The sequence below is a fragment of the Ruegeria sp. ABV4_181 genome, from assembly GCF_056158465.1.
Genome location: NZ_JBSWTI010000002.1, coordinates 1,927,322 through 2,836,632 on the forward strand (window position 1 = coordinate 1,927,322; position 909,311 = coordinate 2,836,632).

A 909,311-nucleotide genomic window follows, 5' to 3' on the forward strand; every position below is an offset into this window, starting at 1 on the left:
ATCGAAGGCGCGGCGGCTGCCGCGGCGGCAACACTTGTCAACTGATGGGATGGCCTTTCAGGCGCAGGGGGCTCGGTCGCCAGACCGGGCCTTCTTGGCATGACGGACTGGCCGCAGGGGTATGGCCTGCATGTCCTGCAGGAAGTTGACAGCACTCTGAACGAGGCTGCCCGGATTGCCCCGACAATCCAGGGACCGGTGTGGATCATGGCCCACAGCCAGACAGCGGCCCGGGGGCGACGGGGGCGGGCCTGGGCGAACCCCAGGGGCAATCTGGCGGCGACGCTTCTGATGCGTCCCGAAGGCAACCCGGAACAGGCTGCCTTACGCAGCTTTGTCGCGGCGCTGGCTCTGTTTGATGCCTGTGTCGCGGTTACCGGACGGGCAACCGGTCTTTCGCTCAAATGGCCCAATGACGTACTTTTGAATGGTGGAAAACTGGCCGGCATTCTGTTGGAAAGCACAGGTCAGGGGCGTGGCATTTCGCATTTGGCCATCGGGATTGGTGTAAACCTCTCGGAAGCGCCGCCGCCGCACGCGGTCGAAGCGGGCGCGGTCCGGCCTGTTTCGCTGTTGTCGGAAACAGGGGTCGATGTCACCCCCGAGGATTTTCTGACGGAACTCGCGGTATCCTATGCAGATTTCGAGCACCAGTTCGTCACGTACGGGTTTGAACCCATCCGAACCGCCTGGCTGACCCGCGCGGCCCGTTTGGGGCAGGTGATCACCGCCCGGACGGCCGCGTCCGAGACGGTTGGAACCTTTGAAACAGTGGACGCAAGCGGCAACCTTGTCTTAAACACGGCCAAAGGACGCGTCAGCATTCCTGCGGCGGATGTGTTTTTCTGAAAGGGGCTCAGATGCTTCTGGCAATCGACTGCGGCAACACCAATACGGTATTCTCGATCTGGGATGGCGAGAAGTTCCTGTGCACGCTGCGCACCTCGACCCACCATTCCCGCACGGCGGACGCATATTTCACTTGGTATTCCACGCTGGTGAAACACTACGGGATCGAGGCCGACATCACGGATGTGGTCATCGCTTCGACCGTTCCGCGTGTGGTGTTCAACCTGCGCATTTTTTCTGATCGCTTCTTCGGCTGCCGCCCGCTGGTAGTGGGCAAGCCCGAGTGCCTTCTGCCTGTGGCCCCGCGGATTGATGAGGGCACGATCCCCGGCCCGGACCGTCTGGCCAACGCGGTTGGCGCGTTTGACCGTCATGGCGGCGACGTGGTGGTGGTTGATTTCGGAACGGCGACCAATTTCGACGTTGTCGCCTCGGACGGGGCCTATGTCGGGGGCATCATCGCGCCCGGTGTGAACCTCAGCCTCGAAGCGCTTCATCAGGGGGCGGCGGCGCTGCCGCATATCGACATCACGCGCCCGGAAAAAGTGATTGGCACAAATACGGTTGGCTGCATCCAGTCTGGCGTGTATTGGGGCTATTCCGGGTTGATCGAAGGGTTGATTGCCCGCATCAGGGCGGAATATGGAATGCCGATGAAAATCGTCGGCACCGGGGGGCTTGCGCCTCTGTTCGATCAGGCCGATGTCGGGTTTGACGCGATCGAAGATGATCTGACGATGCACGGGCTGACCGTGATACATCGCTATAACAAGGATAATGGCTCGACATGAGCAGTGAACGACTGATCTATCTGCCGCTGGGCGGTGCAGGCGAAATTGGCATGAACGCGTATGTCTACGGCTATGGCAGGCCGGGGCAGGAGCGTCTGATCCTGGTGGATCTGGGGGTTACTTTTCCCGACATGGACACGACGCCGGGCGTCGATCTGATCCATGCCGATATTTCGTGGTTGCAGGAACGGGCCGACCGGCTGGAAGCAGTGTTCATCACCCACGCGCACGAAGATCACGTGGGCGCCGTTGCCCATTGTTACGATGCGTTGGGTGCGCCGGTCTATGCCCGCGCCTTTACCGCCAACATCGCCCGTCGCAAGATGGACGAACACGGCCATCCCGAGGACGCGGTGCGAACCGTTTCCGCCTGGCCCGAACAGGTTTCAGTTGGTCCCTTTTCCGTCGGATTCCTGCCCGTCTCGCATTCCATCCCGGAAAGCGCCGCGCTGGTGATTGATACCCCCGCGGGGCGCATTGTGCATTCCGGCGATTTCAAGCTGGACGCGAACCCCGTGGTCGGCGAGCCTTTTGACCCTGACTTGTGGGCCGAGGTTTCCAGAACCGGCGTCAAGGCGCTGGTCTGTGACAGCACCAACGTGTTTTCCACCCATGCCGGACGCTCGGAATCCGAAGTTGGGCCCGAGATCACAAGTCTGGTGGAAAATGCCGAAAGCATGGTGGTTGCGACCACTTTTGCTTCGAACGTGGCACGGGTGAAGACGCTGGCCGAAGCGGGCCAAAGGGCCGGGCGGTCGGTCGTGTTGCTGGGGCGCGCGATGCGGCGGATGATCGAAGCAGCGACGGAAACCGGAATTCTTACCGATTTTCCCAAGGTCATCAGTGCCGAAGAGGCGGTAGATCTGCCGCGCGAGAGCCTGATGCTGATTGTAACCGGCAGTCAGGGTGAACGACGCGCCGCCAGCGCGCAACTGGCGCGGGGCAAGTATCGCGGGCTGGAACTGAAGGAAGGCGATCTGTTCCTGTTCTCGTCCAAGACCATCCCCGGAAACGAGCGTGGCGTGATCTTCATCATCAACCAGCTCAGCGAAAAGGGCGTGGATGTGGTCGATGACAGCTCGGGCCTGTATCACGTTTCAGGTCATGCCAACCGCCCGGACCTAGAAAAGGTGCATGCGCTTGTCGATCCCCAGATGGTCATCCCGATGCACGGCGAACACCGCCATCTGCGGGAACACGCCAAACTGGCCGAAGCTGGCGGGCGCACTGGAATCCTGGCAGTCAACGGCACCATGCTGGATCTGACCGGCAACGCGCCAGAGGTTGTGGACTATGTCGAAACCGGGCGGACCTATCTGGACGGAACCGTCAAGATCGGTGCATTGGACGGTGTGGTGCGCGACCGTATCCGCATGGCGCTGAACGGTCATGTGACTGTCACTGTTATACTGGATGACGAGGATGAACCGCTGGGCGAACCCTGGTGCGACACGATGGGCCTGCCCGAGATCGGATCATCCCGCGCCGCGCTGGTCGAGGTTCTGGAAGAGGACCTGAATCAGTTCCTCATGCGCGCTGACGCCAAGACATTGCGCGACGACGACAAGCTGGAAGAAGCCATGCGCCGCATCGTTCGCCAGACCGCAAGGGACGAGATTGGCAAAAAGCCCGAGGTGACGACGGTAATCAGCCGGATGAAATAACCGGCGCGGATCAGTCGGTTTCGGGCATCGGGTACCCTTTGAGCTGCAGAAACAGGCTTGCTTCCTGATTGTGCTGATAAAACGGTACGGTTTCGGGCGGCTCGGTGCTGGTGATCCGCGCGGCGATTTCGGCCAGAACAACTTCGGTGATAAATGGCAGGTCCAGATCGCGCGCCCGGTCGAGCGGGACCCATTGCAGATGGGACAACTCGTCAGACGCGCGGCTGAAATCGTCCAGATCGCCCTGAATTGCCTGCGCATCCGCCAGAAAGAACCGTGCATCGAAGCGACGCGAACGGCCCGGCGGGGTCACGGCGCGGAACACAAATTGCAAGGCCCGCGCCGCGGGCTGAAACCCCATTGACGCAAAGCTCTGCCAGTTGTCGGGGAGGGGGCCTTGCCATTCGCCGGGGTCACCCAGGACCAGACCGGTTTCCTCCCACAACTCACGGATCGCCGCAGCAGCCAGCGCAGTCTGCAATGCAGGTTGTGAGTCCTCGGCCAACCGGGCGTTGCACAGGGCAGGAAGCCCGGTGGACAGGGTTACATCGGCATCTGTTGCATCTACGGCACCGCCCGGAAACACGAACTTATTCGGCATGAACGCAGCTTTGGCGCCTCTTTGCCCCATCAGGATCGATGGTTCGGTCAGGCGGTCACGCAGGACGATGATCGTCGCTGCATCCCGTATCGCTGATTTGTCTTCGGTCATGCGCAGCGCGACCCGTCCGCCCGGATCATTGCGCTTTTTCGAACCCGTGCATGCGGCGTGCCCATTGATAGGCGACGACAGCCCCCTTCATGCGCGGCAGCAGGAACAGCGACAAGGCGGTGCAGCCAATGGCAAAGATCAGGAACATGGTCATCGGCTCGGGACGCCATTCCACATATGTCACATGCAGGGCCGGGGCCAGCAGGTGACCGACCAACAAAATGGTCAGATAGGCCGGGCCGTCATCCGCCCGGTGATGAAACAGCTCCTGACCGCATTTGGCACAGCTGTCATTCACCTTCAGGTAGCCATGCAACAGCTTGCCTTCGCCGCATTTCGGGCAGCGACAACGGAACCCTTTGACCAGCGCTGGCCATGTCGGGCGGTCGTTCTCGGTCGTGGTGTCGATCGTTTGATCTGTCATTTTGATACTCGCGCGTTCGATTTCGGGGGATATTGCGCTTGTTTTGCCCCGCAGAAAAGGGGGGTGCGTCGCTTTGCGCCGCAGCAAATCACCGGACCCCCTGAAATTGAACGCAAAGCACCGGGAAATTTTTTGCCATTTTCGCGACGGAACCTGCCACCTTGACCGTTTTAACCTATGTGAGCAGCGGCAAAAGGGCCGCAAAACAAAGGGAATACGATATGAACAGCGCCAAATTCATTCCGGCCATCCTGATCTCGGCTTTGGCCATCACAGGCACCTCGGTTCTGGCTGCCGGGCCCAGGGATCGCGAACCGGTGACCTTTCAGGAACTGGACGCCAATGGCGATGGCCAGGTGACGCGTGAAGAACTGCAGGCCCACAGGAATCAGCGTTTCGCTGATGCCGATGCCAATGGCGACGGTCAGTTGAGCGTCGAGGAAATGCAGGCCGCCGGTCAGCAGAAGGTCAATGATCGCGTGACCAAGATGTTCGAACGGCACGACGCCAATGAGGACGGATTTCTGACCGAGGACGAGTTGCCCAAGCCGCGGCGTGCTGGCAAGATGTTTGACCGTATCGACGCAGATAACGACGGGTCGATCTCGGAACAGGAATTTGCCGATGCAAAAGACAGGATGGGCCGGCATCACAAAAAGCGCGACAAGGCGGGCTCTGACGACAGCTGATGAAGGATGGAGGATCTGACCTCCCCGATACAAGATGTTCGCGGCGCGCGCAGTGCCGCGGACGATTTCGGTGACGAAACGCTGCTGCGGAGGTTTGCCGAAGGCGATGCCGTTGCTGCGCGCATGCTGACGGACCGTCTGGGTCCGCGCAGTTTTTCTGTGGCTCTGCGCATATTGGGGAACCGGGCCGAGGCTGAAGACGTGACGCAGGAAGCGATGATGCGGTTGTGGAAAATGGCTCCGAACTGGGTTTCCGGACAGGCCAAGGTTTCGACATGGTTGTATCGCGTCACGCTGAACCTTTGCGTGGACGCAAGACGCAGGAAACGCCCCGACAGGCTGGCGGATGTGCCGGAACCGGAAGACGCTGAGCCTAGTGTGGCGGAACGGATGCAGGACATGGCGCGCAAGGATGCGCTTCAGGTTGCGTTGTCGCAACTGCCCGAGCGGCAGAGACAGGCCGTGGTCTTGCGGCATATCGAAGAATTGCCCAACCCCGAGATAGCAGGGATCATGGGCATTTCGACCGAAGCGGTGGAAAGTCTTACGGCACGTGGAAAGCGGGCATTGACGGCCATACTGGCCGGACGGCGACACGAACTGGGGTATGATGATGGCTGAAAACGATACGGAACTGGATCAGTTGTTTGCCCAGGCTCGGCAAAACCGGTCCGAGTTGCCGGACGATCTTGCGGTGCGCATTCTGACGGATGCCGAGGCCGTGCGCCTTGAACGGGTGTCGTCGAAAACGCGGCCGCGCCGTTCAGCATGGGCGCGTGTGCTCGACGGGATCGGCGGCTGGCAGAGCATGGGCGGACTGGTCGCAGCCAGTGCCGCAGGCGTCTGGATCGGGTTTTCGGCACCGGAGTTTCTGCCTGATCCGGCTGCGTATATCTACGCACAGGATGTCAGCTTTGTCGTCGCAGACCTGGGTCTGGACACTACTTTTCTGGAGGACGCGGAATGAGCGATAATCCCAAGCCAAAAAGAAGGTGGATATCGGTTCTGCTGACCATTTCGCTGGCCCTGAACCTTTTGATCGTCGGAGTTGCACTGGGCACTGTGTACCGGGTCAAAGGCGGCGATCACGGCAAGGCGCCGCCCGGATTCGGTTCGGCCCTGTACCGTGCATTGCCCAAGGATGACCGGACAGCCCTGCGTGGCGAACTGTCTGATCGGCATCTGAAGGGCGCCAAACTCAGATCGGCCGACTTCCAGGCCCTCAGCGCGGTCTTGCGCGCCGAACCCTTTGAACCGGCTGCCGTTCAGGTGCTGCTGCAGCAACAGGCGCAATCAATGGCCGACATGCAGGTGGCCCTGCAGGAGAAGTGGTTGGCCCGCGTTACCGAGATGAGCGACGACGAGCGGCAATTGTATGCCGACCGGCTGGAGGATGTGGTGCATCGCCGGTCGCATTGGCGAAAGAAAAGGGACTGAACCCCGTCTTATGCTGCGGCCTGCCTGACCCGCACCTGATTGCGCCCGGCCGATTTTGCCGCATAAAGGGCAGTGTCTGCTGATTTTATCAGGCGTTCCAATGGCGCGGGCTGATGCGAATGCGGGGCTTGCCCGGGGCGGGTTGCGATCACGCCGATACTGATGGTGACTGGTATCGGGACCGGAGCGTCGGGCAGGTCGAACGGTATCTGACGGATACACTTGCATAGCTTTTTGGCGAGTTTGACCGCCTTGTCCTGAGTGGTGTCTGAGAGCCCAATCATGAACTCCTCTCCTCCGATGCGGGCAACGAATCCAGCGGCCCCGACGGCTTGTTGCATCCGTGCGGCCGCTTCGGCCAGCACCCGGTCACCGCCGGTATGTCCGAACCGGTCGTTGATCGCCTTGAAGTGATCCAGATCGGCGAGCATCACCGCAAAACCCCGTCCGGTTTGCGCAGATTTATGGGCGATCTTGTCCAGGGCACGCATCGCGTACCGCCGATTGTGCAACCCGGTCAGAGGGTCCACCCAGGATTGGGCGATACCGCGACGCAACGAGGCCCGCATCTGGTCGACCCGCGCCTTTCGGGCAATCTGGTTTTCCAGCCGCAACATGGTCTCTTCGGCGCAGAAAGAGCCGACACACACTGAATCCGCCCCGCGATCCAGCGCCTCGGACGCCAGATCGGGGTTCTCGCTTTCCAGAATTCCGATCAGAACGGTGTGCCGCGTTGCCCCGCGCGATTTCAGGTCGGCCAGCAGGTTCAATTCCGACGGGCTTGCGCCCAGTTCGATCACGATGGCGTCCGGCACCGGCCCACTCAGCAGGCCGTGAAGGTTTGTCGGGGCATGTGTGCTGAACTGGTGCCGCGCGTTTTTGGACAGGGCCATTTGCCAAGCGGCACCTGTACGCGACGTCTGCGTCAGAATCGCAACCCGGGCCGCCTCTGGGCGCGTGACCAGGGGCGCGGCGGGTTCCGCAAAACCAACGGGTTGCGCTCCGTTGCTTGCCTGCAAATCCTGAGCTTCAGCACGCGCCCGCAGCAGGCTGCGCACCCGGGCAAGCAGAAACGTGTCTTTGTACGGATGAGCGAGAACGTCGTCCAGACCATCCGCCAAAGCCTTCAGTCTGGCCGCCTTGTCGTTCTGCGGAGCAATCGCAACCACGGGAACGTCAGTCAGATCGGGGTCGGCGGTGACCAGCCGCTTGACATCTGCGGCCGTGCCATCCGGCAGGCTGTGCGAAGTCAGCACCAGATCGGGTTTCACGCGCCGCAAAAGCCCATCGAGGCCCCTCAGCCTTTCACCCGGCACGACGTGATACCACGCCGCCGTCAGCTGAACCTTCAACATGATGCGATTGGTCGAAGTCCCGTCGAGGACAAGGATAGTACCCTGCACGGACATATCAGTCACCGTTGATTGCATGCGTTGCCAAAGTGTTTATGAGTTTGGTTAACAAACCCTTTCCAAGTACCGATCCGGGGTCTCATTTATGCCAATCTCTGCCCAATCCGCTGAAACGCTGGCCCTGAATGTTCTGGGTTGGCTGGTCGGGAACGATGAATTGCTGCCCGTATTTCTGGGGTCGACCGGCGCATCGGCCGGCGAATTGCGGGACAGGGCGGCCGAGCCTGAGTTCCTGGGGTCAGTGCTTGAGTTTCTGATGCTTGACGATTCGTGGGTAGTCGCCTTTTGTGACGCCAATTCCGTGCCTTACGAACTGCCCGGTCAGGCCCGCGCGGTTCTGTCCGGGGGTGCGGATGTTCACTGGACCTGACCCAACAACTTTGCAGGAGCATGCAATGCCCATCGACGCGATCCTGTTCGACAAGGACGGAACCCTGTTTGACTTTGCCAACACGTGGGGGGCGTTCGGACGCAACGTGCTGCTGCGGCTGTCTGGCGGAGATATTGCGCGTGCAACCGAGCTGGGCCGCGTCATCGGTTTCGATCTGGAACAGCTTGTCTATGCCCCGGACAGCATCGTCATAGCCGGAACCGTCGAAGAGATTGCCGAAGTGCTGGCACCCCACATGCCGGAATTGTCAGATGCGGATCTGATCGACCTTCTGAACACGGAATCAGCCTCTGCGCCTCAGGCCCCGGCGGTTCCGCTGGTGCCGTTTCTGGACGGGTTGCGTCAGGAGGGTTTCAAGCTGGGGGTTGCCACCAATGATGGCGAGATGCCCGCGCTGCGGCATCTGGCGTCGGTTGGTATTCGCGACCATTTCGATTTCGTCGCCGGCTATGACAGCGGTCACGGGTTCAAGCCGGGTCCGGGGCAACTGCTGGCATTTGCGGCCCATGTCGGCGTCGCGCCAAGCCAGGTTGCGATGGTCGGCGACAGTCTGCACGATTTGCAGGCAGGGCGCGCGGCCGGAATGACGACAATCGGGGTTCTGACCGGGCTGGCACCGGCTGACGCGCTGGCCCCGATGGCGGATGTCGTTCTGCCGGATATCGGGCACATCCCCGGCTGGCTGGCACAAAGCTGACTGCCCGCGCGTCAAATTCGGCGGTTCGGGATTTGAAACCGACATAGGTTGTCGCAGACAGAGCGGCCTGTTGCCCGGCTTCGGGGCTTGCTTGTACCAAAGCAAGCTCCGGAGGTTCCAATGGCTGATACAAAAACACGCAGACGTCGCAGTGGCGGGCGGGCCGGTGCCGCCGAACGCCGCGGCAGTGCGGTGATCGACCAGATGCCTTGGAACCCTCCGGTCAATACGGACAATCCGACCGAACCGCTGGATGCAGCGGGAATCGAGGCGATCCACGAGGGCGCGATGCGCATCCTCGAAGAGATCGGCGTTGAGTTCTACAATGAAGAAGCCATCGGTATTCTGCGAGAGGCCGGGTGCACTATCGACGGGGACAATGTCCGCATGGGGCGGGATTTTGTCATGGAGATGATTGCAAAGGCTCCGTCTCAGTTCTCGATCACCCCACGCAACCCGGACCGAAAGATCGTGATCGGTGGCAAGAATTTGTTGTTCGGCAATGTGTCGTCGCCGCCGAACTACTGGGATATGGAAATTGGCACGAAAGTATCCGGCACAAGGGAAATGTGCCGGAATTTGTTGAAGCTGACCCAGTATTTCAACTGTATCCACTTCGCGGGCGGCTACCCGGTCGAGCCGGTCGACATCCATGCCAGCGTCCGTCACCTGGACGTCCTCTATGACAAGCTGACGCTGACCGACAAGGCGATGCACGCCTATTCGCTGGGCAAGGAGCGTGTCGAGGACGTGATGGAGATGGTCCGGATCGCCGGCGGGCTGAGCCACGAGGAATTCGAGGCCGCCCCGCGGATGTACACCAATATCAACTCGACCTCGCCGCTGAAACACGACCATCCAATGATTGATGGCTGTCTGCGGCTGGCACGGCGCGGGCAGGCCATCGTGGTGACGCCGTTTACCCTGGCCGGAGCGATGGCGCCGGTCACAATGTCGGGGGCCGTGGCGCAATCGCTGGCCGAGGCACTGTGCGCGATTGCCCTGTTCCAATACGTGCGCCCGGGCATTCCCTGTGTCATCGGCACATTTACGTCCAACGTGGACATGAAATCCGGCGCTCCGGCCTTTGGTACGCCGGAATACATGCGGTCGACCCAGATGACGGGGCAGATGGCGCGGTACTATGGCTTGCCGATGCGGTCGTCTGGGGTGTGCGCCGCCAACGTGCCAGACGGGCAATCGGTGTGGGAGACCTCAAACTCGCTGTGGGCAGCTGTGCAGTCCGGTACGAATATGGTTTATCACGCCGCCGGCTGGCTGGAAGGCGGGCTGATCGCAAGCCCCGAAAAATTCATTATGGATTGCGAAATACTGCAGCAAATCCAACGCTATATGCAGCCTGAAATCACAGCGACCGGACCTGACGAAATTGCGTTGGACGCCATCCGGGCGGTGGGCAATGACGGGCATTTCTTTGGTATTCAGCACACTCAGGACCGGTACACCACAGCCTTTTATCAGCCGTTCCTGAGCGACTGGAAAAACTACGAAGGCTGGGACGTGGCAGGGGGTGTCTGGACCGCCGAACGGGCTCATCACATGTTCAAGGAAATCATCACCAGCTTTGAACCTCCGGCCTTGGACGAAGGCATTCGCGAAGAACTGGCTGAGTTTGTGACCCGCCGCAAAGCCGAAGGTGGGGCGCCGACGGATTTCTAGTTTGTTCTGAAGAAGTTCCAGTTTGACACCTGGCATCTTTGGCGCAACCTCCGCGGGGATTTTGGCGTTTTATTAAGAAATTTCAGACCAGATTGGGCGTGAAACCAATCCGGGGCTTTTCATGCACGGTCTGATCAATCGGGCGATACAATCCTTTGTGGGCGCGACCTATGGGCAGTCCTGCTGGTTGCGCGTGACCGAAGCAGCGGATCTGGGATTCGTCGAATTCGAGGCCATGCTTGTCTATGATGATGACGTGACGACCAGGGTGCTGGACACGCTCTGCGCCGATCTGAACAGGCCGCGCCCCGAAGTTCTGGAGGATCTGGGGACCTATCTGGTCTCACACCCCAAAATGGAGGGTTTGCGCAGGCTGTTGCGTTTCGGCGGCGTGAGCTACGTGGAATTTCTGCATTCACTGGACGATTTGTCCGATCGGGTCAGGCTGGCCGTCTCGGACCTCAGCCTACCTGAACTGGAACTCAGGGAAGTGACGCCGACAGAGTACCAACTGTGTTGCTGCCCGGGCTTGCCGGGATATTCCAGTGTAATGGTCGGGGTTTTGCGTGCCATGGCCGACGATTACGGCGCCTTGGCAATGTTGTCTCATGACGGACGGGACGGCGAGGCCGAGGTAATTTCGATTTTCCTTGTGGAAAGCGCCTTTGCAGAAGGGCGGCATTTTGATCTGGGGGCGCGCAAGTCATGATTGATACCGGTGATCTGGCGGCCTTGCTGGAGACGCTCTGCCCGATGTTTGTGCTTGTGGACAAAATCGGGCGGATTCAGCGCGTCGGGCCTACCTTGCAGAAGTTGCGCCCGGATCAGCCGATGGCGGGTCAGAGCTTTCCGGACGTCTTCGAACTGGTTCGTCCGCGGACGGTGACGACCATCCCTGAGTTGATTGCACTTGCCGGGGCCAAGGTTCGCCTCAAGTTGCGCGGTACGCCGCGCACGGCGCTCAAAGGGTTGGTTGCCCCGCTGCCAGAAGGGCAGGGGGCGGTAATCAACCTGTCCTTCGGGATTTCAGTGCTGGATGCTGTGCGGGACTATGACCTGACCAGCGCGGATTTCTCGGGAACGGATCTTGCGATCGAACTGCTTTACCTGGTCGAGGCCAAATCCGCCGCGATGGAGGCGTCGCGCTCGCTGAACATGCGCTTGCAGGGGGCAATGTTGGCAGCAGAGGAGCAGGCATATACAGACATGCTGACCGGGCTCAAAAACCGACGGGCGATGGATGTCTTTCTGGGGCACCTGATCTCAGGGAGCTCTCCGTTTGCCCTGATGCATCTGGATCTGGACTTCTTTAAGTCGGTCAACGACAGGTACGGGCACGCAGCCGGTGATTTCGTCCTGCAACAGGCCGCCCGCATCATGGTTGAAGAAACCCGAAGCGATGACACCGTTGCCCGCATCGGCGGGGATGAGTTTGTAATTATTTTTAAGGGGTTGGTCGACGAAGCTATTCTATCAGCGATAGCGGCGCGGTTGATTGACCGGCTGAAAGAACCCATGATCTTTGAAAACAACATCTGCCGGATTTCAGCCAGCGTCGGAACGGCTTTGTCCACGCAGTTCAATCCCCCCGAAGCCGCCGAAATCCTGCATGCCGCAGATCTGGCCCTGTATCAGGCAAAAAGGAAAGGCAGGTCTCGCCATTGCCTGTATTCCTCATATGCGGGCACCCGGTTGCAAAGCGGCGCATCAGGGGCACCGCGCGGGTAGTTGATGTCCGCCGGTAGATTGGAAGAGTGTTGTGCGTGCGGTTGTTGCACCCGTCCTACACTAAACCTCGTGGAAAACTCCGGTCAGCGTTTCGGCGATGTGGCGCTTTACATGGGGCAATTCGCCGACCACAGGTAAAACTCTACCCCGATAGGCCGCCTCGCTCAGCGCTTGGGGCACGTCCTCCAGAACATGCCCGCCGGTGCAGGCAAAGAAGGGCAGGCAAAGCGCCTGATCTGACAAACCCGCTGCGGCTTCTGCTATGGAAGGCGGCTCTTCGACAAAGCCAAGCTGGATGGAGCGGAATTTCAGGAGTTTCTCCAATTCTTCGGCAAACCCCGTGGCGACCGCAGAGGGGTTACGACTGCGACCAGAGCCATGAGCGGCCAGAACAAGATCGGTGGCAGGGGCCGACCACCCGAACTCCGCCAATGCGTCCCCCAGCGCTTCGGCGGTCAGGGCCGGCAGCGCGGCATCTACGCCCAACGGGTCCAGGATCGGAAGGGGTCGGTTCTTCAGTCGTTTAGGCAGGGCGCTAGTGACAAACCAACCCTTGGCCATGAACAGCGGATAAACAACGGTCTCTTCTGGCACCTCAGCCAGTTTCGTTTCGAGCGCATTCGGGGCCGCCAATGTGGCTGAGCTGACGTGGACGCCCGGGCACAAAGCGTTCACTTGCGCGGCATAATCCGCCAACGCCTTTTCGGCCGGATCCGGGTCCGACGGCTGCCCATGTGCAACGATTATGGCGTGCGGCATTTGAATCGTCCTGTCTGATTTCCCGATAGGTGTCTTCCGGCGGGTCAAAGTCAATGCATGGCGCGGTGATATCAGCCCAAAAGCGTCAGCCAAAGCCAGACCGTCAGTATTGATGCCGTTGTGCCAATCAATACCGAAGAGGCGGCGACCCGTTTGGCCCGGCCATACATATTGGCGAAAATATATGCGTTGAATCCGGGTGCCATCGCCGCATTCAAAACGCCGGAACGGAACAGATCCTGAGGCAGGCCGACGGATGTGCCGAACAGCCACACAAGGCTGGGGTGCAGTATCAGGGAAACGGCGCAGACGAATGTTATGGCGCGCAGGTCGCCTTCGGGTCTGTATTTTACCAATACACCGCCCAAGGCAAACAAGGCCCCTGGGAGTGCCGCGCGCGTCACCAGTCCCAGTGCCTCATCCACAACCGCAGGAACCGCGATCCCGGACAGGTTGACGACAAATCCCAGAGCGATGCCCAGGATCAGCGCGTTGCGGAACATCGCCGAAAGCACCGACCGGACCATACGGGTTCCGGCATGGCCGCGATTTCGGATCACCTCCATCACGGTTATTCCGACGCCGTAGCAAAATGGGGAATGGAAGGCGATGATCGCGTAGTTCCCGGTCAGGTTTTCCGGTCCATAGGCGCGCTCGGTTATGGGCAGGCCCAACAGGACCGAATTGGAAAACAGGCAGCAAAAACCGATGGCGACGCAATCTTCCCAGTCGCGATGAAAAATCAGGCGCGCGCCGAACAATCCGGCGGTAAAGCACAGGGCAGCGGCAGTGTAGAAGCTGGCCAGCAGGCGGGGGTCGAAACTGGCGCTCAGGTCCAGATGGGATATTGCCAGAAACAACAGGCAGGGGATGGCAAAGCCTTGGGTGAACTTCATCAACCCGTCGATATGGATTTCGCGGAAATACCCCAGCCGGGTCGATGCGTAACCGGCCCCGATTACAAGGAAAACCGGCAGGATGACATCGATCAGGTTTTGCAGCATGTCACGGCCCCCTCAGAGTTTCCCGAGACGGGGTGCGGTATTTGAGGTAGTGCGAACAGAGGCTTACAGTGCCTGATGGATCACCATGCCGTCATAGGCTGGCGTGATGTAATCGTCGGTTTCGGTGGCGACCGTGGCGTAATCCAGGTCTATATGCATGTTGGTCAGAACCGCCCGTTTAGGCCGCAACCGGTCGATCCACCCGAGCGTCTTTTCCAGATGAGTGTGGGTGGGATGCGGAGACCGTCGCAGCGCATCTATGACCAGACAATCCAGACCTTCCAGCATTGGCCAGGAATTGTCATAGATATCGGCGACATCCGGCAGGTAAACCAATCGACCCATCCTGAACCCCAGCGCGTCGATCGAACCGTGGTTGACGTTAAACGGATGAAAAGGGATCGGGCCACCGGGGCCGTCGACCTCGAACGGACCGTCGATTGTTTTCAGGTCCAGGATCGGAGGATAGGGCGAGTTGTCGGGCTGTACGAACGCATATCCGAACCGGCCCAGCAAATCGTTCTGGGTGGCGCCGTCGGCCCAGACGGGAACCCTTTCGCGCATGTTGAACACGATCATGCGAAGGTCGTCGATGCCGTGAACGTGGTCGGCGTGGGAATGGGTATAGACAACACCGTCCAGCCGCCCGGTTCCACTGTCCAACAATTGGCTGCGCATGTCCGGGCTGGTGTCGATCAGAACAGATGTGGTGCCTGCGCTCCCGACACGCTCGACCAGCATCGAGCAACGGCGGCGTATGTTCTTGGGATTATCCGGATCGCAGGCGCCCCAATGACCGCCCAGCCGGGGCACGCCACCGGATGAACCGCAGCCCAGGATGGTGCAGCGCAATTCGGTCATGCAGCCGCCTTATAGGTCGCGGCCTTGGTGAACAACCTGTCGAAATTGGCCTGCGTCTGTGCGGCGAATTCGGGGTAGCTCAACCCGAACACTTCGGCCCCCTTACGGGCCGTGTGGGCGGTATAGGCCGGTTCATTGCGCTTGCCGCGATAGGGCGGCGGGGCAAGGTAGGGCGCGTCTGTTTCAACAAGGACGCGGTCAACCGGGGCGCTGGCGAAGATATCGCGCAACTCTTGGCTTTTGGGGAAGGCCGCAATGCCCGACATGGACAGGTAGAAACCCAGATCCAGCGCAGCCCGGGCCAATTCCGCCGACGAGGAAAAGCAGTGCATCACGCAGGAATAGGGCGCGTTGCTATATTCCTCGGTCAGAATGCGCGCTATGTCGTCATCGGCTACGCGGGCGTGGATGATCAACGGCAGGCCGGTGCGCTGAGCGGCCTCGATATGAACCCGCAGCGACTGCTTCTGCACGGCCGCTGACTCGGCAGTGTAGTGATAATCCAGCCCGGATTCGCCTATCCCCACAAATTTGGGGTGCTGAGACAGCGCGACCAGGTCGTCCACTGTGGCCATTGGCTCATCTGCCGCGCTCATCGGGTGGGTCCCGGCGGCGTAAAACACGGGCGCGTGGGCCTCGGCGATGGCGCGGACGCCGGGTTCGTTGCGCAGGCGTGTGCAGATGGTGACCATCCGTGTCACACCGGCTTCGGCGGCGCGTGCAACGATGTCGTCCAACTGGCCATCGAAATCGGGAAAGTCCAGATGGCAATGGCTGTCGGTGATTTCGGGGGTATCGCTCATCTGCTCTGACCGGCGGTTTCCTGTATCTTGAACACCGTATCTAGGACCAGAGCGGCAGGGTCAAGGTTCACGGCCTGCCCATGACGCGCGCGGGCCGTGATCAGGGCGCCGGCCTCCGCCCAGTTGCGCGCCTGTTGCGGAGAGGCGGACAGTCGGGCCAGTGTTTCCGCCTCGCGTGGAGCGGCCTCGGGCAGGGGCGCCGCGCCGGTCGCGCCGGTCAGGGCAAGGCGGGACAGGGCGACATCAATCAGGGTCAGCAGCAGTTCGAACCGCTCGGCGGCACCGCGCTGGGCCGCGGCTTCAGCCAAGGCCAATGCACGCTGGCGGTCCATCCGGGGCAGGGTTCCCAGAATGGCGATCAGTTCGGCGTAAATCTCTAGCCCGCCCAGATTGATCAGCCGTACGGCATCGCCCACCGACCCGGCGGCCAGAGCCGCAAGGTGATCGGCCTGTTCCGGCAAATCCGCCCCAGTCTGTTTCAGGGCGGCTTGCATATCCTCGGAACCCAGCGGTGACAGGCGAAGCGTTCGGCACCGCGACCGGATCGTCGGCAAAAGGCGCGAGGGCTGGTGCGAAATCAGCAGCAGCGTAGTGCGGGCCGGGGGTTCTTCGAGCATCTTCAGAAGGGCATTGGCCGCGCTGACATTCATGTCGTCCGCGGTGTCGACGATCACAACGCGACGACCGCCATCGGCGGCGGACAGGCCAAAGAATTTCCCCAGCTTGCGGATATCGTCCACGACGATTTCATTGCGCAGCCGCCCCTGGTCGTTCAGTGACCGGGTGATCGCGGCCAACCCCGGTTCAGCGCCTGCCAGAATGCGGTGGGCGACAGGGTGATCCGGGTCAATCGCCAGCGTTTCGGGTGACGGCGGAGCACCGAACAGCCCCTCATCCCCGGTCGGTGGTGTCGCCAGCAGAAATCGCGCGATACGCCACGCCAGCGTGGCTTTGCCGACACCTCTGGGGCCGGTCAGCAACCAACCGTGGTGCAACCGGTCCGAGGTATAGGCGCTCAGAAACGCCTGTTCGGCCTCGTTCTGTCCGAACAGGTGCTGCGTTTCGCGCGGATGGGGGGCACCGGGTGCCTGATCCGGGGTCGGGGTATCGTCGCTCATCAATCGTCTATCGCAATGCTTGCAAGACGATATCTGTCACATCCTGCGCAACGCTGTCCATGTCCCGGTTGCCGTCGATCACCCGAAAGCGGCTGGAAAACTCATCGGCAAGGGCCAGAAATCCTGCTCGCATTTTCTGTTGCAGGTCCAGCCCGAAATCCTCGAACCGTTCTTCTGTGCCCTGACGGCCCTTGGCCCGGGTCAGGCCGGTATGCGGGTCCATGTCGATCAGAACCGTCAGGTCGGGTTCGCGCCCGATCATGAGAGAGTGCAACTGGTCGACCAGCCCGCGCAGGTCACCGCGCGACAGCCCTTGGTACATTCGCGTGCTGTCCGCAAAACGGTCGCAGATGACCACTTTACCCTCGGCAAGCGCCGGGTCTATCGTCCGCTCCAGATGATCTCGTCTGGCGGCGGTGAACAGCAGGATTTCCGTCTCGGCCGACCAGCGATCCGGGTCGCCTTCCAGGACCAGACGGCGAATTTCTTCAGCGCCCGGCGATCCGCCGGGTTCGCGCGTCAGAACGACATCATATCCCAACTGGCGCAAATGCCCGGCAAGCATTTTTGCCTGTGATGACTTGCCCGATCCGTCGATGCCTTCAAAGGTCAGAAACAACCCGGTGCTCGTCACATCAAATCCAACGGGTTGCCGATGACATCGGTCAGGACAATGCCGCCGACAGTCATCATCCGTACCACAAACCCGCCGGATGCGACGTCATTGGCGGCCAGCAGCGGACGGCGGATTTCCGGCAGACCTTCGGGTTTGATGACCAGTTCGGCCAGTTGCTGACCCTTGGCGATCGGCGCATTGACGGGGCCGTCATAAACCACTTCGGCCTGAATATTCTTGTCACCCAGCACCGGGAACAGCAGCGACAGGTCTTCTTCCGGAACCAGACCCACGGACTTGTCGGCGCCCATCCAGACCTGTGCTTCGGCTATCGGCGTGTCTGCGTTGGCAACTGTCCTCTCGACAAAATTTCGAAACGACCAGTTAACCACGGCCTCAGCCTCCTCTGCGCGGCGGGCGGTGCTGTCGAGGCCGGTGAGAACGAAGATCACCCGGCGGTCGCCTTGCTTGGCCGATCCAACAAGGCCGTAACCGGCCTCTTGCGTGTGGCCGGTTTTCAGCCCGTCCGCACCGATCCCCAACTTCAGCAGCGGATTGCGGTTGCGTTTGTTCGATGGTGCGCGTCCGTCGAACTCGAACTCCTCTTCGGCGAAGAGGGGGTAATATTCCGGAAAGTCCGTAATCAGCCGATCCGCCAGTACGGCCAGATCGTGAACCGACATCATATGTCCCGCTGCGGGCCAGCCGTTGGAGTTGGCGAAGTTGGAGTGATCCATGCCCATTTGCTTGCCGCGCTGTGTCATATAGCGGGCAAACCCGGCTTCGGTTCCGTCCGGGCTCAGCGCTTCGGCGATGACAACGCACGCATCATTGCCCGACAGGACGATAATGCCGCGCAGCAAATCCTCAACCCGCACACGATCCTGCGTGTTCAGGAACATGGTCGAGCCTCCATAGCTCATCGCGTGTTCCGAAACGGGCAGCGTTTCATCCAGCGTCAACCGACCGTCACGCAGGGCCTCGAACGCCACATAAAGCGTCATCAGCTTAGACATGGAGGCCGGAGGAAGAGGTTGGTCCGCCTCTTTGGACAAAAGAACCGTGCCGGTTGTCTGGTCCATCACATAAGCCGCGCGGGCCTGGGTATCGAAGGCATGAGCAGGCAGCGCAATAAGCGCCAGCCCAAGGGTCAAAACAGATGATCGCAGCGAGGATAGCACGGCGGCCTCCTTAGTTTCAGTTTTTGACAGTGAACGCGTCGGTAAAGCCAAGGTCCTTCACGTCGCTTTGCAGGGCGTTGCGTTCTGCACGGGTTGATGCAGGTCCAACCAGAACGCGCCAGACCGTCTTATCGTCGGTCTTCAGCTCGCGTACATTGGCAGTCATGCCATTGCGCCGGATTTTTGCGGCCGCACTGTTGGCGTTGGCTTCGACATTGAAGGTTCCAACCTGGACAAATGGCTTGTTGATCGAACCAGAGGTCGCAGCCGCGGTGGCGGCGCTGGCCTGTGCCGGCTCTGCCGCATCAATGGCTGCTGCCGCGCCCTCAATCGGGTCGAGGGTTGTTTCCGTGATCTCGTCGGAGCGTTTCTTTTGCCACCATTTCCGTTTTGCCGGTTTTTCCGCAGGTGGCGTAACCGTCGGATCGGAAAGTGTCGCGGTCGGCGCAGCCTGTGCAGCCGTTTCCACTACCTCTTCGACCGTTTCCGCCGTTACTTCAGTCGCCGGTTCGGCTGCCGCCGTAGCGACGCCCGCAGCACCAGCAGCGGCGACCGGCTCCTTCTTTTGCCACCACTTCCGCTTGGCCGGCTTCTCGGAATTCTTCGTATCGGCCGAGGCTGTTTCCGTCGCGGCTTCCTGCGGCTGGACATCTTCGACCGGAGCGGTCTCTTCACTACTTGCGGTTTCGGTCGGTTGGGCCTCTTCCGGCTCGACCTCTTCCGTTTCAACCGGCTTGCGCCTTAGCGCGATAACCTGCACTTTTGTCGGCGATCCGGCAAGAATACCCAGCTTTTCCGCAGCGGCCGATGACAGTTGCAGCGCCGGACCCGGCAGGTTTCTTTCCCGCCGGAATAGCGCGCCATTCACGGTCTTGTTGTTGGATGTGTTTTTGATTGCAACCCGTTCCGGCTGCGTCACGTCCGGGTGGGCCACCCAAATACCGCCAAGGGACGGGCGCCCGTCCCACAACCCCGCCTCGGTCACCTGAAAGACCTCTGGCGCTTCAACCGTTTCTTGCGGGCCACCGGTGGAAATCGGGAAAAGTTCGACACTGCCGTTCTGAGTGTCGGAGTTCTGTGCATCACCGCCTTCCGCCTCTGACAAGGCATCGCCCGAAGACAATGTTTCGTCGCATCCGGCTAAAACTGAAAGGGCCAAGGCCAAAGCCGCCAAAGATCGCGGATTGACGCGTGTCTCAGTCGCTCGTTTCATTTTGTCATCCCTTGCCTGAAGGGGTCTCGTTTCCTGAACCCCACCGCTGATCGCCGGTTCTGTCATGCCGGACTGATACGGTCTTTCCTGCAAAGCATAACGTGAGCGCGGTGTCATGGAAAGAGCGCTGCGTAGGCTTCGGCGAGATTTCCCTATTTGCTCTTGCCACCGTTTCCAGTTCGCCGTAGACCCGGCCCCACGCGGGGAGGTGGCAGAGTGGTCGAATGCGGCGGTCTTGAAAACCGTTGAACGTGAGAGCGTTCCCAGGGTTCGAATCCCTGTCTCCCCGCCACTCATACATGTCTCACTTCAGTTGTGTTTTCTGACCCGGAATTGTGCCGCAATTCCCGCGAGTTGGCGTGTGCGCTTTCAATCAGAGACAGAGCAGTTCGTACAATCAGAGCGCTATTCCGGCCTTAGTCTCAGTGGCGCATTTCGGCGGGGTCGCATTGGGCTGGATTTCCCTGATACCCGGCAATTTACAGGGAAGCTTCGTGAGATGGGTCCGATATCAGGCAATTTGCATGTCAGAACTGCATGTTTTTCAGAGGCTTATGTTGCAATTTCCCTAAATTGAGAAACAGGGAATTCTCTCCTGTGAAAAGGGCAGTCTTTAATCGGATCAGGGAGGGTAAGCGCGAAGGCAAGTATGCGCATATTGGCCTAACCGGATAGGGCAGCTGTTGAGTTGCCCAAGAAGCAAGTTGCTGTGACCCGCCATTGCTGTAGGACAAACGAACAGCAAAATTGCCCGCATTTGTTGAGGTCATAACTCTCTGCATATTGCACTTGCAGCGGACGGCAGCAACGCTGGCCGCAAACGCAGCATTCGAAGATAGCGCTCATGTTCGGCTAAGGACCGGGTCTGGCAGCTCAGTCAATATTGTTGTTTTCGCGACCGGCCTATTCGAACACAACGGTCTCGATCGATGGCGCACGAGATGCATCCAGCGGGATGCTTATCATCTCCATCCCTGCATCCGAAAAATCAATGCTTCCTACATCCACGACGCGCACATTTCGATTCCATTGCGTGTGATAATAGATGCGCTTGTTTGTCAGGTCGCTGGCCGCCGTCCACTGTGTGGCGCTGTATATCAAATCTTCCGTACCGTCTGCGGCTGCATCTCCTTCCGCGGCAGTGATCGGAACATTGAAGTTGTCCAGGATGCGAAACGCCTCTCGAACTGTGTCGAAGCCCCCCTCGGTTTCGCGCGCCGTTTGTGAGAAGGCGACCGCACGTACAAACCGCGAAGGCGGTGTGAAATCTCCGGGCAGCCCCAACATTCCGCTGCCTGCTCCAAGCGGAGCAAACCGCAACCCGTCTGCCTCCACTGGGGCCAGTGAAATCGCGGACAGATTGAGGAAATTGTTCAGATTTGTGATGTGCCAGTCATAGTTGGGCGCGTTCGTGATAACGCCAAGCGGGGCGTCAAAAACGGTAGGAACACCATCGATGTACTGGATAACGATCGCTTCGCCGCTGGGGTCTGACACCATAAAATGAAGCGGCGGCGGAATGCCAATTGCAGGTTCGATCACCGGGACAACACGAATGCTTTCCAAAGCCGAACGAACTTCAGCTACCGAGGAAAACTGGGTCGCAATATACCCAGCAAGATCGGAAGAGCTCATTGAGATCGCCGCGTATGCGGGGTCGTAGTTTTGATATTCGGTGAAGCCCGGCAGATAGAAGGTTCCGACGACCAGGCCATTTTCATTCATAACGTCGCCAAAAAGCGGTTTGCCCAACGCTGTGATTCCCGCCACGCCATAGGTTGTTGACCAGGTATGCCCAGGCGCGCCGTCCGGCATCCCAGAGGCCGACAATTCGGTGCCCGGAGGGATCACAAGGATTTCTGGTGCGAGATCAAACGTACCCCACTCCAATGTGCGCGCAAAAACGGTCGTTCCATCTGACCCAGTAAGGGTAATGCCGGTGCAGGCATAACCCGCTGTCGCGAAAATGCAGAGTACGGCAACCGATTTCAGTGCCAGCCGTCTAATGCGAAGAAAGTAGGTCACGATGGAAGTCCCCCTGAGGTCGCATCAACAGTTCAGTGCACAGACTAGAACACAAATCGGTAACCGACAAATGTCAGTATTTTTGCGAAATCTGTGGTTCGGCCCGACGCGTGTCCACTACAATCAGCTGCCGTATCTCAAATCGACCGGTTCCCAAGCTTCTCAATCCGGGATTCGTTTGATCTGCATGGCATAGCGTGCATGGACTAGTGCTCAAATTCCGTTTTCTAGGTGCATGCAGGCCTGGACCAAGTTCTCGCACTGGCCGAAAGGCGTCACGCGGGGCTCTCGTGATGAATACATGAGAAACTAACGGTTGCAGGAGCGCCTGGGTGCGGCTCCGCAAGGCTTAGACGGCGAGACTTTCTGCATTATTATCGGCGGACAGACCGACAAATTTAAGAAGAGGGGCAGCGAGAAGGCCGAGACCAGCTACCACAACGGCGAAGATGGCCATGTGGAACATAAAAACCAGTCCAAACCCTGCTACGGCACAGCCGATCAGGAAAAGGCTGATACTCGCTGCGCATGATACCATTTTATTCACATGTTTTTGCATTTTGAGAGTCTCCAGTTTCAGTCGTTGTTTCGATGAAACTGATGTAAGCGGGGGGCTTTACGCGCGCCTGATCCCAACTTTACAAATCTGCAAACTTCAGAGTGACGGAGAGGCCCTGCGGCTGGAGCGGAGCCAGGACAAGCTCTGCTTGGTGCCGATTGGCGACCGCCCGCACAAGCGCCAATCCGAGACCTGTGCCCTCTGTCTGGCGTGAGGCATCCAACCGCACCATGGGTTTGATGATCTCGGCAAAGTCAGAGGGATCAACACCGGGGCCATCATCGACCACGCCAACAGATTTCCCATGCACTTTGAGCGTGATCTCCGGCCCACCATGGCGGATTGCGTTCTGGATCAGGTTCGCCACGGCCTGAACCAACATTTGGCGGTCCGCAAACACGGTTCCGGTTTGAACCATGTCGAGCACGAGCGACTTCCCGGAATCCTCGACAACCGGAGCAAAGACCTCGAACAGCTCTTTTGCAAAGGCATCCAGAGCAATTTTTTCGAAGCCGTCCGTCCCTTGTGCCGCCTCGATGCGCGCGACGCGCATGATCGTATCAAAAATGGTGGATAGGCGTTCAGCCTCTTCAAGGGCCGCGTCACGTATTTCGCCGTCTGGCAAGACCTCAAGCCGGGACCGCAGCCGCGCAAGCGGAGTACGGAGATCATGGGCCAGGCTGGCGCTGAGATGCCGGGTCTGTGCAACAAGCTGCTCTAATTCTCCGGCCGTCACATCAACCTGATGGGCCATGTCCCCCAAATCATCGTTCGACTGTGCGATCCCCGTGCGTGCAGTAAGGTCACCGGAGGCCAGTGCCGATAACGTTTCGTTGATCCGCTTCAGTCGGCGTCGCCCCAGAAACCCTGCTGTCAAGCCAATGATCAAGCTCAATGCAACAACGACCGAAACCGTCGTCCATAGCACACCGCTAAGCAGTTCAAGCGCGTCTTCGCCATCGTCCAAAGCCACAGCAATGACAACTGGTGCGCCTTGACTATCCGCGTTGACGAGAACCCTCCAGGTCTCTGCATTGCGGAAATCATCTTCCAGATCGACCGTGCCGCCGCCTCGTCGCGCCGCGCGGGCAAAGGCTCCGGGCAGATCATCCAGATCATCGGCGGTACGCAGTATAAGCCCAAGACCATCACCCCGCGCGCCTTGCAGATCCGAAGCACTGGACATGGATTGGAGGGTCGCATCCGCCCTGCGCTCAAACGCACCAGCCCCTATTTTCAGGGCGGTGAAGACAGCGACCGCCATCCCAATAGCGAAGATCACCGACAGGATCAGTGCCAGCCGAACGGTCGAAGATCGGTGGAGCCAAGTGAAGTTAATGTCCAAAGACATAGCCCTCGCCACGACGTGTTCGGATGAGTTGGTCATCGAATGGCTTGTCAATCTTAGCGCGCAATCGGCTGATATGGGTTTCAACGACGCTTGTGGTCGGATCAAAACTCATGTCCCAGACCTGTTCCAGCAACATCGTACGCGTCACCAATCGGCCAGGGCGGCGCATTAAGTACTCAAGCAGCTTGAATTCCTTTGCCATAAGCTCGATCTCACGACCCTGCCGTTTGCAGGTTCGGGCCAGCAGGTCGAGGCTTAAGTCCCCTTGCCGCAAGACAGTCTGTTTTTCAATGTCCATCGACGCGTTGTCCCCGCGGCGGCCAAGAGCGCCAACCCGCGCGGAAAGCTCTGCGAAGGCAAAGGGCTTCGTCAGGTAATCGTCCCCGCCAGCATCAAACCCTTCGACTCGGGAATCCACTTCGCCAAGTGCGGTTAGGAACAGGGCGGGGGTTGAATTCTTTGAGGCGCGGAGGGATTTGAGGACAGCCAGCCCATCAAGACCGGGCACCATCCGATCAAGAACCAGCACATCGTAATCCTGTCCCATGGCGGCGATCAAAGCCTCTTTTCCGTCCTCAAAGTGGTCGACGACATGACCTTCCTCGCGCAGACCATTTTTGACCCACGACCCGAGGTGTGCATCATCCTCCAACAGCAAAATGCGCATATCGCACCCAATTGTTTTCAATCGGAGGCCACTGTAATCAAGGGCCTCCGATTTGGCCAATCAATCGCAAGGGCGCGCTGCCTTAGTCGTTGTCGCCTTCATCGTCGTCATCTTCGGCTTCCACTTCGATCACGGCACCGGTGTCTGCGGCGATCTCGATCTCGAATTCTTTGCCGTCCGCCCTGACGATTTCGATCTCATAGACCGACGCACCGTCTTCTTTCTCAAGTTCGACTTCCTGGATCTCACCCGGAACTTCCAGCAAGGCAATTTCAATCGCCTGCTCTTCGGTCAGCCCGGTGGCGGTCGCCGCCGTTTGAGCGGATACCGTACCAATCAGTGCACCCGACAATAGCAATCCAGCCAGTGCGCCGCCTGCGATGATTTTGTTGTCCATATCGTGTCTCCGTATCTGAGTTTCGAAGGCGTCGTTGCCTTCCTGTGACACCGATATGGGGCGGACACATTTGCTGAAGCTCTCCCACAATTTACATCTTTGTAAGGTTATGTTCGGCATGCGACGGCAAGGAAAGAAAGCTCAAGAAAGGCAGTCGGTGAGTGCTAGTGTAAAACTTGGAAATTAATTACGGAGCAAAACCAAACTTTGGAAAGTAAACTGAAGAGGTCGGCAGCGATCTTTTGAAGGGCTCGATAACTATTATTATTCCTACTGCAGCGAACGGCAGCAATGCGGGCGCGAATGCAGCATTAATAGACGGTGTTCAAGATCGGCTCTGGGCCGTCCGCCAAGACGGCCAAATGGCTGGCAGGTCAGGATGATTACGCATAGTGAACATTGAAAGGACTCGTCTTCGACCTGATAATGTAAGGAAGGGTATTGAGCTTGATCCTGCACGGTAAAGTAACTCATCCGATGCCAGACCAAGAGGTATTGCCATGAAATCAGTCGTTGTCACTGGCGCTGCGGGAGGATTGGGGCGCGCTATAAGCCGCTAATTGTGCACGGATGGGATGCACGTGATTGGCTTGGATGTTGACGCCAATGGCTTGGATGAATTGGCTATAGATCTCAAATTGAGTTTCACACCTATGTCCGTTGATCTGACGGGTTCAGAAGCGATTTCTCGTACGTTTACGAGCATTAAAGCAGCGCACGGTGGATTGGACGCTTTGGTCAATAATGCGGGCACTTGTTTCATGTCGGATTTTCCGAACATTCCTGCAGAAGAATTCGACAGGCAGATGGCAATAAATTTTTCCTCTGCCTTCCATTGCTGCCAGCAGGCGGTACCAATGATGTTGGAACGTGAAGGCATCAAAAAGATCGTCAATATTTCTCAAACGGAGCGTGTAACTTTGATGTCTTCGACCCACCGCACTATCGGGCGTCAAAGGCGGCGATGGACACGCTGACGAAAGACCTCGCCCGGCGTTATGCGCGCGACAAAATCTGTGTGAACTCGCTGGCCCCTGCGATGACAGAGACACCGCTTTTTGGCGTTCTCACTGAAGATGTCTTGTAACAAGCGGTCGATGCCATGCCGCACGGTCAAGCGATGCGACCTGAACAAATCGCCGCGTGGGTCAGTTTTCTGATCTCTCCGGCAGGTGACGTTTCCAGAGGCAACGTGTTCATCCTCAACCAGGGGCGCGACGTACGGTAGGCATGTGGAGTGCTCTTCGATAAAGAGGCAAAAGCCCTTTCGGGATCAGCGATAGAGTTCTGGCGCTTTTCTCAGTTTTGGCCATTGCTCTGGACAATGCCCATAGATCACAAAGGCTTTCTTCTGAGATGCCAAACTCATGAGGCGCTCAGCACTTGCGATCGCGGCATCCTCATCCCAGGACCCCGCAAATCTTTCGTCAATCTCCGCCGGCCGGGAGATCGCATCACTTGTCAGCAAAACTGCTCCGGAGGGAAGGTCAATCATCATGGCAATCTGACCGGGTGCGTGGCCGGGGGCTGCTAGGACCCTAAATCCCGGTCCAATTTCAGCATCGCCTTCTATCTCAAGATACTCCCTATCCGGCCATTCCAGCGGCTGCACATTTCCCCAATAAAGCGGACGCGGCAGGGCTCGTTCTGCGGCTGATATCAGGATAGGCGCGGTTGGAAAATCACCCAAGCCACCAATATGATCGATATGAGTGTGCGTACAAATCTGCAATGTGATGTCCGTGGGTTTGATCCCCAACTTGGCAAGCTGTGCTTGCGGCAGGTTGTCGGGCCCGCATATCAGAACCTCACCAAACTCAAATAGCCGGTCTTCTTTCACCGCGGCGTCAGTGTCAGTTGCGTATTTGGCTGGAAAGCCGGTATCGATCAGGATGACCTCGCCAGCGTCCGTGCGGATCACAAACCCGCAAATCCCTATGATCCTGCCGTTGGAGTGGACCTTGAAGAGGCCATAGTCCAGCACGGCCAGTTCACATGGACGCCCTTTGACAAAACCCTCTGCTTGCACGCGCTCTCCCCCTGTCTGCTCTCAAGGTTTTAGGGTGGGGGATGAAAGTCAATATACATACGCTCTTTCAGTACCTGCTCGACACGACAGAGTCAAATTCTTTAGCGTTTGTTGGGGTTTCCTGTCTGAATCGCCCGGCTGGGTGCATTCTTGGACGTGCTGGATCCCGATATTCCTTTGGATTGGAACCAGAAGAGCTTTCGCAGTTTGCCTGCATTGAGACACCGAGTTTTGGACTGGGCTGATCTCTCTCTCTGGCAATTGTCAGCCAGACCCTGTTCGGCGATGATCACGTAGCCTTCGTCACGCAATGCAGAGTGGTCGCGCAGGATCGTGCTGCGCGTTGCCCCGACCTCATCACACAAGGTTTCGACCGTTGTCGCTCCGCTGCGGCGCAGGTTTCGAATGATGGCGTCTTGTCGGGATCGGCCCTTCATAAATTAAGGCTGATACAGAAAGGTGTCATAGTTTGATACCTTTAAAATCTAGGCCAGTGTCGAGGAAACCAAACCGGAGACACCGATATGACCACGATCACCAATTTTCTCTCACCCAACCTCCTCGCTGAATAGCATTGAACATGAGGTCTTTGAGGCAGGGCAGGAAAACAAGGGCAATCCGATTGTGCTGTGCCTTGGATGGCCCGAGCATGCATATTCCTGGCACCACTAAATGTCCGCACCCGCGGCGGCAGGGTACCATGTCATCGTTCCAAGCCAGCGTGGCCATGCGCAGTTTACAGAAATTCGCGGCCGTTTATTCCTCCGAACACAACCATTTCAACCAGGAGCGATCTTTCAACAGCCGAGACATTTTCAAGCTGAAACAGTTCGTTGCTCTCGCCGAGTGTCTCGAACTTGGCGCAACACAAAGGACAGCTCTTTGGGCTTGCCTGAAACTAGTTCGCATCTTTCTGACAACACTGCTTGATTGTTGAGTGCAAAAGAGATCGTCAGCACTAGAATCTCCAGGTTTGCAGCGCCGACATAGCTCCCGGAAATGCGAAATAACTCTTTGATTGCCTGGCATTCGCTTAGCCTGCAATGATGCATGGCAACTCTCCAACCGGAAAAGGATCACCCATGTCTCGACTTTCAGAACGCAGAGATTTTGCTGTCGCAGTTTGCGAGGAGGCCGGGGAAATTGCCAAAAATTATTTCGCCGATCTGGGTAATCTTGTTGTTGATCAAAAAGGCGCTCAGGACTGGGTCAGCGAGGCGGACAGGAATGTCGAAACCTTCATTCGTGAAAGAATCGCGGAAGCGTGGCCCAAGGATGGGATTTTTGGTGAAGAGCACGGCGCGGCAGCGGGAGAGAGTGGCTTTGACTGGGTGATTGACCCAATTGACGGGACAACGAATTTCGTGAACGGCATTCCGGCATGGACCATTGTTCTGGCCGGTGTCACCAGGGGGCACACGGCGGTAGGCGTGATCCACGATCCAAACATGGACGAAACCTTTGTTGCAATGCGCGGAGAAGGAGCGACACTAAACGGATCACCGATGCGCGTCGCGTCGGGGGTGGCATTGCGGGACGGAACCGTCGCCGTAGGGTATTCGAACCGGGTCGAGACACGCCATGTTTTACCTGTTGTCGAGAACCTGATCGAGCACGGGGCTATGTTCCACAGAAACGCCAGCGGAGCGCTGTCATTGGCCTATGTCGCTGCCGGGCGCCTCTTGGGTTACGTGGAAGAACACATGAATGCCTGGGATTGTCTGGCTGGGCAATTGCTGGTCTCGGAAGCGGGCGGCATTGTTGAGGATCAGAACGCCGACGCGATGATCCGAGAAGGGGGGCGTGTGATCGTGGGCACTCCGGATGTGTTCGAGACGCTGCTTGAGGTCGCAGAGAACGCTTGGAGGGCTTAACGTCTACGCCAACGGTACCCAACTTGAATGAGGTTTTAGCGTCGATAAACCTGCCTGCCAGAAATGACCTTGTGAGGGCTGGTCAGACTTGCGGCCTATCGAAAAATCTGAGAAGGCGCACCAAAACAACGTGCTGACCGCTCCGTGGGTCACGATTGCGAGGTCCCCGGCGCCATGGATCTGGACTATCACTGTGACTGCCCGATAAATGTGCCTCTGTGCCTCTGTGCCTCTGTGCCTCTGTGCCTCTGTGCCTCGATAGCTGTTTCCCAGCTGCAATAACTGGTTTTCGACTGTGCAAAAAAAGCATCAGCCGCCGCCTCGAATTCGCTCGGTGGCAATTACCTCACCCGTTTCACGGGCTTTTCGCTCATCGCTGGTCCAAATCTTCGTGACATTCGACAAGACTTCACCAGAAGCAAATTCAGTAGCGCGTTTGCAGCCCCTCGCATTCAGGCCCCAGTCTTTGATCGGGACGCCCGGATCAACAAAGACCTAGGGATGTGTGAAGATCAAAAGGTTTGGCATCTAGTCGGGCAAAAGCACCGGCCCTTTGTCGGTAAAACCCATCCTGATCTCGGTGCCGGGTTCAAGCGGCGCATCGACATCATCGTGGACGGCGAAAACCTGACCAAACTCACCGGTTAGTGTGTATTCCATCCGAACGCCAACATAGGTCGCCTTGGCCACCGTGGCCGGTATGCCCTGATCGGAGCCGATCACCAGACGTGAGGGTCGCACGGCAATGGTCGCGGCCCCTTCGGACAAACCTCGGTGTGGCAGTGTGTGGCGGTAGCCTTCGATTTCGATGGTTGCCGCATCGCCATCGATACCAACGATTTGGCAACTCAGAAGGTTTGCCTCACCTATGAAATCGGCAACAAACCGGTCATTCGGGGCGTCGTAAAGCTGGCGTGGTGTGCCCATCTGAGCGATCGCGGCGTTGCGCATAACGACAATCTCATCCGAGACCGCCAGCGCCTCTTCCTGATCGTGGGTCACGTAGACAACGGTCAGGCCAAGGTCTTGCTGAATTGCCCGAATATCCTCGCGCACCTGACGGCGAAGTTTGGCGTCGAGGTTGGACAGCGGCTCGTCGAACAGCAGCACCTGCGGCTCAAGAACCAGCGCGCGGGCGACGGCAACACGCTGTTGCTGGCCGCCGGATAGTTCCGAGGGAAGGCGGTTGTCGAAGCCCTGAAGACCAACCAACTCCAATCCATACAAGGCACGGCTGCGGGCCTCATCCTTTGCAAAGCCCGAGAATGTGAGGCCATACATCACGTTCTCCAGCACGCTCATATGAGGGAAAAGCGCGTATGACTGGAACACCATGGATACGTCCCGGTCGGTGGCCGGCAATTTGGTCACGTCCCGATCACCAATCAGGATCTTGCCCGAGCTTGCCATCTCTAACCCGGCAATCATGCGCAATGTCGTTGTTTTTCCACAGCCCGACGGACCAAGCAATGTGACGAGCTTTCCCGCCTCTACGTGCAGATTGATGTTATCGACGGCGACGACATCCTTGCCGAACACTTTCGACACGTTTTCAAAGCGTACCGGGGCGGCCTTGGAACCGATTTTGGTGTCGGTCATGGCGATGTCTCCGTTCCGTGCTGCGTGCGCCGGCCAATCTGGACCCGGCCGACGAGAAGTTGCAATAAGCCGACCGCCGCGAGCATCACGAAGATCAGCGTCGTCGAATAGGCGATCGCAAGGCCATAATCGTTATTCTCGACCCGACCAATGATGTAGCTGGTCGCCATGTCATATTCCGCACTGACCAGAAAGATGACGGCCGAGATCGCCGTCATGGCGCGCACGAAACTGTAGACAAGCGCGGCCAGTATCGCGGGGCGCAACAGCGGCAGGATGATGCGCCGGAACGTCTGCCACGAGTTTGCGCCAAGGGTTAACGAGGATTTATCCAGGCTGCGGTCAAGCTGTGACATACTGGCAATGCCCGCGCGAACGCCGACCGGCATGTTGCGGAAGATGAAACTGACAACGAGGATGACGCCCGTGCCCGTGATCTCGATCGGCGGGACATTGAAGGCGAGAATATAGCTGACGCCGATCACTGTTCCGGGGATCGCAAAGGACAGCATCGTTCCGAACTCGAACGCGTTCTTGCCCGCAAAGCTCTGCCGTGTCAGCAGATAGGCCGTCACCAGCCCGACGGCGGCGGTCAGGGGCGCGGCAAGGGCAGCGATTGTGATAGTGGTCCAGAAACTGTCCCAGGCGGCGCCGGTCCAACGAATGCCTTCTTCTTCGAAGCGGACCGAGAACGCGGTGACGTAATGTTTGAGTGTCAGCGAATTGTTGACCCCCCAAAGCTCGACCACGCTGCCATAGACGATCATCGCATAGACGATGATGGTAAACAGCGCCCAGCCCAGGGCAATCACCAGCACGGGGACCGAAAGGCCGGTTGGCATCAGCGGATGCACCCCCGCGTCGCCTTTGCCCGTGACGGTGGTGTAGCTTTTCTTTCCCAGCCAGACGCGCTGCGCGTAAAACGCCGAGAGTGTGAAGAACAAAAGCACCATGGCCAGAACGGCGGCGCGGCCCTGATCGTATTGCGCGCCGACGATGGCGAAGAATATCTCGGTCGAGAGCACGTCGAAATTGCCGCCCAGCACAAGCGGGTTGCCGAAATCCGCCATGCTTTCGATGAAGCCAAGAAGAAACGCATTCGCAAGACCGGGCCGCATCAGAGGCAAGGAAACCGTCTTGAACGTCTGCCATCGGCTGGCCCGAAGGGTCTGGGCCGCTTCCTCCATCGACGGAGAGACGCCTTCAACCACGCCTATCAGTACGAGAAACGCAATTGGCGTAAACGCGAGTGTCTGCGCGATCAGGATGCCCGGCATTCCGTAAAGCCAGCGTGTCGGCTGCGTGCCGAACAACTCGGCAAAGAACCGGGTGACAGAACCGGACAGGCCAAAAAGCAGGATAAGCGCCAGGCCGATCACGAAGGGCGGGGTGATTATTGGCAGAACAGTCAAGGCCCGCAGCGCGCGCTTATAGCGAAAGCCCGAGCGCGTCACGACCAGTGCGAAGCACAGGCCCAAGACAGTGGTGATGACGCCGACAAGGATGGCGAGGAACAGTGAGTTCCAGGCGGCACCGCAGCGCGCACCCTGAAAACATCCTAACCCCCACAGTCGGTCATCGAAAAACTTCGAGAAGAATACCGCGATGGAATACGCCCCGTCTTCGGTGATGAAGGCAGCGAAAAGCATCTTGGCGATCGGGAAAAAGACAAATGCGGTGACGATTGTTATCACACCGCCAATAGCACTTACGACAAAAACGTCACCGTTAATGGCGCCCCTGGCAGCGATCCCTTGAGTAAGCAGGAACAGAAAGCTTGATGCGCAGATCATTGCGCCATAGCCCATTCCAAACTGACGGTCGCCAAGCTCACCAAACAATGCTTCCAGCCAGTCGAAGTTGAAACCTCGGATGCCAATGCTGAAGCCCTGAGCGATCAGCCAGCCAAAGCCGAGCGCACCGGAAAGGATCAGAATGCGGGCATAAAGCGGGTCGGACTTGGCGCGCTTTAACACCAGAAGCGGCAATACCAGCGCTATCAGAAGTGGAGCAAGCCAGAGTTTTTCGCCTTGCCCGATCAGAAACGCGGCGGGGGCATAATCCTCATCGAACGGGTAACCGTCCAAAAGCCATTCGAACGACCACAGGCCGCCGTCAACCATGTACCATGGCAGCAGGCAGAATCCGACCCACCCAGCAATGATCCAGAAGATCAGGACCGGATGGGTCGTTTTTGAGGTCTGGTCAGTCATTTACTGTGGCAGAGTCGAAACCTCTTCGTCCCATTTCTGCAAAAGCCGCTTCCGTTCGTCCGAGGAACCATATTTTTTGAAGTCATAGTCAATCAGCTTGATCTGACTCATGTCAGGCGCGCTTTCGGAAGTATCTGCGCCTTTATTCGAAGGCACCTGAAACGCGTTGACCTGAAGGGCAAGGTTCTGAGCTTCGGGCGACAGGGCCCAGTCATAGAACTTCTTCGCCTCTTCTTCGTTGCGGGCGCCGTCGATGATTGACATCGAGCCAATTTCGTACCCGGTGCCTTCACATGGTGCGACGACCTTGATCGGGAATCCTGAAACAGCCTGCTTTACAGCATCATGCATGAAGACGATGCCAATTGTGTTCTCGCCCCGCCCGGCGGCCTTGATCGGCGCAGAGCCTGACTTGGTGTACTGGTTGATGTTCGAATGCAGACCCTTCATGAACTCAAAGCCCTCATCCTCACCGAAAATCTGCACCATCGAGGCCAGCGTCGTATAGGCCGTACCTGATGAGTTCGGGTTCGCCATCTGGACGTGGCCCTTGTATTCGGGCTTCAACAGGTCTTTCCAGCACGCAGGTTCGGGCAGGTTGTTTGCCGCGACAAGGTCGGCATTGTAGCCATACCCGAGCGCGCCTGAATAGATGCCGATCGTTTTGTTGCCCGCGCTTTCAGCCTGGGATATCGCCCAATCGTGAAGTTGGTCACGCATTGGCGACATGTATTCCATTGTCAGGCCTTCTTCGGCGGCCTGCAAATGTGGATCACCCGTGCCACCCCACCAAACGTCTCCCTTCGGGTTCGAACTTTCTGCGCGGATCTGTGCAAAGGTCTCGCCTGACGATTTTCTGGTCATGTTGACGTCGATGCCGGTCGCATCTTCAAAGCTGCGTGCCATGAGTTGGCACCAATCTTCTTGCGCCGAACAATAGAGTGTCAGCTTGTCGGCCTGTGCTGCCGACAGTGATGCGGCCAGGGCGATCACCGACCCAAACGCCGTGGTTGTCAATTTTCTCATTTTTTCCTCCCATTGTGCTTTATGCGTCCGGGCTTCCCGGTTCTTTAATGCCCTTCCTCAAGCAGCCTTTCGAAGCTTCTTCACGACCGATTTGACTTCCTGATTGTCTGTCAGGTTTTTCAGCAATTGTGACAGGTCTTTTTCTTCGACCAGCTTTGCCGCCTTTGCCGGTGAAAACCAGTGCCGCGTCCGCTCCCCTTCTTCCTTCCAGCGGCGCTTCAGTTTTTCAACGACCAGAGGATAAAGGGTAACGCGGCAACGAACGCTGCTTTTGCCTTCATATCGCTTGTCGTAGAAAAATTGTCCGATTGCCCGATCCGAGATGGTGCCGACTGCGCCCGCTTCTTCCTGAGCTTCTATTTCAGCGGCACGCCATGGCTTTTTGCCGTCCATTAACCATCCCTTTGGAATAACCCACCGTCCAGTATCCCGCGAGGTGACCATCAGCACACGCAACTTGCCGGCCTTGTCCCAGCGCATCGGAAGCGCCGCAATCTGATCTGCCGTTTCGCTGTCGTTCATGCTGTCCCTCAATGCCACACGATCAAAAAGCAAATGGAACCTGTCTTGATGGCAAGTAGGCCGGTTAAGACGCTCTCTCAATTCCTGGTCTGAATTTGATCAGCCTGTGCATTTTTGCTCTGCGCCTTGAAATACTTACTAACTCTCGAATTTTCACAACGTTCCGAGGGTTTTGCAACAAAAATTATTGCAAAATGCCCGAAAGCCCACAAAGGTAGGTTTCGAAACCTAGTCGGGTCGCCGGATGTCCAAAACTAAAACGCGCGGCAAAATGTCTGAAAAGAACCAGAGCCGGGTCAAGAAGTCCGACCGGCGCCAACAGATACTGTTGGAGTTGAAGCTGCGCCCGCACGTTCGCATCAACGAACTGGCACAGCGGTTCAATGTCTCCAACGAAACGGTACGCAGGGATTTCGACGCTCTGTCGAGTGACGGCTTGATCGCGCGCGCCCACGGGGGGGCATCAGCCCCCGCGCAAGGGCACTATCCGGGTTTGGATGAACGGACAAACGCTCAGGTTGAGGAGCGCGAGCGGATAGGCGTCAGAGCGGCAGAACTGATTCAGGGCGGTGAAACGGTCATGATCAATTCCGGCTCGACCACAATCGAGATGGCACGCGCTTTGGCTTACCTCGGCACCCATTGCACGGTGATCACCAATTCAATTCCCGTCGCGATGACACTTGGCCATGGCAGTGCCCAGGTCCTGTTATGCCCGGGGGAATATTTGGCAACTGAATCTGCAACGATCGGAACCGAAACGCTGGAATTTCTGTCTCAATTCAACGTCGACAGATGCATGATCGGTTCCTCGGGTTTCTCTACAGAAGGGCCTTCAGAAACAGTGCGGGGATTTGCTGCGGTCAAGAGGATGATGCTGACGCGCGCCGAGAAACGGCATCTTCTTATTGATTCCGGGAAGTTCGGCCGCAAAGACTTGTCTCAAGTGGGCGGCCTTGACGGTCTGGATTCCATCGTTACCGACAAAAAACCAACAGAAGAACTGCGTAACGCGATTGAGGGGGCCGAGGTCGATGTTCTCGTCGCCGGGCAAGCATTGGAAGACTGATTAACTGCGGATCAAAATTGACCGCACATGACTGGGAGGAAAACATGAAGATCGATATCAAACTATTGGTTGGGGCATCCGCAATCGCGCTCATGTCGTTGAGTGGGACAGCGTCTGCACAGGATTGCCCGCGCGGTGACCTGGACGAGCGTTTTTGCGACGCCGACGGGGATTTGATCGCGGATATCCCCACAGATCCTTCCGAGCAAATTGACCCTGACACCCTGATCTTTGCATATACTCCGGTTGAAGACCCCGCCGTATATAAAACCGCGTGGTCTGATTTTCTGGACCATCTAAAAGCGGAAACCGGCAAGGACGTCGTCTTTTTCCCGGTCCAGAACAACGCCGCCCAGATCGAGGCAATGCGCTCGGGGCGTCTGCATATCGCGGGCTTCAATACCGGCTCCAATCCACTGGCGGTAAACTGCGCCGGATTCCGCCCGTTCACGATCATGGCTTCGAAAGACGGCAATTTCGGGTATGAGATGGAAATCATCACCTATCCGGGCTCGGGCATCGAAAAGGTTGAGGATATCAAGGGCAAGCAACTGGCCTTTACCTCACCCACATCCAACTCGGGGTTCAAAGCGCCCTCAGCCATCCTGAAAAGCGACTTTGATCTTCTGCCTGAACGCGATTTTGAACCGGTCTATTCGGGCAAACACGACAACTCGATCCTGGGTGTTGCAAACAAAGACTACTTGGCGGCTTCAATTGCGAACTCGGTAAAATCGCGGATGATCTCGCGCGATGTGATCAACGAAGATGATGTCATAACGATCTACAAGTCGCAGACTTTCCCGACGACGGGCTTTGGCACCGTTTACAACCTGACACCCGAGTTGCAGGAGAAGATCCGCAATGCCTTCTTCAATTTCGACTGGGAGGGCACGACACTGGAAGCTGAATTCTCGAAGTCGAACGAAGGTCAGTTCCTTGAGATGACCTATCAGGAATTTTGGGACGTCATTCGTAAAATTGACGCAGCAAATGGCGTCTCTTACGCCTGCCAGTGACCATTGACTCATCCAGCGGGCCTGACGGGGCCCGCTGTTCACCCTAATCTGGGGCATTTTATGCTGCGTCTTCAAAAGCTGACGAAAACATACAAGACCGGAGATCAGGCGCTGAAGGCCATTGATCTTGAGGTTCCAAAAGGACAGGTTCTTGCGTTGATCGGACCCTCGGGCGCGGGCAAGTCGACCATGATCCGCTGCATAAACCGCTTGGTCGAACCCACAAGCGGCGGTGTCCTTCTGGATGACGTGGACCTGACCAAACTCGGCTCGGGCGCGCTGCGGAAAGCGCGCCGCGAAATGGGTATGATCTTTCAGGAATATGCCTTGGTAGAACGCCTCACGGTGATGGAAAACGTTTTGTCCGGCCGGCTGGGATATGTGGGGTTCTGGCGCAGCTTCCTGCGGCGGTACCCGCAGTCGGATGTGGATGAGGCCTTCCGCCTGCTTGATCGGGTGGGACTGTTGCACATGGCGGACAAACGGGCGGATGAGCTGTCGGGTGGTCAACGCCAAAGGGTCGGCATCTGCCGCGCCTTGATTCAGAACCCGAAACTGTTGCTGGTCGACGAGCCGACTGCGTCGCTGGACCCAAAGACCAGTCGCCAGATTATGCGCCTGATCACCGAGCTGTGTCAGGAACGCGGATTGGCGGCCATTATCAATATCCATGATGTGGCACTCGCCCAGATGTTTGTTCCCCGTGTCGTTGGTCTCCGCTTTGGCGAAATCGTATATGACGGTCTTCCAACGGGCCTTGCGCCCGAAAAGCTGACCGAGATCTATGGCGAGGAAGACTGGGAAGCGACCATCGAAAAAGTTGACGAAGATGAAGATGTCGAGGCTGCGGAATGAGCCACCCGGAACTGGACGACATGCTTGGAAAAGGCTGGCGTAAGCCTGCCTTTGTTAAAAACCCACTGCTCCGCTGGGCATTGTTTCTTGGCTTTTTCGCCTACCTGATCGCGGCCTTTATGACCATCGAAGTTGATTGGGGCCGGGTCTATGAAGGGCTGGACCGGGGATGGGCGTTCGTCCTTGCGTTCGCCAGCCCGGACTTCGTTTCGCGGTGGTCAGATATTTGGAGCGGCCTTCTGGAGAGTATCGTAATGACCGTGGCCGCGTCGGTTGTGGGCATTCTGATTTCGATCCCGATTGGGTTGGGGGCCGCACGCAATATTGCCCCGTTGCCGATCTACATGATTTGCCGCGGCATTGTCGCAATAAGCCGGGCTTTGCAAGAGATCATCGTCGCCATTCTGCTGGTGGCTATCTTCGGCTTTGGTCCGCTGGCCGGATTTCTGACGCTGTCCTTCGCGACCATCGGTTTCCTGTCCAAACTTCTGGCCGAGGACATCGAAGCCATGGACAAGGTCCAGGCCGAAGCGATCAAAGCGTCCGGCGCGCGTTGGCCACAATGGATCAACTATGGGGTTCAGCCGCAGGTGATGCCGCGACTAGTCGGGCTTTCCATGTACCGGATCGACATCAATTTCCGCGAAAGCGCAATTCTCGGTCTCGTGGGGGCCGGCGGTATCGGTGCAACGTTGAACACGGCGTTTGATCGCTATGAATACGACACGGCAGCGGCCATTCTGATCCTCATCATCGGGATCGTCATGGCACTTGAATACCTTTCCGGAATTATCCGGGCGAGGGTTCAGTAATGCCAGTACTTGAACGCGACGATACGCAGATCTGGCGCCGGCGGACGACCGGTCAGAGCCTGGTTCGATGGTTCGGCTGGCTGTTGGGCGTGGCGGTCTTTGTTTACTGTTGGCAGCTTATCTCGGAATCCACGACCTGGTTTTTCGTCTGGGACGCGCCTCGCATCGCCAACGATATCTGGACCCGCGCAACGCCTCCCAAATGGGACTATATCACCCAACTGGGCCGCCCGATTTGGGACACTCTGAACATCGCCACCCTGGGTACAATCATCGCCCTGTGCATGGCGGTGCCGGTCGCCTTTCTGGCGGCCCGCAACACCACGCCATCGGCTTTGTTCATCCGGCCCATTGCCCTGCTGATCATTGTCTCGACCCGTTCGATCAACTCGTTGATCTGGGCACTTCTTTTGATCGCAATTATTGGTCCGGGTGTCTTTGCCGGTGTCATAGCAATCGCCATCCGTTCAATCGGGTTCTGTGCAAAGCTTCTTTATGAAGCGATTGAGGAAATTGATCACACGCAGGTCGAAGCGATCACGGCAACAGGGGCGTCGCGCTGGCAAGTCATGGCCTACGGGATCGTTCCGCAAATCCTGCCCGCTTTTGCTGGCATCGCGGTCTTTCGTTGGGATATCAACATTCGCGAGTCCACGGTTCTGGGGCTGGTCGGCGCCGGGGGCATCGGGTTGCAATTGTCGGCCTCGCTCAACGTTCTGGCCTGGCCGCAAGTCAGCCTGATCCTGATTGTTATTCTTGTCGCGGTCATGATCAGTGAATGGGTCTCGGCGAAAGTCCGAGGGGCCATCATTTGACCGGGTTCTCTGCGCAAGAGGCTTTTGATGCCTACGAGGCTGTGCGGCATCGCCTTCCGGAAACCGGACCTGCTGAAGTGAGTTATCGTCAGGCTGAGACGCTGGAGGATATAGCCGATGAATTCGACGTCTTCCTCCTCGACGCCTTCGGGGTCCTCAATATTGGAGATACGGCGATCCCGGACACTCCTGAGCGTGTCAGGTCACTGAAAGCGGCCGGAAAGCGCGTTCTGGTCGTGTCGAACGCTGCAGGGTTTCCGCACGCAACTCTGTTGGAAAAATACACCAGGCTTGGGTATGACTTCGCGCCGCAGGACGTGATCACCAGCCGGGCCACATTGTTGTCTGAACTAAATGGCCAAAATGGGCTGCATTGGGGATTGATGGCGACACCCAGCGCCGGCCTGCGCGATTTGGAGGGGCTGAAACTATCCTATCTGGAGGATGACCCGAAACCTTACGAATCCGTCGACGGATTTCTGATGATCGGGTCAGCAGCTTGGACCGAAACGCGTCAAGCCATGTTGGAGACCGCCTTGCTGGAGCGTCCCCGCCCGGTAATGGTCGGCAACCCTGACATTGTCGCCCCGCGCGAGTACGGATTTTCCAAAGAGCCCGGTCTTTTCGCGCATCGGCTGGCAGACCGGACAGGTGTCGCCCCTCAGTTCTTTGGAAAGCCCTTCGGCAACATCTACGATCTCGCGTTCCAACGCCTCGGGCGCATCGACAAGTCCCGGGTTCTGATGGTTGGCGACAGCCTGCACACCGACATTCTGGGCGCACGAAATGCCGGCGTAGTTTCGGCGCTCATCTCCGGATTTGGGTTCTTCGCTGAGCATGACGTCGAAGCCGCGATCAAGAAGGCAGGGATAGTACCAAACTTTGTCGTAACCCGGCCGTGAGTTAAGAAGTTTCCTTTTCGAAAGATATTCTGTCCAACTCGAACGTTGGATAAGTCTGCGTTGTGTGGGTTCATCAGCCTCCAAAATGTTGCACCTGCGTCGAATGTCCGAAATACGGCCAACATCCGCAGAAATAATAAGACGTTCTGATGGTCGTGTGTGGGCCGCGTTTTCCCGGGATCCCCGGCAGGGTGCTTGGCATGAGCTGCGCTGTTGCCAATTGCCACTGCGAGTCCATTTCGAGCAATCCTGCGCGACGCATGAAGATCAGCCTCTGTGCCAGACGGTGCACAACGACAGATCTGCATCGAAGTTACGAGATCGGTCATGTGTGCTGTGATTGAAATTACTGATTGAATTTCACGCGAGAGTGAACCTGAGCGCCAAGCCCAGTGTCAGTCTTTCATCCCGGCAATGCGCATGTGATCCAGGTAGCGCTCTAACGCGCCGGACGCGGTCCAGGTGTCGATACTTTCAGCGCGATACTCAGCAATCGTTGGCTCATGCGCGTCGGCGTAAAATACTTTGTATGCATCCTGCGCCTTTTCGACCTCACCGAGGCACGCATAGATAGCGGCCAGCATGCGGTGCGCGCCCTTCACGATCTTGTCCATTTGCAGAAAAGCATCAAGCGCGCCTTCACAGTCGCCCTTTTGCCAAAGCGCCCAGCCCATCCTCCAATGGACATTCCGAGAGTGGAAAGGGTCGATACCCTTGGCCCGTTCCAGCCGTTCAATGGCCTCGTCTGTACGGCCAACATTGAGCAACGGAGTTGCGCTGGCCGCCAGATACCGGGATGCGCTGGGGTTAAGTGCCACTGCCTTGTCGTAATGCGCCAGGGCTTCTTCATTTTCGCCGCGCGAGCCTCTGAGCAATGCCAACAAGTAGTGTGTGCTTGGATCGTCCGCGGCAATCTCCAGCGCCTTTAGGCCGTGCTTCAGCGCTGTATCGAAGGCTTCCTGCCGATCCCAGCCATGCCAGCCGAATTCGCCAGCATGACGGTACACGAACACCATACCGAGATGTGCATAGTGGCTGTCGGGGTCTACTTCGAAGATTTTTCGTACAGTTTCAAAAGCTTTCCAGTTGCTTGCTTCGGAAAAGTCATCGACGACGAACTGACGGGCCGTAAGAAACAGATGTTGGGCGGTGACCTTATCCGGGTCGCTCATCGGGCTTGGGCGCATGAGACGCTGGCCCACGCGGTCGGCAAGCGTACGGACGATTTGGTCCTGCACAACAAACAGATCCCCGATGTTCTGATCGTAGGTATGCGCCCATAGATGCTCTCCGGTAGTGGCGTCGATGAGTTGCGCTGTGACCTTCAGCTTGTCACCTGACTTTTGCTGGCTGCCCTCTAGGACGTATTGCACTCCAAGTTCTTCGCCGATCTGATGAATGTCGATGGGTTGGCCGCGATAACGGAAACTGGAATTGCGGGCGATCACGTCATAAAAGCGCGATCGGGCCAGTTCACTGATAATCCCTTCGGCGATCGCGTCGGACAGGTAGCCTTTGTCCTCACCTGCGCTGAAATCGTCGAACGCCAGCACGGCAATGCGGGGTGGATGGTTGCTTTCGCTGCGCCGCGGATCACCGAACGTCAGGTAGATTGCGCCGATCAGCGTCAGCGTGACCAGCGACACAAACGCTGCGATGCCACGCCGTCCAGCCAAAAGACCTGTCCGGGGCACGACGCCAGCGTAAGCGATCTCTTCAACGGTAGCGACCCGGGTCGCGTTGAGTTTGTATCCCTTTTTTGGAAAGGTCTGAACCAGCTTGTGATCCTTGTCGTCCAGCGCCCGCCTGATATCGGCGATGCACTGGACCAGGCTGTCATCGGTCACAAAAGTGTCGGCCCAAACTTTCTCAATCAGGATGTCTTTCGGGACGATTTCCCCGGCATGCCGTGCCAAAACTGCCAGTACGTCGGCGCTTTGGCTGCGCAAATCAACAGTTTCTCCGGCAGCGTCTTGAATCTCCAGAGTTTCAACAGAGAAGGTGAAATCGCCAAGGTGAACGATTTCAGAAGAATTCGTGCCGATTTCGCCGCCTTTTCGGGACAAATCACGCTCCTCCATGTGTCCTAGTTTAGCGAAACCGGCGCGCTGCTGGCAAGCTCACCAGCCTTCTGGCGGCGCGGGTCAGTCCGGGAAACGAGAGGAGAAACAGGATGAAACTGATTATTTCCGCCGCTTTGATGCTGACAGCTGCCGTCGCCCACTCTGAAAGCCGTATCGACGCGTTATGCGGGCAGGGCCATGTGAATGAGGCTGTTTCGCCGAAGGATATCCAAGCCAACCCCGACGGCTATTATATCCGCAGCCTGAAAACGCAAATTCGCCACGGCGATCCACGTATTGTGCAGGCCGTCGGCGATGTGTTTCATCTGTGCACCCGGTCCGCGGCAACGCCCGAGATGGAAAGCACGCTGGTACATCTTTTGATCAACGAACGTAAGGTTAAGTACCTGTTTGTGCCGCTCAATCCGGTCCCGGCCGAGCCACATAAGTGAGCACTGACGTGGTGCAAATCTTCGGTATGTTGGAAACCCGCGCATTTTTAAAGCGGACAATTCAGCTTTTTTGCGGAATTGTCCGCGTCCCGTTGTCGGTGTTTTTCCAGCTTTGCGTTCGCAGCGAGCGTCCAAAAATGCAGAAAAAACGACCGCATTATCTAAATACCTCATTGAGTACTCAATGAGGAAAGTGATGCCTTGATTACTGCCGAGCGGTCGCTTCTTCCCATCCTTTGAGAAGTGCCGCTCTGCGCCCCGGGTATTTCTGACCGAGCACGCGCAATTCCTTGATCCGCTCCGTTTTGAAATGCCTGTAGTCTTCTTTGGTTTCGCACCATCCGATGAGGTAACGCGTGCGATCAAGAAATGCGATCAATAGGGGCCAGACGATCCTGTCTGTCGTGCTGCCGTTGCGATCCGTGTAGATGAGTTGCAGGCGATACCGTTCACGAATGGCATGGCGCAGCAGCGCGCTGTCAAAACGCTCTGATACCCTGGCCCGGGTTTGAATTGGCTTGGAACTCCCATCCAGCACCACCGGGCGCAGCTCTTTCGGAATGGCCGAAGACAGTTTCGACACCAAGTCACGCGCGGCCCGAGCGAGGGACGGATCGGCCTCGGAGGCGACCCAGGCCGCGCCGAGGGCGGCGGCCTCCAACTCATCTGCGGTCAGCATCAGCGGCGGCATGTCATATCCGTCATCGAGGACATATCCAATCCCGGCCTCGCCGGTGATCGGGATGCGCTGTGCGTGAAGCTCGGCCATGTCGCGATACAGCGTGCTGAGTGAGATTTCCAGTTCATCCGCCAGTTCCCGTCCAGTGATCGGCGACCTTGTGGACCGCAATATCTGGATAATCTGGAACAGGCGTTCAGTGCGACGCATTAATTGCTTCTCCTCTCACACTACTGTCATAACGGTGAGAGCAGAGGAGTTCTAGGACAGGCTCAGAAACCAAGACAGCGCGACGATCGCGCAACTAAACGGAGCCAACAATGATCCACTACGAACGCAACCTGATTATCGACGCAGCGCCCGATGCCGTGTGGGCCGTTCTCAGCCACTATATGCGGATCGACGAGTTTGCCCCGCAGATCACATCCGTCGATGCATTGACAGACGGAGAAGCAGGTGTGGGCTCAAAGCGGCGCAACAACTTCGCCAATGGCACATCGGTGGTGGAGGAGGTGACGGCGTGGAAACCCGGTACCGGATACACCGTTCGGTTGTCGGATATGGCTGCGATGCCTCTGCATGAAGCAAGTTCGGAAATTCGCATCACCCCAACGGACGGGAAGTCCAGAGTAACCTGGACCTTCGACTATCGCGTCAAATACGGACCGCTTGGGTGGCTGATGGGGCAGACCGTGATGAAGATGATGATGAGCAAGATCATCGATGCAAACCTTCAGGGGCTGGCTGAGAAGGCGCGTGCCCCGTGACTCGGATAGTTCAAACATGTTTTTTTGGCTTCAGCGGCCGTTGCTGACCGACAACATGTACCATATTTCACGCCGGCCGAAGGGCTTGAATGGCAGGTGAGTTTGATTTTTCCAAGACTGATCCTCCGATCAGCCATGCGCACCTACTCTGACGATCCGGCGTTGATCGCCGATGGGTACTACAGCATGCCGCAGTGCCTCCGAGGGCGGCAAATAGACCGATTTTGATCCATGTCGCAATTTGCGCCCATGTCTGAACTTAGGTGAAAAAAATGTGGAGGAGCACATACCCCTCCATTTGAACTCTGGCACTATTCCTCTGGGTGGAAGTGCACGTCCATTGGACCCTCCCATTAAATCAACAGGATTGTTGGTTCACCAGTTGGAAAGGAGTCATTGTGATGCTCTCCGCCTGGTTGATACCAGTAGTCTCCGGGCGTTTGCAGCGGCACGTCAGCTTCACTTTCGCCTTTGACGTAGTGCTTGGATGCACCGGTTACGACAAGGCCGTGATATCCATGGGTGTGCGAGTGCATAGCTCCGGGGAAGTTTGGCGGGAATTTCATGAAAACCGCCGACGGGCCTTTCTGGGGATCGCCCCAAAGGACAGCAAGCTCAAACGGCGCGCCCTCGGGCTGGAAGAATTCTGCCTCTTCCAACGCAATTCTATATGAGCTTTTTACTGTCTCAGCGTTGGCAGACAGAGAGATTGCGCTGATGAGAATACCAGCCACAGCAGCGACTTTAGCGATTGAATTGAACATGCTTCTTTCTTCCATCAAGTTGCTTCTGCGACTTTCACGAGGCGACCTCACCGCGCCACCCGTGCGAGAACCCGATAGTGAAATTGGCCGGCAGTATCGCCGTCCGAAGATCAATGATGGATTGGTATTCGTCGCTCTTCCAGAAAGCTTCGAGGTTTTCGCGAGATGGAAACCGTATCAGGGTAAGACCCGCGCCCTCTGGCCAGTCTCCTTCAAACTTGGAAATGGAGGGTTCTCGTGCGCCTATGACGAGGAGTTCGCCTTCAAACTTCTCCAGAACGTCATTGGCAGCTTTTGCATATTCGCCAAAATTCTTCATATCTCCTTGTTCTGTGAAGCTGAACAACAGATAGGCTTCTTTTCCTAAGGACATGTTGGGTTTCCTATTATGTTTTTCAGATTGATTTCCGTTGCGGCCCTGAACAGAGCAATTCCGCTCAACCGCCGTGGAAAACGGACAGGGCCATTCGGCGGACGTAACCGGGGAACGCTGTGTCGTAGTTTTTCCAGTCTGAGTATTCGGGCATTTCGATTTCGTCGGGGATGGAAAAGAGCAACTCAACAGGGGCTGACGGGTTGCCGCTTGCGAAAGCTTCCTGAAAGCGGGCCTCTACCTTCGCTTGCAGCTCATTCAGAAACTCCGCATTTTCTTTGAGAGCTTCGACGCTGTTACCGTTTGAGTGCCCGTTGATTGCGTAAGTCGGATCCCAATCCACCAGTGTGTTCAAAACTACGCCTGAGCCCACGAAATTGGTGTCTTCCTTGAACTCATGCGGAGAAAATTCCTGCGGCATGTACATATCCACGGAAAACACGACATTGCTGTCGGCGACACGTGCAACCGTGGTCGCAACTCCATCTGCGACAGCGAGGTGATGCAACTCGATGGTTTGACCTCCAAGATCCACAGTGTGGATGTCGTCGAACGACGTCGTGATCGTTGGCATGGGCATCAACGGCGACAGTTTCAGGATGTCGAGGCCGTTCTCCTGCATGATGATCTCGGCCCCTTCGAACACTTCAGTTCCACCAATGTGGTCAAAATGCTCGTGGCTCAGGGCGATATGCGTAACAGGCCTGTCGGTGATCTTCGCAATCTCCGCCTTCAGCTCTTCAGCCCGCGGTGTGAAGGACGGATCGATCACGAGAATACCATTCTCTCCAATGACAACCATGCTGGAGTAACCCATGGAAAAGTAGTGATAAACGCCGTCCGCGATCTCAGTCATCGAACTGGTCTGCGCATTTGTGGTTGTTCCCAGTACGATCAGCGCAGCAGCGGTAAACGAGGTTGACAGTCTCATATCGGCCCCTCAAAGCTAACGTTGTTTGCCTTAGCTAACAGCGTTAGCAAAGAAGTCAATAGGAGTACTCGAAATTCAGGAGAAGACACCAAGCCATGGTGGGACGGCCAAAAGACATTGCCCAGGAATACGAGGGGTTCACGACGCGCAACGCCATCCTTGCCGCAGCCGAGAAACTGGCCGGGGAGAAGGGTGCATCCGGTTTGAAAATAAGAGAAATTGCCCGGCTTGTCGGGATCGAGCCTGCGTCCATCTACAAACACTTCAAGGGTCTGGGCGCCATATTAACGGCGCTTATTGGTGACTCTCTCGCTGAGGAACACCAGTTGTTAAAGCTGCCCGAGGAACTGGACGGAGAAGCCGCAATTCGGGAACTCAACAGGCGAACGACTCGCTTTTTGGCCGCCAGAAAGGGAATTGTAAGCCTTTCATTGGACGACTTCGCGAAGGCACATGATCCTACCCGTGATGCTTTTGATGAAAACGAAGCCATTATCGTCCAAGGTCTGGATATCGAAGCTGAGCTGATCAGCCGCCATCTCGGACTGGGTGAGCTTGGGCGAAAAAAGCTGGGTCAGATTGCAATCGCGCGCCGCTCGATGATCTTGGTTTTTTTGAGCGTCACATGGCTGAACGGAAAAGAAGTGGGCGAAGAACGGCAAGCCGAGATAGCCGACATGGTTTCTGCATTCCTGTTGGGGTTGCAGTCACAATACTGACAGGGTGCACCAATTCGCAGGTTGGGTAAACTACGCACCAGCGGCTGTCGAAAAGCCAGCTTGCATCAGACCATCGACAAACACATCCATATACAAGCATCTAATAAAGGGTGAGCGGTACAGGCCTGTATTAGCTCTGGCGCTATGTCGCCAGTGGTCGAGACGGCAGCCTTCATTGCTTGATGGTCCACAATCGCAGGGCGGATTGACGTCGCAATCATTTCGGGCAATTCGTCTTGCGACCGAAGCGGGCTTTCGGTGAGCCCCTCAAGGCGATTGCACATCGCACTGCACCTTCACCGGCGGTACGCTTCCTAGTTGGCGGCAAAGACAGGATATAGCGATTACTTGCTGAGGTGGTCGCTTCGGAAGCAGCTTTTCTCGCTAAAGCCTAACACTTGCGTGAGTTTTCAGCACAATCGCAAAGTAAGCTTTGCTCTTCCTGTCATCTCAATTCAATACTGAAGCACAAGTCGCTATTTGCGGAGCTAAAATGCGAATTAGCGTAGGCATCGCTGTGTCGATACTGGTTGCCATGTCCATCGGCGTGTCGACCCTTATAGTCCATTCCTTGTGGTGGACGACAGCGCGCGACAATAGCCGTATGCTCGCGGCTGAAATCAACAGTCAAATAGCAAATACCGTCCGCATCGAAGTGGGCCTTACGCTCAGGTCGGCCGAAGCCGCCTGGGCGGCCGTGCGTACGATCTTTGTCCAAAACGTCATCGCGACGCGACAAGCCGACAAACGAGAATTTGTGTTCTTGTCACAAATACAGGCGCAACCGAATATTTCGTGGATATTCTTCGGGTGGCCGGACGGGAACTTTTTCGCCTCGCGTCGATTAGGTGACGACGGGCTTGAGATGATTGAAATCGACAAAAACATCCAAGATCGGATGTTGCGGAAAGACCGCTATATCTTCATCCCAGGTGACATCCAGTTCGAAGCGCGCACTTTTTCAGACACCTCCTATGATCCGCGCGAACATGCCTGGTTTTCAAATTTCATGGGCCTCGAAACCGCTGGGTGGATTGAAACAGGCAGCCTCCCGGGCAGCGATAAAACCGTCTACACCTTTGCTGGCCCAATAGACGTCAATCGAAGACGGCAGGGTGTCCTGGCCGTGGCGATCGAAACGGACCGGCTTTCGCGCTTTCTGGCGACCCTTGCACCCGGCGAATTTGGCGCAGCGTTTGTTTTGGATGCCGATGGTAAAGTGATTGCGGTACCCGATGCCGAAGCGGATGAGGTTACACCGGCCCGCATGGGCGAGGGAGAGCTTTACGAGGTTGCCATGATCGCAGGGGAAAACCTGCTGGGTGGCCCCGCAGCGAATGCCCCCGGCACTTTGACAAAACGCGTTGTCATCGGAGGTGTGCCTTATGCGGTCGCTCTGACGCCTTTGGGGTTTTACGGCTGGCGCGTTGCCACGGTCATTCCTGAAGCTGCCTTTCTTTCGGAAATCGACAAAACGCTGATAAAGCTGGTCTATATACTTTTGGGCGTGGTTGCTGTTGCCACCGGGTTGGCGATTTGGCTGGTCCGCAAAGTCGTCGCGGATCCATTGGCATATATCGCCGAAGACCTGAGCAAAATCGAACGCTTTGACGTGGAACGCATCTCGCGCAGGCCCTCTAAACTGTCTGAGCTTGCTAATCTCTCTGCTGCGACAGCAAGCATGGCTGCGGGTCTGTCAGCATTCCGAAAGTATGTACCAACCGAATTAGTGCGCATGTTGGTTGCCGAGGGCATCAAGACACAGCCAGGCGGAGACATCAGGCAGATTTCCGTGTTGTTTTGCGATGTCACCGGCTTCACCGGGCTTTCGGAGAAGCTTGGGCCCAAAGTTGTCCAATTGATGGAACCCTTCTTCAGCGCGACCTCGGCAGCCATTACTCGTAACGGTGGGACTATCGACAAATTCATAGGCGACGCCGTGATGGCGTTCTGGGGCGCGCCACGCAAGGATGCCAACCACGCCGAAAACGCCTGTCGCGCGGCACTGGACCTTATTGCAGCTGTGGAAGAGGCCGGAATCAAAGACGAAGCCGGCAACCCTTTGCGGGTCAGGGTCGGCCTGAACAGTGGCGAGGCACTGGTCGGTAACATTGGGTCAGAGCAGCGTTTGAACTACACTGCAATTGGCGACGTGGTGAACGTTGCCAGCCGGTTGGAGGAGGCCAATAAGGATTACGGCACATTAATCCTGATTGGCCCGGAAACCCGACGCCAGGCAGCTGAGAAAATCGTGGTACGCGAACTGGACACGCTGACGGTATTCGGACGCGTCGAAGAGGTCGTGGTCTACGAACTGATCGCCATGAATGATGAAATTGACGGATCGTTTGAGTGGATTGAAGCCTACGAACAGGGCCTTTCACATTATCGTGCAGGGCAGTTTGACAAAGCTGTTGCTGCCTTTAAGACCGTTGATCTGGCACGAAACGGAGATCCTGCCTCAGCCACGATGATGTCCCGCGCCCAGGTTCTTTTGGAGAACCCGCCACCGGGTGATTGGAGCGCAGTTACTAGCACGAACAAGAAGCGATAGACTTACGTGCGATAGGTTTGATGCAAAGATCTGAACCCTGCGCGTTGCGTCGGTGATCCCTTAGTCTCGGTTAGGCAAGTTGTGTCGACAAAACGGGGATCAAATTGGGTCTCGTGCCAAGCTGATTTCCACAATGCAGGCCAGCTTGGCACGAGACCTGATAACAGTTGAGAAACGGGTGTTCACCTAGCGTGAATCTCTCGCCGCACGCGGCCCAAATTGGCGCCAACCCACCAATCACCGCCTTGTTCTCGGTGTCATTTTCTGGACCGGCTCAATCCTAAGCCACTTTGCGCTACCTGCCTGATGAATACGGCAAGTCACCTAGCGTCTACCGACAGGTCCGGTGATGAAGGCCGCACTCATCGCTCGGCAACCAAACACCCGTAGAAGCGCGCCGGACGCTTGAGCAGTTTGAGGGCTCCGCGCCCGGCGCGCTTGCCCAATTAGACGACGGAGAATATGAAAACCAAACCCGTAGACTCTCGTTATGAATGAGGGAGCCTCGGGGGGCAGGTCATCAGCCCAATAGCTCGCAGAAGAAAATGAAGACTCGTGCAATCTAGTAGATTTTCAGCAATTGTTTAAGTCAGATCAAAACGGACTACGCTGATGGTTGAGGAAAGAACTGAACGTCGCCTTGCCGCGATACTTGCCGCAGACGTGGTAGGCTACTCCGCATTGATCGAGCGTGATGAAATCGGCACCAGGAACCTGCTCAACGCGGCATTCGACCAGATAATCCTGCCGGCACTTGAACATCACCGCGGGCGTTTGTTTAAGACGATGGGTGACGGGTACTTGGCGGAATTCGCTTCTGTCGTCGAGGCTGTAGAATGCGCGGCAGCCATACAAAAGAGCTTTGCTGACGACAGCACACTTTCTCTGCGGATAGGAATAAATCTGGGTGACGTGATCGTCGAAGGTGATGATCTGCACGGAGAAGGCGTCAATGTCGCGGCTCGGATCGAAGCCTTGGCAGACGTCGGTGGTATTGCGATTTCACGTTCGGCGCGCGACCAGATCCGGGACAAGTTGGATGTTACACTTGAAGATCTTGGTGAGATCCAAGTCAAGAATATCGCCCGTCCAATTCGCGTTTTTAATGTGATCGACTCGAGTACTGTTTCCAAAGCTCAAGCCAAGTCGATCAACCGGTTGAGCGCGTTGAATTGGATTTCAGCCGGGGTTGCTCTGCTTGCATTGGTCATCGTCGGAACGGTCGCTTGGGAGCGGTTAAGACCGCAAAACGTTGAAGCTGCGTCGCTGGCTGAAATGCAGTTGGTTCTGCCTGACAAACCCTCGGTCGCTATCCTGCCGTTCAGGACGCTATCTGACAATGAGCAAGATTTGCTGCTCGCAAGGGCGGTGGGAGAGGATCTGACGCGAAGCCTCGCTCGGGTCAAGGGCCTGTTCGTGATAGCGAGTAGTTCGACCGAAAGATATCGTGATCAAAGCGTCAGCCCTGCAACGGTGGCAGAAGAGTTGGGAGTGGCACATGTAGTGCGCGGCACACTGCGCCGGTCCGGTGATCAGGTGCGAGTCGATGTCGAATTGATTGACGCCTTGTCAGGGCGAATAATCTGGAGCGACCGGATCGAACGCGCGTCGGAAGATGTTTTCGAACTACAGGACTCGCTTGTAGGACAGCTTGCGCAGCAGTTTTCAGAGGATCTGGAGCGAGTGCAGAACCAACACCGCTTTACAGAAAACCCTGAAGCTTTTTTGCTCTGGGCCCGCGCAGATGAGGCAAGCTGGGTGAATACGCCGGTATCCTACGAGAGTGCGCGCGCTCTGGCCCGAGAAGCACTGGCGCTGGACCCTGATTTCGTTCGGGCCAAAGCCTTACTGGGCTTTGTTGAAACACAGAAAGGTTATTTTCGGGTGGCGGACAATCCGGATGTCGCTCTTGAAAATGGCCTAGCAATAGCTCGCGAGGTCGTTCGCCTTGAACCGGACGATTGGTATTCACGACAAGTCTTGGCGCAGTCACTTCTGAATCTTCGCGATTACGAAGGCGCGCTTGAAGAATTCACACATGCGATGGAGCTCGAACCGGCTCACCCACATCTGTTGAGCCGATCGGCATTGGCCCTGATATTTCTGGGACGTGGTGCGGAAGCCGAGGAGCTGCTGCGTTTGTCGGTAAGGTTGAACCCTTTTCACAATTGGTTAGCCGACCAGTTGCTTGGTCAGGCGATTTATCTTCAGGGTCGTTATGCTGAAGCACTGGGCCATCTTGAAACTGCGCGCACAAAGAACCCACGATTTATTGGGAATTTGTGGTGGCGAGCCGCAGCCTATGGGCAGCTTGGAGAAACTGATAAAGCAGCTCAGACCATAGAAGCAATTCTGGAGCGCATGCCGGATGCGAGAATTTCTACAAGCTTCATCCAGATTACCGATCCAATTGGGCAAAGCCGCTTCCAGGATGGGCTGCGCGCAGCTGGCCTGCCTGAGTAGAAATAGGTGATTGCGGTATTACGCGTTGCCCTGCAATTTAGAATGAACAACTGCAAATTCTTCCGGGCGCGAGCTCTACAAGAACACAATCTCGCAGCTAGCAAGAAGGTCCATACCTGCAATCTATGTAACGCCGTTCAAAAAGGGGCGGAAAACAACTATTCCGCCAAGGCATCGTTCTGGCCGAATGTGAAAAGGGCGAAATATTTTTTTATGCAGCAACGCCTCTGATGTCCACAGAGAGCGCGAACTGAGTATCGCGCAAAAATCACCCCCTAAAGAATCCCTTCAAATTCGCGCTAGCCGTCCACAGGAACTTCCAGCTTTTGCATCAGCGGTCGGTTCGGGCGCAGCAGTTGTTCCATTACGGCTTTGGCGAGGAAGCTTCCGGCGGTTCCGACGTCTTCGAATTCCACAAGAACGTCTTCGCGGAACAGCTTTAGGATGGGGACAACTTCCTTTGAGAATACGTCTATGTCGAGCCCCAGGTGCCGCCCTTGTTGTTCGACTGCAACGACGGCCGCCATGGCAGCCTTTGACGACGAGCAGACGATGGCGTCGATTTCCGGCGATATTGACAACCTGCGCTTTATCCAGTGGCGGATGTCCTCTGATGGTTGATCGCTGTCGATGTTCTGCGCGACGCGATAGCTGAGCCCCAGCCCGGGCGCCGTCTGTTCCAATCCGCGCAACATATCTTGTGAGTAATTCTGGCTGGAGGGCGGCAGCATGGCGTAAATGTTCTTGCGTCCTCGTTCCGCCAGCCGCCTTAAGGCAACCCGCAAGAATGCCGTGTTGTCGTAGTCATAATAGGCGTGCCTGTCGCACCAGATTGTCCGCCCGTGCGTCGCGAAGGGAAAATTGCGCTTCAAAAGATAGTCCACACGTGGATCTTCCGGCTCTGTCATGTTGAAGATCACGGCGTCCGCCGAATGGGTTTCGACAATGTATTTGATAGGGCGAAGTGAGTCCTCGTCCGGAAACCACGGCAATACATTGAGATGAAACTGAGTACCGCGCAGTTCCAATGCGATGGAATTTGTCAATTTCGATGAATTGTTGATGACCTCGCCCTCAGCGGGAACAACCAGTGTTATTACGTTTGTTTTGCCTGTGCGCAGCCGGACGCCGGCGCGATTGGGGACGTAACCGATGGCCCGGGCTACAGTGCGCACGCGTTCTTTGGTGTCTTCACTGATGTCTGGTGCGTCTCCCAAAGCGCGTGACACAGTTGCGACCGCGAGGCCACAGATTCTCGATATCGTCTTCAGGGTCGGGCGCTCACCGGGCTGAACCAGAGCCTTGAGTTCTTCCGAGCTCAAATTGCTTAAGTTTTCCGTTGTTCTTCGCATCCCGGGTAACTCCTTGGCGGAATGAGGTAAGGACCGATAGTCGGGTTCCATCTCTCTTTCCAAATGGCGCGGTTCATATATCGCGGTTCAAAAAAGTCTTTGCAAGAGAAATCTAAATCGTTATAGATCGATCTATAACGTTATAGAACGGGAGGAAACTATGAACAGGGTCAAAGGACTGTTATCTGCCACAGCAATTGTCGCGGCTTCGGGTGTTTCAGCGTCCGAGCTGGAAGTTATGCACTGGTGGACATCCGGCGGCGAAGCCGCCGCGGTGAAGGAATTCGCCGACGCATTTAACGCGTCAGGCAACACCTGGGTTGATGCCGCCATTGCCGGTGGTGAGGCCGCGCGGGCCGTGATGGTCAGTCGTCTGACCGGTGGTGACCCGATGGGTGCCTTCCAATTCAATCACGGACGTCAGGCAGAAGAACTGATCGAGGCGGGACTTCTGCGCGACATTACAGATATTGCAGAGGCCGAAGGCTGGAAGGATATAGTGAACCCGCCGTCGTTGCTTGACGCATGCACGGTCGACGGGCGCGTCTATTGCGCGCCGGTCAATATTCACTCATGGCAGTGGATTTGGTTGTCGCACAAAGCCTACGAAGACGCCGGTTTGCCCGTCCCGACCAATTGGGAAGAATTCGTCGCATCCGCGCCGAAACTTCAGGAAGCCGGAAAGCTGCCGCTGGCATTGGGTCAACAAGGTTGGCAGCAACGCGGGCTGTTTAACGTACTCTTCGCGGCTTTGGTATCAAACGATGTCTTCCTGTCTGTCTACGGCGACAAAAATGTCGAGGTCGCGGCAGGAGATGAAGTGGCCGCAGTGTTCAAGGCGGCCGAAGAAGCGCGGGCAATGGCCGCAGAGTCGACGGTTCAAAACTGGAACGATGCCACCAACCTCGTCATCACAGGGCAAGCAGGTGGTCAGGTCATGGGGGACTGGGCGCAAGGTGAATTTGCCATGGCCGAACAAGTCGCCGGTGAAGATTATAGCTGTTTGCCCGGTCTGGGTATGACGGAACTGCTGAGTACGGGTGGAGACGCGTTTTATTTCCCGGTGTTGGAAGATGAAGCGCAAATCTCAGCGCAGACCGAATTGGCTAAGCTTATGCTAAAGCCCGAAACTCAGGTGGCGTTCAACTTGAAGAAAGGATCGCTGCCGGTTCGCGGCGATATCGATCTGTCGACGGCGAATGACTGCATGCAAAAGGGTCTGAAGCTTCTCAGCGAAGGTGCTCTGCTTCCGGACACGGCGATGCTGAACACGCCGGACACGGCTGACCAGATCAGCACGCTTTTCGTCGAATTCTTCGCCGACCCCTCGATAACGGCTGAGGATGCTCAGGCGCAGTTTGTTTCGATTATCGAAAGCGCTGAATGAGCCCATGCGCGGTCGACCGGCATAAAGCCTCAGGTCGACCGCAATCAATCAACTTTAGAATTGGGGAAAGCGCATGAGCAACGGGCGCCCGAGCCAATTGTTTCGCAACAAGTCCGCAAAAATCGCGGCGATCCCGATGATCGTGACTGCGCTTTTCGTCTTCGTTGGCGGCACAGCATGGACCGTTGTCTACAGCTTCACAAAGTCCGGCCTTTTGCCACGTCTGAATTGGGTTGGCCTGGACCAGTATGAAAGGCTGTGGTCAACCAACAGATGGCTTGTTTCGATCGAGAACCTGATCATCTACGGGCTTTGCATGTTGGTGCTGGTTTTTGTGATCGGCTTCATTCTGGCGGCGTTGATTGATCAAAAAATTCGCTTTGAGAACACCGTACGCACAGTCATTCTTTACCCCTACGCCCTCAGCTTTGTGGTTACCGGTCTGGTCTGGCAATGGATTCTGAACCCCGATTTCGGCATTCAGAGCATCGTTCAGAACCTGGGCTGGGAAAGCTTTGCGTTCGACCCGCTGTACAACGCCGATATCGCAATATTCGGAGTTCTGATCGCCGGGCTGTGGCAAGGCAGCGGCCTCGTCATGGTCCTTATGCTCGCCGGCTTACGCGGCATTGATCAAGAGGTTTGGAAGGCGGCGCGCATCGACGGAATCCCGGCGTGGAAAACCTATATCTTTGTAGTTATTCCGATGATGCGACCGGTCTTCGTCACGACCCTGGTTTTGGTCGTGACAGGTATTGTGAAGATCTACGACCTTATCGTTGCGCAGACAGGCGGCGGTCCGGGTGTCTCGACCGAGGTGCCCGCGAAATATGTCTACGACATGATGTTCCGCGCCAACAATCTTGGTCAGGGTTTTGCCGCTTCTACGATGATGCTTGTGACCGTTGCGCTGATCGTGATCCCGTGGGCAATTCTCGAATTCGGAGGCTCGAAGAACCGTGGTTGATGCGACGTCCCAGGAACTTTCAGGGCCACAGGGTCCCAAGCCGCAAAAGTTCATCTCGCGCCGAAATGTGTTTCTCTACGGCACGCTATTTGTCGTCGCGACATACTATGCGCTGCCGCTCTACGTGATGATCGTAACATCACTCAAAGGTATGCCCGAAATCCGGTTGGGTAACGTGTTTTCCCCGCCTGTTGAGGTGACCTTTGCGCCTTGGGTGAAAGCCTGGTCCGAAGCCTGTACGGGGTTGACCTGCGACGGGCTCAGCACCGGGTTCTGGAACTCCGTCAGGATCACGGTTCCATCGGTATTTGTATCCATCGCAATTGCCTCGGTAAATGGCTACGCCCTTGCCAACTGGAAGTTCAAAGGTGCGGATGTGTTCTTTACCATCCTCATATTCGGCGCGTTCATACCCTATCAGGTGATGCTTTATCCAATCGTCATTATGTTGCGCGAAATGGGTATCTACGGTTCGCTGAGTGGTCTTGTGATCGTTCACACCATTTTTGGCATGCCGATCCTGACGCTGCTGTTCCGAAACTATTTCACTTCGTTGCCGGAAGAACTGTTCAAGGCAGCACGCGTCGACGGTGCCGGTTTCTGGGGCATCTATTTTCGTATCATGCTGCCCATGTCGGTTCCGATTTTCACGGTTGCCGTGATCCTGCAAGTGACCGGAATTTGGAACGATTTTCTGTTCGGAGTTGTCTATGCGCGACCGGAAACCTACCCGATGACCGTGGCGCTCAATAACATCGTCAACTCAACTCAGGGGGTTAAGGAATACAACGTCAACATGGCGGCAACGATTCTTACCGGCCTTGTCCCACTGACTATCTATTTCGTCTCCGGGAAACTCTTCGTTCGCGGCATCGCCGCCGGCGCAGTCAAAGGGTAAATCCTCATGAATAATTCAGTTGAAATCAAAAACCTCGACCTGGAGTTCGGCTCGGTCAAAGTTCTTCAGAACCTGAACCTGGAGATCGGAAAAGGCGAGTTTCTGGTTTTGCTCGGTTCGTCCGGTTGCGGTAAGTCAACGCTGCTGAATTGTATCGCAGGGCTGCTTGATGTGACGGCCGGGCAGATACACATCAATGGCACCAACGTTACCTGGGCCGAGCCGTCGGAACGTGGAATCGGAATGGTTTTTCAGTCCTACGCGCTGTACCCGCAGATGACGGTCGAAGGTAACCTTTCCTTTGGTCTGAAAAACGCCAAACTTCCGAAGGCCGAGATCGCACAACGTATCAAGCGGGCGTCCGAAGTTCTGCAGATCGAGCCGCTGTTGAAACGTAAGCCTGCGGCGTTGTCCGGCGGACAGCGACAGCGCGTGGCGATTGGGCGTGCCTTGGTGCGCGACGTGGACGTGTTTCTGTTTGATGAGCCGCTTTCAAATCTTGACGCCAAATTGCGGGCCGATCTCAGGGTCGAGATCAAGCGCCTGCACCAGAATCTGGAAAACACGATGATCTACGTGACGCATGACCAGATCGAGGCTATGACACTTGCCGACCGGATCGCAATCATGCGCGGCGGTCAGATCATGCAACTTGGCACACCCGACGAAATCTATGGGCGACCGATCAACAAATACGTAGCCGGTTTTATCGGTTCGCCATCCATGAATTTTCTCGAAGGCCGCGTTGACGGGCAGGTGTTCGAGATTGGTGATCTGTCCATTCCTATGACCGGATATACATACGCCGGCGACAGCCCAACAAATGGCGCCGCCACACTGGGCATTCGGCCGGAACATGTGGTGACGGGCGAGCTGGTCGGCAACGCTCCGTTCCAAACGGATGTGACCGTCGGGCTTATCGAGCCCACCGGCTCTGACACGCTGGTCGACTGTGAGCTGGCCGGGACGCCGTTTCGGGTGCGCATGGATGGTCAGGCCAAGGTGACCATCGGCGAAACGCTTCGAATTGGCCTCAATCCGGAACGGGCGTCACTCTTTGACAAGCAAACAGAGCTGCGGCTCTGAGATCCCCACCTGCGAAAGCCCAACACCAATCTCTGAGGAAAACAGCATGCCATCCATTTCCTACCAACTTTATTCATCGCGTGACTGGGACTCTGCCGAGACTTTTTCAATGCTCGCCGACCTTGGTATCAGCGAAGTTGAGGGGTTCGGACCCTATTTCGAGAACCCGTCTGAAACTGCGGCGATGCTCGAAGCGAACCAACTCAAGATGCCAACAGCGCATTTTTCTTTGGATTCGGTTGAAACCGATCCTGAGCGCGTGGTCGAGATCGCCAGAGCTTTGGGTATTCAGGTTGTTGTGGTTCCATTCCTGGCCCCGTCAGACCGGCCTGCGACGGCGGCAGGGTGGAAAGACTTTGGTGAGCGACTGGCAATTGCCGGCAAGCCGATAATCGCGGCAGGGTTGCAGTTTGCCTGGCATAATCACGAATTCGAACTGATCCCGGTCGAAGGTGTGATGCCCCTCGACCTGATTGCTGACGCATCCGATGACATCAAAATCGAGCTTGATCTTGCCTGGGTCGAGGTCGCAGAGCAGAACCCTGTCGATTGGTTGGAAAAGCTGTCCGGCAAAGTTGTTGCGGTTCACGTGAAAGATGTCGCCCCCAAGGGAGAAAATCTGGACGAAGACGGCTGGTCTGACGTTGGATTTGGCACCATGGACTGGGTCGCCATCAAACGGGCCATGGATGCTGCCGGGGTCGAAAGATACATCATCGAACATGACAAGCCGAGCGATCACAAACGCATGGCGTCCCGGTCGCTTGCCAGCATTCAGGCATTCTGAGAGGAGTTGCCATGAAAACCTTCGGTGTGGGAATTATCGGGTGCGGCAACATTTCTGCGTCATACCTGAAATTGGCCCCATTATTCAAATTCTTGGACGTCCGGGCAGTGGCCGATCTGGATATGGACGCTGCCGAGGCCCGCGCTCAGGAGTTTGGCGTAAGAGCCGAAAATATCGATGATCTGCTGGGCGCACAGGATATCGACGTGGTGGTCAACCTGACCGTGCCGGCCGCGCACTTTGAAGTGACCAAGCGGATCTTGGAGAATGGTAAACACGCCTATTCTGAGAAACCCTTTGTTCTGACGCTCGAACAGGGTGAGGAACTCCGCCAACTTTCGCAAAAAAACGGGCTTAGGGTCGGGTCGGCACCAGATACTTTCCTGGGTGGCGCACATCAGCTTGCCCGCGCGGCCCTGGATGAAGGGCAGGCGGGTCAGATCATAGGCGGCACATGCCACGTCATGTCCCACGGCATGGAGGCCTGGCACCCCAATCCCGACTTTTTCTTCCAGCCCGGCGGGGGCCCTGTTCTTGATCTCGGGCCATATTACCTGACCAACCTCGTGCAGCTGATAGGGCCAGTGAAATCCGTTACGGCAATGGCAACGACCGGTTTCCCGACACGCACTATTGGTAGTGGTCCGCGAAAGGGCGAAGCGGTCCGGGTTGATACGCCAACCAATATTCACGCGATCCTCGAATTTGTTGGCGGTGCGCTGGTGACGTTCGGGGCCAGTTGGGACGTATGGGGGCATCGGCATGCCAACATGGAGCTCTATGGCACCGAAGGATCCCTCTTTGTCCCTGATCCCAATTTCTTTGGCGGTGATGTTTTCCTATTGAAGGAAGATGGTGAAGCTACGTTAATCGCCGACCGCGGCCATCCGTTTTCAGTCCTAAATACACAGGACGGAGGTGGCGTAGACCAAGCCAACTACCGCTGCGCCGGGCTCGCGGATATGGTCTCTGCGATTTATCAGGATGTACCACACCGATGCAGCCTCGAACTGGCAACACATGTGGTTGAGGTTATGACGGCCATGTTGGAAGCAGCTGAAAAGCGCTGTTGGATCGATCTCAAAACGACGTGTGACCGGCCTGAAATACTGTCGCCGGAAAAGGCTGAAATTCTGATCAAGTAGACGGGAGCGGACCACTACAGAATTTCGTTTGGCAGTGTTTGTTAAATTGGGCATCGCAAGCAGTTAGCGATGAGCCAGGGCGCCCGGTTTACGACAGCGAGTTTCTTGGGGTGACTTCAGGCTAATTCTCTGCGGTCATTTGGTTTTGCAGCGCGATGCTCCTCTCAAAGTCCACGATGTATGTGTCTGCGTTGAACAGTTGGCTTGAGGCCTGGCTCCGGGCCCAATGTTAGCCAGGGAACCTTTCGTCGCTGCTCCAGAGCATCAAGTTCCGCCGCGTCCCAATGGCGGTTTAGATGGGAACCGAACGCCTTAATGCAGTCGTTGTCGTGTTGTGGCGTCGCCCCAGTATATCTGAATGAGGAATTGGAAAGTCCGCAAATACTGCAGGGTTTAAACCGGATTTTCTCAGGTTGGTTCCCTCCGTATGACGAAGACATTAACCTGAGATTGTGACTTTTCTAACAAATCTGCAGATACTGCGTCGGCACGATCATTAGCTGGGATGAAGCGCTCCAATGTCCGAATGCTTGGCGCTTTGATTGCCGCCGAGTTTGAAGCGAAGTCCTATGTCTGGCTAATAGGACATCGCATGTGGAAATTCAGTGCGCACAAAAATTGCTCGCAAACTGACCTAAATTATTACCATGAGTGCCGCAGTAATGATCTCTAGGATCGCAAACAACTGCTTTGCTGAAATACCAAGGCGGTAATTTCGGTACTGAAGTCAGCGGCAGCTTCATCTCGTAAAACAGGCGGCGATCGCGATCATTGCATCTGCATTGGAAATCAAAGTTTTTTCAGTGCGTTCCGGATGCCACCTTTTGAGGCGAGCATTGTCAAACAAGCGTAGATTAGAAGCTTAGGGATTGTGACGACCGCGCCTCGCAACCAGTTTGGCAATCTTTGAGTGTTAAAATCTGGTCTTCAATGTGAGTTGTTACAGCGGGACGCAGTCGAAAACCTTACCGGTAGGCGCGCGTTTCCAATAACACTATTCAAACTTCACACTAAGGGCCGCGTGGGTTGCAACGCTCTGGCAGCTTAGAATAAGCCCGTTTGCAATGTCATCATCTTCCAGTGCCATGTGGTTTTGCATGTGGACACTGCCCTCCGTCATCCGAGCGATGCAGGCACCGCAGACGCCGGATTGACAACTAAAGGGAGGGGTGAGCCCGGCTGATCGGGCGGCCTCAAGCAGGGTTTGGCCAGCGGCAACCGGAACAACCGTTGTTTCGCCATTCAAGTTGATGCGCGCGGTTGCGGCCATGCCGGACACGCTCTTGTCGCTGTTAACAAAGCCACCAAAGCTTTCCATATGAATACGGTCTTTGGGAACGTCCAGATTTTGCAGCGCAGCGCGGATATCTGAGTTCATGCTGCCAGGGCCGCAGATCCAGTATTGGGCGTCCTGGGCAACCGGCGGCGTTTCGGCAATTGCGGCCTTAATGGCATCTGCATCAAGCCGCCCCGTGCGCCAGGGGCTGAACCAACTGAGCAAGGCGGGGTGGGACAGAACATGCCGTAAAGTGAACCTCTGTGGGTTTTGCGTCTGTATCTTCTCCAAATCGTCCCGGAAAATGATGCTGTCCGCATTTGTATTGCCATATACCAGATGCGCCGTGGAGTGAGACTCGCTTGCCAGAACCGAGTTGATCATCGCAAACAACGGCGTGATGCCACTGCCTGCGCCAAAGAAATAATGGGTGCGGCGCGTCAGGGGCCCCGGGCGCAGCACAAACTGTCCGAACGGGGGCAGGACCTCAACAGCATCTCCCGGTGATAGCTTGTCACCTATGTGGTTCGAGACGATCCCGCCTTTCACGCGTTTCACCGTGATGCGCAACGTTGATCCGGGAGGGTTCGAAACGGTGTAGCTTCGCCTTTGTTCCTGCCCGTCAATCCAAAATCTGACGGTCAGATGTTGTCCGGCCGTCCATTGAAACGGTTTTGTCAGTGCCGGAGGGACGTCAAAAAAAACACTGGTGGCCGCGCCGCCGATTTCCCTGCGAATGTCGGATACAGTCAGCGAATGAAAGTCACGTAGCATTTGGGTTTCCCGTCACCGGTAATCGTATGTCGTGGTCAAAGAACGGATCACCGCGCGGCCAAGATAAGGTTCAAAGACAAAATCATCGGTCTGACGCATTTTGCCGACATATCCCTGCCAGTCATAATCGACGCGGGTAACGGCTGTGACGTGCTGCACTCCGTCCTCGATGCGCGCGGTAATCCGACGCGCGGATCGTGCGGTTTCAGTGTAGCCCTCCAACGCCTGCGTGAGTTCGGGGTCTTCGGCATCAGATGCGTCGGCGACCCGGTATGAGAAGACGTCATCCTCTTGCCCCATACCGTATTTTAGGATGACCTGATGCGTGGCTTCGGGGTGCCAGTTGTCCCATGTGGCCAGCAGGCTTTGGTCGTCCTGGGCCTGAAGGACGCGAACGGCTATGTCCTCGGGCGCGTCTGCCTGCGCCGTCAGCACCAGACCCGACGCGAGCGCAACACCGATCAGGCTGGCTTGTACTGGTTTCATGATCTGTCTCCGCATTGTTCAGTCATCCTGCATGAAATCCAGCACCGTCTTCTGGTGCTGCGTAATCGGGCTTTCGCCAATCCCGGCCGGGCCAATTTCAAGATAGGGGCTTTTCAGAGACTTCTGCTGCTGCTCGCAGGCGTAAATATCTTCTGCCGTGAAATCGCCAGAAGCCATCGGGTCGTCGGCGCCGGCAGCATCGTCGCCTTGGTATTTTGCACCGCCGAAGTCCTTCCAGAAGCCCCGGCTTTTCCATTGTTGTTTCTGAAACGCCCAGTCCGACACGTTGGCCAGCTTCGTGCGGTTTTCGACCCGCGTCAGATCAGGGGCCAGCGGAGTGACAATGAACAGGTTCCAGCTTTCCTCGCTGGCCCCGATGCCAATGCCGGGAAACAGCATCGGAACCCAAGCGCCTACATGCGGTTCAGGGATCGTACGCGGCATCGGCAGGTTGGCTTCATGGTCCTTCGCATAAGCCGCCGACGGGGGTTCCCAAAAGTGATAGTGTGGCCCCTTCCACCCGTACTCGGCCTTGGCATGGTCATACATGTGCAGGGTATTCGAATGCAGGTGGCTCAGGTGGTAGACGTCGATATAATTCTCGACGACGATCTTCCAGTTGGCCCTGATCTCATAGCTGTTCCGGCCTTCGGTATATTCGACCAGTTCCTCTGGCTTGTGAGGCCCGAGATACCGGTCAACCTCCCCGAACCATTCCGCCAAAGTCGGCGCGTCCGGGTCGGGGTGCACGAAAAACATGCCGCGCCAGACATCCACGCTCGCGCGCTTTAGACCAAGACAGGATTTGTCGACACCTTTGGGGAACTCGGCCGCTTCATCGGGAACCGAGATCAGGTTGCCTTCCAGATCGTACGTCCAGTCGTGATAAGGGCAGGTGAGCGCCTTTTGCGTCTTGCCGACCGCCCGGATCAGCTGCGTACCCCGGTGGCGGCAGATATTGTGAAAGGCGCGCAGACGGTGGTCGCGCCCCATGACAATGAAAAGGTTGTTCAGGCCCGCCTGAACCGACAGGTAATGTCCCGGCCCTTCGATATCTTCGGCCAAACCGGCGAAACGCCAGGTGCGCGAGAAGATCCGGCGTTGTTCCTGATCGAACCAGTCCTGCGCTGTATAAGCGTCAACCGGCAGATGGTGATACATGTTGGTCATAAGGGCACCTCAAACCAGAAGATGAGCGTATTGGGGAAACAGGCTGGCCATGATCATCATCAGACCCAGCGCCGCCCAGAGACCAACGATGGCCCAATACAAAACCGGGTCCTCTGCGCGGTTGATCTCAAAGACCAGAAAAGCCTGCCCGTTCATGACTGTCGGAATGATCCACCAGACAAAAAGTAGCCCCCAGACCCAGTAAAGACCCAGCGCTGTGGCGGCCAGCAGGACAGGCAGAGCGATGTAGTTCGCTGTTCTGGCGTGGCTCATGGTGTTGTCTCCAGGGTGGAGGCGAGCAAAGTGGCCGCCAGTTTCAATTCTGCGCGCCAAATTGCGGGTGGCTCCAGCGGGGACAGGGCGTCCATGCTGACAAAGATTGCCGATATTCCCTGCGTCACTGCGCGAATGCTGGTATCCGCCGCGTCAGGAGCGGCTCGCCTCAGGATTTCCTCGACCACGTCGAAGAATTCCGTGAGGCTGTCCATCAGGTCTTGCCGCAGATCCGGTCGATCTGGAACGGCTGTCACGAGCGACTGGTACGCCAGCATCAACCGCGGATCAGTCCCGCTTGCTTCGGCAAACAATTCGTCCACAAGATCGGACGGCGTTGCGCCGTCCGGCAGAGCCTGACGTAGCCCGTCCAGCGAACCTGCGAACCCCGCAACGACATAGTCGGCCAGCGCCGTGATCATCTCGTCCCTATTGCCCAGATAATGGCGCAAAAGCGGTCGCTTGACACCCGCCTCGTCGGCAATACGCGCCTGGGTTGCGCCCTCAAGCCCGAACCGCGCCACGCAGGTCAGGTAGGCTTCAAGGATTTCGTGGGATCTTTGGTCTTTCAGCGAGGGTCTTGGCATCTGCGCCTCTTAAATTGTCACCATTGACAAATAACGACCGATTATAATTTGTCAATAGTGACAATTTACTTTCGGGCTGCCCCTAATACCAGACCGCCCGCGATCAGCGGAGTCTTGCAAAGCAAAGACCAAATTACGCGCGGGGGGGGGTCAAGTGAGCGCCGTCTGCCACCAGCCTCCGCATCGCAACCGGATTCACGACCAGTGACTTCAGCATTTGTTCTGACCACCACAACGCGCCCGAGGTCAGAAGAAACGTCTCAGGCACGACGATCCATTCGCCAATCCAGACGCCGCCGGACCGCTCATGTTCGTGCAGGGTCAGCTCCCCAATCTGTTCAGCGCGTTGTCGTCCCAGACGGGCCACCGCTTCGCCGAATTCCGAGGCCCGTTGGTTTCGCTTGTGTGTCATTGCAGAGGATGCACCTTTGCCCGGCTCATGAACCTCGGTGAATTCACCGATGTCAGATGACGAGAGCTGATTGACGTTGTGGGCGATTTTGCAAAGCGTCCCGCACAAAGCGCCCAGAGCGGTGACGATGTCGGCCAACCCGTCACGCGCGTTTTGCCAATGTGGCTCGACCACGTTCAACCCCAGAGAGGCCGCGACCCCCTGTTTGACTTGCTGGCCAGTGCCGTTTTCATACCCGCGCAAATCACCCACAGGACCACCGATCTGAACATTCAGACCACGTTCCGCCGCTGCTTCCAACGCCTGAGACCGGCGTGCCAGCTCGGATCGCCAGACCTTGAACTTCGTCGCCAAATAGATTGGAACAGCGTGCTGACCGTTGGTGCGCCCCATGATCATCGTGTCCTGACAGGCAGTGATGTGATCGTCGATCAAAGCCTCAACCGTCGAAAGACTGGCCCGGGCGTGCTCAAGCCCAAATTTCATCTGCAGGACCATCGCGGTGTCCATGATGTCCTGCGTTGTCGCGCGGAAATGCACTTGGGTCGCGTAATCCGGCAGCAACCTGCGCAACTGCTGGACCAGCCCTACGATCGGGCGGCCGACAAGTATCATCTCGGCCTGCAACTCGGCCCGGTTCAGATCGCCGATTGAAACCGCCTGGATCGCCGCAGCGGCCTCAGTCGAAATCAGACCGACGCTTGCCTGATGTTCGGCGAGTACCTGTTCGATCTTTAGCCAGGCTGAAATCGTGGCATGTTCCGACCAAATGGCGCGCATGTCGGGGCTGGAAAAACAGTCCCGATAGATCCCATAGTCAAGCATCTTCCAGCTCTCCCTGTGCGATCTTGCGCTCTTTGAGGATTCCACGGACACGGAACGCCATGGCGGCCAAACCAACGATCAGGAAAGCCAGCGCGATTGGGCGCTCGACAAAGATCATCGCACCGCCCTCGGACATCAGCAGCGACTGGCGAAAGGTCTCTTCGGCGCCCTTGGCCAGCACGAACGAGATCACAAAGGCCGCGACGTTGAAGTCGAATTTCCGCATCAGCCAGCCGGCAAAGCCCGCAATCGTCATGACCGTCACGTCGAACATAGACCCACGGGCGGAATAGGCCGCAACAAACGCCGTCATAAAGATGAGCGGATACAGAACGTTGGTGGGGATTTTCAGGATCAGGCGAGCCACCTGCGTGGCACCGAAATAGCCGATCAGACCATAGGCCAGAATACCCAGCATGCCGCAGGCAAACAGCTTGTAGACCAGTTCCTTGTCCGTCAGAAACAGGGTCGGGCCAACCTGAATGCCATGGATCAGAAAGACACCCAGCAGGATTGCCCCGATGGTCGAACCCGGAATGCCCAGTGTCAGCAACGGCGCCATCGATGGGCCGGATACGGCGTTATTGGCCGCCTCGGGGGCTGCCACGCCTTCCAGCGCACCTTTGCCCCACATCTCGGGGTTCTTGGCGCGGCGTTTACCCTCACCATATGAGATGAACGCCGCGATGGCAGATCCCAGGCCGGGCAGAACACCAATTCCTGCTCCGATAAAGCCACTACGAAAAGCATGCGGCAGGCAGGGTTTGTATTCTTCCCAGGTCAGCGTGTTGCCGTCTTTGGTGCTTTCATTCTCTTCGGTCTCGCCCAAGGATTGGCGGCGCGTTTCCAACTGGGCAAAGACTTCGCCCAGAACGAATACACCGATCATCAGCGGCACAAGGCCAATGCCGTTAGACAGCTCGAACGACCCAAACGTATAGCGCTCTTCGCTTGAGATCGGATCAAGCCCGACCATGGCAATCAGGATGCCCATCAACGCCGATGCCAGACCCTTGACGATGGAATTGCCGATGACAGAGCCGATGACGACGAAGGCGGCAAAGTAGATTGCAAAGGTTTCGGGTGGACCCAGTTTCAGGGCGATGGCCGCGATGAAGCCGACGCCGATGACAAGCAGGATTTCCCCCATCAGGTCACCGATAATCGATGAGATCGTGGCGACTTTCATTGCCTTGCCCGCCTTTCCCGCCCGCGCAAGCGGGTAGCCGTCAATCTGTGTCGCAGCACTGGCCGCCGTTCCGGGCGTGTTGAACAAGATGGCCGCAATCGAGCCGCCATACCGGCCTGATTTGCCGATCACGTAGAGAAATGCGAGGGCAAAAATCGGCGACATATAAAAGGTGATTGGCAGCAGCATCGCAATTGCCGCCGAGGCCGTCAGCCCGGGTGTGGCACCCACGACCATGCCCACCACTGCGGCAAGGACGATGGCAAAAAGCAGTGTGGGGTCGGTGATTACCGAAAGTAGTGCGGGAAAAATTTCCATGATGTTTTACCCCTGAATCCAGCTGAGCAGGTCGAAAACCTCGCCATAGGGCGGGAACACACCAAGCAGGACAAAAAAGATGAGATGGAAAGCCAGCGGGCAGAGAACCACAGACAAGCCCAGCCCGACCCAACTGCGTACGCCGAAGAAGTAGAGGACGATCGGTGCAACAATAGCCGTGGGCAGCAGGTAACCGAACCAGCGGAAGGATTGTTGATAGATCACGGCGATGATGAACAGACCGATGATCTGCAGGGTTGCACCGCCATCTTGTTCCCGGCTCGGGTGCCCCGCTGTCTGGCGCGCGGCGCCCAAAAGCATCAGGCCCGACAGGAACAGCAAGGCAACCGATGCTGAGAATGGTACTATCCCGGCCCAGGTATCCCCCGGGGATGCAGCCGGCACTTGCCAGGCGCCCCAAATGGCAAAGATCGAGATTAAGGCAAGCACCAAACCCTCGGCATAAGCACGCATGATTTTCCTCCCGAATTCCAATGGTAAAGAAGGGCCGGAGGGGCTACTGCCATCCGGCCCTGAGAACTTTAGTTGGTCAGACTTTGAACCAAGGGAGTGGCGTCCTCTTTCATGGCGGACAGTGTCGCTTTGGCGTCTTTACCGCTCTGGTAGACCGGACCCGTTCCGCGCGAGGCGAGCAGTTCGGCGAACTCGGGCTTGGCAGCGATCTGCTCAAGTGCGGTTTGCATCGCGGCGACCACGTCTTCCGGTGTGCCTTTTGGCGCAAACACGATCACCGGTGAGGAGACAGCGGCGAACGGAATGCCCAACTCACCCAACGACGGGACGTCCTTCATGATGCTGTCACGGTCCTGACTGTTTACGGCCAGCGCGCGCAATTGTTCTTCGAAACCTGCAAGCTGCTGAACGCCGAGAAACCCGAAATCCGCCTGCTCACCGATCAGAGCGGCACGGGTCGGACCGCCCCCTTTGAACGGCACATCCTGCGCCTCGATCCCATTGCTGGCGAGAAAGCCCAGGCCGCCGACGTGGTGGAACCCGCCGCGCCCCGAATGCGCCCAACGCAATTCACCCGGGTTTGCCTTGGCCGCATCGATCACGTCCTGAACGGTTTCGAACGGGCTGTTGACCGGCACCATCAGCGAGGTTTGCAACTGACCCACCTGGGCCACGAAATCAAAGCTTTCCAAAGCGTCGATCTTCGTGTCGCGGGTCATGGTAGACAACAGGAACGACCCGCCGGAAGTCATCATCATCGTGTAGCCATCGGGACGGGCGCCGACAACGGCATTGGCACCGTTCAGCCCACCAGATCCGGGCTTGTTCACAACGACCACAGGCACATCCAAAACACCTTCGGCAGCGGCCGAAATGGCCCGGGCATAGGCATCGGTGCCTCCGCCAGCCTTGTAGGGAACAACGAGGTTGATCGGTCGTTTCGGCCAATCCGCGGCATAGCCCGCGGTGACGGATGCGGTGGCGGCAATAGCCGCGATTGCAGCACCAAGAAAAGTTCTGCGTATCATGTGTTTCCTCCCAATTTCACTTGGGACAAACTTACGCCAAGTCCTTTATTGTAAAAAATGCAAAGATGTTATCTACTCTTGCAAATATCGAAAGCATCGAAAATGAATATCAAAGCCCTGCGCGCGTTTCGGGCAACGTTGTCCGAAGGCTCGCTTGTCGCCGCATCCGAGATCCTTCACCTTAGCCAGCCCGCGATCAGCCGTCTGATTTCGGGGCTGGAAGCCGAGCTCAAACTGACGCTTTTCGATCGCAGCGGCCGAAACCTGACCCCGACCCCGGAAGGGCTGGCCTTTTACAAAGAGGCCGGACGGATCCTTGACAACCTTGATGAGGTTCCGCGCATTGCCGCCGACATCAAGGCGGGGCGCACTGAAACATTGCGCATCGTGACCATGCCAAGGATCGCGCAATCCCTGTCGGCCCCGGCTGTCGCGCGGTACATGAAAAACAATCCCGACACCAATATCAGCCTGGATGTGCGGGCCCGAAGAGAAGCAGGAAAATGGCTGGCCGGACGGGAATACGATATCGGGATTGGCGCGCTGCCGGTCGATCATCCAGGTATCATCACCAAACCTTTGTTGAGAGTGAGGGCTCAGGTCGTTCTACCAACAGATCACCAGCTTTCAAATCGAACAGAGCTGACAGCGTCCGATCTTGCCCAAGAAACAGTAATACGCTTGATGCGCGGGCTGCTACTGCGCGATCAATTAGATGACATTTTCAATTCGGAAGGTGTCATACCTCGGCAGACTTGCGAGGTTGCCGCATCACAGCTCGCCTGTTCCTTGGTCGCTGAGGGGGTGGGAATAACAATTGCGGATGAATTGGTTGCTGAACAAGTCGGGCGGGACAAACTTGCACTCGTGCCAGTGACGCCTGAACGCTGGATGACTTTTGGTCTGCTCTACCCAGTTTCGCAGTCCAAGTCCGATGCTTTGATCTGGTTTGAAAGAGCGCTGAGCGACGTTGCAACTGAAATGGCGAAACAAAGCCCGACGCTTGAACTTGCGCATTAAAAACCTTTGCTCGCACTCGCTGCAGCAGATATCCAAGTGACCTATAGCTACTTCAGGCCAAAATTTCTTGGTGAATAGGTGTTTGGCCTGTCAGCCGAGGTAGCGATATGCACTGATCGCGTAGCAGTGGATTTTAGGCGTATTGTCGCCGTCAAGCAGTGAAAATGAGTGCGAATACCAGGAGTACTAGGAAGCAGAAAGAGACGGATAAAAGGGTAGGCAAAGAAAACTACAAGAAGTCAAGGCTCCAGATCTCGGTCGATTTCAGGATTTGAGACCTTCGCTTTGGCAACAGCAACGCTCGACAGGATCGAAGTTGCACGCAAGATCAGCAAAGGCGAACTCACACCCTCGCTGTAACTTACCTAGGCAATTCGCTGACCTAGCTGGTAAAACACGGACCCCAAGTGGACAAAGCCCTCCCAGGGCGTATTGCGACCCGCACCGACATGCTGCAGCCCCAATTCGAATATCACCCGGATTTTACTTTACGGTTGCGCGGGCTCTTACGTGACAATGGTTTGTGCGGATGCTTCTCACTGCGGACTCTGGATACATTGAAAACTTGCGTCACTGAAATTCGCTAATTTCGCGCTTGATTGGATGAACGTTTTCCCCACGCCAATGAATTTGAATGGTCTCTCCATTTTTCATATGGAAGCCGAGGGCACATCGCCTCATACCTGACGTTTGGTAAACCCTTGCTGAAAACTCCTGAGCTTGGGCATGATTGATAAATGAACGCTGACGCGGCGTCACGGAATAATGCATAAACGAGGCAGACGGAAAGAGGATGAACACTCCCAGAAAACCCATCATGTTCCCAACCGAATACGCACCAGTAGGTCCGCTTCATCAGGATCTGGCGAATTTTCTTGCAGCCGGCGATATTTCGGCGACGGCGTATCATGAGGCGCTTGCTGGTATTGGCACGCCTCTGGTGGAACCCGGAGCGCTGACATTTCTCTGGTTCGGCGAGGCTGAGAGGGTGGAGATGGTGCGCTGGATACACGCCGGGGTCGATCGTCTGGCACTGTCGCGGGTAGGGGGCAGCGACCTTTGGCAATTGCGTGTTCAGGTACAGGATGGCGGACGGTTTGAATACAAGTTGAACATCGTGCGTTCAGATGGTGAGGTTTGGATTCTCGATCCTGGCAACCCGAACCGCGCGAGTGATCCATTTGGAGAAAACTCCGTTGCCATGACGCATGGCTATGCCCGGCCCGGATGGAGCATTGATCGCGGCGCACCCCGTGGGCGAGTTGAGGATCTGACTGTCCAGAGTGCGGTTTTCGGCCATTCCAGAACCGATAAGGTCTATCTTCCTTCCGCCTATGATGCCGGCGGGTCCTATCCCTTGATCATCGTGCATGACGGCGGCGATTACGACAACTTTGCCAACCTGACCATCATTCTCGACAACCTGATCGACCAAGGTGCCATACCGCCCCTTGTTGCGGTCATGATCCAGACGAATAACCGGATCGGGGAATACGCGCGCGGGCGGCGGCACGCCCGCTATGTCGTCAAAGAACTCCTGCCCGTCATCGAAGCCAGCTATGCGATATCGGGGAATTTCAAAGACCGTGTTCTGCTGGGGGCCAGTCTGGGCGCGGTGGCCTCGCTCAGCACGGCCTATCGCTATCCGGGCGTCTTTGGTGGCCTGGTTCTGAAGTCTGGCTCTTTTGTATTCGACCATCAAAAACTGCGGTCCCGGCCGCATCCGGTTTTTCTTCGTACCGCGCGACTGGTTGATATGCTAAAAAGAGCGCCAGGGCTTGTCGACACCAAGGCATATGTCTCGACCGGCGAGCTTGAAGGACTGGCATCGGACAACCGTGCATTGGCCGAGCTGCTCATGGATCGGGGGACAGATGTCTTGTTCCAGAGTTCCTGGGATGGTCACCATTGGCACAACTGGCGGGACCAGATGCGCGATGCGTTGCTCTGGGTTCTGAGGAGAGACGACACAAACTGACATGATCCGCGCCGCTGCGGTGCGCCTTTGATCGGAGGAGGGACGACCTATGGCAACCGGCACGAAACACATTGGCCTGTCTCTTGGCGCGGACATCTGCTGGCCCATTGCCTATGAAGCGCTATTTGAGGCGTTGACCAAAGATGGGATCAAGGTTGGCAAGAACAGCTACAGTTTCGCTGTCGAACGGGTCAGCATAGAACCCTTCAGCCTACACCAGCCGGTGAAATACGATGTGGTGATCGACCGTCTGACACACTGGTATTCAGTCAGCCGCGAATGGATCAAGAAAGCGGTCGTGGTGGACGATCTCTACGTCTACAACAACCCGTGGTCCATCCAGTCGAACGAAAAACATACCTCTTACGCGGCCATGCTGCGGCTGGGGTTGGCGGTGCCCGAGACCTGGATGCTGCCGCCCAAGGCTTATGATCCGTCTGAGGATCTGGAGCCGACGCTGCGCAAATACGCGCGTATGTTCGACCTTGACCAGATCGGTGACCAGATCGGTTACCCGTTCTTCATGAAGCCCTATCACGGCGGCGGTTGGAAGGGTGTCAGCAAGATCGACAATGCCGCCGATCTGCACCGTGCTTACGACGCCAGCGGCACCGAACTCATGAACCTGCAAAAGGCAGTGCTGCCGCATGATTTCTTCGTGCGCAACATCGGTCTCGGCCCGCAGGTGCGCCACGTGAACTACGATCCCGGTGCCCCACTGCATGACCGCTACCGGATGGACATCGATTTCCTCAGCGCCGAGGACCAGCAGACGCTCAGGGACATCACACTGACGATCAACGCGTTCTTCGGCTGGGATTTCAACTCGTGCGAGGCGTTGCGCCAGGGTACTACATGGCATCCGATTGATTTTGCCAATGCCTGCCCGGACAGCCAGGTGACGGCCGTGCATTACCACTGGCCCTGGCTGATCAAGGCCAACCTGCGCTGGTCGCTTTATTGCGCCGCGACCGACCGGGCGATGCACAAGAACATGGATTGGGCGCCGTTCCTCAAGATCGCCGACAGCGACCGCAGCCCCGCGGAAAAGCTGACCGAATATGCCGCCATCGCCAACAAGCGCTTCACCACCGAGAAATTCCGCCGCTTCTGCAAGAACCAGCTCAAGCATCTGGACGAGCTGGCCTATGACTTCTTCGGCTCTGACACCCTGCGCGACGCGATCCGGCAAAAGGTGACGGCGCTGTTCCCGGACCACGAGATCGACGAATTCACCGAGGAATTCTGGAACCGCATTCAGCTGTGGCGCGAACAGGAAGGTCAGCACGGTGACAAAGACGGTTTCTAGGTGGCGCTCGGACCGCCTGCACTGCGACATCAGCCTGGTGCGCTGGGGACATTTCGGCCAGCCCGTTCTGCTATTTCCCACGGCGGGCGGCGATGCCGAGGAAATTGAGCGGATGCATGTAATCAAAGTGCTGGAACCGTTGATCGCGGCCGGCCGTATCAAGGTCTATTCCTGCGATAGCGTCGCCGGTGCTGCGCTGGCTTCGGGTGCGGGTTCGGTCGAACACCGCTGCTGGATGCTGAACCAGTTTCATGAATATGTAGCAGCCGAAGTTGTGCCGGCGATCCGTTCCGATTGCCAGGTACCCGATATCGAAGTGGTTGCCGCCGGAGCCTCAATCGGAGCGTTCAACGCCGTGGCCGTGACCTGCCGGTATCCGCATCTGTTCAGGGCGGCGCTGGGTATGAGCGGCACTTACGATCTTGAGGGGCTCATGAAGTTTCAGGGCAACGAGGATCACTATTTCGCCTCACCGCTCAGTTTCCTGCCGAACCTCGATGGCCCCGCGCTGGACATCTTGCGCCGCCGATTTGTGGTGCTGCCCTTTGGACAGGGAAGATGGGAAAGCCCGGGCGAAAGCTGGCGGATGGCGGATGTTCTGGGTGCCAAGGGCGTGCCGAACCGCGTCGATCCCTGGGGCGCGGAATATGACCATGACTGGCCGACATGGCGCCGGATGCTGCCGCAATATCTGGACGACATGGTTCCCTGAGAAAGAGGCGTGGCATGAATATCATCTTCGTTGAACCGTCCTTCCCTGCCAATCAGCGGGAATTCGTGCGGGCCCTGCATGCCATTGGTGCCAATGTCTACGGCGTCGGGGAACGTCCCTTGGACTGGCTGGATGACGAGGTGAAACACTGGCTCACCCACTACCAGCAGATCGAGTTGGTCACCAACGAAGGCGCGCTGGAATGGGCGGTGCGCGACGCGCAATCCCGGGTCTGGATCGACCGGTTGGAGGCAACGATCGAAGCGCATCAACTGCCCACGGCCCATGTGCGCGAGCGGTGCCATATCCCCGGAGTTTCAGCCCGTACCACGTATCTGTGCCGCGACAAGGTGGCGATGAAGGAAGTATTGCGAAAGGCAGGGGTGCCCACGGCAGCCTCGGGTGGGGTAACCAGCCTGGATGAGGCGCATGACTTCGCGCGGCAGCATGGGTTTCCAATCATCCTGAAGCCGCGCGACGCCGCCGGTGCCGCCGGAACCTATCGGGTCGGCAATCTGAAAGAACTGCACCAGGCCGCGCGCCAATGCGGTCTTCTTGATGGGGCGGACGTTGCCATCGAGGAATTTGTCGTCGGACATGAAGGGTTTTATGACACTCTGACCGTCAATGGCGACATTCATTTTGATTTCATCAGCCATTATTATCCCAACGTGCTGGACGCGATGCGCACGCGCTGGATCTCGCCGCAGATCGTGGCGACCAACCGGATGGACGAACCTGCCTATGCCGAACTGCGTGAGATGGGGCGCAAGGTAAACGCAGCGCTCGGCATCACAACCGCACCTACGCATATGGAATGGCTTTTTGGTCCCAAGGGCCTGAAATTTTCCGAGATCGGTTGCCGTCCGCCAGGCGTTGGGCAATGGGACAGCTATTGTCATGGCAATGAGTTCGACATCTATCGCGAATGGGCGCTGGCGGTCTGCCATCGCAAAACCGACCGCCCCCCATCCCGACGCTATTCCTGTGGCATCATCGCGCTGCGACCTGACCGGGACGGGCATATTTCGGGATATAGCGGGACAGAGGAGATATTCGGCAAATACGGGTCACTGGTCGTCGGTCAGCATTTCCCTGAACCGGGCACACCGACGCAAGGCGTCGAGGCGGGCTACATGGCGAATGCCTGGATGCGGGTCAGACACCCGGATTACGACATCTTGCGGGGCATTCTTGACGAAATCGGTGAAAAGATTGGCGTTCACGCGGACTGAGCACAAATGTCGGACTGCGGGAATACGGTATTCTCAAGTAAATGATGTCGGAGCGGATAGTTTTCGAAGATGATCGCTTCTTGCCGTATGGCCAGATTTCATGGCTGGCGCTTCCACCCGTACCGACCTTGCTATTCGTTTTGGCAGGTTTTCACCCGTTGTGGTATCCTTCCGTTGGTTCGTGCTGTCGGCGAGAGGTGATAGAGTTCTTTCGACGCCTCTGTGATGACGCAGACCAAAGTTAGAGTGTTGAGCGATGCCGACCGCGGATGAGGCGGCAGGCAATAAACTTGTTTGTTGGTCCCTTTGCCGATTGCCAGCTATCACAGACCTTTAGCACCGAATTGCACCGGGATCGCAGTGATCGCACAAAGACCAACTGCCCTTTCCTGGGCGAACTCAATGGGAGGAAAGCTATGTCAGTTGCACGCGTAACCGAGATCATATCGTCGTCTTCGAAGTCATTTGATGATGCTGTCGAAACAGGGGTCGAGCGGGCCGCAAAGACGTTAAAGAATGTTACCGGTGCCTGGGTTCAGGACCACAAGGTTACTGTTAGCGACGGAAAGATATCTGAATACCGCGTGATCCTAAAAGTAACCTTTGTTCTTGAGGACTGAACCACATCCGGCGTTGGAATATCTGACAGTGCAATGCCCAATTCCGGGCCATGGTTCTCAGTAACCCAACGGTATCGACCGGCCTTGTTGCTTTACCCGCAAATGAGATAGGCGTAAGTTCCGTTTGGGTCGCGGATCAGCGCCATTTCTTGGTCTTCAGGTTCGCGAGTGCCGGGAATAACAACGTCGCCCTCCAAATTTCGCACACAATCCAGCGCAGCGGGCAAGTTTCCAACGCGAATGGAGGGAACCCACAACGGCCTTTGAAGGTCCACTGTTTCTGAATGATGCCAACCGATTTTGCGATCCGCTCGCATGATGGTGTGGTTTCCATCATCACGATGGTCCTCAGTCTGACTATGCCAATCGAATAATTCAAAATAGAATGCGGCCGGAAACCCGTGGCTTCCCGTTAGATACACCTCCGGTCCGAATTGTTTTGTTGGTACCGGAAATGCGTGTCTGGAAAGGCATATGCCGAAAAGGGCCCCGTTGGGATCGCGCAATAGGCAGTTGCGGCCGACGCCGGGAACCTCAAACGGAGGCTTCACAACCGTCCCGTGAAGCTTCGCACACTTATCTGCGACCCTATCTACATCTGCGACTTCGACATACGGAACCCAGCCGCTTATTTGCGCTTCACTGAGTTCCACGAAACCGGCACCTGCCTCATCAGCTAAAATGCCAAGAATGTAATCTCTCTCGCCTCCGCCCCAAGCAAAGTCCGTCGCGTGCTCAACCACATAACTCCAGGCCGCGATCCGTTCGTAGAAGCGTCGGGACCAACTTGCATCGGCTGTGAACAAGTCATGCCACACGATCCTACCCGTCTTGCTTGAATTCATTGCATTGCCTCTCAGGATGAAGGCAAGGTATCGGTTAGCGGCCGTTTTCTTCGTTGATTTGAGTCAATGCGGCCAGAACATCTTGAAACAACGCTTTGGGGCCGAAACAGCCGTTGAACACGGATGGAAAGAGCCGCGAACAGTCCACTGATCAGCATACGGACGACGTGGTTGAAGAGGCGCCAAACAGCCCCTCTTTTGCAGAAAACTTATAAATCAGCGTGTTATGCTGGCTCCCAAAGTTCGATAGGATTGCCTTCAGGGTCATTCAGCCATGCGAACCTGCCATTGGGATAGGGAGAGTCCGGGTCAGGCCGTACTTCGATGTTCGCGGCCTCCAATTGCGCGACGATCTTGTCGAGGTCACGGACACGGAAATTCAACATGAACGTTTTCTCACTGTTCCCGAAATACTCGGTAATTTTCTCGAATGGTGCGAAGACTGTCTCGCCGGCTTCCTGCTTCCAACAAGGAGTTTCGTAGTCGCCGGGAACCGGGTTTATCCCGAGATGTTTGAAATACCAATCAGCCAGAGCAGACGGGTTCTCTGCCCTGAAAAAGAAACCGCCAAAGCCAAGCACTTTTTCCATTTTGAGTCCTCGCAGAATTTATCGCCAGATCACAAAACCCATTGGAACTGATGGGTCTGGATCTGTCCACTTTTAGGTCACTGAATCGGGTTGCCATCCGGGTCGAGAGAAGCTGGGTAGAAGTCATCCGGCACGAACGTTGCATCGAAATAGGCCACGAGACAGCGCCGTACCGGAGAACCCGTTTCGGTGCGATGTTCACACCAGAACATCGGAAGAAACGGGCCCAGTAGTTGCGGGCATTCTTGACAAGCCACCCATTGCAACCAAATCTGTTTCAGAGGCTGATCTAGGCAAGCAAATGCACTGCGTCGCCCTGTTCATGGTCGTGAACCTGATTGTCCCGCGTGATATCCTGATCGAAACGGATCCGGAATTCGTAGCGCTTGAAACCTATGATCTCTCAAGTTCACCGTGGCAGTTCAGGTCTTTTTCAACCGTCACCGTTCAGGAGGGTATTGATATGGAAGTCGTGTCCGCACTCGCCGTTTTGTCCGCTGAACAGGATGCGTCCACTTCCCGAGCCGGTGAAGAACTGCGGGCGCTGGGGTTCGAAGTCTACCCCGGCGGGCCGCTGGCGCTGACACTCAACGCAAATCAGGACAGGTTTGAAGAGGTGTTTGGCGTTCATCTGGAGGTCACCCAGGATGGGCAGGTTGTCAACGTCGGGCCCGCAGCCGTTGTCCCACCGGACCTCGCCCCCTACATAGATCGAATTGAGTTTCCGACGCGGCATGAAACCTTCCCCTGATGCCAGCCGCCTAGGGCGATAGCGTCGTTGAGGAAAGCCCCGAAGGGCTTTCCAGTGCACAGGTCGGGCTCAAAGTAGAACGACACAGTTGCTGTTTGCCGAATTGTTGGAACTGTCCAGTTCCACCACACCATCCGCAGGCACCGCGTTCACCGTGATCCGGAATTCGCAGCTTTCGGGATTGTAACAACGTCCCGGTATCGGAACCGAGATTTGCGTTTCCGACCCTGGCTGGCCAGCAGGTGCGAGCGGTGGGGTGGGCACGTCCACGGCCCCGCCAACGTTCGAGAATTCGACGCGCGTTGTCGTCGCCCCGGCTGCACCCGGCCCGAGGTTTCGGACAATGATGGCCAGTTGCTGCGGCGTTTCGCAGAAGTTGGACGGGAAGAAGGGTGGCCCGGGCGGAAACGGCGGCACCGGAACCAGATCGGGCAGCTTCTTGCCCGGATCTTCACCCGGAGGCGTCTCAGGCGGCCGCTCTGGCGGTTTCTTCTTCTTGCGCGTTATCCGGGACGGCTCGATCGTGTCGATATGCAGCGTTTCCACCTGCTCGTCCGCACCGGCAGCGGTGTAGACAGCAACCACGTCCAGCGGCGCGCGGGATTGCAGCGTCACGAAACCCTTCAGGAAGCAGCATTCGGGAAGGCCGACCGCCTCCATCACATCCGCGCAGTCGATTTCCAGCGCTTCGTTCGGCCCAAGGCGCAGAACGGATGTCTTACTGACATGGCCGGGTTTTTCGTTCGGCAAGGCAACTGAGACCCGTTTGCGGAACCGAATAGCCTCGTTGCCAGGGTTCATGATGTTAATTGCCGTGAAGTACCGCCCGGTGGCGACCACACCTTGCTTGGCGCAGCCGCAGACGAACTTGACCTTGTAGTCAAGGCGTTCCAGCACTTCCTCTTCTTTGTCTTCCTTGTCCTTGCAGCCGCACTTGTCATCGCAGCGCGCCATGGTTGCGACAATAGCTGCCGTCGCATCGATCAAGCCGCCGCCGGTGGCCAGGTCCGGGCCTACCGTTGCGTTATGCGGGCCAGGCGGTTGATTGGCAGCTGGGTTGGTCGCGCCCTGTGTTACGTCCCGCCCTGTACTTGCAAGGATGCTTTTAACCTCGCTTGGTTTCAGGTCAGGGCAGCATTCCAGCATCATTGCCGCGATACCCGCAGCCTGCGGACATGAGGCCGACGTGCCGCTGATGCAGGCCCAGCCATCGTTGTTGCCTGTTTCGTCGCCATTCGGGAACGCTCCGCCTGCAAGACCCTGGTCGATGGAACTTCCGGGTTGTAGCGGCAACATGATGTAAATTCCGCGGGGCTGCATTCCGACCAGTCCGCACACGTCCGGCACTTGCCGGCCCGGGAAAATCGGCGTCGTGAAGCTGCTGGCGTAATCCGACGCTTCAAGTGTGCCATCGGGATGCGCGAAAACGCCGCCGACGGCGATGACGTCCTCGTGCATCGCGGGCCAGCCGATATGCCCGTTGCCCGCCGAGAAGCAGACGATGATGCCGCGCGACACCGCCTCGGCGATTGCGGCCGCAAGCGGCAGTTCGTCGGCAGGCAGGCCGTTGAAGGGCGGCGTAGGCAGGCTGCGCCCCCAACTGTTCGTAATGATATTCGGATGCAAATCCACGGCGGTCGCAAAGGCGGCCGTCGCGTTTCCCAGATTGGTTTTCACCGGCATGAACCGCGCATTCGGAGCCCCAGCACAGGCGTTCGCAAGTTCTGATGTGCCGTGCCCGTTCAGATCATCCAACGGGTTCGTTCCCAGGCTGTCAGGCGACAGAACCGCCTGATCCACCTGATATCCGCGCGCTATGTAAAACGGGTGGCGGAAGAAACCGGTATCCACCATGGCCACACGGACACCTTTGCCGCTGAAGCCCAGATTGTGGGCCTTGTCCGTATTGAGGAACAGGTTCACATCCGCCGGGACATCCAGATGATGATAGCCGACGCTGGGGGGCAGGGGGGATTGCATGAACTCATGCGGTGTCGGCAGCACCGCCGCTTCGACGACGTCACTCAAATCTCCGCCGGCGCGCAGAATCTTCTCTTCTGCTTTGCCGGCGACGAAGAAAGACGGGGTTGTCACATCAAGCCCGTCAAACCTGTCAAAAACGTTGACGTCCCGGGCGGCCAGTTTGACATCGAACACACTTGCGACACGGTCCGGGCGAGCCTGAACCGTGATCGATGTATTGCCGACCCGCGTGACGTCGAGGTCGGCGTTTTGAAGGCGGCGACAGGCCTCGTCGATGGCGGCGCGGTCCGCGAAATACTGGCGGACGTTTGTCGCCGTAATCTTCTTCGCATCAAGAAGCGATGGTTTGTTGGCTGATTTTGGAATGACCTCAAAGCTTATTGTGTCATAGTCGCTTACAGGTCGGGATTTGGGTTTGGAACTTTTCGCCATAATATACTCCGAAGAATAAATGCTGGCGAGGGGCGGGACTGAAACAATTATTTGTTCCGAAGCAATTACAGCCCGTCAATGAACGCTACGCGTCTATAATCTCACCAGCGCAAGATAAATACTTGATAAAATTAAAAATTACCAAAAAAAGCGGGCGCAGACGCACCCGATTTCCGGTCCGTATTTCCGCACCTTAATAAAAATTACTTCGGGATTTTATGAGGCGAAATACTACCATGAGTTGCCCGAGTTTTCAAGGCAGCCGGGCGTCGCAATTTCTGGAAAACTGGTATGGCCCGATGTTGTTTCCGCCCAATGGTTTAACGTCTATAGTGGCGGTTTCCCAAAATTCAGGACGAGCTTTTGTCCCGGCTAGTAGCGCAATATACCATGGGGCCTGATCTGCACTCAAAGTCGCCAAGAAGTTACGTATTTCCATCGGGAGGCGAACTTTCAGAATTTGTTGACACGCAGCAGAGCCACTCGCAGACTGCCGGTATTTCAGGAACTTCGTGGAACTCTAAGTGTTTACACACTGGTTAACCGCGACACATTGAGCATTCTAGAGACGTTGAAATAGCCTTGCAGCGTTGAGATGTCGTTCTGGAGCGTGGCCGTTGGCTTCGGAATGACAAAGAGTATCTGCTATTGCTTAGTGAAACTGGCGATCCAAAGGATTCGCCGGAGAACGCCCGGATTAGGACCGGCGAAGGCTCGATTCCCTAAAAAATGGTTAACTTGAGATTGATGTTTATTGCCACGCACCACCTTCAAAGCTGACCATCCGGCACAGCGAACCTGACAGCTGTCTGACCTTTCCAGAGGCGCTTGGATGGCATGACCAGCATCGTGTTGTCGGCTGGCGTAAGGACCGGGCGATCGCCATCATGACCAACCAATGTTCCGGCCTTTTCCAAGACTTCGCCGCCAGTAAACGGCTTTTCGAAAGAGAACCCATCGCTCTCGATTGTCACGGCTTCGACAACGGTAAAGAGCTTCTGAGGAGCAGGCTCCTGAAAGCGCTCAAGGTGGTCCGGCGAAATTACTCCGGTCGCTGCAAGAAACCGAGCCGTCGCTTCGATCGCAAGTTCGCCCGAAGCGGCTTCCCAGTGTTGTCCGCACTCGATCAGTACCGCCGACTTATCAGACTGCACATCGTCAAAGGCGCCATAATCGCGCATTCGTCGGCCCGCCGCGTGTCCGGCGTCGCCGACGACAAATTCGGGTACCCCAACCCGCACGGCCAGGTCCTTTCCTTTGACGTGCCGGCCTGACATCATCAGGGGCGGGGCGAGGTGTTGCATGCTGTGGATATCCAGCAGGTAGTCTATGTCGGAGAGTGCAGGCCGAACCGCGCGGGCGCGCTCAAGCTCTGTACTCATCCTGTCCCCTTCGAGAACGTCTTTGTCCCACACACGATTGAGGTCCTCATCGATCCAGCGGCTTCTGTTCGGGTCCTCAGGGCGGAAGGCGCGGTAGGCTTCCACGTTCATGAACGCAAGCGTTATCGACCCGGCCATAGGTTTTATGTCGTTCTGAAAGAGCCAGTCCAGAGCTATCGCGCCGCAGGGTTCGTTGCCGTGCACCAGCGCGCTGACCATCACATTGGGTCCGGGGCGGCCACTCTCAAACCGCCAGACAAAGGGAATGCCTGTGTTGCCTTTGGCATAAGGCTCGATGTCGAGCGTCGAAAGCTCAACCGGGTAGTCATTCGGAATGTTGATCTGGCGCATGTCTTCGTGTTTCCTCAATCGAAGTCTGGACTGGTAAAGGCGATATCATGACAACGCCCAGGGTCGCCCTTCTTGGCGCAATTCTCGAATCCAATCGCTTCGCCCCACCTGCTGAGCTGGAGGATTTTACATCCCTGACCTGGCTGACGGGCGAAGCCCTGATGGCAGAGGCCAGATCGAAAACGCCAAAACTGGCGACCGAGTTCGCGGCTTTTGTTCGTGCGATGGACGCAACAGGCGACTGGACGCCTGTGCCCTGCATGCTGGCGGCCAGTCATCCGGCAGGTCCGGTTCGGGAAACGGTCATAGAAGAGGTTATCCGCACATCGGAAGAGATGTTGCGGGCAGCTGAGCCAGTGGACGCGGTCTTTGTTTGCAACCACGGCGCAATGGTTGCCGCGCACGACCCCGACCCGGACGGATTGCTGATGTCGCGAATCCGCGACGTCGTCGGGCCGGACGCACTGATCGTCTCGTCGCTTGATCTGCATGCAAACATCTCTCAGCGCATGGTCGACGCGTGTGACCTGATCGTGGGATACCGGACGAACCCGCATGTCGACCAGGTCGAACGCGGCGAGGAGGCCGCGTTTTCGATCCGGCGCGTCCTGGCTTCCGGTGTTCGTCCCAAGGTGGCGCATGTGAAACTTCCGCTTGTTCCGGCCTCTGTAACGCTGTTGAGCGCAGAGCATCCTTACGGAACGCTGATCGACCACGGCCAGCGCAGGCAGGCCGAGAATGGCGGACAGATCCTCAATGTGTCGATCTTCGGGAATTTTCTTTTCTCTGATACGCCTGACAATGGGCTGAGTGTCGTTGTGACCGCGCGGGAAGATGGCCGGATAGCCCGGGAACTGGCGGCAGAACTGGCCCAGATGGCCTGGTCGATGCGAAATGATTTCGTCCGGCAACTGACCTCCGTCGAAGAGGCCGTGACGATAGCGTCCGGGGATGACCGCGATGCGGTGATCTTTTCGGACGCCGGAGACAACCCGGGCGGCGGCGGAAGCGGCCGAACGACCGAACTCCTCGCGGCTTTGCACGAAGCCGGTGTTGAAGATTGCATTGTCGGTTCCTTCTGTGACCCTGAGCTTGCAAAGGACGCGCATTCCATCGGGGTCGGGGGTGTGTTCACAGCGCGCTTCAATCGGTCGCGCGATCCGGAAAGGCCCGGGGCGCAGTGGGATCGGCCGCTGGACGTCGAGGCAGAAGTCATAGCACTTCATGACGGTGATGTTGTCGGAGAGCGAGGGATGACCGCCGGGCGAAGACTGGCTCTGGGGCCATCTGCGGCTTTGCGGATCGGCGGTACTACGGTGGTCGTGATCACGGATCGGACGCAAACCGCTGATCCGGTCTTTTTTCATATGTTCGGATTGGACGTCGAAGCCGCCCGAACGGTGGTGGTCAAATCCCGGGGTCACTTTCGGGCGGGCTTCTCGCACTGGTTTTCTCCGGCCCAGGTCTTTGAGGTCGATACGGCTGGTCTGACGAGCCCTGTGCATGATCGATGGCCCTTCGCATATTTGCCGAGACCGAACTATCCGATGGATGAGGATACAGTCTGGCCCGGGAAGATTTAGCATCAGACAGGCTCGGAGTATTTGTCTTGAGGTGTCGTAAGTTTGACGAAGTTCATGAATTGCCGTGCCAACTGGGACGGTGGCAAGCCGGAAGGAAGAACAAAGCTCGTCGCATATGAGATCGCGGCGTCGAAGGGGCGCACCTCAATCCCTTCCAACCCTGTTGTCAGCAGAGGGAACGGGTTCACGATTGCAACGCCCAGCCCTTCGCGAACAAGCTCAAGCGCGGCCATGTTTGTCGCTGTTTCCGCAACTTTCCGGGGTTGAATGCCTGCCCGCGCAAAAATCTGCTCGGTAGTGGCCCGTGTGCCGAGCCGTCTCAGGAATTCGACGAGTTCCACGCCTTCAAGGTCTTCGGGCGTCACGACCTTCTTTTCGCACAAGGCATGGCCGACCGGCATCGCACACACCGCTTTGCTGCGTCGCCACGGGACAAGTTGCACACCGGATCGTTGGATCATGCCGCTTGTCAGGCCAAGGTCGTACCGCAAATCCAGAATGCCCGAGACCAGAACATCCGTCGACTGAATATCAAGCTGTAACCGCCGGCCCGGATTGGCCTTAAGAAAGCTCGCTACACGTTTGATAATGAAGTGATGCGCCAGAGTTGGTGGTACGATCAGGCGAAGCGGCTCGTCTTCCGGTGCCGCCCAATCCGCGCCTTCGATCTGCGCCAGCGTCTCGAAAATCGGATCAAGCTTTTCGTTGAGCCGGAGCGCCTCATGCGTGGGTTCGATACGCCCGGATTTCCGGATGAACAGCGAACGACCGACCCGCGCCTCAAGCTGTGACAGAGACCGGCTTACGGCCGATTGGGACACGCCCAGCCTGCGGGCCGCGCCGATGGTGGTGCCGGTGGTGACCAGCGCCCGCAGCGATTCAAACTCGCGCAATCGGTGTCGATGCTCTGTCATGTTGCGCCCATCCTCGTGTCGCCGGGAAACAAAAACCATCCGTCGGATCGGATTACTCTATGCAAAATCGCATAGAATTGAGTATTGGCAATGATTTTCAGGGTAGATAGCATTTCGGAAGGGCGCAGGGCCGGGCATGGATTCGGATCAAACAAGCGCCAAATGAACAGGGAGTCTTTTTGATGAAGAAATTCACAGCTGCGACAGCTGTCGCTGTCGGCATTCTGACTTTCGGGGTCGGTGTCGCCAGTGCGGAAAAGCTGACAATCGGTCTGGCCTCGGAACCAACTGCCATGGACCCGCACTTCCACAATCTTGGTCCCAATAACGCGATGACGCTGCACATCTTTGATCGCCTTGTCGATCAGGATGAGAATCAACGTCTTATTCCCGGGCTTGCTGTTTCCTGGCAGCCTATTGATGACCTGACATGGGAATTCAAACTGCGCGAAGGCGTGAAGTTTCACGACGGGTCCGACTTCAATGCGGATGACGTTGTCTGCACAATCGAACGTGCGCCCAACGTCCCCAATTCGCCGTCCAGCTTTGGTACGTACCTGAAAGGCAAGTCGGTCGAGAAAGTGGATGACTACACAGTCCACTTCAAGACGGCTGAGCCCTATCCTTTGATGGCGAACGATATTTCGACCATTCGGATTATTTCGAGTGACACAGGTTGCGGCGCAGCGACCGAAGACTTCAATTCAGGTGTCGCAGCGGTTGGAACCGGCCCCTTCAAGTTCGTAAGCTACACACCCGGCGAGTCGATTGTTGTAGCGCGGAACGACGAATACTGGGGTGACGCGCCGATCTGGTCAGAAGTCGAATTCCGCCCGATTTCGTCGGGTCCCAGCCGCGTTGCGGCCCTGCTTGCCGGTGATGTCGACATGATTGCCGCGGTGCCAACCACGGATATCGCAACTCTGGCCGAAAACGAAGAGTTGCAGCTGAGTCAGGGTGTCTCGAACCGGGTCATTTACCTGCACATGGACCAGTTCCGCGAAAACTCGCCCTTTGTGAAGGCGAATGGCGGCGGCGACATCAAGAACCCGCTGATGGATGTGAAGGTGCGCAAGGCAATCAGCATGGCCATCAACCGCGATGCCATCGTTGAACGCGTGATGGAAGGCGTTGCACTGCCAGCGGGCCAGTTGTTGCCAGAGGGCTTCTTTGGTGTGTCCGACAATCTGGAGGTCGTCGAATACGATCCTGAAGGTGCCAAGGCGCTTCTTGCCGAAGCCGGATATGGCGACGGGTTCGAGATGACGATCCACGGACCGAATGACCGGTACATCAATGACGCGAAGATCGCAGAAGCTGTCGCCCAGATGCTGACCCGGATCGGCATCAAGACGGCGGTCGAAACCATGCCGCGTTCGGTCTACTTCGGGCGGGCCTCCCGCGGGGCCGAGGGCGACCTGCCGGAGTTCAGCTTTATCCTCGTCGGTTGGGGCGCGGGCTCGGGCGAGGCGTCATCGCCTCTGAAATCGCTGATCCACACGTTCAATCCCGACAAGGGCTTTGGGTCATCCAACCGCGGACGGCATTCCGATCCTGAGACGGACGCCCTGATCGAAGAGGCGTTGCGGACTGTCGACGACGCCAAGCGGCAGGACCTGCTTGCAGCGGCGACTGAACGGGCGATTAACAACGTCGCGATCATTCCGACCCATTTCCAGGTCAATACCTGGGCAGCGAAGGCGGGGCTCAAGTACATCGCGCGTACCGATGAATACACCCTCGCGCTGGGCGTGGTGAAAGAGTAACGGCAACTCCACCGGGCCGCGCGCAGACGCGGCCCGGCGGCTTCCCCTTCGAGGGTTACATCCAATGACTGTATTTGTGATCCGCCGATTGCTTCAGGCACTTCTGGTCGTATTCCTGATGTCGGTGATCGTCTTTTTCGGCGTCAATATCGTTGGCGATCCGGTCTATATGCTGGTGAGCCCCGACGCGGATCAGGCCGATATCGCAGCGACTATCGAGCGGCTTGGACTGGATCGTCCGATCTGGCAGCAGTACTGGCTTTTCCTGAAGGGCGCAGCGCAAGGTGATCTTGGCAACAGCTTTATCTTTGGTGAACCGGCGCTGAAGCTGATCCTGCATCACATGCCGGCAACGATGGAATTGGCGTTCACCGCGCTGATGCTTGCAATCGTCATTGGTATCCCCCTTGGGCTTTATGCCGGGCTTTACCCGGACAACCCGATCTCAAAGGGGATCATGGCCGGATCGATCCTGGGCTTTTCACTTCCTACTTTTTGGGTCGGTTTGATGCTGATCATGCTGTTTGCCGTCGAACTCGGGTGGGTTCCGGCGACAGGGCGCGGCGATCTGGGCCGGTTTCTCGGGATCGAAAGCAGCCTGTTCACCTGCGACGGTCTGAGCCACATTTTCCTGCCGGCGCTCAATCTGGCGCTTTTGAAGATATCGCTGGCCATTCGGCTGACCCGCGCCGGTGTGCGCGAGGCGATGGGGCAGGACTATGTGAAATACGCCCGGGCCAAAGGGCTCTCGACCCGGCGCATCATCTTTGTACATGTCATGAAAAACATCATGATCCCAGTCGTTACCGTGATGGGTCTGGAATTCGGGAGCCTGATTGGATTCTCGGTCGTGACAGAGTCGATCTTTGCATGGCCGGGCATGGGCAAACTCCTGATTGATGCGATCCTTCAGCTCGATCGGCCCGTCGTCGTCGCCTATCTGATGATCATCGTTCTGTTCTTCGTACTGATCAATCTGATCGTCGACATTCTTTATTCCCTCCTCGATCCGAGGGTCCGGCTTCAGGATCAGGGCGCATGACCGAAGTTACCGCATCCGAAACCAACGCAGCAGCGCCTGCCAAGGTGGAAACCCCCTTTCAGCGCTTTCTGGCCGAGTTTTTCGAAAGTCGTATCGCCACGGCCGCGTTGTGCTTGTTCGGGGTCATCGTTTTGCTCGCAATACTCGCCCCGTGGATCACACCGCAGAACCCATACGATCTGGCCCAGGTCGATGTGCTTGATGGACGCCTGCCGCCGGGGTCCAAAGCCTTTGAGGGATACACGATGTGGCTCGGGTCGGACGGCGCAGGCCGCGACCTGTACTCGGCCATTCTGTACGGGCTGCGCATCTCGCTTTCCGTGGGCCTCGCCTCGGGTGTGATTGCTCTGCTGATTGGCATGGCGGTAGGTCTGATTGCCGCTTATGCGGGCGGGCGAACAGAGGCGATTGTAATGCGGGTCGTTGACCTGCAGTTGTCCTTTCCCGCGTCGCTGGTGGCGCTGATGCTGGTCGCGGCGATGGGCAAGGGCGTCGACAAGATCATTCTGGCGCTGGTGGTTGCGCAATGGGCATATTATGCGCGAACCGTACGGGCGACTGCGCTGGTTGAACGGAACAAGGAATATGTCGAGGCGGCCCAGTGCCTTGGCATTTCGCGCCTGCGGATCGTCTTTCGCCACATCCTGCCAAATTGCCTTGCCCCGCTGATCGTGGTGGGCACGGTGCAGACCGCCCACGCGATTTCCCTGGAAGCGACGCTTTCGTTTCTGGGTGTCGGGCTTCCGCAGACACAGCCGTCGCTGGGTGTGCTGATCGCCAATGGCTTCGAATACATGCTGTCCGGGCGATACTGGATATCAGTATTTCCCGGCCTTGCGCTGCTTTTCACCGTTGTGTCCATCAACCTCGTTGGGGACCACCTGCGCGACGTGTTGAACCCGAGGTTGAAGAAATGACGAAGGTTCTGGAAGTAAGCGGCCTGAAAACTCATTTCTTCACCCATGCGGGCGTGGTGAAGGCGGTGGACGGCGTCGATTTCTCGGTGTCCAGGGGCGAGGTCATGGGGCTTGTGGGTGAGTCCGGCTCTGGCAAGTCGATCACGGGGTTCTCGATCCTCGGTCTCATCGACCCGCCGGGCCGTATTGTGGACGGTTCGATCAGGTTCAATGGTGACGAGATCGCAAACGCACCCGAAAAGCGGCTTCAGGAACTTCGCGGCAACCGGATTTCGATGATCTTTCAGGACCCGATGATGACCCTGAACCCGGTGCTGCGTGTCGATACCCAGATGATCGAATCCATTCTCGCGCACGAAAAGGTCGACAGGCGAATCGCATGGGAGCGGAGCCGGGATGCGCTGGGGCTGGTCGGTATCCCTTCGCCGGAAGAGCGGCTGAGGGCCTATCCTCACCAATTGTCCGGCGGTATGCGTCAGCGGGTGGCAATTGCCACTGCCTTCCTCAACAAGCCCGACCTGATCATCGCGGACGAACCGACCACCGCGCTGGATGTTACGATCCAGGCGCAGATCATTCACGAGGCGCAAAAACTTACCCGGCAAACAGGGACAGCGATGATCTGGATCACACATGACCTTGCCGTTGTGGCCGGCCTTGCTGATCGAATTTCGGTTATGTACGCCGGGCGAATTGTCGAGCAGGGCAGTATCGACGACGTTGTCGACCGTCCGCTTCACCCCTACACCGTCGGTCTTCTCGGTTCGGTTCCAACGGCGAACCGCCGTGGCCAGCGTCTTTTTCAGATCGAAGGTATGACGCCCAATATGCTGGCCTTGCCTGAAGGCTGCGCCTTTGGCCCACGCTGTCGGAACAGAATGTCCGCTTGCTCGTTGCGGCCGGCAATCGAGGACGTGGACGGACGACAGCTTCGGTGCTTCAACCCTCAGAACAAGATCGGGGCGATGCAATGACGGAACCGCTGGTCGAAATCCGCGGCGTTTCGAAACGCTTTACCAAACGTCTGGATGTGGCCGGAAAAATCGCGCAGCGGCTGGGAGCAAACATTCGCGAAGAGACCGTTCATGCAGTCGACAACGTCAGCCTGTCGATCCGGCCGGGCGAAGTTCTGGGGCTTGTCGGTGAATCCGGCTGCGGCAAATCCACATTGGGGCGTGTTGTTGCCGGTATCCATGCGGCAAGCGACGGTCAGATGCTTTTTCAGGGGAAAGACGTGGCCTCTCTTTCAGGTGCGGACAAGCGGGCGGCAACCCTGGCAATTCAGATGATTTTTCAGGACCCCTTCGCCAGCCTCAATCCCCGCATGCGTGTCGAAGACATCATCGGCGAAGCGCCAAGGATGCATGGGATCGTAACCAAGGCCGAGCTTCCGAACTATGTGGACGACGTGATGCGAAAAGTCGGGCTGGACCCGTCGTTAAAGCGTCGTTACGCGCATCAGTTTTCCGGCGGCCAGCGCCAGAGGATCGGGATCGCCCGCGCGCTGGCCGTGAAACCGAAGTTCCTTGTCTGCGACGAAGCCATCGCTGCGCTTGATGTCTCGATCCAGGCGCAGGTAATCAACCTGTTCATGGATTTACGCGAGGAACTTGGGCTTACGTATTTGTTCATCAGCCACGATCTGAGCGTTGTCGAACATATCGCTGATCGGGTCGCGATTATGTATCTGGGCCGGATTGTCGAAAGCGCCTCGACCGAAGAGATTTTTTCTGCCCCGAGGCACCCATACACCAAAGCACTTTTGGCCGAAGCGCCGCGGCTCGACCAGCGACGTCGGGAGTTCGCGCCGATCGAGGGTGAAATCCCGTCCCCGCTCGACCCACCCTCCGGATGCACTTTCCATCCGCGTTGCCCTGTTGCGACGGCCGAATGCCGGCGTACGATTCCCGAATTGAAAGCTGGCCGTGGCGGGCGCGAAACGGCCTGTCTTCTGGAACACATGGAAACGGTTTGAGATATCTGTCAGGAGATCCCTTTGAAAAACGCTGATCCAATCTGGGACCACGTCGACCGACATCGCGAGGAATTTGTCGCCTTGTCAGACCGCGTTTTCGACACACCCGAAACACTATATTCAGAGTTCAGGTCGGTGGCGGAACACACACGCATGCTGAAATCTCAGGGGTTCAGAGTGACCGAGAACGCAGCCGGCATACCGACCGCCGTGGTCGGTGAAGCGGGTGACGAAGGCCCGGTCATTGCAATTCTGGGTGAGTTCGACGCGCTGCCTTACCTGAGCCAGATGCCGGGTATTGCCGAGCATCTGCCGCTGGAAGAGGGGGGCAACGGTCATGGCTGCGGTCACAACCTGCTCGGTGCTGCGGCGCTTTTGGCGGCGACCGCGCTCAAGGACTGGCTGGCTGAGAACGGTATCAAGGGGCGTGTCCGCTACTACGGATGTCCCGCCGAAGAGGGCGGGGCCGCCAAGACCTACATGGTACGCGAAGGGTTGTTTGACGATGTGGATGCAGCGATCTCCTGGCACCCGGCAACTTTTACCGGCGTGAACCAGGCCCGATCTTTGGCCAACACCCGGATCGATTTTACTTTCCACGGCAAGGCAGCCCATGCGGCCGGAGCCCCGGAATTGGGTCGGTCTGCACTTGATGCTGTCGAGTTGATGAATATCGGCGTCAACTATCTGCGCGAGCACATGCCCGACAGTGCCCGCGTGCATTACGCGTATCTCGACGCAGGCGGCGTCGCGCCGAATGTCGTGCAGGCGAAGGCCACGGTGCGCCAGCTTGTCCGCGCCAGTTCCTTGCCGGATTTGAACGATCTGATCACGCGCGTCCGCAAGATTGCCGACGGCGCGGCATTGATGACCGGGACTGAGGTCACCAGCCAGGTGTTCTCTGGCGTGTCCAACCTGCTTGGCAACCGCGCTCTGGAAGAGGCGATGCAGGGCGAGCTTGAAAAGCTGGGACCGGTCCCGTTCGACGATGCGGATGTCGCCTTTGCGCGCGAGATTCAGGGAACTTTGACGGCGGCAGATATCGACACGACGTTCAAGCGGATCGGAGCCAGACCAAAGAAAGGCCTCGCACTTTGTGATTTCGTCGCGCCGCTTGATCGGCAAAGCGAAGGTGGTGAAGGTTCGACGGATGTTGGCGACGTCAGTTGGGCAGTTCCCACGGTTCAGGCGCGGGTTGCGACCTGCGCCATCGGAACCCCCTTTCACACCTGGCAGACCGTGGCTCAGGGCAAGGCTCCGGCAGCCCATAAGGGCATGGTTTATGCGGCCAAAGCGATGGCCGCAACGGCGTGTCGTGTGGTTGAAGACCAATCCCTTATCAATGCCGCCAGCGAAATTCATCAGGATAACCTCGACCACACGCCCTATGTTTGCCCGATACCGGAAAACGTGCGCCCGCCGGTGTGACGGGGCGTGCGTTCCACGCAGGTTCGTATTCAGGAAGGCCTCACACAACACTGGTACAAGCCTGCTGAAAGCGAGGGTTTCTCGGCGATTCTGATGGGCAAAGTGAAAAAGTGATCCCGCAATTCGCCAGTCTCACGCATCGGCTTGCGGCTGGCTCAAAAGTGGCGAACAGCGCGCAGAAATGCTATTATTGCCCGGTTTGGCCATGTGGAATAAGGTGTTCGGGCTGATAAGGGTTTATCTGCCGCTAGGGAATTGAAGAGATTGTACTGATCCGACCTGAGACGCCCGTGTTGTTGGCAGACAGTTCGCGGTCATTAGGCAGAACGACCACTCGGCACCAAGGTCCAGAGACCGAAACAGGGGCGGACTACTGTGCGACAGGTAACTCGGTCAATTCGCCAACTAGCATAGGCAGGTACGCTTCTGATGCGGTCGACACATGGTACCAACCCGGCAGACACCCCGATGTCAGAGACGCAGGCGCGGCCTCTGGAACGGATTGAACATGCCGAGGATATTCACAAGAAAGTCGTTCTGGTGGATTGGACGCTTGGCAATCGCTGCAACTACGCATGTAGCTATTGCCCGCCCGAATTGCACGACGGATCAAAAGGTTGGCAAAGCCTTGGCGACGTCCTTGGAATGATCGAAGCTTTGCAGGCCCATTATCAGGCAGGCATGGGCAAGCAGGTTTGGCTGCAACTGACCGGCGGCGAGCCAACCATGCATCCGAAAATCAAGGATATTCTGGCCGCCGCCCACGCCCACGACATGAAAGTCAGTTTGATTTCAAATGGTTCCAGGACCGAGCGTTTCTGGCAGGCCGTTCGCGACAAGCTGGATTCCCTTATTCTGACGTTTCATCTGGAAGAGGCAGAATTTGCGCATGTCCACCGGGTGATCGAAATCCTGTCGGAAGAAATATTCATTCATGTCAACATCACAATGCTGCCTGATCGGTTTGACGAAAGCTATGAACTGGCTCGTAAGCTGGGGGCAGATTTTCCGAATATCGGGATTGCGATGAAACCTTTGCGGGTTGGGTTTGGGCACGAACTCTACCCCTATAGCGAAACCCAGATCGCAAAAATGCAAGAACAGGTCTCAAGCCCACGCGCGTCGAACGGGCGTCTACGGCATCCGCGTGGGATCATGGAGCGGCGCAACCCCGATGGGACACGCGAGAAAATCCGGCCCAATACTTTCATCCTCAGGGGCGAAAACCGTTGGCGCGGCTGGACTTGCGAGGCGGGGTTGGAGTCGTTGCGCATAACCGGTGATGGCTATGTGAACCGTGCAGTCTGTGGTGTAGGTGGCCGCATCGGTGAGCTTGGGCAAGAGCTGAAATTGCCGGAGACCTCGATTGTCTGTACGCGCGACACGTGCTCTTGCGTGGCCGACATCCTGATCTCGCGCGCACGGTGGGAATAGGCGCGTCGGACTGAGCCGATCCTGCCGTGCTTAATTCACCGCAATCGCAAGTCACTTCGTGAACAAACGGGTTTGAACTTTGGACTTTGTTTCGCATTGGGGCGCAGATGCCTGGGTCATTCCTGCGCATCTGCAGGAAATTTGGATCAATCAGACCATTAGAATTTGATGATCCGCGCCCCTGTTCGTTGGGTGGCGCGGAGGTCGTTCCACTAAAAGATATGCGTCAGAAATAAGCGCGATGATCGCCCATATTCGTCCGGCATCACCGGTTTACTTGTTTTCGAGTGGTCTATTTTTTATAATCTACTGCACATTTAATTTGAATTTTCGACGCTCAGGGCCGCATGCGGATTGCCCGGGCAGTGACAGTGATAAGAGTATTTGAGCGGCCAGTTTGGGGGATTTATGACCAAGGCCAGCGACCCAAAAGCGCGACCTAAGGTTGCTAAAAAAGAAGCCGACGTCGTCGTGGGGACTTACGATTTCGTACAGTCCCCTGAATGGCAGAAGGTGCTTGAAAAAGCTATTACTCAGCGGAAAGAATCTCTTTCGGAACGTGCCCAAAAGGGTGCGGCGGCGCCCAAACCCAAAGCGGGTCAGAACAGTGGTGATCAATCAACCACAGGTAAAAAGCCTGCAAGTGAACCAAAACCCGCCACGGACCAGCCAAATCGGGCGCCTCAGCAAAGTGCGGCGGTAAGTCCGCGTCGCGCAAGTGAGTCGGAAAATCCCTCTGCCGAGACGTCGGATGACAGCCAGATCAGTAAAATTGTCAGAAAAGCGAAGGCGAAATCGGCTGAACCGGGGAAACAGAAAAGCGCGCCGACCGAAGACAAACTTCCCGCTCCTGAAAACGCTGTGCCAGAGCCGTCTCAGGGCGAGGTCAACCCGGCTCAGGAAAGCGCAAGTGCCGAACCGCCACAGCCATCCAGCGACACGCAGGCCGAAAACGCCAGAGATGATCAGCCAAGTTTAAAGGCGGGTCTGAAGCTATCCACCGAAGAGGTCGCTGATCGTCTACGGAAAAAGCTTCTTCATAAAATGGGCGAACAGCGAAGAACGCGCCGCAAGATCAAGTTCGGCTCGATCGCGGTTGGGGCCGCCATTGGTGTAGTGGCGTCGTCCTCCGTGTTTTTTCTGTTGTCCGAATGGGGCGCGTCGGGGTCGCATGAGAGTGCCGGACCGGCAACAATAGAAACAGAAGTTGTCGATGTCGCGTCGCTTCAGGGCCGTGAGGCAGTTCAACTCCCGGCTCAGCAACCTGTTGTTGCCAGCGATGCGTTGGAGCAATCCGACCTGTTGCCGGATTTGTTGGACGCGCCAACGGGTTCCGTGCCGCCCGAAGAAAACCCGGTTGAGACCGAAGAACTGGCCAGTCTGGTCGGTGTGACGCCAGCTCTGCCGGAACTGTCCGAAAATGTGGAAATTCTTGAACCGAACTTGGTACGCCCGGCCCCTAATGTTCTGGCGTCTGCTTTGGCCCTGGATCCACCGACGATTCCGCTGAGCATAACCAGCAGCCAACCGCGGCCCGAGGCGAATCCAACATTTACACGGTATCAACACACTCCTTTGCTGTTTGGCACGGCGTTTTCCTTGTCGGATGAAGACGCGGCAGAGCTCTATTCGATAGATTCCCTGATCAACGCAGTCCTTACGTCCCCACGCCCGCCGGTGGTTTCAATTCAGCCGGTCGCCTTGATCTCGCCCGAGCCGGCGGGTTCAAACGGGGATCACGGGCCGCTTCCAGTGCGGATTGCGGCATATCAGCCTGAACCGCAAGGACCGGGCATTGCCCTGGCCAATCCGGGCCTTTCCCGTCCGGATCCGATGGGTGTTCTGGATTTCGTGGTCCCGTCGCCCGGACCTGCTTTGACGGAGCCCGCAGCGGACGAGGTGCAGACCGCCGCCCTTAACCCGGACGCGCAGGCCGACATTGCGCTGGTCCCGGAGCCCTCTCAACCAGTGAGTATCGAGCCGCGCGCTGAACCCACCGACCCGATTGAGCCGGTCTTGCCCCCTGTCGAGGAAACTGAAGCACCAGAAGCGATATCAGGTGGTGGTAACGGTGCGGAATTCAGGTTGTATGCGCCCAAAAGCGTTCCTGCTGATACGGTAAACACCGTTGTTACGGATTTGACGGCTTCGGGACATGCATTAAACGGGACGGCGCGGGTTGGCTTCGGGATCCGCCAATCCAATGTCCGGTTCTATCACAGACAGGACGCTGCCCGGGCCGCGGCGCTTGCAGAAGATGCCGGCGCTTTGGTGCGCGACTTCACAGGGTCAGGCACGAAAACCCCGCGCGGGATAATAGAGCTTTGGCTGGCCGGGAAAGGCAGCGGCGGTTCAGCGATCAAGCGGACAACCAGAAAAAGCAGGGTCACGGCCCCGGCAAACAATCAGGTCAATCAACTGAAAAATCAGGTCCTGAAAAAGCTTAGGACTGCAACAAACCAATAACCATTCATTGTTCTTGATCCCAAAGGACCGAAACATACTGAGTATAACGTTAACTATTATTTATCGGGTTTTTGAAGATGACTGACAGCAGACTAATGGGCATCGTAACCGCGCTTTTGCTTCTGGCAACAACGCAGGGTGCGCGTTCGGAAATGACGCTTGAGCATCTGTTGGCTATTGATGGGTTCCTGTCCACCAATGACACCCAGTCGCTCTATTCATATCTGCAAAGAAACCCGGATTTGCTTTTGGGAAATGATGAGTTGTCGGTGGAACTACAGAACTTCTACGAAGCGGCTTCTGCCGGAAATCTGGATTTCGACTATGCTGCCAGCGGGGCACGCAATCCGGATGACACCGCGAATGAAACCACGTTTCAGCACTGAACCCCATGTCCCTGATCAACGCCATCAATCCCGTGGTTCGTCCTAAGATTGCCTATGTCATCGAGCCCAGGTTCTCAGGAGGCACGTCTGCCGCTGTGGCGGCAGAACTGCAGGTGGCCGTGGACTTCGGGCAGTTGGAAGTGCACGCGATCACTTCAAGGATGTTCGGTGAAAGCCAACACATTTCACCGGTGCTGCGCCGGGTGCTTGACGCATTGCGGATACCGCTGATTTGGGATGCGCCGCAAATACGCGCGGATTTTGTGATTTTGCACAACCCGTCATTTTTGAAACATCAGGACAGGCTGGACACAAAGATCATTACGCGGGAACTGATCGTGGTCACGCACGAGAATTTTCTGCGCCCGGGGGGCGGGGAAGGATTCGACGTCGCCGCCTGCCTGAATCAGATCGAAGCGTCCACGCTGTCGCTGAGCAAAACTCTCGCGCCAATCTCTCCGTATAACCGCGATACTGTTTCCGGTTGGTTGGCCGGGTCCCGCGTCAGCCAACCGTGGAAGGTTCTCGACACCAATTGGTTCAATATCTGCCAGACCGAAGTAGGCGCCCCCCGGGCAGAGCCCGGGGACCGCCGTGGCAGGCACTCACGGCCGGGGTTTGAGAAATTTCCGGCCTTAACCGATTTGGAAAGATGTTTCTCCCGGCAATCCCAGAGCAATGTCATCCTCGGCGCAGACGCTTTGTTGGATGGCGGGGTTCTCCGCGCGCATTGGACGCTGCTTCCCTTCGACGCCATAAGTGTGGAAGAGTTTTTTGAAATGATTGATTTCTACGTGTATTTCACGGCTCCAACCTGGCAAGAGAGCTTCGGACGGGTCATCGCCGAGGCACTGGCTGCCGGCAAGGTGGTGCTGACCAATCCCGACATTGGCAAAACCTTTGGCGATGCCGTTCTTGGCTGCCGCCCCGGCGAAGTAGACGAGATCATTGCCGACCTTGTTGCCGACCCGCGCCGCTATCATCAGCAGGTATCCAAGTCGCAACAGGCGTTGGAGCGTTATTCGGCCCAGAACTTCGGCGCGATGCTGTCCAAAATTCTGACAACGGACGGCGGGGTGCCGGTATGATCTTTGTTGAGGCCGGCACACGTTCCTTACGGTCGTTCGACGCGCAGCTGATCTTTGCTGAACAACTCACCGCGCGCGGTTTCAATGCGTGTATCGGTGCCGAGTATCTGCCGGAAGATGCCGGGCGCGGCAGAATTTACGAAGCGGCCAAGATTCTTGTCGACCCTTCCGAGCATGTTGCCGAAACCGTTTTTGTGCTGGGCGCCGAGGACATTGATGACGTGCTGCTCGCGTCCCTCAGGCAAAGGCAGATTGGCGCGGACGTGCCGGTGATTGCGACAGGGCGATTTCCGACCCAACAAAGCTATGTCGGTGCCAAGTCCCGCCTGGCCTATGCACTTGGGCGTGAGGCTACGGTCATTGACCTGACCGAGTTCCAACCGCGACCGGTGCTGCTTTCTGCAGCCAGCCCATTGTTTGCGGAAGTTCGGAAGACTTCACGACCTGTGCGTGAAATGCCCTCCGTCACTGTTGTCCTTGGATCGACCGAACTGGACAACCCTGAAACGCTGTCCTGCCTGTCACGGATGAGCAATCAGGGCGCATATAACCTGAAACTCATTGTGAGTGGCGCACAGAACGAGGCGATCAAGGCGTCGTCCTTCCACGACTTGCCAGCCAACCTTTACACCGATTTGTCGCCGCACACGCTGGCCAATTCAACGGACGTTCTGGCGATGTTCGGGCACGGAATCGCCGGTGTTCGCATGGCGGCACTTGCGGTCGAACTGCTGGCCGCCGGAGGGGTCGTGATAGACTGCACCGAGGACGAAGTTCTGATGTCATCGGGCGCGCCGGCCTTGCTGGGGCCAAAGACCCTGTTTGCTTTGGACGGTTACCTGATCGGGAAGATACTTGGAAACATTCCGCAAATTGCGGAACAGGCATCAAAATCCCGGTGGCTCCACACGGTCGACATTTCCCGACTGGAGGCTGCGGCGGGACTGCACGCAAAACTGCAAGAGGCCGAGCGAGCGGACCAGAGAACCCTGTTCTTTCCGACCAATGGGGTAGGGTTAGGCCATGCTCAGCGATGCGCGATCGTCGCCAAGGCGTTGCCTGACGCAATGCCCAGGGTTTTCGCGGCCTTTCCCAGTTGCGTGCCGCTTTTGCGTCGCGAAGGTCAGGATTGTATCCCGCTGGTCTCGCGCACCGACGCGACGGACAATTACAATGGCAATGACATCGTGACGTACCGACGTCTTGGGGCCGCGTTACAGGAAAACGACAGGATCGTTTTCGACGGCGGCCATGTCTTCGATTCCGTCTACCGGGTGATCCTGGAACGCAGGCTGTCAGCGGTCTGGATCCGGCGCGGCCTTTGGCCCAAAGGCCGGTCCCGACAAACCATGCTTCGACGCGAGGCGGTATTCGACCGTGTCATCGTGCCATCCGAAGCCTTCGAAGAGCTTAACGATGCCTACAGCTATGGTGACCACGTGCACTATGTTGGCCCGATTTACCGGCAGGTGGCGCAATCCACGGACGACCGCGACCAACTCCGGGCGCGGCTGGCCGAACGGTTCGGGCGTGACTTCAGGCAGTTGGTCGTCAGCATGTTGGGCGGAGGTGTCGCCTCGGACAGATCCGCGCAGCTTCAGGCGATTTCAGGGATGCTGGAAACCCGACCGGATTGCCTGCATCTGATTGTCATCTGGCCCGGAAGTACGGTGCAGCCGGCGGCGTTTGGCTGGACGAATACCCGGGTGGTTCAGACGTTCGAAGCCACCAAGCTTTGCCTGGCTGCGGATCTTGTCATCTCTGCGGCAGGGTATAATTCGGTTCTTGAACTCCTTTACCACAAGATACCCGCGATCCTGATTCCGCAGTCGGCGCCCTATCTGGACGATCAGGAACGGCGCGCCAGGGCGTTGGCGGACCGCGATCTGTGCGCGTTGATCACCGAAAGGGAATTCATGAAGCTGGAAAGGACCGTGACCGATTGTCTGGACAGCGATGGGTTGAACGTCTTCCGGACCGCGCTGCATGACATTGAGCTGCCCCAAGCGGGCGCGGCGGAGGCTGCTGAATTGATAACCGAGACCGGAGTCAGAAAATGACGGACACGACCTGGTTCGAAATTCTCAGCAGAATGTCACCGAAACAGCCGGTGCGACTTGACGATTTGGTCACGGACACGCGCGGCGTGGGGCCACAAGGGAAAGTACTGCTTCCGCAGCAGGGTCTTGCGCCGTCCGTGGCGCTGTGGGATCGCGATCCGGGTGGACCTGCGCATATTGGCATTCGGGTTCTGGAACCGCTGGAAACGCCATACAATGTGGCACGGCTTCTCGCCTCCGCCGCGACAGAGCGCGGTGTCTTTCCGATCATTCTAAGCCGCGTGGACTACTGCGGATTTGAGCAGTTCGGTTTCCGGGTCGAGCGTGTTCCGGAAGACCCCGAAGCAGCCCAGGCCACCGAGGAAGAGATCAGAAAATTCTGGGATCTCGCCATCATCATTGACGGACACGAAATCGGGCTTCTGAGTTAAGGAAACCGGCTTCCCGGTCTGAGTTTCCCTGCCGGACAAGTGGCGCGAAGCGCTATAGTTGGCTCAGCTCTCTTGATCATCCGGCCCTTGTTCGCCGGCATTTCTGGGATCGGCATCCATTGCACCATCCCAGTCATAGACGACAACCCCGCCTGTCTCACGCGCGCCCAGCGACCGGTAGAGGGCTCGTGCGGGTGTGTTGTCATCCTCTGTGGCAAGCCAAATGCCCTGACACCCCCGGTTGCGCGCCACATCGAACAGCATGTTGCACAATGTCTGAGCTATGCCCTGACGCTGATGATCGGGGGCAACGCCAACCTCGTTGACAAAGAGCGCCGGTGCTTTGTCCGGGTGCAGTAAAATCGTGCCCGACGCAAAGCCGATTACTGTTTGTCCCAATACGGCAAAGATCAACTCGTGCCCATCATCGGCCAGAAACCCGTCGAGTTGCCCGGGGTCGACAGGGTTATCGAAAACTCCGGCACCAAGAAGTAGCTGAGCGTTGTCTTGATCAAGCCGATGATATGTCACCGCATCGTCCATTGAACTGACAGTACAACAAACCAGACCCCAGGCAATCGAAGGCATGCCAAACTGGCGCTTATTGGCCTGTGCCAGCCTTGGGAAATTTTGTGTCGTTTTCCTGCGTTGAAACGAAACTTCATGACAGCGCATGTGGGATGGGGTAATTGTTCAATGAAGGTAGAAAAGCAAAGCCTGGATAAAGATTTTGGAACACGTGGCCTTTACGTTCGAGATGGGCGTGGTTTGCGCCCTCTTGGCCTTCACTGTTTTTCTGTTCGTGTCGGAGGTGGTCAGAATTGACCTCTCGGCCATTCTTGTTCTCGTTCTCATCGGTCTTCTCAGCTATGCGCCCGGATTGGAGAATCTTGCTAACGTCCCGCACCTGTTCGACGGGTTTGCGTCAAACGCGGTCATTTCGATCATCGCGGTCATGATCGTCGGGGCCGGTCTGGACAAGACCGGCATCATGAACAAGGTGGCAGCCGTTATTCTGAAATATGGCGGCAAATCCGAAAACCGGGTTTTGCCGATTATTTCCGGCACTGTCGGCGTCATCTCATCCTTTATGCAGAATGTCGGCGCCGCCGCCCTGTTCCTGCCCGTCGTCAGCCGGATTTCGTCCAGATCGGGCATACCGCTGTCACGCCTGCTGATGCCAATGGGGTTCTGCGCCATTCTTGGCGGGACGATGACGATGGTCGGTTCCTCGCCGCTTATCCTTCTGAACGATCTGATCCTGACCGCCAACGAAGGGTTGCCCGAGACACAGAAGATGCAGCCCTTTGGCCTGTTTTCGGTGACCCCGATTGGCGCGGCCCTGATCATGACGGGCATCGCCTATTTCCTGCTGCTAGGCCGCTGGGTGCTGCCTGGCGCAGAAGGGTCCGAAAACACCGGAACGGGGCAGGGGACGCAGGAATATCTGCAACGAGTCTATGGGCTAAAGGCGGATGTTTTTGAGGTCGTTGTCCCCGCCGACAGCCCGCTGGTGGGGCAGGTGCTGGCCGATATCAATCACGAAAACCACCTGTACATAATCTCAACCTTTTACCGCGGCAAAACGTCGATGGTTCAGGTTCTGACCGCAGAAATTGCGGCACCCTGCCGGCTGGCGATTATCGGGCGGCGCTGGGTGGTGGAGGAGTTCGCGCAGAAGTTCGGCCTGACCGTTCTTCCCGATCTGGACATTTTTGTCGAAGAATTTGCCCCCACCAATGCCGGCATCGCCGAGGTCGTTGTCACCCCCGACAGCAAGTTGATCGGAAAATGCCCGCGCGAACTTTTGTTCCGCAAGACATATGGCATGTCGCTTTTGGCGATCCATCGGGGCGAGGAAACGCTGAGCCATGTGGAAACCGAAACGCACGAGTCCACCCAGATCGGGCTTGAGAAGTTTCAGGCCGGCGACATGCTTGTGGCCCACACAAGATGGGACAACCTGATGCGGATCAAGCGTGACCCGGATTTCGTGGTGGTGACAACGGACTTCCCGCAGGATGAACTGCGTCCGCAAAAGGTTGGCTGGGCGGTCGGGTTCTTCGCGATTTCGCTTTCGTTGATTTTGTTCACCGACGTGCGCCTCTCGCTATGCCTGCTGACAGGTGCTGCGGGTATGATGCTGACCCGCGTTCTCAGTGTGGATGAGGCATATCGCGCCGTTGGCTGGAACACCGTGTTCTTGCTGGCATGCCTGATACCGTTGGGACAGGCGGTGCAGAATACAGGCACGGCTGCCTGGATTGCCCAGCAAATCATGATCATTCTGGACGGCTGGCCAATCTGGTCGCTTCAGACCGGCGTTGCAGTGCTGGCCACGGCCTTTTCGCTGGTCATGTCCAATGTCGGCGCCACCGTGTTGCTTGTGCCGCTTGCGGTTTCGATTGCGGTTGCAGCAGGCGGTAACCCGTCCGTCTTTGCGCTGACGGTCGCGATTTCGACGTCGAACAGTTTCATCATTCCGACACATCAGGTGAATGCGCTGATCATGGGCCCGGCGGGATATAAGGTGATGGATTTTGTGCGCTCAGGCGGGGTCATGACCGCTTTGTTCCTGGTTGTTTCGCTGTTGATGATCAACGTGTTGTATTAATCTGTTCAGGTTGCGTGCGGCCTTTTGCTTCGCTGCGATACCTATTGGTCGGTCTCAACTTCAGTAAACTCGATCCGGAATACGGCGCCGTTGTCCGAGGGCAGCGCTTCGATCCTTGCCCCGACCTGCCTTAGAACGGCCACCACGATCGCCAGCCCCATGCCGGTGCCGCCCGAGCTCCGCCTTGTGGTAAAGAAGGGTTCGGTTATGCGCGCCCGGTTTCGTTCGGAAATTCCGTTTCCATTGTCCCCGATCAAAAGGCTGTCCGGTGCGGTGCGGAACGTTAAATCCACCCTGGTCGCACCATGCTGCTGCGCGTTCTGGAACAGATGGTGCAGGACGATCTGCCCCTGTTCCGCAGACAATGGCAGGGAAACGCCCGGGGCGGCGTGAAGGGCGACGTTCAAATCGCTGAACTCTGCCGCGGCTGCTGAAACGACATCTTCCAGCGCGGCGGGCGTCCGATCGGCCTGAACGCTCACCCGGGCCAATTCGCGCAACCGTCCCAGCAACGCGTTCAGGCGCAAACCTTCTTCCTGAATATTGCGCACCAGCTTTTGGTGGCGTTCGGAACCGGCGTCCGGTTGATCGCCATCCAACAGTTCCGCCGCGCCAAGGATTGCCGTGACCGGTGATTTCAGTTCATGGGTGACATGCGTCGTATAGGTTTCCAGCGCCGCAGAGCGCTCTGAAAGAGTTTCCGCCATCGACACGACATTGTTGCCCAGCTCCGCCAGTTCCCGCACGCCGTAATGGCGCACCGGATCCGGAACCGGCTTCTTACCGCTGGCTACATCCTTGCTTTGATTGCTGAGATCATGGATCGGTTGTGAAATCAGACGCCACAGCAGCGCGCCGACAAGACCGGCCGAAAGCACCATGAATATGGCCAATGAGCCCAGCGTGTAGCGTTCCTGAAACAGAAACTTGCGCAAATCCATCGGTGTGCGCGACAGGTAGACGGCACCGATTACACGGTTATCGACAACAACGGGATGGGCGACGAACACACGATAGGACGTGTCACGGCTGATTGAGTTCAGCAGATGCCGCCGGGTCTGATCATCCCGATAGCGCAGCAGAGTGACGGTTTCACCCGTTAACGCCTGCGCCACTTCGGGGATGTGGCCGAATGAACCGCTGACCTCTCCGGTGCTGGCAATGACCTGACCTGCGTGATCAAGAAAGATATATCCGGACAGCGTGGTTTTTTTCGCGCTTGCCGCCAGCGAGGACAGGATGTCGGAAACCGCACCGTAAGGTGGGCGGGTTTTGGCGTCAGTCGCAACAGGATCCGGTCTTGGAGGCGACACCCATCCGCGAAACAGATCCAGCCGGGGCGGAATGGGATGATAGTCCTGCGATCGGTGTTCGACCTGTTCGTCGGTCAGGCTGTGGCCGAAATCGGGCGATGGCTCATGTTCGGCAAAGGCTGTGGCGTAAACCTCGGCAAAGATGACGGCCTGTGCCAGCAGGCTTCTTTCGGTTTCGCGCGCAAACTGGTTGCTGGACAGGCGAGCACCCAGAACGCCCAAAACGGGCAGGGCGACCAGTGCGATGCAGACCAGCGAAATCACCAGAGCCAGGGATGGCCGCCATTTTCTTGTGACCTTCAGCACTGACACTTGCCCAACTTGACCCCGACGCCATGCACCGTCTGGATCAGGTCAGGGTAGCCGAGCGCGCGAACTTTCTGGCGGATGTTGCGGATGTGGCTGTCCACTGTGCGGCCGGAAAGGTAGGTGTTTTGCCCGTATACCAGCTCGATTAACTGCGCGCGGGAATAAACCCTGCCCGGCGTTTTTGCCAGGATCGAAAGCACCGAAAATTCGATGCCGGTCAGTTGGACTTCCGCTCCGCCCAGTGTGCAGCGATGGGCCGTCTCGTCCAGTTCCAGATCCTGATGGACGGTAGCGGCACCCTTTGCGGCAGAGGTTGCGGATCGGGCAAGAATGGCCTTGATCCGCAGCACCAGTTCCCGTGGACTGAAAGGCTTGGTGACATAGTCGTCGCCGCCCAGTTGAAACCCTAGGATACGGTCGATCTCTTCATCGCGGGCGGTCAGGAACAGGACCGGAGCGTTCGAGGTTCTGCGCAGCGCCTTGCAGGTTTCCAGCCCGTCCATATCGGGCATGCCGATATCCAGAACGACCAGATCGGTGGCGGTCTCGGAAAACCGGTCCAACGCTTCCAGGCCAGTCGCGGCCTCGGAAATCCGAAACCCGGAATCCTCCAAGGCAAATCGCACGACATCGCGAATACGGGCATCGTCATCTACGATCAGAATGTGGTTCGCCATAATCGTCTGCCATTAAATGCCCTGTATGATGACGATCACAGATCACAATGCGGTCTGCCCGGTCAAGTGGGCCCTTGGGGCCACCGCACCCCCGGGATTTGCGCCAGGTGATTTCGCCATCCAGCCACCAGGCATCGGTGCGCAGTTTGTAAGGAACCTTGTTCACGCCGGTTTCCTCCGCATCCGAGTTAAACGCAACGCCCCCAGCGCCAACAGGGTCAGGATGCCAAACAGGGTTTGCGGTTCGGGGGTCGAGGATCCGCTGAAGCCCTGATTGGGATAGGCGCCGGCCCCGACACCGGCCACCTGATGCAAGGGCACCGAGGTTGGTTTCGTCGGCACGTCGCCGTCATTCACAACCGCTTTGGAAACTGCGACGAACGAGGTGTACCGGGTTTGCAGGCTGAAGCGCAGCCCGAGATTGGTGATCTTTTCCCGAAGCTGGTCCTCCTCGCCGTCCTGAACGGCCATCGCGCGGTCCAGATCCGAAATTCTGGAACGCGCCCAGATCAGCGGGATCGACGCGCCTTTGTCCTGATCGGTTTCAGGCGCGGGCGTTGTCGGCAGGTTCACCGACAGGGGCATGTCGGCCGCGCGGCTCTGTACGCGGCCTTTGATCTGAATGTTCGCCGGTCCGCCTTGCGCGTAACGTGCCAGCACGCGAACTGACCCACCTTCGAAAAGATCAGGGATACGCCGGGGAACGACGTCGGTAACCTGCAGGCCGCCCCAGTCCACCGCTATATCCGTGAGAACCGGAGATTTCAGATCCCGCGCCAGCGTCTCTGCCACGTCCGAGGCTTCTTCGGTCGGATCGACATAGCGCGCATAGCCGCGCCCTTCTTCTGCCATGGCGTCCAGCAAATACCGGTTTACTGCGGTGCCAACGCCAAAGGCATAGATGCGGGCATCGCCAATCTGCCGCCGGATTGTGCGCAGAACGCCGGCTTCGTTGCCGATATACCCGTCGCTGAGGAAGACAACGATGCGCAGCGTGTCCTTTGGCTGGCCGGTGGCGAAGGCGGTGCGTATGGCGTTGTCGATCTCGGTCCCGCCCGACGCCTGCAAGTTACGCACAAAACGCAGCCCGTCCCTGACGTTCCCTCTGGTGGCGGGCATGGCAGTCGCCGAAAACTGGGTGGCGTCCGAAGAGAACCGGATCAGCCGAAAGTAATCCTGGTGCCCGAGCCCGTTCAGGGCCGCCGTCATTAAGTGTTTGACAGCATCCATGGGCGCGCCGCCCATAGAGCCCGACGTGTCGATTACGAAGACCAGCTCTCGGGCAGTGATCTGATCGGCATCGGGAACCTTTGGGGGCTCGATCATCAAAGACACAAAGCCGCCGCGGTCGTCGAAATGAGACAGCACACCTGCCGATGTGGTCGGGCCGCCCAGTTCGTACCGCAGGATAACATCACGATTGTCGATGACCCGCCCGGCCCTGAACGACGCCTGAACTTCGTCACCCCGGCGTTCAACCTTCAGATCGTGGGTTGCGCTGGTCAGGCCGGAAACCGGCACGGCCGCCTGAAGGTTCACATTCAGCGAGACGCGATCATATCCAATCTCATCGGGAAGGTTCAGACCGATCACCGGGGGGTATTCCGGCAAATCGGCCAGTCGCCAGCCGTCAACGACCAGGGGAGTTTCTGAAACCGGTTCTTCATCGGCGTGGGCCGCCAACGTCACGTCTCTGTCTGCGTCGGGGGCGGATTGCGCAGCCCCCTTATATCGCGGCCCGACCACCAGAGGCAGCACCAGTTCATAGGACCCGTCGATCTTTGGAACCGCCTGAACATAGCTGAGGGTAACGGTTACCGGCTGCCCCGGCATCAGGTTCGCAATATTCTGCGTGAACATGTTGGGTCGGTGCTGAGTCAGCAGGGCCGCGGCTTTGCCGTCTTGTTCCGCCTGCTTGAACGTCACTTCGGCCTCGGCCTTGCGCTGTATCTGCGCCTGGACCACTTCGTCACCAACCTGCATCTGCATCGCGAAAACGGCCGCATGTTGGTTGAGGGGGAACAGGTATTCCGCCGACATCGGCGCGCTGGACGGGTTTGCAAAAACCTGGCGAACCTGAACCGTCGCCACATCACCCTGAATATTAACGGTCAGATCGGATTTGAGAAGCGGCAGTTCAACCTGTCCGGCCTCACCAGTTCCGATCACACGACCGGCAACGTCATCCGCTGTCCTTGCCTGAACGCCCGAGGTCCAAAGCCCGGGCAAAGCGAATAAGAAAATGCAAACGATCCTGCGTATCATACGTCTGTTCCTTTGATGGCTTGAATGTCGAGTGCCGTCAGCGCCGCCGCATCAAGTTCGCCGCGAAGCCGGGTGTCCAATGTCCATGGGGTGATCCGCTGCACGCTGCTCCAGGTGCCATCGGATCCGTTCATCCAGCGCCAGATCGCCTCTCCCACGCTGGGGGTAACCTGCCCGGACTGCGCCACGTAGCTGACGGCAACCATCCACTGATCCCCGTCCGGTCCGGTCGCCCGGTAATAGGCGCTGGGGACACCGTCGTACCGGGTGCCCAGAAAGCGCACCTTATAGCCCAGTCCGCGCAAACAGATTTCGGGCCCGTGAAGGTGGCGCAATGGTGCGCGGGTGCTTACGACGTTCAGCCCCAATGGGCCGAACTGCGCTTTTTGCGCTTGTCCTCCAAACGCCCGAAAATAGGATGCCTCCATCGCGGTCAGAGGAACATGTGTTGCCAGGAACCCGTTGATTTGCGCGGGCAGGTCCGGGGACGCCACAGTGCCCGAAACATCCACCGGGTCTGCCTTCAGGCCGACGATGGCAAGACTGCCAGCAAGACAGGCCATGCTGGCGGGCACCCCGATCCTTTTGGGAATTCCCGTTGCCCTGTTCCCGGGGCCGTCGTTGCAAGACCGATCCGCACTGCGTGGCCGGTAAAACAGCGCAAAGGGCAGCACGGTCAGACCAAGGGTCAGCAACCCGATCAGGGAATGCCAGGGCTCTGCCATGACATCCAGATTTTGCGCCAGACCAATGGCCAACAGCGAAATCCGCAGGCTGTTTCCGATGGTGGCGCAGCCGATAACCGCAAGAAGCCCCAGACAGGCCACATACCAGCGGGGCCGCAAGACCGCGTTCTGCGTTACGACAAAGGCCAGCGACAACAACAGGCCTAATGCCCCGGAACAGGGCAGGTCCACCAGTATGTCGCGCGCCTGCAGAGTGATACGTACGCCATCGCAGGCCACGTCAGCAAACAGCGCTTTGAGCATTGCGCAGGAAAGGTCCGCCGACACCATCTGCAACGGAAACCCCATCGTGCGCTGCAAAACCATCTCTGTCGGCAGCGAAAACAGGAACAGCACAGCCACCCAGAATGGAGACAGCGCAAATGGTCGGGAATTGAGCCGAAAGAGCCGCACCAGCGCGAACACATCGACCGCAAGGGCCAAGGCGCTGAGAATGTTGATCGCCAGTACCTGCCCCAGCAGTCGGATCAGGGCGGCAAGAAACAGCAATGCCAGAACGCGGGGACGCGGTTCCGATGCGGCGGGGCGTCCGCTTAGCAGGCTGAGGCCGGCAAGGCCGAAGATCAGCGCCACATAGACATAGCCGTAAGATCCGTAGGACGGGCTGATCCAGCTTTGGACCAGCCAGCGCGCCGGCTGCGCGGCCAGAATGATCGAGGCCGTCGCCAACGCGAACCAGGCCAGTGACTGTGATGTCAGGTATCTCATGCCGCCCATTCTGGCGGGCAATTGCGCACTTACCCTGCGCGAGTTGTGCAGATTTTGATCAGAACATGCGGTCTAGAATGTGGTGGCGCAGTATCGGGATCGTTCCGATTGGAAGGCCGCGCTGATCAGGCGATGCACCTAAACCTATCCATAGACCGCAGCGCCGTTCACGGGGTCGGGAGTTCATGTTCCTTCACGATGAACGCGGATGAGCGTGTGTGATCGACGAAATTGGCCTCGTCCTGCAAAAGCGCGGCGCTTAGTTCTTGCACCTCCGTCGTGCCCATCGCCTCGATCAGGTCGGCTTCTGAAGAAAACCAGACCTCTGCCACGCCATCGAATTCGGGCAGCATATTTCTGGATTCCCGCATCGCGTCATTCAGCGGGCTGTCCAGTGTGTGACTTTGCACATACCGTTTGGACCGCATGATGGCCGCGTTTTTCTGGAAGAAAGGGCCGTGTTTGTTCAGCCAGTAATCCTGAAATTCAGCACGGCTGATGTCGGGGCGACGGCGCAGACACATGATCAGTTTAATCATCGGAGGTTTCACTTATCAGGGATCGGATGCGGATAGTATTATCTGAATTTCCGACCGGGCCAAATCGACGCCGGTCCGGTCTATTGTGAGTGTTCGGTCATGAAACCCACGACACGGTTCATGAGGTCCATGAATTCCATGTCTTTGCCCGGCGTCATCACCTCCAGTTGGCTTCGGTCACGCATAAATTCCGTCGGGGCGACTTCACCTTCGGAAACGGCAAGCAGGTCCGAATAGCCGGTGGAAAAAACGACATCCGGGTTGGGGCAGGGCGCGTAAATCATCCTGGCCTTTCCGTCGTGCACACAAAGATGCATGTGTTCGCCATCTACGATGAAATCCGCATCGAAACTCATCTCGGGTCCGGCAACGCGCCTAGCTGCCGCGCCGAGTGTGGTGGCAACCGTTCTCAGGTTGCCAGGAGTGACCAAGCCCTGTTCCGGGGTGAAGCGCGCGCCGAACATCGCCAGATCAAGCAGGATGTCGGACGTCCGCTCACCCAACTCGGACAATTCATAGACCGACGCGCCATGCGCGCTGGCTGATTTGACGACCAGACCATCGTCTACCAGTTTCACCAGTCTTTCGGTCAACAGGTTTGCGGCGATGCCGGTCAGCCCGCGTTGCAGATCCGAGAATCTGGCCGGACCGGCATGCAGGTCCCGAAGGATCAGCAACGTCCAGCGATCGCCGATCCGATCAAGCGCGCGGGCGATGGGGCACAGCAATTTGTAGGACCGGGATTTGGCCATTCGAACCTCACGATTTTGTTACTTTAAAAAATAAAGTGAACACTTTATTTAGTAAAGCGACACTGAATGAGGAGCATCCTGATGTCAACTTATCCAAAGATACTCGTGACCAGCGCGGCCGGGAAAACCGGTCTTCCGGTAACGCTCCAGTTGCTGAAAAAGGGGTTTCCGGTCCGTGCCTTTGTACGGCGTCGGGATGCGCGAGCAGATCGGCTGGAAGCGGCCGGTGCCGAGGTCTTTGCGGGCAATCAATATTCCCTGACCGACATGCGACGGGCCATGTCGGGTATCCAGCGCGCTTATCAATGCGCGCCGACCGCTCCGAACGGCCTGCATTTCAACGCGGTCTTCACCGCCGCAGCCCATGAAGCGCGAATTGAGCATGTGGTGACGCTGGGCCAGTGGTTGTCGGCGGTTGATCATCCTTCGCTGTTCACCCGCGAAGTCTATTTGTCCGATCTCTTGATCCGCATGCCCGCGCATATGACGGTGACCTCAGTAATCCCCGGTTGGTTCGCGGACAACTACCTGATGGTGCTGGACAACGCGGCCCATCTTGGCCTGTTCACGATGCCACTGGGACCCGGTGACCAAAAGAAAAACGCGCCACCCTCCAATGAAGATATTGCCAGAGTGGTTGTCGCCGCATTGGTCGATCCGGCGGCCCACGCGGGCAAGACCTATCGCCCGACCGGCCCGGAACTTCTGTCGCCCAACGACATTGCTGCCGCCATGGGCCGGGCGTTTGGGCGCAGGGTCAGATATATCGACATCTCCGAGAGGTTAATGACCAAAGCGCTGCGTGCGCACCCTCCATCTAACTATTCCGAAGCAGCCGTTTCTCAGTTGGCAATCTATGCGGAAGAGTACCGTAGGGGTGCCTTTGCCGTGAATGCGCCGACAGATCACGTCGAACGGGTGGGCGGGCGGCCCCCGGAGAGGTTCGAAAGCATCGTACGCCGCGCGGTTGCCGGGCGGCCGGACCTGCGCGCCGGATTGTCCGGGCGCATCAAGGCGCTGGCCGGGTTTGCGAAGGTCTTGCTGACGCCCGCGCTTGATCTGAACAAGGTCCAGTCGGTCAGAGATTATGTGCAGATCGAAAGCCCGATGTTTGCGCAGGAAACGCAAGAGTGGCTGAAAACGCATGACCCGCACCAAAACACACCCAACGAAACACGGGCAGCCTGACTGCCTGATATCCGTCACAACGCAAGGAGAAATATCATGTCAATTTCCGAAGTTCTGTTTGCCCGCAACCGCGCATTCGCGGATCGTTTTGCGGCCTCGGACCTGCCGATCGTGCCCAAACTGCGGACCGTGATCGTGACCTGCGTTGATGCGCGTGTCGATCCAGCCCATGTCCTTGGACTGGGCCTGGGCGATGCCGTTGTCATCCGAAACAACGGCGGCAGGGTTACCGAATCCGTAGTCCAAGAGATCGCCACGCTGGCCTTCATGGTTGGTAAAATGGACGGCGAAACACCCGGACCGTTCGAAGTGATCGTTGTCCATCACACGCAATGCGGCGCGGAACGGTTTGCCGATCCCGGATTTCAAAAGGCCGTCAGGGACGGGATCGGAGTCGATGTCTCGGGGTCGGCAATTTCGAGCCACGAAGAAAGCCTGCGAGACGACATCGCGCGGTTGCGCAGCGCAAAGAACTTGCCGGGTCACATTCTTGTATCGGGCGCTCTTTACGACGTTAAAACCGGAACACTCGAAGAGGTCGTTGCACCTCAAAAGCTGAGATAATCGTTATATGCGCCGTCTTTTGTCCCGATGAGGGATGAAGGTGGCGCATGTCGGTCCGGGTCTACCGTCGGCCAGTTCGCCCGCACCGTTCTCGGCAATGCCCTATGGTGCATGTCTGGGCCTCGGTATGAGCAAGTCGTCAGAAATCGACACGCCCGTGTCGCAAATTCCAAGAAGATGTGCGCACTGACCTACGGTCCTGCATCACAAATTTTGGTTTCTTCCGCAGATCATCACGGTTCTGGATCATTCCAACGGAGGAGACCTACATGTCCGCAAATGAAGACAACATACGACAGCCGGGCCTGTTTTTGGCGCTTGTGCCAATAGTGCTGACGCTGTTTGTTCTTGGCCTGCAGCTATTCTATTTCGGTGACTTCACCCCGCATATTCCGCTGGCATTCGGAATCGCGATAACCGGCATCGTTGGCTTAATGCTCGGCCACAAATGGCCCAGTATCGAAGAGGGGGTTTTCCACGTCATCAACATCTCGCTGCCGTCTGTTTCAATTCTGATCACGGTCGGCATGATCATCGGCGTTTGGATTGCCAGCGGCACGGTTCCCACGCTGATCTATTACGGGCTCAAGATCCTGTCGCCCGAGCTTTTCCTTGCCGCAGGAATGGTGCTGTGTTCGATCGTCTCGGTCTCACTGGGCACCTCTTGGGGTACTACTGGTACGGTGGGTCTGGCCCTGATGGGGATTGGTGCGGGATTTGGTATTCCGATGTACTGGACTGCAGGGGCCGTGGTGTCCGGCGCGTTTTTCGGCGACAAGATTTCGCCGTTGTCTGACACGACGAACCTGGCACCTGCGGTGACCGGGACCAACCTGTTCGATCACATTCGCAACATGCTGCCGACAACGGTTCCATCCATGCTGATCGCGCTGGTGATCTATTTTGTCGTCGGCTTTACCCTGATCGATACGTCGCAGGTATCCTTTGACCGTATCCACGCCATCACGACCGCGCTGGATGATGCCTTCTGGATCTCGCCGATCATGCTGTTGCCGGCTGTTCTGGTCATTGTGCTGGCGGTCATGAAACAACCGCCGATCCCGTCGCTGTTTGCGGGTGCCGTTCTGGGGGGGATCATGGCCATTCTGTGCCAGGGCGCGGGCCTTCACGAAACCTTCACCTTTGCCAACAGCGGGTATTCGATTGACACCGGTGTGCCCGAGATCGACCCGCTGCTGAACCGGGGCGGCATTCAGTCGATGATGTGGACGATCTCTCTGGTTCTGCTGGCGTTGGGGTTCGGTGGCGCGCTGGAGCGTGTGGGCTGTCTGCAGGCGATCATCAAGGTCGTCATTTCGAAGGTGAAAACATTTGCCGGCATCCAGACCTCGGCCATTTTGACCTCGGTTGCGACAAACACCGTTGCCGGCGACCCGTACCTGTCCATCGCTCTGCCGGGGCGTATGTACGCGCCGGTGTATCGTGCAATGGGATATTCGCCGCTGAACCTGTCGCGCGCGGTCGAGGAAGGCGGAACACTGGTGTCCCCCCTGATCCCCTGGAACGCAGGCGGTGCCTTTGTGATCACGGCTCTGGGGCTGGGCATTGCGGATGGCAACTTTGAAAACCTGCTGTACATCCCGCTGGCTTTCGCTTGCTGGCTGTCGCCGGTTATCGGTATCTTTTACGCCATGACAGGGCTCTTTTCGCCGAAGGCGAGCGAGGAGGAGGTCCGCCTGTGGGAGGCTAGCGGAGAGCCTGTTGCGCAATTGAACGCCTGACAAACCTGCACCAACACCTGCGGGTGTTGGTGCCTTTCATCCATCTTGGTGCGTACTGGGAGGCGACGGAAATGAACCCGAGGAACTTTATCCCCAAAGGGGCGGCCAGCTTTCGCATTGATTACGACGGGGCGGCAAAAGAGATCTTTTTCCTGCTTTTGCCGAAACTGACCATGCTTGCCTTCAGCGCCGCGGTCGAGCCGCTCAGGATCGCCAATCAGGTCACCAACAAGGAACTCTACAAGTGGTTCCTGATCACCGAGGACGGAAACTCCGTTCTGTGTTCCAACGGTATCCAGATCACGCCCGATTTTCCCCTGCAAAACCTGCCGCGAACGTCCCGGATGTTCGTCTGCTCGGGGATCGAGCCTGCGGAAAGCACCAATGCCAAGGTTCTGTCGTGGATCAGCCGCCAAAGGGCGTTTGGCTGCAAGCTGGGCGGGATTTGCACCGGCGCATTCGCACTTGCGAAGGCAGGGGCACTGTCCGGAAAGAAATTCACGCTGCATTGGGAAAACCACCCCGCCTTTGTCGAACATTTCGACGGGCTGGAGCCGTCAGCGAACCTGTACGAGATAGACAATGACCTGATGACCTGCGGCGGTGGCAATGCGGCCACCGACATGATGCTGGACATGATTGAATCCGACTTTGGAAAAGACCTTGCAATCATTGTCTCGGACATGTGCATCCATTTCCGGTCGAACAACAGAAAGACACTTCAGAAATCCGCCCTGTCTGTGGCCCTGGGCAGCCGGAATCAATACCTGATCAACGCGATCCAGATCATGCACGAACATCTGGAGGACCCGCTGGAAATCTCAGATATTGCTGACACCGTAAGCATTTCTCGCCGTCAGCTGGAACGGTTGTTTCAGAAATATGTCGAGGTTTCTCCGGTCCAGTTTTACATCGAACTGCGGGTTGAGAGGGCCTATGCGCTGCTCAGCGAAACAGAGCTGACCGTCGCTGAAATCGCGGCCGCCACCGGATTTGGCAGCGCGACGCAGCTTACGACGCGCTTCAAGAAACGATATGGCGAGTCGCCCACGTCCTTCAGGCGCGGGTGGTCCGAGAAAAACGGCTAGACCAGCCTTGGCGGCAGGTGCACTCCCGAACCCCGGTACATGCGCAAAATTCGCGCTGCTTCCGGCCGGTGAAGTCTGCCTACCGATACCCGTGCGCTAACAAAAACACCTCAAGAACCTCAGTTAAACGTCTGAGCAGGCGACCAAAAAGGTCGCCTGCGTTATGCTCTGTAGGGTGCCTTACAATCGTATACGGAATGCGGCAAACCCGTCTGCACCTTCCCCTGCGTCTTCAATAGAGACGCCATTGACGTCCTGCATATAGTCGCGGGCTTTGGGTCCGGTTTCGAACAGAACGGTTGTGTCACCCAGCGGCGCAAAGGACCAGTTCGCATCTGCCTTGGGATCAATCGTCCCCTGTTCGACAATATAGCGAACGATCACGTCGCGATTGGTATCAGGCGCTTCAAATACCACCGTGTCGCCCAATGCGCCGGGGAAAGACCCGCCGCCCGACGCGCGGTAGTTGTTGGTGGCGATGATGAACTCCATGTCGTCGGTGACCGGAACGCCATCGAACTCAAGATTGACGATCCTTGCCGCATCAGGGTTCGCTTCCTCGCCGTCCGGACCGAAGCGTGAAGGTTGGGACAGGTCGATCTGATAGGTCACCCCGTCCATGACGTCGAAATTGTAGGAGGGGAAGGACGGGTTCAGCAAAACGGCATCTTGAGACCCGGCTTCGATCTGATTGAACATGCCGGCGGACCGTTCAAGCCATCCCCGCACCTGAGCGCCGTTTACCCGCACCGCGCGGACCGTGTTCGGGTACAGGTACAGGTCGGCCACGTTCTTGATGGCAACGTCCCCCACCGGAACATCGGTGTAATAGTCCGGACCGCCGCGACCGCCCGCCTTGAACGGCGCTGCCGCCGACAAGATCGGAAGGCCCTCATGCTCGGTGCCTTTCATCATTTCCGCGACATACCATTTCTGCGCAATCGAAACGATCTGCACCGACGGGTCATCGGCGACAAGGGCGAAGTAACTGTGCAGCGGGGCCGACGTCTTTCCAACCGCGCGGCGCACATAGGCCAGGGTTTCGTCATGATCCGTGGCTACCGAATCCAGAACCTTCTGGTCGTCTGCGACCAGCGCCGTGATCGAACGGTCTTCGTTTCGCTTTGAAATTGGACGCGCTTCGGACGTGGTCGTGACGACACGCCATTCATTCCCGTCCCGTTCAAGCAACAGGTCCAGCAGGCCCAGATGCGACCCCCAGAACCCACCCATCACAGCGGGTTTGCCCAGCAAGGTGCCTTTTTCCACGTCAATACCCGGTTGATCGGCAAAGGTCGGGGACGGGAACACAAGGTGATTGTGACCGGTCACCAGCGCGTCAATCCCGTCAACGCCGGCCAAAACAACCGACGCGTTTTCCATCCCGTCTTCGTGATCTGCGGCACCAATCCCCGAATGCGACAGGGCAATGATCAGATCGCAGCCCTGTTCTTTCATTTCGGGGACGTAAGCCTGCGCCGTTTCAACGATGTCGCGGGCCTGAACATTGCCTTCCAGATGCTTGCGGTCCCAGTTCATGATCTGCGGCGGGGTGAAGCCGATGACGCCGATCTTGATCGGGTGTTTGGTGCCGTCACCCATTTCGATGTCGCGCTCAAGAATGGTGTAGGGCTGGACCAGCGTCTTGTCATCGCGCGGGCTGGCTCCGGTTTCTTTCGCGACATTGGCCAGCACCAGGGGGAAATCTGCCCCGGCCAGCGCTTTCTCAAGAAAACCCAGGCCATAGTTAAACTCATGGTTGCCAAGCGTGGCGGCGTCATAGCCGATGGTATTGAAGGCAGTGATGATCGGGTGGCTGTCGCCGTCCTTCATGCCACGCTCATACGCAATGTAGTCCCCCATCGGGTTGCCCTGCAAAAAGTCGCCATTGTCGACAAGCAGGGAATTGGTTGCCTCGGCGCGGATCTCGTTGATGATCGACGCTGTGCGCGACAGGCCGACGGTATCGCGCGGTTTGTCTGCGTAATAGTCGTAAGGGAACACGTGAACGTGGATGTCAGTGGTCTCCATGATCCTCAGATGCGCCTGATTGTCGGCTGCCGCAGCGGAAAACGGGTGCAGGACAACAGCAGCGGCGCCGGCCGTCGTGGTGGCAAGGAAATGGCGACGAGAAAGCTTTATTCGGTTGGAGGGCAGCATGGAACACCTTTCGATTTATTGATCAACGCGTCTTTTGAATGCTGGTCGCAACAAGAGTATGACTCCGCTTGCTGCCGCATCTCTCGCGTCGATCCGGGGTGGGCTTCTCAATCACTGTGCCCCGAATTGGCAGTGCCAGTAAAGCGCGATGCTAAGATCAGATAAATCTGTGAATTGGCAACGGATTGCGGACTTGGTCAGAGTTCAACTTCCGACCCCTGCGGCAACTCTTTGCCTATTGCAGAACAGAAGTGCCGCGTAACGGCATGCCGGGCCTGTCAGGTGCTGCCGGGGTCCGACATGAAAGGGCGCAGGCTTTCGCTGAACAACTCAATGAACTCCAGTGTCACCAGCGACGGTTGTTTCAGAACCGGCCTGACCAGCGACAGCGTATGCGGCAGCGCGGGCGTGAACGGCCGGTAGATCAGCCCCTGTTCGGTGAACTGGACGGCGTCCAACTCGCTCACGACCGAGACGCCGACCCCTTTCAGGGACAGTTCACATGCCGCAGTGAACTGGCGCACTTCAATATGAGAATTCAGTGCCACTTTTGCATTTTGAAACACCCGGGACAGCCGCCCGAAAAAATCGCTGTCGCGCCTGGTGTGAATGATCTTTTCGCCTGCAAGGTCCGCAGGGGTGATCTCGGCCTTGTCTTCCAGATGGTAGCCTGCGGGGAACACGCAAACCGTCCGGACGTCCACATTTCTGCTTTCCACAGCGGGGTGGCCGTTGAAGCCGTCGGTGATCCCGAAATCATACTGCTCGCCCATCATCCATTCCAGGATGCGTTCGGGCCGGTCCGGTTCGATCGTCATGGTGACGCCAGGACGTTCCTTTAGAAAATCGGCGATAACGCTGGGCAGATGGCTGGTCGCAAATCCCGGCAGGCAGGCAACGCGGATATGCCCCGCCTTTCGTTGAGTGATGTCCTGGCTGGTGTCGGAAATCTGCTTCATCAACTCCAATACACGTTCGACGCTGGGTTGCAGATACCGGACCTCCTGGGTCGGGACCAAGCGTCCCTCGCGACGATCGAAAAGCTGAAACCCAAGTGATTTCTCAAGATCGGAAAGAAGCCGGCTGACTGCGGGTTGGCTGACGCCAAGATCGGCCGCCGCAGCGGTGACCGAACCATTCGTGGTAACGGCCATCAGGGCTTCAAGCTGTCTGATCCTCAAGGTTTGACTCATTGCCGATCCAGTCCGCTTTCAGTCCGGTGAGTGATATAACACCATGTTATGTTTTTGATCAATAAACAGGTCTTGAATTATATTCTGTTGGCGGTAACGTCGTAACGTAATCAAGCGCACCGTATGCATCATGCGTGCGATGCTAACAAAGCATCAATTTTGATGCGTGGGAGGAACCATGAAAAAGCAATTACTCGGCGCGCTCGCCGTTTCGACCATCTTGTCCCCTGTGGCGGCAATGGCGCAAACCGAAGTTCAGTTCTGGCACGCTTTTACCGGCCGTCTGGGTGAGCTTGTGAAGGCCCAGGTCGAAGAGTTCAACGCAAGTCAGGATGAATTTGTCGTGGTTGAAAGCCACAAGGGTAACTATTCTGAAACGCTGAACGCCGGGATTGCGGCATTCCGGGCGGGCGAACAGCCTCATATCCTGATGGTGTTTGAGGTCGGTACCGCGACGATGATGTCGGCCAAGGGCGCGATCAAGCCGGTTTACGAAGTGATGGGCGAAAGCGGCGCTTCTTTCGATCCGGATGCCTATATCGGGTCGGTCAAAGGGTATTATACGACCCCCGAAGGGGAAATGCTCTCGCTTCCATTCAACTCCTCAACGCCGGTATTGTGGGTCAACCGCGACGCGATGACGGCGGCGGGTGTCGACCCCGACACGGATCTTTCGACATGGGAGAAAGTGGGTGACGTGCTGGAGCAGCTAAAGGCAGGCGGGGAAGACTGCCCGCTGGTCACCGCATGGCAGAGCTGGATTCACCTTGAGAACTTCTCGGCCTATCATGACGTTCCCTTTGCGTCGCAGGACAACGGGTTTGGTGGCCTGGATACCGAGCTGATGCTGAACGGTCCCGCGCAGGTCGCGCATCTGAGCGCCATGGGGGATTGGGCCAAGGATGGCAAGTTCATCTATACCGGCCGCAGGAACGAGGGCGGCGCGAACTTCAGGGCCGGGGAATGCGCTCTGTTCACCGAAAGTTCGGCGGGATACGCGGGCATCAGTTCCGAGGCCGAGTTCGAGTTTGACGTACGCCCGCTGCCTTATTGGGAAGCCGTCGTCAGCGAACCACAGAACACCATCATCGGCGGTGCCTCTCTCTGGGTCATGGAAGGGCACGATCCCGAGGCTTACAAGGGCGTCGGCGAATTCCTGAGCTTCCTGTCCTCGTCGGATGTTCAGGCGTCGTGGCACCAGAACACCGGATACCTTCCGATCACGTCCGAAGCCGGAGAAGCCACACGTGCCGCGGGCTTTTACGACGAAAACCCGGGCACCGACATTGCTGTCATTCAAATGACCGCAAAGGAGCCGACCGCAAACTCGAAAGGTCTGCGCCTGGGGTCGTTCGACCAGATCCGCGGCATCATCGACGAAGAGCTTGAGGCCGTCTGGGCGGGTGAAAAGACCGCTCAGGAAGCGATGGACAGCGCCAAGGAGCGCGGGGATGCGCTGTTGCGTCGGTTTGAATCCGCAAACCAGTAAATCTTGAAACCGGTGCGGGCCCCCACGGGTCCGCATTTACTTTTGCGACTGGAACACCGGGATGGAAAAACGCGTCACCTTTCGCGGCTGGCTGTTGCCGCTTGCGCTGATCGCTCCGCAGGTTATCATTTCGGCTGTCTTCTTTTTCTACCCGGCCGGGCAGGCGGTGTGGCAGTCGCTGTTCATTCCCGATCCCTTTGGCCTGTCCTCGCAATTCGTGGGTCTGGGTAACTTCGAGTTTTTGCTGAGCGACAAGTTCTACCGCGCGTCTTTCGTGACAACGGCGGTGTTCTCGACGCTGGTGACGCTCTGTTCGATGATACCGGCGTTGTTTCTGGCCGTTATCGCAGACCGGTTGATCAAAGGCTCTGGCGTTTACCGAACCCTGCTGATCTGGCCCTACGCCGTTGCCCCGGCCGTGGCTGGTGTCCTGTGGTTGTTCATGTTCAACACCCGGGTTGGTGTCGTATCCTGGTATCTCGGGCAACTGGGATATGACTGGAACCATGTCCTGAACGACGCCGAAGCCATGGGACTGGTGGTTGTTGCTTCGGCTTGGGGGCGGATCAGCTATAACTTCCTGTTCTTTTTCGCCGCCCTTCAATCTGTACCGAGATCCGTGATCGAGGCCGCCGCCATCGACGGGGCGCGATTCTGGCGCCGGTTCTTCACTATAGTGTTGCCGCTGCTGTCGCCGACCGCGTTCTTCCTGCTGGTCGTGAACGTGGTCTATGCCTTTTTCGAAACTTTTGGCGTGATCCACACGATCACCGGCGGCGGGCCGCAGCAAGCGACGACAATCCTTGTCTACAAGGTCTTCTCGGACGGGTTCGTTGGACAGGATCTGGGGTCGTCCTCGGCGCAGTCCGTGATCCTGCTGATCGTGGTTGGCCTGCTGACCGTCATTCAGTTCAAATACGTGGAAAAGAGGGTGCATTACTGATGGCTGCCCAACAACACGGAATGGTCGAAAAACGCGGCGCGGGCATCTGGCTGACCCACGCCTTCATGATCCTGGGCGTTCTGATCATCTTCTTTCCCATTTGGCTGGCCTTCGTCGCCTCGACCGTCACGCAAGCCGATATCGTCTCACCGCCCATGCCCGTCGTGCCGGGCGATCAGTTCTGGGTGAACTACAAGGCAGCGTTGTTTTCCGGCGTAAACGTGCCTGTGGCAACGATGCTGTTCAACAGCCTCGTGATGGCCATTGGCATTGCGGTCGGCAAAATCATCATTTCGCTTCTGTCGGCATTTGCGATTGTCTATTTCCGGTTCCCCGGACGCTCGACATTTTTCTGGCTGATCTTTCTGACCCTGATGCTGCCGGTCGAAGTCCGGATTGTCCCGACCTTCGAGGTTGTGGCCGGGTTTGGCATGCTCAACAGCTATTACGGGCTGATCTTCCCGCTGATCGCTTCGGCCACGGCAACTTTCCTGTTTCGCCAGTTTTTTCTGACGATCCCGGATGAACTGGCCGAGGCGGCTCGTGTAGACGGAGCCCGCCCGATGCGGTTCTTCATCGATATCGTGGTGCCGATGAGCCGGACCAACATCGCGGCGCTGTTCGTGATCCTGTTTATCTATGGATGGAACCAATACCTCTGGCCGCTTCTGATCACCACCGATCCTGAAATGAACACCATCGTGATGGGCATCAAACAGATGTTCCCGTCCGGTGATGACTTTGCGCATTGGCCAACGATCATGGCGACGTCCATTCTGGCGATGATCCCGCCTGTCATCGTGGTGGTTTCGATGCAAAAGCTCTTTGTCCGCGGCCTTGTCGATAGCGAGAAGTAAGAAATGGCAACTGTATCCCTTGAGAATGTCAAAAAAAGCTTTGGTCCGACGGACGTCATTCACGGGATCGATGTCGACATCGCCGATGGGGAATTTATCGTGATCGTCGGCCCGTCTGGCTGCGGAAAGTCCACCCTGCTGCGGATGGTGGCAGGGCTGGAAACGGTGACGGCTGGTGAAATCCGGATCGGCAATGACAGGGCAAACGAAAAGGAACCGATGGACCGCGATATCGCGATGGTGTTCCAGAACTATGCGCTCTATCCCCATATGTCTGTGCGTCAGAACATGGGGTATGGCCTGAAGATCGCGGGCCTGCCACGGGATCAGATCGACCAGAAGGTGACAGAGGCCGCAAGGCTCTTGCAACTTGAGCCGCTGCTGGATCGCAAGCCCAGACAATTGTCCGGCGGCCAACGTCAGAGGGTTGCGATGGGCCGCGCCATCGTCCGCGAACCTGCGGTATTTCTGTTTGATGAACCGCTTTCGAACCTAGATGCCAAGCTGCGCGTTCAAATGCGGCTGGAAATCCGCGAATTGCAGGAGAAACTGGGGATCACGTCGCTTTACGTGACGCACGATCAGGTCGAAGCGATGACAATGGCAGACCGGATGATCGTGATGAACGGCGGCGTCGCCGAACAGATCGGCACCCCGCTGGAAGTTTACGAAACGCCGAGAACCCTGTTTGCCGCCCAGTTCATCGGCAGCCCCGCGATGAATGTTTTTGAAGCACGGCGTGAGGGCGGGGTAATCCGGCTTGGGGACATCGAAGTTGGGCCATCGCAGGGTGCGGACATGCCGTTAATGCTGGGTGTTCGACCAGAGCATCTGGTGTCGGATGAAAACGGCCCGTTTGCGGTCGAGGTTCAGATGGCCGAGCCTTTGGGAGCAAACACGCTTTTGCACGGTCACCTTACCGGCGGTAGCCACGCAATCACCATCAGCCTGCCAGGTGTTCACCCCATCGAAGGCCGGCACCCGAACATGCGGTTCGCGATCTCTCCGGGGCACATGCACCTTTTCGACTCCGCGTCCGGAAACCGGCTGGAAGACCAATAGGGACAAGGTGGCCCGACGAGGTTCGGTTGTCCGGGTGGTTCGCTTGCAAGGCTGATGCCGAATTTCTGCGCTGAGGTGTTGTCCAAAAGGGAAAACTTCCAGCGAACCCGGAAAGTAAACAAAAACAATGAAGTAAGTGAAGAAGCTGTCAGCGTTAGGTTGGCTTGAGGTACGAACCTCAAAAATCACTGGACTTGAGGTACGCACCTCAAATAGCCTTGGGGGTATGCCGCGATTCGCACATCCTCGATTTCTCGGCGCAAAAAAGGGAGGAATGGATGACTTACCTAAAACTGGCTTCGGCCAGCGCATTAGTCTTTGCCGCTACTACTCTTTCTACAACGGCAAAAGCCGAAGACCTGACATTGTGTTGGGCGGCATGGGACCCGGCGAACGCGCTCGTCGAACTTTCAAAGGAATTCGAGGCCGAGTCGGGCCACACAATGAACTTTGAATTCGTGCCGTGGCCGAATTTTGCGGACCGGATGCTGAACGAGCTGAATTCCGGGGGAAAGCTCTGCGATCTTTTGATTGGAGACAGCCAGTGGATCGGCGGCGGGGCTGAAAACGGTCATTACGTCAAGCTGAATGATTTCTTCGATTCCGAAGGCATCAGTATGGATGATTTCGCCCCGGCCACGGTGTACGCCTATTCGACCTGGCCGAAGGGCACGCCGAACTATTACGCGCTTCCGGCGATGGGGGATGCGAACGGGTGGTTCTATCGCAAGGACTGGTTCGAAAACCCCGAGATTCAGGCAGCGTACAAGGACGCGACCGGGCAGGACCTGAGAGAGCCTGAATCCCAGAAGGAACTTTTGCAGATCGCGCAATTCTTCCAGGGCCGTGAGATTGACGGCAAGACCGTCTATGGCGCGGCGATTTTTACCGAGCGTGGCTCGGAAGGGATCACCATGGGGGTGACCGGGGCGCTGTATCCGTGGGGGTTCAAATATGAGAACACGCCGGGCTCTTATGACATGGAAGGTGCCGTGAATTCGCCCGAGGCGGTGGAGGCGCTGGAGTTCTACAAGGAGTTCTACAAAACCGCGACACCACCGGGTTACACCAACTCTTATATGGGTGAGAGTCTGGACGCCTTTAAATCGGGTCAGGTCGCCATGGCGATGAACTGGTTTGCGTTTTTCCCGGGCCTTTATGCCGATCCCAATACCGGTGGCGACAAGATCGACTTTTTCGTGAACCCGCCGCAGAACGTTGCAGGATCGACGCTGGGCGGTCAGGGTATTTCGGTGGTCAGCTATTCGGACAAGCAGGATGCGGCACTGGAATACATCAAGTGGTTCGCGCAGCCCCAAGTGCAGGCCAAGTGGTGGGAACTGGGCGGATACTCGGCGCATAACTCGGTGTTGCAGGACCCGGGCTTTGTCGAAAGCGCGCCGTTTGCCGGGGACTTCCTGCTGGCGATGAATGACGTCAAGGATTTCTGGCAGGAACCGGCTTATGCAGAACTGCTGCTGGCGATGCAAAAGCGTGTCCACGACTATGTTGTCGCCGATCAGGGCACAGCGCAGGAAGCGCTTGATCTTCTGATCGAGGACTGGACCGAAGTCTTCGAAGACGAAGGCAAGCTGTAACCCGGAAACAGGGCAAGAGCGGGCTCTGCCCGCTCTGGCTTCGACCGTGAGTTCGCAACCGACAAGAACTGGTAAAGATATGTCTGACCGGACGATAGATCGCGTTGCACAGGCAACGCCCGAGCGAGTTGCGCGAAAAATTCGGGGGCTGTCCGATCGCGCGATCGCCTGGATATTCATTTCGCCAACAATCTTCCTGTTGCTTGCAATCAATATCTTTCCGCTGATCTGGACCATCCAGCTGAGTTTCACCAACTACAAGGCCAACCGGATCGGGCGCGAGGTCAAGGATGTGGGGTTCCGGAATTACGAGCGCATCCTGACAAACTCCGATACCTGGCTGAACATGCAGGCCACGGCACATTTCCTGTTCTGGACGATCTTTTTCCAGGTCCTGATCGGATTCACGCTGGCGTGGCTGATCAACAGAAAATTCAAAGGCAACGATCTGTGGACCACGATCATCGTCCTACCGATGATGTTGTCCCCGGCGGTGGTCGGAAATTTCTGGAAGTTCCTGTATCAACCGCAGATCGGGCTGTTCAACTATATTGTCTCATGGTTCACGGGTAAGGACCCGTCGAGCTTTGAGATGCTGGGTTCGGTTCAGCTGGCGCCATGGTCGATCGTGATCGTGGACACCTGGATGTGGACGCCGTTCGTGATGCTGATCTGTCTGGCCGGACTGCGCAGCATCCCGGATTACATCTATGAGGCCGCCGAGATCGACCGGGCCAGCAAGATCCGGCAATTCTTCACCATTACGATTCCGATGGTGCTGCCGTTCCTGATGCTGGCGGTTCTTTTCCGGGGGATCGAAAACTTCAAGATGTTCGATCTGGTGGTGCAACTGACCGGCGGCGGACCCGGTTCAACAACTGAACTGACTTCGATCAATCTGAAACGCGAAGCCTTCGAGAAATGGCGAACCGGCTACGCGTCAGCCTATGCAATCATCCTTTTTGTCACCGTGTTCGGCCTTGCGTCGATCTACGTCAAAGCCCTGAACAAGGTGAAACAGAGATGAGCAGCTTTTCCGTCACCGAACCCACCAACCGGTCCAAGTGGATCGCCGGCATTCTGGTCATCTCTTACGCGCTGATCACCATGATCCCGTTGGTCTGGATTCTGCTGACAGGGTTCAAGTCGCCGGCGGACGCCATCAGCTATCCGCCCAAGGTCGTCTTTGATCCAACGCTGGAAGGTTACGTAAACCTGTTCACAACCAGAACCCGCCAGACGCAGGAGTTTCTGGAGGCCAACCCGCCGCAAAACTGGGCCGACGAAATCGTCCGGCAGTACGACATGGTGATTGTCGGCCCGTCCAAGTTTGGCGAACGATTCATGAATTCGGTGATCATCGGGTTCGGATCGACGTTCCTGAGTATTTTCCTGGGCACGCTGGCGGCTTATGCGTTCAGCCGGTTCAAAGTGCCCCTCAAGGATGATCTGCTGTTTTTCATCCTTAGCACGCGCATGATGCCGCCGGTGGCGGTGGCAATTCCGATCTTCCTGATGTTCAGGAACCTCGGCCTCAGCGACACGCATCTGGGAATGATCCTGCTTTATACCGGAGTGAATATCTCGCTGGCAGTGTGGCTTCTGAAGGGGTTCATCGACGAGATACCGCGCGAATACGAAGAGGCGGCGCTGATCGACGGCTACACCCGGTTTCAGGCATTCTACAAGGTGGTGTTGCCGCAGGCGGCCACGGGCATAGCGTCCACTGCGATCTTCTGCCTTATCTTCGCATGGAACGAATACGCCTTTGCCGTGCTGCTGACATCGGCGACTGCGCAAACGGCGCCGCCGTTCATCCCAACTATCATCGGGATCGGCGGGCTTGACTGGCCCGCAGTGGCCGCCGGTGCGACGCTGTTCCTGATCCCGGTCATGATTTTCACCATCCTGATGCGCAAACATCTGTTGCGCGGGATCACATTCGGAGCGGTGCGCAAATGAGCGACTTTCTGACTGGCCTGATCCGATTTCGCCGTGGCCCATGGGAGATGATCGCAACCATCCTGATCGCGGTCGGGGTCTTTATGCTGATGCAACCGTTTGTCCTGTGGGCCTTTACGTATTCCTTCATCGTCACGCTGATCGGAACGGTCATGTTCATTATCGTCAGCCATTTCCCGGAGTAGAAATGGCCCAGATCGTAGTCAAAAACGTCAAGAAGATGTTCGGCGATTTCACGGCCGTCCGCGAAAGCTCGTTCACGATCGAGGACGGTGAGTTCTTTATGCTGCTGGGGCCGTCCGGATGCGGCAAGACGACAACGTTGCGCATGATCGCGGGGCTGGAATTGCCGACGTCCGGCGAGATCTACCTGGACGGAGAGGAGATCAGCCAGAAACCCCCGTCCGAACGGGACATCGCTTTTGTTTTTCAAATGTTTGCGCTCTATCCGCATATGAATGTGCGCAAGAACATCAGCTACCCGCTGGTCTCGCAGGGGATGCCGCGCGCGGCTGTAAAGGCAAAGGTCGAAGAGGTCGCGGGAATACTGGGCATCCGGGATATCCTGGACAGCCCTGTCGGCGGTCTGTCCGGGGGGGACCGGCAACGTGTCGCGCTGGGGCGCGCGATTGTGCGCGAACCCAAAGCATTCATGATGGACGAGCCGCTGGGCGCGCTGGATGCCGAATTCCGCGAACACATGGCTGAAGAGTTGCGGGCGCTTCACGACCGGATGGGCGCGACGACCGTTTACGTCACACATGATCAGCTGGAAGCCATGCAAATGGGCGACAAGATCGTAGTGATGAACAACGCCGTGATCGAGCAGTTCGGAACCCCGCAGGAAATCTATGACAAGCCCGCGACGATGTTTGTCGCGGATTTCATTGGCTCCCCTTCGATGAACTTTCTGCCGTTCAGCGGCAAGGTGGCGCCCGGTTCGGAAAAGGTGCGCCTGAACGGCCATGACGAAACCGTGCCGAAACTCATGGAAGGGGCCGAAGGCGAATTGGTTTTCGGTGTGCGCCCCGAGCACGTCTTTTTGTCGAATGACAGCGATTACCGCGCAAAAGTTGTTGCGGCGGAATATCTAGGTACAACCCAGATCGTAACGCTGCAAAGCCCCAACGGCGAACTGAAGGCCCGGGTCGATGCGCGTGAAACCGTCAACCCCGGAGAGACCGTTGGACTTAAGTTCCGGTCCTCGGCGGTGACGTTGTTCGATCAGTCGTCGGGGCGCGCCTTGCGGTCATTGCTCAACAGCGAGGTGCTGGAAAATGGCTGAAGTCGTTTTGGACAACATTTCAAAGGCGTTCGGCAACGTACAAGCGGTTGACGGGATTTCGATGACGATCCCCGACGGGGCCTTTGTCGTGCTGCTGGGACCCACGGGTGCAGGGAAGACCACGACATTGCGTCTGATCTCCGGGCTTGAAAGGCTGGATTCGGGGGCGGTGCGAATTGACGGTCGCGATGTGGGGCGCGAAACTCCGGCGCAGCGCGATGTGGCAATGGTATTTCAGCAATACTCGCTTTATCCGCACATGACGGTGCGCGAAAACCTGTCCTTTCCGCTTCGCTCTCCGATCCTAAGAACGCCCGAGGATGAGATCGCGACAAAGGTGAAGGACGTCGCGGAAATCCTTCAAATCCCGCACAAACTGGACAACAAGGCGACAGAGCTTTCGGGCGGTGAAATGCAGCGTGTTTCCATTGGCCGGGCGCTGGTGCGCGATCCGCAGATTTTTCTGATGGATGAACCCCTCAGTTCTCTGGACGCCAAGCTCAGGGCAGATTTGAGGATTGAACTAAAGCGCATTCAGGCGGATTTGGGGTCCACGCTGCTTTACGTGACGCATGACCAGATCGAAGCCATGACTATGGCCACACATATCGGCGTTCTGGAAGAAGGCCGGCTGGTTCAGTACGGCACGCCGCGCGATATCTACGAAAACCCGGGCAGCGTGTATGTCGCCAGCCGGTTGGGTCTGCCACGGATTAACATCCTGCCGTCCGGGCTGTTCGGAGGCACTCATAAAGGTCCACAGATCGGTCTGCGCCCCGAGAATATCGTGCAGGGCGACGGGACTGATGCCCGCGTCGTGCGCGCGGAGCATCTGGGCGATCAGACAAGGCTGCATCTGGACCTGCAGGGGCATCCGGTCGTGACGCTGATTGATGTCCATCAGGATTATCCCGCGGGCAAGGTTATCAAAATCCGCCCTCATAACCCGTTGTATTTTGACGCGTCCGGCGCGCGTGTGAATTAAGGAGCAAAAGCATGGCCCAGTTCCTCAACACCAAAGAAACTTTGGTAACCGACGCGATAGACGGTCTTCTGGCGGCCTCGGGCGGCGCGCTTTCGCGGCTGGACGGGTACCCGCACATCAAGGTCGTTTACCGGACCGACTGGGACAAGTCGAAGGTTGCACTGGTCTCGGGCGGGGGATCGGGGCACGAACCTGCGCATGCCGGGTTCGTCGGAGCCGGCATGTTGACCGCCGCAGTCTGTGGCGAGGTTTTTGCCTCGCCATCTGTCGAAGCCGTCCTTGCGGGCATTCTGGCGGTAACGGGAGAGGCCGGGTGCCTGCTGATCGTGAAGAACTATACCGGCGACCGGCTGAATTTCGGTCTTGCAGCAGAACGCGCGCGCGCGCTGGGACGAAGGGTTGAGATGGTGGTGGTCGATGACGATATCGCCCTGCCGGACCTGCCGCAGCCGCGCGGTGTGGCGGGCACGTTATTCGTGCACAAGATTGCAGGCGCACTGGCCGAAAGCGGGGCGGATCTGGACGCTGTGACCGAAGCTGCAAAAGAGGTCATCGCCAAAGTTGTCAGCATCGGTATGAGCCTGGACACCTGCACGGTTCCGGGATCTCCGAAAGAAGACCGCATCGCGCCGGGTAAGGCCGAGCTTGGTTTGGGCATTCACGGTGAACCCGGCGTCGAACAGGTGGACTTTGCAACCGCCGTGACAGCTATGACCACCGTGGTCGAAAAGCTCAGGCAACGGACCAAGGCGGGCGATTGCGTGGCTTTGGTCAACAACCTTGGGTCCACGACACCCCTGGAAATGGCCGTTCTGACGCATGCTTTGTCCGAGACCGGGATCGCGCGTCACATAATTGGGCCTGCTCCGATGATGACATCATTGGACATGCATGGGTTTTCCGTGTCGATCCTGCCGGTCAGTACCGCCCATCTGTCCGCTCTTGAAACGGCGGTGGATCTTTCCGCATGGCCGGGGGTCAGTGCTATCGAACCTGTGAAGGTTGCCCCCTTGCCGGACGGTCTGACACCGATTGATCCGATCCCGTCGAACAACCCGGCGACGCGGGCAACGATCATCCGATTGTCGGAATTGCTGATCGGCGCGGAGAGAGCCCTGAACGAACTGGATGCCAAGTCCGGCGACGGAGATACGGGCAGCACGCTGGCGACCGCAGCCCGGGCGTTGCAGGGCAGTCTGGATCGCATGCCCCTTGCGGACCTGACACAGCTGTTCCCGGCACTGGGCAATGAGCTGAGCCAGACCATGGGCGGTTCTTCCGGTGTGATCCTGGCGATATTTTTCAACGCTGCCGGAGATGCCTGCGCAAGCGGTGCCTCGATACCAAAGTCCTTGGTGGAAGGTCTTAACCGGGTCAGTCAGGTGGGCGGCGCCAAAGTTGGCGACAGAACCATGATTGACGCTTTGGCACCGGCGTTGGAGGCGTTGCCGTCCGGCATGTCCGAGGCTGCCAGAGCCGCACGCGAAGGTGCTGACAACACAGCGAAAATTCACCGTGCGAAAGCAGGGCGTGCGGCCTATGTTCCCGAAGAAAACCTGATTGGCCACAACGACCCGGGCGCCGAAGCGGTGGCCTTGTTGTTTGAAGGGCTGGCGCGGGAGATTGAGGGCTGAGGAAACCGTGGAAGAACAAAAGCTAGAATTGGTGAAAAAACCAACGGTGAATGACATCGCACGGGTGGCGGGCGTCAGTCTGGCGACCGTCGACCGGGTGCTTAACAAGCGCCCCGGCGTAAGGGCCGTAACTGTGCAAAAAGTACAGAAGGCAATCGACGAACTGGGCTATGTGCGCGACACGGCGGCGGCCAATCTTGCCCGAAACCGGCTGTATCGTTTTCTGTTCGTCCTGCCCGACACCGACAATGAATTTGTCGAAGCCCTGAGCCGCCAGATCGTGGAACAGTCTCGGGATCAGTTGATCGAACGCACCCGCATGACAATCAGAAGGGGCGCCCCGTTTGAATCCCAGGACATCGTTGAAATTCTGGACTCGGTCGATCCGCGTGATGTTGACGGCGTGGCAGTTTTCGGCCCCGAAACCCCGTCCGTCCGGGACGCCATAAAACGGGTCAGGGATAAGGGGATTCCGGTGGTGGCAATGGTGTCCGACCTTCCAAGCTCGGACCGGGACCATTTCGTCGGTATCGACAATGTCTCGGCCGGGCGCACCGCCGCCCAGTTGATGGGCAGGTTGGTTCATCGGCCAGGAAAAGTTCTGGTTCTGACCGGCTCTCGTCTGGCGCGCGACCATCTCGAACGCCGGCAGGGCTTTGATCTGGTTGTTTCCGAGGAATTCCCGCATCTCGAAGTCGTAGCTTCGGTGGAAGGGCGCGACGATCCCGATCTGATCTACAAAATGATGCCCGAGATTTTCGAAACCTACCCCGATCTGGTCGGCATATATTCGTCCGCTGCGGGAAACGCGGGTTTGGTGCAGTTCTTGTCGGAAAGCAAATTCGGTAAGGATCTGGTGATCATCGCGCACGAATTGACCCCCTTAAGCCGCGACGCACTTAGCCGGGGGACCTTTGACGCTTTGATCTCGCAGGATTCGGGGCACATTGTCCGGTCTGCCGTGCGCCTGCTGCGGGCGACCTCTGACAAGGTTCCGTTCAACAGGGCGCAGGAACGCATTCGTATCGATATTTATCTAAAGGAAAATCTGCCGCCATAAAGGCCAACGTGTTGGGGAGGAAATACTATGAAGACCATCAAGGGCCCGGCTCTGTTTCTGGCGCAATTCGCCGGTGACGAAGCCCCGTTCAACTCATGGGACGCCATTACCCGGTGGGCCGCGGATTGCGGATACAAAGGGGTGCAGGTTCCCAGTTGGGATGGCCGGTTGTTCGACCTGGAAACCGCCGCCTCCAGCACAGGATATTGTGAGGACTTTAAAGGAAAAGCCGCCGAAAACGGTGTTGAGGTCACCGAACTGTCAACGCATTTGCAGGGACAGTTGGTTGCCGTTCATCCCGCTTATGACACGGCGTTTGACGGGTTCGCGGCCGAAAGCGTCAGAGGCAATCCCAAAGCCCGGCAGGAATGGGCCGTCGATCAGGTCAAAAAAGCTCTGTCGGCTTCCCGTAATCTGGGAATTTCTGCGCATGCGACGTTTTCGGGGGCCTTGGCCTGGCCCTATGTCTATCCGTGGCCGCAGCGACCCGCCGGGCTGATCGAGACGGCCTTTGACGAACTGGCGCGGCGCTGGGTGCCGATCCTCAATCATGCCGAAGACTGCGGTGTTGACGTCTGCTATGAAATTCATCCGGGCGAAGATCTGCACGATGGCGTCACCTATGAGATGTTCCTTGAACGCACCGGCAACCACGCGCGGGCCTGCATGTTGTACGACCCGTCGCACTATGTCCTTCAATGCCTTGATTATCTGGACAATATCGACATCTACAAGGATCGGATCAGGATGTTCCACGTCAAGGATGCCGAGTTCAACCCGACCGGCCGACAGGGCGTGTATTCCGGGTATCAGGGCTGGGTCGACCGGGCTGGGCGGTTCCGGTCCCTGGGGGACGGGCAGGTGGATTTCCGGGCCGTCTTTTCGAAAATGGCGGCCAATGGGTTCGATGGCTGGGCTGTGGTGGAGTGGGAATGTTGTTTGAAACACCCCGAAGACGGCGCGCGGGAAGGGGCTCAATTCGTATCGGACCACATCATTCGCGTGACAGAAAAGGCTTTCGACGATTTCGCAGACAGCGGAACGGACGAAGCCGCCAACCGTAAAATGCTGGGGATAGACTGATGGTGACCGGACGCAATGAAGACACGACAGGGCGCATTCGCCTTGGCATGGTCGGCGGTGGAAATGACGCGTTTATCGGCGGTGTGCACCGGATCGCGGCCAGATTGGACGACAAGTTCGAACTGGTGGCCGGGGCCTTGTCGTCAACGCCTGAAAAATCCCGCCAAAGCGGCGAGGCGCTGGGACTTGCCAGAATCTATGACGACTTCAAACACATGGCGATACGCGAAGCGCGCCTGAAATCCGGGATCGAGGCGGTTTCGATCGTCACGCCCAATCACGTTCACTATGCCGCTGCGCGCGAGTTTCTGAAACGCGGTATCCACGTCATCTGCGACAAGCCGCTGACATCGACGCTGAGCGATGCGAAAAAGCTGGTCAAGGCGGCGGAAAGCGCAGATGCGCTGTTCATTCTGACCCATAACTACACCGGTTACCCGATGGTCCGGCAGGCGCGGGACATGATCGCCAACGGCGATATCGGAAAGATACGCGTCGTTCAGGTTGAGTATCCGCAGGATTGGCTGACCGAACAGCAGGACTTCAAGCAGGCAGAGTGGCGGACAGACCCCGAACGCTCGGGCGCGGGGGGGTCGACCGGGGATATCGGAACGCACGCCTATAACCTTGCCTGTTTTGTGACCGGGCTGGAGGGTGAAAGCCTGGCCGCTGATCTGCAGGCCTTTGTGCCGGGGCGCCAGGTCGATGACAACGCCCATGTCATGCTGCGGTTCAAAGGTGGCGCGCGCGGGATGCTGTGGTCGTCGCAGGTTGCTCCGGGTAATGAAAACGCGCTTCGTCTGCGTGTATACGGGGAAAAGGGCGGGCTGGAATGGGCACAGGAGGATCCAAACTATCTTTGGAACACGCCCTACGGTGAACCAAAGCGCCTTTTGACACGCAATGGGGCCGGGGCGGGTGAACAAGCCAACCGCCTGAGCCGCGTGCCGCCGGGACATCCCGAAGGGTACCTGGAAGGGTTCGCGAATATCTACAGCGAGGCCGCGGATGCCATTCAGGCGTTCAGAAATGGGCAAACCCGCGACCCATCCGTGGTCTATCCGACGGTTCACGATGGCCTGAATGGCGTGAAATTCGTTGCGGCTTGCGTGCAAAGCTCGGCGCGAAACTCCGCATGGGTCAATCTGGGTTAAGGCGTTGGGCTATTGGAATGAAACGACCCGTCGTGGAACAGGCGACAGGGGCGCACGCGCCAGCGGTCCGGCGCAAAAGCCGCTGAACAAAGGCTGCGGTCCTGACAATGCGGGTAGGAGGGAATTCGGGTGTTTTTAGGTCTGGATTTGGGAACATCGGGTCTGCGGGGCATTCTGGTTAACGACGAATGGCAGATCGTTTGCGAGGCCGAAGCCGGCATTGAAACCTCGACGCCGAAATCCGGCTGGTCAGAACAATCGCCGGGCGACTGGGTTGTGGCGTGTCAGCGTGTTGTTGCGCAGCTTCGCGACGCGAACGCGCAGGCATTTGCGTCCCTACAGGGCATTGGGCTGAGCGGCCATATGCATGGCGCGACATTGCTGGACGCGCGCGGAGAAGTGCTGCGGCCATGTATTCTGTGGAATGATACCCGTTCTGCCGATCAGGCGGCCGCACTGGACCAAACACCCGGGATGCGGGAGATCACGGGGAACATCGTCTTTCCGGGGTTCACCGCGCCCAAACTGGAATGGGTGCGCGCGCACGAACCGGGCGTGTTTGAACAAACGGCCAGGGTCCTGCTGCCAAAAGACTATCTGCGTTTCTGGCTGACAGGTGACTATGTCAGCGACATGTCCGACAGCGCGGGCACGTCATGGATGGATGTCGGGAAGCGCGATTGGTCAGAGGTAGCGCTGGAGCATGGCCACATGACAATGGATCAGATGCCCCGTCTGGTCGAAGGCAGCGCGCCCGGGGGGCAGGTCAGGGCGGACCTGTTGCGGGAATGGGGGCTGACGGGCCCGGTCGTGGTTGCGGGCGGCGCGGGCGACAACGCGGCTGCGGCCTGCGGGATCGGCAGCATCAACGAAGGAACCGGCTTTTTGTCCCTTGGGACGTCCGGAGTGTTGTTGGTGGCAAAAAATTCCTACGCGCCGGCCCCCGAAACTGCGGTCCATTGCTTTTGCCATGCCGTGCCAGAGCGGTGGATACAAATGGGAGTGATCCTTTCGGCCGCAAACAGTCTGAACTGGCTTTCGCGCAATCTCGGCCAGCCGGTCGGGGCCTTGGCGGATGCTTTGCCCGACAACCTGACCGGCCCTTCAAGGACCAGCTTTCTGCCCTACCTTTCAGGCGAAAGAACACCCCACAATGACAGCAACATTCGCGGTGCATTTCTGGGCCTTGATGTTTCGTCCCAGCCCGCTGACCTGACCAGAGCCGTCATGGAAGGTGTCGCCTTTGCTTTGCGCGATTGCCTTGAGGCTTTGAACAGCACTGGGACTCAGGCCGGAAGCCTGCTTGCGGTGGGCGGCGGCACCCGGTCGCGGTTTTGGCTGGAAACGCTTGCGACCGTGTTGAAGGTTCCGCTTGCTCTGCCGGAGGGCAGCGATTTTGGCGCGGCCATCGGCGCAGCGCGGCTGGCGGCTTGCGCGGCGACCGGCGCGGACCCAGGCGATGTCATGACACCGCCGGACATAGCCCGGGTGATCGAACCGCGTGACGATCTGTCGGACGCCTACGAACAGGAATACCAGCGGTTTCGAGAATATTACGCTGCGCTGTCACCTCTGGCAGCGCGTTCATAGGCGGCCCGGCCTCGGGTCGCCCTGCTAATCGGGCACATACCGCACTTGGACCTCAATCGCCGAGGGTTTCTGAAAAGCTGTTTCGCGGCTAAGGTGTGAAAGGAGTATTCAGGCCCCAACAAACTATCGAGTGTGAAATGAAATCCACTTTTCCGTTTGTTTTTCTCGCAGTTGCCGTGGTTCTGGCGGGACCGGCCACGGCCCAGTCCGAAACGCCGCGACCAAGTGTGACGGTCGCCAGCGCAACGATGGATGATCTTCGCAAACGGGATCAGTTTGTGGGCCGCGTCGTGGCCGAACAAAGCGTCGATCTGCAGGCGCGCGTCGAAGGGATATTGGAGGAGGTCAACTTCACCGAAGGGGGCCGGGTCGCCAAAGGTGATGTTCTGTTCCTGATCGAAAAAACCAAATACGGCGCAAGTGTGGAAAGCGCGCAGGCCGCCCTGAAAAGCGCGCAGGCCAGTGCGCAAAGCGACAAGGCCGCGTTGGACCGGCAACAGGCGCTTTTTGACAAAGGCGACATTCCGCAGGCGGTACTGGACACGGCAATCGCAGATTACGCGGCAGGTCAGGCCGCGGTGGACGAGGCGCGGGCGGCCCTGAAAATCGCACGGATTGATCTGGACTATACTCAGATCGCAAGCCCGATTGATGGTCGTATCGGTTTGTCGGCGGTTGATGCCGGAAATCTGGTGAATTCCGACAGCGGCGTTCTGGCCACTGTGACCAGTGTCGATCCGATTTTGGTCAGCTTTTTCATCAGCGAACCGGTATTGCTGCAAGAGCGTCGAAACGGGCGCATTTCTGCGGACGGCATCAAGCTGACCACGCAGATCACGTTGGCGGACGGAGAGGCCTATTCATCATCGGGGCAGGTCATTTTCGTCGGCGACAGCGTCAGTCAGGACACCGACACGGTTGAGCTGCGGGCCAGTTTTGCCAATCCGGATGGCGTCTTGATCCCGGGACAATTTGTGACGGTCGACCTAACCGGCTCTGAGGAAACCAAGGTTCTGACCGTGCCGCGCAACGCGGTTCAATTCGACAAGCAAGGGTATTTTGTTTTTTCCGTCGATGATCAAAGCACTGTCCACCGGCGGAACATTCAGATCGGCGCTCAGACAGCGACCCGCACTCAGGTGACCTCGGGCTTGGCGGAAGGTAACCGGGTGGTGGTTCAGGGCCTTCAGAAGATACATGACGGATCGGTCGTGAACGCGGTCGATAGTCAGAGTTAGGGGCCGGATTGATTGCGCGCTATTTCATCGACAGACCGCATTTCGCTGCCGTTATTGCGATCCTGACGGTTCTGTTCGGCGCGGTCTGCGTCCGGCTGATTCCGATCACGGAATACCCGCATATCACACCCCCGCAGATTTATGTCGACGCGACATACCCCGGTGCTGATGCGCAGGTCATTCTGGAATCCGTCGCCACGCCCATAGAAGAGCGCGTGAACGGTATTCCTGGGATGCTGTACATGTCGTCCAAAAGCTCGAATGACGGCAGCTACTCGCTCAACGTGTCTTTCGAACTGGGCACTGACCCGGATGTTGCCGCGGTCGAGGTGCAGAACCGCATTGCTCTGGCCAGTGCCGAATTGCCGTCGGTCGTGTTGCAGCAGGGCGTCGAAGTGACCAAACGTTCGGGCAACATGATCGTCGTGCTGAACCTGATCTCGCCCGACGGATCGCGGGATGAACTGTACCTCAGCAATTACGCGGCCGACTTTCTGCATGACCCGCTACAGCGGTTGCCGGGTGTCGGGACGGTCTCGCAGTTCGGGCAGATGGAATACAGCATGCGGGTCTGGATCAATCCGGTACGCATGGCGGCGCTGAACATCACGGCCGCCGAAATTGCAGACGCCATCAGGAACCAGAATGTCATCGCCGCCGCCGGGCAGGTCGGTGCACCCCCGTTCGGGACGGCGCGGACTGACTTTCAGTTCAAGCTGCGGGCCCAGGGGCTGCTGCGCGACGCGGAGGAATTCGGGCGCATCATCGTGGCCTCAGACCCGGATGGGTCGGTCACACGTCTTGCGGATGTCGCACGGATCGAACTGGGCTCGGCCACCTATTCAGGATCGACTAAGTTCAACGGCCAGGATTCGGCGACAGTCGCGGTGTATCAGGAAAGCACGGCCAACGCGCTGGAGATTTCCGATAGCCTGCGGGCGCTGATGCAGGAATTGTCGAAGAAATTTCCGCAGGGTGTGTCCTACGAGGTTACCTATGACGTCACCGACGCCGTGCGAGTTTCAATCCGCGATATCCTGACGACGCTGGCCCTGACGGCGGGGTTGGTCGTGGCTGTCACGTTTCTGTTTCTGGCCAGCCTGCGGGCAACCATCGTGCCCGCCATTGCCATACCCGTATCGCTGCTTGGTGCGGTCGCGCTGATCTATGCGATCGGGTTCAGCGCCAACATGATCACACTGTTCGCGCTGGTGCTGGCGATCACGCTGGTGGTGGATGACGCGATCATCATCATCGAAAACGCGGAACGCATCCTTGCGGACGAAGGGTCGAACCCGCGCGACGCGACATTGAAGGCGATGTCCCAGGTGAACCGGCCGATCATCGCGACAACTTTCGTTCTGGCGGCTGTTTTTGTGCCGGTCTGCTTCTTTCCGGGCGTGACAGGTACGATCTATTTCCAGTTTGCCCTGACAATCATCTTCGCCTTTGTGCTGTCGGCCGTAAACGCGCTGACATTGGCACCTGTGCTGTGCGCCATGATGTTGAGGACCGGCAGCAGGCCAGCCGGGCCGCTGGCGCTTGTCCCGTCTTTGATCGCCTGGCTGCGTCGTCAGTACCTGCGCCTTGTGTCGCTGATGCTGCGCTATATGGCTGTGTCTTTGCTGGCATTTGCCTGTGTTGTGGTATTGACCGTGGAACTTTTCAGAACGGTTCCAACCGGTCTGATCCCGCTGGAAGACAACGGGGTTTTGCTGGCTTCGATGGAGCTGCCGGATGGCGCCTCATTGCAGAGAACACAGGCGTTCATGGACAAGGCGGGGGCGCTGATCGGCAAAGCGCCGGGCGTGGACAGCGTTACGATCGTATCGGGACACAGTATGCTGGCCGGAGGACGCTCGAACGCGGGGATGGCGATTGTCACGCTGAAACCCTGGGATCAACGCCAAGGCCCGGATCTGCAGTGGTACGCCATCATGCACGATCTTGACCGGCAATTGTCCGCTCTGCCCGAGGCGGTGTCTTATGTCTTTCCCTTCCCGACCATTCACGGGCTTGGCTCCGCCGGCGGCGTTTCTGTAGAAGTGCTCGACCTCGGCAATGGTGACGGGGCGCAGCTTGACGCTGTCATGAACGGCTTTGTCACCGCCCTGAACGCGGCGCCCGAATTTTCGCGGGCGCATGGGAATTTCTCGGCCCAAAGCCCGCAATACCAATTGGCGGTCGACCGGGATCGGGCCGAAACGCTGGGCGTCAGTGTGGCGGATATCTTTACGGCGCTGCAGGCCAGTCTCAGCTCGTATTTTGTGGACAATTTCATCCTGAACGAACGGGTGTACTGGGTGGTCATTTCGGCCGAAGCGGATTTCAGGCAGACGCTGGACGATGTGGACAACATCTACGTCAAGAACAGTGCGGGCGACACGCTGCCGCTGCGCAACTTTGTCAGCAACACACCCGTTCTCGCGCCAGACACGGTTCCACGGTACAACCTGTTCACCGCAGCCTCGGTCAGCGCGCAACTGGCCGATGGGGTCAGTTCCGGTGACGGCATCAGGGCGATGCAGGCCATTGCCGACCAAACTCTGCCTGACGGGTTCCGGATCGAGTGGTCGGGCGTCAGCCAGCAGGAAGTAAAGGCGCAGGGTCTGGTTCTGTACATCGTTTTGTCGGCCGTCGTGCTGTCCTATCTGTTTCTTGTCGTGCTTTATGAAAGCTGGATCCTGCCGCTGTCCATTGTCGCTTCGGCAGTGTTTGCCTTGCTTGGCGCGCTTATCCCTTTGGCGCTGGTGCCGTTCCTGACCAGCAACATCTTTGCACAGGTGGGGATGGTGCTGTTGATCGGTCTTGCCGCAAAAAAGGCAATCATGGTTGTGGAATTCGCCAACCAACAGCGCGAGAGCGGGGCCAGCATTCACGAGGCCGCGTTACGGGCGGCGGAAATCCGGTTCCGGCCGGTGACGATGACCGGGTTGTGTTTCATCGTTGGTGTCATGCCACTAGTCCTGTCAAGCGGGGCAGGGGCTGCTGCCCGCGTTTCGATCGGTTATCCGGTTTTGTGCGGAATGATCCTGGACAGCACCCTGGGCCTGTTGATGATCCCGGTGCTGTACGCCGCGTTCCAAAGCCTGAGAGAGTGGCTGGCGGGGCTCAGCCGCATATCGGCCTGACGGCGTTTTTACAGGTTCAGTCGGCGCGCCGCGCCAGACATTCCTCAAGCACCGCGCGCACATGGGTGCCCAAACCAGGAGCCTCGGACTCACGCGGGCCTGCCACATTCAGCACTTTGACCGGGTTCGACGACCGCCAATCCGACACCTGTTTCGCGCAGATGTCTGGGCCGTTCCTGAGATCGACGACCAGATAGGGTTTCCCTGCCTCGCGGGCAAAAGCAACGGTCTGGCTTGTGCCGGGACTGTCCGAACCGTCACCGAAGACTAACGTGGCATCACTGGATTCGACGTTGAGCCGGGTCCTTTCGTTCACGTTCGTCGATTGCGTTTCAGTCAGCCCGGTAAAGTGTTCCGGAATTTTCCCGGCTTCATTCGTACGCCCCTTCGGAACCCAGCCCCCAAAGGAAAACCCACATTCACGCGCAAATTCCAGCGCTGCCATATCCACACCGGTTTGCCCGCCCGAGACTATTTTCATGGCTCTGCCTCTCGCTCCCTGAAAAGTTTAGCCCCGCCCCGGGCGATCCGCAAACCGGGCGGCTCAGGGTGGGGGAATTCGCGACTTGCGTTGAACGGCTATTATGTACTTGATGGCGGTAGCTGCGCCGCATCCCCAAAGTGGCATTGCCTAAACCACAGTATTGTCAGAGAAAAAGCCGAAACTGGCGACGAGCATAACAAACAGGACCGGCCATTGTTAACCGCCCTTATCAACGCTGCAGGACAGCGGCACATGGATATCCGGCTTAATGCATCCGGCGGGTATGTCGTTCGTATCGTCGAGCGGCCCGGATTGTGGATGCAGGCGCAAGAGTTGGAAAAGCTGGTGGCAGATTTGCGTCTGGTGGCATCAAAAACGCTGCCCGCCGGTGAACTGACCTATGGCGTGTTCGCCGGTGACCGTGACCGGTTGAGCCACTCGGTCATTACCCTTGTTTCGCGCCGCGACGATCATTTGCCTGTGGCATTCAACGCCCTGGCCCTGATGAATGTCGATCTGGGGCACCGGTCCGAGGATGTGTTGCATCTGGGGCTGGTGATGGTCGATCCGGACCTGCGCAGTCAGGGTCTGAGCTGGGTTCTGTACGGGCTGACCTGTGTGCTCATGCTGTTTCGCAACGGTATGCGGCCGCTGTGGGTTTCGAATGTGACACAGGTTCCGGCAGTGGTGGGTCTTGTCGGGCAGGGATTTGCACGCGTGTACCCGACACCTGAAGGCAACTTGCGAAACCGGCGCAGCTTGCTGCACCTGTTGTTGGCGCGCGGCGTTATGCGGCAGCACCGGCATGTCTTTGGTGTCGGTCAGGAAGCTGGGTTTGACGAACAACGCTTTGTCATCACCAACGCCTATACCGGCGGGTCCGATCATCTGAAAAAGACATTCACCGAAGCGCCCAAATACAGGGATCAGGCCGTCAACGATTTTTGCCGGGATCAGTTGGATTACGACCGGGGCGACGATCTGTTGCAACTGGGGCAGATCGATATGCCGACAGCGCTGTCCTATGTCGGGCGCGAGGTTCCACCGCGCTCGTTTGCCGCTGTTGCACTGGCTGTCGGTGCGGCTGTGGTGCAGCGACTGGCGATGCCGATCTGGCAATGGGCGGATACCGGGCGTGACTTCGGCATTCTGCGGGCAAGGGAGCGGGGTAAATGAGCAGTTTTTCCTATGACGAATTTACGACGCGCAATCTGGGATTTGTAACCAGGGCCGAGCAGGCCGCCCTCCGCAATGCCTGCGTCTTCGTTTGCGGGACGGGCGGGATGGGTGGCAGTGCCATCATGACCCTGATCCGCGCCGGGGTTGGGCGATTGATCCTTGCCGATCTTGACAGCTTTGAGGTTTCGAACCTCAACCGTCAGCTTTTCGCGACGCTTGGCACTGTCGGGCACGACAAGGCCGAGGCCACGCGGGACCAATGTTTGCAGATCAATCCAGAAGCCCAGATCGAAGTGTTGGGCGGCGATTGGCCCGGACAGGTGGACCGGCTGGTGGAAAAGGCCGATGTGGTGGTCAATGGCACCGACGATCTGGGCGCCAGCCTGCTGTTGTATCGAACTGCGCGGGCCAAAGGCCGCACGGTGATCGACGCTTATGCCTCTCCTTTGCCGTCTGTCTATGTCACCACGCCGCGTGACCCGATGCCGGAACAGCGCCTTGGATACCCCACGCAAAACACCGATTGGGACGCGTTGACGCCCGAGATGCGCGATGCGGCGGCGGTGGCTGAGGCGGAATATGTTTTGACCCATTCTTCGTCCCGGCATCACGTTGATCTTGCGCTGGCGGGCGAGGTGATTGCCGGGACGCGCAGCCGTATGTCGTTTGCACCCATGGTGATCATGGCCGGGACCCTGATGGGCGGCGAAGCCCTGAATGCCGTGTTGGGTCGTCCACATGGCGCGGATTGTCGCGGGTGGTTCCTGAACCCTCACTCCGGCCGGATCGAGCGGCCCATGCCCGGTCTGCTCGCTGCCCTTATGCGCCCATTGGTGCGGCTGCAAATGAACAGGCTTCTGGCATCATGACGGATACGGCGACATTTCTGGCTGACGCCTGGGTGTCGGTCTGTGCTACGCTGAGCGCCATCGTCGTCTTGATCCACCTGAACGACCTTGTGCAGCGGCCTGAGATCGCTCGAAGATTTCGGTTTTGTCTGTGGCTTCTGGTGGCGTTGATGGTTGCCCGCGTCGGGCACTGGGGCAGCTGGGGCTGGCTGTTTTCAGCAGTAACAAACATCAGTGCGGCTTTGCTGCCTTTGGCGGCGCTTATGCTTGCCGAGGGGCTGTTGCGACGGCACGCGTCACCGATCCTCAAACAGATATGCGCCGGAGGGGCATTGGTGTTCGCGCTGATCGGGCTTTTGCAGATCAACAGTCTGGAGCCCTGGCGAATTGGCGGCTTGCTGGCGTTTCAGTTGCTGGGGCTGGGCGGTGTCGCCGGGTTCGTCCTGCGCCGGGACCGGGACAGCCTGTCGCCGACAGAAAACAGAACCGTCAACCGGATGAGCCTGTCCTTTTTGTTGATCCTGCCCTTTCTCGCCACCGATTTCATGCGGGTCCCGGAATTTGACGTGCCTGTCAGGCTGGGCGGCGTCGCGGTTCTGGTGTTGTGCTGGCTGTCGATTGGCATGACGCGAACTGGCTTGCGCACCCGCGACACCTTGCAGAGTTTTGTCGTCGTGTTTGTCATGACTGGGCTGCTGACCCTTGTGTTGGCGGGGCTTGCGCCGATTGACCTTCGGTCCGGGGTGCAAGTCATGGCGGTGATACTGTCCACGCTCATCCTGCTGGCGATCTGGCAAGCTGCCACGGCCCTGCGGATCGAGGATCGTCAGCTTGTCACCCTGCGTGAGATTGCCCTTGCCAAGGGGCAGGGGCCCGACGCTGCGCTGACCCTGATGCGGCGTGCCGCCGGTGCCCCGAATGCGGTCCTGGCCACCGAAGCAGACCTGGCCGATATGAATGTGAGTGAACTTCGCACGCAATTTGCAGCCATGCCCGTGCAACGGTTGGGCGGAACGGGCGACGAACAGATCAACTGGCTGTTCTCTCGTTTCGATGCGACGCATGCAGTGATGCTGTCCGAGGTCCCCCTGCGCATTGTCATGCTGAACAATCCCGATATTGCCGCCGCGGACAGCAGCGGCGCGGCCTTGCAGGCGGTACAGCGGATGGCGGGTTTCCTTACGGGCGGAGAACAAGGATGATCGAGGTTAATGAACGGGATTTCCCAAGCTTCTTCGCCGCGCCCTTCCATGCCTACGGGTCCGACACCCCTTATGTTTCACCGATGAAAGCGGATTTGAAACGGTTTCTGTCCACTGGCAATCCGCTGTTCTCGGACGATGCGGATTTCACTTTTTTCACCGCGTTCCGGGCGGGCAAGCCTGTTGGCCGGATTACGGCGCACGTGCATCGGGCGTCCAACGATCTGCATAATGAGGCGCGCGGCTGCTTCGGGTTCTTCGATTGCGTCGACGATGCCGGCGCTGCAACAGCGTTGCTACGGGCCGCCGAAGGCTGGGCCCGCGCGAAAGGCATGGCGCGACTGACCGGCAATTTCAATCTGACCGCGATGCAGCAGACCGGCATCATGACGGGCGGATACGATCAGGCCCCCTTTACCGATCAGATCTGGGGGCCGCCGCATTTGCCGGGCCTGCTCGAAGCAAACGGTTATTCTCGGCATTTCCCGATGACCACGTTCGAACGGCGCCTCGACGGTGAAGCGCCGCAGGTTCTGGCTGATGAACAGCGGGCGCAATTACTGGAGCAGGGGTATTCCTTCGCGCCGGTCAATCGCACAACAATTGCCCGACGGCTGGAGGATGCGCGCGCCATCCTGAATCGCAGCTTCAAGGACAACCCGATGTTCGTTCCGGTAACAGCCGAAGAGTTCGCGTTTCAGGCCAAAGACCTGAAATGGATCATGGACCCGCGAATATCCAAGGTGGTCCATTATCGTGGCAAACCTGCCGGGGCAGTAATTGCCATTCCCGATCTCAACCCGTTGCTGCGCCAGGTCGGGTCGCGGATGCGCCTGTCGTTGCCGTGGAAATACCTGCGTTATCGGGCGCGTCGGGACCGGGCCGTAGTCATATTTCAGGGGGTGATGCCGGAGTTTCAGGGGCGCTCGGTCAACCCATTGATGCTCAGCGAAATGACCAAAGACATGGTAAAGGCGGGGTACAGGACGGTTGGCGGCACCTGGATCGCGGATGAGAACACGGCCAGTCTGAGACAGACGGAAAAGGCGGGGGCTTTGCCCCTGCACCGCCTTCACCTCTTTACCAAGGAATTGCTGTGATGGACCGCGCAGAATTCGAAAACATCGTGGCTGACGCCATGCTCGCGCCCTCGGCCCACAACACGCAGCCCGCACGTTGGTCAATGCGCGACGAAGGGATCGAAGTTTCCGCGGATCTGTCCCGGCGACTGCCTGTAGGTGATCCGGATGACCGTGATCTTGACGTCTCTTGCGGGGCCGCCGTCGAGGGTACTGTTCTTGCGTTGGCCGCGCGCGGAAGCGGGGCGGATGTGACCCTACTGGATGCGCCGGAACAAGGTGAAATGCGCCCCATTGCCCGGATCGTGCCGGAGGGGCGTCACCGCCCCGACGATGTTGCATTGGCTGCACAGGTTGGTCAGCGTCTGACTCACCGTGCGGGCTTTGCGCCCACGGACAGGGTGCGCTTTGATGGCTGGCAGGCGGAGCACATGACCTTGGTAACCGACCGGGATCAGATCGACTGGCTTGCGTCGCAGATAGACATAGCGTCGGCGCGGGTCATGCGGTCGCGGCAGTTTCGCGCCGAGTTGTTACAGTGGATGCGTCTGCGCACAGATGATCCACGCTATCGCTTTGATGGTTTGAACCGGGATGTCCTTGCGATGGATGCCATGACCGCCCGGCTGATCCCGTCAATTCTTGGCACTGGGGTCTACGACCTGCTGTCTTCCGTCGGTCTTGGCCCGCGGCTATCCGGTGAGGCCGGCCGCACCCGCAAGGCCGGGGCAATAGCGCTGTTTCATTGGCCGAAAGGGGCCTCGAATATCGAGGCGGGCCGCGCCTTCTACCGAACGTGGTTGCAGGCCACCGCACGGGGGCTGGCCGGATGGCCGGCGGCGGCGCTGGCGGATGATCCGGCAACGCGCGTGGCTGTTTCCGAACGCTTTGCGGTGCCGAAGGGCAGGGTGTCGTTCAACGCGCTGCGACTGGGGGTTGCCAATGGAACCACCCCCAGCCGCGCACGCCTGTCATTGCATGATGTGATCGTTTAGGCGGCGATATTGTCGCCCACCTCTTTCAGCAGTTTTTCGGTCTTCGCATCTTCGATCCTGTTGTGCAGCCGCTGGGATTCTTCGCGGTCGCGCAGGGTCTTGGTGATCGAAACGGTGGTGTGGACCAGCATCAGGGCGGACATGGAATAAAAGCCCTTGGCGGCAAAGCTCGCTTCGAGGAAGTAGATGCCGCCGGCCATCATCGCTGCTGCGACAATGAAGGATGCGATGGTAAACATATTCCAGGCATTGGACTGGGGCAGGTTCAGCGTTTCTTCGGTGTTCATTTCGTATTCCTTCCAGTTTTCAATTGGTTAATTCAGTTTCGTTGTCAGTCCGATTTCGACTTTCCGGATTTCCGGGACTTTTTCTTCAGCCGTTCCAGAACCTCGTCCGCGTTGGATTTCACCGGCTTGCCGCATCCGGCTTCGGCCAGGCGATCGCGGATGTTCTCTGCCGATCCGGTCGTCTCCAACTCGGTCATGGCGCGGGCGGTGGCGTCCATCTCGTTTTGGCGTTCCTGCAAGCGATGCAGGGTGTCTTCGGCCTCGCGCAGAGTAGACAGACCGCTGTCAGGCGCCACCTGTTGCAGGCGTTGAGTTTTGTCCGTGGCGGTGGCCAGGCGCTGGCCGCGCTGCAATTGCCGCAACCGGGTTTCTGCCTCTCGCAGGACCGTACGCAGCCGTGCAATTTCAGTGTCGAACCGGGCCTGAGCCTGTGTTGAAACCTCGCGTTCCGCTTCCAGATGGGCGATGGTCTCGGCGGCGTCCCGGGCCAGATCCTCGCGGTTCTTTTGCAGGGCGTCCAGCGTCCGGGCCTCAAGATCGGCAATCTGCCTGGTCAGGCGTTCGTGCTGCTTTTTCTCCTGCTCGTTCTGCGCCATCGCGACGGCGACGGCCTTGCGCGACATCTGAACCGCATGGGCGCAATCCCGGATCTGCTGGCGCAGGATGGGCAGGGCGTGACGGTCCGTGACGGCAGTCGCCGCCTCAAAGGCCCGGCCGCGTAACAATGTGGCAAACTGTTTGAACATCTTGGGCTCCTCGTTTATGAACATTGTTCATGAAGTGACTATGCGATGATTCTGAACGTCGTTCAAGTAAAAAATGAACGATGTTCAAAAAACGAGGATGATGGAGTTCAAGTGGCTAAGAATAAAAGGGAAATCCTGAAAGAAAATCTTCTGAATGCGGCAGAGGAAAGGGTGAAGGCGCATGGGTTGGCAGCGTTGCGCGCCCGGGATGTAACAAAAGATGCCGGATGCGCGTTGGGCAGTCTCTACAATGCCTATGAAGATCTGGATCTTCTGATTCTGGCTGTAAACTCGCGGACACTGGCGCGCCTTCACGACGCATTGCAGAACGCCGCAGCAGGTCAGAATGCGCCCGAGGAAAAGCTGCTGGCACTGGCCATGGCCTATTTTGAGTTCGGAACCGAGAACCCAAACCTCTGGGCAGCGCTGTTCGATCACAGGATGCCACCAGGGGTCCCGGTGCCGCAATGGCATCTGGAAGAACATGCGCAGCTCATCTCAGAAATCATTGATCCGCTGGCACAGCTGAGCCCCGGCCTGGATCAGGCGACCCTGGCATTGCGCGCGCGCACAGTGTTTTCAGCGGTCCACGGGATCGTCAAACTTTCGCTTGAGGGCAGGTTCGTTGCGCTGGACGCCGACGCTGTTCGAACAGAATTGTCCGACTTTGTCCTGCAATTCCTGCGCGGGTATCAGGCCGCGCAGGCAGGTTAGGCAAACAGGGTCTTGAACCTGTCGATGCACAGGCGAAAGCCGTCTTCAAAATTCCCATTGCCCGGGTGATAGACGCTTTCGAACGAAATCACGCCGTCATAGGTGTCGGCCCTCAGAGCGTCGGCAATGGGTTGGAAAATGTCCGCCAGTTGACCTTCGCCCATGCGGCGCACTTCCAGAGTGGCCCGGGGCGTGTCGACCTTTACGTCCTTTATGTGAATGTGGCCAAGGTAGCCGTCCCGGACCTCTTCATATCCGTCCGGATAGGCAAGCTCGTGGCACCAGCAGTTGTTTCCCGGGTCCCAAAGCACCTTCAGCGTGTCCTTGGCATCCAGTTCGTCGATCAGCTTGCGGGCCGTATAGTTTGAATTGACCAGCGTTCCGTTGCCGGTTTCGACAACCAGACCGACACCTTCGGCCCTTGCCAGTTCGACAGCCGGCGCGATCATGGGGGGCATCGTGTCCCAGACACCATGTGCCACATTCCACTTTTCGGCACCGTTGCTGCCCCAAAGGATTTGCTCCTTTCTCTGGGTCATGATCCGCACAAGAGGAGAACCGACGATGTGGGCCATGTCGATCACCCGTTTCAGCGCATCCATATGTTGGGTGTGCAGCACGTCGCCGGGTCTGTTGGCCGCCGTCATACCCGCAAATACATGGCGCGACAGGCAAGAGACGGGCTTGCCCCGATCCCGCAGAAGGGCGTCTATTTCGGCGATTTCCTGTTTACTGTGGTCGCCAACTTCGGTGTCGCCGACAAACTGAAGCTCTGCATATTCCAGATCGAACTCGTCCATGACTTCGACCGCATGGGCCAGATTTCGGCTGATACCGTCGCAGATTACACCAAGTTTCATATGCGTGCCCCCCGGTCAGCGGTGCAATTCTGCGCCAATGATCTCTTCGATGACGCGGGTGCAGATCCAGTTGTCACCGTCGGGGTATTTTGTCTTTCCCGCATGAAAGACCTGCATCGCCGAGGATGCGGTCTGCATGGGAACTCCTAGCTGGGTGGCCAGTTCCAATGAAATGGTCAGATCCTTGTGCATCGTGGCGATGTGGCTTCCGGTGCCGACGAATTGCCGGTCGATGATGTTCTCAAGCGCGGTATTGACCACGCCGCACCCGGCGCTTGAGGAGGAGAATACGTTCAGAAGAACGTTGCCGCTGACGCCCGCCTTGGCCGCAAGGGCCGCGGCTTCGAAAGTTGCCGAGAAGATTGACCCGATCAGCGATTGCAGGCAGGCCTTCACAGTCTGTCCGTCGCCGGGGTTTGTCCCGACCCGGTGAATGGTTGCGGATACTGCCTGCATCACCTCGGCGTTGCTGTCCAGAACGTCCGGCTGACCGGCGGCCATCATTGTCAGCGTGCCGCCCTGCGCACCCGGAAACCCGCCGGAAACCGGGCTGTCGATCAGGTTGATCCCGGTGCCCTCCATATCCACGCCGATGGACTGTGCCTCATGCGGTTTGATCGTTGCCGACAGAATAACGGTTCCGCCCGGGGTCATGTTGGCCACCAGCCCGTTTTCCCCCAGAATAACCTCGCGTGCCTGATCGCCGTTCATCACCATGACAAAAACGCTGTCCGCGTGCGCACCGACCTCACCGACCGAAGCCTTGGCAAGACCGCCCATATCGGCAAAGGCGGTCATGCGGGTGGCGCTCAGATCGAACCCCGAAGTTTCAAAGCCGTTCTTCATAAGGTTCCTGGCCAGCCCGCTGCCCATATCGCCAAGACCAATTACACCTGCGGTTTTCATGAAAACCTCCCGTTTTATGCAGCCACGCTATACGCAGGCCGACGTTTCGAAAAATGGTGCGCCAAGGCACCGGATTTCACGGGGATTTCACACGTCGCTGGGCGACGTCGGGCGGGTCCGGAAGACACCCCGCTGCCCGGTTAGGTGACATAAGTAAACGGCGGCCGCGCCTGTTAAGCAAGAAAATACGTGATGGCGTCAGACGCAGGCCGCCATGATCCCGCGGAGTTCGGCCAGCCCGCGCATCCGCCCGATCAGGGGGTAGCCGGGCGTGCTATGTCCGCCGAGATCGCTCAGCAGCTCCTGACCGTGGTCGGGCCGCATGGGGATTTGCCAGTCCGCGCGCCCTGCGGCCTTGCGACGGTTTTCTTCTTGCATCAGCGCACGAACGGTGCCGACCATATCGGTGTCGCCGTCAAGATGCGGTGCCTCAAGAAAACTGGGCTTTTGCGGGGACGATCCCGCCATGCGTTTCGTATTCCGCAAATGGGCAAAATGTATCCTTGCACCGTGTCGCCTTACAAAACCGGGTCCGTCAAAATCGACCGCGACTCCAAGCGATCCGGTGCACAGGGTCGCGCCGTTGGCATCCAAATCGACAGCATCCAAAACGGCACCATAGTCGTCAGCGCTCGACATCACCCTTGGTAATCCCAAAAGCGAAAACGGTGGATCGTCCGGATGACAGCACAGGCGCAGCCCAAGATCCTGCGCGACCGGTGCCACTTCGGCCAGTAAGTCGATCAGGTTGGCGCGCAATTTTCCGGGCGTGATGCCGGTATAGGTGTCCAGAAGGGTGCGCACGTCGTCGACGCTCCACTGGTCGTTGGCACCCGGTAGCCCGGCAGTGATATTGTGTTGCAGCGCTGCCCTGTCCCGGTCCGACATGGCGTTGAACCGGGTCAACGCGTCATGACGGGTTTCTTCAGAATAGTCATCAGCCGCGCCATCGCGCTTGAGGATATGCAGATCGAACACCGCAAAATCCGTCAGGTCAAACAGCATCGCTGTCCCGCCATGCGGTTGCGGTGCCCGAAGGGACGTGCGCGTCCAGTCCAGAATGGGCATGAAATTGTAGCAAACCACCGCGATACCACATTTGGCCAGAGCGTGCAGGCTTTGCTTATAGGCGGCGATATGGGTCCGCATGTCCGGGGACTGGGTCTTGATGGCCTCGGAAACCGGCAGGCTTTCTACCACGTCCCAATCGTAACCGTCGGCGGCCAGCCGGGCCTGCCGCTCTGCGATGCTCTGCTCATCCCAGGGCTGGCCGGGCGGAATATGGTGCAGGGCGGTGACAATGCCTTCGACACCCACTTGGTGAAGGTCGGACAGGGCGATCGGATCGTCAGGGCCGAACCAGCGCCAGCATTGTTTCATGGCAACCATCCTTCGTAGAGGGGGTGTTCCGAAGTAATCGGCAAGGCAACCCGTTCTCCGGTGCGCGCGGCATGGTAGATTGCTGTAACAAGGGCCACGGATGCGGCACCTTCTTCCAGCGTGACAGCGGTATTGGGCTTGCCAGTCAACGCCTTGCCAACTTCGGTAAAGAACCCTTCAAATCCCGTGGGTTCCGGTGGCGTATTGGCAAGAGTGGCGTCAACCGCCGTCTGCTGCGAAGGGTCCCGTGCCACAAAAGACCAGGGCACCGCGCCCGGCGCATAAGGTTCGGTGCCTGACGTGGCGGTCAGATGTTCGAATACAAAGCGCAACCGCGTTTCATCCGTCGCCGCCCCCAGTGTGATGTTGCTGGTGCACAGCGCACCTGACGCCATGGCAAAGGCGAGGGCGGCGCAATCTTCGGTTTCGATCGGATTCACGCGAGTCGCGGTCATGGCCGAGACCGAGGCGACCGGACCCGCAACATGTGTCAGCAGATCGTGATTATGGATGGCGTGTCCCAGAACAGCGCCCCCACGTTCTCCGGCCCATGTGCCGCGCCACGGGACGGAGTAATACTCAGCACCACGGGACCAGTGCGTCTCAAGCGATGCGGTTTGGATTTTGCCGGTCAGACCGGCCGCCTGCAAATGGCGCAACCGGGCAAGCGACGGGCCCCACCGGTATTGAAAAACCGGAAAGACGCACCGGCCTGTCCGGTTCGCAGCCTGTGTGACGCGATCCACGTCCGCCATCGACGTTGCCAGAGGTTTTTCGCAAACGACGTGCTTTCCGGCCGTAAGCGCGTCAAGCGTGACCGGAACATGCAGGTGCGGTGGCAGGCATATGTCGATCAGGTCGATTTCCGGGTCTGCAAGTGCCTGCTCGATGCGTGTCAGCGCGGCAAATTCGCCGTCACCCCGCAAGTATTCGATGCGGGCGGGGTCCTGATCGACAACGGCCGTTACCCGAAAAGTGTCGCCTAGCCGTTTCAAGGCTTCCAGATGTTGCCGCCCGATACCAGCACCCAGAATCGCGATGTTGATCATCAGCTCTCTGCCATTTCCTGGGCGCGCAGGGCCAGTTCCATAACCGTAAAGCAATGCGCCTGCATCATCGCGGTTTCGGTGCGGTGCCGAATGTCCTGTGCGAAACGAGAAAAATAGGGCAGGCCAGCATCTGATGCCTGCCTTTTTTCGCAGGTATCGCCATTCACCAGGATTAGGTGATCGGTTCCGTCTGTGCCGCCTACATCAACGTATTTGCGCAATTCGATATAGCCTTCGGTGCCAAGGATCGTCAGCCGCCCGTCCCCCCAGTTCGGCAGGGCGTCCGGGGTGAACCAATCGACACGAATATACCCCGTTGCGTGCGCGCTGCGCAGGTTGATTTCGCCGAAATCCTGCAAGCCGGGATTAGCCGCGTTGGCGTAGTTGGCGGTGAAGGCATTGGTGATCTTGGCCGTCTTCGAATTGGTATAATGCAGGAACTGATCAATCTGATGTGATGCGATATCCGTCAGAATGCCGCCAAAGCGATCACGCTGAAAAAACCATTCCGGTCTGGTCGCGCGGTTCAGCCGATGTGGTCCAAGGCCGATTGTCTGAACCACTTTTCCGATTTTCCCTGCTGATACCAGTTCCGTAGCAAGGGTGCTGACAGGTGTTTCGAACCGTTCCGAGAAGTTGACCGACCAGATGCGCCCGGTGTCGGATACGGCTTTTCTGATCTGGTCCAGTTGATCGAAACTGGTGCAACCGGGCTTGTCGCTCATGACGTCCATGCCGTGTTGCATGGCTCGCACGGTCAGGGCCGCGCGGTCCGACGGGATTGCGGAAATCAGGGCCAGATCGGCGCCGCTGTTCAGCGCATCCTCAAGATGATCAAAGCGCGGAATATCGGGAAATCTTTTCACATATCCGGCCAGAGTGCCGGGGTTGCCTTGTGTCCAGTAGCCGAGACACCTGACCCCGGCCTTCTTCATATTCTCGGTCATGCCATAGATATGGCGGTGATCCAGCCCAAGGGCGACGCTTGTCAGGGTCATAGGCAAACCCTTGTCTTTTGGCCGGTTCGGCTGGCGGTTTGCATACTGTCGATCACGGCATGCGTCAGCAACGCGCTGTGGCCGGTTGCCATTGGCGCAGCACCTGATGTGACGGCCCGGGCAAAGTCCACGATCACGGATTGGTGCCAATCATGGGTAAAAGCCATCGGATCGGCGCCGCCACCGGTTGCCGATGTCTCGCCAGTGCTGGTGGTTCTGCCGTCCAGAAATGTCATCGTCAAAACTCCCGATCCCAAATGCGCCTTTGCTTTGGTGCCCTGAATCGTAATGGTTTCTGCCGCACCGGGATATTCCGCCGTTGTCGCCATCATCGTACCAACCGCTCCGCATTCCATTTCAAAGACCGCACCGGCCCAGTCTTCAGCTTCCAGTTGATGCAGCGGAGTTTGCCGCATCAGTGCCTGGACAGAAGAGATCGGACCCAACAGCCACATCGCCAGATCCAACGTATGAATTGCCTGCGAGATCATCACGCCGCCGCCGTCGCGGTAATAAGAGCCGCGACCCGGCGCATCATAATAGCTCTGATCGCGCCACCAGGGTACGCGGATATCGACCATTGCGATCTCGCCCAATTCCTGCGCCTGCAGCGCGGTTCGCAGGGCAACAGACGCGGCGCGTGCCCTGTGTTGAAACACGATGCCCAGCGGGACGGATGCACTATCGCACAAGTCGACGATTTCCTTGGCGGCTGCCAGCGTCCGTTCGATCGGTTTTTCCATGAGGATGGGCTTGCCGGCCTTTGCCAGCGTGCGGACCAGCGGAAGGCGCTGATCGGGCGGGGTTGCGATGATGACGAAACCGATGCCGGGATCCCGGGCAATTTCTTCGACGCTCCGAAACGCACGGGTTCCGTGTTCGGCTGCGAATTTCGCTGCGCGATCCGGGTTGCGCCCCAGCACTCCGGCCAGGTTCAACCCCTGATCCGAGGATTGAATTGCGGCGACATGCGTGCCGGCCACCATGCCCAGACCAATCAAAGCTATGTTCATTCTTACCCCGCAGGCACATTTGTTTGGGATTGTGCACCGGAAAGATGCAGGCGGCAAAAAGAATGTTAACATGTGCAGATACGGGCGGAGGAACCAAAATGTCAGGCAAAACCTCGGAGCTGGCCGATGGGTTGTATCAGGGTATCAAGACCCTGCCGATCGTGTCGCCGCACGGCCATTGCGAACCCGCGTGGTTTGCCACGAACGCCCCGTTTCCGAATGCAGCCGAGCTTTTGGTTGTTCCCGATCACTATGTATTCAGGATGCTCTATTCGCAGGGTGTGCCGCTGAACGAACTGGGTGTTGGCGCACAGGGGCGCGGGGTGGATCCCCGATCCGTGTTTCGAACCTTCGCCCGCCATTGGCATTTGTTTCTGGGAACCCCGTCCCGTATCTGGATCAACCATGTCCTGCGCGAAACGCTTGGGATTGCGGATGAATTGTCGCCGGCGACCGCGGACGCCATTTATGACCAGATTAACGACCGTCTCGCACAGGAAGGCTTTCGCCCGCGGGCTTTGTTTGACCGGTTCGGAATTGAAGTTCTGGCCACTACGGATTCTGCTCTGGATGAGCTTGATCATCATGCGGATATCAAAGCCAGCGACTGGTCGGGTCGGGTCATTCCGACCTTTCGCCCGGACGGTGTATTGGACGGGTCTGATCCGGACTTCGTACAGAACCTTGCCAGGCTTGAGGCCCTCACCGGTCACGACGTCGGCAGATACGCCGGGTATATTTCCGCATTGCGCGACCGCCGCGCGCATTTCATCCGGATGGGGGCCACCGCAACGGATCATGGGATCGAAGTGGTTCACACAGAATGGCTGAGCGATCCCGACTCCCTCTATCAACGTCTGCGGCAAGGCGAAGGAACGCCTCAGGATGCAAGGCGGTTTTACGGGCATATGCTGATCGAAATGGCCCAGATGTCGGTCGAAGACGGGCTGACCATGCAAATCCACGCGGGCAGCAGGCGCAACACCAATGCTACGCTGTTGCGGGAGTTTGGTCGTGACAAAGGCGCAGACATTCCGATTGCAATGGATTGGGTTCGCGGGCTGGACGCCCTGTTGAACCGGGTGGGTAACAACCCGGCACTGCGCCTTATCCTGTTCACGCTGGACGAGGCGACCTATGCGCGAGAGCTGGCGCCCATGGCCGGGCACTGGCCCTGCCTTCGCATCGGTCCGCCATGGTGGTTTCACGACAGCCCGGCAGGCATTGCACGCTATTTTGATCAGGTGGTCGAAACGGCCGGTTACTACAATCTGGCCGGGTTCAACGACGACACCCGCGCCTTTCTGTCGATACCCGCGCGTCATGATCTGTGGCGGCGCGGTGTTGCGATCCACCTGGCACAACAGGTCGACAGGGGGTATTTCGGACGTGACGATGCGGAACATCTGGCGCGTTTGCTTTCCGTTGATCTGGCGCGTCAGGTGTATGGGTTGGACGGATAGATGGGTCGCATCCTTCATTTTGGTCTGGGAAACTTTGCGCGGGCGCATCTGCTGGATTACACGGATCGGGCAGGAGGATGGGATGTGGTTGGCGTCAGCCTGCGGTCGCCGGAGATCCGGGACGGGCTGGCCAAGCAGGGGTTTTCCTATGATCTGTGTGTGCAGGGGCAGGGCGTCAGACATATCCGCGTGCTGCGCGATGTGCTGGTTGCCCCCGAAAGCGCAGATGCCGTTCTGGACGCCATGGCGGATGCTGACATAATTTCAGCGACTGTCACGGAAAAGGGGTATCACCTGGACCCGTCAGGCGAACTGAACCTGCGTGATCCTGCGATCATTGCCGATCTGAACGGGCAGGGCCCGTCCACTTTGATCGGCTTCCTCGCCCGCGGCCTTGCCGGGCGGGTCCGGCCGGTGACGGTTCTAAGTTGCGACAACCGGGTTGCAAACGGCTCGGCCCTGAGGGCTGCGGTCATGGCGTTCGCCAAGAAAGCCGGGTTAGTGATTAACCGGGACAAAGTGAGCTTTCCGAATTCCATGGTGGACCGCATCACCCCCGCCACAACCGATATCGTCCGCGCCATCAGCGGCGATCCCATGGCGGTTCCAACCGAGGCGTTCTCGGAATGGGTCATCGAGGATGATTTCGCAGGTCCACGCCCGGACTGGCCGGGTGTGCAGTTTGTCGACGATGTCGCGCCGCACGAATTGCGCAAGCTGCGCATGCTGAATGGCGCTCATTCACTTTTGGCTTATGCGGGGATGGCGCGGAACCACACTTATGTTCACGAGGCCATTCAGGATTCTGTTCTGCGCCCGCTGGTCGAACAACTGTTTCTGGATGCCGGGGCGACGCTGCCGCCACAGGTTCGCGCGCAGGCGCCCGCCTATGCCCTGGCTCTGCTGAAACGGTTCGAGAACCCGGAACTGGCGCACCGCCTGGATCAGATCGCCATGGATGGAAGCCAGAAGCTGCCTTACAGGCTGATTGAAACTGTGCGGGAAACCGGATCGCCAGCCGCCGTTGAAGGGGTTCGGGCGTGGATTGCGTTCTGTGTTTCGGAAACCGCGCGGGGTCGTCCGCTGAATGATCCGATGTCAGATGTAATCACTCGGGTTGCGCAATTCGCAGACCCCGCTCAGGGGCTGTTGGCCATGCTGAATGCTGGGGATCTGGCACCCCTTATTCGGGAATAATGGCACCACGATGCCCGACCACGGTGGCGGCCATCCTGTGACCCGCCATCAGCGCCTCGGCCTGAGATCTGCCGGTTAGCACAGCAGCCAGATAGCCGCCGTTAAAGCTGTCGCCAGCGGCGGTTGTGTCCACCACTTTCGGCGCAGGGTCATAGGTTTGCCGTACGTCTTGCCCGATGGAGAGCGGCCCCTTTTCCCCGCGCTTCAGGGCCCCAGTGCCCGAGTGATTGGCGAAACGGTTGACGACCTGACCGGCGGTTTCGCCAAACAATGCCATCTCGTCATCTATCGAGGGCAGCGCGATATCCGCGCGCCGCCAGTATCGTGCCGTGATCGTGCGGGCACGTTCGACACTTTCCCACAGTCCGGGTCTGTAGTTGCTGTCATAGATCACCGTGACCGGGTTGGCGTCCATCCATTCCAACAGCGCGATCCGGATCGCATGGGGCAGGATGGCCACAGAAATCCCGGACAAATACAGCGCGTCATAGCCGTTCAAGAGGTCAAAGTTCTGATCGGAAAAAAGCTGTCTGGCGGCAGAGTTGCTGCGCCAATAAGTGAAACTGCGTTCGCCCTGCGGTGACGTGTTGATCGCATAAAGTCCCGGTGACGCCCCGGCAATGGTCTGAATGGCAGCTGTTCCAATTCCCTGACCAGCGATAAAATCGAAAATTCGCCCGGACATTGGATCGTCGCCCAGACAGGTAACATAATCGATCCCCAGAGCAGGAGCCTGACGTCGGCTATATATCGCGGTGTTCAGGGTGTCACCCGCAACGCCAAGCTGCGCATTGGCATCTGTGATCGACAATTCGATCATGGCCTCGCCGATACAGGCAATCCGCGTCATCTCTGTTCCCGTTTCCATATGATCAGCCCGGCCCCCATAATCAGAAGGGCCCCGGTTATGGTGCCGCCGTCGGGGACGGTACCGAAGAACAGATAACCCCATATGGCGACATAAATCAGGAAGGAATAGGTAAAGGGCATCAGCTGGTTCGCAGTCCCGAACCTGTGCGCATTCGTCAGCAGTTGATGACCACCCCAGCCCATGATCCCCAATCCGACGAGCACAACCATTCCCCAGATATTTTCCGGCTGAACCCATGTCCAGATCGCAAATGGCAACAGGATCACGGTCCCCGTCAAACCCAGATAGAACTGCATCGTGTCGACCGCCACGACGCCTGACAGTTTTCGGGTCATGAGGGAATACAGCGCCAGAGCCGTGGCGTTGTAAATGATCAGCAACATGGTCGGGTGAAAAGCTGTTCCAAACGGGCGCACCACCACCAGAACGCCGACGAAGCCCAGCAGGATTGCCGCCCACCGCCAGGGTCCGACCCGTTCCCTCAGAACAAAGACGGACAGAAAGCACACGATAACGGGGCTTGAGAACATGATCGCCGAAACCACAGTCAGCGGCAGGAATTGCAGGGCGTAGAAATTCAGCACCGTGGCCGAGATCAACAGCATGGCGCGGCTGATCACGGACCAAAGATGGTCGGTCTTGAATTTGTCCGCCTGCAGTCCGCCTTTTGCGATGACCCCGGTTGAGATCACGAAATGCCCGGCATAGCGCATGAACGCCAGCTGGAACGCAGGAATGCCCGCAACGGCAAGCCATTTCGCGCCCAGATCCACAAAGGAAAATGCCAGCCAAGCCGCCAGCATCATCAGGATGCCCAGCCTTGGCAGGTCGGCGGTGGATTTGGCAGCGACGGCCACGGGCTAGCCTTTGAAACGCTTGACGTAGTAATCGACCATCTGACTGACCATGTCCTCTGCCTGCCCATTGTCGCGTGCATCGGTCAGAGCGGCCAGAGTGCCCTTGGACATAATGCTGTCGACGCCGGCGTCATCGGCCATGCGCGCATAATATCCCAGATCCTTGGCGGCGTTCTTGATGGCAAAGGCCAACTGGTTGGGGTCGTTGCCCACGCCGTAAGCCTTGACGAAATCCATCATCCCCGAATGCAGCGGCCCCGCGGCCATGACATCGTACAACTGTTCCCGGTCGACGCCCGCAACATCAGCCATGGCAAACGCTTCGGCCATGGCGTTTGCCACCGTCATTCCGAAAAAGTTGTTAATCAGCTTGATCGTGTGGCCGGAACCGGACTGGCCGAGGTAAAAGACGTTTTCGCCCAGATCCTTCAGCACAGGTTCAACGACCTCAAACGCTGCCTGGTCCCCCGCCGTCATGATGTTGAGTTGTCCGTCCAGCGCATGTGACGGCGTGCGGCCCAGCGGCGCATCCAGATATTGTCCGCCGACGGCCGACACTTCGGTCGCAAGCTGTTTCGTACTGCCGGGAAGGGAGGTGCCGAAATCAACGACAACAGCCCCGCCGCGCAGCCCTGCCAGAACGCCGTCTTGCCCACGCATCCGGCTTTCGACCTGATCTGAGGTTCCCATGCACAGCATCACGATATCGCTTGCCTGAGCCAGTTCACGGGCATTTGCAGCTTCGGTCGCGCCGCGGGATATCGCGGCGTCCAGATGGGTGCGGTCCCTGTTGCCCAGCACCTTCACAAGGTAACCCAGGTCCTGAAGGCGGCTGACCATGGCGCCGCCCATGATTCCTAGGCCAATGAATCCAATCGAAGGTTTGCTCATCGGGTTTTCCTTTCGTCCAATCAATGATCTGACGACACGTGGTGTCGCGCGAGTTTCGGTTTCTGTGGCCGGGCGGATGCCGGCATTTGGCTAGGCAATTTGATCCGCCTTGGCTGCCAATTCCTGTTCTATCCTTGTTGCAACGGCCAGCGTGCGCGCGGCGTCCGCGACATCAATCAGGGGCGGCGCGCCGTCCATCACCTCAAGAAAATGGTCCAACTGCGCTTCAAGCGGCGTGCGGTGATCGGGGCCCAGGTCAAGTTGCTTACTTTGGGCAGGTGTACCCCAGTCCTGACCCCGCCAGAGGGTCATGGACGGATAGCTGATTGCGCCTTTAGTGCCAGTGATCCAGAGCATGTCCTGACGGGTGGTTCCGATATTTGGGTTCTCGCCTATCCCGGCCTCAAATCCCCAGGGGCTGGGTGTTGTGTCGGCAAAGCTGATTGTGCCCGTCGCGCCGTTTTCGAAACTCAGCGCAACGGCGCCGCTTTCCACCCTGTCACTGCCACGCACCGACCGACCGCGCAGCGCGGCGGTATCGGCGATTTCACCGATGACAAAGCGCAGCAGATCAATGTCGTGGACGAGGTTGATCATCACCGGGCTGCCGCCGGATGTGCGCCAGTTCTGCTCAAAGTAACTGTCGGGCTTTTTCATCGCCCAGATGAGCGAAACCGTGACGACCTCACCAATTTGCTCGTCGGCAAGAACGGATTTCAAATGCTGAACCGAGCCGTGGTAGCGTCTGTGGTGACCGACCAGCGAAGACACACCCGCGGCGCCTACCGCTTGCCCAAGAGATCGTGCGTCCTGAACCGACCCCGCCACCGGTTTTTCGATCAGCATGTGCCAACCGCGCTCTGCCGCCATCTTTCCGTGTGACGCGTGCAGATGCGTTGGCGTGGCAATGATGACGCCGTCCACAGGGCAGGTGACGTCTTCGATCGTGGCAAATCGCAGGGTTTCGGCCTGAATGGACATATCCGGGTCGGCAAGCCCGGCCAGAACGCAACCGGGATGCGCCTGAACCGCGTGGACGTGGCGAATGCCGATCAATCCGCCGCCAACGACAAGAAGACGTTTCACATCATCTCTCCGGTTTGAAGGCTGTCAGGCGCAATAGGGTGAATCCGAGTTCCATCGGTGAATGTCGATATGGGGTTGTCGGGATAGCCGGTCCCGCGCAGCCAACCACTGGGCTTTGCAGGTTCGCCAATCCCTCAGTTCGGTTTCGGGTTTGGCCCGCGATCTCGCCACGAAATCCGGGAAATGGCCCCGCCCGGTGGGTTGACCCGTCACGCTGTACCGGATGTCAAAACTCCATCGGAACGCGTCGGTGGTGTTGGTTAGCGATGCGTGCGGGGTCAGCGGATGAAACATCACCACACCGCCGGCTTTGACAGGCAACGGCAGTACGTCGGTTTCGTCGATGAACCCTTCGGCGATGCCGGTCTGGGTGCGGGCGCAATGCGGCAGGATATCCTGGTCTGCGCTTTTGGGCCGGACCTGCAGACAGCCGTTTTCGACCGTCGCGTCATTTACAGCGATCCAGACGGTGACCATGTCGGTCTGATCGGCCTCTTCCAGCGCAACGGCCCGGTCCTGATGCCAGTCCGTTGCGGTGATATGCGCGCGGATTTCGTCCTTGGCCAGTTTTTGGGCCGGGGGTTTCAGGCGAACGTGCTGGATCGGGTTGCTGGTCAGTTCGGGCCCGATCAGTTGTTCGACCACGTCCAGAAGTGGTCCCGCAGTCAGCATGTCGAACACCGCTGGCCCAATGTGAAACGGGGTGTCGGCCATGATCCGGTCACCGGGCAGGGAAATATCCAGCGGCTGGAAATAATCGCACCCCGCCTGATATGCACACAACAGTTTGTCCCAGAAATCCAACCCGGTCGGTGGTGTTTCAACCCGGCCCTGAGCAAACCAGTCCTGATACAGCCGGTTCAGCAGTTCGGCGTATTCCGCCTTGACCGCATCCAGGATGTCAGCGGGGATGACGTTTGGCACGACCAGATAGCCCCGGTCCGTGAAATGGTCGATCTGGTTCTGGGTCAGCATTGGGCGTCTCCTACAGAAGCAAAGCGATTATGCCGGGCCAGATCAGCAGCACCGACAGGGCCAGCAACTGGATACCGATGAACGGCAGAAAACCCCTGAAGATATCCGTCAGGCTGATATGCGGCGGGGCCACGGATTTCAGATAGAACGCCGCCGGACCAAACGGTGGCGACAGAAAGCTGACCTGCATATTCATACAGAATACAACGCCGAACCAGATCGCCACGTGGCTGGGTTCAAGCTGTCCAATGACCCCGATTTCCTCGATGGGCAGGCGCAACACGATGGGCAGGAATACCGGGATGATCAGCAGCACGATCCCCACCCAGTCCATGAACGCCCCCATGAACAGCAGGATCAGCATCATCACCAGAATAACCAGCATCGACGGCAAGTCCTGCCCGACGATCAGGTCCGCCACGTATTGCGGGCCTCCGGCGATGGTATATGCACCGGCAAGAGCCGCTGCACCGATAGTCACCCAGATGATCGTGCCGGTGGATTTCAGCGTGCGCATAAGGCTGTCCCAGACCAGCTCGAACGACCCTTCGCCCCGCAGGAAGGCGATCACCAGCACCGCGAATGCCCCCATGCCGGCCGCTTCAGTAATCCCGGTAATGCCGCCATAGATCGACCCGAGCACGACGCCGATTACAACCAGCGGCGCAACAAGACCCTTGCCCATGTCCCACCCGATTTTCGCGCGCTCTTTGCCGAAGACGAAGAAGATCAGCAGCAGGGCAACGACGGTAATCCCCACAAACCACGGCAAGTACTCAGCGGTTCCGAACCGCGCCGGTTCCCCCTGGCTGGCTGCGTTTGATCCGGACAACTCGAAAAACGCCGCACGAATAAAAAGCGTGGTTGAAAATCCGGCGACGACAATGCTCATGAACGCGGCAAAGAGCTTGCGTTTTTCGGTCGGTTCGGGGTCGTTCGGGTCAGGTTCGGGCAGGGGGGCATCATCCGGGTTCAGCCGGGTGCGAATGACGATGTAAAGGATGATCATCGATGCCAGCATAAAGCCGGGAATGAAGGACGCGGTGAACAGTGACTTGATCGAGGTTTCGGTGATCAGACCGTAGATGATCAGAACAATCGACGGCGGGATCATGGTGCCCAAAGACCCGGACGCACAGATTACGCCGATTGCAAGGTTCTGGTTATAGCCAAGGCGCAGCATCTGCGGCAAAGCGATCAGACCCAATAGCACGACTTCGCCACCAATGATGCCGGACATCGCCGCCATGATGACGGCCATGATCGAGGTCACGATGGCAATCCCGCCCCGCGTCCGCGACAGCCAGACGTTCAGGGAAGAATACATATCCTTGGCGATGCCCGAACGTTCCAGAAGGGACGCCATGAAGATGAACAACGGAACGGATATGAGAACGTAGTCCGTCAAAAGCCCGTATATCTTCTGCGCCAGAATATAGAGCGGGCCGGTCCCCGGCCGCCCTGTCAGGATGCCGTCACCAAAGGAAAAAGGATTCAGCAGCAGGGTCGGTTCGAACTTCAGAACCAGCACCAGAACGGCCAGTGATGCCGACGCCAGCCCCAGCGGCATGCCAATCGCCAGAAGGACGATCAGGGCGACCATCAGGATCAGTGAGATCGTGCCAATATCCATCAGTCTTGCCCCATCGCTTTCTTCAGCATCTCGATCTCGTCCTCATCCGGTTCGTCCGTGTGAATTTCGGGTTCCTTGTTCCAGTCCGCGATCAGGTTCACGATCGCCTGCATCGCGACCAGAGTGATCACGATCAGCACCATAGGCTGCAACGTGGCGGGAATTGGCGGGTTGAAGGCCGAGCCGTAAAGCTCCCATTTATATAGCTTATTCACGAAGACCTGTTTGTAGCTGCCAAACACCAGAAAAAAGGCGAACATCACGATCAGAACGGTCGATACCGTGTCAAAGACGCGCTGCAGCCAGCGCGGCACCGCATCGTAAAGCAGGAAAATCCGGATATGGCTGCGCTGTTGCATGGCGTAGTACCCGGACATCAGGAACACAAAGCTGGCGAACCACAGGGTCATTTCGTTGGCCCATTCGGTCGGCTTTTCCAGGATGTAGCGCATGAAGACTTCGTACAGCATCACGATGGTCATGATCGCGATCATCATCATGGTGACGCGGCCAATGAACAGCGCAAAGCGATCTATGCCGCTGGAGCCGCCGTACTCCATGGCGGCAAGGCGCACGGAACGCGCACCGATTATGGCAAGGATGGGGGTCAGGATCAGGGCCAGAAGGTCGATGATGTCGATGTACCCGCCAAAGATGCCCGCCATTTCCGGCGTGACATCGCTGCGCAGGTAAATTTCTTCGACCTGACCTTTCAGGGACTCGGATGTATAGGGCAGCCAATCCAGCAAAAATGCGGGCAGGTGCCAGACCAGCCAACTGGCGGTCGCGACAAAGGCCAGGGGCACCAACCATTCAACTAATCCACCGGTCGACTTTCGCATCGCGCGTCCCTTCACCGCTAGGCAGCTATCTTGTAGTGATCAATGAAATCCCGGTCAGGCTCGACGCCGATACCGGGGGTCGTCGGGACGCTGACGCGGCCGGCATTGGCCTTGACCTGCGCCTGTATGTCCAGCGGTTCAGTCAGCAACTCGTCCCTGAATTTGTTGTCTGTCGTGTCGAACTCCAGCATCGGTTCCCACGGGTGCAGCCCGCCCGGCATTGCCGGCATGGCCGCCAGAAGCTGCAGGTTTGTGGCCACGGCGATGGCGCTGCCCCAGACGTGATTGACGACCGGCGTGAAATGCGCGTGGCACAGCGTCAGCACGCGCAAATACTCCGAGATTCCACCCAGCGCGCAAACTTCGGGCTGGGCAATGCCAAGGCCCCGACTTTCCAGCAAAGCACGCCAGTTCCAGCGGTTGAACACTGCCTCACCACCAGCGATGTTGACCTTCAGACCCGCGCGCAGTTCCCGGTATCCGTCAATATCCTCGGGGGCGACGGGTTCTTCGAACCAATAGGCATTCAATTCCTCCAGCGCGTGCCCGACAAAGAACGCGTCCGAAGTCGTATAGGCATGATTTGCATCAACCATGAACGGATAGTGGTTGCCGATGCTGCGCCGAACGGCCTCGCAAAGGGTCACATCCGACCGGGGGCCGGTGCCGGTTTTCATCTTGGTGGCGACGAACCCTATGTCCTTGATCTGCGCCGCCTCATCGGCGAACCGGGCGGCCAAATCTGCGACCGGTTCGTCGCGCAGCATCATACCGTAGCCGTAACAGGGCACGTGGGTTCGGTGGCTGCCCCCAATCAGCTTGTGCAGAGGCAGGCCCGCCACCTTCCCGGATATGTCCCACAGCGCAATATCGATCCCAGACAGGGCCTGAACCGGCATTCCGGCTTGCCCGTGATCTCGCAAAAGGTTGTATACCTTGTGCCAGATCACGTCCCGGTCCAGTGGGTCCATCCCCAGCACCATCGGCTGGATCACGTGTTCGACTATGGATTTGTTTGCGACCGCCACAGCGCCGGGCCCGAAACACTCGCCCCAGCCAGTCACGCCCTGATCCGTCTCAACTTCGACCAGATGCGCGGTGCGCTGGGTGTAAAACTGTTGCGAGTATCCCAGCGCCTCGGGCATGTCGTACTTGAGTACGTGACTGATAATCCTGGTGATTTTCATGAGACCCACGCGCCCGGGACAGGTGCGGAAAGGCCGCCCAAGCGGCCTTTCCGATTTCTTGGCAGGATGCCGTTTATTGCATCGCCCCCAGATTCCTCAGGAACTCGACATGGCTTTCCAAAAGCGCCTTGGCCTCGGGCGTTGTGGCGAAGTCCGTCCAGCCGACCTGAACGGCGGCCCGGTACGCGGCCAGGTCTTCGGGCGACCATTCATAAAGCTCGATGCCCTTGGCCCGCAGGTCCTTGGCGGTCTGGGCGTTCTGCACTTCGTTTATGGTTGCGTTGTGCAGGGCCAGGCTGTCCATCGCGACCTCGATAATCTTGCGATGATGCGCGGGCATGGCTTCCCAGACATCCTTGCGGCAGGCAAGATGGTCCGCCGGCATGGAATGGAAGCCCGGATAGTTGGTGTGTCCGGCGATTTCATACAGGCCCAGACCCACATTATTGGTCAGGTTCGCAGCATCCGCGCCATCAATGATGCCGGTCTCAAGCGCGGTGAAGATTTCGTTGAAGTCCATCACGATCGGCGAGGCACCCAGTTCGGCAAACACCTTGGTCGCAAGCCCCGGAGGAGAGCGGAATTTCCAGTCCTTGAAATCGGCCGCTGTCTTGATCGGCTTGGTCGATGCCAGCGATTCCGGTCCGGGAATCCACCAGCCGACGAATTCCATATCATACCCGTTATACAGCTCGTTCAAGGCGTCCCGGCCGCCGCCATGCAGCAGCCATGCCATCTGCTGATAAGGGTTCTGATACCCGCCCAGAAGATCGCCGGCGAACTGGAAGGCCGGGTTCTTGCCGGTCTGATAGCCGCCGCCGGTCATGTCGCAATCCAGAATGCCCGTCGCCGCGGCATCGAAGGTTTCAACCGACTTAACAACGGATGAGGAATAGAACATCTCAACTTCGATTTCGCCATTTGACATTTCCGTAATGTCGTCGACGAATTTGGCCGCCATCTTGCCTGACAGTTGCTCGGGTGAGAAATGAGTCTGAATGCGAAGCTTGGTTGTCTCGGCCGTGGCAAGTGTGGCCGCCATCGTGGTCGCTACGGCCACAGCGGCCGCTGTCGTCAATAATTTCATATTGTCCTCCCAGACGTTATGCGTGGCGCGCTGGAGATCTTGAGGCCCCCTTGTCAACGAACGCCATTCGACGTTAGGACGGCGAATCGATTGCAACAAGTAAAATGTGAAATTTGAAAAAATTTCGAGATTATTGCAAAAAAACGAAAATGCAGATACGACATGCAGGGACAGAAGACCGGGGCGCACAGCATAATGAACAGCGAAGTTGATATTTATCAGGATCTTAAGTCCCGGCTTATTTCCAACGGGTTCGAGCACGGAACAAAGCTGCGGGCTGAAGATCTGCGAAAGGAATACGGGTGTTCCGCCAGCACGGTTCGAGAGGTGCTGTTCCGCCTGTCCACTGTCGGTCTGGCCGATTTTCAGGAGCAAAGGGGGTTCCGGGTTCCCAACCGCTCACCCCAGAAACTGATCGAACTGACCCATTTGCGGATACTTCTTGAAGGCGAAGGAACCGTTTTGTCCATCCGTAATGGCGGTGTGGATTGGGAAGCCCGCCTGACCGCAGCGCATCACAAGCTGAGCCATATCGAAAAGCGCATCCACGCCAAGGGCGACCCCAGCGATCTGGTCAACATCTGGTTTGCCTCGGAAAAAGAGTTCCATCAGACGCTGATTTCAGCCTGCAAATCCGAGACGCTGCAACAGATGCACGGGCGTATTTACGCGCAGTTCCGCCAGCAGTTGATGGTTGCAGATCGGCGGTTCGAGTTCATTTCCGCAAATATTCAGCACCACGCCAATATTCTCGAAGCTGCGCTTTCGGGGGACGAAGACCTGACGCGGCAGAAAATCCACGACCATCTGGCCCGTCACCTGACCGGAAAGACCATGGGCGACTAACCGGGCAGATCGTCCTGAAGATAGATCCTGATAATCTCTTCGAAATTTCGTTCAGCTTTAAACCCAAGGGCACGGGCTCGGTCCGGCTTGAAGTCGCGCGGCCAGCCCGCAACGATCTGCGCGATCATCGGATCTGGGACCGGCCTGATCAGATCAACAGCCGCCTGACCCGCCACTTGTCTGAGTGCTTCGATCTGTTCGGCAACAGTGCAACTGATGCCCGGCATGTTGAGGGCGCGGCGGTCGTCCAACAGGGCTGTATCGAGTTGCGCGGCATGGGTCAGGAAAGTTGCCGCGGCGCGCGGACTTGCATGCCAGTGACGCACTGTGTCGGGTACCGGCAAAATGGCCTCTGACCCGTTCAGCGGTTCGCGGATGATGCCGGAAAAGAAAGACGAAGCCGCAGCGTTCGCCTTGCCGGGCCGGACGCACAGCGTCGGAAGGCGCAGCGAAATGCCGTCGATGTACCCTTTGCGGCTGAAGTCCGAGATCATCAGTTCCGACGCCGCTTTCTGAGCGCCGTAACTTGTCAGCGGCGCGGTCAGGAACTCGTCTCCGATCTGGTCCGGATAGGGTCCTCCGAAAACGGCAATGGATGATGTGAAAACCACGCGGGGACAATATGTTCCGCCGGATGTTTCATGTTCGGTTCTCAGCGCGGTCAGCAGGTTCCACATCGCCATCATGTTGACGTTCCAGCCAAGCGAAAAATCGGTCTCGGCCTGACCCGAAACGATTGCGGCAAGGTGAAAGATCACATCAGGTCGGGTGGCGGCAAGCGACCGGACGGTTTCGGGATGAGACAGATCGCCCGTCACGGTCGTGGTGCCAGTGCCCGCATCAGTGACCGCCCGGTCAAACAGCGTCAAGTTTGCCGACAGGCCGAAGGTGCGTTCCGAAAGGATGCGTTGGGTCAGTTTCCGCCCCAGCATGCCCGCGCCGCCGATGATCAGGACCCCGGTCACAGCAATCCGTTCCGCTTTTTGAGCTCAAGATAGAGCCCGGAATGATCAATTTCCGCGCCGTCCATGTGGTTTATCAGGTATTCGAACCTGTCCCGAACGGCCTGTGTTGACGGCAGTTCCAGTCCCAATGCTGTGGCCTCGGCCAGAGTGTTGTCCAGGTCTTTGAGTTGGAACTTCGACAGGCCGCCGGGTGTAAAATTGCCCTCGGACATCCGTTCGCCATGTTGTTGCAGAATGATCGAATCCGCAAATCCACCCTTCAGGGCCTGTCGCAGGGCGGCAGGATCAGCGCCGCCCTTTTCGGCCAGCAATGTCGCCTCGGCCACAGCCGAGATGGTGACAGCCACGATGGTCTGATTGGCCAGTTTGCACAATTGCCCCGTTCCGGAGGGGCCAACAAGAACCGGGCGGCCCATGGCGGACAGAATGGGTTTAACCAGTTCCAGCGTTCTGTCCTCTCCGCCCACCATGATCGCCAGAGAGCCCGCTTCGGCACCCTTCGTGCCCCCCGAAACCGGCGCATCCAGATGGGCGACGCCCATGTCCTTAAGCTGGGCGGATTGTTCGCGCGCGTGTTCCGGCTTGGCGCTGGACATGTCGATCCATATCATTCCAGGCCGAAGCGCGCTGCGGAAGGCTGCATCCGACAAAAGCTCTGCCGTGGCGAACCCATCTGACAACATGGTAATTATGACGTCGGCACCTGAAATTGCTTCCGCCGCCGTGGTGGCAGTATCGGCGCCTTTGTCAACTAGGGGTTTGGCCTTTTCGGCGCTTCGGTTCCATACGGTCAGGTTAAATCCGGCCTTCAGCAAATTCCAAGCCATAGGCGCGCCCATCAGGCCGGTGCCGATCAGGGTTATTCGGCTGTTTTGCGTCATGCCGACGGGTCCTTTCTGCGTAATAGCGTCCTGAGTTCGGTCGAGAGTTGATCCTGTAAGGGGTCAGCCAGCAGGCGCTATGGATTTCCAATCGCATTCATTTGCGCCGAACCTAACCGATTCGCGGCCAAAATCACGAAAATATAAAAATTTTCGAGATTGACGCCCGCGTCCTGGGCGGCGAGTTTATCAGCGGCACACCAAATCATCGAACCGGGGGTGGACAGGCCAATGACCCGAAGAATCTCGAAAGACCAACTGCGGTCACGCAAATGGTTCATGAATTCTGAAAACCTTGAGATGACGGCGCTGTATCTTGAGCGGTATCTGAACTACGGCCTGACGCGGGCCGAGCTGCAATCCGGCAAGCCGATCATTGGTATCGCCCAGACCGGCAGCGACCTGAGCCCCTGCAACCGTCACCATATCGAACTGTCAAAGCGGGTTCGCGATGGCATCATCGCGGCTGGGGGTACATGCATAGAAATCCCGGTGCATCCGATTCAGGAAACCGGCAAACGCCCGACCGCGTCGCTGGACCGAAATCTGGCCTACCTGTCGCTGGTGGAAAGCCTGTTTGGATACCCATTGGACGGGGTCGTTCTGAACATCGGCTGCGACAAGACCACGCCGGCGCTGTTGATGGCGGCGGCCACGGTGAATATTCCGGCCATTGCCCTGTCGGTCGGTCCGATGCTGAACGGGTGGTGGAAAGGCGAGCGGGCCGGGTCGGGCACCGTGATCTGGAAAGCGCGCGAAGACCTTGCCGCAGGCCGGATCGACACCGACGAGTTCATGGAGATCGCAGCCGCATCCGCGCCTTCCGTTGGGTATTGCAACACGATGGGAACGGCCACGACGATGAATTCACTGGCCGAGGCGCTGGGGATGCAGTTGCCGGGATCGGCCGCCATTCCCGCGCCGTATCGGGAACGCGGGCAGATCAGCTATGAAACCGGCAGGCGCATTGTCGAGATGGTGTGGGAGGACCTGCGCCCAAGCAATGTGATGACCCGTGCGGCGTTCGAAAACGCAATTGTTGTCAACTCGGCCATCGGTGGATCGACCAACGCGCCCATCCACCTGAACGCCATTGCCAGACATCTGGGCGTGCCATTGAACAACGACGATTGGCAGGCACTCGGGCACGACATACCGCTGTTGGTCAACATGCAGCCCGCGGGCAAGTATTTAGGTGAGGATTATCAACAGTCGGGCGGTGTCCCGGCCGTGGTGGGCGAACTTATCGCGGGCGGCTTGCTGCCCAATCCCGAAACCGTGACGGTCAACGGGCGCTCCATCGGTCAGAACTGTACCGATCGCCGGTCATTGAACACTGACGTGATAAGACCGGTAAGTGAGCCGGTCAAACAGCAGGCCGGGTTCATCAACCTCTCGGGCAACCTGTTCGAAAGCGCGATTATGAAAACCTCGGTGATCTCACCCGCGTTTCGCAAGGCTTACCTGTCGAACCCGGATGACCCCGACGCATTTGAAGGGCGCGCCGTGGTGTTCGATGGCCCCGAAGATTTCCATCACAGGATCGACGATCCGGCGGAAAACATCGACGAGACCTGTATCCTGATCATGCGCGGCGCCGGCCCTGTCGGCTATCCCGGCGCTGCCGAGGTGGTGAATATGCGGCCGCCGTCCTACCTGATCCAAAAGGGGGTCGAGGCCCTGCCATGTATCGGCGACGGGCGGCAATCGGGCACATCCGGCAGCCCTTCGATCCTGAACGCCTCGCCCGAGGCTGCCGAGGGGGGCGGGCTGGCACTGGTCCGGAACGGCGACCGTCTGCGCATTGATCTGGGCAAGGGATCGGCGGACATGCTGGTGCCGCTGGATGAGTTGAACGATCGGGCCCGCGCGCTTGAGGCTGCGGGTGGGTATGCGATGCCGCTCAGCCAGTCACCGTGGCAAGAAATTTTCCGCGAAAAGGTAGACCGGCTGGATCGCGGCATGACGTTGAAAGGGGCGGATGCGTTTCAGGATATCGCGCGCAAATCCCTGCCTCGGGATAATCACTGAAGGACGAGGGGATGAAATTGACATGCTTTGACGCTGCCCGAGCAGTTGGTCGGAAGGTTGTCCGTCATGCCTGATCTTTTGCAGATTGGCGGTATTACCGAGGCGATGCGCACCCGTCTGAACAGGGCGTTCGAAATCCGCCAGTTGGACGATTTCGACGCCGGCAAAATCACGTACATAATCACCAACGGCCATGACGGCGTGCCTACCGACCTGATGGCGGCGCTGCCGAACCTGAAAGCCATCAGCGTCTATGGCGTCGGCTATGACGCAGTTGATGCCAGCGCAGCCGCCCGGCGAGGGGTGGTCGTGACCCATACGCCCGACGTTTTGAATCAGGAAGTTGCCACAACGGCGGTTTTACTGATGTTATCCTGCTACCGGGAACTGGTGCGGGACGATGCTTATGTCCGGTCAGGGGATTGGGAAAACAAAGGCAATGCACCGCTGACCCGGTCGGCGGACAACCGGAAGATCGGCATACTGGGGCTGGGGCGGATCGGGCAGGCCATCGCGCGTAAACTGGAGCCGTGGAACCCCGAAATTGTTTACCACACGCGCGCACCAAAGGACGTTCCCTACAGGTATTTCGATAACATCGTGGACATGGCCGCATATGTTGATGTCCTGATCTGCATCACACCCGGAGGTCCAGCGACCGAAAAGATCGTAGATGCCGAGGTGATCGGGGCTCTGGGCCCCGGTGGAACGCTGATAAATGTCAGCAGGGGGTCGGTTGTGGATGAAACCGCGCTAATCGCGGCACTGCAGGAGGGTAGGCTGGGCTGGGCCGGCCTTGATGTTTTTCGCGACGAACCGCGGGTTCCCAAAGCTCTGCGGGAGTTGCCGAACGTCGTCCTCTTGCCCCACGCCGGCAGCGCTACGGTCGAAACTCGCGCGGCGATGGGCGACCTGACTGTCGACAACCTGTTGCGGCACCTGGAAGACGGCACCGTTTTGACACCCGTTCCCGAATGCAAGGATTTGTAAGCGCCTCTGGGCTCCGTTCCCGGGACCGGTCAAAGCGAGGCGGTTATGCCGCCATCGACGTACAGCGTATGACCGTTCACGAAACTGGACGCCGCCGACGACAGGAAAATCGCCGCACCCACAAGCTCGCCCACGTCGCCCCAGCGTCCGGCCGGAGTGCGCTTTGCCAGCCAGGCACTGAATTCGGGATCGGCCACAAGCGCGGCGTTCAAAGGGGTGTCGAAGTATCCCGGGGCGATGGCATTGCAGTTCAGCCCGTATTGCGCCCAGTCGGTAGCCATGCCTTTGGTCAGGTTTGCCACCGCGCCCTTGGTGGCCGTGTACGGGGCGATGCCGGGTCGGGCCAGAGCGGTCTGAACCGAGGCTATGTTGATGATCTTGCCCTTGCCACGTTCAATCATGTGCCGCGCGACGGCCTGACCCACATGAAACACCGAGGCGATATTGGTTTGCAGCAACCGCTCGAACGCGTCGGCGGGAAAATTCTGCAATTCGGTTCTGTGCTGCATCCCGGCGTTGTTGATCAGGACGTCAATCGGGCCTGTTGTAGCCTCGAACTGATCCACCGCAGACCTGACGCCTTCGTGGTCGGTGACGTCAAAGGCCAGTTCGTGGACAACCGCCCCTGCGCCGCGCAGGTCCGAGGCGGCGGTCGAAATCTTGGCCGTGTCCCGCCCGTTCAGAATGATTTCGGCGCCTGCACCGGCCAGCCCACTGGCAAGCGCCAGGCCGATGCCCTGACTGGACCCCGTGATCAAAACCCGCTGTCCGGTCAGGTCAAACAATTGAAGCGTCATATCGAAAAAACCCCTTGGTGTATGGCGCCAACTATCCGTATCTTTTTGCGGTCTGTATAGGGAAGATAGCGATATGCCGGCCTCAAACGCTTGTGTTGTTGTCCATGCTGCGCGCGACCTGCGGCTGGAAACGCGCGAAACCCCGGATCCCGACCCGGGTGAAGTTCTGGTTGAGATGAAGGCGGGCGGTATCTGCGGCTCGGACCTGCATTACTACACTCATGGCGGGTTCGGTGCGATCCGGCTGCGCGAGCCGATGGTGCTTGGGCATGAGGTTGCGGGAACTGTTTCCAGATTGGGAGAGGGCGTTCAGGGGTTGGACATCGGTCAGCTTGTGGCTGTGTCCCCGTCGCGGCCCTGTCAGGCATGTGAATATTGCCTGAGCGGGCAGCAAAACCACTGTCTGAACATGCGGTTTTATGGCAGCGCCATGCCGTTTCCACATGTTCAGGGCGCGTTCCGGCAGAAGTTGGTCGCGAATGCAGATCAATGCGTTCCGGCCGATGGGTTAACAGCCGCGCAGGCGGCGATGGCGGAACCTCTGGCCGTGTGTCTTCATGCGATACAGCAGGCCGGCAATCTTGTCGGAAAAACGGTTCTGGTCACAGGCTGCGGACCGATTGGTTGTCTTGTGATCCTAGCCGCCCGCCGCGCCGGGGCCGCTCGGATCGTTGCCACGGATCTTTCGGATTTTACCCTGAACATAGCAATGGGCTGCGGCGCGGATGAGGGGATCAACGTGCAATCCGCCCCGGATAAGCTGAAGCGGTTCAGCAGCGGTAAGGGGAAGATCGACGTGCATCTGGAATGTTCCGGTGCCGTTCAGGCACTGGCCACGGGCGTCGAATGTCTGCGGCCGGGCGGCATAGTGATCCAGTTGGGGCTGGGTGGGGATATGCGGGTTCCGATGCAGATGATCACAGCCAAAGAGATCACTCTGCGCGGCTCGTTCCGGTTCCACCCGGAATTTGCTACGGCGGTTCAGATGATGCAGGGCGGGTTGCTGAACGTGGAGCCGCTTATTTCCCACAGTTTCGATATGTCGGATGCCGTTCTGGCCTTTGATACCGCGTCCGACCGGTCCAGTGCGATGAAAGTTCAGTTGACGTTTCAGGGGGAATGAGTTCCGATGACACTTTCCAGACCCGCGGTTGGCGCGGCCATCGCCTCAACCAGCTTTCGGCAGACCAATGGCGAAATTTGCGAACTTGGCCAGCCCAAGACGCGTTGGACTGTCCTCTTTGTCTATCGCGGGCGGCATTGTCCGCGCTGCAAGCGCTACCTGAACAAGCTGAACGACCAGTTGGCCGACTGGGTTGCGAAAATGGATGTCATCGTAGTGTCGGCCGATCCATTGGAGAAAGCCCTGGCCGATAAGGCGGAGTTTGGCTGGAAGTTCGATCTTTGCTATGGCCTGACGGTTTCGCAGATGCGGGATCTTGGTCTCTACGTGTCTCAGCCTTTGTCCGATGCTGAAACGGACCGCCCATTTGCGGAACCGGGCATGTTTGCTTTGCGGCCCGACGGTACTTTGATGCTGGTCGATATTTCAAACGGCCCGGCGGCCCGACCGGATCTTGATGAGCTTCTGGACGGGATGAATTTCAATATCGACAATGATCGGCCCGTGCGGGGAACTTCCTGACGGGCGGCCGATGGAAACCGGATAATTGACAGCGACATGCCAACACAGCGCAACGCGTATCGGGCAATCCGCGAACACAGCAGGGACACCACGTCATGAACAGCATCCGATCCGTAGAGGCCAGATTGTTCAATGTGCCGCTTGCCGAAGTGCTGGTGGACGCAAAGCACGGGGATCACACCTTTTTTCAGCTTGTCACCGTTGCCGTTAGAACCGACGGGGGAGCCGAAGGGATCGGGTATACCTACACAGGCGGCAAGGGCGGGAACGCCATACTTGCGATGATCGAACACGATCTGGCACCGTTTCTGATCGGCAAGGACGCGGATCGTGTAGAGGCCCTGAATGACGCTATGCAATGGCATGTGCACTATGTCGCGCGCGGCGGTATCGCGTCCTTTGCCATATCGGCGGTTGATATCGCGCTGTGGGACCTTCGTGGAAAGCTGAGCGACCTGCCATTGTGGAAAATGGCGGGTGGGGCGTCAGACCGCTGCAAGGCCTATGCCGGGGGCATCGACCTGAATTTCTCGCTGGACCGGCTTCTGGCGCAAACCGAAGGGTATCTGGCGCGCGGATTCAACGGAGTGAAGATCAAAGTGGGTCAGCCCAGCCTGTCGGATGATCTGCAGCGGGCAAAAGCTGTGCGCGCGTTGCTGGGGCCGGACCGGTTCTTCATGGTCGACGCGAATTACTCGATGTCGGTGGAACAGGCGATCGACGCGGCACAAGGCTTTGCCGAGCACGACATTCTGTGGTTCGAGGAGCCCACAATTCCGGATGATTACAAAGGTTATGGGCGCATAGCCGCAGAGACCGGCGTGCCGCTGGCGATGGGGGAAAACCTGCATACGATCCATGAATTCGAATACGCGTTCGAGGATGCCGGGCTGAGTTTCGTGCAGCCGGACGCCTCGAATTGCGGCGGCATCACGGGCTGGTTGCAGGTGGCCGCGCTCAGCCGCAAATACGGCATTCCGGTGTGCAGTCATGGCATGCAGGAACTGCATGTCAGCCTGGTATCCGCGCAACCTCACTCGGGATGGCTGGAGGTTCATTCTTTTCCGATTGATCAATACACCAAGCGCCCGTTGGTGGTGCAGGATTGTCTGGCGGTGGCTCCGGATACCCCAGGAACTGGTGTGGAATTTGACTGGGACAGGCTGCGTTCCGAACACAAGGAAGAGCTGTGATCGCCGGTGGATCATCTTTGGGCTGACAAGGCGCGGGACTGATCGTTTAAGACTGGATAAAGAAAAAAGAACACGAAACGGGGGCTAAGAGGTTCATGGCAACACAATCAGCAAGCAAAGCCGTGTTCCTGTCGGGCAGCCTGATGCGGCACGTAACCCGCATGTCGTTGACCACCAGCATTGGCCTGATGGCGATCTTTGCGGTGGATTTCGTAGACATGGTGTTCATCTCAATGCTGGGCAACGACGCATTGGCGGCGGCGGTCGGCTATGCAGGTACGCTGCTGTTCTTCACCAATTCGATCAATGTCGGGCTTTCGATTGCGGCCGGGGCATTGGTCGCACGAGAGCTTGGAGCCGGCCGCCCCGAGCAGGCCCGTCAATTCGGGACCAGCGTTGCCATTCTGGGTATTCTGGTCAGTCTTCTGGTCTCGGTCGTGGTGTTGTTCAACCTGACGTTTTTCCTGTCTCTGCTGGGTGCCAAGGATGAGGTTCTGCGGCTGGCGGCGCGCTATGTCTCGATCATCCTGCCGACCATGTGGGTGATGGCGGTCGCAATGGCGGGGATGGCGGTCTTGCGTGCCCACGGGGATGCGCGGAGGTCGATGCAGGCGACGATTTACGGCGGGGTCGCAAACGCCGTGCTTGACCCGATCCTGATCTTCGCGGTCGGGCTGGGGCTGGACGGTGCGGCCATCGCATCGGTGATTGCAAGGGTGTGCATGCTGATCGCCGCCGTCAGGCCGGCTGTGCGTGTGCATCAGGGTTTTGCTCGACCGTCCGTGAAGCAGGCGATGTCGGATTTAAGGCCGGTTCGGGCCATCGCGGTTCCGGCCGTTCTGACCAATATCGCCACCCCGATCGGCAACGCCATCGTGATCCGCGAAGTTGCCCAGTTCGGAACGGATGCGGTGGCAGGCATGGCCGTCATCGCGCGCCTGATGCCGGTGGCGTTTTCGGTCGTCTTTGCCCTGTCGGGTGCGATTGGTCCAATCGTCGGGCAGAACTTTGGCGCCGCTCAGTACGACCGCGTGAAAGAGACCTTTCTGGCCGGGGTCAAGTTTACGGCCGTCTATGTTTGCCTGATGGCCGCGACCTTGTTTTTGCTGCGTGCGCCCATCGCCGATCTGTTTCAGGCGCAGGGTGAAACCCGGGCGTTGATCTATCTGTTCTGCGGGCCGCTGGCGCTGACTTCGTTTTTCAATGGAGTGATCTTTGTCGCCAACGCAAGTTTCAACAATCTGGGGCATCCGGTCTATTCGACCTGGGTCAACTGGGGGCGGCACACGCTGGGAACCTGGCCATTCGCCGTGGCCGGGGCCTATATCGCCGGCGCGCCCGGCGTGTTGCTGGGGCAGGCGCTTGGCGGTGTCATATTTGCAGCGATCTGCTGGATTCTTGTTCGCCGTGTCGTGGCGCAAATCGCTCAGCCGCAACCCGTCGATCCTTTTGCGGGACAGAACCGGTTGCAGGCCCTGTTCGGGCGGCGAGGCTGGTAATCGGATCAGTCGCCCTGATTGCGGGCTTCCAGGCGTTCAAGATTGACAACGGTCGACAGCATAATGCGGTCATGGCTCCAATCCTCGGTCTGCCGAACGGATGCAGCGCCCAGCCCAAGCACCAGTGCAAAGACCAGCGTCAGACCCAGGAACATGAACGGCATCGTTGTCTGAACCGAGGGCGCATCCGCCAGGGCGATCACCCTTTGACGCAGCACGCGTTTTGCCTTGCCGCCAGTGACCAAAGCCACGTTCAGCACGCGCGGGCTGCCCCGCACAACGGTTCTGGCGCAATAGTCCAGCAGACAAGAGGTATAATCGCACGCGTCAATGCCCTTGCGCGCAACAACGGATTGATCACAGGCCAGTTCGCGCAGGCGGTCGAACTGGTATTTCAGGGCCAGATAGGCCGGATTCCAGAACAGCAGCGGGCGCAGCAACTCGAACCCAAGTTCCCATTCCACGTCCCCGGCACGCACATGCTGTAATTCATGTGCCAGTGCAAAACGCAGCTCTCGCGGGGTGTCCAGCAGATGGCTGGGCAACACGACATGACGCCGGCGCAGCCCGCGGACCGCGAAGGGAACCGCGATGCGGTCCGACAGGCGGATATCGACCCGCGCGGACCGGCGCCACAAAAAGCTGTTGTTCACCGTTTCGCGGATTGCCAGCCCGTCCCGGAGCGCGCGCAGGGCATAGACCAGCGCGGCCAGCGCCATCAGCACGAGGACAGCCGAAACAATCTGGTGCTCACCGCTGACGATCATCTCAACCCAGCGCTGGCGCGTGTTCAGCAACGCCTCGAACTGGGTGGCCGGCATAGCGATGTCCCCCCGTAGATAAGCGGCAACGGCAAGGTCGCCAATGGCAACCGGCCCGCCCGCGGAGGTATGAGAGGCAAGCCCGGAAACCCCCAGCGCCAACAGGGGGCTGAGGACAATGCACAGGCAGAGCGCCTTGAGCGCGCGCAACTGTGCCACAAATCCATGGCTGAGGGATGTTCTGGACAATACGCCCCGTGCCACCAGCCAGACAAACGCGGCCAGACCAAGGACAAGGTTGAATTCCAGAAACATATCGAGAACCGGTTTAACCGCTGTCATTTTGCAGTCTCCTCTCTACCAGTGCCCGAATTTCCTCCAGATCGGCTTCACTCAACCCGGCATCATCGACCAGACGCGCCACCAGCGAGGCTGGGGTATCGTCGAACAACGTGCGGGAAAGGTTTTGCAGCGACCGTGCCTGATACCTGTCCTTTTCCAGAAGCGGCCTGTAGATCAGCGTTTTGCCGTCCTTGCGACTTTCGACAAATCCTTTTTCGTCAGAAAATCCGCAGGATGGTTGCGCCGGACGTATAGGCCAGGTTGCGCTCTGGCGGCAGGCGATCAAGGACGTCACGGACCGAGCCCTGACCCAGAGCCCAGAGTTCGTTCATGAACTCAAGTTCCACTTCGGTCAGCAGTTTCGTCGTTTTTTTCTTACGCATCGGTCTTTGTGACGTCATCTTTTGTTATGCCTGACAGACAAGCATCCTTTCAGCTGTTTTCAAAGCTCAAACTTTCCAGAACACGAAAACGCCCCATCCGATGGACAGAAACAGCGGCGTCCAGACCGGCTGACCCACCAGCCCAAGCCAGGCCAGAAAGATATAGGCCGAGCCCAGAAGCGTGATGAACAGCCGGTCGCCCAACGTGGTGGTCAAGCCCAGCACACCGCGCCGTTCGATCCCGTCGCGGAATTTTGTGACCTCTAGCACGCCAATCAGGGCAATGGCCGAAAAGATACCGACAAACACGGCCAGAGTTGCGGGGGTCCAGGCCATCCAGAAATCAGGCCACAGCGGGTCTGTCCAGGAGAAGCCTTTTTCCTCTTGCTGGCCGACATTGCCCCATCCGGCCTGCTGCGCGAAGGCCGCTGAGGGGAGGAAAGGAAGGGCGAGAAGGAGTTTACGCATATCGAACCTCACACACGTCCCATCGCGAAACCGCGCGCGATGTAGTTGCGGACAAACCAGATGACGATGGCGCCGGGGATGATGGTCAATGTCCCGGCAGCCGCCAGCAGGCCGAGTTCGTATCCGGCGCTGGAGGCGGTGCGGGTCATCACAGCAGCGATGGGCTTGGCCTCGACCGCGGTCAGGGTCTTGGCCAGCAGCATCTCGACCCATGAGAACATGAAGCAGAAGAAAGCCGCGACGCCCACGCCCGCTTTGATGTTGGGCAGGAAGATCGTCACAAAGAAGCGCGGGAAGGAATAGCCATCGACATAGGCCGTTTCATCCAGCTCTTTCGGGATACCCCGCATGAAACCTTCGAGAATCCACACAGCCAGCGGCACATTGAACAGCGTATGCGCCAGCGCCACCGCCAGATAGGTGTCGAACAGGTGGATCGACGAATAGAGTTGGAAGAACGGCAATGCGAAGACCGCCGCCGGGGCCATCCGGTTGGTCAGCAGCCAGAAGAACAACTGCTTGTCCCCCAGAAACCGATAGCGCGAGAACGCATAGGCAGCGGGCAGGGCGACACAGACCGAAAGCACCGTGTTCATCGTCACATAGATGATCGAGTTGATGTAACCCCAATACCACGTCGGATCAGTGAAGATGGTGATGTAGTTCTCCAGCGTAAAGGTCTGGGGGAACAGGGAAAAGCCCGACAGGATCTCATTCGTGGTCTTGAAGGACATCGCCACCAGCCAATAGATCGGCAGCATCAGGAACGCGATATAGAGGATCGGGATGATGGACCGCTTGTTCATTGCGCGTCATCCTTTGTCATCAGAGTGTAGAAGACCCAGCTGACCAGCAGCGTGATGGCGAAGTAGATCAGGCTCATCGCGGCTGCAGGGCCAAGGTCGAACTGTCCTAGCGCGATCTTCACAAGGTCGATCGACAGCAGGGTGGTTGAGTTGCCGGGGCCGCCGCCGGTCAGAACGAAGGGCTCGGTATAGATGTTGAAGCTGTCCATAAAGCGCAGCAGAACGGCGATCGTCAGGACGGTCTTCATCTTGGGCAGCTGGATATACCGGAACACCGACCAGGGGCTCGCGCCGTCGATCTTGGCCGCCTGGTAATAGGCGTCCGGGATCGACACGAGGCCCGCATAGCACAGCAGAACAACCAGCGAAGTCCAGTGCCAGACATCCATGATGATGACGGTAATCCAGGCCGACAGTGGCTGTTGCGTCATGTCATAGTTGATGCCCAGCACGTCATTCAGGAAATATCCCATCAACCCGATCTTGGGCAGGGTGAAGATGTTCCACATTGAGCCGACCACGTTCCAAGGGATCAGCATCGGCAGGGCCATCAGCACCAGACAGACCGGCACCCAGAACCCTTTGCGGGGCATGGACAGCGCCACGATAATGCCCAGAGGCACCTCGATCAGCAGGATCAGGAAGGTGAACAGGAACTGACGACCCAGAGCGGCCTGAAACCGGTCAGACCGCAGAATTTGTTCGAACCAGCCCAACCCTTCCCAGAAGAACTGGTTGTTGCCGAAGGTTTCCTGCACCGAATAGTTGACCACCGTCATCATCGGCACCAGCGCATTGAAGGCGACCAGTGCGAGAACCGGCAGGACAAAGAACCATGCTTTTTGGTTTTCCGTTCTCATTGTACCCGCTCCTGAGTTGCGATCCAGCCGTCGCGGTAGACGCGGGATTGTTCGGGTTTGAATTGCAGAAATACGTGTGAGCCGGGGTTGGGAGCGTTGTGTTCAACTACGGCTTTCACAGGGGTATCGCCGACCATGGCGCTGACCACGTAGTGACGGCCAATGTCCGACACCTTGGTGACATGCGCGGGGATGCCGGTTTCGCCAAAGCTTATGTATTCCGGGCGAATGCCCAGATCGGTGCGGCCACCGTCACCGTGGGTCGGGCCTTCCAGCATCACCTCGTGGCCTTCGAACACAGCGCGGTCGCCTTTGGCCTCACAGGGCAAGACATTCATGCCGGGCGATCCGATGAAGTGGCCGACAAACGTGTGCTGCGGGCGTTCGAACAGTTCAACCGGGGTTCCGATCTGAACCACTTCGCCTTCCTGCATCACCACGACCTCATCGGCGAAGGTCAGCGCCTCGGTCTGGTCGTGTGTGACGTAGATCATCGTCGCCTTCACACGCTGGTGTAGCTCTTTCAGCTTGGACCGCAGCTTCCATTTCAGATGCGGGTCGATCACGGTCAGCGGTTCATCGAACATCACCGCATTCACATCGTCACGCACCAATCCGCGCCCCATCGAGATTTTCTGTTTGTTATCCGGGCTCAGGCCCGAGGCACGGGTGTTCAGCATGTCCGTGACGTCCAGCATCTCGGCAATTTCCGAAACACGGCGTTCGATAGTTGCTGCATCGACGCCCCGGTTCTTCAGCGGAAAGGCCAGGTTCTCGCCCACGGTCATCGTGTCGTAGATCACCGGGAACTGGAACACCTGCGCGATGTTGCGCTGATCGGGGGGCAGGGCGGTGACGTCGCGGTCGCCGAACAGGATCTGCCCCTCGGACGGCGTCAGCAGGCCCGAGATGATATTCAGCAGCGTGGACTTGCCACAGCCCGACGGACCCAGCAGCGCATAAGCTCCGCCGTCGCGCCATGTCACGTCGATTTCCTTCAGCGCGTAATCTTCCGGGCCTTTCGGCGTGGGCATGTAACTGTGTCGAAGGTTTGAAAGCTTGATCTGTGCCATGTCAGGCCACCCTTTGGCCGTCTTGGCCGAAATACCGGCAATGAGCCGGGTTCATGTAGAAACTGTGATCTTCGCCAACCTGATAGGGGTGCACGCCAGCGGCCAGCGACACCCAGGCGTCATCCCCATGCTGGAAATGCGCGCTGGAATCCGAGCCGGACAATTCGGTCACGATCACACGGCCGGTCAGTTCGACATCCGCGTCCGATGTGCGGAACGGCGTGACCCGGTGCGGGCGCACGGCGACCATGTAATCTCCGTCGGCCATGTCCGCGACCGTCCAGCCGCCGCCACCGGCCAATTGGGCTTGGGCACCCGAAACGGTGATACGCGCCACATTGATTGGCGGATCCGAAAACACCCGCGCAGCGGCGATGTTTTCAGGGTTGCGGTAAATGTCTGCGGTCGGGCCGAACTGGGTCACGCGACCATCTTCCATCAGGGCGGTATGTCCACCCAGCAGCAGCGCCTCTTCAGGTTCCGAGGTGGCATAAACCACGACGGCCCCACGGCCCGCGAACAGGTCCGGCAATTGCTCGCGCAGTTCTTCGCGCAGCTTGTAATCCAGGTTCGCCAGCGGTTCATCCAGGAACACAGCGCGGCTTTCCTTCGCGATGGCGCGTGCCAGCGCCGTGCGTTGTTGCTGTCCACCCGACAGCTCGTGCGGTCGGCGGTTCAGCATCGGGCGCAGTTGCAGCAGGTCGGCGGCCTCTTCCACGCGGCCCTCGACCTCGGACTGCGCCATGCCGGCCACGCGCAGCGGCGAGGCGATGTTGTCGAAAACGGTCATATGAGGGTAGTTCACGAAGAACTGGTGCACGAGGCTGATCTGACGCTTCTGCGTGTTCAGCCGGGTCACGTCCTGCCCGTCCATCAGGACCCTGCCCGAGGCGATCGGGTCCAGCCCGGCCATCATCTTGATCAATGAGGTCTTGCCCGATCCCGTCGCGCCCAGCAGCACGTTGAAGTGACCTGTGTGCAGGGTCAGGGTCGTGGGCTTGATATGAATGACATTGCCGACCCTTTTGGTGGCGTCTTTAAGTTCGATCATGTCCGTGGGTTCCGATCCCGCAGCGCATCGCGCTGCTTTGGTCTTGAGATGGGGGCGCCTGATGCGGCACCCCCGGGGTTTATTGGCTTACTGGGACTGCCAGCGCTGAACCAGTTCGTCATAGTTGACGGTTTGGCCCTGCGGCTTTTCGTTCTCCAGCTTGGCCTTGGGCGAGCCCGCTTTTTCCAGCCAGAAGTCCGGATCCTGCGGTTCGTTCAGACGCGGGCCACAGCCACCGTAGACACCGGCGCTTTCATCCGCGGCCTGCATGCGGGCCATGGTGATGTCCATCTCTTCTGCCAGACGGTCCATCGCCTCTTGCGGGGTGAAGGCGCCCGAGTTCACGTCACCGATCTGCTGCCACCAGATCTGGGCCAGCTTCGGATAGTCCGGGACGTTGATGCCGGTCGGCGACCATGCCACACGGTCAGGCGAGCGATAGAACTCGACCAGACCACCCAGCTTGGGTGCGCGCTCGGTGAAGCTCTCGTGGTTGACCGAGCTGTCGCGGATGAAAGTCAGACCCACATGGGACTTCTTCACATCGACAGTCTTGGAGGTCACGAACTGAGCATAGAGCCACGCTGCCTGAGCACGATCCGCGGGGGTCGACTTGAGGAAGGTCCAGGAACCCACGTCCTGATAACCAACCTTCTGGCCTTCTTCCCAATAGGGGCCGTGCGGGCTGGGCGCCATCCGCCACAGCGGCGTGCCGTCGTCATCCACGGTGTTGTTGCCTTCGGACTTCGGCTTCACCATGTCGGCAGTGAAGGCGGTGTACCAGAAGATCTGCTGGGCCACGTTGCCCTGGCTGAGCGCCGGCAGCGACTGGTAGAAGTCGTAAGACGCCGCACCCGGAGGCGCATAGGCACGCAGCCACTCATCCCATTTGCGGATCGCGTAGACCGCAGCCGGACCGTTGGCAGCACCACCGCGGGACACGGATGCACCAACAGGGTTACAGGTGCCCGCTTCCATGCGGATGCCCCATTCATCAACCGGAATGCCGTTCGGCTCGCCGACGTCACCGGCACCGGCCATTGACAGCCAAGCATCGGTCATGCGCCAACCAAGGTCAGGTGCGCGCTTGCCGTAGTCCATGTGGCCGTAGATCGCAACGCCGTCGACCTCTTTCACGTCGTTGGTGAAGAACTCGGCGATGTCCTCATAGGCCGACCAGTTGACCGGAACGCCCAAATCATAGCCGTACTTCTCTTTGAACGCGGCCTTGTTGGCCTCGTCATCGAACCAGTCCTTGCGGAACCAGTAGAGGTTGGCGAATTGCTGATCCGGCAGCTGATACAGCTTGCCGTCCGGGCCGGTGGTGAACTGGATACCCATGAAGTCATCCAGATCCAGCGTCGGCGAAGTTGTCGCCGCCCAGTCACCCGCCATCATGTCGGTCAGCGGATAAGCCTGTTGCAGACGCGAGTGGGTGCCGATCAGGTCACTGTCGTTGACATAGCCGTCATACAGGTTCCGGCTCGTTTGCAGTTGGGTCTGAACAGCCTGAACCACTTCGCCCTCACCAAGGATCTGGTGATTGACCTTGATTCCGGTAATCTCTTCGAACGCCTTGGTCAGAACCTCTGACTCGTAGGAGTGGGTCGGAATGCCTTCGGACAGGACGTTAATTTCCATGCCCGCGTAAGGTTGTGCAGCTTCGATGAACCACTTCATCTCGGCCATCTGTTCGTCTTTCGACAAGGTTGATGGCTGGAATTCGTCGTCGATCCAACGTTGTGCTGCGGCTTCGTCGGCCCAAACGGGACCGTGCCCCGCAATGACGGCAGCCGCCGCCACTGCGGAAAGTAGATGTCTCCGCATCTGTTTCCTCCCAAAAATTATGGCTATCCGGCGCAGACCGGATGGCGCACAGCATCAGCGATTTTTTGCATATGTGTCAAACTAATTTTTTAGTAAATAGGAGGAAAAAGGAGTAACTATCCGTTTTTAAATGATTTTCATCAGCGCAAGTGATCCGGCGGCTCAAGGTGGAACTTCGCGCAGTGGCCAGATGCGTTCCGATAACCTCTTCTTGCCAAGTTATTGATTCTTGGAAAGCTGTCTGGAAAATCGCGCGTATTGGCCTTGATACGATTTAAGATATTTCACTGCGCGAATTGGTGGTGACAGCGAGTGGTTTTGAATCAGGGAAATGGCAGCCCGTAGGGGAATCGAACCCCTCTTTCCAGGTTGAAAACCTGGCGTCCTAACCGATAGACGAACGGGCCATTTGGTCCAGTCAAGCACAAGTGGTAGCCCGTAGGGGAATCGAACCCCTCTTTCCAGGTTGAAAACCTGGCGTCCTAACCGATAGACGAACGGGCCACGCTGGCTTGTGGAGGGCCTTTTACGGATTACCTTCCCCCCCGCAAGCCGAAAAACGCAGCGCTGCGAAACTTTTTTGGCGGCTTCCGGACCGGGTTCAATTTGCCTGCGCGGCGTCCTCCAGACGCAGTTGAACGCTCTGTCGTCCGCCCCAGGTGTTCACCTCAAGCCGCCCCGCGAAATGGAACCGCGCGCCGCCATGATTGGACAGCTTGTCACCCATCGGACCATCAAAGGCACCGAAGGCGATTGCGTCCAGACCGGCGCCCACACCGTCGGACAGAGACAGCTTCAGATGGGTCTCCCCGACACGCTTGGCAAACCGGACCTGGAGATCGGGCAGGGCATAGCGCGGGGCAGGGGCGCTGGCACCGAAGGGGCCCGCTTTTTCAATCTGTTCGATCAGGTCAACCGTTGCCGCGCCGGGCATCAGGGTGCCGTCAAGCTTCAGGTCCGCCGGGCCGCCTTCGCCCGCGCCCTGTTTGGCCAGCAATTCGCTGAGCCGTTGCATGGCGGGCTCTAACTGGTCGCGCATCACGGTCAGGCCAGCCGCCATCTTGTGACCACCCCCTTTGACCAACAACCCCTCGGACGCCAGGCGCTGAATCGACGCCCCCAGATCGACGCCGGAAACCGACCGGCCCGAGCCTTTGCCCTCGTCCCCGTCAAAGCCGATGACGATCGCAGGCCGGTTGGCGGTTTCCTTGAGACGCGAGGCGACGATGCCCACGACGCCGGGATGCCAACCGTCCCCGGCTGCCCAGACCAGCGGCGTATCCAGACCCCGTTCCTCGGCCTGTTCCATCGCTGCGGCACGCACGGCGTTTTCGATATCGCGCCGCTCGGTATTCAAGGCGTCCAACCGCTGAGACAGGGCCTCGGCCTCGGTCATCGAATCTGTGCTGAGCAGCCGCGCGCCCAGATCGGCCTGACCGATGCGCCCGCCCGCATTCACCCGGGGACCAAGCAGGAAACCCAGGTGATAGCTGTTTGGCGCGGAATCCATCCGGGCCACATCGGACAAGGCGACAAGTCCCGGGCGTTGCCGCTGGGCCATGACCTTCAACCCCTGTCGCACCAGCGCCCGGTTCGCCCCGATCAGCGGCGCCACATCCGCAACGGTCGCCAGCGCCACCAGGTCCAGCATGCCGATCAGGTCCGGGCCTTTTTCCCCTTTCTCGCGCAGCTGACGTCCGGCTTCGACCAGCATCAAAAACACCACTCCGGCAGCGCAGAGATAGCCCAGCTCACCGCTTTCGTCCTGCCGGTTCGGATTCACCACGGCGGCGCAGTCGGGCAGGGTTTCACCGCCCAGATGGTGATCAAGAACGATCACATCCGCGCCCTTGGCGGACGCGATGGGTTCGTGGCTGAGTGTGCCGCAATCCACGCATATGATCAGGTCATGTTTCGCAGCCAGCTCCTGCATGGCCGGAGCGTTGGGGCCGTAACCCTCGTCGATCCGGTCGGGAACATAAAGCGTCGCCTGCAGGCCCATCTGGCGCAGCCAGACCAGCAGCAGAGCGGCCGAACTGCCGCCGTCGACGTCATAATCCGCAAACACCGCGATCCGTTGCCTGGCCCGAACCGCAGTAAGGAACCGGGTTGCGGCGGTTTTCATGTCTTTCATGGATCGCGGGTCGGGCAAAAGTTCCTTTAGCTTGGGGTCCAGAAATCCCGCAGCCTCCATCACAGGAATCCCCCTCCGGGCCAGAACCTGACAGACCGCGCGCGGCAGGCCGGCCTGCTGCACCAGCATTTCTGTCGCACGCTCCACATCAGCGGTGGGGCCAACCCAGCGCCGACCGGACAAAGATTGTTCAACCCCAAGAAAGCTCATGACCTGCCCCTGATGTGCCAAGTCCGGACCCTCTCGGACCCGGCCTTCTTACCTGTATGGATACCCTTGCGCAGGGCAGGGGTGCAAGCGGTTAGGCGTTGTCGTGGGACCACATCGGCGTGCGGTAGGACATGCGACGGACCGAGCCGGTCTTCGACCGCATCAGAAGGGTTGTTGTTTCCACCCAACCCGGTTCGCGCTTGATGCGCGGCAGCAGCGAACCGCCGGTCACGCCGGTCGCGGCAAAGATCACGTCGGCTGTCACCATCTCATCCCGCGCATAGACGCGGTCCAGATCAGAGATGCCGGCCTTGGCCGCGCGGCCACGTTCGTCGTCGTTGCGGAACAGCAGGCGGCCAAAAATCTGCCCGCCCATGCATTTCAGCGCAGCAGCGGCCAGAACGCCTTCGGGGGCGCCGCCCTGGCCCATATACATGTCGATGCCGGTCACTTCGCTTTCGGCGCAGTGCATGACGCCTGCCACGTCGCCGTCGGTGATCAGGCGGATCGAGGCGCCGGTCTCCCGCACTTCGGCGATCATCGCCTCGTGCCGGGGGCGTTCCAGAATGCAGACGGTGATATCCGCGGGTCCACAGCCCTTGGCCTTTGCCAGCGCTTCGACACGCTCCCGCGGGCTCATCTCCAATGTGACGACACCTTCGGGGAAACCGGGGCCGATGGCCAGCTTGTCCATGTAAACGTCCGGCGCGTGCAGCATCGACCCGCGCGGGCCCATCGCGATCACCGTCAGGGCGTTGGGCATGTCCTTGGCGGTCAGCGTCGTGCCCTCCAGCGGGTCCAGCGCGATATCCACGCCGGGGCCGTTTCCGGTGCCGACCTCTTCACCGATATACAGCATTGGCGCTTCGTCCCGCTCGCCTTCGCCGATGACGACCACACCCGCGATATCCAGCAGGTTCAGCTGTTCGCGCATGGCATTTACCGCCGCCTGGTCGGCAGCTTTTTCGTCGCCCCGCCCAACCAGCGAGGCCGAGGCCAGCGCAGCCTGTTCGGCGACACGCGCCAGGCCCAGAGACAGCAGGCGGTCGTTGAAGTCAATTTTGGCAGCACTCATTTTCGGTATCCTCGGGTAAGTACAGGCGTTTTATCCGGCATATCCTGCGTTTTAGGCAGGCCGCAAGGGTCAAACCTCTTCAATGCGCAGCGCGACGGGGTCCCCGGAGACGACATCGGTCGCGCGGAAACCTTCCAACGCAACGTCCAGCGTGGCCCGCGTGGTTCTGTGTGTGACGATCAGAACCGGTGCGGTGCTTTCGGAGTGTCCGTACTGGCGCATCCGGTCAATCGACACTCCGGCATCGCCCAGAATGGCGGCCACTTTGGCCAGCGCACCGGGTTTGTCATACAGCGCAAGACGCAGATAATAGGGGGCGGGCAGGCCGGTAATTGCCGGGATCGCGTCCTGCAATGTTGCCGCCGGGCGGCCGAAGGTCGGGATTTGCAATCCGCGCGCCAGATCGCAGACATCGCCCATCACGGCGCTGGCCGTCGGGCCTTCGCCCGCGCCCGGTCCACGTAGCACAACCTGCTCAACCGCGTCGCCTTCGATCACCACCATATTGGTGCCGCCCTCCAGCTGTCCCAGGGGCGAGCCGCTGGGGACCAGGCAGGGCTGCATTCGCTGCTCCAACCCGCGGGCGGTGCGCTGCGCAACACCCAGCAGTTTGATGCGATAGCCCATATCGGCGGCCTGATGGATGTCATCCAGACTGATCTGCTGAATACCCTCGATCTGAATTCCGTCGAAATTCGGTTTTGTTCCAAACGCGATCGAGGCCAACAGCGCCAGTTTATGCGCTGCGTCAATGCCCCCGACGTCCAGGTTCGGGTCGGCTTCAAGATAGCCCAGTTGCGCGCATTCCTCGAACAGCGCGTTATAGCCCAGCTCCTGCGATTGCATGCGGGTCAGGATATAGTTGCAAGTGCCGTTCATCACGCCCATGACGCGGGTGATCTCGTTGCCCGCCAAACCTTCGGTCAGGGACTTGATGACCGGAATTCCGCCCGCAACAGCGGCCTCGAACCGGATGACGCGTCCCGCGGCCTCGGCTTTTTCGGCCAGCTCCTGACCATGTACCGCCAGCAGGGCCTTGTTCGCGGTCACTACGTCCTTGCCGCTGGTCAGCGCGGCCTCGACCGAGGCTTTGGCCGGGCCGTTTTCGCCGCCCATGAGTTCGACGAAAACATCAATGTCATCGCGCTTTGCCAGGGCCACAGGGTCCGTTTCCCACGCGTAATCCGACAGGTTCACGCCACGGTCCTTGTCGGAATCCCGCGCGGCGACGGCGACGATTTCCACCGGTCTGCCAGTACGCGCCTGCAACAGATCGGCATGCCGGCGCACAATCCTGACGACACCCACACCAACCGTTCCCAAGCCCGCAATTCCCAGCCGCAGCGCCTGTGTCATTCCGTGGGTTCCTTTCCGCTCGAATTTCCCTGGTTTCGGACCTTTGCCCGTTCAGCGCTGCCTTAGCGGGTTCGGCGCAAGGGTGCAATGCGTCGTGGCTGTAAGTGGGTTGTTGAAAACGGATGGCTTCAGTTGATTTCCGCACGTTGAAGCCGGCGCGCTTTTTTCCGCAGCTCTTTGCGCCGCGCGATCAGGTCTTCTTCGATTTCGGCGGCCTCGCTTGCCGGGTTCACCGGCGGTCCCAAAGTTTCCTGCAGCGGGATGAGTCGCGGGTAGCGCGCAGATTGCACCTCTGGCAGTTCGCTGCTCTCCAGCTCCGGGAAGTCGGCGCATCCGGTGCAGACAAGCGCCAGGATCAGCAAAGGCAAAGGCTTCATGCGGAACCCTTTCAAGGTCGGTTGCAACCGTGATGCACCTTTTAACAGGCTGGTTCAAGCGGGGTTCTATATGAACAAACGTTCAGATACGGTGAAGGCATGGCACGTACTCAGGGTTCTCATTCCGACATCACCGGACCGCGCATTCGCGAAGCGGCTTTGGGATTGTTCGCTCGTCACGGTTATGCGGCGGTATCAATGCGTCAGATAGCGGGCGAGGTCGGCGTGCAAGCGGGTGCCCTGTACAACTATACCCCGGATAAGCAGAGCCTTCTGTACCGCCTGATGCATGACCACATGCAGGATCTGTTGTCAGCCTATGCCGAGTTGGAAAAACCAGCGGACGCAGCAGATGCGCTGCGCCGCTTCGTCGGGTTTCACATCCGCTTTCACCTTCAACGGCCGGATGAGGTGTTCATCGCCTACATGGAACTGCGTAACCTGACGCCCGAGAACTTTCTGGAAATCGAGGCGCTGCGCCGTACCTACGAAAACTCGCTTGAGGCGATCCTGCGCGACGGGCAGGGGGCCGGGCTGTTTGACATCGCAGACACCAAGATCGCGACGCTTGCGGTGATTGCCATGCTGAACGGGGTCATGACCTGGTACCGCGCGGGCGGACGCCTGTCGCTGGACGAGGTTGAACAGGTCTACTGGGATATGGTGCGCCGCGCCGTGTCAGCCTGACCCGCCCGTTGGGCGGGTCAGAAGGTTCAGTGCGCCGGGCGGATGAACGTGCCGTTCCGCAATTCCTGAAATGCCTGTTCCAGCTCGGCTCGCGTATTCATTACGATCGGGCCGTGCCACGCGACGGGTTCGTCAATCGGGGCACCAGAGATCAGTAGGAAGCGCACGCCGTCCGGCCCGGCCTGAACCGTAACCTCGTCACCCGTGCCAAAACGAACCAATGTCCGGTCGCCGGACATGTCCCGGATATTAACCTCCTGACCGGCAACCTCTTTTTCCAGAAGGATGCCCGTGGGTTGCGACGCGTCGGCAAAGGCGGCCTGGCCCTGAAATACATAGGCGAAAGCCCGGCGGTATGTATCAATGCGAAAGGTCTTTTTGACACCGGCGGGAATCTGTACATCCAGATATTGCGGATCGGCCGCAATTCCGTCGACCGGCCCGGTTTTTCCCCAGAACTCACCCACGATCACCCGTACAATTGTGCCGTCGTCGTCGGTGATCTCGGGAATGTCCTTGCTTTGGACGTCCTGATAGCGTGGCGCTGTCATCTTCTGATCCGAAGGAAGGTTGCCCCACAGCTGGAACCCGTGCATCTGGCCGGTCGTGTTTCCCTTGGGCATTTCCTGATGCAGAATCCCTGATCCGGCGGTCATCCACTGAACATCGCCGGCCCCCAGAGTTCCGCTGTTGCCGAGCGAATCCGAATGCTCCACCGTACCGGCCAGAACATATGTGATCGTTTCGATTCCCCGATGCGGGTGCCACGGAAAGCCTGCCTGATAATCCTGCGGCCGTTCGTTCCGAAAATCGTCGAACAGCAGGAACGGGTCCAGTTCCGAAGGGTCCTGAAACCCGAACGCGCGATGCAGCTTTACGCCCGCACCCTCCATCGTCGGAACAGCTTTTCGGGTTTCCAATGTTGGTCTTAGGGACATTGTGTCCTCCTGATGCTTTTGACCACATCTAACCTGTGCGCCTGTGGCGTCAATTTGCGCGAAAAAACGGAACATGTGCAAAAATCCGCGATAGATAGCCCTCTGTCTTTCCGGATGCAAAGCAGCTAAACCCAGTTGAAAAGAGCAGGGGACGGAAATGAACAAAGACATATTGGCCACAGTGAAAGCATCCCCGCCACGGCGTTGGTTGGGCGTCGGGATGCTGAGCATTGTCGGTGGATTGGTCCTGTACGTGGCGCTTGCACGACCGCCAGAGCCGCAGTGGCTGGTCTTTCTTCTGGCGGTTGGCGCCGCGGCCTTCTGGCTGGCGTATCGCATGTGGACCGCGACCCATGATTGGATCGAGTTGACTCAGACGGAACTCAGAACCGGGGCAGGGCGCGTAATCGCGAGGGTAGAGGATATACAGTCCGTGGACCGGGGCGTCTTTGCGTTCAAACCCTCAAACGGGTTTCTGTTAAAGACGCGGGACGGCGCGGAAAACAGCTGGGCACCGGGGCTGTGGTGGAGGCTTGGCCGCAGGATTGGCATTGGCGGCATGACGGCGCCAGCGGAAACCAAGTTCATGTCCGAAATTCTGTCGGCAATGATTGCCGACAGAGCCTAAATTCACACGTCCGCCGCGATCTCGTTGGTAAAGCGCGGGCGGGTGAACACGAAGTTTTTGAAGGTATAGTTGTCATCCACCCAGCCGGACCCGAATACCGGTTCGTACGTGTTCGAGGTTTCGACAATAATCAGCGTGTCCTGGTTCGGCATCGGCGGCAGGCTGTCGCGCATGTTCGAAATGTTGTCATCCGTCCAGATGCCGTCATAACCGCGCGAAGTCGACCAGCGGACGTAATGGCGATCATCATCTCCGTCATAAACGATAAGCGAAACCCGCAGGTTCATTTCCGACCCGTTGTTCACCATCCTTTGCATCAATTCGTGCAGGGAATCGACATATGTGTTCGTGATCATCTGCGTCTCGCGTGAGATCAGATCCCCAAGCGTGTAGGCTGCCTTGAGGTTCGAGGCGCTTTGCCGGAAGCCTTCAAAAAAGGTGAACGCGCCGGTGATCGTCCACACCAGCATCGGGAAAACCAGCACGGCCTCGACGGTCAAAAGACCGGATTCATCGCGTGCGGTGCCCCCAAGGCGACGTCGGATTTTAGGGAAAAGGCGCATCATTAAGGCTCCTGAACGAAGGCGGTTGTCGCTGTCAGCGCGATCTGACCGGTATCATCAACCAACGCACGTCCCATGGCCGAAGTCGGGAACACGGGATCGACCTTTGCGCAGGCGCGCAGGATCATCAGTTCGTTGGAAAGACCGTTGTTGAACTCGCGTACCGGTTTGACTTCTTCCGAATTGTCGGTGCAGTCCGGCTCGACGGGCAGGTCCACACCCACAAAGGCGTCCTGGATAATCATTTCCAGCCGCAGGTTCGTGCTGCAGCCTCTGACCACGCCCGCCCTGGCGCAGATCGAGTCCTTGATCTGATCGTGGGTGGGGTTGGTGCCGGTACCAAGACGGATGTCGCGCACCGTCTGGTCCACGGCTCGTTCCAGCATCGCCTGCTGCATCGTCACCAGCGAATATTCCATTGCGCTGAGGATGAAGAACATGAACACCGGAAAGATCAGGACGAATTCGACCGTCACCGCGCCGTCCTCGGATTTCCTGATCTTACGCGCGCGCGCCAGAGATCTACGGATCATTGTGTCAACCTCAGCTTCTTGATCGAAGACGCGATGGATTCAAACGCCTTCTCCAGATTGATGCCGCTCACGTCGTAGACATGGCTGTCCGAGCTGGCGCAATCCTTGATCGTATTCAGACCGCTTGTCGGTGCCTCGAACGCAATGCCATAGATGATGACACCTTTGTTTCTGGCGGCTGCGCAGATGTTTTTGGTTCTGGTGTTCTTAGAGCTTGATCCGACGTAGCTGTAGAGGTCGCGATACCATGTCTGAACCGGATCCGACTCGAACTCGTAATTGACGACCGCGTTCCAGTAGACCGAGGCGAGGTTGAAAAGCTGCGGATATGTCAGCCGTGTCGCCTCACCCGGTTCGTTTTCACCATGGGGATAGGACGCGTACTGTTCCTGCTGAGACCAGTAGTACCGGTCCGGGTCGGTCGAGACACGGACGCTGTATTCACCCTTGTCACCGTTCCAGCGAACGTAGTCAGGGTTGTACCAGACATCTGAAAGACCATCGCGGTAATCGGAATGCAGTTTGTACTGGTTTGTGTTCTTACCGTCGGTCATCACAATGACGACCTTAAGAACGTCCTCTTCGTAAGCCATCGGACGGTTGCTGAACTTGGCCGGCACAATGCCCTCGGTGGCCAGATCGTTGATAACGCTCCGGAATTGCGGGTCCACCATCGCCGAACCCCATTTCATGCCGATATCAATCGAAGTGTTTCCGTTCGGCGTCAGGGCGTCGATCTGGTCATGCAGGAAATTGATGTCGTCGGTCATCGCGGTGATTTCACTGCCTGCACGAACAGGGCAGATCGGCGCCGCGATCGGCGTTTCCGAATTTGTGAAAACATCGAAATGCGCCGTCCGCTGCAACGTTGTTGTCGGGCTCAGCCCGGCGGTGTTGAACTGGCTGGATGTGAAGTTGACGCAGTGCGAATAGCTGTGCTCGGACGATACATTCGTGAATTTGTCCAGAATGTCGGCGCCGGCGTTGACCTGAGTTGCGTAGGGGACGATCGACATCGAGATTTTGCTCTCACCCGGTTTGTCGAGCATCAGCGTCACGAATTCCTTGGCCGCGCTTCTTAGCGCTGCGATTTTCGAAACGCCGGGCGAGGCTGAGGCTCTGCTCATCGAGCCGGACATATCGAGGACCAGCGAAATCTCGACCGCACCAATGGATTCTTCCGCCGTGCTGGCGGCGTTGGCGGTCAGAGAGTGGATGCCGGAAAAGCTCATGAAATGCGTATCGACGACGGCTTCGGCAGTGGCCGACACGATGCGCGTGCCAATACCTTCCTGCACGCTGACCGTCTTGAGCTTGTCGAGAAGCCCGGCCTTGTCCAGATAGGACTCCACCACATCCCGCGGCGGAAGGGTCTGGTCCAGGTCCGCGGCGGCAAGAACCGCGCGATCCAGAGTGGACTGCAGGTTCGCCCTGTCGCGCTCATAGTTCATGAGGTCGACGCCCATCCCCGTCGTCGCGAATATTACCAGGAACCCGAGCAAAACAAAAATCGTGAACGTCCCGTCTTCGTTTCTCGAAAAACCCCGGGCCGCCGAAACACTGTCTTTTATTCTTTTAGTGCCGCTTTGAAATACGCGCGTTACCATCTTGATGACCTCGCTGAGCAGACATCCAACACTGCTAAGGAAAAGTTAACATAAGGAAATTACCGTCGAATCGTGGCGGGAATTGGGCGAGAAAGCCCCGGATATCGCCTCTTTGCAGGTATTTGCAGGATAATTTGACGGCGTTGGTTGTCGTTGTTTTCGATTGGGCGACAATTCGGCCAACACGCGCTGGCAACGGCGACTCAGCGCATATGACCGCCATTTCCCCGTTTTTTTCGCTTTATTTCTGCTTAATTATTGATCGTTTACGCATAGGGTGCGACAAAACGTCAGGACGCAAGTCGTTCGCTGGCACGGAGGATTAAATGACGGCCACAAATGAACCCAGCTTTCGCGAAAGTGTAGATCTCATGTTCAACAGGGCGGCGTCTCTGATGGACCTGCCCCCGGGGCTGGAGGAAAAAATCCGGGTCTGCAATGCCACCTACACGGTGCGGTTCGGCGTGCGCCTGCGGGGCGAAATTCACACGTTCACAGGTTACCGCTCGGTCCATTCCGAACATATGGAGCCGGTGAAGGGCGGTATTCGATATGCGCTTGCCGTGAACCAGGACGAGGTCGAGGCGCTTGCCGCCCTGATGACCTATAAATGCGCTCTGGTTGAGACCCCGTTCGGTGGATCAAAAGGCGGCTTGTGCGTCGATCCGCGGAAATACGAAGAACATGAAATGGAACAGATCACGCGGCGGTTCGCTTATGAACTGGCCAAACGTGACCTGATCAACCCGTCTCAGAACGTTCCGGCCCCGGACATGGGGACGGGCGAGCGTGAGATGGCCTGGATCGCGGACCAATATGCGCGGATGAACACAACGGACATCAACTCGCGCGCCTGCGTTACCGGCAAACCCCTGAACGCCGGCGGGATCGCGGGGCGGGTCGAGGCGACCGGGCGCGGCATTCAATACGCGCTGCGCGAGTTCTTCCGCCACCCCGAGGATATTCAGAAGGCGGGCCTGTCGGGCACTCTCGATGGCAAACGCGTCGTTGTGCAGGGGCTGGGCAATGTGGGCTATCACGCTGCAAAATTCCTGAGCGAAGAGGACGGTTCCCGGATCGTCGGAATTATCGAATGGGACGGCGCGCTGTATAACCCTGACGGGATCGACGTTGAATTGGTGCGTCAGTGGATCGTGAAGCATGGCGGCGTCAAAGATTATCCCGATGCCACCCATTCCGCAGAAGGCGCCGAGGTGCTGGAGGCGGAGTGCGACATCCTGGTTCCGGCGGCGCTGGAGGGCGTCATCAATCTGGGCAATGCGGACCGCATCAAGGCCCCTCTGATCATCGAGGCCGCGAACGGTCCGGTAACAGCCGGCGCAGATGAAATTCTGCGCAAGAAGGGCACCGTGATCATCCCCGATATGTATGCAAATGCCGGTGGTGTGACGGTTTCCTATTTCGAGTGGGTCAAGAACCTGAGCCATATCCGCTTTGGCCGGATGCAGCGCCGTCAGGAAGAGGCGCGCCACGAACTGATCGTCAGCGAACTTGAACGGCTGGATCGCTATCTCGGAGATGCCTGGTCGATGTCTCCGGACTTCAAGGCCAAATATCTTCGCGGCGCGGGCGAGCTGGAGCTGGTGCGCTCGGGCCTGGATGACACGATGCGCATCGCCTATCAGTCCATGCGCGAGGTCTGGCACAACCGCGACGACGTGGAAGACCTGCGGACTGCGGCGTATATCGTTGCCATTGATCGGGTGGCCAAAAGCTATCGCGCCAAGGGGCTTTGATTTTTCAGGGGGCGATCCGGTCTGCACCGGGCCGCCCCATCGCAACGGGTCTGCGCGCAACACGCATGCCCGATGTCTAAAACGGCGATGGAAGGCCAGTTCGACCGGCGTTAAGCTGCTGCGACAGAAACGAATCCGGGAGACCCCCATGTTGCGCATTGCCATCGCGGCCGTATTGCTGGCCACACCTCTGGCTGCTCAGGAAAGCAAGGAACAAAGCTGCCAATATCAGGCGGATGTTGTTGCGGCGATTTAAAAGGCCCGGCTGGACAAGGTGAAAGAGCGCGACGTGCCGCAGGCTGTCGCGGACACAGCGCCCAACTGGCCCGATAACTACAATGCAGCGATCCCGTTGATCACCCCCTGGGTGTACGAGCAAAAGATGCGCGATGTTCGCAAAAAGGACCTGAGCGCGGCATGGTTGGAGCTGTGCCTGCAGCAATAATCCACAGAGCCCGAAATTCTTTGTGGACAAACGCGCGTCATACCCTTGGCGCGCGTTTCCGTTTCTGCCAAGTTTGACCCATGTCACTGCCCTCCGGATTTCTTGATGAACTGCGCACCCGGCTGAGCCTGTCTCAGGTTGTCGGCCGAAAGGTCATGTGGGATCAGCGCAAGTCCAATCAGGGCAAGGGCGATATGTGGGCACCATGTCCGTTCCACCATGAAAAGACGGCCTCGTTCCACGTTGATGACCAAAAAGGGTTCTACTACTGCTTTGGCTGCCACGCCAAAGGCGACGCGATCAGTTTTGTGAAAGAGACCGAAAATGTTTCCTTCATCGAAGCGGTTGAGATTCTGGCGCGTGAGGCCGGGATGCCCATGCCCGCACGTGACCCAAAGGCGCAGGAAAAGCAGGATCGCCGGTCGCAACTGGCCGAAGTGATGGAGCAGGCCGCGCAGTTCTTTCGCCTGCAACTCAAGACCGGGGCAGGGGCTGCAGCGCGCGACTACCTGACCCGCCGCGGGTTGCAGGATCAGGCGCTGGAGCGTTGGGAAATTGGCTTCGCGCCTGACGGCTGGCAGGCACTTTGGGATCATCTGCGCGGTAAGAACGTGGCCGAAGACCTGATCCTGGGGGCGGGTCTGGCCAAGCCCTCGAACAAGGGCAAGAAACCCTATGACACGTTCCGCAACCGGATCATGTACCCGATCCGCGATCCACGCGGGCGCTGCATCGCATTTGGTGGTCGGGCGATGGACCCGAATGATAACGCCAAGTATCTGAATTCCCCCGAGACGGACCTGTTCGACAAGGGGCGCAGCTTGTACAACCACGGTCCTGCGCGTCAGGCGGCGGGCAAGGGGCAACCGCTGATTGTGGCGGAAGGGTACATGGACGTGATCGCGCTGGCCGAGGCCGGGTTCGGTGCCTCTGTCGCGCCTTTGGGAACCGCGATCACCGAGAACCAGTTGCAGTTGCTGTGGCGGATTTCAGACGAGCCGATCATCGCGCTGGACGGCGATACGGCGGGGTTGCGGGCCGCCATGCGCGCGGTCGATCTGGCGCTGCCGCTGCTTGAGGCCGGAAAATCCCTGCGGTTTGCTCTGATGCCCGAGGGTAAGGACCCGGACGACCTGCTGCGTGCCGAAGGGCCGGGCGCGGTTCAGGCGGTTCTGGACGGGGCCATCCCCATGGTCAAGCTGCTGTGGCAACGCGAAACCGAAGGCCGCGTGTTCGACAGCCCCGAGCGTAAGGCGGCGCTGGACAAGACGCTGCGCGACAAGATCAAGCTGATCCGCGATCCGTCGATCCGGTCGCATTATGGTCAGGAAATAAAAGATCTGCGGTGGCAGCTGTTTCGCCCGCAACGCCCGTCACAAGGCCGCCCATGGCAGCCACGCGGAAAATGGCAACCGCAGCCACAACCGGCGACACCGGGTGCGCGGTCGTCGTTTCTGGCGTCTTCCGAAAACGCGGAAATTCAGCTGCGCGAAGCGGCAATTCTGGCCATTGCCGCGTTGAATCCGCAGGTTGTTGTGCAATTCGAACATCAGTTGGATGAGATGGAATGCCGCGATCCGGACCACGCGCTGCTGCGCGCGGCCATCCTGAGGCATGCAGTAGATGACCCGGACAATCTGAAAGACCATATTGCGGAAACTTTGGGGCCCGATGCCCTTGAAAACCTGCTGGCCCTTCGCCATGTCGCAGTGATCCCCTGTGTGTACAAGCCAGGCGACGTTGAAAAGGCCGAGATGACGCTGGCCGAGGAACTCGCAAAGATCAAAGCGCTCCGGGGGTTGGATGCTGAAATTGCCGAAGCCGAAGAGGAACTGTCTGATCTGGCCGATGAGGCGCTGACCTATCGGCTGGCGCAAGCCGCCGAGGAACGCAACCGCACAAGCCGCAGCCAGAATGAAGACAGGGCCGTTTTCGACATCGCCGACAACGGCGCGCGAATCAACCGCGACGAGAAAGACGCGTTCAAGGCAATCACATCCGGTATCAAATTCGAGCGAAAACGCAGATAAAGTGGTGTTTTCGTAAGGCACTGGAAAAGAAAAACGGGTAAACGGGTGGCCGAATCACTTTCACGCGCTAATGATTCGGTTCAAACGAATCACCCATCCCTGCAGGAGCATTGAATGGCCGCCAAGGATACGAACGAAGACCGCAAATCCGACGAGCAGGAACAGGAAATCTCGCTGGACATGAGCCAGGCCCAGGTCAAGAAGATGATCGCCGAGGCCCGCGAGAAAGGTTACATCACCTACGACCAGCTCAATCAGGTTCTGCCGCCTGATCAGGTCAGCTCGGAACAGATCGAAGACGTGATGTCGATGCTGTCCGAAATGGGCATCAACATCATCGAAGATGAAGAGGCCGAAGAGGAAGAGAACAAGGGCTCGACCGAACTGACCACTACAGAAAGCAACCGCGAGGTTGCGCTGGCTGGTGCCGCCACCGAAAAGCTTGACCGCACAGACGACCCCGTCCGCATGTACCTGCGCGAGATGGGCAGCGTCGAGTTGCTGAGCCGTGAGGGCGAGATTGCCATCGCCAAGCGGATCGAGGCCGGGCGCAACACCATGATTGCCGGTCTGTGCGAAAGCCCGCTGACCTTCCAGGCGATTACCATCTGGCATGACGAATTGCTTTCCGAAGACATTCTTCTGCGCGACGTCATCGATCTGGAAACCACATTTGGCAACCAGTTGGATGAAGACGGTGACGTGGAAGAACCGGTTGTCGATACCTCGACGGTGCAGGCTGCGAAGCCGGCCAAGGAAGCCGGGCCGGAACTGGACGCCGACGGCAACCCGATCGCCAGCGACGATGACGATGACGAGGACGATCAGGCCAACATGTCGCTGGCTGCGATGGAGGCAGCTCTGAAAGATCAGGTGCTGACCACGCTGGAACGGATCTCGACCGATTTCTCGATGCTGTCCGAAATGCAGGACAGCCGGATTTCGGCAACGCTGAACGAAGATGGATCGTTCAGTGAAAAGGATGAAGAGACCTATCAGAAACTGCGCGCGGAAATTGTTGAGCTGGTGAATGGTCTTCACCTGCACAACAACCGGATCGAGGCGCTGATCGACCAGCTCTATGGCATCAACCGCCGCGTCATGTCTCTGGACAGTGCGATGGTCAAGCTGGCCGACCAGGCGCGGATCAATCGTCGCGAGTTCATCGACGCCTATCGCGGTCGCGAACTGGACCCGAACTGGCTGGCCGAGATGGCCGAAAAGCCGGGCCGGGGCTGGCAGATGTTCATCGAACGCTCGACCGCCAAGGTCGAGGAACTGCGCAACGACATGGCTCAGGTCGGTCAGTACGTCGGTCTCGATATCCCCGAATTCCGCCGCATTGTGCAGCAGGTTCAGAAGGGCGAGAAAGAGGCGCGGCAGGCCAAGAAGGAAATGGTCGAAGCCAACCTGCGTCTGGTGATCTCGATCGCCAAAAAGTACACGAACCGCGGCCTGCAATTCCTTGATCTTATTCAGGAAGGCAACATTGGCTTGATGAAGGCGGTCGACAAGTTCGAATACCGCCGCGGGTATAAGTTCTCGACCTATGCGACCTGGTGGATCCGTCAGGCGATCACGCGGTCTATCGCTGATCAGGCACGCACGATCCGTATTCCGGTCCACATGATCGAAACGATCAACAAGCTGGTCCGCACCGGTCGTCAGATGCTGCATGAAATCGGCCGCGAACCGACGCCGGAAGAACTGGCCGAAAAGCTGCAAATGCCGCTTGAGAAGGTGCGCAAGGTGATGAAGATCGCCAAGGAGCCGATCAGCCTTGAGACGCCGATTGGCGACGAGGAAGACAGCCAGCTGGGCGATTTCATCGAGGACAAGAATGCCGTGCTGCCCTTGGACAGCGCCATTCAGGAGAACCTCAAGGAAACAACCACCCGGGTTTTGGCCTCACTCACCCCGCGCGAGGAACGGGTTCTGCGGATGCGCTTTGGTATCGGTATGAACACCGACCACACTCTGGAAGAGGTTGGCCAGCAGTTCAGCGTGACCCGCGAACGAATTCGTCAGATCGAAGCGAAGGCGCTGCGCAAGCTGAAACACCCCAGCCGGTCCCGAAAATTGCGATCCTTCCTGGATCAGTAAGAAGAAATGCGCCTCAACCGAGGCGCCTTTTTTCGATCACGCAATCCTCACGTTGTCCGCTGCGGCGATCAAATTGGCGGGAACTCACAAGTCTAAGGTTCCGCGCCTTTCTATATCCGGGGTGTCCACTCATGGGACAGGCCGGGGCGAGGCTGCAAGGCTGACGACCCCCGGCTGCCGCCCTCAGCGTTTCACCGGAAAATCCAGACGGCTCCGGAATGTGCTGGGCGCCTGACCGGTCCAACGCCTGAACGCGGTCGAAAAAGCGGGCTGATCGGCATATCCCAGCGAATAGGCGATCTCGGACAAGGGCATCCCGTTTGTAATGAAGGTCTGCGCCAGATCGCATCGGAGGTCATCGACGATATCGCGGTAACTTGAACCTTCGTCCTTTAGCCGCCGGGCAAAAGTGCGCGGGCTCATGCCCAGATTCGCGGCCGCTTCGTCGGCCTGAATGATCGAACCGGGCAGCGAGCGTGTGATCAACCCTTCGACCTGGGCGCGCAGCTTTTGCTTGGGCGAGCGTCGCTCGGCCAGGATGCGTTCACCATATTCCAGCAGGTGTTCGCGCAGGTTCGAGTCATAGGTCGGCACCGGCGTGTCCAGCGTTGACGGAGACAGCACAATCTCCAGGCGCTCAGCGCCGAACACGACCGGACATCCGGCCAGTTTCTGAAAGCTGCGCCTGTTGTCGCCGACTTCGTGCTGAAAGCGAACCTCGATGGGAAAGAAATTCGTCTGGGTCAGGCTTCTCATACGTGCCAGCCCGGCAAAGATAAGGAATTCCGTGCGCCGGTGGTATCGCGCGAAACTGGCGTCCTTCCATTCGGCTTCGACAGTGGCAAAGTTTCCTGCCAGTCGCAGGCTGAAAAAGATCGCCGGGTCGATGATCCCGTGAAAGCGCGATGTGTTTTCGATGACCTGTTTCAGGTCACGTGAGTACTTGCTGATATATGCGGTCAGGCTGGAGGATGACGAAAACGCAAGACCGGCCTGCGCGGCAAATGTGACATCGCCCAGCACATCGCAAGCGTATCGTACAAACAGCGCTTCCTGATGCGCGCTGTAGGTGGCTGCGGGGGGTGCGATGGCGCTACGGCTGAGGTCGCATTTTTCGAGGATACGATCAGCCACGACGGGATCGTTCGCCCGTTGATCAAGCGTTCTGGTCAACAACCGGATACGGGCGATATCGACGTCCATGGCTTTTTCTAATGTGGTTTCAGCGGATTTGCACGTATTTGCAGACGGTCTGACCATTTCACATCCGCGCAATGCGGACTTAGCGGCGCTTTTGGCCGATATCCAAAAACTATTGACCGATTGGCGCAAGAACAGCCGCAGGGGGATGCCTATTTTCGGCATGTTGTCGGGTCAGCGCCTTCAGGGGATAAGGTCAGAGCCACGCCAAACACCACTTTTACGCAGTTGGCTCCCCGACACGTTCCACCTTCGATCCAGACCGGCCCGGATGGCCTTCGTGTCACATTGTCCGGCTTGGGCGGTGGTGGAAGGGTACAGCAAGGGAAACAAGCGGACGGCGCCTGATGCGGAACAGTGAACGAACCGGCCTGTCCGACGGGCAGGACTTCATCGTCTTTGACGGGGAATGCGTTCTGTGCTCCGGGTTCTTTCGGTTCATGGTCGCGCGGGACAAGTCACGGCGGTTCAAGTTCGCAACTGCGCAGTCGCCCTTGGGTCAGCGTCTTTACAGTGACCTTGGTCTGTCTACGCAGGATTTCGAAACCAATCTGGTCGTCGTCGATGGCAAGGTCTATCAGCGTCTGGATGCGTTTGCCGCCGCGATAAGGCGTTTGCCCGGTGCCTGGCCGGTTCTTTCGCTGTGCAGGTTCTTGCCCGGATTTGTCAAAGACCCTCTGTATCATGCCGTTGCTCGCAACAGATACGCGATATTCGGACGCTCAGCGACCTGTCTGATCCCGGACCCGGCACTGCGCTCGCGTTTCCTGCCCGAGGGGTTTTGATTGGAACCCGATCCTTTTTTGCAGGCGCTGCCAACAACGGCCAGTTTGCCCCCTTCGGTGCAGAACTTGCACAGTCGTCCAGGACTGTACGCCGGGCGGTGCAGCGTCGCCGTGGGTAACGGGCGATTGAAAGCCTTGCTGCTGCGTCTAGGGGGCTTTCCACCGAGGGCCGAGGACATTCCGGTGCAGGTCAGAATTGTCCGGACCGGAAATGAATGGGTGTGGGACCGCGATTTTGACGGCCACATCACGCAATCGCGGCTGACCTTCGATCACACGCGCGGGTGTGTTCGTGAGCGGTTGGGCCAGGTGACCCTTTGGCTGGCGCCGGAATGTTCACACGGGCGCGTGCTGATCCACATCCGCACCCTCAGCGTTTTTGGACTTCGATGTCCTGCATTCCTGTTGCCGCGGTCATCAACCGCTGAATGGCAGGACGAAAACGGCCTGTTTCGCTTCGATGTCGCGGCGGCCATGCCAGGTATTGGAACCTTGATCCGGTATCAGGGATGGCTGGCGCCTGTTCACGCGCAGCCGCTATGTGACTGAATTCATCGTGATCCGGCTTTGTCCGGGTTCATTGTAAACTACGTCCATCCTTACCTCGAAACAGGAAAGAGTATCGTTATGAAAAAGGTTTTGAATTTCGCGGTTTTTGCAGCGCTTGTGCTGAGCACCCCGGCCTCAGCTTACAACGGGCGCATCGGGTACCAGACGGTGGCCCTGAACAACACGGTCTTTGAAGTGATCCCAAGAGGGCGGACAGACGCGGATGGCTACTGGTGCGCCGCCGCCGACTTTGCCCGCAGGTCGCTGGGCGCGGGATGGCAGCAGCCCATTTACGTCGTGCGAGGGTATGGTCCAAGCGAGGCGACCGGGCGCAGGACCGCCGTTCAGTTTTCGATCGCCCCGCCCAAAGGTGTTGCGAAGGACGTCAAGACGGTATCTGTTGGCTTCGTACCAGGGCAAAGCAGAACGGTCCAAAGCGCAAATGGCCTGTGCTACCGCCGCCCGCTTTTTGACGACTAAAGGAAAGTCGCCGCGTTTTGCTGACCGAGTTTATTATTTCGACGCATGGTCCCGGGTTGTACGAGTTTACCTCGGACGTGCGCAACTGGCTCAACTCGGTCGAACGCGACGGTTTGCTGACGTTGTTCGTGCGGCACACATCTTGTTCGCTGCTCATTCAGGAAAATGCCGACCCCGAGGTGCAGACGGATTTGCGCGCATTCTTTGATCGTTTGGTGCCGCCGTCCGATGACCCGTCCATGTCGTATCTGCGGCACATCTATGAAGGGCCGGATGACATGCCCGCCCATATCAAGGCCGCCATTTTGCCCGTATCCCTGTCGATCCCTGTCGCCCTTGGGCAGCCCGTGCTGGGCACGTGGCAAGGCATTTATCTGTTTGAACACCGCGCGGCGCCGCACAGGCGAAAGGTCGCGGCCCATTTCACATGACCCTTTATATTGCGGTGGAAAATTCCGACTACCCAAATCCTAGCGGCTGCCCTATAGTTGTGGATAAGTAAGCCGAAGTGCTTACAAAAAGAGGCCGAACAAGGGACGAGGAGACGGCGGATGCGCTGCCCGTTTTGCGGAAATATCGACACTCAGGTCAAAGATTCACGCCCGGCAGAGGATCACGTCGCGATCCGCAGGCGCCGGTTCTGCCCGGCCTGTGGCGGACGGTTTACCACCTATGAACGCGTCCAGTTGCGCGATCTGGTAGTGATCAAGACCAACGGCAAGCGCGAGGATTTCGACCGCGATAAGCTTGAACGTTCAATCCGCATTTCGATGCAGAAACGACCTATTGATCCGGATCGCATCGACCAGATGATTTCCGGCATCGTGCGACGTCTGGAAAGCATGGGCGAAACCGATATCCCATCCAGCAAGATCGGCGAGATCGTCATGGAAGCTCTGGCGCGGATCGATACCGTGGCCTATGTTCGCTTTGCGAGTGTGTACAAGAATTTCCAGGCGGCCGATGACTTCGAGGAGTTTGTCCACGAACTGCGCCCGCCGCAGCCTTCGACGGACGAGTGAGCGAAACTGATAAGCGATATATGGCGCTGGCCCTGTCACTGGGGCAGCGTGGTCAGGGGACGTGTTGGCCCAACCCGTCCGTTGGCTGCGTGATCGTGCGCGACGACCGTATCGTGGGGCGCGGCTGGACCCAGCCTGGCGGCCGACCGCATGGTGAGACGCAGGCACTGGCGCAAGCCCAAGGCGCGGCGCGCGGGGCGACGGCCTATGTCTCGCTTGAGCCGTGTTCGCATCATGGTCAGACGCCACCCTGCGCCGAGGCGCTGATCGAGGCGGGTGTGGCCCGTGTCGTCTCGGCGATCGAAGACAGCGATCCGCGTGTTGCGGGGCAGGGGTTTGCGATGTTGCGCGAGGCCGGGATCGAGGTCACAACCGGCGTTCTGGCCGAACAGGCCGCCCGCGACCATGCGGGCTTTTTCCTGAAAACCGAGCAGGGGCGTCCGTTTGTCACGCTGAAACTGGCCAGCAGTTTCGACGGGCGTATTGCCACAGCCAGCGGTCACAGCCAGTGGATCACCGGACCACAGGCGCGGCGCGCCGTGCACGGCATGCGGGCTCGCCACGACGCGGTCATGATAGGGGCGGGAACAGCACGCGCCGATGATCCGTCGCTGACGGTGCGCGATCTGGGCATCGACGCACAGCCCGTGCGGGTCGTGGTTTCGCGCCATCTGGACATTCCGCTTTTGGGCCAGTTGGCGCGCACCGCCGCCGATATTCCGGTCTGGCTGTGCCACGGCCCATCGCCTGACGCAGAACGCGCGCGGGCGTGGGAAGGGCTGGGCGCGCGGTTGATTCCGTGTGCCCTGGACGACCACCAGATCGACGCCGCCGATCTGTTGCAACAACTGGGACATGCAGGGCTGACCCGGGTGTTCTGCGAAGGCGGCTCGGCGCTTGCGGCGTCACTGTTGCGCGAGGACCTTGTGGACGAGTTGGTGGGATTCAGCGCTGGCCTGACGATTGGGGCCGAAGGGCTGCCTGCGGTCGGGACCCTGAAGCTGGACGACCTGAACGCCGCGCCCCGCTTCGAACTGATTGAAAACCGGACCGTTGGGCCGGATGTTCTGCATCGCTGGGCCAGAGCCTTGCGTTAACCGCGACGCCAAAGACCCGCCCGGGACGCAAAGATACCCTGCAACTTTGACAGCAACCGAATAGCGGGCCCGCCGCCGCCATCATACCCCTCGGCCAGCCGCTGCAACGCAACCTCGACCGGGCAGGGCTGGCCCGTAACCGGGTCCAGATATCTGGGATAATCGATCAGTGCCGCATGGACCAGCCCCAGCAATGACGGCCGCGCGCCACGCCGTGCCGGAACCGTTCCAAGATCCTTCGTCAATCCCCAGCCGGCATAGAAGGGCGCGCCGAGCGTCGTGACGGAAACACCTCGCAGCAGCGCTTCGAACCCTAGCAGCGATGTCATGGTCCAGACCTCCTGAACCTGCGACAGCAGCGCGGCCGGATCGGTGTCGGTGGCGATGACATCCGCAAGCCCGTCGCTTTGAACATCGCCCTCGCGCAGACCGGCCTCGACATCCGGATGAGGTTTGTAGATCAATACCGCGTTTGGATTGGCTTCGCGGGCTGCGCGCAGCAAATCGGTGTTGGTGCGCACCGTTGTGGTCCCCAGAAGGATCGACGCGTCATCTTCGACCTGTCCCGGAACCAGAATGCGATGCCCGGCAGGCAATTCAGGGGCCGCACCACCGGTATTGTACTTGCTGATATGGCCGGAAACGATCTGGTCCACCAGTCGCTCGGCCCGCAATTCCTGGTCCGGGCGCAGGGTTTCGCGGGCGGTGATCATCTCCTCCAACTGGCTTGGATGCGTCGGGTCGTAATAGATGCCCAACTCGTCCGTTGCCAGTGACAGCGGCGGAATCAGGCGGGCGCCAAGCCCACGGGACCGCAGGAAGCCATCCTCGACCCGGACGGCGTGTTCGGCATCGCGTGCGTGGCTGGCCCAGACCATGTGTGGCCGGTCTGAACCTTCCGGCGGACCCGCCGTAAACCTGACCTTTTTTTGTCGCCCGAACATCTGTTGCAGGTGCTTCCGCTTCCACAACCGCATGCCCGAGGCTGTCCATCCCTTGTAGTTCTGACGCCAGGCACGCGTCTGCGCCTCAAGCGTGTCCAGAATGGTTTCCAGCTCGCACAATTGATCTCGGTAAGGGTCGTACCACGTGGGGTAAAGGATCATGGCCGCGGCGAACAATTGCACCCGTGTCAGATTGCGTTGGCGGCGCGGGATCGGAGTTTCATCCTGCGTAAGCCCCCAGCTGGCATAGAAGGGCTGACCAAACACCCGCGGCTTGTGTCCGGCCAAGATGGCCTCGAACCCCAGTTGCGAGGACAGGGTGTAAACCGCCACCGCGCCCTCTAGCACGGACCAGGGGCTGATCGGGTCGCTCAGAAATGAAACCCGGTCCGACAAGTCCTGCGCCGAGAAATACCCCTGACGATGCCCTGCAATCGTTTCCGGATGGGTTTTGATGAGGATACGGGCACCGGGGTTTTCCTCCTGCGCGATGATCAGCATTTCATGGAACCGCGCCGGATCGCCCTTGCTGGCGGTCACGGACGCATCGTCAAGCGCCTGATCAATTACCAGAACATAGCCGGGGTCAGGTGGGGGAGCCGCCGGATCGAAGGCCGAGTACTTGGACAGATGCAGTTCGCGCATTCTGTCGATGGCGTACCGGGCCCGGTTCAAAAGCGCGGTGTCATCCAGCGGGTGAGAGGCGAGCAGGTTTTCAAGATCGGATGGCGTGTCAGGGTCGAAATGCACGCCGCTTCGATCCAGCAGAAGGCCCAAGGGGCCTTCTCCGCTTCGCCCCGGATGCAGCGATCGAAGAAATGCGTCCTCGACCCGCAGAACGGGTGCGTTGCGACTGGCCGCGATTTTTCGACCACGATGGGCAGTGGGGCTGTTCCCCCAAATCCCGACGACGTCGCCGTCTTGGGGCAGGCCAAGGCGAATGTCGTACCCGTTCAGCGAAAGGATACGGCGAACGCGACTTTGTGTGAGGAAACCGCCGTTGTAGACAAACAGCCGGGTGCGCTCGGCCCCGGCTGTTGTTTCGGGTTGCATCAGTTGCCCGTCAGCGTGGCGACATTGGCAAGTGGGGTCAGGCCGCCGGCGATCAGCGAGATGGACTTGCTCCACTGTGCATAAGGGGCTTCGGTCACATAGATCGTGTCGTCATCGCGGATGACAAAATCCCGCGCAATGAACAGCCCGTTGGGCGCGGTGAGGTTCAGCAAGTAGATCATGCGCTGATCCCCCTGCAGGTCCGCACGGCCCATGACGCTGCGCGCTATGTCCTGCGTTTCTTTCCGCAGGACGAAAATACCAGTCGGATCGGATGACAGCGACTGCAGCCCGCCAACTTGTGCCAGAGCTTCCAGCGCGGACAGGTCCTGAGTGTCAAACGCCACGCGGGATTGGCCCCCGGTTGCGCCAAGGGCCACGTAGGACCGGCTGTCCGCCTCAACCAATATGCGGTCACCGCCGCGCAGGGCGACGTCCAGCTTGGGATTGCGGAACAGGTCCTCGTACCAGACCGTACCTTTTTCGGTTCCCCTGATCAGGGTCACAAGTGCTATGTCCGAGCCGACAGAAACGCCGCCTGCCTGCGACAGCATACCCGTCAGGGTGCGTGTCGGCCGTTCGATCGGGTAGATGCCGGGCGCGCTGATCGTTCCGGTCAGAGAAACGGTTGATCCATCTCCGGCGACGCGGCGCACTTCGACCTGTGGGTCTGGGGTCTGATCCTGTAGCTCGCTGGTGATCAGCTGGCGCAGTTGTTCCGGCGTATTGCCCGCAGCACGGATGCGACCGGCATAGGGCACGAAGATGAACCCTTCGCTGTCCACCTGAACCTGTTCCAGCGCTGTGGCCGAGCTCAGCTCACCCGACAGCAGACCATCATCGACATTTTCCCAGATCGTCAGGCCCAGAACGTCACCGGCACGGACCGTGTCTGCGGTCAGGCTTTGCGCGCTGCTGAATACGGACGAAAAGCCGAATTGCGGAACCGCCGAAGTGGCCTGCGCCACCCGATCGTCGACTTCGACAACAAAGGCATTGCCACCGTTTTCAACGGACCCCGCCAAAATCTCGGTTTTGTTGGGACCTGATTTGGGAAGCTGGCATCCGGCCAACAGGCCGAATGTGACCACAAGGGAAATCCTCCGTATCCATCGGATTGGAAAGCGTTGCACTGCCGGTTGTCCTCAGTCGTATTTGTTGTGGTCTTTTGTTTGTCGCAGGCTAAACGGTTCGCGCGCCGACTTCTAGCGTCAACCCGCCCGGCCTACTCAACGATTTTCAACTGTGGCGTCTGCGCCTCTTTGACGGACAGGACGGATTGATAGGGGTCCTGGTGGTTCAGCATCATATCCGCCACGTTCCGAAACAATTGGCGGCGACCTTTGTGCGAATAGAACCCACCGGGCACCTGGCTGGTTTGCAGAAGAAACCGGCGATAGCACTGATAGGCTTCCAGATCGGGGGGCATTGGGTTCGCGAAAAATTCGGCCAGCGGCTGGCGGGACACAAACTCGGGTTTGTCATAAACGGACTTGCCAAAGATACGCAGCGGGATACCGCGCCACAGAACCTGCTGCCCGGCGGTCGAGTTGATTGTGACAGCCGAATTCGCGTCATCCAGCAGACCGGCAAGCTTGCCGCCCGGGACATAGTGAACCCGATCCGCAATGCCATGCGCGCGGGCCATCTGACGCACGCGGCCGCGCAGGGGTTCGCGATGGTTCTCAAGAGGGTGTTCTTTGATCACCAGCCGATGATGCGCCGGTGCGCCCCGGGCAAAACCCTGGATCACCTGTTCCAGAAAATCCGACATGCAGGAGTAATTCGAATGGTACTGAACCGAGCTGTCATGCCCCAGTTGCAGCAGCGCCAGATGATAAGGATGGCCGCTCCTCTGCGCCCGTGCGGTTGCCCAGCGGCGTTGCAACCGGTGAAATGGCATCAGGGCCAGGCGCTTGAAATACAGTTTGAATTCCTTGGAAACCGGAAGCTCTCGGTGCGGGCGGAAATTGCGGTATTGTCCGTTCAGGAACATCACGAACCAATGATACAATGCGCCGTAGAAAATATGCTGACGCATATCCCCCCAATGTGACGGCGGCGGTGGCATCTGAGACGCGGACTGATCCAGCGCTTGCCGCATCTCGTCAACGCCCAGAGACATAAGGTGCGAGTTTCCGTTGGACCCGGTGCGTTCATAGGTGACCCACCAGGGGCGCAGATACCCTTCCTCGAATACATGGACCGAGATGCCCATTGCCTGCGCGATATCCACCGCTTGCGCGTGGACCGGGCGCGTATCACCGTAAAGCACGATATCCGTGACGCGTCGGTCGGCGATGAGCTCGCGCAGCCTTACCGGCCATTGCGTCGGTTCGTCGCGAAAGGGGATATAGCTTGATTTGTCGAACCAGAACGCCTGATCCCCGGCGTTAAAGCCAACGCGCCATATTTCGGCACCGGACAACCGCAGCATCCGTCCCAGCCCGCTGAAGAACGGGCCATGCGGTCCCTGCAGAAACAGGAACACACGGCGTTGCGGGCCTTTGACAAAGGATGACATCACTGCTGCTCGGGTCGTTTGTTCAGGAAATTATGCCTGTTTGTTTCTTTCCCGGCAAGGTGGGGCTTGCCCGCAGGGCTGCTTGGGCTTACCTCGGCGTAGGGCACTGGGCCAGATTAAGAACTAAGGGTTAGCGAGATGTTTACAGGGATCGTCACCGATATCGGAACCATAGCTGAGCTGGATCAGCAGGGCGATCTGCGGGCTCGGATCAGGACGGGCTATGATACGGGCGGCATAGATATCGGCGCCTCGATCGCCAGTGACGGTGTGTGCCTGACCGTGATTGCGCTGGGCGATGACTGGTATGACGTTCAGATCAGCGCCGAGACCGTTTCCAAGACCAATCTGGACAGCTGGCGGCTTGGCAAACGCGTCAATCTGGAACGGGCGCTGAAGGTCGGTGACGAACTGGGCGGGCATATCGTATCAGGTCATGTCGATTGCGTCGCCGAAGTGGTTGCGGTGCAGGACGAAGGCGACAGTACCCGCGTGACCCTGCGCGCGCCCAGGGACCTGGCCCGGTTCATCGCGCCGAAGGGTTCGGTCGCGCTGAACGGCACCTCGCTGACTGTCAACGATGTCAGCGGATGCGACTTCGGGATCAATTTCATCCCGCATACCAAAGAGGTGACCACCTGGGGCGATGTGGCCGTTGGCGATCGGGTCAATCTTGAGATCGACACGCTTGCCCGTTACGTCGCGCGGCTGGCTGAGATGTCATGACCGGCCTAATCAACGTCGCGTCCTGACCTGCCACTGCCGCATGCGGTCTGGTCTTTGAACGTTTGGTAGTCTATCCACCCGTTCAAACATGCTCTGAGAAAGGCTGCCTTATGAGCTTTGAAACCCCCGGACCCGTCGAAGCCGAGCTGCGAGATGCGATCAGTCCGATCGAAGAGATCATCGAAGAGGCGCGCAAAGGCCGGATGTACATTCTTGTCGATCACGAGGATCGAGAGAATGAGGGCGATCTGGTCATCGCGGCCGAGTTTGCCGATGCGCAGGCAATCAACTTCATGGCCACCCATGGCCGCGGCCTGATCTGTCTGCCGATGACGGCCGAACGGGTCGACAATTTGGGCTTGCCAATGATGGCCGTCAATAACTCGTCGCGCCATGAAACCGCGTTCACGGTGTCCATCGAGGCACGCGAGGGCGTGTCTACGGGTATCTCAGCCGCTGACCGTGCGTTGACCGTAGCGACCGCGATTAACGAGCAGAACACGATGGCGCATATCGCCACCCCCGGCCATATCTTTCCCCTGCGTGCCAAGCGTGGTGGGGTGCTGGTGCGCGCGGGCCATACCGAGGCCGCCGTGGATATCTCGCGGCTGGCCGGGCTGAATCCATCCGGCGTGATCTGCGAAATTATGAAGGCTGACGGCACCATGGCGCGTCTGCCCGATCTGGTGGCATTTGCCCAAGAGCACGACATGAAGATCGGCACCATCAGCGACCTGATCGCCTATCGGTCGCGCAATGACAATCTGGTGGTCGAGACTTCGCGGGAAACCGTTACGTCGGAATATGGCGGTGAGTGGGAAATGCGGATTTTCACCGACCAGACTCATGGCATTGAACATGTGGTCATGATCAAGGGCGACATCACCACGCCCGAACCGGTTCTGACCCGCACCCACGCCCTGCACGAAGCGCCGGACATTCTGGGCCTTGGTCCCAAATCGTCGCGCGAGCTGCCCCGCGCGATGGAAAAAATCGCCGAAGAGGGGCGTGGCGTGGTCTGCCTGTTCCGCCAACCGCGAAACTCGCTCTACGCGGCTGAGGACGAAGGCCCGCGCACCATCAAGCAAACCGGTCTGGGCGCGCAGATCCTGTCAAAGATGGGCGTACAGGAACTGGTACTTCTGACCGACTCGCCGGAAACCGTTTACCTCGGGCTCGACGCCTTTGGCCTGTCCATCGTCGGGACCCGCTCGATTCTCAAGGAAGACTGATCGTGGCTGAACAAGACAAACATGGCGTGCTTCCAACGCCGACTTTCGACAAACCGGTCAAACTGCTGATCGTGGTGGCTCCGTTCTATCGCGCCATCGCCGACAATCTGGTTGCCGGCGCAAAAGCCGAGATCGAAGCAGCAGGCGGCACCTGCGAAGTGGCCGAGGTGCCCGGTGCGCTGGAAATCCCGACCGCCATCGCCATGGCCGACCGTCAGTGTAACTTCGACGGCTATGTCGCGCTGGGCTGCGTTATCCGGGGTGAGACCACGCATTACGAAACCGTCTGCAACAACTCCAGCCGCGCCATTCAGTTGATGGGCTTGCAGGGCCTGTGCATCGGCAACGGTATCCTGACCGTCGAGAATGACGATCAGGCCGAAGTCCGCGCAAATCCTGAAAAGATGAATAAAGGCGGTGGCGCGGCCGCTGCGGCCTTGCATCTGATCGCGCTCAGCCGTAAGTGGGGCGCTTCGAAAAAGGGCGTCGGCTTCAAGCCCCCGTCCGAGTCCATCCTTGTGGCGGGCGACAGCAACGGACCCACGACAGTATGACCCAGACAGACGCGCCGAAACCGGCCAACCAGAAACGCCTGATGAAATCCGCCGCCCGGCTCTATGCCGTGCAGGCGCTGTTCCAGATGGAGCAGTCGGGCCAGACGACCGAACAGGTTGTGAACGAGTTTCTGGACCACCGGTTTGGCGCTGTCTATGAAGGCGAAGAGATGCTGGACGGCGATATCCGCATGTTCCGCAAACTGGTCGAGGACGCGGTGAACTATCAGGCGCCGATTGATCAGATGACCGACCGTGCCCTGGTTGCCAAATGGCCGATTGCGCGCATCGATCCGACATTGCGCGCGGCCTTCCGCGCCGCCGGTGCGGAACTGACTCAATCCGACACGCCGCCCAAGGTGGTCATCACCGAGTTCGTCGATGTCGCGCGCGCATTCTTCCCGGAAGGCAAAGAGCCGAAATTCGTCAACGCCGTGCTGGACCACATGGCGCGCGAGGCCAACCCCGAGGCGTTCTGACGCCTTTACCGCGGACCGGTACGCGCTAGACTGATGGTCAGAGCGCAGGGAGGCCCGCCATGCCCAGACTGATCCGGCTGTATATCACTCAGGTTGCACTGGGATTTGTCATCTCGGCTGTTTTTGTCGGAGTGTTGCTGGCGCTGAACGTGGCCAACCTGCGGGGTCTGATCACCGGTTCTGATATGGGCCTGATTGCTCTGTTGATGATCTGGTTCATGAACGGAATCGTATTTGCCGGGGTGCAGTTCGCTTATGCCATCATGAGCATGGCAGAAAAGCCGGGCGGTCCGCGCCGTGGCTCGCCCGTCGTGCACAGCTTTGAACCTGCTGTTGCCCGTCAGGACGCGCCGAAGGCAAGGTAAAATCCATTCAGAAAATGTGGCGGGACCGCCAGTCAACCGTGCGGTGTGATTCCCGAGGACCTGTATGTACAGGTGGGCGCCAGGTAATCAGGCCAGGACCTGAACAGAGCCAGCCCCCTCGGAATTGCTTAAGGCCACCAGAATGCTACCTGTCACAAGAAGGGCAGAACCCGCCACGCGCCTAAGTAGGGGTTGCAGCGGGTTTGCACAAGGGGTCAGGCATCAACAGTTTCGTGCAAAGCCGCCCGCATCTTGCCGAAATGCTCGTCCCAGCCCTTGTCCAGCGCCAGGATCATCCCAAAGGCTTCGGCCCCCTGCGGCAGCCCTTCGTGCAGCAAACCCAGTCTGGTCCCGCCCGCAACGGGTTCCAGCGTCCATTTGACCACGCTGACAGCGTCGCCCATCGGCTTCACCGTAAACGTATATTCCAGATATTCCGGCGGCCGGGCAACGCGGACCTCGCCCCAGATCAGAAGGTCGCCGCTGGAGGTCCCGAACATTTCCAGTTTCTGACCGGTGGCCAAAGGGCGTTCAGGTTTGTGAAACCACTCTGCCAACCGGTCCGGTTGGGTCAGATAGTCCCAGACGGTTTCCGGCTCAGCCCGCAGAAAGATCGTTTTTTGCAGAACAGAATTCGTCATTTCTCATTCCTTTCAATGGCTTCTTTCAGTTTATTCAGGCGGTCATCCCAGAACTGGTCGAAGTATCTGAGCCAGTCCAGAACAGGTGCCATACCCTTGGGTTCCAGCCGGTTGATGCGTTCGCGCCCGCGTGGCTCGACCGTTATTAGGCCGCCATCCGACAATACCGTCAGGTGCTTTTTCACCGCCGCACGGGTCATGTCGAACTGATCCGTCAACTGGGCGATGGTCATGTCCCGGGACGCAAGCATCTGAACGATGTCCCGCCGGGTCGGGTCGGCCAGCGCTCGAAACGCGTTTTGGGTTTGGGTCTGCATAAGTCACCCCGTTTATGATACCGTTTGGTGTTATAACTAATGCAATACCAAACGGTATCATGTCAAGCGTGACGCGACACTTGATTTTTGTTCACGAATTGTTCACATTCCGGCAATGACATTGGATTTGCAGCCCGGTCAAAAGCTTGCGCGCGGCGTGTCGCGCCATTTGTTGACGCATGGCTTTGTATCTGTTGAAGAGTTCGTGCCGGCGCGCGGTCTGCGCGTCGATGTCATGGGGCTGGGCCCAAAGGGCGAGTTGTGGGTGATCGAATGCAAATCCAGCAGGGCGGATTATCAGTCCGATTCCAAATGGCACGGCTATCTGGAATGGTGCGACAGGTTCTTCTGGGCCGTCGATACGGATTTTCCAACGGACCTGCTGCCCGATGAAACCGGCCTGATCATTGCAGATGCCTATGATGCCGAGATTGTGCGCATGGCGCCCGAGGACAAGATCGCCCCGGCGCGGCGCAAGAAAATGATCCAGAAGTTTGCAACCGATGCAGCCCGCAGGCTTCAGGCCCTGCGTGATCCGAGGATCTGATATATCAGGGCGTGACCGCGCGTGCGGCCTGCGCCGCGGCGCGAATTTCGTCCGCGATCTCTTCGGCTTCTTCAGGGTCGAAATCCATCGGAACCTCGACGCCGTCTGCTTCGATGAACAGCCGTACCATGCCGTGATCGGTGGGGCCGATCTGCAGGTTGGCCTGAATGTCGCGTTCGGTATTGATGCCCATGTTCGCCTCCGGGACTGAGCGTTCGTGCTAACGCGCAAAGGGTTGAGAATCAAGCTGCCTTTGCGGTCAGATACGGTATGGATGACGTATTGATCAGGCCCTTTCACGCGACCGACGCGCCTTGGCTGGTTGAACAGCACGGCAGGCTTTATGAGCGCGACGAGGGGTTCGATGCCACCTTTGCGCCCCTTGTCGCACGTATTCTTGATGACTTTGTGGCATCGCATGATCCGGCACGCGAAAGGGGGTGGATCGCCGAACGGGCCGGCCAAAGGCTGGGCAGCATCTTCTGTGTTGCGCTGGACGATGAAACGGCAAAGCTGCGCCTGTTTCTGCTGATGCCCGAGGTCCGTGGACAGGGTCTGGGAAGACCTATGCTGGATACCTGCATGGGGTTCGCGCGCAGTGCCGGGTATCGGCAAATGAAGCTGTGGACCCACGAAAGCCACAGGGCGGCGTGCGCGCTGTACAAAGCCAATGGATGGCACCTGACGGGCAGCAAGGATGTCCATTCCTTTGGCGTTGATCTTGTCGAACAAAGCTGGGAAATTCGGCTTTAATCCTCTTGCATTCCCCGGGCGCGTTCGGTAAATCGCCCCTCACGAGTGCCGCCTTAGCTCAGTTGGTTAGAGCGCTGGATTGTGGATCCAGAGGTCCCCTGTTCAAGCCAGGGAGGCGGTACCATCTCTCCAAATTCAAGCCGATGTCAAAGCCGTCTTTTCGGACCAATATTCTTGTGCCCGAAACTGAAAACGGGCCTGCATTGGCAAGCCCGTTTGGTCACCGAATGAATTGCTCAGCGCGCCAGATTCAGGCGGAAACGCATCTTGGACCTTTGTGCGGTCGGCAGATGCCGGTTGAGTCGCTTGTTCACAGCGCCGAACCCCCAGACGATCAACAGTGTCAGCATGATGAAGTAGAAGGCCAGAATCGGATAGGGAACGAACGGGTTGAACGTTTTGTCCGCAAAGTAGCTGGCGTAATACAGCGCGTCGCCGCGTTGCTGCCAGGCCGGGAAAGCCGAGAAGAACACCAGCGTGGTGGCCTGGAACAGAAAGATCGCCTCATTCGTGTAGGCGGGCCAGGCCAGACGCAGCATGGTGGGCCAGATGACGCGGCGGAACCGGGACCAGCCGGACATGCCATAGGCGTCCGCGGCCTCGATATCGCCCTTGGGAATCGACCGTAGAGCGCCATAGAAGATTTCCCCGGAATAGGCGGCCGTGTTCAGAAACAGAACGATCAGGGCGCCCAGCCAGGCCGATGTGAAAGCATCGAACATCGGATAGGTCTTCTTGAGCGACAGGAAGAGGAAATAGGCAAAGAAGAACTGGATGAACAGCGGCGAGCCGCGGAAGATAAAGATGAACCACTCGGCCGGTTTGCGCAGCCATTTGTTGGGGGATGCCTTGCCGACGGCAAGCGCGGTGGCCAGAAAGAAGCCAACCGTCATTGCCATGATCCCGAAATAGACGTTCCAGATCATGCCCGACCCGATCAGGGTGAACTGTTCGCACAGGGTAAAATCGGTCTTCGGCAACAGCCGTTCCCCGAAACCGATCGAGCGGAGGCCATAGTCCTGAATGGTTTGCAAGCAGCTCATGCCGTGGTCTCCTTGCGCAATAGTTCTCCGCCTGCGGTGGCCTGGCCATGGGACAGGCGGCGCATCAGCCTCTCAAGCCCGATTTCCGACACGCGCGTCATGCCAAGGTAAAAGGCCAGCAGGAACAGGAAGTACCACATACGCCAGTCGCCATGCGGGTAGGCGGTGAACTTGGAGGTCTTGGTGCCGCCCAGTTCGCGCGCCCAATAGACGATATCCTCGACCCCCAGCAGGAACAGAAGCGGCGTGGCCTTGATAAGCACCATCCACAGGTTCGACAAGCCGGGCAGGGCATAGACCCACATCTGAGGCACCAGAACGCGCCAGAATGTCTGGCGGCCGGTCATGCCGTAAGCCTCGGCCGTTTCCAGTTGGGCGTGCGGGACAGCGCGCATTCCGCCGAACAGGACGTTTGCGGCAAAAGCACCGAAAACGATGGAAAAGGTGATGACGGCAAGAAAGAAACCATATGTCTCGTGCACCCATTCGGGCGCGGTGCCCAGCGGCAGCTTGGCGGCCTGACAGACCAGAAAATCGTTGCCCTGCCGGATCGGGTCGGTCCAGTCGGGGCACAGAACCTTATGGCGCGTCCATTCGAACGCCTGATCCAGCGCGATCACGAAGAACAGGAAGAATGCGATGTCCGGGACGCCGCGCACAATGGCGATATAGGCTTTGCCAAGCCAACTGAGCGGCGGGAAATGCGAGCGGGCCGCCATGGCCCCGGCAAACCCGAAACTCAGCGCGACCGGCGCGGTAATGGCCAGCAGCGCCAGAACCTTCACGAAGGACAGATAGAACGACCAATGCACACCGTTGGTCAGATAGCAGGAAAACCAGCGGAACGTACCGAGCGTGTCAGGGTCAGCGCAATAGGAAAACATCGGGCGTCTTTCGAACGTCAGGCCCGGCGCATGGCCGGGGTGGTCCGGCGCACAAAGCGCGCCGGACCTTTGGGTAGTATTAGTTGGTGATGACCGACCCGTCAGTGCCGTAGGTGGCGATGCCTTCACCGAACCACTTGACCAGCATCTCATTCAGGGTGCCATCGGCCTTCATCGAGGTGATCGCCTCGTCGAATTTGCCGCGCAGCTCACCGTCGCTTTCACGCAGGCCCATGCCAACGCCACCGCCCAGCGGAACCGGGTCGCCGATAAAGACCAGCTCGCCACCGGATTCCTCGACCAGCGGGACCAGATAGTCACGGTCGGCCAGAACCGCATCGGCTTCGCCGTTGCGGACGGCTGCGATGGTTTCTTCCGGGGTTGCGAACTCGACCAGAGTTGCGCCGGATTCGGCCACGTGGCCGGCCTGAATGGTTGCAGTCTGCGCCGCGACGACACCGCCGGTCACATCAGCCGCGTCCGAGGTCGCGACATAGGCCGAGGCCGTCGGCGGGTAATAGTCCTGGGTAAAGTCGATAACCTCGTCACGCTCGTCGGTGATCGACATGCCGGCGATGATGGTGTCGTAGTTGCCGGACACCAGGTTCGGGATGATCGAATCCCAGTCGTTCTTGACCCATTCGCATTCCAGACCGGCGCGTTTGCACAGCTCGTCTCCGACCTCACGCTCGAACCCGTCGATCTCGCCGGAATCGTTGATGAAGTTATACGGAGGGTAGGCGCCCTCGGTGCCCATGCGAACGGTGTCCGCCATGGCCATGCCGGCGGTCAGCGCCAGTGCTGCAGTGGTCAGAATCAGGTTTTTCATTGGTTACTCCCCAGTTTGGTTCTGTCCTGAATTTATGCCGCCTTGGTGGCGGAGAGAAAGCCCTGAAGTCGTGTTGATTCAGGGGTCGTGAAGATATCTTCGGGCAGGCCTTCTTCTTCGATGAGGCCCTGATGCAGAAAAACGACATGGCTGGATATATCGGCGGCCATTTTCATGTCATGGGTCACGATGATCATGGTGCGCCCCTCGGCGGCCAGATCCTTGATCACCCTGATCACTTCCTGTTCCAGTTCCGGGTCCAGTGCCGAGGTGGGTTCGTCGAACAGCAGCGCCTCGGGCTCCATGCACAGGCCGCGCGCGATGGCGGCGCGCTGCTGCTGGCCACCGGACAATTGCGCCGGGTAGACGTCGCATTTGTCGCCGATGCCGACCTTTTCCAGATACTTGCGGGCGCTGTCCTCAACCTCGTCCCTGTCGCGGCCCAGTACGGTCACCGGCGCCTCCATCACGTTTTGCAGGATGGTCATGTGGGCCCAAAGGTTGAATTGCTGAAACACCATCGACAGGTTCGTGCGGATGCGCAGCACCTGTTTGGGGTCTGCAGGGCGGCGATGATGGCCATTGCCGGACCAGCGTACCGGCTCGCCCTTGAACAGAATCTCACCTTCCTGGCTGTCTTCCAGCAGGTTGCAACACCGCAGCAGGGTGGACTTGCCCGAGCCGGAAGACCCGATCAATGACACCACGTCCCCGCGTTTGGCGGTAATATCCACCCCTTTCAGCACTTCCAGATTGCCGAAACTTTTATGGAGGTTCTTGATCTCGATAACGGGAGTGGAATCTGTCACGGGTGGTCCAGGTGTTATTGGTGTTGGTGCGGTACTAGGGCTTAAAAATCTGAGCAATGCAATGCGCAATTGACGCGTTCGGGCCCCGAAACCGTCAAATTGACCAGACGTTCTGGTCAATTTGATCAGGGATTGGGCAAATTTGCCTCAGTTTGGGGTGGGTTGGGGACTGCTAGATATTCGGTTGCCGGAATGTCGATCAGGCCGCTAATATGCAACAGGTCCCGATCCTTGCGCGACAGGTCCGCAATCGCCGCGCGAACGGCCCTGTCTATGGCCCGCGCATCCTGCCCGATTGCCGTAATGAAGGGCAGGGCAGGTGTGGGAACCGTGGCGTCAACTTCGCGCAATACGGTGCCCAGATCGGTATGCTCCTTCAGGAATTCCCAGCTCAACGCATCCAGCGAGGCAAAGTCGGCCCGCCGGTCGGCAACCGCTTGCGCCGACAGGGCATGACCGCCGGTTTGCAGCAATGCGCCGGGGCGCAGGCTGCGCTGGTTCAGGTGTACGATCGGAGCCGCCCAACCGGATTGCGACAGGGCCTCGTTATAGGCGAACGTTTCGGTCGCCAGTTGCGACAGGTCGCGCGCGTCGTCCCTATGGGCAACAATGACCGAGCGATAATGGCCCGGTGGGCATCCGGGTAGCCCGTGATCCGGCGTGCCAACCAGTTGTACTTTCCCATGCAGACGTGTCCGGTAGGGCATGCCACAGGTCTGGGCAAAGACAAGCTCTGGGCTCAACCAGACGTCCCAAACATCGGCGTCGCGGGTCAGCTGATCGGGACCATGGCCAAGATGTCCGCGAATCAAGTCCCAGAACCGATCATTGGCAGGCCGAAGCGCGGGCATGTCGTACATGCCCAGCATCGCGATCACGATTTGGCAGCCTTTTGGCGGGCCAGGGCGGAATCCACATCGCTGACGCCCAGAAGGCTGACCACAAGCCTGAGCAGCGAATCCTCTTCACCCGTGCGATGCCCGTCGGCAAGCGCCACCGACCACAGCGCCTGCACCACGGCAAGGCGGTCTTCATAGGCCACGGCCTCTTTGATGGCGCGGGTAAAACGAACGGTATCCGGCGCTTCGGCCTCCAGGTCTTCGGCCCGGGCGCGCAGGGCGGCGGCTTCGAAGGGCGACAGGCCGAACCGCTCGGCCGATATCCGGTCGATTTGGGCCATCTCGCTGTCGGCATAGTCGTTATCTGACCGCGCAATGCGCACCAGCAGGGCGGTCAAGGCCAGACGGGCATCTTCATCGACAAGCGGATCGGGTTTGGGCTGTGTAAGCCGGGACAGGAAATCGCTGAACATGGTGTCAGATATAGATGGCGTCTAACGCTCTTCCAAGCGCCTTTGCACGCGCGCACGCGCGGCCTGACTGTCATTGAAGCTTAGTCCCATGGCGGCGCGCGCCTCTTCCACGATCTTGATTTCACCTTCATCCGAGTTGCCGTCGGCCAGAACAACCTCCCAAAGGGCGTCCAGAGCGGCCAGTCGTTCGTGCAGGTCTGTGGTTTCGCGGATCAGCTTGCCGAACGTGTCGGTTTCGGGGGCGGCGGCGTGCAGCTTTTCGCAGGTGGCGCGAACCTTGGCGGCCTCGATCGCGTTATGCTGGTAGAGCCGCGCGAGGATGCGGTCGATCAGGCTGATTTCTTCGATCTTGTAGTCGCGATCCGCCTGAGCCACGCGCACCATCAGGGCACCCAGCGCAAGTTCGGCGTCCGGGTCGGGCAGATTGTCGTGTTGCGGCGGGCGGAAAGCCTGAAAAAACTTCTTCAACATGGGCTGAGGTTATTCCAAATTTTGTGGCCCGCCAAGCGTGGACTACCGGTTGCAAGCGCAATGATCACAAGCCCGCCGGTCAAGGCAAGAACCTGCTGAAATACAACCCTTTTTGGCGCGCGATCAACTGGATTGAAGCGCCTGTTTCGCCTGTTCCTGCAACCACCCCAGCATCTGCTGATAGGGGACGGGCCCATAGCTGATCCGCGCGACGCCAAGTGACGCCAGCGTTGCGGTGTCCGGCGTGCCGGGCAGGGCGATGATATTGACCGGCAAGTCGGTCGATTTGCACAGCCGGGCGATCATGCCCTCGTCCTTCAGGCCGGGAGCAAAGAACCCGCTGGCCCCGGCGTCGGCATAAGCCCTAGCGCGCGCGATGGCGTCATCCAGCATCGCCTCATCATGGGTTTCGGGCTGGGCTTTCAGGAAGATGTCGGTGCGGGCATTGATGAAGGCCGGAACCCCCGCGGCATCACATCCTTCCCGCATGGCGGCAACGCGTGCTGCCTGTGTTTCCGTGTCATAAAGATCAATTGTGCCAACGACTTGATCTTCGAAATTAAAGCCGACAACCCCGGTTTCAAGCGCAAGCTGCACGTTGGTGGCAATTCCCAGAACGTCCCCGGCATAGGCCCCTTCGAAGTCCAGCGAAACCGGAAGATCAACCGCCGAGACGATCCGCCGGGCATTGTCCAGGGCCGCGTCCAGGGGGATGTTCTGACCGTCCGAATATCCCTGCGCCATCGCAACTGGGGCGCTGCCGGTGGCAACGGCTTGCGCGCCAGCGTCGCGTACAGCGCCCGCGCTGCCCGGATCCCAGATATTGTACAGAATAACCGGTGCGCCCTTCTTATGCAGGGCCGCAAAGGTTTCCGCTTTGGTGATCTGATTGGCCATGGCCGGTCTCCTGTCGCTGGTTTGCCGACAGTTAACCGTGTAAACGACCGGCGCGTACAGGTTTTTTCGCACCGGCCGTCACAAAGCAGTGACCGTCGGGCGTCAAACCAGACGCGAGCTGTCTTTCGCGGCGCGCACAAAGTCGCGGAACAGGGGGTGCGGGTCAAATGGCTTGGACTTGAGTTCCGGGTGATATTGCACACCGATGAACCACGGATGATCTGACCATTCGACGATTTCCGGCAACCGGCCATCCGGGGACATGCCCGAGAAGTTCAGGCCCGCTTTTTCCAGCTTTTCCCGGTATTTGATGTCGACCTCGTACCGGTGACGGTGGCGTTCTTCGATATTTGTGCCGCCGTAAACTTCGGCAACCTTCGATCCTTCGGCCAGAACTGCGTTATAGGCTCCCAGACGCATGGTGCCGCCCTTGTCGTCGCCGACCTTGCGTTCAACCTTGTGGTTGCCCTGCACCCATTCCTTCAGGTGGTAGACAACCGGTTCGAAACGCCTTTTCCCGGCTTCGTGGTCGAATTCCTCGGACCCTGCTTCGGCGATGCCGGCGGCGTTTCGGGCCGCCTCGATCACCGCCATCTGCATGCCCAGACAGATACCCAGATAGGGAACCTTGTGTTCACGTGCGTATTGCGCCGCTTTGATCTTGCCCTCTGTGCCGCGCTCTCCGAACCCGCCGGGCACGAGGATGGCGTGGAAGCCCTCCAGATGTGGTGCGGCGTCTTCTGTGTCGAAAACCTCGGCGTCGACCCATTCGACCTTGACCTTTACGCGGTTGGCCATGCCGCCATGGGTCAGCGCCTCGGCGATGGATTTATATGCGTCTTCAAGTTGAGTGTACTTGCCGACGATTGCGACCTTCACTTCGCCCTCGGCGTTGTGGATGCGGTCGCTGACGTCTTCCCATTTTGTCAGATCTGGCTTGGGCGCCGGGCTGATCTGGAACGCGTCCAGAACCGCCTGATCCAGCCCTTCGCGGTGATAGGCCAGCGGGGCGTCGTAAATCGTCGAAAGATCCTGCGCCGCAATAACGCTGTCAGGGCGCACGTTACAGAACAGGGCCAGCTTCTCGCGTTCCTTGGTCGGGATTGGCCCTTCGGACCGACAGACCAGAATGTCGGGGGCAAGGCCGATCGAGCGCAGTTCTTTGACCGAGTGCTGGGTCGGCTTGGTTTTCAACTCGCCGGAGGCTTTGATGTAGGGCAGCAGCGTCAGGTGCATGAACATACACTGACCGCGTGGCTTGTCCTGGCTGAACTGACGGATGGCTTCAAAGAAGGGCAGGCCCTCGATATCGCCGACGGTGCCGCCGATCTCACAAAGCATGAAATCAACCTCATCCTCGCCAATGGCGATGAAATCCTTGATCTCGTTGGTGACGTGCGGGATCACCTGAATGGTCTTGCCGAGGTAATCGCCGCGGCGTTCCTTCTCCAGCACATTGGAATAAATTCGGCCCGAGCTGACCGAGTCTGTCTTACGCGCAGCTACGCCGGTGAAGCGTTCATAATGGCCAAGGTCCAGGTCGGTCTCGGCCCCGTCATCGGTGACGAAAACTTCGCCATGCTCAAACGGCGACATCGTACCCGGATCGACGTTCAGATAGGGGTCAAGCTTGCGCAGGCGGACCGAATATCCCCGGGCCTGCAACAGCGCGCCCAGAGCCGCCGAAGCCAGTCCTTTGCCCAAGGACGAAACCACACCACCAGTGATGAAAATAAAACGCGCCATGTTTTTCGGCTGCTCCCGTGAGACGTCATAATAGGCTGCCCGGCGGCTTCGAAAAACCGCTGCATCACGGGACTTCACGTATAAAGGATTCGCGCCAATAGCGCAAGAGAACCGCAAGATGCTGTTGCAGCTCTCTTTCAGATTTCTAGGTTTTGTGGATCAGTTGGCCTGCGGGATCAGCGGCGCGTTGTCGCCCTGTGCCGGAGGCAGCAGATCATCCGCCGATGGAACCGCCGGTGTGCTTTCCTCAACCGGTGCCGGGGCCGGAACGCCCAGACGGTCAATAACCGAACTGCCCGAAGATTTCTGCGCCGCCAAAATCGTCAGCGTGATCGAAGTCACGATAAAGCACGCAGCCAGAATCCAGGTGACTTTACCCAGCGCGGTCGCTGCCGCGCGGCCTGTCATGGCACCGCCGCCGCCGCCCATACCAAGGCCACCGCCTTCGGACCGCTGCATCAGAACAACGGCGATCAGGCCTAAAGCCAAAAGAAGGTGGATGATGAGAACGACGTTTTCCATGGTGGTCCTGTACAGCGTGGCGTGTATCGCGTGGTACTTATGCAAGTTTGTCGCCGGGGGCAAGGGAGGAGTTGGCATCACAGATGGTGATGTGACGGATCACGGCAAAGGGACTGGACAGGCGGGCAGATGGTAACGCAGGCTGCGGCGCATGCCCCATGACGATCACGACCACCCGCACGCCCATTTGCCGCCTGAACCCGCGCTCCGGGTCAAGGCGCTTGAAACGATTCTGACGCGCAAAGGGCTGATCGACCCGGCCGCGCTGGACGAGATTATCGACACGTACCAGAACAGGATCGGCCCCAAAAACGGCGCCAGAGTTGTAGCCAAAGCCTGGCGCGATCCCGTGTTCAAACAGGCTCTGCTGACGGATGCAACGGCGGTGGTTTCCGATCTCGGCTTCTACGGCCGGCAAGGGGAACACATCGTCGCTGTCGAGAATACGCCCCAACAGCACAATATGGTCGTGTGCACGCTGTGCAGTTGCTATCCGTGGCCACTGCTGGGGATTCCTCCGGGCTGGTACAAATCCGACGCCTATCGCGCCCGCGCGGTGCGCGAGCCGCGCAGGGTTCTGGCCGAGTTCGGAGTAGTACTGCCCGCCGACACCGCCGTGCGCGTGTGGGATTCGACAGCCGAAATTCGCTATCTGGTTGTGCCGATGCGCCCGGAGGGCAGTGAAGGTCTGGCCGAGGATGACCTTGCCGCACTGGTCACCCGCGACAGCATGATCGGAACCGGATTGCCCGGGATGCCCGCATGACCCGCGTGCACGATATGGGCGGGCGATTTGGTGACGGGCCGGTGATCCCGGACGCGGAAGACAGCCCGGTTTTTGCCGAAGATTGGCATGGGCGGGCATTGGCGGTGACGCTGGCGGCCGGGTTTCTGGGGCAATGGAACATAGACATGTCGCGCCACGCGCGCGAGGAATTGTCGCCGAAAGACTACGCGCGGTTCTCCTACTATGAAAAGTGGATTTCCGGTCTGGCCGATCTTCTGGTGAGCAAAGGTGTTCTGACAATTGAAGACCTGTCAGGACAGGGCACGGATGAAGCGCACCCGCTGGCATCACGAGCGTTGAAGGCGGAAAAAGTGTCCGCAGCGCTGGCCAGGGGCGGGCCTGCCGACCGGCCTTCGGAAATTTCGGCTGAATATGAGGTGGGCCAATCGGTTCGCACGGTGCGCCCGGTCGCCAACCGCCTTGTGACGGGCGGGCATACACGGCTTCCTGTCTACGCCGCCGGTGCAAAAGGGCGCATCCTGCGATTGCACGGTTCACATGTTCTGCCCGATTCCAGCGCGCACGGGCTGGGTGAGGCGCCCGAACCATTATACGCGGTTGCTTTTCCGGCCTCTGAACTTTGGGCCGATCCCGAGCATCCTGCTGATGAGGTGGTTCTGGATCTTTGGCAAAGTTATCTGGAGCCCGTATGACCGCCGGTTCCTCTCATACGCCCCCTAAACCGGTATTTGCCGAGCCCTGGCACGCGCAGGTCTTTGCCGTCACGGTTGCATTGAACGAAGCGGGTCGGTTCGGGTGGCCGGACTGGACCGAACGGTTTTCCCGAACCCTCAAACGTCGCGGGCTGAAGCGAGCATTGGACGGTGGTGACGACTATTTCCTGGCCTGGCTGGAAACACTCGAAGCGCTGCTGACCGAAAAGGGCGAAGCGACACAGGAAGACATAGTCAGTTTCAGAAACGCGTGGGAGCGGTCTTACCTGTCAACACCGCATGGCCAACCGGTTCGCCTGACGGCACTTTAATTACGGGGGCGCTGCCCCCGCCGCCCGTTCCGGGCGACTCCCCCGAGGTATTTTTGGCCAGATGAAACAGGGGATCCGTGCTTCATCTGGCTTCAAATACCTCCGCCGGAGGCATCGCGCGGCAGCGCGATTTCAGGATGCGGCGAAATATCGGTTTCCCTGTCGTCTGAGCCTCGTTATACGAGCCGGGTTTGATAACTCAGCGCAAAAGGACCGGATATGGCCAATGTGGTTGTTGTCGGCGCCCAATGGGGTGACGAAGGAAAAGGCAAGATCGTCGACTGGCTCAGCGAGCGGGCAGATGTGATCGCGCGTTTTCAGGGCGGGCACAACGCGGGCCACACTTTGGTTATCGACGGCGAAGTCTATAAACTGCACGCATTGCCCTCAGGTGTCGTGCGCGGCGGTAAGCTGAGCGTCATTGGCAACGGCGTTGTTCTGGATCCGTGGCACCTGATAAAGGAAATTGGCACCATTCAGGCGCAAGGCGTGGAAATTTCGCCCGAGACGCTGATGATTGCAGAAAATACACCCTTGATCCTGCCGATCCATGGCGAACTGGATCGTGCGCGCGAAGAGGCTGCAAGCAAGGGCACCAAGATCGGCACCACCGGGCGGGGCATTGGTCCGGCCTACGAGGACAAGGTCGGTCGCCGTTCCGTACGCGTGGCGGATCTGGCGGACGCAGCGACCCTTGAGGCCCGCGTGGATCGCGCGCTGCAACACCACGACCCTCTGCGCAAGGGACTGGGCATTGAACCCGTAGATCGGGACGCGCTGATTGCACAGTTGAAAGAGATCGCTCCGCAAGTCCTGCCGTTTGCGGCCCCAGTTTGGAAAGTTCTGAACGAAAAGCGCAAGGCCGGTAAGCGTATTTTGTTCGAAGGCGCGCAAGGCGCGCTGCTGGATATTGATTTCGGCACTTATCCGTTTGTAACTTCGTCCAATGTCATCGCCGGTCAGGCAGCCACGGGTGTTGGCATTGGTCCGGGGTCGATTGACTTCGTTCTGGGGATTGTCAAAGCCTACACGACCCGCGTGGGTGAGGGGCCGTTTCCAACCGAGCTCGACGACGCTGACGGCCAGCGTCTTGGCGAGCGTGGTCATGAGTTCGGAACCACCACCGGTCGCAAGCGCCGCTGTGGCTGGTTCGACGCCTGCCTTGTGCGCCAAACCTGCGCGACAAGTGGTGTGAATGGTATCTCGTTGACAAAGCTGGACGTTCTGGATGGGTTCGAGACGCTGAAAATCTGCGTCGGGTATGAACTGGACAGTGAACGCCTGGACTACCTGCCCACTGCTGCCGACCAACAGGCGCGCTGCAAGCCCATCTACGAAGAAATGCCCGGGTGGAGCGAATCCACCGAAGGTGCGCGCAGCTGGGCGGATTTGCCTGCAAATGCCATCAAATATGTACGCCGGGTCGAGGAACTGATCGAGTGTCCGGTTGCCCTTTTGTCCACCAGCCCGGAGCGGGACGACACCATTCTGGTGACCGACCCGTTTGCTGACTGATGGGTGACAACGGGAAATCCGGCCTCAGCTACAAAGCGCGTCGTCGTTGGTCGATGGTGCTGTTGCTGATTGGGCTGCCGGTTTACATTGTTGCGGTGGTGACGGTTGTCAATTGGCTCGACCGCCCACCCATCTGGCTGGAGCTGCTTGTCTATATCGGTCTGGGCGTTCTGTGGGCGTTGCCGTTCAAGTTCGTTTTCAAGGGCGTCGGCAAGGAAGATCCGGACCAACCGCCGGAATAGACGTGATTTGGCGGAACGCCTTACGCAAACTCCGTTCTTTTGCAGTTGTACCTACCCTTTGTGGCAGGCTTTCAGCCTGCCCGCCGGTCTGGCGCAGGCCAGCTCAGGATAGCCCGGGCGATGGCATGGTATTCACCTGAAATTTCTTCGGCCATGCTGAACGGCGTCGGCCAGGGCGTGGTCAGCGTCGCCTGAACCTGTCCGGTAATCAGGTTCAACTCGGCCTGATGTTTCGAGGCCAGGCGCCGCATCTTCTGATTGGTGGCCAGGCACAGCATATGCACCTCGCGTATCCCGCGGTTTCGCGCGGCGACGATGATCCGGGACAGCAGGGCATCGCCAATGCCCCGGTCCTGCCACGCCGTTTCAACGGTGAAGGCCGCCTCGGCCACGTGGTTGTGGGTGTCTGGATGGACGTGCAACTCACCAACTCCGCGCAGGTGCGAGTCGGGGAATGCCCCAAACACCAATGCGGCGCGATCGAACAGGCACGACAGGTACGTATTAACGAACGCGGCATTGACCGGAGCGCCAAAGCGCGATGTTAGCGCGTCGCGATCAAGATTTTTGAAATGGCTTGCGACCTTGGGTTTGTCGTAAATTCTGAGGCGTCGGATTGGAAGTTCATACATGGCATTGCCCCTGTTGAACGGAACCGGCAGTGAAGTGGAATTACCGCAAGACGATATCATTTTTCTGCGATGCAGCATAGAGCGGCCGCGACAATGTGGGTAATGTGTGTTTGCAGAAGCTGTTGAAAAAGAAATGGGCCGAAGGTGAACTTCGACCCAACTGGCTTGGTTTTATTCAGTTTTCAGCCTGCGGCGCGTTCGTCGTCGGGACGAAATCCGATCTGAGTCGAGGCCGCGAAACGCCCACCGCCGGCTTTTTCGATTTTGCCGTCACGCAGCAACTGACCGAATGAGCGCAGGCTTTCCTCGCGGTTGAATTCGTCCTGCTTGAGAGAGCGGATCTTGTTCATCAACTGCGGGCGCGAGAACTGCTCCTGTCCTTCGATGAAGGAAAGATAAGCCGCTGCCGCCTCCAGAAGGTCAGGCAACGATTGCGCCCCCTGTTCCTGAGCGAACAGGGCAAAGCCACCTTCTTCAGCTGCATCTTCTTCTGATTGCGTTTTCACACGGCGGGGCGTGACCGGTCCTGCGTCCTTGGCCTGGTTGTCGATACGCTGCTCGGCAACCAGTTTGAGCGGTGCCGACGCGTCAAATTCAGGGCGCATGCTGGTCACCTGAATTTCCGGGCGACGCGGGCTGACAACAGAGGACAGGTCGCTGCGATACCCCTGATCATCACTTGCCTGGTCTGCGGCATCGTCTTCGCCGCGCTCTGCTTCGGTCGCGGCAACAGCCGCACGCAGGTGCGAATAGGTTTCCCGCTTGTCGCTGGCAATCGGGTCATCCAACTGTTCGCCCGCCTTGTCCATCAGGCGCGAAAGATCCTGATCCATGTCCGACTCATTGAGGGCCGGTTTGGTCGAGCTGTCCGCCAGAATGAGCTCTACTTCTGAGATTCCCTTCAGCAGGTTGGCCTCGTCTTCCTCGGTCAGAACACCGGGCTGGGTGTCCTCGGCAGAACGTTCGCCATCATGGCCAGCGTCGTCCGCGCCGGAATCGCTGAGGATATTGACCACCTCATCGCCTTCCGGTTCGAATTCGGTGGTTTCATCAAGGTCGGAAAACAGGACATCGGAGGAAACCGCATCCTCTTCTTCGGCTTCGTCCAGTGCGGGCGCGCTCGGTTCGTCTTTAGCCTGCGCTTCGGTCTCTTCGGCCACGTCGTCCTGCATGGGCTCAGCTTCGGCGTCATTTGCGTCGTCCCGAGTTTCTGCAGACACGTCCGGCTGAGGTTCGGACGACAGATCGCCTTCGACAGGTTCATCCTGCGGGCCATCCAGATCCGACGGGTCAAGCGAACCCGCCGCGAAGGCGGCGGCCACCGCGTCGGAGGGGCCGGCCGTGCTTTTCATCAGGGCCGTCTCTTCATCCTCGGTGTAGATCACCGAGTTTTCTTCCGAGTGAGACACGACAGCCCGAATGCGCTGCAATTTGGCCGCAATACTGTCGGCTGGTTGGGAAGAGGAGTGATCCACCGGTTCAGCATCGGCAAAGGCGGAGCGAGGGGGGTGCGAGGGGGATGGTGTGGTGTTGGGTGTGTCGATGATATTCAGGTCGGGTGCCTTGGTCGCGGGCTGCGAAGGAGATGCGGCTTTCTCGGTCGCGCGGATCAGCAGCCCCGTGTCGCTTTGACTGGCTTCTACGTTTCTGGATGCGTCGCGCTGGGCAATCCGGGTCAGCATTTCGGTGTCAGGCTGAGGCGGTTCCGATCCAAAGTAACGATCATCTGCGGCAAGATCGCGAAAATACTCGGCAATTGCTTTCATTGTCTCGAAGGAATCGTCAAAACCTTCCAAAGTGCACGAGAAGGTTCCATAGGAAACGGTCAACACCTTGTTATTCTGTACCATCAGACGCACGTCCTCTACAAACTACGAGAGCCAACCGCCCGGGGCGGGCACACCCATTGGCTCGAAACTTTCTGCATGAACCTATCATTTTGTGGTCTGAATGTGTCCAAATCCGGGAAAAATGATCAATCTTAGAAAAAAAATGCGAATTGTAGTGTCGAAAGAGCCAATTGGGTTGATTGGCGGAGGTCAAATCGGTCCAGACGATCTGAATCTGGTGCTGATTCGCGTCAAAACCCTTGTTGCGGCGGATGGTGGCGCGGCGCCAGTGATGGAGGCCGGGCGGATTCCCGATGCCGTCATCGGCGATTTTGATTCGCTGGCGCGGGATGTCCGGGACCAGATTCCTTCCGATCGGTTGTTTCCGATCCGCGAACAGGACAGCACCGATTTCGACAAGGCGCTGCGCAGTGTAGATGCGCCTCTGGTGCTGTGCGCGGGTTTTCTGGGCGGGCGGCTGGATCACCAGCTTGCCGTGCTAAACGTGCTGGTAAGGCATCAGGAACAGCATTGTATTCTGTTGGGTGAGCACGAAGTTGTCTTCCACGCACCCCCCCGGATTTCGCTGAGCCTTACGCCGGGTGATGTCGTGTCATTGTTTCCGTTTCAGCGGGTAATCGGGTGCAGCCGGGGGCTGGAATGGCCCATCGACGATCTGGTTCTGGAGCCCGAGGGCCAGGTGGGAACATCAAACCGGGCGCTGTCCGGGATCGAGTTGCAGATGGACGGGCCCGGCTTGTTGGTGATGGTGCCGCGCAATGCGCTGGACCAGGTCATGCAGGCGTTTGGGTCGGGGCAGACCGGGCGCTGGCCCGCTCGCGCAGAATGACATACAGACCGGCGGCCACGGTGATGGCGATGCCAAGCGCCGCGATCCCGTCCGGCAGGTCGTAAAAGATCAGCCAACCGAACAGGGTGGCGACCGGGATCTCAAGATACTGCATTGGCGCCAGAGTTGCCGAAGGCGCGTAACGCAGCGACCAGGTCATCAGCAGATGCGCGACTGTTCCCAGAATGCCGATTGCGATCAGCAGAACATGGCTGTTCCCGGTTGGTACGGTCAACGACAGTTCCCAAACATCGCCAATGGTCCCGGCCAGCAGAACCGGCAGCAACAGGACGGTGGCCATAACACCGGATACGGCCTGCAACGCGATCGGGTCGGCTTCCTTGGCGATCTGCCGCGTCACCAACATGAACAATGCAAAGACAACCGCGACGACCAGAGGCAACAGTGCCGCGGCACCGACCTGAGCGAAACTGGGCTGAATCACCAGCAATGTGCCGACGAAACCGACTACACAGGCGCTCAGTCGACGCATGCCGACCTCTTCGCCCAGCACGTATCTTCCTAGAACCAGCATGATGAACGGCATCACGAAGGCAATCGCGATCGCATCAGCCAAAGGCAGGTACTGCAAGGCCGTGAACATCGCCGTGATGCCTATGATGTGCAGAACCGTTCGGATAACCGTTAGCCGAAGAACGCGTGCGCTCATCCGCCAGTTCCGGCCGCTCAGCACGACCAGCGGGACCAGGATCAGCGCCTGAACGGCAAACCGGACAAAGACCAACATGCCGACCGGCGTCGTCTCGCCCAACAGCTTGGCCATGGCATCACCCAGCGGGGCGAGCACGCAGAAACCAAGCATCAAGACGATGCCGAAGACGGGGCGATCCTGTGTCATGGCCGCGACGCTAAGGTTTTTGCCGCGCGGTGAAAAGCGATTACGGCAAAGGCTGGACCTTGGTGTAATCCGGCCCAACGCAACAGGGCAGGCCATCGTCGAGCCTGAGCCAGCTCAGCATTTCCTCATGCGCCACATGCAGAGTGGGCCTTAACGCCTCGGGGTTCTCCAGCGTCGCCACATACAAGTGCAGCACACCCGACATGGCTTGCGACCGGAACGAGATCGGCGTGCCGCAGTCCGGGCAAAAGCTGCGCTCAACGTCGGGTGAGGAGTTAAATGTCTTTGGCGGCTTGCCGGTCCAGCGCCAGTGCCCGTCGCGCACGGCGAAATAGGTCGTCATCGGTGCGGCGCATTGCCGTCTGCAACTGTCGCAGTGACAGGTCACACAGGACAGGACCGGAGGGTCGACCGCGTATCGAATTGCGCCGCACAGGCAATGTCCTTGCATATCGTCCTCATGGTCCTAGGCCCTGCGCAGCGGCATCAGCAGTTTGGTACGTTCACCGCCAGACCGCCCAGGGACGTTTCCTTGTATTTCTCGTGCATGTCGTGCCCGGTCTGCCGCATGGTTTCGATCACCGCGTCAAGCGGCACGAAATGTTTCCCATCGCCGCGCAGGGCCAATGAAGCCGCGGATACCGCCTTGATCGCACCCAGCCCGTTGCGTTCGATGCAAGGCACCTGAACCAGACCCGCCACCGGATCGCAGGTCATGCCCAGATGATGCTCCAGCGCGATCTCGGCCGCGTTTTCCACCTGCTCGGGCGTGCCGCCCATCACGGCGCACAGGCCAGCCGCGGCCATGGCGGACGCGCTGCCGACCTCGGCCTGGCAGCCTGCTTCCGCACCCGAGATCGACGCGTTGAACTTGACCAGACCGCCAATCGCGGCGGCCGTCAGCAGGAAATCTTCGATATGGGTTTCCGACGCGCCGGGCACGTGGTCCAGATAATAGCGCAACACCGCCGGCAGCACGCCGGCCGCGCCGTTGGTGGGGGCCGTCACGACCTGACCTCCGGCTGCGTTTTCCTCGTTCACCGCCATGGCGTAAACGCTCATCCAGTCGTTGATTGTGTGCGGCGCGTTCAGGTTCATGCCCCGTTCCGCCATCAGCGCGTCATGGATGCCCTTGGCGCGGCGCCGCACGTTCAGACCACCCGGCAGAATGCCTTCGGATGTCAGGCCGCGTTCGATACAGTCGTTCATCACCTGCCACAGACGCGCAGAGCCTTTTGCGAAACTGTCGGCACAGCCCCGCGCGATCTCGTTGGCGCGTTTCATTTCGGCGATGCTTCTGCCGCTGGTCCTGGCCATCTCAAGCATTTCAACCGCCGATTTGAAGGGGAAGGGCACCGGGGCACCTTCATCGGTGGCCTTGCCTTCTGCCAGTTCCTCTTCGGTCAGAACGAAACCGCCGCCGATCGAATAATAAACCTGCCGCAGGATTACGTCGCCCTGCGCGTCCGTTGCCATCAGGATCATACCGTTGGCGTGGCCGGGCAGATTGTGCTCGTAATCAAAAACCAGATCGGTCTTGGGATTGAACTGCAATTCCGGCAAACCGTTCGGGGTCACGGAATGCGTTTCGGCAATTGCCGCCAGGGCGGCCTCGGCCCTGTCATTGTCATAGGTATCCGGAACAAAGCCGGCCAGACCAAGAATGGTCGCACGGTCCGTCGCATGGCCAACGCCGGTAAACGCAAGCGATCCGTGCAATGATCCGCGCAGCCCCGCAAATTCGAACGGCGATGCGCGCATAAGGTCAAGAAACCGTGCCGCGGCCACCATCGGTCCCATTGTATGGGACGAGGACGGGCCAATGCCCACTTTGAACATATCGAAGACAGAAAGGAACATATCAGTTAGCAGAGCCTTCTGGGGGATTAGCATAAGTTGGCGACGTGAATGGTGTAACCCCCAATCCCTCGGCCGCGATGGCGGCGCGGGTTGCGGGGCGGTGTTCCAGCTGCATCAGGATGCCCTGCAGCCGGGGAGTATCGGCCAGTTGATACCAGCTGCGGTCAGCGCGGGCCGGGTACAGCGCCATCCAGCGCATCTGACAGGCAAGGTAGTAGGTCAGAACGGAAGGTCGTTCCGGATGCAGCCATTCAGGGGTTTTGTCGGCCTCGGCCTCCAGCAACGCAAGATGCCGGCGCAGGCGGGGGCGAATGCCGTTGCGCAGCGCCTCGGCCTGGGACGCGTCGATGTATTTCTCGGCATAGAACAGGATGCGCAGATCGGAATGCAGCGTGTTGGAGGCAAAGAACAGCCATTTTAGGAACGCCGCCCGATCCGGGCTGTCCGGTGCCGGGGCCAGTTGGGCATGCGTATCCGCCAGCCACAGCAGGATTGCCGCCGTTTCAAAGATCGGTCCCTGCAGTGTTTCCAGAACCGGGATCAGCCCGTTCGGGTTCAACAGCCGGTAGGCTGCACCGTCCTGCGCGTTCCGCTCGCGGTCGACCAGCGCCGTGTCATAGGGCAGTCCCATCTCCTCCAGCGCCAGTCTGATCACCAGAGAGGCGTTATCGGGGGCATAGTGCAGGCGGTAGCGCGTGTTCATGCGGTCTATGTATACCGCACCGGGAATGCCGAAAGCCTCGATTGCGACGTTTCCAATCGGAAACGCGTATTTTCGCGACATGTTTGCACGGGTGATCGGTGAATTGCCTCTCGCAGTCGCCGAAGGCATTCCGTATAACTCCGGCAGCAATATAGGGGAATGCTGCCATGACCGGAGATCTGTCACCCATCGACAAGGCCAAGTATTTTGCCGCGCGCCGTGCCGCCGACATGGTGCAGGATGGAATGCGCGTCGGGTTGGGAACCGGATCGACCGCGGCCTGGATGGTGCGCCGCCTGGGCGAACGGGTGCAGGAGGAGGGGTTGCAGATCAAGGGCGTTCCAACCTCGTCCCGCACCGCGCAACTGGCGCGTGAGGTCGGCATTCAGGTGGTTTCGCTGGATCAGGCAGGGTGGCTGGACATGACCATTGACGGCGCTGACGAGTTTGACGGCGAGCTGAACCTGATCAAGGGCGGCGGTGGCGCGCATCTGCAGGAAAAGATTGTCGCCACGGCCAGCGACCAGATGGTGGTTATCGCCGATGCCGGCAAAGAGGTCGAAACGCTGGGCGCGTTCCCGCTGCCGGTCGAAGTGATCCCCTTTGGATGGCAGACCACCCGCACCCTGATCGAAGAAACACTGGACACGATGGATGTTCTTGGCACCTCGGCCGCGTTGCGCATGAGTGGTGAGGCGCCGTTTGTCACCGATGAGGGTAATCATATTCTCGACCTGCATCTGCAACGGATTGGAAATGCCCGGCAACTGGCATTGGTGTTGAATCAGGTGCCGGGCGTTGTCGAGAACGGGTTGTTCATCGACATTTGCGACAAGGTCGTGATTGGCCATGGGGACGGCCGGGTCGAGCTGCGGGATATCAATGAGGGCACGGTTGAAACGGATCTTCCGGCAGAAAGTGGCGAGAACCTGTTTTCGGATCTGGCGGATTGATCGGGACGTTTGCTGGGGCAGTGTGTGCGGGGTGCGCTCACGCTGCCGTGATGCCGGGCGCATCGTTTCCGCAGCGGCAAGGGTTGGCAGCACGTCATTCGACCCCAGATTATCAACGAATTTTGGCCTGACTGAATAAAGGAACTCAGGATGAGCTTTGACTATGATCTGTTCGTCATCGGCGGAGGCTCGGGCGGGGTCCGCGCGGCGCGCGTGGCGGCTGGCGAAAACGGGGCCAAGGTGGCACTGGCAGAAGAAGATCGCTATGGCGGCACCTGCGTCATCCGGGGATGTGTGCCGAAGAAGCTGATGGTCTTTGCCAGTGAATTTTCCGGCATGGTCGGAGATGCGCAGGCCTATGGCTGGGATGTCAAACCCGGCGCGTTCGACTGGGACGCGTTCCGGGGCAAGCTTTATGCCGAACTCGACCGGCTGGAAGGCATCTATCGCAACATCCTGAAGAATAACGGCGTCGAAAGCTTTGATCAGCGCGCGCATGTGGTTGATGCGCATACGGTTGGGCTGGCCGATGGCACCCGCAAGACGGCCAGACATATTCTGATCGCGACCGGCGGCCGCCCGGTCGTGCCCGAGTTTCCGGGCTCGGAACTGGCGATAACCTCGAATGAGATTTTCCATCTGGAGAGACTGCCCGAATCCATCCTGATCGTCGGTGGCGGTTACATCGCCAGTGAATTTGCCGGGATCATGAACGGGATGGGCGTGAAGACCACACAGTTCTATCGCGGTGCGCAGATCCTGCGCGGGTTCGACGAAGAAGCACGCGGTCTGATCTGCGAAGAAATGCGCCAGAACGGAATCGACGTTCGCCTGGGCACCAATGTTCTTGAGATGACCAGGGATGGCGACAAGATTCGCGTCAAGGCCACAGACGGGACCGAGGATCAGTTTGACGTGGTCATGTATGCCACCGGCCGCGCGCCCAATGCCGACAATATGGGCCTTGAGGCCGTCGGCGTCGAACGCGGCCGCAAGGGCGAGATCGTCGTGGATGAATACAGCCAGACCGGCGTGCCCTCGATCTTCGCCATCGGCGATGTGACCGACCGCGTGAACCTGACCCCGGTAGCGATCCGCGAGGGCATGGCCTTTGTCGAGACCGTGTTCAAGGGCAACCCGACCCCGGTGGATCATGACCTGATCCCGACCGCGATCTTCACCCAGCCGGAATTCGGCACGGTTGGCCTGAGCGAGGAAGAGGCAGCCGCGCAGGAGCCGATCGAGGTTTACGCAACCTCGTTCAAACCGATGCAGAAGGCATTTGCCGGCGGCACGCAACGGGTTCTGATGAAACTGATCGTCAGCCAGGCGACCCGCAAGGTGCTGGGCTGCCACATCGTTGCGCCGGGCGCGGGCGAGTTGATTCAGCTGGCCGGAATCGCCGTCAAGATGGGCGCGACCAAGGAAGATTTCGACCGCACGGTTGCCGTTCATCCGGTCATGGCCGAAGAACTTGTGACAATGCGGCAACCTGTTCGCACTGCTTGATTTGCAAGCGCGCGCAACCAAGTTACAAGGTACACCGTGATCACACGGTCCAACACAAAGGAATTGATACATATGGCGGGCAACAGCGGTGGCCCCTGGGGGGGCGGAGGCTCCTCGGGCGGCGGAGGAAATCGGGGTAACAACGGGGATGGGCGCAAGCCCCCCGAAGGCGACGGCCCGCAGATCCCCGAGATCGACGAGCTGATGAAGAAAGGCCAGGAACAGCTGCGCGTCCTGATGGGCGGCCGTGGTGGTTCGGGCCGTGGCGGCAACGGGCAGGGGTCCGGTGGCGGTGGCCCAATCTTTACCCGCGGCACCATTGCAATTGGTTTGCTGGTGGGTGCCGTGCTTTGGGGCGCGGCCAGCTTTTACACCGTGAAGCCCGAAGAACAGTCGGTTGAGCTGTTTCTTGGCGAATTCTCGGCCGTTGGAAATCCGGGTCTGAACTTTGCGCCCTGGCCGTTTGTGACCGCCGAGGTCATCCCGGTTACCCGCGAACAGACCGAAGATATGGGCGGCACCCGTGGCAGCGATGATGGCCTGATGCTGACCGGTGACGAAAACGTTGTCGATATCGACTATCAGGTTGTCTGGAACATCAACGATCCGGCCAAATTCCTGTTCAATCTGCGCGATCCGCGCCCGACCATCCGGGCCGTTTCGGAATCGGCGATGCGCGAGATCATCGCTCAGTCGGAACTGGCTCCGATCCTGAACCGGGATCGCGGTATCATCGCCGACCGGCTTCAGGAACTGATCCAGTCGACGATGGACAGCTACGATTCGGGCGTGAACATCATCCGCGTCAACTTTGACAAGGCCGACCCGCCGCAGGACGTGATCGCGGCATTCCGCGACGTTCAGGCCGCCGCGCAGGAGCGTGACCGGCTGCAAAACGTTGCCGACGCTTACGCCAACCGCGTTCTGGCGGAAGCGCGTGGTGAGGCGGCGCAGGTTCTGGAAGAGGCCGAAGCCTATCGCGCCCAGCAGGTCAACAGCGCAATGGGTGAAGCCAGCCAATTCAGCGCGGTTCTGGAGGAATACTCCAAGGCACCGGACGTAACCCGCAAACGCCTCTATCTGGAACGGATGGAGCAGGTTCTGGGTGACGTGGACAAGATCATTCTGGACGAGAACTCGACCGGTCAGGGGCAGGGCGTTGTGCCCTATCTGCCGCTGAATGAATTGCGCCGCAATCAGGCCGAGGGGAGCAACTGATGCGTAGATCACCTATTATTCTGATTATCGTCGTTATCCTCGGAGTTGTCGGCCTGTCGTCGATTTTCATCGTGGACGAGCGCGAACGCGCGCTGGTTCTGCAATTCGGCCGTGTCGTCGCTGTTAAGGAAGAGCCGGGACTGGCGTTCAAGATTCCGGTGATTCAAGAGGTCGTGCGGTATGACGACCGCATCCTGTCCATCGACGTTCAGCCGCTGGAAGTAACGCCGCTGGATGACCGTCGTCTGGTTGTCGATGCCTTCGCGCGTTACCGGATTTCTGACCTGAACCGGTTCCGTCAGGCCGTTGGCGTCGGCGGCATTCCGGTTGCCGAGGATCGTCTGGACCGCATTCTGCGCGCCGAAACCCGCGAAGTGCTGGGCTCGGTCTCGTCCCGCGACATCCTCAGCTCGGATCGTGCGGCCCTGATGCTGCGTATCCGCAACAGCGCGATTGCCGAAGCGCAGGCGCTGGGCGTGAACGTGATCGACGTGCGCTTGAAGGCAACCGATCTGCCGCAGGCCAACCTCGAAGCGACCTTCGACCGGATGAAAGCCGAGCGGGAACGTGAGGCCACCGACGAACGCGCCCGTGGTAACGAGGCGGCGCAGCGCGTGCGCGCGCAGGCCGACCGGACCGTGGTCGAACTGGTGTCGGACGCCAACCGCGAGGCCGAGATCATTCGCGGTGAGGCGGACGCCGAACGCAACGCGATCTTTGCCGAAGCCTATGGCGCGAACCCGGAGTTCTTCGAGTTCTACCGCTCGCTGACCGCTTACGAGAATGCGCTGCAAGGTAGCAACAGCTCGTTGATCCTGAGCCCGGATTCCGAGTTTTTCAACTACCTCGCGTCGCCGACCGGGCGCCGCGCACCGGCGGCTGCGGTTTCTGAGTAATGGGTATGATCCTTCTGGCCTTCGGGCTGGTATTGATTGTCGAGGGGCTGGCCTATGCGCTGGCCCCTTCGCTTATTGAGCGGATGCTTGAGGCGCTGCGATCCCTGCCTGAACAGGCCCGGCGGCTGGCCGGGCTGCTCTGCGTGGTCAGCGGTCTGGTGCTGCTTTGGGGCGCGTATCAGGTTGGGTTTTGACACCGCAATCTCACTTGCCGGTGATTTCCCCGCGATCCTGAGTTGCGGGCCTGCACAAACTGACTACATTGGTTGCTAAGACGGGCTGCCTGCGGGCGGTTCAACACGGTTTGTCGACAAGGAGTTATCCAGTGCAGGCACAAGCACGCAGTCTTTCCGTCCAAAGGGACAATGTTGTTGGTATCATGCGGCTGATGTGGCTGGCCTTTGCCGGCATGCTTCTTGTTCTGGCTCAGACCGCTGCAGCACAGGCGCGCAGTGAAAGCCTGGCACCTCTGGCCGAACAGATCAGCCCGGCGGTGGTGAATATCACCACCTCGACCCTGATCGAAGGCCAGACAGGACCGCAGGGGATTGTGCCCGAAGGCTCTCCGTTCGAGGACTTCTTTCGCGAGTTTCAGGACCGCAACGGCGATGACGAAAACCGCCCGCGCCGTAGCAACGCACTGGGCTCGGGGTTTGTGATTTCCGAGGACGGTTACATCGTCACCAACAACCATGTCATCGCGGAAGCTGATGAAATCCTTGTGGAGTTCTTTCCCGGTGACGGTCAACCCAAGAAAGAGCTGCCCGCAAAGGTCATTGGGACCGACGAGAAAACGGATATCGCGCTGCTCAAGGTCGAAGCGACAGGGCCGCTGCAATATGTGAAATTCGGCGACAGCGACATTGCGCGTGTCGGAGACTGGGTCATCGCCATGGGTAATCCGCTGGGGCAGGGGTTTTCGGTATCGGCCGGGATCGTTTCGGCCCGGAACCGGGCGCTGAGCGGGTCGTATGACGACTACATTCAGACCGATGCGGCGATCAACCGGGGCAACTCGGGCGGTCCGCTGTTCAACATGGATGGTGAGGTGATCGGCGTGAACACGGCGATCCTGTCGCCCAATGGCGGGTCGATCGGGATCGGGTTCTCGATGGCGTCGAACGTTGTCGTCAAAGTTGTCGATCAATTGCGCGAGTTTGGCGAAACCCGCCGCGGCTGGCTGGGCGTGCGCATTCAGGACGTGACCGAGGACATGGCCGAAGCGATGGGGCTGGAGAAGCCCGGCGGCGCGCTGATCAGCGATGTTCCGGACGGACCGGCCAAGGATGCCGGACTGCTGGCCGGCGACGTGATCCTCAGCTTTGACGGCGTCGAAGTGGAAGATACCCGCGGTCTGGTGCGGCAGGTCGGCGAGACCACGGTGGGCAAATCCGTCCGCGTGGTCGTGCACCGCGAAGGCGGCACGCAGACGGTGCTGGTGACTCTGGGCCGCCGCGAGGATGCCGAACGCGCCGAAAACGGAGAAGAGGACGCGCCAGAAGCACCGACCGAAGAAAACGCGGATATTCTGGGCCTGACGATATCGCCCCTGACGGAAACGCTGCGGACCGATCTTGGTCTGGATGCCGATGCCGAAGGATTGGTGGTTACAGAGGTGGATGAGGCGTCCGAAGCTTATTCCAAAGGTCTGCGCGCCGGTGATCTGATCACAGAGGCCGGCCAGCAAAAGGTGACGTCGATTCAGGACCTTGAGGCCCGGATGCAAGAGGCGCGCGATGCAGGTCGAAAATCCCTGTTGCTGCTGGTGCGTCGCGCAGGCGAGCCGCGCTTTGTGGCATTGAGCCTGGGCGAGTAACCATGTCTTACCGATGCGGATCAGGACCGGGGCAAATGTCCCGGTCTTTTCGATTCAGAACCCGCCCAAAGAAAGAGCCATATGCCGGGGAGGCATATGGCTCTGATACAGGGAGAGGTCAGTGGACAGATATCGGGGATGATTCTCTGACCTCCTACGGTAACAAGAATGACGATATGCTTAACGCTGTCTGATGTATGTGAAGCAAGTCACAACGGGGTCAGATCAGGTCGGAATTGGCCAGCTCTCTGAGCGCGTCGAAATCCTGGATCATCAGCCCGCCGCGTGACGCCTCGACCACATTGTCCCGTTTCCATGTGGAAATCGTTTTGGACACCGCCTCGCGCGTGGCGCCGACAAATTCGGCCAGTTCGCTTTGCGACAGGGTAATGCGGGTCGCCGGGTCGTCCTGCAATTCCGACAGGTGCAACAGTTTGCGCGCCAGCCGTATCGGCATCGGCAGAAAGACCTGTTCGTTCAACTGCGACCCCATCCACCGCATCCGCAACCCGGCCAGCCGGATCATATCGACAGCGAGGTCGGGATGCTGTCGGATCTGGTTCATCACGTCGCCCTGGCGCACACGCAGAATGCGCGACGGTTCGGCCGCGGCGATGGTGGCGGTACGCGGGCCACTGTCGAACAGCGCGATCTCGCCAAAGACCTCGCCCGGTCGCATCAGGGTCAGCGACAGTTTGCGCCCGCTCATCGCCAGAAAGGACACCTCAAGCGTCCCTTCCAGAATGGCATAGAGCGCGTCGCCCTCGTCGCCCTGTTCGAACAGTACCTCGCCCCGTTGCAGGGATATCTCGGTGGCCTGGGCGGAAAGCATGGCTTTCAGTCTGTCTGATGCCTCGGACAGGAAGCCGCTGTTTGGGAAAGCCGTCATGAGTGTATGGTGCTCCGGCTGTGAGTGGTGAGTGGTGTCCCAACTTTCCACAGCTTCGGCGCTAAGCCAAGGATTTTGTCGGCTTTTCCCTGCGGGCGGCGCTTTCCACCGGACGCCGCGCGGCGAACGTTTGGCGCGAAACCGGCCGCGTTCCGTTCACCTACTGGTGGTCAGGATCATCCATATAGCTTTGCAGAAGGTTGAACTGCAGCATCAAAAACACCATCAGCGCAATGGGAAAGCCGAAAGTTTCGATCTTGACCCAAAGGTCTGTGGACAGCGTGCGCCAGACCAGTTCGTTGGCAACAGCCAGAACAGCGAAACAGGCGCATAACCGCCGGGTCAGGATCATCCAGCCTTCGTGGCGCATGGGCAGCATCTCGTCCAGAACATAAGCCAGATAGGACCGTCCCTGAAGAAGGCCGATGCCCAGGATGACTGAAAAGAAACCATAGACCAGTGTGGTTTTCATTTTGAAGAACCGCTCGTCATTGAACCAGGCGGTCAGACCGCCGAAGAAAATAACCATGATGGCGGTGAAAATCTGCATCCGGCTGAGTTTTCCGGTCAGCACCCAAAGCACGCCCATCGCCGCCAGCATCAGCGGAACGAAGATGATGGTGGCAACGATGAAGCCCGAATACTCGATCCCGCCGATCAGAAAACTGTCGTCGCGCAGGCGCAGATAGATGAAGAAAAAGGCCAGTGGCGGGCCAAGTTCCAGCGCCTGTTTGAGGAACGGGTTGATTTCTTTTTTGCCTGTCATATCGGTTTCCTGCTGATTACCCGCCCATTTCAACTATTACGGCGCCCAATGCAATCAATGCCATCAGCGCAATCCGCCTTGGCCCAACGGTTTCTTTCAACACCAGCCAGCCGATGAGCGCGGCAAAGACGGTTGAGGTTTCGCGCAGGACCGCAGCTTCGCCGACCTTGTCCAGTCGTGTGGCCAGCATGATGGAGCCAAACGACAGCGGTGCAATGACACCTCCGGCAAGGCCGCGCAGCATCAGCGGCCCGATGGCCGGTCGATTGATCATCGCGCGCCATCTGAGAAAGGCATAGAACGGCATCGCAGCCCCGTCGATCATGAAAAACCAGGCCAGAAAGGTGAACGGATCGGCGGTCGCGCGGATGCCATAGGCGTCATAGGTGGTGTAGAGCGCCACAAACAAACCGGTCGCCACCGCAAGAACAAGCGCGATGCCAAGCGTTTCGCGATTGGTTTCGAGGAAGCGCAAATTATAGGCCGCCAGCCCGAAAATGCCCGCCAGCAAAACCGCAACGCCGAACCATTGGGTCCCGGTGAAGGTCTCGCCGAACAGCAGATATGCGCCGATGACCGTAAACAGCGGGCCGGTGCCCCGGACAACGGGGTAGACGACGGTGTAGGAGCCTTTGGTATAGGCCATCGCCTGCAGCACCTTGTAAGCGATATGGATCAGCCAGACGATTGCGAAGATGGGCCACATATAGGGTTCGGGCCAGGGCACGACGAAGAATGCAAACGGCGCTGCCATAAGCCCATAGCTGGCATCGATGGCCCCGCGGGACAGCCACGGATCGTGGCGGCCTTTTTGCAGCGCGCCAAAGGCCGCGTGCAGAAAGGCGGCCATCAGAGCAAGACCAAGGGCAAGCTGGTGGCCTGCTTCCGTGCCTTCGAGTGAGATCAGCCAGTCGCTCAAATGTCAGGTCTTTTCGCTGTGTGGAGAGGCTGGGGGTTTTCCACCTCCAGACCCCCGGAAGATATTTTCGGCCAGATGAAGGGTCGGATCAGCCTTGGTCGAGGCCGGTGAGGGCGGCGGCAAATTCTTCGGGGTCGAACGGGGCAAGGTCGTCGATTTGCTCGCCGACGCCGATGGCGTGGATGGGCAGACCGAATTTATCGGCCAGCGCGACCAGCACGCCACCTTTGGCGGTGCCGTCCAGCTTGGTCATCACAAGACCGGACACGTCGGCCAGTTTCTGGAAGGTTTCGACCTGGTTCAGCGCGTTTTGGCCAGTGGTGGCGTCCAGCACCAGCAGGGTGTTGTGCGGCGCGGTGTCGTCTTTCTTGCGGATGACGCGAACGATCTTGGCCAGTTCCTCCATCAGGTCGGCGCGGTTTTGCAGGCGGCCTGCTGTGTCGATCATCAGCAGATCGGCGCCGCCTTCCTGCGCCTTGGTCAATGCGTCAAAGGCCAGCGACGCGGGATCCGACCCTTCAGGGGCGGTCAGAACGGGCACGCCTGCGCGTTCGCCCCAGACCTGAAGCTGTTCCACGGCAGCGGCCCGGAACGTGTCGCCCGCCGCGATGACAACCTTTTTGCCGGCTGCCTTGAACTGGCTGGCAAGCTTGCCGATTGTCGTGGTCTTGCCCGATCCGTTGACACCGACGACAAGCACAACCTGCGGTCGCCTGGGATACAGGGGCATCGGCTTGGCGACCGGATCCATCACCCGGGCGACTTCCTGCGCCAGCAGCTGTTTGATTTCCTGCGTCGAGAGTTTGCGGCCATAGCGACCCTCGGCCATGCTTGCGGTGACGCGCAGGGCGGTGTCGACGCCCATATCCGAGGCAATCAGCAGTTCTTCGAGCTGTTCCAGCATATCGTCGTCGAGCGTGCGGCGGATGGCGGTGGTGGCCTCGCTGCGACCGAACAGACGCCCCAGCATGCCCCTTGTCGGCGCGGCCTCGGGCGGTGGAGGGGCAGGCGTCGGGTCGGCGGGTGCCGGTTCGGGTGTTTCGACCGGCTGCGGTGCGGGGGCGGGGTCTGGGATCTCGGGCACCGGTTGGGGAACTTCCGGCACCGGTTCGGGCTGCGGCTCGGGCTCGGGGATGATCGGATCGGGTGCGGTCGTTTCCTCACCACCGTCTTCAACGATGGCTTCCAGCCCCTGTTCGAGGCGGGACGAGGATTTGAACAGCTTGTCCTTGAGTTTCGAGAAAAACGCCATCTTTGGTCTCCGCAGGTGTTCCCTTCACCTAATGCGGATTTACGGCAGTTGCAAAGGGTCAGAGAAATGCCGTCAGCAAACCGGCCTGTGCGCCCCAGTACAAGGTCCAGACCATATAAGGCGTGACCTTTTGGGCAGGGTGATCCGCAGGCAGCAGAAACTTTTCGGTCGCAAGGATCAGGTCCGACGCGATAAAGGCCAGCGCAGCGGGCAGGGCCCATCGCAAGGCGCCGGTTTCCGGAAGCGCAAGCACCGCGATGCCCATCACGAGAATTATCGGGATATAGCCAAGAACCGGACCTTTGAGGTCGCCCGCGCGCGGGGCCAGCAAGGTGGCGGCGACGATACCAAGAAGGATCAGCGTCCAGAATACCGCAGGCCGGTCCAAGATCAGCGCGGCATCGCTGGACGGGTGGGTTAGAAACAGGGCGATGTAGGCCAGATGACCCGCCGCGAATGCGCCAATGCCCGCCATAAAGGTACTGTCGGTCTCGCGCGACAGCAACGCATCGCCGAGTGCGCAAAGGGCCAGGGCAACGGTCAGCAGCAGTGGGGCCGCGCCGAGTGCAGCAATCAGGGCCAACAGGGCAACCGATGCGGTCTTTAGAACCGTGCGCAGGGTGCCGGCCGGTCGTATTGTCATTGGCAGGTAGGCCACGGCGCAGGCTCCGGCGATCCAGAAGAGGGCGGCTGTCATGGAATTGTCCCTTTCGAATTTTCTGCAGCATCCTACTGGTTACGACGGCAACTCAACCGGTGACGTCGAGGCAGGCAGTCGCGCGGAAATGGGGATTGGCCTCGGCCATTCGCATCTGACAAAATGCCGGCATGCTGAGGTGTTTTGCGATTCTTCTTCTGATGCCTGCCCAGATGGTGGCGGCCCAAACTGCACTGTCCGGTGCCGAGTTCGACGATTACACACGCGGCAAGACTTTGTTCTACGGATTTGAAGGCCAGGTTTACGGTGTCGAGCGTTACCTGCCCAACCGGCGCGTCATCTGGTCCTTTCTGGACGGTGATTGCAAGGAAGGCGTCTGGTATGAACAGGATGATCAGATCTGTTTCATCTATGAAGACCGTCTGGACCCGCAATGCTGGGTCTTCTCAAATTCGGCCGCCGGTCTGATCGCGCAATTCGAAGGCGACCCGGCCAGCACGGAGTTGTATGAGGCCGAAGATATCGGTGAGGAGATGGTCTGCTACGGCCCCGATGTCGGGGTCTAGTCCGCCGGGCGGCTCAGAATAACGAGCCCTGATCGGGCGCATCGTCTTTATGGGATTTCCTTTGGGACTGTTTCGCGGCCCCGGTCTGGCCGGTTGACAAAATGCCGTCGGCGAATTCGATCTGAAAGGCACTGTGTTTTGCGGCCTGCTCTTTGGTCGTCAGCACCTGATCGTCGGCGCGAACCACGGCATAGCCACGCAGCAGCGTCGCCTTATAGCTGAGGGTTTCACGCAACCGGTCCGTCGCGTCAAGCTGATGCCGCATCCGGTCAAGGCGTGTCGTCTGCGCTGTCTGCATCCGGTCGGCCAGCCGGTTCACGTTCTGGCGTTGCAGGTCGGTTTCCCGCTGGATCGGACGCAATGACAGGCGCGAGGACAGATTGCGCAGCGCTTCCTGCCGCCCCGCAACAAGATTGCGCAGCGTCGACGGGCGCAGATGAGCCGATAATTTGGCGACTTGCAGGTGGCGGTTCTGAACCCCGCGCTGCAAGGCGGGCGTCAATCGATCCGCAATCAAATCAAGCCGTTGTCGCGGGGTGTTCAGCAAGCTGTCCGGGCGCGGCAGGGCGCGGGACAGATCACGCAGGCGCTGGGTGCGCCGTTGTACCGCTTCGGTCGCCGCGCGGGACAGGCGCGCGCCCTGTTCTCCGGTCCAGGCCAGCAGTTCCATGCGCACAGGAACAGCCAGCTCGGCAGCAGCGGTTGGCGTCGGTGCGCGGCAGTCAGATACAAAGTCGATCAGCGTCGTGTCCGTCTCGTGCCCGACGGCCGAGATCAGTGGAATCTCTGACGCTGCGGCTGCGCGCGCGACATTTTCTTCATTGAACCCCCACAGGTCTTCGATCGACCCACCGCCGCGGGCGACAATGATCAGGTCAGGTCGGGGCAGGGCACCACCGGGCGTCAGCCGGTTGAATCCGTTGATCGCATTGGCGACCTCGGGCGCGCAGTTCGATCCCTGAACGGCGACAGGCCAGATCAGGACCTTGCGCGGAAAGCGGTCGCGCAAGCGGTGCAGAATATCGCGGATCACCGCGCCGGAAGGGGAAGTCACAACGCCGATGATCTGCGGCAGGTATGGCAGCGGCTTTTTCCGCTCGGGCGCGAACAGTCCTTCGGCCTCAAGCTGCTTTTTGCGCTTTTCCAGCAGCGCCATCAGCGCGCCCTGTCCGGCGACGGCGACCTCATCGACATTCAGGTTGTATTTCGATTGGGCGCCAAAGGCGGTCAGCCGGCCCGTTACGACGACCTCCAGCCCTTCCTCGGGAACGACGGACAGCCCCGAGATCTGACCCTTCCAGGTGGTACAGGCCAGCACGTTCCGGTCGTCCTTGATGTCATAATACAGATGCCCCGAGCGTGCCTTGAACACGCGCCCGACCTCACCGCGCACACGGATTTGCCCGAACGTGCCCTCAAGCGTGCGTTTCACTTCGCCCGAGATGTCCGAAACGGTGTATTCAGGGGTGTTTTGGCCCGGGATCGGGTCGTCTAGCAGGTCGGACATTTCAGCGCCTTGTGTCAAATGCCCGCCCAGCTTAGAACGCCCCGAAGGCGAGGCCAAGCAGATCGGAGAGCATTCATGAACATCCTCATTCTCGGCAGCGGAGGGCGCGAACACAGCCTGGCCTGGGCGGTGTTGCAGAACCCGAAATGTGACCGTCTGATCGTCGCGCCGGGTAATGCCGGGATCGCACAGATCGCCGATTGCGCCGCGCTGGATATCGAGAATGGCGGGGCCGTGGTCAGCTTTGCCGAAGAAAACGCAATTGATTTTGTGATCGTCGGCCCCGAGGCACCGTTGGCCGCAGGCGTGGCGGATCGTCTGCGCGAGGCGGGGGTACTGGTGTTTGGTCCGTCGGCGGCGGCGGCGCAATTGGAGGCGTCAAAGAGCTTTACTAAGGAAGTCTGTGACGCGTCGGGCGCGCCGACAGCCTCCTATGCGCGGTTTACCGAGGCCGCGCCGGCCAAGGATTATATCCGGGCGCAGGGCGCGCCGATCGTCGTCAAGGCAGACGGGCTGGCCGCCGGTAAGGGCGTGATCGTTGCACTGGACGAGCAGACCGCCTTGGATGCGATTGACGATATGTTCGGCGGCGCCTTTGGCGGGGCCGGGGCCGAAGTCGTCATCGAAGAGTTCATGGAAGGTGAAGAGGCGTCCCTGTTCGTGCTGTGCGACGGCGAGAACATCCTGTCGGTCGGCACTGCACAGGACCATAAACGCGTGGGTGAGGGCGACACCGGTCTTAATACGGGCGGCATGGGTGCCTATTCCCCGGCACCGGTGCTGAGCAGCGAGATCGAAGCGCGCGCGATGGATGAGATTATCCGCCCGACCGTGGCCGAGATGAAGCGTCGCGGCACACCGTTTCAGGGCGTTCTCTATGCCGGTCTGATGATCAAGGACGGCCAGCCGCGGCTGGTGGAATACAACGTGCGTTTCGGCGATCCCGAATGTCAGGTTCTGATGATGCGCCTTGGCGCGCAGGCGATGGACCTGATGCACGCGGCCGCCGAAGGGCGTCTGGGCGAAGCGCGTGTGAACTGGGCGGACGATTACGCTTTGACAGTGGTGATGGCCGCGGAGGGTTATCCCGGTTCGTACGAAAAGGGCAGCATGATCAAGGGGCTGGAGGGCCTGCCCGAAGACAGTGCAAACATGGTGTTCCATGCCGGGACAAAATCTTCGGACGGGCAGGTCGTTGCGGCGGGCGGGCGTGTTCTGAACGTGACCGCGCGCGGCGATACATTGCAGGAGGCCCGGGACCGCGCCTATGCTATGGTGGATGGCGTTGACTGGCCCGAAGGGTTTTTCCGCCGCGATATCGGCTGGCGGGCGCTCTGATCCGAGCGCTCCCGCGCCCTGTCGCTGCATCACAGATGCAACGCCAAAGGCCTTGGGCCGGGCAGCCCGCTGGCACGGGCTGCGTCAGTTCCCGGGATTGCAGGTCATCGCCTGATCCATCGCGATAGGTGAATAGGGGCGTTCAATCTCTTGCTGCCACCCGTCGTCGTGCCGGACGACGACGATGTTTCGCCAATCCGCGCTGGCGACGACAAGCTCTGGCCCTGTGCCGCATTCCCGCAGACCGCCGCTGATGAAATCCTCGCCGATCCGGTGGTTGGTCAGACCGGACAGCGAGGCGATTTCGGTCAGGTCGCCCGCAGCGAAACGCCAGATGCGCAAAGTCTTGGCCAGATGGGGGCGATCAATATAGGCAATTTCCACATGGCCGTCCCCGTCCAGATCCGCCGCGCCAATCGGAGCGAGCCAGCGAAACCGGGTGCCGATGGGCGGAGTGGCGGCGACCTTTGTACCGCTGGCGTCATAGATGGCCAGCTGGGCGCCGGTGCGGTCATGGGATTCGACGACCAGAGCTTCGAGAGTGCCGTCAAGGTCGACATCCACCAGCCGTGGGGCGAGGTCTTCGAAGACCCTGTCCGGGGGCAGGCGGACTTCGAGAACCGATTGCAGTCCGGCGGGTTGTGCCGGTTGGTCTTGCGCTGCCGAGGCGGCCGCGACCGTCAGCTCTAGCGCGCCGTATTCGATGTTGTCCCCCAGCACCCCGTGCGCATAGCGCGTGGTGGGCTGCGTGTAACGGGCGCTCGTGATGGTGTCGGCGGTAACCGCCGGGCCTGCGCCGACCAACCACAGGCACAACACCAACCGCGCGCCGCGTGCCCGATGGCGCCACAGGCGGGCGGGCAGGCGCGGCGCTTTAAAACGCATCAGATCTGCTTTTCGGGCATCTGCACGACCAGACCGTCCAGTTCTTCCGTGACCTTGATCTGGCAGGTCAGGCGCGAACGGGCAGGGTCGGGTTCATAAGCGAAGTCCAGCATGTCCTCTTCCATGTCGTCCTTGCCCGGGATCTTCTCGACCCAGTCCGGGTGGATGTAGACATGACAGGTCGAGCACGCACAGGCGCCGCCGCAATCGGCTTCGATGCCGGGGATGTTGTTGTCGCGGGCCCCTTCCATGACGGTCAGTCCGTTGGCGACCTCGACTGTATGTTCGGTACCGCCATGCTCGACATAGGTGATCTTTGCCATTGCGTGCGTCTTCCTTTTGCGATGTTCGAATTCTTCCTTAGTCAAGGCATTTGGGTCTTACCAGCCTCATTTGCGACTCTGAATGCCGTGACTGGACTTTCCCTCCATTTGTTCTATTTTTGTTCTCATGCTTATCGCCCCTGTCCGCCCTACACAATCAAGCCGGGACTGGCCGCGCCCGCCCGCCTGTCTGCCTGCCCGGCAACTGGAATCCCCGCCCGAGGGCGCGCGTGTTGCCGTGGCGGGGCTGGTGATCCTGCGGCAGCGGCCGGGAACGGCCAAGGGGGTGATCTTTGTCACCCTTGAGGATGAGACCGGCATCGTGAACGTGGTGGTCTGGCGCAAGATCTACGAACAGTTCCGCCGCGCGGTGATCTCGGGGCGTCTGCTGCGGGTGACGGGGCGGATGCAGCGGGCGCATTCGGTGACCCATGTGATCGCGGAAGAGATCGAGGATATCTCGGGGATGCTGGATGTGCTGGTGTGGGGGAACGGGTAGGCCACCGGCGATTTTCAAGGACAGAGCGGGACGGGCACAATTTGGTGCCGCACCACGAATTTCGTCAATGTTTCGACAAAGTTGCGTGCATTTTGGTGTCCGATAATGAGGTTACTGTTATGCAAAATAAGTATTTGTACCGTCTTTTCAGACTGCGCAGGCTAATAGTCATCAGCCTGGTCGTTTTCTTCGCACAGTGGGTCATTGGCTGGCAATTGTTCGGGCCATCCGAATTGCTGGCGCACCCGGTTGTGCGAGTTTCGGTTGCGCTGATTGGCACCTCAACAATCCTGGCCCTGGTGATCTGTTTCCCGCGCGTTTGGTGGGAAACCCTGTCAACAGCGCTTGTACTGGGGCTTCTGCTGATGCTGCTGCCACTCATCGAAATGATCCCCGAACTGGCACCTGCAAAGAACATTGCCAAGGCTGTTCCGTGGGTAATCTTCGGGACTGTGTTGGGTAGCATATTTCTTTGGCTCGGTCTGAACAGATTGCCCGAAATACTATTGAAAATTCCGTTTGGGCTGGCGCACTGGACGTCCCGGGTCAGCTACGACATGCCAGCCGACAAAGCGTTCCACATTCTCAAAACAACGCCCAACAGCGACGACGGGTATTATACAACCGGTCCGGTCGGTGAAGACGGGCTGTTTTCAGTATCCATGAAAACAAACACAGTAAACCCGGAAACTTACGAACCCGAAACCCAGGACCTGCGCTACAGGTGCAAAATTGAACAGGAGGGTGAAAGCCACCAAATTCTCTCGGTGTTTTTCATGATTGACGATGAGGCGAATGTAGATGTGGAACGTCTGAGCGTTCAGGCACAAGGAGAGAAAGCAATCTGCACGACGCGCTCGGTAAGAAGCAGGCGGAATATCTATGAAGACCTTGGGTTTTGGCTTCAGGATTTTGGAGGGGATCACCTGTACGGCAGGTTGGCGCGGTCAGACGGCAATAATTCAGTCGCGCTGGTTGATCTTCCTTATGTCTCACCGCTGGTTGGGCTGGCACGGTTTTTCGAACGTTTTAACGATCACCCTCAAAACCCAAACGGCGGTTCTATTTGACAGCGTTCCGCACTTGGCTAGGGATGCGCGCGCCAGTGCCTTAGCGCCGAAACAAAACCCCCTGCGCCTGCTTATCCCGGTGATCACCGCGCAGTTCAGCATGCAATGCGCGCCCGGCCTGAACGCCCGGGCGGGCGCTCACTGCCGCAAGCCAGCGGGTGAAGTTGGGTTTGTCTTCCAGCACCTGCTGCTGGCCTTCCCAAAGACTGGCCCAGCCCCAGATTGACATGTCTGCGATGGAGTAGAAATCGCCCGCAACGAATTCGTTGTCGGCCAGTCGCCGATCCAGAACGCCGTATAGCCGACCGACCTCGGTACGATAGCGGTCCTTGGGATAGGGCAGGTCCTGCGGCGGGTCCAGTTGTGGGGCGTATTTCAGGAAGTGATGGGCCTGACCCGCCATCGGACCGACACCGCCCATCTGCCACATCAGCCATTCTTCGACCGCAATCCTGTCACGCTCGGTCGAACCATAAAAGCGGCCGGTTTTGCGGGCCAGATACATCAGGATCGCACCGCTTTCGAACACGGATACCGGCGCGCCATCCGGGCCGTCCGGATCGACGATCGCAGGCATCCGGTTGTTGGGGGAAATCTTCAGGAATTCCGGATCGAACTGATCGCCCTTGCCGATATCGATCAAATGGGTGGTATATGGCAGCTCCATCTCTTCCAGGGCGATGGATGCCTTCCAGCCATTCGGCGTGGGCCAGAAATACAGGTCGATCATGGTGTCTCCTCAGGTTGAGACGATCATGAGGCTTTCTGTGCAAACGGCAAGAGGTGCTGCGACCGGGGCAGGGCAAAAAGCCGTGACCAGCGGCGCGCAGACTGGTCCGGCACGCCACTGCGCAGCACTCTGAGGCTCAGGTGATCGTGATGGCGCAGCAAGGCATTGTAGACCCGAAGCACGCCGGGGCGTGTGTAACTGGACCAGTGGCAGACCCTGCGCTGAGGGTCGCCGATCGGGAACACCAAACGTGACAGGTGATCCAGCGTGTTCGGGCAGTCAATTTGCAGGGTCACGGCGTTTGGTGCCTGCAGCCCGACACCGATGCTGCGGTCACCGCGCTGGGGCGGTTGGATCAGCCATTCATACATGAAGTCAAACAGATCATTTTCCCGGCTGGTCACGTTGATGAACTCGGCCTGACGGCCCGCCGGGGTGCCAAGCGAATCCAGCGTTCGGCTTTGATAGGCTGCGCCGGTCATCGAAATAATGCGGGTCAGCGAACCGGGCCGGATATGATGCAGCGCCTCAAGCGCAAGCTCTGTGCCCATGGAATGCCCGATGAAATGGATGGGGCGATTCGGGTTCAGTCGGCGCAGGTCGTGGATCAGGTCGGCAAGGGCACGCCCAGCTTCCACCGCTCGGCGGCGCGCGGCCCACAGCGGCCCCCGCGCATCCCAGCCAAATGCGATGCCCAGCCCTTCGTCGTCGAAACCGGACCCAAAGCCCAGTTGCTGCGGCCAACTGGGGCAGTGCCAGGGTACGGATGTCGGGTGCAGAGATAAAATATGCCGATGTGGACAGGCTTTGGCGTCATCGGGCCGGTATTTGTAACCGTGTGTCATGATGATCACCGGCCCCTGCGAATTTCGCGTCTGGCGCAGGGCGCTGCGCGGTGATCGGGGGCTGCGGTGCAGGGCGACGGTGTCGCCGATGGCATTGATCCTGACTACTGGCATGGTTCTGCCTCACACAAGATGTTGTGGCGCCGAATTGACATAACGCTATGACGCTTGGGTGAAAGGAAGGTTACAGATCCGTGACGTTGCACCTGTCAGGGTTGACGCGTTCGCAAGTGCGGCGTAAGGGCAACAGCATCACGTGGCGATTTGTTACCGGATTGCGGGCCACGCTAAACAACACCGCTAAAAGGTCAGGATGAAAGGCCCCTTTCGCTTGACCGCGTCTGGGGTTTTTTTGATGCCTTTGCCGGGCAAGGGCCGAGAGGAATGACATGAGCGAGAGCTGGAACAAACGCACCCAAGCCGTCCATGGCGGCATCCGTCGCAGCCAATACAACGAGGTCAGCGAGGCGATCTTTCTGACCCAGGGCTTTGTCTATGACACCGCCGAACAGGCCGAGGCGCGGTTCATCGAGTCCGGTCCGGATGAGTTTATCTACGCCCGTTACGGCAATCCGACCGTGTCCATGTTCGAACAGCGTATTGCCGCGCTGGAAGGGGGCGAGGACGCCTTTGCCACCGCTTCCGGCATGGCGGCGGTAAATGCCGCGCTGACGTCGATGCTGCAGGCGGGGGATCACGTCGTGTCTGCAAAGGCGTTGTTCGGGTCGTGCCTGTACATACTGGAAAACATCCTGACCAGGTTCGGCGTAGACGTCACTTTTGTCGACGGAACCGATCTGGACGCGTGGAAGGCGGCGATCCGGCCGGACACCAAGGCTGTTTTTTTCGAATCCATGTCGAACCCGACGCTGGAAGTCATCGACATATCAGCCGTTGCCGCGCTGGCCCACGCGGTCGGTGCGACGGTGATCGTCGACAACGTGTTTTCCACTCCGGTCTTTTCGCGTGCGATCGAGCAGGGCGCGGACGTGGTCGTGTATTCGGCCACCAAGCATATCGACGGGCAGGGGCGCGCCCTGGGCGGCGTTATCATCGGAACGCGCGAATTTATCCGCGGAACGGTTGAACCCTATCTCAAACACACCGGCGGCGCGCTGAGTCCGTTCAACGCGTGGATCATGCTGAAAGGTCTTGAGACGATGGCCCTACGGGTCAATGCACAGGCGCAGACGGCCCAGACTATCGCCGAAGCGTTGGAAGGTCACGCCGCACTGGAGCGGACGCTGTATCCGGGATTGAAAACCCACGCTCAGAACGCACTTGTGCAGTCTCAGTTGGGCGGCAAGGGCGGCACTGTTCTGTCGCTGGACATCAAGGGCGGCAAGGACGCGGCGTTTGCGTTCCTCAACGCGCTGACGATTCCGGTGATCTCGAACAATCTGGGGGATGCAAAGTCGATTGCAACACACCCGGCCACGACGACCCATCAACGGTTAAGCGATGATCAGAAACACGAACTGGGGATCACACCCGGTCTGATCCGGTTTTCTGTCGGGCTTGAGGACGCACACGATCTGCTTGCCGATATCAGGCAGGCATTGGACGTTTCTCAGCAATAACATATCTTATTAACCCGGTAACAGGGTCCAAAGCCAAAAGTGGATGGCGCCGGTCCGACGCCCTTCACCGAAATTCGATCCGGGCTGTGATTTGGCGCGTATACAGTTACACTGGAAAACGCGCCAAACGCGTATATAGTCCGGCGACCAACCCGAGGAGCCCCGATCGATGAACGTGCACCCCCGTGACATTGACGACGCACCTGACCGTGATGAAGCCGCATCCGCGCTGAATACCCTGCGCAAGTGGGCTGAAACCGCGACCGAAGCTGAAATCAGCCAGCTTGATCCCGCCATCGCACGGCTGGTACCGGGTCTGGTTCCGGTCAACTACCCGTCGTTGTCTCGGGACTATGCCCAGGATTTCAAGGTTGATGATGCGTACCGTGCGTCTCTGCCCGATCTTCAGAACGGGCCGTCCAGCCTGATCCGTGGCGCAAGGCAGCAGATTCAGCATGTCGGGATCTCGAATTTCCGCCTGCCGATCCGGTTCCACCGCAAGCATGGCGAAGACCTGACGCTGGAAACTTCTGTTACCGGCACGGTCAGCCTTGAGGCGGAAAAGAAGGGCATCAACATGTCCCGGATCATGCGTTCCTTCTACAAACACGCCGAGCGCACGTTCAGTTTCGAGGTTATGGAGGCCGCGCTGAACGACTACATGACCGACCTCGACAGTTTTGACGCGCGTATCCAGATGCGGTTTTCCTACCCGGATCGCGTTCAAAGCCTGCGGTCAGGGCTGGAAGGGTACCAATATTACGACATCGCGCTGGAACTGGTTGAACAAAACGGTGTCCGCCAGAAGATCATGCATCTGGATTACGTCTATTCCTCAACCTGCCCCTGTTCGCTGGAGCTCAGCGAGCATGCGCGCGCGACGCGTGGGCAATTGGCGACGCCGCATTCTCAGCGCTCGGTGGCGCGGATTTCCGTTGTTGTGGATTGCGACGCGGATTGTCTGTGGTTCGAAGATCTGATCGCCTTGTGCCGCCGCGCCGTGCCGACCGAGACACAGGTGATGGTCAAGCGCGAGGACGAGCAGGCCTTTGCCGAACTCAACGCAGCCAACCCGATCTTTGTCGAGGACGCCGCCCGCCTGTTCTGCGCCGAATTGCTGGCCGACCATCATGTCGGTGATTTCCGGGTTGTGGCCAGCCATCAGGAAAGCCTGCACAGTCACGATGCGGTATCGGTTCTGACCCAGGGACCGACCTTTGTTTCACCCAGTCTTGATCCGCGCCTGTTCACCACGCTTTTCCACGTCGGGTGATCGGACCGGGGCGTCGATAAGCCTCAAATCTGGTCAGACGGCGAATTTTTGCCGCACTGCAGCAGTATTTGCTGCGTGCGCACAGTTTTTCGCGCTAAAATGGCTTTGAATGCAGCCGTGGTGTGGCCGTTTCTTAGGTGTCCACACCACTCTGAGAGGAAGCCGAGACGTGCGACGCCCAGGACTGCAAGACATCGCATTCCGTCCGAAATCTCGGCACGGGCAGGGCCCCTCACTCATTTTTTGGTTGCATCGCTTTCACAGGAGAAATGACTAATAAATCCGATTACCCAGCCGCTGGAATTTCAGGCAGCCGCCATTCGCATGGCCGGTTACGCGGTTAGCAACCAAATGAAAATCATGCAGATTCTGGCGGTTTCTGCCATGGAGTTGCCGTTTGCACCCATGAACGCGCTGCATGCATCATCTTCGGTCCCTGCGACAGATACCCCCAAGCCCGAGTTCAAGACAAAGGCAAAACCGGGGGCACCTGTCTCCAAGCGCAAGTCAGCCCCGACTGCGAAAGCCAAGCCTGCGGTTCAGGCAAAAAGGACGGCAAAGCCAAAGGCCGAATCACCCGAGCCCACCGCAGTAAAAACAGCAACAGCCAAGACCAAAGCGCCTGCCGCATCGGCCCCGGCGAAAAGCGCCGCTAAACCCGCTGCTTCACGCCCTGCCACTGCAAAGACCAAATCGCCTGACCTGAAACCTGCTGCCGCGCGCACCCAGAGAGCACCCTCTGCCAAGCCGGCGCCCCGAACGCAGGCAGCCAAACCGGCAGCGGTAAAGACGGAAACCAAACCGGAGGTGACAAAAGCAACTACCAAGCCTGCGGCACGGACCGTCGCCGCGAAACCGGCCGCGCCCAAAGTTGAGGCCGCGAAGCCGGCGCCCAAGCCGGAACCTGCCAAGCCCCAGGTTGTGAATGCTGAGACCGCCCAGAATTCCGCGCCGGCGCGCCGTACACGCGCCCCGTCCAAACCGCCTGCGATGCCTGAGCCGTCAGACAACACCGGCAAGTAAAACGGGACATCCGCTTGACTCAGTCGTGCAGGCGCGCCAACGCTGCGCCTCATGACGGACATGCGCCCGGTTGGATATGTGATTGGCCTGTTGGTCGCCATTCTTGGGGCGACCATGATGCTGCCCATGCTTGCGGATCTCATCGAAGGCCGGGGCGAATGGCATGTGTTTTTTGAAAGCGGCGTTATCACGATCCTGACGGGCGTTGTTCTGTCCCTCAGTTGTTCGAACGGCGTCGGCGAAGGACTGACGATCCGTCAGACCTTTTTGTTGACCACCGGTGTCTGGGTTGCGCTGCCGTTCTTTGGTGCCATTCCGTTTTTGTTCGGCGAAACCGAGCTGCGTTTTGTCGATGCCTATTTCGAAGCGATGTCGGGTCTGACAACGACCGGTTCTACTGTGATCTCGGGGCTCGACGACCTGCCGCAAGGCTTGTTGCTGTGGCGCGGCGTGCTGCAATGGCTGGGCGGCATCGGCATCATTGTCGTCGCTATGGTGTTCCTGCCAGAGCTTCGGGTTGGTGGAATGCAGATCTTCCGCTCGGAAGGGTTTGAAACCATGGGGAAAATCCTGCCGCGGGCGCAAGAAATCGCGGGTCAGATTTCCCTGATCTACGTGTTCCTGACCTTTGTCTGTGTGCTGGTCTATGCCGGGCTGGGGATGAGTTTTTTCGACGCGCTCGTGCACGCGATGACCACTATCGCGACGGGTGGGTTCTCTAATTACGACGCGTCTTTCGGCACGTTTTCGGGACCAACGGAATATGCCGCTTCGGTCTTCATGATCCTCGCGGCGCTGCCGTTCGTGCGGTACGTGCAATTTGCCAACGGCAACACGACATCGATTTTCCGCGACAGTCAGATCCGGGTCTTTCTGGCGACGATACTGGTTCTGGTTGTGATCATGGCGGTTTTCCTGACAACGGTCTTTCCGCATCACTGGGAACAGGCGATCAGGGAATCCCTGTTCAACATCACCTCGATCATTTCCGGCACGGGCTATGCCAGCGTCGACTATATGGGCTGGGGCAATTTCCCGGTCATGCTGTTCTTTCTGATAGGTCTGATCGGCGGCTGCGCCGGCTCGACCGCCTGTTCGATCAAAGTGTTCCGTTACCAGCTGTTGTTCGCGTCCATCAAAACGCAGATCCGTCGCATCCGGTCGCCCCATGGTGTTTTCACGCCACAATATGACGGGCGGACAATCGGCACGGACGTTCTGACCTCGGTGATGAGCTTCTTTATGTTCTTCGTGCTCTCGCTTGGGGTGCTGGCCTGGGCGCTGGCTCTGACCGGGCTGGATTTCATCACATCGGTCTCGGGCGCGGCAACCGCCTTGGCCAATGTGGGGCCGGGGTTGGGGGATCAGATCGGCCCGGCGGGTAATTTTGCCGGGCTGAGTGATACCGCCAAGTGGCTGCTGTCCATTGGCATGCTGGTCGGCAGGCTTGAACTGCTGGCCGTTTACGCGCTGTTTACCGTCCAATTCTGGAGAAGTTGATGAAAAGACCCCTTGGTGCCCAGATCTCGCACATGTTGAAGGATCGGGGCGTTGACGTGATATTTGGCATCCCCGGCGTGCATAATCAGGAAATGTACCGCGGTATTGAAGAGGCCGGTATCACGCATGTTCTGGCGCGCCATGAACAGGGCGCCGGGTTCATGGCCGATGGCTATGCGCGTGCGACCGGCAAGCCGGGCGTTGCCTATGTGATCACCGGGCCGGGGCTGAGCAATATCATGACACCTATGGGGCAGGCGTATTCGGATTCTGTCCCGATGCTGGTGATGTCTTCTTGTCTGGATGACGCGCAGGTGGAACAGGGGCAGTTGCATCAGATGAAGGATCAGCGCGCCGCTGCCGAGACCGTGGCGGACTGGTCCCATCAGGCCAATTCGGCACAGGCGGCATACGCGCTGGTTGAGCGTGCCTTTGAAGAGTTCGAACTGTCCCGCCCGCGCCCCAAGCACATTCAGGTCCCCATCGCCCAGCTTGAGGCCGAGGCCGATCCGGCCCCGTTCCCGCATCAGCCTGGCCTGCGCACAAGGGCTTTGCCGCCTGACATCGCTTCGGTGATTTCGATGCTGAACATCGCGCGTCGGCCGCTTTTCATTCTGGGCGGCGGGGCGCGGTCCAACCTGTGGCGGCAAATTCTGACGCAGCTGGGCGCGGCCTGTTTCACAACCTACGCGGGGCGGGGGATGGCTGGGCTGGGATATGCGCTGGATTTCGGGGCATCTCTGCCGCGTCCGGGCAGCGCGGATATCATCGCGTCGGCCGATCTGGTGGTTGCGGTGGGCGCGGAACTGGGCGAAGTCGATCTGTGGCGGAGTGAACTTGGGCATTCCGCCAATCTCGTGCGGGTCGATCTGGACCCGCAGGTCTTGTCCGACAGGCATAGGGCTGCGGTCAAGCTGCAGGCGGATGGTGAGAGCTTTGCCCAGGCGCTGTTGGCAGCGTCAGATCACGTCAAACCAGCGTCGGGCTGGACGACGGAAGAAGTTGCCGAGGCTCGCAACCGCTGGCGTGCTGAGATAGACGCGGAACGCACCGGGGTTATGCCGGTGATCGACGCGCTGCGGCAGGCCCTGCCGCCGGACACCATGATCTATTCCGACATGACCCAGTTCGCCTATGTTGCCAAGGAAGTGTGGGACATGGCCTATCCGTATCATTGGCACCATCCGACCGGGTTTGGCACGCTGGGCTACGCTCTGCCCGCGGGAATAGGCGGCGCGGTCGCGCGCCGGGGCAAACCCACAGCGGTCATAGCGGGCGATTACGGGTTTCAATACACAATGATGGAACTGGGCGCAGCGGTAGAGCTGGGTCTGTCGCTGCCGATCATTCTGTGGGACAACGGAAAGCTCAAGGAAATTGAAGACAGCATGGTGCGCAGCCAGATCGCGCCAAACGCGGTCGCGGCGCATAACCCCGATTTCTGTAAGCTGGCCGAAGCGTTCGGGGCATTATCTGCCGAGCCAACATCACTGACCGAAATGCAGGACGCTGTTCGCACCGCATTTGATGCGCCGGTTCCGACGCTGATCCGGGTCACCCCCGGTATACGGTAGGCACAAAAAAACGCCGCCCAAAAGGGCGGCGTTTTTCGTTTTCAGAGAACCGCCTTAGTCCCAGCAATGCACAAGAACGGTCATTCCGTTCGCGCGGCGGCTGAGTTCATTGGGCGAAATTTGCGTGGCCGACTGGCTGGATTGCCCGGATACTCCGGCCTTTGACAGGATTTCGTTCAGCCTGTCGACCGTGGCCGCAAGGCTGACCGAGGCGGGCAATGTGCGCCCTTCGGACGGCGTGGGCAGAAGCATTCCGACAACCTGACCGCTGCCGTCGAATACGGGGCCGCCTGCGTCCCCCGGTTGCGCTGCCAGTTCCAGACGCTTGACGCCGTCCTCTCCATTCAGACCGCGCACGTCGGTGATCTGGCCATAGGTCAGCGTCGGCGCGCCCAACGCACCCTGATAGGAAAAACCCGAGACTGCGACCTCGGCCTAAATCCGGGGTCTGTCGGCGCTGAATTCTGCGATGCTGATTGGTACAAGGCTGCTGCTGGGCCGCAGGACTGTCACGCCCAGATCGGTATCTGTCCAGGCAACCTGCAATTCTTGATCGCCCTCCAGGGTGACCCGGCCACAGCTTTCGGCCGCCTCGGCGACGGTCAGGACCGTGCCGCTTTCGTCCGTAAAGAACCCGGATCGGGACAAGCGGGGTTTGCGCACCTGAAGGCCCGACACCAGATCGATGCGCTGCTCGGATTCTGCACCTGCACCGGCATCCAGAACGGCGTCACCGGGCGTGAAACTGGCCTTCATTGCAGCCAACACGCGCGCGCGGCGGGCTTCGTCCTCTTCGGGCCAGACCAGCGTAAAGCCCTTGATCCGACCGTCTTTCAGGGTGGCTTCGGTGTAGGAAACGATGCCGTTGCCGCGACCCTCCAGCGCAAATCGATCGCGCCGCAATTCGCGGGCGCCGTCCAGCGGCACGATTTCCAGCGACTGCATGACTTCATACAGCGCGCGCAATGTCGACCTGTCGCCTTCCTGGCTAATGAGCAGCACCGTTGCGCCCAGATCGGACGATCCGGTGAAATGCGCGAACGGGGCCTCGTACCGGTCGAACGCCACGACACCCAGCGGCAGGTCCAGTTCAATTCCGGCCTGCGCGTCGGTGTATCGATCCATGCCCACGCTGATCAGCGGCGCATTGTAATCTTCCATCAGCGCCATACGCTGCGCAGTGGTCAGAACGCCGGTTGGCTCGTACCCGTTAAAGCGTTGCCAGTCGCCCATCGAACGGCGCGTGCCCTGACCGAATGCACCGTCGATCGTGGAATTGTAGAACCCGGCAGCCTGAAGTGCGGTTTGCAGGTCCCGACGCTCCTGCGCGGTCAAAAGGCGTTCCGATCGCAGCGCCTGCGCGCGTGTTTCATCCGTGGGTTGGGGTGTCAGCCCCGCGACCGGCGGTTCCGGCTGCGGTTCAGCCTCAACCGGTGGCGTGACTGTTCCCCGGTCCAGAATGTTAGCGCCGACAGGCCAGAACTGCTGACCGAGTGAGTTAGAAAAGGCGATGAAACTGTCCGAAGGGATCTGCCCTTCGGCGCGGTATACGCGCAGGACCTGCTCAGCATCGCTGCGCAAATAGGGGCCGATCAGGATGGCGTACCAGCCTGAATTCAGGCGAAACCCGTTCACGTCCGGCAGGGCGTTGGCATAGACCTGAGCCCGGTCCCGCGCCTCGCGCAGCGACGGCTGCGCTTCGACCTGGACCCAGACGGCCGCGTCCTGCTGTGCAAAAGCGGCCCTGACGCCGAAGAGGAAAAGTAACAAGAATACCGTGAATTTGCGTGTCATTGTCTGCCCGTGTCCGCAGTGTTTTAGCTTTGTCGCAGACTACGCGATTAAAAGGGGGGAACGCCATGCTTGGAATACGGGGAATTTCCAGTGTGGCGGCGCAGTGACAGCCTGAACGGATTGGCCCGTTGACGCCCCCTGGCCCCTTGCATAGGAAGGGCAAAACCGACCGGAACCGGGCGCGGATGTGCCCAAAGGGAATGTCATGACCGAACCGTCCAGCGCACCACGTTCATTTCAGGAAATCATCCTGCGGCTTCAGACCTATTGGGCCTCGAAGGGCTGCGCGATCCTGCAGCCCTATGACATGGAGGTTGGGGCAGGAACGTTCCACCCGGCGACCACTCTGCGCGCGCTGGGGTCAAAGGCCTGGGCCGCGGCTTATGTGCAACCCTCGCGTCGTCCGACCGACGGGCGCTATGGTGAGAACCCGAACCGGTTGCAGCATTACTACCAGTATCAGGTGCTGATCAAACCCAGCCCGCCGGACTTGCAGGAACTGTATCTGGGTTCGCTGCAGGCCATTGGCATCGACATGGACCTGCACGACATCCGGTTCGTCGAGGATGACTGGGAAAGCCCCACGCTCGGCGCGTGGGGGCTCGGCTGGGAGGTTTGGTGTGACGGCATGGAAGTCAGCCAGTTCACCTATTTCCAGCAGGTCGGCGGCCATGACTGCGCCCCGGTCTCGGGCGAGCTGACCTATGGTCTTGAGCGGTTGGCGATGTATGTGCTGGGCATCGACCACGTGATGGACATGCCTTTCAACGATCCGCAATCGCCCAGCCCGCTGACCTACGGCGATATCTTCAAGCAAACCGAAGAGGAATATGCCCGCTGGAACTTTGACGTGGCCAATACCGAAGTGCTGCTGCGCCATTTTGAAGAGGCCGAGGCCGAATGCGCCGCCATTCTGGCGCAAGAGCATGATGACCCTAAGACCGGCAAACGCATCATCATGGCGCATCCTGCCTATGATCAGTGCATCAAGGCCAGCCACATCTTTAACCTGCTGGATGCGCGCGGCGTGATCTCGGTGACCGAGCGGCAGGCCTATATTGGCCGGGTTCGGACGCTGGCAAAACAATGCGCAGACGCTTTCATGCTGACCGAGGCCGCCGGGTTCGAGGCCTGATGGGGCGTTCAGGCCAACCCCGGCAGCAAGACTTTCAGGCCGTCCGCGATCATGCTGATCGCTATGGCCGACAGGATCATGCCCATAAAGCGGCTCATGATGACGCGGGCATTGTCCGACAGCCGCCTGGCAAGGGCCGAGGCGTTCCAGAACGTGATGAACAGCAAAAACAGCACGGCCAGAAAAACGCTGGAATAGATGATTGCATCGGCAGGTTTGGAAATATGGTGCGCATACAGGATCAGCGTCGTGATCGTGCCGGGGCCCACCAAAATGGGAAAGGCCAGCGGGTAGAAGGCGACTGTTTCCGGGGCGGGGTAGGATTGCTTTTCCCCTTCGGTCCCGTGGTGCGAGCTGCTTTCGGTGCCGTTCAGCATGTTCAGCCCGATCATCAGAACGACCAGTCCGCCCGCCACGCGCAGGTCATCCACGCTGATCCCGAACAAGCCCAGCGTCTGATTGCCGATGGCGGCGAAGGCACCGCCAAGGATCAGACAGTAGGTGGCTGTTTTCGCGGCAACTTTCCGTTGATCCGCCGGGGTCAGGCCGTCGGTGACGCTCAGGAAAACCGGCAGGTTGGTGATCGGGTTCATGATCGCAAACAGCGCACCGAAAAACCCGACAGCAAGGGTCATGTCCATTCGAAAAGCCTTGTTTCCACCTGTATCAGTTTGGAAACTGGCGCATTTTTCGCGAACTTGAAAGAGGCAGCTTGACAGGGATGATCAAAAGATGACCGGAAAACTGCTTGCCATCATTCTTCTTGTGTCTGCGGCACTGGCTGGTGCGGGTATGTATTACCTGCAGGTCTACGGGTTTTACTATGAAGTAGCTGCTCAGCCCGGAAAGGATGTGGTTCTGCTGCGCAAGGGGGCTGATAGCCCCGAACCGATCAACTACACAGCGTTTCGGGCGATAGACGCCGACAGTTCACCGATCCGGTACCGGGCCTGTTTCGAGACGGATCTTTCGGCCGACGACCTGAGCGCGTTTGTTCCAGCAGAAGACCCCGAACCCCTGACGGCCCCGGGGTGGTTTGACTGCTACGATGCCGAAGCCGTTGCCACGGCTCTGAAATCCGGGCAGGCACGGGCGTTTCTGGGGCAGAAGAACATCCATTACGGGGTCGACCGGATCGTCGCCGTAACACAGGACGGCAGAGGGTTTGTCTGGCACGCGCTGAACAATTGCGGTGAAAAGGCCTATGACGGAACCGTGGTGGGTGAAGAATGCCCGCCCAGACCCGAAAGCTGAGGCAACATGGTCGAGGCGATGCTTCAGATCCCGGATTTTCTGACTGCCACGCTTGGATTTGCGGTCTACCTGATCGGGGCCGAGATCAACGCGCGGGTCTCGGTTTTGCGCCAGTTCAACATACCCGAACCAGTCACCGGAGGGTTGTTGGCGTCGGTCGCATTGCTCATTTTGTATCTTGTCTGGGGCATCGAACTGACCTTCGGACTGACGGCGCGGGATTTCCTGCTTGTTGTTTTCTTTGCCGGAATCGGCCTGAATGCCCGCTTTTCTGATTTAATTTCCGGCGGCAAGCCTCTGTTTTTGCTTCTTGTCCTCACTTTGATCACCATCGTTGCGCAAAACGTGGTCGGGGCAGCTGGCGCGGTCGCATTCGGGTATCCTGCCCAGTCCGGGGTTCTGTTTGGGTCCGCCTCTCTGATCGGCGGCCACGGAACGGCCATTGCCTGGGCTCCCGAGGTAGGTGCCGCAACCGGGTTGGACGGTGCCACTGAACTGGGAGTTGCCGTGGCGACCCTGGGTCTTGTTCTCGCCGCGCTGGTCGGAGGGCCGATTGCCCGCCTGCTGATCGAAGGGAAAGGGTTGACCCCCGATCGCCCGAACGAAGAACATACCATCGGCGTGTCGGGAAGCCCGGGTGAAGCAGCGCTCAGAATTGATCACCTGACGATCATGCGGGTGCTGCTGTACCTGAACATCGCCATCATCTGCGGGTATTTTCTGAACGAGGTGATCCGTTCCGCCGGGCTGAAGCTGCCGCTGTTTGTGCCCTGTCTGATCATGGGGATCATCATTGCCAACCTGCGCTCGGCGCTTGCGCCAAGGGCGCCTGCGGTGTCACGCACGCCCGCGCTGGCACTGATTTCCGAGTTCTCTCTGGGTGCCTTTCTGGCCATGTCGCTGATGAGCCTGCAACTCTGGACCATCGCCGAACTGGGCCTTGCCATCGTGGTCATCATGACGGCGCAGACAGTTCTTGCGGTGGTCTTCGTGATCTGGGTGCTGTTCCCGATCATGGGCGGCAATTACCGCGCCGCCGTGCTGGCCGCTGGGTTTGGCGGGTTCGCGCTGGGTGCCACGCCTACGGCCATTGCCAATATGACCGCCGTGACCAAGCGATATGGCCCGTCACCTATTGCCTTTATCGTGCTGCCCCTTGTATCCGCATTCTTTGTGGACATCGCCAATGCCATCGTCATTCAGACGATCGTTTCATTCTAAGGACCGACAATGCCCGACCTGCTGATCGAACTGTTTTCCGAGGAAATCCCCGCCCGTATGCAGACCCGCGCGGGTGAGGATCTGAAAAAGCGGATCACCGATGGTCTGGTCGAGGCCGGTCTCACCTATGCCGGGGCCGCAGCCCTGACCACGCCACGCCGTCTGACGCTGGCCGTCGACGGGTTGCTGGCCGAAAGCCCCACGATCCGCGAGGAACGCAAAGGCCCCAAGGTCGGCGCGCCGGACAAGGCCATCGAAGGCTTCCTGCGCGGTGCCGGTCTGACCCGTGACCAGCTTGAGGAACGCGATACGCCCAAAGGCGCGGTCTATTTCGCGGCAATCGAAAAACCCGGCCGTCCGGCAGCGGAAATCGTGGCCGAGGTGCTTGAGGCGACGATCCGCAACTTCCCCTGGCCCAAGTCGATGCGCTGGGGCGGTGGTCCATTGCGCTGGGTACGCCCGCTGCATTCGATCTTGTGCATCCTCAGTGATGAAGCCGGCTCGCAGGTGGTGCCGTTGAATATCGACGGCATCACGTCGGGCGAGACAACTGAAGGTCACCGTTTCATGGCGCCGGATCGGTTCCCGGTGAGGTCGTTCGAGGATTACGCTGCCAAGCTGAAACGCGCCTTTGTCGTGCTGAACCCTGCGGATCGCGCCGAACATATCTGGAACGATGCCCAGAACATGGCCTTTGCCGCCGGTCTGGAAGTGGTCGATGACAAGGGCCTGCTGGCCGAGGTGGCCGGTCTGGTCGAGTGGCCGGTGGTGCTGATGGGGCAGATTGACGAAGAATTCCTCGAATTGCCGCCCGAGGTGCTGCAGACCTCGATGAAGGAACACCAGAAGTTCTTTTCCGTGAAGAACCCTAAAACGGGCCGGATCGAACGCTTCATCACCGTCGCCAACCGCGAAACCGCCGACAATGGCGCAACCATTCTGGCGGGGAACCAGAAGGTGCTGTCGGCCCGTCTGGCCGATGCGAAGTTCTTCTGGGAGAACGACCTGCGCGTCGCCAAATCGGACATCGCCCAATGGACCCGCGCGCTGGAGAATGTGACCTTCCACAACAAGCTGGGCACCCAGGCCGAGCGGATCGACCGCATCGCCGCGCTGGCCCGCGAACTGGCCCCGGTTACCGGCGCGGATGCCGATCAGGCCGAGAAAGCCGCGCGTCTGGCCAAGGCCGATCTGAGTTCTGAGATGGTCTATGAATTCCCTGAACTTCAAGGGCTTATGGGGCGGTATTACATCGAAGCCGCAGGTGAAGATGCTGCCGTGGCCGCTGTGGCGCAGGAGCATTATTCTCCGCTGGGTCCGTCAGATGACGTGCCGACCGCGCCTCTCTCAGTGACCGTAGCGCTGGCCGACAAGCTGGACACGCTGACCGGGTTCTGGGCGATTGATGAGAAGCCGACCGGCTCGAAAGACCCGTTTGCGCTGCGTCGTGCGGCGTTGGGAGTAATTCGGTTGGTCATGGAGAATTCTTTGAGACTAAACTCCCTTCCAGTCTTGGCAAGCGCCGCACGAAATCATCCTTCTCCTAGCCAAGATACGGAACTAAAATTTGCAGCGAAAATGGCGGAACCTCATTCGAATGACCCCGCATGGTTTGTCGCGCGCGATGTTGTTGCATTCTTCCATGACCGCCTCAAAGTCTTTCTCCGCGATGAGGGCATTCGTCATGACATCATCGACGCCTGTATTGCGATGGACGGCAATGACGACCTCAACCTGCTGGTCAAACGCGCCCGCGCGCTAAACGCCGTGATTGCGACTGAGGATGGGGAAAACCTCGTGCAGGGGTTCAAGCGTGCCAACAACATCCTGACGCAGGCCGAGGAGAAGGACGGCGTCGAATACTCCTATGGCGCGGATGTGAAATTCGCCGAGACCGACAGCGAAAAGGCGCTGTTTGCCGCGCTCGACGCGGCGCAGGCCGAGATAACGCCGGCGCTGAAGGCCGAGGATTTCCCGAAGGCCATGGCCACGATGGCCGCCTTGCGCGGTCCGGTTGATGCGTTCTTTGACGAAGTTCAGGTCAATACCGACAACGATATCCTGCGCCGTAACCGCCTGAACCTGCTGAGCCAAATCCGGCAGGTCTGCTCCAGCGTCGCCGACCTCAGCAAGATCGAGGGTTGACCCAGATCGCCCTTGCGCCATCGGGGCAGGGGCTTATGCTGCGGTGAAACCAAAAGGTGCCGCAGTGCAGAATAACCCGCATACCACGCTGATCACGTCCTCCGCGCCGATTGCCGCCAACACTCATGGCGGGCGCGCCAAATGCCTGCAACGGCTTGTCCGGCTTGAGATGCCGGTGCCGCGGACCGTGGCTTTGTCCTTCGATGCGGTACAACGGATCGCGGACGGGCATATTCCGGATATCGAAGCCATCGTCGAGCAGTTCGACCAGACCGCGCTGCTTTGCGTCCGGCCCAGTTCGGAAGATCCCGACTGGGGCGGTCCCGGAGCCATTTTGAATATCGGAATGAACGACGCGCGCTATGTTGACCTGTCGGATTCTATGGGCGTCGAAGCCGCCGCCGCGCTGTATCTGCGCTTTGTTCAGAGTTTCGCGGTGCATGTTGCGCGTCTGGATGCGGATGTCTTCGACGACATCGATGCGGACGGGCGGGAGGGCCTGCAACAATCGCTGCGAGCTTACGAGGACGAAACCGACGAGGCCTTTCCGCAAGACCGGGGCGAGCAGTTGATCGCTGTTCTGCGGTCCATGGCCCGGGCATGGGACGGGACCTCGGCCCGATTGCTGCGACAGGCCAAGGGCGCACCTGCGGATGCGGGGCTTGGGCTGGTCATACAAGAGATGATCCCCGGCGTCGGTCAGGGGGAATGCGGGTCCGGTGTTCTGCAACTTGTCGATCCCACAACCGGGCTGCCGCAGTTGACGGGCCGCTATCTGAGCCAAAGCCAGGGTCGCGATGCGCTGGGTGCGGATGTCGCAGCGCTGTATCTGGAAAAAGACCCGCGCGGAAAGTCACTGGAAGAGGTCGCGCCCAAGGCGTTTGCGGACGTCAAGGCGCATGCGGCGCTGATGCGGACCAAACTGCGCGAAGAGATGCAGGTTGAATTCGTTGTCGAAAACGGCCACGTCCACATTCTGGACGGCGTGCGCGTGCAGCGCAGCGCAAGGGCGGCAATGCGGATTGCCGTGCGTCTGGCCGAAGACGGCATCATACCGGCGCAAGAGGCGGTCATGCGTGTCGATCCCCATTCCCTGAACGAATTGCTGCACCGTCAGGTCCACCCGGAAGCCCGCCGCGACGTGCTGACGACAGGGATCGCAGCCAGTCCGGGTGCAGCCTCGGGCAAGATCGTGTTCACTGCCGCCGAAGCACAGGCCAGTGCCGCCCGGGGCGAGCCCTGTATTCTGGTCCGCCGCGAAACCTCGCCCGAGGATGTGCGCGGAATGCATGCGGCCGTGGCTGTCCTGACCGAAAAGGGCGGTATGACCAGCCATGCTGCCGTGATTGGGCGCGGGCTGGGTTTGCCTTGCATTGTCGGCGCGTCCGAGATGCGGTTTCAGACCAAGAAGAAGCTGCTGACCGCACCGGACGGCCGCGTGTTCAAGACCGGTGACAAACTGACGATCGACGGCACATCCGGTCAGGTGCTGGCGGGACAGCCCGCCATGCTGGAGGCCGCGCTGGACGACTGTTTCCAGACCCTGATGGGGTGGGCTGATGCCGAGCGCGACATTGCCATCCGGGCCAATGCCGATACGCCCGCCGATGCGCAGACCGCGCGGAATTTCATGGCCGAAGGCATCGGCTTGTGCCGGACCGAGCATATGTTCTTTGATCCCGGTCGTCTGATCGTGATGCGCGAGATGATCTTTGCGCAAACCTCTTCCGGGCGGGCGGCGGTTCTGGAACGCCTGTTGCCCATGCAGCGTGATGATTTCGTGCAACTGTTCAGGATCATGGAAGGGCAACCCGTCTGTATCCGCCTTTTCGATCCCCCGCTGCATGAGTTCCTGCCCACCACGCGCAGCGGACAGCGTGAACTGGCTGAGGCGCTGGACTTGCCGGTTTCCGACGTCGAGCGGCGGGTCGCCGCCATGACGGAATACAATCCGATGCTCGGCCTGCGCGGCGTTCGTTTGGGTGTGACGGTCCCCGAAATTTACGACATGCAGGCGCGGGCGATTTTCGAGGCCACGCTCGAAGCCAGCAAGGACGGCGCGCCGGTCGTGCCCGAGGTCATGATCCCGCTTGTTTCGGCCAAGCGCGAGGTCGAACTGGTCAAGGCGCGCATTGACTCGGTCGCTGCCGCGGTCGCGTCCGAGCGCGGGGTCGAGTTCGAATACCGGCTTGGCGTCATGGTTGAAACCCCGCGTGCCTGTCTGCGCGCGGATGAGATCGCGCCGCAAACCTCGTTCCTGAGCTTCGGTACCAACGACCTGACACAGATGACCTATGGATTGTCGCGGGACGACGCGGGACGGTTCATGTCGGCCTATGTCCGCCAGGGCGTCTTTGTCGAAGACCCGTTCCATGTTCTGGACCCGGACGGTGTTGGCGAATTGCTCAAACTCGGGTCCGAACGGGGCCGTTTGGCCCAACCGGATGTCACGCTTTCGGTTTGCGGAGAACATGGCGGCAACCCCGAATCAATCGCCATTTGCCGCGATCTCGGGTTCGACTACGTGTCCTGTTCCCCCTTCCGGGTACCCGTCGCTCGGCTGGCTGCCGCTCAACTGGCGATTTCGTCCAGACTTGGGGGTTGACAGCGCCCTTTTACCCTAGGATTAGTGGTTTTTGAAACGCACCGTCGCCAATTTATTTTGGCGCTACGGCGATTTTCCACTTGCGTTTTCTTCAGAACTGGACGTCCCGAATTTTATTCGGTATGAGCCTCGTCGCGCCCGCCGGGGGAGGGTTCGGCGCGAAATGTGCCTGTGCGAGGTTATCTGATGCTACGATATATACTGGCTGTTGCCGCGATGGCAGCAACCGCGCTGCCGAGTGCGTCCTATGCCGAACGTGAAGCGACCGATACTGCCAAAACCGAGCTGGTTTCGCGAAGCGATCTGCCCGGTCAGAATTTTCGCGACTACCTGAATCTGTTCAAGCCGCGCAAAGAGCTTGAGCCGAAAGAGATATCCTATTCGAAGGCCTGGCTGGATCAACAGCCTGCGGCCACCGGGGATGAACATTTCAAATGCCTGGCCGAAGCTCTGTACTTTGAAGCCCGCGGCGAAAGCGTGCGCGGTCAGTTTGCCGTGGCCGAGGTTATCCTGAACCGGGTCAAAAGCAGCCGTTTCCCAAATTCGTTGTGCGGCGTAATCAAACAGGGAACGGGCAAGAAATATCAGTGCCAGTTCACCTATACCTGCGACGGGTACAAGGAAGTGATCCGCGAGAAAAGGGCCTATGAGCGGGTGGCAAAGGTTGCACGAGCGGCCATTAACGGCGTTGCTCAGGAAATGACCGAAGGCGCCACGCATTACCACACGACGGCGGTCCGTCCGTCCTGGTCGCGGGTCTACAAGGAAACAGCCCGTATCGGCGTGCATATTTTCTATCGCCACAACTACCGGACAGCGAGCAACTGATTGACGCACCCGCGCTGGAACCCTGATGGCGCGGGGCGGATTGTGACCTATGTTGCGGGCCAGGAGGCCCGCAATGTCGTTTTCGCGTAGAGGATTTCTGCAATCGGCAGCCGCCTTGGCGGTGCTGCCCGGTGCTGTCAGGGCGTCGGGTGCTGACCTGATTGCGCAGGCGTCCGAACAACAAATCGCACCGGAGGGATTTCCGCGAACGCCGGTCTGGTCTTATGGCGGAACAGTCCCGGGAACCGAAATCCGGGTACAGCAAGGCGCGCGCGTGTCTCGCAGGTTGGTAAATGATCTCCCGCAGCCCACAACCGTGCATTGGCACGGTATCCGGATTGACAACGCCATGGACGGCGTGCCCGGTCTGACGCAGAAGGTTGTCGCGCCGGGCGATAGCTTTGACTACGACTTTGTCGTTCCGGACGCGGGAACCTATTGGTATCACGCGCATAACCAGTCGATGGAACAGGTGGCGCGCGGGCTCTACGGGCCGCTGATCGTCGAAGAGGCGGACAACCCGGATGTGGACCGCGATCTGACGCTGATGCTGGATGACTGGCGTCTGGACCCTGAAACAGCGCGGATAACGGATGATTTCAGCAATGGCCACGATCTGAGTCATGCGGGGCGGTTGGGGAACCTTGTCTCTGTCAACGGCCGGTTCGACCCTGCTTATCCCGTGAATGCCGGTGATCGCCTTCGTCTGCGCCTGATCAACGCCTCGAACGCCCGGATTTTCGATCTTGCGCTGGATGGGCTGGCTGGATGGGTGGTGGCGCTGGACGGGATGCCTTTGGCCGTACCACAGCGAGTCACCGAAAGCTTTCCTCTGGCACCGGCGCAACGCATGGATCTGATAGTGGATGCAGCGCAGGGATCGGCCAAGGATGCGAACCTGATCAGCCTTGAGCGCGACGGCGGCTTTGGGCTGGTGCGGTTCCCGGTCTCTGGCGCGCCGTCGGCAACAGTCCGGACGGGGGTGTCTCCGTTACCAGCGAATCCGATGCCTGATCTGATGCTTGAAGGCGCGCCATTACACCAGATGGTGATGCAGGGCGGCGCGATGCGGTGGCTTGAGGCCGCGAAGCTGGGTGAAGCGGAACTCTCTGGCCGCGAACTGGCGCAGCTCGGGCGGTTCTGGGCCCTGAACGGTTACGCCGAGCGGCCGAGCGATCCCTTTCTGGACGCCGAACTAGGCAGCACGCACAGGATCGAGTTCGTCAACGAAACGGTCTTTCCGCATGCCATGCACCTTCATGGGCACCACTTCCGCCTGATCCTTGCGGATGGCAGCCTTGGGCCATGGCGCGATACGGTTCTGATTGAACGCGGCCAAACCCGGCAAATCGCACTGGTGGCGGACAATCCGGGGGATTGGTTGCTGCATTGCCATATGCTTGGGCATGCCGCATCGGGAATGATGAGCTGGTTTCGGGTTACCTGACGCCGCATTCGATGGCTGGAAAGGCGCTTGTTGCAGTGCTATACGCCCGCGCATCGTTTAGTTTTGGGCAGCAAAACCCATCAAGCCCGAAAAGGTTCGCCGCATGAGCTCTGAAATCCGCCTTGCCTTTGCGCACCCGTCCGAACGGTCCGAAGCGACCGCGACGCGTGGCCCGCTTGATCGCATATCGCTGCGCGACCACATCGTCGAATTCGAGATCGGCGCCTTTCAGGCCGAGCGTGGAACGACGCAGCGCATCTGCTTTAACATCGTGGTCGAAGTCCGCCCGCTGACGGACCCGATTGACGATGACGTGGATCGTATCCTGTCCTACGACCGCGTGACCGAAGCCATCGCCTATGAACTGGCGGCTGAACGTCTGAACCTGCTGGAAACACTGGCAGACAGGGTGGCGGAACGAATTTTGCTTGAACCTCAGGCGGTAAGGGCCTTTGTCAGAATAGAAAAGCTGGATCGCGGGCCCGGAGCGCTGGGGGTCGAGATCGTGCGTGGCAAGGACAACATTCACCACGATATGGTCGAGGAAGAACGCCCCCATCCGCGCCTCGTGTTCCTGTCCAACGAGGCGATTGCCTCGCCAAATCTGACCGGGTGGATAGATCAGCTGGAAAACCGGCAACGTCCCTTGATCCTTTGCGTTGGTGCGGCTGACATGGCGGTTCCGCAGACCGGCCATGCGATGACGCAGCGCCGGGTCGACCTGCTGGCAATCGAACAGAACGCCTGGGTTTTGGCGGCACGGGATCACCGTTGCGTGGTGGTATCGACGCGCACGGAACTGGATTGGGCGATGAAGAATGGCCAGATCTGCGTCTGGGCTCCGTCCAAGATTGTGCTGGATGCGGTCGACGGGCCTTCTGCTGCGCCGTCGGACGCGGTTGCCCTGGCGGCGTGGTTCGCGGCGACCTTTGAAGCCAGCGAAATGATGGTGATCGGCGGTGCCTTGCCGAATGCGCCGAAAACGCCGCTGCGCGCGGTCTCGGTGGACCAGGCGCAACTGTGACCGAATATTTCCAGCCGCTGGTTCAGCACGGGCTGATACGCCCGGCCGGGGCGGTGCCTCTGGCCGGTCAGGCCCTGTGGTTTACACAAGCCATTCGACTTTCACGCACTGAACGCCCTCGGGTCGTCGAGGCACAGGATATTCCGGGCAACACGTTGGATCGGTTGACCCGTGCCCGTGCCGACATTGCCGGGCTGGCCATGACTCACCCGCAGATCATGGGCATCCTCAACGCCACGCCCGACAGTTTTTCCGACGGAGGCGTGCATAACTCGGTCGAGGCCGCGCTGTCCTCGGCGGAAAACATGGTGTCCCACGGTGCCACCGTTCTGGATATCGGCGGTGAGTCCACCCGTCCGGGCGCGACCCTGGTGCCCGAGGACGAGGAAATCGCCCGAACGATTCCCCTGATCGATGCAATTCGCAGCAAAACCGGAGCGTTGATATCCATCGACACCCGCAAAGCCGGTGTGGCGCAAGCGGCGTGGAATGCGGGGGCCGGGCTGATCAACGATGTCTCGGGGTTTACCTTTGACCCGGACCTCGCGCCATTCTGCGCCCGTATTGGTGCGCCGGTCTGCGTGATGCATATGCAGGGCGATCCGGCCACGATGCAGGACGACCCGCAATATGACGACGTCCTGCTGGATGTTTATGACTTCCTCGAAGGGCAGGTGGCCCATCTGGAACAGCTCGGCCTGACCCGAGACCGGATCGTCGTTGATCCCGGCATCGGTTTCGGCAAGACCGAGGCGCACAACCTGACGCTTTTGCGAAACCTCAGCCTGTTTCACGGATTGGGGTGCCCGATTCTGCTGGGCGTATCGCGCAAGGGCTTCATCGGTCAGATCGGCAAAGAGCCGCGCAAGAATGCGCGCGCTCCGGGTTCAATTGCCGTTGCATTGGCAGGATTGTCGCAAGGCGCGCAGATCGTGCGGGTTCATGATGTCGCCGAGACAGCTCAGGCCTTGCGCCTTTGGGCCGCCGTCCGGTAATCCGGACGCAGGCAAGAAGAAACGGAGTGACGCCTATGCGCAAGCTGTTCGGAACCGACGGGGTGCGGGGCACCGCCAATACGCATCCGATTACGGCCGAGATGGCCCTGCGCATCGGCGCAGCCGTAGGGCGGTATTTTCGCCGGGATGCCTCAAGCGCACACCGGGTGGTGATCGGCAAAGACACGCGCTTGTCCGGTTACATGCTGGAAAACGCGCTGACTGCGGGGCTGACCTCGACGGGCATGAACGTGCTGTTGCTGGGGCCGGTGCCGACGCCGGCGGTGGGGTTGATGACCCGCTCGATGCGGGCGGATCTGGGTGTCATGATCTCGGCCAGTCATAACCCGGCCGAGGATAATGGCATCAAATTCTTCGGCCCCGACGGGTACAAGCTGTCCGATCAGGCCGAGATCGACATCGAACATCTGATCGAAGCGGGCGTCAAACCCGCACAAGCGCAGAATATCGGGCGTGCGCGCCGTGTCGACGATGCGCGGTTCCGCTATGGTGAGCGGGTCAAGTCATCCTTGTCGCGCGATCTGCGTCTGGACGGGCTGAAAGTGGTGGTCGATTGCGCCAACGGTGCCGCACACCGCACCGCGCCCGAGGTGCTTTGGGAACTTGGCGCTGAGGTCATTCCGGTCGGTGTTGCGCCGAACGGCAAGAATATCAACCAGAATTGCGGCTCGACCAAGCCCCGGCTGGCCGCTGAAACCGTTGTTGCCCATGGCGCTGATGTGGGGATCTGTCTGGACGGGGACGCCGACCGCGTCGTGATGGTGGACGAGCATGGTCAGGTAGCCGACGGTGATCAGGTGATGGCGTTGCTGGCAACCAGCTGGGCCAAGGCGGATCGGCTGGCGGGCGGCGCTCTGGTCGCGACGGTCATGTCGAACCTCGGGCTGGAAAAACACCTTGCTGCGCTAGGGCTGCGGCTGGAACGAACGGCCGTGGGTGACCGTTACGTGGTTGAGCGGATGCGGGACGGTGGATTTAACCTTGGAGGCGAACAGTCGGGCCATATCGTGATGAGCGATTACGCGACCACGGGCGATGGTCTTATGGCCGGTCTGCATTTCTTGTCCGAGATGGTGCTGACCGGTCGCAAGGCGTCCGAGCTGTCAGTGCAATTCGAGACCGTTCCGCAATTGCTGAAGAACGTGCGCTATGGCGAAGGGCAGACCCCGCTTGAGGCCGCAAATGTTAAGGCGGCCATTGCTGATGCCGAGGCACGTCTGAACGGGCAGGGGCGGCTGTTGATCCGCAAGTCGGGCACCGAACCCCTGATCCGCGTGATGGCCGAATGTGAAGATGACGTGTTGTTGACGCAAGTCGTGGACGGCATCGTGGCCGAGGTCGAGGCAGTCGCCCGTTAACGCCCGATCAGCATCTTTCTCAGGCTGAACCACTGGCTGATGGCGAGCCCGGTCAGGATCATGGCCAGCGCGATGTAGAACCGAAGCGGCAGCGCCTCGGACAGGACCCATGCGCCGAAGACCATTGACCAGATCGGCACCTGATAGTTGACCAGCGTCAGGAAAACCGACCCGGCGCTGCGTATGATGGACACGCGCAGCAACGTGGCGAAGGCTGTTGGCACAAGGCCCAGAACCAGGATGGCAAAGCTTGCACGGTTTCCCTGCCAGCGCGGCACCCCCTCGGTCACAAACATGATCGGCAGCAGAAGAACCGCCCCCACGACCAACGTCAGGGCGGCCAGAACGACGGGATCAATCGGCGGGCAGCGGCGGGTGAAGATCGACGCGCAGGCATAGCACAGCGCGGCACCGACGCAGGCCAGTTGCGCCAGGGGTTCGGTCCCTTGCCCCAGTTGCGCCAGCCCCGGCCCGATCAGAACCAGAGCCCCCGAAAACCCCAGCGAGACGCCGACAAACCTGCGTGCGTTCATCGGTTCGTCGGAAAAGAAATGTGCCAGCGGCAACACCATCAGCGGAATTGCAGCCATCGAAAGGCCCGCAAAGGCCGAAGGTACATATTGCTGTCCCCAGCTGAGCAGAACAAAGGGCAGCGCCGTCGAAAGAATGCCGATCACGACGATCGCCCACCAAAGCGCGGCCGAGTTGTTTGGCATCCGGCGTCCAGTCAGGGCCATCAGGCCCAACAGCGTGACCGCGCCCAAAGTGGTCCGGGCCGTTGCGACGGTGACGGGCCCGTACCCTTCCAGCGCCATTGTGACCACCATGAAGGTGCCGCCCCAGATCAGACCCAGGGTTACAACGCCGCTCCAGTCGCGGGGTGTGGGAAGATCGACCATCAGAGCCTCGTTTCAGGGGGCGGGACGAAAAAGGGCGGCCAATCCGGCCGCCCCTTCGATGTTGAATGACCGGATCAGTTCTTTTCCTGATCGACCAGCTTGCCGGCCGAAATCCACGGCATCATGCCGCGCAGTTTCTTACCGACTTCTTCGATCTGGTGTTCGTCATTGGCGCGGCGCGAGGCTTTTAGGAAGGGCTGGCCAACCTGGTTTTCCAGCATGAAGTCGCGGACGAACTTGCCCTGCTGGATGTCGTTCAGAACCTCTTTCATCGCCTTCTTGGTCTGCTCGTAGGGCAGGATGCGCGGGCCGGTGACATACTGGCCGTATTCGGCGGTGTTCGAGATCGAGTAATCCATGTTCGCGATGCCGCCTTCATAGATCAGGTCGACGATCAGTTTCACCTCGTGCAGACACTCGAAATAGGCCATTTCCGGCGCGTAACCGGCCTCGACCAGCGTTTCAAAGCCACAGCGGATCAACTCGACCAGACCGCCGCACAGAACTGCCTGCTCACCGAACAGGTCGGTCTCGCACTCTTCGCGGAAGTTGGTTTCGATGATGCCCGAACGGCCGCCACCGATGGCCGAGCAATAAGACAGGCCGATTTCCAGTGCCTTGCCGGTCGCGTCGGTGTCAACGGCCACCAGACAGGGCACGCCGCCGCCTTTGACATATTCGCCGCGCACGGTATGGCCGGGGCCTTTGGGGGCCATCATGATGACGTCGACGCCTTCTTTGGGCTCGATCAGACCGAAGTGGACGTTCAGGCCGTGGGCAAACGCAATGGCCGCGCCGGGCTTGATGTTGTCATGCACGTACTTCTTGTAGGTCTCGGCCTGTAGCTCGTCGGGCATGGTGAACATGATGACGTCGCACCAGGCGGCGGCTTCTGCGATGCCCATGACCTGCAGACCTTCCGCTTCGGCCTTCTTGGCCGAGGCCGAGCCTTCGCGCAGGGCAACGACCAGGTTCTTGGCGCCCGAGTCGCGCAGGTTCAGCGCATGAGCGTGGCCTTGCGAGCCATAGCCCAGGATCGCCACTTTCTTGTCTTTGATCAGGTTGATGTCGCAGTCGCGATCGTAATAGACGCGCATGTCGCCGGTCCTTTCTGTTGCATTTGCTGAGGTTCTACTGAGAGTCTTCGGGGATAGCGATGGGTTTTCCCTTGAATAATTCCGGTTTCCGTGAGTATTTATTCGCCGAATCCAAGAAAACAGAAAAAATCATGCTCGATGATGTAGACCGCCGAATCCTGCGCCATTTTCAGGCTGATCCAAGCCTGTCCACCGCCGAACTGGCCGATCTTTGCCGGATCAGTTCCAGCGTCTGCTGGCGGCGGATTGAGAAAATGCAGGCGTCCGGGATCATTCAGGGGCAAGAGGCGGTCATTGACTGGGCTGCGCTGGGTTATGCAGTCGAGGTGTCCTTGCGCGTGACGCTGGACAAGACTCAACCGCGCGCGTTTGACGAGTTTATGGCCGCCGCGCGTCAGGTACCCGAGGTGATCGAATTGCAGACCTTTCTGGGCCGGGTAGATGTGCGCCTGTCGGTGCTGGCACGGGATATGTCCCACTATCAGCAGCTTTATCGGGATCGCATCCTGACCCTGCCGCATATCGCCGATATCGAGGCGCTGATGCACATCGCGCGGGTCAAACGCGATGAGGTGTTGCCGGTATGACGGAACTGGACGAACTTGACCGGAAAATCCTGCGCGCGCTGGCCCGGGATGCGGCGCAAAGTGCCGGGGCACTGGGGCGTAAGCTGGGGCTGTCTCAGCCTGCAACCTGGCGCCGTATCCGCCGGCTGGAAAGCTCCGGGGTGATCAAGGGCCGCCGGTTGCGGCTGAACGCCGAAGCGCTTGGCTTTGGTGTGACGGTGTTTCTGGGCGTCAAACTGGCACGCAAGGGGCAGATCAGCCTCGAAGACTTTGAACGCGCCGTCAGTGCGATCCCCGAAGTGCAGACTGTCGAGCATGTCTTGGGGCTCTACGATTACCGTCTGCGCGTCGTGGCACGCGATCTGGCCGATTTTGAACGGGTCCTGAGGCGGCGGATCATGACATTGCCCGGTGCAGGGGATGTCGAAGCTAACGTGCTGCTCAGCGAAGAACGCTTGCCCGGCCCCATCGGTTAGGGGTGGTCAATATCTGGTGCGAATGCAGAATCCGGGATGGTGGGTCATCCGGGCAAAGGTCATCGGCGCGCCGTTTTTCCAGGTTGTACGTTCGAGCTGAATCATCGACGTCCCGGCCGTCGTTCCCATGAACTCTGCCAGACGCCCGTCCGCCGAGATTGCGCAAAACGCAACTTCGGCCTCGGTAAAGGGGGCGGCATTCAACAGCCATTCATGCGGGCCGTGCGAATTGAGGTCAGCGTGTTCGACCTCGGGCACGGTTTCGATATTGATCCAGCGTTCTTCCAACTGAAAGGGCCGGTTATCCGCATAGTGCATACAAACCACGTGAAGCACACGCGCCTCGGGCGCGACACTGAGTTGTGACGCCAGCCAGCCGGGGCTGACGACGATATTGCGCTCGACCAGAGCATAGCGATAGGTCGAGTTCTGGTTTTCGACGGTCTGACGGGTCAGGGAAAATTCGAGCTTGGCGTGCTTGCTGGGTTCTTTTTTGACCCGCGTACCACTTTTGCGCTTACGTTCCACGAAACCCTGATCGGCAAGTTCGCGCAGGGCCCGGTTTACGGTTGCGCGCGCGCAATGAAACTCTTCGGCAAGCTGGGTTTCGGTTGGCAGCAGCGACCCCTGAGGCCATACACGGCTTTCAATCCGTCTTTTGACTTCGTCGCGTACAACCTGAAAACTAATCCGCTTTTGCGCTGTCACGAGAGGAAATACCTTTCTTCTACAAAGTGAATGTATCTGTTCAGAAACACGTAAGGGTGTAAAGGGGTGGTGACCCTGTTTGGCGTCAAGTAGTAATCTAATTGGCCCTTTCAGGGGTTAATATTTTGTTAGTAAACTATATTCCGTTGGGTCAATTGTCGCCGAGCGATGGGGGCTTTACGATCTCTGGTAAAGGGTTCAGAAATTCTGACGACACTTGGAAAGGACAGAGTATGCCGGCGTTATTGGACGGGGTTGACCCAGACGGGTTGGAAGAATTTTCGGTGGTATTTACGGATCGGTCCCTGAACCACATGTCCGCACGGTTTCAGCAGGTCATGCGGGATATCTCGGGGATGTTGCGGGATGTCTACAACGCAGATGGCGTGGCAGTGATCCCCGGGGGCGGAACCTATGGGATGGAGGCCGTAGCCCGGCAGTTCGCGCGCAACGCCAACGTTCTGGTGGTTCGGAACGGGTGGTTTTCCTACCGCTGGAGCCAGATCATTAAATCCGCGGCGCTGACCGCATCTGCAACCGTTATGAAGGCGCGCCAGACCGGCAATATAAGCCCGTCGCCGTTTGCCCCGGCCCCGATCGAAGAAGTCGTCTCGGCAATCCGCGAGCAGCGCCCGAATGTCGTCTTTGCCCCGCATGTCGAAACCTCGGCCGGTCTGATACTGCCGGATGATTATGTGTCCGCCATGGCGGCCGCAGCGCATGAGGTTGGCGCGTTGATGGTTCTGGATTGCATCGCGTCCGGCTGTGCCTGGATCGACATGAAAGCCACCGGAGTGGACGTTCTGATCTCGGCCCCGCAGAAAGGGTGGAGCGCATCCCCCTGCGCAGGTTTGGTCATGTTGTCCGAACGGGCCGAGGCGCGGCTGGAAGAGACGACGTCGGACAGCTTTGCGGTCGACCTGAAGAAATGGCGTCAGATCATGCAGGCCTACGAAAACGGCGGGCATGCTTATCATGCCACTATGCCGACGGATGCGTTGATTGCGTTCCGCGACACGATGGTCGAGACGCGCGATTATGGTTTCGAAAAGCTGCGCGATGCACAGTGGGCTCTGGGTGACGGAGTTCGGATGATGCTGAAGGAAAAAGGTGTGGTCTCTGTTGCCGCCGACGGGTTCGGCGCGCCGGGGGTCGTGGTCAGCTATACTTCGGATCCCGAAGTTCAAAACGGCAAGAAATTCGTGGCCCTCGGCATGCAGATCGCAGCCGGTGTACCCCTGCAATGTGATGAGCCCGAGGGGTTCAGCACCTTCCGTCTGGGTCTGTTCGGCCTGGACAAGCTGTATGACGTTGACGGCACGATCGCCCGGCTCAGACGCGTGCTGGATCAGGTTCTGTAATTCCGATAGTGACCTGAGGGCCTTAGCGCACGCCGAGGCCCATCTGCATCAGAGTCTTGCGCACTGCCGGCAAGGAATAGAGCGCATTCAGACCCATCGCCCGCACGTCGCGCAATGGCCGCGCTTCGATCATTGAGGCGCGGTTCAGCAGGTCGATGCCCTTGACGCGCATCTCGATCTCGGTGTGGCGCGCCTTGTGATACGCCTCCAGCATTTGCGCATCGCCCAGCCCGTCAGCTCGGGTCTGTGCCAGATCCAGAAAACTGCGCAGATCGCCCAATGACATGTTCAACCCTTGCGCGCCGATGGGCGGCACGACATGCGCGGCTTCGGCCATCAGGGCGATCCTTTCGCCCGACAACCGTTCTGCCGACTGGCTTATGATCGGCCATATGGTCCTGCGTGAAGCGAGTTTCAGCGGTCCGAACAGCCCGCAGGATCGTTCGGTCATTAATGCCTCGAATTCTCCGGCCTCTGTATTCAGTAGTTCAACCGCGCGGGGTCCACGTTCCATCCAGACAATCGCCGAAGACGGCTGCCCCTGCCAGTCGGGCAGAGGGACCAGCGTGAACGGCCCGCCCGAGCGATGAATTTCGGTCGAGACATTGTCATGTGGGATTGGATGGGTGACCGCAAAGGCCAGCGCCTTCTGGCCATAGCGGGTGGTGCGAACGCCGATCCCCGCAGCCTTGCGCATGGGTGAGTTTCGACCGTCGGCTGCAATCACCAGCTTGCAGTGTACGTGGCTGCCGTCGCTCAGCCCCACGCGCGCCTCGGCGGTACGGGTGAACAGGCTGACCGTGCCGGTGCCAGGACGGAAATCGACATTGGGCAGTTCAGCCAGGCGCGCCACCATCTCGCGCCGCAGCAACCAGTTGGGCAAGTTCCAGCCAAAGGGCTGGTCCGAGATATCGGCTGCATTGAAATCCCGCACCACGCGCGGTTCCGGCACATCGCCGCCCGCGTCCACGATGCGCATGATTTGCAGGGGGGCTGCGTGTTCATCCAGCCTTTGCCACAGCCCGCATTGGTCTAACAACCCGTGCGCGGGTTGCAGAAACGCCGTGGTGCGCAGATCGGATCCGTCGACATCGCGTTCTGTGATCGGGGGCGCAGGGTCGACGCAGATCACGTCGAACCCGGCCGTTCCAAAGGCCGCGGCAGCGGTCAGCCCGGCGATCCCACCGCCGGAAATCAGGATGTCGCAGCTGTCGGTCATGGCCTAGGTCTCCGTGTTTCGGGCAGACCCTAGTTCCGATTGCGGCCCGGCGCCAAGTGACATCCTGTCCCGTGTATCAACCGCGTGAAATCAGGATGAGGATCAGGAACACCACCGGCACCATCAGGACGGCCGGGATATACAGGCCCGGCAATCCGAACAACAGGGCCGAGCATCCCCACATGCAGAAGATCGCAATTGCTGTGTAACCCCAGTCTTCGGCCTCACCCTGGGCGGCGTCACGGGCCATCCAGCCAAACAGGGGAATTGCAAACAACAGGCGCTGCCAGACGGGCAGGCGCCGAGGCATCTCGATCGCGCTCATGGGGGTCTCCGGTTCTGTTCGTCGCTGCAGCGCATATAGGGGCGATGCTGCACACGCAGAATGAGCAGATCGTCGCAGTGCGTCAGCCTATCGCAGGCGGGCCAGAAACGCGGTCAGGTCGTCGGTGTGGTGGTGAATATGGTCGGCCTCATGCGGCTCGGGCGCGACGTGGACGGTGCGCATTCCCATCTCGTGCGGGGCAGCCAGGTTGCGCGGGTCATCCTCAAACATCGCCGCCCTTTCGGTGTCGATCCCATCCTGTTCGAAAATCGCCTGAAACGCCGCTTTTTCCGGCTTGGGGCGATAGCCCGCATGCTCAACGCCATAGATCGCATCGAACAGCCCGCTGAGGCCGCGCGCCTCTAACACCCGTTCGGCATAGGGTGCGCTGCCGTTGGTGTAAACGATGCGCCGTCCGGGCAGGGACCGGATGTGGTCGGCCAGTTCGGCGTCCGGATCCATGTGGCTCATATCCACCTGATGGACTGCGTGCAGATAGGGGTCAGGGTCCAGATCATGTTCTGCCATCAGCCCGGCCAGCGTGGTGCCGTATTGGCGCCAATATTGCGACCGCAGACGATCCGCCTCGGCCCGGTCGACGCCGATGGCCTGAACCACGTAATCCGTCATCAGCACCTCGATCTGATCGAACAGGCGCATATGCGGCGGGTAAAGCGTGTTGTCGAGGTCGAACACCCATTGGGTGACGTGAGCAAAGGCAGGTTTGACCATGGCTTGGGTTTAGGCTGCGGCGGTGCGGTTTTCAATGCCGCACTTGATCCAATGGGCATGTGACGGATAGACATGTCCGAACGAGGAGACAAACAACCCGATGCGCCAATCCAGACAGTCGAACAAAGACGCCTACAGCCTTATTCTCGAAGCGATAGATGTGGGCGTGTACAAGCCCGGTGACCGTCTGGTCGAAAGCGAGCTTGCCGAGCGGTTCGGCGTGTCGCGCACACCGATCCGAGAGGCTTTGCAGCGGCTTGAAACGCAGTCCTTGCTGGAGCGGGACGGGCGCTCGCTGATCGTTGCCTCGCTGGATCACAACCAGATGGCCGAGCTGTATGTTGTGCGGCGCGAGTTGGAGGGTCTGGCGGCGAAACTGGCGGCCAAACATGCCACCGAGGAAGAGATTAAAGTGCTGCAGGACATGGTCGAGGCCGATGATGCCCTGGTTGATGATCCGGGCGCGCTGTCGCGGGCTAACCGGCGGTTTCACGAGCAGATTCATTTGGCCTCTCACAACCGGTATCTGGTGCAGCAACTAGACCTGGTGCACCGGACCATGGCGCTGATGGCGACCACGTCTCTGGCGGTGCAGGGGCGCGGGGAAATCGCCCAAAGCGAGCATAAAGGCATTGTCGAGGCGATTGCCGCGCGCGACGAAGAAGCCGCCGAGCGTGCGCTCAAAGAGCATATCTCGGTCGCATTCATGACGCGCCTGAAACAGGACGCGGTCCGGCGGGAAACGTGAACGCTAGGGCGAGGGGGTTTCTTCGCCGGCCTGACCGTGTTGGGTTTTGTCCCAGAAAAACGGATTGATCGCCAGTTCCCAAAGCGCCTTGTACGCGGCCAGAACTCCAAACGGGAAATACAGCGGCATTGTCGCGACGAAGGGCAACAGGAACCGTCTTTCACGCGCGAATACCGCCAGTATTCCGACGGCGGCATTTGTGATCTCGGCACAAATGAACAGGACAATCAGGGCGCGAATTGCGCCGTCCGAAAGGACTGACTCCAGCATTCCGGGCAGGCCAAGGGCCGACAGCCAGAACAGCCACAGGACCGGTGCCAGCAGGAATTGCCCGACCGTGCCCAGAAAAAAAGCCTGGACCCCAAGAAACCTGAATAGCCCGAGGTCTTTCAGCAGACGTCCGGGCGCACGCATGTGAACCAGATAGGTCACCATGAACCCTTTGAGCCAGCGCGACCGCTGTCTGATCCAGGGCCATGCCCGGAAATTCGCCTCTTCATACGTGGTCGTATCCACCATTTCGGTGCGATATCCTGCCCGGCTGAGGCGTACCCCGAGGTCGGCGTCTTCGGTGACGTTGTGGGCATCCCACCCGCCCAGTTCCAGAAGTTTGTCGCGGCGGAAAAAGAATGTGGTGCCGCCCAGCGGGACAACCAGCCCCAGGCGCGCAACGCCCTGAAGTACGACGCGAAACCAGCTGTTGTATTCGATGGTAAAACAGCGCGACCGCCAGTTCGTACGCGGGTTGTAGTAATCCAGAACGCCCTGCAGGCAGACGACACTCTCGTCGGCCTGTGCGAAGTGCCGCACGACCCGCTCAATCTGATCCGACTGGGGTGCGTCCTCGGCATCCCAGACCCCAAGAATTTCCCCCCGGCAAAAATCCAGCGCGTAGTTCATTGCGCGGGGCTTGGTTGTCAGGCCGTTCAGTTCAGGGACTTCGACAATCCTGATCCAGCTGGGCAGATCAATTTGGGCAAGGGTGGTCCGGGTGACATCATCAGTGGCCTCAAGCACCAGAATGACATCCAAAAGCGCCTTCGGGTATGTCAACCGTTGCAGCCGCTGGATCAGGACCTCAGCGATTTCCCTTTCCTTGTACAGTGGAACCAGAACGGACACACAAGGAAGCGCAAGCGGCCCGCCTGGTTCCGGTGCCTTTGGCGGGCTTATGACCGAGTGATGAAAATACGCCAGCAGTCCGGCCAGTCGCAGCGTCATGAACAGGATCAGTGTCCCCGCCGCCGCGGCGACCAGAGATGCCAACCCAACCCGGGGAAAGGCGCAGAACAGCAATATCAAGCCAATCAGCGCCGCAATGGGACCGGAGCGTGACTGTAATGTCCAGGACCGGCAACTTTGGTCCGCGTCCACGCGTGTTTCGGCTCCTTCAGCGAGCGTTTCCGAAAACACGCGGGTGATTGTGTCGTCGATCTGATCCGCGGTTGCTAGGACGGGAACAGTTCTATGTTCAACGTCCGCCATTCCCGCACGAATCTCGGCAAACCGATCCGGGCGCGCGGTTGCCACCAACAATACCGAGCCCTCGCGTTTCCAGGGGATGACGTTGTGCTTCAGCCAGAATTCAACCGGCTTCATACGGCAGAGGTCATCGCTTGGGGGATCGCGGCTAAGGTCGGCAATTGGCAGGCCGCTTTGGTCCGACAGCGCGTCAAGAACGTCCGCACGGTCGACCAGACCTTCTGCCACCAGAATCTCACCCAACGGGGCCTTTTGCCAGGATTGCATGAACAGTGCTTCATCGAGCTGTGCCTTCGTGATCAGCCCGCGCGCAGTCAGACAGGCCCCCAGCGGCTTGCGCTCTGGCGCGCGTATCGGCGCAGCGCGCGCGAAATGCTGCAGGTTCAATTCGACCATAAGGAAACAACCCTGACGCGAGATCCACGTGTCAGGGTTGTTCAACTAGGGTTAACAGCGGGTTAACCCTGTTCGTGTGGGTATTTATACCTGCGCTTTTTGATCCGCCATTGCTTTGGCGAAGCGTTCGAACAGATAGAAACTGTCCTGCGGACCGGGCGAGGCTTCGGGGTGATACTGGACCGAGTAAACGGGCCGATCCGTCACGCGAATGCCGCAGTTCGATCCGTCGAACAGCGAACGATGGGTTTCGACAACCCCCTCGGGCAAAGATTGCGCATCGACCGCAAACCCATGGTTCATCGAGGTGATTTCAACCTTGCCGGTCTCCATGTCCTTGACCGGGTGGTTGGCGCCGTGGTGACCGTGGTTCATTTTGACGGTCTGACCACCCAGGGCCAGCGCCAGCATTTGGTGCCCGAGGCAGATACCAAAGACGGGCAGGTCAGTGGTGTCCAGAACCTCTTTGATCATCGGAACGGCATATTCTCCGGTAGCGGCCGGATCGCCGGGGCCGTTTGACAGAAAAACGCCATCGGGATTGTGCGCCAGAACGTCAGCGGCGGTCGCTGTCGCCGGCAGCACGGTCACGTCGCAGCCAGCCGAGGCCAGGCAGCGCAGGATGTTGCGCTTGGCCCCGAAATCAACGGCCACGACTTTATGCGTTGGGGCTTCCAGACGGGTATAACCGTCCGGCCAGGCCCACCGCATCTCGTCCCAGCGATAGCTTTGGGCGCAGGTGACGTCTTTGGCCAGATCCATGCCTTCCAGACCAGCGAAACCGCGTGCCGCGGCGACAAGAGCGCCGATGTCGAAATTGCCGTCGGGATCATGGGCCAGCGTCACATGCGGCGCGCCCTGCTGGCGAATGGCGCGGGTCAGGCGGCGGGTGTCCACACCACCGATGGCGATGCGGCCGCGACGGGCCAGCCAGGTCTTCAGTTCTTCGGCCGAGCGCCAGTTCGACGGCTCGGTCGGGTCCCACTTGACCACCATTCCGGCAGCGACCGGATCGCCGGTTTCGTCATCCTCGGGGTTCACGCCCACATTGCCGATATGGGGAAAGGTGAAGGTCACAATCTGCCCAGCGTAGGACGGGTCTGTCATGATCTCCTGATAGCCGGTCATCGCGGTGTTAAAGCACAGCTCGGCCACGGTCTGGCCGGTGGCACCAAAGCCCATCCCGTAGAACAGTGTTCCGTCGGCCAATGCCAGACATGCGGTGGGCTTGGACGGGGCGTTCTGGGCCATGGCGCGACTCTCCTGCAGGGTAAATCGGCGCATACCTAAGGGGGTTGTGGCGCTGGGTCAAGTCTGTTCAATTTTTGGGCTATTGTTGAAAATCAATAAGTTAGCAGTATTCACCCCCGGTTGTGTCGCGCTTTTTGTTTCGATATGGTCGGGGTTCCTTTGCCATGGGGATGGACAGATCATATGGATATGCGATCACGGGTGAATACGGCCCTGAAGCAAGCAATGAAAGACAAGGATGCCGAACGTCTGTCGACGTTGCGGCTGATCAACGCCGCAATCAAGGACCGCGATATTGCCACACGCGCGTCGGCCAACGAAGAGGCCAAAGGCTGCGGTGATGCAGAGGTTCTTGAAATCCTTGGGAAAATGACGAAACAGCGCAAGGAAAGCGCGCGCGCCTACGAAGAAGGCGGACGGCTGGACCTTGCGGAACGTGAACTGCGCGAAGTTGAGGTCATCGAGGAATTCCTGCCCAAGCAACTGGATGATGACGAGGTAACCCAAGCCATTCAGACCGCGATCACTGCCACCGGTGCAGGGTCGATCCGGGACATGGGCAAGGTGATGGGCGAACTCAAGACCCGCTATACCGGCCAAATGGACTTTGGCAAGGTTGGCCCGATGGTCAAGGATCAGCTTTGTTCGGCGACGAACGGCTGCTGAAGACCTACAATTCAGGCTAAGACAGTTACTGCGCGACCACCGGTTCGCGCAGTTTTCGTGTCAGGTCGTCGTACAGCGCGATACGCTCGTCCTCGGACAGAAACGCGCCGATCTCAACCTCGCGGCCGTCTCCGGTCAGGGTAACGTAATTTGGGACCGGTCCGCCGTGCTTGTGCATTTCGGGTCGGGCCCAATACCGGTTGCAGGTCCATTCCTGACGGCCTTTGCGCGGGTGATGCTGAACCAGTCGTGCCTGCGTTCCGGTGAGGGTCAGAACCTCGAACATGCTGCGCGATCGGTAGTTGGCCTGAATGGCCACCCACAAGCCCAACACCGTGATCAGTAGGAAGGGCAACAGCCCCCACAACAGCACCGAACCCAGCACCGCAAGCAGGGGCAGCAATCCGAACAGAAAGACAGAAAAGACGACCCGTATCGCCCAACGCCGGGACAAGGAGTTATGCGGCCACAGGCGCAACTCCTGCTCTGATTTCGACGTCTGATTCCATCTGTAGGGCATAGTCAGAAAATAGCGCATTGCCGCCAGGTGTCGACGCGGGAATGATCAGACGACGTGACCGACGCGCGCCCACGACAAGGCATCGTCCAGCCGATCGTCGCCCCAGAATACCTCGCCCCGGACGACGAGGCTGGGTGCGCCAAATACACCCAGTTTGGTTGCCTGTTCGGTTTCCGCTTCCAGCGCGGCCACGGTGTCGGGGCTGCGGGCCCGAGCAAGGATCAGGCGCGGGTCCTGCTGACACCTGTGCAGCGCTTCGGTCATCGCGGTTTCGCTGCCGGCTTCCACGCCTTCTTCGAACCAGATGCGGTAGAGGGCAAGGGTAAAGTCCTTGCCCCAGCCATCGCCCATCCCCAGCAAGGCAACCTGATTGGCGAGCGGCAGATCCGAGATCGGGTAGGGGGCCGGAAGCTGGGCGTGAATATGGTACTTTGCCGCCCGACGCTCGATATCGCGCCACATATACGCGGATTTCACCGGCTTTCCTGCAAAGGGAATATTCTGCTGTTCCGACATCACGCTGCGCACGTTGAATGGCCGCCAGGTGACCGAGGCGTCATGCTCATTGCACCAGTCTTCCAGCCGCATGATGGTCAGGAAACTGTAGGTGCTTCCAATGGAATACCAAAAATCAATTTCGGGCATCTGATCGCTCCGATCCCAGAGTTTCGAAGGGTATGATACCTTAATTTGGTCGGATTTTCGATCTTCGCCTGAAACGGGGGGGCGGGGCAGAGGGTCGTAAAGCCATTCAAAACGAATGAACTTGCTTGGGAACGACGACTGGGCTGCGCATCAATTCCCATAAAAACAAAGCCCCGCACAAGGCGGGGCTTTGAAGGGTTTTTCCGAACGTGGGATCAGTGCGCGTGGCCCTTGTCCCAGTCTTCCTGCTTCGGCAACTGCTCGAACGTGTGTTCTGGCGGCGGCGAGGGCAGGGTCCATTCCAGCGTATCCGCGTATTCGTTCCAGTAGTTGTTCTCGGTCACTTTCGCGCCACGGAACAGGGCGTAGAACACGATACCGAAGAACAGCAGGAACGAGGCGAAGGACACGAACGCACCAATCGACGATACAAAGTTCCACTGGGCAAACGCCTCTGGGTAGTCGATGTAGCGGCGCGGCATGCCCTGACGACCCAGGAAGTGCTGCGGGAAGAAAGTCAGGTTGGCGCCGATGAAGAACATCCAGAAGTGGATTTTGCCCCAGAACTCCGAGTACTGACGGCCTGTCATCTTACCGAAGTAGAAATACACGCCGGCAAAAATCGCGAACACGGCACCCAGTGACATCACATAGTGGAAGTGCGCAACAACGTAATACGTGTCATGATATGCGCGGTCGATACCGGCCTGCGACAGCACCACACCGGTCACACCGCCAACGGTGAACAGGAACAGAAAGCCGAAGGCAAACAGCATCGGGGTTTTGAACTCGATCGAGCCGCCCCACATGGTCGCAATCCACGAGAACACTTTAACGCCGGTCGGGACCGCGATGACCATCGTGGCCAGCATGAAGTAGGCCTGCTGACGCAGCGACATGCCAACCGTGTACATGTGGTGCGCCCACACGACAAAGCCCAGCACACCAATCGCGATAATCGCCCAGACCATCGGCAGATAGCCAAAGATCGGCTTGCGCGAGAAGGTGGCGATCACGTGGCTGATGATGCCGAACCCGGGCAAGATCACAATGTACACTTCGGGGTGCCCGAAGAACCACAGGATGTGCTGATACAGGATCGGGTCGCCGCCACCGGCCGGGTCAAAGAAGGTGAAGCCAAAGTTGCGGTCCATCAGCAGCATGGTGATCGCGCCCGCCAGAACCGGCAGCGACAGCAGAATCAGCCACGAGGTGACGAAGATCGACCAGCTGAACAGCGGCACTTTGAACAGGGTCATGCCCGGGGCACGCATGTTCAGGAAGGTGGTGATCATGTTGATCGCGCCGAGGATCGAGGAGGCGCCCGATACGTGCACGGCAAAGATCGCAAGGTCCATGGACATGCCGCCCTCGGTCGTGGACAGCGGCGGGTAGAGAACCCACCCCACACCGGAACCGAGCTGGTCGTTACCACCGGGGCTCAGCAGCGAAGCCACGCCCAGCGAGGTGCCAGCGACGTACAGCCAGAAGGACAGGTTGTTCATCCGCGGGAACGCCATGTCCGGCGCGCCGATCTGCAACGGCATGAAATAGTTGCCAAATCCGCCGAAGAGTGCCGGGATGACCACAAAGAACATCATCAGAACACCGTGGTAGGTGATCATCACGTTCCACAGGTGCCCGTTCGGGGTACACGGGTCGGCCATAAAGCCTTCCATGCACATGTACTGAACACCCGGGTGCATTAGTTCAAGCCGCATGTAGACGGTCATCGCCACCGAGATGAACCCGGCGATGGCCGAGAAGATCAGGTAGAGAATCCCGATGTCCTTGTGGTTGGTCGACATGAACCAGCGGGTAAAGAATCCGCGCTGGTCTTCATGCTCGTGACCATGAATGGCTGCGTCTGCCATTATAGGTGCCTCCTGTTGCAACTGCACCGCGCAGCCAGACCTCTCCGGCGCGCGGGATTCCTGCTGGTTTTAGAGGGCGAAGGGGGCACCTTCAATGGCCGAGTTTGATCTGGATCAAGAATAATTGTCGCGGGCAGGAGGGTAGCCCGCGCATTTTCGGCTATCATTAACGGTGAACTGGGTATTAAAGTCGGCTTTTCAAGAGGTGCCTTGCCACGGCACTTTCCCGGCTTGACCCTGTCCGGGCTGCGTCCCAGAACTGAGGGCGACACCGAAACCGGAGAGTTGATATGCCTGCCTATGACCCCGAAAACATCTTTGCCAAGATCCTGCGCGGAGAGATCCCTTCGACCCGCGTTTACGAGGATGACGATACGCTGGCGTTTATGGATATCATGCCGCGGTCCGACGGGCACCTTCTCGTGATCCCGAAAACACCCTGCCGGAACCTGCTGGACGCCTCGCCCGAGCAACTGGCTGCGGTGATGTCTACGACGCAAAAGCTGGCGCAAGCGGTGGTCAGGGCGTTCGATGCGGACGGGGTCACGGTTCAGCAGTTCAACGAGGCCGCGGGCGGACAGGAGGTGTTCCATCTGCATTTTCATATCCTGCCGCGTTATGACGGTGTCGCCATCCGCGCGCCCGGCACGATGGGGGATTTTGATCTGATCGCTGCGCATGCCGAAAAGATCAAAGCCGCGCTGGCCTGATCACTTCTTGTAGGAATGCGGCCCCAGACATGCGCTGTGGTCGCCAAAGGCATGAAGCACGGCGCAAACATGGTCGTGCTTGCCGTCACAGGCCGAGGTGATACGGGCCAGTTCGGTCTCAAGCCTGCGCAGTCGGGCGATGCGTTCCTTCACATCCACCAATTGCCGCTCCGCAATCTCGTGTGCGCGGTTCAGGTCAGGTCCCTGCGCGCCTTCCAGCGACAGTAAAGCCTCGACATCGGTCAGCGGCAGCCCCAGATCGCGGCCATGGCGAATGAACCGAAGCCGGGACAACGCGGCGGCGTCATATCTGCGCTGATTGCCCTCGGTTCTTTCCGGTTCGGGCAACAATCCCTTTTCCTCGTAGAACCGTATGGTGGGAACCTTGACGCCGGTCCGGCGGGACAACTCTCCAATTGAATACATTTTCCTGCACGCGCCCCTTGAACCTCTAGTCACTAGAGGAATTACATAGGGATTGCAGCCAAAACAAGGAATACGGCACTATGGCACATTCACACGGCCACGAGGGGCATCCTCATCATCACATCGACCCGGACGCCGGCGATATGCGTGTCGCCGGGGCAATTGGGGTGAATCTGCTGCTGACCCTGGCGCAGGTCATCGGTGGCATATTCTCGGGGTCGCTGGCCCTGATCGCGGATGCGCTGCACAATTTTTCGGACGCCATCGCCCTGATCATCGCATTCTTTGCGCGCAAGATTGCCCGCCGCCCGGCTGATCCGCGCATGAGCTTTGGGTATGGCCGTGCCGAGGTGGTCGCGGCGCTGGTCAACTATACCACCTTGATCGTCCTGTCGGTCTATCTGCTGTACGAAGGTGTCATGCGGTTTTTCGAACCCGAGCCCGTGAACGGCTGGATGGTTGTCTGGATCGCGGCGCTTGCTTTGATCGTTGACCTCATTACCGCAGCGCTGACCTATACGATGTCGAAGGACAGCATGAACATCCGCGCGGCTTTCATCCACAACGTGGCTGACGCGCTGGGGTCTGTTGCTGTCATTGTCGCGGGCACCGCTGTTATCCTGTTCGGCTGGACCTGGGTGGACCCTGCGGTCACGATCCTGATTTCCGTTTACATCCTGTGGCACGTCAAGTCCGAGATCGGAGAAACCATCCGAATTCTGATGCTGGGCGCGCCACCGGGCCTGAACCCCGAGGAGGTGGCAGCCGTGATCGAACAGACCGAAGGCGTCTCGGGTGTCCACCACATACACCTCTGGAGCATGCAGGAGCGCGAACCGGCCCTGACGGCGCATCTTGAGATCGAGGAGGGAGCCTGGGCCAATGCCGAAGCCATCCGGCTGACAGCCAAGCGGAATTTGCAATCGAAATTCGGGATCGGCCACGCCACGCTGGAACTGGAACGCGCAAATCGCCCGCGCGCGACAGCGCCGCGGTTTGGACATGATAACGTTCAGGAGGTCTGAAAATGAATTGCCGTTCCGATTTGGGGTCGGAACGGCAAACTCGTAACCAAGCACTTTTCCGATTCCCAGGGCTAGCCCAAGATCACCGGTTTAACACACCACTCACTCTAGAACGGTGACTCCAGAATACTCATTAACGCGAGTTTTGTATTCAACAGACTGTGATTTCCCTGAATTAACCTCAAATCCAATAGGCTAATGGTAAGTTTGCGACAGCGGCCGGAAACAAAATTGCCGAAAGCTTTGGGATTGTCGTTGGTTTGGTGGCAACGGGACAATTCGGCGGCGTCGGCCCGAGCACCGCTTATGCCGGTATCTGGTCGAAACTCTGCGAAAACGTCTTCTGCAAGGCTGCGTCGACATCCGACAGGGTTACTGGCAATCCCAGATCGACCAGCGAGGTGACCCCATGTTCGGTGATGCCGCAGGGTACGATACCTGAAAAATGTTCGAGATCCGGTTCGACATTGATGGAGATGCCGTGAAAGCTGACCCATTTGCGCAGGCGCAGGCCGATGGCCGCGATCTTGTCTTCCGCCGGCTGACCCGAGGCGGTCAACGGCTTGTCATCTCGGCGAACCCAGACCCCGACGCGCCCGTCCCGGATCTCTCCGTTCACGTTGAACTCTGCCAGCGCGGCAATCACCCATTCTTCCAGCTGTTTCACAAAGCGCCGGACGTCCCTGCCGCGTTTGTTGAGATCCAGCATGACGTAGGCGACGCGCTGGCCAGGGCCGTGATAGGTATATTCGCCGCCTCGTTTTGCCTCATAAACCGGAAACCGGTCAGGGTCTGTGAGATCTTCGATCCGAGCAGAAGTTCCCGCCGTGTACAGCGGCGGATGCTCCAGCAGCCAGACACATTCATCCGCGTCGCCCGCCGCAATGGCGGCAACCCGCGCCTCCATGAAGGCGACGGCCTCGCTATAGTCGGTCAACCCGTCGGTAATCTTCCATTCCATGGCGGTTCCTTATCGTGAGGGCGCGGCAAGGAAAAGGGGTCAGGCGGCTTCGGTCAGACAGCGTTGCAGGACCTGAGCGTAAGTGTCCGTGCCCTGCGCCCCTGTCAGAAGGTACTTTCCGCCAAACACCATGGACGGCACACCCGAAATGCCACGGCTGGTCCAGAATTGCTGCTTTTCGCGCACGGCACCGGCATGCGCCACGCCGTCCAGTGCCGCCCGCGCGGCATCCCGGTCCAGCCCGGCGGCTTCCACGGCATCAAGCAGGACCTCAACGCGGGATACATCCCGCTGTTCCGTGAAATAGGTGTGGAACAGCGCCAGTTTCAGCGGATGCTGGCGACCTTGCGTTTCCGCCCAGTCCAGCAGCTGGTGCGCCGCGAATGTGTTCACGATTCTGCTGTCGTCGTCGAAGTTGAAGGCGAAGCCCAGTTCAACCCCGATCTGCGTCAGCCGATCCCGGGCCTGCTGGCTTTGCTCGGGCGTGGATCCGTATTTCTCGACAATATGCTCCCGCAGGTTCTGACCTTCAGGCGGCATGGCGGGGTTCAGCTCGAACGGATGCCATCTGAGACGCGCCAGCACGTTTTCCTGCTGCAGCGCCAGATCAAGCTGGCGAAACCCGACGATGCACCAGGGGCAAACCACATCCGAAACGATATCAATCTGGACGATGGGGCGGGGATCGGGCGTGGTCATGTTCAGGCTCCTGACGGGTCTCGGCGGATATTGTGGTGGTATAGATATGGGCGGCGTAAGGGAATTCAAACCGGCGCGATTTTTGCCTCTTCACATCTCGATCTTCAACGTCTATACGCGCCTCTACCAAGTCACAGGCAGTGCGGTCGTGGCGGAATTGGTAGACGCGCAGCGTTGAGGTCGCTGTGGGGTAACTCCCGTGGAAGTTCGAGTCTTCTCGACCGCACCAATCTTCTCAGGATACCCCTATTTCCTACGCCCGCAGGGTGTAAAGCCGCACCAGTTGACGGTGGATTGCCGATTTACCGAATTCCTGTCTCGCCCGGGCCAATCGGGTTGTGTATGACAAGGGGCAAGGCAAGTCGGGAAGTGTTGATGTCGCAGGCCATTACCGTATTCACAACGATGAAGAACGAAGGCCCCTATATGCTGGAATGGGTTGCGTTCCATAAGACATTGGGGGTCGATCATTTTGTGATCTTTACCAATGATTGCGATGACGGCACGGATGATATTGCACGCAGATTGCAGGAGTTGGGGATTGCCACCCATGTCTCCAACGAAGTGAAGGAAGGCGGCAACCCGCAGCACCAGATGCTGCGCCGCGCGCGGCGTCAGCCGAAGGTTAAAGAGGCGGATTGGCTGCTGTGTCTGGATGTGGATGAGTTCTGGAATATCCGGCACGGCGACAACAGTTTTGGCGACCTGATAGACGAGGTTGAACGCCGCGCAGGTCAGCCCGTGGATGCGATATCGTTTGCGTGGAAACTGTTCGGCAGTTCCGGAAACATCAGTTTCGAAGACAAACCCGTCACCGAGGCGTTCCTGATGGGTGACAAGGAATACCCCTACCATTCTGGTCGTGCCTATGGTCTGAAGACCCTGTTTCGCAACAACGGCAAGTTCACGCGGTTCGGCCCTCATCGCCCAAAGGGCGTCGAAGAGGGCAGGGAGGATGCGATCGCCTGGTCCGATGCCGGGGGCAAACTGTACCCGAGCGAGAAAGTGGGTTGGCGCGCCTGGCGTGGATTTGATCATTCGCTTGGCCGATTACACCACTATTCGGTTCGGTCTCTGGACGGGTTCCTGATCAAGCGTGATCGCGGTCGGACCAATCATATTCGTGTGGATCAGGGGCAATCCTACTGGCAGGACATGAATGCCAACAAGGAAACGGATCCATCCATCCTGCCGGCGGCCCATCGCGCGGCACCGCTTTTGGCCGAGTTGCGGGCTGACAAGGAACTGGGGTCACTGCACGCCAGAGCCTGCGACTGGCACCGGGCCAAGATTGCCGAAATCAAAATGCGGCCCGACTGGGTGGACTTTCGGGTGTGGCTGGCGGACAATCTCGTTTGAGGACCATGGCAGAAGACCTTTCGAAAGAGCAGCTGAAACCGGAACACCCCGACCGAAAGACGGGGCATGAACGCATCCTGACCGACCCCGCGCCGCCGTGGTTTGTCGAGCTTTATCCCGGCGGAGACGGTGCCGGATTTCTGCAGAAACTCGAACGTCATTCGATCCTGTTTCATCAGCGTTCGGCCTCGCAACTGGTGGTGAGTTTCGACAATATCGCCAACGCAAACGACCTGTCCTTTGCGCGCGAACCCTGGGGGTGGAAGTTTTTTCGCGACGAGGGCTGGTCGCATATGGGCGTCTTCGCCCGCACCAAGGCCTGGTATCGCGACCCCGAGATTATTTCATACTTCGAAGCCAGGGCGGCAGAGGGATTTTTTGACCGGTTTGATAAGGTTGTCTTTGCCGGTGCCTCCATGGGCGGTTTTGGCGCCCTGACATTTTCCGAACTTGTTCCCGGCGCGAACGTCGTTGCATTCAACCCGCAAACCACGCTGGACGAACGGCTGGTGCCCTGGGAAACCCGTTATCGGTTCGGTCAGGTTCAGGATTGGGACTTGCCCATGGGCGACGCTGCCCGGACGGTCAGGAAAGCGGGTAAAGCCTATGTGTTTTACGACCCGTTTTTTGAGCTGGACCGCCGACAGGTAACGCGGTTGCAGGGCAGGAATGTGATCTTGCTCAAAACGTGGTTCTCGAACCATTTTGCAGCTCCGATGCTGCGCAAGCTGGATATCCTGAAGCCTGTCATGCTTCGGGCAATGGACGGGTCGCTTGAATCCGGCGACTTTTATCGCATGATGCGGGCCCGCCGCCGCCTGCCGATGGTCATGCGCGCGATTGAGGCCAGCGCGGGCGAGCGCCACCCAGAATTGGTGCAACGGGCCCGCAGACGGTTTCGGACATTGCGGCGGGCTGCCATGAAAGAGGCACAGGACGCCTCATGAAACCTGCAAAAGGGGTGTTCATTGGCCAGCGCAAGGACCGCATGGGCGCGCGGTTGCTGATGATGCTGACATGCATCCGTCTGGCCGAAGATTTCGACACCTCGTACAAGGTGAACTGGTTTCCGCAGGGCGCGGACGCGCCGGAACTGGATCACCCGCAGGAACTGTTCACGCAGGAGTGGATGGGCGCGCATTTTCTCAGCTCGGATGACTTTGACGCGATCAACAAAACCGCACTTCCCATCTGGAAGTTTCAAAGCGACAAGAGCCCGGATCGTCTGATCGCGCACCTAGATGCGGGGCGGTCGGTTCTGGTCGAAGAAGGGTTCGAAGTACTCGCCTTTCCTTGGGAGGATATTGAGGCGATCCGCCCGCGATACCGTGACTTCATTCACAGGATCGGGTTCGCAGAAAAGCTTCGTGCGATCATGAAGCAGGCGGATGCAAAGCTGTCAGGGCAGGGCGTGTCGGCCTATCACATTCGTCGCGGCGATATCCTGAACGGGCTGCCGTGGAAACACACGACCTGGCCCGCCAAGATCGAACCGGAAGAACTCTATGAAGCGCATCTGGAGAAAAACGCAGGCACAGCTGCGATCATGTTTTCGGACCAGCCCGAACTGATCACACGGTTTCAGACCCGGTTTCCGAACCTGATGCGGATGTCGGATATCGCGGATCTGTCCGCAATGACCCGATCGCAGCGCGACTTTCTGGAGCTTTATACGATGTCGCGTGCGGATCAGGTGATTGCACCGTTCATTTCGGCGTTTTCGATGGTGGCCGCGAGGATATCCGGGCAGCAGCGCAAGGTGTTTCGCGACGTTCTGTCCGACGACGAAATCAAGCACTCCAACGAGCGGATGATTGACAGGCTACGTGCCGGTCCGCAGGAATTTCTGAACCCGTCGGAAGCGGCACATATCTATTCCAAGGCTTCATTTGTTCTTCACGGACTGGACGCCGGCGACAGGGCTGACGAGGCAAAGGTACTGGCCGCTCCGCTGTTGGAGGCTGGCGCGGATAACGCTTTTTTGCCGCTGTTGCAGGCGCTTAACTGCTTTTACCTAAAGCAGTGGCCCGAGGCGTTGGAACTGACCGGGCAGACGCTGGCGGCTCCGGATTTATGGGCGGAAGATCACGCCGTCGCCACCGCGCTGCAAGCAGCGATCCTGGGCGGGCAAAAAAAACGCTGGAAGGCCGCACAAACCTTTGGGCGTGCCTACTGGGCCAAACCGATGCGCCCGGACGTGATCATATTCGGGTCCAGGCTGGTTTACCGCGATCAGATCTCGCACCGGGCGATGCCCCCGCTGGACTGGGTTATGGTGAAAAGCGTGCGACGACCGTGGTTCAACTACAATTCCCATGTCGCTCAGCGGAAAGTGTTGGTGCGTCTTCCGTGCAACTTTGATCTTGTCCTTCTGGACTGGGCACAGTTGGTAATCGACCAAAGGGCACGCCGTCTGACTGCGAACCCGGCGCGGTTGTCGATGTTGCTGGAGGGGCTGCACAATTCGACATTGCTGCCCGAGGATGTGCGTCTTTCACAGGAAGACCCGTCCTTTCAAAGCATGAAGGCCCTGTTGCAACTACACCTTGGGGAAAAGCCGGTTCAACACGCGCTGGATGCCGCCAGAAGGGCCACATTGTCCGCGCCTGAACAACCGCTGTATTTCAAAAGGCTTGCAGAGCTTTATGAATTGGAAGGGGACCTGTCGCATGGCCGGTTGGCTTTGGCGGATGCACTTGCATGTGATCCGGAAAACCCTTTCCTGGTCTTTGCCATGGGGCAATATCTGGAACGAAACGGCGCAGTTGAGCAGGGGCAGAACCAGATCATTCAGGCGGCGGACCTAGATGACAACACGGCCATGATTCAAGGTGAGGCAGGCCGGATACTGTTGCAAAGAGGGGAAAAGAACAAAGCGCGCAAATACCTTCGCCGGGCGCGCGATTATTGCCCAACCTTCAAAAGGTTCTCCAACCAACTAAAACGCGCAGGTGGATGAATGTTCGGGATTTTCGCTTGGTGGCGCTGTCAAAAGCACATAGTTTACCGGCAAAGGCCGGGTGGGCGTATGAGTTTCGCGGGCCAACAATAATTCTACAGGGCAGTCAGGCATGACAGATCAGGACCCCCGATATATCAGCGTGACCCCCATGAAGAACGAAGGTCCCTTTGTTCTGGAATGGGTGGCGCACAACCTTGCGATCGGGGTCGACCGGATCGTCGTGATGACCAACGACTGCACCGACGGCACCGATGCGTTGCTGCAAAGGTTGGATGACAGGGGCATCCTGACCCATGTCGACAACAATTCGCGCCGTAAAACCAGCCCGCAAAGACGCGCGTATAACGCGTTTCTGAAAATGGAGGTTGCCCGGCCGCAGGACTGGGTTTTGGTGATCGACGCGGACGAACATATCAATGTCAAAACCGGCGACCACACGCTGCAGGCCCTGACCGAAGCGATCCCGGATGCAAAAACCATCTCGATGACGTGGCGGTTGTTCGGAAATGCCGGCATCATCAGGTACGAGGACCGGTTCCTTTCGGATCAATTCCGGCAGGCTGCGCCTGAAAGGATCTTTCGGCCGCCCCAGGCGTGGGGGTTCAAAACGATGTTCCGGCGCGAGATCTGGGATGGGCTCGGCGTTCACCGGCCCAAGCGCCCGACAGTGGAAACCATGGCGGAATGCCATTGGTACAACGGGTCCGGGCAACGGATGCCGGACCGGTATTACACCAAAAGCTGGCGGTCGGCGCGGGATTCCGTCGGCTATGAATTCGTGCAGGTCAACCACTATGCGCTGAAGTCCTGCGAAAGCTATCTGGTCAAGAAGATGAGGGGCCGGGCGCACCATTTGGGCGAAAGCCTGGGCATGGAATACTGGACGATGATGAACCAGAACGCCGAGACCGACAGCTCAATCGACGCGGTTCTGGAGCGCAAACGCGGGTTTTACTACGATATGCTGTCCGATCCGGAAACCGCCCGCCTGCATCATCAGTCCTGCGACCTGCACCGGCAGCAGATTTCCCAACTGCGCGAGCAACCCGAGATGCAGGATCTTATGCGGCAGATGACGGCGGGATTCGCCGCAAAGCACGAGGAATGAGCCTGCCTGGTTCGGAAATGGGGGGCGTCTGATGCTTTGGCTGCATATGGGGATGCCAAAGACCGGCACGACCGCGCTTCAGGGATACGCGCGCAAGAACACGGCGCACCTGGCCGAGGCGGGGTTTCGCTACATGGAAACGGGGCGACGCAGACAGGAGGGCAGCGGTCGTCTGGCGATCAGCCACAACATCATCGCCTTCCATATTAATCAGACCGATTTGCCGATGGACCCGCTGCGCGCCTCGATGGCCCGTGAATATGAGGCCAACGGCGAACAAACGTGCCTGGTGTCATCAGAGATGTTCTTTTCCTGCGACCTTGGCAAACTGGCGCAGGTTTTTGCGGAAATCCCGTCGCGTGACATGCGGATCACTTTCTATTGTCGGCGCTACTCGGACTTTCTGGAAGCTGATTATAAACAGCGCGCCAAGAACGGTCGCCTGCGCGCCAGCGCATCGGAATTCGTGCGTGAGCGGCTGGACAAGATCAAAAGCGACCCTGACACCTATAGTTTCTCGGCCAAGACAAGGCAGATCCGCCAGGCCTTTCCGGGCGTTGAGATCGTTCCGATGTTGTACGAACGGTCCGGAATGGTGCGCGGCCACGTCGTGGATGATTTCATGACGCGGATCGGAGTCTCCCTGCCCGAAGGCGGTTCGGCCGATCGGCCTTCGAACCAATCGCAATCCCGCGCGGCCAGCGAGGCGTTCGGCATAGTATCCCGCGCCCTTGGGCGCAGAGAAAGCCGCCGGTTGCGCCGGCGCCTGGTGGACGACCCGGTGATGGTTCGGCGGCATGACGTTTTGGAGCCGGATGAACGGGCGTGGCTGGACGAGTATCTTGAAAAGGCAGATGCCCCGTTTCAGCAGGAGTTTTTTCCCGACCGGACCCAGCTTTTCAGCCCGGTTGAGCTGAGCGAACGGGATCGGGCGTTTCGCCGGGAGTTTGCCGAAGAATATGAGGCACTGCGCCAGGCGTCCGAGATCGTGTTCCGCATGGCGCTGGAGGGTTGAGGGTCACGGCGCGATGGTGACTTCCTGACGCTGGCGTCCGGTCGTCTTGTCAAAGATCAGAATGCGGTTGTCGTCGGTCACCACAGCGTACCAGTTGCTTCCGATGGTGACTGCCTGCGCTTTGGCGCCGTCCGGCAGCTCGACCTGATCGGGCAGGGTGGGGGTTCTGTCCGATAGCCGGATGACAATCAGTGCGAATGTCACTAGAACCCCGCCAATCATCACCGCGGTCAGCAGCATGACCATCCGCCGCAACAGCCGAAGCTGCGGCGTTTCCTGCGGTTCTTGGGGTTCGGAAGGGACAGTCATGGGCACCCGCCAGATTGAGTTTCAGATCGCGGCTGATCCGCCGCCTCGCCTTGATAAGGCGCTTTCGCGCGATGTGCCAGACGGCGAGAACCTGTCGCGGACGCGTTTGGCCAGATTGATCGAAGAAGGTGCCGTTTCGATCAACGGAACCGAGGTGCGCGATCCCAAGGCCAAGGTGGCCGACGGGGCGTTGGTGGCGATAACCATAGCCGAGGCCGAAGACAGCCATATCGGCCCGGAAGACATTCCGTTGGACGTGGTTTTTGAAGATTCCGACCTCATCGTAATCAACAAGGCGGCTGGCATGGTCGTGCATCCCGCGCCGGGTTCCCCGAACGGGACGCTGGTGAACGCATTGTTGCATCACTGCGGCAAGGATCTGTCCGGTGTCGGTGGGGTGAAGCGGCCCGGTATCGTGCATCGCATCGACAAGGAAACCAGCGGCTTGCTGGTGGTCGCGAAATCGGACGCGGCCCATCACGGTCTGGCCGCCCAATTCGAGGCGCACAGCGTCGAACGCTATTACCGCGCAATATGTTATGGTGTCCCGGACGCGAATGATCCCCGCTTGCGCGGGGTCAAGGGCGTCAGCTTTGAGCCGGGCAATATCATGCGGCTGACCACGCAACTGGCGCGCCACAAGACGGACCGGCAAAGGCAGGCGGTGCTGTTTCATGGCGGTCGTCACGCCGTTACGCGTGCGCGGGTGGTTGATGCTTTTGGCATCCCGGCAGGGCTGGCCCTGATCGAATGCTGGCTGGAAACCGGTCGGACACATCAAATTCGCGTGCATTTGGCGCATGCCGGGCATGGTCTGGTCGGCGATCCGGTTTATGGGGGCAAGCGAAAACTGGCGGCAAAGGTGTTCACCACCACGACTGCCGAGGCCGTGCGCGCGTTTCCGCGTCAGGCGCTGCATGCCGCTGTTTTGGGCTTTGAGCACCCGGTAACAGGTGAAAACCTGCGGTTTGAAGCGGATTTGCCGGATGACATGGAAAATCTGATTGAACAGCTGCGCGCGCCGCTGACATAATGCGCAAAGTTACGTGAATAACGCATTCTTAGGTTTCCTTTATCCAACGTTAATTCCAAACTGTTAACGGTACCTCTTGAATGGAGTGGGGCGGAGTCCCATATCCCATGTTAACGAAGTAAACATTTGTCGGAGGGACATGAATCATGGCAAATTACGCAAATCTCCCCGCGCCGACGCCGGAAGGCGGTCTGAACCGCTATATGCAGGAGATTCGCAAGTTTCCCCTGCTTGAGCCGGAAGAAGAATACATGCTCGCCAAGCGCTGGGTGGAAGAGCAAGATACTGAAGCCGCGCATAAAATGGTCACGTCGCATCTGCGACTGGCGGCCAAGATCGCCATGGGCTATCGCGGCTATGGGCTGCCGCAGGCCGAAGTGATTTCCGAGGCCAACGTGGGCCTGATGCAGGCGGTCAAACGGTTCGACCCGGAAAAAGGGTTCCGCCTGGCGACCTATGCGATGTGGTGGATCCGCGCCTCGATTCAGGAATACATCCTGCGGTCGTGGTCGCTGGTGAAACTGGGTACGACCTCGGCGCAGAAAAAGCTGTTTTTCAACCTGCGCAAAGCCAAGGCCCGGATTGGTGCGCTGGAAGAAGGCGACCTGCGGCCCGAAAATGTCACGCAGATTGCAAATGACCTTGGTGTGACCGAGGAGGAAGTGATCAGCATGAACCGCCGAATGTCTGGTGGCGACGCCTCGCTGAACGCGACGGTCGGGTCCGAAGGCGAAGGAACCATGCAGTGGCAGGACTGGCTTGAGGATGAAGATGCCGATCAGGCCGGCGACTACGAAGCGCGTGACGAACTGGACGCGCGACGGGAATTGCTGGCGGCAGCTCTGGACGTGCTGAACGACCGGGAAAAAGACATCCTGACCCAGCGCCGCCTGATGGATCAGCCCGTCACGCTTGAGGAACTGAGCACGCAGTACAATGTCAGCCGCGAACGCATTCGCCAGATTGAAGTTCGCGCCTTTGAGAAGCTGCAGAAGAAAATGCGCGAACTCGCCCGTGAAAAGGGGATGCTGGGCACTGTCTGAGGCAACCCGACCCTAAGAACAAAGCCCGCCGGAAACCGGCGGGCTTTTTTTGATCAGGCAAAGACGAAATCGCTTTCCGACAACCGGCCGGCGTTCACGCCGAACAATTCGATGCTGTCGCCGTTATCCAGTTCGATCGTTGTGCGGAAGAAGCGGCCCGAGATCTGACCGGAGATGTCTTCGAAACTCCCGATGCCAGAATAGCCGCTCAGGTCGATTTTGTCCTTACCGACCTTAAAGCCAATAATGGTGTCATCACCATCACCGTTTTCGAAGACGAACGTGTCAGGTCCGCGTCCGCCGAACAGGTAATCGTCGCCTGCGCCACCGTCGATCAGATCGGCACCGTGACCACCGAATATCTTGTCGTTGCCTTCGTCTCCGCGCAGGATGTCCTTGCCACGGCCGCCGAATATCTTGTCATTTCCCTCGCCGCCAAGCGCGACATCATGGCCCCGCCCGACATTGATCACGTCATTACCGCCGCCGCCATGCACAAAGTCATCGCCTCGGCCGGTAAAGTGAAATTCACCGGAATCGTCGCCCAGAATGAAGTCCGTGTTTTTCTTGCCCAATATCCCGGTGACGGAAACAGGCAGCAAAACACCGTCCAGAACGTGAATGATCCCGTTTGTTGCCGGCACGTCAAAGGCAACAAGCCCGGGATCAGCAATTCCGGGATCCGCGTCGCCCAGGCTGGGGGGATCACTGAGCAGGTTCAGGTTCAAGGTCGCGCCCGGAAGCAGTGTTTCGATTGATGCGCCATTTCCCAGCCCGACAACCGCGTCCTTCGTGAACTGACCATCAACCACGTGGTACTGCAGAATGTTGGTCAGCAACGGTATCGGATCGCCGCCGCCCAGAAGGGTCAGTGCCTTCACGATATGGCTCAGTGATCCGGCCTCATCCGATCCATCATAGCCCAGAGCCTGCGCCAGAGCGATGAAGGCTGAATCCTTTGGAGCAAACACGGTTAAATCGACCTCGTCGCTGGCCAGCGTGCTCGCCAGACCGGCGGCAAGCACGGCCTCTCGGAGGATGTCGAAATCATCGGAATTCTCGTCAAATGTACCCGGCGCGCCGCTTAGGCCAACCACGGTATCGGTAATCGACTGAGGGTCTGTCATTTCTGGCATATCGGTTCATCTCCCACCCTGTTGGACGCCTTGAATGGGGTATGCGCTGACAGGACAGTCCGCTTCCCCCGGCGATACAGCTATTACGGCGCGGGGTGAAAACCGGATCACCAAATTCCGGGTTCGACGGGCAAGAGGCGGTCATGTCCAAATGCAATGAGCTAGGAAATATGTTTTGGTTACAGTGATGTAACGCGTCACAGTGCCAGCGTCACCGTCTCTGGACTAACTGGTAGCCAACTCTCTGATCCTGTTTTTCTTTCCTGAGTTTCGATGCGTACTGGCAGAGAAATACCTGACTTTGCGTCGACGGGTTGCTAGAGAGAACCGGAGGCTGAAGCAATTGCAGGCCCGCGCCGAAATCGGCACATGTCCATGCATGTCGGAGGGAAATATGCACAAACCGGTTCAATGGGGCATTCTGGGCGCTGCCAAATTCGCGCGTCAATACATGGCTCCTGCGATTCATGCCGCCGATGGCGCGCGTCTGGCAGGTCTGGCCACGTCGAGCGCGGCCAAGGCCGAACCGTTTCAGGCGTTTTGCCCTGATCTGAACGTCTATGACAGCTATGAGGCTCTGCTGGCAGACCCGGCGATCGAGGCTGTCTATATCCCGCTGCCCAACCACCTGCATGTGGAATGGAGCCTGAAAGCGCTTGATGCGGGTAAGCATGTCCTGTGCGAAAAGCCGATCACCATGCGGGCGTCAGAATTTGATGCCCTGATCGCCAAGCGCGATCAGACCGGTCTGCTGGCGGCCGAGGCTTATATGATCGTGCATCACCCGCAATGGCAATTCGTGCGAAAGCTTATTGCGGACGGGACGATCGGAAAGCCGGTGCATGTGACCGGCGCGTTCAGCTTTGACAACCGCGCCGACACCGACAACATTCGCAACCGCGCGGAAACCGGCGGTGGCGGGTTACGTGATATCGGCGTCTACGTCATCGGCGGCGCGCGCTTTGCCACCGGGCAAGAGCCGGTCACGGTTCAATCCGCGATCCGTTGGCAGGATGGTATCGATACCTTCACCGAGATTCGTGCCCAATTCCCGGATTTTACCTACTCCAGCTATGTCTCAATCCGCATGCACCCGCATCAGGAAATGGTGTTTCACGGCGAAGGCGGCGTCATCCGTCTGACAACGCCGTTCAACGCACGCGTCTTTGGTGAGGCGCGCGTGGAACTGCACCGTCCCGGGCTTGAAGTGCAGGTGACCCGTTTTCCCGGCGATGATCATTACAAGTTGCAGGTCGAGGCGTTCTGCCGTTCGGTCCGAGACGGGGACGAATACCCGTGCTCGCTGGAGTTCTCGCGCGGCACGCAAGAGATGATCGATCAGGTCTTTGACGGCGCGGTTTCGCTCTGACTTGCCACGTCGCGCACACCTCGTCTAACCTGTCCGTCACCTGATCAGGAGAAAGACCCATGGCAGGCGGCTGGGCGCGCGATGGCGCGGTAAGTGAACAGATCGAAGCGTCCATCACGGACGAATTGGCGCGCATGCAAGCGCAAAAACGCCCCGTCGGCGAAAGCCTGACCCATTGCGCCGAATGCGAGGAGCCAATTCCTGAGAAACGCAGGGCAGCTTTGCCGGGTGTCAAGCTGTGTCTGGACTGTCAGCAGGATAGAGACGGCGCGTTCAAGGCGCGCGGCGGGATCAATCGGCGAGGGTCGAAGGACAGTCAGTTGAGGTGAGTTTGGTGATGTCCGCTCTGAGCCCAAACTAGCTGCGTACTATACCGCAGAAACCTCTTCGTGTTCCTCGGAAAAGCGTCCGCGTTCGGAGAAGACAACCAATGCCTGTTTTGCGAATTTGGACACACTGACCCATTCCTCCGAATTCTTAAACCAGTCGACGCTCCAAGTATCTTCTTCAGTTGCATCGGCTGCGCATTCGGCAAGCTCCGCAAACTTAGAAAGTGCTTCTATTTCCTTTTCGCTGAATACCTTGTGAGCCTCAGCGTAATCGAGCGGCAAAAAGTCACCGACCGACTCAATCATCTCATAGGCCCCAAGTGTAGCGATGTCGTGCAAAGACGAATACATATCAAGCAACTCGATCAAGCGGTTGCGAAGCCTTTGATAAAGTAGTTGCCGACTGAATTCTTCCATGAAGCGTTTTTGGCACCGTAGGCTTGGTTACTCAAGGTCTGCTTAGTCCCGCATGGCGGACAAAGCAATCATTAGCGAGACCGCCTCACCCCTCCATCGCCTCCAACTCATCAATAAAGCCCGAGATCATCGACAGGCCCTTGTCCCAGAATTTCGGATCGCTTGCGTCCAGTCCGAATGGGGCGAGCAGTTCCTTGTGGTGTTTCGATCCACCGGCACGCAGCATCTCGAAATACTTGTCCTCGAACCCGTCCGAGCCGCTTGCGTAAACGGAATACAGCGCATTCACGAGGCCGTCGCCAAACGCATAGGCATAGACATAGAAGGGCGAGTGGACGAAGTGCGGGATATAGGCCCAGAAGGTCTCATACCCATCCATGAATTCGAATGCGGGCCCAAGGCTTTCGGCCTGAACGCTCATCCACAGAGCGTTGATGTCGTCAGGGGTCAACTCGCCCTCGCGGCGGGCGGCGTGCAGTTTGCATTCGAAGTCGTAGAAGGCGATCTGACGGACCACCGTGTTGATCATGTCTTCGACCTTACCGGCCAGCAGTACCTTGCGCTGTTCCGGGGTTTCGGCTTGATCCAGCATTTTGCGGAAAGTCAGCATCTCGCCAAACACCGACGCGGTTTCGGCCAGTGTCAGCGGGGTTGAGGACAGCATCTCGCCCTGATCGGCAGCGAGAACCTGATGCACCCCGTGCCCAAGTTCATGCGCCAGTGTCATCACGTCGCGCGGTTTGCCCAGATAGTTGAGCATCACATAGGGGTGCACCTCGGTAACGGTGGGGTGGGCAAAGGCGCCGGGGGCTTTGCCCGGTTTTACCGCCGCGTCGATCCAGCCTTTCGAGAAGAAAGGCGCCGCGATTTCACCCATGCGGGGATCAAAGGCGTTATAGGCGTCCATCACCGTCTTCTCGGCCTCGTCCCAGCCGACAATGCGGGTGTCTTCCATCGGCAGGGGCGCGTTGCGGTCCCAGACCTGCATGACGTCCAGACCCAGCCATTTGCGTTTCAACTCGTAATAGCGATGGCTGAGCTTGGGGTAGGCAGCGACCACCGCCTCGCGCAAGGCCTCGACCACCTCGGGTTCCACGTCATTCGACAGGTGGCGGCCGGTCTGTGCCGTGGGCATCTTGCGCCAGCGGTCGACGATTTCTTTTTCCTTGGCCTGCGTGTTGTGGACGCGGGCAAAGGTTTTGACGTTGTCCTGAAAAACGCTTGCCAGTTCACGCGCGGCGGCCTCGCGTTTGCTGCGGTTCTGTTCCGTCAGCAGGTTCAGGGTCCCTTCGATGTTCAGTTCTTCGCCGTCAACGGTAAAGGTCAGCCCGGCGATGGTTTCGTCAAACAGACGTTCCCACGCGTCACCAACAACGCCCAAATCGTGCAGGAATTTCTCAAGCTCGTCAGACAGTTGGTAGGGTTTCATCGCGCGGATGCGGCGGAACACCGGCTCATACCGGGCGAGATCGGCATCCGCGTCGAAATGCGCCGTGAGCACGTCATCGTCGATGCGATTGATTTCAAGCGTGAAGAAGACCAGCGGCGTGGTAAAGACGGTGATCTTTTCCTGCATGTCCGACAGGAATTTGGCGCGTTCGGCATCGGTGGTCAACTGGTAATAGCGCAGCCCGGCGAACGACATGATGCGACCGGCGACCGAGTTGATCTTCTCGTTGCGCTGCACACAGGTCAGCAGACCTGCGGCGTCCAGATCGGCCAGTTTGCCTTCGTAGTCGGCGGCGAAGGCGGCGCATTCGCCTTCCAGCCAGTCCAGATCGCGCGACAGTTCCGGAGCGTCTTCCCCAGAGTACAGATCACTCAGATCCCATTCCGGCAGATTGCCGAGGTTATCAGCCCCTCCGACTGCGTTAGCGTCACGGACGGGAAAGGGAAGGTCGCGCATGGATCACCTCGGAAAAACTTCTTTGGCAAACATCTAGGCGCGGGCGGTCGGGATCACAAGCGGGATCAGTTCGACAGGGCAGGTTCCGGGGCCGAGTTGGTCTGCGACGCCAGAAAATGTGCCGCCAGTTGGTCAAAGACAGGTCCGCGCACATCGGCGGGTTCCATCATCACCTCGTGCTCGCCTTCCGGAATTTCCACCAGGGTACCGCCGGGCCAGTTTGCCATTCGCGCCCGGATCGCCTTGCGGTCCACGATTTGTTCATGACTGCCCAGAAAGGTCAGGCAGGGCGTCGCGGGCGCGGTTTGGTCCATCAGCCACGCGCATTCGTCCAGTGCTTCGCGCAGCCAGATCGTCGATGGCGCGCCAAGTGCCAGTTCAGGATGGGCTACAAGCTGGTCCTGCATCATTTTGTACATCGCCGGGTCGCGGGTCAGCACGTTGCCCTCGAACGGTTGCGACAGCACGTAACTTTCCAGCGACGTGGTCGGTGGGGTTCGTTCCCCCAGCCCGATCCGTGGCCCCCAATAGGCGGTGAGCCGGCTGAGCGGTTTCATGAGCGGCGTGAAGAAGATGCCCCACATCGGCCCGGTAAAGGCGCAGGCGGCAAAGCAGCCTCTTTCCAGCACGGCCCGCAGGCCAATTGCCCCGCCCATCGAATGGCCGATCACGTACCAGGGTTTCGGAAGGTTCAGCGCGGTCGCCAGATCCAGCGTCGACTGAACATCATTCTGATAGTCGGTAAACTGATCGACATGGCCCACGCGCGGGTCGTCCAACGGACGATCCGCCAAGCCCTGTCCGCGCCAGTCAACCGACAGGAAGGCAAATCCGCGGCCGACGAATTCCTTCGCAGCATCACCGTATTTTTCGATATACTCGGTGCGGCCGGGAAACAGCATCACCGTGCCGTTCGTGTCGCCACCCGGGTGCCAGTGGGCCACCCGAATGCGGATATCGTCCGTGGTCGTCAGCCAATGGGCCTGACCACCGGCGGGGGCGCCGGCCACGTCTTCGAACAAGGGGGCCGGCGACGGTTCCATCAGGCCAGCGCCGATGCCAGTTGCATGGCCACGCCCATATCGCCATCCACGGTCAGCTTACCAGACATGAAGGCACCTGTGGGGTTCAGCTCACCGCTGAGGATCTGCTCGAACGTGTCGGCATCCGCGCTCATGGTGACGTCCGCTTCGTCGTCGCTGACACGCGCACCGTCCGCGTCCAGAACGATCGAGCCCAGATCGGCGATGGCAAATTTGGCCGACGCGCTGAAGTCGCCGCCCGAAAGTTTTTCGTTCAGCGCCGCTGCGGCTTTTTCCAGAGTGTCGCTCATGATTCTCCTCACTTTGAATTGTGCGCCGGGAATGGACATCCCACGGCGCAACGCTACACTGAACGTTGTTATGGGCATTGCAAGCAACAATCTCAAAGGTATCGTTACGGCAACGGCGTTCCTAGTCACGTTTTCCACCAGTTGTCTTGCACAACAGGCAGATTCTCGGGACGAAGATCAGCTTTTGCAGCAATTGGCGCAATCCACGCCGCAACAGGCGATCGGAATCGATCGTCAGCTCAAGGCGCTGTGGTCGCTGTCAGGATCGGCTTCGGCGGATCTGTTGCTTGAACGGGGGCGCGAAGCGCTGGACGATGGCGATACCGAGACCGCCATCGAACACCTGACGGCACTGACGGATCATGCGCCGGGCTTTGCCGAGGGGTGGCACCTGCGCGCGTCGGCCTTTTTCGGGATCGAGCGGTTTGGAATGGCAGCTGCCGATCTGGAACACGCGCTGACCCTGAACCCCAACAATTACGAGGCCATCTATGGCCTTGGCCTGATTTTCGAGATTGTCGGCCAGCCGGACAAAGCCTTTGCGGCCTATGAACGCGCGCTGGCTATACATCCCCATCACGAAGAAGTAACCAAAGCGGTAAATCGACTGAAGCCCCAGGTCGAGGGTTCGGCCCTCTAGAAGCCGGGGCAGGGGGCAAAGGTGAGCGGGTCATCCCGAATCGTGGCCGTTCTGGGCCCGACAAACACAGGTAAAACCCATTACGCGATCGAGCGGATGCTGGGGCACCGGACAGGTGTGATCGGTCTGCCGCTGCGGCTGCTTGCGCGTGAGGTTTTTGACAAGATCGTTGCCATTCGCGGCCCGTCCGTTGTGGCGCTGGTCACGGGCGAAGAACGGATCGTGCCGCCACGCGCGCAATACTGGGTCTGCACGGTCGAGGCGATGCCCGAGGGTATGGGCGCCGATTTCGTAGCCATCGACGAAATCCAGCTTTGTGCCGATCCCGAACGTGGCCATGTGTTCACCGACCGTCTGCTGCGCGCGCGCGGCACGCACGAGACTCTGTTCCTGGGGTCCGACACGATGCGCGGCCCGATTGCGGCGCTGGTGCCCGAGGCGCAGTTCGTGCGCCGCGAACGCATGTCGCAACTGGTCTATTCCGGCTCAAAGAAAATCAGCCGTATGCCTGCGCGCAGCGCAATCGTCGGGTTCTCTGTCGAGAATGTGTATGCCATTGCCGAACTGTTGCGCCGCCAAAAGGGCGGCGCGGCCGTGGTCATGGGGGCGCTCAGCCCCCGCACGCGGAATGCGCAGGTGGAACTCTATCAGAATGGCGAGGTCGACTATCTGGTGGCGACGGATGCCATCGGCATGGGTCTGAACCTGGACGTCAACCACGTGGCGTTTTCATCCCTGACCAAGTTCGACGGGCGGCGGATGCGGCCTTTGGCGCCCAACGAACTGGCCCAAATCGCCGGGCGGGCCGGACGCGGTATGTCTGATGGGACTTTCGGCGTCACCGGTGAGGCTCCGCCACTGGACGAAGGTGTTGCGCAGGCGATCATGGACAGCCGTTTCACGCCGATGAAAAAGCTGAACTGGCGGAATGCCGCCCTGCGGTTTGGTTCGGTCGACGCGCTGATCGCTTCGTTGGAGGTCAGCCCGAACGATGAACATCTGATCAAGGCGCGGCCTGCCGATGACCTGAACGTGTTGAAATCGCTGTCGCAAGTGGCCGAGGTTGCTGCTCGCGCCAGCGACGGCCCGTCCATTCGCTTGCTATGGGACGTGTGCCGAATCCCGGACTTTCGCGGTATCAGCCACGCTGAACACGCCAGCCTGCTGGAAGTGATCTTTGGCCACCTGCACGAACGCGGCGGGGTCCCGGGTGATTTCATGGCGCGGCAAATCCGCCGGATCGACCGGACGGACGGGGATATTGATGCACTGTCCAAAAGGTTGGCATATATTCGCACCTGGACATACGTTGCGCAACGAAACGGCTGGGTGCGTGACGAATCCCATTGGCGCGCCGAAACGCGCGCTGTAGAAGACAGAGTGTCGGACGCTCTTCACGAACGTTTGACTCAGAGATTTGTGGACCGGCGCACATCCGTATTGCTGCGCCGGCTCAAACAGAAGGAGGCCCTTTTGGCCGAAGTAAATGATAAGGGTGAAGTGACCGTCGAAGGCGAATTCGTCGGTCGTCTGGAAGGGTTCCGGTTTTCGCCGGACAAAAGCGCGCAGGGAACCGAGGCGAAAGCTTTGAAATCGGCCTCCCTACAAGCACTCGCGCCGCAATTCCATCTGCGTGCCGATCGCTTCTACAATGCGCCCGATACCGAGATTGATTTTACCGATCAGGGTGGCCTGATGTGGGGTGAATACGCCGTTGGCAAACTGGTTGCCGGGGCCGAACCACTCAAGCCAGTGGTCGAGGTGTTTGTAGATGAGGCCGCTGGCCCGGATGTCGAACAGAAGGTTCAGCGCCGCCTGCAACATTTCATCGACCGCAAAGTGGCGGCGCTGTTCGAACCGCTGCTGAACCTGTCGCGGGACGAGGAACTGTCGGGTCTGGCCAAGGGCTTTGCTTTCCGCATGGTCGAGGCGCTGGGTGTGCTGCCGCGCGCTGGTGTCGCACAGGAGGTCAAGGATCTGGATCAGGACGCGCGTGGTGCCTTGCGCAAACATGGCATCCGGTTCGGTCAGTTCACCATCTTCATGCCGCTGCTTCTGAAACCGGCTCCGACGCGCCTGCGACTGGTTCTGTGGGCGCTGGCCAATGATCTTCAGGAATTCCCCGAGGCACCGCCGCCGGGTCTGGTGACCGTGCCGGTCGCAAAGGACGCACCACAGGGTTACGATACGATGTGCGGCTACCGCGACGCGGGCGAACGTTCGATCCGCATCGACATGCTGGAACGTCTGGCCGACATGCTGCGCGCCGAAGACAGCCGGGGCGGGTTTGAAGCCAAGCCTGACATGCTCTCAATCACCGGGATGACGCTGGAACAGTTCGCTGATCTGATGCAGGGGCTGGGCTACAAGGCCGAGCGCGGCGAGCGCGAAAAGGTGAAGCCGGTGCAAGCAGAGCCCGAAAAGCCTGCGGCTGAAGTAGCTGAGCAACACGCCGCCGAAGAAGCCTCGGCAGCAGACGCTGCTCCGGCAGAGGTCGCTGCGCCCGCCGAGGCGACCGCCGAGGCCACCGAAAGCACCGAGGCGGCAGCCGAGGCCCCTGCTTCGGACGAGCCGGAGGTTGAGGTGTTCTATACCTTCACCTGGGGCCGTCAGCGTCAGGCCAACCGTGGTCCGCGTCGCGAACAGCGGCAAGGGCCAGGCAAAGGCAAGCCGCGTGGCAAGCCTCAGGACGGACGCGGCAAACCGCAGGGCAAGAAAGGGGGCAAGCCGCAAGGCGCCAAATCCTTCTCGTCCCGGCCGCCGAAGAAAGAAAAAGCGATCGATCCGGATAACCCGTTCGCAGCAGCGCTGATGGGTTTGAAAGACGGCAACTAAGCACCGATGGCCGAGGCCAAGCTGCGGATCGACAAATGGCTTTGGCAGGCGCGGTTCTTCAAGACCCGCAGCCTGTCAGCCAAACAGGTCAGCGGTGGCCACGTGCGCGTGAACGGAAACCGGGTCCTGAAACCGGCACAAGCCGTAGGACCCGGTGACGTTCTGACCTTTCCGCAAGGCCGTACCGTCCGCGTCGTGCGCATCGAAAAACTGGGCGACCGCCGCGGACCTGCCCCCGAGGCGCAAACATTGTACTCGGACCTGACCAAAAAACAGGACGCAGAACCCCGCAATCCGGGTTTTGAAGGAAAAGGTCGTCCAACCAAGAAAGATCGGCGCGCGCTTGATCTTTCTCGCACCCGCAAGGGCTGATCATCCCTTGAAGACGGTGCAATACTGGATTAGCTAGTCGCCCAAACCGCAAACGGGAATTTCACCATGACCTATGTCGTCACCGAAAACTGCATCGCCTGCAAATACACCGACTGTGTCGAGGTTTGCCCGGTGGATTGTTTCTATGAAGGTGAGAATACGCTGGTCATTCACCCGGATGAGTGCATTGATTGCGGTGTCTGCGAGCCTGAGTGCCCCGCCGACGCCATCCGTCCTGACACCGAGCCGGGAATGGACCAGTGGGTCGAGTTCAACCGGAAATACTCGGAACAGTGGCCGGTCATCGTGACCAAGAAGGACCCGCTGCCCGATGCCGAGGAACGCGACGGCGAAGAGGGCAAGATGGAGAAATATTTCTCGGAAGCGCCCGGTGAGGGCGGTTGATCGATTCGCGCTCTGAACTTGGCGGTTTAGGTGCAAAAACAGGCTGTATCGCTTTGAAAAGTATCAGGTTTCCCGACCCATCGCGGGACCTGACTTTCAGGCGTCGTAATTTTGTGATATAATTAAAAGCTGAATGATGAATGAGATGGGGATGCGCTCCGTAAGTATGTTTGCTTTGGAGTTCTGATTTTTTGACAAACCAGACGCCTGACGGGGCCGGGAATGGCTCCGGCTAGGGTGTTTTGCCGTCTGTGTCTCGCTCTGTAACCAAGGATGAACCTGTATGTCTAAGTCGAAAAAGCTTGAGTTCCGCCCGAATGACTATGTTGTCTATCCCGCGCATGGCGTGGGTCAGATCATCTCGATCGAAGAGCAGGAAGTCGCGGGATATTCACTTGAGCTGTTCGTCATCTCTTTTGAAAAAGACAAGATGACTCTGCGTGTGCCGACCAACAAGATCACCGAATCCGGTCTGCGGTCACTCAGCTCGCCGGATGTCATCAGCCAGGCGATGAAAACCCTGAAGGGCAAGGCCAAGGTGAAACGCGCCATGTGGTCGCGCCGGGCGCAGGAATATGAACAAAAGATCAACTCGGGCGATCTGATTTCGATCGCCGAAGTGGTTCGCGACCTGCACCGCACCGATGACCAGCGTGAACAGAGCTATTCCGAGCGTCAGCTCTATGAGGCCGCGCTGGAGCGTCTGACCCGTGAAGTGGCCGCCGTCTCTGGCGCCGGCGAGGTATCGGCAGCCAAGCAGGTTGATGAGGTTCTGACCTCGCGCGCCGCCGCCTGATCGTCGGGATTTGTGAATTTCGGGCCGCTCCGACCGGAGCGGCCTTTTTCGTGTCTGGCCGCTTGGTGAAATACGCAATTGCCGCTAATTTTTCAGCAGGCAGAGGCGGATAGATGGCCAACCTAAAACAAACGATTAAGTTTCTGTATATTGCACATGACCCGATCTCGGTCTGGTTCCGATACGGCCTCATCCTGTTTGACGCTGTTTCGATCGTGTTTTTCATCGCTACCGCGAACGTGCCACATGGTCCGGGTATCACAACGGCCAGCCTGGTCGTCGGATTTCTGATCCTGCTGGATTTCATGGCGCGGATGTGGATCGCAAAGGACCGCTGGAAGCTGCTCCGCAAGGTCTACACGCTGGCGGATATTGTGGTGATTACGTCGTTGTTGCTGGAGCCGCTATTGCCCGGCAATCTGGCTTTCGTGCGTATCCTAAGGGCGTTGCGCCTGATCCATTCCTACCATTTGCTCAAGGATTTGCGCCGGGACAGCCAATTTTTCCGAACGCGTGAGGATGCGGTGATCGCCGCAATCAACCTTTTGGTTTTTGTATTCGCGACTTCGACGGCCGTTTTGGTGTTCTTCATTCCGGATGACAGCCAGAACGCCTATATCGACGCGCTCTATTTCACCATGGCCACGCTGACCACGACCGGTTTTGGAGATATCACTCTGGCGACCCCGGGCGGCAAGCTGTTTTCCGTCTTCATCATGGTTGTCGGGGTGGCGCTGTTCGTGCGGCTGGCTCAGGCAATCTTCATGCCGCAGAAAGTGCGGCACAAATGCACCAATTGCGGCCTCTATCGCCACGACCCGGACGCGGTTCACTGCAAGCATTGCGGTGAAACGCTGAGGATCGAAACCGGCGGTACGACCTAAAGGGCGGCGACCGCGGCGATCAGAAATGCCAGTTCTGCGAGTTGTTGCGCCGCTCCCAGAACGTCACCGGTTTGGCCGTTGATCTTGGCCTTTGCAAGCTGCGCCAACGCCGTTACGACCAGCGCAGCCACGATAAACGGCAGGATGAAACCGGTCCCCGTCAAGACCACTGAGCAGCCGGCGGCCAACAAGAACCCAACAGCAACGGTTCCGGCCTTCGGTCCGCCGACCGAATGGCTCAGGCCGCTGGCGCGCGCATTTGGCACGGTCGCCATCAATGCAGGCATGAACGCGCGCGACAGGACGCAGGCGGCGAGTATCACACCGTATTCCCCAACCGAAAGCAGGGCTGCCACAAGCGCAACCCGCAGCAACTGCGTGAAGATCAGAGCCAGCACACCGTAGGCACCGATATGGCTGTCCTTCATAATCTCCAGCCGTCGTTCGGCTGTGAAACCGCCCCAAAATCCGTCGGCTGTATCGGCAAGGCCGTCTTCGTGCATGGCACCGGTGGATGCAACCAGCACCGAGATCAGAATAACGGCGCCGGCGGTCGCAGGCAGGTGAAGCGCCATCGCGGCCCAACCGATCCCGCAGGCCAAGCCCCCGACCACCAGCCCGACAACCGGAAACGCCCAGGCGGAACTGGCTTGCCGTGGAAAGACGTCCTCGGGCAAGCGGGGCACCGGCAGGCGCGTCAGCAGAACCAGCGCCAGCGGAATATCCCATGCGGAAAAGAGTTTGGTGTCGTTTTTGTGCACTCCCGCGCCTTTCGGGGTCTTGTTGGTTCGGACGCTTCGGTTAAACACACAGGACCACTCTGATGCAACGAGGCTTTGAATGCTGCCCGAACTTAATGACCTGAAAACATTCCGCGAAACTTTGAATCAGGCTCCGGGTCCGGATGACGCCGCGCGGGACGGCGCGGCGGAACGAAACGGGCAACTGACCAAACCGCCCGGTGCCCTTGGACGACTTGAGGATCTGGCGATCTGGTACGCGGGCTGGCGAGGGGAAGCCCGCCCGAATATTTCCGCCCCGCAGGTCATTGTCTTCGCCGGAAACCATGGTGTAACGGCGCAGGGCGTGTCGGCTTTTCCGCCGGAAGTGACCGTTCAGATGGTGATGAACTTTGAACATGGCGGCGCGGCCATTAATCAACTGGCCAAGGCCGCGGGGGCGACTATGAACGTCCACGCACTGGATCTGGATCGACCCACGGCGGATTTCACAGCCGGCCCGGCCATGTCTGAAGATGAGCTTTTGCAAGCCCTGCGCGTGGGTTGGACGGCTGTGGACCCCAGGGCCGATCTGTTGGTGGTTGGTGAGATGGGCATCGGTAACACCACGCCCGCCGCAGCGATTGCCTGCGCCTTGTTTGGCGGAGAGGCGGCGGACTGGACCGGGCGCGGCACCGGTGTCGATGATGCCGGGTTGGCGAACAAAACGCGGGTTGTGGCCGAGGGCGTGGCCCTGCATTCCGGCTCGGGCGATGGGATAGAAATCCTGCGCCGTCTCGGTGGCCGCGAAATCGCGGCCATGGCCGGTGCCATTGCAGCGGCCCGCGCCCTGCGTATCCCCGTCATTCTGGATGGATTTATCTGCTCGGCCGCGGCCGCCTGCCTGGCGGATGCGTCGGATGGCGCTTTGGACCATACTGTGGCCGGTCACCAAAGCGCGGAAGGCGCGCATGGTGCAGTTTTGGCCAGGCTGGGCAAAGAGCCGCTGCTGAACCTTGGCCTGCGGCTGGGCGAGGGGTCCGGCGGCGCGCTGGCCATCAATATCCTCAAAAGCGCGGTTGCCTGCCACTCAGGCATGGCAACTTTTGCGGAAGCCGGCGTTTCGGACGGTTAGGCCAAGCTACCTGATCCGCGATGGCGGGTCAGGCCGATTTCTGAGCGTGCTTTTCGGCCAGTTCCAGAAGCTCGGTTTCCAAGTCCTTTTCAAGCTGCTGCGCGCGCTCGATGTATTTCTTGTTTTCTGCCGTCGGCATACCGGGAATCCACAATTCGGCCAGTTCCCGCACCGAGGTCCGGTCATGGTGGTAAAAGGTCTGTTCGGCCTGCGCGGCTTCGTATTCGCTGAGTCCGATGTTTTCCAGCACGTACCGCCCGGCACGCAGTGAACTGTCGAACATTTCGCGCACGATGTCATTCGCACCGGCCTGATACAGCTCGTACACATGGGTCCGGTCGTGGGCGCGGGCAATGATGTGAAGGTCAGGGCGTTGACGCCGCGCGAAACTGACCAAACGCGTCACGTGTTTCGCATCGTCCATCGCAGCAACAAGGACCGAGGCTTTTTCCAGCCCCGCAGCACGTAGCAGCTCCGGACGGGTTGGATCGCCCAGAAACCCCTTGACGCCGAAACGCCGCATCAACTGGACCGTCTCGATGTCATGGTCCAGCACCACGGTCTTGAACCCGCTGGCGCGCACCAGCCGGTTCACGATCTGACCAAAGCGACCAATTCCGGCGATGATCACCGGGCCCTTTTCGTCAATCTCATCGGGTTCAGGCGGCGGCGCGCCGTCGCCGATCCGGCGCGAAAGAAGATCGAAGATGATGAACAAAAGCGGTGTGATGAGCATGGTCAGCGCGATGATCATCAGCAGCTTTTGCGAAAGATCCTGCGGGATGACATTCTGCTGGGTCGAAAAGGCCAGCAGCACAAATCCGAATTCCCCCGCCTGTGCCAGCCCGAGCGTAAACAGCCAGTGATCGCGGCCTTTAAGCTTAAAGGCGCGCCCGACAAGGAACAGGATGATCCCTTTTGCAAGAATGACCAGCAGCGCCAGACCGATCAGATCGAACGGATCATCAAAGAAATACGCGATATCAATGCCGGCGCCGACAGTGATGAAGAACAGGCCCAGAAACAGACCCTTGAACGGCTCAAGGTCGCTTTCCATCTCGTGGCGGAATTCCGAACTGGCCAGAACGACGCCCGCCAGAAAAGCTCCCAGTGCGGGAGACAGGCCCACCAGTGTCATCAGAAAGGAGATTCCGACGACAATCATCAGGGCCAGTGCTGTATACATCTCGCGCAGGCGTGTGGCATGGATGAACCGGAACAGGGGGCGCGTCAGGTAAACCCCGGCCAGGATGACAAACGCGATTGCGCCAATGGTGACCAGCGTGACCGCCCAGCCCGGTAAGCCTTCGACCAGCGACAGGCTGTGATGGCCTGCATCGTGCAGGTCCACCGCCCCGCGGTCGATCGAGCCGTCGCTTTCAATATGCGGCAGGGCGGGCAGCGCCAACAATGGCAGCAGCGCCAGAATGGGGATGACGGCAATATCCTGCGTCAGCAGCACCGAAAACGTCGCACGACCGCCATTTGTCTGCATCAGTCCCTTTTCCGACAGGGTTTGCAGGACAATCGCGGTCGAGGACAGCGACAGCGTCAGCCCGACGGCCAGCGCAACCGACCAGGGGTGATTTGCATACATTGCGACACCGGCGATCACGGCTGTAGACAGCGCGACCTGTAAGCCGCCCAGCCCTAACAGCCTGTCCCGCATATCCCACAGGGCGCGCGGCTCCAGCTCCAGCCCGATCAGGAACAGCATCATCACGACACCGAATTCGGCGACGTGTTGCAGGCTTTCGGTTTCAGCCCCGACCAGACCGAAAACCGGGCCGATAACGATGCCCGCGGCCAGATACCCCAATACGGACCCCAACCCCAGACGCGCCGACAAGGGCACGGCGATCACGGCAGCCGCCAGATAGATCGAAGCCTGGTAAAGGAAATCGTCCATTTTCGTCCTTTCGGTCGGGTTAGGTGGGCAAAGGCGCGTCGCGCTTGAGCTGGTCCATCACAATCTGGCTTTGGACCCGTGCCACGGCAGGATGCGGCAGTATCACCTGATGAAGCAAGCGGTTGAGCGCGGATAGATCGTCGCAATAGACATGCAGCAGGTAATCTGCCTCTCCGGTCATCGTCCATGCGCTGGTGATCTCAGGGCGCGTGTCAACCATACGGGCAAAGCTTGCGGACTGCTCCGGGCCGTGGGTGCCCAGATGCACCTGAATAAAACCCTGCACCTGCAAACCAAGTTTCAGAGGGTCCAGCCGCGCGGCGTAGCTGGTGATGTAACCTTCAGCCTCCAGCCTCTGACGCCGCCGACCGGCCTGACTGGGCGACAGGTTCAGCATTTCGCCCAGCTGATGCGCGGTCAGATGGGCGTTCTGCTGCAGGGCGGACAGCAGACGGGTGTCGGTGGAATCCAGCATATGCGGAAATTCTCCATGTATTGCCCAAACAGTGCGGACTTTGCGCGCTTGGCGATAGTTTACACGAAAACTATGCGCAGAAACAGCGCTTGATAAGGCGTATTTTGGAATCAGCAAAGAAATTCCTGTTTTTAAGGAGACACGCCATGGGTCCTTTCCCTCACAACGCACCGAAATCTGTCATCAGCAATGAAAACCCGGCCGGGACCGATGGATTTGAATTCGTCGAGTTCGCCCATCCCGAGCCGCAGGAGCTGCGGGATCTGTTCGCCAAGATGGGCTTTGAACTGGTCGGGCATCACAAAGACAAACCCGAAGTCGAGCTTTGGCAGCAGGGTGATGTCACCTACATTCTCAACGCTGATCCTGAAAGCTTTGCCGCCAAGTTCGTCGAAGAACACGGCCCCTGCGCGCCGGCCATGGGCTGGCGCGTGGTAGATGCGCAAAAAGCCTATGAGCACGCCGTATCCAAGGGTGCCGAACCCTATGACGCGGACGACAAGACCATGAATGTTCCCGCGATCAAGGGGATTGGCGGGTCGCTGATTTATTTCATCGACCAGTATTACGACACTTCGCCCTACAACCAGGAATTCACCTGGACCAAGCAGTCCAAGCCGCGCGGCGACGGGTTTTATTACCTCGATCACCTGACGCACAACGTCTACAAGGGAAACATGGACAAATGGTTCAAGTTCTATGGCGACCTGTTCAACTTCCGCGAAATCCGCTTTTTCGACATTCAGGGCAAGTTCACCGGCCTTTTCAGCCGCGCCCTGACATCGCCCTGCGGCCGCATCCGCATTCCGATCAACGAAGATCGCGGTGAAACCGGGCAGATCGTGTCCTACCTGAAAAAGTACAAAGGCGAAGGTATTCAGCATATCGCAGTGGGCAGCGAAGATATCTATTCTTCGACCGATGCAATTGCCGAAAAGGGTCTGAAGTTCATGCCCGGCCCGAACGAGGCCTATTACAATATGTCCACGGACCGGGTTGTTGACCACGAAGAGCCGCTGGACAAGATGATGAAACACGGCATCCTGATCGACGGCGAAGGTGTGCTGGACGGCGGCGAAACCAAAATCCTGCTGCAAATCTTCTCGAAAACCGTGATTGGGCCGATCTTTTTCGAGTTCATTCAACGCAAGGGCGACGACGGGTTCGGCGAAGGCAACTTTCAGGCGCTGTTCGAATCCATCGAGCGTGAGCAGATTGAAAGCGGTGAGATATCAACGGCTTGATATCGTTTCTTGATGTGACATGGGGCGGTCAGTGCTTTGGCTGCCTCATGTCAGTTTAATTAACCCCGCGGCATTTTCAGCGTTAGGTTCCGCCCGCGCTTTTGATACCGCAATTCATTGTCGCTGATTGCGATGACCTGGCCGCCATCCAGCCTGTCCCCGACCTTCAGCTTTTTGTAGCGACCGCTGGGCAGACGCACCAATGCGCGTCGGTTGGCCGGCGTCCCGTAAACTCCGATCAGGTTCAGCTTACGCAGGTTAAGCGCGTTGTCGATTGTGGCCTGCCGCGCCACAGAGGTCGACGAGGGTATTTTGGGCGCCACCGTTTTCGGCTGGAATGAACCGGCCTCGACATCGGTTTGAGTGACGGCAGCGGTCGAGCCCAGATTTGCAGTTTGGGTTCCGGCCACCGGTGCCAACCCGGCAGGGCGCGGTTTCGGGCGCGGAACCCGCACAACGGCCAAAGCTGTTGGTGTTTCATCAATCTGGGGCTGCTCTTGCTGCGAGGCCGGCCGCAGCTTGGGGCGCAGGATTGCCAGTTCCGCGCGCGTCCGCCCGCCCAGTTGCTGTCGTTCGAACCGTTCCTGAAGATCACCGGGTCGCGGCTTTGGCCGCAACTGTGCCAGCCGGTCAACAGGTTCCTCTTCGATCGGTTCCTGCTCGAACCGGACGGGCGTTTCCGGCGGCACTTTGGGAGGTTGCCCCAGAAACACGAGGATACCATCCGGGTTCAATGTGCCTTCTGCGGACGGCGTGACCAGCCCGCGATCATCCAGCTCGAACCCGGTTCCGGCCACACTTGGCAACACGATCTGTTCGAACGGGTCGTCGGTGGCAAAACTCTGCACCGGGGGCAGGGCAACAGCATCATGCGACAGGCTGGTTTTGTCGATCGAGGTCAGAAACAACTCTTCGGGCTCATCCGCCACCGGGGAAGCCGGCGGTTCGGGCGATGTGATCCGGATACCCGGCTGCGGCTGGGGCGGTTGAGGGGCGGGGTTCCGGGCAAAATCTTCGACAGGGGTCGGCGCGATTTTCAGCGCCTCAAGAATTGCCGTATCCGTGGCCGACAACTCTGGCGAGGGTTCGTTGGTCTCGTCCGGCAGGAGTGTCTCAGCCAGATCGGATTCCGCCTCCGGGTCCAATTCATCCGTTTGCAGCGCGGGTTCTTCGGGATCGGTCAGGGCAACCTGGGGGGCTTCAACGGTTTGCGGTTCGGGCAGGGCGGGCGTTTCCTCAACCTGCGGTGCGCTGGTCTCGGCAACGTCATCGGACTCCGGGCCGGTCAAGGCCCATGTGCCCAACACGGCCAATCCGACAAGCGCTGCGGCCGCCGCCGGTAGTGCATACTTCCTTGCGCCTAACTCCGAGGCGGGTTCCGGTGCATTTTTCAGGTCTGGCAGCGGGGCCGAGCGAAAGACGTCCGGGGGCGACGTGTCGGCAATGGAATGCACCGTCGGTTCGGGCTGCTCAGGTTTGTGCGCGGACTTAGGCGCCTTGTCCTCAGTCGGTTCGACGGTCGGTGCAACGGTTACGATGTTCCCGTCCGCCCCATCAAAAAACGGCTCAGCCGGAAACTCCTGACTGTCGGGCTTTGCGCTGAAGGAGACCGGTATAAACCCGTGTTCGGTTGCGAATGCGCGCGCTTCGTCCAGCGTCTGCCGGGCAACTGCCGCAACATAGGTCGTGTTTCCGGCGGTCGTTGAGGCGAAAGACAATTCCTCAATCGTGTAAGGCGTCGCGCCGGCCAGTTCGGTCTGGAGTTTTCGCGCGCTTTCCTCGGCGCTCAGACCATTGGCGTCTGCGGACAGAAACCGGACCTGATCCAGGGGAATCACGACCTTGCAGCTTAGATCGTTTTCAAGTGCAAAACCCTTGTCCCGCAGGGCCTGAATTTGCGCGTTCAGATCATCTGCATCCAGCGCAACTTTGCCAACACAGAACCAGTCATCATCCGATTGATGGTGCAAAGAAATCCCGGTGGCAGAAAAAGACAGCGCAAAGGCAGGTTTCATAATCCGGAAGAACCACAATTGTCAGCATCAATGCAAACGACATCTCGCCCGCAGCCAGACATTAAAGCAGGATCCCGCCGAGGGAAAGAAAAAGCCGGAGGTTCCCCTTGTCCCGCGGGTGCCGGTCACACCATGTTGGTCATACAGGATCTGGAGGGAAGACCTTGAAGAAAATCGCTTTTCTGGCCGCAATGCTGGCCATGACGGCCGCGGGCCTTGCCCATGCGGAAGAACGTCGCATCATGGTGGATGCGGCTGGTGTCGTACAGGCTCTGCCCGATATGGCAACCATCACTTTGGGCGTTACCAACGAGGATGCGCTGGCGTCGGATGCAATGCAGGCGACGTCTGACGCAGTTGCGCAAATTCTGAAACGCCTCGACGAAATGGGGATCGAGGCGCGTGATGTTCAGACGCGGGATCTGTCGCTGTCGCCGGTTTGGTCCGGTCGCAACAGCACCAGTGGCGACAGGCCCGAGATTTCCGGTTTCGTGGCCTCGAACCGGGTTTTGGTACGGGTGCGCGATCTGACGCAGTTGGGTACCATCATGGATGCCGTCATTCAGGATGGGGCCAACGATTTTGGTGGTCTGACCTTTGGCGTGCAGGATCCGGCGCCGCTGCAGGCGCAGGCCCGGGCCAAGGCGGTGGAGGAAGCCACAGCCAAGGCCAGACAGCTTGCCGAGGCCGCAGAGGTTTCGCTGGGCCCGGTTCAGATCATCCGCGAGCAGGCAGGTGGAATCCGCCCCATGGCGCAGATGCGCGAGATGAACTTGGCGGACGCGGGCAGTGTGCCGGTTGCTGGTGGCGAAATCTCAGTCTCGGTCAACGTGACGATGGAATTCGGGATTGACGACTGACCTGGTTCCGGGATTGCGGGCCTTCAGCGATTGTCGCTGCTGGCCCGTCTGATCGAAATTGTCCGGTGACAGCCATGTTTCGAACGCCGCTCGGATGCGCGGCCACTCGCTGTCGAGGATCGAATACCACGCGGTATCCCGGTTCCGGCCCTTGTAGTGGGTTGCCTGCCTGAAGATTCCCTCGAAGGTGAAGCCCAAACGCTCGGCGGCGCGCCGCGATGACGCATTCAGCGCGTCGCATTTCCATTCGTATCGGCGATATCCCAGCTCATCAAAAACGCGACGCATCATCAGGAACATCGTCTCGGTTGATTGCGGGCTGCGTTGCAGCAGGGGTGAAAAGTGGATGTGACCCACTTCGATCACCCCGGCCGCAGGTTCGATGCGCAGAAAAGAGGCCATGCCAACCGGCGTTTCGTTGCGGTCAAGAACCGTGTGAAACATCGGATCGGCATCCATGCAGGTCGCCCGCGTCCATTCGACAAAGTCCTGTTCGGCGTCGAACGGCCCGTAGGGCAGGTAAGTCCAGTTGCGGCCGTCCGTGTCGTTGGCGAAGGCCCGGAACAATCCGGGCGCATGCCGGTTCACATCCAGCGGCGCGACGGTGCAATACTGACCCTCCATCGGCGTATAGGGCGGTGCCGGGCGGGGATAATCGCCCTCCACCGGCAGTCCGATCGGCTGCCCCAGTTCGTTTGTCTCGTGGCCGCTCATCTGTCAGGCGCTGGCTTTGGCAAGCGCCTGATCCAGATCGGCGATCAGATCGTTGGCGTCTTCGATGCCGATGGACACACGCACGACGTTGGGGCTGGCTCCTGCGGCCTCCTGTTGTTCGGGTGTCAGTTGCCGGTGCGTGGTCGAGGCCGAATGGATGATCAGCGACCGTGCGTCGCCCAGATTGGCCACGTGGCTGAAAATCTCAAGCGCGTTGACCAGCTTGATGCAGGCGTCATAGCCGCCTTTGACCGCAAAGGTGAACAACGCCCCGGCACCTTTGGGGTACTGCGCCTTGACCCGGTCGTGATAGGGCGACGAGGGCAGGCCGGCATAGGTGACGTGATCCACGCGGTCGTCCGCCTCAAGCCAGGCAGCGATCTTTTGCGCGTTCTCGACGTGACGCTCCATTCGCAGGGACAGGGTTTCGATGCCCAGCAGCGTGTAATGCGCGGCTTGCGGGTTCATTGTCATGCCCAAATCGCGCAGGCCAATGGCGATGCCGTGAAAGGTGAAAGCCAGCGGGCCGAAGGTTTCGTGGAACTTCAGACCGTGATAGGCCGGTTCCGGTTCGCTGAGCGAGGGGAACTTGTCATTCGCCGACCAGTCGAACTTGCCCGAATCCACGATGCAGCCGCCAGTGACCGTGCCGTTGCCGGTCAGGTACTTGGTGGTCGAATGCACCACCAGCGTCGCGCCATGTTCGATCGGGCGGCACAGGTATGGCGTGGCCGAGGTGTTGTCGACGATCAGGGGAATGCCGGCTTCATCGGCAATATCGGCCAGGGCGCGGATGTCAGTGACGTAGCCGCCGGGATTGGCGATGGATTCGCAGAACACCGCGCGGGTGTTTTCGTCGATGGCGGCCTTCACCGCATCCAGATCGTCGGTATCCACGAACTTGGCCGACCAGCCGAACCGCTTGATGGTCTGGCTGAACTGCGTGACGGTGCCGCCATACAGGCGGGTAGACGAAACGACGTTGCAACCCGGACCCATTAGCGGGAACAGCGCCATGATCTGGGCCGCATGGCCCGAAGAACAGCACACCGCGCCCACACCGCCTTCCAGCGTGGCGACACGTTCCTGCAGCACGGCCACGGTCGGGTTGGTCAGGCGGGAATAGATAAAGCCGACCTCTTGCAGATTGAACAGCGCCGCCGCGTGATCGGCATCGCGGAACACATAGGCGGTCGTCTGGTAGATCGGGGTCTGACGTGCGCCGGTGGCCGGGTCGGGCCGCGCGCCCGCGTGAATTTGCAGCGTATCAAAACCGTAGGTTGGGCCGTCAGACATCTTGGAAATCTCCCCTTGGAATGTGCCTTGCAGAATCTCTAGGCGATTGAGGGCCTGCGCACAACAAAACTGTCAGCGCATCCACAGGCCCTTGCTTTTGATCGTCTTGCGAATGACCTGCTCGCGCTGCGGCAGGTCGTTGCGGTCGAACATATCGCGGATTTTGTGGCCCTTGCCCTGTATCACCAGTTTTTTGATCGGGTCATATCCCTTGAGGACCTTCTTGATCCTGTTCGGGGCCACTACGGTTTCCAGCACCTCGATCACGCGATCGCTTTCGCGGGCGTACAGCAGCGGAAACAGGCGGTAATGGCAACTGACAGAGCCGTCCAGCAGACCGGCTGGCAGGGCATCGCGGCGCCCGCCGAAGGAATGGATGACCAGAGGCAGCGCGACCTGATCCAGCCACGGGTCCAGGTTCTGACCGGTCAATTCGGGAATATCCTCGTCCCGGATCGTGCGGGCATAGTCCAGAAAACGCTCTCCGAACCTGCGCGGGCAGGAATGAAAAAAATACCCGGCGTTGAAATACAGGTAGCGCCGCCAGTAGTCTTTAGGCTGGCTGGTATCCAGCGTGCTGTCGAAATCCAGCCCGAAGCGGCGATAGAGCGCGCGCCAGATATCGTCGAAACCGGGGCCGTACAATGTGGGTTTGGGCCACGTCCCTTCCACCTTTGACGACGCGCCGGGCGTGTTGAAGTCAAACGGCACGCCGGTCAGGTCGCCGGTAATCAGCGTGTCGCTGTCAAAAAAGACAAAGGGCTCACCTTCCGGCATCGCCAGCAGGGCTTCGATCTTGTTGCCGTAAGGATAGCTGTCGCCGAAGACGTGGCTGTCAAAGGGCAGAATTTCGGCGTCCAACTGGCGCAGGGCCTTCAGGACATCCTCGTCCCGGATGCTGGGGTCCTGCTGCCAGTTCGGCCCGGGCTGCGGCACCGCAACGAACAATTGCCCGCCGAAATCCGGCGATGTGTGACGCAAAGAGGCCGCGAACAGCAGCGCCTCGTATTGAAGCCGGTTGTTTTGCCCGATGACGACGATATTGAAATTCGGGGGGCTGGCCTGCATCGCGTGACTTTCGGGTATTGGGCCGTTTTCCGGCACTGCTTGGGGTCTGTCCGGCCTACAGTACGCAGCAGGGGGCGTCAAAACCAGACGTAACCAAGGGCCCATGAGCAAGTTTCGAGGCGGGGATTGGTCGGTTCGGTCAATGTCCGGACGAGGGGATTTCCCGCTCAGAACAGATTTGTTGCCGGAAAATCAGTCAAAATCGTCTTGTATTCGCGGGGATTGGGCCGGATTTTGCTTTTTTTGACCATTTGGCAAATTTTACCAATTGATAAAAAATCAGATTGTGGCAAGCTGGATGCATAACAAACATATCTACAGGGAGTAGAGTGATGGCACAGGGCCAGATGGCACCCGGTATCGTATCCGGGCGGCTTTCCAGCGATGAGCTGACCTCGAATTTCGCGGATCTGCATCCGCCACTGGCCCCGCACGAGGCCGCCGTGGCAGCAGATCGGTGTTATTTTTGCTATGACGCGCCGTGTGTGACGGCTTGTCCGACGGACATCGATATTCCGCTGTTCATGCGCCAGATTCAGGCCGGACAGCCAGAAGCAGCGGGTGAGACCATTCTGGCGCAGAACATTCTGGGCGGAATGTGCGCCCGCGTTTGTCCGACCGAGACATTGTGCGAAGAAGCCTGCGTGCGCGAGACCGCCGAAGGTGCGCCCGTCGAAATCGGGCGTCTGCAACGCTATGCGACCGACAGTGTGATGGCTCACGGCGAACATCCGTTTGAACGGGCCGCGCCCACTGGCAAATCCGTTGCGGTGATCGGGGCCGGGCCGGCGGGTCTGGCCTGCGCGCACCGTTTGGCGATGCTGGGTCATGACGTGGTGATCCATGAAAGCCGGCCAAAACCGGGCGGGCTGAACGAATATGGGATCGCCGCCTATAAATCGACCAATGATTTCGCCCAGGCCGAGGTCGACTGGCTGCTGCAGATCGGCGGCATCACGATCGAGACCGGATCGGTTCTGGGTGAGAGCGTCTCGCTGGACGGGCTGGTTGAGAATTACGATGCGGTCTTCCTGTCCATCGGTCTGACCGGAGTGAACGCCCTGCGCGCGCAGGGGTCCGATCTGGAAGGCGTCCGCCATGCGGTCAATTTCATCTCGGATGTCCGGCAAGCCTCTGATCTTGCGAACCTGCCTGTCGGCCGCAACGTGGTCGTCATCGGGGGCGGGATGACCGCCGTGGATGCAGCGGTAAAGTCCAAGTTGCTGGGTGCCGAGCATGTCACCATTGCCTATCGCCGTGGCCGCGACGCCATGGGGGCCAGCCGATACGAGCAGGATTTGGCATCCTCGCACGGTGTCAAGATCATGACGAATGTGCAGCCAGTTGCCGTGCACGGGAACGGCGCAGCCGCAGAGATCGAGTTGGAGTATACGTCCAGTCAGGGCGGTCAGCTTTCGGGAACCGGAGAAAAGGTGCGTTTGCCCGCCGATCAGGTCCTCAAGGCGATTGGCCAGACGCTGGATGGCGCACCGGAAGGCCTTGCGCTGGATGGCAACAAGATCGCGGTGGACAGCACCGGGCGCACTTCGGTGGCTGGGGTCTGGGCCGGGGGCGATTGCGCGGCGGGGGGTGAAGACCTGACCGTGACCGCAGTGGCCGAAGGCCGGGATGCGGCGATGGACATCCACGCAACGCTTGTTTCGTGATAGGATGAGGCATTCAGCCCATCTCTGTCGCTGCTGAGGTATTCTTATGTCCCAGATCGAACAAGCCGTTGCGCAACATTATACAACCGGTGCCCTTACTGAACGCGTTCGTGAGGCTCTTAAGGCCAGTGGCGTTGACCCCAACGCTGCAACGGTTGCCGACCTCAAGGCCGGTGATGAGTTCCACACCGGCGGTGTTCTTGCGACGGACCACCTGTTTGCTCAGCTTGCGCCAACCCACGCGACGCGCGTGCTGGACGTCGGTTGCGGCATCGGCGGCACGTCCCGGTACATCGTGGATCGCTACAACTCGACGGTAACCGGAGTCGATCTGACGCCGGAATTCGTCGAGACAGCAACCGAGTTGAGCGCTCTTGTCGGGCATTCCGACAAGGCGCGGTTTGCGGTCGGCAGCGCGCTGGACATGCCGGTGCCGGATGCCGGTTTCGATCTTGCCGTCATGCTGCACGTCGGAATGAACATTGCGGATAAGCACGCGCTTTTTGCGGAAGTTTCGCGAACGCTTGCCTGGGATGGAACCTTTGCCCTGTTTGATGTGATGGGCGGGGATGTGGACGAGCCGCTGGCTTTCCCGCTGCCCTGGTCAACCGTTGCCGAAACATCCTTTGTCGATGCGCCGGAAATCTACAAGGACGCGGCCACTGCTGCCGGTCTGGAACTGGTCACCGAAGCAGACCGGACCGAGTTTGCGCTGACATTCTTCGAAGAGGTTTTTGCGCGCATCGCCGAAAGCGGCCCGCCGCCTTTGGGCATCCACCTGATGATGGGCGAGACGGCGCCCGAGAAGTTTCAGAACTACGTCACAAACCTCAAGGCCGGGCGCATTCGTCCGACCGAAATGATATTCAAGAAAACCGGCTGAGCCGGGAAGGGAGAAGCCATGGCCAACCTGACAACTGATTTTCTGGGCATTTCCAGCCCCAACCCCTATTGGCTGGCCTCGGCGCCACCCACGGACAAGGAATACAACGTCCGCCGCGCCTTCGAGGCCGGATGGGGCGGCGTCGTCTGGAAGACGCTGGGGTCCGAAGGCCCTCCGGTCGTGAACGTGAACGGCCCTCGCTATGGCGCGATTTACGGCGCGGATCGGCGCTTGCTGGGTCTGAACAACATCGAACTGATCACCGACCGGCCCTTAGAGGTGAACCTTGAGGAAATGGCGCGGGTCAAGGCCGACTACCCGGACCGCGCGCTGATCGCCTCGATCATGGTGCCGTGCGAGGAGGAGGCGTGGAAAGCCATCCTGCCGCGCGTGTCTGAGACCGGGGCGGACGGGATTGAGCTGAACTTCGGCTGCCCGCACGGGATGAGCGAGCGCGGCATGGGCTCGGCCGTGGGGCAGGTGCCGGAATATATCGAGATGGTGACCCGTTGGTGCAAGAAATACTATGACCGTCCGGTCATCGTGAAGCTGACGCCGAATATCACCGATATCCGCAAGCCTGCCGAAGCCGCCAGGAACGGTGGCGCGGATGCTGTGTCGCTGATCAACACGATCAACTCGATCACCAGCGTCAATCTGGACACGTTCAGCCCGGAACCGTCGATTGACGGCAAAGGCAGCCACGGCGGCTATTGCGGCCCGGCGGTGAAGCCGATCGCGCTGTCGATGGTGTCCGAAATTTCGCGCGCACAGGCCACGCACGGTCTGCCGATTTCGGGCATCGGCGGCGTGACCACGTGGCGCGATGCGGCGGAATTCATGGCGCTGGGATGCGGCAACGTTCAGGTCTGCACGGCGGCGATGACCTATGGATTCAAGATCATCGATGAACTGACCGCCGGCCTTTCCAAGTGGATGGATGAAAAAGGCTATAAGGACGTCTCGGAAATCGTGGGCCTTGCGGTGCCGAACGTGACGGACTGGCAGTATCTGAACCTGAACTACGTGGCCAAGGCCAAGATCGATCAGGATCAGTGCATCAAGTGCGGCCGCTGCTATGCCGCCTGCGAAGACACCAGCCACCAGGCGATTTCAATGTCCGATGACCGCGTGTTCGAGGTCATTGATGACGAATGCGTCGCCTGCAACCTCTGCGTGGATGTCTGCCCGGTCGAAGGATGTATTTCGATGGTGCCGATGGCGGCCGGAGAGGTTGATCCGCGCACCGGACTGGAAGTGCAACCAGACTATGCCAACTGGACGACACACCCGAACAATCCGATGGCGAAAGCCGCGGAATAACGAAAGTAAAAGGGGCCGGTTTTCGGCCCCTTCTTCATGGTGTCAGCAGTTTGCGATACAGCGTGTCCATGAACGGCTCGGCCCCTTCAAACGGGTCTTCCTCGCCCAGAATCGCACGGACCTGAACATCGAAATCGGCGTAATGCTGGGTCAATGCCCAGATCGAGAAAATCAGGTGATACGGGTGCAGCCGCGCGATTTTCCCCTGGTCCATCCAACCCGTCAGAATCGCCGTCTTTTCATCGACCAATACCCGAAGATCATTGGATAGGGCATCGTGAATGCGGGGCGCGCCCTGAACCAGTTCATTGGCGAACAGACGGCTTTCGCGCGGTAACTCGCGGCTCATCTGCAGCTTGCGCCGGATATAGGCGAGAATTTCCTCCATCGGGTCACCGTCGGCGTCCAGATCGTGCAAGGGGGCCAGCCACAATTCCAGCAGCCCGGACAGCAACGCGGTGTGAATCGCCTCTTTCGACGGGAAATAATACAGCAGATTCGGTTTGCTCAGCCCCGCTTCGGTCGCGATCTGATCCACGGTCGCGCCGCGAAACCCGTGGGCGGAAAACACGTTCAGTGCGGCCTCGAGGATTGCGGCCCGGTTCTTTTTCTGAATTCTGGTTGGTGCGCGGTCTTTGGGCATACGTTCAGGCTGTCTCTTTTTCCGGCAAGCAGGTGCCGATATTGCCAAAAATTCCGACGGCCTCCTGCAATTTCTTGACTGATGTCGAACCCGTGATAGCGTGAGTTTGACCATATGGTCAAATCAAGACACCAAAAGCGAGCCAAATCGCAAGCAACAGGGGAAAACAAGATGGCAGCTCCGGCGCAGAACCTCAGGATCAATGGCGACAGACTTTGGGACAGCCTGATGGAGATGGCCAAAATCGGCCCCGGTGTTGCGGGCGGAAACAATCGCCAGACGCTGACGGATGAAGACGCCGAAGGGCGCGCCCTGTTCCAGAAATGGTGCGAGGATGCGGGCTGTACCATGGGGCTGGATCAGATGGGCAACATGTTTGCCCGGCGCGACGGCACCGACCCCGAGGCTTTGCCTGTCTATGTCGGCTCGCATCTGGATACGCAGCCCACCGGCGGAAAGTATGACGGGGTTCTGGGCGTGCTTGGGGGGCTGGAGATCATCCGGACGCTGAACGATCTGGGCATCAAGACCAGGCACCCAATCGTGGCGACCAACTGGACCAACGAAGAAGGGACACGCTATGCCCCGGCGATGTTGTCTTCGGGCGTGTTTGCGGGGATGCATACGCAGGACTGGGCCTATGACCGTGAGGATGCCGAGGGCAAGAAATTCGGGGATGAACTGAAACGCATCGGCTGGCGCGGCGATGAAGAGGTCGGCGTGCGCAAGATGCATGCATTTTTCGAGTTGCACATTGAACAGGGACCGATCCTTGAGGCCGAGGATAAGGATATCGGCGTCGTCACGCACGGGCAGGGGTTGAGCTGGACGCAGGTCACCGTGACCGGAAAAGACGCTCATACCGGTTCCACCCCGATGCCGATGCGCAAGAATGCCGGGCTGGCGATGGCGCGTATTCTTGAAAAGGTTGACGAGATCGCATGGTCGCACGCGCCGCACGCCGTTGGCGCGGCGGGGCATATCGATGTCTTCCCGAACTCGCGCAACGTGATCCCCGGCAAGGTCGTTTTCACGGTCGATTTCCGTTCGCCCGAACTGGACGTGATCACCGATATGGAAAACCGTCTGCGTGTTGCGGCAGAAGATATCGTTGAGGAAATGGGCTTGCAGGTCGAATTCGAGAAGGTTGGTGGTTTCGATCCGGTGAAATTCGACGAGGGCTGCGTTGCAGCTGTCCGCGATGCGGCCGAGCGTCTGGGATATTCGCACACGAATATCATCTCGGGCGCAGGGCACGATGCGTGCTGGATCAACCGTGTGGCCCCAACGGCGATGGTGATGTGCCCCTGCGTGGACGGGCTGAGCCATAATGAGGCCGAAGAGATCAGCAGGGAATGGGCCGCGGCCGGGGCGGATGTTCTGTTTCATGCGGTCGTCGAGACGGCGGAAATCGTGGAATAGGGGGCTCTGCCCCCGTCGCCCATGGGGCGACTCCCCCGAGGTATTTTTGGCCAGATGAAGCAAGCGGCGCAGACCGCATCAGGGAGTTTAAAATGAGTACTGTTATCAAGAACGGAACCGTTGTGACCGCCGACTTGTCCTACAAGGCGGATGTGAGGGTCGAAGACGGTGTGATCACTGAAATCGGAATGGACCTGAGGGGCGACAAAGAGCTGGATGCGACCGGCTGTTTTGTCATGCCGGGCGGGATCGACCCGCATACGCATCTGGAGATGCCTTTCATGGGAACCTATTCCAGCGATGACTTTGAAAGCGGGACACGCGCGGCGCTGGCGGGTGGCACGACGATGGTTGTGGATTTCGCGCTGCCCAATCCGGGTGAAAGCCTGCTGGATGCGTTGAAACGCTGGGACAACAAATCGACCCGTGCGAATTGCGACTATTCGTTCCACATGGCGGTGACCTGGTGGGGTGAGCAGGTGTTCGATGACATCAAGACGGTCATCGAGACGCGCGGGATCAACACGTTCAAGCATTTCATGGCCTACAAGGGCGCGCTGATGGTGAATGACGACGAGTTGTTCGCCTCGTTCAAGCGTTTGGCCGAGTTGGGTGGCATCGCCATGGTGCATGCCGAGAATGGCGATGTGGTGGCTGAGCTCAGCGCCAAGCTGCTGGCCGAGGGCAACACCGGACCCGAAGCGCATGCCTATTCCCGTCCGCCGCAGGTTGAGGGAGAGGCCACCAACCGGGCGATCATGATCGCGGATATGGCGGGCGTGCCGCTGTACGTGGTGCATACGTCTTGTGAAGAGGCGCATGAAGCCATTCGCCGGGCCAAGATGAATGGCAAGCGGGTGTGGGGGGAGCCCCTGATCCAGCATCTGACTCTGGATGAGAGCGAGTATTTCCATCAGGATTGGGACCATGCTGCACGCAGAGTGATGAGCCCGCCGTTTCGGAACAAGCAGCACCAGGATAGTCTGTGGAACGGTCTGCATTCCGGCACGCTGAGCGTTGTGGCCACCGACCACTGCGCATTCACGACCGAGCAGAAGCGTTATGGCGTCGGTGACTTTACCAAGATCCCCAACGGGACCGGCGGACTGGAAGACCGGATGCCGATGCTGTGGACGCATGGGGTGAATACCGGGCGTTTGACGATGAACGAATTCGTGGCGGTCACTTCAACTAACATCGCCAAGATTATGAATTGTTACCCGAAAAAAGGCGCGATACTTGTTGGCGCGGATGCGGATATCGTTGTGTGGGACCCTGAAAAAACCAAGACGATCAGTGCTGATACCCAGCAATCCTCGATCGACTACAATGTGTTTGAAGGCAAGGAGGTCAAGGGCCTGCCGCGCTTTACCCTGACCCGTGGGCACGTGGCCGTGCATGACGGGGAAATCCGCACTCAGGAAGGGCACGGCGATTTCGTTGCGCGCGAGCCGAATGGTCACGTGAACAAGGCTTTGAGCACCTGGAAAGAGTTGACGGCACCCCGACCGGTTGAGCGGACTGGGATTCCGGCGACGGGGGTTTGATGGATCGGGCGATGACCCTTGACGTACGACCTGTGACGTCGCCGTGGAAGCTGGCAAAACGCCTCTCTCTTGTGGTTTTTGTCAGTTGTTTCGTGTGCAACGCTGTTCTCTGGACGATCACTTACCTCGAACTGTTTGGAGCCAGGTGCGAGTTCATCTGCCCGCAATCTGTAAGCGAATTGATTGCTGCAATCGGGGGTTGGGGACTCTTCGCGAGCGCTCTGGCGGTTCCGGCGGCGGCAATCGTCATGACGCCGCTCATACTGCTGGCCTTTGACATGCTGCACGCTCAAATGCAGGAAACACCTGCCTTTTTGCTTGCAATTCTCACGTCGGTTTTGGTCGTCCTGTGTATCGGTTCATTTCTGATTGTCGGCGCAAATGGTGTTCCCGTGTCAATTAAGCCGCTGATTGCATTGTCCCCGGTCGTGTTCTCCATCTTGGGGATAACATCTGGTGTGGCACTTGCTTTGCTCGCCATCGAAAAGACGCTGAAACAGCGGAAGAAATAGGAAGTGTGAAAGTGACTACAAATTCAGCGCAGCAGTCCTGTGTTATCGAAGCTGCTCATCTCGATCTCACCTTCCAGACCAATGATGGGCCGATCCATGCGCTCAAGGATGTGAACCTGACAGTCGACAAGGGCGACTTCGTCAGTTTCATTGGCCCTTCTGGCTGCGGCAAAACCACATTTCTGCGCTGTATCGCGGCGCTTGAGACCCCGACCGGGGGGCAACTCACCGTGAACGGCATGACCCCGGATGAGGCGCGGCGGAATTGGGCTTATGGGTACGTGTTTCAGGCGGCGGGGTTATATCCGTGGCGCACCATTGCTAAGAACATCAAATTACCGCTTGAGATCATGGGGTATTCCGCGGCTGAACAGGATGAGCGTGTAAAGAACGTCCTGGAACTGGTTGATCTGGAAGGGTTTGGCGGGAAGTTTCCCTGGCAGTTGTCTGGCGGCATGCAGCAGCGGGCCAGTATCGCGCGGGCGCTGGCCTTTGACGCCGACATTCTGCTGATGGACGAGCCCTTCGGCGCGTTGGACGAGATCGTGCGCGATCACCTGAACGAACAGCTTCTGGCGCTGTGGGCGCGGACGGAAAAGACCATCGGATTCGTAACCCACTCGATTCCCGAGGCGGTGTATCTCAGCACCAAGATCGTGGTGATGAGCCCGCGGCCAGGGAGAATTACGGATGTGATCGACAGCCCGCTGCCGAAAGAAAGGCCGCTGGACATTCGCGACACACCCGAGTTCATCGAAGTCGCCCATCGCGTGCGGGAAGGTCTAAGAGCGGGGCATTCGGATGACTAACGCAGGGTTCAGGGCCCTCTGGGCCGTATTGACGGTTTTGCTGGTCATAGGCGTGTTCTGGTACGCCGCCTGTGTTCCGATGAATATCAAGGGCGTTCTGACCGAGCAGGAGCGCGCGGGCGCAGAGGTGCAGCCGCCATCAGCAGCAGATCGCCGGGATATGTCGGAAATTGGACTGGTGCTGAAAAACAGCTTTGCCATCCCGGCCACCTGGTCACAGGACCGTCCCCGATTACCGGCCCCGCATCAGGTCGCCACCGAAATGTGGGAGACCACGGTCCAAAAGAAAATCACCTCGAAACGATCCCTGATCTATCATGGCTGGGTCACCCTCAGCGCGACGATGCTGGGCTTTGCCATCGGCACCGGGCTGGGCATTTTGCTGGCGGTCGGGATCGTGCATAGCCGGGTCATGGACCTGTCGGTCATGCCCTGGGCCATCGTCAGCCAGACCATTCCGATCATTGCGCTGGCGCCGATGATCATCGTGGTGCTGTACTCGGTCGGTATTCAGGGGATCATCCCCAAGGCCGTCATCTCGGCCTACCTGAGCTTTTTCCCGGTGGTCGTTGGCATGGTCAAGGGGCTGCGCAGCCCGGACGCCATGCAACTGGATCTGCTGCGCACCTACAATGCCAGCCGCGCGCAGGGCTTCTGGAAGCTGCGTTTGCCGGCGTCCATGCCGTATCTCTTCACCTCACTCAAGATCGGCATCGCGGCGTCTTTGGTCGGGGCCATTGTTGGTGAATTGCCGACAGGTGCGGTGGCGGGTCTGGGCGCACGTCTGCTGGCCGGCAGCTATTACGGACAGACCGTTCAGATCTGGTCGGCCCTGTTCGCGGCGGCCATACTCGCGGCTTGTCTGGTCGGGCTGCTGGGGTTCATCGAACGCACGGTGCTGAAACGGATGGGGATGGCGCAATGATTGCAATTCTTGGCGCTGTTGGTGTTTGGCTGCTGGGCTGGTGGCTGAACAGCCGTCTGGCGAGCGGGCCTTATGCTGACACCCGCTTGGTGGGGTTTCTGGCCCCGCTGATCTTTGGCCTGACCGTCATTGGCATCTGGGAGTTGGTGGTGCGGGGCCTGGATGTGCCTCTGGTCATCCTGCCGGCGCCGTCGGTCATCTGGGACCGTTTTTGGGACAGCCTGCCAGTATTGTGGGCGGATTTCGTGCAAACCATCATTAAAGGCGCGCTGAGCGGTTATGTCATCGGCTGCGGCGCGGCCTTCCTGATGGCGATTGCCGTCGACCGGTGGGATTTCCTGCGTCTTGGTCTGCTGCCGGTTGGAAATTTCGTAGCGGCCCTGCCCATCGTGGGTACCGCGCCCATTCTGGTGATGTGGTTCGGGTTCGACTGGCACTCCAAAGCGGCCGTGGTCGTGGTGATGGTGTTCTTTCCGATGCTGGTTAACACGGTCGCAGGGCTGCGTGAGGCAACAGCCATGCAGCGCGACCTGATGGAGACTTATGCGGCGACCTATTGGCAGAGCTTTCTGAAGCTGCGCCTGCCTGCCGCAATGCCCTTTATTTTCAACGGGCTAAAGATTTCTACGACTCTGGCGCTGATCGGCGCTATCGTGGCCGAGTTCTTTGGCTCACCCACGCTGGGCATGGGGTTCCGGATTTCGACCAGCGTCGGGCAACTGTCGCTGGATATGGTCTGGGCTGAAATCGTCGTGGCGGCCCTGGCCGGAACAGCATTTTATGGCCTTGTGGCCGGGATCGAAAAGGCGGTGACATTCTGGCACCCGTCGCAACGCGGATAACAAAAGGAATTCAACAGACCCCGAAAACGGGGCATCAACAGCAACTAGGAGACATGAAGATGAATAAGCTTTTCAGCGGTGCGGTCGCCGCCTTTAGCCTGGCAGCCAGTGCGGCGCTTGCTGCGGATGAGGTGACGTTGCAGCTCAAGTGGGTCACACAGGCGCAGTTCGCAGGCTATTATGTGGCCAAGGACAAGGGGTTCTACGAAGAAGAGGGGCTGGACGTCACCATTCTGCCCGGTGGACCGGACATCGCGCCGACACAGGTGATCGCGGGCGGCGGGGCCGACGTGACCGTGGAGTGGATGCCCGCCGCTCTGGCCGCGCGGGAAAAGGGGCTGCCGCTGGTCAATATCGCGCAGCCTTTCAAGAGCTCGGGCATGATGCTGACCTGCTGGAAGGATGCGGGAATTGGTTCACCTGAAGACCTCAAGAACCGCACTCTGGGCGTTTGGTTCTTTGGCAATGAATTCCCCTTCATGAGCTGGATGAGCCAGTTGGGTATCGACACCGGTGGCAAAAGTGAGAATGGCGTCGAAGTCTTGAAACAGGGTTTCAACGTCGATCCGCTGTTGCAGCGTCAGGCCGATTGCATCAGCACCATGACCTATAACGAATACTGGCAGGTCATCGACGCTGGCGTCAGCCCGGATGAGCTGGTGACCTTCAAATACGAAGATCAGGGTGTCGCCACGCTTGAGGACGGTCTCTACGTTTTGGAAGAAAACCTCGGCGACGCGGCCTTTGTGGATAAGATGGAACGCTTTGTGCGTGCGTCCATGAAAGGCTGGAAATATGCCGAGGAAAACCCGGATGAGGCTGCTGATATCGTTCTGGAAAACGACGCAACCGGCGCCCAGACAGAAGAGCATCAAAAGCGGATGATGGGTGAGATCGCAAAGCTGACCGCAGGGTCGAACGGCGCGCTTGATCCGGCCGATTTTGAACGCACCGTGGGCACATTGCTTGCCGGAGGTTCCGATCCGGTGATCACCAAGCAGCCCGATGGCGCCTGGACCCATCAGATTACGGATGCGGCCCTGAACTGAACCAGTTCAAACAAAACGAATTTGCGCGGCTCCGATCGGGGCCGCGTTTCTGTTTCTATTGGTCGGAATGTGACTGTACTTGAGACAGGAAAGGCTTAGTATTCTCTTGAAAATGAACGCAATTCATACGATATGCGGTAGATTTGGGAGAAAATGCAGAGCTTTGCAACAGAATTCAGTTCCGCTCTTGCCCTGATTGTGAACGGGGATGCCGAGTTGTGGGCGATTGTTCTGCTTTCTCTGAAAGTCTCTGTATTTGCGGTTCTTATCGCCGCGCTGATCGGAATGCCCGTTGGGGCCGCTCTGGCGGTTGCGCGTTTTCCGGGGCGTCGGATGCTGATCATCCTTATGAACGCGTTGATGGGGCTGCCTCCGGTCGTTGTCGGTTTGCTGGTTTACCTGGTTCTGTCGCGCTCGGGGCCGCTGGGAGTGCTGGAACTGCTGTATACGCCGACAGCGATGATTATCGCGCAGGTGGTGCTGGTCACTCCGATTGTCGCGGCGCTGACACGGCAGGTGGTGGAACTGCTGGCCGAGGAATATTCCGAACAACTCCGCTCGCTGGGTGTGTCGCGGCTGGCATCTGTGCCGGTGTTGCTGTGGGATGCACGATTGGCACTGGTGACGGCGTTGCTGGCCGGTTTTGGCCGCGCGATTGCCGAGGTCGGGGCGGTCATCATCGTTGGCGGCAACATCAATCACGTAACACGGGTGATGACCACGACTATCGCGCTGGAGACGTCGAAAGGCAATCTGGCACTGGCGTTGGCGTTGGGCACAATTCTGATCGGAATCGCGGTGGCGGTGAATGCCTTGGTCAGTGCACTTAGCCTGCGGGCCGAACAGGAAGGGCTGCGTCATGCGTGATCTGGGCTCTGAAATGGCAAGTTGCCTGTCGGTTGAACGGGTGCAGATCGCCCGCAAGGGCAAGGCTTTGCTGGATGTTCCGCAACTGTCACTGGACGGTCCGGGGCCGACCCTGATACTGGGTCCGAACGGATCGGGCAAAAGCCTGCTTCTGCGATGTTTGCACGGGTTGATCGTGCCGGATCGCGGTCAGATCAGACAGGATGGGGTGATCCTTAACGCCGATCACAAGGCGCGCCAGGCGATGGTGTTTCAGCAACCTGTTTTGCTGCGCCGGTCGGTCGCCGCCAATCTGGACTTTGTGCTGAAACGGCAGGGCATTCCCCGCCGCGAACGGAGGCCCCGCATCGACGACCTGTTGGCCGAAGGCGGGCTGGAAGGCAAAGCCCGGCAATCGGCACGCTCTCTTTCGGGGGGTGAGGCCCAGCGTCTGGCCATTTTGCGCGCGCTGGCGCTGAACCCTGAAACACTGTTTCTGGACGAACCGACCAGCGCGCTGGACCCAAGCGCCACACAGATGATCGAGCGGATGATCCTGCGCGCATCCCGTCGGGGGGTGCGCATTGTCATGGTGACACATGATATCGGTCAGGCCCGCCGTCTTGCCGCCGATATCGTGATGATGCAGGGCGGGCGCGTGGTTGAGCACGGAGTTGCAAGGCAAATATTGGACACCCCCGAAAGCGATGCCTCGCGCAGGTATCTGGCCGGCGGGCTGGTCACGTAATTCAATTGATCGGAGATCGAAATGATCCGAAATTTCATTCGGGCGGCATTGGTAACCCTTGGCCTTATTGCAGGCCCCTCGATGGCTGAAGCGCCCTTTATCGTGGTGCAGTCCACAACATCGACCCAGAATTCCGGGCTTCTGGACTATATCCTGCCGGGGTTTGAGGCGGAATTGGGTATTGACGTGCGCGTTGTGGCCGTTGGCACCGGGCAGGCGATCCGCAATGCGATCAACGGCGACGGTGACGTTCTGTTGGTTCACGCCAAATCCGCCGAGGAGCAGTTCGTGGCCGATGGCTGGGGGGTGGAACGGTTCGATCTGATGTACAACGACTTCGTTCTGATCGGGCCAAAGGCCGACCCGGCCAAAGTCAAAGGCAGCGACGACATCGTTGCCGCGCTGACTGCGATTTCCGAGGCCAGCGCGCCCTTTGCATCGCGCGGGGATGACAGCGGCACCCACAAGGCCGAGATGGCGCTTTGGAGAGGTGCAGGTCTCGACCCGACTGGCGCTTCCGGCACCTGGTACCGGGAAACCGGCTCCGGCATGGGGGCCACGTTGAACGTGGCAAGCGGAATGGGGGCTTATGCGCTGACGGATCGGGCCACGTGGCAGGCTTTTGGCAACAGGGGCAACCTTGAGGTGCTGCTTGAAGGTGATCCGCGGCTGTTCAACCAGTACGGCGTGATCCTTGTGAACCCGGAGAAGCACCCGCGCGTGCGGGCGGCGGCTGGTCAGCGCTTCATCGACTGGTTGACCGGGCCGGACGGGCAGGCGGCGATTGCGTCTTACAAGCTGGATGGCCAGCAGTTGTTTTTTCCAAACGCAGAGTAGCGCGGTTTCAACCGCTGGCGCCGTTGTGGTGGATCGTGCCCAGCCCGGACAGGTCATAGCCGCCAAACTCCGTCGCGCGGGTCGCGAACCGTTCTGAGTGAAGGAAGCTGAGCAAAGTCAGCATCGGTGCGTCAAAATACGCCCGACGCCAGATCGCAAGATCGAGACGTTCGGAATGGGTGGGCAGGAACCCAAGATCATAGAGCCCCGCCAATGCGCCCAGACCGAACCCCGCCTCGGCCTTGCCATCATGCAGCGCGATGGCCAGTTCTTCTTCGGTTCGGGCGCAGGTGGGCAGAGCATCCAGATCGTCGCGGGGCAGGTCATGGGCCTCTAGCTGCGCGTCGAACAGCCTTTGGCTGGCCGCGCTGTTCTGGCGCAGGATCACCCTGCGCCCTTTGAGGTCGGCAAACCCGGAGATTCCCGCGACATTCGGTGCCAGCAAAAGGCCGCGCTGTCTTTGCGCGATCTCGAAAAGGACGACCGGGGCTTCACCGAGGCTGTCGCGCAATGCGCTGGTGTTGAATCCGTCCGCTTCGTGGATGTGCAGGGCTGCCGCCTGCGCGCTGCGGTCCCGCAGCCGGGTCAGCCCGTCGAACGAACCGTCGTAATACGTCGCCAGCCCGGACCCGCTTTCGCGCAATGCCCAGTCAAGCAGGGGATCATGGCTGCCGGCCACAATTGGCGGAAGGGGCGGTTCGGCGACCTGCGGACCGGACCGCGAGGCATTCAGCCAGGCGATGACCTCGGCCCGGGGAAACAGCAGCTTGCCCATGGCCCGCACGCAGGGAACTTCACCCGACGAAGCCAGATCATAAGCCTTGCGCTCGCCAATGCGCAGCAGGTCGGCAAGCTCCTTGGTGGTCAGGTATTCAGCCATTCAATCGAGCCGCACCGCCGCGCCGGAACCCGCATCTGCGGCGCTGAATCCGATCTGCTCCAGCGCAAAGGGGGCGGCGACCGTGATCACGACCATTGCGGCGACGGCTGCAAGAAAGGCTTTCATATTCTCCTCCGGCTCAGTTTTCCGGTGCCGTGGCGCGGCGCAGAAAGGCGACCAGATCGTCCCGGTCCTGCGGCTTCGTGATCCGCTGCATCGGCATCTTCGATCCCGGAATGTAGTGATCCGGCCCCTTGTCGAAAAGAGCGTTTATCGTTTCGTCATTCCAAATGATATCAGAGTCTTGCAGCGTGTCCGAGTAGAAATAGCCGGGCAGGGAGCCGGCCTTGCGCCCGAACACGGCATAGAGGGTCGGGCCGGCACGCCGTTGCCCGTCCGGTGTCAGGCTGTGACAGATCGAGCATTTGCGGGCGAACTGGCGCTCTCCATTGCTCATCTCGTCAGGGTTTTTCAGAAAACTGGGTTCTGAACTGGCCATCTGTGCCTGTTCGCCCAAGGCAGTGACAGGCCAGCTGTACATGGCCTCGTCCATGCCGCCCGCATGGAGGTTCTGACCGTCCGTGGAAAAGGCCAGGGCCCAGACCGGGCCGCGCAATGTCGCGCGAAAATCCTGTGCGATGCGCCACTCGGCCGTGTCGATGATCATAATGTAACCTTCACCATCCCCAACGGCGAGCATGCTGCGATCCGGGCTAAGCGCCAGCGCCAGGATCGGGCGGCGGTCGAGGGTGAAATCATGTTCCTCTCCGGTGGACAGGTCGCGAATACGCGTGACGCCGTCCACAGCGCCATAGGCGATCCAGTTATCCTGCGCGCTCAACACCAATTCGTTGATGCCGAACCCATGCTCGACAATCCGTTGAATTTCCTGGCCTTCGGAAATATCCCAAAGGCGAAGCGCGCCGTCCATCCCAGCGGAATACAGTTGGGTGCCATCGGGCGAAAACACGACAGCATTCACCCCGCTGCCCACAGGGCCCAGAATTCGGGGTTCCGAACCGTCTACCGGCCAAAGCCCGATCGTGCCGTCCCAACTGGCACTTGCGACATGCGTTTTCGAGGCGGCGAGGTCGACGATTTTGCCCTTGTGCCTCCCGACGATCTCGCCTCCGGGCCACCGGCGCAGGGTAAAGTCATCGCCTGCCGAATAGATCGCGGTTCCGTTGAAGGCGACGCTGTTGACCGCGGCCTCGTGCCCTTCCAGCCATTCCGGGGACTGGTCGGACCACAGGCCCACGGAGTTGTCGAAGCTGGCCGTGGCGATGCGTCCATCCGGCGCGGTGGCGATCCCCATGATCGGCCCGCCGTGACCCTTGAGCGTAAAGAATTCGGCCCAAGCGGGCAGCGGGATCAGCGCCAGTGCCAGCAGGACGCGACGCATCTATTCAGCGGGTGAGGCGGTGGCCTTGCCCGTCTCGTCTTTTTGCACCTCTTCCAGCCAGAGCGAATGATGCTCGCGGGCCCATTGCTCTTCGACTTCACCGGTACCCATGGCGTCAAATGCGCCCTCCATGCCAACCGATCCGAGGTAGATATGCGCGATGATGATGGCGATGAAGACATAAGCCACCATGACGTGCCAGACCTGCGCGTACTGCATCTCTTCCTGCGGTGACATCTCAACGGGCAGGTCCAGGCCCAGCATCTGGGGAATGCCGGTGGCGTTGGCAACCTGGAATGTTTTGGCGAACATCGGCAGTTCGAACGGGAACAGCAGGGACAACCCTGACAGGCTGATGGACACGCCCAGCAGTATGCAGGCCCAGAAGATGACCTTTTGACCTGCGTTGAACTTCCGTGCGGGCGGATGGCTGCCTTTGGTGAACAGTCCTCCTCCGGCGGCCAGCCATTTCAGGTCGGTGCGGTTGGGGATGTTATGGGCAATCCAGTTCACGGTGACGATGATCAGCCCCAGCATAAACGCCCAGGCGAGGTTGTTATGCAGCCATTTACAGCCATGAGCGATGGCGGCAAACCCCTCTTTGCCAAAGACAGGGATCAGAAAGTCGCGGCCATAAAGTGTCAGCAGCCCCGTTAGGCCGAGGATCAGAAATGACCCGGCGAACAGCCAGTGGCCAAAGCGTTCAAAACCGTTGAAACGGGTGACGGTGCGGCCGGTCTTTTCCCCGTCGATGCGGATTCTTCCGCGGGTCAGGAAGAACAGCACGATAATGGCCAGCATCCCGCCAAGGATATAGGTGCCGTATTCGCGCAGAGGCCCAGTGCGGAAGTTCAGCCACCACATGCCGCCGTCCTGAATCAGCACGCTGTCCGCTGGTCCATGGGACGACACGGTCACATCCGCCGAGCCATAGCGCAGTGCGCGATAGACATCGCTGTCCGAGGCAACGCCGCGCGTGCCGAACTGGCCCAGCAGACCTTCGACATTGCCCTGACCGGTGTTTTCCGAGCGATAGCTGTTGTCCACTTTTTCACCGCGCTGCCGTGCCAGAATGTCTTCCAGCGTCGTAGCGCCACCGGTCCGGGCGCGTTCGTCGGCCGTTTCTGCGGCCGGATCATCGCCCGATTGCGCGACAACGATCTGGGCCATCCCGATGGTCAGCAGGAATGCAATGAGTAAGCGGAACATCTGAACCTCGGTCAAAATCCGGGATCAGGCGACCCACGATTGCGGGTCGCCTGTTTGGTTCGAGAAAACGGTCCTAGCCGTCTTTCTGGTCGTAGGCCGTGCCCCAACCCCACGCGCCCGAGCCAAACCCGCGCGCGACGACGCGCTCGCGGTAGATGGCCGAGACCACGTCGCCGTCACCGGCAAGCAGGGCTTTGGTGGAACACATCTCGGCGCAGATCGGCAGTTTGCCTTCGGCGATCCGGTTGCGACCGTATTTGGCGAACTCTGCGGTCGAGTGCGTTTCCTCGGGGCCGCCGGCGCAGAAGGTACATTTGTCCATCTTGCCGCGCGATCCGAAGTTGCCCGCCTGCGGGTATTGCGGCGCACCGAACGGGCACGCGTAAAAGCAATAGCCGCAGCCAATGCACAGGTCCTTGGAGTGCAGGACGACACCTTCTTCGTTCTGATAGAAGCAGTCGACCGGGCACACCGCCATGCAAGGCGCATCCGAACAATGCATACAGGCCACCGAGATCGAGCGTTCGCCCGGGTTGCCGTCATTGATCGTCACCACCCTGCGGCGGTTGATACCCCATGGGACCTCGTGCTCGTTCTTGCACGCGGTGACGCAGGCGTTGCACTCGATGCAGCGTTCAGCGTCGCAGAGAAACTTTGCTCTAGCCATTAATCGTCCTCCTTACGCTGCCGAGATCTTGCAGAGAGTCGCTTTGGTCTCCTGCATCTGGGTCACTGAGTCATAGCCATAGGTCTGGGCGGTATTGGAACTTTCACCCAGCACATAGGGGTCAGCGCCTGCGGGGTACTTGTCCCGCAGATCCTCGCCCTGGAAATGGCCGCCGAAATGGAACGGCATGAAGGCCACGCCGGCACCGACCCTGTTGGTCAGCATCGCCATCACCTTGACCTTGCCGCCTTCGGGACCTTCGACCCAGACCTGTTGCCCGTCACGGATACCAAGGTTGTTGGCATCGCGCGGGTTGATCTCGACGAACATGTCCTGCTGCAACTCGGCCAGCCACGGGTTCGACCGGCTTTCCTCGCCGCCGCCTTCATATTCAACCAGACGACCTGACGTCAGGATTATCGGGTAATCCTTTGAAAAGTCGTTCTTCTGGATCGAGGCATAAAGGGTGGGCAGGCGATAGGCCTGACGGTCCTCGTAGGTCGGATAGTCCTCCACCAGGTCGCGCCGGTTGGTATAGAGCGGCTCGCGATGCAGTGGGATTGGATCCGGGAAGGTCCAGACAACCGCGCGGGCTTTGGCGTTCCCGAAGGGCGCACAGCCATGCTCGATCGCGACCCGCTGGATACCGCCGGACAGGTCGGTTTTCCAGTTGGTCTCTGGTCCCGCAACGGCGTCAATGGCCGCACGTTCCTCGGCCGTCAGATCGCCATCCCAGCCAAGATCCATCAGCATCTGCATCGTGAATTCAGGGTATCCATCCTGAATTTCCGATCCGACACTATAGACCCCTTCGGCCAGCAGGTTGTCGCCATCGCGCTCCACGCCAAAGCGCGCGCGGAAGGTCAGGCCGCCTTCGGCCACCGGTTTGGACATGTCATAGAGGTTGGGTGTCCCCGTATGACCCATCTCTGCCGTGCCCCAGCAGGGCCAAGGCAGACCATAGTACTCGCCGTCATTGGGTCCACCAATGGCTTGCAGCGTGGTTCTGTCGAACGTGTGCTGGTTGGCCATATGGCTTTTCAAACGTTCCGGCGACTGACCGGTATAGCCGATGGTCCAGAGCCCCGAGTTGAATTCGCGCGTGATGCTTTCAACATTCGGGGTTTCGGGGTCCTCCATCTCGATATTGCGGAAAAACCGATCCGCCCAGCCGAACTTGTTGGCGAACTTGGCCATGATGACCTCGTCCGGCAGGCTTTCGAACAACGGATCAACCACCTTGTCGCGCCATTGCAGCGAGCGGTTCGACGCCGTGACCGAGCCACGGGTTTCGAACTGCGTACAGGCCGGCAGCAGGTAGACGCCGTCGGTGCGGTCATGCAGAACGGCGGAAACGGTGGGATACGGGTCGATCACGACCAGCATGTCCAGCTTTTCCATCGCCGTCTTCATTTCCGGACCCCGCGTCTGCGAGTTCGGCGCGTGGCCCCACAGAACCATGGCACGGACATTATTGTCCTGATCCATGTTCGCCGGGTCCTCCAGAACGCCGTCGATCCAGCGGGAAACCGGGATGCCGCGCTCGTTCATCAGCGGCTTGTCCTTGCCTTCCTTGTCCTTGATCGTGGCGAACTGACCCTTCAGCCAGTCGACATCTTCACCCCAGACGCGGCTCCAATGCGCCCAGGCACCGTTGGACAGACCGTAGTAACCGGGCAGAGTGTGGGACAGAACACCAAGGTCTGTTGCGCCCTGCACGTTGTCATGGCCACGGAAGATGTTGGTGCCGCCACCCGAGGTGCCCATGTTGCCAAGCGCAAGCTGCAGCACGCAGTAGGCGCGGGTGTTGTTGTTGCCATTGGTGTGCTGGGTGCCACCCATGCACCAGATCACCGTGCCCGGGCGGTTGTTGACCATGGTCCGGGCAACGCGCTTGAGCTGCGAGCCGGGTACTCCGGTCACGCGTTCGGTTTCTTCCGGCGTCCAGTTGGCGACCTCTTCCTTGATCTGGTCCATGCCCCAGACACGGGTGCGGATGAACTCTTTGTCCTCCCAACCGTTGTCGAAGATGTGCCACAGGATACCCCAGATCAGAGCAACGTCTGTGCCGGGGCGGAAGCGGACATATTCATCCGCATGGGCCGCCGTGCGCGTAAAGCGCGGGTCGCAGACGATCAGTGGGGCGTTGTTCTGCTCTTTCGCGCGCAGAACATGCAGCAGCGAGACAGGGTGCGCCTCGGCCGGGTTGCCGCCGATGATGAAGATGGCACGTGAGTTGTGGATGTCGTTATACGAATTGGTCATGGCGCCGTAGCCCCATGTATTCGCAACACCCGCAACAGTGGTCGAGTGGCAGATACGCGCCTGATGGTCCACGTTGTTCGTGCCCCAGTAGGCGGCGAACTTGCGGAACAGATAAGCCTGTTCATTATTGTGCTTGGCCGAGCCCAGCCAGTACACGCTGTCCGGCCCGGATTCGGCACGGATGCTCATCATGCCGTCGCCGATCTCGTTGATCGCCTCTTCCCAGCTGATGCGCTTCCACTCGCCACCTTCTTTTTTCATTGGATACTTCAGACGGCGCTCGCCATGGGCGTGCTCGCGGACCGAGGCCCCTTTGGCGCAGTGCGCACCCAGGTTGAACGGGCTGTCCCAGCCGGGTTCCTGCCCGACCCAGACGCCGTTCTGCACTTCGGCGACGACTGTACAGCCGACCGAGCAGTGGGTGCATACGGATTTGATGTTTTCGACGGCCTGATTGGCCGCTGTCTGGGCACTGGCTGGCGTCACGGTTCCACCCGTGGCGCTGATCGCGGCGAGGCCGCCGATCGTCAGGCCCGAGCCACGCAGGAATGCGCGGCGATCGACGGTTTTTTCGCCAATCTGGGACAGGATACTTGTCCGCTGGGGGCGTCTCGCAACCCCGTTGGTCTTTTTCCTAAGCATTTCTTTCCTCCCTTGCGCGCCGTGTTAGCCACGGCTGGCTTGGTACTGCGGGTGCCGACGTCAGGGCCAATCGCAACCGTCAGTCGGGTCGTGACATCGTCCGGTTCGGAACCGGGCGCTGTCGTCGCGGCTCAGAAGCGCGCGCTTTTCAGGTAGGCGCGGGTATGCGCGGTATCCTGAATTCGGGTTTCGTCCGTCGGCAGCTCTGCTGCTTCGGCTTCTCCGCTCAGACTGGCGGCGGCGACGGCAGCAGGCGCTGCGGTTCCGGCCAGCTTCAGGAAGTCGCGGCGCGTGGCGCCTTCTTCCTTGGTCTTGCTCATGGGCTTCTCCTTTCCCATTTGCGATCTAGCGCCCGATCAGGCGCTGGCGAGTGGCAGCGGTTCACGCTGCCGTCATCCGGAAGGCCTCTCGTTCGATTTCCATGAACACCCGACCGGCCGTGCCGACCGAGGCGTAGAGAACCGAGTTTTCAGCGGCTTCCAAATCCGCGTAGAAATGCGTGGCCCAGGGGCCGATATGTTTGCTCCAGAATGCTTTCTGATCATCCAGTGTGGCCGGTGAGCCAAAACGCCCGACGATCATGCCCGCCATCATCTCCATCAGCGAGGCAATGTTGTCTTCGGGCTCAAACACGTTTTGCGCCCGCGTGATGCCGCGCGCGGCCATGTCATTGCGCAACTGAGCCAAAGGTTTTTCATTCAGGAACCCGGTCAGATAGAAGCTGGCATAAGGCAACAGTTCACCGCGCCCCAGCCCAATGAACAGCGCATTGAATTCCCGTTCCGCGGCCGCAGGTTTGGTGACCTTGGCGACCCGTGCCATGGCCTGAATGGCCTGACCCAGATCAGTGTCGTCACCGCTCAGACCCGCGACCTGATCCAGCAGCATCTGGTCCGGTGGGGCCGACAGCAGCAGCCCCAGAAAATTGTAGAAATCCGCGCGCAGGCGATCCTCGGCTGAGACATCCAGATTTTGCGCGTTGCTTGCGGTCATTGGGTCATCCTTCGAATTCAAACTTCATGCGGCGCGGGGCTGGGGGCGTTTCCACCTCTTCGGGGTCATCTGTTTCGGCGACCATGGCCGGAACGGGTTCCTCCGGCACCTCCGGTTCTATATCCGGTTCCGGTGCTTTGGGCGCTGCTTCCGCCTCTCTTTCTTCTTCGTGCGCAGCCAACGCCTCGATATGCGCCAACATGCCTTTGCCCACCTGATAGGCTGTCGGAATGTTCTCGATCACGCAGGCGGCGTCGGTATAGTCCTCGCCGTAATCGACCAGCCCGTCCACATTGGCGAGAACCGGGTTCAGCCGCCACAAGCGCCGCAATGCCCGACGGCGCAGCCGGTCGGGAACGGCCTTGGCCATAAATCCGGAAACGTCATCACCTGCCTGCAACTGATCGGGGTCGGGCAGGTTGAATTCCGCCAAAATCTCGGCATCTGTCTTTTCTTCCAACTCGGCCTGTTGCGCGGCGACGGCCTGTTCCTCTGCCGCGATAACCTCAGCCTCGGCCTCGGCCTGAACGGCGGCCTTGCGGCGTGACCAGAAATCGCGGGCTTCGGTCATTGCACGACCCTCCGCGGCGCGCGGTAGACGTCGGAAGCCTGACGGATCCGCGCATCGCCCTTGCCGTCTTCTACAAGGTCCGTCCGCTTCTTGTCGCGGCGGCGCTTGACGAAAACCTCATCACGGTGATGTTCCAGAGCAAAGTCGCGAACCCAGGCGATCAGTCCTTCGGACATGGGGATTTTCTCGACGATCTCCTCACCGGTGTCCGCGTAATCCTGCCCTTCGAACGGGGAAGCTGTGACAAGTACGGCATCCATGGGCCGGTCGCCATCCAGCGCATCCCGAAGAACAAGGTAGATCGAAGGTTGCCCATCCGAGAGGTTGACCATATAGGCCTCGGTCTCGTCCGCCCATAAGGTCAATGGTAGGGTCGCGGCGTGATACTCGACCGCTTCACCCTCGCGGCGCAGTTCCAACCAGTCAGCCGGCCCGGCCCCGGGCAGGACCGCAACGGCGCGCCAGTTCCACTTCGCCCAGCGGGTTACACCAGGTGTTTTGCGCACGACGACGCCAATCGGCATTTCGATGTGGCTTGCGGCCTTGGCCACTTGCTCCTCCCCGGAAGGCTCTCCCCTGCCTTCCCTTGGGTCCACTATGGTACACAAAGCCCATTTGTGCCAAGCTTATATTGCGGCCAAAAGGGCTTGATCACCAATAATTTAACTTGTGAATTTCCGATCAATTTTATCGGAAAAATCGGCTGTGTTCGCGTTGATTTGACTGCGGATTTCTTGGAAACGGCCCGAGTTTGGATTGCCACATTGCAGATACGGTCTAATGTGCTGAGCATAAGAATATATCCGGGGGAGGATATGGCTACCAAACTTCTGTTGTGCGACTGCGAAGGAACGCAGTCAGTTGACGCCGACCGGATCGCCTCGGCTTGCGACGTTGAATGCCCGAAGGCGCATACAGCACTGTGCACCCGCGAAATTGCTGTGGCTGCCGAGTTCTTGAAGGGCGACGCGCCGGTTCTGATTGCCTGTGGGCAGGAACAGGATGTGTTTCGCGAACTAGCAGAAGACATTGGTGCCGACGCCCCCGCTTTCGTAGACCTGCGGGACCGGGCGGGCTGGTCTGCTCAGGGTACGGACGCCGGGGCAAAAATGGCCGCGCTGGCCGCCGAGGCGATGTTGCCGCATCCAGTTACACCCAGCCTGGACGTTATCAGCGAAGGGACCTGTTTCATTGCCGGGCCCGGTAGCGTGGCCTTCGATCTGGCCGAACGTCTGGCTCTGACGCTGGCGGTGACAGTGCTGACCACGGACGACACAGAGCCAACATCGCGCTCCTTTGACGTGGTGCGGGGGCGTATCCGCGCAATCCGTGGTGCTTTGGGCGGGTTCTCAATACACCTTGACGCGGTGCAACAGTTGCTGCCCGGCGGTCGCGGCGCATTTGCCTGGTCGGAACCGCGAGACGGCGCGCAATCCTCCTGCGATGTTGTTCTGGACCTGACCGGCGGCACTCCGCTTGTACAGGCCCCCGCCAAGCGTGAAGGGTATTTGCGCGCTGATCCCAGGGATGCCATCGCAGTCGAGCGTCTGGCCTTCGACGCGGCGCAACTGGTCGGTACTTTTGAAAAGCCGCTATACGTTCGGCTGGAAGAGACGCTGTGCGCCCATTCCCGCGCGGAACAGGTCGCCTGCACCAATTGTCTGGATATCTGCCCGACGGGTGCGATCACCCCGGCGGGAGAGCACGTTGCCATCGACCCGATGCTTTGCGCCGGGTGCGGGGAATGCGCCGCGCTTTGCCCGTCGACCGCCATCACCTACGAAGACCCGCCGGTTTCGGCCCTGCTGTCGCGGATGCACATTCTGGCGCGCACTTATCGGCGGGCGGGGGGCCACGCGCCGCGTCTGCTGGTGCACGACGCCCACGGGGCCGAGATGATCCGACTGGCCGCCCGGTTCGGGCGCGGCCTGCCCGCAGACGTCGTTCCACTGGAGTTGAACGTGGTCTCGGGCTTTGGTCATGCCGAAATGCTGGCCGCGCTGGCGCATGGGTTTGCGCGGGTCGATATTCTGCTGGCCCCGACCACGGAACGCGATGCATTGGACCGCGAGCTTGTGTTGGCGCAAGCAATAGGCGGACAGGACGGAATGGGGCTGATCGACGAAGCCGACCCGGATGCCCTGTCCGACCTGCTTTACGCTCAACAGGTTCCTGCGCCCTTGGCCGACCCTGTTCTGCCTTTGGGGAACCGCAGGCAAATCGCCCGGTTGTCTGCACAAGCCCTCAATCCGCAGGCCGAGGCGCCATTGCCGCTGCCGGATAATGCGCCCTATGGCTCGGTTGCTGTGAACACGGACGCCTGCACATTGTGCCTGAGCTGTGTATCGCTCTGCCCGTCGGGTGCGCTGCTTGATAACCCGGACAAGCCGCAGCTTAATTTTCAGCAGGACGCCTGTCTGCAATGCGGCTTGTGCAAGGGTATTTGCCCCGAGGATGCCATCAGCCTTGTCCCACAGCTGGACCTCAGCGATGCGGCCCTGTCCCAGCAGGTGCTGAACGAAGAGGAACCGTTTGCCTGTGTGGAATGCGGGGCGCTGTTTGGTGTGAAATCCACGGTCGAGCGGATCATGGAGAAACTGTCAGGCACGCACCCGATGTTTGCCACATCGGAACAGGCCCGGATGATCCAGATGTGCGACAATTGCCGGGTGAACGCGCAGTTTCAGCATCAGGACAATCCGTTTCAGTCCAAGCCAAAGCCCAAGGTCGTCACGACCGAGGATTATTTCTCGCAAAGAAAGGATCACTGAAGCTGCAGCGGTGCGCCCAGATCGGCGGCACGGATACCCGCGACGAAGGCCAGGATCGCCTCAAGCTCGTCCTGCGTCATTTCGACCGGATGAATGGGTGACGGGCGCTGGGGGTCGAACGGCGGGGTAAGCCCGTCAATCTGGGTAAAGGACGGATGGGGGTTGAGCGCAAAGAACGCCTGGAACCGTTCCGACCAGTCGGGCATGGCGCGCAAAACCGCGAAAGAGGGTGTTGAACCAAGCCCGTTCATGCGGTTCCGGGGTCCGATCACATGGCACCGACCGCAATGGGTCATGGATAGCTTTTCGCCTTGTGCCGTATCCCCGTCGACAACCGTATCCGCCGGTGCTGCCGTGACAGCGAAGCTGGCCGAGAAGGGCGCGCCCTGATCCGGGACAAAGCTCTCGACCGTGCGCTTGCCGATATCCGACAGCAGCCAGTCCCGGAACCGTTCATGTCTGGCGTTGTCCCTGATCCGCAGGTGATAGATCACGCCATCGCGGGCAAAGACCGGATCGCCGGGCGGGGCAGTTTCCAGCGCCAGAACGCCCGCATCATCCGCAATAACGCGTATCCCGGTCTTGAGAGAGAAGCGCGGAAGGATATGTTGCAACAGACCAGAGTTTGTAACCTCGGCCGGGGCCGCGAGGCCAATTGCCTCTTGTGACCAAGAGGGGGTGGCAGAGAGCGTCAGGCTCAGGCACAAAAGGACAAAGCGCATGGTTCAGCCTAGCGGCCCGGCACCAAATGCGTCAATTGAACAGAAAGAGACGGAGACACATGCAATGAGCGGCGACCGGAGTTTGTCGATACGCACGGCCCTGAAGGCAGGGCGCATCAAGGAGACTGACGCATGAGTGTTCGTGACGCGGTTCTGACGAACCTGAAAAAGATCACTGATCCTGTCTCGGGTCAGGACATCGTCAGCGCCGGTGTCGTCCGCGCGCTGAATGTCGAAGGTGACACGGTGCGCTTCGTGCTTGAGATCGACCCAAAACAAGCCGAGCGGATGGAACCGGTGCGCGTGGCTGCCGAACAGGCCGCGCAACTGGTCGATGGAGTTGCCAAAGTGTCGGCCATGCTGACGGCCCATTCCGATAAGGCGCCGCCGGATCTGAAACCCAAGCCTAAACCCTCGCAGACCGGCCCGCAGGCGGTGCCGGGCGTGGATCGGATCATCGCGGTCGCGTCAGGCAAGGGCGGGGTCGGAAAGTCCACGGTCTCGGCCAATCTCGCCTGTGCTTTGGCCGCCGAAGGCCGTCGCGTTGGCCTGCTGGATGCAGATGTCTATGGGCCGTCACAGCCCCGAATGCTGGGTGTCTCAGGTCGCCCCGCCAGCCCCGATGGCAAAACCATCCTTCCGCTGCGCAATCATGGCGTCACAATGATGTCGATGGGTCTGATGGCCAATGAAGGGCAGGCGGTTGTCTGGCGTGGTCCGATGCTGATGGGCGCGCTGCAACAGATGATGAGCCAGGTGCAGTGGGGCGCTCTGGACGTGCTGATCGTCGATTTGCCGCCGGGCACAGGGGACGTGCAGCTGACCCTGAGCCAGAAGTTCAAGGTGGACGGCGCAATCGTCGTTTCGACACCGCAGGACGTGGCCCTGATCGACGCCCGCAAGGGGATCGACATGTTCAACCAGCTCAAGACGCCGATTGTCGGCATGATCGAGAATATGTCGACCCATATCTGCTCGAATTGCGGGCATGAGGAGCATGTGTTCGGGCATGGCGGTGTTGCGTCCGAGGCCGAAGCGCTGGGCGTTCCGCTGCTGGGGGAAATCCCGCTGCATCTGGACATCCGCGTCGCGGCGGACGGCGGCGCACCTATCGTCGTCAGTAAACCCGATAGTGCTCAGTCCGATGCGTTCCGCAAGATCGCCCGCGACATGATCGCCAAGGGATACGCATGACGCAGCCGGTCTTTCCCCCGTTGCTGACGGGTCATCCGGTGCAGGGTGGGGAAGACCCGTTCGAGCGCGCGCAAGCCATGGCAGCGTTAGGATGTGATGCGGGAACAGTCGTCTACAACATTCAGGCCGACCGGCTGCGCGTTGCCATCGTTTTTGCGCCCGAGGTTCCGTTGCGGGATGCGATGGCCATGCTGCCGCTTTGCGCCGTGGGGTTTCAGAATGCGCTGGGCGCGCTGGCCCCGCCAGAAGTGGCCGTGCATCTGGGCTGGGACGGGCTGATCTGTGTGAATGGCGCCAAGTGCGGGACGTTCCAGGCCGCGGCCTCGTCCACCATTGCGAGCGAGGAACCGGACTGGCTGGTGATCGGATGGGAACTGGCGTTGTTGCAGACCGGTGATGCGCCGGGTGAAACCCCTGATATCACGGCGCTTTACGATGAAGGCTGTGCCGATGTCTCGCCCGTTCAACTGGTTGAAAGCTGGTCACGCCACATGCTCACTTGGCTCAACCGCTGGCAGGAGGATGGTAATGCTCCCCTGCATGGCGAATGGATGGGCTTGTTGCGCGGTGTCGGCGAACCTTTTGGCGATGGCGGCGTGTTTCTGGGTACAGACGAACGGTTCGGAATGCTGATCCGCAATGGTGTGGACACGCGGCTGCGCCCGTTGACGGAATTGTTGAAGGCGGGATGATGAAACTTGCGCGCGCGATACATTTTGACGAAAGCGACATGAATGTCTTTCATTCGCCAGCCCGAACCGGGGAATGGTGCATTTCCGGAGGGTTTGAATTTTCCAACTGGGGGCAGGCGGATCTGGAAGGCAAGGCACGGCAGGCGTTTTCCAACGGCTGGCTGGGGGTCGAAACCTTTGGGCGCGTGACCTTCGTGGCGGTCACCCGGATGGAGCAGGCCGAGATGGACCGGGTCGTGGAAAATCTGGCCGCGCACTTCGTGCAGTTCTATGGCGCACCCTCGGTCGAGGCCGCTCTGGGCGTCGCGCAGACCGAGATCGCGCATATGGCCGAGTTGTGCGAGGAGCACGCGCCGAATACGCTGCTGACGGTCGCGCGCGAATTGTCCGAAACCGGCGTCCACGAAGCGTTCCGAATCATCATCCCGCAAGAGACCCAGCTTGAGGCGTTGGCCGTTCACGGCTCGCTGGATGACTAAGGGCTAACCTGCAAGCCGGGGGTGCATTTCCAATCGCATTGGGGAAGCCTCGGCGCAGGACAGGTCGGTGCTGTAGCCAAGCGCGTCGAAATCCTGCCAGTACAGGTTGGTTACGGCTTCCACCAACTCAGCACTGTAATAGTCAGAGAAGTCTTTCCGCTTTGACTGGTTGATATGCGTCAATTCAATGCCAGCGTGCAAATTGCGGCACACATCGCGAAAATCGGCCTCCACCGTTTCCACCCTTCCGACTTTTTTCACCAGGCATTTCCTGTCCGTATCCATGAAAAAAGAGGTCTGGGCCGGAGCGGCTTCCGGTCTGCCAAGGATGAAGGAGACAAATTCGCTGAAGGTCAGATCACGAACTTCGTGGTGCAGATAGTGGATCGGGGTTTGTTGGATGTAATGGAACAGCGAAACCATGCGGTCGAAGGGGTTTCTGACAAAGGTGAAGCTGTACATCTGCCAATATTGGTCGCCCAGATGCTCAATATACTCCGGTGCCGTCGCGTGGTCCTTAAGTCTTTCGATCGGATTGATAATTTTGTCGCCGTAAACGCGTTTGGAGACACTGTTTGCCAATTTTTGAAGCGGATTCAGTTTCCAGAAATGCTCATGAAGCGCCGCAGAAACCGATGTACCGGCATTCTTGGGAATATGGACAAATACAAAGTTGTTTTTTGTACTGATCATGCTGCGCTAGCCGTTCCATTGGTTAAGCTCGGACAGCCCTAGCACATATTCGGATCTGAGGTTTAGATCAAATCCGCAAAACCGCCGAACTGGCCGCGTTTGAAGATCAAACCTTTGCCGGTGCGGTACATGACCGTTTCAACTTCGCCCACGATAATGAGGTGGTCGCCGGCCTCATGCCTGGCGTGAAGCTGGCAGTCGAAACGGGCCAGACAATTGGACAGGTGCGGACGGCCTTTTTGATCCGTGTCCCAGTCGGCATGGGAAAAATCCAACCCGTCGCGCGCAAACCGCAGCGCCTGATCCTGCTGTTCTTGCGCCATCACATGGATGGAATAGTGCTGGCAGGCGTTGAAGGATGCAAACCGGTTGGATTCTTTGGCCAGACACCACAGGACCAGGGGCGGCTCCAGCGAAACCGAGGAAAACGAATTGACGGTGATTGCCCGCGGGCCGCGGTCCGTGTTTGTCGTGATCACCGTTACGCCGGTTCCGAAACATCCCAGCGCCTCGCGAAAAGCGATGTTCTGATCCGGGCCGGGCGAAAAGGTCTTTTCGGTCATTGGGTGCTCGTTCGATAGTCGCGCATCAGGTGCCACGACCTGCTGGAATTGTCCATGAAAAGCTGAATCCGGTGCATATATTTCAGCGGTCAGTTCAGGTCTTCCAGCAGGCGGCCGTGTTTGCGGGTTGCCTCGATAACCTCGCCAAAGGTGGTCATGCGGCGCGCCCGCAACATCGGCAGCATCTTGACCAACGCCTCGGCGGTGGCGACTGCGTCACCCAGGGCCGTGTGACGCAGGTCTTGCGGTATCGTGACCTCAAGCCGTTCGCACAAGGCGTCCAGCGTATGGGTGTCGCTTGCGCCAAACAAGACGGCCGACAGGAGAACAGTGTCCAGAATGGGGTGGTCCCACTCGACATTCATGCGCTTGGCGTGGCGCCGCAAAAAGGCCATGTCAAAGGGCGCGTTATGCGCCACGATCACCGCGTTATGCGCAAATTGGTGAAAGATGCGCCCTGCCTGACCGATGTCCGGTGCGCCCGCGACCATACGGTCATTGATCTTATGCACCCTGGTCGAGGCCGGAGGGATTGGGATGCCGGGATCAACCAGCATGTCCAGGCGTTCGCCATCGACTATCCGCCCGTTGACCACCCGTACCGCGCCGATCTGCACGATTTCATCTTTGTGCGGCAGCAGCCCGGTGGTTTCGGTGTCGAAGACGACGAAGCACAAGTTATGTAACGCAAGTTCTTCGAACTTATCTTCGGTGTCGCTGTGCAGCAGGTCGAAATCATAGGTCAGAGGCCGGGCGGCTTCGGGAGGGATGTTGGCAATGCTGTCTTCGAAAATAAGAAGATAGCCGGGCGCGTCGCCCAACGGCTTCATCCGGGCGGAATAGGATTGCGTGCCGTCGATGCTGTTCAGCTTGCATTGAACCTCAAGCCCCGACTTGGCGAGTTTCGCGTATGCTCTTTCCAGCGGTTCAGGCAGCAGATACTCAAAAAGCGATGCGTTCAGGCGGGGGTGGGAAATCTGTGCCAGGACGCCGGCGGCCTGTCCGTCATAGAGCACAATCTTGTGGGTCGGGCTTGCAAGTACCATGGCGACCGGAATTTCGGTCAGCAGGGCCGTAAGCCTGCGTTTTTCGACGGACAGATGCGCCGTTTCGGCGGCCACGGCCTCGGCAATGTCCATGGTTTTGTCGGACAGCTGATCCGCCAATCCGGCCGCGGCGGGCGCAAGGTCGCCCAGAAAGCGCGCCGTGTGCGTGTCAACATCCGTGCTGACCCCGGCATGCGCACGGGCGCGCAACTGGGCCGACAACCGTTCGATCGGTTTGGCAACGTTGTCGTCAAACAACAGCCAAACGGCAACGATCAATGCCACGAACCCAAACCCCATCAGGATTTCGGCAAAGATGAATGCGCTGGCCAGATCCGGATCCGCTGCGCGTTTGTAGCTGACCCAAAGCGCGAGGGCGCTTACAGCCAGGCTGCCAAGGGCCAGAAGGCAGAAGAACAGGAAAATTCTCAGGCGCAGGCTCAGCCGGACCAGCATGTCACACTCCGCAGGTTGCCTCGATTATCGGGTCATCTTTGCCACCGGTGATCCAGTCCGCGTTCAGCAATTGACCTTCGGTGCCAAACTCGGCCCCATCTGCGAGGTTGGCGCGCAGGTTTTCGGCACAGTCAACGGCAACCGGCAGTTTGGAAACCGGCGCCCACCGGCCAAAGAAATAAAGGTCAACAAGTCGCTGTTCAGGAACCAGGTCGTTGGTGCGGACCGAGACCGTGTCAATCGCCGCAAAGCGGTCCACAAAGGGCACGGCATAAGTCCAGGGGCGGTAAAAGGCGCGGCTTTCGACCTCTTGTATGATGGTCAGACCATCCGGAAGCGCATCGCGCGTGCGGTCGTACCAGGAATATTCGCTGGAGATCGTCACGCCGATCATGCCAACCCCCGCAGCGACCGGCGCGGCCCAGCGGGGCAGGCGGCCACCCGACAGTTTGTTGACGACCATTACCAAACCGGCAAACGCGAAGCCTGCGAAGATGGTGCCGATAAGTTCCAGAAACATAGTGTCGCTCCGAATTAAAGGCGCTTGCGCCCATTCCTTGGTCAGCCGGGATCAGCCGAGAATTCCTTTGCCATGACCAACCGCAGATTGCATCGTTTTTACAACAACGAATGCGTCCCGCAGATGACTTCGCTCAAAGTCGGACAAGCTGGACGGTGGCAGATAGTTGTCGGGTTCTTTTTCGGATTTGACCAGCCTGACCTGATGCTCAAGGCGCGCTTCGGCGATCAGATCATAGGCGTCCAGCAAGTCCCGCGCGCCTGCGGCGCTAAGCACGCCTGCCGCCTCGGCAGCTTTCAGGCGGGCGCGGGTGTTGGCCTCGGTCAACTGACCTTGCAGGCTGTAGACGCGGGCCAGATCGACGACCGGCACAACGCCGTTGTGCTTGAGGTCCAGCGTATTGCGATGCTCGCCCGAGCGGATGGTGGCAAACCCACGCAGCAGGCCAAGCGGCGGCGTGTGTTTTAGCGAGTTCGAGATCATGTGGGCCACAAAGATCGAATTTGCGTTTGCGGCAGCAAGGGTATCGGCCTGAAGATCGGAAAACAGGTCGAACGCCCCTCCGATCGGACGCAGGTCGAACATGACCGAGGCCAGCATCTGCGCCTCGGGGTTTGGTTTGGCAATCCAGCCGTGGAAATAGTCACGCCAGACGCGCACCGGCTGACACCAGCGCGGGTTCGTGGCCATCATGTCGCCGGGACAGTAGAAATAGCCACAGGCGTCCAGCCCGTCGGAAACAAATTTCGCAAGGTCTGCGAAATAGGCCATGTCTGCATCGCCTGCGCTGTCATCCAGCATCAGGCAATTGTCCTGATCCGATACGCCGGTCTGTTCCTGCCGCCCCTGCGAGCCGCAGGCCAGCCACAGGTACGGCACCGGGGCGGGGCCCAGCTTCTTTTCGGCAAGCGCCAGAAGGCGTCTTGTCGCCGTGTCCGCAATATCGGTGATCAGGCGGGTTACGATTTCATGCCGGTTACCTCCGGCAACCAGTTGCACCAGCAATTGCGGAATTTCCGCCGTCACCGCGGCCATCTGCTCGGCCGTATCGGCATGCGCGATGCGCCGGACCAGCTCGGCCGAGTTCACGGCCTGATAATGAGTCAGATCCGTCTGGGTTACGATGCCGACCAGCTTGCCGCCTTCGGAAATCGGGATATGGCCGACACCGCGTTCCATCATGACATGCAGAACATCTGACCCGATGTCCGACGGTGACAGGGTGACCGGATCAGATGTCATGATCGACGCAACCGGCGTATCACTGGCCATCGCTCCGGCCACGTACTTGCCCGAGATGTCGCGCAGCGTCGCTATGCCAAGCAGCGCCTCGCCGTCGGTCACGCAGAGTGACGAGATATGGCGGTCGCGCATCATGCGCGCGGCTTCCTGAACCGGCATGGACGGAGGGCAGGTGGCCGGGTCGCGGGCCATCAGGACGTCGATAGAACTGGTCGCAAGGCTTTGCGGGCCGGTCCGCTCTCCGCGCGTTCTGTTGAAGAATTGAGCGACGACGTCATGGCCGTCGATCAGCCCGCGCACCAGATCCGGCGGCAGAACGATCAGCACAGACGGCGTGTGCGCCCGCGCCTTGGTTGCGGCCTTGCCGTCTTTCAACAGCCCGCGTTCCCCAAACGAATTGCGCAGACCCAGGTGCGAGACGACCGAGCCGTTCTCATCCGTGATTTCAACCTGTCCTTCGTAAATGACAAACACCCCGGGCAGCGTGTGGCCCAGTTCGTAAACAGGAAAGTCCTCTTCGACCTCCCAGACTTCGATCTGCTTCGCCAGTTCGTCCAGCGTGTCGGCGGGCAGGGCGTCATAGGGGTGAACGGATTTCAGGAACCGGGTGATCTCATCATGGGACAGGGGCATGGAACGGTCCTCGTCTTCCGGGTGAAAAAACCCGCCCGGTGGAATGCCGGGCGGGAACAGTGGATCGAATGACGCGGTCAGCGACGGAGGTTACTGACCGCATCGAACTCAGTGATCCTGAGCTGCACCCGCACCACGGGGAATGCGGACGCTTTCGACCAGATCCTTGATCTCCTGCGGGGTCTCCTTGGTCATGCCTGCAACCGTGTAGGCAACCGCAAAGTTGATCATTGCACCGATTGCGCCGAACGAAGTCGACTTGATCGGACCCAGCAGCGGGTCAGCATCGGTGAACGAGTTGGTGCCCGGGATGAACAGCCAGCCCTTGTGCAGGAAGATGTAGACCAGCGTTACCGTCAGACCAGCCAGCATACCCGCGACCGCACCGGTGTTGTTGATGCGGGTCGAGAAGATCCCCATCATCAGCGCCGGGAAGATCGAGGCCGCCGCCAGACCGAACGCCAAGGCCACGGTTTGCGCCGCAAAGCCCGGCGGGTTCAGACCCAGATAGGTTGCAACAACGATGGCCACAGCCATTGCAATCCGCGCCGCCAGAAGTTCACCCTTTTCAGAGATCGACGGGTTGATTGCACCTTTGACAAGGTCATGGGACACGGCCGACGAGATCGCCAGCAGCAGACCCGCAGCGGTCGACAGTGCAGCCGCAAGACCGCCGGCCGCGACCAGACCGATCACCCAACCGGGCAGGTTGGCAATCTCGGGGTTGGCCAGAACCAGGATGTCGCGGTTGAACTTGGTCAGCTCGTTACCGACCCAGCCTTTTTCTTCTGCCAGCGCCTGCATGTCGGCATTCGCATCGTTGTAGTACTGGATCTTACCGTCGCCGTTCTTGTCTTCCCAATCCAGCAGACCGGTTTTCTTCCATGTGGCCATCCAGTCATAACGCGGATCAGTGTCGATTTCCTCGACCGAAACGGCACCGCCTTCAATGCCACCGTTGGGCCACATCATGTCGGTGATGTTCAGACGGGCCATTGCGCCAACCGCAGGGGCGGTCAGGTACAGCAGCGCGATGAACACCAGCGCCCAGCCGGCGGACCAACGTGCATCAGACACTTTCGGCACGGTGAAGAAGCGCATGATGACGTGCGGCAGACCCGCAGTACCGATCATCAGCGACAGGGTGAACAGCACCATGTTCAGCGTGTTCGAGTGGTGGGCCGTATAGTCGTTGAAGCCCAGCTCGGTCACGATGGCGTCCAACTTGGTCAGCAGAGGCTCACCGCTGGCGGTGTCACCAAACAGACCCAGTGCCGGAACCGGCGTGCCTGTCAGCTGCAACGAGATGAAGATGGCCGGGATGGTATAGGCGGTGATCAGCACGCAGTACTGAGCGACCTGAGTGTAGGTCACGCCTTTCATCCCGCCAAACACCGCGTAAGCGAACACGACGCCCGCACCGATCAGCAGACCGGTGGTGTTGCTCACCTCAAGGAAGCGGCCAAAGGCCACGCCCACGCCGGTCATCTGACCGATCACGTAGGTCACCGACGCAACGATCAGACAGATCACCGCAACGATACGCGCGGTCTGGCTGTAGAAACGGTCGCCGATGAATTCCGAGACGGTGAATTTGCCGAACTTGCGCAGGTAAGGGGCAAGCAGCAGCGCCAGCAGCACATAGCCACCGGTCCAACCCATCAGGAAGGTCGAGTTGTCATAGCCGGTAAAGGCAATCAGGCCCGCCATCGAGATGAACGAGGCCGCGGACATCCAGTCCGCTGCTGTCGCCATACCGTTGGTGACCGGGTGAACGCCGCGACCAGCGGCGTAGAACTCGGATGTGGATCCCGCACGGGCCCAGATCGCGATGCCGATGTACAGCGCGAAGGACGCGCCGACAAACAGCAGGTTAATGGTAAACTGGTCCATGCTGATTACTCCTCGTCCACGCCGTATTCAGCGTCCAGCTTGTTCATGCGCCAGGCGTAGTTGAAGATCAGCACCAGAAAGACCAGAATTGATCCCTGCTGTGCGAACCAAAAGCCCAGATCGGTACCGCCAACGGCGATCCCCGATAGCATCGGACGCAGCAGAATGCCGAATCCAAACGACACCAGCGCCCAGATCGCGAGGCTGATGTAGATGAGGCGCAGGTTGGCCTGCCAATAGCCCTTATCGGCTTCGGCAGTCTGCGCTGAGTTTGTAGATTGATCCGCCATTGCGGGTTCCTCCTTCGCTTCCCTCTGTGACGGTCCGCATCCGACTCCTCCAGTGTCGCGGACCGCCTCCCGATTGCACCTGACGGTGGGTTGACGTCAGGCATAACTTCTCCGGTCCGCCAGGGCGGGTCCTTTGAAGCATTCATGTAAAGGATCAAAGCCTTGGGGCTTTTCTCCTCCCCTTAGTTCATTGCCGCACCAACGATCCTTTCGAGATCGCCGGCGATGTCTTCGATCTTGCCCATGGCGTCGGTGCGTTGCAGGACGCCATGTGACTCGTAATAGGTGATTAGCGGCGCGGTCTGCGCGTGATAGGCCTGAAGGCGCGAAGCCACCGTTTCCGCGTTGTCATCGGCGCGGCGCTTGAACTCAGTATGTCCGCACTTGTCGCATTTGCCGTCTACGGCGGGTTTCTTGAACGTGTCGTGGAACCCTTCACCGCAGCCCCCGCAGGTGAAGCGGCCCGAGATGCGGATCACCATTTCCGAATCTTCAACCTCAAGGCTGATCGCGGCGCTGATCTTCTGATCGCTTTCCGACAGCAACCCGTCCAGCGCCTCGGCCTGAACCGTTGTACGCGGGAAACCGTCCAGAATAACGCCCTTGGCGCAGTCCGGTTCGGCCAACCTGTCGCGCAGAATGGCAATGACGATCTCATCGCTGACCAGATCGCCGGCTTCCATCACGGCTTTGGCCGCCTGTCCGGCGTCGGTTCCGGCGGCAACAGCCGCCCTCAACAGGTCACCGGTGCTGAGCTGCACCAGACCGAACTTGTCCTCCAGCACCCGCGCCTGCGTGCCCTTTCCGGCGCCAGGAGGGCCGAGAAGGATCAGAACGGTGGGTGTGGTGATCGTGGTCGCGTCCATCACATCCTCACTTGTTCGCACGGTTTTCGATCAGGTCTTCGACCACCGACGGATCGGCAAGGGTCGAGGTGTCGCCCAGCGAGCCAAAATCGTTCTCGGCGATCTTGCGCAGGATACGGCGCATGATCTTGCCCGAGCGGGTCTTGGGCAGGCCGGGGGCCCATTGGATCACATCCGGGCTGGCAATCGGGCCAATCTCGGTCCGGACCCATGTGCGCAGCTCCTTCAGCAACTCGTCCGAGGGTTCGCGATCATTCATCAGAGTGACATAGCAATAGATGCCTTGTCCTTTGATTTCATGCGGATAGCCAACCACGGCAGCCTCAGCCACGGCAGCGTGGGCCACCAGTGCGCTTTCCACTTCGGCGGTGCCCATGCGGTGCCCCGAGACGTTGATCACGTCGTCCACGCGGCCAGTGATCCAGTAATCGCCATCTTCGTCCCGACGACAGCCGTCGCCGGTGAAATAGTAGCCCTTGTAGTCCGAGAAGTAGGTTTTCTCGAACCGCTCATGATCGCCCCAGACGGTGCGCATCTGACCGGGCCAGCTGTCCTTGATGCACAGCACGCCTTCGACGCCGTTGCCGTTGATTTCGACACCGGATTGCGGGTCCAGCACAACCGGCTGCACGCCAAAGAAGGGCTTCATGGCCGAACCGGGCTTCATCGCATGCGCGCCGGGCAGGGGGGTCATCATGTGACCGCCGGTTTCGGTCTGCCACCAGGTGTCGACGATGGGACAATTGCCCTTGCCGACTACCTCGTTGTACCAGTTCCAGGCTTCGGGGTTGATCGGCTCACCCACCGTTCCCAGCAGGCGCAGATCGCTCAGATCGTGTTTCTCGACCCATTCGTTGCCCTGACCCATCAGCGCGCGGATCGCGGTGGGGGCGGTGTAGAACTGGTTGACCTTGTGCTTCGCGCACACTTCCCAGAAGCGGCCCGCGTCCGGATAGGTCGGCACGCCCTCGAACATCAGCGTCGTCGCGCCATTGGCCAGCGGGCCATAGACGATATAGCTGTGCCCGGTGACCCAGCCGACATCCGCCGTGCACCAATAGATATCGCCTTCGTGATAGTCGAAGGTGATCTCGTGCGTCATCGCGGCATAGACCAGATATCCGCCGGTGGTGTGCACCACGCCCTTGGGCTGACCGGTTGAACCGGAGGTATAGAGAATGAACAGCGGATCTTCGGCATTCATCTCGGCCGGGGCGCAATAGTCATCAGCCTCCAGGGCCATTTCGTTGTAGTCATAGTCGCGGTCGGCAATCCAGGTGGTCTGACCACCAGTGCGCTTGACCACCAGACATTTGACGGTGTCCTTGCAGTGCAGCAGCGCCGCGTCCGCGTTGGACTTCAGCGGTGTCTTGCGGCCGCCGCGCGGGGCCTCGTCCGCGGTAATGACGACCTTGGCGTCACAACCGTTGATCCGTGCAGCCAGCGCGTCAGGTGAGAATCCGGCAAACACGATGGAGTGGATGGCGCCAATACGAGCGCAGGCCAGCATGGCATAGGCCGCCTCGGGGATCATCGGCAGATAGATCACAACCCGATCGCCTTTGCGCACGCCCATGGACTCAAGAATATTGGCCATGCGGCAGGTGCGGCGGTGCAGTTCGGCATAGGTGATATGCTGGGCTGCGTCGTTCGGATCGTCGGGTTCCCAGATAATGGCCGTCTGGTCACCGCGGGTTTTCAGGTGACGATCCAGGCAGTTTGCCGAAACGTTCAGCGTGCCATCAGCGTACCAGTTTATACCAACAGAACCAAAGTCATAGCTGACGTCCTTAACCTGTGAGAAAGGCTTGATCCAGTCGATCCGCATACCATACTCGCCCCAGAATGCGACGGGATCGTTGATCGAGGCCTGGTACATTTCATTGTACTTTTCGGCATCGATGTGGGCGCGCGAAACGGTTTCAGCGTTCGGCGGATAGACGTTGACCCCTTCCTGGGCAGCGGTTGTCATACTGAGGCTCCTCCCTCTGGACTAGATTTGACCGGATCGCATGTTGCCCGCAGACTGAACAGGCACCGTCGATCTGCTTCCTCCCCGAGAGGAATAATACTGAGAACTGAAAACAAAGAAATAAATTACAGAAATCTCACGATTAGTTTGTAAAGAACTTTTTCTTCACTCGTCAGTTTTGTAAATTTTCTGACATCCGGATAAAAAATGGTATTTGAATCAACAGATAGTCTGTAACAAAATTCTCCGTCTTGCCTCAATGATTTGCGCTCCGTGCGCCACCGCCCGGATTCTCCTCACAGTTGTTAGCGTATGACGTTGATCCCGGGGGTAGCGCGCATACCCCGTCCGGGGTTGGCACATTCCGATGTTGGCGCTAGCTTTGTGGCCAAGCGCTCGGACAAGGGGCGCAGCATAGGGAGAAATCATGATGAAAAAAATGTTGAGCGGTGCCGCCGTCGCCGCCTTGGGTGTTGCATTCGTCACCGAAGCAGCCGCGACCGAGTGGAATGCGTCCGTCTGGGGCAAACGCCGCGCGTTCACCGAACATGTTGAAAAACTGGCCGAACTGGTCAGCGAAAAGACTGGTGGCGAGTTCACCATCAACGTCAGCTATGGCGGCCTGTCCAAGCCGCGCGAAAATCTGGATGGAATCGAAATCGGCGCGTTCGAGATGGCCCAGTTCTGTGCCGGGTATCACCGCGACAAGAACCGCGCGATCACGGTTCTGGAATTGCCCTTCCTTGGCGTGAATACGCTGGAAGAAGAGGTTGCCGTCAGTCATGCGGTATATGATCACCCAGCGGTCAAGGATGAGATGGCGCAATGGAACGCCCGCATCATCATGACCTCGCCAATGCCGCAATATAATCTGGTCGGTACCGGCGATCCGCGGTCCACTCTGGCTGACTTCGACGGTATGCGCGTCCGTGCGACCGGTGGTCTGGGGCAGGCATTCGAAGCCGTTGGCGGTGTTCCGACCTCGGTCCCTGCGACCGAAGCGTTCAATGCCATGGAATCCGGTGTTGTGGATACGGTTGCCTTTGCGCAGCATGCGCATCTGTCTTTCGGGACAATAAACGAGGCCGACTGGTGGACCGCCAACCTGAACCCCGGCACGGTCAACTGTCCGGTCGTCGTGAACATCGACGCCTATGAGGTGCTGCCCGCCGAGCATCGCGAAGCGCTGAACAGTTCTATTGACGAGGCGATTGACCATTACCTCGCCAATTACGGCGGGTTGTTGGAACAATGGGACGGAGTTCTGTCCGAAAAGGGTGTTGAGAAAGTTCAGATCGACGACGCAGTGATCGATGAATTCCGCACCAAGGCGGCCGATCCGATCCGCGAGCAATGGATCGCGGACATGGCCGCTCAGGGCCTGCCGGCGCAGGACCTGTACGATCTGGTTCAGACCACGCTCAAGCAGCAGCGCGGCGGTAACTGATCGCGTTAACCGGGTGCCGATCCAGGCACCCGGACACCAATTACAAGACAGGGGAACACCGGAATGGCAGGACAGGCCACGGTGCTTGAAGATGGCAGCCGCCTTAGCCGGATGGATCGTCAACTATTGCAGGCAGAGCGTTTTCTGGCGCTGATCAGCGGAATCGCCGTATTCGGGTTGATGGTGCTGGCAGTTGTTTCGGTCAGCGGTAGGAACGCGATTAACGCACCTCTGCCGGGTTATGTGGACTGGATCGAACAGGCCATGCCGCTGATTGCTTTTCTGGGCGTTTCATTTGTGCAACGCGATGGCGGGCATATCCGGATGGATATCGTCATCTCGCGCCTGCATGGCAGGGCACTTTGGCTGTTCGAACTGATCTCGGTGATCCTGATCCTTGTGCTGATGCTGGCGCTGGTCTGGGGCAGCTGGTCTCATTTCGACCGGTCTTTTGATTTCGGCGCGCCACTTTGGAGCCGCGACAGCTCAATCGACATCGGCATCCCGCTTTGGCCTGCCAAACTGCTGGCGCCGGTTGCGTTTTCCGTGCTTTGTCTCCGTCTTGCGCTTCAGGTCTGGGGCTATGGCCGTGCCTTTGTGCTGGGTCTGGAAAACCCGGTTGCGGTGCCGCTGATTCAGGACACTGCCGCACAGGCCGCCGCCGAGGCCGAGCAGTTCGAAGGGCAGGACTAGCAGATGGACACGATTGATATCGGCCTGTGGGTCACGGGTGGTCTGCTGGTTCTGGTCGTCACTGGCATGCGCGTGGCGTTTGCGGCGGGTCTGGCCGGGCTGGTGGGGCTGATCTGGATATTCTGGGCCAAATTCGGCTATGACCCCGATCGGTTCGGCAAAGCGCTGACTGTCGCCGTCAAAACGGCAGGGCAGGTGCCGCATTCCAAGGTTGCTGCACACACGCTCAGCCTGATCCCGACCTTCATTCTGATCGGCTATCTGGCCTATTATGCCGGATTGACCCGCGCCCTTTTCGAAGCCGCCAAGCGCTGGGTCGCGTGGGTGCCGGGCGGGCTGGCGGTCTCGACCGTTTTCGCTACAGCCGGATTCGCTGCCGTTTCCGGCGCCTCGGTGGCCACGTCCGCCGTTTTTGCCCGGATCGCGATCCCCGAGATGTTGAAGGTCGGTTATAACAAGCAATTCGCGGCCGGGGTCGTCGCCGCCGGCGGTACGCTGGCCTCGCTGATCCCACCGTCGGCCATTCTTGTGATTTACGCGATCATCGTGGAACAGGATGTAGGAAAACTGCTGCTGGCCGGGTTCATTCCCGGCGCGTTTTCAGCCGTGGTTTATGGGCTGCTGATTGTCGGGATCGCGGTCATCTTCAAGTCGGTCGGGCCGCCGGTTACCGGATTTACGTGGAAGCAGCGGTTCGCATCCTTGCCCGGTGCGTTCCCGATCGTGGCGGTGATCCTGATCATCATCTGCTTTGTCTACAACCCGTTCGGTGAAAAAGCCTGGGGTACGCCGACCGAGGGTGGGGCGATTGGCGCCTTCATTGTCTTCTGTTTTGCCCTGTTCCACGGCATGCGCTGGACAGAACTTAAATCGGCCCTGCTGGAAACAGCCAAGCTGACGGCGATGATCTTTTCGATCATCTGGGGTGTCCTGATTTATGTGCGGTTCCTGGGCTTTGCAGATCTGCCGGGCGTGTTTTCCGACTGGATTACGTCCCTGGAAATGTCGCCGATGCTGATCCTGATCTGTATCCTGCTGGCTTATGCGGTCCTGGGCATGTTCATGGACGCCATCGGAATGTTGCTGTTGACGCTGCCTGTCGTGTATCCGGCCGTCATGGCCCTGAATGGTGGTGAGACCGTCAGTGCCGCCGACAGCGCCTTTGGCATGTCGGGTCCAATGTGTGCGATCTGGTTTGGTATTCTGGTCGTCAAGATGGCCGAGTTCTGCCTGATCACGCCGCCCATCGGTCTGAACTGTTTCGTCGTTGCAGGCGTGCGCCCGGACCTGAGCGTGCAGGACGTGTTCAAAGGCGTGACACCGTTCTTCGTCGCAGACGCCGTCACCATTGCGCTGCTTGTCGCTTTCCCCGCAATTGTTCTGTACCTACCGTCGCTTGCCGGGTGAGCTGGGGTATTTTGCGAGGCTCTGCCTCGCGCTCCGAGGTATTTAGAGCCAGATGAAGCAGGGGATCCTCACTTCATCTGGCTGCAAATACCTCGGGGGAGACGCCGAAGGCGGCGGGGGCAGAGCCCCCTGTCGGTGCGCTATTCTGCCCGCATCAACATTCCGAATAGATCGCGCGGATCGTCCGGGTCGGCCAGCATGTCGAGGGGTTCAAAGAACTCTGTGCCTTCGATTGCAGATTTGACGTAGCGCAGGGCCGAGAAGTCCTCGATCGCAAAGCCAACGCTGTCGAACAGGGTGATCTGACGGTTGTCGCGGCGTCCTTCGGCCTGGCCGGTCATGACCTGCCACATCTCGGTCACAGGGTGATCGTCATCCAGTGCCTGAATCTCCCCTTCGATCCGGGTCTGTTCGGGGTATTCAACGAAAATATCCGACCGCAGCAGGATATCGCGGTGCAGTTCGGTTTTGCCCGGGCAGTCACCGCCAATGGCGTTGATGTGCACGCCCGGCCCGACCATGTTATCCGTCAGGATGGTGGCGTATTTCTTGTCCGCGGTGCAGGTCGTGATGATTTGCGCGCCCTCGATCGCCTCTTCGGGCGTTGTGCAGGGCACGACCGTCAGGCCCTTGCCTTGCAGGTTTGCCGCGCATTTTTCGGTTGCTCCGCTGTCTGTGTCATAGAGGCGGACGGTTGTAATTCCGCACATCGCCTTGAAGGCCAGACATTGGAATTCCGATTGCGCGCCGTTGCCGATCATGGCCATGACCGTTGCGGATTTCGGGGCCAGATAGCGACCCACCAGCGCCGAGGTCGCGGCCGTACGCAGCGCGGTCAGCATCGTCATCTCGGTCAGCAGGGTGGGATAGCCGGTATAGACATCCGCCAGCAGGCCAAATGCGGTCACAGTCTGCAGCCCCTCGGATGTGTTCTTGGGGTGGCCGTTGACGTATTTGAACCCGTAGGCCTCGCCATCCGAGGTGGGCATCAACTCGATCACCCCATGAGGCGAGTGGGCAGGAATGCGCGGGGTCTTGTCGAAGCTCTCCCACCGTTTGAAGTCGGATTCGATTTGGGCCGCAATCTGGGTGATCATCCGTTCGAGACCAATGTGATGCACCAGCCGCATCATGTTGTCGACGGAAACAAACGGCACCAGGGCTTTGTCGGAAGGTTGCATGATGGCCTCCTATCGGCGCGAAAGATGGATGCCGGCAATCATGCAGCGCACAGATCCACCTGCGGTTTCGATTGTGGGCACCGAAAGCGGCAGCGGCGTCGCGCTGGCTTCGATGATTGCGATTTGTTCCGGGGTCAGCGATGCCAGCGCCCGGTTGGACAGTGCCAGAACCAGCCCGGATTGGCCGCTCAGTTCGATCGCGTTGCCGACAAACTCGCCGATCTGTTCGTGGGACAGGTCGATGACAGTGCGACCGGTTTCCTCCAGCCGGGCCTTTACGGTTGCCCGCCGCTCGGGATCGGTGATCATGTCCAGACAGATCAAGGCGTATTCGGTCCCGATGCCCATCAGGACATTGGTGTGGTACACGTCACGGCCTTCGGCATCCTGTGCTTCGAACACGATGGGTTCATAGTTGAAATGGGTGCAGAACCGCTCCAGCAGGACGGGATCGGCGCGGTTGGATTTGACCGTGTAGGCGACGCGGCCAACATGATCCAGAACCATTGCGCCAGTGCCTTCCAGCGCCAGTTTATCCTGCTCCAGCCCGGAATAGTCGATCACATCCTGAACGCGGTATTCCTGCTTCAGCATTTCGATGACGTCGGGCCGACGTTCGCGCCGGCGGGAGGGTACGAACATCGGGTAGATCGCGACGTGCCCGCCGGGATGGGTGGAAAACCAGTTGTTCGGAAAAACGCTGTCCGGCGTGTCGAACTGGCCGTGATCGTCGAAAACATGCACCGTGATTCCTGCGCCGCGCAGCAGTTCCACAGCCCTGTCATGCTCGGCACGCGCCTCGGCAGAGGTTGCGGCGGCCGATCTGTCGGCGAGGGTCTGAAAGGCATTGTCGTCGCGCGTTTCCGGGTTCGAGGCGAACGCGTGCGGGCGGATCATTACGACGGATGAGGGCGCTTGCAGGGATTGCATCAGAAACTCCGGGTCGGGCGGTCAAAGATACGGCGGCCCAGAAGCGAGGCAGCCAGATCGACCATCAGTTTGGCTGTGCGCCCCCGTTCGTCCAGAAACGGGTTCAGTTCGACCAGATCCAACGAGCCGACAACCCCGCTTTCGTGCAGCAATTCCATCACCAGATGGGCTTCGCGTTCGGTCGCGCCACCCGGAACGGTAGTGCCGACCGCCGGCGCGATCGAAGGGTCGAGGAAATCGACATCCAATGAGACATGCAGCAAACCATTGGCGGCGCGAACCCGGTCCAGAAAAGCCATAAGTGGGGCTTTGATCCCGTGTTCGTCGATGCTGCGCATGTCCGCCAGCATTGCGTGGTCCTGCTCCAGCTTGGCGCGCTCGGCGGGATCGACCGACCGCAGGCCGATCATGCCCACACGATCCGTGGGGATCGGCGCGGGTACTGTCGGAAAGGCGTCGAAACCGGATTGCCCGGTAAAATAGGCGACCGGGGTGCCATGCAGGTTGCCGCTGCCGGTGCTGTCGGGGGTATGGAAATCGCTGTGCGCGTCCAGCCATAGCACGAACAAGGGTCGCCCGATCTGATCGGCATGGGCGGCCATGCCCGCGACAGTGCCCATCGACAGGGCATGATCGCCGCCCATGAAAATCGGCAAACCGTTGGGCGCCGCCTCTTGCGCTGCGCGGCTCAGGGCGCTGGTCCAACCGATGCATTCCGGCAGGGCGAACAGATGTGCGTGCTCGGTCACCGTTGTGTCATCCGGCCGGACGTCACCGATATCCGTGACGCGATGCCCCAGATCGGACAGGGCCTGTTCGAGACCGGCAACCCGATAGGCGTCTGGTCCCATGCGGCACCCCTGACGACGCTTTCCCGCGTCCATCGGGGCACCAACCAAAATTACGTGTTCGATATCCATATGGTTATCTAATTCGTCGGGATGGCTTGCGAGAAGACATCAAAATGTTCAAAATGAAACCAAGAGGCACGAAATGAGAAGCTGACATGGACGATTTGGATAGCAGGCTGCTTAATGCGCTGCACCGGGATGCGCGGGCATCGCTGTCCGAGCTTGCGGAAACGCTGGGCGTGACCCGCACAACAGTGCGCAGCCGACTGCAGCGCCTGAAGCAGTCGGGCGAGATTGTTGGGTTCACCGTTCTCACACGGCAGGACGTGGCGCAAAGCCCGGTTCGGGGTCTGATGATGCTGGAAATCGAAGGTCGGGGAACCGAACGCACGATGGCCAGGATTGCCGCCATGCGTCAGGTGCGCGCTGTTCATTCCACCAACGGCAGTTGGGATCTGATCGCCGAGATCGGGACAGAAACCCTGGCCGAACTGGACGAAGTTCTGTTCCAGATCCGGCGGATGGAGGGGATAACCCGGTCCGAGACCAACCTGCTGCTGTCCACGCGCAAAGGGCGGGTCTGAACCTGCGTAGCGCTTTGAGCTTCAAAGAAATTGTGCAAGAGTTGCCCGGCGCGGACCGGCCGCGTGCAGGAGTGATGCAGCGCCTGAAGAGCAGGGATACACGATGACCAATCAGGAAACAGGGGAAGAACTCTGGGCCCTTCGCTGGGCCGAGCGGGTGACCGGATTTCTGGAAAAGCCGTGGGTCAAAATCGCGATTCCGATCCTGGTGACCCTGATCGCGCTGACGGTGCTGCACGAATTGTCTTCGCATGTGAAATGGTCCGACGTTCAGAAGGACGTCGCCAATACATCGTGGAAACTGATGTTTTTCGCGCTGTGCTGGACCTGCTTCAGTTTTCTGTCCCTGTCCATGTATGATGTGTTTGCCGTTCAAAGCGTGGCCGAGGGTAAGGTTCCTCTGCCCGTTGCGGGCATGGCCGGCGCCAGCGGCTATGCCGTTTCAAACTGCCTTGGGTTTTCCTACATCACGGGTACAGCGATCCGGTACCGCATCTATGCCTCACTGGGTCTGGACCTCAGCCGGGTTGCCGGAGTCATCGCGACCTCGTGGATTGCGTTCTGGTCCGGCTTTGTGCTGCTGCTTGGCATTCTTCTGACCCTGCATCCGGACGGGATCGCGAAGGTTCTGCCCATCAGTGAAACCACGGAAACGGTGATCGGGATCTGCCTGCTGGCAGGTGTCGCGACCCTGTTCCTCTGGCTGGCGAAGGGCGGGCGCAGACTGGCCTATGGCGGGGTCGGGTTCAATTTGCCCGGCGGCAAGCTGGCGGGCCTGCTGACCCTGGCGGCGGTCGGCGATCTGTTTGGGGCGTCGATGACGCTATACGTGCTGATGCCGGATGATCTGGGTGTCGGCTATCCCTATTTCTTTACGATCTATATCGGGGCGATTGCCGTCGGCATCCTGAGCCATGCGCCCGGCGGGATCGGCGCATTCGAGGCGACGCTGATCGCGGGGCTGGGCGCCTCGGGGCGGTCTGACGTCATCGCGGCATTGTTGCTGTACCGGCTGGTTTACACTTTCTTGCCCTTTGCAATCGCAAGCTTGTCCATCGCCGTTGCGTCGGCCATGACGCACCGCCATCACATCAGCGGTGCCGCGACCTGGGTCTACCGTGTCATCCGCCCGATTGTTCCGATGGTCGCGGCCGGGATCGCTGCGGTGGCCGGGGTCATCCTGCTAGTGTCCGGGGCGCTGCCCTCCAGCAGTCAGAACCTTGGGGCGCTGCGAGAATTCCTGCCCCTGTCTTTTGTCGAAGCCTCACATCTGGTCGGCAGCGCCGTAGGGGTCCTGCTGATCCTCGTGTCGCGCGGGTTGTTCCGAAAACTCTACCGCGCCTGGGCCGTAGCCATGTTGTTGATGGTGGCCGGATTTGCAGCGTCGCTGGCCAAGGGGCTGGATACCCACGAGGCGATCAGCATGCTGGGCACCATTGCGCTGCTGGCCATGTTCCGGGGCGCGTTCTATCGCGTCAGCGGCGCATCGATCTTTCGGCTGAACATCCCCTGGCTGGTCAGCGTCATCGCTCTGTTGGCCGTCGTTTTCTGGGTCGGGCTGTTTGCCTATTCACATGTCGAGTATCAGAACTCCCTGTGGTGGGAATTCGCCTGGAACGGCGATGCCTCGCGCTTTTTACGGTCCAGCCTAGTAGTTGCAGTCATTCTTGGCGTGGTCGCGGTGAATTCCCTGTTCGGGCGCGACATCCCGCCGCCGGTACGAACCGAGATTCCGCCTGTCGTCGAACGTCTGGTGATGGAATGCGAAGACACCGAATCCCAAATCTCGCTGACGGGCGACAAGCAGTTCCTGATCTCACCCGATGAAACCGCGTTTCTGGCTTATGCCGATACCGGCAACGCGCTGATCACCAAAGGCGAACCTGTGGGTGATGAAGCCGCCGGGAAGCAGTTGATCTGGCAACTGCGTGAAATGGCAGACCGCGAAGGCAAGCTGTGTGCATTCTACAGCGTATCCACCAAATACCTGCCGACCTTTCTGGATCTGGGCCTGTCCATCCTGAAAATCGGCGAAGTCGCGCGCGTGCCGCTAAAGGATTTCTCGCTGGACGGCAAGTCGCGCAAGCGATTCCGGCAGGCTAAAAACCGGGCCGAGCGTGAGGGGTACGTGTTCGAGATCATACCAAAGGATAAGCTGGCCCCGGTGCTGCCCGAGTTGCGAAAGATTTCGGACGACTGGCTTGAGCGGAAGGCCGGCGAAGAAAAAGGGTTCGCCCTGGGCGGTTTTGACGACCAATATCTGTCCTACTTTGATCACGCGGTGCTGCGGAATGGCGACACCGGCCAGATCGTCGCCTTTGCCAATTTGTTTCAGGGTGGCCATAAATCCGAGCTGTCGCTGGACCTGATGCGGTATGAACCCGACAGCCCAAGTTTCGTCATGGACGCCTTGTTCGCGGAAATGATGGCATGGGGGGCAGAGCAGGGGTTCCGGTGGTTTTCGCTGGGCGCGGCACCGTTTTCGGGGATCGAGAACCGGCAGCTGGCGTCGCTGTGGAACCGCATCGGCGGGTTCGTTTACGAACATGGCGAGCAATTCTATCACTTTGAGGGGCTGCGGTCCTTCAAACAGAAATTCGAACCGGAGTGGAGCCCGAACTATCTGGCCAGCCCCGGCGGGTTGGCTGCCCCGCGGATCCTGTACGAAGTTAACATCCTGATCTCGGGCGGGCTGCGCGGGCTGACGAAATAACGGTCAGTTCAGGCTGGCGCGGGTCGGGGTTTCCTCCAGAAGATCGCCCCAATCGGTCCGGTAGGCCATCTCGGCCAGCACGGTTTCCGGTAGGAATTCCTGATTCTGCCGGATTTGCCAGCCGCCCCCCAAGCCTTTGTAGACAGCGACCAGATTGCTCGACACTTGCTGTCGTGCCTGGATCAGATTGGCCTGCGAACGCAGCAACGCGGTTTGCGTGTTCAAAATACGGGAATAGTCGGCGATGCCGTCGCGATACTGATCCACGGCGATCTCGGCCGCCTTGCGCGAGGCTGTGACGCTGTTTTCATAAAAGCCCACCTGTTTGCGCGACTGCGCATAGGCGACCATGGCGCTTTCAACTTCGGAATAGGCGGTCAGAACGGTGTTCTGATAGTTGGCGATCAGCGCCTGATAGGCCGCATCCTGCGCGCGCACATTATTCTTGATCCGTCCGTAGTTCAGCACGTTCCAGACGACGCCGGCATTCGCCAGTCCCGTGGAACTGGACGACGAAAACAGATCCCGCCCGCCGGAAGCCTGCAGACCGATAGAGCCGGACAGGATGAACTGCGGATACAGATCCGCCAGCGCAATCCCGACCTGAGCCGATTGTGTGGCCGCCGCAAGTTCCGCCGCGCGCACATCCGGGCGGCGGCGCAGCAGTTCCGCGGGTACGCCAACGGCCACATTGGACCGCGCGGACGGAATGCGCCCCGCGTTACCCAAAAGGCCGGTCATGCGCGAAGGTGTCGTTCCCAGCAGCACGGCCAGCGCATTCTTGGCTTGCTGAATGTCACTTTCAATCTCGGGCACCAGCGCTTTGGTGTTGTTCAGCAGCGCCGTGGATTCCTGCACGTCCAGTTCCGTCGTAACGCCGTTGTCAAAACGTAACTGGGTCAGGTCAGCGGATTCCTGTTGCAGCTGTATGTTGTCGCGCGCAACGGCCAGAGATTCCTGCAACGCGCGGATATTGACATAAAGGGCCGCCACATCTCCGGTCAGGGTGACCAAAGCGTCGTCATAATTGGCGACCTGTAGCGCCAGATTGGATCGGGCCGCCTGCACGCCGCGGCGTTGCTGACCCCAGACATCCAGCTCCCATTGGGCATCGAAGCCCACCTGCGAGGTTGAAAATTCCGTATCCAGCGGAATGATCCGGCGAATGTCCGAAATCGGCCCCAGGTTTTCGCTGATTTGGCGGCGTTGGATGGAACCGCCGATGGCCTGCGATTGCGGATAAAGTTCTCCGAACGCGATGCCAAGCTGTGCGCGGGCCTGCAACACGCGGGCTCCGGCCACCTGAAGATCAAGGTTTTGGGCGTAGGCTTCGGCGATCAGTTTGTTCAGGGTCGGATCGTTGAACGTTTCCCACCATTTCACCACTGGCGCGCTGCGCGAGGTCAGGCCGCCGGCGCCGGTGCTGGGACTGTTCACCTCGATCCATTGCTTCATCACCGGAGAGTTCGGGCGCACGAAATCCGGACCAACCGGAGCGCAACCCGCCAGCAGGGCGGCGCAAAGGGCGGTGCCGATCAGGCTGCGATGAAGTTTGGCCCGGATCATATCATGCGTCCTCAGATATCCAGTGGTCGGATGAAGTTGGCGAAAGAATAAAGGCGGATATTGATGCGCCGCAGGAATTCAAAGCTTTTGCCCTGACCCGTATAGATTGCTACCGCTGCGTGACCCCCTGCGGGGAAAGTGTGGCCATCAGGGATATCGACCGATATCTGCACTGCGATACGTCCGGGCAGTTTCGGCAGTTCAAACCCGGGCAGGCGGCCCGAGGGCAGATACTGACCTTGTCGTGTGGCCCACCAGATCGCTTCGACCTTGCCGGTGAGAATTTCGCCGGGATACAGGTCAAGGGCAACCTCAACCTCCTGACCCGGCTCGACAAATTTCAAGTTCTGCTGGCGATAAGTGGCCAGGATATAGGGGTTTTCCTTGGTCACAAAACTGGCGATTGCACCCAGTCGAATATCGCCGACCACCAGGCCCGGTCGCGCCTGTTGCGAGACGATCATACCGTCTTCGGGGGCGTAGATCGTAGTATTGTTCAGGAAATACTGCGCCTTTTCCAACTGCGCCTGTGCCTGAAGGATACCGGTGTTCACCCCGTCGATCTGAGAGTTCAGCGCCAGCTCGGCCTTTTCCAGATTGGCCTCGGCCTCTTTGATCTGTGCCTGATCTTCGGTGACCTGTTCGTTCCAGCGATCCAGTTCGTCCTGACGCGCCCCGCCGGCAGGGACCAGATTTTCATACCGCGCCTGCTGTGTCTGCGCATAGGCCAGCTGCGCATTCGCACGTTCGACGGCCTCAGCGGCGACAATCACATCCTGTTCAAGGATTTTGGCGTTCTGCTGGGCTGCGACCAGTTGCGCGGTCGCCTCTTCTACCTCAAGCGCGAAGACTGTGTCGTCGAAACGATAAAGCGGGTCGCCCTTCCTGACCTCGGTATTCGGTTCGACCAGCACTTCTGTCAGGATGGTCGGTTCGGTCAGGCGGGGCACGATCTGGATGGTCGAGCGGACAACGTGGCTGTCGAGCGAAAAGGGTTGAAAAAAGCGCAGGGCGACCAGAAAGATCAACAGCAGGTGTGCGCCCACCCAAAAGGACACGATTCCCCAGGTGATATTGAATTTCAGCCACTTCGCCTTGAAGAAAATGAACCAAACGAAAATGATGTAGAACAGCGTAATGCCGAGGGCAACAAACATATTCTGTGACTTCCTTTGGCCTTAGCTCTTCTGCGTCTCGTCGGGGTCCAGCGGGTCGCGATATTCTTCGTTGAGCGTGCCGCCCAACCGTTTGATTTCCTTGCGTACCGCGTCGCGTTCATCGTCGGGCATGCGACGGATATCGACGGTTGTCCCGTCGTGGAACGCCCAGATAAAGGCGTGTACCCACGGGACGATGGCCAGAAACCCCATCCAGCCCATGATTTTGACGGCCTCGGCATGCGGGTGGTTGCGTTTGATCGCGATGCGCCCCGGCAATCCCATGATGAACAGAAACAATGCCATCACCGCGATCAGCAACAGGATCAACGCCACGAACGTCAGATAGTCATAGTAGCCCAGCGGCTGCCCCAATAAGCCCATGCTCGTGCCTCCTTTTGGGAAGGTTGACCTATCCTCAGCCGTTGCCACCCACTTCGTCAATCAATTTGTAGCTGGTCGGCGGGTCGGCACAAATTCCCGGACCGCATTCCAGCAGTGTCGTGCCCGCGTTCAGCGCCGCCAGACCCAGCATGATGAAAAAGGTAACCTTGGCCAGCATACTGCCACCAAAGCGCGGCTGCGTGTCGGTGCTGTTTGCATATTGGCGATCGAACAGCAGCATGACCGCCGTTCCAAGTACGATCAGAAAAAAGCAGATGGCCGCCCAGGTGTAGTAGTGCAGCCCCAATACGGGTGAGCCGTAATGGCCGGTGCCCGGAACGATGTGCAACAGGATCTGGCGGACGGACACGCTGCCGCCATAAAGCGCGGCGATCAGCATGATGGCATAGTGCCGCGGGCGCGCGCCGTATAGCAAGTTCAGACCCAGACCAACGCCAACTGCCACAAAGCCAACCCTTTGCAGCAGGCACAGGGGGCAGGGCAGTTCGTAGAGTTTCAACTGATAGATATAGGCCAGCGACAAGACAAGGCTGACGGCCAGCATACCAAGCGCATTCAGGGTTCGTGACAGTTCAGGAGTCATTGCGGCCCCTACAACTGAATGGTCAACTGGCTGGTGGCGTGAAACTTCAGCCAATACACGCTCAACGCCAGCGTGAAAAAGAACAGCACGTTGGCCGCGGTGGTTCTTTGGTAATAGTTCAGCCCCATCGTGGCTGTAAGTAACGCAAACAAAAGCGCTATCATGGCCCGGTCCTCCCCTCCCGTGCGACGATTGCCATGTTAACGGATAGTGTCAGGTGAATGTGCCTCTGGCAAGAACCGGTATGCGCTGTTCTCGTATAATGCGAGTCGTCCGGGTCTCAGCCGCACACGGTAATCTGCGTCTTCCACGCGGCGCACTTGCGGGCCAGACCCTTGGGCGGGGCTTCATCGGTGTAGAACACGTCGACCTCGGAAAGAGAGGCGATGCGCGCAGGGGCGGTTCGCTGAAACTTTGACTGATCGGCCACAAGGCAGGTCCGGCGAGCCTGAGCGATGATGGTCTGGCTGACGCGCACCTCCTGAAAGTCGAAGTCCATCAGATCGCCTTCAAAATCCAGGGCCGAACATCCGATGATCGCGTGATCGAACTTGAACTGCTCGATGGTGGATATGGTCAGATTTCCGATCAACCCCCCGTCCGAGCGGCGCAGAACGCCACCGGCGACAACGATCCGGCAATCAGGGTTTTCGACAAGGATGTTGGCCACGTTCATGTTGTTGGTCACCACCATCAGGTCCTTGTGCGACAACATCTGGCGGGCGACGGCCTCGGTCGATGTGCCGATATTCATAAAGACGGAAGCTCCGTCAGGGATATCCTGCGCGCATCTTTGGGCGATGCGAGCCTTGGCTTCGGAATTCAGTGCGCGACGATCCTCGTACCCGATATTGGACACGCCGGACCGCAGCACCGCGCCACCATGCACCCGGTCCAGCTTACCCATATCGGCAAGATCGGACAGATCCCGGCGAATGGTCTGCACCGTCACACCGAATTTCACCGCCAGGTCCTCGACCATCACCCGGCCGTCCTGTTTGGCAATGTTCAGAATGTCCGACTGTCGAAAGGAAAGTGACATGCTCCGCTCCGGTTGATCCGCTGTATTCGTTTTTGTTCCCTTTGGTTCAAAATGCAAGGGTTCTGTAATGAGTGTGGGCTACGGAAAAGATAACTTTCTGGTGCACTTTTCAGTTTTTCGCCGATGCGGGCATATCAAAAGCGAAAAAAAACGAAAATCAACATTGACGAACCGAGCCTTCACCGCGTTAATGAGCGCGCGTTTTCCACAGTGGGGAATCATCCGGATATGGAACAGCAAAACGATCAGGTAACCGACCTTTTCATCATCGGTGGTGGGATCAACGGATGCGGTATCGCCCGCGACGCGGCAGGGCGGGGATTGTCCGTCACCCTGGCGGAAATGAACGATTTGGCGTCGGCGACATCATCGTCTTCGACCAAGCTGTTCCACGGCGGTCTGCGCTATCTTGAATATTTTGAGTTCCGCCTGGTCCACGAAGCCCTGATCGAGCGGGAAACGCTGTTGCGGGCGATGCCGCATATCAGCTGGCCGATGCGGTTTGTGCTTCCGTTCCACGCGGATATGCGGTTCGACTCGGAAACCCCGACTTCACGCCTTCTGAGTACGGTCATGCCTTGGATGAAAGGGCGGCGACCTGCCTGGCTGATCCGTTTGGGATTGTTCCTGTATGACAATCTGGGGGGGCGCAAGATCCTGCCGGGTACGTCGTTGGTGAATCTGTCTGCATCCCCGGAGGGCGCGCCGTTGCAGGACAAGTTCGTGACAGCCTACGAATATTCCGATTGCTGGGTCCAAGATTCTCGGCTGGTCGTCTTGAATGCCCGCGACGCGGAAGCCCGCGGCGCGAATATCCTTGTGCGCACCGAGGTCCTTTCGGCCCGGCGAGAGGGCGAACTGTGGGAAATCACGGTTCGGGATCGGGATACGGACGAAACCCGCGTGTTTCAGTCCAGAATGCTGGTCAACGCGGGCGGTCCCTGGGTAGGGGATATCATCCAGACCAAAATCCATGTGAACTCGCGCGAAGGTGTGCGGTTGGTGCGCGGCAGCCATATCGTGACCCGCAAACTCTTTGACCACGACAAATGCTACTTTTTTCAGGGCGAGGACGGCCGCATCATCTTTGCTATACCTTATGAGCGGGATTACACGCTGATCGGCACAACCGATCAGGACCATCCGGACCCTGCCGAACCTCCGGTCTGTACCGAGGCCGAGCAGGACTATTTGTGCGCATTCGCATCCAAATACTTCAAATCCCCCGTTACACGCGATGACATCGTCTGGACCTATTCCGGGGTTCGTCCCTTGTACGATGACGGTGCCAGCAGCGCGACCGCCGCAACGCGGGACTATACCCTGAAGGTGGATGCGCAGGGCGGGGCGCCGGTGCTGAACGTTTTCGGCGGCAAAATAACAACCTACCGGCGGCTGGCGGAAAGTGCGCTGGAGAAAATTGGCGAACACTTCCCGGATCTGCCTGGCCCCTGGACCGCGGGTGTTGCGCTGCCCGGCGGTGAATTTCCCGTTGACGGGGTGCAGGATCTTGTGGCCGGGCTTGAGGCCGACTACGCCTTTCTGGACCGGGCCTGGGCCGAACGGCTGGTGCGCGCTTATGGCACCGAAGCGCGCGTAATTCTGGGCGAGGCGCAAACCGCGGACGATCTGGGCGACAGTTTTGGGGCAAACCTGACTGCGCGCGAGGTGGAATGGCTTATGGACAAGGAATACGCGCGCAGGGCTGAAGATGTGGTCTGGCGCCGGAACAAGCTGGGCCTGAAGCTGAGCGGTGACCAAATAGCCCGCCTTCAGGAGTGGATGGACCAGCGCCGCAGCTAAACTCAGGCCCTTGTTCAACAATACAAGCGAAAAGTCCCGCCATTTCGGCGGGGCTTTCATTTGTCTCAGGCTGCCTTTTCCGAAGGCCCGGGATCGTTTTTCGTGCCTTTGATCCACTCCCTCAGCCCCTGCATCATCGCATAGAGGACCGGTACAAGAATCACACCGATTAGCGTCGCAGCCAGCATACCGCCGAAAACAGCCACACCGATGGCCTTCTGGCTGGCCGCTCCGGCACCGCTGGCCGCAAGCAGCGGGACAACGCCCAGCAGGAAGGACAGCGCGGTCATCATAACCGCGCGAAAACGCTGAAAGGCTGCTTCGGCGGCTGCGTCCCTGATCGACAGACCCTTGGCCCGCTGTTCCATCGCAAACTCGACAATCAGAATCCCGTTCTTCGACGCCAGACCGACAAGCATGATCATCCCGATCTGCGTATAGAGGTTGATATCGCTGCCCACGATCGCCACGGCGGCCACCGCCCCAAAGAGCGCGACAATCACCGACAGAAGGATCGAGACTGGCATCGACCAGCTTTCATACTGGCCAACCAGGAACAGGTATCCGAACAGGATCGCCAGCCCGAGGATCACAATCACCAGACTGCCCGAGGCCAACTGCTGCTGGGCGGTACCGGTCCATTCGAACGCATAGCCCGGGGGCAGGGCGGTCGCCGATTCCTCGGTCATGACATTGATCGCGTCGCCGCTGGACAGACCAGGCGCCGGGACGGCGGTCACGGTCGCCGAACGGAACAGGTTGTGCCGTTTCAGCAGTACCGGACCCAGCACGTTTTCGACGTCGATCAAAGTCGCAAGCGGCACCATTTCCCCTTTGGTGGACCGGACATAGAGGTTCCCGATGTCTTCGACATTGTCCCGATAAGACCCGTCCGCCTGTATCATGACGCGATAGACGCGGCCGAACAGGTTGAAGTCGTTGACGTAATAGGACCCCAGCTGCGCCTGCATGGTCTGGAAAATTTCGGCCACGGACACTTGCAGCGTTTTGGCCTTTTCCCGATCCAGATTGACGAACAGTTGCGGCACGTTCGCGCGGAACGTCGTGTAGGCCTGTCCGATTTCCGGGCGTTGGTTGGCGGCATAGACAAAGGACCCCACGGCCGAGGCCAGATCCTGTGGTGAGCCACCGCCGGTCTGCTGAACCTCCATCTCGACACCGGCCGACATGCCCAGGCCCTGAATGGGCGGCGGGTTGAAAGCCACGATCGAGGCGGCGGACTCGCCGTTGGCAATGGCCAGAATCTTGGCCAGAATGGCGTTCGCGCTCAGGTCATCCTCTTGCCGCTCGTCCCAATTGTCGAGGTTCACGAAGATCGCCGACCCGTTGGTGATTGTGCCGTTGAGCAGCGAGTAGCCGTTGATGAGAACCGTGCTGGCCACACCGGGGATCTGCTGAATCTGCTCGTCGACGCGGCTGGATACGGCCTCAGTCCGTTCCAGGGTCGCGGCATCAGGCAATTGGATATCCACGAAGAGATACCCGTTATCCTCCAGCGGGATGAAGCCGCTGGACGTGTTGGACATGATTGTGCCCGTGCCCATGGCCAGCGCAACGATCACGCCCAAAGCGATGACCGGCAGGATCAGAAGCTTGCGCACAATCGCGACATAGCCCAGCCGGACAGTTCCGATAAAATTCTCGAACAGGGCCAGCAGACCCTTGGGCGGGCCTGTCCGTTCCCGCAACACCAAGCCGCACAGGGCCGGGGACAAAGTCAGCGCGTTGATCGAAGAGATCACCACCGCGGTCGAGATCGTAACGGCAAACTGCGAATAGAGCCGCCCTGAAATGCCGGGCATGAAGGTAACGGGAACAAACACCGCCAAAAGCACCAGCGTGGTCGCAATGACGGGGCCGGTGATCTGACCCATAGCCTTGCGGGTTGCCTCGGCAGGGGGCAGACCTTCATCCGCGATGATCCGTTCGACGTTCTCCACCACGACGATGGCGTCATCCACGACGATGCCGATTGCCAGCACCAGCGCGAACAGAGAGATAGTGTTCAGCGACATGCCAAAGGCAAGCAGGAAGGCGAAGGTGCCGATCAGCGAAACGGGGATGGCAACCGCCGGAATGATGGTCGCACGCCAGCTTCCGAGAAACAGGAACACAACCGAAATCACCAGAATGAAGGTCAGGATAAGCGTTGAAACCACGTCATTTAGCGATTGTTCCACAAAATCCGTGGTGTTGAACGGCACCTGATATTCGACATCATCCGGGAACGAACGCGACAGCCTCTGCAATTCGGCCTCAACCCGGTCGGACACGGCAAGCGCGTTGGCTCCGGGCGCCTGATAGATCCCGATGACCGTGGCGGGTACGCTTTCGAAATACCCGGACGCTGCATAATATTCGGCGCCAAGTTCGACGCGGGCAATGTCCCGGACCCGGACAATCGAACCGGCATCGCCGGTCCGGATGACAATGTCACCAAATTCGGCGGCCGAGGTCAGCCGGCCCTTGGCCTTGATCGTGTATTGGAACGTCTGCCCTTCCGGAACCGGGGGCGCGCCGATTGATCCTGCGGACACTTCGACATTCTGTTCGCGAATCGCGTCGATCACGTCGCCCGGCGCGATGGACAATGCTGCCATCTTGTCGGGGTCCATCCAGATCCGCATCGCATATTCCAGATTGGTCAGCACGTCCGCCTTGCCGACCCCCTGCACCCGCGCCAGCGCGTCCTTCAGGTTGATCGAGGCGTAGTTGGAAAGAAATACACTGTCATAGGTGCCATTGGGCGAGGTCAGCGTTACCAGCAAAAGCATGTTGGTCGACGCCTTCTGCGTGACCACGCCAGAGGATGTGACCTCGGTCGGCAACGACGCCATGGCCTGGGCCACCCGGTTCTGAACGTTCACCGATGCGATATCGGGATCGGTGCCCACCTCGAAAGTGATATTCAGCGAGTAGTTGCCGTTATCCGAGGAGGTGGACGTCATATAGATCATGTCGTCCACGCCATTGACCTGCGCCTCGATCGGCGCGGCGACGGTGTTTTCAACCGTTTCGGCATTCGCGCCGGTATATGTGGTTGTGACACTGACCACCGGCGGCGTGATGTCCGGGAACTGCGCCACCGGAAGCACCAGATAGCCAATCCCGCCCATGATGGTCAGGACAAGCGAGATGACAAGCGCCAGCTTGGGCCGGCTTATGAACAGGGCTGAGAACATCGGTTATTCTCCCGGCTGTTCAGACGCGACAACCGCGTCGACAGAAACGCCGGGCCGGACCCTCTGCAGGCCCTCCACGATCACGCTTTCGCCTTCGCGCAGACCATCCTTGACGATGATCGCCGATTCCACCGTGTCGCCCGTGGTGATATAGCGTTGTTCGACCATCTGCTTGTCGTTGACGACCAGCACGAACTCACCCCGTTGGTCCCGCTGAAGCGCGGCCTGTGGGATCAAAACCTCCAAAGTGGGTTCCAGCGCTTCGATGTTCACGTTCAGGAAGGCGCCGTCGATGATCAGCCGGTCGGCATTGTCAAACTCGGCCCGTAACGAGATTGCACCGGTCAGCGGATCAATCCGGTTGTCGACAAAAACGATCGTACCGGTTTCCTCCAGTTCCGTACCGTTGGGCAGGGTGACCCGGACGACCGGGCTCTGATCGCTGCCGGCCAGCGAGGCGGCGTTTTCTCCAAAGGTCTCCAAAACCGTGGTGAACTGCTTTTCGTTCAGCGAAAAATTGACGTAGATCGGCGCTTCGCTGACGATATTGACCAGCGGTGGATTTGTCGGGCCGACAACGTCGCCGACGCTGATGGCGACACGACCGATGCGGCCGGTAAACGGGGCCTGGATCTGCGTGTAACTCAGATCCAGTTCGGCCTGCTGGATGGCGGCCTTGGCGGCTTTGACCTCGGCCTCGGCCACCAGTTCGTTGGCACGGGCTATGTCGCGTTCGGATTCTGGTGTGGCGTCGCGTTTGTACAGTTCTTCTTTCCGCGCAAGTTCCACCCGGGCCAGTTCCAGGCTGGCTTCGGCCCGGTCCAGATCGGCGTTCCGGGCTTCAAGCGTCGCCTCATACAAATCGGGTTCGATGGTGAACAGCAGATCGCCCTCATTCACCAGCGCGCCGTCTTCGACGTTCTGACTGTCCAGAAAGCCGCTGACGCGCGCGACGATGTCCGCCTTTTCCAGCGCTTCCGCACGACCGATGAACACCGCTTCTTCGGTGATTTCCTGTGAATAGGCAGCCGCAATTGACACTTTGGGCGGGGCAGCTTCGCCCTGATCCTGCGCCGATGCGCTCTGTGCCAGTCCGATGCAGATCACAGCAGCGGATGGCCACAGAAATCTGGCAACGATGCCTTTTTGACGGTATCCGGAAAACGTCGATACAAGGGACATGGCAATGGCCTCTTTGAAGTAAATATGCGCATAACCCGAACCGTCAGCTTTGGACCGAGTCACAGGAACTTTGGGTCAGGATGGCGGGTTTGAGTGTATTTCTCAACCTTGTTGACGCCCGGGACGTGAATGCAATTGCAGAAATTATTATGACACCGCGCGGGTTTACTGCCGCCTTCCTACGTCGAGGGTCGGCCGTGGGCCTTTGAGATGCGCAGCCGCGAGGGCACAAAAAAGGGGGCCGGAGCCCCCCTTATTGGTCGTTACTTTTTGTCCGATCAGTCGCGCGTACCGGCGAACCGGTTTTGCCAGTCTTCGCGTTGTTCATCGGTGATTTTGGCGAACAACACGTCGGGTACAGTAAACGCGTGCCCGGCCGGCAGAGCGTTCAGCGCGGCAGCGACATCATCGGGCCAGCTGGTGTCCAGCGTGTTCATCGCGCTCAGCATCCGGGCCGAGGTTTCGGGGATGAACGGCGCGCTCAGCACGGCGTAAAGGCGGATCAGGTTCAGGCCCAGACGCACCTGCGCAGCAGCTTGCTCCGGGTCTTCCTTGAAGGTCGACCAGGGGGCAGCCGCTTGCAGGTATTCGTTGCCAGCGACCCAGATCGCCCGCAATTCCCGCGCGGATTTGCGGACCTCCATCGCTTCCATATGCTCCTCATAGGCGCGGACGCGAGTGGTCAACTCTTCGATCAGGGCTTGCTCGCGCGGGCCATATGCACCGCCTTCGGGCACCGCCTCGCCGAATTTCGAGCGGCAGAACTTGGTGATACGGCTCACGAAGTTGCCCAGAACGTCGGCGAGGTCCTTGTTCACCGATTGCTGGAAGTTCTCCCATGTGAATTCGCTGTCGCTGCTTTCGGGCGCATGGCTCAGCAGCCACCAGCGCCAGAAATCGGCGGGCAGGATGTCCAGCGCCTGATCCATGAACACGCCGCGCCCCTGAGAGGTCGAGAACTGGCCGCCATCATAGTTCAGATAGTTGAAGGATTTCAGATGGTCGACCATCTTCCACGGCTCACCCGACCCCAGAATGGTGGCGGGGAAGGACAGAGTATGGAAGGGCACGTTGTCCTTGCCCATGAACTGGACGTAACGCACGTCATCCGCGCCCTTGTCGGTGCGCCACCAGCGCTCCCACTCGGCATCCGGTTTGCCGCTGGCATCGGCCCATTCCTTGGCACAGGCGATGTATTCGATAGGCGCGTCGAACCAGACATAAAAGACCTTGCCCTCCATTCCCGGCCAGTCCTGATTGCCTTTCTTGACCGGTACACCCCAGTCCAGATCGCGGGTAATGCCGCGGTCTTGCAACCCATCACCGTCATGCAGCCACTTCTTGGCAATTGATGTCGTCAGGATCGGCCAGTCGGATTTGCTGTCGATCCATGCGTCCAGCTGGTCCTTCATCGCGGATTGACGCAGATACAGGTGCTTGGTTTCGCGCACTTCCAGATCGGTCGAGCCGGATATGGCCGAACGCGGCTCGATCAGGTCGGTCGGGTCCAGCTGCTTGGTACAGTTCTCGCACTGGTCACCCCGCGCACGCTCATATCCGCAGTTCGGGCAGGTGCCCTCGATATAGCGGTCGGGCAGAAAGCGGCCATCCGCGTTGGAATAGACCTGTTTCTCGCTGACCTCGCGGATCAACCCGGCATCGTCCAGCTTGCCTGCGAAATGCTGCGTCAGTTTCTTGTTCTGTTCGCTGGAGGAACGACCGAAGTGATCGAAGCTGAGGCCAAAGCGCTTGGCGATGTCGGCCTGAATGCCATACATCTCGGCGCAATATTCAGCCACCGGCTTGCCCGCCTTGGCCGCCGCCAGTTCTGCGGGTGTGCCGTGCTCATCCGTGGCGCACAGGAACATGACCTCGTTCCCCCGGCCACGCTGATAGCGCGCGTACAGATCGGCAGGCAATTGCGAGCCGATCAGGTTGCCGAGGTGCTTGATCCCGTTGATGTAAGGGATCGCCGAGGTAATAAGAATCCGAGCCATGTTCCGTATCCGCGTATCTAACTGCGCGCCCGTCTACATTATGTAACCCGCCAGCAAAAGCCCGGCTTTCATGCAGATGTGATTTTAAACACGCATCGTCCGGAAAATCGGTGAATCGGCGTTTCCCGGATTGCAGAGGTTTCAAGGGCTGCAATACCCATAGGTTGAACATTGGAATCACAACCTCTTGAATTTTTGTAATGACTGCCCATCTAGAGTGTATACCAAAGTATACTAAAACGGGGACAACTTGCTGATGCTCAACTTTCTGCTCGAGGGTGCGTTTGCGCCCTTTACAATGGCGCTCGCTTTACTGTTCGGCCTTCTGGCGCTCGAACTGATTGCGCTGGCGTTGGGCGGAAGTCTGATAACCGGCGATGGCGAGGTCGACCTGGACATGGTCGACGCCCCCGATCTGGACGTTGCCGATTTCGATCTGGATATCGACGCCGATGTCGATCTGGGCGAATTCGAACTGGCCGAGGTTGAAACGGAAGCGCCCGAGGCAGCCTCGGCCGGTCCGTTTGGCTGGCTGGGTATCGGCAGAATGCCCTTCATGATCTGGCTGGTGGTCCTACTGGCGGGCTTTGGCCTAAGCGGTATGGGTCTGCAACTGGCACTGCGCGATTTGCTGGGATTCAGCCTGCCGTCGTGGATGGCCGCGATCCCGGCCGGTCTGTTCGGCCTGTGGTTCGCGCGCGGCTTCGGCGGTGCCTTTGCCCGCCTGCTGCCCAAAACCGAATCCGAAGCGATGTCTGAACGAATGCTGGCCCGCCGCCGTGGTGTGATCACGCAAGGCACGGCATCGCACGGTCGCCCGGCCGAGGTTCGTGTGACCGATCGTTATGGCAATGCGCACTACCTGCGGGCTGAACCCTTGCAGGCCCAGGACGCCCTGACGCAAGGCACCGAAGTGCTGGTGTTGCGCGACCGACGGCGCGACCGGTTCGTTCTGGTCGGCTTGTCAGACTAACCAAATTTCAACCCCAATACGGAGGATTTTGCATGGAACTTACATTCCTGGCCGTCACAGTTGTGACCATTCTGGCGGTATTTCTTTTCATCGGCCTTGTTCTGGGTCGGCTCTACCGCCGCGCGACCCGAGAGGTCAGCCTGGTGAAAACCGGCGCGGGTGGCAAAAAGGTCATCATGGATGGTGGCGTCATTATCGTGCCGCTTCTGCATGAGGTCAGCCCCGTCAACATGAAGACCCTGCGCCTTGAGGTGCAGCGCAGCGGTGAGGCCGCCCTGATCACCAAGGACCGCATGCGTGTGGACGTTGGCGTCGAGTTCTACGTCTCGGTCATGGCGACCGAAGAGGGCATCGCCCGCGCCGCACAGACGCTGGGTGACCGCACCTTCGACGTTGAGCAACTGCGCGAGATGATCGAAGGCAAACTGATCGACGGCCTGCGCGCCGTTGCGGCCCAGATGACCATGGACGGTCTGCATGAAAACCGCGCCGACTTTGTGCAGGAGGTGCAGAATGCGGTGTCCGAGGACTTGCTGAAGAACGGTCTGTCCCTGGAATCCGTTTCGCTGACCGCGCTGGACCAGACACCGTTTGAGGCTCTGGACGAAAACAACGCCTTTAACGCCGTTGGTATGCGCAAGCTGGCTGAGGTCATCGCTGTGTCGAAGAAAGAGCGCGCTCAGATTGATGCCGAAGCCGAAGTTGAGGTGCGCCGCGCCGCGATGGAGGCCGAACGCCAGAAGCTGTTGATCGAGCAGGACGAGGCGCAGGCGCGCATCGAACAGACACAAAAGGTCGAAACCCTGCGCGTGGCGCAAGAGGCCGAGATCGCCGCACGGACTGAGGACTCGGTGCGTGAAACCGAACGCGCACGAATTGCCCGCGAAGAAGCCATCCGCGCTGCGGATATCGAGCGCGAGCGCAAGATCCGCGAGGCCGAAATCTCGAAAGAGCGTGAGCTGGAAGTGGCCGAGCAGGAACGCCAGATCATCATCGCGCAGAAATCCGAAGAGGAAAGCCGCGCGCGTGCATCTGCTGATCTGGCCCGGGCTGAGGCAACCAAGGCAACCGAAGCCGTGGCAACCGCCCGCGAAGTGGCCGAGGCTGAGCGACAGAAGCAGATCGCGCTGATCGAAGCCACCCGTGAGGCCGAACGTCAGGCAACCGCGATCCGTCTGGCCGCACAGGCCGAGAAAGAGGCCGCTGCCGACCGGGCCGAAGCCCGTCGTGAAGAAGCGCAGGCCGAAGCGGACGCATTGAACATCCGGGCCGAGGCCAAGAAGAACGACATGCTGGCCGAAGCGGAAGGTAAGCGCGCGATTGTCGATGCCGATAACGCTCTGTCCGCGGCGCAAATCCGCATGAAGGTGGATCTGGCACGGATCGAGACTATGCCGTCGATCATCTCGGAAATGGTCAAACCGGCCGAGAAGATCAACTCGATCAAGATCCATCAGGTTGGCGGCATTGGTGCTGCAAGCGGTGGCACCGCGTCAAATGGCGACAAGCCGGTGGTCAACCAGGCGCTGGATTCGATCATGGGCATGGCCGTTCAGATGCCCGCGCTCAAGAAACTGGGCGAGGAGCTGGGCCTGTCGATGGAAAACGGGGTCGGTGGTGTCGTGAACGGCGCGCTGGAACCCACACCCGAGCCCGCGAACGCGATCGAGGCGGCAGAAGACGAAACCGCCCCGACACAACAGTAAGAAAAAAGGGCCGGGATTTCCCGGCCCTTTCCCTGTCATTCCTCCCGCGATCTTTTCAGCAATCGGCCAATGGTGAAGGATGTACGCGGCGCGTAGACGTAATTGGTGCGCTCGTCCGGCGTTGGCCGTGACCGCATCCGCGCCAGGCCAAACACGATCAGCCCCAAATGACCGACCGCCACAAATGCGAACAGTGCACCGGGGCCGAATTGCTGGATCAGCGTGGATGAGATGTAGGGCGACGCAATGGCGCCCAGCGCGTACCAGAACATCAGCGCCGCAGACAGTTCGACCCGTTGTTCAGTTGTTGCAAAGTCGTTGGCGTGCGCCGATGACAGCGAAAAGATCGGGAATGTCGTCAGGCCAAAGAACCCGGCGGCCAGCATGACGCCCATCGTGCCCGCGCCACTGGCCAGCATTGTTACACCGCAGCTCAGCACAGCGGCGGCGGACAGCCAGATCAGCACCCAGCGCCGGTCGTACTTGTCGGCAAGCCAGCCCAGCGGGTATTGCGCCAGCGCCCCGCCCAGAACGAATGAGGCCAGAAAGAACGCAATCTGATCCACGCCCAGCCCGACCTCTTGCCCATAGACCGGGCCGACCATGCGAAACGACGCTGAACTGAGCGCGGCGACGATGACCCCGGCAACGGCCAGTGGTGAGCTTTGCCATGCCAGCCGAGGGCGCAGGCGCGGCGCGTCCGGTGTTTTGGGCTGGCTGGCCCGCGTGAGCGCCAGCGGCAGCAGCGACGCGCAACACAGGATCGCCAGCAGGTTGTAAGACACATAAGAGGCCGGTGGCAGGACGGCGATGATCAACTGCGCACACAGCGACGCGCCCAGATCCGCGATGCGGTACGTGCCCATGGCGCGCCCGCGGGTCTCGTTCGTGACTTTGGCGTTCAGCCAGGCCTCGATCACCGTGTAGCACCCCGCGACGCAGGTGCCGGACGCGATGCGCAGGGCGGCCCATACCTGCGGGTTTTCCGTCAGCGTGTGTCCCAGCAACCCCATCGCCCCCAAAGCGGTGCAGACGGCAAAAGCGCGCGAATGCCCGACGCTGCCCATAAGGCGCGGTGCCCACCAGCACCCGATAAAGAACCCGATGAAATGGGCCGAGCCCAGCAGACCGATCTGTTCGGTCGAAAAGTTCAGGGTCAGGCCCGAGATGGCGTCCAATGGTCCGACGCCGCCCGTCGAAAGCTGCAGAAGAATGACGGAAAGAAACAGGGCGGCAAAGGAAATAATCGTGCGCATAATGGTCTTTGCTAGGGGGAAATGAATGGTGATGCGCGCGTCTAATCGACTCTGGCGCGTCGTTTTTTGCCTATTCGACCCGTTTGATTTCCGCCCTGATGTCCAGCCCGACCGTGTCCTGCACCAGATCAGCATAACCCGAGGCGCCAAAGTCGTGACGGTTCAGGGCGCCGGTCAAGCGGATGGAAAGGTCGTCCAGACTGTCGGCGGCACTGCCAGGGCGACGGTAGAGTTCTGCCTGAAGTGTAATCGGACGGGTCACGCCGCGCAGCGTCAGGTCGCCGGTAACTTTCGCCCCGCGTGAGATACGTCCGCCTTTGCCCAATTGAATATGCGTTGAAACGAAGTGAATCGTGGGAAACCGCGCGGCATCCAGCACTTCGGCGCTGAGCATCGGCTTGCGGGCAAATGGCAGTCGCGTGCGCGCCCTGGCGACGTTCAGGATGACATTGACGCGACTGTTTGCCAGGTCGGCCAGGTCGATCTGAATATCGGCAGACTGGATCGGCATGGTCCCGGACTGGGCAATTCCGGACAGATCGAAGGTGAAGTCGACCGAGGTTCCGCTGGGCACCAGCCTGTACGGCCTTCGCCCGGCGCGAGCCGCGCGTGTCAGGGGCAGGGTCGCCAGCCCGGCCAGAAGGGCACGCCGGGTCAGGCACCTCATATTACGGCCTCCTGCCGGCGGGGGCGCGACCGGTGCAGCAGCATCAGCAGAATCGCGATATTCAGCCCGTTCCAGAGAATGCCGTTGATGAAGGCCAGTTGGTAGTTCCCGGTGACATCGTAGATCCAGCCGGACATCCAGCCGCCCAGCGCCATGCCCATGATGGTCATCATCATCACGAAACCGACCCGAGCGCCGGCCTCCTGCGGGGGCATGTATTCGCGCACGACAAGGGCATAGCTGGGCACGATCCCGCCCTGTGCCAGTCCGAACAGCAGGCTGATGACATATAGCGAAACCATCCCGTCATATGGCAGAAACAGGAACAGGGCGATGCATTGCAGGACCGACCCGATCAGCAGGGTCATGATCCCGCCAAGCTTGTCGGCGACCAATCCCGAAATCACGCGGCTGACCACACCGCCCAGCAACATCAGCGACAGCATCTCGGCCCCGACCGCGGGGCCATAGCCCAGCCCGACGCAGTACGAGACGATATGAACCTGCGGCATGGACATCGCCACGCAACAGCCGATCCCGGCCAGACCCAATATGTATTGCAGGGCGCGGGGCGGTATTCCGACGCTGCTGGCGTTGATCCGGGCATTGGCGGCGGCGGTGCTGTGCGCCTCGGCCGGGACCTGACGGCGCAGCAGCAGGGACAGGGGGATAACAACGGCCAGGGTAATGACTGCCAGCGTCAGATAGACCTGCTGCCACCCGTCGCGGGCCAGAATGCCCGACAGCAGGGTGGGCCATATCGCGCCGGACAGATAGTTCCCGCTGGCCACCAGTGCGACAGCGATGCCGCGTCGTCGCATGAACCAGTGTGAAATGTCGGCGATCAGCGGGCCGAACCCGATCGACGTACCCAGCCCAAGCAACAGATGCGCGACCGACAACAGGATGATGTTCGGGGCCAGTGTCGCCAGCAGATAGCTTATGGCGCTCAGCACGGCGGCCCCGATCAGCGCCCGGGTCACGCCCAGCCGGTCCACCATCTGCCCCAGCCACATGTTCCCCAGCGCAAAGCCGATCATCGACAGTACGTAAGGTAGCGAAGCCTCGGCGCGCCCGGCGTTGAATTGGGCTTCGACCGCGGGCATCACGACGATCACCGCCCACATGCCCACATTCGCCACCATTGCGATGCCGAGCGTGATCAGCAGGCGGAACCAGGAATAGCGGCCGTCATGGATCGGGTGGCTCATGCCGAAACGCTAGGGCGGGGCCGGTTTTTTTGCCAGTCACAAGTTTTGTGATCCTCGTGAGGTGTCACACCAAAGCATCTTCGGATTCAGCCTTTTGCAGGTTCAGCCCGGCGCGCGGCGCGGTCTGGGTGGCCTGCCAGCTAACCGGGGGCAGGGCGCGCGCGCGGCGGCGGGTCAGGGTCCAGCGGCGGGCCTCGCCCTGATGGTTCGCGGCCATGTGCCAGCGGGTCTCGACCCCCTGCGCGCCACCGTCGCCGGGCGTCAGCAACAGACCCAGCGGGGCCCGTCCCATCGCGCCGCCCTGTTCGGCGGCCAGATGCATGCGCCGCACCGGCGTCAGCCCCGGCGCGCCGGGCAGATCACCGATCACCAGCGGGATTGCCCCGCTGCGCAGCGCCTCTTCCATGCACCACAGCAGATCTTCGGCGCGGGTGGGGCGCACGAACAGGAACCGGGCCGGATCGGCAAAGGGCATCATGCCGTCGGGGTTCAGCTGATCGGGTTCCCACGCGGGCGAAATCCATAATACCGGCCCCTGCGCCTGACCGGCCAGCCACATGGCAAAGCTGCGCCGGGCGGGGCCGCAGGCCTCGTGCACGCGGGCCAGTTGCAGGGTGATCTGCGGGTGTAGAGCCAGCCCCGGCGCCGCGCGCGCGGGTTTGCGGCCAAGAAGATGTGTAGACATGCTGTCAGATTAGCATGTTCTCACTTTGTTCTCAATTGGTGAATGTGACCATTGCCCGTTACCGCGACAGGATCATGCGCCCGTTCGAGAACTGGATGTTCGAGAACCGATGCAGGTAATCCATGCCCAAAAGCGACTGGTGCAGCTCGCCCTCATTGATCCAGGCCGAGACGTTCCGGTCGGTGATCGGCCCCAGGGTCAGCGTATCCAACCGTACCGGCGCGGTTCGAACCTCACCATTGGCCGTCGCTGCGCGGCCGAAGAAGTTCAGTTGGTTCGGATCAATCCCCAGCCGCTCGGCGTCAGGCGAACTCAGGACAATCTGACTGGCTCCGGTATCGACCATGAAAGAGATCGGCTCGCCGTTCACCACGACCGGCAGGTAATAGTGCCCGTCATATGACCGCGGTACTTCGATGGTCTCACCGGTGACGGTCATTTGCGGCGCAGGGCTGACCGTGGTGCGAATGTCTTCCCACAGGCCGACGACGGCGATGACCCCAACGAAGATAAACACCCAGGCCAGGGCCTGTTGCAGCGTTTTGTTCAGCGTTTCGCGGTTCTGCGACACAAACCACGCCACCACTGCGGCGCCAAGCAGCCCCAGATAGGTCAGTCGTGCAATGCTGTCGCCGTCCATGTCGTTACCCTTACCAGAACATCTCTATGCTATATGGGTATTTATGCCGCAAAACCAAAGGCCTTGAGGCCGTCCAGAATGAACTGAACCGACAGCGCCGCCAACAGCATCCCTAACAGGCGCGTCAGCACGTTCAGCCCGGTCTTGCCCAGCACACGCGCCACCGCGCCCGAGGTCAGATACATCACGAACACCATGGCCAGAACAACCAGCATGACGCCGATGACAACCGCCAGACCCTGAATGCCGGGTTGCTGACCGGCCAGCAGGATCATCGTGGCAATCGCCCCCGGACCTGCAATCAGGGGGATGCCAAGCGGAAACACAGACGGGTCGGCATGTTCCTCTTCTTCGGCGCTGCTTTCGCGCCGTTTGGTACGGCGTTCAAACAGCATGTCGAGCGCAGTCAGGAACAACAGGACGCCGCCCGCGACCCGGAATGCCTCCATCGAGATGCCGATGAAGCCCAGAACCGCCTCGCCGAAGGCCGCGAACATCGCGAGTATCCCGCCTGCTGTCAGACAGGCCCGGATCGCGATGGATCGCCGGGTGTTCCAGTCCATCCCCTGGGTCAGGGCCACAAAGATCGGCGTCTGTGCCGGTGGGTCAAGGACCACGAAAAGCGTCGTGAACGCGGTGATCAAGAATGCGCTGTCCATCACTCTTTGCTACTTTGTTGCAGGTGTTGCAGAATTTTCACGGCATCTTCAGCCAGTTCCGAAGGAACATATACATGATCGTGATGGTAACCCGCGACCATGTTGGCTGGTATACCAGCCCGTGCCAATGCGCCCGAGACCGCAGCCGTCAGCCCCACGCCTTCCAGTGAGGAGTGAACTTGCAGCGTTATGCAGCGCATGGCGACCGCCTCTTGCGGCGCGTTTTCAAAAGGAACGATCAGGGACAAACCCTCGGCCTCAATACAACTGGCGCGCGTTCCTTGGGGCCATGGCTCGTTTTCCGGCCAGACCGCAAAAGCGAATTCACCGGGCTGAACAACAGGGTACATGCCGGCAATCATCGCGTTGGTGTCCTTGACGGGTGCGCTCATGCCATTTCCGCCTGTTCCAGCCGTTCAGCCGCAGCGACCCAAAGCGCCTCGGCCTTCTGCATGGCCTCGACCACCTCGGCAAACTTCCGGTTCCAGGTTTCCAGATCGTTGATCCTGTCGTCCTCATAAAGCGCCGGGTCCGCCAGCTTGGCCGAAAGCTTTTCGTGCATGTCCGACAGTTTTTCGATCCGGTCCTCGCATTTGCGCAGGTCGGCGCGCAGGGCCAGCATGGTATCGCGCGAGGGGCGTCTGGGCTTGGCCGCAGGCTTTTCCCTGATCGGCTTGTCACGGGCCAGCAGAAGGGCACGATAGGCTTCCAGGTCACCCTCAAAGGGTTTCACGGTGCCGTCCGAAACCAGCCACAGCCGATCCGCCACCAGCGACAGCAGGTGCATGTCGTGGCTGACCAGAACGACCGCGCCGGAATAGGCTGTCAGCGCTTCGACCAGCGCCTCGCGGCTTTCGATATCCAGATGGTTGGTCGGCTCATCAAGAATCAGCATATGCGGCGCGTCTATGGTGGCGATCAGCAGCGACAGGCGCGCTTTCTGACCTCCGGACAAACGACCAACCAGCGTTTCCGCCTGATCCGCATTCATTCCGAACCCTGCCAGACGCGACCGCCACTTGCCCGGAGCCTCGTCCGGGCGCAAGCGGCGCAGATGATCCAGCGGCGTCTCGTCCACATGCAGCTCATCCACCTGATGCTGCGCGAAATATCCGATGCGAAGTTTGGAACTGCGGGTCATCTTGCCCGCCATCAGGGGCAGGCGGTTGGACAGCAGCTTGGACAGGGTCGACTTGCCCTGACCGTTCTTACCCAGCAGCGCAATCCGGTCGTCCTGATCAATGCGCAGGTTCAGGCGGCGCAGAACCTCGGTTTCACCATAGCCGGTCACACCGCCTTCGATCTGGATGATCGGCGGCGACAGTTCCTCGGGCTTCGGGAAAGAGAAGGCGCGCAGGGCGGCCTCTTGCGGGGTTGAGACAAGCTGGATGCGTTCAATCATCTTCAGGCGGGACTGAGCCTGAACAGCCTTGGACGCCTTGTAGCGGAACCGGTCCACAAAGCTTTGCAGATGCGCGATGCGGGCCTTGGCCCTGGCGTTTTCGGATTCCGCCTGTGCTAGACGCTCGGCGCGGCGTTCCGCGAATTTGTCGTAAGGCACCGCGTAATAGGTCAGCTTGCGGTCTTCCAGATGCAGGATCGACCCAACAGCCCGGTTCAGCAGGCCCCGGTCGTGACTGATGATTATGACCGTGTGCGGGTATTTGGCCAGGTAGCGTTCCAGCCACAGCGCGCCTTCAAGGTCAAGATAGTTGGTCGGTTCATCCAGCAGCAGCAGATCAGGTTGCGAGAACAGCACCGCCGCCAGCGCAACGCGCATTCGCCAGCCGCCCGAGAAGTCCGAGCAGGGCTTCAACTGATCCTCGTCGTCAAAGCCCAGACCTTTGAGGATCGAAGCCGCGCGCGCCTCGGCCGACCAGGCGTCGATATCGGCGAGACGGGTCTGAATTTTAGCGATCCGAGCGGGATCTGTGGCGCTGTCGGCCTCGGCCATCAGCGCGCTGCGTTCGGTATCGGCGGCCAGAACCGTATTGATCAGCGACACGTCGGACGAGGGCACCTCTTGCGCCACGCCCCCGATCCGCGCGCGTTTCGGCAGCACGATATTGCCAGATTCCAACGCCAGTTCGCCCCGGATCAGGCGGAACAAGGTGGTTTTGCCCGTGCCGTTGCGGCCCACCAGCCCAACCTTGTGCCCGTCGGGAATGGTTGCACTGGCCCCATCAAAAAGGGGGCGGCCTTCGACGGCGTAAGTGATGTCTTCGATCCGTAGCATGCGCCGCTCTTAGCAGAGCGTGACAGGGGCCGCCAGCAGCTTGGCGTGTTCAATTGTTCGGGGATGTGCTAGCGCTGGTCCGGTTGGAATTCAGACGGTTTTCATTATGCACGCGGCCCGAACGCCTCCTTCTTTGGTGACCCTGATATTTGCGACAGCGCTGTCGGTGCTGTCGCTGAATATGTTTCTGCCGTCTTTGGCGCGGATGGGGGCAGATTTTCAGGTCGACTATGCGTTGGTGAACCTTTCGGTGGCTGGATACCTGGCTGTTTCAGCGGTCCTGCAACTAATCATGGGGCCGCTGTCGGACCGCTATGGCCGCAGGCCCATCCTGCTGATCTGTATGGTGATATTCGCCGTTGCGTCGCTGGGGTGCGTTCTGGCCGGATCAATCTGGGTCTTCCTTGGCTTCCGCCTGTTGCAGGCAGCAGTGGTGGCGGGGCCTGTGCTGTCCAGCGCGTCGATCCGGGACCGGTATCCGCCGAACGAGGCGGCCAGCAAGCTGGGCTATGTCGCGATGGCGATGGCGCTGGCCCCGATGCTGGGGCCGATGCTGGGCGGAGCGTTGGACATGCTGTTCGGCTGGCGCGCGGGGTTTGTCTTGTACGCCGCGTTGGGGGCAGGGATGCTGATGCTCTTGTGGGTGGATATGGGCGAGACAAACACCGAGCGGTCATCGACCTTCGCCGCCCAGCTTCAGGAATACCCGCACCTGTTTCGGGCACGACGGTTCTGGGGCTATGCCCTGTGTGCCGCATTCTCGATCGGCGGATTCTTCAGCTTTATCACAGGTGCGCCGCTGGTTGCCGCAGCTTGGTTTGACCTGAGCCCGGCCACGCTGGGCCTGGGGATCGGGATCATCACGGGCGGGTTCATGGTGGGCAATTTCATCACCGGTCGCATAGCCGCTCGCACACGCCTGACGACGATGATCCTAAGCGGTCGGGTGATCGCCTCGACCGGTCCGTTCATCGGCCTGCTGCTGTTTTTGGCGGATCAGGGTTCCGTGTGGGTCTTTTTTGGCTCTGCCGTGGCCGTGGGCTTTGGTAATGGCCTGACAAACGCCAATGCCTCGGCCGGGCTGATGTCGGTGCGTCCAAAGCTAGCCGGCAGCGCCGCCGGATTGTCCGGTGCGATGGTTGTCGGGCTTGGCGCAGTTCTGACGTCGATGACGGGGGCTCTGGTCAGTCCGGAAAATGGCCCGTTCCTTGTACTTGGAATGATGTGCGCCAGCAGTTTCGCAGGCTTGCTGGCCATACTCTACGTCCGTTGGGTTGACCGGCAAGAGCCGCTGCCCGACACAATCTGATCGGCAATTCTGCGCGGCGCCATCATTACGCTTTTCATGAGCCACAGACCATGTTAGGCGGCGCCCGATGGATTTCGGCGCAGGTTCTGCGCCCTATAGTAAGGAGAGGCCGACATGGCACTGGAACGCACATTTTCGATCATCAAACCCGATGCAACCCGCCGTAACCTGACTGGCAAGATCAACGCCAAGTTCGAAGAAGCTGGCCTGCGCATCGTTGCGCAAAAGCGCATCCACATGACAAAAGCTCAGGCTGGCAAGTTCTACGAAGTACATGCCGAGCGTCCGTTCTATGACGAACTGTGCGAATTCATGTCGTCGGCTCCGGTCGTCGTTCAGGTCCTGGAAGGCGAAGGTGCCATTGCCAAGAACCGCGAAGTCATGGGTGCAACCAACCCCGCAGACGCAGCGCCCGGCACCATCCGCGCCGAGTTCGCTGAATTGGTTGGTGAAAACTCGGTCCACGGTTCGGACGCGCCGGAAACTGCTGCGGTTGAGATCGCATACTTCTTCTCGGGTATCGAACTGGTCGGCTAAACCGTCGCCCAATCGACAAGATCAAACCGCATCCGGTTTCGGGTGCGGTTTTTTTGGTTCAGACCGGTTTCAGGTCTTTTGCGGAAACGCGCACGCCGATTGCATCCAGATCCGATACGATCTGTGTTTCAGGTGCGGCCGTAACGCCGGATTTAATCGCGTCAAACCTTTGACGCAGGGCCTTTTTCTCTTCGCCCTTGCAGTCGTTCCAGGGCCGGCCCTGCAAACCCATGACCAGCACATAGTAGCCGATGAAATGCGGGCGCGTACCGGCCTTCAGCAAACGGGTATAAGCCGCATCGGCACCCATTTCGCGCAGTTGCTGCGCCGAGTGAATCCCTGCGCGCGCGCAGGCCAGTTCGTAGGCCGGGCCAAGATTGCGGATGGAAGAAACCGGATCGGACATGTCCGGGTTGTAGCCGGGTGTTTTGGCGCTGTCACCCGGTTGTTACAGTTCGGGCGGTAACGTAAGCAATTCGATTGTCATCCTCGTCTGATGAACTTGATCGCGATTTCATGACGTCATGCTGTCACGGGGGCGCCGATGCCCAAAAGTATGGAATCCGGGGCGAAGTCCGGTAAGAGTAGGAAAAACACGTCGCTCAGATTAGACGGCAAAACTCTGAAGGCGCTGAAGATCAGAGCGATTGAAGAGGGGACCAGTGTGCAGAAAATCATCGAAAAGCTGGTAAACGAATACCTTGAAGCGCCGGGAAAAGGGCGCTCATGATGGCGCAGAACAGCAGCCTTTTCGTGATTTCAGGCGCATTCGATCTGGCGGCGTTTGCCAAGTCCCTGAAAGGGCTGACCCCGGTTTTCGATTTTCCCAAGGCGGCGCGGCCCTTTGATTTGTTGGATTGCCATGACCAGTCGCTCAGGGCGGGCGGGCAGCTATTGATCGAAACCGGCGGCGCGATGCGGTTGTTGCAGGGCGATGGCGACACACGGGTTCAGAGGACGAGCGGCAAAGGCAGGTTCGTGCAGGATCTGCCGGACGGGGCTGTTCGCACGGCACTGGCCGGATTTCCCAAGCTGCGCGCATTGATGAGTATTCTGTCCGGCACGGCAGAAATCGGCGAGTTTGCTGTACTGGATGAACTGCAGAAAACGCAGGTTCGCGGCAGCGTTCTGAAACTGTCCTCGGCAAGCGGGCAGGCGACAATTCTGACGGTTCGGCCCCTGCGTGGATACGACCGCGCGTTTGAGGCCGTATGCGCCGCGCTGAACAAGACGGCAGATGTACCAAGCGGGTTTGACCCGGTGTACAACGCACTGGCCCCCGGGCATGTCCCGTACAAGGCCAAACCCGATGTCGAACTTGGTACCAACGAGCCATCGATTGAAGTTGCTGCTGATATCATCCGCACATACCTGACCGTTGCCCGACAGAACGAGGCGGGCGTGATCGCGGATATCGATACCGAGTTTCTGCACGACTATCGCGTTTCGCTGCGGCGCATCCGATCCGTTCTCAGCCTGTTCAAGGGCGTCTTCGCGCCCGAGCAAACCGCCACGCTCAAACGTGTATTTTCCGAGTTGATGGAACCGACGGGGCGGGTTCGGGACTTGGATGTCTACCTTCTGGAAAAAGATATATACTTCAATCTTATACCAGAAAATCTTCATTCCGGTGTCGAGGCCATGTTCGCGCAGTTCGCGAAAGAACGCGCGCAGGCTTTGGCCGCGTTGTCCCGTCAATTTAAGGGCGCGGCATATGATCGGCACATGACTGAACTTGCAGTGTTGTTTGCGGACACCAAGGCACTGGATCCCGGGCCGAATGCGGATCGCGGTGCCTATGACTATGCCTGCACACTGATCTGGAAGCGGTACCGAAAGGTCTGCAAGCTGGCCCGGCGCATTACCCCTGACACCCCGGACGAAGCCGTTCATGAGCTGCGCATTGACTGCAAGAAGCTGCGGTATCTTATGGAGTTCTTCGCCCCTCTGTTCGACAAGAACGCTTTCAGGACGGTCATCAAGCCCTTGAAAAGGCTACAGGACAATCTGGGTCTTTTTAACGACTATTCGGTTCAGCAGGAGGCGTTGCAGAGCTTTGTGACCCAGCAAAGCGACGCCCAGGGTCGCGCCAACGCGCAGCTTGCCATGGCGGCGGGCGGGCTGATCGCGGTACTCAGCCAGCGGCAAAAGGCCGAACGCGATCGGGTGATCGCCAATTTCCAGCATTTTGACAGCCCGGACATCCAACACCTGTTCCGCAGCTTGTTTCACGATACGGAGGACTGAGGATTGAAGATCATTGCCTGTTACAGCAACAAGGGCGGTGTCGGGAAAACTGCAACCTCGGTGAATTTGGCCTATGCTTATGCGCGGGCAGGGTATGCGGTGCTGCTCTGCGATCTCGATCCGCAGGGCGCGTCGGGGTTCTATTTCCGGGTGAAGCCGTCAAAAAAGCTGACAGACGCGCGGTTTTTTGAAGATGTTGAGCGGTTCACCAGATCGATCCGGGCAAGTGACTTTGACGGGCTGGACGTATTGCCCGCCAACCTGACCTTTCGCGATTTTGACGTGTTCCTGTCCCGAATGCGGAACAAACGGTCGCGGTTGAAAAAGGCGCTGGCCACGGCAGGCAGTGATTACGACGTTATTATTCTGGATTGTCCGCCAAACTTTTCGACCCTGTCCGAGAATATCTTCAAGGCTGCGGATCAGATTGTCGTGCCTGTCATCCCGACCACCCTGTCCGAACGGACATTCGACCAGCTTGTCGGATTTTTTGAAAAACAGGGGCTGCCCAAGAAGAAGCTCAAGGCATTCTTTTCAATGGTGCAGCGGCGAAAAATTCTGCATCAGGACACGATGGAGAAAATGCGCAAACTGTACAAAAAGCGGTTCTTGCAGACGGAAATCCCCTTTGCCGCTGATATTGAGCGCATGGGGCAATATCGCGCCCCGGTCAGTATCTATGCCGGCCGCAGCGCCGCCAGCGCCGCCTACAGCGCGCTGTTTGACGAACTGGAACACGGAGTGGCTTCAACCAAATGAGCACCGAAATCGAACGCAAGTTTCTGGTCGCCGATCTGCCGGACCTGAGCGGCGCAGAAAAAGCCGTCGTGCGTCAGGGGTATCTGACCGCACCCGACGATTCCACTGAACTGCGCCTGCGGCAAAAGAACGACAGATATTTCCTGACGCTCAAGGGCAGCGGTGCAATGGTGCGGGTCGAGCGCGAGGCCGAAATCTCGGCCGAGCAGTTCGAAACCTTCTGGCCGGAAACGGATGGGCGCCGGGTCGAAAAGGAACGCTTTACCGGCCAGTTGCCGGATGGGCGGGTCTTTGAACTGGATGTATTCCAGGGGGATCTTGCCCCGTTGCAGCTGGTCGAAGTTGAATTTCAGACCGAAGCTGAGGCGCAGGGATATGTGCCGCCCGATTGGTTCGGGACGGACGTGACCGCAGATAAACGATATAAAAACAAGACGATGGCGATCAATGGCGTCCCGAGTTAGGGCTTGCGCGACAACCTGATCGTCGCTTCCAGCCCGGGGTCGCAGTTGCGCGCCTGAAACGCACCGCCATGCATATGCGAGATGGCCGCGACAAGGGCCAGCCCCAGCCCGGCGTTGCGTTCTGTGCGCGCAGGATCAAGCGTGACAAACGGCATCTGCAGACGCGGCAGGTCTTCTTGCGGCACGCCCGGACCCCGATCCCTGACGCTCAGGCAGGTATAGGAGCCGTCTTCTCCAAGATGGATTGTAACGGCTGTGCCCTGCGGCGCATATCGCATCGCGTTTTCCAATAGGTTCGACAATGCCTGAGAGAGCAGCGGGCGGTGACCAAGAATGGGGTCCGCCGTGCCGGTAATTTCCAATCGGATGCCCTGATCGGCTGCGACCGGGTCATAAAGCTCAGCCACATCCGCCACCAGTTGCTGCAGGTCTACCGGTTCGAACTGTTCGCGGCCAACCCCCGCTTCGGCGCGGGAAATCTCGGTCAACTGGCTCAGGACCCGCAGGACATGATCGATCTCTACCGTCGCGCGGGCAATGTCGATCTCGCGTTCCTGTTCGGTTTTTGTCGGATCGGACAGTGCTTCGACCCGCTGTTTCAGCCGCGACAGGGGCGAGCGCAGGTCGTGCGCGATCGAGTTTGAGGTGGTGCGCAGGTTGCTGACCAACTCTTCGATCCGGTCGAGCATGGTGTTCAAAGTCCCGGCCACCTGATCGAACTCGTCGCCGGTGCCGCGCATCGGCATCCGGCGGGACAAGTCCCCCGATACGATATTCTCGGCGGTGCTGGCGATATCGGACAGGCGCGAAAAGACAAGCCGGGTAAACAGCCAGCCGGTCAGAACGCTTAGTGCCAAGGCAATCGCCAGGGCAATGCCGACAGACCGCAGCAATACCCGGTCGAACTGTTGCCGCGCCAGCGCGTCACGCCCGACCAGCAGACGCTCGCCACCCGGCAGGCGGACAGAGGCTGCGGAAATGGGGACCAACTGGTCATTGTCTGCGCGTCGCAGCTCAAGATCGACCCAGCCGCTGCCGGCGGCAATGTTCTCGGGCCATTGTTTCAGGTTCCCCGCCAGCTTGGCCCCGAACCGGTCGGTCAGAAGGTAAAGCGCGTCACGCTCGGATGCGGTCGGTATGCGCCGTTCAATCGCCGTCATCAGCCCGATCAGGCCACGGCGTTCATATTCATCCGCCAGACCCGTCAACTCGGCCGATACCACAGACCGGGTTTCCCCTTCGATGCTGCGGTTGGCCGTCACATAGACCAGCGCCAGCACAGTGGCCGTCAGCAACGTGCTGAGAACCATGCTGGCCAGAACGAGACGGGTGCGCGAATTGTTGAACGATAGCCGCAGGTTATCCATCAGATATCATGTAACCGGCACCGCGAACGGTTTCAATCAACGGCGGCTCGCCGCCTTCGTCCAACTGGCGTCGCAGTTTCGAGATATGGACATCGACCACATTGGTATTCGGGTCGAAGTGATAGTCCCAAACCCCTTCCAGCAACATGGTGCGCGAAACCACGCGGTTTTTACGACGCAGGAAAAATTCCAGTATCTGGAACTCTCGCGGGGTGAGGGTGACCTCACGCCCGTTGCGGGTGACTTTTCGGGTCAGTAGGTCCATCTCAAGGTCTTTGCAGCTGAGGGTTGGGCTTTCCTCGGCTTCCTGCGGACGTCTCAGCAGCGCCTCGATCCGGGCGTGCAGTTCCTGAAACGAGAAGGGTTTAACCAGATAGTCATCTGCCCCGGCGCGCAGCCCCTTGACGCGTTCGTCAACGGCGCTCATCGCGGTCAGCATCAGAACCGGTGTTTTCAACCCGGCGGCCCGCATGGATTTGATCAGCGACAGGCCGTCCAGCCCGGGCAGCATGCGATCAAGGACAACCGCATCAAAGCCGCCATCGGTGGCGTGATACAAACCCTCGCGGCCATCGGCGGCAAGCTCTACCACATAGCCTTCTTCACCAAATCCCTTGGCGATGAAATCCCGGGTGTCTTCGTCATCTTCGACGATCAGCAAGCGGCGGCTCATTATCCGAGTTCCTTTCTACCGGGAGTTAAACACAAAATTCAGAAAAATCATATGGATTGAGTAGTCTACGTGCCGGGTGCGTCGCAGCGCACCCGGCAGCCCCGGCGGATTGCGGACAATTCAAAACCGCCAGGGAAGCGCCCGCCAGATTTCCCCATCATGTGGCGCGCGCAGGTGTCAGATCAGGCGATTTCCACCGCAACAAAGATCTGATTGCCACCGCGATTGATCAGCACGAGGGCCGGATCGGTCTTTTCGCTGTCAAGCGCGGCTTTCAACGCGTCCGGGGTCACGGTGTCCTGACTGCCCAGTTTAACGATCACATCGCCGCGTTGCAGGCCGGCTTTGGCCGCAGGGCTGTCGGGCTTCAGGTCTGTGACGACCACGCCGTCGACGTTCTTTCCGACACCCATTTCGGACCGGTTTAGATCGGTCAGCGGAGCGACGGTAACACCCAGAGCAGTACCGGAAACGCCTTCATCGACAGACTTGTCGATTTCCGCCGCGGCGCTTTGGTGTTGGCCGATGGTTAGCTCGATCTGTTGTTCCTTGCCGTCGCGCAGGACGGTCAGAACGCTGTCTGTGCCCACCTTGGTCGTGCCAACCAAAAGCGGCAGATCGCTACTGGAATCAACGGCTTCGTCGTTGAAGGTCAGGATGATATCGCCTTGCTGCAGCACACCTTCGGCAGGGCTCCCCTCGACAACGTCCGACACCAGCGCACCGGTCGCCGTGTCGATACCCATGGCCGAGGCAAGTTCCGGGCTGACAGTCTGGATCGACACCCCAAGCCAGCCGCGGCTGACCTGGCCGTCGTCCCGCAGGTCGGCGGCGATATGGTCAACGATGTTCGATGTCACGGCAAAGCCCAGACCCACCGATCCGCCACTGGGCGAATAGATGGCCGAGTTCACGCCGACAACTTCGCCCTCCATGTTAAACAGCGGGCCACCCGAGTTGCCCTTGTTGATGGCCGCGTCGGTCTGGATGAACTCAGCATACGGACCCTGTGAGATATTGCGGCCCTTGGCCGAAACGATCCCCGTGGTCACGGTCGAATGCAGGCCGAACGGGTTGCCAATGGCCACAACGTCCTCGCCCACACGGATTACGTCGCTGTCGCCCAGTTCCACCGCCTGCAGGCTTTCACCGGCGTCGATCTTGAGCACCGCGATATCGGTCAGCGGGTCGGTGCCGATGACCTCGGCCTCAAAGCTGCGATTGTCGCTCAGGCGGACAGTGACGGTCGATGCGTTGTCGACCACATGGTGATTGGTGACGATATAGCCGTCCGCATCCAGCACGAACCCGGACCCAAGCCCCTGGGCCGGCCCGCGCTGCGGCGCGTTGAAGCCTTCGGGCGCGCCAAAGCGTTTGAAGAACTCGCCAAACGGATGGTCATCGAAATTGAAATCCTGACCCTGAGCCGGAACCGGGGCGGCGTCCTGTTCAGCGATAATCGTGACCACAGACGGCGACACACTTTCGACGAGATCGGCCAGTGCTTCGTCGGCCATCGAGGGCAGGGCGGTTGTCGCAAGCAATGCAGCGCTCAGGGCGCCGACGCCGACCCAACCGGACGTAGCGGGAAGAAGAAGAGAGGATTTGCGGATGCTCATATTTGTCTCCTGTTTATATCACGCGATTGCGGCCGCGCGTTGGATCAGGAGATGCGCCATCAGTCTGAGTGTTTCCTGATTGGCGGGTTAAGAAATCTTAATTTTGCCACAAAGAGGATGTTCTGTGCCGCCTGCATACAGCTGGTGATCGGAGGATTTGCGCGAATCAGAAGTCGCAAATCGGTGGATTGTTGCCGATCCAGCGTTCAAAACAGAAAAAGAGTTGAATTGAATCAGATTCGTTAACAAATTATCGGGCGCATTTCTCTCAAAATTGTCGATCTTCTTTTGGTTGTGGCGTTGCCCGAAGGCAACCTGCATTTTTTTCAACAACTGTCAGCATAACTGCCAGATTGCGAATTAGGTTTGTGCATAACGCAAAGTGACGCAACGTCGGCCAAAAATGACACTCTCCTTAAAGTAGAATCCTCTTGTGGCTAATGTTGCGGAAAAACCATTCCGACCCCTGTAAAATTTACCGTTCTCTCCAATTTTACGTTGTTTGCAGGCGTCGGATCGGTGACGATGGAGGTGCCCAAGCGAGGGGGAGCCGACGGCACTAGGGGGTGTCCAAGGCTTGTCACAGTCACTGGAAACGCTGAGCGGCATGTTAACGAGGGGGTCTTGTTTAGGTTCAGCAGCGGAATCGCCAGAATGCCAGTTAGGCAACTTTGGCCGCGTTTTCAGGATTGGTGAAAAGTGGTAGTCCTGTTTTGGGCAACCGGCCCGGTCGAAATCGACCGGGCCGCGTTCTTTTCAGCCCTTGCGTTTTGACTGCCAGTCGGCCCAGTCCCGGGGTGTATCCAGATCCAGCAGCGCGTTCCAGCCAGGCAACGGATGCAGGTGGACCTTGTCCGCAAACGCTCGAACCACGCCCTGTGCCCCTTCATCGCCTGTCAAACACGCGAGGTGCTGGAACAGGCTGCGGTCGAACACCACCGGATGACCGGGTTCGCCCGCTGCGGTTGCACCACGCCAGATCAGGTTGTCCGGATGAGTCTGGGTTGAGGCGGCGACACCCCGCAGATCCTCGGTGGTGATATCCGGCAAGTCGGCCAACAACACCATCGCGGCCGGGGCGTCTTCCGGCACATGCGCCAGGGCGCCGCGCAGGCTGGCATTCATCCCCTCGGTTGCATCCGGGATTTCTACCCTGTGCAAGTCCAGATCCTCCAATACCATATATCGCGCATGTGGGGCTGGCGGCAGCGCCACAATGACAGGCGCCGCGTGCAGCGCGATCCGGGCAGACCGGCGCAAAAGCGGGATGCCGTCGACGGGCTGCATAAGCTTGTCCACACCGCCCATGCGACGAGACTGACCCGCGGCCAGCAGGATGATCGGTATCTGGTTCATGTCGCCAACATGCCGTCGCAGGCCCGCGCTGTCATCCCCGCATCCGCGCGCCACCCGCGTCAAACAGCGGCTCAGAGATGACGCGCGCCGGGCGCATCTGGCCCAGAATTTCGATCTCGACTTGCAATCCGTCCGAAATGCGGTCCGTCGGCAGAAAGCCCATTGCGACCGACTTTTCCGCAAAATGCGAATACCCGCCCGAGGTGCAGAACCCGACGACCTGACCGTCCAGCCAGATTGGCTCATACGCGTTCACATCGGCGTCGTCGGCTTCAACCTCGAACGCGACAAGCTTGCGCGCCGGCCCGGCGGTCCGTTCAAGTTCTGCTGCGGACCGGCCGATGAAATCGACGTTCTTCGAAAACGAAATGAACCGGTCCAACCCTGTTTCGGCCGCTGTATAGTCGGGCGAAAATTCACGCATCCACGAGCCAAAGAACTTGTCCAGACGCAGGCTCATCATGGCGCGCATGCCAAAGGGAACCATGCCGTGAGGCTGTCCTGCCTGCCAAAGGGTCCACCACACCTGCCGCTGGGCCATTGGATCGCAGTAGATCTCAAACCCCAGATCGCCGGTATAGCTAACGCGCTGGACGATACAGTCTGTCATGCCAATCGTCATTCGCCGCACATCGAGGAACCGAAAGTCCGTGATGTCCGCGCGGGTGCAGGCGGCCAGAACTTGCGCGGCCTTTGGGCCTGCAACCTGAAAGCCGTTGAGCCGGTCACTGAGGTTCTCGATCCCGACGCCGTCCTCCTGATGCTGTAAGAACCAGCGCATGTGATAGGCTTGGCTGCCATAGGACGCGGTCAGGTGAAACTGCCCCTCAGCCAGACAGGAAACGGTGAAGTCACCGATCAGCTTGCCTTTGGGTGACAGCATGGGTGTCAGTGAAACGCGCCCGGGCTTTGGAATGCGCCCCGCCATGATCCGGTCGAGCCAGGCGCGCGCGCCGGGTCCGGTGATGCGGTACTTGCCGAAATTATGGACTTCGTTGATGCCGACACCGGATCGAACCGCGCGCACTTCGCGCCCGGTCGCACCAAACGCGTCAGAGCGGCGGAACGAGGGCGTCTCATAGCCCGGCTCATCGTCCTGCGCAAAGTAGTTCGGAACTTCCAGCCCGAATTGCTGACCCCAGACCGCGCCCAGATCGCTGAAAATGTCGTACATCGGCGTCGTGCGGTTTGGGCGCGCGGCAGGCAATTCTTCGTTGGGGTAGGCGACGCTGAACCGTTTCTGGTAGTTCTCGATCACCTTCGGACGGGTGTAGCCGGGGCTGATCCAGTCGCCGAACCGGGCAACGTCCATGGCAAAGACGTCCCGCTCGGGTTCGCCTTCGATCATCCACTGCGCCAGCGTCAGACCGACGCCGCCGCCCTGGCTGAACCCGGCCATCACACCGCAGGCGGACCAATAGTTGCGAATCCCCGGCACCGGCCCGACCAGAGGGTTTCCGTCGGGCGCGAAGGTGAACGGCCCGTGGATCACTGATTTTACTCCGGCCTCGGCCAGAACAGGAAAGCGCTTATAAGCAAACTCGATCGAGTCGGTGATCTTGTCGTAGTCGTCGGGCAGCAATTCGTGCCCGAACTCCCACAGGGTTCCGTCCACCGCCCACGGCTTGCAGGGTTGTTCATAGAAGCCGATGCACAGACCGCGCCCTTCCTGCCGCAGATAGCTTTCCCCGGCCGGGTCCATCACATGCGGATGTTCACCGCCCGCGTCGATGATCGCTTCGATCTGGGGGATCGTATCGGTCACAAGATACTGGTGTTCCATCGGGTGCAGCGGGAAGTAAATACCTGCCATCGCGCCGACCTCGCGCGCCCAGAGGCCACCGGCGTTGACTACATGTTCGGCGTGGATAGTGCCCTTGTCGGTGACCACATCCCAGGTGCCGTCCGGGCGCTGATTGGTTTCGCGTACCATGCAATGGGTTTCGATTGTCGCGCCGCCCATACGCGCGGCCTTGGCATAGGCGTGGGTGGTGCCCGACGGGTCCAGATGCCCGTCCAGCGGATCATAAAGCGCGCCGATAATGCCGTCGGTATTGGTGATCGGAGCGATCTTCTTGATCTCTTCCGGGCCGACGATCTCGGTCTCCAGCCCCATGAACCGGTGCTTGGCGCGTTCCGCCAGCAGCATGTCGAACCGGTCCTGATTGTCGGCCAGCGTTACCCCGCCCACATGGTGCAGGCCACAGGACATGCCGGTAATCTCTTCCAGCTCTTTATACAGGCGGATCGTATACCCTTGCAGGGCCGCCATGTTGGTGTCGCCGTTCAGCGTATGAAAGCCACCCGCCGCGTGCCATGTGGACCCGCTGGTCAACTCGGACCGTTCCAGCAGCATCACGTCCGACCAGCCCAGCTTGGTCAGGTGATAAAGAACCGAACATCCGACAACGCCCCCGCCGATCACTGCTACCTGAGTTGTGGTCTTCACGGCTCGCCTCCTTTGGGTTTAAGCCAAAACCTGCAAGCGCGGGGCAGGGTTTACTGTTCCGTTCACGACAAATCGTGTCGCTGGCCGTTGGCTAGAGGGGGCGAATTTTCAATCCCGTGATCCGGTTCCCCTCACGCTCGGTGACTTCAAATCGGAAGCCGTGGAAGGAAAAAACCTGTCCCACCGTAGGGATCATCTGAGCCTCGTGGATGACAAGCCCGGCCACGGTGTTGGCCTCTTCGTCAGGCAGCGACCAGTCCATCGCACGGTTCGCGTCGCGGATTGTCATGGCGCCCTCGACCAGATACTGCCCGTCTTCTGTGCGGGTCACGGGCACATCTTCCTCGATGTCGAATTCGTCGGCGATCTCACCCACGATCTCTTCGAGAATATCCTCTAACGTGATCAGTCCGCGCAGCGAGCCGTATTCATCGACAACCAGCGCAAAATGGCTGTGCATGCGCAGAAACTCCCGCATCTGGTCGTCCAGTGTGGTGGTTTCGGGCACAAAATAGGGGTCATTCGCCACCTTGGAGATGTCGAATTCCTTCAGACGGTTGGTGTCGCCCTCGCTGCTGCCGGCATGGGCATACATGGCGCGAAACAGGTCCTTCGCGTGAACAACGCCCACGATGTTTTCCGGCTCGTCCCGGAACACGGGCAGGCGGGTATGCGGGCTTTTCAGACATTGCTGCAAGATCGCCTCGGGCGTGTCGTCCGCGTCGATCATTTCGATGTTCGACCGGTGCAGCATGATCTCTTCCACCGCGCGGTCCCCAAGATCCAGCGCACCCAGAATGCGGTCGCGGTCTTCCTTTTCGACCACGCCTTCGGAATGGCCCAGCTGCAATGCTCCGGCGATTTCTTCGCGCACGGCCAGGATGTTGCTGTCAGGGTCGATCTGAACACCGAACAGGCGCAGGACACCACGCACCAGCAGGCGCACCGCTGCAACAATGGGCGAGAACACGGTGACCACCGCGCCGATGATGGGCGCCACCGCCGCAGCGGCCTTTTCAGCGTTCGTGATGGCGTAGGTTTTGGGTAGCACTTCAGCAAAGATCAGAACCAAAAGGGTCATCACCAGCGTTGCCAGCGCCACGCCGCTTTCCCCGAACAGGCGCGTGAACTGCGCGGTTGCCAGCGAGGCCGCCAGAATGTTCACGAGGTTGTTCCCCAGCAGGACGGAACCGATCAGGCGTTCGTTGTCGTCGGTGATGTCCAGCGCCTTTTGGGCCCCGCGCGAACCCTTGTCGGCCTGCGCCCGCAATTTCCCGCGCGAGGATGCCGTCAACGCGGTTTCAGAACCCGAGAAGAACCCCGAAAGGACCAGCAATAGCAAAATGGCGCCCGTGGTTATCCAGAATGCGCCGTCGATCAGAGAAGATGTGGGTTCCATCGGTCCTTGGTTGTTCGTGTTGCTGCATTTGTTATGGGCGTGCAGCCTCGGCGGATCAAGGGGTTAGCCCTTGTCGCCGGGGTCTTTCGCCAGCGGGTGATGCTCCAGCACAAGGTCCGCCAGCCGTTCGTCCAGCACATGAGTGTAAATCTCGGTGGTGGCGACATCCGCATGACCCAGCAATGTCTGGATTGAACGCAGATCAGCCCCGTTGGCCAGCAAATGCGTGGCGAAGGCATGACGCAAAGTGTGGGGCGTTACCTTTTCCGGCGGGACGCCGCCCTGAACGGCCAGTTCCTTGACCAGCAAAAAGAACATGTGGCGGGTCAGGTGCCCCGACTTGCCGCGTGATGGGAACAGGAACCGGGATCGCTGCCCGCCATCGGCCACCAACTGGTCTTCGGCAGTGTCCCGAACCTTCAGCCATTCAGCCAGTGCATCGCGGGCGGGCGGGGACAATGGAACCATACGTTCCTTGCCGCCTTTGCCGAGCACCAGTAGCATTCTCGGATCACCACGGGCCGATGATACGGGCAGCGAGACCAGTTCGGTGACACGCATGCCGGTGGCGTACAGAACTTCCATCAGGCAGGTGTTGCGTATCCGGTCCGACGAGGTGCGGCCTGAATTGCGGGCCGCCTGCAACAACTTGTCAACTTCTGGAACATCAAGCGTTTTGGGAAGGCGCTTTTGCCGTCCGGGGCCCTTGATCTGAATGGCCGGGTTGCTCTCGCGCCAGCCTTCTTCAAACGCAAAGCGATAGATTTGCTTAATTGCCGACAATCGCCGTGCACGTGTGGACCGCGACAGCCCCAGAGCATCGCAAGCGATGAGATACGCCTCGATATGGTCGCGTTCCGCCGCCGCAAATCCGATTTTGCGCCGATCCAGCCAGGCGGAAAAGTCCTTCAGGTCGCGACCATAGGCCAGCAAAGTGTTGGTGGCCGCGCCAAGCTCGGCCGCCTGCGCCTGCAGGAATGTGGAAATCCAAAGGTCCTGAGTGGCCGGGGATACCATGATCAACTGTCCTGCAGGATCAGCAGGTTCAAGGCCGCGCGTCGGGCGGTGTCTTCCAGACCGACCCGGCGCAAAGTCGCAATGGCGGCCGTCAGGTCCACCAGATTGCCCCGCGCCCCATGGGCAAACCGCCCCATGGTTTCCAGTATCGCTTCGGCCAGTTGCCCGTTGGCCAGCATCGCTTCGATATCGGATGGGATTGGCGTTGCCCATGCGAAACCTTCGGCCACCGCGTCCGCCAGAGGTGATGGAGAACGGGCGCGCCCCGGATCACCTTGCGCCAAAGCAGCCAGGAATTGCGTTTTCTCGGACTGATCCGGTGCGGAAAGGGCGGCGGTTTCATAAAGTTCAGACAGCAGAAGAATGCGCCAACGCAGCGCCTCGACTGTGGGGTCGGACAGGGTGACCTGCGACAACCGGCCGGCAAAAAGCTCGGCAAACGGAACTTCCAGCCCGACGCTGCTCATCTGAGTCCACACATTCGGCAGGGTCCTGGCGATGGATGCGGGGTCGCGCGATCCGAGCGCGCTTTCGAACTTTTGAATGGCGGCGACCCTGTCCCAAACCGCGCCGGACGCCGCCGGATCGCGTTCGGTGTAAAGACCCAGCAACTGGTTGGGTGTCAGCGCGCCGATCCGGGTCAGACGTTCGGCGGCTTCGATCTGGGCTTTCCAGCCTGCCACGTCGCGCAGGTCGGCATTGGCGAAGACGCGCGGCAGTGGGGCAGAGGGCAACCGTTCGCCGATGGCTTCGAACAGGCGAAAACTCAGCGGATCGGGGTCTTCCGGCTGCGGCAGGTATTCCGCGTCTTCGAAAAGCTCGGGGCTGAGGAACCGGTCCAGAACGTCAAGGTCTTCTACAGGAAGAACCTGCAGCGCGTGGGCGGCCTCCAGCGTCAGGGCGGCCGAGGCCCAGTCACCCCGGCGGGCCTTGCAGAAAATCTGTGCCGCGTAATCCCGGGACAAATGCGGCTGCGCAATCAGGGCGGTGCAGCTGCGATCTTCATCCCCGGTCAGCAGCGTGGCGTCGAACCAGCGCTGAAACCGGTCGCGGCTGTCGGTCGGGCCTGCAAGCTGCACCAGAGACTGCGCCGGGTCGGCCGCGCCCAATTGCATCAGCCGGTCGAGCCGCGCCAGCAGCAGGGTTTCCTCGGCATTAGGCCCTGACGGTGCGCGGGCCTCGGTCAGAAGCAGGGTGAACAGCAGGCGCTGCATGGCGGGGTTATACCTGACCGGGACGCGGGCGATCAGTTCGGCCAGCCGATCAGGGTCGCTGTTTTGCCATAGATCAACCGGCAGTCCGGTCACGGACGAAGACACAAGACCAAGCGGCTGCGACAACGCCTCAAGCGGCGTGACAACGACATCCGGCTGAACGCCGCTCTGCGTGACAGGTGGTTCCAGCAGAACCGTACCCGGCAGGTTTTCGGGCGGGTTGTTCAACCATTCGATGACAGAGAGGGGTTCCTGTTGCGCCTGCGCCGATCCGGCCAGAAACAGCGCGAACACCGCGGCCTTATTCGACATTCAGGATTACCGGCTCACGAACCTCGTCCTGCGGGGCCGAGAAATCCGCACCGAAGAAGGGTCCCAGGTAGGCATATGCCACCAGCCCGATAAAACTCAGGCAAATCAGATATAACAGGAACTTGATCAGACGGCCCATTGCTCAACGCTGCCCCAATTTTCTCTTTTGTCCAAGTTATAACTGGCATTTTTCCTAAGATCACGTCATTCACGATGAAATGAGCGAAATTAAGCATAACACCCACACCTCTGACCCCGCTGCGGGCTATGCGCTGCACAAAACAGTGGTTCTTGTGGGGATGATGGGGGCGGGAAAGACCGCTGTGGGCCGGGCTTTGGCCGCCCGGCTGGGTGTTCCCTTCCTCGACAGCGATGCCGAGATCGAATCGGCGGCCAACATGACCATCCCCGAGATTTTCGAACGCGACGGTGAGCCGTTTTTTCGCGCCAAGGAAAGCCAGGTTATCGGACGTCTGCTGGACGAGGAAAAAGGGATACTTTCGACTGGTGGCGGTGCCTTTCTGGCCGAGCAAAACCGCAAGATGATTACAGAGCGCGGCGTGTCCGTCTGGCTGCGCGCGGATCTGAACGTGTTGTGGAACCGGGTTAAACACAAGAACACGCGCCCGCTGCTTCGTACCTCGGACCCCTTTGCGACCCTGCGCGCCTTGTATGAGGACCGCGTACCGGTTTATGCGCAGGCCGACCTGACGGCCAACTCCGACGGCGAAACCTCGATCGACAATATGGTGAACCGGGTACTGGCCGCTTTGGGCACGCGCCCTGATGTTTTGGAACCGAAATAATGCACCAAACTGTACATGTTGAACTGGGTGAACGATCCTACGACGTGGAAATCGGCCCCGATTTGCTGGCCCAGTCGGGGGCCCGGATTGCCCCGCTGTTGCACCGGTCCAGGGTTGCTGTTCTGACAGACGAAAACGTGGCGGATCTGCATCTGGACGCCTTGCGCGACGGGCTGGCGGCGGCCGGGATCGGGATGTCCGCGCTGGCTCTGCCCGCAGGCGAAGCCACCAAAAGCTGGCCGCATTTCGAACGCGCGGTCGAATGGCTCTTGGCTGAAAAGATCGAGCGTCGTGACGTCGTGGTGGCCCTCGGTGGCGGCGTCATCGGCGATCTGGCCGGATTCGCTGCGGCTGTGCTGCGGCGCGGGGTGCGGTTCGTTCAGATACCGACCTCGCTGCTGGCGCAGGTGGACAGTTCGGTGGGCGGCAAGACCGGGATCAATGCGCCGCAGGGCAAAAACCTGATCGGTGCCTTTCACCAGCCGTCTCTGGTTCTGGCTGATACCTCGGTTCTGGGTACGATGACCCGGCGCGACTTTCTGTCGGGCTACGGTGAGGTGGTGAAATACGGGCTGCTGGGTGATTCCGATTTCTTTGAATGGCTGGAAGCCAACGGACCGGATGTCTCGGTCGGAGATATGGCCGCGCGGGTGCGGGCTGTAACGCGTTCGGTTCAGATGAAGGCCGATATCGTCGCGCGCGACGAGACCGAGCAGGGCGACCGCGCATTGCTGAACCTCGGCCACACGTTCTGCCACGCGCTGGAAGCGGCAACCGGTTATTCCGACCGGCTGTTGCATGGTGAAGGCGTCGCCATTGGCTGCGCTCTGGCGTTCGAGTTGTCGTCGCGTCTGGGCCTGTGTTCGCAGGAAGACCCAAGCCGCGTGCGGGCGCATCTGCGCGCGATGGGGATGAAAACCGATCTGGCCGACATTCCCGGAGACCTGCCTGGTGCCGAGGCGCTGGTCGATCTCATGGCGCAGGACAAAAAAGTCATCGACGGCCAGTTGCGGTTCATTCTGGCCCGCGGAATCGGGAAGGCTTTTGTCACTTCAGACGTCCCGCGAGAGGCTGTTTTGTCGGTGCTCGAAGATGCGCTGGCAACGGTCTGATCACCGCCCGCGGATAACCATCAGTTCGCCGATATTTTCACGGGTGATATAGCCCACCATATGCCCGGCCTGCGTGCATACGGCAATGGCGGGGGCACCTTTGTGCAACCCGTCCAGCACTTTTTCCAACCCGCTGGTCAACGGTACTTGCGGGATATTGGTGACCATGATCGACGTCGCGGGGTCTGACCTCGGGTTCTCACCGGCCAGCGCCGCGAACAGCCGGTCGCGGGTGACGAAGCCCAGCAGTGCCCCGTCCGGGCGCAACACCGGAAATTCGTGCTGCGTTGTATGAATGACGGCCTGCGCCGCGGTGGCGAGTGTGTCGGCGGGGGACAGGGCGTGGAACTCGGTGATCATCGCGTCCCGTGCCAGAACGCGGCGGGCGACCGAACGCATGGCGACATCCTGGCTTTCGGAACTGGCGGCGACAAAGACAAAAACGGCGATCAGAACCAGAATGGCATTGCCGGTGCTCAATCCCCAAAAGCCAAAAGCCATGGCAACAGCCTGGCCGCTCATCGCAGCGACGCGTGTCGCCTTGACCCGATCCATTTTCAGGCAAAGCAGCGCACGGAATACACGTCCGCCGTCCATGGGAAAGGCCGGGATCATATTGAAGGCGGCCAGCAACAGGTTCACATAGGCCAGGCGATTCAACAGGCTCGGTCCGGTAGAGTTGATCTGCGCCATCGTTTCCAGGGGCATCCCGGCCCCGAAGGCGACCAGAATGACCCAGATGACGATGTTGACGGCCGGTCCGGCCAGTGCCACCCAAACCTCCTGCATCGGTTTTTCCGGCATCCGTTCCAGCCGCGCCAGCCCGCCGATGGGCAAAAGGGTGATGTCGGGGGTTTTGATCCCGTAACGCCGCGCCATCAGCGCATGGCCGAACTCATGCGCGACAACGCAGGCGAACAGGGCCAGAACGAAGATCAGGTTCTCGATCGCGGCGGGCAGTCCGCCACTGGAATAGGCGGCGAACCCGACCCAGGCCAGCAGCAGGAAAAAGGTGACATGGACCCTCAGTTCCGACCCCAATAGCCGGCCGAGTGAGAAGGACCATGTCATCATATGTCTCCGTCTGGTTTAGAACGGAATCTCGTCGTCGTCGATTCCGCCGGATGCCGGTGCAGGGGCGCTGGACGAGCCGCCATAGGGGTCGCCATAACCGCCGCCGGCCTGACCGCCGCTGTAACCGCCCGACTGGCCGCCGCCATATCCGCCACTGCCGCCTTCGCCGCGGCTGTCCAGAAGCGTCAACTCACCCCGGTAGGGGCGCAGCACGACCTCGGTGGAATACCGGTCCTGGCCGGACTGGTCCTGCCATTTGCGTGTCTCCAACTGACCTTCGATGTAAACCTTGCTGCCTTTACGCAGATATTGCTCGGCGATCCGCGCCAGAGGTTCCGAGAAGATCGCGACCGAGTGCCACTCGGTCCGCTCGCGACGCTCGCCGGTGTTGCGGTCTTTCCATGTCTCGGACGTGGCGATGCGCAGATTGCAAACCTTACCGCCGTTCTGGAACGATCGGACCTCGGGATCGCGGCCTAGATTTCCGACCAGAATGACCTTGTTGACTGAACCCGCCATGAATTTCCCCGTTATTGACTGACTTGAGTGCGCCCGAATTTGACGCTGTGTATCCATGCGACCCTATACGGCCTGCGTCATGGTTAAAACACAGTTGATGAATGCAACAGTGGGCAAGAAATCTCTCAGGTTCCGTTTACCAAGCTTTCATTATTAACTGAAATATTTATACTAAATCGGGTTCCTGAACGAGCGGGATTGGCATTAATGCGTTTTCTGGTTTGTTGTTTTTCTGTTCTGTGCTTTGTGCTGGTTTCGGTTCCCGTAACCGCCGACACGCTGTCCACGAAAAGCCGCAGGGACATTTTCCTCAAACAATCCAAGGTTTTGGATACGCGTGCAGCCACGCAGTATCGGGATTCCGAGCGGTTAAAACCCAAAACCTCTCAGCCCCAGTTCAGCAAACGCTATACCGGAAAGTACCGCGGGGAATACATGACACTGGCCCGTCAGGCGGCGCGCAAGCACAATGTGCCGGAGGAGTTGTTTCTGCGTCTGGTGCAACAGGAAAGCGGCTGGAATCCACGCGCAAGGTCGCACAAAGGCGCATTGGGGCTGGCGCAGCTGATGCCCGGTACCGCCAGGCTATTGGGTGTCAACCCACATGACCCAAAGCAGAATTTGGAAGGCGGTGCCCGGTACCTGTCGTGGCAATACCGCAAGTTCAAATCCTGGCGTCTGGCACTGGCGGCCTACAACGCCGGACCGAAGGCGGTTGAAGAACATGGCGGCATCCCGCCTTACAAGGAAACTCAGAACTACGTCAAAGTGATCTGGGGCGGGTGAAGCAGCGAGAGATTGAAAAAAAGAACCGGCGCTGAGGCCGGTTCTTTCTGTCTGGATTTTACTCTGCCGCGATTTTGATCACCGGCTCCATCCGGGCCAGAATGTCCTCTGACAGATGGCACTTGATCTGATGCCCGTCCGCCAGCGTTTTCACCGGCGGAACGTCACGTTCACACAGCCCGCCGGGAACTTCGGATTTCCAGCGGCACCGAGTCTGGAACGGGCAGCCGGGCGGTGGGCTCATCGCCGACGGGATATCGCCTTCCAGAACGATGTGCTGCTTTTCGATGGACGTATCCGCGATGGGAACGGCGCTCAGCAAAGCTTCGGTATAGGGGTGATAGGGCGGCGCGAACACCTGATCCGTCGTCCCCAACTCGACCACGTGACCCAGATACATGACCATCACACGGTCGCTGAGATAGCGTACGATGGACAGGTCGTGGCTGATGAACAGCAGCGTCGTCTTATGTTCGCGCTGAATCTCCATCAATAGGTCAGTCACCGCCGCCTGCACCGACACGTCCAGCGCCGAGACCGGCTCATCCGCAACAACGATCCGCGCATCGCCGGCAAAGGCGCGCGCAATGCCGACACGCTGTTTCTGGCCCCCCGACAGTTGGCGCGGCATCCGCTCGGCAAAGGCGCGGGGCAGTTTCACCAGATCCAGCAGTTCCAGCATCCGTTTCTTGCGCTCGGCCTCGGAATTGCCGACGCCGAATATCTCAAGCGCCCGGATGATCTGGCGCCCCACGGTCATCGACGGATTCAGCGTGTCGAAAGGGTTCTGGAACACCATCTGAACCTCGCCCACGGTCTTGGCGTCGCGTTCTTCGATCGGCACCTGCTCGATATTCCGGTTGTCCAGAAGGATCTGCCCGTCAGTGGCCGTCTCCAGCCCCATCAAGACCTTGGCAAAGGTTGACTTGCCACAGCCGGATTTGCCCACAATGGCCAGCGTCTCGGATTCATGCGCCTCGAAACTCAGCGTTTCATTGGCCTTCACAACTTTCTTTTCGCCACCGCCGAACAGGGCGTTCGCGGCCACTTCGTAATACTTCTTGAGGTTGTCCATCTTCAGAACGGTTCGTCCGATCTCGGCTTTGCCTTTCTGCTCGCCAACGGTGATCGGCGCGTTCCAGTCGATTTCCTTGAACTTCAGACAGCGCGTATGGTGCCGGTCATTGCCGGGGACGGCTTCCATCAGAATGTTCTGGGCATCACAGCGGCCTTCTTCGAAATAGTCGCAGCGCGGGCCAAAATTACAGCCCGGCGGGCGCTCGTGCGGCAACGGGAAGTTGCCGGGAATGGCCACCAGCGGGCGCGCGTTCTTATCCGCACCAGGCAGGGGGATCGACCGGAACAAAGCCTGTGTATAGGGGTGCTGCATCTCGTCGAAGACATCATGGATCGAGCCGCGCTCGACCGCTTCGCCCGAATACATCACGCACAGCCGGTCGCATGTCTCAAGGACCAGACCCAGGTTATGCGAAATGAACAGCATCGAGGTGCCATACTTCTTGCCCAGATCCTTGACCAGTTCGACCACGGCGGCCTCAACCGTCACGTCCAGCGCGGTGGTCGGTTCATCCAGGATCAGCAAGGAAGGCTTGGACATCAGCGCCATGGCGATCACGATGCGCTGCTGCTGGCCACCCGACAATTGGTGCGGGAACGAATTCAGCATCCGCTCCGGATCGGGCAGGCGCACATCGGTCACCACTTCCAGCGCGCGGGCATAGGCTTCTTCTGCGCCGACGCCTTCGTGGATCATCGGCACTTCCATCAGCTGTTTGCCGATCTTCATCGCCGGGTTCAGCGAGGCCATCGGTTCCTGATAGATCATCGCGATTTCGTTGCCGCGGATGTCGCGCAGCTCGTCCGAGCTCATTTCGGACAGGTCGCGCCCTTTGAACTTGATGGTGCCGCCGACAATGCGGCCGTTCTTGCCAAGATCCTGCATAACGCCAAGTGCAACAGTGGATTTGCCACACCCGGATTCACCCACCAGGCCGACCGCTTCGCCCGGCTGCACGCTGACCGAGAAATCCATCACGGCGGGGATTTCCCGCAGGCGGGTAAAGAATGAAATCGACAGCTTGTCGATCTCCAGGATCGGGCCGTCATAATCCGCCAGTTTGTTCATCTTGCTTACTCCTCGCGAGAGTCAGGGGATCCCCTTCATCTGGCTAAAAATACCTCGGGGGTCCGGGGGCAGAGCCCCCGGCCTTGATCACATTAGTCCTTCAGACTTTCTTCGCGCAGACCATCCGCCAGCAGGTTCAGACCAAGAACCAGTGACAGCAGCGCCAGCGCGGGCGGAAGGGCGGGGTGCAGATAGATCGACAGCAGCTTGCGCCCCTCGTTGATCGTGGACCCCCAGTCCGGGCTTTCCGGCGGCAGACCCAGTCCGAAGAAACCCAGGGTTCCCAGCAGGATCGTGGTATAGCCGATGCGCAGGCAGAAATCGACGATCAGCGGACCGCGCGCATTGGGCAGGATCTCCCACAGCATGATGTACCAGGGACCTTCGCCGCGGGTCTGCGCCGCCGCCACATAGTCGCGTGTCTTGATATCCAGCGCCAGCCCCCGCACGATGCGGAACACGGTAGGCGAGTTCACAAAGACCACCGAAACGAACACCACAAGGATACCGCCGGGAATATCGAACAGGTCCAGAAACGTGGGCAGGCCCCAGATCCGGTAGGTGTCGGTTTCGATGATGTAACCGCCGGTCGAGATCAGCGACAGATACAGCCACAGCGCGATGCCCAGAACCCCGATCAGCAGCGGTGTGCGGAAGCTCGGCCTTGTGTAAAAACGCGAGTTCAGCAGGACACCCAGAAACAGGATCGGGAACACGAACAATACCGCGGCCATATAGTTCGGCACTCCGGTCGCCACGATTTCCGGCGTGACCAGCAGGTAGAACAGCAGGATCACGGGGAAGGCCAAGATCAGGTTCGCAAGGAAGGACAGGAACGTATCCAGGCGTCCGCCGTAATACCCGGCAGGCAGGCCCAGCGTAATGCCGACCATAAAGGCGAACATGGTTGCCAGTGGGGCGATCTGCACCACGATCCACGCGCCCTTGACCATCCGGCTGAACACGTCGCGGGCCAGGTTGTCGCCGCCCAGCAGGTACCAGGCATATTCACCTTCTTCGATATTGGGAACGGGGGTTCCCGGCACCTTGTTCTTCATGCCCGAAACCTGGGACAGAGGATCATGGGTCACGATCAGGTCCAGTGCGCCAAAGATACCGGTGAACACCCAGAACATAACCAGGCCAAATCCGATCATGCCGATGGGGCTGTCGAAGAGTTTCCCGTACAGCCCCAGCTTGCGTTTGAACGCAATCGACATCGCGAACAGGATGATCAGCGACAGCCATACAGGCAGGAACTGCTGCGCAACCGCGCCGATGATGCCGGCGCTGGTTCCAAGAAGAATGCCAAGCACCAGATAGGCCAACACAAGAGCGACACAGGCGAAAAAGCTGTAGCGCAACGCCATTTGCGTCAAACCGCGCAAGCCCGAACCCGAGCTTATGGTGCCGTCCAGATTGACGCTCACCGGGGTTTCAGGCAGCAGGATGCTGCCAAGGATCCACACGATGATCGAAATTACCAGCGCCGCCAGCGCGATCATCAGCAAGGGGTTCAGTAAGGCGATAGAGCCGGTCCAGCTAAGAGGTTCCATGATCTATCTCCCTTACGAAATGCGGATGCGCGGGTTGAGGTAGACATAGCCGATATCCGAAATCAGCTGCGTCACCAGCACCACAAAGACCGACACGACCGAGATCGCCAGCAGCAACTGGATGTCGTTGTTGCCCGCCGCCTGTACCAGCGCCCAGCCAAAGCCCTTGTAGTTGAACAGGGTCTCGACGATCACAACGCCGTTCAGCAACCACGGGAATTGCAGCATGATGACGGTGAACGGTGCGATCAGCGCATTGCGCAGCGCGTGTTTCATCACGATGTTCGGGAACGAGACCCCCTTCAGGCGCGCGGTTCGGATATATTGCGCGGTCATCACCTCGGTCATCGACGCGCGGGTCATGCGGGCGATATAGCCCATGCCATAAAGCGCGATGGTCAGGACCGGCAGGAAGAAGTTCTCGAATGTCGGGTTCTCCATCGCCTGGGTCGCGGTTCCCTTGAACCATTTGAGGCCCACGGCTGACGAGGTGAAGATGGCGATGAAAATAACGCCCGACACATATTCCGGCGTCGCCGTCGTGGTGATTGCAAAGGTCGACAGGGTCCGGTCGGTGGCCGATCCCTCTTTCATGCCCGCCAGAATTCCAAGGATCAATGCCGAAGGGACCATCAGCAACATCACCCAGAACATCAGCCGCCCGGTCAGAGACAGCCGGTTGCCGACAACGGTCGAGACTTCTTCCTTGAAGACGGTGGAATAGCCCCAATAGCCCTGAAGAATGCCACAGAATCTGGGCAATTCCTCGGCTGTTTTGCCCGGCAGAATGCATCTGCCCTGAACAGTGCCGTCCTCGTTGGTATGCCGATAGGACGGCAGAACGCCCAGCCACTCGCCGTATTTGACCGGCGTCGGCTGCAGGTAACCGCCTTTTGCAAGGAAGCTTTCGACCTGCTCATCCGACATGCGGAAGTTGCCCTGCGTTTTGGCAAGCTTTTCGAGGTTTGGATAAAGATTGGTGAGGAAAAAGACCAAGAATGTCAGGCACAATGCTGTCACCAGCATGATGCCGACACGCTTTAGTATGAATAGTCCCATGTTAGCCCCTGTTGGTAGGCTAGCGCGATTTCCATTCCGGTCCGCGCCTCGCTGTTTTTTGAATTGTCACGCATCGGACGAAAAAGCCGCACCCGGGGGCGCGGCTCTTGTTGGTTCAATTCAGGATAGGACGCCGAATTTGTAGATCTGCGGCAGGTCCGCGATGTGCTTTTCGACCCCCACCAGATTGTCGCGGTGGTGACGCATGGCCGTACGCCAATACGGCTGAATGGTCACACCTTCGTCGATCATGATGGCCTGAAGCTTGGCCATTACTTCGCGACGCTTGTCGACATCCGCGATCGAATTCGCCTCGGCCAGCAGAGCGTCGAATTCGTCGTTGGCGAAACCAGAACTCGTTCCATGCGACGCCCGACTTGTAAGCCAGTGCCAGAACCTGCGTACCCAGCGGCCGGTGGTTCCAGTTGGTCGACGAGAAGGCGTATTTGGTCCAGTCGTTCCAGAAGGTCGAGCCCGGCAGAACCGTGTGGCGGGCCTTGATGCCAGCGTCGTTCAGCTGGGCGACAACCGCCGCAGTGGTGTTCCGGCGCCAGTCATCGTCAATCGACTGAACTTCGTGCTCGAAATCACCCATTCCGGCCTCGTCCATCAGGGCTTTTGCGCCCGCCGGGTCATACGGAATGCGCGTCACGGCCGAATTGAACTCGGGGTGCATCGGGCCGACATGGCAGTTTTCGGCCGGAATACCGTAACCGGACATGCCCAGCTCCAGGCAGACTTCGTTGTCGACGGCCATGGCAAGGGCCTGACGGACCTTCTTGTCGCCATAGATCTTGTTGCCGTCGGCATCTTCGGCCAGTTGGTTCGGGCGGATCACGATGGTGAACCCGGACGGGATTTCCGAACGGGTCAGGCCGATACCATCGAAAATATCGACGAATTCGCCAACCGACTCCCAGTTCATGTCGATTTCTTCGGCCTCATACGCGGCCAGGAACGCCGCAGGATCGGTGCCGTAGTCAATGAATTCGATCCGGTCTACATAGCCGCCCTTGCCAGCGGCATAGCCCCACCACTCGTGGCCTTCGTTGCGCACCAGCACACCTTTGACGCCGACCTCGTGGCTTTCGGGCAGCATAAAGCCCGTGCCGATCGGATTGGCCAGCATATTGGCGGGGTCGTGGCTGCTGTGGACAATCGCGGCCGGATAGTCGGCCATGCCGGGGATGATGGTGATGTCCGGCGACTGGCATTTCAGCTTGACGGTGTGCGGGTCCACGACAGTGATCGCGCCATCAGCGGCCTTCTGGGTGTCGGCATCAACCAGCGACGTCATACGGGACGCCATCGAGTTGCCTTCGACCGTTGCATCACACCACATGGTGATGTTGCGTGCGACGTCCTCGGCGGTGAAATCCTCACCGTTGTTCCACTTGACCCCCTTGCGGACGTTCAGCGTGTGCTCGGTCGCGTCGGCGTTCGATTCCCAGCCTTCCAGCAGCATGGGCTTGAACGTGCCGTCGTTGTTATATTCGACCAGATATTCCAGCCAGCCCGCGGTGAAGGTCGCGATCTGGGTCCAGTCATAGGTGCGCGGATCTTTCAGGGCGCGCACTTCCATCTGGTAACGGATGGTGCCGCCGCGCGGTACTTCGTCGGCCTTTGCAGGTGACTGCAGACCGATCATTCCGTAGGCCGCGGGAACGGCCACGCCCAATGCGGTAGCGCGGGCAAGAAACTCGCGCCGGCTCAGTTTACCGTCCCGATACTCCTGAGCGTGCATCTCGGCAGCCCAGTGGATCGGTTTTCCGGTCATGGTTTGATTTTTCATTAATGTCTCTCCCTGTGACACAGTATTTTTTTGAAGAAGTTCTGAACTGCTCAGGCCGGCAGCGGCCCGGTTAGCAGGTTCACGGGTTTTCTTGTTTTGGATTCTGACATCCCCATGGGTTCATTCCGCCCCAGAAATCTGGTCAGGTCAATGTTCGAAATCGTCATTCATGATACAAAAACGACATATGCGGGCGGCGGCGCCCGATATCAGCCGGACAGATGAGGGGCGAGTTCTGTCTGTTACCGCGCTTCCCGGTCCCGGATTCGCACTCCCGTGACCGGCTTGCGTAGCTGTGGGCACATTGCTTGAGAAGCTTCAGGTATCATTTTGAGAAATCTACCCGATTCCATTTTTTCATCCGGGCGCGGAACCATGTGCGCTGTCGCTTGGCGAACTGGCGCGTTGCAATTGTCGCGCGCTCGGTGGCCTCGGCCAGTGTCATGCGCCCGTCCAGATAGGCCATCAATTCGGGAACACCGATGGCCTTGAAGGCCGGAAGCGACGGATCGAACAGATGGCGCATGGCCTCGACCTCGTGCAATGCGCCGGTGTCCAACATCTGATCGAACCGCCGCGAGATGCGGTCCAGAAGCCATTGTTTATCCACGTCAAAGACAATCGGCACGGTGTCCGCCAGATCCAGAACCGGAGGAGGGGTCTCGGCCTGCCATTCTGTCAGGCTGCGCCCTGTGGCCACCTGAACCTCCCACGCGCGCTGAACGCGGGCACGGTTGTCGGTGTCGATCCGCTCAAGCGTGGCGGCATCCACCCCGTTAATTAGCGTGGGCAGGTCCAGCCGGTCGGCATCGGCACGGACATCGGGCGGCGTGGCGGGAATATCCGCCATCCCCTCGGTCAGGGCGGAAAAATACAGCCCCGTGCCACCGACGATGATCGGGCGCTGCCCGCCGGACAGCAGCGGCTTGACCTCGCGCAGCCAGTGACCGGTGGAATAAACCTGATCAAAGGCAATGTGCCCATACAGAAGATGCGGCGCGCAGGCTTCTTCCTCGACCGACGGGCGGGCCGATATCACCCGCCAGCAATCGTAAACCTGGCTGGCATCCGCGTTGACGATGACACCGCCGAAACGTTCCGCTATCTCAAGGGCCAGCGCCGATTTGCCCGAGGCTGTCGGCCCGGCAATCAGAACGGGTTTGTTTTCGGGGATAGGGGGCAGTTGATCCCAGATTTGCGGTGATTTTGCGTTGGCCATCCGGGCGTGCCTTATTCCTTAGCATCCGCATTGAACCTGCGGAGTTTTTGCTTCATTTTGCGCCGGAAAATAAACCCGTGCCAGCCCGGAGCGCAACATGAGCCTTTCCCCGACAACAGATACCGCAGAAACCCCCAAGACCAAGTATAACCGCGTGATGCTGAAAATCTCAGGCGAGGCGCTGATGGGGGATCAGGGGTTCGGCCTGCACCCGCCCACCGTTCAGCGCATCGCGCAAGAGGTCAAGTCGGTGCACGATCTGGGCGTCGAGATCTGTATGGTCATTGGCGGCGGCAACATCTTTCGCGGCCTAAGCGGTTCGGCGCAAGGGATGGAGCGGACGACGGCTGATTACATGGGTATGCTGGCCACGGTCATGAACGCGCTGGGGATGCAGTCAGCCTTGGAAGAAATCGGGGTGTTTACCCGTGTGATCTCGGCCATTCGGATGGATGAGGTCTGCGAGCCCTATATCCGCCGCCGTGCGGTGCGCCACCTTGAAAAGAAACGGGTTTGCATCTTTGCTGCCGGAACCGGCAACCCGTATTTCACCACCGATACCGCCGCGACTCTGCGTGCCAACGAAATGGCCTGCGAAGCGATTTTCATGGGCAAGAACGGTGTGGACGGGGTTTATGACAAAGACCCGCAGGTCCATGCGGATGCGGTCCGCTACGACTCGGTCAGCTATGACGACGTGCTGGCCAAGCGCCTGCGGGTCATGGATGCGTCGGCCATTGCCCTGGCGCGCGACAACAATCTGCCCCTGATCGTGTTCGGACTGGACGAACCCGGCGGCTTCCGCGGTATTCTGGCGGGTGAGGGCACCTATACCAAGGTTCAGGGATAGGCGACCGAAACAAGGCGTCAAAAGCCGGGCCGATGCGCCCGGCTTTTTCATGTCTGGCCCGCTGCGATGCGCTTGACGCAGGCGCATGTGCTGGGCACTTTGGCCGGGTTCCTGCGCAGGCGCTGCGCAAGGGGCTGCGGGATTCGCCGAATACCCGCTGGGCTGGAAGACCTGCCATGGTTTCAGAGGGTTCCGAAATCATGCTCGGGCACCTCTTGGATTGACGAGCATGACGAAGGAGGCATATGCCATGAGCGCTCTGGATCTGAACTACGTACGGTCGCAATTTCCGGCCTTTGCCGAGCCCAGCCTGCAAGATCAGGCATTTTTCGAAAACGCTGGCGGTTCATATACCTGCAAGCCCGTTCTGGATCGCCTGACGCGGTTCTACACCCAGCGCAAGGTTCAGCCTTATGGCCCCTATGACGCCAGCCGTCTGGGTGGTGAAGAGATGGACGAAGCGCGCGCCCGGATGGCCGGAATACTGGGCGTGGACGCCGATGAGTTGAGCTTTGGGCCATCGACCACGCAAAACACATATGTTCTGGCGCAGGCTTTTCGTCAGTGGATGAAGCCGGGCGAAGCGATAGTGGTCACCAATCAGGATCACGAAGCAAATTCCGGTCCCTGGCGGCGTCTGGCGGCGGACGGTATCGAAATCCGGGAATGGCAGATCGACCCGGAAACAGGCTCGCTCAACCCCATGGATCTGGAAAACATGCTGGACGAGAAAGTGCGTCTGGTTTGTTTTCCGCATTGCTCGAATGTGATCGGTGAAATCAACCCGGTGACCGAAATAACCGCGATTGCCCATGCCGCCGGGGCGTTTGTCTGTGTCGACGGCGTATCCTATGCCCCGCATGGGTTTCCGAATGTGGGGCACCTTGGGCCGGATATCTATCTGTTTTCCGCATACAAGACCTATGGCCCGCATCAGGGCTGCATGGTGATCCGTCGGTCGCTTGGGGATTTGCTGCCGAACCAGGCGCATTATTTCAATGCCGAGTCTCTGTACAAACGGTTCACCCCGGCCGGGCCGGACCACGCGCAGATCGCAGCCAGCGCCGGTATGGCAGACTATGTCGATGCGCTGTGCGATCATCACGGCGGGCCACAGACGGGCACGACAGAGCGCGGGGCGTTTGTTCATGATCTGATGCGCGGGCATGAGGTATCCTTGCTGCAGCCCGTGCTGGACGCGGTAAAGGATCGCAACGCGGTTCGTCTGATTGGCACGTCCGAGGCCGCGCGCCGCGCGCCAACCGTGGCTCTGGCTCTGAACAGGAATGCCGAAGCGGTCGCGGCTGAACTCGCCCCACATGGGATCATGGCGGGGGGCGGAGACTTCTACGCCGTTCGGCCGTTGCAGGCGATGGGCGTCGATCCGGAACAGGGTGTATTGCGGGTCAGCTTCACGCATTACACATCGCAGCAGGAAATTGATCAGCTTTTGAACGCATTAGACGCCGTTTTGTGATCCGGTTTCCGCCCTGCTTCGTAAACCGAAGAAAACAGCAGGGCGATCATGGACAGCGAGCGGTCTCCAATCATTATGTGGTTCCGGCGGGATTTGCGCCTGTCGGACCACCCGGCCTTGTGCGCGGCGGCCGCAACTGGCCGGCCGGTAATTCCGGTCTTTATTCTGGATGACATTGCAGAGTCACTTGGTGCCGCACCAAAATGGCGTCTTGGACTTGGGATTGAAACGTTTGCCAGTCAGCTGCGCCAGTCCGGCAGCCGCCTGATCCTGCGGCGCGGGAATGCATTGTCCGTGCTTCGGTCCCTGATCGCCGAAACCGGTGCAACCGCCGTTTACTGGTCTCGCGCTTATGATCCGGGGTCAATCGCCCGGGACACGCTGACAAAATCGGAACTGTCCCGTCAGGGCGTTCAGGTGCAGTCATATCCGGGTCATCTGCTGTTCGAACCCTGGACCATCGCCACCAAATCGGATCAGCCCTTTCGCGTTTTCACTCCGATGTGGCGGGCTGTTCAGGGCCGGGACGTTGGCTCGCCTTTGGCCGATCCCCCGCGCATTGCGGCACCGGCTCAGTGGCCGCAGTCCGACGATCCTGACACATGGAAACTGGGGGCTGCGATGAACCGTGGTGCCGCCGTCCTTTCCCGCTATGTACGCCCGGGCGAACCTGCGGCCTTTGATGCTCTGTATCAGTTTCTGGATCGCATCGACCACTACGCGGCCGACAGGGACCGGCTGGATCTGGATGGAACGTCGGAGCTTTCGGACTATCTGTCGTTGGGAGAGATCAGCCCGCGCAGTATTTGGCACGCGGTTCAGCGGGCGGCAATGAACGGATCCGAGGGGACCGGAGTGTATCTGCGTCAACTCGTCTGGCGCGAGTTTGCCTATCACCTCATGTACCACACGCCGCACCTGCTGAACGGCAACTGGAAGCCGGAATGGGATGCATTTCCGTGGAACGGGAATGCGGATCATCCGAATGTCCTTGCGTGGAAGCAGGCCAGAACCGGTGTTCCCGCAGTCGATGCCGGGCTGCGGCAGATGTATGTGACAGGGCGGATGCATAACCGGGCGCGCATGATTGTCGCGAGCTATCTGACCAAACACCTAGTGACCCACTGGAAAATCGGCATGGACTGGTTTGCCGATTGCCTGATTGATTGGGACCCTGCCGCAAACGCGATGGGCTGGCAGTGGGTCGCGGGGTCGGGGCCTGATGCCGCACCGTTCTTTCGCATTTTCAACCCGCAGACCCAGCAGGAGAAGTTCGATCCAAACTCGGATTACCTGAACCGATGGATCGCCGAAGGCCAGTCCGATCCGGTGCCCACGGCGCGGGCATATTTCGACGCCGTACCACGTTCATGGGGCCTGAACCGCCACGCGCCATACCCTGCGCCCGTGGTCGGCCTGGCCGCGGGAAGGGCGCGCGCACTGGCGGCTTATGAAAGCCGAAAAACCCAGTAAGGAACTGAAAACTTGCCAGAAACACAAACTCGTCCTAGCCTTAACCAACAGCCGCATAGGGGAGAGCGGATGATCCTGACGACGACAGAAGGGCAAAAAGACCTGCCCAGATACTTTGTTCAAGTCTTCAAGATGCTGAACCGGATGCAATCCGGCCGATTGGACATCGCACTGCCGGATGGCCGGGTGTTCCGGTCCGAAGGCGCCAGGCCGGGTCCGGTCGCCCGGGTCGATATCCACGACCCTGATGTCTTTGCGCGTTTGGTACGGGAAGGTGAGTTGGGCTTCTCGGATGCTTATCTGGAAGGGGATTGGAGCACACCGGACCTGCGTTCCTTCATGGATCTGGTGCATTTGGGTACGGAAACCGTTTACGACGATTTCACCGGTAAGTTTCTGGTCCAGGCCTATGAAAGACTTCGGTTCTGGCTGCATCGCAACAACCGTAGGCAAGCCAAGAAAAACATCTCGTACCATTACGATTTAGGTAATGATTTCTATGGCTTGTGGCTGGACGATACGATGACCTACTCCAGCGCATTGTTTGAGACCGGGCAGGAAAGTCTGGAAAAGGCGCAAACGGCGAAATATGCCAGCCTTGTCGATGAAATGGGTGCCAGACCGGGCGACCACATATTAGAGATCGGCTGTGGCTGGGGTGGGTTCGCGGAATATGCCGCGAAAGAGCGTGGCCTTCGGGTCACAGGTCTGACCATCAGCCGGGAACAGTTGAACTTTGCCCGGCAAAGAATTGAAAAAGCTGGTCTTTCCGAAATGGTTGAGCTGAAGTTGCAGGATTATCGGGACGAGCAGGGACAGTATGACGGCATCGCCTCGATCGAGATGTTCGAAGCCGTCGGTCAGAAATACTGGCCGATCTATTTCGATACGGTACGGGACCGCCTGAAACCCGGTGCGCAAGCCACGCTGCAAATCATCACCGTTGCCGACCACAGGTGGGACATTTACAAGAACGGCGTTGATTTCATTCAGAAATATATCTTCCCGGGCGGGATGTTACCTGCACCGTCGATCCTGAAACAGCAGGTCGCGCAGGCGGGATTGATGGTCGTGAAATCAAGGGAATTCGGCAAAAGCTATGATCTGACGCTGCGCCGTTGGTACGAGACCTTCAATGACAAGTGGGACGAAATTTCCGAACTGGGCTTTGACGAGCGTTTCCGCCGCATGTGGAATTATTATTTGACCGCCTGCGGCGCAGCCTTTGACACCGGCAACTGCGATGTGACACAGATCACTGTAGCAAAACCCAGTTAACAAACGGAAATTTCGAATGCCCAGTGCCTCGCGTCTCGTTGCTGCTCTTTGTCTGGCGGTGGTGGCCTTTCTGGTCTCGAGCATGATCATCAACAACGGGGAAGAGGGCAAGGATTACGGCTGGTTCACCTATGTGAACATGCTGATTGCGGTTGCCTGCGGCTGGAAAATCATGGGCAAACGGGCTGGCCGCGGATGGACCGCGGCCGTGAATAACGGTCTGACCGGTATCGCGTCGTTGGTGTTCTGGGCGCTGTTCGTGCAGGGCTGCTATGAGATGTTTCGTCTCGCCATGCGTCACCGCTATGACGGACCGTTTGAGGCGTTGCTGGCGATTTTCCAGATCAGCGTTGACTACGGCAGGCTGCTTCTGGTGCCGGAAATCCTGTGGACATTGGCTATCGGAGCACTTATCGCGGGCCTAGCCACCGAAGAAGCCAGTCGCCGCTGGCGGTAAACCCGGAAATCAATACGAGACCTCATTCCGTGTCCGATCTCTTTTTTTACGGCACGCTCAGGCATCAGCCGTTGCTGGAACTGGTGCTGGGCCGCCCGTTTTCCCAACTGTCCGTTTCGCAGGCGTCTTTGCCGGATCATGCCGTCTATGGGGTAGAGGGGCAGGCCTTTCCCATGATTTTACAACAACCCGGGGGTGTGGCCGACGGATTGTTGGTGCGCGACCTTAGCGCGGAAAACCTTGAACGGCTGACCTATTATGAAGGTGGGTTTGACTATGACCTCAGCCCGCAATTGGTGGATCTGACCGACGGTTCCAGGGCCAAAGCGCGGGTGTTTTACCCCGAGCCGGGTTTGTGGACACCGGGCGCGCCCTGGTCGTTGCAGGAATGGGCTGACGCGTGGGGCGAATTGACGTTGCTGGCCGCGCAAGAAGTGATGGCCTATTTCGGCAAGGTTGATGTGGCGACGATCGCCCGCAGTTTTCCGTCGATCCGCACCCGGGCCTGGGCCAAGATTGCCGCGCGTCAACGCAGGACGGCGGAAGGCCGCGACGCAACCGGCGACGTCATCGTTCATCGTCACACACGCGCCTATATCGACTATTTCGGTATGGAAGAAATAGAATTGCAGCACCGTCGAAATGACGGGTCGATGGGGCCGGTTCTGAACCGCAACGGGTTGCTTCAGGGCAGCGCCGTGGTTGTCCTGCCTTATGATCCGGCGCGCGATACGGTGTTGCTGGTCGAACAGTTCCGCCCGCCGGTGTTTCTGATCGAAGATCCCGAGCCCTGGATGTGGGAACCCGTGGCCGGTATGATCGACCCCGGTGAAACGCCGGAACAGGCCGCGCGCCGCGAAACGCGGGAAGAGGCACAGGTGGTGCTGGACGGGCTGGAATATGCAGGTGGCGCATATTCGTCCAGCGGGTCTTCGACCGAGTATGTTCACCTCTATGTCGGGCTGGCCGACCTGACCCACACCATCGACAATGGCGGGCTGGCGTCGGAGGGCGAGGACATCCGCACCCGCATTCTGCCCTTTACGGAATTTATGGACAGGGTCGACAACCACCAGTTCAAGGATTTGCCGCTGTTGTCTCTGGCCCATTGGCTGGCCCGTCACCGCGAGCGTCTGCGCGCTTAGCTATCGCCGCTTGTGGTTGTCGCACGGCAACTGTAAATCTTCGTTGATATGTAATGAAATGAGGGCGCCATGCGCATTGCACGAGACCTTGCCGACGCAGTAGGAAAAACCCCGTTGATCCGGTTGCGCCGCATCAGTGAAGAGACCGGGTGCGAAATACTCGGCAAGGCCGAATTCATGAATCCGGGCCAGTCGGTCAAGGATCGCGCGGCGCTGTATATCATCCGTGACGCGGTCGCGCGCGGCGACCTCAAACCGGGCGGGACGATTGTCGAAGGCACCGCAGGCAACACCGGCATCGGTCTGGCGCTTGTGGGCGCGTCGATGGGGTTCAAGACGGTGATTGTGATCCCCGAAACCCAGTCCGAAGAGAAAAAGGACATGCTGCGTCTGGCAGGCGCGCAATTGGTGCAGGTTCCGGCCGCGCCGTACCGCAACCCCAACAACTTTGTGCATTATTCCCGCCGTCTGGCCGAGGAACTGGCGCAAACCGAACCCAATGGCGCGATCTGGGCCAACCAGTTCGACAATGTCGCCAACCGGCAGGCCCATGTCGAAACCACCGGTCCCGAGATCTGGGAACAGACCGGTGGCAAGGTCGACGGGTTCGTCAGCGCCGTAGGCTCGGGCGGTACACTGGCCGGTGTGGCCGATGCGCTGCAGCCCAAGGGCGTCAAGATCGCTCTGGTCGATCCGATGGGAGCGGGGCTTTATTCCTACTACACCACCGGCGAGATCGCGATGGAGGGCAGCTCGATCGCCGAAGGTATCGGGCAGGTGCGCATCACCAAGAACCTGGAAGGGTTCACGCCGGACTACTCTTACCAGATGACCGATAGCGAGGCGCTGCCCTATATCTTTGATCTGCTGCGCGATGAGGGTCTGGTTATGGGCGGTTCGACCGCGATCAACATGGCGGGCGCGGTGCGTCTGGCCAAGGATTTGGGGCCGGGACATACCATCGTGACGATCCTGTGCGACTATGGCACGCGCTATCAGTCCAAGCTGTTCAACCCGGAATTCCTGCGGGAAAAAGAACTGCCGGTGCCGGATTGGATGACCGAAGCCCCACGCAGCATTCCCGGCGTATTCGAGGACGTGTGATGCTGCGGCAGGTCCGCCTGTTTCTGGCCCTTGTCTCGGTTTGCCTCGCCATACTGGGCGGCCCCGCCGCTGCCCAGCTGACGGATCGGCAAAGCGAGTATTATCAGGGCTGGATCAAAACGGCGGACCGGGCCGAACAAGAGATTGAGGCCGACCGGACCTCGAACGCGGCCCTCGAAAACCTGCGGTCCGAAATCCATAAGTACCGCGAAGATTTCAACAGGGCACGCTCGGCGAATACCGATCGTATTCAGACGCTCGATGCGCAGATCAAGGCATTGGGTCCGCCACCCGAAGGCGACGCGACCGAACCTGAAGAAATCGCGGATTTGCGTACGCATCTGGAAAAACAGCTCAACAGTCTGCAGGTTCCGCAAATAATCTCGGAAGAAGCCTTTAGCCGTGCCAACGGGCTGATCAGTGAGATTGATCAACTCCTGCGCGACCGGCAGACGAAAGAGCTGCTTGAACGCGGACCTTCACCGCTGAACCCGGTTTACTGGGGGCCTGCCTGGATCGACCTTGTCGATGCCGTGCGCGGGTTGTTCAGCGAAGCGTCGCAAAATCTGAAGGCAAACGTGGTTCAGACCCGCCTGCGCGATCGTGGTCTGGGCATCCTCTTTCTGACCTTCGCTGCGGGAGTGTTGCTGTTTTACGGGCGTTATTGGTCCGAAACAGCCGGCGATTACCTGCGAAATCTGGGCGGGCGGGGCAGCGGCGTATGGACGTTCCTAGTTTCGCTGCTGCGGATTCTTTTGCCATGGCTTGGCGTTTGGGCTCTGGTGCAGGCAATCGTCATGACCGGTCTTTTAGGCCTGCGCGGAACCTTGTTGATCCAGAATGTTCCCTATTGGGCCGCGCTGGTCCTGTATTACGACTGGATCGGGCGTCAAATTCAGGTCTCGCAGGCGGCGCAGGGCTATAACCGTATTTCGCGCAAGAACATCACCAAGTTGCGGGTTTATCTCGATATCCTGGCGGCCTTCCTGATCGTGTACGAATTCGGTCTTCTGTTCGACCAGATTGAAAATCTTTCGGATGCCACCCGGGCTGTGATCAGCTTTCCGGTGGTCGTCGGGACTGCGTTTCTGTTGCTGCGCATCCGCAGGATAAGAGCCGACGAACCGGCGGCTGATGACGCGGAAGCAAACGGAACGCCACGTGTTTCCGGCCTGACGCAAATTGTTGAGTTCCTGCGCAAGGCGTTGTTCCTTTTGGGGATGATCAGCCCGATTCTGGCGGCGGTCGGATTCACGAACGCGGCCGAGGCAATCGTATTTCCCGCCGTGAAAACGCTGGTCCTGTTTGCCGCCCTGGCAATCTTCCATCGCTTCATCACCTCGGTTTACGGCTGGATCAGCGGGCAGGGCGAAGCTGCACGGGATTCTCTGTTTTCCGTTCTGGCCGGGTTCGCCATCGCCATCCTGATGCTGCCGGTTCTGGCGCTGTATTGGGGTGCGCGCGAAACGGATTTGATGGAAGCCTGGTCGCGTCTGCTGCTGGGTTTCGATATTGGCGGCGTCACGATCTCGCCCAGCAATTTCATCACCTTCCTGATCGTGTTCGTGATCGGCTATGGCCTGACACGATTGCTGCAAAGCGGGTTGAGAAATTCACTGTTGCCCAAGACCAGCATCGATCCCGGTGGGCAGAACGCCATCGTATCCGGGACCGGCTATGTCGGCATTTTCCTGGCCGCGCTGGTCGCGATCATGATTGCAGGATTTGACCTGTCCTCGCTGGCGATTGTTGCGGGGGCGCTGTCGGTCGGGATCGGGTTTGGTCTGCAGACAATCGTGTCGAATTTCGTTTCGGGGATCATCCTGCTGGTCGAACGTCCGATCTCTAAAGGGGACTGGATCGATGTGAACGGGATGATGGGCTATGTCCGCGACATCTCGGTGCGCTCGACGCGGATCGAGACTTTTGACCGGACCGACGTGATCGTTCCCAATTCGGACCTGATCAGCGGAGTGGTCACGAACTATACCCGCGGCAACACAATCGGGCGGGTCATCGTACCGGTGGGTGTTGCCTATGGAACCGACACTCGTGTGGTGGAGAAGATACTCGGCGAAGTCGCCAATGCGCACCCGATGGTTCTGGCCAACCCGGCGCCCAGCGTTGTGTTTCAGGGGTTCGGAGCGGATTTTCTGGATTTCGAGATTCGCGCCATCCTGCGCGATGTGAACTGGGCCCTGTCGGTCAAGTCCGACATGAACCACGAGATCAACCGCCGCTTTACTGAAGAGGGTATCGAAATCCCCTTCGCGCAGCGCGATATCTGGCTGCGTAACCCCGAAACCCTTCGGGGATCGCCCCCTGTGCCACCGTCGCCACCAAAGGCGGAAACTGAAACGCCTCCTGCAAAACGGTCAGAAACCAAGCCAGTCGACATGACCGAGGCGGACCTGTCCGATGGCGAAGCGGATGATATCTAGCCGCCCCTGCATCGCGGTGGCAGAAGGTTGAATTTTCGCCTTATTCGCCCCTTGCAAATCCTCCGGCGATGGTCCAAATATCGCCGGCACGGAGAGGTGGCCGAGTGGTCGAAGGCGCACGCCTGGAAAGTGTGTAGGCGGGAAACCGTCTCCAGGGTTCGAATCCCTGTCTCTCCGCCATCCATTCCCGGTTTCAGCAAGATGTTTGCTCAGGCACTGAGCCAGACCGGCGCGATCAAGTGTCGCGCGGGGTTGTGACAGCCAAAGTGATGGGGTCCTTGCGGGCAATGCTCTGACCATCTGATCAATGCCGCAGGAAGGGCCAATTTCTGCCATATCCGCAGTGCAAAACTCTGGCCCAACGTAGTCGATCGGAACAAAGACCAGCTGTGGTGCCAATTGATGTGTCGCATGGGTAACTACCCCTCGAAAACTGGCGTTTGCCAATTAGCGATCGCTGATTGTTGGGATATCAAGTTCTGCAACCAGACGTTAAATGAAAAACAACAGCAGCGTGTCCGCAAGGCCAGAACCCGGAGCGCTGAAAATTGAGCAGAAAAATCGCGTTCGGAGGTTCAATGTTACTGTCTGTGGTCGTCCCGTGCATGAACGAGGAGGAGTCAATTCCTCTTCTTGTCGGGCGTCTGATTGCGGCGACCGAGGCCTGGCGCGACCAGTCCGAGATTATTCTGGTCGATGACGGCTCGACGGATGGAACGTGGGACGCGATCTGCAAGCAGTGCAACGAACATCTCGCGCTGCGTGGGTTGAAACTGTCGATGAACCGCGGCCATCAGGTGGCTCTGACAGCAGGGCTGATGGCGGCCAAAGGCAACCGCATTTTCATGCTGGACGCGGATTTGCAGGACCCGCCCGAACTGTTGTCGGACATGATGGCGATGATGGATCGTGGCTATGACGTGGTTTATGGGCGCCGTAGCGAACGCAAAGGTGAAAGCTGGTTCAAGAAGGTGACGGCGCATGGATTTTATCGCGTATTGAATCGCCTGTCCGATGTGCCCATCCCGAACGATACCGGCGACTTCCGTCTGGTCAGCCGGCGTGCGCTGGACGCGGTGCTGCAAATGCCAGAACGGGCGCGGTTTATCCGGGGCATGTTTGCCTGGGCGGGGTTCCGGCAGATTGGCATCGAATATATCCGGGATCCGCGCGTGGCGGGGGAAACGAAATACCCGCTGTCCAAAATGGTCCGATTTGCGTTTGACGCGCTGGCCAGTTTTTCGATCAAACCGTTGCAGGTCGCCACTCGGATGGCTTTTCTGACCCTGATCGTCGCGGCGCTGATGGCGGTTTATGTGTTCGGGTCGCTTATCCTTTACAACGCCGTGGCTGGTTGGGCGTCGACCGTCCTGATCATCAGCTTCTTTTCCGGGATACAGTTGCTGACGCTTGGCATCATCGGCGAATACCTTGGCCGGCTTTATGTCGAGGCCAAGGGTCGTCCGCTGTTCTATATCGACGAACAGGCCGGTCAGACGGTTGAAACAATCATAGAAGATCTGGCCGGGCAGCGATGAGCGAACGCCACCGCATATTCCGTTTTGCGGTCGTGGGCACCGGAGTGGCCGCCTATTACATGGTGGCATATCTGGGGCTGCTGCATCTGCTGTCTTCGCCCTGGATCGCCAATTTCCTTGCCTTTGGCTCGGCGATCCTGATCCAATATGTCGGCCAGACAACCTGGACCTTTGGCAAACCCCTTGTTGCGCCGGCGCAGTTCGGGCGGTTTCTTTGCATGATCGGGGTCGGGCTGGTCGTGTCGTCCATCATCACCGGTTACGCGGGACCGCGGATGGGCCTGTCAGAGCCCGTATCCGCCGCACTGGTTGTTGTCGTCTTGCCCATCCTCAACTTTGTGATCCTTCGGCTTTGGGTCTATCGCGAGCGAAATTCAGTCTAGAGATCAGCCATGTCGCACATCTATTCCAACGAGTTTTTTGACTATATCGATCAGGGCGCCAGACGTTCCGCCAACAGTCTGATCCATTATGTCCAGTCCTGGATTCAACCCGAAAGCGTGGTGGATTTCGGCTGCGGTCGCGGCGTGTGGCTGTCCGAGTGGTCGGCGGCGGGCTGTACCGATATCGCGGGCGTGGACGGCGATTATGTCGATCGTGAACGGCTTGCCATACCGCGCGAAGCGTTTTTCGGCGAAAACCTCGTGCAACCCATCGATCTCGACCGCCGGTTCGACTTAGCGCAGTCGCTGGAGGTCGGGGAACACCTTCCGCATGAGGCTTCGGATAGTCTGGTGCAAAGCCTGACGACCCATGCCGATCTGATCCTGTTTTCGGCTGCGGTGCCCGGGCAGGGGGGCGAGTTTCACATCAACGAACAGCCGCTGTCCTTCTGGCAGGATCTGTTCGATCAGCGCGGCTATGCGGCCTATGACTGCCTGCGGCCGGCCATGTTCGGCAATTCCATGATCGAACCCTGGTATCGCTATAACACCGTTCTTTACGCCAATGACGAAGGCGCAAAAAGGCTGCCGCCCGAGGTTCTGAAAACCAGGGTAGAGAGCGGCGCGCTGAAAGAGGTCGGAACCCTGGGTTGGAAGCTGCGCAAGATGATTGTGCGCAGGTTGCCGCGAAAGACGGTCACGGCGATTGCACAGGCCCGCGCCTCGATGATCGCGCGTGCGCACAGGGGCAAGGAATGACCCCAAGACCTTTGGGGCACGAACTCGCCCGGTTGACTTTGCTGTGCTTCGCTGCGCTGTTGTTGGTCTATCTTCCACAGCTTATGGATCCGTTTGTTCGTCACGATGATTTGCCGACGCTGGTTGGCAGTATTGACATGGCTTATGAAAAGGCTCTGGATGAAGGGCGATGGCTTAACTACTGGTGGCAGTACCGACCGATCCTGCTGCCGGCGCCGGTGCATTTCCTGATATACCTTGCGGGATGGTCGGTGTTTTCCGCATCAACCGCAGTGATCCTGTTGGGCCGCGAGGTCGGGGGTTGGTACAAGGGCTATTTCGCGCTTTTTGTTGCCCTGTCAATTCCCGCGTTTTTTATATCCTTCTGGTTCAACACGCTGATTCCGGGCATGTTCGTCATCACTCTGTTTGCAGTGGCGACCGTGTTTTTGCCCCATTGGGTCGCCCGTGCTTTGTTGATGGTGGCGGTGCCCTTGTCGTTCATGGCTTATACCACCTTCCCGTTCCTGCTGCTCACCCTTGTTCTGCTGTCCTGGAAAGCGCCCAAAACCTTCAAGAGCCTTGTGGTGACGCTGGGCTTCTTCTTCGTCAGCCTCGTTCTGGCTGTTCTGGTGGTCTATTCGCTCAACTACATCCATCACGGCATTTTTGGAATTCCCGTGGCCCAGTGGCGCAACCCCAACGAAGTCGAGACCGTGGCCGACCTGTGGGCAAATCTGGAAACGCAAAAGATCTACCTTCAGACCGCGCTTACGCAATTGGGCGGCGGGGTGGCCAATAACGGTGTGGGCCTGCTTGTGGTGTTCGCGGCCGCCTATGTCGCATTGTTCGTCCGGCAAAAATACCTTGCGTTTGTCATTCTGGTCGCAGCCGGGGCGGGGTTGGCACCGCTTTTTGCCAAAGCGCTGATGTCCGGAGTGAATGTCCCTGTTCGTTCGCTGGGGTGGATATGGATTTTGATCGGCCTGACCCTGACCTCGGTGGCAATCCAGCTGTCTGAGTCATCGACCAGATGGGGCAACATAGCCCGGATTACGCTGATGTGTGTGCTGCTGGTCAAGGTGCTGATGTTCGGCAAAACCACCTATCGGTTCTTCCCGCCGTGGCAGCAATCCACGCGCGAGATGGCCGAGGCGATCCCGGAAGGTACTGAAACCATTTACGTCTACGGCAGCTATTGGGGGCTGGAAGGCGCGCGCAGGGCGCATGTTCAGGCGTCGCGGGGACTACGGCTCAGGCTGAACTACCTGACCGGGGCCGAGGTGTTGATCTGTGATGAAACGCCTGCAGAGTGCAAGACCGCCGCGCCCTCGTTCGATCCCGGAGACTGGGCCCACGTTCCGGTGATCGAGGCAGCGGGCCAAAGCGCCTTTGTACTGCTGCCCAACCCGGACATAGGGCCGTGACAAAGGGGCGGTTGCCCGTCGGCATCGCATGACCTTTGACACGTTCCGGTGAGCGTCGGCTTTTTGCGTTATTCTTGGCGTAATGGTCGATTGTAACGGGTTTAAGAACGTTTTATGAAGGGTTCTCATTTTGAAACCCGTGCCCGGTTATGTGCACGCTGCCCGACAACTGGATCAAGCTGTCATGATTGACCTGAGCGATTTCAGCCCCTTGCGCGAAAGCCGCAACTACAAGATTTTCCAGCACCCTGAACTTGAGGGCGCGCTGCTGAAGGTGCGGGTGGATGAACCCGCCCGCAGCCATTTCATTCCGCGATATGCGGAATGGCGCTATGGCAATCTGCGGCAATGGAACCGTGAAGCAAACGAATATTTGGCCGTCCTAAATCGCGGCTGCCCGGAGATTGAGCGCCTGGCTCATTTCATGGGATATGCTCCGACCTCGCTGGGTCCTGCTATTGTGGTGGAAAAGCTGACGGGGCCGGATGGTGACCTTGCGCCGACCCTGCATTCCGAACGCGTGGCTCTTGCCAAGGACCGGGACGGTCGAAAGCGGCTGCACGATGAGTTCATGGAGCTTTTGGACGACCTCGAAAGGGGACAAATCGTCGTGGGCGACCTGAGCTTTGAAAACATTGTCCGCGCGCAGGAGCGTGACGGCAAACTAGTGATCATTGACGGGCTGGGTGAGCGGGTTATGTTCCCGCTGGCACTGTTCAGCAAATGGGCTTTCCACAAGTCGATCGAGCGTCGCCGGACACGTATGTCCAAAGGTTTTAGGCTGGGGGCGGGCTGACGCTTTTGCGCCTATCCGGCGACCTTTAAGGGAATGGCGTTTCGGACTTCTTTGCCGATCTCCTCAATCAGCGCCATCGCCGCCGGATTGCGGCGTTTCAGATGCGTGCGGGCGACGTAGGCAATGCCGGGTGGCGTGGGAAACACGTCCTCGATCACTGCAATGTCCGGGGTGACGTGCAAGCCGTTCAACAGCGCAACGCCCAGACCGGACCGCACCGCAGACTGGATGCCCGCCGCGCTGGGGCATTCCAGAACGTTTTCGAACCGGTGTTCCGCGGTTCCTTGCCCCCACTTTCTATAGAAGCACTGATTGTCAAAAGACAAAAACGGGACAGGCAGGGATGTATCGACCCGAAAATCCGGCGATTTGACCCAATGCAACGAATCCTCGAACAGGATTAGATCATCCGGCTGCACATCATCGCTAAAAATCTGCATGACGGCCACGTCCAGTTCGCCAGCTTTTAGCCAGGCCTGAACGTTGAGGCTCTGGCTGGTGCGCGTGCGCACCTGGACGCTGGGATAGAGCCGGGTGAACCGCCCCAAAATCCGCGCGATACCGCTGGTTGTGGTGTCTTCGGTCATGCCCAGCCGCAATGTGCCGGAGAGGGGCTTCCTGCCCAAGGCTGCCAGAGCTTCGTCATGTAAGTCGGTGATACGTCTGGCATAATCGCACAGGCGCTGGCCGGCATCGGTGAACAACGGGCTGCCCGGGCGGCGGGCCAGCAGATCGCAGTCCAGCGCCTGTTCCAGTCGCCGGATTTTGTGACTGACCGCCGATTGCGATAGCGCAAGATGTTCCGCCGCGCGGGTCACGCCGCCATGAGCCGCTATAGCCAGCAAAGCGCGCAGCGCATCAATTTCCAACCGTTCGTTCATTTGCTCGCCCATGACAAAAACAGATCGCTAGATGACAATCATTCATTAGTGTCACAACCTAGCGCCGGTCTACTTACAGGGAAAGAGATATTTTCGGAGCCCTCATGTCACATCTCGTCACCGATCATACCGTGGTCAATGGTACTCGCATTGCACACGGGACATATGGGACAGGCGAACCCGTGGTTCTGATCCACGGCACGCCGTCTTCTTCCTTTATCTGGCGCAACGTGCTGCCCCAACTGGTCGGGGCCGGTTACAAGGTCCATGTCTACGATCTGTTGGGGTTTGGACTGTCAGAGAGACCTTGGGACCCGGCCATCGACACGTCGGTCACGGGTCAGGTTCCGATATTTGAGGCTTTGCTGGAACGCTGGGGTATGGAGGACCTGCACATCATTGCCCATAACATCGGCGGCGGTATCGCGCAGCGCTTTGCGATCCAGTCGCCGCAGCGGGTCCGCTCACTGACGATGATCGACGTGGTCAGCTTTGACAGCTGGCCGTCCCGGCGGACCCGGGAACAGATGCAGGCAGGGTTGGAGCAGTTGATCAGTGCCCCTGACGCGGACCACCGCGCCCATTTTCGGGAATGGTTGCTGTCGACCGTCCAAAACAAAGAGCGTCTGGCTGAAACCGCGCTGAACACATATCTGGATTTCATCAGCGGTCCGATCGGGCAGGGCAGCCTGTTTCAGCATCAGGTCCGGCACTACGCCGCGGAACACACAAACGATCTGGCCCCCCGGTATCATGAGCTCGGCGCACGGCCAGTGCAGTTGATCTGGGGCGCCGACGATGCGTGGCAGGTCGTGGATTGGGCGCACAAACTGCAGGCTGCCATTCCAGGTGCTGAACTGCATGTTCTGGAAGACTGCGGTCACTTTGCGATGGAGGATCAACCCGAGCGCGTCGCAGCCCTTTTGATTGATTTTCTGAAGCGGAAGGGGTGAGGCATGGCTAAGATGGACACCACGCGCCAGCGCGGTTTGACAACTGTCTTCGAAATCACCGGATCGGTGCTGGCCATGGCCTATGCCCTGCTGATTGCGTCAAATATCGGGGCCGAACTTTTGGGGTTCACCCTGTTGCTGCTGTCGGCGGGCCTGTTCGCTGCATGGGCCGTAATCGATCGTCGATGGACCTTTCTGCTATTGCAGGTGTTCTATGCATCTTCGGCGGTGATCGGGCTGTTCCGCTGGGCGTAAACACCCCATAGGGGCAGCGCGGATTTCCTGCTAGGACAGGGCCATGCTGAAGGAAAACAGAATCGAGATCGGCTTTCTGCTGTTTGACGGGTTTCCCATGGCCTGCCTGACCTCGGTCATCGAACCGTTGCGGGCAGCCAATGAAATCGCCGGGCAACAGGCGTTCTGCTGGTCGTTGATTTCGGAACACGGGCAGAAGGTTCAGTCCAGTGCAGGCGTCGGGTTCGAGGCAGAGCGATCCCTGGCCGAATGCAGGGATACGGACATCCTGTTTCTGCTCAGCAGCCCCACATCCGGGTTCGACAACCCAAAGACCGGCAACGGGGCGCTGCGTGGCCTTGCCCGACACGGAATGGTTCTGGGCGGGATCAGCGGCGGTATCTTCCCGCTGGTGCGATCCGGGGTCATGAGCGGTCATCCAGTCTCGGTCCATTGGTGCTATGAATCCGCGTTCGAGGCTGAATTTCCGGATTTGGACGCCCGCAGCGAAGTGATCGTCAGAACGGCAAGCCGGTACACTGCCGCCGGCGCGGCGGCGGGGTTTGATCTTGCCCTGCACCTGATACAGGACCGGCTGGGCGGCGACGTCGCGCATGAGGTCGCATGCTGGTTCCAGCACCCGATGATGCGGGGGGCAGGGGTGCGGCAACAGGTTCCCGACGCCGCAGTACCAGACACAGGCGACGGTCTGCCGGCGCTGGTGTCGCGCTGTGTTGAGTTGTTCGCCGGCCATATGAGCCAGCCGATCTCAATTGCCGATGTCGCCGGTCGCACCGGCGTCACCCCGCGGCAGATCGAACGGGCGTTCAAACAGGCAACAGGTCAGAGCCCCAGCCACTACTATCGCGCCATGCGCATGAAGGCCGCGCGGCAAATGGTGGTGTATACCAAGGATCCGATCCCCGAGATTGCCGCCGCAATCGGCTATGGGTCGGTCGCGCCTCTGGTGACGCATTACCGGGCGGCCTTCGGGCTTAGCCCGAGCGAGGACAGGCGCCGTATCAACCGATTTCGGGTCGAGGACAACGCGCCCTTGCCGTCGGTCTGACCGTTGCCTTACAGCGCTGACCGCATGGCCGTGACGATGGCGTGGTGCAGCGACCCGGCCGAGGAACGCGGTCCATAGACGCTGAACGATCCGGGTGCCCGGCAGATCAGGAAACAGCCGATGTGATGTATGGCGCAGCGCGCGGCTGCGCCTTCATCGATGCGGCGCAGATCAAGCTGGCACAACAATTCCAGAACCGCGGGAATACCTTCGCCGCTCAGGTCGAACCGCGTCCAGGCGTCGGTTTGTTCCGTCACCGAGGCGGTTGCACCCATCGCTGACTTCACCTGATGAGCAATGTCCTCATGTGTCTCAATCGGTGCTTCGATCATCCATTGTTCGGGGCCGGCCCAAAATGCGCTGACAGCCGTGCCTGCACATCTGCCGATGTCCGGGGCCGGCGCGTCGATCAGCGATGACAGGGCTTTCGCCGCCGGTCCTTCCTGACCCAGACGCGCCGCGACCGACGCCAGCGCGACACCTGGAACTTCGGTGCATGTGACCCCTCCGACAATGTCCACCAAAGGTTCGGTATGGCCCAGCGCGGTTATAGCAACAAGATCATGCACGAAGACGCTCTCCTTCCGGGTCAACGAAATGGGCCGAGACGATTTCAACCTCGACGGTCAGGTCGGTCAGGGGTGAGACGAGGCGCATTTTCTCGCCCTGTCTTTCTGAACCGTTCTTCAACAGACCCAGCCCGATATTGCTGTTGAGCATGGGGGAATAGGCGGCCGAGGTGACATAGCCCTGATCGTGGGCGGCATCGACCGGGCCTGTGGCCGCCATCAGATGTCCGCCAGCGGTGACTTTATCGTCGGCATTCAGCGGCCTGATACCCACCAGCCTCAGCACCTCCGGCGCGTTCAGCGCCTCGCGTTCCGACAGGGCCGAGCCGATGCTGTCCTTCTTCTTTGAGACCATCTTGCCCATGCCAAGGTTCAGCGCCGTGGTAGTACCGTTCAGTTCGTTCCCGGCGGCATGCCCTTTTTCGATCCGCATCACGCCCAGCGCCTCGGTGCCGTAGGGTACGACATCAAACTCTTCGCCCTTGGCCATCAAGCGCCGCATCGTCGCGTCGCCATAGCGGGACGGGACCGCGATCTCAAAGGCCAGCTCGCCTGAAAACGAAATCCGGAACAGCCGCGCCCGCAGCCCGCCGCAAACGGTAATGTTGCCGCAGGCCATGAACGGGAATGCCTCGTTCGAGATGTCGAATTCCGGGTCCACGATCTTTTGCAGAAGCGTACGCGAATTGGGTCCGGCAACCGCAAACTGCGCCCAGGCTTCGGTGGTCGAGATCAGTTGGACATCCATATCCGGGTACAGGCACTGACGCACGAATTCCATGTGGCGAAAGACGCCGACGGCATTGGCCGTGGTTGTGGTGACGACGAAGTGATCTTCGGCCAGCCGCGCTGCTGTTCCGTCGTCCATTACCATGCCATCCTCGCGCAGCATCAGGCCATAGCGGGTTTTTCCGACGGCCAGCTTTGCAAACCCGTTGGCGTAAACGCGGTTCAGAAACTCAGCCGCGTCGGTGCCCTGAACGTCGATTTTGCCCAGCGTCGTGCAGTCGCACACCCCGACCGAGGCGCGGGTTTGGCGCACTTCGCGGTCCACGGACTCGCGCCAGTGCGTCTCGCCCGGCAATGGGAACCATTGCGCGCGCAGCCAGTTGCCGGCTTCGACAAACACCGCGCCGCGTTCCTTTGCCCAGTAATGCGATGGCGTCAGGCGGGTCGGATGAAAATCCTGCCCCTTCATGCGGCCCGCAAATGTAGCGATCGGAACGGGCGTGTAAGGCGGGCGAAAGATGGTTGTGCCGGTCTCGGGAATGGATTTTCCGGCCACTTCGGCCATGATCGCCAGCCCGCCGATGTTCGAGGTTTTGCCCTGGTCCGTAGCCATGCCCAGCGTGGTATAGCGTTTCAGGTGCTCGACCGAGCGGAACCCTTCCTGATAGCTCAGCCTGACGTCTTTGACGGTCACGTCGTTCTGCTGATCCAGCCAGGCGCGCTTGCAGCCCTGGACGTACCAGAACGGTTTCAGCGCAACCGGCGCATCCTCGGCCTCTGGCAGATCCGGCAGCGAACCGGTCAGATCCAGTGCGGTCGCAGCGCCTTCAGCGCCGGATCGCAGCGCGCCATGTGTCGACATCTCTCCATTTGCCGCACCCGCGACAGACAGGCCCACGGGCAGGTCAGGGCCGGGGACAAATGCCGCCAAGGCCTCATTCCATTTGGGGCGACCGCGTTGATGGCAGGTCAGGTGCACATTCGGATTCCACCCGCCCGACACGCCTAGCGCGCCGCAATCCAGCGTGCGGGTCTCGCCATTCGGAAGAGCGACCTCGACAAAGCTCAGCCCGCGGCGACCCTTGGTATCAACCACTTTGGCGCCCTTCAGAACCTCATAGTCATAGCTGGTGGGCGCATCTTCGCGCACATCGATAACAGCGGCAATCTTGACGCCCTTGGCATGCAAATCGGCGGCGGTGCGGTGGCCATCGTCATTGTTGGTAAAGATCGCAGCGCGCTGCGACGCCGTGACCGCGAAACGGTTGGCATAGGTTCGCAGGGCGCCGGCCATCATGATGCCCGGCCGGTCGTTGTTTTCGAAGGCAATCGGACGCTCGGTCGCCCCGGCGCAAAGCAGCGCCTTTTGCGTGTAGATGCGCCAGAGGATTTGGCGGGGTTTTCCGGCCGGCAAGGTTGGCAGGTGGTCTCCGGTCCGTTCGACAGCACCGTAGATGCCGTGGTCAAACGCGCCGATTACGGTTGTGCGCGGCATCAGGCGCACATTGGGCAAGGACGAAAGTTCGGCCACGGCCTGCGCTGCCCAATCACTGGCGCTTTGATCGCCCAGCGTGAACGTCTCGCTGTTCAGGCGGCCGCCTAGGGTGAAATCCTCGTCGGCCAGAATGACGTCCGCTCCGGCACGCCCGGCCGTCAGCGCGGCCATCAGACCGGCGGGACCCGCGCCGATGATCAACAGGTCACAATGTCGGAAACCCTTGTCATATTCGTCGGGATCAGCCTCTGTCGACAGCGATCCCAGCCCGGCGGCGCGGCGGATCATCGGCTCGTAAAGCTTCTCCCAGAACGCAGCGGGCCACATGAACGTTTTGTAGTAGAACCCGGCTGACAGGAAGTTCGAGAACAGATCATTCACCGCAAGCGCGTCGAATTTCAGGCTGGGCCAGCGGTTTTGCGATTGCGCTTCAAGCCCGTCGAACATCTCGATTGTTGTGGCGCGCGTGTTGGGCTCCTTACGGGCACCCGCGCGCAATTCGACGATACCATTGGGTTCCTCGGACCCTGCGGTCAGCACGCCGCGCGGGCGGTGGTATTTGAACGACCTCCCGACCAACCGGACACCATTGGCCAGCAGCGCCGAGGCCAGCGTATCGCGGGGATGCGCAGTATAGCTGCGGTTGTCAAAGCGGAAGTTCAGGGTCGTGTTGCGGTCGATCTGGCCGCCGTTCAGCCGGTTTTCCTGGTTCATTTGGATCGTCCCCGGGCGCGGGCCACGTCACGGGCCAGTTCCACCTTTGATATCTCATGCGTCAGCGTGTTGCGTGTGACGACCAGCCAAGACCGGTCGCCCGCCTCGTGGAACCACAACTCGCGATGTTCACCGGCAGGGTTGTCGCGCAGATAGGCGTATTCATAGAAAGCGTCGGCCGCGTTCTCGGCCTGCCAATCAGGCCGGTCGATCAATGAGGCATCGCCCAGATAGACGAATTCTGACGCGTCGCGGGGGCCCAGCAAAGGGTGGTTGATGATCATATCCTTGGTCCCCTCAGTGCAGGTTGGGCTGGTTACCCGCGCCTTTTTCGTCGATCATCCTGCCGGTGCGGAACCGGTCGAGGCGATAGGCGGTTGCGACCGGGTGCGGCTCGTCCTTCGCCAGCATATGTGCAAAGCAATAGCCCGACGACGGGGTCGCCTTGAACCCGCCGTAACACCAGCCACCGTTGAAATAGAGCCCCTGAATCGGCGTGCGGTCGATGATGGGCGAGCCGTCCATCGACATGTCCATGACACCGCCCCACATCCGCAACAAACGGGCGCGGCCGATCATCGGCATCAGGGCTATTCCGCCCTCGCAGACGTCTTCGACCACCGGCAAATTGCCGCGTTGAGCATAAGTGTTATAGCCGTCGATATCGCCGCCAAAAACCAGCCCGCCCTTGTCGGACTGGCTGACATAGAAATGCCCTGCGCCAAAGGTGATGACGCTGGGCAGGACCGGCTTCAACCCCTCAGAGACAAAAGCCTGCAAGACGTGGCTTTCAATGGGCAGCCGCATCCCGGCCATCCCCATCACGCGGCCCGAATTCCCGGCCACTGCGCAGCCGACCTTGCCCGCCCCTATAAAGCCTTTTGAGGTCTCGACGCCTAGGCACTTCCCATCTTCAATCCGCAGGCCGGTGACTTCGCAGTTCTGGATGATGTCGACGCCGTGACTGTCCGCCGAACGCGCATAACCCCAGGCCACGGCATCGTGCCGCACAGTGCCGCCGCGCCGCTGAACAAGGCCGCCCTTGATCGGAAACCGGGCGTCGTCGAAATTCAGATAGGGGTGCTCCCGGCGCACCTGATCCGCATCCAGCAATTCGGCATCCGCTCCGTTCAGGATCATCGCATTGCCGCGCCGTGTGTAAGCATCGCGCTGCGCGTCCGAATGGAACAGGTTGACGATCCCGCGCTGGCTGACCATGGCGTTGTAATTCAGGTCCTGTTCCAGCCCTTCCCACAGTTTCAGCGAGAACTCGTAGAATGGCTCATTCCCGTCCAGCAGATAGTTCGAGCGGATGATCGTCGTGTTCCGCCCGACATTGCCGCCTCCGATCCAGCCCTTTTCGATCACGGCCACATTGCGCTGACCATAGACCTTGGACAGGTAATGCGCCGTGGCCAGCCCGTGACCACCGCCGCCGATTATGACGATGTCATAATGCGCCTTGGGTTCGGGATCGCGCCACACCGGTTTCCACCCCTTGTGGCCGGTAAGCGCCTCTTTGAAGACTCGGAAGCCTGAATATCGCATGAATTGGACCTTTTTTTGCCAGAATTCACCATTATGCGGTGTTTGGATATCCTCAGATGCGACATCGACATGTCTGAATCAGACCCTATCGGATTGCGCGGTCGGCCAATGTCTGGGAAAACCAGTCCACAAACGCATCAACCTCGGGCGAGCTGCGCTGTACTGCCAGAAAATATCCCTCGCTTGCCGGGGCCGAGGCGTCTGCGGCAGGAATCACAAGGCCGGCTTTCAGCGCGTGATCCGCGACCAGAGCATTCACCAAGGCGACGCCGTTGCCCGTTGTGGCAAGTTGCAGGGCCAGCCCATAGGAATCCACGAAATAGGTCGGGCTGTGCACAGAGTGGCCCGTCACCTCGGACCAGGATGCCCAGTTGTCCGAGGTGCCAACGGATTCGATCAGGGGCAAGTCCGGAAATTCCGCGCTCAGATGAGGGGACTTCACCGCCATCAGGGTGTTGGGCCGCAGCGGCGTGGCGTTTTTGCCGACCTGCTTTTCCGACCCGAACCGGATCTCAACATCCGCGCGCGAGGCCGCGTATTCGTCGGGCCAGATCGTGCTGACGAAGCGGACCGAAGTATCGGGGTGCTGGGCCTGAAACCGGAGCAGGGCAGGTGAAATCACCCATTCCAGAACGCTGACCGAGGCCGCGACGGTAATGTGCCTCGCGCGTTCTTCGGCGAGATAGGGCGAGGCGGCGGTTTGCAACATGTCCAGAGCGGCCTCGACCTGGGGCAACAACTTGCGCCCTTCGTCGGTCAGCGACAAGCCCCGCGCATGGCGATGAAACAGCACCACGCCCAACCGGGTTTCCAGCGATCTGATCTGCTGGCTGATGGCGGATTGGGTCAGGCCGATTTCCTCGGCGGCGGCGGTTGAACTCAGCCGCCGGGCTGCGGCCTCGAACGATCTGAACCACGTGAGCGGCGGAAGGGATTTTGCCATCGGTAACCAACCTATTAGTGATGGTAATACCTAAGACTAAAGTTCTTTCGTTTGTCAAAGAGGACGGCGGCCAGAGATAGTCTGCCAACCAAAAAACGGGAGACGGTCGTGGAGCCAAACATTCGGAAAATCGTGACATTCGACGAAGAAGTTCTGATCGAGGGGTTTCGCGAGACCGATCGCCCGTGGCGGATGTTTGCGGTTGCGGCTGTGGTGACCAACCCGTGGGCCGGGCGGTATGTCGAAGACCTGCGGCCTGAAATTCTGGCTTATGGCCCGATACTCGGAGAAGTTCTGACCAGCCGGATGATCGCGCTGGCCGGGAGCGGTGAGGCCATCGAAGCTTATGGCAAGGCAGCTGTCGTCGGGCTGGACGGCGAGGTCGAGCATGCCTCGGGGCTGATCCACACCCTGCATTTCGGCAATATCTTTCGTCAGGCCGTGGCCGCGAAATCTTATCTGTCCTTCACCAATACCCGTGGGCCGGCGAACGCGCCCATCATGGTGCCGTTGATGGACAAGAATGATGCCGGACGCCGGTCGCATTACCTGACATTGCAATTCGCGATCCCGGATGCGCCGCGCGCGGATGAAATCGTGGTCGTTCTGGGTGGGGCGACATCCGGCCGTCCGCATCACCGGATCGGAGATCGTTATCAGGACTTAAAGGATCTGGGTCATGACGTGGACAATCCGGCCTCGGTCTGATTTCGGCGGGTTGACCGCTGTTGACGAAGGCGACGGGCCCCTGATCGTCATGCTGCATGGCGTGGGTTTGCGGGCCGAGGCATGGGGCGCGCAAATTGAACCGCTGGTCTCGGAAGGATATCGTGTGGTTTGCCCGGATATGCCGGGGCATGGAGAGGCCGTGTTTTCAGCTCGGGATGAGCTGGCCAATCATGCGCAGGCAGTTGCCGCCGCTTTGACCGAGCCCGCGTTGATTGTCGGGCATTCGATGGGGGCGTTGCTGGCGGTGGAGATTGCGGCGGCGGATACCGGACAGGTTCGCGGCATCGCCGCGCTGAACGCGATCTATCGGCGGTCACCGCAGGCGCGGCAGGCTGTTCTGGCCAGAGCGCACAGTTTGTCTGATCAGCGACCGAATGATCCAACGGTCACATTGCTGCGCTGGTTTGCAGACGCCGATGCCGAGGAACGCGCGGCTTGTGCGCGATGGCTGCGGGATGTCGAACCGTCCGCGTACAAAGCAGCCTATACGCTGTTTGCGGAGAGCGACGGGCCATCTGATGCGCAGCTGGCCGGCATCTTATGCCCGGCGCTGTTCCTGACGGGCGGGGATGAGCCGAACTCGACCCCCCGGATGTCGCGGGACATGGCCGGCCTGGCACCGCAGGGGCGGGCAGAGATCATACCAAACGCCGCCCATATGATGCCGATGACCCATGCGGACGAAGTCAACGGCATTCTGCTGCCCTTCATTCAGGAGTGCCTGTCATGACCGCTACAGACCCACGAGCCCTGCGCGACGCTTTTGGCAGCTTCATGACCGGCGTGACCGTGGTGACGACCCGCGACGGGTCCGGCGCGCCGGTTGGGTTCACGGCCAATTCCTTTTCCTCAGTTTCGCTGGATCCGCCGCTGCTGCTGGTTTGTCCGGGTAAGTTTCTGTCCACCTACGATCTGTTCAGATCCTGCCGACATTTCGCTGTCAATATCCTTGCCGAAGGGCAGCAAGAGGTATCCAACACCTTTGCAGGTTTCAAAGGCGACCGGTTTGCCAGGGTTGCGCATCGCAATGGCCCGAAGGACCTGCCGCTGATCGACGGCGCGCTGGCGCAGTTCTGCTGTGAAACCCATCAGGCCCTGCCCGCCGGGGATCACACGATCCTGATCGGGCGGGTGCTGAGCTTCTCTCATACCGGGGGCGACGGTCTGGGCTATGTCGGCGGATCGTATTTCAGCCTGGGTCTTGAGCGTGAGATCGACGCCAGGGTGCCCACCGTCTGCGGGGCCATTATCGAAGCTTACGGCAAGGTTCTGATGGAGCGTCACAACGGCGCATTCCAGCCGGTTCAAGTGGCAGGGGCCGAACCGGGCGGACAGCGGAACAGGCTGGCACAGGCGCTATCGGCGCGGGGTCTCAAGGCGCGGATCGAACAGGTCTACTCCTCGTTCAGCGATGCGGATTCCGGGCAGCACTACACGTTTTTTCTGGCCTCGGCCCAGCCGGACGAACCGAAACAAGGGGCCGAATGGGTCAGGATCAACGATCTGCCGGACCAGACCTATACCACCCAAGGCATCCGCCACATGATGACCCGTTTTGCGCGCGAGGCCCGGACCGGGGATTTTTCGCTGTATCTGGGCGACGCAGAACAGGGTGAGATTCACAGTTTTCACGACAGGAGCCAATGATGGAGTTTTCGCTGTTTGCCCATATGGAACGCCTGACGCCCGATCAGCCTCATGACGTGCTTTACGACGAATTCGTGGGGCTTGTGAAAATGGCGGATGACGGCGGAATGCGCGCCGTCTGGACAGGTGAGCATCATGGGATGGAGTTCACGATCGCGCCGAACCCGTTCCTGTCGCTGGTCGATCTGGCCCATCACACGCGCAACGTGCGGCTGGGCACCGGAACCGTCGTTGCGCCTTTCTGGCATCCGATTAAACTGGCGGGAGAGGCTGCTGCCGCGGATCAGATGACCAAGGGGCGCATCGAACTGGGAATCGCGCGGGGAGCCTATTCCTTTGAATATGAACGCCTGATGCCCGATATGGATGCCTGGGAGGCGGGGCAGAGGATGCGTGAATCCACGCCGCTATTGCCACAAATCTGGCAGGGGGATTGCGCGCATGAGGGAGAGTTCTACGCCTTTCCCGCAACGACATCGGCCCCGAAACCGCTGCAGGACGGCGGGCCACCGATCTGGATCGCGGCCCGGGATCCCAACAGCCATGAATTTGGCGTTCACAACGGGTTCAACATTCAGGTCACGCCGCTGTGGCAGGGGATGGAAGAGATCGAGACGCTGATGGGGCGGTTCAATGATGCCTGCGACAGCTATTCGGGGCCGCGCCCCAAGATTATGTTGCTGCACCATACCTATGTCGGCAAAGACGACGAGGACGTGGTGCAGGGTGTCCGGGACCTTCGCCGCTATTACAACTATTTCGGCGCGTGGTTCCTGAACAAACGGCCGATCCGGCAGGGTTTGATCGACCCGATATCCGAGGCAGAAATGGACGCGAACCCGATGTATACCTGTGAAAAGCTGGGGCGCGATCTGACCGTCGGTACCGCACAGCAGGTGATTGACCGGATCAAACGGTATGAGGATCTGGGCTATGATGAGTTTTCGTTCTGGGTCGACAGCGGTATGACCAACGAACGAAAGCGCGCCTCGCTGGCGCGGTTCATCGACGATGTTATGCCAGCCTTTCAGTGAGGATCACCATGGGAAACCTTCCGCATTTTCAGTTGTTCATCGACGGCGAATGGACTGAAGGGTCGGACGCGCAAGTGATGACCTCGCAAAACCCGGCAACCGGGCAGGGCTGGGCCACCTTTGCCTGTGCGTCAAAGGACGATGTCAACCGCGCCATATCCGCCGCCAGACGCGTGCTCGACGATCCCGTATGGCGGGATATGACACAGACCGCGCGGGGGAAGCTGCTGTACCGTCTCGCGGACCTGATTGCCGAGCACGCGCCACGTCTGGGTGAGTTGGAAACGACGGACAGCGGCAAGCTGTTGGCAGAGACCTCGGCTCAGACCGGGTATGTCGCAGATTACTACCGTTATTACGCGGGGTTGGCCGATAAAGTTGAAGGAACGGTCCTGCCCATCGACAAGCCCGACATGCACGTCTTTACCACGCGCGAACCTATCGGCGTTGTCGCTGCCATCGTGCCCTGGAACGCGCAGATGTTCCTGACGGCCACCAAGCTTGGCCCGGCTCTGGCCGCAGGGTGTTCGGTGGTTCTGAAGGCCTCCGAGGTCGCGCCCGCGCCGATGCTGGAATTTGCCCGGCTGATTGAACAGGCGGGCTTTCCGCCCGGTGTCGTCTCGGTCATAACCGGCGATGCCGAAAACTGCGCCATTCCGCTGACGCGCCACCCGGATGTGGACCGGATCGCCTTTACCGGCGGACCCGAAACCGCACGCCATGTGGTGCGTAATTCGGCTGAAAACTTCGCGGTCACCTCATTGGAACTGGGCGGGAAATCCCCGATCCTTGTGTTCGAGGATGCTGATCTGGACGGGGCTGCCAATGGCCTGATCGCGGGAAATTTCGGCGCGTCGGGCCAAAGCTGCGTGGCCGGGACGCGCGGCTTGGTGCACCGGTCGATCCTCAAACCTCTTATCGCGCGGATTAAGGAAAAGGCCGGCACCATCCGGTTGGGGGATCCATTGATGGCGGAAACGCATGTTGGTCCGCTTTGCACCGAAGCGCAGGTTCAAAAGATCGAGGACACTCTGGCCAAGGCACAGGGGCAGGGCGCGGTGATCCATTTCGGCGGAAAACCCGCCGACCGCCCGGGGAATTACATGAACCCGACCCTGGTCCAATGCGTATCACCGGACACCGAAACCCTGCGGATCGAGATGTTCGGGCCGGTGATGTCCCTGCTGCCCTTCGACACCGAGGAGGAAGCGATTACGTTGGCCAACAGCACGCCTTATGGGTTGGGATCGGGTGTGTTCACGCAAAACCTGGCCCGTGCGCATCGCGTTTCAAAACGGATCCGGGCTGGGATCTGCTGGGTAAACACCTATCGCGCGATTTCGCCGATTGCACCCTTTGGCGGGTTCAACCAATCCGGCTATGGGCGCGAAGCCGGGGTCGAGGCCATCCTGGACTACACCAGAACCAAAACCACCTGGATCAGCACCGCACAAGAGCCGATGGCGAACCCGTTCGTAATGCGCTAAGCCTGTGCGAAAGCAGGGATGGGAGTGCGTTCATGAAGCTTGCAAAACCAAATTTCGTGCCGCCTGCGGATGCGGATGATCGCAAGACTATCCCTCCCGTCATTTGCTATCCGCCGGATACGCTGCCACAGCCGGACCTGACGGCTCTGACCCGTCTGCGGCAAGGCGCGACCAAGACGGCCGAGGTGACGGCCGCCCCGCGCGACGCGGCTTGTATCGACGTACCGGCAGGCGCATTTGTTCGCGTGGTATCCGTGGACGGGCCGCAGGTCGGCGACCTGAACATGTGGAACAGGCACGATCTGACCGAGCGGTTCTATTCCGGAAAAACCCGCGCTTTGCACGGCACGCATCTGTCGACCGGAGACCGCATGTGGTCGAGTTTTCCCAACATGCGACCCATGGCGACCATCGTGGGCGATACGCTGGACTGGTACGGCTTTGATGCCTATGGCGGCTCGGTTCATGACGTGATCGGGACGCGCTGTGACCCGTATACAGGGCGGTTGTTGTCGGGGGATGATTATCATTATTGCTGTCATTCCAACCTGACCCGCGCGCTGGCCAGCCATTGCAACCTGTCGCTGCACGAGGCGGAAATGCATGTGCATGATGTGCTGAACGTCTTCATGTGCACCGGGTTCACCCGCGACACCGGCCAGTACTTTATGAAGGCCAGCCCCGTGCGTCCTGGCGATTACCTGGAATTCTACGCCGAGATCGACCTGATCGTCGGCCTGTCCGCCTGTCCCGGCGGGGATTGTTCGGCTGAACATTCGTCGGATGTGGCCGCATGTTACCCGTTGCTGATCGAGGTCTTTGACCCCGGTGAAAGCGCGCGCGCCGCACATGTTCATCCCGCGCGGTCTGCCTATGACCGCTCGCACGGAACCGGTTAAGCGGTCAGACGCCGGCCCAGCCGGTCCAGCATTTTGCAACACAGGCCAAGCTGATCGATCTCAAGGAATTCGTCGGCCTTATGTGCCTGCGCAATTGAGCCCGGCCCGCAGACGATGGCATGAACGCCCAATTGCTGGAACAGCCCTGCCTCGGTGGCAAAGGAAACCACGCCGGTACCGTTGGCCCCGGTCAGTTCCGCAACCAGATCGCGGGCCGCGTTGTGCTCCATCGGTTCAAGCCCCTCGACCTCGGCTATGGCTTGCTGGGTGATGTCAGCGCCGCTGAATACCGCCTGCATTTCGGGCAGCAGAGTATGATTGACGTAGTCGGTCATGGTTTTCTTGACCAGTTCGGCATCGCCGGATTGAACGGGGCGCATTTCCCATGCGATTTCAGCTTTGCTGGCGATGACGTTATGCGCGACGCCCCCAGAGATGCGCCCGACATTCAGGGTGGTCCATGGTGGTTCGAACCTGCTGTCGGTTGGGGCGCGGGATTTCAGGATATGGCGCAGTTCCAGCAGCTTGCCGATGTAACGCGCCGCGTATTCGGCGGCGTTGACACCATCATCAGGCGCCGAGCTGTGACCTTCGAGCCCCGCGAACCGGGTGGTGTATTCGAAACACCCCTTGTGCCCTTCGATCACCCGCATCTCGGTCGGCTCGCCGATAATGGCGATGTCCGGAACAATGCTGCGATCCGACAGGTCATCGACCAGGTTCTGCGCGCCAAGACAGCCGGTTTCCTCGTCATAGGTAAAGGCAAAGTGCAGCGGCTGGACCAGTTTGCCGGTATCCAGGGTTTCCGCGAAAGCCAGCGCTGCAGCGATGAAACCCTTCATGTCGCAAGTGCCGCGACCGTAAAGCCTGCCGTCCTTTTCGGTCATCAGGAACGGGTCCGATGTCCAGTCCTGATCCGCCACCGGAACCACGTCCGTATGCCCGGACAGAAGTATGCCGCCGGGTTTGTCCGGTCCCAGCGTGGCAAAAACGTTGGCCTTGGCGCCCGTTTCATCGCGGGTTTCTATACAGCGCGCGCCCAGAGCATTAAGCCGCTCGGCCAGATAACCGATCATGTCCAGGTTCGAGACCGCCGACACTGTTTCAAAGGCAATCAGATCGGACAAAATGTCGATGGATCTTTGCAACGTCATGGCTTCACGAACAGTTTTCTGGGCCGGTCGCAAAAGCATTCGGCCGGTCCGGTTTCGGTGATCAGGATCAACTCGGTTATTTCCAGGCCCCAGTCGTCCATCCACAGGCCGGGCATGAAGTGAAAAGTCATGCCGGGTTCCAGCACAGTCTCGTCTTCGGCGCGCAGGGATATCGTGCGTTCACCCCAGTCCGGCGGATAGCTGAGGCCAACCGGGTAGCCGCAGCGCGCGCCGCGCTCGATCCCGGCCCGTTCCAACGGCGCGGCCAGTGCCTGCGCGATGTCGCGCGCCTGATTGCCGGCGCGGGCGGCATCAAGCCCGGCTTCCAGTCCTTCGACCAAAGCGGCCTCGGCCCGGCGCAGATGGTCCGGCGGCTGTCCCAGAAAGACCGAGCGGCATAGCGGTGCGTGATACCGGCGATAGCAACCGGAGAGTTCGAAGAACGTGCACTCACCGGTCTTGAAGGGTTCACCATCCCAGGTCAGATGCGGGGCCGCAGCGTCAGGGCCGGATGGCAGCAGCGGCACGATGGCGGCGTAATCCCCCCAATCCCCGTCAACGCCCGATATTGCGTCATGATAAATCTGTGCGACCAGCGCGTTCTTGTTCAGTCCCGGCTCGACCCGTTCCAATACGCCATCTATGATGTGCTCGGATATCCGCGCAGCCTTGCGCATCAGCGCAATTTCTTCGTCCGACTTCACGGCTCGCTGCCAGTTCACCAGACCGTTTGCATCGGTCAGATCTGCATCGGGCAGTTCGGCCATCAAAGTCAGATGCGCCTTGGCCGAGTAGTAATAGTTGTCCAGTTCAACGCCGATCCGGCCGGTTCCGAGGCCATTGTCCCTCATCAGCGCGGCGAGGTCCTGCATCGGATGCCGGACGGTCGATTGCACGTATTCGTCGGCATAGCCGAACACCCGTTCATCTGGCATCCATACCGTGCGCCGCGCGCCATTGGCGTCCTGATTACGGCCCCACCAGATCGGATCGCCATCGTGCAGGACCAGAACGCCCTGATGCACGTAAAAGGACCAGCCCTCATACCCGGTCAGCCAGGCCATGTTCGAAGGGTCTTCGACAAAAAGCGCGCCCAGCCCAGCCGCCGCCATGGCGGCGCGGGTCTTGGCCAGCCTGCGGTCATATTCGGCCCGGCTGAAGGCGGGGTTGGGGTGGACCATGGATTGCTCCTGCGCTGACCGAGTTTTGTTGACAGAACTTGAGGAATGGGATCACGTCAATGGGCAACTCAGGAAAGACACTCAATTGAAAATCATATCCAACCCCCATCGCGGCGGCCAGAAACTGATCGAGGCCGCGCCGTACCCGTCCACTGACGCGGGCCGTGTGGCCGATCTGCTGAGCCAATGCCCCGCCGCCGCCGAAACGCCGCTGGTCAAGGTTGACGGATTGGCGGATGTCGCGGGTCTTTGGATCAAAGATGAACGCGGGCGCATAAATCTGGGGTCGTTCAAAGCTCTTGGGGCGGCCTATGTGATTGCACGCCACGCGGCCGAGGTTGCACCGACACCTGATGCGTCAGCTTTGTCCGGGCGCACTTATGTCACCGCCAGCGCAGGCAATCACGGGATGAGTGTTGCCGCCGGTGCCCGCATCTTTGGTGCCGAGGCCGTCGTCTATATCGCCGAAACGGTGCCCGAGGGTTTCGCCGACCGGCTGCGGGCCCAAAACGCGCGCGTGGTGCGGCACGGTGCGGACTACGCCGCCAGTATGGAAGGTGCCAGCCAGGCCGCGAAGGAGAACGGTTGGACCCTTCTTTCAGACAGTTCGTGGGACGGATACTATGAGTTGCCGCACATTCTGATGGAAGGCTACCTTCAGATGGCTGCCGAAGCGGCGCGGCAATGCCCGGAACCGCCGACCCACATCATGCTTCAGGCCGGAGTTGGCGGGCTGGCAGGCGCCGTGGCGGCTTATGCGCGCAAAGTCTGGGGCGATGCGCCGCAAATCATCGTCGTTGAGCCCGACGCAGCCCCGGCTCTGCAAGCCAGTATCCAGGCCGGAACCTGCGTCTTTGCGGACGGCCCGGACAGCGTGATGGGGCGGCTGGACTGCAAAGAGCCATCGCAGATCGCCCTGAACGGGCTGGCGCGCGATGCGGACCGGTTTCTGACCCTGACGGATCAGGAAGTAACGGATCACCTGCCGGCGATGGCGACAGCGGGGGTCGAAACCACGGCATCAGGCGGGGCCGGGATTGCAGCGGCCATGAATACCGATGTGCGGGATGCGCTGGGTATCGGTCGCGACGCCCGTGTCCTTTGCTTTTTGTCCGAGATCGCCGAATGACGGGCTTTGACATCTCTGAATACGAGGCGCGGACCAGCCGCGCGCAACGACGGATGGCGGAGGCGGGGATATCCGCGCTATTGCTGACGACAGAGCCCGAAGTTCGCTATTTCACCGGTTACCTGACCCGGTTTTGGGAAAGCCCGACGCGCCCGTGGTTCCTGATCGTTCCGGCGACGGGGAAGCCAATCGCCGTTATACCCTCAATCGGTGCCGCGCTGATGGCGGGAACCTGGGTGGAAGACATCCGTACCTGGAGCGCGCCGGACCTTACCGATGACGGTATCAGCCTTTTGGCCGAGGCTCTGACCGAGGTCACGCCCGCAGATGCGCGTATCGGGCTGCCGGACGGGCATGAAACCCATATCCGCATGCCCTGGGCCGATCTTCAACGCCTGCAAATCCTGATTGGCGGTCGGGAATTGGGCGGCGATGGCGAAATTCTGCGGGCATTGCGGATGGTCAAATCCGAAGCCGAAATTTCCCGGATCGAAACCGCCTGCGGGATTGCCGGGCGTGCCTTTCATCGGGTTCCCGAGATTGCCCGCGCGGGCGTTGCGCTGGATGAGGTGTTTCGACAATTCCAGATGCTGTGTCTGGAAGAGGGTGCAGACTGGGTTCCTTACCTTGCCGGCGGCGCTGAGCAGGGCGGCTATGCCGACGTGATCTCACCGGCTGAGCCTACGGCTTTGCGGCCGGGTGATGTCTTGATGCTGGATACCGGGCTGGTTCGGGACGGCTATTTCTGCGATTTCGACCGGAACTGGTCGGTTGGCCCGGCAACGCCAGAGGTGAAGGATGCCTATACTACGCTGATCGAAGCTTCGGATGCCGCGTTCGATATCGCGCGCCCCGGGGTCACAGCGGCCGATCTTTACCATGCCATGAACCGGGTTCTGTCCCGTTCCAGTGGGGAAACCGGGGCAGGGCGTTTGGGGCACGGTTTGGGTATGTCGCTGACCGAATGGCCGTCGCTGATCCCAACGGATCACACTGTGCTTGAGCCGGGCATGGTCCTGACGCTTGAACCGGGCATCGCCGTGGGCGACAAAATCCTGGTTCACGAAGAAAACATCGTCATCACCGAAGGGGCTCCACGCTTCATCAGCCCCCGGGTCGGCGCGGAGTTGCCAGAGATATGAGTTATCTGCCCTACACCCTGGACAAGGACGACCCTGACTCAGTGCCGATGGGTCTGATCGTTCTGCAGACCGATGAAACGATCGAACCTGAATTCAGCGCCTATTTCCCGGACCGCTCCTGTCCGATTTATGTTTCGAGAATTCCAAGCGGCGTGAATGTGACCACGGACACGCTGGCGGACATGGAAAGGGCCTTGCCCGCGGCGGCGGATCTCTTGCCGAAAATTCGCCCCTATCGCGTGGTCGGGTACGGGTGCACGTCCGCCAGTTCGGTCATCGGATCAGATCAGGTCGAACGGATGGTGCAACAAACCTGCGACGTCGCGGTTGTTACAAATCCGCTGCGCGCTGCCTCTGCCTGCGCCGCAGATTTGGGGGTTTCCAGATTTGCGCTGCTGTCCCCGTATATCGAAGAAGTGAACGAACCGCTGAGGCAGGCTTTTGCACGAAATGGCGTTTCGATGGATGTTTTCGGCTCGTTCGGGCAGGCCGAGGAATCAAAGGTCGTGCGCATTTCCCGGCGATCCGTTGTCGATGCTGCGGTGAAGCTCGGCACTGATTCGTCGGTTGAGGCTGTTTTTCTAAGCTGTACAAATCTAAGAACTTTTGACGCCATACCCGAGATTCAGGAGCGGCTGAAAAAGCCGGTTTTGTCCAGCAATCAAAGCCTTGCGTGGCATATGCGGCAACTGAACTCTGCCTGCGCGGTCTGAATTGTCATTCCATTGAAACATTTATGGTTGCGTGGTGCGTCCCGCATGTCCTTAAATGGGGCGGATAGGTCTTTGAGACCCGGATAAACCGGGCGGCCAACAGACCACACAGGGAGCCAAGTCGGTATATGTCCAATGACGCAGCGTTCGTCGAGTTTCAACGTGTCCAAAAATCTTACGACGGCGAGATACTTGTCGTAAAAGACCTAAACCTCTCAATGCCAAAAGGTGAGTTTCTGACAATGCTGGGCCCGTCCGGTTCCGGCAAGACAACTTGCCTGATGATGCTGGCCGGTTTTGAAACCGCGACTCATGGCGAGATCATGTTGGACGGGCGTCCGATCAACAACATCCCGCCGCATAAACGTGGTATCGGGATGGTGTTCCAGAACTACGCCCTGTTCCCGCACATGACTGTGGCCGAAAATCTGTCCTTCCCGCTGGAAGTGCGGAATATGGGCAAGGAAGCGCGTGAGGAAAAAGTCAAACGCGCGCTCGACATGGTGCAGATGGGCGCCTTTGGCAGCCGCCGTCCGGCGCAATTGTCCGGCGGGCAGCAACAGCGGATTGCCCTGGCCCGAGCGCTGGTGTTCGAGCCCGAACTGGTCCTGATGGACGAACCGCTGGGCGCGCTGGACAAGCAGCTGCGCGAGCATATGCAGTTCGAGATCACCCGCCTTGCGCATGAGTTGGGGATCACAACGGTTTACGTGACACACGACCAGACCGAAGCACTGACGATGTCGGATCGCGTCGCCGTGTTCGACGACGGGCGCATTCAGCAACTGGCGCCGCCAGACTTGCTGTATGAAGAGCCCGAGAACAGCTTTGTTGCTCAGTTTATTGGTGAAAACAACACGTTGGAAGGTGTTGTTAAGTCAATCGACGGCGATGCCTGTGTCGTGACTCTGGATGACGGGTCCGAAATTGACGCCAAGCCGGTCAATGTGCACGCCGCCGGCGAGCGGACCAAGGTTTCGATCCGGCCCGAGCGGGTTGAATTCAACAAGGACCGGCTGCATGCCGATGCGCATACCCTGAAGGCGACGGTGAAAGAGTTCATCTATATGGGCGATGTATTCCGGTTCCGCCTGTCTGTGGCGGGGAATGATGACTTCATCATCAAGACCCGGAACGCGCCGGATGCGGTCAGGCTGTCCCCGGGGCAGGAAGTCGAAATCGGCTGGCTGGCCCATGATTGCCGGGCGCTGGACGCCTGACGCAGGAATCCCCCACGGCGGCCCGCCCGGGTGCGTGGGAAAAGAGGATCGGGTTGCCCCGTGATCCGGTCTTCGAGGTAAAATTTAACGGGTATAACAGGGAGTTAACTATGAAAGTAACCAAAACCACTCTGATGGCAAGCGCGATTGCGGTTGTCGCCGGCGGGGCCATGGCCCAAGAGATGACCATCGTCTCATGGGGCGGCGCGTATTCCAAGTCGCAGCTGAAAGCGTATCACGAGCCCTATTCGGAAAAGACCGGCGTCACCATTCTGAACGATGACAGCTCGGCCGAAGCGGTTGCCAAGCTGCGCGCCATGAACGAAGCGGGCAACATCACCTGGGATGTGGTGGATGTTGTGGCCGCTGACGCGATCCGTCTGTGCGACGAAGGTCTGGCACTGGAAATCGATCCGGATACGCAGCTTGCACCCGCGCCGGACGGCACTCCGGCGTCCGAAGATTTCGGCGATCTGCTGGTCAGCGAGTGTTTTATCCCGCAGATCGTGTACTCGACGACCTTTGGCTATCGCACCGACCTTGTGGGCGACACGCCGCCGGCAGATGTCTGTGCGGTGTTTGACCTGGAAACTTATCCGGGCAAGCGTTCGCTGGAAAAGCGTCCGATCAACAACATGGAATGGGCGCTGATCTGTGATGGCGTGTCCAAGGACGACGTCTATGACGTGCTGGCAACCCCGGAAGGGCAGGATCAGGCGCTGGCTAAACTGGGCACCATCAAGGACAACGTCGTCTGGTGGTCTGCCGGTGCCGATACGCCGCAGTTGCTGGCCGATGGTGAGGTCGTCATGGGTTCGACCTATAATGGTCGCCTGTTCAGCGTGATCGAAGAGCAGAAGCAACCCGTTGCCATGCTGTGGGACGCGCAGGTGTTCGATCTGGACGGCTGGATCATCCCCGCCGGTCTGAGCGAGGAACGCCAGCAGCGCGCGCTGGACTACATCATGTTCGCCACCGACACGCAGCGTCTGGCGGATCAGGCCAAGTACATTTCGTACGGTCCGGCCCGGGCATCCTCGGCACCGCTGGTGGGTCAGCACGCCGATCTGGGTATCGACATGGCACCGCACATGCCGACCGATCCGGAAAATGCCAAGAACACGTTCCTGTATAACTACGAGTTCTGGGCGGATTATCGCGACGATATCGACGCCAAGTTCCAGGCGTGGCTGGCGCAATAAGCTGGTTTAGAAAACCTCGGTCGGGGCTGCTTTTGGCCCCGACTTACCAAAGACCAAGGGACGCAGATGACTGACGCAACTCAATCCGGTCCGATGCTGGCTGCGGATGGCACGCCACTCAAGAAATCTCTGGCGCGTTCCCTGCGCCGCCGCAAGCTTCGGGCTCTGGCGCTGATTGCACCCTTGCTGTTGTTCGTGCTGCTGTCCTTTGTGATCCCGATTGTATCGATGCTGTTCCGTTCGGTTGAGAACAGCATTGTGGCCGAAACGCTCCCCCTGACGGTGGTTGAGCTGCGGAACTGGGACGCCGAAAGCGGAGAGCTGCCGGACGAGGCGCTGTACGCGGCGTTTACCAAAGACATGATCGCGGCGATTGACGCGAAAGAGCATACAAAGCTGGGCACGCGTCTGAACTATGAACAGACGGGCATGTCGTCCATGTTTCGCCAATCCGGGCGCAAGATCAAACGGTTGGACGTCGAAGCGGATGCACCATTCAAGGAAAAACTGATCGAAATTCACGATGGCTGGGGCGACGTTGATACCTGGCGTGTGATCAAGACCCATGCGGTTCCGATCACCAACGGGTATTTTCTGAACGCCATCGACATGCGCCGGACACCAGAGGGCGCTCAGTCACAGCCGGAAGACAAGCAGATCCTGATCAAGCTGTTTGGACGCACATTGTTCATGTCGCTGATCATTACGGGCTCGTGCATATTGCTGGCCTATCCGATCTCCTACCTGCTGGCCAATCTGCCGATGCGGATTTCCAACTTGCTGATGATACTTGTGCTGTTGCCGTTCTGGACGTCGCTGCTGGTGCGGACTTCGGCATGGAAGGTGATGCTGCAACAGCAGGGGGTGATCAACGAAACGCTGGTCTGGCTGGGGCTGGTCGCGGATGACGCGCGGCTTGTGATCATCAACAACCAGTTCGGCACGATCATCGCGATGACGCATATCCTGCTGCCGTTCATGATATTGCCGATGTATTCGGTGATGCAGACGATCCCGCCGTCCTATACGCGCGCCGCCAAGTCGATGGGCGCCACCAACTGGACGACGTTCTGGCGGATCTACTTCCCGCAATCCATTCCGGGCATCGGCGCGGGCTCGATCCTCGTGTTCATTCTGGCCATCGGTTACTACATCACGCCCGAGATCGTCGGCGGGACCAAAGGTGTCTTCATCTCGAACCGGATTGCCTACCACATCTCGTCCTCGCTGAACTGGGGGCTTGCGGCGGCGCTGGGGACGATCCTGCTTGCGGTCGTGCTTCTACTCTACTGGGTCTACGACAAGATCGTGGGCATCGACAACGTCAAGCTGGGATAAAGACCATGGCAGCACTTACACCAATCTCCCGCAAACCGTTGTCGGTGGTCCTGCCATCCGTGGCCATCGCCGGCGGGTTCGTCGGAATGTTCGTCGGCGCCGGTCAGGGCAACGTATTTCTGGGCATCGTAGCTGGCGCCGCGCTGATGGCGTTGCTGGCATGGATCTATATCGCGGTGCTGGACAACGAGCGGGCCGCGCGATGGATCACGATACTGGGGCTTGGGGCAACCGGCCTGTTTTTCGCTGGTCTGACCGGGCTGATCGTTGGGCTGCTGGTCGGTTGGTTCTTTGCTTTCTTCATCTTCTGGCTGTACGAGGGGCGGTATCGGCGCAAGCTGTTGCCATACCTGACCGGACAACAGGTTTTCTATCACTACCTGTTCCGCGTGATCTGCGGCGCGATCTTCGTGTTCCTGATCACTCCGATCCTTGTGGTGCTGCCGCTGTCATTCAACGCGCAGGACTTCTTTACCTTCACGCCCGAGATGCTGCGGCTGGACCCCGAAGGCTATTCGCTGAAGCATTACCAGGACTTCTTCACCAATAATGAGTGGCAGCGCAGTTTCAAGAACTCGCTGATTATCGCGCCTATCGCGACCTTCATTTCGGTGACGTTGGGCACGCTGGCGGCCATCGGGCTTAGCCAGTCTCATGTGCCCGGACGGCGGGCCATCATGGGGGTTCTGATCTCGCCGATGATCGTGCCGCTGATCATCTCGGCCACGGGCATGTTCTTTTTCTACAGCGACATTGGCCGCTTCCTTGAGGGCACGCTGGGCATGAACAAGAACTTCGTGGGCTATGTGAAGGTCATTCTGGCACACGCGGTTTTGGGAATTCCCTTCGTGATCATCACGGTGACGGCGACGTTGGTCGGGTTCGACCAATCGCTGACACGGGCGGCGGCGAATATGGGCGCGGGTCCGGTGCGGACGTTCTTCAAGATCCAGATGCCGCTGATCCTGCCAGGTGTGATCTCGGGTGGCCTGTTCGCCTTCATCACCTCATTCGACGAGGTTGTGGTGGTGCTGTTCGTCGGTTCTGCAAGCCAGAAAACTTTGCCGTGGCAGATGTTCACCGGCCTGCGCGAACAGATCAGCCCGACCATCCTTGCGGTCGCGACCATCCTTGTGGTGATTTCAATTGCGTTGCTGACCACGGTCGAACTGTTGCGGCGGCGGTCCGAACGGCTGCGCGGTCTCAGCCCGGCTTGACGCGACTCGAAAGCTGATTTAGCGATTTCCCTGTGCATCCCGGTCACGATGGCGTCGTGACGTAACTTGGGATGCATGGCTCTCGGTTCCCGAGGCCGCTTGTCCTGAACGCCGGGACTTGTGGCCGGGCTGTGCCTGTCCGGCATTGAGGAGAGACCAAATGAAAGACCTGCAAAATCGCCCCGAGTTTTTCACCAGCCATAACGGTGACAAAGCGCCGTTGCCCTTCAGCAAGGCAGAATACGCACGGCGCCTGACCAGCCTGCGCGCGACGATGGCCGCGCGTGATATCCCTGCGGTTCTGCTGACGTCGATGCACAACATCGCCTACTACTCGGGCTTTTTGTATTGCGCCTTTGGCCGACCCTATGGCTGCGTTGTGACTCAGGATGCGTGCACGACGGTTTCGGCGAATATCGATGCCGGTCAACCCTGGCGGCGCTCGGTCGACGAGAACGTGATCTACACCGATTGGCAGCGAAACAACTACTGGCGCGCGGTGGCCAGCCTGATCGGTTCCGTCGGACGGATCGGGATTGAAGGCGATCACATGACGCTGGCGATGCGCGACACGGCGCTGGATATGCTGGGCAGTCCGGAACTGGTGGATATCGCACCGGATACAATGGCCGCACGCATGGTCAAATCGGCCGAAGAGATCGCGTTGATCAAGGGCGGCGCACGCACTGCGGATGTCGGTGGCACCGCCATTCACGCAGCGATCCGCGAGGGCGCGACCGAGATCGAGATTGCCATGGCAGGCCGCGACGCGATGGAGGCCGAGATCGCACGCGCCTATCCGGAGGCCGAGTACCGCGACACCTGGGTCTGGTTCCAGTCGGGCCTCAATACCGACGGCGCGCATAACCCGGTCACCAAGCGCGCGCTGCAAAAGGGCGATATCCTGTCGCTGAACACGTTTCCGATGATCTCAGGCTATTATACCGCGCTGGAACGTACCCTGTTTCTGGGCGAACCCGATGCGGAAAGCCTGCGCATCTGGAAGGCCAACGTTGCCGCGCACGAGCTGGGACTGAGCCTGATCAAACCCGGCGCAACCTGTTCCGGCATCTGTGATGAGATCAACCGGTTCTTCGCTGATGAAGGGCTGCTGCAATACCGTTCGTTCGGCTATGGCCATTCCTTTGGCATTCTCAGCCACTACTACGGGCGCGAAGCCGGGCTGGAACTGCGCGAAGACATCGACACAGTCCTTGAACCCGGCATGGTCGTGTCCATCGAACCGATGCTTTGGATCCCCGAAGGCCAGAAAGGTGCGGGCGGATATCGCGAGCATGACATTCTGGTTGTTGAGGACTCCGGTGCCGAGAACATCACCGGCTTCCCCTACGGGCCCGAGCACAACACGATCAGCGCCTGATCGGATCGGCGGGAAGGGCGATCAACCCTTCCTGCCTTTTTCATGAAAGATGAACCCGATGAAGTTCAACAGCACCTGAGCTGCCAGAATCTGGGTGCTTTCGGTGGGGTCGTAATTCGGGGCGACTTCGACAAGGTCGATGCCCACGACATCGCCGCGCTTTGCCAGCCCCTGCAAAATCTCCAGCACGTCGTAATAAAGGAACCCGCCGTGACTGGGCGTTCCTGTGCCTGACGCGATAGAGGGGCAGAAAGCGTCGATGTCTATCGTCACGTAGTACCGCGCACCTCCCGGTATTCTCTCCAAAACGCCTTCGGTGCCCAGTTGGCGCACCTGCCGAACGGACAGGATATCTGATCCACGCGCACGGGCGTCGTCATATCCTTCCCTGGCGGTAGAAGACACGTTGCGAATGCCCAGTTGGGTCATGCCGGAAACATAAGGCTTTTCGATCGCCCGGCGCATCGGGTTGCCGTGGCCTGCTGTAACGCCGTGCCGCTCGTCCACGAAATCCAGATGCGCGTCGATCTGTACTACGTGGATCGGACCGTTTTGCGCGCAGTCGCGTTCGAACGCGTTGATGCATGGGATATTGACCGAGTGGTCGCCACCGATCGTGACGGGCAGGGCGCCTGCCTCAAGCATTCTTTCGACACCCAACTGAATGTTGGCGTGACTTTCATCCGTTTTGGTGTGAATGATGTCGGCGTCGCCAATATCCACCATGCGCACAGAGGCATCCAGATAGGTCGCGTCATCCTCATGGTCGTAGGCACCGGCATGCCCAAAACTAAACAGGGTCGAAGCCTCACGCACGGCGCGCGGTCCGAACCGCGCACCGGACCGCCACTGGGTTCCGAAATCAAAAGGCGCTCCCATGACGGCCACGTCTGCATCGATCTGGTCCCAATCTTCGACATAGGGCGATTTGCCAAAGGTCGAAATGCCCACGAACGGCAGGTTCAGGCGACCGCTCGAATACCCATGAGATGACATTGCGTGATTCCTGTTTCTTGTTCTTCCCGGGCAGCTTAGGCAGGATACGCGCACCTGAACAGTTCGCGCAGCGACATCAGGTGTCGTTGCGTGGGGTTGATTGTCCGGTTCAGCGGCGTGTATCTGACGCAAGCGTTGGAAAGGAATTGCCTTGGGACGTCACGAGCTGCCATCAGGAACGGGTGTCTACTATATCAATCTGGACCGGGTGCCCGAGCGAAAGGCATTCATGGAAAGCCAGTTCGCCCATGCAGGACTGTCCGGTGCTCAGCGGTTCAGCGCGACCGACGCGCAGCAACCCGACGCTTTGGACGGCAACGGTTATGTTCCCGGAACCGGCAGCAGGTGGGGGCTGAAGCAAAGCGAAATCGCCTGTTTCGAAAGCCACCGCGCCGTCTGGCAGACGGCGATCGACCGCGGCCACAAGGCGGTGGCTGTTTTCGAGGATGACGTCGAAATGTCGGCCCGGGGCGGTGAGGTCATTGCGGCACTGCTGGGCTGCGCTGCGGGTTTCGATTTCGTCAAGCTCGACTATTCGCCCCGTGCCCTGCGGTTCGGTCCCGAAACCGAGATTGGCGGCGTTCCGGTTCGACCGATGCTGGAAATGGCTCCAAGCGCGGCGGCTTATGTCCTGTCGCAGAGGGCATGCCGCAAATTGTTGTCGTGGTCCGAACAATACTCGGACCACCTTGACGACTTCGTCTCGATCCCACGTCCAGACTGGCGCATGTACCAGTGCTTCCCGGCCGTCGGGGTGCAGATGATCTGGTCGAAACAGCAGGATCAGACATTAGAAACCGTCAAGGTCAGCGAACGCTCGCAGGACAAGAAAACCAACAGCTGTCTGGACAAGGGCCCGCTTTGGTTCCGCATCAGACGGGAAGTGCAGGCCACCCGCCGCAAGTTGTACTGGCGACGCGGTGGACAGGCGCGGTTGTTGGCGCAGGGCGGGTATGTCGGCTTTATTCCCTGTACGGATGATCTGAGCGTTTAGCCCCGTCCGAGCGTCTGAATACCACACCCTGTCAGGGCTGGTTGGCGCTTGCCCCTTATAAGCGTTAACAAAACTATCGATTTGATATAGTCTTGCAGTGTTGTTTGTTGTTAGCGCTTGGGTGTGTGGTGTGGGTCAGACAATTTATGAACGATATGGCGGGTTTAAGACAATCAGCCGGATTGTGATGACATTCTATGAAATGGCCCTGGATTCCGAACAGATCGGCGGTCATTTCGAAGATATCGACATGCCGCGCCTCATAGATCATCAAACGAAATTCGTATCCTCTCTGGTCGGTGGCCCTGCATCCTTCAGCGATGAAAGAATTGAGGCCGTGCACCGGCACCTCAACATTACTCATGCGGATTTTGATGAGATGGCCGAGCTTTTCGGCGAGGCGCTGGCGATGCATGGGATGGAGGACAGCCACATCAAGATCGCGCTGCAAGCCATCGAATCCAAACGCGCCATCATTGTCGCGCGTGACGCCGCATGAGCATTCTGGCCATCAACGAGCAGCTTCTGCGCGCGATTGGTGTCGGCGTGGCGGTGGTGCGTGCCTCGGATCTCACCTTTGTGTTCCACAATGGTCCGTTCGCCGAGTGGTTCGGCGAACCGACGCAAGAACAGACCTTGCTGGACCTCATACCGTCTCTTGATCAACGTGAACTGGATGACGTGAAACAGTCCGGTCTGCGCTATTCGGTCGAGTTGCAGATCAAACCCAAACGTAGAACGCTGATCTTCGCGACGGCGGTTTCGCTGGCGAACGGATTGACCGAACAGGTGCTGGTTGTCGAATGCCAGAACATCACCCGTATTCGCGAACTTGAAAGCATGATCGACAGCTATTCGACCATGGTCGAGCGCAACACCCGGGAATTGGAGCGTGAGAAGGAGCGCGTCGAACGGTTGCTGCTGAACCTGATGCCGCGCGCGGTCTACGAAGAGTTCAAGAGCTTCGGCGTGGTAACGCCGCAGCTTTACGATCAGGTCTCGGTGGTCATGCTGGATTTCGTCGGCTTCACCGATTTTGCCGCCAAGACGGACCCGACCGTAACGCTGAGCGAGCTGAACGACATCTTCACGGCGTTCGACCGGATCGTCGAGCAGTTCGGGTGCGAGCGGATCAAGACAATCGGCGACGCCTATCTGGCGGTTTCGGGAATGCCCGATCCAACGCCGGACCACGCGACCGCAGTGGCGCATTGCGCGGTCAGGTTCCTGCGATACCTGGAACGGCGCAATGAAAGTCATCCGCATAAATGGCAGGCCCGCATCGGCCTTGGCATGGGTGCCGCAGTGGGTTCGGTCGTGGGTATTCAGAAATACGTCTACGATGTGTTCGGCCCTGCGGTGAACATTGCCTCCCGCCTGCAAGTCTTTGCAAACCCTATGAATATCGTTGCGCCGGAGGAGATGAAATACGCTCTGATCGACGAATTTCAGGTCGCAGACATTGGACGTGTGGACATCAAGGGGATGGGCGAGATGGAACTGATCAATGTCACTTCGGGCCTCAGCGCGCCGCAGCCCCGGGTTAAGTTCTGACGAAAACCTATTCATCCTGCGGCACCAACCCCAGACCGCGTAAATAGATGCCAATGCCGCTTTCCAGCAGGTCTTCGGGCGGAAACGGTGAACTGGCACCGGTGTTGCGCGCATAGAGCTCCACGACGCCATGGCTCATGGCCCAGATATGGGCGCTGAACATCGACGCCGGCGGTCGTTTATCCGGCGGGATGTGCTGAGAGAGATCGGCCGCCGCTTTTTCCAGCACGCTTTTGGCGCGGTTTGCAGCCATCGACAACTCCGGCGTCCGGTTGACCGAAATCCCGCTTTCGAACATGGCGATGTAGTGGCCGGGGTGCTTGCGCGCAAACGCCAGATAGGCGCGTCCGGTCGCCTCGAACGCGGCCAGAGCGGATGGCTGACCCTTGTCATAAGCGTATTGCATAAGGTCGGCGAACATCTCGAACCCTTGCCGGGCGGCTTCGGCAATCAGGTCTTCGCGTCCGTGAAAATGCCTGTAGACGGCGGCGGGCGTCACACCTGCGGTTTTTGCGGCCTCGGACAAGGTAAAGCCGGTCGGACCCTTTTCTTCGATCAGGGACAGGGCGGCCTCGATCAAAGCCTGCTTCAGGTTCCCGTGGTGATACCCGCGTTTTGTCATCCCTGTATCAGGCACCTTTTTGTTTAAGCCTCTGGAATCCAGGACATAGCCCCTGAGCGCATCCACGTCCAACCCCGGTCACACCGGATGCCCCGCAAAATCCATCACGCGTCCCAGATTTCCGGCCCGCCGCAAATCTTGGGATCGTTGGGACCGATGGCGTCCTTGTCCTTTTCGTCATAGGGCAGGGCGTGCAGAACGGTACGAATGGCCGCCAGCCGCGCCCTTTTCTTGTCGTCCGACCGAATGATCGTCCAGGGGCAGTTTTCCGAATGGCTGCGCGTCAGGGTTTCGGAAATGGACTGGCTGTATTCCTTCCATTTGTTCAATCCCGCAACGTCGATCGGGCTGAGCTTCCATTGCTTCAGCGGGTCCGTTTCGCGGGCCAGAAACCGGCTCAGCTGTTCGGCGCGTCCGACGTTCAGCCAGAACTTGAACAGCGAAATCCCGTCATTGACCAGACCTGTTTCCAGCGGCAGAACCTGACGGAAGAAACGCTCGCGCTCTTCATTGGTGCAGAACCCGAAAACATTCTCGACCACGCCCCGGTTGTACCAGCTGCGGTCAAAGAACACGATCTCTCCGGCAGACGGCAAGTGCTGGATGTATCGCTGAAAATACCACTGGCTGCGTTCCATGTCCGAAGGCTTGCTGAGCGCAACGTTCCGCGCGCCGCGTGGGTTCAGATTCTCGCGGAACCGCTTGATTGTGCCGCCTTTTCCGGCTGCATCGCGACCTTCAAAAATAAGCGCAACCCGATGATCCGTTTCCTTGATCCAGGATTGCATCTTGACCAGTTCGATCTGCAGCTCTTCCATTTCCTTCTCGTAGTCCTTGCGCTTCATGCGTTCGGAATACGGGTAGGTGGGGTTCAGGATGTCGCCTTTTTCCGCGGATTCGATTGCCTTCCGCACCTCTTTGGGCGCGTCATGTCGAAAGTACTTTTCAATGGAACCTCTTTCGGAACGGGCCATGGCCTACCTCAGCATAAAATCCATATCCTACTATGGATTAGCTGTGGGCTTAACGCAAACCCGCGCGTTGCGCAGCACGGTCTATCGCGGCGGCGACTTCGGGGGCGGCGACAACCTGGGGCATGTGTCCGATGCCGGGCAGTTCGATCAGTTCGGCACCGGGGATCTGTTCGATCAGACGCTCGGAATGCCAGCCCAGACCTACTGTCGTATCGGCCGTTCCGTGTACGATCTCGGTCGGTACGGAAATTTCGCTGTACCTTGGTTGTAGCGACCGGACTTCGTCAAGAAGGTTGGCGCGCTGCTTGGCGTTTGCGTGCATCGAGGCCCGTCGCATCGTCAGGCCCGGGCCAAAATGTTCGGCGTACCCTTCGGGCGCGGATTGCGGAGCAAAGACCTGATCCAGCGCTTTTTCGACATACCATTGCGGCACAAACGCACTGATCAGCGGCAGGGCCAGCGCGCTACCCGCCGGGGTGGATGCCAGTTGGTTGAACCCGTCCAGGGGTGTCTCCCACGGGATTGCGGCGGGGGCGATCAGAACCAGCGCCGAGATATTGTCGGGCCGGGTCACCGCCCAGGCAAGCGATACCGAGCCGCCATAGCTTTGTCCGGCGACGATGGGTTTATCCGCGCCCAGCTGCGCGGCGGCCTTTTGCAGTATTGCGGCCTGTTCTTCGATTGTCTCACCTTCCGGGTTAAAGCTGGCGCTGTAACCCAGACCGGGGCGGTCAAACACGATGACCCGGAAGTGTTCCGCCAATATCGGGGCGAGTGCAAAGGTCATGTCGCGGGTATTGCCGCTGGACCCGTGGATCAAAACCACATCCGGACCCTGGCCCATGGTCACCGCGTGTACAGCGATGCCATCGACCATGACGATCTGACCTTCGGGCGGAAAGGCGGCTTCGGCGCGGGCCTCGTTCCGTGCGGCGCGCCATGTGGTGACGACCGTCATGGCCACAAGGAACAGGCCGAAGGTTATGAACGCCTTAGTCGCCAATTTTTTCCAGATCGAACGGGGTGGATTGGTAGATCTCGTTGATCCAGTTGCCATACAGCAAATGCGCATGGCTGCGCCAACGGTTCTGTGGCGGCTGAGCCGGATCGTCGTCAGGGTAGTAGTTCATCGGCACGTTGATGGGCGTGCCATTGGCGACATCGCGATCATATTCCTGTTTCAGCGTATCGCTGTCATATTCGAAGTGGTTGAAGATATAGATCGCGCGGTGCGCGCGGTCTTCCACCAGACAGGGCCCGACTTCGTCACTGCCCAAAAGCGTGTCCAGACCGGGCGCACCGTCGATTTCATGCTGTTTCATCTCGGTCCAGCGGCTGACGGGGATCACGCAGTCGTCAGAGAACCCGCGCAGGAACGGCGAGGCCGGGGCCAGATTGCGGTGACGAAAGCAGCCAAACGCCTTGGCGTCCAGCATGTGTTTGCGGACACCGTGGAAATGGTTGATCATCGCCATCCCGCCCCAGCAGACACCGAAGGTCGAATGCACGTTGGTCTGGGTCCAGTCAAACACTTCGGCCATTTCGTCCCAATAGGTGACGTCGTCGAATTCCAGATGCTCGATCGGAGCGCCGGTGATGATAAGGCCGTCAAACCGTTCGTCCTTTACCTCCTGAAAGGGGCGGTAGAACTCGGCCATATGTTCGGCGGCGGTGTTCTTGGTCCGGTGTTCGGTCATGCGGATCAGCGACAGATCGATCTGCAGCGGGGTCGCACCGATCAGGCGGGCAAACTGGTTCTCGGTCTGGATTTTCTTGGGCATCAGGTTCAGCAACCCGATCCGCAGGGGGCGGATGTCCTGACGCATCGCCTGATCCTCGGCCATGACCATGACGCCCTCTTGGGTGAGAACGTCAAATGCAGGAAGGTCGGAAGGAATCTTGATCGGCATCAGGTGCAAGCCTTTGGAGAAACAGTGTAGATGCGGTAATTAAGCGCGGTTCGCGCGGGTCTCAAGGGTGCGTTCGATCAACTCATCGAAATCGGCGGCGTCGCGGACCTTGTGCATGTCGTCCGCGGTGACAGAAACACCCCAGTTGGCAGACATCGCCTGATAGCGCGGCTGACGGTGGGCAAGGGCCTGTGCGTATGTCCAGCGGATAAAGGCATCGGGATCGACATCCTCGGCCCGGCACCCGTTTTGCGACAGGTAATCATTCCAGACGCGGGTCAGAAACTCGGGCTGGTAGGACATCGGCTTTGGTGCCTTGTCAAAGCGCCTTATCAGCTCGGCGGTGTGATCCTCGTCCCCCTGGATCCAGATCATCAGGGTCTGGCGGGACAGTTCCGACAAAAGGTGATCGGCCGGATCGCTGGGGTCCACCCATTCACAGATCGACCCGCCGGTGTCGCAGATGAAATGCGGGTAATGGTAAAGCCGCTGCGCCCGGTCGATGAAGTATTCAGTGTCCAGAAGGGCGTGAATTTCAGCCTGACGGAATTGCTCTTGCCGGCGGCGGTATTCCGGCAGTTCCAGTCCCCCCAGCGCAGGATTTCCGGGTTTGCCCAGATAAGCCGCCACCGGGGTCAGGTTTTCGAACGAAATGTTCGAGCCGATGAAGATCGAATCCGACAAAAGCATGTCGCGCAAAAACGGCACTTTCATTGCCTCGGCCTTGGCGTTGTCGGTGATGTATTCGCCCATGTACCGGGTGCCGATCCGGTAATCGATCGAATAGTGGAACCATTCCCCCGAATCCCGCAGGACATTGGAGACAAAGGTTTTACCCAAGCCCGACATGCCGAAAAACAGCACTTTCTTGCGTGCGGCATCACGCCAGTCTTTTGCCGAGCCGTAGATCATCGTCCGCTGTCCCTTTTTCCGACCTAGCTAAAACGGGCAGGGGGCGGCGTCAATCATGAGTGCGGGACCGGTTGAGGATCAAAAGCCCGGCGGCAAGGATAGCAAATCCCAGATAGGCCTGCGGCGGCAGCGCCTCGTCACGCAGAACCGCGCCCAGAACGATGGCAACAGGCGGAATGATCAGCGTCACAAGCATCAGGTTTCCCGCGCCTGCCATCGCCAGCACCCGGTAATAGAGCAAATAGGCACCGGCCGTGGCAATCAAAGCGTAATAGGCGATGGCGCTCCAGGTTATCAGCGGCAGATCCAGTGTCGGCACGCCGTCCACCATCAGGGTTACGGGCAGGATCAAAATCGTTGATCCCGTCAGCATGCCCGCCGCGGCAACGATCGGGGGCAGGTCGGACAACGTAACCCGGGCCCAGGCCCCGGCCAGAGCGTAAGAGATCGTGCCTGCGATGATCGCCAGTTGCGCGACGCTTTGCAGGCTGAAACCGGCGAAGTTCTGTAGACCGATCGCCACGGTCACGCCAAGAAAGCCAAGTCCCACACCCAGCGCCCGCGTGCGCGTAAGCCGTTCGTCCCGGAAAAACAGTGCCGCTGTCAGCACGCCGAACACCGCTGTTGCCGCGTTCAGGATCGAGGTCAGGCCGGTCTCGATGTAAAGCTGCCCCCAGGCCATCAGTGTAAACGGGATTGCATTGTTGAGCAGGCCCATGACCAGGAACGCGCCCCAAATTCTGGGGCTGCGCGGCACTGACAGACGCCTGAGCCGCACAACCAGCCACAGTGCGAGCATCGCCCAGAAGACCCGATGCAGCACGGATGTCATGACCGGAACCGTGTCCAGCGCAATCCGAATCGCCACAAACGAGGCGCCCCAGATCAGCCCGAGCAGCAACAGCTCGGACCAGGCACGCGGAGAGAGATGTCTTTGAGTTTCCATGTGCCCAATTACGCCCGACAAGTTCGGCAAGGCGACCCGAAACTTGCGAAAAAAAGACCCCGCTGAATCAGCGGGGTCCGTATTGGTGGTTTTGGCTGGATTAGTTCAGGGCGTAGGTGACCTGAAGACCAACACTCCAGGCGCTGTTGCCGCTGAAGTCCGCACCCTGATTGGTGGTGGCATCGCCGATGTCGGTGTAACGGACACCGCCCGAAATCTGAGCGTTTTCAAGCGAGTATGTTCCGCCTACGCCGATGCTCCAGAAGCCGTCGGTCGGGCCGAGGTCCGAAACGGTGGCATCGGTCGAGGTCTCATAGCCGACGGTCACAGCACCCGAGAATTCGTCGGAGAACTGGTAGCCCATGCCAAGCGTGTAGGTGAAGGTATCGTCGTCATAGTCCAGCAGGTTGCTGCCGGTGATGCCAACGTAAACCGGCGGTGCGTAGACCGACTGCGGCCAGTCCACCCATCGGATCGAACCGAACAACAGGGTCTTCGGTGCAACGCCTGTCTGGAAGTCCAGGTTGACGGATTGCGGTGTCACAACCTCGGTCTCGGTGTCGGCGGTGAACACGCCGGCGGGAATCGGCGGAACGATGTTGTTGGATTCGGTCTGCGACAGGTTATGCGTGATCTTCGAGTTGTAGGTCAGCGAAACCCGGGCCGCAATTTCCGGCTTTTCCCAGGCGACGCCAACGACATAACCAAAGTCGACTTCCGCGTCGATGTCGACCTCATAACCAGCCGCGGCAGGGACCGCCACGTTACCGGTCAGGCGCTGAGCCCGCACACCACCGATGGCGCTGAACCCGCCGTCGAACTTATAGCGGAACAAAGCGGTAATGGTGTCCGTGTCTGCTTCGGCGCGCAGAACGTCGGTGCGGCCGCCAAACGGAGCGGTCGGGTTCTGCGACAGGGGATAGTTCGATGAGTATTCGACGTCGGCGCCGAACGGCTGATCGTAGATCAGGGCAAAATCCAGATTCTCGGTCAGCGACGTCTTGTAACCCAGATGCGGGGTGAAGAAGTCATTGGCGACGTTGCCCGAGTTAACTCCGCCGAGTGTGCCGGATACGTCGGGGTTGGTGTAACCAAGGCGAAACTGCACGACAGAGTTTTCTTCGAAGATCAGGTTGATCCCCTGGCCGCTGCGATCGAGGCCGCCTGCATATGCCCCCGTCGCTCCAACGCAAACTGCGCACGCCTGAAGAAGCGCTTTTTTCATTATGTCCTCCCTTAAGGTGTCCTGGTGGTCAGTGCCGGTTGACGATCGGTGCTGCCTGACCCGCTGTGTGGTGCTCGATACTTTCTAAAGCTGCATTCTACCGTCAACTGGTGACGGTGCGTTACTTCTGGCGAGTGTTGTGCAGCACTGTTGCCAAACTGTTACGATTTTCGGCGTGAACGTTCAGAAAGATACCTGAGAAGATCACCGCCGCCCCAAGCAGGGTCCAGTGATCCAGCGGTTCGTGATACAGAATCATGCCGACAATCGCGATGGTGGGCAGCCGGGCAAAGTCGAACGGAACCACCACTGTTGCCGGTGCGATGGCCAGCGCGTTGGTTATGCAGTAGTGCGCCAACAGCCCCGCCAACCCGACCAGAAGCAGATACGGCGCGGTGCTGGCCGTGGGCATCGCGATCTGTCCGTCGATGCCCGCGGCGATCAGGCCAAGTACGGCCTGCATGACCGTCAGCCAGAACATGATGCATCCGATGCTGGCAAAACGGGTGAGCTTTTTGGTGGAGATCGTTGTCAACGCAAAGAACACCGCAGACAGTGCCGCCGTCAGCACTCCGGCGCTCAGCGGTACCGCGCCCGGTCGGGCGACGATGAGGATGCCGGCGAAACCGATCAGCGCGGACATCACACGCACCGTTGTCAGGCGCTCGCGCAACAAAAGCGGGGACAAAAGGATCACCCAGATAGGCTGCGTAAACTCAAGCGCGAAGACCTGCGCCAGAGGAATAACCGTGACTGCGTAGAACCACAGGTTCTGGCCGGTGAAGTGCAAAAGGTTGCGGATACCATGCAACCCAAGCCTGTATGTGGAAACCTGATGCCATTTCTTCGACCACGTCAGAACCAGTGCGACCACACAGATCCCGACGAGGCTGCGGAAGAACATGATCTCGAACGTGTCATGCGTGGCGCTCAACTCGCGGCCGGCGACCGCCATGGAAGAAAAGGACGCAATCGCCCCCGTCATCCAAAGCGCGGCCTTGCCGATTTGCGGTTTGCTGGTTTCCATGCCCCTGCCTGAGAGTTTGGTAAGTTACGCGACTGAAATATATTGTTTTTCGCGCGATCCCAATCAACAAAAAAGCCGGGACACCGCCCGGCTTTTGGTTATTCCCACTCGATGGTTCCCGGAGGTTTCGAGGTGATGTCATAGGTGCATCGGTTGATGCCCTTGACCTCGTTTATTATGCGCGTAGCGGTTTCACCGAGGAATTCGTGACTGAACGGATAATAGTCGGCGGTCATACCGTCCACTGATGTCACCGCGCGCAGCGCGCAGGCATAATCATAGGTACGCCCGTCGCCCATCACACCAACGGTGCGGACGGGCAAAATAGCCACAAAAGCCTGCCAGATATCATCATACAGCCCGTGCTTGCGAATCTGATCTATGTACACAGCGTCCGCTTCGCGCAGGATTTCCAGCTTTTCGCGCGTGATCTCGCCGGGGCAGCGAATGGCCAGACCCGGTCCGGGGAAAGGGTGGCGTCCAATGAAGCTGGACGGCAGTCCCAGTTCGCGACCCAGGGCGCGCACCTCGTCCTTGAACAGTTCGCGCAGGGGTTCAACCAGTTTCAGGCCCATTTTTTCCGGCAGGCCGCCGACATTGTGGTGCGACTTGATCGTGACCGAAGGGCCACCAGAGAAGGAAACCGATTTAATCACGTCCGGATACAGCGTGCCCTGCGCCAGAAACTCGGCGCCGTCTATGGTGTCAGCATGCTTCTGGAACACGTCGATGAACAGCTTGCCGATGATCTTGCGTTTGGTTTCCGGATCGCTCTGGCCTTCCAACTCGCCCAGGAACAGCTCGCTTTCATCCGCGTGGATCAGCTGAATGTTGTAATTGTCGCGGAACATGCCGACGACCTCTTGCGCCTCGTTCTTGCGCAGCAGGCCGTGGTCAACAAAGACGCAGGTCAGTTGGTCGCCAATCGCCTCATGGATCAGGATCGCCGCCACCGAACTGTCGACACCACCAGAGAGGCCGCAGATGACCTTTTTGTCGCCGACCTGCTCGCGGATCTTTTCGATCATCTGTTCGCGATAAGCGCCCATGGTCCAGTCGCCGCTGAACCCTGCCAGCCTGACGAAGTTCTCATAGAGCTTTGCGCCCTTCGGCGTGTGGTGCACTTCGGGGTGGAACTGAACGGCATAGAAGTGACGGCTTGTGTCAGCCGTGATCGCAAACGGCGCATTGGGCGAGGTGCCGAAAACCGCAAACCCGGGGGCGATTTCGCTGACATGGTCGCCGTGGCTCATCCAGACCTGCTCGTCACCTTCGGCAAACCAGCCATCAAGGATGTCCAGCTGTCCCTTGGGTGTCACGAAGGCGCGTCCGAATTCGGCCGTGCCATGCCCGCTTTCGACCCTGCCGCCCAGCTGGTGCATCATCACCTGCTGGCCATAGCAAATGCCAAGGATCGGCACGCCGTAGTCGAAGATTTCCTGCGGTGCCCGCGGCGACCCGTCGCGCGTCACGCTGTCCGGACCGCCCGAGAAAATAACGGCTTTTGGTGCCATTTCCCGCACGAAGTCCATCGTGACATTCTGATATGGGTGAATTTCGCAATAGACATTCAGTTCGCGCAGGCGGCGGGCAATAAGCTGCGTTACCTGGCTGCCGAAGTCGATGATCAGAAGGCGGTCATGGGTGTCTTGGGTCATGGTTGGCTATTAGGTCGCAAGGCTTGCATGTGCAAGCGATATGACGTCAATTGTGCAAATCTGCCCCGGGAATTGGAAGGAAGCGCCTGTGATGTCAGAAATCCGGTTCAGGGCAGCGGTTCCCGCCGACGCCGACGCGGTGCGGACCTGTATCGAACTGGCCTATGCGGACGCCAGGCGTGATATTGCGGATTTGCCGGATGTCGCGGGTGGTGTTTCCGAGGAAATTGACCGGCACGTAGCCATGGTGGCCGAGATCGAGTCTCAGATCGTTGGTGCCATCTTTTTCGGCCTCGTTGATGATGCGGTCATGATCTTCAACCTGGCCGTTTCCCCTACCGCGCAGGGCCGGGGGCTGGCGCGGCAACTTATGGGGTTCGCGGAACGTTTTGCAGCGGAGAAAGGATGTAAGCGTCTGAAACTGCGAACGCACTGCAAGATGCACGGAACCATCGCCATGTACCGCCACATGGGCTGGAAAGAAGTTGAGCAGGGCGGCAACGGCATCGTAATGCAGAAACCTGTAAACGCGCGTTAAGAACCAAACCAGTGGCCGCTTGTGGTCGCCGATGTCGCTTTTCCCCCCAGAGCGCCGTAAAACAGATGCTGGCGGTTGATGCGGTCCTGTAACAGAATGACCAAATCAACCATTCAGACGGGATTTTCTCATGTCAGAGGCAAACACCCGGCGCAGGGCGAGAGGTGGCGGTGGCGCTGCCCGCCGGGCCGAACGCACCGCAGTTCGTATCGAGACCGCGAAATACATCGAAAGGAACATTCCGAATTTCGAGATCCTCAACGAAGAAGCGCTGGAGATCATCGAAACCAACGCGGAAACCGTTCTGGCCGAGGTCGGCGTCAATTTCGTCGACAATCCGGGCGCGTTGCAGCGGTGGAAAGACGCTGGTGCCGATGTCGACGGTGAGCGTGTGCGCATTCCGCGCGGGCTGGCGCGTGAGTTGATCAAGACCGCACCAAGCCAATTCACTCAGCACGCCCGCAACCCCGAGAAATCCGTTGTCATCGGTGGCCGCAATCTGGTTCTGGCCCCGGTCTATGGCCCGCCTTTCGTGCGCGATGCGCAAGGTGGCCGTCGCTATGCGACGATGGACGATTTCAATAAGTTCGTGAAACTGGCCTATATGTCCAAGTGGCTGCACCACTCGGGCGGCACGGTGTGCGAACCGACCGACGTGCCGGTGAACAAGCGTCACCTGGACATGCTGATGGCGCATATGACCTTGTCCGACAAGCCGTTCATGGGGTCGGTCACCGATCCCAGCCGGGCGCAGGATTTGGTCGAGATGTGCGAGATTCTGTTCGGCAAAGAGTTCGTGCAGGAAAACACCGTCATGACCTCGCTGACCAACATCAACTCGCCGATGACCTTCGATGACGTGATGATGGGCGCGCTTGAGGTTTATGCGCGCAACAATCAGGCCTGCATCATTTCGCCGTTTATCGTCGGCGGTGCGATGGCGCCCGTTTCTGTTGCAGGAACGCTGACCCAGGTGCTGGCCGAGGTCATGGCCGGCGTGGCTTACAGCCAGCTCATCCGACCGGGTGCGCCAGCTATCTTCGGTGCCTTCGTTTCTTCGATAGACATGAACTCGGGTGCGCCGACCTTTGGGACGCCAGAGGCGTCGCTGGTCACCTATGGCGCCGGGCAACTGGCGCGGCGGCTTGGCCTGCCGTTCCGTTCCGCGGGTTCGTTCTGCGGCTCAAAGCTGCCGGATGCTCAGGCGGCGTACGAAACCGCCAACTCGCTGAACATGGGTCTGATGGCCGGCGTAAACTTCATGCTGCATTCCTGTGGCTGGCTGGAGGGTGGTCTGGTCGCGGACTTTGAAAAGTTCGTCATGGACGCCGACCAGTTGGGCGTTCTGCACGGTCTGGCCAAAGGCGTTGCCTATGACGAGAACGCGCAGGCCATGGACGCCATCCAAGAAGTTGGCCCCGGTGGCCACTATTTGGGCTGCGCCCACACGCAGGCCAACTTCAAGGAAGCGTTCTGGAAATCGGAAATGCTGGACTACAAGCCCTATGAGACCTGGGAAGACGAGGGCGCGCGTGATACGCGGCAACTGGCCTCGGCGCGGGTCGAGCATCTGCTTGCCAACTACCAGCAGCCGCAACTCGACCCGGCAATCAACGCCGCGTTGAATGAATATGTGGCGGAAAAGAAAGCATCCATGCCGGATGCCTTCACCTGATCATTGATATTGTGCGGCGCGGCTGGCCTGAAACAGCTGCGCCTCACCCAACAGCGCAATCAGCAGGTCCAGATGACGGACCAGGGAATAGGCGTTATCCTCGGCCAGCCGTTGCGCGTTAACTTCTCGTTCCAATTCCAACAATCGGACAAGTGCGGCACCCGTACCGGGCAGCGCGCCGTAGCCCAGCAGTCGTTGCAGATGCCGGTCCCGATCGTAATCCTGCGCCCCGAATTTTGCAGCCCGCGCCAACAGACGGGGGCGGCGGAGGGCGGTAATCATGGTCATCAGGTCCTGCATTCGGGGGTTCCTTTATCTGAACGAATGTCCCCCCTTTTGTGGCACAACCTAAGCGGGTGTTGCCTTGATCAAGTTCCCTCCGAACTCTGACTTCATGACTGTTTATTTTTTTGACTTAAATCTGGTTCTTGTCTCGGCCGGTTAACGAACGAGTAACGAAAGCGGCTCTAGTTAGAATTGGTTAACAATTCACCGGGGGCGACAAATAGCAGATCGTATTGTCGAAGAGGGCAAGTAACTATGCAGAACAACATGGTTTTCACCATTCCGGCCTGGGTACCTGAGGGGGCGCAACGATATCTGGCCCACACGGAAACCGGCCAGTCGATCCGCGATATCGCGCGATCGGCAGGATGCCATGCTTCGACCATACTCAGACAAATCCGACGCATTGAAATGCGCCGGGATGACCCGCTTGTGGACGCCGCCCTGCAATCCCTGGCAGAAACACATTTTTCCGATCCGGGTGATCAGGGGCCGCAGGCGGGCAGCGGCGTTATAACAGTCGCGCCGGAGGATGCAGCGGCGGCAGAGGATGAAGAATTCGACCGCGAAGCCCTTCGGATACTTCGCCGGCTGTGCGAAACGGGCTCGGTTCTGGCCGTTGCCGAAGAGATGGACAAGGCCGTTGTCGTGCGCGATTCCGGGGAAGGCGGGGCGACCAGAACTGCGGTGGTCGAGTGCAGGATTGCGCAGGCTTTGGCGCTAAAAGACTGGATCTCATGCGACAATCCGGGTCGGATTTCCCGCTACCGGATTTCGTCTTCGGGACGGACGGCGCTGAGCCGTTTGGTGGCGGACGCCGAAAACAAGGCGCGGGCCCGGAATGAATTTGGCATGGCCGAGGCGCAGACACCGTTCCATTCGCATTTGAACCGGGGGCAGGGGGCTGCCAAGTCCGATCGGCCAAGGCGCATTCGCTATAGCGCGGCGGAAAGCCCGCTGATTGCGCTGGCACGCAGACGGGACCGGGACGGAAAGCCGTTTCTTGACGAAGAGCTGGTCAGTGCTGGCGAACGTTTGCGGGAAGACTTCGAACTGGCGCAGATCGGACCCACGGTTGCCCAGAACTGGGATCACTTTCTGACTGCGGGCGGGCGCGGCAGTTTCAACAGCGAGGCCCATGGCGGACGGGGCTCGTCGGATGCGCGGGACCGCGTGGCGCGCGCCTTGTCGGATCTTGGGCCGGGCCTGAGCGATGTCGCCCTGCGGTGCTGTTGCTATTTGGAAGGGCTGGAACTTGCGGAAAAGCGCATGGGTTGGTCAGCGCGGTCTGGCAAGATCGTGCTGCGGATCGCCTTGCAACGGCTCAAGCGGCATTATGAAACACAGGCAGAGCGCAATCGCATGATCGGATAGGGCGCAGCCATTTGCCCGGCTTGCGATTTACCCCCTGAATGATAATCAGGGGTTATGAATTTTACCCTCAGACAGTTGCAGTATTTCTGTGCCGTGGCGGAACAACGGAACTTTGGCCGCGCGGCACAGGCGTGCAATGTTTCTCAACCCGCCCTGTCAGTGCAGGTCAAGGCGTTGGAGGAAACGCTGGGCGGCCCATTGTTCGAACGTCAGGCCCGCGACATTCTTCTGACACCTCTGGGACGGGATGTGCTGGATTACGCGCGTCAGGTTCTTGGTACCGCGGATCGGTTGGATCAGTTCGCCAAGGATCATTCCGGCGGCCACAGGTCCCTGTCCATCGGAATAATTCCAACGATCGCGCCGTACCTGCTGCCCGGTGTTCTGGCGGGGTTGCGCAGCTCTGACGTGTCGTTGCGTGTGCAGGTCCGGGAAGCCAGAACCGAACGCCTGTTGGCGATGTTGCGGGCCGGGGAAATTGACGCCGGTGTTGTGGCCTTACCGGCCGGGGGCAGCGCATTGATCGAATTGCCCTTGTTCGAAGACCGCTTTCTGCTGGCAGGCAGCGCCTCGCGCATTCAGGGCATGGCCCGCGACCCCGAAGCGCTGAGGCCGCTGGACCTGCAGACCGCGCAGTTGATGCTGCTGGATGATGGTCACTGTCTGACGGATCAGGCGCTGGAGGTGTGTGGTCAGGACCGCAGCAGCGGGTTGATCAATATGGGGGCGTCTTCGCTTGCGACCCTGTCGCGTTTGGTTGCCGAGGGGTTTGGATTGACCCTGATGCCCGAACTTGCCGCGCGTGCCGAGGTGGATGCCGTACCGGGGCTGAGGCTGATGCGGTTTACCGGACCTCAACCGGCCCGGACCGTGGGGCTGGTGCGTCGCGCCTCAACCGGTGGTGAAGAATGGTTCAACGGGTTGGCGGATGTCATCCGGCAGGTCGGCGAAGGGATCGTCTCGGCCACCCGCGCCTGACCAATGAAAAAGCCCGCCAGAGGCGGGCTTTTCACGAGTTCTTTGGACCTCAGGCCAGTGCCGGTTCCTTGGCCTCGTCCAGATGCTTTTTCAGGTTTTCCGGAGACGAAACCCCATAGGGGTCTTCCGGGCAGTTGTCCATCAGGCCGGGCTCTTCGAACCAGGCCTCGACAACACCGTCATTCACGATGGCCGCATAGCGCCAGGACCGCATGCCAAAACCCAGATTGTCCTTGTCGACCAGCATACCCATCTTCCGGGTGAACTCGCCCGAGCCGTCCGGGATGACCTTGACGTTCTCAAGGCCCTGGTCCTGCGCCCATTTGTTCATGACAAAGCTGTCATTCACCGACATGCAATAGATTTCGTCGATGCCCCCGGCCTTGAAATCCGCATAACCGTTTTCGAATCCCGGCAGTTGGTAAGTCGAACATGTGGGCGTGAACGCACCGGGGAGCGAGAACAGAATGACGCGCTTGCCAGCGAAATAGTCAGCGGTTGTTTTGTCTTCCCAGCGGAACGGGTTTGATCCCTCGACCGCTTCGTCACGCACGCGCGTGTGGAAGGTGACGTCCGGCAATTTGGCGCCAGTTTTCATACTCAAGCTCCTGTGAATCAGATGTGAACTGAGAGGGATTTAAAACAGTTCTAAATCGGCTTCAACGCAATACTTGCCGCAATCGCGAATTCGATGGCGGATTGGTATACCACTGACAAAGATCACTTTTTATGCGAATAAAATACACTCTGTTCTGCGAATGCATGGTGCGCTGTCATGGCCGGTATGCATGGGTGGTGTAGTTCCCCGGCACGGTTTATGTTAGGCAAAAGCAAATTGACCCAAAGTCAGGAAAGCCGACCGTGCGTGATCTGAAGATCCCCGAACAACGTCACCCGGAAAAAGCGCATCGTCAGGACAATGCGCAGCCGAAAAAGCCCAAATGGATTCGTGTAAAAGCGCCCGGTGGCAAGGGCTATGCCGAAACGCACAAGATCATGCGCGAGAACAATCTGGTCACCGTCTGCGAAGAGGCCGGGTGCCCGAATGTCGGTGAATGCTGGAGCCAGGGGCACGCGACCATGATGATCATGGGCGAGATCTGCACCCGCGGCTGTACATTCTGCAATATCGCCACGGGCCGCCCTGATGCGCTGGACGTGTTTGAACCCGGGCGCGTTGCGCATGCGGTCGAAAAGCTGGGTCTGAACCATGTGGTCATCACCTCGGTCGACCGCGATGATCTTGAAGACGGCGGCGCGGACCATTTTGCGCAGACCATCCGCGCGATCCGGCATCGCTCCCCCTCGACAACGATCGAGATTCTGACGCCGGATTTTCTGAAATGCGATCCTTCGGTGTTGGAATCCGTGGTTGCGGCGAAACCGGATGTGTTTAACCACAACCTGGAAACCGTCCCCGGCCTGTACCCCGAAGTGCGCCCCGGCGCGCGCTATTTCCACTCGCTGCGCCTGTTGCAGCGCGTCAAGGAAATGGACCCGTCGATCTTTACCAAATCCGGTATCATGGTTGGTCTGGGCGAGGATGAACAACAGGTCCGGCAGGTCATGGATGACATGCGCGCCGCCGATATTGACTTTCTGACCATCGGCCAATACCTGCAGCCGACGCCCAAGCACCATGGCGTTGATCGCTTCGTCACCCCAGAGGAATTCGCATCCTACGAAAAGGCGGCCATTGGCAAGGGGTTCCTGATGGTGTCCGCCACGCCTCTGACCCGGTCGTCCTACCATGCGGGGGATGATTTCGCGCGGTTGCGGGAAGCGCGGCAAAAGAAGCTGGAGCAAGGGTGACACCTGACGCGCTAACGCGGCTGATCAGTCTGCGGCACGAACTTCACCAGCGCCCCGAACTCTCGGGTGAGGAAATTGAAACTGCCGCACGCGTGGCAGATCAGCTGCGTGGGTTTGGCGCTGATCAGGTGTTGACCGGGATCGGGGGCCACGGCGTTGCCGCGGTGTTTTCCGGTGATCAACCGGGGCCGACCGTGGCCATTCGATGCGAGCTTGACGGGTTGCCCATTCACGAACTTTCAGGTGCGCCCTATGCATCCCGCGTGCCGGGCCGGGGGCATCTTTGCGGACATGATGGCCATATGGCCATGGTTTTGGGCGTAGCAGAGCACCTTGGCCGCAACCGTCCTCAAAAGGGGCGGGTAATTCTGATGTTCCAGCCCGCCGAGGAAACCGGGCAGGGCGCCATCGCCTTTCGGGCAGACGCGGCCTACGCGGATTTCTCACCTGACTATGTGTTCTCGTTACACAACCTGCCGGGATTGGCATTGGGTGAGGCGGAACTGTGCGTAGGTCCCGCGAATTGCGCGTCGCGCGGGATGAAAATAACGCTGACCGGCAAGACCTCGCACGCCGCCGCCCCGCAGGACGGGCTGTCGCCGGCTGGGGCGTTGTCATCCCTGATGCCGCAATTGGCGGGGCTCGGCCGGGGCGGTGCGCTGAATTCTGAATTCGCGCTGACAACCGTGACCCATGCCAGCCTGGGTGAGCCGACTTTCGGTGTGGCTCCGGGGCGCGCTGAACTTTGGGTGACCCTGCGAACGGTTGCGGATGAGCGTATGCAGCACCTGATTGCAGAGGCCGAAGCACTGGTAGCAAACGCCGCCCTCGCGCATGGGTTGACGTTCAGTATCGCGTATGACGACGTGTTTCAGGCCTGTGTGAACAACCCGGATGCCGTTGAAATATTGATGAAATCCTTTGACGCGGCGGATGTCCTCTGCCGCACGACGAACTTGCCGCAGAAGTTTTCCGAGGATTTCGGACAGTTTGGGAAAGATGCCAAATCCGCCATGTTCTGGCTGGGTGCCGGGTTGGACCATCCGCAGTTGCACAATCCGGACTATGATTTCCCGGATGAACTGATCCCCATCGGTACAGGTGTGTTTCTGGCGGCGATCAGGCAGGTGCTGGGCGAAGTCAGGGTCTGAAACGCGCCCATTCGAGCGTGGCCCAGTCTGGCCACCAGCCAAGGTAATCCGCTCCGCCGATCAGCAGGCACAGGATCACAATTCCGAAAACCAGTTTCACCCGTCTTTCCGAGGGTGGATTGCGGGCCCATTTGGCCATGCGCAGCAGGTGTCTGGGGTTCATCGGTGCCTCGGTCAATCCTCGGTAAAGCGCACTTTTCCGATGAAGGGCAAGTTGCGATTGCGCTGCGCATAGTCGATGCCGTAGCCCACGACAAATTCGTCGGGGATTTCAAAGCCGATCCAGTCCGAGCGGAAATCAACCTCTCGCCGGCTGGGCTTGTCCAGCAGCGCAATAGACTTCAACCGCGCGGGCTTTCGGCTGCTCAGCAGCTTGGTCACGTGGTTCAGCGTATGGCCGGTGTCGACAATATCTTCGACAACCAGAACGTCGCGCCCTTCAATTGCGCCGCGCAGGTCCTTGAGGATGCGAACCTCGCGGCTGCTTTCCATCGAGTCGCCGTAAGACGAAGCCTCCAGAAAATCGACCTCGATCGGCAGATCCAGTTCTCGCACCAGATCGGCGATAAAGACAAAACTGCCGCGCAGCAGCCCAACAACCACCAGCTTGTCCGTGCCGACGAATTCGGCCGTGATTTCGCGGCAAAGCTCCTCGATCCGCGCGGCGATTGCCTTGGCCGAGATCATCTCATCTATCACATATGCGCGGTCGCTCATTGCTGCCCCCTTGATCTTTGGCGCGCAACATACGACATGACGCGCCATTGTCACCTGCAAATACCGGACGCCATGCCTACTCATTCGGAAACCCGCCACCTGCCTTACACTGCTCAGCAGATGTACGACCTGGTTGCCGATGTTGCGAAATATCCCGAGTTCCTGCCGTGGTGCGCAGCCGCCCGTATCCGCCGAACCTATGCTGCCGGCGAAGGCCAGGTGATGGAGGCGGATCTTGTCATATCGTTCAAAGTGTTCCGCGAACGGTTCGGCAGCCGCGTGACCCTGTTCGCCGATCAAAAGAAAATTGACACCGAATATCTGGACGGCCCGTTCAAATACATGAAGTCCGACTGGCAGTTCCAGGACGCTCCGGACGGTGGGTGCGATATCTCCTTCCATGTCGATTTCGAGTTCAAGAATGCCATCCTGCAGGGGATCATCGGGGTCGTTTTCAACGAAGCCATGCACAGGATCGTTCAGGCGTTCGAGGCCCGCGCGGCGGATTTGTACACCTAAGTCTTTACCGTCGCTTGCTGGGCGCTAGACTGCGCCCATGACCGACTTTACCGCTTCTTTGGCCGGGTTTGCCGCAGGCCCGGTTTCGACGTCCCTGCAAACCCGGGTCGTCACCTCTCTGTCCGTTCTCGACTGGATCGCCGTGGGGCGCGCCGGGGTTGGCGAGCCGGTTTCTCAGTCCGTGCGCGATCTTGTTCTGAGCGAAGAAGGGGCCGGGCAGGCGCATCTGTTTGGCGGCGGCGCTGCGCCGCTGCGGGGGGCCGCATTGGTCAACGGCACTGTGTCCCATGCGTTGGACTATGATGACACGCATTTTGCCCATATCGGTCACCCGTCGGTGGCGATCCTGCCGGCTGCACTGGCGCTCGGTGATTGGGACGACCGCATTCTTGTCGACTTCCTCGAAGCCGCATTGGTCGGGATGGAGCTTTCGATCCGCATAGGGTTGTGGCTGGGCCGCGATCATTATCAGGCCGGTTTTCACCAGACTGCAACGGCTGGTGCATTCGGTGCGGCGGTGGCTGTCGGTCGGCTGCTCGGGTTCGATGCTGATCAGATGAAAAAGGTTCTTGGCCTGACAGCTACCCGGGCTGCGGGCCTGAAGGCGCAGTTCGGGACAATGGGAAAACCATACAACGCCGGGCTTGCAGCCTCTGCCGGGGTCGAGTCCGCCTTGCTTGTCGCCAAGGGGTTTGAACCCAGCGTCGACGCGCTGGACGGGCCTTACGGGTTCGGTGCAACTCATCAAGGTCAGGGGGACAGCGATTCCGCGCTGGACGGGCTGGGCGATGAATGGCTGTTCGAAAGTGTCAGCCATAAGTTCCACGCCTGCTGTCACGGCCTGCACGCGGCGCTTGAGGCCGCGCGCGATCTGGATATCGCCGAGCCCGAAGTGGCCGAAATCAGGATCAAAACCCATCCGCGGTGGATGAGTGTGTGCAACCAGACCGCACCGACCACCGGGCTGGGGGCCAAATTTTCCTATCGGACCGTCATTGCCATGCAGGCGCTGGGTTACGACACGGCCTTGCCGGGTAGCTATTCGGAAAAGACCTGCGCGGACCCGCGTCTGATCTCATTGCGGGATCGTGTGTCGGTCGAGGCTGACAAGTCGCTCTCCGAAACTCAGGCCCGTCTGACCTTGCTGCGCCGTGACGGAGCTCGCCGCGAAGCCACCCATGATCTGTTGACACCGTTGACGCTGTCGGATCGCGAAGACCGGGTTCGGGCCAAAGCGGCCAAACTGATCGGGGCCGGGGACGCGGACGCGATCTGGTCGATGCTGCGCACCGGCGGTCGCGCCCGGGATCTGGCCAGTCTGCTGGCGGGTTAATCCACGCGCCAATGCAGTGGAAAGCCCGGATCGAAAACCGTCACCGGGCCGTCGCCGGTGTCGATCTTGTCTGGGTATTCCACCGGCTCGCCTTTGGTCAGGGTGATGGTGTCCGCATTCACAGGAAGTCCGTAAAAGGCAGGCCCGTGCATCGAAACAAACCCTTCCAGCTTGTCCAGCGCATTTTCACGGTCGAACATCTCGGCGACCAGAGACATTGTGTTCGTGGCGGTGAAACACCCGGCGCATCCGCAGGCCATTTCCTTGTTGGCATCCGTATGTGGCGCACTGTCGGTGCCCAGGAAGAACCTCGCATCGCCCGAGGTCGCTGCGGCCAGCAAGGCCAGTCGGTGTTCCTCGCGTTTGGCAACAGGAAGGCAGTAGTAATGCGGTTTGATCCCGCCGACCAGAATGTGGTTTCGGTTGATGATCAGATGGTGCGCCGTGATCGTTGCGCCCAGATCGGTGTCGTTGGCTTTGACGTAATCCACGCCATTTGCGGTCGTGATATGTTCCATCACTACGCGCAGGCCGGGTGTCGCCTTGCGGATCGGGTCCAGAACCCGGTCGATGAACACAGCCTCACGGTCGAAAATGTCGATCTCGGACTCTGTGACCTCGCCATGCACGCACAGGGGCAGGCCGATCTCGCCCATGCGTTCCAGCACCGGTCGCACCTTGTCGAAATCCCGCACCCCCGAGGCCGAGTTGGTGGTGGCCCCCGCCGGATACAGCTTGACCGCCTTGACCAGACCGCTGGCATGGGCGGCGGCCACATCCGCAGGGTCGGTATCTTCGGTCAGATACAGCGTCATCAGCGGCTCGAACGTCATATCGGCGGGCAGGGCGGCCAGAATACGATCACGATAAGTGGCCGCCTGATCGCCGCGCACGACCGGCGGCACCAGGTTCGGCATGATGATCGCGCGGGCAAAATGGCGCGCGGTTTCGGGCAGGACGGCCTGCAACATCGCGCCGTCGCGCAGATGCAGATGCCAGTCGTCGGGGCGGCGGATTGTGATGCGATCTGTCATGCCGCCTCCGCTAGCACAGAGCCCGCCGCCGGAAAAGACCTTGCCATCCGACCTTTTTGCCGTAAGTCCCGGAAAGACCACGGTCTTGACGCGCGCGTGCTACCATGACCTGTTGTGCCGAGGGAGAGACTTGCAGATGACACAACCGGATTCCATCGACGCCGTTCAATCCATGCTGGGTTCGCAGGGCTATGTCTGCGGGCGGGCGCTGGCCACGGTCGTGTTCCTGTCGCTGAAACTGGGCCGTCCGCTGTTTCTGGAAGGTGAGGCCGGTGTCGGCAAAACCGAGATTGCCAAAGCGCTGGCCGCCGGGCTGAATCGGCGGCTGATCCGGTTGCAATGTTACGAAGGGCTGGACGCGTCCTCGGCGGTATATGAATGGAATTTTCCGGCGCAGATGGTGGCCATCCGCACGGCGGAGGCCGCGGGTGGCGCCGATCGGGGCGCACTGCAATCTGAACTATTCTCGGACGACTATCTGATCGAGCGCCCCTTGCTGCAGGCGATGCGCCCGGACGAATACGGCGCGCCCGTTCTGCTGATTGATGAACTGGACCGCACCGATGAGCCGTTTGAGGCGTTCCTGCTGGAGGCGCTCAGCGATTTTCAGGTCACAATCCCTGAACTGGGCACCGTGAAAGCCCCGCAACCGCCCATCGTGATCGTCACCTCGAACCGCACGCGCGAAGTACACGATGCGCTGAAACGCCGCTGTCTGTATCATTGGGTCGATTATCCCGATTTCGAACGCGAGATCGAAATTCTGCACGCCCGCGCGCCCGAGGCCGCCGAAGCGCTCAGCCGAGAGGTGGTCGCCTTCGTCCAGCACCTGCGCACCGAGGATCTATTCAAGAAACCGGGCGTGGCCGAGACCATAGACTGGGCCAAGTGCCTGCTGGCGCTGGACGTGATCAACCTCAGCCCCGAGGTGATCGGCGACACGCTGGGCGCGATCCTGAAATATCAGGATGATATCCAGAAATTGCAGGGGTCCGAAGCAAAGCGGATTCTGGATGAGGCGAAGGCGACGTTGGAGCCTGCCTGATGCTTCTTCTGTTCAAGAATACGTCGGGGGTATGGGGGCAGAGCCCCCGTGAAAGGTAATGGCAGAACACCTTACACTCGATATCCCGAATGACCCGAAACTGGCGCAGAACATCACGCATTTCGCACGTGCCTTGCGCAAAGCAGGGTTGCCCATTGGGACGGGACGGGTCGTTGATGCCATCCGGGCTGTGCAGGCCGCCGGGTTCACCGAAAAGCGGGATTTCTACTGGACGCTGCACGCCTGTTTTGTGAACCGCCCTGAACATCGCACGGTGTTCGCGCAGGTCTTCCGCATGTACTGGCGCGATCCGCGTTACATGGAACACATGATGGCCATGATGCTGCCCGCCATTCGTGGAGTGCAAGAGGAACGCAAGGCTGACCCTGCCGAAAAGCGCGCGGCTGAGGCGTTGTTGGACGGGTTGGAACGCGATCTGTCCGAGGCGGTCGAGCAGGAAGAAGAGACCGTGCTGGAGATTGACGCCTCGCAAACCGCGTCCTCCGAGGAACGTCTGCGCAATCTGGACTTCGAACAGATGAGCACGGCCGAGATCGCTCAGGCCAAACGTATGCTGGCGCGGCTGACCCTTCCGGTCAAACCTATCGAATCCCGGCGTGGTCAGGCCAGCCATCTGGGGCATCGGATCGACCGCGCCCGAACCTTGCGCGCGGCAATGCGGCAGGGCGGAGAGTTGCGCAATATCGCGCGCCTGAAGCCAAGACCCCGCTGGCCCAACCTTGTGGTGCTTTGCGATATTTCGGGGTCGATGAGCCAGTACAGCCGGATCATCCTGCAATTCCTGCATTCGGTCTCCAACGCCAAGGGCGCGGGTTGGGCGCGGGTCCATGCGTTCACCTTCGGCACGCGTCTGACCAATATCACCCGCCACCTGCAACAACGTGACGTCGATGCAGCGCTGGCCGCCGCCGGGGCCGAGGCGCAGGATTGGGAAGGCGGCACACGGATCGGCGACTGTTTGCACGCGTTCAACCGCGACTGGTCGCGCCGGGTAATGGGGCAGGGCGCGGTGGTGCTTTTGATCTCGGACGGGCTGGATCGCGGCGAACCCGATGCGCTGGCGAAAGAGATGGAGCGTCTGCATTTGTCGGCGCGCCGCCTCATCTGGCTCAACCCGCTGTTGCGCTGGGATGGGTTTGCGCCGCGTGCTCAGGGCGTGGCAGCCATGCTGCCGCATGTCGACAGCTTCCGCGCGGGTCATTCGATTGCGTCTCTGGAAGACTTGGCCGACGTCATCTCGAAACCTGACGACATGGGAGAGAAAGCGCGGCTGATGACCGCGCTTTCGGGCTGAATATCAGCTCAGCTGTTCTTGGTTGCACTTGCGCGCCATTTCCATGGCCTTGTAAGTGCCGGTCAGGTCAACGGTGAATGCGAATTCTTTTTCCGGGAACACGACCATGACTTTCTGCTTGGCAATGTCATCCGCAAATTGCGGATCATCAGACAGGACATACCCACCGGAATACCCCTTGGTGATGTTGCCTTTCATGCCCGTGGCTTCGCCGACATAGATGTTGTCGCCCAGCAGGATCGCCACACCCTCTTTCTCACCGCGTTTGATGTCGGTCTTCGCCTTGGTGAAAACACCGACATACCCGACGCCGCGGTCTTCGGTCAGCCCCATCTGGACGACGTTTTCTAAATCATCGACCGCCTCGATCAGACAGGATTTCTTGTCCTGGTCGATGAAAACCTTCCAGCCTTCAACTTCGCCATAACGCAGGAACGTATCTGCGGCCACGCCGGTCGAGGTCAGCAGGCCGATTGCCATTCCGAGTGTAAAAATGCGTTTCAACTCTCTGTCTCCGTTGTGAAATATAATATGCGCATACAGGAATACCTACGCGCGCCTGCAGGCTAGGATTTGGAATTCGGTCAATCAATCCCTTTCACCAAGCACAGGAAACCGGGCTGGTTTGCGCCGATCCATGTTCGTTTGCCCGTCGCACCAATCACTTGAGGTCACGCCTTCCTTTTCATCGCGCCAAACCTCCCTATGTTGGATCAGAACACGCCGGGAGGGTGCAATGGACAAATTCGACAACAGCCCCGAGACCGCCCTGGAATGGTATCGAGACGGCCAGCCAACAGCACTGGCCACGGTCGTCGAGACCTGGGGCAGCGCGCCGCGCCGTGTCGGGGCGCAACTGGTGATCGCAGGAGACGGCCGCATCGAGGGGTCCGTCTCGGGCGGGTGTGTCGAAGGCGCGGTTATAGTCGAGGCGCTGGAGGCCATCGACGAGGGCGAAGCTCGGCTATTGGAATTTGGCGTCAGTGACGAGGACGCATTTGCCGTCGGCTTGGCGTGCGGCGGGACGATCCGCGTTCTGGTCGAACCTGTGGGAAAGGTCCTGTCAGAAGACCTGCTTAAGGATCTTGTGGATGCCCGGTCCCGCCGCGAACCGGTGGCTTATGAGGTGAATATCGAAACCGGGCGCAGAGCATTGCGCCGGAACGCATATCCCGACCGGTTGCGCATGGATCGGTCCGGGTTCGAAGAAGACGGTCAGACATTTGTCGCGGTTCACAATCCACCGCTGAAGCTGATCGTGGTCGGCGCGGTTCACATTGCACAGGCGCTTGTGCCGATGGCGCGGATCGCCGGGTACGATCCGGCCATCATCGACCCGCGCGAAGCCTTCGCCTCAAACGCGCGCTTTCCCGGTGAGACGATCCTGACGGACTGGCCGGATGAGGCCATTGCCAAGCTGGGAATGGACACGCGCACGGCGGTGGTATTGCTGACCCATGACCCCAAGCTGGACGACCCGGCGCTGGAGGCCGCATTGCAGGCCGGCGTGTTTTATATCGGCGCGTTGGGGTCCAGGCGAACCCATGCCAAACGGGTGGCCCGCATGCAGGAAGCCGGGTTTACTCAGGCGCAGATCGACCGAATTCACGGGCCGATCGGATTGGATATCGGCGCAGCGGACCCGTCGGAAATCGCAGTGGCTGTTCTGGCGCAAATGACGGCCGTCTTGCGGGGCAAAGCGTGAAATTTGGCCCGGTTCCCGTTGCGGATGTCGTCGGCAACGTTCTGGCCCATTCCGTTCAGGTGGGCGGTTCCAAGCTGCGCAAGGGGGTCCGGCTGACAGCCGAACATCAGGCGCAACTTGTTGCTGCCGGATTCGGCACTGTGACGGTGGCCCGGATTGACCCGGACGATTGTCACGAGGACGAGGCCGCTCGCCTGCTGGCAGCCGCATTGGCACCTGACCCCAAGGACGCAGCCCTGCGGGTCACGCAGCCATTTACCGGGCGCGTGAACCTGCTGGCCGACGGGCCGGGCGTTGCCGTGCTGGATGTCGAAGCGCTTGAGGCGTTCAATCTGGTCAACCCGATGATCACTGTCGCGACCGTTCCGCAGTATCAGCAGATGGGCGCAGGGGGGATGGTCGCAACGATCAAGGTCATCTCATACGCAGTGCCGCGCGCTGACGTTGACGAGGCATCCCGGCTGGCGCAGTCATCCATTCGATTGGCCCGCCCGGTCTATCGCAGGGCAGGGCTGGTCGTGACTGATATTCCCGGTGGTCCCCCGAACGAAAAGGGTATCGCTGCGATACAGGGCCGGGTCGAGGCCCTTGGCATGGAACTGGGCGACGTGCGCATTGTGCCCCACAAAACCGACGCTCTTGCGGCGGCGATGACGGAAACGCAGGGCGATGTCGTCATGATCCTGACCGGCTCCGCGACCTCGGATGTGTCGGACGTCGCTCCCGAGGCGGTGCGCGCCGCAGGGGGGCATGTAGATCGGTTTGGTATGCCCGTCGATCCGGGCAATCTGCTGTTTCTCGGGTCCCTCGGGGACCGCCCGGTGATCGGCTTGCCCGGATGCGCGCGGTCACCGGCCCTGAACGGCGCGGACTGGGTGCTGTCTCGTGTCGCCTGCGGGATCGCGACGTCGGCAGTTGATATCGCCGGAATGGGGGTTGGTGGGTTGCTCAAGGAAATACCCACGCGACCTCAGCCGCGCGCGTCCCGCAAAAAGGTGACGTAACGGCAATTTGTTTCTCTGAAACACCGGTTTAGCTCATGAGAGATGGGCGTTTCTCTGGCTGAAAAAGCTGGCAAAGATTTTTGTTCTCAAACGAAAATTCCCGTGTTTAACTCGGGGCAAGCAAAAACACGAAATGGGAGGAACTTATGACACAGGTCTCAATGACCGTGAACGGAAAGTCCGTGAGCGGTGATGTCGAAGGCCGGACGTTGCTGTCCAGCTTTCTGCGCGACCACCTTTCGCTGACCGGGACGCATGTGGGCTGCGACACGGCGCAATGTGGCGCGTGCGTCGTGCATGTGAATGGCGAGGCGGTCAAATCCTGCAACATGCTGGCGCTTGAGGCCGACGGGGCCGACGTGGGCACCATCGAAGGTCAGGCCAATGCCGACGGCTCTTTGAACATCATTCAGCAGGCGTTTCAGGATCATCACGGTTTGCAATGCGGGTTCTGCACCCCCGGCATGGTGATGAGCGCCGCGGCGCTGCTCAAAGAGAACCCGCGCCCGACAGAAAGTGAAATCCGCAAGTATCTGGAAGGCAACCTGTGCCGGTGCACCGGCTATCACAACATCGTCAAGGCGATCATGGCCGCATCCGGCCAGGACGTAAGCAACATCGCTGCCGAGTGACGCGGCCATAAAGAATTTTCGACGAAAATTCTTTTTCAGGGAGGAGAACAAGCAATGCCCAAAGACAGTGGCATCGGAGCCAGTTCCAAGCGGCGCGAGGACGTACGCTTTCTGACCGGAGCAGGCAATTACACCGACGACATCAACGCACATGGCCAGGCCTATGTGCATTTTCTGCGGTCCGACATCGCACATGGCAGGATCAAATCCATCGACACTTCGGCGGCCGAAGCCATGCCGGGCGTGGTCAAGGTCTTCACCGGCAAGGATTTTGAAGGCGTGGGTGGCATGCCCTGCGGCTGGGAAGTGACCGACAAGCACGGCGCACCGATGCAGGAGCCGCCGCACCCGATCCTGGCGCAGGGTAAGGTGCGCCATGTGGGCGATCCCATTGCCGCCGTGGTGGCCGACAGTCTGGAACAGGCGCGCGACGCTGCCGAGGCGATCGATCTGGACATCGAAGAACTGCCTGCGGTTCTCGACATGAAGGCCGCCGCGCAGGATGGCGCGACGCTGGTCCATGACGATCTGAAGAACAACATCTGCTATGACTGGCAACTGGGTGAGGCCGACGACGCCAAGGTCAACGAAGTCTTTTCGAATGCCGCTCATGTGACCACTCTGGATCTGGTCAACAACCGTCTGGTTGCCAACCCGATGGAGCCGCGCGTGGCCGTGGCCGAATACAGCCGGGCGACCGAGGAATATACGCTCTACACAACTTCGCAGAACCCGCATGTGATCCGGCTGCTGATGTGCGCCTTTGTGCTGGGCCTGCCCGAGCACAAGGTCCGCGTGGTCGCGCCGGATGTTGGCGGCGGCTTTGGCACCAAGATCTTCCATTATGCCGAAGAAGCGTTCTGCACCTTCGCTGCCAAGGCCTGTGGCCGCCCGGTTAAGTGGTCGTCCAGCCGGTCCGAGGCGTTCATGTCGGATGCCCATGGCCGCGACCATGTCAGCACGATTGAACTGGCACTGGACGCTGACAACAACTTTGTCGGGTTGCGGACAAATACCTTTGCCAATCTGGGCGCATATCTGTCGACCTTCTCCAGTTCGGTTCCAACCTGGCTGCATGGCACATTGATGGCGGGCAACTACAAGACGCCGGTCATTCAGGTGAATGTGAAGGCGATGTTCACCAACACGGTGCCCGTGGACGCCTATCGCGGCGCGGGTCGTCCCGAGGCGACGTTCCAGTTGGAGCGGGTCGTGGACAAAGCCGCGCGCGAGTTGGGGGTCGATCCGATTGCCCTGCGCCGTCAGAACTTTGTCACCCAGTTCCCCTATGACACGCCGGTGGCGCTGACCTATGACACCGGGGATTACAACGGAACAATGGACAAGCTTGAGGCTGCCGCTGATCTGGCGGGCTTTGCCGCACGCCGTTCAGCGAGCGAAGCCAACGGCAAGCTGCGCGGTCTGGGCATCAATTGCTATATCGAAGCCTGTGGGATTGCGCCGTCGAATATCGTCGGGATGCTGGGGGCCCGCGCCGGTCTCTATGATGCGGCGACAGTGCGCGTGAACGCGACGGGGTCGATCAGTGTCATGGTGGGTGCGCACAGCCACGGGCAGGGGCATGAAACGGCCTTTCCTCAGGTTGTGGCCGACATGATCGGCATCGATGAATCGATGGTTGAGATCGTGCATGGTGATACCTCGAAAATCCCGTTTGGCATGGGAACCTATGGCTCGCGCAGCCTTGCGGTCTGCGGCTCGGCCATGGTCAAGGCAACCGAGAAGGTGATCGACAAGGCCAAGAAGATCGCGGCCCATCTGCTGGAAGCATCCGATGCCGATATCGAGTTGAAGGACGGGCAGTTCAGCGTGGCCGGTACCGACAAATCGGTGGCCTGGGGTGATGTGACCCTGACGGCCTATGTGCCGCATAACTACCCATTGGAGGTCGAGCCGGGGCTGGAGGAAACCGCGTTTTATGACCCGGCCAACTTTACGTTTCCGGCAGGCGCCTATGCCTGTGAGGTCGAGGTTGATCCGGATACCGGTCAGGTCACGATCGAAGCCTTCACGGCCGCAGACGACTTCGGCAATATCGTCAATCCGATGATTGTTGACGGGCAGGTACATGGCGGCATCGGTCAAGGCATCGGTCAGGCGCTGCTGGAGAACTGCGCCTATGACGAGAACGGTCAGTTGCTGAGTGCGTCCTTCATGGACTACGCGATGCCGCGTGCGGATGACGTGCCGTTCTATGGTGTCGATCACTCCAGCCAGACGCCGTGTACGCACAATCCGTTGGGCGTGAAGGGCTGCGGTGAGGCCGGGGCCATCGGCTCACCACCAGCGGTGGTCAACGCGGTGCTGGATGCGCTGAACTCGGGCGGAAAGGCGGTTGATCACATCGACATGCCGGTGAGCCCGTCGCGCGTTTGGACGGCGATGAACAGCTGAGAGATTGGGGAGGCTGGGGGCTCTGCCCCCAGACCCCCGAGGTATTTATAGCCAGATGAAGGGCGGATCCGCGCCTTTCGGAAAGGAAGACGAAATGTACAGTTTCGAATTTGATAAGCCCTCGACCATTGCGGACGCGGTTGCCGCGCTTGGGTCCGAGGACGCGCAGGCGCTGGGGGGCGGTCAGACGCTGATCCCGACGCTGAAGCAACGGTTGGCAGCCCCTTCGGCGCTGGTGTCGCTGAGCGGGATTGCCGAAATGCATGGGGTCTGTATCGAGGATGACGGCTCGGTCGCGATAGGTGGGGCGACGACCCATGCCGCGGTGGCGCGCGAGGCTGCGGGGCACTATCCGGCGCTTGCAGCGCTGGCCGGTCAGATCGGTGACCCGGCTGTGCGCAACCGCGGAACCATCGGCGGTTCGCTTGCCAATAACGATCCGGCGGCCTGCTATCCGGCCGGTGCGCTGGGGTCCGGTGCGACGATCATCACCAACAGCCGCCGGATCGAGGCGGATGAGTTCTTCGAGGGGATGTTCACCACGGCGCTGGACGAAGGCGAGATCATCACCAGCGTTCGGCTTCCGGTGCCGCAGGCGGCGAGCTATCAGAAGTTCCTGCAGCCGGCCTCACGATTTGCGCTGGTCGGTGTCTATCTGGCGCGGTTTTCAGACGGCGTGCGCGTTGCGGTGACCGGGGCCAGCGAAGATGGAGTGTTCCGTTGGTCTGAGGCTGAGGAGGCGCTGAACAAGGAGTTTCGGGCGGATGCCCTGATGGGTCTTGGCATCAACCCGGCAAACATGATCGGCGATCTGCATGGCAGTAAGGAATACCGGGCGCATCTGGTCGGTGTAATGACCAAACGCGCTGTTGAAGCCTGCCTGTAGGCCGCACAGGATTGGTAGGTCCCGGCCGAGCGCCGGGGCCGTCTACTTTCGCCGAAGTCTGGGTGGTTTGGCCGGTTGCCAATAGGCGCCGGTGTCCTCGCGCGCCTTTTGATACGCGTCAATCCGTTGGCGGGCCGCGGTGCCGCCGGCGTCAAAAAGATGACCCAGCAGGCATTCCAGTACAGCCATCGCGCCTGTGTAGCAGGAAAACTGGTGCAGTGCCCGGGTGCTGACCGTAAACGCAATGTCCGGTTCGACACCGGGCGCGATCACGTCGCTGTCGGAGATCAGAATGAGGCGCAGACCCTTGCGTTTAGCAAAGCGCATCGACTGGATCGTTTCCGCGGAATAAGGGTGGACGGTGATGGCGATCAGACAATCCTGACGGTCGGCATCCAGCAGATCATCCGCGGCTGATCCGACATGCCTGGGGATCAGTTGGATACCCGGATGCGCCATGCGCCCGGCGTAAGAGAAGTAATAAGCCAGCGCGTAGCTTGCGCGCGTGGCGGTTACAAAGCACCGGCGCGCGGATGTGATGTAGTCAACCGCCTTGCGGGTGCTTTCAGGTTTCATCAGACGCAAAGACCGGGTCACAACGTTCTGTTCGTTCTGTACAAACCCGGCTTGCTTTTTGCCGAATTCGTCTTCGGTCTGCAGTGTGGTCAGCCAGCCCTGATCAAGATCGGCCTCTCGGTCGGTGACCAGAGCATTGCGGAACGGATCGCGGAATGCCTCGAACCCGTCAAAGCCCATGCGTTGCGCCAGACGGACCAGTACGTTTGAGCTGACGCCGATTTTTGCCGCTGAAACCCGGATTGGGTCCAGGCCGAAATCCCCGGGGTGGTCGATGATGTATTTTGCGGCCGCCTGAAGACCTGCGGGCATCTGTGCGATATCCTGACGCAAGCGATCGGTCAGCTGGTTTGGCGTGACTGTCATGGTGGGAAAAGAACATATGTTTTCAAATTAGCAAGTAGAAAACAACACGCACCAGAATAAATGGGGTGAGCAATCCAGAGGAAAGCAGATGTCAGATACGCGATTACAAGACGAACCCTCTCGATTCCCGTATATTCTGGTGGCTCCGAACGGCGCAAGGCGGGGGGCGGCGGATCATGCGGAGCTTCCGGTTTCCATGGATCAGATTCTGGAGACCGCGCTGGCCTGTCACACTGCAGGGGCTGATGGGCTTCACCTGCACATTCGCGATGCGCGCGGGCGACACTCGCTGGATGCAGGCCAGTATATTGAAACCATCACCGAGTTGCGTCGGGTTGTTCCGAACATGGACGTTCAGATTACAACCGAAGCGGCAGGTGTTTTTGACGTGCCTGCGCAACTGGAATGTTTGCGACAGGTTCAACCGGAATGGGCGTCCATTTCCGTTCGCGAAGTTGCGCGGGAGCCTGATCTGGCGGCCCGGATTTTTGACCTGTGTGCAGAACAGGGAACCCGGGTGCAACACATCCTGTACGACGCGGAAGACGCCGCGCTTTTGACGCGATGGCAGAAGGCGGGGATTGTGAAGGCCGGGCAGGTGGATCGCCTGCTGGTACTGGGCCGGTATACCGACGGTCAGGTTTCCACGCCCGGCGATATTGACCGGTTTCCGGTAGAGGCGTTCCCCTGGATGGTTTGTGCCTTCGGGGCGCAGGAACATGCGTGTCTGGAGGAGGCCGCGCGTCGCGGGGGCGATGTCCGGGTCGGGTTTGAGAACAGCCTGACGGATCGAGACGGAACACGCTGGGCAGATAACGCGGCGTCGGTATCGGCGCTTGTCACCAAGTTGGAAGGGGCATTCAAATGAGTTACGTTTTTCCACGCCATACGAAATCTCAGTTGCCTGTCGCCGCCGGCGGCGATGGCTGTTACCTGATCGATGCCGAGGGACGACGCTATCTGGATTGCGGCGACGCGGCGGTGTCTTGTCTGGGGCATTCCAACCCGGCAGTGATCCGGGCGGTGCAGGATCAGGTTCAGCAGATCGCCTTTGCGCATACCGGTTTCATGACGTCCGAGCCGGCCGAAGAACTGGCGGACCTGCTGATCCGGCACGCGCCCGGTGATCTGGACCGGGTGTATTTCGTCTCGGGCGGGTCCGAGGCGACCGAAGCCGCGATCAAGCTGGCGCGGCAATACTTTCTTGAAATTGGGCAACCTGACCGCCGGCATGTCATTGCGCGGCGTCAGAGCTACCACGGCAATACGCTGGGTGCCCTGTCAGCGGGCGGTAATGCGTGGCGACGCGCGCAGTTCGCGCCGATGCTGATCGAGATGACACATATTTCACCCTGCTATGAGTATGCTGAAAAGGCGGATGAGGAGAGCAGTTTCGACTATGGTCAGCGGGTGGCCAACGAGCTTGAAGCCGAAATCCTGCGCCTGGGTCCTGAAACGGTCATGGCCTTCATGGCCGAACCTGTCGTGGGTGCAACTTTGGGCGCGGTGCCAGCGGTCGAAGGGTACTTAATACGCATTCGCGAGATCTGCGATCAATACGGAGTATTGCTGATTCTTGACGAGGTCATGTGCGGCATGGGGCGCACGGGGCATCTGTTCGCCTGCGATCATGATGGCGTTGCACCGGACATTCTGTGCATCGCTAAGGGGTTAGGAGCCGGGTATCAACCGATCGGAGCCATGATCTGTACCGCTCAAATCTATGATGCGATCCGGGACGGGTCGGGTTTTTTTCAGCACGGCCATACTTATATCGGCCATCCGGTCGCCACGGCTGCGGCGCTGGCCGTCGTAAGGGAACTGACGGAAAACGATCTGCCGACGCGCGCGGGTTCAGTGGGTGCGCAACTGCAATCGGCATTACAGGCGGCGTTTGGTCAGCATCCGCACGTCGGTGATATTCGTGGGCGCGGGCTGTTTCGCGGCATCGAACTGGTTGCCGACCGGAACAGCAAGGCGCCGTTTGACCCGGCCAAAGGCGTCGCAGGCCGGATCAAAAAGGCGGCTCTGGCCGAAGGGCTGATATGCTACCCGATGTCCGGCACACGGGACGGGAAAAACGGTGACCACATTCTGCTGGCGCCGCCCTTCATCATCGAGGACGGGCAAATCGACGAGCTGGTGACCAAGCTAAAGCGCGCCTTTGATGCGGTGATCTGAAAAAAAGGGCTCCGGCCAATTGACGGAGCCCTTCTTTCGGCAATATGCGTTGGTTTACTTCTGCGGCAGCGGACCGATCATCATGATCATCTGACGACCTTCCATCTTGGGCATGTTTTCAATCTTGCCCAAATCCTTGACGTCTTCGGCGACACGCTCCAGCAGCTCGCGCCCGAGGTTCTGGTGTGCCATCTCGCGGCCACGGAAACGCAGGGTGACTTTAACCTTGTCGCCGTTTTCAAGAAACTTGAACACGTTTCGCATCTTGACGTCATAGTCATGCGTGTCGGTGTTGGGCCGGAACTTGACCTCTTTCACTTCGATGATCTTTTGTTTTTTGCGGGCTTCGCTTTCGCGCTTCTGCTGCTCATATTTGAACTTGCCAAAGTCCATGATCTTGCAGACCGGCGGGTTCGCGTTGGGCGAAATCTCGACCAGATCAAGTCCGGCATCTGCGGCCATCTGCATGGCCTTTGCGGGATGAACCACCCCGACGTTTTCTCCATCAGCGCCAATCAGACGAATTTCGGGGGCACGGATCTTATCATTGACGCGCGGGCCGGTATCGCGTTGCGGCGGCGCGTTGTGAGGTCTGCGAGCTATGGGTTCATTCCTTTGATGATTGCAGAATTTCGAGCCCGGAATTTAGACTGACGCGCGGGTTGTTTCAAGCGTGATCCGCGCCGAAAAGCTGAAATCCACAGGATTTCCAGCGGGTTTATGCGCGGGCCCCGGTCTTTGCCGCTGCCCGCGCAATCCGATCAGCCGACAAAGGCCTTTTCAATCACAAATTCCTTGGGCTCGGAATTGGCGCCTTCGCGCAGACCAAATTCTTCCAGGATTTCCTTGATGTCCAGGTTGAAGGCCAGCGACCCGCACACCATGGCCCGGTCGGTTTCGGGCTTGATGCCACCTTCGATGCCCAGATCGGCAAAGACGGTCCCGTCTTTCAGCAGCTCGGTAATGCGGCCCATCTTGGGGCTCTGTTCCCGCGTGGTGGTCGGGTAATAGCGGATCTTGTCGGCAAAGCCTTCGCCGATCAGTTCAGCCAGCAGTTCATCCTGACGGATGTCCTCGATCAGTTGACGGCCATATTCCAGCTCAGCCACCTCGCGGCAGGTATGGGTGATGATGACCTCGTCATAATCCTCATAGGTCTGCGGCTCGCGCAGCAGCGACGCAAACGGCGCAAAGCCGGTGCCGGTGGCAAAGAACCACAGCCGCTTGCCCGGCAGCAGCGCATCGTGAACCAGCGTGCCGACGGGCTTGGGCCGCAGGATGATCTGGTCGCCAGGCTGGATATGCTGCAGTTTCGAGGTCAAGGGACCGTCCTGCACTTTGATCGAGTAGAATTCCAGCTCTTCATCCCAGGACGGCGATGCGATGGAATAGGCGCGAAGCAGCGGTTTGCCGTTGTCGCCCAGAAGGCCGATCATCACGAACTCACCCGAGCGGAACCGCAACGAGGCCGGGCGCGACACCTTGAACGAGAACAGGCGGTCGGTCCAGTGCTTGACCTCGGTCACAGTCTGGGCGTCGGGCAAAACGGGGGCCTTAACGGCGGTTGCTTCGGTCACGGGTCTCATCTCTGTCATCGTTTCACTATCGGTCTGCTTAACCGACATCTCCGTTTAATCTTTGATCCAGGTCAGGAAAAGGGGGCAGTTGCCCCCACGTCCTGTCATTGGCCGGTATTTGGCGGGGATTACCCGCGCAGACGGGCCTGATAATTGTTGTCCTGCCAGTTTGAACGGGCCAGCCACTGGTCCTCTGGCTGACGCGCCGCAAGATTGTGGTCGATCTCGACCTCATCAAATCCGCTTCGGCGCGCCATGGCGTATTGATCGGCCAGCACGTGCCCCTTGGCGCGCAGACGGCCGGTATAGCCCTTCAGACGCAGCGTGCGCGCGATGGTAAAGCCGCGGCCATCCGCGAAAGACGGAAAGTCGACGCGCACCATTTGCGCGCCGCCCAGCCGTTCAAACAACTCGTCCGGGTCGGTGTCCGACCCCACGTCCAGCGATACGACATCGTTTGCCGCGTCTTCCAGTGTGACATAGCCGTCGGTCCAGTCGTCGGGGGCAAAGCCCTCATCAGTCACGATTACATTCATGTTTTCTCTCCGGCGCGCACCATCCTGCCATCGACAAAATGGATGCCGCATTCTTCCTTGTTCTGATCGCGCCAGCGCCCGGCGCGGGGGTCTTCGCCCTCTTGGACCGGCGAGGTGCAGGGCGCACAGCCGATCGAAGGGTATCCATTGGCCACCAGCGGATGCCGTGGCAGGTTGTTTTCGTCCATATAGGTGCGCACGTCCTCTGGCGCCCAATGGGCCAGCGGGTTGACCTTGATCCGGCCGGTGCCATCCTCGACCTCGAAGAATTCAAGCGCGGCCCGCGTCCCGGACTGAAACCGCTTGCGCCCGGTAATCCAGCCGTCATAGCCCGCCAATGCGCGCTGCAACGGAAAGGTCTTGCGCAGGTTACAGCACGCATCCACATCGCGCAGGCGCAGCGCGCCATAGGGGTCTTCGCGCTGCAATTCTTCTTCCTCGGCCCGGATGATATGCACGTTTCTCAGCCCCAGCCGTTCGCTGACCTCCTGCTGATATTCCAGCGTTTCCGTAAACAGCATCTGGGTGTCCACGAACAGCACAGGCGTCGCTTTATCTACCACCGCAGCCATATGCAGCAACACCACCAATTCCGCCCCGAAACTTGAGACCAGGGCAAGCTCTTCGATCTCATCCAGTGCGCCGTGCATGACGTCGTGGGCGCTATGGTGGCGGAACCGGTCGTTGAGTGCATTGACCCGCTCGGTCAACTCCTGACGATCACGACCCAGTTCCGTCTGGATCAGGTCAAGCGGCATTGGCCTGCGCCTCGGGGTAGAGGGCCGCTTTGAACGGCGCCATACCAACCCGACGGTAGGTCTGCAGGAAAGTCTCCTCTTTGTCCTCGCGGAGTTCCAGATAAGCCTCGACGATACGTTCGACGGCCGGCACGATCTCGTCATAGGCAAAGCCCGGACCGGTACGGTCGCCGATGGCTGCGGTCTCGGTGCCGTCGCCGCCCAGCGTGATCTGGTAGTTCTCGACGCCTGCACGATCCAGACCCAGGATGCCGATATGGCCCACATGGTGGTGCCCGCAGGCGTTGATGCAGCCCGAGATCTTGATCTTCAGGTGACCGATGTCATGCTCCAGTTTCAGGTCTTCGAACCGGGTCGCGATTTCCTGCGCGACGGGAATTGAACGAGCCGTCGCCAGCGCGCAGTAATCCATGCCGGGGCAGGCGATGATGTCGCTGATCAGGCCGATATTGGCGGTTGCCAGTTCGTGTTCCTTCAGCCTCGCGTGAATCCCGGGCAGGTCCGATTTGTGGACATGCGGCAGGATCACATTCTGCTCATGGCTGATGCGCAGCTCGTCATAGGCGAACTCCTCGGCCAGATCGGCCATCACGCGCATCTGCTCAGCGGTCGCATCACCCGGCGTCTGGCCATGCTTCTTGATCGAGATCGTCACGATCGCGTGGTCCGCGTTCTTGTGCGGCGCGATATTGGTGTCGACCCACGACCGGAAAACCGGATCGTTGGTGTAGGCGCTCTCGAACGAGGCAACCGATCCTTCACGGAAGGCCGGCGGGGCAAAGTGGCCCTTGATCTCTTCCAGCAGGTTCATGTCCGCGCCCTTGAACTGCGGACGGACCTTCAGGAAGCGTTCATTGACCTTGGCGCGGATGGCGTCGATGCCATGCTCGTGCACGGTGATCTTGATACGCGCCTTGTACTTGTTGTCGCGGCGGCCGATCTGGTTCCACACGGAAACCGTGGCTTCGAGGTAAGCCAGCAGGTCGTCGAAGGCCACGAATTCGGACAGTTCCTTGCCGATCATCGGGGTACGGCCCAGTCCGCCACCAACGATCACGCGGGCACCCAGAACGCCGTCCCGTTCGACCAGTTGCAGGCCGATGTCATGCGCCTTGATCACGGCGCGGTCGTTTTCCGAGCCGGTGATGGCGATCTTGAACTTGCGCGGCATGAACTGGAATTCCGGGTGGTCGGTGGACCACTGGCGCAGCAGTTCGGCATAGGGGCGCGGGTCGGCCACCTCATCCGCGGCTGCACCGGCGAAGTGATCAGCAGTCACGTTGCGGATCGTATTACCTGAGGTCTGAATGGCGTGCATGCCAACCTCGGCCAGCGCGTCCAGCATGTCCGGCACGTCTTTCAGCTTTGGCCAGTTGTACTGGATGTTCTGACGGGTGGTGAAATGGCCATAGCCTTTGTCCCACTTCTCGGCCAGCAGAGCCAGTTGGCGCATCTGCGCGCTGGACAGCGTGCCATAGGGGATGGCAACCCGCAGCATATAGGCGTGCAGTTGCAGGTACAGGCCGTTCATCAGGCGCAGGGGTTTGAATTCATCCTCGGTCAGCGAGCCGTCGATACGGCGCTCGACCTGAGCGCGGAACTGCGCGTTGCGTTCTGCCAAAAATGCTGTGTCGAACTCGGAGTAGCGATACATGTTTAGCTGTCCTTAGTTGCAGCCCCGAACCTTGGGGCCTTGAAGGGGAGAGAGAGGGCCGGAAGTCAGGCCCGGGGCTGCGGGGAAGTTTCCTGTTTGCCGTGGGCATAGTTGGACGGACCAGTGCGGCGGAAATCTTCCCGGAAATGGGTGGGTTCAGGGCCGTTTTCGCCGGCCACTGCGTCGGCCAGGTAGGCCCCCACGATCTTGTTCGCCTGACGCGCGGCATCCAGCAGGCGGACCTGCGCATGGGCTTCGTCGGTGATCAGCTCGGCGTCGGACAGGTCACGCGACCAGCGGTCATCCTCGGTCAGATAGATCACGTCGCCTTCCAACAGGTCATTGGCGGTTACAACTTTGGGGCTAAAAGCGCGGGCCATCAGGCGTGCTCCTTTTTGAATTCGGTCAGGGCCTGTGCCGCGTCGCGCGGGGCGAGGCCGTAAAAAGTCAGGGCCGGGCCGTCCAATTCGGCGGCGGCCAGATCGGCGGGCAACTGATCCAGCGACGTGGCCAGAATGCGCTGATCCGGGCGCGAGGCGTTCTCGACCAGCGTGACCGGGGTCGCGCGATCGGCACCGTGCATGATCAGACGGCCCTGAATGAAACGGGCGGATTTCTTGCCCATATAGATCGCCGCTACAGAGCCTGGACGCGCCAACGCGTTCCAGTCGTGATCGGCAAAGCCTTTCATGTCATGTCCGGTCAGAAAGCGAACCGACGAATTGCGCCCGCGCCGGGTCAGGCTTTGACCAATGCCTGCGACAGCTGCCGAAGCTGCGGTGATACCGGGCACGATCTGCCACGGGATGCCTGCGGCCTCGACCGCTTCGATTTCTTCGTCCAGACGGCCAAAGATCGTCGGATCGCCGGATTTCAAGCGTACCACCCGCTGACCCGCCCGGGCGTATTTGACCAGCAGGGCGTCGATATCTTCCTGCTTCCACGACGGGCCGAAACCGGCCTTGCCGACATCAACCAGAACGGCGGACTTGCCGGCCAGCGCCAGAACTTCGGCACTGATCAGGCGATCATGCAGTATGACATCCGCGCGCTCGAAGGCTTTCAGCGCCTTGAGCGTCAGCAACTCCGGATCGCCGGGGCCTGCGCCGACAAAATCGACGTGTCCTGTGCCATCATATGAATGCGTAAGCTGCATGTGCCGTCTCGGGTTGGTTTGACTTGACTTGCAATATAGGAAATATTCCCGGATATGCGCCATATGGGTGCGCAAATAAGGACGCCTGTTCTGCGAAAGCTGCCGAACGGGACGAAAGTTTCAAAACGAAGGAATAATTGGAATGTCGGTGCGGATTGATGACACGGATCGGAAAATTCTGGTCGAGCTACAGCGCGATGCCAGCCAATCTTTGGATGAAATCGCGGCGCATGTCGGCAGTTCCAAGACGCCGGTCTGGAATCGAATCCGCAAGTTGAAAGGCGCCGGGGTGATTGGTCAGCAAACCGTGTTGCTGGATGCCGAGGCGCTGGGGTTCGAAGCGACGTTTTTCGTTCTGATCCGCACATCCGAGCATGAGGCGGAATGGCAGCGTAAGTTTCTGAAAGCATTGCGCGACCGGCCCGAAGTGCAGGAAGCGCACCGGCTGGCCGGGGACATCGATTACATCCTGAAGGTTCGCGTCAAGAATGCGCGGGCATATGACGAGTTTTATCAGCGCCTGATCTCTGAAGTTCGCGTCCACAACGTCACGGCCTTGCTGTCGATGGAGGAAATCAAATCCACAACCATGTTGCCATTGAACGCACTGATCGAAAGCTGAGCCGGATCAGACCTGAACCATCAACCGGGTCAATCCATGAAAATGGTAGGTATTCGAGAACTCAGGCGCCGAGCTTAGGCGCAGGTCGGGGCATCGTTGGAACAATGCGATCAGAGCAACCTGCATTTCAAGACGCGCCAGCGGAGCCCCGACACAGAAATGCAATCCGCCACCGAAGGCGGAATTGGTTGCGACCGGGCGCTTGGGATCGAACATGTCCGGATTCGACCAGACCGCGGGATCGCGGTTTGCCGCACCCAGCAACAGAGCCACCTCATCCCCGCGCTTGAATTGATGCCCGAACAGGTCGACGTCCTGATAGGCAAAGCGGGTGAACATGTGCAGCGGCGGGTCATAGCGCAGAATTTCCTCGACCATTCCGTCAATGGTTTCCGGCGCAAAGCTCATCGGGTCCACACCCAGTTGCAGAACCGTTTTAATCCCGTTGCCCAGCGAATGAACCGTGGCCTCGTGACCTGCGTTCAGCAGCAGAATGCAGGTGGCAATCAGTTCATCCCGGGATAGCTTTTCGCCGTCTTCCTCGGCAACGATCAGGCGGGTGATCAGGTCGTCCTGCGGGTCGCTGCGGCGCTGCTCGATATAGTCCCCAAGAAATACGGCAAATTCCTGTGAGGCGGCTGCCGCCGCGTCCTCGGTCTGGCGGGTTCTGCTTGCCTGATACATTGCCACCATTGCATGCGACCAGCGCAGAAGGCTTGGCGACATCTCTTCTGGCACGCCCAGAAGGCGGCAGATGGTGATCACCGGAACCTGCGTGCAATAGGCATCCAGCAGGTCAAACGGTTCGCTTCCGAACCCGTTGATCAGATTGTGGCAAAGATCCCGGATCGACGGCTCCAGCGCGGCAATCGCGCGCGAAGTAAAGGCCCGCATGACAAGGGCGCGCAGCCGCGTGTGGCGAGGCGGTTCCGCCTCCAGCAGCGAATGGGCCTCGACATTCAGCCAGGGCGCAAGGTGGGCCGGTCCGGGGCGCTGCATTTCCGCGGGGACTTCGCGACCAAAGCGGCGATCCTTCAGCAATGCCTGAGCGGCCCGGTGCGAAACCGCCGCGGGCATCTCATAATCGCTCCAGTAGACAAGATCGCCCATCGTCCGGGCCTTGTCGTAAAACGGGTATGGGTTCTGAACGAAACCCGGCTGGATCGGGGATTGCGACACCGTCTTCATGCGGCGCAGACTTGCCATGCGGCGCGCTGAATGCAAGACCCTATGTCATGCAACGGGTCTGGGTCATCCTGGGTTTTCTGTTTGCCGTCGGGCTGTTGTCCGCCGGCGTCTGGTCCTATGGTTATCGGCAAGCGCTGTCGCAGTTGAGCGAAAAGGCCGAGGCCGACCTTGAACTGGCCGCCGACCGGCTGAGCACGCAGATGCAGGTGTATCAGGAACTGGCGGTGCTGATGGCGGACCACCCAATTCTGCGCGCGCCGGAAACTGTCGTTCAGCAAAACGCGGCGCGGGCGATGCTGTTGGACGTCGCGGATAAGACGGCGGCGGTCAACATGATGTATGTGGATCGCACGGGCCGCGTGTTGTCGGCCGCTCAACCCGTTACGCGGAACAGCATGGCCGGGCATCCCGCGTTCGAGCGCGCCATGCAGGGCGCCTTGGGCAGTGCCCACGGCGTTCAGCCTGTCAGCGGCGAGCGTTTCTATTCCTACGCCGCCCCGGCCTTTGGTCCCACCGGGCAGGTTGAAGGCGCATTAATGGTTGTCGCCGATGTTCAGGATGTGGAACAGACTTGGCGCGGCAGTACAGAAGCGGTTTTCTTCGTCGACGCGGATGGGATCGTCTTTATCTCGAACCGGTCCGACCTGCTATTCTGGCAACGTGCCGAAGGGCAGCGCGGGTTGAACCCGCCGGGGAATGGCGCGGCCGGGTTCAGTTCAACCCATGTCGGCGGGCATGAGTTGTGGAGGCTGAACTGGGGCCGTTACTTGCCTCAGCGGGCCCTGCATCTGACATTGGACCTGCCTGTAATCGACATGACCGCCGAGGTGCTGGTCGATGTCGCCCCGGCACGACGTTTGGCGGGTTTGCAGGCGGCAGCGGTCGCGGCGATCTGCTTTGCTTTCGGGGCCCTCCTGTTTCTGGCGACCGAACGACGCCGAACGCTGGCGCAGGCCAACGCCGTTCTGGAAAGCCGCGTCGCGCAACGAACGCGCGCGCTGACGGCTGCGAACACAGCCCTGCGGCGTGAAGTACACGAACGTCAGGAGGCAGAGACGGCCCTAAAACACGCGCAGGAAGAGTTGATTCAGGCCGGCAAGCTGAGTGCCCTTGGGCAGATGTCGGCAGGTATCAGCCATGAGCTCAATCAGCCGCTAATGGCGATCCAGCAATTTGCGGATAACGGGGCCGCGTTTCTGACGCGCGGTCGCGAAGGAAAAGCGGCGGAAAACCTGACCCGGATTTCCGATATGGCCGCCCGGATGGCGCGGATTATCAAGAACTTGCGCGCGTTCGCCCGCAACGAAAACGAACCCATGGGCAAGGTTGATCTGGTGCAGGTGATCGACACAGCGGTGGAACTGACCGAGGCGCGGATGCGGGCCGACGGCGTTACGTTGGAGTGGAATGCACCGGACAGCCCGGTTTTCGCTTGGGGCGGTGAAGTGCGCCTTGTGCAGGTTTTTGTAAATCTGATCAACAACGCGGCCGACGCGATGAGCCAACAGGACGAAAGGCTTATTCGTATTGAAATCAACACCGGACAGAAACTGGCCGTTACTGTGCGGGATATCGGTCCGGGTATTGAGAATACGGAAAAACTCTTTGAGCCATTCTATACGACCAAGGCGGTTGGGTCCTCGGAAGGGATGGGATTGGGTCTGTCCATATCTTATGGTCTGGTGCAAAGCTTTGGCGGAAATATTCGCGGTACCAACGCGCAAACCGGCGCAATTTTCACGGTTGAGCTGGAGTATTTCCGGGAAGACGAGGTGACATGAGCCGCAAAGTTCTTTTGGTCGATGACGACGCGGCGGTGCGCGAGGCGCTGGCGCAGACCCTGGAACTGGCCGAGTATGACCCGGTTACGGCAGGATCATTCGTGGCGGCCAAGGATCAAATCCGGGCCGATTTTCCCGGCGTGATCGTCTCGGACATTCGCATGCCCGGCCGGGACGGGTTTCACCTTTTGAACTATGCGCACGACATCGACCCCGACCTGCCTGTCATCCTGCTGACCGGTGAAGGTGACATTCCCATGGCGGTGCAGGCCATGGGGCAGGGTGCTTTTGACTTTCTTGAAAAACCCTGCGCCGCAGCCGATCTGCTTGAGGTTCTGGGCAAAGCCTTTGCCCGCCGGATACAGGTTCTTGAGCAGCGCGCTCTGAAACACGAACTGGAACGCGGCGACCCCGCCGCGCGGTTGCTGTTTGGCCTGTCCCCGCAGGCCGAAGCCCTGCGCGAGCGTGTCCGGTCCGTCGCGCCAACAGGGGCCGAGGTTCTGGTCACCGGGCCCGCCGGCAGCGGCATCTCAAAAGTGGCCGAGGTTGTTCACCTGATGTCGCCTCAGGGGCAGGGTCCGTTTGTCAAAAGGCCGTCTTCGGGCCTGACGGCGGGTGAATTGGTCCGGATGTGCGAGGATGCTGCCGGGGGCTCCCTGTTTCTTGACGAGATTTCGGCGATGCCCGAGGCAACTCAATACGCGGCGCTTGAGCTTGTCGAACAGGGCGTGGGCGCGCGCATTCTGGCAGGCACAACGGCTGATCTGGCGCATTTGTCCTCTGGGGGGCGGTTTCACGCGGATCTGTTCTATCGACTGGATGTCATGCGGGTGCGCATTCCCTCGCTGGCCGAACGGCCCGAGGACATTCCGGTGATCTTTCGCCACTACGTTGCGCAGGCGGCCGAGCAGGCCGGAATTGCCGAACCGGACATCTCGTCGGAACATATGGCAGCGTTGATGGCGAGCGACTGGCCGGGCAATGCCCGATCGCTGATGTCGGCGGCAATGCGGTTTGTTCTGGGCATGCCGGAAGAGGTGTCGCAGGCCACCGATCTGGGGCTGAGCGAACAGATGGCGCGGGTTGAACGTTCCTTGCTGATTGCGGCGCTGGGGCGGCACAACGGCAAAGCGGCCGACGCGGCAAAGGCGCTGAAGCTGCCGCGCAAGACGTTTTACGACAAACTGGCCCGCTACGGAATTCGCCCCGAGGATTACCGCAGGTAGCGGCGGAATACTCCCGCCTCCTTTCAGCGCATTTTCATGCGCTGAAAGGCGTTGGGCCGGGCAGCCCGCTGACGCGGGCTGCGGTTCCACCAAGGTTGAAGTTGAACCGATTCGTTATAGACGATTCGGGATGTGTGCGGAAATCCGCACAGGGCGCCACACGCGTGTGCGAAAATCCGCACGCGGAGTGTCGGTGTGCAATACCCGATTCTGAAGTGCATCTTTTAAGGTATTGTAAATGAATGACGAAACCGGATCACGCGGCAGGTGAAACAAAACGTTGAGCCGGACCCAGCGATTCGGTTCACTTCCCGACATGCGGTGCCAACTCGGCGCCCAGTGGAAATTTGAAGAAGTCTGGGAGGAAAAGACTTATGAAATTCCTGACAACGGCTGCAACGGCAGTTGCACTGACTGTAACCGCAACCGCCGGGATGGCGGCCTGCGAAGACGGCGAAATCGTCGTCAAATTCGCGCATGTTACAAACACCGACAAACACCCCAAGGGCATCGCGGCCTCGCTGCTGGAACAGCGTGTGAATGACGAGATGAACGGCGTGATGTGCATGGAGGTCTATCCGAACTCGACCCTCTATAACGACGACAAAGTGCTGGAGGCGATGCTGCAGGGCGACGTTCAGCTGGCCGCACCGTCGCTGTCCAAGTTCGAGAAGTTCACCAAACAGTTCCGCCTGTTCGATCTGCCGTTCATGTTCAAGAACATCGAAGCTGTGGATGCATTCCAGGCCTCGGCGGATGGTCAGGCGATGAAAGACAGCATGCAGCGCCGCGGCCTGCAGGGGCTCGCCTTCTGGCACAATGGCATGAAGCAGATGTCGGCCAACAAGCCATTGGTAGACCCCGCGGATGCGGATGGCCTGAAATTCCGGGTACAGTCCTCGGACGTGCTGGTTGCGCAGATGGAAGCCATTGGTGGCAGCCCGCAGAAGATGGCGTTCTCCGAGGTTTACGGCGCGCTGCAACAGGGCGTTGTGGACGGGCAGGAGAACACCTGGTCGAACATCTACGGCAAAAAGTTCTTTGAGGTTCAGGATGGCATCACCGAGACCAACCACGGCATCATCGACTATCTGGTCGTGACCTCGGTGGATTGGCTGGACAGCCTGGATCCGGAAGTCCGTGACCAGTTCCTGACCATTCTGGGCGAAGTGACCGAGCAGCGGAACAAGGAAGCTTTCGCAGTGAACGAAGCGGCCAAAGCCTCGATCACCGATGCCGGTGGTATCATTCGGGAACTGAACCCCGAACAGCGTCAGGCCTGGGTTGACGCGATGAAGCCGGTCTGGGACCAGTTCGCCGGTGACGTCGGTCAGGACAAGATCGACGCCGCGCAGGCCATCAACGCCGGGTTCTGATCCCGGAACAGGCCGCGCGTCCGAAGACTGGGGAGTTATCGACGCGCCGGCCGGGCGGGCTGACACAGGCCCGCCCCTGAACTCCAATCACGAAAATGCGGGGACAGAAAGATGTCTGGTGCGAAATCCGGCCAGGGCGGGCTGGTCGACCATATCGAAGAAACCCTGATCGCGTTGCTGCTGGGCCTGATGACGGCCGTGACATTCGCCAATGTGATCGCGCGGTACTTCTTCAACTCGAACATATTATGGGCGCTTGAACTGACGGTTTTCATGTTCGGCTGGCTGGTCTTGTTGGGCGCGTCATACGCAGTAAAGAAACACGCGCATCTTGGCGTGGACGCCATCCTGAACATGCTGAACCCCGCACCGCGCCGGATACTGGCGCTGATCGCGGTGGCGTGCTGCCTGGTGTTTTCGTTGCTGCTCTTGAAGGGGTCGTATGACTATTGGGCGGTGTTTGCAGACCTGCCGCCGACCTCGGGCCGCTGGTTCCCCACCGGGTTTGATACCGGTGCGCGCAGTCAGAGCTTTTATGAGGTGGACGACATCCCAATGGTCGCGCCGCTGCGCTTTCTGGAGGGGCTGATCAACTACGGCGAGGGGTATGAAAAACTGCCCAAGGTCGTGCCTTATCTGGTGCTGCCGGTTTCGATGTTGCTGCTGGTGATCCGTTTCTCGCAGGTCGCTGTGCAGATCTGGCGCGGCGAGACCGATCGCCTTGTCGCCAGCCACGAAGTCGAGGACGAGATCGAAGAGGTCCGGGCTCAGCAGGGAGAGCATGACTGATGGACGTAATTCTTCTTTTCTCGATGGTCATCGGCCTGCTGTTGATCGGTGTTCCGATTGCGGTGGCACTGGGCCTCAGTTCGACCCTGTTCCTGCTGATCTATTCCGACAGTTCGCTGGCCTCGGTTGCGGGCACGCTGTTCGAGGCGTTCGAGGGGCACTTTACCCTGTTGGCGATCCCGTTCTTCATTCTGGCGTCGTCTTTCATGACAACGGGCGGCGTGGCACGGCGGATCATCCGATTCTCGATTGCCTGTGTGGGGCATCTGCCGGGCGGTCTGGCGATTGCGGGTGTTTTCGCCTGTATGTTGTTTGCGGCACTGTCGGGCTCCAGCCCTGCCACCGTGGTCGCTATCGGCTCCATCGTCATCGCGGGGATGCGTCAGGTCGGCTATTCCAAGGAATTCGCCGCCGGTGTGATCTGTAACGCGGGTACGCTGGGCATTCTTATCCCGCCCTCTATCGTGATGGTGGTCTATGCCGCCGCGGTCGAGGTTTCGGTGGGCCGGATGTTCCTGGCCGGGGTCATTCCGGGCCTGATGGCCGGTTTGATGCTGATGATCACGATCTATGTCATGGCCAAGGTCAAGAACCTGCCCAAAGGTGACTGGAAGGGTTGGGGCGAAATCTTTGCGTCGGCACGCGAGGCCGGTTGGGGCCTGTTCCTGATCGTGATCATTCTGGGCGGCATCTACGGCGGTATCTTCACCCCGACCGAGGCCGCTGCGGTGGCCGCTGTCTATGCGTTCTTCATTGCAAGCTTTGTCTATAAGGACATGGGGCCGTTGAGCACCGAAGGGGATGCCAAGAACATCTCACTGCTGAGAAAACCCTATGCGCTGATCACGGCGTTCTTCCACCCCGACACCAAGCACACGCTGTTCGAGGCTGGCAAACTGACTGTAACGCTGCTGTTTGTCATCGCTAACGCGCTGATCCTCAAGCATGTGCTGACCGACGAACAGGTGCCGCAGCACATCGCCAGCGCCATGCTGTCAGCGGGTCTTGGGCCGGTCACCTTCCTGATCGTGGTGAACGTGATCCTGCTGATCGGCGGTCAGTTTATGGAGCCTTCGGGACTTCTGGTGATTGTTGCGCCGCTGGTGTTCCCGATTGCGATTGAATTGGGCATCGACCCGATCCATCTGGGCATCATCATGGTGGTGAACATGGAGATCGGGATGATCACACCTCCGGTCGGGTTGAACCTGTTCGTAACCTCGGGCGTCGCGGGGATGCCGATGATGGGTGTTGTGCGGGCCGCGTTGCCGTTCCTGGCGGTTCTGTTCGTCTTCCTGATCATGGTGACGTACATTCCGTGGATATCGACCTTCCTGCCCAACACGTTCATGGGACCCGAGATCGTCACAAACTAGGTCAGATCACAAGCAAACTGAGCCGGCCAAAATTAGGCCGGCTCAGTTCTTTCAGGTGCTGTATTTCTGCAGATATTGCTGAACCCAACCGACAGCGCCAAAGGCACGTCTGCGGCCATATCCCCAATACCCCACATCGTTGCCAATCAGTTCGAACGGTTTTGGGTGGCCGTTGAAAATCACGATTTTCGAGCGTTTTGGAATTTCTTGTATTGTTTGAAGATCAACCCAAAAGGCCAATAAGGCACCAGATGATGAAGGCCGATGCACCAGCCCTTGGGATAACATTTCCGATCATGCGCCAGTGCCGAGATGTAATTCTGGTCGTTCCCGAACTTGGCGACATGTGTGGCGGCGTCGAACCGGTCGAACAGGTGCCGTTGTTCGGACGGGACAAAGCCGACGATCGACGAGTTGCCGCGCGTCACCCTGTTCATAAAGGCGGGTGTATGATCCCAAAACACCGCCGGGATAGAGCGCCACACAAAGCCGCGAAACTTGGGCATCAGAAACAGCCCACGGCGCTTTCTGACCGTGTCGATCAGTGGTTCGATGTCTGCGGTGACAAGCACGTCCAGATCCAGAAACAGCGTGACCTCATAGTGGCCGACAATCTTTTCGTCAAACATCAGCAGTTTAGGCCAGCGACCGTTTTGCCAGTCAGGCCGCGCCATCTGAGGAAAGTTGAGCGGATGGCATAGGATTCCGGGATCCAGCCCGCGGGGATCGTCCGTGATACAGACAAAATCATGATCCACGCTCAACTGGTCGCGAACCGCACGGTAGAGAGTGTTGACGTCGTCCGCCCCAAAGACCTCGCCCCATTTCATGCACAAGATACAGGTTTTGTGTTCGGCTTGGGCGTTTTTGGACATTCTGGCTCCGGATTCCGCGGTCGCGCTTTCCGGGGGTCGGATATCGGCCCAACGTAAACTTCGGATGACAGATTTCTTAATTTGACCCGACCGCGCCAGCGAGCCTTGATTCACGGCCCGCGTTGCTTATGTGAAGGGCAGAGGACGACCTCCCCAAAACGGGCGGAAAACCGGGACGACCCGGTTTCACATGAGGGGTCCTTATGTCCTGGATATATCTTTTACTTGCCGGTCTTCTTGAAGTTGTCTGGGCCGTTGCAATGAAGCAATCGGCCGGTTTCACGCGCATCTGGCCAACGGCCATCATGGGGGTGACCATGATCGGATCGTTCGGCCTGTTGGCCATGGCGATGCGCACGCTTCCCCTGGGTACAGCCTATGTCATCTGGACCGGCATCGGTGCGGTCGGCGCGTTCTTGGTCGGCGTGATGCTTCTGGGCGAGACGCTGAATGCGGCCCGGGTCATCGCGGCTGTACTGATCGTGTCTGGGCTGGTGACGATGAAGCTGGCCTAAGCGCGCGCTCAGGCCCTTTGCAGGGCTTCGATGATGCCCGAGAAATCCTGCGCTTTCAGGCTGGCGCCACCGACAAGGGCGCCATCCACATTCGAAACGCCAAAGATATCTGCGGCGTTCGAGGGTTTGACCGATCCGCCATACAGCAGCCGGACCGAGCGCCCAACGCCTTCGCCAAAGCGACGTTCCAGCCGGGCCCGCATGAAATCATGAACATCACCAATTTCGTTCAGCGTCGGAACCTTGCCGGTGCCGATGGCCCAGATCGGTTCATAGGCGACTACAAGGTTTTCGCCTGTCGACTGATCGGGAATCGACCCCGACATCTGACCGCCGATGATATCCAGCGTATTGGCCGCCTCGCGCTGTTCCAGGCTTTCGCCTACGCAAATGATGGTCATCAGCCCGGCATCCATCGCCGTGCGCGCCTTGGTGCGGACATCCTCGTTTTGCTCTCCGTGATCCTCGCGGCGCTCGGAATGGCCCAGGATCACAGATCCGGCACCAGCATCCGCAAGCATCTCGGCGCTGACGTCGCCCGTATGGGCACCTGAGGTCGCCGCATGGCAGTCCTGACCACCGACGGCGATTCCAGTGCCCTTCACGGTCTCGGCAGCGCGGTGCAACAGCGTTACCGGAGGGCAAATCAGCACATCAACAGAGGGTGCCGGAAAAGAGCGCGCCAGATCCTCCAACTCGCTCAGCGCCGCAGCGGTTCCGTTCATTTTCCAATTGCCAGCCGCCAGCTTGCGCCGCATCGCACAGTCCCCCTGAAAATCCTGCTTTCAGAAACCGGATAGCACTGACAGTCCGGTCTGACAATTCCGGTTGCGGAGCAGGAAACAAAACGGCAGGTTCCGCCGCAAAGAGGTAGAGGCAGAATGATCGAAAATCTTGATCTGGAAAAACTGGATCGTCGTGATCCGTCCGAGCTGACCAAACTGATGCGCGCGGTTGGGAATGTGGGTTTTTTGACCGTGTCCAATACTGGGCTGGATGGCGACCGGGTGCGCCGTGTCCTCGATGCGTACCGCACGTTCTTTCACCTTCCCGAATCCCAGAAAAGGCTGGTTGATATGGCCGCGACCGGCTCCAACCGCGGTTGGGGCGCGTCACAGTCCGAACAGGTCGACCCGGCGGCGAACCCGGATTTCAAAGAGGTCTTCGATTGCGGCTACGAAGTGCCCGAGGCCAGCCCTTATTCGGGCGCGGGACTGAGTGTCTATGCCCCAAACCTGTGGCCGCAGGACCTGCCGGGTTTCAGAGAGACGATACAGGGCTACTATATGGATGCCTGCGCCGTTGCGATGCGCGTTTTGCGTGCAATTGAGGTGGCGCTGGGTCGTGATGAGAACAGTTTCGATACCGCCTTCGACACACCCATGGCGTTGCTGCGCGGCAATTTCTATCCGCAGCGCCCGGACTGGGCCGGCGAAAAGGACTTTGGGATCGGGGCCCACACGGATTACGGATGCCTGACCCTGCTGGCAACGGACGGGACTTCGGGCCTTGAGGTCTGCATGCCGGACCAGAGCTGGGAGAGGGTCGAGGCCGCGCCCGGTACCTTCGTGATCAATTTCGGAGAGATGCTGGAGTTCTGGACAGCGGGTCAGGTCAAGGCAACGCTTCACCGGGTTGTCGGCGGCACCCAGGAACGCCTGTCGGTCCCGCTGTTCTTTAACCCGTCCTACGACACCAACGTCGCACCGCCGGCTTCAGGCAACGTCATCCGGGCAGGGGATCACCTGACACAGCGCTTTAACGAGACCTACGTCCACCTGCAGGCGACAGCCTAGCCCTGAGACGAAATTCCTTCGTCGAATTTGATCAATTCACCGCACCCGCAGGCATCGACAACATTCGGGTTGCGGAACTTAAAGCCGGATTCCAGCAAGGACACCTCATAGTCGATTTCCGTGCCGAACAGGAACATCTGCGCCATCGGAGCGATCATGACCCGCGCGCCGTCCTGTTCGACGACTTCATCATTCGCATCCGGCTGATCGACATAGTCCATGGTATATTCCATACCAGCGCAACCACCTTTCTTGACACCGATACGCAGGCCGGCATGGCCGCCTGATGCCATCAGGCGCGCAATCTGCTCAGCAGCTTTAGGTGTCATGGTCACGGCTTGCTTGCCGGGAATGCCGAACATGGTGGTCTCCGTTGTCGCGCGTCGATACCAATCTAGTGCCGCGGGGCGGTGGCCTCAAGACACAGCAGCCCTGCTTACCTAACTTTTTCGCTCGGAAAGGCAGTGATTGTATTGCTCCCGATCCAATGACGCTTGCTTTTTGAAACAAGGTCCTCGTAGCCTGAGCGCACGGAGTTGAAGTTGAATTGAGGCAGTTCCATGAAGGGTGAGATTTGATGGGGAACATTCATATATTGAGGAAAAACAAAGCTTTACCGGCAATTCTTTGTGCGGTTTTGGTGGGTGGTCCCGCCTTGGCCGAGGCGACTGACAAGCGGCATCCGGTGAATTGCGCAACGGCCGAGGGCGACTTGCGGGCAATCGCCGCGGAAAAGAAACACGCTCAGGACCAGCAAGTGGAAAGCGTAGTTTCGATTTTACCAGCCGGCGCGCTTTTGGGGCTGATCACCGGGACCGAGAACAAGAGGCTGTCCATGCTGTCGGGCGACTACGTAAAGGCCCTGGATGAACGCGCGGCCGAAATCAAATCCAAGTGCGGTGTGGAATAGCCAAATGTAACGACGGTATCGGCCGAAAAGAAAAGACCGCTCTCGGGCAAGAGCGGTCTCTCATTCAGGCCGGAGCTCTGGGGGGACGGAATATGTACTGTCGGCCCGCGCAGCGAATTGCCTGAAGCCAGACGCTAGCACGCGCGAACTATTCACAATGCTTGTGACGGTAATCTTTCAGATATGTGACAGGCACATAAAGCTTTTAAGACAGGGGATTATGTGCGGGACCTGATGTAGGGTTTACATAAAGCCCAGCTCAAGCCGGGCTTCGTCCGACATCATCTCCATGCCCCAGGGCGGCTCCCACGTCAGTTCGACGTCGACTTCCTTGACGCCCGCAACCGGTTCGATGGCTTCGACGATCCAGCCCGGCATGTCGCCGGCGACCGGGCATCCGGGGGCCGTCAGGGTCATGATGACCTTCACAGCGTTATCCTGCGCGATGTCGATCGTGTAGATCAGGCCCAGATCGTAGATATTTACCGGGATTTCAGGGTCGTAGACCGTCCGGCAGGCTTCTACCACCGGCTCGTACAGGGGATGCTCAATGGTCGAAGGCGCGATCAGGGGGGTGCCTTCAAACTGTTCACTCGGATGAGTCATTCGTGCCTCGGGTCTGTTTCCTGAGAGATTATATAGGGAATACCAGAGCCATCGTCCAGAGGTGCGATGGCGCCCAATACGGGCGCCAGTCAGGTTTAATCGTTGATGTCGTGATTGAAGGTTTTGACCTGACCGTGGGGCAGGGCAAACATACGCCGCAGGACCAGCCAGGCAATCAGCGACAAGGCTGCAAAGACCAGCAGCAGGATAGGCAGCGACGGGGCTAAGCCGGGTATGGCCAGAAGAAGCCCGGTTGCCGCGGCACCTATCGCGAAGCCCAGAAAGATGAACCCCGGCAGGAAGATCTCAAGAATGCCCAGAGCAAGCGCTGCCGCAAGCCACAGCCACCAGGTCAACCAGAAGGGATCGGCCATTACTTTCCTCCTCGCAGCATCTTAAAGGCGTCGCCAAAGGCTTCAAGGGCGTTGGCAGGCACCACGATGGTCTGCGATCCGGTCCCGTTACCCAGCGCGTTGAGCGCCTCGACCTGTTTCAGTGCAACCTGATACTGTGCAGCCTCAATACCGTTGTCCTGAATGGCCTTGGCAACGACACCCGTGGCGTAAGCCTCGGCCTCGGCCTGAATGCGGCGCGCTTTCGCGGTTTGCTCGGCCGCGTACAGCTCGGCATCCGCATGCAGTTCGACAGCGCGTTTCTGACCTTCGGCTTCGGTCACCTGCGCCCGGCGGGCACGTTCGGCGTTCAGCTGCTGCAACATCGCGTCGCGGGTAGCCTGATCCAGGTTAACGTCCAGAATCTCGGCCCGGGTCACTTCGATGCCCCAGTCGTCCACGGCGGTTTCCACGCTTTCCTGAATCCGTTCGATCAGCTGCGCCCGGTTGGACTGAACCTCATCCAGGTCCATTTTACCAATCTCGGCCCGCACGATCCCGGCCACCGTCGTCGCAATCGCGCCATCCACGTCGCGGATTCGGTAAACCGTCTTTTCCGGTTCCAGAATGCGGTAAAAGACCGAGGTGTCGATTTGCACAAGAACGTTGTCCTTGGTGATCGCGTCCTGCGTCGCGTTAGGAAGCTGACGTTCCAGAATGGATATCTTGTGACGCGCAACATCCAGAAAAGGAACGATAAAGTTGATACCGGGCCCAAGCACCGAATGCAGGCGTCCGAACCGTTCGACCACGTATTTTTCGGATTGAGGGACGATTTTTACGCCCTTGAAGATAACGGCGATGATCAGAACGGCGGCAAGCACGTAAATGATGTTCGACGTTATCAATCCTATAATCTGGTCTTCGGTCATATCTGTCCTCGTTTATTGTGTACTACAGTATACATTTGGGGGTTGAGTCGCCCAATTTCAACTCTGGTATGGAGAGATTGCGCGTGGATGCAAATCTCTGAAGTTGTGGATGCGACGTGGTATTTTGCGAATGTGGCCGCTTTGCATCCCGCGCCGTTTGCGGTATCGGGCAGGTATGAAACTGATCATCGATACTGACCCCGGCATAGACGACGCAATGGCGATTGCCTATGCCGCCGCCGCCCCGGAAATTGACCTGATTGGGCTGACAACTGTCTTCGGCAACACGCATGTGCACCAATCCAGCCGCAATGCCCGGTTCTTGTTGGATAAACTGGGTTTGAATGCCCCGGTGGCCGAAGGCGCGCCTTTTGCCATGGGCGCCAAGGGTCACGATCCTTCCGAACATGTCCATGGCCCCGAGGGGTTTGGCGACATTACGGACATTCCCGAGATCGGCTCGAACCACCCGCTGCCTGCGGCCGAGTTTCTGGTCGAGATGGCACGCCAGCACAAAGGCGAACTGGTTGTTTGTGCCGTCGGTCCCCTGACCAATATCGCCGACGCGATGCGGCTGGATCCGGATTTCGCGCGCAACATCAGACGTCTGGTGATTATGGGCGGGGCGGTCTATTGCCCGGGCAACATTACCGCGCATGCCGAGGCCAATATCTATCACGATGCCCGCGCCGCGGACGAAGTGTTTGCCGCACCCCCCGACACCGTTGTTGTTGGTCTGGATGTCACGCTGAAGACGCTTTACGAGACCGCCGATTTCGAGGCACTGGCCGCCCGTTCGCCGGACATGGGCGCGTTCCTGCGCGACATCTCGCGGTTCTACCTGAAGTTCTACAAAGAGGTCGGCGGGCTGGAAGGCTGCGGGTTGCACGATTCGACCGCTGTGATCGCATGCACGCATGCACCGATGTTTGACATGGTTGAAACCGGTTTGCAGGTCGTTCTGGAAGGTCCTGAGATCGGCGCGACGCGCCCGGTTACGACGCGCCCGTCCGTTCGCGTGTGCCGGGACGTTGACGGGGCAGGGGTAGTTCATCTGTTTACCGAACGCGTTGCGTCGCTGCCCTGACGGGTTGCAATGACGGCACAGATCGGGCAAACGCTGCCCGGTTCAGCGACCCTAAGGCGAGCCCATGACCGAACGTTTCTCATTTGACCTGAAGGCCACGGATGGCAAGGCCCGAACCGGTGTGATTCACACGCCGCGGGGCGAGGTGCGTACACCGGCCTTCATGCCTGTGGGTACGGCGGCTACGGTCAAGGCGATGATGCCGGAAAGCGTTCGTGCGACCGGGGCGGACATTCTGCTCGGCAACACCTATCACCTGATGCTGCGCCCAACGGCGGAACGGATCGACCGTTTGGGCGGTCTGCACAAGTTCATGAATTGGGAACGGCCCATCCTGACGGACTCGGGCGGGTTTCAGGTCATGTCGCTGGCCGGGTTGCGCAAGCTGACCGAAAAGGGCGTGACCTTCAAATCTCATATCGACGGGTCCAAGCACGAGCTGACACCCGAGCGGTCGATGGAGATCCAACGCCTGCTGGGGTCCGATATCGTCATGTGTTTCGACGAGTGTCCCGCCTTGCCGGCTGATCGCGACCGCATCGCCGAGTCGATGCGCCTGTCGATGCGGTGGGCTGACCGATCGCGCGAGGCGTTTGGGGACCGTCCGGGGCACGCTCTGTTCGGGATCATGCAGGGTGGTCTGGAAAAGGACCTGCGGGAAGAAAGCGCCGAGGCGCTGAAACAGATCGGGTTCGAGGGATATGCGGTCGGTGGTCTGGCCGTTGGCGAGGGGCAGGAAGCCATGTTCGACTGTCTCGACTATGCGCCCGACTTCCTGCCAGAGGACAAGCCACGTTATCTGATGGGGGTCGGCAAGCCCGACGACATTGTCGGCGCCGTCGCGCGTGGCATCGACATGATGGATTGCGTTCTGCCGTCGCGGTCAGGGCGCACCGGGCAGGTTTTCACCCGGTTTGGTGTGGTAAACATCAAGAACGCCCGACACGCCGATGATCCGCGACCGCTGGATGAGGCGTGTTCCTGCCCCGCCTGTTCAAACTATTCGCGGGCCTATCTGCACCATGTCTTCCGGGCCAACGAGATGATTTCGGGGATGCTGCTGACTTGGCACAACCTGCATTATTTTCAAGAGATCATGCAGGGCATGCGGGATGCAATCGCTGCCGGGACGTTCGACACCTGGCAGGCTGAGTTCCACGCACAACGAGCGCAGGGAGATATTGAGCCCCTCTGACGGGCCGGGCCTTTGGTGACAAAGCGCGGGTGTTTTGGTAATCTGCCACACGACTATTCAAAACAATTAATGTGTTTTTGCCGGAGATTTCGATGCCTCGTTTCCTTGCCCCATTAGTTGTATTTGTTGTCTTTTCTACCGGGCTGTATGCGGATGTCTGGACGTTTGAAACACCGTCCGAAAACATCCAGTGTTCGGTTGGCCAGGACGTGAACGCCTCGGATATCTATTGCACCATTATCGAACGCCGCGGCGCGCCGGCCTTGCCGCGCCCGACGAATTGCCAATCCGACTGGGGTCACGTCTTTTTCATGTATAACACCGGGCCCGCTCAGATGCTGTGTCGCCCGCTGGACCGCAATCGCAATGGGTTTGACAGGGCCGAATATGGCGTGACCGGAAGGTTTGGTGGGTTCGTATGCCATTCCTCGAAAAAAGGGTTGGAGTGCAGGAACCAGGACGGGCACGGCTTTTTCCTGTCGCGGGCGGTGCAGAGGTTGTTCTGACGCGTGCTTTTTCAGGCGTGCCTGCATGTTTTGTGAAATTCAGTGGATATATGCGCCGGACGCCTTGCAGTCCGCAAAAGCTCGGTTCATTCTGAATCATGTTACATGGCGGTAAGGTTGAAAAAGGGCGATGAGGCCCCACCTTTATCGTCCAAGACAGGAGACGGCCGGGCGTTGCCTTGAATAGGGACCAGAGCCGTCTTGCCAACGATAAGGATTGAGCATGCAAGAGCCCCTGAATTCCTCATACCCCGTACTTCCGCTGCGCGATATTGTGGTCTTTCCACATATGATCGTGCCGCTGTTCGTGGGTCGGGAAAAATCCGTCCGCGCGCTGGAAGAAGTGATGCAGGACGATAAGCAGATTTTGCTGTCCAGCCAGATTGATCCGGGTGATGACGACCCGGTGGTGGAGGGCATCTACCGCTCGGGCGTTTTGGCCAACGTTCTGCAACTGCTGAAACTGCCCGACGGCACGGTCAAGGTGCTGGTCGAAGGTCAGGCCCGTGTGCAGATCACCGAGTTCCTTGAAAACGAAGAGTTTTTCGAGGCTCGTGCCGAGTATCTGACCGAAATTCCGGGCGATGTGACCACGACCGAAGCGCTGTTGCGCACCGTTGCGGATGAGTTCGAGCGCTATGCCAAAGTGCGTAAGAACATTCCCGAAGAAGCTCTGACTGCCGTTGGTGAAACCGCCGAACCGGCCAAGCTGGCCGATCTGGTATCCGGTCATCTGGGCATCGAGGTTGAGCAAAAGCAGGAACTGCTGGAAACCCTGTCCGTCAGCGAACGGCTTGAAAAAGTCTATGGGCTGATGCAGGGAGAGATGTCGGTTCTGCAGGTCGAGAAAAAGATCAAGACCCGCGTTAAATCCCAGATGGAGAAGACGCAGCGCGAGTATTACCTGAATGAGCAGATGAAGGCCATTCAGAAGGAGCTTGGCGATGGTGAGGACGGCAGCAACGAGGTTGCCGAACTCGAAGCCAAGATCAACGAGACCAAGCTGTCCAAAGAAGCGCGCGAAAAGGCGGAAGGCGAGCTGAAAAAGCTGCGCAACATGAGCCCGATGTCGGCTGAGGCCACGGTCGTGCGCAACTATCTGGACTGGATTCTGTCGCTGCCGTGGGGCACAAAATCCCGTGTCAAAAAGGATCTGGGCCGGGCGCAGGAAATCCTTGATGACGACCACTATGGTCTTGAGAAAGTCAAAGAGCGGATCGTTGAGTACCTGGCGGTTCAGCAGCGGTCGAAAAAACTGAAAGGACCGATCCTGTGCCTTGTTGGACCTCCGGGCGTGGGTAAAACCTCGCTGGGTAAATCGGTGGCCAAGGCCACGGGACGCGAGTTCATCCGCATCTCGTTGGGTGGGGTTCGCGACGAATCCGAAATTCGCGGCCACCGCCGGACCTATATCGGTTCGATGCCCGGTAAGATCATTCAGGCGCTGAAAAAGGCGAAGACCACGAACCCGCTCATCCTGCTCGATGAGATCGACAAGATGGGGCAGGACTTCCGTGGCGACCCGGCTTCGGCCATGCTGGAAGTGCTGGACCCTGAGCAGAACAACACGTTCATGGATCACTATCTTGAGGTCGAATATGACCTTTCCAACGTGATGTTCCTGACCACGTCGAACAGCTACAACATGCCCGGGCCTCTGCTGGACCGGATGGAGATCATTCCGCTGGCCGGTTACACCGAAGAGGAAAAGAGCGAGATCGCCAAGCAGCACCTGATCGGCAAACAGATCAAGAACCACGGCCTCAAGGCCAAGGAATTTGAACTGACCGACGAGGCGCTGCAAAAGATCATCCGCACGTACACGCGTGAGGCGGGCGTGCGGAACCTTGAGCGCGAGATTGCCAAAGTGGCGCGGAAATCGCTGACCAAGATCATCAAGAAAGAGGCGGAAACCGTACAGGTGACGCCGGACAACCTTGACGATTTCCTTGGCGTGCCCAAATTCCGCTACGGTCTGGCCGAACAGGACGATCAGGTCGGTGTGGTCACCGGCCTGGCCTGGACATCCGTGGGCGGCGACCTGTTGCATATCGAGGCGCTGAAACTGCCCGGCAAGGGGCGGATGAAGACCACCGGCAAGCTGGGCGATGTGATGAAGGAATCCATCGACGCGGCGTCCTCTTACGTGCGGTCTATCTCACCTCAGATCGGGGTAAAGCCGCCGAAATTCGACACCCTGGACATCCACGTTCACGTGCCGGACGGGGCAACGCCCAAGGACGGTCCGTCGGCCGGCCTGGCCATGGTGACCTCGATCGTGTCCGTGCTGACCGGAATTCCGGTGCGCAAGGATATTGCGATGACCGGAGAGGTTTCGCTGCGCGGCAATGCGATGCCGATTGGCGGGCTGAAAGAGAAGCTTTTGGCTGCGTTGCGCGGTGGAATCAAAACAGTTCTGATCCCGGAAGAAAACGAAAAGGATCTGGCCGAAATTCCCGACAACGTGAAAGAGGGGTTGGAGATCATTCCGGTCACTCATGTTTCGGAAGTTCTGAAACAGGCGCTGGTTCGGACCCCCGAAGCGGTGGATTGGGACGAGGCCGCAGAAGAAGCCGCGGCCGCTGCGGCCAAAGTCACTTCGGACGGAAGCGGCGCATCCGCCACAGCGCATTAAACAACGATGAGACTACGAAAGGGCGGGGCGTTTTCCCCGCCCTTTTTCGTTGACCGGTGGTTGTGTGGCCTGAGTTAAACGGCAGAACACCTAAATGCCACGAAGTGTTAGAAAACGACTTTGTCATTTGCCGAAACATGCAGGGAAAATGGTGGGTGATAAGAGATTTGAACTCCTGACATCTTCGATGTGAACGAAGCGCTCTACCACTGAGCTAATCACCCGTGAGGACGCGTATTATACACAGATGATTTCACTCGCAAGAGGGGGTGGTTGGCTTTTCCGGAAAAAGCCCATTTGCCGCTCAGGCTGTTGGGCTGTTTGCACTGTCGAAAGTTTCAGCGGAGATTGGGCTCAGGCGACAGCGCTCCGCCGCCTGAGGTCTCCCTCTGCTTAAAGGATGAAGTCGCCTTCTGTAAGGTTGTGCAAACCTGTAAGTTTGATCAGCATTTCGGGGTCGCTGTCACCATCGGTATCGACATAAACAAAGGTAATGTCTTTGTCTGTTCCGGGCCGGTTCTTTTTAACAACCCAGACTTCACCAGCGTCGGAATCTCCAGCAGCGGTGGATCCGTTAAACACAAACATATCGTCGCCAACAGAAACTGTGCTGGCGTCGATCGCGCTCAGGTCGATTTTGTCCTGACCGGCGGTAAAATCCGTAATGACATCTGCGGTTGACGTAGCTACCGACCCTTCCTTGATCGCGTTGAACACAAAGGTATCGGCGTTTCCTCCGCCTGTCATAACGTCTCGGCCGATACCACCGATCAGGATATCGGTTCCCGAACCGCCATTCAGGGTGTCGTTGCCTCGTCCGCCGTCCAGGGTGTCGTTGCCAGTATTTCCTGTCAGCTTATCATGATTCATTCCACCCGACAGATAATCGTTGCCGCCCCGGCCAATCAGATTGTTGGCGGCCTCGTTTCCGGTAATGTTGTCGTTTTGCGCTGTGCCGTCGACATTCTCGACTGACTGTATGGTATCCATGCCGTAACCAGTATTCTGCGCTGAGGTGTTCGACAGATCTACGGTTGCGCCAACTGAACCGATAAACCGCAACCAATCGACACTTCGCCCGCCGTGGATAAAGTCGTCCCCATCATTGTCCTTCACGATAATGACATCTGAACCAAGGCCTCCAGAAAAGAAGTCGTTGCCGCGCCCGCCGTTCAGAGTGTCATTGCCGCGGCCACCGTGAATTTGGTCGTTACCGCTTCCCGAGGAAAGAACGTCGTGCCCATTGCGGCCTTCGATCTGATTGTTTGCGTCATTTCCAATGATTACGTCGCCGCCCGAGCCGCCGATTGCGTTTTCGATTACAACTGTGTTGGCAATTGTGAACCCACCGCGAATCCCTTCGGCGAAAGAAGGGGTGCCGCCCGCGTCATGGCCTGTCAGATCGGCGTCCCTAAGATCGATTACAACCTTGCGAGTCACGCCTTCGGCCGAGATAGTGTCGTCTCCACCCGTGTCCCAGATCGCCTGCCAGTAAGTGCCAACCCCGTTTTTACCGGTGATGTAATAGACATTGTCACCGTTTCGGTAATTGCTGGTCCCGTAAATCTCCTGCAATGCGGCAATGTCCAGTGCCATCGGCGTAGCAGTTCCGCCATAGGTGTAGGTCGTCATGGGCACAACCTCGGGATACCCCGAATTGTAGGACATGATCGTGAACACACCTTGGTTCTGGCCATGCGTTCCATAATCGTCAAAGGATTGAGTGACGCCAGGAAATACCGACGAGCTTCCGCCGTTGTCATGAGGGTGAGCCAAGCCCAGACCGTGCAAAATTTCGTGCAGGATCGTTGTGAAACCTTCGCCGCCTTTGACCAGCGCTTCACGGCTGAAGAGAGGAGTATCATAGGCGAAGAAGCCGAACAGTGTATTGATTCCATAATCATCCTGTAGAATTGGCTTGTCGCCGGGCACTTGATGATACCCGAGGCCTCCTTCCAGAAATTCGGTTGTTACCAAGCCAAAGGAGATGTTCTCGAAATAGGTTGTCCCATTAGGAGACAGAAAATCAACTTCTACGAAGTCAACTGGAATAAATGTCTCGATTATCGCCAGCGCCGCGCGAAATGCCTGCATTTCGTAGGGCCGCATTGTCTTGAAGCCAGACACCGTCGAGTCCGCGAAGGAATAGGTAATGGTGCCTGCAGGGCCTCCGACGTTGGTGTTCACATTCCACGACGTTCCCCAAATCAGCCCGTCCACGTATACGTTACCAGTGGGGTTGGTACCCGGAGAAGTTGTGCTGACAACTGACATTTTCTACTACTTCCTTCTTAACAAAACGCGGCGGGACTTCTGTATCGAGTTTCTAAAATCCATTCGCGTCAAATTTGACCTTCGACCCATTAACAAAGATTCGGAACATTTTTCCTTGGATTAGATGGTTCCAATGCTATTCGGAGTATGCAAGCAACGCGTCCTGAAATCTTCGCGGTAGACGTTCTTTTGCATCTCTTGCCGTTGCAATGTGGCTGAATAGTGGCGCAAGGCTGACGTTTACGAAGCGTCAGTTTGAGACGGGCAGGGCGTGTCTGTTCGATCTGGTGCAAGCGGGTGATTTGATCAGAGTTTATCCAGCGCGTGCATCCTTCGCGTGTTGGCTTCGGGGCCTTGCCGCACCGCCAATTTTTCACGATTTGCCCGCCAAGTTCGCGGGCATGTTCAGGAATTTCCGCGCGCCGGCAATTTGGTGGGCGTGGCGGCTTAAAGAAACGAGACGGCCAAAAATCCAAACAAAAAATGCGTTGGTCAAAAAAACTTCAAAACGCCGCTTGACGATGCCGGGGCGTGGCCATAATACACCCCAACGTTCAGCAACGAACGGGCAGCGGGCGGTTGTAGCTCAGTTGGTTAGAGTACCGGCCTGTCACGCCGGGGGTCGCGGGTTCGAGCCCCGTCAACCGCGCCATCGCTGCCAGCCTTGGTTCAGGCAATAGAACCATGAAATAGATGCGCGGTTGTAGCTCAGTTGGTTAGAGTACCGGCCTGTCACGCCGGGGGTCGCGGGTTCGAGCCCCGTCAACCGCGCCACTTTTCCTTTGATGCCGAAGAAACCTCAGCCAGCTAGCAGGTTGGCTTTGGCATGGTGTCAGCAGGTGTCGGCAATAACCCGTTAGTTCACACTTTGTTCTAACTTTTCTATTGGAGACTCAGTGCCGCTCGCCTATTTCTAGGACACTTGTGTGTTGGGAGCCAAAAATGGCTGAGCTGAAGAATATCGAGGTACGCGGCGCGCGCGAACATAACCTCAAGAGTATCGACGTGGACATCCCGCGGGATCAGCTGGTGGTGATCACCGGACTGTCGGGTTCGGGTAAGTCGTCTCTGGCGTTTGATACGATCTATGCCGAAGGCCAGCGTCGCTATGTCGAAAGCCTGTCAGCTTATGCGCGCCAGTTTCTGGACATGATGGAAAAACCCGATGTCGATCACATCAGCGGCCTGTCCCCGGCAATTTCGATTGAACAGAAGACCACGTCGAAGAACCCGCGCTCGACCGTCGGTACGGTAACCGAGATCTATGATTACCTGCGGCTGTTGTTTGCCCGCGCCGGCACGCCCTATAGCCCTGCAACCGGGCTGCCGATCGAGGCGCAGCAGGTGCAGGATATGGTCGACCGCATCATGGCGATGGAGGAAGGCACGCGCGGCTATCTGCTGGCTCCGATCGTGCGGGACCGCAAGGGGGAATACAAAAAGGAGTTTCTGGAGCTGCGCAAGCAGGGGTTCCAGCGCGTCAAGGTGGACGGGGCATTCCATGAACTGGATGAACCGCCGACGCTGGACAAGAAGTTCCGGCACGACATCGATGTTGTTGTCGACCGGCTGGTTGTGCGCGAGGGGATGGAAACCCGGCTGGCGGACAGTTTGCGGACTGCGCTGGATCTGGCGGACGGCATCGCCGTGCTTGAGACCGCACCGCGTGAGGGCGATCCGGAAAGAATTACCTTCAGTGAAAACTTCGCCTGTCCAGTCAGCGGCTTCACCATCCCCGAGATTGAACCGCGCCTGTTTTCCTTCAACGCTCCTTTCGGCGCCTGCCCGGACTGCGACGGGTTGGGGGTTGAGCTGTTTTTTGATGAACGGCTTGTTGTTCCCGACCAGACCCTGAAGCTGTACGATGGCGCGCTGGCCCCGTGGCGTAAGGGCAAGTCGCCCTATTTCCTGCAAACAATCGAAGCCATCGCGCGGCATTACGAATTCGACAAGAATACGCCGTGGAAAGACTTGCCAGAGAACGTGCAGCAGGTGTTTCTGCGCGGCTCGGGCGATGAGGAGATCCAGTTCCGATATGACGAGGGCGGGCGGGTTTATCAGGTCACCCGCAGCTTTGAGGGCGTTATTCCGAATATGGAGCGTCGCTATCGCGAGACCGACAGCGCCTGGATACGCGAAGAGTTCGAGCGGTATCAGAACAACCGTCCTTGCGGGGCGTGCAACGGCTATCGCCTGCGGCCCGAAGCGCTGGCCGTCAAGATCGCTAGCCTGCATGTCGGGCAGGTGGTTCAGATGTCGATCCGAGAGGCGCTGGCCTGGATCGAAGGCGCACCCAAGCACCTGAGCGTACAGAAGAACGAGATCGCGCGGGCCATCCTGAAGGAAATCCGCGAACGTCTGGGCTTTCTGAACAATGTCGGGCTGGAATATCTTACTCTGTCCCGCTCAAGCGGCACATTGTCCGGCGGTGAAAGCCAGCGGATTCGTCTGGCCAGCCAGATCGGTTCGGGCCTGACAGGTGTTCTGTACGTGCTGGACGAGCCCTCTATCGGTCTGCACCAGCGTGACAATGACCGCCTGTTGGGCACGCTGAAAAATCTGCGCGATCAGGGCAATACGGTGATCGTCGTCGAACATGACGAAGAGGCCATCCGCGAGGCCGATTATGTCTTTGATATCGGGCCGGGGGCCGGTGTGCATGGCGGTCAGGTTGTCAGCCAGGGTACACCGGATCAGATTGCTGCGGATGCCGCGTCAATGACGGGTCAGTACCTGGCCGGTACACGCGAAATCCCTGTGCCGGCAGAGCGTCGCAAGGGCAACAAAAAGAGTGTTTCGGTGGTCAAGGCGACCGGAAACAACCTCAAGAACGTCACGGCGAAATTTCCCCTGGGCAAGTTCGTCTGTGTGACCGGCGTGTCAGGCGGTGGCAAGTCGACGCTGACGATTGAAACCCTGTTCAAGACCGCCTCGATGCGGCTGAACGGCGCGCGGCAGACCCCGGCACCCTGCGAGACGATCAAGGGGTTGGAGCATCTGGACAAGGTTATCGATATCGATCAGCGACCCATCGGTCGGACTCCGCGTTCGAATCCAGCCACTTACACAGGTGCCTTCACCCCGATCCGCGACTGGTTCGCCGGATTGCCCGAGGCCAAGGCGCGCGGTTACAAGCCGGGCCGCTTCAGTTTCAACGTCAAGGGCGGCCGGTGCGAGGCCTGTCAGGGGGATGGTGTCATCAAGATCGAGATGCACTTTCTTCCCGACGTCTACGTAACCTGCGAAACCTGCAAGGGCGCGCGCTACAACCGCGAGACGCTTGAGATCAAGTTCAAGGGCAAGTCCATCGCCGATGTCCTTGATATGACAGTGGAAGACGCGCAGGAATTCTTTAAGGCCGTGCCTTCCATCCGGGACAAGATGGATGCGCTGGCGCGGGTTGGTCTGGGGTATATCAAAGTCGGTCAGCAGGCGACCACGCTTTCAGGTGGTGAGGCGCAGCGGGTGAAGCTGTCCAAGGAACTGTCCAAACGCTCGACCGGTCGGACGTTGTATATTCTGGATGAACCCACAACCGGGCTGCATTTCGAAGACGTCCGCAAGCTGTTGGAGGTTCTGCATGAACTGGTCGATCAGGGGAATACAGTGATCGTGATCGAACACAATCTGGACGTGGTCAAAACGGCGGACCATATCATTGATATCGGTCCCGAAGGGGGCGACGGCGGCGGCGAAATCGTGGCGACCGGAACGCCCGAGGATGTGGCCGCAGTCGAGCGCAGCCATACCGGCCGTTATCTGAACCAGATGCTGAACCCTGAACAGGTCGCGGCGGAGTAACGTCCGCCGCAGGTCATCTTGTGTGCAGAATTAGTATTGGGCGTGCCTCAGCATGTGCCAATGACGCAGCAATGGCGGAAAGAACAGGAACACGAAGCCGAAATAGGTATAGGCAAATATCATCATCGGGATCCAAAGCAGCACTCAGATTAATCCGATGAACCCTGCAATTCGTGTGGCTGTTGTGGCGGATACGATGCGATTCAGTCCCGCATGCAGAAGACGCCCGCCATCCAGCGGCATCAGGGGCAGCATATTGAACAGGGCCAGCCACAGGTTCAGTTGCGCCGTCACCGCCAGCACCCAGCCCAGGTCCGGCGAAGCGACCATTGGTTCCAGCAGAGAGCATACCGCCCACAACGTCAGGTTGACGATCGGACCCATGGCCACGATCAGTTCATCTTCATAAGACGTCGTTGACCGGCGGTGTTCACAGAATCCGCCGCCGCCGTAAAGCACGACCCGGTTGACGGGAACGCCCTGAACAAGGCACCCCCAGGCATGGCCCAGTTCATGAAGAAGGATCGACGCCAGAAGAATTGCCACAAATCCAAGCGCATAGGGCAGGCTGTCCGGGTCAAAATTAAACCCGACAATGATCAGGACAAGAAAGATCAGGCTTTGGCTGAATTGTATTGGTACGTTCCACGGGCCGCGGAACTGAAAAATCGTGCCGTCATTATTCATATTCAATCCTCGCAATAGCAAGAATTGTGATGACGCCAAATTGCGTCAAAATTTTGGACTTAACTTCTGGGTTGTGGCAGAACGTTCTTTTTATTGACGTTTTGGCGGGCAGTGTCTGAAGTGGACAGCTCTGGGCCGAGAGCGTCAGTTCAGGATATCAGCCACCGCTCCGATCAGATTCAGAACTTTGTGCGTATCCGGGTCGACGCGGTACACATAATCGCCCGCGCGCACGTAATTGCCGCCAGGGCGCAGCCCATAACGGTATGGATCGCGGACCCAGAAGTAATCCCGGGTGATATAGTCGCCCGTGTTGTACAGCTTTTTCGCCTGACCCGGCGGCACGCAGGGCACCGCCTTTTTCGCAAGCCCCGGCGGGCAGTGACCCGACTTTCCTTTTCCGTTCCCGGCCAAGGCCACGCCTGAACTGAGCGCAAGCGCCAGAATTGCCGTCGAAATGGTCAAGACACGCGACATCTTACTTCCTTCTGCATGAGCGTCGGCTTGCAGGATAGATGGCTGTTGCGTTCAGGTTGGTCAACCGTGTGGGCGGGAAGCCGCCCACGCGGGTCGCTCAGCCCCGGTTGCGCTTTTCGAACCGGGGCAGCATGGCCGAGAAATCCATGCCCAGACCGCCCTCATTTTCGACGAATTGTTCGTAAAGGGCGGTTGCGGCCTGGCCCATCGGCGTGTCCGCGTCAGAGCTTTTGGCAGCTTGCTGGCTAAGGCGCAGGTCCTTAAGCATCAGTTCTGCCGCAAATCCGGGCCGATATCCGTTGTCCGCCGGGCTTTCCGGTCCGACGCCGGGGGCGGGGCAGTAGGCATTCATCGTCCAGCTATAGCCCGAGGATGTACTGACCACGTCAAACATCTTCTGGCGGTCCAGCCCCAGCTTGTCGGCCAGAGCGAAGGCTTCACAGGTGGCAATCATGGTGACGCCAAGGATCATGTTGTTGCAGATTTTTGCGGCTTGCCCGGCACCGGACTCACCGCAGTGCACGGCTTTTTGCCCCATGATATCGAACAAGGGATCAGCCTTAGCAAACGCGACGTCGCTGCCGCCGGCCATGAAGGTCAGTGTACCGGCGGCCGCACCGCCAATTCCGCCAGAGACGGGGGCGTCCACGGCAAGAACGCCTGCATTCCCCGCCTGTTCGGCAACGGCCCGGGCGCTGTCGACATCGACGGTCGAGCAATCGATCCAGACCGAGCCGGATTTCATGGCGGGCACGATCTCATCCGCTACCGCGCGCAGGATTTTCCCGTTCGGCAGCATGGTGATCACGATCTCAGCGTCAGCGGCGGCCTCTGCGCCAGATCCCGCTATTTTCACACCCGGAACGTCGACATCGGCCATGTCGAAACCTGTCACCGTATGGCCAGCCTTGGCCAAATTGGCCGCCATTGGATTGCCCATATTGCCCAGGCCGATAAATCCGATCTTCATGTACTATTCCTCCTCGAATGTCAGCGCGTCATCGCCCAGGGGCTGAAGCATTTTTGAAACCGCGACGGCTGGTACGGACTGGTCGCTGTACTGCCAGGTGGGATTGCGATCCTTGTCGATGATCTGCGCACGGATACCTTCCAGAAAGTCGCCATGTTCCATCGCCCGGTAGGTGTACTTGTATTCCAGTTCCAGCGCCGTGCGCACCGTCACGGTCGGGGTGCGAAGCCGGTGGAGTATTTCGATCGTGCAGGCCATCGACAGAGGCGAATTGCGACCCATGAGAGTCAGCGCCTCGGAAGCCAGTTCCTGATCCGAGTTGCGCAGCGCGTTCAGGATGTCAGCCAGCCCTTCGCCGCCAAACAATGTGTTCAGTGAGGACTGGGCCTTTTCCAGATCGCTGGCAGGAGGCGGCGCGCAATGCTGTTCCAGCATCGCGACATCACCCGACGCTTCGAGCATTTCAATCACGTCCGACCAGTGCCGAAGCGGGATGTAATGATCCGCGAACCCGGCGAAAATCGCGTCGCCCGGCCCCATGCGGTGACCCGTTGTCGCAAGATACTCACCCAGTCGGCCGGGTGCCAGAGCCAGCATGAACGAGCTTCCGACATCGGGAACCAGCCCAATGGAACATTCCGGCAAGGCAATCTTTGAGCTTTCACCTACGACGCGGTGAGTGCCATGGCAGCCGATGCCGACACCGCCGCCCATTGTGAACCCCTGCAAAAAGCTGACGACCGGTTTGGGATATTCAAAGATCAACGCGTTCAGGCGGTACTCGTCCCGCCAGAAAGTGCGTCCGTAGCCATAATCCTGTTTCATCCCCGTGGTGTAGAGGTCGGCAATATCGCCACCCGCGCAAAAGGCTTTGTCACCTTCGGCGTCAAGGATGACAAGGTCCACGGTGTCGTCTTCCCGCCAGTTGCGCAGCGCCGTGTCGATGGCCATGCACATGTCGTATGTCATGGCGTTCAACGCTTTGGGTCTGGTCAGCGTAATACGCCCGGCGCGACCCGTGGTCCGAATTTCAATATCTGCCATTGGATCCTCAGCGATGGGCAAGCAACTGGCGCGATACGATTACCCGCATGATTTCATTCGTGCCTTCCAGAATCTGATGAACGCGCAGGTCACGCACCAGCTTTTCAATTCCGTAATCGGCAAGATAGCCGTAACCGCCGTGAAGTTGCAGACACTGATCCACGATCTTTGAGCCCGTTTCGGTGACGAATTTCTTGGCCATCGCGCAGAACTTGGTGGCATCCGGCGCGCCCTGATCCAGTTTCCAGGCGGCCTGACGCAAAAAGGTGCGGGCGGCCTGCAATTCGATCTCCATATCCGCAAGGCGGAATTGAAGGGCCTGAAACTGGTCAATGGACTGCCCGAACGCCTTGCGTTCCGACATGTATTGCAGCGTCATGTTCAGACCTGTCTGTGCCGCCCCCAACGAGCATGAGGCGATATTCAACCGGCCGCCGTCCAGACCCATCATCGCGTATTTGAACCCGTCGCCTTCGACGCCGACAAGATTTGCCGAAGGGATTTTGCAATCATCGAACTGAACCTGCGCGGTCGGCTGGCTTTTCCAACCCATCTTTTCCTCCAGCGCACCAAAACTCAGGCCGGGGGTGCCGTCCTCGACATAAACGGTCGAGATGCCTTTGGGGCCGTCCTGCCCGGTTCTGACCATGCAGACATAAGCATCGGAATAGCCGCCGCCGGAAATGAATGCCTTGGTTCCGTTCAGTGTGTAGCCTTCGTTTGTTCGTTCGGCGCGTGTTTTCAGTGCGGCCGCGTCGGAACCTGATCCGGGTTCGGTCAGACAATAGCTGAGGACCGTATTCAGGCTCAGCACGTCGGGCATGATGCGGGATTTCAGATCGTCGCTGGCAAAGCTGTCCAGCATCTTTGCGCACATATTGTGGATCGACAGGAAGGCCGCGACTGAGGGGCAAGCCATCGAAAGCGCCTCGAACACGAGCGTCGCGTCCAGACGGGTCAGCCCCGAGCCACCGCTGTCCTCGGACACGTACAGCCCGCCGAACCCCAGCTCTCCGATGCGTGGCCAAAGGTCTTTGGGAATCGTGCCGTCGGCCTCCCACTGACGGGCGTAGGGGGCGATGTTTTCCTGCCCGAAGCCATACGCCATGTCGAAGATCGCGTTCTGCTCTTCTGTCGTTGCAAAATCCAAGGCTTACCTCCCACGCGACCCGATGAATTGAACGAGTGTTTATTTCTCAATTCTTACAGAAATATTGCACGGCCAGCAATCACCGGTTTGGGCAACTTTTGATACGTGTTCCGGCGCCGGGCCTTACAGGTCCATGTGGTATTCTTCGATCAAATGCCGCACCACTGCCTTGCCCGGATCGTCGTCTCTTGCCGCGGCCTCGGCGTAGACACGGCGTTGTCGTGTGGCCGAGGTTCCATTCTGCGCGATTTGTTGCAGCCGGGCCAGTTCCGTCATGGTTCCCAACGCCTCGCCATCTTCGGCCAGCAACCCCATCAATTCACCCATAAGGTCGGGCATGGGTTTGATGGACCGGTCTCCGAAATCGATCAGCCCTTCGCCCACGCCATAGCGTTGCGCACGCCAGCGGTTTTCGCCGATGAGGAACTGATCATAGTTCCGCCACCGCAGGTTCCGGTCCTTCAGGCGGCACAACATCCGCGTCAGGGCCTGCACGAGAGCGGCAAGCGACAGCGTGTGTTCCAGCCGTGGCTGAACATCCATGATCCGGGTTTCCAGAGTGGGAAAGCGATGCGACGGCCGCAGGTCCCACCAGATCTTTGTGGTGTCTTCGATCACGCCCAGCTCGACCAAAATGCCGGTCGTGCGTTCATAGTCTGACCAGCTGGCCAGAACAGGCGGTAATCCTGTGCGCGGCAGGTTGTCGAACACCGTCAGGCGATAAGAGGACAGCCCCGTATCCTCACCGTTCCAGTACGGAGACGATGTTGACAGCGCCAGCAGGTGGGGCAGGAAATACGACAGTTGCGGCATCAGATCGGCGCGGATTGCGGGGTCTTCAACACCGACATGCACATGCATCCCGCAGATAAGCATCCGTCGCGCGACACCGCCCAGGGCATGTTGCAGCGCGTCATAGCGGTCCTTGCGCGTGTGATGCTGTTTCTTCCAGTCCGCGAACGGGTGGCAGGACACGGCAATCGGCGCAAGGTTATACTCTGCGGCGCGCTCGGCCACGCAGGATCGCAGGCGTTTCAGGTCTTCGCGCGCGGACTTGACCGTTGAATGTGGGCGGGTGCCAACCTCGATCTGGCATTGCAGAAATTCCGGGCTGACCTGTCCCTGAAAATCGGCTTCGCAGGCTTCCATCAGGGCGGCAGGCGCTTCGGCAAGCTGAAGGCTGTCGCGATCGACAAGCAGATATTCTTCTTCGATGCCCAGCGTGAAATCCTGCTGCATGGCGGCCCTCGTCTTACCGTTCACAACAGTGAATACGGAAAATCGGGTTTTGCCAAGTGTTTGCCCCGGAGGTTCTTGCAGAGCCCCTGTCGGCAACGCTATGGAGTTTGGCAGAATATCCCGAACCGGAGACATCGCGTGAAACCCAGGAAATTCACCCGGCTCAATGCCGCGCTTGACCGGTTTGGTGTGAAATTGATCGACAAAGTGACCGAACGGGATGAGCGGACCCGGCTTGAGGCGTTTGAACGGGCAGGGGGGCTGACCCGCCCGGCATATGCGCTGTCTCCGGGGATGGACGGGTTCGACATCGGGCAACTTGTCGATGACTATGCCCGGCATGCCGAGGCGCTTGAGGCACTTAAAGACCCTGCGCGGAACAAGACCGGTTACCGCATCGGCAACGGATATTACGACAGCCCGGACGCGGACGCCCTGTACCTGATGGTCCGGCGTTTCGAACCCCGTCGCGTGATCGAGGTCGGCTGCGGCAATTCAACCCGGGTGACCCGACAGGCGATAATTGATGGCGGGCTTGAGACGACGATCACCGCCATCGATCCCTATCCCCGCGCGGACATTGCACATGTCGTCGACCGGTTCGAACAAAAGCGTCTGGAAGAAGTCGATCCGGTCCTGTTCGAACAGCTGGAAGCCGGTGATATCCTGTTCATCGATTCCAGCCATGTCGTTCGTATTAGCAACGACGTGGCCCACCTGTTCTGCCAGATCATTCCGACGCTTAAGCCGGGCGTGGTGATCCACGTACACGACGTCTTCCTGCCCTATGAATACCCCAAACGTTTCTTCTATGACTGCCCGGGGTGGGGCGAGCAGTATATGCTGCACGTCATGCTGCAATCCGGAGCGTTTTCAATGCTCTGGCCGGGGTATTACCTGCAACAGGACCGTCCGGATGCAGTCGCGGCGTTGCCGTTTCTCAAAGATGGCCGCGCACAGAGCATCTGGGTTCAGATCCGGGAAAATTGATCGCAAAGTGATCCGGCGCGTTAAAACGCCCGTACCCCTTTCCATAACAAGCTGGAGAGGAGAAGACAGTTATGTTTCGCCGCACTTTCATGGGCGCCGCTGCCGCATTGGCGCTCGCCTTGCCCGTAAAGGCCCAGGCCGCCGATATTGTGGACACTGCCGTATCTGCCGGATCGTTCAACACGCTGGTCGCTGCCGTTCAGGCCGCCGGGCTGGTTGATACTCTGAAAGGTGATGGACCGTTTACCGTGTTCGCCCCCACTGATGAGGCTTTCGCCGCCCTGCCGGAGGGAACGGTTGAAACGCTGCTTCTGCCCGAGAACAAGGACCAGTTGGTCGAGATTCTGACCTATCACGTGGTGCCTGCCAAGGTGATGTCGGGTGACATCGCCGGCAAACGCGCCAAGGTTCTGACAGTTCAGGGCGACCGCCTGAACGTGAACGCCAGAAACGGCGTCAAGGTGAACGGCGCCGAGGTTGTGCAGGCTGATATCGAAGCCAGCAACGGCGTCATTCACGTGGTCGATGCGGTCATCTTGCCGGAATAACAACGTACCACAACAACCAAAAAGCCCCGGCCCATTTGGCCGGGGCTTTGTTCGTCAGACCAGTCTGACCTGTGTTCCGATCTGTACCAGCGGATACAGTTCCTCGACATGCTGATTGTACAAACCGATGCATCCGGATGAGCTCTGCCGGCCGATTTTCCGGGTGTCGTGCGTGCCGTGCACCAGATAGGCGGGCCAGCCCAGATACATCGCGCGGGTGCCCAGCGGGTTGCCGGGGTCGCCACCTTCCATTCGAACGGGCAGGGAAGGATCACGTTCACGCATCGATGCTGTCGGCGTCCAGCTAGGGTTTTCGCGCTTGCGTACAACCTCTGTATAGCCGCGCTTGGTCAGTTCCTCGCTCATCGGGACCGAGCTGGGATACAGCTTGTAAGACCCGTCCGCGCCCCAGTAATGAACCGCGCGGCTGGTGATATCGGCCAGCAGGCAGCCAACGCCAAGCTCATCAAAATGGTCCTGCCAGTTTTGCTGTGAAAACGACGATACATTGCGGCGCACCGGAAGCTGCGTGCTGATGGCTTCTTCGTCCGGCGGAAACGCATCCGTGCTTTGCGCGCGCACCAGTGCTGGTGCCGCCATAAGAGACGCTGCGCCCAGCAAGGCAGAGCGGCGGGTCATGCGGAAATTTGACAAATTGGCCTCCGGTTCAGGAACTGCTCGAGCAATAATTTGCCGCGAAAATATTTGCCGCCGGCCTGATTTGCTAGGGTCCGGCGGCTAAATTTATCGTGAAGCCGCCGGAATTGTTCCAAATTGGCAAGGCTTCGCCGAAACAACCCGGCCTGTTCAGGGCCGGGTTGTTCCATGTTCGTAGCCGCAGCGCGGATCAGTCCATCGCTTTGAAGTTGAACTCGCCGCCTTCCTTGATGCCGGACGGCCAGCGCGCTGTGACGGTCTTGGTGCGTGTGTAGAACTTGAAGCTGTCCGGCCCGTGCTGGTTGAGGTCGCCGAACATCGATTTTTTCCAGCCACCAAATGTGTGATAGGCCAGCGGCACCGGGATCGGAACGTTGATGCCGACCATGCCGATGTTGATCCGGCTGGCAAAGTCACGCGCGGTGTCACCATCGCGGGTAAAGATCGCGGTGCCGTTGCCGTATTCATGATCCATCGCCAGTTTCAGCGCCTCTTCATAAGAACCCGCGCGGACGGTGGACAGAACCGGGCCAAAGATTTCCTGCTTATAAATGTCCATCTCGGGGGTCACATGGTCGAACAGGTGCGGACCGACAAAGAAGCCGTCCTCATATCCCTGCAAGCTGAAGTCGCGGTTGTCGACGACCAGCTTGGCACCCTGTTCGACGCCCGAGTTGATGAGGCCCAGAATACGCTGCTTGGCGGCACCGGTGACCACCGGGCCCATGTCGACATCATCGCCAGCCGTATAAGGACCGACCTTCAGCTTTTCGACGCGAGGGATCAGCTTTTCGATCAGCGCATCTGCGGTTTCCTCACCCACCGGAACGGCGACCGAGATAGCCATGCAGCGTTCGCCTGCCGCGCCGAAACCGGCGCCGACCAGCGCGTCTGCTGCCTGATCCAGATCCGCGTCGGGCATCACGATCATGTGGTTCTTGGCACCGCCAAAACACTGCGCGCGCTTGCCGTTCGCCGTGGCGCGGGAATAGATGTACTGCGCGATCGGGGTCGAACCCACGAAAGACACACCCTGAATGACATCACTGTCGAGCAGCGTGTCGACCGCCTCCTTGTCACCGTTGACCACCTGGAACACGCCCTTGGGCAGGCCCGCCTCAACAAACAGTTCCGCCAGCATCAGCGGGACCGAGGGGTCACGTTCGGACGGTTTCAGCACCACGGCGTTGCCGCAGGCTAGGGCAGGACCGACATGCCACAGAGGCATCATCGCGGGGAAGTTGAACGGCATGATCGCGGCGACAACGCCCAGCGGCTGACGCATGGAATACATGTCAATGCCGGGGCCGGCACTGTCAGTGAACTCACCCTTCAGCATCTGCGGCGCGGCAATGCAGTATTCGATCACTTCCAGGCCACGCTGCAGGTCGCCCTTGGCGTCGGGGATGGTCTTGCCGTGCTCGCGGCTCAGCGCTTCGGCCAGTTTGTCCATGTCCCGGTTCATCAGTCCGACCATGGCCATCATGACGCGGGCGCGTTTCTGCGGGTTGGTCGCCCCCCATGCGGGCTGCGCGGCAGCCGCGCTATCGATGGCGGCGGTGGTTTCGGCTGCGCTGGCCATCGGGCACTTGTACTGTACGTCGCCTGTGGCCGGGTTGAAGACGTCATCGAAACGGCCGGATGTTCCGGCGACGTTTTCGCCATTGATGAAATGGGACAGTTCGTTCATTGCAAGTTCCTCCGGTGTATTTGCGCGCACAATAGGCTTGCAAAAATTACTTGAACAGAGGCAATATCTCAAAGAAGTTTTGCAAAAATGCAAAGGTCGGGACGTGGCGGCGAATTGGGATGACATGCGCGTTTTTCTGGCAGTCGCGCGCGAGGAAAGTCTGTCGGCAGCGGGTCGGATTCTCAAGATTGATCCGGCGACGGTTGGGCGCAGAATTGCGCGGCTTGAGGCATCGCTGGACGCGCCTTTATTTACCAAATCCCAGCAGGGCTATGTCCTGACGTCGGCCGGAGAACGGTTGATGGATCACGGGCTGAAGGCCGAAGAGGCCATGCGGTCCGCAGCGGGTGCGCTGTCCGGATCTTCCAAGACACTCAGCGGTCAGATCCGGATCGGGGCCCCGGATGGCAGCGCCAATTATCTGCTGCCGCAGGTCTGCGCAAAAATCAGTGATGCGAACCCGGATCTGGATATCCAGATCCTGGCCTTGCCGAGGATCATCAACCTCTCCCGGCGCGAGGCTGACATGGCGGTGACCGTCAGCGCGCCGACAGCCGGCAAACTGCTGGTTCAGAAGATCAGCGACTATAAGCTACATCTTGTCGCAACTCAGGATTACCTGAGCCGACATGACGCCATCCAGTCTGTCGAAGACCTGAAGGGCCACCGGATGATCGGCTATATCCCGGATATGATATTCGACCGCGAACTGGACTATCTGGTGGACATGGGGGTTGACCGTGTCGCACTTGCATCGAACTCGGTTTCCGTACAATTGCGCCAGGTTGCGCTGGGTTCGGGGATATGCGTGGCGCATGACTTTACACTGCCGTTTCACCCGAATTTGCGGAAAATCCTGACGGATCAGGTGAGTTTGACCCGAAGTTTTCATCTGTTGCGCCACCAGGGCGACCAGCGAAACGAAAGGCTGAACCGCTTTGCTCAGGCGCTCAGCCTCGGTATTCGCGAAGAGGTTGAGCGGTTAGAGGCCGAAGCTTCACCTTGACAGGGTTAAACATTCCGGCAACGCTTTGGAAAACAGGAAGTTATTTCGGAGGTTACGCACATGCTTGTTCAGGCCATTCTGAAATCCAAGGCCACCGAAGGTGTAGAAACGGTTCTGCCTTCGTTGACCGTGTCCGATGCCGCAAAAATTCTGGCGGACAAGCGGATCGGGACGGTTGTTGTGTCCGAGGATGGTGGCGAAACGGCGACGGGCATCCTGTCCGAGCGTGACATCGTAAGGGAACTGGCCGCCAGCGGCAGCGGCTGCCTGACCCAGCCGGTCAGCGCCTATATGACCAGCGACCTTGTCACCGCCACCCGGCAGGACACAGTTCAGGACATTCTGTCCCGCATGACCGAAGGGCGCTTTCGCCACATGCCCGTCGTGGAAGATGGCAAACTGATCGGCATCGTCACCCTGGGCGACGTCGTCAAGGCGCAACTGTCCGAACTGGCTATGGAAAAGGACGCGCTGGAAGGCATGATCATGGGGCATTGAAGCCCCTGCGGCCTGACTCCACCTCTTGCACCTGCGGCAAAGTTATGTTTGCTTGCGCAGAAATTTTGTTGCGCTGGAGGCCGCGATGAGGGTTGGATTATATCCCGGAACTTTCGATCCGATCACCTTGGGTCATGTCGACATCATCCGCCGCGCCTCGGCTCTGGTGGACAAGCTGGTCATTGGCGTTGCGATCAACAGGGACAAGGGCCCGCTGTTTTCTCTGGAAGAACGCGTCGAGATGATCGAGGCAGAATGCGCCCTTCTGACCGAACAGACCGGAACGGAAATTGTCGCCCATCCCTTTGAGAACCTGCTGATCGACTGCGCGCGGGATGTCGGTGCCCAGATCATCGTGCGCGGTTTGCGGGCCGTTGCCGATTTTGAGTATGAATTCCAGATGGTTGGAATGAACCGGGCCCTGGACGACTCGATCGAGACTGTGTTCCTGATGGCCGAAGCGCGGCATCAGGCCATTGCGTCGAAACTGGTCAAGGAAATCGCGCGGCTTGGCGGGGACGTGTCGAAATTCGTCACCCCCCGCGTCAATGCCGCGCTGAAAGACCGGTTAGTTTAGGGCACCCATCGCCGCCGCCGTATCCAGCATGCGGTTCGAGAAGCCCCATTCGTTGTCATACCACGCCAGAACACGGACCAGCGTGCCGTCCGTCACCTTGGTTTCGGGCAAAGAGACCGTCGAACTGTGGGAATCGTGGTTGAAATCGACCGAGATCAGCGGACGATCTTCGGCCGCCAGAACGCCGGGGATTTTGGCTGCGGCCTCAGAGAACAGTGCGTTCACCTCATCCTCGGTCGTCGGGCGCGACACTTCTGCCACCAGATCGACGACAGAGACGTTGGGGGTCGGAACGCGAATGGCCTGACCCGTCAGTTTCCCCGCCAATTGCGGCAGCACCAAACCTACGGCCGACGCAGCACCGGTCGTTGTCGGGATCATCGAAAGCGCAGCGGCCCGGGACAGGTAGGGGTCCTTGCCAGCCGTGTCGTGGACGGGTTGGCTGGCGGTATAAGCGTGAACGGTGGTCATGTTGCCGTGCACGATCCCAAGCCCGGCATCCAGCGCGGCCGCGACCGGAGACAGGCAGTTGGTGGTGCAGGATGCGTTCGAGACAACCGTGTCATCCGCAGTCAGTTCATGGTCGTTGACGCCAAAAACTATGGTCTTCACCGCGCCGTCGCCGCGGGCAGGGGCCGAAATCAGCACTTTCTTCGCGCCGTTTTCGAAGTGGCGCGACGCAGCCTCACGCGTGCGGAAAACACCGGTGCATTCCAGAACGACATCGACATCGGACCAGTCGAGCTTTTCCGGTTCGCGCTCACTGGTCAGGCGGATCGGCCCGCCCCCTACATCAAGGCCGTTGTCATTCAGGGTGACCGTTTTTGGATACCGGCCGTGCACGCTGTCGAACTCGAACAGGTGGGCGTTCATTTCCGGCTTGGCCAGGTCGTTGATGGCGACGATTTCAACATCGGTGCGACCTGTTTCCATTGCGGCGCGCAGAACACCGCGTCCGATGCGTCCAAATCCGTTGATGGCAATCTTGAGTGTCATGTTCCGCTCCGTCCGGTTTTCCGCTAAAAGTAAGTTAGCGCTAACAAAGATAGAATGGCAAAAAAGTCAAGCAAAACCTCTGTCAGCGCCAGAAAGCGAGCCAGTCCAGAAAAGCATAAAGCTTCTTGCCAAGAAACACGAAATGTTCCGGCCCAAAGACCGCGTAGTCGATAATACACCCGCCAAGGATAAGAAGGCCAAGCCATATGGCGATTTGATTTGTCATGCCGGCCCCGAACGAAAACGCCCGCCCAGATAACCTGAGCGGGCAAAAAGGTTCAAGATTTCAGGCCGATCTTAGTTAAGCCGGCCCATTGCGGCCGCGACATCGGCCATGCGGACCGAAAAGGCCCATTCATTGTCATACCAGGCCAGAACCCGCACCATACGATCGCCGACAACGCGCGTCTGGTCCGGCGCAAAGATCGAGCTTTCCTCGGTATGGTTGAAATCGGTCGAAACCAGCGGCGCGGGTTCGTAACCCAGAACGCGCTGCATCGGCCCCCGCGAGGCTTCGCGGACGACGGCGTTGACCTCCTCCACTGTCACATCGCGCCCGGCGCGGAAGGTCAGATCGACGGCCGAGACATTCGGTGTCGGCACCCGGATGGCTGATCCGTCCAGACGACCTTTGAGGTTGGGCAGAACCTCGCCCAGCGCCTTCGCGGCGCCCGTCGAGGTGGGAATCATCGACATGGCCGCAGCGCGGGCGCGGTACAGATCGCTGTGGCGGCGGTCCAGAGTTGGCTGATCGCCCGTGTAAGCATGGATCGTGGTCATGATGCCGTGTTCGATCCCGATCCCTTCGTCCAAGACCTTGGCAAGCGGAGCAAGGCAGTTGGTGGTGCACGAGCCGTTCGACACCATCTTGTCATCGGCAACCAGGCTGTTGTGATTCACGCCGTAGACGATGGTCTTGTCGACATTCTTGCCCGGGGCGGACAGCAGCACCTTTTGCGCGCCGCGTTCAAGGTGGGTATTGGCCTTCAGGCCGTCGTTGAACTTGCCGGTGCATTCCAGAACGACGTCGCAGCCATCCCAGTCAAGTTCCTTCATGTCATAGGTCGAAAACATCTCCATCGGGCCGCGACCCAGATCCATGGTTTTGCCGTTGATGGCGACATCGCGGGGAAAGCGGCCGTGGATGCTGTCGTATTTCAGCAGATGCGCAGTGGTTTCCAACGGGCCTGTTGCGTTGACCTTGATCACTTCGATGTCGTTGCGGGCTGACGCGGCGATGTGCGACAGGGTGCAGCGGCCAATGCGGCCAAAACCATTGATACCGACCTTGATGGTCATCTGACGTCTCCAAATGCGCTTGCTTTAAGCGCCATATAGCGGTGAATTCTTTTTCTCAAAAGCCCAAAAGTGACATAATTTTAAGGTGTTAGCGCAAACCTCGACCGATTGCGCTAACGCTTGCGCTAAGCGTCGGATCAGGTAGGGTCCAATTGCGGCAGGTGAAAGGAAAGGAAGCATCATGAGCGGTCTTTTGGCGCTGTTGGACGACGTTGCTGGCATTGCAAAAGTTGCTGCGTCATCGGTGGACGATGTGGTCGCCGCGGCGGGCAAGGCCGGGGCCAAGACTGCGGGTGTCATTATTGATGATGCGGCCGTCACACCGAAATACGTTCAGGGTTTCGCGCCGGCGCGGGAATTGCCGATCATCTGGCGGATCGCCCGTGGGTCGATATTCAACAAGATCGTCCTATTGCTGCCCGTCGCGCTGCTACTTGCGAATTTTGCGCCCTGGCTGATCACGCCGCTGCTTATGATCGGCGGGTCCTATTTATGCTTCGAAGGGGCTGAGAAAATATTTCACGTCCTGTTCCCGCACGGCTCTCATGTCATTGATGAAGACATGAATGTCCGCGATCCCGGACATCTTGAGGAACAGAAGGTCAAGGGGGCGATCAAGACGGATTTCATCCTGTCGGCGGAAATCATGACCATTGCCCTGGCGGCTGTCGAAGCGCCGAATTTGTGGATGCAGGCCGCAACCCTGGCCGTTGTCGGGATCGGGGTGACTGTCGCGGTTTATGGCTCGGTCGCCCTGATCGTAAAGATGGACGACGTCGGTCTGTACCTTGCGCAAAATGCGCCTACACCGATCGGGCGCGGTTTGGGGCGCGGTTTGGTCAAGGGGATGCCGGGCGTGATGAAAACCCTTTCCATCGTCGGCACCGCGGCAATGCTCTGGGTCGGCGGGTCGATCATCATTCACGGGATGGAAGTTCTGGGCTTTGGCTGGCTGGGCCACCACATTCACGACTGGGCCTATGCCGTCGGGCATTCGGTTTCAGCGCAGTGGGAGGCAGCCGCGGAATGGATTGCCAAGGCCACAATGGACGGCGTGTTTGGACTGGCCTGGGGACTGGTGCTGATCCCGGTCGCAACCAAGTTGATCGCGCCATTGCTTTCGAAGACGCCCGGAGAGCGTTAAAAAAGGGCGGCTTATGCCGCCCCTTTGTCTGTGTTTCCGATAAGGATTACTGACCCAGCAGGTCCTTGACCTTGGCAACCGTCGCCTCGGCCGTGATGCCGAAGTGCTTGTACAGCTCGCCTGCGGGGGCCGAAGCGCCAAAGCTCGACATGCCAATAAAGCCCGCCTTGGCTTCGCGGCCACGTTCCCCCAGCAGCCAGCGATCCCAGCCCCCGGCGCGGACGGCGGCCTCGATGCCGACACGAACCGGACCTGCGGGCAGAACGCGCTTGCGATAGGCGTCGTCCTGCTCGGCGAACAGTTCCATGCAGGGCATGGAAACGACGCGGGTGCCGATGCCTTCGGCCTCAAGCATGGCCTTGGCTTCCATCGCCAGCGAAACCTCGGATCCGGTGGCGATCAGGATGGCCTGACGCTTGCCCTCGGCTTCGGCAAGAACGTAAGCGCCTTGCGCAACGAGGTTCTTGGTTTTGTGCTGGGTCCGCACGGTCGGCACGCCCTGACGGGTCAGCGACAGGACCGAAGGGCTGTCCTTGAAGGTCAGCGCCAATTCCCAGGCCTCGGCGGTTTCCACGGTGTCGGCGGGACGGAACACATAGGTGTTCGGCGTCGCGCGCGAGATCGCCAGATGTTCAACCGGCTGGTGGGTCGGACCGTCTTCGCCCAGACCGATCGAGTCGTGGGTCATGACGAAAACAGTCGGTACCTTCATCAGTGCCGCCAGACGCATGGACGGGCGCGCATAGTCGGTGAAGGCCATGAACGTACCGCCGTAGGGGCGGATGCCGCCGTGCAGGGCCATACCATTCATTGCAGCGGCCATACCGTGTTCACGGATACCGTAGTGAATGTAACGACCCTTACGGTTTTCCGGCAGGAACACGCCCATATCGGCCGATTTGGTGTTGTTCGATCCGGTCAGGTCGGCCGAGCCGCCGACGGTTTCGGTCATGATCGGGTTGACGACGTTCAGAACCTTTTCGGACGAGGCGCGGGTGGCCAGCTTGGGCTGATTTTCCGACACCTGTTTTTTGAACGAACGGATCGCTCCGGCCAGTTTTTTAGGCGCATCGAACGCATAGGCGCGATTGAACTCGGCCTGTTTGCGTTCGGAGAGTTGGGCAAAACGCTCTTCCCACGCGGAACGCTCAGCGGCTCCGCGGGCACCAATGGCTTCCCAGGCGGATTTTACATTGCCCGGGATTTCGAACGCATCATGCGGCCAGCCGTAGCCTTCCTTTGCGGCCTTCAGCTGATCCTGATCGGTCAGCGCGCCGTGACCTTTTGACGTGTCCTGCGCAGCGTGACCCAGTGCGATGTGGCTTTCACACGCGATCATGGTTGGTTTGTTCGACTTTTTCGCCTGAGTGATCGCAGCATCAATCGCCTGCGGGTCATGGCCGTCGATCTCAATCACATGCCAGCCCGAGGCCGCGAAACGGCGCACCTGATCGGTGCGGTCGGCCATATCAACGGTGCCGTCGATGGTGATGTTGTTGTTGTCCCAGAACACGATCAGCTTGCTCAGTTCGTGGCGCCCGGCCAGCGTAATCGCCTCCTGGCTGACACCTTCCATCAGGCAGCCGTCACCGGCGATGACGTAGGTATAGTGATCGACAACCTTCTTGCCGTAATGTGCGCGCTGGATCTCCTCGGCCATGGCAAAACCCACAGCGTTCGAGATGCCCTGACCCAGAGGGCCGGTGGTGGTCTCGATCCCTTCAACCAGGAAGTTTTCCGGATGGCCTGCCGTCTTGGCGCCCAACTGGCGGAAGTTCTTGATCTCGTCCAGCGTAACGTCCGCGTGGCCCGTCAGGTACAGCAGCGAATAGACCAGCATCGATCCGTGACCTGCGGACAGGATGAACCGGTCGCGATCGGGCCAGTTCGGGGCCGAGGCGTCGAATTTCAGGTGCTTTTCGAACAGGACGGTCGCGACATCGGCCATGCCCATCGGCATGCCGGAATGGCCGGAATTGGCGGCGGCGACGGCGTCAAGGGTCAGGGTGCGGATGGCCGCAGCTTTGTCCCAGTGTTCGGGGTTTGCATTGCGCAGCGCAGTCAGGTCCACGGGCGTTGTTCCTTTGGATTACAGGCAGATGGGCCGCTCAATATCAATTACCCCTCAAAGTGCAAGCGGAACTGGGAGATGACGTACGCCAGTGGTTCAAGAAAGCAGCCCAAGTGATTGAAAGCAAACAGTGGGTATTTTCCGCCCCGTTCGGTTAGACTAGGCAAAGAAGCGGACTACGTTGATTCGGACAAACCCGCGAAAGAAGGAACCTTGGATAAGAGGTGGCAGGGGCATGAGCCAGATCGAAGAATTACAACGCCGTATCGTGGCCGCGATGGAGCGGATCGGAACCGGCGTTGAGGCCCTGCGGGACGTAGCGCCCGCAAGCGGCGGTGAAGATGTTACTCTGCGGGCGGCCCTGGATGATGAACGCGTCGCCAATGCGCAGCTGGAAGAACGTCTGAAATCCCTGAAAGAACGTCACGCTCAGGAAGTCGACGCGATGCGCGCCGATATGGAAAGCCTGCGTGCCGCACCGGCGGAAGATCCGGAAAACAGCGCCCTGCGCGAACAACTTGCTGAGGCGACGGCCCGGCTGGCTGCGGTTGAGGCGGCGCGCGCCGAATTGGCCGATGCCAAGGCCGCGCTTGAAAATCAGGACGAGCTTGAGGCGCTCAAGGCCGAGAATGCACGCCTGCACTCTGAACTGGCCGACAGCGAGCGCGTGGCCGAACTGAATGCCGAGCTTGAGATGCTGCGCGCCGAGCGCAGCAGCCATGGTGCCGCGATGTCGCGTCTGGATGACGATCTTCAGCGGATGCGCAAGGCAAACGAACAGCTGCGCAAGTCCGTGGATGAACTGCGCGCCGCCGCTGAAGATGGCATGCCCGATGCCGAGCTTCTCAACCGCGCGACGGTCGCCGAACTGGAAGCCACGCGTGCGGCTCAGGCGACCGACGCTGCCGAGGCGCATGCAGTTCTGGCCCGGCTGGAGCCGTTGTTGTCCCAGGCGAAACTTGCTGAGGGAGAGGTTGAGTAATGCCCGAAGTGACCATTCAAATCGGTGGGCGCGGCTTTGAAGTCTCGTGCCAGGAAGGCGAAGAGGCGTTTCTGCAATCCGCGGCGAAATTGTTAGATGATGAGGCGCAGGTTCTGTCCGATCAGATTGGCAGGATGCCGGAATCGCGGATGCTGCTGATGGCCGGGCTGATGCTGGCGGACAAGGCCGCAGGGACCGACGACAAGATCAAATCGCTCGAGTCGAAACTGGCCTCGGTCGAGGCCGAGTTGCAGAACCTGCGGAACATGCCGCGACCCGAACCCGAACGGGTCGAGGTGGCTGTCGTTCCGCCCTCGGTCACGGATACGCTGGCAGAACTGGCCGCGCGGGCCGAGGCGCTGGCATCCGTCATCGAAGAAAGGTCCGGCGGATGAACCCGCTGAAAACTTTCGCCTTTTCCCTGGCGATGACTTTTTACGGATCGGTTGCGTGGGCTGACATTGACATTTTGCCGGTCACATTCACCTGTGAAAACGGCGTTCCGCTTCAGGTGGCCTATTTCAACGCGCCGGACGGGTCCAGCGCGGCGGCGATGATGGTCGACAACCAGCTTGTCACCCTGCGTCAGGCGGAAAGCGGGTCCGGAATACGCTATGAATCCGAGGGTGGGGCAGGGACTTACATCCTGCGATCCAAAGGGTGGGACGCAAACGTCAGCTATCTGGCGGCAGGTGCGGATGCCGCCAGTGAACAGGTTGTCTTGCAGAATTGCGTCAGCCGCTGATCAGGCGTTTGCTTCGCGGATCTTGTCTGCGGCGTCCTTGTTGTAGCTGACACCGTTTTCGTCAAACAACGTGTCCAGCTCGCCCGACAGGGTCATCTCGGTGATGATGTCACAGCCGCCGACAAACTCGCCTTTGACAAAAAGCTGGGGCACGGTCGGCCAGTCGGAATAGTCCTTGATGCCCTGGCGCACGTTTTCGTCGGCCAGAACGTTCACGTCAGTGTAGTCCACACCCATGTAGTTCAGGACACCGGCCACGCGGGACGAGAACCCGCATTGCGGCATCTCTTTGGTGCCTTTCATGTACAACACAACGTCATTGGCTTTGACGGTTTCGTCGATCTGGGTCTTTACGTCGGTCATCTTGCTTGTCCTCTTTGCCCGCATCCGGGGCCGTCGTTTCGTTCTGTGACGGGTCGGGGGCCCATCCTTTTTCCTCTAGCCGCCGGTGTTCGGCTTGCGCCAGGGCCAGCGGATCCAGTCCGTATCTTTCAATGCCGCCAACCTTGCTGATCTTGTCCGGGTCGGGACGCATGTCGGCTAGGTTACGTTTTCTGTTTCGCTTCACATAGGCTTCGATTAAGGCAGCGGCAACTATCAATGCAGCGATGATGCCTATCCAGAAGAGCCAGCCATTCATTTTTTTGGAGCCATTGCCTTGGCATATTCCTGGGGGTCTCTTGTCACTCTTGATGCCGTTGGATGACTGTCACCGCTAATGCCCATTGCAGTTCCATGATCAATGATGGAGTCACCTTGTCCCGGTTCAACACCTCGTTCACGGTTCGAGCCCTTCGGTCGCCCAATGGCTTTCACAATCGCAATCGAGCCCACCAAAGCGACCATTCCGCAAAATGCATATATCCAAAAAGTTACGCTCATTCAGGCGCTTTTGTGGTCAACGCCAATGCGTGCAGCTCTCCGTCCGCGCCATCCATCTTGCCCTTCAGGGCCGCATAGACCGCGCGTTGTTGTTGCACCCGGTTCTTTCCGCGAAAGCTTTCGTCCACGACCATTGCAGACATATGTACGCCATCGCTGCCACCAACCTGAATTTCCGCATCGGGAAAGGTTTCACGCAGTAGGGCTTCGATTTCGTGGGCGCTCATCGGCATGTAGGTTTCTCCTGAAGGTCTTTCCCAAGATGTAGAGCGCCCGGACGGGGCGCGCAAGGGTGTGATAGGGGGCTAAAAACGACAAAACCTGCGCCTGATCGGACGCAGGTTTCGGGAACTTGAACCGCTTTGTGATCAGGCCACGGCTTCGGCAAAACTGTTGCGGAATGTGGCCGAAAGCTCGTCCAGAGAGGCTTCGGAACTTCCGATGCGGACACAGTCGCCAGTGAACCGGCCAACCGACACCAGCGGCACGCCCGCCTGACCGGCGGCGATCATCAGTGCTTCGGCCTGATCGAAATTGCAGGCGACCAGATAGCGGGCCTGATCCTCTCCGAACAGGAAGCCGGTCGATGCGTCATCAAGGCAGATGCCGACGCCCGCAGCTTCGGCCAGTTCGAATGCGGCCAGGGCAAGGCCGCCGTCGCCCAGATCGGTACAGGCCTTGATCATGTCACGGTTGGCGCGAATGAAGTCGCCGTTGCGCTTTTCTGCGTCCAGATCGACATGCGGCGCGTCACCGTCTTCGCGGTTGAACACTTCGGCCAGCAAAGCGGATTGGCCCAGATGGCCGTTGGTTTCGCCGATGACCAGCGCGACATGGCCCTCGCGGACTTCGTTGCCGATGATGTCGTCGGTATGGGCCAGAAGGCCCACCGCACCAATGGTCGGCGTGGGCAGGATCGCCTGACCGTCGGTTTCGTTATAGAGGGAAACGTTGCCCGAAACGATGGGCATATCCAGCGCCGCCACGGCCTGACCGATACCCTGAATGGCACCGACGAACTGGCCCATGATCTCGGGCTTTTCGGGGTTGCCGAAGTTCAGGTTGTCGGTGGTGGCCAGCGGCTTGGCACCGACGGCGGTCAGATTGCGGTAGGCTTCGGCCACCGCCTGTTTGCCACCCTCAACCGGGTTGGCCCGGACATAGCGCGGGGTCACGTCACTGGTGAAGGCCAACGCCTTGTCGGTTCCATGCACGCGGATCATGCCAGCGCCCAGACCCGGCGTGCGGGCGGTGTCAGCCATGACCATGGTGTCGTATTGCTCGTAAACCCACTGTTTGCCGGCATAATTGGGCGAAGCCAGCAGGGCGCGCAGCCCGTCGATCGGGTCGATCTGAGGGACTTCGGCCAGCCCTTCGGCCTCGGGTGTCGCAACCCAAGGGCGGTCATATTCCGGAGCGGTCGAGGACAGTTTGGACAGAACCAGATCGGCTTTGACCTCACCGTTGTGAACGATCAGGAAGCGGTCCTCGGCAATGGTTTCGCCGACTATGGCAAAGTCCAGATCCCATTTCTCGAAGACGGCGCGGGCCTCGGCCTCCAATTCGGGCTTGAGGACCATCAGCATCCGTTCCTGAGATTCCGACAGCATCATCTCATAGGCGGTCATGTTCTCTTCTCGCTGGGGCACGTTTTCCAGATCGAGACGGACGCCCAGACCGCCTTTGTCGCCCATCTCAACGGCGGAACACGTCAGGCCCGCCGCGCCCATATCTTGGATCGAGATCACCGCGCCGGTCTGCATCAGCTCCAGCGTCGCCTCCATCAGGCGTTTTTCCGTGAAGGGATCGCCGACCTGCACGGTGGGGCGTTTTTCTTCAATGGTGTCGTCGAATTCGGCCGAGGCCATAGTCGCGCCGCCAACGCCATCACGGCCGGTTTTTGCGCCCAGGTAAACGACCGGCATCCCGACGCCCGATGCGGCCGAGTAGAAAATCTTGTCGCTGTCGGCCAGACCGGCGGCAAATGCGTTCACAAGACAGTTGCCATTATAGGCGGGATGGAACCGCACCTCGCCGCCCACGCAAGGTACGCCAAAGCAGTTGCCATAACCGCCGATGCCTTCGACCACGCCGTTGACCAGTTGCCGGGTCTTGTGGTGGCCGGGCTCGCCAAAGCTGAGTGCATTCATCGACGCGATGGGGCGCGCGCCCATGGTGAACACGTCGCGCAGAATGCCGCCCACACCGGTTGCAGCACCCTGATAGGGTTCGATATACGAGGGGTGGTTGTGGCTTTCCATTTTGAAGACAATCGCCTGACCGTCACCGATATCCACAACACCGGCGTTTTCACCGGGGCCGCATATGACCTGCGGGCCGGATGTCGGTAAAGTCCGCAGCCACTTCTTCGAAGACTTGTAGGAGCAATGCTCGTTCCACATCGCGGAAAAAATGCCAAGCTCGGTAAATGTCGGCTCGCGTCCGATGATCTCAAGGATCATGTCGTATTCGTCAGGTTTGAGCCCGTGGGCAGCAATCAGATCCGGGGTGATGGCGGGCTCTTGCATCGTTTGTCCTGTGTCCAAATTGGCCGAGATTTCGGGCCTTTTAGGGCAAGGGGGCGTCCGTGGGAAGGGTCAAGTGAGCGCAGGGCGGGTCAGGCAAAGAAAAACGGGCCCGGCAGCGAAGCAGAGCCCGTCTTTTGCTTGTAACAGACCGGCGTCAGGCTGGAGCCTGACCCTTGTTTACCGCGTCTGCGGCGGCCGCACCTACGGCGGTTTTTTGTTCGTCGGTCAGGTTATCGTTCTCATCCAGACCGGGGATCGCAACGCGCACTTCGCGGCGGGCGAAGTCGATGCCGTTTTCCTTGAACGCCGCCTTCACCCGGTTGAAGATTTCCTTGCGCAGTGTGAACTGCTTGCCCGGTTTGGCCATGAACTTGCCCCGGATGATCATGCCGACGTCGTCGAAATCGAACACACCCTGAGATTTAAAGGGCTGCAGGAAGCCGTCTTTGTGGGTTTCGTCCTCCATCATCTCGGCCCCGATCTTCTTGAAGATCTTCTTCACCTTGTTGGGGTCGGTGTCGAAAGGCACAGTGAATTTCAGCTTCATGATCACCCAATCGCGGCTGTAGTTGGTCAGTTTCTGAATCTCACCGTATGGAATGGTGTGAACCGGTCCGCGGTGGTGGCGCAGTTGCATGGAGCGGATCGAGATTTTCTCGACCGTTCCGGTGGTGCCGCCGACATCCACATATTCGCCGACGCGGAAGGCGTCGTCGATCAGGAAGAAAATCCCCCCGACGATATCCGAGACCAGTTTTTGCGCGCCAAAGCCGATGGCCAGGCCCAGGATACCGGCACCGGCCAGAAGTGGTGTGATGTCCAGACCAAGCGCCCCCAAGGCCAGCAGGACAAAGATCACCGCAATCGCCACCTGAGCGGTTACGCGAAGCAGGGGCAGGACCGTGGCCAGGCGCGACCCGCCGGACCCGCCGCCTTCGCCGGCTTCCTCGTCGGGACTTTGTTCCGCCGCGGTTTGCTCCTTGGCCAATCGGCGGTTGATCCAAAGCGAAACGAGTTCGTTCAGGATGTAGCCGACGGCGATGATGATGAAGAACTGAATGATCCGGCTGCCGGATTCCTCGGCTCCGCCCGCGATTTCCCGAAGGTCGAGGTTCCAGGCATTGGCAACCATCAGGATAACCAGAATACCCGCGAGAACGCGGCCGATGCGGATATAGCTGCGCTTGGTGGACTTATAGGCTTGCAGGGCCACCGGACCCTCACCCAGCATTGGCGGCTGCAAATGCCGCACAAGACCACGTATCAGCGTGTCGAGCGCCGGCGCGATCAACAGCCAGAACATGGTGGTGAAATGCGCACCCCGACCCAGCATGGCGAGGATCGCGGGATCGCGTTTCGCGACCAGAAATTCGACCAGCAACCAGATAACCGCCGACACGCCGATTGCGAAATAGGGGTAATAATGGGCGACTTCTTCGTCGAATTTGGTGCGGTCCGGGTCCGTGCCCAGCATCATCTGCGACAGCCCTTCGCGCGCTTTCCACGCGATCACGCCGATATAGATGTGGATCGCCGCGTTAAGCCAGAAGCCCACGCGCGTTTCGCCTCCGGTAATCCCGTTCAGCCTGTTGAAGTGCAAAAGGAACAACGTGAACCCGATCAGGATCAGCAGGCCGATCAGATTGCGGTGCAGATACTTCGCCCAGTGATCGTCGATATTGACGAGGCGGAAATGGGGTTTGCTGGGGGCGAGAATAAAGCGTGAAGCCGCCGCACCCAGACGCGGAACCCAGATCAAATAAAACACAAACGGCGCGGCATAGGTGATCTGTTCGGGCGTCAGCAAACCGCGCCCGACAGCGCGGATTACGACGTAGAACACGACCAGTCCGGCGATCTCGTGGCAAAACCGGCGGAACAGGTAACTGACTGCGCTCCAGAGATCACTGTCATCCATCTGTTCGTTCTTGTTGTGCCATTTTCGGGTCAACAGGCCGAACAGTTTTTCCGCTACGAAACCGGCCGCCAGAACACTCAGGATCAGGCCCATAAGAACAAAGACACCGGTAGGGCCAAAGGTCCCCTGGAAGTTTTGAAAAGCGTGGGCCTGTGCACTGAAAATATTTGGAACAGTGACCAGAACATGGGTCCAGGATGCCACCATTTCGGCCCAGATTTCGTTGATCTCGGTGATTGGGTCTTCGCGTTCCTCGGCCTCGGCCGCGCGTTGTTCGGCCACCGCATCCAGCCGCTCAAGCAAAATGGCGCGGACCTGATCATCCGACATGCGCGCGACCAGATCGTCCACCTGTTCCGGCGTCAGATCATCCGGAATGCTGACAGCGGTGGATGGCTGCGTGGCGTCGCTTTGCTGGGCGATCAACGGGGTTGAAAGCCACAAGACGGAAATAATCGCCAAAAGAAGACGAATTGGGTGAAACATCAAATCTGTCCTCGAACACAAGTCTTCGTGATTTTTTTGTGATCATAGGTCTAAGTACCCGACTTTCCCAAATGTTTTCCCTCAACCGCCGCGAATGTCTGCGTTCTGAGCAAAAAAAAAGGCCGAGCACTAAGCTCGGCCGTAGTCCAACAGGGAGGTATGAAGATGATGAGCGTTTCAGCATCACCGCCTTCGAGTGCTCATTTAGGGATCAGTTTGTTAACGATCAAGATGTTTCAGACTGATCTATGGTCATGTCCGCTATGCCCGCGGCGCATAGCTAGAGTTTTCCCTGTTGCTTCAATTGCTTACGCTGCGCGATGATCTCATCCTGAACAAAGTCGCGGAAGGCCGCGACGCGCTTGGAATGGCGCAGTTCCTCGGGGTAGGCGAGGTATACAGGCACGTCAGCGGTTTCAACATCTGACAGGATGGGCAGCAGGTGCGGGAAGTCCTGCGTCACGTAATCCGGAAGCACGCCGATCCCAAGATTGTGCAGCACGCCCTGAAGCACGCCAAAGTAATTGTTCACCGTCAGCAAGGATCCGGGGTTATACGTCATCAGATGCCGCACCATCGCAGCGCTGGCGCCCACCTGCGGGGCGGACGGCGTTTGGCAAATCAGCCTGTGGTCTGAAATATCATCCAGCGATTTCGGCTCACCGTTATCCGCCAGGTATTCCTGCGTCGCGTAAAGCTGCATCTGGACCGTCATCAGACGCTTGCGCACCAGATCGGCCTGGCTTGGTTCTTTCATGCGGATGGCCACGTCGGCCTCACGCATGGGCAGATCCAGCACCCGTTCCTCCAGCATCAGGTCAATGTTGAGGTCGGGATACTGTTCATAAAGCTTGGGCAGGCGGGGCGCTAGCCAAAGAGTGCCAAAGCCAAAGGTCGTGGTGACACGCAGAACGCCGAACACCTCTTCTTCGCTGTCACGAATGCGCGCGGCGGCTGCGTCCAGACGTTTGGACATGGCCGAGGTCGCGTCGAACAGCAACTCGCCCTGTTCGGTCAGGATCAACCCGCGCGCATGGCGGTGAAACAGGGTCGAATCAAGCGACTCTTCCAGCGCGCGAATTTGCCGGCTGACCGCGGATTGCGACAGGTTCAGCTTGTCCCCCGCATGGGTCAGGCTGCCTGCGTCCGCCACTGCGTGAAATATCCTAAGCTTGTCCCAATCCATCGTCGCAACTTTCGTTATTCTTCGGAACGCCTATATGAAATAGGTGACAACTTCCACATTCAAACCGCAAAATCCTTGGGATTCAGAGGATAAACACTATGCAGGTCAGAATATATGACCTAAAATGCAAATTAATGAAGCACACTGATCTGACGAGGGGAGGCGTCTGATGAGTCAGCCACAAATATCGCTCAACGACCGGTTCGATCTGGAAAAGAACCCCGTTCTTCTGAACGGGACACAAGCGCTGGTGCGCCTGATGCTGATGCAAAAAGCGCGCGACAAAGCAGCAGGGCTGAACACCGCCGGTCTGGTCACGGGCTATCGCGGCTCACCGCTTGGGGCGGTCGACCAGCAGATGATGCGCGCCGAAAAGCAACTTGCCGAAAGCGATGTCACATTTCAGTTCGGGCTGAACGAGGATTTGGCGGCGACCGCGCTTTGGGGTAGCCAGCAGGCAGGGCTGCGCGGGGACGGGCGCTTTGACGGTGTTTTCGGCCTTTGGTACGGCAAGGGGCCGGGCGTGGACCGGTCGGGCGACGTGATGCGGCACGCGAATATGGCGGGTACAGCACAGCATGGCGGCGTGCTGATGGCGATGGGCGACGACCATACCGGCGAAAGCTCGACCGTGCTGCATCAGTCCGAATGGTCACTGGTCGATATGTATATGCCAATCGTCAGCCCCGCCGGTGTGCAGGAAATTCTGGACTATGGCATCTATGGCTTTGCGCTCAGCCGCTTTGCCGGCGTCTGGGTCGGGTTGAAGACGATGAAGGACACGATCGAGGTCACCTCGGTCGTCGATGGCAGCCCGGATCGGATGCGCGTTGCGGTGCCGTCGTTCGACATGCCCGATGGGGGGCTGAACATCCGTTTGGGCGACACCCCGCATCTGCAGGAATCGCGCATTATCGACTTTAAGCGCTTTGCGGCGGAAACCTTCTCTCACGCCAACAAGATGGACAAACGGGTCTGGGGCAAGCCGGGCGCCAAAATCGGACTGGTTGCCGCCGGAAAGAACTGGCTGGACCTGGCGCACGCCATGTCGCTGCTGAATATTGACGAGGCCGAAGCCGAGCGTCTGGGTATCACGACGTACAAGGTCGGGCAGACCTTCCCGCTGGATATGGCGGGCTTCCACGACTGGGCCGAAGGGCTGGATCTGATCGTCATCGTCGAGGAAAAGCGCAAGCTGATCGAAGTTCAGGTGAAGGAAGCCATCTTTGACGACCGGCGCGGGCGTCGCGTGTATGGCTGGTACAAGGGCGGAGCGGGGACGCTGCACCGCGAAGAGCTGTTCCCGACGCGCGGCGCGCTTGATCCGATCATGATCGCCGAAAAGCTGGGTGAAATCCTGATCGAGGAGGGGCGCGAAACCGACGGCGTGCGGGCCGGTCTTGCAAGCCTGTCCGAGGCGCGCCGGGCCGACAACGCGGAAGAGATTGCGACGCGTCTGCCCTATTTCTGCTCGGGCTGCCCGCATAACAGTTCGACCAGATTGCCGGAAGGCAGCCGCGCTTATGCAGGCATCGGGTGCCATTACATGGTGCAGTGGATGGATCGCAACACATCCGGGTTCACCCAGATGGGCGGCGAAGGGGCGAACTGGATCGGGGAAGAGCCGTTTTCAACCACCAAGCACGTGTTTCAGAATCTGGGCGACGGCACCTACAACCACTCGGGCGTTCAGGCGATCCGGGCGGCATTGTCCGCGGGTACGAACATCACCTTCAAGATTTTGTTCAACGATGCGGTCGCGATGACCGGCGGGCAAGGCAACGAGGGCGACCTGACCGCAGAACGGATCGTGCAGGAGGTCAAGGCCATGGGCGTCCGGGAGGTCGCCGTGGTTTATGACGAAAAAGAGGACGTGAACTTCAAGGCGCTGCCTGCCGGCGTCGAAACCTTTGAGCGTGCCGATCTGATGCATGTGCAGGAAAGGTACCGTGAGATCGAAGGCGTTTCGGTCATCGTCTATATTCAGACCTGCGCTGCGGAAAAACGGCGTCGCCGCAAGCGCGGTGCTTTTCCCGACCCGGATAAGCGGGTCTTTATCAACACTGACATTTGTGAAGGCTGCGGCGATTGCGGCGTGCAATCCAACTGCGTTTCGATTGTGCCGAAAGATACGGAACTTGGCCGCAAGCGCGCCATCGACCAGTCCAGCTGCAACAAGGACTTTTCCTGCCTGAACGGGTTCTGCCCTTCGTTCGTGACTTTGGAAGGGGCCAGGATCCGCAAGGAAGCCACGACAGAGATTGACCTGCCCGATTTGCCGATGCCGGAGCTTCCGCGGATCAGGGGAACGCATAACGTGGTGATCACCGGCATCGGTGGCACGGGAGTCGTGACACTAGGTGCGGTGCTGGCACAGGCGGCTCAAATTGACGGCAAGGGTGCCGGCATGATGGAGATGGCGGGCCTGGCCCAAAAGGGCGGAGCTGTGCATATCCACTGTCGTCTGGCCAATCGCCCCGAAGACATCAGCGCCATTCGGGTCGCAACCGGCGAGGCCCATGCCCTGATCGGCGGTGATCTGGTCGTCTCGGCCGGGGCCAAGACGCTGGGCCTAACGCGCAGCGGTCAGACCGGGGCGGTCGTCAACAACCATGAAACGGTCACTGGTGATTTCACCCGTGATACCGAGTTTCAAATTCCGGGCGACCGTCTGGAACTGGCGCTGCAGGCGCGCCTGAAAGAGGACGTGTCCCTGTTTGACGCGACCGAACTGGCGCGCGCGGTCATGGGCGATTCGATCTATTCCAACATGATGGTCTTTGGAGCCGCCTGGCAGCGCGGGTTGCTGCCGGTCAGCCACGGCGCGGTTATGCAGGCGATCGAATTGAACGGCACCGCAGTCGAGCGCAACAAGCGTGCCTTCGATATCGGTCGGTGGGCTGTTCTGCACCCTGCAGAGGTCACAGAGATTCTGACCCCGACAATCGCCGAACTGCCCAGAACGCTGGAGCAGATCGTGGATTACCGCGCAACGCATCTGTCCGAATATCAGGGCAACCGACTGGCAAAACGTTATCGCAAACTGGTGGATAGTTTCGAGGATGAAACCATCCGCGCGGCCGTCGCCAAAGGCTATCACAAGTTGCTGTCCTACAAGGACGAGTACGAGGTTGCACGGCTTCTGCTCAGCAGCCGCGAAAAAGCCGCGGCTGAGTTCGATGGCGATTTCCGGATGACGTTCCACCTTGCACCGCCGATCCTTGGGGGCACGGGCACGGATGGGCGGCCCCGGAAACGGGCCTATGGCGAATGGATGCTGGGGCCGCTGAAGGTTCTGGCCAGGCTGAAAGCTCTGCGCGGCACGCCGCTGGACATCTTTGGCTATACCGCCGAACGGCGCATGGAGCGTGCTTTGATACGGCAATATGAGCGCGACATGAAAGAGGTAGCACCTCTTGTGTCCGCGCAAACCCGGGACGCGGTGGTGGCACTTGCGCGCCTGCCGCTGGACATCCGCGGCTTCGGACCGGTGTTGATGGAAAACGAGGCCAAGGCCGCCAAGCGCCGTGAAGAACTTTTGGCAACAATTCGTGACGGGGGACCGGAAATGCAGGCCGCTGCCGAATAAAACGTCACAAGCCTGTCACGATATCTAGGCAAAATTGTTGCTTGCACCTATTTTGCAGGCAGCAAACTTGGAGACTCGAATGCCTTCGCGCCATCATGTCGCTCGTGACATATCCTACGCCTATTCCGCCGAGACCAAAGGCGGGCGGATGGTGATCAAGCTGATGGAGAACACAACCGGGCGCATGCGCCTGATCAAGCGCGCGGACGGTTATGAGAAAGAAGTCGCGAACGGCCGCGATTTCTGGTCGGTCATGGTGGAACGCTATGGCCTGTCGCTGGATGTTGTTGGCGGGTCTTTGTCGAACATCCCAAAGTCGGGTCCCCTGATCCTGATCGCCAACCATCCCTATGGCATTCTGGATGGGTTGATGATGGGCCATATCCTGTCCGAGACACGTGGCGACTTCCGCATTCTGGCGCACCGCGTCTTTCGCAAGGCCGAAGACCTGAACCGTATCATTCTGCCGATTTCCTTCGACGAAACGAAGGAGGCAATGAAGCAGAACCTTGAGACGCGGAAAACCGCCCTGAACTATCTGGGTGATGGCGGGGCAATCGGGATTTTTCCAGGCGGCACGGTCAGCACCGGGCTGAGGCCGTTCTCGCACCCCATGGATCCGGGTTGGCGCGGGTTCACGGCCAGAATGGTGGCCAAGTCCAATGCGACCGTGGTTCCGGTTTTCTTTGACGGCCACACCTCGCGCCTGTTCCAGATCGCCAGCCACCTGCATTACACGTTGCGCATGGGTCTGCTGATCAAAGAGTTCAAGAAACGCGTCGACAGCCCTGTCCGCGTCGTTGTTGGCGACCCCATCGGGCGTGATGTTCTGGACCCGTTGGCGAAGGACACGCGCAAGATGATGGATTTCTTGCGCAAAGCCACGTATGAGCTGTCTCCGACGCCGTTAAAGTCCTATGACTACGGCTATGAATTCGAGGAACGGCATCGCGCCTAAAGGGGCACATGGCAGTAGGCATTTTTGATTCTGGTTTGGGCGGTCTGACCGTTCTGGACGCCGCGCAGAAACGTCTGCCGGACGTTGATTTTCTGTATTTCGCGGACAGCGCGCACGCGCCGTACGGCGTGCGCGATGCCGAAAACATCTATGACCTGACCCGCAGCGCCGTGACGGACCTGTGGCAGCGGGGATGCGATCTGGTGATTCTGGCCTGCAATACCGCCAGCGCGGCCGCACTGCGCCGGATGCAGGAAGAAGGAGTGCCCGAAGGCAAACGCGTTCTGGGTGTATTCGTGCCGCTGATCGAGGCGCTGACCGAACGGCAATGGGGCGACAACAGCCCGCCGCGCGAAGTTGCGGTCAAGCATGTGGCCCTGTTTGCCACGCCGGCGACCGTGTCCAGCCGGGCATTTCAGCGCGAGCTGGCTTTCCGTGCGATCGGTGTGGATGTCGAAGCGCAGGCCTGCGGTGGTGTCGTCGACGCGATTGAAGACGGCGACATGATTCTGGCCGAAGCGCTGGTGCGCAGCCATGTAGACGCGCTGAAACGCAAGATGCCAGAGCCGCAGGCGGCCATTCTGGGTTGCACCCATTACCCGCTGATGGCCGAAACCTTCCAAAAGGCGCTTGGACCGGATGTTCAGGTGTTCAGCCAGGGCGATCTGGTCGCCGAAAGCCTTGCGGACTATCTTCAGCGTCACCCGAACATGCAGGGCGCGGCGCAAGGCGGCTTTCTGACGACCGGCAAGCCCGGGTTTGTCAGCGACCGGGCGACTCAGTTCCTCCGACGACAAATCTCGTTCGAGGCGGCCTGACTTCGGTCAAGGACGGCACCATCTGCTATCTCTTATTCGATGACCGTCGCATCGGCGGTCGTGACATGTGACACAATGGATCAAGAGGTCTGACATGACCCACAAAATCGCAATTCTGGGCGCATCCGGCTATACCGGCGCCGAATTGGTGCGGCTGATCGCCGAGCACCCGAATATGGACATCGTCGCGCTTGCCGCGGAACGGAAGGCGGGGATGTCCATGGCCCAGGTGTTTCCGCATCTTCGCCATATGGACCTGCCGGACCTGTGCAAAATCTCCGAGATTGACTTTTCGCAGATTGACCTGTGCTTTTGCGCCCTGCCACACAAAACCAGCCAGGAGGTCATTCGCGACCTGCCGAACGATCTGAAAATCATTGACCTATCGGCGGATTTCCGGCTGCGGGACGCGGATGAATATGAAAAATGGTACGGCAATCCGCACAGCGCCTTGGAGCAGCAGGCAGAGGCCGTTTACGGCCTGACCGAGTTTTACCGCGATGACATCTGCAATGCGCGACTGGTGGCCGGAACCGGGTGTAATGCGGCGACGGGTCAGTATGTGCTGCGCCCGCTGATTTCGGCTGGCGTCATCGATCTGGACGACATTGTGCTGGACCTGAAATGTGCCGTGTCGGGCGCAGGCCGGTCGCTAAAGGAAAACCTGCTGCACGCCGAACTCAGCGAGGGGTACAACGCCTATGCTGTAGGCGGGACGCACCGGCATCTTGGCGAATTCGATCAGGAGTTCTCGGCGCTGGCCGGTCGGACCGTTCATGTGCAGTTTACACCGCACCTGATCCCCGCAAACCGGGGAATTCTGGCGACGACCTACGTCAAAGGCGATCCGCAAAGCGTGTATGAGACGCTTGCCAAAGCCTATGAAAATGAACCCTTTATCCGGATGCTGCCGTTTGGGGAAACCCCGTCGACCCATCATGTGCGGGGTTCGAACTTCTGCCATATCGGGGTTGTCGGCGACCGGATCGAGCGCCGCGCAATCGTGGTGGGCGCCTTGGATAACCTGACAAAAGGTAGCAGCGGGCAAGCCTTGCAGAACGCCAACCTGATGTTAGGTGAAACCGAAACCGCAGGGCTGATGATGGCCCCGCTGTTCCCGTGAGGATGAAATGAAAACGCTCAAGAAACGCCGTCGTGTACAAGTCATTCTGCTGGCCGTCGTGGCCCTGGTGTTGGCGACGGGGTTGATCGGTTACGCCATGCGAGACGGCATCAACTTTTTCCGCTCACCCAGCCAGGTGATCGCGGAACCGCCTCAGCCCAGCGAAGTGTTCCGGATTGGCGGTCTGGTTGAAGAAGGTTCCATCGTCCGCGGGCAGGGCGAAACCGTGCGTTTTGTGGTGACAGACGGCGGGGAAAGCGTACCTGTGGCCTTCAAGGGCGTGCTGCCGGACCTGTTTGCGGAAAATCAGGGCATGGTCGGCACGGGAACTTACGTGAACGGCGTATTTGAAGCCACTGAAATCCTTGCGAAACACGACGAGACTTATATGCCGAAAGAAGTGGTGGACGCCTTGAAAGAACAGGGTGTCTATAAGGAACCCGGCGAAAGCTGACCCAGTCCTCTTTCCTCAGCATTTTTAACAGGGCGTTGCGCAAAGTTCCCGCGCGGCGCCCTGTTTCGTTTGTTCGTGTTAACTGAACTGCCCGAGCCTTTTGTGCAACCAATCGCGGGGGCAGACGATGCAGACGGTTCGACAGATAGCAGCTGAAATCGTGGCGAGAGAAGGCGGGTTTGTGGACGATCCCGACGACCCGGGCGGGGCGACAAAATACGGTGTGACCATCCACACGATGCGCCGTCTGGGATTGGATCTGTCCGGCGATGGTGTCGTCGACCGCACCGATGTGAAAATGCTGAGCAAATCGCAGGCCACCGACATCTTTGTACGCCACTACTTCGAACTGCCGCGACTGGACTTGCTGCCCCGGTCGGTGCAGGCGACTGTGTTCGACATGTACGTCAACGCAGGTGTTCAGGCCATCAGGATTTTGCAGCGCCTGCTGCGGGACATGGGCTTTGCCATTGCGGTGGATGGCATTGTCGGCCCGGAAACTGCGCGGGTCTGCCATGAGGCGGCCAGACCCGAGCCAACGGCGCTGAGGGACGCTTATGGGGTAGCGCGGCGAAACTACTACTTTCGGCTGGCAGACCTCAGACCCGCTTCGCGCAAATATGCGCGAACCCGAGCCGGCGGCAAAGGCGGGTGGATCCGCCGCGCGGAAGAGTTCGTCTCGCCCGCATATCATCTCAGCGACAGTGAATTCAAACAAAGGGTATCCGAATGGGGCTGATCTCGGGCGTGTTGGCATTTCTGTTTGGCGGCGGCCGCAACGTCGTGCGCGAAACCGTCGAAGTATTTCGGGAAAACTCCGAGGAAGGAGCCAGACGGGGGCTGGCGTTGCAGCAGCAGGCGATGGCTCAGTTCGGGGCTGAATACCAGGTGCCGAAAAAGGGTGTCTTCGACCGCTTTATGGACGGGCTGAATCGCCTGCCACGCCCGGCGATGGCACTGGGAACGCTGGGCCTGTTTGTGGCGGCAATGGTCGATCCGCTGTGGTTTGCTGCGCGGATGCAGGGCGTTGCACTGGTGCCCGAGCCTTTGTGGTGGCTGCTGGGTGTCATTGTGTCGTTCTATTTCGGCGCGCGCCACCAGACCAAGGTGCAGGATCTGCAGCGTGAGATTTCGGCGACGATGCAGCGTACGCCTCAGGTTCTGGCCAATCTGGAAAGGCTGAAAACGATGCGCGCTGATAGTATCGGTGCGGCCGATGCCGGCGGCAACGCTGAACTGGTGCAGCGTGCGACGCATCCGGATAGCAACCCGGCCCTTGAAGACTGGCGGCGCAGACGCCACGCCTGAACCGCGACACTATGCTCGTCTCAGCCGGGCGAAAGTGATTGGTGCTTACCCGGTATCGGGATTATATCCGGGGCCATGATTACAGAACTTGGCCACTTTGCCCTGATACTCGCCTTTCTGGTTGCCATCGTGCAATCGGTCGTTCCCCTGATCGGGGCCGCCAAACGCTGGACCGGATGGATGACCTTTGCCGAACCTGCGGCGATTATTCAGTTTCTGCTGGTGGCCTTTTCGTTTGGTGCGCTGGTCTGGGCGTTTGTGACATCCGATTTCTCGCTGCGGATCGTGGTTGAAAACAGTCATTCGGCCAAACCCATGCTTTACAAGATCAGCGGAACATGGGGGAACCACGAAGGTTCCATGCTGCTGTGGGTGCTAATCGTTGCGTTGTTTGGTGCAATGGCGGCATATTTCGGGGGTGGCCTTCCGCCGACCCTGAAAGCGCGGGTTCTGGCGGTTCAGGCTGCGATTGGGGTGGCGTTTTTCGCCTTTATCCTTTTCACCTCGAATCCCTTTGATCGCCTGATCGTAGCACCTTTTGACGGGCGCGACCTAAACCCGCTGCTTCAGGACCCCGGTTTGGCCTTTCATCCGCCGTTTTTGTATCTGGGCTATGTCGGGTTGAGCATGGCCTTCAGCTTTGCCGTCGCGGCCTTGATCGAAGGGCGTGTTGACGCCGCTTGGGGCCGGTGGGTGCGGCCATGGACGCTGGCGGCATGGATATTCCTGACCATTGGGATCGCTTTGGGGTCCTGGTGGGCGTATTACGAACTGGGCTGGGGCGGGTTCTGGTTCTGGGACCCGGTTGAAAACGCATCTTTCATGCCCTGGCTTCTGGCCGCCGCCCTTTTGCATTCTGCCATCGTGGTGGAAAAGCGCGAAGCGCTGAAAAGCTGGACCATCCTGCTGGCGATCATCGCGTTCGGGTTTTCGCTGATCGGCACCTTTATCGTGCGATCGGGTCTGCTGACCTCGGTCCATGCATTCGCCAATGACCCCGAGCGTGGGGTGTTCATCCTGTTCATTCTGGTGATCTTCATCGGCGGGGCGCTGACGCTGTTTGCCGCGCGTGCGCAGACGATGGAGGCCAAGGGCGTGTTCGGAATGGTCAGCCGCGAAAGCGCGTTGGTGCTGAACAACATTCTGCTGGCCGTCAGTTGTTTCGTCGTGTTCTTCGGAACGCTCTGGCCGATGGTGGCCGAGATGGCTTTTGACCGCAAACTCTCGGTCGGGGCGCCGTTTTTCAATTCGGCCTTCACGCCGTTCATGGTTGTGCTGGGAATTGTGCTGCCCGTCGGGGCAATGTTGCCGTGGAAGCGGGGCAGGTTGGGCAGGGCGGCGTATTCGCTGCGCTATGCGTTTGTACTGGCAGTCGCTTTGGCCTTGCTGGTCTGGGCGATGCAGACGGGGCGCAGCGCGCTGGGTCCTGTTGGATTGTTCCTGGGCGCCTGGATCACATTCGGCGCGGCCGTGGACTTGTGGAGCCGTACGGGCCGCAGGGGCAACCTTGGACGTCTGTTCCGCCTGCCTGGCGCGGATTGGGGCAAGGCCGTGGCCCATTCCGGCTTGGGGGTCACCATGTTCGCCATTGCCGGTCTGACCGCCTGGGAAGTCGAGGACATCCGCGTTGCCCAACCCGGCCAGCCTTTCGAGGTCGGACAATTCACACTGACGCTGGAGGATGTCCGCCTCGTCGAAGGTCCGAACTATTTCTCGACCACCGCCGATGTGAAAGTCGAAAAGAACGGGCGCGCCATCGGGACGCTGCATCCGGAAAAGCGGGACTATCCCGTGGCACGGATGCCCACGACGGAAGCCGCAATTGACTACCGTTTCTTCCGGGATCTCTATGTTGTGATTGGCGATCAGCAAGCAGATGGGGGCTGGGTCATGCGCACGTATATCAAACCGCTGGCGAACTGGATTTGGGCCGGGTGTATCCTGATGTCTCTGGGCGGCGCGCTCAGCCTGTCGGATCGCAGGTTCCGTGTTGCAGCCGGGGCGCGCAAAGCCCCATCCGGCGGGGTGCCGGCGGAATGATGCGGCTGCTGTTGATCCTGATGCTGATTGCATCGCCCGTCTGGGCGGTGCAGCCGGACGAAGTTCTGGATGATCCGGTGCTTGAACAACGCGCGCGCGACCTCAGCACCGGCTTGCGTTGCCTGGTTTGCCGCAACGAAAGCATTGACGAAAGCAACGCCGAGCTTGCCCGGGACCTGCGCCTGTTGCTGCGCGAACGGTTGGTGGCCGGGGACACCGATCAGGAGGCGTTGGATTTCATCGTGGATCGCTATGGCGAATACGTGCTGTTAAAACCCACAACCACGGGTTCGAACCTGATGCTGTGGCTGGCCGGTCCGATCATGCTGCTGATTGCCGCCGCCATGGGATGGAACTTTCTGCGCAAGCGTTCGCAGGTGCAGGCCGCCGGGGAAAACGAAACTCTGAGCGAGGCCGAGAAAGAGCGTTTGCGCCAGATTCTTGAAGACTGACCCAGGGTTCGTCTTTTCCTTCCGTGTCATATGGTTCAGGGTTCCCTCAAGCTCTGATTTGGGGAGGATTTCATGGAATACGAAACGGTCCTGTTGGATATCACGGACGATTTGGCGGTTGTGACCCTGAACCGGCCAGACAAGATGAACGCGATGACCGCGCAGATGCGGGCCGAGGTCACCCACGCGATGAAACACGCCACGCGGCACGCACGGGCGATCGTTCTGACAGGGGCGGGGGATGCGTTTTGTTCGGGGCAGGATCTGGGCGATGCCTCAAGCACGGGCAAGGTCGATCTGGAACGCACGCTGCGCGACGAATACGAACCGATGCTGGAAACGATTTACGATTGTCCGGTTCCGACGATTGCGGCGGTCAACGGCCCAGCGGCCGGGGCCGGGGCAAACCTGGCACTGTGTGCCGATGTCGTGATTGCGACCGAAAGCGCCTATTTCCTACAGGCTTTTGCCCGGATCGGTTTGTTGCCCGATGCCGGCGGTACGTGGTTCATGCCGCGCCAGATGGGCTTTGCCAAAGCCATGGGCGCCGCGCTTTTTGCCGACAAGATCAGCGCCCGGCAAGCGGATGAATGGGGATTGATCTGGGAAGCTGTCGCCGACGATGAATTCGAGGCGCAATGGCGAAAACGGGCGGCCTATCTGGCCAAGGGTCCGACCGCCGGGTTTGGCGCGATCAAACAGGCCATTCGCGGCACGTATGAAAATACGCTGCCCCAACAACTGGCTAAAGAGGCCCATCTGCAGGGGGATTGCGGACGTTCGCGCGACTTCGCCGAGGGTGTCGTGGCCTTCATGCAAAAGCGCCCCCCGAAATTCGAAGGGCGCTGATAGCCTCAGGCGCGGCGGCGGCGGCGTGTGCGCCGCTCGGGTGTCGCGGCGTCGTCGCCGGTTCCGTCCGTAGCGGATGAAAACGGACCCAGAGCATCCGTGATCTGATCCAGCGTTGGCCGGGAGTTGCGCGGAGCACTGTCCAGTGCCTCGCGCATCTGACGCAGGTGCGCGGGCATGGTGCCACAGCAGCCCCCGATGATCGAAGCCCCGGCATCCCGCGCCATGGCAGCGTATTGCCCCATCAGTTCGGGCGTGCCGTCATAGTGGATATGACCGTCCACATATTTCGGAATGCCCGCATTTCCTTTCGAGATCACCGGCCGTTCCGTGCCTTGCGCGGCAAAACCCAGCACCGTGCGCAGAATGTCCGACGCGCCGGTGCCGCAATTGGCTCCGAAGGCGACGGGCGGGTTTGGCAGGGTCTCGACCAGCTGCGCCAGATCAGAAGATGTCACCCCCATCATGGTGCGGCCCGCCGTATCAAAGCTCATCGTGCCACACCAGGGCATGTCGGCCAGCGCGAACGCTTCGGCCGCTGCGCGGAACTCTTCCGGTGCGCTGATGGTTTCCAGCCACAGAACGTCGACGCCCCCCGCCTTGAGCGCCTCAGCCTGTTCGTGGAACATCTCAACCGCTTCTGCATGAGACAGGCTGCCGACGGGTTCCATGATTTCACCGGTCGGTCCCACCGAACCGGCGACAATGACCGTGCGACCGGCCTTGTCCGCGACCTCACGCCCAAGTTCCGCCCCGATGCGATTCAGTTCGTCAACGCGGTTCTGGGCGTCGTGCAGCTTTAGTCGGGCCGCGGTGCCGCCAAAGGTGTTGGTCAGGAACAGATCGCTGCCCGCATCGACCGATCCGTGATACAAGGCGCGGATCTTGTCGGGCGCGTCCACATTCCACAATTCCGGGGCATCACCCGATTGCAGGCCCATGTTGAACAGGTTGGTCCCCGTCGCCCCGTCTGCGAGGATGGCATCTTTGGTTTCCAGTAGCTTGCTCAGTGCGTTTGTCATTGGGGTATTCCAGGAAATGACCCAAAGGGTCGATAAAATAAGAGACGCCCCGTGTCTCACGACCGGGGCATCAAATCAAATTCATAAAACTCATGATGATCATGAGGTTTGCGGAAAAGCCTTAAATTTCGGCCTCTGCCATGACCTGCTCTTTGGCTTCAACCAGCAGTTCCGCCATCTTTTCGCGAATCTTGGCCTCGTCCGCCAGGTCGCCCAGATAGCCTTTTACCGCTTCCACAACGTCGTCTTCGCCGACGTTCTGAAGGTCGGTGTGAACCAGTTGCTGGCCATAAGCACGCGCCTTTTCAACGGGTTCACCCTTGAGGGTCGAGGCCCATACAGCCATGAACCTGTTGCGACGCATCCGGGCAATGAACTGCATCTTTTCGTCATGTGCGAATTTGTTTTCAAACGCGGCTTCACGTTCGTCAAATGTGGTCATTGGTTGGGGACCTCTTGGGTTTCATCTTCATTCCTCATGATATGACTATACGGCGGCGTCGGTGCAAGGTATTTGCGCTGCGTCAAACCCACTCTGGCCGGTGAACTTGCGAGAGGGCAGGGCTTGCACTATGAGAACGCCAAAGCGAAGGGACTCATTCCCTCGCCCCGGACTTGAAAGGTCGCTTATGGCGCGTCGCAAGAAAATCTACGAAGGCAAGGCAAAGATCCTGTATGAAGGGCCCGAGCCGGGCACCATCGTTCAGTATTTCAAGGATGACGCCACCGCGTTCAACGCGGAAAAGAAGGACGTGATCGACGGTAAGGGCGTGCTGAACAACCGCCTGAGCGAGTTCTTCATGAACGGCCTGACCCAGATCGGCGTTCCGACGCATTTCATCCGCCGCCTGAACATGCGCGAACAACTGGTGCGCAGCTGCGAGATCGTGCCGCTGGAAGTGATCGTGCGCAACTATGCCGCCGGGTCCATGTCCAAGCGTCTGGGCATCGCCGAGGGAACGCAACTGCCGCGTCCGATCGTGGAATATTGCTACAAGGACGATGCGCTTGGCGATCCGCTGGTGACCGAAGAGCATATCGCCGCATTCGGCTGGGCCAGCCAGCAGGACATGGACGACATTCTGAGTCTGGCCTTGCGTGTGAATGACTTCATGAGCGGCGTGATGCTGGCCGTGGGTATTCGTCTGGTCGACTTCAAGATCGAGATCGGCCGCGTTTACGACGGCGACTATCAACGCCTGATCATCGCGGATGAGATCAGCCCGGACAGTTGCCGCCTGTGGGATATCGAGACCGGCCAGAAACTGGACAAGGACGTCTTCCGCCGCGATCTGGGCAACCTGACCGACGCCTATTCCGAGGTGGCGCGTCGCCTTGGCGTTCTGCCCAAAAGCAACGTGGCCAAGCCGACGCTGATCAACTAAGTCTCGGCTCGGAATGCACTTTTAAAGCGTCGCCTTTATGAAGGCGGCGCTTTTTTGATGTTAGGGGTGGTTTGACAGCGAGGCCGCTCGTCCCGCATTGTCGCGCCAGTTCAACCGAAGGTTTTCCCGGCATGGCGGAATTGTTTGATCAGGCAGTCTTTTTGAAATTCCTCGCGGCGTTGCTGGCGATCTTCAACCCGCTTTACGGCATCCCGATTTTCCTGAGCATGACCGAGGGTTATTCGACCTCGGAACGCAAGCGCGTGGCGCTGATCGTGACCGTAACGGTGGTCACCGTGGCACTGATCGCGGTTTTGGTGGGTGAAGAGATTCTGGCGATCTTCGGCATCGACATTCCGTCGTTTCGTATCGCCGGCGGGCTGATCATTCTGGGCGTGGGCATGTCGATGCTGAACGCCTCGGACCGGCCAAAAGGGGATCAGAAGGCGGTCGAGGAGGGGGCACAGAAAAGCAACATCGCCGTGGTTCCCCTGGCGATTCCGCTGACAATCGGTCCGGGCACCATCGCGACGACCATCGTGTTTGCGCATACGCTGACGGATGGGGCTGAAATCGTCACGCTCGGCTCTGCCGTGTTGATTGCCTGTGCCATCGTTGGCCTCGGGTTGCTGTTTGCGGACCCGATCTCTCGGTTTTTCGGACCGACCATGATCAATGTCATTACGCGGGTCATGGCCATCATCCTTGTCGCCGTGGCGGTCGAAATGGTTCTGACCGGGACCTTCCACGCCATCGACGCGCATTACCCGGGACTGTCAGGCGGAAGCTGAACGCGCCCCTGCGGCAAACTGTATGCGGACAAGGGTTGTCGAACGCCGTTGGGCGCGCTATCCCCCGCGCAAGGGAACGGGCCGGAAATCCAGGCCCTCAGCTGGAGTTGCAGGAATGAAAGCACGGGTGCATGTGATGCTCAAGAACGGGGTTCTGGACCCGCAGGGTGAAGCGGTGCGTCATGCATTGGGTGCCATGGGCTTTGATCAGGTCGAAGGCGTGCGTCAGGGCAAGGTGATCGACCTTGAGCTGGCCGAAGGCGCGACCGAGGCGGACATCACCGAGATGTGCGAAAAGCTGTTGGCCAACACGGTCATCGAACGCTACGAGATCGAACTGGTCTGAACCTAATTCCGGAGGGCCCGCCATGCGCGCTGCTGTCATCGTATTTCCAGGCTCAAACTGCGACCGTGACCTGGCCGTCGCGTTCCGGCAGGCAGGGTTTGAGGTCGACATGGTCTGGCACAAGGATGCGGCACTGCCTGATGGTGTCGACATCGTGGGCGTGCCGGGCGGGTTTTCCTACGGGGATTACTTGCGCTGCGGGGCCATCGCCGCACAATCGCCCATTTGCAAGGCTGTCGTCGACCATACCGCCCGCGGCGGATATGCCCTTGGTATCTGCAACGGTTTCCAGATTTTGACCGAAACTGGCATCCTGCCCGGCGCCTTGCTGCGCAATGCCGGGTTGAAATACATCTGTCGAACTGTCGGCCTGAAGGTTGAAACCAGCGACAGTGCCTTCACAGAAGGTTACAACGCCGGTGATGTGATCGGAATCCCGATTGCGCATCATGACGGAAACTATTTCGCGGATGACGCAACATTGTCCACTCTGCGCGATCAGGACCGGATTGCCTTCACCTATGCCGAGAATCCCAACGGTTCAGTAGGTAACATTGCCGGTATCCTGTCGGAAAACAGGCGTGTTCTGGGTATGATGCCGCATCCCGAGCGGGCGGCAGACCCGGGTCACGGCGGTACGGACGGAACGGCATTGTTCCGCGCATTGTCCGGCGTCCTCGCGCCTGCGTGACTTGAGGTTGCACCCAAGCCCGCGTAATTTTCTGGGATGAGTTTCGACATTCGCTCTGGCTGGTCCATTCTGACAAAACCGTTCCGTGGCGCGCCAATGGGATGGCGCCTGCGCCTGGCTGTTCTGGTCCTGTTGCTGGCGACCGTCGCGACGGTCTGGGTCACCAACCGATTGCTGACCGACCGATTCACGGAATCGACGCGCAATCGGGCCGAACTGCGCCTGGCGCTGTATTCGGGGAACCTGCTCAGCGAATTGCGCCGGAACGCGATCGTGCCACAGCTTCTGGCACGCGACCCGACGCTGATTTCGGCGTTGCAATCCAGCGACTTTTCGCTTTCGACGCAGCGCCTGATTTCCTTTGTCGAGGAAATCGGGGCAGCTTCGCTGATGTTGTTGGACAGGGACGGGCGCTCGGTCGCGGCCACCGACCGGAACCGGTTGGGTGAACCCCATCGAAGTTCGCCTTATTTCATTGACGCTGTCCGCTCGAATTCCACGGTTTTTACCGTCATTGAAAAGGAAGCGGGCGGGTACAGTTTCGTCTATTCCCGCCGGATCGAAGCCAATGCCGAGGTTATTGGCGTGATCGTGGTCGAGGTTGACCTGCAAAAGTTCGAAAGCGCCTGGGCCGGTATCTCGGATGCTGTGATGGTGGCGGACAGCACGGGCAAAATCATCCTGTCGACCGAACCGCAATGGCGTGGAGTTGAGGAAGGCGAGGCGATCCTGCGACAGCCGCCGCAAGGCGCCATCCAGCGCGCGATCCGCGCCACCACTGACTGGACCGCCTTGCCGCCCGATGCCTATCTGCAGGGCGAAGCGGTGATGAGGATGGAGACCCGCATTCCGTTCCGCGGCTGGAAAATGACTTCATTCACCACCTATGCGTCGATCCGGGAAAAGGTGAACAGCGTCCTAGCGCTGGAAATCATGGGATTTGCAATTCTTCTGGCGCTGGCCTTTTATGCGCTCAGCCGCCGCGCCACGTTCCGGATGACGTTGTTCCAGCGCGAGTCGGCAGAGCTTCGCGCATTGAACACACGGCTGCAGCGGGAAATCGCTGAGCGGGAACGGGTTGAAAAGACACTGGAAGTTGCCGAGCAGACGCTGGCGCAAAGCTCGAAACTGGCTGCGCTGGGTGAGATGTCTGCAGCCGTCAGCCACGAGCTGAATCAACCGCTGGCTGCAATGAAAACCTATCTGGCCGGGGCGCGCCTGTTGCTGCGGCGAAACCGGCCCGAAGAGGCTCTGGCCAGCTTTGGCCGCATCGATGGTCTGATTGAACGGATGGGCGCGATCACACGGCAGCTGAAATCTTATGCGCGCAAGGGCGCGGATGCGTTTTCACCAGTAAATCTTGGTGAAGCGCTGGCCTCCTCCCTGTCGATGATGGAGCCGCAGCTGCGGCAGCGCCATGTGAAGATCACTCAGATCCTGCCCGAAGAACCCGTGATCGTGATGGGGGACCGGATGCGGATCGAACAGGTGATGGTCAACCTCTTGCGGAATGCGCTGGACGCCACCAAATCAGTATCGGACCCCGATGTGGAAATCATTCTGGCAGCAGGGGATATGGCGGTGTTGACCGTGCGCGATAACGGCCACGGAATTGAGGATATCGAGAACCTGTTCGAACCCTTCTACACCACCAAGCAGCCCGGCGATGGCGTCGGGTTGGGGCTTGCTATCTCGTCCGGGATCGTGAACGACCATGGTGGACGGCTGACCGCGCGCAACAGCCAGCATGGAGGCGCGGTATTCGAGATGCAACTGCCGATACTGGGAAGCGACGGCCTTGAGGCCGCTGAATAACGAGGAATGAATATGGCACAGGCCATGAAAATCGCCATTGTGGATGACGAACAGGACATGCGCCAGTCGATCAGCCAATGGCTGGCGCTGTCGGGATATGACACCGAAACCTTCTCCAGCGCCGAGGACGCGCTCAAGGTTCTGGGGCCGGATTACCCGGGCATCGTCATCTCGGACATTAAGATGCCGGGAATGGACGGCATTCAACTGCTGAAAAAGCTGATGGGGGCTGACAGCACGCTTCCGGTCATCATGATTACCGGCCACGGCGACGTGCCTATGGCGGTCGAGGCGATGCGTGTGGGCGCGTTCGACTTTCTGGAAAAGCCGTTCAACCCGGATCGGATGTCCGAACTGGCCAAACGCGCCAGCAATGCGCGCCGTCTGACCCTGGACAACCGGGCGCTGCGGCGCGAGCTGTCCGGCGGCACCCAGATCATGAACAAGCTGATCGGCGCCAGCCCGGTGATGGAGCGGCTGCGAGAGGATATCCTCGATCTGGGGCAGGCGGATGGCCATGTCCTGATCGACGGCGAAACCGGCACCGGCAAGACCCTTGTGGCACATGCGCTGCATGCGGTGGGCAGCCGGGCAGGCAAGAAATTTGTTCTGGTGTCCTGCGCGGCGCTGGAGGAAGAGGCGCTGTCGAAACGTTTGTTCGGCCCGATGATGCCTGAGGATGCCCAATTGCCGGCCATCGAAGAGGCCCGCGGCGGCACTCTGGTACTGGAAGATGTCGAGGCCCTCAGCGATACGCTTCAGGCACGGCTGCTGAGCGTCATGAACGATCAGGGCACGCCCGCCGAAACTCGGATCGTGGCGATTTCGAACCTGCAGGAGGCCGGAAAGACCAGCGAGGATGTTCTGCGACCGGACCTGTTCTACCGTCTGGCTGCCCTGCGGATCACCATGCCGCCCCTGCGTCAGCGCGGTGAGGATATTCTGACATTGTTCACCCGATTGAGCGAGCAGTTTGCCGAGGAATACGGCTGTGACGCCCCGCAGGTCAGCGCACAGGAGGCGGCGCAGCTGCTTCAGGCCCCGTGGCCCGGTAACGTGCGACAACTGATCAACATCGCCGAACGCGCGGTTCTGCAATCGCGTCGCGGATCAGGCACCATAGCCTCGCTGCTGATGTCGGATCACGAGGAAATGCAGCCGGTGATGACGACCGAGGGCAAGCCGCTCAAGGAATATGTCGAAGCGTTCGAACGGATGTTAATCGACAACACCATGCGCCGGCACAAAGGTTCGATCGCGTCGGTGATGGACGAACTGTGCCTGCCGCGCCGTACGCTGAACGAAAAAATGGCCAAATACGGCCTACAGCGGTCGGACTACCTGTAAAAGCCCGGGAGGGGGCCAGCCCCCTCTTGAGCCTTCGGCTCAATTCACCCCCGAGGTATTTTTGGCCAGATGAAGGGATCCCGCGTCGCGTAGTGGGCGCGCGATGCAGTTTGCCCATTGTCTTTTCCACAGGACTGCTTTTATTGTAAGCGGACGGGCCGGGCCGATTTTGCGCCCACAAGTCCCGAATCTTTGAGTTTCGCTGTGTCGCCGCAGGTGGTGATCCTTCCCACAGGGCGACGCAGACCGATTGTGCCCCATCAGGGGCAGTAGAACGCCTGAGCCCGCAGCAGCGGGCGAAAGGAATAAATGGGCAGGCGGCGGCCTCCGCGCCTGTCGGAGAAGAACCGCGATGACGCGCGCGCAACGACTGAGTATACGGGCAGGGGGCCGCAGCGCCAGACCCTGCCGCGCGCCGTCCGATATCGCCCTGACAAGACACCACCCCAAAAGCGCCTGTCCTCCCGGACGGGTCAGGACAACGCGTTTGGCGCGGTGCACCAAGGACACATGGCTAAGAAAATGCTTATCGATGCCACCCACGCGGAGGAAACCCGCGTTGTGGTGGTTGACGGAAACAAGGTTGAGGAGTTTGACTTTGAATCCGAAAACAAACGCCAGCTTGCTGGCAACATCTATCTTGCAAAAGTAACCCGGGTCGAGCCGTCGCTGCAGGCGGCCTTTGTGGATTACGGCGGAAACCGGCACGGGTTCCTGGCGTTTTCCGAGATCCATCCGGATTATTATCAGATCCCCGTCGCCGACCGCGAGGCGTTGATGGAGGAAGAACGCGCCTATGCCGAAGCGATGAAGGCACGGGATGAGGCCGAGGAAGCCAAGCCCAAAAAACGCCGGTCCCGTTCGCGGACAAAGGCGGCGGATGTAAAATCCGACGACGCCGTGGAATCGCTGGACGTTTCTTCGGAACCGTCCGGCATGGAAACCATCGACCTCGACACGGGCGAAGAAGGGGCTGATCTTTCGGTTCCGGAAGGCACGTCTCCGGCGGATCGCGTGGCGGAGACGCCCGTCGAGGAACCGGTTGACGAGGGTGAGGCGTCTGACGCCGCTGATGAAGTCGCCGACGCGGATGAGAACGTTGTTTCCGACGGCGCCGAAGCTGCCGATGAAACCGGCGAAGAGGTAGCCTCTGAAGTCGATGCGGCGGAGGAAGACGAGAACGGATCAGACCCGGAACCTGGGGCTGAAGAGCCTGAAACTGACGAAGCTGAACCCTCGGATGAAGGCAAGGCTGAGACGGAAGAGGCCGACACTGCCGAAGCCCGCGCGGATGCCACCGCGAAGGACGATACCATCGAATCCGTTGCGGACGAGGATGACAGCGAGGACATTCGTCCGCCGCGCAAACCGCGTCCGCGCCGGTATAAAATCCAGGAAGTAATCAAGGTCCGCCAGGTCCTTCTGGTGCAGGTCGTCAAGGAAGAGCGCGGCAACAAGGGCGCTGCGCTGACCACATACCTGTCGCTTGCCGGACGCTATTGCGTTCTTATGCCCAATACCGCGCGGGGCGGCGGCATCAGCCGCAAGATCACCAACGCGCCAGATCGCAAAAAGCTGAAGGAAATCGCGGCAGAAATCGATGTGCCGACCGGTGCCGGCCTGATCATCCGGACGGCCGGAGCCAAACGCACAAAATCCGAGATCAAGCGAGACTATGAATACCTGCAGCGCATGTGGGAACAGATCCGCGAACTGACGCTGCAGTCGATTGCGCCTGCCAAAATCTATGAGGAAGGCGACCTGATCAAACGGTCGATCCGGGACCTTTATAACCGTGAGATCGACGAAGTTCTGGTTGAAGGCGAAGGCGGGTACCGTATCGCCAAAGACTTCATGAAGATGATCATGCCGTCACACGCCAAGAACGTGAAACGGTATGAAGATGCGTTGCCGCTGTTTGCGCGGTATCAGGTGGAAAGCTACCTGACCGGCATGTTCAACCCGACGGTTCAGCTCAAATCCGGTGGTTACATCGTGATCGGGGTGACCGAGGCACTGGTGGCAATCGACGTGAACTCGGGCCGGGCCACAAAGGAAGGTTCGATCGAGGACACCGCGCTCAAGACCAACCTTGAGGCCGCCGAAGAAGTGGCGCGGCAATTGCGTTTGCGCGACCTTGCCGGTCTGATTGTCATCGATTTCATCGATATGGACGAGCGCAAGAACAACTCGGCCGTCGAGAAACGTCTGAAAGAAAAGCTGAAAACCGACCGTGCGCGCATTCAGGTCGGCCGTATCTCGGGCTTTGGTCTGATGGAGATGAGCCGTCAGCGCCTGCGCCCCGGTATGCTTGAGGCGACGACGCAGCCGTGCCCGTCCTGCCACGGAACGGGCCTGATCCGGTCGGACGACAACATGGCGCTGACCATTTTGCGTCAGATCGAAGAGGAAGGCACCCGTCGCCGATCGCGCGAGGTTCTGGTGCGCTGCCCGGTCAGCATCGCCAATTTCCTGATGAACCAGAAACGGGAACATATCGCGCAGATCGAGGCACGGTATGGCCTGTCTGTGCGCATTGAGGGTGATGTGCATCTGGTCAGCCCCGATTTCTCGATGGAGAAATTCAAGACCGCCAGCCGGATCGTGCCCGAGGCCAGCGCCCCGGTCGTGTCTGTCGACGCGTCCCTGATGGATCTGGTGGATGCCGGAGAGGATGAGGCGGTCGAGGAAGAAGCGGTTCAGACCGAAGAAGAGGCGAAACCCAAGCGCAAGCGCCGTCGTCGTCGCCGGAAGAAGGGCTCCGGCGCAGGCGAGACGCCCGAAGCTGACACAGACGAGAACGATGCTGCAGCGTCCGAAGCGGCAGAGGAGCCTTCGGCGGAGCCTGAGGCTGATGCAGCTGAGCAGGAAGAAAAAGCCGAAAAGCCCAAGCGCCGCCGAGTGCCGCGCCGCAAGAAGAAAGCGGTTGATGACGCAGCGACCGAAGCTGAATTGCCCGCATCCGAACCCGCCGAGCAGACGGAAGACACTGCCGCAGGTGAAGATGCTGTTGCGCAGGAGACGGTCGAGGCGGCACCTGAACCTGTTGAGAGCACAGAGACGGTTGCGGAAGACGACAACGCGCCTGTGGCCGATGAGGTAAGCGAACCGGTTGCAGAGGAAGTATCGGAACCCGTAGCTGAGGAAACGTCTGTTCCCGAGACCGAGGAACCGGCCGAGGCAGAAGCGGTTGAAGAGACACCTGAACCGGTACTGGAGTCCGTTTCGGAAGAGCCCGAGCAACCCAGCAAGCCGGACAAACCCAAACGGCGCGGTTGGTGGTCACTGGGTCAGTAAAAAGAAAAGGCGGGTCTTGGGACCCGCCTTTTTTCATCCGGCACTGCCCAGTCTCAACCCGATTTCTGGATGACGTAGATCTGGTGCCCGTCCGCCTCTTCCTGGAACAACAATTGGTGGCCGCTTTCGACACAGAAATGAGGCACATCAATAACTGCCGCAGGGTCGTCAGCCAACACACGCAGAACCGCCCCGGTGGGCATGGATTTCAGGCGTTTTCGGGCCTTCAGTACCGGCAGAGGGCACAACAAGCCCAAAGCGTCCAGCGTTTCAGTAGCGTTTGACATGGGATTGAGATATTTCCACTTTGTCGTGGTGTCCAGCGTGCAACCACGAGGATGTGACCGATTGGCCCGGTGACGCGGCGCGATTGATACCCTATGTGCTGATCCATGTTCGGAATTGATATCATAGACGCGGGCTTGCTGCCTGCCATGTTCATCGCGATGCTCGGCGGGCTGATCAGCTTTCTGTCGCCCTGCGTGTTGCCCATCGTGCCGCCTTACCTGGCTTATATGAGCGGTGTGACCATCAACGAGATGAAGGACGAGGCGCAGGCGCGGCGCAAGGCGACCCTGTCCGCGTTGTTCTTTGTTCTGGGCTTGTCGACAGTGTTCCTGTTGCTGGGATTCACCGCTTCGGCCTTTGGGGCGTTTGTGCTGAAAAATCAGGTTTTGTTCGCAAAGCTGTCCGGCGCGGTCGTGATTGTCTTTGGTCTGCACTTTCTGAACGTGTTCCGCATTCCATTCCTTGATCGTGAAGCCCGCATTGACGCGGGTGAATCCGGCGGGTCGGTCTTTGGCGCCTATATCCTTGGCCTGGCGTTTGCCTTTGGCTGGACACCCTGTATCGGCCCACAGCTTGGGGCGATCCTGTCGCTTGCCGCATCCGAGGCTTCGGTCGCTCGGGGCACCCTGCTGCTGGGCGTTTATGCGGCGGGGCTGGGCATTCCGTTCCTGCTGGCAGCGATGTTCCTGAACCGCTCGATGTCGGTCATGAACCGCATCAAGCCCCACATGGCCACTATCGAGAAGGTCATGGGCGGTCTGCTGCTGTTTGTCGGCATCATGCTGATCACCGGTCTATTCACAGAGTTCAGCTGGTGGCTGCTGGAAACCTTCCCGGCGCTGGCCAATTTCGGGTGATTAACCGATCAGACTTACCTTGACGGCTATGCTGCGCTAGTCTGCGCGGCAAAAGGTAAGGCGATGAGCAGTCACAACAATCAGCCTCGGGTGCGTCGGCGCCGGGTGTTCTACATTCCCGGCTACGATCCGATTCCACCCCGCCGGTATCGCGAGCTGTATCGCCGCGAAAGCCAGGCTCAGGCAGAGATTTCTGGTTACAGCGTGTCGGTTTCCCCAAAGCCGGGGCAGGGACCCTATGGTTGGCATGTCAGGTCCTGTCAGGACGGGGTGAAGGTACAGTCGGATATCGAGGTTCTGGTCTGGTCGGATATCGTGCGCGACAGCATGTCAGGTTCGATACCGGCAACCTATCTGCAACTGGCGCATACGGCATGGATCTATATCGCATCGGGCGCGCTCGGCCGGTTGATGCGGTTGCGCAAAGGGCCGGTAATTGCCGCGCTCTATCCGGTTGGGATGCTGATCGCCCAGCTTGCCATTGCGTTGGCGGTCGCATCAGTTGCCGTCACATTCCTGTCGCCGTATCTGAGCTGGTTCGCGATTGTGCCGGCCGTGGCTGCGGCCTATGCCCTGTTGATCTGGTTTCGCAACATCGACAATCGCCTTTTTGTCTACTACCTGATGCACGACTACGCCTATTCCGCGGCCTCGAAAGGCGCGTTGCAGGCGGACTTGAAAATGCGCCTGTCCGGGTTCACGGAACATATTCGGTCCGCGCTTGAGACGGATGTGGATGAGGTTCTGGTTGTTGGCCATTCTTCCGGTGCGCATCTGGGCGTGATGGTTCTGGCAGAGGTGCTTAAGAACGAAAACGCGCGCGAGAAAGGGCCCGAACTGTCGTTTCTGTCTTTGGGCCAGGTGGTTCCAATGGTGTCCTTCCTGCCCAATGCGACCGATTTGCGTCGCGATCTTCAGTTTTTGTCGGCGCGCACCGATCTGACCTGGGTCGATGTCTCGGCACCGGGGGACGGCTGCGCCTTTGCGCTTTGTGACCCGGTAGCGGTCAGCGGCGTTGCGACCGAAGAAACTCGCTGGCCGCTGGTCCTGTCCGCAGCCTTCACCCAGACTTTGTCCGCGCAACGCTGGCGGGCGCTGCGCTGGCGGTTTTTCCGGCTGCACTTCCAATACCTTTGCGCCTTTGACCAGCCGGGTGACTATGATTATTTCCGCATTACGGCAGGGCCTTTTTCACTAAGTCAGCGGTTTGCAGGGCGCGCGCCGTCCAAATCGCGCATCGCAACACCCGTTTCAAAATATCGGACGGTGCAGGCATGATACCACCAAAGCCGTCCCCGCGTCCGGACAAGGTATCGCTGTGGCGGTATCTGAAGCTGTTCCGCAAGGACATATTGTCGGCGCAGCCGCAACGGCTGTACCGCGCCTGGATGGCCGAGTTTCGGACGCCGTTCTTTCGATCCTACATGATCAATCAGCCGGAACTCGTTGATATCGTGCTCAAAAAACGCCCGGATGATTTTCCGAAATCCAGCCGCATCCGCGAGGGGCTGCGCCCGCTGTTGGGAAATTCAGTCTTCCTGACGAACGGTGAGGTTTGGAAACGGCAGCGCCGGATCATCGACCCGGCCTTTGAAGGCGGGCGTTTGAAAGACACTTACCCGGCTATGCGCGCCGCGGCGCATGCTTGTGTCGAACGTCTGCGGGCGCAGACAGGCACCGATGTCGAGTGCGAAGAGCTTACCAGCCATGCAGCGGCGGACGTGATTTTCAGAACCCTGTTCTCGGTCCCGATCGAACATGACCTTGCCGCGCAGGTATTCGAAAAGTTCAGATCCTATCAGCGGCAACAGCCTTTGTTAAATCTGGCAGCTTTTGTTCCCGTCCCCGCATGGGTTCCCCGCATGCACTCCCGCAAAACCCGCAGGAACGCCCGGGAAATAAGGGCGCTGATCACGCGGTTGACCGCGGAACGAGCGGATATGATCGCAAAGGGAGAGGCACCGGACGATCTGGCCACCAAGATCATGACCACGCCGGACCCGGAAACCGGACACTGTTTCGACACGCAGGAGATGGTCGATCAGGTCGCCATCTTTTTTCTGGCCGGGCATGAAACCAGCGCGTCCGCTCTGGCCTGGGCGCTGTACCTCGTGGCTCTGTACCCCGACTGGCAGGACAAGCTTGCCGCCGAGGCGCAATGTCTGGACGAACCCGGTTTCGGCACATTGTCCGATCTAAGGCTCAGCCGGGATGTGTTCCGTGAAACGCTGCGCCTGTATCCACCGGTGCCGATGATGGTGCGTGAGGCCGCGTGCCCCGAGAACTTCAGGGGCCGGGCGGTGCGGCAAGGGTCGCAGGTCGTTATCAGCCCGTGGCACCTGCACCGTCAGGAGCGTCTGTGGGACCGGCCGGATGAATTCGACCCCACACGCTGGGGCACGGAAAACGGAAAGACCTGTCAGCGAACGGCTTATCTACCCTTTTCCGCCGGCCCGCGCGTCTGCACGGGGGCCGGGTTCGCCATGGTAGAAGGACCCTTGCTGCTGTCGACTCTGTTGAAGAACTTCAGGTTCAGCCTGGTCCAAGGTCGCCCCCCCGTTCCCGAGGCACATCTGACCGTCCGGTCCCGGAATGGAATTTGGTTGCACGTGGTTGAGCGCTAACAAACTACCATCACCCTGCGCCTTGCTGTATGCGATTTAAAGATGCGGAATCATTACTGAACGGGAAAGTCTTATGTCCAAAGCAGAACAGCGCGAGCAGATGTCCAACGGCGCAGGATTTATTGCAGCATTGGATCAAAGCGGCGGCTCGACGCCCAAGGCGCTGGCGCTCTACGGAGTTGAGGCCTCTGACTACAGCTCGGACGAAGAGATGTTCGGCGAAATCCAGAAGATGCGCGCACGGATCATTCTGGCTGACGATTTCACCAAGGACAAAGTGATCGGCGCGATCCTGTTCGAACGGACGCTGGGTGAAGAGATTGACGGCCGTAAGGTCGCGGACTACCTGTGGTCGGTCAAGGGTATCGTGCCTTTTCTGAAGATCGACAAAGGGTTGGAGAAACAAGCGAACGGGGTTCAGATGATGAAACCGATCCCCGGTCTGGCCGACACCCTGTCAAAGGCAACGGGAATTTTCGGCACCAAAGAACGTTCTGTGATCCATGAAGCAAATGCCGAAGGCATCGCCGCTGTGGTTGCCCAGCAGTTTGACGTCGCCAGAGAGGTCGTCGCCGCCGGCATGGTGCCGATCATCGAACCTGAGGTGAATATCAACTCTGCCTCCAAGGCCGAGGCGGAAGACATCATGAAGGCCGAGATCCTGAAAAACCTTAATCAGTTGGACGAGGGGCAGGAGGTCATGCTCAAGCTGACGATTCCCAGCAAGGCAAACCTGTTCGACGAATTGGCGGATCACCCGCGCGTTCTGCGCGTCGTGGCCCTGTCCGGCGGCTATTCGACCGAACAGGCCTGCGATCTGCTTGGTCAGAACGGCAAGATGATCGCGTCCTTTTCGCGGGCGCTGACCGAAGGTCTGTCCAAGCAGCAGTCGGAAGCCGAATTCAATGCCGCGCTGGGTGGCAATATCAACAAGATATTCAGCGCTTCCGTCTGACGCGCATTATTCGGGTTTGGTGAAATCGCGGCGCAACTGCGCCGCTTTTTCACGCATCACGCAGCCCGTCGCGTGATCGTTTACAAGCCCCATTGCCTGCATGAACGCAAATACGGTGGTTGGACCGACAAATTTCCAGCCGCGCTTTTTCAGGTCTTTCGACATGGCCACGGATTCTGCCGAGGTTGAAGCGGTCTGCGGGTCCGCCGGCGTTGCGGCTTCATAGCGCCAGACATAGGCGGCAAGTGACCCTTCGGCGGCAACAAGTTCTTGCGCGCGGCGGGCATTGTTGATGACCGCTTCGATCTTGCCGCGATGCCGTACGATACCTTCGTTCTGAAGCAAACGCTCAACATCTGCGTCATCAAACCGGGCTACAGCATTGAAATCAAATTGCTTAAATGCAGCTCGGAAATTTTCGCGTTTGGCCAGAATCGTGCGCCAGCTTAGGCCGGACTGAAAACTTTCCAGGCACAGTTTTTCGAACAGACGCTGGTCATCAGCCACAGGATAACCCCATTCCAGATCGTGGTAATCAAAGAACTCGGGTGCCGCCTGACACCAAGCGCAACGCGGTTTTCCATCCGGGCCGGGAACTGTTTGGTTCATATTGTACCCCTTTTGTTCTCACCCAACATAGGCGCAATTCGCCGCCCGGTGCAAGGCCCCTCGTTCAGGTGCGATACCAATTCAGGATAAATACGCGAATGGCCGAGGCAAGACCGACCTCCGGATCACGGTTGACGTCAATTTCAGCCGCCAACGCATTGATAGGCATGTCTTTTTCTTTGGAGATTTCGCGAAAGGCCAGCCAGAACTCATCCTCCAGCGAAACCGAGGTTCGATGGCCTTTCAAGGTGAGGGAACGCTTGACCGGGCGGCCGCTCATTCGTCCAACTCATGGTTGTCCAAATCTCGGCGCTGTTTGTCCCGCTCGTGTCTGGTTGAGTTTTTCTCCGCCTTGCTCTGGCCAAATACGACCACATTGCGGTCTGCGCGGGCTTTCTTCTCAGCCCGGGCTTTTTCTTTCCGGTATTTATTCAGGTTGACCACGGATTTCATAGGAACATCAGCCCTTGTCGTTGACCGGAGTGTACATGCACCACGCGGCTGCGTCAGAAAAAACTCCGCAGCAAGCCCGGCAGCATTGCACGTCCCTCGCTGGTAATCGCATAGGCGACCGAGATGGGGCGCAGCGGTTCGGGCACTTCGCTTTCCCTTGGCTCCATCCAGCCGACATTGGACAGTTGGGCCCAAAACCAGTCATTGGCCGACCCGCGGGCGGTCATCGCCACGGCGTCCTCATCCGCGGTATTCGCCAGCATGGTCAACAGAACGGATTTGTCGCCTTGCGACAGATTACCGGCCAACTCCTTTAGCTGCGGACCCCATCCCTTGTCCTGCAGCGCGGCCTCGCTAAGGCCGCGCTGGGGTTCTGTAGGGTTGCTCATCGATCCTTGGGGCCGATCATGTGTTCGGGGCGAACGACCGCGTCAAAGGTTTCCTCATCAACAAAACCCAGTGCGATAGCCTCTTCCTTAAGGGTGGTACCGTTCTTGTGGGCCGTCTTGGCCACTTTCGTTGCGTTGTCATAGCCGATGGTCGGTGCAAGCGCCGTCACCAGCATCAGCAATTCCTTCATCAGCTTGTCTATGTGCGGCTCATTGGCTTGAATGCCCAGCAGCATCCGTTCGGTAAAGCTGTCGGTGGCGTCACCCAGAAGCTGGATGGATTGCAACAGGTTATAGGCCATCATCGGGTTGTAGACGTTCAACTGAAAGTGCCCCTGCGATCCGGCGAACTTGATCGCCGCGTCATTGCCCATCACGTGGGCGGCCACCTGCGTCAGCGCTTCGGCCTGTGTCGGGTTCACCTTGCCCGGCATGATCGAAGAACCGGGTTCATTTTCCGGCAGGATCAGCTCGCCCAGACCCGAGCGCGGACCAGACCCCAGCAGACGGATGTCGTTCGCGATCTTGTAACAAGACCCCGCAATGGTCGCCAAAGCGCCGGACAGGAACACCATTGCGTCATGGGCAGCCAGCGCTTCGAATTTATTGGGGGCGGTGACGAAGGGCAGGCCGGTGATCTCGGCCATATTGGCAGCCACGGCTTCATCCCAGCCATCGTGCGTGTTCAGACCGGTGCCGACAGCGGTGCCGCCCTGCGCCAGTTCGTAAATGCCGGGCATCGAAGCTTTGACCCGGTCGATCCCCTGACGGATCTGATGCGCATAACCGCCGAATTCCTGCTCCAGCGTCAGAGGGGTCGCGTCCTGCGTATGGGTGCGTCCGATCTTGATGATGCCTTCGAATTCCCTGGCCTTCTGCTCCAGCCCTGCCGCAAACTTCTCAAGCCCGGGCAGCAGCACGTCGCGGACGCACATGGCGGTGGCAATGTGCATCGCGGTGGGGAAGGTGTCGTTTGACGACTGACCCATATTGCAGTGATCGTTAGGGTGTACCGGGTCTTTTGAACCGATCTCGCCGCCTAGGATCTCAATGGCGCGGTTGGCGATCACCTCGTTCGAGTTCATGTTCGACTGGGTGCCTGAACCGGTTTGCCACACGACCAGCGGAAAGTTGTCATCGAACTTTCCCTCGAACACCTCACCCGCGGCCTGAATGATCGCATCGGCAATCTCTGCGTCCAACTTGCCGATGGCCTTGTTTTCCATCGCGCAGGCTTTTTTGATCACACCCAGCGCGCGCACGATGGCGACAGGCTGCTTTTCCCAGCCGATGGGAAAGTTCATGATCGAGCGCTGAGTCTGAGCCCCCCAATACTTGTCAGAGGGGACTTCCAACGGGCCAAAGCTGTCGGATTCGGTGCGGGTCTGTGACATCGGTAACTCCGTCGTGTATACAGTCGCATGCCGTTTACCCGTGACGACGCCATCGTGCAATCGGCCAGTTGCGCGCACCTTAAACACAAGGTTGCCAAAGGTATAGGCGCGAAGGTGCGTCATTTTTCTTGTTAAGGATGACAACAGCGCCATTGTGTGCGCGGGCGGCTGGGCTACAATAAATGGATCACAACCCGGAGGCTAAGGTGGGCATTTTGAATCGGACTCGTCCCTTGAATTTCATTGCTTTTTCCCTGGGCGTCCTGTTTTGGACCGCGATTGCCTATCTTCCGGCGCACGCAGAGAATATCGAACCCTTTGTCGGCGATTACATTGGTTCGGCAAACGTGGTGGATGACGACGGCACCGAAACGCCCCGTGACATGAGCGTTTCGATCCATGAGACAAAGGGCGGCTTCAATGTCAGTTGGACGACGACAACCTACAAGCCGGATGGCCGGGTCAAAGAGCAGAAGTTTTCGATAGACTTCAAGGAATCCGAGCGGTCAGACGTGTATTCCGCTGCGATGAAACGCAACGTGTTCGGGCACGAGGTGCCGCTGGACCCGATGCAGGGCGAGCCGTTTGTGTGGGGCCGAATCGACGGCCAGACCCTGACCGTCTTTTCGCTGTTCATCAGTGAAAACGGCGATTACGAGCTGCAACAGTTCGATCGCACGCTGGCGGAAGGCGGGCTGAACCTTGCCTTTTCAAGGTTCCGAAACGGTGTAAGGTCCCGTTCTGTCGAGACTTTCCTGGAAAAACAGTAAATCCGGCGCTATTTCCTGAAGCTGTCCAGCGACACGACCTCGGCATCGTGCTGGTCGGGTTCTTCTTCGACCTCAATCGCTTCCTCGACAAAGGATTCGATCTCTTCCTCGTCTTCGGGGCTTTCAAAGCGCAGTCCGAACTCAACCGAGGGGTCCACAAAGGTCTTGATCGCGGCATAGGGGATGTACAGGGGCTCTGGCGCGTCGCCGAAATTCAGGGTGATCGCAAAGCCCTTGTCGCCGACTTCCAAATTCTCGAACCAATGCTGCATGACAATGGTCATTTCTTCGGGATACCGCTCGCGCAGCCAGTCGGCCAGATCAACGCCGTCATGGCGGGTGTCAAAGGTAATGAAGAAGTGATGCGCCCCGGGCAGGCCGTGTTCGGAAACGCTGGTCAAAACAGTCTTGATGAGCCCGCGCATGGCGGTGTGCATCAGGTTCCCATAGTCGATGTCTTGCGACATGTGTCATCCTCAAAATTGGTCGTTCTCAGCATAGGGTATTTCAACGGAAACGAAAGACCGCCAATGCGCAGATTGTTCAGAGAAAGTGAAGCCCGGTTCCGACCGCAGCGACGACAATCAGCGCCGTTGCCATGCCAAATTTATACTTGAAAATCAACACGCCAGCGAAAACTGTCAGGATCAACGCGATAGGATTCAGGCTCGACAACTCTGGCCATGGAATCGCAACCGGTCCCCAGGATCGCTCGGGGATGTTGCTGAAAAGAACATTCAGACCGAACCACACGGATAGGTTTAGAATCACACCCACGACAGCAGCCGTGATTCCATGCAGTGCGGCGGACAATCTGGGGCGCGCTGACAGTTGGTCCAGAAACGGGGCCGCAAGAAATATCCAAAGAAAACACGGAACAAATGTTGCCCATAGGGCGACGGCAGCTGCAGCAATCGCCAGCGGCGCGCCGCCATCAATCTGTCCAGCCAGCATTGCAACGAACTGAGTCACCAGTATCAACGGGCCTGGGGTTGTTTCCGCCAGACCCAGCGCGTCGATCATCTGATCTGTGCTGATCCACTGATACTTGTCCACGACGGTCTGGGTCATATAGGCCAAAACGGCATAGGCCCCGCCAAAAGTAACAACCGCGAGGCGAGCGAAGAACCATCCCAGATCGCTTAGCAGCTTCTGCCCGGTCAGGGTGAGGGTCAGCAAGGGCCCCAGCCACAGAACCAGCCAGAGCGCCCCGGTTCTGAGGCTGCCAGCCACGTTGGGGACAGGGGGGGCTTCGCCGGTCTGCTGCTCTCCATCGAAGGAAATATAACCCCACAGAGCGGCTGCAAGGATGATCAGGGGAAAGGGAAGGTTCAGGGCAAAGATCGCGATGAAGCCCAGCCCGGCAATCGCGCGGTGTTCGACATCGGTCAGAGCCTTGCGGGACAGGTTTCGCAACGCCTGCAGAACAATGACGATCACCGTGGCCTTGACCCCGAGAAAGCCCGCCTGAACCGGTGGTAGATCCCCGAAGGTGACATACAGCCCGACCAGAACCGCGATGACGATCGCGCCGGGCAACACAAACAACGTGCCGGCAATCAGCCCGCCCGTTACACCACGCAGACGCCATCCGGCGTAAGTTGCCAGTTGCATCGCCTCGGGACCCGGCAGCAGCATGCAGAGCGACAGCGCCCGCAGGTACGTCTGTTCATCCAGCCAGGGGCGCCTTTCGACCAGTTCCTGATGCATAAGCGATATCTGCGCCGCCGGTCCACCGAATGAAAGCAGTCCAATTCGCCCAAAGACCCGGATCAGATCTGCGATTGTGGGCGTCATGCCTTGCGGTCCGTTGGCCAGTTGTGGCGTTCCTCGAACCCGTCCCGCGCCCAGCGGTACATCGCGTCATACACATGCAGGCCCGCCGCAAGGTTCTGATGATCGTCCCGATATTGCCGTGACAGTCCAACGGATACTGCCAGCAATCCCGCCGCCTCCGGTGCCAGATCATGACGATTAGTGTCGGCCGCGCGGATGACGGTCGCCAAACGATCCAGCGCCGCTGTGTGCAATGCAAACTCATCCAGCATGGTGTCAAAGGTGCAGCGATCCTGCCGATGTGACCAAAAACCGCCTTCGATGTCGAACGGGGTGGCCCCGAAAGCCTGCGCGACGGCTTCGACCTCGGATGGGGCTACGAACAGAAAACGGGCGTTTGGGTCCACGAAGCGGCGGATCAGCCACGGGCAGGCGATGCGGTCGATCTTTGGCCGGTGGCGGGTGACCCAGAGGGTGCACCCATCCCTGCGCGCCGGAATGGCGGAGGCCGGAACGCGTGGCGCGTCGGCACAGTCCCGCCAGCCATACATGCCGCCCTCCAGAAATTCTGCCTGACACCCCAGGCCACGCAGCCACGACACTGCACCCTGGCTGAGCTTCTTGCCTTTCTGGCAAATGATGACGGCCGGCCGGTCACCGATGATCGTTGCAAGCCCCTCGACATCCTGCGCCGGGCGCCGGACAGAGCCGGGGATCAGATAAGGGTCGGCCTCAAAATCCGGGTCCAGGCAGATGTCGATCAATACCGGGGCCTGAGGCGTTCCGATCAGACGCAATAGCTGTTTGGGGGTAATCGCATTCGGCGCGGGCATGGCATGTCTCCTGGCTCAATCGGATACATGCGAAACTTGGGCTTGCGCCTCACGGGGCGTTCGCAATTTTACCCCATGGCCCTTGCTTACGTGCAAGCGCCAGAGGGGTCAAGATTGCGCGACGGGCCTGTCAGGCCCAGTCCAGCCGTTGCCCGGTCATGCAGACGGGCAGGGTATCCTGCGGAAACTGGCCAAGCTGTTCGAACAATGAAATAAAGTCGAACTGGTTATACGCCTCGACCATGCGGCCATCCCGGATGCGGGCCACGACGCTGCCTGTGGCCTGCAGCGGGGCGCCGTTATCCGCCCGCGTCGTTTTCAGATGAATGATCGCGGATACCCAGTCACCGTTTTCGATGATCTTGGGCAGTTCAACATGAATGTCGCCAAGGATGTGCCGGAACGCCATGACAAGATCGCGGAATTCATCCGCGCCAACCTGCATTTCGGGGATCAACCCTTCGGCCATCGTGTCGGGGGCAAAATACTGGTCGATGGCATCGGTATTCCCGTTTTCCCAGACTTCGGCATACCATTCCCTGAGTACATCTGCGTGTGACATCCCAGCTCTCCTTTTCCTGTCGGGCTGAGAATGAAACGAAAGGGTGAAAAAAGCCTGAACGTGAACAAGCGCAGGGGATTACAGCAGACATTTTGGATGAAAATGCAGGTTTCTGTTGCCAGGTACCTGCGAACCCCGCCTTACGCGGCTAGGCGCAAGGGCTTAAGTTTCGGTCTTGCTACTGCTTACGCAGCAACTGCAACCGGAGCACGATTGTCGTTTGCAATTGTACTGTTTTCGCCGGTAACGGTGGCAGACAGCCGAGACAAAGCTAACCCCTTTAGACGTTCGTCGATCCTGTTTCGGCCCCAAAATCCTCAAACGAAGGATGGTTGGTGGAGCCGCCGGGTACCGCCCCCGGGTCCGATCCGCTTATTACGAGCGCGTTTATGTCCATAGTCCCGAAGGACATTACCTATATAGGTGAGCAGAGGCCGGGATGCAAACCGGGAATTTCCAGCCGTCGTTACATTGAAAACAAAAGCTTACGGGGCCCTGTTAATGTTCGCCAGAATAAGCCACAGCGCCAGCGCCAGCTCAATTCCACCAAATGTCAGCGCCTTGACCACAGGCGGATTGTCCAGAACCACGGAAACAAACCGTCCAAGTGCCGCGCCCGCATAGACGATCCCCAACATGGCATAGGCCATCGGGTTGTTCAGATACAGAACCGCGGCTCCGGTGACCACAAACAAACCACCAACCGAAGCCCTCATTTCGCTGAGCCCCATGGTGCTGCCGGTCGGCGCCAAATCCAGCGAGGTCGCGGTCCAGGCCGGGGCCAGAAAGCCGAAAAGACCAAACCCGATGGTCAGAAGGGCCGCTATCACGTTCAATGCTGGGGTCATCTGAACCTCTTCATGCCGGTTTGCGGCGCTGCTGGGCCACATCCCGTGCCAGTTTGCGCGTGTAGCTTTCCAACTCAGCCAGCGTCGCGTCTACGCGGTCCGCGTCCCGGTCCTCAAGCGCGTCTGCGATGTGGTTATGCAACAGGATGATCTCTTCGCGGGACCGGGCCGTAAAGGTGATCATGTTCATCAGCGGCTGCATCGCCTCAACAGCGCCGGCCAGCTGGTAAGACAGGACGGGGTTGCCGGCGCCGTCGACCAGTGCGCGATGAAAGGCGACATCCGAGGCGCAGAACGCTTCGTCCGTCAAACCCGGCTGGGCCTGCTTGAATATCTCCGCCCGCATTGTCGCCAGCTGATCCGCGGTTCTTCGTTGCGCCGAAAGCGGTGCACAGGCCCGTTCCAGTGCATATCTCGCCTCGCAGGCTGTATCGAAGCTGACCGCGTTCATCGATAACAGCAAGGTCGAGGTCGTGATCTGCTGACTGTAAGCGTCTTCAAATCCCAGCCGGTTGACAAAGGCACCGCCGCTGGCCCCGCGCTGCGTGCGGATCAGCGACTGGGCCGCAAGGCGCTTGAGGGCTTCGCGCACCGTCGGGCGCGAGACTTTGAACTGTTCGGACAGTTCCGCCTCGGACGGCAATCGTTCGTCCACGATCAGCTCGCCCGAGACAATCGCGTCGCGTATGGCCTGCGCTATCTGCGCGGACAGATCCGCTGGTTTCTGAGGTTCGATTTTCATTTTCCGAGCGTCACCGGATAATTTTTATTTGTCTGACATTTAAAAGTCTGACATTTGAAAAGCAAGAACTGAGTCGGGAGGGACAAGTGAGTTGCGCAGTTCTCCGCAATGGGTTGTGGCTGGGGTTCTATTTTCTGATCCTCTGGTCCTGGTGGATGATGTTCTCGATGAGCCGGGACATGGATCTGGACTGGATCGGTCGTCCCGGCCCGATGGGCGAAGCCATGCGCGCGATGGACCCCCGCATGGACATGTATATGCCAATGGCCGAATTCGGGCCGCTGTTCTGGATGTGGGCGATCATGATGGCGGCAATGATGCTGCCGACCCTCGTGCCGACTCTGTGCAGCTATGACGACCTGATCCGCAGCGCCAACGGCACCCGCGGCGGCTGGCTGGGCGTGCTGGCAGGGTATTTCATCGTCTGGGTCGGTTTTGCCGCCCTGATCACCGGCGTTCAGCTTGTTTTGTTGTTCGGCGGGGTCATCGATATGCTGGGCATCGCAAAATCAGGCGCGCTGGCCGGTGGGCTGATGATCGCAGTGGGCGCATTTCAGTTCACCCGCGCGAAAGAGGTGTGCCATGGCGTCTGTCACGCGCCCATGACCTATTTTCTGGGGCATTGGAAGACCGGATTCACCGGCGGGCTGCGCATGGGTCTTGGCCTTGGCGCGTTCTGCGTCGGGTGCTGCTGGGGGTTCATGGCACTGGGCTTTGTCGGCGGCGTCATGAGCCTTTTGTGGATGGGTCTTGCGACCTTCTTCATGGTTCTGGAAAAACTTCCCCAGATCGGCCACGCGGTGACGCGGCCGCTGGGGTTCGCTCTTATGGCAGGAGGGCTCCTCCTGCTCATCTATCCCTTTGCTTACGGAGGATAAGCCTATGGCCAAGAACAGAAAACCCGAAGCTGACAGGCTGCCCATCAGTCAGCGTATCGACAGCCGTATGCCCAATCCCAAGCGACGCGAGATGAGCCCTACGGACTGGGCCATCAAGGGGGAACTGATCCTCAACTGCTCATGCGACGTGTTCTGCCCTTGCGTTGTTTCGCTGGGGGCGCATCCGCCGACCGAAGGGCATTGCCACGCGTGGATGGGCGTCATCATCGATGAAGGACATTACGAGGGCGAGGATTTGTCAGGTCTCAATGTCGGCTTGCTGGTCGATATTCCGGGGCGCATGGGCGAAGGGCAGTGGAAGGTTGCCGCCTATGTCGACGAGCGCGCCAGTGGCAAGGCTTATAACGGCCTGCTTCAGATTTTCAGCGGTCAGGCTGGCGGCACGACGGGGCTGTTTACCATGCTGGTCAGCGAGATCATCGGCGCCGAACGGGCCCCGGTCGAGATTGAGCGCGACGGCAACAAGCGCCGCATCATGATCGGCCGCAAGATTCAGGGTGAGATCGAAATGCTGGCAGGGAAGGACGCCGAGCATCCGGTCATGGTGTCGAACTCGAAATACTGGATGGGGCCGGACATCATCGTTGCGCGCGGCACCAAATCCAGGGTGCGCGATTATGGGCGGGTTTGGGACTTCGGTGGCAAGTCCGCCGAAATCTGTCCCATCGACTGGCACGGGCCAAAGTGATGATCACCGGCGCCTACGCGCGGGAAATGGCGCGATACAACCGATGGCAAAACAGCCAGTTGACCGAATTTCTTCAGGACCTGTCGCCCGAGGAACTGACGCGAGAGCGTGGCGCGTTTTTTGGCTCGATCATGGGCACTGTAAATCACCTGCTGTGGGGCAACTGGATCTGGATTTCTCGGTTCGACAAGGGTGAAGGCCCCGGTGGCGGAATTCCCGAAAGCGTTTCGCTCTGCGATACTCTGGCCGCCTGGATGCCGCTTTGCGAAACCGTGGACGCGCGAATTCAGACCTGGGCCGGAACTTTGGGTGAGGAACCGCTGACCGGGTCGTTCACGTGGTTTTCGGCGGCAAAAGAGGCTGATGTGACGCTGCCATACGCGCGCTGCGTGATTCACATGTTCAATCATCAGACCCATCATCGGGGGCAGCTGCACCAGATGCTGACTGAAACCGGGTCGGCGGCACCTGTCAGTGACCTGGTGTTTATGCCGCAGGAGGTTTGAATGCCCCAGATATCACTGTCTCGCCGCCTGCGCAGAACACCTTTTTCCGAAGGTGTCGAAGCGGCAGGTGTCAAGGCTTATACAGTGTACAACCGGATGCTGCTGCCGACGGTCTTTGAAAGCGTCGAGGCCGATTACCGGCATCTCAAGACCCATGTTCAGGTCTGGGATGTATCCTGCGAACGCCAGGTCGAACTGCGCGGGCCCGACGCGACCCGCCTGATGCAGATGCTGACCCCTCGGGACCTGCGGGGCATGTTGCCGGGGCAATGCTATTACGTTCCCATCGTCGATGAGACCGGCGGCATGCTGAACGATCCGGTCGCGGTCAAGCTGGCGGAAGACCGATGGTGGATTTCCATCGCGGACAGCGATCTGCTGCTGTGGGTCAAGGGGATAGCGAACGGCTATCGGCTGGATGTCGTGGTCTACGAACCCGATGTATCGCCGCTGGCCGTTCAGGGGCCGAAAGCGGATGACCTGATGGCGCGCGTTTTCGGGGACCGCGTGCGCGATATCCGGTTCTTCAAATTCGACATGTTCCAGTTCGAGGGTCGCGATCTGGCGGTGGCCCGCTCGGGCTATTCCAAGCAGGGCGGGTTCGAGATCTATGTCGATGGATCGGATGTCGGCATGCCGCTGTGGAACGCGTTGTTTACGGCGGGGCGTGATCTTTCGGTGCGCGCGGGCTGTCCCAATCTGATCGAACGGATCGAGGGCGGGCTGTTGTCCTACGGCAATGACATGACCGAGGACAACACGCCGCATGAATGTGGTCTGGGCAAGTTCTGCAATACCCACACCGCGATTGGTTGCATTGGCAGGGATGCCCTGTTGCGCGTGGCCAAGGAGGGTCCGGTGCAGCAGATTCGCCCGATGGAAATAGACGGAGACGCCGTGCCCGCCTGCGACCGCCCGTGGCCGATCTTTGCCGGGGCCAAGCGCGTGGGGCAGGTGACCTCGGCCGCGTGGTCTCCGGATTTTTCGACCAACGTGTCGATCGGGATGCTGCGGCTAAGCCATTGGGACCCGGGAACGGAAGTCGAGGTTGAAACCCCCGACGGCATGCGGCGCGCAAAAATACGTCCGCAGTTCTGGACTTGAACGGGGAAGGGCACGCGGCCGCCGTCGCAGCGCGACTTCCCCGGAATATTTTGAGCCAGGTGAAGAGCGGGCCTGGCATTTTGGAAACGAAAGGAAATCGGATGTTCAACGCATTGGTGATGGAAAAGAACGAGGAAACCGGTCTGGCCAGCGGCGCGGTTAAGGGACTGTCGCTTGAGAATTTGCCACAGGGCGACGTTACCGTGGCGGTTGAGTATTCCACGGTGAACTACAAGGACGGTTTGTGCATGTCCGCCAAGGGCGGCGGGCTGGTGCGCAGCTACCCCCATGTCCCCGGCATCGACTATGCCGGAACGGTCGAGGCTTCGAACGATGACCGTTACAAGCCGGGCGACAAGGTGGTCCTGACGGGTTGGCGCGTGGGCGAGGCGCATTGGGGTGGGTATTCCCAGAAAGCCAACGCGCTGGCCGATTGGCTGGTGCCCTTGCCCGACGGGCTGGATACACGTCAGGCCATGGCCGTGGGCACCGCCGGGTTCACCGCCATGCTGGCCGTCATGGCGCTGGAGGATCACGGGCTGAAGCCCGGTCATGGGCCGGTGCTGGTGACCGGGGCCGCCGGTGGCGTAGGTTCAGTCGCAACCGCGATCCTGGCCAATCTGGGATATGAGGTTGCCGCGGTGACAGGGCGACCGGAAACCGCCGACTACCTGACCTCATTGGGTGCGACGACCATCGTGCCGCGTGAAGAACTGAACGAAACCACGAAACGCCCGCTGGAAAGCGAAACCTGGTCCGGCTGCGTGGATGCCGTGGGCGGCGAGATGCTGGCCCGGGTACTTGGGCAGATGAAATACGGCGCGTCGGTCGCAGCTGTGGGTCTGGCAGGTGGCGCGGCGCTGCCTGCGACGGTCATTCCGTTCCTGCTGCGCGGCGTCAACCTTCTGGGGATCGACAGCGTGATGCAGCCCTATGACAACCGCGTGCGGGCGTGGCAGCGCATTGCCACGGACCTGCCGATGGAAAAGCTGGAAGCGATGGTGCATCCGGCCAGCCTGACGGATCTGCCACAATTGGGCGCGGATATTCTGAACGGCCAGGTCAAGGGACGCGTGGTTGTCGACGTAAACGCTTGATCTGCGGAAATTTCCGGGGACCGGCCGGCTTGCAGGCCGGTCGGTTCACCTGTCTTGGAAAGTTCCAGAAAATGCCGGAAACTCCTCTGGTCAATGGCGCAATTCCGCATCATCATTGCTATACATCCCAAATGGGATGGCGTAAGAGCCATCCGAATAGCACCTGACGACGGGGAGTGAGCAGTATGTCTGACGATTTTGAACTGGATACCGATGATCTGAAACGCCGCATGGACGGCGCCATGTCCAACCTCAGAACCGAATTTGCCTCGCTTCGGACCGGGCGTGCCTCGGCCTCGATGCTTGAGCCGGTCATGGTGGACGCCTACGGTTCGATGACCCCGATCAACCAAGTGGGAACGGTCAACGTGCCTGAGCCGCGCATGGTTACGGTCAATGTCTGGGACAAGGGTCTGGTCGGCAAGGTCGAAAAGGCGATCCGGGAAAGCGGGCTGGGGATCAACCCGCAACTGAACGGCACGATTATCATGCTGCCGATCCCTGAACTGAACGAAGAACGCCGCCGCGAGTTGGGTAAGGTTGCCGGTCAGTATGCCGAACACGCCCGCGTCTCGATCCGCAACGTGCGCCGGGACGGGATGGACCAGATCAAAAAAGCCAAGGCCGACGGGATGTCCGAGGATGATCAGAAGTTCTGGGAAAACGAAGTTCAGGACCTGACGGACGAGATGATCAAATCCGTGGACGCCGCGCTTGAGACCAAGCAAGCCGAGATTATGCAGGTCTGAGATCAGCACATGCTCAACGCCCCACATACCGTGCCCGCAGGGCCGCGCCATGTCGCAATCATAATGGACGGAAACGGACGTTGGGCGCAGGCGCGCGGCAGGCCGCGGCTTTTCGGACATCAGGCTGGCGCCCGCCGTGTGCGCGAGGTGGTCGAAGCATGCCCGGGGCTGGGCGTCAAATACCTGACGGTTTTTGCGTTTTCGACCGAGAACTGGAAGCGGACCCAGGCCGAAGTCGCAGGCCTCATGAGCCTGTTCAGGCGATATATCATCAAGGAAACCCGGACGCTGAAGGAAAACGGCATTCGGGTCCGGTTCATCGGTGATCGGGTGCGGCTGGACGCCAAACTGACCGGCTTGATGGATGCGCTGGAAGAGGAAACCAAAGATAACGATCTGGTTCACCTGACGATCGCGCTGAACTATGGCGGTCGGGATGAGGTCGCGCGGGCGACCAAGCGGCTGGCCCGGGACGTGGCCGACGGGCGTTTGCACCCGGAAGACGTGGATGAAGAAACCCTGCCCAAGTATCTGGACACGCGTGTTCTTCCGGATCCGGACCTTGTGATACGAACCAGTGGCGAGGCCAGGATTTCCAACTTTCTTCTGTGGCAGTCGGCCTATTCGGAATATGAATTCATCGATACCCTCTGGCCCGATTTCACGGCGGCCGAGTTTGAACGGCTGTGCCGAAATTTCGGAACCCGCGAGCGACGCTACGGAGCGGTTCCGGCATGAGCGACGGCCGATGGTCTGACCTGACGGCCCGCGTCCTGTCAGCAGCCGTTCTGATCGCCATCGGCTCGGTCGAGGTCTGGTTGGGCGGGCTGTGGTTCGAAACCTTTATCGGAATTGCCTGCGGATTGATGACCTGGGAACTGGTGCGCATGGTCGACCCGGACCGGAGCGGCGTGGCGATACAACTGGGCATACTGACCGGCGTGGCCGTTATCCTCAGCTATCACGTGCCGCCGCTGTACAAACTACCATTGTTGTTGGCACCCGCACTGGTCGGGGCAGGGCAGGTCAAACAGTCCCGCGGCACCTATGCGCTGTTTGCCATCTGGATTGCCGCCGCGGGGCTGGGCTTTATCTCGATCCGTGAGAATATGGGTTTTGGCTGGATGGTCTGGCTGATCATGGTGGTCGTCGCCACCGATGTCGCCGGGTATTTTGTGGGCAAAACCGTTGGCGGCCCTAAGTTCTGGCCAAAGGTCAGCCCAAAGAAAACGTGGTCGGGAACCGCTGGCGGCTGGGCTGCCGCAGCGGTTGTGGGTGTCATTTTTGCCGTTCACGCAGGGTTCGGGATCATGTTTGTCGTGGTAACGGTGCTGGCGTCGATGGCCAGTCAGGCCGGCGACATCATAGAAAGCGCGACCAAGCGGAAATTTGGCGTCAAAGACAGCTCGAACCTGATACCCGGGCACGGCGGCTTTCTGGATCGCTTCGACGGCATGATGGGGGCGGCGCTATTTGTTCTGATCGCAGGTCTGATTTACTCCCCCGGGGCCATGTGATGCGCAAAGTTTCGATTTTTGGTGCAACCGGCTCGATCGGACAGAACACTATTGATCTGATCGACCGCAAGCCGTCTGCCTATGATGTGGTGGCGCTGACCGGTGGGTCAAACATCGAAAAGCTGGCCGAGGATGCCCGCAGGCTCGGCGCGGAGCTGGCTGTAACGGCGCATGAAGACAGGCTGCAAGACCTCCGCGACGCGCTGGCGGGCAGTGGTGTTGAGGTCGCCGCAGGGCAGGCCGCGTTGGCCGAGGCCGCGGCACGGCCGGCGGATTGGGTCATGTCGGCCATTGTCGGCGCGGCGGGGCTTCCGCCCGGGATTGAGGCCTTAAAACAGGGCGCGACGCTGGCCCTGGCGAATAAAGAGACGCTGGTTTGCGCCGGTGCGCTGGTTCTTGAAACGGCTCGTGCGCATGATGCCCGGTTGCTGCCGGTGGACAGCGAACACTCGGCCGTGTTTCAGGCGCTGATCGGCGAAGACATGAACACGGTCGAACGCATCATCATTACCGCCAGCGGAGGCGCTTTCCGGGACTGGCCGCTGAACGACCTGGCCTGCGCAACAGTAGAACAGGCGTCCAGCCATCCAAACTGGAATATGGGGCAGCGGATCACGATAGACAGCGCGTCCATGTTCAACAAGGCCCTTGAGCTGATTGAGACCAAAGAGTTTTTTGGCGTTACCCCCGGGCAGATCGAAGTGCTGGTGCACCCAGAATCCATCATCCATTCCATGGTTGGCTTCAATGATGGCGCCGTGATGGCCCATATGGGGGCACCGGACATGCGCCACGCCATCGGTTACGCGCTGCATTGGCCGCAGCGCCAAAAGCTGCCGGTCGAACGGCTGGACCTTGCCAAGCTGGGTCAGCTTCGCTTTCACGCACCCGACGAAGCCCGCTATCCCGCGCTGCGGCTGGCCCGCAATGTGATGGAGCGCGGAGGTCAGGCAGGTGCCGTGTTCAATGCGGCCAAGGAACGGGCGCTGGACCACTTTATCGCGCGTCGGATCGGCTTTCTTCAGATGGCCGATATTGTCGAGGCTGTTTTGGACCGGTTCGAAGCCTCCGACGGCCTTATTGATGCCCCTTTGACTCTTGATAACGTGCTGCAAACGGACCATCTGGCACGTAAGTGGGCGGATGACGCTGTAATCCAAAAAGCAGGATAGAAACTTGGACGTACTCTCTCTGATCCCCCAATTCGGCAACCTGCTTTACACGATCGTGGCCTTTGTGATTGCACTTTCGGTAATCGTTGCGGTGCATGAATACGGCCATTACATCGTCGGGCGCTGGTCCGGCATCCATGCCGAGGTGTTTTCCATCGGGTTTGGGCCGGTTCTGTGGAGCCGTGTCGACAAACGTGGCACCAGATGGCAGGTCGCCGCGTTGCCCTTTGGCGGCTACGTCAAATTCATGGGGGACGCGAATGCGGCCTCGGGAAAAGACGAAGAGGCCATGGAAGAAATCGCCGAGCTCAGCCCGGCGGAATTGCGAAAAACCATGCACGGCGCGCCGCTTTGGGCGCGGACGGCAACGGTGGCGGCTGGCCCGGCCTTCAACTTCGTCATGTCCATTCTGGTCTTTGGGCTGATCTTCTTTTCTCAGGGCGTGACGCGCGAGCCGCTGACGGTCGGAAAGCTGTATCCGCTGCCTGGCACCGTGCAGGAACTTAAGGATGGGGACGAGATTGTTGCCATTGCTGGAATACCGTTGCCGGATTTCGATCAGGACGGGGCGTTCAGCGATTTCACCAACTCACTGCCGCGGCAACCGGAACTTGATTACACGGTGGTGCGCGACGGCCAGACGATGGATGTTACCGGTCCTTGGCTGTATCCACCGCTGATCCAGCAAGTCGCGCCGCGCAGCGCGGCCATGGACATTGATCTGCAACAGGGCGACGTCATTACTGCGATCAACGGCGACCCGATTTTTGCTTTTGACGAGCTTAAAGAATATGTCGAAGGGTCCGACGGCCGGGTTCTGTTGCTGAACGTCTGGCGCGACGGGGCGGATCTGGAGTTTGCGCTGGCACCGCGTCGAACGGACGAGCCGCAACCGGATGGCGGTTTCGTGACCCATTGGCGCATCGGGATTGTCGGGGGCATGTTGCTGGAACCGGCAACCGAACCCGCCGGTATTCTGGACTCGCTTTCCGGCGGTGTCCGGCAGACCATGCGCATCATAGATGGGTCGCTTTCGGGCATCTGGCATATGGTGACCGGCGCGATCAGTACCTGCAACATGTCGGGACCAATCGGCATTGCCGAGACGTCCGGTGCCATGGCCAGCCAGGGGGCGCAGAGCTTTATCTTCTTCATTGCGGTTCTGTCCACCGCGGTTGGATTGCTGAACCTCTTTCCGATCCCGGCACTGGATGGCGGACATCTGGTTTTCTACGCGTATGAGGCCATCGCGGGCAAACCGCCCAGTGATGGCGCGCTGCGAATTTTGATGGGGGTCGGGGTGTCGTTGATTCTGGGGCTGATGATCTTCTCGGTCTCCAACGATCTGTTCTGCTGATTGTGGCAACCTCTGCACGAGGATGCCGCAATTATGCCTCAATTCACGCGTAGTTTTGCTCGCGAAAATTGAACCCCGTCAGAGGCTGCGATGACCAAGACACTGCGAAAATCATACCAAAGCTTCAGCTTTCTGTTTGCGCTGAACTGGGATTGGTTGCTGTTTTTCGGCGCGACCGCACTGGCAATGGGCGGCTGGACCTACCTTATCAATATGTGATTCTCTGCCTGTTGGGAAAACCACAGCTGGCGGCCCTCTGGGCCGCTTTGTGTTTTGGTCTTTTGACAAGGTTAAGTATTCTCGCTACTCAGCAATAAAGTCCAAAAATATTGGGTAGTGAAAAAATGACTGACAGGCGGAACGCGGGCACATCCTGCGGGGGGCAAAAGCCGAAAAACAAGATTTTGTGGCAAACACTAGCGTTATTTTTCCTTATTGCAGTCGTGAGTTTAGTGCCCGCGCCCAAGGCGGCATGGGCCCAGCCATTCACGATCAATTCTTTCGAGGTCGAAGGCAACCGGCGCATCGAAAGCTCGACAATTATTGCGCGAACCGGGATCGAACCCGGCCAGACAGTTACCGCCGGCCAGTTGAACGATGCCTTTCAGCGTTTGCTTGACAGTGGTGTTTTTGAGACAGTTGAACTGACGCCGCGCGGCAGCACGTTGCTGATCGAAGTTCAGGAATACCCCACGATCAACCAGATCAGCGTCGAGGGAAACCGCCGGGTCAAGGACGATGTTCTGCTTGAGGCGATCACGTCTCAGCCGCGGCGGGTCTTTACGCCTCAGGTTGCGGAAACCGACGCCGACCTGATTGCCCAGATCTACTCGTCTCAGGGGCGCGTTTCGGCCACCGTTATCCCGCGCATCATCCGCCGCAGCGACAACCGTGTGGATCTGGTATTCGAGATTGCCGAAGGGACGACGATCGAAGTTGAACGCGTCAGCTTTGTTGGCAACCGGGCTTATTCCGACCGCCGTTTGCGTCGCGTCCTGGAAACCAAACAGGCAAATATCCTGCGTACTTTCCTGCGCGGCGATACCTTTATTGCTGATCGTATCGAATTCGACAAACAGGTGATCCGCGACTTCTACCTGTCCCGTGGCTACGTGGATTTCCGCGTCAACAGCGCCAATGTCGAATTCACCCGTGAGCGGGACGCCTTTTTCCTGGTGATGAACATCACCGAGGGACAGAAATTTTCATTTGGCCAAATCTCGACGGTCAGCGAAATCCCCGGAGTGGACCCGGCTGAATATCAGGCCGCGCTGAAGGTCAGGCCCGGTGTTACCTATTCTCCGTCAGTGATCGAAAACTCGATTGCGCGACTGGAGCGTCTGGGTATCAAGCAGGGCGTCGATTTCCTGCGGGTCGAACCACGTGTCACCCGCAACCCGCGTGAATTGACGCTGGATGTCCAGTTTGTTCTGACCAGAGGTCCGCGGATCTTTGTGGAACGGATCGACATCGAAGGAAACACCACAACGCTGGATCGCGTGATCCGCCGTCAGTTCGACACCGTCGAAGGTGACCCGTTCAATCCGCGTGAGATCCGGCAGGCCGCTGAACGCATCCGCGCGCTCGGGTTCTTCTCGATGGCGGATGTCGAGCCGCGCGAAGGGTCTTCGCCAAGCCAGGTGATCGTTGATGTTGACGTGGAAGAACAGCCGACCGGCTCGCTGAGCCTTGGCGGCAGTTACTCGGTCTCGGACGGTTTCGGCATTGCGATTGGTCTCAGTGAATCGAACTTCCTGGGCCGTGGGCAAACGGTTGGGCTCAACCTGTCCACCGCGCAGGATGCCGAGCAATACACCCTGAACTTTACCGAACCATACCTGCTGGGCCGCAGATTGCGCTTTGACGTGGGTCTGGGGCTGGCCTCGACCAACTCCAGCTTTGCCAGCTATGACACCGAAACTCTGTTTTTCCGGCCACAGCTGAGCTACGCAATCGGCGAATTGTCCTCGCTGCGTCTGCGCTATGGTTGGGACCGCAGTGAAATGACCCAGCAGGACGACGAAATCAACGGCGCGGTCATTTCTTCGGAAATTGCGCAGGGCAAGCAGACGACCAGTTCGTTGGGCGTGTCTTACGTATATGACAGCCGTCTGGGCGGGCTGAACCCCAATGCGGGTGTTCTGTTCGAGATCGGGGTCGATGCAGCCGGTCTCGGCGGCGACAACGAGTTCTACAAGACAACGGCACGCGGGATCGCACAAACCAGAGTGCTGAGCGAAGAAGTTGTTCTGCGCGCCACGCTGGAAATGGGTGCATTGCATTGGAGGGGCAACGATTTCAGTCGCACCCTCGACCGCTTTGTCCTTGGCCCGAACGTGTTCCGTGGTTTCGAACCCGCAGGTCTGGGTCCGCGCGATCTGTCCAACGGGCAGGACGATGCGATCGGCGGCAACTACTACTGGGTCGCCCGCTTCGAATCCGATTTCCCGCTGGGTCTGCCCGAAGAACTGGGCCTGCGGGGCGGCGTGTTCTATGATGTCGGCAACCTTTACAATATCGACGACGTAAACACGACCGGTGCAAATATCGTGGGCGCAGACGGCTCGATCCGCCACGTCATCGGCGTATCGGTTCTGTGGGAAACGCCCTTTGGCCCGCTGCGCTTCAACTTCTCGCAAGCGTTGAAGAAAGAGGATTTCGACAAGGAACAGAATTTCGACCTAACCGTTCAGGCGCGGTTCTGAGTCTGAATGTTGACGCAATCGATATTGAAACTGCAGGGCCGGTTGCGGGCCCTGTGCGTTTTGGCCCTTCTGGTTATTGCCGGTACCGCGGCAGCGCAGCAGTTGGGCGTTCCTCAGGCCGACGTGCTGACGGTTTCCAGCGATCGCCTGTTTGCCGAATCCAAATTCGGTCAACGCGTTCTGCGCGAGATTGAGGCCGAGGGAACCCTGCTGGCCGAGGAAAACGAGCGGATCGTGGCCGAGTTGAGCCGAGAAGAAAAAGACCTGACGGAAAAACGAGCGACCATGCAGGCCGAGGCGTTTCGCCCCCTGGCCGAAGCCTTTGACCGGAAAGTTCAGTCACATCGGGAAGGGCAGCGCGCGAAGCTGGATGCCCTCGCGCGCCGCAGCGAAGAGGCGCAACAGACGTTTGTTGAGCTGGTTCAGCCGATACTGATTGACCTGCTGCGCGAATCCGGAGCATCCGTCATCATTGAACGATCCAGCGTTTTTCTGAGCTCGGACCGTACCGATATTACCGAGGCTGCGATCAACCGGATCGACGCTGTGATCGGTGATGGCAGTTCGCTTGAGAACGGTTCCCGCGAATAGGTTTGCTTGCCCTTGGGGCGCTGTATTGCTAACCACGCGGCAAGTGGAAATCCAGAACGGGACAACAACATCATGAGCACGGAAACCAAGAGCGCCGACATTCAGCTGATCCAGCGGATATTGCCGCATCGCTATCCGTTTCTGCTGGTCGACAAAGTGGTGGAAATCTCGGGTTATCAATCTGCGGTCGGTATCAAGAACGTCACGATGAACGAACCGCATTTTCAGGGCCATTTCCCGGGCACTCCGATCATGCCGGGCGTAACCATCGTCGAGGCGATGGCGCAGACGGCCGGTGTCATGCTGGGCGTCGGTATGGACGTGATCGACAGCGAGTTGCTGATCTATTTCATGAATATCGACAAGTGCAAATTCCGCCGCAAGGTGGTTCCGGGCGACGTGCTGGAGATGCATGTTGAAACCGTGCGTGGCAAGAAGGGCGGCAAGATCTTCAAGTTCAGCGGTCGCGCGACCGTTGAGGGCGAAGTTGCAGCCGAGGCCGAATTCTCGGCCTATGTCGACTGGGACATGGAAAAAACGACATGAGCGGCATCCACCCAAGCGCAATCATAGAAGACGGTGCGCAGATCGGTGACGGCTGCGTAATCGGGCCGTTTTGCTATGTCGGTGCAAAGGTAAAGCTCGGCGCGCGGGTTGAGCTGAAATCTCATGTTGTGGTGACCGGTGATACGTCGATCGGCGATGAGACGGTTGTTTTCAATTTTTCCGTGATCGGTGAGATCCCGCAGGACCTGAAATTCGGTGGCGAGGATACCCGGCTGGAGATCGGCAAACGCAACCGCATTCGCGAGCATGTCACCGTGAACACAGGCACCGAAGGCGGCGGCGGGGTTACTCGCATTGGCGATGACTGCCTGTTGATGGCCGGGGTGCATGTGGCCCATGACGTTCAGATCGGCGACCGGGTGATCATGGTGAACCATGCCGGTGCCGCAGGGCATTGCATTATCGAGGACGACGTTATCGTCGGTGGCATTTCCGGCCTGCACCAATGGGTGCGCGTCGGTCGCGGCGCGATCATTGGCGCTCTGACAATGGTTGCCAATGATGTGATCCCCTATGGTCTGGTTCAGGCGCCGCGTGGCGAGTTGGACGGTCTCAATCTGGTTGGGCTAAAGCGCAAGGGCGTGTCCCGCGAAGATATCTCGGCCCTGCGGGCCGCGTTCCGCGAACTCTCGACCGGCGACGGCACATTTATGGAGCGGGCGCATCGCGTGGGCGAGGAGAACGAAAGCGAATATGTCCAGCGGATCGTCGATTTCGTGACCGGCCACTCGGACCGTTCTTTCCTGACACCGGGGAAGTGATCCGATGCTGGCCCTGATCGCTGGAACGGGCGCGTTACCGAATGAGGTGGTGCAAAGCCTGGCGGAACGCCCCTTGGTCTGCGCCATGGAAGGGTTTGTGCCCGACGAATTGACTGCGGATATCGTGTTTCCGCTGGAACAGCTTGGCAGTTTCATCGCTGATATTCAGGGCCGCGGCGTCACCGAGATTTGTCTGGCGGGTGCGGTCCGGCGGCCGAACATCGATCCGTCGCGGATCGACGCGGCGACGATGCCTCTGGTCCCGGTTTTGCAGCAGGCCATTCTGTCCGGGGATGACGGAGCTCTGCGGGCGGTAATCGGCATCTTTGAAACGGCCGGGCTGTCCGTTCTTGCGGCACATGAAATCGCGCCGGGTCTTCTGCCGCGACTGGGTTGTCTGACAGAGGCGCAGCCCTCCGAGGTGGATCTGGCCGACGCGGACCGGGCGGCCGGAATTCTGCGCACCATGGGCGCTGCCGATATCGGGCAGGCCTGCGCCGTATCCAAAAAGCAGGCGCTGGCGGTTGAGGGGATATTCGGCACCGACTGGATGCTGCAATCTTTGACCCAGCGACCGGATGCAGGCGGTGGCGTTTTGTTCAAAGCCCCCAAGCCGGATCAGGATCGGCGCGCGGATTTGCCGACCATCGGCCCCGGCACCGTGTCCGGTGCAGTTGCCGCCGGACTATCCGGCATCGTGATTGAAAAAGGCGGGGTGATCGTTCTGGAACAACACCGCGTCATCAAAGAGTGCGACCGTCTGGGCCTGTTCCTCTACGTGCGTGAGCGGGCTGTCTGATGCGCGTCTTTCTGGTCGCCGGTGAACCTTCGGGCGACCGTCTGGGCGGCGCATTGATGGAAGGGCTGCGCAGCCTCGTGCCAGAGATCGAATTCGACGGGGTCGGCGGACCGCTGATGCAGGCGCAGGGTCTGGACAGCCGCTTTCCGATGGCCGAGCTGTCGGTGATGGGTCTGGTTGAGGTCCTGCCGAAATTCTTTCACCTGAAACGCCGGATCGCCGAGACGGCGCAGGCGGTTCTGGACACGAAGCCCGACGTTCTGATCACCATCGACAGTCCTGATTTCTCGCTGCGTGTCGCCCGGCTGGTGAAGGCGAAAAGCGCGATCAGAACCGTGCATTATGTCGCGCCCAGCGTGTGGGCCTGGCGCCCGGGTCGTGCCGACAAGATGGCCAAAGTCATTGACCACGTACTGGCCCTGCTGCCGTTTGAGCCGCCCTATATGGAACGCGCCGGGATGGAGTGCGATTTTGTCGGCCATCCCGTGGCAAGCGAACCAGTGGCGACGGAACAGGATATCGCGGAATTCCGGGCCGCATACGATCTTGGCGATTGTCCGGTCGTGCTGGCGCTGCCGGGCTCGCGCGGAGGCGAGATTGAACGGCTTGCGCCTGTGTTCGGTGAAGCGCTGAGCCTTTACCTTAAAGATCGGCCGGACGCGCGCGTGGTTGTGCCGACGGTCGCGCATATGGTGGATGCCGTGGCAGAGCATGTTCGCGGATGGCCGGGGGACGCCGTGGTGGTGGACCCGCGCGACATGCCGTCCGATCAGGCAGTCCAGCAAAAACGCGCGGCCTTTGCAACAGCTGATCTGGCGCTGGCTGCGTCGGGTACGGTGTCACTGGAACTGGCCGCGCAAGCCACACCGATGGTGATCGCCTACAAGCTCAGCTGGCTGACCCAGAAAATGGCCGAGCGGATGGTCAAGCTGGATACGGTCACTCTGGTCAATCTGGTGTCCGAAACCCGTACCGTACCTGAATGCCTGCTGAACGAGTGCCGGCCCGAAGTCATCGCAGCGGCGCTGAGTCAGGTGTCACACGCGCCCACCGCGCAGCTGGACGCCATGACGGTGACAATGGAACGGTTGGGACGCGGCGGCGAAGCGCCCGGCCTGCGGGCGGCCCGCGCGGTGCTGACCCGGATTGGCACCTGATGCTGGATCAGGTCGTCTTTGGGCTGTCGGCCTTTATGGCTCAGGTCATGACCAACCTGGACAACCTGGCTGCCTTGCTGGCCTTGATGATGGTTTCGGGGGCGAAACGGTCGGTACTTGGGTTCCTGCTGGCGCAGTTCGTGATAATCGCCGCTTCGCTTCTTCTGGCTCTGGGCGTGGACGATGTCGTGCCGCAATGGGCCGGATATCTGGGACTTATCCCACTGGGGCTTGGCGTCCTTGCGCTGATCAGGCGTCATCGTGGCAACGATACCGAAACGGACCCAAATCTTGAGACCGGCGCTTCGGTGTTTGTGCTGACGCTGCTGTTCGTCAGCTTGTCGATGGATACATTCGCGGTGCTTGCGCCGCTGCTGGCGGATTCCGCCCCCGAATATCGAACCGCAGGCGTTGCCGGGGCGGTGCTGGCCGCGATCAGCCTCGCCGCGGTTGCCATGTTCGGGTCCAGAGCACCGTTCATGAGTGGCGCTCTGGCTCGTCGGCTTGAACGGCTTGTACCTTACGTGATGATCTGCGCCGGGCTCTATATCCTCAGCAATTCCTGGACCGACGCGATTTAATAGCCGCGCCAGATCCAGCCGCCGCCGAAGATGCGGCTGCCTTCGGACGCATAGAACACGCAGGCCTGACCGGGTGAAACACCTTCTTCCGGCGTCAGCAATTCGACCTCGGCGGTGGTGCCAGACAGCGGTCGTATGATCGCCTCGCGCGGGGGGCGGGTCGAGCGCACCTTGACCGAGACATGCCATTCCTTCTGTGAGGTGAAGGGCGCATCGCCCAGCCAGTTGATTTCCCGCACCGGGATCGTGCGGGTGGCCAGCAACTCTTTGGGGCCCACTACGACCTGCTTCTTGTTGACGTCCAGCTTTACCACATAAAGCGGCTCGCTCAGGCCGCCGATGCCCAGCCCCCGGCGTTGCCCGATGGTATAGTGGATGACGCCGTCATGCTGCGCCAGAACGCGGCCGTCGGCGTGCACGATCTCACCCGGCTCTGCCGCGCCGGGGCGCAGCTTTTCAATGACGCTGGCATAGTTACCGTTTGGAACGAAGCAGATGTCCTGACTGTCCGGCTTATCGGCCACGGACAGCCCGTATTGCGCCGCCATTTCGCGGGTCGCGTCCTTGGACGGCAAATGACCCAGAGGGAAGCGCAGGAAGTCAAGCTGCTCGGGTGTGGTCGAGAACAGGAAATAGGACTGATCGCGGTTCGCGTCTTCGGCGCTGTGCAGTTCCGGACCGTTCGGACCCATCTTGCGCTGGATGTAATGACCGGTGGCCATGCAGTCGGCCTCAAGATCCTTGGCGGTTTCCAGCAGATCCTTGAATTTCACCCGTTCATTGCAGCGGATGCAGGGAACCGGCGTTGCGCCCGCCAGATAGCTGTCGGCAAACTCATCGATAACCGCGTCCTTAAAGATGTTCTCGTAATCCAGAACGTAATGCGGGAATCCGCGTTCCTCGGCCACGCGCCGCGCATCGTGGATGTCGATCCCGGCGCAGCAGGCACCCTTTTTGGCAAGCGCCGCGCCATGGTCATAAAGCTGCAGCGTCACGCCGACCACATCATATCCCTGATCGGCCAGATAGGCGGCAACGACGGAACTGTCGACGCCTCCGGACATGGCGACAACCACCCGCGTTTCGGACGGGGGTTTGGCAAAGCCAAGGGAGTTCAGCGGTGTCTCGGTATCGAGGGCCATGACGGTTCCAGTGAGTGTTAAGAAAGACCGGCAGAATATAGGAAAATTCTACACACTCTCAAGGGGCAGTTTCATGACGCATTAAGTAGGCTGGTGTCAGCTTTGTCGCAGCAGGAAGAGGGTCGAAAGATGTATTTGCACAAAGTTGAAGGACCAAGGTCGGTAACCCTGCCGGATGGAACGGTTTTATCACGCGCCGACCTTCCGCCGGAAGACACGACCAGATGGGTCGCATCGCGCAAGGCCATCGTGGTGCGCGGCGTTATGTACGGGCTGATTTCCCTGTCGGACGCCAAAAAACGCTATGGGCTGAGCGATGAGGAATTCAATGCGTGGGTTTCGGCAGTCGCGGAACACGGAATGGATGCCCTTAAAGTGACCGCGATAAAAAAATATCGACAACCTAAGGGTGAGAGTAAATAAATGATTTAACGGTAACGTCAGATTAACCATTTTTGAGCAGGTTCAATTTGAATTGGTAAATTGACCCGAATTGGAGCAGTAAATGCGTATACTTCTTGTCGAGGATGATCCGACCACGTCCAAAAGCATCGAACTGATGCTGACGCACGCCAACCTCAACGTCTATGCAACCGATCTCGGGGAAGAAGGCATCGACCTGGCCAAGCTGTATGATTACGATCTGATCCTGCTCGACCTGAACCTGCCGGATATGAACGGGCATGAAGTTCTGCGGCAATTGCGCATCGCGCGGGTGGAAACACCGATTCTGATCCTGTCCGGCGCAGATGACACCGCAAGCAAGATCAAGGGGTTTGGCTTTGGCGCCGACGACTATATGACCAAACCGTTCCACCGCGAGGAACTCGTCGCACGCATCCACGCCATCATCCGCCGCTCTAAAGGGCATTCGCAATCGGTGATCCACACGGGACGCGTGGCTGTGAATCTTGATGCCAAAACAGTTGAAGTTGAGGGCAAGGCGGTTCATCTGACCGGCAAAGAGTACCAGATGCTGGAGCTTCTGAGCCTGCGCAAGGGCACGACACTGACCAAAGAGATGTTCCTGAACCATCTTTACGGTGGAATGGACGAGCCCGAATTGAAAATCATCGACGTCTTTATTTGCAAGCTACGTAAAAAACTTAGCAACGCCACAGGCGGCGAGAACTACATCGAAACCGTTTGGGGCAGGGGATATGTGCTGCGTGATCCCCAAAGCAACAGCGTGGATGAAACGCGTATGGCAGTCGGTGCCTGACCTGATCTGAAAATGGTCGCCGCAGGTCCGGGGCGGCCCCCTCGCTCACTGAACAGCACATCTGGACCTGGCCATGACCTCGCCCTATCACTGAGGTCCAAGAACACGTGACAGGGCGAGGCCATGAGCAAACCGATTCCGGTATCAGACCTGACAGAAGACGACGCGCGGACAGAACTGGCGCAGCTTGCGGAGAAGATCACCCGAGCAAACACGCTGTACCATGCCGAAGACTCGCCGGAAATTTCCGACGCGGACTATGATGCGCTCAAGCGCAGAAATGCCGAAATCGAAGAGCGGTTTCCGCATCTGAAACGACCCGACAGCCCCACTGACAAGGTTGGCGCGCGCGCCGCAGAAGGGTTTTCCAAAGTCACGCATGCTGTTCGCATGATGTCTCTTGGCAATGCGTTTGACGATGACGACGTGCGGGACTTTGACCGATCGGTGCGCAAATACCTTGGTATGTCTGACGCAGCGCCGTTGTCTTATACGGCTGAACCCAAGATCGACGGGTTGTCGCTGTCATTGCGCTATGAACGGGGTCGGCTGATTCAGGCGGCAACTCGCGGTGACGGTGAAGTCGGTGAGAACGTGACCGCAAACGCGCTGACAATTTCGGACATTCCACATTACGTCGAAACCGCGCTGGACGTTCTTGAAATACGCGGCGAAGTTTACATGTCACATGACGATTTCGACGCCCTGAACCAGCGTCAACTTGAGGCCGGTGACAAACCTTTTGCCAACCCCAGAAACGCCGCCGCCGGGTCGCTGAGACAGTTGGATTCGGACATCACCCGCGCGCGCCCGCTCAGGTTCTTTGCCTATGCCTGGGGCGAGGTGTCGGATGCACTGGCCGATACCCAGATCGAAGCAATTGAACGGCTTGCGGCTATGGGATTCGCTACCAACCCGCTGACCCGGCTTTGCGAAACTACCGAACAGATGCTGGAGCATTACCGGAGTATCGAGGCCCAGAGATCGACACTGGGTTATGACATCGACGGGGTGGTCTACAAAGTGAACGACCTCGCGCTTCAGGCACGCCTTGGGTTTCGGTCCACAACACCCCGCTGGGCCATCGCCCATAAATTCCCGGCCGAACTGGCCTGGACGCGGCTTGAGGGGATCGACATTCAGGTCGGCCGTACAGGCGCGCTCAGCCCGGTGGCCCGGTTGCATCCCGTTACAGTTGGCGGCGTCGTGGTCTCGAACGCGACGCTGCATAATGAAGATTACATCGCTGGCCTGGACGCCAAGGGCGGCACGATCCGCGATGGAAAGGACATTCGCGTCGGGGACTGGGTACAGGTTTACCGCGCGGGCGACGTGATCCCCAAACTGGCCGATGTCGATATCTCGAAGCGTCCCGAAGATGCTGAGCCCTTCCATTTTCCCGCAACCTGCCCCGAATGCCACAGCGACGCGGTGCGCGAAGAAGGCGACGCCGTCCGCCGCTGCACCGGTGGCCTGATTTGCCCTGCGCAGGCGGTTGAGAAACTGAAGCACTTCGTATCCCGCAAGGCCTTCGACATTGAAGGTCTGGGCGCAAAGCAGATCGAGATGTTCTATGACGACCCCGACCTGCCGATCAGGGAACCAGTCGACATATTCACATTGCAGGACCGCGACACCGCCAATCTGAACAAGCTGGCGAACCGAAAGGGATGGGGGGCGCAGAGCGCGGGAAACCTGTGGGCCGCAATCGAAGAAAAGCGCCGCATTCCGTTCGGACGGCTGCTGTTTGCGCTGGGGATCCGGCATACGGGCGAGGCTGCAGCCAACCTGATCGCCAACCATTATGGAACCTGGTCCGAATTCGAACGCGCCGTGACAGCCGCACAGGGCTTTGAAGGCCCCGAGTGGGACGATTTGCTGGGTATCGACGGGGTGGGCGAGGTCATGGCCCGCGCGCTTGTATCTGCCTTTGCCCAGAGCGCGGAGCGCGCCAGCATTGATGCGCTGGTGGCCCAGTTGGACGTACAGGAGGCCAAGCGCCCGGACACATCAGGCAGCCCCGTGGCGGGCAAGACCGTGGTATTCACCGGCACGCTGGAAAAGATGACCCGCGCCGAGGCCAAGGCCAGGGCCGAAGCATTGGGCGCAAAGGTCTCTGGTTCGGTCAGCAAGAAAACGGACTTTCTGGTCGCAGGCCCGGGCGCGGGTTCAAAGGCCAGGAAAGCGGCCGAACTGGGCATCGAAACGCTTGATGAAGACGGCTGGCTTCAGCTGATCGGAAGCGCATGAGCGGCCGTCCGGAACTTCTGTTTCCGCTGTTTGCCGGTCTGGAAACGCTTGGGGGCGTCGGCCCCAAAACGGCGCAGTTTTTGATGCAGGCCGGAACGGAATCGCCGCGCGATGTGCTGTTCAGTCTGCCCTATGCGGTGATTGACCGCCGCCGTCGCGACACGATCAAGGGCGTGGACCTGCCCGCGACGCTGACGGTCGAGGTGACGATCGGAACTCATAGGCCACCCCGCAACAAGGGCGGCGCCTATCGCGTTCACGTCGAGGATAACCAGGCCGATTTCCAGCTGGTGTTCTTTCACGCTCGCGGCGACTATCTGAAACGGGTGTTGCCGCAGGGATCGCGGCGGGTGATTTCGGGCAAGCTTGAACTGTTCGATGGCATGGCTCAGATGGTTCATCCCGATCACATGCTGCCGCCGGATCAGGCCCGGGACATCCCGGATTTTGAACCGGTCTATCATCTGACACAGGGGGTAACCCAAAAGACGGCATTCAAAGCCGCACGCAGCGCCCTGGAGCGCGCGCCGACTCTGGCTGAATGGATCGATCCCGCGCTGCTTTCGAAACAAGGCTGGCCGGGCTGGATCGCTGCAATATCGGCGGCGCACAACCCGCAAGGGGCAGATGACGTTGACGCACATGCGCCCGCGCGCGAACGTCTGGCCTATGACGAACTGTTTGCACACCAGTTGACCCTTGCGCTCGCACGGCAACGCGAACGCAAGGCCCGAGGCGTTGTGAGCATCGGAACCGGTGCCTTGCAGGCCCGGGTTCTGGCAAGCTTGCCATACCAGCCGACCGGCGCACAGAGGCGCGCCATCGACGAAATAGCTGCCGACATGGCATCGGAATCGCGGACGAACCGATTGCTTCAGGGCGATGTGGGCGCGGGAAAGACACTGGTCGCCTTTATGGCCTTGCTGATCGCGGTTGAGGCGGGCGGGCAGGGCGTCATGATGGCACCCACCGAGATTCTTGCCCGGCAACATCTGGAAGGGCTACGCCCGCTGGCCGAAGAAGCCGGGGTAGTTCTTGAGATCCTGACCGGCCGCGATAAAGGGGCAGAGCGGCGCGCAAAGCTTGCGGCGCTGAAGAACGGGGACATTCAGATCCTGGTCGGCACCCATGCTGTGTTCCAAAGCGATGTGGAATTCAACGCGCTTCGTCTGGCGATTGTTGACGAACAGCACCGGTTCGGCGTTCGGCAACGTATGGAACTGTCGGAAAAAGGGCAGGGGGCGGACGTGTTGGTTATGACCGCCACGCCGATTCCGCGCAGCCTTGCGCTGGCGCAATATGGCGACATGGACGTGTCTGTGCTGGACGAAAAACCGCCGGGTCGAAAGCCTGTCAAAACAGCCATCATCAGCACCGAGCGTATGGATGAGGTCGTTGCCCATCTGCGCCGTGCGATTGATGAAGGCAGGCAGTGTTACTGGGTATGTCCGCTGGTTGACGAGTCCGAGGTATCAGATCTGACCGCTGCAGAGGAAAGGTTCAAACGCCTGCGCGCGAAATTGGGTGACGGGGCAGTCGGGCTGGTCCACGGTCAGATGCCCGCATCCGACAAAGACGCTGCGATGAAGGCGTTTCAGGACGGGCAAACAAAAGTTCTGGTCGCAACAACCGTCATCGAGGTCGGCGTCAACGTCCCCAACGCGTCCATCATGGTCATCGAACGGGCCGAGATCTTTGGACTGGCACAGTTGCACCAGCTCAGAGGTCGCGTTGGCCGGGGCGAGGCAGAGTCGACCTGCCTGCTGATGTATCAACCCCCGCTCAGCGAAGGCGGGCGCAAACGTCTGGAAGTTCTGCGCGAAACCGAGGACGGCTTTCGTATTTCCGAAACCGATTTGCAGATGCGCGGCGCGGGGGATCTGATCGGTACGGCGCAATCGGGTTTGCCGAAATTCCGGATTGCGGACCTTGAAAGGCAAGCCGGTTTGATGGCCGTCGCCCAATCCGACGCACGCGCCTTGCTGGGCGCGGACCCAAAACTGAGTTCTGAGCGGGGGCAGGCAGCACGTGTTCTGTTGTGGCTGATGAAACAGGATCGGGCAATTCGTTTGATTTCAGTAGGTTAGGGAGTTCGTTCCGATAAGTTCACAAATGTTCTCAAAAAGTTCTTTACCGACTCGGCAAAATATGAGAACAAAAGGTCAACAAAGGATTAAAACCCTGACCGGAGGTGAGACCATGCTGACCCAGATCAAGACAGCCCTGAGCCGTTCGCAAGCGACGCTTTTGCAGGATGCCGCAGGTGCCGTTTCTCTGGTGGTTATGCTGATGGTCGCCCTTCACCTGCCCGGAGCGTTCTGACCCTTTCTGCCTGCGATCTCGTGCCGATCATACCGCGCTGTCATCCCCATTTCAGTCAAGGGTGACCTGCCTGTCCCAATTCCCTTGAGGGGCCTGCCTCGGCCCCGTGCGGCAATCCGGACCCCACGCGAGAAACGCATAACCTGCCGCCGCCCTTTCCGCCCGGAAGGCGCGGCGGTTTTTTTACAGCTGCCCGGTTTTCATGATCTCAAGAATTGCCGACAGCACCGAATTCACCGCGACCGAGGCCAGGATCATGCCCATCACGCGGCTGATGATGGCCGCCCCGGAATGCCCGATTAGCCGTATGATCGGCTCGGCCAGCAGCATCAGCACAAACGCAATCGCCACAACGGACAACATGACAAGGGCTGTGATGCCCTGATCGGCCGCGCTGAACCGGTTGTTGTCGGTCAGGATAACAATGGCCAGCATCGCACCGGGCGAGGCCAGCGACGGCACCGCCAGCGGAAAGATCGCCGGGTTGTGCTTATGCAGCTTGTCTTCCTGATCGTCCTCGGCGGCGCGCTGTTCCACATCCTGTTTGCTTTCGCCAAAAATCATGGTCAGGGCAAACAGGAACAGGATAATCCCCCCGGCCACCTGAAATGAGTTCAACCCGATATCCAGCGCCTCGATCAGCAGTTGACCGAACACGAGGAAGAACAGCAGGACACCGGCGCTGATCACCGAAGCCAGCAGCGCCGTCCGCCGACGCGCGGCAATCTCCATCCCTGCGGTCACGGCGATAAAAACCGGAATTGTGCCGATGGGGTCAATAACGACCCACAAAGTTACGAAATGCTCCAGCAAATTGTTCAAACCAATCCCTCCCCCAAAATTTCAGCAGAGGTTAGACGGGTTTGCGTAAAAACGCCACGTTCAGGCGCAATGCGCCTGTTCGGCTTGTTCCATGGCTTCGGCGGCGGCATCCAGCGCCAGCAGAATCGACGCGTGGCGATTCTTGTAGTCCCGCGCGGGGATCAGAACCTCCAGCCCGTCAAACGGTGCGTCCGGCGCGGGACCGTCCTGTTTCAGCATGGCAGACAGCTGATCGCGCGCGGTTTCGACCTGGGCCCGGTCGGCCCCGATGATCGCACGCCCGACAACCGAGGCAGAAGCCTGACCCAGAGCGCAGGCTTTGACGTCCTGACCATAATCCGAAACCTTGCCATCGCGCAGCTTCACATCCACGGTCACGGTCGAACCGCACAAGGGCGAACGCTTTTTTACGGTCGCATCGGGCCCATCAAGCCGATCCAGATGCGGAATATCCGCCGCAAGCGCCAGAATACGGCCCGAATACAGCTTAATCAGATCGTTCTCGCCCGACATGGCTTTCCCTCGTTGTCTGTTCCCCATACATAGTGAGCATCCACCGGGATGCAAAAGGTTTTTGCCATGTCTGACACGATCGCGTTCGACCCGACGCGCCTGCGATTTAACGATGCCGGGCTGATCCCGGCCATAGCTCAGGACGAGGGGACCGGAGAGGTTTTGATGATGGCCTGGATGAATGTCCAAGCCATTGAACGCACGCTGGAAACCGGGCGCGTCACTTATTGGTCCCGCTCGCGGCAGGCATTCTGGATCAAGGGCGAAAGCTCGGGCCATGTTCAGGAACTTGTGGATTTTCGCGTCGACTGTGACCGCGATTGCCTGCTGATCCTGGTACGTCAGACCGGACCGGCCTGCCACACCAACCGGCGCAGTTGTTTCTACACGGCCGTTCGCGAGGGTGCCGAGGTTGAACTGATGTCGCCGATGGAATAGCGCGGATTACAACCCGACCATGGCCCTGACTTCCACGGGTGTCAGGCCATCCTGACGGTATTTCGCGATGGCCCGCGCATCGTCCCGTTTCGCCAGACGTTTGCCGGCCTCATCGCGGATCAGCCTGTGATGATGATAGATCGGTGTCGGCAATCCCAGCAAGCTTTGCAGCACCACATGGATGCGCGTTGCGTCAAACAAGTCCTGCCCGCGTATGGCATGTGTTATGCCCTGCGCGGCGTCGTCCAGCACCACAGACAAGTGATATGACGTGCCCATATCGCGGCGGGACAGGACCACGTCACCGATGGTCCGAGTGCATTCCCTGTCTGAAAAGCGCACCAGCCCCGTTTCGCCATTTGGCCCTTCACCGGTTTCCCTGAAACTATCCCTTTTGTCCGGACCAGCAACAACGCGCATTGCCGCCGCCATATTCAGCCTCAGCGGAATGTCATCAGGCCGGGGGCCCATATCATCGGGAATCGGATGCCGGTCCGGCCGGCACGTGCCCGGATAGACAATGCCGTCCGGTCCAAGCAGCGGTGCGCCTTCCTGCGGTGCGCTGGCCGCCGCGGCGATGTCCTTTCGGTTGCACGTGCAGGGATAGAGCAGGCCGCGCGCCCATAGCGTGTCCAGCGCTTCTTCGTAAATCGCCAACCTGTCGAACTGACGCATAACGGGCTCTGGCCATCTCAGGCCAAGCCACTGCAGGTCATCATAAATCTGCTCTTCCCAGTGGCTGCGCGATCGCGACCGGTCGATATCTTCGATCCGTAGCAGGAATTGTCCGTTCTTTGCGACGGAAAGATCATGGGCAAGCATTGCGGAATACGCGTGCCCCAGATGCAGCGGACCAGTGGGCGAAGGCGCAAATCTGGTTTTAAATGTCACGCTTTTTCAACGATATATACGTCAGACTTAAGGTCCATCCCAGGCAGATGAGGCCCGTATTCGCGAAACAGCAAACGCGCAGCCCCCATGTCCAACCAGTCATTCAGACGACAAGTGTAGGACACATCTTCAAGCGTATGATCATTAAAGGAAAAACCCAGCAGCCCGCCTTTGGGCAGGGCTTGCATCAAAAGGTCAAACACCTGCGGCGGTGCGGCGCCCGCGCCGATGACGCCGATAGCAGTGATCGCTTTGTAAGCGCCTTGTTCCAGAGGGTCGGGATCGGTGATGTCAAACGTTGAAAGCTTGCGATAAACCTCTTTGGCCGCAGCACCTTCCAGCATTTTCGGCGTCGGGTCGATTCCGTCAATCACCTGAAATCCCGCCGCGTGCAGCGCCACGCCGGAAAGTCCTGTGCCACATCCATAATCCAGAACCGGCGTCTGCGCCTCCGGCATTTTGGACCACAGCGCCTCGGCAACCCGGCCGGGGGTGGCGTAACCATGCGCGCCGACCTCAGCATCGTAGGAGGAGGCCCATTTCTGATAATGCGCGCGGGTCGCTTGCGGGGTGTCCAGATCGTAGACGTCTTTGAGGTACTTGTCGCTCATGCCACGATGTTATGCCGCGGCGCACCTGCACGTCCAGTCAGCAATGGTTCAGCCAGTCGGTCCATTCAGCCTTGGCCCGGTCCGTATACGCCTTGTAACGATCCTTGCGACCGCGTCGCCCACCCTTGAGGCCATCAACGGGCCGGAACAGGCCGAAATTGACGTTCATTGGCTGGAACGTCTTGGCCTCGGCCCCGCCGGTAATGTGATGGATCAAGGCCCCCATGGCGCTGTCCTGCGGAATTTCGGGCAGGGTTTGCCCCAAAATCTCGGCCGCCGCCAGACGACCTGCCAGCAGACCCATTGCAGCACTTTCGACATAACCCTCAACACCGGTGATCTGCCCGGCAAAGCGGATATGCGGCTTGGACTTCAACCGCATCTGCGAATCCAGCAGCGTGGGCGAGTTGATGAACGTATTGCGATGAATGCCGCCCAACCGGGCGAACCCGGCGTTTTCCAGACCGGGGATCATGCGGAACACCTCGGTCTGAGCGCCGTATTTCATCTTGGTCTGAAAGCCCACGATATTGAACAGAGTGCCCAGAGCATTGTCCCGCCGCAATTGCACGACTGCATGCGGTTTGACGTCCGGCTGATGTGGGTTGGTCAGACCGACCGGCTTCATCGGACCATGGCGAAGGGTCTCGCGCCCGCGTTCCGACATCACCTCGATCGGCAGGCAGCCGTCGAAATACCCCGCTGTTTCGCCCTCGTGAAATTCGGTTTTGTCGGCCGCCAACAGGGCATCAATGAACGCCTCGTACTGGTCGCGATCCATCGGGCAATTGAGATAGGCAGTACGCTCTTCCTCGGTTTCACCCTTGTCATAGCGCGACTGCATCCAGGCTTTGCTCATGTCGATGCTGTCGGCATAGACAATCGGCGCGATCGCGTCGAAAAACGCCAGCGATTCCGCGCCGGTTTCCGTGCGGATGGCATCCCCCAATGCGGCAGAGGTCAGCGGACCGGTCGCAAAAATCCAGTGGCCCTGGTTGGGCAGGGTGGTGACCTCTTCACCGGTCACTTCGATCTTGGGATGGGCGTGCAGTTTGGCTGTGACGGCCTCGGCAAACGGGTCGCGGTCCACGGCCAGCGCACCGCCTGCGGGCAGCCTGTGGGCGTCGGCGGTTGTCATGATCAGGCCATTGGCGGCGCGCATTTCCCAATGCAGCAGGCCCACCGCGTTCTGTTCATCGTCATCCGACCGGAATGAATTCGAACATACCATCTCGGCCAGATTGCCGGTCTGGTGCGCAAAAGTGCCCACTTTGGGCCGCATTTCGTGGATCACCACGTTCACGCCCATTTCCGCCGCCTGCCAGGCCGCCTCGGACCCGGCCATGCCGCCGCCCACAATATGCAATGTCTGTGTCATGCGCTGCCACATAGGGCACAACACAGCCCAACGCAACCGAACACGGCGACAACGGCAAAGGTCAATATTTCAGGGAAGATCTTGGGGTCGCCGCTGCGGGGATGTCGGCGCCGGTGAGAGAAACCAGCTTGGAGGGACCTTCCGCCCACGACGACCCAAAAGTGTATCCAGGGCCTCAGCCCTGACCCAGCTTTGCCACAGTGTCGCCCTTTTGAAAAGTGCAAAAATGAGAACAGTGGGGAAAAATGTCCGTTACAATCGCCTCATTGGTGCCAATTTGGCGGTCTTTTTTCGATAAATGCAGATATCCCTTCTTCGGTGTCACGGTGCAGCATATTCTGCGCCATTACCTCGCCGGTATAGTCATAGGCTTGATCTATCGGCATCTCCATCTGCTGATAGAACGCCTGTTTCCCGATCTTCACGGCAGATCCCAGCTTGGACGCCAACTGCTCGGCCAGTGACGTGGTTTCATGCTCCAGCAGCATTTCCGGAACGACCCGGTTGATAAGGCCCAGTTCGGCGGCTTTTTCCGCGGTGATGAAATCTCCGGTCGTGAGCATCTCAAACGCTTGTTTGCGGGGGATGTTCCGGCTGAGCGCCACCATCGGCGTCGAGCAGAAAAGGCCGATATTCACGCCGTTGACGCCAAATCGCGTGCCCTCGGCGGCCACGGCCAGATCACAGGTCGCAACCAGCTGGCACCCGGCCGCCGTCGCGATTCCGTGCACCTCGGCAATCACTGGCTGGGGCAGGGACCGAATTGACAGCATCATCCGGGCGCAGCGAGCAAAAAGGTCCTGAAAATAGGCTTTGCCGCCGTCCTCGGACTGACGTCCCGCGGTCATCTGTTTCAGATCATGACCGGCGCAAAATGCCTTTCCCTCGCCGGACAGAACCACCGCCCGGATCGAGTCATCCCCGTCGAGCGCATCGAATTCGGCCTGAAGGGCCGCCAGCATCTCATCGCTCAGGGCATTCAGACGCTCGGGCGTGTTCATTTTCAGCCGCGCGACCGCGCCTGTGTCGCTACGTTCCAGAATTGCCATCTTGCCCTCCGATATGATGTCGGGCCAACTCTAGGTCGGCAAATCGAGGAGGGGAAGTATGTCATTGGCGATGAACCGGGAACAACTGACGGATTACCTGAAACAAGTCTTTCCGCAGGTGCATCGGGATTTTGTTGTCGAGGCGTTGGACGAAACCTCAATCACCGTGCGCCTGGTCGTGGAAGACAGGCATCTGCGACCGGGCGGAACCGTGTCCGGACCGTCGATGTTCGGGCTGGCGGATGTAAGCGTCTATGCCATGATTCTTGCGCTGCGGGGGCAGCAGTCGCTAGCTGTGACGACAGGATGCTCGATGGACTTCATGCGAAAGCCGAACGGTGGCAAGGACATCATTGCGCGGTGCACGCTGCTGAAGCTTGGGAAATCCCTGGCTGTCGGCGATGTTTTGATGTTTTCGGAAGGGTCGGACAAACCCGTGGCGCGCGCGACGATGACTTATTCCCTTCCCCCCGAAGGCTCGGCCGCAGCCGCGTTTGGATAAAAAAAATGGCCGGGTGTGAACCCGGCCAGGGAAGAGGTCCCGAAATGGGACTGGGGATTAATTAGTACTGCCAGAACCGGCGGTCGGCTTCCCGGTTGGCCTGATAGCGGGTCAGACCGACATCCTGCAAAAGCCTGTCATCCAGTTTCGACAGGTTGATGCGGCTGCGACGGCGACGCTCCCACTGTGTGACAGTCGCCGCAAACCGCACGGCCAGCGCGGCGATAAGCGGCAGCCGGGGGCTGTCGTTCAGCAGCATGAGGGCGGGGTTGTGCATTGCGCGTGTCATTTGGGTATCCTTTCAAATTGTATTGACACAAACGTAATATGTTCGGTATGTGTGCTTGATACATTCAGGATTGTGTCGAAATCAAAGGAAGAATTGTAATGGATACAATTTGGCCGGAGGCGTTGCCGAAATCGAAAGGTCCCAAGTATACACTGGTGGCCGACACAATCCGAAAAGCGATTGATAACAAGATGCTGGAGGTCGGAACAAAGCTGCCTCCGGTCCGTGAACTTGCGTATCGGTTACAAATCACGCCGGGAACCGTCGCCCGGGCCTATACGATTCTGACCGAAGAGGGTCTGCTGCTGGCCGAGGTCGGACGTGGTACATTTGTGGCGCCCCCGAAGTCTCCGATACTGGATGATGTCTGGGCAAGGCAGCTTCACCTTCGCGATGACAAATACAATGCCAATGTCAGCCTGTTCAGCCCACGACTGGCAGATGTCGGGCAGGTCGCGCTGATCCGTGAATGCCTTCAGAAGGTGGCCCAGTCCGATCCTGGCCTGTTCCTGAATTACCCGACGCGCGATGCCTATAAGCCGATGCGTCTGTCCGTGGTCGACTGGCTTTCCGATCTGCCGCTGGGCCCGCTGTCGCATGACGATATTGTGCTGACACATGGCGGGCAAAACGGGCTGTGCCTGGTGTTTCAAACCATTCTGCGCGGTGCCAAGCCGGTCGTTCTGGTCGAAGACCTGTCTTACGCCGGTTTCCGCAGGGCCGGGGAGCTGATGCGCGCCGACGTGATAGGCGTAAAGATGGACAAATGGGGCGTCGACCCAGGCGCGATGGAGCATGTGTTGCGCCAAACCCCAGCACAGGCGATCTGTGTTTCACCCGAAGTTCAGAACCCGACCGGGTCGCACACGCCGCTGGAACGCCGCAAGGAAGTGGTCGAGGTTGCCCGCCGCTATGACGTCCAGATCATCGAGGACGACTGCTATCGCATGGGCGACGCGCGCGAGCCCAGCTATCGTGCTTTGGCACCCGAGCGGGGCTGGCATGTGTCTTCGATCTCAAAAACTCTGACACCGGCGCTGCGTGTTGGATTTGCCATCGCGCCACGGGAAAGAAGCGTGGAGCTGCGACGATCCGCCGAATACGGGTATTTCGGGCTGGCGCAACCGCTCGCGGAACTGACGCGGCTGTTGCTGTCCGATCCGAGAACGCGTCAGGTGGCCCGCGATGTCCGGGTGCGGATGGGCGAGTATGTCCGCGTTGCGGTCAACGCATTGGGCGGATTCGACCTCAACTGGGCACCCGATGTGCCGTTTGTCTGGCTGAACCTTCCGTCAGGCTGGCGCGCCGCAGCCTTCAGCCGAGCCGCTGAGCGGGAAGGGATACAACTCCGCTCAGCCGACGAGTTTGCCTTGCGGGACGGGCGGGCACCCAACGCCGTACGCATCGCGATGAACGGACATGTGTCGCTGGAGAGGTTCGAGGACGCGATGCAACGGTTAAGGGCATTGCTGGACAATCCGCCCGAACAGATCAGCGTCTGAAGTTCAGGTCAGCGGATCTGGATCACCAAAGAAACCGGCCAGATGCACAATCTGACCCTGCGCATCCAGTTTGATAAAGTCGTGACCTTTGACCATGATCGCCCCATCCGGTGCAACCATATGCCAGGTAAAGTGAACGACGTCGTGGTGTGCGGCAGGCTGGCTGGTGATATCAACGCGGCCGTTCGTGTCCTGCAGAACCCCGCCGATATGCGCGTTCAGATGCTCCCGGCCGGAAACCTCCCCGGTTGGGTCGACATATCGGCCATTTTCCGAAAAGCACCGCGTCAGCAGCGCAAGCCGCTTGTCCGCGTCGGTTTCCTGCCACGCTGCGCCATAGTCGGCGATCACCCGGTTCAGTTCCTGCATGCGTCCCTCCGTTAGCCTATGTTATGCCGCCTGCGCCTGATAATAGCAGAGGGCGGTCCAATGCGGGCTATTTACCCGCAAGACAATGGGGTAAAATAATACCTATTTTGTAACTGTTTGTTTTTGCTTTCTTTTTATAAGATTACGTCGCTTGACGCGGCACTTGGGTATGTCTAGATACGCAACCATCGAATTCGGGCCGCTCCGCCGTGGGGCGGTCTTTCACATCAAACAGGACTATCCTGCCATGAAAACCTTTTCTGCAACTCCTGCAGACATCGACAAGAAGTGGATCCTGATCGACGCCGAGGGCGTTGTTCTGGGCCGTCTTGCCTCGATCGTCGCCATGCGCCTGCGTGGCAAGCACAAAGCGTCGTTCACTCCGAACATGGACATGGGCGACAACGTCATCGTGATCAACGCTGACAAAATCCAGATGACCGGCAAGAAGCGCGAAGAAAACTTCTACTGGCACACGGGCCACCCGGGCGGCATCAAGTCGCGCACCAAGCAGCAGATCCTGGAAGGTGCACACCCCGAGCGCGTCGTGACCCAGGCGGTCAAGCGCATGCTGCCGGGCAACCGTCTGGCGCGTCAGCAGATGACCAACCTGCGCGTTTACGCCGGTGCCGTGCATCCCCACGAGGCGCAAGCGCCCGAAGTTCTGGACGTGAAGTCCATGAACAAGAAAAACACCCGGAGCTAATGACCGATGGCTGATCAGATCAATACTCTCGAAGAGCTGAGCGCCGTCGCAGGCGTTGAAACCGTGGCCGAAGAAGTCATCGTGCGTGAACCCGTACGTGACGAGCTGGGCCGCTCCTACGCCACCGGCAAGCGTAAAGACGCTGTTGCCCGCGTTTGGATCAAGCCGGGCTCCGGCAAGGTCACCGTGAACGGCAAGGACCAGGACAAGTATTTCGCGCGTCCCGTTCTGCAGCTGATCCTGCGCCAGCCGTTCCAGGTTGCCGGTGTTGAAGGTGAATTCGACGTTGTCGCAACCGTCAAAGGCGGTGGCCTGACCGGTCAGGCCGGTGCGGTCAAGCACGGCATCTCGAAAGCCCTGCAGCTGTACGATCCCAACCTGCGTGGTGCCCTGAAAGCCGCAGGCTTCCTGACCCGCGACAGCCGCGTTGTGGAACGTAAGAAATACGGTAAGCGCAAAGCGCGTCGTTCGTTCCAGTTCTCGAAGCGTTAATCGCTGCGGACTACGAATATCAAAGGGCTCGCATCCGCGAGCCCTTTTTCTTTGGGGTTGTGCCCGGGATTATTCTTCGTAGACCAGTTTCCACGCGCCGTTTTCGACCACGTTGACAAAAACGGTATCCGCCCCCTGATGGTCATCCGGCCCATAAGTGATGTGGTTACCAACCAATTCATCGGTATAGTCCAGCGATTCCATTGCAGCGATGAAACTGTCATGGGTCAGGTCGGGGCCCGCGGCCTCCAGCGCTTTGACCATCATCTCGGCGGCCGAATATCCCAGCATCGAAAATCCGACCGGGTCTTCTCCGGTGGCTGCCTTGTACTCATCGATGAATGCGGCGGGAACGGGGTCTTCGGCCCGGGCCCACAGATCCTGCCACGAGGCCGCCGCATAAAATCCGTCGGTTACTCCGCCGGGAACCTGCGCCACAACCGTCAGGAAGCTGGCCGAGGTGCCCAGGAACTTCATGTCCTCAAGTCCCATTTTCTTGGCCGTCCCGACAACGGTGATCGCCTGCCGCACACCCAAGGCCATCGTGACGATGTCACAGCCTTCTTCCCTGAGTTTGCTGAGCGATCCGACAAAATCCGTTTCATCCGGTTTGTGCGTGGTCTCGGTGACAAAGGCGATACCGGCCTCTTCTGCACCGGCCTTGCTGCCTTCCAGAATTTCTTCGCCAAAATCCGTCGGCAGGTACATGGTGCAGACGGCCTGAGACCCGAACTGACCGGCCAGATACTTCACCCCGACACGGCTTTGATCGAAATAGGTCGAGAAGGAGGTGAATTTGTTTTTCATCGGCTCCTGCAGCATTTGCCGGGCCGCAGTCAGAGGGGCCACATTGGGAATGCCTTTGGGATCCAGCAGCTTGAACCCGGCCAGGTTCATCGGCGTGCCCAGTGATTGCAGCATCGCAAACACCTTGTCGCGGTTTAGCAGCTTGTTATAGCCCTGCATCGCGCGTGGCATCTGATAGCCGTTGTCTTCGACCACAAAACGTATCTTGCGACCGTGCACGCCCCCTTCGGCATTGACGCGGTCAAAGACGACATTCGCCCCTTTGGTGGCGGGGACGCCGACCGCGGCGAAAATACCGCTCAGATCATTGACCGAGCCGATGACGATTTCATCATCCGTTACGCCCTGAGTTTGTGCACCGGCGATCGTGCCCGATGCCACCAAAGCGGTGGCCGCAGCCAGCCGTTTGATCACGTTCCTCATGAGTTCTCCTCCCTTTGGGTAATCCCTTTTCTATTTGTACATGTCTTCAATAAGATGTCCGTGTTTCTTTTCCACGAAGCTGCGCTTTAGTTTCATCGTCGCCGTAAGCTCGTCGTCATCAGCGGTAAGCAAGACGTCGATCAGGCGGAAGTCTTTGATCTGCTCGACGCGCGCGAAGTCGTTGTTGACGGCAGCGACCTCGGAGCCGATCAGGTCACGCACTTCGGGGGCCGCGCAAAGTGAGGCGAAATTCGAGAACGGGGTTTTTCGATCCTGCGCATATTTCTCGACGCTTTCCTGATCGATCATGATCAGGGCGGTCAGGTATTTGCGCTTGTCGCCGATGATGACCGCGTCCGAGATGTACTGGCTGAATTTCAGCCTGCTTTCGATCTCGGAAGGGGTGATGTTCTTGCCGCCGGCCGTGATGATGACGTCCTTCATACGGCCGGTGATGGTGATATAGCCCAGGCTGTCGATCTCACCCATATCTCCGGTTCGCAGCCAGCCATCGGCGGTAAAGGTCTCGGCCGTTTTTGCGTTGTTGCGCCAATAGCCCTGAAAGACGTTCAATCCCTTAAGCTGAATTTCACCGTCGTCCGAGATGCGAATGTCATTGCCCGGCACCGCGCGCCCGATGGTGCCGACCCTGTTGTCTTCGACCGTGTTTACCGTTGCGAGCCCGGCCGTTTCCGTCATCCCGAACCCTTCGACCAGCGGAACACCAATGGCCCAGTACCATTTCAGCAATTCGGTCGAGATGGGCGCCGCACCGGTTCCGCCCCGGCGCAACTTGTCCATGCCGAGCATCCGGCGCAGATTGCGCAGAACCAGCCTGTCCCACAGCCAGAACTGCGCGGCGACTGCTGCCGGAACGGGCTTGCCCGCCAGAAGGTATTCGGCCCGCGCAAAACCGGCCTTCAGCGCCATCGCATAAGCCGCGCGCCCGGCGGGTGTGGCATCCTGCGCCATGATCTGAACATGGGCATAGATTTTCTCCCACACGCGCGGAACGGCGGTGAACGTGGTAGGCGAAACCTCTTGCAGATTGGCGAACACGGTCTCGGGGCTTTCGGCAAAATTCACCACGCATTTGGCGGCCAGCGGGAAATAGACCGAAACGTCACGCTCCAGAATATGGCAGAGTGGCAGGAAACACAGTTGCTCGTCGCTTTCCACCGATGGCAGCGCGTGGGCGCCGGCCTCGATCGCCGCCAGGATGTTCTCGTGGCTGAGCATCGCGCCTTTGGGCTGGCCGGTCGTGCCAGAGGTATAGACCAGCAGCGCCGTGTCCTGGGGCGAGGCCAAGGCGATTTCCGCGTCGAACCGGTCCGGCTCCGCCGCTTCGGCCTGACGCCCCAGCGCATACAGTTCGTCAATCATCATGCAGCGCGGATGGTTCAGGTCGTGCAGACCTTCGTCTTCCAGAATGATGACATTCAGCAGACCGGGCACTTCGGCGTCGATCTCAAGAAACTTGTCCAGATGCTCTTCGTTTTCGACGATCAGAAAACGGCTGTCGCTGTCATTTACAAGGTATTTCAACTGGTTGGCGGAATTGGTTGTGTAAACGCCCGAAGCGATTCCACCGACGCCCTGAATGCCCATGTCAAGCCATGCCCATTCCTTGCGGTCTTCGGACAGGATCGAAACTACCTCGCCCCGCTGCAATCCCAGTTTACGCAATGCCAGCCCGATCCATTTGGCATGCTGCCAGTAATCGGACCAGGAATACGATTTCCAGATACCAAAATCTTTTTCGCGGTGGGCGGTGCGATCCTTCAGATCCAGACAGCGTTTCTGAAACAGCTGGCAGATGGTCGTGCATTCATCGACCAGAACCGGGCGCTGACCGGGGGTCGCGTTGAAGCTGATGCCGTTGATTGTGGTTTGTGGGGGCAGGGTGCTGATGTTCATCTGTGTCACCTCCACGTTTTCTTTCGTTTCCAGCGGCGATTTTCACGCGCGCCTTCCTCCTGCACGCCAAGGTAGAAATTCCGCACATCCTCGGACTCCATCAACACATCTGCCGCGCCATCCATGACGATGCGTCCGACCTCCATGACGTGGCCGTGATGGGCCAGGTCCAGCGCCGCGTTGGCGTTCTGTTCGACCAGCATCATGGTCATGTTCTGTTCGTCATTCAGGCGTTTCAGGATGCCGAATATCTCCTGCACCAGTAGCGGTGACAGACCCAGCGAGGGTTCGTCCAACAGCATGATTTTCGGGTTGGCCATCAGGCCGCGCCCGATCGCCAGCATCTGTTGTTGCCCGCCGGACAGGGTGCCGGCCTCCTGATCGCGACGTTCCTTGAGGATCGGAAAGTAGGAAAAAACCAGATCTCGGTCGTGGTCGATCTGCCCTTTGTCAGACAGCGTGTAGGCGCCGAGGCTGAGGTTTTCATCAACCGTCAGCAATGGGAATACCTCGCGCCCTTCGGGCACATGGACGATGCCCTTTTGCACGACCTTATGCGGTTCGGACCCCTGAATTTCATCCCCGTCAAAGGTGATCTTGCCTTTTTCCGGGTCCATCACGCCGGAAACGGTTTTCATCAGCGTGGTCTTGCCCGCGCCATTCGCCCCCAGGATCGATACGATTTGACCCGGGCGCACATCCAGCGACACGCCACGGATCGCCATGATCGGGCCATAGAAGCTTTCGACATTGCGGATGGTCAGGATCGGTTCGCTCATGAGGCTTTCCCCAGATATGCCTCAATCACCGCCGGGTGCGACTGTACCTGCGCCGGTGTTCCAAGCGCCAGTTTCGCGCCGTCTGCCATCGCCAGCACCCGGTCAGAGACGCCGGAAACCAGCCCCATATCATGTTCGACCATCAGAACCGTTATTCCCATTTGCCGCCGAATATCGTCGATCCACCAGCGCATGTCGGTCGTTTCCTCGACCGAGAGGCCTGAGGCGGGCTCATCCAGCAGCAAAAGCTTGGGGTCGGTTGCCAGTGCGCGCGCAACCTCGACCACTTTGCGCACACCGTAGGGCAGGCCCGAGATCATCTTGTCGCGGAACGCCTGCAGATCGAGGAAGTCGATGATTTCCTCGACCTTCTCGCGGTTCTCGATCTCCTGTCGGCGCGCGGACGGCAGAAACAAAATCTCGGACAGCATATTTGTCCGCCGGTGACGGTGCCGCCCGACCAGAAGGTTCTGCAAAACGGTGGCGTGTTCGAAAAGTTCGATGTTCTGAAATGTCCGCGCCACGCCGTACGCAGCGACGCCCGACGGCTTGACCTGCAACAGGTCGTGCCCGTCATACCGGATCGATCCGGCGAAAGGTTCGTAAAAACGCGAGATCAGGTTGAACACAGTGGATTTGCCCGCACCGTTCGGCCCGACGATGGCAAAAACCTCGCCTTCTTCAACCTGAAACGACAGATCGTTTACGGCGGTCAGACCGCCGAATTTCAGGGTGACGTTTTCAAACTCAAGCAAGCTCATCTCAGGCGCTCCGTCTTGAGGTATGATTTCTGGCGCTTGAACATGTCCTTGCGATAGAACGGGAACAGTTCGAACCAGGTACGGATTTTCAGCCAGCGGCCGTACAGGCCCATCGGTTCGAACAGGATGAAGGCAATCAGGATCATCCCGAATATGCCAAATTCCAGCCCCGGTATCGCAACCGTATTGCCGCCGAACAGCGCACCGGCATATTCCTTTGAGATCGACAGGAACTGCGGCAGAAAGCCAATGACGACAGCGCCCAGAAACGCGCCGTGGATCGAGCCAAGACCGCCAATCACGATCATCATCAGCAACTGAATTGAAATCACGACGCTGAATGTTTCGTTGTTGAACGCACCGGAAAACATTCCCATCAGCGCACCCGCCCAACCGGTGATGGCGCAGGAAATGGCGAATGAGATCATCTTGGTCCGGGCAATATCGACACCCATGGCCTGTGCCGACACTTCGGAATCGCGCACCGCGATGAAACTGCGCCCCAGCGGCGCGCGCAGAAGGTTGATGTAACCCAGAGTCACGATCACGGCGACGCCCAGCACCAGCCAGTAGAACAGATCCGGGGTTGCCCAGCGATCAACGAGGTGTCCGAATATCTCAACGCCGCCAAGATACTTACCGGCAACGCCACCGGTGATGGGCTCGGCCAGAACGATGACATCGTCCATCAGGATGGACAGTGCCATGGTGAAAATCGCCAGATAGATGCCGTGCAGACGCAGGGCAGGGATGGCGACCGTCACCCCGGCAATCCCGGTCAGGATGCCGGCCAACGGAAAGGCGGCCAGAAACGGTACGCCCGCTTCGATCAGGATGACGTTGGCATAGCAGCCAAAGGCCAGAAACGCCGCATGGCCCAGGCTGACCTGTCCGGTATGCCCCGTCAGCACCATCAAACCCAGCCCGGCAATCGCCCAGATCAGAACATTTGTCAGTTCACCCAGATAGAAGTCGTCCAGCCACCAGGGGGCCACTGCCACCACCGCCAGCAAGATCAGATACAGGCAGAGTTGATAGGCGTCCTTCCAGGGGCGGATGTCTTGCATATAGTCGGTTTTAAAAACGATCCGCATGCGCCTAGACCTTCTTGACCCGAACCTGACTGAACAGCCCGTTGGGACGGAAGATCAGCACCGCCAGCAACAGCGCATAAGGCGCGATCTGGCTGTATCCGGCGGCGATGTAGCGGCTGGCAAATGGTTCAATCACACCGACGATCAACCCTCCGGCCAAGGCGCCGGGCAGGCTGCCGAATTCACCAATGACAGCAGCCGCGAAGGCCTTGATGCCCAGCAGTCCGGTGGTGGGGTCCACCGATCCTTTTGCGGCGAACAGAATGCCTGCAATGCCCGCTACAGCGCCGGCCAAAGCCCAGATGAACCCTTGTACGCGTTTCACCGGGATGCCCATGTAATAGGCCGCCAACTGGTTTTGCGACGCGCCCTGCATCGCCAGTCCCAGCTTGGTCCGGCTGAAGAAGACATACAGGACCCAGGTCAGCAGTATGGTGACGATGATGACCGCCACATCCTCTAGCCCCAGCACCAGCCCGCCGAACCGTACCTCTTTCCCGGCCAGCGGATTTTGCAGGGTCTGCGGCTCATGCCCCCAGATCAGCCCGGCCGCGAACCGGATCACAAAACCAAGGGCAATCGTCAGGATGACGACAGCCGTCTGACTTTCGCCGAATAGCCGCCGGATGATCAGACGATCCAGCAAATAACCAAGCGCCGCCATGATACCCAGGGATATGGGCAGGGCCAGCCAGAACGGCAGGCCCATATATTCGGTATTCGTAAGCCCGATAGTGACAAATGCCCCCAGCATCATGAAATCGCCCTGCGCGAAATTCACTGCCTCGGTTGCCTTGTAAATCAACACAAACCCAAGGGCGATCAGGCCGTAGACACAGCCATTCGCCAGCCCGCTGATCAGCAGCTGCGCGTTGTCCAAATTCACCTCCCGATACCGGTTTTCCCGGCGTTCTTGGCGCCCCGGCTCAGATTTCCGATCCGGGGCTTTGTTCTACTATGGCGTGATAATCACCTTTCCGTCACTCTTTTTCAGCGCACCGGCCAGATTTGACACCACGTCCCTTAACGCAAGCCGTTCCGAGACATCGGTTTTCCAGCGCCCATCAGCAAAACGTGCCTGCACTTCGCCGACAACACGCATCTGATCGGCAAGCGGTGTCGAGGTCATCCACTGCGTCAGCCAGAACCCTTCGATCCGCTTGCTCATAAAGATCAGCTGACCCATCTGGGTCAGCTGCGGCAGTTCGGCACTGAGTTTGCCGTAGCACACCCAGCGCCCGCCGTTCGGCATTGCACAGAAAATCTGTTCGGACACCTGATCAGCAACGGCATCCAGGAACACCCGGGGCTTAAGTTCTTTGCTCAGGGCGGCAAATTTCTGACCCAGTTCCGGGTCGCCGGTGACCAGAACCTCGTGCGCCCCCAGCGCTTTCAGGTTGTCAACCGCATCAGCGCGGCGCACCAGAGCGATGGGTTTAAGGCCAAGGTCGCGACCGAGGCTGCACATCAGCTTGCCCAACTGGCTGGTCGCGGCCGAGACTACAAATGCGTCGCCGGCCTCGCGGGCAATATCGACCATCGCCATAGCGGTCATCGGATTGACGATCTGGGCCGATCCGTCCTCGTCCGATATCTCGGGCCGCAACGGGATGCACATCTGTGCCTGGGTGAGGGCGTATTCCGCCCATGCGCCTGAACCGGCGGCCACAAAGGCTACGCGCTGGCCCTGCAGCGCTTCGGCGCCTGCACCGGTGGCGACAACATCGCCGCAGCCTTCGAACCCCGCAGGGCTGCCCTTGACGCGCGGCTGACCGTATTCGCCCTTGATAAAGTGAATATCCGACGGATTGACCGACGACGCCCTGAGACGGATCAGGACCTGCCCGGGGCCGGGTTCGGGCACGGGGATCTCCGCCTCGGCCAGCCAGTCGGCGGCGTTTTCGATCACGGGTCCGGTGGCCGTTTCTGAATACCCGTCATGGGTTTGAAGGACGGCAAACATTGTTGAGGGCAGGGCGGTCATGATGGCTCCTTCTTGTGGGCGCTTCCGCGACCGATGACGGCCGCAGGAATATGGCAAACACATACCACGCCTGTTGGATCAGGTGTGGGCGAATATGTGCATTGGTATCCGGGGCAGCCAATCAAAAGCCCCCAGTCGCGTCAATCTGACAGCTCCTTTACGTGGCAGGAACCATGAGGCGCGCGGGCAAAAAAGGGGCGCCGGACCTCAGGCGCCCCAAGGGGGTTCACTGCCCCGACAACAGGTCACGAAGTTCCTGTATCTTTGTGGCGATGGTCTCGGGCGATGCCTGGATGTCATCCAGAATCTGAATCGCCTGCGTCTTGATTTCCTGGGCCAGGGTGCTTTCCTGAACCGACGCCACCATCGTGTCGTAATCGAAGTTCTGTACGGTCAGCGCCCCGTCTTCGATCCACGAGTTGATCAGATCCTGACCCTGGTTTGCCAGCGCGGCAACTTCCTCGCCCGCCTGATTGGCCAGATCGGTGGCGGTTTCCCCGGCCTGCTCGGCCGCGTCTGTCGCCTGCTCGGTGATCGAGGATGCAGCCTCGCTTGCCTGTTCGGTCACTGTTTCGGCTGCCTCGCCAACCGCATCGCCCGCATCCTGGGCCGCTGACTGCAATTGATCCGCCGGCGTTGGGTCGGACTGATTCAGATAGTAATAAATTCCAGCGCCAATGGCAGCTATGACTACACCTAATAAGATAGTACGCGACATGTGTCTCTCCTTTGGAAAATGTGTCGCCAAGATGGAAACAGGCTAGCGGGATTCAACGGTGAATTCCCGGAATTTCTTTTCAAAACGGGGGATTGAGCCAGCCTACGCCTATCAATCGCACACAGATGGCAATATCACGCCGCCGTGCAGCACGAGAGGTGGCAATAGAAGCAGATCATGCGAAAACAGGCCGGATAACGTGCAGCAAACTGGAAAGTTTGTGGCGGAGAGACAGGGATTCGAACCCTGGGTGGGCTTGCACCCACAACGGTTTTCGAGACCGCCCCGTTCGACCACTCCGGCACCTCTCCGCGGGGGTCTGTGAGGGGGGGATGTAGTCAGGAACGGGCAGGGGTGCAAGCAGAAAATTCCTGAATTTCACTTCACCGGTATTTTCCATTGCCAGACCGCCCAAAACGCCTAGGCTTCTGGGTATGACTTATCTTGCATCCCGTTTCGTCCTGCCTTTTTCCCTGTTGTTGCTGGTCCTGTCTACCGTGCCTCTGCCATCTGCGGCGGCCGGGCGCGACCGGATCGAGGCGTTTCTGACAACGACCGGATTCGACGTCGCACTGGAAAGCATCGCGCTTGCCTCGGCCTCGGCACCTCAGATGTTGGGAATCGACGCAAAGGACTTTGGATCGGACTGGAAACGCCTGACCGAAGAGGTGTTCGATACCGCCGACATGCACGAAACCGCTGTGTCGATCCTGGAACAGACCCTCAGCGATGACGCGCTGAACCACGCGGTGGAGTTCTATGCCTCGGACCTGGGACAACGGCTGGTCGAGGCGGAAAACGCGTCTCATATGGTCGAGGACGAGGATTCCAAACAGCAGGAAGGACAGAAAATCGTGTCCGACCTGATTCAACAGGGCTCACTGCGTGTTGAAAGCCTCAAGCGGATGAACAACGCCATTGACTCCAGCGGCACGGCTTTGCGGGCGCTACAGGAAATCCAGCTGCGGTTTCTTCTGGCCGCAAGTGCGTCGGGCGTGATTGATCTGCAACTGAACGGTGACGAGTTGCGGCAGATGATGCGGCGGAACGAAACCGGCATGCGACAGGCGTTGCAACTGTCTGCGCTGGCCGGGGCGGCCTATACCTATCAGGATTTTTCGGACACGGATGTTGTCGCCTATGCCGAAGCGCTGGAACAGCCGTTGATGCAGGAGGTGTACGAACTGCTGAACGCCATTCAGTATGAAATCATGGCGATGAAGTTCGAAATTCTGGCGGCCCGGATGGCGGATCTGCACCCGGCTCAGGATATTTAATGCACCGGATCGCCGCTGTCGCTGCCCTGATCCTATGGGCCTTGCCCTTGCAGGCCGAAGAAAGGGTCGAACGCCTGATACAGGCCATGCAGTTCGATCAGGTCATTGCCATCCTGCGCGAAGAAGGCAAATCGCAGGGGCGAGAAATGGATGAAGACATCCTGAACAACACCGGCGGGCCCATCTTCGCGGCGCAGGTTGAACGGATTTACGATCCTGTCGCGATGCGCAATCAGGTGACCGAGGTGTTCACCGAAGACCTGACCGACAGCCAGCTTGAACGCGCCATTCTGTTTTTCGAAAGCGATCTTGGTCAGACCATCGTTTCGCTGGAAAACTCCGCCCGAAAAGCCTTTGCCGATGAGACGATCGAGGAGATGGCCCGCGACGCCTACCGACAGGGCGATCAGAACACCGAACTGTTCCGGCTTGTCGAAGAATACATTCAGGTCAATGATCTAATCGAGCAGAATGTCCAAAGCTCTCTCAGCGCGGATTTCAGCTTTTTTCGAGGGCTGAACGACGACACCCCGAGCGACGATGCACAGCTGCTGGCCGGGCTTCTGGCGCAGAAGGACAGCGTGACAGCTGAAACAAAAACCTGGTTGTATTCCTTTCTGCTGCTGGCCTATCAGCCCCTGAACGACACCCAGATGCGCGAGAATATCGCGTTTTCCCGCACCGAGACGGGCAAGGCGGTCAACGAGGCCCTTTTTGAGATTTTTGATCGGATGTATGGCGAGATCTATTTCAAACTGGGACAGGCGGTTTCGCAGGTGTTGAAAGGATCGGATCTATAGTCATCATTTCGTGTTGACTTTCCGCTGTAATCTATGGATAAGCGCGCATCCCGGCCGGTTCCTCCGCGCCGGGTCTCGTTATTATTGACCCACCGGGCAAGTCCCAAGGGTCGTCACACAGCCCGAAAAGGGCGCGCTGTTCGAGGTGGCTTTCAAGTTTCTTGGGGCCAAAACACCCGGAAGGGGACCACAGAACGCGGGTTAGAAAAGGAAAGACGCATGTTTGCGGTCCTCAAGACTGGCGGCAAGCAGTACAAGGTTCAGGCGGGCGACGTGCTCCGCGTTGAAAAACTGGCTGCCGACGCAGGTGAAAAAGTTCAATTCAACGATGTTCTGATGCTGGGCGGCGACGCTCCGGTTGTTGGTGCACCTTTCGTTGAAGGCGCAGGCGTACAGGCCGAAGTGATCGAACAGATCAAAGGTGACAAGGTCATCAAGTTCGTCAAGCGCCGTCGTAAGCACAGCTCGAAGCGTACCGTTGGCCACCGTCAGAAGCTGACTCTGGTCAAGATCACTGACATCCTGTCGTCGGGCGCTGACAAGTCTGGCATCAAAGCTGCAACCGGTTCGGCTCCGGCTGGCGAAGCTGCTCCGGCGGCGAAAAAGCCTGCCAAGAAAGCTGAAGCCAAGGCAGAGGCACCCGCGGCTGCGGCTGCTGCCGATGATCTGACCAAGCTGAACGGTGTCGGCCCCGCCGCTGCCAAGAAGCTGAACGAGGCCGGTATCGAGAGCTTTGCCGCTCTGGCCGCCTTGTCGGACGAGCAGATTGCTGCTATCGACACCATCAAAGTGAAACCCGAATGGGTTGAGCAAGCCAAAGAGCTGGCTCAGGGCTAAGGAGAGAGAGAATGGCACATAAGAAAGCTGGCGGTTCCTCCCGTAACGGTCGCGACTCAGCGGGTCGTCGCCTTGGCGTGAAACTGTATGGTGGCCAGGCAGCCATCGCAGGCAACATCATCGTACGTCAGCGCGGCACCAAGTTTTGGCCGGGCGAAGGCGTAGGCATGGGCAAAGACCACACAATCTTTGCAACTGTCGATGGCGCTGTGAAGTTCCACAAAGGCCTCAAAAACCGCACCTTTATTTCGGTCCTGCCAGTGGCGGAGGCCGCAGAGTAAGCCGAAACCCAGAAGGTTTAAGAAAAATTCATGGGGGACCGGCACAAAGTGCCGGTCCCCTTTCTCGTTTTAACGCAATTGTGAAGCCAAGCCCCAATGACAGTCGCAACCACCAGCTTCCTGATCTTTGCCGCCTCTCAGGTCGGCACGCCGGGACCGGCCAATATGGTCCTGCTGGGCACCGGTGCGCGGTTTGGTTTTCGGGCGGCACTGCCGTTTGTGGGCGGCGTCATACTGGGTAAACAGCTGATAATCTGGCCTGTCGGATTTGGCCTGATGCAATTGGCGGATCAGGCGCCTGCGGTATTTTCCGTTCTGAAATACGCCTCTGCCGCCTATGTCTGCTGGCTTGCGTGGAAGATCGCCAACCTGCGGCTGTCACGCAGCAGCGGCTCTGACCGGGTTCCGGGATTCTGGTCCGGGTTGATCGTGCACCCGCTGAACCCAAAGGCATGGGCCATGATAATCGCCGGTTTCACCGGGTTTGTGGCCGCGGGAACACCCAGTTTCACGGCGACGCTGACGATCGCGCTCTGCCTGTTGTTGTGTCAGTTGATCCTGCACCCGATTTGGACATTTGCAGGCGACAGAATTGCGCACGCGGTTGAAGGACAGCCCGTGGAAAAATATCTGATGTGGATGCTAGCGAGTTTGACTGTTGCGTCCGTAATTTTCGTGTTGTTCGGAGGAGGAACGCACTCATGAAACTTGAGACGATAATAAACCAGCCGGTCATTGAAACCGAGCGGTTCGATCTGCGCCCCCTGCGCCGGTCGGATATGGGTCTCATTGAACATTATGCAGGTGATGAACGTGTGGCCCGGATGACGACCAGCATCGCGCATCCGCTGGTGCCGGGTTCAACCGAGGCCTTTGTGGTCCGCTCCATGTCAGACGACCGGGACGAAGACGTCTGGGCGATGGATGCGACCAAAGACGGCGGGCCGGAACTGATCGGCCTGATTTCATTGAAGCGGCTGGATCGCAACCAGTCCGAGGTCGGTTATTGGGTCGCGCCGATCTATTGGAATACCGGCATCGCGTCGATGGCGGTCGAAGCGCTGGTCAACGCCAACCCGCTGGAGAACGCGACCATGTTCGCCAGCGTGTTTCAGGACAATCCGGCCTCGGCCCGGGTGCTGACCCATTGCGGGTTCCAGTATCTTGGCGATGCCGAAAGTTATTCGGTGGCGCGCGATGCGAACGTGCCCACCTGGACATACAGCAAAAAACTCTGACTTGTGGCCGATGGGGCCTTTGCAGTAGGGGACAGTCATGAAATTTCTCGATCTTGCAAAGGTCTACATCCGGTCCGGAGCCGGTGGTAGCGGGTGCGTCAGCTTCCGACGCGAAAAATACATCGAATATGGCGGTCCCGATGGCGGCGACGGCGGCAAGGGCGGGTCTGTTTGGGCCGAGGTTGTGGATGGGCTGAATACCCTGATCGACTTTCGCTATCAGCAGCATTTCTTTGCCAAGAACGGTCAACCCGGTCGCGGTCAGCAACGCACCGGTAAGGATGGCGATGACATCGTCCTGCGCGTTCCCGTGGGCACCGAGATTCTGGATGAAGACGAAGAAACCGTAATCTGCGATCTGACCGAGGTTGGCCAGCGGGTTCTGCTGGCCAAGGGCGGCAATGGCGGTTTCGGCAACCTGCATTTCAAATCGGCCACCAATCAGGCCCCACGCCGCGCCAATCCAGGTCAGGCCGGGATTGATCGCACAATCTGGTTGCGGCTGAAGCTGATCGCGGATGTGGGGCTGCTGGGTATGCCCAACGCGGGCAAATCGACCTTTCTGGCGGCGACATCGAACGCGCGGCCCAAGATAGCAGACTATCCCTTCACTACGCTGCATCCCAATCTGGGCGTCGTTGGCGTCGATAACGTGGAATTTGTCGTGGCCGACATCCCCGGCCTGATCGAAGGCGCGCATGAAGGGCGCGGCATTGGCGACCGGTTTCTGGGGCATGTGGAACGCTGCGCAGTGCTGCTGCATCTGGTCGACGGAACCTCGGAAACTGTTGCCGAAGACTACCGGACCATTATTCACGAATTGGAAGCCTATGGCGGCGCACTGGCGGAAAAGCCGCGCATTACCGTTTTGAACAAGGTCGACGCGCTGGACCAGGAAGAACTGGCCGCGACCAGGGCCGAACTGGAAGAGGCCGTGGGCGGCCCTGTTATGACAATGTCCGGTGTGGCGCATCTGGGCGTGACCGAGGTGCTGCGGGCGTTGCGGGCACAAATCGACCACGACCGTCTGCGGCAAAAGCCCGCCGAGGAGACCAAGACTTGGCAACCCTGACCTCGGCGAAACGACTGGTTGTCAAAATCGGATCTGCCTTGCTGGTGGACCGAAATACCGGATTGCTGCGGTCCGACTGGCTGATTTCACTGGCGCAGGATGTGGCGTGGCTCAAGGGGCAGGGGACGGATGTAATTCTGGTCTCGTCCGGGTCCATCGCGCTGGGGCGCGGTGTGTTGGGCCTGCCGATGGCGACATTGCCGCTGGAACAGTCGCAGGCGGCGGCGGCCGTGGGCCAGATCCGTCTGGCGCGCGCGTATGAGCAGGCGTTGACACCACACGGGATCACCACGGCACAGGTTCTGGTCACCCTGGAAGACAGCGCCGATCGCCGCCGCTATCTGAATTCGCGGGCGACGCTGGAGACTTTGCTGGGGCTGGGTGTCGTTCCGATTGTCAATGAAAACGATACCGTCGCGACGGACGAAATCCGATATGGCGACAACGATCGGCTAGCGGCCCAGATTGCCGTCACCGTTGGCGCGGATCAGTTGATTTTGCTGTCGGATGTGGATGGGTTTTACACAGGCAATCCAACCGAAGACCCCGCCGCCACCCGCTATGACGTGATCGGAGAAATCACCCCCGAGATCGAAGAAATGGCCGGCGATGCCGGGTCGGGCCTTTCCAAAGGCGGGATGAAGACCAAGTTGCTGGCGGCCAAAATGGCCACCGCTGCCGGGTGCGACATGGCGATCACCGAAGGATCACCCCTGAACCCATTGAAATCCCTTGAAAACGGCGCAAACAGTACGTGGTTCACGGCCACGCTGGATCCGCATGCCGCCCGCAAACGCTGGATCTCTGCAATGAAACCGCGTGGTGAAATTGTCGTCGACGAAGGAGCGGCGCGGGCGCTTGGCAACGGCAAAAGCCTGTTGCCCGCCGGTATTGTCGAGGTGACCGGTGATTTCGGGCGCGGCGACCCTGTCGCGATTCTGGACCCAAGCGCGCGCCGTCTGGCGCAGGGGCTCAGCCGTTATACCGCGCAAGAGGCGGACGCGATCAAAGGGCGCAAATCATCCGAGATTGAAGCGACGCTGGGATACCCGGGACGGGCGGTGCTGATCCACCGGGACGATTTGGCGCTGTAGCAGCGCAATGTTAGAACTGAAAAGACCGACTGAAAGGCACATGAGATGAAGGATTTCGACAGTATTCCCACATTGATGGCCGATCTTGGAAAGCGCGCCAAGTCGGCCTCGGCCGATCTGGCCTTCGCCAGCGCCGAGCGCAAGCACGCCGCTCTGATCGCTACGGCAGATGCGGTCTGGGCGAACCGCGCGAAAATCATCGAAGCCAACCAGAAGGATCTGGAATTCGGCCGCGAAAAGGGCCTGAGCCCGGCGATGATGGACCGCCTGATGCTGGACGAGTTTCGTGTTCAGGGGATGGTCGACGGTTTGCGTACCGTTGCGGATCAGGCTGACCCGGTTGGCGAAGTTCTGACGGAATGGGACATGGCCTCGGGCCTCAACATCCAGCGCGTGCGCACGCCGCTGGGTGTGATCGGTGTAATCTATGAAAGCCGCCCGAACGTCACAGCGGATGCCGGCGCGCTGTGCCTGAAATCCGGCAACGCGGTGATCCTACGCGGCGGTTCTGAAAGCTTCCATTCCTCAACTGCCATTCACGCCTGTCTGGTCGAAGGGCTGAAGGCTGCGAACCTGCCCGAAGATGCCATCCAGCTGATCCCCACGCGCGACCGTGCAGCGGTGCAGGAACTGCTGACCATGATCGACTATGTCGACGTCATCGTTCCGCGCGGCGGCAAGGGGCTGGTCGGGCTGGTGCAGCGCGAAGCCCGCGTTCCGGTCTTTGCCCATCTCGAAGGCATCGTGCACATCTATATCGACAAAGACGCCGACCCGCAGAAAACCCTGGACGTCGTTCTGAATGCCAAGACGCGCCGCACCGGGATTTGCGGCGCCGCGGAATGCCTGCTGGTCCATCAGGATGTGGCCGAAACACTGGGTCGGGATGTCGTCGCGGCCCTGCTGGCCGCAGGTGTCGAGGTTCATGCCGAGGGCGCGATGGCTGTTGACGGCACGGTGGCAGCAACATCCGATGACTGGGGCAAGGAATTCCTCGACAGCATCATCGCGGCCAGACCGGTCACCGATATTGACGACGCCATCGCACATATTCGCCGGTTCGGATCAAACCACACGGACTGCATCATGACCGAGGATGCGAATGCCGCCGCCCGGTTCTTTGAACGGCTCGACAGTGCAATCCTGATACACAACGCCTCGACCCAGTTCGCCGATGGCGGAGAGTTCGGGATGGGCGCCGAGATCGGAATTGCGACCGGCAAGATGCACGCGCGCGGACCGGTCGGCGCGGCGCAACTGACAAGCTTCAAATACCTTGTACGCGGGAATGGAACGACCCGGGCCTAAAACCGGATCAAAACGCGGGTAGCGGTGGTTTCCGCCGCAACCCGCCGCCCCATCGACGCAGCCGCCTGCGGCAACAGGGCGAATTGCACCTGTGCGGGTTTTACAGCATTGGCAAACCGACCCGAAGGCAGGTTCTTCCAAAGGTCGCTGTCCAGGTTCAGCTTGTCCGCAGACCCGGTAACTGTCCAGTCCGGGCCCGAGTTTTCAATCGTGACCTCACCGCCAAACGGCATCGCGCTTTCGCAGCACATCATTGCCAGAAACGCCAGCTTGACCTGATTGCGCGGCACTGCCCCTGTCAGGTTCCAGTTGACGCGCACGCGGCCCGCACGTTCCACATCCTTCAGCAGTTCGGCAACCTCGGCGCGCCCGAGCGGCTGATCGCTGGCCGATCCGAAAGCGACGCGAAAAAACCGTATCCGCGCCCCTGCGCTGCCGACGCTACCCGAAATCAGCTCCATCTCAGGACCCTGGACCGAGCCAACCATCTCAAGCAACTCCAGACCATTGGTGATCGCGCCAATGGGGCTGATCAGATCATGGCAGATCCGGGAGCCGATCAACTCGGCCAGGTTGACTGTGGTGTCGCTCATGCGTACCTCCTGCTGCATCTGCCGCCGGACCGGAGCCCTTGGATGACAGACCTCAATGCTATTCTTGCACCGGGCATGTTTGTCCGCCACCCCGATTTCCCCGAATGGGGTGTCGGACAGGTACAGTCCAACATCGCAGGCAAGATCACCGTGAACTTTCGCGAGCAGGGGAAAGTGGTGATTGACGGAACACGCATCACCCTGATGCCCGTCTTTGATCCGTGAAACTGGTTTAGGAAAGGTTAACGGTTTCGCATATCTGCGCTTGTTGCCATCCCCCCGGAAACTGCGGTATCAGCGCGCAAACAAGAACGGAACCATTGATGCCGGACGCAGGCCCTTCCTTTACCGTCAAGCTTGCCGAAACCGAGGCCGAACTGCGCGCAGCCCAGCGTCTGCGCTATGACGTGTTCGTGCGCGAACTGGGCGGCGGTGGAGAGATGGTGGATCATGAGGCCGGGCTGGAACGGGACCAGTTCGATCCGTACTTTGATCATATGCTGGCCATCGACGACCTGACCCACGAAGTTGTGGGCGTTTACAGGCTGTTACCGGGTGAACGTGCGGCGGAACTGGGCCAGTTTTATTCCGAGGACGAATACGATCTGACCGTGCTCAAACAAGGCGGTCGCAAATTGCTGGAACTGGGCCGATCCTGCCTTCGCCCCGATTACAGGGGTGGCACGGCAATGTACCACCTGTGGAACGGTCTGGCGGGCTATGTCAACGAACGCGGTATCGAAGTGCTGTTCGGAGTGGCAAGCTTTCACGGAACGGATGTGCGTGAACTGGCGCAACCCTTGTCGATGCTGCACCACAACCACCTGGCCCCGCCGGACCTGCGGGTTCGCGCGCAGCCGGATGTGTTCGAACCAATGGATCTGGTCGCGCCCGAGAATCTAGACCGCCGCGCGGCGATGGTGCAGGTGCCCGCGCTGATCAAGGCCTATCTGCGGCTGGGCGGATTCGTGGGCGAGGGGGCCTTTATCGACCACGCGTTCAACACAACTGATGTGTGCCTGATCCTCGACACGGCCCGCATGAACGACCGGCAACGGCGCATCTATGGCGGAGCCTGAACAGGTGAACGATCCTTCCTGGTACAGCGAAGACGCGCCCGATCCGGTTGAGTTGGGCCTTATTGGCTGGCTGCTGGTGGCTCTGCGCGGCATTCCACTGGCGGTTCTGGTGTTCGGCGGCCTGATCGTTCTGTTGGTTTTTCGCCTGATTGAGCGTCCGCTGTATGGTGTGCGCCGCCCGATCACTCCGTTCATCACGCAATTCGTCTGCCGAAACGCCTTTCGCATTCTAGGGATCGGGTTTCGGTCCTCGGGCGAATTGATGAAGCAACACGGCGCGGTGGTGGCAAACCATTCGTCCTGGCTGGACATTTTCGCGCTGAACGCCCGCAAACGGGTTTATTTCGTGTCAAAGGCCGAGGTCGCAAAATGGCCCGGGATCGGATGGCTGGCCCGTGCAACCGGGACTGTGTTTATCGAGAGAGACCGGAAAAAAGCGCGCGAACAGACAAAACTGTTCGAAGAACGTTTGTCTGCGGGTCACAAGCTGTTGTTTTTTCCGGAAGGGACCTCGACGGACAATCTGCGTGTTTTGCCATTTAAAACAACGCTTTTCGCCGCATTCTTCACTGACGAACTGCGGGAGTTCATGTATGTACAGCCCGTCTCGGTGATCTTTCATGCCCCGAAGGGACAAACAGACAGGTTCTATGGCTGGTGGGGCGATATGGAGTTCGGGCCGCATTTGCTGAAGACGCTGGGCGCACGCAGGCAGGGCATGGTCGAGTTGATCTATCACGCTCCGGCAAAGGTCAGCGACTTTGCCAACCGCAAGGAACTGGCGGTTCATTGCGAGCAGGCCGTGCGTCACGCGCATTCGCTGGCGCGGCTTGAAAAATAGGGTCAAAAGGCCCTTGCGCTGCCATAAAACCTGCCGTATACGCGCGCCATTCAAACCCGCAGGCGGGGTTTGGCCTTTTTGAGGGAGACATCCTCATCAAGACCGCCGGTTGGAGCATCCGCTTCTTTCACCCCCGCCCAGGCGTAAACCGGAAAAGGAAAACATAGCATGGCTCTTCCCGAGTTCACCATGCGTCAGCTGCTGGAAGCTGGCGTTCACTTTGGTCACCAGACACAGCGTTGGAATCCCCGCATGGGCCCGTTCATCTACGGCTCGCGCAATGGCATCCACATCATGGACCTGACCCAGACCGTTCCGATGCTGGATCAGGCTCTGCAGGCCGTTCGTGACACCGTCGCAAAAGGTGGCCGCGTTCTGTTCGTTGGTACCAAGCGTCAGGCCGCTGGCCCGATCGCGGAAGCCGCTGAAAAGTCGGCTCAGTACTACATGAACCACCGCTGGCTGGGCGGCACGCTGACCAACTGGAAAACCGTTTCCCAGTCGATCAACCGTCTGAACCAGATCGACGAAGCGATGGAATCGGGCGCCGAAGGCCTGACCAAGAAAGAGCGTCTGGGCATGGAGCGTGACCAGGCCAAGCTGCAGGCTTCGCTGGGCGGTATCCGCGAGATGGGCGGCGTTCCGGATCTGCTGTTCGTCATCGACGTCAAGAAAGAAGCACTGGCCATCGCCGAAGCCAACAAACTGGGTATCCCGGTTGTGGCTGTTGTCGACACCAACTGCTCGCCCGATGGTGTTGATTACATCATCCCCGGCAACGACGACGCAGCCCGCGCTATCGCGCTGTACTGCGATCTGGCCGCGCGTGCCGCTCTGGACGGTATGACCGCACAGCTGGGTGCTGCTGGCGTTGATCTGGGTGAATTCGAAGAAGCACCGGTTGAAGAAGCCGTTGCCGAAGAAGCACCTGCAGAAGAAGCCGCGCCGGAAGCCAAGGCCGAAGCGTAAGCTGCCCGTCACCAAAATGACATATGGGGCAGGGTATGACCTGCCCCAATTCCGTTTGAATTGAGGAGAGCCGAAAGATGGCAATCACAGCAGCAATGGTTAAAGAACTGCGCGACTCGACTGGCGCAGGCATGATGGACGCGAAAAAAGCGCTGACCGAAACCGGCGGCAACATGGACGAGGCCGTTGACTGGCTGCGCACCAAAGGTCTGGCCAAAGCGGCCAAGAAATCGGGCCGTACCGCAGCAGAAGGTCTGGTTGCCGTGCACGTTGACGGTGGCAACGGTGTTGCTGTCGAAGTGAACTCGGAAACCGACTTTGTCGCGAAGAACGCTGAGTTCCAGGAAATGGTCGGCAAGATCGCCTACGCTGCTGAAGGCGTCGACAACGTCGAGGCTCTGCTGGCTGCTGATCTGGGCGGCAAGTCCGTTGCCGACACCCTGACCGACAAGATCGCTACTATCGGCGAAAACATGTCGGTGCGCCGCATGGCCAAACTGTCGGGTGATATTGTTGTGTCCTACGTCCACAACGCGGCCACCAACGGCATGGGCAAAATCGGCGTTCTGGTTGCTCTGTCCGGCGGTGACGAAGCGATCGGCAAGCAGATTGCGATGCATATCGCAGCTGTGAACCCGGCAGCCCTGTCCGAAGCGGACATGGACCCGGCCGTGGTCGAGAAGGAAAAGCAGGTTCAGATGGACATCGCCCGCGAATCCGGCAAGCCGGAGCAGGTGATCGAGAAGATGATCGTGGGCCGCATGAAGAAATTCGTCGCGGAATCGACTCTGTTGAACCAGCAGTTCGTTGTGAACCCTGACCTGACCGTCGAGGCAGCCGCCAAGGAAGCAGGCGCAACCATCACCGGTTTCGTCCGCCTGGAAGTTGGCGAAGGCATCGTCGTCGAAAAAGAAGACTTCGCCGCCGAAGTGGCCAAGGCCGCTCAGGGCTAAACAGATTTGCCCGGACCGTAATGGGTCCGGGCGTTTCGACAAGGACCGGTTGCGCGATGCGCAGCCGGTCTTTTCTTTTGCGGAATCAAAAAAGGGCGCCAAAGCGCCCGCATGTCTTCCGGATTTGAATTGAGGGGCCCCGCATGATGGGGATGGTCGAGGCCCCCCAAAAATTCCGACATAGGTACGTGGACGAATAGACGCCCCTGTGTCAGAGCGACCGGAGAGCTTTGTTATTACAAAGATCCGACCAAATGTTCCCTGGCTAAAGCCACCACTCACGGAACAATATCACTTTGCAACCAGACCCCAGATTTGGAAAGTCATGTTTTCCTTACCTAAGGTAAATTGACGCAATTTGGCGTCAGATTCAGCCCTCAGGCTTCCATGATGAACATCTGATTTTGCAGCGACGCCTTGAGCACAGCCTGCGCCGTGGTCTCGACCGAAAGCGCCTCACGCGCGAGCCTCAGATGCTTTTCCACGGTTGCCGATGTCAGCCCCATCAAAAGCGCAATGTCCTGGGTGGTCTTGCCGTCGCCGACCCATTGCAGGGCTTCGCGCTGACGCTTGGTCAGGGCACGGTTCGGCGCGTTATAGGGCAGGGTCAGAATCTTCAGATGGGCGACATTATTCATCAGCAGAATGTCGTCGCCATGCTCGTCCCAGATCGCGTCCACTTCGTCCTGGCTGCGCCTGTCCCGGGCAGAAAGCGATATCGCGCCCTTGGACCGCATCGAGACAGAGTTGAAACTGACCGTGTACCCGGAAACGACACCCTTGGATTTGTTGAACTCGATCACTGCGCGCTCCTGCGCCGACAGGGTGTCGTCGTTCATCATCTCCTGCGTCATTCGCCAGCTTGCCGCGCCTTCGTTGTGCAGCGCCCATTTCAGCATCGGAGCATGGAAATAAAGTCCACCGCTCAAAAACCCGTCCAGGTATTCCTTGCCGTGGTTCGTCAGAATCACGAAATCTTCGGGATCACCCAGCGAGGTTTCCGTTCGGTATTGCGTATATCCATAAAGCAGACGGTCAAACCCGTATTCGGCCATCTGGCGGCAATGTGCGTCCCAAAGCTCTTCCAGAGTCTTTGCGTAGCTGAGGAAATGAAGGTATTCGCTCAGCTTCATGCAGCGCCTCCGCCTTTCAGGTGCGCCGCCAGGGCATCAAGGGCCAGAACATATCCCTGTGCGCCGAAACCGCAGATCAGGCCAACAGCGACCTGCGAGATATACGACTTGTGCCGGAACGTTTCACGCGCGTGGATGTTGGACAGGTGAACTTCGATTACCGGCAGGTCAACCGAGGCGATCGCGTCCATGAGCGCGATGGAGGTGTGCGTGTACGCGCCGGCATTCAGAACGACACCGTCCTGAACCCCTTTGGCGGCGTGAATTGCATCGATCAGCGCGCCCTCATGGTTCGACTGAAAATGCGTCACTTCCAGCCCGATAGAATTCCCATGGGCCCGGCACAAATCCTCGACCATCTTCAATGTGGTATCGCCGTAAACCTCAGGTTGCCGGGTGCCCAACAGGTTGAGGTTCGGGCCGTTCAAAATCAGAGCTTTATGCATTATTTCACTGTCCCCATAACAGGTTGATAAACGCGAATTGGTGGCAATGTCCACCTGCCAGCACACACGTGAGATGCGTGGCCCCGGCCAGTGACACTTTTATCGGCAAATGGCCGCCCTTCGGGGTCAGTTTTCATCCATTGTCACGACGATTTTTCCGACCGCCGTGCGTTCGGAAAGCTGCACCAGCGCCTCGGCCGCGCGGCTTAGAGGAAAGGTTGCGCTGACGCGGGGTCTGATCTGGCCCTTGTCGTATAACCCGAACAACTCACTAACGTTTTCAGCATGGCCCTTGGGGTCACGGAACACCGATGCACCCCAGAACACACCGACGACCTGACACCCTTTGAGCAAAGGCAGGTTCAGGGGGATTTTCGGAATGCCTGCGGGAAACCCGACAACAAGGTAACGCCCGTTCCAGGCCATGCTGCGCAGCGCGGGTTCCGCGTAATCGCCGCCAACCGCATCATAGACCACATCAACGCCTTCACCGCGTGCCACTGATTTGATTTCCGTCGAAAAAGCCTTTTGCGCGGCCCTGTCAATCTCGCGCGGATAGACGATGGTGGCATCTGCGCCAACCTCTCGGCAGAATTCCGCTTTGTCCGCAGAGGAGACAGCAGCGATCACGCGCGCGCCCATGGCTTTGCCCAATTCAATCGCCGCGGAACCGACACCTCCGGCCGCACCGAGGATCAGCAGCGTCTCACCCGGCTGAATCGCGGCCCGGTCCTTCAGCGCGTGGTAGGAGGTGCCATACGTAAAAATGAAACTGGCGGCATCTTCGTACGGCATCGAGTCCGGGAACCTGACGGCAGTATTCGCCTTTATTGTCAGATGGGTGGCGAACCCGCCGGACCCGGTCAGCGCAAGCACCCGGTCGCCGGGCTCAAACCCGGTGACGCCTTCGCCGATTGCCAGAACCTCGCCCGCAATCTCCCCACCGGGGGCAAAAGGGCGGGGCGGCTTGATCTGATACAAGTCCTGTATCATCAACGTATCGGGGAAATTGACACCTGCTGCCCTGACCCCAACCAGCAGCTCTCCCTTTCCCGGAACGGGATCGGGCAGGGTGGTCAGTTCCAGAGTTTCCGGCCCGCCCGGGGCGACGCTGAGTAAAGCTTGCATATTGGCCCTGTTGTCCTTGTTATTCGGTCCAGAGGAACTTTGGCGCAGCAGCGGGTGTTGTCAAGAATTCAGCCGGGAAGGAACGTCTGACACAAGGCGGGTCACCCCCGACAGCCCGCGCCGCCGGAACACACCGAGGAGCAAGAACAATGACCCCCGAAACGCTATTCTCCCTGCATGGCAAAACCGCGCTTGTCACCGGCGGTGCCACGGGCATCGGTCGCATGGCTGCCGAGGCATTGGTCTGGGCGGGCGCTCGGGTTCTGATCGCTTCGCGGAAGGGCGACGCGTGCGAGGCGGTGGCGGCAGAACTGAACGCGCTCGACGCGTCGGGAACGGCAGAGGGATTCGCAGCGGATGTCGGAACGCAGGCGGGAATTGAGTCGCTGGTGGCCGAGGTCAAGAACCGCACGGATCGGCTGGATATCCTCATGAACAATGCCGGCGTATCCTGGGGCGCGCCGATGGGGCAGTTTCCCTACGAAGCCTGGGACAAGGTCATGTCCGTCAATGTCGCCGGTATCTTCGACCTGACGCAAAAGCTGCTGCCCATGCTGATAAGCTCCGGATCACCCGACGACCCGGCCCGCGTGGTCAATGTCGGCTCGGTCATGGGAGAGGTGCCGATGGGCGACGGCGCTTACAGCTATTCCGCCTCGAAAGCGGCGGTGCTGCACCTGACCAAGATCATGGCAAAAGAGTTTTCGCCCTACCACGTCACGGTAAATGCCCTGGCACCCGGACCGTTCGTGTCGCGCATGACGGCATTTGCCACTGCGGATGAGACCACCCGCGAAAAGGTCGGAAAGTCCGTGCCTCTGGGACGCGTCGGCTGTGATGAAGATATCGCGGGATGTATGCTGTTCCTGTGCGGTCGCGGCGGCAGCTATGTCACCGGTGCGGTGATCCCGGTATCCGGCGGCATCAATGTCGTGACGGCCGGAAACATTTTTGCCGAAGCGTTTTGACAGCAACACGCGGAGGAAGCCAATGTCCGACAGCTCAAATCTGGACCTGACCGCAGTTGATAACTACCTTAGCGCCCATCTTCCGGGATATCGCGGGCCGCTGGAGGCGACGAAATTCGCGGTTGGGCAGTCGAACCCGACCTACGAACTGCGCACGCCTGAAAAATCCTATGTCCTGCGCCGAAAGCCACCGGGCACCCTTTTGAAATCGGCGCATGCGGTGGATCGGGAATTTCGGGTTCAGACCGCACTTGCCGGCAGCAAGGTGCCGGTGCCGGAGATGTATCTGCTGTGCGAAGATGCGGACGTCATCGGGTCCGACTTCTATGTCATGGAGCGACTGAACGGGCGCACCTTCCTTGAGCCGGTCATGAAAGGCGAAAGCAACGACACCCGGGCCGCCATTCTGGACGAGATGAACCGGGTTCTGGCCGAGTTGCATCAGGTGGATATCGACGCGGTGGGTTTGTCCGACTACGGGCCGCCTGGCAACTACTTTGAGCGCCAGATCGCGCGATGGACCAAACAATACCGGGCGTCGGAAACAACGCAGATCGCCGAGATGGACGCGCTTATTTCCGCCCTTGAAAGCTCGGTGCCTGCTGATGACGGGCAGCGGACACTGGTGCATGGTGATTACCGCATCGACAATTTGATGTTTGAGGAGGGCGGCACCCGCTGTCTGGGCGTACTGGACTGGGAGCTGTCGACGATCGGGCATCCCTATGCCGATCTGGCCGCCGTCATCATGCAATGGCAGATGCCACCGGGGAAAGAGGGGCGGGGCCTGGCCGGAATCGACCGCGCCTCACTTGGGCTGCCATCGGATCAGGCATTTATCGAACAATATTGCCTGCGGCGTGGACTGCCCGGGATAGACAATTTCGGTTTCTATCTGGCCTTCAATTTCTTCCGCATGGCAGGAATTTTGCAGGGCGTCTACAAGCGCGCTCTGGACGGAAATGCGTCAGACCCGAAACGCGCGCAGATATTCGGTGCCTACGTCCCGATGTTCGCGCAGCACGGGCTGGCCGCACTGAAATAGCGTTGCGGCCAACTACGCGTTACGCTTCAGTTCAAGCTCCAGGTTTCCGAGGCTGTTTTTCCCGAAAAACATCTCGGAGCCGACAAACATACTGGGCACACCAAAAACGCCCTTTTTGACTGCGGCCTTGGTCTGCTCTTTCAATTGCTGCTTGATGTCGATGCTGGTCATCGCCTCGCGCATCTTGCGAACAGGCAACTCCTTTTCGTGCAGAATTTCGGTCAGGACGCCAAGTTCATCAACTTTTTGACCGTGGACCCAGATCGCATCAAATATGGCCTTTACATATTTGTTTTCCCAAGGCTTTCCAGAAGCATAGACCGCGCCCCGCATGGCAAACTTGGTGTTGACCGGAAAATGCGGGCTCATGTGGAAACTCAACCCACGGGCACGGGCGAACCGATGCAGATCATGCGTAAGATACGCAGATTTCTGTCGGTTCTCGGAAAATGCCTGAAACGGGCTCTGGTTGTTGGTGGCCTTGAAAACCGTGGCCAGCAGCACCGGCACATAGCTCACCCGAACGCCATTCTTTTTCGCCAGATCGGGCAGAACCTTGTGCGCAAGAAAGGCATTCGGACTACAGAAATCGTACACAAAATCTATATGTTGCGCCATGTTTCTCCTCCGGGGCGTGAAATATCGGACTAACCATCCCGCAATCGGCGAATTTGTTACTACGTCAGTGTAACAGCCCGTCCGGACAATACGTATAGGTGTGCGTTTCGCCCGCAAGCCGGTGATTGATTTCCCTGTTAATTCAATCCGCAAGGGCCCAATATCCAACGGGAAACCAAAGGACCCGGACCATATGCAAAGCCAGACCAAGTTCGATCCAACGCGACTGGGCCGTATACCCGGCTGGATGCAGCGATATGTCGATCAGCGGAAATACGCGGGCAGCGCGCTGTTGGTGAGACACAAGGGCAACGAGGTGTTCTTTCACGTCTGCGGTCAACGAAGTGTCGAGCGTGATCTGAGCTTTCAACGGGACACAGTTGCGCGCATCTATTCGATGACCAAACCGATAACGTCGGTTGCGCTGATGATGCTGGTCGAACGGGGGCAACTGCATCTGGATGCCCTGCTGTCCGACTTCATCCCCGAATTTCAGGATATGCGCGCGCTGATCCCCGGTGCGGTCAGGCTGGATCAGACCGAGGCTGCGCCGTCGCCGACGCTGCACCATTTGCTCACGCATACAAGCGGTTTCAGCTATTCATTCAACCCAGGCTTGCTGCCGGGCGCGATGGATGAGGTCGACCTGATTTTCGCGCCTAATCAGGGGCTTTTGGCGGATCGTGTAAGAGAATTGGCCAGTTTTCCTCTGGCGTTTCAACCGGGCACGCGATGGGAGTATTCGGTCGCGACTGATGTGCTGGGCCGGGTGATCGAAGTGGTGTCCGGGCAAACGCTTGATCAGTTTTTTCAGGCTGAGATTTTTGAACCGCTGGGCATGCACGAAACCGGGTTTTCCGTGCCTTCCCGCGCGGTAGACAGGTTTGCGTCACTTTACACGCCGCTGGCAGGCGACGCGATGGACCTGAATTCGGCCAAGACCGGTACAGAGACCCTGCGTTTGGTGGATCAGGCTGGCGAGTCGCCCTTTGAAAATGCAGTCACATTCTCGGGCGGCGGCGGTCTGGTCAGCACCATCGACGATTATTCGCGCTTTGCCGAAATGTTGCGAAATATGGGGCAGGGCGGCGGGCATCGCCTGTTGGGGCCAAAGACCGTGGACTTCATGATGCGCAACCACCTGCCCGGCGATATCGCATCCATGGGACCGCAGAGCTTTGCAGAACAGCCGATGGAAGGCACAGGGTTCGGACTGGGTGGCGCTGTGGTCATAAATCCGGGCAGAACCCGCGTTCCGGGATCGCCGGGTGATTTCAGCTGGGGCGGAATGGCTTCGACCTTTTTCTGGGTCGACCGTCTGAACGAAATGACTGCTGTTTTCTTTACACAGCTTTCACCGTCCAGTTCCTATCCATCCCGCGCGGAACTAAAAGCGCTTGTCCTTGGGGCAATGATTGAATGACTCCCAACGCGCTGATACCCAAAGCACATGCACCAAATCGGAGATCCGGGCATGACCGAAGCAGAACGCATCCTTCTGGACCTTCTGGACATCGAAAGGCTTGAAGTCGACCTGTTTCGGGGCACCGGTTCCGGCGGCGAAACCCCGACGCGTATCTTTGGCGGTCAGGTCATCGCTCAGGCGCTTGCTGCCGCATACCGCACCGTCGAGGATCGGCTGTGCCATTCCCTGCACGCCTATTTCATTCGCCCCGGCGATCCATCTATTCCCGTTATTTATCAGGTGGATAGAGCACGTGATGGAGGCTCCTTTACCACCAGACGCGTGGTCGCCATTCAGCACGGCAAGCAAATTCTGAATATGTCGGCCTCATTCCATATACAGGATGAAGGTTGGGATCATCACCACGAAATGCCCAGGATGGAAGCGCCCGAACACTATCCGGCCCGCACCGATCTGCGGCAGAGATACGTGGATCTGGTGCCAGAAAAACTGCGCGGAGAGCTTTTGCGTGAACGTCCCATCGAGGTTCGCGAAGCCAGCCATCTGCACCCGTTTACGCCCGAGAAATCCGATGATCGGAACCAGATCTGGTTTCGCATGGGCGCCGCCGCAAATGCCGACCCGGTGACCCAGCACCTTTTGCTGGCTTACGCGTCGGACATGTACCTGATGAGTTCGGGGATGCGGCCCCATGGGCTCAGCTGGTTCACCGGCGAAGTCAACGGAGCCAGCCTGGATCATACCTTATGGTTTCACGCGCCCGTGCAGTTCCAGAACTGGCATCTTTACGCGATGGATTCGCCATGGGCCGGGCAGGGGCGCAGCTTTAACCGCGGGTCGATCTACTCGGAGGACGGCACTCTGGTCGCGTCAGTTGCGCAGGAAGGGCTTATGCGAAAAGCTCAGCGGAAATCTTAGGATCACTCGATAAACTGTTGATTTAGTTTGCGCATTCCGCCCAGCCAGCGATCATAGTCGCCGGCTTTGTGCCGCATATAGTCCAGAACCTGCGGATGCGGCAGCACCAGAAACTGTTCCGCTTCGATAGCCTTCATACAGGCTTCGGCTACGTCCTCGGGCTCCAGCATGCCGTCTATTGATGCGACCGAAAACTCGTGCCCGCGTGTCATTTCAGACCGAACGGCCTGCGGACACAGAACCGACACGCGCAGACCTTTGTGGCCATATGTCAAAGAAAGCCACTCTGCGAACCCAACCGCCGCATGTTTCGTAACCCCATAAGGTGCCGCACCCGGCTGATTGAGTAATCCGGCAGCCGAGGCCGTTGTCATAAAGTAACCGCCGCCACGTTCGATCATTCGCGGAACAAGGTGACGCGCCGCCCAGACATGCGACATGACATTGATCTTCCAGATCCGATCCCAATCTTCATCCGGAACATCGAGACCGCCCAGCGTCAGAATTCCCGCATTGGCGCAGAACAGATCAATCGGCCCGATTGTGTTTTCAACCGTGTCGATCAGGGATTTAATATGCGCTTCGTCCGAAACGTCGCAATGTACCGCTGAGCCGCCAATAGACTGCGCGACCTCAGTTGCACCGTCCAAATCAATATCGGCGCAAGCGACACGAGCACCTTCCTTGGCAAAACGCTCAGCCAGACCTTTGCCAATACCTTGCGCGGCACCGGTCACGACGACAGTTTTTCCGTTCAAATCCATCTGGCACTCCGCAGCTTGTCTTTAAGACGTGGCCGTAAGACATTGGTATCTAATGGCAAACCCGGTTTTCAGGTGTATACGTTTTAACCATAATACCGATTACGCGCTTTTTGGGCTACTTCAGTAGAAGGCCTGCAAACCGGTTTGTGCCCGCCCCAGGATCAGCGCGTGAACGTCATGCGTGCCTTCATATGTATTCACGGTCTCAAGGTTTACCATATGACGAATGACCTGGAACTCCAGCGATATGCCGTTTCCGCCATGCATGTCACGGGCCATGCGTGCAATGTCCAACGCCTTGCCGCAATTGTTGCGTTTGACGATCGAGATCATTTCGGGCGCGGCCTCTGCCTGATCCATCAGACGACCGACGCGCAGACTTGCCTGTAGCCCCAGTGCGATTTCGGTTTGCATGTCCGCCAACTTGCGCTGGAACAGCTGGGTTTGCGCCAGCGGCTTGTTGAACTGCTTACGATCCAACCCATACTGGCGGGCTCCGTGCCAACAGCTTTCGGCGGCCCCCATAACGCCCCAGCTGATCCCGTACCGCGCGCGGTTGAGACAGCCGAACGGTCCTTTCAGTCCCTGCACATGCGGCAGCAGAGCGCCCTCGTCCACCTCGACGCCGTCCAGAACGATTTCGCCGGTGATCGAGGCGCGCAAACTCATCTTGTTCCGGATTTTCGGAGTGCTCAGCCCCTTGAGGCCTTTTTCAAGAACAAAACCGCGGATCTTGCCGTCATGCGCATCAGACTTGGCCCAGACAATAAACACATCCGCAATCGGAGAATTTGAAATCCACATCTTGCTGCCGGTCAGACGATAACCGCCATCAATCTTCTCGGCGCGGGTTTTCATGCCGGCCGGATCGGACCCGGCATCAGGTTCGGTCAGACCAAAACAGCCGATCCATTCACCGCTGGCCAGTTTCGGCAGGTATTTCCGGCGCTGTTCCTCTGATCCGTAGGCATAGATCGGATACATGACCAACGAGCTTTGAACGGACATCATCGAGCGATACCCCGAGTTGACACGTTCAACCTCGCGCGCGACCAGACCGTAGGACACGTACCCTGCCCCAAGCCCGCCATATTCTTCGGGAATCGTGGTGCCCAACAGGCCCATTTCGCCCATTTCCCGAAAGATTTCGGGATCGGTTTCCTCGTTCTGAAACGCCTGGAGCACGCGCGGCTGAAGCTTTTCCTGCGCGTAAGCCTGTGCGCTGGCTGCGATCATGCGTTCGTCTTCGTTCAGCTGATCTGACAGGCGAAACGGATCGTCCCAAGTGAAATTGCCCATGTCAGGCGCATCTTTGGCACGCAGGGCCGGCTTGGTGTCAGGGGCGTTCATAATGCTTCTCCGCTCAGTCAGCTTCGCCGCAAACTAACCCGGTCACCGGACAAAAAACAGTAAGAGTTTTGCATTCACCCATGAGGAAAACTCATAAGCCACCGGCGACGCCCCTGCCCTTGTCCGGTTCAGCCCAGAGCGTAGCCGGCACCGCGCACTGTCCGCACGGGATCTTCGCCGCCATGTTGCGTCAGTGCCTTGCGCAGACGACCGATGTGGACGTCCACTGTGCGGGTATCCACATAGATATCGCGGCCCCAGACGCGGTCCAGCAACTGTTCGCGGCTCCAGACGCGACCCGGTTTTTCCATGAAAGTGCTCAGCAGCCGAAACTCGGTCGGGCCAAGCTTTAGCGGCTTGCTGTCCCGGCTGACCTTGTGTGTCTCTGAATCCAGAACGATGTCGTCAAACTCCAGCCGCAGACCGACGGTTGCGGGCCGCACCCGGCGCAACTGCGTGCGCACGCGTGCCATCAATTCGACGACCGAATACGGCTTGACGACATAGTCATCCGCCCCGGTTTCCAGCCCGCGCACCTTGTCGACCTCTTCGGTCCGGGCGGACAGCATGATGATCGGAATCGAACGCGTGTCGGGACGGGATTTCAGACGGCGGCAAACCTCGATCCCGCTGAGGTTGGGCATCATCCAGTCCAGTACGATGATGTCCGGGCTGTCCTCGTCAACCAGCAGCATGGCTTCGTCGCCGCTGGCCGCCTTGGACACGCGGAATCCTTCAGCTTCGAGGTTATAGGCCAGCACTTCGCGCTGGGCCAGTTCATCCTCGACAACCAGAACGGTTGGTTGGTCAGCTGACATTCTTCAGATCTCCTAGGCGGATTGCGACGTAATATCTGCTTTGGGTCGGGCTTCGGCCGGGCGTTCACCGGTTACAAGATAGACGACCTGCTCGGCGATGGCGGTGACATGGTCGCCCATGCGCTCGATGTTCTTGGCGATGAAATGCAGGTGCATACAGGCGGAAATGTTGCGCGGATCCTCGGCCATGAAGGTCAGGAATTCGCGGAACAGACCGTTATACATCTGATCGACTTCCTCGTCGCGCTCGATGACGTCGGCGGCCAGTTCGGCGTCGCGCTGGATGTAAGCATCCAGAGCGTCACGCAGCATCCGCTCAACCTCGCGCGCCATGCGGCGCAGGGCGGCGGCGCTTCCGTTGATCTCACCTGCGTTGACCAGAACCGTAGTGCGCTTGGCGATATTCTTGGAATAGTCGCCGATACGTTCCAGGTTGGCCGACACTTTCAGCACCGACAGGACCAGACGCAGGTCGCCCGCGGTTGGCGCGCGCAGCGCGATCACGCGGGCCGTTTCCTCGTTGATCAGGTCTTCCAGCGCATCGATGGCCTTGTCGCCTTCGCGAACGCGGTGGGCCAGTTCTTCGTCCCGGGTCTCAAGCGAGCGGGCCGAGCTCATGATGGCGGCCTCGACCAGACCGCCCATCTTCATGATATGGGCCTGGATCGCTTCGAGATCCCGGTCGAATACGGATGCAATATGTTGTTCGCTCATCGCAATATACCTGTGCTCAGCCGATGCGGCCGGTGATGTAACTTTCGGTGCGGGGATCTTCGGGGTTGGTGAAAATCTGACCTGTTTCGCCAAATTCAACAAGATTTCCCAGATGGAAGAACGCGGTCTTCTGGCTGACCCGCGCGGCCTGCTGCATCGAGTGGGTCACGATCACCACCGAATAGCGCGAGCGCAGCTCGTCTATCAGTTCCTCGACCTGTGCGGTCGCAATTGGGTCCAGCGCCGAACAGGGTTCGTCCATCAGCAAAACCTCGGGCTCGGTCGCGACGGCGCGGGCGATACACAGACGCTGCTGCTGCCCGCCCGACAGGCCGGTGCCCGGGGCATCCAGACGATCCTTGACCTCATCCCAGATCGCGCCGCGACGCAGGGATTTCTCGACGATCTCATCCAGTTCCGCCTTGTTCTTGGCAAGGCCATGAATGCGGGGACCATAGGCCACGTTGTCATAGATCGACTTGGGGAACGGGTTCGGCTTCTGGAACACCATACCCACCTTGGCGCGCAGCTGCACCGGGTCGACGCGCTTGTCATAGATGTCTTCGCCGTCCAGCAGGATATCACCTTCGACCCGGCAGATGTCGATCGTGTCGTTCATCCGGTTCAGGCAACGCAGAAAGGTGGACTTGCCGCAACCCGACGGGCCGATAAAGGCCGTCACTGTCTTGTCTTCGATCTCTACGTCCACGTCCTTGATGGCGTGGGTATCACCGTAATAAACCTGAACCTTGTTCGCGGCGATTTTGATATCTTTTGCGTCCACGGTTCTCTCCACTCGTGTCATGTCGTTCATTATAGCCCCCAATTACCAGCGGCGTTCAAAGCGGCGGCGCAGGATGACCGCAATTGTATTCATCGTCACGAGGAATATCAGCAGAATGATGATGCCTCCCCATGCGCGTTCATAAAAGGCCGGGTCGGCGCGTTTCGACCATTCGTAGATCTGCGCCGGCATGGCCGAGTTCGGGGACAGGAAGCCCGCAACCAACCCATCAGGTGGATTCGACGCGATAAAGCCCACCATCCCGATCAGCAGCAGCGGCGCGGTTTCCCCCAGCGCCTGTGCCAGACCGATGATCGTGCCAGTCAGGATACCGGGCGCGGCCAGCGGTAGAACATGGTGGAATACCGCCTGCATTTTCGAGGCCCCTACCCCAAGCGCGGCATCCCGGATCGACGGCGGCACAGCCTTCAGCGACGCGCGGGTCGAGATGATGATCGTTGGCAGGGTCATCAGCGTCAGCACCAGACCGCCCACAAGCGGTGCCGAAGTCGGCAGATGCATGTAGTTGATGAACACAGCCAGACCCAGAATACCGAACACGATCGACGGAACCGCCGCCAGGTTCGAGATATTTACCTCGATGATATCGGTCAGCCGGTTCTGCGGCGCGAATTCCTCAAGATAGATCGAGGCTGCGACCCCGATGGGCAAGGCCAGCGCCAGCACAACCAGCATCATGAACAGTGAACCCAGCATCGAGACGCCGATCCCCGCAGCCTCGGGCCGCTGATCCGACGCGTCCGCACCAAAGATGAAGTCCGGGTTGAACGCCTTGTAAAGCACTCCGGCGTCCCGCAAATGATCCACGAAATCCAGCTGGGCGGCGCTGATGCTTTTGTCGTTGGCAATCGACTCGCGCGTCACGCGGCCCTTCATGTACCCGTCGACACGGCTGTTGACGAGGAACCGGAAGCTGACCGTTTTGCCGATTTCATCGGGATTGGTCAGAACGTAATTCCGCAACTCTGCCTGTGCGGCCTTTGACAGGATCCCGCCCATTTCCTTTGGCGTCAGTTCGGTTTCGATGCCCAGTTTCTGGACTTCGCTTTCCAGCGCAGCCGCAATCAGGGGCGCGTAGCCGAAGGTCGAAACTTTTTTGATCTCTTCGATGTTCCGGTTGCCGTTCTTGTCCAGCTTGTCTTCCTGAAGGTTCACATCCAGTTCCAAGAAGGACTGCTGGAATGCGCCGGTGCCGGCTGTCACGATGTTGGTGACCAGCACGACCAGCATCAGCAAGCCGACGCCAATGGCCGCGATCCCGTACATCTTGAACCGGCTCTCGGCCGCGTTGCGGCGCTTGGTGCGTGCGTCCTGCTGGAACAGCGATCCGCCCTTGGGCTTCGCAGAAGGAGCAGCGTCTGGCGTTTGGGAAACTTCGGTCATTCGTACTGCTCCCGATATTTGCGTACGATGTAGAGGGCGAAGATGTTCAGCCCCAGGGTGATGATGAACAGGGTCAGACCCAGCGCGAAGGCCACCAGTGTCTCGGCACTGGCAAAATCCGTATCCCCGGTCAGCTGACTGACGATCCGCGTTGTGATCGTGGTCATCGCCTCGAACGGGTTCCCCGAAAACTTGGCTATTGCACCTGCCGCCATCACCACGATCATCGTCTCGCCAATGGCGCGGCTTGCGGCCAGCAGGATGGCTCCGACGATGCCCGGCAGCGCTGCGGGAAGGATCACGCTGCGTACGGTTTCGGAATGGGTCGCGCCGAGGCCAAGTGAGCCGTCGCGCATGGACTGCGGCACCGCATTGATGATGTCGTCCGACAACGACGACACGAACGGGATCAGCATGATGCCCATCACCAGGCCCGCGGTCAGAACCGCGTTTGAACTGGCCATCCAGCCCAGCCCCAGCGCGCCGCCATCACCGAAAAGCGATACCAGTGCCGGACCCACGGTCAGCAGGGCGAACAAACCATAGACGATGGTGGGAATGCCGGCGAGGATCTCAAGCAACGGTTTGGCAATCGAACGCGTCGCGCCGGATGCATATTCCGACAGGTAGATCGCCGCGAACAGGCCGATCGGCACCGCCACGAGCAGCGCGATCAATGAGATATACAGCGTACCCCACAGCAGTGGCAGGATCGAAAGCTCACTCCCGCCGCGGAAGTTGGGCGCCCATGTGCTGCCAAAGAAGAAGTCCCGCCACGAATGCATCTGGAAGAAGTTCATCGTCTCGAACAGCATCGACAGAACGATCCCGACCGTCGTCAGAATGGCAATGGACGCGGCCAGCAACAGCAGCGCCAGAATACCCTGTTCGACGACGTTGCGGGCGCGGAATTCCTTATGTGTGCGCACATAAGCAAAGGCCGCGCCAAGCAGAGCAAGTGCCAGAACAACGATCTGCATGGCGACCGTCCCACTGGCGTTCATGATCCGGTATTGCTGCGCTGCGCGCAGGACCGGCGCTGTCACATTCTGCGTGATAACCTGCCCGGCTTCCTTGAGGCGCGCCGTCATATCCGTGAAATCAGCCCTGGCATTGCGGGCGAATTCCTCGGTCATCTCACCCGCCGAAACAGCGCCGTCCAGCCCGTCGGCGACGCGGCGGACCTCGCTCATCAGCAGGCCGCGGGTCGAGCCTTCGGGAATGGCGCTGTCGGGGATCATGCCCGAAGCCGTGTTGTTGACGACCAGCGGCTGAACCAGAAGCCAGATGATCAAAAGCCCCAAGGCCGGGACCAGAGCTGTCAGGGCAACGTTATACCCGTAGTAGGAAGGAAGAGAGTGCAGATCGCTCGCGTTTCCGTCGGCGCTGGCCATCGCGCGGGATCTTCCCGCAAAATAACCAAGGACGGCAATCGCAAGCAGGATAAGCAGCAGCCAGGATAATGCCATGGGAACTCCGTCGAGCGGCAGGAGTAGAAACAAAGGAAACCGGGGCGCAATAACGCCCCGGTTTAACAGTACTGAGGCTTAGGAGCCGCCACCCATGGTGGTTTCGTTCGCGACAGCTTCCTGTACTTTGCCCAGTTCCGGGTCGGAAACCAGACCGTACTGAGCCAGCGGGCCGTCGGGGCCTGCGATTTCGTCGGCGACGAAGAACTCAGCATATTCTTTCAGGCCGGGGATCACGCCGATATGGGCTTTCTTCACGTAGAAGAACAGCGGGCGCGAAACCGGGTATTCGCCGGTTGCAATCGACTCGGTCGACGGAACGATACCGGACATGGTCGCAACCTGCAGCTTGTCGGTGTTGTTCTCGTAGAACGCCAGGCCAAAGACGCCGATGCCGTCCTTGTTGCTGTCGATGCGGGCCAGGGTCTCGGTGTAGTCGCCGTCGATGTCGACCGAAACGCCGTCGGTGCGCAGCGCAATACAGGCTTTCTCGGCGGCTTTCTTGTCGTCACCGTTTGCAGCCTTGTAGGCGTCGAAATCGCCCAGATGCTCACAACCGGCCAGAATCACCTTGTCTTCGAACACTTCGCGGGTGCCGTGCTTGGTGCCCGGGATATAAGCGGCGATCGGCTGTGCCGGGAAGTTAGGGTTCACGTCAGCCCAGGTCTTGTTCGGGTTGTCGACCAGTTCGCCGTCCACAACAATCTGTGCCGACAGGGCCTTGTACCAGTCTTCCGGCGTGAACTCGAACGAGTTGCCGTTGATGTCGCTGGCAAAGACGATGCCGTCATAGCCGATCTGGACTTCGATGATGTCGGTCACACCCGCATCGGCACAGGCTTTGATTTCTTTCTCGCGGATTTTGCGCGACGAGTTGGCAACGTCGATGGTGTTTTCGCCAACACCTTCACAGAAACGCTTCAGCCCGGCCGAGGAACCACCCGACTCGACAACCGGTGTCGGGAAGTCAAAGTTCTCACCGAAGGCTTCAGCTACGATTGAGGCATAAGGCAGCACGGTCGATGAACCAGCAACCTGAACCTGATCACGAGCAGCGGCCGTGGTGGCCGATACGGCAGCGATAGCAAGAGCAGAAGCCGACAGTTTTACAAAGGACATTTCAGTCTCCTTGAGAGATAGAGTTAGTGATCACCCCCATGATGATCTTGCGCGAACCTCTACGAGTTGTGCGTAAGCCTTTTGTGACACCCATGTAACAGCTTTATGACAGAAACAGATAAACCGGGCTGACGTAACGCAAAGCTGCCATGCATTCTTTACATACGGGCGCGATCGGCAGTGTCACATAGACGAGGCTTGCGATCAGCGTGGCAGGATAACGGTAAAGATCGTCCCCTTGCCCAGATCGCTTTCCACACGCAGCCGCCCCCGGTGGCGGTTGATGATGTGCTTTACAATCGCCAGCCCCAGCCCGGTGCCGCCCAATTGACGGGATCTGTGACTGTCGGCGCGATAGAAACGCTCGGTCAGGCGGGGCAGATGAACGGCGTCTATTCCGGGGCCCTTGTCGATAATCTGAACCCGGACCGCGGGGCCGCGCATCGCGGTATCCCGTTCCGACGACATGACGCGCACTTCGACGACGCCGCCACTGCCGCCGTATTTGATCGCGTTCTCAATCAGGTTGGTGAACACCTGACGCAATTGATCGCTGTCCCCGGTCAGCGACACCGGACCCTGAGAGGCGTTCAGCGACAGTTCCACACCCGCATCTTCGGCCAGAGGCCGCAGTGAATTGAGCGTCGATTGCAGCAGGCCCGTCAGTTCAAGCTGCTCTTTCGGCCGGACCCGCTCCTCGCTTTCGACGCGGTTCAGTGACAGCAGGTCGCCAACCAGACGGTTCATGCGGTTGGCTTCCTCGGTCATGATCTGCAGAAACCGTTCGCGCGCGGCAACATCGTCGCGGGCTGGTCCGCGCAGGGTTTCGATGAACCCCATCAACGCGGTCAGGGGCGTGCGCAGTTCATGGCTGACATTCGCCACGAAATCGCGCCGCATCTGACTGGCCTGTTCCACATGCGTGATATCCTGAAAAATCGCCAGAACCGCTCCGCCGGACACTGCGCCCACGTCGCGCATATACCGGCACTGCACCTCGAACGTCGTGTCCTGTGCGCCGTCATTCGACAGGTGCCGGGTTTTTGCAGAACCCTTGCTTCGCAGGCTTTGCTCCATCGCTTCGATAACCTGGGGCTGCCGGAGGATGGTCGCGAAATGCCGACTGACGATATTCTGACCCAAAAGCGTTCGGGCATCCGTGTTGGCCGCGATGATCCGCTCTGTCTGATCGACCATGAGCGCCGGCATGGGAATGGCCGAGACGATTTCGGCAAGCAGGTCGTTTGACATGATCTCGGTCTCTTACGGATGGGCGACGGGCGTTACGACACGGGCTTCATCATATCGCGAAACGCCCGCATGTTCTGCTGATAGTGCAAGGCGCTGAAGGTGATCTTTTGTGCCGCGGCTTCGTCCAGTTGCCGCACAACCTTGCCCGGTGACCCCATGACCAGCGAATTGTCGGGGATCTCTTTCCCTTCGGTGATCAGCGCCCCTGCCCCGATCAGGCAGTTCTTTCCGATCCGTGCGCCGTTCAGAACGATTGCGCCCATGCCGATCAGAGTGTTTTCCCCGATCGTGCAGCCATGCAGCATCACCTTATGTCCGATGGTGCAGTTGCGGCCGATGGTCAGCGGGAACCCGGCGTCAATATGCATGACGCAGTTCTCCTGAACGTTGCTGCCCTCGCCCACCCGGATCTCTTCATGATCCGCGCGAATGGTGCATCCGAACCAGACCGAGGCCCCCTGCTCCAGCACCACTTTGCCGATCAGATTGGCGTCCGGCGCGACCCAGGTGTCCTCGTGAATTTGCGGAACGTGGTCGCCCAATGCGTAAATGGTCATGACAGCCCCTCGAACTCGCTTTGCAGGGTACGGACGTGATCCTGCAGTCTGGGTTGCTGGATGCGGCGCATACGCTCGGCGCTGACGATGGTTTTCAGCTTTTCCTCGGTCGCGTCCAGATCGTCGTTGACCAGCACGTAATCGTAATACCCCCAGTGGCTGATCTCGTCCCAGCTTTTCAGCATCCGCTTTGCGATCACGTCGTCGCTGTCCTGCCCGCGGCTTTCCAGCCTGCGGCGCAGTTCCGGGATCGAAGGCGGCAGGATGAAGATCGACAGCGCGTGTTTGCCCAGATCGGAGTTCCGGATCTGAACTTCACCCTGCCAGTCCACGTCGAACAGAACGTCCCTGCCCGCGTTGATCGAGTCGCGGACCGGTCCCGCGGGCGAGCCGTAGAAGTTGCCGAACACATGGGCATGTTCCAGCATCTGCCCCTCAGCGACCTGTTGTTTGAAGGCGTCTTCGCTCAGAAAATAATACTCACGGCCATGTTCCTCACCGGGTCGCGGCGCGCGGGTCGTGGCCGAAACCGAAAACTCCAGCCCGCTGTCCCATTGCATCAGCCTTCTGGCCAGGGTCGATTTGCCCGCACCCGAAGGCGAGGACAGAATGATTAAAAGGCCGCGTCGATCCGCCATTTGGGGCGCTCCTGTCTTTATTCCACGTTCTGCACTTGCTCGCGCATCTGATCTATTACGGCCTTCAACTCAAGCCCGACCGAGGTCAGTTCGGCGCTTTGCGCCTTGGAACACAGCGTGTTGGCCTCGCGGTTGAATTCCTGCATCAGGAAATCCAGCTTACGCCCGACCGCACCGTCCTGTGCAAGAAGATCGCGCGCCGCCGTCACATGCGCTTTCAGGCGGTCTATCTCCTCGGTAATGTCCGCCTTGACCGCGATCAGGGCCAGTTCCTGAGCCACCCGGTCCGGGTCGGCCCCCTGCGCGTTGTCCAGTACCCGCGCAAGGTTTTCGCGCAATGTCTCGGCCATCTTGTCCTTGCGCCGATCCGCCAGTTCCGCCGCCTGCTCCGTCAACTCCGCGACCTGACGAAGCTGGCCGTCCAGAATCTCGGCCAGAGCCTGCCCTTCGGTCCGCCGCATGTCGATAAACGCGTCCAGCAGACCGGCAAATTCCGTCGTCAACTGAGCCGTCAGTGGGGCCGGATCGTCCACGTCGCTGCCGGCATCCAGCATTCCTTTGACCGCGATAAGATCGGCGGCGGTGGACGGCGCCAGCGTGACGCCGTGTGCGGTCGCCATCTCTTGCGTGCGGGCCAAAGCCTTCAGCGCGGCCTCCATCGCCGCCTCGTTCAGGACAAGATCCGGTGCGGTCTCATCCCGGCTTAATCGGAGCGACAGCGTGACATTTCCCCGGCTCAACGCCTTTGACATCTGCGCCCGCAGCGCTGTCTCAAGCCCGGTCAGCCAATCCGGCGCACGTACGCGCAGGTCCAGCCCCTTGCCATTTACGCTGCGCAGTTCCCAAGTCCAGCTATGGGGTCCGAACGCCCCTTTGCCCGAGGCGAAACCGGTCATGGATCTGATCATGCCTGCCCTTTCAATAGTCGCCCGTTCCCTTGTGCCTGCCGCACCTAATGCCATCGGCGCACGCAGGGCAAGTCTTTGCTGAGTTTGGCACTGCGACCCGGAAGTTAACCATTCATTAAAGAATTGCTCCAAAATTGAATTAACCCGTGTCAATCTGACCCGTGACGGGACTGGTCAGACGTTGATGTCCCGGATATGTGGCATTTTAAGAAAATGACGGTCGATTGGTGCTAGGGTGATGAAAATGAAAACCTTTTTCGGGAACGGTTCCGGGTCAAACTTTGGAAAGATCGTCGCAATGGATCGTTTTGACAGTGGGCGCAGCCTCTCGCCCATCCGGCAGGCCGAGGCATACTGGACCGCGTTGCTGACTGGTGACGGCGTGCCCATGCGGTCGCAGATCGATCCGCGCGGGCTTGAGAACATCCTGGAATACACATTCGTTCTGGAACGCATCGCCCCGGGGCTGGCAAGGTTCCGTCTGGCCGGAAGTCATCTGAACAAACTGGCGGGCATGGAGGTGCGCGGCATGCCCGTGACCGCGTTTTTTGAACCCAGCGCACGCGGGCAGATCACCGAGTTGCTGGAACAGGTCTTTGCCCGGCCCTCGATTGCCGAGCTGGGGCTTGTGTCTTCGGGCAAGCTGGGGCGGACAGAAATGCAGGCGCGAATGATCCTGCTGCCCTTGAAAAGCGATCTGGGCGACATCAGCCGTGTGCTGGGCGTGATGGTCAGTGACGGCACAATCGGGGCGACACCCCGACGGTTCACAATCCCGGACAGCCATGTGCGTGCGGTTTCCGACGTTCAGGCACCGCGAAAGCCCGCACAAGAAAACATGACCGAATTCGCCGAGGACCAGGCCGAGTTCAAGCGGCCCGGCTCGCATTTGCGATTGGTCGTGTCGCGGGACGATTAAAAAAAGGCGGGCACGCAGCCCGCCTTTCTCTTTTCGATAGGTTCAGTACTTAGCTGACAGCCCGTTTGCTGCCATTGCGGCGCAGGGTGGTCAGTTCTTCCGCAACCAGGAACGCCAGTTCCAGCGACTGCGTTGCGTTCAGGCGCGGGTCGCAGGCTGTGTGGTAACGATCCGAAAGATCCTCTTCGGTCACGGCGCGGACGCCGCCGGTGCATTCGGTCACGTCCAGACCGGTCATTTCGAAATGCACACCACCGGGGATGGTGCCTTCGGCCTGATGAACGCCGAAAAAGTCGCGCACCTCGCGCAGAACCGAGTCGAACGGACGGGTCTTGTAGCCGGTGGCCGACTTGATCGTGTTGCCGTGCATCGGATCGCAGACCCAGGTGACCTTGGCGCCTTCTTCCTTGACCGCCCTGATCAGGCGCGGAAGATGTTCGGCCGCCTTGCCCGCGCCGAAACGTGCGATCAGGGTCAGACGCCCCTCTTCGTTTTCCGGGTTCAGCTTGGACATCAGAACCTTGAGGTCCTCTGCCGTGGTCGTCGGGCCGCATTTCAGACCGATCGGGTTCAGAACGCCGCGGCAGAATTCCACATGTGCGCCGTCCGGCTGACGGGTACGGTCGCCGATCCAGATCATGTGGCCGGATCCGGCCAGCCAGTTCCCCGAGGTGGAATTGAGACGGGTCAGCGCCTCTTCATATTCCAGCAGCAGGCCCTCATGGCTGGTGTAGAATTCAACGGTCGAGAATTCATGCGTGGTGTCCGCCGTGATCCCGGCCGCGTTCATGAAGTCGATGGTGTCCTGAATACGGTCGGCAATTTCCGAGTATTTCTGAACATCCTGTTCATCCGTGAAGCCCAGGGTCCACGAATGCACCATGCTCATATCGGCGAAACCACCGGTCGAGAACGCACGCAGCAGGTTCAGCGTGGCCGCGGCCTGTGTGTAGGCCTGCAGCATCTTGCTGGGATTCGGAATGCGCGCTTCGGGCGTGAAGGCCAGTTCGTTGATGATGTCACCGCGGTAGCTGGGCAGTTCCACGCCATCCACAACCTCGGTCGGCGCGCTGCGCGGCTTGGCAAACTGGCCAGCCATGCGTCCCACCTTGACCACCGGAACCTTGGCGCCATAGGTCAGCACCATCGCCATCTGCAGCATCACCTTGAACGTGTCACGGATCGCATCCGCACTGAATTGTTCAAAGCTTTCAGCACAGTCCCCGCCCTGCAGCAGGAAGGCCTCGCCGCGACCGGCGGCACCAAGAAGTTGCTTGAGACGCCGTGCTTCGCCAGCAAAGACCAGCGGGGGATACTGCGAAAGCTGAGCCTCGACCTTGGCCAGAGCGGCCGCGTCGGTATAGTCTGGCATCTGAACCCGGGGCTTGTTGCGCCAGTTCGTTTTTTGCCATTCGGTCATAGCTTTGATCTCCGCTGAAGTCGTCAGGTCGTCTCTATACAAAATGCAATGAAGACTGACCATATGCGATTTGCGCCTCTTGACGCCGGAAACAAGCTTTGATCATGGTGGCTGCCAAATCAGTCGCGGGACGTCACGTCACAATGCGGCAAATCAAGGACACCTCGCCATGCAAGAGCAACGCCAAGTTGTCACGGTGGAAGACACTGCGGCCAACCCGAAAAACTTCGTATTTGTCCTGCTGGACAAATTCTCTTTGCTGTCGTTTGCATCGGCACTGGACAGCCTTCGGATTGCGAACCGGATGGCGGACCGGCAACTGTATTCCTGGACGCTGGCCGGTGAAGGCGGTGAAACCGTCAGCTGTTCGGCCGGAACCACTTTTCAGCTGGATTCAGACCTTGTCGAGCTTCAGCGCGACGAGGTTGTCCTTATTTGCGGCGGCGTGGATGTTCAGGGGGCGACCACCAAGCGGGTTCTGAACTGGGTCCGCCGCGAGGCGCGGCGCGGGTTGCGCATCGGCGGGCTTTGCACGGCGGCCTATACGCTGGCCAAGGCAGGGCTGCTGGACGGCAAGCGCGCCACGATCCACTGGGAGAATTCTGACAGTTTCGTCGAAGAATTCGATGAGGTGGAACTGACAAAATCGGTCTTTCAGATCGACGGCAACCGGATGACAACGGCTGGCGGGACGTCCTCGATCGATCTGATGCTGAAAATCATCGCGGACGATTTCGGCGAAGACCTTGCGAATGCCGTCGCTGACCAGATGATCTATTCGTCCATCCGCACCGACCAGGACACGCAACGCCTGTCGACCCCGACCCGGATCGGCGTGCGCCATCCAAAGCTGAGCCAGGTCATTTTGATGATGGAAAAGAACATCGAAGAGCCGATCTCGCCCTCGATCCTGGCCAAGGATGTCGGCATGTCGACCCGGCAGCTGGAGCGGCTGTTCCGCCGCTATCTCAGCCGGTCGCCAAAGCGCTATTATATGGAACTGCGGCTGCACAAGGCGCGCAACCTGCTGATGCAGACGGATATGAGCGTCATCAACGTGGCCCTGGCCTGCGGTTTTGCCAGCCCGTCGCATTTTTCGAAATGCTACCGCGCGCATTACAACACCACGCCCTATCGTGAGCGTGGTGCGCAGGGCGGGCGGTTGTCGGTCTAACCGATCAGAACATCTTGAACAGGTCTTCGGAACTTGTGTTCATGGTAAAGCGCAGGACCAGAACGCCGTCTTCGCGGTCATGCAGCAATGCGTAGTAGTAAAAGTAACTGTTCTTGTCGTTCCAGAACGCGCGCAATTCATGAGAGAACCCGTTTTCAAGCTCGACACGCTTAATAATGGCGGAATTGGTGAGGTAAAACGAAACGACATCGCGCAACTGGTTCTGGGCAAGCCTTAGTTGTTCTTGCGTATACTCGTCCGCGCCCCCTAACCGCAGGATGATATTCGAAAATTCCCGGTTCTTGATCTTTTTCTCAACATATTCCTCATAATCGCCATATGTCGCGAAGGCTTCATCTGCCGCAGAAGACAATGCGCTGACTGCAAACAGCGCAGCGGCGAGAATGTTTTTCATGAACTACCCCATTAAGTTGTCGTACCAACGTTCTAGGTCTGCGGAAACATTCTGTAAACTGCGCCCTGCCCAACCGAAATGAACCAGATCGACCCGTCCGGCGCCTCGACGATATCCCGCACGCGTTCGGTTTCCGGGCCCTGGATCTGCTCAACCTCGCGCATCGGATTGCCGGCAAGCCGCGAGATGTAGTCGAATTTGAGGGACCCGACAAAGATATCGCCCTTCCATTCGGGCCATAGCTTGCCCGAATAGACCAGCAGCCCAGACGGAGCGATGGACGGGTCCCAATAGAACTCGGGCTGTTCCATGCCGGGTCTGGATGTGCCTTCGCCAATTTTCTGACCCGAGTAGTGAACGCCATATGAAATCACGGGCCACCCGTAATTCCGGCCGGGCCGGATCAGGTTCACCTCGTCGCCGCCTTTGGCCCCATGTTCGGAAATCCACAAGCGGCCGCGCCCGTCCAGGCCCGCCCCTTGCGGATTGCGGTGCCCGAAGGACCAGATTTCCGGGCGGATATCCGCGTTTCCGACAAACGGATTATCGGCCGGCACCGTCCCGTCGCGATTGACGCGGATCACCGATCCCATATGGTTCGACCTGTCCTGCGCTGACGGCCGGTCGCCGCGGTCGCCAATGGTCAGGAACAACGTGCCGTCATTGGCCTCGACCACCCGCGAGCCAAAGTGACGGCCGGTTTTGCCCCCCGGCACGGCCTCGAATATGACACGAAAGTTGTTCAGCCTGTCGCCCGCGTCCGACAGGCGGGCGACGGCAAGCGCTGTTCCTGCGCCGCCTCTTTGGGGTTTGGAAAAGGTCAGGAAGATCTCACGGCTCTGCGAAAAGTCACGCGCGATGGTCACATCCAGCAAACCGCCCTGCCCGTTCGCCGCCACTTTGGGCAGACCCTTGACGCGCTTGGCCTGCCCGTCTGCGATGAACAGCATCTCTCCGTCACGCTCGGTAACAAGAAACGCCCCACCGGGCAGGATGCCGATTGCCCAGGGGGTATCCAGCCCTTCGACCATTGGCGTTACGCGCACAGGACCAGCGGAAGTTTGAAGAACATCCGCCCTGACCAGACCGGCGCTCAGGGTGAGGATCAGAATCACAATGGCTCTTAACATGGGGGCCTCCTGTTGCGGGTCGTTCTTCAGGGAACACGGCGACAAACCCTACAAAACAAATAGGATTGTGAGGGACAAAAACACAATTGCGTTAGGACTTTTCTTTTTCAGGCAGCTTGCCTAGGGTCGTGCCCAGAACGAAGACGTTCCAATAAGGGAGTAACCTAATGAAAAAGCTGCTTACAGCAACTGCAGCAACCGCTCTGTTGTCCGGCACCGCAATGGCCGAAGATGTCACGCTTGGCGTCCTCTTTGGCTTTACCGGCCCGATTGAATTGCTGGCCCCGGCCATGGGTTCGGGTGCCGAACTGGCGATGGCCGAAGTCTCGGAATCCGGCAAGCTGCTGGACGGCACGACCGTCACTGCGTCGCGCGCGGATACCGGGTGCATCGATAACGGTCTGGCAACTTCGAACGGCGAACGCATGATTGCCGACGGTGTGGCCGGCCTGATCGGCGGCGACTGCTCGGGCGTGACCGGTGCGATCCTGCAAAACGTCGCGATCCCGAACGGCATGGTCATGATCTCGCCTTCGGCGACCTCGCCCGGCCTGTCGACCATGGAAGACAACGGCCTGTTCTTCCGCACCGCCCCGTCGGACGCGCGTGAAGGTCAGGTGATGGCGGACATCCTGAACGATCGCGGCATCAGCTCGATCGCACTGACCTACACCAACAACGACTATGGTAAAGGTCTGGCGGATGCGATCCAGTCGTCCTTCGAGGCTGCGGGTGGTGAAGTCACCATCGTTGCCGCGCACGAAGACGGCAAGGCCGACTATTCGGCCGAAGTGGGCGCGCTGGCCTCGGCCGGTGGCGACATTCTGGTCGTAGCGGGCTATCTGGATCAGGGCGGTCTGGGCATCATCCAGTCGGCGCTGGACAGCGGTGCGTTTGACACATTCGGTCTGCCCGGCGGCATGATCGGAGACTCGCTGCCTGCCAATGTCGGCCCCGACCTGAACGGCTCGTTCGGTCAGATCGCCGGTTCGGGCGGCGAAGGTGCCGAGAAGTACTTTGCCATGGCCGAAGCCGCCGGCTTTGACGGCTCGTCGCCCTACTCGCCGGAATCCTATGACGCCGCAGCGCTGTTCATGCTGGCGATGCAGGCGGCTGGGTCCACCAACCCTGCCGACTATGGCGCGAAGATCATGGATGTTGCCAACGAACCGGGCGAAAAGATCTATCCCGGCGAGCTGGCCAAGGGCCTGGAACTGCTGGCCGCGGGTCAGGACATCGACTATGTCGGCGCTTCGGGCGTTGAGCTGATCGGCCCCGGTGAAAGCGCGGGTTCCTATCGCGAGATCGAAGTCACCGACGGCGAGAACAAAACCGTCAATTTCCGTTGATCCGACGTTAAACGTCATAAAAACAAGCAGCCCGGGCCTTGTGCCCGGGCTGTTTCGATGAAAAAAGACCGCACCTCTCCGGGGGATGGGAAAACAACAACGCCGAAAACGGCGGCTAGGGGAAAAGATGATCGTCGTCGAAGACGTGCACAAGCATTTCGGCGGTTTTCACGCGGTGGACGGGGCATCGCTGGAAATCCAAAAGGGCTCGATCACCGGCCTGATCGGGCCGAACGGGGCCGGAAAGACCACTTTGTTCAACGTGATCGCAGGGGTTTTGCCGCCCACCAGCGGACGCGTCTTCATGGATGGCGAAGAGATCACCGGCCTGCCCCCGCACGATCTGTTTCACAAGGGCCTTCTGCGCACCTTCCAGATCGCGCATGAGTTTTCGTCGATGACCTGCCGCGAAAACCTGATGATGGTGCCTGGTGCACAATCGGGGGAATCGCTGTGGAACACGTGGTTCGGCCGCAAGCGCATCGCCGATGAAGAACGCGCGCTCAAGGCCAAGGCCGATGAAGTTCTGGAATTCCTGACGATCGAACATCTGGCGGATCACAAGGCCGGTCAGGTTTCGGGCGGTCAGAAAAAGCTGCTGGAACTTGGACGCACCATGATGGTCAACGCCAAGATCGTGTTTCTGGACGAGGTCGGCGCAGGCGTGAACCGCACCCTGCTGATGACCATCGCCGACACGATCCTGCGGCTGAACAAGGAACGCGGCTATACCTTTGTCGTCATCGAGCATGACATGGATTTCATCGGCAAGATCTGCGACCCGGTCATCTGTATGGCCGAGGGTAAGGTTCTGGCCGAAGGCACGCTGGACGAGATCAAGGCCAACGAGCACGTGATCGAGGCCTATCTGGGCACCGGCCTGAAGAACAAGGACAAGCTGGAGGCGGGCGCGTGACCGACAACCCCTATCAGGACGACAAGGGCAACAAGGACGCCTCGATCACCAATACCGCGGGTATCGGCACGATGACACCCGCCCACCGCAAAAGCGGCGAAACGCACCGCGTGGAAGGCGGCCCCTTTCTGATCGGTGACACCATGACCGGCGGCTACGGCAAAGGGCCGGACATTCTGCACGATTGCACCATTGCCGTCGACAAAGGTGAAATTGCGGTGATCGTCGGCCCCAACGGCGCCGGTAAGTCTACTGCGATGAAGGCCGTGTTTGGGATGCTGGACGTCCGCGCCGGGTCGGTTCGGCTGGACGGTGAGGATATCACCACCCTCACGCCGCAAGACCGGGTGATGCGGGGAATGGGCTTTGTGCCTCAGACCTCGAACATCTTCACGTCGATGACGGTGGAAGAGAACCTTGAGATGGGCGCATTCATCCGCCGCGACGACATCAGCCAGACGATGGAGCAGGTCTATGACCTGTTCCCCATCCTCCGCGACAAGCGGAACCAGGCAGCCGGAGAATTGTCCGGCGGCCAGCGCCAACAGGTTGCCGTGGGCCGCGCGCTGATGACACAGCCCAAAGTGCTGATGCTGGACGAACCAACGGCCGGTGTCTCACCCATCGTGATGGATGAACTGTTCGACCGGATCATCGAGGTCTCGCGCACGGGTCTGCCGATCCTGATGGTCGAACAGAACGCCCGCCAGGCGCTGGAGATCGCGGACAAGGGATATGTGCTGGTTCAGGGTCGCAACGCCTATACCGGCACGGGCAAGGAACTGCTGGCTGATCCCGAGGTTCGGAAGAGTTTTCTGGGCGGATGAAGGTTTTCTCAACGGCATTGGTTGCTGCGCTCATGTTGATGAGCAACGCGGCGGCCGCCGGGGAAACAAAAAGATGCTTGCTGGAATATACATGCGCAAACATCAACGCCTGCCAAACGACAAAGTCCGGCAAGGGATTGGAATTCGAGTATGAAATTCTGGCCGAAGACAAGCTTCGATTGCACCTCGGGCGCAACAGTCTACCCGTCTTAAACTTGCATCGGATCTCTCAGGACCTGACGACCGCGCATGGATGGGACCCAACCCGATCAACCTCTTACACGTTTAGTGTGTTTGGGGATGGCATGGTCGCCTACACAACTCACTCATTTGTCGGTCGCGGCGTAAGTCTGACGGGTTTCGGCCGCTGTGAGGTCAAGGGTTAGAGGGCATTTTCAAGCCCGTTTCGACACAAACGAAATCTGTCATTTGTGAGCTTTTGGCGCACAGAATTCCGATGTTTCCCAAAAACGTGCCCAGTCCAAAGAAAACCACGCCTCGGCTGCAATCCGGTCACAATCTCCCGTTAGCGCGCGAAGATATGAAGGAAACGATTTCCCGGGATTGCACACGCTTTCTCCGCGAAACCAGCGAACCTTCTGAATGAAATACACTATTCAGGACACAAAAATGAAAAAATGGATGTGTGTGGCGGTCGCCACGCTGTTCGCCACGACCGCAACCGCGGAAGAGCGTCACTTTGTCTGCGTCTCGGATCGCGATGGCAGCGAAGTCCGCCTCAACCGGGCACCCGAAGGGGACAAGGGCAGTATCGAGACAAAGGACATTGCGGGTGATGCAATGGTATTCAAGGGCGTTGGCAACATGACATTTGTTCATATCGAAGATCAGGACGTCATGACCTTCGTCGTCCACTTTGGTGACATGTCTTATGACCTTTCGGTCAAGGGTCCGCATGCCGGTACCGATCACGGAATGTGCACCGAAACAGCCGCCTGATTCCCCGGCTGATCTACCTGGGCGTGCGGCAGAAATTGCTGGCGCGCGCCGAAACCGGGGACTGTTCCGCGAAGCCCGCGTTCTTCGTGGTTCTTTTTCGCAAACAGCAGGAAAATATGGCTTTAATCCGGGCCCGAAATGTTGTGCCCGCAGGGATCGTCATGCCATAAGGTCGCACCCGGACAGTGAGAAGAAATAATGGATCTACTGAACGCGCTCGTCGCGCTATCGAATTTCGTCCTTGTGCCGGCGGTTGCCTATGGCAGTCAGCTGGCTCTGGGGGCGCTGGGGGTGACCCTGATATACGGAATCCTGCGGTTTTCCAATTTTGCCCATGGCGACACGATGGCCTTTGGCGCGATGATCGCCGTGCTGGTCACCTGGGGGCTGCAGGCCGCCGGGGTCAGCTTCGGCCCGCTGCCGACCGCTCTACTGGCCCTACCCTTTGCCATCCTGGGCTGCATTGTTCTGGTACTGATCACCGACCGGCTGGTTTACCGTTTCTACCGCGAGCAGAAGGCGAAGCCGGTCATTCTGGTGATCGTTTCCATGGGCGTCATGTTCATCATGAACGGTCTGGTGCGGTTCATCATCGGGCCGGACGACCAGCGATTTTCCGATGGTGCGCGGTTTCTGATTTCAGCGCGGGATTTCAAGACCATGACCGGTCTGAACGAAGGACTTGCCATCCGAACGTCGCAGGCGATCACGGTCGTCGTTGCCGTTGTTGCCGTGGCGCTGCTGTTCTGGTTCCTCAACAAGACCCGCACCGGCAAGTCGATGCGCGCCTATTCGGATAACGAAGATCTGGCGCTGCTGTCCGGCATCAACCCCGAGCGTGTGGTGATGATCACCTGGATCATCGTTGCGGCCTTGGCCACCACAGCCGGCGTGCTGTACGGGTTGGACAAGAGCTTTAAGCCGTTCGTCTATTTCCAGCTGCTGCTGCCGATCTTTGCCTCGGCCATCGTGGGCGGGCTTGGCAACCCGCTGGGGGCCATCGCGGGCGGCTTCATCATCGCCTTTTCCGAGGTCACAATCACCTATGCGTGGAAGAAGGTTCTGACCTATGTCGCACCGGAAAACCTGGCCCCGTCGGGATTGGTGCAGTTCCTGTCCACCGATTACAAATTCGCCGTCAGCTTTGTCATTCTGCTGATCGTGCTTCTGTTTAAGCCCACGGGCCTGTTCAAAGGGAAAGCGGTATGACCGAGTCCGTCAAAAACACGCTGCTTTTTGCCGTTGTCGGCGGCCTGATTCTGTTGACCGGATTTACGCAGAGCTGGAACGCCGCGATCCTGATCCTGAACATGGGGCTGATCTCGGCCATCATGTCGATCGGGGTGAACCTGCAATGGGGCTTTGCGGGGCTGTTCAATGTTGGTGTTATGGGTTTTGTCGCGCTGGGCGGGTTGGCCGTCGTGCTGGTTTCAACCCCGCCGACACCCGGAGCTTGGTCTTCCGGCGGGTATGGCATCGTTCTGGCCCTGATGCTGGGGGCCGCAACCGTTGTCGGCGCCGTTCTGGTGGCGCAGAAACTGCCGAAAGGCCGGGTGCAGACCCTGTCGATCATTGGCATTCTGATTGTCGGCTTCTTTGTCTACCGTGCGATATTTGACCCCAACGCCGCTGCGGTCGAGGCCATCAACCCGGCCGTGGAAGGCAACATTGGCGGTCTTAACCTGCCTGTCCTCATTGCTTGGCCTGCGGGTGGGTTGCTGGCCGCCGGGGCGGCCTGGCTGATCGGCAAGACGGCGCTGGGCCTGCGTTCGGACTATCTGGCAATTGCCACGCTTGGAATTGCCGAGATCATCATCGCCATCCTTAAAAACGAAGACTGGCTGGCGCGGGGCGTCAAGAATGTCTACGGCATTCCGCGCCCGGCCCCTGTGGTCGGGTACGAGGTCGAATTACAGCAAGATCCCGGCTTTATCGCCCGGGCGGAATGGTTCGGGCTGGACCCGGTCACGGCCTCTACCCTGTCGGTCAAGCTGGGCTATTCGCTGCTGTTCCTGATCGTACTGCTGGCGCTTTTGTGGATGGCTCAGATGGCGCTCAAAAGCCCGTGGGGCCGCATGATGCGCGCCATTCGCGACAATGAGGTCGCAGCTGAAGCCATGGGCAAGGACGTCACCCGCCGCCACCTGCAGATCTTCGTGCTGGGCTCGGCCATCTGCGGCATCGCCGGTGCAATGATGACCACGCTGGACGGTCAGCTAACCCCCAGTGCCTACCAGCCGCTGCGGTTCACTTTCCTCGTCTGGGTGATGGTGATCGTTGGTGGATCGGGCAACAATTTCGGAGCCGTTTTGGGCGCGTTCCTGATCTGGTTTCTTTGGGTTCAGGTTGAACCCATTGGCCTTTGGCTGATGAACCTGATCACCATTGGTCTGCCCGATGGAAACGCGCTGAAGGCTCACCTGATTGGAAGCGCCGCGCATATGCGGTTGTTCACAATGGGCCTGATCCTGCTGATTGTTCTCAGATTCAGTCCTAGGGGACTGATCCCCGAGAAATAGATCAGAATATAGTCAATTGCCTGAACCGCGCCGCAAAAACGGCGCGGTTTCTTGATTAGAATCAGGATTGTGAATAGACGGATTCACAACGCTTACCTGTAATCAGGCGATGCCCGGCGCACTCTCACACCAAATTTGCCGATCTTCGTCGACCAAATAGTTAACCAGTAAAATGAGCACCAATCATGAAATCTACCACTGCCAAGACTTTCCTGCTTTTTCCCCTGACAGCAGTTCTGACCGGATGCATCCCCTCGCCCGAGGATCTGGAAACGGCCCCAGTCACAGTGCAGACCCCGAAGGGTGAAGTGACATGTCAGCTGTACCGTCAGGACCGCGTGACCTGGGACCGGGCCATTAACTTTCCAGCGACCAGGATGACGGTCCCCGAGGCCGATGCCTATTGTCGTCAGGAAGGCCAGCGCCGCCTGAAGTAGTGCGTTCGGGGCTACCGGCTTTTGAACAAGCCCCCAAGGATGCCGCGCACGATCCGGCGTCCTGTGGTGCCCTTCAGCTCTTTGATGACCGCCTGACTCATGGCCGTTGCAAACGTGTCTTTCTGACGTGACACGCGCGACGACGACCGCCCGACCCTGCTGCCGGAATACCGGCGCGCGGTGGCGAATTCGCGTTCGGCCAGAGACAGAGTCTCCTCCTGCTCTTCCGCTTTTGCCGCCTCTTGCGCGGCTGTATCGGCACGCGCCCTGAGAATCTCGAACGCGGATTTTCGATCCTTCAGCGTGCCGTATTTTGCCTTCATCGGAGAGGCAGCCATGACCGCCTGCCGTTCGGAGGCCGTGATCGGACCAAGCTGAGACCCCGGAGGCCGGATCAGTGTGCGTTCGACGATCCCCGGCACACCCTTCTTCTGCAACATCGAGGTCACGGCCTCACCCACACCAACCTCGCGGATCGCGGCCTCGGTGTCGAAAGCCGGGTTTTCCCGATAGGTTTCGGCCGCAAGACGCAGGTTTTTTCTGTCCCGCGCAGTGAAGGCGCGCAACGCGTGTTGAACCCGGTTGCCCAACTGCCCCAGAATATCCTCGGGGATATCCGCCGGATTCTGCGAGATGAAATAGACGCCAACGCCCTTGGACCGGATTAGACGTGCGACCTGCTCGACCTTATCGACCAATATCTTTGGTGCGTCTTCAAACAACAGATGAGCTTCATCAAAGAAGAAAACCAGCTTGGGTTTATCGGGATCGCCCACCTCGGGCAGTTCCTCGAACAGTTCGCTGAGCAGCCACAAGAGGAACGTCGCGTATAGGCGCGGCGAACCCATCAGCTTGTCGGAGGCCAGGATATTCACCATGCCCTGCCCGTTTTCGTCGAGCCGCATCAGATCGCTCAGTTCCAGCGCCGGTTCGCCGAACAGATTGGTGCCACCCTGATTTTCCAGTACCAGCAGACGCCGCTGGATCGCCCCGATCGATGCGGTTGAGACATTGCCATAGCGCAAGGACAGCTGGGCGCGGTTTTCCCCGATCCAAACCAGCAAGGCTTGCAGATCCTTCAGGTCCAGCAGCGGCATACCTTCTTCATCTGCAACACGGAACGCGATGTTCAGAATACCCTCCTGCGCTTCGCTCAGGTCCATGAGGCGCGACAACAGCAGCGGCCCCATCTCGGTCACGGTGGTTCTGACCGGGTGCCCCTGCTGCCCGAACAAATCCCAGAACGTCACCGGGCAGGCGGCATAGTCGTAGTTTTGAAACCCGATACGCTGAGCCCGATCCTGAAACGCCTGATGCAGCTTGTGGTTTTCGCTGCCGGCTTTGGCCAATCCGGAAAGGTCACCTTTGACGTCAGACAGAAAGACCGGAACACCGGCCTGCGAAAACCCTTCGGCCAGAATTTGCAGGGTCACGGTCTTCCCCGTGCCAGTGGCGCCGGCGATCAGGCCGTGTCTGTTGGCATAGTTCAAAGCAAGGGTTTGAGGCTGGCTATAGTCTTCACCTGCACCGCCCAGAAAGATGTTTTTGTCCATGTATGTAAGGCCTTAATTTCACCGATCTGCCCCCAGCATACAAAGTTAACCTTTAACTGCGATAGTCATTTTCGCTGCCTTCGCGGCGTAAGGTGCAAGGCGGCGAACTTCCTCCCTGTCGACTGGCCGCGCCTTCGGGCGCGGTTTTTTTAAAGAACGCTGGTCGTGTCATTAAAATTTCAGGTTTGCAGTTGACCGCCGCGCTCCCCTCTCGTAACGTCTGCGCATAACTAAGTCGGCCAGTCCGACGGGGAGAACATTTTCTGGAAGGGAGCCGCTCCACCGGCTCCCTTTTTCGTTGCCGAGTTGCGACGGTCGACGGCAAGAATCCGTTCACTTCCACATGTTCACGCTGCTTAATGACTGACACCATGATCCAAGGGTGATAGACCGGGCAAAAAGCTCTGTCACACTGCCGAGGCATTCATGATCAAGAAACTCCTACCATCCACCGTAATGGCAGCCGCGTTGATTTGCGGTGCCGTAAACGCCCAGGAAACTCAGACCGAGGAAACCCCGTCGCAATCCACCGACAGCGGCCTGGATCTGGGCAGCGAAGGTCCCCGCATCGGCGAGCAATTCGTCAAGGAAAAGTCGGGCGATTGGGACGTGTCCTGTATCAAGGCTGAAGAAGGCGACGATCCTTGCGCGATGGTGCAGATTCTGAACGGCCAACAGGGTGAACCCATTGCCGAGGTGACCATCGGCAAGCTTCCTGCAGGTGGTGCAGCGGTGGCTTGGGCCAACGTGATCGTACCGTTGGAAACGCTGCTGCAGGCTCAGCTTGCGCTGTCGATTGATGGGGCACCGCGCAAGCTTTACAATTATCACCATTGTGTGCCGGTTGGCTGCGTCGCGCAACTGGGGCTAAGCCAGGGCGACATTGACGCCATGAAAGCCGGCAGCAAGGCCGTGCTGTCGCTGGTGCCTGCGCGGTTCCCGGATCAGGTCCTGCAGATGGAGATGTCCCTGTCTGGCTTCACGTCCGGTTTCGACGGGCTGGTCGCCAATCAGAACTGACCTACCGAAACAAAAAAGCGCCGCCGATAAAAATGGCGGCGTTCTTCATTCCCAACTGTCCTGCTTCAGACGCGTTTCAGGGCCAGAACCGCGTTCAGCCCGCCAAAGGCAAACGCATTGCTCAGCGCCACATCGACCTTGGCTTCGCGGGCATCGTTCGGCACAACATCCAGCGCGCATTCCGGGTCCGGTTCTTCATAGCCAATGGTCGGAGCAATTACGCCGTCACGCAGCGCCATGATGCAGGCCAGCAACTCCACAGCGCCGGTGCCGCCGATCAGATGGCCATGCATGGACTTTGTGGACGAGATCATCAGATCGTCCGCATGCGGTCCGAACACATCGGCCACCGCAGCGCATTCGGTTTTGTCGTTTGCCGCCGTTCCGGTGCCATGGGCGTTTATATATCCGACCTGATCCGCGTTCAGCCCGGCATCGGCCAGCGCGCCCGACATCGCCCGCGACGCGCCTTGCTTGCTTGGCATTACGATGTCTGACGCGTCGGACGACATCGCAAATCCGACCACTTCGCACAGAATGTCTGCGCCGCGCGCCCGCGCATGTTCGTATTCCTCGAATACAAACACACCCGCGCCTTCACCCTGAACCATGCCATTGCGGTTGGCGCTGAAGGGGCGGCAGGCATCCTTGGACATGACGCGCAAACCTTCCCAGGCCTTCACGCCGCCAAAGCACAGCATGGATTCCGATCCGCCCGTGATCATCGCGGGTGCGGCCCCGCTACGGACCATCTGAAACGCCTGCGCCATGGCATGGTTCGAAGACGCACAGGCCGTCGAAACCGTGAAGCTGGGGCCTTTCAGATTATGCTCCATCGACACATGACTGGCTGCGGCGTTGTTCATCAGCTTGGGCACCACGAACGGGTGAACGCGGTTCTTGCCGTCCTCGTACACAGACCGGTAATTGTCGTCCCATGTGGAAACGCCGCCACCCGCAGTGCCAAGCACAACGCCGGAGCGGGCCGCAAGGTCACCGTGAAATTCGATCCCAGACTGATCAATCGCTTCCTTCGCCGCAGTCAGCGTGAATTGGGTAAACCGGTCATACAGGGTCATCTGCTGGCGATTGAACCGCCCCTCGGCCTCGAACCCGCGCACCTGGCCGCCGATCTTGATGGCCAGCCGGTCTACGTCACGGAACTCAAGCTCGGAAATGCCGCAGCGGCCTTCACGCATAGCCTCCAGCGTATCGGGAACGGAATGGCCCAGCGAGTTGATCGTCCCGGCCCCGGTAATGACAACGCGTTTCATCAGCTTAGGTCAGACCTTTTCCGACACAAGCTTTTCAATGCCCGCGATGATGGCGGCAACATTTGAGATATCGAAATCGCTGGCCGTTGGTTCGTTGGCATTGAACGGCACCGAAATGTCGAACTCTTCTTCTATGGCAAAAATGCTTTCGACCAGTCCCAGACTGTCGATGCCCAGATCCTCGAGCGTACTTTCGGGCGTCACATCCGAAGGCTCCAGCACGGCCTGCTCAGCGATGATTGCGATGACGCGGTCGGTGATGCTCATGTCGATCCTCTGATTATCACGTTGAGTGTGATTTAATCTCTCGGAGGCTGTTTGAAAACAGCCTTTTTCAACGCCTCTACGTCACGCGCCATGCGCGGCAACCGGCGCTGGGCTTTGTAGACATCAGTATGGGTTTCCATTTTGATGCCCGGATAGCCCATGATCACCCGTCCCGCAGGCACGTTGGACAGGATTTTGGTGCCGCCGCCCGAGATAACGCCGTCGCCGATAAAGATATTGTCCACCACGCCGGTCTGACCGCCCAGAACAACACTGTTGCCGATCTCGACCGATCCGGACACGCCGGTTTGGCCGCACAGCAGACAATCCTGCCCGACGCGGGTGTTGTGGCCGACATGCACAAGGTTATCCAGTTTCGAACCGTTGCCGATGCAGGTATTGCGTATCGTGCCGTTGTCGATGGTGCAATTTGCCCCCACCTCAACATCATCGCCGATCTCTACCGCGCCCAGCGAATGTATTCGCAGCCAGCTTTGCGCGCGCGCGTCGCCCTGATCGCCCAGGGTTTTGCGTGCGTTCTCGGCCCCCGATACCTCGGGGGTGACAAAGCTGAAGCCGTCGCCGCCGATTCGAGCGCCGGGTTGGGCGATGAACCGGTCGCCGATCCGAGCCCGCGCCCCGATGCTGACCATCTCGCGCAGCGTCGCGCTATCCCCCAGCACAGCGTCCATTCCAATCACGCAATGCGCCCCGATGACGGCATCCTTGCCGATCCGCGCCCTTGCGCCAATGACCGCGAGCGGCCCAATGGACGCGCCCTCGCCGATTTCCGCGGTCGGGTCTACCACTGCCGACGGGTGAATCCCCGGCGCGACCCCCTGTCCCCGGTCCAGCATCGACGTAATCCCGGCCATGGCCATGCGCGGCCGCGGAACAAAGATCGCAGCCTTCAGCCCCAGCGCCTGCCAGTCCGCGCCTTCCCACAGGACCGCCGCCCGCGCAGACCCGGCACTCAGCGCTTCGGCGTATTTCGGGGACATGGCCATCGCGAGGTCCGAGGCGCCTGCGTCCGCAGGTTCTGCCGCCCGTTCGATGATCAGGTCCGCATCGCCCTGGCTTTCGGCACCGAGCGCTTCGGCTATTTGCTGAATGGTAAACTGCATGACGGGCTTCCCGGTTTAAGGACGTGCCCCGGTGATTACCCCTGAACGTCCGGCAGGGCCACCCCTGCTTTCTGCAGGGCCTCCCAGATTTTCCGATCCCGGTCGTAAACATCGCGGCGGTACTGAACCTGACCTTTTGGCCCGATATAAGCCGTGCGGTAAATCAGATGAACCGGAACATGCTGTTCAAGCTGCACGGTCGTTTCCTTGCCGGTGACCAGAACTCGGTGAAAGAACGACTTGGGGTCTTCCTCTTGTCTGGCCAGCAGCGCGTAGGCGAACTCAAACGGCTGCGCCAAACGGATACACCCGTGCGAGAACGCACGCACCTCGCGCGCGAACAGGTTTTTCTGAGGCGTATCATGCAGATAGATGTTGTACTTGTTGGGGAACATGAACTTCACCAGCCCCAGCGCATTGCTTTTGCTGGGCGGCTGGCGCATCGCGAAAGGAAAGTTCCTGGCGTCGAACTGGGTAAAGTCGACCGCACCGCGATTGACCTGACGACCGGAGCGGTCCGTGATCTGAATATGGCCGACCGCGTTGGGATTGGACTGCAGTTTAGGCAAGTATTCCTTGGTGATAATCGACCTTGGGACATACCAGCTTGGGTTGATGACCATATGCTCCATCTCGTCCGAGAACTCGGGGCTGCGCCGGTCATGTGTGTTTTTGCCAATCACCGCGCGCGTTTCGAAGGTCACCTGCCCGTCATCGACGATCTTGGCGGAGAAGTCGGCCTGGTTGACCAGAATGTGCCGCTCACCTCGGTCGCGCGGCAGCCAGCGCTCGCGTTCCAGTGCAACGTAGACCGCCTTCAGCCTCTCAGATGCGCTTCGGTTAAGCTCGGTGATCGTTCCCTGCCCGGCAACGCCATCCGGTTCCAGACCGTGATCCACCTGAAAGGCCTGTACCGCAGACAACAGCGCGTCATCGAATTTCGGGCTGGCCGTCGGTTTGAGATATCCCAGGGAAACCAACCTGTTGCGCAGCTTAACGACGTTGGGTCCGGTATCGCCATATTCCAGCTTGGACACCGGAACGGTCGCACCCCACCCCCCTTGCTGCACAAGGTTTTCCAGGGCCATCTTCTGTTTCATCAACGCCCGATACTGGGTCGATTGCGGGGCCAGCTGATCGAAATACGCGGCGTTTTCGGTGGCAATCAGCCCCTGCAAATGGTCTTTGGCCGGGGTCCGTTCAACCTTGCGAACCAGCCCGTCGTCGATATCCGAAGGACGCAAAGCGCCGGATTGGAGACTGCGCGCGTACTCGACAAATGCTCGGGTCAACTTGATCTCGACCGCGCCCAGATCGCGCATTGTACGCGCGGTCTGCATCTGATCCAAAAGCGCCTGAACGTCGTGGAACCCGCCGGGCAGCCCGTGCATATGGGTTGTAGACAAGGCCCGGATCAGCCTGGCGCGTCGCTCCTGATGCTCGCGCGTGGTCCCCACCCAAATCGGCGCAAACCCGCTGGTCCGGTAGAATTCGGCAATCCCCGAGCCTGTCGGCGCAAACTCGGCAACGGCCATCTGGAATGCAGTCGCTGGCCTGGTTTCGGCACTGGCAACGGATGCCGCGGCGAACAAGCATGCGGCGACGAGGGTACTGGTACGCGTCCGAAAAACAGAGAGCATTTGATGGCCTTGACTATTCAATATCTTACGTCGTTTGTATTGCGTCGATAACTATGGTTTCGCGCCACGCAGAATGTCTATTCACAAATGCTTCAATTCTGCGCTTATGTCCGCGCGTGATGCTTGTTTGCATCGGCTGAATCGGGCCGACACATAATTGTCTAAAGATTATACCCATTTGCATCACCTGCGCAAAAAACTGCCGAAAATTCCCCCTTGAAATGGTGAATATGAAAGACTTCTTGGCTGCCTTTCGCCTCTGTGTCATAAATCCCGCATCTGGGATGGGAAAAAATTAAGATCGCGCGCGTAACATCGTGTGCAGGCAGGAACAGTACGGGACGAAACAGAAATGACGAAGTGCAGTACCTCGGGCCTGACCCGGCGTGCCCTATTGGGCGCATTCGCAGCTACGGCAGTCGTGGCCGCACCGACTTATTCCAATGCAGCAGGATTCCTTCGCGGCGGTGGCGATATCCGACGCATTCGTATGTATTCCGGTCGCACGGGCGAACGGATCGACATGATATATTGGGTCGATGGGAAATACATCAAGGACGCTGTCAAGGAAGTGAACCACTTCATGCGCGACTGGCGGACCGATCAGGTCAAGGACATGGACCTGCGCACCATCGACATCATGGCCGCCTCGCACAATCTGCTGGATGTCAACGAACCCTACATGCTGCTGTCCGGCTATCGCTCCCCGCAGACCAACGCGATGCTGAGGTCCCGGTCGCGCCGGGTTGCCAAGAACTCGTTGCACATGAAAGGTCAGGCCGCTGATCTACGCCTGTCCTCGCGCTCGGTATCCCAGATGGCCAAAGCGGCCATGTCCTGCCGCGCCGGCGGCGTCGGCAAATACTCCCGCTCAAACTTTGTGCATATGGACTGCGGCGTGGTCCGGTCCTGGGGCGGCTGATACGCCTGTTCCAATTCCAGCCAACGACGAGCGCCGCCCGGCGCTCTTTGTTTTTGGAGCGAAGGCAACGGAAGTCTGACCGCACACGTCTATGAACAGACGTCATCGCCGACGGGATCGGACGCTGGTGGAATAACAGGATTATGGCGCACCTGAGAGGATTCGAACCTCTGGCCTCTGCCTTCGGAGGGCAGCGCTCTATCCAGCTGAGCTACAGGTGCCTTGGCCGTTAGCTAACCTTGTTCCGGTCCGGGTGCAACTGCAAATCTGACCAGAAACGCCCGGTTTCACGCAAAGAGTTCATGCGCCAGTTCCAGCGCGTCAATCAGCGTATCGACCTCTTCCTTGGTGTTATAAAGCCCAAAGCTGGCGCGGCAGGTGGCGGTCACACCAAAGAAATCCATCAGTGGCCCGGCGCAGTGATGGCCTGCGCGCACGGCAACACCCTTCTTATCGAGAATTGTCGACACATCATGGGCATGACCGGCCCCGTCCAACGTAAAGCTGAAAATCGCCGCCTTGTCCGGGCGTGTGCCTTGCACCTGTACCCAGTTCAGCCCCGTGAGCCTTTGCATCGCATAATCACGTATTCCGGCCTCATGCGCGGCGATGTGTTCCATCCCCAGATCCGACATGTAATCCAGCGCAACGCCCAGTCCGATGGTCTGAACGATGCCGGGGGTTCCGGCCTCGAACTTCATCGGCGGATCGTTGTAGATGATCTGATCCTTGCTGACCTCTTTGATCATGTCGCCGCCGCCTATGAAGGGGCGCATTTCGGCCATCCTTTCGGACTTGATATAGATCGCGCCGGACCCGGAAGGACCATACAGTTTGTGTCCGGTGATTGCATAGAAATCGCAGCCAATATCCGACACGTTGACCGGCATGTGCACGGCCCCCTGACTGCCATCCACAAGCACAGGAACGCCTTTTGCATGCGCGCCCTGAGTGATGGCCTTGACGTCCACCACGGTCCCCAGAACGTTGGAACACTGTGTCACGGCGACCAGTTTGGTCTTTGGTCCGATCGCGTCAATCACGGCCTGCGGGTCAAGCCCGCCATCCGCGTCCACATCCACCCATTTCAACACGACACCCTGCCGTTCGCGCAGAAAATGCCAGGGCACGATATTGGCGTGATGTTCCATGACGCTCAGGACGATCTCGTCCCCGGCCTGCAGGCGGGGCATGGCCCAGCCATAAGCGACCAGATTGATCCCCTCCGTCGTTCCCGAGTTCAGGACAATCTCATCCTCGCTTGCCGCGCCCAGAAACCGGGCAACCGTGCCGCGGACGGCCTCATATTTCTCGGTCGCCAGGTTGGACAGGAAGTGCAGACCGCGGTGCACGTTCGAGTATTCTTCGGCATAGGCGCGTGTTACCGCATCAATGACGACCTGCGGCTTTTGCGCCGAGGCCCCGTTGTCCAGATAGGTCAGCGGTTTGCCGTTGACCTGCCGCGACAGGATCGGAAAATCTGAACGGATTTTTTGCACGTCGTACATGGTCTTCTTTCCCTATACCGGGGCGCTGGGCGTCAATGCGAGGACAAATGGCACTGCCACAAGGGCAGACAGCATTATGACCGCAAAGGATTTCCACAGCGATCCGAACTTATGGGCCTCATTCAGGAAATGCAGTGTGACGTAAAGGCTCAGCACGGCAGTGGCGAGCAGCAGCAAAAGCATCAGGAACGGAAGCGCGATGGCGACGACAAGCGTGATGAACAGCGCTGCGATCTGAAGGTATTGCAACCAGACCGTCAGGATCATGATGTCGGCAAACGCCCCGACACCGCCAAGCAGACGCCCGACAAACAGAAACGCCACGATGCTCAGCAACATGGCCCCGGCGGATCGCACCAGATTCAGCAACACCGAATCCGGCGGCGGAGCGGCCTGCCCTTCCGGAACGGGAATCAGCTGATCAATCCCGATCTGAACCAGACCATTCAGGACAACAGCCAGCGCAAAGGCCAGCCACAGAACCTCGCGCCCCGGACGCAGGGCCAGCAACTGACGGGCGGTCTCGGCCGGGTTGGTCAGGGTCTGAACAGCCAGATTTCCAAACGAAGCAACGTTCATTCCGACGCCCTTTGCGATTGCACAAGTCCGGCCAGCCAGAACCAGACGAACACCGCCGTCCAGATCAGCCCGACCCACCATAGCACCGGTCCGGGACCGATGAACCCGGCGACCAGCCCATTCAACAAAACCAGCGGCGTCGAGGACAAGAGCGCCCAGAACAGCGCAAGCCGCGCACCGTACGCGGTGCCCTGCCCGCCCACCAGACGCGCGAGCCCATAGGACAGAAACGCCAACAGGTAGAATATCAGTGGCAGGAAAATAACCGTGCTCAACAAGGCGCCGCCCATCAGCATGTTCAGTTCAAGCCCTTCCAGATGCGCGCGGCGGGCCAGGCCCGGCAGTTGCGCAATGAAGGCAACCACACAGAACCCCATCACAAAGATAAGCGCCCTGTCCTCGCGCTGACCAAGGTCGAGAAGCCGGCGCACGACCCGCCCCGGCCCCCGATAGGTGGCCACGATATCCGAGGTCACCGGCATCAGATGTGCCGCGAGAGCCAGCCTTCCAGGCGGTCCACCATGGCCTCGGCCAGGGCCTCGTCCTCGATTTCATCCACGGCTTCGGCCAGAAAGGCCAAAGTCAGCATGTTGGTGGCATCCTTGGCTGGCACCCCCCGCGACCGCAGGTAGAACAAGGCCGTCTCGTCAATCGCGCCCGAGGTCGAGCCATGCGAACAGGCCACGTCATCGGCATAGATTTCAAGTTCCGGCTTGGCCAGAAACTGGCTGTCGTCATCCAGCAACAGCGACTGGCTGATCTGATAGCCGTCGGTCTTTTGCGCGCCTTCCTTGACCAGGATCTTGCCCTGGAACACGCCGGTCGCGCCGTTGCGCAGAACCTTCTTGAACACCTGACGGCTTTCGCAGTTTATCGCGTCATGGGTGACAAAGACGGTGTCGTCATGGTGGAAGTCACCATCGCCGACACAGGCACCGGCCACATGCGCGACGGCATCGTCACCGGTCAGTTCGACGACCTGCTCATTGCGCGTCAACACGCCGTTCACAGTCAGCGTGAAGGACTTATAGATCGAACTCGCGGCCCAGCCGGGTGAACATATGCGTCGCCGCACGGCGTTCGTGATCTCTGCCCTGCGCGCGCACGTGATGCAGCGTACCGCCATCGGCGATATCAATCTCCATGCACTTGTTAAAGCGCGAGGCCGCCGGTCCGTTCTCCAGAATGGTCACTTCGGCTCCGCTTTCGACCCGCACGATATGGTGCAGCATCGCGTCCGACGTTTCCGATGCGTGGCGGTAGATCAGGCTGATCGGCTTGCTGGGTTTCCCGGTGACATGAATCGCCACCCCATCCGCCGCGAACGCCGTGTTCAGGGCTGCCAATGGCCGCTGCACCGGGGTCTGGCCCCGTGCCTCAAGCACACCGTACAGTTCCTTGGCCCAGTGGATGTCCTTGCAGCAGATATCCTCGATCCGGTCGATCGCAACGCCCTCAAGCGACAGCTCATCCGAGTCTTCCGGGCTAAACACGCCATCAATGAACACGATTTTCAATCGGTCCAGATCGCCGAACAGCATCGGTTCATCCGCATGGAACAGAGCCGCCCGAGGCGCCTCGGGTGAAATCAGCGTTTCGGGGCGGGTATATTTCCAATACTCGTCCCGCCGACCGGGCAGACCCATTTCCAGCACGCGGGCCAGCGCATCCTCACGCGCGGCACGGGTGCATCCTGCGTCCGGCATGACCAGATTGGACAGCCTTGCCTCGGTCGCGGTTTGTTTGACTTCGGGCAGCGCCATCAGTTCACCTCGGCCAGAATGTCGGCATAACCGTTGTTTTCAACCTCAAGCGCCAGTTCGGGGCCACCGGTCTTGACGATCCGGCCATCCGCCATGATGTGCACGACATCCGGCTTGATGTGGTCCAGCAGACGCTGATAGTGCGTGATGACAAGGAACCCGCGCCCTTCGTCGCGCAGCGCGTTCACACCTTCCGCCACCAGTTTCATCGCGTCCACGTCGAGGCCGGAATCCGTCTCATCCAGAATGCACATCTTGGGTTCCAGCATCGCCATCTGGAGGATCTCGTTGCGCTTCTTTTCGCCGCCCGAGAATCCTACGTTCACCGGTCGTTTGAGCATATCCGCGTCGATCTTCAGCGACTTCGCCACCGCACGGACGGCTTTCAGAAAATCGGCAGCCGAAAGTTCGTCTTCTCCACGTGCCTTGCGCTGTGCGTTCACGGCGGTGCGCAGGAAGGTCATGTTGCCCACACCGGGAATTTCCACCGGATATTGGAACGCCAGAAAGATGCCGGCTGCGGCGCGCTCTTCCGGCTCCATCTCCAGCAGGTCCTTGCCTTCCAGTTCCGCCGATCCTTCGGTCACCTCATAGCCGTCGCGGCCCGACAGCACGTAGCTGAGCGTCGACTTGCCCGAACCGTTCGGCCCCATGATCGCGTGCACTTTGCCGGCCTCGACCGTCAAGTCGACACCTTTGAGGATTTCTTTTTCTTCTTCCTCAAGTTTCACGTGCAGGTTCTTGATTTCCAGCATTTTTTGTCCTTTTGCATAACGCAATGGGCATCCTTCCGCCCGGGTAATATCCTATCCCCACAACTTGCGGATCACGCGTGCAACAACCCATCCAAGGATCGCTCCGCCGCCTACCGCCCAGACTGGGTTGATGAAGTCCATATGATTGATGTTGACATAGACGACGCCTAGCAACCCGCCCAATACCGGAAGAGCATAGCCCGCCCAGGTCAGAGCATCATCCTTTTGGACGTGTTTGCGAGGCGTACGCGCCATCAGCCAACCGATCCTTCAAGGCTGATCGCGACAAGCTGTTGCGCTTCCATTGCAAACTCCATCGGCAGTGCCTGCAAAACGTCCTTGCAGAACCCGTTGACGACCAGCGCCACGGCCTCTTCCTCGTCCATGCCGCGCTGGCGGCAATAGAACAGCTGGTCGTCATCCACCTTGGATGTCGTCGCCTCGTGCTCAACCCGGCTGGAGTTGTTCTTGACCTCGATATACGGCACCGTATGGGCCCCGCATTTGTCCCCGATCAGCAAACTGTCGCACTGGGTATAGTTGCGGCTGTTCTTCGCCTTGGGATGCATCGAGACAAGGCCGCGATATGTGTTCTGCGCCTTGCCCGCGCTGATCCCCTTGGAGACGATCCGCGATTTGGTGTTCTTGCCCAGATGCACCATTTTGGTGCCGGTATCGGCCTGCTGATAGTTGTTGGTGATTGCGATCGAGTAGAACTCACCCTGGCTGTCATCGCCGCGCAGGATGCAGGACGGGTATTTCCAGGTCACGGCCGATCCGGTTTCAACCTGCGTCCACATCACCTTGGACCGGTCGCCCCGGCAATCGGCGCGTTTGGTGACGAAGTTATAGATGCCGCCCTTGCCGTTTTCATCGCCGGGGAACCAGTTCTGAACGGTCGAGTATTTCACTTCGGCGTCTTCTTCGACGATGATCTCGACCACGGCCGCATGCAACTGCGCCGTGTCCCGCTGAGGTGCGGTGCAGCCTTCCAGATAGGACACATAAGACCCCTTGTCGGCGATGATCAGTGTGCGTTCGAACTGGCCGGTGTTCTCTGCGTTGATGCGGAAATAGGTACTCAGTTCCATCGGGCAGCGCACGCCCGGCGGGATGTAGACAAACGAGCCGTCCGAGAACACGGCCGAGTTCAGCGTCGCATAGAAGTTGTCCGAAACCGGAACCACCGTGCCCAGGTATTTCTTCACCAGTTCGGGGTGGTCCTTGATCGCCTCGGAGATCGAGCAGAAGATCACACCATGTTTCGCCAGTTCGTCCTTGAACGTCGTTCCAACAGACACCGAGTCAAACACCGCGTCCACAGCGACCTTACGGCCTTCGGCGGGCATATCCTCAGCGCCTTCGACACCAGCCAGAATCATCTGTTCTTTCAGTGGGATACCCAGCTTTTCGTACGTTGCCAGCAGCTTGGGGTCGACCTCATCCAGCGACTTCGGCTTTTCCTCCATCGATTTGGGCCGGGCATAGTAATACTGGTCCTGAAAATCGATCTCGGGATAGTTGACCATCGCCCAGTTCGGCTCGTCCATCTTCGTCCAGCGCTCGAACGCGGACAGACGCCATTCGGTCATCCACTCCGGCTCTTCATTCTTTTCCGAAATCAGACGGACGATATCCGGGTTCACGCCCTTGGGCGCGTATTCCATTTCGATCTCGGTTTCCCAGCCGTATTTATAGGTCCCGACCTCGCGCACCGCATCCACGGTTTCCTGATCGACACCTTCTTTTACCTGGGTCTGGTCCAAAGCGGCCATAAGACACCCTCCGTCAGATCACGCGGCCCGCGCGCGATGCTTTTTCTCTTTTTCCAGCCACGTTTCGGCGAAACGCAGCACATCTTCTTCACTCGTCCGAGGGCCCAGCGACACGCGGATCGCGCTGGCTGCTGTCACCTCGTCGTATCCCATGGCGGTCAGCACCGCACTTGCGCGAACCTTGCCGCTTGAGCAGGCCGAGCCTGCGCTGATCGCAAAACCCGACAGGTCCATCTGCATTACCTGCGTTTCACCTTTCCACCCGGGCGTGGCGAAACACAGGGTGTTGGGCAGGCGGTCCTGACCTTTCCCGACAAAAATAGTAGATTTAGAACCAGCCTCAAGGGCCTTTTCTAGAATATTTCTAAATTCTGCCACCTGCTCCCAAACACCGCTGGCCAGTTCCCGCGCCGCTGCTTCAGCTGCGGCCCCGAACCCCGCGATTCCAATGACATTTTCCGTACCGGACCTGCGCCCCATTTCCTGACCACCGCCCTTGATCTGCGCAGGCAGGTCCGTGCCGCGCTTGATCACGACCGCGCCGACACCTTTTGGCCCGCCCAGTTTGTGCGCGGAAACAAGCGCCATCCGGGTATCCAGCCAGTTGAACGCCACCGGCAGTTTCCCAAATGCCTGCGTCGCGTCAGTCACCGCAAGGCCCGAAGGCAGTTTCTGTACGATACCTGTTTCTGAGTTGGCCAGTTGCAGAGTGGATTTCTCGGGTACGCGCACCTCGACCAGTCCGGATTGCGCGACCGGTAAATCTTCGGTCACCCAGGCTCTTACCGCATCATGCTCAATCGCCGCGCCGTGCAAATCCCGCCCTGCCAGGGTCAGCGCAGCACCCTCGGTTGAGCCCGAAGTGAACACGATATCGGCCCCGTCAGCCCCAAACGCCGCCGCAACCTGCGCCCGCGCGCGTTCCACCAGGGCTTTGGCGGCGCGTCCCTCGGCATGGACCGAGGATGGGTTGCCGACAAGATCCATCGCCGCGATCATCGCGTCCCGCGCCTCGGCGCGCAGGGGCGTCGTGGCGTTGTGATCCAGATAAACGCGACTCATGGATACACCTTTTTTCCGATGCGCGTCCGCCCGGGGTGAGAATTCATCGGCGTCCGCACGTCACTCATCCACAACGGCAAACAGGTTCGGAACGGCCGGGCACGGGGCCAGATCGTTCTTGATCACGTCAGACAGGCGTGTCTGATGCAGGAAGACATAGACATGCGCGCTCAGGCTTTCCCACAAGCGGTTGGTCAGCGATTGCGCCCGGCTGCCCGACGACGCGCCCGAAGCGCCCGCGCCCTTTTGCAGCGCATCAACCGTTTCATCCACGGCTGCCAGAATCTCGACCACACTGATGTCCGATGCCGGGCGGGCCAGCCTGTAACCGCCGCCCGGACCACGTACCGACGCCACCAGTTCCGCCCGGCGCAACTTGACGAAAAGCTGTTCGAGATAGGGCAGCGAGATATCCTGCCGTTCCGAGATTTCGCCCAGTGTCACAAGACCATCCGTGGGCTGAAGGGCGATATCGGCCAATGCAACCATTGCATAACGGCCCTTGGTCGACAGCTTCATTGCCTTTACCTCATGGCAGGTTTCGCGCGAAAACATTGACGCCGCTGCCGCCAGTGCGTATCTCCGACAGGCAGCGCCATTGCGCAAAGTATCACAATTAGAACCGTTCTAAGGTGCCTGAGGATTACCGTCAAGTATATCCAGGCGCTGAGAAATAAAAGACAGGACCAAAGCACACATGCCCGAGGTGATTTTTCCCGGACCCGAAGGCCGCCTGGAAGGCCGCTACCACCCGCAAAAGGAAAAAGACGCACCGATCGCCATCGTGCTTCACCCGCATCCTCAATTTGGCGGGACCATGAACAACAAGGTGGTCTACAACCTGCATTACGCGTTCTACAACATGGGCTTTACCGTGTTGCGCTTTAACTTTCGCGGCGTTGGCCGCAGCCAGGGTGAATACGATCAGGGCGTGGGCGAGCTGAGTGATGCCGCATCCGCGCTGGATTACCTTCAATCCATGAACAACAATTCGAAACACTGCTGGGTTGCAGGTTTCTCGTTCGGGGCATGGATCGGTATGCAGCTTCTGATGCGCCGACCCGAGATTACCGGTTTCATCAGCGTGTCGCCGCCCGCGAATATGTATGATTTCTCGTTCCTGGCGCCCTGCCCGTCCTCGGGTCTGATCATCAACGGATCAGCCGACCGCGTGGCCCCCCCGGCAGACACCACCTCGCTGGTCAACAAGCTGCACGAGCAAAAAGGCATTACCATCACCCACAACGAGGTTGAAGGGGCCGATCACTTTTTCCAGGATCGCCACATGGACACGCTGATCACTGATGTCAGCGACTATGTGAAACGCCGCCTGACCGAGACCACGCGCTGATGTCTGACACCATCACCACCCTTGCCGCCAAACTGGCCGAGGACACGATGAAGGTTATGGACGAGACGGGAAACGACAGGTTTTTCGTCGAAGTGGGCGAGCTGCTTGGCGCGTCCTCGCAAACTCTTGAAGAAGCTTTCCTGACCGAAATCCGCGTGCGGCTGGCGGAACGGAAAGCCCGCAAATTCGTAATTCAGAAGCTGTCGGAACACCGTTCCAAAATGAAGGCGATCGAAAAACAATGACCGAAAGACTGTCTGCGCAAATTGAATTTCTGAAACGCGCGGACAGGTTGAAATCGGTTGAACGCGCCAACAACCTGCTAGACCAGTCGCGCCCAGAAAACGCGGCCGAGCATAGTTGGCAACTGGCGGTCTGGGCGCTGGTGATGGCTCCGCTGGCCGATAAAGGCGTGAATTTCGACCGGGTCATCAGAATGCTATTGCTACATGATCTGGTCGAGATCATCGTCGGCGATCACCCTATTCATCTGGATACGGACTGGCAGGCCCTTGAACTGGCGGAACAATCGGCCGCGGCCGAATTGTTCGGACTATTGCCTGCAGATCAGGCCGCGGATTTTCTGGCGCTGTGGCAGGAGTTTGAAGCCGATCAGACGCCCGATGCCAGATTTGCCAAATGCCTCGACCGCTGTCAGCCTATGTTTCAGGTGCTCTGCGCACCGAACCCGCCCCAGGCACATAAAACGATTGTGCAAGACAACCTGAACGGCGGGCGCGTGGCCTATCTTGAGACCGAATTTCCGGACGCCCATCGCCTTGCATCGGCGTTGCTGCATGGCAAAAAGCCTGCCGAGACTCCGTTCTCGTTGCGCCTTCCGTTTCTGGCAGAGACGGATCAGTTGAAATCCGTCTTCCGCGCCTCGCGCCTTCTTTCCGGCGAACGGTTCGAAAACTCGGCGGAACATTCCTGGCACATCATGCTTTTTGCCTGGGTACTGTCCGAATTTGCCGGGCCGGATGTTTCAACCGACCGCGTGCTGAGAATGCTGTTGCTCCACGATATCGTCGAGATTGATGCCGGGGACCACCCCATTCATGGTCAGGTCGATCACGCGAAACAGGCGGCCGAAGAACAGGCTGCTGCAATCCGGTTGTTTGGGCTTCTGCCAGAGGACCAGGGACAGACATTCCTGACTCTGTGGCACGAGTTCGAAGCGGCGGACAGTGCAGATGCCCGGTTTGCCAAGGCAATTGACCGCTTTCAATCACCGATCGGCAATCTGGAAACGGGCGGTGGTTCCTGGCGGGATTACGATGTCACCTTTGCACAGATCGAACGGCGCGTTGGCGAACCCGTTCAGCGTGGCGCGCCTATGCTGTGGGCATGGCTCCGCCCGCAATTAGTTAAATATTTTTCTGTCAGGGAAGAGGTATAACTTCAGCCGAAGAAAAAGGGGCATAACTGCCCCTTTTTCCCATGTTCCGGCAGACGCCTAAACTTGTGCACTATTCAACCGTTCAACAGACCTGGCTGCATTCTTGTCAACGGACCCCCCGTCTGCAAGCCACCCAAGCGCCACGATTAAAGCCGAAACAAGTATTACGGACTTCGCAAATTTCGTCATACGATACACTCTTTAACAAAAACCTTTAAATAACAGCAGCTTTGTAGCACAGATCCGAATCAGTAAATAGTCAGGTTATCCTGACTTCCCCGACACGCCCGGCGGTTGCGCCAATTGGCCTGCCATCGCCGCCTTCTCTCTTAATTTGGGCTGGTATATTTTGCCGCAGCGCGTTATGCGCGCGGCAACTTCCCGTTCAAAGGCTGACCTCTCATGGACCTGCGCAATATCGCAATCATCGCTCACGTGGACCACGGCAAGACGACCCTGGTGGATGAGCTGCTCAAACAATCCGGCGCGTTCCGGGAAAACCAGGCCGTCGCCGAACGCGCCATGGACAGCAACGATCTGGAACGCGAGCGCGGCATCACCATCCTGGCCAAGGCGACCTCGGTCGAATGGAAAGGTACGCGCATCAACATCGTTGACACCCCCGGCCACGCCGATTTCGGCGGCGAGGTTGAACGGATCCTCAGCATGGTGGACGGCGTTGTCCTGCTGGTTGACGCCGCCGAAGGGCCGATGCCGCAGACCAAATTCGTGACCTCCAAGGCGCTGGCGCTGGGTCTGCGTCCGATCGTCGTGCTGAACAAGGTCGACAAACCCGATGCCGAGCCCGATCGCGCTCTGGACGAGTGCTTCGACCTGTTCGCCAACCTGGGCGCCGACGACGATCAGCTGGATTTCCCGGCCATGTACGCCTCGGGTCGGTCCGGCTGGGCGGACATGGAACTGGACGGGCCGCGCAAGGACCTGACCGCTTTGTTCGATCTGATCGTCGATCACGTCCCGGCCCCGCAACAGGTTGCGCACAAGGACGAACCGTTCCGCATGCTGGCCACCACGCTGGGCAGCGACCCGTTCATCGGCCGCATCCTGACCGGTCGCGTGGAAAGCGGGACGCTGAAGGCGGGTGACAGCCTCAAGGCGCTCAGCCGCGATGGCACGCTGATCGAAAACTTCCGCGCATCGAAAATTCTGGCATTCCGCGGTCTGGCGCAGCAACCCATCGACGTGGCCGAGGCGGGCGACATCGTCACCATCGCCGGCATGAGCAAGGCGACGGTTGCGGATTTGCTGGTCGCGCCACAGGTTGATGAGGCCCTGCCCGCCCAACCTATCGACCCGCCGACCATTACCGTAACCTTTGGCATCAACGACTCGCCGCTGGCCGGCCGCGACGGCAAAAAGGTCCAATCCCGCGTTATTCGTGACCGCCTGATGAAAGAGGCGGAATCGAACGTGGCGATCCGCATCTCTGACACGCCGGGCGGTGAAGCGTTCGAAGTGGCAGGCCGTGGCGAATTGCAGATGGGCGTCCTGATCGAGAATATGCGCCGCGAAGGGTTCGAACTCAGCATCTCGCGCCCGCAGGTTCTGTTCCGCGAACAAGATGGCCAACGCCTTGAACCCGTTGAAGAAGTCACCATCGACGTGGATGACGAGTATTCCGGTGCGGTGATCGAGAAGGTCACCGGCGCGCGCAAAGGTGAACTGGTCGAAATGCGACCGGCCGGTGCCGGCAAGACGCGCATCATCGCCCATGTACCCTCACGCGGTCTGATCGGATATCATGGCGAGTTTCTGACCGACACGCGCGGCACCGGCGTTCTGAACCGGGTTTTTCATGGCTGGGCCGCGCATAAAGGAGCGATCCCGGGCCGCCGGGCCGGAGTCTTGATCTCGATGGAAAACGGTCAGGCCGTTGCTTACGCCCTTTGGAACCTGGAAGAGCGCGGTCGCATGTTTGTTGGTCCGCAGACAGATGTCTATCAGGGCATGGTGATCGGAGAGCATTCCCGCGACAACGATCTGGAAGTTAACCCGCTGAAAGGCAAAAAGCTGACCAACGTCCGCGCCAGCGGATCAGATGATGCGGTGCGTTTGACACCGCATATTCAGTTCTCGCTGGAAGAGGCGATTGCCTATATCGACGATGACGAACTGGTTGAGGTGACACCGAATGCCATTCGGCTGCGCAAACGGTACCTGGACCCGCACGAACGCAAGCGTATGGCAAAATCCGCATAAGACCTGCAGTGACATAGTTCACTCAACGGCAACAATCGCGAACATGTGGTAATATTGCTGCTGACGCAGGGTGCTTCATAACCGAAAAGCCCGCCAAATCGGCGGGCTTACTTTTTGATTTTCTGATCAATTCAACCCTGACGTGCATGGCTTCAGTTTAAATTGCCTCAGCGCCTCTTGAAAATGTGTCTTAAAACGGGTGTAATTGTGTTGGTAATGTGTCGCGGTTGTATTACCTGAAATATGCGGCACGATTTGTTAGTGCAATGAAGTTTGTAACGAGTTCCGAAGGAGTGGCGCCATGCGCGTGAAATCCCGATTATTATCGATTGTTTTTATTTCTGCAACATTCCCCTTAATCTCAACCAGTGCTGCGCAAGCGGAAAGATGTACCGTCAAAACGGCTCGTCAGTCGGTTGCGACGGAAACGTTGTGCGGTTGCTCGGTCGTTGAAGCGCGAATGCTCCGCTATATTCAGCGCCGCAGCGATTTCGAAGACATCCTGGCCCGTACTCTGGAAAGCTGTCCGGCTTTCGCAGCCGTTCTGACCGACATCCCGACTGCAACCACAGCCGCGTCTGATCGCGACGGTGATACGGAAGACGGCGGAATTGACGGCGGCGATGGCGACAACGGTGGCGGTGGCGACAACGGCGGCGGTGGCGGCAATGGTGGCGGCGGCGGCAATGGTGGCGGCGGCGGCAATGGTGGCGGCGGCGGCAATGGCGGCGGCGGCGGCAATGGTGGCGGCGGCGGCAACAGCGGCGACGGCAACGGCGGCAACAATGGCGGTGGCGGCAACAGCGGCAACGGCAACGGCGGCAACAATGGCGGCGGCGGCAACAGCGGCAACGGCAACGGCGGCAACAATGGCGACGGCGGCAACAGCGGCGACGGCAACGGCGGCAATAATGGCGGCGGCAGCAACAGCGGCAACGGCAACGGCGGCAATAATGACGGCGGCAGCAGCAGCGGCGACGGCAATGGTGGCAGCAACGGCAGCGGCAACACCGGCGGCAACTCGGGCGGCGCGGGCAATGGCGGCGGTACCGGTGGCGGCAATGCTGGCGGCCCGGGCAGCGGCGGCGTCTTCTGATCCGCGACTGCAGACAGTTGGTTTGCCCTCTTCTGATGAAGCGAGCCGATCTATAAAAAAGGGCGACAATTGCGTCGCCCTTTACCCGTATCTGTCCTGCCTTTTAAGCCTTAATACATCTTTCGGATCAGGCGCTTAACTGCGGCCGTAGACGCCGACCCATCCGCTGGGCTTTTGCGGATTCTGCATCCGCAAGAAAAGGTAGCGCGTGGCCGACCAGGGTTTGATCTGGTTGGTCAGGTTGTCCAGCACCAAATCTCCGCCCGCCGAGCGGTAAACCAGCACGGCATGAGAATTTCTTTGGGTATCCAGCACGGTTGCGATTAGCAATTTGCTTGGATCGACCCCCGCCCTGATCAGATCTCTCTTCTTCAACAGGGCGAAATCTTCACAATCGCCGCCCCGCGAGGTCGGCAAGGCCCAACGCTCGCTGGTTTGGTACTGAGACTGATCTGTCACCGAACGTGTTGATGCGTTCACACGGCGGTTCACCTGCCGGATTATCTGCATCTCTTGCTGTTTGGAAAGTGAAACGGAAGATTTGCTTGAACAGGCCCAATTGTACTGCCGGCACAATTGCCGCGCGCCAGACGGCGGTGAGGCCACAGCCACGCTGGGGATGAACTTTCCCTCACTGGCAGAAGCAACCGACCCGACCATCGCGGACGCAATGACCAATGCAGACAGCCCGCAAATGCGAACCGAAGCAGTAACCATTCGCGCAAGCGCGGCCTTGAGCTCAATGCCAATAGATTTCATGCCTGTCCCTCGATCCATGTCTCACCCGAGTGATTGCGGACAATTCGGACCGTACCTTGATGGGGTTAAATATCGGTAGACGGCGCCGTTTCTGCAATCTACAGGAAAATTGCAAGTGAAAAGAGGCGGAAATTCGTCATTCAATATGACCATTTCGGGCAAAAACTAAGGGATCACGGTCACAATCAATAGGTGACCGGTCGGGAATTCACATTCGGATATTGCTATAAGTCCCTGAAATTTATGGCCAGGAACCACTGGGTCCAAATTCGGGCGACCACCAAAGTCGCCCGGTTTTTCAGTTGGCTGAAATCCGCGCATCTGGCTGGCACGTTGCACCAGATTGGCGCCGAAATTCTATTCGGTGATCTCGACAACCAACAGTTCACGCTCGCTCGCACCCCGCGCGTGGTCAAGCGCCTGCTGGTATTCGGGAGAGTTGTAGCACTCCACAGCCGCCTCAACCGAAGGGAACCGGGCCACGACATTCCGGGGTCGTTCCTTTCCTTCAAGCTGAACGTACCGCGCCGCGCGGGCGATGAACGCGCCGCCGTGTTTGGCAATCGCGGGCCCGGCCAGCTCTGCGTATTTTCCATAGGCTTCGGCGTCGGTCACCGTTACATGCGCAATCCAGAGTGCGGCCATGTCATCCTCCCAGTACTTGTTCGGCGGCCTTGATGGCCGCATCAGAATTCGAGGCGTCGCGGCCACCGCCCTGCGCCATATCGGGGCGTCCGCCGCCCCCCTTGCCGCCCAGTTCACTGACGGCGGCCCGCACCAGATCAACCGCTGACACTTTGTCTGTCAGATCCGGGGTGACGCCGGCGGCAACGGCTGCCTTGCCGCCCGCATCAGCGATCAGCAAAACCGCGCCGGAACCCAGACGGCTTTTGTGCTCGTCGATCAGGGCGGGAAGGTCCTTGCCGGACACACCGGTCAATGCCTGCGCCAGGAACGGAACGCCGTTGACGTCGCGCGCTTCACTGCCGCCCTGACCCGACCCGCCGGCCATCGCCAGATCACGGCGCAGTTGCGCCACCTCGTTCTGCAGCGACTTGCGCTCATCCAACAACGATCTGACGCGGCTGACCACTGTGTCCGGTTGCGCCTTTAAGTCCAGCGCAATCTGGCCCAGGCGCTGATCCTGTGCCGAGAGGTGTCGGAACGCCTCATCCCCGGTCAAGGCTTCGATCCGGCGAACACCGGCGCTGCTGGCGCTGTCGCCAAGCACGACAAAAGTTCCGATGTCACCGGTCTGACGCACATGCGTTCCGCCACACAGTTCGATCGACCAGGTTTCCCCATCCTGACCTTTGCCTGTCGGCGCCTTGCCCATCGACACAACGCGGACCTCGTCACCGTATTTCTCACCAAACAGAGCCTGCGCGCCCAGTTCGCGGGCATCGTCCGGGGTCATGATGCGCGTTTCAACGGTCGAATTCTGGCGGATGAAGTCATTCACCTCGCGCTCGACCTTCTGAATCTCCTCCGGGCTCAGCGCCTTGGAGTGGCTGAAGTCGAACCGCAGACGGTCATGGGCGTTCAGCGACCCGCGCTGTGCGACGTGATCGCCCAGAGCTTCACGCAGCGCTTCGTGCAGCAGGTGTGTGGCCGAATGGTTGGCGCGGATCGCGGTGCGGCGGGCATGATTCACCTCAAGCTCGACCGCGTCGCCTTTAGACAACGTGCCCTGGCTGACGGTCACCCGATGCGCATAGACCTTGCCTTCGGCAAATTTGCGTGTGTCTTCAACTCTCGCCACGTCCTGCATATTCTCAAGACGCCGGATTTCCCCGGTGTCGCCGACCTGACCACCAGCCTCTCCATAGAAAGGCGTCTGGTTCACGACCACCCATCCGGTCGCGCCCTTTTCGATCTGGTCGACCAAAGCGCCATCCACGATCAGGGCCGCCACCTGCCCTTCGGCTTTCTCGGTGTCGTAGCCAAGGAAATCCGTGGCACCGGCGACATCCAGCACGTCGAACCAGACCGCCTGATCCGCCGACTCACCCGAACCGGCCCATGCCGCACGCGCCTTGGCCTTTTGTTCGGCCATGGCCGCATCAAAACCGTCGGTATCCACGGTCCGGCCCTTTTCGCGCAGTGCATCCTGCGTCAGGTCCAGCGGGAAACCATAGGTATCATAGAGTTTGAACGCGGCGTCGCCAGGCAGGGCCGCGCCCTCGGGCAGACCCGCGACCTCATCATCCAGCAGTTTAAGACCGCGATCCAGGGTTTGCTTGAAGCGGGTCTCTTCAAGCAGCAACGTCTCTTCGATCAACGCCTGCGCCTGCCCCAGTTCGGAATATTGCGCGCCCATCAGTTGCACCAGCGAGGGCACCAAACGGTGCATGACCGGGTCTTTCGCGCCCAGCAGATGCGCGTGACGCATCGCGCGGCGCATGATCCGGCGCAGCACGTAGCCGCGCCCGTCATTGCTGGGCATCACCCCATCGGCGATCAGGAACGAGGTCGACCGAAGGTGATCCGCGATCACGCGATGATGCACGTTTTGGTCGCCATACGGATCGACGCCGGTCGCATCCGCCGATGCCTCGATCAACGTCTTGAACAGGTCCGTGTCATAGTTGTCATGGCTGCCTTGCAGCAACGCCCCGATCCGTTCCAGCCCCATGCCGGTGTCGATCGACTGCATGTCGAGTTCCACCATCGAGCCGTCTTCGAACTGCTCGTTCTGCATGAAAACGATGTTCCAGATTTCAATGAACCGGTCGCCGTCTTCCTCGGCCGAACCCGGAGGGCCGCCCCAGATATGATCGCCGTGATCATAGAAAATCTCGGTGCAGGGGCCGCAGGGGCCGGTCGGACCCATCTGCCAGAAGTTGTCATTGGTGGCGATGCGGATGATCCGGTCTTCGGGCACGCCGACTTTTTTCCAGATTTCAAACGCCTCGTCATCAGTGTGATAAACCGTTGTCAGCAGACGGTTTTTGTCGATGCCGAATTCCTTGGTGATCAGTTCCCATGCAAAAGGGATCGCCTCGGGCTTGAAGTAATCCCCAAACGAGAAATTGCCCAGCATCTCAAAAAACGTGTGGTGCCGTGCAGTATAACCTACGTTGTCCAGATCGTTGTGCTTGCCGCCAGCCCGCACACATTTCTGGGCGGTTGTAGCACGCTGATAATCCCGGGTTTCTACGCCTGTGAACAGGTTCTTGAACTGGACCATGCCCGAGTTCACGAACATCAGCGTAGGGTCGTTGCGCGGGACCAGCGGGCTGGACGCCACCACTTCGTGCCCATGCTTGGCAAAGTAGTTCAGAAAGGTCGATCGGATATCGTTCAGCGTGGGCATAAGGTTCTCTCAGCGCGCAATCATAGTGTGTCGAAACGGGTTTATCCCCGTCCCTGCGGATAGTCCACAGCATTGCAGACGCAGAACGAAACAAGGCGGCCCCGACGGACCGCCCTGTTCAAGACATTATCAAAGACCGTCAGGCTTCGAGGATATCGTCATCCTCGGCTACACCCGGCGGCATGTCGAATTCCAACCCGTGCGCGGCGCGAATCTTGTCCTCGATCTCAAGCGCAACGCGGCTGTTGTCGCGCAGGTATTGCTTGGCGTTCTCGCGCCCCTGCCCGATCCGTTCATCGCCATAACTGAACCACGAGCCCGACTTCTCGACCACCCCGGCCTTGACGCCCAGATCCAGCAACTCGCCCATTTTGCTGATGCCTTCGCCATACATGATGTCAAATTCGACCTGCTTGAAGGGCGGCGCCACCTTGTTCTTGACGACCTTGACGCGGGTCTGGTTGCCGACCACCTCATCCCGATCCTTGATCGCGCCGATCCGGCGAATGTCCAGGCGGACCGAGCTGTAGAATTTCAACGCGTTACCCCCGGTCGTGGTTTCCGGGCTGCCGAACATCACGCCGATCTTCATCCGAATCTGGTTGATGAAGATCACCATGCAGTTCGAGCGACTGATCGAGCCGGTCAGCTTGCGCATCGCCTGACTCATCAGGCGGGCCTGTACGCCCACGTTGCTGTCGCCCATGTCGCCTTCCAACTCGGATTTCGGCGTCAGCGCCGCGACCGAGTCGACGACGACCATGTTCACCGCACCCGAGCGCACCAGCGTATCGGTGATCTCAAGCGCCTGTTCACCGGTGTCGGGTTGCGAGATCAGCAACTCATCCAGATCAACGCCCAGCTTGCGGGCATATTGCGGGTCCAGCGCATGTTCCGCATCCACAAACGCGCACACACCGCCGCGCTTCTGTTGTTCCGCGATGCAATGCAGCGTCAGCGTGGTCTTGCCCGAGCTTTCCGGCCCGTAAATCTCGACAATCCGGCCCATCGGCAGTCCGCCAATTCCCAGCGCGATATCCAGACCCAGCGATCCGGTCGAGCTGGCGTCGATATCCTGCTTGGCATCCTCGCCCAGCTTCATGATCGAGCCTTTGCCGAATTGCCGTTCGATCTGCGCCAGCGCGCTGTCGAGCGCCTTTTGCTTATCTGCGTTTTTCTTGTCGCTCATTGTCAGAAGATCCGCCATTGTCCTGTCGCCTTCCCTTTTGTCACACCCTTGAACGGGCGGCAATCGCTGCTTTGTTCGCCTCTTGTTCCTTATGGGACCAAAAAGAGAACATTTCAACTAAAACTTACAGAACTTACTGTTGGGCAATTGTGTTAAAGAGTCGTTTACGCCAATCTGCGACCGTGACTAAATCCGGCAAAGGGCGAATAAATGCTTGTTTTCTATAAGGAACGCCTTGCGTTTCTCGCTGTCCCCAAAACAGGCAGCACGGCCTATCACTCGGCCTTGCGCGACCGCGCCGACTTTGTGGTTACCGGTCCGCCGGACCTGAAACATGCGCCTGTGCGGCGCTATGACCGGTTTTTCCAGAATATCTTTCGCAAGATGTACGACACCGAAATGGAAATCATGGCCATTGTCCGTGAACCGGTTGACTGGCTGGGTAGCTGGTACAGGTTCCGCAGCCGCGACGCGCGGATCGGGCATTCGCATTCGACCCGGGGCCTCAGCTTTGACGACTTCGTTCAGGCTTATATGCAGAACCCGCGCCCGGAATTCGCCGATGTCGGCAGCCAGAGCCAGTTCTTCCGCACGCGCAGCAACGGTGCCGGCGCGCGTCACGTGTTCAAATATGAAAATCAGGACAAGATCCTAGACTTTCTGCAAACCCGGCTGGACATGAAAATCGACCTGAAACCCGAGAATGTTTCACCGCCTGGCGACCTTTCCCTGACACCGGAAACAGAACAGAGGTTCCGCAAGCTGCACGCGGCGGAATTTGACTGCCACGCCTCGGCGCTCTGACATGGTCAGTTGAGCTGCTGAAACACCGCTTCGGTCAATTGATTCAGCGAGAAGGGTTTCGGAAGGAAGGTGGAATTTGGAATTTCCGGCCCGGAATCACCGAATGCGCCTTCGGTGTAGCCCGACATGAAGATCACCCTGACATCCGGACGCGTTTCCATCGCTTTGCGCACCCATGTCGGACCGTCCATTCCGGGCATGACCACGTCGGTGACAAAGGCGTCAACGTTCAGCGATCCGTCATTGAGCATATGCAATGCCTCTTCGGCCGACCCGGCTTCGAGCACGGTAAAGCCTTTCAGCCGCAAGGCACGCGTCGCGAAGGCGCGCACCGGGGCTTCATCCTCGACCAGCAAGACGACACCTTCGCCCTGCCGGGCAATGGGAGTGTCGGCCCCGGTTGAGTCGGCGGAACTGACTTCGCGGGGCGCGACCGAGACCGGCAGAAGGACTGTGAACTCGGTACCGTGCCCCGGAAGGCTGTCGACGAAGATGAAGCCCCCAGTCTGCTTGACGATACCGTAAACGGTCGACAGGCCCAGACCAGTGCCTTCACCCGTTCTTTTGGTGGTATAGAACGGCTCGAACACTTTTTGCAGCTTGTCGGAGGGGATGCCGACACCGCTGTCGATCACCTTGACAGTGACGTATTCACCGGGTTGTACCGTCGCGCGGTCTCGTTTCAAGGCTTCATTCAGCACCACAACCTCTGTCTCAATCCGCACTTCGCCACCGTCTGGCATCGCGTCGCGCGCGTTGACGACGAGGTTCATAAACACCTGTTCCAACTGCCTTTTATCGGCCCGAACAGGCTTGAGAACGGGATCGTGGCTGAGGGTCAGACGCACTTTCTCGCCCACCAGCCGGTTCAGCAGGTGGATCAGGTCGGAAATCGTGTCCCGAAGATCCAGCACCTCGGGCTGCAGCGTCTGCTTGCGGGAAAACGCCAGCAACTGACTGACCAGGGCAGCCGCACGGTTGGCATTCTGGTTAATCTGAACCAGATCGCCGTAATCCGGGTCGTTTTGATCATGCCGCAGCAACAAAAGATCGCAATGACCTGATATTGCGGTCAGCAGGTTGTTGAAATCATGGGCAACACCGCCGGCCAACTGCCCGACAGCCTGCATCTTTTGACCCTGAACAAACTGCGCTTCAAGCGTCTTGAGCTCGGTCGCGTCGTTCAACACGGCGATCAGGCAGACCTGCCCATTGTTCACCACACGGTTCAGCGTCACCTGAACGAACACCTCCTTGTCCTTGCGCGTCAGCCGCAAGAACTCTGAACGCATTGCGGGTTCCTGCGCGGCGGTCCGCGCCAGCCAGTCCAGGATCGGATAACCAAGGCCGTGCATGATCTGCTCGGCATTGGTTTCACCGGGCACCACATCGCCGATCAGTTTCACGGCCAGTCTGTTGGCTTCGAGAATGCTGCCATCGGGATCAAGGCACATGATTGGCACAGGCAGGTCAGCAAAGGACGCCGCGCTTTCGCCGTGATCAGAGGCGTCTACGGGGAGAAGCAGCACATCCCGAACCGAGCCTGATCGGTTGAGTTCGCACACCGCGACAGAAACCGGGTCGCTGGCCGTTTGGACCTGCGCAATTCCGCCCTGCCCATCGGGTTCGTTCAGAAACACCTTTCTCAGATTTTCGGGCCGCCGCCCCAACAGGTGTTCGGCCGCTGTGTTCACTCGAAGCAACGCGCCGTTTCGGCCTTCGGTCAGAACCGGAACGCGGACCTCATCCCAATGGCCATGCGCGTCCAGATGAAACCGCCAGCAGAACAGACCATTGCCGACGCCGAACACGGCCACCGGGATTGTCGAACCGACGGTAACGATGTCTTCCCGCGCCCTTCCATAAATCTCGGCCTGCGATTGAAGCCGCAGCAAAATGGCGGGCGGATTGGCAAAAACGGATTTCAGGCATCGCTCAAGCCGGTTACCTGCACGCGCCTGAAGCTGCTCTGTCGCCTGGGCGTTGCATGTCAGAACGTCACCCTGGGCATTTGCAATCAGACAAGGACAGGCGTCCTGATGGGCGAAAGCCGCCATCGCCTTGACGGCCTGACGCACCGAATAGTCCGCGATCTGCCCCTTGAGAACGACAAGGAACGCGGCCGCCAACAGCGACACTCCGGCGACAACAAGGCCGATGCTCCAGTTCGGCGGCATTAGCCCCGCGATCGGCGACAGGCTCAGCACTGCACCGAAGGCAACAAGCGAGGCCAGTCGAAATCCGGACGGGGCTTTTTGAAGAGAAGGGTCAGAAAAAATTTCCGCAGTTTCAGACATAAACAACTCAGATCAGAGGGCTTCGGTCAAATCAGCCCAAATAAAGTTAATGCCCGCTTAAAGGAAACCGAACACTCTCCTTAAGGTTGCTATGGCCTGATGCGCTATCGCGTCAAGTGTGCCGTGAAGAAACCGTCCGTGCCGTGTGAAACGAGCCACGTTTTGCGAAAGCGCGCGCTCCATTCCGGGTTGGCCTGAAGAAAAGCATCCACGACATTGCCATTCTCATCATCAAGCATCGAACAGGTGGCATAGGCCAGCACGCCGGCCGGATGGGCCAGATTTGTCAGCCTTTCCAGTATTTCCGTCTGGATGCGCGACAATGCGTGCAGGCGATCTTCGGTCAATGCCCATTTTCCTGCTGGTGCACGGCGCCAGGAACCGCTGCCGGAACAGGGAGCATCGGCCAGGACAACGTCGAACGGGGCGTGATCCGCGATTTCGTCCGGCGACAAAATGGTGACGTTTGCCCCTGCCCGCTCCGCCCGTGCGGGCAAGTCCCGCATTCGACCAACATTCACGTCATGCGCAAAAACCTTCACGCCTGAATGCGCGGCCAGCGCCAGCGATTTACCACCACCTCCGGCACAGTAATCCAGAACGCGCATTCCCGCTTGCAGGTCCAGCGCGGCGACGACGGCCTGGCTGGCTGCGTCCTGAAGTTCGACCAGTCCTTCAGCATAGGCGCGGCTTCCCGCGACTTTTCGGGCGCCTTCCTTTATTTCGAGAGCGGTGTCACAGGCCGGAAGGGCGGACGCGATAATGCCGTCTGCGCTCAGTGCAGCAATGGCGCCCCGGACGTCTACCTTTATCAAATTGACCCGCAGATGTACCGGAGCACGGCCCCGCAAAGCCTGTGCGACCACGCCTGCCTGTTCACCCAGCGATGCTTGAAATCTGGGCCACAGCCATTCGGGAATGTCCAGCCGCTCGGCTTCGGTTTCAAAGTCACGTCCTGTTTCCGTGGGGGATACCGGCTCGGGCGCGTGCCGCAATCCGGTGAACAGTGCGTCAAGATCGGCGCCTTCAGCCCGCGCCGCTCCGATCATCAATCCGCGACCGGTCTCTGATCCGCCCATTGCGGCAAAGGACCGTTTGCATCGCATTGCTGAAAAGACATGATCCCGCACGGCCGCACGGTCCTTGGAGCCCGCGAAACGACTGCGCCGAGCCCAGTTGGTCAGCGATTTCTCGACAGGCGCACCGGACAGGATCTCGTCCAGAATTTCTATCGAAGCCTGAATGCGTGCGGCCGGCGTCATGGAATGTTCCGTTGCGGTTAAGGGCGGGCTGCCCGATGTCGAAAACGCAAGACGGCGCCCGGGACCGGGCGCCGTTCTCAATCAGGTTCGGGCTCACATCACCCGGTAGTTCGGGCTTTCGCGGGTGATCTGCACGTCATGCACGTGGCTTTCCTTCAACCCGGCCCCGGTGATTTTGACGAAATGGCAATTCCTGCGCATCTCTTCGACAGTGGCGCATCCCGTGTACCCCATTGCCGCCCTCAGGCCGCCAACAAGCTGATGCACCACAGCGCTGGCCGAGCCCTTGTAGGGCACCTGCCCTTCGATCCCTTCCGGCACCAGCTTGTCATTGGCGGCGTCCTTCTGGAAATACCGATCCGCCGAGCCGCGCGCCATGGCACCAAGGCTGCCCATGCCGCGGTAGGATTTGAACGACCGACCCTGATACAGGATCACCTCGCCCGGGCTTTCGTCCGTCCCCGCGATCATCGAGCCGACCATGGCGCAGGATGCCCCCGCTGCGATGGCTTTGGCAAAATCGCCCGAGAACTTGATGCCGCCGTCCGCGATCACCGGGACATCCCCCGCCGCCGAGGCGCAATCCATGATGGCGGTCAGCTGCGGCACGCCAACGCCCGCAACCATCCGCGTGGTGCAGATCGAGCCCGGCCCGATGCCCACCTTGATCGCGTCCGCCCCGGCATCGATCAGTGCTTTTGTCGCCTCGCTTGTCGCGACATTGCCCGCGATGATCTGAACCTCATTCGACAGGGTCTTGACCCGTTTCACCGCGTCAAGCACCCCTTGCGAATGGCCGTGTGCGGTATCCACAACGATGATGTCGACGCCCGAATCCACCAGCTGTTCCGAGCGTTCGAACCCGGCATCCCCGACCGAGGTTGCAGCCGCAACTCGCAACCGGCCCAGCCGGTCCTTGCACGCGGTCGGATTCAGCACCGCCTGTTCGGTGTCCTTCAGCGTCAGCAGGCCGGTCAGCTTGCCTTCGCCGTCGACCACCAGCAGCTTTTCGATCCGGCGGGCTTTCATCAGGCTCTTGGCCTCTTCCAGATCCGCCGGCTCTTGCAGCATGGCCAGATTTTCCGAAGTCATCATGACGTGGACCGGCGTTTCTTCCGAAGTTGCAAACCGCATGTCACGGTTGGTCAGAATGCCGACGACGCGACCGGCGTCGTCAACCACCGGAAAACCGGTAAAGTTGTAGCGCTGCACCAGGGCCTTAGCATCGGCCAGGGTCTGATCGACCCGAAGGGTCACAGGGTTGTAGACGATGCCGGATTCAAACCGCTTGACCCGGCGCACCTCGCGGGCCTGCTCGTCCACGGACAGGTTTTTGTGAACAACGCCGATACCGCCTGCCTGTGCCATGGCGATGGCCATGCGCGCTTCGGTCACCGTATCCATGGCCGAGCTGAGCAGCGGGATGTTCATGGTGATCTCGCGCGTCACGCGCGTGGTCGTATCCGCCGTTGCCGGCAGCACCGACGAGGACGCCGGAACCAAAAGAACATCGTCAAAGGTAAGTGCCTCACGAATTTGCATCTGTTAACCCCATGCAAAAGCCCGTTTGGCGGTGACCCTATTGCATGGATTCAAGCTAAGGAAAAGCCCCTGACCTAAACTAGTTTTCACCCGCGGTGCGATACCGCAGCAAAAAACGACGCAACGCGCACAAAACGTGCCGCGGAATGGCCTTTCCCTTTTGGCGCAAACCCATATCTTGCCCGGCATACGCGCGAATACAAAAAGGCAGGCCAGACATGACCACCGACCCCCTTGTTGTCTTTACCCCGTCGGGCAAACGCGGGCATTTCCCCGTGGGCACTCCGGTTCTGACTGCCGCCCGGCAGCTTGGGGTCGATCTGGATTCGGTCTGTGGCGGGCGTGGGATTTGCTCGAAATGTCAGATCACGCCCAGCTATGGTGAGTTTCCCAAACACGGCGTCACCGTCTCGGACACTGCGCTGAGTGCGTGGAATGCCGTCGAACAGCGCTATGACGACAAACGCGGGCTGAAGCCCGGCCGCCGTCTGGGATGTCAGGCGACCGTTCAGGGCGACATTGTGATCGACGTCCCCCCCGAAAGCCAGGTACACCGTCAGGTGGTCCGCAAAGCGGCCGCCGCGCGGGCCATTACGATGGACCCTGCGACCCGGCTTTATTTTGTGGTCGTGGAAGAGCCCGATATGCACTCGCCCACCGGCGATCTGGAACGTCTGGAACGGGCCCTGCGCCAGCAGTGGAAGATCGACGCTGTCACCGCTGACCTGTCCCTGATGTCCAAGCTGCAACCGGTTCTGCGCAAAGGGAAATGGGAGGTCACGGTCGCCCTTCACAAGGGCCACAAGGACGAGGTGGCCCGGATCGTTGAAATCTGGCCCGGCCTGCATGAGAGCGGGCTGTACGGGTTGGCGATTGACCTTGGCTCAACCACGATCGCGGCCCACCTGACCGATCTGGAAACCGGTGAGGTCAAAACCTCCTCGGGTCTGATGAACCCGCAAATCAGGTTCGGAGAAGACCTGATGAGCCGGGTGTCCTACTCGATGATGAACCCTGGCGGGGACAAGGAAATGACCAGGGCCGTCCGCGAGGCGATCAACGATCTGACCTCCTCGATTGCGGAAGAGGCCGATATTGACCCCGCGCTGATTGTCGAAACCGTGTTCGTCTGCAACCCGGTCATGCATCATCTGCTGCTGGGTCTGGACCCGGTCGAACTGGGTCAGGCGCCGTTTGCGCTGGCGACTTCGGAAAGCATGTCGCTGCCTGCCCGTGACATGGACCTGACCAAAATGAACCCGCGCGCGCAGGTCTACATCCTGCCCTGCATCGCAGGCCATGTTGGTGCGGATTGTGCGGCTGTGGCGTTGTCGGAGGAGCCCGGAAAATCCGAAGACCTCGTGCTGATCGTCGATGTTGGAACCAACGCGGAAATCCTGCTGGGCAACACCTCTCGCGTGCTGGCCTGTTCCTCTCCGACAGGGCCCGCCTTCGAGGGTGCGCAGATCAGTTCCGGCCAGCGCGCCGCACCCGGAGCAATCGAGCGGATCGAGATCGATCCCGTCACCAAGGAACCCCGCTTTCGCGTGATCGGGTCCGATAGATGGTCGGACGAAGAAGGGTTTGACCGGGATGTCGCAACTACGGGAATCACTGGCATATGCGGTTCGGGCATTATCGAAGCCGTCGCCGAAATGCGCATTGCCGGGTTGCTGGATGAAAGCGGACTGATCGGGTCTGCCGACCAAACCGGCACAGCCCGCTGTGTCCCCGAAGGCCGCACCCACGCCTATCTGATCCACGATGCCAGCGCCGAGGGCGGTCCGCGCATCACCGTTACCCAGGGTGATATCCGCGCCATCCAACTGGCCAAATCCGCGCTTTATGCCGGCGCGCGCCTGCTGATGGACGAAATGGGCGTCGACAAGGTAGATCGCGTGGTTCTGGCCGGGGCGTTCGGCGCGCATATCTCGACCAAACACGCGATGGTTTTGGGCATGATCCCGGACGCGCCGCTGGACAAGGTGAACAGCGCCGGCAACGCCGCCGGAACCGGCGCCCGGATTGCGCTGTGCAACATCGGTTCGCGGGCCGAGATCGAACGCGTCGTGCGCGAGATTACCAAAGTCGAAACAGCCATCGAGCCCAAGTTTCAGGATCATTTCGTCGCGGCGAACGCCATCCCGCACAAGACGGACCCGTTCCCGGAACTGGCGCAGGTGGTCACGCTGCCCGCACCATCCTTCAACACCGGCGGGGACGAGGAGAAATCGGGCCGTCGCCGCCGCCGCCGGTCATAGGATGGCCTGCGGCCGGTGATAGTGGTGCCGTTGGCGGCCACCACCTGAAAGCTGTATCAAGAACGCGCAGAGGTCGGGCGGTGCAACGCCCGGTTTCCGGCATCACAGAAACGGCAGTCTTTCCCTGCGAAACTTGTCTGAGATAAAGACGGCATCCCCGAACCGGCGCTGCCCGCTGGGCGCGGATCGGCCGGGGAAAATGTCGTACATGGAATAATTGAACCGATCCAACTCGTTCCAAAGGTCCAGAATCAGGGGACAATTCGCATAATGCGGCGTTGCGAACCATTCGAACATGATCATGTCGATGCGCTGCTCGGACAGCATCTGCGTGGCACCTCTGAATATATTCAGCTCGGACCCCTGCGCGTCGATCTTCATGCAGGAGATGTGCGAGATGCCATTCTCCTCACAAAAGGCGTCGATTGTGTTCACTTGCACCTGAATGGATGAAACGACCTCGGATTCCGGGTGGTTTGCAACCGTCTCGTCACTCATCGGCAGCAGCGAGGACGTTCCTAGACTTTTGCCAACAAAAAACTCGGCTTCGCCCGGCGTATCGCTAAGCGCCTGCTGCACGACATTCACGGCCGAGAACGAGGAAAACCTGTTGGCCAGAAAGCTGGCCTGTTCTGGCAGGGGTTCAAACAGAAAGCAGGGGCAGTCGGGGAAAATGCGGATCAGGTGGCGGGCGATGGTTCCCCGGTTCACGCCGATGTCGAACAGGGCGCCGTCCTCATGCGCGACGGCGGACAACCGCGCCAGCGATCCGACAGGCCCGCCCTTTTTTGCGACTACTTGCGCCCGCCGCGTCAGCTGTTTCTTCATGACCGAGATCCCTTGGAGCGGGTAGCGGGAATCGAACCCGCGCGTTCAGCTTGGGAAGCTGACAGGCTACCATTACATCATACCCGCCGCGTTGGATTGGATAGCACTCTCGTCTGGCAGACTTCAAGCACGTTTCGGTGCTGATTGGGCGCTATTCTGTTCGGGCGCGCAGGCTGTCGATCAAGGACTGGTCCACGTCCAGCGCCTGACAGGCCGCGTCCAGCGTTCGCTGATCCAGATGCTGCGGGTTCAGGTCGACATCCGTGGAAAACGCATCAACAATTGCGCGCATCGCCTTGATACGGGCGTATTTCTTGTTGTTGGCGGGAATCACATGCCAGGGGGCGATTGCCGTCGATGTGCGCGCCAGCATTTCGTCCACAGCGACTTCAGTTTCCGCCCAGCGTTCACGATTTCGGAAATCCTCGTAGGTCAGCTTCCAGCGCTTCATCGGATTGCGCAGACGCTCGGTGAACCTTGCCATCTGCTCGTCCGGAGAAATGTGAAAGAACAACTTCACGATCCGGGTTCCGTCATCGACAAGCATGCGTTCGAAATCATTGATCTCCTGATACGCGGCGCGCCAGCGTTCTTTCGGAGTAAGGCTTTCGATCCGTTCGACCAGCACACGCCCGTACCAGCTGCGATCAAAGGCCGAGATGGCCCCGGCCGGCGGCAGCCTTTCCCAGAAACGCAGCAGATAGTGCCGGTTCAGATAGTAGTTTCGGGGCGCACCGATCGGCCAGACCTTGAAGCTGCGCGGGTCCAGCGCCTGGCTGATCCGCCGGATCGTCCCCCCCTTGCCTGCCGCATCCCAGCCTTCAAACACCAGAACGCCCTTAACCCCATGAAACAGAAACGCCTGCTGAATCAGCGCAAGCTGCGCCTGCAGCGCGGCGAGTTGTTCGAAATAATCCTGCTTGTTTAAACGCTTGCCGAGGTCTGTGTCCGCCAGTTTCGGGGGATGATGTTTGCTCATCGTTGCACCTGAACCTATCTGTTGGGGTTCTGCCAATATCGCAAACCAATGATGAACCAGCCTTGATCGGTGTCAAAACGAAAAAGGCCGGGCACTGGGCCCGGCCTTTGATGTCTGGGCGTTGCCTATCCGGCGCGGCGCCGGCGACCGCCACCGCGACGACCGCCTGCCGCACCGGCGGCACCGGCTTCGTCCGGCGCTTTGTTGAACTTGATCCAGGCACCACCATGCGGGTCGTTGTTGGTCAGCAGATTGGCCGCGCGGATGGCCTCCATCTCTTTACCGGCACGCGGCAGGGTCGAACCCAGACCGAACAGCTGGCAAAAGGTTTCGTCATCCATGTCCGCGGGCAGAACGATGCCTTTCGCTTCGACTTCCGCTTTCTTCTCGGCCAACTTCTTCGGGCCAACCGGCAGGGCCACCGGGTTCATGATCGCCGAAGTCATACCCGCGCCCATCGCCATCGGCAGGAACGCGTTGTTGATACCGTGGCGGTTCGGCAGGCCGAACGAGATGTTGGACGCGCCGCAGGTTGTGTTCACGCCCAGTTCCTCGCGCAGGCGACGGACCAGAGCAAACACCTGCTGACCAGCGGTTGCCATCGCGCCGATGGGCATAACCAGCGGGTCCACGACAATGTCATGCGCCGGGATGCCGAAATCGGCGGCACGCTCAACAATCTTCTTCGCAACTTCGAAACGCACATCGGGGTCTTCGGAGATGCCGGTGTCATCGTTCGAGATCGCGACCACCGGAACGTTGTATTTCTTGACCAGCGGCAGAACCAGTTCCAGACGCTCTTCCTCGCCCGTGACCGAGTTCAGCAGCGGACGGCCCTCAGCCGCCTCAAGGCCGGCCTCCAGCGCGCCGGGAACAGAGCTGTCGATGCACAGCGGAACCTCAACCAGACCCTGCACCAACTCGACGATCTTGCGCATCAGCGGCGGTTCGGTCTCGTTCGGGTTGGGGTTCGAGTTGTAGACAACGCCCGCGTTGATATCCAGAACGGTCGCGCCTGCAGCGACCTGGGCGATGGCGTCTTTCTCAACGGTCGAGAAATCGCCCGCTTCCAGTTCGGCGGCCAGTTTCTTGCGGCCGGTCGGGTTGATCCGCTCGCCGATCACGCAGAACGGTTCGTCAAAGCCCAGAACGGCGGTTTTTGTTTTTGATTTACGACTGTACGGGTCATGTCCGTTCCTTAGGAGTTTGCAGGCTTTGCCGAAGCGCCGCCGTTGTCGATAGCCCAGTTGGCGTTGGTCTTGATGCCGCCGAGCGGGAAGAAATGCACGTTGGTGATGTTGAACTCCGGGTTGGCCGCTTTGTGGTTGGCCAGTTCGGTGATCACATCGGTCGGCTCGTAGGGCAGCAACAGCTTTGAGACATCCATCGCGCGCTTCTGCAGGACCTTCAGCGACGGGCCGACACCACAGGCGATGGCGAACTTGATCAGGGTCTGCAGTTTGGCCGGACCGGCAATTCCGATATGGATCGGCAGGTCGATACCTGCGGCCTTCAGACCGTCCGCCCATGCGATGATCGGCTTGGCGTCAAAGGCAAACTGCGTGGCCAGCGCCATTTCCGCATCGGTCGTTTCGTTGAACTTCTGCTTCCAGCGCAGCGCGTCGTCGACATTCCTGGTCGAGCCATCCGGGTCGATGTCCTTGTTGCCCTCGGGGTGACCCGCCACGTGCAGACGTTTGAAGCCCGCCTTGTCGAACAGGCCGGATTCCAGCAATTGCATCGAGCTGTCGAATTCACCATGCGGATTCGCGACACCACCGGCCAGCAGCAGCGCCTGATCGACACCCGCTTCGCCCTGATACATGGATATCCAGTTTTCCAGCGTATTTGCATCTTTGATGATCCGCGCCGGGAAGTGCGGCATCACGGGATACCCTTCGGCCGCGATCCGCTTGGCGGTCTTGACCATGTCTTCGATCGGCGTGCCTTCGATATGAGCGATATAGACGCGGGTGCCTTCGGGCAGCAGCGCGCGGAAATCCTCGATCTTTTCGGCGGTGCGCGGCATCACCTCGATCGAATAGCCCTGCAAAAAGGCTTCGACGGTCGGGTTTACCGGGGCCTTTTCGGCCGCATCACGTTTCTTGAAGTTCAGCAAAGCCATTGCGGCCTCCCATATAGATCTGGGGCTCATGCCCAACCGTCATTGGCGATCAGGGCCTTGACGCGCTCCTGATCGTATTCCGTCTCCAGACGCACGGCTTCGGCCTCGGCAATCTCGGACGGGTCTCCGTCCACAGCAAAGGGTTCGGCCTTGCGCCATTCAGCCAGGTAGGCATCGCTGTCCTTGGCGTTCACCTTCATCGCGGCCCGGTCGATGGCTTGCTCGAACCGCTCCTCCAACTGCCGCTTGGCGCCCCGGCGGCCTTTGCCGACGATGACTTGGGCGGGAATGTCGCGCCAGTATACGATGGTGACGTCAGGCATAGCCTTTGATTCCTCCTAACCAGATGGAGTGGTTCTAGACTTCTATATGGGCCAAGGTCGGTCGATTTTCGACACACGGCGTATTTCAAGCGACCTTTTTGCCCACGATGGGATACCGGGGCTTGTAACCAATTCCCGGTCGAAGTCGCATATCAAAATACTCAACACTTTAATGAGCGTCTTGCACGAACCAACCGCCCGACCTATGGTCGGGGTAACTCGAAAATCGGAGGGCGTTACGATGGCGCCCAAGCGTCCCAAAGGTGCGGGCGCGTTCCCGAAGGCGGTCGAAAGCCCCGCGCCGGCAAGACCCGATCCAGATGCGTTGTATGCGGCGCTGGATCTGGGAACAAATAGCTGCCGCATGTTGATAGCCCAGCCCAAGGGCAGCGGGTTCCATGTGGTAGACAGTTTTTCCAAATCCGTGCAGTTGGGCGCGGGGCTGGAACGGACCGGACGACTGTCGCGGTCGTCGATGGCGCGCACCATTCAGGCGCTGCGCATCTGTCAGCAAAAGCTGAAACGCAACAGGGTCAGACGGATGCGTCTGGTCGCGACCGAGGCGTGCCGCCGCGCGCGAAACTCTCGCGACTTTATCCGGCAAGTCAAGCGTGAGACCGGACTGACACTTGAGATCATCCAGCCCGAGGAAGAGGCGCGTCTGGCCGTCATTTCCTGCGCGCCGCTGGTCTCGACCAAGACCGAGCAATTGCTGGTCGTGGACATCGGGGGCGGCTCGACCGAGCTGGTGTGGATCGACATCTCTTCGGTGCCCCGCCGCGACCGTCCAGCTGCAATCATGCGCCTGCATAACGGGTTCCACACGGTTGAAAGCCCGTTTCCGGCGGCCAAGGTCGTGGACTGGATCAGCGTGCCGCTGGGTGTCGCGACACTGCGCGACCAGTTCAACGATGTCGAGGATGACTCGGCCCGGTTTGCGCTGATGAGCTGGTTCTTCGAAGAAAATCTGGCCGATTTCGCGCCCTACAAGGATGAACAGGCGCGCGAAGGGTTTCAGATCGTCGGCACCAGCGGCACGGTGACGACCGTGGCTGCCTCGCATCTGGGGTTGAAGCGTTATGATCGGACCAAGGTGGACGGTCTGCGCATGACCAGCGATCAGATTGACAAAGTGATACGGGGATACTTAGAACTCGGCCCACTGGGGCGGCGGCGAGATCCGCGTATCGGCGATGACCGGCAGGCCCTGATCATGTCCGGCTCGGCCATTTTGCAGGCTTTGTTACGCTGCTGGCCCACCGACCGCCTTTCCGTGGCGGACCGTGGGCTGCGCGAAGGTCTGCTTTATGCGCAGATGAGCGCGGACGGCGTATTGGAAGACGGACCGTTCTGATGGCGAAGACACCGAGTGGAAAGAATACCTCAGGCCGTGGACAACGCGACCTGAAGGTTAAGGTCAAGACCGCGCGCGGGCGCAAGCTCAGCTCGACCCGCTGGCTTGAGCGGCAGCTGAACGACCCGTATGTGAAACGCGCGCAGGCCGAAGGCTATCGCGGGCGTGCGGCGTTCAAAATTCTGGAACTGGACGACAAGTTTCGCTTTCTTGTCCCCGGCGCGCGCGTGGTCGATCTGGGCTGCGCCCCCGGTGGCTGGTGTCAGGTGGCGGTGAAACGCGTAAACGCGCTGGGCGAACGCTCGGGCAAACGCGTCGGCACGGTTCTGGGCGTGGATCTGCAAGAGGTCGAACCCGTGGCTGGCGCGGACACCCACGTGCTGGACTTCATGGAGGACGACGCCGATCAAAAGGTCAAGGACTGGCTGGGCGGCAAGGCGGATGTGGTGATGTCGGATATGGCGGCGGCCTCATCCGGGCACAAACAGACGGACCATCTGCGCATCATGGCCCTGTGCGAAACCGCGGCCTATTTCGCCTTTGACGTTCTGGAAGAAGGCGGCACATTTGTTGCCAAGGTGCTGGCCGGGGGCGCGGAAGGCGATCTGCAAAAGCTGCTGAAACAGAAATTCGAAAAGGTGGCGAATGTGAAGCCGCCTGCGTCCCGGTCGGACAGTTCCGAAAAATTCGTGGTCGCAACCGGTTTCCGGGGCTGAGTTCAATCGTCCAGGGAAATACTGTCGCCCGTCAGCACCTGTTCGCGCAGAGAAGCCGCGGCGGTGCGTTGCAAAAGCAGGGCTTCGCCATGGTTGATGTATTCAGGTTTTCGGGCCTGAAGATCGGCAATCCGCTGGTTCAGCGACAAGGGGCGCTGCAACTGCCATGTATGGACTGGTTTTTCAAACATTGGCTACCTATGGACCTGTCCAGGGTTCTGCTTAGCCAAATTCATTAACCGGAGATTTTGCCGGGAACGTGGCGTAAACCGGGCCACGCGATGCCGTTTCAGGGATCAAGCTGCGCCTTGAGTTGTCGCAGTTCCGGGCTGGCGGGTAAGCTGGCCAGCCCCTCGCGCAGAACTTCGCGCGCGGCGTCAGGGCCGCGGTTGATCTGGGCCAGTTGCACCAGTATCGGCCACGCTTCGGCCCGCTGCGAGTCCAGAGTGACGACCTCGCGAAAGGCGCGTTCGGCGGCTGGCGCGTCCCGAAATGTCAGGGCCGTCCCGCCCAGCACAAGATGTGTCTCGGGAAAGTCCAAACGGTTGGACAACGCCGCCTGCCACTCGCCCATACCCTGCCCGACCAGCGCCTGCTGGGCGGGGTTCAGGGATTGCATCGGAATGGTCAGGAACTCTTTCGCGGCCGAAATCCGCACGTTCAGCATCGGGTCCGAGAGCAAGGGTTCAAGGCGCTCTACCCGCTCTGGCAACCCGGCCTGACGCTGTAACGGGGCCGCGTTGGCACGCACCAGAGGGTCCGGATCAGTCAGCATTGCGGCGGTGTTCGCGGCAACGTCCGCTGATCCGAAGGGTTGCAGCAAATATACCGCCGTTGCGCGGACGATCCCCGGCTGTCCCGGGTCGGTCGCAATGGCCAAAAGATCCTCTGGCCCGTCCATGCGCCCGGTCGTCGCCGCCTGAAAGGCCGTGCCAAAATGTGCGCCCCGACGCGCGGAATCGGGAAACCATGCCTCAATCTGCTGCGCGGCCCAGTCCTGATCTTCGTCGCGGTGGCAATCGGTGCAGGCATCCTGCCCCAAATTCAGGTCGGGTCGCGGAATACGAAAACTGTGATCGCGCCTGCCATCCACGCCCATATAGACACGTTCGATCATGTGGCAGGACTTGCACTGCGCACCGTCGCTGTTTTCCGGGTGTTGATGATGGCCAACAGAGTCGTAATCTTTCGCCGTAAGCGTTGGAAACTCCGGGTTGGCAACCGGCGAGTGGCACTGTGTGCAGACCCCGTTTCCTTCGGCCCGAAGCCTGGCGCCATGAGGTTCGTGACAATGCATGCAACCAACGCCCCGGTCATACATCTTCGATTGCAGGAACGAGCCGTAAACATAGACCTCGTCCTGAATCTGACCGTCGAACTGGTAGAGACCGGGGCGCAGCACTGCCAGATTATAGGCGTCGTGATAAGGGGTTCCGGGTAACGGGTTTCCGTCCTGATGCGCCTCGCGCCGGGAATGGCAACCGGCGCATTGCTGAATCTCGGCCTCGGTGCGGCCCCTGCCCCAACTCATGGTAAAGCCGAATTTGTTCAGGCCGGCAGCAACCGTCTGGCCATTGGTCCAATCGATATGCGCCGATCCGGGGCCGTGACAGGCCTCGCACCCGACACCGATTTCGGCCTGCTTTGACCTGTAGGTTCTGGTTTGCACATCGTAGTTTTTTTCGAACCCGGTCGCATGGCATTCGGCACAGCGCGCGTTCCAGTTCTTATAAGGGCCGGTCCAGTGCAGACCGTCGCCGGGCGGCAGGTCCTGATCGGGATACAGGTGGAACCAGCGTTGTTGTTCCGTGTCCCAGACAACGTCAAAGCTTTGCAGACGGCCGGGCTGTGTTTCGAACAGGTATTGCTGCAAAGGTTCGATCCCGACGACCGAATGCACATCATAAAGGGTTGTTGCGCCGTCCTTTTCGGTCACATGGGCCTGCAACACGTCATCCATTTCGTCAAACTCGACAGACATTCCGTCATGGTCAAAGCGAGTGCCTTCGAAATCCGCCTTGACGTGCCCGGACGCAACAGAGGTCCAGGCCAGCGCGTGGTGCGAAGTCGACCAGGCCTCGGCCTCCTCCTCATGGCAGTTCACGCATTGGGCAGAGCCGACATAAGTCGGGGTCTGGGCAAAAGCAGTAAGGGGCACGAACATCGCGATTGCGGCGGCGACGAACCTCACGAGGCGCGCCCTTCCGGTCCGCTTTGCAGATCCATCAGCGCGCCGTTGAATTCCGCCCCAAGGATCAGGATCGCCGCACAGAGGTACAGAAAGATCAATGCCGCCATGGCCCCCGCTAATCCGGCATAGGTGGCGCTGTAGGTTGCGAACTGTCCGATATAGATCGAAAACCCCCAACCGCCCGCCGTCCAAAGGGCAAGGGTCAGCAGCACGCCCGGCAAAATCTGCATCACCCTGTGACGCCGCGTCGGCAGAACCAAATGCGCCAGGATCACCGTGCCCGCCGGAACCGCCACCGTGAAGGTCCAGCGCAGCCGGTCCACCGATAGCCAGTCAGAGACATTGACATCGGTCTTTTCGGATACCAGCCGCGTGTAGAACGGCAAAACAACCTCGACCGCGGCGATTGCCAGAATGGCGGCACCGCCCACAACGACCAGCCCCAGGCACAACAAGCGCGTCTTCCAGAATGGCCAGCTGTCACGGTCATGATACGCCTGATTGATCGCAGCGCGCACGGCAACCACACCGTTCGAGGCAAAGAAGATCGCAAGAAGTCCCCCCAGCGTGATGACACCGGACCCGGATTCCGCAAGGACGGCGCGCAGCTCGGTGACAATCGGCCCCGCGACATCCTGCGGCCACGCGCCAAAAAGCAGCTCGATCAACTCGTCCGTGACATAGTCCTGAGACAGTGCCCCCGCCAGCGCCACAGTAAACAGAACAAAGGGAAACAGGGCCAGCATAAGCGACATGGCGACATGGCTGCTCATGACGAACCCGTTCTTGGCGCCAAAGCGGATGATGGCCAGCCAAAGCGCCTGAACCGGTCGTCCAAATAAGGGAATCACTCGTGCGCTCATTCACAAAGACTAACCCGCCCGTCCCGCTCAAAGAACCGCCAATTCCGGGGATGTCTCAATTTATCCCTTACAAATGACTGGCCGCATTGCATAATCCGGCCTTGCTGTGCAGGATCGGCGGCACACACAATCCGCTGCCCCGCCGCGCAAAGTGCAGTTCCTGATACGGGCCGATCAATGACTTTGGACAATGACATCGCTTCCAAGCCGACGAAACTGAAGCTGTCCGTCGTGCGCGACGTGTCGATAGTGGCGACACTCATGGTGCTGGGACTATATGCAGGGTCGGCGTTTCTGGTGCCCCTGACCATGGCATTGCTGATCAATGTCCTGATCATTGCGCTCAGCGACCGAATCATCGCCCTGACCCGCGCGCCCGTCTGGCTGGCCAATATCGCGGGCGTCACCGTGGTTCTGGCCGGCCTGTTCGTCATCATGTACATTCTGGGCAGTCAGGCGACCCAGTTCGCGCGCTCGATCAACACCTATGAGGCCCAGTTCGACAACGCGGTGAACCGCATCGCCGGGCTGGTGGGCAATGACGTGACCACCTTTATCCGGGACAACCTGATCAGCATCGACATGTCCTATGTGGCCCGCGTCCTGCTGGGCAGCGCCACATCCCTGCTGAACCATTTCTTTCTGATCAGCCTCTACGTCGCCTTCCTTATGGCCGAACGGCTGGCCTTTCGGAAAAAGATACGGCTTGCAGCGGGCGATCCGAAAACGGGTGCGGAGTTTGCCGCCATACTCGATGCGATTTCCTTCAGCCTGCAACGCTATGTCGGGGTCAAGACGTTCATCAGTCTGATTACGGCGACCATCAGCTATCTGGTCTTCAAGCTGTTGGGTCTGGAATATGCCGAAACCTGGGCTGTGCTGACCTTCGCGCTGAACTTCATTCCCTCGATCGGCTCGATCATCGCGGTGGTGTTTCCATCAATGATTGCGCTGGTGCAGTTTGAATCGATCGGGCCGTTTCTGATCATTGTATTGGGGTGCGGCACCCTGCAATTCCTGATCGGAAATTTCCTGGATCCCGCAATGTTGGGGCGGTCTCTGAACATGTCCACGTTTCTGGTCATTCTGGCGCTGACCTTCTGGACCACGGTCTGGGGGCTGATCGGGTCCTTCCTGAGCGTTCCGCTGACTGTTTGCATCCTGATCGTATTCAGCCATATCCCCGCGCTGCGCCCCATCGCCATTCTGATGTCACTGGACGGCAGGCTGGGCGAGGATGACCGCCCGCAAACGGCCGGTTAGTCCATGCGACGGCCGGTTTTCATCGGGTCGGAAATCTATCGCAATTCGACCTATGGCTCAAAGCATCCCCTGGCGATTCCGCGCGTGTCCACGGTCATCGATCTGTGCCGCGCGCTGGGATGGCTGAATTCCAGGAACTATCGCGTCAGCCCCTGCGCCAAGCCAAGCGCGTTGCAGAGCTTTCACACACCCGAATACATCTCGGCCCTGAGGCTGGCGGAAAAGCAGCAAAGGGTTTCCGAGGATATCCGCGCCAGACACGGTCTGGGCACAATCTCAAACCCGGTATTTGCGGAAATGTTCCGACGTCCGGCCACCGCTGCGGGCGGGTCGATGCTGGGTGCGGAACTGATCCGTGAGGGCGGGATCGTGTTCAATCCGGCGGGCGGCACCCATCACGGTCTGCCTGATCGCGCCAATGGGTTCTGCTATCTGAATGATCCGGTTCTGGCGATACGAACCCTTCTGAACGCCGGGCTTGATCGCATCGTCTATGTCGATATCGACGCGCATCACTGCGATGGGGTTGCGGCCGCGTTTCATGGCTCGGACGTGGTGCGGATGATTTCGATCCACGAGGCGCGCAGATGGCCGTTTACCGGCGCGCTGGATGATGATGCGGGCGGCGCGGCGTGGAACCTTCCCGTTGCCCGCAGCCTCAATGACAGTGAGTTTCTCGCCATTCTCGATCAGGTCATACTGCCGGCCACGGTCGCCTTTCGCCCGCAGGCCATCGTGATGCAATGCGGGGCCGACGCCGTAGCCGAAGACCCGCTGTCCCGCCTGACGCTGTCCAACAACGCCCACTGGCTCGCGGTCGCCAGCCTGCGCGATCAGGCGCCAAGGTTTCTGGTTCTGGGCGGCGGTGGGTATAACCCCTGGTCCGTGGGCAGGCTGTGGACCGGCGTCTGGGCGATCCTGAACGGGTTCGACATCCCCGAAACGCTTGCGCCGGAAGCACAGACAGTTCTTCACACCCTGACGTGGAACCGGGCCGCAGGAAAACGGCCTCCTCAGCACTGGTTCAAAACGCTGCGCGACGCTCCGAACGAAGGTAAGATACGCCCGGAGCTGCGCGCGGACATGCGCATCCTGTCGGATCGGATTTCTCAATCCGTACGCCAGTGATCGGCAATTGGTTGCCGGCAAACGTGCTGCCCGTACGTCAAAAGTTGTGTAGATACTTTGCGATATGGCGCAGGACCGGGATCGCATCTACACTGGTACCGATTAACAAGGCAAGAGACCGATAACCCCATGTGGACACTTCTCGTTTCCGCGCTCGTCTTCTTCCTCTACGCGACGGCCATCGTCTTTTCGATACGCGCTGCGCAGACCGCGCGCACGCCGCAGGGGGCCGTGGGGTGGGTGGTATTTCTGATCGCCACGCCGCTGCTGGGGGTACCTTTGTACCTGTTTCTCGGCCACCACAGGTTTCGCGGGTATCGCATCGCCAGAAAGCAAAGCGAACGGGTTGTCGAGGGCATCAAGACCTTTGCGGATTTTTCCAAACCCGACGCCGAAAGAATGCCGATCAACCCGCGCCCGTTCGAAGCACTGGCGCACCTGCCCGTTTCGCGCGGAAACGGGGCGGAATTACTGGTGGACGGACAGGCCACTTTCGATGCCATATTCCAGGCCATCGACGACGCACAGAACTATGTCCTGATTCAGTTCTACATCGTGCGCGACGATGCGCTGGGCAAGAAACTGCAAGCAAAACTGATCGCGGCAGCAGAACGTGGCGTCTGCATCCGGTTCATGACCGACGCGGTGGGCAGCTACGGCCTTCCGACCGCCTACCTTGACGCCCTGCGCACAGCGGGGATCGAGATTGCGAACCCCCGGGATCGCCGCGGGCCGCAGTACCGGTTTCAGCTCAACTATCGCAATCACCGAAAGACCGTGATCATTGACGGCGAAACCGGATTTATCGGCGGGCACAATGTGGGCGTCGAATATCTGGGGCAGGACGCCCATTTCGGCCACTGGCGCGACACGCATATCCGAATGACCGGCCACATTGTCCGGCAACTGCAACTGATCTTCACCGAAGACTGGCATTGGGCACATGACGAGGACCTGATCGATCAGCTGGATTGGGCAGGATCGGAATCCGAGCAGGACATGAACGCGTTGCTGGTGGCCACCGGCCCGGGCGACGAGACCGAAACCGGGGCGATGATGTTCTTTGCCGCCATCACCGAGGCCAAGGAAAGGCTGTGGATCGCGTCGCCCTATTTTGTGCCGGACATCGACATCATGACGGCGTTGCAACATGCAGCCCTGCGTGGTGTCGACGTGCGCATTCTGGTGCCCGACGTAATTGACCACCGCCTGCCCTGGCTGGCCGCATTCGCCTATTTTGATGAAATCAGGGAATGTGGCGCGCGGGTTTTTCGCTATACCGATGGCTTCATGCACCAGAAAGTGTTCGTGGTCGACGACACATTGGCCGTGGTGGGAACAACCAATCTGGACAACCGCTCGTTCCGCCTGAATTTTGAAGCGATGGCGCTGTTCTTCGATCCGCGCGCGGCGCATGCCGTTGACGCGATGCTGCGCAAGGACTTCGAATCCAGTTACGAACTGACCCGCAATCTGCCCGATCAGCCGGCCTATATCCGCTTTGGATCACCCCTTGCGCGACTATTCGCACCGATCCTCTAGGACATCAGTTCCTCTTTGAAGACCTGCGTCATCAGGGCAACCATGAATGCCGTGGATAATCCAAACGCCAGCAGCCCGGTCACCGACGCAAACGCGCCGAAAATGCGCAGTTGCTCCCCCAGAACAATGTCGCCGTAGCCGAGCGTCGTAAACGTTACCAGCGAGAAATACAGCGCCGAGTTCCAGTCGGGCAGGACATCCCCCAATACCCAGACAATCGCCCAAAGCCAAACCTGGAACGTATGAATAGCCACAATGAACATCAAAGCGATACAGATCGGCCCGGCGATCGAGACGAATCTTTTGCTGTTTTCCAGCCGAACGGACATCACGCGCACCATTTGCGTGCACCAGGTGAGAAGGATGATTTCGATCAGAAAGCAGATGCCAAGATAGATGCTGCCCCAAACGATCTGCTGCGTTAATGTCATAAACCTGTATCTCTTGTACCCGTCCGGAAAAGTCCCTTCACAATGGCCGCTTCCGCGAAACGGAACAACCCCGTGACCACCGCTGCGACGAATGGAAACGAAAACGCCTCGGTGCTGGACTCTGCCGGGTGGCGCTGCACATTGTTGCGGGCACTATCCGGGGCGTTTGAATGCTGCTGACGATCGACAAGGTTCACAAATCCTATCCGGGCGGGCGCCCGGTTCTGCGGGACGTTTCGCTGACGCTGGACCACGGTCAGACGCTGGCCCTGACCGGCGAAAGCGGCAGCGGCAAAAGCACATTGTTGAATCTGGCCGCCGCATTGGACGGCTTTGACCAGGGTGAGATCACGCTGGACGGAACCGCCCTGTCGCCTTTGGACGACACGGGCCGCGCCGCGCTGCGCCGGCACAGCGTTTCGCTTGTGTTTCAGCAGTTTAACCTGATCCCGTCGCTGACGGTCGGGCAAAATCTGGCGTTCCACGCCCGGCTGGCGGGTCGACCGGATCACGAATGGACCACGCATCTGGCAGACAGGCTGGGCCTTGCGGAACTTCTTGAACGCTATCCCGAGAATTTGTCCGGCGGGCAGCAACAGCGTGTCGCCATCGGGCGCGCCATGGCCGCCCGGCCTAAACTGCTGCTGGCGGATGAGCCAACCGGTAATCTGGATGAAACCGCCAGCGCCGCGGTACTGGACCTTATGCTGTCGCTCGTGGCCGATACCGGCGCGGCGCTGCTGCTGGTGACGCATTCGCAGGACATCGCGGCGCGGCTGGATCGGCAGGCGCATTTGTCCGGCGGGCACATCGCATGACACGCGCCGTGATAGAGGCTTTGCTGTCGCATTGGCGCGCGCACCGGCTGCAACTGGCGACGCTGCTGATCGGCATCGCCCTTGCAACCGGGCTGTGGTCTGCCGTGCAGGCCATCAACGCCGAGGCGCGCAACAGCTATGACCGGGCGCGCGACCAACTGGCCCTCGGTCAGTTTGACGAACTGCGCAACCCGTCCGGCCTGATCCCTATCTCGCGCTATGCCGAGTTGCGCCGGGCCGGGTGGCAGGTCGCCGCAGTGCTCGAAGGTCCGGTGCGCATCGGTAACCGCAGGGTGCAGGTGCTGGGCGTCGATATGGTCACCTACCCGGCCCTTCCGGCTGTTACCCAGATCGAACAGGGCGCAGCACCCCCGAACCCCGCTGACATCCTGACATCGCCCGGCCATCTGCTGGCCACCCCCGATCTGGCCGCGTATCTCGAAGCGCAGGACGGCCTGCCCCCGGTGTTGCGGTCAGATGTCCTGCCCCCTGATCTTGTCCTGACTGATATTGGCGTGGCCGAAACGCTGTTGGACCGACGCGGACAAATCTCGCGGCTGATCGTGTTGCCGGATCAACCCGTATCCGCCCTGCCCCTGTCCGACATCGCACCTGAACTGGAGAGGGTCGAAGCCTCGGCGCAATTGGATACGGCCCGGCTGACCGACAGTTTTCACCTGAACCTGACCGCATTCGGCCTGCTGTCCTTTGCGGTTGGGCTATTCATCGTGCAGGGCACGGTCGGTCTGGCCTTTGCCCAGAGGCGCCCGATGATCACAACCTTGCGTGCGCTGGGGGTCTCGATGCGGCGGCTGGTCTTGCTGATCACAGCCGAACTGACCTTGCTGGCCCTGACCGGTGGCGCGCTGGGCCTGATCCTTGGGTTCTTTCTGGCCGGTGCGCTTTTGCCCGATGTCGCCGCCACGCTGCGCGGGTTGTACGGCGCGCCGGTGGACGGGCAAATGGCGTTGCGGCCCCAATGGGTGCTGGCTGGGCTTGCCATGGCATTGGCCGGAACATTGGTGGCCAGCGTTCACGCCCTCTATCGCCTCTCTCGCATGCCATTGCTGTCAGGTGCCGGGGTCCAGGCCTGGCGCGAGGCCGCCGCAGGTCATCGTATCTCGGCCCTGCTGGGGCTTGCGCTGATCGCGGGCGGTGTTGCAATTGTTTTCCTTTTCGACGGGTTGATCTTTGGCTTTGCAATGGTGGCAGGTATCCTCACCGGTGCGGCCTTGCTGCTGCCGTTTCTTGTCTCCACCGTCCTGTCCATATTTCAGCGCGGCGCCCGCGGACCTTTGACCCAGTGGGTCTGGTCGGACATGCAGGCGCAATTGCCGGGCCTGTCGCTGGCGCTGATGGCGCTGTTGCTGGCGCTGGCGGCAAATATCGGCGTCGGAACCATGGTATCCAGCTTTCGCCTGACCTTTACGGGCTGGCTGGATCAGCGTTTGACCTCCGAACTGTATGTGACCGCCGCAAGTGACCAGCAGGGCCAGCAGATCGTAGAATGGCTTACGCCGCAGGTAGATGCCGTTTTGCCGATCCGCAGTATCGAACTGGCCCACACGACCGGGCCACTCTTCCTGTACGGAATTGTCGATGACCAGACATACCGGCAAAACTGGCCGCTCATCGCCTCGTCCGACAATGTGTGGGACCGCGTATTGGCTGGTGAGGCGGTGCTGATCAACGAACAGCTCGCCCGCCGGTCGAACCTGTGGCCCGGAGATACGCTGAGCTTTGGTACAGACCATACGCTGACCATTGCAGGCGTGTATTCGGATTATGGGAACCCGACAGGCCAGGCCATCGTCTCCATGGCACAGCTTGACCGGATCGCGCCCGGTGCCGACATGCGTCGGTTTGGAATTCGCGTTGCCCCTGCGCAGGCATCGGAACTGGCGCAATCTTTACGCGATCAGTTCGAGTTGCCACGACGGGCGGTGGTTCAGCAGGCCGCGATGAAGGCGCAATCTATGGCGATTTTCGAAAAGACGTTCGTTGTCACTTCCGCGCTGAACATCCTCACCCTCGGCGTGGCGGGCTTCGCAATCCTCACCAGCCTGCTGACACTGTGGACGCAGCGCTTGCCACAGATTGCTCCGGTCTGGGCGCTGGGTCTGACGCGGGCGCAACTGGCGCAGCTTGAGCTGTTGCGCAGCGTATTACTGGCGGTGGTGACGGCGGTTCTGGCACTGCCGCTCGGGCTGGTTCTGGCCTGGGCGCTGCTGGCCGTCATCAACGTTCAGGCCTTCGGATGGCGGCTGCCGATGTATCTGTTTCCTCTGGACTGGGTCTATCTGTTCTTCCTGACCCTGCTGGCGGCGTTCTTCGCCGCCGCCCTGCCCGCGCTGCGCCTGTTGCGCCTGCCACCGGCCGACTTGTTGAGGGTGTTTGCCAATGAACGTTAAAGCCTTGTTGCTTGCCCTGATGATCGTTCTGCCCGGTACCTTGCACGCGCAGGGCTATGCCGGGTTGGGCGGCAGCGCCGAAGGGTTCGATATTCCGCAACCCGGGTATCAGTTTCAATTTCCAGCCGACCACGGCCCGCACCCGAGCTTTCGGATCGAATGGTGGTATCTGACCGCGAACCTTACCGGAGAGGACGGGCGTGACTACGGCATACAGTGGACCCTGTTTCGATCTGCTCTGAAACCCACCAGAACCGAGGGTTGGCAAAGCCCACAGCTTTGGATGGGGCACGCCGCCGTAACCACACCCGAGACGCATTACTTTGCCGAGCGTCTGTCGCGTGACGGGGTCGGCCAGGCCGGTGTGACGGCGGAACCGTTCGAGGCCTGGATTGATGAATGGCATATGCGCGGCCCCGATCCCGACAGGCTAACGCTGACCGCAGCCGGCGCTGACTTCAGCTATGACCTGACGCTGAACGCTCAGGGCCCATTTGTGTTTCACGGTGACGGGGGATATTCGGTCAAATCTGCTGACGGGCAGGCCAGCTATTACTATTCGCAACCGTTCTACACCGTCGAAGGCGTGTTGCACCTGCCTGACGGCGAAGTTGCCGTGACGGGTCAGGGCTGGCTGGACCGGGAATGGTCCTCGCAACCACTGGCAGAGGATCAAAGCGGCTGGGACTGGTTCTCGCTCAGCTTTGAGGGCGGCGACAAGCTGATGGCGTTTCGTCTGCGCGGCGCGCGCCGGGATTTCACCGCCGCGACATGGATAGATGCAGACGGCACAGCCACACCCCTTGCGGACGGGTCCGCAACGTTCACTCCGTTGGATACGGCAAACATAGCGGATCGCGACATACCGGTGCGATGGCGCGTCACCCTGCCCGACCGTGGGTTGGATGTCGAGGTTTCGGCCCTGACGCCCACGGCGTGGATGGCCACCCGGTTCGAATATTGGGAAGGCCCCGTTACCGTATCAGGCAGCCATTCCGGCCGCGGTTACCTTGAGATGACCGGCTACGAACCCTAGCGCACCACGTAGACAGAGACGGTGGAATGCCGCACGACACGCGCGGCGTTCGGCCCCAGAAGGTAATCCTTCAGGTCCGGCTTGTGCGCGCCGATCACGATCAGGTCACTGCCCGCCCCATCGGCCGTTTTCAGGATCTCCTGATAGGCAGTGCCGGTCGCCACCACATGACGGATCTTTGTATTAAGATCCGCCCCCAAAGTCGCGGTGCACATTTCGACCAGTTTGGAATGTGCCTCCTCAAGCGCCTTGTCATGAAAATCCGGCTGGAAGAAGCCTGACACCCAGCTTTCCCCGAAATCAGGCAGGACGGTCACAACGTCCAACTGGGCATTGTCCCGCTCGGCCAAGGCGGCGGCGGTCTTCAGGACATTCACATCCAGATCGCCGTTGCTGATGTCTACGGCGCAAAGAACGGAATTTGTCATGCGGGCACCTCTTGTCTGGCGGCACGGCCACGTTGAAGGAAGGCGATCAGACCCAGCAATAGCATCGCCGGGATGTAGATCAGTTGTTTCGGCGGCTGGCTGGATGGCAAGCTAACCGAGGTCAGGCGCACGGCCTCATCCCCGTAATAGTCGAAAATGTCCAGCTCATCCGCAACGGGCGTGCCAAACAGCGGCTCCTCCAGTTTGATCAGACCGTCCTCTTCGATCAGCAACAGACCCATCGCGTCAACGCGCGCCTCGCCGCCTTCTTCCTCGCCGACGGTGACGACAACTGTGGTGTCCGTCATCTCAAGCGTATCGAAATCCGGGCCGCTGACGACCATGCGCACCTCGGTCCCCGGTGGTGTCTGCCCGATTGTTTCGACAAAGGCCGCAGGCTCAACCGAGGTATAAGGCGGCGCGACGCGATCCATGAAATAGTCGGGCCTGAACAGCGCGAAGGCCACAAAGATCAGCGCGACGCTTTCATAGATGCGGCTGTGGGTCACAAAGTAACCCATTGTTCCTGCAGTAAAGACAAGGATCGCTATTGTCGCAAAAATCGCGACGATAATGCCCTCGACCCAGGTGACGTCGATCAACAGCAGATCGGTGTTGAAGATGAACACAAACGGCAGCGCGACGGTGCGCAGGCTGTAGAAGAACGCGGTGAAACCGGTCTTGATCGCGTCACCGCCCGACACGGCAGCAGCAGCGAAACTCGCCAGCCCCACGGGGGGCGTCACGTCCGCCATGATGCCAAAATAGAAGACGAACAGGTGCACGGCGATCAGCGGCACGATCAGCCCGCTCTGTGCGCCCAGTTCGACAACCACACCTGCCATAAGCGAGCTGACAACGATGTAATTCGCCGTGGTTGGCAGGCCCATGCCAAGGATCAGGCTCAGCAGGCCGACCATCACCAGCATCAGGATCAGGTTACCGCCGGACAGGAATTCAACCAGATCGGCCATCACCTGCCCCACACCGGTCAGGGTTACGGTACCCACGATCACACCCGCCGTGGCCGTTGCCAGGGCGATGCCTATCATGTTGCGTGCGCCGTCGATCAGACCCTGCCACAGGTCCACAACGCCATCGCTGAACGAGGCGGAAAGGTTGCTCTGCCCCCGGAACAGGGCCTTGAGCGGTTTTTGCGTCAGCAGGATTACAAACAGCAGCGCCGTGGCCCAAAACGCCGACAGACCCGGCGATTTCTGTTCGATCATCAGGAAATAGACCAGAACGATGATCGGCAGCAGGTAGTGCAAGCCGGCTTTGTAAATGTCCGCGATGATCGGAAGGGTCACCTCTTTGGCGTTCGGATCATCCGGTTCCAGATCCGGCACCTGAGCGGCCAGATACAGCAGAGCGACATAGACCGCGCAAACAATCAGGCTGAGGATCAATCCCGCCGAGGATGGTGCCCAGCTTGAGACTGCTTCGACCGGGAATTGCGACCCATAGCACAGCCCGGCGAAGACCAGGAAGAAGGACAACATCCCCACAATGGTCCGTGCCAGATGGACGTCGCGGTCACCCAGCGTGGGCATGTTCCGCTTCACGGCTTCAAGGTGCACGATATAGACCAGCGCGATGTAGGAAATCGCCGCCGGCAGGAAGGCGTGGGTGATCACTTCGACATAAGAGATGCCTACATATTCCACCATCAGGAAGGCCGCAGCGCCCATCACGGGCGGCATGATCTGGCCATTCACGGATGAGGCCACCTCGACCGAGCCCGCCTGTTCACTGGAAAAGCCCACACGCTTCATCAGAGGGATGGTAAACGTCCCGGTGGTCACAACGTTTGCGATGGAAGAGCCTGAGATCAGACCGGTCGCGGCCGAGCCGACAACCGCCGCCTTGGCGGGGCCACCGCGCAGGTGGCCGAGCGCGCCGAAGGCCATCTTGATGAAATAGTTCCCTGCCCCGGCCTTATCCAGCAAAGCCCCGAACAGGACGAACAGGAACACGAATTTCGTAGACACACCCAAGGCGATGCCGAACACGCCCTCTGACGTGATCCACATATGGCTCATCGCCTTTTTCAGGCTGGCGCCCTTCCAGCGGATAACCTCGGGCACCCATTCGGAAGAGCCAAAGAATACATACGCCAGGAATATCGTCGCAATGATTGCCATTGCCGGGCCAAGCGCGCGACGCGCGGCCTCGAACAGCAACAGCAGACCGACCAGGGCGACCCATTTATCGGTATCATCCGCAAGCCCGCCCGCATCGACGATCTTGTTGTAGAAAAAATACCCGTAAAGCGCGACAAACGTGCCCACCAGCCCCATGATCCAGTCCTGAATGGGGATATAATCACGCGGGCTGGATTTCAGCGCCGGGTAGGCCGCGAAGGCCAGAAACATGGCAAAGGCCAGATGAAACTGCCGCGCGTTGTTCACAACGCTGCCCGGCAACACGTAATTTGCAATCGGTGACGCCAGAACCACCTGAAAGATCGACCAGATGGCCGCGATGACCGCCAGAAAAACCCCGACATTGCCGACCGGATTACGCCCGCCCGCGTCGGACGAGGCGACCAGTTCCTGAAGCTCTTCTTCGGATAGCTGTTTTGACATTACTTTTCCTATGCAGTCCAGATTCACTTACACGGCAGGTTTATCCATCGGTTCGCGCTCAGTTGATTTTTGACCGCTACCGCCGACATGCTGACATCGCAGCGTAGCTGAAACTTCCGCCCTGAGGCGGTTTCGTTCACAAAAACCAAGCTTAGATTGTCGACTTGCCTTTGCTGAACATCACCAATCAAATTCTCAAAAAACGCAGCATCTTGGAGACTTGCACACGTCGTGCCTCTATTACATTCATGCGAGATTATCGTATACATATACTCACGTTCGATCGCTTCGCCGCCTTTGACAACCATAATCGTAGGTTCATCAGTTGCTTTGATCGACATCGAAGGCACAGCGGCAAAAGCTTCTTTCTTAACTATTTCACAATCAATGTCGCTTGGCTTTTTGAACCTGTTTGGTACTCGGTTCACGGATGTACTTCCCTCAAGTGTCAGTTTGCTTTCACCGATACTGACGTTTAGATACCTCTTGTGAACGATACCCGAGTACCCTTCTGCCGCAGGGTTCATGAATACCGTTGGCACAACAAACTTTATTGGGTGTCCTTTCGCGCACTTGTCTTCGAAAATCGTAACTCCAATTGGCGGCAACATCTCGACTTGCTCGCCTCGCAAAAAGTGCGACAGCGCAAGCATCATTCCCGCACATGCTATGAGGAACGTGGCGAGAGACAGAATATCCGTCTCTCGCTTTATCGTTAGCCCAAGTACTTTCATTTCGTAAGCAACGAACTTTAACTACCAAGCCACTCAGCAGTTTGGAGGACAAGTCGGCCAGCCTTTTTCGTCGTAGTAGCGTTTGGCACCCGGGTGCAGCGGAGCAGACAGGCCGTCCGCAATCATCTCTTCCGGCTTGAGGTTGGCGAATGCCGGGTGCAGCTTTTTGAAGTCTTCGAAGTTTTCGAAGACCGAGCTGACAACCGCATAAACCGCGTCTTCCGAAACGTCAGCCGAGGTCACGAAAGTCGCGCCCACACCAAAGGTCGCGGTGTCACCGTCCGACCCGCGATACATGCCACCGGGGATGGTTGCGATGCGGTAGAACGAGTTGTCGTTGACCAGCTTGTCAACCGCATCGCCGCTGACGTTCACCAGAACCGAGTCGCAGGCGGTGGTGGCTTCCTGGATCGAACCCGAGGGGTGACCCACGGTATAGACCATCGCGTCGATCTGGTTGTCGCACAGGGCTGCGGACTGTTCCGCCGCCTTCAGTTCGGTCGCCAGTTCGAAATCGTCGGTGGTCCAGCCCATTTCACCCAGCAGAACCTCCATGGTGCCGCGCTGACCGGAACCGGGGTTGCCGATGTTGACGCGCTTGCCCTTCAGGTCCTCGAAATTGGTGATGCCGGAATCGGCACGCGCCACAACGGTGAACGGCTCAGGATGCACCGAGAAGACGGCGCGCAGGTTTTCGAAGGGGCCAGCCTCTTCGAATTTCGAGCTGCCGTTATAGGCATGGTACTGCCAGTCGGACTGGGCAACGCCGAATTCCAGTTCGCCTTCGCGGATGGTGTTGATGTTGTAGACCGAGCCGCCGGTCAATTCGACGGAACACCGCACACCATGTTCCTTGCGGCCCTTATTGACCAGACGGCAGATCGCGCCGCCGGTCGGGTAATACACGCCGGTCACACCGCCGGTGCCGATGGTGATGAATTCTTCTGCATACGCGGCCGGAGCCATAAGAGCGGCGGTTACGACCGCGCCGAGGCTGAGCTTGCTGCTGTTTTTCATTTTTGAGAACTCCCAATTCTTCTGGTGGATGGGAGACCGACCCGCGGCCCCACCCAGGGACCCCGCCGGTACGGCAAGCGCAAACGTCTTGCAACAGGTACAAGCGCCTGAAATTACAAAATCTCCCAACACCTTCGACGTTTCATTCAGACACTCCACTTGTCAAGCCCTGTGCTTGGAAGGATGCGCCACAGCCGCAAATGTGAGAGATTTTTCCGAAGTTTCCCCCTCGTCACATGCCAAAAGGCGCAAAGACGCCGGAATGTCGCGCCTAATCATGGCTGTAGATTGTGTTGCTTGTCTTTCAGTGCCGGAACCACTTCCGCTTACCGGGCGCGGCAATTCGTGCCAGGGCAATGATACCGCACGCGTTCAAAGCGCCGGAAAACACTGTTTCAACAGTCTGAGGTGGTGCCCAAGGAGAGACTCGAACTCTCACGCCCGTGAAGGCGGGGGATTTTGAATCCCCTGCGTCTACCATTCCGCCACTTGGGCCACGAACACTGGATTAGCGCCCATGACCGGGAAGGTCCAGAGGCAAAAACCACCCCAAATACAGTTTGTTTTGCCGGCAGCGGTTGACGCTCCACCGACCCCGTGATTTGGCTTACTCAACAAATGAACGGGGTTTTTGCACCTAATGTTGCGATCGCTTTATGACTGGACCATCCGTCTGGCCGAACATCCGCACGCCCTGTGGGCGCTGGCCATCGTGGCGTTTATCGAAAGCTCGTTCTTTCCGATCCCGCCGGACGTTCTGATGATACCGATGATCATCGCGCGCCCGTCTCGGGCCTGGCTGATCGCAACCGTCGCCCTTGTCGCATCGGTGCTGGGCGGGTTGCTGGGCTATGCCATCGGGGCGTTCTTCTATGAAAGCCTTGGACAGCCCATTCTGGAATCCATGGGCAAGGCGCATGCGATGGAAGAATTCAACACCCGCTTTAACGATTTCGGCTTCTGGGCCGTTCTTGCCGCAGGTGTCACGCCATTCCCCTATAAGGTCATCACCATCATGTCCGGCTGGACCGGAATGCCGCTGGGCACTTTCATTGCGACCTCGATCCTGGCGCGCGCGCTAAGGTTTTTTGTGGTCGCCGGGCTGCTTTGGGGATTTGGCGAACCGATCCGGGCCTTCATCGAAAAGCGGCTGGGCCTTATGTTTACGCTGTTCATCATCCTGCTGTTCGGCGGGTTTCTTGTGGTGCGATACCTATGACACGTAGAATCACACTGGTTCTGATCGCCGCAGTCGGTTCGGCGGCCCTTTTGCTTGGCGCCTGGGGGTTTCAGTACATTGGCGGCATGGCACCCTGTAAGATGTGCATCTGGCAGCGGTATCCGCACGGGGCCGCCATCCTGATCGGAGCCGTCGCGCTCGCCCTGCCCCGGCTGGCATTTGTGCCGCTTCTCGGCGCACTCGCGGCGCTGACAACCGCGGCCATCGGCGTTTTCCATGCAGGGGTCGAGCAAGGCTGGTGGGAAGGCCCGTCCAGTTGCACGTCCGGCGACATCGGCGGGTTGTCGACGCAGGAACTGATGGATCAGATCATGTCCGCCCCGCTGGTGCGCTGCGATGACATTCCGTGGCAGATGCTCGGCCTGTCCATGGCCGGCTGGAACGCTGTTCTGTCCGGTGTTCTGGTTCTGGTCTGGCTCGCCGCGTGGCGCGCAGGCCGTTAGAACTCGTCCAGTTCCGCATCCCAGTAGAGAAAGTCGATCCAACTGTCATGCAGGTGGTTCGGCGGGAATTTGCGGCCAATATTCCGCAGCGCTTCGGCATCCGGCTGGCGCGGAGGTTTGCGCAACGACATTCCCGCCTGCCGTAGCGATTTCGACCCTTTGCGCAGGTTGCAGGGGCTGCACGCGGCCACGACATTCTGCCAGCTTGTCACGCCGCCCGCGGCCCGGGGTACAACGTGGTCAAACGTCAGGTCACCGCGGCTGCCGCAATACTGGCAGCGGAACTCATCCCTCAGAAATAAATTAAAGCGCGTGAAGGCCACGCGCTTTCTGGGTTTTACATAGTCTTTCAGGACAACGACCGACGGTATTCGTATCTCGGTACTCGGGCTTCGGACGACCTCGTCATACTCGGCCACGATATCCACCCTGTCCAGCCAGGCCGCCTTGATCGCCTCTTGCCAGGGCCACAGGGACAACGGGTAATAGGACAAGGGGCGATAATCGGCGTTCAAAACCAATGCCGGATGATGCTTCAGCGCACCGGGCTCCCTGACAAATTCGGTCCTGAAGTCTCCGTCCATCTTAGAATTGCTCCTCGCTCTGCTCTGCCCTTTTTTGACATCAGAGCGGGGAACACCCGCCCCGGCCTTAACTTTACTATATATCGTGTTAAAACTCTGACAAGCCCTGAGTTTCCACAATATCTCGGGGACTGGTTAAGCCGAATCCGTAACAACATCGTGACAGTTATCCACAGGTTGCGCGCCTGTGTCCGCCGGGCTATGGCGGTGGCCATGTCATGGTTCATCCGCTTCAACAAACCTTACGATGTGTTACCGCAGTTCACGGATCGCGCGCATGCGGATTTGCCCCGGCAAACGCTGTCGGATTTCATCGACCTGCCCGGCGTTTATCCCGCCGGACGGCTGGACCGTGACAGCGAAGGGCTGATGCTGCTGACCGACAATGGGCGGTTGCAGGCAAGGATATCCGATCCAAAGCACAAAATGGCCAAGACCTACTGGGTTCAGGTCGAGGGTCTGCCGGACGCGGCCGCGCTGAGCGCGCTGCGCGATGGTGTCGAGCTGAAGGACGGCCTGACCCGGCCCGCCAAGGCCCGGCTGATAGACGAACCGCCGGCATTGTGGCCTCGTACGCCGCCGATCCGCGTGCGCCAGACCGTCCCGGACTGCTGGATCGAACTGACGCTGCGCGAAGGCAGAAATCGTCAGGTGCGGCGCATGACGGCGGCGGTCGGGCACCCGACCCTGCGCCTGATCCGGGCGCGGATCGGGGACTGGACGCTGGACGGTCTGGAACCCGGTCAATGGGACAGCCTGCCCGCGCCAGAGTCGAACACGGCCCCGCACCGAAAGCGGGACCGGCGCCCGCGACGGTGACAAAAACGCCCATTTGTGATAGGCTTAGGGTATGAAAGTCACGCCGGACATACCCACACCCGAGGGCATTCTTGAGGCCGCTTTATACGTCGATGATCTGGACGCGGCAGAGCGATTCTATGGTGAAGTACTGGCGTTGGAGAAAATTCAGCGCGCTGCGGACCGGCATGTTTTCTTTCGCGTCGGCAGGTCGGTCCTGTTGCTGTTCAACGCCGAAGAAACCGAGAAACCGCCCGGAAACCCGGACCTGCCGGTTCCCCCGCACGGCGCGCGCGGGCCGGGTCATGTCTGCCTGACTCTGACGCGGCCGCAGATCGACGCCATGCGCAAACATCTGCTTGACTGGAACATCCCCGTCGATGCCGAGTTCGACTGGCCAAATGGGGTGCGCTCGCTCTATGTCCGGGACCCGGCCGGAAACTCTGTCGAGTTTGCGGAGTCCCATCTTTGGACGTGATCCGGGCAGCTCAGCGCAACGGCTGCTTTTCGCCTCCGACAATCCTGTAGATATCGCTGGATGTCACGCCGACCTCGGCCAGCACGCCCTGAAATGCCGCCATGTGCGCGGTGGCAAAATGCGCCTCCAGCGCGGCCTGGTCCTGCCATTCCTCGTAGACGCGAAAACGGTTGGCATGGCCCAGAATCTGGCTGAATTCATAGATCAGGCAGCCGGGTTCCTTCACGGTTTCAGCGACCATCGCCTGCGCGGCTTTAGACGCTTTTTCAACACCTTCTGCCGACACCTCGACAGTACCCGTAACGATCAGCATACCGCCCCCTTTCCCAGATCAAACCGTTTGGAAATGCGATCCACCGGAGTGCCATCCCTGAGCGGAACGCCGCAAGCCACCGAATAGTCTACAAATCCCATCTTGTCATAGTAACTCAGCCCCTGCCCGTTATCGGCCCGGATAGTTGCGTTGATGGCCACCAGCCCCAGCGCCGTCGCGTGTTTGGCGGTTTCCCCAAATAACGCCCGCCCCGCGCCTTTCAATGCCGGTTCGCGTCGGGTGAACGTTGCGATATCCGCCCAGCCATCCGGCAAGGATTCATAAGTTCCCAGCCACTGAAACCCGGCCACCTCGCCCTGATCGTCCAGCGCCACGTGGCAACATATCTTGTCGGACCCGTTCAGAAAGCTCTGCGCAAAACTGGCGTCCGAGAACGGCGTTTCAATCGCGGTCGTCCCCCCGATTTCGATGATTTGATTGAGGATCCGGCACGCGGGTGCCACATCCTCTTGCATCATGGGGCGGACCACGATCATCGCTAAAGGCTCAGCTTGTCGCGCATGAAGGCCAGCGCGACGCTGAGACCGTCCGGGGCGATGCCATGCCCCGTACCCTTCATCACATGCGCATAGACCTCTTTGAAATCGGCCGCCTGAAGCGCCTCGGCAGCTTCGGGCAGCGATTGCGGCGGTACCACGTCGTCGGCGTCACCATGCACCAGCAGAACGGGCATACGGCTGACAGTCTCGTCCGGCAGCAGGTCCGGCTCCAGCAGACGCCCCGAAAAGGCGACAATCCCGGCCACCGGGTCCTCGCGGCGTGGCGCGACATACAGGCTTATCATCGTGCCCTGAGAAAAGCCGAACAGAACCACCTGCTCGGGCAGCACGTCCTCGTCCACCATCAGCGCGTCGAGGAAGGCGTTGAAATCCTCGACCGCCATTTCCATCCCCCGGCGCGCCTCTTCCTCGGACGAACCGTCGATCCACGGGATAGGAAACCACTGAAACCCGTTGGGCATGCCGGGGATTTGTTCGGGCGCGTCGGGGGCCACGAACAGCGTGTCAGGCAGATGTTCACCCAGCACGTCTGCCAGCCCCAAAAGGTCGGCCCCATTGGCGCCATAGCCATGCACGAACACCACGACCGAGCGCGTGTCGCCCGAAACCGGCTCTTTCCTGAGCGCATTCAAAACCCGTGTCATCTGATCCCTTCTCGTTCTTTTGCGACCCGGTAATAGGCCCACAACACACGGGCCGCAACCGACCGCCACGGCGTCCACGCCTCGGCCATCCGGCGCAATTCCTTGTCAGTGGGGCGTTCGGGCAGGTCGTACAGGATACGCGCCGCCTCTTGCAGCGCCAGATCGCCCGGCGCAATGACATCGGCCCGGCCCAGAGAAAACATCGCGTAAATCTCGGCGGTCCAGACGCCGATGCCGGGCACCTCGGTCAGAATTGCGACGACATCCTCATCAGGAACATCCCGCAACGCGTTGTAATCAATACGCGCTTCGGCCAGGGCGCGCGCATACCGGATTTTCTGGCGGCTCAGCCCGACGGCGCGAAGATCATCATCTGTGGCCCACATGATCTTTCGCGGTCCGGTCAGCTTTGCGTCTTTCAACCGCTTCCAGATGGCGTTGGCCGAGGCCACGCTGACCTGCTGGCTGACAATCGCGCTGAGAAGCTGAGCAAACCCGTCAGGGCGGCGGCGCAGCGGCAATGGCCCGGTCTGCTCCATGGCATAGGCCATGCGCGGACAGACCCCGGCAAGCCACCTTGCCCCTTCGGCCACACAGTCCGGTGTTTCGATGATGCGTCCGACAGACATGTGTGCTCCGGCTAATGGGGTCGCATGCACGTTAGGTTGCTTTGTCGCAGATGCAACCCGCTTGTGCGACTGGCATTTCGCGGATACGCATGGCCCATGACAATGACCACCGCCACCCCGGATAACAGTCAGGCCAAGCGGAACGTCGCCGTTCTGGTGGCGGCGCAGGCCGTGCTTGGCGCGCAGATGCCGATGATTTTCATCGTCGGGGGTCTGGCGGGTCAGTCGCTGGCCACGAACCCATGCCTGGCGACTCTGCCCATTTCACTGATCGTTCTGGGGTCAATGTTGGCGGCCACACCGGTTTCGGCGATCATGCAACGCTGGGGCCGGCGCGCCGGATTTCTGGTCGGGGCCACGGCGGGTGCATGTGGCGGCGTCGTCGGAGCCTATGGCCTGTATCTGGGATCTTTCCCGATCTTCCTGTTGGGCAGCCTGCTGACCGGCATATACATGAGCGCTCATGGCTTTTACCGTTTTGCGGCGGCCGACACGGCGTCTGACGCGTTCCGTCCCAAAGCAATTTCCTATGTCATGGCCGGCGGTCTGGCGGCTGCCATTATCGGACCGCAGATCGTCAAGCTGACAGCCGAAGCTTATGTGATTCCGTTTCTCGGCACCTATCTGGCCGTGATCGCGGTGAATATCTTCGGGTCGGCGCTGTTCTTCTTCCTCGACATCCCGACGCCCGAGAAGCCAGCCGAAGACGCCCCCAAGGGCCGGACCCGGCTTGAGATGCTCAGAACGCCGCGCATCGCGGTGGCAATCATTTGCGCGATGGTCTCCTATGCGCTGATGAACCTGGTGATGACGTCGACCCCGCTGGCGGTCGTGGGCTGTGGATTCTCTGCCAATGACGCTGCGGACGTCGTCACCAGCCACGTTCTGGCGATGTATGTTCCCAGCTTCTTCACCGGCCAGTTGATCGCGCGCTTTGGGGTCGAAAAGATTGTGGCCCTGGGTCTGGCCATTCTGGCTGCTGCGGGGGTCGTAGCCCTGCAGGGTGTCGAACTGGGCAACTTCTTCGTCGCCCTGATCCTGTTGGGGATTGGCTGGAACTTTGGATTTATCGGCGCCACATCCATGCTGGCCGCCTCGCATGACGTGAACGAGCGTGGCCGCATGCAGGGCCTGAACGACCTGCTTGTGTTTGGCGGGGTGACCGTTGCGTCACTGGCCTCGGGCGGGCTGATGAATTGCTCGGGCGGGTCCCCGGTCGAGGGCTGGACCGCAGTAAACCTCGCCATGATCCCGTTGCTGACACTGGCCGGCGGTGCGCTGTTGTGGCTGGTTCTTAAACCGTCAGAACAGGAAACCGCCTGATCGCTACCAGCGACCGCTGGCCGCCGTCCACATCAGGGTCGCTCTGCGTCGCAGCTCACCCTGTGCAAGATTGCCGGCGGCGACGCGCTCGGGGCGTGCCACGGCCTGCCGCAACACCCATTCCGCCTGCCATCCGGCAAACAGAGCGGGCCGGGCCTGCTTTGACACAGATGATGACCTGGACCGCGCCCGCCGCAACCTCTGCAACGCTGCCTGCGCCAGCGTTCGGACGCCGTCGGGCGTGCCATCCAGCAGCGGAATGCGCCCGCGCGCCTCAAGATCGGGGATGGCGCGCAACCAGTTCGCCACCCCGGCGCCATAACCAAAATCGCGCATTACGGCTTCGTCTGCGGACCCAAGCGACTGCGCCGAGGCGACCATCAGGGTTCCGGCGCTGTGATTGATATAAGCTTCGAAATGCGCCTGATCCTCGAACGGATCACGATATATATCCCAACGTCTTACAGCGACATATTCATCCAACATAGCCGCCAGATGGGGTGACAATACCCGCGACAGAGGTGTCACGACCTCATGCCGGCGCACCGTTTGCCCTTCGGCAATCTCCTGCAAGGCATCGCGCCACCATTGCAGGCGCATCTCGGCGATCATCGTCTCCTGCGTGACCCAGGGGGCTCGCGCGACCTCAACGTTCAGCGCATAGATCGGAAAAAGCACGGCCCGCGCGGCGATTGGCGCCGCCATGGCCGCCATGAACCGGTCGGGATCCGCCCGATGAACCAGCGCCGCACAGGCTTTGACGTCGTCGTCGAACTGAATGCTCACTCGGCCACCGCAGTTTGCGACCCGCAGTCGCGCACCAGCTTCCATTGGATCGCGTCCAGCAGAGCCTCGAACGAGGCGTCGACTATGTTGGCGCTGACGCCGACGGTTGACCAGCGCCGGCCCTGCCCGTCTTCGCTGTCGATGATGACGCGGGTCACCGCTTCGGTCCCGCCCTGCGTGATCCGCACCTTGAAGTCCACCAGATGCATGTCGTCCAATATGGGGGAATATTGTCCCAGATCCTTGGACAGAGCCTTGGCCAGTGCGTTCACCGGACCGCGGTCACTACCGTGTTCGTCATGCGATTCACTGACCGACAGCTTCTTTTCGCCATCAACTTTCACGACCACCACCGCCTCGGACAGGCTGACCATCTTGTTGTACTTGTTCTTGCGCCGTTCAACGGTGACCTTATAGCGCTTTACCTCGAAGAATTCCGGCAGCTGCCCGAGTTCGTCGCGCGCCAGCAGTTCAAAGCTCGCCTGCGCGGTGTCATAGGAATAGCCCTCCGCCTCACGCAGCTTGATGCGGTCCAGAATGCGCCCCAACGCCGGATCGCCCTTTTCGACAGCCAGTCCCGCTTCGGTCAGGCGCTTGCGCAGGTTTGACTGCCCGGCCTGATTTGACATTGGAATGATGCGGGCATTGCCAACCGCCGCCGGTTCGACATGCTCATAGGTCGACGGGTCTTTGAGGATCGCGCTGGCGTGCAACCCCGCCTTATGCGCAAAGGCCGATGCTCCCACATAGGCCGATTGCTTGCTGGGCACTCGGTTCAGGATATCGTCCAGCATCCGGCTGATGCGCGTCAGACCCGCCAGTGCCTGTTCGCTGACACCGATATCGAATGACGACACATAAGGTTCCTTCAACAGCAAGGTTGGGATCAAGGCCGTCAGATTGGCATTGCCGCAGCGCTCCCCCAACCCGTTCAAAGTCCCTTGTACCTGCCGGGCGCCTGCATCGACAGCGGCCAAGGAACAGGCGACCGCGTTTTCGGTATCGTTGTGGGTGTGAATGCCCAGCCGATCCCCCGGCAAACCCGCAGCGATCACTTCTGACACGATGCGCGAGACTTCGGCCGGCAGCGCGCCGCCATTGGTGTCGCACAGCACAACCCACCGGGCACCGGCGTCCAGCGCTGCCCGGCACACCTCGACCGCATATCCGGGATTGTCTTTGTAACCGTCAAAGAAATGCTCGGCGTCAAACAACGCCTCGCGCCCCTGCGCCACGACATGCGCAATCGAGTCCCGAACGTTCTCGACATTCTCCTCCAGCGAAATTCCCAGCGCGTGGGTGACGTGGTAATCATGCGATTTGCCCACCAGACAAACCGCTTGCGTGCCCGCGTTCATCACGGCGGCCAGCACGTCATCATTCTGGGCCGACCGGCCCGACCGCTTGGTCATCCCAAACGCGGTCAGGCGCGCCGCCGTCTTGGGTGCAACATCGAAAAACGCGCTGTCGGTCGGGTTGGCGCCCGGCCAGCCGCCTTCGATATAGTCAACACCCAGTTCGTCCAGCGCCGTTGCGATCTGCACCTTTTCGGTCGTGGAAAACTGGACACCTTGCGTCTGCTGACCGTCGCGCAGGGTTGTGTCGTACAGATAGAGGCGTTCTCTGGACATCAGACATTCTCCAGCTTGGCGGCGTCAAACCCGGCTCCCGGAACCAGCTCAACCCCGTCCTTGCCCATGCGGACCTCCAGACCGGCGGCCAGATAAGCCGCCTTCAGACGGTCAACTTCCGAAAAGTCCTTGCTTTGCATCGCAACAGCCCGCGCGTCGGCCAGCTTGTCCGCATGTGCGGACAAATCCACCGCGCCGGTATCTGCCCAAGCCCCCATTTCCGGTGACAACAGACCCAGCAGTTGCGCCCCCGCCAGCAGACCCGCCGCATCGCCGTCTGCCGCCAGACGGTAAAGCTCGGCCAGGGCGCCCGCCGTGTTCAGGTCATCGCTCAGCGCGGCGACAACTGCGGGCGTCGCGCTGGCGGCGGGCTCGATGCCCGCTGTCAGCGCCCGCCACTTGCGCAGCGTCGTTTCGGCCTCGCGCGCCTTCTTTTCGGTCCAGTCCATCGGTTTGCGGTAATGGGTTTGCAGGAAGACAAACCGGATCACCTCACCCGGCACGCCCTGCTCCAGCAGATCATGCACGGTGAAAAAATTACCCAGCGATTTGGACATTTTCTTGCCTTCGACCTGCAACATCTCATTGTGCAGCCAGACGCGCGCGAACTCTCCATGCGGATGAGCGCATTTGCTCTGAGCAATCTCATTCTCATGATGCGGGAACATCAGATCGTTGCCGCCGCCATGGATGTCGAAGCTCGCGCCCAGCAGCTCATAGCTCATGGCCGAGCATTCGATGTGCCAGCCCGGGCGTCCGCGACCCCAGGGCGAGTCCCAACCCGGCAACTCGTCAGTCGAAGGCTTCCACAGCACGAAATCCATCGGGTTCTTCTTATAGGGCGCAACTTCGACCCGTGCACCGGCGATCATATCGTCGACAGACCTGCCGGACAGCGCACCATATTGCGCTTTCCAACTGTCCACGGCGAACAGGACATGCCCCTCGGCCGCATAGGCGTGACCTTTTGCAATCAGATCCTCGATCATTGCGATCATCTGGGCGATGTATTGCGTGGCGCGCGGCATCTCGTTGGGCTCCAATGCCCCCAACGCGCCCATGTCATGCAGATACCAGCCGATCGTCTCGTCCGAGCGCTCCTGCACCAGTTGCTCCAACGTCCCCCCGGCCCCGGCCTTCTGCCGGGCCAGAGCGGTGGCGTTGATCTTGTCGTCCACGTCAGTGAAATTGCGCACATAGGTTACGTGGTCGGCACCATAGACATGGCGCAACAGCCGAAAGAGAACGTCAAACACCACCACCGGGCGGGCATTGCCCAGATGGGCGCGGTCGTAAACGGTGGGCCCGCAGACATACATCCGCACATTGTCGGCGCTGATCGGCACGAAATCTTCCTTCGTCCGCGTCCGTGTGTTGTGCAGTTTGATCGTCGTCATCGGTCGGCTCCTAAAGACAGCAAAGGCTTGCGCGTTGGCGCGGGCTTAGCAACTTGTCTCGGGGATGAAAACGAAAGAAACCGGCCCGCTTGATAAATCAGCAGGTAATGCAGCAGATAATGATGCAGGTCATCGGGTTCATGAGGTTCCCCTAGCATGGGCTGACGGCTGTGCCAAGGCTTGAGTTCTGCCGCAACCCGGCGCACCATCCCGACATGACCCGAAAACACGTGAACTCGATTTGTAAGGCGCTGCCCGGCGCGGAGTGGTCCGACCCCTGGGGTGGCGGGCATGATGCCTGGAAGGTTGGCGGCAAGATGTTTGCCTGCATCGGAACCGCCAATGACGGCGTGTCCGTGAAAACAGCGGATATCGAAACCGCCCAGATGCTGATCGATGCGGGGGTTGGCACCAAGGCCCCCTATTTTCACCGCAGCTGGATACGCCTGCCCTTCGATTGCGACGACGCGGAATTGCGCTATCGGCTGAACGCATCCTACGATCTGGTGAGGGCGTCGCTGACCAAGAAAGTCCAGGCGACCTTGCCCCCGCGAAGCTGATTGACTTTCCGCCAAAGCTCTGGCCCTGTCTGCGAAATCAACCAGACCGGAGCGTACCATGAAACTGTCTCAGCGTATCACTCACCTCACCGGGGACGGCAGTGACGGCTGGGAGGTGTTCTACCGTGCGCGCCGCATGATCAGCGAGGGGCACGCGGTTACCGAGCTGAACATTGGCGAACACGATATCGGCACAGACCCGACCATTCTTGCGGCCATGGATTTGTCGGCCCGGCAGGGCAATACCGGGTACGCGATGGTGCCGGGTACGGACCTGCTGCGCGATACGGTTGCTGCGCGGATACAGGCCCGTACTGGTGTTCCGACCGCGCGCGGCAATGTCCTGATCACACCCGGCGGGCAATCCGCCCTGTTCGCGGCCCATGTCGCAGTGTGCGATCCCGGTGACGTGGGCCTGTACCTTGATCCCTACTACGCCACCTATCCCGGAACGATCCGTGGCGCCGGTGCAATCGCCCGACCGATCCAGACCACAGCCGAAGACGCGTTTCAGCCCCGCGCCGACCGGATTGCCGCCGCCGCGGATGGGGCGGTTTCGCTGCTGATCAACACGCCCAACAATCCAACCGGGGTGGTCTATTCGCGCCAGACCCTCGAAGGTATTGCCGATCTATGCCACCACCGCGATCTGTGGCTGATTTCGGATGAGGTCTATGACACGCAGGTCTGGGATGGCGAACATATCTCGCCCCGCATATTGCCTGGCATGGCCGAACGCACGCTGGTTGTAGGTTCCATGTCAAAGTCCCATGCGATGACCGGATCCAGATGCGGCTGGGTGGTTGGGCCGGAAGAGGTGATCGCCCACCTGATCAATCTGGCCACGCACACGACCTATGGTGTTCCGGGGTTTATTCAGGATGCCGCCAGTTTCGCGCTGAATGCGGGCAACGACCTTGAGGAGCGGATCGCCGCACCATTTCGTCGGCGACGCGCCCTGGCGATGAAGGTTCTGGCCGGCCAGAACATCGTTGGCCTGGTGCCGGCGCAGGGGGCGATGTATCTGATGCTGGACATCCGCGCCACCGGCCTCAGCGGCGAGGCATTCGCCAACGCCCTTCTTGATACCCATGCAATCGCCGTCATGCCGGGTGAAAGTTTCGGGCTTGCGGCGGCCGGTCATATCCGTGTGGCGATGACCATTGATGATGACAGGTTTGTCTCGGCCCTCGGAACGATCTGCGATTTTGCAACTGCGCTGGCCGACCGCCACGCGGCGGAATAGGCACGTCAGAAACGGAAGGTTGTGCGCAAATTGAAGACGTTGGAATCCAGTCCGCCATCGGACCGGGTCACATCGTTGAAATCCTGCCGCAATGCCTCGCCGCTGATGACGAAGTTTTCGCCAATGGGATAGGCAACGCCGATTCCGTAGACAGCAGCGGTGTCGTTGTCGACCGACAAATCCACCCGGGCCGCACCGATCACGACATAGCCAAGGGCGGTCCCGAAATCGTAACCGCCGCGCAATTTCAGCCGTGTCATACTGTCCAGAGTGCCTTCACCGTCGCCCAGATTCAGCGACAGGCGGTTGTATTCCAGTTCCCCGCCGATCACAAAATTCCCGAAGTCACGGTCATACCCGATCAGGGGCCCAAAGCTGGTGTCATTTCCACTGGACCCGTTTGGCCCGTCGGCATCGGTGTAGCCAAAGCTAAATCCTGCATAAGCCCCCGTCCAATCCTCGGCAAATGCCGGGGCGGCGCTGGTCATCATCAAACCGACAATGAGGGCCTTATGGACTTTCATAAACCTCTCCGAAAAGCCTTGAGACAAAGCTTTGGCAAATTTCAGGCGTCGTTACACAAAATCGGCCTGCAACCCATAAAATTCAATTTAGATCACGGGCCACTCTTAAATAAGTGAAGGAACTATAACAGATTTCTGCCCCGTCGGGAAAAATTCTTGGAACCTTCTGAAACACCGTGACAGAAATATCGAATGCTTCGCTTTTGGACGCTCAGGTCGCAAACAGAACAGAATGCGACGGTCTGCACCGGAATACTGAATGCTACGGAGTGAGGCCCTGCATGCAGAACGAAGTTTGGAAGATCCGCCTGGTCAGCCGCACCATTGGTGCGGACCGTGGGCGTGCGGCACGTGGGCGGCCATCAGGGGTGTGAACACCGCCACCCTGTACACTTTGCTACCACCGGATTCCGAACAATGAACGAACAAACCCGAAACTCTTCGCGCAGCGGCGGACGCGCCGCGCGCCGCGCGGCCCGTGCCTCGGCGCTGCCTGAACATCTGCGCCCGGTCCGCCCCGGGATGGAAGGCGGCGCGCTGAATGTTCTGACGCAGGCACAGATCGAACGCATCCACGACGCTGCACTGACGGCGCTGGAGACAATTGGCCTTGCCGACGCACCGCAAAGCGGGATCGACTATCTTGTCGGCGCCGGATGCAACCTTGGCGATGACGGTCGGATTCGGTTCCCCCGCGCCCTGGTCGAGGACACTCTCGCCAAGGCCAATCGTTCGGTTACGCTGTTCAGCCGCGACGGAAAAACCGATCTGGAACTGTCGGGCACCCGTGTCCATTATGGCACTGCCGGCGCGGCCGTTAGCATGGTGGACGTGCACGGCCAGGAATATCGCGATTCAACCGTTCAGGATCTTCACGACGCCGCACGAGTTTGCCAACAGCTTGATAATATTCACTTTGTTCAACGACCGATGGTTTGCCGCGATATCGCTGACAATCTGGAAATGGATCTGAATACGATCTACGCCAGTTGCGCGGGCACGTTCAAACATATCGGCACCTCGTTCACTGAACCAAGCCATGTCGCTCCGGCAATGGAGATGATCCACATGATCGCCGGCGGTGAGGATAAATGGCGCGAACGGCCATTCATCTCAAACTCGAACTGCTTTGTGGTTCCGCCGATGAAGTTCGCGACGGAAAGCTGCGAAGTGATGGAGGAATGCATCAAGGCCGGAATGCCGGTTCTGCTGCTGTCGGCGGGCATGGCGGGGGCAACAGCCCCCTCAACCATCGCCGGGGCGATCACCCAGGCAACCGCTGAATGCCTCGCCGGACTGGTTTATGTTAACGCCGTAAGTCCCGGTGCACCAGCAGTTTTTGGCACCTGGCCCTTTGGCCTGGATCTGCGCACCGGTGCCATGTCGATCGGGTCCGGGGAACAAGCGTTGCTGACCGCCGGCTGCGCGCAGATGCACCAATTCTACGACCTGCCCGGAGGCGCAGCAGCCGGTGCATCGGATTCGAAACTGCCGGATATGCAGGCAGGCTGGGAACAGATGTGTTCGAACGTGATGGCGGGGCTGTCAGGGCTGAACATGGTGTACGAAGCGGCGGGCATGCATGCCTCACTGCTGGGATTCTGCTTTGAAAGCCTCATTCTCAGCGATGATCTGATCGGTCAGGCGCTGCGCTGCGTGCGTGGCATCGAAGTATCGGACGAAACACTGGCGCTCGACCAAATCGCCGATGTCTGTCTGGACGGGCCGGGCCATTACCTTGGCACGGATGCGACGCTCAGCCGGATGCAGGCGGATTACGTCTACCCGACCTTCGGCGACCGGTCCTCCCCCAAAGAATGGGTGGAGCTTGGCAAGCCGGATCTGATCGAAAAAGCGATCAAGCGGAAAGAGGAAATCCTGTCGACACCATCTGCCGCGCGGTTCGACCCGTTGCTGGATTCCGAGATTCGCGGCAAATTCCGGATTCACCTTCCGTCGTAACAAACTGAAAAAGCGGCCAGATTCCCTCTGGCCGCCTCCTTGAATTCTGTTAGCCGTTTGACGGTGGCAACAGACCTGCTTCTTGCGCAACGGTGATCTCGGCCTCGTCCAGCGCGCCATCACCATTGGTATCCATTGCCGAGAAACCGTCTGCGTCGACGTCAGGCAGAACCGCCTGTACTTCCTCGATTGTCAGCACGCCATCCCCGTTGGTATCTGCCGAGGATTGTGCGACGGCCAGCGCCGGCAGTCCAAGAGCAAGAGCAGAGATTGCGGCCAGAGTTTGCGGTTTCATTGTGATGCCTCCTGATAGAGTTTGTGTGTTTCATGTCCGGACAGGCACCAGAGACACCCGAACCCCAACCCAAGTCACCCGCATAGATGGATTTCGCTGCTTTCGCGCCAATCTCCGCGTGTTTGCCAGAGTCGCATCTGCGGGCAACCGCTGGGCAAAAATCCCCCATTGGGCCTCGGCGGTTCTTGCCCGATGGCAACCGGGCGATCCGGCAAGGCTCTGCTCAAAAACCGGATTCTGACGCCGAATAAAAAGAAAGGGGGCCGAAGCCCCCTGTCAGTTTCGCCTTCCAGGCTCATTTCGTTGACCGCCCGGTGTTTTTTTGCCTGCGGCCTGGACTGCGCATGGGACGAGCGCACCCGCCCCGTGAAAGAGTGGGAAAGAGCAAATATTCCGCCCCACCCTGTTCCCGGCTGACACGGGCATGTCGGCCGAGTGAAGCAAGGCAAACTTGGTAAGTCTCAGCGCCTTGCTCCGTATTCGTCGGGGTCGGTACCTGTGGCAGCTATCCGACCCCTGCACCCCGGGTTGCCGGGGCGCTGAGCTTAGCTACACCCGCTGGTCGCGCCGCAAGTGTTGCACTTCATGCAGGTGCCGTTGCGCACCAGCGTGTAGTTTCCGCATTCGCCGCAGGGATCGCCCTCATAGCCCTGCATTTTGGCCTTCGTCCGTGCATCCATGCTGGTCGCGACCGCTGTTTCCGCGGCCGGAGCCTCGAATTGCGCTGCGGATTCGGCCATGCCGTTCACTTCGGCCTGACCGCCATTGAACACCACCAGATCCTGCGGCAGACGCTTACGCAGATAACCGGTCGAACTGATTTGTTTCAGCACTTCCAGCGACTTGGACGCCGCACTTTCACTGATCTCCGATACGTTCGAGACGCCTTCTTCCTCACCCCGACCAAGATCGTCGAAGGACGCGCCTTCTGGTTTCACATGGGCGAGATCAGTACGGTCCAGATAGGACACGGCCAATTCGCGGAAGATATAATCCAGGATCGACGTCGCGTTCTTGATCGAGTCGTTGCCCTGTACCATCCCGGCCGGTTCGAACTTGGTGAAGGTGAAGGCATCCACGAACTCTTCCAGCGGCACGCCATATTGCAGACCAACCGACACGGCGATGGCAAAGTTGTTCATCATCGCCCGGAAGCCAGCACCTTCCTTGTGCATGTCGATGAAGATCTCGCCCAGCTTGCCGTCTTCGAACTCGCCGGTGCGCAGGTAAACCTTGTGGCCACCCACGATTGCCTTCTGGGTATAGCCCTTGCGGCGATGGGGCAGTTTCTCACGATGGCTGCGGATCATTTCCTTGACCACAACCTTCTCGATCACCTTCTCGGCCAGTACGACGGCTTTTTCCTGCGTCGAACCGCTCTCCAGTACTTCCGCCGCCTCGTCATCATCCTCGACCAGCGCCGCCGCCAGCGGTTGCGACAGTTTCGAGCCGTCACGATACAACGCATTGGCCTTCACACCCAGCGACCACGACAGTTCATAAGCCTTCTGACAATCCTCGATGGTCGCGTCATTCGGCATGTTGATCGTTTTCGAGATCGCGCCCGAGATAAAGCTCTGCGCCGCCGCCATCATGGTGATGTGGCTGTCAACCCCAAGGAAACGCTTACCTTTCTTGCCGCACGGGTTGGCGCAGTCGAAGATCGAATAGTGCTCTTCTTTCAGATGCGGTGCACCTTCCAGCGTCATGGTTCCGCAAACATGGTCATTCGCCGCGTCGATATCCGCTTTGGTAAAGCCCAGATGGCGCAGCAAATCGAAGGTCGGGTCATTCAGCTTGGTCGCCGGGATGCCCAGAACGCCGGTGCAGAAATCCTCGCCCAGTGTCCACTGGTTGAAGACGAACCGGATGTCGAACGCGCTTTCCAGCGCGGCGTCCACTTTCGCCAATTCATTGGGGCCAAAACCGTGCCCAGTCAGCGAAGTGTGGTTGATCCCCGGCGCATTGCCGATGGTGCCGTGGCCAACCGCATAGCCCACGATCTCTTCGATCTGAGCCGAGGAATACCCCAGCTTTTCCAGCGCCGAAGGTACCGAGCGGTTGATGATCTTGAAGTAACCGCCACCGGCCAGCTTCTTGAACTTCACCAAAGCAAAGTCAGGCTCAATCCCAGTTGTGTCGCAATCCATCACCAGACCGATAGTGCCCGTCGGCGCGATCACGGTGGCCTGCGCGTTGCGATAGCCGTTTTTCTCACCGAGGCTCAGCGCTTCGTCCCAAGCCGACATGGCCAGATCAACCAGACGCTTGTCCGGGCAGTTGCCGTGGTCCAGAGGCACCGGCTTCACGGCCAGTTTCTCATACCCTTCGGTCACTCCCTGCGACGCGCGGCGGTGGTTGCGGATGACGCGCAGCATGTGGTCTGCGTTGCGCTCATACCCTTTGAATGCGCCCAGCTCACCGGCAATTTCGGCCGAGGTCGCATAGGCCACACCGGTCATGATCGCAGTCAGCGCGCCACAGATCGCGCGCCCCTCGTCCGAGTCGTAGCTGTAGCCCATGTTCATCAGCAGACCGCCGATGTTGGCGTAACCCAGACCCAAGGTGCGGAAGTCATAGGACAGCTGCGCGATTTCCTTCGACGGGAATTGCGCCATGGTCACCGAAATTTCCAGCGTCAGTGTCCACAGGCGTGAAGCGTGCATGTAATCCGCCGCCTGGAACTCACCATCCTTCAGGAAAGTCAGCAGGTTCATCGAGGCCAGGTTACAGGCCGTGTCATCGAGGAACATATATTCCGAGCACGGATTCGAGCCGCGAATCTCACCGTCTTCGGGGCATGTGTGCCATTCGTTGACGGTATCGTGGAACTGGATGCCCGGATCGGCGCAGGCCCAGGCCGCGTGGCCGACTTTCTCCCACAGATCGCGGGCCTTGACGGTTCGGGCAACCCTGCCATCGGTGCGGTTGATCAGTTCCCAATCGGCATCTTTCTCAACAGCGGTCAGGAACGCGTTGGTCACCCGGATCGAGTTGTTCGAGTTCTGCCCCGAAACCGAGCTGTAGGCTTCCGAATCCCAGTCCGTGTCATAGGTCGGGAATTCGATGCTGTCGTGACCCTGCTTGGCGTAATCCAGGACACGCTTGATGTAAGTTTCTGGGATCGCGACTTTTTTCGCCTCACGCACTGCAGCTTTCAGCGCATCATTCTTCTTGGGATCATACGCATCATCCTGCGCGCCGTCCCATGTGCGGATGGCCTCGAAAATGCCGTTCAGCATCTTCTCGTGCATCTTCGATCCGGCAACGATCGAGGCCACCTTCTGCTCTTCGATCACCTTCCATTCGATGAATTGCTCGATGTCCGGGTGATCTGCATCGACGATCACCATCTTTGCTGCTCGACGGGTTGTCCCGCCTGATTTGATCGCGCCAGCGGCGCGGTCGCCGATCTTGAGAAAGCCCATGAGGCCCGAGGACTTGCCGCCACCCGACAGCGCCTCACCTTCCGCACGCAGATGGCTGAAGTTGGTCCCGGTGCCCGAGCCATATTTGAACAGGCGCGCCTCGCGCACCCACAGGTCCATGATGCCGCCTTCGTTCACCAGATCATCATCGACCGACTGGATAAAGCACGCGTGCGGCTGCGGATGTTCGTAAGCGGATTTCGATTTGGTCAGCTTGCCGGTTTTGTAGTCGACATAGTGGTGCCCCTGCGCCGGGCCGTCGATTCCATAGGCCCAGTGCAAACCGGTGTTGAACCATTGCGGGCTGTTCGGTGCTGCGCGCTGCGTCGCCAGCATATAGCGCATCTCGTCGAAATAGGCGCGCGCATCATCCTCGGTCGAGAAATAGCCGCCCTTCCAGCCCCAATAGGCCCAGGCACCGGCCAGACGGTCAAAAACCTGCTTGGAAGACGTCTCACCATCGAATTCAGCGCCATCGGCGGGGACCGAGCGCCACAGGAATTCGGGGACGTCTTTCTCTTTTACTTTCTTCAGCTTCGAGGGCACGCCCGCCTTGCGGAAATATTTCTGCGCAATAACGTCGCTTGCGACCTGGCTCCAGCTTGCGGGGACTTCGATTTCATCCAGGCGGAATACAATAGTGCCATCCGGGTTTCGGATCTCGGATGTTGCAGAGACAAAATCCAGTTCTGCGTAAGCGTCTTGCCCCGGTTTTGTAAATTTCCTGTCAATCTTCATGTCCGCCGCCCTAGATCTAATCTACTTGTCCATTTGCGTCCGGTCCAAATCCGCAGACCATCCGCCTTGCCTGAAAACCGGGCGCAGTTGACCGGGCGCTGTCTCTTACAGCGCGAAACCGATCAAACGGTTGCACGTTACTATGATGTGCTTTCCGACCCTCGCCCTGTGCCTTTGCCTGGCTTTTCTACCAGATTTAGTGGCATCACTTTCGGCCCATACAACTTGGCGTATCCACCCATAGAAGGTCAACGACCTTTTTAGGTCATTTTTGAAATCTTTTTTGTTGACCCGAAGGCCGCTATACCCTGTGACCTGCCCGCAAGCAATTCCTCCACAGAGTCATCCACCGCGACTCGGATCAATATTCGCCTCGCCGTCCCGCAATTAACTGTTTTTCCCGGGATAGTTATCGGCATTTGATAATCTGCCGCTATGATGGTCGGGCTGAAACAGAATCAGCGCTCAGCGATTCAGGCACCGGTCCGCGGTCGCCCTGCGCAGCGCGCCAGATCGAGGGTGTCAGGACCGATGTTGTTGTTGCGTTTACTTCCGGTAATGGCCCTGATCGTGGCCTGCACACCACAAGATGTGCCATCTCCGTCGCGCAGCGCCCAGTTCGATACTTACCCCAAAAGGCTGTTCGACACGTTCGAAATCAGCTGCGACGGGCCGGGTGAACGGTTTGAAAAGACTGGGAATCGGGTGTTCGAATGCACCGAATTGCTGCCACCGGAAACCACCGCATTTCTGATTCTCAACTATGACGGCTATCCCCAGAACCTGCCTAAAAGCGTCATGCGACTGACATCGACAAAGAACAACCTGGGGTACCGCGTGGATGCTGACCTGTTCTTTAACATCCCGCGAAAGACCGGGCCAGCGGTCCAGGTTCCGGTTGAAAGCCAGAGGCTGGATAGAGCGCTCGGCGCGCTTTACCAGGCAATGGGTGGTTCACCGACATAAGGGAAAGAAGTGGTCGGGGCGGCAGGATTCGAACCTACGACCCCCTGTACCCAAAACAGGTGCGCTACCAGACTGCGCCACGCCCCGGACCGTGCGCCTTCCTAAACGTGCCAATCTGATTTGAAAAGCCCTAACAGGGCCAAATTGCAGGGCCTTGCGAAAAAACTTGATGCCGCATCTGAGTGCCGGGCGTGATCATATAGCGACCGGCCAGCCCGGCATTGATTTCCAGCACGGCATACACCGAATCGCCGCCTTCAATCGGGGTCAGATCCCCGGGTATGGCGCTATGGTGGACATGCACAACGGTTCCGGTCCGGTCCAAAAAAATGATATCCAACGGGATCAGTGTGTTCTTCATCCAGAAGGCCACCGGTTGCGGCGGATCAAAGATGAACAGCATCCCCGCGCGTTGCGGCAGCAATTCCCGGAACATCAGCCCGCGCGCCCGCTCCTGCGGGGTCACTGCCAGTTCGACGTCAAAACTGATCTGAGTTGTGTCGTTTCGCAGCCCGACGCGATCGTCGCGACAAGCGGCCTGCGCCTCTGCGGTCCAAAGCATCGTGGCACCCGCCAGAACCGCAAGAAGCTTTCGCATGGGGAATCAGTCGTCCATGGCGGCTTCCCAGGCCAGGACCTGAGCCGCCATACGTCCGCGTTTTCCGTCAATGACCCGCATCGCCAGCGCTTCGCCCGGCTGCAAATCAGCAAGCCCAGAGCGGCGCAGAACTTCGATATGCAGGAACACATCCTCACCCCGGCCGAACACGTTCGCAAAGCCGAAACCTTTGCCCTTGTCGAACCATTTGACCCGCGCAGCCTCCAGCGGGGCTTCGGCGATCACCACCGGGTCCAGCTCGGCAAAATCGGCCAGCATCATCGAGTCGGTCCGCGCAGGTGGGTCGACGCTGATTACTTCGACCGCCTGAACGCCGCGATCGGTGCGATGCGTCATGATCTCAATGCCGGCGCCATCGGCGACCGAACTTTGGCCGAAATTGCGTAACACATTCACATGCAACAGAATATCCGGGCCGCCCTCATCGGACACAACGAACCCGTACCCCTTGGCAGGGTCGAACCATTTTACGTGTCCCCGGACGCGGTACATGCTGTTCAGATCTTCTGGCACGGTTTTCCCATCGCGAAAATTACCAATTCGTTAAGGGTTCGATGTGTATGGGAATGGCTCGCAAATTCAAGCTGAAAAATCCCTTTGATTTCTGCGTGTTGCATTTCACGATACGCGAACGTCATGGATTCAACCTCTGCACTTGCCACTCAGAGCCCACCTGATCACGCCGCCACTGGAACCTGTCATGCAGCCTGAAGGCTCCGTCGGCCCAGAACTCGATCTCTGTCGGCGCCAGCCGGTAGCCCCCCCAAAACGGAGGGCGCGGTGGATTCGGGCCCAGTCTGGCGGTCACTTTCGCAACCTCTGCCATCAGGGCGGACCGGCTGCTGAGAGGCTGGGACTGCTTGGATGCCCAGGCCCCAAGACGGCTTTTCAGCGAGCGTGACGCGTAATACTCGTCGGCTTGCGGTCCGTTTTCCCGGGTGATTGTACCACGAACACGGATTTGTCGCCGCAAAGATTTCCAATGCATGACAAATGCGGCTTTGCCCGCACTGTCCAGCTCGCTCGCCTTTGCACTCTCGTAATTGGTGTAAAAGACGAAGGCATCAGGTTCGATTTCCTTCAGCAGCACCATGCGCACATTCGGCATGCCACCTTCATCTACGGTCGCCAATGCGATCGCGTTCGGATCATTCGGTTCATTGTCTTTGGCATCATCCAGCCACTGCTCCGCTATTTTAAACGGATCAGTGCCAGCGAATATGCCGTCACGCTCGCTCATTTCCATCCCCTGGAAACTTTCGTTAACCACCCTAGGGCGAGAACCCGCCACGGGCAAGAGTGCACGGCCTTGATGCAACGCATCCAATGGCATAAACCAACGCAACATAACGCGAAGACAGGCGGAGAACCGAACATGTCAAATCAGTTGATGGCCGGCAAACGCGGCCTCATCATGGGACTGGCCAATGACAAATCTATCGCATGGGGAATCGCCCGCGCTTTATCCGATGCCGGGGCCGAGCTTGCCTTTTCCTATCAGGGCGATGCGCTGAAAAAGCGGGTTGATCCACTGGCCGCGCAACTGGGCAGTGAAATCGTTCTGCCCTGCGACGTCAGCGACGAGGCGTCGATTGACGGGCTGTTCGCGGCCCTGTCCGAAAAATGGGGCAAGCTGGACTTTGTGGTTCATGCCATCGGGTTCTCGGACAAGAACGAACTGCGGGGGCGGTATGTGGACACCTCGCGTGCCAATTTCAATCTGACCATGGATGTGTCAGTCTATTCGTTCACCGCGGTCATGCAGCGCGCTGAAAAGCTGATGACCGACGGCGGCAGCGCGGTGACGCTGACCTATTACGGTGCCGAGCAGGTCATGCCGCACTACAATGTCATGGGTGTGGCCAAAGCCGCACTGGAAGCTTCGGTGAAATATCTGGCCGAAGACCTGGGCAAAGACGGCATCCGGGTGAACGCGATCTCGGCCGGTCCGATCAAGACACTGGCCGCCAGCGGCATCGGCGATTTCCGCTATATCATGAAGTGGAACGAATATAACTCGCCCCTGCGCCGCAACGTGACCATCGACGATGTCGGCAATTCGGCCCTGTACCTGCTCTCGGACCTGAGCGGTGGCGTGACCGGCGAGAACCTGCATGTGGATTCGGGCTATCACATCGTCGGCATGAAAGCCGTCGACGCACCAGACGTTGAAAAGGGTTAAGCCATGAGCGCCAAGGACCGCCTGCCCCACGAAAAAGGGTTTCACATCAGCTGGGATCAGATCCATCGGGACTCTCGCGCGTTGGCCTGGCGGCTGGACGGGCAAGGCCCGGATGACGGTGCCTGGCGCGCGGTCGTGGCGATTACCCGTGGTGGGATGGCCCCCGCGATGATTGTCAGCCGCGAGTTGGACATCCGCACGGTCGACACGATCAGCGTCCGGTCCTACCACCACCAGGCACGTGGCGAGGCCGAGGTGCTCAAGGCCCCCGACGCAGACCTGATGGGCGACGGCACCGGCGTTCTGATCATCGACGATCTGGTCGACAGCGGTAAAACGCTGGAACTGGTGCGCGACATGTATCCCAAGGCGCATTTCGCAACCGTCTATGCCAAGCCCAAGGGCCGCCCCATGGTTGATACCTTCATTACCGAAGTCAGCCAGGACACGTGGATTTTCTTCCCCTGGGATATGGCCCTGCAATATGTCGAACCCTACCGCGGCACAGACTGACCGCGGCCAGCAGCACAATTTCCAAAATACAGGGACCACGCATGACCCGCACCCGCACTGCCGCCACCTTCGCCCCTCCGGTGATGGAGGCGCGGCGTTGGCTGGAGGGCGTGGAATTTCCCGATGACCACCCCCTGATCAATGTCAGTCAGGCCGCTCCGGTCGATCCGCCGCCGCTGTCGCTGCGCAAGGCCATGGCTGAATTTGCCGTGACCGAGGATGGCGCGCATCTGTACGGGCCGGTTCTGGGCAATGGCGACTTGCGAGAGGCGCTCGCGAATCAGATTGGCCAGCACTACGACGCCGCGGTCTTGCCGGATCAGGTCGCTATCACTTCGGGCTGCAATCAGGCGTTTGCCGCCGTAATATCCGCGATCACTGACGAGGGCGATGAAGTCATTCTGCCGACGCCCTGGTACTTCAACCACAAAATGTGGCTGGACATGGCGGGCGTTCACGCGGTGGACCTGAAGACGGGTGACGATTTGCTACCCGACCCCGAGGCCGCACGCACCCTGATTACCGAAAACACCCGCGCCATCGCGCTTGTTACACCAAACAACCCGGGCGGGGTCGAGTACCCGTCCGAGCTGGTCCGGGCTTTCTATGATCTGGCGCGTGAAAGCGGTATCCGCCTGATCGTGGATGAAACCTACAGGGATTTCGACAGCCGCACCGGTCCCCCGCACGATCTGTTTAGTCAGCCAGACTGGGAAGATACTCTGATCCACCTCTATTCCTTTTCAAAGGCTTACCGCCTGACGGGCCATCGGGTTGGGGCAATCGCGACAGGTGTCGATCTGCTGGCAGAAGTTGAGAAGTTTCTGGACACCGTCGCGATCTGCCCCGGACAAATCGGCCAGTTCGCGGCGCTTTGGGGGATGCAGAACCTGTCGCAATGGGTGGCCGGTGAGCGGGACGAAATCCTGGACCGCCGGGCCGCAATCGCAGACCTTTCGCCGCGCCTTATGGACAGGGGCTGGCGCTTGCTGGGGCTTGGGGCGTATTTCGCCTATTTCGAACACCCGTTCGAGATCGCCTCGGACGAACTGGCCCGGCGTCTAGTTCCCGAAGCCGGCGTTCTGTTGTTGCCGGGAACGATGTTCATGCCCAAGGGGGACCCAGCCGGAAAACGGCAGGTCCGCATCGCGTTCGCCAATCTCGACCGTGCGGGTTTGGAACAATTGTTCGAACGGCTGCAGGCCCTGTCCTTCTGAGCTTGCCCCCCGGCGGTGCGCGTCGTATTCAGGGCCGCAACCGACAGGGCAGATACCTGCCGAAAAAAGCACAAAGAGGGCACTATGGCCGCAGGCATGAAAAACCTATCAAAGACCTTTGTCTGGATTCTCATGGGTCTATTGATGCTGGGCCTTGCCGGGTTCGGGGCGGTCAACCTCAGCGGAACGATCAGCACGGTGGCGCAGGTTGGGAATGAGGATATCTCGATCGATGCTTATGTCCGCGAATTGCAGCGCGAAATCCGGGCGGTCGAAAGCCAGACGGGTCAGCCCCTGCAAATGTCGCAGGCGCGCGAATTTGGTCTGGACCAACTGGCCCTGTCGCGCCTGACTGCTCTGGCCGCGTTGGATAATGAGGTTGGGCAACTGGGCATTTCGGTCGGTGACGAGAACCTGCAAAAGGAAATCGTGTCCATTCCCGCCTTTCAGGGCGTCAACGGCACGTTTGACCGAGAAGCCTATCAGTTCCAGTTGGAACAGATCGGAATGACGGATTCCGAGTTCGAAACGGACTTGCGCAAGGAATCCTCGCGCACCATCGTTCAGAATGCCGTTGTCAGTGGCGTGAAGATGCCCGAAATCCTGACACAGGTTCTTACGGATTACGTGGGCGCCCGGCGCAGCTTTACGGTCGCAACCGTGGGACCCGACGCTCTGTCTGCTCCGGTGGCTGCACCGACGGATGAGCAAATTGAAACCTTCTATAATGAAAATGCCGATCAGTTCACCCTGCCCCGCACCAAGCAGCTGACCTATGCGATCATGTCGCCTGAAATGCTGTTGGACAGTGTTGAGGTGGACGAGGATTCGGTTCGCCGTCTTTACGATCAGCGCGCGGCCGAATTTCAGCAACCGGAACGCCGCCTGGTCGAGCGACTGACCTACCCGACGGAAGAAGCCGCCCAAGATGCGAAGGCGCAACTGGAGGTCGGCGGCACAACGTTCGAGCAACTGGTCCGTGAACGTCAGCTGGAGCTTGGCGATATCGATCTGGGCGACGTCACCCGCGACGATCTGGGTGAGGCCGCCGAAGAAGTGTTCGCGGCTGAGCTGGACACCGTAGTTGGCCCGCTGCCCTCAACCTTTGGCCCGGCGCTGTTCCGCATCAATGGCGCGCTGGCGGAAAACAACACCTCGTTCGAGGATGCCGCCCCTGCCCTGCGCGAAGAACTGGCCGCCGACCGCGCCCGCCGCCAGATCGAAGCCCAGTCCGAAGACATCAATGATCTGTTGGCCGGCGGTGCGACGCTGGAGGAACTGGTTGCCGAGACCGAAATGGATCTGGGCCAGATCGACTGGACCCGCCAAAGCCAGGATGGCGTTGCCGCTTATGAAGGCTTCCGCAGCGCGGCCGAGGCCGTGCGCGAAGGCGACTTCCCCGAGGTTGCCTTTCTCGAAGATGGCTCGATCTTTGCGCTGCGCCTGAACGAAATTCTGCCCCGCCGCCCTGAACCGCTGGAAACGGCCCGTGCCCGCGTGGCGGCCGCATGGATGCAGGCCGAAACCGGTAAGGCGCTGGAACAGCAGGCAAATACCGTGGTCGAGCAGCTGAAGAAAGACGGTGATTTCACCGCAACCGGCTTGCCCTTCCGTGTCGAAAACGCGCTGACGCGAACTGCGTTTCTGGATGACGTTCCCGTCGATTTCATGACACAGGTATTCGAGATGGAACCGGGCGACCTGCGCGTTGTTCCCGGCACCGGAACTGCCCTGATCGTGCGTCTTGAAGAACTGTTGCCGCCCGCCGAAACCGACGAGCTGCGGCAGGCGCAAGAGGCGCTGGCGGCGCAGTTGGATCAGGCCCTGGCCCAGAACATCTTTGACGCCTATGTGCGCGACGCCCAGACCCGTGCGCGCCCCGTCATTGATCAGCGCGCGCTGAACGCCGTGCAGTCGAGCTTTTAAAAGAGACCGGATATGGCCCTGACCCCTGAGTTCGACAGCTTCGCCCGCGCCTATGAGGCTGGCGAAAATCAGGTCGTTTACACCCGTCTTGCCGCCGATCTGGATACGCCTGTATCCCTGATGCTCAAGCTGACCGGCGCGCAGAAAGACGCCTTCATGCTGGAATTGGTGACGGGCGGAGAGATTCGCGGCCGCTATTCGATCATCGGTATGAAACCTGACCTGATCTGGCGCTGTCACGGCGAGACCTCGGCGCTGAATCGCTCGGCCCGGTTCGACCCCGAGGCGTTCGCACCGCAGGACGGCAACCCAATGGATAACCTGCGGGCGCTGCTGGCCGAAAGCCGGATCGACCTGCCCGATGACCTGCCGCAAGCCGCGGCCGGGCTGTTCGGTTATCTGGGCTATGACATGGTGCGGTTGGTCGAATATCTGCCTGATGTGAATCCCGACCCTCTGGGCCTGCCGGATGCGGTCATGCTGCGGCCATCGGTGGTTGCGGTTCTGGACGGCGTGAAAGGCGAGGTGACCGTTGTGTCGCCAGCCTGGGTCAGCGACGGGCAATCCGCCAAGGCGGCTTATGCGCAGGCGGCTGAACGAGTGATGGATGCGGTGCGTGATCTGGAACGTGCCATGCCGGCCGAAACCCGCGATCTGGGTGACGCTTATGAAGTTGCCCCGCCCGAGTCCAACTTTACCAAATCCGGCTATATGCAGGCGGTTGAAAAGGCCAAGGAATACATCCGCGCGGGTGACATTTTTCAGGTCGTTCCGGCGCAGCGCTGGACACAGGACTTTCCGCTGCCGCCTTTTGCACTGTACCGCTCGCTGCGGCGTACCAACCCGTCGCCCTTCATGTTCTATTTCAACTTTGGCGGCTTTCAGGTCGTTGGCGCCAGTCCGGAAATCCTGGTGCGTGTCTTCGGCGACGAGGTCACGATCCGCCCCATCGCCGGCACGCGACCGCGCGGTGCAACGCCCGAAGAGGACAAGGCGAACGAGGTTGAACTGCTGGCCGACAAGAAGGAACTGGCCGAACACCTGATGCTGCTGGATCTGGGTCGCAACGACACCGGGCGGGTTTCAAAGATCGGAACCGTGCGCCCGACCGAAGAGTTTATCATCGAGCGCTACAGCCATGTCATGCATATCGTGTCGAACGTGGTCGGAGAGCTGGCCGAGGACAAGGACGCTCTGGATGCCTTCTTTGCCGGCATGCCCGCCGGCACCGTCTCGGGCGCGCCGAAAGTGCGCGCGATGGAGATCATTGACGAGTTGGAGCCCGAAAAGCGCGGGGTCTATGGGGGCGGTGTGGGCTATTTCAGCGCCGGTGGCGACATGGACATGTGTATCGCCCTGCGGACGGCCATCGTGAAGGATCACAAGCTTTATATTCAGGCGGGTGGCGGTGTTGTCTATGACAGCGACCCCGAAGCGGAATACATGGAGACGGTCCACAAGTCGAACGCTATCAGGCGCGCAGCCGCCGACGCGGCGCGGTTTACCGGTTCCGGCAACAGCTAATCGAGACGGCTGCCCCGGGACGGGCAGCCGGTTCTTCAGCCCTTACTGAACCTCTTTCATCATCACCGCAGAAATTGGTGCCATGGCCACGCGGCCTCCGCGATCCTCAAGCCCCCACAGCAACAGGGCAGAGATCGTGTCCGGGCGCAGACGGCCCAGCATCACAACCGTGCCCTCCTGCCCGGCGCGAAAGGCGGCCTGATCCAGAAAGCGGCGCATGATCTTGGGATCCTGCCGGGCCCCGTCGATGTCACGGAAGATGACGCCCGAAGGAACGCCGTTGCGGGCGGCCAGCTTTTGCACCGTGTTCAGCCCGTTGTCCTGCGTGATCAGACCCCGTCCGGTGCCGCCGGCAATCGCCGCAACCTGATCGGCCAGTTTGCGATTGCCCTGAATCCCCGAGTTCACTCCCTCAAGAATGCCAACGGTCTCTGGCAGCGTGTCGAGCCAGACCGCCAGCGAAACCTCGGCGTCCTGCGCGCTGGCCGCTTTGGGCAGATCGGCAAGGGCCAGAACTTCGAACCCGGCCTGACGATGCCGGGTCATCTTTTCCGCCGCATCCGGGTCTGACGGGCTGACGGCAAAGCTCAGCGGATAGGGGAAATCGCGCAGCGCCTCGGCCCCGAAAGCACCTTCGTCGTCAATCAGGATGATCGACATCAGTGGCTTGGCCTCGGGGTTTTCGAATACTGCGGCATAGGTTTCGATCGGTTTGCCGGGAACAGCCTGTTCCGCCTCGGTCGCCGTCTCTTCGGGCGCGTCGTCGCGCTCTGTCAGCGGCACCACGCGCTTGCCGATTGTCAAACCTGCTGGCGCTTCCACTGCCCCTCCGATCTGGGGAACCGAGGCAATGCGCGGCAAGTCGCGCGGCGCCGTGTCCTCATCGCCCTCAACAGCGATCGGGCTGTCTTCGAACGGGTTTTCTTCCGTATCCTGCGCGGTGCTTTCGGCGGGCTCCGGCTGCGGTTCCGGTTCTTCCGGCTGCGGTTCAAGGACAGCAACCTCTTGTTCTGAAGGCTCGGGAGTTGCGGGTGCAGGTTCGGGCAGTTCCACGATGACATCGGGCAAGGGTTCGGATTTCGGAGGCTCCTGAATTGTCGCGGGGGTCTGAGGCGCGACCGGCGCCTCGGTTGCGACATTGACGTCCGTCAGACTGGCGGCATCGGGCGCGTCAGTCTGCGCCGCCGCCTCTCCGATCTGGGGCTGCGCATCGGGCGCAGTTTCCACATCACTGAGGTCGGCCAGCGAATCCGTTTGCCCGGCCGAAGATTCAGGCGCGCTTGGCGGCAGTTCCACCAAATCGGCATCCGCACCCGCATCGGTCGCATCCGCCACTGTTTCCGGAACTTGCACCTGATCCGGTTCGGGTGCCAGAACGGCAACTTCCGGTTTGGCTGTCAGAGGCGTGTTCAGAGACAGCATCGCCCCCAGCAAAAATACAACGATCGCACCCACGATCATTCCACCGACAAATCCGCCCATCACTTTTGCCTCTCGTCTTAATCCTGCTTCGACCGTCACTGTACCATCTGCTGCGGTACTCACTCGTATGGCCCCCAAGAACGGGGATGTCCCCTTGACGCTGCCGCGCAAGCCTGAACATGTATGTCCCGACATTATACCGTGGCCCGGGGCTGCATCGCCAGCCCGAAATGCCCAATCCGAGACAAGTGCCCAAATGCTGCTGCTGATCGACAACTACGACTCGTTTACCTACAACCTGGTACACTATCTGGGCGAACTTGGCGCAGAAATGGTCATTCGCCGAAACGACGCCCTTGACGTGCAAGAGGCGATGGCGATGAACCCTGCCGGTATCCTGCTGAGCCCGGGGCCGTGTGACCCGGATCAGGCCGGGATTTGCCTTGCGCTGACCGAGGCGGCGGCCGAAACGAACACTCCGCTGATGGGCGTGTGCCTTGGCCACCAGACCATCGGTCAGGCCTTTGGCGGGGATGTCATCCGTTGCCACGAGATCGTGCACGGCAAGATGGGCACCATGCACCACACCGGCAAAGGCGTGTTCGCCGGGCTGCCTTCACCTTTCGAAGCAACTCGTTATCACTCCCTTGTGGTCGACCGTGCCACCCTGCCCGACTGCCTTGAGATCACCGCCGAGCTGGAAGACGGAACCATCATGGGTCTGCAACACAAGGAACTGCCCATTCACGGCGTTCAGTTCCACCCCGAATCCATCGCTTCCGAGCATGGTCACGCCCTGCTCAAGAATTTCCTGTCCGAGATGAAAGTCCCCGCATGAGCGACGCTCTGAAACCGCTGATCGGTGCCGCAGCCGACCGGCCCCTGACCCGCGCCGAGGCCGAACAGGCCTTTGGCATCCTGTTCGAAGGTGAAGCCACCCCCAGCCAGATCGGCGGCCTGTTGATGGCCATGCGGACCCGGGGTGAGACGGTAGATGAATATGCCGCCGCCGCCGCGGTGATGCGCGCGAAATGTCACGCGGTTTCCGCCCCGGCGGGTGCCATGGACATCGTCGGCACCGGGGGCGATGGCAAAGGCACGCTGAACATCTCGACCGCAACCGCCTTTGTCGTGGCCGGGGCCGGTGTTCCGGTCGCCAAGCACGGCAACCGGAACCTGAGTTCGAAATCCGGCGCGGCCGATGCTTTGGGGCAGTTGGGGATCAATGTCATGGTTGGCCCGCAAACCGTTGAAAAAGCTCTGGCAGAGGTGGGTATCGGTTTCATGATGGCCCCGATGCACCATCCGGCCATCGCCCATGTCATGCCCAGCCGGCAAGAGCTTGGGACACGCACGATCTTCAATATTCTCGGCCCGCTGACCAACCCGGCCGGTGTCAAACGCCAGCTTACCGGCGCCTTCAGCCGCGATCTGATCCGCCCGATGGCGGAAACGCTTGGTCTGCTGGGGGCTGAACACGCATGGCTGGTCCATGGATCGGATGGCACCGATGAGCTGACCATCACCGGCGTAAGCTGGGTTGCATCGCTTGAGAACGGCACTGTGCGTGAGGTTGAACTGCATCCCGAAGACGCCGGTCTGCCGGTTCACCCGTTCGAGGACATCCTTGGCGGCACCCCGGAAGAAAACGCGGTGGCTTTCCGCGCGCTGCTGGACGGTGCGCCTTCGGCCTACCGCGACGCCGTGCTTCTGAATTCAGCGGCGGCTTTGGTCGTCGCGGATGCCGTGGCCGATTTGCGCGATGGGGTCGCCATGGCTTCTGAAAGCATCGACAGTGGCAAAGCCAAAGAAAAAACCGCCGCATTGGCCCGAATTACGCAGGAGGCCGCATGACAGAGACGGTACTGGACAGAATAAAAGCCTACAAACTGGAAGAAGTCGCAGCCGATAAGACTCAGAAATCGTTGGAAACTCTGGAAGGCGAGGCCAGATCGGCACCTGAGGTTCGCGGATTTGGCGACGCGCTCCGGACTGCGACGCGCAATGGCTATGGGCTGATTGCCGAAGTCAAAAAGGCCAGCCCGTCCAAAGGTCTGATCCGTCCCGATTTCGACCCGCCGGTGCTGGCCAAGGCGTATGAAGATGGCGGTGCCGCCTGCCTGTCCGTTCTGACCGACACGCCCAGCTTTCAGGGTGCGAAAGAGTTTCTGACCCAAGCCCGCGCGGCCACCTCGCTGCCTGCATTGCGCAAGGATTTCATGTACGACCCTTATCAGGTGGTCGAGGCCCGCGCCTTGGGCGCGGACTGCATCCTGATCATCATGGCCTCGGTCGAGGACGCTCAGGCGGCGGAACTGGAACAAACCGCCTTCGACTGGGGCATGGACGTTCTGATCGAAGTTCATGACGAAGAAGAACTGGACCGCGCGACGCAGTTGAAAAGCCCATTGATCGGGATAAATAACCGCAATCTCAAGACCTTCGAGACCACTCTTGATACGACACGCCGACTGTCGAAACTCGTGCCGGGCGACCGGACCATCGTCTGTGAAAGCGGGCTGAGCACGCCCGAGGATCTGGCCGACATCGCCCGCTATGGCGCGCGGTGTTTCCTGATTGGCGAAAGTCTGATGCGGCAGGACGACGTCGCAGCTGCAACCCACCACCTGTTGGCAAACCCGCTGATCCCCGGAGTGATGTGATGCCGCTGACCCACTTTGATGCTCAGGGCCAGGCCCATATGGTCGATGTTTCGGACAAGGCCGTGACGGACCGTGTGGCTGTCGCCGCCGGCCACATCAGGATGGCGCGGGACACCTTTGACTTGATTTCGGAGGGCAAGGCCAAAAAAGGCGACGTTCTGGGCGTGGCGCGGCTGGCGGGCATCATGGGGGCGAAGAAAACGCCCGACCTGATCCCCCTTTGCCATCCGTTGCCCGTCACCAAGGTCGCCGTGGACCTGACGCTGGACCCGGATCTGCCCGGTGTTCGGATTGAGGCGACGGTAAAGACCTCTGGTCAGACCGGTGTTGAGATGGAGGCGCTGACAGCCGTCTCAACCGCGGCGCTGACCGTGTATGACATGATCAAGGCCGTCGACAAGGCCATGGAGATCGGAGGTATCCGGGTTCTGTTGAAAGATGGCGGAAAATCAGGACGTTACGAAGCGAAATGATTACCGTTGAAGACGCCCGGGCGCTGCTGTTTGATCTCGTCTCGCCCCTTCCGGCCGAGGAAGTCGCAGTGGGAAACGCTGCTGGCCGTGTCCTTGCGCAGGACGTCGTCGCCACGCGTGACCAGCCCCCTTTTGCGGCGTCATCAATGGATGGCTATGCCCTGAAATCGGCCGAAGTTGAACTGCACGCCATGTTCAAGGTCATCGGCGAAGCGGCCGCAGGTCGTCGGTTTGACGGTACAGTCGGAGCAGGTCAGGCGGTGCGGATTTTTACCGGTGCTCCGGTTCCCCAAGGTGCAGATTTCGTTGTTATTCAAGAGGATACCGAGCGGCGCGGTGACCTGCTGACCATCACCGATCAGCCGGGGACCAAGACGAATATACGCCCCGCAGGCGTCGACTTTACTTCCGGCACCAGGATCACGGCACCCCGCACCCTGCGTCCCGAAGACGTCGCGTTGATGGCGGCAATGAATATCGCAACCGTGCCCGTAACACGCAGACCCGAGATTGCGTTGATTTCCACCGGGGACGAGTTGGTCATGCCCGGTGAAAGCCCCGGCCCCGATCAGATCATCGCGTCCAATACTTTTGGCCTCAAGGCCCTGCTGGAAAACGCGGGGGCGCATGTGCGCATCCTTCCAATCGCACAGGATACCGTCGCCTCGCTGGAAACCGCGTTCGGACTGGCGCAAGGCGCCGATCTGGTGGTGACCATCGGCGGTGCGTCCGTCGGGGAATATGATCTGGTGTCCGATGTCTCGCAGGGGCTTGGCATGGAACGGGCGTTTTACAAGATCCGAATGCGCCCCGGCAAACCGCTGATGGCGGGGCGGCTCGGCGATGCCGCGATGGTCGGTCTGCCGGGAAACCCTGTCAGCGCAATGGTTTGCGGCTATCTTTTCCTAGTTCCGATGGTGCGTCGCATGCTGGGTATCGAACAAGCCCTGACGCCGTTCCAACATGCACGTCTGTCCGCGCCAGTCGATGAAAACGGTCCGCGTGAACACTATATGCGGGCCGTCGTGGACGACACCGGCATTCGGGCCTGCAAGGATCAGGACAGCTCTCTGCTGAGTGTTCTGGCACAGGCGAACGCTCTTCTGGTCCGGGATCCCAACGATCCGGCGCGCCCTGCCGGGGATACAGTTCGGTATCTGCCGATCTAGGCAAATTGCAAATCCGTTGACACAAAACGTGAACATGCGTAGAACAAAAGAAAACGCATGACCGACGAGGTGTGAGCAATGCTGACCAAGAAACAGTTGGATTTGTTGGAATTCATCCACAAACGCGTTCAGGCGGACGGTGTTCCGCCCAGTTTCGATGAAATGAAGGCTGCGCTGGATCTCAGATCGAAATCCGGCATCCATCGCCTGATCACCGCGCTGGAGGAGCGCGGCTTTATCCGCCGTCTTGCCCACCGCGCCCGCGCCATCGAAATCGTCAAGCTTCCGGAAAGTCTGGGCGGTGAGCCGACCGCCGCATTCAAGCCGCGTGTCATCGAAGGCGACAAGCCCAAGGGCCCGCGCCCTGCCAACTTTGAGCCGGTCACGGTGGACGCGATGGAACTGCCCGTGATGGGCCGGATCGCCGCCGGTGTACCGATTGAGGCGATCAGCCATGTGTCGCACCGTGTTGCCGTGCCCGGTACGATGGTATCAGGCAAGGGTGAACATTACGCGCTGGAGGTGCGCGGCGACTCGATGATCGACGCGGGCATCAACGACGGCGACGTGGTCGTGATCCGAGAGACATCCACCGCGGACAACGGCGACATCGTGGTCGCACTGGTCGAGGATCAGGAAGCCACGCTGAAACGGTATTTCCGCAGGGGCCACGCCATCGCGCTTGAGGCGGCGAACCCGGCTTATGAAACCCGCGTTCTGCCCGAAGAAAAGGTCAAGGTTCAGGGGCGGCTGGTCGGGTTGATCCGCAGCTACTGATCGCGGTTTGACTTCAGGTCCCCGGTGCTTGCCGGGGACCATAGCCTGTCGCCGATTACCGCCTTGCTGGTGTGTATGCGATCGTCCGAAAACGCCAGACTTCCTGTTTCCATCAATCGCTCCGGGTCATAAATCCCGCACGCGCCTGCCAATGTCAGGGCGACAGCAGAGATAACGATCTGGTCTTCGCGACACTCGTCAAACCCTTGTGCCGCACGTTTTCCGGTTATGTGTACCAGTTCCTTGCCTTGCCAGACGTATCGCTGAACGGAATCCGTACCTTGCGGCCAGCGTCCGGCTGCCGTCGCCTGACCCACTCCATCACCGTCGTTTTCCAACCAGACGGTGGCGACAAAGCCGCTGCCTTTCTCTTTGCTCAGGGCGCGGCCCTTGTCCGTCATCACCCCGACCAACCCGCCGGAATCCGCGACCAGCACCTCTGGCCGATGCCCCTGCCCCCACATCAGGAACGCAGCAATCACCGGCACCGCCCCCACCCATTTCGGCGCACCACGCCACAACGCAAGGCAAAGCGCGCCAATCGCGAACATGGGCAGCACAAACCACGGCGGGCTGACCACATAACCCTGTGCCCCTTCGAATCCGGAGACCCAGGCAGACACGTTCAAAATCCACTCAAGCCCAAACCCCATGACCGTCAGCGCCACCGCTTCGAGCCCGAAAGGCGCCAGAAGTGCGGCAACAACCGCGGACGGCACAACAATTGTCCCCATAACCGGAACCGAGAGGAGGTTGGCCAGCAAACCGTAGTGAGACATCGTGTTGAAATGCGCAGCGCCGATCGGCGCGGTTGCCAGACCGGCTATTGCCGACGACAAGAACAGCCCTGCAACGGGCCTTAACCATTTCGGACCGGGCATCGGACCATAGTCCCGCAACGCGCCGAATACCGCGACAAGGGCCGTCGTTGCCGCAAAGGACATCTGAAATCCCGGACTCAACAGCGATTCCGGCCGCAAGATCAGCACGATCAGGGCGGCCACGGCTACGGCGCGTAAGGAAATCGCGCGACGGTCGATCAGCACCGCACCCAACATTACGCTGGCCATCACAAACGCCCTTTCCGTAGCGACATTGCCACCCGACAGCATCAGGTAAAAAACTGCCGCAGCCAGCGCGCAGCTTGCCGCAAGCTTTCGCACAGGCAGGCGCAACGCCACGACAGGGATGGCTGATAAGGCCCCCCGGCACACAAGAAACACAAAGCCGGTGAGCAACCCCATATGCAGTCCGGAAATGGCCAGCAGATGCGCCAAATTCGAGGCGCGCAGCGATTTCAGCGTATCCTGACCCATGCCGCTGCGATCGCCGGTTGTGACCGCCGCGGCAAATCCGCCGATCTCACCCGGCAGCACGGCACGCACCCTTTCCGAGATCGCCATGCGCATTGCGGTTATCCGCACGCCCTGAAGTTCACCCTCGGGCCGTGCGACCGTCATCACGGGAACGCGGGTATAGCCGACGGCGCCAAGACGCTGAAACCAGGCGTGACGCCGAAAATCGAACCCGCCGGGCTCGACAGGCCCCTGAGGGGGCGACAGATGACCGGTGGTCATGATCCTCTGCCCCGGCGACAGGGCAGCCGGCCCGCCATGCAGGGAAAGCCGGACGCGCTGCGGTCTGCGATCCGTGGGCAGATCCCCTATTCGTACCCGGTCCAGCGTGACCCGCAGCGCGTCCGACGCAGACCGGTCCAGGGCGACAACCCGCCCCTCGATCGGGCCGTAGTAGCGCCATGACAGAACCGGCTCTGCAACCGTATGGGCGCGTGCCCCCGCCAGAATTACTCCGGCAGCGATCAGGGCACCCGCCGTTGCCAACGATGCCCAGCCCGAGGATGCAGCGCGGCCGACACCGAATTGCACCCCGGCCAGAAGGACCAACGACACATAGACCTGCCATCCCGGTTCGAACCGAAGACTGAAATACAGGCCGATACCAGCCGCCAGGCACACCGGAGACCATTGGAACAAATACCCGGTCTGGGTCAGCAATGCGGCCTCAACCCGTGCCAGAACCTGCATGGTTGCCCCCGTCCTTCGGGCTCGTTAGACAGGCGCCAAACTATGCCCGACACGGTTACCAAAAGGTTAATCCACATAATGTCCGATCAGGTCGTCACCCGCTTTGCCCCCTCGCCCACCGGTTTCCTGCATATCGGAGGGGCACGCACCGCGCTGTTCAACTGGCTTTACGCCCGCGGCCGCGCTGGCAGGTTCCTGTTGCGGATCGAGGACACGGATCGCGAACGGTCCACGCCCGAGGCGACCGCGGCTATCCTGCAAGGCATGGCGTGGCTGGGGCTGGATCACGATGGCGACGTGATCAGTCAGTTCGAAGGGGCGGCCCGGCACGCCGAAGTCGCGCACCAGTTGCTGGCCGGGGGCAAAGCCTACAAGTGCTTTTCAACTCAGGAAGAAATCGCAGCCTTTCGCGAACAAGCCCGGTCCGAGGGCAAATCGACCCTGTTTCGCAGCCCCTGGCGCGATGCGGACCCGGCGACGCACCCCGATGCGCCGTTTGTAGTCCGCATCAAGGCACCGCAAGACGGCGCAACCGTAATCCGCGATCAAGTGCAGGGCGACGTAACCATCCGCAACGACCAGTTGGACGATATGGTCCTGCTGCGCTCGGACGGGACGCCGGTCTATATGCTGGCCGTCGTCGTAGACGATCACGATATGGGCGTGACCCACGTCATCCGGGGCGACGACCACCTGAACAACGCCGCCCGCCAGATGATGATCTATGAGGCGATGGGCTGGGAGGTTCCGGTCTGGGCGCACATCCCGCTGATCCACGGCCCCGACGGCAAAAAGCTTTCCAAACGCCACGGCGCGTTGGGCGCGCAGGAATATCAGGCCATGGGCTATCCGGCTGCCGGCATGCGCAACTATCTGGCGCGACTGGGCTGGAGCCATGGCGACGATGAGTTCTTTACCGACGAGCAGGCGAAAGACTGGTTCGATCTGAACGGCATCGGCAAAAGCCCGGCCCGGTTTGACCTGAAAAAGCTGGAAAACCTGTGTGGTCAGCATATCGCGATCTCAGAAGATGCTGCGTTGCGGCAGGAAATCGAATCTTATCTGGCCGCAGCGGGGCTTGCACCGCTAACGCAGACACAATCCGGTGATCTGGAACGTGCGATGTATTGCCTCAAGGACCGGGCGCGCACGTTCCCGGAACTTCTTGAAAAGGCGCATTTTGTGCTGACCAACCGCCCCGTCGAACCGGATGAGAAGGCGGCAAAGGCGCTTGGCTCGGTATCCGATGGTATACTGGATGAATTGACGCCGCAGCTGCAAAATGCTAGCTGGACGAGAAATGAACTGGAGGAAGCCCTGAATTCGTTCGCAGATGCGAAAGGGCTTAAGTTCGGCAAGTTGGCAGGCCCGCTTCGGGCCGTTCTGGCAGGTCGGGCAGTGACACCTTCGGTTTTTGACATGATGCTTGTGCTGGGGCGCGACGAAACCCTGGCGCGGCTTTCTGATGCAGCGAAGTAAACCCAATCTTCACATTCGGGTAACGCTGCTCCGCTAACACCCGGACTGCGCGCCTGCGCGCAGCCGTTGCCCGCAAGGTCGGACAGCGATCCGACATGCGCATGATTGAGGAAGGGACACTATGACCGACAGCAACAAATCCGCCACTCTGACAGTCCATGGTGAAACATACGAGTTGCCGGTTCATTCGCCGACCGCAGGACCTGACGTTATCGATATCCGCAAGCTCTATGGTCAGGCAGGCGTATTCACCTACGACCCCGGTTTCACCTCCACCGCAAGCTGCGACAGCACCATCACCTATATCGACGGGGAAAAAGGTGAATTGCTGCACCGCGGTTACCCGATCGATCAACTGGCCGAGAAATCGCACTTCCTCGAAGTGTGCTACCTGCTGCTCTACGGAGAGCTTCCGGCAGCAAAGGATCTGGAGAACTTCGAAACCACGATCACCCGCCACACCATGCTGCACGAACAGATGCAGTATTTCTATCGTGGCTTCCGCCGTGACGCGCATCCGATGGCAATTATGGTCGGCGTGGTTGGCGCGATGTCAGCCTTCTATCACGACTCAACCGACATTCATGACCCCCGTCAGCGCGAAGTGGCCTCTCATCGTCTGATCGCCAAGATGCCGACCATCGCGGCCTGGGCCTATAAGTACCACACCGGTCAGCCTTTTGTGTATCCGCGCAACGATCTGGATTACGCGTCGAACTTCCTGCGCATGTGCTTCAGCGTTCCGGCCGAGGAATATGAGGTCAACCCGATCCTCAGCCGCGCGATGGACCGCATCTTTACCCTGCACGCGGACCACGAACAGAATGCCTCGACCTCGACCGTGCGTCTGGCGTCGTCTTCGGGCGCAAACCCGTTTGCCTGCATCGCGGCCGGTATCGCCTGCCTCTGGGGTCCGGCGCATGGTGGTGCCAACCAGGCTTGTCTGGAAATGCTGGAAGAGATCGGCTCGGTTGATCGCATCCCCGAATATATCGCCCGCGCCAAGGACAAGAATGATCCGTTCCGCCTGATGGGCTTTGGCCACCGCGTTTACAAGAACTTCGATCCGCGCGCCAAGGTGATGAAGCAGTCGGCCGACGAGGTGTTGGATCTGCTGGGCATCGAAAACAACCCGAAACTGCAGGTCGCCAAGGAACTGGAGCGCGAGGCGCTGGAAGATCCGTATTTCGCCGAGAAAAAGCTGTTCCCGAACGTGGATTTCTATTCGGGTATCATCCTTGAGGCGATGGGCTTCCCGACCTCGATGTTCACGCCGATCTTTGCGCTGTCACGCACCGTTGGATGGGTCAGCCAGTGGAAAGAGATGATCGCCGATCCTCAGAACAAGATCGGCCGTCCGCGTCAGTTGTATCTGGGCGAAACAACACGTGATTATGTGGATATCGAAAACCGCTGATCACAATGCTAAAATATCAAAAGCCCCGAACCTGCATTCGGGGCTTTTTTCAGAACAGGTTTAGCTGATCCCCCGCCTGTGCCGGTCTTTCGAACAGATCACTGCGCAGTGGCGGGGTTCGCGTCGCAAGGCCAAGCCGTTTCACCGCAAGGCTGAACCGCTTGGCAATGAGCCCGGCATACTCACCCTCGCCCCGCATCCGGTGGCCCCAGCGCGGGTCATAATCCCGTCCGCCGTGCATTTCCCTGAGCTTCGACATGATCTTTTCCGCGCGCGCGGGCTCATGCTCCTTCAGCCAACCTTGCCACAGCTCTGAAACCTCGCGCGGCAGGCGCAGCATGATCCAGCTTGCGGCATCGGCGCCTGCGTCCTTTCCGGCCTCTAGCAGGTTTTCCAACTCGTGATCCGTCAGCCCGGGAACAACGGGCGATGTCATGACCCGCACCGGCACCCCCGCATCAGTGAGCCGCCGAATGATGCGCAACCGCCGCCTGGGCGACGGGGCGCGCGGCTCCATCCTGCGCGACAGATCCGCGTCAAGGGTGGTGAGCGAGATCCCGACTCGGACCAGCCCGACCCGCGCCATATCGGTCAGGATATCCAGATCCCGTTCGATCAGCGCGCCCTTGGTGACGATGGCGACCGGGTGTTGAAATTCCTGCAACACCTTCAGGCATGATCTTGTAATCAAGCGGGTCTTCTCGACAGGCTGGTAAGGATCGGTATTCGTACCAAGGGCGATGGGCGCAACCTTGTAACCTTTGGACGAAAGCTCTTTTCTCAGAACTTCCCCAGCGTTCGGGCGGGCGATCAGGCGGGTTTCAAAATCCAGACCCGGAGACAGACCAAGATAGGCGTGGGTCGGGCGGGCAAAACAATAAACGCAACCATGCTCGCATCCACGATACGGGTTGATCGACCGGTCAAACGGCAAATCGGGCGAGCGGTTGTAGGTGATCAGGCTGCGCGCGATTTCATCGCGAACATCTGTCCGCAGCGGCGGAAGGTCCTCGTCGATGTCCCAACCGTCTTCACAGGGAACCGTATCGAACCTTTCGAACCGGCCTGCGGCGTTCGTGGCCACACCCCGGGCCTTTATGTTGGCTGCAACCATTACTTTGTTCTCTTTTTGTTCCCATCACATATACAACCGTTGTCGTACCCCGGCAAGAACCCCAACGCCGCTCCTGTCGAGCGCAGTAAAATCAGCAACTTGTGATGCCGCCCGCAGCAAGCGCCATTTCCCGGTCATGAATGAAACACAGGATAATGATGCGGAATTTTCGGTCGAGCGAAGGAAAAATCTGTCCTATAGGTCGGTCCCGAAACGACCAAGGTCGCAATCGTCACAGTCAAACTGCGACGTTTTGGCCAAAACGGGAAAAATGCCACCACGGGCCTCGGGTCCGAACAGCTCAGGGAAACGCCCCATGTCTGATGAAGAAGACATTGTCCTGTCCGAACTGAACGACGACGAGCTCGTCGAACAGATGTTCGACGATCTTTACGACGGCCTGAAGGAAGAAATCGAAGAAGGTGTGAACATCCTGCTGGAACGCGGTTGGACACCATATGACATCCTGACCAAGGCTCTGGTCGGTGGCATGACGATCGTTGGCCACGACTTCCGCGACGGTATTCTTTTCGTGCCTGAGGTTCTTCTGGCCGCCAACGCCATGAAGGGCGGTATGGCGATCCTCAAGCCCCTACTGGCCGAAACCGGCGCACCACGCGTCGGCAAGATGGTGATCGGCACCGTGAAGGGCGACATCCACGACATCGGCAAGAACCTGGTTTCGATGATGATGGAAGGCGCGGGCTTCGAGGTTGTCGATATCGGCATCAACAACCCGGTCGAAAACTATCTGGAAGCGCTGGAAACCGAAAAGCCCGACATTCTGGGCATGTCGGCCCTGCTGACCACTACAATGCCCTACATGAAAGTCGTGATCGACACGCTGGTTGAACAGGGCATGCGCGAGGAATACATCGTTCTGGTTGGTGGCGCGCCTCTGAACGAGGAATTTGGCAAGGCCATCGGCGCAGACGCATATTGCCGTGACGCGGCCGTCGCCGTTGAAACCGCCAAGGATTTCGTGTCGCGAAAGCACAATCAACTGGCCGGCTGACCGGACAAACGGACTTGTTTGAGGGCCGTCCGGTAACCGGGCGGCCTTGTTTGTTTTCAAAGACGTATCGGGTAAACTTCATCTGATCTGTCGCTAACACTCCGAAAGGTGCGGCCATGCAGCAGGACGAACTGCCAGACGACACCAGCCTGACGACAGAGGGGTACGCGCCCGTCACGCCGGGCCGTATTCTGCTGTTGGCCTGCGGCGCGCTGGCCCGTGAAATACTGGACCTGAAACAGCGCAACGGCTGGGATCATATGGCGCTGACCTGTCTGCCTGCCATTCTGCATGTCTACCCGGAGAAAATCACTCAGGCCGTTCGCGACGCCGTCGCCAAGCACCGCGATCAGTATGACCAGATCTTTGTCGTTTACGCGGATTGCGGAACCGGCGGCCTGTTGCAGAAAGCCTGCGAAGAGATGGGCGTTGAAATGATCAAAGGGCCCCATTGCTATTCCTTCTTCGAAGGAAATCAGGCCTTTGCCGAACGCGGCGATGACGAAACGACGGCTTTTTACCTGACGGATTTTCTGGCCCGGCAATTCGATGCCTTTGTCTGGAAGCCTCTGGGCCTGGACCGGCACCCTGAATTGCGGGACATGTATTTTGGCAACTATACCAAGCTGATCTATCAGGCGCAGACCGACGATGCGGATCTGACCGCCCGCGCCCGTGACTGCGCCGAACGCATGGGGCTGGAATTCGAGCGCCGCTTTACCGGATATGGTGACCTTGAAACCACGTTGACGGGATGGGCCAGCCAGCCACCATCCGGCTCTCGTCGTTAATTCACGCGTTTTCCTGTGCCACGTCCCGGATACGTTCGATCATCGAGCGCAATCCGTTTGAGCGTTGCGCCGACAGGTGGTCATTCAGACCCAGCCGCGCCAGTTCGCCGCCCGCATCCACAATCGGCACGTCGCGTACGGGCAAACCGTTATAGAGGGATCGCAGCACCGCAATCAGCCCGCGCACGATCAGGGCATCGCTGTCACCGTCGAACCGAAAGACACCGTTTTCGATAATCGGATGCAGCCAGACCTGACTGGCGCAGCCATGCACCTTGGTTGCGGGCACTTTCAGCGCCTCATCCAACGGTGCCATTGCCTTGCCCTGCTCAATCACATGGCGATAGCGGTCTTCCCAGTCTTCCAGAAACTCGAAATCTTCGACGATTTCCTCAAAGGCAGGCGTTGCCATTTCGCGGCGGTCCTTTTGTTGCGGTTACAATTGTGACCTATGCTTCCGTTCTGTGCCTGTCCACCCCCCTGCGTGGCTTTTCAAACCCCGCAATTTGCGGTAACCCATTGCTGGAATTACTGCTCTGGACGTTGGGACCATGCAAAAATCGCTTACTCTACTTATGGTCGCCGCCCTGACCTTGTCTGCCTGCAACAGCTGGAGAGATTCGCGGGTCAATCCCTCCAACTGGTTTGGCTCCAGCGCACCCGCACCAACAGAGGTCTCGGCAGACGATGCTGACGCCCTGGTGCCCAAGCAAAGCGAAGGCGTGGGGCTGTTTTCACGGCCCGAGGCTGAGGACACCAGCGTCCCGATCGCCAGAATTGATGAGCTTCGGATCGAACCGACGCCGACCGGCGCAATCGTCTACGTCGCAGGTACCGCGACCCGGCAAGGGGCCTATAACGCACAGCTGGTTCGCGTGGAAAACGAAGCGAATGCGGAAAACGGCGTTCTCGAATACACGTTCCGTGTCAACTATCCGTCTTATGCGACAAATCAGGGGACCGAGCGTTCGCGCAAAGTTTCGGACGCAGCCAATGTCAGTGTGAAGGAATTGGAAAGCATCCGCCTGGTGCGGGTTGCGGGCCAGCAGAACGCGCTGGAATCCCGGCGCCGTTAAGGCCTAAAGCGCAACCACCTTTACGGTCTGGCCCTTTGCGGCCAGCGCGATCTTGCCCTCACACAGTTTCAGGGCATCCTCGCCAAAAACCTCGAACCGCCAGCCCGACATGGCCGGCAATTCGCGTTCGCCGGCAGCGATCTGATCAAGTTCAGAGCTTGTGGCGATCAGCTTGGCAGCAACGCCCGAGGTTTCGGTCTTGGATTTAAGCAACACGCGCAGCAGATCAGACAGCGCCGGGTTGACCTTGAGCTTGTCACGGCTGGTGTCGATCCGCGGCAGATTTTCGGCCGGGCAGTTCACACCTTTCTTTACCGCAGAAAGAATCCCATCGGCGATTGCCCCTCTCCGCGCCTCGCGCAACAGCAGGCGGGACCCGCCCAGATCAGACGATGATTTCGGTTTGGTCGAGGCCAGCTCGATCAGCGCGTCATCCTTGAACACCCGGCTGCGCGGGACGTTGTTTTCCTGCGCATAGGCTTCGCGAAACTGGGCAAGTTCGCGCACCACGGCCAGAAACTTGGCCGAGTTCGTACGCGTTTTCACGCGTTTCCACGCATCCTCGGGGCGAATGTCATAGGTTGCCGGTTCGGTCAGGGTGCGCAGTTCCTCAGCAACCCAATGGCTGCGTTGGGATTTTTTCAGTTCAGCCGCCAGATACTCATAGATCTGCCGCAGGTGGGTGACATCCGCCAGCGCATAGGTTTTCTGCGCCTCGGACAATGGCCGCCGCGACCAGTCGGTGAACCGAGAGGTCTTGTCGACGCCCTGTTTGCAGATTTTGCGCACCAGAGTCTCATATCCGACCTGTTCGCCAAATCCGCAGACCATGGCAGCGACCTGCGTGTCGAATAACGGTTTGGGAAAGACGCCGGCTTCCACCCAGAAAATCTCAAGGTCCTGACGCGCGGCGTGGAACACCTTGACCACGCTTTCGTTGCCGAACAGCTCATACAGCGGGTCCAACGACATTCCGTCGGCCAACGGATCAACCAGTACGGCGCTGTCTTCGTCCGGGGACGGCACCGCAAGCTGTAACAGGCAGAGTTTGGAGTAATATGTCCGCTCGCGCAGAAATTCGGTGTCGACAGTGACATAGTCATAGTCCGCAGCGGCCTTGCAGAAATCGGCCAGCTCTTGCGTCGTTGTCAGGGTTTTCATGCGCGGTGCTGTACTTGCTCTTGTTCTTCTCGTGGCTGCCCGTCAGTTCATTGCCGTACCGAGCCGTAGTGCAGACCATAGGCCGATTTCCGGGCGCGTGTAAATCACCCTGAGACGTTCACGGCAGCAACACCGGCGTTCTGTCTTCGATGGCGTATCGCTGCAACACTGCGGGGTAAAGCCTGTGCTCCCAGACCAGTACGCGGGCGGCCAGGGTTTCGGGCGTGTCCGCGTCCTCGATGTTCAGCCGGGCCTGTCCCAGGATCGGCCCGTCATCCAGCGCCGCCGTCACTTCGTGAACCGAACATCCGTGTTCGGCATCCCCGGCTTCGATCGCACGCGCATGGGTGTTCAAGCCCTTGTACCTCGGCAAGAGCGAGGGGTGGATGTTCAGCATCCGCCCCTGAAAGCGCGAAACGAAATCGCCGGTCAGAACCCGCATGAACCCGGCCAGACAAACGATGTCGGGCTGTGCCTGTTCCAGCGGTTTCAGCAATTCAGCTTCAAAAGCCGCCCGGTCGCCCCTGAATGGCCGATGGTCCACCGCCGCCGTCGGAATGCCGCGGTCGGCAGCCTTTTTCAGACCGCCCGCCTGCGGGTCGTTCGACAGAACCAGACAGGCGCGCGCCGGGTGGTCGCCGACCATGCTGTCGACCAGCGACACCATGTTGGAGCCGCCCCCGGATATCAGAATGGCGACGCGCTTGTGGCTCACAACAGCTTGCCCGAATAGGCCACGCCCGGCGCATCTGTCACCGTGCCGATCCGCGCGACGGTTTCACCGTCATCGGCCAGCATTGCGGCCAGTTCATCGGCGCGTGCCGCGTCACAGACAACGATCATGCCGATGCCGCAGTTGAAGGTTTTCAGCATTTCGGCCTCGGCGATCCCGCCGGTTTCCGCCAACCAGCGGAACACGGGCGGCAGATCCCAGGCGTTCAGGTCGATTTCAGCGCCCAGTTCGTCGGGCAGAACGCGCGGCAGGTTCTCAGTCAGGCCGCCGCCGGTGATATGGGCCAGTGCGTGTACACCCCCTGCCCGGATCGCCTGCAATGCCGGCTTCACATAAAGCCGCGTCGGCGTCAGCAGCGCCTCACCCAGCGAGCCGCCACCAAAGGGCGATGCCGCGTTCCAGCCCAGCCCCGACATTTCAACCAGCTTGCGCACCAGCGAATAGCCGTTGGAATGCACCCCGTTCGAGGCCAGCCCCAGCAGCACATCGCCCTGCTGCACCCCGTCAGGCAGGTGCGCCCCGCGCTCCATCGCGCCAACCGAGAACCCGGCCAGATCGAAATCCCCTTCGGGATACATGCCCGGCATCTCGGCCGTCTCACCCCCGATCAGGGCGCATCCCGACTGCACACACCCTTCGGCAATGCCTTCGATGATTCGCGCCGCGGTGTCGGTGTCCAGCTTGCCGGTGGCAAAATAGTCCAGGAAGAACAGAGGCTCGGCCCCCTGACAGATCAGGTCATTGACGCACATCGCCACCAGATCGATGCCCACGCCGTCGACCACGCCGGTGTCGATGGCAATACGCAGCTTGGTGCCAACCCCGTCAGTCGCACCAACCAGAATGGGGTCTTGGTAACCGGCGGCCTTCAGGTCGAAAAGAGCGCCAAATCCGCCCAGGCCGCTCATGACGCCGGACCGGTTTGTGCGCTTGGCCGCAGGCTTGATGCGGTCGACCAGAGCGTTCCCTGCGTCAATATCCACGCCTGCATCGGCATAGGTGATTCCGTTCTTGCCCGCTGTCATGGCCAACCCTTCATGAATGCTGTCTCGCGCGGGTTAGTCGATTGTGCCCTGCGTTGCAACGGTCAGGCTTGACGCGGGCGTTCACCGTGATAGGCAAAGCGCTCAGGCGGGCCTGTAGCTCAATTGGTTAGAGCAGAGCGCTCATAACGCTTTGGTTGGGGGTTCGAGTCCCTCCGGGCCTACCATCTATCCGCCGTTACCTGAACTTTCCTGTGCCTCGCCTGCCCATCAGGGTAACGCGTCCGGTCTTGCCAATCCGTTGCAAATGGCCTTCTTCTTGATGTCACAGGCGGCAATCGGGGTCAGGACAAATGGTTGAAAGCGTTCAGGCCGTGACCCGCCTTACCATCATCGTCGCACCCAATTTCAACATGTCCGCAACGATGGGGTTCATTGACCCGTTTCGGGCAGCGAACTATCTGGACGGCAAGTCCTATTTCAAATGGAATTTCGTTTCTGAATCAGGCGGTTTCTGCGTTTCCAGCAATGGCTCGGGCATTGGAACTGAGTCCCTGAATGCGCCGGGCGCTGAACGTCCGGACATTGTCATTGTCTCCACAAGCTGGACACCTGAAAGGCACATGACCGAGAAGATCGGCAGCGCCTTGCGGCACTGGGCAAGGTCCGGGGCAACGCTGGGTTCACTGGACACCGGGGCATTTGTTCTGGCACAGGCCGGATTGCTGAAAGGCCGGCGCGCAACTGTTCATTACGAACATATCGACGCCTTTCAGGAGCTTTTCCCGGATATCGAAGTGGTGGAAAACCTGTATGCGCTGGACGGCAACCGGATCACCTGCTGCGGAGGTGGTGGCGCGGTGGACTTTGCGCTGCAAATTCTGCAGGGCATCCATGGCAGCGCGCTGGCGAATGCAGCCGCGCGGTATATCTTTCACGACCGGCTCAGAGGTCCGGCCGCCATGCAGCAGCCTGAAGGCAGCGAACCCCTGGGAACGGTCGTCCCGGCGACATTGAAAACCGCGATTCAGGTGATGGAATCGCATCTGGAGGACCCGATGCCGATACCTGATATCTGCAAACTGGCGGGTATCTCACATCGTCAGCTCGACCGGCTGTTTGCCACCTACATCAAAAAGACGCCGGCGCTTTATTACCGCGACATCCGACTGGACCGCGCGCGCGGGCTGGTGACGCAAACAGAGCTGCCCATTGCTCAGGTCGCGGCGGCGTCCGGGTTTGCCAGCCAGGTCCACTTTAGCCGGTCATACAAGGACAGGTTCGGTCTGCCCCCCAGCCAGGACCGGATCGAGGGGCGCGTGCCGTTCGAATATCGCGCTTGGCCGATGCACCGAAAGCCCAAGGTCTGACCCAACCGGATGACGTAAATAGTCAACTCCGTGGCGTAAAAAGTTAAGCGTCGGAGCGCTTTTGCGGGGAACATGCTAACGACAAGCCAGTTACCCGGTGGCCCAGCCCCGGGCCAGTCAGTTGGAGCCCCCGATGAGCGCGCTGCCGTCCAAAGAACAATTCAACCGCATTTCCGACGGGTTCAGCACCGACCCGTTCAACACGCATTCTCTCAAGGCTGAGGCCTATGTTGATCCGGCGTGGCATCAGGTTGATCTGAACGGCATTCTCGCCCGGACATGGCAATGGGTGTGCCATGTCGAAAAACTGCGAGCGCCCGGGTCCTATGTCACGGTCGAAATCGCCGGACGCCCGATCGCCGTTGTGCGTGACCGCGAAGGCGAATTGCGCGCCTTCTACAATGTCTGCAAACACCGCGCGCATCACTTGCTGTCAGGCGAAGGCGAGACGACCCGCATCATGTGCCCCTACCACGCCTGGGTTTACAAACTGGATGGCCAGTTGGTACGCGCGCCCGAAACCGAGAACCTGACCGGCTTCAGCACCAAGGACATCTGCCTGGATCAGGTTCAGGTCGAAGAGTTCGCCGGTTTCGTCTTTGTCAATCTGGACCCCAAAGCCCGCCCGCTCCACGAAGTTTCCGGCAACCTGCAGACCGAGATCCGCCATTGGGCCCCGGATATCGAGCAGCTGACATTCGGGCACCGGCTGACCTATGACATCAGGTCAAACTGGAAGAATGTCGTCGACAATTTCCTGGAATGCTATCACTGCCCGACCGCGCATAAGGACTTCTGCGATCTGGTCGACATGGACACCTACAAGGTGACCACTTACGGCATCTACTCCAGCCATATGGCCGAGGCGGGTAAGGGCGCGAATACCGCTTATGACGTGTCGAACGCCACAGTCCGCACCCATGCGGTCTGGTGGTTGTGGCCGACCACCTGCCTGATGCGGTATCCGGGACGGTCGTCGATGATCGTGCTCAACATCATCCCGGTGGGTCCGGACCGGACGTTGGAAACCTACGACTTCTTCCTCGAAACCCCAGAGCCGGACGAAATGGAGCTGGAAGCGATCCGCTATCTGGACGAGGTTCTGCAACGCGAAGACATCGCAATTGTCGAAAGCGTGCAGCGCGGCATGAGCACTCCCGCCTTTACCCAGGGCCGGATCGTCCATGACCCGAACGGTTCGGGAAAATCGGAACATGCGGTGCATCATTTTCATGGGCTAGTTCTGGACGCCTACGCAAAGGCCGCGCCGTGACACGGCCCAATATCGTCGTGGTCATGGCCGACCAGCTTGCGCCACATTTCTGCGGCGCCTACGGCCACCCGACGGTGAAGACGCCACATATTGATGCTCTGGCTGTGCGCGGCATGCGGTTTGATGCGGCCTATTGCAACTCACCCCTTTGCGCGCCGTCGCGCTTTGCGTTCATGTCCGGGCAATTGATCAGCCGGATCGCCGCCTATGACAATGCCAGCGAGTTCCGCGCCTCGGTGCCGACTTTTGCGCATTACCTTCAGGCGCTGGGGTATCGCACCTGCCTGTCGGGCAAGATGCATTTTGTCGGCCCCGATCAGATGCACGGATTTCAGGACCGCGTGACCACAGATATCTACCCCGCCGATTTCGCATGGACCCCGGATTGGGAGGCCCCGGACGAGCGGATCGACAAGTGGTATCACAACATGCAGACAGTCAAGCAAAGCGGCGAGGCCGTCGCGACCTTTCAGACCGATTACGATGACGAGGTCGAATTCGCCGCCCGACGCTGGCTGATCGACCGGGGCCGGGACCGGGCCGCCGGCAATGGCGCGCCATTCTGTCTGGTCGCCAGTTTCATCCATCCGCACGACCCCTATGTGGCCAGGCCGGAATGGTGGAACCTCTACACGGACGATGACGTCCCCATGCCGGATTTCACCCTGACGCCCGAGGAACAGGACCCGTTCTCGCGCCGGGTGATGGATGGGATCGAGGCGAGCCATGTGCCCCTGACCCCGGAAGAAATCCGCCGTGCCCGCCGCGCCTATCTGGCCAATGTAAGCTATTTCGACAGCAAACTGGGCGCGATGGTGAAGGCGTTGGCGGACATCGGAGAGCTGGACAACACCATCGTCGTCGTCACTGCCGATCACGGCGACATGCTGGGCGAGCGCGGCTTGTGGTACAAGATGAACTTCTTCGAACACTCGGCCCGCGTGCCTTTGATCATCGCTGGTCCGGGCGTGGTATCCGGTTCCACAGCCAACGCCTGTTCGCTGATCGACCTGCTGCCGACCTTCGTTGAACTCGCCGGAGGATCGGACGCGATGTTCGGCGAACCGGTGGATGGCCGCTCTCTGTTGCCGTTGATGCGCGGGGAACAGGACCCGGTGGACGAGGCCATCGGTGAATACTGCGCCGAGATGACCCCCTACCCCGTGTTCATGATCCGGCGCGGGGCATTGAAATACATTCATTGCGACCCGGACCCGCCGCAGCTTTACGACCTGTCCGCCGATCCGCTGGAAACTAATAATGTCGCCGGCGATCCGGCATATGCGGATTTGGCTGCCGGATTCGTCGCCGAGGTTACGCGCCGCTGGGACAGTGAAAAGCTGCGCGCCGACGTGATCGCGACCCAGAAATCGCGCCGCGCCCTGCATGCGGCGATGCAGGCCGGTTCGGGCGAGCCCTGGGATTACAACCCGCCCCGCGATGCCGCGCAGGAATATGTGCGCAACACCGTCGATTGGCCCGTTGCCGCAGCGCGCTATCGCTATCCGCCGCTGAAGGAGAAGGACGAATGATGCTGAAAGGCAAAACCGCGCTGGTCACCGGTGGCCGTGGCGGGATCGGACGCGCCATCGTCGCGCGTTTCCTGCGTGAAGGCGCGCAGGTCTTTGCGGCCGACCTGTCGCCCGAAGGGTCTCTGGCCTCGCACGACTCGGATGGCAGCAATTTCGTGAAACTGGACGTGACCCAGGAAGCCGACGCAATCGCCGCGATGGAAAGGATCGGTGACGAGGCCGGTAAACTGGACATACTGGTCAACGCCGCCGGGATCGAGATCGAAAAGACCATCGAAGAAACCACGCTTGAAGAATGGAACCTGTCGTTTGCTGTCAACGTCACCGGCACATTCCTGACTTCGAAACACGCGCTGCCCCTCATGCGCAAGGCGGCAAGCGCGGGCACTACTGCCTCGATCATCAATTTCGGCAGCTATGACGGGTTTATCGCGGATCCCGGCCTTGCCGCCTATTGCGCCACCAAAGGTGCGGTTCACGCGCTGACCCGGGCCATGGCCTGCGATCATGGGCAGGACGGCATCCGGGTCAATGCGATCTGCCCCGGTTATGTCGATACCCCTATGTTGCAAAGCTTTTTCACCGGCGACGGGTCCGGCGGCGGCGGCAAGACGATCGACCAGCTGCAACAGGCGGTGCGCGACGTTCACCCGATGCGCACCTATGGCACGCCGGAAGACATCGCCAATCTGGTCAACTGGCTGGCCTCGGACGAGGCGCGTTACGCCAGCGGGCAGCTTTGGGTTCTGGACGGGGGGCTGAGCGCGCAGGTTCAGCAGATGAAGCTATGAGCAAACCGGTCATCATCACCTGCGCTCCGACCGGCGGCATCCACACGCCGACCATGTCAGAGCATCTGCCGATCACGCCCAATGAAATCACCGAGGCGAGCATCGGCGCGGTCGAGGCCGGGGCCTCGATCATTCACCTTCATGCCCGCAACCCGGAAAACGGTCGCCCCGATCCGGACCCTGAACTGTTCATGCAATTCCTGCCCCGCATCAAACAGGCGACCGGCGCGGTGATGAACGTCTCGACCGGCGGCGGGCTGGGCATGACGCGCGAGGCAAGGTTGCGTGCCGCCTTGCGCGCCAGCCCGGAAATGGCCAGCATGAACATGGGGTCGATGAATTTTGGCATCTTTCCGATGATGCAGAAATATTCGAACTGGAAACATGAGTGGGAGCCCGAGTTCCTGGACATGACCCGCGACTTCATCTTCCGTAACACATTTGCGGATATCGAATACGCGATGAAGGAACTGGGCGAAGGCCATGGCACGAAGTTCGAGTTCGAATGCTACGATCTTGGCCATCTCTACAATCTGGCATGGGTGGTCGATCAGGGCTGGGTCAAGCCGCCCTTCTTCATCCAGATGGTGTTCGGCATCCTGGGGGGCGTCGGTGCTGATCCGGACAACCTGATGCACATGCACTCCATTGCCGAAAAACTGTTCGGCGGCAGTTATGAATGGTCGGTGCTGGCGGCTGGCCGACATCAGATGGCGTTTACGACACAGGCCGCGATACTCGGCGGCAATGTCCGCGTGGGCCTGGAGGACAGCCTCTACATCGGCCCGGGCGAAAAGGCGAAATCCAATGCCGATCAGGTGCGGAAAATCCGCTCGATCATCGAAAACCTTGGCCTGACGGTCGCCACGCCCAAAGACGCCCGGCAAAGACTGGGCCTCAAAGGCAACGACCAGACCGCGTTCTGATTGGGGAAAGACATGCAGACAAAGATGCTGATCGACGAAGAACTGGTTGCCGGAAATGGCGAAGCCCTGCCTGTGTTGAACCCCGCGACCGGTGAGACCGTCGCCGGGATCGCCTGTAGCGAGGTGTTGGGTCCGGTCGTGACCCCGTCGCGGTTTTCCGAGGCCGGGGTCGCCCTGCGCATTGCCAATGCCGGGCGGTTTGGGCTGGCATCGTCGGTTTACGCGCTGGATGCCGATACCTCCGTGCGCCATATGATGGTGGCGCACTGATGCGGCTGGCCGGGAAAAGAGCTCTGATCACAGGCGGCCGGCAAGGCATCGGGCGCGCCATTGTCGAGGCGTTCGCGCGGGAAGGAGCAGCCGTGACCACCTGTGGGCGCGGGCCGAGACCGGACGGGTTGGACGACCTCATCCAATGGTATCCGCTGGACGTCACGAATGCAGAAGCGGTTGAGGAATTGGCGTTTGTCACGGACGGCACCGATATCCTTGTCAACAACGCCGGCGTTCAGGTCGAAAAGACCGTGGCCGACAGCACCAACGCCGATTGGGAGGCGGTGATCGGCACCAATTGCCGGGGGGTCTTCAATCTGTGCCGCGCCTATATTCCGCGAATGCCCGAGGGTGGCTCGATCATCAACATAGGTTCGATTTCAGGCCGTGTCGCGGATCCTTCGATGGCGCTCTACAACGCATCCAAGGCTTTTGTGCACGGTCTGACCCGGTCGATTGCCGTTGATCATGGCCCCGGGATCAGATGCAACGCGATCTGTCCGGGCTGGATCGAAACGGGGATGCTCGATGCCGGGTTCGATCTGGCAGCGGACCCCAAGGCCGCGCGGCAGGACGCACTGGCACGCCATCCCGCCCGCAGGTTCGGCAAGCCCGAAGACATCGCCAGCATGGCCGTCTGGCTGGCCTCGGACGAAGCCGGCTTTGCCACCGGACAGTTATTTACCGTGGATGGCGGCATGACGGCGGCCTCCCCCCTCAACCCGGGATTGTTCTGATGAAGTTTCAGCACACAGCCTGCCTTGGAGGCGGCGTGATTGGCGCCAGCTGGGCGGCATTGTTTCTGGCCTCCGGCCGTTCGGTGGCGATGTTCGATCCTGCGCCGGACGTCGAACGCAAGGTGCGCTACTATGTCGAGACGGCCTGGCCCGCGATGACGGAACTTGGGCTGACCCGGAACGGGAATCCTGATGACATCACGTTCCACAACAGCCCGGTCAGCGCGGTCGAAGGCGCGGAATTCGTGCAGGAAAACGTGCCCGAAAGGCTGGCAATCAAACACGCGACATTTGCCGGGATCGAACCCGCCCTGATGCCGAACGCGATTGTTGCAAGCTCGGCCTCGGGGCTGACCCTCAGCCAGATGCAACCGGGGTGGAAAGACCCGTCGCGCTTTGTTCTGGGCCACCCGTTCAATCCGCCGCATCTGATCCCGCTGGTCGAAGTTCTGGGGAACGAGCACACAGGTGCTGGCGTGGTCGACGCCACGCAACGGTTTTACGAATCCGTCGGCAAGACCACGATCCGCGTCAACAAAGAGGTGCCCGGCCACGTCGCCAACCGTCTTCAGGCCGCAATCTGGCGCGAGGCAATCAATCTTGTCATGTCCGGCGTCGCCTCGGTTGAAGATGTGGACAAGGCGGTTTGGGCCGGCCCGGGTCTGCGCTGGGCGGCCATGGGCCCGACCATGTTGTTTAACCTTGGCGCGGGTGAAGGCGGCTTACAGGCGTTTTGCGATCACTTCGCGGATACGTTCAACGGCTGGTGGGACGATCTGGGGCAAGTCTATCTGACCGAGCAGGTCACGCAAACACTGGTTCAGGGCGTCAATGCCGAAACAACCGGGAAATCAACGGCCGAGCTTGCGAAAACGCGGGACGCCCTGATAGTGGCGATGCAGAAATCCATTGCAGAGTTACGCTAGAACACCGGCGGTCTGAGCCCGGCCTGAAACCAGCCGATCAGTGAAACAATTGAGTATACCGGCAACCCGGCCGCCCCTTGAATATCCGCGGCGTAGGGGCACATATTCGTGCATTCCAGCACCAGAGCCCCAAGGTCGGGATGCGCCTTCTGCATCGCAAGCGCCGCTTCGACATTGTCGGCGCGGGCTTTTTCGACGTCCAAAGTAGGCTGGTTATCAAGGATCGCCTGCGTGAATTCCTGCCCGCCTTCGGTTGACCCGATGGGCGTCCCTTCGGGCACCTGAGCACTGCGCAGGTGTTCGGGGGTCAGGGTCGATGCCGATATCGTAAGCACCCCTGCCCGCTTGCCCGCGGGCAACAACCGGTTGACCATCTCGACCTGCATCAAAGAGGACGTGACGACCGGGACCGGCACGGCCCGGGACAGCTCATCCTGAAACAGCGAAAGAAACCCGCAATTCGTGGTGATCCCGTCCACGCCGTCCTCAACCAGTTCCCGGGCGGCATCGACAAACGCACCCAGCAACCCTTCGGCCTTGCGGCGCACCACCAGATCGGGCGAGGCGTTCCGCACGATGCGGTAATGCACCGGGAACGGCCATGTCAGAGCATTTCCCATATCGCCGGGGATTTGCGGAAAGCGCGCATCAAGCATCAGGATCCCGACCGATGCGCCATAGAGCGATTTACCACCTGTCGCGATCATGACTTACGCCTCTTCGATAATCCGGGCCGCGATATCTTCGGACCCTTCCATGTAGATATTCGAAATCCCGTGCCGAACCGCATCCTGCACCTGATCCATTCGCTTGGCGATGTGATTGCCCAGCACTTCGGCAGCAGCGCCAGAGTCGCGGTTCAGCAACGCCTGCATCACCTGCTTGTGTTCCTCTTTGGAACGTTGCACCCGGTCCAGGCTCATTGAGATCCAGCGGATATACCGGATGCGCTCGTTGATCCGTCGCAGGGAGTTGAGCAATTCCGCATTGCCCGAAAGCCGTGCAATACCAAGATGAAACGCCTCATCCCGGCTGACCGCTTCTTCGACCGTCAGACCCGTGATGTCGATCCCGGTGGCATAAAGTTCGTCGTTCAACCTCTGCAATTCGGCGTCCGTTGCTTTTTCACAAGCAGCGCGCGCGGCGGCGGTCTCGATGATCTGCCGCAACTCAAACAGATCAAACACACCCTTCGCGTCCAGCGGACGACAGAAAAACCCCTGCCCGGGCCGAAAGTCGAACATCCGCTCGGCCACCAGCCGGTTCAGAGCTTCGCGCAGCGGCGTGCGGCTGACACCCAACTCTTTCGACAGGGCGACTTCGTTCAGACGATCGCCCGGCCGAAGGCGAAAGGACACAGCCATCGCTTTGACCTGTTCATAGATGTCGTCGACCCGTGGACCTGCCATGAAAACTCCTTTTTCGCACTGCTGCCACAGACCAGACTTGAAATCAATATACAAAACTGTATACAGCTCTGCGCACAGACCTGCAATCAGAGGGACCAGCGATGACGGGAACCAACTATCTGACCGGAGCCGAAGCAATGGTGCGCATGCTCGAAGCGCATGGCGTCAAACATATGTTCGGTCTGTGCGGCGATACCACGCTGCCTTTCTATGACGCGCTGGCGCGGATGGATCATGGCATTGAACACATCCTGACCCGCGACGAACGTCATGCCGCCTATATGGCGGACGGCTATGCCCGCGTGACCGGCAAGCCGGGCGTTTGCGAAGGGCCATCGGGCGGAGGCGCGACCTATATTCTGCCGGGTGTTATCGAGGCCAATGAAAGCTCGGTTCCGATTCTTGCCATCACCTCGGACGTGGCGACCACCAGCCGGGGAAAATACCCGCTGACCGAATTGGATCAGGAAGCGCTGTTCAAGCCGCTGTCCAAGTGGAACACGTCGCTGGACGATGCGACCCGTCTGCCGGCGATGGTTCGCGCAGCGTTTCGGGCGATGACCACCGGAACTCCGGGCGCGACCCATCTGGCACTGCCCTTCGACACACAGAAAGGTCAGGTGGACGAGGTTGAAATCTGGGCCGACGCACGCCACCGCAGTTACCCCGCTGAACGGGCCGCCCCGGATCAAGCGGCCATCGACGCCGCCGTCGAAATACTGGCGCGGGCGAAATCGGCCGTGGCAATCTGCGGCGGCGGACCTGTTTTGTCGGGCGCGACCGACGCGCTGCACAAAGTGGCCTTACTGCTGGACATGCCCGTGGCCACAACGGTGTCCGGTCAGGGATCAATTGCGGAAACTGACCCCTTGGCGCTGGGCGTTGTGGGATCGAACGGCGGCATCCCTGCGACGCGTGCCGTCGTGGACGGCGCCGACGTCGTCCTGTTCATCGGATGCCGCGCGGGGTCGGTCACAACCGAACGCTGGCGCAGTCCGGCGCGTGACGTGACCGTCATCCATATCGACAGCGATCCGATGGTGATCGGCGCGAACTATCAGACCGAGGTTGCGATCTGCGCCGATGCCCGTCTGGCGCTGGAAGCGCTGGCAGACGGATTGGCAGCACATGCGGGTCTGACAGCTCAGGGCGGCGCAGCCAAAGCCAAAGCGGCGTGGCAGGCCAAAATGGCGGCATTCGCCCCCCTGGCCGCCAGCCAGGACACTCCGATCCGGCCCGAGGCGGTGATGGCCGCCCTGATGGATATTCTGGATGAAGACGCCATCGTTGTGGCCGATCCCGGCACCCCCTGCCCCTATTTCAGCGCCCATTACCGCTGGCAAAAGCCGGGGCGGCATTTCATCACGAACCGCGCACACGGCGCGTTGGGCTATTCGTTGGGGGCGGCCATGGGCGCGCATGTCGGACGCCCTGCGGTCAAAACTCTGGCCGTGATGGGGGACGGATCATTCGGCTTTGCCTGCGGTGAATTCGAAACGTTGGTGCGGCACAATATGCCAATCACATCCATCGTGTTTTCGAATTCCGTGTTCGGCTGGATCAAGGCCGGGCAGGATGCAGGGTTCGGCCAGCGGTATTACAACGTCGATTTCAACCGCACGGATCACGCCGCCGTTGCATCGGCCTTTGGCGTCAAATCATGGACGGTGAAAGACCCCGACGACCTGCGCCGCGTTCTGAAAGAAGCAGTCGAGCATGACGGCCCCACTCTGGTCGACATTCACTCGCAACCGCTTCACGAGGCCGCGGCGCCTGTTTCCGAATGGGTCGCATAAGACGCGATTGAGGGCGTCAGCTGGGCCAGAAATTCCTGCGCGATGGCGGACAGAGGACGCCCCTTGGCGGTGATAATGGCAAGGTCCAGCATCACCGCAGGTCGGAACAGGCGGGTCTGATAGCCGCTTTCGGCGTCGAATGTCACAGTGAACGGGTCGATCACCGCCACCCCCATGCCTTGCTTGACGAAACTCAGCAGGTTTTCGGACAGGTGCGTGTGGATCTTGGTGCGCCAGGTCCGCCCGGCGGCCTGAAAGATGTCTCGGGTGCGGCGGTGAGTTTGATGTTCAGGGCCCATCACGATGAAGGGTTCGTTTTCCAGCAATTCCGGCGTCAGCACATCATATTGCGTCAGATGGCTGCCCTCGGGAAAGGTGGCCAGCGTTTCGAACTGAAAGACCTGATAGTTGAGCGTGTCGTGAAGAATTGGCATCTCGACAATGCCCACTTCGAACAGGCCCGAAATCACCCATTCCTGAATCTTGGACGAATATTGCGACTGAAAACTGACCGACAGGTTCGGGCGGCTTTCGGCGAACCGCGCGATTTCCTTCGGCATGAAGCCAAAGGACAGCAGATGTGGCGCGGCGACCTGTAGCTGACCGGGGTGCTTGTTCTGCAAATCCGTCACCGCCTGCGCCACATGATCCAGACCACGCACGACCGTGTCGACCTCACGAAACAGCAACTCGGCCTCGGGCGTAGGCAGCAGGCGGCCCTTGTTACGCTCGAACAGCGGCAGGCGTGCCTCGCGCTCAAGCTGCGCCAGCAGGTTGCTGATTCCGGGCTGCGAGATACCCAGAACCGAGGCCGCCCCGGTCACCGTGCCCGTTTCCATGATCGCGTGAAACGCCTGCAATTGACGAAACCGAAGGGACATTGCGCCAACCTCATCACTTTTTCTGATACTCTTGCCATAACATAGTATTTGAAATGATACACTCACCACGGCACGGTTCCTCCTGACGACCGGAGGACCAATGAGCGATCTGAACCAGACCATCACCGGGTTTAATGTTTGGCATCTTGAACTGCCCGTCACGTCGCGACGCGATCACGGGATCGGAACGGTCGACGGCGCGTGCGAGGTGGTGATCCTGCGCCTGACGTCCGAGGATGGCACCGAGGGGTATGGCGAAGCCTCGCCCTGGGCTGTCTTCACCGGAACCCCCGAGGCAACTTATGCGGCGCTGAACCGATACTTGCGCCCGCTGGTCGTCGGGTCCCGCGTGGCGGACCGGGCAGCGATCATGGCGCGGGCTGCCTATGCGGTCGCCCATTGCACCGAGGCCAAGGCTGCGCTGGAGTCCGCCTTGCTGGACCTTGCCGGACGCATCACCGGCCTGCCTGTCTGGGCGATGCTGGGCGGAAAGTGTCGCGATACGATCCCGCTGAGCTGTTCCATCGCCAACCCGGACTTTCAGCAGGATGTCGCGTTGCTGGAGCGGCTCAGGGAAGATGGGGTTCGGATCGTCAAACTGAAGACGGGATTCAGGGACCACGCGTTTGACATCATGCGTCTGGAGCATCTGGCGCGGAACTGCCCCGAATTGTCGGTGCGCGTGGACTATAATCAGGGGCTGTCCGTCGAAGAGGCGCCCGGACGGGTGCGGGACGTGGCGCAGTTCAACCCGGATTTCATCGAACAGCCCGTGCGGGCGCACCACTTTGGGATGATGGCCCGGTTGCGCAACCAGATTGGCGTCCCCCTGCTGGCCGATGAAAGCGTATTCGGCCCCGAGGACATGGAGCGCGCGGCCCGCGAGGGTATCTGCGACGGCGTTTCGGTCAAAATCATGAAATCCGGCGGCCTCAGTCGCGGCCAGTCTGTGGCACGTATCGCTGCGGCGCACGGGCTCAGTGCCTATGGCGGAGATATGTTCGAGGCTGGTCTGGCGCATCTGGCCGGCACGCATATGATTGCCGCGACGCCTGAAATCACGCTGGGCTGCGAGTTCTATCAGGCGTCCTATTTCCTCAAGCAGGACATATTGGAAGAGCCATTTTCTGTGCAAAACGGAAAAGTCGTCGTACCGGATACGCCCGGGCTGGGCGGCAGACCGGATCGGGACAAGCTGAACCATTTCGCGGTGTCAAGGGCGGTGGCGGCATGAGCGGGAAAAAGACCATTGCCATCATCGGTGCCGGTATCGTGGGCGTGTCCGCTGCGATTTGGCTCCAGCGCGACGGGCATGACGTGATCCTGATCGACAAGGCCGGGCCTGGCGAAGGCACGTCGCACGGCAATGGCGGGGTTCTGGCGTCCTGTTCGATTGTCCCGGTCACGGTTCCGGGATTGCTGGGCAAGGCACCCGGAATGCTTTTTGATCCGGCACAGCCCCTGTTCCTGAAATGGGGGTACGTGCCCAGACTGCTGCCCTGGCTGCTGCGTTATCTGAAACACGCCAATGCCGCCGATGTCGAACGGATCGCCGCCGCGCTGTCCCCTATTGTCGGAGACAGCCTGAACGACCACAAAGCTCTGGCTGAAGGTACAGGGGCAGAGAAGTGGATCGTGCCCTCGGATTATCTTTTTCTGTATCAAAACCGTCAACACTTTGACGGCGACGCCTTTGGCTGGAGCATCCGCCGCAGGAACGGATTTGAGTGGGAGGAACTGGAGGGCCAGGACTTTCACGATTATGACCCGATCTTCAGCCGCGACATCGGATTTGCCGCCAGGCTGTCGGATCACGGGCACATCACCGATCCAGGCCTTTACGTCAAAGACCTGGCCGCATTTGTTGCCGCGAATGGTGGCAGGGTCATCCGTGCAATCATTGACGATGTGGTACGCGACAACGGCCGGGTCACTGGTGTTCGGGCCGGGGGCGAGACCATCCCCTGCGACACCGCAATTGTCACCGCGGGCGTCTGGTCCGGCGCGTTGGCCGAGAAACTGGGTGTTACGGTTCCTCTTGAAAGCGAACGCGGTTATCATCTTGAATTGGTGGAACCTTCTGCGATGCCCAGAAGCCCGGTTATGGTAGCGTCAGGCAAGTTTGTCGCCACCCCGATGAAGGGACGGATACGGCTGGCCGGAATCGTCGAATTCGGCGGTCTGGATGCGCCGCCCTCGCGGGCGCCGTTCGAATTGATGCGCAAGAATGCCCGGGCGGCGTTTCCGGGCGTAACATGGAAGGACGAAGTGGAATGGATGGGGCACCGGCCCGCCCCGGCAGACTCGATCCCGATTATCGGAGAAGTTCCTGGGATTGACGGCGCCTATATGGGCTTCGGGCACCATCACATCGGCCTGACAGGCGGGCCGAAAACGGGACGCCTTTTGGCGCAGATGATCGCGGGCAGAACCCCAAACGCGGATGTGAGCGTGTACGCCCCGTCGCGATACATAAACTAAGAAAAGCCGGTGAAGAACACCGCCCAACCTAATGACAACTGGGAGAATAAAATGAAAAAACTGACAAGCCTTCTGGCGGCAACCGCTCTGACCGCAGCCGCAGCCCTGCCCGCCGTTGCGGAAAAATGGGACATGCCGATGGCCTATTCGGCGTCGAACTTCCACTCGGCAACGGGTGCTGAATTCGCCAAATGCGTAACCACCGGCACGAGCGGTGAGATTGAGATCGTGACCCACCCGTCCGGTTCGCTGTTCAAGGGCGCCGACATCAAACGCGCGATTCAAACCGGTCAGGCACCGATTGGCGAGCGGCTGTTGTCGGGCCACCAGAACGAAAACGCGCTGTTCGGGTTCGATTCGATCCCCTTCCTTGCCACCTCGTTCGACGACAGCGCCAAGCTGTGGGACGCTGCAAAGCCAGCGATCGAAAACCTGCTGGCGGAACAGAACCTGACACTGCTTTACGCGGTGCCATGGCCGCCTCAGGGGCTGTATTTCAAGAACGAAGTAAACTCGGTCGCCGATATGAAGGGCATCAAGTTCCGCTCGTACAACAACGCCACATCGCGTCTGGCCGAACTCACGGGAATGCTGCCGGTGACCATCGAAGCGGCTGAGATCAGTCAGGCTTTTGCCACCGGCGTTGCGGATTCGATGGTGTCTTCGGGGTCGACCGGATATGACCGCAAGGTCTGGGAAAGTCTGAACTACTTCTACGAAGTGGATGCCTGGCTGCCGCGTAACTACGTGATGGTGAACTCGGACATCTGGTCGGGTGTGTCGGACGCCAACAAGAACGTCATCAAGGCCTGTGCCGAACTGGCCGAATACGCGGGTAACTGGCGCGCCAAGGAATATACCGGGTTCACCCTGCAAGGTCTGCGCGATGGCGGCATGACCGTTGGCCCGGCGTCGGATCAGATGACGGGCGAACTGAAAGAGATCGGCGTCACCATGACCAATGAATGGCTGGAGGCTGCCGGAGACGAAGGCAAAGCCATCGTCGACGCCTTCAACTCGGCGCAATAACCTTCCTGAAGCGGGCGGCGGCGGAACCCGTCGCCCGTTGTCCATCCAGACATAACAAAGCGGGGACGGTATGGCAGTCTTGAGAGGACTTCGGTCCGTACTGGATTTCATCTATCTGGCAGCTGGCGTGCTGGCGGCATTGAGCCTGATCGCCATTCTGGCGCTTATCGTGGTGCAGATGCTGGCCCGCTGGACCGGCGAGGTCTTTCCCGGCGCGCCGGATTATGCCGGATACGCAATGGCCGCCGCCTCGTTCCTGGCCTTTGCCAACGCACTGAACCGCGGCAGCCATATCCGCGTCTCGATCCTGTTGAACGCGGTGCCGGACAGATTTCGGCGGGTGCTGGAAATCTGGTGCTTCACCATCGGCACTGCCGTGATGTGGTATTTCTGCTGGTACGCCTATCGCTTCGTCTACTGGAGCTGGAAATTCAACGACATCAGTCAGGGGCAGGACAGAACGCCCTTATGGATACCGCAATCGGCCATGCTGTTCGGCGCGGTCATTCTGGCCATCGCCCTGACCGATCACCTGATCCACGTGCTGGTCCGGGGCGATCACCGCATCACCCGCGATCTTGCCGATCAAAGCCACGGAGAGTGAGAGCATGGAAAACGCATCAATCATCATCCTCTTCCTCTTTGTTCTGTTCACTCTGCTGGGTACCGGCGTCTGGGTCGGGCTTGCCCTGATGGGCGTCGCCTGGGTCGGGATGGAGCTGTTTACCACCCGACCTGTCGGTGATGTCATGATCACGACGATCTGGTCAGCCTCATCCTCGTGGACGCTGACCGCGCTGCCGATGTTCATCTGGATGGGCGAGATCCTGTACCGAACGCGATTATCCGAAGATATGTTCAAGGGCCTGTCCCCGTGGATGGCCCCCCTGCCCGGCGGTCTCGTGCACACCAATATCGTGGGCTGCACGGTTTTTGCCGCTGTGTCGGGGTCCTCGGCCGCCACGCTGACCACGGTCGGCAAGATGTCGATCCCTGAGTTGCGCAAGCGCAACTATCCCGAACGTATGATCATCGGCACCCTGACCGGCGCGGCAACATTGGGCCTGATGATCCCGCCGTCGCTGACGCTGATCGTCTATGGCGTCACCATCAATAAATCGATCACAAAGCTGTTCTTCGCAGGCATTCTGCCAGGGCTGGTTCTGGCTTGCATGTTCATGGGATATGTCGCGATCTATTCGAAGGTTGGTAAAGACTGGAACCCAAATGAGGAAGGCAAGTTGACCTTCTCAGAGAAGGTTAGGAATTCACGCTTTCTGCTGCCGGTCATCCTGCTGATCACAGTCGTTATCGGCTCGATGTATCTGGGCTATGCCACCGCGACCGAAGCCGCAGCGTTCGGTGTGATCGGCGGGCTGCTACTGGCGGCGAGCCAGGGTTCGCTCAGCTGGAAGACCTTCACCGATAGCCTGATGGGGGCCACCCGGACCAGCGCCATGATCGCGTTGATCCTTGCCGGTGCGGCGTTCCTGTCCCTGTCGATGGGCTTTACCGGGCTGCCGCGCGGTCTGGCCGATCTGATCGCAGGATGGGACCTGACCCGGTTCGAGCTGCTGATGGTGCTGCTGGTCTTTTACATCATCCTTGGGTGCTTTCTTGACGGCATTTCCTCGGTCGTGCTGACGATGGCCGTGGTCGAGCCGATGATCCGGCAGGCTGGCATCGACTTGATCTGGTTCGGCATCTTCATCGTTGTCGTGGTCGAAATGGCCCAGATCACACCGCCGATCGGCTTCAATCTGTTCGTCATGCAAGGCATGACCAATCACGAGATGAGCTATATCGCCCGCGCCGCGATCCCGATGTTCCTGATCATGGTGGTGATGGTGTTCGTGCTGATCTGGTTCCCGGAACTGGCCACATGGCTGCCGGAAAACCTGCGGCAGAGCCCGACCGGGTAGCGCGCCCTTGAACCCTTTGCACGCAGCCGCCCGCCACGGCCCCTATGTGCTGTTGGCGGGTCTGATCGCAGGGTTGCTGCTGCCGGGGCTGGCACAGCCGATGCGGCCATTGTTGCCGCCCATGGTGGTGCTTTTGCTGTTCGTTACCGTCCTGCGCATGGAACCGGACAGCATTCTAGGCTCTTTGGCCGACCTGCGCCGCGTTCTCCTCGCGGTGGTCGGGCTGCAACTTGCCCTGCCCCTGGCCCTTCTGGCCGTCGGTACCGCAGGTGGGTGGTCCGGCAGCCCGGTTCTGTTCGCGCTGCTGATCATGACGGCAGCACCGTCAATTGCCGGCAGCCCGAACCTGTGCCGGATGATGGGGCATTCCCCGGAGTTTGCGTTGCGCTTGCTGGTTGTCGGCACTGCATTGTTGCCGCTGACGATGGCACCCGTCTTCTGGTTTGCGCCCGAGTTTGGTGGGTTCGGTGCCGTTTTGTGGGCCGCGGCAAAGCTTTTGGCTACGATCCTCGTGTCAACGCTCGCGGCGATCGCCTTGCGTATGACGTTTCTGCGCCGTCCGTCGCCGAGTTCAGAGCAGAGCCTTGAAGGCATCGCAAATGTCACGCTGGCGATCTTTGTCATCGGCCTGATGCCATCGGTCAGCGAGGCAATTCTGACCGAAACCATGCGCGCAATTTTCTGGATTGCCTTCGCCTGTTCTGCCAATTTCGGCACACAGATCGCCTTTTTCTATCTGACCCGGTCGCGGCTATCCCCGGCAAGGACAACCGCCGTATCTATTATCGCTGCAAACCGGAACATCGCCCTGTTCTTTGTCGCACTGTCACCAGAGGTCACGGCACCGATCATGGTGTTCATTGGCGCATATCAGATACCGATGTACCTGACCCCGCTGGTGATGCGTCGCCTCTACCGGGGACCCGGTTAGCGACCGATGATGATGTCTGCGCACAGCCCGCCCAGCCGTTCGCTTTTGCCCAGCCGCAGCACGCCGCCATGCGCGCGGGCAATGTCGGCAACGATGGCCAGACCAAGCCCGACGCTGCTGCCCCGATTCTGATTGCGCGCCGGATCGAGGCGCGAGAATGGCTTGACGGCCTCGGTGCGTTGCTCGGGCGGAATGCCTGGCCCGTCATCTTCGACCCGGATGCGCAGGGATTTGGGTGAAACCGACAGGCTGACCTCGGCGCAATTGCCGTATCGGACAGCATTTCCGATCAGGTTTTCAACGGCACGGCGAATGGCCGTGGGGCGCAGGGTAACAGCACCCGCACCTTCGACCGAAACCAGATTTGCGTCATGACCGGCCCGGCGCGCGTCCTTGACGATCTGGCGCAACAGCGTTTCGGGATCGACGGTTTCCGGCGATCCTTCCGCCGCCCCGCGCGAGAAATCGAGGAAGGCATCCAGCAGCAACTGCATCTCATCGACGTCCTGCTGTAGCGGCGCGGCCTCATCCTCGGGCAGCATCGACAGGCCCAGTTTCAGGCGGGTCAGTGGGGTGCGCAGATCATGGCTGACACCGGACAACATCATCGTGCGCTGTTCCATCTGCCGCTCGATCCGGGCCCGCATATCCAGAAACGCGCTGCCAGCGGCGCGAACCTCGATGGCGCCACCGGGCGAATACGGCACCACTCTGCCACGCCCGAACGCCTGCGCGGCATCGGCCAGACGCGTAATCGGACGCAACTGGTTTCGCATATACAGAAATGAAATCGAGGTCATGATGACGGCGAAAAAGACCATCGTGACGATCAACTGATGCGGCGCGGCAGGCGACAACCTGCGGCGATCAAAGGTCAGTTGCAGCATCCCCAGATGTGTACGGAGGTACAGCCGCGCCTCCTGACCGCTGGGCAAGGCGACCGTGACCAGTTCCGGCAGCAGCGCATGCAGATCGGTTTCAACCTGCGGCGCGATGAAATCATACCATCGGCGGGGGCCGATGACCGGTTTCTCGTTGATGCCCAGAAACCGCGCCCGCATATCCAAAGCCAGCAAATCCGGGCGCACGGCTGCCAGTGCCTGTTGCTGGGTCTCGGCATCCTGCATGACGTCGGTCACCAATGTCACCTCGCGCGATGCCGCGCGGGTCATCTGCGCGGTCACGTCCTCAAGGTGTTTTTGCAGGAACGCGACGCCCACCACCAACAGCAGGACAATCACCGGCAGAACCAGGATCAGCGCAGCACGGGCATAGAGGCTGCGCGGCATATAGGGTTTGAGCCATCGCGCGGACATGCGCTAAACCTAACGGGCTGTTACGACAAGAGAAAGAGTGCAGAATGCAGGCCCCCGATGATTTCAACCCGCCCGCCGGCCCGGCCGTTGAGTTGCAACCGGACCTCCGGCGCATTCTGGCACCGAATCCGTCACCGATGACATACCGGGGCACCAACACCTATCTGCTTGGACGCCGCGATCTGGCCGTGATCGATCCCGGCCCGCTCAGCGACGCACATCTGGATGCCATACTGGCCGCCGTACAGCCCGACCAGCGTATCAGCCATATCGTCGTCACCCACAGCCATCTTGATCATTCCCCGCTTGCAGCACCGCTGGCCGAACGAACGGGCGCTCCGGTCCTGGCCTTTGGCGGGCCTGAGGCCGGGCGCAGCGCGGTCATGTCGGAACTGGCCCGGGACGGGCTTGCCGGGGGCGGCGAAGGGATCGACACGGCCTTCCAGCCCGATGTCGAAGTTGCAGACGGCGACATTATCTCGGGCGACGGGTGGCAGCTTGAGGTGATCCACACGCCCGGCCATTTGGGCAACCACATCGCGCTGGCCTGGGGCGACACCTGCTTCACGGCCGATCATGTAATGGGCTGGGCCAGTTCGCTGGTATCGCCTCCGGACGGCGATCTGACGGATTTCATGAGCGCCTGCCACCGCCTGCGGGCGCGTGACTGGTCGGTGTTTCATGCCGGACACGGGGCCCCGATCACAAACCCTGCCGGCCGGCTGGACTGGCTGATCAATCACCGCATGGAACGTGAGGCCCAGATTCTGGCCGCCCTGGAGATCAATCCCGGCACGGCCCGGGACCTGGCCGCACGGATTTACACGGACACACCCGCCGCGCTTCTTCCAGCGGCAGAGCGCAACGTATTCGCCCATCTGGTTGATCTGGCTGGAAAATCAAAGGTCGAACCCGACGGAAAACTGTCCGTCAACGCCCGGTTCGTCCGGTCTTTGTAGAGCCGCAGAACTTTTTTGCAAATTCCTGTCGTTCCCCTCTGGACGGCGAAAATGCGGGTTGTTATACGCCCCTCAGTTCCGGCGTAGCTCAGCGGTAGAGCAGTTGACTGTTAATCAATTGGTCGTAGGTTCGATCCCTACCGCCGGAGCCAAATTTCCACCAATAATTCAACACCTTGCAGAGTGTTCACTCATCTTTGAGATGACCGGATCGCGCCATTTGGCAACCTAGTTTGAGAAAATGGTTTGCGACATAATTTGGTAGGGAAACCAGACTTGCTTGCTCACCCTGCCATCAAGGGTCTGTTTTTCAGACATTTTTCAGGAATGACCGCCTTAAGACCAATCGATTCGAGCTCAACCGGTTGCGTCGGACGCAAAGCTGAAGCTCGCTGCCCCTTTTCGTGGGCCTGGGCACGTTGAGAGTTGGCCTTGTTCTTTGGCCGGAATGACGGATCGCCGTGCGGGTGGCCGCCATACTTCCCCTTGCTCAATTGCCCTACCTGACGCAAACTTGCATGTGGAAGAGGGATGTCTGTTTCACTGCCTGGTTGGTTGGAAAACGGACCAGCGCGGCAACATTCGTTGGAAGGAGTGTGTCATGCCATCCAAGACCGCAGGTTCCACGCCACCGGACAATCTGACGCCGCAGAATCAGGCCATACCCAAGGTGAACAAGGTGACTGCGGCTGATATCGCCACGTCGCTGAAGGCCGGGTTTTCCGACTTTCTGGCGCGCCCCTTCATGAGTGGTTTTTTCGGCCTGTTTTATGCTGTTTTCGGAATCCTGCTTGTTTGGAGCCTGGTCTGGCTCGGTAAGATCTGGATGATCATTCCTGCCATTGTTGGCTTTCCGCTGGTCGCGCCTTTCGCCGCCGCCGGTTTATATGAGATGTCGCGCCGGTTGCAGAAAGGCGAGAGCTTCGGCTGGTCTGAAATCCTCACCGTCATGGCCAATCAACGCAAGCGCGAGCTGGGCTGGATGGCCTTTGTTACACTGTTCATTTTCTGGGTGTGGATTTACCAAATACGGCTTTGGCTGGCGATCATCCTGCAGAACGCGTCCTTCTCGGATTTTGAAGGGTTTCTGAACATCGTGTTCTTCACTCCCCAGGGCTGGACTTTCCTTGCAGTTGGCACCTGCGTCGGCGCGTTTCTGTCGGCTGTTCTGTTCGCTGTGACCGTTGTTGCCATGCCTATGCTGCTGGACCGGGAAACCAATTTCGTTTCCGCAATGTTGACATCCATTCGCGTCGTCACGGAAAACCCGGTGGTCATGCTCAGCTGGGCCGCGATCATCTCGGTCACGATGCTGTTGTCGATGGTCCCGGCGTTTCTGGGCCTGATCTTTATCTTGCCGATCCTAGGCCACGCCACCTGGCACCTCTATCAGCGCGCCGTATCACCAGCCGAGGGATGATCTATCCGGCGCCCGCCGTCGAATCCGAGGACGGACGGAGTAGCCGGGCCGTCAAGGCGCCGGCTAGGCAATAATTGACGGGTGTTTTGCTAAGTCCTCTTCAGGCTCAACGATGCCTCCGACTGCACCAATCAAAGAAGTTGGCTTCGAGCAGCTACAGGTTTTGAAGGGGCTTGTGCCCGCCTCCCCAAAAATCGTCTTTTTCGTCTGGACGTCCGCATTGCCTGTTGATACACGCGGCTCAGTTCCGGCGTAGCTCAGCGGTAGAGCAGTTGACTGTTAATCAATTGGTCGTAGGTTCGATCCCTACCGCCGGAGCCAATTTTACCTTTGCATGCTCAATCTGGTGCGTTCCAACGCCCTCGGCTCAATTAATCTGCGCCGCTTCTCTGTTGTTACCGGATAGGTTCAGAAACTCCAGCAAACCTTTCTCCTGCGCGGCCCATCGGATTAGGCTCAAACTGCCGATCTCTGATAGGTGATTGTTGTCGCGGTACAAGTGTTCTCCGGTTTTTCGATCGAAATAGCGGCAACTTGCATCATCGCAAAAATACTGCACCGGCAGCAGCGCCAATACCCCATCGGTTGCACCATATTCCGAAAAAACGCCATCGGTAAATGCCGCGCGCTCCTGAACTTGTTCGGGTGACAGCTTGTAACACCGATCCTCGGGTTCGGATGCGACCATCCCCGGAAACAGGCTTTGGCACTGAGGTATATTCGCGCCCGGAGATGGGACCTGCGAAAATATCACGACACGCTTGCCTGCGTTTAACAATTTGGAAACGGTAGACTCCAAAGATGTTCTGAACAAGCGGCGTAACTCTTGTATGCTGGGCCCGACTTCGCGCGGTTCCGATATCAGACCATCCTGAAAGGAATAGTCGTTCGGTATGTGTTCGACCAAAGGGTACCAACGCGCGGATAGTATCACGACGTCATATTCCGGTTTCAACGCAAGCCTCTGCTTTTTAGGAATATTCTGCAGACAGCTTTTTTCGCGAGATTTCCGTTGCTTTTCTCCGTCGAAAAAGCGCGAAACGCCAAAAAGTGGAGGGCATGCGGGCAATCTTGCAAGATCGACGACTGCACCCCGACTGGCGATTTCTTCGACAAATCCTGTCAGTAGGTGGTAGGCATGACTGTCGCCTAATAACAGTATTCTTTGAGTTGCAGGTTTGTCAGTTGGTTCCACCCGTATGATCCTGCGCCCGGGCTCTCCGGGATATCGCACTTTGCTGGTGATCACATTGGTTACACGACTTTCTGCAGGCAACAGGGCGCCCGGTGGAGTGGACAGAAACAACAAATATGTCGCGACGCAAATCACCGCTCCGACACTTGCCATGGACGCAAGAAAGGGAGTGTTTCCGAACCTTATGCCCTGATCGACCGGCTGGCGGAACTTTTCTTCGACAAAATAGTAGCTGAATGCAGCCAGCGCGATGGAAATGGGAAAGAAAGCAAGCTGCAGCCAAAGCGTCGGCTGGGACGGCAAGCGGTAGGCAAAGTAAACCTGTACCGGCCAATGAAATAGATACAGTGAGTAGCTGATCAACCCCAGCCAGACCACTGGGCGAAGACATAGCAACTTGCCAACGATGCCGCTGGCCCCGAACGCTATTACCAGCACAGTTCCCAGGACCGGCACAAGGCTCAGCAGCCCTGGCAGTTCGGTTTCTTCAGTCATTAAAACGAACGAGAGGAAGATCATGAAAAGGCCGGCTAACGCAAAATAACCTTTGCGCTGGTCAGACAGATTGAATTCCCTTGCATACGGGGACAAGGGCGCAAGGACAACTGCCAGCAATGCGCCCGCCAACAGTTCAAATGCACGCGAAGGCAACAAGTAGTAGGCAGCGTTGGGATCGTAGTTAACGGTGACCTGCGCAATCAGAACGCCGATGGCAAAAAGTGTAACCAGGACTCCTTCCCCAAAGCGCCGCGCCCACAACACCACCAACAGTATTGTCGGCCAGATCAGGTAGAACTGCTCTTCCACACTGAGAGACCACATATGTAGCAGGGGTTTGAACTCTGCCGCCGTGTCGAAGTAACCGACCTCTCTATAAAACCCTATGTTCGCGACGGATAGAATTGAAAGTGGGATGGATCTTAAAAAACTGCTCAGATCCGCTGCACCCAAGATCGGAAAAAAAAGCACGAAACACACGCTGATCAGAAATAACGCAGCGGGTAACAGCCTGCGTAATCTGCGAATGTAAAACCGGCGATAGCTAAACGTTCCCGTGCGACCTTTTTCCTGAATGATCAGCCGTGTGATCAGGTAGCCGCTGATGACAAAGAATACATCAACGCCCAGATATCCGCCGGGCATCCCTGGAATACCGAAGTGAGCAAAAAGAACGCCCAAAACCGCAACAGCACGCAAACCGTCGATATGTCTGAAATATTGACCTTGCCCTCTCACGGGACCCCTCGCTTTATTGACCACCCTGCATTGCCGGACCTTTCTTCCGTCCGATCACAGCCTGCAAAACACGAGATTCTTCCCGCGACGTGCCGTCGGCCTACGCCACTCTGGTATAAGGCACAAGGTTCTGGCCCAACCACTCCAAGGTCATTCTGACCCGGTCAGAACGCCTTCAAAATCCGCCCGCAAGTTGCGTTTCAGGACTTTTCCGGTGGCGTTCAGCGGCAGGGCGTCGATGAAAACCACTTTGTCCGGCACCTGCCAATTGGCGATCTTGCCGTCGAAGAACGCCAGCAGCTCTTCCTCGGTCGGATTTTCTCCCTCAGCCTTGACCGCAACCAGAATTGGCCGTTCGTCCCATTTGGGATGCGGCACGCCGACAACAGCGGCCGTCGCCAGTTTGGGGTGCGCGACGGCGATGTTTTCCAATTCCACCGAGCTGATCCATTCCCCACCGGACTTGATGATGTCTTTTGAACGGTCGCGGATGGTCATGTACCCATCCGCGTCCAGAGTGGCGACATCCCCGGTTGCGAACCAGCCATCCTGCAACAGGCCCTGATCCTGCATCTGGAAATAGCTGTCCAGAACCCAGTAGCCGCGCACCATCAGGTCGCCCTGCGTTTCACCGTCATGGGGCAGATCGCTGCCGGCATCGTCAACGATCTTCAACTGTACACCGTAACAGGGGCGGCCCTGGCTTTCCCGCAGCCTGTGCTGCTCGTCCTTGGGCAGGGTCAGGTGTTTGGCCAGCGGGTGATTGGCCGTACCCAGGGGGCTCATTTCGCTCATGCCCCAGGCATGGACGGTATCGACGCCATAGGTTTCCCGGAACGTCTCGATCATCGACGGCGGACAGGCTGCCCCGCCGATTACAGTACGCTCAAGGCTTGCCAGCTTGCTGCCGGATTGTGCGGCATAAGCCAGCAACCCCTGCCAAATTGTGGGAACCCCCATCGCCAGTGTCACCCCATAGGTGTCGATCAGATTTACCAGCGCCTCGCCGTGCAGGTCCGGCCCCGGCAACACCATGCGCGATCCGGACATGGCGCAGGCATAAGGCGAACCCCACGCATTCACATGGAACATCGGAACCACCGGCAGCACCACGTCCATGGCGGAAAACCCGATCACATCGCGGGTATTCGACGCGAAGCTGTGCAGGACGGTCGACCGATGGGAATAGAGCACGCCCTTGGGATTGCCGGTTGTGCCCGAAGTGTAGCAAAGGCTAGAGGCGGTGTTTTCATCAAAGCCGGGCCATTGGAATCCGGGGTCTCCGGTCTCGATCAATTCGTCGTAGAACTGGACGCCGGGTATCTGGGAAATGGCGTCCTCGTTCCGGGCGCCCATCAGGACGAAATGCTGAACTTCGGTCAGGTGTTCCTTCAGCGGAGCCACCAAGGGGATGAAGGTGGCGTCAAAGAACAGGACCCGGTCCTGCGCGTGGTTGATGATATAGGTCAGCTGTTCGGGAAACAGACGCGGATTGACCGTATGACACACGAAACCCGCCCCCGAGGCGGCATAATAGATCTCAAGGTGTCGGCGGTTGTTCCAGGCCAGCGTTCCGATCCGGGCCTGCGGTTCCAGCCCCAGCCGTGACAACGCGGAAGCCAGTTTCCGGGCGTTTTCCGCAATCCGCGACCAGTTGGTTTCCGTCACCGAGCCATCGGTTTCGACCGAAATGATCTCGGTCTGGCCATGATATTGATCGGCGTGTTCAATCAGCGACGAGATCAGCAAAGGCTGCGCCATCATCTGTCCCAGCATGGACATCCTCCCTATGGCGGCGCGGCTTCAGCTTGGCCACACCTGTTCTTTGCACGAAATCCCGAAGGCACCGGCCCGGTTCAGGTTTCGTGGCGTTTCCTCATATGGAACCCTGCCAATCATTTAATTGTCTGACAATAAGAGAATGCGGCCTGCCGCGGCGGCAGGCCCGTTTTTGCGCGGTACCTAGCCCCGGTGGCGCATCGCGTAGGCGACCAGCGCGGCGGTTGACCCGTCCTTGCCGTCAGCGCTGATCTCTCCGTCCACGATGGGGCCCAGCGAGGTCGCAAGCTCTTTGCCCAGTTCAACACCCCACTGGTCGAACGAGTTGATCCCCAGGAGCACCCCTTCGACAAAGACCCGGTGTTCATACAGGGCAACGATCTGGCCCAGAACAAACGGCGTCAGCTTTGGATAGATCAGGGTCGAGGACGGCCGATTGCCCGGAAATACGCGGTGACGCGCCTGTCGCTCTAGCTCATCGCCCTGAAGGCCCTTGTCGGCCATGCGCCGCCGCGCTTCGTCCAGCGAACGCCCCCGCATCAATGCCTCGGATTGAGCCAGACAATTGGCCAGCAACAGCCGCTGGTGGTGCGTAAGCTCGGGTTCGTGTCCTTCGGCGGCAACCATGAATTCACAGGGGATTACGTCAGTGCCCTGGTGGATCAACTGATAAAAGGCGTGCTGCCCATTGGTGCCGGGCTCGCCCCACACAACCGGGCCAGAGGGGACGCTCAGCGAACTGCCGTCCATGGCGACGGATTTTCCATTCGATTCCATCTCAAGCTGCTGGAAATAGGCCGGCAGGCGCAGCAACCGTTGATCATAAGGCAGAACCGCGCGGCTGGCATGGCCCAGAACCTGACGATGCCAGACACCGACCAGAGCCAGCATAACCGGCATATTCTCGGCCCAGTCGGCGGCCTGGAAATGCACGTCCATCGCCTGACCACCCCGCAGGAACGCGTCAAACGCGTTCGAGCCGACCGCGATCATGACCGGCAGACCCACCGGCCCCCAGACCGAATAACGCCCGCCGACCCAATCGGCGAACCCGAAAACACGGTTTTCGGGGATACCGAAGGCCTGCGTTTTGGCCAGCGCGCTGGACACGGCGGCGAATTGCTTTGCCGGGTCCCCACCGCCATCCGTCATCCATGCCCGCGCCGTGCGGGCGTTGGTCATGGTTTCGATGGTCGTAAAGGTCTTGGACGCAACGATGATCAGCGTCCGCGTCGGATCAAGCTGGCGCAGCGTGTCCGCGATATGCGCCCCGTCCACGTTGGACACATAGTGCAGCCTGGGCCCGTCGTGATACGGGGCCAGCGCATGCGTGGCCATCACCGGGCCCAGATCGGACCCGCCGATGCCGATATTCACCACGTCGGTGAAACTGCCCCCTGCCCCGGTCACCGCACCGCCGCGCACTTCTTCGGCGAAGACCCGCATCCGTTGCAGCGTGTCGAGGACGTCGGGCATGACGTCCAGACCATCAACCTCGACAGGACCTCCGTCCAGATTGCGCAGCGCGGTGTGCAATACTGCACGGTCTTCTGTTTCGTTGATCCTTGCGCCCGAAAACATCGCCTCGCGGCGCTCGGCCAGACCGGCCTGATCGCACAGGTCGATCAGGGCGTTCCTGACATCGGTGTCGATCTGCGTTTTCGAGTAATCAAACAACAGGTCGCCGGTCGATGCCGAAAACCCCGCTGCCCGGTCTGTGTCGGATTCGAACAATTCCAGGATGGTCCTGTCGTCGCGGTCTGTGGCCAGCGCATTGAGTTTATCCAGTTGCATCTTCGTTACTCCGCCCAGTGGACTGTCATGCCGCTCAGCACTGCTGCGATCGGGGCATCTTCCGGCGGCAGTGACATTGCGCGTTCAAGGGCGTCGCGCTTGGCGCTGCCATAGATGATCAGGTGTTTCGACAACGCACCGTCCAGCACGGGCGCGGTCAGGGTGATACGCGGTTCGGGCTGAACATCTGTACGCGCCACGGCCAAGGGGCGCGCGTGGCTGTCCAGCGCATCCTCAAGCCCGTCCATGCCAGGAAACAGCGAGGCCGTATGCATGTCTTCGCCCATCCCCAGCACAAGAACCGACAAGGGCCGGATTGGAGCGATCAGGCTTTCGATCTCGGGCAGAACCTCTTCGGGTTCCTTGCCGGGCACGTACAGCGGAATGTACTGCGCCACCGAGGCGCGATTGGTCAGCAGGCGCGCGCGGATCAGACGCTCGTTCGAACGCTCATGATCCCCCGGCACGCATCGCTCGTCCGTGGGCAGAACCCGCACCCGATCCCATTCCAGATCCGCCGCGCACAGCCCGTCGAAAACCGGACCCGGCGTCGTGCCGCCCGGCACCGCAAACGAGACCACGTCATGGTGCAGCAGCGCCGACTCAAGCTCTCCGGCCAGCGCGTTCGCGACGTCGATGGCCAGCATGTCCCGGTCGGCATATTCCTGAATATTCATGGGTTTATTCCTTGCCAGCGGCGACCGTCCCGTTTCATCAGCAGCTCGGCGTCGCCCGGTCCTGTGCTGCCGCTTTCATAAGGTTTGGGCACGTCGCCTCGCGCCTGCCAGCCTGCGATGATCGGATCGGTCCAGGCCCATGCGGCCTCGACCTCATCCCCCCGCATGAACAGGGTCTGATTGCCCCTTATAACATCCATCACCAACCGCTCATAAGCGCCCGGCGGGTCCTGATTTTCCGGCCCCAGCGCTTCGGCAAAGCTCATGTCCAGCGGCACGTCGACCAGCCGCATGCCGCCCGGGCCCGGCTCTTTGATGGTCACTTTCAGGGTAATGCCTTCGTTCGGTTGCAGACGGATGGATAACGCGTTGGCGTGCCGCCCTGCGTCCGCGCCAAAGATCGAATGCGGCGCGTCTTTGAACAGCACGTTGATCACGGAGGACCGGGCCACCAACCGCTTGCCGGTGCGCAGATAGAACGGCGTGCCCGCCCAACGCCAGTTGCTGACATGCGCCCGCAGGGCGACATAGCTTTCCGTCGTCGATCGCGGCTTGCCCACAACCTGCCGATAACCCGGCCCGCTGGGTCCGCCTTCGAACTGACCGCGCACGATGTGGTGCGGTTCGACTGGATCCAGCGCACGAATGACTTTGAGCTTTTCGTCACGGACCGCGTCGGGGTCGAACTTGGCCGGAGGCTCCATCGCGATCAGACACAGCAGCTGCATCAGGTGGTTCTGCATCATGTCGCGCATCGCACCTGCGTGATCATAATATTCTTCGCGCCCGTCGATGCCTACGGATTCAGCAACCGTGATCTGGATATGGTCGACATATTGGCTGTTCCATAGCGGTTCAAACAGCATGTTCCCAAACCGGACCGCCATCAGGTTCTGAACCGTTTCCTTGCCCAGATAGTGGTCGATCCGGTAAATTTGACCTTCTGAAAAATGCGCCGCCAGAGTGGCGTTCAGTGCCCGCGCGCTGTCGAGGTCATGCCCAAAGGGCTTTTCGACCACAACCCTTGTTTGTGTCGTCGCCAGACCCTGGGACTTGATTTGTTCGGCCAGCGCCCCGAACAGTTGCGGGCCCACGGAAAAATAGAAGGCCCGGACGCGCCCGGCAATCAGCTTTCCGGCAAGCTGGTCCCAGCCGGCACCCGACAACGCATCCAGTGGAACGTAGTCAACCCGTTGCAGAAACGCGCCAAGCGCATCGGCGTCCTGACTGGCAGTGGGCATGTGGCTGCGCATGGATTCGGCGACCATGTCACGAAAGTCGTCCCGGCTGTATTCAGCCCTCGCCGCACCGATGATCTGGGCGTCCTCGGGCCATTGACCTGCACAAAAACGTCGGAACAGCGCCGGAAGAATCTTGCGCTGCGCAAGATCGCCGGTACCGCCGAAAATGACCAGATCGAACGGATCAACTGGGATTACACGAGAAACCATGCGTTTTCCTTACCTTGCCCCCGGGGTCATGTCCAATGTTAGCGCAATCAATCAAGCGGATTTCCCCTCATCAAAACTCTGTCAGTTCCCGGGCTGCGCCCTTAACTATCCCGCGGTGAAGGGCTAAGTCGGTGTGTAGACTTCAAAGAACCGGATACGGGAATGAAAGACAACGCCCCTCAAAGCGCCAATATTGGCAAGTTTCAGAACAAATTGGTGACAGCAGACGGGCAAACGCGGGCCTCCGTGTCGCTCAGCAACCCGCAGACGCTTTGGTTTAATACCGGAACCCTGTGCAATATCGAATGCGTCAATTGCTATATCGCCAGCAGCCCGACCAACGATGCGCTTGTCTATATAACGGCAGACGAGGTGCGGGATTATCTGGATCAGATTGAGGAACGCAACTGGCCCGTGCGCGAGATTGGGTTCACCGGGGGCGAACCCTTTATGAACCCCGAGATGATCGACATGACACGCGCAGCGCTGGAACGCGGGTATGAGGTTCTGATCCTGACCAACGCGATGCGGCCGATGATGCGCCGCGGGATGCGCGAGGGTCTGCTTGGCCTGTTGCGCGACTTTGGTCACAGGCTGACATTGCGGGTTTCTGTGGATCACTTTCGCCCGGACCTGCATGATGAAGAACGCGGCAAGGGCAGCTTTGACAAGACGATCGCGGGGATGGAATGGCTGCGCGACAACGGGTTCAAAATGGCCGTTGCCGGGCGCACCCTCTGGGGTGACAGCGAAGCCGAGAGCCGCGCCGGATATGCCGCCTTTTATGTCCGGCATGACTTTGACATCGACGCGCAGAATCCGGGTGAGACGGTATTGTTCCCCGAGATGGACGAAACCGTCGAGGTTCCGGAAATCACCACCGCATGCTGGGGTATCCTGAACAAATCCCCAAACGCGGTGATGTGCGCCAGCGCCCGCATGGTCGTCAAACGCAAAGGCGCGGAACGCCCTGCCGTTCTGGCCTGCACACTGCTGCCTTATGAGCCAGAGTTTGAGATGGGCCATTCACTGGCCGAGGCCGAAGCGGATGTGCATCTGAACCATCCGCACTGCGCCAAGTTCTGCGTTCTGGGCGGGGCCAGTTGTTCGGGCTGATCAGTTCAACTCGGGCGATTTCCAGAATTTCGTACCGGACGCCCCGGCCGCAACCCGCCAGCCTTTCTTGCTGAGTGCAAAAAAGGACCGGCCGTCGGTGAAGTGAACGGTGTCGCCGGTGCTGTCGTCACCATACATGGCCCCGGTTTCCGCCGTTGCATCATAACCGTGGTCTATGAACGCCTGCAGATCGGCGGGCGTTTCGAACAGGATCACGAATTTGGTCTCGAACCCGCCAATGCCGACGGCCGCACCGACACCACCTGATCCCATGTTCATATAGGTATGCTGGCCGGTGTCTTTCGAAACCGCTACGCCGCGCCCATAGCCCGCCGAAACCGGAAACACCGTCACCTTGCGCGAGTTGAATACCGCGTAACCCGCGCTTGTTTCATAAAGCGCCTGTGCATCGAGGTTTTCGGCAAAAAGCTGTGCCAGAACGTCGTCAGCCATGACGTCCAGCTTGGCTCGTGTTTCCTCGGGCGTGGCTTCGTTGGTCACCAGATCGGTCGTGGATGCGATGGTGTCATCAACCGCGCTTGCGCCCTTCTGGACGGTATCGCCCACGGTCTCGGCCCCGCGCCCGATGGCATCGGCGGTGTTTTCCGCACCCTTCTTGATTTTGTCCAAAACGCCTTCGGCGAAAACAGGTCCGCTCAGGACTAAAGCGGTGGTTAAGATCAGGATTTTGTGCATCGCGCGATTCCGTGTGTGACCGAAGGCTTGGCGCCACACTACATCACGCGGCCCGAAAAATAACGCACGTCAAACGATTGCAGTCCGGATTTTCAGTTTACCCGGAACTCACCCACAACATTGCGCCATTCGCCGGGTGCAATCATTTTGCGGTGTGTAAACCGAACCGAATGCAGCGGCCCTTCAATCTCGCGCTGCCAGAAGTCGATGAAATCAAACAGTTTTGGATGATCCGGTGCCAGATCGTAATCCTGCCAAATGAATGTGTTGAGTACGTGAATATAGTCGGGCATGTGATAGAAGAATTCCGCCGTCGTCAGCCCATACCCCTTGAGCATTAATTCCGTTTCGCTTTGCTCCATGCAGACCTCCAATTTCTTGCAAGGTCTCTTCAGCATAGCACGAAAACCACCTAACCCTTAGTTAACAATATGTTACTCTGATGTTACCGGGGTTTTTCGCAGGTGAAATGGTTGCTTGCTTGCACCTTATGTGCCGGGTCTGATAAGGTGCATCCACAAGATATAGACCCAGAACAATACACGGGCAGTTTACGTGAGCGATACGCCAGAAATCCCCGAAAACATGGACGAAACCTCGCCCGAGCGCCCCGCTTATGACGGTCCGACGGTGTCCATCGAATCCGAGATGCGCACCTCCTATCTGGACTATGCCATGTCGGTCATCGTCAGCCGCGCGATCCCCGATCTGCGCGACGGGTTGAAACCAGTGCACCGGCGCATCCTGTATGCGATGCACGAGACGGGGAATACCCATGACAAGTCGTACCGCAAATCGGCCCGTCCGGTTGGCGATGTTATGGGTAAATACCACCCGCATGGCGACAGCGCGATCTATGACGCGCTGGTGCGGATGGCGCAGGATTTTTCGATGTCGCTGCCGCTGCTGGATGGTCAGGGCAACTTTGGTTCGATGGACGGCGATAACCCGGCCGCCATGCGTTATACCGAAGTGCGGATGGACAAGCCCGCCGCCTCGCTGCTGGCCGATATCGAGAAAGAGACGGTCGATTTTCAGGACAATTACGACGGTAAGGACAAAGAGCCGACTGTCCTGCCCGCCCGCTTCCCGAACATGCTGGTCAATGGTGCCGGCGGTATCGCTGTCGGCATGGCGACCAACATCCCGCCGCACAATCTGGGCGAAGTGGTCGATGCCACGCTGGCGCTGATCGACGATCCTGACCTGACGTCCGAGCAGCTGATCGAATACGTCCCCGGCCCCGATTTCCCGACCGGAGGTGTGATGCTGGGCCGGTCCGGTGCGCGCAAGGCGTATCTGGAGGGCCGCGGCAGTGTCATCATCCGTGCCAAGACACGGGTCGAGGAACTGCGCAAAGACCGCTACGCCATCGTCGTGGACGAAATCCCCTATCAGGTGAACAAGGCCGCGATGATCGAAAAGATCGCCGAAGCGGTCCGCGAGAAACGTATCGAAGGCGTGGCGCATGTGCAGGACGAATCCGACCGCAACGGTGTACGTGTTGTGGTCGAACTGAAGCGTGACGCGACGCCCGAAGTGGTGCTGAACCAGCTTTATCGTTTCTCGCCGATGCAGACCTCGTTCGGTTGCAACATGCTGGCGCTGAACGGTGGCCGGCCCGAGCAGCTGACCCTGCGCCGCTTCCTGACCTCGTTCATCGACTTCCGTGAGGATGTCGTCGCCCGCCGCACCGCTTATGATCTGCGCAAGGCGCGCGAACGCAGCCATATCCTCTGTGGTCTGGCCGTTGCGGTCTCGAACGTCGACGAAGTGGTCGCGACGATCCGGTCGTCGGCAGATGCCGCCGAGGCGCGCGAAAAGCTGATGACCCGCCGCTGGCCTGCTGCCGAGATCGAGGGCTATCTGCGCCTGATCGACGATCCTCTGTCCAAGATGAACGACGATGGCACTTATAACCTGACCGAAGTTCAGGCCCGCGCAATCCTCGAACTGCGTCTGCAACGTCTGACCCAACTGGGCGTCAAGGAAGTCACGGACGAGTTGGAAAGCCTGGCCGCCAAGATCAAGGAATACCTGGATATTCTGTCCTCGCGTGAACGCATCATGTCGATCATCGCCGAGGAGTTGCGCGACGTCCGCGAACAATTCGCCGTGGACCGCCGCACCGAGATTGTCGACTGGTCTGGCGACATGGAAGACGAGGACCTGATCGAGCGTGAAGACATGGTCGTGACGGTCACCTCTGGCGGTTACATCAAGCGCACGCCACTGGCCGATTTCCGGGCGCAGAAGCGCGGCGGCAAGGGTCTGTCTGGGATGCAGACCAAAGAAGAGGATGTGGTTACCAACCTCTTCGTGGCAAACACCCACACGCAGCTCTTGTTCTTCACCACCGAAGGCATGGTCTACAAGCTCAAGACATGGCGCCTGCCCCAATCCAGCCGCACCGGCAAGGGCAAGGCCATTGTGAACATCCTGCCGATCCCGACTGGTGTTTCGATCGCCGCGATCATGCCGGTCGATGTGCCGGATGAAGAATGGGAAAACCTGCAGATCGTCTTTGCCACCAGCGCCGGCGATGTGCGCCGCAACCGTCTGTCGGACTTCACCAATGTTCGCCGCAACGGCAAGATCGCGATGAAGCTGCCCGAGGATGTGGAACTGGTAAACGCGCGCATCTGCTCTGAGGATGAAGATGTGATGTTGGTCACCAATTCGGGCCGGGCGATCCGCTTCCGCACCACGGATGTCCGCGTCTTCAACTCGCGCGAATCCACCGGCGTTCGGGGGATCAGGCTGACCAATGGTGACCGCGTGGTGTCGATGTCTGTGATCCGCCATTTCGAAGCCGGACCGGACGAACGCGCGGCCTATCTGAAAATGCGCCGCCTGATGGCCGGTGTCACGGATGAGGCCGAAGGGGACGAGGAAGAAGGCAATGCCGACAGCGTGTTGCCGCAGGAGCGCTACGCCGAAATGTCCGCTGCCGAGAACCTGATCCTGACCATCACGAAGGGCGGTGCCGGTAAGCTCAGCTCCAGCCACGACTACCCTGTGCGCGGGCGCGGCGGGATGGGCGTCGCGGCCATGGACAAGGCGATGCGCGGCGGTGAACTTGTGGCTTCGTTCCCGGTTGAGATCGACGACCAGATCATGCTGGCCACCTCCAAAGGCCAGTCGATCCGGGTGCCGGTCGACGGTATCTCATTCCGCTCACGCAGCGCGGGTGGCGTACGTGTCTTCAACACCGGCAAGGGCGAAGAAGTTGTCAGCGTTGCCTGGATCGCGGATCAGGGCGACGAAGAAGCCGAAGAATAACAAAGCACTACAGAAGTGTAACAAAGCGCCCGCTCTGCGGGCGTTTTGCCGTTCCGGATCACGTTCCCGCCACCGCTCCGGCGGACAGGCTTGCCCGAAACCCGCCACGTGCCTAACTTTTTTTCATGTGGTCATTTGCCCATATACGCCCTGCCTACAGCCGTTCAGAACGTATAAGTGACGGCATCGTTCATGTACTTGGCGTGTTCTCGGCGGCGATTGCCGTTCCCATGCTGATCATCATGACAGTCTTTTACCGCTCTGACCCCGCAGCAGTATTGGGCGCAACGATCTATGGCGTGACGCTGGTTCTGATGCTGACCTTCTCGGCGCTGTACAACATGATTGAGGATGACGAATGGGGCGAATTTCTGCGTCGCCTCGATCATTCGGGTATCTACATAAAAATCGCCGGAACCTACACGCCCTTCGTGCTTCTTTCGGCCTCACAGTCGCTGGGTTTGTTGCTTGGTTTGTGGTTTTCTGCAACGCTGGGCTCGGTCCTGAAGATGATCGACCCGAACCGGTTCCGCTGGTTCGGATTGGCGCTTTACCTGCTGATGGGTTGGGCAGCTGTGTGGGCTGGTCAGTCCATGTTGGCCGAACTCTCGCCTGTCACATTGACGCTGATGTTCGCCGGGGGCCTCATCTACACCGCAGGCGTGATCTTCTACCTGTTAGAGTGGCTGCCCTATCACAATACAATCTGGCATGTGTTCGTTCTGGCCGGAAGCGGCCTGTTCTTTGCCGCCGTCGCCCTGCGTATCGAGATGTTGCCGTCAGGCCCCGCCTGAGGCCAAGCCTGTGCCCGACGAATAAGGTTCAAAGCCCGTACAGCGCCCCGAACTTGTCCTCCAGATACGCCAACAGGGGTTCCGGCCCCGGCTCCATTCCGCTGGCGCGCGTGATGGTTTCGCGCGGCGTGAAAAGGCCACCGTACTGCTGCACGGTCTCGCGCAGCCAACCCGTTGCGCCCGAAGTGTCCCCTTGGGCCAATTGCCCTTCCAGTTCCGGTACGGCGGCCCGCAGTGCCTGATAGAGACACCCTGCATAGACGTTGCCCAATGAATAGGTCGGGAAATAGCCGAACAGGCCAACCGACCAGTGCACATCCTGAAGGCACCCGTTTGACGGTTTATCGACCGCATAGCCGAAATCAGCCTCAAAGCGGTCGTTCCACGCGGCCTCAAGATCACTGACCTGAAGATCACCGGACATCAGGGCACGTTCCAGATCAAAACGCAGCATGATGTGCAGGTTGTATTGCACCTCGTCCGCCTCAGTCCGGATATAGCCGTTATGGACGGCGTTGACAGTGGCGTAAAAAGTATCCGCATCCGCGACGCCGAAATCGCCAAACACATCCGTCATCTGATCATACAGCCAGCCGGTAAAGGCACGGGACCGGCCAATCTGATTTTCGTAGATCCGGCTTTGGCTTTCATGCACGCCCATCGACACGCCGCTGCCCAGCGGTGTCAGGGTGTAAGACGGGTCGATCCCCTGTTCATAGGCCGCGTGTCCGACCTCGTGAATGGTCGAGTAAAAACAGTTGAACGGGTCTGTTTCGCTGGTGCGGGTGGTGATCCGCACGTCCAGCCCGCTGCCCGAGCTGAACGGGTGCACCGCCTTGTCCACGCGCCCCGTATTCAGGTCATAGCCAAAGGTGGTGGCCAGCTTCTGCGACAGGCGCATCTGCGCCAGCTCGTCAAATGTACCCGTCAGTGCTTTGGGCGCGGCCCGATCAAGAACAGCGGCCCGCAAGGCCACCAAACGCGGGCGCATCTGGTCGAATATCGCGGCGATCTGGCTGCCGGTGGTATAGGGTTCATAATCTTCGACCATGGCGTCATAGACGTCGCCACCCTGCGCCAGCGCCGCGCCTTCTTCCCGTTTCAGGGCAACGACCTCTTGCAGAACGGGCAGAAAGGCGGCCACGTCCTCGTCCGCGCGGGCCTCCGCCCAGGTGCCCTGCGCGGCGGAGGTTACGCGCGCAATGGCCTTGGCCAGATCGGCGGGCACTTTGACGGTCCGCTCATACGAGCGGCGGATTTCACGGATCTGAGCCCGCCCGACCTCGTCCTGCGGGTCTGCTTTTTCCAGCCACTCAGCCACACGCGGATCGGACCGGCGGGCGTGAAGAACCGCCTCGATCGCGGCCATTTCCTCGGCCCGCTGCGGGGCGGCTCCGCGCGGCATCACGGTTTCCTGGTCCCAGCCCAGCCGCCCGGCTATCTGTCCCAGCGCCGAGGTTTCGCGTTGGAACGCCATCAGGTCGTCAAAAGCTGTCATCGGGGTCAGGCTCCGCGGATCGAAGTTGCGATTGGGTATGCGGTCAGGAACCGTGCGCGCAGGATCGACGTCCAGACGACAACGGCCATGAACTGGTGCAGAATGGCAATCTGCCAGGGGGCGGCGTAGACCACGGTGACGATACCGATGACCACCTGCAACGACAGCGCCGCAAAGGCCGCGTTGAAGGCAAAGCGGGTCTGCGGATGGGCGCTGGTGCTGCCGCGACGCCAGACAACGACACCAAAAGCAAACAGCAGGTAGCCCGCGCAGCGATGGATGAACTGCACCAATCCCGGGCTCTCAAAGAAATTGCGCCACATCGGTTCCAGCATGGTGGCATCGGGCGGCAGAATCTGCCCGCCGATCAGGGGCCAGTCGGTATAGGACCGCCCGGCATCTATCCCCGCCACCAGCGCACCGATCAGAATCTGAAGAAAGGCGAAATGCATCAACCCGGTCGACAGCGAGAACAACCTGGCCTCTTTTGCGCGCCGCGCCTGCATCAGGTCACGCTCTTCCCGGCCCAGTTCAAAGATGTACCACGCAAGGAAACCGAGGATCACGAAGGCCAGCCCCAGATGTACGGCCAGACGGTAACTGGCCACGGCCGTCATCCCCTCGCCCTGCGTCACGCCCGACGCGACCATCCACCAGCCGACGGCACCCTGTACGCCGCCCAGAATACCGGGGATCAACAGCTTGCCGGTCCAGCCCGTCGGGATTTTGCGTGCCACAAGGAACCCGAAGAACCCGATCGCCCAGACCAGACCGATCACCCGGCCCAGTTGGCGGTGGCCCCATTCCCACCAGTAGATAAATTGGAAATCACTCAACTCCATCCATTGGTTCTGAATGCGCCACTGGTCAATCTCTTTGTACTTGTCGAACTCGGCCTGCCAATCGGCTTCGGTCATCGGCGGGATGGCCCCGGTGATCGGACGCCATTCGGTGATCGACAAGCCGCTGTCGGTCAGGCGGGTCAGCCCACCCACGGCGATCATCACCACGACCAGCGCAAACAGGATCATCAGCCACACACGAATGGCACCCCGCGCGCCGCCCCGGCCCCGGTCGATCATGCCCGGCTGCACCGCCTTTTGTTTTTCCGTGTCCGAGACTTCTTCGAAGATGCTGCGCTTGCCGCTCATGCTGTCCTCATGTCCTGAATTTCGTCGCAAGCTAGGGCCAAGGGGGGCTGAGGTCCAGCCTCAGCCCTTGTCCTTCCAGCGGACCATCTGCCGCATGATCCCGTGCAGCATCTGAACGTCCGCCCGCGTCATCCGCATCCGCGACCACAGGTTGCGAAGATTGGTCTTCATTCCTTCGGCCTTTTCGGGCGGGTAGAAGAACCCGGCCTCGTCCAACCGGTCCTCGTAATGTTCGACCAGCTTTTCGACCTCGATGCCCGTTGCCCAGTCGCCCTTGCCCAGATCGGTGGCCTCGTGCACCACATCCCCGGTCTGGCGCATCCACTCATAGGCGGTCAGCAACACGCATTGCCCAAGGTTCAGCGAGGCATATTCCGGATTCACCGGCACCGAGATGATGGCGTTGGCCTTGGCGATGTCCTCATTCTCAAGCCCCGCGCGTTCCGGCCCGAACAGGACCGAGACCTTCTCGCCAGCCGCTACCTTTTCGGACGCAATCTGCATGGCCCGTTCCGGGCTGTAGACCGGTTTGGTCAGCCCGCGCTGCCGCGCCGTGGTGGCAAAGACAAAAGTGCTGTCCGCCAGTGCTCCGGCCAGATCATCGAACAGCTGCGCCTCATCCAGCAGCCGCCCGGCCCCGCTGGACATCGCCACGGCCCTGGGGTTCGGCCAGCCATCACGCGGCGCCACGATCCGCATCCGGTCCAGCCCGAAATTCCACATCGCCCGCGCGGCGGCACCGATGTTTTCGCCCATCTGCGGGCGCACGAGCACGAAAGAAGGCTGGGATTTGTCGCTGGGCATGGCTGTCTCCGAAAACTGCGCCTGCTCTAATCGGCACGCATGCGCAGGGCAAGGCGTAGCCGCCGCAATTCCGCCGCGACGGGCCATAAAAGTTTGCTTCCCCGCCGCAATCCGCTAAACCGCGCAAAAGACTGAAAGCGAAGGACGCGCCAATGGACACCCCCGAGCAGCCGCAGATTTACCTGATCACCCCGCCGACGATCTCGCTGAGCACTTTTCCCGAACAATTGGGCCGCGTGCTGGACGGGGCGGACATTGCCTGTATCCGGCTGGCGCTGGCGGGCTGTGACGAGGACACCATCGCCCGCGCAGCCGACGCCTGCCGCGAGGTGGCCCATGCGCGCGATGTGGCGCTGGTGATCTCGAACCATGTTCTGCTGGCGCAACGTCTGGGGTTGGACGGGGTGCATCTGGACGATGCGGCACGCTCGGTCCGTGCGGCGCGCAAGGAACTGGGGGCCGACGCCATCGTCGGCAGTTTTTGCGGCGTCTCCAGCCATGACGGTATGACTGCTGGTGAGGCGGGCGCAGATTACGTTTCCTTCGGCCCGGTCGGCGCGTCCGATCTGGGCGACGGTAGCACAGCCGAACGCAACCTGTTCCAGTGGTGGTCCGAAATGATCGAGGTTCCGGTCGTGGCCGAAGGCGGGCTGACACCGGACCTGATCCGCGATCTTGCGCCCTGCACCGATTTTTTCGGTATTGGGAACGAAATCTGGGCGCAGGATGATCCTCTGGCCGCGCTGACGGCGCTGACCGCCGCCCTGCGCTGACCCGTCCGCGCGATACCCCTTGCGCCTGCGCCGGGGCTGCGGCATGACGACGACATGACTCAGAACAGCGAAATCCTGTGTATCGGCTCGGTCCTCTGGGACGTGATCGGGCGATCTGCCAGTGCCATGCGTCAGGGATCGGACGTGCCGGGGCGGATCACCCGCCTGCCCGGCGGTGTGGCCATGAACATTGCCATGACGCTGGTGCGGTTCGGCATGACCCCCACCCTGCTGACGGCCATCGGCCGCGACCCCGAGGGCGACGAGTTGGTCAACGCCTGCGCCCGGCTTGGGATGTTGACGGATCACATTTACCGTTCGCAGGACCTGCCGACCGACCGCTATATGGCCGTCGAGGGGGCCAACGGCCTGATTGCAGCCATCGCCGACGCGCATTCGCTTGAAGCCGCCGGCGCCAAGATACTGCGCCCGCTGATGCAGGGACCGCTTGGGTATGACAATGCGCCGTTCGAGGGGCCGATTGCGCTGGACGGCAACCTGACGCTGACGCTGCTGGAAGAAATCGCCCAAAGCCCCGCCTTTGCCCGCGCCGATCTGCGCGTCGCCCCGGCCTCGCCGGGTAAGGCTGAACGACTGCTGCCGTTTCTGAAACACGCCCGCGCGACGCTTTATGTGAACCTCGAAGAAGCCGGTATCCTGTGCCAGCGAGAGTTCAGGGACTCGGAAAGCGCGGCCAGGGGCCTGCTGGATCGCGGCGCGCTGCGGGTTCTGGTCACCGATGGCGGCAACTCTGCCACCGTCGGTAACGCAGACGAAATTCTGACGCAGACACCCCCATCCGTTCTGGTCACCCGCGTGACCGGCGCGGGAGATACCTTCATGGCCGCCCACATTGCCTCAGAGGCAGGTGGCGCGCCCAGCGACGAGGCGCTGACCCGCGCCCTGCACGCTGCTGCAACTTATGTTTCCGGAGAAACCCCACTGTGATCGACATCCAATACTCTGCCGAAGTTCGCGCCGCCAAAGAGGCCGGCAAACCCATCGTTGCGCTGGAAAGCACCATCATCACCCACGGGATGCCCTACCCCCAGAACATCGAAGTTGCTGCACAGGTCGAACAGGACATTCGCGATGCCGGGGCCGTTCCCGCAACCATGGCCGTGATCAAGGGTAAACTGCATGTGGGTCTGGAACCGGATGAACTGCAGTCGCTGGGACAGGCGCAGGGCGTCGCCAAAATATCCCGCGCGGATATGGCGGTCTGCATGGCGTCTGGCGGAACCGGCGCGACAACCGTTGCCGCGACCATGATCGCCGCCCGCTATGCCGGGATCGAAGTCTTTGCCACCGGCGGTATCGGCGGCGTGCATCAGGGGGCTGAAACCTCGTTCGACATTTCGGCGGACCTGCATGAACTGGCCCAGACCCCTGTGACGGTCGTGGCCGCCGGAGCCAAGGCCATCCTCGATCTGGCCAAAACGCTTGAGGTTCTGGAAACACTGGGTGTTCCGGTCATCGCGCACGGTCAGGACGAGTTTCCGGCATTCTGGTCGGCGAAATCGCCCTTTGCCGCACCGCTGCGGATGGACAGCGCCGAAGACATTGCCCGGGCCCACGCCACCCGCCGCGCGCTTGGTCTGCCCGGCGGTCAACTGGTCGCCAACCCGATCCCGGCGGCAGATCAGATCCCGGCCGAGGAACTGGCCCCCATCATCGCCTCGGCCCAATCCGACGCAGATGCGCACCGCATCACCGGCAAGGGCGTCACCCCTTACCTGCTGCAACGGATTTACGAACAGACCGAGGGCCGCTCGCTGATCGCCAATATTGCGCTGGTGCGCAACAACGCCCGGTTGGCGGCAGGCATTGCGCGCGCCCTGTCCCAGGGAACCGAATGACATAAAGCTATTGTACCAAGGCCCCGGACTGCTTAACTAAATCCGCAAACCACTCAGGACCGCAATGAACACGCCGTTTGACGAAGAACCCCATCGCCGCCCGGGCCTTTTGTCTCGGCTGCGCGCGTCGTTCCTGACGGGCATCGTTGTCATTGCGCCTGTGTGGCTGACGATCTGGCTGATCTGGTCGGTCGTGGGCTGGATCGACAGCGCGGTTCTGCCGCTGATCCCACAGCGTTTTCAGCCGCAGGAATATGTCGGAATAAACCTGCGCGGCGTCGGGGTGGTCATTTTCCTGACCTTCACGGTCATCGTGGGCTGGATCGCAAAGGGCATTCTGGGGCGGTCGCTGATACATTTCGCCGAAAGCCTGGTCAACCGGATGCCAGTGGTCCGGTCGGTTTATTCGGGGATCAAGCAAATCTCGGAAACGGTATTTGCCCAGACCGAACGCTCATTCGAAAAAGCCTGTCTGATCCAGTATCCCCGCCGCGGCATCTGGGCGATTGGCTTTGTGTCCACCACCGCCAAGGGCGAAGTCAGCGAACGCGCCGAAACGACCGGCGGATTACTCAGTGTCTTTGTGCCCACGACACCAAACCCGACCTCGGGGTTCCTGCTGTTCTTCCCGGCCGAAGATGTGATCCTGCTGGACATGTCGATCGAAGACGCCGCCAAACTGGTCATTTCCGCGGGTCTTGTTTACCCCAACGACAAGGACCCGACCCAGCCGCCCGAATGATCAGCTGAACATCTCGGGCAGGTTGACGGTGCTGCGGCTGCCCAGATCGCCTTTGTGATCGGACAGGAACCGATCTGCCGCCGCACGGCCCGCCAGTTTCAGCTTGTGCAGAACCACCGGGTTCGGAACCGTCTTGGTCGCCACCGACAGGTCGTTCATCAGTTCGTCATCGGCGATCATATGCACCAGAACGCGGCTCATCTCACCGGCTTTCAGCTTGCCCTCGGCCAGCAGACGCTGAACAAAACTGATCGCGCGCAACTCGCGAAACAGGGAAGAATTAAAGCTGATCTCGTTGATACGGTTCTGGATCTGCTGCGGTGTCTTTGGCACCTCGTCCCGCTCCAGCGGGTTGATATTCACGATAACCACATCATCGGGCAGGTCGTTGTTGAACAAGGGATACAGCGCCGGATTGCCGGTATAGCCGCCATCCCAATACGCCTCGGTACGGCCGGACCTGGGATCGAAAATCTCGACTGCCTGGAACAGATTGGGCAGGCAGGCCGAAGCCAGAATGGCGTCGGTCGAGATATCTTCGCCTGTAAATACCCGGATCTTGCCGCTGCGTACGCAGGTCGCGCAGACATGCAGGCGCGGACCTTCATCTGCGCAGATTTCGTCGAAGTTGAACCGGTCCACCACCGGCTCCAGCGGATTGCGGTAGAACGGGCCGTAAGCATAGGGCGACACCAGACGCGACCAGGCGTCGCCGACGGAAAACGGCAGAGAATATTCCATCGCCTGGGCGATCTGCGCAGGTTCGATGGCCTGCATCCAGTTGGCAAGCCGCATGTCGCCCACTGCGCCCATGCGTGACCACAATTCGTTCAGGCTGGCCCGTGCACCGTCACGGCCCGCGCGCACCATCCCCGACTTGAAGGCCGCCCCGTTCAACGCTCCGGCCGAGGTCCCGGTGATCGCGGCAACCTCGACATCGCCCTCATCCAGCAGCCGGTCCAGAACACCCCAGGTAAAGGCACCATGCGCCCCGCCGCCCTGCAAAGCCAGATTGATCCGTTTCATTGCGGGCCTCCTACATCAAAGCGCCGTCCATCCCCCGTCCACGGAAATCGTCGTGCCGGTGATCTGCGCCGCCGCATCCGAGCACAGGAAGATCGTGGTGCCGCCCAGTTGTTCGACGGTGGCGAACTCCTTGGAAGGCTGACGTTCCAGCAGGACGTTCTTCACGACGTCCTCACGGCTCATGTCGTATTCCTTCATGGTGTTCGGGATCTGCGCCTCGACCAGAGGTGTCAGCACGTAACCCGGACAGATCGCGTTGCAGGTGATCGGCTCCTGCGCGGTTTCCAGTGCCACGGTTTTGGTCATTCCGACCACGCCGTGTTTCGCGGCCACGTAAGCTGCCTTGAAAGGGGATGCCGTCAGACCGTGCGCCGAAGCGATATTCACGATCCGCCCCCAACCGGACGCGCGCATCATCGGTAATGCCGCCGCCATGGTGTGATAGGTCGAGTTCATGTTGATCGCGATGATCGCGTCCCATTTGTCGGCCGGAAACTGATCGATGGGCGCGACATGCTGAATGCCCGCGTTGTTCACCAGAATGTCGCACACGCCGGCCTGTTCGATCAGCGCGCGGCATTCGTCCCCCTTGGACATGTCGGCCTTGATGTAGCGCGCGTTGGTCCCGGTCTGCTGCGCGATTTCGGCGGCCAGCGCGTGATCTTCATCCCGGTCGGTGAATGAGTTCAGGACCACATCAGCCCCGGCCTTTGCCAGTTCCCGCGCCACGCCCAAACCGATCCCTGAATTCGACCCGGTGATGATCGCCGTTTTTCCAGACAGGCTCATGAACTCTCTCCCTCAAAAACCAGTTCGACCGCACAGTGCCATGCTGCAGTTGCAAAGGAAACGGGGAAACACCAGCCTCTGTCCGCCACGGGAAACTAAGCACAAAAAAACGCCCGCACGAAGCGGGCGTTAAGTTATTGAGGCAGGTTTCATACAGGCAAGAAACCTATCGAGCAGTGCGTCCTTTATAAGCAATTCCTTGCGTTCATCCAAGCTAAAAGTTTGATAATAGGAAAAATCATCAGTACGGTGAATCCCAACAAAATAAGGCCAGAGCAGGATTGTTTCCAAAATGCGCCCCGATTTTCTACGCCCCGTTCGTCCAGTGCTCGCGGGAATCGCTGCGGTTTTTGCCGCTGCAATCGCCCACGCAGAATTGGCTCATGGCATAGCTATGTACGGCGACCCTGCCCTACCACCGGATTTTGTGTCGCTGCCCTATGCCAACCCGGATGCCCCCAAGGGCGGCAAAGTCGTTTTCGGAAACACGGGCGGCTATAACAGCCTGAACCCGTTTGTGCAAAAAGGCACCTCTCCGTGGCAACTTAGGTTTTGGACCCACGAAGGCCTGATGGGCCGGTCCTGGGACGAACCTTTCACTCTTTACGGCCTGTTGGCCGAATCAGTCGACACCGCGCCGGACCGCTCGTGGGTGGAATTCACCCTGCGTGAAAACGCGCGATTTTCCGATGGCACGCCCGTCACGGTCGACGACGTCATCTGGTCGTATGAGACTTTGGGCACCGAAGGGCACCTGCGATATCGCGGGTTGTGGGGCAAGATCGACCGCATCGAACAAACCGGTCCCCGTTCGGTTCGGATCACCTTTAACGAGCCCGACCGCGAACTTGCACTGATCGCCGGGTTGCGCCCGATCCTGCAAAAGGCCCAGTGGGAAGGGAAAGACTTCGCCGACGCTGAACTTCACGACGTACCCATCGGAACCGGCCCGTATGTCATCGAGGATTACGAAGCCGGGCGCTATGTGAACCTGCGCCGTAATCCCGACTATTGGGGCAAGGACGTTCCGTTTCGCCGCGGCACGATGAACCTGGACGAGATGCGGATCGAGTTTTACGGCGACGGAACCGTGCTGTTCGAAGCTTTCAAGGCGGGCGAACTGACCGCCGTCCGCGAATTCAACGCCGACAAATGGAACACGCAATATAGCTTTCCCGCCGTTCAGCGCGGCGATGTGATCAAGACCGAGATTCCGCATCGCAAGCCGTCCGGGATGACGGGCTTTGTCATGAACACCCGCAAGCCGCCGCTGGATGACTGGCAGGTGCGCGAGGCGCTGATGCTGGCGTTCAATTTCGAATTCATCAATGACACGATCACCGGCGGCGCGCAGCCGCGGATCACTTCTTACTACTCGGGTTCCGATCTTGCGATGCGTCCCGGTCCGGCCTCGGGTCGGGTCGAGGAATTGTTGCTGGCCTTCAAGGACGACCTGCCGCCCGGCGCGCTCGAAGGCTATACCCTGCCCGAAGGCGACGGAACGGCCCGCAACCGGGCCAATATCCGAAAGGCGGCCAAGCTGCTGGGCGACGCGGGCTGGACCATTCAGGACGGCGTACTGCGCAATCAGGCGGGTGATGCCTTCACGCTGAACGTCCTATTGCAACAGGGCGACAGCGAAAGCGAAACCGCCATCGAGATGTTTTCCCGCGCGCTGGAACGGCTGGGTGTTCAGGTCTCGACCGAGCAGGTCGACGCAGCGCAGTTTTCGGCCCGTAACGCGGAACTGGACTTTGACATGACCTTTTTCCGACGGGCGCTGTCGCTGTCGCCGGGCAACGAACAGCGGCTGTATTGGGGCAGCGAAAACGCGGACACACCGGGCACGCGCAACCTGATGGGCGTCGCCTCGCCCGCCGTGGACGGGATGATTGACGCCATGCTGGCCTCAGAAAGCCGTGAAGATTTCGTGGCCGCCACGCGGGCACTGGACCGTGTCTTGACCGCCGGGCGCTATGTGATCCCGATCTGGAACTTTGATGTCGGGCGAATTGCCCATGCCAAAGAGCTGAAGGGGCCACAAACCCTGCCAATCTATGGCGACGGGCCAGAGTACATGCCGCAGGTCTGGTGGTACGAAGAGGATTGATCCAAGGCCCCCGGAACAGCCGCTTCCATTTGTGGCCTTTGGTGCGCCCATCCGTTCCGCTACCCGCGTTTCACTCCGCGAACTTACGAGCCCAAGGTGGTCGCGATGTCGGCGGAATTCGGCACATTTGTTGAGTTGCACCAAATATTGTGGCTCTCCCATCCGCTTCCGCCACAACTTGATCGAGAGTCAAATTTCAGGAGAATCCAAATAAACTGCCACAAGGGGCTTTACGTAAACTGTCCGCGCGGTATAGCCTGCGGGCAATTCAACCTACTGCCTGACCGGATAAATACAGCGAATTTCATTAGATAGCTTTTGATCGGGCGCCACAAACCAAGGATTTACGGACCGGCCTCCACTCACTCCAAACTCAGGTCCGTCGGCCCGTTGCGGTTCGCCCGCAGCGGGCTATTTTGACCTTACGTCAGCGCGACACCGGTGCGACATTTTGTCATGCGCGCGCACAACCGTGCCCTCCGTACCCTGTAATGAGGGCCGGGCAGCGGTGAAACCCGAATTACGGAAACCTAGCAGATGTTGAACTGGACCGATCTGACGCAAGACTGGGATGCCATGTATTCGCGCGCAAAGCGGCGTTTTCCAAATCTTCGCGATCAGGACAAGGTGCGGCTTGGCAAGGACCGGAAGCGGTTCGAAGCTTACCTGGCCGAACGCCACCACCTGACCGTGAACGAGGCGCATGAGGAACTTGAGGACTTTCTGTTCACCGAAGGGTTGAACCGAGAGTTCAGCCGGTCCTTAAGTAAGTGATGTAACCCATAGGATGGTCGCGTCCTCGTCGCTGACAGAAATCACGTTGTGCCCCATGCTGCCATCGTAATAGGCGCTGTCTCCGCGGCGCATTTCGACAGGTTCATAGAACTCGGTAAACAGTCGCACGACCCCGGTCAGCACATACAGAAACTCTTCGCCATCGTGGCGCACCCAGCCATCGAACTCGTCCATAGAGCGGGCGCGCACGCGGGCGCGATAGGGCAGCATCTGCTTTTTCGTCAGCGTCTCCGCCAGCAGTTCATGTTCGTAGGTGGCCGTGGCGTGGGCGGTGCCGGCGCCCATGCGCGTCACAGCCATACGCCCGATGACCTGATCGCGTTGCGGCGGCGTGAACAGTTGCGGCACCGAAATCTCCAGCCCTGTCGCCAACTTTTTCAGCGCGTCATAGGTCGGGGACATCTGGCCATTCTCGATCTTGCTGAGCGTCGACCGCGCCAGACCCGCCTGTGTGGCCGCCTGTTCCAGCGTCCAGTTCCGTGCCTTGCGCAATTCCCGCACACGCGCGCCCAGATCCAACGGCTCGGGTTCGGTGTGGTCACCGGAATCCCGGGCGATGCGGATCAGTGATGTCTGTTCTTGGGTGCTCATGCGCCAATCTATAGGCCCAGCCCGTCCCGCTTGCAACGCGGCAGGCACAAGGTTAGCCAGACATCATGCTTTCTGTATTCGATCAGGGCCCGCCTCCGGCCTGTCCATCGCCGTTCAATCTGGCCGCGCATGTATTGCGTCGCGTCGACCAGAACCCTGACAAGATCGCTCTGTCGGTTCTGCGGCCCAACGGTACCGAGGACTGGACCTACAGCGCCCTGCGATCTGCCGTTCTGGGAACGGCCACCGGGTTGTTACAGGCCGGGCTTGAACCGGGGGACATCGCCCTGATGCGGTTGGGAAACACGGTCGACTTTCCAATTGCCTATCTTGCGGCGATTGCGGTCGGCATCGTGCCCGTTCCCACGTCTTCGCAACTGACAATCCCGGAAACCGCGCGGATCATTCAGGACCTGAACCCGGCGGTCATATTCCGGGACCCGGCCGTAGATTGTGCCGACCACCCGTTTCAGATCGACCTGACGGATCTGAAGCGGATGCGGGACCTGCCGCCGGCGCAATTTCGGATGGGCGACCCCGAGACGCTGGCCTACGTGGTCTATACGTCCGGCACCTCCGGTAACCCGCGCGCCGTGGCCCATGCCCACCGCGCGATCTGGGCCCGTCAGATGATGGTGGAAGGCTGGTACGGGCTGCGTCAGACCGACCGGCTGTGCCATGCCGGGGCATTCAACTGGACCTATACGCTGGGCACCGGGCTGATGGACCCATGGTCCATCGGCGCAACGGCCCTTATCCCGGCCCCCGGCACCGACCCGAACGACCTGACCGAACTGCTGCGCCAACATCGCGCCACGATCTTTGCCGCGGCCCCCGGTGTATACCGCAGGATGCTTCGGACACCAGGCTCCGCCCGTCTGCCCGACCTGAGACATGGGTTATGCGCCGGTGAAAAACTGTCGCGGCATTTGCACGAGCAATGGGTCCGCTCCACCGGGACCGAGCTGTACGAGGCTTATGGAATGTCCGAGTGTTCGACATTTATCTCGTCCAGCCCCGCACATCCGGCAAGGGGCGAGGCGTTGGGGCAACCGCAGCCGGGTCGCCGGGTGGCCATACTCGGGCCCGACGGACCGGTGCCGCAGGGCCAGGAAGGTACCATCGCCATTCACCGTAGGGATCCCGGGCTGATGCTGACCTATCTGAACGCCCCCGACGAGGCGGCGGCACGCATGCAGGGTGACTGGTTTTTGACCGGAGATCAGGGTGCCATGGCCGTCGACGGGCAGATCACCTATCTGGGCCGCGACGACGACATGATGAATGCGGGCGGCTACCGCGTGTCGCCGGTCGAGGTCGAAGCCGCCCTGTCCCGCTTTCCCGGCATCGCGCAGGTGGGCGCGGCCGCGGTCGAGGTCAAACGGGACACCTTTGCCATCGCCGCTTTCTATACGGGGCCGGAAAAACTGGACGAGGCCGCCCTGCGCACCTATGTCGAAGCAAATCTGGCGCGGTACAAACAACCGCGCGCCTTCATCCACCTGTCCGAACTGCCGACCGGCGGCAACGGCAAACTCCTGCGCCGGGCGCTGCCGGCCTATTTCAAGGCGACCAACGAATGACCCAGACCGTCAAACTTGACATCATGTCCGATCCGATTTGCCCCTGGTGCTATATCGGCAAGACCCATCTGGACAAGGCGCTGGCCGCCATTCCGGATCACCCGCTCGTCATCGAATGGCATCCGTTTCAGCTGAACCCGGATATGCCGGACGCAGGGATGGACCGGCGGGAATACCTTGAACGCAAGTTCGGCGGCAAGGAAGGTGCGGTTCGCGCCTATGCGCCGGTGGTGGAACACGCGGAAAAGGCAGGGCTGAGCATAGATTTCGAAGGCATGAAGCGCACCCCGAACACGCTGGACGCGCATCGCCTGATCCACTGGGCCGGTATCGAGGGCAAGCAGAGCGCTGTCGTCGACGCCCTGTTCGATGCCTATTTCGTACAGGCCCGCGATATCGGAGATCACGAGGTTCTGGCCGACATTGCCGACAGCCAGGGCATGGATGCGGCGGTTGTGATGAAGCTGCTGAAATCCGACGCTGACCGCGACGATATCCGAAACCGCGACGCCCATTCGCGTGAGATGGGCGTGAACTCGGTCCCGACCTTCATTGTTGCGAACCAGCACGCGGTGCCTGGCGCGCAACCCCCTGAAATGTGGGAAAAGGTGATCGGCGAGATCATGTCTCAACTTGACGCTTCCCCTGCAAATTAGCACAGCCATCTGTGCATTTTGATCCCTAGCGCCGACTGACCTGCCGTGATAGCGCGATCAGGTCAGGAGGGCACTATGGCCAATCGCATGTCTCGGGGTGAATTCGTCGCGCTTATCGCAATGATGTTTGCGACAATTGCGTTTTCCATCGACTCGATGCTGCCGGCCCTGCCTGAGATCGGCGCGCAGCTGAGCCCCGGTGACGTCAACAAGGCGCAATTGATTCTGACCTCCTTCGTGCTGGGAATGGGCATCGGCACGTTCTTCACCGGACCTTTGTCCGACGCTTTCGGGCGCAAGCCGGTGATCTATGCCGGTTCGGCACTTTACATTCTTGCCGCCGCTGTGGCCTGGGCCAGTTCCTCGCTTGAGACGCTGCTGGTTGCGCGCATCTTTCAGGGCGTCGGCAGCGCGGCCCCCCGCGTGGTTGCCATGGCGATCATCCGCGACCTGTATTCAGGTCGGGAAATGGCACGTATCGTGTCTATCGCCATGATGATCTTTACGCTGGTGCCCGCCATCGCGCCCATGATGGGTGCCGGGGTCATCGCCCTGACCGGTTGGCGGGGCATCTTTGTGTCCTTCATGCTGTTTTCGCTGATCACGATTGTCTGGATGGGGCTGCGCCTGCCCGAGCCGCTTGCGCCCGAAAACCGCCGCCCGCTGCGCCTGCCGCTGATGCTGGATGCCGCGCGCCAGATGTTTGCACACCCAACGGTCCGGGTTTCGATCATGGTGCAAACGCTGTGCTTGGGGATGCTTTTCACCATGCTGACCATGGTGCAGCCGGTTTATGATGTCATTTACGACAGCGCCGACAGCTTCCCGTTCTGGTTCGGGTTCGTGGCCCTTATGGCCGGATCGGCCAGTCTGTTGAACGCGGCCCTGGTGGTCAGGCTGGGTATGCGCCGGATCGTCACCTGGGCACTGGGCGCGCAGATGGTCTTTACGTCCTCGGTCCTTGCCCTGAACGCACTGGACCTGTCGCCGGCCCTGTCCTTTGCCGTGTTCGTCAGCTGGCAGACCACCGTCTTTTTCATGGCGGGCATGACCATGGGCAATCTGAACGCCATCGCGATGGAGCCGATGGGCCACATCGCCGGCATGGCGGCTTCGGTGATCGGTGCGGTGTCGACCGTTTTGGCCGCCGCGATTGCCGCGCCAATTGGCCTGCTGTTCGACGGCTCAATCACTCCGCTCGCGGCCGGTATTCTGACCATGTGCACCCTCGGCTTCGGTCTGATGCTGCATATGGGCCGGATCGAGAACAGACTGCCTGCCTGATCTGTGCAGACCGGGTGAATCACGCTAATCTCTCCGCGAGCCGAGGGGAGGTTTTCTATGAGCGACTATTACGATCTGGGCACCTATTCCTGTCCAGTCACCACATCTTCGACCGACGCTCAGCTGTGGTTCGATCGGGGACTGGTCTGGACCTATGGTTACAACCACGACGAAGCGGTCGTCTGTTTTCAGCGCGCGCTGGAATTCGACCCTGGCTGCGCGATGGCCCACTGGGGCGTCGCCTATGCCAGCGGCCCGAACTACAACCTGCCCTGGAACCTGCGCGATGAACGCGGAAAGCAGACATCGCTGGCGCAGGCATTTGATGCCACCCAACAAGCGCTGGCACTGGCCGACGGCTGCACCCCTGCCGAGCAGGCCCTGATCCGTGCCCTGCCCGCCCGCTATCCGCAGCGTGACCCGATCCCGGACATGCACGGCTGGGACTATGACTTCGCCGACGCCATGCGGGCCGCTTTTGCGGTACAGCCCGATCATCTGGACCTGCGCACCATCTATGTCGAGTTGCTGATGAACCTGACACCCTGGCAGATGTGGGACCTGAGAACCGGCCAACCCGCCGAAGGTGCCGCAACGCAAGAGGCCCAAGAGACGCTGGAAGACGCGATGGCCAATGATCCGGCCGCGATGACACATCCCGGTCTGCTCCACCTATACGTTCACCTGATGGAGATGTCGCCGACCCCGGAAAAGGCGCTGAAAGCCGGGGACGTTTTGCGCACTCTGGTGCCCGATGCCGGCCACCTGGTGCATATGCCCACCCATATCGATGTGCTCTGTGGCCACTATCACAACGTCGTTTACTGGAACGAAAAGGCCATCGAAGCCGACCTGAAATATTACGAGCGCGAAGGCGCCTTCAACATCTATACGGGCTATCGCCAGCACGATTATCACTTTGTCATCTATGGTGCGTTGTTTCTGGGCCAGATGGAACCGGCCCTGCGCGCCAATCAGGGCCTGTGGGACACCACACCCGAGGATATGCTGCGGGTCGAAAGCCCGCCGATGGCCGACTATTTCGAAAGCTACATGTCCATGGGTCCCCACATCCTGATCCGCTTTGGCCGGTGGGAAGAGGCGAAGGCGCTGCAGGTGCCAGATGACCCCGACCTTTACCGTACCCTGACCGCAACAACGCATTACGCCCGTGCGGTTGCGCTTGCGGCCACCGGTCTGGTGGCCGAGGCCGAAGCGGAAGAACAGCTATTCCTGTCCGCCATGGCCTGCGTGCCCGAAACCCGGCTGCTGCACAACAACCGTGTCATCGACCTTCTGGAAATCGCCCGGGAAATGCTGCGTGGTGAGATCGAATACCGCAAGGGCAATTTTGAACTGGCCTTCGGTCACCTGCGCCGCTCGGTCGAACTGGATGACACATTGCCGTATGACGAACCCTGGGGCTGGATGCAGCCCACCCGTCACGCGCTGGGGGCGCTGCTGTTCGAGCAGGGGCATGTGGCCGAGGCCGAGGCGGTCTATCGCGAGGATCTGGGCCTGGGCGGCACGCTCAGCCGGGCCTCGATCCACCCCGACAATGTGTGGAGCCTGAAGGGGCTCTATGACTGTCTGAAATCGCGCGGCGACACAGTTGAAATCCGGCAGGTCGAACAAAGGCTGGATCTGGCGCTGGCCCGGGCCGACCGGGCAGTCGGCGCATCCTGTTTCTGCGCGCAGGCCGCGATGAGGGCCGCTGAATGAAATACCTTCTGTTCGCGGCGGCTGTTCTGGCAGCGCCCGCTCTGGCGGACCGCCAGACCTTTCCGCCCGTCGACGAGGCTGGGCGCGACCCGTCGCTAGTGGCCTTTCGCGCTGAGTTGCTTGCCAACGTGGCGGCGCGGGACGTCGAAGCGGTCGTTGCATCTGCGTGCCTTGACATCTACCTGAGCCATGGCGGCAACGGTGGCCCAGCGGAGTTGCGCGAATACCTGACTGCAAACCCCGAAACCCTAACCGAACAGGATCGGCAAAACACGCACGGCTATCAGGACTTCTGGGCGGCGCTTGAACACACGCTCTCGCAGCCCGGGTATTTTGACGACGAGGGCGAGTTCTGGATGCCGCATCAGTGGCGGATCGCCCTGCCCGCCTCGCTGGACCCTTTCACGGCCTTTTTTGTGACCGGCAAGGATGTGACCCTGCGCCGATCCGCGGATCGCGGTGCGCCGATTCTGGCCCTGATCAGCCACGAAGTCGTCATCATACCCGACTATCAGGAAGCCACCGACTATCAGGGTGTCATTCTGACGGACGGCACCCGGGGCTTCATGCACAGCGATTTTCTGTGGTCCATGGTCGGCCACCGCGCCGCGCTGGTGAAATCAGACGCGGGCGCGTGGCAGCTTTGTACTTTTGTCAGCGGCGATTAGGTTTTCGCCTTTTTCTTTTCGGCCACGACTTTTTCGGCCAGATCGCGGGCGATGGCAAACGCGCCCTTGATCTTGTCGCTGTCCTTTTTCCAGTCGCGCCGCACGACGATTTTGTTGTCCTTGACCTTGGCCAGCCCGCGCTGGTTCTGGATGAATTCAACCAGCCCCTGAGGTGAGGCAAACTTGTCATTGTGGAACTGGATCGTCGCGCCCTTCGGGCCACCATCCAGTTTTGCGATCCCGGCCCGTTTGCACATGGCTTTGATGCGAACGACCAGCATCAGCGTGTTCACCTCTTTTGGCAGCGCGCCAAAACGGTCGATCAGCTCGGCTGCGAACCCTTCCAGCTCGACCTTGGTCGAAAGCGACGAGAGGCGTCGATAGAGGCCAAGGCGCACGTCAAGGTCGGGCACGTATTCCTCGGGGATCAGCACCGGCACGCCCAGATTGATCTGCGGCGCCCACTGATCGTCGGCATCCGACAGCCCCTCCATCTCGCCCGCCTTGATCTTGGCAATCGCCTCTTCCAGCATCGACTGGTAGAGTTCATAGCCCACGTCGCGCATCTGGCCGGATTGTTCTTCGCCCAGCAGATTGCCCGCGCCACGAATGTCCAGATCCTGCGACGCCAGAGTGAACCCGGCCCCGAGCGTATCGAGCGAGCCCAATACCCGTAGACGTTTCTCGGCTGTCGCCGTCAGTTTCTGGCGTGGTTTCGTGGTCAGATAGGCATAGGCGCGCGTTTTCGACCGCCCCACCCGACCCCGGATCTGGTAGAGTTGTGCGAGGCCGAACATGTCCGCCCGGTGCACGACCATCGTGTTCGCCGTCGGGATATCCAACCCGCTTTCCACAATCGTCGTGGCCAGCAATACATCATACTTGCCGTCGTAGAACGCGTTCATCCGGTCGTCGAGCTCTCCCGCCGCCATCTGGCCATGCGCCACGACATAAGTCAGTTCCGGCAGTTGATCTTTCAGGAATTCTTCGATGTCTGGCAGGTCTGAGATACGGGGGACGACATAGAAACTCTGCCCGCCGCGATAGTGTTCACGCAACAGCGCCTCGCGGATCGTAACCGCATCGAACTCACTGACATAGGTGCGGATCGCCAGCCGGTCGATGGGCGGCGTACCGATGATCGACAGATCCCGAACGCCTGTCAGGCTCAGTTGCAGGGTTCGCGGGATCGGTGTTGCGGTCAGGGTCAGGACATGAACGTCCGAGCGCAGCTGTTTCAGGCGTTCCTTATGCGCCACGCCGAAATGCTGTTCCTCGTCGATGATCAGCAGGCCCAGATTGTTGAACCGGATGCCCTTGGCCAGCAGCGCATGGGTCCCGATCACGATATCCACCGTGCCGCGCGCCAAACCATCCCGGGTCTGTTGTGCCTCTTTGCCCGAGACAAACCGCGACAATTGCCGAACCTCCAGAGGGAACCCCCGGAACCTGTCCCGGAAAGACGCCGCGTGCTGCCGAGCCAGCAATGTGGTTGGCGCGACGACGGCAACCTGCACCCCGGACATGGCGGCGACGAAGGCCGCGCGCATGGCGACCTCGGTCTTGCCAAACCCTACGTCACCGCAGATCAGACGATCCATCGGCGCGCCGGAATGCATGTCGCCCATCACTTCCGAGATTGCGCGCAACTGATCGTCGGTTTCCTGATAGGGAAAACGGGCGCTGAACTCTTCCCACGCGTGGGGCGGCGGGTCCATGACCGGCGCTTTGCGCAGGGCGCGTTCAGCGGCGATGCGGATCAGCTTGTCCGCCATCTCGCGGATGCGCTCTTTCAGCTTGGCCTTTTTGGCCTGCCACGCGCCGCCGCCCAGACGATCCAGCAGCCCTTCGTCGTGGCCGTATTTGGACAGCAGTTCGATATTCTCGACCGGCAGATACAACTTGGCCTGTTCGGCATATTCCAGCAGCAGGCACTCATGCGCCGCGCCTGCGGCGGTCACGACCTCCATCCCCTGATAGCGGCCGATCCCGTGATCCACATGGACCACCAGATCACCGGGGCTGAGCGATTGGGTCTCGGTCAGGAAGTTCTCGGCCTTGCGGCGTTTCTTGGGCTGGCGGATCAGGCGGTCGCCCAGAACGTCCTGCTCGGCAATCACTGTCAGGCCGGGCGTTTCAAACCCGTGCTCCAGCGCCCAGACCGCCAGATGCAACCCGCGTTTACCGATGCGCGTGCCGTCCCTGACGGGGATGGCTTCGGCCAGCCCCTCATCTTCGATCAGCCCGGTCAGACGTTCCCGCGCGCCTTCGGAGTAAGACGCGATCAGGACCGGCCCCTTAGCCATCTTGTCGGTGATATGGCTGGCGAGCGCGCCGAACAGACTGATGCTCTCCTGCTGACGCTCAGGGGCAAAATTGCGTCCGATCCGCCCGCCCGCATCTATGACGCCGGGGCCGCTGGCCTGCGGTAAGGGGCTGAATTGCAGCACTCGCCGATCACCCACTGCCTGGTCCCATGCGGCATCGTCGAGATACAGCAACCCGGGCGGCGTGGGCTTGTAGACCGTATCCATGCGCGAGCGGTTTTCCAGCGCCAGCCGTCGCGTTTCGTACTGATCCTCGATGCTGTCCCATCGGCCCAGCCGCGCGGGTGTGACCTGATCATCCAGCGAAATCGCGGCCCCGGGAAGATAGTCAAACAGCGTCTCTAGCCTGTCATGGAAGAACGGCAGCCAGTGTTCGATACCCTGATGCTTGAGCCCTGCGCTGACGGCTTCGTAGAGCGGATCGTCGGTACCGGCGGCACCGAATTCTATGCGGTAGTTTTGCCGGAACCGTGTGATGGCCGCTTCGTCCAGAATGACCTCGGACACAGGGGCGAGTTCTACCAGATCAAGCTTTTCGGTCGTGCGTTGCGATACCGGATCAAACCGCCGGGCACCGTCCAGCACATCGCCGAACAGGTCCAGACGCACCGGTCCGGACTCGCCCGGGGGGAAGATATCTATGATCCCGCCGCGAATCGCGTAATCACCCGGCTCCATCACGGTCGGGCTTTGGGTAAAGCCCATGCGCACCAGAAAATTCCGCAGCGCGGTTTCATCGACGCGATGGTTTACGCGGGCGGTAAATGCGGCCTCTTTCAACACCTCGCGCGCCGGAACCCGCTGGGTCGCGGCGTTCAAAGTGGTCAGCAACACAAAGCGATCCGGCATCTGGTGCACCAGCGCCGCCAGCGTGGCCACCCGTGCCGCTGCAATGTCCGCATTGGGCGAAACCCGATCATAAGGCAGACAATCCCAGCCGGGGAAAACGAACACCGGCATGTCCGGCGCAAAGAAGGCCAGCGCGGCGCGCATTGCCTCCATCCGCTTGTCATCCCGCGCGACATGACAGACCGGCCCGCCGGACCAGGCGACCTCGTTCAGGACCAGCTGTGCGTCAAACCCCTCGGGGGCGCCGCCGACAGTTACGTGGTTCGGAGCCGTCATAACTTTGCCTTTCCGAATTTTCTAACCCAGAGCACCAATGGAAAAGTTCTGGTACATGCCCCAAAGCGACGTGATCAAAATCGAAATCATACCTATGATTTGCGTATAAATCCGACAGCGCGTCAGAATTTTGCTCACGATGTCCAGCGTCCCGTCGCAGTGCCGCAGTTTTCGCGCGGCGGACAGGTTGATCAGCATCACCAGACACACCGGAAACAACAACAGAAACACCGCCTGCGCAAACTCGACCCCGTAATAGAACCCAAGGGTTGCCAGACCGGTGAAGAAGAAACAACTCAGCCCCAGAATGGCCAGCCCGGCGACATTGGCGATGTACAGCAGGCGGTTTCCGTTGATGCGCACGATATCCATCAGGTCCTGTTCGGCCTGCCCGCCGACGCGCCGTGCGCGCACTACCAGATCATATGGCACGCCCATCGCCCAGTGGCTGGCCGACGACCACAGAACCGCCAGCACGATCCAATACCACAGATTCGAAAAGCTGCGCATGTCGATGATTTCGAAAATCGAAGAGTATAAGTCCAAGCGTCAGCCCTTTATTCACTGTCCTGAGGGGCCTTCTTTGCGCAGCCGCGTCCATCGTTACCCTTGAGAACACCGGGAATTCATGCCACCCAATGCGCGAATATTCAAGGAGAGCGCGACATGAAACCGACCATTGCCCCCTATCCCATGGCTCGCTTCCGCAGGGCGCGTCAGTCGCAGGCCGTTCGGGGCCTTGTTCGGGAAAACACGCTGACGACGGATGATCTGATCTGGCCGGTCTTTGTGCGGGACGGTGAAGGCGTGGAAGAGCCGGTGCCGTCGATGCCCGGCGTCATGCGCCGGTCGGTTGACCTGATCGCCAGGGCAGCCGTTGAAGCTCAGGCCCTTGGCATCCCGGCGATCTGCATCTTTCCCTACACCGATGCCAGTCTGAAAACCGAGGATTGCGCCGAGGCCTGGAACCCCGACAACCTGTCCAACCGCGCCATTCGCGCGGTAAAGGCGGCCGCGCCGGACATTGCGGTCATGACCGATGTCGCGCTGGACCCTTACAACATCAATGGCCATGACGGCTATGTCGTCGATGGCGAAATTGTGAACGACCAGACCGTCGAAGCTCTGGTCAAGATGACACTGGCACAGGCCGAGGCCGGGGCCGACATCATCGGCCCCTCGGACATGATGGACGGCCGGATCGGCGCGATGCGTCAGGCATTGGAATCGGCGGGGCACCGGAACGTGATGATCCTCAGCTATGCCGCGAAATACGCCAGCGCCTTTTACGGTCCGTTCCGCGACGCGGTTGGCGCGTCCGGCGCGCTGACCGGTGACAAGAAGACCTATCAGATGGACCCGGCCAATTCGAACGAGGCGCTGCGCCTGATCGAACGCGACCTGACCGAAGGTGCCGATATGGTGATGATCAAACCCGGCATGCCCTATCTGGATATCTGCCGTCGCGTGAAGGACACCTTTGGCGCGCCGACCTATGCCTATCAGGTGTCGGGCGAATACGCGATGGTGCAGGCCGCGGCGCAGAACGGCTGGATCGACGGAGAAAAGGTGATGCTGGAAAGCCTGCTGGCATTCAAACGCGCGGGATGTGATGGCATCCTGACCTATTTCGCCCCACAGGTCGCCCGGATCCTGCAGGGCTAAAACCCGATATTGTCGCAATTTTTCGCCGATTGTGATCAGCGCGTCCGCAGCTTTCCCGTGACACAGGGGCGCAATCGGCGTATTCTTGCACATAAGATCGGGATCACCCGGCACTTCAGGCAGTTATACAGAGAAAAAACATGAGCAGTTCCAATTCCCCCCGACTGAGCCGGCGTGGCTTTGCGTTTGGCATGGCTGGTCTGACCGTCACCGCAGCCTGCGGCAACGGCGTCGGCAATTCCAATGCGGCCATGATCGACGCCCGCGTCGACGCCACACTGACCGAGATGTACAGCTCGTACCCCAACACGGTCGAGATCGCCAACAAGGCCAATGGCATGCTGGTAATGCCGCTGATCACCGAGGCCGGGTTTATCTTCGGTGGCGCCTATGGTCAGGGCGCGCTGCGCATACAGGGCGCGACGGTCGATTACTACTCAGCGGTATCCGGCAGCGCCGGGCTGCAGATCGGTGCCCAGCAATATGCGCATGTCCTGTTTTTCATGACGCAGGACGCGCTCAACGATTTCCGCCGGTCCAACGGTTGGACCGCCGGGGCCGATATCGGCTACGTCGTCGATGCAACGGGCGAGTCGCTGTCGACCGACACGACAACCCTGCGTTCGCCGGTTCTGGCGGCCGTCTTTGGCCAGGCCGGCCTGAAATTCGGCGCGACGGTCGAGGGCACCAAATACACACGGATCATTCCTTAGCACCGGATTACCACACCCTCGCGCACGGCCCCGCCACAAGTTCCGACTGTGGCGGGGTTTTTCGTTTATGGCGCTGTAAACATGAATATTCCGGGGCTGTTCCTCTTTCGGTCGGCACGGCCATCCACTAGTCTTGGCGCAACCGGAATTAGATCAGGATTGTGGCCACAAATGGGATTCGTATTTCGCTGGCTTGTGCGTATAACCTCGGGCCTGATCCTGCTTGCGCTGGCCGCCGTGGCCCTGGTTTACTTTCTGGCCAGCCAGTCCCTGCCCGACTATGACCAGACCGTCGAAGTCAAAGGTCTACGCGCCCCGGTCGAGATCATCCGCGACACCGCAAATGTTCCCCATATTCTGGCCGGAAACGACCCTGATGTCTTTTTTGGTCTGGGCTATGCGCATGCTCAGGACCGGCTTTGGCAGATGACCGTCATGCGCCGCACCGCGCAGGGTCGCCTGTCCGAGGTGTTCGGCGCACGAACCGTCCATATCGACAAGCTGCTGCGACGGCTGGATCTGTACGGGCTGGCCCATCGCTCGGTCGAGGTGCAGGACGATTACACCAAAGCCGCGTTGCGCGCCTACTCTGCCGGGGTGAATGCGCGGCTGGATGAGATCAACGAGATGGCCCTGGGCCGCGGCGCGCCCGAGATGTTTCTGTTCAACGCGCCCGTGTCTCCGTGGCAACCCGGCGACAGCATCGCGGTGATCAAACTGATGGGCCTGCAACTGTCCGGCCATCTGCAGGACGAAGTGCTGCGTGCCCGAACGTCGCTGATGCTGAACGACCCGGTCAGGCTGGCCGACATTCTACCCAATGTGCCGGGTCCCGGCATTGCGGCCCTGCCGGAATACGCCGCCCTGTTCCCCAACCTGCCCCGCTTTGCACGGGGCACGCCAATGCCCGACAGCCCGTTGTCGCCCTTCCCGAAACGCGGTCTGGCCGGTGCGTCGAACGCCTGGACCGCCGCGCCGACACGCTCGGCCAGCGGCGGCACTTTGTTGGCAAATGATCCGCATCTGGGCTTTACCGCGCCGGGGGTCTGGTATCTGGCAAGGCTGGAGCTGGCCAAAGGGGGCGTCATCGGTGCGACCATTCCGGGCATCCCTGCGGTCATGACCGGGCGCAGCGACCGGTTGGGATGGGGGCTGACATCCTCGTATCTGGATGATCAGGATGTGCATATCGAACGGCTGAACCCCGACAATCCCGAAGAATACCTGACCCCTGACGGATTCAAACAGTTCCGCACCCGCCCCTCGATCATCGAAATCAAGGACGAGGCGCCTATCACGCTGACGCTGCGCTGGACGGAAAACGGCCCCGTCCTGCCCGGCAGCCACAATGATCTGGAAACGATCACCCCACCGGGCCATGTCGCGTCCCTGTCATGGACCGCCCTCAGCCCCCGCGACACGTCGATGACGGCGTCGATGGCGCTGATGAACTCGGACACCGTCCGACAGGCCATCGTGGCCGGCGAAGACTTTATCTCTCCGTCACAGAACCTGTCGCTGGTCGACAAGGACACCATCGGCATGAAGCTGATCGGTGCCATGCCCAAGCGGGACCTGCGCAACCAGAGCCGGGGCCGGATTCCAACCCCCGGCTGGCTGGCCGAAAACCTCTGGCAAGGCCGCCTGCCTTATGCCGACAACCCCGAATTCGTGGCACCCGCGGGCGGAATTCTGGGCAACACCAACAACAAGGTCATCGACCGCCCCTTCCCCGAACACGTGTCCTATGAATGGGGCGACACTCAGCGCGTGCACCGCTGGGAACGCCTGATGCAATCGCGCGAGGTGCATACCCGCGACAGCTTCATCGAGGCGCAGCTTGACACCGTCAGCTTCACCGCGCGCTCGCTGCTGCCGCTGATCGGCGCTGACCTTTGGTTTACCGGAGCTTCCGCGCCCGAAGGAACGCCCGAGCGCCGCCGTCAGGTGGCGTTGTCCCTGCTGGCCGAGTGGAACGGCGAAATGAACGAACATTTGCCCGAGCCGCTGATCTATGCCGCCTGGCTGCGCGCGCTGCAAATCCGCCTGATCTCGGACGAGCTTGGCCCGCTGGCGGCGGAATACAAACATGTCGAGCCGCTGTTTATCGAACGCGTCTACCGCGACATCGACGGCGCCTCGGTCTGGTGTGACGTCCGCCAGAGCGCCCCGACCGAGACCTGCACCGACATGGCAAGGCTTGCGCTGGATGACGCGCTGATCTGGATTTCCGAGCACTTTGGCGGCGCGTTGGAATCCCTGCGCTGGGGCGACGCGCATCAGGCCACGCATGACCACCCGGTTCTGGGTTCGGTTCCGGTGCTGCGCTTCTTTGTCAACATCCGGCAATCGACCAGCGGCGGAGACAACACTCTGCTGCGCGGGCGTACCTCGGGCGAAGGGCCCGATCCGTTCCAAAATGTACACGGTGCAGGGTATCGCGGCGTCTATGACTTTGCCGACCCGGACAGTTCGGTATTCATCACCGCCACCGGCCAGTCGGGCCATTTCCTGTCACGCTATTATGACGATCAGGCGCAGCTATGGCGGCGGGGGGAGTACATCCCCATGTCGCTTGACCTTGATCTGGCCCGCGCGGCTGCCGTTGGTGTGACGAACCTGATCCCGCGCTGACTTCGCCGGCTCGGCAGGACCTTGCCCCTTTTTCAAGCCGCCGTGGACGACCACCGGTGTTTTCGCCTACGATCTGTAGGCCGACGATCTGGGACCGGGGAGCAAAAATGGCTAGTATTCGGGATAGGCTGAACAATCTCGCTCGGGACTATGCAATCGCCTGGAGCTCGGGTGATGCAAACGCTGTCGCCGAATTCTTTGCACCCGACGGGCAGATGATCATGAACCGAACGGAAACGTTGCAGGGTCGCGCGGCGATCGCCGAGATGGCGCGCGGGTTTCAATCAGACTTCCCCGATCTGGAATTGCGTTGCGATATGATGCGATGGGCCGGCAGCCACGCGATCTTTGTCTGGACCTTTGAAGGCCATCACGCGCAGACCGGCAATCACGTGGTCACACGCGGCTGGGAAGAGTGGGAATTGACGGCAGATCACAAGGTCCAGTCGTCGCTGGGCTGGTTTGACGCCGACGACTATCAGCGGCAGATCGACGGCAAGTAAGCCGAGCGACCTAGCCTTTGGTAATGGTGTACTCGCGCGGGATGCCTTGGGTCACTGCGAACCACGGGGATGCCTTCGTGCGCGCCTGATGCGCGTCGAAGGCGGCCTGGCTTTCAAAAACTTCGCTGACGTTGAATTGCCCGGGAATTTCCGCATCCTCTGCGACCTCAAAGGAAACACAACCCGGCTCGGCCCGCGTCAGCGCGATATGTTCCGGCAACGCGGCCCGAACCTGCGCCAACCGGTCGGCAGGCACAAGGATGCGCCCATGCAAATACACCTTGCCGCTGTCCTCCATCGCCATTGGCAATTCCCTTTCAGGCAGATCAGATAGTCGCAAATTGCGCTGCTTGTTTGTCCGTCCAAAGAACGGTGATCTCAAACCCGTCTTCTGTCTGCTTTTCCGAACGCACAACATCCTGGCGGAACAGCCACGCGCGCTTGTTGCCGTCGGCAAACCCCAAACTCAGCGTCGTTTCATGGCGGGCGCCCTGCAACCGTGTCGCGATTTCGGAAAGCAGAGGTTCGACACCCTCGCCCGTCACCGCCGAGATGGCAAAGATCGACGGGTCCCGGTCGGCGCGCGCCAATGCGGCCTCGCGCTCGTCCGGGTTCAGCAGGTCGATCTTGTTCCAGACTTCCAGCCGTGGCCGGTTTTCATCCACGCCCAGCGAGGTCAGGATGGCCTCGACATCCTGTGCCTGCGCCTCGGATTCCTCGTGGCTGATATCGCGCACATGAACGACGATATCCGCGCCCAGCACCTCTTCGAGCGTGGCGCGAAACGCCGCGACCAGTTCGGTCGGCAGGTTCGAGATAAACCCCACGGTATCCGACAGGATCACCTCGGGGCCGTCCTGCAGTTCCACCCGGCGCATGGTTGGGTCCAGCGTGGCAAACAGCATGTCCTTGGCCATCACCTCGGCCCCGGTCAGGTGATTGAACAGAGTGGACTTGCCGGCGTTCGTATAGCCCACCAGGGCCACAATCGGATAAGGCACCTTGGCCCGCGCCGCCCGGTGCAGGGTGCGCGTCTTGACCACCTTTTGCAGTTGTCGGCGCAGACGCACCAGTTGTTCGTCGATCGCGCGGCGGTCAGCCTCGATCTGGGTTTCACCGGGACCACCGACAAACCCCAATCCGCCCCGCTGACGCTCAAGGTGGGTCCAGGCGCGCACCAGACGCGTGCGCTGATAACTCAACGCGGCCATTTCCACCTGCAACACACCCTCGCGGGTGCGGGCGCGATCGCTGAAAATCTCAAGAATCAGGCCGGTGCGATCAAGGATTTTGACCTTCCACGCCTTTTCCAGGTTGCGCTGTTGAACGGGGGTCACCGGCCCGTCGATCAGAACAAGTTCGATCTTGTTGTCATGCAGCCGTGCAGCAAGTTCTTCGATCTTGCCGCTGCCGAACAGCAGCCCGGGCTGGGCGCGCGGAAGGCGCACGATTTCGGACCCGATCACATCCAGATCGGGCAAGGCGGCAGCCAGTGCCACCGCCTCTTCCAGCGCCGGTTCAGGGACACGGCGCTGTTCATCTGATTTGATTTCAGGATGCAGCACCCAAGCCCGGGTGTGCATCCGTTCATGTTCCATCAAGAGGCGTCTTCGCCCTCATACAGGTTGATCGGCTGCGACGGCATGATGGTCGAAATCGCGTGTTTGTAGACCAGCTGCGACTGTCCGTCGCGGCGCAACAATACACAGAAATTGTCGAACCAGGTGATCACACCCTGCAATTTCACGCCGTTGATCAGGAAAATCGTGACCGGGACTTTTGCTTTCCGTACATTGTTCAGGAACGCGTCCTGCAAATTCTGTCTGTCCGAAGCCATATTTTTATAATCTCGCCATTGTTCTTGCTACGCGCTGCGGACCAACGCGCTCCCTCCGGGTGAGTATGGAGTGTCGTTAACCGAGTTTCCAGATGAAAAATCAGTCAATTCGCGCATGTTGGCCCTCAATCCCGCCAGAGCGTCGGTGTAATCAACGCAATGATCGCCAATGTTTCCAACCGGCCGATCACCATCGCCGCGCACATGGTCAGCTTTGCGCCTGCGGACAGATCAACCAGCCGGATGGGAACATCGGTAGCCAGTTCGATCAGCGGGCCGGTCGTGCTCAGCGCGGCAACGCTCAGCACCATGGCCTCTTCGAACCCCGCCCCCATGGCCGCAAGAAGGACGTTGAACACGGCCGCAGTCAACGCAAACATCATCAGGAAGATCCACGCGATGAACGCGCCGTCGCTTTGGATCCGTCGGTTGCCGCCGCCCGCGCCGCTGACAGAGGACGGATAGATCAGCCGGTCAATCTCGCGCGCGCCGTTCAGGTACAGCGCGAATACGCGCAACAGTTTCACCCCGCCCGCTGTTGTCGCTACGCCGCCGCCGATCAGGGCCAGGCCCATCAGGATCAGCCCCGGCGTTCCCAAGCCCGACAATTGCTGCGCGTCATTCCAGTTGGCGCTTTCAAACCCGGCCGTGGTCAGAAACGACAGGACCGTAAAACCCATGCCCCAGATGACGTGCAGCGCCTGAAGCGGCTGGACCTGTCCACCAATTTCCTGAACCCCCGCCAGAACCCGGAAGAACAGCAACAGGGCAACGCCGGCCACGATCATCAGACCAATGCGAAATTCGGGGTCCTTGTCCAGCCGCGAATACCCGGTTGTCGCGGTATCCGTAGAAAAGGTCAGCCGGGACAAGGCAAAGAACAGGAATAGGAACAGGATGGCCTCGCCCGTGATGCCCGCCTTCGCCCCTTCGAGGCCACCAACCGGGGAAATGCCGGATGTGGCCATCGTGGACATCGCATGACACACCGCCGTCAGCCCGTCTTCGCCGGCAATCAGCAGCAGCAACCAGATCACCGCTGTCAGACCTGCGTAGATCGGCGTCAGCGCGCGGGTCACCCGGATCAGCCGCCCGCGCGGGTCAACCTTTTCGCTTTGCGCCACGCCCGACACCGGGCGCCCGGGTTGGCCGCGCGCCGTCACTTCGAACCCGCCCAGAGACAGCGGCGCCAGAATGGCCGCAGCCGATATCCACATCAGCAGGCCGCCTATCCACCCCACCAGAGCCCGCCACAGATGCAGCGGCGCGGACAGGCGGTTCGGATCGGGGAACATATCGGCCCCGGTCGTCGACAGGGCACTGACCATATCGAAATACGCGTTCAGGTAAGTGGTATTCCCCAGCGCATCGTGCAGCGGAATGGCAAGGAACAACGGCAATACCGTGAAACACCCCAACAAAACCGCCAACTGGCCCAACGTGCCCCGGCGCGGTTGCCGGTTCGAGGTTGCCAGCGCGATTGTCGCCACCACGAACAGCCCCAACAATCCGGAATAGAAAAACGACCGCGAGGTATCGTGATCATCCAAAGCGAGCGCATAGATCGCCGGAATCCACATCGACAGCGCGACAATGCCCCAGATCAGCAGAAACAGAGGCAATCGCCTCAGAAGCCCGACCTGTTGTGTCCGCGCGCGTGCCATCAGAAGAAATCGATCGAGACCTGCATCAACCGTTCGACCTCGGGCACGTCCTTGGCCATGGCAAATATTGCCACTACGTCCTTTTCTTCGATCCGCAGACTGCCGGTCGGGCGCAGCAATTCGTCACCCTTGCGAACCGCGCCGACCAGAACGCCTTCGGGGAAGTCGATATCGCGCAGCCGTTGCCCGGCCATGGGCGAGGTAGACAGAACTTCGGCCTCGATCACCTCAGCCTCGGCATCGCCAATGGAATAGACCTGACGCACCCGCCCGTGGCGAATGTGGCGCAGGATCGAACTGACCGTCGTTGCCCGCGGGTTGATATAGGCGTCGATCCCCAGAGGACCCATCAGCGCCACCATGCTGGGATCGTTGATCAGCGCAATCGCCAGCGCACAGCCTTCGGCCTTGGCGCGCACCGCAGCCAGCATGTTGGCACGGTCGTCATCGGTTACCGCCAGCATCGCGTCTGCCCGTTCGATCCCGGCCTCACGCAACAGCGCCGCATCCAACCCGTCGCCGTTCAGAACGATGGTCCGCTCCAGCGCCTCGGCGGCCAGTTCGGCGCAGCGGCGGTCGCGCTCGATGATCTTGGCCCGCACCCGGCTTTCACGTTCTTCCAGCGTGCGCGCGACCTCAAGCCCGACATTGCCGCCGCCCACGATGACCACGCGATCCTGTTTCTTCTGTGTCTTGCCAAAGACCTCCATCGTGCGATCCACGTCTTTGACGTTGGTAAAGACATAACATTCGTCGCCGACAAACAGCTGATCCTCGGATTCCGGCGCAAACAGGGTCCCCTCGCGCCGTACGCCGACGACAATCGAACTGAGGGTCGAAAACAGATCCGTCAGCTGTCGCAGCGGGGTGTTGACGATGGGGCAGTCTTCTTCGATTCGAATGCCCAGCAACTGGGCCTTGCTGTCCATGAACATCTCGGTGTCAAAAGCCGAGGGCGCGGACAGACGGCGCATCGCGGCGGCGGCGACCTCCCTCTCGGGGCTGATCACCACGTCGATGGGCAGGTGGTCGCGGCGGTAGAGATCGGAATGGATCGCCTCAAGATACGATTTCGAGCGCAGGCGGGCGATCTTGCGCTGAATGGAGAACACCGAATGCGCCATCTGACAGGTGACCATGTTCACCTCGTCCGAATGGGTCGCGGCGATGATCATGTCCGCATCGCGCGCGCCTGCCCGGTTCAGAACGTCGGGATAGCTGGCGAACCCGGCAATCCCCTGAACATCCAGCGTTTCCGTCGCCCGGCGTACCAGATCGGGGTTGTTGTCCACCACGGTGACGTCATTCAGTTCGCCCGACAGGTGCCGTGCAATCTGCCAGCCAACCTGACCGGCACCGCAAATGATGACCTTCATGTTATTGGCCCTTCTGTCTGAAATCTTTGAATGACAGATGCCCCCATAGCGGTCAATTGAATTGTCATATACGCGCGGCTAAGGCAAGGTAAGCATATGAAAACAGTGCTTCGTTTGCTCATTCCCCTGACCGTCCTGTCCGCATGCAGCGGCCCGCTTTCGCTGTATTACCGCGAAGGCGAGAGCGTGTCGCGCATGCAGTCCGAGACCACACAGTGTCAGGTTCAGGCCGTCAATCAGGTGCCGGTTGCCAATCAGGTGCGGCAGAGCCCGCCGACATACTGGCCCGGTCGCACCTATTGCGATGGCAGGGGGCATTGCTATCGCTCGCCCGGATGGTGGCAGCCGGGCCGCGTCTATACGGTGGACGTCAACCAGGGCCTTCGGAATGAGGTCGAAACGCAATGCATGGCGAAAAAGGGGTTTCGCCCGGTCAGCCTGCCGCCATGCAGGCAAAGCGTGAAATCTCAGGTCCCCGCGGCACCAACAACGAATTTGCCGCCGCTGACGACCCAATCCTGCTTTGTGAAATTCGATAACGGAACGATCCAGATCATCTCACCCGGTCAGACCGGGTAGGTTCCCGGCGGATTACTCCGCCGGTTCCGGCTCGTCCAGTTGCGCCACCCGCGCGCCCGATTTGTTCGAAGTCACAACACCCAGCGATTTCAGCTTTCGATGCAGCGCGCTGCGCTCCATTCCGACAAAGCTGGCGGTGCGGCTGATATTGCCGCCAAATCGGTTGATCTGGGTCAGCAGGTATTCCCGCTCGAACGCTTCCCGTGCCTCGCGCAGCGGCAGCGTCGCAAGGGCGCCCGACAGGACAACCCGGCCGGAATCGTCCGCTTTTTCCTCTTCTGTCGGCAGTTCCTTTGCTTCGATCGGTCCTGAGCCATCGCCAAGGATCAGCACACGCTCGATCAGGTTCTTCAGCTGCCGCACATTCCCCGGCCAGGTCATCGTCTGCAACAGGGCAACGGCCTCTTCCGAGATGTCGCGTATCGTCAGTCCCTGGGTTTCATTGCACATTTCGATGAAATGCTGGGCCAGAACCGGAATATCCTCGCGCCGCTCTTCCAGCGATGGCACCGCGATCGGCACGACGTTCAGACGATGGTACAGTTCTTCGCGGAACCGGTCAGCGGCGATTTCGGTCTCAAGATCGCGGTTGGTAGACGAGATCACTCGCAGGTCAACCCGCACTTTGTCAGACCCGCCAACCCGCTGGAACTGCTGATCGACCAGCACCCGCAGGATCTTGGACTGCGTACCCAGAGGCATATCCGCGACCTCGTCGAAATAGACCACGCCGCCATGCGCCTCTTCCAGCAGTCCGGATTCGATCCCACGCTCGGACAACTCGCGACCGAACAGAACCTCTTCTACACGCTCGGGTTCGATCCCGGCGCAGTTCACCGTGACAAACGGCGCGTTTGCACGGTTGGAATGCGCGTGAATATAGCGTGCCGCGATTTCCTTGCCTGACCCTGCCGGGCCGCTCAGCATCACGCGGCCATTCGACTTGGTGACCTTGTCCAATTGGCTTTGCATCGCGCGAAACGCGGCCGATTTGCCGATCATGTCGGAGTTGGTGACTTCCTTGCGCTTCAGCGAGGCATTCTCGCGACGCAGGCGAGAGGTTTCCATCGCGCGGCGGATCACCACCATCAGCTGGTCGATGTTAAAGGGCTTTTCGATGAAGTCATACGCCCCCTGCTTGATCGCGGCCACCGCGATTTCGATGTTGCCGTGGCCGGAAATAATCACCACCGGCACGTCCGGGTTGTCGCGTTTGACCGCCTTGAGGATGTCGATCCCGTCCATGCGGCTGTCTTTCAGCCAGATATCCAGGATTAGCAGCCCCGGGGGTTCGGAATTGATGGCGGCCATGCACTCGTCCGAGTTACCAGCCAGTCGGGTTGAATAGCCTTCGTCCTCCAGAATGTCGGACACCAGTTCGCGAATATCGCGTTCGTCATCTACGATCAGAATGTCGCTCATCTTTGGCCTGCTTTCAGTTTGTTTATATTGATTGCCTGCTTTTGCGGCGCTGCGGTCGGGGTTAAATTGCCCCCGGGCAAACGGATCACGGCCATTGCGCCAAAATGGTCCTGACCGTCGAATATGGGCGCGTCTTCCAAAGTAAGCGCACCACCGTGTTCTTCGATTATCTTCTTGACGATGGGCAGGCCCAGCCCGGTCCCTTCGTCGCGTGTGGTGACATACGGCTCGAACAGGCGCGCCCGGTCTTCGGGCAGGCCGATGCCGTTGTCGGCAATGGTAATCACCGTACCCGCATCGTCCCGGGTCACGTCCACCTTGATCTGTGGCTTCAGGTTTTCAGGCGGGCCTTTTTTCTTAAGCGTTTCAATCGCCTCGCCCGCGTTCTTGATCAGGTTGGTCAGCGCCTGATTCAGCATTGTAGCGTCCACCTCGGTCCAAATTGGCTGATCCGGCAAAGTGGCGTCGATCTGAACCTCCGGCTGTCCGGCCTGTTGCAGCAGAACCGCCTCGCGCACCAGACCGACAATGTCTTCTTCGTTGCGGTCAGGTTCCGGCATCCGTGCGAATTTCGAAAACTCGTCGACGATCCGCCGCAGGTCGTTGGTCTGCCGCACGATGACGTCGGTCATGGATTCCAGGCTGCTGCAGTCTTCTTCATCCAGCTTGCGCGAGAACTTGCGCTTGATCCGTTCGGCGCTCAGCTGGATCGGGGTCAGCGGATTCTTGATCTCATGCGCGATCCGGCGGGCGACATCTCCCCACGCGGCCATCCGTTGCGCACTGACCAGATCGGTGACATCGTCAAACGCCACCACATAGCCCTCAAGCCCGCCATCCTCGCCGCGACGGGTCGCCATGCGGACCAGCAGGTTTTCCAGCCGGCCTTTTCGGGTCACCTTTATCTCACCCTGAACGGCCTCCTGACCGCTGTCCTTGAGGGTTTCGAATAGCGGCAGAAATTCCGGCACCGCGACACCGATGACCAGATGCTCTTCGCCCCGCGACCAGTCGAGCAAACGTTCGGCCGAGCGGTTCACGAAAGTCACGTACCCCTCGGAATCAACCCCGACCACGCCCGAGGTCACCGAGCTCAGCACCGAATCGAACAGGCGGCGCCGACGCTCGATCTGGCGGGTGTTTTCCAGAAGCGTATCGCGCTGTCCTTTAAGTTGTCGCGTCATCTGGTTGAAATAACGGCCCAACATCGCGATCTCGTCATCGCTGGCTTCTTCGATGACCTGCACGCTCAGGTCCCCCGCCCCCACACGCTGGGCCGCCGTGGTCAGCCGCCCCACGGGCCGCGACAGCCGTTCGGCAAACCACATGCCCAGCGACATGGCGGCCAGAATAAGGATCACCGCAAAGCCCAGATACAAAAGCCCGAACTCAAACAGCACCCTGCCCCGTTCGCTTTCCAGTTGCTGATAGAACTGCACCGTTTCCTTGGTGTCATCCAACAGCGTCAGCAACTGTCCGTCCACCTCGCGACTGACATAGAGGTACCGGTCCAAGTATGCCTGCAACGGCACCAGCGCGCGAAACTCGCTGTTTTGCCAGTCGGCGATGATCAGCAGGCCGGTATCCGTGGCCTGAACCATCTGTTCCGGCGTCGGAGGTTCAAAATTGAATAGGTAGGATCGGTCGCCGCGCGACCGGATTTCGCCACTGCCGTCAATGACATAGGCTTCGCGCAATCCGCGCTGAATCTGCGATTGCCCCTGCGCCAGAACCTCGCGCAGTTCCGCGTCCGAGATGTAGTAATCCCGCGCGCGGGCGTTATCCAGAAACAGGGCCAGAACCGTCGCGTCCTGTGTCAGACCCTCGCGGTGTTCCTGCTCATAGGCTTCTGCTGCCGTCAGTGACGAGCCCACAACCTCGCGCACGCGGTCAGAAAACCAACCCTCAAGCCCGATATTCACCGTCAGCCCGGCAAAGATCGCAACGGTCACGGTCGGCACCAAAGCCAGTAGCGTGAAGGCGCCGATCAATCTCAGGTGCAGGCGGGACCCGGCGGATTTCGCACGGCGGGCCGCGATCAATGTGCCGACCTGCCCCAGCACAAGCCCCGCAACCACCAGCACGTAGACAAGATCAGCAAGAAGGATCAACCGCAGCGTCGGTGCGGTTGCCCCCAGATCAAAAGGCCCAATGACAAGATACGTGGCCAGCGCCAGCGCAGGGCCCAGAAGAACCAGCCCCAAAGTGCCGAAATTGCGCAGTTTTCGGGATTTCCGCCACCGATTGATCGATAGGATCAGCCCGCTCTGTGCCCGGGTTGCCACCGTCTGCCCTCATCCTGATGTGTCGCTTGCGCGACGTACCGCCATATATCGTGGTCTTTGCCGGGTCCGAACCCGGATGCCACGGTTTGTGTGGCGATATTACATCAGTTTGCGGCGACGTGTCACCTGAATATCGAGGTCAGTGATTTTTTTCCGCAACGTATTTCTGTTGATCCCCAGAAGATCGGCGCATTTCGCCTGATTTCCGCCCGTTGCATCCAGCGCCAGTTCGATCAGCGGGGCCTCAACTTCGCGCAGGATACGCTGGTACAATCCCGGCGGCGGCAGCAGGTTGCCGTGCAGGTCGAAATAACGACGCAGATGCCGCGCGACGGAGGCAGAGAGCTTCTCGCGCTCGCCGTCGCCCAGAACCGGTTCGGCCTCGGGCTGGCTGCCCAAAACCATCTCAACCTCGGTCTTGGTTATCTCATCCGCGCGGCTGGTCAGGCTCAGCCGCCGGATCGCGTTCTCAAGCTGCCGCACATTGCCGGGCCAGGAATACCGGCGCACCAGTTCCACGGCATCCGGGCTGAGCCAGCGCTTGGCGCCATGGTCACGCTCTTCCCGTGCCAGAAAATGGTCGGCCAGCAGGGTGATATCGTCCACCCGCTCGCGCAGGGCCGGTACGTGGACGGTCGCCCCGCACAGACGATAGTAGAGGTCCTGCCGTACCCGACCGCTTTCCATCGCCTCGGTCAGGTCCGACTGGCTGGTCGCCATGAAACGCGGCACGTGATCGCCGGGTGTGTCCATCATGCGCACGATGCGGGCCTGAAGCTCGTCCTCGATATCCGCGATCTCGTCGATCAGCAGCGTCCCGCCCCGCACCCGCGCCATCACGCGCGCCGGGCCTTCCAGATCACGCAGATCGGCTGCTGTCGCCGTCACAAATGGCAGCGTGCGCCGGTCCGAGAAGTCATGAATGGCGCGGGCGATCAAAGACTTGCCCGTCCCGCTTTCGCCCGAAATCATCACCGACAGATCCGTGTTCATCACCCGCGCCACAAGGCGGTACAGGGCCTGCATCACGGGCGTGCGCCCGACCAATGGCAACTCTTCCGGACGGTCTTCTGTTGCGACCGCCACATCGGTCTGAATGCGCTGCTTTTGTTCAAGCGCCCGTGCAGTGCGCTTCATCAGGTCGGGCAGATCGAACGGCTTTGGCAGATAGTCATAGGCATCCGCCTCGGCCGCCTGAATTGCGGTCATGATCGTGTTCTGTGCCGAAATGACGATGACCGGCAGGCCGGGCCGGTCCTGTGCGATCTTCGGCAACATCTCAAGCCCGTTCCCGTCCGGCATCACCACGTCCGAGATCACCACGTCCCCTTTCCCCTCACCAACCCAGCGCATCAGCGTGGTCAGCGACGAGGTCGCGTGTACCTTGCACCCCGCCCGCGTCAGGGCCTGAGTCAGAACGGTTCGGATCGTGCGGTCGTCATCTGCGACCAGTACTGTGCCATCCATCGGGTGCTCTCCTTACCTTTGCTCTTTTCGGCGGGGCTGTTTCATGTTTCGTCACGCGGTGCCCGTCGCAGGGACAGGCGAAAGACCGTGCGCCCCGGAACCGAGTTGGCCGAAATCCAGCCGTTGTGGTCCGAGATGATCTTGCTGACCAGCGCCAGCCCCAGGCCGGTGCCGTTTTCCTTGCCCGATACGAACGGGTCGAAAATGTCGCTGCGGATGTCCTCGGGCAGGCCCGGACCGTCATCGATGATCTCGATTTGCAGCGGCAGGGAATGGCCGGATCCGTCGCTGCGCCGCAGGCGAAATGAGTGCTCGAAATACGTCCGCAGACGGATAATTCCGCCCTTGGGATCAGCGGCTTCCGAGGCGTTCCTGAGAAGGTTCAACACCACCTGAAGGAACTGATCCGGATCGCCATAAGCCAGCGGCAGGGATGGGTCATAATCCTCGATGATCGTCATATGCGCGCCGAACCCCAGCAGCGCCGACCGGCGCGCGCGGTCCAGAACATCGTGAATGTTGATCGGTCTGAAATCCGGTTGCGAGAGGTTGCCGAATTGCTCGACCTGTTCAAGCAGCTTCACGATGCGTCGGCTTTCCTCGACAATTAAGTCTGTAAGTTCAAGGTCTTGCTGCGGAATATTCATGCTCAACAATTGCGCCGCACCGGTAATGCCCGCCAGCGGGTTCTTGATCTCGTGCGCCAGCATTTCGGCCATGCCGATGGCGGATTGCGCCGCAGATTTCACCGTGTTGCCGCGCGTCATCCGACCCGCCAGTTCTCGCGGCGAAATGATCATGATCATCAACCCCGGATGCCCGACAAGCGGCGCGATCTGCAGCGCGCATTGCAGCGGTGCCCGGTTGCCGGATCCTACATCGACATCGTTGACGAACAGCGGCGTCCCCTGTTGGCGCGCCCGCAGAAACGCCTCTTCCAGCGGCGCGTCGACAGCGATCTGATCCCAGACGGGATGCCCGACCACGGCCTTGCGCGACGCGTTCAGAAAACCCTCGCCGGCCGAGTTCACATCCGCGATCCGGTCTTCGACGTCGATGATGAAGGCCGGGACCGGCAGCGAGTTCCAAATGAACTGATCCGAGGTCATGCTGCGGCCTCCGCATCGCCGTTCAGCGCGTCGCCCAGCAGGCGCAGGACCTCATCCGTATCGCGGGACGTCAGCACCGCCCGGCGCAGCGCGGCAGGGGTTCCGGCTTCGTCCATGTACCAGCCCAGATGTTTGCGCGCGACGCGCAGCCCCAGTTCCGCCCCGTAAAAGCTGAGCATTGCCTGATAATGGGCGCGCACCATATCGCTCAGGTCCGTGCCTGCGGGAATAACAGGAGCGTCCGCGCCATACAGGTCGTGACAGATCTGCGCCAACAGCCACGGCTTGCCCTGCGCCCCGCGCCCGACCATGACACCGTCCGCGCCAGACTGCTTCAACGCTGCGCGCGCGGCCTTTGAATCCACGATATCGCCATTGGCAATGACAGGAATCGAGACCGCCTCTTTCACCGCTCTGATCGCCTCCCAATCCGCGTGACCTTTGTAGAATTGACAGCGGGTGCGCCCGTGAATCGTGACCATACTGATACCCGCATCCTGCGCCCGCCGGGCAACGTCGGGCGCGTTCAGCAGCTTGTCATCCCATCCCAGACGGGTTTTCAGCGTCACTGGCACGTCCACCGCCTTCACCACCGCTTCGATCAGCGTCAGCGCGTGGTCGGGTGTTTTCAGCAGGGCTGAGCCTGAATACCCGTTCGTCACCTTTTTGGCTGGGCAACCCATGTTGATGTCGATTACCCGCGCCCCTCGGTCAGCGACCTGCCGGGCGGCTTCGGCCATCCAGTGCGCCTCGCGTCCCGCCAGTTGAACGGCGGTGTTTTCGACATCGGCCGACAGTTCCGCGCGCTCGCGCACGCCCGGCTTTGCCTGCACCATTTCCTGGCTCGCCACCATTTCGCTGACAACCATGCCAGCGCCAAAGCGCATCACCAGATCGCGAAAAGGCCGGTCGGTAATTCCGGCCATCGGCGCCAGCATGACCGGCGGGTTCAGTTCCTTGTCGACGAGGTGCAGGGTCAACGTGCTTAATCCTTGGGCAGTTGCGGATTTGATATCGAATTGAACGCATATGAACAACAAAACGGCGGCCATCAAGCCTGCAAAATCATCACTTGCCTATTTTTTAGGCAGCTTGACGCAGGTGATTGCCTCTGCATTCACCGCACCCTAAACAAAGCGTCAAACCACCGGAGAATTCACCCCATGACCACCGCCGCCATCATCGTTGCCGCAGGACGCGGATTGCGCGCCGGAGGGGGTATTCCAAAGCAATGGCGCCCGCTAGCCGGACGTCGCGTCGCCGACTGGACCATCGACCGGTTCCGAGGACAGGTCGATCATATCGTGCTTGTGTTGTCACCGGATGACGTTGCTGCGTGGGAAGAGTTCAGCGACAGCGGATTGCTGCTGGCCCGGGGCGAAAGCGACCGCGCCGGATCGGTGCGCAACGGGCTTGGGGCGCTGGAGGGTCGGCAGGTGCAGCAGGTTCTCATCCATGACGTGGCCCGGCCCTGCGTCCGCCGTCAGACCATTCGGGACGTCTTGACCGCGCTGGACACCCACCCCGGTGCCGCACCGGGTCTGGCGGTGACCGATGCGCTCTGGACCGGCGACGGGGCAGTCGTGACCGGCACCCAGGACCGCAACGGGTTGTTCGCGGCCCAAACCCCGCAGGGATTTAACTATGATGCCATCGCCGCGGCGCATGCGGCGCATCCCGGCGGTGCGGCGGATGATGTCGAAGTTGCCCGCGCCGCGGGGCTGGATGTAGCCATCGTACCGGGCGACCCGGACAATCTGAAAATCACACGGCCCGAGGATTTTGCCCGGGCGGAACGCATATTGGGAACGGACATGGATGTAAGGCTGGGCAACGGATACGACGTGCATCGGTTTGGCGACGGGGATTACGTGATCCTCTGCGGTGTCAAGGTGCCCCATGGCCGTGGGTTGCAGGGCCATTCGGACGCGGATGTCGGCATGCATGCCGTCACTGACGCGATCTACGGCGCGTTGGCGCGGGGGGATATCGGTCAGCACTTCCCGCCCTCGGACCCGCAATGGAAGGGCGCGGCCAGCGAGATATTCCTGCGCCACGCGGTCGAACTGGCCGCGCAGATGGGGTACCGGATTTCCAATGTCGATTGCACGTTGGTCTGCGAATACCCAAAGATCGGCCCCCACGCCGGGGCCATGCGCGAAGAAATGGCGCGGATCATGGGCTTGCAGGCCGATCAGGTCTCGGTCAAGGCAACCACGTCCGAGCGGCTGGGCTTTACCGGACGCGCCGAGGGCATTGCCTCACTGGCGACCGCTTGTCTGGTGAAATCATGAACGCGGCGCGGCTGATCGGAACCGTCTGCGGTGTCGGCTATCTGCGCCCCGCGCCGGGCACATGGGGTTCGCTGGCCGCCCTGCCCCTGGCCTGGCTGCTGCATGTTCTTGGCGGTTTTCCGTTGCTGGTGATCGCCACTGTCGCGGTCTTTTTCGGCGGGCTCTGGGCCACCCGCGCCATGACTGCGGGCATGGATGATCACGACCCGTCCGAGATCGTGATTGATGAGGTCGCGGGGCAGTTCATCGCCTTGTGGGCAATCTCTTACCCCTCCTGGGCACACGGCATCGAGATCACGGCGCTCTGGCCCGGCTGGGTGGCGGGTTTCCTGCTGTTCCGCCTGTTCGACATCACCAAACCCGGGCCGGTCGGCTGGGCCGACCGCCGTGGTGACCCGCTGGGCGTGATGCTGGACGATGTAATTGCGGGCGTATTTGCCGGGATCGGCGTGCTGATTCTTGCGGGCCTCTCGCACGGGGTGCTGGGCCTGTGACTGTGGCCGCCCTGCTGGACCGCGCCAAGGCGCAGGGGGTGATGATCGCCACCGCCGAAAGCTGTACGGGCGGTTTGGTTGCGGCTGCGCTGACGGATATTCCGGGCAGTTCCGCCGTGGTCGAGCGCGGCTTTGTCACCTATACCAATATCGCCAAGCAGCAGATGCTGGGCGTGTGCGCCGAAACGCTGAATGCGCACGGCGCCGTGTCGGAACAGGTGGCCCGTGAGATGGCGGAGGGCGCGCTGCGGAACTCCGGGGCGCAGCTTGCGGTGTCCGTTACCGGGATCGCGGGCCCCGGCGGGTCCGAGTTCAAACCCGAGGGGCGCGTCTGTTTCGGACTGGCCGTCGATGGCCAGCCGACCGTGACGGAAACCGTCGAGTTCGGCGCACAGGGCCGCGACAACGTGCGCCGCGCAGCGCGGGACCATTCGCTTGGGTTGCTGTCGCAGGGACTTTTCACTCTTGCACAAAATTAAGGCGCGCTGCGCTTTTTGACGCTCAATTCGTCACCGGTTGGCAAAAAGCCCTTAAAACAGGCGGCTAAATTGCGTCCTGCCTCTTTTTTCCCCGCCATCCCTCCGCTTCAACGCCCCTCGCAAGTTGAGGACGCTGAGAGGAGACCGGCCGATGAATGGAGCCGACACCGCCTGGATCATAGTGGCAACCGCCCTGGTCCTGTTCATGACATTACCCGGCCTGGCGCTGTTTTACGGTGGCCTCGTGCGCGCCCGCAACGTGCTGAGCGTATTCATGCATTGCTTCAGCATCGCATGCCTGATGAGCATCCTGTGGCTGGTCGCAGGCTATTCGATCGCCTTCGGCGACGGCGGTTCGGGCCTGTGGGGAGGTCTGGGCAAAGCCTTTCTGACCGGTGTCGACGCCGACAGCCTGTCAGGCACCCTGCCCGAGATCCTGTTCTTTGCCTTCCAGATGACCTTTGCCATCATCACCCCGGCCCTGATCGTCGGCGCCTATGTCGAGCGTGTGGGCTATGGCTTTGTCCTGACCTTCTCGGCCCTGTGGATGCTGCTGTGCTATGCGCCCGTGGTGCACTGGATCTGGGGTGGCGGCATTCTGACCGATGGCGGCATTCTGGGTGAGGTCGGCGTACGCGATTTCGCCGGCGGCATCGTTGTGCACGAAACCGCGGGTCTGGCCGCGCTGATCATCGCGGTTGTGCTTGGACCGCGCCGCAACCGCACGACACCGCCGCACAACCCCGGTTATGTCATGGTCGGCGCAGCGATGCTGTGGGTCGGCTGGTTCGGCTTCAACGGCGGTTCGCAGCTTGCAGCCGATGGCGGCGCTGCGATGGCGATGACCGTCACCCATATCTCGGCAGCGACTGCTTCGCTGACATGGGCGCTCTATGAGCGGATCAAGTATGGCAAGGCTTCGATGGTGGGTCTGGTCACAGGCACCATTGCCGGCCTGGCCTCGATCACCCCGGCTTCGGGCTATGTCGACCCGGTTCAGGCGCTGATCATCGGTGCGGTGGCCGGTGTCCTGTGTCAGGAGGCGGTAAACGTGATCCGCAACGTACTGCATATCGACGATACGCTGGACGTCTTTGCGGTACACGGCGTGGGCGGCATCTTTGGCACACTCATGATCGCTGTCTTTGGCCTCGGCGCCTGGACCGCGCAGTTGGGCGGGCTTGTGATCGTGGGTGTCTTTACGTCAGTTGTCACATTTGTGTTGATTAAGGTGGTTGCGCTAATCACTGCGCTTCGCGTAGACGCAGAGACCGAAACAAACGGGCTCGATCTGTCGGTACACGGTGAACGCGCCTATGACATGAGCAGCTAAGCCCACCTTGGCTGCCACTCGCCCGCAAGGGCAAAAGCGGACCTCTTGAGGGTCCGCTTTTCTTTTGCGCCCCGGCCCCCTCGACTCTGGCCCGGCGGACAGGCTATCAGCCCGCAGAGTCACATAGTTTGCCGAGGTCCCGCCATGATCCCCAGTTCATTTCCCGACAGCACCGAAATCGCCCGCCTGACTGCGCGGATGCTGCTGGAGATCAAGGCCGTCCATTTCAATTCGCGCGAGCCCTTCACGCTGGCGAGCGGCTTGCCCAGCCCGACCTATATCGACTGTCGCAAGCTGATCTCTTACCCGCGCATCCGCTCGACCCTGATGGATTTCCTGACGGTGACCGTGATGCGCGACGCCGGTTTCGAAGCCTTCGACAATATCGCGGGTGGCGAAACGGCCGGCATCCCCTTTGCCGCCATGGTCGCCGAACGCATGGCCCTGCCGATGACCTATGTGCGCAAGAAACCCAAGGGCTATGGCCGCAATGCGCGGATCGAGGGTGCCATGGGCGAAGGCGAGCGCGTTCTGCTGGTCGAGGACCTGACCACCGATGGCGGATCGAAACTGTCCTTTGTGGACGCGATCCGCGACACCGGCGCGACCTGCGGGCACACGGCCGTCATCTTCTACTATGGTATTTTCCCCGATACCGAGAAAACGCTGGGCGACCACGGCGTGCGGTTACATCACCTGTGCACATGGTGGGATGTTCTGGCCGAGGCCAAGGCGCAGAAAGCCTTTGATCCGGAAACACTTGACGCGGTCGAGGCCTTCCTGAACGACCCGCGCGGATGGCAGGAAGCCAATAAACCCACGTAAACCTCTTGTGGATGGACTGGGGATAAGCACTGAAGAATCGGCCTGCGCGCAACGATATCTGGTGACTTTCCCCGCAATTCCTACATAATAAGCTACGCATACACGGGTATCCAAACCGCTGGGAAAGTTATCCCAAGGCCTTACCCCAAGTTAGCCACAGCTATTTCCAGATAGATTGTGGTAGTGTTTCGCGTGTAGAACCTCCGAACGGGCAGCGGGGACAAAATGAACGAGATAAGCAGTATCGAGCAAGCGGCGGCGCAGATTCAGAACGCCGAAACCATGCCGCATTCGATTGAGGCCGAGCAGCAGCTTCTGGGCGCGATCCTGACCAATAACGACCTTTATGACCGGGTCGCCTCGATCATCGGGGCCGAGCATTTCTATGACCCGGTCCACGCCCGGATTTACGAGGTGGCGGCCGCACGCATCGCCAAGAATGCGCTGGCCTCCCCCGTGACGCTGAAATCTTTCATGGCCGAGGACGAGGGGCTGAAGGAACTGGGCGGCCCCGCCTATCTGGTCAAGCTGGCGGGGGCGTCGATCAGCGCCTTTGCCGTGCATGACTATGCCCAGATGATCTATGACCTCGCTATCCGGCGCGAGTTGATCCGGCTGGGCCGGGACATCTCGGACAAGGCGGCGCGGGTCGAGGTCAGCAGCGAACCAAAAGAACAGATAGTCGAGGCCGAGCAGCAACTTTATCAGCTTTCCGAGCAGGGCCAGACCGAACAGGGTTTCCAATCCTTCCTCAAGGCGGTCACAGAAGCCGTCAACGTCACCAACGAGGCGTATCAACGCGGTGGCGGCATGGCGGGAATTTCCACCGGTCTGGCCGACCTGGACAAACAGCTTGGCGGGCTGCACCCGTCCGACCTGATCATTCTGGCCGGTCGTCCGTCGATGGGGAAAACCTCATTGGCGACCAACGTGGCGTTCAACGTGGCCAAGGCCTACAAGCGCGGCACCAAGCCCGACGGAACCGAGGGCGCAGTCGACGGGGGCGTTGTGGGATTCTTCTCACTGGAAATGAGCGCCGAGCAGTTGGCGGGCCGGGTTCTGGCCGAGGCGTCCGAGATTTCCAGCCACAAGATTTGTCAGGGCGACATGACCGAATCCGAGTTCCGCCGTTTCGTGGATGCGGCCAAAGAACTGGAGGCCTGCCCCCTGTTCATCGACGACACCCCGGCCCTGCCGATCTCGCAACTCGCTGCGCGTGCGCGGCGGTTGAAGCGGACGCACGGGCTTGACTTGCTGGTGATTGACTATCTCCAGCTCTGCCGTGGTATGGCCGATAACCGCGTCAACGAGATCGCCGAGATTTCGATGGGCATGAAGGCTATCGCCAAAGAGCTCAACATCCCGGTCATCGCCCTGTCTCAGCTCAGCCGTCAGGTCGAAAGCCGCGACGACAAGCGCCCGCAGCTGTCTGACCTGCGCGAATCCGGGTCGATCGAACAGGACGCCGACGTGGTGATGTTCGTGTTCCGCGAGGAATACTACAAGGAACGCGAAAAACCCGGCGATCACGAACTGGAAAAGATGGAAGAGTGGAAGCAGGCCATGGACCGCCTGCACGGCAAGGCCGAAGTCATCGTCGGCAAGCAGCGCCACGGTCCCATCGGTACGGTCGAGCTGTCCTTCGTGGCACAGTTCACCCGGTTCGGCAACCTGGTCAAACCCTGGCAACAGGACGGCCAGATCGAGGGCTACTGACCTCTACCAAAGCTCGGGCCTGTTGAACGCGCCGACGCAGCGGGACTGGCCCGCAATGGGCGTCATCTTTTCACCTGCAAGCGACTGCCCAAGCCAGCCATGGGGCATACTCAGCGGCATCGGCGCCTTGGCGGTATCTTCGCTGACGGGTTGAAACCCGGCTTTGCCGTAATAAGCCGGATCGCCATAAGTGACAGCGATATCAACGCTGTGGCGGCGCAGTTCATCCAGCCCGAAACCGATCAGCCTCTGGCCAATTCCCGATTTCTGCCGATCGGTGCGCACAGCCACCGGTGACATCAGAAACACCTGTTGCGGGTCCCGATCATAGCGCAACCGCGAGAACAGAATGCAGCCAAGCAATGCGTCCTGATCAAGCGCGATGACCCCCAACAGATCGCCCTCAGGGGTGGTTGCCAGCAAATCCGTGACCAGCGCACCAATCGCCTTGCCTTCTTCTTCGCCTTCCGAGCCCGCAAAAACGTCTTTGAAAAATCCGGGCAGCGTCGGCGTATGGTCCTTAAATCTGGCCGTCAGTTTCATCAGCACATTCCTTTTCTTCCCTCTGCAGGCCATCAACGATCACCACCTGATGCCCATAGTTGATCACAGGCCGGACACAATGACGACAACCTGCTTACACGGCCAACAACGCTTTTTTTGCCAATGCCTTGTGATCCCGGCCAGAAGATGCCCATGATCCGCCCGAACTTAACCAGATTCGCCGCATTCCCCCTTGACCTGCCGCAATCCAATGTCATGAACAGCACCATGAGTACTGCACGTTTAACGATCAACCTACAGGCGCTGGCCAGCAACTGGCGGGCGCTCGACGCCAAAACAATTGTCGAGACCGGCGCCGTGGTCAAAGCGGATGCCTATGGCCTTGGGGCCGGGCCCGTTTCCGCGACACTGGCCGAGGAAGGCGTTCGCAAATTCTTTGTCGCCGCGGCCGAAGAAGGCGTTGCCGTGCGCAAGGCGATTGGTCCGGGCCCGATGATCGGAGTGTTCTCGGGGCACATGGAAGGTGACACCGACCTGCTGCGCGATCACGATCTGACACCGCTGATCAATTCGCCGGAACAGTTCGTCCGGCATCAGCAGGCGCTGCCCGACCAGCCATTTGGCATCCAACTGGACAGTGGCATGAACCGTCTGGGGCTGGAGCCCGCGGATTGGGCCGAACTGCGCTCGGCGGCCGAAGCCCTGAACCCCGTTGTCGTCATGTCGCATCTGGCCTGCTCGGACGAACCCGACCACCCGATGAACCGCCAACAGTTGCAGACGTTCCGCGAGATGACGGACGGCGTTGCGGCCCCCCGGTCCCTCGCCGCGACCGGAGGGATCCTGCTGGGCCCCGAATTCCACTTTGAATTCTGCCGCCCCGGTGTGGGTATTTACGGCGGCATGCCCTTTGCCGGCGCAAAACCTGTTGTGACTGTCGATCTGCCGGTCATTCAGGTGCGACCAGTCGCGGTTGGGGAAACTGTCGGCTATGGCAACAGCTGGGCGGCGCGGCGCCCTTCGCGCATTGCAACCGTCGCTGCCGGATATGCCGATGGCCTGCACCGCGCCATCGGTGGCGGCATCGACGCCTTTGCCGGCGATCAGCCCTGTCCGGTCGTTGGCCGCATTTCGATGGACCTGATCACAGTCGATGTGACCGACCTGCCGAAAGACCCTGAACGCCTGCGCATCCTGAACGGCCATCAGACCGTCGACGATCTGGCCGAGGCCGCGGGCACCATCGGGTATGAAATCCTCACGTCGCTTGGCGCGCGCTATTCCCGGGGTTACGTGGAATGAACCCGCTTGCTCTGCTGGGCGGGCTGGGCCGTGCCGTTCTGACCCTGCTTGCCACTTTTGGTAAAGTCGCGCTGTTCTCGCTGGACGCGGTTTCGCATATCTTCCGCCCGCCCTATTACCCGCGTGAGTTTGCTGTGGCGCTGATGAATATCGGCTGGCTGTCGCTGCCCGTGGTTGGCCTGACGGCCATTTTCACCGGCGGCGCGCTGGCTCTGCAGATCTATGCAGGCGGCGCTCGTTTCAATGCCGAGGCCGTGGTGCCGCAGATCGTCGCCATCGGCATGGTGCGCGAATTGGGTCCCGTTCTGGTCGGCCTGATGATCGCCGCGCGCGTGACCTCGTCCATCGCGGCCGAGATTGCCACGATGAAAGTGACCGAGCAGATCGACGCGCTGGTCACCCTGTCCACCCATCCGATGAAATACCTGACCGCGCCGCGCGTTGTGGCCGCGCTGATCACTGTGCCGTTGCTGGTCGGGATCGGAGATATCATCGGAATCGCGGGCGGCTATGTGGTCGCCACCCAGAACCTGGGCTTCAACGCGGCGACCTACCTGCTGAATACGGTCAATTTCCTGGAAGCACGCGACATTGTTTCCTCGCTGGTCAAAGGCGCAGCCTTCGGGCTGATCGCGGCCCTGATGGGTTGTTACTACGGCATGAATTCTGGCCGTGGCGCGCAGGGCGTGGGCCGGGCCACCAAATCCTCGGTCGAATCCGCCGCCATCATGATTCTGGCTGCCAACTTCATTCTGACAGGGGTGTTCTTCTCGATATGATCCGGCTGGAGAACGTACATAAGACCTTCGGGGACAATCATGTCCTGCAGGGTATGAACCTGGAGATCCCCAAAGGCACTTCGATGGTCATCATCGGCGGTTCGGGCACCGGAAAATCCGTTGCGCTGAAGTGCATTCTTGGGCTGATCAAGCCAGACAGCGGCATGGTCTATGTCGACGGAAAGGACGCAACCAAAGGCGACCGCGACAAGTTTCTGGCCCGGTTCGGAATGCTGTTTCAGGGCGCGGCGCTTTTTGACTCGCTGCCCGTCTGGCAAAACGTGTCCTTTCGCCTGCTGCGCGGCCCACTGAAGCGCCCGCCGGAATACGCTCGCGAAATCGCCATCGAGAAACTGCGCCGCGTGGGTCTGAAATCGGATGTGGCCGACCGCTTTCCCTCGGAACTGTCCGGCGGGATGCAGAAACGCGTGGGCCTCGCCCGCGCCATTGCCGCCGAGCCTGAGATTATCTTTTTCGACGAGCCCACCACGGGGTTGGACCCGATCATGTCCGGCGTCATCAACGACCTGATCCGCGAAATCGTGACCGAGATGGGCGCCACCGCGATGACCATCACCCACGACATGAGTTCCGTCCGCGCGATTGCCGACAACGTCGCCATGCTGCACGGAGGCATCATCCAGTGGACCGGCCCTGTTGGACAGATGGATGCCTCGGGTGATCCTTACGTTGAGCAGTTCATCAGCGGGAGTGCAGAGGGGCCGATTGAGGCGGTGCGTTAATGAACAACGCAATGTTTGTATTGCAACAAGTCCAATTTTTTTTTACCCCGTGTCGGTAGCAATCGCTTGGTTTCTTATTCACTACTTCGGCGAAAAATCAGGCGTTCCACGCTCCCTAAGAGCTGAGGTGATCTTCTTTCCAGTAATATTCTGTATGTTTATAGGCATTTTTCCCGGTATGATAATTGGGGTTTTGTTGTCTCAGGTATTTGGCGTAGCAGGTCCAATATCTCTTTTTCCAATAATGGCAGGCTTCTTCGTATCTGGGGCTGTTCTGCACCGGAAATTACGATCTTCCGTTTCGCATAAATTGCGGTCTGACGCCCTCGTCGGAACAATATTTTTGATTTACACTGTGGGTATGGCGCTTTCTATCAGAGGCATGAGCGCCTAAGTCTGCACACATGACCCTCCGCCTCGCCACCCTCTCGCTCCTGATCCTCTATCCCATCGCGTGGTTCGCCCCACTGATGCGCGCAGGGCTCCTGCCGATCTTCGGCCTTAGCGAGATCAGCGTCATCACCGGCCTGCAATCGTTGTGGAAATCCGACGTCTTTCTGGCGCTGATCGTCACCATCTTCGCCCTGTTTGCACCCTACATCAAAACCATCGGAACCGCCCTGATCCAATGGGACCTGCTGGATGCACGCGTGCAGCCCGCGCTCAACTTTCTCGGGAAACTGGCCATGGCCGACATCTTCCTGATCGCGCTCTACATCACGCTGGCAAAGGGCATTTCCTACGCGACTATCGAGACTGCTTGGGGTCTTTACCTGTTCACCGCCTGCATTCTGGCCTCGATCGCACTGGGACACATTACCGAAATGACATCCAGTTCACGAAATCCTCAGAGCTAATTGATTGAAAACGATCATCTGAGTATCATCTTTATATTTAGAGCAGTAAAATTTGTGTTTGCGGGTCCGTGGCGGACCAATCTGTGTGTTTTGGATGACGTCCGCTTGGGCTCGGTGTTTACCGGTTTGAGAAGGAGATCGTCGATCATGACCGCCCTCCACAACATTACGTTGCAATTTCAGAATGTCTTTTTACGCCTGACCTTTTTCCTCATCTGCGCCGCAGCGCTTTTTACCGTTACTGCAACCCTTCTGTCCGCGTTTGGCGTGCTGCCCTGGCTTTCGATGCAGGCCGGGTTTGGCGGCGGACCGGTTACGGATGCCGGGATGTTTGTCCAGATCGGCCTGACCGCGCTGATCCTGATGCTGGCTTTCTACCTGCCGGCCAATGCCCGGATGATGGCGCTGGAAAATGCCCATCGCAAATTCGCGCTGAACATGCAGGACATTTCGGCGGCTTATCAGATGGCACATGCGGCGGATCGTGCCGACACGTTCATGATGTCGTCCGAGTTTGATGCGGTCAAGGAACGCATCGCCTTTTTGCGCCACCACCCCGATTTGCAATCGCTGGAGCCCGAGATACTGGAACTGGCCGCACAGATGAGCCAGATCAGCCACGAACTGGCCGAGACCTATGGCGATGCCAAAGTGTCCCGCGCCCGCATGTTCCTGCAACAGCGTCAGGAAGAGATCGAACAGTTCCAGCGGCGGATCGAGGACGCCCAGACCATCCAGCACGAGCTGCGCCAATGGACCCGGGACATCGAGATCGAGGAATCCATCGCCAAGTCCCAGCTGACCCGTCTGCGCGATGAGTTGTTCGAGCTGTTGCCGGAATTATCGGCGCAGTTGCAGGCGCCATCCGACGACCGCAAGTCCAAGGCGTCCAGCGTTATCGCGATGTCACCGCCCCGCGCCGCGGAATAGGCGCGTCAGCGCCCGCCGCAGACGATGGCCCGCCGGGCCTGAGGACGCGGCCCGCCCCGGCGGAGATGAAAGCCCTGACAGGGCTTGAAGAACCGCCCGACCTCGGGCACCAAGGGCCGCATGGCAAAGACGACTTTTTCCTGCTCGGCCTGTGGCGCGTCGCATTCGCGCTGGACCGGGCGCTGTGACGGATGCGGTGAGTGGAACACGATCACCCAGGACGTCCCCCTTTCGGCGGGCCCCGCAAAGAAATCCCTCGGTGGCAAGCGCGGCCAGTCCATCGCACTCACGGACCTGTCCACCGAGGAAACACCCCCGCCCCGCACCCTGTGCGGGGTCGAGGAACTGGATCGTGTACTGGGCGGCGGCCTTGTCCCCGCCTCGGCCCTGCTGGTGGGCGGCGACCCCGGCATCGGAAAATCCACTCTGTTGCTGCAGGCCGCAGCGCGCTTTTCCCGCGCGGGTGTGAAAACCATCTATGTCTCGGGCGAAGAAGCCAGCGCACAGGTCCGCATGCGTGCGCGCCGTCTGGGGCTTGAGGACGCGCCGGTTCAGCTGGCGGCCGAGACCAACCTGCGCAATATTCTCACAACGCTTGAGGCTGAAAAGCCCGGTCTTGCGATCATCGACTCGATCCAGACCATGTGGGCCGACAATGTCGACAGCGCGCCCGGTTCGGTGTCGCAGGTCCGGGCCGCCGCGCATGAACTGACCACCTTTGCCAAACGGCATGGCGTGTCGATCATCATGGTCGGCCACGTCACCAAGGAAGGTCAGATCGCCGGTCCCCGTGTGGTCGAGCATATGGTCGATACCGTTCTCTATTTCGAAGGCGAGCGCGGCCATCAGTTCCGCATCCTGCGCGCCGTCAAAAACCGCTTTGGTCCCGCGGACGAGATTGGTGTGTTCGAAATGACGGGCAAGGGGCTGGCACAGGTCACCAACCCTTCGGCCCTGTTCCTGTCGGAACGCGGCACGCCCAGCCCCGGATCAGCCGTGTTTGCAGGCATCGAGGGCACCCGGCCCGTCCTGGTCGAGTTGCAGGCGCTGGTCGCCCCCTCGCCCCATTCGCAGCCGCGCCGCACCGTTGTCGGATGGGACAGCGGCCGACTGGCGATGATCCTCGCCGTGTTAGAAGCGCGCTGCGGCATCCCCTTCGCGGGGCTCGACGTCTACCTGAACGTCGCCGGCGGGCTGAAGGTGAGCGAACCCGCGGCCGATCTGGCCGTTGCCGCAGCGTTACTGAGCGCGCGTGAAGACACCGCCTTGCCCACCGATACGGTCGTTTTCGGAGAAATCTCGTTATCCGGGGCACTTAGACCGGCACCGCAGACCGAAAACAGGTTGAAAGAAGCGCAAAAACTTGGTTTCACATCGGCAATCGCTCCGGCGGGCGGCAAAACCGGCACTGTGGCAGGTCTGACACTCACCCGACCCTCTGATTTGGTCGGGTTTGTTGGCGAAACCTTCGGAGCAGGTTAAGGTAACGCCTTGAGGGGCAGAAAAAATTACGGGCGAGGGCCATGGAAGGTTTTACAATCATTGACGGGGTGGTCGCCCTGATCATCGTCGTGTCGGGCTTGCTGGCCTATTCTCGTGGCTTGCTGCGCGAGGTTCTGGCGATTGCAGGCTGGGTTGCGGCCGCCGTTCTGGCCTTTATCTTTGCGCCCCAAGCCGTGCCGCTGGTGAAAGAGATCCCGGTGGTCGGCGACTTCCTGCGCGACAGTTGCGAGCTTTCGGTCATCACCGGCTTTGCCGCCGTCTTTGCCATCGCGCTGATCGTGGTCAGCATCTTTACTCCGCTGTTCTCGTCGATTGTGCAGCGTTCGGCGCTTGGCGGGCTGGATCAGGCGCTGGGGTTCTTCTTCGGCATCGCGCGCGGCATCCTGTTGGTCGCCATCGCGTTTTTCGTCTATGATACCGTGATGACCGGCCAATCCTATACAATCGTTGACGAAAGCCGCTCTGCCAAGGTGTTCGAACAGTTCAGTGACCGGATCGAAGAACAGAACCCGGAACAGGCCCTGGGCTGGGTAACCCGTCAGTACGAAGAACTGGTGGCAAGCTGTGGCGCGGGCTCTGAGGCGTCCGGCGAACAGACGGCCCCAACGACCATCGAATAACAAGAAAGCCCGGTTCCGACCGGGCTTTTTTCAAGGCGCAAGTATCAGCAGGCGTGTTTCAGACGAACCCTTCGCCACCGCAGACCGTGCATCTGATGTTCTTGAGGCCGAAACACCCGTCACAACGGCTGAGGACCGGTTTGCCGTGGATATCCCTGCTTTTGATCACCTCACCGGACCCGTTGCAGATCTGACAGGGCGCGCGGCCCACCCCCCGGCAGCGATGGCACCGGCGTTTCACGGGCTCTTCCTTCTTTACGGCTTGCTTGTGTGGCCTCATGGCTGACTTCCGATTGAATCCCGCGCGTCCGGAACACCTTTTGCTTTCTCTATGACAGCATAAGGCTTTGCCGATGTCACCTTTTCATGCGTTTCACAGCAAAATCCACCTGCGTCAAATCGCAGATGTGATCCTTTGATGACACAGCCATCGTTAGGCTTTATGTGAATGCCGAACTGACATGGAATCGGAGCTGCCGATCTTGCTGTATCTGTTTACTTTCGCGCCCGCCCCCGGTGATGCCGCGCGTAACAGCCACCGTCTGGATGGGTGAAGATGTATTCAGATGCAGACGTGCAGACATTCCGCGCCGAAACCCTGATCAACGAAAAAACGTCATAGAAATTGGAGCCCGTGCATGTGTGGGATTTTGGGGATCGCAAGCAGGACACATGATGTCTTTGCGGAAATCTATGACGGGCTGCTGATGTTGCAGCACCGGGGTCAGGACGCCTCGGGCATCGTCACCTATAACGGCGAGTTCTTCCGCGAGAAGAAGGCGAACGGTCTGGTCAAGGACGTCTTTAACGTGCAGGACGCCGAAACCCTTCTGGGCAAGGTCGGGATCGGCCATGTCCGCTATCCCACCGCCGGGTCGCTCAGCGCGGCTGAGGCACAGCCGTTTTTTGTGAATGCCCCTTATGGCATTTATCTGGTCCATAACGGCAATATCACCAACACGGCCGAGCAGCGCGAGAAAGTCACCGGAAAATACAGCCGCCACCTGCGCACCACGTCGGATTCCGAAATTTTGCTGAACGTGCTGGCCGACAAGGTTTCCGACGCCATCAAGGTCAACGGAACCGTTGATCCGATCCGGAACATCTTTGCCGGTGTGAAGATGACGATGGAGCGTGTTCAGGGCGCTTATTCCGTCATCTGCCTGATCGCCGGTGTGGGGATGCTGGCGTTCCGCGACCCCTACGGCATCCGCCCTCTGTCGGTGGCGATGCGCGCGGCCACGGGCGACGGCGACGATTATGCCTTTGCCTCGGAAGACGTGGCCTTTGGCATCAACGGGTTCGAAAAGCTGCGCGATCTCGATCCCGGCGAGGCCATTCTGATCGACCTGGAAGGCAACATGCACACCTTCCAGGCCGTCGAGGGCAAGCTGACCCCCTGTATCTTCGAATATGTCTACCTTGCCCGCCCGGATTCCATGCTGGACGGAGTCTCGGTTTACAAAACGCAGATGCGCATGGGCCAGACCCTGGCGCGGCAGATCGAATCCGCCGGTCTGGATATCGACCGGATCATCCCGGTGCCCGACAGCGCCCGCCCCGTGGCGCTTGAGGTCGCCAAGGCCACCGGCATTCCGTACCGCGAAGGTCTGGTCAAGAACCGCTATGTCGGGCGGACATTCATCATGCCCGGTCAGGAAGAAAGGCAGAAATCCGTGCGCCGCAAGCTGAATGCGGTGCCGCTGGAGTTCAAGGGTCACAACGTCCTGTTGATCGACGATTCGATCGTACGCGGCAACACGATCAAGAAAATCGTCCAGATGTGCCGTGACGCCGGTGCCCGAAAGGTTTTTGTCGCCAGCGCCTCGCCGCCGGTGAAGTTTCCCAATGTCTACGGGATCGACATGCCGACCAAGCATGAGCTGATCGCAAACGGCAAGGACATCGAAGAAATCCGTCAGGAACTGGGCGCGGATGCGCTGTTCTATCAGCATCTGGACGATCTGATCTGGGCGGCCAAGGAAGGCAATCCCGACATCGGAGCCTTTGATTGCTCGTGTTTTGACGGCGACTACATCACGGGCAGCGTCAGCGACGACTATCTGGACAGCCTGGAAAACAGCTCGCGCGTCAGCAAGAAGCGACAGGATATGCAGGTTCCCGGGGGATCGTGGAACGCGGCCAAACTGGCGTCTGGCTGATCCGCAATCCGAACGGTCCAAGAGCCGAATCAATACCCGCGCAAGGCCCGTTTTGCAGACGCGAAGCGGGCTTTGCGTTAGCCGGTTGTCGCATCCGCTCGGTAAGATTTCGCCCACAACCCCTCGGCGAAGAAAACGTAATCGCAAGGGGTTCGTCGGGGCGCGCCGGATGGCGGGAATTGCGACGCCGGGTCGGGCTTTTACTCTGGACTTTGGTTTGGTAGGCCGCTGACTTCCAACCACTCACAACAAGGGGTCGGGGCGATTTTGCCCGACCGCATTACATGTCAAACGCAACCGTCAAAAGCGCGGCCACGCAGAAGGGCGCGCTGAAGAAGAACTCCGTCTCGGTCCTTGGGGTCTTTGGGCCCAAAGCCGACATGCGCGCGCTGGTGCGGATGTCATCGGGTCGTGTGAAAGAGGTCAAGCTGGGCAGCCGCGTTTCCTCGGGCACAGTGGTAGCGATTGATGCTGAAGGCGTCATACTGCGACAAAGCGGCCAGACCAAGCGGATCGTGATCCCCGGCAGTTAATCTGTCTTGACGCCCTGCGCGCAGGGGTTCAAACCGCTGTCATGACCGATCAGACCAAAATTGCCCTAATCACCGGGGCTTCGCGCGGGCTGGGCGCCGCCCTGGCCGAGGCGCTGGCGCCCGAGTATCACATCGTTGCCGTCGCCCGCACCACCGGCGGGCTGGAAGAACTGGACGACCGCATCAAGGCCAAAGGCGGCGCGGCGACCCTTGCCCCGATGGACATCGCCGACCCGAACGCCATGGCAACCCTGTGCCGAGGCATCCATGACCGCTGGGGCAAGGTGGACCTGTGGATGCACACTGCGGTTCACACTTCGGCCCTGACGCCAGCACATTTCGTCGACTCCAAAGAGTGGACCAAGGCCAGCAACATCAACGCCACCGCCACATCGGTTCTGATCCCCTATATCGCCCCCTTGCTGGGCGAAACCGGGCATGCGGTGTTTTTTGACGACCCCAAGGCGGGCGAAAAATTCTATGGCATCTATGGCGCCACAAAAGCCGCACAGATGGCACTGGCCCGCAGCTGGGCCGCCGAGACGGAACGCACCGGTCCGCGTGTGTCGATTGTCGAACCTGCGCCGATGCCAACCGCCGTACGCGCCCGGTTCCATCCCGGCGAGGACAGGGAAGCGTTGACAAGCACAACGGATGAGGCCGCGCGGATATTGGCGCAGCTGTAAGAAAGGCTCGTGTCGGTCCCGACCAGCGGCGGCGATTATTTTAGCCAGACGAACCGGGCGGATCAGGCGATATGCACGCCGCTGCGCCCAGCCAGATCGACGAAGAACTGCCACGCCACGCGGCCCGACCGTGCGCCGCGCGTGGCCTGCCATTCGATCGCTTCGGCGCGCAGGGTGTCTGCGTCAACAGAAACGCCATAAGCCGTGCAGTACCGGTCGATCATCGCGAGATATTCGTCCTGATCACAGGGGTGGAAACCCAGCCACAGACCGAACCGGTCGGATAGCGAGACCTTTTCCTCGACCGCCTCGGACGGGTTGATGGCGCTGGAGCGTTCGTTTTCGATCATGTCCCGCGGCATCAGATGGCGGCGGTTTGAGGTGGCATAGAACACCACGTTTTCAGGCCGGCCCTCGATGCCACCGTCCAGAACCGCCTTGAGCGATTTGTAATGCTGGTCATCGTGGCTGAACGACAGATCATCACAGAACAGGATGAACCGGTGCGAAGACGCGCGCAGGTGGTTCAGCAGGCGCGCGACCGAGCCCATATCCTCACGCTGAAGCTCAACCAGTTTCAGGTCGGGGTACTCCGTTAACAGCGTGCCGTGGACGGCTTTGACGAGGCTGGACTTACCCATGCCCCGCGCGCCCCAGAGCAGCGCGTTATTGGCCTTGTACCCTTCCGCAAACCGGCGCGTATTGTCGAGCAGCGTGTCGCGCGAGCGGTTGATGCCGACCAGCAGATCCAGATCGACACGGTTGATCCGCGTGACAGGCTCCAGCCGGTCCGGCTCCACATGCCAGACGAAGGCCGGTGCGGCCCCGAAATCGGGCGCGGCCAGAGGTGCCGGTGCCATCCGTTCCAGCGCATCGGCGATACGGTTCAGGGCTTGGTCGTCCATTGGCTCCTCCGGTGGTGTCTTGGCGTTTTCAAACCATGTTCCGCCCGGCGCAACAAGGGTCGCGCACGAAAAAGGCGCGCCGCTTGCGGGCGCGCCTGTTCCTTAGCGTACAGCGGTATTACTTGCCGTCTTCTTCGCGAACGATCTCTTCATCCGCTTCTTCCTCGTCGTCATCATAATAGCCATCAGCGCGCAGTTGTTCTTCGCGCTTCTTCTCGACGCGGGCGACCAGGAAGATCGACACCTCGTAAAGGCCATAGACCACAACGAACAAGATGACTTGCGTGATAACATCGGGCGGGGTGACCAGCGCGGCCAGCACCAGAATGGCGACCACGGCGTATTTGCGAACGCTGCCCAGCCCTTCTGCCGTGACCAGCCCGGCCTTGCCCATCAGGGTCAGCAGAACCGGAAGCTGGAAACACAGGCCAAAGGCCACGATGAACTTGATGGTCAGGTTCAGGTATTCCTGCGCCGAGCCCTGAAACACCACGCTCAGCGGTGCGGCCGTTGTGCCATCGGTCACGGCCTCTCCTTCGGCGCCGAACTGCTGGAAGCCCAGAAAGAAGTCATAGGCCAACGGTGTCACCACATAGAAGGCAAAGCTCGCGCCCAGCAGGAACATGAAGGGCGAGGCCAGCATGAACGGCAGAAACGCGTTCTTTTCCGACCGGTACAGCCCGGGTGCCACAAACCGCCACATCTGCATCCCGATATAGGGGAAGGCCAGAATGAACCCGCCCAGCAGCGAGACCTTGATGGCGACAAAGAACCCTTCCTGCGGTGAAATGAAGATCAGCCCGCAATCTTGCCCGCGCTCGGCCAAAACCTCGCACAATGGGTTAGTCAGGAAGTTGAAAAGCGGCGTGGCAACCGTAAAACAGATGATCATCCCGACCAGAAACGCCACGACACAGTGAATCAGCCGCGTGCGCAGCTCGGCCAGATGCTCGATCAATGGGGCCGAGGTATCTTCGATCTCGTCGGTCTTGGTCATGTCTTGCTTTCGGTTTTCAGCGCGGCTTCGGCCTCTTCGGCCCTGGCCAGCGCTTCCGCGGCTTCCTTGGCCTTGCGTTCGGCAGTGGCCCGGGCACTTGTGGCCTGGATCTTCTTGGCCTGCTCTGCCCGCTCGGCCGCCAGTTTGCCGGTTTCGCTGTCGGGATCGAACTTGGTCGGATCAATGCTCTTGGCCATTTCCTGCGCGGCTTCCTTCACGCCGTCCATGGCGCTGCCGACAGGGTTGGTGGCCGCGTTCAGACCCTTCTTGATCTCGTTCACCCCCGCCTGATCCGCCGCTTCGTTCATCGCGCTTGAGAACTCGCGCGCCATGCCACGGGCCTTGCCGACGAAACGACCGACATTGCGAAACAGCACCGGCAGGTCCTTTGGCCCCACAACGATCAGGGCAACAACGCCGATGACCAGAAGCTCGGTCCAGCCCAGATCAAACATCTGCGCTTAGACCTTGTCTTTGTCGGTCTCGGGCGTGACGTCCTTGGCAACCTCGGCAGCGTCCTGCTCCAGCTCGTCAGCGCCTTCGCGCACGCCTTTCTTGAACGAGGTGATGCCCTTGCCCACTTCGCCCATCAGCGAGCTAATCTTGCCGCGACCGAACAGCACCAGCACCACAACGGCAATCAGCAGAAGGCCGGGAAGGCCAATATTGTTGAGCATGTCTTTTCTCCTCTTACATCGACGCGGTGCGCCGTGAATACGATCTGCGTCCGTGTCTACGCCCGCAGAACCGCGCGCAAAAGTCAGGCAGGCTGGTTTCGCGCCGAAATGTGAACGGATCACGCGATTTTTGCGGGCTGGCTTTTTCCAACTGACAGGTTTATGTCAGTTGGTGAGCGATAATCAGAGGGTATCGAAACCTGGTCTACGGAGATTCAAATGACCCATGTTGCAGAAATCGTCACCTTCACCCTCGCCAACGGCACCACGGCAGAGGAATTCGTAAAGCTCAGCCAGGCGTCAGAGGCGTTTGTGCGGTCAGCCCCCGGATTTGCCCATCGCCAGCTGAGCCAGGGCGAAGATGGCCGCTGGACCGATTATGTCGTCTGGACAGACATGAAAGCAGCCAAGGACGCCGCTGCCCAATTCCCGCAGCAGGAGTTCTGCGCCGGCCTGATGGCCGCCATCAACCCTGAAAGCATCCAGATGCGTCACGAGAATGTGCTATGGAACATGATTGCCTGATGCGGGTCGGGACGGCAGGTCATGCGCCGCACTGACCGCCTGTTCGACATTATCCAGATCCTGCGCGACGGCAAACTGCACCGCGCACAGGATATCGCGGACCGGCTAGAAGTGTCGGTCCGCACCATCTATCGCGACATGGATACGCTGGCCGCCTCGGGTGTCCCGGTCGAGGGTGAGCGCGGCGTGGGCTATATGGTGCGCGAGCAGATCACCCTGCCCCCGCTGAACCTGACCCCGGCAGAGCTTGAAGCGCTGAATCTCGGCATGGCCATTGTGGCCGAAGCCGCCGACCCCGATCTGAAAGCCGCCGCTGAAACGCTTGCCGACAAGATCGACGCCGTGCTGCCGACGCAGGTTGTGGCCGAGGCCGATAGCTGGAAATTCGCCGTCTACCCCTTTGCTGACGCCGCTCGTGGACTGGCGCATATGGCCCCGATCCGCGCCGCCATCAAATCGCGCCAGAAACTGCGCCTGTCCTACCGTCGCATCGATGGCGTTCTGACCGAGCGCACCATCCGCCCGCTGCATATGGAATATTGGGGTCGTGTCTGGACCCTGACGTCATGGTGCGAACTGCGCGAGGGGTTCCGCGTTTTTCGGATCGACCTGATCGAAGCCGTCTCACCCTTGCCGGAAATCTTCGCTGACGAGCCCGGCAAACGGCTCAGCGACTACGACCCCCACGCCTGACCCGCCGCTTCACCTGGCTGAAAATACCTCCGCCGGAGGCATGGCCCGTCAAGGGCCATTTCGGTCACTTGAGATAGGGTTCCGGATCGACGGATTCGAACCCCTTGCGCACCTCGAAATGGACATAGGCATTGTCGCCGCCACGCAAAGACGCGATCTGCTGCCCGCGACGCACTCGGTCGCCCTTTTTGACCGTGATCTTGTCGACATTGGCATAGACCGTCAGCAGGTCGCTGTTGTGCTTGACCACAATGATCGGAACCTGATCGGCGTCGGCGGTGATGGCGGCAACTGTCCCGGCTTCGGCCGCATTGACCGCACTGCCCGGGGCGGCGGCGATGTCGATGCCCTCGTTCTTGCCCTTGTCATAGGTCCGGATGATCGTTCCGGTCACCGGCAGGCCCAGGGGCGAACTGCCCTGATTGGTGGGGGCTTCGGCGGTGACGTCCGGTGCCGGTGTGGCTGGTGCAATCACCTCGTCCGGCAGCGGTTGGGTCGCACTGGGCGGGGTCGGGGTCGGCGACCCCTGGCCCGGCTGTGTCACGTTGCCGGCGGGAACTGCAGCCTGCTGCGGCGCGGGCTGGTTCTTGACCGGGATCAGCAGGAACTGACCTTCCCGAACCGTAAAGTCCGGCCCCAGTCCGTTCCAGTCCGCCAGCGCATCGACCGGCACGTCGTACAGACGCGAGATGGTATAGGCTGTCTCGCCCCGCTTGACCTTGTGCCGGATCGGCTCGGGGCCGGTGGGCGCCGGGGCAGGTGCCGGAGCGGTCGCGGCCGCAGGCTGAGCAGGCTCCAGCGTCGATGTCCGGACCCCGCCATCCGCAGGCGCTTCGTCAATTGCAGTACCGGCGATGGTCGCAATGTCGACACTGCTTGCGGCACCGACCGCGCGGGGCAATGCGATCACCTCGCCGTCGCGCAGTGTGTCCGAGGGTTGCAGGCCGTTGAACCTGGCCAGTTCCCCGGCAGGCAGGCCAACACGGGCCGCCACATCGCTGACCGAGTCCCCCCTGCGCGCAACCGCCACCTGATAGGTCGGATAGGTGATTACACCGCGCACGTCCGGCGACGGCCGGTTGGCGGTCGCGGATTGCACGGCGTCAGCGGTCGAAAACCCGCCAACCTGCCCACGCAGATCATAGTCCAGCGGGCCTTCGCACCCGGCCAGAATTGCCAAAGCTGCCACCCCTGTCGCGCAGCGGCGCATCGCTGATTTGGAAACTGCTCTCATTTTAACTGTCCTCAACACCTGCCCCTGTTCCCCGGGGTTCCGGCGCATTTGCAGAATATTCCTTTACGCCCCGTCTTTTCCAAGCCCTTCCAACAAGGGCACGAAACGGACGGGCAACAATTCGTCATAGTCCAGGCCGGTCTCGGTCCGCCTGACCCGGATCAGGGTCTGAACCGCATCCGACTGTCCCACCGGCAAGACCATGATACCGCCGATTTTAAGCTGCGCCAAGAGCGGCCCGGGCGGGTCCTCGGCGGCGGCGGTCACGATGATCCGGTCGAACGGTGCCTGCTCGGGCAGGCCGAACGACCCGTCCGACAACATCGCGGTGACATTGGTCAGGCCCATCTCGCGGAACAGCTGTCCGGTTTCGCGGACCAGCCGCTTGTGGCGCTCGACCGTATAGACCCGGCGCGCCAGCTTCGACAGGATCGCCGCCTGATAGCCCGAGCCGGTCCCGACCTCCAGAACCGTGTCCCTTGGGCTTACCTCCAGCGCCTGCGTCATCAGACCCACGACCGAAGGTTGGCTGATCGTCTGACCACAGGCAATCGGAAGCGGCGTATCCTCATAGGCGCGTTCCGCGAACAGACCCGTGACAAAGCGCCCCCGGTCGATCTGTTCCATCGCGGCCAGAACGCGCGCGTCCGTCACCCCACGGGATCGCAGGGCAAACAGGAACTGCATTGTGGTTTCGGGGTTCAGTCCGCTCATTCGATTGACTTCAGTGCCTCCAGCGTATCATAGGCCGTCAGGTCGGCCCGCATCGGCGTGACCGAGATATACCCCGCCAGATTCACCGCCGCATCCGTGCCCGGGGCCGTCGGATTGTGCTGATACCCCCCTTTGATCCACAGAAACCGCCGCCCGGAAGGCGAGCTGTGCGGTTCGACCGAAAACCGCGTGTCGCGGCGGTACCCTTGCGGCGCAACCCGCGTGCCCAGCACCTCATCCGCAGGCACGGGCGGGAAATTCACGTTGTAAAACAGGCGGTAATCACCCTGCTCTGCCGGTGTTGCGTCCAGGATCTTCCGCACCAGATCCGCCCCGAAGCGGGTCGCGGTTTCGAACGGGTCCTCCAGACCCAGATTGCGCGGGCCGAAATACTGCGACAGCGCGATGGCCGGAACACCTTGCAACGCAGCCTCCATCGCGCCGCCGATTGTGCCGGAATACAGCGTATTCTCTGCCGAATTGTTACCCCGGTTCACCCCAGACAACACCAGATCGGGCGGCGCATCCTTCATCATGTCGTGCAACCCGGCCAGCACGCAATCGGCCGGCGAGCCTTCGGCGGCAAAGCGACGCTCGCCCAGTTTGGCCACCATCATCGGGTGCGTATAGCTGATGCAATGTCCTACACCCGACTGTTCGAAAGCGGGCGCGACCACCCAGACCTCGCCATCCGGGCCGGCCAGATCGGCGGCAATCGCCTCAAGCGCGATCAGCCCCGGCGCGTTGATGCCGTCATCATTGGTCAGAAGAATACGCATTTGCCCGGTCCACCCCCGCGTTTTGCCCTTGATAGACCCGCCCCCGCGTGGCGGCAAGCGACGGGCGTTCGCAATCTGCGGCTTTCGCGCACCACTTGCTGCTAAACTGTACGTTCAGACCCTAAACCGGGAAAACAAAGCACCGATCCCGGCGAATGGTCAGCCACATGACCCGTCCCGGACTGGGGACGAAGACATTCGGCACCGTGGCCTTCAGGACCGATCCGTCATGATCCATCCGGAATTCGACCAGGCTTTCATTGCCCAGAAACCGCGCCCTTTGTACCACGCCGCGCGCAGCGACCCCGTCGGTGGCCGTCGGCAGCGGCCCCTTGCCGTTGCGGTCAAAGTCCAGGCGAAGGTGCTGCGGCCGGAAAACAATCTCGACATCGGTGCCGTCCGGCACGCCCGGGGCCAGGAATTGCCCAAAGGGCGTATCCGCCAGAGCCCCGTTAACTTGCGCCCGCAACACGTTGACATCACTGAAAAATGCGACTGCCGCTTTGTCAGCCGGCCGGGTGTAGACATTGTATGGCGCGCCCTGCTGAACGATCTTGCCGCGACGCATCAAGGCGATTTCGTCGGCCATGCGCATCGCCTCTTCCGGCTCGTGCGTCACCAGCACAACGGCAGCGTCCTCTTCTTTCAGGATCGCCAGCGTTTCATCCCGGATTCCGTCGCGCAAACGGTTGTCTAGACCCGAAAAAGGCTCGTCCATCAGCATGATGCGCGGACGCGGCGCCAGCGCGCGGGCCAGTGCCACGCGCTGCTGTTCGCCGCCCGACAGGTGATGCGGGAAATTGTCGGCAAACCGCATCAGGTCAACCTTGGTCAGCAGCTCCTCGACGCGGGCGCGTTTCTCGTCCCTGTGACCCTTCAGACCAAAGGCCACGTTGTCGGCGACGCTCAGATGCGGGAACAGGGCAAAGTCCTGAAACATCAGACCGATCTCGCGCCGCTCTGGCGGAACGCGAAAAACCGTGTCGCAGATCAGCTTTCCGTCGACATAGATTTCACCGGAATCCTGCATCTCGACCCCGGCGATCATCCGAAGCGTGGTGGATTTGCCGCAACCCGACGGCCCCAGCAGGCAGGTCACCTGCCCCGCCTGCACTGTCAGCGAGACGTCATCCACGACGACGCGCCCCTCGTACCGGGCGATCAGATTGCGGATTTCCAGACGAGGAGGAGTTGCGTTACCTGTCACCGATGGACCCCGTTGCCTTTCCCGATCAAATTCATCGGGCTTGGGCGGGGATAGCAACCCCGCCCGTCAGGCGCAAGGGATCAGCAACAGCCGCCCGACGCGGCTTGACCATTGGCTTCAAACGGGCTTTCGCCGCCGCAGCCCTCGAAGATTCCATAATGGGTCGAGAAATCGCCGATGAAGTCGAAATGGCGGGCAAAACGTGTGTCTTTCAGCATCATCCAGGTGTTGCCGCAGACCGGAAAGACCTTGCCGGTCTCGATCGCATGGTGATCGTCCAGTTCAAACAGATGCGGGGCGTTGGGGATCGTGCCCTTGTAGATCACCGCCTGTCCATAGTCTTCACAGGCGGGTTCCAGCCCGGGCAATTTGAACAGTCGATAGGTGGCTGAAAGGAAGCCTAGCGGCGCAACGCGCGCCTCCAGCACCGGATTCTCGATGGTCAGCAGCCGGTGCGTGACCCGGCGCGGATCACCGAAACCGGCCTTGCGCGACATTGACAGGAAATCGTTCCAATACAGTGCGCCCGAGAGGCATTCGCCGTACAGCACCTCATCCTCGGCCATCGCCTGCGGAATGCGGCGGTCGGCATAGACGTCCGAGAAATACATCTCTCCGCCCTCTTTCAGCAACCGATTTGCGCCGCACAGAACAGCCTCTTTATCCGTGGCCAGGTTGATGACGCAGTTTGAAACGATGATATCGAAGGACCCCGGTTCCAGATCCAGGTCATCCAGTTTCTCGATATATCCGTGGTGAAATTCGACATTGCTTGCCGAATGCCCGAAGGCCGCGGCGTGAAAATCCTGATGCGCACGCGCCACGTCCAGTTGTTCGGGGGTCATGTCGACCCCGACAACGCGTCCCTTTTCACCGACCATCGCAGACAGGGCGTAGACATCACGCCCGGCACCGCAACCTAGATCGAGAATGCGCATGCCCTCAAGGTCCAGCGGCGCGATCAGCCCGCAGCCATAGTAACGGGTCAGCACATCATCATGAATTTGCGACAGGATTCCTTTGACATGGTCCGGCATGTCATCGGGCGTGCAACAGGCGTTTGTCTGCAAATCCGCGCTGCCCTGAAGCACCTCGCCATAGTAGTTCTGCACCGCTTCATGCTTCATTGCTGCGTTCCCTTTCCTATCTGGCTGCACCGCAGCTAATACAGCCCATCGTCGGGCGCAATCCGGGCGCTGGAAATCTGACGAAAGCGTGAGCGTTACGGATGCTGGCCAAGCAGCTCAAAGTCGGTGCCCGCATGCACCCGACCGTTGACCTGAACTTCAAGCCGGTGCGCGCCGGGAACAAGCCGGAAAGTCGTCGCATCACCCTTCAGCTTGTGCCTTTTGCTCAGGCTCAATGCACCATCTTGCAGGACGGTCTGCTTCAGCTTGTGCACCTTGGCCGAGGTTTTGCCGCCAGGTCTTTGAAAATGAACGATATAGTCAATCAGCACAGGCTGCTTTCCGGATCCTTTAAGCTCGACGTCAAAGTCAAGCGCCTCACCGATCCGCGCCTCACCCTTGACCTGAACCGAAACCGAGATGTCGATGTCGGGATCAAAGCCAAGCATCTTCATCGCCCGGCGATGGCCCGACTTTGCCAATCCCCGCAGCGTATGGGTGGTCATCCAGTCCAGTTCGGCCCGGTCCTGCAATCCGGCGCGGCTCCAGTCCTGCAGCCGGTCCAGCACCAGATCGGGATCCTTCTTGGTGATGTCGTTCAGGTGGTTGGCGACCGACCTCGTAACATAGCGCGTTCCGTCGGCGTGCAGCCGGTCCAGCAATGGCAGAGGGTCGGACAGTTCCAACTCGACCGCCTGCCCCCAAGGCAGGCGCGGCCGCGTGCCTTCGCTGACCAGTCGGCGCACGTGATAGCTGTCATGCGCGCACCAGGCCTCCATCCGCGCCAACACCTGATCCGGATACCGGTTGAGGAACGGGCGAATGGCCCATTCCATTGAGAACCGTTGGGTCAGTTCCTCAAGCACGTCCAACGCCAGATCGGAATGGTTCAGACCCACCGCCACAACCCAGTCACCCAGCGGGGCAAAGATGAAATCGCCAAAATCGTCGTCCGACTTTCTCGGGTCCAGCGGCGGTGGCAGGGCGCGCAACAGGATCGGCGCAATGGCAGGCAAATCTCCGGGCACCGCCTGCTGCAGGCATTCGGCGATCCAGGCCATCCGCTCTTTCAGCTCCAGTTCCGTCAGGCGCGACAGGACCTTGCCCTCAAATGCCGCGGCGTCAAAGGACGGGTCCGCAGCGGCAAAAAGCCCCGCCAGATAGCGGGTCTTTTCGGCGTTAAACAACTGATCTTTCAGAGAAAAATTCTGTGCCATCTTACATCGTCAAATTGGTGCCGCCGCCGTCCAGCAGGATGTTCTGACCGACAATGAACCCGGCATGCTGCGAACACAGGAAGGCGCAGGCTGCGCCGAATTCGGCGCGCGTGCCATAGCGCCGCGCCGGGATTGTGGCCGCGCGCTCGGCCCGGGCTTCGTCCATCGAAATCCCCTTTTGCGCCGCCACGCCACCGTCCAGTGAATCTGCGCGATCCGTTGCGTGAATTCCGGGCAGAAGGTTGTTGATCGTCACCCCATGCGGCGCCACTTGCCGCGAAGTCCCTGCGACATAGCCGGTCAACCCGGTCCGCGCCGCGTTCGACAGACCCAACGCAGGGATCGGCGCCCGCACGGATTGCGAAGTGATATTCACCACCCGGCCCCAGCCCTTGTCCATCATGCCCGGCAGCAGCGCTTTCATGAACGCAATCGGCGTCAGCATGTTGGCGTCCAGCGCCTTGATGAAATCCTCACGATCCCAGTCCAGCCACAGCCCCGGCGGCGGCCCACCGGCATTTGTCACAAGGATATCAACGCCCTGCGCGGCTTCGATCACCTGCGCCTGACCTTCGGCCGTGGTCACATCACAGGCAACGGTCTGCACTTCGACGCTGAATTCCGACCGCAGGCGGGCGGCCTCAGCCTCCAGCGCGTCGCTACCGCGCGCGTTCATCACCAGATCAACACCTGCGGCGGCCAGCGCCTCGGCGCAGCCCAGACCCAGACCTTTGCTGCTGGCGCAGACCAGCGCGCGTTTTCCCTGAATTCCCAGATCCATCTGATCCCCTCCATCTGTTGTTGTCCGCATGTCTAGCACCGGCCAGACGGAGAAGACCAGAATGGCGATGACGGGTTAATAAAAGAACTCCTCGCGCACGATCTTGCCGTTTGCGACGTGGTAGACGCCGACCTCGCGCATATCGAACGCCTCGCCGGTTTCCTTTACCTTGCCCTGCACTTCGAAGATCACGGCAAAGCGGTCATCGCCATGAGGAAACGGATCGCTGACCGATGCGCCGGATACTTCATGCGCGCCTTCCCACCATTCGTGCTTGCCCCGTATGGCGTCCAAACCATGGGTTTCGCGCCCCATGCCTTCCATCTCCATCGCCTCGACCGATACCGCATCGGGCGCGTAAAGCTTGGCCAGGTTTTCCTTGGCCCGGTTCTCCCGGCATCCGGCGACCAGTTCATCTGCAATTTCTCTCAAATTCATCGATCTACTCCACCTTTTGTTCACTATATGTTCTTATTGCCATAGCATGGCAATTCTGAACACCCCCTTTGTCTTGCCTCGGCAGGATTCCCCGCCTATACGCGCGTTCATGCTTGATACCGCCTCGAACCAACCCACCTTGCCGCCCGAGATTGCCCGGCGCCGAACCTTCGCCATCATCTCGCACCCGGATGCGGGCAAGACGACGCTGACTGAAAAGTTCCTGCTGTATGGCGGCGCGATTCAGATGGCCGGTCAGGTGCGCGCCAAGGGTGAGGCGCGGCGGACGCGCTCGGACTTCATGCAGATGGAGAAGGATCGCGGCATTTCTGTCTCCGCCTCGGCAATGTCGTTCGACTATGGTGACTTCCGGTTCAACCTGGTGGACACGCCCGGTCACAGCGATTTTTCGGAAGATACCTATCGCACTCTTACAGCCGTGGACGCGGCTGTGATGGTGATCGACGGCGCGAAAGGTGTGGAAAGCCAGACGCAGAAACTGTTCGAGGTCTGCCGCCTGCGCGATCTGCCGATCCTGACCTTCTGTAACAAAATGGACCGCGAAAGCCGCGATACGTTCGAGATCATTGACGAAATTCAGGAAATGCTGGCCATTGACGTCACGCCCGCCGCGTGGCCGATTGGTGTGGGTCGCGATTTTATTGGTTGCTATGACATGCTGCGCGACCGGCTGGAGCTGATGGACCGCGCCGACCGCAACAAGGTGGCCGAAAGCATTCAGATCAACGGTCTGGACGACCCGAAACTGGCCGAACACGTGCCGGAGCACCTGCTGGAGAAACTGCTGGAAGAGGTCGAGATGGCGCGCGAGCTGTTGCCCGCGCTGGACCCGCAGGCGGTGCTTGAGGGGCATATGACTCCGATCTGGTTCGGCTCGGCGATCAACTCCTTCGGTGTGAAAGAGCTGATGGAAGGGATCGGCGCCTACGGCCCGCAGCCGCAGGTTCAATCGGCGCAACCACGTCAGATCGCGCCGGATGAGAAAAAGGTCGCCGGGTTCGTCTTCAAAGTGCAGGCCAATATGGACCCCAAGCACCGCGACCGCGTGGCCTTTGTCCGCATGGCGTCGGGCCATTTCAAGCGTGGCATGAAGCTGACCCATGTGCGGTCGAAGAAGCCGATGGCAATATCGAACCCGGTGTTGTTCCTCGCCTCCGACCGGGAACTGGCCGAAGAAGCCTGGGCCGGTGACATCATCGGCATCCCCAACCACGGTCAGTTGCGCATCGGCGATACACTGACCGAGGGCGAGGCGCTGCGCGTGACCGGCATCCCCTCTTTCGCGCCGGAACTGCTGCAAGGCGTCCGGGCGGGTGATCCGATGAAGGCCAAACATCTGGAAAAAGCGCTGATGCAGTTTGCCGAAGAAGGTGCCGCCAAGGTGTTCAAACCCTCCATCGGATCGGGCTTTATCGTCGGCGTTGTCGGCGCGCTGCAATTCGAAGTGCTCGCCAGCCGGATCGAGATGGAATACGGCCTGCCGGTCCGTTTCGAAGCCTCGCAATTCACATCGGCCCGCTGGGTCAGTGGCGACAAGGTTGAGGTCGACAAGTTCGTCAACGCCAACAAGCAGCACATCGCCCATGACCATGACGGCGACATCGTCTATCTGACACGCCTGCAATGGGATATCGACCGGGTCGTGCGCGACTACCCCGAGTTGAACCTGACGGCGACCAAAGAGATGATGACGTGATTGATCTCAAAGCCGCGAATGGCGGATAGGCCTCCAACCTGGGGCATCGTTTCGACGGTCCGGGGTTCCGCCCCGGACATCCTGAGTTTTGTGGCCTATCATCTCGATATGGGGGTCGACCGGATTTACATCTATCTGGACGAGCCCAACCCCAAGGCCTTCAACAAACTCAACAAACACCCGAAGGTTGAGGTCCGAAATTGCGACGACGGGTTCTGGGCCAATCGAAAGCGGGAAAAGCCAGAACGGCATCAGGTCCGCCAAACCGCGAATGCCACTTTCACGTATCGCAAGGCAGATGTGGACTGGCTTGCGCATATTGATCTGGACGAATTTCTTTGGACGGAAACCCCAATCGCGGACCTGCTGGCCGAAGTCCCCGACCATATTCCCGGCGTCCGTGTCCGTCCGATTGAAGCGATGGCTGGAAATGCGGACTTGTATAAGGCCCATATTCCAACCGGGAAGGACCGCGACAAGATCGTGCAGTCTCTCTATCCCAACTACGGCGCCTTTGTGCTGGGTGGGTTCTTCAGTCATGTGCAGGGCAAACTGTTTGGGCGCACAGGATTGCCGAAAATAAACTTCCGCATTCACAACATCTTCCAAAGCGGAGAGCTGCTGCCCTGCAAAGTCGAGTTCTCTGACGTCGACCTGTGCCATCGGCACGCCACGGATTGGGAACACTGGTTGAGCCATTATCGGTTCCGCCTTGAGCGCGGATCGTATCAACCCGGCATGTCCCCCAATGTTCCGCGTGAACATGGTGGAATGAACATGAACGAACTGCTCAGCTGGATCGAGGCAGAAGATGGCATGGACGGCCTGCGCGCGTTTTTCGATGAATTAAGCGGGGCGGACCCAAACGTGCATGCGCGCCTCATGGATCTGGGCATGATCCGGCACCGCCCTTTGGAACTGGACCGGAAACTCAGGAAACACTTTCCCGGAAGTGTCTGAATTGTTGCGCAAAATCTCCAGTTCACCGGACCGGGGTCAGGTTAAAGTGTCTTCATTTGACCCCGACCAACGATTTTGTTATGTCCCCGTCCAAGCCGCAATGCGCATAACACCGCATGGCCATCCGGGCCCGGCAAACCTCAGACGCGCGGGCCAGGTCTAGTGTCCGCATGAACCGGACATACATGACAAAATTTAACGAACTGAACCTGAACCCGAAGGTCCTCAAAGCCATTGAGGAAGCCGGATACGAAACCCCTACTCCGATCCAGGAAGGTGCCATCCCGCCTGCGCTTGAAGGCCGCGACGTGCTGGGTATTGCGCAGACCGGCACCGGCAAGACCGCCAGCTTCACGCTGCCGATGATCACGCTGCTGGCGCGCGGTCGCGCGCGGGCGCGCATGCCCCGTTCGCTGGTGCTGTGCCCGACGCGGGAACTGGCCGCGCAGGTGGCTGAAAATTTCGACACCTATGCCAAAAATGTAAAGCTGACCAAGGCGCTGTTGATCGGCGGCGTCAGCTTCAAGGAGCAAGATGCACTGATCGACCGGGGCGTCGACGTGCTGATCGCTACACCGGGCCGTCTGCTCGACCATTTCGAACGTGGCAAGCTGTTGCTGACCGGCGTGCAGATCATGGTGGTGGATGAGGCCGACCGGATGCTGGATATGGGGTTCATCCCGGATATCGAACGCATCTTCTCGTTGACGCCTTTCACCCGCCAGACCCTGTTTTTCTCGGCCACCATGGCGTCCGAGATCGAGCGGATCACCGACACTTTCCTGTCCGCCCCCGCTCGGATCGAGGTTGCGCGTCAGGCCACTGCGTCCGAGACCATCGAACAGGGCGTGGTCATGTTCAAAGGCGGTCGCCGCGACCGTGAGGCCAGCAACAAACGCAATGTTCTGCGCGCGCTGATCGACGCCGAGGGCGAAAAGTGCACCAACGCGATCATCTTCTGCAACCGCAAGACGGATGTGGATATCTGCGCGAAGTCGCTGAAGAAATACGGCTATAACGCAGCCGCCATTCATGGTGATCTGGATCAGTCGCAGCGCATGAAAACGCTGGACGGCTTCCGCGACGGCTCACTGCGCCTGCTGGTCGCCTCGGACGTGGCCGCGCGGGGCCTGGACATTCCCTCTGTCAGCCATGTGTTCAACTTCGACGTTCCCGGCCATGCCGAGGATTACGTTCACCGCATCGGCCGCACCGGTCGCGCGGGACGCGAGGGCAAGGCAATCACGATCTGCTCGGGTCGCGATGAAAAGGCTCTGGATGCGATCGAAAAGCTGATCCAGAAGGAAATTCCGCGGATCGAAAACCCGGTCAAGGACGAGCCCAAGGCCGAGACACCGAGGCCCGAGAAAAAGTCCAGACCGTCGGACAGCAGAAAGAACGAAGGCAAAAAAGGCGACCGCCGCAAGGACAAGGAGTCCAAGGGCCGCGGTCGTCGCGATGACAACGGTCCTGCCGTTGTGGGAATGGGTGATCACCTGCCCAGCTTTATCGCGCTCAGCTTTGATGAGCGCCGAGCGGGCTAAATCGCCAACACCAGCGCCAGAATGGACGCACCAAGCATGGCCATCCCGGCGATCTCTCGCCGGGTGATTGCCTCGCGGAAGAACAGGATCGAGGCCACGAGGCTGAAGATCAGTTCAATCTGCCCCAGCGCCTTGACATAGGCGGCGTTCTGCAACGTGAACGCGAAGAACCAGCAGAACGATCCGCACAGGCTGGTCACACCCACGAAGACACCCGTGCGCCGGGTGTCCCACACCGCGCGCAGCTCGGCCCGATCCCGCCACAACAGCCACACGGCCATGCTGAGGAACTGGAAGGTAACGACCACGGCCAGCGTAACCAATGCGCGAAACCAGGCGTCGCCGTCACCCAGCTCCAGCGACGCGCCGCGATACCCGACCGAGGAAAAGGCGAACAGAACCCCCGAGCCCAGTCCCAGCCGGGATGCGCGGTTGGTCAGATGTTTCCACCAGATCCCGTCGCCTCCGGGATTCTTCGACAACAGCAACACCGCCACCAGTCCCAGTATGATGGCCCCCAAAGCGCCGTTTGATACCTGATCGCCCAGCACCAGAAAGCCGACGATCGCGGTCTGTATGACCTCGGTCTTTTTGAAGGTGATCCCGACGGCAAAGTTGCGTTGCTTGAACAGGGCAACGACGCAGATCGTTGCCAGGATTTGGGTCGTGCCGCCGATGATCGCGTACACCCAGAACCACCCCGTCAGCACTGGCAGGCTGAACCCGGTCAGTTGAAGGGCGATCAGCAGCGCGCATACCGCCAGAGGCATCGAATAGGCAAATCTTGCAAATGTCGCTCCGGCGGCGGTCAACCGCGTGGTACTGAGCGACTTTTGCAGCATGAACCGCACCGTCTGGAACGAGGCGGCGGCAATGGTGACGGGAATCCACAAACTCATGCGGTCACTTGTGTCGCCAAATCACCTTTTTGGCCAGAGCGGATGCGCCACCGGGTCCTTGGCCCGCCAGAAATAGGTGCGGAAAATCTGGGCGTAGGAGCGGTAAACATAAGCCTCGTTGGTGGCCAGATACCGATCTTTTCCTGCGCGATAGAGCGCTGGCAACCGATACCACGGTGCCGAGGGATTCATGTGATGAACGACGTGCAGGTTGTTGTTCAGAAACAAAAATGCCAAAGGTCCGCGGTCTTCCACGATGACCGTTCGGGCCCGGGATTTGTCATGCGCGCGATGTTCAAGGAAGGTCCTGATCTTGACCAGCCCCAGCCCGATATACGCCGCGACGACATAGGCCCAGACCGGCATGGCAGACTGCGACACGATCCATAATACCGCGATCACACCGGGCAGATGCAGCGCCCATGCCAGCAGGATATCTCGGTTTCCCCGCAAAGCTCCGCGCAGCTCGGTTCGCAAAAAGAGGACCTGACTTATCGCAGGGCCCAGCAGGATGCGCCCCATCAGCGTGTTGTTCATCGCCAGCAATTGCCGTTGCCAGCCCGGCAGACGATTCCAGACCTTGGGGTCGAAATAGTTTGATTCCGGGTCATCATAGGGGTCGGTCAGGGTTGCATCGCGGTGATGCGCCAGATGCAGGTCCCGAAACCGGTTAAACGGGATAAAAAGTGTCAACGGCAATGCCATCAACGCCTCGTTCAGCCATTGCCGGCGGAACGGGTGCCCGTGCAACACCTCATGCGTCAATGAGGAATGCATGGCCGCGACCAGCCCCATTGCAGGCACCGCCAGCCAGACCGGCAGCGTGAAGATCACTGCCATCCATGCACCGTAACAGGCCAGAATCAGGGCGAACGTGCCCCACTCGGGACCTGCACGCTCAGACATTTCGACCCCACGAGATCCCTGCCCAGATTTGTTCGTAAACGAGGTATAAGGTCAGTCCGATTACTGTATTTGCAACTGCCAGTGTCCCGCCAATCGCAGCGGAACCCGTGGCGATCAGGCCCACCACGGTCATTACGACCAGGCCCATCGCATTCCACAACACCGCTTTCACGACCGATCTGCGCCGTGTCTCCATTCCGTCACCCATATTATTGTTATGTTTTAAGAATTGCGGATTTAGGACGGGTTGAAAATTCTGAATATGATTAACAAAACTCATCATCTGTGATAAAGATCACCATATGCAGGAAAAAATCGACAAACGTGACCGCGCCGCCCAGTTTCGCTTTCGACTTGCCCGCGCGATGGAAGACAGGAATGTCAGCCAAAGCGCGCTGGCGCGACGCGTGGGCGTTGACCGCTCAACCGTATCCCAACTTCTGACCGATGACGGCGCGCGCCTGCCAAATGCCCATGTGGTGGGCAGCTGCGCTTCGGCGCTGGGTGTGTCAGCGGACTGGCTGCTCAGCCTGTCGGATCGCCCGGAAAGCGCCGCCGAATTGCTGGCCAGCTCGCTGACCATGACCGAGGCGCCCCGCGCCCTTGTGGATGAACGCATTTTTGAATGGCATCAGGAGGCCGCAGGATACAAAATCCGTTATGTTCCAGCGACTTTGCCCGACATGTTAAAGACTCGCGCGGTGCTTGAATGGGAATACTCACCCCATCTGGGTCGAACGGCGAACCAGGCCATCGGCGCCTCGGCCGACCGGTTGAAATGGATGCGCGCGGCGCAATCCGACTATGAAATCGCCATGCCGCTTTACGAATTCGACAGCTTTGCCCATGCCACCGGATATTATGAGGGGCTGAGCCTCGACACGCGACTGGAACAGATCGACCACCTGCTGGAGCTTTGCCAGCAGCTTTATCCCCGCCTGCGCATCTATCTTTTCGACGCAAAACGCCTGTATTCCGCCCCGGTGACGATTTTCGGCCCGCTGCTATGCGTATTCTATGCGGGCAGTCACTACATGGCCTTTCGCGACCGGGACAGAATCGAAACATTCACCCGGCATTTCGACCGCCTTGTGCGCGAGGCCGATCTGACTGCGCGGGACTTCACGGACCATCTGCAAATGGTGCGACAAGCAATTTCCGGCCAGTCGCAGAGTTGAGTATGCGCGCCGACCCATCTTGTGCTATCGTCGTCCGGCGCGAACCTTCGGGCGTTCCGATCACAGACGGAGGACGATAGGAATGGACGCACTACAAACCGCTCAATACGCACGCGCCCTGTATACCGCTCATGGCGACCGGGCCGAGGCGGAAGCCGCGCAGAAAATGCGTGAATGCGAAGCCGCCGGGAATATGCAGCAAGCTCAGGACTGGCAGGCGGTCCGTCAAACCATCCGCCAGATCCGGGGGCCAAATCAGGGCTGATTGCGCCTAGATTTTCGGGTCAGGATTTACGGTATGCCCGTCCACGGCGATCACCTGACCCGATACCAGCCGCGCCGCCTCCGAGGCGAGGAATACGGCCATATTGGCGATGTCCCGCCCTTCGACAAAGCGCCCCATCGAGGTACCGGCGGCGTAACCTTCATAGACCTGTTCCCGCGTCATGCCCTTGGCGGCCGCCTCGCGGGACAGCACGCCTTCCATCCGCGGGCCTTCCACGGCACCGGGGCAGATCACGTTGCAGCGCACGCCAAATGCGCCAAGCTCCATCGCCAGCGTTTTGCCCAGCCCGATCACCCCCCATTTCGCCGCCGCATAAGGCGCGCGGTTGGGATAGCCGTATTGCCCGGCGGTGGACGAGGTGATCAGAACCACACCGCTGCGTTGTCGTTTCAGGATCGGCGCGGCGTGTTTCGAACATAGGAACGCGCCTTCCAGATTGACCGCAAGACAGCTTTGCCAGTCCGGCAGCGCCACATCCTCGATCAATGCCGTGGGGCCCGCGGTGCCGGCATTTGCGCACAGGGTGTCCAGCCCTCCCCAATGGGCCTCAACGTCACGAAACAACTTTGCCACGGCACCCTCGTCGGTGACGTTCACTGCGGATCGTTGCCAATGGTCCGGACAGCCCGACAGCGCCGCCTCATCGACATCGGCCACCCAGACCTTTGCCCCGGACGCATCAAAGGCGTCAGCCATCGCCCGCCCAAGGCCCGAAGCCCCGGCAGTGATCAGAACGCGCCCGCTCATGCCGGTTTACGGATGGCGGCACCCGCGCCATCCGGATACGGCAACCCGGCCTGCGCCTTGGCGATCCGGGCCATCGCCGCCTCGATTTCAGGGGACGGCGCGCTGGGCCGACGCGTTTCCAGACTGACATGCAGCAGAAAGCTTTCGCCGGTCGCCAGCAGCTTGTCGCCCTCATACATGCTGTGGAAGACGTGCAGCTTCTTCCCCTGCCCCAGCAACATTTGCGTCCGCACCTCGATCTTTGCGCCTACGTGCACCTCGTCTACATAACGGATGTGGTTTTCGGCCGTGAAATAGCTGCCGCCCGAGGCAATGTAATCCGCATCGCAGCCGATGATTTCCATGAACCGGTCGGTTGCGGCGGCGAATGCCTCGACATATTTCGCCTCGTTCATATGGCCATTATAGTCGGTCCAGTCCAACGGCACGGCCCGGGACTGCGTCAGGATCGGCTGGCTCAGGTCTGCCTGCGCCAATGTCGGCAAGGCACCGGGTTTCAGCAGCGCATCATGCTGGTTCAGCACAGCCCCCGCGCCATAATCCTGCGCCTTGAGCGCGCGCATCATGCCAACAAGGTTGTTGTCGCGAATGCGCTCAAGCTCGCGAATCGAATGCATCCCCGACTGCGCATCGGACTGATCGGCAATCATGCCCACCAGTTCATCAGTGAATTCGGGCACGTCCATCAGCTTGGTCCACGGCCATTTCAGCGCCGGCCCGAATTGCGCCATGAAGTGCCGCATTCCGGCTTCGCCACCGGCCACGCGATAGGTCTCGAACAAACCCATCTGCGCCCAGCGAATCCCGAACCCCATACGAATGGCTTCGTCGACCTCTTCTGTCGTCGCGATCCCGTCCTTGACCAGCCACAACGCTTCGCGCCAGACGGCCTCAAGAAAGCGGTCGGCGATATGAGCGTCGATCTCTTTCCGGACGTGCAGCGGGAAAAACCCGACCGACTTCAACAGGTCCTTTGCGCGCGCCACCATCTCGGGCGGGTTCTTGTCCGTGGGCACCAGCTCAATCAGCGGCAACAGGTAAACCGGATTGAACGGATGCGTCACGACGATCTGTTCCGGTCGCAGGGCACCCTCTTGCAGTTCCGAGGGTTTGAACCCGCTCGTCGACGAACCGATGATCGCGCTGGGATCGCAGGCCGCCTGCAACCCTTTGTAAACCTTCAGTTTCAGGTCCAGACGTTCGGGCACACTTTCCTGTATCCACACAGCACCTTGAACCGCCTCGGCCATGTCTGCATGGAAAGTCAGAGCCCCCTCGGGCGGCAGGGGCACATCGCTCAGCCCCGGCAGAGAACGACGTGCGTTGTCCAGAACCTCACCAATCTTTCGCCTGGCTTCCGGGTCCGGGTCGAACACCCTTACATCCCAGCCGTTCAGCAGAAATCGCGCGGCCCATCCACCGCCGATTACGCCACCACCAATGATCGCTGCTGTCTTCACGTCCTGACCTCAAACTGTCTGTGTCCGGTCCGTATTCCAGACCGGGCCGCGCTACGCGGCGGCAGGCATTGTCCCAAATGATTGAATACGGCTCCTGCGCTTCACTTACTTCGCAACCGGCGCGCGTTTCACCAGACCCAGCTTTTCACGTACCTCCTGCGGACCAACCACCCGAGCGCCCATATTCTCGATGATCGTCCCGGCGCGTTCCACAAGTTGCCAGTTCTCGGCCAGCACGCCCTTGCCCAGCCACAGGTTGTCCTCCAACCCTACGCGCACGTTGCCGCCCGCCAGCACCGAGGCCGCCACATAGGCCATCTGGTTGCGCCCCAGCGAGAACGCGCTGAAGGTCCAGTCATCCGGTACGTTGTTCACCATCGCCATGAAAGTGTTCAGGTCGTCCGGCGCGCCCCAGGGCACGCCCATGCACAGTTGCACCAGCGCCGGGCTGTCCAGCACCCCGTCCTTCACGAGTTGTTTGGCATACCACAGATGCCCGGTGTCAAAGGCCTCGATCTCGGGCTTCACACCCAGATGGGTCATCATCCGTCCCATCGCCTGCAACATGCCCGGTGTGTTGGTCATGACATAATCGGCCTCGGCAAAGTTCATCGTGCCGCAGTCAAGGGTGCAAATCTCTGGCAGACACTCCGCCACATGCTCGACCCGCGCCGCCGCGCCGATCATGTCCGTGCCGTCCTCGCGCAGAGGCAGAGGCGACTCGGTCGGGCCAAACACCATATCTCCGCCCATCCCTGCGGTCAGGTTCAGCACGACATCCACCTCAGCCTCACGAATGCGCTCGGTCACTTCTCGGTACAGGTCCAGCCGGCGGCTTGGCGCGCCGGTCTCGGGGTCGCGCACATGGCAGTGCACCACGGCCGCCCCCGCCTTGGCGGCTGCAATCGCGCTGTCGGCAATCTGCTGCGGCGAGCGCGGCACATGCGGGCTGCGATCCTGCGTGCTGCCCGACCCTGTGACGGCACAGGTGATAAAGACGTCGCGGTTCATTTCCAGAGGCATCGTGTTTTCCCCAAGTTATACCCGGTTTCGCCCTGGGTTTTCCCCAGGCTTCTCCACGGATTCCGATTTGCTTTCCAACCGGACTCTGACGCAGCCTTGGGGAAACACTTGCCAGAATACGAATCAGACTTGATGAAATCCGCAAAAAACATACTTCAGCCCGAACATCGCGCCCTGAAAACGGCGGTTCTGGTGCTGGATGACTGCAACACGCTCAGCTTTGCGTCCGCCGTCGATCCGATGCGCGCGGCCAACCGTCTGGCGGACCGCCCGGCGTTTGACTGGGACTATGTGACCGCCACCACGGAACCGGCCATGCTGACCAGCGCCTTGCGCGTTCCCGGCATTCCGCTGGCCCGTCTGCAAGGGTGCGACCTGATGATCGTTGTGGCAGGGTTCCAACTGGCGCGCCACGCCACCCCCAGCCTGTTGGCCGGTCTGCGCCGCATCGCGGCCACAGGTGCCACCATGGCCGGGATCGACGGCGGGCCCTGGTTGCTGGCCGAGGCCGGTCTGCTGAACGGCCACGCCGCCACCACCCATTGGGAAGACCTCGACAATTTCGCTGCCCGTTTCCCCGAGGTGGACGTGCACCCCGATCGATTTACCGTCTCTGGCAACCGCCTGACCTCGGGCGGGGCGATCCCGGCCGTTGAAATGATGCTGCAGATCATCGCCGCGCGCCATGGCGCGGGTTTCGCCGCGCGGGTGGCAGGACTGTTCCTCTATGATGGCGCGCCCGCGCCGTCCAAACCGCAAAGCCGCACCGGTGCACCGCACCGCCATACGGCGCTGACGGCGAAGGCCAACACGCTGATGGAGTCCTCTCTGGACGACCCTCTGCCACTGGCAGACATCGCCGATGCGCTGGGCACCAGCCCGCGCACCCTGCAGCAGCAATTCCGCCTGCGCCTGAATACCACGCCGCAGGATCACTACCTGCAACTGCGGCTGGCCGAAGCGCGACGGCTGGTCACCGACACCGAGATGCCGCTGATGGACGTTGCGCTGGCCACCGGCTTTGCCTCACAATCCAGCTTTGCCCGCGCCTTCCGCACCGCGCACGGCCTGTCCGCCCGCGATCTGCGCCAGGACAGGGCACACCCCACCCATCACTGACCGGATCCTTCATCTGGCCAAAAATACCTCGGGGGAGCCGTGCAGCGCACGGCGGGGGCAGAGCCCCCTAAAACGGCATCGGATGGGCGCGATGCGCCTCACCGATCTCGGCCAGAACATCGGCCGGTAACCGCAGATCCGTTCCGGCCAGAATATGCTCCAACTGCCCCACGGTAGTTGCACCAAAGATCGACGACATCATGAATGGCCTCGTCCGGCACCAGGCCAGCGCCATGTGGACCGGGTCCAGATCGTGACGCGCAGCAATTTCGAGATAGGCCGCGACCGCGTCGAACACGCGCACGTAATTGCGCCCGCCCATTTCCGGAACCAGCGACATCCGCGACCCCGCAGGCACTGCCCCGCCCTGATATTTCCCGGTCAGAAACCCGGCGGCCAATGGCGAAAAGGCCATCAGGCCCACATCCTCATGAACGCTGAGTTCCGCCATATCCGTATCGAAATGGCGGCACAGCAGCGAGTATTCATTCTGCACCGAGGCCACCCTTGGGGCATTGCCGGCCTCTGCCAGCCGCAACCACTGCGCCGTGCCCCACGCGCTTTCGTTCGACAGGCCAAAGGCGCGGATATTGCCCTTGTCCACCTGCGTCTTCAGGGCCTCCAGACATTCCTGCATATTGTCCAGAACTTCGTCGGTGTTGTGCCCGGATGGCGCATAGGTCCAGTTCTGCCGGAACATATAGCTGCCGCGGTTCGGCCAGTGGAACTGATAAAGGTCGATGCAATCCGTCCGCAGTCGCCGCAGCGATCCCTCGACCGCATCGGGTATCGTCTGTGCTGAAATCGGCGCGCCGTCGCGCGCATGCATGAACCCGGCCCCTGAATGCTTGGTCGCCAGCACGTAATCGCCCCGTCGCGCCGGATTCGCGGCATTCCAGTTGCCCAGAATTTCCTCGGTCCGGCCCACGGTTTCTTTCGAGATCGGGTTTACCGGATACATCTCGGCGGCATCGACGAAATTGATCCCGGCCTCCAGCGCCATGTCCATTTGCACATGCGCATCGGCCTGGGACGTTTGCGTGCCAAAGGTCATCGTGCCCAAACACAGGTCCGTCACCATGATACCGGTGCGGCCCAACGGCTTCAGCTCCATCGTTCACCCTCCTGAGATATGCTTTGAAGGCAGCGGTTATGCCTCGGCCTTCTTTTCCCAACGGCCCGATTCCTCGGACCAGTATTGCGCGGTGCAGCCTGCGCCGGTCAGCGTTTTCCATTGCTGTCGCGCGTGCTGCACGGCCGCACCGTCATTTCCGTCGAACAGGATGCAGACCCGCTCCAGCGCCGCGGCCTCATCCGGGTCGACAGGCGCCCCGTCCACCGCCATGACGCAGGCGGGCTCATTGGCAGCCTGAGTCTCGGTCGTCAGTAGAATTGGTTGCGCCGCGTCATGCGCGCCCCCTGCGCGACCATGTGGCAGGAACCCGTCATCGGGTCCCAGCCATAGTTTTTCATCCAGCCAGTCCATCCGTGCAGGATCAGTGCCCCGCACGGCGATCCTCCACCCGGCCTGCCGCGCCTTGTCGAGCAGAACCGGCAGGGTCTGCTCAAGCGGTTGACGGGTCAGGTGATAGAAATAGACGGCGCCCATGGGTTTACTCGAAATTGTCCTGCACCAGCCGGCTCAACGCGCGAACGCCCCATCCGGTTGCACCTTTGGGCGCATAGGATGTTTCCGTCGAAACCGAGGCGACACCCGCGATATCCAGGTAAATCCAGGGGGTCTCCTCTTTGACAAAGCGCTGCAGGAACTGCGCGGCCGTGATCGACCCTGCCGGGCGTCCACCGACATTCTTCATGTCGGCAATGCGCGATTTCAGCAGATCATCATAGGCTTTGCCCAGCGGCATCCGCCATGCGCCTTCATCCTCGGCCTTTGCCGCCTTCAGAAACGCCTCGCAGAATGTGTCATTGTTCGAAAAGACCCCGGCATTCTCATGCCCCAGCCCGACAATGACCGCGCCGGTCAGGGTGGCCAGATCGATCATACCGACAGGCTGGAACCGCTCTTGCGCGTACCACATCACGTCGCACAGAACCAAACGGCCCTCGGCGTCGGTGTTGATGATCTCGACCGTATCGCCCTTCATCGACTTGACCACATCGCCCGGCCGGGTCGCATTGCCCGAGGGCATGTTTTCGACCAGCCCGACCAGCCCCACGACGTTGGCCTTGGCCTTTCGCTTGGCCAGCGCGCGCATGGTGCCCGCAACGACGCCCGCGCCCCCCATATCCATGGTCATGTCTTCCATGCCCCCGGCGGGTTTCAGCGAGATGCCACCGGTATCAAACACAACGCCCTTGCCGACCAGAGCCAGCGGCGCGTCGTTCTTGTCGCCGCCATTCCACTGCATAACCACAACCTTGGACGGGCTGACCGAGCCCTGCCCGACGCTCAGCAGCGTGCGCATGCCCAGTTCGGTCAACTTGTCCTCTTCCAGCACTTCGACCTCAAGCCCCAGCGCCTGCATCTCGGCCAGACGGTCGGCGAATTCGGTGGTGGTCAGGACGTTGGCCGGTTCGTTGGTCAGATCGCGCGTCATCCGCACGCCATCTGCCACGGCATAATGCGGGGCAAAGGCCGCTTCGACCTCGCCCGCCTTCTGATGGCTGATGGTCACGGCCCCGGCCTCATCGGACTCCTTGGTTTTATGGGCGTCGAAATCATAGCTGCGCAGGGCGATGCCCATGGCCAGATCCTCGGTTTTGACCTGATTGCCCGCCATCACCAGCAAGCTCTTGCGTCCGGCCAGCTTGGCCAGCGCAGCGCCCCCTTTGCGGGCCTCCGCCGGTTCGGGGCGGCGCGGCAGGACCAGAATATCCAGCGCCTCGGCCGCCATGCCACCCGGCCATGCCAGCGAGATCACGTCGCCGGTCTTCACCTTTTCGAACCGCTCGCTTTCCACCAGCCGCGCCACAGCGCCGCGGGTCAGGCGATTGGCCCGGCGCGCGGCCGGGCTCATCTTACCGTCCGACGGAATGAAGATGGCGACGCGCCCTTCGGCCAGCGCCATTGCGTCCACGTCAAAGGCCTGAAAGCTGATCGGTACAAGACTGCTCATTGCAAACTCCTCAAAATCTGTTCCCCAAGACCTAGCCCGCACCGCGCGGCTTGACCAGATAGCAGTTTTCCCCGCCCGCCAATTGCATTACAGTCCCGGAAAAATTCCGGCAGGATCGGGGGAGAACGAATTGGCGAGACAGGGCAGGCATAAGCCATTGCGCAGCGGCGCAGGCAGCAGTGATTCTGGCCCGCGCACCACGCCTGCCCGTCTTTGCCGGGTCGGGGTGGAGGAAACTTCGTGATCCTCGACCGCTATTTCGCCCGCCGATTCATCCAGAGCTTTCTGGTCATTGGCGGCATCTTTCTGACTTTGCTGATTCTGATCGATCTGATCGAACAGGCGCGCCGCTTCAACTCGGTGGACCTGTCCTTTGGCCGAGTGCTGCACCTGACCTTGCTCAACACGCCAGCCGCCATCAGCGAAATGCTGCCTTTGCTGGTCATCCTGTCCACGATTGCGCTGTTTGTGGGTCTGGCGCGCAGTTCCGAACTGGTGGTGACCCGCGCCATCGGCCGCTCAGGCATACGCGCCCTGCTGGCCCCGGTGACACTGGCCCTGATCATCGGTGCGCTGGCGGTGACGCTGCTGAACCCGATCGCCGCCGCCACCTCCGAAGAGTATCAGCGTCTGGCGGATTCCTATCGCAATGACGGCGGCTCGGCTCTGTCGATCAGCAGCGAGGGGCTGTGGCTGCGGCAGGGCTCGGAAAACGGTCAGTCCGTGATCCATGCCCGTGGCACCAGGAACGGCGACACGCTGCAGCTGAATCGTGTGACGATCACCACTTTCTCTCGCGATGGCAGACCGACACAGCAGATCTATGCCAGAAGGGCGGAACTCAAAGATGGTAAATGGGTTCTTCACAATGCCAAAATTTGGCCGCTGGAAGATGACGTGAACCCAGAGGTCAACGCTGTCGAACACAAACGCATCGAGGTCCCCACGACGCTGACGCGTCAGCGCATTCTGGACACGCTTGGTCAGCAGGATTCCGTATCGGTCTATGATCTGCCGGAGCTAATCCGCGATCTGCGCGAAGCCGGGTTTTCCACCAAGCAATACGAGGTCTGGCTACAGGTTCAACTGGCGCGGCCATTCTTCCTGATGGCGATGGTTCTGATCGGCGCCGCCTTTACCATGCGCCACGTTCGATTTGGCGGCACCGGGATCGCAGTTCTGACCGCAGTTCTTCTGGGGTTTTCCATCTATTTCGTACGCAACTTTGCCCAAATTCTGGGGGAAAACGGTCAATTGCCAATCTTCGTCGCAGCCTGGGCCCCGCCCTTTGCAGCCATCCTGTTGTCACTCGGCCTCTTGCTGCATGCGGAGGACGGTTAATGCGATTGATCACCTGCTTGTTGCTGTCCGGCGCTGTGGCACTGGCATTGCCGTCTGCTGGCCAGGCTCAGAACAGGCCCGCCGCGGGTCCGGCCCAGTCAACGGATCAGGAAGACCTGCCCGCCTTGCTGGTTGCGGACACGGTGTTCATCACGCCCGACAACGTGCTGGTGGCAGAAGGCAATGTCGAAGCCTTTCAGGGCGATATCAAAATCACTGCCGACCGTATCACTTATGACCGGGATACCGGACAGCTGAGCCTTGAGGGGCCCGTGCGCATAGATCAGGGCGGCGAGACGACCTTATTGGCGGATTCGGCGGAACTGGATGAAGGAATTCAGAACGGGCTTCTGATCGGCGCCCGTATGGTTTTTGACCAGCAGGTTCAGATCGGATCGGTTCAGGCCACGCGCGCGGCAGGCCGGTACACGCAATTCAGCAAGGTGTCCGCCACATCGTGCCATGTCTGCGCCAACGGCAAGCCGCCGCTCTGGCAAATCCGCGCCCGCAAGGTCACGCATGACCAACTGGAGCGTCAGCTCTATTTCGAAGGCGCGCAGTTCCGCGTGCTGGACGTGCCGGTTTTCTATCTGCCCTATCTGCGTCTTCCGGATCCGACGCTGGACCGGGCCACCGGCTTTCTGGTTCCGTCGATACGGACCACGTCGCAGCTGGGAACCGGCGTCCAGGTGCCGTATTTCTTTAAACTGGGCGACCACAAAGACCTGACTCTGACGCCTTATGTCTCGTCCAAGACACGAACCCTGGGCTACCGATACCGGCAGGCCTTCAAGCGGGGGCGCATTCAATTCGAGGGCGCCTTTACCCGCGACGACCTCGAAAAAGGTGAAGATCGCGGCTATCTGTTCGCAAACGGCTGGTTCAACCTTAAGAACAACTTTCGTTTGACGTTTGATTTCAAGACGACATCCGACGACGCCTATCTGGCCGACTATGGCCTGCCCGATTTTGACCGCCTGCGCAGCGAGGTCGCGCTTGAAAGGATCAAGCGGGATACCGCCTTCCGCACCAGCTTCATCCACTACAAGACGCTGCGCGACAGTGAGGAGCAGGACGAAATCCCGTCGCGCATTTTCGACCTGTACTATCAAAAACGGTACTTTCCGCAGGCATTGGGTGGCGAAGTCAGGCTTGGCTTCATCACGCATGCCCACGAGCGCACCAGCGACGATGACATTGTAGGCCGCGACGTGGCCCGCGCGACTTTCGACGCGGAATGGTTGCGCAGTTGGACCTTTGCTTCGGGGCTGCGGGCCGAGGCACGCGCCGGCGCGGCGGTGGATACGTTCAACATCCGCCACGACAGCGCATTTCCGGATCAGGTCACCCGCGCAACGCCACGCGCCGCTTTGACCTTGCGCTATCCGATGCGGCGGCGGGAGAAGACCGGAGCAACCCAGATCCTGGAGCCGATCGCACAGGTCGGCTGGACCCATGTAACCGATACCGATGTTCCGAATGACGAAAGCACCTTTCAGGAATTCGATCAGGGCAACCTTCTGTCCCTGTCGCGCTTTCCCGCGCCGGACCGCCGCGAAGACAGCCTGACCGGAGTCATAGGCGTCAATTGGTCCAGATACGGCCCCAGAGGGTGGCGCGCCCTCGCCACTGTCGGACAGGTGTTTCGGGCGGATGCAGACCCCAATTTCAACCTGACTTCGGGACTTCAGGGAACGGCCTCGGACGTGTTGCTTGCGGGTCAGTTGAAAACGGCCAATGGCTGGTCTCTGGCAGGCCGTGGCCTGATGAACGGCGATTTCAGCTTCGCCAAAGCCGAATTGCGCGCGGCTTGGCGGCAACGTGACGTCGGCCTGACAGGCAGCTACGTCTGGCAGGAACCCGATCCCGCCGAAAACGTCGATGACGAGATTTCGGAAATCCGGCTGACAGGGCGCTACGCCGTAGATCAGAACTGGCTGACGCGCGCCTCGGCGCGCTATGACCTGAGTGAATCCGAACCGTTGCGATACGGGCTGGGCGTGACGTATCAGAATGAATGTGTTCAGGTTAACATGACCGTCAGCAGGCGCTTTACTTCATCATCAAGTATTGAGCCTTCGACCGAATTCGGCTTTACCGTAGCCCTGACAGGATACTCCGTTGAAAGTGGCGGTCAAAAGTACAAGAGAAGATGCAGTTGATTTCAGGTTTCTCCCGTTTCATTCGTCCCGGCCGGCTTAAGCCGGTTGTGTCGGCACTCAGCGCCGTGGCGCTGTCCCTGATGGCCCAGCAGTCGAGCGCGCAAAGTCCGTTTTCGCCCGCGATCAAGGTGAATCAGGACATCGTCACCTGGTACGAACTGGACCAGCGATTGCAGTTTCTGTCTGCCCTCGGCGCGCCGGGCGCATCGGAGGACGAAGTGCGTCAGGCCCTGATCGACGACCGCCTGCGCAAACAGGCCATGCGCGAAGCGGGTATCGAGGTGGCACCTGAAGATATTCAGCTCGGCATCGATGAGTTTGCAACGCGCGGTCAGCTTTCGACCGACCAGTTCCTGCAATTGCTGGCCGAGGAAGGCGTGGATCGGGAAACTGTCCGCGATTTTGTTGCCGATCAGCTGTCTTGGCGCGACTATATCAGTGCGCGTTTCCTGTCGCAGGCCCGCCCGAGCGAGGAGGAGATCAACCGCGCACTGGGACAGGCCGGTGGCGGTGGGCTGCAGGTGTTGTTGTCCGAGATCATCATCCCGGTGAATCAGCAAACCCTGGCCCAGGCCCAGCTTCTGGCGGACGAGATTGCTCAGATCGAAGGTTTTGAGGCGTTCTCCGCCGCCGCGACGCAATACTCGGCCGCGGGCACCCGCGACAATGGCGGCCGGCTGGACTGGCTGAACCTGACAAACTTGCCCCCGGCCCTGCAACCGGTGATCCTCGGCCTGCAGAACGGTGATATCACTCAGCCTCTGGCCCTTCCCAACGCCATCGCCCTGTTCCAGATGCGTGGTCTGCGCGAAGTGGCGTCAGGCGCACCGCGCTATTCCAAAGTCGACTACGCCATGTACTACCTGCCCGGTGGGCGCAGCGCTGAAACGCTAGCGCAGGCCGCCAGGCTTCAGGAAAATGTCGACACGTGCGAAGACCTGTATGGAATCGCCAAGGATCAGCCGCCGGAGGTGCTGGACCGGATCGAAGCCAGCCCTTCCGAGATTCCCCGCGACGTCGCGCTGGAACTGGCCAAGCTGGACCTGAACGAAGTATCGACCGCGCTGACCCGCAACGACGGTCAGACGCTGGTGTTCCTGATGCTCTGCACCCGGACCGTCGATCGCGGCGAAGAAACCTCGCGCGCGGACGTAGCCAATGCACTTACCCAGCAGCGTCTTCAGGCATTTGCCGAAAGCCTGCTGCAACAGCTGCGGGCTGACGCAACCATTGTCGAGCAATGACAGCCCCGATCGCGCTCAGCTGCGGTGACCCTGCCGGAATAGGGCCCGAACTAGCAGCCAAAGCGTGGTCGGAACTGCGAAACACCTGCCCATTCTTCTACATCGGCGACGCAGGTCACCTGCCGCAGGGCACCTCTGTCGCGCCCATCACCCAGCCGTCTGAAGCCCTCGAAGCCAGCGCCTCGGCCCTTCCGGTGTTACAG

Annotated in this window: 875 protein-coding genes, 17 tRNA genes, 1 other RNA gene, 8 pseudogenes and 1 riboswitch (2 of these 902 running past the window's edge); of the genes and pseudogenes, 467 read left to right on the plus strand and 434 right to left on the minus strand. The window is 59.5% G+C overall.

Annotated elements, in window-relative coordinates; all coding sequences use genetic code 11:
• The 4 genes in view from nuoN to ACXAC3_RS09560 are tightly spaced (at most 54 nt apart) and all read left to right on the plus strand, a layout consistent with a single transcriptional unit that may run on beyond the window.
• Positions 1–45, plus strand: partial view of an NADH-quinone oxidoreductase subunit NuoN gene (nuoN, locus tag ACXAC3_RS09545; RefSeq protein WP_475159181.1) — the end only. 1,398 nt of this gene lie to the left of the window's left edge; the window shows 45 of its 1,443 coding nt (coding positions 1,399–1,443); the start codon falls outside the window, past its left edge; it ends in the stop codon at positions 43–45.
• Between the two features lie 54 nt (positions 46–99).
• A complete protein-coding gene (locus ACXAC3_RS09550) occupies positions 100–849 on the plus strand; it encodes a biotin--[acetyl-CoA-carboxylase] ligase (protein ID WP_475159182.1) in 750 nt (249 codons plus the stop codon).
• 11 nt (positions 850–860) lie between these two features.
• Positions 861–1,640 carry a type III pantothenate kinase gene (locus ACXAC3_RS09555; protein ID WP_475159184.1) on the plus strand — a complete coding sequence of 260 codons (780 nt, stop codon included), beginning with the start codon at positions 861–863 and terminating at the stop codon, positions 1,638–1,640.
• Complete coding sequence (locus ACXAC3_RS09560; protein ID WP_475159186.1) at positions 1,637–3,304, plus strand: ribonuclease J; 1,668 nt, start codon at positions 1,637–1,639, stop codon at positions 3,302–3,304. The genes ACXAC3_RS09555 and ACXAC3_RS09560 overlap by 4 nt, the downstream gene beginning before the upstream one ends.
• A gap of 10 nt (positions 3,305–3,314) precedes the next feature.
• Here the strand turns inward: ACXAC3_RS09560 and ACXAC3_RS09565 are convergent, their stop codons facing one another.
• A complete protein-coding gene (locus ACXAC3_RS09565; protein ID WP_475159187.1) occupies positions 3,315–4,016 on the minus strand; it encodes an NUDIX hydrolase in 702 nt (233 codons plus the stop codon).
• A gap of 25 nt (positions 4,017–4,041) precedes the next feature.
• Positions 4,042–4,440, minus strand: a complete 399-nt coding sequence (locus ACXAC3_RS09570; protein WP_475159188.1) for a DUF983 domain-containing protein — start codon at positions 4,438–4,440, stop codon at positions 4,042–4,044.
• Positions 4,441–4,661: 221 nt separating this feature from the next.
• Here ACXAC3_RS09570 and ACXAC3_RS09575 point away from each other — a divergent pair, with 221 nt between their 5' ends.
• Genes ACXAC3_RS09575 through ACXAC3_RS09590 form a run of 4 tightly spaced genes read left to right on the plus strand, consistent with a single transcriptional unit; the run spans position 4,662 to position 6,566 of the window.
• On the plus strand, positions 4,662–5,129 hold the full coding sequence (locus tag ACXAC3_RS09575) for an EF-hand domain-containing protein (protein ID WP_475159190.1): 468 nt from the start codon (positions 4,662–4,664) through the stop codon (positions 5,127–5,129).
• A gap of 6 nt (positions 5,130–5,135) precedes the next feature.
• Positions 5,136–5,750, plus strand: a complete 615-nt coding sequence (locus ACXAC3_RS09580) for an RNA polymerase sigma factor (RefSeq protein WP_475159191.1) — start codon at positions 5,136–5,138, stop codon at positions 5,748–5,750.
• Positions 5,743–6,096 carry a hypothetical protein gene (locus tag ACXAC3_RS09585; protein WP_475159192.1) on the plus strand — a complete coding sequence of 118 codons (354 nt, stop codon included), beginning with the start codon at positions 5,743–5,745 and terminating at the stop codon, positions 6,094–6,096. The genes ACXAC3_RS09580 and ACXAC3_RS09585 overlap by 8 nt, the downstream gene beginning before the upstream one ends.
• A complete protein-coding gene (locus ACXAC3_RS09590) occupies positions 6,093–6,566 on the plus strand; it encodes a periplasmic heavy metal sensor (protein ID WP_475159194.1) in 474 nt (157 codons plus the stop codon). Before ACXAC3_RS09585 ends, ACXAC3_RS09590 begins: the two co-directional genes overlap by 4 nt.
• 8 nt (positions 6,567–6,574) lie before the next feature.
• On the opposite strand, the gene ACXAC3_RS09595 is transcribed toward ACXAC3_RS09590, so the two are convergent.
• The gene (locus ACXAC3_RS09595; protein ID WP_475159197.1) at positions 6,575–7,975 is read right to left on the minus strand and encodes a diguanylate cyclase; all 1,401 of its coding nucleotides are present in this window, start codon (positions 7,973–7,975) and stop codon (positions 6,575–6,577) included.
• An 88-nt stretch (positions 7,976–8,063) separates the two neighbouring features.
• Here ACXAC3_RS09595 and ACXAC3_RS09600 point away from each other — a divergent pair, with 88 nt between their 5' ends.
• The 5 genes from ACXAC3_RS09600 (at position 8,064) to ACXAC3_RS09620 (ending at position 12,474) form a co-directional block, all read left to right on the plus strand.
• A complete protein-coding gene (locus ACXAC3_RS09600; protein ID WP_475159200.1) occupies positions 8,064–8,348 on the plus strand; it encodes a DUF3572 domain-containing protein in 285 nt (94 codons plus the stop codon).
• 25 nt (positions 8,349–8,373) lie between these two features.
• Positions 8,374–9,066: an HAD family hydrolase gene (locus ACXAC3_RS09605; protein WP_475159201.1), complete on the plus strand. Its 693-nt coding sequence runs from the start codon at positions 8,374–8,376 to the stop codon at positions 9,064–9,066.
• 120 nt (positions 9,067–9,186) lie between these two features.
• The gene (locus tag ACXAC3_RS09610; RefSeq protein ID WP_475159203.1) at positions 9,187–10,746 is read left to right on the plus strand and encodes a trimethylamine methyltransferase family protein; all 1,560 of its coding nucleotides are present in this window, start codon (positions 9,187–9,189) and stop codon (positions 10,744–10,746) included.
• Between the two features lie 121 nt (positions 10,747–10,867).
• Positions 10,868–11,455 (plus strand): heme NO-binding domain-containing protein, encoded by a 588-nt coding sequence (locus tag ACXAC3_RS09615; protein WP_475159204.1) that lies wholly within the window; start codon positions 10,868–10,870, stop codon positions 11,453–11,455.
• Entirely contained in the window at positions 11,452–12,474 is a 1,023-nt protein-coding gene (locus ACXAC3_RS09620) for a GGDEF domain-containing protein (RefSeq protein WP_475159206.1), read from the plus strand. The genes ACXAC3_RS09615 and ACXAC3_RS09620 overlap by 4 nt, the downstream gene beginning before the upstream one ends.
• A 60-nt stretch (positions 12,475–12,534) precedes the next feature.
• On the opposite strand, the gene ACXAC3_RS09625 is transcribed toward ACXAC3_RS09620, so the two are convergent.
• The 8 genes from ACXAC3_RS09625 to ACXAC3_RS09660 form a co-directional block, all read right to left on the minus strand.
• Entirely contained in the window at positions 12,535–13,233 is a 699-nt protein-coding gene (locus tag ACXAC3_RS09625) for a CbiX/SirB N-terminal domain-containing protein (RefSeq protein WP_475159208.1), read from the minus strand.
• Between the two features lie 71 nt (positions 13,234–13,304).
• On the minus strand, positions 13,305–14,237 hold the full coding sequence (locus tag ACXAC3_RS09630; protein WP_475159209.1) for an AEC family transporter: 933 nt from the start codon (positions 14,235–14,237) through the stop codon (positions 13,305–13,307).
• A gap of 63 nt (positions 14,238–14,300) precedes the next feature.
• A complete protein-coding gene (locus ACXAC3_RS09635) occupies positions 14,301–15,098 on the minus strand; it encodes an MBL fold metallo-hydrolase (protein WP_475159211.1) in 798 nt (265 codons plus the stop codon).
• Positions 15,095–15,901 carry a TatD family hydrolase gene (locus tag ACXAC3_RS09640; RefSeq protein WP_475159214.1) on the minus strand — a complete coding sequence of 269 codons (807 nt, stop codon included), beginning with the start codon at positions 15,899–15,901 and terminating at the stop codon, positions 15,095–15,097. Before ACXAC3_RS09640 ends, ACXAC3_RS09635 begins: the two co-directional genes overlap by 4 nt.
• The gene (locus tag ACXAC3_RS09645) at positions 15,898–17,019 is read right to left on the minus strand and encodes a DNA polymerase III subunit delta' (protein ID WP_475159218.1); all 1,122 of its coding nucleotides are present in this window, start codon (positions 17,017–17,019) and stop codon (positions 15,898–15,900) included. The genes ACXAC3_RS09640 and ACXAC3_RS09645 overlap by 4 nt, the downstream gene beginning before the upstream one ends.
• A 7-nt stretch (positions 17,020–17,026) precedes the next feature.
• Entirely contained in the window at positions 17,027–17,653 is a 627-nt protein-coding gene (gene tmk / locus ACXAC3_RS09650; protein WP_475159221.1) for a dTMP kinase, read from the minus strand.
• Positions 17,650–18,816: a D-alanyl-D-alanine carboxypeptidase family protein gene (locus ACXAC3_RS09655; RefSeq protein ID WP_475159224.1), complete on the minus strand. Its 1,167-nt coding sequence runs from the start codon at positions 18,814–18,816 to the stop codon at positions 17,650–17,652. The genes tmk and ACXAC3_RS09655 overlap by 4 nt, the downstream gene beginning before the upstream one ends.
• 16 nt (positions 18,817–18,832) lie before the next feature.
• Positions 18,833–20,029 carry an SPOR domain-containing protein gene (locus tag ACXAC3_RS09660; protein ID WP_475159228.1) on the minus strand — a complete coding sequence of 399 codons (1,197 nt, stop codon included), beginning with the start codon at positions 20,027–20,029 and terminating at the stop codon, positions 18,833–18,835.
• 202 nt (positions 20,030–20,231) lie between these two features.
• Between ACXAC3_RS09660 and ACXAC3_RS09665 the strand changes: the two genes are divergently transcribed.
• Positions 20,232–20,321 (plus strand) — tRNA-Ser (locus ACXAC3_RS09665).
• Positions 20,322–20,932: 611 nt separating this feature from the next.
• On the opposite strand, the gene ACXAC3_RS09670 is transcribed toward ACXAC3_RS09665, so the two are convergent.
• Positions 20,933–22,054: a linear amide C-N hydrolase gene (locus tag ACXAC3_RS09670; protein ID WP_475159231.1), complete on the minus strand. Its 1,122-nt coding sequence runs from the start codon at positions 22,052–22,054 to the stop codon at positions 20,933–20,935.
• A gap of 316 nt (positions 22,055–22,370) precedes the next feature.
• Between ACXAC3_RS09670 and ACXAC3_RS09675 the strand changes: the two genes are divergently transcribed.
• Complete coding sequence (locus ACXAC3_RS09675; RefSeq protein ID WP_475159235.1) at positions 22,371–22,586, plus strand: hypothetical protein; 216 nt, start codon at positions 22,371–22,373, stop codon at positions 22,584–22,586.
• A gap of 106 nt (positions 22,587–22,692) precedes the next feature.
• Here ACXAC3_RS09675 and ACXAC3_RS09680 read toward each other — a convergent pair whose 3' ends face one another.
• From ACXAC3_RS09680 to ACXAC3_RS09690, 3 genes are all read right to left on the minus strand, one after another.
• Positions 22,693–24,000: a sensor histidine kinase gene (locus ACXAC3_RS09680; RefSeq protein ID WP_475159237.1), complete on the minus strand. Its 1,308-nt coding sequence runs from the start codon at positions 23,998–24,000 to the stop codon at positions 22,693–22,695.
• Positions 23,948–24,631, minus strand: coding sequence for a winged helix-turn-helix domain-containing protein (locus ACXAC3_RS09685; RefSeq protein ID WP_475159238.1), 684 nt, complete (start codon positions 24,629–24,631; stop codon positions 23,948–23,950). The genes ACXAC3_RS09680 and ACXAC3_RS09685 overlap by 53 nt, the downstream gene beginning before the upstream one ends.
• An 82-nt stretch (positions 24,632–24,713) precedes the next feature.
• A complete protein-coding gene (locus tag ACXAC3_RS09690; RefSeq protein WP_475159241.1) occupies positions 24,714–25,028 on the minus strand; it encodes a PepSY domain-containing protein in 315 nt (104 codons plus the stop codon).
• 581 nt (positions 25,029–25,609) lie between these two features.
• On the opposite strand from ACXAC3_RS09690, the gene ACXAC3_RS09695 reads away from it, so the two are divergent.
• Positions 25,610–26,005 carry an SDR family NAD(P)-dependent oxidoreductase gene (locus ACXAC3_RS09695; RefSeq protein WP_475159245.1) on the plus strand — a complete coding sequence of 132 codons (396 nt, stop codon included), beginning with the start codon at positions 25,610–25,612 and terminating at the stop codon, positions 26,003–26,005.
• Positions 25,993–26,115: a hypothetical protein gene (locus ACXAC3_RS09700; RefSeq protein ID WP_475159248.1), complete on the plus strand. Its 123-nt coding sequence runs from the start codon at positions 25,993–25,995 to the stop codon at positions 26,113–26,115. The genes ACXAC3_RS09695 and ACXAC3_RS09700 overlap by 13 nt, the downstream gene beginning before the upstream one ends.
• Before the next feature lie 186 nt (positions 26,116–26,301).
• Here the strand turns inward: ACXAC3_RS09700 and ACXAC3_RS09705 are convergent, their stop codons facing one another.
• Positions 26,302–27,057 (minus strand): N-acyl homoserine lactonase family protein, encoded by a 756-nt coding sequence (locus ACXAC3_RS09705; RefSeq protein ID WP_475159250.1) that lies wholly within the window; start codon positions 27,055–27,057, stop codon positions 26,302–26,304.
• Positions 27,058–27,158: 101 nt separating this feature from the next.
• Positions 27,159–27,494, minus strand: coding sequence for an HTH domain-containing protein (locus tag ACXAC3_RS09710; protein WP_475159253.1), 336 nt, complete (start codon positions 27,492–27,494; stop codon positions 27,159–27,161).
• 645 nt (positions 27,495–28,139) lie between these two features.
• Between ACXAC3_RS09710 and ACXAC3_RS09715 the strand changes: the two genes are divergently transcribed.
• The gene (locus tag ACXAC3_RS09715) at positions 28,140–28,931 is read left to right on the plus strand and encodes an inositol monophosphatase family protein (RefSeq protein WP_475159256.1); all 792 of its coding nucleotides are present in this window, start codon (positions 28,140–28,142) and stop codon (positions 28,929–28,931) included.
• 528 nt (positions 28,932–29,459) lie between these two features.
• Here the strand turns inward: ACXAC3_RS09715 and ACXAC3_RS09720 are convergent.
• From ACXAC3_RS09720 to ACXAC3_RS09735, 4 genes are read right to left on the minus strand one after another with little or no spacing between them, the layout of a single operon-like run.
• Positions 29,460–30,530: an ABC transporter ATP-binding protein gene (locus ACXAC3_RS09720; RefSeq protein ID WP_475159260.1), complete on the minus strand. Its 1,071-nt coding sequence runs from the start codon at positions 30,528–30,530 to the stop codon at positions 29,460–29,462.
• Positions 30,527–32,743, minus strand: a complete 2,217-nt coding sequence (locus ACXAC3_RS09725) for an ABC transporter permease (protein WP_475159262.1) — start codon at positions 32,741–32,743, stop codon at positions 30,527–30,529. Before ACXAC3_RS09725 ends, ACXAC3_RS09720 begins: the two co-directional genes overlap by 4 nt.
• Positions 32,744–33,769 (minus strand): ABC transporter substrate-binding protein, encoded by a 1,026-nt coding sequence (locus tag ACXAC3_RS09730; RefSeq protein WP_475159263.1) that lies wholly within the window; start codon positions 33,767–33,769, stop codon positions 32,744–32,746.
• A 57-nt stretch (positions 33,770–33,826) separates the two neighbouring features.
• Positions 33,827–34,291 (minus strand): NUDIX hydrolase, encoded by a 465-nt coding sequence (locus tag ACXAC3_RS09735; RefSeq protein ID WP_475159265.1) that lies wholly within the window; start codon positions 34,289–34,291, stop codon positions 33,827–33,829.
• Positions 34,292–34,535: 244 nt separating this feature from the next.
• Here ACXAC3_RS09735 and ACXAC3_RS09740 point away from each other — a divergent pair, with 244 nt between their 5' ends.
• Genes ACXAC3_RS09740 through ACXAC3_RS09765 form a run of 6 tightly spaced genes read left to right on the plus strand, consistent with a single transcriptional unit; the run spans position 34,536 to position 39,763 of the window.
• The gene (locus ACXAC3_RS09740) at positions 34,536–35,360 is read left to right on the plus strand and encodes a DeoR/GlpR family DNA-binding transcription regulator (RefSeq protein ID WP_475159266.1); all 825 of its coding nucleotides are present in this window, start codon (positions 34,536–34,538) and stop codon (positions 35,358–35,360) included.
• A 44-nt stretch (positions 35,361–35,404) separates the two neighbouring features.
• Complete coding sequence (phnD, locus tag ACXAC3_RS09745; RefSeq protein ID WP_475159268.1) at positions 35,405–36,379, plus strand: phosphate/phosphite/phosphonate ABC transporter substrate-binding protein; 975 nt, start codon at positions 35,405–35,407, stop codon at positions 36,377–36,379.
• Between the two features lie 60 nt (positions 36,380–36,439).
• Complete coding sequence (gene phnC / locus ACXAC3_RS09750; protein WP_475159269.1) at positions 36,440–37,234, plus strand: phosphonate ABC transporter ATP-binding protein; 795 nt, start codon at positions 36,440–36,442, stop codon at positions 37,232–37,234.
• Entirely contained in the window at positions 37,231–38,046 is an 816-nt protein-coding gene (phnE, locus tag ACXAC3_RS09755; RefSeq protein WP_475159271.1) for a phosphonate ABC transporter, permease protein PhnE, read from the plus strand. The genes phnC and phnE (ACXAC3_RS09755) overlap by 4 nt, the downstream gene beginning before the upstream one ends.
• Entirely contained in the window at positions 38,046–38,861 is an 816-nt protein-coding gene (gene phnE, locus ACXAC3_RS09760; RefSeq protein ID WP_475159274.1) for a phosphonate ABC transporter, permease protein PhnE, read from the plus strand. The genes phnE (ACXAC3_RS09755) and phnE (ACXAC3_RS09760) overlap by 1 nt, the downstream gene beginning before the upstream one ends.
• Entirely contained in the window at positions 38,825–39,763 is a 939-nt protein-coding gene (locus ACXAC3_RS09765; protein ID WP_475159277.1) for an HAD-IIA family hydrolase, read from the plus strand. Before phnE (ACXAC3_RS09760) ends, ACXAC3_RS09765 begins: the two co-directional genes overlap by 37 nt.
• Before the next feature lie 395 nt (positions 39,764–40,158).
• Here ACXAC3_RS09765 and ACXAC3_RS09770 read toward each other — a convergent pair whose 3' ends face one another.
• Positions 40,159–41,829 (minus strand): winged helix-turn-helix domain-containing tetratricopeptide repeat protein, encoded by a 1,671-nt coding sequence (locus tag ACXAC3_RS09770; protein WP_475159279.1) that lies wholly within the window; start codon positions 41,827–41,829, stop codon positions 40,159–40,161.
• Positions 41,830–41,936: 107 nt separating this feature from the next.
• Between ACXAC3_RS09770 and ACXAC3_RS09775 the strand changes: the two genes are divergently transcribed.
• Positions 41,937–42,278, plus strand: a complete 342-nt coding sequence (locus ACXAC3_RS09775) for a hypothetical protein (RefSeq protein ID WP_475159281.1) — start codon at positions 41,937–41,939, stop codon at positions 42,276–42,278.
• A gap of 205 nt (positions 42,279–42,483) precedes the next feature.
• Here the strand turns inward: ACXAC3_RS09775 and ACXAC3_RS09780 are convergent, their stop codons facing one another.
• Positions 42,484–43,167: a helix-turn-helix transcriptional regulator gene (locus tag ACXAC3_RS09780; RefSeq protein ID WP_475159283.1), complete on the minus strand. Its 684-nt coding sequence runs from the start codon at positions 43,165–43,167 to the stop codon at positions 42,484–42,486.
• 110 nt (positions 43,168–43,277) lie between these two features.
• On the opposite strand from ACXAC3_RS09780, the gene ACXAC3_RS09785 reads away from it, so the two are divergent.
• Positions 43,278–43,724 (plus strand): SRPBCC family protein, encoded by a 447-nt coding sequence (locus ACXAC3_RS09785; protein ID WP_475159286.1) that lies wholly within the window; start codon positions 43,278–43,280, stop codon positions 43,722–43,724.
• A 353-nt stretch (positions 43,725–44,077) separates the two neighbouring features.
• Here the strand turns inward: ACXAC3_RS09785 and ACXAC3_RS09790 are convergent, their stop codons facing one another.
• The 3 genes from ACXAC3_RS09790 to ACXAC3_RS09800 all read right to left on the minus strand — a co-directional run bounded on the left by ACXAC3_RS09790 (position 44,078) and on the right by ACXAC3_RS09800 (position 45,717).
• Positions 44,078–44,503, minus strand: coding sequence for a DUF4437 domain-containing protein (locus ACXAC3_RS09790; protein WP_475159288.1), 426 nt, complete (start codon positions 44,501–44,503; stop codon positions 44,078–44,080).
• A 19-nt stretch (positions 44,504–44,522) separates the two neighbouring features.
• A complete protein-coding gene (locus tag ACXAC3_RS09795) occupies positions 44,523–44,861 on the minus strand; it encodes a DUF1330 domain-containing protein (protein ID WP_475159290.1) in 339 nt (112 codons plus the stop codon).
• A gap of 64 nt (positions 44,862–44,925) precedes the next feature.
• Positions 44,926–45,717, minus strand: a complete 792-nt coding sequence (locus ACXAC3_RS09800) for an MBL fold metallo-hydrolase (protein ID WP_475159293.1) — start codon at positions 45,715–45,717, stop codon at positions 44,926–44,928.
• 170 nt (positions 45,718–45,887) lie between these two features.
• On the opposite strand from ACXAC3_RS09800, the gene ACXAC3_RS09805 reads away from it, so the two are divergent.
• From ACXAC3_RS09805 to ACXAC3_RS09825, 5 genes and pseudogenes are all read left to right on the plus strand, one after another.
• Positions 45,888–46,511: a TetR/AcrR family transcriptional regulator gene (locus ACXAC3_RS09805; protein ID WP_475159294.1), complete on the plus strand. Its 624-nt coding sequence runs from the start codon at positions 45,888–45,890 to the stop codon at positions 46,509–46,511.
• A 517-nt stretch (positions 46,512–47,028) separates the two neighbouring features.
• Positions 47,029–49,065: an adenylate/guanylate cyclase domain-containing protein gene (locus tag ACXAC3_RS09810; RefSeq protein ID WP_475159295.1), complete on the plus strand. Its 2,037-nt coding sequence runs from the start codon at positions 47,029–47,031 to the stop codon at positions 49,063–49,065.
• A 202-nt stretch (positions 49,066–49,267) separates the two neighbouring features.
• A pseudogene (locus tag ACXAC3_RS09815) lies at positions 49,268–49,412 on the plus strand (IS5/IS1182 family transposase); the annotation flags it as partial.
• 6 nt (positions 49,413–49,418) lie between these two features.
• Positions 49,419–49,559: pseudogene (locus ACXAC3_RS09820) on the plus strand (IS3 family transposase); the annotation flags it as partial.
• A 118-nt stretch (positions 49,560–49,677) separates the two neighbouring features.
• Positions 49,678–51,528: an adenylate/guanylate cyclase domain-containing protein gene (locus ACXAC3_RS09825; protein WP_475159298.1), complete on the plus strand. Its 1,851-nt coding sequence runs from the start codon at positions 49,678–49,680 to the stop codon at positions 51,526–51,528.
• A 299-nt stretch (positions 51,529–51,827) separates the two neighbouring features.
• Here the strand turns inward: ACXAC3_RS09825 and ACXAC3_RS09830 are convergent, their stop codons facing one another.
• The gene (locus ACXAC3_RS09830; protein WP_475159300.1) at positions 51,828–52,931 is read right to left on the minus strand and encodes a LacI family transcriptional regulator; all 1,104 of its coding nucleotides are present in this window, start codon (positions 52,929–52,931) and stop codon (positions 51,828–51,830) included.
• Positions 52,932–53,040: 109 nt separating this feature from the next.
• Here ACXAC3_RS09830 and ACXAC3_RS09835 point away from each other — a divergent pair, with 109 nt between their 5' ends.
• The 6 genes from ACXAC3_RS09835 to ACXAC3_RS09860 all read left to right on the plus strand — a co-directional run bounded on the left by ACXAC3_RS09835 (position 53,041) and on the right by ACXAC3_RS09860 (position 59,150).
• Complete coding sequence (locus ACXAC3_RS09835) at positions 53,041–54,267, plus strand: ABC transporter substrate-binding protein (protein WP_475159302.1); 1,227 nt, start codon at positions 53,041–53,043, stop codon at positions 54,265–54,267.
• A gap of 73 nt (positions 54,268–54,340) precedes the next feature.
• Complete coding sequence (locus tag ACXAC3_RS09840; protein WP_475159303.1) at positions 54,341–55,234, plus strand: carbohydrate ABC transporter permease; 894 nt, start codon at positions 54,341–54,343, stop codon at positions 55,232–55,234.
• The gene (locus ACXAC3_RS09845) at positions 55,227–56,132 is read left to right on the plus strand and encodes a carbohydrate ABC transporter permease (protein WP_475159304.1); all 906 of its coding nucleotides are present in this window, start codon (positions 55,227–55,229) and stop codon (positions 56,130–56,132) included. Before ACXAC3_RS09840 ends, ACXAC3_RS09845 begins: the two co-directional genes overlap by 8 nt.
• Positions 56,133–56,138: 6 nt before the next feature.
• Positions 56,139–57,218 carry an ABC transporter ATP-binding protein gene (locus ACXAC3_RS09850; RefSeq protein WP_475159306.1) on the plus strand — a complete coding sequence of 360 codons (1,080 nt, stop codon included), beginning with the start codon at positions 56,139–56,141 and terminating at the stop codon, positions 57,216–57,218.
• A 46-nt stretch (positions 57,219–57,264) separates the two neighbouring features.
• A complete protein-coding gene (locus tag ACXAC3_RS09855; RefSeq protein WP_475159307.1) occupies positions 57,265–58,005 on the plus strand; it encodes a sugar phosphate isomerase/epimerase family protein in 741 nt (246 codons plus the stop codon).
• An 11-nt stretch (positions 58,006–58,016) separates the two neighbouring features.
• Positions 58,017–59,150, plus strand: coding sequence for a Gfo/Idh/MocA family protein (locus ACXAC3_RS09860; RefSeq protein WP_475159309.1), 1,134 nt, complete (start codon positions 58,017–58,019; stop codon positions 59,148–59,150).
• A 994-nt stretch (positions 59,151–60,144) separates the two neighbouring features.
• On the opposite strand, the gene ACXAC3_RS09865 is transcribed toward ACXAC3_RS09860, so the two are convergent.
• From ACXAC3_RS09865 to ACXAC3_RS09905, 9 genes are all read right to left on the minus strand, one after another.
• Complete coding sequence (locus ACXAC3_RS09865; RefSeq protein ID WP_475159310.1) at positions 60,145–61,200, minus strand: 2Fe-2S iron-sulfur cluster-binding protein; 1,056 nt, start codon at positions 61,198–61,200, stop codon at positions 60,145–60,147.
• A gap of 12 nt (positions 61,201–61,212) precedes the next feature.
• Positions 61,213–61,686, minus strand: coding sequence for a hypothetical protein (locus tag ACXAC3_RS09870; protein ID WP_475159312.1), 474 nt, complete (start codon positions 61,684–61,686; stop codon positions 61,213–61,215).
• A gap of 18 nt (positions 61,687–61,704) precedes the next feature.
• Positions 61,705–62,856: an aromatic ring-hydroxylating oxygenase subunit alpha gene (locus ACXAC3_RS09875; RefSeq protein ID WP_475159314.1), complete on the minus strand. Its 1,152-nt coding sequence runs from the start codon at positions 62,854–62,856 to the stop codon at positions 61,705–61,707.
• 9 nt (positions 62,857–62,865) lie between these two features.
• Positions 62,866–63,129 (minus strand): hypothetical protein, encoded by a 264-nt coding sequence (locus tag ACXAC3_RS09880; protein WP_475159316.1) that lies wholly within the window; start codon positions 63,127–63,129, stop codon positions 62,866–62,868.
• Positions 63,126–63,716, minus strand: a complete 591-nt coding sequence (locus ACXAC3_RS09885) for a TetR/AcrR family transcriptional regulator (protein WP_475159317.1) — start codon at positions 63,714–63,716, stop codon at positions 63,126–63,128. Before ACXAC3_RS09885 ends, ACXAC3_RS09880 begins: the two co-directional genes overlap by 4 nt.
• A 133-nt stretch (positions 63,717–63,849) precedes the next feature.
• Entirely contained in the window at positions 63,850–64,953 is a 1,104-nt protein-coding gene (locus tag ACXAC3_RS09890; RefSeq protein ID WP_475159319.1) for a lyase family protein, read from the minus strand.
• A complete protein-coding gene (locus tag ACXAC3_RS09895; protein WP_475159320.1) occupies positions 64,946–66,460 on the minus strand; it encodes a tripartite tricarboxylate transporter permease in 1,515 nt (504 codons plus the stop codon). The genes ACXAC3_RS09890 and ACXAC3_RS09895 overlap by 8 nt, the downstream gene beginning before the upstream one ends.
• Before the next feature lie 6 nt (positions 66,461–66,466).
• Positions 66,467–66,934: a tripartite tricarboxylate transporter TctB family protein gene (locus tag ACXAC3_RS09900; RefSeq protein WP_475159321.1), complete on the minus strand. Its 468-nt coding sequence runs from the start codon at positions 66,932–66,934 to the stop codon at positions 66,467–66,469.
• A gap of 68 nt (positions 66,935–67,002) precedes the next feature.
• Positions 67,003–67,962: a tripartite tricarboxylate transporter substrate binding protein gene (locus ACXAC3_RS09905; RefSeq protein ID WP_475159322.1), complete on the minus strand. Its 960-nt coding sequence runs from the start codon at positions 67,960–67,962 to the stop codon at positions 67,003–67,005.
• Between the two features lie 102 nt (positions 67,963–68,064).
• Here ACXAC3_RS09905 and ACXAC3_RS09910 point away from each other — a divergent pair, with 102 nt between their 5' ends.
• On the plus strand, positions 68,065–68,982 hold the full coding sequence (locus tag ACXAC3_RS09910) for a LysR family transcriptional regulator (RefSeq protein ID WP_475159324.1): 918 nt from the start codon (positions 68,065–68,067) through the stop codon (positions 68,980–68,982).
• Positions 68,983–69,552: 570 nt separating this feature from the next.
• Here the strand turns inward: ACXAC3_RS09910 and ACXAC3_RS09915 are convergent.
• Positions 69,553–69,801: a hypothetical protein gene (locus tag ACXAC3_RS09915; RefSeq protein ID WP_475159325.1), complete on the minus strand. Its 249-nt coding sequence runs from the start codon at positions 69,799–69,801 to the stop codon at positions 69,553–69,555.
• Between ACXAC3_RS09915 and ACXAC3_RS09920 the strand changes: the two genes are divergently transcribed.
• The 5 genes from ACXAC3_RS09920 (at position 69,800) to ACXAC3_RS09940 (ending at position 74,836) form a co-directional block, all read left to right on the plus strand.
• Positions 69,800–70,960, plus strand: coding sequence for an alpha/beta hydrolase (locus ACXAC3_RS09920; protein WP_475159327.1), 1,161 nt, complete (start codon positions 69,800–69,802; stop codon positions 70,958–70,960). The two genes, ACXAC3_RS09915 and ACXAC3_RS09920, sit on opposite strands and share 2 nt — an antisense overlap.
• A 49-nt stretch (positions 70,961–71,009) precedes the next feature.
• On the plus strand, positions 71,010–72,269 hold the full coding sequence (locus tag ACXAC3_RS09925) for an ATP-grasp domain-containing protein (RefSeq protein ID WP_475159329.1): 1,260 nt from the start codon (positions 71,010–71,012) through the stop codon (positions 72,267–72,269).
• On the plus strand, positions 72,250–72,981 hold the full coding sequence (locus tag ACXAC3_RS09930) for an esterase family protein (protein ID WP_475159332.1): 732 nt from the start codon (positions 72,250–72,252) through the stop codon (positions 72,979–72,981). The genes ACXAC3_RS09925 and ACXAC3_RS09930 overlap by 20 nt, the downstream gene beginning before the upstream one ends.
• Positions 72,982–72,995: 14 nt before the next feature.
• Positions 72,996–74,216 (plus strand): ATP-grasp domain-containing protein, encoded by a 1,221-nt coding sequence (locus ACXAC3_RS09935; protein ID WP_475159335.1) that lies wholly within the window; start codon positions 72,996–72,998, stop codon positions 74,214–74,216.
• A 416-nt stretch (positions 74,217–74,632) separates the two neighbouring features.
• A complete protein-coding gene (locus tag ACXAC3_RS09940; protein ID WP_475159336.1) occupies positions 74,633–74,836 on the plus strand; it encodes a dodecin family protein in 204 nt (67 codons plus the stop codon).
• Positions 74,837–74,928: 92 nt separating this feature from the next.
• Here ACXAC3_RS09940 and ACXAC3_RS09945 read toward each other — a convergent pair whose 3' ends face one another.
• Together ACXAC3_RS09945 and ACXAC3_RS09950 are read right to left on the minus strand one after the other, a co-directional pair.
• Positions 74,929–75,681 (minus strand): VOC family protein, encoded by a 753-nt coding sequence (locus ACXAC3_RS09945; RefSeq protein WP_475159338.1) that lies wholly within the window; start codon positions 75,679–75,681, stop codon positions 74,929–74,931.
• Between the two features lie 224 nt (positions 75,682–75,905).
• Positions 75,906–76,271, minus strand: coding sequence for a VOC family protein (locus tag ACXAC3_RS09950; protein WP_475159340.1), 366 nt, complete (start codon positions 76,269–76,271; stop codon positions 75,906–75,908).
• A gap of 301 nt (positions 76,272–76,572) precedes the next feature.
• On the opposite strand from ACXAC3_RS09950, the gene ACXAC3_RS09955 reads away from it, so the two are divergent.
• Positions 76,573–77,022 (plus strand): hypothetical protein, encoded by a 450-nt coding sequence (locus ACXAC3_RS09955; protein ID WP_475159342.1) that lies wholly within the window; start codon positions 76,573–76,575, stop codon positions 77,020–77,022.
• A 69-nt stretch (positions 77,023–77,091) separates the two neighbouring features.
• Here ACXAC3_RS09955 and ACXAC3_RS09960 read toward each other — a convergent pair whose 3' ends face one another.
• Both ACXAC3_RS09960 and ACXAC3_RS09965 read right to left on the minus strand, forming a co-directional pair.
• Complete coding sequence (locus ACXAC3_RS09960) at positions 77,092–79,437, minus strand: S8 family serine peptidase (RefSeq protein WP_475159344.1); 2,346 nt, start codon at positions 79,435–79,437, stop codon at positions 77,092–77,094.
• Between the two features lie 770 nt (positions 79,438–80,207).
• A complete protein-coding gene (locus tag ACXAC3_RS09965) occupies positions 80,208–81,170 on the minus strand; it encodes a M14 family metallopeptidase (protein WP_475159346.1) in 963 nt (320 codons plus the stop codon).
• A 47-nt stretch (positions 81,171–81,217) separates the two neighbouring features.
• On the opposite strand from ACXAC3_RS09965, the gene ACXAC3_RS09970 reads away from it, so the two are divergent.
• A complete protein-coding gene (locus ACXAC3_RS09970) occupies positions 81,218–82,753 on the plus strand; it encodes a M81 family metallopeptidase (RefSeq protein WP_475159348.1) in 1,536 nt (511 codons plus the stop codon).
• A gap of 2 nt (positions 82,754–82,755) precedes the next feature.
• Here ACXAC3_RS09970 and ACXAC3_RS09975 read toward each other — a convergent pair whose 3' ends face one another.
• Complete coding sequence (locus tag ACXAC3_RS09975; protein WP_475159349.1) at positions 82,756–83,667, minus strand: LysR family transcriptional regulator; 912 nt, start codon at positions 83,665–83,667, stop codon at positions 82,756–82,758.
• A 182-nt stretch (positions 83,668–83,849) separates the two neighbouring features.
• On the opposite strand from ACXAC3_RS09975, the gene ACXAC3_RS09980 reads away from it, so the two are divergent.
• The 12 genes from ACXAC3_RS09980 to ACXAC3_RS10035 all read left to right on the plus strand — a co-directional run bounded on the left by ACXAC3_RS09980 (position 83,850) and on the right by ACXAC3_RS10035 (position 98,660).
• The gene (locus tag ACXAC3_RS09980) at positions 83,850–85,433 is read left to right on the plus strand and encodes an ABC transporter substrate-binding protein (RefSeq protein ID WP_475159350.1); all 1,584 of its coding nucleotides are present in this window, start codon (positions 83,850–83,852) and stop codon (positions 85,431–85,433) included.
• Between the two features lie 64 nt (positions 85,434–85,497).
• Positions 85,498–86,475: an ABC transporter permease gene (locus tag ACXAC3_RS09985; protein ID WP_475159352.1), complete on the plus strand. Its 978-nt coding sequence runs from the start codon at positions 85,498–85,500 to the stop codon at positions 86,473–86,475.
• Positions 86,472–87,392, plus strand: a complete 921-nt coding sequence (locus ACXAC3_RS09990; protein ID WP_475159353.1) for an ABC transporter permease — start codon at positions 86,472–86,474, stop codon at positions 87,390–87,392. Before ACXAC3_RS09985 ends, ACXAC3_RS09990 begins: the two co-directional genes overlap by 4 nt.
• Positions 87,389–88,366, plus strand: a complete 978-nt coding sequence (locus tag ACXAC3_RS09995) for an ABC transporter ATP-binding protein (protein WP_475159354.1) — start codon at positions 87,389–87,391, stop codon at positions 88,364–88,366. Before ACXAC3_RS09990 ends, ACXAC3_RS09995 begins: the two co-directional genes overlap by 4 nt.
• Positions 88,363–89,367, plus strand: coding sequence for an ABC transporter ATP-binding protein (locus ACXAC3_RS10000; protein WP_475159355.1), 1,005 nt, complete (start codon positions 88,363–88,365; stop codon positions 89,365–89,367). The genes ACXAC3_RS09995 and ACXAC3_RS10000 overlap by 4 nt, the downstream gene beginning before the upstream one ends.
• Before the next feature lie 21 nt (positions 89,368–89,388).
• Positions 89,389–90,795, plus strand: a complete 1,407-nt coding sequence (locus ACXAC3_RS10005; protein WP_475159357.1) for an amidohydrolase — start codon at positions 89,389–89,391, stop codon at positions 90,793–90,795.
• A 429-nt stretch (positions 90,796–91,224) separates the two neighbouring features.
• The gene (locus ACXAC3_RS10010) at positions 91,225–92,229 is read left to right on the plus strand and encodes a radical SAM protein (RefSeq protein ID WP_475159358.1); all 1,005 of its coding nucleotides are present in this window, start codon (positions 91,225–91,227) and stop codon (positions 92,227–92,229) included.
• Between the two features lie 408 nt (positions 92,230–92,637).
• On the plus strand, positions 92,638–94,695 hold the full coding sequence (locus ACXAC3_RS10015; RefSeq protein ID WP_475159360.1) for a hypothetical protein: 2,058 nt from the start codon (positions 92,638–92,640) through the stop codon (positions 94,693–94,695).
• 77 nt (positions 94,696–94,772) lie between these two features.
• A complete protein-coding gene (locus tag ACXAC3_RS10020) occupies positions 94,773–95,081 on the plus strand; it encodes a hypothetical protein (RefSeq protein ID WP_475159361.1) in 309 nt (102 codons plus the stop codon).
• 5 nt (positions 95,082–95,086) lie between these two features.
• Complete coding sequence (locus ACXAC3_RS10025; RefSeq protein WP_475159362.1) at positions 95,087–96,169, plus strand: hypothetical protein; 1,083 nt, start codon at positions 95,087–95,089, stop codon at positions 96,167–96,169.
• A complete protein-coding gene (locus ACXAC3_RS10030; RefSeq protein ID WP_475159364.1) occupies positions 96,166–98,229 on the plus strand; it encodes a glycosyltransferase in 2,064 nt (687 codons plus the stop codon). Before ACXAC3_RS10025 ends, ACXAC3_RS10030 begins: the two co-directional genes overlap by 4 nt.
• Positions 98,226–98,660, plus strand: coding sequence for a hypothetical protein (locus tag ACXAC3_RS10035; RefSeq protein WP_475159366.1), 435 nt, complete (start codon positions 98,226–98,228; stop codon positions 98,658–98,660). The genes ACXAC3_RS10030 and ACXAC3_RS10035 overlap by 4 nt, the downstream gene beginning before the upstream one ends.
• 63 nt (positions 98,661–98,723) lie before the next feature.
• Here the strand turns inward: ACXAC3_RS10035 and ACXAC3_RS10040 are convergent, their stop codons facing one another.
• Positions 98,724–99,191, minus strand: a complete 468-nt coding sequence (locus tag ACXAC3_RS10040) for a GNAT family N-acetyltransferase (protein WP_475159367.1) — start codon at positions 99,189–99,191, stop codon at positions 98,724–98,726.
• 226 nt (positions 99,192–99,417) lie between these two features.
• On the opposite strand from ACXAC3_RS10040, the gene ACXAC3_RS10045 reads away from it, so the two are divergent.
• Positions 99,418–101,274: an SLC13 family permease gene (locus ACXAC3_RS10045; protein ID WP_475163398.1), complete on the plus strand. Its 1,857-nt coding sequence runs from the start codon at positions 99,418–99,420 to the stop codon at positions 101,272–101,274.
• A gap of 41 nt (positions 101,275–101,315) precedes the next feature.
• On the opposite strand, the gene ACXAC3_RS10050 is transcribed toward ACXAC3_RS10045, so the two are convergent.
• The 6 genes from ACXAC3_RS10050 to ACXAC3_RS10075 form a co-directional block, all read right to left on the minus strand.
• A complete protein-coding gene (locus tag ACXAC3_RS10050; protein WP_475159368.1) occupies positions 101,316–102,893 on the minus strand; it encodes an ATP-binding protein in 1,578 nt (525 codons plus the stop codon).
• Positions 102,887–103,573, minus strand: a complete 687-nt coding sequence (locus tag ACXAC3_RS10055; protein WP_475159370.1) for a response regulator transcription factor — start codon at positions 103,571–103,573, stop codon at positions 102,887–102,889. Before ACXAC3_RS10055 ends, ACXAC3_RS10050 begins: the two co-directional genes overlap by 7 nt.
• A 162-nt stretch (positions 103,574–103,735) precedes the next feature.
• On the minus strand, positions 103,736–105,838 hold the full coding sequence (locus ACXAC3_RS10060) for a VIT and vWA domain-containing protein (RefSeq protein WP_475159371.1): 2,103 nt from the start codon (positions 105,836–105,838) through the stop codon (positions 103,736–103,738).
• Positions 105,835–107,292 (minus strand): exosortase T, encoded by a 1,458-nt coding sequence (xrtT, locus tag ACXAC3_RS10065; RefSeq protein WP_475159372.1) that lies wholly within the window; start codon positions 107,290–107,292, stop codon positions 105,835–105,837. The genes ACXAC3_RS10060 and xrtT overlap by 4 nt, the downstream gene beginning before the upstream one ends.
• Positions 107,293–107,459: 167 nt before the next feature.
• A complete protein-coding gene (locus ACXAC3_RS10070) occupies positions 107,460–107,831 on the minus strand; it encodes an EthD domain-containing protein (RefSeq protein WP_475159374.1) in 372 nt (123 codons plus the stop codon).
• 80 nt (positions 107,832–107,911) lie between these two features.
• The gene (locus ACXAC3_RS10075; protein WP_475159376.1) at positions 107,912–108,583 is read right to left on the minus strand and encodes a winged helix-turn-helix transcriptional regulator; all 672 of its coding nucleotides are present in this window, start codon (positions 108,581–108,583) and stop codon (positions 107,912–107,914) included.
• Positions 108,584–108,664: 81 nt separating this feature from the next.
• Here ACXAC3_RS10075 and ACXAC3_RS10080 point away from each other — a divergent pair, with 81 nt between their 5' ends.
• The 4 genes from ACXAC3_RS10080 to ACXAC3_RS10095 all read left to right on the plus strand — a co-directional run bounded on the left by ACXAC3_RS10080 (position 108,665) and on the right by ACXAC3_RS10095 (position 113,165).
• Entirely contained in the window at positions 108,665–109,771 is a 1,107-nt protein-coding gene (locus tag ACXAC3_RS10080; protein ID WP_475159378.1) for an NmrA family NAD(P)-binding protein, read from the plus strand.
• Positions 109,772–109,807: 36 nt separating this feature from the next.
• Complete coding sequence (locus tag ACXAC3_RS10085; RefSeq protein WP_475159382.1) at positions 109,808–110,335, plus strand: beta-class carbonic anhydrase; 528 nt, start codon at positions 109,808–109,810, stop codon at positions 110,333–110,335.
• A gap of 269 nt (positions 110,336–110,604) precedes the next feature.
• The gene (gene nhaC, locus ACXAC3_RS10090; protein ID WP_475159384.1) at positions 110,605–112,077 is read left to right on the plus strand and encodes a Na+/H+ antiporter NhaC; all 1,473 of its coding nucleotides are present in this window, start codon (positions 110,605–110,607) and stop codon (positions 112,075–112,077) included.
• A 71-nt stretch (positions 112,078–112,148) separates the two neighbouring features.
• A complete protein-coding gene (locus tag ACXAC3_RS10095; protein WP_475159385.1) occupies positions 112,149–113,165 on the plus strand; it encodes a GlxA family transcriptional regulator in 1,017 nt (338 codons plus the stop codon).
• A 180-nt stretch (positions 113,166–113,345) separates the two neighbouring features.
• Here the strand turns inward: ACXAC3_RS10095 and ACXAC3_RS10100 are convergent, their stop codons facing one another.
• On the minus strand, positions 113,346–115,325 hold the full coding sequence (locus ACXAC3_RS10100) for a bifunctional 2',3'-cyclic-nucleotide 2'-phosphodiesterase/3'-nucleotidase (protein WP_475159386.1): 1,980 nt from the start codon (positions 115,323–115,325) through the stop codon (positions 113,346–113,348).
• Positions 115,326–115,603: 278 nt separating this feature from the next.
• Complete coding sequence (locus ACXAC3_RS10105; RefSeq protein WP_475159388.1) at positions 115,604–116,518, minus strand: LysR substrate-binding domain-containing protein; 915 nt, start codon at positions 116,516–116,518, stop codon at positions 115,604–115,606.
• Positions 116,519–116,696: 178 nt separating this feature from the next.
• Between ACXAC3_RS10105 and ugpB the strand changes: the two genes are divergently transcribed.
• From ugpB to ACXAC3_RS10190, 17 genes are all read left to right on the plus strand, one after another.
• Positions 116,697–118,007 (plus strand): sn-glycerol-3-phosphate ABC transporter substrate-binding protein UgpB, encoded by a 1,311-nt coding sequence (gene ugpB / locus ACXAC3_RS10110; RefSeq protein WP_475159391.1) that lies wholly within the window; start codon positions 116,697–116,699, stop codon positions 118,005–118,007.
• A 61-nt stretch (positions 118,008–118,068) separates the two neighbouring features.
• Complete coding sequence (gene ugpA, locus ACXAC3_RS10115) at positions 118,069–118,950, plus strand: sn-glycerol-3-phosphate ABC transporter permease UgpA (protein ID WP_475159392.1); 882 nt, start codon at positions 118,069–118,071, stop codon at positions 118,948–118,950.
• Positions 118,951–118,970: 20 nt separating this feature from the next.
• Positions 118,971–119,807 (plus strand): sn-glycerol-3-phosphate ABC transporter permease UgpE, encoded by an 837-nt coding sequence (ugpE, locus tag ACXAC3_RS10120; RefSeq protein ID WP_475163400.1) that lies wholly within the window; start codon positions 118,971–118,973, stop codon positions 119,805–119,807.
• Between the two features lie 3 nt (positions 119,808–119,810).
• Positions 119,811–120,869 (plus strand): sn-glycerol-3-phosphate ABC transporter ATP-binding protein UgpC, encoded by a 1,059-nt coding sequence (gene ugpC, locus ACXAC3_RS10125; RefSeq protein ID WP_475159394.1) that lies wholly within the window; start codon positions 119,811–119,813, stop codon positions 120,867–120,869.
• Between the two features lie 278 nt (positions 120,870–121,147).
• Entirely contained in the window at positions 121,148–122,467 is a 1,320-nt protein-coding gene (locus ACXAC3_RS10130; protein WP_475159395.1) for an ABC transporter substrate-binding protein, read from the plus strand.
• Positions 122,468–122,546: 79 nt separating this feature from the next.
• On the plus strand, positions 122,547–123,494 hold the full coding sequence (locus tag ACXAC3_RS10135; protein ID WP_475159397.1) for a carbohydrate ABC transporter permease: 948 nt from the start codon (positions 122,547–122,549) through the stop codon (positions 123,492–123,494).
• The gene (locus tag ACXAC3_RS10140) at positions 123,491–124,429 is read left to right on the plus strand and encodes a carbohydrate ABC transporter permease (protein WP_475159398.1); all 939 of its coding nucleotides are present in this window, start codon (positions 123,491–123,493) and stop codon (positions 124,427–124,429) included. Before ACXAC3_RS10135 ends, ACXAC3_RS10140 begins: the two co-directional genes overlap by 4 nt.
• On the plus strand, positions 124,426–124,614 hold the full coding sequence (locus tag ACXAC3_RS10145; RefSeq protein ID WP_475159399.1) for a hypothetical protein: 189 nt from the start codon (positions 124,426–124,428) through the stop codon (positions 124,612–124,614). The genes ACXAC3_RS10140 and ACXAC3_RS10145 overlap by 4 nt, the downstream gene beginning before the upstream one ends.
• A gap of 2 nt (positions 124,615–124,616) precedes the next feature.
• The gene (locus tag ACXAC3_RS10150) at positions 124,617–125,714 is read left to right on the plus strand and encodes an ABC transporter ATP-binding protein (RefSeq protein ID WP_475159400.1); all 1,098 of its coding nucleotides are present in this window, start codon (positions 124,617–124,619) and stop codon (positions 125,712–125,714) included.
• Complete coding sequence (locus tag ACXAC3_RS10155) at positions 125,707–126,699, plus strand: ABC transporter ATP-binding protein (RefSeq protein WP_475159402.1); 993 nt, start codon at positions 125,707–125,709, stop codon at positions 126,697–126,699. The genes ACXAC3_RS10150 and ACXAC3_RS10155 overlap by 8 nt, the downstream gene beginning before the upstream one ends.
• Positions 126,700–126,710: 11 nt before the next feature.
• On the plus strand, positions 126,711–128,333 hold the full coding sequence (locus ACXAC3_RS10160) for a dihydroxyacetone kinase subunit DhaK (protein WP_475159404.1): 1,623 nt from the start codon (positions 126,711–126,713) through the stop codon (positions 128,331–128,333).
• Positions 128,334–128,364: 31 nt separating this feature from the next.
• The gene (locus ACXAC3_RS10165; protein WP_475159405.1) at positions 128,365–129,393 is read left to right on the plus strand and encodes a LacI family DNA-binding transcriptional regulator; all 1,029 of its coding nucleotides are present in this window, start codon (positions 128,365–128,367) and stop codon (positions 129,391–129,393) included.
• A 27-nt stretch (positions 129,394–129,420) separates the two neighbouring features.
• Complete coding sequence (locus tag ACXAC3_RS10170; protein WP_475159407.1) at positions 129,421–130,476, plus strand: sugar phosphate isomerase/epimerase family protein; 1,056 nt, start codon at positions 129,421–129,423, stop codon at positions 130,474–130,476.
• The gene (locus ACXAC3_RS10175) at positions 130,476–131,630 is read left to right on the plus strand and encodes a Gfo/Idh/MocA family protein (RefSeq protein ID WP_475159408.1); all 1,155 of its coding nucleotides are present in this window, start codon (positions 130,476–130,478) and stop codon (positions 131,628–131,630) included. Before ACXAC3_RS10170 ends, ACXAC3_RS10175 begins: the two co-directional genes overlap by 1 nt.
• Before the next feature lie 129 nt (positions 131,631–131,759).
• Complete coding sequence (gene xylB, locus ACXAC3_RS10180; protein WP_475159410.1) at positions 131,760–133,220, plus strand: xylulokinase; 1,461 nt, start codon at positions 131,760–131,762, stop codon at positions 133,218–133,220.
• Between the two features lie 137 nt (positions 133,221–133,357).
• Entirely contained in the window at positions 133,358–134,458 is a 1,101-nt protein-coding gene (locus tag ACXAC3_RS10185) for an efflux RND transporter periplasmic adaptor subunit (RefSeq protein WP_475159411.1), read from the plus strand.
• Between the two features lie 8 nt (positions 134,459–134,466).
• Positions 134,467–137,589: an efflux RND transporter permease subunit gene (locus tag ACXAC3_RS10190; RefSeq protein WP_475159412.1), complete on the plus strand. Its 3,123-nt coding sequence runs from the start codon at positions 134,467–134,469 to the stop codon at positions 137,587–137,589.
• Positions 137,590–137,605: 16 nt separating this feature from the next.
• On the opposite strand, the gene ACXAC3_RS10195 is transcribed toward ACXAC3_RS10190, so the two are convergent.
• Positions 137,606–138,070, minus strand: coding sequence for a putative molybdenum carrier protein (locus ACXAC3_RS10195; RefSeq protein ID WP_475159414.1), 465 nt, complete (start codon positions 138,068–138,070; stop codon positions 137,606–137,608).
• Positions 138,071–138,325: 255 nt separating this feature from the next.
• Between ACXAC3_RS10195 and ACXAC3_RS10200 the strand changes: the two genes are divergently transcribed.
• The 5 genes from ACXAC3_RS10200 to ACXAC3_RS10220 are packed head-to-tail and all read left to right on the plus strand — an operon-like array spanning position 138,326 to position 143,376.
• Positions 138,326–139,249: a hypothetical protein gene (locus ACXAC3_RS10200; RefSeq protein ID WP_475159416.1), complete on the plus strand. Its 924-nt coding sequence runs from the start codon at positions 138,326–138,328 to the stop codon at positions 139,247–139,249.
• Complete coding sequence (locus ACXAC3_RS10205; RefSeq protein ID WP_475159417.1) at positions 139,246–140,121, plus strand: HesA/MoeB/ThiF family protein; 876 nt, start codon at positions 139,246–139,248, stop codon at positions 140,119–140,121. The genes ACXAC3_RS10200 and ACXAC3_RS10205 overlap by 4 nt, the downstream gene beginning before the upstream one ends.
• Positions 140,118–141,302, plus strand: a complete 1,185-nt coding sequence (locus ACXAC3_RS10210) for a hypothetical protein (protein ID WP_475159418.1) — start codon at positions 140,118–140,120, stop codon at positions 141,300–141,302. The genes ACXAC3_RS10205 and ACXAC3_RS10210 overlap by 4 nt, the downstream gene beginning before the upstream one ends.
• Positions 141,299–142,402: a GNAT family N-acetyltransferase gene (locus ACXAC3_RS10215; protein ID WP_475159421.1), complete on the plus strand. Its 1,104-nt coding sequence runs from the start codon at positions 141,299–141,301 to the stop codon at positions 142,400–142,402. The genes ACXAC3_RS10210 and ACXAC3_RS10215 overlap by 4 nt, the downstream gene beginning before the upstream one ends.
• A complete protein-coding gene (locus ACXAC3_RS10220; RefSeq protein ID WP_475159422.1) occupies positions 142,402–143,376 on the plus strand; it encodes a hypothetical protein in 975 nt (324 codons plus the stop codon). Before ACXAC3_RS10215 ends, ACXAC3_RS10220 begins: the two co-directional genes overlap by 1 nt.
• Here the strand turns inward: ACXAC3_RS10220 and ACXAC3_RS10225 are convergent.
• The gene (locus ACXAC3_RS10225; RefSeq protein WP_475159424.1) at positions 143,373–143,663 is read right to left on the minus strand and encodes a YiaA/YiaB family inner membrane protein; all 291 of its coding nucleotides are present in this window, start codon (positions 143,661–143,663) and stop codon (positions 143,373–143,375) included. The two genes, ACXAC3_RS10220 and ACXAC3_RS10225, sit on opposite strands and share 4 nt — an antisense overlap.
• 44 nt (positions 143,664–143,707) lie before the next feature.
• Positions 143,708–144,409, minus strand: coding sequence for a PspA/IM30 family protein (locus tag ACXAC3_RS10230; RefSeq protein ID WP_475159426.1), 702 nt, complete (start codon positions 144,407–144,409; stop codon positions 143,708–143,710).
• Positions 144,410–144,520: 111 nt separating this feature from the next.
• Between ACXAC3_RS10230 and ACXAC3_RS10235 the strand changes: the two genes are divergently transcribed.
• Positions 144,521–145,123: a TetR/AcrR family transcriptional regulator gene (locus ACXAC3_RS10235; RefSeq protein ID WP_475159427.1), complete on the plus strand. Its 603-nt coding sequence runs from the start codon at positions 144,521–144,523 to the stop codon at positions 145,121–145,123.
• On the opposite strand, the gene ACXAC3_RS10240 is transcribed toward ACXAC3_RS10235, so the two are convergent.
• From ACXAC3_RS10240 to ACXAC3_RS10265, 6 genes are all read right to left on the minus strand, one after another.
• A complete protein-coding gene (locus ACXAC3_RS10240; RefSeq protein ID WP_475159429.1) occupies positions 145,120–145,983 on the minus strand; it encodes a sugar phosphate isomerase/epimerase family protein in 864 nt (287 codons plus the stop codon). The genes ACXAC3_RS10235 and ACXAC3_RS10240 overlap by 4 nt on opposite strands.
• A 15-nt stretch (positions 145,984–145,998) precedes the next feature.
• Positions 145,999–146,907, minus strand: coding sequence for an NAD(P)-dependent oxidoreductase (locus tag ACXAC3_RS10245; RefSeq protein ID WP_475163401.1), 909 nt, complete (start codon positions 146,905–146,907; stop codon positions 145,999–146,001).
• A gap of 180 nt (positions 146,908–147,087) precedes the next feature.
• Positions 147,088–148,269: a mannonate dehydratase gene (uxuA, locus tag ACXAC3_RS10250; RefSeq protein WP_475159431.1), complete on the minus strand. Its 1,182-nt coding sequence runs from the start codon at positions 148,267–148,269 to the stop codon at positions 147,088–147,090.
• Entirely contained in the window at positions 148,266–149,318 is a 1,053-nt protein-coding gene (locus ACXAC3_RS10255; protein WP_475159432.1) for a Gfo/Idh/MocA family protein, read from the minus strand. The genes uxuA and ACXAC3_RS10255 overlap by 4 nt, the downstream gene beginning before the upstream one ends.
• Positions 149,318–150,316, minus strand: coding sequence for a Gfo/Idh/MocA family protein (locus tag ACXAC3_RS10260; RefSeq protein ID WP_475159434.1), 999 nt, complete (start codon positions 150,314–150,316; stop codon positions 149,318–149,320). The genes ACXAC3_RS10255 and ACXAC3_RS10260 overlap by 1 nt, the downstream gene beginning before the upstream one ends.
• A complete protein-coding gene (locus ACXAC3_RS10265) occupies positions 150,313–151,329 on the minus strand; it encodes a Gfo/Idh/MocA family protein (RefSeq protein ID WP_475159437.1) in 1,017 nt (338 codons plus the stop codon). Before ACXAC3_RS10265 ends, ACXAC3_RS10260 begins: the two co-directional genes overlap by 4 nt.
• A gap of 98 nt (positions 151,330–151,427) precedes the next feature.
• Between ACXAC3_RS10265 and uxaC the strand changes: the two genes are divergently transcribed.
• Together uxaC and ACXAC3_RS10275 are read left to right on the plus strand one after the other, a co-directional pair.
• Entirely contained in the window at positions 151,428–152,792 is a 1,365-nt protein-coding gene (gene uxaC, locus ACXAC3_RS10270) for a glucuronate isomerase (protein WP_475159439.1), read from the plus strand.
• Complete coding sequence (locus ACXAC3_RS10275) at positions 152,793–153,989, plus strand: mannitol dehydrogenase family protein (protein ID WP_475159440.1); 1,197 nt, start codon at positions 152,793–152,795, stop codon at positions 153,987–153,989. It abuts the gene before it with no gap.
• Here the strand turns inward: ACXAC3_RS10275 and ACXAC3_RS10280 are convergent.
• The 9 genes from ACXAC3_RS10280 to ACXAC3_RS10320 all read right to left on the minus strand — a co-directional run bounded on the left by ACXAC3_RS10280 (position 153,976) and on the right by ACXAC3_RS10320 (position 163,418).
• Complete coding sequence (locus tag ACXAC3_RS10280; RefSeq protein ID WP_475159441.1) at positions 153,976–154,839, minus strand: sugar kinase; 864 nt, start codon at positions 154,837–154,839, stop codon at positions 153,976–153,978. The two genes, ACXAC3_RS10275 and ACXAC3_RS10280, sit on opposite strands and share 14 nt — an antisense overlap.
• Positions 154,836–155,717 (minus strand): DMT family transporter, encoded by an 882-nt coding sequence (locus ACXAC3_RS10285; protein ID WP_475159443.1) that lies wholly within the window; start codon positions 155,715–155,717, stop codon positions 154,836–154,838. The genes ACXAC3_RS10280 and ACXAC3_RS10285 overlap by 4 nt, the downstream gene beginning before the upstream one ends.
• Before the next feature lie 3 nt (positions 155,718–155,720).
• The gene (locus tag ACXAC3_RS10290; protein WP_475159445.1) at positions 155,721–156,608 is read right to left on the minus strand and encodes an NAD(P)-dependent oxidoreductase; all 888 of its coding nucleotides are present in this window, start codon (positions 156,606–156,608) and stop codon (positions 155,721–155,723) included.
• Between the two features lie 90 nt (positions 156,609–156,698).
• Entirely contained in the window at positions 156,699–157,694 is a 996-nt protein-coding gene (locus ACXAC3_RS10295) for a Gfo/Idh/MocA family protein (protein WP_475159447.1), read from the minus strand.
• 24 nt (positions 157,695–157,718) lie between these two features.
• Entirely contained in the window at positions 157,719–158,669 is a 951-nt protein-coding gene (locus ACXAC3_RS10300) for a phytanoyl-CoA dioxygenase family protein (RefSeq protein ID WP_475159450.1), read from the minus strand.
• A gap of 10 nt (positions 158,670–158,679) precedes the next feature.
• Complete coding sequence (locus ACXAC3_RS10305) at positions 158,680–160,302, minus strand: TRAP transporter large permease (RefSeq protein WP_475159452.1); 1,623 nt, start codon at positions 160,300–160,302, stop codon at positions 158,680–158,682.
• Positions 160,302–161,144 (minus strand): TRAP transporter small permease subunit, encoded by an 843-nt coding sequence (locus tag ACXAC3_RS10310; RefSeq protein WP_475159455.1) that lies wholly within the window; start codon positions 161,142–161,144, stop codon positions 160,302–160,304. The genes ACXAC3_RS10305 and ACXAC3_RS10310 overlap by 1 nt, the downstream gene beginning before the upstream one ends.
• Positions 161,145–161,161: 17 nt before the next feature.
• Positions 161,162–162,331: a mandelate racemase/muconate lactonizing enzyme family protein gene (locus tag ACXAC3_RS10315; RefSeq protein WP_475159458.1), complete on the minus strand. Its 1,170-nt coding sequence runs from the start codon at positions 162,329–162,331 to the stop codon at positions 161,162–161,164.
• A 73-nt stretch (positions 162,332–162,404) separates the two neighbouring features.
• Complete coding sequence (locus ACXAC3_RS10320) at positions 162,405–163,418, minus strand: TRAP transporter substrate-binding protein (protein WP_475159460.1); 1,014 nt, start codon at positions 163,416–163,418, stop codon at positions 162,405–162,407.
• A gap of 195 nt (positions 163,419–163,613) precedes the next feature.
• On the opposite strand from ACXAC3_RS10320, the gene ACXAC3_RS10325 reads away from it, so the two are divergent.
• Complete coding sequence (locus ACXAC3_RS10325; protein WP_475159464.1) at positions 163,614–164,264, plus strand: GntR family transcriptional regulator; 651 nt, start codon at positions 163,614–163,616, stop codon at positions 164,262–164,264.
• Here the strand turns inward: ACXAC3_RS10325 and denD are convergent.
• On the minus strand, positions 164,261–165,229 hold the full coding sequence (gene denD, locus ACXAC3_RS10330) for a D-erythronate dehydrogenase (protein WP_475159468.1): 969 nt from the start codon (positions 165,227–165,229) through the stop codon (positions 164,261–164,263). The genes ACXAC3_RS10325 and denD overlap by 4 nt on opposite strands.
• The gene (locus tag ACXAC3_RS10335) at positions 165,226–166,110 is read right to left on the minus strand and encodes an NAD(P)-dependent oxidoreductase (RefSeq protein ID WP_475159470.1); all 885 of its coding nucleotides are present in this window, start codon (positions 166,108–166,110) and stop codon (positions 165,226–165,228) included. Before ACXAC3_RS10335 ends, denD begins: the two co-directional genes overlap by 4 nt.
• Before the next feature lie 231 nt (positions 166,111–166,341).
• Between ACXAC3_RS10335 and ACXAC3_RS10340 the strand changes: the two genes are divergently transcribed.
• A complete protein-coding gene (locus ACXAC3_RS10340) occupies positions 166,342–168,141 on the plus strand; it encodes an IlvD/Edd family dehydratase (protein WP_475159471.1) in 1,800 nt (599 codons plus the stop codon).
• A gap of 66 nt (positions 168,142–168,207) precedes the next feature.
• Positions 168,208–169,131 carry a 2-hydroxyacid dehydrogenase gene (locus ACXAC3_RS10345; protein WP_475159472.1) on the plus strand — a complete coding sequence of 308 codons (924 nt, stop codon included), beginning with the start codon at positions 168,208–168,210 and terminating at the stop codon, positions 169,129–169,131.
• Between the two features lie 29 nt (positions 169,132–169,160).
• Here the strand turns inward: ACXAC3_RS10345 and ACXAC3_RS10350 are convergent, their stop codons facing one another.
• Entirely contained in the window at positions 169,161–169,928 is a 768-nt protein-coding gene (locus ACXAC3_RS10350; protein WP_475159474.1) for an SDR family oxidoreductase, read from the minus strand.
• A 73-nt stretch (positions 169,929–170,001) separates the two neighbouring features.
• Between ACXAC3_RS10350 and ACXAC3_RS10355 the strand changes: the two genes are divergently transcribed.
• The 4 genes from ACXAC3_RS10355 to ACXAC3_RS10370 all read left to right on the plus strand — a co-directional run bounded on the left by ACXAC3_RS10355 (position 170,002) and on the right by ACXAC3_RS10370 (position 174,265).
• Positions 170,002–171,051, plus strand: a complete 1,050-nt coding sequence (locus ACXAC3_RS10355) for an L-idonate 5-dehydrogenase (RefSeq protein WP_475159476.1) — start codon at positions 170,002–170,004, stop codon at positions 171,049–171,051.
• A 6-nt stretch (positions 171,052–171,057) separates the two neighbouring features.
• Entirely contained in the window at positions 171,058–171,573 is a 516-nt protein-coding gene (locus ACXAC3_RS10360; RefSeq protein ID WP_475159477.1) for a redoxin domain-containing protein, read from the plus strand.
• A gap of 95 nt (positions 171,574–171,668) precedes the next feature.
• Positions 171,669–172,766, plus strand: coding sequence for a mandelate racemase/muconate lactonizing enzyme family protein (locus ACXAC3_RS10365; RefSeq protein ID WP_475159480.1), 1,098 nt, complete (start codon positions 171,669–171,671; stop codon positions 172,764–172,766).
• Positions 172,767–172,861: 95 nt separating this feature from the next.
• Complete coding sequence (locus ACXAC3_RS10370) at positions 172,862–174,265, plus strand: MATE family efflux transporter (RefSeq protein WP_475159483.1); 1,404 nt, start codon at positions 172,862–172,864, stop codon at positions 174,263–174,265.
• Between the two features lie 5 nt (positions 174,266–174,270).
• On the opposite strand, the gene ACXAC3_RS10375 is transcribed toward ACXAC3_RS10370, so the two are convergent.
• The 14 genes and pseudogenes from ACXAC3_RS10375 to ACXAC3_RS10440 form a co-directional block, all read right to left on the minus strand.
• Positions 174,271–175,368 (minus strand): M56 family metallopeptidase, encoded by a 1,098-nt coding sequence (locus ACXAC3_RS10375; RefSeq protein WP_475159485.1) that lies wholly within the window; start codon positions 175,366–175,368, stop codon positions 174,271–174,273.
• A pseudogene (locus ACXAC3_RS10380) lies at positions 175,355–175,751 on the minus strand (BlaI/MecI/CopY family transcriptional regulator). Before ACXAC3_RS10380 ends, ACXAC3_RS10375 begins: the two are co-directional and overlap by 14 nt.
• Positions 175,752–175,817: 66 nt before the next feature.
• Positions 175,818–176,219 (minus strand): DUF2160 domain-containing protein, encoded by a 402-nt coding sequence (locus ACXAC3_RS10385; protein WP_475159486.1) that lies wholly within the window; start codon positions 176,217–176,219, stop codon positions 175,818–175,820.
• Between the two features lie 8 nt (positions 176,220–176,227).
• Positions 176,228–177,025 carry a carbohydrate ABC transporter permease gene (locus ACXAC3_RS10390; RefSeq protein WP_475159488.1) on the minus strand — a complete coding sequence of 266 codons (798 nt, stop codon included), beginning with the start codon at positions 177,023–177,025 and terminating at the stop codon, positions 176,228–176,230.
• Complete coding sequence (locus tag ACXAC3_RS10395; protein WP_475159489.1) at positions 177,022–177,885, minus strand: carbohydrate ABC transporter permease; 864 nt, start codon at positions 177,883–177,885, stop codon at positions 177,022–177,024. Before ACXAC3_RS10395 ends, ACXAC3_RS10390 begins: the two co-directional genes overlap by 4 nt.
• The gene (locus ACXAC3_RS10400) at positions 177,882–178,958 is read right to left on the minus strand and encodes an ABC transporter ATP-binding protein (protein WP_475159491.1); all 1,077 of its coding nucleotides are present in this window, start codon (positions 178,956–178,958) and stop codon (positions 177,882–177,884) included. Before ACXAC3_RS10400 ends, ACXAC3_RS10395 begins: the two co-directional genes overlap by 4 nt.
• Position 178,959: 1 nt before the next feature.
• Positions 178,960–180,009, minus strand: a complete 1,050-nt coding sequence (locus ACXAC3_RS10405) for an ABC transporter ATP-binding protein (protein WP_475159494.1) — start codon at positions 180,007–180,009, stop codon at positions 178,960–178,962.
• 87 nt (positions 180,010–180,096) lie between these two features.
• On the minus strand, positions 180,097–181,836 hold the full coding sequence (locus ACXAC3_RS10410) for an ABC transporter substrate-binding protein (protein ID WP_475159497.1): 1,740 nt from the start codon (positions 181,834–181,836) through the stop codon (positions 180,097–180,099).
• Between the two features lie 332 nt (positions 181,837–182,168).
• Positions 182,169–182,243 (minus strand) — tRNA-Glu (locus ACXAC3_RS10415).
• Between the two features lie 22 nt (positions 182,244–182,265).
• Positions 182,266–182,340, minus strand: a tRNA-Glu gene (locus ACXAC3_RS10420).
• A 97-nt stretch (positions 182,341–182,437) separates the two neighbouring features.
• A complete protein-coding gene (gene recJ / locus ACXAC3_RS10425) occupies positions 182,438–184,180 on the minus strand; it encodes a single-stranded-DNA-specific exonuclease RecJ (RefSeq protein WP_475159501.1) in 1,743 nt (580 codons plus the stop codon).
• Positions 184,181–184,271: 91 nt separating this feature from the next.
• Positions 184,272–185,255 (minus strand): class II fructose-bisphosphatase, encoded by a 984-nt coding sequence (gene glpX / locus ACXAC3_RS10430; protein WP_475159505.1) that lies wholly within the window; start codon positions 185,253–185,255, stop codon positions 184,272–184,274.
• A 69-nt stretch (positions 185,256–185,324) separates the two neighbouring features.
• On the minus strand, positions 185,325–186,611 hold the full coding sequence (locus ACXAC3_RS10435) for a homoserine dehydrogenase (RefSeq protein ID WP_475159509.1): 1,287 nt from the start codon (positions 186,609–186,611) through the stop codon (positions 185,325–185,327).
• A 128-nt stretch (positions 186,612–186,739) separates the two neighbouring features.
• Positions 186,740–186,973, minus strand: coding sequence for a hypothetical protein (locus tag ACXAC3_RS10440; RefSeq protein WP_475159512.1), 234 nt, complete (start codon positions 186,971–186,973; stop codon positions 186,740–186,742).
• A 114-nt stretch (positions 186,974–187,087) separates the two neighbouring features.
• Here ACXAC3_RS10440 and ACXAC3_RS10445 point away from each other — a divergent pair, with 114 nt between their 5' ends.
• Positions 187,088–187,675, plus strand: coding sequence for a TetR/AcrR family transcriptional regulator (locus ACXAC3_RS10445; protein WP_475159514.1), 588 nt, complete (start codon positions 187,088–187,090; stop codon positions 187,673–187,675).
• Between the two features lie 26 nt (positions 187,676–187,701).
• Here ACXAC3_RS10445 and ACXAC3_RS10450 read toward each other — a convergent pair whose 3' ends face one another.
• Positions 187,702–188,613: a pirin family protein gene (locus ACXAC3_RS10450; RefSeq protein WP_475159516.1), complete on the minus strand. Its 912-nt coding sequence runs from the start codon at positions 188,611–188,613 to the stop codon at positions 187,702–187,704.
• Positions 188,614–188,770: 157 nt separating this feature from the next.
• On the opposite strand from ACXAC3_RS10450, the gene ACXAC3_RS10455 reads away from it, so the two are divergent.
• A complete protein-coding gene (locus ACXAC3_RS10455) occupies positions 188,771–189,241 on the plus strand; it encodes a hypothetical protein (protein ID WP_475159518.1) in 471 nt (156 codons plus the stop codon).
• A gap of 2 nt (positions 189,242–189,243) precedes the next feature.
• Here ACXAC3_RS10455 and ACXAC3_RS10460 read toward each other — a convergent pair whose 3' ends face one another.
• Genes ACXAC3_RS10460 through ACXAC3_RS10470 form a run of 3 tightly spaced genes read right to left on the minus strand, consistent with a single transcriptional unit; the run spans position 189,244 to position 191,944 of the window.
• Entirely contained in the window at positions 189,244–189,807 is a 564-nt protein-coding gene (locus ACXAC3_RS10460) for a TadE/TadG family type IV pilus assembly protein (RefSeq protein WP_475159521.1), read from the minus strand.
• Positions 189,807–190,337, minus strand: coding sequence for a TadE/TadG family type IV pilus assembly protein (locus ACXAC3_RS10465; protein ID WP_475159522.1), 531 nt, complete (start codon positions 190,335–190,337; stop codon positions 189,807–189,809). The genes ACXAC3_RS10460 and ACXAC3_RS10465 overlap by 1 nt, the downstream gene beginning before the upstream one ends.
• Positions 190,334–191,944 carry a TadE/TadG family type IV pilus assembly protein gene (locus tag ACXAC3_RS10470; RefSeq protein ID WP_475159524.1) on the minus strand — a complete coding sequence of 537 codons (1,611 nt, stop codon included), beginning with the start codon at positions 191,942–191,944 and terminating at the stop codon, positions 190,334–190,336. Before ACXAC3_RS10470 ends, ACXAC3_RS10465 begins: the two co-directional genes overlap by 4 nt.
• 326 nt (positions 191,945–192,270) lie before the next feature.
• Between ACXAC3_RS10470 and ACXAC3_RS10475 the strand changes: the two genes are divergently transcribed.
• The 4 genes and pseudogenes from ACXAC3_RS10475 (at position 192,271) to rpoD (ending at position 198,279) form a co-directional block, all read left to right on the plus strand.
• Entirely contained in the window at positions 192,271–193,701 is a 1,431-nt protein-coding gene (locus tag ACXAC3_RS10475) for a Glu/Leu/Phe/Val family dehydrogenase (RefSeq protein ID WP_475159525.1), read from the plus strand.
• A 148-nt stretch (positions 193,702–193,849) separates the two neighbouring features.
• Positions 193,850–194,146 (plus strand): annotated as a pseudogene (locus ACXAC3_RS10480) (hypothetical protein).
• An 80-nt stretch (positions 194,147–194,226) separates the two neighbouring features.
• Complete coding sequence (dnaG, locus tag ACXAC3_RS10485; RefSeq protein ID WP_475159528.1) at positions 194,227–196,176, plus strand: DNA primase; 1,950 nt, start codon at positions 194,227–194,229, stop codon at positions 196,174–196,176.
• Positions 196,177–196,290: 114 nt separating this feature from the next.
• Positions 196,291–198,279, plus strand: coding sequence for an RNA polymerase sigma factor RpoD (gene rpoD / locus ACXAC3_RS10490; protein WP_475159531.1), 1,989 nt, complete (start codon positions 196,291–196,293; stop codon positions 198,277–198,279).
• A gap of 183 nt (positions 198,280–198,462) precedes the next feature.
• Here rpoD and ACXAC3_RS10495 read toward each other — a convergent pair whose 3' ends face one another.
• Positions 198,463–199,482: a helix-turn-helix domain-containing protein gene (locus ACXAC3_RS10495; protein ID WP_475159534.1), complete on the minus strand. Its 1,020-nt coding sequence runs from the start codon at positions 199,480–199,482 to the stop codon at positions 198,463–198,465.
• A 344-nt stretch (positions 199,483–199,826) separates the two neighbouring features.
• Here ACXAC3_RS10495 and ACXAC3_RS10500 point away from each other — a divergent pair, with 344 nt between their 5' ends.
• The 6 genes from ACXAC3_RS10500 to ribD all read left to right on the plus strand — a co-directional run bounded on the left by ACXAC3_RS10500 (position 199,827) and on the right by ribD (position 203,412).
• Positions 199,827–200,264: a thiol-disulfide oxidoreductase DCC family protein gene (locus ACXAC3_RS10500; protein ID WP_475159536.1), complete on the plus strand. Its 438-nt coding sequence runs from the start codon at positions 199,827–199,829 to the stop codon at positions 200,262–200,264.
• A gap of 57 nt (positions 200,265–200,321) precedes the next feature.
• Complete coding sequence (locus ACXAC3_RS10505; RefSeq protein ID WP_475163405.1) at positions 200,322–200,813, plus strand: DUF4166 domain-containing protein; 492 nt, start codon at positions 200,322–200,324, stop codon at positions 200,811–200,813.
• A 78-nt stretch (positions 200,814–200,891) separates the two neighbouring features.
• On the plus strand, positions 200,892–201,293 hold the full coding sequence (locus ACXAC3_RS10510) for a hypothetical protein (RefSeq protein ID WP_475159537.1): 402 nt from the start codon (positions 200,892–200,894) through the stop codon (positions 201,291–201,293).
• Between the two features lie 17 nt (positions 201,294–201,310).
• Complete coding sequence (locus ACXAC3_RS10515) at positions 201,311–201,724, plus strand: secondary thiamine-phosphate synthase enzyme YjbQ (protein ID WP_475159539.1); 414 nt, start codon at positions 201,311–201,313, stop codon at positions 201,722–201,724.
• A 120-nt stretch (positions 201,725–201,844) separates the two neighbouring features.
• Positions 201,845–202,315: a transcriptional regulator NrdR gene (gene nrdR / locus ACXAC3_RS10520; protein WP_005983889.1), complete on the plus strand. Its 471-nt coding sequence runs from the start codon at positions 201,845–201,847 to the stop codon at positions 202,313–202,315.
• The gene (gene ribD, locus ACXAC3_RS10525) at positions 202,312–203,412 is read left to right on the plus strand and encodes a bifunctional diaminohydroxyphosphoribosylaminopyrimidine deaminase/5-amino-6-(5-phosphoribosylamino)uracil reductase RibD (RefSeq protein ID WP_475159544.1); all 1,101 of its coding nucleotides are present in this window, start codon (positions 202,312–202,314) and stop codon (positions 203,410–203,412) included. The genes nrdR and ribD overlap by 4 nt, the downstream gene beginning before the upstream one ends.
• Here ribD and ACXAC3_RS10530 read toward each other — a convergent pair.
• The 3 genes from ACXAC3_RS10530 to ACXAC3_RS10540 form a co-directional block, all read right to left on the minus strand.
• Positions 203,409–205,409 (minus strand): capsular polysaccharide biosynthesis protein, encoded by a 2,001-nt coding sequence (locus ACXAC3_RS10530; RefSeq protein ID WP_475159546.1) that lies wholly within the window; start codon positions 205,407–205,409, stop codon positions 203,409–203,411. The genes ribD and ACXAC3_RS10530 overlap by 4 nt on opposite strands.
• Entirely contained in the window at positions 205,409–206,542 is a 1,134-nt protein-coding gene (locus tag ACXAC3_RS10535; protein WP_475159547.1) for a polysaccharide biosynthesis/export family protein, read from the minus strand. Before ACXAC3_RS10535 ends, ACXAC3_RS10530 begins: the two co-directional genes overlap by 1 nt.
• Before the next feature lie 92 nt (positions 206,543–206,634).
• Positions 206,635–207,933 carry a capsule biosynthesis protein gene (locus ACXAC3_RS10540; RefSeq protein ID WP_475159549.1) on the minus strand — a complete coding sequence of 433 codons (1,299 nt, stop codon included), beginning with the start codon at positions 207,931–207,933 and terminating at the stop codon, positions 206,635–206,637.
• A 138-nt stretch (positions 207,934–208,071) separates the two neighbouring features.
• Here ACXAC3_RS10540 and ACXAC3_RS10545 point away from each other — a divergent pair, with 138 nt between their 5' ends.
• The 5 genes from ACXAC3_RS10545 to ACXAC3_RS10565 all read left to right on the plus strand — a co-directional run bounded on the left by ACXAC3_RS10545 (position 208,072) and on the right by ACXAC3_RS10565 (position 211,289).
• On the plus strand, positions 208,072–208,659 hold the full coding sequence (locus ACXAC3_RS10545; RefSeq protein ID WP_475159551.1) for a riboflavin synthase: 588 nt from the start codon (positions 208,072–208,074) through the stop codon (positions 208,657–208,659).
• 110 nt (positions 208,660–208,769) lie between these two features.
• Complete coding sequence (gene ribB / locus ACXAC3_RS10550) at positions 208,770–209,891, plus strand: 3,4-dihydroxy-2-butanone-4-phosphate synthase (protein WP_475159553.1); 1,122 nt, start codon at positions 208,770–208,772, stop codon at positions 209,889–209,891.
• Between the two features lie 2 nt (positions 209,892–209,893).
• The gene (locus ACXAC3_RS10555) at positions 209,894–210,445 is read left to right on the plus strand and encodes a 6,7-dimethyl-8-ribityllumazine synthase (RefSeq protein ID WP_475159555.1); all 552 of its coding nucleotides are present in this window, start codon (positions 209,894–209,896) and stop codon (positions 210,443–210,445) included.
• Positions 210,442–210,924 (plus strand): transcription antitermination factor NusB, encoded by a 483-nt coding sequence (gene nusB / locus ACXAC3_RS10560; protein WP_475159558.1) that lies wholly within the window; start codon positions 210,442–210,444, stop codon positions 210,922–210,924. Before ACXAC3_RS10555 ends, nusB begins: the two co-directional genes overlap by 4 nt.
• A 59-nt stretch (positions 210,925–210,983) precedes the next feature.
• Complete coding sequence (locus ACXAC3_RS10565) at positions 210,984–211,289, plus strand: hypothetical protein (RefSeq protein ID WP_475159560.1); 306 nt, start codon at positions 210,984–210,986, stop codon at positions 211,287–211,289.
• Between the two features lie 215 nt (positions 211,290–211,504).
• On the opposite strand, the gene ACXAC3_RS10570 is transcribed toward ACXAC3_RS10565, so the two are convergent.
• Both ACXAC3_RS10570 and ACXAC3_RS10575 read right to left on the minus strand, forming a co-directional pair.
• Complete coding sequence (locus tag ACXAC3_RS10570) at positions 211,505–211,930, minus strand: SRPBCC family protein (RefSeq protein ID WP_475159561.1); 426 nt, start codon at positions 211,928–211,930, stop codon at positions 211,505–211,507.
• Complete coding sequence (locus ACXAC3_RS10575) at positions 211,927–212,247, minus strand: ArsR/SmtB family transcription factor (RefSeq protein WP_475159563.1); 321 nt, start codon at positions 212,245–212,247, stop codon at positions 211,927–211,929. Before ACXAC3_RS10575 ends, ACXAC3_RS10570 begins: the two co-directional genes overlap by 4 nt.
• A 115-nt stretch (positions 212,248–212,362) precedes the next feature.
• Here ACXAC3_RS10575 and ACXAC3_RS10580 point away from each other — a divergent pair, with 115 nt between their 5' ends.
• Positions 212,363–212,794 (plus strand): MmcB family DNA repair protein, encoded by a 432-nt coding sequence (locus ACXAC3_RS10580; RefSeq protein ID WP_475159566.1) that lies wholly within the window; start codon positions 212,363–212,365, stop codon positions 212,792–212,794.
• A 4-nt stretch (positions 212,795–212,798) separates the two neighbouring features.
• Here ACXAC3_RS10580 and ACXAC3_RS10585 read toward each other — a convergent pair whose 3' ends face one another.
• Positions 212,799–212,987 (minus strand): DUF6324 family protein, encoded by a 189-nt coding sequence (locus ACXAC3_RS10585; protein WP_475159568.1) that lies wholly within the window; start codon positions 212,985–212,987, stop codon positions 212,799–212,801.
• A gap of 77 nt (positions 212,988–213,064) precedes the next feature.
• Between ACXAC3_RS10585 and ACXAC3_RS10590 the strand changes: the two genes are divergently transcribed.
• Both ACXAC3_RS10590 and ACXAC3_RS10595 read left to right on the plus strand, forming a co-directional pair.
• Positions 213,065–213,547 carry an N-acetyltransferase family protein gene (locus ACXAC3_RS10590; RefSeq protein ID WP_475159569.1) on the plus strand — a complete coding sequence of 161 codons (483 nt, stop codon included), beginning with the start codon at positions 213,065–213,067 and terminating at the stop codon, positions 213,545–213,547.
• 47 nt (positions 213,548–213,594) lie between these two features.
• Positions 213,595–213,671: transfer RNA gene (locus ACXAC3_RS10595), tRNA-His, on the plus strand.
• Positions 213,672–213,783: 112 nt separating this feature from the next.
• On the opposite strand, the gene ACXAC3_RS10600 is transcribed toward ACXAC3_RS10595, so the two are convergent.
• From ACXAC3_RS10600 to secG, 10 genes are all read right to left on the minus strand, one after another.
• Complete coding sequence (locus ACXAC3_RS10600) at positions 213,784–214,590, minus strand: ABC transporter permease (RefSeq protein WP_475159572.1); 807 nt, start codon at positions 214,588–214,590, stop codon at positions 213,784–213,786.
• Positions 214,587–215,474: an ABC transporter permease gene (locus tag ACXAC3_RS10605; RefSeq protein ID WP_475159575.1), complete on the minus strand. Its 888-nt coding sequence runs from the start codon at positions 215,472–215,474 to the stop codon at positions 214,587–214,589. The genes ACXAC3_RS10600 and ACXAC3_RS10605 overlap by 4 nt, the downstream gene beginning before the upstream one ends.
• Positions 215,475–215,553: 79 nt before the next feature.
• On the minus strand, positions 215,554–216,303 hold the full coding sequence (locus ACXAC3_RS10610) for a transporter substrate-binding domain-containing protein (RefSeq protein ID WP_475159576.1): 750 nt from the start codon (positions 216,301–216,303) through the stop codon (positions 215,554–215,556).
• Between the two features lie 32 nt (positions 216,304–216,335).
• A complete protein-coding gene (locus tag ACXAC3_RS10615) occupies positions 216,336–217,112 on the minus strand; it encodes an ABC transporter ATP-binding protein (protein WP_475159578.1) in 777 nt (258 codons plus the stop codon).
• Positions 217,113–217,237: 125 nt separating this feature from the next.
• The gene (locus ACXAC3_RS10620) at positions 217,238–217,990 is read right to left on the minus strand and encodes a phosphate/phosphite/phosphonate ABC transporter substrate-binding protein (RefSeq protein ID WP_475159580.1); all 753 of its coding nucleotides are present in this window, start codon (positions 217,988–217,990) and stop codon (positions 217,238–217,240) included.
• A complete protein-coding gene (locus ACXAC3_RS10625) occupies positions 217,987–218,424 on the minus strand; it encodes a tellurite resistance TerB family protein (protein WP_475159584.1) in 438 nt (145 codons plus the stop codon). The genes ACXAC3_RS10620 and ACXAC3_RS10625 overlap by 4 nt, the downstream gene beginning before the upstream one ends.
• A gap of 21 nt (positions 218,425–218,445) precedes the next feature.
• A complete protein-coding gene (locus ACXAC3_RS10630) occupies positions 218,446–218,895 on the minus strand; it encodes a tellurite resistance TerB family protein (RefSeq protein ID WP_475159587.1) in 450 nt (149 codons plus the stop codon).
• Between the two features lie 123 nt (positions 218,896–219,018).
• A complete protein-coding gene (locus ACXAC3_RS10635; protein WP_475159591.1) occupies positions 219,019–219,792 on the minus strand; it encodes an isocitrate lyase/PEP mutase family protein in 774 nt (257 codons plus the stop codon).
• 102 nt (positions 219,793–219,894) lie between these two features.
• Positions 219,895–221,538 (minus strand): CTP synthase, encoded by a 1,644-nt coding sequence (locus tag ACXAC3_RS10640; protein WP_475159594.1) that lies wholly within the window; start codon positions 221,536–221,538, stop codon positions 219,895–219,897.
• A gap of 159 nt (positions 221,539–221,697) precedes the next feature.
• Positions 221,698–222,060, minus strand: a complete 363-nt coding sequence (gene secG, locus ACXAC3_RS10645) for a preprotein translocase subunit SecG (RefSeq protein WP_475163407.1) — start codon at positions 222,058–222,060, stop codon at positions 221,698–221,700.
• Between the two features lie 151 nt (positions 222,061–222,211).
• On the opposite strand from secG, the gene nthA reads away from it, so the two are divergent.
• The 5 genes from nthA (at position 222,212) to ACXAC3_RS10670 (ending at position 225,589) form a co-directional block, all read left to right on the plus strand.
• Positions 222,212–222,826: a nitrile hydratase subunit alpha gene (nthA, locus tag ACXAC3_RS10650; RefSeq protein WP_475159597.1), complete on the plus strand. Its 615-nt coding sequence runs from the start codon at positions 222,212–222,214 to the stop codon at positions 222,824–222,826.
• Positions 222,823–223,500: a nitrile hydratase subunit beta gene (nthB, locus tag ACXAC3_RS10655; protein WP_475159600.1), complete on the plus strand. Its 678-nt coding sequence runs from the start codon at positions 222,823–222,825 to the stop codon at positions 223,498–223,500. The genes nthA and nthB overlap by 4 nt, the downstream gene beginning before the upstream one ends.
• Positions 223,497–223,832, plus strand: a complete 336-nt coding sequence (locus tag ACXAC3_RS10660) for a nitrile hydratase accessory protein (protein ID WP_475159602.1) — start codon at positions 223,497–223,499, stop codon at positions 223,830–223,832. Before nthB ends, ACXAC3_RS10660 begins: the two co-directional genes overlap by 4 nt.
• Before the next feature lie 219 nt (positions 223,833–224,051).
• Positions 224,052–225,347 carry an adenylosuccinate synthase gene (locus tag ACXAC3_RS10665; protein WP_475159604.1) on the plus strand — a complete coding sequence of 432 codons (1,296 nt, stop codon included), beginning with the start codon at positions 224,052–224,054 and terminating at the stop codon, positions 225,345–225,347.
• On the plus strand, positions 225,347–225,589 hold the full coding sequence (locus tag ACXAC3_RS10670) for a DUF2842 domain-containing protein (protein ID WP_475159606.1): 243 nt from the start codon (positions 225,347–225,349) through the stop codon (positions 225,587–225,589). The genes ACXAC3_RS10665 and ACXAC3_RS10670 overlap by 1 nt, the downstream gene beginning before the upstream one ends.
• A gap of 71 nt (positions 225,590–225,660) precedes the next feature.
• Here ACXAC3_RS10670 and ACXAC3_RS10675 read toward each other — a convergent pair whose 3' ends face one another.
• Positions 225,661–226,221, minus strand: a complete 561-nt coding sequence (locus ACXAC3_RS10675; protein ID WP_475159608.1) for an N-acetyltransferase family protein — start codon at positions 226,219–226,221, stop codon at positions 225,661–225,663.
• 182 nt (positions 226,222–226,403) lie between these two features.
• A complete protein-coding gene (locus ACXAC3_RS10680) occupies positions 226,404–228,071 on the minus strand; it encodes a hypothetical protein (protein ID WP_475159610.1) in 1,668 nt (555 codons plus the stop codon).
• A 142-nt stretch (positions 228,072–228,213) separates the two neighbouring features.
• Between ACXAC3_RS10680 and ACXAC3_RS10685 the strand changes: the two genes are divergently transcribed.
• On the plus strand, positions 228,214–228,900 hold the full coding sequence (locus ACXAC3_RS10685; protein ID WP_475159612.1) for a thiamine diphosphokinase: 687 nt from the start codon (positions 228,214–228,216) through the stop codon (positions 228,898–228,900).
• On the opposite strand, the gene ACXAC3_RS10690 is transcribed toward ACXAC3_RS10685, so the two are convergent.
• From ACXAC3_RS10690 to ACXAC3_RS10705, 4 genes are read right to left on the minus strand one after another with little or no spacing between them, the layout of a single operon-like run.
• Positions 228,845–229,759, minus strand: coding sequence for a DMT family transporter (locus tag ACXAC3_RS10690; RefSeq protein ID WP_475159614.1), 915 nt, complete (start codon positions 229,757–229,759; stop codon positions 228,845–228,847). The two genes, ACXAC3_RS10685 and ACXAC3_RS10690, sit on opposite strands and share 56 nt — an antisense overlap.
• Before the next feature lie 40 nt (positions 229,760–229,799).
• Entirely contained in the window at positions 229,800–230,210 is a 411-nt protein-coding gene (locus tag ACXAC3_RS10695) for a GFA family protein (RefSeq protein ID WP_475159615.1), read from the minus strand.
• A 35-nt stretch (positions 230,211–230,245) separates the two neighbouring features.
• Entirely contained in the window at positions 230,246–231,619 is a 1,374-nt protein-coding gene (locus ACXAC3_RS10700) for an L-serine ammonia-lyase (protein WP_475159617.1), read from the minus strand.
• A gap of 1 nt (position 231,620) precedes the next feature.
• The gene (locus tag ACXAC3_RS10705; protein ID WP_475163409.1) at positions 231,621–232,322 is read right to left on the minus strand and encodes a glutathione S-transferase family protein; all 702 of its coding nucleotides are present in this window, start codon (positions 232,320–232,322) and stop codon (positions 231,621–231,623) included.
• Between the two features lie 167 nt (positions 232,323–232,489).
• Here ACXAC3_RS10705 and rpiA point away from each other — a divergent pair, with 167 nt between their 5' ends.
• The 6 genes from rpiA to ACXAC3_RS10735 all read left to right on the plus strand — a co-directional run bounded on the left by rpiA (position 232,490) and on the right by ACXAC3_RS10735 (position 238,714).
• Entirely contained in the window at positions 232,490–233,275 is a 786-nt protein-coding gene (rpiA, locus tag ACXAC3_RS10710; RefSeq protein WP_475159619.1) for a ribose-5-phosphate isomerase RpiA, read from the plus strand.
• Positions 233,276–233,425: 150 nt separating this feature from the next.
• Complete coding sequence (gor, locus tag ACXAC3_RS10715) at positions 233,426–234,784, plus strand: glutathione-disulfide reductase (protein ID WP_475159620.1); 1,359 nt, start codon at positions 233,426–233,428, stop codon at positions 234,782–234,784.
• A 72-nt stretch (positions 234,785–234,856) separates the two neighbouring features.
• Positions 234,857–236,002 carry an FtsH protease activity modulator HflK gene (hflK, locus tag ACXAC3_RS10720; protein WP_475159622.1) on the plus strand — a complete coding sequence of 382 codons (1,146 nt, stop codon included), beginning with the start codon at positions 234,857–234,859 and terminating at the stop codon, positions 236,000–236,002.
• Positions 236,002–236,898 carry a protease modulator HflC gene (gene hflC, locus ACXAC3_RS10725; protein WP_475159624.1) on the plus strand — a complete coding sequence of 299 codons (897 nt, stop codon included), beginning with the start codon at positions 236,002–236,004 and terminating at the stop codon, positions 236,896–236,898. Before hflK ends, hflC begins: the two co-directional genes overlap by 1 nt.
• On the plus strand, positions 236,898–237,092 hold the full coding sequence (locus ACXAC3_RS10730; protein WP_170330952.1) for a DUF2065 domain-containing protein: 195 nt from the start codon (positions 236,898–236,900) through the stop codon (positions 237,090–237,092). Before hflC ends, ACXAC3_RS10730 begins: the two co-directional genes overlap by 1 nt.
• A 131-nt stretch (positions 237,093–237,223) precedes the next feature.
• Entirely contained in the window at positions 237,224–238,714 is a 1,491-nt protein-coding gene (locus ACXAC3_RS10735; protein WP_475159627.1) for a Do family serine endopeptidase, read from the plus strand.
• A gap of 220 nt (positions 238,715–238,934) precedes the next feature.
• On the opposite strand, the gene ACXAC3_RS10740 is transcribed toward ACXAC3_RS10735, so the two are convergent.
• From ACXAC3_RS10740 to ACXAC3_RS10760, 5 genes are all read right to left on the minus strand, one after another.
• Positions 238,935–239,603 (minus strand): Crp/Fnr family transcriptional regulator, encoded by a 669-nt coding sequence (locus tag ACXAC3_RS10740; protein ID WP_475159629.1) that lies wholly within the window; start codon positions 239,601–239,603, stop codon positions 238,935–238,937.
• Positions 239,604–239,763: 160 nt separating this feature from the next.
• Entirely contained in the window at positions 239,764–240,369 is a 606-nt protein-coding gene (locus ACXAC3_RS10745; protein WP_475159632.1) for an inner membrane-spanning protein YciB, read from the minus strand.
• 16 nt (positions 240,370–240,385) lie between these two features.
• Entirely contained in the window at positions 240,386–241,288 is a 903-nt protein-coding gene (locus ACXAC3_RS10750) for an EamA family transporter (RefSeq protein ID WP_475159635.1), read from the minus strand.
• Positions 241,289–241,376: 88 nt separating this feature from the next.
• A complete protein-coding gene (ftsY, locus tag ACXAC3_RS10755; RefSeq protein ID WP_475159637.1) occupies positions 241,377–242,540 on the minus strand; it encodes a signal recognition particle-docking protein FtsY in 1,164 nt (387 codons plus the stop codon).
• A gap of 58 nt (positions 242,541–242,598) precedes the next feature.
• Positions 242,599–243,237: a lysoplasmalogenase family protein gene (locus ACXAC3_RS10760; protein ID WP_475159639.1), complete on the minus strand. Its 639-nt coding sequence runs from the start codon at positions 243,235–243,237 to the stop codon at positions 242,599–242,601.
• 161 nt (positions 243,238–243,398) lie between these two features.
• On the opposite strand from ACXAC3_RS10760, the gene ACXAC3_RS10765 reads away from it, so the two are divergent.
• A complete protein-coding gene (locus tag ACXAC3_RS10765) occupies positions 243,399–243,764 on the plus strand; it encodes a hypothetical protein (RefSeq protein WP_475159642.1) in 366 nt (121 codons plus the stop codon).
• Positions 243,765–243,777: 13 nt separating this feature from the next.
• Here the strand turns inward: ACXAC3_RS10765 and xseA are convergent, their stop codons facing one another.
• A complete protein-coding gene (gene xseA / locus ACXAC3_RS10770) occupies positions 243,778–245,271 on the minus strand; it encodes an exodeoxyribonuclease VII large subunit (RefSeq protein WP_475159645.1) in 1,494 nt (497 codons plus the stop codon).
• A 75-nt stretch (positions 245,272–245,346) separates the two neighbouring features.
• Between xseA and purD the strand changes: the two genes are divergently transcribed.
• Positions 245,347–246,609 carry a phosphoribosylamine--glycine ligase gene (gene purD / locus ACXAC3_RS10775; RefSeq protein WP_475159649.1) on the plus strand — a complete coding sequence of 421 codons (1,263 nt, stop codon included), beginning with the start codon at positions 245,347–245,349 and terminating at the stop codon, positions 246,607–246,609.
• An 84-nt stretch (positions 246,610–246,693) separates the two neighbouring features.
• Here purD and ACXAC3_RS10780 read toward each other — a convergent pair whose 3' ends face one another.
• Positions 246,694–247,494: an FG-GAP repeat domain-containing protein gene (locus ACXAC3_RS10780; protein WP_475159651.1), complete on the minus strand. Its 801-nt coding sequence runs from the start codon at positions 247,492–247,494 to the stop codon at positions 246,694–246,696.
• Complete coding sequence (locus ACXAC3_RS10785; protein WP_475159655.1) at positions 247,494–247,817, minus strand: 2Fe-2S iron-sulfur cluster-binding protein; 324 nt, start codon at positions 247,815–247,817, stop codon at positions 247,494–247,496. The genes ACXAC3_RS10780 and ACXAC3_RS10785 overlap by 1 nt, the downstream gene beginning before the upstream one ends.
• Before the next feature lie 127 nt (positions 247,818–247,944).
• Between ACXAC3_RS10785 and ACXAC3_RS10790 the strand changes: the two genes are divergently transcribed.
• Entirely contained in the window at positions 247,945–248,316 is a 372-nt protein-coding gene (locus ACXAC3_RS10790) for an OB-fold nucleic acid binding domain-containing protein (protein WP_475159658.1), read from the plus strand.
• A 119-nt stretch (positions 248,317–248,435) separates the two neighbouring features.
• Entirely contained in the window at positions 248,436–249,386 is a 951-nt protein-coding gene (locus tag ACXAC3_RS10795; protein ID WP_475159660.1) for a hypothetical protein, read from the plus strand.
• Between the two features lie 40 nt (positions 249,387–249,426).
• On the opposite strand, the gene ACXAC3_RS10800 is transcribed toward ACXAC3_RS10795, so the two are convergent.
• Positions 249,427–250,116, minus strand: a complete 690-nt coding sequence (locus ACXAC3_RS10800) for a glutathione S-transferase N-terminal domain-containing protein (RefSeq protein WP_475159663.1) — start codon at positions 250,114–250,116, stop codon at positions 249,427–249,429.
• Between the two features lie 23 nt (positions 250,117–250,139).
• The gene (locus tag ACXAC3_RS10805) at positions 250,140–251,075 is read right to left on the minus strand and encodes an alpha/beta hydrolase (protein WP_475159665.1); all 936 of its coding nucleotides are present in this window, start codon (positions 251,073–251,075) and stop codon (positions 250,140–250,142) included.
• Positions 251,076–251,207: 132 nt separating this feature from the next.
• Positions 251,208–251,285: riboswitch (SAM riboswitch) on the plus strand.
• Between the two features lie 65 nt (positions 251,286–251,350).
• Between ACXAC3_RS10805 and metZ the strand changes: the two genes are divergently transcribed.
• Positions 251,351–252,541, plus strand: a complete 1,191-nt coding sequence (gene metZ, locus ACXAC3_RS10810; RefSeq protein ID WP_475159667.1) for an O-succinylhomoserine sulfhydrylase — start codon at positions 251,351–251,353, stop codon at positions 252,539–252,541.
• Between the two features lie 169 nt (positions 252,542–252,710).
• The gene (gene folE2 / locus ACXAC3_RS10815; protein WP_475159670.1) at positions 252,711–253,814 is read left to right on the plus strand and encodes a GTP cyclohydrolase FolE2; all 1,104 of its coding nucleotides are present in this window, start codon (positions 252,711–252,713) and stop codon (positions 253,812–253,814) included.
• A gap of 539 nt (positions 253,815–254,353) precedes the next feature.
• Here folE2 and ACXAC3_RS10820 read toward each other — a convergent pair.
• Complete coding sequence (locus tag ACXAC3_RS10820; RefSeq protein WP_475159674.1) at positions 254,354–254,890, minus strand: hypothetical protein; 537 nt, start codon at positions 254,888–254,890, stop codon at positions 254,354–254,356.
• On the opposite strand from ACXAC3_RS10820, the gene ACXAC3_RS10825 reads away from it, so the two are divergent.
• Positions 254,889–256,337 (plus strand): TrkH family potassium uptake protein, encoded by a 1,449-nt coding sequence (locus ACXAC3_RS10825; protein WP_475159678.1) that lies wholly within the window; start codon positions 254,889–254,891, stop codon positions 256,335–256,337. The two genes, ACXAC3_RS10820 and ACXAC3_RS10825, sit on opposite strands and share 2 nt — an antisense overlap.
• The gene (locus ACXAC3_RS10830; RefSeq protein WP_475159680.1) at positions 256,337–257,911 is read left to right on the plus strand and encodes a 5-guanidino-2-oxopentanoate decarboxylase; all 1,575 of its coding nucleotides are present in this window, start codon (positions 256,337–256,339) and stop codon (positions 257,909–257,911) included. Before ACXAC3_RS10825 ends, ACXAC3_RS10830 begins: the two co-directional genes overlap by 1 nt.
• Positions 257,912–257,965: 54 nt before the next feature.
• Here ACXAC3_RS10830 and ACXAC3_RS10835 read toward each other — a convergent pair.
• Positions 257,966–259,705 (minus strand): annotated as a pseudogene (locus ACXAC3_RS10835) (serine protease).
• A gap of 205 nt (positions 259,706–259,910) precedes the next feature.
• On the opposite strand from ACXAC3_RS10835, the gene ACXAC3_RS10840 reads away from it, so the two are divergent.
• The gene (locus ACXAC3_RS10840) at positions 259,911–260,840 is read left to right on the plus strand and encodes a glycine--tRNA ligase subunit alpha (protein ID WP_475159685.1); all 930 of its coding nucleotides are present in this window, start codon (positions 259,911–259,913) and stop codon (positions 260,838–260,840) included.
• Positions 260,841–260,848: 8 nt separating this feature from the next.
• Here the strand turns inward: ACXAC3_RS10840 and ACXAC3_RS10845 are convergent, their stop codons facing one another.
• Positions 260,849–261,481, minus strand: a complete 633-nt coding sequence (locus ACXAC3_RS10845) for a MarC family protein (protein ID WP_475159688.1) — start codon at positions 261,479–261,481, stop codon at positions 260,849–260,851.
• 91 nt (positions 261,482–261,572) lie between these two features.
• Between ACXAC3_RS10845 and ACXAC3_RS10850 the strand changes: the two genes are divergently transcribed.
• The 9 genes from ACXAC3_RS10850 (at position 261,573) to glmM (ending at position 273,738) form a co-directional block, all read left to right on the plus strand.
• Positions 261,573–262,094, plus strand: a complete 522-nt coding sequence (locus ACXAC3_RS10850; RefSeq protein ID WP_475159692.1) for a DUF6446 family protein — start codon at positions 261,573–261,575, stop codon at positions 262,092–262,094.
• Between the two features lie 6 nt (positions 262,095–262,100).
• A complete protein-coding gene (gene gltS / locus ACXAC3_RS10855; RefSeq protein WP_475159695.1) occupies positions 262,101–263,315 on the plus strand; it encodes a sodium/glutamate symporter in 1,215 nt (404 codons plus the stop codon).
• Positions 263,316–263,324: 9 nt separating this feature from the next.
• On the plus strand, positions 263,325–265,460 hold the full coding sequence (glyS, locus tag ACXAC3_RS10860; protein WP_475159698.1) for a glycine--tRNA ligase subunit beta: 2,136 nt from the start codon (positions 263,325–263,327) through the stop codon (positions 265,458–265,460).
• 43 nt (positions 265,461–265,503) lie between these two features.
• Positions 265,504–268,065: a putative PEP-binding protein gene (locus tag ACXAC3_RS10865; protein ID WP_475159703.1), complete on the plus strand. Its 2,562-nt coding sequence runs from the start codon at positions 265,504–265,506 to the stop codon at positions 268,063–268,065.
• A gap of 186 nt (positions 268,066–268,251) precedes the next feature.
• Positions 268,252–268,893, plus strand: coding sequence for a cell wall hydrolase (locus ACXAC3_RS10870; RefSeq protein ID WP_475159706.1), 642 nt, complete (start codon positions 268,252–268,254; stop codon positions 268,891–268,893).
• 73 nt (positions 268,894–268,966) lie between these two features.
• On the plus strand, positions 268,967–270,340 hold the full coding sequence (locus ACXAC3_RS10875) for a multicopper oxidase family protein (RefSeq protein ID WP_475159708.1): 1,374 nt from the start codon (positions 268,967–268,969) through the stop codon (positions 270,338–270,340).
• A gap of 103 nt (positions 270,341–270,443) precedes the next feature.
• Positions 270,444–271,364 carry a dihydroneopterin aldolase gene (locus ACXAC3_RS10880; RefSeq protein WP_475159710.1) on the plus strand — a complete coding sequence of 307 codons (921 nt, stop codon included), beginning with the start codon at positions 270,444–270,446 and terminating at the stop codon, positions 271,362–271,364.
• Positions 271,361–272,359 carry a dihydropteroate synthase gene (gene folP, locus ACXAC3_RS10885; protein ID WP_475159714.1) on the plus strand — a complete coding sequence of 333 codons (999 nt, stop codon included), beginning with the start codon at positions 271,361–271,363 and terminating at the stop codon, positions 272,357–272,359. Before ACXAC3_RS10880 ends, folP begins: the two co-directional genes overlap by 4 nt.
• Before the next feature lie 35 nt (positions 272,360–272,394).
• Positions 272,395–273,738 carry a phosphoglucosamine mutase gene (gene glmM, locus ACXAC3_RS10890; protein ID WP_475159715.1) on the plus strand — a complete coding sequence of 448 codons (1,344 nt, stop codon included), beginning with the start codon at positions 272,395–272,397 and terminating at the stop codon, positions 273,736–273,738.
• Here the strand turns inward: glmM and ACXAC3_RS10895 are convergent.
• Positions 273,735–274,637, minus strand: a complete 903-nt coding sequence (locus tag ACXAC3_RS10895) for a DMT family transporter (RefSeq protein ID WP_475159719.1) — start codon at positions 274,635–274,637, stop codon at positions 273,735–273,737. The two genes, glmM and ACXAC3_RS10895, sit on opposite strands and share 4 nt — an antisense overlap.
• A 74-nt stretch (positions 274,638–274,711) precedes the next feature.
• Complete coding sequence (gene ilvC / locus ACXAC3_RS10900; protein ID WP_475159721.1) at positions 274,712–275,734, minus strand: ketol-acid reductoisomerase; 1,023 nt, start codon at positions 275,732–275,734, stop codon at positions 274,712–274,714.
• Between the two features lie 131 nt (positions 275,735–275,865).
• Here ilvC and ACXAC3_RS10905 point away from each other — a divergent pair, with 131 nt between their 5' ends.
• Both ACXAC3_RS10905 and ACXAC3_RS10910 read left to right on the plus strand, forming a co-directional pair.
• Complete coding sequence (locus ACXAC3_RS10905; protein WP_475159725.1) at positions 275,866–276,321, plus strand: Lrp/AsnC family transcriptional regulator; 456 nt, start codon at positions 275,866–275,868, stop codon at positions 276,319–276,321.
• Positions 276,318–276,776 carry an Lrp/AsnC family transcriptional regulator gene (locus ACXAC3_RS10910; RefSeq protein ID WP_475159729.1) on the plus strand — a complete coding sequence of 153 codons (459 nt, stop codon included), beginning with the start codon at positions 276,318–276,320 and terminating at the stop codon, positions 276,774–276,776. The genes ACXAC3_RS10905 and ACXAC3_RS10910 overlap by 4 nt, the downstream gene beginning before the upstream one ends.
• Positions 276,777–276,782: 6 nt before the next feature.
• Here the strand turns inward: ACXAC3_RS10910 and ACXAC3_RS10915 are convergent, their stop codons facing one another.
• Positions 276,783–277,484 (minus strand): GntR family transcriptional regulator, encoded by a 702-nt coding sequence (locus ACXAC3_RS10915; protein ID WP_475159733.1) that lies wholly within the window; start codon positions 277,482–277,484, stop codon positions 276,783–276,785.
• A gap of 233 nt (positions 277,485–277,717) precedes the next feature.
• Between ACXAC3_RS10915 and ACXAC3_RS10920 the strand changes: the two genes are divergently transcribed.
• On the plus strand, positions 277,718–278,845 hold the full coding sequence (locus tag ACXAC3_RS10920; protein WP_475159735.1) for an aminotransferase class V-fold PLP-dependent enzyme: 1,128 nt from the start codon (positions 277,718–277,720) through the stop codon (positions 278,843–278,845).
• A 22-nt stretch (positions 278,846–278,867) separates the two neighbouring features.
• Here the strand turns inward: ACXAC3_RS10920 and ACXAC3_RS10925 are convergent, their stop codons facing one another.
• The 3 genes from ACXAC3_RS10925 to ACXAC3_RS10935 all read right to left on the minus strand — a co-directional run bounded on the left by ACXAC3_RS10925 (position 278,868) and on the right by ACXAC3_RS10935 (position 281,121).
• On the minus strand, positions 278,868–280,064 hold the full coding sequence (locus ACXAC3_RS10925; protein WP_475159738.1) for a UbiH/UbiF family hydroxylase: 1,197 nt from the start codon (positions 280,062–280,064) through the stop codon (positions 278,868–278,870).
• 76 nt (positions 280,065–280,140) lie between these two features.
• The gene (locus ACXAC3_RS10930) at positions 280,141–280,389 is read right to left on the minus strand and encodes a hypothetical protein (RefSeq protein WP_475159742.1); all 249 of its coding nucleotides are present in this window, start codon (positions 280,387–280,389) and stop codon (positions 280,141–280,143) included.
• Positions 280,390–280,476: 87 nt separating this feature from the next.
• On the minus strand, positions 280,477–281,121 hold the full coding sequence (locus ACXAC3_RS10935; protein ID WP_475159744.1) for a pyrimidine 5'-nucleotidase: 645 nt from the start codon (positions 281,119–281,121) through the stop codon (positions 280,477–280,479).
• A 100-nt stretch (positions 281,122–281,221) separates the two neighbouring features.
• Here ACXAC3_RS10935 and ACXAC3_RS10940 point away from each other — a divergent pair, with 100 nt between their 5' ends.
• Entirely contained in the window at positions 281,222–281,869 is a 648-nt protein-coding gene (locus ACXAC3_RS10940; RefSeq protein ID WP_475159747.1) for a GntR family transcriptional regulator, read from the plus strand.
• Between the two features lie 3 nt (positions 281,870–281,872).
• Here the strand turns inward: ACXAC3_RS10940 and ACXAC3_RS10945 are convergent, their stop codons facing one another.
• Complete coding sequence (locus ACXAC3_RS10945) at positions 281,873–283,747, minus strand: glycosyltransferase (RefSeq protein ID WP_475159750.1); 1,875 nt, start codon at positions 283,745–283,747, stop codon at positions 281,873–281,875.
• An 84-nt stretch (positions 283,748–283,831) separates the two neighbouring features.
• Positions 283,832–284,998, minus strand: coding sequence for a glutamine-hydrolyzing carbamoyl-phosphate synthase small subunit (carA, locus tag ACXAC3_RS10950; protein ID WP_475159751.1), 1,167 nt, complete (start codon positions 284,996–284,998; stop codon positions 283,832–283,834).
• Between the two features lie 183 nt (positions 284,999–285,181).
• Between carA and ACXAC3_RS10955 the strand changes: the two genes are divergently transcribed.
• Complete coding sequence (locus ACXAC3_RS10955; protein ID WP_475159754.1) at positions 285,182–285,664, plus strand: GatB/YqeY domain-containing protein; 483 nt, start codon at positions 285,182–285,184, stop codon at positions 285,662–285,664.
• 25 nt (positions 285,665–285,689) lie between these two features.
• Here the strand turns inward: ACXAC3_RS10955 and ACXAC3_RS10960 are convergent, their stop codons facing one another.
• The 3 genes from ACXAC3_RS10960 to ctaD all read right to left on the minus strand — a co-directional run bounded on the left by ACXAC3_RS10960 (position 285,690) and on the right by ctaD (position 288,703).
• Positions 285,690–286,184 carry a DUF2244 domain-containing protein gene (locus ACXAC3_RS10960; protein WP_475163411.1) on the minus strand — a complete coding sequence of 165 codons (495 nt, stop codon included), beginning with the start codon at positions 286,182–286,184 and terminating at the stop codon, positions 285,690–285,692.
• Between the two features lie 45 nt (positions 286,185–286,229).
• Positions 286,230–286,829, minus strand: a complete 600-nt coding sequence (locus ACXAC3_RS10965; protein WP_475159757.1) for a DsbA family protein — start codon at positions 286,827–286,829, stop codon at positions 286,230–286,232.
• A gap of 215 nt (positions 286,830–287,044) precedes the next feature.
• Positions 287,045–288,703, minus strand: coding sequence for a cytochrome c oxidase subunit I (ctaD, locus tag ACXAC3_RS10970; protein ID WP_475159760.1), 1,659 nt, complete (start codon positions 288,701–288,703; stop codon positions 287,045–287,047).
• Between the two features lie 290 nt (positions 288,704–288,993).
• Here ctaD and ACXAC3_RS10975 point away from each other — a divergent pair, with 290 nt between their 5' ends.
• On the plus strand, positions 288,994–289,413 hold the full coding sequence (locus ACXAC3_RS10975; protein WP_475159762.1) for an HIT family protein: 420 nt from the start codon (positions 288,994–288,996) through the stop codon (positions 289,411–289,413).
• Here the strand turns inward: ACXAC3_RS10975 and ACXAC3_RS10980 are convergent, their stop codons facing one another.
• Positions 289,414–289,839 (minus strand): MerR family transcriptional regulator, encoded by a 426-nt coding sequence (locus tag ACXAC3_RS10980; RefSeq protein WP_475159766.1) that lies wholly within the window; start codon positions 289,837–289,839, stop codon positions 289,414–289,416.
• 80 nt (positions 289,840–289,919) lie between these two features.
• Here ACXAC3_RS10980 and ACXAC3_RS10985 point away from each other — a divergent pair, with 80 nt between their 5' ends.
• Positions 289,920–290,864: a cation diffusion facilitator family transporter gene (locus tag ACXAC3_RS10985; protein ID WP_475159769.1), complete on the plus strand. Its 945-nt coding sequence runs from the start codon at positions 289,920–289,922 to the stop codon at positions 290,862–290,864.
• A gap of 304 nt (positions 290,865–291,168) precedes the next feature.
• Here ACXAC3_RS10985 and lipB read toward each other — a convergent pair whose 3' ends face one another.
• Both lipB and ACXAC3_RS10995 read right to left on the minus strand, forming a co-directional pair.
• Positions 291,169–291,825 (minus strand): lipoyl(octanoyl) transferase LipB, encoded by a 657-nt coding sequence (gene lipB, locus ACXAC3_RS10990; protein WP_475159772.1) that lies wholly within the window; start codon positions 291,823–291,825, stop codon positions 291,169–291,171.
• A gap of 39 nt (positions 291,826–291,864) precedes the next feature.
• Entirely contained in the window at positions 291,865–292,524 is a 660-nt protein-coding gene (locus ACXAC3_RS10995; protein WP_475159775.1) for a DsbA family oxidoreductase, read from the minus strand.
• A 142-nt stretch (positions 292,525–292,666) separates the two neighbouring features.
• On the opposite strand from ACXAC3_RS10995, the gene ACXAC3_RS11000 reads away from it, so the two are divergent.
• The 6 genes from ACXAC3_RS11000 (at position 292,667) to ACXAC3_RS11025 (ending at position 298,968) form a co-directional block, all read left to right on the plus strand.
• A tRNA-Leu gene (locus tag ACXAC3_RS11000) sits at positions 292,667–292,753 on the plus strand.
• A 146-nt stretch (positions 292,754–292,899) separates the two neighbouring features.
• Positions 292,900–293,883 carry a glycosyltransferase family 2 protein gene (locus ACXAC3_RS11005; protein WP_475159777.1) on the plus strand — a complete coding sequence of 328 codons (984 nt, stop codon included), beginning with the start codon at positions 292,900–292,902 and terminating at the stop codon, positions 293,881–293,883.
• A gap of 5 nt (positions 293,884–293,888) precedes the next feature.
• Positions 293,889–294,830 (plus strand): hypothetical protein, encoded by a 942-nt coding sequence (locus ACXAC3_RS11010; protein ID WP_475159780.1) that lies wholly within the window; start codon positions 293,889–293,891, stop codon positions 294,828–294,830.
• The gene (locus tag ACXAC3_RS11015) at positions 294,827–296,842 is read left to right on the plus strand and encodes a hypothetical protein (protein WP_475159785.1); all 2,016 of its coding nucleotides are present in this window, start codon (positions 294,827–294,829) and stop codon (positions 296,840–296,842) included. The genes ACXAC3_RS11010 and ACXAC3_RS11015 overlap by 4 nt, the downstream gene beginning before the upstream one ends.
• 112 nt (positions 296,843–296,954) lie before the next feature.
• Positions 296,955–297,953 (plus strand): glycosyltransferase family 2 protein, encoded by a 999-nt coding sequence (locus tag ACXAC3_RS11020; RefSeq protein WP_475159788.1) that lies wholly within the window; start codon positions 296,955–296,957, stop codon positions 297,951–297,953.
• A gap of 31 nt (positions 297,954–297,984) precedes the next feature.
• Positions 297,985–298,968 (plus strand): hypothetical protein, encoded by a 984-nt coding sequence (locus tag ACXAC3_RS11025; protein WP_475159790.1) that lies wholly within the window; start codon positions 297,985–297,987, stop codon positions 298,966–298,968.
• A 3-nt stretch (positions 298,969–298,971) separates the two neighbouring features.
• On the opposite strand, the gene ACXAC3_RS11030 is transcribed toward ACXAC3_RS11025, so the two are convergent.
• A complete protein-coding gene (locus ACXAC3_RS11030) occupies positions 298,972–299,277 on the minus strand; it encodes a DUF6476 family protein (protein WP_475159792.1) in 306 nt (101 codons plus the stop codon).
• Here ACXAC3_RS11030 and ACXAC3_RS11035 point away from each other — a divergent pair.
• Together ACXAC3_RS11035 and rpoH are read left to right on the plus strand one after the other, a co-directional pair.
• Positions 299,276–300,310: an RluA family pseudouridine synthase gene (locus ACXAC3_RS11035; RefSeq protein WP_475159796.1), complete on the plus strand. Its 1,035-nt coding sequence runs from the start codon at positions 299,276–299,278 to the stop codon at positions 300,308–300,310. The two genes, ACXAC3_RS11030 and ACXAC3_RS11035, sit on opposite strands and share 2 nt — an antisense overlap.
• 146 nt (positions 300,311–300,456) lie before the next feature.
• Positions 300,457–301,353, plus strand: a complete 897-nt coding sequence (gene rpoH, locus ACXAC3_RS11040; RefSeq protein WP_475159799.1) for an RNA polymerase sigma factor RpoH — start codon at positions 300,457–300,459, stop codon at positions 301,351–301,353.
• 53 nt (positions 301,354–301,406) lie between these two features.
• Here the strand turns inward: rpoH and ACXAC3_RS11045 are convergent, their stop codons facing one another.
• Complete coding sequence (locus ACXAC3_RS11045) at positions 301,407–302,489, minus strand: fasciclin domain-containing protein (RefSeq protein ID WP_475159801.1); 1,083 nt, start codon at positions 302,487–302,489, stop codon at positions 301,407–301,409.
• Positions 302,490–302,883: 394 nt separating this feature from the next.
• On the opposite strand from ACXAC3_RS11045, the gene ACXAC3_RS11050 reads away from it, so the two are divergent.
• Together ACXAC3_RS11050 and ACXAC3_RS11055 are read left to right on the plus strand one after the other, a co-directional pair.
• Entirely contained in the window at positions 302,884–303,858 is a 975-nt protein-coding gene (locus tag ACXAC3_RS11050; RefSeq protein WP_475159802.1) for a Gfo/Idh/MocA family protein, read from the plus strand.
• Positions 303,859–303,917: 59 nt separating this feature from the next.
• On the plus strand, positions 303,918–304,187 hold the full coding sequence (locus ACXAC3_RS11055; protein WP_475159804.1) for a DksA/TraR family C4-type zinc finger protein: 270 nt from the start codon (positions 303,918–303,920) through the stop codon (positions 304,185–304,187).
• 39 nt (positions 304,188–304,226) lie between these two features.
• On the opposite strand, the gene ACXAC3_RS11060 is transcribed toward ACXAC3_RS11055, so the two are convergent.
• The 4 genes from ACXAC3_RS11060 to ACXAC3_RS11075 form a co-directional block, all read right to left on the minus strand.
• The gene (locus ACXAC3_RS11060) at positions 304,227–304,604 is read right to left on the minus strand and encodes a hypothetical protein (protein WP_475159807.1); all 378 of its coding nucleotides are present in this window, start codon (positions 304,602–304,604) and stop codon (positions 304,227–304,229) included.
• An 85-nt stretch (positions 304,605–304,689) separates the two neighbouring features.
• Entirely contained in the window at positions 304,690–306,510 is a 1,821-nt protein-coding gene (locus tag ACXAC3_RS11065; RefSeq protein ID WP_475159809.1) for a M3 family oligoendopeptidase, read from the minus strand.
• 65 nt (positions 306,511–306,575) lie between these two features.
• Positions 306,576–307,553 (minus strand): alpha/beta fold hydrolase, encoded by a 978-nt coding sequence (locus tag ACXAC3_RS11070; protein ID WP_475159811.1) that lies wholly within the window; start codon positions 307,551–307,553, stop codon positions 306,576–306,578.
• Positions 307,553–307,843: an SCP2 sterol-binding domain-containing protein gene (locus ACXAC3_RS11075; RefSeq protein ID WP_170764439.1), complete on the minus strand. Its 291-nt coding sequence runs from the start codon at positions 307,841–307,843 to the stop codon at positions 307,553–307,555. The genes ACXAC3_RS11070 and ACXAC3_RS11075 overlap by 1 nt, the downstream gene beginning before the upstream one ends.
• 31 nt (positions 307,844–307,874) lie before the next feature.
• On the opposite strand from ACXAC3_RS11075, the gene ACXAC3_RS11080 reads away from it, so the two are divergent.
• The 6 genes from ACXAC3_RS11080 to ACXAC3_RS11105 all read left to right on the plus strand — a co-directional run bounded on the left by ACXAC3_RS11080 (position 307,875) and on the right by ACXAC3_RS11105 (position 313,775).
• Positions 307,875–308,483, plus strand: a complete 609-nt coding sequence (locus ACXAC3_RS11080) for a tetratricopeptide repeat protein (RefSeq protein ID WP_475159817.1) — start codon at positions 307,875–307,877, stop codon at positions 308,481–308,483.
• A 21-nt stretch (positions 308,484–308,504) separates the two neighbouring features.
• On the plus strand, positions 308,505–311,318 hold the full coding sequence (locus tag ACXAC3_RS11085; protein WP_475159821.1) for a helicase-related protein: 2,814 nt from the start codon (positions 308,505–308,507) through the stop codon (positions 311,316–311,318).
• 6 nt (positions 311,319–311,324) lie between these two features.
• Positions 311,325–311,690, plus strand: coding sequence for an RNA-binding S4 domain-containing protein (locus tag ACXAC3_RS11090; RefSeq protein ID WP_475159823.1), 366 nt, complete (start codon positions 311,325–311,327; stop codon positions 311,688–311,690).
• A gap of 66 nt (positions 311,691–311,756) precedes the next feature.
• On the plus strand, positions 311,757–312,095 hold the full coding sequence (gene fdxA / locus ACXAC3_RS11095; RefSeq protein ID WP_170742515.1) for a ferredoxin FdxA: 339 nt from the start codon (positions 311,757–311,759) through the stop codon (positions 312,093–312,095).
• A gap of 283 nt (positions 312,096–312,378) precedes the next feature.
• Positions 312,379–312,891 (plus strand): CarD family transcriptional regulator, encoded by a 513-nt coding sequence (locus ACXAC3_RS11100; RefSeq protein ID WP_475159826.1) that lies wholly within the window; start codon positions 312,379–312,381, stop codon positions 312,889–312,891.
• A gap of 113 nt (positions 312,892–313,004) precedes the next feature.
• Positions 313,005–313,775 (plus strand): potassium channel family protein, encoded by a 771-nt coding sequence (locus ACXAC3_RS11105; RefSeq protein WP_475159828.1) that lies wholly within the window; start codon positions 313,005–313,007, stop codon positions 313,773–313,775.
• Here ACXAC3_RS11105 and cobS read toward each other — a convergent pair.
• Positions 313,772–314,536 carry an adenosylcobinamide-GDP ribazoletransferase gene (cobS, locus tag ACXAC3_RS11110; protein ID WP_475159830.1) on the minus strand — a complete coding sequence of 255 codons (765 nt, stop codon included), beginning with the start codon at positions 314,534–314,536 and terminating at the stop codon, positions 313,772–313,774. The two genes, ACXAC3_RS11105 and cobS, sit on opposite strands and share 4 nt — an antisense overlap.
• 79 nt (positions 314,537–314,615) lie before the next feature.
• Here cobS and cobT point away from each other — a divergent pair, with 79 nt between their 5' ends.
• Complete coding sequence (gene cobT, locus ACXAC3_RS11115; protein ID WP_475159831.1) at positions 314,616–315,629, plus strand: nicotinate-nucleotide--dimethylbenzimidazole phosphoribosyltransferase; 1,014 nt, start codon at positions 314,616–314,618, stop codon at positions 315,627–315,629.
• 28 nt (positions 315,630–315,657) lie between these two features.
• Here cobT and ACXAC3_RS11120 read toward each other — a convergent pair whose 3' ends face one another.
• Complete coding sequence (locus ACXAC3_RS11120; RefSeq protein WP_475159834.1) at positions 315,658–317,538, minus strand: monovalent cation:proton antiporter-2 (CPA2) family protein; 1,881 nt, start codon at positions 317,536–317,538, stop codon at positions 315,658–315,660.
• Between the two features lie 19 nt (positions 317,539–317,557).
• Positions 317,558–318,013 (minus strand): Lrp/AsnC family transcriptional regulator, encoded by a 456-nt coding sequence (locus ACXAC3_RS11125; RefSeq protein ID WP_475159836.1) that lies wholly within the window; start codon positions 318,011–318,013, stop codon positions 317,558–317,560.
• A 146-nt stretch (positions 318,014–318,159) separates the two neighbouring features.
• Here ACXAC3_RS11125 and hppD point away from each other — a divergent pair, with 146 nt between their 5' ends.
• Complete coding sequence (gene hppD, locus ACXAC3_RS11130) at positions 318,160–319,257, plus strand: 4-hydroxyphenylpyruvate dioxygenase (RefSeq protein WP_475159838.1); 1,098 nt, start codon at positions 318,160–318,162, stop codon at positions 319,255–319,257.
• Between the two features lie 59 nt (positions 319,258–319,316).
• Here hppD and ACXAC3_RS11135 read toward each other — a convergent pair whose 3' ends face one another.
• Entirely contained in the window at positions 319,317–321,272 is a 1,956-nt protein-coding gene (locus tag ACXAC3_RS11135) for a hypothetical protein (RefSeq protein WP_475159840.1), read from the minus strand.
• 164 nt (positions 321,273–321,436) lie between these two features.
• On the opposite strand from ACXAC3_RS11135, the gene ACXAC3_RS11140 reads away from it, so the two are divergent.
• Positions 321,437–322,132: an SIMPL domain-containing protein gene (locus ACXAC3_RS11140; RefSeq protein ID WP_475159843.1), complete on the plus strand. Its 696-nt coding sequence runs from the start codon at positions 321,437–321,439 to the stop codon at positions 322,130–322,132.
• On the opposite strand, the gene ACXAC3_RS11145 is transcribed toward ACXAC3_RS11140, so the two are convergent.
• The 3 genes from ACXAC3_RS11145 to ACXAC3_RS11155 all read right to left on the minus strand — a co-directional run bounded on the left by ACXAC3_RS11145 (position 322,088) and on the right by ACXAC3_RS11155 (position 325,210).
• Complete coding sequence (locus ACXAC3_RS11145) at positions 322,088–322,846, minus strand: GNAT family N-acetyltransferase (protein ID WP_475159845.1); 759 nt, start codon at positions 322,844–322,846, stop codon at positions 322,088–322,090. The two genes, ACXAC3_RS11140 and ACXAC3_RS11145, sit on opposite strands and share 45 nt — an antisense overlap.
• A 3-nt stretch (positions 322,847–322,849) precedes the next feature.
• Positions 322,850–324,142: an O-acetylhomoserine aminocarboxypropyltransferase/cysteine synthase family protein gene (locus ACXAC3_RS11150; protein ID WP_475159847.1), complete on the minus strand. Its 1,293-nt coding sequence runs from the start codon at positions 324,140–324,142 to the stop codon at positions 322,850–322,852.
• Positions 324,143–324,214: 72 nt separating this feature from the next.
• Positions 324,215–325,210, minus strand: a complete 996-nt coding sequence (locus ACXAC3_RS11155) for a hypothetical protein (protein WP_475159848.1) — start codon at positions 325,208–325,210, stop codon at positions 324,215–324,217.
• A gap of 332 nt (positions 325,211–325,542) precedes the next feature.
• On the opposite strand from ACXAC3_RS11155, the gene ACXAC3_RS11160 reads away from it, so the two are divergent.
• From ACXAC3_RS11160 to preA, 3 genes are read left to right on the plus strand one after another with little or no spacing between them, the layout of a single operon-like run.
• Positions 325,543–326,877 (plus strand): NAD(P)-dependent oxidoreductase, encoded by a 1,335-nt coding sequence (locus ACXAC3_RS11160; protein ID WP_475159851.1) that lies wholly within the window; start codon positions 325,543–325,545, stop codon positions 326,875–326,877.
• Positions 326,878–326,923: 46 nt separating this feature from the next.
• Positions 326,924–327,760 carry a methyltransferase domain-containing protein gene (locus ACXAC3_RS11165; RefSeq protein WP_475159855.1) on the plus strand — a complete coding sequence of 279 codons (837 nt, stop codon included), beginning with the start codon at positions 326,924–326,926 and terminating at the stop codon, positions 327,758–327,760.
• An 18-nt stretch (positions 327,761–327,778) separates the two neighbouring features.
• A complete protein-coding gene (gene preA, locus ACXAC3_RS11170) occupies positions 327,779–329,083 on the plus strand; it encodes an NAD-dependent dihydropyrimidine dehydrogenase subunit PreA (RefSeq protein ID WP_475159856.1) in 1,305 nt (434 codons plus the stop codon).
• 34 nt (positions 329,084–329,117) lie between these two features.
• Here the strand turns inward: preA and ACXAC3_RS11175 are convergent, their stop codons facing one another.
• On the minus strand, positions 329,118–329,726 hold the full coding sequence (locus ACXAC3_RS11175) for a TetR family transcriptional regulator C-terminal domain-containing protein (protein ID WP_475159858.1): 609 nt from the start codon (positions 329,724–329,726) through the stop codon (positions 329,118–329,120).
• A 171-nt stretch (positions 329,727–329,897) separates the two neighbouring features.
• On the opposite strand from ACXAC3_RS11175, the gene ACXAC3_RS11180 reads away from it, so the two are divergent.
• The 10 genes from ACXAC3_RS11180 to ACXAC3_RS11225 all read left to right on the plus strand — a co-directional run bounded on the left by ACXAC3_RS11180 (position 329,898) and on the right by ACXAC3_RS11225 (position 339,263).
• Entirely contained in the window at positions 329,898–331,148 is a 1,251-nt protein-coding gene (locus tag ACXAC3_RS11180; RefSeq protein WP_475159861.1) for a Zn-dependent hydrolase, read from the plus strand.
• 92 nt (positions 331,149–331,240) lie between these two features.
• A complete protein-coding gene (hydA, locus tag ACXAC3_RS11185) occupies positions 331,241–332,695 on the plus strand; it encodes a dihydropyrimidinase (RefSeq protein WP_475159864.1) in 1,455 nt (484 codons plus the stop codon).
• A gap of 11 nt (positions 332,696–332,706) precedes the next feature.
• Positions 332,707–333,207: a hypothetical protein gene (locus ACXAC3_RS11190; RefSeq protein WP_475159866.1), complete on the plus strand. Its 501-nt coding sequence runs from the start codon at positions 332,707–332,709 to the stop codon at positions 333,205–333,207.
• Between the two features lie 11 nt (positions 333,208–333,218).
• The gene (locus tag ACXAC3_RS11195; protein WP_475159868.1) at positions 333,219–334,016 is read left to right on the plus strand and encodes an ABC transporter ATP-binding protein; all 798 of its coding nucleotides are present in this window, start codon (positions 333,219–333,221) and stop codon (positions 334,014–334,016) included.
• A complete protein-coding gene (locus ACXAC3_RS11200) occupies positions 334,009–334,941 on the plus strand; it encodes an ABC transporter permease (protein ID WP_475159870.1) in 933 nt (310 codons plus the stop codon). The genes ACXAC3_RS11195 and ACXAC3_RS11200 overlap by 8 nt, the downstream gene beginning before the upstream one ends.
• Complete coding sequence (locus ACXAC3_RS11205) at positions 334,938–335,783, plus strand: ABC transporter permease (RefSeq protein ID WP_475159875.1); 846 nt, start codon at positions 334,938–334,940, stop codon at positions 335,781–335,783. The genes ACXAC3_RS11200 and ACXAC3_RS11205 overlap by 4 nt, the downstream gene beginning before the upstream one ends.
• A 59-nt stretch (positions 335,784–335,842) precedes the next feature.
• On the plus strand, positions 335,843–336,832 hold the full coding sequence (locus tag ACXAC3_RS11210) for an ABC transporter substrate-binding protein (RefSeq protein WP_475159877.1): 990 nt from the start codon (positions 335,843–335,845) through the stop codon (positions 336,830–336,832).
• A gap of 153 nt (positions 336,833–336,985) precedes the next feature.
• A complete protein-coding gene (locus ACXAC3_RS11215; protein WP_475159880.1) occupies positions 336,986–337,699 on the plus strand; it encodes an ABC transporter permease in 714 nt (237 codons plus the stop codon).
• Positions 337,692–338,426: an ATP-binding cassette domain-containing protein gene (locus ACXAC3_RS11220; protein ID WP_475159882.1), complete on the plus strand. Its 735-nt coding sequence runs from the start codon at positions 337,692–337,694 to the stop codon at positions 338,424–338,426. The genes ACXAC3_RS11215 and ACXAC3_RS11220 overlap by 8 nt, the downstream gene beginning before the upstream one ends.
• A 21-nt stretch (positions 338,427–338,447) precedes the next feature.
• A complete protein-coding gene (locus ACXAC3_RS11225; RefSeq protein WP_475159884.1) occupies positions 338,448–339,263 on the plus strand; it encodes an ABC transporter substrate-binding protein in 816 nt (271 codons plus the stop codon).
• A gap of 7 nt (positions 339,264–339,270) precedes the next feature.
• Here ACXAC3_RS11225 and ACXAC3_RS11230 read toward each other — a convergent pair whose 3' ends face one another.
• The 10 genes from ACXAC3_RS11230 to ACXAC3_RS11275 form a co-directional block, all read right to left on the minus strand.
• Positions 339,271–340,143 carry a substrate-binding domain-containing protein gene (locus tag ACXAC3_RS11230; RefSeq protein ID WP_475159885.1) on the minus strand — a complete coding sequence of 291 codons (873 nt, stop codon included), beginning with the start codon at positions 340,141–340,143 and terminating at the stop codon, positions 339,271–339,273.
• Positions 340,144–340,269, minus strand: coding sequence for a hypothetical protein (locus tag ACXAC3_RS11235; protein WP_475159888.1), 126 nt, complete (start codon positions 340,267–340,269; stop codon positions 340,144–340,146). It lies immediately after the preceding gene.
• Positions 340,270–340,282: 13 nt separating this feature from the next.
• Positions 340,283–341,545: a c-type cytochrome gene (locus ACXAC3_RS11240; protein ID WP_475159891.1), complete on the minus strand. Its 1,263-nt coding sequence runs from the start codon at positions 341,543–341,545 to the stop codon at positions 340,283–340,285.
• Positions 341,546–342,754 carry a formate dehydrogenase subunit gamma gene (locus ACXAC3_RS11245; RefSeq protein ID WP_475159892.1) on the minus strand — a complete coding sequence of 403 codons (1,209 nt, stop codon included), beginning with the start codon at positions 342,752–342,754 and terminating at the stop codon, positions 341,546–341,548. It lies immediately after the preceding gene.
• 73 nt (positions 342,755–342,827) lie between these two features.
• On the minus strand, positions 342,828–343,421 hold the full coding sequence (gene fdh3B, locus ACXAC3_RS11250; protein ID WP_037307340.1) for a formate dehydrogenase FDH3 subunit beta: 594 nt from the start codon (positions 343,419–343,421) through the stop codon (positions 342,828–342,830).
• Between the two features lie 12 nt (positions 343,422–343,433).
• On the minus strand, positions 343,434–346,328 hold the full coding sequence (locus tag ACXAC3_RS11255; RefSeq protein WP_475159900.1) for a formate dehydrogenase subunit alpha: 2,895 nt from the start codon (positions 346,326–346,328) through the stop codon (positions 343,434–343,436).
• A 131-nt stretch (positions 346,329–346,459) separates the two neighbouring features.
• Positions 346,460–346,648, minus strand: a complete 189-nt coding sequence (locus ACXAC3_RS11260; RefSeq protein WP_475159904.1) for a ubiquinol-cytochrome c reductase iron-sulfur subunit N-terminal domain-containing protein — start codon at positions 346,646–346,648, stop codon at positions 346,460–346,462.
• 61 nt (positions 346,649–346,709) lie between these two features.
• Positions 346,710–347,321 (minus strand): TorD/DmsD family molecular chaperone, encoded by a 612-nt coding sequence (locus tag ACXAC3_RS11265; protein ID WP_475159906.1) that lies wholly within the window; start codon positions 347,319–347,321, stop codon positions 346,710–346,712.
• A gap of 4 nt (positions 347,322–347,325) precedes the next feature.
• The gene (locus tag ACXAC3_RS11270; RefSeq protein WP_475159912.1) at positions 347,326–347,892 is read right to left on the minus strand and encodes a DUF3306 domain-containing protein; all 567 of its coding nucleotides are present in this window, start codon (positions 347,890–347,892) and stop codon (positions 347,326–347,328) included.
• Positions 347,889–348,443 carry a DUF3305 domain-containing protein gene (locus tag ACXAC3_RS11275; protein ID WP_475159916.1) on the minus strand — a complete coding sequence of 185 codons (555 nt, stop codon included), beginning with the start codon at positions 348,441–348,443 and terminating at the stop codon, positions 347,889–347,891. The genes ACXAC3_RS11270 and ACXAC3_RS11275 overlap by 4 nt, the downstream gene beginning before the upstream one ends.
• A gap of 264 nt (positions 348,444–348,707) precedes the next feature.
• Between ACXAC3_RS11275 and ACXAC3_RS11280 the strand changes: the two genes are divergently transcribed.
• Positions 348,708–350,663: a 4Fe-4S binding protein gene (locus tag ACXAC3_RS11280; protein WP_475159920.1), complete on the plus strand. Its 1,956-nt coding sequence runs from the start codon at positions 348,708–348,710 to the stop codon at positions 350,661–350,663.
• On the opposite strand, the gene ACXAC3_RS11285 is transcribed toward ACXAC3_RS11280, so the two are convergent.
• A complete protein-coding gene (locus ACXAC3_RS11285) occupies positions 350,657–351,385 on the minus strand; it encodes a c-type cytochrome (RefSeq protein WP_475159922.1) in 729 nt (242 codons plus the stop codon). The two genes, ACXAC3_RS11280 and ACXAC3_RS11285, sit on opposite strands and share 7 nt — an antisense overlap.
• A 132-nt stretch (positions 351,386–351,517) precedes the next feature.
• Here ACXAC3_RS11285 and ACXAC3_RS11290 point away from each other — a divergent pair, with 132 nt between their 5' ends.
• The 3 genes from ACXAC3_RS11290 to ACXAC3_RS11300 are packed head-to-tail and all read left to right on the plus strand — an operon-like array spanning position 351,518 to position 353,750.
• Positions 351,518–352,579, plus strand: a complete 1,062-nt coding sequence (locus ACXAC3_RS11290; protein WP_475159925.1) for an Mrp/NBP35 family ATP-binding protein — start codon at positions 351,518–351,520, stop codon at positions 352,577–352,579.
• On the plus strand, positions 352,576–353,271 hold the full coding sequence (locus tag ACXAC3_RS11295; RefSeq protein WP_475159928.1) for a biotin/lipoate--protein ligase family protein: 696 nt from the start codon (positions 352,576–352,578) through the stop codon (positions 353,269–353,271). The genes ACXAC3_RS11290 and ACXAC3_RS11295 overlap by 4 nt, the downstream gene beginning before the upstream one ends.
• Positions 353,271–353,750: a DUF6505 family protein gene (locus tag ACXAC3_RS11300; protein ID WP_475159930.1), complete on the plus strand. Its 480-nt coding sequence runs from the start codon at positions 353,271–353,273 to the stop codon at positions 353,748–353,750. Before ACXAC3_RS11295 ends, ACXAC3_RS11300 begins: the two co-directional genes overlap by 1 nt.
• A 3-nt stretch (positions 353,751–353,753) precedes the next feature.
• On the opposite strand, the gene ACXAC3_RS11305 is transcribed toward ACXAC3_RS11300, so the two are convergent.
• From ACXAC3_RS11305 to acs, 9 genes are all read right to left on the minus strand, one after another.
• Positions 353,754–354,443 carry a sulfotransferase family 2 domain-containing protein gene (locus tag ACXAC3_RS11305; protein ID WP_475159933.1) on the minus strand — a complete coding sequence of 230 codons (690 nt, stop codon included), beginning with the start codon at positions 354,441–354,443 and terminating at the stop codon, positions 353,754–353,756.
• A 62-nt stretch (positions 354,444–354,505) separates the two neighbouring features.
• The gene (locus ACXAC3_RS11310) at positions 354,506–355,006 is read right to left on the minus strand and encodes a flavin reductase family protein (RefSeq protein WP_475159935.1); all 501 of its coding nucleotides are present in this window, start codon (positions 355,004–355,006) and stop codon (positions 354,506–354,508) included.
• An 89-nt stretch (positions 355,007–355,095) separates the two neighbouring features.
• Positions 355,096–356,508, minus strand: a complete 1,413-nt coding sequence (locus tag ACXAC3_RS11315; protein ID WP_475159937.1) for a 3'-5' exonuclease — start codon at positions 356,506–356,508, stop codon at positions 355,096–355,098.
• A gap of 1 nt (position 356,509) precedes the next feature.
• Positions 356,510–357,028: a hypothetical protein gene (locus tag ACXAC3_RS11320; RefSeq protein ID WP_475159938.1), complete on the minus strand. Its 519-nt coding sequence runs from the start codon at positions 357,026–357,028 to the stop codon at positions 356,510–356,512.
• A 51-nt stretch (positions 357,029–357,079) separates the two neighbouring features.
• A complete protein-coding gene (locus ACXAC3_RS11325; protein WP_475159944.1) occupies positions 357,080–358,903 on the minus strand; it encodes a DUF294 nucleotidyltransferase-like domain-containing protein in 1,824 nt (607 codons plus the stop codon).
• A 108-nt stretch (positions 358,904–359,011) separates the two neighbouring features.
• The gene (locus tag ACXAC3_RS11330) at positions 359,012–360,796 is read right to left on the minus strand and encodes a sodium:solute symporter family protein (protein WP_475159951.1); all 1,785 of its coding nucleotides are present in this window, start codon (positions 360,794–360,796) and stop codon (positions 359,012–359,014) included.
• Between the two features lie 5 nt (positions 360,797–360,801).
• The gene (locus ACXAC3_RS11335; RefSeq protein WP_475159963.1) at positions 360,802–361,086 is read right to left on the minus strand and encodes a DUF4212 domain-containing protein; all 285 of its coding nucleotides are present in this window, start codon (positions 361,084–361,086) and stop codon (positions 360,802–360,804) included.
• A 182-nt stretch (positions 361,087–361,268) separates the two neighbouring features.
• Positions 361,269–361,952: an adenylate kinase gene (locus ACXAC3_RS11340; protein WP_475159972.1), complete on the minus strand. Its 684-nt coding sequence runs from the start codon at positions 361,950–361,952 to the stop codon at positions 361,269–361,271.
• A 7-nt stretch (positions 361,953–361,959) separates the two neighbouring features.
• On the minus strand, positions 361,960–363,924 hold the full coding sequence (acs, locus tag ACXAC3_RS11345; protein ID WP_475159978.1) for an acetate--CoA ligase: 1,965 nt from the start codon (positions 363,922–363,924) through the stop codon (positions 361,960–361,962).
• Between the two features lie 430 nt (positions 363,925–364,354).
• Between acs and ACXAC3_RS11350 the strand changes: the two genes are divergently transcribed.
• The 3 genes from ACXAC3_RS11350 (at position 364,355) to ACXAC3_RS11360 (ending at position 367,471) form a co-directional block, all read left to right on the plus strand.
• A complete protein-coding gene (locus tag ACXAC3_RS11350; protein WP_475163414.1) occupies positions 364,355–365,371 on the plus strand; it encodes a C4-dicarboxylate TRAP transporter substrate-binding protein in 1,017 nt (338 codons plus the stop codon).
• A gap of 63 nt (positions 365,372–365,434) precedes the next feature.
• Positions 365,435–366,064, plus strand: coding sequence for a TRAP transporter small permease (locus ACXAC3_RS11355; protein WP_475159984.1), 630 nt, complete (start codon positions 365,435–365,437; stop codon positions 366,062–366,064).
• A 3-nt stretch (positions 366,065–366,067) separates the two neighbouring features.
• Positions 366,068–367,471 carry a TRAP transporter large permease gene (locus tag ACXAC3_RS11360; protein WP_475159991.1) on the plus strand — a complete coding sequence of 468 codons (1,404 nt, stop codon included), beginning with the start codon at positions 366,068–366,070 and terminating at the stop codon, positions 367,469–367,471.
• Positions 367,472–367,611: 140 nt separating this feature from the next.
• Here ACXAC3_RS11360 and ACXAC3_RS11365 read toward each other — a convergent pair whose 3' ends face one another.
• From ACXAC3_RS11365 to rocF, 3 genes are read right to left on the minus strand one after another with little or no spacing between them, the layout of a single operon-like run.
• On the minus strand, positions 367,612–368,655 hold the full coding sequence (locus ACXAC3_RS11365; protein WP_475163416.1) for an ornithine cyclodeaminase: 1,044 nt from the start codon (positions 368,653–368,655) through the stop codon (positions 367,612–367,614).
• A 6-nt stretch (positions 368,656–368,661) separates the two neighbouring features.
• Positions 368,662–369,582, minus strand: coding sequence for a citrulline utilization hydrolase CtlX (ctlX, locus tag ACXAC3_RS11370; protein WP_475159997.1), 921 nt, complete (start codon positions 369,580–369,582; stop codon positions 368,662–368,664).
• A complete protein-coding gene (gene rocF, locus ACXAC3_RS11375; RefSeq protein WP_475160004.1) occupies positions 369,582–370,502 on the minus strand; it encodes an arginase in 921 nt (306 codons plus the stop codon). The genes ctlX and rocF overlap by 1 nt, the downstream gene beginning before the upstream one ends.
• A gap of 86 nt (positions 370,503–370,588) precedes the next feature.
• Between rocF and ACXAC3_RS11380 the strand changes: the two genes are divergently transcribed.
• Positions 370,589–371,017, plus strand: coding sequence for an Lrp/AsnC family transcriptional regulator (locus ACXAC3_RS11380; protein ID WP_475160011.1), 429 nt, complete (start codon positions 370,589–370,591; stop codon positions 371,015–371,017).
• A 103-nt stretch (positions 371,018–371,120) separates the two neighbouring features.
• Positions 371,121–373,730 carry a bifunctional lysylphosphatidylglycerol flippase/synthetase MprF gene (mprF, locus tag ACXAC3_RS11385; protein ID WP_475160016.1) on the plus strand — a complete coding sequence of 870 codons (2,610 nt, stop codon included), beginning with the start codon at positions 371,121–371,123 and terminating at the stop codon, positions 373,728–373,730.
• 3 nt (positions 373,731–373,733) lie between these two features.
• Here the strand turns inward: mprF and ACXAC3_RS11390 are convergent, their stop codons facing one another.
• The 6 genes from ACXAC3_RS11390 to ACXAC3_RS11415 all read right to left on the minus strand — a co-directional run bounded on the left by ACXAC3_RS11390 (position 373,734) and on the right by ACXAC3_RS11415 (position 378,483).
• Positions 373,734–375,296, minus strand: a complete 1,563-nt coding sequence (locus ACXAC3_RS11390; RefSeq protein WP_475160023.1) for an efflux transporter outer membrane subunit — start codon at positions 375,294–375,296, stop codon at positions 373,734–373,736.
• Between the two features lie 11 nt (positions 375,297–375,307).
• Positions 375,308–376,453, minus strand: a complete 1,146-nt coding sequence (locus ACXAC3_RS11395) for an HlyD family secretion protein (RefSeq protein WP_475160027.1) — start codon at positions 376,451–376,453, stop codon at positions 375,308–375,310.
• A 21-nt stretch (positions 376,454–376,474) separates the two neighbouring features.
• Positions 376,475–376,837, minus strand: coding sequence for a DUF3302 domain-containing protein (locus ACXAC3_RS11400; protein WP_475160034.1), 363 nt, complete (start codon positions 376,835–376,837; stop codon positions 376,475–376,477).
• Between the two features lie 34 nt (positions 376,838–376,871).
• On the minus strand, positions 376,872–377,441 hold the full coding sequence (locus tag ACXAC3_RS11405) for a disulfide bond formation protein B (RefSeq protein WP_475160042.1): 570 nt from the start codon (positions 377,439–377,441) through the stop codon (positions 376,872–376,874).
• 8 nt (positions 377,442–377,449) lie between these two features.
• On the minus strand, positions 377,450–377,605 hold the full coding sequence (locus tag ACXAC3_RS11410; protein ID WP_475160048.1) for a DUF5993 family protein: 156 nt from the start codon (positions 377,603–377,605) through the stop codon (positions 377,450–377,452).
• Positions 377,606–377,721: 116 nt separating this feature from the next.
• Complete coding sequence (locus ACXAC3_RS11415) at positions 377,722–378,483, minus strand: DeoR/GlpR family DNA-binding transcription regulator (protein WP_475160051.1); 762 nt, start codon at positions 378,481–378,483, stop codon at positions 377,722–377,724.
• 228 nt (positions 378,484–378,711) lie between these two features.
• On the opposite strand from ACXAC3_RS11415, the gene glpD reads away from it, so the two are divergent.
• Positions 378,712–380,286 carry a glycerol-3-phosphate dehydrogenase gene (gene glpD / locus ACXAC3_RS11420; RefSeq protein ID WP_475160056.1) on the plus strand — a complete coding sequence of 525 codons (1,575 nt, stop codon included), beginning with the start codon at positions 378,712–378,714 and terminating at the stop codon, positions 380,284–380,286.
• A 65-nt stretch (positions 380,287–380,351) separates the two neighbouring features.
• Here glpD and ACXAC3_RS11425 read toward each other — a convergent pair whose 3' ends face one another.
• From ACXAC3_RS11425 to metG, 3 genes are all read right to left on the minus strand, one after another.
• Positions 380,352–383,489 carry an efflux RND transporter permease subunit gene (locus ACXAC3_RS11425; RefSeq protein WP_475160061.1) on the minus strand — a complete coding sequence of 1,046 codons (3,138 nt, stop codon included), beginning with the start codon at positions 383,487–383,489 and terminating at the stop codon, positions 380,352–380,354.
• A gap of 3 nt (positions 383,490–383,492) precedes the next feature.
• Entirely contained in the window at positions 383,493–384,671 is a 1,179-nt protein-coding gene (locus tag ACXAC3_RS11430) for an efflux RND transporter periplasmic adaptor subunit (RefSeq protein WP_475160064.1), read from the minus strand.
• 278 nt (positions 384,672–384,949) lie between these two features.
• Positions 384,950–386,668 carry a methionine--tRNA ligase gene (gene metG, locus ACXAC3_RS11435; RefSeq protein ID WP_475160069.1) on the minus strand — a complete coding sequence of 573 codons (1,719 nt, stop codon included), beginning with the start codon at positions 386,666–386,668 and terminating at the stop codon, positions 384,950–384,952.
• A 256-nt stretch (positions 386,669–386,924) separates the two neighbouring features.
• Here metG and ACXAC3_RS11440 point away from each other — a divergent pair, with 256 nt between their 5' ends.
• Positions 386,925–387,641: an OB-fold-containig protein gene (locus ACXAC3_RS11440; RefSeq protein WP_475160073.1), complete on the plus strand. Its 717-nt coding sequence runs from the start codon at positions 386,925–386,927 to the stop codon at positions 387,639–387,641.
• Positions 387,642–387,673: 32 nt separating this feature from the next.
• Positions 387,674–389,347, plus strand: coding sequence for a flotillin family protein (locus ACXAC3_RS11445; protein WP_475160077.1), 1,674 nt, complete (start codon positions 387,674–387,676; stop codon positions 389,345–389,347).
• A gap of 35 nt (positions 389,348–389,382) precedes the next feature.
• Here ACXAC3_RS11445 and ACXAC3_RS11450 read toward each other — a convergent pair whose 3' ends face one another.
• From ACXAC3_RS11450 to ACXAC3_RS11485, 8 genes are all read right to left on the minus strand, one after another.
• On the minus strand, positions 389,383–390,603 hold the full coding sequence (locus ACXAC3_RS11450; protein ID WP_475160080.1) for an MFS transporter: 1,221 nt from the start codon (positions 390,601–390,603) through the stop codon (positions 389,383–389,385).
• 70 nt (positions 390,604–390,673) lie between these two features.
• Entirely contained in the window at positions 390,674–391,270 is a 597-nt protein-coding gene (locus ACXAC3_RS11455) for a YceI family protein (RefSeq protein WP_475160087.1), read from the minus strand.
• A complete protein-coding gene (locus ACXAC3_RS11460) occupies positions 391,267–392,481 on the minus strand; it encodes an MFS transporter (protein ID WP_475160092.1) in 1,215 nt (404 codons plus the stop codon). Before ACXAC3_RS11460 ends, ACXAC3_RS11455 begins: the two co-directional genes overlap by 4 nt.
• Positions 392,482–392,545: 64 nt before the next feature.
• On the minus strand, positions 392,546–393,166 hold the full coding sequence (locus ACXAC3_RS11465; RefSeq protein WP_475160096.1) for an ImuA family protein: 621 nt from the start codon (positions 393,164–393,166) through the stop codon (positions 392,546–392,548).
• Positions 393,167–393,224: 58 nt separating this feature from the next.
• A complete protein-coding gene (locus ACXAC3_RS11470; RefSeq protein WP_475160098.1) occupies positions 393,225–393,806 on the minus strand; it encodes a retropepsin-like aspartic protease family protein in 582 nt (193 codons plus the stop codon).
• Between the two features lie 41 nt (positions 393,807–393,847).
• Positions 393,848–394,468, minus strand: a complete 621-nt coding sequence (locus ACXAC3_RS11475; protein WP_475160102.1) for a MarC family protein — start codon at positions 394,466–394,468, stop codon at positions 393,848–393,850.
• On the minus strand, positions 394,465–394,857 hold the full coding sequence (locus ACXAC3_RS11480; protein WP_475160106.1) for an ACT domain-containing protein: 393 nt from the start codon (positions 394,855–394,857) through the stop codon (positions 394,465–394,467). Before ACXAC3_RS11480 ends, ACXAC3_RS11475 begins: the two co-directional genes overlap by 4 nt.
• Positions 394,854–396,701: an ABC-F family ATP-binding cassette domain-containing protein gene (locus ACXAC3_RS11485; protein ID WP_475160108.1), complete on the minus strand. Its 1,848-nt coding sequence runs from the start codon at positions 396,699–396,701 to the stop codon at positions 394,854–394,856. Before ACXAC3_RS11485 ends, ACXAC3_RS11480 begins: the two co-directional genes overlap by 4 nt.
• Before the next feature lie 106 nt (positions 396,702–396,807).
• Between ACXAC3_RS11485 and ACXAC3_RS11490 the strand changes: the two genes are divergently transcribed.
• Entirely contained in the window at positions 396,808–398,010 is a 1,203-nt protein-coding gene (locus tag ACXAC3_RS11490; RefSeq protein WP_475160111.1) for a multidrug effflux MFS transporter, read from the plus strand.
• Between the two features lie 114 nt (positions 398,011–398,124).
• Positions 398,125–398,547, plus strand: a complete 423-nt coding sequence (gene ndk, locus ACXAC3_RS11495; protein ID WP_475160113.1) for a nucleoside-diphosphate kinase — start codon at positions 398,125–398,127, stop codon at positions 398,545–398,547.
• Between the two features lie 58 nt (positions 398,548–398,605).
• Here ndk and ACXAC3_RS11500 read toward each other — a convergent pair whose 3' ends face one another.
• Positions 398,606–398,953 carry a TfoX/Sxy family protein gene (locus ACXAC3_RS11500; RefSeq protein ID WP_475160115.1) on the minus strand — a complete coding sequence of 116 codons (348 nt, stop codon included), beginning with the start codon at positions 398,951–398,953 and terminating at the stop codon, positions 398,606–398,608.
• A 138-nt stretch (positions 398,954–399,091) separates the two neighbouring features.
• On the opposite strand from ACXAC3_RS11500, the gene ACXAC3_RS11505 reads away from it, so the two are divergent.
• Genes ACXAC3_RS11505 through ACXAC3_RS11520 form a run of 4 tightly spaced genes read left to right on the plus strand, consistent with a single transcriptional unit; the run spans position 399,092 to position 402,017 of the window.
• Complete coding sequence (locus ACXAC3_RS11505) at positions 399,092–399,277, plus strand: ribbon-helix-helix protein, CopG family (protein WP_475160116.1); 186 nt, start codon at positions 399,092–399,094, stop codon at positions 399,275–399,277.
• Entirely contained in the window at positions 399,277–400,794 is a 1,518-nt protein-coding gene (locus tag ACXAC3_RS11510; protein WP_475160117.1) for a CHAD domain-containing protein, read from the plus strand. The genes ACXAC3_RS11505 and ACXAC3_RS11510 overlap by 1 nt, the downstream gene beginning before the upstream one ends.
• A gap of 3 nt (positions 400,795–400,797) precedes the next feature.
• Positions 400,798–401,553 carry a ParA family protein gene (locus tag ACXAC3_RS11515; RefSeq protein ID WP_475160119.1) on the plus strand — a complete coding sequence of 252 codons (756 nt, stop codon included), beginning with the start codon at positions 400,798–400,800 and terminating at the stop codon, positions 401,551–401,553.
• Complete coding sequence (locus ACXAC3_RS11520; protein WP_475160120.1) at positions 401,550–402,017, plus strand: CYTH domain-containing protein; 468 nt, start codon at positions 401,550–401,552, stop codon at positions 402,015–402,017. Before ACXAC3_RS11515 ends, ACXAC3_RS11520 begins: the two co-directional genes overlap by 4 nt.
• Here ACXAC3_RS11520 and ACXAC3_RS11525 read toward each other — a convergent pair.
• From ACXAC3_RS11525 to ACXAC3_RS11565, 9 genes are all read right to left on the minus strand, one after another.
• Positions 402,014–403,384, minus strand: coding sequence for a sensor histidine kinase (locus ACXAC3_RS11525; RefSeq protein WP_475160123.1), 1,371 nt, complete (start codon positions 403,382–403,384; stop codon positions 402,014–402,016). The genes ACXAC3_RS11520 and ACXAC3_RS11525 overlap by 4 nt on opposite strands.
• Complete coding sequence (locus tag ACXAC3_RS11530; protein ID WP_475160125.1) at positions 403,377–404,057, minus strand: response regulator transcription factor; 681 nt, start codon at positions 404,055–404,057, stop codon at positions 403,377–403,379. The genes ACXAC3_RS11525 and ACXAC3_RS11530 overlap by 8 nt, the downstream gene beginning before the upstream one ends.
• Positions 404,058–404,239: 182 nt before the next feature.
• On the minus strand, positions 404,240–405,676 hold the full coding sequence (locus ACXAC3_RS11535) for a DegQ family serine endoprotease (protein ID WP_475160127.1): 1,437 nt from the start codon (positions 405,674–405,676) through the stop codon (positions 404,240–404,242).
• 756 nt (positions 405,677–406,432) lie between these two features.
• Positions 406,433–407,032, minus strand: a complete 600-nt coding sequence (locus tag ACXAC3_RS11540; protein ID WP_475160128.1) for a nucleotidyltransferase family protein — start codon at positions 407,030–407,032, stop codon at positions 406,433–406,435.
• A gap of 31 nt (positions 407,033–407,063) precedes the next feature.
• Positions 407,064–409,481, minus strand: coding sequence for a GcvT family protein (locus ACXAC3_RS11545; protein ID WP_475160130.1), 2,418 nt, complete (start codon positions 409,479–409,481; stop codon positions 407,064–407,066).
• A gap of 91 nt (positions 409,482–409,572) precedes the next feature.
• Positions 409,573–410,880 carry an HlyC/CorC family transporter gene (locus ACXAC3_RS11550; RefSeq protein WP_475160131.1) on the minus strand — a complete coding sequence of 436 codons (1,308 nt, stop codon included), beginning with the start codon at positions 410,878–410,880 and terminating at the stop codon, positions 409,573–409,575.
• 63 nt (positions 410,881–410,943) lie between these two features.
• Positions 410,944–411,897, minus strand: coding sequence for a tyrosine recombinase (locus ACXAC3_RS11555; RefSeq protein WP_475160133.1), 954 nt, complete (start codon positions 411,895–411,897; stop codon positions 410,944–410,946).
• Between the two features lie 2 nt (positions 411,898–411,899).
• On the minus strand, positions 411,900–413,423 hold the full coding sequence (locus ACXAC3_RS11560) for a hypothetical protein (RefSeq protein ID WP_475160135.1): 1,524 nt from the start codon (positions 413,421–413,423) through the stop codon (positions 411,900–411,902).
• Positions 413,413–413,562, minus strand: a complete 150-nt coding sequence (locus ACXAC3_RS11565) for a hypothetical protein (protein WP_475160138.1) — start codon at positions 413,560–413,562, stop codon at positions 413,413–413,415. The genes ACXAC3_RS11560 and ACXAC3_RS11565 overlap by 11 nt, the downstream gene beginning before the upstream one ends.
• 79 nt (positions 413,563–413,641) lie before the next feature.
• Here ACXAC3_RS11565 and ACXAC3_RS11570 point away from each other — a divergent pair, with 79 nt between their 5' ends.
• Both ACXAC3_RS11570 and aroB read left to right on the plus strand, forming a co-directional pair.
• A complete protein-coding gene (locus tag ACXAC3_RS11570; RefSeq protein WP_475160143.1) occupies positions 413,642–414,229 on the plus strand; it encodes a shikimate kinase in 588 nt (195 codons plus the stop codon).
• Complete coding sequence (gene aroB / locus ACXAC3_RS11575; RefSeq protein ID WP_475160150.1) at positions 414,229–415,341, plus strand: 3-dehydroquinate synthase; 1,113 nt, start codon at positions 414,229–414,231, stop codon at positions 415,339–415,341. Before ACXAC3_RS11570 ends, aroB begins: the two co-directional genes overlap by 1 nt.
• Here the strand turns inward: aroB and ACXAC3_RS11580 are convergent, their stop codons facing one another.
• Both ACXAC3_RS11580 and ssb read right to left on the minus strand, forming a co-directional pair.
• The gene (locus ACXAC3_RS11580; protein ID WP_475160155.1) at positions 415,342–416,412 is read right to left on the minus strand and encodes a site-2 protease family protein; all 1,071 of its coding nucleotides are present in this window, start codon (positions 416,410–416,412) and stop codon (positions 415,342–415,344) included.
• Positions 416,413–416,430: 18 nt separating this feature from the next.
• Entirely contained in the window at positions 416,431–416,934 is a 504-nt protein-coding gene (gene ssb, locus ACXAC3_RS11585; protein ID WP_475160159.1) for a single-stranded DNA-binding protein, read from the minus strand.
• A 207-nt stretch (positions 416,935–417,141) separates the two neighbouring features.
• Here ssb and ACXAC3_RS11590 point away from each other — a divergent pair, with 207 nt between their 5' ends.
• The gene (locus ACXAC3_RS11590) at positions 417,142–417,720 is read left to right on the plus strand and encodes a lytic transglycosylase domain-containing protein (protein ID WP_475160163.1); all 579 of its coding nucleotides are present in this window, start codon (positions 417,142–417,144) and stop codon (positions 417,718–417,720) included.
• A gap of 58 nt (positions 417,721–417,778) precedes the next feature.
• On the opposite strand, the gene ACXAC3_RS11595 is transcribed toward ACXAC3_RS11590, so the two are convergent.
• From ACXAC3_RS11595 to miaA, 5 genes and pseudogenes are all read right to left on the minus strand, one after another.
• Positions 417,779–419,866 carry a dipeptide ABC transporter ATP-binding protein gene (locus ACXAC3_RS11595; protein WP_475160165.1) on the minus strand — a complete coding sequence of 696 codons (2,088 nt, stop codon included), beginning with the start codon at positions 419,864–419,866 and terminating at the stop codon, positions 417,779–417,781.
• A 92-nt stretch (positions 419,867–419,958) separates the two neighbouring features.
• Positions 419,959–421,422, minus strand: coding sequence for an ABC transporter permease (locus tag ACXAC3_RS11600; protein ID WP_475160166.1), 1,464 nt, complete (start codon positions 421,420–421,422; stop codon positions 419,959–419,961).
• Positions 421,423–421,434: 12 nt separating this feature from the next.
• The gene (locus tag ACXAC3_RS11605) at positions 421,435–422,481 is read right to left on the minus strand and encodes an ABC transporter permease (RefSeq protein WP_475160167.1); all 1,047 of its coding nucleotides are present in this window, start codon (positions 422,479–422,481) and stop codon (positions 421,435–421,437) included.
• Between the two features lie 120 nt (positions 422,482–422,601).
• Positions 422,602–424,273: pseudogene (locus ACXAC3_RS11610) on the minus strand (ABC transporter substrate-binding protein).
• Between the two features lie 325 nt (positions 424,274–424,598).
• Entirely contained in the window at positions 424,599–425,492 is an 894-nt protein-coding gene (miaA, locus tag ACXAC3_RS11615) for a tRNA (adenosine(37)-N6)-dimethylallyltransferase MiaA (RefSeq protein WP_475160169.1), read from the minus strand.
• Between the two features lie 97 nt (positions 425,493–425,589).
• Between miaA and pyrH the strand changes: the two genes are divergently transcribed.
• From pyrH to ACXAC3_RS11685, 14 genes are all read left to right on the plus strand, one after another.
• On the plus strand, positions 425,590–426,342 hold the full coding sequence (gene pyrH, locus ACXAC3_RS11620) for a UMP kinase (RefSeq protein WP_475160171.1): 753 nt from the start codon (positions 425,590–425,592) through the stop codon (positions 426,340–426,342).
• A 250-nt stretch (positions 426,343–426,592) separates the two neighbouring features.
• Positions 426,593–427,819, plus strand: coding sequence for an aminotransferase class V-fold PLP-dependent enzyme (locus ACXAC3_RS11625; RefSeq protein ID WP_475160172.1), 1,227 nt, complete (start codon positions 426,593–426,595; stop codon positions 427,817–427,819).
• A gap of 48 nt (positions 427,820–427,867) precedes the next feature.
• Positions 427,868–429,292 (plus strand): cryptochrome/photolyase family protein, encoded by a 1,425-nt coding sequence (locus tag ACXAC3_RS11630; protein ID WP_475160176.1) that lies wholly within the window; start codon positions 427,868–427,870, stop codon positions 429,290–429,292.
• A 69-nt stretch (positions 429,293–429,361) separates the two neighbouring features.
• On the plus strand, positions 429,362–430,570 hold the full coding sequence (locus ACXAC3_RS11635) for a class I SAM-dependent methyltransferase (protein WP_475160178.1): 1,209 nt from the start codon (positions 429,362–429,364) through the stop codon (positions 430,568–430,570).
• 16 nt (positions 430,571–430,586) lie between these two features.
• On the plus strand, positions 430,587–431,027 hold the full coding sequence (locus ACXAC3_RS11640; protein WP_475160180.1) for a TrgA family protein: 441 nt from the start codon (positions 430,587–430,589) through the stop codon (positions 431,025–431,027).
• A gap of 29 nt (positions 431,028–431,056) precedes the next feature.
• Positions 431,057–432,172: an NUDIX domain-containing protein gene (locus ACXAC3_RS11645; RefSeq protein ID WP_475160182.1), complete on the plus strand. Its 1,116-nt coding sequence runs from the start codon at positions 431,057–431,059 to the stop codon at positions 432,170–432,172.
• Positions 432,173–432,241: 69 nt separating this feature from the next.
• Complete coding sequence (locus ACXAC3_RS11650) at positions 432,242–433,276, plus strand: cysteine synthase A (RefSeq protein ID WP_475160183.1); 1,035 nt, start codon at positions 432,242–432,244, stop codon at positions 433,274–433,276.
• Complete coding sequence (locus tag ACXAC3_RS11655; RefSeq protein WP_475160185.1) at positions 433,276–435,717, plus strand: DUF3772 domain-containing protein; 2,442 nt, start codon at positions 433,276–433,278, stop codon at positions 435,715–435,717. Before ACXAC3_RS11650 ends, ACXAC3_RS11655 begins: the two co-directional genes overlap by 1 nt.
• Positions 435,718–435,807: 90 nt before the next feature.
• Positions 435,808–435,897 (plus strand) — tRNA-Ser (locus tag ACXAC3_RS11660).
• A 398-nt stretch (positions 435,898–436,295) separates the two neighbouring features.
• On the plus strand, positions 436,296–437,255 hold the full coding sequence (locus ACXAC3_RS11665; RefSeq protein ID WP_475160187.1) for a glycosyltransferase family 2 protein: 960 nt from the start codon (positions 436,296–436,298) through the stop codon (positions 437,253–437,255).
• Positions 437,252–437,638: a GtrA family protein gene (locus ACXAC3_RS11670; protein ID WP_475160188.1), complete on the plus strand. Its 387-nt coding sequence runs from the start codon at positions 437,252–437,254 to the stop codon at positions 437,636–437,638. Before ACXAC3_RS11665 ends, ACXAC3_RS11670 begins: the two co-directional genes overlap by 4 nt.
• Positions 437,639–437,647: 9 nt before the next feature.
• Entirely contained in the window at positions 437,648–438,397 is a 750-nt protein-coding gene (locus ACXAC3_RS11675) for a methyltransferase domain-containing protein (RefSeq protein ID WP_475160190.1), read from the plus strand.
• Positions 438,394–439,803: a hypothetical protein gene (locus ACXAC3_RS11680; protein WP_475160193.1), complete on the plus strand. Its 1,410-nt coding sequence runs from the start codon at positions 438,394–438,396 to the stop codon at positions 439,801–439,803. Before ACXAC3_RS11675 ends, ACXAC3_RS11680 begins: the two co-directional genes overlap by 4 nt.
• Positions 439,804–439,987: 184 nt before the next feature.
• A complete protein-coding gene (locus ACXAC3_RS11685) occupies positions 439,988–440,599 on the plus strand; it encodes a YrbL family protein (RefSeq protein ID WP_475160197.1) in 612 nt (203 codons plus the stop codon).
• Between the two features lie 11 nt (positions 440,600–440,610).
• On the opposite strand, the gene ACXAC3_RS11690 is transcribed toward ACXAC3_RS11685, so the two are convergent.
• On the minus strand, positions 440,611–441,480 hold the full coding sequence (locus tag ACXAC3_RS11690; protein WP_475160200.1) for a LysR family transcriptional regulator: 870 nt from the start codon (positions 441,478–441,480) through the stop codon (positions 440,611–440,613).
• Positions 441,481–441,584: 104 nt separating this feature from the next.
• Here ACXAC3_RS11690 and ACXAC3_RS11695 point away from each other — a divergent pair, with 104 nt between their 5' ends.
• The 3 genes from ACXAC3_RS11695 to ACXAC3_RS11705 are packed head-to-tail and all read left to right on the plus strand — an operon-like array spanning position 441,585 to position 443,736.
• Positions 441,585–442,433 (plus strand): alpha/beta fold hydrolase, encoded by an 849-nt coding sequence (locus ACXAC3_RS11695; protein WP_475160202.1) that lies wholly within the window; start codon positions 441,585–441,587, stop codon positions 442,431–442,433.
• 3 nt (positions 442,434–442,436) lie between these two features.
• Complete coding sequence (locus ACXAC3_RS11700; RefSeq protein ID WP_475160204.1) at positions 442,437–442,688, plus strand: hypothetical protein; 252 nt, start codon at positions 442,437–442,439, stop codon at positions 442,686–442,688.
• Between the two features lie 43 nt (positions 442,689–442,731).
• A complete protein-coding gene (locus ACXAC3_RS11705) occupies positions 442,732–443,736 on the plus strand; it encodes a GlxA family transcriptional regulator (protein ID WP_475160206.1) in 1,005 nt (334 codons plus the stop codon).
• A gap of 8 nt (positions 443,737–443,744) precedes the next feature.
• On the opposite strand, the gene ACXAC3_RS11710 is transcribed toward ACXAC3_RS11705, so the two are convergent.
• The 5 genes from ACXAC3_RS11710 to ACXAC3_RS11730 all read right to left on the minus strand — a co-directional run bounded on the left by ACXAC3_RS11710 (position 443,745) and on the right by ACXAC3_RS11730 (position 449,734).
• Complete coding sequence (locus ACXAC3_RS11710; RefSeq protein WP_475160209.1) at positions 443,745–444,305, minus strand: sarcosine oxidase subunit gamma; 561 nt, start codon at positions 444,303–444,305, stop codon at positions 443,745–443,747.
• Entirely contained in the window at positions 444,298–447,243 is a 2,946-nt protein-coding gene (locus ACXAC3_RS11715) for a sarcosine oxidase subunit alpha family protein (protein WP_475160212.1), read from the minus strand. The genes ACXAC3_RS11710 and ACXAC3_RS11715 overlap by 8 nt, the downstream gene beginning before the upstream one ends.
• Complete coding sequence (locus tag ACXAC3_RS11720) at positions 447,240–447,527, minus strand: sarcosine oxidase subunit delta (RefSeq protein ID WP_475160214.1); 288 nt, start codon at positions 447,525–447,527, stop codon at positions 447,240–447,242. Before ACXAC3_RS11720 ends, ACXAC3_RS11715 begins: the two co-directional genes overlap by 4 nt.
• A gap of 13 nt (positions 447,528–447,540) precedes the next feature.
• Positions 447,541–448,791 carry a sarcosine oxidase subunit beta family protein gene (locus tag ACXAC3_RS11725; protein WP_475160216.1) on the minus strand — a complete coding sequence of 417 codons (1,251 nt, stop codon included), beginning with the start codon at positions 448,789–448,791 and terminating at the stop codon, positions 447,541–447,543.
• Positions 448,792–448,876: 85 nt separating this feature from the next.
• Positions 448,877–449,734 (minus strand): LysR family transcriptional regulator, encoded by an 858-nt coding sequence (locus ACXAC3_RS11730; RefSeq protein WP_475160218.1) that lies wholly within the window; start codon positions 449,732–449,734, stop codon positions 448,877–448,879.
• A gap of 108 nt (positions 449,735–449,842) precedes the next feature.
• On the opposite strand from ACXAC3_RS11730, the gene ACXAC3_RS11735 reads away from it, so the two are divergent.
• Genes ACXAC3_RS11735 through ACXAC3_RS11760 form a run of 6 tightly spaced genes read left to right on the plus strand, consistent with a single transcriptional unit; the run spans position 449,843 to position 455,530 of the window.
• Entirely contained in the window at positions 449,843–450,442 is a 600-nt protein-coding gene (locus ACXAC3_RS11735; RefSeq protein ID WP_475160224.1) for an amino acid synthesis family protein, read from the plus strand.
• Entirely contained in the window at positions 450,414–451,193 is a 780-nt protein-coding gene (locus tag ACXAC3_RS11740) for an alpha/beta fold hydrolase (protein ID WP_475160230.1), read from the plus strand. The genes ACXAC3_RS11735 and ACXAC3_RS11740 overlap by 29 nt, the downstream gene beginning before the upstream one ends.
• Entirely contained in the window at positions 451,190–452,110 is a 921-nt protein-coding gene (locus ACXAC3_RS11745; RefSeq protein WP_475160232.1) for a flavin reductase, read from the plus strand. The genes ACXAC3_RS11740 and ACXAC3_RS11745 overlap by 4 nt, the downstream gene beginning before the upstream one ends.
• The gene (locus ACXAC3_RS11750) at positions 452,110–453,144 is read left to right on the plus strand and encodes an LLM class flavin-dependent oxidoreductase (protein ID WP_475160235.1); all 1,035 of its coding nucleotides are present in this window, start codon (positions 452,110–452,112) and stop codon (positions 453,142–453,144) included. The genes ACXAC3_RS11745 and ACXAC3_RS11750 overlap by 1 nt, the downstream gene beginning before the upstream one ends.
• Before the next feature lie 8 nt (positions 453,145–453,152).
• Positions 453,153–454,631, plus strand: coding sequence for an aldehyde dehydrogenase (locus ACXAC3_RS11755; RefSeq protein WP_475160237.1), 1,479 nt, complete (start codon positions 453,153–453,155; stop codon positions 454,629–454,631).
• A gap of 32 nt (positions 454,632–454,663) precedes the next feature.
• Positions 454,664–455,530 (plus strand): urea carboxylase-associated family protein, encoded by an 867-nt coding sequence (locus tag ACXAC3_RS11760; protein ID WP_475160240.1) that lies wholly within the window; start codon positions 454,664–454,666, stop codon positions 455,528–455,530.
• Here the strand turns inward: ACXAC3_RS11760 and argE are convergent.
• Positions 455,527–456,684 (minus strand): acetylornithine deacetylase, encoded by a 1,158-nt coding sequence (gene argE, locus ACXAC3_RS11765; RefSeq protein WP_475160243.1) that lies wholly within the window; start codon positions 456,682–456,684, stop codon positions 455,527–455,529. The genes ACXAC3_RS11760 and argE overlap by 4 nt on opposite strands.
• Complete coding sequence (locus ACXAC3_RS11770; RefSeq protein WP_475160247.1) at positions 456,681–457,865, minus strand: M24 family metallopeptidase; 1,185 nt, start codon at positions 457,863–457,865, stop codon at positions 456,681–456,683. Before ACXAC3_RS11770 ends, argE begins: the two co-directional genes overlap by 4 nt.
• 85 nt (positions 457,866–457,950) lie before the next feature.
• On the opposite strand from ACXAC3_RS11770, the gene ACXAC3_RS11775 reads away from it, so the two are divergent.
• The 8 genes from ACXAC3_RS11775 to ACXAC3_RS11810 all read left to right on the plus strand — a co-directional run bounded on the left by ACXAC3_RS11775 (position 457,951) and on the right by ACXAC3_RS11810 (position 467,207).
• Positions 457,951–458,994 (plus strand): pyridoxal-phosphate dependent enzyme, encoded by a 1,044-nt coding sequence (locus ACXAC3_RS11775; protein ID WP_475160251.1) that lies wholly within the window; start codon positions 457,951–457,953, stop codon positions 458,992–458,994.
• Positions 458,991–460,136 (plus strand): M24 family metallopeptidase, encoded by a 1,146-nt coding sequence (locus tag ACXAC3_RS11780; protein WP_475160253.1) that lies wholly within the window; start codon positions 458,991–458,993, stop codon positions 460,134–460,136. Before ACXAC3_RS11775 ends, ACXAC3_RS11780 begins: the two co-directional genes overlap by 4 nt.
• The gene (locus ACXAC3_RS11785; RefSeq protein WP_475160255.1) at positions 460,133–460,849 is read left to right on the plus strand and encodes a maleate cis-trans isomerase family protein; all 717 of its coding nucleotides are present in this window, start codon (positions 460,133–460,135) and stop codon (positions 460,847–460,849) included. The genes ACXAC3_RS11780 and ACXAC3_RS11785 overlap by 4 nt, the downstream gene beginning before the upstream one ends.
• 128 nt (positions 460,850–460,977) lie before the next feature.
• A complete protein-coding gene (locus ACXAC3_RS11790) occupies positions 460,978–462,069 on the plus strand; it encodes an ABC transporter ATP-binding protein (protein WP_475160257.1) in 1,092 nt (363 codons plus the stop codon).
• 110 nt (positions 462,070–462,179) lie between these two features.
• A complete protein-coding gene (locus ACXAC3_RS11795) occupies positions 462,180–463,271 on the plus strand; it encodes an extracellular solute-binding protein (RefSeq protein ID WP_475160259.1) in 1,092 nt (363 codons plus the stop codon).
• A 66-nt stretch (positions 463,272–463,337) separates the two neighbouring features.
• Positions 463,338–464,609 (plus strand): ABC transporter permease, encoded by a 1,272-nt coding sequence (locus ACXAC3_RS11800; protein ID WP_475160260.1) that lies wholly within the window; start codon positions 463,338–463,340, stop codon positions 464,607–464,609.
• Positions 464,610–464,614: 5 nt separating this feature from the next.
• Entirely contained in the window at positions 464,615–465,826 is a 1,212-nt protein-coding gene (locus tag ACXAC3_RS11805) for an ABC transporter permease (protein ID WP_475160261.1), read from the plus strand.
• A 160-nt stretch (positions 465,827–465,986) separates the two neighbouring features.
• Positions 465,987–467,207, plus strand: a complete 1,221-nt coding sequence (locus tag ACXAC3_RS11810) for an aminopeptidase P family protein (protein WP_475160264.1) — start codon at positions 465,987–465,989, stop codon at positions 467,205–467,207.
• Between the two features lie 21 nt (positions 467,208–467,228).
• Here the strand turns inward: ACXAC3_RS11810 and speB are convergent, their stop codons facing one another.
• Positions 467,229–468,203 (minus strand): agmatinase, encoded by a 975-nt coding sequence (speB, locus tag ACXAC3_RS11815; RefSeq protein ID WP_475160267.1) that lies wholly within the window; start codon positions 468,201–468,203, stop codon positions 467,229–467,231.
• A 151-nt stretch (positions 468,204–468,354) separates the two neighbouring features.
• On the opposite strand from speB, the gene ACXAC3_RS11820 reads away from it, so the two are divergent.
• From ACXAC3_RS11820 to ACXAC3_RS11830, 3 genes are all read left to right on the plus strand, one after another.
• Positions 468,355–469,197: a glycosyltransferase family 25 protein gene (locus tag ACXAC3_RS11820; protein ID WP_475160269.1), complete on the plus strand. Its 843-nt coding sequence runs from the start codon at positions 468,355–468,357 to the stop codon at positions 469,195–469,197.
• A 130-nt stretch (positions 469,198–469,327) separates the two neighbouring features.
• Positions 469,328–469,696 (plus strand): group I truncated hemoglobin, encoded by a 369-nt coding sequence (locus tag ACXAC3_RS11825; RefSeq protein WP_475160271.1) that lies wholly within the window; start codon positions 469,328–469,330, stop codon positions 469,694–469,696.
• Positions 469,693–470,751 (plus strand): adenylate/guanylate cyclase domain-containing protein, encoded by a 1,059-nt coding sequence (locus tag ACXAC3_RS11830; protein WP_475160275.1) that lies wholly within the window; start codon positions 469,693–469,695, stop codon positions 470,749–470,751. The genes ACXAC3_RS11825 and ACXAC3_RS11830 overlap by 4 nt, the downstream gene beginning before the upstream one ends.
• A gap of 7 nt (positions 470,752–470,758) precedes the next feature.
• Here the strand turns inward: ACXAC3_RS11830 and ACXAC3_RS11835 are convergent, their stop codons facing one another.
• The 9 genes from ACXAC3_RS11835 to guaA all read right to left on the minus strand — a co-directional run bounded on the left by ACXAC3_RS11835 (position 470,759) and on the right by guaA (position 480,025).
• On the minus strand, positions 470,759–471,373 hold the full coding sequence (locus ACXAC3_RS11835; RefSeq protein ID WP_475160278.1) for a TetR/AcrR family transcriptional regulator: 615 nt from the start codon (positions 471,371–471,373) through the stop codon (positions 470,759–470,761).
• Between the two features lie 104 nt (positions 471,374–471,477).
• Positions 471,478–472,347, minus strand: coding sequence for a polyphosphate kinase 2 (gene ppk2, locus ACXAC3_RS11840; protein ID WP_475160282.1), 870 nt, complete (start codon positions 472,345–472,347; stop codon positions 471,478–471,480).
• Between the two features lie 49 nt (positions 472,348–472,396).
• Positions 472,397–473,350, minus strand: a complete 954-nt coding sequence (locus tag ACXAC3_RS11845; protein ID WP_475160285.1) for an alpha/beta fold hydrolase — start codon at positions 473,348–473,350, stop codon at positions 472,397–472,399.
• Positions 473,340–474,257: a homoserine O-acetyltransferase MetA gene (metA, locus tag ACXAC3_RS11850; RefSeq protein ID WP_475160288.1), complete on the minus strand. Its 918-nt coding sequence runs from the start codon at positions 474,255–474,257 to the stop codon at positions 473,340–473,342. Before metA ends, ACXAC3_RS11845 begins: the two co-directional genes overlap by 11 nt.
• Before the next feature lie 39 nt (positions 474,258–474,296).
• A complete protein-coding gene (locus ACXAC3_RS11855) occupies positions 474,297–475,169 on the minus strand; it encodes an ATPase (RefSeq protein ID WP_475160291.1) in 873 nt (290 codons plus the stop codon).
• 49 nt (positions 475,170–475,218) lie between these two features.
• Positions 475,219–476,115, minus strand: coding sequence for a DMT family transporter (locus tag ACXAC3_RS11860; RefSeq protein WP_475160294.1), 897 nt, complete (start codon positions 476,113–476,115; stop codon positions 475,219–475,221).
• Between the two features lie 100 nt (positions 476,116–476,215).
• On the minus strand, positions 476,216–477,340 hold the full coding sequence (locus ACXAC3_RS11865; RefSeq protein WP_475160297.1) for an OmpP1/FadL family transporter: 1,125 nt from the start codon (positions 477,338–477,340) through the stop codon (positions 476,216–476,218).
• A gap of 121 nt (positions 477,341–477,461) precedes the next feature.
• Positions 477,462–478,367: a DMT family transporter gene (locus ACXAC3_RS11870; protein ID WP_475160299.1), complete on the minus strand. Its 906-nt coding sequence runs from the start codon at positions 478,365–478,367 to the stop codon at positions 477,462–477,464.
• 98 nt (positions 478,368–478,465) lie between these two features.
• Positions 478,466–480,025, minus strand: a complete 1,560-nt coding sequence (gene guaA, locus ACXAC3_RS11875; protein WP_475160302.1) for a glutamine-hydrolyzing GMP synthase — start codon at positions 480,023–480,025, stop codon at positions 478,466–478,468.
• A gap of 91 nt (positions 480,026–480,116) precedes the next feature.
• On the opposite strand from guaA, the gene ACXAC3_RS11880 reads away from it, so the two are divergent.
• Both ACXAC3_RS11880 and ACXAC3_RS11885 read left to right on the plus strand, forming a co-directional pair.
• Complete coding sequence (locus tag ACXAC3_RS11880; protein WP_475160304.1) at positions 480,117–480,563, plus strand: GNAT family N-acetyltransferase; 447 nt, start codon at positions 480,117–480,119, stop codon at positions 480,561–480,563.
• Between the two features lie 130 nt (positions 480,564–480,693).
• Entirely contained in the window at positions 480,694–482,238 is a 1,545-nt protein-coding gene (locus ACXAC3_RS11885) for a trimethylamine methyltransferase family protein (protein ID WP_475160307.1), read from the plus strand.
• Here the strand turns inward: ACXAC3_RS11885 and ACXAC3_RS11890 are convergent, their stop codons facing one another.
• Entirely contained in the window at positions 482,239–482,538 is a 300-nt protein-coding gene (locus ACXAC3_RS11890; protein ID WP_475160309.1) for a DUF6477 family protein, read from the minus strand.
• A gap of 240 nt (positions 482,539–482,778) precedes the next feature.
• Between ACXAC3_RS11890 and ACXAC3_RS11895 the strand changes: the two genes are divergently transcribed.
• Both ACXAC3_RS11895 and ACXAC3_RS11900 read left to right on the plus strand, forming a co-directional pair.
• The gene (locus ACXAC3_RS11895; RefSeq protein ID WP_475160311.1) at positions 482,779–483,897 is read left to right on the plus strand and encodes a DUF6456 domain-containing protein; all 1,119 of its coding nucleotides are present in this window, start codon (positions 482,779–482,781) and stop codon (positions 483,895–483,897) included.
• Positions 483,898–483,951: 54 nt separating this feature from the next.
• Positions 483,952–484,875 carry a hydrogen peroxide-inducible genes activator gene (locus ACXAC3_RS11900; RefSeq protein WP_475160312.1) on the plus strand — a complete coding sequence of 308 codons (924 nt, stop codon included), beginning with the start codon at positions 483,952–483,954 and terminating at the stop codon, positions 484,873–484,875.
• Positions 484,876–484,924: 49 nt separating this feature from the next.
• Here ACXAC3_RS11900 and ACXAC3_RS11905 read toward each other — a convergent pair whose 3' ends face one another.
• Positions 484,925–485,473, minus strand: coding sequence for a redoxin family protein (locus ACXAC3_RS11905; RefSeq protein ID WP_475160314.1), 549 nt, complete (start codon positions 485,471–485,473; stop codon positions 484,925–484,927).
• Positions 485,474–485,736: 263 nt separating this feature from the next.
• Between ACXAC3_RS11905 and lipA the strand changes: the two genes are divergently transcribed.
• Together lipA and ACXAC3_RS11915 are read left to right on the plus strand one after the other, a co-directional pair.
• Entirely contained in the window at positions 485,737–486,687 is a 951-nt protein-coding gene (gene lipA / locus ACXAC3_RS11910; RefSeq protein ID WP_475160316.1) for a lipoyl synthase, read from the plus strand.
• Positions 486,684–487,838, plus strand: a complete 1,155-nt coding sequence (locus ACXAC3_RS11915) for an amidohydrolase (protein ID WP_475160317.1) — start codon at positions 486,684–486,686, stop codon at positions 487,836–487,838. Before lipA ends, ACXAC3_RS11915 begins: the two co-directional genes overlap by 4 nt.
• On the opposite strand, the gene ACXAC3_RS11920 is transcribed toward ACXAC3_RS11915, so the two are convergent.
• Together ACXAC3_RS11920 and hpt are read right to left on the minus strand one after the other, a co-directional pair.
• Entirely contained in the window at positions 487,828–488,001 is a 174-nt protein-coding gene (locus ACXAC3_RS11920) for a hypothetical protein (RefSeq protein ID WP_475160319.1), read from the minus strand. The two genes, ACXAC3_RS11915 and ACXAC3_RS11920, sit on opposite strands and share 11 nt — an antisense overlap.
• Before the next feature lie 11 nt (positions 488,002–488,012).
• Positions 488,013–488,555 carry a hypoxanthine phosphoribosyltransferase gene (gene hpt / locus ACXAC3_RS11925; protein WP_475160321.1) on the minus strand — a complete coding sequence of 181 codons (543 nt, stop codon included), beginning with the start codon at positions 488,553–488,555 and terminating at the stop codon, positions 488,013–488,015.
• Positions 488,556–488,627: 72 nt separating this feature from the next.
• Here hpt and ACXAC3_RS11930 point away from each other — a divergent pair, with 72 nt between their 5' ends.
• A complete protein-coding gene (locus ACXAC3_RS11930) occupies positions 488,628–489,074 on the plus strand; it encodes a type II toxin-antitoxin system RatA family toxin (protein WP_475160322.1) in 447 nt (148 codons plus the stop codon).
• Between the two features lie 37 nt (positions 489,075–489,111).
• Positions 489,112–490,407, plus strand: coding sequence for an MmgE/PrpD family protein (locus tag ACXAC3_RS11935; RefSeq protein WP_475160325.1), 1,296 nt, complete (start codon positions 489,112–489,114; stop codon positions 490,405–490,407).
• Here the strand turns inward: ACXAC3_RS11935 and pyrC are convergent.
• On the minus strand, positions 490,404–491,441 hold the full coding sequence (gene pyrC / locus ACXAC3_RS11940; RefSeq protein WP_475160328.1) for a dihydroorotase: 1,038 nt from the start codon (positions 491,439–491,441) through the stop codon (positions 490,404–490,406). The genes ACXAC3_RS11935 and pyrC overlap by 4 nt on opposite strands.
• Positions 491,442–491,577: 136 nt before the next feature.
• On the opposite strand from pyrC, the gene ACXAC3_RS11945 reads away from it, so the two are divergent.
• Both ACXAC3_RS11945 and ACXAC3_RS11950 read left to right on the plus strand, forming a co-directional pair.
• Positions 491,578–492,486: an AAA family ATPase gene (locus ACXAC3_RS11945; RefSeq protein WP_475160330.1), complete on the plus strand. Its 909-nt coding sequence runs from the start codon at positions 491,578–491,580 to the stop codon at positions 492,484–492,486.
• Between the two features lie 58 nt (positions 492,487–492,544).
• Complete coding sequence (locus ACXAC3_RS11950) at positions 492,545–493,801, plus strand: vWA domain-containing protein (RefSeq protein ID WP_475160333.1); 1,257 nt, start codon at positions 492,545–492,547, stop codon at positions 493,799–493,801.
• A gap of 3 nt (positions 493,802–493,804) precedes the next feature.
• Here the strand turns inward: ACXAC3_RS11950 and ACXAC3_RS11955 are convergent, their stop codons facing one another.
• Positions 493,805–494,305 (minus strand): hypothetical protein, encoded by a 501-nt coding sequence (locus tag ACXAC3_RS11955; protein WP_475160336.1) that lies wholly within the window; start codon positions 494,303–494,305, stop codon positions 493,805–493,807.
• A 232-nt stretch (positions 494,306–494,537) separates the two neighbouring features.
• Between ACXAC3_RS11955 and ACXAC3_RS11960 the strand changes: the two genes are divergently transcribed.
• The 5 genes from ACXAC3_RS11960 to ACXAC3_RS11980 all read left to right on the plus strand — a co-directional run bounded on the left by ACXAC3_RS11960 (position 494,538) and on the right by ACXAC3_RS11980 (position 500,443).
• Positions 494,538–495,506 carry an XdhC family protein gene (locus ACXAC3_RS11960; protein ID WP_475160339.1) on the plus strand — a complete coding sequence of 323 codons (969 nt, stop codon included), beginning with the start codon at positions 494,538–494,540 and terminating at the stop codon, positions 495,504–495,506.
• Entirely contained in the window at positions 495,503–496,510 is a 1,008-nt protein-coding gene (locus tag ACXAC3_RS11965) for a molybdopterin-binding protein (protein WP_475160341.1), read from the plus strand. The genes ACXAC3_RS11960 and ACXAC3_RS11965 overlap by 4 nt, the downstream gene beginning before the upstream one ends.
• A gap of 146 nt (positions 496,511–496,656) precedes the next feature.
• On the plus strand, positions 496,657–497,142 hold the full coding sequence (locus ACXAC3_RS11970) for a (2Fe-2S)-binding protein (protein ID WP_475160342.1): 486 nt from the start codon (positions 496,657–496,659) through the stop codon (positions 497,140–497,142).
• Positions 497,143–497,196: 54 nt separating this feature from the next.
• On the plus strand, positions 497,197–499,557 hold the full coding sequence (locus tag ACXAC3_RS11975) for a xanthine dehydrogenase family protein molybdopterin-binding subunit (RefSeq protein ID WP_475160344.1): 2,361 nt from the start codon (positions 497,197–497,199) through the stop codon (positions 499,555–499,557).
• Between the two features lie 94 nt (positions 499,558–499,651).
• The gene (locus tag ACXAC3_RS11980) at positions 499,652–500,443 is read left to right on the plus strand and encodes an FAD binding domain-containing protein (RefSeq protein WP_475160346.1); all 792 of its coding nucleotides are present in this window, start codon (positions 499,652–499,654) and stop codon (positions 500,441–500,443) included.
• A gap of 42 nt (positions 500,444–500,485) precedes the next feature.
• On the opposite strand, the gene ACXAC3_RS11985 is transcribed toward ACXAC3_RS11980, so the two are convergent.
• Complete coding sequence (locus ACXAC3_RS11985; protein WP_475160348.1) at positions 500,486–501,385, minus strand: MurR/RpiR family transcriptional regulator; 900 nt, start codon at positions 501,383–501,385, stop codon at positions 500,486–500,488.
• Between the two features lie 88 nt (positions 501,386–501,473).
• Here ACXAC3_RS11985 and ACXAC3_RS11990 point away from each other — a divergent pair, with 88 nt between their 5' ends.
• Positions 501,474–502,253, plus strand: a complete 780-nt coding sequence (locus ACXAC3_RS11990; RefSeq protein WP_475160350.1) for a beta-keto acid cleavage family enzyme — start codon at positions 501,474–501,476, stop codon at positions 502,251–502,253.
• Complete coding sequence (locus ACXAC3_RS11995; protein WP_475160353.1) at positions 502,250–503,566, plus strand: aspartate aminotransferase family protein; 1,317 nt, start codon at positions 502,250–502,252, stop codon at positions 503,564–503,566. The genes ACXAC3_RS11990 and ACXAC3_RS11995 overlap by 4 nt, the downstream gene beginning before the upstream one ends.
• Positions 503,567–503,620: 54 nt before the next feature.
• Here ACXAC3_RS11995 and infC read toward each other — a convergent pair whose 3' ends face one another.
• The 7 genes from infC to cobA all read right to left on the minus strand — a co-directional run bounded on the left by infC (position 503,621) and on the right by cobA (position 509,247).
• Positions 503,621–504,211 carry a translation initiation factor IF-3 gene (gene infC / locus ACXAC3_RS12000; RefSeq protein WP_475163419.1) on the minus strand — a complete coding sequence of 197 codons (591 nt, stop codon included), beginning with the start codon at positions 504,209–504,211 and terminating at the stop codon, positions 503,621–503,623.
• A gap of 116 nt (positions 504,212–504,327) precedes the next feature.
• Positions 504,328–505,161 carry a ferredoxin--NADP reductase gene (locus ACXAC3_RS12005; RefSeq protein WP_475160355.1) on the minus strand — a complete coding sequence of 278 codons (834 nt, stop codon included), beginning with the start codon at positions 505,159–505,161 and terminating at the stop codon, positions 504,328–504,330.
• 110 nt (positions 505,162–505,271) lie between these two features.
• On the minus strand, positions 505,272–505,679 hold the full coding sequence (locus ACXAC3_RS12010) for a DUF934 domain-containing protein (protein ID WP_475160357.1): 408 nt from the start codon (positions 505,677–505,679) through the stop codon (positions 505,272–505,274).
• Positions 505,676–506,437, minus strand: coding sequence for a phosphoadenylyl-sulfate reductase (locus tag ACXAC3_RS12015; protein WP_475160359.1), 762 nt, complete (start codon positions 506,435–506,437; stop codon positions 505,676–505,678). Before ACXAC3_RS12015 ends, ACXAC3_RS12010 begins: the two co-directional genes overlap by 4 nt.
• Positions 506,427–508,091: a nitrite/sulfite reductase gene (locus tag ACXAC3_RS12020; RefSeq protein WP_475160362.1), complete on the minus strand. Its 1,665-nt coding sequence runs from the start codon at positions 508,089–508,091 to the stop codon at positions 506,427–506,429. Before ACXAC3_RS12020 ends, ACXAC3_RS12015 begins: the two co-directional genes overlap by 11 nt.
• 65 nt (positions 508,092–508,156) lie before the next feature.
• Complete coding sequence (locus tag ACXAC3_RS12025) at positions 508,157–508,471, minus strand: DUF2849 domain-containing protein (protein WP_475160365.1); 315 nt, start codon at positions 508,469–508,471, stop codon at positions 508,157–508,159.
• Entirely contained in the window at positions 508,471–509,247 is a 777-nt protein-coding gene (gene cobA / locus ACXAC3_RS12030; protein WP_475160367.1) for a uroporphyrinogen-III C-methyltransferase, read from the minus strand. The genes ACXAC3_RS12025 and cobA overlap by 1 nt, the downstream gene beginning before the upstream one ends.
• Positions 509,248–509,389: 142 nt before the next feature.
• Between cobA and ACXAC3_RS12035 the strand changes: the two genes are divergently transcribed.
• A complete protein-coding gene (locus ACXAC3_RS12035; protein ID WP_475160370.1) occupies positions 509,390–509,869 on the plus strand; it encodes an Lrp/AsnC family transcriptional regulator in 480 nt (159 codons plus the stop codon).
• Between the two features lie 6 nt (positions 509,870–509,875).
• On the opposite strand, the gene ACXAC3_RS12040 is transcribed toward ACXAC3_RS12035, so the two are convergent.
• Positions 509,876–511,057 (minus strand): cytochrome P450, encoded by a 1,182-nt coding sequence (locus ACXAC3_RS12040; protein ID WP_475163420.1) that lies wholly within the window; start codon positions 511,055–511,057, stop codon positions 509,876–509,878.
• A gap of 47 nt (positions 511,058–511,104) precedes the next feature.
• Here ACXAC3_RS12040 and ACXAC3_RS12045 point away from each other — a divergent pair, with 47 nt between their 5' ends.
• The 5 genes from ACXAC3_RS12045 (at position 511,105) to ACXAC3_RS12065 (ending at position 517,605) form a co-directional block, all read left to right on the plus strand.
• Complete coding sequence (locus ACXAC3_RS12045; protein ID WP_475160372.1) at positions 511,105–512,838, plus strand: sensor histidine kinase; 1,734 nt, start codon at positions 511,105–511,107, stop codon at positions 512,836–512,838.
• Entirely contained in the window at positions 512,835–514,064 is a 1,230-nt protein-coding gene (locus ACXAC3_RS12050; protein ID WP_475160374.1) for a sigma-54-dependent transcriptional regulator, read from the plus strand. Before ACXAC3_RS12045 ends, ACXAC3_RS12050 begins: the two co-directional genes overlap by 4 nt.
• Before the next feature lie 374 nt (positions 514,065–514,438).
• Positions 514,439–515,440, plus strand: coding sequence for a DctP family TRAP transporter solute-binding subunit (locus tag ACXAC3_RS12055; RefSeq protein WP_475160377.1), 1,002 nt, complete (start codon positions 514,439–514,441; stop codon positions 515,438–515,440).
• 111 nt (positions 515,441–515,551) lie between these two features.
• Entirely contained in the window at positions 515,552–516,229 is a 678-nt protein-coding gene (locus tag ACXAC3_RS12060; RefSeq protein WP_475160378.1) for a TRAP transporter small permease, read from the plus strand.
• Entirely contained in the window at positions 516,229–517,605 is a 1,377-nt protein-coding gene (locus ACXAC3_RS12065; protein ID WP_475160379.1) for a TRAP transporter large permease, read from the plus strand. The genes ACXAC3_RS12060 and ACXAC3_RS12065 overlap by 1 nt, the downstream gene beginning before the upstream one ends.
• 179 nt (positions 517,606–517,784) lie before the next feature.
• Here the strand turns inward: ACXAC3_RS12065 and ACXAC3_RS12070 are convergent, their stop codons facing one another.
• Entirely contained in the window at positions 517,785–518,480 is a 696-nt protein-coding gene (locus ACXAC3_RS12070) for a hypothetical protein (RefSeq protein ID WP_475160380.1), read from the minus strand.
• 203 nt (positions 518,481–518,683) lie between these two features.
• Between ACXAC3_RS12070 and ACXAC3_RS12075 the strand changes: the two genes are divergently transcribed.
• On the plus strand, positions 518,684–518,995 hold the full coding sequence (locus ACXAC3_RS12075; RefSeq protein WP_475160382.1) for a DMT family transporter: 312 nt from the start codon (positions 518,684–518,686) through the stop codon (positions 518,993–518,995).
• 8 nt (positions 518,996–519,003) lie between these two features.
• On the opposite strand, the gene tpiA is transcribed toward ACXAC3_RS12075, so the two are convergent.
• Positions 519,004–519,753: a triose-phosphate isomerase gene (tpiA, locus tag ACXAC3_RS12080; protein ID WP_475160384.1), complete on the minus strand. Its 750-nt coding sequence runs from the start codon at positions 519,751–519,753 to the stop codon at positions 519,004–519,006.
• 123 nt (positions 519,754–519,876) lie between these two features.
• Here tpiA and ACXAC3_RS12085 point away from each other — a divergent pair, with 123 nt between their 5' ends.
• Positions 519,877–520,791, plus strand: a complete 915-nt coding sequence (locus ACXAC3_RS12085) for an isopenicillin N synthase family dioxygenase (protein ID WP_475160386.1) — start codon at positions 519,877–519,879, stop codon at positions 520,789–520,791.
• Here the strand turns inward: ACXAC3_RS12085 and ACXAC3_RS12090 are convergent.
• Positions 520,788–521,153 (minus strand): HesB/IscA family protein, encoded by a 366-nt coding sequence (locus ACXAC3_RS12090; protein WP_475160389.1) that lies wholly within the window; start codon positions 521,151–521,153, stop codon positions 520,788–520,790. The two genes, ACXAC3_RS12085 and ACXAC3_RS12090, sit on opposite strands and share 4 nt — an antisense overlap.
• A gap of 293 nt (positions 521,154–521,446) precedes the next feature.
• Between ACXAC3_RS12090 and ACXAC3_RS12095 the strand changes: the two genes are divergently transcribed.
• The gene (locus ACXAC3_RS12095; RefSeq protein ID WP_475160391.1) at positions 521,447–521,701 is read left to right on the plus strand and encodes a hypothetical protein; all 255 of its coding nucleotides are present in this window, start codon (positions 521,447–521,449) and stop codon (positions 521,699–521,701) included.
• Positions 521,702–521,944: 243 nt separating this feature from the next.
• Here the strand turns inward: ACXAC3_RS12095 and ACXAC3_RS12100 are convergent, their stop codons facing one another.
• From ACXAC3_RS12100 to ACXAC3_RS12110, 3 genes are all read right to left on the minus strand, one after another.
• Positions 521,945–522,307 (minus strand): SUF system Fe-S cluster assembly protein, encoded by a 363-nt coding sequence (locus ACXAC3_RS12100; RefSeq protein WP_475160393.1) that lies wholly within the window; start codon positions 522,305–522,307, stop codon positions 521,945–521,947.
• Positions 522,308–522,402: 95 nt separating this feature from the next.
• Positions 522,403–522,681 carry an NfeD family protein gene (locus tag ACXAC3_RS12105; protein WP_475160394.1) on the minus strand — a complete coding sequence of 93 codons (279 nt, stop codon included), beginning with the start codon at positions 522,679–522,681 and terminating at the stop codon, positions 522,403–522,405.
• Positions 522,681–523,571: an SPFH domain-containing protein gene (locus tag ACXAC3_RS12110; RefSeq protein ID WP_475160397.1), complete on the minus strand. Its 891-nt coding sequence runs from the start codon at positions 523,569–523,571 to the stop codon at positions 522,681–522,683. The genes ACXAC3_RS12105 and ACXAC3_RS12110 overlap by 1 nt, the downstream gene beginning before the upstream one ends.
• 175 nt (positions 523,572–523,746) lie before the next feature.
• Between ACXAC3_RS12110 and ACXAC3_RS12115 the strand changes: the two genes are divergently transcribed.
• The 4 genes from ACXAC3_RS12115 to lon all read left to right on the plus strand — a co-directional run bounded on the left by ACXAC3_RS12115 (position 523,747) and on the right by lon (position 528,994).
• Complete coding sequence (locus ACXAC3_RS12115; protein WP_475160399.1) at positions 523,747–524,658, plus strand: nucleoside hydrolase; 912 nt, start codon at positions 523,747–523,749, stop codon at positions 524,656–524,658.
• A gap of 64 nt (positions 524,659–524,722) precedes the next feature.
• A complete protein-coding gene (tgt, locus tag ACXAC3_RS12120; RefSeq protein ID WP_475160401.1) occupies positions 524,723–525,853 on the plus strand; it encodes a tRNA guanosine(34) transglycosylase Tgt in 1,131 nt (376 codons plus the stop codon).
• Between the two features lie 92 nt (positions 525,854–525,945).
• Positions 525,946–526,359 carry a DUF6636 domain-containing protein gene (locus tag ACXAC3_RS12125; RefSeq protein ID WP_475160403.1) on the plus strand — a complete coding sequence of 138 codons (414 nt, stop codon included), beginning with the start codon at positions 525,946–525,948 and terminating at the stop codon, positions 526,357–526,359.
• Between the two features lie 223 nt (positions 526,360–526,582).
• Positions 526,583–528,994, plus strand: a complete 2,412-nt coding sequence (gene lon, locus ACXAC3_RS12130) for an endopeptidase La (protein ID WP_475160406.1) — start codon at positions 526,583–526,585, stop codon at positions 528,992–528,994.
• Positions 528,995–529,143: 149 nt separating this feature from the next.
• Here lon and ACXAC3_RS12135 read toward each other — a convergent pair.
• A tRNA-Val gene (locus tag ACXAC3_RS12135) sits at positions 529,144–529,218 on the minus strand.
• A 169-nt stretch (positions 529,219–529,387) separates the two neighbouring features.
• A complete protein-coding gene (locus ACXAC3_RS12140) occupies positions 529,388–531,214 on the minus strand; it encodes a M10 family metallopeptidase C-terminal domain-containing protein (protein WP_475160408.1) in 1,827 nt (608 codons plus the stop codon).
• 629 nt (positions 531,215–531,843) lie between these two features.
• Here ACXAC3_RS12140 and ACXAC3_RS12145 point away from each other — a divergent pair.
• The 3 genes from ACXAC3_RS12145 to uvrA all read left to right on the plus strand — a co-directional run bounded on the left by ACXAC3_RS12145 (position 531,844) and on the right by uvrA (position 535,069).
• Positions 531,844–531,920 (plus strand) — tRNA-Asp (locus tag ACXAC3_RS12145).
• A gap of 45 nt (positions 531,921–531,965) precedes the next feature.
• Positions 531,966–532,042 (plus strand) — tRNA-Asp (locus tag ACXAC3_RS12150).
• Between the two features lie 168 nt (positions 532,043–532,210).
• Complete coding sequence (gene uvrA / locus ACXAC3_RS12155; RefSeq protein WP_475160409.1) at positions 532,211–535,069, plus strand: excinuclease ABC subunit UvrA; 2,859 nt, start codon at positions 532,211–532,213, stop codon at positions 535,067–535,069.
• A 144-nt stretch (positions 535,070–535,213) separates the two neighbouring features.
• Here uvrA and ACXAC3_RS12160 read toward each other — a convergent pair whose 3' ends face one another.
• The 6 genes from ACXAC3_RS12160 to ACXAC3_RS12185 all read right to left on the minus strand — a co-directional run bounded on the left by ACXAC3_RS12160 (position 535,214) and on the right by ACXAC3_RS12185 (position 540,636).
• Positions 535,214–535,756 (minus strand): site-2 protease family protein, encoded by a 543-nt coding sequence (locus tag ACXAC3_RS12160; protein WP_475160411.1) that lies wholly within the window; start codon positions 535,754–535,756, stop codon positions 535,214–535,216.
• A 144-nt stretch (positions 535,757–535,900) separates the two neighbouring features.
• The gene (locus ACXAC3_RS12165; protein WP_475160413.1) at positions 535,901–536,233 is read right to left on the minus strand and encodes a hypothetical protein; all 333 of its coding nucleotides are present in this window, start codon (positions 536,231–536,233) and stop codon (positions 535,901–535,903) included.
• Between the two features lie 97 nt (positions 536,234–536,330).
• Positions 536,331–537,203: a 3-hydroxyisobutyrate dehydrogenase gene (gene mmsB, locus ACXAC3_RS12170; RefSeq protein ID WP_475160414.1), complete on the minus strand. Its 873-nt coding sequence runs from the start codon at positions 537,201–537,203 to the stop codon at positions 536,331–536,333.
• 3 nt (positions 537,204–537,206) lie between these two features.
• Complete coding sequence (locus tag ACXAC3_RS12175) at positions 537,207–538,247, minus strand: enoyl-CoA hydratase/isomerase family protein (protein WP_475160416.1); 1,041 nt, start codon at positions 538,245–538,247, stop codon at positions 537,207–537,209.
• A gap of 7 nt (positions 538,248–538,254) precedes the next feature.
• Positions 538,255–539,397 carry an acyl-CoA dehydrogenase family protein gene (locus ACXAC3_RS12180; RefSeq protein ID WP_475160417.1) on the minus strand — a complete coding sequence of 381 codons (1,143 nt, stop codon included), beginning with the start codon at positions 539,395–539,397 and terminating at the stop codon, positions 538,255–538,257.
• 123 nt (positions 539,398–539,520) lie between these two features.
• Positions 539,521–540,636 (minus strand): carboxylate-amine ligase, encoded by a 1,116-nt coding sequence (locus ACXAC3_RS12185; RefSeq protein WP_475160419.1) that lies wholly within the window; start codon positions 540,634–540,636, stop codon positions 539,521–539,523.
• A gap of 138 nt (positions 540,637–540,774) precedes the next feature.
• Between ACXAC3_RS12185 and ACXAC3_RS12190 the strand changes: the two genes are divergently transcribed.
• Together ACXAC3_RS12190 and ACXAC3_RS12195 are read left to right on the plus strand one after the other, a co-directional pair.
• The gene (locus tag ACXAC3_RS12190) at positions 540,775–541,626 is read left to right on the plus strand and encodes a class I SAM-dependent methyltransferase (RefSeq protein WP_475160421.1); all 852 of its coding nucleotides are present in this window, start codon (positions 540,775–540,777) and stop codon (positions 541,624–541,626) included.
• A gap of 71 nt (positions 541,627–541,697) precedes the next feature.
• Positions 541,698–542,174, plus strand: a complete 477-nt coding sequence (locus ACXAC3_RS12195; RefSeq protein WP_475160422.1) for a fasciclin domain-containing protein — start codon at positions 541,698–541,700, stop codon at positions 542,172–542,174.
• Positions 542,175–542,228: 54 nt separating this feature from the next.
• On the opposite strand, the gene ACXAC3_RS12200 is transcribed toward ACXAC3_RS12195, so the two are convergent.
• Together ACXAC3_RS12200 and ACXAC3_RS12205 are read right to left on the minus strand one after the other, a co-directional pair.
• A complete protein-coding gene (locus tag ACXAC3_RS12200) occupies positions 542,229–542,813 on the minus strand; it encodes a L,D-transpeptidase (protein WP_475163424.1) in 585 nt (194 codons plus the stop codon).
• Between the two features lie 208 nt (positions 542,814–543,021).
• Positions 543,022–544,521: a CoA-acylating methylmalonate-semialdehyde dehydrogenase gene (locus ACXAC3_RS12205; RefSeq protein WP_475160423.1), complete on the minus strand. Its 1,500-nt coding sequence runs from the start codon at positions 544,519–544,521 to the stop codon at positions 543,022–543,024.
• A gap of 124 nt (positions 544,522–544,645) precedes the next feature.
• Here ACXAC3_RS12205 and ACXAC3_RS12210 point away from each other — a divergent pair, with 124 nt between their 5' ends.
• The 3 genes from ACXAC3_RS12210 (at position 544,646) to coaD (ending at position 546,602) form a co-directional block, all read left to right on the plus strand.
• Entirely contained in the window at positions 544,646–545,527 is an 882-nt protein-coding gene (locus ACXAC3_RS12210) for a LysR family transcriptional regulator (RefSeq protein ID WP_475160424.1), read from the plus strand.
• A gap of 60 nt (positions 545,528–545,587) precedes the next feature.
• Complete coding sequence (locus ACXAC3_RS12215; protein ID WP_475160426.1) at positions 545,588–546,025, plus strand: CBS domain-containing protein; 438 nt, start codon at positions 545,588–545,590, stop codon at positions 546,023–546,025.
• A gap of 85 nt (positions 546,026–546,110) precedes the next feature.
• Positions 546,111–546,602, plus strand: coding sequence for a pantetheine-phosphate adenylyltransferase (gene coaD, locus ACXAC3_RS12220; protein ID WP_475160427.1), 492 nt, complete (start codon positions 546,111–546,113; stop codon positions 546,600–546,602).
• Here the strand turns inward: coaD and gap (ACXAC3_RS12225) are convergent.
• From gap (ACXAC3_RS12225) to gap (ACXAC3_RS12235), 3 genes are all read right to left on the minus strand, one after another.
• On the minus strand, positions 546,594–547,598 hold the full coding sequence (gap, locus tag ACXAC3_RS12225) for a type I glyceraldehyde-3-phosphate dehydrogenase (protein WP_475160429.1): 1,005 nt from the start codon (positions 547,596–547,598) through the stop codon (positions 546,594–546,596). The two genes, coaD and gap (ACXAC3_RS12225), sit on opposite strands and share 9 nt — an antisense overlap.
• Positions 547,599–547,680: 82 nt before the next feature.
• Positions 547,681–547,824, minus strand: coding sequence for a hypothetical protein (locus ACXAC3_RS12230; protein ID WP_475160431.1), 144 nt, complete (start codon positions 547,822–547,824; stop codon positions 547,681–547,683).
• 71 nt (positions 547,825–547,895) lie between these two features.
• Complete coding sequence (gene gap, locus ACXAC3_RS12235; protein ID WP_475160434.1) at positions 547,896–548,897, minus strand: type I glyceraldehyde-3-phosphate dehydrogenase; 1,002 nt, start codon at positions 548,895–548,897, stop codon at positions 547,896–547,898.
• Between the two features lie 181 nt (positions 548,898–549,078).
• Here gap (ACXAC3_RS12235) and ACXAC3_RS12240 point away from each other — a divergent pair, with 181 nt between their 5' ends.
• Complete coding sequence (locus ACXAC3_RS12240; protein ID WP_475160436.1) at positions 549,079–550,041, plus strand: DUF808 domain-containing protein; 963 nt, start codon at positions 549,079–549,081, stop codon at positions 550,039–550,041.
• 46 nt (positions 550,042–550,087) lie between these two features.
• Here the strand turns inward: ACXAC3_RS12240 and tkt are convergent, their stop codons facing one another.
• Complete coding sequence (tkt, locus tag ACXAC3_RS12245; RefSeq protein WP_475160438.1) at positions 550,088–552,112, minus strand: transketolase; 2,025 nt, start codon at positions 552,110–552,112, stop codon at positions 550,088–550,090.
• A gap of 235 nt (positions 552,113–552,347) precedes the next feature.
• Between tkt and ACXAC3_RS12250 the strand changes: the two genes are divergently transcribed.
• The 3 genes from ACXAC3_RS12250 to ACXAC3_RS12260 are packed head-to-tail and all read left to right on the plus strand — an operon-like array spanning position 552,348 to position 553,839.
• Entirely contained in the window at positions 552,348–553,094 is a 747-nt protein-coding gene (locus ACXAC3_RS12250) for a hypothetical protein (RefSeq protein WP_475160442.1), read from the plus strand.
• Positions 553,094–553,489: a cell division protein ZapA gene (locus tag ACXAC3_RS12255; RefSeq protein ID WP_475160444.1), complete on the plus strand. Its 396-nt coding sequence runs from the start codon at positions 553,094–553,096 to the stop codon at positions 553,487–553,489. The genes ACXAC3_RS12250 and ACXAC3_RS12255 overlap by 1 nt, the downstream gene beginning before the upstream one ends.
• Positions 553,486–553,839, plus strand: coding sequence for an MliC family protein (locus ACXAC3_RS12260; protein WP_475160446.1), 354 nt, complete (start codon positions 553,486–553,488; stop codon positions 553,837–553,839). The genes ACXAC3_RS12255 and ACXAC3_RS12260 overlap by 4 nt, the downstream gene beginning before the upstream one ends.
• Here the strand turns inward: ACXAC3_RS12260 and grxD are convergent, their stop codons facing one another.
• The 7 genes from grxD to ACXAC3_RS12295 form a co-directional block, all read right to left on the minus strand.
• Complete coding sequence (gene grxD, locus ACXAC3_RS12265; RefSeq protein ID WP_475160450.1) at positions 553,840–554,202, minus strand: Grx4 family monothiol glutaredoxin; 363 nt, start codon at positions 554,200–554,202, stop codon at positions 553,840–553,842.
• On the minus strand, positions 554,156–554,479 hold the full coding sequence (locus ACXAC3_RS12270; protein WP_475160453.1) for a hypothetical protein: 324 nt from the start codon (positions 554,477–554,479) through the stop codon (positions 554,156–554,158). Before ACXAC3_RS12270 ends, grxD begins: the two co-directional genes overlap by 47 nt.
• Positions 554,476–554,721, minus strand: a complete 246-nt coding sequence (locus ACXAC3_RS12275) for a hypothetical protein (protein ID WP_475160455.1) — start codon at positions 554,719–554,721, stop codon at positions 554,476–554,478. Before ACXAC3_RS12275 ends, ACXAC3_RS12270 begins: the two co-directional genes overlap by 4 nt.
• Positions 554,718–554,954 carry a BolA family protein gene (locus ACXAC3_RS12280; protein WP_475160456.1) on the minus strand — a complete coding sequence of 79 codons (237 nt, stop codon included), beginning with the start codon at positions 554,952–554,954 and terminating at the stop codon, positions 554,718–554,720. Before ACXAC3_RS12280 ends, ACXAC3_RS12275 begins: the two co-directional genes overlap by 4 nt.
• Before the next feature lie 135 nt (positions 554,955–555,089).
• Complete coding sequence (gene purL, locus ACXAC3_RS12285; protein WP_475160458.1) at positions 555,090–557,249, minus strand: phosphoribosylformylglycinamidine synthase subunit PurL; 2,160 nt, start codon at positions 557,247–557,249, stop codon at positions 555,090–555,092.
• Between the two features lie 154 nt (positions 557,250–557,403).
• A complete protein-coding gene (locus ACXAC3_RS12290; protein WP_475160460.1) occupies positions 557,404–559,653 on the minus strand; it encodes a mechanosensitive ion channel family protein in 2,250 nt (749 codons plus the stop codon).
• A 280-nt stretch (positions 559,654–559,933) separates the two neighbouring features.
• Positions 559,934–560,839, minus strand: a complete 906-nt coding sequence (locus ACXAC3_RS12295; protein ID WP_475160461.1) for a LysR family transcriptional regulator — start codon at positions 560,837–560,839, stop codon at positions 559,934–559,936.
• A gap of 169 nt (positions 560,840–561,008) precedes the next feature.
• Between ACXAC3_RS12295 and ACXAC3_RS12300 the strand changes: the two genes are divergently transcribed.
• The 10 genes from ACXAC3_RS12300 (at position 561,009) to ACXAC3_RS12345 (ending at position 572,430) form a co-directional block, all read left to right on the plus strand.
• The gene (locus tag ACXAC3_RS12300) at positions 561,009–564,428 is read left to right on the plus strand and encodes an indolepyruvate ferredoxin oxidoreductase family protein (RefSeq protein WP_475160463.1); all 3,420 of its coding nucleotides are present in this window, start codon (positions 561,009–561,011) and stop codon (positions 564,426–564,428) included.
• 79 nt (positions 564,429–564,507) lie between these two features.
• Positions 564,508–565,386, plus strand: a complete 879-nt coding sequence (locus tag ACXAC3_RS12305) for a lysophospholipid acyltransferase family protein (RefSeq protein ID WP_475160465.1) — start codon at positions 564,508–564,510, stop codon at positions 565,384–565,386.
• A gap of 8 nt (positions 565,387–565,394) precedes the next feature.
• On the plus strand, positions 565,395–566,204 hold the full coding sequence (murI, locus tag ACXAC3_RS12310) for a glutamate racemase (protein WP_475160467.1): 810 nt from the start codon (positions 565,395–565,397) through the stop codon (positions 566,202–566,204).
• 94 nt (positions 566,205–566,298) lie between these two features.
• On the plus strand, positions 566,299–567,327 hold the full coding sequence (gene argC, locus ACXAC3_RS12315) for an N-acetyl-gamma-glutamyl-phosphate reductase (RefSeq protein ID WP_475160470.1): 1,029 nt from the start codon (positions 566,299–566,301) through the stop codon (positions 567,325–567,327).
• A 7-nt stretch (positions 567,328–567,334) separates the two neighbouring features.
• Positions 567,335–567,781 (plus strand): cytochrome c maturation protein CcmE, encoded by a 447-nt coding sequence (gene ccmE, locus ACXAC3_RS12320; RefSeq protein ID WP_475160471.1) that lies wholly within the window; start codon positions 567,335–567,337, stop codon positions 567,779–567,781.
• A 127-nt stretch (positions 567,782–567,908) separates the two neighbouring features.
• The gene (locus ACXAC3_RS12325) at positions 567,909–568,520 is read left to right on the plus strand and encodes a holin-associated N-acetylmuramidase (RefSeq protein WP_475160475.1); all 612 of its coding nucleotides are present in this window, start codon (positions 567,909–567,911) and stop codon (positions 568,518–568,520) included.
• Positions 568,511–569,089 carry a holin family protein gene (locus tag ACXAC3_RS12330; RefSeq protein ID WP_475160478.1) on the plus strand — a complete coding sequence of 193 codons (579 nt, stop codon included), beginning with the start codon at positions 568,511–568,513 and terminating at the stop codon, positions 569,087–569,089. The genes ACXAC3_RS12325 and ACXAC3_RS12330 overlap by 10 nt, the downstream gene beginning before the upstream one ends.
• Before the next feature lie 75 nt (positions 569,090–569,164).
• The gene (locus tag ACXAC3_RS12335; RefSeq protein ID WP_475160479.1) at positions 569,165–571,129 is read left to right on the plus strand and encodes a heme lyase CcmF/NrfE family subunit; all 1,965 of its coding nucleotides are present in this window, start codon (positions 569,165–569,167) and stop codon (positions 571,127–571,129) included.
• Positions 571,126–571,581: a cytochrome c-type biogenesis protein gene (locus ACXAC3_RS12340; protein ID WP_475160481.1), complete on the plus strand. Its 456-nt coding sequence runs from the start codon at positions 571,126–571,128 to the stop codon at positions 571,579–571,581. The genes ACXAC3_RS12335 and ACXAC3_RS12340 overlap by 4 nt, the downstream gene beginning before the upstream one ends.
• A 72-nt stretch (positions 571,582–571,653) precedes the next feature.
• Positions 571,654–572,430, plus strand: a complete 777-nt coding sequence (locus tag ACXAC3_RS12345; RefSeq protein WP_475160483.1) for an enoyl-CoA hydratase-related protein — start codon at positions 571,654–571,656, stop codon at positions 572,428–572,430.
• Positions 572,431–572,435: 5 nt separating this feature from the next.
• On the opposite strand, the gene bmt is transcribed toward ACXAC3_RS12345, so the two are convergent.
• Both bmt and ACXAC3_RS12355 read right to left on the minus strand, forming a co-directional pair.
• Entirely contained in the window at positions 572,436–573,452 is a 1,017-nt protein-coding gene (gene bmt, locus ACXAC3_RS12350; RefSeq protein ID WP_475160485.1) for a betaine--homocysteine S-methyltransferase, read from the minus strand.
• Between the two features lie 121 nt (positions 573,453–573,573).
• On the minus strand, positions 573,574–573,894 hold the full coding sequence (locus ACXAC3_RS12355; RefSeq protein ID WP_475160488.1) for a DUF1476 domain-containing protein: 321 nt from the start codon (positions 573,892–573,894) through the stop codon (positions 573,574–573,576).
• A gap of 187 nt (positions 573,895–574,081) precedes the next feature.
• Between ACXAC3_RS12355 and purC the strand changes: the two genes are divergently transcribed.
• The 7 genes from purC (at position 574,082) to ACXAC3_RS12390 (ending at position 583,124) form a co-directional block, all read left to right on the plus strand.
• A complete protein-coding gene (purC, locus tag ACXAC3_RS12360; protein ID WP_475160489.1) occupies positions 574,082–574,837 on the plus strand; it encodes a phosphoribosylaminoimidazolesuccinocarboxamide synthase in 756 nt (251 codons plus the stop codon).
• Between the two features lie 131 nt (positions 574,838–574,968).
• A complete protein-coding gene (locus ACXAC3_RS12365; RefSeq protein WP_475160490.1) occupies positions 574,969–575,628 on the plus strand; it encodes a MarC family protein in 660 nt (219 codons plus the stop codon).
• A gap of 115 nt (positions 575,629–575,743) precedes the next feature.
• On the plus strand, positions 575,744–575,974 hold the full coding sequence (gene purS, locus ACXAC3_RS12370; protein ID WP_109311572.1) for a phosphoribosylformylglycinamidine synthase subunit PurS: 231 nt from the start codon (positions 575,744–575,746) through the stop codon (positions 575,972–575,974).
• 22 nt (positions 575,975–575,996) lie between these two features.
• A complete protein-coding gene (gene purQ, locus ACXAC3_RS12375; protein ID WP_475160492.1) occupies positions 575,997–576,665 on the plus strand; it encodes a phosphoribosylformylglycinamidine synthase subunit PurQ in 669 nt (222 codons plus the stop codon).
• Positions 576,666–576,761: 96 nt separating this feature from the next.
• Positions 576,762–578,480: a sensor histidine kinase gene (locus ACXAC3_RS12380; protein WP_475163426.1), complete on the plus strand. Its 1,719-nt coding sequence runs from the start codon at positions 576,762–576,764 to the stop codon at positions 578,478–578,480.
• 12 nt (positions 578,481–578,492) lie between these two features.
• Positions 578,493–579,827 (plus strand): sigma-54-dependent transcriptional regulator, encoded by a 1,335-nt coding sequence (locus tag ACXAC3_RS12385; RefSeq protein ID WP_170616909.1) that lies wholly within the window; start codon positions 578,493–578,495, stop codon positions 579,825–579,827.
• 510 nt (positions 579,828–580,337) lie between these two features.
• The gene (locus ACXAC3_RS12390) at positions 580,338–583,124 is read left to right on the plus strand and encodes an Rne/Rng family ribonuclease (protein WP_475160496.1); all 2,787 of its coding nucleotides are present in this window, start codon (positions 580,338–580,340) and stop codon (positions 583,122–583,124) included.
• Positions 583,125–583,177: 53 nt separating this feature from the next.
• Here the strand turns inward: ACXAC3_RS12390 and ACXAC3_RS12395 are convergent, their stop codons facing one another.
• Positions 583,178–583,411 (minus strand): sulfurtransferase TusA family protein, encoded by a 234-nt coding sequence (locus ACXAC3_RS12395; RefSeq protein ID WP_475160498.1) that lies wholly within the window; start codon positions 583,409–583,411, stop codon positions 583,178–583,180.
• 105 nt (positions 583,412–583,516) lie between these two features.
• On the opposite strand from ACXAC3_RS12395, the gene ACXAC3_RS12400 reads away from it, so the two are divergent.
• The 4 genes from ACXAC3_RS12400 (at position 583,517) to ACXAC3_RS12415 (ending at position 587,848) form a co-directional block, all read left to right on the plus strand.
• Entirely contained in the window at positions 583,517–584,269 is a 753-nt protein-coding gene (locus ACXAC3_RS12400) for a cytochrome c biogenesis CcdA family protein (protein WP_475160502.1), read from the plus strand.
• 63 nt (positions 584,270–584,332) lie between these two features.
• The gene (locus tag ACXAC3_RS12405; RefSeq protein WP_475160504.1) at positions 584,333–585,547 is read left to right on the plus strand and encodes a hypothetical protein; all 1,215 of its coding nucleotides are present in this window, start codon (positions 584,333–584,335) and stop codon (positions 585,545–585,547) included.
• Positions 585,544–586,893 (plus strand): cytochrome P450, encoded by a 1,350-nt coding sequence (locus tag ACXAC3_RS12410; protein WP_475160506.1) that lies wholly within the window; start codon positions 585,544–585,546, stop codon positions 586,891–586,893. Before ACXAC3_RS12405 ends, ACXAC3_RS12410 begins: the two co-directional genes overlap by 4 nt.
• A gap of 73 nt (positions 586,894–586,966) precedes the next feature.
• The gene (locus tag ACXAC3_RS12415; protein ID WP_475160508.1) at positions 586,967–587,848 is read left to right on the plus strand and encodes a fructose bisphosphate aldolase; all 882 of its coding nucleotides are present in this window, start codon (positions 586,967–586,969) and stop codon (positions 587,846–587,848) included.
• 6 nt (positions 587,849–587,854) lie between these two features.
• Here ACXAC3_RS12415 and ACXAC3_RS12420 read toward each other — a convergent pair whose 3' ends face one another.
• The 5 genes from ACXAC3_RS12420 to fumC all read right to left on the minus strand — a co-directional run bounded on the left by ACXAC3_RS12420 (position 587,855) and on the right by fumC (position 590,693).
• Positions 587,855–588,457 (minus strand): DNA-3-methyladenine glycosylase I, encoded by a 603-nt coding sequence (locus tag ACXAC3_RS12420; protein WP_475160510.1) that lies wholly within the window; start codon positions 588,455–588,457, stop codon positions 587,855–587,857.
• A gap of 64 nt (positions 588,458–588,521) precedes the next feature.
• Complete coding sequence (locus tag ACXAC3_RS12425) at positions 588,522–588,737, minus strand: ribbon-helix-helix domain-containing protein (RefSeq protein WP_475160512.1); 216 nt, start codon at positions 588,735–588,737, stop codon at positions 588,522–588,524.
• The gene (locus tag ACXAC3_RS12430; RefSeq protein WP_475160514.1) at positions 588,734–588,910 is read right to left on the minus strand and encodes a DUF4169 family protein; all 177 of its coding nucleotides are present in this window, start codon (positions 588,908–588,910) and stop codon (positions 588,734–588,736) included. The genes ACXAC3_RS12425 and ACXAC3_RS12430 overlap by 4 nt, the downstream gene beginning before the upstream one ends.
• Before the next feature lie 53 nt (positions 588,911–588,963).
• Positions 588,964–589,299 (minus strand): hypothetical protein, encoded by a 336-nt coding sequence (locus ACXAC3_RS12435; RefSeq protein ID WP_475160516.1) that lies wholly within the window; start codon positions 589,297–589,299, stop codon positions 588,964–588,966.
• On the minus strand, positions 589,296–590,693 hold the full coding sequence (gene fumC, locus ACXAC3_RS12440) for a class II fumarate hydratase (RefSeq protein ID WP_475160517.1): 1,398 nt from the start codon (positions 590,691–590,693) through the stop codon (positions 589,296–589,298). Before fumC ends, ACXAC3_RS12435 begins: the two co-directional genes overlap by 4 nt.
• 233 nt (positions 590,694–590,926) lie before the next feature.
• Between fumC and ACXAC3_RS12445 the strand changes: the two genes are divergently transcribed.
• The gene (locus tag ACXAC3_RS12445) at positions 590,927–591,463 is read left to right on the plus strand and encodes a hypothetical protein (RefSeq protein ID WP_475160519.1); all 537 of its coding nucleotides are present in this window, start codon (positions 590,927–590,929) and stop codon (positions 591,461–591,463) included.
• An 8-nt stretch (positions 591,464–591,471) separates the two neighbouring features.
• On the opposite strand, the gene ACXAC3_RS12450 is transcribed toward ACXAC3_RS12445, so the two are convergent.
• From ACXAC3_RS12450 to ACXAC3_RS12480, 7 genes are all read right to left on the minus strand, one after another.
• Positions 591,472–591,930 (minus strand): SspB family protein, encoded by a 459-nt coding sequence (locus ACXAC3_RS12450; protein WP_475160520.1) that lies wholly within the window; start codon positions 591,928–591,930, stop codon positions 591,472–591,474.
• A 76-nt stretch (positions 591,931–592,006) separates the two neighbouring features.
• Positions 592,007–593,260, minus strand: coding sequence for a chromate efflux transporter (chrA, locus tag ACXAC3_RS12455; RefSeq protein ID WP_475160521.1), 1,254 nt, complete (start codon positions 593,258–593,260; stop codon positions 592,007–592,009).
• A complete protein-coding gene (locus ACXAC3_RS12460) occupies positions 593,257–594,072 on the minus strand; it encodes a chromate resistance protein ChrB domain-containing protein (RefSeq protein WP_475160524.1) in 816 nt (271 codons plus the stop codon). Before ACXAC3_RS12460 ends, chrA begins: the two co-directional genes overlap by 4 nt.
• A gap of 130 nt (positions 594,073–594,202) precedes the next feature.
• Positions 594,203–594,634, minus strand: coding sequence for an ester cyclase (locus ACXAC3_RS12465; protein ID WP_475160526.1), 432 nt, complete (start codon positions 594,632–594,634; stop codon positions 594,203–594,205).
• 101 nt (positions 594,635–594,735) lie between these two features.
• Positions 594,736–595,083: a transfer-messenger RNA gene (gene ssrA / locus ACXAC3_RS12470) on the minus strand.
• Positions 595,084–595,119: 36 nt separating this feature from the next.
• Positions 595,120–595,482 carry a DUF4345 family protein gene (locus ACXAC3_RS12475; RefSeq protein WP_475160528.1) on the minus strand — a complete coding sequence of 121 codons (363 nt, stop codon included), beginning with the start codon at positions 595,480–595,482 and terminating at the stop codon, positions 595,120–595,122.
• A gap of 10 nt (positions 595,483–595,492) precedes the next feature.
• Complete coding sequence (locus ACXAC3_RS12480) at positions 595,493–596,224, minus strand: FadR/GntR family transcriptional regulator (protein ID WP_475160529.1); 732 nt, start codon at positions 596,222–596,224, stop codon at positions 595,493–595,495.
• Between the two features lie 86 nt (positions 596,225–596,310).
• Between ACXAC3_RS12480 and ACXAC3_RS12485 the strand changes: the two genes are divergently transcribed.
• The 18 genes from ACXAC3_RS12485 to ACXAC3_RS12570 all read left to right on the plus strand — a co-directional run bounded on the left by ACXAC3_RS12485 (position 596,311) and on the right by ACXAC3_RS12570 (position 612,474).
• Positions 596,311–597,102: a DUF2182 domain-containing protein gene (locus tag ACXAC3_RS12485; RefSeq protein WP_475160532.1), complete on the plus strand. Its 792-nt coding sequence runs from the start codon at positions 596,311–596,313 to the stop codon at positions 597,100–597,102.
• Positions 597,103–597,106: 4 nt separating this feature from the next.
• On the plus strand, positions 597,107–597,811 hold the full coding sequence (locus tag ACXAC3_RS12490; RefSeq protein ID WP_475160535.1) for a DUF1326 domain-containing protein: 705 nt from the start codon (positions 597,107–597,109) through the stop codon (positions 597,809–597,811).
• A complete protein-coding gene (locus ACXAC3_RS12495) occupies positions 597,811–598,317 on the plus strand; it encodes a DinB family protein (protein ID WP_475160539.1) in 507 nt (168 codons plus the stop codon). The genes ACXAC3_RS12490 and ACXAC3_RS12495 overlap by 1 nt, the downstream gene beginning before the upstream one ends.
• Positions 598,318–599,421: a dimethylsulfoniopropionate demethylase gene (locus ACXAC3_RS12500; protein ID WP_475160542.1), complete on the plus strand. Its 1,104-nt coding sequence runs from the start codon at positions 598,318–598,320 to the stop codon at positions 599,419–599,421. It begins immediately after the preceding gene.
• A gap of 101 nt (positions 599,422–599,522) precedes the next feature.
• Positions 599,523–600,518 (plus strand): acryloyl-CoA reductase, encoded by a 996-nt coding sequence (gene acuI / locus ACXAC3_RS12505; protein ID WP_475160545.1) that lies wholly within the window; start codon positions 599,523–599,525, stop codon positions 600,516–600,518.
• 185 nt (positions 600,519–600,703) lie between these two features.
• The gene (gene frr / locus ACXAC3_RS12510) at positions 600,704–601,267 is read left to right on the plus strand and encodes a ribosome recycling factor (protein WP_475160547.1); all 564 of its coding nucleotides are present in this window, start codon (positions 600,704–600,706) and stop codon (positions 601,265–601,267) included.
• A 9-nt stretch (positions 601,268–601,276) separates the two neighbouring features.
• Positions 601,277–602,005 carry an isoprenyl transferase gene (locus ACXAC3_RS12515; protein ID WP_475160548.1) on the plus strand — a complete coding sequence of 243 codons (729 nt, stop codon included), beginning with the start codon at positions 601,277–601,279 and terminating at the stop codon, positions 602,003–602,005.
• The gene (locus ACXAC3_RS12520; protein WP_475160551.1) at positions 602,002–602,784 is read left to right on the plus strand and encodes a phosphatidate cytidylyltransferase; all 783 of its coding nucleotides are present in this window, start codon (positions 602,002–602,004) and stop codon (positions 602,782–602,784) included. The genes ACXAC3_RS12515 and ACXAC3_RS12520 overlap by 4 nt, the downstream gene beginning before the upstream one ends.
• Entirely contained in the window at positions 602,784–603,956 is a 1,173-nt protein-coding gene (dxr, locus tag ACXAC3_RS12525; protein WP_475160553.1) for a 1-deoxy-D-xylulose-5-phosphate reductoisomerase, read from the plus strand. Before ACXAC3_RS12520 ends, dxr begins: the two co-directional genes overlap by 1 nt.
• 4 nt (positions 603,957–603,960) lie before the next feature.
• Positions 603,961–605,313, plus strand: coding sequence for an RIP metalloprotease RseP (gene rseP, locus ACXAC3_RS12530; protein WP_475160556.1), 1,353 nt, complete (start codon positions 603,961–603,963; stop codon positions 605,311–605,313).
• 90 nt (positions 605,314–605,403) lie between these two features.
• Positions 605,404–605,532 (plus strand): hypothetical protein, encoded by a 129-nt coding sequence (locus ACXAC3_RS12535; RefSeq protein WP_475160558.1) that lies wholly within the window; start codon positions 605,404–605,406, stop codon positions 605,530–605,532.
• 125 nt (positions 605,533–605,657) lie between these two features.
• Complete coding sequence (gene bamA / locus ACXAC3_RS12540) at positions 605,658–608,018, plus strand: outer membrane protein assembly factor BamA (RefSeq protein ID WP_475160560.1); 2,361 nt, start codon at positions 605,658–605,660, stop codon at positions 608,016–608,018.
• 6 nt (positions 608,019–608,024) lie between these two features.
• Entirely contained in the window at positions 608,025–608,609 is a 585-nt protein-coding gene (locus ACXAC3_RS12545; RefSeq protein ID WP_475160562.1) for an OmpH/Skp family outer membrane protein, read from the plus strand.
• Between the two features lie 72 nt (positions 608,610–608,681).
• Positions 608,682–609,155 carry a 3-hydroxyacyl-ACP dehydratase FabZ gene (gene fabZ / locus ACXAC3_RS12550; RefSeq protein WP_475160565.1) on the plus strand — a complete coding sequence of 158 codons (474 nt, stop codon included), beginning with the start codon at positions 608,682–608,684 and terminating at the stop codon, positions 609,153–609,155.
• Positions 609,152–609,937: an acyl-ACP--UDP-N-acetylglucosamine O-acyltransferase gene (gene lpxA, locus ACXAC3_RS12555; RefSeq protein WP_475160567.1), complete on the plus strand. Its 786-nt coding sequence runs from the start codon at positions 609,152–609,154 to the stop codon at positions 609,935–609,937. The genes fabZ and lpxA overlap by 4 nt, the downstream gene beginning before the upstream one ends.
• A gap of 4 nt (positions 609,938–609,941) precedes the next feature.
• Positions 609,942–610,736, plus strand: a complete 795-nt coding sequence (locus ACXAC3_RS12560; RefSeq protein ID WP_475160569.1) for an LpxI family protein — start codon at positions 609,942–609,944, stop codon at positions 610,734–610,736.
• Positions 610,736–611,893 (plus strand): lipid-A-disaccharide synthase, encoded by a 1,158-nt coding sequence (lpxB, locus tag ACXAC3_RS12565; RefSeq protein WP_475160571.1) that lies wholly within the window; start codon positions 610,736–610,738, stop codon positions 611,891–611,893. The genes ACXAC3_RS12560 and lpxB overlap by 1 nt, the downstream gene beginning before the upstream one ends.
• The gene (locus tag ACXAC3_RS12570; protein WP_475160573.1) at positions 611,893–612,474 is read left to right on the plus strand and encodes a cadmium resistance transporter; all 582 of its coding nucleotides are present in this window, start codon (positions 611,893–611,895) and stop codon (positions 612,472–612,474) included. Before lpxB ends, ACXAC3_RS12570 begins: the two co-directional genes overlap by 1 nt.
• On the opposite strand, the gene mnmA is transcribed toward ACXAC3_RS12570, so the two are convergent.
• Positions 612,471–613,616, minus strand: a complete 1,146-nt coding sequence (mnmA, locus tag ACXAC3_RS12575; protein WP_475160576.1) for a tRNA 2-thiouridine(34) synthase MnmA — start codon at positions 613,614–613,616, stop codon at positions 612,471–612,473. The genes ACXAC3_RS12570 and mnmA overlap by 4 nt on opposite strands.
• A gap of 129 nt (positions 613,617–613,745) precedes the next feature.
• Between mnmA and sciP the strand changes: the two genes are divergently transcribed.
• The 5 genes from sciP (at position 613,746) to ACXAC3_RS12600 (ending at position 619,410) form a co-directional block, all read left to right on the plus strand.
• On the plus strand, positions 613,746–614,039 hold the full coding sequence (sciP, locus tag ACXAC3_RS12580; protein ID WP_475160578.1) for a CtrA inhibitor SciP: 294 nt from the start codon (positions 613,746–613,748) through the stop codon (positions 614,037–614,039).
• Positions 614,040–614,121: 82 nt separating this feature from the next.
• Positions 614,122–614,838 (plus strand): response regulator transcription factor CtrA, encoded by a 717-nt coding sequence (gene ctrA / locus ACXAC3_RS12585; protein ID WP_475160580.1) that lies wholly within the window; start codon positions 614,122–614,124, stop codon positions 614,836–614,838.
• Positions 614,839–614,961: 123 nt separating this feature from the next.
• Positions 614,962–617,088: an NAD-dependent DNA ligase LigA gene (gene ligA / locus ACXAC3_RS12590; protein WP_475160581.1), complete on the plus strand. Its 2,127-nt coding sequence runs from the start codon at positions 614,962–614,964 to the stop codon at positions 617,086–617,088.
• The gene (gene recG / locus ACXAC3_RS12595; protein WP_475160583.1) at positions 617,085–619,175 is read left to right on the plus strand and encodes an ATP-dependent DNA helicase RecG; all 2,091 of its coding nucleotides are present in this window, start codon (positions 617,085–617,087) and stop codon (positions 619,173–619,175) included. The genes ligA and recG overlap by 4 nt, the downstream gene beginning before the upstream one ends.
• A gap of 112 nt (positions 619,176–619,287) precedes the next feature.
• Positions 619,288–619,410, plus strand: coding sequence for a hypothetical protein (locus tag ACXAC3_RS12600; RefSeq protein ID WP_475160586.1), 123 nt, complete (start codon positions 619,288–619,290; stop codon positions 619,408–619,410).
• Between the two features lie 183 nt (positions 619,411–619,593).
• On the opposite strand, the gene ACXAC3_RS12605 is transcribed toward ACXAC3_RS12600, so the two are convergent.
• Positions 619,594–620,232: a MarC family protein gene (locus tag ACXAC3_RS12605; protein ID WP_475160588.1), complete on the minus strand. Its 639-nt coding sequence runs from the start codon at positions 620,230–620,232 to the stop codon at positions 619,594–619,596.
• Between the two features lie 60 nt (positions 620,233–620,292).
• The gene (locus ACXAC3_RS12610) at positions 620,293–620,745 is read right to left on the minus strand and encodes an iron-sulfur cluster assembly scaffold protein (protein ID WP_475160590.1); all 453 of its coding nucleotides are present in this window, start codon (positions 620,743–620,745) and stop codon (positions 620,293–620,295) included.
• Between the two features lie 48 nt (positions 620,746–620,793).
• On the opposite strand from ACXAC3_RS12610, the gene hisI reads away from it, so the two are divergent.
• Positions 620,794–621,183 (plus strand): phosphoribosyl-AMP cyclohydrolase, encoded by a 390-nt coding sequence (gene hisI, locus ACXAC3_RS12615; protein WP_475160593.1) that lies wholly within the window; start codon positions 620,794–620,796, stop codon positions 621,181–621,183.
• A 6-nt stretch (positions 621,184–621,189) separates the two neighbouring features.
• Here hisI and gluQRS read toward each other — a convergent pair whose 3' ends face one another.
• The 4 genes from gluQRS to ACXAC3_RS12635 form a co-directional block, all read right to left on the minus strand.
• The gene (gene gluQRS, locus ACXAC3_RS12620; RefSeq protein WP_475160595.1) at positions 621,190–622,074 is read right to left on the minus strand and encodes a tRNA glutamyl-Q(34) synthetase GluQRS; all 885 of its coding nucleotides are present in this window, start codon (positions 622,072–622,074) and stop codon (positions 621,190–621,192) included.
• Positions 622,071–622,685: a class I SAM-dependent DNA methyltransferase gene (locus tag ACXAC3_RS12625; RefSeq protein ID WP_475160597.1), complete on the minus strand. Its 615-nt coding sequence runs from the start codon at positions 622,683–622,685 to the stop codon at positions 622,071–622,073. The genes gluQRS and ACXAC3_RS12625 overlap by 4 nt, the downstream gene beginning before the upstream one ends.
• Positions 622,686–622,722: 37 nt before the next feature.
• Positions 622,723–624,063, minus strand: coding sequence for a methylenetetrahydrofolate--tRNA-(uracil(54)-C(5))-methyltransferase (FADH(2)-oxidizing) TrmFO (gene trmFO / locus ACXAC3_RS12630; RefSeq protein WP_475160599.1), 1,341 nt, complete (start codon positions 624,061–624,063; stop codon positions 622,723–622,725).
• A 263-nt stretch (positions 624,064–624,326) separates the two neighbouring features.
• The gene (locus ACXAC3_RS12635; protein WP_475160602.1) at positions 624,327–625,112 is read right to left on the minus strand and encodes an enoyl-CoA hydratase; all 786 of its coding nucleotides are present in this window, start codon (positions 625,110–625,112) and stop codon (positions 624,327–624,329) included.
• A gap of 58 nt (positions 625,113–625,170) precedes the next feature.
• On the opposite strand from ACXAC3_RS12635, the gene ACXAC3_RS12640 reads away from it, so the two are divergent.
• The gene (locus ACXAC3_RS12640) at positions 625,171–625,614 is read left to right on the plus strand and encodes a PaaI family thioesterase (protein WP_475160605.1); all 444 of its coding nucleotides are present in this window, start codon (positions 625,171–625,173) and stop codon (positions 625,612–625,614) included.
• 61 nt (positions 625,615–625,675) lie between these two features.
• Here the strand turns inward: ACXAC3_RS12640 and ACXAC3_RS12645 are convergent, their stop codons facing one another.
• On the minus strand, positions 625,676–625,903 hold the full coding sequence (locus ACXAC3_RS12645) for a DUF1127 domain-containing protein (protein WP_475160608.1): 228 nt from the start codon (positions 625,901–625,903) through the stop codon (positions 625,676–625,678).
• A gap of 98 nt (positions 625,904–626,001) precedes the next feature.
• On the opposite strand from ACXAC3_RS12645, the gene ACXAC3_RS12650 reads away from it, so the two are divergent.
• Entirely contained in the window at positions 626,002–627,405 is a 1,404-nt protein-coding gene (locus ACXAC3_RS12650) for an aminotransferase-like domain-containing protein (RefSeq protein ID WP_475160611.1), read from the plus strand.
• Positions 627,406–627,408: 3 nt separating this feature from the next.
• On the opposite strand, the gene ACXAC3_RS12655 is transcribed toward ACXAC3_RS12650, so the two are convergent.
• The gene (locus ACXAC3_RS12655) at positions 627,409–627,774 is read right to left on the minus strand and encodes a nuclear transport factor 2 family protein (RefSeq protein WP_475160612.1); all 366 of its coding nucleotides are present in this window, start codon (positions 627,772–627,774) and stop codon (positions 627,409–627,411) included.
• A gap of 247 nt (positions 627,775–628,021) precedes the next feature.
• On the opposite strand from ACXAC3_RS12655, the gene rplM reads away from it, so the two are divergent.
• A complete protein-coding gene (gene rplM, locus ACXAC3_RS12660; protein WP_475160613.1) occupies positions 628,022–628,480 on the plus strand; it encodes a 50S ribosomal protein L13 in 459 nt (152 codons plus the stop codon).
• 6 nt (positions 628,481–628,486) lie between these two features.
• Positions 628,487–628,972 (plus strand): 30S ribosomal protein S9, encoded by a 486-nt coding sequence (gene rpsI / locus ACXAC3_RS12665; RefSeq protein WP_010440030.1) that lies wholly within the window; start codon positions 628,487–628,489, stop codon positions 628,970–628,972.
• A 69-nt stretch (positions 628,973–629,041) separates the two neighbouring features.
• Here the strand turns inward: rpsI and ACXAC3_RS12670 are convergent, their stop codons facing one another.
• The 9 genes from ACXAC3_RS12670 to ACXAC3_RS12710 form a co-directional block, all read right to left on the minus strand.
• Positions 629,042–630,202, minus strand: coding sequence for an ABC transporter substrate-binding protein (locus ACXAC3_RS12670; RefSeq protein ID WP_475160615.1), 1,161 nt, complete (start codon positions 630,200–630,202; stop codon positions 629,042–629,044).
• Between the two features lie 30 nt (positions 630,203–630,232).
• Positions 630,233–632,119 carry an AMP-dependent synthetase/ligase gene (locus ACXAC3_RS12675; RefSeq protein ID WP_475160617.1) on the minus strand — a complete coding sequence of 629 codons (1,887 nt, stop codon included), beginning with the start codon at positions 632,117–632,119 and terminating at the stop codon, positions 630,233–630,235.
• Positions 632,120–632,124: 5 nt separating this feature from the next.
• Positions 632,125–632,898: an ABC transporter ATP-binding protein gene (locus tag ACXAC3_RS12680; RefSeq protein WP_475160619.1), complete on the minus strand. Its 774-nt coding sequence runs from the start codon at positions 632,896–632,898 to the stop codon at positions 632,125–632,127.
• Positions 632,895–633,659: an ABC transporter ATP-binding protein gene (locus ACXAC3_RS12685; RefSeq protein WP_475160621.1), complete on the minus strand. Its 765-nt coding sequence runs from the start codon at positions 633,657–633,659 to the stop codon at positions 632,895–632,897. The genes ACXAC3_RS12680 and ACXAC3_RS12685 overlap by 4 nt, the downstream gene beginning before the upstream one ends.
• On the minus strand, positions 633,656–634,753 hold the full coding sequence (locus ACXAC3_RS12690; RefSeq protein WP_475160622.1) for a branched-chain amino acid ABC transporter permease: 1,098 nt from the start codon (positions 634,751–634,753) through the stop codon (positions 633,656–633,658). The genes ACXAC3_RS12685 and ACXAC3_RS12690 overlap by 4 nt, the downstream gene beginning before the upstream one ends.
• Positions 634,754–634,757: 4 nt before the next feature.
• On the minus strand, positions 634,758–635,633 hold the full coding sequence (locus ACXAC3_RS12695; RefSeq protein WP_475160623.1) for a branched-chain amino acid ABC transporter permease: 876 nt from the start codon (positions 635,631–635,633) through the stop codon (positions 634,758–634,760).
• 75 nt (positions 635,634–635,708) lie between these two features.
• A complete protein-coding gene (locus ACXAC3_RS12700) occupies positions 635,709–636,737 on the minus strand; it encodes a zinc-binding dehydrogenase (protein ID WP_475160625.1) in 1,029 nt (342 codons plus the stop codon).
• Positions 636,738–636,963: 226 nt separating this feature from the next.
• A complete protein-coding gene (locus tag ACXAC3_RS12705; protein ID WP_475160626.1) occupies positions 636,964–637,455 on the minus strand; it encodes a hypothetical protein in 492 nt (163 codons plus the stop codon).
• A 221-nt stretch (positions 637,456–637,676) separates the two neighbouring features.
• A tRNA-Ser gene (locus ACXAC3_RS12710) sits at positions 637,677–637,766 on the minus strand.
• Positions 637,767–637,889: 123 nt separating this feature from the next.
• Here ACXAC3_RS12710 and ACXAC3_RS12715 point away from each other — a divergent pair.
• The 9 genes from ACXAC3_RS12715 to ACXAC3_RS12755 all read left to right on the plus strand — a co-directional run bounded on the left by ACXAC3_RS12715 (position 637,890) and on the right by ACXAC3_RS12755 (position 645,362).
• Positions 637,890–638,732, plus strand: a complete 843-nt coding sequence (locus tag ACXAC3_RS12715) for a DUF2059 domain-containing protein (protein ID WP_475160628.1) — start codon at positions 637,890–637,892, stop codon at positions 638,730–638,732.
• Positions 638,732–639,532, plus strand: a complete 801-nt coding sequence (locus tag ACXAC3_RS12720) for a DUF2059 domain-containing protein (protein ID WP_475160630.1) — start codon at positions 638,732–638,734, stop codon at positions 639,530–639,532. The genes ACXAC3_RS12715 and ACXAC3_RS12720 overlap by 1 nt, the downstream gene beginning before the upstream one ends.
• Positions 639,533–639,751: 219 nt before the next feature.
• The gene (locus tag ACXAC3_RS12725) at positions 639,752–640,369 is read left to right on the plus strand and encodes a 50S ribosomal protein L21 (RefSeq protein ID WP_475160632.1); all 618 of its coding nucleotides are present in this window, start codon (positions 639,752–639,754) and stop codon (positions 640,367–640,369) included.
• An 11-nt stretch (positions 640,370–640,380) separates the two neighbouring features.
• Entirely contained in the window at positions 640,381–640,650 is a 270-nt protein-coding gene (gene rpmA / locus ACXAC3_RS12730) for a 50S ribosomal protein L27 (protein WP_010440093.1), read from the plus strand.
• Positions 640,651–640,746: 96 nt separating this feature from the next.
• Positions 640,747–641,355, plus strand: a complete 609-nt coding sequence (locus tag ACXAC3_RS12735) for a LysE family translocator (protein ID WP_475160633.1) — start codon at positions 640,747–640,749, stop codon at positions 641,353–641,355.
• A complete protein-coding gene (locus ACXAC3_RS12740) occupies positions 641,352–641,888 on the plus strand; it encodes a GNAT family N-acetyltransferase (RefSeq protein WP_475160634.1) in 537 nt (178 codons plus the stop codon). Before ACXAC3_RS12735 ends, ACXAC3_RS12740 begins: the two co-directional genes overlap by 4 nt.
• 37 nt (positions 641,889–641,925) lie before the next feature.
• Entirely contained in the window at positions 641,926–642,960 is a 1,035-nt protein-coding gene (obgE, locus tag ACXAC3_RS12745) for a GTPase ObgE (protein ID WP_475160635.1), read from the plus strand.
• Positions 642,948–644,054: a glutamate 5-kinase gene (gene proB / locus ACXAC3_RS12750; protein ID WP_475160638.1), complete on the plus strand. Its 1,107-nt coding sequence runs from the start codon at positions 642,948–642,950 to the stop codon at positions 644,052–644,054. The genes obgE and proB overlap by 13 nt, the downstream gene beginning before the upstream one ends.
• 45 nt (positions 644,055–644,099) lie before the next feature.
• The gene (locus ACXAC3_RS12755) at positions 644,100–645,362 is read left to right on the plus strand and encodes a glutamate-5-semialdehyde dehydrogenase (RefSeq protein WP_475160641.1); all 1,263 of its coding nucleotides are present in this window, start codon (positions 644,100–644,102) and stop codon (positions 645,360–645,362) included.
• Here ACXAC3_RS12755 and ACXAC3_RS12760 read toward each other — a convergent pair.
• Positions 645,359–645,955: a histidine phosphotransferase family protein gene (locus ACXAC3_RS12760; RefSeq protein WP_475160643.1), complete on the minus strand. Its 597-nt coding sequence runs from the start codon at positions 645,953–645,955 to the stop codon at positions 645,359–645,361. The two genes, ACXAC3_RS12755 and ACXAC3_RS12760, sit on opposite strands and share 4 nt — an antisense overlap.
• Before the next feature lie 42 nt (positions 645,956–645,997).
• On the opposite strand from ACXAC3_RS12760, the gene ACXAC3_RS12765 reads away from it, so the two are divergent.
• The 5 genes from ACXAC3_RS12765 (at position 645,998) to tsf (ending at position 649,797) form a co-directional block, all read left to right on the plus strand.
• Positions 645,998–646,180, plus strand: coding sequence for a DUF3553 domain-containing protein (locus ACXAC3_RS12765; RefSeq protein ID WP_475160646.1), 183 nt, complete (start codon positions 645,998–646,000; stop codon positions 646,178–646,180).
• 98 nt (positions 646,181–646,278) lie between these two features.
• Complete coding sequence (gene olsB, locus ACXAC3_RS12770) at positions 646,279–647,034, plus strand: L-ornithine N(alpha)-acyltransferase (protein ID WP_475160649.1); 756 nt, start codon at positions 646,279–646,281, stop codon at positions 647,032–647,034.
• Positions 647,021–647,875: a lyso-ornithine lipid O-acyltransferase gene (gene olsA, locus ACXAC3_RS12775; protein ID WP_475160652.1), complete on the plus strand. Its 855-nt coding sequence runs from the start codon at positions 647,021–647,023 to the stop codon at positions 647,873–647,875. Before olsB ends, olsA begins: the two co-directional genes overlap by 14 nt.
• Before the next feature lie 168 nt (positions 647,876–648,043).
• The gene (gene rpsB / locus ACXAC3_RS12780; protein WP_475160655.1) at positions 648,044–648,844 is read left to right on the plus strand and encodes a 30S ribosomal protein S2; all 801 of its coding nucleotides are present in this window, start codon (positions 648,044–648,046) and stop codon (positions 648,842–648,844) included.
• Positions 648,845–648,921: 77 nt separating this feature from the next.
• Positions 648,922–649,797: a translation elongation factor Ts gene (tsf, locus tag ACXAC3_RS12785; RefSeq protein ID WP_475160656.1), complete on the plus strand. Its 876-nt coding sequence runs from the start codon at positions 648,922–648,924 to the stop codon at positions 649,795–649,797.
• 377 nt (positions 649,798–650,174) lie between these two features.
• On the opposite strand, the gene ACXAC3_RS12790 is transcribed toward tsf, so the two are convergent.
• The 3 genes from ACXAC3_RS12790 to ACXAC3_RS12800 all read right to left on the minus strand — a co-directional run bounded on the left by ACXAC3_RS12790 (position 650,175) and on the right by ACXAC3_RS12800 (position 652,504).
• The gene (locus ACXAC3_RS12790; RefSeq protein WP_475160658.1) at positions 650,175–650,930 is read right to left on the minus strand and encodes an autoinducer binding domain-containing protein; all 756 of its coding nucleotides are present in this window, start codon (positions 650,928–650,930) and stop codon (positions 650,175–650,177) included.
• Entirely contained in the window at positions 650,927–651,376 is a 450-nt protein-coding gene (gene aroQ / locus ACXAC3_RS12795; protein WP_475160660.1) for a type II 3-dehydroquinate dehydratase, read from the minus strand. Before aroQ ends, ACXAC3_RS12790 begins: the two co-directional genes overlap by 4 nt.
• A 126-nt stretch (positions 651,377–651,502) precedes the next feature.
• Positions 651,503–652,504, minus strand: coding sequence for an NADPH:quinone oxidoreductase family protein (locus ACXAC3_RS12800; protein ID WP_475160663.1), 1,002 nt, complete (start codon positions 652,502–652,504; stop codon positions 651,503–651,505).
• A gap of 149 nt (positions 652,505–652,653) precedes the next feature.
• Between ACXAC3_RS12800 and ACXAC3_RS12805 the strand changes: the two genes are divergently transcribed.
• Entirely contained in the window at positions 652,654–653,472 is an 819-nt protein-coding gene (locus ACXAC3_RS12805; RefSeq protein WP_475160664.1) for an SDR family NAD(P)-dependent oxidoreductase, read from the plus strand.
• 22 nt (positions 653,473–653,494) lie between these two features.
• Positions 653,495–654,517, plus strand: coding sequence for a phosphotransferase family protein (locus tag ACXAC3_RS12810; RefSeq protein ID WP_475160665.1), 1,023 nt, complete (start codon positions 653,495–653,497; stop codon positions 654,515–654,517).
• A gap of 12 nt (positions 654,518–654,529) precedes the next feature.
• On the opposite strand, the gene ACXAC3_RS12815 is transcribed toward ACXAC3_RS12810, so the two are convergent.
• Complete coding sequence (locus ACXAC3_RS12815; RefSeq protein WP_475160668.1) at positions 654,530–655,288, minus strand: DsbA family protein; 759 nt, start codon at positions 655,286–655,288, stop codon at positions 654,530–654,532.
• A 40-nt stretch (positions 655,289–655,328) separates the two neighbouring features.
• Here ACXAC3_RS12815 and ACXAC3_RS12820 point away from each other — a divergent pair, with 40 nt between their 5' ends.
• Positions 655,329–656,558, plus strand: coding sequence for a serine hydrolase domain-containing protein (locus ACXAC3_RS12820; RefSeq protein ID WP_475160671.1), 1,230 nt, complete (start codon positions 655,329–655,331; stop codon positions 656,556–656,558).
• A gap of 51 nt (positions 656,559–656,609) precedes the next feature.
• On the plus strand, positions 656,610–657,479 hold the full coding sequence (locus ACXAC3_RS12825) for an acyl-CoA thioesterase (RefSeq protein ID WP_475160672.1): 870 nt from the start codon (positions 656,610–656,612) through the stop codon (positions 657,477–657,479).
• 2 nt (positions 657,480–657,481) lie between these two features.
• Here ACXAC3_RS12825 and ACXAC3_RS12830 read toward each other — a convergent pair whose 3' ends face one another.
• The 12 genes from ACXAC3_RS12830 to ACXAC3_RS12885 form a co-directional block, all read right to left on the minus strand.
• On the minus strand, positions 657,482–658,243 hold the full coding sequence (locus ACXAC3_RS12830) for an SDR family oxidoreductase (protein ID WP_475160676.1): 762 nt from the start codon (positions 658,241–658,243) through the stop codon (positions 657,482–657,484).
• A gap of 120 nt (positions 658,244–658,363) precedes the next feature.
• Complete coding sequence (locus tag ACXAC3_RS12835) at positions 658,364–659,593, minus strand: acyl-CoA dehydrogenase (protein WP_475160679.1); 1,230 nt, start codon at positions 659,591–659,593, stop codon at positions 658,364–658,366.
• Between the two features lie 128 nt (positions 659,594–659,721).
• A complete protein-coding gene (gene phoB, locus ACXAC3_RS12840) occupies positions 659,722–660,411 on the minus strand; it encodes a phosphate regulon transcriptional regulator PhoB (protein ID WP_475160681.1) in 690 nt (229 codons plus the stop codon).
• A gap of 12 nt (positions 660,412–660,423) precedes the next feature.
• The gene (phoU, locus tag ACXAC3_RS12845; RefSeq protein WP_475160682.1) at positions 660,424–661,125 is read right to left on the minus strand and encodes a phosphate signaling complex protein PhoU; all 702 of its coding nucleotides are present in this window, start codon (positions 661,123–661,125) and stop codon (positions 660,424–660,426) included.
• A 16-nt stretch (positions 661,126–661,141) separates the two neighbouring features.
• Positions 661,142–661,939 carry a phosphate ABC transporter ATP-binding protein PstB gene (gene pstB / locus ACXAC3_RS12850; RefSeq protein ID WP_475160683.1) on the minus strand — a complete coding sequence of 266 codons (798 nt, stop codon included), beginning with the start codon at positions 661,937–661,939 and terminating at the stop codon, positions 661,142–661,144.
• A gap of 12 nt (positions 661,940–661,951) precedes the next feature.
• Complete coding sequence (pstA, locus tag ACXAC3_RS12855) at positions 661,952–663,313, minus strand: phosphate ABC transporter permease PstA (protein ID WP_475160686.1); 1,362 nt, start codon at positions 663,311–663,313, stop codon at positions 661,952–661,954.
• A complete protein-coding gene (pstC, locus tag ACXAC3_RS12860; protein WP_475160688.1) occupies positions 663,310–664,782 on the minus strand; it encodes a phosphate ABC transporter permease subunit PstC in 1,473 nt (490 codons plus the stop codon). The genes pstA and pstC overlap by 4 nt, the downstream gene beginning before the upstream one ends.
• A gap of 78 nt (positions 664,783–664,860) precedes the next feature.
• Entirely contained in the window at positions 664,861–665,901 is a 1,041-nt protein-coding gene (locus ACXAC3_RS12865; protein ID WP_475160690.1) for a substrate-binding domain-containing protein, read from the minus strand.
• 204 nt (positions 665,902–666,105) lie between these two features.
• The gene (locus ACXAC3_RS12870) at positions 666,106–667,152 is read right to left on the minus strand and encodes an ATP-binding protein (RefSeq protein ID WP_475160692.1); all 1,047 of its coding nucleotides are present in this window, start codon (positions 667,150–667,152) and stop codon (positions 666,106–666,108) included.
• 32 nt (positions 667,153–667,184) lie between these two features.
• Positions 667,185–667,709: a gamma carbonic anhydrase family protein gene (locus ACXAC3_RS12875; protein ID WP_475160694.1), complete on the minus strand. Its 525-nt coding sequence runs from the start codon at positions 667,707–667,709 to the stop codon at positions 667,185–667,187.
• On the minus strand, positions 667,706–668,347 hold the full coding sequence (gene gmk, locus ACXAC3_RS12880; protein ID WP_475160695.1) for a guanylate kinase: 642 nt from the start codon (positions 668,345–668,347) through the stop codon (positions 667,706–667,708). Before gmk ends, ACXAC3_RS12875 begins: the two co-directional genes overlap by 4 nt.
• A gap of 17 nt (positions 668,348–668,364) precedes the next feature.
• Complete coding sequence (locus ACXAC3_RS12885) at positions 668,365–669,243, minus strand: YicC/YloC family endoribonuclease (RefSeq protein WP_475160699.1); 879 nt, start codon at positions 669,241–669,243, stop codon at positions 668,365–668,367.
• 256 nt (positions 669,244–669,499) lie between these two features.
• Between ACXAC3_RS12885 and ACXAC3_RS12890 the strand changes: the two genes are divergently transcribed.
• Positions 669,500–670,174, plus strand: a complete 675-nt coding sequence (locus ACXAC3_RS12890) for a PAS domain-containing protein (RefSeq protein ID WP_475160702.1) — start codon at positions 669,500–669,502, stop codon at positions 670,172–670,174.
• Positions 670,175–670,223: 49 nt separating this feature from the next.
• Here the strand turns inward: ACXAC3_RS12890 and ACXAC3_RS12895 are convergent, their stop codons facing one another.
• Positions 670,224–671,594, minus strand: coding sequence for a class II 3-deoxy-7-phosphoheptulonate synthase (locus ACXAC3_RS12895; RefSeq protein WP_475160704.1), 1,371 nt, complete (start codon positions 671,592–671,594; stop codon positions 670,224–670,226).
• Positions 671,595–671,763: 169 nt separating this feature from the next.
• Between ACXAC3_RS12895 and ACXAC3_RS12900 the strand changes: the two genes are divergently transcribed.
• Positions 671,764–672,768, plus strand: a complete 1,005-nt coding sequence (locus ACXAC3_RS12900) for a GlxA family transcriptional regulator (protein ID WP_475160707.1) — start codon at positions 671,764–671,766, stop codon at positions 672,766–672,768.
• Positions 672,769–672,772: 4 nt separating this feature from the next.
• Here ACXAC3_RS12900 and ACXAC3_RS12905 read toward each other — a convergent pair whose 3' ends face one another.
• Together ACXAC3_RS12905 and ACXAC3_RS12910 are read right to left on the minus strand one after the other, a co-directional pair.
• Positions 672,773–673,183: a hypothetical protein gene (locus ACXAC3_RS12905; protein WP_475160708.1), complete on the minus strand. Its 411-nt coding sequence runs from the start codon at positions 673,181–673,183 to the stop codon at positions 672,773–672,775.
• A gap of 32 nt (positions 673,184–673,215) precedes the next feature.
• Positions 673,216–674,313, minus strand: coding sequence for a PQQ-dependent sugar dehydrogenase (locus tag ACXAC3_RS12910; protein WP_475160710.1), 1,098 nt, complete (start codon positions 674,311–674,313; stop codon positions 673,216–673,218).
• Positions 674,314–674,480: 167 nt separating this feature from the next.
• Between ACXAC3_RS12910 and ACXAC3_RS12915 the strand changes: the two genes are divergently transcribed.
• From ACXAC3_RS12915 to ACXAC3_RS12950, 8 genes are all read left to right on the plus strand, one after another.
• A complete protein-coding gene (locus ACXAC3_RS12915; RefSeq protein WP_475160712.1) occupies positions 674,481–675,662 on the plus strand; it encodes an ABC transporter substrate-binding protein in 1,182 nt (393 codons plus the stop codon).
• Between the two features lie 127 nt (positions 675,663–675,789).
• A complete protein-coding gene (locus ACXAC3_RS12920) occupies positions 675,790–676,578 on the plus strand; it encodes an ABC transporter ATP-binding protein (RefSeq protein ID WP_475160716.1) in 789 nt (262 codons plus the stop codon).
• Positions 676,575–677,405, plus strand: coding sequence for an ABC transporter ATP-binding protein (locus ACXAC3_RS12925; RefSeq protein WP_475160718.1), 831 nt, complete (start codon positions 676,575–676,577; stop codon positions 677,403–677,405). The genes ACXAC3_RS12920 and ACXAC3_RS12925 overlap by 4 nt, the downstream gene beginning before the upstream one ends.
• Entirely contained in the window at positions 677,402–677,791 is a 390-nt protein-coding gene (locus ACXAC3_RS12930; RefSeq protein ID WP_475160721.1) for a hypothetical protein, read from the plus strand. Before ACXAC3_RS12925 ends, ACXAC3_RS12930 begins: the two co-directional genes overlap by 4 nt.
• A gap of 244 nt (positions 677,792–678,035) precedes the next feature.
• Positions 678,036–678,365, plus strand: a complete 330-nt coding sequence (locus tag ACXAC3_RS12935; RefSeq protein ID WP_475160723.1) for a hypothetical protein — start codon at positions 678,036–678,038, stop codon at positions 678,363–678,365.
• Positions 678,366–678,563: 198 nt separating this feature from the next.
• On the plus strand, positions 678,564–679,574 hold the full coding sequence (locus tag ACXAC3_RS12940) for a branched-chain amino acid ABC transporter permease (protein ID WP_475160725.1): 1,011 nt from the start codon (positions 678,564–678,566) through the stop codon (positions 679,572–679,574).
• Positions 679,571–680,884, plus strand: coding sequence for a branched-chain amino acid ABC transporter permease (locus ACXAC3_RS12945; protein ID WP_475160726.1), 1,314 nt, complete (start codon positions 679,571–679,573; stop codon positions 680,882–680,884). The genes ACXAC3_RS12940 and ACXAC3_RS12945 overlap by 4 nt, the downstream gene beginning before the upstream one ends.
• Before the next feature lie 185 nt (positions 680,885–681,069).
• Positions 681,070–681,321 carry a hypothetical protein gene (locus tag ACXAC3_RS12950; RefSeq protein WP_475160729.1) on the plus strand — a complete coding sequence of 84 codons (252 nt, stop codon included), beginning with the start codon at positions 681,070–681,072 and terminating at the stop codon, positions 681,319–681,321.
• Positions 681,322–681,332: 11 nt separating this feature from the next.
• On the opposite strand, the gene ACXAC3_RS12955 is transcribed toward ACXAC3_RS12950, so the two are convergent.
• The gene (locus ACXAC3_RS12955) at positions 681,333–682,874 is read right to left on the minus strand and encodes a helicase HerA-like domain-containing protein (protein ID WP_475160732.1); all 1,542 of its coding nucleotides are present in this window, start codon (positions 682,872–682,874) and stop codon (positions 681,333–681,335) included.
• 426 nt (positions 682,875–683,300) lie between these two features.
• On the opposite strand from ACXAC3_RS12955, the gene ACXAC3_RS12960 reads away from it, so the two are divergent.
• The gene (locus tag ACXAC3_RS12960; RefSeq protein ID WP_475160735.1) at positions 683,301–683,894 is read left to right on the plus strand and encodes an invasion associated locus B family protein; all 594 of its coding nucleotides are present in this window, start codon (positions 683,301–683,303) and stop codon (positions 683,892–683,894) included.
• A gap of 65 nt (positions 683,895–683,959) precedes the next feature.
• On the opposite strand, the gene ACXAC3_RS12965 is transcribed toward ACXAC3_RS12960, so the two are convergent.
• The 4 genes from ACXAC3_RS12965 to ACXAC3_RS12980 are packed head-to-tail and all read right to left on the minus strand — an operon-like array spanning position 683,960 to position 688,199.
• Positions 683,960–685,168 (minus strand): beta-ketoacyl-[acyl-carrier-protein] synthase family protein, encoded by a 1,209-nt coding sequence (locus ACXAC3_RS12965; RefSeq protein ID WP_475160737.1) that lies wholly within the window; start codon positions 685,166–685,168, stop codon positions 683,960–683,962.
• A 9-nt stretch (positions 685,169–685,177) separates the two neighbouring features.
• Positions 685,178–685,435 (minus strand): acyl carrier protein, encoded by a 258-nt coding sequence (locus tag ACXAC3_RS12970; protein WP_170760709.1) that lies wholly within the window; start codon positions 685,433–685,435, stop codon positions 685,178–685,180.
• Positions 685,436–685,467: 32 nt separating this feature from the next.
• Positions 685,468–686,559 (minus strand): UDP-3-O-(3-hydroxymyristoyl)glucosamine N-acyltransferase, encoded by a 1,092-nt coding sequence (gene lpxD / locus ACXAC3_RS12975; RefSeq protein ID WP_475160740.1) that lies wholly within the window; start codon positions 686,557–686,559, stop codon positions 685,468–685,470.
• A gap of 35 nt (positions 686,560–686,594) precedes the next feature.
• Positions 686,595–688,199 (minus strand): L,D-transpeptidase family protein, encoded by a 1,605-nt coding sequence (locus tag ACXAC3_RS12980; protein WP_475160742.1) that lies wholly within the window; start codon positions 688,197–688,199, stop codon positions 686,595–686,597.
• 352 nt (positions 688,200–688,551) lie between these two features.
• Here ACXAC3_RS12980 and mepK point away from each other — a divergent pair, with 352 nt between their 5' ends.
• A complete protein-coding gene (gene mepK, locus ACXAC3_RS12985) occupies positions 688,552–689,121 on the plus strand; it encodes a peptidoglycan L,D-endopeptidase MepK (RefSeq protein ID WP_475160744.1) in 570 nt (189 codons plus the stop codon).
• A 144-nt stretch (positions 689,122–689,265) separates the two neighbouring features.
• Here the strand turns inward: mepK and ACXAC3_RS12990 are convergent.
• From ACXAC3_RS12990 to iscR, 10 genes and pseudogenes are all read right to left on the minus strand, one after another.
• Positions 689,266–689,342 (minus strand) — tRNA-Arg (locus ACXAC3_RS12990).
• A 66-nt stretch (positions 689,343–689,408) separates the two neighbouring features.
• On the minus strand, positions 689,409–690,629 hold the full coding sequence (locus ACXAC3_RS12995) for a cysteine desulfurase (protein ID WP_475160746.1): 1,221 nt from the start codon (positions 690,627–690,629) through the stop codon (positions 689,409–689,411).
• A gap of 12 nt (positions 690,630–690,641) precedes the next feature.
• The gene (locus ACXAC3_RS13000; RefSeq protein ID WP_475160747.1) at positions 690,642–691,208 is read right to left on the minus strand and encodes a YIP1 family protein; all 567 of its coding nucleotides are present in this window, start codon (positions 691,206–691,208) and stop codon (positions 690,642–690,644) included.
• On the minus strand, positions 691,205–691,690 hold the full coding sequence (locus ACXAC3_RS13005; RefSeq protein ID WP_475160748.1) for a YIP1 family protein: 486 nt from the start codon (positions 691,688–691,690) through the stop codon (positions 691,205–691,207). Before ACXAC3_RS13005 ends, ACXAC3_RS13000 begins: the two co-directional genes overlap by 4 nt.
• Positions 691,690–692,971 (minus strand): annotated as a pseudogene (gene sufD, locus ACXAC3_RS13010) (Fe-S cluster assembly protein SufD). The gene ACXAC3_RS13005 and the pseudogene sufD overlap by 1 nt, the downstream one beginning before the upstream one ends.
• Positions 692,971–693,726, minus strand: coding sequence for a Fe-S cluster assembly ATPase SufC (gene sufC / locus ACXAC3_RS13015; RefSeq protein ID WP_475160749.1), 756 nt, complete (start codon positions 693,724–693,726; stop codon positions 692,971–692,973). The pseudogene sufD and the gene sufC overlap by 1 nt, the downstream one beginning before the upstream one ends.
• A 51-nt stretch (positions 693,727–693,777) precedes the next feature.
• Positions 693,778–693,981, minus strand: coding sequence for a hypothetical protein (locus tag ACXAC3_RS13020; RefSeq protein ID WP_475160751.1), 204 nt, complete (start codon positions 693,979–693,981; stop codon positions 693,778–693,780).
• Complete coding sequence (gene sufB, locus ACXAC3_RS13025; protein WP_475160752.1) at positions 693,981–695,501, minus strand: Fe-S cluster assembly protein SufB; 1,521 nt, start codon at positions 695,499–695,501, stop codon at positions 693,981–693,983. The genes ACXAC3_RS13020 and sufB overlap by 1 nt, the downstream gene beginning before the upstream one ends.
• A gap of 18 nt (positions 695,502–695,519) precedes the next feature.
• Positions 695,520–696,563, minus strand: a complete 1,044-nt coding sequence (locus tag ACXAC3_RS13030; protein ID WP_475160753.1) for a cysteine desulfurase family protein — start codon at positions 696,561–696,563, stop codon at positions 695,520–695,522.
• A 60-nt stretch (positions 696,564–696,623) separates the two neighbouring features.
• Positions 696,624–697,082, minus strand: coding sequence for a Fe-S cluster assembly transcriptional regulator IscR (iscR, locus tag ACXAC3_RS13035; RefSeq protein ID WP_475160756.1), 459 nt, complete (start codon positions 697,080–697,082; stop codon positions 696,624–696,626).
• Between the two features lie 178 nt (positions 697,083–697,260).
• On the opposite strand from iscR, the gene ACXAC3_RS13040 reads away from it, so the two are divergent.
• The 5 genes from ACXAC3_RS13040 to ACXAC3_RS13060 all read left to right on the plus strand — a co-directional run bounded on the left by ACXAC3_RS13040 (position 697,261) and on the right by ACXAC3_RS13060 (position 702,629).
• Positions 697,261–697,914 carry an alpha/beta hydrolase gene (locus tag ACXAC3_RS13040; protein ID WP_170450609.1) on the plus strand — a complete coding sequence of 218 codons (654 nt, stop codon included), beginning with the start codon at positions 697,261–697,263 and terminating at the stop codon, positions 697,912–697,914.
• Entirely contained in the window at positions 697,914–698,159 is a 246-nt protein-coding gene (locus tag ACXAC3_RS13045) for a hypothetical protein (protein ID WP_475160760.1), read from the plus strand. The genes ACXAC3_RS13040 and ACXAC3_RS13045 overlap by 1 nt, the downstream gene beginning before the upstream one ends.
• Positions 698,156–699,313 carry an HD domain-containing protein gene (locus ACXAC3_RS13050; RefSeq protein WP_475160763.1) on the plus strand — a complete coding sequence of 386 codons (1,158 nt, stop codon included), beginning with the start codon at positions 698,156–698,158 and terminating at the stop codon, positions 699,311–699,313. The genes ACXAC3_RS13045 and ACXAC3_RS13050 overlap by 4 nt, the downstream gene beginning before the upstream one ends.
• Before the next feature lie 402 nt (positions 699,314–699,715).
• Positions 699,716–701,533 carry a translational GTPase TypA gene (gene typA, locus ACXAC3_RS13055; protein WP_475160766.1) on the plus strand — a complete coding sequence of 606 codons (1,818 nt, stop codon included), beginning with the start codon at positions 699,716–699,718 and terminating at the stop codon, positions 701,531–701,533.
• 460 nt (positions 701,534–701,993) lie between these two features.
• Entirely contained in the window at positions 701,994–702,629 is a 636-nt protein-coding gene (locus tag ACXAC3_RS13060; RefSeq protein WP_475160768.1) for a hypothetical protein, read from the plus strand.
• Positions 702,630–702,764: 135 nt separating this feature from the next.
• On the opposite strand, the gene ACXAC3_RS13065 is transcribed toward ACXAC3_RS13060, so the two are convergent.
• From ACXAC3_RS13065 to recA, 4 genes are all read right to left on the minus strand, one after another.
• Positions 702,765–703,388: a transglutaminase-like cysteine peptidase gene (locus ACXAC3_RS13065; RefSeq protein ID WP_475160771.1), complete on the minus strand. Its 624-nt coding sequence runs from the start codon at positions 703,386–703,388 to the stop codon at positions 702,765–702,767.
• 357 nt (positions 703,389–703,745) lie between these two features.
• Positions 703,746–704,033, minus strand: a complete 288-nt coding sequence (locus tag ACXAC3_RS13070; protein ID WP_475160774.1) for a DUF1330 domain-containing protein — start codon at positions 704,031–704,033, stop codon at positions 703,746–703,748.
• A gap of 1 nt (position 704,034) precedes the next feature.
• Positions 704,035–706,704: an alanine--tRNA ligase gene (gene alaS / locus ACXAC3_RS13075; protein ID WP_475160777.1), complete on the minus strand. Its 2,670-nt coding sequence runs from the start codon at positions 706,702–706,704 to the stop codon at positions 704,035–704,037.
• A 139-nt stretch (positions 706,705–706,843) separates the two neighbouring features.
• Positions 706,844–707,911, minus strand: a complete 1,068-nt coding sequence (gene recA, locus ACXAC3_RS13080; RefSeq protein ID WP_475160780.1) for a recombinase RecA — start codon at positions 707,909–707,911, stop codon at positions 706,844–706,846.
• Positions 707,912–708,103: 192 nt separating this feature from the next.
• Between recA and ACXAC3_RS13085 the strand changes: the two genes are divergently transcribed.
• Complete coding sequence (locus ACXAC3_RS13085) at positions 708,104–708,697, plus strand: gamma-glutamyl kinase (RefSeq protein ID WP_475160782.1); 594 nt, start codon at positions 708,104–708,106, stop codon at positions 708,695–708,697.
• Positions 708,698–708,702: 5 nt separating this feature from the next.
• Here the strand turns inward: ACXAC3_RS13085 and ACXAC3_RS13090 are convergent, their stop codons facing one another.
• The 3 genes from ACXAC3_RS13090 to guaB form a co-directional block, all read right to left on the minus strand.
• Positions 708,703–710,994, minus strand: coding sequence for a hybrid sensor histidine kinase/response regulator (locus ACXAC3_RS13090; protein WP_475160786.1), 2,292 nt, complete (start codon positions 710,992–710,994; stop codon positions 708,703–708,705).
• A 104-nt stretch (positions 710,995–711,098) separates the two neighbouring features.
• Positions 711,099–712,256: an RsmB/NOP family class I SAM-dependent RNA methyltransferase gene (locus tag ACXAC3_RS13095; protein WP_475160789.1), complete on the minus strand. Its 1,158-nt coding sequence runs from the start codon at positions 712,254–712,256 to the stop codon at positions 711,099–711,101.
• A 93-nt stretch (positions 712,257–712,349) separates the two neighbouring features.
• Positions 712,350–713,798 (minus strand): IMP dehydrogenase, encoded by a 1,449-nt coding sequence (gene guaB / locus ACXAC3_RS13100; RefSeq protein WP_475160793.1) that lies wholly within the window; start codon positions 713,796–713,798, stop codon positions 712,350–712,352.
• 218 nt (positions 713,799–714,016) lie between these two features.
• Between guaB and ACXAC3_RS13105 the strand changes: the two genes are divergently transcribed.
• The gene (locus ACXAC3_RS13105; RefSeq protein ID WP_475160795.1) at positions 714,017–716,059 is read left to right on the plus strand and encodes an ASKHA domain-containing protein; all 2,043 of its coding nucleotides are present in this window, start codon (positions 714,017–714,019) and stop codon (positions 716,057–716,059) included.
• A 102-nt stretch (positions 716,060–716,161) separates the two neighbouring features.
• Here the strand turns inward: ACXAC3_RS13105 and ACXAC3_RS13110 are convergent, their stop codons facing one another.
• From ACXAC3_RS13110 to ACXAC3_RS13135, 6 genes and pseudogenes are all read right to left on the minus strand, one after another.
• Entirely contained in the window at positions 716,162–716,887 is a 726-nt protein-coding gene (locus tag ACXAC3_RS13110) for an FkbM family methyltransferase (RefSeq protein WP_475160797.1), read from the minus strand.
• A 13-nt stretch (positions 716,888–716,900) separates the two neighbouring features.
• Positions 716,901–716,974, minus strand: a tRNA-Gly gene (locus tag ACXAC3_RS13115).
• Positions 716,975–717,038: 64 nt separating this feature from the next.
• A complete protein-coding gene (locus ACXAC3_RS13120; RefSeq protein WP_475160800.1) occupies positions 717,039–717,866 on the minus strand; it encodes a polyphosphate kinase 2 family protein in 828 nt (275 codons plus the stop codon).
• Positions 717,867–717,991: 125 nt separating this feature from the next.
• Positions 717,992–719,055, minus strand: a pseudogene (locus tag ACXAC3_RS13125) (methyltetrahydrofolate cobalamin methyltransferase).
• A gap of 9 nt (positions 719,056–719,064) precedes the next feature.
• Positions 719,065–719,991, minus strand: a complete 927-nt coding sequence (locus ACXAC3_RS13130) for a methylenetetrahydrofolate reductase (RefSeq protein ID WP_475160803.1) — start codon at positions 719,989–719,991, stop codon at positions 719,065–719,067.
• 26 nt (positions 719,992–720,017) lie between these two features.
• On the minus strand, positions 720,018–720,314 hold the full coding sequence (locus ACXAC3_RS13135) for a virulence factor (protein ID WP_475160805.1): 297 nt from the start codon (positions 720,312–720,314) through the stop codon (positions 720,018–720,020).
• A gap of 241 nt (positions 720,315–720,555) precedes the next feature.
• Here ACXAC3_RS13135 and ACXAC3_RS13140 point away from each other — a divergent pair, with 241 nt between their 5' ends.
• The gene (locus ACXAC3_RS13140) at positions 720,556–721,668 is read left to right on the plus strand and encodes a Ppx/GppA phosphatase family protein (RefSeq protein ID WP_475160806.1); all 1,113 of its coding nucleotides are present in this window, start codon (positions 720,556–720,558) and stop codon (positions 721,666–721,668) included.
• Positions 721,668–722,384 (plus strand): RlmE family RNA methyltransferase, encoded by a 717-nt coding sequence (locus ACXAC3_RS13145; RefSeq protein WP_475160809.1) that lies wholly within the window; start codon positions 721,668–721,670, stop codon positions 722,382–722,384. Before ACXAC3_RS13140 ends, ACXAC3_RS13145 begins: the two co-directional genes overlap by 1 nt.
• A gap of 2 nt (positions 722,385–722,386) precedes the next feature.
• Here the strand turns inward: ACXAC3_RS13145 and ACXAC3_RS13150 are convergent, their stop codons facing one another.
• The 3 genes from ACXAC3_RS13150 to ACXAC3_RS13160 form a co-directional block, all read right to left on the minus strand.
• A complete protein-coding gene (locus tag ACXAC3_RS13150; RefSeq protein WP_475160810.1) occupies positions 722,387–722,575 on the minus strand; it encodes a hypothetical protein in 189 nt (62 codons plus the stop codon).
• Between the two features lie 98 nt (positions 722,576–722,673).
• Positions 722,674–724,575: a multiheme c-type cytochrome gene (locus ACXAC3_RS13155; protein WP_475160813.1), complete on the minus strand. Its 1,902-nt coding sequence runs from the start codon at positions 724,573–724,575 to the stop codon at positions 722,674–722,676.
• On the minus strand, positions 724,572–725,438 hold the full coding sequence (locus ACXAC3_RS13160; RefSeq protein WP_475160816.1) for a YihY/virulence factor BrkB family protein: 867 nt from the start codon (positions 725,436–725,438) through the stop codon (positions 724,572–724,574). Before ACXAC3_RS13160 ends, ACXAC3_RS13155 begins: the two co-directional genes overlap by 4 nt.
• 177 nt (positions 725,439–725,615) lie before the next feature.
• Here ACXAC3_RS13160 and ACXAC3_RS13165 point away from each other — a divergent pair, with 177 nt between their 5' ends.
• The 3 genes from ACXAC3_RS13165 to cls all read left to right on the plus strand — a co-directional run bounded on the left by ACXAC3_RS13165 (position 725,616) and on the right by cls (position 729,371).
• The gene (locus tag ACXAC3_RS13165; RefSeq protein ID WP_475160818.1) at positions 725,616–726,701 is read left to right on the plus strand and encodes an AI-2E family transporter; all 1,086 of its coding nucleotides are present in this window, start codon (positions 725,616–725,618) and stop codon (positions 726,699–726,701) included.
• 3 nt (positions 726,702–726,704) lie between these two features.
• Positions 726,705–727,829 carry an acetoin utilization protein AcuC gene (locus tag ACXAC3_RS13170; RefSeq protein ID WP_475160820.1) on the plus strand — a complete coding sequence of 375 codons (1,125 nt, stop codon included), beginning with the start codon at positions 726,705–726,707 and terminating at the stop codon, positions 727,827–727,829.
• A gap of 129 nt (positions 727,830–727,958) precedes the next feature.
• Positions 727,959–729,371, plus strand: a complete 1,413-nt coding sequence (gene cls / locus ACXAC3_RS13175) for a cardiolipin synthase (protein WP_475160822.1) — start codon at positions 727,959–727,961, stop codon at positions 729,369–729,371.
• Here the strand turns inward: cls and ACXAC3_RS13180 are convergent.
• Positions 729,368–729,802, minus strand: coding sequence for an ion channel (locus ACXAC3_RS13180; RefSeq protein ID WP_475160825.1), 435 nt, complete (start codon positions 729,800–729,802; stop codon positions 729,368–729,370). The genes cls and ACXAC3_RS13180 overlap by 4 nt on opposite strands.
• A 170-nt stretch (positions 729,803–729,972) precedes the next feature.
• Between ACXAC3_RS13180 and ACXAC3_RS13185 the strand changes: the two genes are divergently transcribed.
• From ACXAC3_RS13185 to ACXAC3_RS13195, 3 genes are read left to right on the plus strand one after another with little or no spacing between them, the layout of a single operon-like run.
• A complete protein-coding gene (locus ACXAC3_RS13185; RefSeq protein WP_475160826.1) occupies positions 729,973–730,620 on the plus strand; it encodes an ABC transporter ATP-binding protein in 648 nt (215 codons plus the stop codon).
• Positions 730,617–733,031, plus strand: a complete 2,415-nt coding sequence (locus ACXAC3_RS13190; protein ID WP_475160828.1) for an ABC transporter permease — start codon at positions 730,617–730,619, stop codon at positions 733,029–733,031. The genes ACXAC3_RS13185 and ACXAC3_RS13190 overlap by 4 nt, the downstream gene beginning before the upstream one ends.
• Entirely contained in the window at positions 733,021–734,067 is a 1,047-nt protein-coding gene (locus tag ACXAC3_RS13195) for a lipocalin-like domain-containing protein (RefSeq protein ID WP_475160832.1), read from the plus strand. The genes ACXAC3_RS13190 and ACXAC3_RS13195 overlap by 11 nt, the downstream gene beginning before the upstream one ends.
• Here the strand turns inward: ACXAC3_RS13195 and ACXAC3_RS13200 are convergent.
• From ACXAC3_RS13200 to ACXAC3_RS13220, 5 genes are all read right to left on the minus strand, one after another.
• Entirely contained in the window at positions 734,064–734,495 is a 432-nt protein-coding gene (locus ACXAC3_RS13200; RefSeq protein WP_475160834.1) for a universal stress protein, read from the minus strand. The genes ACXAC3_RS13195 and ACXAC3_RS13200 overlap by 4 nt on opposite strands.
• Positions 734,492–737,083, minus strand: a complete 2,592-nt coding sequence (locus ACXAC3_RS13205) for a TRAP transporter permease (protein ID WP_475160835.1) — start codon at positions 737,081–737,083, stop codon at positions 734,492–734,494. Before ACXAC3_RS13205 ends, ACXAC3_RS13200 begins: the two co-directional genes overlap by 4 nt.
• A 23-nt stretch (positions 737,084–737,106) precedes the next feature.
• Complete coding sequence (locus tag ACXAC3_RS13210; RefSeq protein WP_475160839.1) at positions 737,107–737,739, minus strand: hypothetical protein; 633 nt, start codon at positions 737,737–737,739, stop codon at positions 737,107–737,109.
• A 111-nt stretch (positions 737,740–737,850) separates the two neighbouring features.
• Positions 737,851–738,834 (minus strand): TAXI family TRAP transporter solute-binding subunit, encoded by a 984-nt coding sequence (locus ACXAC3_RS13215; RefSeq protein ID WP_475160843.1) that lies wholly within the window; start codon positions 738,832–738,834, stop codon positions 737,851–737,853.
• 409 nt (positions 738,835–739,243) lie between these two features.
• Positions 739,244–739,329 (minus strand) — tRNA-Leu (locus tag ACXAC3_RS13220).
• 145 nt (positions 739,330–739,474) lie between these two features.
• On the opposite strand from ACXAC3_RS13220, the gene ACXAC3_RS13225 reads away from it, so the two are divergent.
• Entirely contained in the window at positions 739,475–740,053 is a 579-nt protein-coding gene (locus ACXAC3_RS13225; protein WP_475160847.1) for a YqaA family protein, read from the plus strand.
• Positions 740,050–740,517, plus strand: a complete 468-nt coding sequence (locus ACXAC3_RS13230) for a disulfide bond formation protein B (protein WP_475160852.1) — start codon at positions 740,050–740,052, stop codon at positions 740,515–740,517. The genes ACXAC3_RS13225 and ACXAC3_RS13230 overlap by 4 nt, the downstream gene beginning before the upstream one ends.
• On the opposite strand, the gene ACXAC3_RS13235 is transcribed toward ACXAC3_RS13230, so the two are convergent.
• Positions 740,514–741,101 carry an HNH endonuclease gene (locus tag ACXAC3_RS13235; RefSeq protein WP_475160858.1) on the minus strand — a complete coding sequence of 196 codons (588 nt, stop codon included), beginning with the start codon at positions 741,099–741,101 and terminating at the stop codon, positions 740,514–740,516. The two genes, ACXAC3_RS13230 and ACXAC3_RS13235, sit on opposite strands and share 4 nt — an antisense overlap.
• Before the next feature lie 213 nt (positions 741,102–741,314).
• Here ACXAC3_RS13235 and ACXAC3_RS13240 point away from each other — a divergent pair, with 213 nt between their 5' ends.
• Together ACXAC3_RS13240 and ACXAC3_RS13245 are read left to right on the plus strand one after the other, a co-directional pair.
• Complete coding sequence (locus tag ACXAC3_RS13240; RefSeq protein ID WP_475160862.1) at positions 741,315–741,920, plus strand: rRNA large subunit pseudouridine synthase E; 606 nt, start codon at positions 741,315–741,317, stop codon at positions 741,918–741,920.
• 31 nt (positions 741,921–741,951) lie between these two features.
• Positions 741,952–742,377 (plus strand): VOC family protein, encoded by a 426-nt coding sequence (locus ACXAC3_RS13245; RefSeq protein WP_475160865.1) that lies wholly within the window; start codon positions 741,952–741,954, stop codon positions 742,375–742,377.
• Between the two features lie 10 nt (positions 742,378–742,387).
• Here the strand turns inward: ACXAC3_RS13245 and ACXAC3_RS13250 are convergent, their stop codons facing one another.
• Genes ACXAC3_RS13250 through ACXAC3_RS13265 form a run of 4 tightly spaced genes read right to left on the minus strand, consistent with a single transcriptional unit; the run spans position 742,388 to position 744,484 of the window.
• Positions 742,388–742,690 carry a putative quinol monooxygenase gene (locus ACXAC3_RS13250; RefSeq protein ID WP_475160869.1) on the minus strand — a complete coding sequence of 101 codons (303 nt, stop codon included), beginning with the start codon at positions 742,688–742,690 and terminating at the stop codon, positions 742,388–742,390.
• Entirely contained in the window at positions 742,684–743,187 is a 504-nt protein-coding gene (locus ACXAC3_RS13255) for an N-acetyltransferase family protein (RefSeq protein ID WP_475160874.1), read from the minus strand. The genes ACXAC3_RS13250 and ACXAC3_RS13255 overlap by 7 nt, the downstream gene beginning before the upstream one ends.
• Positions 743,188–743,189: 2 nt before the next feature.
• Positions 743,190–743,855 (minus strand): alpha/beta hydrolase, encoded by a 666-nt coding sequence (locus ACXAC3_RS13260; RefSeq protein ID WP_475160877.1) that lies wholly within the window; start codon positions 743,853–743,855, stop codon positions 743,190–743,192.
• The gene (locus ACXAC3_RS13265; RefSeq protein ID WP_475160880.1) at positions 743,852–744,484 is read right to left on the minus strand and encodes a DNA-3-methyladenine glycosylase family protein; all 633 of its coding nucleotides are present in this window, start codon (positions 744,482–744,484) and stop codon (positions 743,852–743,854) included. The genes ACXAC3_RS13260 and ACXAC3_RS13265 overlap by 4 nt, the downstream gene beginning before the upstream one ends.
• Before the next feature lie 96 nt (positions 744,485–744,580).
• Between ACXAC3_RS13265 and ACXAC3_RS13270 the strand changes: the two genes are divergently transcribed.
• A complete protein-coding gene (locus ACXAC3_RS13270) occupies positions 744,581–745,807 on the plus strand; it encodes an MFS transporter (RefSeq protein WP_475160882.1) in 1,227 nt (408 codons plus the stop codon).
• Positions 745,808–745,810: 3 nt separating this feature from the next.
• Here the strand turns inward: ACXAC3_RS13270 and ACXAC3_RS13275 are convergent, their stop codons facing one another.
• Genes ACXAC3_RS13275 through cysS form a run of 3 tightly spaced genes read right to left on the minus strand, consistent with a single transcriptional unit; the run spans position 745,811 to position 749,621 of the window.
• Positions 745,811–746,587: a squalene/phytoene synthase family protein gene (locus tag ACXAC3_RS13275; RefSeq protein WP_475163428.1), complete on the minus strand. Its 777-nt coding sequence runs from the start codon at positions 746,585–746,587 to the stop codon at positions 745,811–745,813.
• Between the two features lie 2 nt (positions 746,588–746,589).
• Positions 746,590–748,224 carry a citramalate synthase gene (gene cimA, locus ACXAC3_RS13280; RefSeq protein WP_475160886.1) on the minus strand — a complete coding sequence of 545 codons (1,635 nt, stop codon included), beginning with the start codon at positions 748,222–748,224 and terminating at the stop codon, positions 746,590–746,592.
• The gene (cysS, locus tag ACXAC3_RS13285) at positions 748,224–749,621 is read right to left on the minus strand and encodes a cysteine--tRNA ligase (protein ID WP_475160889.1); all 1,398 of its coding nucleotides are present in this window, start codon (positions 749,619–749,621) and stop codon (positions 748,224–748,226) included. Before cysS ends, cimA begins: the two co-directional genes overlap by 1 nt.
• A gap of 215 nt (positions 749,622–749,836) precedes the next feature.
• On the opposite strand from cysS, the gene ACXAC3_RS13290 reads away from it, so the two are divergent.
• On the plus strand, positions 749,837–750,181 hold the full coding sequence (locus tag ACXAC3_RS13290; protein WP_475160891.1) for an MmcQ/YjbR family DNA-binding protein: 345 nt from the start codon (positions 749,837–749,839) through the stop codon (positions 750,179–750,181).
• Positions 750,182–750,239: 58 nt separating this feature from the next.
• Positions 750,240–751,427 (plus strand): pyridoxal phosphate-dependent aminotransferase, encoded by a 1,188-nt coding sequence (locus ACXAC3_RS13295; RefSeq protein ID WP_475160894.1) that lies wholly within the window; start codon positions 750,240–750,242, stop codon positions 751,425–751,427.
• A 5-nt stretch (positions 751,428–751,432) separates the two neighbouring features.
• On the opposite strand, the gene ACXAC3_RS13300 is transcribed toward ACXAC3_RS13295, so the two are convergent.
• Positions 751,433–751,951 carry an outer membrane protein gene (locus tag ACXAC3_RS13300; RefSeq protein WP_475160897.1) on the minus strand — a complete coding sequence of 173 codons (519 nt, stop codon included), beginning with the start codon at positions 751,949–751,951 and terminating at the stop codon, positions 751,433–751,435.
• Between the two features lie 417 nt (positions 751,952–752,368).
• Here ACXAC3_RS13300 and ACXAC3_RS13305 point away from each other — a divergent pair, with 417 nt between their 5' ends.
• Complete coding sequence (locus tag ACXAC3_RS13305) at positions 752,369–753,913, plus strand: trimethylamine methyltransferase family protein (protein ID WP_475160901.1); 1,545 nt, start codon at positions 752,369–752,371, stop codon at positions 753,911–753,913.
• A gap of 49 nt (positions 753,914–753,962) precedes the next feature.
• Here the strand turns inward: ACXAC3_RS13305 and ACXAC3_RS13310 are convergent, their stop codons facing one another.
• Together ACXAC3_RS13310 and ACXAC3_RS13315 are read right to left on the minus strand one after the other, a co-directional pair.
• Entirely contained in the window at positions 753,963–754,208 is a 246-nt protein-coding gene (locus tag ACXAC3_RS13310) for an EF-hand domain-containing protein (protein ID WP_475160904.1), read from the minus strand.
• Positions 754,209–754,753: 545 nt separating this feature from the next.
• Positions 754,754–758,374, minus strand: coding sequence for a vitamin B12-dependent ribonucleotide reductase (locus ACXAC3_RS13315; RefSeq protein ID WP_475160907.1), 3,621 nt, complete (start codon positions 758,372–758,374; stop codon positions 754,754–754,756).
• A gap of 531 nt (positions 758,375–758,905) precedes the next feature.
• Here ACXAC3_RS13315 and ACXAC3_RS13320 point away from each other — a divergent pair.
• Positions 758,906–759,340, plus strand: a complete 435-nt coding sequence (locus tag ACXAC3_RS13320; RefSeq protein ID WP_475160910.1) for a hypothetical protein — start codon at positions 758,906–758,908, stop codon at positions 759,338–759,340.
• A 10-nt stretch (positions 759,341–759,350) separates the two neighbouring features.
• On the opposite strand, the gene ACXAC3_RS13325 is transcribed toward ACXAC3_RS13320, so the two are convergent.
• The 4 genes from ACXAC3_RS13325 to pdxH form a co-directional block, all read right to left on the minus strand.
• Positions 759,351–759,427, minus strand: a tRNA-Pro gene (locus tag ACXAC3_RS13325).
• A 43-nt stretch (positions 759,428–759,470) separates the two neighbouring features.
• The gene (locus ACXAC3_RS13330; RefSeq protein WP_475160913.1) at positions 759,471–759,938 is read right to left on the minus strand and encodes a DUF192 domain-containing protein; all 468 of its coding nucleotides are present in this window, start codon (positions 759,936–759,938) and stop codon (positions 759,471–759,473) included.
• A 6-nt stretch (positions 759,939–759,944) separates the two neighbouring features.
• Positions 759,945–760,472 carry a cold-shock protein gene (locus ACXAC3_RS13335; protein WP_475160915.1) on the minus strand — a complete coding sequence of 176 codons (528 nt, stop codon included), beginning with the start codon at positions 760,470–760,472 and terminating at the stop codon, positions 759,945–759,947.
• Between the two features lie 121 nt (positions 760,473–760,593).
• Positions 760,594–761,199 (minus strand): pyridoxamine 5'-phosphate oxidase, encoded by a 606-nt coding sequence (gene pdxH, locus ACXAC3_RS13340; protein WP_475160918.1) that lies wholly within the window; start codon positions 761,197–761,199, stop codon positions 760,594–760,596.
• Between the two features lie 135 nt (positions 761,200–761,334).
• Here pdxH and fabI point away from each other — a divergent pair, with 135 nt between their 5' ends.
• The 5 genes from fabI to trpE all read left to right on the plus strand — a co-directional run bounded on the left by fabI (position 761,335) and on the right by trpE (position 767,321).
• Entirely contained in the window at positions 761,335–762,141 is an 807-nt protein-coding gene (fabI, locus tag ACXAC3_RS13345) for an enoyl-ACP reductase FabI (RefSeq protein WP_475160922.1), read from the plus strand.
• Positions 762,142–762,144: 3 nt separating this feature from the next.
• The gene (gpt, locus tag ACXAC3_RS13350) at positions 762,145–762,654 is read left to right on the plus strand and encodes a xanthine phosphoribosyltransferase (RefSeq protein WP_475160925.1); all 510 of its coding nucleotides are present in this window, start codon (positions 762,145–762,147) and stop codon (positions 762,652–762,654) included.
• Positions 762,655–762,695: 41 nt separating this feature from the next.
• The gene (locus ACXAC3_RS13355) at positions 762,696–763,871 is read left to right on the plus strand and encodes an aminotransferase (RefSeq protein ID WP_475160928.1); all 1,176 of its coding nucleotides are present in this window, start codon (positions 762,696–762,698) and stop codon (positions 763,869–763,871) included.
• An 84-nt stretch (positions 763,872–763,955) separates the two neighbouring features.
• Entirely contained in the window at positions 763,956–765,797 is a 1,842-nt protein-coding gene (locus tag ACXAC3_RS13360) for a peptidyl-prolyl cis-trans isomerase (protein WP_475160932.1), read from the plus strand.
• Between the two features lie 12 nt (positions 765,798–765,809).
• Entirely contained in the window at positions 765,810–767,321 is a 1,512-nt protein-coding gene (gene trpE / locus ACXAC3_RS13365) for an anthranilate synthase component I (protein WP_475160934.1), read from the plus strand.
• A gap of 42 nt (positions 767,322–767,363) precedes the next feature.
• Here the strand turns inward: trpE and ACXAC3_RS13370 are convergent, their stop codons facing one another.
• The gene (locus tag ACXAC3_RS13370) at positions 767,364–768,866 is read right to left on the minus strand and encodes a divergent polysaccharide deacetylase family protein (RefSeq protein WP_475160939.1); all 1,503 of its coding nucleotides are present in this window, start codon (positions 768,864–768,866) and stop codon (positions 767,364–767,366) included.
• Positions 768,867–768,999: 133 nt separating this feature from the next.
• Between ACXAC3_RS13370 and ACXAC3_RS13375 the strand changes: the two genes are divergently transcribed.
• From ACXAC3_RS13375 to lexA, 6 genes are all read left to right on the plus strand, one after another.
• The gene (locus ACXAC3_RS13375; RefSeq protein WP_475160942.1) at positions 769,000–769,581 is read left to right on the plus strand and encodes an anthranilate synthase component II; all 582 of its coding nucleotides are present in this window, start codon (positions 769,000–769,002) and stop codon (positions 769,579–769,581) included.
• The gene (trpD, locus tag ACXAC3_RS13380; RefSeq protein ID WP_475160945.1) at positions 769,578–770,597 is read left to right on the plus strand and encodes an anthranilate phosphoribosyltransferase; all 1,020 of its coding nucleotides are present in this window, start codon (positions 769,578–769,580) and stop codon (positions 770,595–770,597) included. Before ACXAC3_RS13375 ends, trpD begins: the two co-directional genes overlap by 4 nt.
• Positions 770,594–771,406 carry an indole-3-glycerol phosphate synthase TrpC gene (gene trpC / locus ACXAC3_RS13385; RefSeq protein WP_475160947.1) on the plus strand — a complete coding sequence of 271 codons (813 nt, stop codon included), beginning with the start codon at positions 770,594–770,596 and terminating at the stop codon, positions 771,404–771,406. The genes trpD and trpC overlap by 4 nt, the downstream gene beginning before the upstream one ends.
• The gene (gene moaC / locus ACXAC3_RS13390) at positions 771,406–771,879 is read left to right on the plus strand and encodes a cyclic pyranopterin monophosphate synthase MoaC (protein WP_475160951.1); all 474 of its coding nucleotides are present in this window, start codon (positions 771,406–771,408) and stop codon (positions 771,877–771,879) included. The genes trpC and moaC overlap by 1 nt, the downstream gene beginning before the upstream one ends.
• The gene (locus tag ACXAC3_RS13395; RefSeq protein ID WP_475160954.1) at positions 771,876–773,048 is read left to right on the plus strand and encodes a molybdopterin molybdotransferase MoeA; all 1,173 of its coding nucleotides are present in this window, start codon (positions 771,876–771,878) and stop codon (positions 773,046–773,048) included. Before moaC ends, ACXAC3_RS13395 begins: the two co-directional genes overlap by 4 nt.
• 78 nt (positions 773,049–773,126) lie before the next feature.
• Positions 773,127–773,825 (plus strand): transcriptional repressor LexA, encoded by a 699-nt coding sequence (gene lexA / locus ACXAC3_RS13400; protein ID WP_475160957.1) that lies wholly within the window; start codon positions 773,127–773,129, stop codon positions 773,823–773,825.
• On the opposite strand, the gene ACXAC3_RS13405 is transcribed toward lexA, so the two are convergent.
• Positions 773,819–775,870, minus strand: a complete 2,052-nt coding sequence (locus tag ACXAC3_RS13405) for a ComEC/Rec2 family competence protein (protein ID WP_475160960.1) — start codon at positions 775,868–775,870, stop codon at positions 773,819–773,821. The two genes, lexA and ACXAC3_RS13405, sit on opposite strands and share 7 nt — an antisense overlap.
• 78 nt (positions 775,871–775,948) lie before the next feature.
• On the opposite strand from ACXAC3_RS13405, the gene gltX reads away from it, so the two are divergent.
• Positions 775,949–777,349 (plus strand): glutamate--tRNA ligase, encoded by a 1,401-nt coding sequence (gltX, locus tag ACXAC3_RS13410; RefSeq protein ID WP_475163429.1) that lies wholly within the window; start codon positions 775,949–775,951, stop codon positions 777,347–777,349.
• Positions 777,350–777,470: 121 nt separating this feature from the next.
• Positions 777,471–778,766: a citrate synthase gene (gene gltA / locus ACXAC3_RS13415; protein WP_475160963.1), complete on the plus strand. Its 1,296-nt coding sequence runs from the start codon at positions 777,471–777,473 to the stop codon at positions 778,764–778,766.
• Positions 778,767–778,815: 49 nt separating this feature from the next.
• On the opposite strand, the gene ACXAC3_RS13420 is transcribed toward gltA, so the two are convergent.
• Entirely contained in the window at positions 778,816–779,880 is a 1,065-nt protein-coding gene (locus ACXAC3_RS13420) for a PA0069 family radical SAM protein (protein ID WP_475160964.1), read from the minus strand.
• Positions 779,881–780,196: 316 nt separating this feature from the next.
• Here ACXAC3_RS13420 and ACXAC3_RS13425 point away from each other — a divergent pair, with 316 nt between their 5' ends.
• Both ACXAC3_RS13425 and ACXAC3_RS13430 read left to right on the plus strand, forming a co-directional pair.
• Positions 780,197–780,895: a corrinoid protein gene (locus tag ACXAC3_RS13425; protein WP_475160966.1), complete on the plus strand. Its 699-nt coding sequence runs from the start codon at positions 780,197–780,199 to the stop codon at positions 780,893–780,895.
• 116 nt (positions 780,896–781,011) lie between these two features.
• On the plus strand, positions 781,012–781,686 hold the full coding sequence (locus ACXAC3_RS13430) for a DUF1638 domain-containing protein (protein ID WP_475160968.1): 675 nt from the start codon (positions 781,012–781,014) through the stop codon (positions 781,684–781,686).
• Between the two features lies 1 nt (position 781,687).
• Here the strand turns inward: ACXAC3_RS13430 and ACXAC3_RS13435 are convergent, their stop codons facing one another.
• Positions 781,688–782,098 (minus strand): SufE family protein, encoded by a 411-nt coding sequence (locus ACXAC3_RS13435; RefSeq protein WP_475160971.1) that lies wholly within the window; start codon positions 782,096–782,098, stop codon positions 781,688–781,690.
• A gap of 139 nt (positions 782,099–782,237) precedes the next feature.
• Between ACXAC3_RS13435 and ACXAC3_RS13440 the strand changes: the two genes are divergently transcribed.
• Positions 782,238–782,762: a hypothetical protein gene (locus tag ACXAC3_RS13440; protein WP_475160975.1), complete on the plus strand. Its 525-nt coding sequence runs from the start codon at positions 782,238–782,240 to the stop codon at positions 782,760–782,762.
• Positions 782,763–782,765: 3 nt separating this feature from the next.
• Here ACXAC3_RS13440 and rnd read toward each other — a convergent pair whose 3' ends face one another.
• The 3 genes from rnd to purM form a co-directional block, all read right to left on the minus strand.
• Complete coding sequence (gene rnd / locus ACXAC3_RS13445) at positions 782,766–783,923, minus strand: ribonuclease D (RefSeq protein WP_475160977.1); 1,158 nt, start codon at positions 783,921–783,923, stop codon at positions 782,766–782,768.
• Positions 783,924–784,041: 118 nt separating this feature from the next.
• A complete protein-coding gene (gene purN / locus ACXAC3_RS13450) occupies positions 784,042–784,638 on the minus strand; it encodes a phosphoribosylglycinamide formyltransferase (protein ID WP_475160979.1) in 597 nt (198 codons plus the stop codon).
• The gene (gene purM / locus ACXAC3_RS13455) at positions 784,635–785,681 is read right to left on the minus strand and encodes a phosphoribosylformylglycinamidine cyclo-ligase (protein WP_475160981.1); all 1,047 of its coding nucleotides are present in this window, start codon (positions 785,679–785,681) and stop codon (positions 784,635–784,637) included. Before purM ends, purN begins: the two co-directional genes overlap by 4 nt.
• Positions 785,682–785,789: 108 nt before the next feature.
• Here purM and ACXAC3_RS13460 point away from each other — a divergent pair.
• From ACXAC3_RS13460 to ACXAC3_RS13500, 9 genes are all read left to right on the plus strand, one after another.
• Positions 785,790–785,866: transfer RNA gene (locus tag ACXAC3_RS13460), tRNA-Ile, on the plus strand.
• Between the two features lie 126 nt (positions 785,867–785,992).
• The gene (locus ACXAC3_RS13465) at positions 785,993–787,009 is read left to right on the plus strand and encodes a GlxA family transcriptional regulator (RefSeq protein WP_475160982.1); all 1,017 of its coding nucleotides are present in this window, start codon (positions 785,993–785,995) and stop codon (positions 787,007–787,009) included.
• 133 nt (positions 787,010–787,142) lie between these two features.
• On the plus strand, positions 787,143–788,282 hold the full coding sequence (locus tag ACXAC3_RS13470; RefSeq protein ID WP_475160986.1) for an aromatic ring-hydroxylating oxygenase subunit alpha: 1,140 nt from the start codon (positions 787,143–787,145) through the stop codon (positions 788,280–788,282).
• Positions 788,279–789,814, plus strand: a complete 1,536-nt coding sequence (betC, locus tag ACXAC3_RS13475; RefSeq protein WP_475160989.1) for a choline-sulfatase — start codon at positions 788,279–788,281, stop codon at positions 789,812–789,814. Before ACXAC3_RS13470 ends, betC begins: the two co-directional genes overlap by 4 nt.
• A complete protein-coding gene (locus ACXAC3_RS13480; RefSeq protein WP_475160992.1) occupies positions 789,811–790,605 on the plus strand; it encodes an SDR family NAD(P)-dependent oxidoreductase in 795 nt (264 codons plus the stop codon). Before betC ends, ACXAC3_RS13480 begins: the two co-directional genes overlap by 4 nt.
• The gene (gene kce / locus ACXAC3_RS13485; protein WP_475160993.1) at positions 790,602–791,531 is read left to right on the plus strand and encodes a 3,5-dioxohexanoate:acetyl-CoA acetone transferase; all 930 of its coding nucleotides are present in this window, start codon (positions 790,602–790,604) and stop codon (positions 791,529–791,531) included. Before ACXAC3_RS13480 ends, kce begins: the two co-directional genes overlap by 4 nt.
• Before the next feature lie 12 nt (positions 791,532–791,543).
• Positions 791,544–791,801: an aldehyde dehydrogenase family protein gene (locus ACXAC3_RS13490; protein ID WP_475160996.1), complete on the plus strand. Its 258-nt coding sequence runs from the start codon at positions 791,544–791,546 to the stop codon at positions 791,799–791,801.
• Positions 791,801–792,541: an SDR family NAD(P)-dependent oxidoreductase gene (locus ACXAC3_RS13495; RefSeq protein WP_475160998.1), complete on the plus strand. Its 741-nt coding sequence runs from the start codon at positions 791,801–791,803 to the stop codon at positions 792,539–792,541. The genes ACXAC3_RS13490 and ACXAC3_RS13495 overlap by 1 nt, the downstream gene beginning before the upstream one ends.
• On the plus strand, positions 792,541–793,467 hold the full coding sequence (locus tag ACXAC3_RS13500) for a 3-hydroxyacyl-CoA dehydrogenase NAD-binding domain-containing protein (RefSeq protein WP_475161000.1): 927 nt from the start codon (positions 792,541–792,543) through the stop codon (positions 793,465–793,467). Before ACXAC3_RS13495 ends, ACXAC3_RS13500 begins: the two co-directional genes overlap by 1 nt.
• On the opposite strand, the gene ACXAC3_RS13505 is transcribed toward ACXAC3_RS13500, so the two are convergent.
• Together ACXAC3_RS13505 and ACXAC3_RS13510 are read right to left on the minus strand one after the other, a co-directional pair.
• Complete coding sequence (locus ACXAC3_RS13505; RefSeq protein ID WP_475161002.1) at positions 793,464–794,174, minus strand: aspartate/glutamate racemase family protein; 711 nt, start codon at positions 794,172–794,174, stop codon at positions 793,464–793,466. The two genes, ACXAC3_RS13500 and ACXAC3_RS13505, sit on opposite strands and share 4 nt — an antisense overlap.
• A gap of 3 nt (positions 794,175–794,177) precedes the next feature.
• Positions 794,178–794,876 carry a GntR family transcriptional regulator gene (locus ACXAC3_RS13510; protein ID WP_475161005.1) on the minus strand — a complete coding sequence of 233 codons (699 nt, stop codon included), beginning with the start codon at positions 794,874–794,876 and terminating at the stop codon, positions 794,178–794,180.
• Between the two features lie 101 nt (positions 794,877–794,977).
• Between ACXAC3_RS13510 and ACXAC3_RS13515 the strand changes: the two genes are divergently transcribed.
• Positions 794,978–796,672: a thiamine pyrophosphate-binding protein gene (locus tag ACXAC3_RS13515; RefSeq protein ID WP_475161006.1), complete on the plus strand. Its 1,695-nt coding sequence runs from the start codon at positions 794,978–794,980 to the stop codon at positions 796,670–796,672.
• On the opposite strand, the gene ACXAC3_RS13520 is transcribed toward ACXAC3_RS13515, so the two are convergent.
• Positions 796,633–797,553, minus strand: coding sequence for a LysR family transcriptional regulator (locus ACXAC3_RS13520; protein ID WP_475161010.1), 921 nt, complete (start codon positions 797,551–797,553; stop codon positions 796,633–796,635). The two genes, ACXAC3_RS13515 and ACXAC3_RS13520, sit on opposite strands and share 40 nt — an antisense overlap.
• 100 nt (positions 797,554–797,653) lie before the next feature.
• On the opposite strand from ACXAC3_RS13520, the gene ACXAC3_RS13525 reads away from it, so the two are divergent.
• The 6 genes from ACXAC3_RS13525 to ACXAC3_RS13550 all read left to right on the plus strand — a co-directional run bounded on the left by ACXAC3_RS13525 (position 797,654) and on the right by ACXAC3_RS13550 (position 803,916).
• Positions 797,654–798,787 carry an enolase C-terminal domain-like protein gene (locus ACXAC3_RS13525; RefSeq protein WP_475161013.1) on the plus strand — a complete coding sequence of 378 codons (1,134 nt, stop codon included), beginning with the start codon at positions 797,654–797,656 and terminating at the stop codon, positions 798,785–798,787.
• Positions 798,784–800,034, plus strand: coding sequence for an NAD(P)/FAD-dependent oxidoreductase (locus tag ACXAC3_RS13530; protein ID WP_475161016.1), 1,251 nt, complete (start codon positions 798,784–798,786; stop codon positions 800,032–800,034). Before ACXAC3_RS13525 ends, ACXAC3_RS13530 begins: the two co-directional genes overlap by 4 nt.
• Positions 800,035–800,085: 51 nt before the next feature.
• The gene (locus ACXAC3_RS13535) at positions 800,086–801,063 is read left to right on the plus strand and encodes a TRAP transporter substrate-binding protein (protein WP_475161019.1); all 978 of its coding nucleotides are present in this window, start codon (positions 800,086–800,088) and stop codon (positions 801,061–801,063) included.
• Between the two features lie 70 nt (positions 801,064–801,133).
• On the plus strand, positions 801,134–801,667 hold the full coding sequence (locus tag ACXAC3_RS13540; RefSeq protein ID WP_475161022.1) for a TRAP transporter small permease: 534 nt from the start codon (positions 801,134–801,136) through the stop codon (positions 801,665–801,667).
• A gap of 4 nt (positions 801,668–801,671) precedes the next feature.
• Entirely contained in the window at positions 801,672–802,985 is a 1,314-nt protein-coding gene (locus tag ACXAC3_RS13545; RefSeq protein WP_475161024.1) for a TRAP transporter large permease, read from the plus strand.
• 7 nt (positions 802,986–802,992) lie between these two features.
• On the plus strand, positions 802,993–803,916 hold the full coding sequence (locus tag ACXAC3_RS13550; protein ID WP_475161027.1) for a hypothetical protein: 924 nt from the start codon (positions 802,993–802,995) through the stop codon (positions 803,914–803,916).
• Here ACXAC3_RS13550 and ACXAC3_RS13555 read toward each other — a convergent pair.
• On the minus strand, positions 803,913–805,232 hold the full coding sequence (locus ACXAC3_RS13555; RefSeq protein WP_475161028.1) for an ATP-binding protein: 1,320 nt from the start codon (positions 805,230–805,232) through the stop codon (positions 803,913–803,915). The genes ACXAC3_RS13550 and ACXAC3_RS13555 overlap by 4 nt on opposite strands.
• Before the next feature lie 44 nt (positions 805,233–805,276).
• Between ACXAC3_RS13555 and ACXAC3_RS13560 the strand changes: the two genes are divergently transcribed.
• From ACXAC3_RS13560 to ACXAC3_RS13575, 4 genes are all read left to right on the plus strand, one after another.
• Positions 805,277–806,191 (plus strand): MBL fold metallo-hydrolase, encoded by a 915-nt coding sequence (locus ACXAC3_RS13560; protein WP_475161029.1) that lies wholly within the window; start codon positions 805,277–805,279, stop codon positions 806,189–806,191.
• 77 nt (positions 806,192–806,268) lie between these two features.
• Positions 806,269–806,343, plus strand: a tRNA-Asn gene (locus ACXAC3_RS13565).
• Between the two features lie 449 nt (positions 806,344–806,792).
• Positions 806,793–807,611: a DUF2189 domain-containing protein gene (locus tag ACXAC3_RS13570; RefSeq protein ID WP_475161031.1), complete on the plus strand. Its 819-nt coding sequence runs from the start codon at positions 806,793–806,795 to the stop codon at positions 807,609–807,611.
• Between the two features lie 246 nt (positions 807,612–807,857).
• Positions 807,858–807,932: transfer RNA gene (locus ACXAC3_RS13575), tRNA-Asn, on the plus strand.
• A 46-nt stretch (positions 807,933–807,978) separates the two neighbouring features.
• On the opposite strand, the gene ACXAC3_RS13580 is transcribed toward ACXAC3_RS13575, so the two are convergent.
• From ACXAC3_RS13580 to zwf, 5 genes are all read right to left on the minus strand, one after another.
• Positions 807,979–810,042: an acyltransferase family protein gene (locus ACXAC3_RS13580; protein ID WP_475161032.1), complete on the minus strand. Its 2,064-nt coding sequence runs from the start codon at positions 810,040–810,042 to the stop codon at positions 807,979–807,981.
• Between the two features lie 150 nt (positions 810,043–810,192).
• Entirely contained in the window at positions 810,193–811,818 is a 1,626-nt protein-coding gene (locus tag ACXAC3_RS13585; protein ID WP_475161033.1) for a long-chain-fatty-acid--CoA ligase, read from the minus strand.
• A gap of 186 nt (positions 811,819–812,004) precedes the next feature.
• Positions 812,005–813,615, minus strand: a complete 1,611-nt coding sequence (pgi, locus tag ACXAC3_RS13590; RefSeq protein ID WP_475161034.1) for a glucose-6-phosphate isomerase — start codon at positions 813,613–813,615, stop codon at positions 812,005–812,007.
• Positions 813,616–813,620: 5 nt separating this feature from the next.
• Positions 813,621–814,292, minus strand: a complete 672-nt coding sequence (gene pgl / locus ACXAC3_RS13595; protein WP_475161035.1) for a 6-phosphogluconolactonase — start codon at positions 814,290–814,292, stop codon at positions 813,621–813,623.
• Positions 814,289–815,743, minus strand: coding sequence for a glucose-6-phosphate dehydrogenase (zwf, locus tag ACXAC3_RS13600; protein ID WP_475161037.1), 1,455 nt, complete (start codon positions 815,741–815,743; stop codon positions 814,289–814,291). The genes pgl and zwf overlap by 4 nt, the downstream gene beginning before the upstream one ends.
• Before the next feature lie 162 nt (positions 815,744–815,905).
• On the opposite strand from zwf, the gene ACXAC3_RS13605 reads away from it, so the two are divergent.
• Positions 815,906–816,859 carry a radical SAM protein gene (locus ACXAC3_RS13605; RefSeq protein WP_475161039.1) on the plus strand — a complete coding sequence of 318 codons (954 nt, stop codon included), beginning with the start codon at positions 815,906–815,908 and terminating at the stop codon, positions 816,857–816,859.
• Here ACXAC3_RS13605 and ACXAC3_RS13610 read toward each other — a convergent pair whose 3' ends face one another.
• Complete coding sequence (locus ACXAC3_RS13610) at positions 816,860–817,489, minus strand: lipid-binding SYLF domain-containing protein (RefSeq protein ID WP_475161041.1); 630 nt, start codon at positions 817,487–817,489, stop codon at positions 816,860–816,862.
• A 158-nt stretch (positions 817,490–817,647) separates the two neighbouring features.
• Positions 817,648–817,917, minus strand: coding sequence for an usg protein (locus ACXAC3_RS13615; RefSeq protein WP_170481731.1), 270 nt, complete (start codon positions 817,915–817,917; stop codon positions 817,648–817,650).
• A 193-nt stretch (positions 817,918–818,110) separates the two neighbouring features.
• On the opposite strand from ACXAC3_RS13615, the gene gyrA reads away from it, so the two are divergent.
• Positions 818,111–820,837, plus strand: a complete 2,727-nt coding sequence (gyrA, locus tag ACXAC3_RS13620; protein ID WP_475161044.1) for a DNA gyrase subunit A — start codon at positions 818,111–818,113, stop codon at positions 820,835–820,837.
• Positions 820,838–820,962: 125 nt separating this feature from the next.
• Positions 820,963–821,631, plus strand: coding sequence for a PAQR family membrane homeostasis protein TrhA (gene trhA / locus ACXAC3_RS13625; RefSeq protein ID WP_475161046.1), 669 nt, complete (start codon positions 820,963–820,965; stop codon positions 821,629–821,631).
• 28 nt (positions 821,632–821,659) lie between these two features.
• On the opposite strand, the gene ACXAC3_RS13630 is transcribed toward trhA, so the two are convergent.
• From ACXAC3_RS13630 to ACXAC3_RS13640, 3 genes are read right to left on the minus strand one after another with little or no spacing between them, the layout of a single operon-like run.
• Positions 821,660–823,129: a carboxypeptidase M32 gene (locus tag ACXAC3_RS13630; protein ID WP_475161048.1), complete on the minus strand. Its 1,470-nt coding sequence runs from the start codon at positions 823,127–823,129 to the stop codon at positions 821,660–821,662.
• Positions 823,130–823,134: 5 nt separating this feature from the next.
• The gene (gene ctaA / locus ACXAC3_RS13635; protein ID WP_475161052.1) at positions 823,135–824,280 is read right to left on the minus strand and encodes a heme A synthase; all 1,146 of its coding nucleotides are present in this window, start codon (positions 824,278–824,280) and stop codon (positions 823,135–823,137) included.
• Between the two features lie 60 nt (positions 824,281–824,340).
• A complete protein-coding gene (locus ACXAC3_RS13640; protein ID WP_475161055.1) occupies positions 824,341–825,084 on the minus strand; it encodes an RNA methyltransferase in 744 nt (247 codons plus the stop codon).
• Positions 825,085–825,236: 152 nt separating this feature from the next.
• Between ACXAC3_RS13640 and ACXAC3_RS13645 the strand changes: the two genes are divergently transcribed.
• From ACXAC3_RS13645 to ACXAC3_RS13660, 4 genes are all read left to right on the plus strand, one after another.
• On the plus strand, positions 825,237–825,857 hold the full coding sequence (locus tag ACXAC3_RS13645) for a thiamine phosphate synthase (RefSeq protein ID WP_475161060.1): 621 nt from the start codon (positions 825,237–825,239) through the stop codon (positions 825,855–825,857).
• A gap of 54 nt (positions 825,858–825,911) precedes the next feature.
• Positions 825,912–826,805, plus strand: a complete 894-nt coding sequence (locus ACXAC3_RS13650) for a PfkB family carbohydrate kinase (RefSeq protein WP_475161063.1) — start codon at positions 825,912–825,914, stop codon at positions 826,803–826,805.
• Positions 826,802–827,716 carry a pseudouridine-5'-phosphate glycosidase gene (locus tag ACXAC3_RS13655; RefSeq protein WP_475161068.1) on the plus strand — a complete coding sequence of 305 codons (915 nt, stop codon included), beginning with the start codon at positions 826,802–826,804 and terminating at the stop codon, positions 827,714–827,716. Before ACXAC3_RS13650 ends, ACXAC3_RS13655 begins: the two co-directional genes overlap by 4 nt.
• Before the next feature lie 64 nt (positions 827,717–827,780).
• Entirely contained in the window at positions 827,781–828,458 is a 678-nt protein-coding gene (locus ACXAC3_RS13660) for a DUF502 domain-containing protein (RefSeq protein WP_475161073.1), read from the plus strand.
• On the opposite strand, the gene ACXAC3_RS13665 is transcribed toward ACXAC3_RS13660, so the two are convergent.
• Both ACXAC3_RS13665 and ACXAC3_RS13670 read right to left on the minus strand, forming a co-directional pair.
• Positions 828,459–829,484 (minus strand): patatin-like phospholipase family protein, encoded by a 1,026-nt coding sequence (locus ACXAC3_RS13665; RefSeq protein ID WP_475161077.1) that lies wholly within the window; start codon positions 829,482–829,484, stop codon positions 828,459–828,461.
• A gap of 15 nt (positions 829,485–829,499) precedes the next feature.
• Positions 829,500–830,273, minus strand: a complete 774-nt coding sequence (locus tag ACXAC3_RS13670) for a 3-hydroxybutyrate dehydrogenase (protein WP_475161080.1) — start codon at positions 830,271–830,273, stop codon at positions 829,500–829,502.
• A gap of 292 nt (positions 830,274–830,565) precedes the next feature.
• Here ACXAC3_RS13670 and ACXAC3_RS13675 point away from each other — a divergent pair, with 292 nt between their 5' ends.
• Positions 830,566–832,383 (plus strand): extracellular solute-binding protein, encoded by a 1,818-nt coding sequence (locus tag ACXAC3_RS13675; protein ID WP_475161082.1) that lies wholly within the window; start codon positions 830,566–830,568, stop codon positions 832,381–832,383.
• Between the two features lie 537 nt (positions 832,384–832,920).
• Positions 832,921–833,157, plus strand: coding sequence for a hypothetical protein (locus ACXAC3_RS13680; protein WP_475161083.1), 237 nt, complete (start codon positions 832,921–832,923; stop codon positions 833,155–833,157).
• On the opposite strand, the gene ACXAC3_RS13685 is transcribed toward ACXAC3_RS13680, so the two are convergent.
• A complete protein-coding gene (locus tag ACXAC3_RS13685) occupies positions 833,146–833,769 on the minus strand; it encodes a helix-turn-helix domain-containing protein (protein WP_475161085.1) in 624 nt (207 codons plus the stop codon). The genes ACXAC3_RS13680 and ACXAC3_RS13685 overlap by 12 nt on opposite strands.
• Positions 833,770–833,834: 65 nt before the next feature.
• Here ACXAC3_RS13685 and ACXAC3_RS13690 point away from each other — a divergent pair, with 65 nt between their 5' ends.
• The 5 genes from ACXAC3_RS13690 to ACXAC3_RS13710 all read left to right on the plus strand — a co-directional run bounded on the left by ACXAC3_RS13690 (position 833,835) and on the right by ACXAC3_RS13710 (position 839,682).
• The gene (locus ACXAC3_RS13690; RefSeq protein WP_475161090.1) at positions 833,835–835,352 is read left to right on the plus strand and encodes a class I adenylate-forming enzyme family protein; all 1,518 of its coding nucleotides are present in this window, start codon (positions 833,835–833,837) and stop codon (positions 835,350–835,352) included.
• Positions 835,349–836,008 (plus strand): DsbA family oxidoreductase, encoded by a 660-nt coding sequence (locus ACXAC3_RS13695; RefSeq protein ID WP_475161095.1) that lies wholly within the window; start codon positions 835,349–835,351, stop codon positions 836,006–836,008. Before ACXAC3_RS13690 ends, ACXAC3_RS13695 begins: the two co-directional genes overlap by 4 nt.
• Before the next feature lie 75 nt (positions 836,009–836,083).
• Positions 836,084–837,292: a multidrug effflux MFS transporter gene (locus tag ACXAC3_RS13700; RefSeq protein ID WP_475161099.1), complete on the plus strand. Its 1,209-nt coding sequence runs from the start codon at positions 836,084–836,086 to the stop codon at positions 837,290–837,292.
• 57 nt (positions 837,293–837,349) lie between these two features.
• Positions 837,350–839,014, plus strand: coding sequence for a tetratricopeptide repeat protein (locus tag ACXAC3_RS13705; protein WP_475161102.1), 1,665 nt, complete (start codon positions 837,350–837,352; stop codon positions 839,012–839,014).
• Complete coding sequence (locus ACXAC3_RS13710; RefSeq protein ID WP_475161107.1) at positions 839,011–839,682, plus strand: SH3 domain-containing protein; 672 nt, start codon at positions 839,011–839,013, stop codon at positions 839,680–839,682. The genes ACXAC3_RS13705 and ACXAC3_RS13710 overlap by 4 nt, the downstream gene beginning before the upstream one ends.
• Here ACXAC3_RS13710 and mfd read toward each other — a convergent pair.
• Together mfd and ACXAC3_RS13720 are read right to left on the minus strand one after the other, a co-directional pair.
• Positions 839,679–843,134, minus strand: a complete 3,456-nt coding sequence (gene mfd / locus ACXAC3_RS13715; protein ID WP_475161110.1) for a transcription-repair coupling factor — start codon at positions 843,132–843,134, stop codon at positions 839,679–839,681. The two genes, ACXAC3_RS13710 and mfd, sit on opposite strands and share 4 nt — an antisense overlap.
• A gap of 21 nt (positions 843,135–843,155) precedes the next feature.
• Positions 843,156–843,680 carry a component of SufBCD complex gene (locus ACXAC3_RS13720; protein WP_475161113.1) on the minus strand — a complete coding sequence of 175 codons (525 nt, stop codon included), beginning with the start codon at positions 843,678–843,680 and terminating at the stop codon, positions 843,156–843,158.
• A gap of 120 nt (positions 843,681–843,800) precedes the next feature.
• Here ACXAC3_RS13720 and hemB point away from each other — a divergent pair, with 120 nt between their 5' ends.
• From hemB to ACXAC3_RS13740, 4 genes are all read left to right on the plus strand, one after another.
• Positions 843,801–844,799: a porphobilinogen synthase gene (hemB, locus tag ACXAC3_RS13725; protein ID WP_475161116.1), complete on the plus strand. Its 999-nt coding sequence runs from the start codon at positions 843,801–843,803 to the stop codon at positions 844,797–844,799.
• A 140-nt stretch (positions 844,800–844,939) separates the two neighbouring features.
• Positions 844,940–845,512, plus strand: a complete 573-nt coding sequence (locus ACXAC3_RS13730) for a lipid-binding SYLF domain-containing protein (RefSeq protein WP_475161118.1) — start codon at positions 844,940–844,942, stop codon at positions 845,510–845,512.
• A 171-nt stretch (positions 845,513–845,683) separates the two neighbouring features.
• Complete coding sequence (locus tag ACXAC3_RS13735; protein WP_475161122.1) at positions 845,684–848,146, plus strand: penicillin acylase family protein; 2,463 nt, start codon at positions 845,684–845,686, stop codon at positions 848,144–848,146.
• A gap of 107 nt (positions 848,147–848,253) precedes the next feature.
• Positions 848,254–848,649, plus strand: a complete 396-nt coding sequence (locus ACXAC3_RS13740) for an SgcJ/EcaC family oxidoreductase (protein ID WP_475161126.1) — start codon at positions 848,254–848,256, stop codon at positions 848,647–848,649.
• A gap of 10 nt (positions 848,650–848,659) precedes the next feature.
• On the opposite strand, the gene ACXAC3_RS13745 is transcribed toward ACXAC3_RS13740, so the two are convergent.
• The 5 genes from ACXAC3_RS13745 to trkA form a co-directional block, all read right to left on the minus strand.
• Positions 848,660–848,953 carry a putative quinol monooxygenase gene (locus ACXAC3_RS13745; protein ID WP_475161127.1) on the minus strand — a complete coding sequence of 98 codons (294 nt, stop codon included), beginning with the start codon at positions 848,951–848,953 and terminating at the stop codon, positions 848,660–848,662.
• Positions 848,954–848,975: 22 nt separating this feature from the next.
• Positions 848,976–850,247 (minus strand): GTPase HflX, encoded by a 1,272-nt coding sequence (hflX, locus tag ACXAC3_RS13750; protein WP_475161129.1) that lies wholly within the window; start codon positions 850,245–850,247, stop codon positions 848,976–848,978.
• Positions 850,247–850,486, minus strand: coding sequence for an RNA chaperone Hfq (hfq, locus tag ACXAC3_RS13755; RefSeq protein WP_005982826.1), 240 nt, complete (start codon positions 850,484–850,486; stop codon positions 850,247–850,249). Before hfq ends, hflX begins: the two co-directional genes overlap by 1 nt.
• Before the next feature lie 125 nt (positions 850,487–850,611).
• Positions 850,612–852,150 (minus strand): TrkH family potassium uptake protein, encoded by a 1,539-nt coding sequence (locus tag ACXAC3_RS13760; RefSeq protein ID WP_475161134.1) that lies wholly within the window; start codon positions 852,148–852,150, stop codon positions 850,612–850,614.
• Positions 852,150–853,526, minus strand: a complete 1,377-nt coding sequence (gene trkA, locus ACXAC3_RS13765) for a Trk system potassium transporter TrkA (RefSeq protein WP_475161137.1) — start codon at positions 853,524–853,526, stop codon at positions 852,150–852,152. Before trkA ends, ACXAC3_RS13760 begins: the two co-directional genes overlap by 1 nt.
• Before the next feature lie 96 nt (positions 853,527–853,622).
• On the opposite strand from trkA, the gene ACXAC3_RS13770 reads away from it, so the two are divergent.
• Positions 853,623–854,105: a hypothetical protein gene (locus tag ACXAC3_RS13770; RefSeq protein WP_475161140.1), complete on the plus strand. Its 483-nt coding sequence runs from the start codon at positions 853,623–853,625 to the stop codon at positions 854,103–854,105.
• Between the two features lie 12 nt (positions 854,106–854,117).
• Here the strand turns inward: ACXAC3_RS13770 and ntrX are convergent, their stop codons facing one another.
• From ntrX to dusB, 5 genes are all read right to left on the minus strand, one after another.
• Positions 854,118–855,527 carry a nitrogen assimilation response regulator NtrX gene (gene ntrX, locus ACXAC3_RS13775; protein ID WP_475161144.1) on the minus strand — a complete coding sequence of 470 codons (1,410 nt, stop codon included), beginning with the start codon at positions 855,525–855,527 and terminating at the stop codon, positions 854,118–854,120.
• Entirely contained in the window at positions 855,524–857,812 is a 2,289-nt protein-coding gene (locus ACXAC3_RS13780) for a sensor histidine kinase NtrY-like (RefSeq protein ID WP_475161147.1), read from the minus strand. The genes ntrX and ACXAC3_RS13780 overlap by 4 nt, the downstream gene beginning before the upstream one ends.
• Positions 857,813–857,911: 99 nt before the next feature.
• Positions 857,912–859,279: a response regulator gene (locus tag ACXAC3_RS13785; RefSeq protein WP_475161151.1), complete on the minus strand. Its 1,368-nt coding sequence runs from the start codon at positions 859,277–859,279 to the stop codon at positions 857,912–857,914.
• A gap of 41 nt (positions 859,280–859,320) precedes the next feature.
• Positions 859,321–860,388: a two-component system sensor histidine kinase NtrB gene (locus ACXAC3_RS13790; protein ID WP_475161154.1), complete on the minus strand. Its 1,068-nt coding sequence runs from the start codon at positions 860,386–860,388 to the stop codon at positions 859,321–859,323.
• Complete coding sequence (gene dusB, locus ACXAC3_RS13795) at positions 860,385–861,443, minus strand: tRNA dihydrouridine synthase DusB (RefSeq protein WP_475161156.1); 1,059 nt, start codon at positions 861,441–861,443, stop codon at positions 860,385–860,387. The genes ACXAC3_RS13790 and dusB overlap by 4 nt, the downstream gene beginning before the upstream one ends.
• 108 nt (positions 861,444–861,551) lie before the next feature.
• Between dusB and ACXAC3_RS13800 the strand changes: the two genes are divergently transcribed.
• From ACXAC3_RS13800 to ACXAC3_RS13825, 6 genes are all read left to right on the plus strand, one after another.
• The gene (locus ACXAC3_RS13800) at positions 861,552–862,682 is read left to right on the plus strand and encodes a bifunctional 2-C-methyl-D-erythritol 4-phosphate cytidylyltransferase/2-C-methyl-D-erythritol 2,4-cyclodiphosphate synthase (protein WP_475161160.1); all 1,131 of its coding nucleotides are present in this window, start codon (positions 861,552–861,554) and stop codon (positions 862,680–862,682) included.
• Entirely contained in the window at positions 862,679–863,176 is a 498-nt protein-coding gene (locus tag ACXAC3_RS13805) for a phosphatidylglycerophosphatase A family protein (protein WP_475163432.1), read from the plus strand. Before ACXAC3_RS13800 ends, ACXAC3_RS13805 begins: the two co-directional genes overlap by 4 nt.
• Complete coding sequence (locus tag ACXAC3_RS13810; RefSeq protein ID WP_475161163.1) at positions 863,173–863,655, plus strand: CinA family protein; 483 nt, start codon at positions 863,173–863,175, stop codon at positions 863,653–863,655. The genes ACXAC3_RS13805 and ACXAC3_RS13810 overlap by 4 nt, the downstream gene beginning before the upstream one ends.
• A 151-nt stretch (positions 863,656–863,806) precedes the next feature.
• A complete protein-coding gene (locus ACXAC3_RS13815; RefSeq protein WP_475161165.1) occupies positions 863,807–864,988 on the plus strand; it encodes an ammonium transporter in 1,182 nt (393 codons plus the stop codon).
• 144 nt (positions 864,989–865,132) lie between these two features.
• Complete coding sequence (locus ACXAC3_RS13820; RefSeq protein ID WP_475161167.1) at positions 865,133–865,813, plus strand: orotate phosphoribosyltransferase; 681 nt, start codon at positions 865,133–865,135, stop codon at positions 865,811–865,813.
• Between the two features lie 225 nt (positions 865,814–866,038).
• On the plus strand, positions 866,039–867,529 hold the full coding sequence (locus ACXAC3_RS13825) for a replicative DNA helicase (protein ID WP_475161170.1): 1,491 nt from the start codon (positions 866,039–866,041) through the stop codon (positions 867,527–867,529).
• 3 nt (positions 867,530–867,532) lie between these two features.
• Here ACXAC3_RS13825 and ACXAC3_RS13830 read toward each other — a convergent pair whose 3' ends face one another.
• Entirely contained in the window at positions 867,533–868,072 is a 540-nt protein-coding gene (locus ACXAC3_RS13830) for a GNAT family N-acetyltransferase (protein ID WP_475161171.1), read from the minus strand.
• A 228-nt stretch (positions 868,073–868,300) separates the two neighbouring features.
• Here ACXAC3_RS13830 and alr point away from each other — a divergent pair, with 228 nt between their 5' ends.
• The 10 genes from alr (at position 868,301) to ACXAC3_RS13880 (ending at position 878,148) form a co-directional block, all read left to right on the plus strand.
• Positions 868,301–869,335 (plus strand): alanine racemase, encoded by a 1,035-nt coding sequence (alr, locus tag ACXAC3_RS13835; RefSeq protein WP_475161174.1) that lies wholly within the window; start codon positions 868,301–868,303, stop codon positions 869,333–869,335.
• Positions 869,332–870,114, plus strand: coding sequence for an MlaE family ABC transporter permease (locus tag ACXAC3_RS13840; protein WP_475161176.1), 783 nt, complete (start codon positions 869,332–869,334; stop codon positions 870,112–870,114). The genes alr and ACXAC3_RS13840 overlap by 4 nt, the downstream gene beginning before the upstream one ends.
• Positions 870,111–870,857 (plus strand): ABC transporter ATP-binding protein, encoded by a 747-nt coding sequence (locus ACXAC3_RS13845; RefSeq protein ID WP_475161178.1) that lies wholly within the window; start codon positions 870,111–870,113, stop codon positions 870,855–870,857. The genes ACXAC3_RS13840 and ACXAC3_RS13845 overlap by 4 nt, the downstream gene beginning before the upstream one ends.
• A gap of 404 nt (positions 870,858–871,261) precedes the next feature.
• A complete protein-coding gene (locus ACXAC3_RS13850) occupies positions 871,262–871,714 on the plus strand; it encodes a paraquat-inducible protein A (protein WP_475161179.1) in 453 nt (150 codons plus the stop codon).
• A 147-nt stretch (positions 871,715–871,861) separates the two neighbouring features.
• The gene (locus ACXAC3_RS13855; RefSeq protein ID WP_475161182.1) at positions 871,862–872,644 is read left to right on the plus strand and encodes a DNA repair protein; all 783 of its coding nucleotides are present in this window, start codon (positions 871,862–871,864) and stop codon (positions 872,642–872,644) included.
• A 120-nt stretch (positions 872,645–872,764) separates the two neighbouring features.
• Complete coding sequence (gene radA / locus ACXAC3_RS13860) at positions 872,765–874,126, plus strand: DNA repair protein RadA (protein ID WP_475161185.1); 1,362 nt, start codon at positions 872,765–872,767, stop codon at positions 874,124–874,126.
• A gap of 41 nt (positions 874,127–874,167) precedes the next feature.
• Complete coding sequence (locus ACXAC3_RS13865; RefSeq protein WP_475161187.1) at positions 874,168–874,767, plus strand: CvpA family protein; 600 nt, start codon at positions 874,168–874,170, stop codon at positions 874,765–874,767.
• A gap of 638 nt (positions 874,768–875,405) precedes the next feature.
• On the plus strand, positions 875,406–876,929 hold the full coding sequence (gene purF, locus ACXAC3_RS13870) for an amidophosphoribosyltransferase (protein ID WP_475161189.1): 1,524 nt from the start codon (positions 875,406–875,408) through the stop codon (positions 876,927–876,929).
• Positions 876,930–877,213: 284 nt separating this feature from the next.
• Positions 877,214–877,462, plus strand: coding sequence for a hypothetical protein (locus ACXAC3_RS13875; RefSeq protein WP_475161192.1), 249 nt, complete (start codon positions 877,214–877,216; stop codon positions 877,460–877,462).
• A gap of 41 nt (positions 877,463–877,503) precedes the next feature.
• Positions 877,504–878,148 (plus strand): SDR family NAD(P)-dependent oxidoreductase, encoded by a 645-nt coding sequence (locus ACXAC3_RS13880; protein ID WP_475161194.1) that lies wholly within the window; start codon positions 877,504–877,506, stop codon positions 878,146–878,148.
• 62 nt (positions 878,149–878,210) lie between these two features.
• On the opposite strand, the gene ACXAC3_RS13885 is transcribed toward ACXAC3_RS13880, so the two are convergent.
• From ACXAC3_RS13885 to ACXAC3_RS13900, 4 genes are all read right to left on the minus strand, one after another.
• The gene (locus ACXAC3_RS13885; RefSeq protein WP_475161195.1) at positions 878,211–879,053 is read right to left on the minus strand and encodes an ATP-binding protein; all 843 of its coding nucleotides are present in this window, start codon (positions 879,051–879,053) and stop codon (positions 878,211–878,213) included.
• A gap of 118 nt (positions 879,054–879,171) precedes the next feature.
• The gene (tatC, locus tag ACXAC3_RS13890) at positions 879,172–880,050 is read right to left on the minus strand and encodes a twin-arginine translocase subunit TatC (RefSeq protein ID WP_475161196.1); all 879 of its coding nucleotides are present in this window, start codon (positions 880,048–880,050) and stop codon (positions 879,172–879,174) included.
• A complete protein-coding gene (tatB, locus tag ACXAC3_RS13895) occupies positions 880,047–880,505 on the minus strand; it encodes a Sec-independent protein translocase protein TatB (RefSeq protein ID WP_475161198.1) in 459 nt (152 codons plus the stop codon). Before tatB ends, tatC begins: the two co-directional genes overlap by 4 nt.
• A 6-nt stretch (positions 880,506–880,511) precedes the next feature.
• Positions 880,512–880,727: a twin-arginine translocase TatA/TatE family subunit gene (locus ACXAC3_RS13900; protein ID WP_475161200.1), complete on the minus strand. Its 216-nt coding sequence runs from the start codon at positions 880,725–880,727 to the stop codon at positions 880,512–880,514.
• A 219-nt stretch (positions 880,728–880,946) separates the two neighbouring features.
• On the opposite strand from ACXAC3_RS13900, the gene ACXAC3_RS13905 reads away from it, so the two are divergent.
• Both ACXAC3_RS13905 and ACXAC3_RS13910 read left to right on the plus strand, forming a co-directional pair.
• Entirely contained in the window at positions 880,947–881,252 is a 306-nt protein-coding gene (locus tag ACXAC3_RS13905; RefSeq protein ID WP_475161202.1) for a hypothetical protein, read from the plus strand.
• 21 nt (positions 881,253–881,273) lie between these two features.
• Positions 881,274–881,945, plus strand: coding sequence for a helix-turn-helix transcriptional regulator (locus tag ACXAC3_RS13910; RefSeq protein WP_475161204.1), 672 nt, complete (start codon positions 881,274–881,276; stop codon positions 881,943–881,945).
• A gap of 64 nt (positions 881,946–882,009) precedes the next feature.
• Here the strand turns inward: ACXAC3_RS13910 and ACXAC3_RS13915 are convergent, their stop codons facing one another.
• From ACXAC3_RS13915 to ACXAC3_RS13950, 8 genes are all read right to left on the minus strand, one after another.
• Positions 882,010–883,179: a peptidoglycan DD-metalloendopeptidase family protein gene (locus ACXAC3_RS13915; protein WP_475161207.1), complete on the minus strand. Its 1,170-nt coding sequence runs from the start codon at positions 883,177–883,179 to the stop codon at positions 882,010–882,012.
• A gap of 63 nt (positions 883,180–883,242) precedes the next feature.
• Positions 883,243–883,893 carry a protein-L-isoaspartate(D-aspartate) O-methyltransferase gene (locus ACXAC3_RS13920; RefSeq protein WP_475161210.1) on the minus strand — a complete coding sequence of 217 codons (651 nt, stop codon included), beginning with the start codon at positions 883,891–883,893 and terminating at the stop codon, positions 883,243–883,245.
• Positions 883,890–884,672 (minus strand): 5'/3'-nucleotidase SurE, encoded by a 783-nt coding sequence (surE, locus tag ACXAC3_RS13925; protein WP_475161214.1) that lies wholly within the window; start codon positions 884,670–884,672, stop codon positions 883,890–883,892. The genes ACXAC3_RS13920 and surE overlap by 4 nt, the downstream gene beginning before the upstream one ends.
• Before the next feature lie 121 nt (positions 884,673–884,793).
• A complete protein-coding gene (locus tag ACXAC3_RS13930; protein ID WP_475161216.1) occupies positions 884,794–885,879 on the minus strand; it encodes an ABC transporter ATP-binding protein in 1,086 nt (361 codons plus the stop codon).
• Between the two features lie 80 nt (positions 885,880–885,959).
• Positions 885,960–887,006 carry a methyltransferase domain-containing protein gene (locus ACXAC3_RS13935; RefSeq protein ID WP_475161219.1) on the minus strand — a complete coding sequence of 349 codons (1,047 nt, stop codon included), beginning with the start codon at positions 887,004–887,006 and terminating at the stop codon, positions 885,960–885,962.
• Between the two features lie 95 nt (positions 887,007–887,101).
• On the minus strand, positions 887,102–888,223 hold the full coding sequence (locus ACXAC3_RS13940; protein ID WP_475161220.1) for a hypothetical protein: 1,122 nt from the start codon (positions 888,221–888,223) through the stop codon (positions 887,102–887,104).
• Between the two features lies 1 nt (position 888,224).
• The gene (locus tag ACXAC3_RS13945) at positions 888,225–889,004 is read right to left on the minus strand and encodes an SDR family oxidoreductase (RefSeq protein ID WP_475163433.1); all 780 of its coding nucleotides are present in this window, start codon (positions 889,002–889,004) and stop codon (positions 888,225–888,227) included.
• Positions 889,005–889,079: 75 nt separating this feature from the next.
• The gene (locus tag ACXAC3_RS13950; protein WP_475161222.1) at positions 889,080–889,442 is read right to left on the minus strand and encodes a nuclear transport factor 2 family protein; all 363 of its coding nucleotides are present in this window, start codon (positions 889,440–889,442) and stop codon (positions 889,080–889,082) included.
• A 109-nt stretch (positions 889,443–889,551) separates the two neighbouring features.
• Here ACXAC3_RS13950 and ACXAC3_RS13955 point away from each other — a divergent pair, with 109 nt between their 5' ends.
• From ACXAC3_RS13955 to ACXAC3_RS13965, 3 genes are all read left to right on the plus strand, one after another.
• Positions 889,552–891,159 carry a peptide chain release factor 3 gene (locus ACXAC3_RS13955; protein ID WP_475161223.1) on the plus strand — a complete coding sequence of 536 codons (1,608 nt, stop codon included), beginning with the start codon at positions 889,552–889,554 and terminating at the stop codon, positions 891,157–891,159.
• Positions 891,160–891,177: 18 nt separating this feature from the next.
• Positions 891,178–892,119: a glycosyltransferase family 2 protein gene (locus ACXAC3_RS13960; protein ID WP_475161224.1), complete on the plus strand. Its 942-nt coding sequence runs from the start codon at positions 891,178–891,180 to the stop codon at positions 892,117–892,119.
• Between the two features lie 185 nt (positions 892,120–892,304).
• Positions 892,305–893,663: a DEAD/DEAH box helicase gene (locus ACXAC3_RS13965; RefSeq protein ID WP_475161225.1), complete on the plus strand. Its 1,359-nt coding sequence runs from the start codon at positions 892,305–892,307 to the stop codon at positions 893,661–893,663.
• Here the strand turns inward: ACXAC3_RS13965 and ACXAC3_RS13970 are convergent.
• Genes ACXAC3_RS13970 through ACXAC3_RS13980 form a run of 3 tightly spaced genes read right to left on the minus strand, consistent with a single transcriptional unit; the run spans position 893,660 to position 895,664 of the window.
• Positions 893,660–894,562 (minus strand): EamA family transporter, encoded by a 903-nt coding sequence (locus tag ACXAC3_RS13970; RefSeq protein WP_475161228.1) that lies wholly within the window; start codon positions 894,560–894,562, stop codon positions 893,660–893,662. The two genes, ACXAC3_RS13965 and ACXAC3_RS13970, sit on opposite strands and share 4 nt — an antisense overlap.
• A gap of 21 nt (positions 894,563–894,583) precedes the next feature.
• A complete protein-coding gene (locus ACXAC3_RS13975; protein ID WP_475161229.1) occupies positions 894,584–895,468 on the minus strand; it encodes a fatty acid desaturase in 885 nt (294 codons plus the stop codon).
• Positions 895,461–895,664 carry a DUF2061 domain-containing protein gene (locus ACXAC3_RS13980; RefSeq protein WP_475163436.1) on the minus strand — a complete coding sequence of 68 codons (204 nt, stop codon included), beginning with the start codon at positions 895,662–895,664 and terminating at the stop codon, positions 895,461–895,463. The genes ACXAC3_RS13975 and ACXAC3_RS13980 overlap by 8 nt, the downstream gene beginning before the upstream one ends.
• Positions 895,665–895,770: 106 nt before the next feature.
• Here ACXAC3_RS13980 and ACXAC3_RS13985 point away from each other — a divergent pair, with 106 nt between their 5' ends.
• Positions 895,771–896,646, plus strand: coding sequence for a helix-turn-helix domain-containing protein (locus tag ACXAC3_RS13985; protein WP_475161231.1), 876 nt, complete (start codon positions 895,771–895,773; stop codon positions 896,644–896,646).
• Between the two features lie 82 nt (positions 896,647–896,728).
• Positions 896,729–896,911: a hypothetical protein gene (locus tag ACXAC3_RS13990; protein ID WP_475161233.1), complete on the plus strand. Its 183-nt coding sequence runs from the start codon at positions 896,729–896,731 to the stop codon at positions 896,909–896,911.
• 6 nt (positions 896,912–896,917) lie between these two features.
• Here ACXAC3_RS13990 and ACXAC3_RS13995 read toward each other — a convergent pair whose 3' ends face one another.
• The 3 genes from ACXAC3_RS13995 to bcoG all read right to left on the minus strand — a co-directional run bounded on the left by ACXAC3_RS13995 (position 896,918) and on the right by bcoG (position 900,162).
• Entirely contained in the window at positions 896,918–897,679 is a 762-nt protein-coding gene (locus ACXAC3_RS13995) for an SDR family oxidoreductase (RefSeq protein WP_475161235.1), read from the minus strand.
• Positions 897,676–899,139, minus strand: a complete 1,464-nt coding sequence (locus ACXAC3_RS14000; protein ID WP_475161236.1) for a carnitine 3-dehydrogenase — start codon at positions 899,137–899,139, stop codon at positions 897,676–897,678. Before ACXAC3_RS14000 ends, ACXAC3_RS13995 begins: the two co-directional genes overlap by 4 nt.
• A gap of 105 nt (positions 899,140–899,244) precedes the next feature.
• Positions 899,245–900,162 carry a 3-dehydrocarnitine:acetyl-CoA trimethylamine transferase BcoG gene (bcoG, locus tag ACXAC3_RS14005; protein WP_475161237.1) on the minus strand — a complete coding sequence of 306 codons (918 nt, stop codon included), beginning with the start codon at positions 900,160–900,162 and terminating at the stop codon, positions 899,245–899,247.
• Between the two features lie 132 nt (positions 900,163–900,294).
• Here bcoG and ACXAC3_RS14010 point away from each other — a divergent pair, with 132 nt between their 5' ends.
• Positions 900,295–901,281: a GlxA family transcriptional regulator gene (locus ACXAC3_RS14010; protein ID WP_475161238.1), complete on the plus strand. Its 987-nt coding sequence runs from the start codon at positions 900,295–900,297 to the stop codon at positions 901,279–901,281.
• 67 nt (positions 901,282–901,348) lie between these two features.
• Here ACXAC3_RS14010 and ACXAC3_RS14015 read toward each other — a convergent pair whose 3' ends face one another.
• From ACXAC3_RS14015 to ACXAC3_RS14025, 3 genes are read right to left on the minus strand one after another with little or no spacing between them, the layout of a single operon-like run.
• Positions 901,349–902,395: an aldo/keto reductase gene (locus ACXAC3_RS14015; protein ID WP_475161240.1), complete on the minus strand. Its 1,047-nt coding sequence runs from the start codon at positions 902,393–902,395 to the stop codon at positions 901,349–901,351.
• 36 nt (positions 902,396–902,431) lie between these two features.
• Positions 902,432–902,890, minus strand: a complete 459-nt coding sequence (locus ACXAC3_RS14020) for a DNA polymerase III subunit chi (RefSeq protein ID WP_475161241.1) — start codon at positions 902,888–902,890, stop codon at positions 902,432–902,434.
• Between the two features lie 4 nt (positions 902,891–902,894).
• Positions 902,895–904,361 carry a leucyl aminopeptidase gene (locus ACXAC3_RS14025; protein ID WP_475161242.1) on the minus strand — a complete coding sequence of 489 codons (1,467 nt, stop codon included), beginning with the start codon at positions 904,359–904,361 and terminating at the stop codon, positions 902,895–902,897.
• 240 nt (positions 904,362–904,601) lie between these two features.
• Here ACXAC3_RS14025 and lptG point away from each other — a divergent pair, with 240 nt between their 5' ends.
• The 4 genes in view from lptG to pdxA are tightly spaced (each overlapping or abutting the next) and all read left to right on the plus strand, a layout consistent with a single transcriptional unit that may run on beyond the window.
• The gene (gene lptG / locus ACXAC3_RS14030) at positions 904,602–905,702 is read left to right on the plus strand and encodes an LPS export ABC transporter permease LptG (RefSeq protein ID WP_475161245.1); all 1,101 of its coding nucleotides are present in this window, start codon (positions 904,602–904,604) and stop codon (positions 905,700–905,702) included.
• Positions 905,702–907,864, plus strand: a complete 2,163-nt coding sequence (locus ACXAC3_RS14035; protein ID WP_475161246.1) for an LPS-assembly protein LptD — start codon at positions 905,702–905,704, stop codon at positions 907,862–907,864. Before lptG ends, ACXAC3_RS14035 begins: the two co-directional genes overlap by 1 nt.
• Positions 907,855–909,108 carry a peptidylprolyl isomerase gene (locus ACXAC3_RS14040; protein ID WP_475161248.1) on the plus strand — a complete coding sequence of 418 codons (1,254 nt, stop codon included), beginning with the start codon at positions 907,855–907,857 and terminating at the stop codon, positions 909,106–909,108. The genes ACXAC3_RS14035 and ACXAC3_RS14040 overlap by 10 nt, the downstream gene beginning before the upstream one ends.
• Positions 909,105–909,311: the start of a 4-hydroxythreonine-4-phosphate dehydrogenase PdxA gene (gene pdxA / locus ACXAC3_RS14045; protein WP_475161250.1), read on the plus strand. Its footprint extends 759 nt past the window's final position; 207 of the gene's 966 nt are visible here — the first part of the coding sequence; its start codon is at positions 909,105–909,107; the stop codon falls past the right edge of the window. Before ACXAC3_RS14040 ends, pdxA begins: the two co-directional genes overlap by 4 nt.

Coding starts and splice junctions, on each gene's coding strand:
- ACXAC3_RS12300 (WP_475160463.1), top strand. CDS start 561,009: ATGAGTCAGCCACAAATATCGCTCAACGACCGGTTCGATCTGGAAAAG.
- ACXAC3_RS11265 (WP_475159906.1), bottom strand. CDS start 347,321: ATGACCGCAAGCAACGCGCAAAATCTGGATGTCTCAGCCGAGGATCGC.
- xrtT (WP_475159372.1), bottom strand. CDS start 107,292: ATGAGATACCTGACATCACAGTCACTGGCCTGGTTCGCGTTGGCGACG.
- ACXAC3_RS13320 (WP_475160910.1), top strand. CDS start 758,906: ATGTTGTTGTTGCGTTTACTTCCGGTAATGGCCCTGATCGTGGCCTGC.
- ACXAC3_RS09890 (WP_475159319.1), bottom strand. CDS start 64,953: ATGCTTGACTATGGGATCTATCGGGACTGTTTTTCCAGCCCCGACATG.
- ACXAC3_RS12215 (WP_475160426.1), top strand. CDS start 545,588: ATGCTTGTTCAGGCCATTCTGAAATCCAAGGCCACCGAAGGTGTAGAA.
- ACXAC3_RS09800 (WP_475159293.1), bottom strand. CDS start 45,717: ATGACTGAGATCGCGGACGGCGTTTATCACTACTTTTCCATGGGTTAC.
- fumC (WP_475160517.1), bottom strand. CDS start 590,693: ATGTCACAGACCCGCACCGAATCCGACAGCTTTGGCCCGTTGGAAGTC.
- ACXAC3_RS13540 (WP_475161022.1), top strand. CDS start 801,134: ATGGCAGTCTTGAGAGGACTTCGGTCCGTACTGGATTTCATCTATCTG.
- ACXAC3_RS12835 (WP_475160679.1), bottom strand. CDS start 659,593: ATGAACGCCCCTGACACCAAGCCGGCCCTGCGTGCCAAAGATGCGCCT.
- ACXAC3_RS10080 (WP_475159378.1), top strand. CDS start 108,665: ATGTCAACTTATCCAAAGATACTCGTGACCAGCGCGGCCGGGAAAACC.
- ACXAC3_RS13135 (WP_475160805.1), bottom strand. CDS start 720,314: ATGCCTGACGTCACCATCGTATACTGGCGCGACATTCCCGCCCAAGTC.
- ACXAC3_RS10785 (WP_475159655.1), bottom strand. CDS start 247,817: ATGGCAAAGATCACCTATGTCGAGCATGGCGGTACCGAACATACAGTC.
- ACXAC3_RS09965 (WP_475159346.1), bottom strand. CDS start 81,170: ATGCGCCAGATCAACATTCCGAATGACTACCCGGTTGAGCTTTCGACG.
- ACXAC3_RS11935 (WP_475160325.1), top strand. CDS start 489,112: ATGACCGACTTTACCGCTTCTTTGGCCGGGTTTGCCGCAGGCCCGGTT.
- ACXAC3_RS13940 (WP_475161220.1), bottom strand. CDS start 888,223: ATGGCACAGAATTTTTCTCTGAAAGATCAGTTGTTTAACGCCGAAAAG.
- xseA (WP_475159645.1), bottom strand. CDS start 245,271: ATGTCCGACCTGCTAGACGACCCGATCCCGGGCCAAAACACCCCTGAA.
- ACXAC3_RS09985 (WP_475159352.1), top strand. CDS start 85,498: ATGACTGTATTTGTGATCCGCCGATTGCTTCAGGCACTTCTGGTCGTA.
- surE (WP_475161214.1), bottom strand. CDS start 884,672: ATGCGTATTCTTCTGACCAATGATGACGGCATCAACGCGCCGGGGCTG.
- lon (WP_475160406.1), top strand. CDS start 526,583: ATGCAAGAGCCCCTGAATTCCTCATACCCCGTACTTCCGCTGCGCGAT.
- ACXAC3_RS10045 (WP_475163398.1), top strand. CDS start 99,418: ATGGGCGTGGTTTGCGCCCTCTTGGCCTTCACTGTTTTTCTGTTCGTG.
- ACXAC3_RS11075 (WP_170764439.1), bottom strand. CDS start 307,843: ATGAGCGACACTCTGGAAAAAGCCGCAGCGGCGCTGAACGAAAAACTT.
- ACXAC3_RS12670 (WP_475160615.1), bottom strand. CDS start 630,202: ATGAGGAACGTGATCAAACGGCTGGCTGCGGCCACCGCTTTGGTGGCA.
- ACXAC3_RS13980 (WP_475163436.1), bottom strand. CDS start 895,664: ATGGAGACACGGCGCAGATCGGTCGTGAAAGCGGTGTTGTGGAATGCG.
- ACXAC3_RS13950 (WP_475161222.1), bottom strand. CDS start 889,442: ATGAATTTGAGAGAAATTGCAGATGAACTGGTCGCCGGATGCCGGGAG.
- ACXAC3_RS11280 (WP_475159920.1), top strand. CDS start 348,708: ATGGCTACCAAACTTCTGTTGTGCGACTGCGAAGGAACGCAGTCAGTT.
- ACXAC3_RS13425 (WP_475160966.1), top strand. CDS start 780,197: ATGTCTGATGAAGAAGACATTGTCCTGTCCGAACTGAACGACGACGAG.
- ACXAC3_RS12125 (WP_475160403.1), top strand. CDS start 525,946: ATGCCTCGTTTCCTTGCCCCATTAGTTGTATTTGTTGTCTTTTCTACC.
- ACXAC3_RS09860 (WP_475159309.1), top strand. CDS start 58,017: ATGAAAACCTTCGGTGTGGGAATTATCGGGTGCGGCAACATTTCTGCG.
- ACXAC3_RS09805 (WP_475159294.1), top strand. CDS start 45,888: ATGGTGGGACGGCCAAAAGACATTGCCCAGGAATACGAGGGGTTCACG.
- ACXAC3_RS11505 (WP_475160116.1), top strand. CDS start 399,092: ATGCCCAAAAGTATGGAATCCGGGGCGAAGTCCGGTAAGAGTAGGAAA.
- ACXAC3_RS11105 (WP_475159828.1), top strand. CDS start 313,005: ATGGCCAACCTAAAACAAACGATTAAGTTTCTGTATATTGCACATGAC.
- ACXAC3_RS11595 (WP_475160165.1), bottom strand. CDS start 419,866: ATGAACAAACTGGCGGATTATGACGGCCCGATCCTGGAGATCGACAAG.
- ACXAC3_RS09625 (WP_475159208.1), bottom strand. CDS start 13,233: ATGCCGCACGCCATAATCGTTGCACATGGGCAGCCGTCGGACCCGGAT.
- ACXAC3_RS13910 (WP_475161204.1), top strand. CDS start 881,274: ATGCGCCGCACTGACCGCCTGTTCGACATTATCCAGATCCTGCGCGAC.
- frr (WP_475160547.1), top strand. CDS start 600,704: ATGTCTGACGATTTTGAACTGGATACCGATGATCTGAAACGCCGCATG.
- purL (WP_475160458.1), bottom strand. CDS start 557,249: ATGCAAGAGCCCGCCATCACCCCGGATCTGATTGCTGCCCACGGGCTC.
- alaS (WP_475160777.1), bottom strand. CDS start 706,704: ATGCCCACGCTGAACGATATCCGATCGACCTTTCTGAACTACTTTGCC.
- ACXAC3_RS10130 (WP_475159395.1), top strand. CDS start 121,148: ATGACTTACCTAAAACTGGCTTCGGCCAGCGCATTAGTCTTTGCCGCT.
- ACXAC3_RS12390 (WP_475160496.1), top strand. CDS start 580,338: ATGGCTAAGAAAATGCTTATCGATGCCACCCACGCGGAGGAAACCCGC.
- ACXAC3_RS10830 (WP_475159680.1), top strand. CDS start 256,337: ATGAAAAGACCCCTTGGTGCCCAGATCTCGCACATGTTGAAGGATCGG.
- bcoG (WP_475161237.1), bottom strand. CDS start 900,162: ATGCCTCTGGAAATGAACCGCGACGTCTTTATCACCTGTGCCGTCACA.
- ACXAC3_RS11995 (WP_475160353.1), top strand. CDS start 502,250: ATGAGTTACGTTTTTCCACGCCATACGAAATCTCAGTTGCCTGTCGCC.
- ACXAC3_RS10145 (WP_475159399.1), top strand. CDS start 124,426: ATGAGCGACTTTCTGACTGGCCTGATCCGATTTCGCCGTGGCCCATGG.
- ACXAC3_RS09555 (WP_475159184.1), top strand. CDS start 861: ATGCTTCTGGCAATCGACTGCGGCAACACCAATACGGTATTCTCGATC.
- ACXAC3_RS13045 (WP_475160760.1), top strand. CDS start 697,914: ATGTCTGACACCATCACCACCCTTGCCGCCAAACTGGCCGAGGACACG.
- ACXAC3_RS10020 (WP_475159361.1), top strand. CDS start 94,773: ATGACTGACAGCAGACTAATGGGCATCGTAACCGCGCTTTTGCTTCTG.
- ACXAC3_RS09990 (WP_475159353.1), top strand. CDS start 86,472: ATGACCGAAGTTACCGCATCCGAAACCAACGCAGCAGCGCCTGCCAAG.
- ACXAC3_RS13670 (WP_475161080.1), bottom strand. CDS start 830,273: ATGAGCCTGTCTGGAAAAACGGCGATCATCACCGGGTCGAATTCAGGG.
- ACXAC3_RS10780 (WP_475159651.1), bottom strand. CDS start 247,494: ATGCGTTTTAAAGCGCCGCGCCTGCCCGCCCGCCTGTGGCGCCATCGG.
- ACXAC3_RS10670 (WP_475159606.1), top strand. CDS start 225,347: ATGGGTGACAACGGGAAATCCGGCCTCAGCTACAAAGCGCGTCGTCGT.
- cimA (WP_475160886.1), bottom strand. CDS start 748,224: ATGTCCAGAGAACGCCTCTATCTGTACGACACAACCCTGCGCGACGGT.
- ACXAC3_RS10510 (WP_475159537.1), top strand. CDS start 200,892: ATGAAAAAGGTTTTGAATTTCGCGGTTTTTGCAGCGCTTGTGCTGAGC.
- ACXAC3_RS13650 (WP_475161063.1), top strand. CDS start 825,912: ATGACTCAGAACAGCGAAATCCTGTGTATCGGCTCGGTCCTCTGGGAC.
- ACXAC3_RS09565 (WP_475159187.1), bottom strand. CDS start 4,016: ATGACCGAAGACAAATCAGCGATACGGGATGCAGCGACGATCATCGTC.
- ACXAC3_RS11425 (WP_475160061.1), bottom strand. CDS start 383,489: ATGTTCTCAGCCCTGTTCATAAGCCGGCCCAAGCTGGCGCTTGTCATC.
- ACXAC3_RS09835 (WP_475159302.1), top strand. CDS start 53,041: ATGAACAGGGTCAAAGGACTGTTATCTGCCACAGCAATTGTCGCGGCT.
- ACXAC3_RS13435 (WP_475160971.1), bottom strand. CDS start 782,098: ATGGCAACGCCTGCCTTTGAGGAAATCGTCGAAGATTTCGAGTTTCTG.
- ACXAC3_RS12085 (WP_475160386.1), top strand. CDS start 519,877: ATGATCGAAAATCTTGATCTGGAAAAACTGGATCGTCGTGATCCGTCC.
- nusB (WP_475159558.1), top strand. CDS start 210,442: ATGACCCAGACAGACGCGCCGAAACCGGCCAACCAGAAACGCCTGATG.
- ACXAC3_RS12515 (WP_475160548.1), top strand. CDS start 601,277: ATGCTCAACGCCCCACATACCGTGCCCGCAGGGCCGCGCCATGTCGCA.
- ACXAC3_RS13680 (WP_475161083.1), top strand. CDS start 832,921: ATGTTGAACTGGACCGATCTGACGCAAGACTGGGATGCCATGTATTCG.
- ACXAC3_RS10035 (WP_475159366.1), top strand. CDS start 98,226: ATGACGGACACGACCTGGTTCGAAATTCTCAGCAGAATGTCACCGAAA.
- ACXAC3_RS13095 (WP_475160789.1), bottom strand. CDS start 712,256: ATGACGCCGGCCGCACGCATTCAGGCTTCGATAGAAATTCTGGACGAG.
- ACXAC3_RS10320 (WP_475159460.1), bottom strand. CDS start 163,418: ATGAAATTATTGACGACAGCGGCCGCTGTGGCCGTAGCGACCACGATG.
- cysS (WP_475160889.1), bottom strand. CDS start 749,621: ATGACGACGATCAAACTGCACAACACACGGACGCGGACGAAGGAAGAT.
- ACXAC3_RS11355 (WP_475159984.1), top strand. CDS start 365,435: ATGGCAGGACAGGCCACGGTGCTTGAAGATGGCAGCCGCCTTAGCCGG.
- ACXAC3_RS13090 (WP_475160786.1), bottom strand. CDS start 710,994: ATGTCTGAAACTGCGGAAATTTTTTCTGACCCTTCTCTTCAAAAAGCC.
- ACXAC3_RS13440 (WP_475160975.1), top strand. CDS start 782,238: ATGCAAAAATCGCTTACTCTACTTATGGTCGCCGCCCTGACCTTGTCT.
- ACXAC3_RS10665 (WP_475159604.1), top strand. CDS start 224,052: ATGGCCAATGTGGTTGTTGTCGGCGCCCAATGGGGTGACGAAGGAAAA.
- guaA (WP_475160302.1), bottom strand. CDS start 480,025: ATGACCCAAGACACCCATGACCGCCTTCTGATCATCGACTTCGGCAGC.
- ACXAC3_RS10365 (WP_475159480.1), top strand. CDS start 171,669: ATGAACAGCATCCGATCCGTAGAGGCCAGATTGTTCAATGTGCCGCTT.
- ACXAC3_RS09940 (WP_475159336.1), top strand. CDS start 74,633: ATGTCAGTTGCACGCGTAACCGAGATCATATCGTCGTCTTCGAAGTCA.
- ACXAC3_RS10255 (WP_475159432.1), bottom strand. CDS start 149,318: ATGATCAACATCGCGATTCTGGGTGCTGGTATCGGGCGGCAACATCTG.
- pstB (WP_475160683.1), bottom strand. CDS start 661,939: ATGAACGACATGACACGAGTGGAGAGAACCGTGGACGCAAAAGATATC.
- ACXAC3_RS12480 (WP_475160529.1), bottom strand. CDS start 596,224: ATGAAAATCGAACCTCAGAAACCAGCGGATCTGTCCGCGCAGATAGCG.
- ACXAC3_RS12005 (WP_475160355.1), bottom strand. CDS start 505,161: ATGACAGAGATGAGACCCGTGACCGAAGCAACCGCCGTTAAGGCCCCC.
- ACXAC3_RS12725 (WP_475160632.1), top strand. CDS start 639,752: ATGTTTGCGGTCCTCAAGACTGGCGGCAAGCAGTACAAGGTTCAGGCG.
- ACXAC3_RS11985 (WP_475160348.1), bottom strand. CDS start 501,385: ATGACAGTCACGCCAAACCAGCTGACCGATCGCTTGCGTCAGGATATC.
- ACXAC3_RS10265 (WP_475159437.1), bottom strand. CDS start 151,329: ATGAACATAGCTTTGATTGGTCTGGGCATGGTGGCCGGCACGCATGTC.
- ACXAC3_RS11990 (WP_475160350.1), top strand. CDS start 501,474: ATGTCAGATACGCGATTACAAGACGAACCCTCTCGATTCCCGTATATT.
- ACXAC3_RS13185 (WP_475160826.1), top strand. CDS start 729,973: ATGCTGCTGACGATCGACAAGGTTCACAAATCCTATCCGGGCGGGCGC.
- ACXAC3_RS12915 (WP_475160712.1), top strand. CDS start 674,481: ATGAAAAAGCTGCTTACAGCAACTGCAGCAACCGCTCTGTTGTCCGGC.
- ACXAC3_RS11780 (WP_475160253.1), top strand. CDS start 458,991: ATGACGGGCTTTGACATCTCTGAATACGAGGCGCGGACCAGCCGCGCG.
- ACXAC3_RS11005 (WP_475159777.1), top strand. CDS start 292,900: ATGTCGCAGGCCATTACCGTATTCACAACGATGAAGAACGAAGGCCCC.
- ACXAC3_RS09880 (WP_475159316.1), bottom strand. CDS start 63,129: ATGAGCCACGCCAGAACAGCGAACTACATCGCTCTGCCTGTCCTGCTG.
- ACXAC3_RS11055 (WP_475159804.1), top strand. CDS start 303,918: ATGGCAGGCGGCTGGGCGCGCGATGGCGCGGTAAGTGAACAGATCGAA.
- ACXAC3_RS12720 (WP_475160630.1), top strand. CDS start 638,732: ATGCACCGGATCGCCGCTGTCGCTGCCCTGATCCTATGGGCCTTGCCC.
- tatB (WP_475161198.1), bottom strand. CDS start 880,505: ATGTTTGATCTGGGCTGGACCGAGCTTCTGGTCATCGGCGTTGTTGCC.
- ACXAC3_RS12805 (WP_475160664.1), top strand. CDS start 652,654: ATGACCCCCGAAACGCTATTCTCCCTGCATGGCAAAACCGCGCTTGTC.
- pyrC (WP_475160328.1), bottom strand. CDS start 491,441: ATGACAGATCGCATCACAATCCGCCGCCCCGACGACTGGCATCTGCAT.
- ACXAC3_RS12175 (WP_475160416.1), bottom strand. CDS start 538,247: ATGGCAGATATTGAAATTCGGACCACGGGTCGCGCCGGGCGTATTACG.
- ACXAC3_RS11415 (WP_475160051.1), bottom strand. CDS start 378,483: ATGTCACTTTCCTTTCGACAGTCGGACATTCTGAACATTGCCAAACAG.
- ugpE (WP_475163400.1), top strand. CDS start 118,971: ATGGTCGAAAAACGCGGCGCGGGCATCTGGCTGACCCACGCCTTCATG.
- ACXAC3_RS13140 (WP_475160806.1), top strand. CDS start 720,556: ATGGCGCCCAAGCGTCCCAAAGGTGCGGGCGCGTTCCCGAAGGCGGTC.
- ACXAC3_RS13830 (WP_475161171.1), bottom strand. CDS start 868,072: ATGAAACTGACGGCCAGATTTAAGGACCATACGCCGACGCTGCCCGGA.
- ACXAC3_RS12035 (WP_475160370.1), top strand. CDS start 509,390: ATGTCGGTGCGGATTGATGACACGGATCGGAAAATTCTGGTCGAGCTA.
- ACXAC3_RS10945 (WP_475159750.1), bottom strand. CDS start 283,747: ATGGTCGAATTGAACCTGCAGCATTTCGCGCGCGCTGCGCCGATACGC.
- ACXAC3_RS11510 (WP_475160117.1), top strand. CDS start 399,277: ATGGCGCAGAACAGCAGCCTTTTCGTGATTTCAGGCGCATTCGATCTG.
- ACXAC3_RS12945 (WP_475160726.1), top strand. CDS start 679,571: ATGACCGAGTCCGTCAAAAACACGCTGCTTTTTGCCGTTGTCGGCGGC.
- ctaD (WP_475159760.1), bottom strand. CDS start 288,703: ATGGCAGACGCAGCCATTCATGGTCACGAGCATGAAGACCAGCGCGGA.
- gap (WP_475160434.1), bottom strand. CDS start 548,897: ATGACCATCAAGGTCGGTATCAATGGTTTTGGCCGCATTGGCCGCTGC.
- ACXAC3_RS12110 (WP_475160397.1), bottom strand. CDS start 523,571: ATGACCGAAGACCAGATTATAGGATTGATAACGTCGAACATCATTTAC.
- ACXAC3_RS13710 (WP_475161107.1), top strand. CDS start 839,011: ATGAAATACCTTCTGTTCGCGGCGGCTGTTCTGGCAGCGCCCGCTCTG.
- ACXAC3_RS10175 (WP_475159408.1), top strand. CDS start 130,476: ATGGTGACCGGACGCAATGAAGACACGACAGGGCGCATTCGCCTTGGC.
- fabZ (WP_475160565.1), top strand. CDS start 608,682: ATGAGCACGGAAACCAAGAGCGCCGACATTCAGCTGATCCAGCGGATA.
- ACXAC3_RS12890 (WP_475160702.1), top strand. CDS start 669,500: ATGAAAACCTTTTTCGGGAACGGTTCCGGGTCAAACTTTGGAAAGATC.
- ACXAC3_RS11320 (WP_475159938.1), bottom strand. CDS start 357,028: ATGTTTCTGGAACTTATCGGCACCATCTTCGCAGGCTTCGCGTTTGCC.
- ACXAC3_RS11700 (WP_475160204.1), top strand. CDS start 442,437: ATGGCTAAGATGGACACCACGCGCCAGCGCGGTTTGACAACTGTCTTC.
- ACXAC3_RS10310 (WP_475159455.1), bottom strand. CDS start 161,144: ATGCGAAAGTCGACCGGTGGATTAGTTGAATGGTTGGTGCCCCTGGCC.
- ACXAC3_RS13505 (WP_475161002.1), bottom strand. CDS start 794,174: ATGATCGCGACAGGTGGTAAATCGCTCTATGGCGCATCGGTCGGGATC.
- ACXAC3_RS12865 (WP_475160690.1), bottom strand. CDS start 665,901: ATGTCCTTTGTAAAACTGTCGGCTTCTGCTCTTGCTATCGCTGCCGTA.
- ACXAC3_RS10840 (WP_475159685.1), top strand. CDS start 259,911: ATGACCGAACCGTCCAGCGCACCACGTTCATTTCAGGAAATCATCCTG.
- ACXAC3_RS13745 (WP_475161127.1), bottom strand. CDS start 848,953: ATGGCGATGGAGGACAGCGGCAAGGTGTATTTGCATGGGCGCATCCTT.
- ACXAC3_RS12885 (WP_475160699.1), bottom strand. CDS start 669,243: ATGACCGGTTTCGCCTCGGGCAAAGGGGCGTTCGGACCCCATAGCTGG.
- phnE (WP_475159274.1), top strand. CDS start 38,046: ATGCCAGTACTTGAACGCGACGATACGCAGATCTGGCGCCGGCGGACG.
- ACXAC3_RS11945 (WP_475160330.1), top strand. CDS start 491,578: ATGACACAACCGGATTCCATCGACGCCGTTCAATCCATGCTGGGTTCG.
- ACXAC3_RS13855 (WP_475161182.1), top strand. CDS start 871,862: ATGACCGCCCTCCACAACATTACGTTGCAATTTCAGAATGTCTTTTTA.
- ACXAC3_RS12325 (WP_475160475.1), top strand. CDS start 567,909: ATGCAGACGGTTCGACAGATAGCAGCTGAAATCGTGGCGAGAGAAGGC.
- ACXAC3_RS12045 (WP_475160372.1), top strand. CDS start 511,105: ATGCAACGGGTCTGGGTCATCCTGGGTTTTCTGTTTGCCGTCGGGCTG.
- gltA (WP_475160963.1), top strand. CDS start 777,471: ATGACCGACAGCAACAAATCCGCCACTCTGACAGTCCATGGTGAAACA.
- ACXAC3_RS13880 (WP_475161194.1), top strand. CDS start 877,504: ATGACCGATCAGACCAAAATTGCCCTAATCACCGGGGCTTCGCGCGGG.
- ACXAC3_RS10435 (WP_475159509.1), bottom strand. CDS start 186,611: ATGACACAGGCGCTGCGGCTGGGAATTGCGGGCTTGGGAACGGTTGGT.
- trhA (WP_475161046.1), top strand. CDS start 820,963: ATGTGGTCATTTGCCCATATACGCCCTGCCTACAGCCGTTCAGAACGT.
- ACXAC3_RS11205 (WP_475159875.1), top strand. CDS start 334,938: ATGATTGCAATTCTTGGCGCTGTTGGTGTTTGGCTGCTGGGCTGGTGG.
- ACXAC3_RS10895 (WP_475159719.1), bottom strand. CDS start 274,637: ATGGTCGATCTTCCCACACCCCGCGACTGGAGCGGCGTTGTAACCCTG.
- cobT (WP_475159831.1), top strand. CDS start 314,616: ATGCTGCCCGAACTTAATGACCTGAAAACATTCCGCGAAACTTTGAAT.
- hemB (WP_475161116.1), top strand. CDS start 843,801: ATGAAACCGACCATTGCCCCCTATCCCATGGCTCGCTTCCGCAGGGCG.
- ACXAC3_RS09790 (WP_475159288.1), bottom strand. CDS start 44,503: ATGGAAGAAAGAAGCATGTTCAATTCAATCGCTAAAGTCGCTGCTGTG.
- ACXAC3_RS12345 (WP_475160483.1), top strand. CDS start 571,654: ATGGAATACGAAACGGTCCTGTTGGATATCACGGACGATTTGGCGGTT.
- ACXAC3_RS11555 (WP_475160133.1), bottom strand. CDS start 411,897: ATGGTATCCCCGGCCACTCAGGACCTTTGGATTTCCACATTCCTGCAG.
- ACXAC3_RS13605 (WP_475161039.1), top strand. CDS start 815,906: ATGAAAGACAACGCCCCTCAAAGCGCCAATATTGGCAAGTTTCAGAAC.
- ACXAC3_RS12655 (WP_475160612.1), bottom strand. CDS start 627,774: ATGCAGGAACTGAACCGGGTGATCGCCGACTATGGCGCAGCGTGGCAG.
- ACXAC3_RS11685 (WP_475160197.1), top strand. CDS start 439,988: ATGATTGACCTGAGCGATTTCAGCCCCTTGCGCGAAAGCCGCAACTAC.
- ACXAC3_RS10000 (WP_475159355.1), top strand. CDS start 88,363: ATGACGGAACCGCTGGTCGAAATCCGCGGCGTTTCGAAACGCTTTACC.
- ACXAC3_RS11835 (WP_475160278.1), bottom strand. CDS start 471,373: ATGACAAAACGCGGGTATCACCACGGGAACCTGAAGCAGGCTTTGATC.
- ACXAC3_RS10660 (WP_475159602.1), top strand. CDS start 223,497: ATGACCGCCGGTTCCTCTCATACGCCCCCTAAACCGGTATTTGCCGAG.
- ACXAC3_RS11225 (WP_475159884.1), top strand. CDS start 338,448: ATGATCCGAAATTTCATTCGGGCGGCATTGGTAACCCTTGGCCTTATT.
- ctrA (WP_475160580.1), top strand. CDS start 614,122: ATGCGTATACTTCTTGTCGAGGATGATCCGACCACGTCCAAAAGCATC.
- ACXAC3_RS11395 (WP_475160027.1), bottom strand. CDS start 376,453: ATGTTTGTTGCCCTCGGCATTACGCTGTTCTACATCATTTTCGTTTGG.
- ACXAC3_RS13245 (WP_475160865.1), top strand. CDS start 741,952: ATGAAAGTCACGCCGGACATACCCACACCCGAGGGCATTCTTGAGGCC.
- pyrH (WP_475160171.1), top strand. CDS start 425,590: ATGAGCCTTTCCCCGACAACAGATACCGCAGAAACCCCCAAGACCAAG.
- ACXAC3_RS10155 (WP_475159402.1), top strand. CDS start 125,707: ATGGCTGAAGTCGTTTTGGACAACATTTCAAAGGCGTTCGGCAACGTA.
- lpxB (WP_475160571.1), top strand. CDS start 610,736: ATGCGCGTCTTTCTGGTCGCCGGTGAACCTTCGGGCGACCGTCTGGGC.
- obgE (WP_475160635.1), top strand. CDS start 641,926: ATGAAATTTCTCGATCTTGCAAAGGTCTACATCCGGTCCGGAGCCGGT.
- ACXAC3_RS11145 (WP_475159845.1), bottom strand. CDS start 322,846: ATGAGCGGCCACGAGACAAACGAACTGGGGCAGCCGATCGGACTGCCG.
- ACXAC3_RS11605 (WP_475160167.1), bottom strand. CDS start 422,481: ATGGGACTATTCATACTAAAGCGTGTCGGCATCATGCTGGTGACAGCA.
- cobA (WP_475160367.1), bottom strand. CDS start 509,247: ATGCAGCTTACGCATTCATATGATGGCACAGGACACGTCGATTTTGTC.
- ACXAC3_RS13530 (WP_475161016.1), top strand. CDS start 798,784: ATGAGCGGGAAAAAGACCATTGCCATCATCGGTGCCGGTATCGTGGGC.
- ACXAC3_RS13515 (WP_475161006.1), top strand. CDS start 794,978: ATGACGGGAACCAACTATCTGACCGGAGCCGAAGCAATGGTGCGCATG.
- ACXAC3_RS11325 (WP_475159944.1), bottom strand. CDS start 358,903: ATGCCCCTGTCCCATGATGAGATCACCCGGTTCCTGAAATCCGTTCAC.
- ACXAC3_RS13130 (WP_475160803.1), bottom strand. CDS start 719,991: ATGGCTTTGCTGAACTTCAAGAAACGTGATGCGGCCGAAAAGGCCCCG.
- ACXAC3_RS11430 (WP_475160064.1), bottom strand. CDS start 384,671: ATGTCCCTTGTATCGACGTTTTCCGGATACCGTCAAAAAGGCATCGTT.
- ACXAC3_RS10215 (WP_475159421.1), top strand. CDS start 141,299: ATGATCGAGGTTAATGAACGGGATTTCCCAAGCTTCTTCGCCGCGCCC.
- ACXAC3_RS11795 (WP_475160259.1), top strand. CDS start 462,180: ATGAAAGTAACCAAAACCACTCTGATGGCAAGCGCGATTGCGGTTGTC.
- tpiA (WP_475160384.1), bottom strand. CDS start 519,753: ATGCGGCGCAAGCTGGCGGCTGGCAATTGGAAAATGAACGGAACCGCT.
- ACXAC3_RS12645 (WP_475160608.1), bottom strand. CDS start 625,903: ATGACACGCGCAATGCACAACCCCGCCCTCATGCTGCTGAACGACAGC.
- ACXAC3_RS13065 (WP_475160771.1), bottom strand. CDS start 703,388: ATGAAATCTATTGGCATTGAGCTCAAGGCCGCGCTTGCGCGAATGGTT.
- ACXAC3_RS13375 (WP_475160942.1), top strand. CDS start 769,000: ATGCTGCTGCTGATCGACAACTACGACTCGTTTACCTACAACCTGGTA.
- ACXAC3_RS10345 (WP_475159472.1), top strand. CDS start 168,208: ATGCCTGATCTTTTGCAGATTGGCGGTATTACCGAGGCGATGCGCACC.
- ACXAC3_RS11535 (WP_475160127.1), bottom strand. CDS start 405,676: ATGAGCATCCGCAAATCCTCTCTTCTTCTTCCCGCTACGTCCGGTTGG.
- ACXAC3_RS10585 (WP_475159568.1), bottom strand. CDS start 212,987: ATGGGCATCAATACCGAACGCGACATTCAGGCCAACCTGCAGATCGGC.
- ACXAC3_RS12955 (WP_475160732.1), bottom strand. CDS start 682,874: ATGGACAAAAACATCTTTCTGGGCGGTGCAGGTGAAGACTATAGCCAG.
- ACXAC3_RS10335 (WP_475159470.1), bottom strand. CDS start 166,110: ATGACGCAAAACAGCCGAATAACCCTGATCGGCACCGGCCTGATGGGC.
- ACXAC3_RS12755 (WP_475160641.1), top strand. CDS start 644,100: ATGAAGGATTTCGACAGTATTCCCACATTGATGGCCGATCTTGGAAAG.
- ACXAC3_RS11880 (WP_475160304.1), top strand. CDS start 480,117: ATGTCAGAAATCCGGTTCAGGGCAGCGGTTCCCGCCGACGCCGACGCG.
- ccmE (WP_475160471.1), top strand. CDS start 567,335: ATGAAAACGCTCAAGAAACGCCGTCGTGTACAAGTCATTCTGCTGGCC.
- ACXAC3_RS11200 (WP_475159870.1), top strand. CDS start 334,009: ATGACTAACGCAGGGTTCAGGGCCCTCTGGGCCGTATTGACGGTTTTG.
- ctaA (WP_475161052.1), bottom strand. CDS start 824,280: ATGAGCGGCAAGCGCAGCATCTTCGAAGAAGTCTCGGACACGGAAAAA.
- ACXAC3_RS10375 (WP_475159485.1), bottom strand. CDS start 175,368: ATGACAGCGGTTAAACCGGTTCTCGATATGTTTCTGGAATTCAACCTT.
- ACXAC3_RS10590 (WP_475159569.1), top strand. CDS start 213,065: ATGGATGACGTATTGATCAGGCCCTTTCACGCGACCGACGCGCCTTGG.
- ACXAC3_RS13120 (WP_475160800.1), bottom strand. CDS start 717,866: ATGAGCAAACATCATCCCCCGAAACTGGCGGACACAGACCTCGGCAAG.
- ACXAC3_RS11920 (WP_475160319.1), bottom strand. CDS start 488,001: ATGAACCCCAGACACCTGCTGCGCATGGCCAAATGGGCCCGCAATCCA.
- ACXAC3_RS09740 (WP_475159266.1), top strand. CDS start 34,536: ATGTCCAAAACTAAAACGCGCGGCAAAATGTCTGAAAAGAACCAGAGC.
- ACXAC3_RS10635 (WP_475159591.1), bottom strand. CDS start 219,792: ATGGCCAATCAGATCACCAAAGCGGAAACCTTTGCGGCCCTGCATAAG.
- ACXAC3_RS10220 (WP_475159422.1), top strand. CDS start 142,402: ATGGACCGCGCAGAATTCGAAAACATCGTGGCTGACGCCATGCTCGCG.
- speB (WP_475160267.1), bottom strand. CDS start 468,203: ATGTCATCTCATGGGTATTCGAGCGGTCGCCTGAACCTGCCGTTCGTG.
- ACXAC3_RS10230 (WP_475159426.1), bottom strand. CDS start 144,409: ATGTTCAAACAGTTTGCCACATTGTTACGCGGCCGGGCCTTTGAGGCG.
- ACXAC3_RS13840 (WP_475161176.1), top strand. CDS start 869,332: ATGAACCCGCTTGCTCTGCTGGGCGGGCTGGGCCGTGCCGTTCTGACC.
- preA (WP_475159856.1), top strand. CDS start 327,779: ATGGCCAACCTGACAACTGATTTTCTGGGCATTTCCAGCCCCAACCCC.
- ACXAC3_RS14020 (WP_475161241.1), bottom strand. CDS start 902,890: ATGGGCGCCGTCTATTTCTATCACCTGACCCGTCAACCGCTTGAGCAG.
- ACXAC3_RS11695 (WP_475160202.1), top strand. CDS start 441,585: ATGTCACATCTCGTCACCGATCATACCGTGGTCAATGGTACTCGCATT.
- ACXAC3_RS13240 (WP_475160862.1), top strand. CDS start 741,315: ATGTCATGGTTCATCCGCTTCAACAAACCTTACGATGTGTTACCGCAG.
- ACXAC3_RS13005 (WP_475160748.1), bottom strand. CDS start 691,690: ATGCCGGTGACCTCGGATATCGTGGCCACCTATCGGGGGCCGGGGCGG.
- ACXAC3_RS10240 (WP_475159429.1), bottom strand. CDS start 145,983: ATGAAACTTGGTGTAATCTGCGACGGTATCAGCCGAAATCTGGCCCAT.
- ACXAC3_RS12100 (WP_475160393.1), bottom strand. CDS start 522,307: ATGACTCATCCGAGTGAACAGTTTGAAGGCACCCCCCTGATCGCGCCT.
- ACXAC3_RS11285 (WP_475159922.1), bottom strand. CDS start 351,385: ATGCGCTTTGTCCTTTTGTGCCTGAGCCTGACGCTCTCTGCCACCCCC.
- ACXAC3_RS14015 (WP_475161240.1), bottom strand. CDS start 902,395: ATGGAGCTGAAGCCGTTGGGCCGCACCGGTATCATGGTGACGGACCTG.
- ACXAC3_RS11855 (WP_475160291.1), bottom strand. CDS start 475,169: ATGATCTACGGCTCGGCAAAAGACTGGCGTGATGCCGCACGCAAGAAA.
- ACXAC3_RS09955 (WP_475159342.1), top strand. CDS start 76,573: ATGCACTGCGTCGCCCTGTTCATGGTCGTGAACCTGATTGTCCCGCGT.
- ACXAC3_RS13560 (WP_475161029.1), top strand. CDS start 805,277: ATGCAGGCCCCCGATGATTTCAACCCGCCCGCCGGCCCGGCCGTTGAG.
- ACXAC3_RS12965 (WP_475160737.1), bottom strand. CDS start 685,168: ATGAAACGCGTTGTCATTACCGGGGCCGGGACGATCAACTCGCTGGGC.
- ACXAC3_RS10140 (WP_475159398.1), top strand. CDS start 123,491: ATGAGCAGCTTTTCCGTCACCGAACCCACCAACCGGTCCAAGTGGATC.
- ACXAC3_RS12260 (WP_475160446.1), top strand. CDS start 553,486: ATGAACCCGCTGAAAACTTTCGCCTTTTCCCTGGCGATGACTTTTTAC.
- ACXAC3_RS13690 (WP_475161090.1), top strand. CDS start 833,835: ATGCTTTCTGTATTCGATCAGGGCCCGCCTCCGGCCTGTCCATCGCCG.
- ACXAC3_RS09615 (WP_475159204.1), top strand. CDS start 10,868: ATGCACGGTCTGATCAATCGGGCGATACAATCCTTTGTGGGCGCGACC.
- ACXAC3_RS13990 (WP_475161233.1), top strand. CDS start 896,729: ATGGACGCACTACAAACCGCTCAATACGCACGCGCCCTGTATACCGCT.
- ACXAC3_RS09775 (WP_475159281.1), top strand. CDS start 41,937: ATGAAACTGATTATTTCCGCCGCTTTGATGCTGACAGCTGCCGTCGCC.
- ACXAC3_RS11600 (WP_475160166.1), bottom strand. CDS start 421,422: ATGGAACCTCTTAGCTGGACCGGCTCTATCGCCTTACTGAACCCCTTG.
- ACXAC3_RS09635 (WP_475159211.1), bottom strand. CDS start 15,098: ATGACCGAATTGCGCTGCACCATCCTGGGCTGCGGTTCATCCGGTGGC.
- ACXAC3_RS11235 (WP_475159888.1), bottom strand. CDS start 340,269: ATGAAAGCCTTTCTTGCAGCCGTCGCCGCAATGGTCGTGATCACGGTC.
- purC (WP_475160489.1), top strand. CDS start 574,082: ATGGCGCGTCGCAAGAAAATCTACGAAGGCAAGGCAAAGATCCTGTAT.
- ACXAC3_RS12295 (WP_475160461.1), bottom strand. CDS start 560,839: ATGGATTGGGACAAGCTTAGGATATTTCACGCAGTGGCGGACGCAGGC.
- ACXAC3_RS10185 (WP_475159411.1), top strand. CDS start 133,358: ATGAAATCCACTTTTCCGTTTGTTTTTCTCGCAGTTGCCGTGGTTCTG.
- alr (WP_475161174.1), top strand. CDS start 868,301: ATGAGTACTGCACGTTTAACGATCAACCTACAGGCGCTGGCCAGCAAC.
- ACXAC3_RS13645 (WP_475161060.1), top strand. CDS start 825,237: ATGGACACCCCCGAGCAGCCGCAGATTTACCTGATCACCCCGCCGACG.
- ACXAC3_RS13920 (WP_475161210.1), bottom strand. CDS start 883,893: ATGAGCGGACTGAACCCCGAAACCACAATGCAGTTCCTGTTTGCCCTG.
- ACXAC3_RS12610 (WP_475160590.1), bottom strand. CDS start 620,745: ATGTCGGGCGAGAACGATCTGATTAAGCTGTATTCGGGCCGTATTCTG.
- guaB (WP_475160793.1), bottom strand. CDS start 713,798: ATGCAAATTCGTGAGGCACTTACCTTTGACGATGTTCTTTTGGTTCCG.
- ACXAC3_RS12230 (WP_475160431.1), bottom strand. CDS start 547,824: ATGACAAATCAAATCGCCATATGGCTTGGCCTTCTTATCCTTGGCGGG.
- ACXAC3_RS12355 (WP_475160488.1), bottom strand. CDS start 573,894: ATGACCACATTTGACGAACGTGAAGCCGCGTTTGAAAACAAATTCGCA.
- ACXAC3_RS13465 (WP_475160982.1), top strand. CDS start 785,993: ATGGTTGAAAGCGTTCAGGCCGTGACCCGCCTTACCATCATCGTCGCA.
- ACXAC3_RS12450 (WP_475160520.1), bottom strand. CDS start 591,930: ATGTCGCAAGACATCGACTATGGGAACCTGATGCACACCGCCATGCGC.
- ACXAC3_RS11790 (WP_475160257.1), top strand. CDS start 460,978: ATGTCCAATGACGCAGCGTTCGTCGAGTTTCAACGTGTCCAAAAATCT.
- ACXAC3_RS10010 (WP_475159358.1), top strand. CDS start 91,225: ATGCGGTCGACACATGGTACCAACCCGGCAGACACCCCGATGTCAGAG.
- ACXAC3_RS09950 (WP_475159340.1), bottom strand. CDS start 76,271: ATGGAAAAAGTGCTTGGCTTTGGCGGTTTCTTTTTCAGGGCAGAGAAC.
- ACXAC3_RS12410 (WP_475160506.1), top strand. CDS start 585,544: ATGATACCACCAAAGCCGTCCCCGCGTCCGGACAAGGTATCGCTGTGG.
- nrdR (WP_005983889.1), top strand. CDS start 201,845: ATGCGCTGCCCGTTTTGCGGAAATATCGACACTCAGGTCAAAGATTCA.
- ACXAC3_RS12700 (WP_475160625.1), bottom strand. CDS start 636,737: ATGACCGCCCTGCCCTCAACAATGTTTGCCGTCCTTCAAACCCATGAC.
- mmsB (WP_475160414.1), bottom strand. CDS start 537,203: ATGAAGATCGGATTTATCGGCCTGGGCAATATGGGCAATCCAATGGCG.
- ACXAC3_RS12205 (WP_475160423.1), bottom strand. CDS start 544,521: ATGAACGAACTGTCCCATTTCATCAATGGCGAAAACGTCGCCGGAACA.
- ACXAC3_RS12960 (WP_475160735.1), top strand. CDS start 683,301: ATGATCAAGAAACTCCTACCATCCACCGTAATGGCAGCCGCGTTGATT.
- ACXAC3_RS13270 (WP_475160882.1), top strand. CDS start 744,581: ATGACAATGACCACCGCCACCCCGGATAACAGTCAGGCCAAGCGGAAC.
- ACXAC3_RS10575 (WP_475159563.1), bottom strand. CDS start 212,247: ATGCAGACCCAAACCCAAAACGCGTTTCGAGCGCTGGCCGACCCGACC.
- ACXAC3_RS12415 (WP_475160508.1), top strand. CDS start 586,967: ATGTCCAAAGCAGAACAGCGCGAGCAGATGTCCAACGGCGCAGGATTT.
- ACXAC3_RS11970 (WP_475160342.1), top strand. CDS start 496,657: ATGACACAGGTCTCAATGACCGTGAACGGAAAGTCCGTGAGCGGTGAT.
- ACXAC3_RS12040 (WP_475163420.1), bottom strand. CDS start 511,057: ATGAAGACGGTGTCGCAATCCCCGATCCAGCCGGGTTTCGTTCAGAAC.
- ACXAC3_RS12010 (WP_475160357.1), bottom strand. CDS start 505,679: ATGAATGTAATCGTGACTGATGAGGGCTTTGCCCCCGACGACTGGACC.
- ACXAC3_RS13960 (WP_475161224.1), top strand. CDS start 891,178: ATGGCGGATAGGCCTCCAACCTGGGGCATCGTTTCGACGGTCCGGGGT.
- ACXAC3_RS13555 (WP_475161028.1), bottom strand. CDS start 805,232: ATGTCCGCGCGATGGCTCAAACCCTATATGCCGCGCAGCCTCTATGCC.
- rocF (WP_475160004.1), bottom strand. CDS start 370,502: ATGGATATCGAACACGTAATTTTGGTTGGTGCCCCGATGGACGCGGGA.
- ACXAC3_RS11330 (WP_475159951.1), bottom strand. CDS start 360,796: ATGGACCAGTTTACCATTAACCTGCTGTTTGTCGGCGCGTCCTTCGCG.
- ACXAC3_RS11720 (WP_475160214.1), bottom strand. CDS start 447,527: ATGATCATCAACCACCCTTTGCTGGGCCCCCGCGACGCGTCAGAATTC.
- ACXAC3_RS11380 (WP_475160011.1), top strand. CDS start 370,589: ATGGACGATTTGGATAGCAGGCTGCTTAATGCGCTGCACCGGGATGCG.
- ACXAC3_RS11020 (WP_475159788.1), top strand. CDS start 296,955: ATGACAGATCAGGACCCCCGATATATCAGCGTGACCCCCATGAAGAAC.
- ACXAC3_RS13945 (WP_475163433.1), bottom strand. CDS start 889,004: ATGGATCTGGGAATTCAGGGAAAACGCGCGCTGGTCTGCGCCAGCAGC.
- phnC (WP_475159269.1), top strand. CDS start 36,440: ATGCTGCGTCTTCAAAAGCTGACGAAAACATACAAGACCGGAGATCAG.
- ACXAC3_RS11070 (WP_475159811.1), bottom strand. CDS start 307,553: ATGGAACCGTCGCCGGCCCCCTTGTTCGAAGACGTGGCCGGCGCCCCC.
- ACXAC3_RS09935 (WP_475159335.1), top strand. CDS start 72,996: ATGAATATCATCTTCGTTGAACCGTCCTTCCCTGCCAATCAGCGGGAA.
- ACXAC3_RS12995 (WP_475160746.1), bottom strand. CDS start 690,629: ATGTACGACGTGCAAAAAATCCGTTCAGATTTTCCGATCCTGTCGCGG.
- olsB (WP_475160649.1), top strand. CDS start 646,279: ATGCCGGACGCAGGCCCTTCCTTTACCGTCAAGCTTGCCGAAACCGAG.
- ACXAC3_RS11050 (WP_475159802.1), top strand. CDS start 302,884: ATGCACAAACCGGTTCAATGGGGCATTCTGGGCGCTGCCAAATTCGCG.
- ACXAC3_RS12115 (WP_475160399.1), top strand. CDS start 523,747: ATGAAACTGATCATCGATACTGACCCCGGCATAGACGACGCAATGGCG.
- ACXAC3_RS11565 (WP_475160138.1), bottom strand. CDS start 413,562: ATGGGCCGTCTGATCAAGTTCCTGTTATATCTGATTTGCCTGAGTTTT.
- chrA (WP_475160521.1), bottom strand. CDS start 593,260: ATGACGCCCACAATCGCAGATCTGATCCGGGTCTTTGGGCGAATTGGA.
- ACXAC3_RS11445 (WP_475160077.1), top strand. CDS start 387,674: ATGGAACTTACATTCCTGGCCGTCACAGTTGTGACCATTCTGGCGGTA.
- ACXAC3_RS11785 (WP_475160255.1), top strand. CDS start 460,133: ATGAGTTATCTGCCCTACACCCTGGACAAGGACGACCCTGACTCAGTG.
- glyS (WP_475159698.1), top strand. CDS start 263,325: ATGCCCGACCTGCTGATCGAACTGTTTTCCGAGGAAATCCCCGCCCGT.
- ACXAC3_RS12705 (WP_475160626.1), bottom strand. CDS start 637,455: ATGTCGCGTACTATCTTATTAGGTGTAGTCATAGCTGCCATTGGCGCT.
- glmM (WP_475159715.1), top strand. CDS start 272,395: ATGCGCAAGCTGTTCGGAACCGACGGGGTGCGGGGCACCGCCAATACG.
- ACXAC3_RS11450 (WP_475160080.1), bottom strand. CDS start 390,603: ATGCGCACGATTATTTCCTTTGCCGCCCTGTTTCTTTCCGTCATTCTT.
- ACXAC3_RS11655 (WP_475160185.1), top strand. CDS start 433,276: ATGCTGCGGCAGGTCCGCCTGTTTCTGGCCCTTGTCTCGGTTTGCCTC.
- ACXAC3_RS13195 (WP_475160832.1), top strand. CDS start 733,021: ATGAACGTTAAAGCCTTGTTGCTTGCCCTGATGATCGTTCTGCCCGGT.
- ACXAC3_RS09970 (WP_475159348.1), top strand. CDS start 81,218: ATGACAACGCCCAGGGTCGCCCTTCTTGGCGCAATTCTCGAATCCAAT.
- ACXAC3_RS11150 (WP_475159847.1), bottom strand. CDS start 324,142: ATGTCTGACGGCCCAACCTACGGTTTTGATACGCTGCAAATTCACGCG.
- ACXAC3_RS11805 (WP_475160261.1), top strand. CDS start 464,615: ATGGCAGCACTTACACCAATCTCCCGCAAACCGTTGTCGGTGGTCCTG.
- ACXAC3_RS11810 (WP_475160264.1), top strand. CDS start 465,987: ATGAAAGACCTGCAAAATCGCCCCGAGTTTTTCACCAGCCATAACGGT.
- ACXAC3_RS11960 (WP_475160339.1), top strand. CDS start 494,538: ATGGACAAATTCGACAACAGCCCCGAGACCGCCCTGGAATGGTATCGA.
- ACXAC3_RS09925 (WP_475159329.1), top strand. CDS start 71,010: ATGGCAACCGGCACGAAACACATTGGCCTGTCTCTTGGCGCGGACATC.
- hydA (WP_475159864.1), top strand. CDS start 331,241: ATGAGTACTGTTATCAAGAACGGAACCGTTGTGACCGCCGACTTGTCC.
- ACXAC3_RS11440 (WP_475160073.1), top strand. CDS start 386,925: ATGCTCAACTTTCTGCTCGAGGGTGCGTTTGCGCCCTTTACAATGGCG.
- fabI (WP_475160922.1), top strand. CDS start 761,335: ATGTCAAATCAGTTGATGGCCGGCAAACGCGGCCTCATCATGGGACTG.
- ACXAC3_RS12970 (WP_170760709.1), bottom strand. CDS start 685,435: ATGAGCATCACCGACCGCGTCATCGCAATCATCGCTGAGCAGGCCGTG.
- ACXAC3_RS10850 (WP_475159692.1), top strand. CDS start 261,573: ATGACCGGAAAACTGCTTGCCATCATTCTTCTTGTGTCTGCGGCACTG.
- ACXAC3_RS11165 (WP_475159855.1), top strand. CDS start 326,924: ATGTCCCAGATCGAACAAGCCGTTGCGCAACATTATACAACCGGTGCC.
- ACXAC3_RS11090 (WP_475159823.1), top strand. CDS start 311,325: ATGGCCGAGGCCAAGCTGCGGATCGACAAATGGCTTTGGCAGGCGCGG.
- ACXAC3_RS12600 (WP_475160586.1), top strand. CDS start 619,288: ATGCTGACCCAGATCAAGACAGCCCTGAGCCGTTCGCAAGCGACGCTT.
- pgi (WP_475161034.1), bottom strand. CDS start 813,615: ATGCAACTGGATAAACTCAATGCGCTGGCCACAGACCGCGACGACAGG.
- ACXAC3_RS09920 (WP_475159327.1), top strand. CDS start 69,800: ATGTTCCCAACCGAATACGCACCAGTAGGTCCGCTTCATCAGGATCTG.
- ACXAC3_RS11245 (WP_475159892.1), bottom strand. CDS start 342,754: ATGTTCCGCTTACTCATTGCATTCCTGCTGACCATCGGGATGGCCCAG.
- ACXAC3_RS11175 (WP_475159858.1), bottom strand. CDS start 329,726: ATGCCCAAAGACCGCGCACCAACCAGAATTCAGAAAAAGAACCGGGCC.
- ACXAC3_RS10765 (WP_475159642.1), top strand. CDS start 243,399: ATGCCTGCCCAGATGGTGGCGGCCCAAACTGCACTGTCCGGTGCCGAG.
- ACXAC3_RS09785 (WP_475159286.1), top strand. CDS start 43,278: ATGATCCACTACGAACGCAACCTGATTATCGACGCAGCGCCCGATGCC.
- ACXAC3_RS11980 (WP_475160346.1), top strand. CDS start 499,652: ATGTACAGTTTCGAATTTGATAAGCCCTCGACCATTGCGGACGCGGTT.
- ACXAC3_RS13395 (WP_475160954.1), top strand. CDS start 771,876: ATGATTACCGTTGAAGACGCCCGGGCGCTGCTGTTTGATCTCGTCTCG.
- lpxA (WP_475160567.1), top strand. CDS start 609,152: ATGAGCGGCATCCACCCAAGCGCAATCATAGAAGACGGTGCGCAGATC.
- ACXAC3_RS11410 (WP_475160048.1), bottom strand. CDS start 377,605: ATGATAGCGCTTTTGTTTGCGTTACTTACAGCCACGATGGGGCTGAAC.
- ACXAC3_RS12290 (WP_475160460.1), bottom strand. CDS start 559,653: ATGTTTCACCCAATTCGTCTTCTTTTGGCGATTATTTCCGTCTTGTGG.
- ACXAC3_RS11715 (WP_475160212.1), bottom strand. CDS start 447,243: ATGAACCAGGAAAACCGGCTGAACGGCGGCCAGATCGACCGCAACACG.
- coaD (WP_475160427.1), top strand. CDS start 546,111: ATGAGGGTTGGATTATATCCCGGAACTTTCGATCCGATCACCTTGGGT.
- ACXAC3_RS13570 (WP_475161031.1), top strand. CDS start 806,793: ATGCCATCCAAGACCGCAGGTTCCACGCCACCGGACAATCTGACGCCG.
- ACXAC3_RS11065 (WP_475159809.1), bottom strand. CDS start 306,510: ATGCGCGACCTTCCCTTTCCCGTCCGTGACGCTAACGCAGTCGGAGGG.
- recA (WP_475160780.1), bottom strand. CDS start 707,911: ATGGCGGATCTTCTGACAATGAGCGACAAGAAAAACGCAGATAAGCAA.
- recJ (WP_475159501.1), bottom strand. CDS start 184,180: ATGAGCTTTCTTGGGGTTGAACAATCTTTGTCCGGTCGGCGCTGGGTT.
- ACXAC3_RS12495 (WP_475160539.1), top strand. CDS start 597,811: ATGATCACCGGCGCCTACGCGCGGGAAATGGCGCGATACAACCGATGG.
- ACXAC3_RS11905 (WP_475160314.1), bottom strand. CDS start 485,473: ATGAAAACTGGCGCCAAATTGCCGGACGTCACCTTCCACACGCGCGTG.
- mprF (WP_475160016.1), top strand. CDS start 371,121: ATGACCAATCAGGAAACAGGGGAAGAACTCTGGGCCCTTCGCTGGGCC.
- gor (WP_475159620.1), top strand. CDS start 233,426: ATGAGCTTTGACTATGATCTGTTCGTCATCGGCGGAGGCTCGGGCGGG.
- ACXAC3_RS11340 (WP_475159972.1), bottom strand. CDS start 361,952: ATGGACGCGACCACGATCACCACACCCACCGTTCTGATCCTTCTCGGC.
- ACXAC3_RS11460 (WP_475160092.1), bottom strand. CDS start 392,481: ATGAGCCACCCGATCCATGACGGCCGCTATTCCTGGTTCCGCCTGCTG.
- ACXAC3_RS12070 (WP_475160380.1), bottom strand. CDS start 518,480: ATGTCCAAAAACGCCCAAGCCGAACACAAAACCTGTATCTTGTGCATG.
- ACXAC3_RS11360 (WP_475159991.1), top strand. CDS start 366,068: ATGGACACGATTGATATCGGCCTGTGGGTCACGGGTGGTCTGCTGGTT.
- ACXAC3_RS12650 (WP_475160611.1), top strand. CDS start 626,002: ATGGATACAATTTGGCCGGAGGCGTTGCCGAAATCGAAAGGTCCCAAG.
- ACXAC3_RS13000 (WP_475160747.1), bottom strand. CDS start 691,208: ATGAACGTTGCTTCGTTTGGAAATCTGGCTGTTCAGACCCTGACCAAC.
- ACXAC3_RS13820 (WP_475161167.1), top strand. CDS start 865,133: ATGATCCCCAGTTCATTTCCCGACAGCACCGAAATCGCCCGCCTGACT.
- pgl (WP_475161035.1), bottom strand. CDS start 814,292: ATGAATATTCAGGAATATGCCGACCGGGACATGCTGGCCATCGACGTC.
- ACXAC3_RS09645 (WP_475159218.1), bottom strand. CDS start 17,019: ATGAGCGACGATACCCCGACCCCGGATCAGGCACCCGGTGCCCCCCAT.
- ACXAC3_RS11270 (WP_475159912.1), bottom strand. CDS start 347,892: ATGACCGAAGCCCGCGATTTCTGGTCACGCCGCAAGGCCGCCGTTCAG.
- ACXAC3_RS13825 (WP_475161170.1), top strand. CDS start 866,039: ATGAACGAGATAAGCAGTATCGAGCAAGCGGCGGCGCAGATTCAGAAC.
- ACXAC3_RS13875 (WP_475161192.1), top strand. CDS start 877,214: ATGTCAAACGCAACCGTCAAAAGCGCGGCCACGCAGAAGGGCGCGCTG.
- ACXAC3_RS12060 (WP_475160378.1), top strand. CDS start 515,552: ATGTCTGGTGCGAAATCCGGCCAGGGCGGGCTGGTCGACCATATCGAA.
- hflK (WP_475159622.1), top strand. CDS start 234,857: ATGGCGGGCAACAGCGGTGGCCCCTGGGGGGGCGGAGGCTCCTCGGGC.
- ACXAC3_RS11865 (WP_475160297.1), bottom strand. CDS start 477,340: ATGAAAAAAGCGCTTCTTCAGGCGTGCGCAGTTTGCGTTGGAGCGACG.
- ACXAC3_RS10940 (WP_475159747.1), top strand. CDS start 281,222: ATGCGCCAATCCAGACAGTCGAACAAAGACGCCTACAGCCTTATTCTC.
- ACXAC3_RS12685 (WP_475160621.1), bottom strand. CDS start 633,659: ATGAGCTTGCTTGAGTTTGAAAACGTCACCCTGAAATTCGGCGGTCTG.
- ACXAC3_RS09780 (WP_475159283.1), bottom strand. CDS start 43,167: ATGCGTCGCACTGAACGCCTGTTCCAGATTATCCAGATATTGCGGTCC.
- ACXAC3_RS12905 (WP_475160708.1), bottom strand. CDS start 673,183: ATGAAAAACATTCTCGCCGCTGCGCTGTTTGCAGTCAGCGCATTGTCT.
- ACXAC3_RS11220 (WP_475159882.1), top strand. CDS start 337,692: ATGCGTGATCTGGGCTCTGAAATGGCAAGTTGCCTGTCGGTTGAACGG.
- ACXAC3_RS11240 (WP_475159891.1), bottom strand. CDS start 341,545: ATGCGTCGCGTCCTGCTGGCACTGGCGCTGATCCCGCTGCCCGCTTGG.
- ACXAC3_RS13695 (WP_475161095.1), top strand. CDS start 835,349: ATGACCCAGACCGTCAAACTTGACATCATGTCCGATCCGATTTGCCCC.
- ACXAC3_RS13020 (WP_475160751.1), bottom strand. CDS start 693,981: ATGGCGCGTACGCCTCGCAAACACGTCCAAAAGGATGATGCTCTGACC.
- ACXAC3_RS12405 (WP_475160504.1), top strand. CDS start 584,333: ATGAGCAGTCACAACAATCAGCCTCGGGTGCGTCGGCGCCGGGTGTTC.
- ACXAC3_RS11520 (WP_475160120.1), top strand. CDS start 401,550: ATGAGCACCGAAATCGAACGCAAGTTTCTGGTCGCCGATCTGCCGGAC.
- ACXAC3_RS13160 (WP_475160816.1), bottom strand. CDS start 725,438: ATGAGCGCACGAGTGATTCCCTTATTTGGACGACCGGTTCAGGCGCTT.
- ACXAC3_RS13200 (WP_475160834.1), bottom strand. CDS start 734,495: ATGACAAATTCCGTTCTTTGCGCCGTAGACATCAGCAACGGCGATCTG.
- ACXAC3_RS11080 (WP_475159817.1), top strand. CDS start 307,875: ATGGACATCCCACGGCGCAACGCTACACTGAACGTTGTTATGGGCATT.
- ACXAC3_RS12490 (WP_475160535.1), top strand. CDS start 597,107: ATGGCCAAGAACAGAAAACCCGAAGCTGACAGGCTGCCCATCAGTCAG.
- ligA (WP_475160581.1), top strand. CDS start 614,962: ATGAGCAAACCGATTCCGGTATCAGACCTGACAGAAGACGACGCGCGG.
- ACXAC3_RS11755 (WP_475160237.1), top strand. CDS start 453,153: ATGGGAAACCTTCCGCATTTTCAGTTGTTCATCGACGGCGAATGGACT.
- ACXAC3_RS12185 (WP_475160419.1), bottom strand. CDS start 540,636: ATGCAGCAGGATTTCACGCTGGGCATCGAAGAAGAATATCTGCTTGTC.
- ACXAC3_RS11630 (WP_475160176.1), top strand. CDS start 427,868: ATGGACAGCGAGCGGTCTCCAATCATTATGTGGTTCCGGCGGGATTTG.
- ACXAC3_RS10105 (WP_475159388.1), bottom strand. CDS start 116,518: ATGAGTCAAACCTTGAGGATCAGACAGCTTGAAGCCCTGATGGCCGTT.
- sciP (WP_475160578.1), top strand. CDS start 613,746: ATGTATTTGCACAAAGTTGAAGGACCAAGGTCGGTAACCCTGCCGGAT.
- ACXAC3_RS13190 (WP_475160828.1), top strand. CDS start 730,617: ATGACACGCGCCGTGATAGAGGCTTTGCTGTCGCATTGGCGCGCGCAC.
- ACXAC3_RS11670 (WP_475160188.1), top strand. CDS start 437,252: ATGAGCGAACGCCACCGCATATTCCGTTTTGCGGTCGTGGGCACCGGA.
- ACXAC3_RS09560 (WP_475159186.1), top strand. CDS start 1,637: ATGAGCAGTGAACGACTGATCTATCTGCCGCTGGGCGGTGCAGGCGAA.
- ACXAC3_RS10920 (WP_475159735.1), top strand. CDS start 277,718: ATGCCGGCGTTATTGGACGGGGTTGACCCAGACGGGTTGGAAGAATTT.
- purS (WP_109311572.1), top strand. CDS start 575,744: ATGAAAGCACGGGTGCATGTGATGCTCAAGAACGGGGTTCTGGACCCG.
- ACXAC3_RS12065 (WP_475160379.1), top strand. CDS start 516,229: ATGGACGTAATTCTTCTTTTCTCGATGGTCATCGGCCTGCTGTTGATC.
- ACXAC3_RS12250 (WP_475160442.1), top strand. CDS start 552,348: ATGAGCCAGATCGAAGAATTACAACGCCGTATCGTGGCCGCGATGGAG.
- ACXAC3_RS10955 (WP_475159754.1), top strand. CDS start 285,182: ATGGATATGCGATCACGGGTGAATACGGCCCTGAAGCAAGCAATGAAA.
- uxuA (WP_475159431.1), bottom strand. CDS start 148,269: ATGAAACAATGCTGGCGCTGGTTCGGCCCTGACGATCCGATCGCCCTG.
- ACXAC3_RS10450 (WP_475159516.1), bottom strand. CDS start 188,613: ATGTCCCTAAGACCAACATTGGAAACCCGAAAAGCTGTTCCGACGATG.
- tatC (WP_475161196.1), bottom strand. CDS start 880,050: ATGACCAAGACCGACGAGATCGAAGATACCTCGGCCCCATTGATCGAG.
- ACXAC3_RS13760 (WP_475161134.1), bottom strand. CDS start 852,150: ATGGCACGCGCGCGGACACAACAGGTCGGGCTTCTGAGGCGATTGCCT.
- ACXAC3_RS11500 (WP_475160115.1), bottom strand. CDS start 398,953: ATGTCCGATCCGGTTTCTTCCATCCGCAATCTTGGCCCGGCCTACGAA.
- ACXAC3_RS10300 (WP_475159450.1), bottom strand. CDS start 158,669: ATGCTGACCCAGAACCAGATCGACCATTTCACGGACCGGGGCTATCTG.
- purD (WP_475159649.1), top strand. CDS start 245,347: ATGAACATCCTCATTCTCGGCAGCGGAGGGCGCGAACACAGCCTGGCC.
- ACXAC3_RS10395 (WP_475159489.1), bottom strand. CDS start 177,885: ATGAGAACGGAAAACCAAAAAGCATGGTTCTTTGTCCTGCCGGTTCTC.
- ACXAC3_RS10400 (WP_475159491.1), bottom strand. CDS start 178,958: ATGGCACAGATCAAGCTTTCAAACCTTCGACACAGTTACATGCCCACG.
- ACXAC3_RS11025 (WP_475159790.1), top strand. CDS start 297,985: ATGCTTTGGCTGCATATGGGGATGCCAAAGACCGGCACGACCGCGCTT.
- ACXAC3_RS11350 (WP_475163414.1), top strand. CDS start 364,355: ATGAAAAAAATGTTGAGCGGTGCCGCCGTCGCCGCCTTGGGTGTTGCA.
- ACXAC3_RS12570 (WP_475160573.1), top strand. CDS start 611,893: ATGCTGGATCAGGTCGTCTTTGGGCTGTCGGCCTTTATGGCTCAGGTC.
- ACXAC3_RS13070 (WP_475160774.1), bottom strand. CDS start 704,033: ATGGCCGCACTCTGGATTGCGCATGTAACGGTGACCGACGCCGAAGCC.
- ACXAC3_RS12895 (WP_475160704.1), bottom strand. CDS start 671,594: ATGACCGAATGGCAAAAAACGAACTGGCGCAACAAGCCCCGGGTTCAG.
- ACXAC3_RS10025 (WP_475159362.1), top strand. CDS start 95,087: ATGTCCCTGATCAACGCCATCAATCCCGTGGTTCGTCCTAAGATTGCC.
- rpoH (WP_475159799.1), top strand. CDS start 300,457: ATGGCAAATTACGCAAATCTCCCCGCGCCGACGCCGGAAGGCGGTCTG.
- ACXAC3_RS13865 (WP_475161187.1), top strand. CDS start 874,168: ATGGAAGGTTTTACAATCATTGACGGGGTGGTCGCCCTGATCATCGTC.
- sufC (WP_475160749.1), bottom strand. CDS start 693,726: ATGCTGGAAATCAAGAACCTGCACGTGAAACTTGAGGAAGAAGAAAAA.
- ACXAC3_RS10290 (WP_475159445.1), bottom strand. CDS start 156,608: ATGAGCAAACCTTCGATTGGATTCATTGGCCTAGGAATCATGGGCGGC.
- ACXAC3_RS10500 (WP_475159536.1), top strand. CDS start 199,827: ATGCGGAACAGTGAACGAACCGGCCTGTCCGACGGGCAGGACTTCATC.
- ACXAC3_RS13630 (WP_475161048.1), bottom strand. CDS start 823,129: ATGACAGCTTTTGACGACCTGATGGCGTTCCAACGCGAAACCTCGGCG.
- ftsY (WP_475159637.1), bottom strand. CDS start 242,540: ATGGCGTTTTTCTCGAAACTCAAGGACAAGCTGTTCAAATCCTCGTCC.
- ACXAC3_RS12395 (WP_475160498.1), bottom strand. CDS start 583,411: ATGTCAAACGCTACTGAAACGCTGGACGCTTTGGGCTTGTTGTGCCCT.
- ACXAC3_RS12420 (WP_475160510.1), bottom strand. CDS start 588,457: ATGAACCAAACAGTTCCCGGCCCGGATGGAAAACCGCGTTGCGCTTGG.
- ACXAC3_RS10070 (WP_475159374.1), bottom strand. CDS start 107,831: ATGATTAAACTGATCATGTGTCTGCGCCGTCGCCCCGACATCAGCCGT.
- ACXAC3_RS13850 (WP_475161179.1), top strand. CDS start 871,262: ATGACCCTCCGCCTCGCCACCCTCTCGCTCCTGATCCTCTATCCCATC.
- ACXAC3_RS10985 (WP_475159769.1), top strand. CDS start 289,920: ATGGCACATTCACACGGCCACGAGGGGCATCCTCATCATCACATCGAC.
- trpD (WP_475160945.1), top strand. CDS start 769,578: ATGAGCGACGCTCTGAAACCGCTGATCGGTGCCGCAGCCGACCGGCCC.
- ACXAC3_RS10825 (WP_475159678.1), top strand. CDS start 254,889: ATGACGGACATGCGCCCGGTTGGATATGTGATTGGCCTGTTGGTCGCC.
- ACXAC3_RS10805 (WP_475159665.1), bottom strand. CDS start 251,075: ATGCCAGTAGTCAGGATCAATGCCATCGGCGACACCGTCGCCCTGCAC.
- ACXAC3_RS11580 (WP_475160155.1), bottom strand. CDS start 416,412: ATGACATGGTCCTTCTCACTCGGCCGGCTATTGGGGTCGGAACTGAGG.
- ACXAC3_RS10910 (WP_475159729.1), top strand. CDS start 276,318: ATGACGGAACTGGACGAACTTGACCGGAAAATCCTGCGCGCGCTGGCC.
- ACXAC3_RS13225 (WP_475160847.1), top strand. CDS start 739,475: ATGTTGCGATCGCTTTATGACTGGACCATCCGTCTGGCCGAACATCCG.
- ACXAC3_RS13915 (WP_475161207.1), bottom strand. CDS start 883,179: ATGAGAGCAGTTTCCAAATCAGCGATGCGCCGCTGCGCGACAGGGGTG.
- grxD (WP_475160450.1), bottom strand. CDS start 554,202: ATGACCGACGTAAAGACCCAGATCGACGAAACCGTCAAAGCCAATGAC.
- ACXAC3_RS13230 (WP_475160852.1), top strand. CDS start 740,050: ATGACACGTAGAATCACACTGGTTCTGATCGCCGCAGTCGGTTCGGCG.
- ACXAC3_RS13205 (WP_475160835.1), bottom strand. CDS start 737,083: ATGTCAAAACAGCTATCCGAAGAAGAGCTTCAGGAACTGGTCGCCTCG.
- ACXAC3_RS12435 (WP_475160516.1), bottom strand. CDS start 589,299: ATGAGCAACCCTACAGAACCCCAGCGCGGCCTTAGCGAGGCCGCGCTG.
- ACXAC3_RS13935 (WP_475161219.1), bottom strand. CDS start 887,006: ATGAAGCATGAAGCGGTGCAGAACTACTATGGCGAGGTGCTTCAGGGC.
- pstC (WP_475160688.1), bottom strand. CDS start 664,782: ATGGCATTATCCTGGCTGCTGCTTATCCTGCTTGCGATTGCCGTCCTT.
- lpxD (WP_475160740.1), bottom strand. CDS start 686,559: ATGCAGTTTACCATTCAGCAAATAGCCGAAGCGCTCGGTGCCGAAAGC.
- gpt (WP_475160925.1), top strand. CDS start 762,145: ATGAGCGCCAAGGACCGCCTGCCCCACGAAAAAGGGTTTCACATCAGC.
- acs (WP_475159978.1), bottom strand. CDS start 363,924: ATGACAACCGCTGCCCAGGAAGGGGTCAACGTCTATCCGCCGAACGCT.
- ACXAC3_RS10995 (WP_475159775.1), bottom strand. CDS start 292,524: ATGACCACGCCCGATCCCCGCCCCATCGTCCAGATTGATATCGTTTCG.
- ACXAC3_RS13535 (WP_475161019.1), top strand. CDS start 800,086: ATGAAAAAACTGACAAGCCTTCTGGCGGCAACCGCTCTGACCGCAGCC.
- ACXAC3_RS09830 (WP_475159300.1), bottom strand. CDS start 52,931: ATGGAACCCGACTATCGGTCCTTACCTCATTCCGCCAAGGAGTTACCC.
- ACXAC3_RS10965 (WP_475159757.1), bottom strand. CDS start 286,829: ATGCCCGAAATTGATTTTTGGTATTCCATTGGAAGCACCTACAGTTTC.
- ACXAC3_RS11400 (WP_475160034.1), bottom strand. CDS start 376,837: ATGGGCTTATTGGGGCAGCCGCTGGGCTACTATGACTATCTGACGTTC.
- trpE (WP_475160934.1), top strand. CDS start 765,810: ATGGCCCTGACCCCTGAGTTCGACAGCTTCGCCCGCGCCTATGAGGCT.
- ACXAC3_RS09995 (WP_475159354.1), top strand. CDS start 87,389: ATGACGAAGGTTCTGGAAGTAAGCGGCCTGAAAACTCATTTCTTCACC.
- ACXAC3_RS11305 (WP_475159933.1), bottom strand. CDS start 354,443: ATGATCAGTACAAAAAACAACTTTGTATTTGTCCATATTCCCAAGAAT.
- ACXAC3_RS11930 (WP_475160322.1), top strand. CDS start 488,628: ATGCCTACTCATTCGGAAACCCGCCACCTGCCTTACACTGCTCAGCAG.
- ACXAC3_RS09870 (WP_475159312.1), bottom strand. CDS start 61,686: ATGAAACCAGTACAAGCCAGCCTGATCGGTGTTGCGCTCGCGTCGGGT.
- ACXAC3_RS13510 (WP_475161005.1), bottom strand. CDS start 794,876: ATGGCAGGTCCACGGGTCGACGACATCTATGAACAGGTCAAAGCGATG.
- purF (WP_475161189.1), top strand. CDS start 875,406: ATGTGTGGGATTTTGGGGATCGCAAGCAGGACACATGATGTCTTTGCG.
- hppD (WP_475159838.1), top strand. CDS start 318,160: ATGGGTCCTTTCCCTCACAACGCACCGAAATCTGTCATCAGCAATGAA.
- tgt (WP_475160401.1), top strand. CDS start 524,723: ATGACCGAACGTTTCTCATTTGACCTGAAGGCCACGGATGGCAAGGCC.
- rpoD (WP_475159531.1), top strand. CDS start 196,291: ATGGCCGCCAAGGATACGAACGAAGACCGCAAATCCGACGAGCAGGAA.
- ACXAC3_RS09885 (WP_475159317.1), bottom strand. CDS start 63,716: ATGCCAAGACCCTCGCTGAAAGACCAAAGATCCCACGAAATCCTTGAA.
- ACXAC3_RS10205 (WP_475159417.1), top strand. CDS start 139,246: ATGAGCAGTTTTTCCTATGACGAATTTACGACGCGCAATCTGGGATTT.
- ACXAC3_RS12090 (WP_475160389.1), bottom strand. CDS start 521,153: ATGTTCGGCATTCCCGGCAAGCAAGCCGTGACCATGACACCTAAAGCT.
- ACXAC3_RS09735 (WP_475159265.1), bottom strand. CDS start 34,291: ATGAACGACAGCGAAACGGCAGATCAGATTGCGGCGCTTCCGATGCGC.
- ACXAC3_RS09690 (WP_475159241.1), bottom strand. CDS start 25,028: ATGGACAACAAAATCATCGCAGGCGGCGCACTGGCTGGATTGCTATTG.
- ACXAC3_RS10195 (WP_475159414.1), bottom strand. CDS start 138,070: ATGAAAATAGTCTCGGGCGGGCAAACCGGTGTGGATATGGCAGCGCTG.
- phnD (WP_475159268.1), top strand. CDS start 35,405: ATGAAGATCGATATCAAACTATTGGTTGGGGCATCCGCAATCGCGCTC.
- ACXAC3_RS12640 (WP_475160605.1), top strand. CDS start 625,171: ATGTCATTGGCGATGAACCGGGAACAACTGACGGATTACCTGAAACAA.
- ACXAC3_RS12680 (WP_475160619.1), bottom strand. CDS start 632,898: ATGAGCGAACCGATCCTGACCATCCGCAATGTCGAAAGCTTCTATGGC.
- tsf (WP_475160656.1), top strand. CDS start 648,922: ATGGCAATCACAGCAGCAATGGTTAAAGAACTGCGCGACTCGACTGGC.
- ACXAC3_RS13800 (WP_475161160.1), top strand. CDS start 861,552: ATGACCACCGCCGCCATCATCGTTGCCGCAGGACGCGGATTGCGCGCC.
- ACXAC3_RS13310 (WP_475160904.1), bottom strand. CDS start 754,208: ATGAAACCGCAAACTCTGGCCGCAATCTCTGCTCTTGCTCTTGGACTG.
- ACXAC3_RS13165 (WP_475160818.1), top strand. CDS start 725,616: ATGACTTTGGACAATGACATCGCTTCCAAGCCGACGAAACTGAAGCTG.
- ACXAC3_RS12690 (WP_475160622.1), bottom strand. CDS start 634,753: ATGCGGATCGTTTTTAAAACCGACTATATGCAAGACATCCGCCCCTGG.
- acuI (WP_475160545.1), top strand. CDS start 599,523: ATGTTCAACGCATTGGTGATGGAAAAGAACGAGGAAACCGGTCTGGCC.
- ACXAC3_RS13500 (WP_475161000.1), top strand. CDS start 792,541: ATGAAGTTTCAGCACACAGCCTGCCTTGGAGGCGGCGTGATTGGCGCC.
- ACXAC3_RS12875 (WP_475160694.1), bottom strand. CDS start 667,709: ATGACCATTTACGCATTGGGCGACCACGTTCCGCAAATTCACGAGGAC.
- ACXAC3_RS13305 (WP_475160901.1), top strand. CDS start 752,369: ATGAACGAACAAACCCGAAACTCTTCGCGCAGCGGCGGACGCGCCGCG.
- ACXAC3_RS09620 (WP_475159206.1), top strand. CDS start 11,452: ATGATTGATACCGGTGATCTGGCGGCCTTGCTGGAGACGCTCTGCCCG.
- ACXAC3_RS12935 (WP_475160723.1), top strand. CDS start 678,036: ATGAAAAAATGGATGTGTGTGGCGGTCGCCACGCTGTTCGCCACGACC.
- ACXAC3_RS10960 (WP_475163411.1), bottom strand. CDS start 286,184: ATGCCCTACAGATGGAATCAGACGTCGAAATCAGAGCAGGAGTTGCGC.
- trkA (WP_475161137.1), bottom strand. CDS start 853,526: ATGAAGGTCATCATTTGCGGTGCCGGTCAGGTTGGCTGGCAGATTGCA.
- hflX (WP_475161129.1), bottom strand. CDS start 850,247: ATGGAACATGAACGGATGCACACCCGGGCTTGGGTGCTGCATCCTGAA.
- ACXAC3_RS12545 (WP_475160562.1), top strand. CDS start 608,025: ATGTTGACGCAATCGATATTGAAACTGCAGGGCCGGTTGCGGGCCCTG.
- ACXAC3_RS13675 (WP_475161082.1), top strand. CDS start 830,566: ATGCGCCCCGATTTTCTACGCCCCGTTCGTCCAGTGCTCGCGGGAATC.
- gltS (WP_475159695.1), top strand. CDS start 262,101: ATGGTCGAGGCGATGCTTCAGATCCCGGATTTTCTGACTGCCACGCTT.
- ACXAC3_RS10680 (WP_475159610.1), bottom strand. CDS start 228,071: ATGGTACAGAATAACAAGGTGTTGACCGTTTCCTATGGAACCTTCTCG.
- ACXAC3_RS10695 (WP_475159615.1), bottom strand. CDS start 230,210: ATGCAAGGACATTGCCTGTGCGGCGCAATTCGATACGCGGTCGACCCT.
- phoU (WP_475160682.1), bottom strand. CDS start 661,125: ATGAGCGAACAACATATTGCATCCGTATTCGACCGGGATCTCGAAGCG.
- ACXAC3_RS11635 (WP_475160178.1), top strand. CDS start 429,362: ATGATCCTGACGACGACAGAAGGGCAAAAAGACCTGCCCAGATACTTT.
- ssb (WP_475160159.1), bottom strand. CDS start 416,934: ATGGCGGGTTCAGTCAACAAGGTCATTCTGGTCGGAAATCTAGGCCGC.
- ACXAC3_RS12200 (WP_475163424.1), bottom strand. CDS start 542,813: ATGACCCGCCGCTCTGCCTTGCTGGGCGCAGCGTCTCTTATGGCGGCA.
- ACXAC3_RS10530 (WP_475159546.1), bottom strand. CDS start 205,409: ATGCAACCCGAAACAACAGCCGGGGCCGAGCGCACCCGGCTGTTTGTC.
- ACXAC3_RS09980 (WP_475159350.1), top strand. CDS start 83,850: ATGAAGAAATTCACAGCTGCGACAGCTGTCGCTGTCGGCATTCTGACT.
- ugpC (WP_475159394.1), top strand. CDS start 119,811: ATGGCAACTGTATCCCTTGAGAATGTCAAAAAAAGCTTTGGTCCGACG.
- dnaG (WP_475159528.1), top strand. CDS start 194,227: ATGTCACTGCCCTCCGGATTTCTTGATGAACTGCGCACCCGGCTGAGC.
- ACXAC3_RS11530 (WP_475160125.1), bottom strand. CDS start 404,057: ATGAGCCGCCGCTTGCTGATCGTCGAAGATGACGAAGACACCCGGGAT.
- ACXAC3_RS13685 (WP_475161085.1), bottom strand. CDS start 833,769: ATGAGCACCCAAGAACAGACATCACTGATCCGCATCGCCCGGGATTCC.
- ACXAC3_RS10730 (WP_170330952.1), top strand. CDS start 236,898: ATGGGTATGATCCTTCTGGCCTTCGGGCTGGTATTGATTGTCGAGGGG.
- ACXAC3_RS11030 (WP_475159792.1), bottom strand. CDS start 299,277: ATGACTGTCCCTTCCGAACCCCAAGAACCGCAGGAAACGCCGCAGCTT.
- ACXAC3_RS13705 (WP_475161102.1), top strand. CDS start 837,350: ATGAGCGACTATTACGATCTGGGCACCTATTCCTGTCCAGTCACCACA.
- ACXAC3_RS12330 (WP_475160478.1), top strand. CDS start 568,511: ATGGGGCTGATCTCGGGCGTGTTGGCATTTCTGTTTGGCGGCGGCCGC.
- ACXAC3_RS12050 (WP_475160374.1), top strand. CDS start 512,835: ATGAGCCGCAAAGTTCTTTTGGTCGATGACGACGCGGCGGTGCGCGAG.
- radA (WP_475161185.1), top strand. CDS start 872,765: ATGGCAAAGACGACTTTTTCCTGCTCGGCCTGTGGCGCGTCGCATTCG.
- ACXAC3_RS09685 (WP_475159238.1), bottom strand. CDS start 24,631: ATGCGCATTTTGCTGTTGGAGGATGATGCACACCTCGGGTCGTGGGTC.
- ACXAC3_RS12900 (WP_475160707.1), top strand. CDS start 671,764: ATGCAAGAGCAACGCCAAGTTGTCACGGTGGAAGACACTGCGGCCAAC.
- ACXAC3_RS13970 (WP_475161228.1), bottom strand. CDS start 894,562: ATGAGTTTGTGGATTCCCGTCACCATTGCCGCCGCCTCGTTCCAGACG.
- ACXAC3_RS11550 (WP_475160131.1), bottom strand. CDS start 410,880: ATGGAACCCACATCTTCTCTGATCGACGGCGCATTCTGGATAACCACG.
- ACXAC3_RS13585 (WP_475161033.1), bottom strand. CDS start 811,818: ATGCTGGGACAGATGATGGCGCAGCCTTTGCTGATCTCGTCGCTGATT.
- ACXAC3_RS13260 (WP_475160877.1), bottom strand. CDS start 743,855: ATGACACGGGTTTTGAATGCGCTCAGGAAAGAGCCGGTTTCGGGCGAC.
- ACXAC3_RS12025 (WP_475160365.1), bottom strand. CDS start 508,471: ATGGCCCGCGCTTTTAGCCCCAAAGTTGTAACCGCCAATGACCTGTTG.
- ACXAC3_RS12790 (WP_475160658.1), bottom strand. CDS start 650,930: ATGAAGCTGAGCGAATACCTTCATTTCCTCAGCTACGCAAAGACTCTG.
- mfd (WP_475161110.1), bottom strand. CDS start 843,134: ATGACGGCTCCGAACCACGTAACTGTCGGCGGCGCCCCCGAGGGGTTT.
- ACXAC3_RS10930 (WP_475159742.1), bottom strand. CDS start 280,389: ATGAGCGCGATCGAGATGCCTCGGCGCCTGCCCGTCTGGCAGCGCCTG.
- hisI (WP_475160593.1), top strand. CDS start 620,794: ATGCAAAAGGTTTTTGCCATGTCTGACACGATCGCGTTCGACCCGACG.
- iscR (WP_475160756.1), bottom strand. CDS start 697,082: ATGAAGCTGTCGACCAAGGGCCGTTATGCAATGGTTGCATTGGCCGAT.
- pdxH (WP_475160918.1), bottom strand. CDS start 761,199: ATGAGCGAGCGTGACGGCATATTCGCTGGCACTGATCCGTTTAAAATA.
- ACXAC3_RS11035 (WP_475159796.1), top strand. CDS start 299,276: ATGGGCACCCGCCAGATTGAGTTTCAGATCGCGGCTGATCCGCCGCCT.
- ACXAC3_RS11260 (WP_475159904.1), bottom strand. CDS start 346,648: ATGAGCAAGACCAAGGAAGAAGGCGCCACGCGCCGCGACTTCCTGAAG.
- cls (WP_475160822.1), top strand. CDS start 727,959: ATGTGGACACTTCTCGTTTCCGCGCTCGTCTTCTTCCTCTACGCGACG.
- gap (WP_475160429.1), bottom strand. CDS start 547,598: ATGACACTCAAGATTGCCATCAACGGATTTGGACGCATCGGACGCGGT.
- ACXAC3_RS09865 (WP_475159310.1), bottom strand. CDS start 61,200: ATGCTACGTGACTTTCATTCGCTGACTGTATCCGACATTCGCAGGGAA.
- ACXAC3_RS13295 (WP_475160894.1), top strand. CDS start 750,240: ATGAAACTGTCTCAGCGTATCACTCACCTCACCGGGGACGGCAGTGAC.
- ACXAC3_RS11590 (WP_475160163.1), top strand. CDS start 417,142: ATGCGTTTTCTGGTTTGTTGTTTTTCTGTTCTGTGCTTTGTGCTGGTT.
- ACXAC3_RS10675 (WP_475159608.1), bottom strand. CDS start 226,221: ATGTATGAACTTCCAATCCGACGCCTCAGAATTTACGACAAACCCAAG.
- ACXAC3_RS10795 (WP_475159660.1), top strand. CDS start 248,436: ATGCAAAATAAGTATTTGTACCGTCTTTTCAGACTGCGCAGGCTAATA.
- bmt (WP_475160485.1), bottom strand. CDS start 573,452: ATGACAAACGCACTGAGCAAGCTACTGGAAACCAAAGATGCCATCCTC.
- ACXAC3_RS13330 (WP_475160913.1), bottom strand. CDS start 759,938: ATGCGAAAGCTTCTTGCGGTTCTGGCGGGTGCCACGATGCTTTGGACC.
- ACXAC3_RS12385 (WP_170616909.1), top strand. CDS start 578,493: ATGGCACAGGCCATGAAAATCGCCATTGTGGATGACGAACAGGACATG.
- ACXAC3_RS09590 (WP_475159194.1), top strand. CDS start 6,093: ATGAGCGATAATCCCAAGCCAAAAAGAAGGTGGATATCGGTTCTGCTG.
- ACXAC3_RS12830 (WP_475160676.1), bottom strand. CDS start 658,243: ATGGATTTGAACGGAAAAACTGTCGTCGTGACCGGTGCCGCGCAAGGT.
- ACXAC3_RS09570 (WP_475159188.1), bottom strand. CDS start 4,440: ATGACAGATCAAACGATCGACACCACGACCGAGAACGACCGCCCGACA.
- folE2 (WP_475159670.1), top strand. CDS start 252,711: ATGAACGTGCACCCCCGTGACATTGACGACGCACCTGACCGTGATGAA.
- metG (WP_475160069.1), bottom strand. CDS start 386,668: ATGGCTCGGATTCTTATTACCTCGGCGATCCCTTACATCAACGGGATC.
- ACXAC3_RS11405 (WP_475160042.1), bottom strand. CDS start 377,441: ATGACTCCTGAACTGTCACGAACCCTGAATGCGCTTGGTATGCTGGCC.
- ACXAC3_RS10455 (WP_475159518.1), top strand. CDS start 188,771: ATGAACAAAGACATATTGGCCACAGTGAAAGCATCCCCGCCACGGCGT.
- ACXAC3_RS09680 (WP_475159237.1), bottom strand. CDS start 24,000: ATGACCAACTCATCCGAACACGTCGTGGCGAGGGCTATGTCTTTGGAC.
- ACXAC3_RS13315 (WP_475160907.1), bottom strand. CDS start 758,374: ATGAAGATTGACAGGAAATTTACAAAACCGGGGCAAGACGCTTACGCA.
- ACXAC3_RS13975 (WP_475161229.1), bottom strand. CDS start 895,468: ATGTCTGAGCGTGCAGGTCCCGAGTGGGGCACGTTCGCCCTGATTCTG.
- ACXAC3_RS10745 (WP_475159632.1), bottom strand. CDS start 240,369: ATGACAGGCAAAAAAGAAATCAACCCGTTCCTCAAACAGGCGCTGGAA.
- ACXAC3_RS13965 (WP_475161225.1), top strand. CDS start 892,305: ATGACAAAATTTAACGAACTGAACCTGAACCCGAAGGTCCTCAAAGCC.
- rplM (WP_475160613.1), top strand. CDS start 628,022: ATGAAAACCTTTTCTGCAACTCCTGCAGACATCGACAAGAAGTGGATC.
- ACXAC3_RS11665 (WP_475160187.1), top strand. CDS start 436,296: ATGTTACTGTCTGTGGTCGTCCCGTGCATGAACGAGGAGGAGTCAATT.
- ACXAC3_RS13470 (WP_475160986.1), top strand. CDS start 787,143: ATGAGCGCGCTGCCGTCCAAAGAACAATTCAACCGCATTTCCGACGGG.
- ACXAC3_RS11675 (WP_475160190.1), top strand. CDS start 437,648: ATGTCGCACATCTATTCCAACGAGTTTTTTGACTATATCGATCAGGGC.
- metA (WP_475160288.1), bottom strand. CDS start 474,257: ATGCCGATCAAGATTCCTTCCGACCTTCCTGCATTTGACGTTCTCACC.
- purM (WP_475160981.1), bottom strand. CDS start 785,681: ATGACAGCGGGCAAGAACGGAATCACCTATGCCGATGCAGGCGTGGAT.
- ACXAC3_RS12255 (WP_475160444.1), top strand. CDS start 553,094: ATGCCCGAAGTGACCATTCAAATCGGTGGGCGCGGCTTTGAAGTCTCG.
- ACXAC3_RS11950 (WP_475160333.1), top strand. CDS start 492,545: ATGGCAGAACACCTTACACTCGATATCCCGAATGACCCGAAACTGGCG.
- ACXAC3_RS11895 (WP_475160311.1), top strand. CDS start 482,779: ATGCAGAACAACATGGTTTTCACCATTCCGGCCTGGGTACCTGAGGGG.
- ACXAC3_RS12465 (WP_475160526.1), bottom strand. CDS start 594,634: ATGTCACACGCAGATGTACTCAGGGAATGGTATGCCGAAGTCTGGGAA.
- uxaC (WP_475159439.1), top strand. CDS start 151,428: ATGTCAGGCAAAACCTCGGAGCTGGCCGATGGGTTGTATCAGGGTATC.
- gltX (WP_475163429.1), top strand. CDS start 775,949: ATGTCCGATCAGGTCGTCACCCGCTTTGCCCCCTCGCCCACCGGTTTC.
- ACXAC3_RS14040 (WP_475161248.1), top strand. CDS start 907,855: ATGCAGTTGATTTCAGGTTTCTCCCGTTTCATTCGTCCCGGCCGGCTT.
- ACXAC3_RS10160 (WP_475159404.1), top strand. CDS start 126,711: ATGGCCCAGTTCCTCAACACCAAAGAAACTTTGGTAACCGACGCGATA.
- ACXAC3_RS11770 (WP_475160247.1), bottom strand. CDS start 457,865: ATGGTCCACCCCAACCCCGCCTTCAGCCGGGCCGAATATGACCGCAGG.
- ACXAC3_RS10475 (WP_475159525.1), top strand. CDS start 192,271: ATGACGGCCACAAATGAACCCAGCTTTCGCGAAAGTGTAGATCTCATG.
- mnmA (WP_475160576.1), bottom strand. CDS start 613,616: ATGGCCCTCGATACCGAGACACCGCTGAACTCCCTTGGCTTTGCCAAA.
- zwf (WP_475161037.1), bottom strand. CDS start 815,743: ATGGTTTCTCGTGTAATCCCAGTTGATCCGTTCGATCTGGTCATTTTC.
- ACXAC3_RS13490 (WP_475160996.1), top strand. CDS start 791,544: ATGCAGACAAAGATGCTGATCGACGAAGAACTGGTTGCCGGAAATGGC.
- ACXAC3_RS12400 (WP_475160502.1), top strand. CDS start 583,517: ATGTTCGGAATTGATATCATAGACGCGGGCTTGCTGCCTGCCATGTTC.
- ACXAC3_RS13640 (WP_475161055.1), bottom strand. CDS start 825,084: ATGCCCAGCGACAAATCCCAGCCTTCTTTCGTGCTCGTGCGCCCGCAG.
- ACXAC3_RS12920 (WP_475160716.1), top strand. CDS start 675,790: ATGATCGTCGTCGAAGACGTGCACAAGCATTTCGGCGGTTTTCACGCG.
- ACXAC3_RS10540 (WP_475159549.1), bottom strand. CDS start 207,933: ATGTCATCCTTTGTCAAAGGCCCGCAACGCCGTGTGTTCCTGTTTCTG.
- ACXAC3_RS10350 (WP_475159474.1), bottom strand. CDS start 169,928: ATGACGCTTCAATTGTTTGACCTGACCGGACAGCGGGTTTTGATCACG.
- ACXAC3_RS10460 (WP_475159521.1), bottom strand. CDS start 189,807: ATGATGCGCCTTTTCCCTAAAATCCGACGTCGCCTTGGGGGCACCGCA.
- ACXAC3_RS10875 (WP_475159708.1), top strand. CDS start 268,967: ATGTCGTTTTCGCGTAGAGGATTTCTGCAATCGGCAGCCGCCTTGGCG.
- ACXAC3_RS11100 (WP_475159826.1), top strand. CDS start 312,379: ATGTCTAAGTCGAAAAAGCTTGAGTTCCGCCCGAATGACTATGTTGTC.
- ACXAC3_RS10845 (WP_475159688.1), bottom strand. CDS start 261,481: ATGGACATGACCCTTGCTGTCGGGTTTTTCGGTGCGCTGTTTGCGATC.
- ACXAC3_RS10100 (WP_475159386.1), bottom strand. CDS start 115,325: ATGCTGCCCTCCAACCGAATAAAGCTTTCTCGTCGCCATTTCCTTGCC.
- ACXAC3_RS10390 (WP_475159488.1), bottom strand. CDS start 177,025: ATGAACAAGCGGTCCATCATCCCGATCCTCTATATCGCGTTCCTGATG.
- ACXAC3_RS10385 (WP_475159486.1), bottom strand. CDS start 176,219: ATGCGTAAACTCCTTCTCGCCCTTCCTTTCCTCCCCTCAGCGGCCTTC.
- ACXAC3_RS11255 (WP_475159900.1), bottom strand. CDS start 346,328: ATGCTTAGGAAAAAGACCAACGGGGTTGCGAGACGCCCCCAGCGGACA.
- pstA (WP_475160686.1), bottom strand. CDS start 663,313: ATGACCGAAGTTTCCCAAACGCCAGACGCTGCTCCTTCTGCGAAGCCC.
- sufB (WP_475160752.1), bottom strand. CDS start 695,501: ATGGCCGCTTTGGACCAGACCCAGGTAAAAGAAGGTGTCGATCAGGAA.
- ACXAC3_RS11135 (WP_475159840.1), bottom strand. CDS start 321,272: ATGAAACCTGCCTTTGCGCTGTCTTTTTCTGCCACCGGGATTTCTTTG.
- ACXAC3_RS12870 (WP_475160692.1), bottom strand. CDS start 667,152: ATGTCAAACGACCTGCTTGCCGAAATCGTCTCGGCCATTCCCATGCCG.
- ACXAC3_RS12270 (WP_475160453.1), bottom strand. CDS start 554,479: ATGAATGGCTGGCTCTTCTGGATAGGCATCATCGCTGCATTGATAGTT.
- ACXAC3_RS10410 (WP_475159497.1), bottom strand. CDS start 181,836: ATGCGGAGACATCTACTTTCCGCAGTGGCGGCGGCTGCCGTCATTGCG.
- ACXAC3_RS11525 (WP_475160123.1), bottom strand. CDS start 403,384: ATGGATAACCTGCGGCTATCGTTCAACAATTCGCGCACCCGTCTCGTT.
- ACXAC3_RS12340 (WP_475160481.1), top strand. CDS start 571,126: ATGATGCGGCTGCTGTTGATCCTGATGCTGATTGCATCGCCCGTCTGG.
- ACXAC3_RS11640 (WP_475160180.1), top strand. CDS start 430,587: ATGCCCAGTGCCTCGCGTCTCGTTGCTGCTCTTTGTCTGGCGGTGGTG.
- ACXAC3_RS13785 (WP_475161151.1), bottom strand. CDS start 859,279: ATGGATGGCACAGTACTGGTCGCAGATGACGACCGCACGATCCGAACC.
- ACXAC3_RS12460 (WP_475160524.1), bottom strand. CDS start 594,072: ATGCCCGCGCCGAATGCGATTACCCCCAAACAGCTATTGCGTCTGATC.
- ACXAC3_RS10880 (WP_475159710.1), top strand. CDS start 270,444: ATGAGCTCTGAAATCCGCCTTGCCTTTGCGCACCCGTCCGAACGGTCC.
- ACXAC3_RS10260 (WP_475159434.1), bottom strand. CDS start 150,316: ATGACCCTGACAAGCGTCGCCCTTGGGCTGGATCACCGCCATATCTAT.
- ACXAC3_RS13150 (WP_475160810.1), bottom strand. CDS start 722,575: ATGTTTGAAAAACCAGTCCATACATGGCAGTTGCAGCGCCCCTTGTCG.
- ACXAC3_RS13235 (WP_475160858.1), bottom strand. CDS start 741,101: ATGGACGGAGACTTCAGGACCGAATTTGTCAGGGAGCCCGGTGCGCTG.
- ACXAC3_RS12740 (WP_475160634.1), top strand. CDS start 641,352: ATGAAACTTGAGACGATAATAAACCAGCCGGTCATTGAAACCGAGCGG.
- ACXAC3_RS12535 (WP_475160558.1), top strand. CDS start 605,404: ATGACCAAGACACTGCGAAAATCATACCAAAGCTTCAGCTTTCTGTTT.
- ACXAC3_RS11725 (WP_475160216.1), bottom strand. CDS start 448,791: ATGCGATATTCAGGCTTCCGAGTCTTCAAAGAGGCGCTTACCGGCCAC.
- ACXAC3_RS13900 (WP_475161200.1), bottom strand. CDS start 880,727: ATGCTCAACAATATTGGCCTTCCCGGCCTTCTGCTGATTGCCGTTGTG.
- rnd (WP_475160977.1), bottom strand. CDS start 783,923: ATGAAAACCCTGACAACGACGCAAGAGCTGGCCGATTTCTGCAAGGCC.
- ACXAC3_RS10445 (WP_475159514.1), top strand. CDS start 187,088: ATGGCACGTACTCAGGGTTCTCATTCCGACATCACCGGACCGCGCATT.
- ACXAC3_RS13730 (WP_475161118.1), top strand. CDS start 844,940: ATGAGCAGTTCCAATTCCCCCCGACTGAGCCGGCGTGGCTTTGCGTTT.
- ACXAC3_RS11470 (WP_475160098.1), bottom strand. CDS start 393,806: ATGGACGGCGACAGCATTGCACGACTGACCTATCTGGGGCTGCTTGGC.
- ACXAC3_RS11540 (WP_475160128.1), bottom strand. CDS start 407,032: ATGAACCAGATACCGATCATCCTGCTGGCCGCGGGTCAGTCTCGTCGC.
- ACXAC3_RS11740 (WP_475160230.1), top strand. CDS start 450,414: ATGACGTGGACAATCCGGCCTCGGTCTGATTTCGGCGGGTTGACCGCT.
- ACXAC3_RS12675 (WP_475160617.1), bottom strand. CDS start 632,119: ATGAACATCAGCACCCTGCCCCCACAAACCACAATCAACGGCATCAGC.
- olsA (WP_475160652.1), top strand. CDS start 647,021: ATGGCGGAGCCTGAACAGGTGAACGATCCTTCCTGGTACAGCGAAGAC.
- ACXAC3_RS13740 (WP_475161126.1), top strand. CDS start 848,254: ATGGCTAGTATTCGGGATAGGCTGAACAATCTCGCTCGGGACTATGCA.
- ACXAC3_RS10225 (WP_475159424.1), bottom strand. CDS start 143,663: ATGAACACCGAAGAAACGCTGAACCTGCCCCAGTCCAATGCCTGGAAT.
- ACXAC3_RS10085 (WP_475159382.1), top strand. CDS start 109,808: ATGTCAATTTCCGAAGTTCTGTTTGCCCGCAACCGCGCATTCGCGGAT.
- ACXAC3_RS13995 (WP_475161235.1), bottom strand. CDS start 897,679: ATGAGCGGGCGCGTTCTGATCACTGCCGGGGCTTCGGGCCTTGGGCGG.
- ACXAC3_RS13050 (WP_475160763.1), top strand. CDS start 698,156: ATGACCGAAAGACTGTCTGCGCAAATTGAATTTCTGAAACGCGCGGAC.
- ACXAC3_RS13085 (WP_475160782.1), top strand. CDS start 708,104: ATGCTTGTTTTCTATAAGGAACGCCTTGCGTTTCTCGCTGTCCCCAAA.
- ACXAC3_RS09595 (WP_475159197.1), bottom strand. CDS start 7,975: ATGTCCGTGCAGGGTACTATCCTTGTCCTCGACGGGACTTCGACCAAT.
- ACXAC3_RS13735 (WP_475161122.1), top strand. CDS start 845,684: ATGGGATTCGTATTTCGCTGGCTTGTGCGTATAACCTCGGGCCTGATC.
- ACXAC3_RS10305 (WP_475159452.1), bottom strand. CDS start 160,302: ATGGATATTGGCACGATCTCACTGATCCTGATGGTCGCCCTGATCGTC.
- ACXAC3_RS09905 (WP_475159322.1), bottom strand. CDS start 67,962: ATGATACGCAGAACTTTTCTTGGTGCTGCAATCGCGGCTATTGCCGCC.
- ACXAC3_RS11190 (WP_475159866.1), top strand. CDS start 332,707: ATGACCCTTGACGTACGACCTGTGACGTCGCCGTGGAAGCTGGCAAAA.
- ACXAC3_RS13495 (WP_475160998.1), top strand. CDS start 791,801: ATGCGGCTGGCCGGGAAAAGAGCTCTGATCACAGGCGGCCGGCAAGGC.
- aroB (WP_475160150.1), top strand. CDS start 414,229: ATGCACCAAACTGTACATGTTGAACTGGGTGAACGATCCTACGACGTG.
- ACXAC3_RS10760 (WP_475159639.1), bottom strand. CDS start 243,237: ATGACAGCCGCCCTCTTCTGGATCGCCGGAGCCTGCGCCGTGGCCTAC.
- purQ (WP_475160492.1), top strand. CDS start 575,997: ATGCGCGCTGCTGTCATCGTATTTCCAGGCTCAAACTGCGACCGTGAC.
- ACXAC3_RS10905 (WP_475159725.1), top strand. CDS start 275,866: ATGCTCGATGATGTAGACCGCCGAATCCTGCGCCATTTTCAGGCTGAT.
- ACXAC3_RS12825 (WP_475160672.1), top strand. CDS start 656,610: ATGACCGAAGCAGAACGCATCCTTCTGGACCTTCTGGACATCGAAAGG.
- ACXAC3_RS09605 (WP_475159201.1), top strand. CDS start 8,374: ATGCCCATCGACGCGATCCTGTTCGACAAGGACGGAACCCTGTTTGAC.
- ACXAC3_RS12335 (WP_475160479.1), top strand. CDS start 569,165: ATGATTACAGAACTTGGCCACTTTGCCCTGATACTCGCCTTTCTGGTT.
- ACXAC3_RS10325 (WP_475159464.1), top strand. CDS start 163,614: ATGAACAGCGAAGTTGATATTTATCAGGATCTTAAGTCCCGGCTTATT.
- gmk (WP_475160695.1), bottom strand. CDS start 668,347: ATGGCGGATCGACGCGGCCTTTTAATCATTCTGTCCTCGCCTTCGGGT.
- ACXAC3_RS09575 (WP_475159190.1), top strand. CDS start 4,662: ATGAACAGCGCCAAATTCATTCCGGCCATCCTGATCTCGGCTTTGGCC.
- ACXAC3_RS11060 (WP_475159807.1), bottom strand. CDS start 304,604: ATGGAAGAATTCAGTCGGCAACTACTTTATCAAAGGCTTCGCAACCGC.
- ACXAC3_RS13355 (WP_475160928.1), top strand. CDS start 762,696: ATGACCCGCACCCGCACTGCCGCCACCTTCGCCCCTCCGGTGATGGAG.
- ACXAC3_RS10820 (WP_475159674.1), bottom strand. CDS start 254,890: ATGAGGCGCAGCGTTGGCGCGCCTGCACGACTGAGTCAAGCGGATGTC.
- ACXAC3_RS11650 (WP_475160183.1), top strand. CDS start 432,242: ATGCGCATTGCACGAGACCTTGCCGACGCAGTAGGAAAAACCCCGTTG.
- ACXAC3_RS11230 (WP_475159885.1), bottom strand. CDS start 340,143: ATGGCTGAATACCTGACCACCAAGGAGCTTGCCGACCTGCTGCGCATT.
- ACXAC3_RS10405 (WP_475159494.1), bottom strand. CDS start 180,009: ATGATCGAACTTAAAGACGCCACCAAAAGGGTCGGCAATGTCATTCAT.
- ACXAC3_RS12910 (WP_475160710.1), bottom strand. CDS start 674,313: ATGTTAAGAGCCATTGTGATTCTGATCCTCACCCTGAGCGCCGGTCTG.
- ACXAC3_RS13420 (WP_475160964.1), bottom strand. CDS start 779,880: ATGGTTGCAGCCAACATAAAGGCCCGGGGTGTGGCCACGAACGCCGCA.
- ACXAC3_RS13300 (WP_475160897.1), bottom strand. CDS start 751,951: ATGAAAGTCCATAAGGCCCTCATTGTCGGTTTGATGATGACCAGCGCC.
- ACXAC3_RS13615 (WP_170481731.1), bottom strand. CDS start 817,917: ATGGAGCAAAGCGAAACGGAATTAATGCTCAAGGGGTATGGGCTGACG.
- ACXAC3_RS11625 (WP_475160172.1), top strand. CDS start 426,593: ATGAGCGCTCTGGATCTGAACTACGTACGGTCGCAATTTCCGGCCTTT.
- ACXAC3_RS11465 (WP_475160096.1), bottom strand. CDS start 393,166: ATGTCTACACATCTTCTTGGCCGCAAACCCGCGCGCGCGGCGCCGGGG.
- mepK (WP_475160744.1), top strand. CDS start 688,552: ATGACGAAGTGCAGTACCTCGGGCCTGACCCGGCGTGCCCTATTGGGC.
- ACXAC3_RS10565 (WP_475159560.1), top strand. CDS start 210,984: ATGCCCAGACTGATCCGGCTGTATATCACTCAGGTTGCACTGGGATTT.
- ACXAC3_RS09610 (WP_475159203.1), top strand. CDS start 9,187: ATGGCTGATACAAAAACACGCAGACGTCGCAGTGGCGGGCGGGCCGGT.
- ACXAC3_RS11335 (WP_475159963.1), bottom strand. CDS start 361,086: ATGGCGGATCAATCTACAAACTCAGCGCAGACTGCCGAAGCCGATAAG.
- ACXAC3_RS13770 (WP_475161140.1), top strand. CDS start 853,623: ATGAAAACAGTGCTTCGTTTGCTCATTCCCCTGACCGTCCTGTCCGCA.
- ACXAC3_RS13405 (WP_475160960.1), bottom strand. CDS start 775,870: ATGCAGGTTCTGGCACGGGTTGAGGCCGCATTGCTGACCCAGACCGGG.
- ACXAC3_RS12240 (WP_475160436.1), top strand. CDS start 549,079: ATGAGCGGTCTTTTGGCGCTGTTGGACGACGTTGCTGGCATTGCAAAA.
- ACXAC3_RS13525 (WP_475161013.1), top strand. CDS start 797,654: ATGAGCGATCTGAACCAGACCATCACCGGGTTTAATGTTTGGCATCTT.
- ACXAC3_RS12475 (WP_475160528.1), bottom strand. CDS start 595,482: ATGACCCCAGCATTGAACGTGATAGCGGCCCTTCTGACCATCGGGTTT.
- carA (WP_475159751.1), bottom strand. CDS start 284,998: ATGGCCCAGAACGCCCCGTCCAAGCCCACCGCATGTCTGGCATTGGCC.
- metZ (WP_475159667.1), top strand. CDS start 251,351: ATGAGCGAGAGCTGGAACAAACGCACCCAAGCCGTCCATGGCGGCATC.
- rpiA (WP_475159619.1), top strand. CDS start 232,490: ATGACCGGAGATCTGTCACCCATCGACAAGGCCAAGTATTTTGCCGCG.
- ACXAC3_RS11015 (WP_475159785.1), top strand. CDS start 294,827: ATGAAACCTGCAAAAGGGGTGTTCATTGGCCAGCGCAAGGACCGCATG.
- ACXAC3_RS09945 (WP_475159338.1), bottom strand. CDS start 75,681: ATGAATTCAAGCAAGACGGGTAGGATCGTGTGGCATGACTTGTTCACA.
- argC (WP_475160470.1), top strand. CDS start 566,299: ATGACCCACAAAATCGCAATTCTGGGCGCATCCGGCTATACCGGCGCC.
- ACXAC3_RS13030 (WP_475160753.1), bottom strand. CDS start 696,563: ATGAGTCGCGTTTATCTGGATCACAACGCCACGACGCCCCTGCGCGCC.
- ACXAC3_RS09915 (WP_475159325.1), bottom strand. CDS start 69,801: ATGATGGGTTTTCTGGGAGTGTTCATCCTCTTTCCGTCTGCCTCGTTT.
- ACXAC3_RS11860 (WP_475160294.1), bottom strand. CDS start 476,115: ATGGAAACTCAAAGACATCTCTCTCCGCGTGCCTGGTCCGAGCTGTTG.
- murI (WP_475160467.1), top strand. CDS start 565,395: ATGGCAGTAGGCATTTTTGATTCTGGTTTGGGCGGTCTGACCGTTCTG.
- ACXAC3_RS10210 (WP_475159418.1), top strand. CDS start 140,118: ATGACGGATACGGCGACATTTCTGGCTGACGCCTGGGTGTCGGTCTGT.
- ACXAC3_RS14025 (WP_475161242.1), bottom strand. CDS start 904,361: ATGAGCAGTCTTGTACCGATCAGCTTTCAGGCCTTTGACGTGGACGCA.
- ACXAC3_RS09580 (WP_475159191.1), top strand. CDS start 5,136: ATGGAGGATCTGACCTCCCCGATACAAGATGTTCGCGGCGCGCGCAGT.
- ACXAC3_RS09725 (WP_475159262.1), bottom strand. CDS start 32,743: ATGACTGACCAGACCTCAAAAACGACCCATCCGGTCCTGATCTTCTGG.
- ACXAC3_RS11830 (WP_475160275.1), top strand. CDS start 469,693: ATGAGCATTCTGGCCATCAACGAGCAGCTTCTGCGCGCGATTGGTGTC.
- ACXAC3_RS12765 (WP_475160646.1), top strand. CDS start 645,998: ATGACAGACCTCAATGCTATTCTTGCACCGGGCATGTTTGTCCGCCAC.
- ACXAC3_RS10030 (WP_475159364.1), top strand. CDS start 96,166: ATGATCTTTGTTGAGGCCGGCACACGTTCCTTACGGTCGTTCGACGCG.
- ACXAC3_RS10355 (WP_475159476.1), top strand. CDS start 170,002: ATGCCGGCCTCAAACGCTTGTGTTGTTGTCCATGCTGCGCGCGACCTG.
- ACXAC3_RS09715 (WP_475159256.1), top strand. CDS start 28,140: ATGTCTCGACTTTCAGAACGCAGAGATTTTGCTGTCGCAGTTTGCGAG.
- ACXAC3_RS11570 (WP_475160143.1), top strand. CDS start 413,642: ATGAGCGAAATTAAGCATAACACCCACACCTCTGACCCCGCTGCGGGC.
- ACXAC3_RS11705 (WP_475160206.1), top strand. CDS start 442,732: ATGCTGAAGGAAAACAGAATCGAGATCGGCTTTCTGCTGTTTGACGGG.
- ACXAC3_RS11800 (WP_475160260.1), top strand. CDS start 463,338: ATGACTGACGCAACTCAATCCGGTCCGATGCTGGCTGCGGATGGCACG.
- ACXAC3_RS09720 (WP_475159260.1), bottom strand. CDS start 30,530: ATGACCGACACCAAAATCGGTTCCAAGGCCGCCCCGGTACGCTTTGAA.
- ACXAC3_RS13815 (WP_475161165.1), top strand. CDS start 863,807: ATGAATGGAGCCGACACCGCCTGGATCATAGTGGCAACCGCCCTGGTC.
- phnE (WP_475159271.1), top strand. CDS start 37,231: ATGAGCCACCCGGAACTGGACGACATGCTTGGAAAAGGCTGGCGTAAG.
- ACXAC3_RS12820 (WP_475160671.1), top strand. CDS start 655,329: ATGCAAAGCCAGACCAAGTTCGATCCAACGCGACTGGGCCGTATACCC.
- ACXAC3_RS12165 (WP_475160413.1), bottom strand. CDS start 536,233: ATGTCGCGTGTCTTGACCATTTCGACGGCAATTCTGGCGCTTGCGCTC.
- ACXAC3_RS12105 (WP_475160394.1), bottom strand. CDS start 522,681: ATGGCCGATCCCTTCTGGTTGACCTGGTGGCTGTGGCTTGCGGCAGCG.
- moaC (WP_475160951.1), top strand. CDS start 771,406: ATGCCGCTGACCCACTTTGATGCTCAGGGCCAGGCCCATATGGTCGAT.
- nhaC (WP_475159384.1), top strand. CDS start 110,605: ATGTCCGCAAATGAAGACAACATACGACAGCCGGGCCTGTTTTTGGCG.
- ACXAC3_RS11210 (WP_475159877.1), top strand. CDS start 335,843: ATGAATAAGCTTTTCAGCGGTGCGGTCGCCGCCTTTAGCCTGGCAGCC.
- recG (WP_475160583.1), top strand. CDS start 617,085: ATGAGCGGCCGTCCGGAACTTCTGTTTCCGCTGTTTGCCGGTCTGGAA.
- ACXAC3_RS10495 (WP_475159534.1), bottom strand. CDS start 199,482: ATGGACGTCGATATCGCCCGTATCCGGTTGTTGACCAGAACGCTTGAT.
- ACXAC3_RS09765 (WP_475159277.1), top strand. CDS start 38,825: ATGGGTCTCGGCGAAAGTCCGAGGGGCCATCATTTGACCGGGTTCTCT.
- ACXAC3_RS11490 (WP_475160111.1), top strand. CDS start 396,808: ATGCACGCGGCCCGAACGCCTCCTTCTTTGGTGACCCTGATATTTGCG.
- ACXAC3_RS12625 (WP_475160597.1), bottom strand. CDS start 622,685: ATGAGCGACAAGTACCTCAAAGACGTCTACGATCTGGACACCCCGCAA.
- ACXAC3_RS10935 (WP_475159744.1), bottom strand. CDS start 281,121: ATGGTCAAACCTGCCTTTGCTCACGTCACCCAATGGGTGTTCGACCTC.
- ACXAC3_RS13250 (WP_475160869.1), bottom strand. CDS start 742,690: ATGCTGATCGTTACGGGTACTGTCGAGGTGTCGGCAGAAGGTGTTGAA.
- dxr (WP_475160553.1), top strand. CDS start 602,784: ATGCGCAAAGTTTCGATTTTTGGTGCAACCGGCTCGATCGGACAGAAC.
- ACXAC3_RS11125 (WP_475159836.1), bottom strand. CDS start 318,013: ATGCTGGATTCCACCGACACCCGTCTGCTGTCCGCCCTGCAGCAGAAC.
- rpmA (WP_010440093.1), top strand. CDS start 640,381: ATGGCACATAAGAAAGCTGGCGGTTCCTCCCGTAACGGTCGCGACTCA.
- ACXAC3_RS10605 (WP_475159575.1), bottom strand. CDS start 215,474: ATGTTTTCCTATTGCGCTGACCCTGACACGCTCGGTACGTTCCGCTGG.
- ACXAC3_RS13145 (WP_475160809.1), top strand. CDS start 721,668: ATGGCGAAGACACCGAGTGGAAAGAATACCTCAGGCCGTGGACAACGC.
- ACXAC3_RS11455 (WP_475160087.1), bottom strand. CDS start 391,270: ATGAGGTGCCTGACCCGGCGTGCCCTTCTGGCCGGGCTGGCGACCCTG.
- ACXAC3_RS11900 (WP_475160312.1), top strand. CDS start 483,952: ATGAATTTTACCCTCAGACAGTTGCAGTATTTCTGTGCCGTGGCGGAA.
- ACXAC3_RS13360 (WP_475160932.1), top strand. CDS start 763,956: ATGGCCGCAGGCATGAAAAACCTATCAAAGACCTTTGTCTGGATTCTC.
- ACXAC3_RS11290 (WP_475159925.1), top strand. CDS start 351,518: ATGAGTGTTCGTGACGCGGTTCTGACGAACCTGAAAAAGATCACTGAT.
- hpt (WP_475160321.1), bottom strand. CDS start 488,555: ATGAGCGACCGCGCATATGTGATAGATGAGATGATCTCGGCCAAGGCA.
- uvrA (WP_475160409.1), top strand. CDS start 532,211: ATGGCTGAGCTGAAGAATATCGAGGTACGCGGCGCGCGCGAACATAAC.
- ACXAC3_RS11885 (WP_475160307.1), top strand. CDS start 480,694: ATGTCAGAGGCAAACACCCGGCGCAGGGCGAGAGGTGGCGGTGGCGCT.
- ACXAC3_RS09850 (WP_475159306.1), top strand. CDS start 56,139: ATGAATAATTCAGTTGAAATCAAAAACCTCGACCTGGAGTTCGGCTCG.
- ACXAC3_RS09855 (WP_475159307.1), top strand. CDS start 57,265: ATGCCATCCATTTCCTACCAACTTTATTCATCGCGTGACTGGGACTCT.
- ACXAC3_RS11760 (WP_475160240.1), top strand. CDS start 454,664: ATGAAGCTTGCAAAACCAAATTTCGTGCCGCCTGCGGATGCGGATGAT.
- ACXAC3_RS10640 (WP_475159594.1), bottom strand. CDS start 221,538: ATGGCGCGTTTTATTTTCATCACTGGTGGTGTGGTTTCGTCCTTGGGC.
- ugpB (WP_475159391.1), top strand. CDS start 116,697: ATGAAAAAGCAATTACTCGGCGCGCTCGCCGTTTCGACCATCTTGTCC.
- secG (WP_475163407.1), bottom strand. CDS start 222,060: ATGGAAAACGTCGTTCTCATCATCCACCTTCTTTTGGCTTTAGGCCTG.
- ACXAC3_RS13660 (WP_475161073.1), top strand. CDS start 827,781: ATGAACACGCCGTTTGACGAAGAACCCCATCGCCGCCCGGGCCTTTTG.
- ACXAC3_RS11045 (WP_475159801.1), bottom strand. CDS start 302,489: ATGCCAGAAATGACAGACCCTCAGTCGATTACCGATACCGTGGTTGGC.
- ACXAC3_RS11870 (WP_475160299.1), bottom strand. CDS start 478,367: ATGGAAACCAGCAAACCGCAAATCGGCAAGGCCGCGCTTTGGATGACG.
- ACXAC3_RS10545 (WP_475159551.1), top strand. CDS start 208,072: ATGTTTACAGGGATCGTCACCGATATCGGAACCATAGCTGAGCTGGAT.
- ACXAC3_RS09910 (WP_475159324.1), top strand. CDS start 68,065: ATGAATATCAAAGCCCTGCGCGCGTTTCGGGCAACGTTGTCCGAAGGC.
- ACXAC3_RS13215 (WP_475160843.1), bottom strand. CDS start 738,834: ATGAAAAACAGCAGCAAGCTCAGCCTCGGCGCGGTCGTAACCGCCGCT.
- ACXAC3_RS09660 (WP_475159228.1), bottom strand. CDS start 20,029: ATGAAACGAGCGACTGAGACACGCGTCAATCCGCGATCTTTGGCGGCT.
- ACXAC3_RS10135 (WP_475159397.1), top strand. CDS start 122,547: ATGTCTGACCGGACGATAGATCGCGTTGCACAGGCAACGCCCGAGCGA.
- ACXAC3_RS12015 (WP_475160359.1), bottom strand. CDS start 506,437: ATGCCGCTTGACCTGATCCAGACGGAACTGGGTCGTGATCGTCAGGAG.
- ACXAC3_RS10580 (WP_475159566.1), top strand. CDS start 212,363: ATGACATTGGATTTGCAGCCCGGTCAAAAGCTTGCGCGCGGCGTGTCG.
- ACXAC3_RS11295 (WP_475159928.1), top strand. CDS start 352,576: ATGACGCAGCCGGTCTTTCCCCCGTTGCTGACGGGTCATCCGGTGCAG.
- ACXAC3_RS12195 (WP_475160422.1), top strand. CDS start 541,698: ATGTTTCGCCGCACTTTCATGGGCGCCGCTGCCGCATTGGCGCTCGCC.
- ACXAC3_RS12520 (WP_475160551.1), top strand. CDS start 602,002: ATGAGCGACGGCCGATGGTCTGACCTGACGGCCCGCGTCCTGTCAGCA.
- ACXAC3_RS12760 (WP_475160643.1), bottom strand. CDS start 645,955: ATGAGCGACACCACAGTCAACCTGGCCGAGTTGATCGGCTCCCGGATC.
- ACXAC3_RS10015 (WP_475159360.1), top strand. CDS start 92,638: ATGACCAAGGCCAGCGACCCAAAAGCGCGACCTAAGGTTGCTAAAAAA.
- ACXAC3_RS09900 (WP_475159321.1), bottom strand. CDS start 66,934: ATGCGTGCTTATGCCGAGGGTTTGGTGCTTGCCTTAATCTCGATCTTT.
- ACXAC3_RS11890 (WP_475160309.1), bottom strand. CDS start 482,538: ATGCAGGACCTGATGACCATGATTACCGCCCTCCGCCGCCCCCGTCTG.
- ACXAC3_RS10280 (WP_475159441.1), bottom strand. CDS start 154,839: ATGACGCGGATTGCCTGTATCGGCGAGGCCATGATCGAATTGTCGATC.
- ACXAC3_RS10200 (WP_475159416.1), top strand. CDS start 138,326: ATGGATATCCGGCTTAATGCATCCGGCGGGTATGTCGTTCGTATCGTC.
- ACXAC3_RS12055 (WP_475160377.1), top strand. CDS start 514,439: ATGAAATTCCTGACAACGGCTGCAACGGCAGTTGCACTGACTGTAACC.
- ACXAC3_RS10700 (WP_475159617.1), bottom strand. CDS start 231,619: ATGTTCCTTTCTGTCTTCGATATGTTCAAAGTGGGCATTGGCCCGTCC.
- ACXAC3_RS14010 (WP_475161238.1), top strand. CDS start 900,295: ATGAAATCCGCAAAAAACATACTTCAGCCCGAACATCGCGCCCTGAAA.
- ACXAC3_RS11390 (WP_475160023.1), bottom strand. CDS start 375,296: ATGATCCGGGCCAAACTTCATCGCAGCCTGATCGGCACCGCCCTTTGC.
- ACXAC3_RS11560 (WP_475160135.1), bottom strand. CDS start 413,423: ATGTCGAATAAGGCCGCGGTGTTCGCGCTGTTTCTGGCCGGATCGGCG.
- trpC (WP_475160947.1), top strand. CDS start 770,594: ATGACAGAGACGGTACTGGACAGAATAAAAGCCTACAAACTGGAAGAA.
- kce (WP_475160993.1), top strand. CDS start 790,602: ATGAGCAAACCGGTCATCATCACCTGCGCTCCGACCGGCGGCATCCAC.
- hflC (WP_475159624.1), top strand. CDS start 236,002: ATGCGTAGATCACCTATTATTCTGATTATCGTCGTTATCCTCGGAGTT.
- ACXAC3_RS12930 (WP_475160721.1), top strand. CDS start 677,402: ATGAAGGTTTTCTCAACGGCATTGGTTGCTGCGCTCATGTTGATGAGC.
- ACXAC3_RS10800 (WP_475159663.1), bottom strand. CDS start 250,116: ATGATCGACCTGTATTTCTGGCCCACGCCGAATGGCTGGAAGGCATCC.
- ACXAC3_RS12560 (WP_475160569.1), top strand. CDS start 609,942: ATGCTGGCCCTGATCGCTGGAACGGGCGCGTTACCGAATGAGGTGGTG.
- ACXAC3_RS10610 (WP_475159576.1), bottom strand. CDS start 216,303: ATGAAAAACCTGATTCTGACCACTGCAGCACTGGCGCTGACCGCCGGC.
- ACXAC3_RS13430 (WP_475160968.1), top strand. CDS start 781,012: ATGCAGCAGGACGAACTGCCAGACGACACCAGCCTGACGACAGAGGGG.
- ACXAC3_RS10570 (WP_475159561.1), bottom strand. CDS start 211,930: ATGACGAATTCTGTTCTGCAAAAAACGATCTTTCTGCGGGCTGAGCCG.
- ACXAC3_RS10600 (WP_475159572.1), bottom strand. CDS start 214,590: ATGAGCTGCTTGCAAACCATTCAGGACTATGGCCTCCGCTCGATCGGT.
- fdxA (WP_170742515.1), top strand. CDS start 311,757: ATGACCTATGTCGTCACCGAAAACTGCATCGCCTGCAAATACACCGAC.
- ACXAC3_RS09795 (WP_475159290.1), bottom strand. CDS start 44,861: ATGTCCTTAGGAAAAGAAGCCTATCTGTTGTTCAGCTTCACAGAACAA.
- ugpA (WP_475159392.1), top strand. CDS start 118,069: ATGGAAAAACGCGTCACCTTTCGCGGCTGGCTGTTGCCGCTTGCGCTG.
- ACXAC3_RS09710 (WP_475159253.1), bottom strand. CDS start 27,494: ATGAAGGGCCGATCCCGACAAGACGCCATCATTCGAAACCTGCGCCGC.
- ACXAC3_RS12635 (WP_475160602.1), bottom strand. CDS start 625,112: ATGGCAATTCTGGAACGTAGCGACACAGGCGCGGTCGCGCGGCTGAAA.
- ACXAC3_RS12020 (WP_475160362.1), bottom strand. CDS start 508,091: ATGTATCGCTACTCCGAGTTCGACACAGCATTTTTGGCAGAACGCAAC.
- ACXAC3_RS10150 (WP_475159400.1), top strand. CDS start 124,617: ATGGCCCAGATCGTAGTCAAAAACGTCAAGAAGATGTTCGGCGATTTC.
- ACXAC3_RS12075 (WP_475160382.1), top strand. CDS start 518,684: ATGTCCTGGATATATCTTTTACTTGCCGGTCTTCTTGAAGTTGTCTGG.
- ACXAC3_RS11155 (WP_475159848.1), bottom strand. CDS start 325,210: ATGCAGGCCAGCCCCCCGAATTTCAATATCGTCGTCATCGGGCAAAAC.
- ndk (WP_475160113.1), top strand. CDS start 398,125: ATGGCACTGGAACGCACATTTTCGATCATCAAACCCGATGCAACCCGC.
- ACXAC3_RS10275 (WP_475159440.1), top strand. CDS start 152,793: ATGGGTCGCATCCTTCATTTTGGTCTGGGAAACTTTGCGCGGGCGCAT.
- ACXAC3_RS13545 (WP_475161024.1), top strand. CDS start 801,672: ATGGAAAACGCATCAATCATCATCCTCTTCCTCTTTGTTCTGTTCACT.
- ACXAC3_RS12380 (WP_475163426.1), top strand. CDS start 576,762: ATGGGATGGCGCCTGCGCCTGGCTGTTCTGGTCCTGTTGCTGGCGACC.
- ACXAC3_RS11745 (WP_475160232.1), top strand. CDS start 451,190: ATGACCGCTACAGACCCACGAGCCCTGCGCGACGCTTTTGGCAGCTTC.
- ACXAC3_RS10170 (WP_475159407.1), top strand. CDS start 129,421: ATGAAGACCATCAAGGGCCCGGCTCTGTTTCTGGCGCAATTCGCCGGT.
- ACXAC3_RS11010 (WP_475159780.1), top strand. CDS start 293,889: ATGGCAGAAGACCTTTCGAAAGAGCAGCTGAAACCGGAACACCCCGAC.
- miaA (WP_475160169.1), bottom strand. CDS start 425,492: ATGGCCAACGCAAAATCACCGCAAATCTGGGATCAACTGCCCCCTATC.
- ACXAC3_RS12280 (WP_475160456.1), bottom strand. CDS start 554,954: ATGCCGATGAGCGCCCACGAAATCGAAGCCCTACTGCGTGAAACCTTT.
- ACXAC3_RS09975 (WP_475159349.1), bottom strand. CDS start 83,667: ATGACAGAGCATCGACACCGATTGCGCGAGTTTGAATCGCTGCGGGCG.
- phoB (WP_475160681.1), bottom strand. CDS start 660,411: ATGTCAGCTGACCAACCAACCGTTCTGGTTGTCGAGGATGAACTGGCC.
- ACXAC3_RS11750 (WP_475160235.1), top strand. CDS start 452,110: ATGGAGTTTTCGCTGTTTGCCCATATGGAACGCCTGACGCCCGATCAG.
- ACXAC3_RS10705 (WP_475163409.1), bottom strand. CDS start 232,322: ATGAACACGCGCTACCGCCTGCACTATGCCCCCGATAACGCCTCTCTG.
- ACXAC3_RS10690 (WP_475159614.1), bottom strand. CDS start 229,759: ATGACACAGGATCGCCCCGTCTTCGGCATCGTCTTGATGCTTGGTTTC.
- typA (WP_475160766.1), top strand. CDS start 699,716: ATGGACCTGCGCAATATCGCAATCATCGCTCACGTGGACCACGGCAAG.
- ACXAC3_RS12210 (WP_475160424.1), top strand. CDS start 544,646: ATGCGCGTTTTTCTGGCAGTCGCGCGCGAGGAAAGTCTGTCGGCAGCG.
- ACXAC3_RS10925 (WP_475159738.1), bottom strand. CDS start 280,064: ATGACCGACAGCTGCGACATCCTGATTTCCGGCGGTGGGATCGCCGGG.
- ACXAC3_RS13665 (WP_475161077.1), bottom strand. CDS start 829,484: ATGAAACGGATCAATCTGGCTTTGCAGGGCGGCGGGGCGCATGGTGCC.
- ACXAC3_RS09730 (WP_475159263.1), bottom strand. CDS start 33,769: ATGAGAAAATTGACAACCACGGCGTTTGGGTCGGTGATCGCCCTGGCC.
- ACXAC3_RS10980 (WP_475159766.1), bottom strand. CDS start 289,839: ATGTATTCAATTGGAGAGTTGTCCCGCCGGACCGGCGTCAAGGTTCCC.
- ACXAC3_RS13105 (WP_475160795.1), top strand. CDS start 714,017: ATGACCACCGACCCCCTTGTTGTCTTTACCCCGTCGGGCAAACGCGGG.
- ACXAC3_RS11215 (WP_475159880.1), top strand. CDS start 336,986: ATGCAGAGCTTTGCAACAGAATTCAGTTCCGCTCTTGCCCTGATTGTG.
- ACXAC3_RS12940 (WP_475160725.1), top strand. CDS start 678,564: ATGGATCTACTGAACGCGCTCGTCGCGCTATCGAATTTCGTCCTTGTG.
- ACXAC3_RS09960 (WP_475159344.1), bottom strand. CDS start 79,437: ATGGCGAAAAGTTCCAAACCCAAATCCCGACCTGTAAGCGACTATGAC.
- ntrX (WP_475161144.1), bottom strand. CDS start 855,527: ATGAGCGACATTCTGATCGTAGATGACGAACGCGATATTCGCGAACTG.
- glpX (WP_475159505.1), bottom strand. CDS start 185,255: ATGAGTGCTGCCAAAATTGACTTCAACGACCGCCTGCTGTCTCTGGGC.
- bamA (WP_475160560.1), top strand. CDS start 605,658: ATGACTGACAGGCGGAACGCGGGCACATCCTGCGGGGGGCAAAAGCCG.
- ACXAC3_RS12425 (WP_475160512.1), bottom strand. CDS start 588,737: ATGAGCGGCCGCCCGGTCAAGCGTTCCCTCACCTTGAAAGGCCATCGA.
- ACXAC3_RS13180 (WP_475160825.1), bottom strand. CDS start 729,802: ATGACATTAACGCAGCAGATCGTTTGGGGCAGCATCTATCTTGGCATC.
- ACXAC3_RS10465 (WP_475159522.1), bottom strand. CDS start 190,337: ATGATCCGTAGATCTCTGGCGCGCGCGCGTAAGATCAGGAAATCCGAG.
- ACXAC3_RS11180 (WP_475159861.1), top strand. CDS start 329,898: ATGGCAGCTCCGGCGCAGAACCTCAGGATCAATGGCGACAGACTTTGG.
- ACXAC3_RS11690 (WP_475160200.1), bottom strand. CDS start 441,480: ATGAACGAACGGTTGGAAATTGATGCGCTGCGCGCTTTGCTGGCTATA.
- ACXAC3_RS13520 (WP_475161010.1), bottom strand. CDS start 797,553: ATGTCCCTTCGGTTTCGTCAATTGCAGGCGTTTCACGCGATCATGGAA.
- ACXAC3_RS10870 (WP_475159706.1), top strand. CDS start 268,252: ATGCTACGATATATACTGGCTGTTGCCGCGATGGCAGCAACCGCGCTG.
- ACXAC3_RS10625 (WP_475159584.1), bottom strand. CDS start 218,424: ATGTTCAGCGATTTCCTGTCCCGGCTTACACAGCCCAAACCCGATCCG.
- nthA (WP_475159597.1), top strand. CDS start 222,212: ATGCCCCATGACGATCACGACCACCCGCACGCCCATTTGCCGCCTGAA.
- glpD (WP_475160056.1), top strand. CDS start 378,712: ATGGAACAGCAAAACGATCAGGTAACCGACCTTTTCATCATCGGTGGT.
- ACXAC3_RS13265 (WP_475160880.1), bottom strand. CDS start 744,484: ATGTCTGTCGGACGCATCATCGAAACACCGGACTGTGTGGCCGAAGGG.
- ACXAC3_RS10740 (WP_475159629.1), bottom strand. CDS start 239,603: ATGACGGCTTTCCCAAACAGCGGCTTCCTGTCCGAGGCATCAGACAGA.
- ppk2 (WP_475160282.1), bottom strand. CDS start 472,347: ATGGCCCGTTCCGAAAGAGGTTCCATTGAAAAGTACTTTCGACATGAC.
- ACXAC3_RS12305 (WP_475160465.1), top strand. CDS start 564,508: ATGCCTTCGCGCCATCATGTCGCTCGTGACATATCCTACGCCTATTCC.
- ACXAC3_RS11120 (WP_475159834.1), bottom strand. CDS start 317,538: ATGGACGATTTCCTTTACCAGGCTTCGATCTATCTGGCGGCTGCCGTG.
- ACXAC3_RS09895 (WP_475159320.1), bottom strand. CDS start 66,460: ATGGAAATTTTTCCCGCACTACTTTCGGTAATCACCGACCCCACACTG.
- ACXAC3_RS13060 (WP_475160768.1), top strand. CDS start 701,994: ATGCTCCGCTATATTCAGCGCCGCAGCGATTTCGAAGACATCCTGGCC.
- ACXAC3_RS13290 (WP_475160891.1), top strand. CDS start 749,837: ATGACCCGAAAACACGTGAACTCGATTTGTAAGGCGCTGCCCGGCGCG.
- ACXAC3_RS11300 (WP_475159930.1), top strand. CDS start 353,271: ATGAAACTTGCGCGCGCGATACATTTTGACGAAAGCGACATGAATGTC.
- ACXAC3_RS12715 (WP_475160628.1), top strand. CDS start 637,890: ATGACTTATCTTGCATCCCGTTTCGTCCTGCCTTTTTCCCTGTTGTTG.
- ACXAC3_RS13700 (WP_475161099.1), top strand. CDS start 836,084: ATGGCCAATCGCATGTCTCGGGGTGAATTCGTCGCGCTTATCGCAATG.
- ACXAC3_RS13170 (WP_475160820.1), top strand. CDS start 726,705: ATGCGACGGCCGGTTTTCATCGGGTCGGAAATCTATCGCAATTCGACC.
- ACXAC3_RS10075 (WP_475159376.1), bottom strand. CDS start 108,583: ATGGCCAAATCCCGGTCCTACAAATTGCTGTGCCCCATCGCCCGCGCG.
- ACXAC3_RS10060 (WP_475159371.1), bottom strand. CDS start 105,838: ATGATACGCAGGATCGTTTGCATTTTCTTATTCGCTTTGCCCGGGCTT.
- fdh3B (WP_037307340.1), bottom strand. CDS start 343,421: ATGGCTAGAGCAAAGTTTCTCTGCGACGCTGAACGCTGCATCGAGTGC.
- ACXAC3_RS13955 (WP_475161223.1), top strand. CDS start 889,552: ATGCTTGATACCGCCTCGAACCAACCCACCTTGCCGCCCGAGATTGCC.
- ACXAC3_RS10630 (WP_475159587.1), bottom strand. CDS start 218,895: ATGTTGAAGAAGTTTTTTCAGGCTTTCCGCCCGCCGCAACACGACAAT.
- ACXAC3_RS13480 (WP_475160992.1), top strand. CDS start 789,811: ATGATGCTGAAAGGCAAAACCGCGCTGGTCACCGGTGGCCGTGGCGGG.
- ACXAC3_RS09640 (WP_475159214.1), bottom strand. CDS start 15,901: ATGAGCGATACCCCCGAAATCACCGACAGCCATTGCCATCTGGACTTT.
- ACXAC3_RS11160 (WP_475159851.1), top strand. CDS start 325,543: ATGGCACAGGGCCAGATGGCACCCGGTATCGTATCCGGGCGGCTTTCC.
- ACXAC3_RS09550 (WP_475159182.1), top strand. CDS start 100: ATGACGGACTGGCCGCAGGGGTATGGCCTGCATGTCCTGCAGGAAGTT.
- ACXAC3_RS13790 (WP_475161154.1), bottom strand. CDS start 860,388: ATGACCTCGGATCAGTTCATTTGGAACTCGCTGCCGGTCCCGGCCTTC.
- ACXAC3_RS11315 (WP_475159937.1), bottom strand. CDS start 356,508: ATGCTGGTCCGGCTGAGCCTGCGCCTGAGAATTTTCCTGTTCTTCTGC.
- ACXAC3_RS12430 (WP_475160514.1), bottom strand. CDS start 588,910: ATGAAATCCGTGGTCAACCTGAATAAATACCGGAAAGAAAAAGCCCGG.
- lexA (WP_475160957.1), top strand. CDS start 773,127: ATGCTGACCAAGAAACAGTTGGATTTGTTGGAATTCATCCACAAACGC.
- ACXAC3_RS13210 (WP_475160839.1), bottom strand. CDS start 737,739: ATGATGCTTGCGCTGTCGCACTTTTTGCGAGGCGAGCAAGTCGAGATG.
- ACXAC3_RS10055 (WP_475159370.1), bottom strand. CDS start 103,573: ATGGCGAACCACATTCTGATCGTAGATGACGATGCCCGTATTCGCGAT.
- ACXAC3_RS13845 (WP_475161178.1), top strand. CDS start 870,111: ATGATCCGGCTGGAGAACGTACATAAGACCTTCGGGGACAATCATGTC.
- argE (WP_475160243.1), bottom strand. CDS start 456,684: ATGACGTTGCAAAGATCCATCGACATTTTGTCCGATCTGATTGCCTTT.
- ACXAC3_RS11730 (WP_475160218.1), bottom strand. CDS start 449,734: ATGGCAAAATCCCTTCCGCCGCTCACGTGGTTCAGATCGTTCGAGGCC.
- aroQ (WP_475160660.1), bottom strand. CDS start 651,376: ATGCATAAAGCTCTGATTTTGAACGGCCCGAACCTCAACCTGTTGGGC.
- ACXAC3_RS14035 (WP_475161246.1), top strand. CDS start 905,702: ATGCGATTGATCACCTGCTTGTTGCTGTCCGGCGCTGTGGCACTGGCA.
- ACXAC3_RS11680 (WP_475160193.1), top strand. CDS start 438,394: ATGACCCCAAGACCTTTGGGGCACGAACTCGCCCGGTTGACTTTGCTG.
- ACXAC3_RS10095 (WP_475159385.1), top strand. CDS start 112,149: ATGAACCCGAGGAACTTTATCCCCAAAGGGGCGGCCAGCTTTCGCATT.
- ACXAC3_RS09700 (WP_475159248.1), top strand. CDS start 25,993: ATGGACACGCTGACGAAAGACCTCGCCCGGCGTTATGCGCGCGACAAA.
- ilvC (WP_475159721.1), bottom strand. CDS start 275,734: ATGCGCGTCTATTACGATCGCGACTGCGACATCAACCTGATCAAAGAC.
- ACXAC3_RS10370 (WP_475159483.1), top strand. CDS start 172,862: ATGGCAACACAATCAGCAAGCAAAGCCGTGTTCCTGTCGGGCAGCCTG.
- rpsI (WP_010440030.1), top strand. CDS start 628,487: ATGGCTGATCAGATCAATACTCTCGAAGAGCTGAGCGCCGTCGCAGGC.
- ACXAC3_RS10360 (WP_475159477.1), top strand. CDS start 171,058: ATGACACTTTCCAGACCCGCGGTTGGCGCGGCCATCGCCTCAACCAGC.
- ACXAC3_RS09630 (WP_475159209.1), bottom strand. CDS start 14,237: ATGCTGCAAAACCTGATCGATGTCATCCTGCCGGTTTTCCTTGTAATC.
- ACXAC3_RS13040 (WP_170450609.1), top strand. CDS start 697,261: ATGCCCGAGGTGATTTTTCCCGGACCCGAAGGCCGCCTGGAAGGCCGC.
- ACXAC3_RS13885 (WP_475161195.1), bottom strand. CDS start 879,053: ATGGACGACCAAGCCCTGAACCGTATCGCCGATGCGCTGGAACGGATG.
- ACXAC3_RS09875 (WP_475159314.1), bottom strand. CDS start 62,856: ATGACCAACATGTATCACCATCTGCCGGTTGACGCTTATACAGCGCAG.
- ACXAC3_RS09600 (WP_475159200.1), top strand. CDS start 8,064: ATGCCAATCTCTGCCCAATCCGCTGAAACGCTGGCCCTGAATGTTCTG.
- ACXAC3_RS12810 (WP_475160665.1), top strand. CDS start 653,495: ATGTCCGACAGCTCAAATCTGGACCTGACCGCAGTTGATAACTACCTT.
- ACXAC3_RS12365 (WP_475160490.1), top strand. CDS start 574,969: ATGGCGGAATTGTTTGATCAGGCAGTCTTTTTGAAATTCCTCGCGGCG.
- rpsB (WP_475160655.1), top strand. CDS start 648,044: ATGGCTCTTCCCGAGTTCACCATGCGTCAGCTGCTGGAAGCTGGCGTT.
- ACXAC3_RS10975 (WP_475159762.1), top strand. CDS start 288,994: ATGCCTGCCTATGACCCCGAAAACATCTTTGCCAAGATCCTGCGCGGA.
- trmFO (WP_475160599.1), bottom strand. CDS start 624,063: ATGACACAGACATTGCATATTGTGGGCGGCGGCATGGCCGGGTCCGAG.
- ACXAC3_RS12160 (WP_475160411.1), bottom strand. CDS start 535,756: ATGAATAATGACGGCACGATTTTTCAGTTCCGCGGCCCGTGGAACGTA.
- hfq (WP_005982826.1), bottom strand. CDS start 850,486: ATGGCTTCGGACAGACAGAATTTGCAGGACGCGTTCCTGAACAATGTA.
- ACXAC3_RS10315 (WP_475159458.1), bottom strand. CDS start 162,331: ATGAAAATCACCAGGATTATCAGTCACGTACTCAAGTACGACATGCCC.
- ACXAC3_RS10340 (WP_475159471.1), top strand. CDS start 166,342: ATGACCCGAAGAATCTCGAAAGACCAACTGCGGTCACGCAAATGGTTC.
- ACXAC3_RS11975 (WP_475160344.1), top strand. CDS start 497,197: ATGCCCAAAGACAGTGGCATCGGAGCCAGTTCCAAGCGGCGCGAGGAC.
- ACXAC3_RS13905 (WP_475161202.1), top strand. CDS start 880,947: ATGACCCATGTTGCAGAAATCGTCACCTTCACCCTCGCCAACGGCACC.
- ctlX (WP_475159997.1), bottom strand. CDS start 369,582: ATGCAATCCCTGCAAGCGCCCTCATCCGTCGTAATGATCCGCCCGCAC.
- ACXAC3_RS13255 (WP_475160874.1), bottom strand. CDS start 743,187: ATGATCGTGGTCCGCCCCATGATGCAAGAGGATGTGGCACCCGCGTGC.
- ACXAC3_RS11480 (WP_475160106.1), bottom strand. CDS start 394,857: ATGAGCGCACCCGTCAAGGACACCAACGCGATGATTGCCGGCATGTAC.
- ACXAC3_RS09825 (WP_475159298.1), top strand. CDS start 49,678: ATGGTTGAGGAAAGAACTGAACGTCGCCTTGCCGCGATACTTGCCGCA.
- ACXAC3_RS10470 (WP_475159524.1), bottom strand. CDS start 191,944: ATGGTAACGCGCGTATTTCAAAGCGGCACTAAAAGAATAAAAGACAGT.
- ACXAC3_RS13110 (WP_475160797.1), bottom strand. CDS start 716,887: ATGAAGAAACAGCTGACGCGGCGGGCGCAAGTAGTCGCAAAAAAGGGC.
- ribB (WP_475159553.1), top strand. CDS start 208,770: ATGAGCTTTGAAACCCCCGGACCCGTCGAAGCCGAGCTGCGAGATGCG.
- ACXAC3_RS13985 (WP_475161231.1), top strand. CDS start 895,771: ATGCAGGAAAAAATCGACAAACGTGACCGCGCCGCCCAGTTTCGCTTT.
- ACXAC3_RS12275 (WP_475160455.1), bottom strand. CDS start 554,721: ATGAGCGTAACTTTTTGGATATATGCATTTTGCGGAATGGTCGCTTTG.
- ACXAC3_RS10685 (WP_475159612.1), top strand. CDS start 228,214: ATGCGAATTGTAGTGTCGAAAGAGCCAATTGGGTTGATTGGCGGAGGT.
- ACXAC3_RS12950 (WP_475160729.1), top strand. CDS start 681,070: ATGAAATCTACCACTGCCAAGACTTTCCTGCTTTTTCCCCTGACAGCA.
- lipB (WP_475159772.1), bottom strand. CDS start 291,825: ATGGAATGGAAGATTACCGACGGGTTGACCGACTATAGCGAGGCCGTC.
- ACXAC3_RS12735 (WP_475160633.1), top strand. CDS start 640,747: ATGACAGTCGCAACCACCAGCTTCCTGATCTTTGCCGCCTCTCAGGTC.
- ACXAC3_RS11310 (WP_475159935.1), bottom strand. CDS start 355,006: ATGACCGAAAAGACCTTTTCGCCCGGCCCGGATCAGAACATCGCTTTT.
- ACXAC3_RS12500 (WP_475160542.1), top strand. CDS start 598,318: ATGCCCCAGATATCACTGTCTCGCCGCCTGCGCAGAACACCTTTTTCC.
- ACXAC3_RS10790 (WP_475159658.1), top strand. CDS start 247,945: ATGCTTATCGCCCCTGTCCGCCCTACACAATCAAGCCGGGACTGGCCG.
- ACXAC3_RS12980 (WP_475160742.1), bottom strand. CDS start 688,199: ATGCTCTCTGTTTTTCGGACGCGTACCAGTACCCTCGTCGCCGCATGC.
- ACXAC3_RS11485 (WP_475160108.1), bottom strand. CDS start 396,701: ATGCTACGGATCGAAGACATCACTTACGCCGTCGAAGGCCGCCCCCTT.
- nthB (WP_475159600.1), top strand. CDS start 222,823: ATGACCCGCGTGCACGATATGGGCGGGCGATTTGGTGACGGGCCGGTG.
- ACXAC3_RS13805 (WP_475163432.1), top strand. CDS start 862,679: ATGAACGCGGCGCGGCTGATCGGAACCGTCTGCGGTGTCGGCTATCTG.
- ACXAC3_RS09585 (WP_475159192.1), top strand. CDS start 5,743: ATGGCTGAAAACGATACGGAACTGGATCAGTTGTTTGCCCAGGCTCGG.
- ACXAC3_RS09840 (WP_475159303.1), top strand. CDS start 54,341: ATGAGCAACGGGCGCCCGAGCCAATTGTTTCGCAACAAGTCCGCAAAA.
- ACXAC3_RS12800 (WP_475160663.1), bottom strand. CDS start 652,504: ATGCAAGCTTTACTCAGCGTCGCCCCGGGCGGGCCGGAAACTCTGGAA.